The following is a 922746-nucleotide window of genomic DNA, read 5'->3' on the forward strand; positions in this document are numbered from 1 at the left end:
CGACCCCGCCGGGGTGCTCCTCCACGCAGTACCGCCCTTGCTCCTCATCGGCCTGACCGAAACCGTCGCCGCCTACCGCCGCTGCACCTCCCAGACACACTCGCACCCCACCACCGCACCCCACGACGACCACCGTGAGGAGCACCCCAGGAACGCGCCGGGAGCACCCGCACCCCCCGCTCCGCCACCGTCTGCGCGCGCTGAAGACGGGCGCCCGACAGCGGCCACCACACGCCACGACAGCCACGAACCCACCCCCGATAGGCTCGTGGACCAGCCCGATGGACACAGCCGCGCAGACGCCGATGTGTACGCGCGGGCTCTTGCACTGGACCTGGCGGCCCGCCAGCGCACCGGTCAGCCGATCAGCATCCGCCAGCTCCGCCGCCACCTGCACCTGGGCCAACACCGCGCCCGAGAGCTCCGCACCCGGCTCGACACCGAGCGCACCCCGGGAGCACCCGCACCTCACCCCGCACCCGGCAGGTCACCCCAAGAAGCACCCGCGGGGGTGACGGGAGCGGCTTGACTAGTTGGCCGCCACAGAGCGTTCATAGTCGTCGCCGCGGGCCACCGCGTAGGCCACGCGCCGCGAGCACCCCAGCCGGGGCTCTCTCCACAACCACCCACCACCCCATGCGGGAGACCCCACCATGCCAACCACCACCAACACCACCAACACCGGCAACACCACAACCACCACCAACCAACCCGACCCCGCTCAGCTATCCGGCGCCACCGCCGCCGTATGGGCCGCACTGAACAACCAGCCCGGCACCACGAGCACCGCCCTCGCCCAGGTCGCCGGTGTCGGCCGGTCCACCACGACCATCCCGCGCTCACTGCAGAGTCCCCCGCATCCGAGGACGACGCATCAGAACACGGCGACGCTGATGAAGACGGGGAGCGGCGTACTGCGAGCGAACCCTCGGAGGGAGTAGAAATCGACGATGCGCCGGCGCCGACGCCCGCGTCCGAGCCTCCAACAAGCGAGGCGGCCTCGGAGGACACAAAGACGGAAGAGACCCAGCCGACCGTCAACCAGACCGACTACCGGACCCGCCTCGCCCCTGGTGCCCTGCGCCAGCTGGTCGTCGGCCACCTCACCGCGCATCCCGACGAGGCGTTCACGGCCACACGCATCAGCCGAATCATTGAAAAAAGTTCCGGCGCCATCGCCAACGCCCTGGTCACCCTGAGACAAGCAGGGCGTCGCCGAACAGGTCACCGAACGCCCACGCACCTACCGCATCACCACGGCAGCAACCAGGAGCGGCGAGGCGTAGACCGCCACGAACGGACCAGCGGCCGGGTACCGCCATTCAATTGGGACGGTACCCGGCACGTACCGTCCATCCGTGTCGTGTTCGAGGGTCCGCTGGTGGCTTTCAGGTGACGGGACGCCCAGCTTGGAGTCGTGAGGAGCTAGGGTCCGTCTTCAAACGGATCTTGCCCAGAGCAGGAGCGATGCGAGGGTGACCGCCGCTTCGTAGGAAGTGGCGGTCTTGTCGTATCTGGTGGCGATCCCGCGGAAGCCCTTGAGCCGGTTGAAACAGCGCTCGATCATGTTGCGCCGCCGGTAGGTCTCCCGGTCGAACCCTGGCGGTCGGCCGCCGTGGCCTCCGCGCCTCAGCCGGTGCCGTCGCTGGTCGGTCTTCTCGGGGATGGTATGCGCAATGCCGCGTCTTCGTAGGTAGGCACGGAAGCCGCGGAAGCTGTAAGCCTTGTCTGCGATGACCTGGCCGGGCCTGGACCGAGGCCGGCCCAGGCCGGTGCGGGGAACACGGATCCGTTCCAGCAGAGGGCGTGCGCAGACACTGTCGTGGCGTTGGCCGGGCGTCACCAGGATCGCGAGCGGGCGGCCCTTGCCGTCGCGGGCGAGGTGAATCCTGGTCGTCAGCCCGCCTCGGGATCGGCCGAGGGCGTGATCGTCCGGTTCGTCCTGCCGATGCCGCCCCCTTTTCGGCCGGTGGCGGCGGCGTGCTGGTGGGCGCGGACGATGGTGGAGTCGATCTGGACCAGCCAGTCGATATCGCCGGCCGCGTCGGCGTGGGCTTGGATCTGCTGCAGGGCCTGTGTGAAGACTCCGTCGAGGGCGTAGCGGCGGAAGCGGGTGTACACGGTCTTCCACGGCCCGTAGCGTTCCGGCAAGTCACGCCAGGAGATCCCGGTGCGGATCTTGTAGACCATCCCGTTGACGACCTGCCGGTCCTCCACGCGGGGCCGCCCCGTCGCGGCCCGGGGTATCAGCGGAGCGAGTAACTCCCACTCCTGATCAGTGAGTTCATGACGACGTACCACGACACCATGATCTACCACCCGGATGATCTTTGAAGACGGACCCTAGCGCCCGCCCTTGCCGTAGTGGGCCCAGCCCTGGTCGAGGAACCGGAAGCCGGCCTCCACGGACGCCCCCGGGTCAGGTTCGCGGACCGCGATGAGCTGGATCTGCAGCGCGAAGCGCACGTAGAAGCGGATCTCTTCACTGGGCTCGGCGAGACCGAACTCCTCGGTGAGCGTGGCGATCAACGCATCCTCGTGACGCAGCCACATCTTCTCCGCGTAGTCGATCAACGCCGGCGTGCCGTCCATCAGTGCGAGGATCCGGCTTTGCGGCTCCGTTTTCAGCGCGGCGATCTCCGCCAGGTAGTGCGCCTTGAGCGCGTCGGAGACCGAAACGCCCGGGGGGCGGTCCCGGACGGCGGCCACCAGCCGGTCGTGCCGTTCCTTCTCGTCCGCGAAGACGAGCGCTTCCTTGTGCGGGAAGTGCGTGAAGACCGTCTTGGGTGTCACGTCGGCCTGGTCCGCGATCTCGCGCACCGTCACCGCATCGAAGCCTCGCTCCAGGAACAGTGCCGTCGCCGCTTCCAGGATCGTCGCCCGCGTCGCTGCCTTCTTGCGCTCACGCCGCCCCAGGGGCTCTTCATCCACCATCCCCTCATAATACCCTCGAACTCTTTCTACCTTGAAGTTAAAAGTAATCTCGATATAGTAAGAGTGTGAGTGAAGCTAATTCTGCTGCCCTCACGAGTCCTGTGCCGTTGACAGCGGCTGCTCTGTTCCGCAGGCGGCAGCGCACGTACCCCGCGGGCCCGCCCGACGCGGACACGGCGACTGCACCCCAGGACATCAACCCCGCCAGCCGAAATCACCTGTCACAGGCGGCCTTTGGCCACCTCTATGCAACCGTCCAGTGAAAGGGAACGACGATGAACACCGCCATCCACACCACCGATGCCCCCGGGAGCTCCGCCCCCCACGCCCCCGCCTGGGTGCGTACCTGGGGTGCCTCGCCTCAGGCCCCGGACAACTCCGTCAGCTCGCTGGAGCCCTTTGCCGACGCCACCCTGCGTCAGCTCGTCCGCATCAGCGGCGGCGGCCGACGTCTGCGCATCCGCCTCAGCAACGAATACGGCACCGCGCCCCTGACCGTCGGCGCCGCCCGCGTCGCTCTCGCCGCCGACCGCGAGGGCGCGATCCAGGACGGCAGCAGCAAGGCCGTGACGTTCAGCGGCCAGCCGACGATCACCGTGCCGACCGGCGCCCCGGCCCTGAGCGACCCCGTCGACCTGGCCGTAGACGACTCGGCGCAGCTGGCCATCAGCCTTTACCTGCCCGGCCGCGTCGACGCCGCCACCTGCCACGGCACCTTCGGCACCCTGGGCTGGCTCACGCCCGGCAACACCACCGAACACGCCGCACTGCCCGGCGACGCCACGCCTCTTGCGGCGCAGGCCCTGCTCACGGCCGTGGAAGTCGAGCCCGAGACCCCCACCCGGGCCATCGCCGTGCTCGGCGACTCCCGCGTCGACGGCATCGGCTCCACGCCCGGCACCGACCGGCGCTGGACCGACCTGCTCGCCGCGCGCCTGCACACCCACAACAGCCCGACCCGGTGCGTGGTCAGTCAGGGCATCGGCGGCAATCGCCTGCTCACCCACGGCATCGGCACGGCCGCCCTCGCCCGCTTCGACCGCGACATCCTCGCCACACCGGGCCTGGCCCATGTCGTGATCGCCGTCGGCAACGACCTCGTCTTCTCCTACGCCCCGCGCACCGAGGAGAACGCCGCCTTCCTCGCCATGTTCCCCGGCGAGCCCGTCGGCGTTGACGACATCATCGCCGCCCACCTCCAGGCAGCAGCCCGCGCCCACGCCCACGGCGCGAAGGTGTACGCCGCGACCATCGCCCCCTACGGCGACTCCGACATGTACAGCCCCGAAGGCGACAAGGCCCGCGAGCAGATCAACACGTGGATCCGCACCAGCGGCGCCTTCGACGCCGTCCTCGACTTCGACGCCGTCTGGCGCGACCCCGCCGACCCCAGCCGCATCCGCGACGACCTGCACATGGGCGACAACCTCCACGGCAACGACGCCGGCTACGCCGCCCTCGCCCAGTCCATCGACCTCACCCTCTTCGACTGACCTTCTGCCAAGACCTCACCGAACACGCACCCCCACGACACGGACAGGCAGTAAACGCATGAAAGCAGCAAAGTGGGCCGTCGCCGCAGTCATCTGCGCCGCGGTCGCCCTCGGCCTCTACACGAACGCGGCGGCGACCGCGGCCACGATCGGTGCCGTACTCGTTCTGGGACTCCTCTACGTGTACTTCATCTAGGGTCCGTCTTCAAAGATCATCCGGGTGGTAGATCATGGTGTCGTGGTACGTCGTCATGAACTCACTGATCAGGAGTGGGAGTTACTCGCTCCGCTGATACCCCGGGCCGCGACGGGGCGGCCCCGCGTGGAGGACCGGCAGGTCGTCAACGGGATGGTCTACAAGATCCGCACCGGGATCTCCTGGCGTGACTTGCCGGAACGCTACGGGCCGTGGAAGACCGTGTACACCCGCTTCCGCCGCTACGCCCTCGACGGAGTCTTCACGCAGGCCCTGCAGCAGATCCAAGCCCACGCCGACGCGGCCGGCGACATCGACTGGCTCGTCCAGATCGACTCCACCATCGTCCGCGCCCACCAGCACGCCGCCGCCACCGGCCGAAAAGGGGGCGGCATCGGCAGGACGAACCGGACGATCACGCCCTCGGCCGATCCCGAGGCGGGCTGACGACCAGGATTCACCTCGCCCGCGACGGCAAGGGCCGCCCGCTCGCGATCCTGGTGACGCCCGGCCAACGCCACGACAGTGTCTGCGCACGCCCTCTGCTGGAACGGATCCGTGTTCCCCGCACCGGCCTGGGCCGGCCTCGGTGCAGGCCCGGTCAGGTCATCGCAGACAAGGCTTACAGCTCCCGTGGTTTCCGTGCCTGCCTGCGCAGACGCGGCATTGCGCATACCATCCCCGAGAAGACCGACCAGCGACGGCACCGGCTGAGGCGCGGAGGCCACGGCGGCCGACCGCCAGGGTTCGACCGGGAGACTTACCGGCGGCGCAACATGATCGAGCGCTGCTTCAACCAGCTCAAGGGCTTCCGCGGGATCGCCACCAGATACGACAAGACCGCCACTTCCTACGAAGCGGCGGTCACCCTCGCATCGTTCCTGCTCTGGGCAAGATCCGTTTGAAGACGGACCCTAGTTCGGAACACGCCAGAAACGTGCCACGCCCCATAGCGCGTCGTTGGTTCTTGGCTTGGTACTCCAGCTGTAGATCGTGATCCGAGAGAGGCGCGTCGGTGACGGCCGTTATTCCAGCCATATCCCGTCGCGCATGATGACTCTCCCGCGTAGTTCCGACTCGCCGCGCCAAGCGCGCACAGTCCTCGGAACCACGCGAACATACAGAAAGAAACCCTCTTCCACCCGTGGATCCCACCCGAACTTTTCGGCGAACGCCTCCGCTGCGCCTCCGGGCACCTCCTGGTCCGGAAAGCATTCCGCCTCACCCTGGAGGAGCACCACGTCGAAGGTGTCCGGTAGCGACAGGCGCACGCGCGGCTCTTTGCGGACGTTCCGCGCGGTCACGGAAGTGGCGCTGGTGCACACCCACACTGCCCGCCCATCCCACAAGAACCACAGCGGCACCTGGTGCGGCCCGTGATCAGGGTGAGCCGTCGACACCCATACATCCCGCTCGGTGACGAGCCGCTCCAGAGCGTCGCGCATACGCTCCGCCGTCTGGCGACGAACGATTCCCGTGGACTCCATGAGGACCGACCCTAGCCAAGCAGGCGCGAAGCGCGCCTGATGCGCAGGACCTACTTCCAGCGACCGATGAACGCCCTCACGTTGTGGCTCGGGGCGACCAACTTCGGTGATCAGAGTGGCCAGCGGAAGCGCTCAATCACACTTGTCTCCGGTAATGGCTGGCTCGTGATCGCGCCTGATGGCTGCGTCCGGTGGCTATGTTCACGAGTTCCGACAGCAGTTGTTCAGGACGCCGGGAGGCGCCTGGCCGACGCGCTGTTCGATGTTCACGAGAGAGGGCAGCACCGCGGTTCCGGGCGCGCGTCGCGGTTCTGACCCCGCTCGACCAATGGTCCCGGCCGTGGCTGCGGCCGAGTGCCGATACCGCTGCCATGGGTGTCGGGGGTTGACTCCACCCTTCTCAGTGCCATCAGCGACACCATTGATCGGCATGGTGGCCGGATGTCCTCCATCCGATGAAGGACGAAGAATTCTCTTTGTCCGAACACACCGAAGCACCAGTTTCCAGGGATCAGTCATGACACGTCCCCGCCTTCCCTGCCGACGCATACGCGGCGCGATGTCCGGCATCGTCCTGCTGGCCGTCACCGCCGGTGTCGTCACGGCCTGGGCTGACGAGGAATCCTCTGCGCACACCTCGGCCTTCTCGGCTTCCGCCTCTGCGACCCCCGGGACGCACGGTACAGCGGGGGTGGCCAAGCTGCACATGATCGAGAACGAGGGTCACCGCCTCGCCTTCCACGTCACGGGGGGAAGCGGCCCCGTCATCGTCCTGGACGCCGGCGGCGGCGAGGACTCCTCCTACTGGAAGGATGTCGTCCCCAAACTTCACACAGCCACCGGCGCCAAGATCATCACCTATGACCGGGCCGGTCTGGGCCAGAGCGAGGCAGTCGCCGGACCGTGGCAGGTGGAAAGCGCGGTCAGCGATTTGAAGACGGGCTTGCGGAAGCTCGGCGTGACCAGGGACGTGATACTCGTGTCCCACTCACAGGCAGGCGAGATCGCCACCTACCTCACCAAGCAGAACCCCGGGCTGGTGTCCGGCTCCGTGCTGGTCGACGCGAGCCTGCCCCCTCTGTATACGGACGAGGAGATCGCCCGCATCGTCGCCGCCAACCAGCCCGCGGTCGACGCGGCGAAGAAGGAGCCTTCCAAGCCGCAGAACAAGCAGCTGATCTCCACGGCGGAGAGCTACGCACCGATGCACAAGGCATACCACCAGGTCTCGTGGCCCGACACCGTTCCCGCGACCGTCATCGTGTCGGAGAAGACCCCGTTCGACGGATCGCCCGAGGACGCCCAGCGCTGGCGGGACGCCGCCGCGACGTTCGCGCGCCAGGGGCCGAACCGGGCCCTGGTCACCGCGATGGGAAGCTCGCACGACGTTCCGAAGGACCGGCCCGCCCTCGTGCTCAAGGAGATCGAGAAGATGGCGACCACACAGGGCTGACACGCCGACCTCCGTGGCCACGGCACAACACCCCGCACGTGAGCGAGCCGCATCAGCGCTGTCCGGACTCGCGAATAGTTCGAATCGCCGCCCGGCCCTCACTGCCTCCCGAATCGCTGAACAACTGCGGTCCATTCTGGTGGGCAAAGCCACGTCCGGCATGCTGGCTGGGCTTTACGCGCCCGACGCTCCGAAACCGCGGACTTCGCCGTGCTGACTGCCTACAGGGAACTCCGTGCAGCCTTGCTGCGCGACCAAGGTGAGGTCCCGGTAGCGCGGAGCGCTTTGGTCCGTGCACGGGTTGACGAGCTATTGACGATGCTGGAAGACCCCGAGACCGCTGGGCGCGCGCGGAAATCCTGGAACAGATCGCTTAGACCATCCACGGCAAGACCCGATCTGTTGACTCTCCCAATGGCATGCATGGCAAGAGCCCTGTCAGCGATCGTCATACGAGCCGCTGACAGAGCTCCTCATGTGATCGCGTTACCGGCCACCGCATCCCGCGTGTCCGCAGCCGCCGCACGAGCCGCCGCTATTGCACGCGCATGTGCAGGGGTTTACCCGTCTGCGGCTTGCCGTGGGGGCGGCGGTGCGCTGCTGGGGCAGGGAGACGGTGGGCGGTGTGGTGGGGCGGTCGGGGTTGGCGCGGTGGGCTGCGGTGTCCAGCAGGCGCAGCCGTGCCGGGTAGGGGCGTTGGTCGAGGCGGACCAGGTAATGCGGGAGGGTCGGGTCGGTCAGCCCGGTGAGCTGCCATCCGACGGCGTTGATCAGGTGGGAAGCGGCTTCTGCTTCGAGCCATGCGGCATGGTGGGGTGAGACGCGGGTGGCGTGCTTGTTGCATACGTGTCTCCCGTAGCAGCTTCTTCTAGTTAATTCTCTGCGAATTTCCGGTTCCAGTTGTTGCCGGGAATGCGACCAATGTAGCTCGAAATTGATCAGCCCAGCCCAGCCCAGCCCAGCCCAGTTGGTCGCCCCCTGTGAGGAACGCCTTGTTCCCACCTACTACCTCCAGCAGAGCCTGGGCTGGACCCAAGGCCGTGAAGTTATGGCTCGGGTGGGGATGTCCAGAGGGCCTTGGGCTGTGGTTTCGTCGGACGTGAGGAGCGGAGTCCCGGTAGAACTGGCAGCCGACCAAGACGAGCCGTTCACAAGGTCGGAGGCTCCGCTGTCCGAACAGGTATGCCACCGTGGGCCGCCCCGGTACGCGAGGGCCCCGTCGCTGAGCGTGGCCCCGCAGGTGACGTCACCGGCTCGTGAAGAGGAATCGGGAACGGGCATCCGCTGCCGGCGGCCGGCGCCGTCCTGGATCTGACCGAGGGGCGCACCCGGGGAAGGCCGTCATGCCTCTCTTGCTTCCGCGCTGCGCCTTTCCTCTGGCGCAACAGGAGCCGATCCTGGCTTCAGGACCAGTCGACCAAGGCGAATCCCCATGACCACGGACAACACCGACGACAATTCCACCTCACCGGGAAACCCTTCACCGCGGCGGGAGGCGAGCAGGTGGCTGAGCGGCCCCGCGGCGCTGGCATATGCGGTTGCCATCGTCAGCGCGGTGGCGGCCGCCGTGGCGACTCCTCTCGGGGACCATCTGATGGCGTCGTTCTTCGACGAGCCGACCTGTCCGGGAGAGGCGTGTGACGGCAAGAACCCGCAGAACCAGGGGTGCGGTGAGGATGCCCGCACCTTCAAACCTGCCGTGAACAACCCGGCCCTTCTCCAGATCCGCTACAGCGAGGACTGCAAGGCGGTGTGGGCGAAGATCGAGCACGGTCGCCCTGGGGACGAGGTCACGGTGAAGGTGTTCGGTGGCGCCATGCGAGGGGCTGAGGTCGAGTACGACGACGACAAGTTCACGAACATGGTCGCCGTCGCGGACCGAGATTTCCAGGTCGTGGCCTGTGTGATCCCCAAGCCTGGTGGCGGCAGCGCCTTCGAGCGGTACTGCATCCAGGCGACCGAGGCCAGCGCCTGGCGGTGACGACCGGGACCCTGGGGTGCCGGATCGGGCCCGGCTGATGGCTCCTTCGGCGCCGGCCGAGATCGCGGTCGGCGTGGGGACATGCGTCGTGGGGTTTGTGTCCCGTCTGCAGCAATCTGGTCCCCGTCCCGGATGATCTGGTCTTGCCGGGCCATGTCGGTCCGAGATGCTCTGGCCGGCAGCGGAGCGCGCGCGGCACATTCGCGGCCACGGGACCAGATCGTCTGAAACCCGCCGGCTGACTCCGTCTCCCGGTCGTCGCAGGTCACAGCCACGGCCACGGACGTGATCGTTTGAGACGGGACAGTTCGGCCTGGACGCGGCGGGAAGAGCGGAGGGCGTAGAGGCCGAGGATGTCGGGCGAGTCGCTGTTGCCTGGCCCGCTGTTCCCCGGCCGGGACCCGCATCTACGAGTTTGTATATAAGGAGTAGGGGATGGTTCTAGACTGGGAGGATGACAACTGATCAGGATGTCCCCAGTGGCGTGGATGTCGCGATGCTCCTGCGGCGGGCGCAGTTGCGCAAGCAGGTGGCCTGCGAAGCCGCGCTCGCCGAGGTGGGGCTGACGTTGCCGCAGTGGGGGATGCTGTACGCCGTCGCGACCGAGCCTGATTCCTCGACCCATGCGCTGGCGGTCTTCATCGGGCAGTCCGATCAGTCCGCGGGTGCGGTGGTCGCCCGTCTGCAGCGCCGAGGGTTGATCGAACGCAGGCCCGGCGCGGGCAAGGCGATCCTGCATCGGATCACTCCGGAGGGCGACGAGCTCCTGCGACGTTGCAACCGCACTGTCGAGGATGTGATGACCCGGCTGCTCGCCGGTCTCAGCGATCAGGCCCGTCAGGCCCTACGGACTGCGCTTGAGTCGGTCGCGCAGGCCGCCCTTCCGGAGTCGTCCGGGTCGCACGACGATCTCAGCGAACGGTTCGGGATCCGCTCCGCCACACGTCCTTGATCGACAGGGCGTCCTCGATCCTGCTGGTGGGATCGCCCTGGACCAGCAGCAGATCGGCGCGTGCGCCCGGCGTGATGCGGCCGCGGTCGTGGAGGCCGAACGTTTCGGCGGGCAGACTGGTGGCGGCCCGTAGTGCCTCGGTCGGGGTGAGTCCGGCCCGGACGAGCAGTCGTAGTTCGCCGTGCAGGCTCGCCCCGTGGGCCATGCCGGGGGCGTGGAGCTGGTTGGCGTCGGAGCCGGCGAGGATCGGGACGCCGGTGGCGTGCAGGGCCTTCACCGTGGCTAGGGCGGCGGTGAAATCCCCGTCGGGATAGGTGTTGAACTCGCGGCTGAGGTTGTCCAGCCAGGGCTGGGGCAGGACGGCGGTGACGCGGTTGTCGCGCGCCAGGTCGGCACCGAGGTGCTGGCCGGTGAGCGAGGCCAGCAGGTTCAGTGTCGGGGTGACGAACGCCCCTGCCGCGCGAATCGACTCCAGGAGGTCGGGCGGGCACGGGCCGTCGATGAACAGGTGCGCGAACCCGTCGACACCGGCGGCCAGCGCCCGCCGGGCCGTCTCGATGGTCAGGGTGTGGGCGATCACCATGCGGTCGCGCTCGTGCGCGGCGGTCACCGCCGCCCGGACGACGCTGTCTTCGACGACGGGGACGTCCTTGCCGAGCGTCTCGCCGCTTTCGATCATTACCTTGATGTAGTCCGCGCCTTCCGCGATCCGCTCGTCAACGAAGCCGGCGGCGTCCTCGGCGCGGGTGACCACCGGCAGCTCCGGGTCGTTGCGGCTGCCGCGCAGTTGGGTCGGGTGTCCGCCGGGTGCCGTTAGGCCTATTGAGGCCGAACGGACATCCGCGATGTCGGTCCGCTCTGCGGCGGCGCGGCGCACCTCGTCCATCCGGTGCGGGAAGGAGAACAGGTCCAGCTCGGTGGTCACGCCGAACCGCAGGGCGTGGCCGAGTGTCTCCACGTCGGAATGGGTGTGCGTGTCGATAAGGCCGGGCAGCAGGGTCGCGCCGCTGCCCTCGATCCGCTCGGCCGCGGCAGGCCCGGACCCACCGGGCTCGCCGACCGCGACGATTCGCGACCCTTCCACTTCTACGGTCCGCACGCCGATCATCTGCTCACCGTCGAACACCTGGGCACCCTCGATGACATAGCGTGGCACGAGTACTCCTATATAAGGGTTGGTATATACTAAACCATAGATGTTGTGGGAAGGGTGTCAAGGCGACGCGACCAGGCGTTGATCCGACCGAAGGAGCGTGCGATGCGGCTCATGTCCGGAACTGACTCCGAGCTGACGAAGGTGCTGTCTCTGCTCACCCACGAGCGGCAAGCCCGCGACCGGGGCTGGTGGTCGGTCCTCGCGCGGTACTACACGCCAGAGGCGACCATCCAGACCAGCTGGTTCGACGGCACCGCGGCGGACTACATCGAGGTGTCCAAGCGGGTGTTCGAGCAGACCCCGTCCAACCACCGCCTCGGATTGCCCGTCATCGACATCAACGGCATTCGCGCGATCGCCGAGATGCCGATGACCATCGAGATGCGCGGCACCTTCCGCGGCGTCGAGACCGATCTCACCGCGCACCTGCGGATGCTGCACCGCGCCGAACGGGAAGGGGACGCCTGGCGCCTGGACGCGACGGTCGCGATCTTCGACCACGACACGATGACCCCGGTCAACCCTGCGGCTACCGTCCCTTTCACCCCCGAAGACCTGCAAGGGCGCCGGCCGTCCTACCGCATGCTGAGCCTGTGGATGACCGAACGCGGCTACACCGTCCCCAACGATCGCTACGGCATCGACCGGCCAGCCGACCTCACCGCGCTCTACAACGACGCCTACACCTGGGCCGGCCTGCCGCAACCGCATTGAACCCCCATGGTCCAAGCGGAGAAGACCCGCGTCCTCGCCGCCCCGCTGGGCGCCGAAATCGAGGGCACCGCATAGCCGTCGAGCAGCGTGCTCACCTCCTCACCCTCGTCGTCCTCGTCCAGCTCCGGCGCGTCAGGGTCGCGCAGTGGACGCAGGGCGCCGGCGGCCGGGGTCGAGGCGGTGAAGCTGTAGCGGCCGAGCACGTTGAGGTTGGCGTGCTTGAGCGGGGAGGGCGTGGGAGTTGAAGACCGGCAGCGCGGTCGGGTCGCTGGAGATGTCCTTGTGGTCGATGACCTGGATGCCGGGCGCGGTGGTATCGAGCCAGGCAGGGGTCTGGCCGTCGGTGACGAGGTAAATGGCGCGTATGAAAGGGGCGTACATCTGCAGCGAGCGCAGGGAGTACTTGAGTTCGTCACGGCTGGTGTAGCGGGAGGCGCCGGTTTCCCGGGCATGGATGCGCGGGGTGGCGTCGGTCGGGCGGTGTGCTTCGCGGGTGGCGGTCAGGCGCGGATCGTTGCCGTCGACCCAGGTGTAGACGACGTCGATGGGGAAGTCGACGGTGTCGATGCGCGACTGCTGGAAAGCGTCCCAGGTGGGGTAGGTGCGACCGGATATCGAGCGGGTCGCGGGGACGCGAGCCTCGGTGGGTAGGACGTCCGCGACCGTGTTGGGACGGGGCGCGACGAGGGCGTCGGACAGGACGGCGGCGGGGGCTTGGACACGGAGGGCGGCCAGACGTTCGGCGGTGCGGGACTCGGTGGCCTTGGCGAGGAGCGCCTGGCCGTCACGCCAGAACTCGACGTCGCAGCCGTGGGTGAGGTCGGCGAGGATCTGGTCGTCGGGGCCGAGGAGGATTTCGCCGAAGCGGATGGTGTCCTGGCGTTTGAGTGAGGCGGGCAGGGCACCGTCGGCGTACAGGGCGGCTTCGGTGGGCCAGCGGTTCTTTGTGGGCGTGAGCGCGTACAGAGCAGTGGTGGCGTACAGCTCGCGCAGAGCGGTCAGGAACGCCTTGCGGTCGGCGAAGCGGACGTCGACGACGTGGCGGAGGTGCGAGCGGCCGGGGACCAGGAAGTAGTCGAGGCCGGCGTGGTCCAGTGCATCCGTGATCAGGACGAGGTTGCGGGTGCGGGCATCGGTCTCGGCGAGGGAGTGGACGCGGCGACCGACGTAGCCCTGTGCCTGCCCGGATAACTCGCGCAGGTCACTGTCTCGCGCGAGGAGTGCGGTGCGCCGGACGACGAGTTCCTCCAGGCGCCGGCGCTCGGCCGCTGCCGCGTCGGCTTCGCGCTGGGCGGCGAGGCGTTGCTCGACACGCTCCTGTCGGACGTGGGCGGGCAGGAAGCGTTCATGGATCGCGGTGAGGCGCGACGGCATACCAGGGGGGCCTTCCCTGTGGGGTGGGGCGGCGTACGTGCCGCGGGAGATCGAAAAGGCAATCGCTGGGATGCCCCTTCAGGCGCAAGAGGTGCAGATAGCTCCCCATAGCCGCCTAGACATGGCTTTCCATCCATTGCAGGACCTTGTCCGGCATGCCGGGGTCATCGAGGAGGGCCCCGCCGTGGGCGCCGCTTCCGGCGACGGTCTCGACCGTGACGCCGTCGGCGGGCATGTCGTGACCCACCTCCTCGGCCTCCTCGAGATCGAGGGAGTGCTGGGCGGGGACGAAGTCGCCTTCGGAATGGATCAGGTACATGGGGGCGTCATCGGCGCCGGAGGCACGGTTCTTGACGACCATGTCCTTCCAGGTGTCCCAGCAGCTGGCGTGCACGGTGGCGTCGGTGTCGGTGGAGTCGGGGAAGCAGCGGGCCAGGATGGTCGCGTTGTCGCGGACCTTGCGCTGCTTGCCGGTGCTGGTGTCGTGGTTGCCGTCGTTCCAGGCTCGGTAGGGCGAGGCGACGGGGGAGAGTCCGACGACGCCCTTGACCCGGTCGCAAAGTACTGATGGCCGACGGATCCACCAAGGCCATCAAGGATGTCGATATCGGCGACAAGGTCCTGGCTACTGACCCTGAAACGGGAAAGACCAGAACCGAGACCGTCACTGCCGAGATCAAGGGCGAGGGGTCGAAGCACCTTGTCAGGGTCACCATCGACGTCGACGGGGAGAAGGGCAGCAAGACAGCCTCGGTGACGGCCACGGACGGGCATCCGTTCTGGGTACCGGAGTTGGGCGAGTGGGTCGAGGCCACAGACCTGAAGGCCGGGCAATGGCTGCGCACCAGCGCGGGCACCCGTGTCCAGGTTGGAGCGGTCAAACGGTGGGCGGCTCAGAAAGCCACGGTCTACAACCTCACCGTTGCGAGTGAGCACACCTACTATGTGCTGGCGGGGGTCACGCCGGTACTCGTTCACAACTGCAACCTGGGCGACTATGCCGACAGCGTCCGCAACGAACCTGGGGTGAAGTTTGCCTCCGAGTACACGTCTCCTTCAGGAGCGAAGTACTACGGCCGCAATAAGCATGGCCAGCAGGCGGAAGGGCCGTTGGCAGATGCGCTTGAACGGACAGGGCATCATGGAGGATGCGCAGAGGTGCACTGTCTCATTCAGGCCCAGGCGGCAGAGGGTCCCGAGGCCATCAGGGGTGGAACCATGCGAACCGTGAGGACGCGGAACAACTCCATGCCAACATCGAATACGGATGGGCATGGTGAACCGGCTCACCCCTGCGGCCGTTGTGGCCGACTGCTGGAAGACTTGGAGATCAACTGATGTCCCTGATTCGCTTCGACTCGCCTAGCGAGGATCTGCTTGGGGCGCTTGTTGCGTCCGGATGGAGCGCAGGCAGGAAGATTGACCCAGGTCAATGGGTCGTGCCGCTGGAGGGTGAAGGATACCGGTCCCATCCAATGGCAGAGGAAATCCTCGCGGCGGTGGGAGGGCTCTCAATCGAGCCGGTAAATCGAGTCGGCCCGAACTTCAGTAATGACGAGCCTTACAATTTCGATCCTATCGCCGCTGGATCAGGGCAGCGTGGTCTAGCAGCAGAGGTGGAGAGTGTTCTCGGTGGGAACTATTTCCCCATCGGTGAATGGCTCAGTTTTTCAAGCGTTTTCGTAGAAGCTGGGGGTAGGGTGGTTGCTGCTGGCATGGGTTGGATTTGGGAGCTTGGCTCCACCTTTGAGGACTCCCTAGAGTTGGCAGTCTGCGCGAATCGCCCACTGAAGTGTCTGCACTCCGATCCGGGACTCGATCCTTGGCCGAGACCTGATTCTCGTTAGTGAATCTCTGCCGCGTAGATCTTCGTGCCACGGGGCTTTTGGTCGGGTTGACGGCAGTAGTTGACGGCAACGGCGGCGGACACCCAGGTGTCCGCCGCCGTTGCTGTATGTCAGGGGTGGCCGAGGGCGCGGCCGAGGGAGTCGATGGCGTCTCGCTGGAGCCGGAGTCGGACGTGGGCGTAGACGGTGGCGGTGACGCCGATGTGGGCGTGGCCGAGGAGTTCCTTGATCATGACGAGTTCGACGCCTTGCTCCAGGAGCAGGGTGGCGGTGGAGTGGCGGAGGTCGTGGAGGCCGGCCCTGCGGAGGATCGTGGTGAAGGTGCGGGTGAGGTTGGTTCGGGTCGATCGGTCTGCCCTGCACTGTGGTGAACACGTGCGCGTCGTGCTGCCACGTGGTGCCCGCGGCCTCACGCTCGCGCTCCTGCTGTTCGTGGTGGAGCTTCAGGGACTGGAGACACCGCGTGGGGAGGGCGATGCGGCGTTCGGATGCCCGGGTCTTGGTTGGCAGTGTGGTGAGCCCGCCGGCGCTGGTGCGTTGGAGTGTGCGGCGGATGGCAGCGGTGCCCGCGTCGAGGTCGAGGCCTTCCCAGCGGAGGCCGAGGAGTTCGCCCTTGCGGAGTCCGGTGTGGAGGGCGAGTTCGAACAGGGCGTGCAGCCGGTGACCTACTGCGGATGTGAGGAGCTGGCGGGCTTCGTCGGCGGTGAGGGGTTCGAAGCGTCGGGGCCGTGGGGTGCCGGTGCGGACGTTACGGGCGACGGTGCGCGGGATCTCCTCCTCCCGGACGGCGTGTTCCAGGGCGGACTTGAGCACGGAGTGGATGTAGGTGAGCGTCAGCGGGGAGAGCAGCTTGCGGCAGCATTGCCCGACGGCACAGCAACGGGGCTCGTCACGGGCCGTATCGATACCACGCTCGCAGCACTGGCACCGCCCCGACACCAGGCCCTGCCGCTGCGGCACCCGCCACGAACCCACAGACCCCGTGCTGGGCACGCCCCTTGACCCGGGACTGGCGTGTGCGTATGGTGCGTGTCCCCCCTCGGACACATACTGATGGCCCACGGGTTTCGTGAGAGTGCTGGTCGAGTCTCATCTCGGCCAGCACTTTGTGTTTCCCGGAGTCGTAGGTGAGTCTCAGCCCCAGTTGCCGGTAGATCTCGGCGGGACATCCGGGCGCCCGCCCCCTTGGACGACGCGCGCAGCTCGGCTTCGGCCCTGGCTCGGCGCGCCTGGGTTCCGGTGTCCACTGGGTGACGAGGGTGGGGTCGGCGCCTGCTTCGAGAGCGGCGCGGTGGGTGGCCGGCTTGGCGTCGCAGTCGGCGATCGCCTTACGGGCAGCCGCAACGGTGGCGGTCTCCTGTCCGGGGGCCGCGGCGGTGGCCATGAGCAAGGGAGCGGCTCATCACCGGGGGCCGGAAGGGCGTCGGGGTGCAGTTCGGCGAGGAGCGCCGGCCCCCTGCTCCCGGGAGCGGTGGAGTAGGTGACGCATCGGGTGCGGGCGTCCATGCCCGGGACGTGATTCCGCAGATGGCTCTTTGCCATCTCCAGCAGCCTCTTCGGCCTCCTGAGCGCCGTGGCCGTTGCGCCGATACTCCAGTTTCGAGGGCCGATGACCCACCTGAAATCCCAGGTCGTTGCAGGTGCGAGCCAGTCACGAGCCATCGGTGAGCCACCTCGGCCGCGCTCCATCGCCCCGCACCGGCGAAGGGTGGGCGTAGGTCATCAGGACAGTGCGTGCCGCTTCGGCTGATTTCGCATCGTCACCCCCTGCCCTACCGTCGTACATCGCTGTGATGCACACCACACAGATTGCGTGAGGAACTCGCGTAATGACTCCGGGACCGCGCTCTCTCCCTGTCAGGCACCGCCGAAAGCCACGTGCGGACCGCACTACCGGGAGGGCTATCACTCATGGACGGTCAGATGAACCAGCGGACGGCACTGTTGCTACTGGCGGGCGGCGGCTCTGTATACGTCGCCTTCGAACATCCTTCCTTCGGCACCGCCCTCTTGGTCGGCGTCGGCGTGGTGACACTGCTGCACCTGTTGCTGAAGGACCACTGACCCGTGCCGCCGGTTGGGCTGATCCTCCGCAACGCCCCACAGAGTCCGCTGCGACAAGGTGGCCGAGCCGGCCAAGCCTGGCTGGGTGTTCCACAATCCTCAAGCTGGGTCCCGCCGTCCGCTACCGGCTCACCGAGCTCGGCCTGTCCCTCGAAACGCCGCTCTCCGTCCTGCGGGTCCGGGCCGAGACACACATGCCGTCGGCGATCTGCCGCATGGCCTCCGGTGTGGCCGAGCCGGCCTGCTTTCCGGCGATCGCGATGGCCGGGACCGTGATCCGCGAGAGCCTCACTGCCGCCGGCTGGGCCGTGCGCGTGCGCTACGCACGCGCACGCCGGGACCGGGTTGAGGGGTTACTAGTAACATTACAGAACTACTTGCGATTCAAAACTACCACCGGGTTCGCCGGGGAGGAGAAGCCGTGTCCGACCACAGCAGCCACGTCAGCTACCAGCACGGGCAGGAGTTCCTGGCCGCGATCTCCGAGCGCTGGAACTACCAGATCCTGCGGGAGGTGTTCTTCGGTGTCGGCCGGTTCGGCGAACTCAAGCGGACCCTGGGCATCTCGGCGAACATCCTCACGGCGCGGCTCAATAGCCTGACCGAGCTGGGCCTGCTCGCCAAGCGCGCCTACCGCCCGGACAAGCCGTGGTACGAGTACGAGCTCACCGACAGCGCCCGCGAACTCGTGGTCCCCGCCATTGCGGCCATCACGCGCTGGGCCGAGACCCAGACCGCGGACGGCGACATCACACGGTATCCGCTGATGCACACGACGTGCGGGAACCCGACTAATCCGTACCTCGCGTGCAGCAGTTGCCATGAGCCGGTCGAGGCTTCGACCCTGCGGCCGGTCTCCGCCGAGGAAAGCGGCGGCGCCGGTCAGGGGTAGGGGGTGAGGCCGGTCCGTGGTCCCGCCGGCCCCGGGCTGGATGCGAGGGCGCCTGGTAGCGTTTTGAAACTAGTAGCGTTATGCTACTAGTGCAGTTTGAACGTCTCCGCGTCCGCGGAAAGGCCCGATCATGACCACGAACTGGCTGGAAGGAACCACCGAGAAGCTGATCCCCACCTCGCTCGGCCTGATCAATGTGCGCGTCGGCGGCCGTTCCGACGGCCCCGCCATGGTGTTCTGGCCCAGCCTGATGATGGACTCGACCATGTGGCGGTACCAGTACGAGCACTTCGCCCCGACCCACCGCGTGGTGCTGATCGACAGCCCCGGACACGGCAAGTCCGACGCGCTGCGCAAGATCATTGATCTCGAGGACTGCTCGGACGCGCTCGTCGAGATCCTCGACGCGCTCGACATCGACAAGTGCGTCCTGGTGGGCAACAGCTGGGGCGGCATGCTCGCCGGGGTCTTCCCGGCCTACTACCCGGAGCGGACCGCGGCGGCGATCGGCATCAACTGCACCGCCTCCCTGCCCACGATGTTCGAGAGCATCTGGGCCACCGCGCTGTCCGCGTTCCTCTCGCTGCACGCGAAGATGCCGCCGCTGGCCGCCAAGGCCGCGCGCGGCGCGTTCGCCGGGCCGACCGCCGAGGCCACCAACCCCGAATTCGTCGAGTTCACCAAGTTCGTCCTGCGGGACGACCCGAAGTCGGTCGCGTGGGCGCTGCGCAGCATCCTCATCGGCCGCAAGGGCGAGCACCGCCGCCTGAGCACCATCAAGGACGTGCCCGTCCTGATCATCGCCGGTGAGGAGGACAGCCAGTTCCCCGTCCACGTGGTGCGGAAGATGGCCGACGCCATCGAGGGCAGCACCTTCCGGGTGCTTCAGCACACCGCGCACCTCGCCGCCCGCGAGAACCCCGAAGGCGTCAACGCCGAGATCGACGCCTTCCTCGCGGACCTGCCCGCCGCGGCCTGATCAGGAGGCCATCACCATGACAGGCATAACAGGCACCGCACACGCGACGGCCGTGCCCGACTGGGTCCTGAAGTTCATGGACGCCATCGACACCCTGGAGTTCGATGAAGGATTCGCGCCGCTGACCGAGGACACCGACATGTTCTTCGGTACCGCGCACATCCACGGCGTCGAGGCCATCAAGGCGTTCTTCGTGAAGATCGACGCACCGCTGATCATCACCCATGAGGTCCTGGAGTACTGGACTGCGGACGACGGCGTCCGCCTGCTGCGCGGCGAGGCGGTCATGGCCAAGAAGAGCGCACCGGACCAGGTGGTGCGCGCTCCGTTCACGCACATCTTCTCTCTCGACCGGGAAGAGCCGGTCCGCGTCCGGACACTCCGTATCACCGCGGGCCCGCTTCAGACCGACTCCGTGATGTAACCCTGGAGTACGGTCTGCTCCGCCCCTGCTGCGGCCCGCTCGTGCTGGTTGAGGTCGGCGCGGGCGAGGCCTCCAGCCCGGCGAAACTCGCCCGGGGGTGAAGGACTCCAGCCATGCTGGGTCGGCGTCGTGCGGGCCTTGAGCACAGAGCCGGTCGGCCCGCACGACCGCCGTGACCTCCCTGCCCACACGGAGAACGGTCAGGCTGTGAGGTCAACGTCTCCGGCGGCCAGTGCTCTGGTGGGACGGTTCACCGGGCGGGCGGCGGACGCAACCGGGATCGCGGCACAGGCGGGACGGTTCGCGCTGGGCGTCGCGGTCGGCCGCGACCCGGGCGAGTGCCTGGTGGTCGCCGACGAGGCGCAGGTCGAGGCTGCCGTCACGCACATCGCCGAAGAGCTCTGAGCACCGACGATCCTCGTGAACAACACGGGTGTGCGGGTGGTCGGTCCTGAAGCGCGCAGCTGTCCCGACTCGACGCGTTCGACGAGCCACCGCAGGTGCGCATCGAGGTGGTGCGCCCAGCCGGTGGGATCACGGTGGACGTAGCTGACGACAAAGTGCGGCATGGCATGCCCTTCCCCGGGGTCTCGGCGGTTCGCGCGGCCGCCCGGCAGATGTGTCAGCATGCTTGCATGCAGCTTCGCATGCTTATATTGTAGCAGCATGCTTACGGATGGGCGAATTCCATGTTTCCTTATGCGGATTCCGACCCGGCATGGTTTCCGGTCCGTCCCCAGCGGCATCGTGGCAATCCCTCGCGTGACGCACACAGCAGGTCTGTCGGCATGGCATCCCATCGGTTGCGCCGGCTCGATGCGGTCCTCCCCAGCAAGGCGTCCACCCCCTCCCGCTCATCCGATCGCCACCTGACGCGGCGGACCCTCATCCCGAACCTCAATGGAGAGGTGTGTCATGGCCCATCCAGCAGACATCCCGGCCGGAACGTTGAGACGTACGACGCTTGCGGCGGCGGTCGGTAATACGGTGGAGACGTACGACTACGCGGTCTACGGCTTCCTCGCCACCGTGCTGGCGAAGGTCTTCTTCCCGGCCTCGAGCCCTACGACTGCGCTGCTGTCGTCGTTCGCGGTGTTCGGTTCAGCCTTCCTCGCCCGCCCGGCGGGTTCCCTGGTCTTCGGGCCGCTCGCCGACCGGCTGGGCCGCCGGCCTGCCCTGGTCGCCTCGCTACTGCTGATGGCAACAGTCAGCACACTGATCGGCGTGCTGCCGTCGACGGTGACCATCGGAATCGCCGCGCCCGTCCTGCTCGTGCTGCTGCGGTTCGCCCAGGGGCTGGCGGCCGGCGGCGAGTTCACGACCGCGATCATCTATGTCGCCGAGTTCGCCCCGCCACACCGGCGCGGGGCATTGTCGAGCCGCGTACAAGTGGGCAGTCTCGCTGGATTGCTCATCGGCGCTGTCGTCGTGCTCTTCCTCAACGCGGAGCTGACACGTGAGCAGATGCTCGCATGGGGCTGGCGGGTGCCGTTCCTGCTCGCGCTGCCTCTCGGCGCAATCGGCCTCTACCTGCGCAGCCGGTTCGGCGAGACCCCGGAGTTCCTCGCTGCGCGTAGCGAAACGTCCGCGCAGGACGCCAATGTCAACGACCTGTGGGCCCGCGTTTTGCTGCTCGTGCGGGTGTCCGTACTGCACGTCATCGGCTTCTACATGACGTACACCTACGTCCAGAGTTACCTCATCCAGCTGGGTCTGTCCCCGTTCACCGCCACCTCGGTCATCGCCTTCGCGCTGCTGATCGGCCTGTTCCTGGTGATCGCGGGTGGCCGGGTGTCTGACCGGAAGGGCCGGCCCATAGCGCTGCTGGCGACCTCACTCACCGTGCTCCTTGTCACGTATCCGCTGTTCGCTGTGCTGTCCACCGCTCCTCCGCTGTGGCTCGTGATCCTCTGCACCGTGCTGCTGTCAGCCGGTCCGGCCTTCTACTCGGGCATCGCGCCGATCACTTACGTCCAACTCATCCCAGTCCGGATGCGCGGCAGGACCGTTTCGGTGTCCTACAACATCGCCGTGGCCGCACTGGGCGGCTCCGCGGTCTTCATCTGCCAGGCCCTGATCGAGCTGACCGGTGACAAGCGCTCCCCTGCCTACTTGCTGCTGGCCGCGGCCGCCGCTAGCGCAATCGCCGCGTTCGCGCTCACCCGCCGGGCCACCCAGCACGCCCAGCCCTCTCCCTCGCCCGTGTCCCTGTCCGCGGAGGCCGGTTCATGACGACTTTGACCCTGCCCGACGCCCGCGCACTCGTCGTGGCCGCGATGACCGCGTGCGGTCATTCAGCCGAGGCCGCCGAGACCATTGCGGACCACTTGCTCGACTGCGAACTGCGCGGTCTGTCCTTCGGAGGGCTCGCCCGCGCGCTGTCCATAGTGGAGCGCATTCGCGCAACGGACGTGCCGCCGCAGCCGATCCGGGTCGTCGCCGAGACGCCGGTGTCGGCCACCGTGGACGGCGGCGACCAGGTGGGCTACCTGGTCGGCATGCGCACGCTGCAGCTGGCCATGGCGAAGGCCCGCGCACAGGGAATCGCCATCGTCGGCGCACGCAACACGTGGTACACGGGGATGTTCTCGTACTACTTGGAGAAAGCCGCGAAAGCCGGACTCGCCGGAGTGATCGCAGGCAGCGCGCCAGCGCTCGTGGCCCCGCACGGCGGCACCGAAGCCCGCTTCGGCACCAACCCGATCGCCTTCGGTTTCCCTGCCACCACGACTCCGATCATCTGGGACATCGGCACCTCCGCCGTGATGTACGGGGAGGTGAAGCTGAAGGCTCGACTCGGGGAGAAACTGGCCCCCGGCCAGGCCTACGACGCCGCCGGGGCTCCGACACTCGACCCGGCCGCCGCGCTCGAGGGCGCGTTCGGCGTGTGGGGCGGCCACAAGGGCTCCGGGCTCGCTCTGGTCGTCCAGCTGCTCGGCATGATGACCGGCGCGGCCGCCGACCCGCCCGGTGTTTCGGACTGCGGCTTGTTCGTCGTGCTGTTCGATCCCGGCGCACTCACCGACGCGGGCGACTACCAACGGCGGGTCGCGGCGTTTGCCGAGATGGTCCGCGCAACCCGTCCCGTCGAGGGCGGCAGGCCGGTCCGGGTGCCGTTCGACCGCTCGGTGGCCTGCCGGGACGGGACGCTGCGTCGCGGCACTGTCGATGTGCCCGAAGTGGTGGTCGCGGCCCTGCGGCAGGAGGCCGGTCGTGCCTGAAGGCCCCGACGCCTTCGCGATCGAGCCATCTCCGTCGGGCCGGCTCCTGTGCGGCGGATGCGCTCCACACGACTCCCGTCGTCCGGGCGTCGAGATCGCCGACGCGCAGGACGACAAGGTGCGGTTCGACGTCATCTGCCCACCGTTCTGGCACGGCGGGCCCGGCGTCGCGCACGGCGGCTGGAAGGCCGCGGTCTTCGACGATGTGCTCAGTGTTGTCGCACTGCGGGTCGAACCGCGGCTGGTGACCACGTCGCTGTCGATCTCCTGCCCCCGCCCGGTCCCGGTCGAGCGACCCGCCGAGGTCCTGGCGCGGATCGACCGGCACGCCGGCAGGCAGTGGAAGGTCTCCGCCGACACGACGCTCATCGGCACGGTGTCGGCCATCGCCCGGACCGAGCTGCGGACACGCCACCCGCATCACGTCGCCCGGCACGAGGCATGGCTCGCCCGCCAACCGATGTCCCCCAACGGATCTCACGCAGAAAGCTGAGGACACCATGGTCGAATTCTTCACCGGGCTGCAGCCCCTTCAGGCCGGCGAGACCGACCCCGACCGAATGATCTCCAGGATCCGGGAACTGGACCGCTCGGAGGCCATCGACCGGGTCCTTGTCGGGTACTCCTCCACCTGGCCGCACAACCACGCCACAGCGCCCTTCGCGCTGGCGCTGTCAGAGAAGTTCTCGCCGATCGTCGCGCACCGCCCCGGCGTCATGGCGCCGGTAGCAGCCGCGCGCTACTTCGCCACCCTCGATGTGCTGGCCCGCGGCAGGCTCGCCATCAATGTGGTCGTCGGTGGCTCCGACAAGGATGTCCGCCGTGAATCGGATGACCTGCCCAAGGCCGGACGCTACCGGCGGGCGGTGGAGTACCTCGACATCATCCGCCGCGCCTGGACCGAAACCGCGCCCTTCGACCACCATGGCGAGTACTACACGGCCGAGGCGGTGAAGCTGCAGACCAAGCCGGTGCAGGGGCAGGTGCCGATCTTCATGGGTGGCGAGAGCGCCGACGCCGTGGACTTCGGCGCCCGCCACGCCGACCTGTACATGCTCTGGGGGGAACCGTTCGCCGGCACGAAGGAGCGCATCGAGCGGGTCTCGGCGGCAGCCGAGCGTTACCACCGCTCGATGCGGTTCTCGCTGAGCCTGCGCCTCTTCATGGGGGACACCGACGACGACGCGTGGGCCAAGGCTCGTGCTGTGGAGCGGCAGATCGCGGAGGCCGCTGGAACTCCGACCTTCTTGCGGTCGTCGTCCACCGACACCTCCGTGGGGCGGCAACGGGCGCTCGCGCTCACGGCGGAGGAGCTGCATGACGACTGCTTCTGGACCGGGCTGACAAAGCTCCTGGGTGGCTTCGCCAACTCCCAGGCGCTCGTCGGCACCGAGGAGCGCATCCTGGACACCCTCGGCAGGTACCGGGAGCTCGGAGTCGACGCGTTTCTCGTGACGACCGGCGCCGAAGCGGCCTGGGACCCGTCGTTGGAGGGCTTCCTGGCTCGTGCGAAGAAGGAACTGGCATGACGGTGACCACCGCCGCGGACAATGGAGCCCGGGGCCTTGAGGGTTTCTCCGATCTCGCCGACGGCACGGTCGGCGGTCTCATCGCTGCCCGCGCCGCAGAGCATCCGGACAGGCTCGCGCTTGTCTTCGAAGGCACCGAACTGACCTACGGCGCACTCGACTCGGCCGTCACCGACGTGGCGCGCGGTCTTATGTCAGTAGCCGCCACACCGGGCAGCTCGGTTGGGATCTTCCTGCCCAACCAGCCCGAATACCTGATCGCCTGGCTCGGAGCGGCCCGCGCAGGCCTCGTCGAGGTCCCGATCAACACCGCCTACAAGGGCCCATTCCTCGACCACGCGCTCCGCGGCACCGGCGTGCGCGTATTGGTCACCAATGCGGCCTTGCTGGAACTCGTCGCCGACCTGCCGGAAGTACCGCACACGCTCGAGACCGTCGTGCTGGTCGACGGCGACCGGCACCGCCGCATCCCGCCCGGGGTAGCGGTACAGACGTGGAGCGACCTGCTCGCGGCCGGTGACCCGGCGACAGAGCTCCCCCGCGTCGCCCCGCAGGACCCGGTCGCGATCATGCTCACCTCCGGCACCACCGGGCGGAGCAAGGGCGTGGTGCAACCGCACCTGATGCAGGTGGTCGCCGGGCGCGAGTGCGCGGTGCAGATGGCCACGACCGTCGATGAGAGGCTCTACACCTGCCTACCGCTGTTCCACGGCGCCGCGCAGATCAACATATCCATGCACGCCTTCTACGCGGGCACGACCGTGGTCCTCGGCCGTCGGTTCAGCGCCAGCAGGTTCTGGGACGAGCTGCGCACCCACCGGGTTACCCAGTGCAATGCGCTCGGCTCCATCCTGCCGATGCTCCTCGCGCAGCCCCCGTCCGACCGCGACCGCGACCACCAGCTGACGAAGGTGTTCGCCGCGCCCGCCCCGCCCCAAGCGCTGTATCCGTTCGAGGAGCGCTTCGGCGTGCACGTCGTAGAGGGCTACGGGCTCACCGAGATCAAGAACGTTCTCTACAACCCGATCGGAGCCCGGAAGGTCGGCTCGCTGGGCCTGCCCACCGAATCGTCCGTTCTGGAGATCCACGACGAGTCCGGGAACCGTGCCGCGCCCGGCCAGGCCGGGGAGATCGTGTACCGGCCTCGCCTGCCGAACATCATGTTCTCCGGCTACCACGACGATCCCGAGGCGACGCTCGCGACCATGAAGGACCTGTGGTGGCACACGGGTGACCTGGGCTACACCGACGAAGACGGCTACTTCTACTTCATCGACCGCAAGAAGCACGCACTGCGCCGCCGCGGCGAAAACATCTCCTCACACGAGGTGGAGTCGGTGCTGCTTGCCTACCCCGGCGTCGTGGCCGCTGCTGCCATAGGCACGCCGTCGGAGCTGGGCGAGGACGAGGTCCTCGCCGTCGTGCAGCTCGAACCCGGCTGCAAGCTGGAACGTGCGGAACTGTTCGCTCACTGCGACCGGTCGATGCCGCACTTCATGGTCCCCCGTTACTACCGCATCGTCGACCGGCTCCCGGTCACCCCGAACGGCAAGGTACGCAAGCACCAGTTGCGTGACCAGGGCCGCGCTGATGCCTGGGATGCGCTCGCCGCCGGGCTCAAACCCACCCGCCACGCCTGAGGAACCACATGTCCCTGCCCGATGCGGTACGCATCCGCGAGATCGCGCCCCGGTTGACCTTCCAAGACCATGTCGTCCCGACCGAAGTAAAGATCGAACTCGTTGGGCGGCTCATCGACGCCGGCGTCCGCGCGTTCGAGCTGTCCTCCTTCGTCCGGCCCGATCTCATACCGGGCCTCGCCGACGCCGAGGAGGTGTTCGCCCGGGTGCCGCGGGTGCCCGGCCTCAGCCTCGGCTGCTGTGTCGGCAATACGCGCGGGCTCGCTCGCGCGGTCGGCGCGGGGGCCGACACGGCGTATTTCCTGCTCTCCGCTGACGAGGAATTCGCTCGCGCCAACACCGGACGGTCCACCACGGACTCGTTGCGTGAACTGGAGCGCATGGCCACGTTCGCCGCGGACCGGAACATCGTGCTCGGCACCTACGTCATCTTCGCCTGGGGTGGGCCGACCGGCCCCGCCCGCAGCGGCGAGGACCTCGAACCGCTGGCCCGGCGGCTCCTCGACATCGGGGTGGACCATTGGATCCTCGCCGATTCATCCGGCTACGCCGCGCCGCCCCAGATCCGCGAACTCCTCACCGCCGCGCTCCGGCACGTACCGCCGTCGAATCTGACCGTGCAGATCCACGACGGCCGCGGCATGGGCCTTGCCGGCCTGCTCCCACTCCTCGAACTCGGTGTCCACGCCATCGACACCTCCCTTGCCGGCAGCGGCGGCCACCCGGCGATGCCCGGCACCCAAGGCGGCGGCCTGTGCACCGAGGACGCCGTGCAACTGCTCCAATTGTGCGGGGTGGAAACCGGTATCGACCTGCCCCGCCTCATCGATACAGCGAATTGGCTCACCAGCGAGGTCGGCGTTCCCGGTAAGGGGTTTGTCCGGCATACCGGTTGCGTACCGAGCACTGCCCAGCCCGGTGAACCACTCGCCTTCACCTGGCGATAGCAACCAAGAGCTGCTGTCTCGTGCACCACAGCCGCCCCGACCAACAAGGCTTGGGATCCGCGCTTCGGTGCCTTCCACCATCAGTCCAGTACGGCTTGCGTACCGCAAGCGAGATCAGCCGCTGAGTACCGCTTCAGCGCTATGGATCAAGGAGGACCAGTGACGAAAACCCGTAGGCCCACGATCGTCGTAGCCGGCGCAGGGCTGACCGGGCTCTGTGCGGCGGTCTCCGCCCGAGAGGCCGGCGCCCGCGTTGTGCTGCTGGAAAAGGGCAGCCGTGAGGACGTCGGCGGGAACGCCGCCTTTTCCGGCGGGTTGTTTCTCTTCTGCTATGACGGGCCGGACGATCTGACGTCGATTACGGAAGAATTCGAGCCGGGCATGAAAGCCGACCGGATCGAGGCACCGCCCTACACCCGCCAGGCCTACGCAGCCGAGCTGATGGCGATGAGCGACGGCCGAGCCGAACCCCGACTGGTCAACGCGCTGGCAGAACGGTCGTTGGCCACGGTCCGCTGGCTGGCCGCGAAAGGCGTCCGCTTCACATTCAACCGCACCCTGGGGGCCGAGGTCCGCGACGGCGTCCTGAACATCCCACCCGGCCAGGTGCTGACGTGCACCGGCGAGGGAATGTCACGCGGGTTCGAGGTGATCCGTCCCTTGCTTGCGCACGCCGAGCGGGTCGGCGTGGAGATCCGCTGGTCCACACCACTGGCGGAGGTGCTGCGCAGCGACGGCCGGGTTACGGGCGTCGCGATCGGCGACGGCGGCCAGACCGTGCCCGCCGACGCCGTGGTGATCGCCACCGGCGGCTTCCAGGCCGACCGCGCACTACGCCGCGAGTATCTGGGTCCGCAGTGGGAGTCGGTGCGTCTGCGCGGCACCCGCCTGGCCACGGGCGACGGGATCCAGGCAGCACTTCGCGCCGGCGCGGACAAGGCCGGTACCTGGTCGAGCTGCCATTCGGCCGCAGTCGACCCGACCATGCCCTCACCGGGGTCCAGCGAGGCCTCACCACCGTTCCCACTGCACGGCTTCTGGCTCGGCGTACTCATCAACCGCGACGGCGAGCGGTTCGTCGACGAGGGCCCCGGCCCGTGGGTCAAGAACTACTCGAGGATGGGCAAGGCGATCATGCGGCAGCCCGGGTGCGAGGCCTTCGAGATCTTCGATCAGCGGACCGCGGCCCGAGTGGCCGATGAGTTCGCCGGCGCGGCGGTGCCCCTCGTCGCGCACACTGTCCCGGAGCTCGCCGAGCGGATCGGGGTGCCCGTCGACCGGCTGACGCACACGCTCGAGACGTTCAACAACGCGTGCCCACCCGGCAACGACATAAGTGAAGATTGCGGTACGGACGGCATTACGCCACCTAAGTCCCGCTGGGCTACGCCCCTCGACCGGCCACCGTTCGTCGCTTATCGCGCCACCGCGGGGCTCACCTTCACGTTCGGCGGTATCCGGATCGACCCGGACGGCCGGGCTCTTGGAACGGACGGGGCACCGGTGACCGGCCTGTACGCGGCCGGCGAGGCTATCGGTGGTCTGTTCTACGGCGACTATCCCGGTGGCGCCGCCCTCATGCGCGCCGCGGTCTTCGGCCGCGCGGCCGGACACACTGCCGCGACCGAAACCAGGCCGACTCCTCACCTGGCCTGAAGAGCGCGGAGCAGGCCGGAAAGGGACGCACTGCGGTCGAGCTCGTCGATCCGATCCGCGATCGCCTGGCTGCCTGCCCGTCCGTAGATCGGGTCGGCAGCCAGGTGGAATCGCGCGATGACCTCTTCAGTGGTCATCGACGCGAACGTGTCCTGCTCGGCGACGAGCGTGCGCCCGTCGTCGAGCAGGACACGAACGCTCGAGCCATTGCGGGCCGGAAACGCCGCCGTCAGGCCCGGATCCTCGACGAGCCGCGAACGCGCGGCGAGCCGGTTCACCTCGGTATCGCGGGGGTCTTGCCAGTTCCGGTCGAAGATCCCACCGGCGACGAGCACGGATCCCACACTGAACTGCACGCTCAGCGAGCCGGCCAACACGTCGGCGATGGGCCCGGCGTTGTCACAGCCCGGATAGCGCACCGCTTGCTCCGGGAGTGTGATGAGGACGGAGTCGATGCGCCGCGGATCCGGGCGGTGACGCTGGACAATGTCCTGGGCGAGCTGACAGGGACCTTGCACGTAGATGCACGCTGGGGCTGGTTTGTGCACGATGTCGCGGATAGCGAATCGGGTGCCGAGGCGGTCGGTGAGGTGGTGCGCACGGTGCCCGGCCTTGAATGCTGCCAGCAGACCCGCGTCGCCATCGAGACCGCCAACCGCGGCGGTCAACCCGTGCCGTGCCAGCAAGGCTGATTCGACCCCGGCGCGTGCGGCCACCGCCGAGTGCAGCACGTGCTCGGGAGTGCCCGACCGCGCCCACTGGTTGAGACCGAACGAGGCGTTGGCGGCCATGCTCAACGCCGCCCGGGTGGCCTCCCGTCCGAGAGCCAGCAGATGAGCGCACGCCACAGCGGCCGCCACAGGCCCGATCAGGCCGGTCGGCCGGAAGATCGTGGCCACCTCGGGCGTGATCAGCGCGGAGCCCAGCCGGCACATCACCTCATAGCCGACCACCAGCGCGGACAAGAGACGCCCGCCAGGCACATCGACATGCTCGGACAGCGCTAGCAGTGCCGGAACGACCACCATGCCAGGATGCGACGAGCTCTCGATGTGAGTATCCGTGCGACCCGTCGCCGCTGCGGCCACGCTGGCGAGATAGGCCGCCATCGGCGCCGAGGCGCGAACCGACGCCCCGGGAACGACGGAACCACAACCGTGTGTCCCGGGTTCCCCCAGTGCCTTCAGCGCGATCCGCGCCTCGCGCGAGGCATCGAACATGAGCGCCGCGGACAGAAAGTCCACGAGACACACCTTGGCCTTGTCGACGACATCGGCTGGGAATTGTTCCACCGAAGCCTGGGCACAGAAGGCCGACACTTCGTCGGCGATATGGCGACTCATCACACGCCCTCTCCACTCCGCCCTGCTGTCACGCACTGCTCAAATGATCCAAAAACGACAGGCGCGTATAAGCATGCTTATGCTAGGAACGCATGCTTACCCGGTCAACCCACAGGGCCGGACGGGAGCACCCCGAACTCACCGAGCCCACCTCGGGCTCCGTACCGTGCTGCGGGGACGGCGAGTCATTGGGCGAGGAGGCGGGTCACGGTCGCGCGGGCGGCCCTGGTCGGTGAGGCGACGGTCCGCGAGGGCGTGGCCGAATTGGATGCCGGCGAAGAGCCTCTGGGGCGGGTGCGCACCCGGTGGTGGACGTAAGAAGGCGATGTGCACAGTTGATTGCCCAGCGCTGAACTTATGGCGACTGGAGAACGTAACGGCGGAGCCCGGCGCGGTGCTGGTGGCCACAGGGAGTGCCGGCCGCCCGATGGGGCGCATGACCGTCCGCGGCCCGCATCCCCGCCACCCGGGTCTGCGCCGCGAGGTGGTCATCCGCGCGTCTATTCCTCGGGGCGGCCCATGTTCCGGAGTTCGTTCTCCACTACGAGCGCGGCCTGCCGCAGGCGGCCATCGGTGGCGACGATGTCGTCCCGTCCGAGCGTGGCGTTCAATGTGTCGCTGATCTTGAGGACCTCGCGGCTCATCTCATCCAAGGCGGCCAACCCTGCCTCGGTGACCTGGAGCGAAAGTGCCCGTTCGCTTTCTGGATGTGCGTCACGGGCAACGAAACCGCGGTTCTCCAGTTGGGTGACCATCCGCGTCATCGTCTGCGGCCGCACGTAGGAGCGGCGTGACAGCTGAGCAAGGGTCAGATGGGGCTGACTGGCCAGGATCCGCAGGGCGCTGTAACTGGACAGTGTCATCTTCCATGGGCGCAGTCGCGTGTTCCCGATCCTGGTGACCGCCCGCTCGAACCGGAAGGCGGCGTCGATCATCGAAGACGCTTCGTCCATACCGGCGGCAGCCTCGGTCGGCGAGCGACCGTCGTCGAACGGGTTGATGTAGGGCAGTGCGCTTGTCACCCATGCAGCATATGGCCTGCGGGATCGGAACTCAGCATGCTTGTAAGATACTAAGCATGCTTGTATTCTGTAAGCATGCTTACGGGAGTCGACGACTCTTCTCAGCTGTCAGGCCCCGACGCCACACGTTTCCGGGCCGTCCTCGGGCACTTCCCCAGCGGCATCACCGCTATCACTTCGCGCGATGCGCAAGGCAGGCCGGTGGGCATGACCGTCGCGTCATTCACCTCGGTATCACTCACCCCTCCACTCGTGGCGTTCCTGCCCGGCAAGACGTCGTCGACGTTCCCGGTCATCGCCGAGCGCGGCACCTTCTGCGTGAATGTCCTCGCTGCCGACCAAGAGCGGATCTGCCGTGCACTGTCGGTGTCGGGAGGCGACAAGTTCGCCGAGGTGGCCTGGCGGTCCGGGCCGCATGGAGACCCGGTCATCGACGGCGTGGTCGCCTGGATCGGCTGCACGATCGAAGCCGTGCACGACGCCGGTGACCACTACATCGTCATCGGGCGTGTCGACGACCTCGATGCCGACAGCACGGCGTCGCCCCTGCTGTTCTTCAAAAGCCGCTACAACCACCTCACATCAGCCTGATAGACGAGCACCTCGCAGCCCCACGAGGCGGAATCAAAGCCACGGGCGCCTCAGAGCACGACAGCAGGAGGTCCATCGACATGGAGTGCGGAGTTCTGAGCGAGCTGATCGCCGATCTAGCGGCGGAGTTCGACTCGCTGCGGGCGCTCATCACCTCTGGGACAGATCTGGTGCGGCCAACTCCCGCCGTCGGCTGGGACATCAGATCCAGCGTGTCGCACTTGATCGGCTGTGACCTCCTGGCCGAGGAAGCGATCGCCGCTCCCGATGAATTCCAGCGTGCCCGTCCCGCCACCGACGATGGCCTGGCCGAGCTCCTCGAAAGCCACATTGCGGCCCGCCGAGACCTCTCGGCAAAGGAACTGCGACAGGAATGGGATGAAGCCTTCGCAGCACTTCTGAGGGCTTTTGCGTCCTCGCGTCGAGACGAAAACGTTCCCTGGTTCGGGCCACCGATGAGCCCGGCGACGCTGGCCACAGCTCGCCTGATGGAATACTGGGCCCACGGCCAGGATGTCGCTGACGCCCTGAAGGTCGTCCGCCGGCCCACGGACCGGATCCGGCACGTTTGTCACCTCGGGTTCGTCACGTTCGCATTCAGCTTCGCCAACCGCGGCCTGCCCGTGCCGCCGTCCCCACCGCGTGTCGAGCTGCGCCTGCCCAGCGGCCTGCCCTGGGTCCGCGGCCCAGAAGACGGCCGCGCCTTGGTGACCGGCGACGCGCTCGACTTCGCCCTCGTGGTCACCCAGCGCAGGCACCGGTCCGACACGTCCCTGACCTGCCGAGGCGAAGTCGCCGAGCAATGGCTCGCCATCGCCCAATGTTTCGCCGGCCCGCCCGGCCCGGGCCGGGCGCCGAGCGAGGTTCCGTACTAGCGTGATGCGCCTGAAATGGCGGCTCCAGCTGATCGTTTCAGAATGAAGTTCGCAGGCGGTGGCTTTGTTCACAAGCTGCGGTTCTGGCTCGACTTCCGTTTGCGCCGTGAGGCGCTGTTGGTTCGAGTGAAGGTGGAAGACCTGCACCAACTCGCTGTCGCAACAGTCGGGTTGAAGCTGAGGGCAGCCTGATCCGGGTGATGCCGGGGAGGGCGAGAGCGGCCCTGACAACGGCGGGACGTGTCCAGTACTGCCAGATGGGGCGGGTCCGGCAAGCGTGATGGAGAGGAGTACGCGAGGAATCGGCGTTTACGTCTCTTAAAGTGCCTCCGGCTCGAACCTGGCGGATCAGGGCCGGTAGCGGTGCGTATGCAGGTCATCCTTTCGGGTGGTCTGCCAACTTCTGGGTCGGTCTACGAAAGCTGGCCGGGAGGCCACGAGGGAAGCCTGCGGCGTACTCGTGGCGATGCCGCAGGGACACAGCCGGGCTCCTCCTTCATCGAGCGAACCACAGTAAACACGGGAACCGTCCCGAACCTCGCCCCGCCACCTGCCTCCAGCAGACTGCCCGGGCTGAGCGCATCGACCGCTGATCGGTCCGGAACGGGGCGGAGCCGCCGTAGTACTCCGAGGCCGGGAGAGCCGGCCGCATGGGGAAGGGCGGCAGCGGTATCGAGAAGGGAAGGACGCTGCAATGCCGGAAGACGCCCCGCCGAATGGCGGAGCTCTGGGCCCTCGGGCCCGGGTACTGGAGATACAGACCAAGCTTCACCGTTGGACGGTGGCCGATCCCGGCCGCCGGTTCGATGACCTGTTCAACTTCGTGCACGACCCGGCGACGTTGTTGGTGGCGTTCGACCGGGTCGCGGGCAACCAGGGAGCCCGGACCCCCGGCGTCGACGGTCTGACAGCCACCGACGTCGAGGCATCGATCGGTGTTCCCGGGTTCCTGAACGACCTGCGGGCCGCCCTCAAAGACGGCTCGTTCCGTCCTCTGCCGGTACGGGAACGCAGCATTCCCAAGCCAGGAGGCTCGGGGAAAGTCCGCAAGCTCGGGATTCCGACGATCGCGGACCGGTGAGCACCTGCACGGGCCCTGGGAACCAGGTGGGACGATGGCCACCGAAGGCAAACGCGCCTACCGGCGCCGCAAAGGTCAACCCACGTGGCGGGTCGTCCGCTACGCGGACGACTTCGCGCTCCACGAGGCGCCGCACAACCGAGTGGGGGTGGAAGGACTCCACCGCCTGGCCGTCGCAGCGGCCGGGTGAAGCTGAGGGCAGCCTGATCCGGGAGACGCCGGGGAGGGTGGGAAGCAGCCCTGACAACGCCGGGACGCGTCGGCACTGCCAGACGGCGTGGGTTCGGCAAGCGAGACGAGAAGGTGTACGAGAGGAACCAGTGCCAAAGTTCCGTAAACGGCGTGCCAGCTCAAATCTGGTGGATATGGGCTGGTCAGCAGTGCGTGGGCGTCCTTCGGGTCGTCCAACTCCGAAGCCGGGGGAAGTCGCCGGTGGGGAGGCCATGGTGAACGACTGCGGCGTAGTCATGGCGATGCTGCCGGGGCAACAGCTGGGCACCTCCCTCGTCGATCGGTTGAGTGGTGAACGTGGGAACCGTCCCCGGTCGCCCTTCCTGCTGGCCATCCAGGACAGCAGTGGGCAGGTCCGTCGTCGGCTGACGGCCGTGGGGCGGGGCGGAGGCCCCGTAGTAGTCCGAGCGCGCGAGATGAAGGCCGAACGCCGGGTACTGGAGATCCAGACCAAACTGCACCGTTGGGCAAACGCCGAACGTCATCGCAGGTTCGACGACCTGTTCAATCTCGTCACCGATCCGGCGTTCTTGTTGATCGCGTGGGATCGGGTGCGGGGCAACAAGGGAGCACGCGCGGCCGGAGTGGACGGTCAGACCGCCTACTACGTGGAGTCCGTGCGGGGCGTCGAGGAATTCCTCGCGGAAGTGCGGTCCGACTTGAAGGACCGGAGCTTCCGCCCGTTGCCCGTGCGGGAGCGGATGATCCCGAAACCGGGAACGGCCAAGCGCCGCCGGCTGGGTATCCCGACCGTTCGGGACCGGGTGGTCCAAGCTTGCCTAAAGCTGGTGCTGGAGCCGATCTACGAAGCGGAGTTTCATCCGTGTTCGTATGGCTTCAGGCCAGAGCGGCGAGCGCACGACGCAGTCGCGGAGATGAGGCTTCTGGCGTCCAACTCCTATGAGTGGGTGCTGGAGGCTGACATCGCCGCGTGCTTCGACGAGATCTCGCACCCGGCCCTCATGGACCGGCTGCGGCATCGGATCGGGGACAAGCGGGTGCTCGCCGTGGTGAAGACGTTCTTGAAGGCCGGGATCCTGTCGGAGACCGGGAACGTCAGGGACACCGACACCGGGACCCCGCAAGGGGGGCATCCTTTCTCCTCTGCTGGCCAATGTGGCCCTGTCCGCTCTCGACGAGCACTTCGCGGCGAAGTGGACAGACCGCGTGGAGAGGGCCAAGCGTCGCCGTCACGGACTCGCCAACTACCGGCTCATCCGGTACGCAGACGATTTCGCGATCATGGTGTCTGGCACCAGGGCGCATGCCGAAGCCCTCCTCGACGAGGTGGCCGAGGTGCTGTCCAGGCTCGGGCTGAGGCTCGCGATGGACAAGACGAGGGTGGTCCGCATCGACGAAGGTCTCGACTTTCTCGGCTGGCGCATCCAGCGTCACCGCAAGCGAGGCACCAGCAAGTACTACGTCTACACCTACCCGGCGCAGAAGGCCGTAAGGTCGTGCGCCGGGAAGATCAAGGCGATCTGCTGGCAGGACGCGCCTGCCGCTCGAAGCTCTGATCAAGCAGCTCAATTCGCTGTTGCGGGGCTGGACCGCCTACTTCCGGCCGGGGGTGTCCCACCGGGCCTTCGAGTTTCTGCGCGCTGTCGTATGGCGTCAGATCTTCGGATGGCTCCGGCGAAAGCACCGTAAGACCAGCTGGAAGGAACTCCGCCGCCGATACTGCCGGGGCGGCTGGTGGCCCGTCGACGGAGAGAAGAAGCTGTTCAACCCGGCAGCGGTGCGGACAACCCGCTACCGCTACCGAGGAGCGGCCATTCCCTCTCCGTGGCCGAGCACGGCATGAGGAAGATCCGTGTGCCCGAAGGGACTTGTGGAGAGCCCGGTGCCTAGCAATAGGCACGCCGGGTTCGGAGGGCGGCCCGAGGAAACGGGCTGGTCGAAAGGCCAGTACCGCGCCTCGGGTCGACCCTACGTCGTCCTGGTGCATGGCACCGAAGGGGACACCGCGGCACTGCGCGAAGAAGTCGCTGACGTGCATGAGCCTCTCGGTCTGCGTCTGTCGCAGACCAAGACCCGGATCGCGCACATGAGCGACGGGTTCGACTTCCTGGGCTTCCGCATCCAGTGGAAACGCAAAGGAGGCACGACCAAATGGCACGTCTACACCTTCATCGCCGACCGGCCCATCCGGTCGCTGAAGGCGAAGGTCCGTACCCTGACAGGCAGGACATCGCAGCAGGAACTTGCCACCGTGCTGAAGAGACTCACTCAGATCATGCGCGGTTGGGCCAACTACTTCAAACACGCAGTCGCCAAGCATGTCTTCGACAGGCTCGACGCCTTCGTGTGGTGGCGTTTTATCCGCATGCTGCGGGAGCGCACCGATGGAGTTGGGGCGACGTCCGCCGCCGGTTCACCACCCCGACCGGGCGGTGGAGACCCATCGCGGCTGACCGGATCGAGCAATTCCGGATCGCATCGGTCACGGTCAGCCGCTACCGATACCGGGCCAGTACGATCCCCAGCCCATGGCAGCCTGCGAACCCCGTCTGACGGCAGAGACCGTGGAGAGCCCGTTGCGTTGAGAGGCGCACGGCGGGTTCGGCGAGAGGCCCGGAGAAACGGACCGGGAGCAATCCCGACACCGCGCTCCGGGCCTACTCAGCGCAGCGGCCACTCTGAGTGATGACCGGGCGTCCCGGGGCAGCGTCGGAAGTCGCCCGAAAACCGGCCCGCCGGGGTGGTTGGGCTGAGAGTCCGGGCCGTGGGGTATCGGTCCAACTCCCCCCCTCGGACACGTACCAATTCCCCACGGTTGTTCATCGACCATGGGGATTTGTCGTTCTTCGGGTCGAGCGTGACCTCGGCGTGCACGGTCGCTTGCGCTGGAGCGTAGGTGAGCCGGAGCCCCAGCAGGCGGTAGATTTCGGCCTTGTCTTCGGCCTCGGCTTGCTGAATGACGGTCGTCAGATCGCTGATGGACCGGACGGGCCGGGCGATCTCATCGCGGGACATTCTCGTGCCCGGCCCCTTCGATGCCGTACGGAGTTCGGCTTCGGCCCTGGCCCGACGGGTTTGTGTCTCGGCGATCCACTGTGTGACGAGGGTAAGGTCGGCGCCGGCTTCGAGGGCGGCTCGGTGGGTGGCCAGCTTGGCATCGCAGTCGGCGAGACCTCACGGGCGGCCGCGACAGCGGCGGACTCTGGTTCGGGTGCCGCTGCGGTCGTCGCCATGAGGTCGATCGTGTCGTCGAGCCGGTGCGGCAAGAACACGGTCGCTGGACGGCGGATTTGGCCCAGGCGCGAGTATCGCGGTGGGGGTTGCGGGCCCGGTCGTGGGCGGAGGGGCTGGGGATACCGTCGCGGGTCAGGCCCTCGGCGATGGCGAAGATGCCGTGGCCGCTGAGGAATTTGGTGAAGATCCTGGCCACGACCGGGGCGGTGTCCGGGTCCGGTTCGAGGCCGTGCAGACGTTTGCCGTCGGCTGCCTTACCGGGATTGGAGTGCGGGCCGAGGTCGCTGAGCCGGTATCCGTACGGAGGCCTGCCGCCGAGATAGCGGCCTTCCATCAGGACCTGGGAGGCCATGGCGGAGTGCACGCGGACCTTGATGCGGTTGCGCTCGCCCTTCGACATGCCGCCGAAGACCGACATGATCAGGTCGTGGGCCTCGTTGTCCGGATCGATGGGACCGCCGACCTCCGGTACCCACAGCGGCACGCCATAGTGGACGAAGAGCGGGAGGTGTTGCCGAACTGGCTGCCATAGAAGGCCCGCTGGGGCTCACCGATGACCACCGCGTCGAACCCACGGCGCGTATCGGCGAGTGCGGCCAGCGGGGCTGCCGCCCGGGGGCGGCGTTTCCAGGGCAGCGCACGGGTCTGGCCGACATCGAAGTACTCGGCAACGATCTCCCCACCCGCGGGTTCGATCAGCACCTGGGCCCTGTTCAACTGCCATAGGCGCGAGGCTTCCGGGTCTTGCTGGTCCTCGGTGGAGACGCGCCCGCAGAAGGCGAACAGCAGCTTGCGGTCGGCGGTGGGCACGGGTGCGGGCGTGAGTTGGTCCTTTCGGAGCCATGGGAGCGGACGGTCATCATTGGCCATTTGGGCACCTTTCCGGCCCTTGGTTGTCCTGGTCGTCCACCACCGATAGCTCGGCCTTCTGAAGAGAGCCAGCCCGCCCGGCGTGTCGGGTGAGCATCCGCAACAGGACCTCAGCGACTGGCCGGGTCAGCGTCGGGCCATCCGGTGGGAGAACGATCTGGAAGGCGTCCGGGGGCGTTTCGCCGCCGTTTTGGGGATTACGATGGCGCGAGCATCGGCGGGCTCGACTACCGACGATCTGGGAGTCGAGCCCGTGCTCTCGCATGCAGCGGCCAGTGCCGCCGCCGACGCTGGGGCGGGGCGAGGCAATGCGGCCGCCGTGGGCGGCCTGCGCACCGAGGTCCAGACCGCCCACCCCGGAACAGACACTGCCGGTCTGGAGGTCGTCATCATGGCCGTGTTCGTCACGGTGCGTGTCGCCGTCCGGCTGGTACCGGATCACCCTCTGCTCCTCTTCTCCGTCCGGCGGTAGGGGCTGGCGCGGCCTACGGCTTCTTCGTTGCCGTAGGCGGCGGCGGTGTCCAGCAGGCGGTAGCCGGCGGCCAGTGCCTCGGAGAGGGCGCGCTCGGTGTCCTCGGCGGGGATCTGGTAGACGCCGAAGCCGAGGAGCGGATCTTGACGCCGTTGTTGAGGGTGACGGTCTGCATGAGCGGGATGTCCTGCGGGTGGCGGCGGGCGGTCAGGGACGGATGAGGGCCTTGAGGACCCGGCGGTCGGCCATGGCCCGGTAGGCGTCCGGGGTCTGGTCGAGGGAGAAGGTGTGGTCGAAGACGCGGCCGGGGGCGATCGTCCCGTCCAGGACGTCGGGCAGCAGTTGCTCGATGTAGGCACGGGCGGGGCTGGCGCCGCCGGTCAGGGTGATGTTGCGCATGAACTCTGCCGGGCCGATCGGACTCTGCTCATACTGGGGGACGCCCAGGCGGCTGATGGTGCCGCCGTCCAGGACCGCGCCGAGCGCGGTGTCGAGGGCCTGGCGGGTGCCGACGGCCTCGATGACCTTGTCCACGCCGCCGGTCAGCTCGCGGATGCGGGCGATGCCCTCCTCGCCGCGCTCGGCGATCACGTCGGTGGCGCCGAACTCGCGGCCCAGGCCGGTGCGGGCTTCGTGGCGGCCGGCGAGCACGATTTGCTCGGCGCCCAGCCGCTTGGCGGCGATCACCGCGCATAGGCCGACCGCGCCGTCCCCGACCACGAGCACCGCATCGCCGCGGCCGACGCCGGCGGTGACGGCGCCGTGGTGGCCGGTGGCCATCACATCGGTCAGCGCCAGCAGCGACGGCAGCAACGCGGAGTCGGCGGCCACCGGCAGCTTCACCAAGGTGCCGTCCGCGTACGGGACACGAACGGCTTCGCCTTGGCCGCCGTCGACGCCGTCGACGCCGTAGCGGCCGCCGTTGCGGCACGAGATGTGCAGGCCCTTGGCGCAGTAGTCGCAGGTGTTGTCGCTGTAGGTGAACGGGGCGACGACCAGATCACCGGCCTTCAGGCCGGTCACTTCCGCGTCGATCTCCTCTACGACGCCGAGGAACTCATGCCCCATGGGGCGGCCGGCGTCGGTGGCGGGCATCGACGCATACGGCCACAGGTCACTGCCGCACACACAGGAGGCGACGACGCGCACCACGGCGTCGGTCGGCTGGACGATCTTCGGGTCGGGCCGGTCTTCGACACGGACGTCACCAGCTCCGTACATCACTGCTGCACGCATGAAAGGTGTTACTCCAAACGGGGGTCGTGCTGTGTGGTCGGGACGACGGGTCTCAGCGTTCGAGCATGCGGGCCTGAGCCTCGGTGTGGGTGGCGCCGGCGGCGGGCGGCAGGCTGGAGAGCTTGTCGAGTTGCTCGGCGGTCAGCGTGACGGCGTCGGCTGCGGAGTTCTCCTCGACCCGGCTGACGCGCTTGGTGCCGGGGATCGGGGCGATGTCGTCGCTTTGGGCGAGCAGCCAGGCCAGCGCCACCTGACCGGGCGTGGCACCAGCCTCATCGGCCAGGGCCTTGACCTCGTCGGCCAGTGCCAGATTGCGCTGGAAGTTCTCCCCGGTGAAGCGGGGATTGTCGCGCCTGAAGTCGTTCTCGTCGAACTGGGCGGTGGAGCGCACGGTGCCGGTCAGGAAACCGCGTCCCAGCGGGGAGAACGGCACGAGACCGATGTTCAGCACCCGCAGAACAGGCAGCACGCGCTCCTCGATACCGCGAGTGAACAGCGAGTACTCGGACTGCACCGCGGTGACGGGCTGGACGGCGTGGGCGCGGCGGATCGTGTCCGGGCCCGCCTCCGAGAGGCCAAAGGCGCGCACCTTTCCCTCGGCGATCAGCTCGCCCACGGCGCCGGCCGTCTCCTCGATCGGCGTGTTCGGGTCGACGCGGTGCTGGTAGTACAGGTCGATGTGGTCGGTGCCCAGGCGCTTGAGGGAGCCCTCGACGGCGGTGCGGATGTTGGCCGGGCTGGAGTCCAGGTTCCAGGCACCGTCGCCGCCGTGCGAGACCAGGCCGAACTTAGTGGCCAGCACCACCTGGTCCCGGCGGCCCTTCAGCGCCCGTCCGAGCAGTTCCTCGTTGGTGTAGGGGCCGTAGATCTCGGCGGTGTCGATAAGGGTGACGCCCAGCTCCAGCGCTCGGTGCACGGTCCTGATCGACTCCGCGTCGTCGGTGCCTGAGCCGGTGTAGCCGTGGGACATGCCCATCGCGCCCAGCCCGATCCGGGAGACCTCCAGGTTACGCAGCTTGATGTAGCGCATCTCGCCTTCTCCGGTCGGTAGCGTTGCCCGTTCCTCACTCTCGCCCAGCCCGGCAGGTCATGCCGGTCAGAGCTAGGCGGCGAGGAAACGGCGTCTTCCTCACTCACCTTCGCCCGGATTGCGCCCACGTGGCAGGGCGGGCTCATCAGGGGTAATGACAGGGCCCCCCACGGCCCCGCGGGACGGGCGCCCATCGGGTGAGACTGGAGTCATGGCATCGACGAGCGCGCACAGCGAGGGCGCCGAGCTGGGCCGCTACCTGCGCGCCCGCCGCACCCAGACGAGCCCCGAACACGTCGGCCTCACCATCGGGGCCGGCATCCGCCGCACCCCCGGCCTGCGCCGTGAGGAGCTGGCCACCCTGGCCGGCATCAGCATCGACTACTACGTGCGCCTGGAGCGCGGCAAGGAGACCCGCCCCAGCCCGGCCGTCCTCGACTCCCTCGCCCGCGCACTGCGCATGGACCACCAGGAACACCAGCACCTGCGCGAGCTGGCCGCCCGCGCCGCCCGCTACGTCTCCGAGCCGCCGCCCGCTCCCAGCCGCACCGTGCGCCCCCACCTGAAACTGCTGCTGGAATCACTGCGCCCGAACCCCGCCTACGTCATCAGCCGCAGCATGGACATGCTCGCCTGGAACCCCGGCGGCCTCGCCCTGTACCCGGGCCTGGAGGACTGGCCCGTCAAGCATCGCAACCTGGCCCGCTACCTCTTCCTCCACCCGGCCGCGCGTGACCTCTTCACCGACTGGGACCGGCAGATCACCGCGTGTGTCGCCCGCCTGCGCGCCATCGCCGGCACGGCTCCGGACGCCCCCGACCTCACTAACCTCGTCGGTGAGCTCCTTTTGAAGAGCCCCGACTTCGCGGGCCTGTGGGAACGCTACGAAGTCACCGGCCGCAAGCCCGCCCACAAGACCTTCCAGCACCCGCAGGTCGGAGCCATCACCCTCACCTCGCAGTCACTGCACGTCGAAGGCACCCCCGGCCAGCGCATCGGCGTCTACACCGCCGAACCCGGCAGCCCTGACCACGACGCCCTGCTGCTGCTCGACATGACCGCGCCCCAACCCACCGGACGTCCTGCTGCCACTCCGAAATCCACCGGCCAGCAGCGGTAAGAAGCTTGTGCCCTGATTGGCTTCCCCCTGTTTGTTGTCACAGTTGGATGCCAAGAGGGCAGACGTGCATCCGGAGCGTCGGAGGGGCCTCACCCGGTAATGCGGTCAGATCCGTGCTGAGCTTTGTCCGCCGGGTTCGAGGTGGCCGGGGTGTGGGGCAGAGGCCGGTCGGCGGCGCGCTTTTCCGGGGTCGGGCGGCTTGCGGGCGGCTGGGGCTGTCCGGGTTGGTCCCGGAATAGCTGTGGCGATTCAGCTGGCTGTTCTCGACCATCAGCCGCTGGTTGACGTTGCGGAGTGCCTGCATGGCGGTCTCGGCTTGGCGGCCAGCTGCGAGTGCTGCGTCTCGTTGCTCGCGCAGTTCCTCTATCTCCGTGTCGCGCAGCGAGCGGGCGTCCAGGCCGTCGCGGAAGGGGCGCCCAGTTCGTGGGCGCGGAGCGTGCGCAGCTCATTCTGGACTTCGCGAAGGACCCGTTGAAGGGCGGCATTCTGTTCCAGGAGCATGTGGTTCTCGACTTGCAGGGCCGCCTCCTTGCGGCGGTCGCTGCTGCCGTCGCCCGCGGCCCGTCTCGGGCGAGGTGGGCGTCGGTCTTGGCTTCCGCTTTGAGGTCGCGGTGGCGTTGAAGGTACTGCGGGTTGACGGCGGCCCGCCGGGTGATCTCCGCGTCGGAGAGGGCCTGGCGGTTCTTGCGCATCGCGGCCAGGACGTTCAGGACCCGCTGTCGCCACGACGCCGTTGAACGGCAGCCGCCCTGCCGGCATCGAGGATTTCGACCCGAGCGGTGGGGATCGTCGCCTGACCTGGCTGCTTGCGCGGGGCGGCCGGGCGCGTCACCGGTTGTCCTTTCGGTGATGATCGGGTCGACGGTCGGCTGGTCCAGACTCTGCCGTCCGGCCAGAACCGCCGCTACGGGGATGACGGTGAGGAACCGGTCCCTGGCGTGGAGCCAGGACTCCACCGTGGTCCGTTCCTGGTGGGTGAGGGAGCCGATGTCGGCTTCGCATTTGCCGACGTGTTCGTCGATCTGCTGGATCTCTTGGCGCAGCAGCTCCAGGTTCGCCGCGCTCAAGGGGCCCGCGGTGAGTACGCTGCCGTAGGCGCTCTCCAGCGCGGTGTCGAGCAGCATCTCACCTCTCCGCGTATTGCAGGAACAGCACACCCAGGACGACGAGTCCGGCGGCTTCCAGGATTGAGACTGCGGCCAGAAGGGCGCTCTCCGTGCTGTGGCACCAGAAGGTGATGAGTGCGGCAAAGGGAGTGACGAGGAAGACCAGCAGATCGACGACTGTCTGTGTGGTCTTGCGCGAGATCCGTCTGTCGTCGCTGCGATGGTAGGTCTCCCAGCCGAACAGCGGTTCCTCCACGTTTGTGGCCTCTGCGAGCCGGGACGCGAGCTCGGTGCGGACGTAGCGTCCGATGGCTGAGATCTTTTCGTCGTTGACCAGGTGCGTCCATCCGAGCACAAGACACACCACTGGAAGGGCCAGGGCCAGGATCAGCTGCGGGTAGTCCGTCTGCGCGGCGACAGCCGCGACGGCGGTCACGGCCGCGAGCGTCACGTACAGCAGGTTGTCCCGAAAGCCGATACGTGCACGCTGCTCGTCCTTGATCTGTGCGTACTCGGCAAGGAGCAGGGCACTGGTGCTCCGTTCTCCGTCCGTCATGACTGGCTGTCACCTTCGTTTCGCGACACCTTGGCAGGGGGTGGCTCGGTGGTACCCGTACTCGGCCCGCGGTGCCTGGACCCTCAGGGAGCTGCCGTGCTCTCAGCAGCTCCCTGGCCCGTCGGCCTCCGGATCCGGTCCGGGAGGACTCAGTCGGTGCTGTCCGCGGGCGGTGGACTGTCGGCGTTGTTCCGCTCGATCCATGCCTTCCCGTCGGCCGCGATGCCCTCCAGGAGACGGAACGTATGGGCGAAGCCGGCCGCGTCGAGGTTGATCTGCGAGAGGTCCCGAGCGTTCTCGTATGGTTCGAGCTGGTGGCTGTCGGCGTCCTTGATCCGGATGGTTCTGGCCGGGCCGTTGGAGAGGAGTAGCGCCATCTCGTAGCCGATGCGGTCGTCCTCGGTGACCTGCACGGAGGAGAACGCGTCGAAGCGGTAGTTGGTGCGTTGTTCGCCCGGGCGAGTGGCGCGGGCGAAGTCGACTTCGGTGCTGATCTCGCGGACACCGTTCCGTGTGGCCAGGAACAGCCGGAGGGTGTATCGGGAGTAGCGCCAGGGGCCGCCTCGGCGCCGTGCTCGTCGGTAGGGGCGTGCCGGTGTCGTCAGGATCGTGTGGGCGATGATGTCGTACCAGGTGAGCTGGTGGTGACGGAGCACATCGGCGGTGAACAGGACCTTGTCGTGGCTGAGCCACGCCTCCATCTCGGCGTCGGAGGGCCGGATGGCTTCCAGTTGCTCCTTCCAGCGCTGGAACTCCTCCTCACGCGCGTACATCCGCAGGTGGTACTCCTGCGTCTCCTCGGCGAACCGCTGTTCCTCGCCGCGCATGTCCAGCCACACCGACGCTGCCCGGCGCCCGCTCCCGATGGCGCCGAAGAACACGGCGAAGGTCAGGAGGCCGTGGAACGCACTCGCCGAACCTGTCGCGGCGGTGACGGTGACGGCCAGGGAGGTGACGCCCAAGACGGCGAGGGCGGGCACGCAGGCGAGTTTCGTCGTCACCGGAGTCCGGTACCGCTGCCGGTGGGCGAACAGCGTGCCGTTGTTATGGCGGTCCTTGGCGTCCCGGGCCAGGTAGCGGATCAGCCAGTTGACCCGGTCGACGCTGATTCTGCTCTCCCGGTAGAGGAACGCGACCTCGGCGGCCAGAACGGCGCGGATGCCAGTGGTGTGGGCGAGCCACTCGGGCCGGTCGCACCCGTGCGGCACGTACGTGCCGAAGTAGTGCTCGAAGGACGTGCGGACGCGGCTGGTGAACCCGTCCGCAGCGGGGGTCCCGCCGCCCGCGGACGCGAGGGAAGGGACGCCCGGGGAGTGGGCCGGATCCGGTACCTGTTCCTGATTCGACGCCTGGCCCAGCTCCTGCTCCTTGGCATGCAGCCGGTGGTTGTTGTGCCACCATCGCTGGCCGAACCGGGCGGCGAGGAATCCGGTGCCGAGCGCGATCAGCAGCTCGACGATCGCGGTCAGCGGATCCGCGATCACTGCCGAGATCCCGAGGAATCCCGCGGCGACGACGAACAGACCGGTCCAGGCCGCCAGGCGAGGACGGTAACGGAAGGCGGTGCTCTCCTCAGGAGGCCGGGTCCGTGCCCCGATGGGATCGGGCTCGAAGTAGTACCGGACCCGCCGGGAACGGTCACCACGGAACTGCCCGGCCTTGGCGAGCTCGCAGATCTCGGCCCACAGGGTGGCTTTTGTCCGGCTGGTGAGCACGAGGTCGAGGTGGTGGACGATCAGGTCACGCTGGGGCGGTGCCAGATCCCTCAGCCGCTTCAGCACGGCGGCGGTCTCACTGTCAGCTTTGCCGGGCAGTGCCAGCAGATCGAAGACGACCTGCAGACCGGGCTTCCAGTCCTTATCCTCGGCGTAGCCCTGCATGACGTCCCGCGTCCGGTCCAGCTGACGGCGCTCCTCGGCACTGAGGTCGTGGTGGGCGCGTTTGCTGAGCATGGCGAGCGCCCAGTGGAAGCGTATCTCCGGGCCGTCGTGGTTGTGGGTGATCGCGTCCCAGATCAGTTCCCGCGCCCGGCCGGGTAAGCCTTCTTCCAGACAGCGGACCCCGATCTCGTACTTCTTCTGGGGCGAAGCGTCCGGGGGGACGATGTTGAAGGTGGAGTCGTGTACGTTCGAGGCCTGGACGGCTACGAAGGAGTCATACGCCTCGTTGTGCGTGGAGGGGAAACCCTCGGTCATGCCGGGTCACCCGCCGCCGCGATCAGGGACGCAAGACCGGCGGCCAGTTCCGGGTGGTCGGCGAGCAGGCCGCGTAACTTCCTGAGCGCCAGAGCTGCCTTCTTCGGAGGCGCCGGGGCGTTCGCGGTGCACTTCTCCGCTGCGCGCCTCGCGATGCTCAGTTCGGCCTGTGCCTCGTGGTGAATGTCCGCGTCGAGGGTCCCGTCGGCGTGATGTCGTGTCAGGTCCTCGCGGAAGCGGTCCAGCTCCGCAACCAGTTCCGTCGGGGTGGACGCCTTCGGAGTTGCCCCGCCGAGGTAGACGGTGCTGCCGGTGACCTCTCCGGCCATGATTCCCACCGTGCTGGAAAAGGCCGTGTTGACGACGCTTCCGCCGCCCCTGCCAGTTCTGTCTTTCTGGGCCATGACGATCCGCTCCTCTTCCTCTGCTTCCACTGCCAGTTCTGCTTCCTTGATCAGTTCCGCAGCCAGCCGTACCGCGAAAGCCGCCGCGTTCGCCGCGGCGCGCGGTTGCCGCTCACGGTCCTCCGCGCCGTTCTTCGTGCCGTCCGCCCGGTCACTGATGCCACGGACGACGCCGACCGGCAGACCGCTGAGATGGCCGGCCTGTGCCACGCCGGCGGCTTCCATGTCGATTGCGAACGCGTCGTTGTAGTGCTGCCGGAGCCATGCGGCCGCGGCGGAATTCCGCGAATTCTGCAGGACCTCACCGGCGGCGATCGGGCCGAAGTGCACCCGCGCCACTTGCCCGTTCTCCGATGCGTGGCCGGCCCGCTCCGTCATCCGGGCCAGATGCTGGCCGAGCTGGATGAGAGGGTGCGGCGCCTCCCATGACCGGGGCCGTGCCTTGAGTCCGTCGTCCTCGCTGGTCGCGCCGTGGTAGGCATACACATGGGTGGCCATCACCACGTCGCCCAGTGCGATCGAGCTCCGCATGCGGCCGGCGACACCGACGAACAGCACGGCCACCGGAGAGAAGTGCTCGATCGCGCGCTCCGCCAGCACCGCGGCCGAATGGTTCCCCTTGCTCGTCAGACCGAGTGCCACACGGCACGAGGTGCCCGACACGGTCCCGACCTCGAACCGCGTGCCGCTCTTGTGTAGCGTCACCTGCGGATCGGCCAGTTTCTGGTGCACGGCCTCGTATTCGAGATTGAGGGCGGTGAGAATCACCACCAGGTCATTTGGCATCTCTTCTCATTCCTTCGCGTTTTCATCTGTTTGTTCTTCCGCCTGCTGTTCCGCCGGTGCCGGCACGGGCCGGACCAGCGGAGGCGAGAGCACCGTGGTCGGCCCCGCGCGGAACAGGCGTGCGGGCCGCCCCACCGTGGTCCTGCGTCCCGTCCCGGCCGGAACGATGAACCCGTCCACGGCCTGGACCTTCCGGTAGAAATTCCGGGTGTCCAGCGTGACGCCCCACACCGCCTCGTACACCTGTCGCAACTCGGCGATGGTGAAAAGGTCTCCGCAGAACGCCGTGGCCAGTGCGGAGAACTCGAGTTTCCTACGGGCGCGTTCAATTCCGTCCGTCACTATCCGATCGTGATCGAAAGCGAGCTTCACCTGCCCGGAAAGGACCGTGTCCGTCGGAATCCAAGAGGCATTCGCGGCATCGGTTCCCGCGACCGGCTCAGGAAGGCGCGGTGCGATCGCCAGATGCGCAACCGAGACGACCCGCCCGCGCGGATCACGCCCTGGATCCCCATAGGTGGCCAACTGCTCCAGATGAAACTGCCGGGCGTCAACAGCGGTCTCCTCGCCCAACTCGCGGCGAGCGGCCTCCGGGATCGCCTCACCGGCGTGGTTGAGGAAACCGCCGGGCAGCGCCTGCATGCCGACGAAGGGTTCCTTGCCTCGCTCCACGAGCAGGACACACAGCCGTCCCTCGCGCAACGTCAGGATTACAAGGTCAACTGTGAGCAGAACGGACGGCGGAGCCCAGGAATCATCACGCATGGTGCCGACTGTAACGAATTACTGTCACATTGACAATATGTTTGCTCGATCTGCCCTCTGCGGCAGATCACCTCCGCGACCCGGACGAGCAAGAACCGGGCGAGTGGTGTAACCCCAGCTGGTGAGCGTCGGTCAGGGGCTGCCGAGTCTCCTGGGAAGGGACATCATGAAACAAAATGCACGTCTGAAGATATTCACGGATGAAACAGCAAGGCCGGTGTTGGACCGGGAACTTGTGGGCGATCTGTCGGTCCGGGCGAAGGCGACGGGCTGCAGCTGAGGGTGGGCTCCTGGCCCAGCTGACGAACGTAATCGTCGAGGGCGCTCTCATCCGGACCAGGGGCGCATGAGCGCCTCCGCCCAACCTGGAGTTTGCGCTCTAGTCGTCGGTCACGAAGAGTGAAGCTCCAGCTGAGCCACGATCGGTGTGATTCGTGGGGTATTGGTCCAGATAGCCCTCGGACACTGACCGTATCCCCAACTTGTGCGGGTCGAGCGTTGCCTCGGCCCGTTTTTCGGGCTCGTAGGTCAGCTTGAGCCCGAGGTTCCCGAAACGATATTCCCTGACCTGCGAAATCCAAGCCAGAGGATAAGAAGCAGCTTCGTAAGCGCTGGTCGAAGCGCTACTTCTCCGAGAACCCCCATGGACGCAACCCTGCCTCCATGCACGATCGCACTGCTGGGGCAACGCGCTTGTGGGCGCTGAGCGGGGCGGCTTGCCGATGGCAAGCCGCCCTGGGCCGCTGTTACGACGGTTCGGGAGCTTTCCAGCGGGTGATCGAGAAGGTCACCGAGGCGGGGGCCTTGGCGGTTACGGCGGTCACCTTCAGCAGAGCGACGTCCTTGTCGAGACTGTCGAACCTGCAGAACCGGTCCCCGGTCCGCAGTTCGGAGACCGGTACCTCGAGTTCGTTGCTCTCGCCGCGCGCCGCGGCGTCCTGGCAAGCGGTGAGGTCCAGGTCGGCGGTGCCCTCCACCCGGGCCACGTATCCGCGGAACCACATCTTCGGGCTTCCGGACAGACAGCTCGGAGAGTACTCGATGTCTCCGCCGCCGCCGTTCAGCCTGCTCCTGTAGGTAACGACCGGCATGTCCGAACCGAGCCCAACGCTGCCCAGGACGCAGCCGCGCGCCTTGGCCACGTCGTCGGACACGGTGACGGGCTGGTTCTCGTAGACCTTGTCACCGGGCTGCGCCGGCGCGCCCTCGGTCTTCGCCGGCCCGGCCCACACGGTCGCCGACAATGTCAGCTCCCCGACGGGGGATCCGCTCACCTTCACCACGCGCAGGAGGACCACGCGGCCGCCCGCGGCGAAGTCCTCGCAGAACCGGTCCCCCGCCGCCAGGGCCCCGGTCTTGTAGCGGTCGACGTGCGTGCCGTTGCCGACCGCTGCCCGTGCGGCATCCTGGCAGGCCTCCTGGTCGAGATCCCCGGCGTCCGCGGCAACCTTGGCGACGGGCACGTCGTCGAAGTCCAGCACCTCGTTGTCCCAGGAGCAGGGAGGCTCCCATGACAGGACAGGCGGCCTGCCCTCGTCCGTCTGGTTCCCGTCGTCGTTCAGGCGCGGGTTCGACTCACGGGGCCCGAGGACGCGCGGCCCGCTGTCCGCGAACTCCACGTAGAAAGAGAAGTCGGACGGGCATCCGTTCTTGATCGCCTGGACATTACTCAGTGAGACTTCCTTGTCCCGGTAGAGCAGCCCGGTCCTGGAATCCGCCGACGCACCGGACGCTGACCCTTTCGACGCACCGGACGCTGATCCGGTCAGCCCCTCGGACTGCCCATCGCCGCCCCCACAACCTGCGAGAACCGCTGCCAGAAGCAGCACCAGGCCACCGCCCCGTAAAGCCTTCCCCTGACGACCGTTGGTCCGCCACACGTCATCTCCCCCATCGGATTGGAAGCCACCCACCGTACCGAAGCGACTACTGGGACGGTACCGACAGCAGCGGAGGATCGCACACCCGGCCTTTTTCTCGTGGTTGGCCGCGTGACGCCCGCCTCTGGCATCAGGCGGTTACGGCGTGCGGCGCCTGTAGGCCATGCGCCTCCACGGCTGCATGGACCACGTCGCTCGTGATGCCGCGGATATCAAGGTCCAGGTGTCGCACGCTGCCGGATAGAAGCGAACGGTCAGAGCCCCTCCGGACCCGCTGAAGACCTCGGCGATGGAGTAGTCCAGGATGATCCTCAGGAGCGTGATCCTTGGCCCACCGCAGGGTCCTGCCCCAGGCTGAGACGGACGCAGACATCGGCGGCGGCGCTCACCCTGACGAGTACGGACCTCGTATCCGGCTGCGCCGTACAGACCTTCTGCCACGTGTTCGCGTGCCGACAGCGGCCGCGGCCCGGTGGCCGCGGCCGCCGTCGGCTCGGCGGCCCGTCGACGGCCGGCCCGGCCATCCGCCCCGTGGCCGGGGACGACATGGCTCGGCCGCGCTCGTCCAGGGGGCGGTCCGTGCAGGCGTGAGCGTTTGCGCGGGCTCAGGGGGACGTGGTCCAGCGTGGCGCGGTCTCGGCCCACTTGGCGTCCCACTGGGCGAGATTGCGCCGACGCAGGACCACGGTGACGCTGCGGTAGGCGGCGGCACCGGCGAGGGCCACGGTCAGGAAGGCGATGAGCGCCCAGCCCATGGTGCGGCTGCGGATCTGTTTGGCGGGCATGGGCGGCTCGGCGATCGCTCCGTCCGCGTCGAGCCATACGTCGACGGAGCTGCCTGCGCTGAGTCCGGGCAGGACGTCGGTCTTGGCGGTGCGGATCCGTCCGTCCGGGTCGGTGTAGCGGACCGTGGCCGGATAGCGGTTCTCTCTCGCCTCCGCCGATCCGGGCTCCGGATGGTCCGGGGCGTCGTGGGTGAGGACGGCGGTGGTCAGGCGCAGGGTCTGCCTCTGGTGCTCGGCGGCCGCGCGGTAGTGCCGGTGGGCGGCGTCACCGATGGCGAACATGGCACCGAGCCCCAGGACCGGTACGAGCAGCAGCATCGCCAGGGCGATCCGGCCCTGGAGGCGGTCGGTGCGCCGGTACAGCGGATTGCGCCGCCAGCGCCACAGCGACAGGGGGTGCACGAGCTCGTGGTGCGGGGGATCCGGGGGCTGTGCGGGTGGTGGCACGCCGGACACAGTGGTTCTCCTTTCCGGGGCAGGGGGTGGCGTACAGCAGACCCCGGCCGGTGAGGCGGCGGGGTCAGGGGGGGCAGCGGGGCCGGCGAGGTCAGCGGAAGAGCGGGCCGGGCCCGGGTGGGGACGTGCCCCTGGCCGACGGATGTCCGTGCGCGGCCCGCAGCATCTTGGCGGCACCGCGGATCGCCGCGGTGTGCGGTGTGGGAACCGTCCGCAGGGGCGCGTGCGTGCCGCCGACGAGCCGGTGCGTGAGGTCGGGGCGCAGTGCGCCGCCACCGGCCAGGAGGGCACCCCGGCTCAGGGCCTCGGCGGTGAGGGACGTGCGGTCCTGCCGGAGCATGGAGGTGATCATGATGCTGATGGCTTCGCTGATCTCCGCCGTGGCGTCGGCGTCCGCGAGGTCGGTGGTGCCGGCGAGGTCGGTGGCGTCTGCGAGGTCGGTGGTGCCCAGGGCGGTGCGGCGGGCGTCGAAGACCAGTCCGTCGACGAGGAGGACCACCTCGGTGAGGTGGGCGCCGATGTCCACCACGAGCAGCGGCAGGGAGAGGTCGGCGCCCGCGGCCAGGGCGATGGCGCGCGCGGTGGGGACGGTCAGGACCGCGCGGGGGCGGAGCACTTCCACGGCGGCGCGGGCCCGTTCCCGGTAGGCGGGGCCGCCCAGCACCGGCGCGGTGACCACCACCAGCGGGCGGGTGAGGCGGGGCAGGCGGTGGCTGAGGAGCCGGTCGAGCATCCGGGCCGTTCCCGGAACGTCGACGATGGCGCCGCGCTGGACCGGGTACACCGCCCCAGCACCGGGGAAGGTGATGGTGGGTACGTCGAGGACCATCCCGCGGCCGGCTATCCAGGCGCGGGTGCGGGCGCTGCCCAGGTCCAGGGCGAGGCCGCAGCAGTGCCGGCACAACGGCCAGGGCCGGTGCCGGTGCCCGGCGGGGGAGCCAGGCCGGAAGCGGCGGCGGACGGTCATCGTCCGGCCTCCCGCACCTGCTGGCACCGTGCGCAGTAGCGGGCCTGTGGAACGATCATCAGCCGGTCGCGCTCGACGGGGCGACGGCACAGGTGGCACGTGCCGTAGCGGCCCTCGACGATGCGTCGCAGCGCCGCCTCCACGTCGGCGAGGACCATGCGCGCGGAGGCGGCGACTTCGACGTGCACTTCGGCCTGTGCCGCGGAGCGGCGCCGGAGCAGGTCCTCGGCGCGGGACGGCGCGGCGATCTGCCGCAGCTGTTCCTGGCGGAACAGGCGCTGTTCGTGGAGGTTCTCCCGCAGCGCGGCGAGGTCCTCGGGCGACAGGTGCGCGGCACGGTCGCCGACGGTCTGGTGGTTCACCACTTCACCCCTTTGAACAGGGCGGAGACGAAAACAGGGGGGCGGGCGGAGCGGGTCAGGCGGTGGCGCGGCCCTGGCAGGCGACGCAGTACCGGGTGTAGGGCAGGATCTCCAGGCGTTCGGCGGGGACGGGCTTGGCGCAGCCCTGGCAGGTGCCGTAGGTGCCGTCCTCCACGCGGGCGAACGCCTCGTCGATCTCGGTGAGGACGCGCTGGATCGCCTCCCTCTGCGCGGACACCAGATGGGCGTCCGTGCTCGGGGCGCTCTCGTCGAGGGCACGCAGCTGAGCCAGCCGGCTGTTGCGGGCGTGTTCGAGGCGCTGACGGGTTTCATGAGAGGTCAGCCGCCCGGGGCGGGGACCGGTCTGGGCGGTGTTCAGCGGCACGATGAGGTCCTTTCGCGAAAGCGCGCCAGGCGCGGCAGTGGCCGCCCGGTACGGCCGGTGCGCGCGGTCTCCACGACCGCGCGCACCGGCCGTACCGGACGGCTCGATCACCTTCGACTCTGCTCGACCCGGCGTCGGAAGCCCATCGGGCGCGGACCCCATTTGCCCGGGGCAGCGGTGACCACGGGGCGATGGCGGGGGAGGGCGCATGGGTACCCGATGACCTCGGATATGGGTGACGGGCCCCATCGACCGCGCGCGGTGCGGGAGGCAGGCTGTGTCAGGCTCGGTCGTGATCAGTTGTGGCGGCTCCGCCGGGGTGCGAGGGGCGACAGTAGAGCTGATCAGTAGAGCTGATCACACGCGGAGCGCAGAAGGAGGAACGTCCCCGGTGTCGCTGTTCTGGCGGATCTTCGGGCTCAACGCCCTGGTGCTGGGCACCGCTACGGCGCTGCTGCTGTGGGCGCCGGTGACCGTCTCCGTGCCGGTGCTGCTGACCGAGGCGATCATCCTGGTCGGCGGTCTCGCCGTCATGCTGGTCGCCAACGGCACCCTGCTGCGCTGGGGCCTGGCCCCGTTGGACCGGCTGACCAGGCTGATGACCACCGTCGACCTGCTGCGACCGGGCCAGCGGCTGCCCGTGCCCGGCGCCGGCGGCGGCAGCGAGGTGTCCGAGCTGATCCGCACCTTCAACGCCATGCTCGACCGGCTGGAGCACGAACGGGCCACGTCCAGCGCTCGGGCGCTGCTGGCCCAGGAGGCGGAACGCCGCCGCATCGCCCAGGAACTGCACGACGAGGTCGGGCAGAGCATGACCGCGATCCTGCTGGTGCTCAAGCGCGCCGCGGACGACGCCCCCGAGCCGCTGCGCGAGGAGCTCCAGCAGGCCCAGGAGATCACCCGGGAGAGCCTGGACGAGGTCCGCCGCCTGGTGCGCCGCCTGCGGCCCGGCGTCCTGGACGACCTGGGCCTGGTCAGCGCACTGACCTCGCTCACGCAGGACTTCGCCACGCACACCGGGCTGCGGGTCGTGCGCCGCCTCGATTCCGATCTGCCCACCCTCGACCAGGAGAGCGAGCTCGTGCTGTACCGGGTGGCTCAGGAGAGCCTGACCAACGCCGCCCGCCATGCGGACGCGCGGCAGGTCGAGGTGAGCCTGCGCCGGGTGGGCGAGGCGGTGGTGCTGGAGATCACCGACGACGGCCGCGGCATCGAGGCCGCCTGCGAAGGCGCCGGGATCCGCGGCATGCGCGAACGGGCCCTGCTCGCCGGGGCCACCCTGGACATCACCTCGACGCCCGGCACCGGTACCCGGATCCGCCTCATCACACCCGCCCCCAGGAAGCAGCTCTGACCATGCCCGATCCGACCCCGCCCGGACCCACCACGGCCTCGGCACCGTCCGCCACGACCGGGAAGCCGATCCGCATCCTGCTCGCCGACGACCACGCTCTCGTACGCCGCGGCGTACGCCTGATCCTCGACAGGGAACCCGACCTGGAGGTCGTCGCCGAGGCCGGGGACGGTGCCGAGGCCATCGAGGCGGCCCGGAGCCAGGAGATCGACCTGGCCGTGCTGGACATCGCCATGCCGCGCCTGACCGGTCTTCAGGCCACCCGGGAGCTGGTGGCGCTCAAGCCGGGTCTGCGCATCCTGATGCTGACGATGCACGACAACGAGCAGTACCTGTTCCAGGCACTCAAGGCCGGGGCCTGTGGCTATGTGCTGAAGTCGGTTGCCGACCGCGACCTGGTCGCCGCCTGCCGGGCCGCGATGCGCAACGAGCCGTTCCTCTACCCCGGCGCGGTCACCGCCCTCATCCGCAACTACCTGGAACGCGTCCGCCACGGCGAGGAAGACCCCGACCAGCTCCTCACCCCCCGTGAGGAGGAGGTCCTCAAACTCGTCGCCGAAGGGCACTCCTCCAAGGAGATCGCCGAGATCCTGTTCATCAGCGTCAAGACCGTGCACCGCCACCGGGCCAACCTCCTGCACAAGCTCGGTCTGCACGACCGGCTGGAGCTGACCCGCTACGCCATCCGCGCAGGTCTCATCGAACCCTGACGCCCGCCCCGCACCGACGTACGGGGCTCCGGTCGTCCACTCCCGGGCCGGAGCCCCCCGGCCGGAGCCCCGGACCGGCACCCCACGCCGAGCACCCGCAGGAAGTCGAGCACCCAGCAGGAAGGGGACGGTGCATGCGCCCAGCGCCCCGCAGCACCCCGACCGCAGGTCACCGGCTCGCGGGGACGCTCATCGCGCTCCTCGCAGTCCTGCTGGCGTGGGTTCCCGCCGATGCCGCGCGCGCCGCTTCCGCTCCGGTGCCCGCGGCGTCCGCTCCGTTGCTCGACCCGGCCCCGGCGGCCACGGGCGCCGAGCGCCCCGACACCGGTCCCCACGCGGACGACCCGTATGCCATCGGCTGCGCGGCTCAGGCCAGGGTCCGCCACGACCACCTCGGCGAGCGCCCGTGCCCACCGGATCACCACGCCACCGACCCCCCGGACGCGGATGCCGGCCCGGCTGTCGATACCCGTGCTTCAGCGCCGCCCGCGTGCGCACCCGTCTCTCCCGGCCGGTCGGCCCACGACCGCGGCCGGGCCCCTCCGGCACCCGCAGGTATCTGACGCGACCCATCACCCTTTCCTCCGTCGCGGCCGCGCGGGCCGCTGCCGCGGCGTGCCTGCCGGAGGCTCGTGTTGAAACGCCGGAACAACCGCTGGAAAAACCGCCGGAACAACCGGAACAACCGCCGGAACAACCGCACCAAATCCTTGCGCCTGCGTGCGCTCCTCGCCCTCGCCGTGATCGCCGGCTCGCTGGCCATCGCCCTCACCACGCCCGTCCGCCTCGGCCTCGACCTGCGCGGCGGCACCCAGATCATGCTGGAAACCCGCTCCACCCCCACCACCGACGCCGACGCCGCGGCCACCGACCGCACCGTGGAAGTGCTGCGCGGCCGCATCGACGCGCTCGGCGTCGCCGAACCGACCCTCGTCCGCTCCGGCGACCACCGCATCCTCGTCGAGCTGCCCGGCGTGCATGACCCGAAGAAGGCCGCCGACGTGCTGGGCCGCACCGCGCAGCTCACCGTCCACGCGGTCCTCGGCCCGGCCCGGACCGCCGACGGCGCCACCGCCCCGGCGACCGATCCGGCCAAGGAGCGCGTTCTGCCGGACGAGTCCGGACAGGCCCTGCGCCTGGGGGCCGCCGATCTGACCGGACGGGACGTCGAAGGCGCCGACGCCCGCTTCGACCAGCAGGGCGGTGCCGGATGGCACGTCGCGGTCGACTTCTCCAAGACCGGCCAGGACCAATGGCGGCAGGTCACCGCACGGGCCGCCTGCCACCCGGCCGGTGACCCGCAGCGCCGGGTCGCCATCGTCCTCGACAACAAGATCATCTCCTCGCCGCAGGTCGACCCCTCCGTACGGTGCGGGACCGGCATCCCGGGCGGCACCACCCAGATCACCGGCTCCTTCGACGACACCGAAGCCCGCGAACTGGCCCTGCTCATCTCCGGCGGAGCCCTGCCCGTACCGGTCGAGACCGTGGAACAGCGCACCATCGGCGCCACGCTCGGCGATGCGGCCATCGAGGCCGCGGCCTGGGCCGCCGGCATCGGCACCGCACTGACCGCGCTGTTCATCATCGCTGTCTACCGGCTCATGGGCCTGCTCGCGACCGCGGCCCTGGCCTGCTACGCGCTCATCTCCTACGCCGCCCTGGCCGCGCTCGGCGCCACACTGACCCTGCCGGGCCTCGCCGGGTTCGTCCTGGCGATCGGCATGGCCGTGGACGCCAACGTCCTGGTCTTCGAACGGGCCCGCGAAGAGTACGCGGCCCGCAGCCGCCCCACCCCCCGATCGGCACTGACGGCCGGGTTCCGCGGAGCCCTCAGCGCGATCGCCGACTCCAACATCACCACATTGATCGCCGCGGCTCTCCTGTTCGCCTTCGCCTCCGGCCCGGTACGCGGCTTCGGCATCACCCTCGCCATCGGCGTCCTCGCCTCGATGGTCAGCGCCCTGGTGATCAGCCGGGTGCTCGCCGAGTACGCGGCCAACCGCCCCGCGGTCTTCCGCCGACCCCGCGTCACCGGCATCGCGAGCACCGGCTGGGTCCGCGACCGGCTGCTGCGCCGGGACCCGTTCCTGATGCGCCGTCCGCGCCGCTGGCTGGCCGCCTCCGCCGCACTCGCCGCCCTGGCCGCGTCGGGCATCCTCGTCCGCGGCCTGGACTTCGGCATCGAGTTCACCGGCGGCCGGCTGATCGAGTACGCCACCAGCACCTCCGTCGACCCCGACCGGGCCCGTACCGCCCTCACCGACGCCGGGTTCCCCCGCGCGGTGGTGCAGTCCTCCGGCGACACCGGGCTCACGGTGCGCGCCGAGAACCTGACCAACGCCGACGAGGCCACCGTCACCGAAACCATCAGCGACCTCGGCGGCGAGACGAAGAAGATCCGCGACGAGCTGATCGGCCCCAGCATGGGCGACGAACTGCGCCGCAACGCCCTCATCGCACTCTCCCTCGCCCTGGGCGCCCAACTGCTGTACCTCGCGGTGCGCTTCCGCTGGTTCTTCGGGACCGCGGCCGTCGTCGCGCTCGCCCACGACGTGGTGATCCTCATCGGCGCCTTCGCCTGGCTCGGCAAGCCCATCGACGGGGTCTTCCTGGCCGCCCTGCTGACCGTCATCGGCTACTCGGTCAACGACTCCGTCGTCCTCTTCGACCGCGTCCGCGAACTGCTCGACCGCGACCGCACCACACCGCTTCCCCGCCTGACGAACCGGGCGATCCTGCAGACCCTGCCCCGTACCGTCAACACGGGCATGGGCGCGGCACTCATCCTCACCGCCCTGGCCGTCCTCGCCGACGACACCCTCGCCGACTTCGCCCTCGCCCTGCTCATCGGCCTGGCGGTCGGCACCTACTCCTCCGTCTTCACCGCCGCCTCCCTCACCATCGAGCTGCACCCGCCCCGGAAGGCGTCGCGTCCGCGGCCGTCGCGATTCACCCGGCGACACTCCCCCTCGGGGCAGAACGCGGTGTCGGCTCCCGAGGAAACCGCTCGATAGTGCCGTTCTCCGTGCCGACGGCGGCCCCGGTGCGGCCGCTGTCGGCCCGCTCGGGACGGTGGGGGAGTGGTGTCACAAGATCCGTGCGTACCCGGTCTAACGATTGAGCCGGGAAGGAGGACGCCGTATGGATCACGGTGACGTGGTGCCGATCGCGGAGTTGCTCGACGAGCGTCGGTATCTGCTGGATGTGGCCTACTGGATGCTGGGCAGCCGCAGTGAGGCGGAATGCGTCGTCGATGAGACCTATCGCCGGTGGTACGGGCTGTCGGACGCGGGGCGCGAGCAGATCACGGCTCCCCGCTCCTGGCTCGCGAAGACCGCCGGCGGGATCTGTCTGGGACGTCTCGTCCTGCCCGACCGGGGCGCGGGTGGCCGCGGGGGAGGGCGCCGGACACGGGCGGTGGACGGCGAAGGGCCGTGGGCGGTGGTGGAGGGGGAGGTCAGCCGGGTGCTGCTGGAGGCGTTGGACTCCGTGTCGCCCGCCGAACGGGCGGCGTTCGTGCTCAACGACGTCTTCGGGATGACCTCCGGCGCGGTCGCCGACATCGTGGGACGCACGGAAGCGGAGTGTGCCGAACTCGCCCACCGGGTCCGCCGCGGGCTTCGCACGCAGCGCTCACTCCCCACGACACCCGAACGGCACGACTCCCTCGCCCGCGCCGTTCGCGACGCCTGCGCCGCCGAAGACGCCGCACTGCTCGCCTCGCTCCTGTCCCCGGACGCCACGGCGTTCTTCGACGGCGGCGGTAAAGTCCGGGCGCTGGCCGGCCCCGTCCACGGCAGCCGACGGGTCGCGCACAGCCTGCTCACCCTGCTGGCCGACCGCCCCCGTACCACCCTGGCCACGCACTCCGTCAACGGCCGCACCGGGCTCGTCGTCCGCTACGACCGCCAAGTCGCCGCCGTCATCAGCCTCGACATCGCCGACCGCCACATCGCACAGGTCTGGGTCACCCTCAACCCCGACAAACTCCATGCCTGGAACCACACCCCCGGATCCGGTGGCTCCGGCTCCGGCCGGAGCCCGGCACACCGGGGCGACGGCTGGTCCTGACCAGGTGGACCGGCCGGCGCCGGGCCGCGGTCACACGCCGGGCGCAGGGCTGACGCCGGTCGCGAAGCGGGAACGCGAACCGAGGAATGCGGCGATTTTGCTCGGGCTCAGCACCCACATCAGCTTGTAGATGCCCTCCGTCGAGGCGGCTATCGCCACGAACGCGGAGGGCTTGCCGTCCCGGTGGATCATCAAGCTCGTACGGCCGTTGGCATCGACCAGCCTGAGGTCCACATCCCGCCAGAACCGCGGATAGGCCGTCGAGAGGTTGGCCACGCGGGCACGGCCCAGCACAGGGATACGAGCGGCGCCCCGCATCCCGTTGCCGTCGGTCAGACTGACGACGTCGGGCGCGAAAAGTGCTTCCAACGAGGCCACGTCCCCCGTTCGAGCCGCTGAGACGAAGGCGTTCAGCAGGCGCCGGTGCTCCGTCGTGTCCACGCTCTCGCGCCGCTCGTCCGACAGGTGCTGACGAGCGCGGCTCACGATCTTCCGCACGTTGACGACACTGAGGTGAAGGATCTCGGCGATCTCGGGATAGGAGTAATCGAACGCCTCGCGCAGTACGTATGCGGCGCGCTCGGTGGGACTCAGCTTCTCCAGCACCAGCAGCAGAGCCATCTCCAGGGCCTCCGCGCGCTCCGCGCCCAGTTCGGGGTCCGCACTCGTGTCGACGGGCTCGGGCAGCCACGGTCCGATGTAGGTCTCCCGACGGACCCGCGCCGACTGTGCGACGTTGATGGCCAGACGGGTCGTCGTGCTCGAGAGAAAGGCCACCGGGCTGACCACCGCGGAGCGGTCGGTCTTCTGCCAGCGCAGCCACACTTCCTGGAGCACGTCCTCGGCCTCGGCCGCGCTGCCGAGCACGCGGTAGGCGATGCCGAAGAGACGTAATCGGTGCCGCACGAAGACGGAGACGGCCTCTTCGAGATCACTTGCCGTGGGGGACTCCGTGGGAGACGGTTCGACATGCATGATCCTGAGGTCTCCGTTCCTCCGGTTGTGGCTGTCCCGTGACAGGAGCACACGGTTGTCGCATGGCTACGGTACGGCGGGACGGCCGAGGCCGTCCCGCACCTCGGACGCGCTCGGTCGCGGAAGACCGGCAGCCGGGTCGTCAGAGGTTGGAGAAGCGACCGGCCTGGGCGAGGAGCTGCTCGGCGTCGTCGAGCGGGGGGTAGATCCACACCGTATTGATGTCCTGCTTGAGACGCTTGGCCTCCTCGCCGGCCATCCGCACCACCCGGTCCCAGCCGGCTGTGGAGACGGCGCCGACCGGCCCGAGGTCCAAGGTGGTGGTGTAGGGATCCGGAGCGAAGGGCAGGGGCTCGGCTCCCAGAAGGTCAGCCGCCACATTGTGTCCGGCGAACTTCCCCATCGGCAGGGCGTGTTGGCAGCTTTGCAGCGTGAGGTGCCCCTCCTCCGCCGGCGCGACCGCGGTGTCGCCGGCCGCGTACACGTCGGGAACTCCGACCACCCGGAGATACGCGTCCACGCCGAGCCGTCCCAGCCGGTCCCGCTCTCCTGGAATCTGGGCGGTCAAAGGACTGGCGGCCATGCCGGCCGTCCATACGACGGTCGTGGCGGGGATCACCTCACCATCGGAAAGGGCGACCTCCTCGGCGGTGGCCGAAGCCACGGTACGTCCCAGCCGGCACTCAATCTTCAGTTCGTCGATCGCACCCTCGATGCTCGGACGCGGGCCAGGGCCGAGCTCCGGGCCGAGGACATCGGCACGGTCGACCAGTACGACCCGCACCTCCTCGCCCGTACCCTGCGCATCGGCGAGGGCGCGCAACCGCTCGCCAAGGCCGGTGGCGATCTCCACGCCGGTGAATCCGGCGCCCACGACGACTGCCGTGTACCGGCCCGCGGAGGCGGCACGCCGGGGCAGCCGCCGCAGGTGGTGATCGAGCGCCGCGGCCGACAGCAGGGTGTCGATGTCGAAGACGTGCTGCGCGCCGGGGAAGTCGGGGCGCACCAGCTGGCTTCCGGTGGCCAGGACGAGCTTGTCGTAGGCGAGGGTCCGTTCCCCGCCCGTCCGCTCGACGGCCCGGACGGTACGGGCTCGGGTGTCGATGCCCGTCACCGTCGCGGTGACGCGACGGACGCCGATCGGGCCGAGGACACGGTCCAAGGGCACCCGCTTGCTCTCCGGGTCGTCCTCGTAGAGGCGGGGACGAATCACCAGGTCGTCACCGCCGCTGATCAGGGTCACCCGGAGTCCCTCACCGGCCTTGCCGGCCTGCCGCGCGGTCCGTACGGCTCCCGCCGCGGCCCACACACCTGCGAAGCCACCGCCAACCACCAGCACGTTCTTCATCGTTTCTCCCTAGCCTGCGGACTGCCACATGCGTGGCGGGGCCTGGCACACCGTCCCGCGGATGCCGCGTTCGGGCGCCCAGGTCCCACAACCGTTCCGCAGTCATGACCGAGTGCGGTGCGCATCTGTGACAGGTGTGGCCGGCTGACGTCGAACTCCGCCGTCCGCCGGGGGCAGGCCGGAGGGAAGGGGGCCGGGGGGACAGGCCGGATGAGAGGCACGTCACATCCGACGTCCTGTCACACACAGCCGGGTCACCCCGGTCATCACTGTGCATCCGCAACACGGCCAGGAGATCACCGTGGAATCCCTCCGCTCCGCCACCGCGGACTGAAGGAGAAGAGACATGTCCCTGTCCCTCCCGTTCGTCATCGATCCAGGCGGTGCCGACCGACACGCGGAACACCGGGCCCTGCGGGCTCGTGGTCCGGCCACCCGCGTGGACATCCTCGGCCTGTCCGCCTGGGCGGTCAGTGACCCTGCCCTCCTCAAAACCCTGCTCACCAGCCCTGATGTCTCCAAGAACGGCCGCGCTCACTACCCGGCTTTCGAGGAGACGACGCGAACGTGGCCGCTCGCCCTGTGGATCGAGGTGCAGAGCATGCTCACCGCCTACGGCGCGGACCACCGCAGACTGCGGCGGATGGTCTCCCCGGCCTTCAGCGCACGCCGCATCGCCACGCTGAAGCCGACCGTAGCGGCCATGGTCACCGAACTGATCGACGGCCTTGCCTCGGTGCCCGCCGGTCAGGTGGTGGATCTGCGTGAGCGGCTGGCCTATCCGCTGCCCATCAATGTGATCGGCCACCTGATGGGTGTGCCGGAAGACCAGCGGGACGATTTTCGGCAGCTCGTCGACAACGTCTTCGACAGTACGCTCACGCCTGAGCAGGCCCAGGCCAATACCGCGCGTCTCTTCGAGACCACCGACCAGTTGATCGCCACCAAGCGCGGCAACCCCGGCGACGACATGACCTCCTTCCTCATAGCGGCCCGTGACGAGGAAGCGGACGGCTCCGGCTTCACCGACGTGGAATTGCGCGACACGCTGATCCTCATGATCAATGCCGGGTACGAAACGACCGTCAACGTCATCGACCAGGCCATCTTCGCCATGCTGACCGCGCCCGACCAGCTTCACCTCGTCCGCACCGGCCAGGTCGCCTGGGAGGACGTGGTGGAGGAGACCCTGCGCACCGAGCCCGCCATCACGTACCTGCCCATGCGCTTCGCCGTCACCGACATCGACCTGCCGGACGGGCAGATCATCTCCGCGGGGGACCCCATCCTCGCCGCGTACGCGGCCGCCAACCGTCACCCCGAGTGGCACGGGCCCGACGCCGACACCTTCGACGTCACCCGCGAGGTCAAGGACCACCTGGCATTCGGCTACGGCGTGCACTTCTGCCTCGGTGCTCCCCTGGCCCGTCTCGAAGTCGCGGAAGCCCTGCGTCAGCTCTTCGAGCGTTTCCCCGCCATGTCGCTCGCGGTACCGGCCGACGCTTTGCCACCGGTACCCACCCTCATCAGCAACGGTCACCAGGAACTCCCCGTGCGGCTGCGCGCCGTCGACCGGCGGTGAGTCGCGGACGCGTGCCGGCCGTGCGACCGGTGAGGGGCAGTGGGCGATGGTCCGTACGGGGGCGCCCGAACCGTCCTTGACGGCGAGCGGGATCAGGGTGAGCGGCTCCAGCCGGTCAGCCGGTCGAGGTGGGTGCAGCGGGCGCACCGGGGCGACGGGGCGGCACGGGGGCGACGGACGTACGGGGGCGACGGGCGCCCAGGGTGACGGGCGTGCCGGGGCGACGGTGCGGTGTTACCGGCGGCGGCGCATGGTCAGGCGGCCGCGCGGCGCTGGGGCGTGGCAGGGGAGGCGCTCGGGTGGCCGCCTGTGCGGCCGGGGCGGCTCACTCCCAGTGGCTCACGGCCAGTGGCTGTGGCTCACTCCCAGACAACGACGTTCCGCCGCACCGGCACCGCTTGGGTGTTGGAGGCGAACAGCTCCGGCGAACGCTCCCGGATCTGCTCGATGTCCTCGAAGACCGCGCGCAGGTGGTGCCGCATGGTGCTGCGGGCGCGCGTGAGGTCATGGTCGAGAACGGCCTCGAAGATCTTCTCGTGCTGGTCGGCGAAGACCGCCGGTGAGCTGGCCTCGAGGCCGAGGCGGCGGGCGCGGTCCAGATGGCCCTTGGCCGACACCACGGTCGACCAGGCGCGGCCATGGCTGCTCAGATGCAGGAGCCCGTGGTGGAACGCCTCGTCCAGCGCGAAGAACTCCTCCACGTCGATCCCGGGTTCCCGCTGGCGGGCGAGGTTGCCGCGCAGATCGGCGACCAGGCCGGGGTCCAGGTCCGCGGGAAGGTCGTCGAGCGCTGCCAGCTCCACGGCCTCGCGGATGAACTGGGCGTCCGCGACGCGGTCCGGGTCGACCCGTGAGACGAACGAGCCCACCTGCGGGAAGACCTGGACGAGGCCCTCCTCGGCCAGCAGGATCAGGCTCTCGCGCACCGGGGTCCGGCTGACTCCGAGGGCCGCGGCCAGCTCGTTCTCGGACAGCGCGCTGCCCGGCGGGAGATCCAGGGTCAGGACTCTGCGCCGGAGCGTCTCGTAGACGACGCGGCGATTGGTGCGCCGCCTGTCGGGTCCAGCCATGCGGCCACCTTAGTAGACAGGGCTGAAGGACTAGTACACCAGCTTGACCGGCTCATCGACCGGTGCTTGTATACCAGTGCTGCTATGCCAGAGCGCGCTATGTCGGACGGGGCGAGGAAATGGGGAACCCATGAGCAGGATCGAACGGGCCGAGGTCCTCGTGGCCTCGCCGGGCCGCAACTTCGTCACCCTGCGGCTGACGACCTCGGACGGCGTCACCGGACTGGGGGACGCGACACTGAACGGCCGGGAGCTGTCGGTGGCCGGTTATCTGCGCGACCACGTCGTCCCGCTGCTGATCGGCCGCGACCCGGCCCGCATCGAGGACATGTGGCAGTACCTGTACCGCGGCGCGTACTGGCGCCGCGGCCCGGTGACCATGACCGCGATCGCCGCGGTCGACACCGCCCTGTGGGACATCAAGGGCAAGGTCGCCGGACTGCCCGTCTACCAGCTCCTCGGCGGCCGCTCCCGGGACGGCGTACTGGTCTACTCGCACGCCAGCGGAACCGACGTGCCCTCGCTGCTCGACGATGTGGCGCGCTTCCGCGACCTGGGCTACCAGGCCATCCGGGCGCAGGCCGCCGTCCCGGACATCGGCGGCAGCTACGGAGTGCGCAAAGGCACCGTCTACGAGCCCGCCGCCCACTCCCTGCCGGACGAGCAGCCGTGGTCCACGGAGGCGTACCTGGACTTCGCGCCCACCTACCTGGAGGCCGTCCGTGACCGCTTCGGCTTCGGCTTCCACCTGCTGCACGACGTCCACCACCGGCTGACGCCCATCGAGGCGGCCCGGTTCGGCAAGCGGGTGGAGGACTACCGGCTGTTCTGGATGGAGGACCCGACCCCCGCGGAGAACCAGGAGGCGTTCCGGCTCATCCGGCAGCACACCACCACCCCGATCGCGGTCGGCGAGGTGCTCAGCTCGATCTGGGACGTGCAGCACCTGATCACCGAGCAGCTCATCGACTACGTGCGGACCACGGTCGTGCACGCCGGCGGCATCACGCATCTGCGCCGGATCTTCGACCTGGCGGCCCTCTACCAGGTCCGCACCGGATCCCACGGAGCGACGGACCTGTCACCGATCACGCTCGCGGCAGCGGTCCACCTCGACACCGCCGTGCCGAATTTCGGCATCCAGGAGTACATGCCGCACGTCGCCGAGACCATGGAGGTCTTCCGCAGCGAGGTCCGCTTCGAGGACGGCATGCTCCACCCCGCGGACGTCCCCGGCCTGGGTGTCGAGTACGACGACGAGGCGGCCGAGCGCTTCCCGTACCAACCCCGCTACCTACCGGTGGCCCGCCGCCTGGACGGCTCGGTCCACGACTGGTGAGGAACCCGTGACCACGCACCACCCGCTCCGCCGGGCCGCCCTGGACCGGCTCCCGCCGGCCCAGCGCCCGCCCGTCGACCCCCGCGAGCTGCGCCCCCGTATCGTCCACTTCGGACTGGGCGCCTTCCACCGGGCCCACCAGGCGGTCTACACCGAGACCGCGGCGGCGCGCTCCGGCGAACCATGGGGCATCGTCGCCGTCGCGCCCCGTTCCACCGCGACGGCGACGGCCCTGCGCGCCCAGGACTTCCTGTACTCGGTGACCGACCGCACCCCGGGCCGGGGCCGCACCCGCGTGGTCGGCTCCGTCGTGGACGCACTGGTGATGCGTCCCGACGCCGCCCGGATCGACGCACTGCTCGCCTCCCCCGAGGTGACCACGGTGACGCTGACCGTCACCGAGAAGGGCTACGCGCGCCACCCCGGCACCGGCGGTCTGGACCTCCGGGAACCCGGGATCGCCGCCGACCTCGCCGCCACGGCCGAGGCGGGGCGCGCCGAGATGGCCACCGTGGTCGGACGGCTCGCCGGCTCGCTCGCCGCCCGCTTCCGCCGCTGCGCGGCCCCGGTCGACGTCGTCTCCTGCGACAACGCGGCCGGCAACGGCGCGGCCCTGGCCCGCGTGGTGCGCGAGTTCACCGAAGCCTCGGCCTGGCCGGACCGGCAGGCGATGCTGGACTGGCTGGCGACCGCGGTCGCCTTCCCCGCGACGGTCGTCGACCGCATCGTCCCGGCCACCACGCCCGAGGACCGCGACGCCGCGTCGGCCGCCCTGGGCCTGCGCGACGAGATGGCCGTGTCCGGCGAGCCCTACCGGCAGTGGGTGCTGGAGGACTCCTTCCGGGCGGCGCGGCCGCGCTGGGAGCTCGACGGCGCACTCGTCGTACCGGACGTCGCGCCGTACCAGCTGACGAAGCTGCGCCTGCTCAACGGCGCGCACTCGGCCCTGGCCTACCTGGGCGCGGCCGCGGGCTGCCGGACGGTCGCCGAGGCGATGGACACCGACTGGGGGGAGCGGCTCGTCCGCGGCTTCGGCGCGGAGGTCGCCCGGACCCTTCCGCCGGCCGGACCGGACCCGCAGAAGTACGTCGAGGACCTGGTGACCCGCTTCCGCAACCCGGCGATACGGCATCTGCTGCGCCAGATCGGCTCGGACGGCTCCCTCAAGATCCCCGAACGGTGGCTGGACGCGCTGCGCGCCCTCAGGGCGGACGGGACCCCCACACCCGTCATGGAGCTGGCGCTCGCGGCGTGGGCCGACGCCACCCGGCCCGGCGACGCCGGCGGCCCCATCCACGGGATGACCGATCCCGCCGCGGAGGCGCTCGCTCGCTGCTGGCAACGGGCGACCGACCCGGCGACACCGGTCGCGCGGCTGCTGGCGGCGATCGGCGCGCCCGACCTGGCCGAGCAGCCGGACCTCGTCTCCGCGGTGGCCGCCCGGCTTCCGGCGCTGCGCGCGGGCCGGATCGAACTCTGAACACCCACCGAACCACTCCCGCCAAGACCCGACCCGCACCGAACGGTCGCGCCGGCCTGCCCACCGGCCACCCGATCCACACCACAGCGACAAGGGCGAACGGCACGTGACGCAAGGAGGCGCACGATGACGCACACCACCCAGACGCCACCCGACCGCGCTACCCGGTCGACCCGGGACCTGACCCGGGCCGCGGTGTCCGGCTGGCTCGGTACGGCGATGGAGTTCATGGACTTCCAGCTGTACTCGCTCGCCGCGGCCGTCGTCTTCGACAAGATCTTCTTTCCCGACGTCAGCCCCGCCATCGGGCTGATCGCCGCGATGGCGACCTACGGGGTCGGCTATGTCGCGCGCCTGGCCGGTGCCGTCTACTTCGGTCGCCTGGGCGACCGGATCGGCCGCAAGAAGGTCCTGTTCCTCACCATCGTCCTGATGGGAGCGTCGACCACGCTCATCGGCGCGCTGCCCTCCTACGCGACGATCGGGATCGCCGCCCCGGCCCTGCTCGTCGCGCTGCGCCTGATCCAGGGCTTCGGCGCGGGCGCGGAGATCGCGGGCGCCACCGCGATGCTGACCGAGTACGCACCGGTCAGGCGCCGTGGCCTGATCGCCTCCCTGGTGTCCCTCGGCACCAACTCGGGCACGCTGGCCGCCTCCGCCCTGTGGGCCGTGCTGCTCGGCGTCCTCTCCGACGAACAACTCCTCAGCTGGGGCTGGCGGCTGCCGTTCCTGAGCAGCTTCCTGCTGCTGCTCTTCGCCGTGTGGCTGCGCTCGAACCTGAAGGAAAGCCCCGTGTTCGAGGAACGGCCCGACGTCGTCGACGGCGTCGCGCTGCCGCGCGAGGAGGCCGAGGCGGCCACCACCGCCGAACAGCGGAGCGACCTCCGGACCGGGCCGCACCGGCGCAAGGGCAAGGCGTTCTTCCTGGCGCTGGGGCTGCGCTTCGGCCAGGCCGGCAACTCGGGTCTCATCCAGACCTTCCTCGTGGGCTACATCGCCACCACGCTGACGGTGGACCGGTCCGTTCCGACCACCGCCATCGTCTACGGCTCGCTGCTCGGCTTCGTCACCGTCCCGGTGGCCGGAGCGCTCGGCGACCGGTTCGGCCGGCGGCCGGTCTACCTCGCGCTGACCGGGCTGACCATGGTCCTGGCGCTGCCCATGATGGCCGTCGTCGCCCACGGCGGCAGCGTGGCGCTGACCCTCGCGGTCGTCCTCGGCCTGAACATCGCCGTCCTCGGCCCGTTCTCCCTGGAGAGCGTCACGATGGCGGAACTCTTCGGCTCCCGCACCCGCTTCACCCAGCTCGCCGTGGCCAAGGAGATCGGCGGCATCCTGGCCACCGCCGTCGGACCCGTCATCGCCGCCACGCTGACCGCCGCCACGCACCACTGGTGGCCGATCGCCGCCATGCTCATCTGCTACTCGCTCATCACCTTCGTCTCCGCCTGGCTCGCACCCGAGACCCGGGGACGCGATCTCGTCCGATGGGAGGACGCCCTGTGAAGGCCGTCGTCGTACACGGTGCCGGTGATCTGAGGATCGATCACCTGCCCGATCCGGTCCCCGCCGCCGGGGAGGTGCTCATCGCCATGGAATGGGGCGGCATCTGCGGCTCCGACCTCGCCTACTGGCGCCACGGCGGGTCCGGCACGGCCGTCCTGAAGCACCCCATGGTCCTCGGGCACGAGGTCGCCGGCCGCATCGTCCGGCTGGGGAGCGGGGTGGCGGGGTTCGAGGCCGGACAGCCGGTCACCGTCCACCCGGCCCGGACCGTCGGGGACGGGGCCCTGCCGGACCGGATCGCGGGGCGCACCAACCTCCACCCGCGCGTGCGGTACTTCGGCTCGGCCGCCTTCGACCCGCACACCGACGGCGGCTTCAGCGAGTTCAGGGCCGTCCGCGCCGAGCAGCTCAGACCGCTGCCCGACGGTGTGAGCACACGGCACGGGGCCCTGGCCGAGCCCCTCGCCGTCGCGCTGCACGCCGTGCACCGCGCCGGTGACCTGCGCGGCCGGCACGTCCTCGTCAACGGAGCCGGCCCGATCGGATCGCTGGTCGTCGCCGCGGCGAAGCTGCGCGGCGCGGCCACGGTCGTCGCCGCGGACATCAACGACTCCTCCCTCGCCGTCGCCCGCGCCCTGGGCGCCGACGAGCTGCGCAACACCGCGCGCGGCGACCTGCTCCCCGACGACGTCGAGCTCGTCTTCGAGGCATCGGGAGCGCCGGCGGCACTGGGCCCCGTGCTCCGCGCCACCGCCCGTGGCGGCACCCTCGTGCAGGTGGGCAACCTCCCCGGCACCGCCGCCCCCGCCGTCCTCGGCGACCTGGTGACCCGTGAGATCACCTGGATCGGCTCCTACCGGTTCGTCGACGAGATCAGTGACGCACTGCGGGCCATGCGCGACGGCCTGGACGTGACACCGCTCATCACCCACACCTTCGACCTCGACCAGGCGGCCGAGGCCCTGGCCGTGGCGGCCGACCGCACCAGCGGCAGCAGCAAGGTCCTGCTCCGGCTCGGCCAGGACCCGGCGGGAGGTCCGCGTTGACCACCGCGCACCGCGACGGCCCCCACCCGCCCGCCGGCACCGCACCCGGAGCGGTGGTGACCCTGGGCGAGACCATGGCGCTGCTGACCACGCCGGCGCAGGGCCGCGTGACCGCCGGGTCGGCCCTGCCCGTCGGGATCGGCGGAGCGGAGTCCAACGTCGCCATCGGACTCGCCCGGCTGGGCGTCCCGGCCACCTGGATCAGCCGGGTCGGCGACGACGCCCTGGGAACCTACGTCATCCGGGAGATCCGCGCCGAAGGGGTCCGGGTCGTCGCCCACCGGGACGACACCGCCCCGACCGGGCTGATGCTCAAGGAACTGCGCGGCGGTCTGCCCCGGCGGGTCCGCTACTACCGGAGCGGAAGCGCCGCCTCCCACCTGTCCGCGGCCGACGTCGACGAGGCGGCCGTCGCGGCGGCCGACGTGCTGCACCTGACCGGCATCACCCCCGCCCTCGGCCCCGGTCCGCTCGCCGCCGTCGAACACGCCATCGCCACCGCCCGGTCATCGGGAACCCTCGTCTCGTTCGACGTCAACTACCGGGCGACGCTGTGGCCGCGGTCCGAGGCGGCCCCGGTGCTGGCCCGGCTCGCCTCCCTGGCCGACCTCCTCTTCGCCGGGCCCGCCGAGGCGGCGCTGCTGCTCGGCACGGACGAGCCCCGGCACGAGCCGGCGGACGTCGAAACCGGTGCGGCCCTGGCCCGGACACTGGCGCGGCTGGGGCCCGGAACGGTCGTGGTCAAGCTCGGCGCCCTCGGCGCCCTGGCCCTGCGCCACGGCGAGACCCACCGGGCACCGGCCCGGCCCGTCACCGTCGTCGACGCCGTGGGGGCGGGCGACGCCTTCGTCGCCGGCTACCTCAGCGGTGTCGTCAGCGGCGCCCCCGTAGCCGACTGCCTCAGCACCGGGAACCTCCTCGGCGCCGCGGTCTGCGCCGCGCCGGGCGATTGGGAAGGGCTGCCCACCCGCGAGGAACTCGCGGCCCGGTCCGACGACGAGGAGGTCATCCGATGACCTCCCGCGGCGCACCGGACCCACCGGACCGGGAAAACGCCATGAACGCACCGGACCGAGGGAACGCCGTGCCCGCCCAGTCCCTGCTGCACACCTGCCCCGTCGTACCCGTGGTCGTCCTCGACGACCCCGCGCAGGCGCTGCCCCTGGGCGAGGCACTGCTCGCCGGCGGCATCGACGTCGTCGAGATCACCCTGCGCACCGCCGCCGGTATCGACGGCATCCGCGCCCTGACGGCGCTGCCCGGGATGCGCGTCGGCGCGGGCTCGGTGCTGGTGCCCGACCAGGTCGACCAGGTCGTCGCCGCGGGGGCGGAGTTCATCGTCAGCCCCGGCCTCTCGGCCGGTGTGCTCGACCGGGCCCGCGCGCTCGGGGTTCCGGCGCTGCCCGGCGTGGCCACCGCCTCGGACCTCATGGCCGCGGTCGGCCTCGGCCTCACCGAGGTCAAGGTCTTCCCGGCGGGACTGCTGGGCGGCCCGGCCGCCATCCGCGCCCTCGCGGCCCCTTTCCCCGGCATCTCCTTCATGCCGTCGGGAGGGGTGACCGCCGCCACCATGGCCGACTACCTCGCCCTCCCCGCCGTGCCCGCCGTCAGCGGCAGCTGGATGGTCGACCGGACCCTGCTCGGAGAGGCCCGCTGGGACGAGGTCACCGCCCGGTCCGCGGCCGCGATGCGGCACGCGACCCGCTGAGGGGCGGGGCCGGCGTGATGGTGCCGGCGAGTCAGGGCGAGCCTGTGGCCTCCCGCGCCATTCCGGCGGTCAGGGTGCTGCCGTCGGCCGGGTCGATCAGCAGGAACGAGCCGGTGCGGCGCGACGCGGCGTACGGGTCCACGGCCAGGGGCTCGGCGGTGCGCAGGACGACGCGGCCGATGTCGTTGGCGGCCAGTTCGCCGGGGTCCGGGTGCTGTGAGAGGTCGGCCAGGGTCAGACGGGTGGGGATCTCCTTGACGATGGCCTTGACGGTGCGGGTGGTGTGCTTCAGCAGCACCCGGTCGCCGGGCCTGAGCGGGCGGTCGTGCAGATGGCAGACGGTCGCGGCCAGATCCTGGCCGGCCCGTACCGGGGCGTCCGCGGGCGCGATCAGATCGCCGCGGGAGATGTCCAGGTCGTCGGCGAGCCGGAGGGTGACCGACTGCGGCGCCCAGGCCACGTCCACCGACTGCCCCAGCGCGTCGATCGCCTCGATGGTGCTGGAGCGGCCGGCGGGGTGGACGGTGACCCGGTCGCCGACCCGCAGCACGCCGGACGCCAACTGGCCCGCGTAGCCGCGGTAGTCGGGATGCTCGGCGGTGCGCGGCCGGATGACGTACTGGACGGGGAAGCGCGCCGGGTCGTCGGTCGGGTCGTGGGTCACCGGGACCGTCTCCAGGTGTTCGAGCACGGTCGGCCCGCTGTACCAGTCCATGTGCGCCGAGCGGGTGACCACGTTGTCGCCCGCCAGCGCGGAGATCGGGACGGCGGTCACCTCCGGCACGCCCAGGGAGGTGGCGTAGCCGGCGAACTCGTCCGCGATCGTGGCGAAGGCGGCCTCGGCGTAGTCCACCAGGTCCATCTTGTTGACGGCCAGCACCACGTGCGGGACACGCAGCAGCGCGGCCACGGCGGCGTGCCTGCGGGTCTGCTCGACCACGCCGTTGCGGGCGTCCACCAGGACCACGGCGAGTTCGGCGGTGGAGGCGCCGGTGACCATGTTCCGGGTGTACTGCACATGCCCCGGCGTGTCCGCGAGGATGAACCGCCGCCGGGGGGTGGCGAAGTATCGGTACGCCACGTCGATGGTGATGCCCTGCTCGCGCTCGGCCCGCAGCCCGTCGGTGAGCAGCGCCAGGTCGGGGGTCTCCTGGCCGCGTGCCCGCGAGGCCCGCGAGACCGCCTCCAGCTGGTCGGACGGCACCGACGTGGAGTCGTGCAGCAGACGGCCCACCAGGGTGGACTTGCCGTCGTCGACACTCCCGGCGGTGGCGAACCGCAGCAGCGCGGTGGCCGCCGGCGGCTCGGTGCTCTCGGCTGTCGTGCGCATCGTCTAGAAGTAGCCTTCCCGCTTGCGGTCTTCCATCGCGGCCTCGGAGAGCTTGTCGTCGGCCCTGGTGGCGCCGCGTTCGGTCAGCCGGGAGGCGGCGATCTCGGCGATCACCTTCTCGACCGTGTCCGCGTCCGAGTCCACGGCGCCGGTGCAGGACATGTCGCCGACGGTGCGGTAGCGCACCAGCCGGGTCGCCACCCGCTCACCGTCCTTGGGGCCGCCCCACGCGCCGGGCGCCAGCCACATCCCCGAGCGGGAGAAGACCTCCCGCCGGTGTGCGTAGTAGATCGAGGGGAGGACGATCTTCTCCCGGGCGATGTACTGCCACACGTCCAGTTCGGTCCAGTTCGACAGCGGGAAGACCCGCACGTGTTCGCCGGGGGAGTGGCGGCCGTTGTAGAGCTGCCACAGCTCCGGGCGCTGCCGGCGCGGGTCCCAGCCGCCGAACTCGTCCCGCAGCGAGAACACCCGCTCCTTGGCGCGGGCCTTCTCCTCGTCCCGGCGCCCGCCGCCGAACACCGCGTCGAACCGGTGCTCGTTGATGGCCTCCAGCAGCGGCCGCGTCTGGAGGGGGTTGCGGGTGCCGTCCGGGCGCTCGCGGAGCGTGCCGTTGTCGATGTACCGCTGCACCGAGGCCACGTGCAGCCGCAGGCCGTGCTCGGCCACGGTCTCGTCCCGGAAGCGCAGCACCTCGGGGAAGTTGTGACCGGTGTCCACGTGCAGCAGCCCGAAGGGCAGCGGCGCCGGGGCGAACGCCTTCAGCGCCAGGTGCAGCATCACGAGGGAGTCCTTGCCGCCGGAGAAGAGGATCACCGGGCGTTCGAACTCCCCGGCGACCTCGCGGAAGATGTGCACCGCCTCCGACTCCAGCGCGTCCACATGCGTCAGCGCGAACGGTGGGTACGTCACACCGGTGATGGGTGAGCCCGTCACACCAGCTCCCTCTCCATCAGGTGGGCGTATAGCCTGCCGGCGCAGCCGGAGACGGTGCTGTCCCGGGTGTCCAGCCGCAGGTCCGGGCTCTCGGGCGGCTCGTACGGGGCGTCGACGCCCGTCAGCCCCGTCAGCTCGCCCGCCGCCTGCTGGGTGTACAGGCCCTTCACGTCCCGCCGCGAACACACCTCGACCGGCGTGGCCACATGCACCTCGACATAGGGTGTGGCCTCCGCCTCGTGGCGGGTGCGGACGGCGGCCCGGCTGCCGGCGTAGGGAGCGATCACGGGGACGAGGACGCAGGCGCCCCGTGCGGCCATGCGCTGGGCGGCGTAGCCGACGCGCCGCACATGGGTCTCGCGATCGGCGCGGGAGAAGCCGAGCCGGGGAGAGCCGGTGGCGCGGATCTCGTCGCCGTCCAGCACCTGGACCCGGCGGCCCGTGGCGCGCAGGAGTCCGGCCAGCGCGGTGGCGATCGTCGTCTTGCCCGCGCTCGGCAGGCCGGTCAGCCATACGGTGAAGCCGGTGGCCGGTGTCGCTTCCGGCGCGTCCCGCCTGGTGCGGGGGCCGGCTACGTCCGAGTCCGTCAGGGGAGCGTTCGCTCCCTGGGAGGCCAGGTCCGTCACGCGGGCCTCCCCGGTCGGACACCCCGGGAGGCGGGGTGCAGGGTCTCGAAGAGGCGCTGCCAACGCGGCTGGATGGAGTCGGGCGCGTAGGCGCGTGCCGAGTCGAGCGCGGCGGCTCCCATGTCGGCGCGCCGGCCCTCGTCGTCCATCAGCCGGGTCAGTGCTCCGGCGAGTGCGGCGGTGTCGCCCGGTGGGACGAGGAAGCCGTCCTTGCCGTCGGTCAGGACGTCGCGCGGCCCGGTGGGGCAGTCGAAGCTCACGATGGGCAGCCCGAGCGCCATGGCCTCGATCATGACCATGGGAAGGCCCTCGAAGCGGGAGCTGAGGACGTACACGGACGCCTTGGTGAGTTCCCCGTCCAGGTCGGAGGTGTGGCCCATCAGGAACACGTTGTTGTAGAGGTGGTGTTCGTCGATGAGGTTGCGCAACGCCGTGTGCTGGGGTCCGGAGCCGTAGATGCGCAGCTGCCAGTCCGGGTGGTGCTCAAGGGCCCGGCCGAAGGCCGGGATCAGCAGGTCGAAGCCCTTCTGCGGCAGCAGCCGCCCGGCCGCGACGGCGATGTGCGCGGGGTAGTTGGCCGCTTGGCGCGGCGGTTTGTGCACGGCGTTGGGGACGCACACCACCCGGGCGCCGGGCAGCGTCTGTTCGTACGCCTCGCGATCGCCCTCGGTGAGTACGGCGATGATGTCGAAGCGTCCGTAAGTCCGGGCTATCGCCGCCTGGACGTCGCGGCGGTGCGAGCGCAGATTCATGTGTTCCTGCGCGACGAGGGGCAGGTGTTCGGGCGCGAAGCGGGCCGCGAGGAGGTTGAGCCCGGGGCGGGTGGAGACCAGGACGCCGTCGTCCAGACCGCGCAGATAGCGGATGACGGCGCGTTCCACCTCGGGGGTGAAGAACTGGACGCCGAACTCCCCCGCCGGTACGTACGCCGGCCGGTGTTCGCGCGCACTCCTCGCGCGCCGGGACCGCAGCCAGGCGAACGGGCTGTCCTCGCGGGCGGGTCCGGGTCCGGACTTCTCCCGCTCGCGTTCGTCGACGAGGGGGACGAGCCGCACCCTCGGATCGAGCGGAAACCGGGGTTCCGTGCGGCCTCGGCGGGCGCTGACGATCTCCACCTGGTGACCGGCGGCGGCCATGGCGGATGCCTGGTTGAAGACGGTGCGAATGGTGCCGCCCATCCCGTAGGCGTGCAGCAGCAGATAGCGGATCATCATGTGCGGGTCCGCACCTCACCGGGGGTCGGCACGCACTCGATGGACAGGTTGTCCTTGACGGTGTAGTACGGCCTGGCCGCCACGTCCGTCCCCGTCCCCGTACCCGCCGGCAGTGGCTGCGCGGGAAAGACCATCACCTTCTTCTTGTCGGCCACCCCGTCCAGCCGCCGCCCGAGCCGCAGCCGCACCGCCCCGCCGTCGTCGTCCTGTCCGCTCAGGTACGCGTCCCACACGGCGGGCAGTTCGACCTCTCCCGGCGCGAGTTCGGACAGCGGTACGGTCACATCGAAGCGGGCGCCGTCGAGCGGCGCCGCGTAGGTGCGCCGACGCTCGGGGTGGCCGCGCAGGACGAGGGTGAGCCGCCAGGCGTGGGGAGGGGCGCCGGGCGGTGCGCCGTGGATGTCGCCGGCCACGCGGATGCTCCCCTCCCGCGCCCAGACCTGGGCGACCTCCGCATGTCCGCCGTCAGCGGCCCGAGGCGCGTCCCGCACATCGGCGGGAGCTGTGGTGTAGCCCCAGGCCGCGCTGATACATCGCAGGGGTTCAGGGATCTCGTCGTGGGCGGGCAGTGCGCGGCCGGGCTGGACACGCCCGGTGCGGATCTTCTCCTTCCAGTCCCCGAGGCCCTTCCGGAGCTGGTCCTCGCCCCGGGCACCGTATTCGAGCATGCGGGGCTCCCACTCGACGCCGAGGAACGCGCAGATGCCCCGCAGGGCCGCCTCGGGGTCGGCGGTCAGCTCTTCGTACCGCACGGTGTGGCCGGGCAGCGCCTTACGGGCGCGCTCGACGGCTCGCATATAGCGCAGCGCGTCCAGCGCCGCCTCGTCCGGGTCGCGCTTGTCCGGATCGGCCTCGTGCCAGGAGCGGGCGATGGAGGCGGGGTGGCGCAACAGGAAGAGGAAGCGGGCGTCGGGCCAGCACGCGGCGAGCCGCTGATAGGCGAAGGCGTTGCTGGGCGTCTTCTCGACGATGACGGGCTTGCCCACCCGGATCAGCTCCCGGTGCATCACCCGGTCCCACAGCAGGTGTTCCAGATCGGCGCGGTCCAAGTCCAGCTCCGCCATGGCCCGCTCGCTCAACGTGGTGCCGGGGCGTACCTCCAGCCTCCGTACGTGCAGCTCATGCGGGGCGTGCAGCTGGGAGTGGGCGTTCAGCAGCAGCCGCAGCAGCGTCGAGCCGGACCGTACGGGCGAGATGATGAAGACCGGTTTGCGCAGCAGCCGGTCGGTTTCCGGTTCGGCGGGTGGCCGGAAGGTGACGCGAGCCGCCCCGGACGTGACGGCGGCCGCTTTCGAGGAGGCCCCGGCGGTGGCTTTGGACACCGCCCGCGCGGGCGGCGCCACCCGGCGGACGGCGTAGCCCGTCCGGGACCCCAGCTGTGCGTTGAGCTGACGGAGGAACTTCATGTCGCGCCACGTTAGGCACCGTTCCTGAGAGGAGGGACGGAAGATGCTGAGAATTCCGTAAGACGCGTTTGCCGCACCTCCCGGCCGGCGCTGTCCGGCTCCGGCCCCAGTCGGTCACAGGCTCACCGGCGTTCAGTGTGCTGCCATGTACGTCGTGGACTTCGTGGAGTTCCCCTCCGACTCGGCTGGGGCCTCGGGCAGGGCCTTCCAGGAAGCGTTCGGGTGGACGCCTACTGGCTACGGCCCCATGTACACCGATGCCATCGCGCCACTGCTCTTGTGGCGGTTGACGCGTCGGCGTTTCGACCCCGCCGGGTGGCGCACACCATCGGCGATTCCGGTGTGCGTCGTCGCACCCTCACGAGAACCCCGGGGCGGGGGCGGGAAGCGGGTTCAGGGCCGTTGTGACGTCGGGCTTCCAACCCAGGGCACGGGCGGCGGCGAGCAGGGCCGCGCTCACGGCTGTCACCTCGGGTTCGGCGAGGGGCTGGAGCGTTCCGTCACTGCGCCGAGGACGGCGGTGGCGCGCGCGCGTGGGGGGGGGGGGGGGGGGGGGGGGGGGGGGGGGGGGGCGGTGGCTGCCCCGGGGGCGTAGGAGGGGGCCGGCCGCCGGCCGCGCCGGGGCGGAAGGCGTGCGAGAAGAGGTGGTCGTCGGGTGCGGTGTCGCCGGAGATCAGAGGGCAGAGGGCGTGGGCGACGGCGGGATCCTGGGAGACGCGGACGCGCCGGGCGACATCGCCTGACGGCCGCCCACCCTTCCGGCCCCGCCGCCGCGCACTGCGCGTCGCGCGCCCGCGGAAGCACCGCGGGCGCGCCACCGTTCAGGAGCTGCCCGCCCCCGCGAACGGCACCTGCGCGGTGGGGTGTTGGGCCGGGGCGGGGTGGAAGGGGTGGGACCACAGGCCCTGGCGGCGCAGCAGGGGCAGGACGCCTTCGCCGAACCAGTACGCCTCCTCCAGGTGCGGATAGCCGGAGAGGACGAATTCGTCGATGCCGATGCCGTGGTATTCGGCGATCCGTTCGGCGACCTCGGCGTGGCTGCCCACCAGCGCCGTGCCCGCGCCGCCGCGGACCAGGCCGATACCGGCCCAGAGGTTGGGGTGGATCTCGAGGTTGTCCAGGCTGCCGCCGTGCAGGGCGAGCATGCGCCGCTGGCCCTCCGACTCGCTGCGGCCGAGGCCGGTCTGGACGGAGCGGACGGTCTCCGGGTCGAAGCCGTCCAGCAGCCGCTGTGCCTCCGCCCATGCCTGCTCGGTGGTGTCGCGGGTGATGACGTGCAGCCGGATGCCGAAGCGGACCGTGCGGCCCTGCTCGGCGGCGAGCGAGCGGATCCAGGCGATCTTCTGCGCGACCTGGGCGGGGGGTTCGCCCCAGGTGAGGTAGACGTCGGCGTGGCGGGCGGCGACCTGGCCGGCGGCGGGGGAGGAGCCGCCGAAGTAGATCTCCGGGACCGGGTCGGGGAGCCGGTTCAGCTTGGCGCCCTCGACGTGGAGGTGTTCACCGGCGAGGTCGACGGTCTTGCCGTCCCACAGGTCGCGGACGATGCTCAGGAACTCGCCGGTGCGGGCGTAGCGGGCGTCCTTGTCGAGGAAGTCGCCGTAGGCGCGCTGCTCCTGGCTCTCCCCGCCGGTGACCACGTTGAGCAGCAGCCGCCCGCCGGACTGCCGCTGGTAGGTGGAGGCCATCTGGGCGGCGAAGGTGGGCGAGAGGAAGCCGGGGCGGAAGGCGACCAGGAACTTCAGCCGCTCGGTGTGCCGGCTGACCATCGCGGTGGTCAGCCAGGCGTCCTCGCACCAGGCGCCGGTCGGGGTGAGCGCGCCCACGAAGCCGAGCTGCTCGGCGGCGCGGGCGATCTGGGCGAGATAGCCGACGGACGGCGGGCGGTCCCCGCCGGCCGATGTGACGGGCGTGCCGTGGCCGCCGCCGACGACATGGCGGCTGTCGCCGTTGGTGGGCAGGAACCAGTGGAAGGTGAGGGACATGGTGCGACTCCGTTCAGAGGGCTACAGCAGCCCGTGCCGGGGTGGTTTCGTTCCGCTCAGCACATAGCGGCCGATGTGCTGGATCTTCCAGCGGGCCGGGTCGTGCAGGGTGTGGGTGCGGGCGTCCCGCCAGTGGCGGTGCAGGCCCAGGGTGTCCAGGGCCGAGCGGGTGCCGGAGACCTCGAACAGCGAACTGCCCGTCTCCACGGCCGCGTCGGCCGCCGCCACCTTCGCCGCGGCCACCGCGATCGACGCCTCGGCGGCGGTCTCGTCGTCCAGGCGGGCCCGTGCGGCGTCCACCGCTCGGGCGGCGGCCGCCAGCAGGGCCTCGGCGCCACGGACCTGGAGGGCCAGTTCGCCGAAGCGCTGGATGAGCAGCGGGTCCTCGGCGGCGGTGTCCACACCGCTCTCGAACCAGGGGCGGCTCTTGGTGCGGACGAAGGTGACCGCCTCCGCCAGCGCCCCCGAGGCGATCCCCGCGTCGATCGCCGCGTGCAGCAACTGCGCGACCGCGCCGTGCAGTTGGGGCCCGCGGAAGGTGAGGTGGTGCGGTACGACCCGGTCGGCCGGCACTGGCACGGCCGTCAGCCGGACGGTGCCGCTCGCGGTCGTCCGCTGGCCCATGCCGTCCCAGTCGTCCACGACGGTCAGACCGGGCGCGTCCCTGGGCACATAGGCCACCTGGAGGTCGTCGTTCTCGCCCCGGGCCAGCACCGGGATCCAGTCGGCGAACAGCGCGCCGGTGGAGTAGTGCTTGACACCGGTCAGGGTGTACGAGCCGGCGGCGCCGGGGTCCAGCCGGGTGCGGATGTCCTGGACGTGCCGGGTGCCCGCCTCCGACTGGGCGTTGCCGAACCGCTTGCCCGCCAGCACCTCGCCGAAGAAGAACTCCCGCTGCGCCCGCGTGCCCTGACGGCGCAGCACGTTGATGTACACGAAGTGGCTCTGCGGGATCTGGGCGAGGCTGGCGTCGGCGGCGGCGAGCAGCCGGAACACCTCGGCGAGGGTCACGGCGGCGACGTCCGCGCCGCCGTGCCCGGCCGGGACGGTGATCCCCAGCAGTCCGGACGCGGACAGCCGGTCCAGTTCGGCACGCGGCAGCCGGCGCCGTGCGTCGCGCTCGGCGGCGCCCGTACGGAACTCCTCGGCCAGCGCCGCGGCCACCTTCAGCGCCTCGGTGTCATCGGCGATGACATGGGCGGGCTCGGGCAGGGGCGACATGGTCAGCTCGCCGCCGCCAGCACGGTGGGGTGCGGGCCGAGCGCCGCCGAGAACTGGTCGACGACCTGCTCCAGCGCCTCGGCGGCCCCGGCCGCCACGCGCACCCCGCCGTCCGGCTCGACCGTGATGTCCTTGTCGAGGGTGAACCAGCCCTGGACGATATGGGACGCGCCCATGGAGGACAGCACCGGCCGCAGCGCGTAGTCGATGGCCAGCACATGGGCCACGCTGCCGCCGGTGGCCAGCGGCAGCACGGTCTTGCCGGTGAGCGCGTACTGCGGCAGCAGGTCCAGCAGGGACTTCAGCAGCCCGGAGTAGGCCGCCTTGTAGACCGGTGTCCCCACCACGACCCCGTCCGCCTGCTCCACCAGCGCCTTGGCCCGCACGATGGCCGGGTGCGAGAAGTCCGCGCCGAGCAGCGCGGTGGCGGGGAGGGTGCGTACGTCGAGCGGGATCACCTCATGGCCCTGGGCGGTCAGCCGGGCGTCCAGGTGGCGCAGCAGCCGGGCGGTGCGGGAGGTGGCGGACGGGGAGCCGGAGAGGGACAGGACGGTGGCCATGAGCAACCCTTCGTGGTGCGGTCGGGACAGGGGGACCGGAGGGGACCGCGGCGGCGGTCAGGACAGTGCGGGCTCGTAGCCCCAGTCGGTGCGCTGCTCGATGGTGCTGGTGACCAGGCCGCCACTGACATTGGGCACCCAATAGGCGAAACGCAGGGGTGCTGCGGGCATGCGGAACTCCCGGTGGAACGCATACGGGCATGGGGAATCGGCGCCACGGCGTCGATCGGAATTCATCGCGGACGGGGCGGGGAAAGATCGGGTGGCGCGAATGGGGGCGCCGGGGCGGGGCGGCGCGGCCGCATTTCCTCGAGCGGCGGCCGGGACCCTCCCCGCGGGGCTTTGCGGGACTTTGTGGAAGAAGGGCCCTAGAAGCCTTTCCCGATCATGGGAGGCGAGGGGGAGCGAAGCGGAGGCGAACCCTCAGCGCTCGCTCGGACCCGATGGCAGGTCAGCCCGGACAGCAACAGAACGCGCTGGAGACACGCGCGAGGTCGACATGGCGTCGCCGCGTGAGGTCCTGTCGCTTCATGTCACCGATCCAACCAGGGGGAAGTCCTGCCGGTCAAGAACGCCCGGGGCGTATTCCATATCGCGGACGCATGGGCTGGGTTGCGGAAATTCCGCGGTGCCTGCTTCGAGATTACCCGGGAGGCGGGCCGGGGAGTGAGTCGGTATTCATGAGACCGTGATAGGGATCCCCTTGAACGGCGCGGACCGGGACGGGCATTCTGCGGCGTGTGCGTATCGAACAGCTGGAATACATCGCTGCGGTCACCCGCCTCGGCTCGCTCCGCCGCGCCGCCGAGGAACTGCATCTGTCCCAGCCCGCGCTCAGCGAGACGGTGCGCAATCTGGAACGCGAACTCGGCGTGGACCTGCTGGAGCGCAAGCGCTCCGGCGCCACGATCAGCGCCGAGGGACGGGAGCTGCTGCCGCATATCGTCAGCGTCATCGAGGCCGTCGACCGGCTGCGCGGCGCCGCCGGCGACCAGCACCGGGTCAGCCGGATGATCCGGCTGGGCACGGTCAACACCGCGACCGTCCCGCTGCTGATCCCGGCCGTCCGGGAGTTCCGCGCGACGCACCCGGTGACCCAGGTCGAGGTGGTGGCCGCGCAGCAGGCCGAGATCCACCGGGCGCTGCTGGAGGGGAGTTTCGACCTGGGCCTGGTCAACTACCTCCAGGGGGACGACGTCCCGCCCGCGCTGGAGACCACCGAGCTGCTGCGCGGCCGCCCGGTGGTCTGTCTGCGCCCCGACAGCCCGCTGGCGGCCCGGCCGACGGTGAGCGTGGCGGATCTGCTGGACGAGCGGGAGCCGCTGATCGTCATGCGCTCCGGCTATCTCATGCACCGTTTCATCCACCGGCTGCTGGCCGGGCGCGCCCCGTCCTTCTCGTACTCCACCGACGGGGCCGAGATGGGCAAGCTGATGGTCGCCGAGGGGCTCGGCGTCACCGTGCTGCCCGACTTCAGCGTCATCGGCGACCCCCTGGAGCGCGGCGGCGCGATCACCTACCGGCCGCTCGCGGACGGCGAGGCCACCGAGGTGGCGCTGGTGATCCAGCGCCGCCGCTCGGGCTCGGTCCCGCGCGCCGTCCGCGATCTGCACCAGCTCTTCGTACGGCGCGCGGGGACGACGCCCTGAGCGGCTACGACGCCGACCCGGCAACGACCGCCTGCGCGGGCTACAGCTCCCTGAGCGCGGGCAGCAGTTGCTTCTCGGCCCAGTCCAGGAACGGCCGCTGGTGGTCGCCGCCGATCTGGACGAGGGCGACGTCCGTGAAGCCCGCGTCCACGTAGGGCCTGATCCGCTCGGTGAACTCCCCGATGTCGTCGCCGCACGGAATGGACGCGGCCACGTCCTCGGGCCGTACGAACTGGGTGGCGCCCGCGAAGGAGGCCGGCCCCGGCAGCTCCGAGTTGACCTTCCAGCCGCTCCCGAACCAGCGGAACTGGTCATGGGCGCGGGCGATCGCCGCGTCCCGGTCGGGGTCGTAGCAGACCGGGATCTGTCCGATCCGCGGCTTCCCGCTGCCGCCGTTGCGGTCGAACTCCGCCACCAGCTCGGACTTCGGTTCCGTCGCGATCAGGATGTCGGCCAGCTGTCCGGCCAGCAGGCAGGACTGCCGCCCGGAGACGGCGAGGCCGATGGGCGGCGGCTGGTCCGGCAGGTCCCACAGCTTGGCCGAGTCGACGTCGTAGTGGGTGCCGTGGTGGGTGACGTAGCCGCCGGCGAACAGCGCGCGGATGATCTCGATCGCCTCTTGCAGCATCTCCTGCCGCACATCGGCCGACGGCCAGCCCTGGCCGACCACGTGCTCGTTCAGGTTCTCGCCGGACCCGAGCCCCAGCCGGAACCGCCCCTCGGACAGCAGTTGGAGCGTCGCCGCCTTCTGGGCGACCACCGCCGGGTGGTAGCGCACGGTGGGGCAGGTGACATACGTCGTCAGCGGGATCGAGGTGGTGGCCTGCGCGGCGGCACCCAGCACGCTCCAGGCGTAGGGCGCGTGTCCCTGGGAGGCCAGCCACGGGAAGTAGTGGTCGGAGGTCACCGAGAAGTCGAACCCGACCTGCTCGGCCCGGACCACGTCGTCGACGAGCTGACGTGGACCGGCCTGCTCGGTCATCATCGTGTATCCCCATCGAACCATGGCCCCCGAGTACCGTCCGGCCCGGCTCCCAAACGTCCCAAAGCGGCTGCCGGGGGTGGGAAACGACTGGTCACGGCGTGCGGCGGCGGCTCACCCGGCGTAGCCGTCAGCCGAGCCTGGCGGAGATGACGGGGGCCAGGCGGTCGGTGATGGTGCGGTGGCCCTTGTCGTTGGGGTGGACGGAGTCGGAGAGGTCGTCGGAGGCGAGCCAGCCGGTGGTGTCGACGTAGGAGACCCGGGGGTCGCCGGAGGCGGTGACGGCGGCCTGGGTCTCGGTGCCGAACCGGCCGCTGAAGGTGCGCAGCGCGAAGATCCACGCGTCCGGGTAGGCGGTGCGGACCTTGCGCAGCAGGCTGGCGTAGGCGGCCTGGAACTGCGCCGAGCCGACCCCGCGGCCCACGTCGTTGGTGCCGAGGTTGATGACCACCGCGTCCGCCTGGTAGCGGGAGAAGTCCCAGTCGGGGGTGGCGGCGTTCGGGTTCAGCTTGGTGAACTGCTGCTCCAGGCTCATCCGGTCGTCCGCCGTGTCGACGAGGGCGGCGCCGCCCTGGGCGATCTGGGTGTGGTCGGCGCCGAGCCGCTCGCCGATGAGCCAGCCGTAGGCGGTGCGGGCGTTCTGCGAGGTGGTGGTGCCCACCGTGATCGAGTCGCCGACGAATTCGATCAGCTTCTCCGGGGCCGGCGGGGCGAAGGTGGTGGCGCCGCTGTCCAGGGTCAGGCCCTGGAAGACCGCGTCACCGTGGTAGGAGCCCGCGACCACCTGGTAGTTGACCTGGAGGGTGTGGTTTCCGGCGGACAGCGGGGTCGGGGTGAGGTTCACCGTGCCCTTGGCCTCGTCGTAGAAGGTGGCGGGGCCGCCGTCGATGCTGACCCACAGGTCGATCGTGTTCCGCTGCTTGAGCCCCACGGTGCGGCCGGTGAAGCCGGTGCGGAAGTACGCGCCCGCCCAGTAGGGGGTGTAGGCGGTGGCCGAGCTCCGGGTGTCCCAGCGGCCGGTGAACTTGATGTTGGGGTCGCCCGGCTGGCCGGGGGCGACGGCGGCCGCCTTGGTGGCGGCGGCGCCCACGTCGGCGGCGATGACCGGGGCCAGGCGGTCCGCGAACGTGGTGTGCCCGGCCTCGTTGGGGTGGCCGTTGCCGTCCTCGTAGTCGGTGCCGTCGGTGAGCCAGCCGGTGGTGTCCACGTAGCGCACCCGGGCGTCGCCCGCCGCGTTGCGCGCGCTCACGGCCGCCTTGGTCTCCGTCACATAGCGCTTCTTGAGGGTCTGTACGGCGAAGAGGGCCGCGTTCGGGTACGTCGCGCGGATGTCGCGCAGCAAAGTGGTGTACGCCGACTGGAACTCGGCGCCCGTGACACCGTGCCCGATGTCATTGGTGCCCAGGTTGATGACCACCGCGCTCGCCTGGTAGCGGGAGAAGTCCCAGCTCTGATCGCCGGTCGAGGCCGTCTTGAAGAACTGCGTGGCCAGCCCCACGCAGCCGTCCTTGCCCACCAGACAGTAGCCCGAGCGGGCGATCTGGGTGTGCCGCATGCCCAGCAGCTCGCCGGTCTTCCAGCCGTACGAGTCCAGCGCGAGCCGGTCGGTGAGGGCGCCCGCGGTGATGGAGTCGCCCACGAACTCGAGGAGCCCGGACGGCACCCGAGGAGCGACGGTGCCCGCGCCCGCGTCCAGGACCAGGCCCTGGAAGACGGTGTCGCCGGAGCGGTAGGAGACCCGGAGGGTGTGGGTGCCCTGGGGCAGCGGCTGGGGGGTGAGGGTGACGGTGCCCTTGACGCCCGCGTAGAAGACATCGGCGCCGCCGTCGACGCTCGCGTAGAAGTTCACCGCCTCCCGGGCCTTGATCTTCACCGTGGTGCCGGTGAACGCGGTCTGGAGGTAGCCGCCGGTCCAGTTGGGAACGGCGGCGGTGGCGGAGCTCAGGTCCCAGCGGCCGGTGTAGACGATGTTGGGGTCGGTCACCGAGCCGTCCCCCAGGGCCGCCGCCGGGGCCGCTGCCGGGGTCGCCGCCGGAGCCGCCGCCCGTGCGGTGGCGCCGAGACCGACCCCCAGCGCGCAGAGCGACGCGGTCATGACAAGAACGAAGAGCGTGCGTAAGGAACGTAACGCGTGCGAGGCGTGCGGGATCGATGGCATGAGGGTCCTCTCGAGGAGGTGATGGCTACCTGGGAGCGCTCCCAGGCGCCCGTGGCTCCACGATGGAAGCCCTGAATCGGTTCAACGTCAAGGTGCGCGGCGATGGTCACGATGTGGGTCATGGCGGAGACCGGTGGTGTGCGCGAGGTGAAGTCGGCGGGCCGCACCGTGGAACCGCTGGAACTGCTCGCCGCGCGCCGCGACCAGCCGGCCCGGCTGACGGCGGGGCGGGAGACGTCCGCGGCGGACCTCTACGGCGGACGTTCCACAGCGAACCCCCTCAGGGATGCCGTCGCACGATCATGTCCGCGCACTTCTCGCCGATCATCATCGTCGTGACGCACGGATTGACGGCGATGAGGAACGGCATGGCCGAGCCGTCCGCGACCCGCAGCCCCCGCACGCCCTTGACCCTCAGCTGCGGATCGAGCGGTGCGTCAGGGTCCTCGGGCGGGCCCATCCGCACGGTGCACGCCGGGTGGTAGGCGGTGTTGTGGGTCTCGCGGACATAGCCGGCCAGCTCGTCGTCGCTGTGCACATCGGGCCCGGGGGCCAGCTCGGCGCCCGCCCACAGGGCCAGCGCGGGCCGGGCGGCGATCTTGCGGGCGAGCAGCAGACCGCGGGTCATGATCTCCATGTCGTAGCCGTCGGTGAAGTAACGCGGGTCCACCCGCGGCTTGTCGCGGAAGTCCCGGCTGGCCAGCCGCACGGTGCCCCGGGAGCGGGCGCGGGTGACGTTCGGGGTGAGACAGAAGGCGTTCTCCGAGGTGGGATAGGAGCGGCGGTAGGTGTTCAGGTCGAAGGGCACCGCGCCGTAGTGGAACATCAGATCGGGGCGGTCCAGGCCGGACTCGGTGGCGGCGAAGATGCCGATCTCCCACCACTGGGTGGAGGTGGTGACCATGGGCTGCTCGGCGTTCCACATGATGACGCCCTCGGGGTGGTCCTGGAGGTTCTGCCCGACACCGGGGGAGTCCACCAGCACCTCCACCCCCGACTCCCGCAGATGCCCGGCGGGACCGATGCCGGAGAGCATCAGCAGCTTCGGGGTGTCGATGGCGCCGCAGGAGACGATGACCTCGCGCCGGGCGTGCACCCGCAGGGTGCGGACCAGATCGGGGGGGAGGTAGTCCACCCCGACACAGCGCCGGTCCTCGTCCAGGACCAGCCGCTTGGCCCGCAGTTCGGTACGCACCCGCAGATTGGGCCGGGAGTCCATGACGGGGTGGAGGTAGGCGACCGAGGCGGAGCAGCGGGTGCCGTCCTCGCGGGCGTTGATCTGGAACCAGTTGGCGCCGCGCAGCACCGTCGTGCCGGTGTTGAACGGGGTGATCGGGATGCCCGCCTCCTCGCAGGCCGTCAGCACCGCCCGGCCGCACGGGTCCTCCGGCGGCACGGTGCGGATCCTGACCGGGCCGTCGCGGCCGTGGTGGTCGCCGGGCGCGTCGTTGTCCTCCAGACGCCGGAACAGCGGGGCGCAGTCGGCCGCCGACCAGCCGTGCAGCCCCATGGCCGCCCATTCGTCGAGGTCCTCGGCGGGCGCCCAGAAGGCGATGCAGGAGTTGTGCGAGGAGCAGCCGCCGAGCACCTTGGCGCGGGCGTGGCGCAGAAAGCTGTTGCCCCTCTCCTGCGGTACGACCGGGTAGTCCCAGTCGTAGCCGGACCCCAGCAGCGACATCCAGCGGTTCAGCCGCAGCACGTTGTCGTCCCCGAGGTCCGACGGGCCCGCCTCCAGCAGGCATACGCTCACCGAGGGGTCCTCGGACAGCCGCGCCGCGACCACCGAACCGGCCGTACCGCCGCCGACCACCACATAGTCGAACTCGTCCACGGGCCTCTCGCCTCTTCTCACGGGGGGTGGTGACGGCGGCGTGCTCGGCGAGCACACCCGTACCCGTCGTCGTCCGTGCCGTTGTGCGAGGACCCCTCCGGCCGGGGCTCCGACGGAGGTCCGGCCGGTCCGGCCGCCGTCACTCGAACCACCGCTGCGGGCGGGGTGCGGTGTTGCGCCAGATGTGCTTGAGCTCCTGGTATTCGTGCAGCCCCGACGGGCCCAGCTCACGGCCGATACCGGACTGTTTCATCCCGCCCCACTCGGCCCGCGGGAGATACGGATGGAAGTCGTTGATCCAGACGGTTCCGGCCCGCAGCCGGGACGCCACCCGGTGCGCCTTCTCCGCGTCCTGCGTCCACACCCCGCCCGCCAGGCCGTACACCGTGTCGTTGCCGAGCGCGACCGCCTCGTCCTCGTCCCGGAACCGCTCCACGGTGAGCACCGGACCGAAGGACTCCTCCTGCACCACGGACATGTCCGGGGTGCAGTCGTCCAGGACGGTCGGCAGGTAGTAGAAGCCCCTCTCCAGCGCCGGGTCGTCGGGCAAGGTCCCGCCGCAGCGCAGCACCGCGCCCTCGTCGATCCCCGCCGCCACATAGTCGGCGATCTTCCGGCGGTGCTCGGCGGAGATCAGCGGACCGGCGCGGGCGTGCTCGTCGAACGGTCCGCCCAGCCGGATGTTCCGGGCCCGGTGCACGATCTCGTCGACGAACGCGTCATGCAGCTGCTGCTGGACCAGCAGCCGTGCACCGGCCGAGCAGACCTGCCCGGAGTGCAGGAACACCGCCGTGAGCGCGTAGTCGACGGCCGTGTCGAAATCGCAGTCGGTGAAGACGAGATTGGGGTTCTTGCCGCCCAGCTCCAGGGCGAGCTTCTTCACCGTGGGCGCGACCGCCGCCATGATCCAGCGGCCGGTGGCCGCCCCGCCGGTGAAGGACACCATGTCCACCCGATCGTCGGTGACCAGCGGCGCGCCCGCGGTGGCTCCCGAGCCGAGGATCAGATTGGCGGCACCACCCGGCAGCCCGGCCTCTGCCAGCAGCCGCATCAGATGGATCGCGGTGTGCGGGGTCAGCTCGCTGGGCTTGAGGACGAAGGTGTTCCCGGCGGCCAGCGCGGGCGCCACCTTCCAGGCCGTCTGGAGCAGCGGATAGTTCCACGGCGTGATCAGCGCACACACCCCGACCGGTTCGTGCACCACCCTGCTGTCGATCTCCGGACTGCCCACCTCCACCACCCGCCCGGCGCCGGCGGAGGAGATGAGATCGCCGAACCAGCGGAAGCAGTTGGCGATGTCGTCCAGGTCGTACTCGCTCTCGACCAGCCGTTTCCCGGTGTCCATGGACTCGGCGCGGGCGAGCGTCGGCTTCTCGCGCACCAGCAGATCGGCCACCCGCAACAGCAGCCCGCCCCGCTCGGCGGCCGGGGTGCCGGGCCAGGACCCGCGGTCGAAGGCGTCCCGGGCGGCCGCCACCGCGGCGGCCGCGTCCTTGGGCCCCGCCTCGTCGACCACGGCGACCAGCGAGCCGTCCGCGGGACAGCGGATCTCGCGGCTGTGTCCGTCGAGGGCGGTCGTCCAGTGGCCGCCGATGAACAGCTCCGGCATGGGTGCCTCCGGGCTCGGACGACGGTGGCCGGCCCCGGGGTGGATCCATCGACGCACTCGGCCGGCCCACACACCGAGCCTAAGTGGCGCCGGTCCCGCTCGCACGGCGTACGGAAGGCGTCGGGCGCGGAAGGCTCGGGGCGGGGAAAGCTCCGGGCGGGGCGGGCGGCGATGGCTCCCGGGAACGGGTGCCGCGGGAAGGGGTGCCCTGGGGTGCCCTGGGAGCGGGTGCCCCGGGAAACCATCCGCCGGCCGTGCTCGGCTCAGCCGCTCTGGTGCCAGGCCCCGTCGGCGTAGTCGTACCCGTATTCGGGGCGCCCCTTGACGCCGCTGGTGCGGAACGGCGAGCCGTGGTCGTCGATCCGCAGCGTCCCCGAGCGGCCGCCGCTCGTCCAGTCCAGCTCCAGGTACCAGCTACAGTCGCAGCCGGACGTCCGGGCGTTGACCAGCAGCACCTCCGGATCGGAGGCCGAGACCCGGTAGGGGAGGCGAACGGCCGGGATCGGCTTGCCGCCGTCATTGCCGTCGGTGGGGCGGGCCAGCGGACGGGCGGCGTCCAGGTTGACCGAGAAGGCGCGCGGGGTGAGGGAGCCCCCACAGCCGTTCTCCATGGCGAACGACGACCACGCGAGCGGGGTGCGGCGGCCCACGACCCGTACGTGCAGGGCCTGGAGGACGACCGCCGACGAGGCGCGGCCCTGCACCGTGACCTCGACATTGGTGGTCCCGCCGTGCACCGCGCCATGGGCGGCGGCCCAGGTCGGGGCGTCCTGCTCGGTGGGCGGCGGGGCAACCTCGGACGGGGGCCGGTCGATGAGATAGCGGTGGTCGCAGCCGTTCTCCCAGACATGGGAACGGGTGGAGAGGGTGAGCGGGGTCCGGGTGGAACCGCCATCGCCCGGCCCCTTGGCCGAGCCGGTCCCGGGGGAGCCGGAGGGAGCGCCTCCGGCCTTCCGCTCGTCGTCACGTTCGCCCTTCGCGCCGTCGCGGGGCGCGCCGGACGCGTCGTCGCCGTCCGTCTCCTGACGGTCCAGCCGCCCACGGGCGGACGGCCCGGCGGACGGGGCGGACGAGGGGGCGGTGGCGGTGGGGGGTGAGGCCGCCGCGTCCTGCCGCCCGTCCGCACCGGGCGGCCGCACCTCGACCGCCGTGACGGCGAGCACGACGACGGCGGCGGCCCCGGCCAGCAACGCCCACGGCCGCCGCACCCGTGCCCCGACGACGGCCTCCCCACCGCCCCCCGCCACCGCCCGCAACCCCCGCCGCCCACCGGCCACGGGCCCGGCCTCCGCCTTGGCGCCACCCCCGAAGCCGCGCGGCACCCGCCCCCACCCGCCCGCCACGGACGGCACCCGCCCGCCGCCGCCCCGCCCGGTGGTGTGCCTGGGGCGGTGTGCGGTCCCGCGTTGGGGTGCGGTCCCGGGCTCGTGTGTGGTCTCGGGCTGGGGTGTGGTCCTGGGCCGGTGCGCGGTCCCGGGCCGGTGCGCGTCCTCGTGCCGGGGTGTGTCCTCGTGCCGGTCCGTTTTTCCGCGCCGGGGTGGGTTCCCGTGCTGGTGTGCGGTCCCGCGTTGGGGTGCGTCCTGGGGCTGGGGTGCGTCCTCGTGCCGGTCTGCGTCGGCGTGCTGGGGTGTGTCCTCGTGCCGGTCTGCGTCGGCGTGCTGGTGTGCGGTCCTGGACCGGTCCGTGTCCCCGTGCTGGGGTGTCTCCCCGTGCCGGTGTGCGGTCCCGCGCTGGAGTTCGGTCCTGGGCCGGTCCATACCCCCGCGCCGGTGTGCATCCCCGGACTCGTATGCATCCTGGGGCTGGGGTGCATTGCCGGACCCGTGTGCGTCCTGAGGGTGGGGTGCGTCCTCGTGCCGGTGTGCATTCCCGGACCTGTGCGCGTCCTGGGGCTGGGGCGCGGTCCCGTACCGGTCTGTGTCGCCGCGCTGGTGTGCGGTCCCGCGCCGGTCTGCGTCGCTGCGCCGGTCCGTGTCCTCGTGCCGGTCCGTGTCCCCGCGTTGGGATGCGTTCCCGTGGCGGTGTGTGGCGTCACGGCCGGGTGCCGTCTGGTCCTGCTCGGTGCTGACGGCGGGGTGGCCCGGTGAGGGGGCGGCCGCGGTGTCGGTTTGGTGCGCGGGCGGGCGGGGGTCGGTGGCCTTCGCCAGGTTCTCGGTCCCGGTATCGGTGGCCTCACCAGGAGGAGGGGCCGGTCGGGCGTCGGGGCTCGCGATGACGGTCTCGGCGGCGTCCGACGGGGCGTCAGGCGCGTCGGACGGGTCGTCGTCGGCGCCGCCTCGTGCGGCGGCCGCGCCCTCGTCGCCGACCGGGCGTACGGCGTCGGCCGCGCCCCCGCGCGGGGCCGACGCCGTGCCCTCACGGTCGGCCTCACGGTCGGCCTCGCGGTCGGCCGCGCGGGCGCGGCGTCTGGCGGCGTCCGCGCGGACCCAGCGGCGGTGGAGGGCGAGCAGTTCCTCAGAAGTGGCGCCGCACAGCCGGGCGAAGCGCTCGACGGGGGCGTAGTCCGCCGGGACCGCGTCGCCATTGCAATAGCGGTGCAGCGTGGACGCGCTGACGTGCAGTCGCGTGGCCAGCGAGCCGTAACTGCGGCCCGAGCGCTCCTTCAGCGCACGCAAGCGTTCGGCGAAGTCCTCGACCTCTTTGGCGTTCCCCACGCCCACCACCCCCCATATCGGCCCCGGTATCGCGGCATCGTCCCGCGGGCGTCCCGCGAGCTCCTCGCGAGCGCGTTCCAGGGTGTTGTCATACCCCCAAGTCAGCGTACGTGCAGGCATTCCAGCGTCCCGAATGCCACGCCAGCCGTAGCGGCCACGGCCACGTGGCGCACACGCTTGTCCCGCCGTCGCGACCTGCCGGTGCGGCGGCGACATGCTGAGATCCTGAGATCGGGAAGAGACGAGGAACCACCTCATGCGCAAGCCCACGCACGCACTTCGCGGCGCCGCGCTCGGCGGCGTGTCCGCGGCCGCCGCCGTGGCCGTGGCCGTGGCCGGAACCGGACCGGCCCACGCCCAGACCCACGCCCAGGCCCACGCACCGGCGGCCCGGACCACGGCGCAGGCCGTCCCCCGGAGCACCCCCGCCCACCTCGTGCCGAGGGAACTCCCGCCGCATCCGAAGTCCGACTGGTACGCGAGCGATGTCACCGAGGGCCTGCCCGAGACCGCTCCGTTCTGCGTCGAGAAGACCCTGCCGTCGGCCGGGGCGACCCACCGCGCCTTCTGGACCGAGTACGACACCGGCGCCACCCAGATCGTGGTCAGGACCGGCACGGTGGAAGCCGCCCGTAAGCTCGCCGCCGCGGCCGAGCAGAAGATCCGCAACTGCGCCGCCGACTGGCAGCGCGACTACCCGCAGGGCACCGCCTCATGGCGGGACTACGGCGCGCTGACGGCCGAGGACGGCGCCCACGTCTACGGTGTCCACACCTCGTACCCGGACTCGGAGCCCGGCATCCACCTCTTCGGGGTGGGGCGCGACGGCCGGACCGTCACCGTCGTGGCGTGGGGTCAGATGGGCGACTACGACCAGGCGCCGCTGGCCGACTTCAAGCGGACCACCGCCACCGCCGTGGTCAAGCTGTACCACCCGTGACGGGGACGGGTCCCGAGAGGGTCCGAGGAAGATGACGGGGCCGAGGGGTCTGACGGGGAGCCGGGCCTGAGGGGGGCCAACGGACAGCTGACCGGGAACCAGGCAGCGGCCCGAGGGGGAGGGCCCGAGGGGAGGGCCCAAGGGGGGCTTGACGGGGGAGGGGGAGGGGGACCGGTGGCGGCAACGCGGGGGCACGGGGGTGCGCGCGTCGCCGTCACCTCCCCGGAGCCCGGTGGCTCGCACGTCCCGCGCTCACTCCGCCGAATCGGCTACACCCGGGCGGGTGGCCGATATGGTCGGAAGACGCCGCACCATAGGACGTCCGACCGTCGGAGGTTATCCGTGCCGAACGGCTCGCTCTCCCTCGCCGCCTCGCTCTACCTGCTCTCCTACGACCCCGAGACCGGCCGCCCCACCGGTGCTCACACCGCCCTCCTGGTCCGCGCCGCCGCCCTCACCGAACTCGTCCAGCGGGGCCTGCTCACTGACAGCGACGGCAGCCCCTGCCCGGTGGCCGACGCGTTCACCGGGGACCAGGCGCTCGACGGGCTGCTGGAACTGATCGGTGAATCCCGGCCACGCAGCTGGCAGGTCTGGGTGGGGCACCACCCGCGGCTCACCGAGCACGCGGTCCGCGACCAGATGGTGGCGGCCGGCTATGTGCGGCAGAAGGGGAGGCGGGTGCTGGGGCTGTTCCCGGCCAAGGAGTACGTGCTGGAACGGCCCGAGCAGGCGGCCGGGATGCGGGACGACGCGGTGCGCGCGCTGCACGGTGGGCAGCCGGCGGCCGACGTGTCCGAACGGGACGCGGCGCTGGTCACCCTCGCGGCCGCGGGCGAGCTGCGGACGGTGGTGACGGCCACGGACGCCAAGGTCCGCAAGGACCGGATCCTTGAACTGGGGGAGCGCTGCGGAGGCATGGGCCCGGTGCTGGAGAAGGCGATCGCGCAGGTGCGGACGGCGCTCGCCGCCGCCGTCGTCACGACCATGCTGACGACGACCACGGTCACGACCACGACCACGACCTGACCCTCACCGTAGCGGCCGCTCGACCGCCGGTACCGGCTCAGGCGTCGTTCAGCAGCGACGCCAGCCCCCCGTCCAGGTCGAGCTCCCCGGCCTCGTGGCCCTCGGGCACGACGGCGTACGAGCGGCCGAGGAATCTGCGGAGGTCGCCGGTGTCGAACTGGACCATGGCCATGCCCTCCGGGGCGTGGAACTCCAGGACCGTCCGCTGCGGTCCGCACGGCCACATCTGCACGTCCCCGCTGCCCGCCGGGCCCCGCAGCCCGGCCGCGAGCAGCTCCCGCCCGAACGTCCACTCCACGGCGGAGCCGTCGAGGGACGCGGAGGGCGGAAAGGAGACATGGACGGCGAACGGGTCGTTCCGCTCATAGTGCAGACACGCCGGGATCGCGCGTGACTCGGGTGTCGACGCGATGAGCTGCGCCTGGACGGCTTGGTCGATGACTGTGGTCACGTCGGCTCCCTTGCGATGGGTGCGGGGCGCTGTTCCCTTACGACTTACGACTCCCTACGACCGTTAAGACGTCTGGGCGATGAGGGCAGTGCACCCGTTTTCGGAGTGACGTGCGTCACGACTGATTTTTCGCCGGGACATACGGCATTTAGGGTGGCCAAACCATGCAAGGTCTCGGGCGCCGTGCGGAGCTGTTACAGAACGTCGGCAGTGTCGAGGCACCCGTCCCAGGGGTTGTTCCACCATGACCGAAGGTCCCGCGGCGCTCGACGCGGCCGCGTACACCCGTATCTACGAAGCCGAATATCCGCGCCTGTGCGGATATGCCCGAACTCTTACCGATAACCCCTGGGTTGCGGGGGACCTGGTGGCCGAGGCGCACTACAGCGTCTGGCGCCGGCTGCGCGCCGGGCATCCCCTGGGTGCCGACGCTGTTCCGGCCGAGCTGACGGGCGCCGTAAGGGCGCTGTCGGCCGGGGTGGGGAGCTGGGGTCCGCCGCAGCAGGCGTCGTACCTCGAACCGCTCGTCCAGGTCCTCGACGAGCTGCCGCAGCGATGGGTCAAGGCGCTGTGGCTCACCGAGGTGGACGGGCTCCCGCCGGAGGAGGTGGCGCGGCGGGCCGGGGCCGGTCCGGACGGCGCGGCGGCCCTGGTGGAGCGCGTCCGGGAGAGCGTGCGCCAGGAGTTCCTGCGCGCCCAGCCCGGCTATCCGGCGAGCGCCGCGTGCGGTGGGTACTGGGAGCGGCTGCCCGGCCATGTGCGGGGCACGGACTCCCCGCACGAGGCCGAGCAGCTCGCGGTACACGTCGACGGCTGCCGGGACTGCCGGAGCCGGATGGAGCAGCTGGTGGCGGCCGACGGGCGGCTGCCCGCGCTGACCGGCCCGGCCCTGCTGGCGCTGTACGACCGGGACCAGGCGCGCTTCCTGGCGCCGCTGGTGGCCGCCGGTGCGCTGGGCGCGGTGGGGGCCGCCGGGGCGAGTGCCGTGGCGACCGGCGGTGCGCATGCGGCCCGCTCGGGCGGACCGCTGGTCTCCACCCGCCGGTCCATGCGTCACCTCGCCCGCGGGCAGGTGCGCCAGGCGGGGCCGGTGGCGGTCGCGGCGGCCGGGGCCGGGGTGATACTGGTCGCCGGGGCGGCGATCATGACGGGGCTGGCGCTGACGGACGGCGGCGCGGCGGAGGCGCAGCAGCCCGCGGCGGCGTCGACACCGCCCATATCGAGCACGTCGGACTCCTCTTCCGGTTCCGCTGGTTCTTCTGGCTCCTCTGGTTCTTCTGGTTCCTCCAGCCCGTCCGGCTCACCGTCCCCGACTGGTTCCGGCACGTCGGCCACGTCCGGGGCCTCGCGGCATACGGACGGGGCGCGGTCGGGCGCTCCGGGGGAGGCGTCCCGGAGCCGGCCGACCACGTCGAGCGCGCCCACGGGACACTCCCCGACGGATGTGCCCTCCAGTGCCGTATCGCCCTCGCGGAAGGCACCGTCGCCCTCTTCCTCCGCTTCCTCGTCCTCGTCGGGCGGCCCGTCGCACCAGCCGACCGCCGAACCGACCCAGGAGCCGACCGACGGCGGGACGACGGACCCGCAGGACACCCCGAGCGAGCGGCCGACACGGCCCACGGCGAAACCGACCGACTCCGACTCCCGCCCCGACGGCTCCCGGGACTGCGTCTCGCTGGTGGTCCGGCTCTGCGTCTCCCGCTAGGGGCGGCGGGGCCCGCCTGCGCCTTGCGGTTCCCGTGCCGTGGCGACCGTGCCGTGGTGGCGGGAACCGTAAGGCGGGCTCCGAAACGTGCGTGATCGACCGGCCCTAGTACCGTGGGCCGCACGATGACCAGTGCCGTCGATCCACGATATGAACTGCCCCGCGACTGGCCCACGACCGAGGCCGGGGCGATCGCCGTCCAGGAGCGGACGCGGGCGTCCGTGCTGATCGGCGGGGAGGTGCCCGCGCCGGGCACCGGGACCGGCGCGGTCGTCGGGGTGGACGTGGCGTACGACGACGAGCGCGACCTGGTCGCGGCCGCCGCCGTCGCCCTGGACGCGCGCGACCTCGCCGTCGTCGCGGAGGCGACCGCGGTCGGCCGGGTCAGCTTCCCTTACGTCCCCGGGCTGCTGGCGTTCCGTGAGATCCCGGCCGTCCTCGACGCGCTCGGCGACCTCCACCGGCGGCTCGGCAGCCGCCCCGACCTGGTGGTGTGCGACGGCTACGGGCTCGCCCACCCGCGCCGGTTCGGGCTGGCCAGCCATCTCGGGGTGCTCACCGGGCTGCCCACCATAGGCGTCGCCAAGAACCCCTTCGGCTTCCGTCACGCCGATCCGGGGCCGCGGCGCGGCGACTGGGCGCCGCTGCTCGACGGGGACGAGGAGGTGGGCCGGGCGCTGCGCACCCGCGACGGTGTGAAGCCCCTGTTCGTCTCGGTCGGCCACCGGGTGACCATCGCGGACGCCTGCGCGTACACCCTGCACCTGGCCCGCGACTACCGGCAGCCGGAGACGACACGGCGCGCGGACGCGCTGTGCCGCCGGGCCCTCAAGGCCGCCGGGATGTGACGAATCCTCCGGTGCCGGTGCCGGTGCCGGTGCCGGTGCCGGTGCCGCTGCCGGTGCCGGTGCGTTCCGGGGCTGTCAGACCCGTCGCGTCTCGGCCAGGAAGCAGCCGAACTCGACGGCGCGCACATGCACCGACGCCACCCGAGGGTCCCGGTACAGCTCGGCCAGCCCCTCCTCGAGCGTCGGTTCGCCGCCGTTCAGCAGCCGGCCGCCGAGGATGCCGCCCTCGGCGGAGTACGCCCGCAGCACCCGGCGCGTGCCCCGGATGCCGTCCGGGATGCCGGGGCCGGTCCAGCCGTCGCACTCCCCGGGGTGGATGAAGACCGGGCCGACCTCGTCGTACGGGCCGGGCGTGGCGCCCGTCTCCGCGGCCCAGCGGCGCAGCGGGGCGTAGGAGACCAGCGCGATGGTCTCGTGCGGCCGGCTCCGGCCCAGGCAGCAGCGCATCGGGCTGCCGCCCTCCTCGCCCTCCACCACCGTGCGCGGCGGCTGCCCCGCGTCGTCGGCGGTCCGCAGCAGCTTCAGCGCCTCGGGCGCGATGGCCCGCAGCTCGTAGTTCTCGCTCATGCGGTCCAGGGTGGCCGGTGGGCCCCCGGCGTGCTGGCGGGATTCGGACCAGGCGCTGAGGTGGGCGATGTACTTGACAGGGCGGTGGTGCTCCGTCAGATTCGGGCCACCACAGGACGTCCGACGTCCATATTGTCCCGCTGCCCAGGTCGTCCCGCTCTCCAGAAAGCTGGTGTCGATGAGTCTTCCGGCGCCCCTCACCGGTGTCGTACCGCCCCTGTGCACCCCGCTCACCCCCCTGGGCGAGGTCGACACCCGTTCCCTCGCCGCGCTCGCCGAGCGGCTGATCGACGCGGGGGTGAGCGCGCTGTTCGCGCTCGGCTCCAGCGGAGAGGCCGCCTATCTGGACGACCGCAGCCGCCGTACGGTCCTCGAGACGGTCATCGGGGCCGCGGACGGCCGGGTGCCCGTGCTCGCCGGGGTGATCGACATGACGACCGCGCGGGTGCTGGACCACGCCCGTACGGCGGCGGAGCTGGGCGCGGACGGGATCGTGGCCACCGCGCCCTTCTACACCCGCACCCACCCCGTGGAGATCGCCGACCACTTCCGGCGGCTGCGCGACGGCGCGGACCTGCCGCTGTTCGCCTACGACATCCCGGTCTCCGTCCACTCCAAGCTGACGCCCTCGATCCTGCTCCCGCTGGCCGCCGACGCCACGCTGGCCGGGGTCAAGGACAGCAGCGGGGACGACGGGGCGCTGCGGCGGCTGCTCGTCGAGGTGCGCCGGCGCGGCCTGGGCGACTCCTTCACCGTGCTCACCGGCTCCGAGCTGTCCGTGGACGGCGCCCTGCTGGCGGGGGCCCATGGCGTCGTCCCGGGCCTGGCCAATGTCGATCCGGCCGGTTTCGTCCGGCTGTACCGGCACGCGCGCGCGGGACGCTGGGAGCAGGCGGCCGCCGAACAGGACCGGCTGGCCGCGCTCTTCGCCATCACCGACGCCGGGGACCCGGCGCTGATGGGCGGCAGTTCGTCGGGGCTCGGCGGCTTCAAGACCGCGCTGCGGCTGCTGGGCGTGATCGAGTGCGCGGACACCGCCGCGCCCCAGGTCCCGCTCGGCGAGGCGGCCGTCAAGACCGTACGTCAGCTGCTGGAGGAGGGAGGGCTGCTGACGTGACCACAGCCCCCGAGGTGCCCTGGTACCGAGAGGTCTCCCGTGGCCAGTGGAAGTCCATGTTCGCCGCCTGGATCGGCTATCTGCTCGACGGTTTCGACTTCGTGCTGATCACGCTCGTCCTGACCGAGATAGCCGACGAGTTCGACCTGAGCACGGCCTCGGCGGCGACCCTGGTCTCCGGTGCCTTCATCACCCGCTGGCTCGGCGGGGCGGTGCTGGGCGCGCTGGGCGACCGCTACGGACGCAAGGCCGCGATGATCGTCAGCATCCTGCTCTACTCGCTCGGCACCTTCGCGTGCGGCTTCGCCTGGAACTACACCAGCCTGTTCACGGCCCGGCTGGTGATTGGCATGGGCATGGCCGGTGAGTACACCGCGAGCGCCACCTATGTCCTGGAGAGCTGGCCCGCGCGGCTGCGCAACCGCGCCTCCGGCTTCCTGATCTCGGGCTACTCCGGCGGCACCATCATCGCCTCCGAGCTCTACAAGTGGGTGGTGCCCCACTGGGGCTGGCGCTGGATGTTCTGGATCGGAGTGCTGCCGGTGCTGGTCGCGCTGTGGGTACGGCGGGCCCTTCCGGAGGCCGGGGAGTGGGACGAGGAGGTGGCGACGGCGCGGGCGCGGCCGAACCCCTTCCGGCCGCTGTTCGCCGGGCGTTCCCACGCCAGCGCCAACACGGCGCTGGCCGTGGCCGCGAGCACCGCGCTGTTCTGCGTCTTCACCCCGCTGGGCGCGGGCTGGCGCTGGCCGCTGTCGGTCCTGGCGGCGGGGTGTCTGGTCGCCTTCGCGGCCCAGCTCGGCGGACGCCGCCGCTGGTCGCTGTACATCGCCCTGACGTGCACGGTCTTCTGCGCGTTCCTCTACAGCTGGCCGATCCAGGCGCTGCTGCCCACCTATCTGAAGGAGCAGCTGGGATACACCCCCTCCGAGGTCACCGATGTGATGTTCTACGCCGGGTTCGGCACGATGGCCGGGTGCTGGCTCGCGGGATTCGCGGGCGACTGGCTCGGCACCCGGCGCGCCTACGCCTACACCCTGCTCGCCTCGCTGGCCTTCGTCTTCCCGGTGTTCGCGGTGCGCGACAGCCTGGTCGGGCTCGGCGTGCTGCTGTTCTTCCTGCTCGCGCTGAGCCAGGGGATCTCCGGCCTGCTGCCGAAGTACACCGCGGGTCACTTCCCGACCGAGAGCCGGGCCGCCTCGCTCGGCTTCGTCTACAACACCGGGGCGCTCGGCGGCGCGGTGGCGCCGGTGCTCGGCGCCCATCTGGCCGAGGGCATGTCCCTCGGCCGGGCGCTGGCGGTGCTCACCTTCGGGCTGACACTGCTGGTGATCGTGCTGGTCGGTGCCGACGTGCCGCGCCGGCTGGGCCGGCTGACCGATCCGGCGGGCGACGAGGACCATCTCGGGCCCGGCCGGCCGCTGCCGGTGGCGGAACCCGGCGTGGAGCGGACCTGATCCGGGGCCGGCAGGGGCGGAGCGCCTCTGATCCGGGACGCCGGCCGGGGCGGCGCCCCGAGGCACGAGGCTTCGGTGTCCCGAGGTACGAGGCTTCGGTGTCCCGAGGTACGCGGTTTCGGCGCCACGGCCACGAGGCTTCGGTGTCCCGAGGTACGCGGTTTCGGCGCCACGGCCACGAGGCTTCGGTGTCCCGAGGTACGCGGTTTCGGCGCCACGGCCACGAGGCTTCGGTGTCCCGAGGTACGCGGTTTCGGCGCCACGGCCACGAGGCTTCGGTGTCCCGAGGTACGCGGTTTCGGCGCCACGGCCACGAGGCTTCGGCGCCCCGAGGCACGCGGCTTCGGTGTCCCGAGGTACGCGGTTTCGGCGCCCCGAGGTACACGGCTTCCGAGCCCACAGCCGCGCGGCTTCGGCGCCCCGAGGCACGCGGCTTCGGCACCCCCGACGCGCCACACCCGGCCCGCCGTACGGCCGCGGAGGCCAAGCCCCTCGCCCATCAAGGGGTTTGGTTGTCCACAGGCCCAGGCGGGGGCTTGTGGAATGAGGACCGCGTTCTTAGCATCGGCGGTGTTACAGCGGTGGTGTCACATGATGGGGACGGGATGACGGCGATGGAGGAGGGGGCGACCGCGGCCGGCCCGCTGGCCGGAGTGCGTGTGGTGGAGCTCGCGGGGATCGGTCCTGGCCCGTTCGCCGCCATGGTCCTCGGCGACCTCGGCGCCGATGTCGTCCGCGTCGACCGCCCCGGAGGCCCCGGGGGCCTGCGGATCGACCCGGACTACGACCTGGCGAACCGCAACAAGCGCTCGGTGCTGCTGGACCTGAAGACCGAGGAGGGCGCGGCCGCCGTGCTCGACCTCGTGGAGCGCGCCGACGTCCTCATCGAGGGCTACCGCCCGGGGGTCGCCGAGCGGCTGGGCGTCGGTCCGGACGCCTGTCTGGCCCGTAACCCCGAGCTGGTCTACGGCCGGATGACCGGCTGGGGGCAGCAGGGCCCGCTCGCCGGGGTGGCCGGCCATGACCTCGGCTATATCGCCGTCAGCGGCGCCCTCAGCATGATCGGCGCCGTCGACGGCCCGCCCATCGCCCCCGCCAACCTCCTGGGGGACTACGCGGGGGGTTCGCTCTATCTCGTCATCGGCGTCCTCGCCGCCCTCCAGCACGCCCGAGCGGGCGGCCCCGGTCAGGTGGTGGACGCCGCGATCGTCGACGGCACCGCCCATCTGACCTCCGTCATCCACGGCATGATGGCCGCCGGTGGCTGGCGGGACCAGCGCGGCACCAATCTCCTCGACGGCGGCTGCCCCTTCTACGGCACCTATGAGACCGCCGATGGCGGCTATATGGCGGTCGCGCCCCTGGAGCGCAAGTTCTACACGGAGTTCATCGAGCTGCTGGGGATCGCCGATCAGGCCCCCGCCCGCGACGACTTCGACAGCTGGGCCGAGCTGCGCGCCGCCATCGCCGACCGCTTCAAGCAGCGCACCCGCGAGGAGTGGACCGCCGTCTTCGCCGCCTCGGACGCCTGTGTCGCCCCCGTGCTGTCGCTGCGGGAGGCCCCGGCCCATCCGCAGCTCGTGGCCCGCTCCACCTTCCTCGACCACGGCGGGATCACCCAGCCCGCGCCCGCCCCGCGCTTCTCCGCCACCCCGGGCGCGGTGCGCCGCGCGCCCGCCCGGCCCGGGGCGGACACCGCCGAGGTGGCCCGCGACTGGGGTGTCACCTCCCTCGGCGAGGGAAGTCCCTCATGAGCCCCCGGTCCGGTCCCGGCCGGTCCGCCGAGCCGCCCCCGCCCCGCTGAGCCGTCCCGCCCAACCCTCCCCGAAAGGCCGCTGACGTGAGCACCGAAGCGTATGTGTACGACGCCATCCGCACCCCGCGCGGGCGTGGGAAGGCCGATGGCGCCCTGCACGGCACCAAGCCCGTCGACCTGGTGGTGGGCCTCATCCAGGAGATCCGGCGGCGGTTCCCCGAGCTGGACCCGGCGGCCATCGACGACGTGGTCCTCGGCGTCGTCAGCCCGCTCGGCGACCAGGGCTCCGACATCGCCAAGATCGCGGCCATCGCGGCCGGGCTCCCGGACACGGTCGCCGGCGTCCAGGAGAACCGCTTCTGTGCCTCGGGCCTGGAGGCCGTCAACCTGGCCGCGGCCAAGGTCCGTTCCGGCTGGGAGGACCTGGTGCTCGCGGGCGGCGTCGAGTCGATGTCGCGGGTGAAGATGGGCTCCGACGGCGGAGCCTGGTTCGCGGACCCGATGACCAACTACGAGACCGGTTTCGTACCGCAGGGCATCGGCGCCGACCTCATCGCCACCATCGGCGGCTACAGCCGCCATGACGTGGACAGCTTCGCCGCGCTCTCCCAGGAGCGGGCCGCGCGGGCCTGGAAGGAGGGGCACTTCGACCGCTCCGTGGTCCCGGTCCGCGACCGCAGCGGGCTGACCGTCCTCGACCGGGACGAGCACATCCGCCCCGGCACCACCCCCGAGACCCTGGCGGGCCTCAAGCCGTCGTTCGCGACCATCGGCGAAGCGGGCGGCTTCGACGCGGTGGCGCTTCAGAAGTACCACTGGCTCGAGGCGATCGACCACGTCCACCACGCCGGGAACTCCTCGGGCATCGTGGACGGCGCCGCCCTGGTCGCCATCGGCAACCGCGAGGTCGGCGAGCGCTTCGGGCTGACCCCGCGCGCCCGGATCGTCTCCGCCGCCGTCTCCGGCGCCGACCCCACCATCATGCTCACCGGCCCGGCACCCGCCACCCGTAAGGCGCTCGCCAAGGGCGGGCTGACCATCGACGACATCGACCTGGTCGAGATCAACGAGGCGTTCGCGGCGGTGGTGCTGCGCTTCGTGGACGACATGGGCCTGAGCCTGGACAAGGTCAATGTCAACGGCGGCGCGATCGCGATGGGCCATCCGCTGGGCGCCACCGGCGCGATGATCCTCGGCACGCTGATCGACGAGCTGGAGCGGCGCGGCGGGCGGTACGGGCTGGTGACGCTGTGCGTGGGAGGTGGGATGGGCATCGCGACGGTGGTCGAGCGGCTCCGCTGACGCCGAGCTCCCTCCCGCCCCCACCCCCGCCCCCGCGCCCGTCCCCTTCGCCCTGGAGACCTCAGATGACCCACCCCACCACCGCCTCCACCATCCGCTGGGAGCAGGACGACGAGGGCGTCGTCACCCTGGTGCTCGACGACCCCGGCCAGTCCGCCAACACCATGAACGCCGCGTTCATCGACTCCCTCGACGCGATCGCCGAGCGCGCCGAGGCCGAGCGGGACGCCATCCGCGGCATCATCGTCACCTCCGCCAAGAAGACCTTCTTCGCCGGCGGCGACCTCAACGACCTCCTCCAGGTCGGGCCCGACCAGGCCCAGGAGGTCTACGAGAAGAACCTCCGCGTCAAGCGCGGGCTGCGCCGGATCGAAACCCTCGGCAAGCCCGTGGTCGCCGCGATCAACGGCGCGGCGCTCGGCGGCGGGCTGGAGATCGCGCTCGCCTGCCACCACCGCGTCGCCCTCGACGCCCCCGGCTCGCGCATCGGCTTCCCCGAGGTCACCCTGGGCCTGCTCCCGGGCGGCGGCGGAGTCGCCCGTACGGTCCGGCTGCTCGGCGTCTCCGACGCGCTGCTCACGTGGCTGCTCCAGGGGACGCGCTACAACCCCCGGCGCGCCCAGGAGGCGGGGCTGGTGGACGAGGTGGCGGCCACCCCGGAGGAGATGCTCACCCTGGCGCGGGCGTTCATCGCCGCCCACCCCGAGTCGGCGCAGCCCTGGGACGAGAAGGGCCACCGGATCCCGGGCGGCACTCCGGCGCAGCCGAAGTTCGCCGTCAACCTGCCCGCCTTCCCCGCCAATCTGCGCAAGCAGCTGAACGGCGCCCCCTACCCGGCGCAGCGCAACATCCTGGCCGCCGCCGTCGAGGGCTCCCAGGTGGACTTCGAGACCGCGCAGACCATCGAGGCCCGGTACTTCACCGAGCTGGTCATCGGCCAGACCGCCAAGAACATGATCCAGGCGTTCTTCTTCGATCTCCAGGCGGTCAATTCCGGTGCCAACCGCCCCCAGGGGATCGAGGCCCGTCAGGTCCGCAAGGTCGCGGTGCTGGGCGCCGGGATGATGGGCGCGGGCATCGCGTACTCCTGCGCCAAGGCGGGCATCGAGGTCGTCCTCAAGGACGTGTCCCTGGAGGCCGCCGCCAAGGGCAAGGCGTACTCGGCGGGGCTGCTGGCCAAGGCGCTCGCCAAGGGCCGTACCACCGAGGCCGAGCGGGACGAGCTGCTGGCCCGGATCACCCCCACCGCCGACCTCAGCGATCTCCAGGGCTGTGACGCGGTCATCGAGGCGGTCTTCGAGGACCCGGCGGTCAAGCACAAGGTCTTCCAGGAGATCGAGGGCGTCGTCGCCCCGGACGCCCTGCTGTGCTCCAACACCTCCACCCTCCCCATCACCCTGCTCGCGGAGGGAGTGCAGCGCGCCGACGACTTCATCGGGCTCCACTTCTTCTCACCCGTCGACAAGATGCCGCTGGTCGAGATCATCAAGGGCGAGCGCACCGGCGACAAGGCGCTGGCCCGCGCCTTCGACCTGGTGCGGCAGATCAACAAGACCCCGATCGTGGTCAACGACTCCCGCGGCTTCTTCACCTCCCGCGTCATCGGCCACTTCCTCAACGAGGGCGTGGCGATGGTGGGCGAGGGCATCGACCCGGCCTCCGTGGAACAGGCCGCGGCCCAGGCCGGCTATCCGGCCAAGGTGCTCTCCCTGATGGACGAGCTGACCCTGACCCTGCCGCGCAAGATCCGCGAGGAGACGCGCCGGGCGACCGAGGAGGCGGGCGGCACATGGCGGCCGCATCCGGCCGACGCGGTCATCGACCGCATGGTGGAGGAGTTCGGGCGCCCCGGCCGCAGTGGCGGCGCGGGCTTCTACGACTACGACGAGACGACCGGCAAGCGCACCCGGCTGTGGCCCGGACTGCGTGAGCACTTCGGCTCGGGCGGTTCGGGCGGCTCGGACACCGGGGGCACCGGCATCCCCTTCGAGGACATGAAGGAGCGGATGCTCTTCTGCGAGGCCATCGACACGGTGCGGCTGCTGGAGGAAGGCGTGCTGACCTCCGTCGCCGACGCCAACATCGGCTCCCTCCTCGGCATCGGCTTCCCCGGCTGGACGGGCGGCGTGCTCCAGTACATCAACGGCTACGAGGGCGGTGTGGCCGGTTTCGTGGCCCGCGCCCGGCAGCTGGAGGCGGCGTACGGGGAGCGGTTCGCCCCGCCCGCGCTGCTGCTGGAGAAGGCGGAGCGCGGGGAGCGCTTCACGGATTAGCGTGCGCACGGGGTCGCGTGCGCTGACGGGGCCTCTGTGCGCTGACGGGGGCTCCCATGCGTTGGCAGGGGCTCCCGTGTGCTGACGGGGGCCCATGCGCTGACGGGAACTCCCGTGTGGTGACGGGGCTCCATGTGCTGACGGGCCGACCGGTGCGGCCCGTCAGCGCGGGCCGATACGGCGTTCGAGCCGCTCGCTCACCTCCGGGCACAACTCCCGGGTGATGTCCAGGAAGGCCGCCAGGACGGGGGAGCGGTCCTGGGCGCGGAACGACATCACCAGCTCCGGCAGCTCCACCCGCGGACTCACCTCGCACACCCGGGTGCCCGGCCGCGCCGCCACCCGCAGACACGCCGGCCCGAGCCCCACCCCCACCCCGCACGACGCCAGCCCGATGATGGTGTGCACATCCCGCGCCTCGGTGACGCCACCGGTCCGCGCGGGCGCGTCGGCGCCCTCGCCCAGCAGCCCGGCCAGCCAGCCGGCCACCACCGGCTCCTCATCCGCGGGCGCGACGATCAGATGCTGCCCCTTGAGCTGGTCGGTGCTCACCTTGCGCTGCCCGGCGAAGGGATGGGCGGCGCCGACGACCGCGACCAGATGGTCCCGGCCGACCGTGACCGCCACCAGATCCTCGGCACCCGCGCCCCGAGGCGCCCCGCGCCCGATCGCGACGTCCAGCTCGCCCGCGAGCAGCGCCGCCGTGGACCGGCGGGTCGACATCTCCTGAAGCCCCAGCCGCACCCCGGGGTGGTCGTGGATGAACCGGCCCAGCACGGACGGCAGCAGCTCCAGCAGCGCCGAGCCGATGAAGCCGAGCCGCAGCCGCCCCGTCTCGCCCCGGGCGGCCCGGCCCGCATCGGACACGGCCGCCGACATCTCCGCCAGCGCCCGGTGCGCCCTGGCCAGGAACGCCTCGCCGGCGGCGGTCGGGAACACCCCGCGCGCCGTACGGTCGAAGAGCCGCGCGCCCAGTTCCCGCTCCAGCGCCGCGATCTGCTGGGACAGCGGCGGCTGGGCGATGCCCAGGGCGGCCGCCGCCCGTCCGAAGTGCTGATGTTCGGCCAGCGCCAGGGCGTACCGCAGATGTCGTGCCTCCATCGGGCCGAGGATACCGCGACGCGATATGCGGCGGATATCGGCGGGACGGTTGTCAGATATAGCGGTGGATGACGCCGTGCCGTCCGGGTGGACTGTCCCCCATGAGTTCCACGAGTGCCACGCATTCCGAGACCCCCATGAGCGATTCCCGCCCCGACCCTTCCGACACCGTGTTCGTGCTGGTCCACGGCGCCTGGCACGCCTCCTGGCAGTGGGCGTCCACCCAGCGCGCCCTGGCCCGGCGCGGCGCGGCGAGCCTCGCCGTCGACCTGCCGGGACACGGTTTCGACGCCCCGCTCCCCTCGGGCTACCACCTCCCCGGCCAGCCGGACGTGGCCACCGAGAAGTCCGCGCTGGCCGGGCTGACCCTGGAGGAGTGCGCCGGGGCCGTCGTCACCGCGCTGCGATCGGTCCGCCGCCATCGGAGGGTGGTCCTCGTCTCGCACAGCGCCGGGGGCGCCGCCGCCTCCCTGGCCGCGGAGCGGGCGCCCGAGCTCGTCGACGAGCTGGTCCACCTGTCGTCCTTCGTGCCCGCCGGACGCCCCCGCTTTGCCGACTACCTGGCGTCCCCCGAGCAGACCGCGACCGTACGGGGGCAGGGGCTGATGCTGGGCGACCCGGAGGCCCTCGGCGCGTTCCGGATCAACCCGTTCTCCGCCGACCCGGACTACGTGGAGGAGCTGCGGCTGGCCTACTACCACGACGTCCCCGCCGCGTCCTTCGCCCGCTGGCGCCACGCCCTGAGCCCCGACCTGCCCTTCGCGGTGCCGACCACCCCGATCGCCCTGACCCGGGAGCGGTGGGGCAGCGTCCCGCGCACCTTCATCCGCTGCGCCGAGGACCGGGCGTGCACCCCCGCGCTCCAGGACCTGATGATCGCCGAGGCCGACGCGGCCATGCCGGACCACCCCTTCACCGTGGTCACGCTGCCGGGCAGCCATTCGCCGTTCGCCGCCCGCCCCGACGAGCTGGCCGCCGCGCTCACCGGGGGCCGCTGAACACCCCGGCCCGCCGGGGCGGCCGCCGTGCCGCCGGAGGCTGTCGGTCAAGCCGCCGGAGCCTGTCGGTCAAAGGGAGCACCTGGCCGCGAACGCCTCGACGCGGCCGTGGTCAGTCGGCGTCCTGCCCGTACCAGGCCCGCAGCTCGTGCTTCATCGACCGCTGGAACGCGATCACCAGCGCCTCCACCACCAGCGGCTGCATATGGGCCGACAGCGACTTCTTCGCCCGCATCCGCTCCGGTCCGCTCCCGGACTCGTGCTCCCGCTCGGGCCCCCACACCTCGTCCCGGAACAGCCGGCTGAGCTCCCGCGCCGCCGAGCGGGTGTGTTCCGAGACGACCGCGTGGGCCGTGCGTATCGTCTCCAGCTCGATCGGCACGTCCAGCAGCCGCAGCCCCAGGTGGAGCACCTTGGGGTCGATCCGGAACCGGTCCGGGTCGTCGGTGCGCTCCAGCGCCTCCAGCGCGGCCAGCCGGTCGATGTCGCCCTCTGTGAGCTCCCGTCCGGCCCGCCGGTCCAGCTGCTCACGGCTCGCCTCCTCGGGGGCGTCCGGCCCCCAGGAGGCGACCAGGGCGCGGTGGATCGCCAGATCGTCCTCGCTCAGATCCCGCGGCAATTGGCTCAGATAGCGTTCGATGGCGGACAGGGTCATGCCGTGGCGCTGCAACTGTTCGATCAGCGCGAGCCGGGAGAGATGCCCGGGGCCGTAGTGGCCGACCCGGCGCGGGCCGATCACCGGGGGCGGAAGCAGCCCGCGGGTGCCGTAGAAGCGGATGGTGCGCACGGTCACCCCGGCGCGGGCCGCCAGCTCGTCGACGGTGAGGGTGGGTTCCTCGGTGCCGGGGATGGTCATCGGCCGTGCCTCGCTCTCCGCGTCGTCCTGTTCCGCCGTACTGCTGCCCGATCGGGCCCATCAGTATCGCTGTCGCACCAACACTGTGAAACCTCCCCACCGCGACGGGCTCACCCCCCGGACCGGTCCGCTCACCGGTGGCGCGGGCGCGCACACTGGAACACGAGAGGAGTGACCGCGTCACCGCACGCCCGCTGGTCCCATGAGCACGCAGAGCCCCCGCGCCACCACCGAAGGCCACGACCCGCCGCCTCCCGGCGGCATCCTGTGGGCGATCGCGGGGGAGCTGCGCAGCGTGCTCGCCCTGCCGGCCGCGATGACCATGCAGGTGGCCCATCCGGCCGTCGGGGCGGGCGTGGACCGGTACTCCGTCTTCCGCACCGACCCCTGGGGGCGCGGCGAGCGCTCGCTGCGGTCGGTGCAGCTGTGGGTGTACGGCGGGGCGGAGGCCGAGACGGAGGGCCGCCGGCTGCGCGGGCTGCACGCGTCCATCCAGGGCGTCGACGCGCACGGCCGCCCCTACCGCGCGCTCGACCCGCCCGTCTACGCCTGGGTGCACGCCACCGGCTATCCGGTCTATCTGCGGGCCCAGCGCTATCTGGGCACCCGCCCCTTCACCGCGGCCGAGGAGCGGCAGCTGTACGGGGAATGGCTGCGGATCGGCCGGGTGCTGGGCATCGACAACCGCGCCATGCCGGGGTCCGTCGAGGAGTTCTGGCCCTACTACCGCGCGATGGTGCGGGAACGGCTGGAGCCGACCGTCGTCGCCCGTGAACTGACCGCGCCCGACGCGTCCGTGCCGCCGCCGGGTCCGCTGCCGCCGCGGCTGCTGTGGCCGCTGCTGCGCCCGCTGTTCACCCGGTTCCGCGCGTTCCTCACCGTGGGGCTGATGCCGCCGGACGCGCGGGAGGCGATCGGACTGGAGTGGACCCCAGGGCAGGAGCGGCGGCTGCGGTGGTTCGGGAGGGGCGTCCGGGTGGTGGTCCCGCTGCTGCCCGAGCGGCTGCGCTACCTCCCCATCGCCCGCGAGGCCCGGCGCCGCGCCCGTGCCGGACGGCGATGGCAGCGTGGACGGCGCAGGTGGCGCAGGTGGCGCAGGTGGCGCATGGGCCCGAAGACCGGTCACCGCGCCTGATCGCCCTCGTCAGGTGCGTCGGCCCGATGGCGCTCGGCTGTCTCCGCCCGCGGGCGGCTACCGCCGCGGCGTCAGCCGGTAGGCCGTACGTCAGCCGGTAGACGGTGCAATCAGCCGGTGGGTCGTCGTGCGTCAGCCGGTGGGTCGTGCGTCAGCCGGTGGGTCGTGCGCCAACTGGTAGACGGTGCGCCAGCCGTAGGCCGTGCGCCGACGGTAGACCGTACGCATGCCACGCGCCGTGGACGCGCGAGGCCCCGGCCGGGGTGGTGGAACACCCGGCCGGGGCCCCGAAGGCTCAGTGGCCGTGCGCCCCGTGGCCGTGGGCGCTGTGCGTGTCCTGGATGCGCTGCCACGACTTCGGCCGCGCCGGAGCCTTGGCCGGGCTCAGCTCCGCCGCCCGCGCCTGCGCCGCGGCCGGCTTGCCAGGGGTGAACAGCCAGGTGTCGAAGAGCGAGGCCAGCGGCTTGCCCGACACCTTCTCCGCGTAGGTCACGAAGTCCCGGACCGAGGCGTTCCCGTACCGGTGCTCCGCCGTCCAGCCCTTCAGGATCGCGAAGAAGTCCTGGTCGCCGATGCGGTTCCGCAGCGCCTGGAGGGCCAGCGCGCCCCGGTCGTACACCGCGTCGTGGAACTGGTTCTCCGCCCCCGGGTCGCCCGGCTCGACCTGCCAGAAGGGGTCGTCGGCCGGGTAGGAGGCGTAGGTGTAGTCCGCCAGCTCCTGCGCGGTGCCCTCGCCCTCCTTCTCCGACCACAGCCACTGCGCGTAGCTGGCGAAGCCCTCGTTGATCCAGATGTCGCGCCAGTCCTTCAGCGAGACGCTGTCGCCGAACCACTGATGGGCCAGCTCATGCACCACCAGCGAGGTGTTCGCGCCCTTGGCGAACCCCTTCGGGCTGTAGAACGGCCGGGTCTGGGTCTCCAGCGCGTAGCTCGTGGGCACGTTGGGCACATAGCCGCCCAGCGCGTCGAAGGGGTACGGGCCGAAGACCGTGGACTCCCAGTCCACGATCTCCGCCGTCCGCTCCACGCTGGCCCGCGCCGCGCCCGCGTTGTCCCCGAGGTCCTTGCTGTAGGCATTGATCACCGGCAGACCGCCTGCGGTGGTGTCCGTCGTGATGTCGAACTTGCCGACCGCCAGCGTGGCCAGATACGTGGCCTGCGGCTTGCTGGAGCGCCAGTTGTAGCGGGTCCAGCCCAGTTTGGAGCTGGTCGACCGCAGGGTGCCGTTGCTGATCGCCTGTGTCCCGTCCGGCACCGCCACCGATACGTCGTAGGTGGCCTTGTCGAGCGGATGGTCGTTGCTCGGGAACCACCACCAGGCCGACTCCGGCTCATTCGCCGCGACCCCGCCGTCCGGGGTGCGCAGCCAGGAGGTGAAGCCGCTGGCCACGACCTTCGAGGGGGTACCGCTGTAGCGCACCACCACGGTGAAGGGGCTGCCGGAGGTCAGCGGTGCGGCCGGGGTGACCTCCAGCTCGTGGTCGCCGGTCGCCTCGAACGCGGCCTTCTTGCCGCCCACCAGCACCTCGCTCACATCGAGCGCGAAGTCCAGGTCGAACCGGGACAGATCCTGCTTGGCGTCGGCCACGATCGTCGCCGTGCCCTCCAGCCGGTCGGTCGTCGGCTGGTACTTCAGCCGGAGGTCGTAGTGGGAGACGTCGTACCCGCCGTTGCCGTACGAGGGGTAGTACGAGTCCCCGATGCCGGGGGCGCCCGGCGTGGCGTCGGCCGCCGACGCCGGGATCGCCAGCAGCAGGCAGGCCGCGGCCGCGCCCGGGACGAGAAGTCTGTGGTGACGCACGAGTCCTCCAACTCGTTGGGGAGAACGATCACTGGCGACCTTATGTACTCCGCGCATCTACTCCGCGTCCATCACGCCGTCCGACATCCAATCGACATCCGGCCGCAACGCGCACCGATCCGGACCCGTTCCGCCCCGCATCGCCCTCTTCTGCGCGGGAGTTGACTCGCGCTACCGTCCGGCCGTGTTGTTACCGAGGCGGACATCCCGCATCTCCTGGACCACGCTCGTGCTGTCGGCGGTCACCGCGCTGGTCGCCACCGCCGTATCGCTGCTGCCACCGCTCGGCGCCCCGGCCGCCCACGCCGCTTCCACCACTTCCGCCGGACCGAACGGGCAAAACAGACCGGCCGGACCGCAGAGCGAACCGGTCTACTCCTACCAGAACGCCATCCGTGAATCCGTATGGGTGGACACGAGAGTCGACGGCGACGCGGACGGGCGCACCGACCGGGTCGCCGTCGACATCGTGCGGCCGCGCGAACCCGCTCAGCAGGGCCGCCGCATCCCCGTCATCATGGACGCCAGCCCCTACTACTCCTGCTGCGGACGGGGCAACGAGAGCCAGACCAAGACCTATGACGCCGCCGGGAATCCGGTCCTCTTCCCGCTCTTCTACGACAACTACTTCGTGCCGCGCGGCTACGCCACCGTCCTGGTCGACCTCGCCGGAACCAACCGCTCCGACGGCTGTGTGGACATCGGCGGCCGCTCCGACATCCAGTCGGCCAAGGCCGTCGTCGACTGGCTCAACGGCCGCGCGACCGGATACACCACCCGCACCGGCACCCGGACCGCCAGGGCGAGTTGGTCCAACGGGGCCACCGGCATGATCGGCAAGAGCTACGACGGCACCATCGCAGGCGGCGTCGCCGCCACCGGCGTCAAGGGGCTCAAGACCATCGTGCCGATCGGCGCCATCTCCTCCTGGTACGACTACTACTTCGCCAAGGGCGCCCCGCTCTTCGACTCCGGCCCGGACGGACTCTCGGACGCCGTCGAGAGCGATGACGCGCACGCCCGCTGCGCCGCCGTACAACAACGCCTGGTCGACGGCGCCCCGCGGAACGGCGACTGGACCGGTCTGTGGAGCGCCCGTGACTACGTACCGGCCGCCGGCAAGGTGCGGGCCAGCGTCTTCGCCGTCCACGGGGCGCAGGACCTCAACGTCCGCACCAAGCACCTCGGACAGTGGTGGGACGCACTCGCCGACGCGGGCGTCGAGCGCAAGATCTGGCTCTCGCAGACCGGCCACGTCGACCCGTTCGACTTCCGGCGCGAGGAGTGGGTGCGCACCCTGCACCGCTGGTTCGACCACTACCTCCTCGGCATCGACAACGGCATCGAGCGCGAGCCGATGGCCGATGTCGAACGCGCCCCCGACCAGTGGTCAACCGACCGCGTCTGGCCCCCGTCCGGCACCCGGCAGACCACCCTGCGCCCGCGCGGCGGCGCCACGGCCGGGGTGGGCGTGCTCGGCACCGAGCGGGCCGAACCCGGCGCGACGGAGAGCTTCACCGACGACCCCGCGCTGAGCGAGGCCGACTGGGCCGCGGCGATCGACACCTCGACGCCCGGCAAGGCGGGCTTCACCACCGGCCCGCTCGAGCGGGACCTGCGGCTGTCCGGCTCCGGCACGGTCACCGTCACCGCCACGCCCTCCGCCGGCAGCGCCCATCTCTCCGCGGTCCTGGTCGACCTGGGCCCGGCCACCATCCGGGACTACACCGCGGCGGGCGAGGGGATCACCACCCTCGACCGGCGCGACTGCTGGGGCAGCGGTACGGCGGGGGACAGCGGCTGCTTCAAGGAGACCGTCGCGGATCGGAGAAACGTCGACTACACGGTCTTCAGCCGCGGTTGGGCCGACCTCGGGCACTTCGCGGACGACGGCAAGGGCCGCCCGCTGACCCCGGGCACGGCGTACACCATCACCCTCGACCTCGCGGCGACCGACCATGTCGTCCCGGCCGGTCACCGCCTCGGCCTGATCATCGCCGGCACCGACGCGGGCCTTCTGGAACCGCCGTCCACCACCCCGCGGCTGACGCTGGATCTGTCCCGCACCTCGGCCCGCCTTCCGCTGCTCGGCGGTGCCCCGAAGACCGCGGCCGCCCCCTCGCACCCGGCGGCCGCACCGCCGCTGAAGGGCGTCCGGGCCCCGCGGCGCCACACCCCGCTCCCGGCCATGCCCGACCACCACATCACCGCAGGTCGACCCGTCAACAGCCGCTGATCGAAACCTTTTTGCGGCACGCGAAAACCCCGGCCGTCGGCCGGTTGGCATGCCTCTCCAGGTCCTGGGTAGCCGCAACTCCACCACCTAAACCCAGTGAAAGGTTTTTTTGCGTGCCGCAGACAGGATCAACTTCGGGGGACGTCAGCGGCGTTCCTCCCGTCACCGTGGAGCTTCCCGGCCCTGACCCCGCCGGGCCCCATCGGACCCCCCGGACGGACCGCGTGGTCTTCGGCGTCTCCGCCGCGCTCACGCTGGCCTTCGTCGTCTGGGGGGCCGTTGCCACCGACACCCTGGAGAGCGTCTCGGACAGCATGCTCTCCGGGCTGATCCACAACGGTGGATGGGCCTTCGTCCTCGCCGCCTCGGGCTTTGTGATCTTCGCCCTCTGGCTGGCCATGAGCCGCTACGGCAAGATCACGCTCGGTAAGGAGGGCGAGGAACCCGAGTTCCGCACCGTCTCATGGGTCGCGATGATGTTCAGCGCGGGCATGGGCATCGGTTTGATGTTCTACGGCGTCAGCGAGCCGCTGGCCCATTTCATGGACCCACCGCCCGGGACCGACCCCGGCAGCGCGGCCGAGAAGATGCAGACCGCGATGTCCACCACGCTCTTCCACTGGACGCTGCACCCCTGGGCCATCTACGCGGTGGTCGGCCTGGCCATCGCGTACAGCACCTTCCGCCGCGGCCGCAGGCAGACGATCAGCGCGGTCTTCACCCCGCTCATGGGCTCGAAGAACGCCAATGGCTGGGCCGGCCGGGTGATCGACATCCTGGCCATCTTCGCCACGCTCTTCGGCTCCGCCGCCTCGCTCGGCCTCGGCGCGCTCCAGATAGGCAGCGGTGTGGAGGTGCTGGGCTGGAAGAGCGATGTGGGCACGGGGCTGCTGGTCGCCGTCATCGCGGTATTGACGGTCGCCTTCATCGCGTCCGCCGTCTCGGGTGTCGCCAAGGGCATCCAGTGGCTGTCCAACATCAACATGGTGCTGGCGCTGTTCCTCGCGGTCTTCGTCTTCGTGGCCGGCCCGACGATCATCATCCTCGATCTGCTGCCGACCTCGATCGGCTCGTACCTCGGAGACCTGCCGCAGCTGGTGGGCCGGACCGAGGCCACCGGCGGCCAGTCGGTCGCGGACTGGCTGAGCAGCTGGACGGTCTTCTACTGGGCCTGGTGGATCTCCTGGACGCCGTTCGTGGGCATGTTCATCGCCCGGATCAGCCGCGGCCGCACCATCCGGCAGTTCGTGGGCGGTGTGATCCTGGTCCCGAGCACCGTCAGCCTGATCTGGTTCGCCATCTTCGGCGGGTCGTCGATGAAGCTCCAGGCCGCGGGGAAGCTGGGGGAGGAGTCCACCCCCGAGGGGCAGCTGTTCGGGGTGCTGGACCAGTACCCGGTCGCCGGTGTGATGAGCGTGCTGGTGATGATCCTGGTCGGTATCTTCTTCGTCTCCGGCGCCGACGCGGCGTCCATCGTGATGGGCACCCTCTCGCAGAAGGGCGCCTTCGAGCCGACCCGTTTCGTCGTCGTCTTCTGGGGTGTGGTCACGGGCGCGGTGGCGGCCGTCATGCTCCTGATCGGCGGCGGTGGTGACGACGCCCTCACCGGGTTGCAGAACCTGACGATCCTGGTGGCGGCGCCCTTCACCCTGGTGATGGTGGGCCTGTGTTGGGCGCTGCTGAAGGATCTGCGCCGCGATCCGCTGATCGTCCGGGGCGAGAAGGGCGAGGAGGCCGTCGAGATGGCGGTCATCGCCGGCCATGAGAGGTACGACGGCGAGTTCGAGATCCGTATCGGCCCGGCGACCCCGTCCGACGCCGACACTCCGGCCGCCTCCGACACCCCGTCCGAGAACGAGGACGGCGCGGCCGTACCGGGCGACCGCGACCCCATGGCCAAGGCCCGCTAGCCCGCTAGCCGCCTCGGCCGGCCCCGCCGTCCCCACTGGGCACGGCCTCTTCCCGCCGCCCGGACCCCACGGTCCGGGCGGCGCTCCGCGTCGGGGGAACGGCGAGGTCGGGGAAGCGGCGACCCGGGCCGCCCGGCACACCGCCGTTTCCCCTGATACCGGCCCGAACCGGGAATACTTGGGCCATGATCTCCGAGTACGTGACCTTCGGCCTGGCGCCGGCGATGCGCGCGGGTGGTGTGCTGGCCGATGGCACGTACCAGACGCACCGCGACTTCCTGGACTTCGTGGTGGACGGCCGGCCCCTGCTGGCCCGCCTGGCCGACCTGGACGCGGTCTCGCCGCTCGCCGCCGGCCTCGAACCCTCCGTCTTCGCCGAGCAGGTGCGCAGGCTGCTGCTGGAGGCCGAGTCGCCGCTGGAGGGGAGCCGGTTCGTCATCTACGGCTGCCCGGAGTGCGAGGGACCGGCGTGCGGGGCCGTCACCGCCGTCATCGAACGGGACGGTCCGGACGTCGTCTGGCGTGACTTCGGCCGGCAGACCGACCAGACCCCGGACGTCGAGCGCGACGGCTACCACGGCATCGGCCCCTACCGCTTCCGCGGCGAGGAGTACCGCGCCGCGCTGGAGCGGCTGCTGCCCGCCGACGGCGCACCCGCGCCCGAGCTCCCGGCCGGACCGCGGGCGCTGCTCATCGGACAGCGCGCCGCCGTCCTCGCCAAGCTCGCCGCCGCGCTGCGCCGGATCGGCATCGGCGCCGAGATCACCTTGGACGCGGCCTGCGCCCACGCGGACGAACTGCGCAAATACGGTGCGGTGGTGTTCGGCCGGACGGTGGGTCAGGAGGAGCGCGACGCGGTCCGGGACGCCTTCGCCGCGGCGCGCTCCGACGCGGTGTGCGTCACCGCGCTCACCCCGCTCGTCCCCGTGCTCGTCGCCCAGGTCGAACAGGCCTTGGACCGAACCCCCCACGACCGTCGCCGCCTCCTGCGCCTGACGGCGGTGGCGGGCGGCGCCGAGGCGGTGGTCGAGATCGCGTCCGCCTGCCGGGTGCGGCTGGTGGCCCACCGCCTCGACCGGCTGTCCCGGCACCACGCGCGCGACCTCTTCGACGACGTGCTGCACCCGGGCGCCCACCGCATCCCCCTGGACACCCGCGCCCTCCGCGGCCGATCCTTCCTGGAGGCCCGCACCAGCGACGCGGTGCTGGTCACCCCCGTGAAACGGTAGGGCAGACGCCGCCCCCAGGTCCCGCTGAGCGGCCCGGGACCGACCACGGTGCCCATTCCGCTACGTGGCCCGGGGCCGACCGCGGTGCCCTTTCCGCCCGTCCTGGCCGCTGTGACGGTGGGGAACCGCCCGTCCGCCCCTCCGACTCGGCCGCCGCCTTGGCGGCCCGGCTCCTCGGGCCCATTCGCCGAGCGGCTTCTCGCGCTCCCGGACCCGCCCGGCCCGCACAAGGGTCCGCTCTCCGGCGCTGAGTGGACACCACCCGGTCGGCCGCGTGGGCGTGCCCGGCTGCTCCCGGACGTGGCTGCTCAGGGTGACGGCTGCTCCCGGGCGTCGCTGTTCCTGGGCAGGGTCGATCCCGGGCACGACGGTCCCGAGCTACGACCGCCGCCGGGCATCGGCAGGGCCTGGGCTACGGCCGAAGCCGGACGCGCGGTCGCGGACGCAGCAGGTCGCGGCCGTGGTCGACCGGATGTCGGAGTGGCCGGGCGTCTGGTCACTGACGAAGGCCGAGCTGAGATAGCGGCCCCGCCGCTTCGTGGCCTGCCGGGCGGCCTCGCCCCGGCCGGGAGCCGGAGACCGGGAGCCGGAGACCGGGAGCCGGAGACCGGGAGCCGGACTGGATCGGGGCCGGGGCCGGGGACCGGACCGGATTGGGGAGGCCGCCCCGGCTCCCGGCCTCGCCATGGCGGGGCCGGGAGCCGGGGGCGAACCGCGTTGTCGCCCGGGAGGCTAGCGCTGCTTCGGGTCCAGGAGGCCCGCCCGGCGCAGGGCGTCGGCCATCGCTCCGTTCACCGGGCCCGCGTCGCGGCCTCCGCCGCGCTGGCCACGGCCGCCGCCCTGGCGCTGCTGGGGCGCGCCGCGACGGCCTCCGCCGCGCTGGCCGCGGGCGTCGTCGGAGCGGCCGCGGTCACGGCCGCCGCCGGACGGGGTGCCCGCCTCGTCGTCGAGCCGGAGCGTCAGCGAGATCCGCTTGCGCGGGATGTCGACGTCCAGGACCTTCACCCGCACGATGTCACCGGGCTTGACCACGTCCCGCGGGTCCTTGACGAACGTCTTGGACATCGCGGAGACGTGCACCAGGCCGTCCTGGTGCACCCCGATGTCGACGAACGCCCCGAACGCCGCCACATTGGTGACCACGCCCTCCAGGATCATTCCGGCCGACAGGTCGCCGATCTTCTCGACGCCCTCCTTGAAGGTCGCGGTCTTGAAGGCGGGACGGGGGTCGCGGCCCGGCTTCTCGAGCTCCTTGAGGATGTCGCTGACCGTCGGCAGGCCGAAGGCGTCGTCCACGAACTCGTCCGGCCGCAGGCCGCGCAGCACCGCCGTGTTGCCGATGAGGGCGGACACATCGCCGCCCGCCTTGGTGGCCATCCGCCGCACCACCGGATACGCCTCGGGGTGCACGCTCGACGCGTCCAGCGGGTCGTCGCCGCCGCGGATGCGCAGGAAGCCCGCGCACTGCTCATACGCCTTGGGACCGAGCCGGGCCACGTCCTTGAGCGCCTTACGGTTGCGGAACGGGCCGTTGCTGTCGCGGTGGGCCACGATGTTCTCCGCGAGGCCGGTGCCGATGCCCGACACCCGGCTGAGCAGCGGGGCGGAGGCCGTGTTGACGTCCACCCCCACACCGTTGACACAGTCCTCGACGACCGCGTCGAGCGAGCGGGAGAGCTTCACCTCGGACAGATCGTGCTGGTACTGGCCGACCCCGATCGACTTCGGATCGATCTTGACCAGTTCGGCCAGCGGATCCTGGAGCCGGCGCGCGATGGACACGGCACCGCGCAGCGAGACATCGAGATCCGGCAGCTCCTGCGAGGCGAAGGCGGAGGCCGAGTACACGGAGGCGCCCGCCTCCGACACCATCACCTTGGTGAGCTTCAGCTCGGGGTGCTTGCCCAGCAGCTCGCCCGCCAGCTTGTCGGTCTCGCGGGACGCCGTGCCGTTGCCGATCGCGATGAGCTCCACATCGTGCTCACGCGCCAGCCTGGCGAGCTTGGCGAGGGACTCGTCCCACTGGTTGCGGGGGACGTGCGGATAGATCGTGTCCGTGGCCGCCACCTTGCCGGTCGCGTCGACCACGGCCACCTTCACACCCGTACGGAAGCCGGGGTCGAGGCCCATCGTGGCGCGGGTGCCCGCCGGGGCGGCGAGCAGCAGATCGCGCAGGTTGGCGGCGAAGACCCGGACGGCCTCGTCCTCGGCGGCCTGCCGCAGCCGCAGCCGCAGATCGATGCCGAGGTGGACCAGGACGCGGGTGCGCCAGGCCCAGCGCACCGTGTCGGCCAGCCACTTGTCGGCGGGGCGGCCGCGGTCGGCGATGCCGAAGCGCTGGGCGATGGAGCGCTCGTAGGAGGTGGGGCCGGTCTCCTCGGAGGGCTCCTCCGGCTCCAGGGTGAGGTCGAGGACTTCCTCCTTCTCCCCGCGGAACATCGCCAGCACCCGGTGCGAGGGCAGCTCGGTGAACGGCTCGGCGAAGTCGAAGTAGTCGGCGAACTTGGCCCCCGCCTCCTCCTTGCCCTCCCGCACCTTGGTGGCCACCCGGCCGCGTGTCCACATGCGCTCGCGCAACTCGCCGATCAGGTCGGCGTCCTCGCTGAACCGCTCGGTGAGGATGGCCCGTGCCCCCTCCAGCGCGGCGGCGGCGTCCGCGACGCCCTTCTCGGCGTCCACGAAGGCGGCCGCGGCGGCCATGGGCTCCACGGTCGGGTCGCCCAGCAGCCCGTCCGCGAGGGGCTCGAGCCCCGCCTCACGGGCGATCTGCGCCTTCGTACGCCGCTTGGGCTTGTAGGGGAGGTAGATGTCCTCCAGCCGGGCCTTGGAGTCCGCGGCGAGGACCTGCGCCTCCAGGGCCTCGTCCAGCTTGCCCTGGGAGCGGATCGACTCGAGGATCGCGGCGCGCCGCTCCTCGAGCTCCCGCAGATAGCGCAGCCGCTCCTCCAGGGAGCGCAGCTGCGCGTCGTCGAGCATCTCCGTCGCTTCCTTGCGGTAGCGCGCGATGAACGGCACGGTGGAGCCGCCGTCGAGCAGCTCGACGGCGGCTTTGACCTGCCGTTCCCGTACACCGAGTTCCTCGGCGATCCTGCCTTCGATGGACGTCGTCACGATCACGCTCCGCTTCCGGTCTGCACTGCCCCTGCATTGTGGCAGGTGGCACCGACGAAGCGGACGCGGCGGACCCATTCGGCGGGCCGGGAGGGTCGGGGGCGGGAATCACACATGCCTGCGACGGCGTGGCCCGCCCGCCGCGTCCGAGGCACCGCCGAAGAGGCGGGCCAGCGCGCGGAAGGGAAGCGTCACCACGGTCGCGATGGCGGCACCGATGGCGCGGAGCACGTCGGCGATGGCACGGAACACGGGGACCTCCTGTCGTTCGGTGGCGGGGTCGGCGGCGGCCGCCGGGCACCGTTCGCTACGCGGCGCACGGGCAAGCGCCGGCGTGCGCGGCGCGCGTTGTGGGCGCCCGGTTGTCAGACGGCCGATCGCGCACGACAAGCGGGTATCCCGGTGTGCTGCGGCCAAACCCCGCCCGGCCGGGCGGGGTTTGTGCCGGTCCCACCGTTGCCGGTCCCGCCGAGTCCCGCCGGGTGCTTCGCGCCTGAGGCCTGGGGGGGGAGGCGCGGCGCCGCGGCCCCCCCGCTCGCGCCGTGCTTCCCCCCGGAGGCACGGAACGGGCGCGGGGCGGACCCCTCGACCGGTCCGGGCCGGGCCGACCCGATCCGACCCAGTCCGGTCCGGCCCGGATCAGCGGGTCAGCGGTTGCCCAGCAGGTCCGCCGGGAAGGCGCCGTTCTCGCGGGCGGTCGTGGTGAAAGAGGTGGCCAGCTCGGTCAGCCGGGCCACGCCCGCGGCGCCCAGGTGCTCGTACGGCGCCGCGTCCAGGCGGTCCGTCTCGTCCTCCAGGGACTGGCGCAGCCGCGCGCCCTCCTCCGTCAACTCGTTGTCGGCGGTGAGCAGTCCGCGGTCGCGCAGCCGCTGCCGGCCCGCCTCCCACTCCTCGGCGCTGAAGCCGCGGGTGAGCAGGACCCACTTGGTGGACATGCCCTTACCGGTCGCGGTGTGGGAGGCCAGCGCCTCGACCGCGTCGAGCCCGGCGCCGACCAGCGTCATCAGATGGCCGTCGCCCCGGTACTCGCGCAGCAGCGTGGCGGCGTGCCACAGCGCCAGATGCGGGGCGTCCGGGACGGGCAGATCGGCGTGCGCGGCGTACAGGGGGCGCGCCAGGCGGGAACACGCCTCCGTGGCGCGCAGCGCCAGCTCCGCGGCCTCGGCCATCTCCTTGGAGGCGATGACCTCCTCGCCCAGCACCCGCCGCAGCACCGAGTCGGCTGCCCGCAGCCGGGCCTCCAGGGCGGCCTCGGGGGAGACCACGTCCCACGCGGCCGGAAGGTGGCGGGCGACCAGCTCATGGCTGAAGTGGAAGAAGGTCGCGGTGACGGTGCCCGGACCCACCCGTCCCATGGCCGCCGCGCGGGAGACGAAGTAGGTGGCGGAGCTGTCCTCCAGGCCCAGCTTGGCGAGTTCCTCGCCGCAGTCGGGGGAGAAGTAGATGGTGGAGTGGATCGGGTTGACGACGCTGTAACACTGATACGCGGCGCGCTCGGGAAGTGTGGTCATGGACCGCACGTTACCGACAGGTAGTCACATCTGGTAACCCGGAATCCCCCACAACCCGTCAGGTCTCCCCGGCCGCCGCCGGATCGCCGTCGGACCGCGCCGGTTCCCCGGTCGGCGGGGTCCAGCCGAAGCGCGCGGGGCGGCCTTCCAGGAAGGCCGCGACGCCCTCGGCGGCCTCCTCGCTCAGCCGCGCCTGCTCCTGCCAGTACGCCACCCGGTCCGGCCCGGCGGGCCCGGCCGCGAACTCCTTGGCCGCCGCCTGGGTGAGCCGCGACCGGGAGGCCAGCGTCCGCGTGAACTCCGCCACCCGCTTGTCGAGCCCGCCCACCGGCAGTACCTCGTCCACCAGCCCGGTGCGCAGCGCCCGTTCGGTGTCGATCAGTTCGCCCGAGAACAGCAGGAACTTGGCGGTGGCCGGTCCCACCAGCTCGACCAGCCGGCGGGTCGAGCCGGGGAAGTAGACGATCCCCAGCTTGGCCGGGGTGATCCCGAAGCGGGCGCCCTCTTCGGCGAACCGCAGATCGCAGGCGGCCGCGAGCTGACAGCCGCCGCCCACGCAGGAGCCGCGCACCGCCGCCAGGGTCGGCTTGGGGAAGGCGGCCAGCGCCTCCTCGGCGGGCAGCGCGAGCCCGGTGGTCTCCTCGTGCGCGTCGTACGTGGTGCCCAGCGAGCCGATGTCGGCGCCCGCGCAGAAGGAGTCCCCGTGCCCGGTGAGCACCAGTGCCCGTACGGCGGGGTCGGCGGCCAGCCGGGCCAGCAGCGGGGGCAGGGCACGCCACATGCCGGGGGTCATCGCGTTGCGCTTGGCGGGGTGGCGGATGACCACGGTCGCTATGCCGTCGGCGACCTCGTGCTCCAGACAGGGCTCCATGCGGCGGATCGTATCCGGGCCGCGTCGGAATCCAGGTGAGCAGGAACAGTCGAGCGCGTGACCCCGGCATACGCCAACGATCAAAAACGTTCGATAGGAGCCAAGTTGTGCTCAGTTCGCCGGGCCGTACCGAAGCTTCCCAACACTCGGTACCAGTGGTCGGGCCGCGGCGAGGGGTGGGTGTCGGACATGGAGACCGTCGGAAGAGTCCCCTCCGAAGCGGGTCATGCCCCGCCCCCGCCCCCGCGCCCGGCCCCGCCTCCGCCGGTCGCCTACGAGGGGGTGTGGCGGTTCACCGCACCCGCCCTCGACTCCTCCGTGCCCCAGGCCCGGCACGCGGTGCGCGAGCTGCTGGCCCACCAGCGGGTCCCGGCCGACGGCGAACTGGTGGAGAGCCTGCTGCTGATCGTCTCCGAACTGGTCACCAACGCCGTACGGCACGCCGCGCTGCTCTCCCCCGAGATCGCCGTCGAGGTGGCCCTGAGCCGGGACTGGGTGCGGGTCGCCGTCGAGGACAACCACCCCTACCGGCCCGTCGCCCTGGTGGCGGACCAGGGCCGGACCGGGGGGCGTGGACTGCTGCTGGTGACGGCGATCACGGAGGCGGCGGGCGGCGTCTACGACGTCGACCACACGGCGAGCGGCGGCAAGGTGGTCTGGGCCGCCCTGCCGCTGCCCGGCGCCGCTACCAGCCCGCCGCCGTCCCGGTGAGCTCCCGGATCGCCGGACGGGCCGCGTCCAGCACGGTCATGAACCACGCCGAGAACGGCCCCTCGGTGCGCAGCTTCTCCAGCTCGTCGGGGGTGACGAAGGCGACCTCGGCGATCTCCTCGGGATCGGGGCGCGGCGCCACCCGCACCAGCCCCGCGAAGAGGTGGTTGTACTCCTGCTCCACCAGGCCCGAGGCCGGGTCGGGGTGGTTGTAGCGGACCGTGCCCGCCTCCCGCAGCAGCGCGGGCGCCACGCCCAGCTCCTCACCGGTGCGCCGGGCGGCGGCAACGAACGGCGGCTCACCGGGGTAGGGGTGGCCGCAGCAGGTATTGGACCAGACCCCGGGGGAGTGGTACTTGCCCAGTGCGCGGCGCTGGAGCAGCAAGCGCCCTCTGTCGTCGAACAGGAACACGGAGAACGCCCGGTGCAGCCGGCCGGGTGCGAGATGCGCGGAGAGCTTCTCCGCGGTGCCGATCGTCGTACCGTCCTCGTCGACCAGCTCGAGCATGATCGGTTCCGCGGAACCACTCGGCGCGGAGGGCACGGCGGTCTCGGCGGAGCCGCCGTTGGCAGGTGTGATCGGCATGACCATCCTCATAGTTCCGACTCGTGAACGTCCAAGTCTGCCGCAACTGTGCCGCCTGACCGTGTCAGTGGCACGGCTCGGCTTCATGACCAGCATGCCCATCCGGTTCCCGCTGGAATGTGCGGTGCCCGACGTCGAAACGCTCAGCCGCGCCGGGCCCCGGGGTGGTGCCGGCACCACCCCGCCCAGGCCGACTCCACCATCGCGCGGACATCGTGCCGGGCGCTCCAGCCCAGCTCCTTGGTGATCAGTTCGGTGGATCCGACGACCCGGGCCGGATCGCCCGCCCGGCGCGGACCGGTCACCGGAGTCAGTTCCGGGCGGCCGGTGATCTCGCCGATCAGATCGGCCATCTCACGTACCGAGACGCCCTGACCGGTGCCGATGTTCACCGTGAGATCGCCCGGCGCCCGCTGCGCGGCCAGCCGGCGGGCCACGGCCAGATGGGCCGAGGCCAGGTCCTCGACATGGATGTAGTCGCGCACACAGGTGCCGTCGGGGGTGTCGTAGTCGTCACCGAAGATCAGGGGCGGCTGTCCCGCGGTGATCCGCTCGAACATCATCGGGATGACATTGGACACTCCGGTGTCGGCCAGCTCGGGGCGCGTGGCCCCCGCCACATTGAAGTAGCGCAGACAGGCCGTGGCGAGGGAGTGGGCCGCGCCCGCCGCCCTGACCAGCCATTCTCCGGCCAGCTTGGTTTCTCCGTAGGGATTGATCGGCCGGCACGGGGTGTCCTCGGTGACACGTTCCACATCGGGCATGCCGTAGACGGCGGCGGAGGAGGAGAAGAGGAAGCGGCTGACCCCGGCCGCGACCGCCGCCTCCAGCAGCACCGTGAGCCCGTGCACATTCTCCCGGTAGTAGCGCAGCGGCTGCTCCACGGACTCCGCCACCTGCTTCTTCGCCGCGAGATGCACCACACCGGTCACGTCCAGCTCGGCGAAGGCGCGGTCCAGCAGCTCACGGTCGAGGGTGGAGCCGCATACCAGCGGGACGCCCTCGGGCAGCCGCGCCCGGACGCCGTCGGACAGATCGTCGAGCACGGCCACCGGCTCACCCGCCTCGGCCATGGCCCGCACGACATGCGACCCGATATATCCGGCACCACCTGTGATCAGCCATGTCATGCCCCGCACCCTATCCGCGGCGGGGCGGTCGCCGTTTGTGAAGGACAGCCGCCATCGACCATGATGATCGGCGGCGCGGAAGCGGTCGTTCCCCCGATCGTGTGGTGAATGTGCGGTGAACGGACGCTTCCATCGATCCGATAGCCTCTGCCGGACGTGCCGCCCGCCCCTCGTGGGGCCAGGGCGTGCGATGCCCGTTGTCCGCAGGGCCCAGGCCGGTGCCGCCAGTGGCGCGGCCACCATGTCAGCTGCCAAGGAGTGAGTTCGTCTGTCGACCGCGATTCTCACCGGTGCGCCGATCGCCGGCTCGTCCCTCGAGGGCGACCTGCGGTCGCTGGGCTTCGACGTGCGTACGGCGGCCGACGCCGCCGGAGTCACGGCGGCGCTCGCCGCCGTCCCCGCCCGGGAGCGGGTGGCCCTCGTCGACCCCCGCTTCGTCGGCCACGTCCACGCCCTGCGGCTGGCCCTCACCGACCCCCGCTTCCCCGCGGCCGCGACGCGCGGAGCGCTGAGCGTCCAGCCCGAGGCGCGTACGGCACTGGCCCGCGCGGCGGCCGCTTCGGCCGCCGGGAACGGCGGTGGGGCGCTCCCCGCCGTCCCGGCATCGGTGCCCGCCACCGTGCCCGGCGGGGCGGGACCGGCCCAGCCGCCCGTCGGCTCCGCGCCGGACCCCGCCGTCGGCGCGCTCGCCGCCGCCGCGCCCGGTGAGGCCGCGCCCGCGGCCACTCCGGGCGCGGCCGACGCCCCCTCCTGGGTGGACGACATCGCCGCGCGTCTCGACGCCGACGGTGTCGCCGTCCACCGGCCCGAGCTCGGGGTGCTCGTCGCCGCCGTGCCCGGCGACGCGCCGGCGCGGGCGAGGGCGCGCGACGCCGTGGACGCGGTGGACGACGAGCGGGTGCGGCTGCGGAGTGCCGTGAAGTCGCGGGACGGCTTCTTCACGACCTTCTGCATCAGCCCCTACTCCCGCTATATCGCCCGCTGGTGCGCCCGGCGCGGGCTGACCCCCAACCAGGTCACCACCGCCTCCCTCCTCACCGCGCTCATCGCGGCGGCCTGCGCCGCCACCGGCACCCGGCCCGGGTTCGTCTCGGCCGGGGTGCTGCTGATCGCCTCGTTCGTCCTCGACTGCACCGACGGGCAGCTGGCCCGCTACTCGCTGCAGTACTCCACGCTCGGCGCCTGGCTGGACGCCACGTTCGACCGGGCCAAGGAGTACGCCTACTACGCGGGCCTCGCCCTCGGCGCCGCCCGCGCCGACGGCGATGACGTATGGGCGCTCGCGCTCGGCGCGATGGTGCTCCAGACCTGCCGCCACGTGGTGGACTTCGCCTTCAACGAGGCCAACCACGACGCCACCGGCAACACCAGCCCCACCGCCGCCCTCTCCGGCCGCCTCGACAGCGTCGGCTGGACGGTCTGGCTGCGCCGCATGGTCGTGCTGCCGATCGGTGAGCGCTGGGCGATGATCGCCGTGCTGACCGCGTTCACCACTCCCCGTATCACCTTCGCGGTGCTGCTCGTCGGCTGCGCGCTGGCCGCCTGCTACACCACCGCCGGCCGGGTGCTGCGCTCGCTCACCCGCCGGGCGGAGCGTACCGACCGGGCGGCCCGCGCCCTCGCGGAGCTGGCGGACTCCGGTCCGCTCGCCGAGTCGGCCGCCAAGGCGGCCGCCCGTAAGGCGGGTTCCTACCTCGCCCCGCTCTCGGCCGCCCTCGGGGCCGCGGCTGTCCTGGCCGGCACCGCGGCCACCGGTTTCGGCTCCTGGGTGCCCGTCGGATGCGCCGTGCTCTACGCGGTCCTCGCGGGGGTCGCCGTCGCCGCGCCCCTCAAGGGCCCGCTCGACTGGCTGGTGCCGCCACTCTTCCGCGCCGCCGAATACGGCACCATCCTGATCCTGGCGGCCCGCTCGGAGGTGAACGGCGCCTTGCCGGCGGCTTTCGGGCTGGTTGCGGCGGTCGCCTACCATCACTACGACACGGTGTACCGCATCCGCGGTGGCACCGGGGCGCCCCCGCGGCGGCTGGTGCGGGCGATCGGCGGGCACGAGGGGCGGACGGTGGTGGTCACGCTCGCCGCTGCCCTGCTGCACCACCAGAACCAAGGTTTCACCATCGCGTTGACCGCTCTCGCGGCGGCCCTCGCGCTGACGGTGCTCATCGAGAGCATCCGCTTCTGGGTGTCCTCCAAAGCACCCGCAGTACACGACGAAACAGGAGAACCCGCATGATCGGCCTTGTGCTCGCGGCCGGCGCCGGACGGCGTCTGCGTCCCTACACCGACACGCTCCCCAAGGCCCTGGTGCCCGTAGGACCCGAGGGGAAGGAAGGCGAGACGACCGTCCTCGACCTGACCCTCGGCAACTTCGCGGAGGTCGGTCTGACCGAGGTCGCCATCGTCGTCGGCTACCGCAAGGAGGCCGTGTACGAGCGCAAGGAGGCCCTGGAGCAGCGGTACGGCCTCAAGCTCACGCTGATCGACAACGACAAGGCCGAGGAGTGGAACAACGCCTACTCCCTCTGGTGCGCCCGTGACGCGATCAAGCACTCCGTGATCCTCGCCAACGGCGACACCGTGCACCCGGTCTCCGTCGAGAAGACCCTGCTGGCCGCGCGCGGCAACGGCCAGAAGATCATCCTCGCGCTGGACACGGCCAAGCAGCTCGCCGAGGAGGAGATGAAGGTCGTCGCCGACCCCGACAAGGGCGTGCGGAGGATCACCAAGCTGATGGACCCGGCCGAGGCGACCGGTGAGTACATCGGCGTCACCCTCATCGAGGGCGAGGCCGCCGCGGACCTCGCGGACGCGCTGAAGGCCACGTACGAGCGCGACCCCCAGCTGTACTACGAGGACGGCTACCAGGAGCTGGTCAACCGCGGCTTCCAGGTCGACGTGGCCCCGATCGGCGACGTCAAGTGGGTCGAGATCGACAACCACGACGACCTGGCGAAGGGCCGTGAGATCGCGTGCCAGTACTGACGAGGCTCATCCCCTCGCCGCTCGTCGTCGACATTCGCGCGGGCGCCCTGGACGATCTCGCGGGGGTCCTCGCCGACCAGCGGATCTCCGCCTCCGGCAAGCTGGCCATCGCCATCAGCGGCGGCTCCGGCGCCCTGCTGCGCGAGCGGCTGGCGCCGGCGCTGCCGGGCGCCAGCTGGTACGAGGTCGGCGGCGGCACCCTGGATGACGCGATCAAGCTCGCCGACGCCATGAAGTCGGGCCACTACGACGCGGTCGTGGGGCTCGGCGGCGGCAAGATCATCGACTGTGCGAAGTTCGCCGCGGCGCGGATCGGCCTGCCGCTGGTCGCCGTCGCCACCAACCTCTCGCACGACGGCCTGTGCTCCCCGGTCGCGACCCTCGACAACGACGCGGGCCGCGGCTCGTACGGGGTGCCCAACCCGATCGCCGTGGTCATCGACCTCGATGTGATCCGCGAGGCGCCGGTCCGCTATGTGCGCTCCGGTATCGGCGACGCGCTCTCCAACATCTCCGCGGTCGCCGACTGGGAGCTGTCCAACCGCGAGACCGGTGAGCAGATCGACGGACTCGCCGCCGCCATGGCACGCCAGGCGGGCGAGGCCGTGCTGCGCCACCCCGGCGGGGTCGGCGACGACGCCTTCCTCCAGGTGCTGGCCGAGGGGCTGGTGCTCACCGGCATCTCCATGTCGGTCGCGGGGGACTCCCGCCCGGCGTCCGGTGCCTGCCACGAGATCAACCACGCCTTCGACCTGCTCTTCCCCAAGCGCGCCGCCAGCCATGGCGAGCAGTGCGGCCTGGCCGCCGCCTTCGCGATGCGGCTGCGCGGGGCGCACGAGGAGTCGGCGCACATGGCCGAGGTGCTGCACCGGCACGGTCTGCCCGTGCTGCCCGAGGAGATCGGCTTCACCGTGGACGAGTTCGTCCAGGTCGTGGAGTTCGCTCCGAAGACGCGCCCCGGCCGCTACACGATCCTCGAGCACCTCGACCTCTCATCCGACGCGATCAGGGACGCATACGCCGACCATGCCAAAGCAGTCAGTCAAGCCATCAGTGGCTGAACTCCGTCCGGTCGTCCACCCCGCGGGGGTGAAGGACCGGCGGAGCGGTGAGCACTGGGCCGGGCGCCTCTACATGCGCGAGATCTCGCTGCGCTGCGACCGGCACCTGGTGAACACGCGGGTCACGCCCAACCAGCTGACGTATCTGATGACCGTCTTCGGCGTCCTCGCCGCCCCGGCCCTGCTGGTGCCGGGGATCGCGGGCGCCGTGCTCGGGGTGCTGATGGTCCAGCTCTACCTGCTGCTGGACTGCGTGGACGGCGAGATAGCCCGCTGGAAGAAGCAGTTCTCGCTGGGCGGTGTGTATCTGGACCGGGTCGGCGCCTACCTGTGCGACGCCGCGGTGCTCGTCGGCTTCGGTCTGCGCGCGGCCGATCTGTGGGGCTCCGGGCGGATCGACTGGCTGTGGGCGTTCCTCGGCACCCTCGCCGCGCTCGGTGCCATCCTGATCAAGGCCGAGACCGACCTGGTCGGGGTCGCCCGGCACCAGGGCGGTCTGCCACCGGTCAAGGAGGCGGCCTCCGAGCCGCGCTCGTCCGGTATGGCGCTGGCCCGCAGGGCGGCCGCGGCGCTGAAGTTCCACCGGCTGGTCCTCGGGGTCGAGGCGTCGCTGCTCATCCTCGTGGTGGCGGTCGTGGACCAGGTGCGCGGCGACCTGTTCTTCACCCGGCTGGGCGTTGCCGTACTGGCCGGTATCGCCCTCCTGCAAACCCTGCTTCACCTCGTGTCCATCCTCGCGTCGAGCAGGCTCAAGTGAACCCGAGCACCATGAAGGTCGGAGCGATCGTCCTGACGATGGGCAATCGCCCCGAGGAGCTGCGCGCACTCCTCGACTCGGTCGCCAAGCAGGACGGCGACCCGGTCGAGGTGGTCGTCGTGGGCAATGGATCGCCGCTGCCCCCGCTTCCCGAGGGCGTCCGGACCGTCGAGCTGCCCGAGAACGTGGGCATCCCGGCGGGTCGCAACGTCGGCATCGAGGCGTTCGGACCCGGTGGGTCGGACGTCGATGTGCTGCTGTTCCTCGACGACGACGGGCTGCTGCCGGGCACCGACACGGCCGAGCTGTGCCGGCAGGCGTTCGCCGCCGATCCCGGGCTCGGCATCATCTCGTTCCGCATCGCCGACCCCGACACCGGTGTCACCCAGCGTCGCCATGTGCCCCGGCTGCGTGCCTCGGACCCCCTGCGGTCCTCCCGGGTGACCACCTTCCTGGGCGGCGCCAACGCGGTCCGTACCGCGGTGTTCCAGCAGGTCGGAGGGTTGCCGGACGATTTCTTCTACGCGCATGAGGAGACCGATCTGGCCTGGCGGGCGCTGGACGCCGGCTGGATGATCGATTACCGGTCGGACATGGTGCTGCACCATCCGACCACCGCGCCGAGCAGGCACGCGGTCTACCACCGGATGGTGGCCCGCAACCGGGTCTGGCTGGCCCGGCGTAACCTTCCTGCCCTGCTCGTACCCGTCTACCTGGGCGTCTGGCTGCTGCTCACACTGGCCAGACGTCCGTCGAAAACCGCACTTCGGGCCTGGTTCGGAGGGTTCAGGGAAGGCTGGAAGACACCGTGTGGTCCACGTCGGCCCATGAAGTGGCGTACGGTATGGCGCCTGACCCGACTGGGCCGACCTCCTGTCATCTGACAAGCTCGTATCGAAGAGCATCGGGCGCGACCCGGGGCGCGGCCCCGCTCAGCGCACCCTGAAGACGAAAGTGTCAACTGTGAGCGAGACTACGCACGACGGTGCGGTAGCCGTGAGTGCCCCGCCATCAGCCGACGACGGCCTGTCCCCGGCCGAGCTGGCGAAGAAGTACGGGCTGTCGGTGAGCGGCGCCCGGGTGGGCCTCGGCGAGTACATCCGCCAGATGTGGGGCAGGCGCCACTTCATCCTGGCCTTTTCGCAGGCCAAGCTCACCGCCCAGTACAGCCAGGCCAAGCTCGGCCAGCTGTGGCAGGTGGTGACCCCGCTGCTCAACGCCGCGGTGTACTTCTTCATCTTCGGCCTGCTGCTGGGCGGCCGGGGCGGTATGAAGAACGACATGTACATCCCGTTCCTGGTGACGGGCGTGTTCGTCTTCACCTTCTCGCAGGCCTCCGCGATGGCCGGGGTGCGTGCCATCTCGGGGAACCTGGGCCTGGTGCGGGCCCTGCACTTCCCGCGTGCCTCGCTCCCCATCTCGTTCGCGCTCCAGCAGCTCCAGCAACTGCTCTTCTCGATGATCGTGCTGGTCGTCGTCCTGCTGGGCTTCGGGCACCTCCCGGACTTCGCATGGCTGCTGGTCGTCCCGGCCCTGGCGCTGCAGTTCGTCTTCAACACCGGTCTGGCGCTGATCCTGGCCCGGATGGGGGCCAAGACCCCGGACCTGGCGCAGCTGCTGCCGTTCCTCCTGCGCACCTGGATGTACGCCTCCGGCGTGATGTACCCGCTGGAGCACATGCTCAACAAGGCGGGAGCGCACCCCTGGGTGTCCGATCTCCTGCTGGCCAACCCGGCGGCGGTCTACATGGACCTGATGCGCTACGCCCTGATCAACGACTACCCCTCGTCGAACCTGCCGCCGCACGTCTGGGCACTGGCACTGGGGTGGGCGGTGCTGATCGGCTTCGGGGGTTTCGTGTACTTCTGGAAGGCAGAGGAGCAGTACGGCCGTGGCTGAGCAAACCCTTGACAAGGCAGATAAAGCCGCTAAGGCGGACAAGGCCGCCAAGGAGGGCAAGGCCGCCAAGGCGGGCGAGGGGGCCCAGGGGGCTCGCGCCGAGGCGCGGGTGCCCACCGTCATCGCCGACGACGTCCACATCGTCTACCGCGTCAACGGCGGGCCCAAGGGCCGGGGCAGTGCCACCGCCGCCCTCAGCCGCATCCTGGGCCGCAAGGGCGCCCCGGGCATGCGCGAGGTGCACGCCGTGCGCGGGGTCACCTTCGTGGCGTACAAGGGTGAGTCGATCGGTCTGATCGGGTCCAACGGCTCCGGCAAGTCGACCCTCCTCAAGGCCGTCGCGGGGCTGCTGCCCACCGAGCGCGGCAGTGTCTACACCGACGGCCAGCCGTCGCTGCTCGGTGTGAACGCGGCGCTGATGAACGACCTCACCGGTGAGCGGAACGTCATCCTGGGCGGTCTGGCCATGGGGATGTCGCGGGAGCAGATCCGTGAGCGCTACCAGGACATCGTGGACTTCTCGGGCATCAACGAGAAGGGCGACTTCATCACCCTGCCGATGCGGACCTACTCCTCCGGTATGGCGGCCCGGCTGCGCTTCTCCATCGCCGCGGCCAAGGACCACGACGTGCTGATGATCGACGAGGCGCTGGCCACCGGTGACCGGAAGTTCCAGAAGCGCTCCGAGGCCCGCATCCGGGAGCTGCGGAAGGACGCCGGAACGGTCTTCCTCGTCAGCCACAACAACAAGTCCATCCGGGACACCTGCGACCGGGTGCTGTGGCTGGAGAAGGGCGAGCTGTTGATGGACGGCCCGACCGACGAGGTCATCAAGGCGTACGAGAAGGAGACCGGCAAGTAGCCGCACCGCGAACGCCGGCCCTATAGACCATCAGGCCCCGCCGGGCAACCCGGCGGGGCCTTGTTGTCCACAAGCGGACCCCTGCCCCGGTCGGGGAATGGCCGTGCCCGCCCGGTGCGTTGAGCAGGGCGACGGGGGAGTCTCTGCACGGGGGGCTGACGGGGTGTCCAGTAGCGGTGCCGTGGGGGGAAGCAGCCATGCCGAGAGGGTGTTCCGGGTGCAGCGGGCCTTCACCCGGCTCGGCGGACGGGCCCATGGGCCCGGCGCGTTGGCCAGAGCGGCCGGTCTGGACGATTCGAGCGTCTACCGGATACTCCAGTCCGGGGTGCACGAGGGCATCTTCGTCCGCGAGGGCAGGGGGCTGTACCGGCTGGGCTCGGGCGCCCCGCAGCTCGGCCTCAAGGCGCTGGCCCACTCGCCCGCGCCGGAGGCCGCCCACGCCCTTCTGGAGGGGCTGCGCCGGGCCACCGGCGGCGCGCTGACCTTCCTCTATCTGCTGGCGCCGTTCGGCGGCGCACACCGGCAGTGCGTCGACATGGCCGTCGGCGACTCCGATCTGACGGAGCTGGGGATGACGCCGCGCGCGGTGCAGACCGTCGAGCACTCGCTGCGGGTGGGCGCGGCGGGGCGGGCGATCCTGGCGTATCTGCCGGAGGCCATCCAGTCCGAGGTGCTGGAGCGGCCGGTGCCCGCCGAGGCCGGTCCCGGTGCCTACCGGGACGACGTCCGGCTGGTCGCCTCGCTGCACCGGATCAGGGCGCGGGGCTACGCCCTGGGGCACGAGGAGTGCGCGGCGGGGTGGAACGAGTGCGCGGCGCCGGTCACCTGGGACGGACTGGTCATGGGCTCGGTGCTGGTGATGAAGCCCAAAAGGGTCATGCCGCGGTGTCCGGTGACCGTCATCGACGCGGTCGAGCAGACGGCGGCCGGGCTGGCCGATCTGGGGCGCGGCGGTCCCGTCCCCTCGAACGAGAATGATGCGACGCGCAAGTAAATTTACGGTAACAGGGGTTAACGCGAAGCGCATTCGGAGTGCTTCACCTGCCCTTTCTCGCGAGGCGAGAAAGGACCGGAAATCCTTGACTCGTATGGGCGTGCGGCCGCAATAATCAAGGTGGCAATCCAGTCTGATTCTTGCACGGGCGGCGGCTTGGTGCGCCGCATACAAGGGGGAAATCATCGTGTCCGACAGGGGCGGTCTTGCCGTCGTGTCCGATACTCCCGTGCCCAGCTGGTCACGGGAGCTGGAGCGGGTCTCGCTGTTATCGGCCCGGGAGGCCCAGACGTTCGCGCTGCTCGGCGCGGGCTGGTCCAACCGCCGTATCGCACTGCGGCTCCAGGTGACCGAGCGCACGGTGAAGGCGCACGTGGCCTCAATACTCGCGAAACTACAGGTGGAATCCCGGCTGCAAGCCGGTCTGGTCGCCCTCAGCTACCGGCACCTGTACCAAAGTACAGTTTCCGAGCGGCATGTGGCCGGTTAGCGTTGCCCTGTCTGCCTCATTATCCGTCGGCCGGATATCGCATTGAACCGATCCGTCGCACAGCAATCGCGCCGTCATAGGAAAGGTATTCATGACTGACCGTTCCGGCCCGAGCGGAATGAATCCCGTGTGGACGCTGGTGGTGTCCGGACTCACCGTCTTCATGGCCGCCTTGGACAACCTCGTCGTCATCACCGCGCTGCCCGCCATCCAGCAGGACCTGGGCACCAGCCTCCAGGACCTGGAATGGACGGTGAACGGCTACACCCTCACCTTCTCGGTCTTCCTGATGGCCGGCGCGGCCGCCGGGGACCGGTTCGGGCGCCGCCGGGTCTTCCTGGCCGGCCTGGTCGTCTTCACCGGGGCCTCCGCCGCCGCGGCGCTGTCCGGCAGCGCGGACGCCCTGATCGCCGCCAGGACCGTGCAGGGCCTCGGGGCCGCCGTGGTGATGCCGCTGACGCTGACCCTGCTGACCGTCGCCGTCCCCGAGCGCCGACGCGGTCTGGCGCTCGGCGTCTGGGGCGCCCTCAGCGGGCTCGCGGTCGCGCTCGGCCCGCTGATCGGCGGGGCCGTGGTGGAGAAGATCTCCTGGGAATGGATCTTCTGGGTCAATGTGCCGATCGGTGTGGTGGTGCTGGCGCTCGGCCTGTGGAAGCTGGCCGAGTCCACCCGCCCGGACACCTCGCTCGACCCGGCCGGCACCGTCCTGGTCAGCCTCGGGGTGTTCGGGGTGGTCTACGCGCTGGTGTCCACCACCGAACACGGCTGGTCCAGCGGCCGGGTGCTCGGGTTCCTGGCCGGCGGGGTGGTGGTCCTCGCGCTCTTCGTCCTCTGGGAGCTGCGCAGCGCCGAACCCATGCTGCCGATGCGGCTGTTCCGCAATCGCGCGCTCAGCGCGGTCAACGCCGCCAGTCTGCTGATGTTCGCGGCCATGTTCGGACTGGTCTTCCTGCTCACCCAGTTCATGCAGAACATCCAGGGCTTCTCGCCGCTGGAAGCGGGCGTGAAGATGCTGCCGTGGACGGCGATGCCGGTCGTGGTCGCCCCGCTCGCGGCGCTGCTGACCGCCCGGCTCGGCAACCGCCTGGTGGTCGCCGCGGGGCTGCTGTTCGAGGCCGCGGGGCTGGCCTGGCTGGCCTCCGTGGTGAGCGTGGACACCGCGTACGCCGACCAGGTGCCCGGCCTGGTGCTCGGCGGAATCGGTCTGGGGCTGTTCTTCTCGCCCGTCGCGGAAATGGCGATGAGCATCGTCGCCCCCCGCGACCAGGGAATCGCCTCGGGCGCCAACAACACCTTCCGCGAGCTCGGTGGCGCACTCGGCGTCGCGGTGCTGACCTCCGTATTCACCACGCTGGGCGGATACGGATCGCCCCAGGAATTCGTGGACGGGCTGCGGCCCGCCTCCTGGATCGGCGCCGGAATCGCCGCCCTCGGCTGTCTGGCCATTCTCACGGCACCGCGCGGCCGCACCGCGCCGGGTGAATCGACGGTGATTTCCTCGGGCGCCGGCGAGACCGTCGAGGACGCACGCCTGGGAAACCTTCCGAGCCGGCAGCGCAACTAGATTTCGACACAGAGCCAAGCCAGAACGAAGACAGAGCGAAAAGATGATCCAACCGGCCCCCGGATCCCGGGTGACCGTTGGGTATGGGGGTCGCTATGTACGACGTCATTGTGGTGGGAGCGCGCATCAGCGGGGCATCGACGGCGATGCTCCTGGCGCGAGCGGGGTACCGCGTCCTCCTGCTCGACCGGGCGAAATTCCCCGGCGGAAAGGGGGCCGCGACCAATCTGGTCCACCCCCCGGGAATTCTCCGGCTGAAGCGCTGGGGACTGCTGGACGAGGTGGCCGCCACCGGCTGCCCGCCCATTCACTCCTACGGTCTGCAGAGCGGCCCCGTTCACCTCATGGCCAAGCTGCCCGCCGTCGAGGGTGTGGCCGAGGCGTACTCCCCGGAGCGCCGCAAGCTCGATGAGATCCTGCTCCAGGCCGCCGTCAAGGCTGGGGCGGAACTGCGGGAACAGGTCGCGCTGCGCGAACTGCTGACGGATGAGCAGGGCACCGTCATCGGCGTCCGGGCCGAGACCGAGGACCGCACCCCCCTCGTGGCGCACGCCCGGCTGGTGGTCGGCGCCGACGGCTCGAACTCCACCGTCGCCCGGCTGGTGGGCGCGGAGAAGTACGAATCCCATCCGGTGCTCAACAAGAGCCACTGGTCGTACTGGGCCGGTCTGCCGCACGACGGCAAGGTGCGCACCTACCGCCACCGCCATCGGCACGCCTTCACCTGGCCCACCCACGACGGGCTCACCATCGTCGGCGTGGCCCTGCCGGTCAAGGACTTCAAGGCGGCGCCCGACGAGGAGCGCGACGCCACGGTCATCGCCGCCTTCGAGGACGTCGACCCCGAGTTCGCGGCGCGGCTGCGGGAGACCCGGCGCGCCGACACGTGGATGACCGGCGCGGTCCCCAACTTCCTGCGCCACTGTCACGGCCCCGGCTGGGCCCTGGTCGGCGACGCGGGCTACACCCGCGACCCCATCACCGCGGCCGGTATCACCGACGCCCTGCGCGGCGCCGAACTGCTGGCGCAGGCCGTGGAGCCCGCCCTGTCCGGCGACCGCGACCTCACCGTCGCGCTCACCGACTACGCCCGGCGCCGTGACGCGCTGGTGAGCGGCCACTTCCGGTACACCCGCGACCATGCCGCGATCGCCGACTACAACCGCGAGGAGCTGGAGTTCATCCGGGCGATGGCCCGCAGCCCGCACCACGGCAGTGGGATGGTCGGGATGTTCGCCACGATCGTCCCGCCGGCCGAGTTCTACTCCCCGGCCAACATCCACGCCCTCTTCGACCACATCCCCGCGGGCCCCGAGCCGGGCTGGAAGATCCGCATGGTGCGCTGGCTGGTGCGCGGCGCCCCCAGGCATCTGCCCCCGGCGACCCGGTTCGCCGACCGGCTGATCGCCGCCAACCTCGGGAGCATGGGCGCCTTCCTGCTCGGCTCCCCGGTCGCCCGAGCGGCCTAGCCCCGCCCTTCCGGCGCGCCCACGCGCCGGGGGCACTTCCGCGGCCCGCCCACGCGGCACCGCCGCGACCTCACAACGGCCATCGGCCGTCCACAGCGCCGCGTCACCCGTGCGGGTGGCGCACCTCATCCATCGTCACCCCTTCCACCAGGAGGTTCGGCATGTCCACCCATCTGCCCGTCGACGCCACGACGGCCTTTCTCTTCCCCGGTCAGGGCGGCTTCGACGGCGAGGCGCTCCGCCGCGCCAAGGAGCTCCACCCCCAGATCGGCCGGGTCTTCGAGCGGCTCGACACCGTGACCGAGGAGCTGTACGCCCGCCGCATCTCCGATGTGCTCTTCGGCGAGCGCAAGGCCGATCTGCGCGATCTGCTCGACAGCGACCCGTGGGCCTCCCAGGTCGCCATCTACGGCGCGGGCCTGGCCGGCTACGAGATCCTCGCCGCCCGGGGCGTCACCCCCGACGTCCTGGCCGGCCACAGCCTCGGCGAGATCACCGCCCTGGTGGCGGCCGGGGCCTTCTCGGTCGAGGACGGCGTCCGGATCGTCGCCCAGCGCGTCGCCGTGATCGAGCGGCAGGGCGGTGTCGACGGCCGCATGGTGGCCCTGTCCGCGAGCGCCGAGCGCACCCGCAAGCTGCTGGAGCTGGTGGACGAGCCGCTGCTGGCCGTCGCCACCGAGAACCACGACGAGCAGACCGTCGTCAGCGGCCCCGCCGGAATCCTGGACCGGGTGGTGGCGATCGCCGGACAGCTGGGCGTGGGCGCCATCGAGATCGACACCCCCTTCCCCTTCCACACCCCGGCGCTGGCCCCCGCCGCCCCCGAGTTCGCCGCGTACGTACGGAAGCTGGACCAGCATCCGCTGCACCGCCCCGTCTACTCGCCGATCCTCCAGCGCTACTACGAGCCCGGGGACGTGCTCGCCGACCTGCTGGCCGAGCACTTCACCCAGCCGGTGCGGTTCGCCGCGGCCGTGCGGCACCTGCGGGAGACCGGCGTCAAGGTGTTCGTGGAGGCGGGCGGGCGCGCCGCGCTCTCCAAACTGGTCGCCAAGGTGACCACGGGCTCCCCGGTGCGGTCGCTGCCCACGCTGGCCCTGACCGGCGGACGGCTCGCGCTCGACGGAACCCTCCAAGAGCTGCGCGAGGCCGGTCTCGCCGCGCCCGAGCGCGGCGGGCTCGCCGAACTGCTGGCCCCCTCGGTGCCCGCCGAGGTGTTCGCGGCGTACTGGAGCGAGCGCGGCCAGATGGTGCTGGAGCTGGTCCGCACCGAACTGGACGCCTTCCGCAAGTCCACCGAGCCCCGGCGCGCCGAGCCCGAGCCCGCCGCCGAGACCGCACCGGCCCCGGCCCCGGCCTCGTACGGGTCCGGGTCCGGGCCGCGGCCGGAGGCGTACGACCGTGAGCGGCTCTTCGCGGAGCTGCGCACCCTCTACGCCGAGGCGCTCGAATACCCCGAGGACGTCTTCGAGGACGAGGTGCAGCTGGAGGCCGAGCTGGGCGTCGACTCCGTCAAGCAGGTCGAGCTCCTGTCCAGGGTCTCCAGCCGTTACGGGCTGCCGCCGCGCGAGTCCGGCTTCCGGCTGGCGACCTACAACACCATGGGCAAGATCACCGACTTTGTGCTCCAGCAGCTGAACGACCAGGGGGCCCACGCGGCGGCCTCCGCCGCGGGCTGAACCGCCCACCCCCTCGTCGCAGAAGTCGCAGAAGGAGTCAGTCGTTCCATGAAAGACCTCATGGGGAAGGTGGCCCTGGTCACCGGAGGTTCCAAGGGCGTGGGCAAGGCGATCGCGCGGACCCTCGCGGACCGCGGCGCCGCCGTCGTCCTCAACTACTTCCACTCGCACGACCAGGCCAAGCGCACCAGGGACGAACTGGTGGCACGCGGCGCCCGGATCGAGCTCGCACGGGCCTCGGTGGCCCGGCAGGAGCAGGTCGACCGGATGTTCGCCGAGATCGAGGAGCGCCACGGGCGGCTGGACATCCTCATCAACAGCGCCGCCAACGGGGCCCTGCTGCCCCTGGCCGAGGTGACCGACGAGGACATCGCCAAGGCCATCGACACCAACTACAAGGGCGGACTGCGCTGCGCCCGCGCCGCGGCCCCGCTGATGGCGCGCACCGGCGGCGGGTCGATCGTCACCGTCTCGGCGCTCGGCGGCTCGCAGATGGTGATGGCCAACTACTCGGCCTGCGCCCCCGCCAAGGCGGCCGCCGAGGCGGCGACCCGCTATCTCGCCGTGGAGTTCGCCCCGCTCGGCATCCGGGTGAACACGGCGTCGGCCGCGATGCTCGAAAGCGAGGTCGCGGACAAGTTCCCCCGGGCCCAGGAGATGCAGGAGGTGATCGCCAAGGCGACCCCCTTCGGACGCCTGGGCACTCCGGAGGAGTTCGCGGACGTCGTGGCCTTCCTGGCCTCCGACGCCTCGCGGTGGATCACCGGACAGGTAGTCCTCGCCGACGGCGGACTGACCCTGGGCGCGGCCCTCCTGTCCCCACCGACCGCCACCCCCACGGCGGGGGATGCCCGGGTGTCGGGGGTGGCTGCCGCGCCGGGGATGGCTGCCGCATCGGGGGTGGCTGCCGCGCCGGAGGACACCGCCGCGTCGGGGGAAGTCCCCGTAGCGGGGGTGGCCCCCGCGTCGGGCGTGGCTGCCGTATCGGAGGATGCCCGGGTGTCGGGGGTGGCCTCCGCACCGAGGGCGGCCCCCGCAGCGGAGGAAGTCTCCGCAGCGGGGATGGCCGCCGCAGCGAGGGAGGTCCCCGCGTCGGGGGCGGCCCCCGTATCGGAGGATGCCCGGGTGTCGGGGGTGGCCCCCGCGTCCGGGGTGGCCCCCACAGCGGATGAGACCGCCGCAGCGGGGGTGGCTGCCGCGCCGGAGGACACCGCCGCGTCGGGGGAAGCCCCCGCAGCGGGGGTGGCTGCTGCGTCGGGGGAGGTCCCCGCGTCGGGCGTGGCTGCCGTGTCGGGGGAAATCCCCGCGTCGGGCGTGGCTGCCGTATTGGAGGAGGTCCGGGTGTCGGGGGTGGCCCCCGTGCCGGGGATGGCTGCCGCATCGGGGGAGACCGCCGCGGCGGAGGAAGTCCCCGCGGCGGGGATGGCCGCCGCGCCGCGGGCGGTCCTTGCGCCGGAGGTGGCCGCTGCGCCGCAGGGGGCCCCTGCACCGGGGTCCGCGGCCGTTGTGGCGGAGGCCGTACCGGAGTCCGCGCCCGCGCCCGTCGTGCCGTCCGGGCCCGTGCGGGCCACGGGCCCGGCCGCCGGCGTGGCCGGGGTCCTGGAGGCGCCCGATCCCGCCGGGCTCCCCGGCGTCCCCGATGACGCGATCGCCGTCGTCGGCATGGGCCTGGCCGTCGCCGGGGCGAACAGTCCCGAGGAGTTCTGGAAGCTCCGTACGACCGGTGACGAGCTGTTCGTGAAGATCCCCCGGGACCGCTGGCGGCACGAGAACTTCCACGCCGCCGACACCGCCGCCGAGGACAAGGCGTACGCCGACCGCTGCGTCTTCATCACGGACTTCGAGGCCGTCCCCGGCTCCGTCGACAGCATGGCCGACGGCGCGGACGACCACGAGTTGACCACCATGTGGCTGCGCCACAGCCTGGTCCAGGCCCTCGGCGGGGTGCGCCGCCGGGACACCGACCGCTGCTCCTTCGTCGTCGGCTACACCCCCGACGGCAGCCAGCACCTCGAAGAGGCCGGGGTGCTGGACAGCGTCACCCGGATGACCCGCGACATCCTCCGGGACCTGCCGCTGGACGACGGCGAGCGCGCCGCCCTCGGCGGCGACATCGAAGCCGCCCTGGCCCGCCGCTACTGGCGCGCCGGACAAGACCGTTCGCGGTTTCTGCCGCACCGGGTGGGCGAGTTGGCGATGCGCGGTCTGCTGCCGCCGTCCACCGAGCTGCACATGGTGGACACCGCCTGCTCCTCGTCGCTGTACGCGATCGACATCGCGGCCAAGGGCCTGCTCATGGGCAAGCAGGACATCGCCGTCTGCGGCGGCGCCTTCGCCCTCGCACCGCGCGGCACCGTGCTCTTCTCCAAGCTCCAGGGGCTCTCCAAGCGCGGTGAGGTGCACGCGCTGGACGAGGACGCCGATGGGGTGATCTTCGCCGACGGCGCCGCGCTGGTCGTCCTCAAGCGGCTGAGCCGGGCGCGGGCCGACGGCGACAAGGTGCTCGGGGTGCTCCGGGCGTTCGGCTCGTCCTCCGACGGCAAGGGCAAGGCCATCTACGCGCCCAACGCCGCCGGTCAGAGCCTGGCGGTGCGGCGCGCCCTGGAGGCGGGCGAGGTCGAGGGCGGCGCGGTGCAGTGGGTCAACGCCCACGCCACCGGCACGCCGGCCGGTGACCTCGCGGAGTTCACCACGCTGCGGGAGTACTACGGCACCGCCGGACCGGCCGCCGTGACCTCCAACAAGTCCCTGATCGGGCACACCGGCTGGGCGGCGGGCGTGGTCTCGCTCATCGAGAACCTGCTGGGCCTGGCCGAGCACACCATCCCCGGGCAGTTCCGCTTCTCCAGGCCCCGCGAGGACTTCCGGCTCGCCGAGACCGGACTGGAGATCACCCCCGAGCGCAAGGACTGGCCGGGCCGGCCGGACGGGCCGCGGCTGGCCGCGGTGTCCGGCTTCGGCTTCGGCGGCACCAACGCCCACCTGATCGTCTCCGAGTACTCCGAGTACCGCCGGCCCGCCGCCTCGCAGAACGCCAACGCCAAAACCACCGCCCCCGCCACCGTCACCAAGGTCCCGGACACCGGCAGCCGGGTGGCCATCGTCGGCTGGTCGGCCCATCTGCCCGGACTGGACGGCCGCGAGGAGGTCACCCGCTGGCTGGGCGGCGGCCCGCGCCCCCGCGACAGCTTCGGCGAGGAGTACCCGGCGCCGCCGTTCAGCAAGGTCCGGCTGCCTCCCAAGACCATCCGCGCCCTGGACCGCTGCCAGCTGATGATCGTGGAGTGCGCCCATCAGCTGCGCGACCGGATGCCCGAGTTCTGGCAGGAGCGGGCGCTCAAGACCGGGGTGTTCGTCGGCCACATGGGCCCGACCCGCGCCGCGATGCTCTACGCCAACCGCTGCTACCTCGACGACATCGCCGAGGCGCTCGGCGAGCTGCGCTCCGAGGCCCTGCCCGGTGTGCTGGAACGGCTCGGCGACCGCGTACGCGGCCTGATCCCGGCCTCCAACGAGGACTCCTTCCCCGGCCAGATGCCCAACATCATCTCGGCCCGGGTGGCGAACTACTTCGACCTCAACGGCCCGAACATGACGATGGACTCCGGATTCGCCTCCGCCGTCTCCTCGATCACCTCCGCGGCCCGCTATCTGCGCACCGGGGAGCTGGACTTCGCGCTCGCGGGCGGCATCAACGGCAACAGCCTCCCGGAGTACCGGACGCTGATCGGCGCGCTGCTGCCGCCGGAGGCCGAGGAACTCGCCGAGGGCGCCTTCCTGTTCGCCCTCACCACCGAGGAGCGGGCCCGCGCCGCGGGGCTCACGGTGCTGGCCTACGTGGACGAACCGCTCGGCGCCGTCGAGGCGGGGCGCGGCGAGTCCGCCCCGGACGAGGTCCTGCTGTGCGGTGCGCCCGCGCCCGAGCACGCCCGCTATCTGGGGGCGGCCGGCGGTCTGGCCGTCCTCAAGGCGCTGCACCGGCCCTCGGGGACCGTGGAGATCGCCACCGACGAGAGCGAGAGCGCCGCCGGGGCCCGGCTCCGGCTGACCATCCCCGGCGAGGCCCTGGAACCCGGCGACGACCCCGGTTCCGGCGGCGCCGAGGCGGTCCCGGCCGCGCTGTCCGCCGAGGCGGTCCCGGCCGCGCTGCCCGCCGCGCTGCCCGCCGCGTTCGCCACCGACGGGCGGCTCGCGGACGGCACCCCGGTCCGGGTCCGCCGCCAGGTGCCCGTGCTGACCGAACTGCCCGCGCGCACCGTGCGCGAGCGCGTCCCCTTCCTCCCGGCCGGCGCGGTGGTGCTCACCGACGCCCCCGGGCCGCTCGCCGAGGTCGTGCCGCCGGACGCGGACCTCACCGTCCTGTCCACGGCGCCGCTTGCCGCCCCGCGCCCCGGCTGGCACCACCTGCCCGAGGTCACCGAGGAGTCGGTCCGCCGGGCCCTGGCCGGCGCGGGCCCCCGGATCACCCACCTCAGGGTGGTCGGCGACCTCGGTGCGGCGGCCACGGACGGCCCCGCGCCCGCCCTCACCGCCCTGCACGACGCCGCCTACCTGACGCTCCAGCACGCGTACGACGACCTCGGCGACCCCGGCTCCTCGGCCGTGGCGCTGCTGCTGGGCGCCGCTCCCGGCGGCACCCCGCACCCGTACACCGGGCTGTTCACCGGGCTGTGGAAGACCGCGGCCCTGGAGCGCGACGCGTGCCTGGCCTTCGCGCTGTGCACCTCCGCCACCGACCTCGCCGGGGCCATCGCCCGCGCCGAGGAGGAGAGCGCGGCCGAGCGGGTCTTCCCCGTGGTGTTCGACATCGACGGCGTACGGAAGGCGTATCTGCTCTCCGACGAGCCGAACGACCTGCGCGAGGGGGCGCCGGCCGTGCTCGGCCCGGACTCCGTCGTGGTGGTCGCCGGCGGCGCCCGGGGCATCACCGCCGAGGTGGTCAAGGCGGTCGCCGAGCACTTCCGGCCCCGGATCTACGTCCTGGGCAGCAACTCCCTGGACGACTACCCGCCGGAGACCTATCAGGGGACCGACGAGGAGTTCGCCGCCCGCCGCTCCGGCTACATCAAGACGGAGATCGCCCGGCGTGACGGCCGTACCGTCGCCGACATCAACCGCGCCTTCGACCGCATGGTCAACGCCCGCTGGGCGCGCCGGAACCTGGACGAGATGGCCGCCCACAGCGGGGCCGGCCGGGTCACCTACCTCACCTGCGACATGCGCGACGGCGCCGGGGTGGACCGGGCGATCGGCCGGGTCCTGGCCGAGCAGGGGCGGATCGACCTGCTGGTCAACGCCGCCGGGCTACAGCGCTCGGGGCTGATCAAGGACAAGGGCTTCGCCGAGTTCACCGCCATCCGCGATCTAAAGCTGGACTCCTACCTCCACCTCAAGCGTGCCCTGCGCACCGCCCCGCCCCGGCTGTGGTGCAACTTCGGCTCGCTGCTGGGCTACTTCGGGCAGCTGGGGGAGGCCGACTACGCCGCGGCCAACGACTTCCTGGCCGCCGCCGCCACCCACGCCCGCGCCACCGACCCGCAGGCGGACGAGGTCACCATCGGCTGGACGCTGTGGGAGGGCGTCGGCATGGGGGCCAACGAGCTGACCAAGGCGTACTACGAGCGCGCCGGCTCGTACAGCAACATGGCCGTCGCCGAGGGCGTCCACCACTTCGTCCAGGAGCTGCACGCCCCCGTGCGGCGCCCCTCCGTCGTCCACCTCGGCGACGCCGAGCGCGCCACGGTCGAGCGCTTCTACCCGGGCTACCTCTCCACCACCGGCGGGCCGCGGCGGCCCGGGTTCTTCCTGCGCCGGCTGGTGGCGTCCGATGAGCGGTCCCAGGTCCACGAGTGCGCCTTCGACCTGGAGACGGACGGCTATCTGGCACACCACACGGTGCGCGGCGAGGCCACCCTGCCCGGCACCTTCGTCACCGAACTGGCCGCCGAGGCGGCCCGCGCCCTGGTTCCCGGCAAGCGGGTGATCGCCTTCGAGGACCTGCGCTTCGAGCACTTCCTGCGGGTCTACCGGGACCACCCGGCGGGCCCGAAACGCATCCGGGCGGAGCTGGTCGACGGCCCCGGTGAGGTGACCGCCGTCCAGGTGCGGATCAGCGAGGACGTGGTCGCGCCCAGCGGGGTGGTCCTGGTCAGGGACCGGGTCCACTTCCGGGCCCGGGTGCTGCTGGACACCGAGGCGCCCACCGCGCCGCGCTGGGAGGAGTGGCCTTCGGGGCCGGAGACACCCGTCCCCGACCCGTACCACCAGCCCGGCTCCCCGGTGCGGCTGACCGGCCCCTTCGTCTCCACCACCGACACCCGGATCCACCCCCGGGGCAAGCGGGCCCGCTACGCGCCCGCCGTCCCGGCCGGCGATCCGGTGTGGTCCCGGTTCACCGTGCCGGCCATCCTGCTCGACGGGCTGGCCCGGGTGGGGGTGCTGGACCTGGTCGACGGCCATCTGGTGCCGGTGGCCGCACCGCTGTCGATCCGCCGGATCGATCTGTACGAGGAGATCAGCGACCACGATCTGGCCGCCTCCCAGGCGGCCGTCGACCTCTTCGTCACCCCGCCGGGCTTCGATCTGACGGCCGACGCCATCAGCAACCGCTTCGTCGCGGTACGGCCCGACGGCCGGATGCTGCTCCAGATGAAGGACATGCGGGCCACCCTCATCGGCTACATCGACGCCGAGACCGGCGAGGCCGTCCCGGCCCCGCAGCCGGTACCCGGGGAGGGCCTGGTATGACGGCGGCCGCTCAGGACGGGCCGGTCCAGCCGGTGACCCGGATGGTGTGGCGGCTCACCGAGCTGCCGCGCCCGGCCGGGCCGCACCCCCGGCTGGCCGGTATGCGGGTGCTGCTGATCGGCGGCGAACAGGACGTCGCCGCCGGGGTGGAGCGCGTACTGAAGGAACACGGCGCGCTGGTGCGCCGGGAGCCGGACGGCCCCGGCCCCGTGGACGCCATCGTCGACCTCACCGTGGGCCGGCCGTACGGCCCGGACCCGGCCGCGTCCGCCGGGGCCTGGCGGCGGGCGCTGACCGAGACCGTGACCGCGCTGCGCGGCGCTTACGACGACTGGGCCGCGGAGACCGCCGCGGACCGGCTGTTCTACCTCGCCGTCAGCTACCTCGGCGGCGGGATGGGCCGGCATCCGCGGGACGGTCTGGAGCAGCCGCTGGGCGGCATCTGGGCGGGGCTCGCCAAGACCCTGCACCGGGAGTTCCCCAACGTGGGCGCCCGCGTCGTCGACATCGACCTGGCCGCCTCCGCCGAACTGCCCGGCATCGTCGCCGCCGAACTCGGCCGCACCGGCGAGATCGAGGTCGGCTACCGGGACGGCCGCCGGTTCACCCTCACCCCCGAGGCCCGGCCGGTGGCCGCGCCCGCCCTCACCCTCGGCCCCGAGGACACCGTGCTGATCTCCGGCGGCGGCCGGGGCATCGGCTGGGAGCTGGCCCGGTCGCTGGCCGCCCGGCACGGCGCACGGGTCGTGGTGACCGGCCGGGAGCCGTTCCCGAGCGGGGACGAGCCCTGGTTTGGCGCGGACGAGGCCGGGTGGAAGCGTTACGAGAAGGACGTCTGGGCGGGCCGGGCCAAGGGCGAGTCGCCCGCGCTGATCCGCGGCCGGCTGGCCCGCACCCGCCGGCTGTGGGAGCTCGCCCGCCATATGACCGGCGCCCGGCGGGAGGGACTGCGGGTGGAGTACGCGCGCTGCGACGTCACCGACCGGGCCCAGGTGCGCGAGCTCATCCGGCGGGTGACCGGGCCGGCGGGCGGCAGGCTCGCCGGGGTGGTGCACAACGCCGGGGTGGACACCGCCGCCCGGCTGCCGAAGAAGACCGACGAGGAGATCCTGCGCACCGTAGAGGTCAAGATCGAGGGCTTCCTCAACGTCTTCGAGGAGGTGCGCGACCGCGACCTGAAGTTCTTCTGCAGCGTCGGCTCCCTCACCGGACGGCTCGGCGGCATGGTCGGCCAGCTCGAATACGCGGCGGCCAACGACGGACTGGCCCGGCTGGGCCAGTGGGCCGCCCGCCGGGCCGCGTTCCCCGTGATGACCCTCGCCTGGCCCACCTGGGACCGCATCGGGCTGATCGCCAACTTCGCCGCGGCCCTGCGCTACATGGCCGCGATCGACGTGGCGGACGGTCTGGAGCGCTGGCGGGCCGAACTGCTGGGCGCCTCCGAGGGCGAGGTCACCTTCGTCGGGCCGCTGGGCCGGGCCATCGACCCGGGCCAGGCCGTCGGCTATCCGGTGGTGCCCGCGCTGCCCGGTTTCGCCGCCGCCTACCCGAAGATCTTCCACCTCGGCGAGGTGACCGCCTACCAGCCGCACGCCCACCTGGCGGCCCGGGTCGTCTTCGACCCCGAACGCACCCCCGCGCTCGGCGACTTCCGCATCGACGGCGCCCCCGCCCTGCCGCCGTCCCTCCTGCTGGAGAACGCCCTGCGGGCCGCCGAATGGCTCGTCCCGGAGGACTTCCCCGAGCTGCGGGCCGACCGGCTGGAGGAGATCGTGGTGCCGCTGTCGCTGCTGCGCCTCGACGGCCCCGCGATCCGGCTGGTCCGCGAGGCCCGCGGGTTCCACGAGGGGCACGACTGGATCGTGGAGGTCCGCTACCGCCGGCAGGGCGCCGGGGACGGTGCGGAGGCGAGCCTGCGCATCGTCCACCAGACCGGCGGGCCGCGGCCGCCCGCCCCGCCGCGCCCCGCCGTCCGGCAGACCACCACCCTGCGCTCCGGGCCGCCGTTCCTGCACTGGCGCGGCGCCGTGGTGCCGGTGTCCGGGTGGACCCCCGGGGACCGTCCGGTGGCCGAGGTCCCGCGCTGCCCGCCGGCCGACCTGTGGGCCACGCCCCTGGTGCCCGGGACGGCTCTCCCGGTCGGCGCGCTGGAGAACGTGGTGCGCCGCCGCACCACCCAGGGCGACGGGCTCTCGGCCACCGCCGACCCGCTGGTCATCGGCCGTATCGCGGTGCACTCCGCCGAGTGCGGACCCACCCGTGTCGAGGGCGATCCCTCGCTCGGCGTGTGGCGGATCACCGACGCACGTTCCGGGGACCCCGTGGCGACCGTCTCGGGGTTCTCCGGCCCGCTGGGAAACACGACGGAATAGGAAGGCGATCCATGTCCACTCCCGAACAGAACAAGGCCGTCCTGGAGCGCTACTACGAGGAGTGCCTCAACAAGGGCAATCTGGACGTCATCTACGAGGGCGCCACCAAGGACCACATCAGCCACGGCACCGCCGCCAACGGCAAGGAGGGCGTGGAGCACCTGAAGGAGTGGGTGCGGCTTCAGCGCGCCTCCTTCCCCGACCTCCACGTCACCGTGGACGACTGGATCCTGGACGGGAACAAGGTCGTCAGCCGGTTCACCGCACGCGGCACCCACACCGGCGATGCCTACGCGGGCCTCATCTCGGCGCGGGGCCGCAAGCTGGAGATCCCCGGCATCGTCATCGACGAGTTCAACGACGAGGGCCTGATCGTGGAGAGCTGGTTCTCCATGGACACCTACGACCTGGCCACCCAGCTCGGGGCGTTCGACGCGCCCCCGGCGTGACCGGCCGCGAGCCGGCCCCGGGCTCCGGGGCCGGCACTCCGGTCCTCATCACCGGCTGCTCCTCCGGTATCGGCCGCGCCTGCGCGCTGCGGCTGCACCGGGCCGGGCACGTCGTATACGCCACCGCACGGCGGCCCGAGACGCTGACGGAGCTGGCCGCGCTCGGCATCCGCACCATGGCGCTCGACGTCACCGACGAGCGGTCCATGGCCACCGCGGTCGCCGAGGTCGAGGCGGCGCACGGCGCGGTCGGTGCGCTGGTCAACAGCGCCGGCTACGCCATGTCGGGCTGTATCGAGGAAGCCTCCATGGCCGAGGTGCGCGAGCAGTTCGAGACCAATGTCCACGGACTGGTCCGGCTCAGCCAGCTGGTGCTGCCCGCGATGCGCGCCCGGGGCAGCGGCACCATCGTCAACATCTCCTCCGTCTTCGGCCGTTACGCCGTCCCCGGCTCGGGCTTCTACAACGCCAGCAAGCACGCGGTGGAGGCGCTGAGCGACTCCCTGCGGAACGAGGTGGCCGACTTCGGGGTGCGCGTCGTGCTCGTCGAGCCGGGGCCGGTGCGCACCACCCGGTTCGGCGCCACCTACGTCAGCAATCTGCGTCCGGTGAGCGAGACGTACGAGAGGTTCCGCCAGGAGAGCGCCGAGTACTTCGAGGCGATCTACACCGGCAGCCGCCGGACCCTGGCGGGCACCTTCGCGATCCAGGCCGACGACGTGGCCCGCAGGGTGGCGAAGGTGGTGGCCAAGGGCGCCCGCGGCGCCCGGCCGCGCGCCCGCTATCCCGTGGGACTCCTCGCCCACAGCACGATCGCCCTGCGGCGCCTCGCCCCCGACGCCCTTTTCGACCATCTCTTCGTGCGCCGCCTGTTTCCGGTGCCCCGCGGGCCGCGGCCGCGAAAGCAAGGAGACCACCGATGACCACAGCGACCTCCGCGCCGCGCCTCGCACCCGGCCCCAAGGGCGCCCCGCTGCTGGGCAGTCTGGGCCCCTGGAAGCGGAACACCGCCGAATTCCTCCTCGGTCTGCAGCGCGACTACGGCGAGATCGTCCGGATGCGGCTCGGTCCCTTCCTGGTGCACCAGGTGTCCGACCCCGAGGCGGTGCGCCGGGTGCTGGTGGAGAACAACGGCAACTACGTCCGCGGCCCGCTCTACGAGCAGTTCGGCGTGGTCATGGGCAAGGGCCTGCTCACCACCGACGGCGAGTTCTGGCGCGGCCACCGGCGGACGGTGCAGCCGGTGTTCCTCAAGAACGCCGTCACCGACATCATCCCCAACATCATCCGGGCCACCGAGGAGATGCTGGAGACCTGGGAGCGCAAGGCCGCCGCCGGGGAGCCGGTCGATCTGATGACCGACATGCTGCGGCTGACCCTGGTCACCCTCAGCCGCTCGCTGTTCGCCTACGACATCAAGCCGGACTCGGCCCTGCTGAAGACGATCGTGGACGATGTGGTGGAGGTGATGTTCCGGCGCGGCACCGCCACCGAGATGCTGCCCTCCTGGGTGCCGACGGACCGTCAGCGCAAGATCCTGCGCATTCACCGGGTCTTCGACCGCATCGTGGCCGATGTGCGCCGCGCCTACGCCGAGACCGGGGAGGGGCCGCTGATCGCGCTGATGGAGCAGGCCACCGACCCGGCCACCGGGGAGCCCTGGACCGATCAGCAGATCAAGGACGAACTGCTCACCGTCTATCTGGCCGGCCATGAGACCACCGCCGTCGCCCTGTGCTGGACGCTGCTGTCGGTCGCCGCCCACCCAAGCGTCCAGGAGGAGCTGGACGCCGAGATCGCCACGGTGCTCGGCGGCGGGCCGCCGGACGCGCGGAGCGCCGAATCGCTCACGTACACCAAGATGGTCGTCGACGAGAGCCTGCGCATGCATCCGCCCATCTGGATCTTCCCCAGGGCGGCGGTCGAGGCGGACACCCTCGGCGGCTACGGCATCGAGCCGGGCTCCTCGGTGCTGCTGTCCCCGCTGGTCTCCCACCACAACCCGCGCCACTGGGACAACCCGCTGGCCTTCGACCCGTACCGGTTCACCCCGCAGGCCATCAAGGAGCGGCCGCGGCTGGCGTATCTGCCGTTCGGATCGGGACCCCGGCAGTGCGTCGGCAACTTCATGGCGCTGCTGGAGCTGCGCATCATCGTGGCCATGGTGAACCAGCGCTTCCGGGTCAGCCGGATCCCGGGGACCGAGCTGCGGTACGGCTCACCGGTGATCTCGCTGCGGCCGCTCCAGGACGTGATGGTGACGGTGACCCCGCGCGAGCGGAGCACCGCCACGCCCCGGCCGGCCCGGCGGACCGCTCCCGTCGCCCCCGCCGCCTGCCCGCACCATCCGTAGGCCCCGCCGTCACCCGTCCGTGACCGCCGTGCTCCGGTATGCGTCCGGTGCTCATGGTCAAAGAATCGTAAACGCCGTACGGGCGGCCCGGGGCCGGAAGCCGGCCCCGGAGGGGGCCCGGGGCGGAAGTGGAAGCGGAGTTTCGGGTCCGGCCCGGCGCCGTCGGCCGCCGGTTATGCGCGCACCGCGGCCGGTGGCGGACGGCCCGCGCCGCCGGGAAGCCGGATCGGGAAAAGCGCTCACCGAATTGGCGGGTGGCGACCGTAAAGGCGTCGGTGAAACGCGGTGAGGCTCGCGGCGTCGCCCGCGAGACGCGGGGGCCATTGCGGGAAAGGGTGTCCCGTCGTGCCGCCGCGGAGAATACGGGGGACGCGTGCCGGGCCACGTGGCCTGGCTCGCATGCCCCGGACCGCTCACCGAACGTGGGCGCCCGCGATTTCCGTGCCGTCGCGCCCGTTCCTGGTGGAACGGGCCGCGCGGGTGCTTTTCCGCGGGTGCGCCAAGGCCGTCCAGAACTCAAATTCACCTCCGCTACGATCGTTTACCACGGGGTGATGCCGACCATGGCACCAGACTTTTATCCCATGCTCGGCGGGGCGCTCGCGCGCATTCTCTGCGAATGAATGTCCGACGCAAACACGGCCGCTTCCGCGCGTCCCCCGGTGACCCGGACGGTGCCGGATGAGCCGTCCGGCGGAGCATCCCCCCGGATCTGTGGCAAGGTCGGGGAGCTAGCAGATGAGCCAGAGGTGCTGTCGTCGCCGCTGTTCACTAAACGGAGGCGCTGTATCGTGTGCGTGTACGCCGGGTTGTCGAACGGCGCAGCATCAGGGAGGGGGACGCGTGTCGCCAGGGGAAGCGCACGTCGCACCGTACTCACGGCGCGAGCGGCTGCGCATCGCGACCATCCGTGAAATCAAGGACGTCGCCCGGACGCTCCTGGTTCAGGAGGGCCCGGAAAATGTGACCATCCGGGCCATCGCGCGTGAGATGGGCATGACGGCTCCGGCCGTCTACCGCTACTTCAGTAGCCGGGATGCGCTGATCCTTCAGCTGCGCGTGGACATTTTCGAGGAGATGGCCCGCTTCATGCAGGGGGTCCTCGGGCAGCATCCCGAGGAGGAGCCGGGCCGCCGGTGGATCAGCGGCGCTCGGGCGCTGCGCGTCTGGGCGATCAAGCACCCCCATGAGTTCGGGCTCATCCTCGGCCCGTGGGCCCCGGGGCTCGGCCGTGAGGAGACCAAGCCCGAGCGCCATATGAGCTGGGTCTTCGGCTCCGTCTACTCCGACCTGGTCGCCGATCTGTGGCGGGTGCGGGGCTTCCCCGCCCCCGCGGTCGAGGAACTCGACCCCGGGCTCGCGCGCACGCTCACCGCGCTCAGCGAGGACCAGGACGTCGACATGCCCCCCGGCGCCATCGCCGTGATGCTCCGCTGCTGGGTGCGGCTGTACGGGGTGATCTCCATGGAGGCGCTGGGCCATATGTCCTTTGCGCTCTCCGAGGGCCAGCACTTCTTCGAGTTCGAACTGCGCGATCTGTGCCGGGTGCTGGACATCTCCGAGTTCTACGAAGAAGTGGTCTGACCGGGCCCGACCAGGTCCGAAGGACCGTCCGAGGCCGGCCGCGGGCCCTCCGGAACCGGTCCGGGTGGCCCGCGACCACCCGGCCGGGGCCGCCCGGAGGTCACATCGGGGTATCGCCCCGTACGGCTGTAGACCGGGAGGCGTAAGCTGTGGCAGTGCTCATCCGGATCATGTCGGAGCCGGACCGGTGTCCCCTGTTCGGGGGCTCGGGGCCGGAGCCAGTTGACAAGACGGAGCGGCGTGTCCGGATCGGCCGACCCTGGCAACCGGTGTAGAACGGGGGATGTGACGGCATTGGCTACACGGCCCATCTCCAGCGCTCCCGCGGGGCCCGGTCGCCGGGATCCACGTGGCGTCCTGGGTCTCGCCCGTATGCCTGGCTGTCCACGGTGACCGTGGAGGACGAGCGCAGCGGGTCCCATACCACGTCGAGCGGCCGGAGTGGCGGGCAGGAAGCCGCCCGTGCCGTGCTCGACAAGGCCGCCCACGAGAACTTCCCCGTGGCCCCCTTCTTCCTGCCCCGCGCCTGGCGCACCGACCTGATGGCCGTCTACGGCTACGCCCGGCTGGTCGACGACATCGGCGACGGCGACCTGGCCCCCGGCGGCGCCGACGCCGAACTGCTCGGACTGGACCGCGAGCGGGCGGACGACGCGCTCGCGATGCTGGACGCCTTCGAGGCCGATCTGCACCGGGTCTTCCGGCCGTCGGCGGAACCGCGCCATCCGCTGCTGCGGGCCCTGCGCCCCACCGTCCGCCGTCACGGGCTCACCCCCGAGCCCTTCCTCGGCCTGATCGAGGCCAACCGCCAGGACCAGCGGGTCCGGCGGTACGCCACCTACCAGCAGCTCCTCGACTACTGCGAGCTGTCCGCCAACCCCGTCGGGCGGCTCGTCCTCGGCATCACCGGCACCGCCAGCCCCGAGCGGATCCGCCGTTCGGACGCCATCTGCACCGCCCTCCAGATCATCGAGCACCTCCAGGACGTGGCCGAGGACCTCCGCAGGGACCGCGTCTATCTGCCCGCCGAGGACATGAAACGCTTCGGTGTGACCGAGGCCGACCTCGCCGCCCCCAGGGGCGGCGCGCGGTTGCGCGCGCTGGTCGCAAAGGAGGCGGAACGCGCCGGAGACCTGCTGAATGAAGGCACCCCCCTGGTGGGTAGCGTCCACGGCAGGCTCAAGGTGCTGCTCGCCGGATTCGTGGCCGGGGGGCGGGCCGCCTTGCGGGCGGTCGCGGCCGCGGGACATGACGTACTCCCTGGACCGCCCAGGCCCACCAAGCTCAGCCTGCTGCGCGAGGTGGGGGCGACACTGCGAAGAGAGGGGTGAGCCGGACCGTGAAGGGATCTCCGCACGCGTCCGCGCCAGTGCTCGCGGCGTACCGTTACTGCGAGGCCGTGACCGGACACCAGGCCCGTAACTTCGCCTACGGCATCAGGCTGCTGCCGACGGAGAAGCGCCGCGCGATGTCGGCCCTGTACGCCTTCTCCCGCCGTATCGACGACATCGGTGACGGCCCCCTCGAGCCCGCGGCCAAGCGCGCCCGGCTGGCGGACACCCGCGCCCTGCTGGACCGGGTGCGCGGCGGCGGGATCGAGGAGGACGACACCGACCCCGTCGCCGTCGCCCTCTCCCATGCCGCGCACCGCTTCCCGATCCCGCTCGACGCGCTGGACGAGCTGATCGACGGCGTGCTGATGGACGTGGCCGGGCAGACCTACGAGACCTGGGACGACCTCAAGGTCTACTGCCGCTGCGTGGCGGGCGCCATCGGACGGCTGTCGCTCGGCGTCTTCGGAACGGCCCCCGGCACCGGCCGCGGCGAGGACGAGCTCGAACGCGCCCCGCACTACGCCGACACCCTCGGGCTCGCCCTCCAGCTGACCAACATCCTCCGGGACGTCCGCGAGGACGCCGCCACCGGGCGCACTTACCTGCCCGCCGACGACCTCGCCAAGTTCGGCTGCACCGCCGCCTTCCGCACCTCCACCGCGCCGCCCGACGCCGATTTCACCGGTCTGGTCCACTTCGAGGTGCGGCGGGCCAGGGCGCTCTTCGACGAGGGCTTCCGGCTGCTGCCGCTGCTGGACCGGCGCAGCGGGGCGTGCGTGTCCGCCATGGCCGGCATCTACCGCAGACTCCTCGCCCGGATCGCCAGGGACCCCGCGGCGATCCTGCGCGGCCGCGTCTCGCTGCCCGGCCACGAGAAGGCGTATGTGGCGGTGCGCGGACTGGCCGGACTGGACGCCCGCGCCGTCGAGCGCCGCGACCCCGGGAGGCCGGTGTGACCCCTTCGCCCCTGGGCCCCGCAGCTCCCGCCGGGCGCCGCCCCGCCGGACGGAGCGCGCTGGTGATCGGCGGCGGGCTCGCCGGTACCACGGCGGCGCTCGCGCTGGCCGACGCCGGGCTGCGGGTCACCCTGGTCGAGGGGCGCCCCCGGCTGGGCGGCCTCGCCTTCTCCTTCCACCGCTCCTCCCCGGCGGGCGAACTGACCGTCGACAACGGCCAGCACGTCCTGCTGCGCTGCTGCACCGCCTACCAGTGGTTCCTGGACCGGGTCGGCGCCACCCGGCTGGTCCCGCTCCAGGACCGGCTGGACGTCCCCGTCCTCGACGCCGACGGCCCGAGCGGACGGCGGCTCGGCCGGCTGCGCCGCACCGCCCTGCCGGTGCCGCTCCACCTGTCCGCGAGCCTGGCCACCTACCCCCATCTCTCCCTCGCCGAGCGCGCCCTGGTGGGCCGCGCCGCGCTCGCCCTGGGGCGGTTGGACCCCGAGGACCCGGCCCTGGACGGGGCGGACTTCGCCGGCTGGCTGCGCCGCCACGGCCAGTCGCCGCGCGCCGTCGAGGCGCTGTGGGACCTGGTCGGCGTGGCCACGCTCAACGCCACCGCGCACAACGCCTCGCTGGGCCTGGCCGCGATGGTCTTCAAGACCGGGCTGCTCTCCCGGCCCGGCGCCGCCGACATCGGCTGGGCCCGCGCCCCGCTCGGCGAGCTGCACCACACCCGCGCCCACCGCGCCCTGGACGCGGCGGGCGTGACGACCGAGCTGGGCACCCGGGTGGCCGCCGTCACCCGCACCCCCGAGGGCCGCTGGAGCGTGCGGCGCGCCGGACGGCCGGGACCAGAGCCGCCGGCCGGGGCGGACGGCGCGGATGTGCTCGTGCTCGCCGTACCGCAGCGCGAGGCACACGCCCTGCTGCCCGACGGCGCCCTGAAAGACCCCGGCCGGCTGCTGCGGATCGGCACCGCGCCCATCGTCAATCTGCATGTGATCTACGACCGCACGGTGCTGCGCCGCCCGTTCTTCGCCGCCATCGGCTCCCCCGTCCAGTGGGTCTTCGACCGCACGGACGCCTCCGGGCTGCGGGGCGCGCCCGGGGCCGGGGACAGCCAGTACCTGGCGGTGTCGCAGTCCGCCGCGTACGACGACGTCGACCGCCCGGTGGCCGAGCTGCGCGCCCGCTATCTGCCCGAGCTTCAGCGGCTGCTGCCGCTCGCCCGCGGGGCGCGGGTGCGTGACTTCTTCGTCACCCGGGAGCGCACCGCCACCTTCGCCCCCGTCCCCGGCGTCGGGCGCCTCAGGCCCTCCGCCCCCACCGACGCGCCCGGCCTCTACCTGGCCGGTGCGTGGACCGCCACCGGCTGGCCCGCGACCATGGAGGGCGCCGTGCGCAGCGGTCTTTCCGCCGCCCGCGCGGCCCTCACCGACCTCGGCCGCCCGCATGTGAACCCGCTCCCCGCCCCGGGCGGGGGGACGCCCAAGGAGGCGGCATGAGCACCACCACCAAGAACAAAAGAGGAGAGACCGTGACCCCGGCGACCCCAGCTGTCGACACCGCAGGCGTCATGGCGCTGCTGGAGCGCGGCCGTACGCTCGCCACGCCGGTGCTGCGCGCCGCCGTGGACCGGCTGGCCCCGCCCATGGATACCGTCGCCGCGTACCACTTCGGCTGGATCGACGCCGAGGGAAAGCCGGCGGCCGGCGACGGCGGCAAGGCCGTGCGTCCCGCGCTCGCCCTGCTGTCGGCCGAGGCGGCGGGCGCCACCCCCGAGACCGGTGTGCCCGGCGCGGTCGCGGTCGAGCTGGTGCACAACTTCTCGCTGCTCCACGACGACCTGATGGACGGGGACGAACAGCGCCGGCACCGCGACACCGTGTGGAAGGTGCACGGCCCGGCCCAGGCCATCCTCGTCGGTGACGCGCTGTTCGCCCTGGCCAACGAGATACTGCTGGAGCTGGGCACTGTGGAGGCCGGGCGGGCCACCCGCCGGCTCACCTCCGCGAGCCGGAAACTGATCGACGGTCAGGCGCAGGACATCTCCTACGAGCACCGCGAGCGGGTCACCGTCGAGGAGTGCCTGGAGATGGAGGGCAACAAGACCGGCGCCCTGCTCGCCTGCGCCGCCTCCATCGGCGCCGTGCTCGGGGGCGCCGACGACCGCACCGCCGACACCCTGGAGCGCTACGGCTACCACCTGGGCCTCGCCTTCCAGGCCATCGACGATCTGCTCGGCATCTGGGGCGACCCGGAGGCGACCGGCAAGCGGACCTGGAGCGATCTGCGGCAGCGCAAGAAGTCCCTGCCCGTGGTCGCCGCGCTCGCCGCAGGCGGCACCGACTCCGAGCGGCTCGCCCAGATCCTCGCGGCCGACGCGCACAAGCCGGAGGAGGAGTTCGCCGACTTCTCGGAGGAGGAGTTCGCCATCCGGGCCGCGCTGATCGAACAGGCCGGCGGCCGGGACTGGACCTCCGCCGAGGCCCGCAGACAGCACGCGACCGCCATGGAGGCGCTCGACTCGGTGGACATGCCCGCCGAGGTCCGGGCGCGGTTCGTGGCGCTCGCCGACTTCGTCGTCGTACGAGAGAGATGATCGCCATCAACACCACCTAGTTCGCAGTCGCCGGCCGGCACCCAGCCGGGGTGCCGGCCGACGGAAGCCCCAAAGACGGCAGATGCACACACTGCAGAGGGGAAGCCATGACAGCGACACCGACCGTTCAACCCTCCGAGTCATCCGAGTCCAAGACCCTGACCGTCGCCCGTGAGGCGACGGCCCGTGCGGTGGAGCACTTGCTGTCCCGCCAGGACGAGCGGGGCTGGTGGAAGGGCGACCTGGAGACCAACGTCACCATGGACGCCGAAGACCTGATGCTCCGGCAGTTCCTCGGTATCCAGGACCCCGACACGCTCGCCGCCGCCGCCCGCTACCTGCGCTCCCAGCAGGCCGCCGACGGCACCTGGGCCACCTTCCACGGAGGCCCCCCCGACCTCTCCACCACCATCGAGGCGTATGTGGCCCTGCGGCTCGCCGGTGACGAGCCCGACGCCCCCCATATGGCCGCCGCCTCCGCCTGGGTGCGCTCCCGGGGCGGCGTCGCGAGCAGCAGGGTCTTCACCCGGATCTGGCTGGCCCTCTTCGGCTGGTGGCGCTGGGAGGACCTGCCCGAGCTGCCACCGGAGATCATCTACTTCCCGAAGTGGTTCCCGCTCAACATCTACGACTTCGGCTGCTGGGCCCGGCAGACCATCGTGCCCCTGACCATCGTCTCGGCCAAACGCCCCGTGCGCCCGGCCCCCTTCCCGCTCGACGAGCTCCACACCGACCCCCGCAAGCCCAATCCGCCGCGCCCCCGGGCTCCCCTCGCCTCCTGGGACGGCGTCTTCCAGCGGCTGGACCGGGCGCTGCACGCCTACCACAAGGTCGCCGTCCGCCCGCTGCGCCGGGCCGCGCTGCGCTCCTGCGCCCGCTGGATCGTGGAGCGGCAGGAGAACGACGGCTGCTGGGGCGGCATCCAGCCACCCGCCGTCTACTCCGTCATCGCCCTCCATCTGCTCGGCTACGACCTCGACCACCCCGTGCTGCGCGCCGGTCTGGAGTCGCTCGACCGGTTCGCGGTGTGGCGCGCGGACGGCAGCCGGATGATCGAAGCCTGCCAGTCCCCGGTCTGGGACACCTGCCTGGCCGCCATCGCGCTCGCCGACGCCGGTCTCGCGCCCGATCACCCGGCGCTGGTCAAGGCCGCCGACTGGATGCTGGCCGAGCAGATCGACCGGCCCGGCGACTGGTCGGTCCGGCGGCCCGCGCTGCCCTCCGGCGGCTGGGCGTTCGAATTCCACAACGACAACTACCCCGACATCGACGACACCGCCGAGGTCGTCCTGGCGCTGCGCCGGATCGACCACCCCGAACCCGAGCGGGTCGAGGCGGCCGTGCGGCGCGCCATGCGCTGGACCCTGGGCATGCAGTCCAAGAACGGGGCGTGGGGCGCGTTCGACGTCGACAACACCAGCCCGCTCCCCAACAAGCTGCCGTTCTGCGACTTCGGGGAGGTCGTCGACCCGCCGTCGGCCGATGTCACCGCGCACGTCGTGGAGATGCTGGCGCACGAGGGCAGGACCTATGACGCCCGCACCCGGCGCGGTATCGCCTGGCTGCTGTCCGAGCAGGAGCCGGGCGGCGCCTGGTTCGGCCGCTGGGGCACCAACTACGTCTACGGCACCGGCTCCGTCGTCCCCGCGCTGATCGCCGCCGGGGTCCCCGCCTCCCATCCGGCGATCCGCCGGGCCGTCCGCTGGCTGGAGAGCGTGCAGAACGAGGACGGCGGCTGGGGCGAGGACCAGCGTTCCTACCTCGACCCCGAGTGGATGGGCCGGGGCGCCTCCACCGCCTCGCAGACGGCGTGGGCGCTGCTCGCGCTGCTGGCGGCGGGGGAGCGGGACGGCACGGCGGTCGAGCGCGGGATCACCTGGCTCGCCGAGACCCAGCGGCCGGACGGGGGCTGGGACGAGCCGTACTTCACCGGCACCGGCTTCCCCTGGGACTTCTCCATCAACTACCACCTGTACCGGCAGGTCTTCCCGGTCACGGCACTCGGCCGGTATGTCCACGGCGAGCCCACCGGGGCGCGGCCGCGGAGCAGCTGATGTCCGCCGACCCGGCCCCGGAGCCCGGCGACGGGCCGTTGCTGATCGCCTGTGCGCTCGGCATCGAGCGGTTCGCCCTGCGCGGCGCCGGACTCGGCGCGGGACTCCGCGCCGGTCCCGGTGCCGGGAGGGCGACCGTGCTGCGCACGGGCATGGGGCCGCAGTCGGCCGAGCGCGCCGTGACCCGGGCGCTGACCGGCGGGGCCGGTGCGTCCGGGGGGCGGCGCACCGCCGTCATCGCCACCGGCTTCTGTGCCGGACTGGCCCCCGGGATGCACCCCGGGGACCTCGTCGTCGCCGACGAGACCCGCGATCCGGCGGGCCGCACCGCGTGCACCGGCATCCGGATCCTCGCCGACGCCCTGTCACATCCGTCCCACGACGCCCCACGCCGGGCCGTCCACATCGGTCCGGTGGTGGGCTCCGACCATGTGGTGCGCGGCACGGAGCGGGCCGCGCTGCACCGCACCGGGGCCATCGCGGTGGACATGGAGTCCGCCGCGACCCTGCGCACCGCGGTTTCCCACGGCGTCCGTCCGGTTGCCGCCGTACGGGTGGTCGTGGACGCTCCCGAACACGAACTCGTCCGTATCGGCACACTGCGCGGTGGAATATCGGCTTTCCGGGTACTACGGACTGTTCTTCCGGCTTTCTTTCATTGGTACCGTTCTTCGCTGCTCCCAGGAGGTGAGCTAGATGGCCATGCCGCTCCGCCAGACCATCCGGGTCGCGACGTATCTCTTTGAACAGAAAATGATCAAGCGGCGGGACAAGTTTCCGCTGATCGTCGAGCTCGAGCCGCTGTTCGCCTGCAACCTCAAATGCGAGGGCTGCGGAAAGATCCAGCATCCGGCGGGGGTGCTCAAACAGCGCATGCCCGTCGCCCAGGCGGTGGGCGCGGTGCTGGAGTCGGGCGCGCCCATGGTGTCCATCGCGGGCGGCGAACCCCTGATGCATCCGCAGATCGACGAGATCACACGGCAGCTGGTGGAGCGGAAGAAGTACGTCTTCCTCTGCACCAACGCGATGCTGCTGCGGAAAAAGATGCATTTGTTCACCCCGTCCCCGTATTTCGCCTTCGCGGTGCATATCGACGGACTGCGGGAGCGGCATGACGCGTCGGTGGCCAAGGAGGGGGTGTTCGACGAGGCGGTGGAGGCGATCAAGGAGGCCAAGCGGCGCGGCTTCCGGGTCACCACCAACTCCACCTTCTTCAATACCGACACCCCGCAGACCGTCATCGACGTACTCGATTTCCTCAACGACGAACTGAAGGTGGACGAGATGATGATCTCGCCCGCCTACGCCTATGAGAAGGCGCCCGACCAGGAGCACTTCCTGGGCGTCACACAGACCCGCGAGCTGTTCCGGAAGGCGTTCGCCGGCGGCAACCGCCGCCGCTGGCGGCTCAACCACAGCCCGCTCTTCCTCGACTTCCTCGAGGGCAAGACGGACTTCCCGTGCACCGCGTGGGGCATCCCCAACTACTCCCTCTTCGGCTGGCAGCGACCCTGCTACCTGATGAGCGACGGCTACGTCCCGACCTACCGCCAGCTGGTGGAGGAGACCGACTGGGACAAGTACGGCCGCGGCAAGGACCCCCGCTGCGACAACTGCATGGCCCACTGCGGCTACGAGCCCACCGCGGTCCTGGCGACCATGGGCTCCCTCAAGGAGTCGCTGCGCGCGGCCCGGGAGACCGCCGCCGGAGGCCATGGGTGAGGTGCCGCGTTCCGCGGCACCGGTCGCATTCGGCCTGCCCGCCGTGCGCGGGCAGGCCGCCGCTTCCGGTGGCCGCGGCCGCGCCGATCCGAGCACGACGAACATCGCGCGGCACACGGCGGACGAGGGGGGTCCCGTCGGACACCCCGGACGTCGCCGTGGGCTCGCGCACCGAGGAGGGGAACCGAGCATGCCGTTGCTGGAGAACATCCGGGGCCCGCACGACCTCAAGGCGCTGACCGGCGAGGAACTGGAGGCGCTCGCCGATGAGATCCGAGAGTTCCTGATCACCGCGGTGGCCAGGACCGGAGGCCATCTGGGACCGAATCTCGGCGTGGTCGAGCTGTCCATAGCCCTGCACCGCGTCTTCGACTCACCCGCCGACCGCATCCTGTGGGACACCGGGCACCAGTCCTACGTCCACAAACTGCTCACCGGACGCCAGGACTTCTCCAAGCTCCGCCACAAGGGCGGGCTGTCCGGCTATCCGTCACGGGCCGAATCCGAGCACGACGTCATCGAGAACAGCCACGCCTCCACCGTGCTGGGCTGGGCCGACGGCCTCGCCAAGGCCAATGAGGTGCGCGGCGCCACCGACCATGTCGTCGCCGTCATCGGGGACGGGGCGCTGACCGGCGGAATGGCCTGGGAGGCGCTCAACAACATCGCCGCCGCCCGGGACCGCCCGCTCATCATCGTCGTCAACGACAACGAACGCTCCTACGCGCCGACCATCGGCGGGCTCGCCAACCACCTCGCCACCCTCCGGACCACCGACGGCTACGAGCGCTTCCTGGCCTGGGGCAAGGAGATGCTGCGGCGCACCCCCGTGGTCGGCGGGCCGCTGTACGGATCGCTGCACGGCGCCAAGAAGGGGTTCAAGGACGCCTTCGCCCCGCAGGGCATGTTCGAGGATCTGGGGCTGAAGTACCTCGGCCCCATCGACGGCCATGACACCGCGGCCGTCGAGTCGGCCCTGCGCCGCGCCAAGCGGTTCCACGGCCCCGTCCTCGTCCACTGCCTCACCGAGAAGGGCCGGGGCTATCCGCCCGCGCTGGAGGACGAGGCGGATCGTTTCCACACCGTCGCCGCGATGGACCCGCTCACCTGCGCGCCGCTGGTCCCCTCCGGCGGCCGGTCGTGGACCTCGGTGTTCGGCGAGGAGATGGTGCGGATCGGCGCCGAGCGACCCGATGTGGTGGCCCTCACCGCCGCGATGCTGCACCCCGTGGGCCTGGCCGGTTTCGCCGAGGCGTATCCGGAGCGGGTGTGGGACGTGGGCATCGCCGAGCAGCACGCGGCGGTCTCCGCGGCCGGGCTCGCCACCGGCGGACTCCACCCGGTCCTCGCCGTCTACGCCACCTTCCTCAACCGCGCCTTCGACCAGCTCCTGATGGACGTGGCCCTGCACCAGTGCGGGGTGACGTTCGTCCTGGACCGGGCGGGTGTCACCGGCACCGACGGGCCGAGCCACAACGGCATGTGGGACATGTCCGTCCTCCAGGTGGTGCCGGGGCTGCGGATCGCCGCCCCGCGCGACGCCGACCAGCTGCGAGCCCAGCTGCGCGAGGCGATCGAGGTGGCCGACGCGCCGACCGTCATCCGCTTCCCCAAGGAGTCGGTGGGGCAGCCGATTCCGGCGATCGGCCGCGTCGGCGGGATGGACGTCCTGCGCGAGGGCGAGGATGTGCTCCTCGTCGCGGCCGGGGTCATGGCCACCGTCGCGCTGCGCGCCGCCGAACTGCTGGCCGAGCGCGGTATCGGCTGCACGGTCGTCGATCCGCGCTGGGTCAAGCCCGTCGACCCCGAGCTGCCCGGACTCGCGGCCCGCCACCGGCTGGTGGCGGTGGTGGAGGACAATGTGCGCACCGGCGGGGTGGGCGCGGCGGTCGCCCAGACGCTGCGGGACGCCGAGGTGGATCTGCCGGTGCGTACGTTCGGCATCCCCGAGGCGTTCCTGGCCCATGCCAAACGCGGGGAGGTGCTCGCCGACATCGGGCTCACCCCCGCCGAGATCGCGGGCCGGATCGGGTCGGCCCTGACCCGTACCGCGGCCCTGACCCGTACCGCCGCCGGGACCGGTACCCTCACCGGGCCCCGTACCGCCGCCGCCAAGGAGAGCCAGGGATGACAGCAGTCGAGCAGCGGCGTTCGGGCTTCGACCTCGGAAAGCTCCTGGCCGAGCGCGCGTCGGAGCGGTACGACCTGCACAGCCGGCACCTCAACCACCAACTGCCCCGGATGCTGCACACCATCGGCTTCGACAAGGTCTACGAACGGGCCGAGGGCGCGTACTTCTGGGACGACCAGGGCCAGGACTACCTCGATATGCTCGCCGGCTTCGGGGTGATGGGCCTGGGCCGCCACCACCCCGTGGTCCGCAAGGCGCTGCACGACGTCCTGGACGCCGACCTGGCCGATCTGACCCGCTTCGACTGCCAGCCGCTGCCCGGTCTGCTCGCCGAGCGGCTGCTGGCCCACGCCCCGCATCTGGACCGGGTCTTCTTCGGCAACAGCGGCACCGAGGCCGTCGAGACGGCCCTGAAGTTCGCCCGCTACGCCACCCGGAAGCCGCGCATCCTGTACTGCGCACACGCCTTCCACGGGCTGACCACCGGTTCGCTGTCGGTCAACGGCGAGGACGGCTTCCGCGACGGATTCGCCCCGCTGCTGCCCGACACCGCGATCGCGATGGGCGATCTGGCGGCGCTGGAGCGGGAGCTGGCGCGCGGGGACGTGGCGGCGTTCGTGGTGGAACCCATCCAGGGCAAGGGGGTGCACGAGAGCCCGCCCGGCTTCCTGCGCGCCGCGCAGGAACTGCTCCACCGCCACAAGGCCCTGCTCATCGCGGACGAGGTGCAGACCGGCCTCGGCCGCACCGGGGACTTCTTCGCCTACAGCCACGAGGACGGCGTCGAACCGGATCTGGTGTGCGTGGCCAAGGCCCTCTCCGGCGGCTATGTGCCGGTCGGCGCGACCCTCGGCAAGGACTGGATCTTCAGACGGGTCTATTCGTCGATGGACCGGGTGCTGGTCCACTCGACCAGCTTCGGCTCCAACGCCCAGGCCATGGCGGCCGGACTCGCCGTCCTCGCCGTCATGGAGGACGAAGAGATCGTGGCGAACGCCCGCCGCACCGGTGAGCTGCTGCGCACGCGCCTGGCCGCGCTCGTGGACCGCTACGAACTGCTGCACGACGTCCGCGGCCGGGGACTGATGATCGGCATCGAGTTCGGCAGGCCCAGCTCGCTGGGGCTGCGCAGCCGGTGGGCGATGCTGCAACGGGCGCGCAAGGGGCTGTTCGCGCAGATGGTCGTCGTCCCGCTGCTCCAGCGCCACCGCATCCTCACCCAGGTCTCCGGCGACCATCTGGAGGTCATTAAGCTGATCCCGCCGCTGATCATCGGCGAGCGGGAAGTGGACCGTTTCGTCGAGGCGTTCACAGCGGTCATGGACGACGCGCACGGGGGCGGCGGCCTGATGTGGGAGTTCGGCCGGACTCTTGTCAAACAGGCGGTGGCCCACCGCTGACCGATGGGGGACCGGCATGATCGACGCGACCACCGTACGGGCCGTCAACGCGATGACGGCGAGGTGGGCGCGGGCCACCGCCACCGACGGCGGCACGGTCTTCACCGCCGCCGGCGTCTGGCCGCTGCTCGCCCTGCTCGCCGGCGGGGCCGACGGCCCGGCCCGCCGGGAGCTGGAGGGCGCGCTGGGCGTCGGCGCGGACGCGGCCGGGGCGCTCGGCGGCGAGGCGCTCGGGGCGATGGCCGCCATGGCCGGAGTCGACGCGGCCACCGGGCTGTGGACCCGTCAGGAGCTGCCGATCCGGCCCGAGTGGGAGGCCACGCTGCCGCCCGGCGTCCGCTCCACCCTGACCGGGGACAGTGAGCGCGACCGCAAGGCGCTGGACGCCTGGGCGTCCCAGCGCACCCGGAGCGCGATCCCCGAGCTGCCGGTGGCGCTCGACTCCGGCACCCAGCTGGTGCTGGCCGGCGCGCTCACGGTGCGGACGGCCTGGCGGGAGCCGTTCCGGCCGGCGTGGCTGAAGCCGGAGAGCGGCCCGTGGCAGGGCCGTTCGCTGGCCGGGCTCTCCCGCACCATGGAGGACCTGGACGGGGTACTGCGGGTCGTCCCCGGCACCCCGGCCGGTCCGCTCACCCTGTCCGGGATCGCGGGCGACAACGGACTGGACGTCCATCTGGTCCTGGGCGCCGAGGGCGTGCCGGGCGGCGCGGTGCTGGAGGCCGGGACCGGCGCGCTGGCCGGGCAGTACGCGGGCTGGCCCGGCTCGGCGCTGCCGCTGGGCGCGGCGGGCCCCGGCGTCCAGGTCATGGACGTCCCGAGCTGGGACCCCACCCCTCGGGTCACGCTCACCACCCCGCAGTTCACCGTACGGGCCCGGCACGATCTGCTGCGCCACGACGAGCTGTTCGGGCTGCGCACCGCCCAGGACGACTCCCGCGGCCACTTCCCCGGGATCAGCCCCGTGCCGCTGGCGCTGTCCGCCGGAGAGCAGTCCATGACCGCCTCGTTCAGCGCCGAGGGCTTCTGGGCGGCGGCGGTGACCGCGTTCTCCATGGGGGTCGGTTCGGCGCCGCCGCAGCGGACGGCGCGGGTGATCGTGGTGCGGTACGACCGGCCGTTCGGCTTCCTGGCCGTGCACCGGGCCACCGGCCTGGTGCTGACGGCGGGCTGGGTCACCGAGCCGGAGGCCGGGTCCGAGACCATGTGGTGAGCCGTCCGCCCGCCCCCGGTCCGGGAGAGCGGGTCAGCCGGTGAGCAGCCGCTCCCGGAGCCGCTCGCGCCGCTCGGGGGTGAGCCCGAGCCCCTCGGAGAGATAGCGCTCGGTGCCGCCCCAGGTCTCCTCGATGGTCGCGAAGGCCGCCGCCAGATATTCGGCGCGTGCGTCGAAGAGCGGCAGCAACAGCGCCATGACCTCGGGGGACATGGGGTCGGAGCCGTCCTTCGGATCACCCTTGCGCCAGATCTTGTACCGCCGGTGGGCGGCGGCCGACGCGAGGTAGTCGGCCTCGATGGCCTCCCGGTCGACGCCGAGGGCCAGCAGGGTCACCGCGATGGACAGCCCCGCCCGGTCCTTGCCGGCCGAACAGTGCATCAGCGCCGGTGAGCTGTCCTCGGCCAGGTCACCGAGGACGCGGCCGTGCTCGACGATCCGGGTGGTGATGATGGCGCGGTAGGAGGCGGTCATGCGCTTCTCGGCCCGCCCCTCGGCGAGCAGCTTGCGCAGGGTGTCCAGATCGCCCTCGCGCACCATCGTCCAGAACCCGGCGCCGTCGGCCGGGTCGGACAGCGGCAGATTGACGTTCCGGACCCCGCTGAGCGTGACGTCCGGGCCCTCCAGCTTGATGTCGGCGGCGTTGCGGAAGTCGAAGACGGTGTGCAGCCCGAGCGAGTCGAGGAAGGCCGTGTCGGCCTCGGTGGCATGGGCGAGATGGCCGCTGCGGAACAGCACACCGGGGCGTACCCGGCGGCCGTCGGCAGCCGGCAGCCCACCGAGATCACGGAAGTTGCGCACCCCCACCAGCTGGGGTTCGGCCTGGGGGACCTGCGGCGACTGCGACTGCTGCGTCACGGGCTCTCCTTCACCATCGGCCGCCGACGCGGCTCGTCGACAAGGCGGCTGGAGCCGACCCTACGACATGGGTGCAACAGGCAACCGGTCCCGCGGAAGGCGCGGGGGCGTATTGCCGCGCCGCCCGCACTCCCCGATCCTTCCTGTGGAGACGTGCAGCGAGCTGTGGAGACCCGAAGAGACCTGCGCAGACTGTGCGGACCTGTGCGGACCTGTGGCGATGGGTGGGGAACGCGATGATCGAAACCGGTGGCGGCGGTCGGCTCTGGGTGCTCTCGGGGCGGCACAGCGGCTACGCCCTGCACCTCACCGACCGTGATGAGCTGATCCATCTCCACTGGGGCCCGAGGGTCGCGGTCGCGGACGCCGAGGCCCTGGCCGCCGAGCCGGAGCCGCCGGAACGGGGGTTCGAATCCCCGCTGGACGGACGCGAGGAGTACCCCGTGGAGGGCGGTCCGCGCTTCGCGCGCCCCGCCCTGTCCGTACAGGCCCAGGGCGTACGCGGCACCGAGTGGAGCTTCGCGAGCGCCACCGTCCTCGACCCCGGCACCGGCCAGGAGCTGCGGCTGCGCTTCCACGACGCGCTGCACCACCTGGACATCACCCTCCACTACCGGATGCGGGACGACGGCGATGTCCTCGAACGCTGGGTCACCCTCACCCACACCGGCGCGGCCGGCCAGGAGCCGGTGGAGCTGCTGCGCGCCGACTCCGCCGCCTGGTCGCTCCCGGCGCGCGACCGCTGGCGGCTGTCCCATCTGCACGGCCGCTGGGCCGCCGAGAGCCGGCTCACCCGCACCGAGCTCACCCCCGGCGAGACGGTGATCGGCAGCCGCCGGGGCCACACCAGCCATCAGCATCTGCCCTGGATCGCCCTGGACGACGGCGAGGCCACCGAGGAGAGCGGCGAGGTACACAGCTGCGCGCTCGCCTGGTCCGGGGCCTGGCGGATCGCCGTCCAGCGGCTGCCCGACGGCGCCGTCCAGGCGGTCGGCGGGGTCGGCCACGACGACGCGGGCCAGCTGCTCCTCGCGCCCGGCGAATCCTTCACCGGCCCCGTCTTCGCGGGGCTGTGGACCGACGGCGGCTTCGGGGCCGCCAGCCGCGCCTGGCACGCCTGGCAGCTCGCACATGTGGTCCCCGACGCCGACCGGCCCCGGCCGGTCCTCTACAACTCCTGGGAGGCCACCGAGTTCGAGGTGAGCGAGGAGCAGCAGCGCTCGCTCGCCCGGCTGGCCGCCGACCTGGGCGTCGAGCTGTTCGTCGTGGACGACGGCTGGTTCGGGGCGCGCACCAGCGAGCGGGCCGGGCTCGGCGACTGGACGCCCAACCCGGACCGCTTTCCGCACGGGCTGAAACCGCTGGCCGACGAGGTGCACGCGCTGGGCATGCGGTTCGGCATCTGGGTCGAGCCGGAGATGGTCAACCCCGACAGCGACCTCTACCGCGCCCACCCCGACTGGGTGCAGCACCACCCCGGCCGGACCCGCACCGAATTCCGCCACCAGCTCGTGCTCAACCTGGCCCGCCCCGATGTGCGCGGATATCTGTGGGAGCGGCTGGACGCCCTGCTCGGCGGCGCCCCCATCGACTATGTGAAATGGGACTTCAACCGCTCCTTCGCGGACGCCGGCTGGCCCGGTGAGCGCTATCCGCGGCGGCTGTGGGTCGACCATGTGCGGGGGCTGTACGAGCTGCTGGCACGGCTGCGCGCGGCCCACCCCGGCGTCGCCTTCGAGTCCTGCTCGGGCGGCGGCGGCCGGATCGACCTGGGCGTCCTGGGCCTCACCGACCAGGTGTGGACCTCGGACAACACCGATCCGCTGGACCGGCTGGCCATCCAGCACGGCTTCAGCCAGCTCCACCCGGCCCGGGTGATGGCCGCCTGGGTCACCGACAGCCCCAACGCCATGGGCAACGCACGGGTCAGCTCGCTGCGTTTCCGCTTCGTCAGCGCGATGGCCGGAGTGCTGGGCGTCGGCGGCGACCTGACCCGCTGGAGCGCGGCGGAGCTGGCCGAGGCCCGCGACTGGGTGGCGCTCTACAAGCGGGTGCGCCCGGTCGTCCAGCACGGTGAGCTGTACCGGCTGCGGCCGCCGGACGGCGACGGGCTCAGCGCGGTGCAGTACGTACGCGGCGCGGAGACCGTGGTGCTGGCCTGGCTCCAGGCGCAGCACTACGGCCAGCCGCAGCCCCCGCTGCGGCTGCGCGGGCTCGACCCGGCGGCCACCTACCGGGATCTGGCGACCGGGCAGGTGCACCGGGGAGCGGTGCTCTGCCACCGGGGGCTGCGCACCGGGCTCAGCGGCGATCTGGACGCCGCCGTATTCCACCTTCGCCGAAACTGACCGGGTGGGAAACATCACCCCACGTCAAGCCCTGGTTACGGTGGCGTAAGTCACGCCCTCGGGTGAATGATGTCCCGACGTGGCAGACGATAAGGAGAGATTCAGCAACGGTTCCATCGGGTCGTACGCAGCCGTCGGCGACAGCTTCACCGAGGGCGTCGGCGACCCCGGTCCCGATGGGGTGTTCGTCGGCTGGGCCGACCGGCTCGCGGTCCTGCTGTCCGACCAACGACCTCAACACGATTTCCGCTACGCCAATCTGGCCGTACGCGGTCGACTCCTTGACCAGATCGTGGCGGAGCAGGTGCCGCGCGCGATCGAGCTCGGCCCGGATCTGGTCACCTTCTGTGCGGGGGGCAATGACATCCTGCGGCCCGGCAGCGACCCCGACGATGTCGCCGAGCGCTATGAGGCGGCCGTCGCCGGCCTCAAGGCCCACGTCGGCACGGTGCTGCTGTGCACGGGCTTCGACACCAGAGGGGTGCCGGTACTACGCCATCTGCGGGGCAAGATCGCCACGTATACGGCGCACGTCCGGGCGATAGCCGACCGCCACGGCTGCCCGGTGCTCGACCTGTGGTCGCTGCGCTCGGTGCAGGACCGCCGGGCCTGGGACGCCGACCGGCTGCATCTGTCGCCGGACGGTCACACCCGGGTCGCGCTGAGGGCCGGTCAGGTGCTCGGGCTCGACGTCCCCGCCGACCCCGATCAGCCCTGGCCGCCGGAGGGCCAGCGCAGCGCCGCCGAGGTGCGCCGGGACAACATCCACTGGGCGCGCGAATATCTGGTGCCGTGGATCGGCCGGCGGCTGCGCGGAGAGTCGTCGGGCGACCATGTGGAGCCCAAGCGGCCGGATCTGCTGCCGCTGCGGCCGTGACCGTCCGGTGACCCGAAGCGGTCCCGGAGGAATAGGGGCAGACCCCCGTTGGCGCCCCGAGGCGTCCGCCCCGTGCGCTGTCGCTGCCCCTATTCCCTCGGCACCGCTCGTTTTCGAACCCGTCGTCCCCCCGCGCCGTGCCTCAGGCCGCCAGATAGGCCCAGACGGCGCGGCCCGCGTTCCCCTGGTTCGGCCTGACCCCCCATGCCTCCGAGAGGGCCTCCACCAGCATCAGCCCCCGGCCGCCCTCTTGGTCCGCGCTCACCGACCGGGCCTCCGGCACCGTGCGGGCGCAGCCCTGGTCGGCCACCTCGAGCCGCAGCCGGGTCCCTATGAGCTGGAGTGAACAGCGAACCTCCTCGCTGGAGGTGTGGCGCACCGCGTTGGTGAACAGCTCGGAGACGATCAGCTCGGCACTGTCCCGGGTGTCCTCGTCGATGCCCCATGAGCGCAGCCGCCAGACGACATGCCTTCTCGCCTCGGCCACGGACGTGCTCAGCGCCGGGAGACGGAACACGTCGTGGCGGGGCGGAGCGACCACGGTGCCGCCGCGCCCTAACCGGAGAGCCTCATAGGAAGGAGCCACGCCGACACTATGCTCTGTCACGATCGCGTCTGGCAAGGTTCAATCTGTAAATTACAGAATCGGAAGCGCAGGCTGTTCGGATTGCTGAGCCCATGCCAGACTGCTGTGTCGTGAAGGTACTTGGAGGGGGACGATAGTGGCGGATGCGCGGGCGGGCGGAGCCCCGACCGTCCTGCGAGTCGTGCTCGGCAAGCGACTCCAGGACCTTCGGGAGAAGGCCGGGCTGTCGTTCGAACAAGCCGGGCGCGCCCTGGACGTCACCCATGCCACGATCCGCCGGATGGAGAAGGCCGAGGTCGGCCTGAAGCTTCCGTATGTCGAGAAGCTGCTGCGGACGTACGGCGTCACCGATCCCGAGGAGGTCGAGGGGTTCCTCGCGCTCGCGCGCGAGGCCAACAAGGCCGGCTGGTGGCACCGGTTCCGCGACGTCCTGCCGGAGTGGTTCAACACCTTCGTCAGCCTGGAGGTGGAGGCCAATCTGATCCGGGCCTACGAGCCGCACTACATCCCCGGGCTGCTCCAGACCGAGGACTACGCCCGCGCCGTGCTCCGCGCGGGCATGCCCCACGCACCCGAGACGGAGATCGAGCGCAACGTCGCACTCCGGATGGAACGCCAGGCCCTGCTCACCCGGGACAATCCGCCGATGCTGTGGGTCGTCATGGACGAGACGGTGGTGCGCCGCCCCATCGGCGGCACCGAGACCATGCGTGCCCAGATCTCACGCCTGATCGAGGAGGCGGAGGCGCCTCATATCCGGCTGCAGATCATGCCGTTCGACGCCGGCCCGCACCCGGCGATGTACGGTCCCTTCCATATCTTCCGGTTCCCGATCCCGGAGCTGCCCGATATCGCGTATACGGAGACGCTCGTCAGCGGCTCCTACTTCGACCAGCGCGATGATGTATCGGCGTTCCTGGAGGCCCTGGACCGGATGTGCGCGCAGGCCGCGCCTGCACAGACGACTCAGGCGATTCTGAGTCGCATTCGCAAGGAGATCTGAACGATGGATCGCATATGCGGGAACCGCGTCTACAGCGGCATGCCGGCCAGGGAACTCGGCAGCGAGGGCTGGCACAAGCCATGGAGCGGTGGCAATGGGGGAAGCTGCGTCGAGGCGATGAGACTGAAGGACGGCCGGGTGGCGCTGCGCCAGTCGACCGATCCGGACGGACCGGCCCTGATCTACACCCATCTGGAGATGAAACGCTTCATCCAGGGGGCGAAGGCCGGGGAAGCGGACTTTCTGTTCCTATGACGTCCGGTGTGACGTCCCGCGTGACGTCCGGTTCTGTGACGCTCATCGTGACCAGGGGGATCGAGGGGGAAGCAGTGTGACCGACAGGATGACCGACCGACCACGAACCGACCGGCGGGGGCGGCGCCGGGATGCGTTCCAGCACACCGCCCGCGAACACGTCGTACAGCGGAAGCGACTCCAGGTGCACATAGCCGATATGGCAGTCGCAGACGGCCAGCGGACACCGGCGGGGCCGTAGCGCCGCGCGGTACGACCCGTCGTAGAGATTGCCCAGTTCAGCGGGGACGAAATGGCAGCGGCGCACCGTGCCGTCGCCGTCCACCGAGATCACCGAGGCGCCGGTCCGGCATGGCAGACCGGCGCTTCGGTGCGGATGGCGGCTGTAGCCGAAGAGCGGGTCCAGCGCGGTCCACTCGGCCGCCTCGGCGTCCGTGTAGGTGTGGCCCTCCGCCGCGTTCACCCACAGGTACACCTGGTCGGGCAGGTCGGCGCGCAGCCGGCGGGCCCGGTCGAGGTGGGCGGGCAGCCCCACGATGCCGACGCTGTGGCGCACCCCGCGCGCGGCCAGCTCCCGGCACTTGGCCAGGAACCGGTCGTACGGCGTCTGGTCCGGGTGGTAGGTGCACCACAGGGCGAGGGTGGCGGGGTCGGCCTCGGCCGTCCAGCCGGTCCGGCAGCTCAGATTGGTCTGGATGGCGACGCGTCGCACATGGGGCAGATGGCTGAGCTCGATGAGCGCACGGCGGTACCAGGAGCGCACCAGCCCCTCGCCCCACGGGGTGAACAGCACCGACAGCCGGTCGCCGGTCTGCGCCGCCGCCCAGGCCGTGAACCGCTCCAGCGCGGCGCGGTCGGCGCGCAGCCGCTCCGGGCTGTCCCGGCGCTTGGCGAACGGGCAGTACGGGCAGTCGTAGTCGCACGAGGCGAGCGGGCCCCGGTACAGAAGGGTCAAGTCCATGCCTGTCTCCCTCACTTCAGCTCGTACGCGGCCATGGCGGCGCGCACGGCGGGCGAGAACAGCTCGGGGCCGAGCGCGTCGGAGTGCGCGAGACCCTCGGGGGACAGCCGCAGCCGTTCGGGAGCCGCGTCCGTATCCAGCCAGCCGCGCGCCGAGAACCGGTCCAGCTCGGCGGCGAAGTCCACGGCCGGATCGGTGCCGAACCGGGCCCGGTATCCCGCCTGCTCCATCCCCTCGGCCTGGAGGACGGACTGCAGCAGATGGCGCCGGCGGGCCTCGTCGCCGGTCATCCACCGCCCGTGCTCGGCGCGGGCGAAGTCGGCGGCGGGCCGGGAGACGTAGTCGTCGATGATGCCGCGGATCTCCCGCATGTCCACCGCGTAGTCGAAGGAGTAGTGCAGTTCGGAGGTGTAGGAGCGGGCGCCGCAGCCCAGGCCCACCATGCCGTCCGTCTGGCAGGCGTGGTCTTCGGCCCCGGTCGCGGGCGCGTCGGCGCGGCGGAACATCCGCATCGAGACCTGCTCATAGCCGTGGGCGAGCAGATGGTCACGGCCCGAGCGGTACAGCCGCAGCCGCCGCTCGTCCCACTCCGCGTCCGCCGCTGCCTCCGCCACTGCCTCCGCCTCTGGCTCCCTGGCCTCCTTACGGCCGAGCCCGGTCAGCGGGCGGACATAGAGGGGGTAGAGATACAGCTCCTCGGGACGCCAGGCCAGGGCGGCGTCCAGGGATCGGCGCCAACTGTCCTCGGTCTGCCCGTCGATGCCGTAGATCAGGTCGATGTTGAGCACCGGGATGCCCGCCTCCCGGACCCTGGCCAGCGCCGCCTCCACATCGGCCCGGCGCTGCGGGCGCACCGCCGAGCGCGCCTCCGCGTCGACGAAGCTCTGCACGCCCAGGCTCAGCCGGGTGGTGCCGCGCCCGGCCAGCACCGCGAGCCGGTCGGCCGTGGCGGTGGCCGGGGACGCCTCGACCGAGAGCGGCACGGCCGCCAGATCCGCGCCCATGCCCTTCTCGGCGATGTCGCACAGCCGCTCCAGCTCGGCCGCCTCCAGGAACGTGGGGGTGCCGCCGCCGAACGCCGCGGTGGCGAACCGGGCCCGCTCGCCGAGCGCCTCGCGCACCGCCCCCGCCTGCCGCTCCAGCGCGTCCAGATAGGCGGTCACCAGCCCCTCGGGCGCCCCGATCCGGGTGAAGAGATTGCAGAAGCCGCAGCGCACCTCGCAGAAGGGGATGTGCAGATACAGCGACAGCGCGTCCTTCGGCTCGGCCGCCCACAGCTCGCGCAGCGCGGGACGGTCCGCGAGTGGCCGGTAGGCGGTCTTGTGCGGATAGGCGTAGACGTACGACTGGTAGGGGCGGACGGTGGAACCGAGCGTGCTGATGTTCATCGGGCCTCGAGGAAGAAGTGGGTGTACGGCACGGTCCAGACGACCTCGTGGCCGAGCCGGTGGCCGGTGTAGCCGTCGTCGCCGTACGCGGTGCCGTGGTCGGAGCAGACGATCGCGAAGGTGGGGGCGCGGTCGCGCATGGCGGTGAAGAGCCGGTCGACATGGCGGTCCACGTACTCCAGGGCGGCGGCGTGGGTGGCGCGCGAATCGCCCGCCTCGCGGGTGGCGCCGGGCAGATGGAACCAGTTGGGCTGGTGCAGTGCCGAGACGTTGACGAAGAGGAACAGCCGCCGGTCCGGGGCAAGACCGGCGATCACCTTCTCGGCGCGGTCGATCTGGGCCTCGAAGGAGGTGGGCGACGGGACGCCGAACTCCGGCTCCCAATGGCTCTCCTGGAAGTAGCCGGGCAGCACCGAGCCCAGCGGACCCCGCTTGTTGAAGAAGCCGACCCCGCCGATGCACACCGTGCGGTACCCGGCCGCCGCGAGCCCCGACACCAGATCGGGGGTCTCGAAGACATAGGTGCCCGCCGCGGTGGTCTCACTGCCCGCGAAGCGGGCCGCGAACAGCCGGCGGTGCGGTCCGGGGGCGGCCGGGGTCGGCAGGAAGCCCGCGAACATCGCCTGGTGGGAGGCGTAGGTGAAGCTGCCGGGGGCATGCCGCTCGTCCCAGACCCCACCGGGCAGACGGCTCGCCAGCCGGGGCGTCCGGCCGGCGGCCGCCAGCTCGGCCGCCACGTCGTAGCGGAGCGTGTCGAGGGTGATCAGCAGCAGGTCGTGGCTGCCCACGACCTCGTTCATATCGGGCTCAGCCAGCGGCATCGCGGTGGTGCCCCTTCCGCTCGCCGTGGTCGGTGCGCGTCTGCCCCGGCGCGTGGCCGTGGCGCACGGCGGCGACCTGCGCCGCGTAGGTGTCCAGTCCCTCGGCGCCGCTTCCGGCCAGACCGGTCAGCCGGGGCAGCAGATCGCCGAAGGCGTTGACCTCGCCGACGGCGAACCGCCGCCACCTCAGCCCCGGCAGCAGATCCACCCCCACGCACAGGGTGTCCGGGAACTGCTCGGCCGCCCGCTCCGCGATGCCCAGCACCTCGCCCCAGGACACCCCTGCCTCCTCCGCCGCCGCGCGGGCGGCGGCCAGATCGCCGCGCACACCGCCGAGATGGAGATTGGTCATGGGGGAGCGGCTGGTGCGCACCACGGCGTGGGTCGCCCGGCCGGCCACCACCACGACCCGCAGATCGGCGACGCGCTTGCCCTGGGACGCCTTGGGCAGCCAGCGCTCGATGTGCAGTCCGTCCGGCGCCAGCCGGTCGACGATCGAGGCGACCTCCGCCTCGGTGTCGTACCGCCGCACCCGCAGCGAGTTGAACAGCCGGCCGTCCTCCGTGCGCTCCACGGAGGTGGTGGCCCGCACCCGGCCGGGACCCGCCGTCTCCACCGCGAGCACCCCCGACGCGGACGAGCCGTGGGCGAGCTTGACGAAGGCGCGCCGCATCCCCGAGGTGCCGAGCGCGGCGCGGACGTCCTCCCAGCCGCGCACCGGCGGCGCCTGCGGACCGGAGGTCGGCGAGGGCGGGACCGGCACCCCGGCGCGCTCCAGCACCCCGTGGCACAGCCGCTTGTCGAACAGGACGGCCAGCTCGCCGGGGTCGTCCAGCAGGGTGGCACCGGCCGTGCGCGCCGCCGCCGCGATGCCCCGGACGGCCTCGGTGAACCGTGCGTACCAGCGGGCGGTGCCCTCCACCCGGGTGAGGTCGAAGGCGCCGCGCAGCAGCCACTCCACCTCCTCGTCCTCGCCCGGCGAGTCGATCCGTACGGTCTCGCCCGGCTCGAACGCGGCACCGCCGGTCAGCACATCGTGCCAGGCCAGCACCCGGGGCGCGGGCAGCCCGGCGGCGAGTGCGGCGTCGGTGAACATCTCCACCCGGCGGTTGCCGGGGTTGCCGACCACGGCGAAGCGCGTCTCATGCGGAGACGGCGGCATAGCGGAACTCCTCGTCTGGGGCGCGGGTGTCACTCGGAGACGGCGGTGTAGCGGAACACCTCGTCCCCGTCTTCGTCCTCATCACCCTTCTCGGACATCTCGACCTTCACCCCGGACGGCTCCAGGGCCGTGCGCAGCCGCTCCTCCATGGCCGCGGAGAAGTAGTTGTGGTCCAGGTCGAGCCGCTTCAGGTGGGTGAGCGGCTGGCCGTCGAGCAACGCCGCGGCGCCCTCGTCGGTGAGCACACCCATGGACAGGTCGAGGGATTCGAGCTGGGCGACCACGGGGGCCGCCGCCACGGCGGCCGCGATCTCGTCCTGGATCTCGCTGTTCTGCACGCCCAGGTGGCGCAGCGCGGGGAACCTGCCGCCGGCCAGGATCGGGGCGAGGTCGGCGACGGTGGCGTCGCCCCCGTACTCGTCCACCCCGAGCCACATCTCCAGGTGCTCGAGCGCGGGCAGGTCGCTGGCGGCGACCCCGCGCACCACCGCGCCGGGCAGCCCGCCGGTCTCGAAGCGGAGTGTGCGCAGGTTGGCGTGGGTGACGGCGGGGAAGGACAGCTCGCTCCCGCCGCGGACACCCAGCTCGCGCAGGCCGGGGAAGGCGCGGAGGACCGGTGTCACATCGGACTGCTGAATCCAGGAGATCTCCGACTCCTCCGGGGTGATGTCGCCGATGAAGACCGCCTCCAGCGAGGTCAGCCGGTCCTTGGCCATGAGCAGCTGCTCGATGGCGTCATCGGCGTCGCCCTCGTAGGTCTCGCCCCACAAGCCGATGATCACCGCCCGCACCCGGGAAGGGTCCACCGTGGTCAGGAAGCGCTGGAAACGCCCGTCGAAATCCTCGTCCGACTCATCGCTGTAGGGATCGTAGGAGATCCGCCAGGCGACCGCGCCCGGCTCGGGCAGCTCGGTCTCCGCGTCGGGCAGCGGGAAGTCGAAGGCCGGAAGACCGTACAGGTTTTCCAGGTGGTGGACCGACATGGGTGGTATCTCCTGATGCGTTCGCGTGGGCGTGCCCGATTCCGAATGGCGTGCGAAGAGTTGTACCAAGCGCCACCGACAGCCGCCCCGGCGGGCGTTGCCGGAGGCACGGAGACGGGCCGTCGCACGGCGTTGTCAGTACCTCCTCGTAGCGTCATGACCATCGACCGGGCCCCGTGTGGCGCGGTGGGTCCAACAGTGCTGCGTCTGAAAGGGAATGGGCATGTACCGACAGGGCGACGTCCTGATCGTTCCGGTGGCGGTGGAGGCGCTGCCGCCGGGTACCGACGCGCTGCCGCGGCAGCCGAGGGACGGTCGGGGCCGGCTGGTGCTGGCGCTCGGTGAGGTGACCGGGCACGCCCATGCGGTGGTCGGGCCGGGCACGTTGGTGCGCGAGCCGGGCCCGTTCGGCGTCTCGTACCTCCATCTCCCCGACGGCGGGCGGGTGGTGCACGAGGAGCATGCCGCGATACCGCTGCCCAAGGGCTGGTACCGCGTGGTGCGGCAGCGGGAGTACACGCCGGGCGCCGTGCGCGTCGTGGCCGACTGAGCGCGGAGGAGCGGACGATGACGACGGCAACGGCAACGGCAACGGCAACGGCGACGGTGACGGAAACGGCGACGGCGGGGGAGAACGGCATGAGTGGTGGGCACGCGCTCGCGGACGAGGACCGGGCCGCGCGCTGGCGCACGGTGGCCGCGGCCACCGGCCCGGCCGACCGCGAGGCGGCCGAGGCGGGCATCCGCCGCGCCTATGCGCAGGCCGGGCTCGCCGCGCCCGAGCGGATCGTCTGGGCCGGTTCCCCACTGGCGGCCACGGCGGCCGTGCTGCTGCTGACGGGGAAGGAGGAGCGGCTGCCCCGGGAACTGGCCGAGCGGGCGGCCGGTACCCTGCGGGCGGCCGGGGTCGAGCCGGTCGCGGGCGGCGCGGGCGCGTCGGTGCGGGAGGCCGTGCGCACCCAGCCGTGGGCGCGCGCCAGGCAGCGGCTCCATGACGACCTGGGCCCGGCGGGCTGGGCCGGGCGGTGGGCGCTCGCGGCGGCGCCGCTGTGGGAGGTCACCCGCGCGCTCACCGAGCGCGTCCGCACCGGGGTGACCGAGGCCCTGGCGCCCGCTCGGGACCAGGAGACGACCGTCCGGCTCGCCCTGCTGGACGCGGTGCTGGGACAGCACGACGCGCCCTGGCTGGCCGCCGTCGCGGACGAGGCGGAGTCCGGCCCGCTGGCCGGTGTCGCCGCGGTGGCCCGCGCCGCCGGCTGGTGGTGGCCGTACGAGAGGGTCGTGATCGTCGCGGAGCGCCCGGTGGAGCTGCACCGCGACGAGGCGGGCCGGCTCGACCGCGGCGACGGCCCCGCGCTCGCCTTCCCCGACGGCTTCGCGCTGTACGCCTGGCGGGGCATGCCGGTGCCCGCGGCCTTCCTCGAGCAACTGGACGAGCTGACCCCGGAGCGCATCCGCGAGGAGGAGAACGCGGAGCTGCGCCGGGTGATGCTGGAGCACTACGGCTATGAGCGCTATCTCCAGGAGTCCGGGGCGCAGCCGGTGCACCGCGACGAGACCGGGGTCCTGTGGCGCATCGCGCTGGACGGGGACGAGCCGGTGGCGATGGTCGAGGTGGTCAACTCCACGCCGGAGCCGGACGGTACGCACCGCACCTACTGGCTGCGCGTACCGCCCCGCGTCCGGACCGCCCGCGAGGGCGTGGCCTGGACCTTCGGGGTGGATGCCGACGCCTACCACCCCGAGCGCGAGACCTGACCCCGGACCCGCTCGCGGACGGCGGACCTCGCCCCGGTCTTCTCCCGGGGTCCGGCCCTCGTCCCGGGCTCATTTCCGGCCCTCATCCCGGCCCTGACCGCTGGCCTCGGCCCCGACCCCGCTGCTGCTCCCGGCCGCTGGTCTCTGGCTGCTGGTCCCGGCCCCTGGCGCCTGGCTGCTGGTCTCTGGCTGCTGGCCCTGGCTGCCGACCCCGGGCCCCCGGGCCCGGCCCTGGCTACCCATACCGGCCCCTGGCCCTCGTCCTGGCCGCCGGTCTTGGCCCTGGCTCCGGTCGCGGCCTTGGCTGTCGACCTCTGGCTGCTGGTCTCTGGCTGCTGGCCCTGGCCCTGGCTGCCGATCCCGGGCCCCCGGGCCTGGCCCTGGCTACCCATACCGGCCCCTGGCCCTCGTCCTGGCCGCCGGTCTTGGCCCTGGCTGCCGACCGCCGAGGGCTGGCCCCTGGCCCGGTCCCTGGCCCCGGCCGCCGGCCGCCGGTCCCGGGCCCCCGGGCCTGATTCCGGCCCTCGGCCCCGGGACGGATTCTGGCTTGGTCCCGGCCTGGTTCCGGCGAGGGGCACCGCCGCGCCCCGGGTCGGCTTCCGGGGTCGGTTCGGGGCCCGGTTCCGGGCTCGCGGTCCGCGGCTCGCCGGTGCGCGGTGGTCTACGCCGGGTGCCTCCGGGCGGGCCGGCCCTCGTCCTTTTACTCATCTCCGTACAAAGGTCTGGTCTGGACCTTGACTGGTATAGACCAAACCGGTTTGAGTGTCCCCGGAGCCTCGAAGTTCCCCGGGGCATTCATTGAGAAGGAGATCGGCCCATGCGGAGAAGACGCGTTCTGGCGCCGCTCGCGGCGACCGCGGCGGTGTGCGCGAGTGTGCTTGTCATGCCCATGGCCTCGGCTTCGGCCTCGTCGGCGGGGACCACCGCCCAGGCGGCCTGTAGCGCCGCGGACTGGGTGGCGGGCAAGTGGTACGTCACCGGTGACATCGTCCGGTACACCGACGGCAATTACTACCGCGCCGAGCACGACAATCCGGGCTATGACCCGGTGATCAGCACCTGGTACTGGGAGCCTTACAACTGCGGCGGTTCCGGGGAGCAGAACCCGAGCGGCTTCGTGGTGACCGAGGCGCAGTTCAACCAGATGTTCCCGAACCGGAACTCGTTCTACACCTACCAGGGCCTGACCGCCGCCCTGAGCGCTTACCCGGGCTTCGCCAACACCGGCAGTGACACTGTCAAGAAGCAGGAGGCGGCCGCCTTCCTGGCCAACGTCAGCCACGAGACCGGCGGTCTGGTCCACATCGTGGAGCAGGACACCTCCAACTACCCGTCCTACTGCGACTGGAGCCAGTCCTACGGCTGCCCCGCCGGCCAGTCGGCGTACTACGGCCGCGGACCGATCCAGCTCAGCTGGAACTTCAACTACAAGGCCGCGGGTGACGCGCTCGGCATCGACCTGCTGAACAACCCCTACCTGGTGGAGCGGGACGCCGCGGTGTCCTGGAAGACCGCCCTGTGGTTCTGGAACACCCAGACCGGGGCCGGCACGATGACGCCGCACAACGCCATGGTCAACCAGCGCGGCTTCGGCGAGACCATCCGCAGCATCAACGGCGCCAAGGAGTGCAACGGCAACAACCCCGGCCAGGTGCAGAGCCGGGTCGCCACCTACCAGCGCTTCGTCCAGATACTCGGCACCACCGCCGGCTCCAACCTCTACTGCTGACCGTCCGCTGAACGGCCATCGGGCTCAGTAACGGGGAAACAGCGGGGAAATTGAGGTGCGCCGCGCCGCTGCCGCGCGCCAGCCTGGAGCACATGGCGTGGACGGTGACGTACGACCTCGATGAGTTCCGGGCCGCGGCGGGTGGCTTTCTGCGCGCCCGCCCGGCCCGGCACACCACCCTGCTCACCGTGGTCTCCTCCCTGGTGGCGGCGGGCAGTGGCAGATACGGCGACCAGCCGCCGGTCTACGGCTGGTGGACCGGCGAGGAGGCGGACCCCGTATCAGCAGTGCAGGGCCCCGTACACGGCCCCGCGCAGGGGGCTTTTCTGTGCACCCCGCCCTACCCTCCGCTGCTCTCCCCCCTCTCCGGCGAGGCGGCCCAGGAACTCGCCCGCACCCTCGCCCGGGACCGTGAGTGGCAGATCACCGGCGTGAACGCCGGGCGCGAGACCGCCGAGACCTTCGCCACCGCCTGGCAGCGCCTCACCGGTGCGTCGAGCAGCGTCGAGCAGTTCCACCGGCTCTACCGGCTCGGTGACCTCACCCCGCCCGACCCCGCCCCGCCGGGCCGGGCCCGGACCGCCACCACCGCCGACCGCGATCTGCTGATCACCTGGTGCGAGGGGTTCGCCCGCGACACCGGCGCGCTGATGGGCGATGCCGCCAAGCAGGTGGACGACAAGCTCAGCCACGGCGGGATCACGCTGTGGGAGCTCGACGGCCGGCCGGTGGCCTGCGCCGGCATCAGCCGTACGGTCGCGGACATGGCCCGGGTCGCCCTTGTCTACACCCCGCCCGAGCTGCGCGGGCGCGGTTACGCGGGAGCCGCCACGGCCGCCGTGAGCCGGGCCGCGCGGGCCGCCGGGGTCACCGAGGTCCTGCTCTTCACCGATCTCGCCAACCCCACCAGCAACGCCCTTTACCAGCGTCTCGGTTACCGCCCGGTGGAGGACCATCTGCTGCTGTCCTTCACCCCGGCCGACCACCCGGTTCCGGAACAAGGCCACCCCTCGTAAGAGTTGTGTCATTGCAGCCCGGCGGCACAGCGCGTCGGGGTGCTCCGCAGCCCCCCTCACCATGGAGGATCCGTGACCGGCTCCCATCCGAAACGTTCCCGGCTCGCCGCCGCCCTGCGCCCCGCCGCCTTCGGGGCGGATCCCTCCGGGGAGCGGATGGAGCGCATCCGACGGTCGCCGAACTTCGCGAACGGTGTGTTCGTCAACCCGGTGGGCGCCCGCACCGCCCCGTCCGGTTCGATGCTGAAGTTCGCGGCCACGTACTTCCGCAAGGAGGAGCGGATCCGCAGGGCCCCGGCCGGGACCGTGCCGGTGCACCCCACCACCCTCGCCGATCTGGCCGTTCCCCCCGCCTCCGGGCTGCGGCTGACCTGGATGGGGCACTCCAGCGTGCTCGCGGAGATCGACGGGCGGCGGGTGCTGTTCGACCCGGTATGGGGACAGCGCTGTTCGCCCTTCGCGATGGCGGGGCCGAAGCGGATGCACCCGGTGCCGGTGCCGCTGCGGGAGCTGGGGCCGGTGGACGCGGTGGTCATCTCCCATGACCACTACGACCACCTGGACATGCCCACGATCCGGGCGCTGGTGCGTTCCCGCGCGATGTTCGTCGTCCCGCTCGGGGTCGGCGCCCACCTGGAGCACTGGGGCGTTCCGGCCGACCGGATGACCGAACTGGACTGGCACGAGTCCACCGAGGTCGCCGGTCTGGAGCTCACCGCCACCCCCGCCCGCCACTTCTGCGGGCGCGCGCTGCGCAACACCCAGCACACCCTGTGGGCCTCCTGGGTGGTGGCCGGTGGCGAGCACCGGATCTACCACAGCGGGGACACCGGCTACTTCCCCGGATTCGCGGAGATCGGCACGGCGTACGGGCCGTTCGACGCGACCATGATCCAGATCGGTGCGTACTCCGAACACTGGCCGGACATCCACATGACCCCCGAGGAGGGCATGCGGGCCCACGTCGATCTCCAGGGCGGGGACCCGGCGAAGGGGATCATGCTGCCGATCCACTGGGGCACCTTCAACCTCGCCCCGCACCCGTGGGAGGAGCCCGCCGAGGGCACGGTCACGGCGGCACGGGCGGCCGGGGCGAACGTGGCCGTTCCGCGCCCGGGGGAGCCCTTCGAGCCGGTGCGCGGGCTCCCGCTGGAGCCGTGGTGGCGGGCGATCGCGGCCCGGCCGGTGACGGAGGTGCCCGCCGCGGCCGAGGGCGCGGCCGAGCCGGCCGGTTCCACCGGTTCCACCGGCGCGTCGGGAGCGACCGGGGCGGCCGGGGCGACCGGTGTGACGGGTGGCGCGGACCCCGCGATGCCCATTCCCCAGCCGTAACACGGCGGTTGGCGCCGCCCGCGTCTTTGTCGAATGGTGTCGGGACCCTTGTGGTGGACACGACGCGCTCGCTTCAATGGTTAGGAAAGGTTCCTAACGGATCGTGCCCGAGAGTCCGGGGCGGCCCCAGTGTGCCGGGGGCGGCCCCGGCGCACCCTCGGACGGCCGTGCGCACTTCCCCCACAGTCGACAAGGAACGGAGTCCCCATGTCCCCCATGTCCTCCAGGTTCGGGAGGGTCGGCCTCGCGGCGGTGGCGATCACGGTACCGGCCGCGCTCGTCCTCACCGGCGTCGGCGTCGGGCAGGCATCCGACCACCTGCCGTCGTCGGCGGACGCGCGCCCCCACCACTCGGCGCACCAGGCCGTCGCGGCGACCGGCCTGGACGACCCGGCGAAGAAGGAGATCGCCATGAAGCTGGTCTCCAGCGCCGAGAACTCCTCGCTCGACTGGCGCGCACAGTTCTCCTACATCGAGGACATCGGCGACGGCCGTGGCTACACCGCGGGGATCATCGGATTCTGCTCCGGCACCGGCGACATGCTGGAGCTCGTCGAGTACTACACCCGGCAGAGGCCCGACAACGTCCTGGCCAAGTACCTCCCCGCGCTGCGCGAGGTCAACGGCGGCGACTCCCACGACGGCCTCGACCCCGGCTTCACCGAGGACTGGCGGAAGGCCGCCGCCGACCAGGCGTTCCAGGACGCCCAGGAGCACGAGCGCGACCGCGTCTACTTCAACCCCTCCGTCGAACAGGGCAAGGCCGACGGACTGGGCGCGCTCGGCCAGTTCATCTACTACGACGCGATCGTGATGCACGGCCCCGGGAACAGCCGGTACAGCTTCGGCGGCATCCGTAAGACGGCCCTGTCCCAGGCGAAGCCCCCGGCGCAGGGCGGCGACGAGGCCACGTACCTCCACGCCTTCCTCGACGCCCGTAAGGAGGCCATGAAGAGCGAGGAGGCGCACAGCGACACCAGCCGGGTCGACACCGAGCAGCGGAAGTTCCTCAACGAGGGGAACCTCGACCTGACGCCCCCGCTGCGGTGGGAGGTCTACGGCGACCCGTACGAAATCAACTCCTGAGCCGGACCCCAGAGTCGGACCCCGGAGCCGGACTCCTGAGGCCCGCACCGGCGGCGCGCCTCGGGTTCGAGGTCAGCCCGACGCCGCCGCCACCAGGGCCCGCATGATCCGTACGTCGTCGCCCGCCTCCGGGTGCCACTGCACGCCCAGCGTGAACGCCTCCGCGTCCGGCAGTTCCACCGCCTCCACCGTTCCGTCGCCCGTGGCATGGGCCGCCGGGATCAGGCCCTTGCCCAGGTGGGCCACGGACTGGTGGTGGAAGGTGGGGACGGACACCGGGGCGGGGAGGATCTCGGCGAGGCGCGTGCCCGGGACCGGTGTGACCTCGTGGTGGCCGAAGACGCCGGGCGGCCCCGCGTGGCCGTCGAGGTGCTGAAGGAGCGTGCCGCCGAGGGAGACGTTCAGCAGCTGATGGCCGCGGCAGATGCCCAGCAGGGGGACGCCGGCCGACAGGGCCGCGTCGATCAGGGCCAGTTCCCAGGCGTCGCGCTCCCGAGCCGGCGGCCCCGTGCGCGGGTCGGCGGCGGCCCCGTACCGTACGGGTTCCACGTCCGGGCCGCCGGAGACGACCAGCCCGTCCAGACGGGCGACGACGGCGGCGGCCGAGCCGTCCGCGCCGTCCGGTGGCAGCATCGCCGCCAGGCCGCCCGCGCGCTGGACGAGGCGGTGGTAGCCCGAGGGCAGCAGCGCGGCGGGGAGGTTCCAGACGCCCCAGCTCGCCGAGGGTTCGAGGTAGGTGCTGAGGCCGATCAGAGGGGGCACGGTCGGTCCAATCTCAGTCGCGGGACAGTTCCGCCTCGGCCTCCGCCAGCGCCGCGAACTCCTCCTCCGGCGCGGCCGCGACCAGGCGGTGGCGGCTGTAGAAGGCGAAGTAGGCCAGCGCCACCGCGTAGACGCCCAGCGCGATGAAGGCCGCGTCCTTGTCCACCAGGAAGGTGGCCACCAGCGCCGAACAGGCCAGGACGAAGGCGAGGGACGACGTTACCGTGCCGCCGGGGGTGCGGTAGGGACGCTCCAGGCCCGGTTCGCGGCGGCGCAGGACGATGTGGGAGAGCGACATCAGGGCGTACGAGATGGTGGCGCCGAAGACCGCGGCGTTGAGCATCCGGGCGCCGTCGCCGGACCAGGCCGCGAGGGTGAAGCCGATGGCACCCGGGACCAGCAGGCCCAGGTACGGGGCCTTGCGGCGGCTGGTCAGGGAGAGGAAGCGGGGCAGATAGCCGGCCCGGGAAAGGGCGAACAGCTGGCGCGAACCGGCGAAGATCAGCGAGAAGAAGGAGGCCACGAGCCCGGCGAGGCCCGCGTAGTTGACGACGCGGGACAGCGCGGTCGCCTTGCCGCCCGGCTGGAGCGCCTCGACCAGCGGATTACCCGCGTCCTGGAGGGCACCGGAGCCGCGCGCCCCGGTCGCGGCGAGGAAGGTGAGCAGGGCGAGGCACAGCAGGATGCCCATGGACCAGGCCATGGCCCTCGGCAGGGTACGGGCCGGGTCCCGGGTCTCCTCAGCCGCCAGCGGCACCCCCTCCACCCCCAGGAAGAACCACATGCCGAAGGGGAACGCCGACCAGATGCCGAGCAGCCCGAACGGCAGCCAGGAGGTGGCGCCGAACGCCGAATGGTCCACCGCGATGTCGTCGAGCGAGCCCGCGTCGAAGTCGGTGAACGCGCCGATCGCGAAGACCAGCAGCGCGGCGACCGCGATGGCGGTCACGACCAGGCTGAACCGCAGGGCCTCGCCCACGCCCCACAGATGGATGCCGATGAAGAGGGCGAAACACGCCAGATAGACCGGCCAGCCGGACTCCAGTCCGAAGAGCCCGAGCGACTCGACGTAGTCGCCGATGAAGATGGAGATGGCGGCGGGGGCCAGGACGTACTCGATGAGGATCGCCGTACCGGTGAGGAAGCCGCCCCAGGGGCCGAGGGCGCGCCGCGCGAAGCCGTAGCCGCCGCCCGCCGTGGGCAGGATCGCGGCCAGCTCGGCCAGGGCGAACACCATGCAGGCGTACATCAGGCCCATCAGCAGCGCGGCGATGGCCAGACCGCCGAAGCCGCCCTCCGCCAGGCCGAAGTTCCAGCCGGAGTAGTCGCCGGAGACGACATAGGCGACGCCGAGGCCGGTCAGCAGCAGCGGGCCCGCGCTGCCGCGCCGCAGGGTACGGCGCTCCAGATACGCGTCGCCGGGGGCCGGCGCCGGCGCGCCGCCCGGTGGTGCGCCGACGGCGGAGGCGCGGGCGGACTCGGTGCGGGCGGACTCGGTTCCGTCGGCCATGGGGGCTCCTGCTCGACGCGGGGGGCGATGGCAAAGGTGTGGGGCCATACCTTTGTCTTCCGGTCGGCGATGCGCAAGACCTCCGCGTAAAACCGGCGTTACGGAGTGACGGGTGGACGGCGGGACGGACCGCGGAATGGGCGGCGGGCGGAGGGCGGACGGAGGGCGGACGGACCGTGGGTGGACGGCGGGCGGACCGTGGGTGGACGGCGGGGCGGACCGTGGGCGGACAGGCGGGGCCGGACAGTGACGGACGGATCGCGGGCAGACGGCGGGCGGATCGCGGGCAGACGGCGGGCGGACTGCGGGCAGACAGGCGGGGCCGGACCAGGGAGCTGCTGGGCGGGGCCGGTTCAGGAGGCGCTGGGCGGGCCGGACGAGGGAGCCGCTGGGCGGGTCGGACGAGGGAGCCGCTGGGCGGGGCCGGACGAGGGAGCCGCTGGGCGGGGCCGGACGAGGGAGCCGCTGGGCCAGGCCGGACGAGGGAGCCGGTGGGCGGGTCAGACCAGGAAGCCGCGCAGTAGCGCCGCCGTGCCCTCGCAGTGCTCCCGCATCACCTCGCGCGCCCCGTCCGCGTCCCGGTCCAGCACCGCCTCGACCAGCGCCGAGTGCTGGGCCTGTGAGTGCTCCAGGTTCTTCACCAGCAGCGGGATGCAGTCCAGCAGGTCGTTGACGGTCGCGCGGACGGCCGCGTACTGGGCGGCCAGCGACGGCGAGCCCGCCAGCTCCGCGAGCGTCAGGTGGAGCATCGTGTCCAGGCGCCGGTAGTCGGTGAGCGGGGCGTCCCGCGTCGCGTCGAGGGCCGCCCGCAGCCGGCGCGCCTGCCCGGCGTCGAGCCCGTGCGCGGCGCACAGCCCCGCCGCGCCCACCTCCAGGACCTCCCGGAACCGCAGCGTGTCCTCGACGTCGACAGCCGCGACCCGGCGCCGCAGTTCGTCCCCGCCGCCCCGGGCGGGCTCGGGCCTGGCCCGGACGAAGGTGCCGCCGTAGCGGCCGCGGCGGCTCTCCACCAGCCCCTGGTCCTGGAGCACCTTCAGCACCTCGCGCAGGGTCACCCGGCTGATTCGCAGCCGGTCGGCCAGCTCCCGCTCGGCCGGGAGCCGGCCGCCGTCGGGGACCAGGCCCAGCCGCAGCACCTGGAGTATCTGCTCCAGCGCCTCCTCGAAGCCGTTCCCGGCGCGCACCGGGCGCAGCACCGGCGCCAGCCGGTCGCCGCCCCCGCTCCGGCCCCCGCTCCGGCCCCCGCTCCCGCGCTCGCTCCCGCCCCCGTTCCCGTTTCCGTCCATCGAACCGTCCGCACCTCCTTCCCAACCAATGGTCTGCGGTACTACCTTAAACGCCACCCCGCGCCCCCAGCCCCGCTCCGACGCCAGGAGGCCCCACCGTGGCAGACCGCACGCCCCCGCTCTCGGTCGACGAGCTGACCAGACTGGTCGCCGCCGGGGAGATCGACACCGTCGTCCTGGCCTTCACCGATATGCAGGGAAGGCTCCAGGGCAAGCGGTTCGCCGCCCGGTTCTTCCTCGACGACGTCCTGGAGCACGGCACCGAGGGCTGCAACTACCTCCTCGCCGTCGACGCCGAGATGAACACCGTCGACGGCTACGCCATGTCCTCCTGGGAGCGCGGCTACGGCGACTTCGCCATGCACGGCGACACCGCCACCCTGCGCCGCACCCCCTGGAACCCCGGCACCGCCCTCCTCACCGCCGATCTCGCCTGGCACGACGGCACCCCCGTGGCCGCCTCCCCGCGCCAGATCCTGCGCCGTCAGCTCGACCGGCTCGCCGAGCGCGGCTGGACCGCGTACACCGGCACCGAGCTGGAGTTCATGGTCTTCAAGGACAGCTACGAGCAGGCGTGGAACACCGGTTACCGCGGGCTCACCCCGGCCAACCAGTACAACGTCGACTACTCCGTCCTCGGCACCGGCCGGGTCGAACCCCTGCTGCGCCGCATCCGCAACGAGATGGGCGCCGCCGGGATGACCGTCGAGTCGGCCAAGGGGGAGTGCAACCTCGGCCAGCACGAGATCGCCTTCCGGTACGCCGACGCCCTGACCACCTGCGACCAGCACGCCGTCTACAAGACCGGCGCCAAGGAGATCGCCGCCCAGGAGGGCATGGCGCTCACCTTCATGGCCAAGTACGACGAGCGCGAGGGCAACTCCTGCCATATCCACCTCTCGCTGCGCGACGAGGCCGGGCGCCCCGTGCTCGCCGACGACGACGGCCCGTACGGCATGTCGCGGACCATGCGCCACTTCCTGGCCGGACAGCTCGCGGCGATGCGCGACTTCACGCTGCTCTACGCCCCGAACATCAACTCCTACAAGCGGTTCCGCCCCGGCTCCTTCGCCCCCACCGCCGTCGCCTGGGGCCCGGACAACCGCACCTGCGCACTGCGCGTCATCGGCCACGGCCCCTCCCACCGGCTGGAGAACCGGCTGCCCGGTGGCGATGTCAACCCGTACCTGGCTGTGGCCGGGATGGTGGCCGCCGGGCTGTACGGCGTCGAGCGGGAGCTGGAGCTCCCCGAGGTCTGTACCGGCAACGCCTACAACGGCGCCGCCGCACACGTCCCGGCCTCGCTGCGGGACGCCGCCGAGCTGTGGCGGAACAGCCCCATAGCGCGGGCCGCCTTCGGCGACGAGGTGGTCGAGCACTACCTCAACATGGCCCGCGTCGAGCAGGACGCGTACGACACCGCCGTCACGGACTGGGAGCGCTTCCGGTCCTTCGAGCGCATGTGAGGAACCACCAGGTGAGCAACGAGCACCCGCACCCCGCCGGCCACCCCCACGAGCACCGGGTCCTCAACCCGGCCACCGAGGAGGTCATCGCCACCGTCCCCGCCGCCACCCCGGGCGATGTGGCCGCCGCCGTCGCCCGCGCCACCGGGGCACAGCGCGGCTGGGCCGCCCTCGCCCCCGCCGACCGCGCCCGGCTGCTGCGCCGCTTCGCCGCCGTCGTGGACGACCACCTCGAGGAACTGGCCGTCCTCGAAGTCCGCGAGGCGGGCCATCCGATCGGCAACGCCCGCTGGGAGGCGGGCAATGTGCGCGATCTGCTGGACTACGCGGCCGGCGGAGCGGAGCGGCTGAGCGGCGCCCAGATCCCGGTGGCCGGCGGTCTGAACGTCACCTTCCATGAGCCGCTCGGCGTGGTCGCGGTGATCGCCCCGTGGAACTTCCCCATGCCGATCGCCGCCTGGGGCACCGCCCCCGCCCTGGCCGCCGGGAACGCGGTGGTCCTCAAACCCGCCGAGACCACCCCGCTCACCGCGCTCCGGCTGGCCGAACTCGCCCTGGAGGCGGGCCTTCCCGAGGGGCTCTTCCAGGTGCTGCCCGGAGCCGGGCCGGTCGCGGGCGCCGCACTGGTCGAGCACCCCGGCGTCGCCAAGGTCGTCTTCACCGGCTCCACGGCCGTCGGCAAGGAGATCATGGCCAGGTGCGCGGCGGGCGTGAAGCGGGTGACCCTCGAACTCGGCGGCAAGAGCCCGAACATCGTCTTCGCCGACGCGGACATCGAGCGGGCCGCGGCCTCGGCACCCGGCTCCTTCCTGGACAACACCGGCCAGGACTGCTGCGCCCGCAGCCGCATCCTGGTGCAACGGAGCGTCTACGACCGGTTCTTGGAGCTGCTGGCGCCCGCCGTGACCTCCTTCGCGGTCGGCGATCCGGCCGACCCCGCCACCGCCATGGGCCCGCTGATCTCCGCCGCCCAGCGGGAGCGGGTACGGTCCTACGTCCCCGAGGACGCGCCCGCCGCGATCCGCGGCGAGGCCCCGAAGGGCAAGGGGTTCTGGTACCCGGCCACCGTGCTGGAGGCCACCGGCCCCGCGGACCGCGCCGCCGTGGAGGAGATCTTCGGTCCCGTCGCCGTCGTCCTCCCCTTCGAGGACGAGGCCGATGCCGTGCGGCTGGCCAACGCCACCGACTACGGCCTGTCCGGCTCGATCTGGACCCGCGACGTGGGCCGCGCCGTCCGGGTCTCGCGCGCCGTCGCCGCCGGGAACCTGTCCGTGAACTCGCACAGCAGCGTGCGGTACGCCACCCCCTTCGGCGGCTACAAGCAGTCCGGCCTGGGCCGGGAGCTGGGCCCCGACGCCCTTACCGCCTTCACCGAGACCAAGAACGTCTTCATCAGCACCGAGGAGTGACTGACGTGACCGAGACCCCCGTGTGCCGCCGACTGGTGGGCCGTACCGCCGTCGTCACCGGAGCGGGCAGCGGCATCGGCCTGGCCACCGCGCACCGCCTCGCCTCCGAGGGCGCGCAGGTCGTCTGCGCCGATATCGACGCGAGCGCCGGCAAGGCCGCGGCCGACGCGGTCGGCGGGCTCTTCGTCCAGGTGGACGTCACCGATCCCGAGCAGGTCGAGGCGCTCTTCAAGACCGCCTTCGACACCTACGGTTCGGTGGACATCGCCTTCAACAACGCCGGGATCTCGCCGCCCGACGACGACTCGATCCTCACCACCGGACTCGACGCCTGGAAGCGGGTCCAGGACGTCAACCTCACCTCCGTCTACCTGTGCTGCAAGGCCGCGCTGCCGTACATGCGGCGGCAGGGCAGGGGCTCCATCATCAACACCGCCTCCTTCGTGGCCGTGATGGGCGCCGCCACCTCGCAGATCAGCTACACCGCCTCCAAGGGCGGGGTGCTGGCCATGTCGCGCGAACTGGGCGTGCAGTTCGCCCGCGAGGGCATCCGGGTCAACGCGCTGTGCCCGGGGCCGGTCAACACTCCGCTGCTGAAGGAGCTGTTCGCCAAGGACCCGGAGCGGGCCCAGCGCCGGCTGGTCCACGTGCCGGTGGGCCGGTTCGCCGAGCCGGCCGAGATCGCCGCCGCCGTGGCCTTCCTGGCCAGCGACGACGCGTCGTTCGTCAACGCCGCCGAGTTCCTCGTGGATGGCGGGATCGCCGGGGCGTACGTCACCCCGCTGTAGTCCGGGCGCGCGGTCCGGTCGCCGCGGTGTACGGAGCCGAGCCATGGCCATAGGCTGACCGAGTGACCATGAACACGCCCCCCGGCTGGTACCCCGATCCCGGCTACGCAGGCAGTGGCCCCGCCACGGAACGGTGGTGGGACGGCGCCGCCTGGACCGAGTACACCCGTGACGCCTCCGGCGCCGCGGACCCGGCCTTCGGCCCGCCGCCGCCCCCCTACCCGCCAGGGCGGCAGGGGGGCCGGGGCCGCGGTCCGAAGATCGCGGCGCTCGCCGTCGCGGTCGGGGTCGTCGTCGCCGCGATCGTCGGCGGCATCGTGCTGCTGGGCGACGACGGCGACGGCGGGAGCGCCCAGGCCGGGTCCGCCTCCAGCAGCTCCGCCCCGCAGGACGGCGGCGGCCCGGACCCGGGCGTCCCGTCCCCGGACAGCCCCTCGGACGGGCCCACCGACGCCCCCAGCGCGGCGCCCAGCTACGACCCGGACATCGCCCCGGACCCCGTCAACGGCATCAGCCTGCCGGTGCTCGACGGCTGGCAGGCGGGGCGCAGCAGTTCCGGTGGCGCGGGCGTCACCACCTCCCGCTACCCCTGCCCCGGCGACCCGTCCACCGACTGCGTGCGCGGCGGTGCCTTCTCCCGCACCGCCACGGGCTACCAGGCCACCTCCGCCAAGGGCATAGCCGAGGAGGACATCGCGCAGAACGCGGAGGAGTCCTACGGCCAGGACGAGGACACCGACCGCAAGGCGTACGGCGGGATCACCTCCCACAAGCAGCTCAAGGAGTCGGCGGTCGACGTCGCGGGCCAGAAGGGCTACCTGGTCCGCTGGAAGGTGGTGACGAAGAAGGGCGACGACGGCATCGTCCAGTCGGTCGCCTTCCCCTCGCCCACCGTGCCGGACACGATGGTCGTGGTGCGCTTCGGCTTCGACGCGAGCGACGAGGCGCCGCCGCTCAGCGACATGGACAAGATCGTCAAGGGCATCGAGGCGCTGGCGGGCGACGGCCAGTCCGTCTAGGCGGGGTACGCGAAGCGCCGTATTTCAGAGGAACGTGTCGGCCGGCCGGTCTGCCGAACGCGCCGGTCAGCCGGTCGGTCACTCGGCCAGCCGGTGCTGCCGGTCAGAGGAAGGTCTTGCCCTCGCCCCGGTACGTCGGCACGCTCGCCACCACCCGGTCCCCCTCGATCAGCCGCAGCGTGTCGAACCGCTCGCACAGCTCACCGGCCTTGGCATGCCGGAACCACACCTTGTCGCCGATCAGCAGATCGTCGGCGGCCGTGCCCAACAGCGGGGTCTGCACCTCGCCCGGCCCCTCCATCGAGTCGTACGAGAGCCCCTCGGGCAGGTACGGCACCGGCAGCCGGTCCCGGCCCGCCGCGCCCGATGCCGGATAGCCGCCGCCGAGCACCGTCACCACGCCCACCCCCGGCCGGCGCACCACCGGCTGGGCGAACAGGGCGGCCGGGCGGCCGCGGAAGGAGGTGTAGTCGTCGAAGAGGCGCGGCTGGTAGAGCCCGGACCCGGCGGCGATCTCCGTCACCGCGTCCTCCGCGGCGGTGTGCTGCACACTGCCCGTGCCGCCGCCGTTGACGAACTCCAGGTCCGCCACGGCCCGCACCGCCCGTACGGCCGCGGCCCGGCGTGCCGCGAGCTCCCGGCGCGCCACGGACTGCATCAGCCGGACGGCGCGCGACCGCAGCGGGCGCCCCGCCACCGCGTCGCCCACGCCCGCCACATGACCCTCGTACGCCATCAGCCCGACCAGCCGGAAGCCGGGGCGGCGGTCGATCGCCCGCGCCAGCGCGGCCAGTTGCTCCGGTGCGCGCAGCGGTGAGCGCAGCGCTCCGACCCGCACCCGCCCGCCGAGCATCCGCAAGGACGTGTCCAATTCCAGACAGACCCGGACCTCTTCGGTCCCGGCGCGAACGCTGTCGATCAGATCGAGCTGGGCGAGGTCGTCCACCATGACCGTCACGGCGGCGGCCAGCTTGGGGTCGTTGGTCAGGGTGGCGTACCCGCCCCGGTCGGTGGAGGGATAGGCGAGCAGCACATCGTCGAACCCCTCGCGCGCCAGCCACAGCGACTCCGGGAGCGTGAAGCTCATGATCCCCGCGAAGCCGTCCCGTGCCAGCACCCGTTCCAACAGCGCCCGGCAGCGCACCGATTTGCTGGCGACGCGGATCGGCTTGCCCTGCGCCCGGCGGACCAGATCCCGTGCGTTGTCATCGAAGGCTTCCAGGTCGACAATCGCCATGGGCGCTTCGAGATGGGAGGTGGCCCGGTCGTACCGGGCCCGGTCAGCGGCGGCAGGGGGCATGGACGAAGCTTGCCAGACCGCTGTTACCACTTGGTAGAGGGCGGCCGGTGCGCAGCGCCCCCGGCTGCCCGTAGAGTGTCGCGCACGCCACGACCGGCAGGTCAGCGGCGTGTTGTCCGTATAGGAGCCCGCCTGCCCGAAAGGCGGGTCGGCGGCGCGGCGAACCGGACGGAGCCAGGTGAACCAGGTGTCGACGGGTGCGAGGGGGTGCCGGTGAGCACCGACGCGGAACAAGCGCACTCACCTCACAGCACGCCCCCACCACGCCCCGCACATCCTCCTCGCACGGCGCCCGCGCGACCCTCCGCGCCCCCGCCACGCCCCACTGCGCCACCCGGGTTCACCCCGGACCCGGACACCCCCATCCTCGGCGTACGGGCCAAGGTCCCCCTCCCCAGGGGCAGCGCCAAGACCTCCGGCACCCGAGTGCCACCGCGCCCCCTCGCACCGCCGCACCCCACCGGGCCCCCCGCGGCCGGCGGGCCGGGCGGCCGGCGCCGTGCGCCCAGCCGTACGGCGGCCGCCGCCGCATGTCTCGTCCTCGGCCTCGGGCTGCTCGGCGGGGCGGCGGCCGGCAGCTGGCTGGGCGACGACCCCGATGCCCCGCCGTCCACCGCCGACACCTACGCCCACGCCCGCTCCGCCTGGCACAGCGTCCCCGTGGCCGACCTCTTCCCGCGCACCCTGCGCGGCAAGGGCGCGGGCCCCGGCGGCGCCGACCGCGTCTGGACCCGGATAGCGGTCGCCCCGGACAGCAGCTGCGGCGGCGGATTCGACCCGCTGCTCGGCAAGGCGCTGGCCCCGGTGGGCTGCGAGCGGCTGGTGCGCGCCACGTACACCGACGCCACCAGCACCAGCGTCACCACCGTCGGGGTGCTGATCACCACCTCGGGCCCCGCCGGGATGCGGGCGCTGCACCAGCGCTTCGTGACCGAGAAACTCGACGAGCGCACCGACCTGATGCCCCGCACCTACGCCGCCAAGGGCACCGCGGCGGCCGGCTTCGGCGACGACCAGCGCGCCAGCTGGCGCATCCGCGTCCTCACCGACGCCCCCGCCGTCGTCTACGCCGTCAGCGGGTTCGCCGACGGCCGTAAGGTCACCGACCCGCAGTCGGCGGGCGAGGCGACCCAGCGGGGCGCCACCTCGGCCCCCGCCCAGTCGGGCCTCGGCAACGACGCCCGCGGCATCGCCGACGCGATCGAGACCGGATTCCGGCACGCCCTGTCCACGAGCACGGAGACCACGTCATGACCCGGACCGCCGGGATCGGGCGGCGCCTCGCCGTGGCCCTCGCCGCCGCCGGGCTGACCCTGGTGCCCGCCGCGCCCGCCGACGCCGACGGCATACAGGCTCAGGAGTGGGCGCTGGACGCCCTCCACGTCCGCGCGGCATGGCAGACGACCAAGGGCTCCGGGATCACCGTCGCCGTCCTGGACACCGGTGTCGACGACCGCCACCCCGACCTCAAGGGCCAGGTGCGGACCGGCAAGGACCTGATCGGCTTCGGCGCCCGGCGCGGCGAGCGGGCCTGGGCCCGCCACGGCACCGCCATGGCCGGGATCATCGCCGGGCACGGCCATGGCGCGTCCGGCGACGAGGGCGTGCTGGGCGTCGCGCCCGAGGCGCGGATCCTGCCGGTGCGGGTGATCCTCGAGGACACCGACCCCGACCGTAAGAAGGCCCGTTCCAGCCGCGGCGGCGCGCTCGCCACCGGTATCCGCTGGGCGGCCGACCACGGCGCCGACGTCATCAACCTCTCGCTCGGCGACGACAGCGCCTCCGCCCACCCCGAGGCCGCCGAGGACGCCGCCGTCCAGTACGCGCTGCGCAAGGGCGTGGTCGTGGTCGCCTCCGCGGGCAACGGCGGCGAGAAGGGCGACCGGGTCTCCTACCCGGCCGCCTACCCCGGTGTGATCGCCGTGACCGCCGTGGACCGCTACGGCGCCCGCGCCGCCTTCTCCACCCGCCGCTGGTACGCCACCGTCTGCGCACCCGGCGTCGACGTGGTCATCGCCGACCCCGACAAGCGCTACTACGAGGGCTGGGGGACCAGCGCGGCCGCCGCCTTCGTCTCCGGCTCCGTCGCCCTCGTCCGCGCCGCCCACCCCGAACTCAGCCCCCGCCAGATCCGGCAGCTCCTCACCAAGACCGCCCAGGACGTCCCGGAGGGCGGCCGCAGCGATGATCTCGGCGCGGGCCTGGTGGACCCGGCGGCGGCGATCGCGGAGGGCGGCAAGGTGGAGCCGCAGACCCAGACCCCCGCCGTGGCCGGCTCCGCCCCACGCTTCTTCGGCGAGGGCCCGGACCACGAGCAGAGCGCGCACGAGGAGTCCGGCCCCAACCGGATGGCGCTCCTCGCCGGACTCGCCGGCGCCGCCCTGGTCATCGCCGCGGTCGCCCTGTGGCGCGGCTCGGGCCCCCTGCGCCTGCCCCCGAGCCTGCGCGCCCTGCTCCCGCCAAACCGTACGCGCTGAGCCGGACGGGGTCGGCGGTGTGCCGGACGCGTTCGCCGCTGCCGTGGTGGCGGCCGTGGCCGGGAGGCCCCGGTGCGGATCACGGTCAGTCCGAACCGGCCGCTGGTGCGTCGCGGCGGCGACCACAGCGCGGTCGCCACAGCGCGGTCGCCGCATCGTGGTCGCCCCGCCCGCCGCGTCCGGGGCGCACCGCCCTCGATACCCTCATGGCGTGGCGCTCAAGAACATTCCCGACCCAGGCTTCTCCGGCGACGACGGCTCCGCCGATCCCCGCCTTACCGCGGCGCTCGCCGCCTGGGCCGATGACCGCTCCGCCGAACCGGAGGTGCTCGCCGCGCTCACCGAGGCCCGTCTCCTCGTCCCGGTGGTCGCGATGCTCGGGGAAGCGGAGGTGGTGGAATCCAAGCCGCGCGAAGCGTCTGTTGAGGGTGGTGGCGGGCGACGGGCGGGCGGGCTGCGGCGCGACAAGACCAGCGATATGGCGGTGCCCACGCTGGAGGCCCCCGGCGGCCGGCGCGCCCTGCCCGCCTTCACCTCGCTCGAGACGCTGGCCCGCTGGCGCCCGGACGCCCGGCCGGTGGCCGTACCGCTGCGCCAGGCGCTGGAGGCCGCCGCCCATGAGAAGGCGGACACCCTGGTCCTGGACCTCGCGGGCCCGGTGCCGTACCAGCTGACCGGTCCCGCGCTGCTGGCCCTCGCCGAGGGACGGACCAGCGCCGATCCGCTCGCCGACCCGGCCGTCACCGAGGCGGTGCGCACCGTGCTGGCCGCCGAGCCGGAGGTGGTCCGGGCCCATCTGGCCCCGGCGGCGGACGCCGACGGGATGCTCGCGCTCGCCCTGGCCCCCACCGCGCCGGCGCGGGAGACGGCGCACCGGGTGGCGGGCGCCCTGGCCGCCGACGAGGTGCTGCGGGCGCGGCTGGTGCGCGGGCTGACCCTGGCGCTGCTGCCACCGGACGCGAGGATCCCCGGCGAACCGCTCTTCAGCCGCTGAGCGGCGGGCCCGCCGCTCCGGCCCGCTTCTCCGCATCCTCCGTTCGGACCAACAGGCGAATCGTCCCGGTTCCCCCCACAATGCTTAGGCGACTGGCGGTCGGAATCTGCGTGAGGAGAGCGCCATGGAGACGAGAACGGTCGTAGCGGAGTGCATAGGGACCGCGATGCTGGTCCTCTTCGGAGTCGGTTCCCTGGTCCTGGCGGGCGACTACATCAACGCCCTCGGGATCTCGCTCGCCTTCGGCTTCACGCTGATCGCGATCGCCTACGCGTTCGGACGCGTCTCGGGCTGCCACATCAACCCGGCGGTGACCCTCGGGGTGCTGCTGGCCAAGCGCATCGACATCCGTACGGCGGTCGAGTACTGGATCGCGCAGTTCGTGGGCGCGATCGTGGGCGCGGCGGTGCTGTTCCTGCTCGCCAAGCAGGTGCCCCGGCTACAGACAGCCGGCGCGTTCGGCAGCAACGGCTACGGCGGCCGCTCGCCGGTGGGCCTGGGCGCGGGCGGGGCCTTCCTGGCCGAGGTGCTGCTCACCTTCCTGCTGGTCTTCGTCTTCCTCGCGGTGACCGGCTCGGTGATGCAGGCCGGCGTCGAACCGGTCCCGGTGGGCCTCGCCTACGCCGCGGCCAACCTGATCGGCATCCCGCTGACCTGGGCCTCGGTCAACCCGGCGCGCAGCTTCGGCCCCGCGATCTTCGCGGGCGGCGACGCGCTGGGCCAGCTGTGGCTGTTCATCGTCGCCCCGCTGGTCGGCGGGGTGCTGGCCGCCGTGGTGCACCGGTTCACCCATCTGCGCCCGGCGGCGGGACAGGCCGAGCCGGAGGGGGCGCCGCACCCGCCCCCGGCGGCCGGACCGTGGGGACGGCTGCGCGGTGGCCACCGCCCCGAGGCGGGCGGCCCGGAAACCAAGGGCCCGGAGGCGGCCTGAGCCCGAGCCGGAGCCGCTCCGGGGGCCCGGCCCGAAACGCCCCAGCGCCCGGCCCCGAAAGCTCCCGGAACCAGGCCCCGAGGGCCCCGAGGGGCTCACGTGGCACCGAGCCCGCGAGGGGGCCCGGCCCGGGTCAGCCGAAGACCGACCCGGGTCAGCCGAAGACCGGGCCCGTGTACTTCTCGCCGGGCCCCTTCCCCGGCTCGTCCGGCACCACCGACGCCTCACGGAAGGCGAGCTGGAGGGACTTCAGCCCGTCCCGCAGCGGGCCGGCGTGGAAGGAGCTGATCTCCGTGGCGCTCGCCGTGACCAGCCCCGCCAGCGCGTTGATCAGCTTCCGCGCCTCGTCCAGGTCCTTGTGCTCGGGGCCTTCCTCGGCCAGGCCCAGGTTGACCGCGGCGGCGCTCATCAGGTGCACCGCGACCGTGGTGATCACCTCGACCGCGGGCACATCCGCGATGTCCCGGGTCATACGGTCGAAGTCGGGGGCCGGTGGCTGCCCGGCGTTGGCGTCGCTCATGGTGGTCGGGGCTCACTTCCTGATGGATGGTGCGCCCCAGCCTAGGCGGCCGCCCGGCGGGCGTTCGTACCGGTCGGGGGAACGGGGCGGGGCAGACGCCGTTGACGCCGCGGATGAGCATCCTGTGCGGGTGCTGGTATCGTAGATAAACGACCGGCCGGTCACCTGAGTGTCCGGCCCACAAGTGGAGGCTCCGCACTCCCACCTTCCGGTCCCCAGGGTCGGCAGGTCATCGGTCAGGCTGCGCCCCGCGGTGATATCGCGGCGGTGCTCCCGGTCAGTGAGGAGCCCCGCCTGTGTACCGTCCGGGGCGTTTTGTGCGCCACGGCGCGGTGGTCTCAACCGATACAGACTTACGCGGCAGTCCGCCAGGCGGTCGCGTGGTGCAACCGAGGAGGATCCATCAGCGCCGAGCCCCGCATCAACGACCGGATTCGCGTCCCCGAGGTGCGACTCGTCGGTCCCAGTGGCGAGCAGGTCGGCATCGTGCCGCTTGCCAAGGCCCTGGAGCTTGCGCAGGAGTACGACCTCGACCTCGTCGAGGTGGCGGCGAACGCCCGTCCGCCGGTCTGCAAGCTCATGGACTACGGAAAGTTCAAGTACGAGTCGGCCATGAAGGCCCGTGAGGCGCGCAAGAACCAGGCGCACACGGTCATCAAGGAGATGAAGCTCCGGCCGAAGATCGACCCGCACGACTATGACACCAAGAAGGGTCACGTCGTCCGGTTCCTCAAGCAGGGCGACAAGGTCAAGATCACGATCATGTTCCGTGGCCGTGAGCAGTCCCGGCCCGAGCTCGGCTACCGGCTGTTGCAGCGGCTCGCTGAGGACGTCCAGGAGCTGGGCTTCGTCGAGTCCAACCCCAAGCAGGACGGCCGAAACATGATCATGGTTCTCGGTCCGCACAAGAAGAAGACCGAGGCGATGGCCGAAGCCCGTGAGGCGCAGGCCGCCCGAAAGGCGGAGCGCCAGCAGGGCGGCAGTCCCGCTGAGGAGCCCGCCGAGGCGTGATCGGTCAGGCCCCCGGCCTGGACCGCACACACCGGAGCCGTACGGCTCCGGTGACGAACGTACACATATGACGCTTCCGGACGCCCGGATCGCGGTCACCCCCGCGCCCGCGGCCGCCCGGACAGCGCCCCGACGAGGAGAGAACGGCGACATGCCGAAGAACAAGACGCACAGCGGTGCCAGCAAGCGCTTCAAGCTCACCGGCTCCGGCAAGGTGGTGCGCCAGCGCGCCGGTCGCCGCCACCTTCTCGAGCACAAGCCGTCCACGTTGACGCGCCGCCTGGCCGGCAAGGTCGAGATGGCCCCGGCCGACGCCAAGAAGATCAAGAAGCTTCTCGGCAAGTGACGCCCCGCCCCGCTCCGGCGGGGCGAGCGCCAGACCGGGACCCATTCGTTTCCGGGCCGCGTGAGTCAGCCGCGGCCCCGTACAAGGAGTAAACAAGTGGCACGCGTCAAGCGGGCAGTCAACGCCCACAAGAAGCGCCGGGCGATCCTCGAGCAGGCCAGCGGCTACCGGGGCCAGCGCTCCCGCCTGTACCGCAAGGCCAAGGAGCAGGTCACCCACTCTCTGGTCTACAACTACAACGACCGCAAGAAGCGCAAGGGCGACTTCCGGCAGCTGTGGATCCAGCGCATCAACGCCGCTGCCCGCGCCAACGGCATGACGTACAACCGCTTCATCCAGGGTCTGAAGGCCGCCAACATCGAGGTGGACCGCAAGATCCTGGCCGACCTCGCGGTCAACGACGCGGGCGCGTTCGCCGCGCTGGTCGAGGCGGCCCAGAAGGCGCTGCCGAGCGACGTCAACGCGCCGAAGGCCGCGTAACCGCCGCGCCCCCAGCCTTGCCGGCTGAACGGACCCGCAGGTGCCCGGCACCTGCGGGTCCACTCGTGTCGGCGTCCACGACCAGGAATCGAGACCCCCACCCCATGGCCCCGCCCGAGCTGACCTCCCTCAAATCGCCCCGCGTCACCGCGGCCCGCCGGCTCGCCAAGCGCAGCTTCCGGGGCAAGGAGCGGCGGTTCATCGTCGAGGGGCCGCAGGCCGTACGGGAGGCCGTCGCGCATCTCGTGGAGGTGTACGCGACCCCCGAGGCCGCCGAGCGCCACGCCGACATCACCGAGGCCGCCCGGACCGCGGGCGTGCCCGTCCTGACCGCCTCCGACGCCGTGATCGCGGAGATGTCCGACACCGTCACCCCCCAGGGCGTGGTCGGGCTGTGCCGCTTCCTGGACTCGCCGTTCGAGGAGATCCTGCGCGCCCGGCCCAGACTCGTCGCCGTCCTCGCCCACGTCCGCGACCCCGGCAACGCCGGGACCGTGCTGCGGTGCGCCGACGCCGCCGGGGCGGACGCCGTGGTGCTGACGGACGCCTCCGTGGACCTGTACAACCCCAAGGCCGTGCGCGCCTCCGTCGGCTCGCTCTTCCACCTCCCCGTGGCCGTCGGGGTGCCCGTCGAGCGCGCGGTGAGCGGGCTGCGGGAGGCCGGGGCGCGGGTGCTGGCCGCGGACGGGGCGGGGGAGCGGGACCTGGACTCCGAGCTGGACGACGGGCTGCTGGGCGCCCCCACCGCCTGGATCTTCGGCAATGAGGCATGGGGCCTGCCGGAGGCTACCCGCGCACTCGCGGACGAGGTGGTGCGCGTTCCGATTCACGGCCGGGCCGAGAGCCTCAACCTCGCCACGGCCGCCGCCGTGTGCCTCTATGCCTCCGCTCGTGCGCAGCGCGCTCCCGCAGGGTGCCGCTCCGTCACATCGACCTAGTAGGGTTGCCCCCTCCGGGAGGGGACCGAGAGGGGGTGTGGGGATGGACGTCAGGACCTCCGGCGCCAGGGCGGCCGATGCCCATGCGCCCGGAGCGGAGCCGCCCGGCGAGGGCCACGGCCGCCCGTCCACCGGGCCGGGCCCCGGTGTGCCCGGCGGCGCGCCGGACGGGCTCGGGCTGCACCCCGACGATCTGCCCGACGGCCTGGTGGTGGCCGATGAGGCCGGCCTGGTCACGTTCTTCAACGCGGCGGCGGCCCGGATCACCGCCACCGACCCCTCGGACGCGATCGGCCGCCGCCTGGAAGTGGCCCTGCCGTTAGAGGACCTGGACGGCCGGCGCTGGTGGGCGCTGACCGATCCTTACGGAGGGCTGGCCATCCGGGCCGGCCAGCCCGAGCGGAACCTGCTGCTGCCGGGCGGCCGCGAGGTGCTGGTCTCGGCCCGCTACGTGCGTGAGCGGCCGACCGGGCCGGTGCGCCGGGTGGTGGTCTGTCTGCGCGGCACCGAGGCCCGCCGCCGCACCGAGCGCAGCCATGCCGAGCTGATCGCGACCGTCGCCCATGAGCTGCGCTCACCGCTGACCTCCGTGAAGGGGTTCACGGCCACCCTGCTGGCCAAGTGGGAGCGCTTCACCGACGACCAGAAGCGGCTGATGCTGGAGACCGTCGACGCCGACGCCAACCGGGTCACCCGGCTGATCGCCGAGCTGCTGGACATCTCCCGGATCGACTCGGGCCGGCTGGAGGTGCGCCGCCAGCCGGTCGACCTCGCCGCCGCCGTCCGCCGCCATGTGCAGGCGCTCACCGCGGCCGGGCACACCGCCGAGCGCTTCCTGATCAGGGTCAGGGGGCCGCTGCCCCGGCTGTGGGCCGATCCGGACAAGATCGATCAGGTGCTGGGCAATCTGCTGGAAAACGCGGTGCGCCACGGTGAGGGAACGGTCACTATTGATATAGCCCCTGATATGGCGCCCGCACCGGCCAAGCCGGTCGCGGACGGTACCCCTGTCGAAAGGACCGCCGTCACCGTGAGCGACGAGGGCCCCGGTATCCCGGAGGAGTCGATGAGCCGCGTCTTCACCCGCTTCTGGCGGGGCAGCAAGCGCGGTGGCACCGGCCTGGGGCTCTACATCGTCAAGGGCATCGTCGAGGCGCACGGCGGGACGATCACCGTCGACCGGGCCCGCGGCGGCGGCGCGGAGTTCCGATTTACCCTGCCCGTGGGCACCCCGGCCTATCTGGCCTGATCCCCCCACGGGCTACTCCGGACGGAGCGGACCCGTCCGCGCGGCAGGTGCCGCGCGGCGTCCCCAGGAACAGCACCCCTCGCGCGCCCCTTAGACTCGGGCTTTGGCACCTTGGCGTCCCCTTCGTGGTCGCAGCGGTCGCAGCCGTCGTGAGCCGGGGTCGCGCAGCCGGGGGCACCTCCCAGCGGTAGCTGGGGGGACAATCGGAAGCACGGGAAGAGATGTCGGCACCCAATAAGTCGTACGACCCTGTCGAGGTCGAGGCACTGAAACCGGAAGAGATCGCCCGCAGGCGGGACGAGGCGCTCGCCGCCATCGCCGCGGCGGGGGACCTCGAGGCGCTGCGCGAGGTGAAGGTCGCCCACACCGGCGACCGCTCGCCGCTCGCGCTCGCCAACCGCGAGATCGGCGCCCTGCCGCCACACGCCAAGGCGGACGCGGGCAAGCGCGTCGGCCAGGCCCGCGGCCAGGTCAACCAGGCGCTGAAGGCCCGGCAGGCGGAGCTGGAGGCGGAGCGGGACGCCCGGGTGCTGGTCGAGGAGGCGGTGGACGTCACCCTGCCGTACGACCGCACCCCGGCCGGTGCCCGCCACCCGATCACCACGCTCTCCGAGCGCATTGAGGACGTCTTCGTCGCGATGGGCTACGAGGTCGCCGAGGGCCCGGAGGTGGAGGCCGAGTGGTTCAACTTCGACGCGCTCAACTTCCCGCCCGACCATCCCGCCCGCGAGATGCAGGACACCTTCTTCGTGCGGGGCGCGAAGGGTGACCAGGACGGCGAGGGCTCCGGTGTGGTGCTGCGCACCCACACCTCACCGGTACAGATCCGCTCGATGATCGACCGCGAGCCGCCCATCTACGTGATCTGCCCCGGCCGCACCTTCCGCACCGATGAGCTGGACGCCACCCACACCCCCGTCTTCCACCAGGTCGAACTGCTCGCCATCGACGAGGGCCTGACCATGGCCGACCTCAAGGGGACGCTCGACCACATGGTGCGGGCGCTGTTCGGCGAGGGGATGTCGACCCGGCTGCGGCCGAACTTCTTCCCGTTCACCGAGCCGTCCGCCGAGATGGACATGCTGTGCTACGTGTGCCGCGGCAAGTCCGTGGGCAACCCGGACCGGCCCTGCCGCACCTGCTCCAGCGAGGGCTGGATCGAGCTGGGCGGCTGCGGCATGGTCAACCCGCGGGTGCTCATCGCCTGCGGCGTGGACCCGGAGAAGTACAGCGGGTTCGCCTTCGGCTTCGGCATCGAGCGGATGCTGATGTTCCGGCACAACGTGGAAGACATGCGAGACATGGTCGAGGGTGATGTGCGCTTCACCCGGCCCTTCGGGATGGAGATCTGATGCGGGTCCCGCTTTCTTGGCTGCGGGAGTACGTCGACCTGCCCGCCGGTGAGACCGGCCGTGACGTACAGGCCAAACTCGTCGCCGCAGGGCTCGAGGTCGAGACGGTCGAGCAGCTCGGCACCGGCCTCAAGGGGCCCCTGGTCGTCGGGCAGGTGCTGGCCATCGAGGAGCTGGAGGGGTTCAGGAAGCCCATCCGCTACTGCCAGGTGGACGTCGGCCGGGCCAACGGCACGGGTGAGCCGCAGAACATCGTCTGCGGCGCCCGGAACTTCCGGGTCGGCGACAAGGTCGTGGTCGTACTGCCCGGCGCCGAGCTGCCCGGCGGCTTCGCGATCTCCGCGCGCAAGACCTACGGCAAGGTCTCCGAGGGCATGATCTGCTCCGCCAGCGAGCTGGGCATGTCCGACGAACTCCCCCGGCCTGGCGGCCGGGAGGCGCCCCCGGGGATCATCGTCCTGCCGCCCGAGCACGAGGCCGGCACCGACGCCATCGAGCTGCTGGAGCTGGTCGACGAGGTCCTCGACATCGCCGTCACCCCGGACCGGGGCTACTGCCTGTCGATGCGCGGTGTCGCCCGCGAGACCGCGACCGCCTACGAGCTGCCGCTGCGCGACCCGGCCCTCCTCGACGTGCCCGCGCCCAACAGCCACGGCTACCCCGTCAAGGTCGCCGACCCGATCGGCTGCGACCGCTTCACCGCCCGCACCGTCACCGGCCTCGACCCCGAGGCGCACTCCCCGATCTGGCTCCAGCGCCGGCTCCAGAAGGCCGGGATGCGCCCGGTCTCGCTCGCCGTCGACATCACCAACTACGTGATGCTCGAACTCGGCCAGCCGCTGCACGCCTACGACCGCTCCCGGATCAACGGGGCGATCGGGGTGCGCCGCGCCGAGCCGGGCGAGAAGCTCACCACCCTCGACGGCACCCAGCGCGCCCTGGACCCCGAGGACCTCGTCATCACCGACGAGAGCGGGCCCATCGGCCTCGCCGGCGTCATGGGCGGCGCCAACACCGAGATCGCGGACGCCACCGCCGACGCCGAGACCGGCCAGGTGACGGGCACCACCGAGGTCGTCATCGAGGCGGCCCACTTCGCCCCGGTCTCGGTCGCCCGCACCGCCCGCCGCCACAAGCTGTCCTCCGAGGCGTCCCGGCGGTTCGAGCGCGGCGTCGACCCCCAGGCCGCCTCCGCCGCGGCGCAGCGCACCGTCGATCTGCTGGTGCTGCTCGCGGGCGGCACCGCGGAGGTGGGCGTCACCGAGATCATCGCGCCCAGCGCACCGCACACCATCACGCTGCCCGCCGACCACCCGGACAAGGTCGCGGGGGTGCCCTACGGCCGGGAGACCGTGGTGCGCCGGCTCCAGCAGATCGGCTGCGACGTCTACGGGGCCGACGACCTCACCGTCACCGTCCCCAGCTGGCGGCCCGACCTCACCGACCCCAACGACCTGGCCGAGGAGGTCATCCGGCTCGAGGGGTACGAGAACCTCCCCGCCACGCTGCCCCAGCCGCCCGCCGGGCGCGGGCTGACCGAGCGTCAGCGGCTGCACCGCCGGGTCGGCCGGGCGCTGGCCGGCGCCGGATACGTCGAGGCGCTGAACTACCCGTTCCTCGGCGAGGAGATCCTCGACCAGTTCGGGCTGGCCGCCGACGACCCGCGGCGCGATGTGGTGCGGCTGGTCAACCCGCTGTCGGACGCCGAGCCCGCGCTCCGTACGACACTGCTGCCCGGACTGCTCGGCGCGCTGCGCCGCAACGACGGGCGCGGTGCGCACGACCTCGCGCTCTTCGAGACGGGTCTGGTCTTCCGCGCCACCGGCGACGAACCGGCCGCGGTCACCCTCCCGGTCGACCGCCGACCCACCGACGAGCAGATCGCCGCGCTCGACGCCGCGCTGCCCCACCAGCCGCGCCGCGTCGCCGTCGTCCTCGCGGGCGACCGTGAGCAGGCCGGCTGGTGGGGCAAGGGCACCCCGGTGAGCTGGGCCGACGCCATCGAGGCGGGCCGGATCGTGGCCCGCGAGGCGGGCGTCGAGCTGATCGTCCGCCAGGACCAGCAGGACCCGTGGCACCCGGGCCGCTGCGCCGCGCTGCTGGCCGTCGTCGACGGCGAGGAGATCCTCGTCGGCAACGCCGGCGAACTCCACCCGCGGGTCACCAAGGCCCTGGGCCTGCCCGAGCGCACCTGCGCGATGGAGCTGGAGCTCGACCGCCTGGAGCGGGCCGGCACCGGCCGCGTGGCGGCCCCCCACGTCTCCACCTTCCCGGTGGCCACCCAGGACGTCGCGCTGGTCGTGGACGCCTCGGTGTCCGCGGCCGACGTCGAGACGGCGCTGCGCGAGGGCGCGGGCGAGCTGCTGGAGTCGCTCCGGCTGTTCGACGTCTTCACCGGTGAACAGCTCGGCGAGGGCAGGAAGTCGCTGGCCTACGCGCTGCGCTTCCGCGCCCCGGACCGCACGCTGACCGCCGAGGAGATCGCGGCGTCCCGCGACGCCGCGGTGTCGGCGGCCGCCGACCGCACCGGCGCCACCCTGCGCGGAGCCTGACACCGACCGGCTCCCGCCGGCCGCCGCAACCCGGCCGATGGGGCCGCACCCGCACCCGGGCGCGGCCCCATTACCGCGCCACGCCATGGCGCCGCGCACGCCGTTCGCCGAGTGGCGCGAGGTCCGGGCGGTCGCGCGGCCTTCGGCCCGCGCTGTCACCTGGACCTCCGGTCACGCGCGGTGGGGTGTTCGGGGCCGTCCGGGGCGTGGTGATGCCCGTGCCGGTGGCCATGGGGCGCACCGCGCTCTGGGGCAGCGCGCCATCGCCGTCCCCGGGCGCCGCATGTCCCGGGCGCGGCCGGGGATTCGTCCTTGCGTACCGCGCCACGCCATGGCGCCGCGCACGCTGCTCGTCGAGTGGCGCGAGGTCCGGGCGGCCGCGCGGTCGCCGGCCCGCGCCGCTCCCGGACCTCCGGTCACGCGCGGTGGGGTGTTCGGGGCCGTCCGGGGTGTGGTGATGCCCGTGCCGGTGGCCATGGGGCGCACGCCGTCGCTGTCCCCGCGCCTGCCCGCTCCAGCCGGTGAACGGCGAACAGCCGATCCGGGGCACGGTGGGGTGTTCGGGAAGGGCCCTGGGGCGTGGTCACCCGATCAGGTGAGATCCGGAAGGGGCAGGTCCCTTTGACAGGGGCTGTCGCGAGAATCGTCCCGGTCGTACGGCCCATCGGGAGACCGACCGTCCAGGGGCCTGGCCGACCGCCTCATTGGCCGGCGTTGGGGGCGACACATGATCGGGGCATCGGCAGTCGGCGGCGCGTTCGCACGGGGAGCGCACAGGCTTCGGGTGGTCACCCGCGTGGCCCCCTGTCTATGGGTGCTCGGTGTCATCTGCTGGGAACTGCTGACCCCGCACGACACCGAGGTCGTCCCGCTCCTCGCCGCGGCCCCCGCCATCGCCTGTGCGAGCAGCGGCCGCCGCGGATACATCCTGCTGCTCGGCGGCGCGAGCCTGCTGTGCGCCCTCGCCCCGCCGACCCCTCTGGAGCCCGACGGCGACGTGGAGGAGCCGCACGCGGGCCTGGTCACCTGCTGTGCCATCTTCGCCGTGGTCGTCGCCACCTACCTCGGCAACGGCCGCAGGCTGCGGCTGATCCGCGAACTGGAACAGCTCCGGGCGGTGGCCGCCGCGGCGCAGGACGTGGTGCTGCGGCCGCTCCCGGCCCGGCTGGAGGGGATCGAGCTGGCGGGCGGGCATCTGTCGGCCAGCCGGGGCGCCGTCGTGGGCGGCGATCTGTACGAGGCGCTGGCCACCCCGTACGGCGTCCGCGTCATCATCGGCGACGTCCGCGGCCACGGCCTGCCCGCGATCGGCACCGTCGCCGCCGTCCTCGGCAGCTTCCGGGAGGCGGCCCATGAGGAACCCCGGCTCACCGGTGTGCTGCGCCGGCTCGACCGCGCCCTGGAGCGCCATCTGCGGGCACGCGCGAGCGGGGAGTGTCCGCCGGACAGCCCGGTGGACGAGGAGTTCGTGACCGTCCTGCTGCTGGAGGTGGGCCCGGACGGTGAGGTCACCGCGCTCAACTGCGGCCACCCCTGGCCGTACCGCCTCCACGAGCAGCCGGTGGGCCCGGCCATCGCCCGGCAGACCGACCCCGGTGAGGTGCTGCCCCCGCTCGGTCTCTTCCCGCTCCCCGCCGAGCCGCCCGCCGCCCACTGGAGCGCCTTGGGCGCCGGCGACACGCTGGTGCTGCACACCGACGGCGCCGAGGACGCACGCGATGCCCACGGCACGTTCTTCCCGCTGCGCCGCGCCCTGTCCGAGGCCGCGGGGCCCGGACCGCTCGTCCCGACGGCGGTCGTCGAGGGGGTGCGCTCGGCGCTGCTGAGCCACACCGGCGGGCGGCTCGCCGACGACGTCGCGCTCGTCGCGCTGCGCTACGACCGCTGCCCGCTGTCCGCCCCCACGGCCCTCCCCCTCCCGGCCGCCGACGCCGGCCGGAACTAGGGTCCGTCGTCAAAGGGGGCGCCCTGCCTCCCGACGCCTGGCACGGCCGCTCGCCGCGTTGTCGCAGCACCCACGTACGTCCAGTACGAGGGCGGTGCTCCGCCTTGCGGCTCGCCGCTTTCACACCCCGTGTGAATCGCGCTCCACTACGCTGGCGCCACCGAGCGCTTCGGGAGGGCGAGATGGAGCCCAACACACTGCTCGACTCCGTGCTCGACGAGGCCGGAGTCTCCCACGCGGGACTGGCCGCGCATGTCAACGAGGCAGGCCGGGCCCGGGGGATGAAGCTGCGGTACGAACACACCGCGGTGGCCCGGTGGCTGAAGGGCCAGCGGCCCCGTGGCCAGGTGCCGGACCTCATCTGCGAGGTGCTGGGGGAGCGGCTGCACCGCGCCCTCACCCTGGATGACATCGGCCTGGGCACCCCCGGCAGCCCCCGCGGACCCGCCACCCCGCTCTCCGGGTTCGTCGAGCGTGCCACCGCGCTGTGGCGCTCCGACGAACAGCAGCGACCGCATGTCGTCCAGGCCCCGGCGGTCACCGGCACCCCCGCCGTCATCCCGGTGTGGGAGTGGGAGAACCCGCCCGAGGACTCCGATGTCTCCCGGCGCGGTCAGACGCGGGTCAGCATGACCGACATCGAGACGCTGCGCGCCGCCCGTGCCCACTACGAGCAGATGTACCGCAAGGCGGGCGGCGTCGCGACCCGGACCCGGGTGGTGGGGTTCCTCAACTCCGAGGCCGCGCCGCTGCTGCGCGGCGCTTACGGCGACGACACCGGCCGCCAGCTCCACCGGACGACCGGCGGCCTGGTGGCCATCGCCGGGATCTGCGCCTACGACTCCGACGCGCACGGCCTGGCCCAGCGCTACTTCCACCAGGCGCTGCGGCTCGCCAAGGCCAGCGGCGACCGGGGCCTGGGCGCCTATGTGATCGCGCTGCTGGTCAACCAGTCCCTGTTCATGAAGGAGTACCGGCAGGCGGTCGCCTTCGCCGAATCGGCGCTGCGTGCCGCGGGTTCCCAGATCACCCCCGCGCTCGCCGCCGACCTCTACGCCATGCAGGCCAAGGCGTACGCCCGGCTGGGCGACGGCGCCGGGACGCTGTCCTGCATCCGGCGCGCCGAGACGGCCGCCGACCGGATCAGACCCGGCCAGGAGCCCGACGAGACCGGCTATGTCCAGCCGGGTCTGGTGAACGTCCAGGTGGCCGAGGCGCTGCTGAGCCTGGGCGACCTCGGCGGCGCCCGCGAGCACGCCACCGCCGCGGTCGGCACCCCCGCGCACGACCGGGGGCGGGTGCACCGGCTCGCCATGCTCACCCATATCGAGCTGCGGCAGGGTGACGCGGACCGGGCGGGCGCCACGGCGGTGGAGATGACCGAGCGGGCGCGCGGCATGGAGTCCCAGCGGTTACGCGACCGGCTGCGGGCGGTACGGGAACACCTCGCGGCCAGCGGATGCGCCGCGACGGCCGAGGCCGCCGAGCTCATCGACGGGGCACTGCGCGTCCCTCTGTGACCGCGGTTCCGTTCGCGCTCCGCACTCTCGTCAGCGGGTGGCCCAGGATGGCCTCCCGTTTCGACGAAAGGTGGCTGACAGTGCGATGGAAGAACCTCAGGGAGCAGACCGTGTACGAGAACCGATGGTTCCGGGTCAACCTCGCCGACGTCCGACTCCCCGACGGGCGTCATCTGGACCACTATCTGATCCGGCTCCGCCCCGTGGCCGTGGCCACCGCGGTGAACGCGGCGAACGAGGTGCTGCTGCTGTGGCGGCACCGGTTCATCACCGACGCCTGGGGCTGGGAGCTGGCCGCGGGCGTCGTCGAGGACGGTGAGGACATCGCCGACGCCGCGGCCCGGGAGATGGAGGAGGAGACCGGCTGGCGCCCCGGCCCGCTGCGCCATCTGCTCTCCGTCGAGCCGTCCAACGGGCTCACCGACGCACGGCACCACATCTACTGGGCCGAGGAGGCGTCGTACGTCGGACACCCGGAGGACGACTTCGAGTCGGACCGCCGTGAATGGGTGCCGCTGAAGGCGGTGCCCGACCTGGTCGCCCGGGGTGAGGTGCCCGCGGCCAACATGGCGGCCGCGCTGCTGCTGCTGCACCACATCAGGCTCGGCTAGGCCGGACGGCGGGTACGGACCGGGTCCGGTGGCGCGGTGGCGCGCTAGTGTCCCGCCGCCTGCCATACCGCGAGGGCCAGGGCGGAGACCCCGGTCAGGGCGGCGATGGAGGGCAGCGGCCAGCGTCCGTGTTCCAGTGTCCGTATCCGTCCGCCCAGTTGGTTCACGTCCTCCTCGGCCTGCTCTCCTCGGTGGTCGAGCAGGGCGAGCCGGCCGTCGACGCGGGTGAAGCCCACTTCGACGGTCCGGCGCAGTTCCGCGAGCTCCACGGCTAACGCGGCTTGCTCGGGCTCGGTGGTCACGGGTTGATCCCCTTCCGGATGTAACGTCCGTGTGCAGTGGTGACGCTTCGAGTCAAGCGCATGCCCAGGTGGTGCGGGAGCGTGTGTGGGGATGGTGTGTGTGTCACCGGCGCACACCCCGTGCGAAAGGCGGGTACTCAGCGGGGTACTCCGCGTGGGTACTCAACGGGGCAGAAGGGACGGATGTGCGATTGATCGCCGCTGGGATGTGGGAATTCGGCGCCGACCAGGGACTGCGCCAGTTCGCCGAACTCGGCGTCGCCCTGGTGCTGTCCACCCTGATCGGGCTCGAGAGGGCGGTGCAGCAGAAGAGCGCCGGGCTGCGCACCCACACCCTGGTGGGCGTGGGCAGCGCGCTGTTCATGCAGGTGTCCCAGTACGGATTCGCCGATGTGCTGCTGCGGGACCACATCAGCCTGGACCCCTCCCGGGTGGCGGCGCAGGTCGTCTCCGGTATCGGCTTCATCGGCGGCGGCCTGATCTTCGTACGGCGGGACGCCGTCCGGGGGCTGACCACCGCGGCGACCATCTGGCTGACCTGTGCGGTCGGTATGGCCTGCGGCGGCGGGCTGGCCCTGCTGGCCACCGCGGCCACCGCGGCGCACTTCCTGGTGGTGCGCGGCTATCCGCTGCTCACCCGCCGGCTGCCGGCCCTGTGGTCGGCCGAACGGGTGGAGGTGCAGCTCTCCTACCGGGTGGGCGGAGGGGTGCTGCCCCGCGTCCTGGAGCTGTGCACGGCCGCCGGGTACCGGGTGGTGCGGGTCCGGGTGGACCGGGCGCCCTGGAAGGGCCGGGACCGCACCACCCGGGTCGTCCGGGCCGAGGAGGAGGCCCGGCCCGCCGATACGGGCGTCGCCGAGGTACTGCTGGCCCTCGAGGGCACCGGGGACATCCTCCGTCTGGTCGGGCAGATCTCCGAACTGGACGGCGTGCTCGGCGCCGACGCGGGCCACGACCTGGACGGCTCGGAGTGACGCCGTACCGCCACGGGCGCCCGAGCGCCCACCGTGCGGTCCACCGCACGGCCCGGCGCGGCGGCCGCCGGTTCAGCCCGCCGGTTCAGAGCGCCCGCGCCCGCAGACGGCGCAGCATCCGCGCGTCGTCGAACCCCACCTCGCGCGCCGCGGCCTCCACCGTCGACCCCTGGCCGATCAGGTGCTCGGCGCGCTCCAGCCGCAGCGCCTGCTGATAGCGCAGCGGGGTGAGCCCGCCGGTGGCGCGGGTGAACAGCCGGGTGAGGGTGCGTTCGCTGACCTGCGCCGTAAGGGCCAGATACGTCAGCGACAGCGGTTCGGCGAACCGCGTGTCGATGAGGTCCTGGACCCGGTGGACCACGTCGTCCGGATGGGAGCGGTGCCGCAGCATGACGCCGGCCTGCGGCTCATGGCCGTTGCGGCGGGCGAAGACGACCATGTTCCGGGCCACCCGGGCGGCGAGCGCCGGCCCGTGCCGGACCGCCAGCAGATGCAGCGCCAGATCGATCCCACTGGCGATGCCCGCCGAGGTCACCACCCGCTCGTCGGCGGTGAACAGCACATCCCGTACCACCGTCGCCCGGGGATGCCGGGCCGCCAGCTCGTCCTGGAGCTCATGGTGGGTGGTGCACCGGCGCCCGTCCAGCAGTCCCGCCCGGCCCAGCGCCAGCGCCCCGGCGCAGACGCCGGCCACGGTGCCCCCGGCCGCGTGGTGGGCGCCCAGCCGCTCCAGCGCGTGCGGACCGGGTTCCGGCCCGTCGTGCGGCGGCGACGACCGCCAGCCCGGCACCACGACCAGGTCGTCCGGGCCCGTCGCGGGCCACCGGGTGCGCGCGTTCAGCGTCAGACCCTGGGCGCTGGGCACCAGCTCCCGCTCGGCCACGTACGTGAGCTCATACGGCTGCCCGAGGTCCCGCGCCGTGTCGAACACCTGGGCCGGTCCGGACAGGTCGAGCAGATGGACCCCGGGCACCAGGACGAACACCACCCGGCTCATGCCGCGGCCGCTCCCGCCGCCTCCGCCTCCAGCTCGGCCACCGTGGCGATCCGGGCGAACCGGCCGCGCAGCACCGCCTCCGTGCGCTCGATGACCGCCTCGGCGCTCAGCTCGCCGATCGGATGGGTGGTGGTGGCGTCGGTGACGAACACCACCCCGTACCCCAGGTCGCTGCCGACCCGGGTGGTGGTCTCCACGCACTGCTCGGTACGGATGCCGCAGACCACCAGCTCGCGCACGCCCGCCGTGGTCAGCAGCTGATGCAGGGGGGTGGTGGTGAAGGCGTTGTGGGAGGTCTTGTGGAGCACGGGCTCCCCCGGAGCGGGCCGCTCCAGCTCCGCCAGCAGGCGGACCTGACCCTGCTCCGGGTCGAACACGCCTTCGCTGCCGGGCTCGGTGTGCAGTACCCAGATCACCTGGTCCCCCTCGGCACGGGCGAGCCGTACCAGCCGGTTGACCGGGTCCGCGATCCGCGGATCGGCGATCTGCTCCCAGGACGGACGGGCGCGGAAGGATTCCTGGACATCGACAACGATCAGTGCTCGGTTCATGGGAAACAGTCTGAATCAGGGTGAAAGCCCACTGCCAGGCACGATCGGGGCCGGTGGCGGAACGATCCGGTCAGGGCGGCCGTCCGGGGAGCGGACCCGGCGGGGCCCTCAGTAGGTGTAGAAGCCCGAGCCCGTCTTGCGGCCCATCCGGCCCGCGTCCACCATCCGCAGCAGCAGTGGGGGAGCGGCGTACAGCGGCTCCTTGTACTCGGCGTACATCGAGTCGGCGATCGCCGTGATGGTGTCCAGACCGATCAGATCGGCCAGCTTCAGCGGGCCCATCGGATGGGCGCAGCCCAGCTCCATACCGTTGTCGATGTCCTCGCGGCTGGCGATCCCGGACTCGAACATCCGGATGGCGGACAGCAGATACGGGATGAGCAGCGCGTTGACCACGAACCCCGCGCGGTCCTGGGCGCGGATGGCGTGTTTGCCGAGGATGTCGTGGACCAGCGCCTCGGAGCGCTTGATGGTCTCGTCACCGGTGGTGAGCGCCGGGATCAGCTCCACCAGGGCCTGCACCGGCGCCGGGTTGAAGAAGTGGATGCCGATCACCTGATCGGGGCGGGAGGTGGCGACGGCCAGCTTGACCAGCGGGATGGAGGAGGTGTTGGAGGCGAGGATGGCGTCCGGGCGGGTCACCACCTGGTCGAGCACCTGGAAGATCTCCGTCTTGACCTGCTCGTTCTCGACGACTGCCTCGATCACCAGATCGCGGTCGGCGAACTCCCCCAGATCGGTGGTGAAGCTCAGCCGGTCCAGCGTCGCGTCGCGCTGCTCCTCGGTGATCTTGCCGCGCTCCGCGGCCTTCCCGAGGGAGTTGGTCAGCCGGGTACGCCCTATTTCCAGGGCCTCGCCCGTGGTCTCCGCGACCATCACGTCCAGGCCCGAACGTGCGCACACCTCCGCGATGCCGGCACCCATCTGGCCACAGCCCACCACTCCGACGCGTTCGATGTCGGTCACATCGTGCCTTTCGCTGATCCAGTCGTCCGTTGTGTCGTCCCCCCCTGCGCCCCAGACGTTACCCTCCGGTTATCGGCAAGGGGCGGGCCGGGGCCGGATTCCCGGCCGTGGCCCGCCCCCGCTCCCCGCTCCCGCACGGGGCTCTCACATCACCGTCACGAGATGTCGCCGCGCAGGATGCCACGGCCGTTGGTGGCCACGTAGACCCGTCCGTAGACGCGCGGGTCGCCGGTGATGGCGGCGCCCGTCCAGCCCCACTGGTGGGCGTCGTCGTTGATCCGGGTCCAGCTCGCCCCGGCGTCGGTGGAGCGGAAGATGCCGCGCACCCCGCCGATCTTCGCGCTGGTGTAGAGCGCCGGGTAGGAGGCGCCCGGTGCCGCCTTGCCGAAGCCGATGGTGTCCGCCTGCTGGACGCCGCTGAGCTTGGTGAACGTGGCGCCGGAGTCCGTGGAGTGCCACAGCCCGTAGGCCCCGCCGGTGCTGCCGCCCGCGAGCCAGATGTCGCCCTCGGTGCCCGGCAGCGCCTTGAACCGCACCGGGCCGTCGGCGGGCAGCCCGGAGGACGCCTTGGCGGTGAAGGTGGCGCCGCCGTCGGTGGAGACGTAGAAGACGCCCGCCTTGAAGCCGTAGAACTTCTTGGGGTTCTTGCGGTCGGACTCCACGACCGCTCCGGCCGGGATACCGCTCGACGCCGACCAGGAGGTGCCGAAACCGGTGGTGTGGTAGACGGCCGAGGTGCCCTCCGGGGCCCAGACGAAACCGCTGCCGTCGGCCGCCGCGGCCACCGTGCCGCCGCCGGTGACCCCGGACGGCTCGCTGCCCTGCCACCAGTTGGCACCGTTGTCGGTCGAGAAGGCGATCCGCGGGGCGGAGTCGTTGTTGCCCACCCGGACCACGGTGTTCGGGCTGGTCTCGGCGTAGTCCAGGCTGGTGGTCGTGGTGAACGTGGGCGAGGTGTACATCTTCGCGGGCACCGTGTCCGGATCGGTGTGGCGGAAGCCCCCGATGTCACCGAGCGCGCTGAGCAGCGGGGCGCCGGTGGGCGGGCTGGCCAGGTCGTTGACCGCGGTCTCCTCCAGGCCCTTGACCATGGGCGTGATGGTGATTTTGCCGCCTGTGTCCCAGCTGGCGAGGTTCTCCGTGCCGTAGACCGTGGCCCCCGTGCCGTACATCATCCGGTTGGAGTCGAACGGGTCGATCTCCAGCGCCTCGGTCATCCAGCCCAGCTTCGGGGTCACTTCGGGCGGCGAGGGGTTGGTGCCGAAGGTCAGCCACGGGACGGACGAGACGTCCTGGGTGTAGCGGAAGGACCGGTTCGGGTAGCTGGTCCAGTCCCAGGCCCGGGTCCAGGTGGCGCCGGAGTCGGTGGAGCGGAAGATCTGGGTGTCCGGCCACCAGGAGCTGTACCCGGTCACCATCAGCGTGCCCGGTTTCTGCCGGTCCACCGTGAGCCCGCTGTAGCCGAAGTAGGTGTCGGCGTCGGTCATGGGGCTGATGTTCGTCCACTCGCCGGTCGCCGTGGCGTACCGCCACACCTGGCCCTTCTCCCCGTCGTACGGGCCGCCCTTGTCGCTGGTGGTGAGGTACAGATAGCCGTTCTTCGCATCGAGGACGCCCTTGTGGGAGAGGTAGCCGGTGGGCTGCCCGGCCACCCGCGACCAGGTGGCGCCCGCGTCCGTCGAGCGGTAGACGGTGTTGTCCTTGTCGGCCACGCCCACGTAGACGGTCTTCGTGGCGCTGCCCGGGGAACCGGTGCGCTCGTCGAAGGTCACCCACACCACGCCCTGGTTGTCGCTCAGATAGCCGGTGGTGTCGCTCGCGTCCTGGACGTAGGTGCCGGGGTTGGGGAAGGCCGTCACCTTCGACCAGGTGACCCCGGAGTCGGTGGAGCGCCACAGCCCGTTGCCGCTCGGCGCGCCGAGGTAGAGCACGCTGTTCTTGTTGGGGTCGACCGCCAGCCGTTCCCCCATGCCGCGGCCGGGCATGTTGCCGCCGAGCTTGAAGGGGAGGGTGGTGGACTGCCAGCTGGCGCCGCGGTCGGCGGAGCGCAGGATCGCGCCGTTGCCCGGGTCCCAGCTGTTGGTGTACGTACCGGCCGCCACATAGACCTTGTCGGGGTCCACCGAGTCGCTGGCCAGGCTCACCACCCCGGTCCAGCCCCAGTGGTCCCAGTCCAGCGAGTCCAGCAGCGGCACCCACCGCTTGCCGGACTGGTCCCAGCGGTACGCCCCGCCGATGTCGGTGCGGGCGTAGGCGAGGTTCTTCTCCTTGCGGTTGAAGATGATGCCGGGGACGAAGCCGCCGCCGTCCACCCGGACGTTGCGCCAGGTGTAGGCGTCGGCCTGGGCCGCGCCCCGGTCGGAGGTGCCGGGGGCCGCGTCGGGGCGGGCCGCCGCGGGGGAGGCGGCCGCGGTGAGCAATCCGCCGACGAGCGCCAGCGCGGCCATGAGCGCGCCGATCGGTCTTCTGCCTTTGCTGCGCACGGGAACTTCCTCTCCGAACGTGGGGGTAGTGAGGCGTGCGGGCTGTGCGGGCGAAGATTTGGGAGCGCTCCCATGCGTGCGTCATCCGATGTTAGCGGCCGGATGGGCGCGCGAGAAGGGTGACGTCAAGTGGTCCTCAAGGGGTGTTGGGGGCCGGGCGCCCGGATGCGCGCCATGCATTGCCCGGCGCCCGCAAGGGCCCCATCATCAGCGGGAGTTGCCGCCGCATCAGGTCCTGTCGCCGTCACGTCACGTCCGGCGCGACACCCGGCGCGGAGGCCGTCCACGGCACGAGGACCGAGGCGAGGAGTGAGCATGGGTCGGATCACGCGCAGGAGTCTGACGGTCGCGGCCGCGGGGGCGCTGGCCGCGACCGTCACCGCGGGCGACGCGCTGGCGGACGGGCGGGGCGGTGGGCACCGGCCCGAGTTCCGCGGGATGTGGCTGGCCACCGTGGCCAACCGCGACTGGCCGTCCAGGCCCGGTCTCGGCGCCGCGGAGCAGCGGGCCGAACTGCTCGCCTTCCTCGACACCGCCGTGGACCGCAGGCTCAACGCGGTGGTCTTCCAGGTGCGGCCGACGGCGGACGCGCTGTGGCCCTCACCGTACGAGCCGTGGGCGGAGTGCCTCACCGGCGTCCAGGGCCGGGACCCGGGCTGGGACCCGCTGGGCACCGCCGTGCGCGAGGCGCACCGGCGCGGTCTGGAGCTGCACGCCTGGTTCAACCCGTACCGGATCGCGGGCCACACCGACCCCTCCCGGCTGGTCCCCACCCATCCGGCCCGGGTGCACCCCGAGTGGGCCGTGCCGTATGGCGGGAAGCTCTATTACAACCCCGGGCTGCCCGAGGTCCGCCGGTTCGTCCAGGACGCCATGCTGGACGCGGTCGCGCGCTATGACATCGACGCCGTCCACTGGGACGACTACTTCTACCCCTATCCGGTGGCCGGCCAGGTCTTCGACGACGACGCGGCCTACGAGCGCCACGGCGCGGGCTTCCCGGACCGGGCGGCCTGGCGGCGGGACAACATCGACCGTCTGGTGCACGAGACGGCCGTACGCGTCAAGCGGCTGAGGCCGCGGGTGCGGTTCGGCATCAGCCCGTTCGCCGTCTGGCGCAACCAGGCCACCGACCCGCTCGGCTCCGCCACCACGGCAGGGGTGCAGACCTACGACGACCTCTACGCGGACACCCGCGGCTGGGTGCGGCGGGGGTGGCTCGACTACATCGTGCCGCAGGTCTACTGGAACATCGGTTTCACCGCCGCCGACTACGCTGTGCTCGTCCCCTGGTGGTCCCGGGTGGTGCGGGGCACCGGGGTGCGCCTCTACATCGGCGAGGCGCTCTACAAGGCGGGCGATCCGGCGCAGCCCGCGCCCTGGCAGGACCCCGCGGAGCTGTCCCGGCACCTCACCTTCGACCGGGACTTTCCGCAGGTGCGCGGCAATGTCTGGTTCTCGGCGAAGGAAGTGGCCGCCGACCGCAACGGCGCCATGGCGCGCGTGGTCGCCGACCACTATCCGTATCGGGTCCGTCCGCCCCGCTGAACCGGGCCGTGGCCCGGGGGACGGCTACCGCCGGCCGGGTCCGGTGGCCAGGTGGCGGACGACCGAGTCGGGGCCGGGGGAGAACAGGCACTCGTGGCCGTCGTCCTCGTAGCGGATACGGTAGGGCGGCTCTCCGTGGTCCCCGAGCACTTCGATGATCTCCGCCACACGGTCGTGAATTCCGACAACCCTGCCGTGCACCAGCAGCTTGTCGCCTACGGTCGCCTCCATCTGCGTGACCTCCTGTCCGCCGGAGGGCAATGCGATCTGCCGAGGACAATGCGATCCCTGAGGCCAGTCTATGGCCGGTTGTCCTGGTTTGCTCAGGCCGCGGGGTGATTCCGGTCCGCCGCTTCGGGGCTCCGGTCCGTCTTTCCGGGGCCCCGGTCCGCCAGTTCGGCGGCCCGGTCCGGCGCTTCGGGGGCCGCCGCCTCGGGGTGCGCCGCTGAGGACTCCCGTGTCCGGTCCGGCGCGGGGGTGCGTACCGCCGCCGGGACCTTGGCCCGCTGTGTCACCCCGATGCACACCAGCACCGCGAGGGCGGCGATGGGGGCGGCCGGGGTCAGCTCCTCGTCGAGGAGCAGCACCGACCACACCAGGGTGAGCAGCGGCTGGGCCAGCTGGAGCTGGCTGGCCCTGGCCACCCCGATGGCGGCCATCCCTCGGTACCAGACCACCAGGCCCATGAACTGCGAGCCGGCCGCCAGCCACACCAGCCCGGCCACCGCCCGGCCGCCGAGGTGGACGTCCTCGGCGGCCAGCGCGAGCACCGCGCCCGGCACCGACAGCGGCAGACAGCCCACCAGCGCCCAGCCGATCACCTGCCAGCCCGGCATATGGGCGGCCAGCCGGCCGCCCTCCGTATAGCCCGCCGCGCACACCAGCAGCGCGGCGAACAGATACAGATCGCCGGTGGTGAGCGCGCCGCCGCTCTGCTGCACCGCGAAGGCGATCACGACCGCGGCTCCGGCCAGCGCCGCCGCCCAGAACACCCGCGAGGGCCGCACTCCGGTGCGTACGGCGGAGAGGGCGGCGGTGGTCAGCGGCAGCAGGCCGACCACCACGGCCGAGTGCGCGGTGGTGGCGGTCCGGAGCGCGAGCGTGGTCAGCAGCGGGAAGCCCACGACGACCCCGGCCGCGACGACCAGCAGCCCCGGCCAGTGGCGGCGGTCCGGCACCGGGACCCGCACGGCGGCCAGCGCCCCGCCCGCGATCAGCGCGGCGAGCACCATCCGGCAGGCGGTCGCCGACCAGGGGCCGAAGCCGGTGAGCGTCCACGCGGTGGCGGGGAAGGTGAGGGAGAAGGCGGCCACGCCGAGCGCGGCGAGCGCGGTACCGGTACGGGAGGCGGACGGGGCCGGGGTGCTGGTACGGGAGGTGGACGGGGCCGGGGCGCCCCGGCCCGGCGCGGGGCCGCCTGCGGGGCCGCCGCTCACCGCTATCGCACTGTCTTCAGTAGCGCTATCCTGTGCTGTCATGCATCAGCGTAGCAGTGTGGCCGAACTCGCGGAATCGCTCCGGAAAGAGCTGAACCGCTACTCACCGGGAGAGAAGCTGCCGTCCAGCCGTGCCCTGGTCGAGCGCTACCGGGTGAGCCCGGTGACCGTCTCCCGCGCCCTCGCCGCGCTCACCGCCGAAGGGCTGGTGACCACCCGTCCCGGCGCCGGTGCCTACCGCGCCGACCGGCCACGGGACCGGGCACCACAGCCGGGCGACACCTCCTGGCAGGAGGTCGCGCTGAGCGTGGAGACGGCCGGTGAGTCGGTGCCGCGCTCGGTGGACGCCTCCGGCGTCCTGGCCACGCTCGCCGCCCCGCCGCCCGGGATCCTGGAGTTCAACAGCGGCTATCTGCACTCCTCGCTCCAGCCCGAACGGGCCCTGGCCGCCGCCCTGGCACGGGCCGGCCGGCGGCCCGGGGCGTGGGGCCGCCCGCCGGTGGAGGGGCTCGCGGAGCTGCGCGCCTGGTTCGCCCGGGAGATCGGCGGTCCGGCCGGAGTCCTCGGCGCCGCCGACGTCCTGGTCACCGCGGGCGGCCAGGCCGCGCTCACCTGCGCGCTGCGCGCGCTCGCACCGCCCGGCGCGCCCGTCCTGGTCGAGTCCCCCACCTACCCCGGGATCCTCGCCGCCGCCCGCGCCTCCGGGCTGCGGCCCGTCCCGGTCCCCGTGGACGCCGACGGAATCCGCTCCGATCTGCTCGCCGAGGCGCTGCGGGCGACCGGCGCCCGGGTCGTCGTGTGCCAGCCGCTGTTCCAGAACCCCACCGGCGCGGTGCTCTCCGCGCAGCGGCGCCGCGAGGTGATCGGGATCGCCCGTGCGGCGGGCGCGTTCGTGGTGGAGGACGACTTCGCGCGCCGGCTCGTCCACGAGGACGCGCCACCGCTGCCCGCCACCCTCGCCGCCGACGACCCCGACGGGGTGGTGGTCTACGTCTGCTCGCTCACCAAGGCCACCTCGCCCAGCCTGCGGGTGGGCGCGCTCGCCGCCCGCGGCCCCGCGCTGGAGCGGCTGCGCGCGATCCAGGTCGTCGACAGCTTCTTCGTGCCCCGCCCGCTCCAGGAGGCCGCGCTGGAACTGGTCGGCGCGCCGGCCTGGCCCCGCCATCTGCGCGGCGTCGCCGCCGAGCTGCACGCCCGCCGGGAGGCGCTGGTCACCGCGGTCCGGCGGGAGCTGCCCGGACTTCAGCTGCGCCATGTGCCGCCCGGCGGCTACCACCTGTGGCTGCGGCTGCCCCAGGGCGCCGATGAGACCGCCCTGGCCTCCGCCGCGCTGCGCGCCGGGGTCGCCGTCGCCCCCGGCCGCCCGTACTTCTGCGCCGAACCGCCCGCGCCGCATGTGCGGCTGAGCTTCGCGTCGGTGGCGGGCGCCGGTGAACTGGCCGAAGGGGTACGGCGGTTGCGCACCGCGTGCGACGAGGTGCTGGGCGGGGCGTAGGGGCCCGCCGGTGGCGGCCGGACGGAAATCCGTCGCGGTACCGGCCGGGCCGCTGGTAGGAAGAGCCCATGATCGACGGTTATGAGGTCTCCACCGACCCCGCCCGGCTCGACCCCGCCCGTATCCACCACTGGCTGTCCACCGACGCCTACTGGGCCCTCGGCCGCTCCCGCGAGAAGCAGGACCGCGCGATCGCCGGCTCGCTCAACTTCGGCGTGTACGACACCGCTTCGGGCGCCCAGGTCGCGTACGCCCGCGTGGTCACCGACCACGCCACCTTCGCCTGGCTCTGCGACGTCTATGTCGACCGGGCCGCGCGCGGCAAGGGTCTGGGCACCGCCCTGGCCGGCGCCGTCCGCGACCACCTGGCACCCCACGGGCTGCGCCGCATCCTGCTCGCCACCCACGACGCGCACGGCGTCTACGCGAAGGCCGGCTTCGAGCCGCTCGACGACCCGGAGCACTGGATGGCCCTGGCCTTCTCCCGGCAGCGGGCCACCGGAGCGGGGGCGTGACCGTACGACGCCGGGATGACGTTTCGGCTGACGCCGGTCGCCGCCGGCCGTAGCTCCTCGCCGCTGGGGAGCGCTCCGGCGAGGACCGGCCGCCGGCCCCGGAGGACCGGCGCGCCGCCGAGCGCGCGGCCCCGGCGCTCCGGCCGCCGGCCGCGGCGGAGCCGCGTTACCGCTCGCCGTCGGCCCGCGGCCGGGAGACCGGCGCCGCGCCGGGCTGCACCCCGCCGGCCCAACTCGCCCTGCGCGACTGTGAGATGGGCCACTGGACGGGCCGCTCGCCGGCCGATGTGAGGGCATGCGCACCGCGGGCGGTGGCCGCCTGGCTCAGCGATCCGTGGTCCGCGCCGCACGCCCGCTCTCCCCGGTCACCCGCACCGGCCGGGCGGGCGCGCGGACGTTACGCGTGGGCGGTGTGGGACGCGGGCGCTCACGGGCCCTGCGTGACCTCTTCGGCCAGCAAGTCCATCAGCAGGCCGTCGTGCCATGTACCGTCCGGACCGCGCTCGTAGGACCGCATGACGCCGACCGGCCGGAAGCCGACCTTGCGGTAGCAGCGGATCGCGGCGGCGTTGTCCGCGGCCGGGTCGATCACGATCCGGTGGTGGCCCAGGTCGTCGATCAGATGGCGGGCCAGGGTGCGTACGGCGTCGGTGCCCAGCCCCCGCCCGTGCACCGCCGGGTCCAGATAGATGTCGATGCTCGCGTGCCGGTAGTCCGGATCGGCCTCGGCCGACCACTGGATCATACCGATCACCGCGCCCTCGTACTCGATGGTCAGGTGCTCGCCGCCGGGCTCGGCCAGGTCCTCGCGCACCGCCGCCACCAGGTCCGCGCCACCCCGCCAGCGCGCGTAAACCTCGGGTTTCGCGCGGATCGCGGCCAGGGCGGGAACATCGGAGGGGGTGGTGGGGCGCAGCACCACCCGCGCGCCCCGCAGAGTCGTCGGCATGGCCGCGACGATCTCAGGAAGCGCGGGCGGTGACCAGAGCGCTTATGTCTGTCCGGTGTCTGTCCGGTGCCCTTTCGGATCTGGCCAGGGTCCTTTCGGGAAAGGGCCGAGTACCGGATATCTTGATGTCGAGCAATGTTGCAGACGTGGAGCGGAGCACCCGGTGACTGACTCGACCATCATCTATACGCACACGGACGAGGCCCCTGCCCTCGCGACGTACTCGTTCCTGCCGGTGATCGAGGCGTACGCCTCGACGGCCGGGGTCACCGTGGAGAGCCGGGACATCTCTCTGGCGGGGCGGATCATCGCCCAGTTCCCGGAGTACCTCGAGGAGGGCCAGCGCATCCCGGACGCCCTCGCCGAGCTGGGTGAACTCGCCAAGACCCCTGAGGCCAACATCATCAAGCTGCCGAACATCTCGGCCTCGATCCCGCAGCTGAAGGCCGCGATCGCCGAGCTGCAGCAGCAGGGCTACGCGCTGCCGGCCTACCCGGACGACCCGAAGACCGACGAGGAGCGGGAGATCCGCGCCCGTTACGACAAGGTCAAGGGCTCCGCCGTGAACCCGGTGCTGCGCGAGGGCAACTCCGACCGCCGCGCCCCCGCCTCGGTGAAGAACTACGCCAAGGCCAACCCGCACCGCATGGGCGCCTGGACGGCCGATTCCAAGACCAATGTGGCCCACATGGACGCCGACGACTTCCGCTCCACCGAGAAGTCCGTGGTGATCCCCGAGGACGGTGCGCTGCGCATCGAGCTGGCGGGCGACGACGGCTCCACCACCGTGCTGCGCGAGTCGGTGCCGGTGCTGGCGGGCGAGGTCGTGGACGCCTCCGTGATGCGCGTCGCGGCGCTGCGCGAGTTCCTCTCGGCGCAGGTCGCCCGCGCCAAGGCCGAGGGTGTGCTGTTCTCGCTGCACATGAAGGCCACGATGATGAAGGTCTCCGACCCGATCATCTTCGGCCACGCCGTACGGGCCTTCTTCCCCAAGACCTTCGCCGAGCACGGTGAGACCCTCGCCGCCGCCGGGCTGACCCCGAACGACGGTCTGGGCGGCATCCTCAAGGGCCTGGAGTCCCTGCCCGAAGGCGCGGCGATCAAGGCGTCCTTCGACGCCGAGCTGGCCGAGGGCCCGGAGCTGGCCATGGTCGACTCCGACCGCGGCATCACCAACCTGCACGTGCCGTCCGACGTCATCGTCGACGCCTCCATGCCGGCCATGATCCGCACCTCCGGCCACATGTGGGGCCCGGACGGCGAGGAGCACGACACCCTCGCGGTGATCCCGGACAGCAGCTACGCCGGGATCTACCAGGCCGTGATCGAGGACTGCCGCGCCCACGGCGCCTTCGACCCGGCCACCATGGGCTCGGTGCCCAACGTGGGTCTGATGGCGCAGAAGGCCGAGGAGTACGGCAGCCACGACAAGACCTTCGAGATCCCCACCACGGGCACCGTCCGCGTCCTGGACCAGGCCGGCAACGCGGTCATCGAGCAGGTCGTCGGCGCCGGTGACATCTTCCGCATGTGCCAGACCAAGGACGTGCCGATCCAGGACTGGGTCAAGCTCGCCGTCACCCGCGCCCGCGCCACCGGCGACCCGGCCGTCTTCTGGCTCGACGAGGGCCGTGCGCACGACGCCAACCTCATCGAGAAGGTCAAGGCGTACCTGCCCGAGCACGACACCGAGGGTCTGGACATCAGGATCCTGTCGCCGGTCGAGGCGATCAAGCTCTCCCTGGAGCGGATCCGCCGCGGCGAGAACACGATCTCGGTCACCGGCAACGTGCTGCGTGACTACCTGACCGACCTGTTCCCGATCCTGGAGCTGGGCACCAGCGCCAAGATGCTGTCGGTGGTCCCGCTGATCAACGGCGGCGGTCTGTTCGAGACCGGTGCGGGCGGCTCGGCGCCCAAGCACGTCCAGCAGCTGGTCAAGGAGAACTACCTGCGCTGGGACAGCCTGGGTGAGTTCCTCGCCCTCGCGGTCAGCTTCGAGCACCTCGCGCAGAAGACGGGCAACGCGCGGGCCCAGGTCCTGGCCGACACCCTCGACCGGGCGACCGGCACCTTCCTCGCCGAGAACAAGTCGCCCAGCCGCCGCGTCGGTGGTATCGACAACCGCGGCAGCCACTTCTACCTGGCCCTGTACTGGGCCCAGGAGCTGGCCAAGCAGACCGAGGACGCCGACCTGGCCAAGGCGTTCGCTCAGCTCGCCGAGACCCTCACCGCCCAGGAGCAGAAGATCGTCGACGAGCTGATCGCCGTCCAGGGCTCCCCGGCCGAGATCGGCGGCTACTACCAGCCCGACCCGGCCAAGGCCAGGGCCGTCATGCGCCCGTCCGCGACCCTCAACCAGGCCCTCGCCACCCTCGGCTGAGGCCCGGCCGCACCACAGCACCACAGCACCACCGCACCACCAAACCGCCCCGACCGGACCCGTCCGGCCGGGGCGGTTTCCGTCCCGGCACCGTGCGCGGACGCCCGGCCCCGCAGGAGGGAACCATGAGCACGACACCCGACTCGCCCGGTGCCCCCGCCCCCGCCACGGCCGGCGCGACCGCGGTGACGAACCTGATCGCCCGCTACGCACAGCTGGTGGACGCCGGGGACTTCGCCGGCGTCGGTGACCTGTCCGCCGACGCCACCTTCATCGGCAGCGGCCCCTCCGCGCACGGCCGCGACGCCGTGGCGGCGATGCTCCGCGACAGCGTGATCCGCTACGAGGACGGCACGCCCCGTACTCACCACGTCACCAGCGACATCGCCGTCGAGCCACCACCTGCGCGCATAGTCACGGGCCCGGCGCCGTGACCAGGCGGAACCTCATTGCATAAAGCTGCGATCATACGTATAGTCATGCCATACTCAAGGGAGGATGGCGATGGCGATACGTGCTGCGGTGGCAGGGGCGAGCGGATACGCGGGCGGGGAGCTGCTGCGCCTGCTGCTCGCCCACCCCGAGGTGGAGATCGGCACCCTGACCGGCAACTCCAACGCCGGGCAACCCCTCGCCCAGCTCCAGCCGCACCTGCTGCCGCTGGCCGGGCGCATCCTGGCGCCCACCACCGCCGAGGCGCTGGCCGGGCATGACGTGGTCTTCCTGGCACTCCCGCACGGGCAGTCCGCCGCCGTGGCCGAGCAGCTCGGCGACCAGGTGCTGGTCATCGACTGCGGCGCCGACTTCCGGCTGAAGGACGCGGCGGACTGGGAGAGGTTCTACGGTTCACCGCACGCCGGCACCTGGCCCTACGGCCTCCCCGAGCTGCCCGGGGCCCGCAGCGCGCTGGCGGGGTCCAGGCGCGTCGCGGTGCCGGGCTGCTACCCCACCGCCGTCTCCCTCGCGCTCTTCCCGGCGTACGCGGCGGGGCTGCTGGAGCCCGAAGCGGTGATCGTCGCCGCCTCCGGCACCTCGGGCGCGGGCAAGGCGCCCAAGCCGCATTTGCTCGGCAGCGAGGTCATGGGCTCCATGAGTCCGTACGGCGTCGGCGGCGGCCACCGGCACACCCCCGAGATGATCCAGAACCTGTCGGCCGCGGCGGGGGAGCGGGTCTCGGTCTCCTTCACCCCGACCCTCGCCCCGATGCCCCGCGGCATCCTCGCCACCTGTAGCGCCAGGACCAGGCCCGGAGTGACCGGGGAGAGCCTGCGGGCGGTGTACGTCAAGGCGCTGCGGGACGAGCCGTTCGTCACCCTCCTCCCCGAGGGCCAGTGGCCCTCCACCGCCGCCGTGTACGGATCCAACGCCGCGCTGCTCCAGGTCGCCCATGACGAGGCGGCCGGCCGCGCCATCGTGATCAGCGCCATCGACAACCTCACCAAGGGCACCGCGGGTGGCGCGGTGCAGAGCATGAACATCGCCCTCGGCCTCCCCGAGGAGCTGGGACTTTCCACGATCGGAGTCGCTCCATGAGCGTTACGGCAGCCCAGGGCTTCACGGCCTCCGGTGTCGCGGCAGGGATCAAGGAGAACGGAAACCCCGATCTCGCACTCGTGGTGAACACCGGCCCGCGCCTGGCCGCCGCGGCCGTCTTCACCTCCAACCGGGTCAAGGCCGCCCCCGTCCTGTGGTCCGAGCAGGTCGTCAAGGGCGGTCAGGTCTCCGCCGTCGTCCTCAACTCCGGTGGTGCCAACGCCTGCACCGGCCCGCTGGGCTTCCAGGACACCCACGCCACCGCGGAGAAGGTCGCCGACGTCCTCGGCCACAGCGCGGGCGAGGTCGTCGTCGCCTCCACCGGGCTGATCGGCGTCCGGCTGCCCATGGAGGCGGTGCTGTCGGGGGTGGACAAGGCCGCCGACGCGCTCTCCGCGCACGGCGGCGAGAAGGCCGCCATCGCCATCAAGACCACCGACACCGTCCACAAGACGGCCGTCGCCACCAGCCCGGCCGGCTGGACCGTCGGCGGTATGGCCAAGGGCGCCGGGATGCTGGCTCCGGGCCTGGCCACCATGCTCGTCGTCCTCACCACCGACGCCGACCTGGACGCTCCCGGCCTGGACACCGCGCTGCGCGCCGCCACCCGCACCACCTTCGACCGGATCGACTCCGACGGCTGCATGTCCACCAACGACATGGTGCTGCTGATGGCCTCCGGCGCCTGTGGTGTCACACCCGACGCCGCGGAGTTCGCCGAGGCGGTCCGCACGGTCTGCGCCGACCTCGCCCGCCAGCTGATCGGGGACGCCGAGGGCGCCTCCAAGGACATCCGGATCGAGGTCGTGGGCGCGGCCACCGAGGACGACGCCGTGGAGGTGGGCCGCTCCATCGCCCGCAACAACCTCCTCAAGTGCGCCATCCACGGCGAGGACCCCAACTGGGGCCGGGTGCTGTCCGCGATCGGCACCACCTCCGCCGCCTTCGAACCGGACCAGCTCAACGTGGCCATCAACGGCGTCTGGGTGTGCAAGAACGGCTCGGTCGGCGAGGACCGCGAGCTGGTCGACATGCGCTACCGCGAGGTCCGCATCACCGCCGACCTGTCCGCGGGCAGCGAATCGGCCGTGATCTGGGCCAACGACCTGACCGCCGACTACGTCCACGAGAACAGCGCGTATTCCTCATGAGCCAGCCGACCGCCCGTAAACACACCGCCCTGCCCAAGGCCCGCATCCTCATCGAGGCGCTGCCCTGGCTGACCCGCCACCACGGCAAGACCGTGGTGATCAAGTTCGGCGGTAACGCCATGGTCGACGACGAGCTGAAGGCCGCCTTCGCCCAGGACGTCGTCTTCCTGCGCCACGCGGGCCTGCGCCCCGTCGTGGTCCACGGCGGCGGCCCCCAGATCAGCGCCCAGCTCGACCGGCACGGCCTGGTGAGCGAGTTCAAGGCCGGGCTGCGGGTCACCACCGACGAGGCCATGGACGTCGTACGGATGGTGCTGGCCGGACAGGTCCAGCGCGAACTGGTCGGGCTGCTCAACCGGCACGGCCCGCTGGCCGTCGGCATGACCGGCGAGGACGCGCATCTGATGTCCGCCACCAAGCACTTCGCCGAGATAGACGGCGAGCGGGTGGACATCGGCCGGGTCGGCCAGATCACCGAGCTGGACACCGGCGCGGTCCAGGCCCTGCTGGACGACGGCCGCATCCCGGTCGTCTCCTCCATCGCCCGCAGCGCCGACGACGGCCACGTCTACAACGTCAATGCCGACACCGCCGCGGCCGCGCTCGCCGCCGCGCTGGGCGCCGAAACGCTGATGGTGCTCACCGACGTCGAGGGCCTGTACGCCGACTGGCCCCATAGTGACGAGGTGATCAGCAAGCTCACCGCGAGCCAGCTGGAGAAGCTGCTGCCGGAGCTGGCCAGCGGCATGGTGCCGAAGATGGAGGGATGCCTGTACGCCGTGCGCAACGGCGTCAGCACCGCCCGTGTCCTCGACGGGCGCGTCCAGCACTCCATCCTGCTGGAGATCTTCACCGACGAGGGCATCGGCACGATGGTCCTGCCGGACGGGGCCGTGCCCCATCAGAACGACAACGACACCGAGGGGGAGGACCAGTGAGCAACGAAGAGCTGACGCGGCGCTGGCAGGGGGCGCTGATGGACAACTACGGCACCCCCCGCGTCCCGCTCACCCACGGCGAGGGCGGCAAGGTCTGGGACGCGGACGGCAAGGAGTACCTCGACTTCGTCGGCGGTATCGCCGTCAACTCCCTCGGCCACGCCCACCCCGCCGTGGTGCGGGCGGTGTCCGACCAGATCGCCACCCTCGGCCATGTCTCCAACCTCTTCGTCGCCGAACCCCCGGTGGCGCTCGCCGAGCGGCTGCTCCAGCTCTTCGGCCGCTCCGGGCGCGTGTACTTCTCCAACTCCGGCGCGGAAGCGGTCGAGGCCGCCTTCAAGATCGGGCGGCGCACCGGGCGCACCCATATGGTGGCCACCACCGGCGGCTTCCACGGCCGCACCATGGGCGCCCTCGCGCTGACCGGCCAGCCCGCCAAGCAGGACCCCTTCCGTCCGCTGCCCGGCGACGTCACCCATGTGCCGTACGGGGACGTGGAGGCGCTGCGCGCGGCCGTCACCACCGACACCGCCTTCGTCATCGTGGAGCCCATCCAGGGCGAGAACGGCGTCATCGTGCCGCCGGCCGGCTACCTCGCGGCGGCGCGCGAGATCACCCGGGCCACCGGCACCCTGCTGGTGCTCGACGAGATCCAGACCGGCATCGGCCGGACCGGGCACTGGTTCGAGCACCAGGCGCAGGGTGTCGAGCCCGATGTCGTCACCCTCGCCAAGGGGCTCGGCGCCGGGCTGCCGATCGGCGCCACCATCGCCTTCGGGCCCGCGGCCGAGCTGCTGACCCCGGGCCAGCACGGCTCCACCTTCGGCGGGAACCCCGTCGCCTGCGCCGCCGCGCTCGCCGTCCTGGAGACCATCGCCGCCGACGGCCTCCTGGACCGGGTCAAGCGGGCGGGGGAGCGGCTGCGTAACGGAATCGAATCACTCGACCACGCTCTGGTGGACCGGGTCCGTGGCGCCGGGCTGCTGCTCGGTATCGTGCTCACCGAGTCCCTCGCGCCGCAGGTGCAGCAGGCGGCTCAGGACGCGGGACTCCTGGTGAACGCGGTCGCGCCGGATGTGGTCCGGCTCGCCCCGCCGCTCGTCGTCGCCGACGACGAGGTGGACACCTTCCTCCGGGAGCTGCCCGCCGTCCTGGACGCCGTCCACGAGGGTCACGGGGAACGACGAGCCGGAGACTGACGACACCGATGACCGAGGCGCAGCACACCGACGCACAGGACGCCAACCACGGACCGGCCCTGCCGCACACCCGCACCGCACGCCACCGCCGGATCGTGGACATCCTGAACCGGCAGCCCGTGCGCTCCCAGAGCCAGCTCGCCAAGCTCCTCGCCGACGACGGGCTCTCCGTCACCCAGGCGACGCTCTCCCGGGACCTGGACGAGCTGGGCGCGGTGAAGATCCGCAACACCGGCGGTGAGCTGATCTACGCGGTGCCGAGCGAGGGCGGCGACCGTACGCCGCGCGCCCCGCTCGGCGAGTCGGCGAGCGAGGCGCGGATGGCCCGGCTGGCGGGCGAGCTGCTGATCTCGGCGGAGGCGTCGGCCAACCTCGTGGTGCTGCGCACTCCGCCGGGCGCCGCCCAGTTCCTCGCCTCGGCCATCGACTCGGCGGAGCTGCACGACATCCTCGGCACCATCGCGGGCGATGACACCCTCCTGCTGATCAGCCGCGACCCGGCGGGCGGCCAGCCGCTCGCCGACCATCTGCTGCGGCTGGCCCAGAAGGAGCGTTAGCGCCCTCCCGGCGGATGATCTGCGCGCCGGCACTCCCCGGAGTGCCGGCGCGTCAGTCCGCTTACGCGTCGGCGCGGCGCCGGGCCCGGTACGACATCCAGGCCGCGACCAGCGCACCCGAGACGTTGTGCCACACGGAGAACACGGCGGCCGGGAGCGCGGCCAGCGGGCTGAAGTGGGCGGCGGCCAGGGAGGCGGCGAGCCCGGAGTTCTGCATGCCGACCTCGAAGGCCATGGCGCGGCTGGCGGGCGCCCCCAGCCGGGCCACCTTGCCCGCCCCGTATCCCAGCGCCAGGCCGAGCCCGTTGTGGAGCACCACGGCCAGCAGCACCAGCGCCGCCGCCGACTTGATGGTGTCCGCGCTGGCCGCCACCACGACCGCGACGATCACGCCGATCGTGACGGCCGACAGCCAGGGCAGCAGCCCCAGCACCCGGTGGATGAACCGCCCGGCGAACAGCCGGACCACCAGCCCCGCGACCACTGGCAGCAGCACGGTCTTGAGGATGTCGGTGACCATCGAGCCCGCGTCCACCGGCAGGAACTCCCCGGCCAGCAGCAGCGTCAGCGGCGGGGTGACCAGCGGTGCGAGCACCGTGGAGACGGTGGCGACGGACACCGACAGCGCCACATCGCCGCGCGCCAGGTACGTCACCACGTTCGAGGCCGTACCGCTCGGCGCGCAGCCGACCAGGATGACTCCGGCCGCCAGCTGGGGGGAGAGACCGAGGGCGTGCGCGATCAGCCACCCCAGCCCCGGCATGATCACGTAGTGCGCGACCAGTCCGAGGGCCACCGCCCACGGCCGCTTGACGACACCGGAGAAGTCCTGCGGGGTCATGGTCAGCCCCATGCAGAACATGATCACGCCGAGCAGGTAGGGCACGTCCGGAGCCCAGCCGCTGAAGGTGCCGGGCGTGCTGAGGCCGGCCGCGCCGGCGGCGAGCACCAGGATGGGGAAGACGGTGACGGCCCGCCGGGCCGCCCGGTCGGTGGAAGCGGACTCCGGCGACGAGGCGGGCGTCTGCGCCGCCGCCGTCGGGGAGTCCGCCGCGGAGCTGTTCGATTCGGAGCGCACCGCGTGATGGAACGCTTCCGGAGGCACCTTCCGCAACACCGTCTCGTTATGTGGTCACTACGCCCACTATGTGGCGGTGAGGGGCGGCAGCGGGAGCGGTAGCCCCGGCAGCCCGTCCATGCTGCTGGCGATGTGCTCCTTCTTGTGGAAGTAGCGGTCCAGCGACTCGTCGTCCTCCCGCTGGAAGCGGGAGGCGTGCAGCGGGCGGTCCTCGCGGTAGTCCATGAACGGGACCGCGTAGCCGCAGGTGTCCCGGATCAGCTCGGCGGTCACCACGATGATCGCCCGCAGCCCGTGGGCGCGGATGTCGATGTCCGGGAAGTGCTCCAGCAGCCCGGCGAAGCGCGGATCGTCACGGAACACCGGCTCGCCCCGGCCGTGGACGCGCACGATGTTCGGCGGGCCGGTGAAGGCGCACCACATCAGGGTGATCCTGCCGTTCTCCCGCAGATGGGCGACGGTCTCCGCGTTGCTCCCCGCGAAGTCCAGGTAGGCCACGGTCAGTTCGTCCAGTACGGCGAAGGAGCCGGTGAGCCCCTTCGGCGAGAGGTTCACCGTGCCGTCCCCGGCCAGCGGGGCGGTGGCGGTGAAGAAGATCTTCTGCTCTTCGATGAAGGTGCGGAGTCTGCCGTCTATGCGTTCATACACCTTTCCCATGTGGCGCATTATCCCTGCGGGTGGCGGCCGGGGCGATGGTTCCATGGGCGTATGGCCTCCAAGAAAGCCTCCGCACGAGCCTCGGCACGATCCTCGGCACGGCCCTCCGCGACCAGGCCCGCGGTCCGCATCCGCCGGGTGTACGACACCCCCGAACCGGACGACGGCACCCGCGTCCTGGTGGACCGCGTCTGGCCGCGCGGTCTGGCCAAGGCCGACGCCCACCTGGACGAATGGACCAAGGACGCCGCCCCCTCCACCGAACTGCGCCGCTGGTACGGCCACGACCCGGACCGCTTCCCCGAGTTCACCCGCCGCTACCACGCGGAACTCGCCGACCCGGACCGCCGCGCCGCCGTCGACCACCTGCGCACCCTGGCCGCCGCCGGCCCCCTGACCCTCCTCACCGCGGTCAAGGACCTCGACCACGGCCACGTCCAGGTGCTGGCCGAGGCGATCCGCGGCCACGGCTGACCGCCGCCTCGGCCGCGGGCCATGTGCGCACTCCTCGTCGCGGCGGAGGGCGGAAGGAGCCGGAGTCATACCCACAGCCCTGCCGCATAGCGGGCGAAACCGCTCGTGTGCCAGGTGGAGCCGTCGGCGGTGACGACGAACGCCTCGGCGTCGGACAGCCGTCCCAGCCAGGGGCGGGCGCGCTCGGCGCCCATCGCGCAGGCCGCCGTGGCCCAGACGTCCGCGTCCGCCAGGCTGGTGGCGATCACGGTGACCGAGGCCGGTCCCCGCGCCGGGGGCAGTCCGGTGCGCGGGTCCAGGATGTGGCAGCCCCGCTCGGCCGGACCCGAGGTGGCCACGGCCAGTTCGCCGTGGGCCGCCACGACCGCCGCCGGCTCGCCCCGGCGCAGCGGATCGGCGATGCCCACCCGCCACGGGCCGCCGTGCACCTGGACGTCGCCGCCGCCTGCGCCTCCGGCACGACGGCCGCCACCCGCATCCGGTGCCGCAGGTTCAGCCGCAGCGGCACCAGCAGCCGGTACCGGACCACGAGCGCGGTGACCGTGCCGTACAGCGCGTACCAGGCGGTCTCGGCGGTCTGGTGCCCGACGAACTCGGCGCCCATGGCGAGCTGGTGCCAGAACGTCAGGAAGACCGCCCCGTAGGTGAACAGATGCAGGTAGTACCACACCTCGTACGGCATCCGGCGGCGCACCACCCCCGCCGAGACCAGCCCGATCACCACCAGCGCCGCGGTGCCGGCCGTCGCCTCGACCATGTCCGGGTAGTCCATGACCACGGTCACGGTCCGGTCGGCGAGGCCGGTGCCCGCCTGCTGGGCGTACCCCGCGATGGTCAGCCCGACATGCGCCACGATCAGGCACAGCGCGTACCGCCCGCTCATCGCGTGCCACCGCGCCACCCGATCCGACCCCACCCGCCGCTCCAGCGCCGGAACGCGCGCCATCTGGAGGACGACGAGGGCGAGGACGTACCCGCAGAGCAGCCCGCTGAGCCGCCCGGTGTGGGTGAGCCACTGCGCGGTGCCGTCGACGTTCGGCGTGTTCCGCCACCACAGCGACCACACCGCCGCCGCGCCCGCCCAGCTGAGCAGGATCAACGGCACGGCGGGCGAACGGCGGGGCCGGATGCGGCGCATGGCCTGCCGCCGCCCGGCCCGGCTGTTCAGTAGCGTCGTCACGGCCTGTCCCCTTCCCCTGGGCTCCGGCGCAAGGGGGTACGGCCGGGAGCGCGGGATGACTCAACGGCCGCGAGGACTCAGCGGCGGGGGTTCCGGCGACCGCTCAGGGACGCCAGCCGTACTGCTGCGGAATCCGCACATCGCCGCCCAGTTCGCGGGCGGCCCGCCGGGCCCAGGTGGGCTCGCGCAGCAGCTGGCGGCCGATCAGCACCGCGTCCGCCTCGCCCGCCGCGAGGATCTTCTCCGCCTGCTCGGGCTCGGTGATCTCGCCGACCGCCGCCACCGGCATCTCCGTCTCGCGCCGGACCCGGGCGGCGAACGGCACCTGGTAGCCCGGCCCGACCGGGATGGTCACACCGGCCGCGTTGCCCCCGGTGGAGACGTCCATCAGGTCCACACCGTGCTCGGTGAGGACGCGGGCGAGGGCGACGGTCTCATCGGGGGTCCAGCCGCCCTCCTGAAGCCAGTCGGTGGCCGAGACGCGGAAGAAGAGCGGGAGCTCCTCCGGCCAGACCTCGCGTACCGCGTCGACGACCTCGACGGCGAACCGGACGCGGTTGTCGAAGCCGCCGCCGTAGGCGTCGGTGCGGCGGTTGCTGTGCGCGGAGAGGAAGTTGCCGATCAGGTAGCCGTGGGCGCCGTGGATCTCGATGACCTGGAAACCGGCGGCGAGGGCGAGGCGGGCCGAGGCGCGCCACCGGTCGACGATCTCGTGGATCTCCTCGACGGTCAGCTCGTGCGGGACCTTCAGGCCCGGGTACGGCTCGGCGCTCGGGCCGACCGGCTGCCAGCCGTGCTCGTCGGGGCCGACCGGGCGGTCGCCCTCCCAGGGCCGGCTGGTGGACGCCTTGCGGCCGGCGTGGGCGAGCTGAATGCCGGGGACGGTGCCCTGGCTCTTGAGGAAATCGGTGAGCCGGCGCAGGCCGCCGGCCTGCGTCTCGTTCCACAGTCCGAGGTCGTGGGGGGAGATCCGGCCCTCGGGCGACACCCCGGTGGCCTCCATGATGATCAGCCCGGTGCCGCCCGCCGCCCGCGCTCCGTAGTGCTGGAAGTGCCAGTCCGTGGGCACGCCTTCGGCGAGGCCCGTGGGGGCGGCGGAGTACATGCACATCGGGGGCATCCACACCCGGTTGGGGATCGTGACGGAACGCAGGGTGTAGGGCTCGAACAGGGAACTCACAAAAACTCCGTACCAGGGGGTTGGGGGAGGCGGCACCGAGAGATGCCGACGAGGCGCATTAGCGGCGCCTCGCATATATCCTCGCCCGAAATAGACCGCGTATGCAAATAACGCTGCCCGGTCTGGCCCGCTCCGGTCCCGCCGCGTGTCGGCTCAGCGCCGTCGGCGCGCCGCGGGCATCAGCAGATCGCTCACCACCGGCAGGTGATCGGAGGCTTCGGGGTCCGCCGTGACCACCTCGGCGGCGAGCGGGCCGATGTCGTGGGAGGCGAGGAGGTAGTCGATACGGGCGTGCGGGTCGGCGGCGGCGTAGGTGAAGCCGTCACCGGTGCCGGCCTTTGTCCACACGTCGTCGAGCACACCGGTCAGGGTGCGGATCTCCGGGGCCTCGGACGTGGCGTTCAGATCGCCGACCAGGACGGTGCGCCCGGGGTCCGGCCCGAGGAGTTCGGCGATCCGGGCGGACTGCCGCTCGCGCTCCCGGCCGTCGTCGTGCTGAAGGTGCGTCACGGCGAAGGTGACGCGCGTACCGCCCACGTCCAGCGTGGCCCGGAGCAGACCGCGCTGCTCATGGCCGGGGACGAGCGGAAGGTGGGTGTTGGTCCAGGACAGGATCGGCCGGCGGGAGAGCACCGCGGTGCCGTACTGACGGCGCGGCCGGCCGGGCTCCTCCGGGTCCAGGTCGAGGTTGGCGCCGAAGGCGTACCGCATGCCCAGCCGCTCGCCCAGCCAGGCCGGCTGGTCGGCGAAGCCGCTGCGCCGCCAGTACCGGTCGACCTCCTCCAGGCCGATGACGTCCACTCCCAGGGCCTCGATCACCTGGGCGACGCGCTCCAGGTCCAGCACATCGGCCGGGCTCGCACCATGGTGGATGTTGAACGTGGCCACGCGCAGCCGCTCCTGCGCACCCGTGGCGGTCGCCGCCGCCCAGGCCGTCCCGGTGGCGGCGGTGGTGCCGAGGCCGATCGCCGCGGCGAGGAACCGGCGGCGGCCGGGAACGGTGATCAGGTGATCCATGCCGGTCAGCGTGCGTTCCGGTGCCGAACGTGGCCCCACGGCGCCGCGCTCACCGCGCCCGTACGTCCACCGTCCGGACGAGTCGCCGGCCTCACCGACGATCGAACTTGATCGGGTAGGACACGGTCGAGCGCGGCTCGGGCTGCTTCTTGTCGCCCGTCTTGTCGCCCTTCTCGCTCTGGAAGTGGACGGGATACCGGTCCTTCTGGTCCGACTCGCCGTCGCGGGTGTTGCCGTCACCGTGGTTGTTGATCCACAGGACCCCCGCCACGATCGCTCCGAACACCATCATCTGCTTCTTCTGCACGGGTCCCGACTCCCCCTCGGTCCACAGCTGCGCTCTCCGCGTCATCCATGGTGACAGCACCGACCCGCCGGACAACCCTCTTGGGACGCTTTGACGAAACATACGGCCCAGTGCATACTTATACCTACGACCGTATGAAACGTAAGGAGGGACCCGTGACCGAGCGCGTCGTACTCGCCTATTCAGGCGGCCTGGACACCTCCGTCGCCATTGGCTGGATCGCCGAGGAGACGGGTGCCGAGGTCATCGCCGTTGCCGTGGACGTCGGCCAGGGTGGCGAGGATCTGGACGTCATCCGTAAGCGCGCGCTCGCCTGCGGGGCGGTCGAGGCGGAGGTCGCGGACGCGAAGGACGAGTTCGCCACGGAGTACTGCCTTCCGGCGATCAAGGCCAACGCACTGTACATGGACCGCTATCCGCTGGTCTCCGCCCTGTCGCGGCCCGCCATCGTGAAGCACCTGGTCGCCGCCGCCCGCGAGCACGGCGCCGGGACCGTCGCCCACGGCTGCACCGGCAAGGGGAACGACCAGGTGCGGTTCGAGGCGGGCATCTCCTCCCTCGCACCGGATCTGACCTGCATCGCGCCGGTCCGGGACTACGCGATGACCCGGGACAAGGCGATCGCCTTCTGCGAGGCCAAGGGCCTGCCGATCGCGACCACCAAGAAGTCCCCGTACTCGATCGACCAGAACGTCTTCGGGCGGGCCGTGGAGACCGGCTTCCTGGAGGACATCTGGAACGCGCCGGTCGAGGACGTCTACGAGTACACCTCCGACCCGGCCACCCCGCGCGAGGCCGACGAGGTGATCATCACCTTCGACAAGGGCGTCCCGGTCGCGATCGACGGCGAGCCGGTCACCGTGCTCCAGGCCATCCAGCGGCTCAACGAGCGGGCGGGTGCCCAGGGCGTCGGCCGGATCGACATGGTCGAGGACCGGCTGGTGGGGATCAAGTCCCGGGAGGTCTACGAGGCCCCCGGCGCCATCGCGCTGATCACCGCCCACCAGGAGCTGGAGAGCGTCACCGTCGAGCGCGAGCTGGCCCGCTACAAGCGGCAGGTCGAGCAGCGGTGGGGCGAGCTCGTCTATGACGGACTGTGGTTCTCGCCGCTCAAGCGGGCGCTGGACGGTTTCATCGCCGAGGCGAACGAGCAGGTCTCCGGCGAGATCCGGATGACCCTGCACGGCGGCCGGGCCGTGGCCACCGGGCGCCGGTCGCGGCAGTCGCTGTACGACTTCAACCTGGCGACCTACGACACCGGCGACACCTTCGACCAGTCCCTCTCGAAGGGCTTCATCGAGATCTTCGGCATGTCCAGCAAGATCGCCGCGAAGCGGGACCTCCAGCAGTAGCCCGCGTATCCGCATACCATCACGGACCACCTCGCCTTCCCGCCGCACGGCGGGAAGGCGGTCGTACACCCACAGCACACCCACAGCACCACCCGACAGCATCACCCGCACAGCACCACCCCACAGCCTGAGGAGCAACAGCGTGAGCAACGGCAACAGCGGTGACGTCCGGCTCTGGGGCGGCCGCTTCGCCGACGGGCCGTCCGAGGCACTGGAGAAGCTCAGCGCCTCCGTGCACTTCGACTGGCGCCTGGCGCCGTACGACATCGCCGGATCCCGCGCCCACGCCCGGGTGCTGCACTCGGCGGGGCTGCTCACCGCCGATGAGCTGGAGCGGATGCTGGCGGGACTGGACCGGTTGGAGGCCGACGTCGCCTCCGGCGCGTTCACCGGCACCATCGCCGACGAGGACGTCCACACCGCCCTGGAGCGCGGTCTGCTGGAGCGGCTGGGCCCGGACCTCGGCGGCAAGCTGCGGGCCGGACGGTCCCGCAACGACCAGATCGCCACCCTCTTCCGGATGTATCTGCGCGACCACGCCCGGATCATCGGCGGGCTGATCGCCGACCTCCAGCAGGCCCTGGTGGGGCTCGCGGAGGCGCACCCCGACGTCGCGATGCCCGGCCGCACCCACCTCCAGCACGCCCAGCCGGTGCTCTTCGCCCACCACGTCCTCGCCCATGTGCAGGCGCTGTCGCGGGACGCGGAGCGGCTGCGGCAGTGGGACGAGCGCACCGCCGTCTCGCCGTACGGCTCGGGCGCCCTGGCCGGGTCCTCGCTGGGCCTCGATCCGCAGGCGGTCGCGGCCGACCTCGGCTTCGAGCGGGGTTCGTCCGCCAACTCGCTGGACGGCACGGCCTCCCGTGACTTCGTCGCCGAGTTCGCCTTCATCACCGCGATGATCGGCGTCGATCTGTCGCGGATCGCGGAGGAGATCATCATCTGGAACACGAAGGAGTTCTCCTTCGTGACCCTCCACGACGCCTTCTCCACCGGTTCGTCGATCATGCCGCAGAAGAAGAACCCGGACATCGCGGAGCTCGCCCGCGGCAAGTCCGGCCGGCTGATCGGCAACCTCACCGGGCTGCTGGCCACGCTCAAGGCCCTGCCGCTCGCGTACAACCGCGACCTCCAGGAGGACAAGGAGCCGGTCTTCGACTCCTGCGATCAGCTGGAGGTGCTGCTCCCGGCCTTCACCGGGATGATGGCGACGCTCACCGTCAACCGCGAGCGCATGGAGGAGCTGGCCCCGGCCGGGTTCTCGCTGGCCACCGACATCGCCGAATGGCTGGTGCGGCAGGGTGTGCCGTTCCGGGTGGCACACGAGGTCGCGGGCGCATGCGTCAAGGAGTGCGAGCGGACCGGCATCGAGCTCGACCAGCTCACCGATGAGCAGTTCGCGAAGATCTCCCCGCATCTGACGCCCGAGGTCCGCGGCGTCCTCAACGTGCCGGGCGCGCTGGCCGCGCGCAGCGGCCGCGGCGGCACCGCCCCGGAGGCGGTGCGGGCCCAGCTCGCGGAGGTCAAGGAGGATCTGGCGGCCCAGTACGAGTGGGCCGGCGCCAAGCGCTGAACGGGAGAGGTGGGGACGGCACCATGGGTTTCGAACGTCTTGCGGAGATCGCCACCCCTGAGGCGGGGACGGCCCGGATCGGGCTCGGCCTGGCCGCGGTCGGCCGTCCCGCCTACATCAACCTCGGCCGGGACCAGGACCTCCCGGCCGAGCGCCCGGTCGAGGTGATGCGGCAGCGCAGCCATGAGCTGCTGGACGCCGCGTACGCCGCCGGCGTGCGCTATCTGGACGCGGCGCGCTCCTACGGCCGGGCCGAGGAGTTCCTCGCCGACTGGCTGCGCGACCGGCCGGACGCCGCGCGCGAGGTGGTGGTCGGCTCCAAGTGGGGCTATACGTACGTCGCGGACTGGCGTACGGACGCCGAGACCCATGAGGTCAAGGACCACGGCGTCGAGCTCTTCGAGCGGCAGCGCGGGCTGACCGACGCGCTGCTCGGCGACCGGCTGGACCTGTACCAGATCCACTCGGTGACCCCCGAGAGCCCGGCCCTCACCGACCGCGAGTTGCACACCCGGCTGGCGGCGCTGGCCGCGGAGGGGGTGACGGTCGGCGTGTCCACCAGCGGTCCGCGCCAGGCCGAGGCGATCCGCGCCGCGCTGGCCGTGGAGGTCGACGGCCGGCCGCTCTTCCGCACCGTCCAGAGCACCTACAACCTGCTGGAGCCCTCGGCCGGGGCGGCGCTGGCCGAGGCCCATCAGGCGGGCCGGGCGGTCATCGTCAAGGAAGCCGTGGCCAACGGCCGGCTCACCGAGGCCGCCGGCGAGCGGCTGCCGGCGGCCCTGCGCGAGGTGGCCGAGGAGACCGGCGTCACCCCCGACGCCGTCGCCCTCGCCGCGGTCCTGCACCGCCCGTGGGTGACCGTCGTCCTCTCCGGCGCGGCCACCACGGCCCAGCTGCACGCCAATCTGGCCGCCGCCGGCCTGAGCCTGGACGAGCGTCAGGTGAGCGAGCTCGAACGGTTGGCGGAACCCGCCGAAGACTACTGGCGCCACCGCTCCGAACTGCCCTGGTCCTGATTCCCCGCTGGGGTCGTCGGTCCCCCGGCCCGGCGATGCCCGAGCAGGGCGTGCGAGGGGACGGGGGAGACGCAGGGAGGGGCTAGAGCGCGCTCAGGAACATCCGGACCGCGCGGGCGTACCCGCGCGGCGCGTCGTCGTGGATCCAGTGACCGCACCCGGCGAATTCGCGCAGCCGCGTGTTGGGGCGACGGGTGGCCATCTCGTGGGCGTGGCCCGGCGGCAGCAGCGGGCTGTGCTCGCCGCGCATCAGCAGCGCGGGGCAGGTGGAGCCCAGCCAGTCGTCCCAGAAGTCACCGCACATGGCCTGCTGGGACGCCATCATGTGGCTCGGCTCGAACAGCAGCCGCCAGCCGCCCGTGGGGTCCGGTTCGGCGCTGTCCAGGAAGTACGAGGCGTCCGGGATGCCCCGGGACTCGATGGCGGCGCGCAGGTTCTCCCGGTCCACGGCCCAGGTCGGCCAGCCGGAGACGTCGAGCACCGGATGGCTGACCACCGGACGGCCCGTCACCGCGCCGATGTCCTCGACGACAAGCGCGCTCACCAGGTCCGGATGGCGGGCGGCGAGGGCGTACGCGCCGACCGCGCCGGTGGAGTGGGCGACGACCGGGACCGGGCCCAGCCGCAGCTCCCGCAACAGCGCGGCCGCGTCGGCCACGTACTCGTCCAGCGTGAACGGGCCGCCGCCACCGGTCAGTCCATGGCCCCGCTGATCGAGGGCTATCACCCGTCGTTCGGGGGCGAGGGCGGCAGCCAGGGGCGCGTACATCCTGCCCCGGCCGAAGTGGCCGTGCAGGGCCAGAACCGGGGTACCCGGTCCGCCGAAATCGGTCAGGGCGAACCGCCGACCGCGCAGGATGACGAAGTCGGGGGAGGGCACGGTCATCGTGGTCACCCGGGGCACCATACTGGCCGGGATCGGCGGTGACCACCAGGGAGCGGAATCCCATCTTCCGCCTGTGCGCCGGACCATGCCCCTTCACCGGCGCGCCACGGTCCGCCGTGCCCCGCAATGCACCGGAACGCCAGCCGCCAGCCATCGCACCTTAGCCGGGCCCCGCGGCTATGACCGAGGCGACTTGGCGACTCGATCGCGGCGGCCGGCCGCGCCCCGGCCAGGCCAGGCCAGGCTCGGAAGGGGAACCCGGTGGCCCGGGATGCTCAACGCGGTGGCCCGGCCGCATGACCGAGGCGACCCGGTGGCTCGATCGCGGCGGCCCGCCGCGCCCCGGCCAGGCCGGGTTCGGAAGGGGAATCCGGTGGCCCGGGGTGCTCAACGCCTTGGCCCGATCGCATGACTGAGGCGACTTGGCGACTCGATCGCGGCGGCCCGCCGCGCCCCGGCCAGGCCAGGCCGGGCCTGAAGGGGGAAACGCGGCGGCCCGGACATACGGCCGCGGCGGTCCGGTATCCGGACCGCCGCGGCCGTATGGCGTGCGCTCGAACCCCTCAGGCGGCCGACTTGGCCTTCGTGGCGTACATGTCCACGTACTCCTGCCCGGACAGCCGCATGACCTCGCTCATCACCTCGTCGGTCACGGCCCGCAGCACATAGCGGTCGCGGTCCATGCCCTCGTAGCGGGTGAACTCCAGCGGCTCGCCGAAGCGGACCTCCACCCGGCCCGGCCGCGGCAGCCCCTTGCCGCCCGGCTGGATCCGGTCGGTGCCGATCATCGCGAACGGCACCACGGGCGCGCCGGTCATCAGGGCGAGCCGGGCGATGCCGGTGCGGCCCCGGTAGAGGCGGCCGTCGGGGGAGCGGGTGCCTTCGGGGTAGATGCCGAAGACCTTGCCCTCCTCCAGCACCCGGCGCCCCGTCATCAGCGCGGCGACGCCGCCGCGTCCGCCGTCGCGGTCCACCGGGATCATGCCGACGCCGGTGAAGAACCAGGCCATCAGCCGGCCCTTGAGGCCCTTGCCCGTGACGTACTCGTCCTTGCCGATGAAGAAGACCTGACGGTCACAGACCAGCGGCAGGATCATCGAGTCGATGAAGGTGAGGTGGTTCCCGGCGAGGATCACCGGGCCCGAGCCCGGAATGCGCTCGGCCCCCTCGACCCGTGGGCGGAACATCAGGCGCATCAGCGGACCGAGTACTGCCTTCAGAAACGCGAATCGGGACACGGGCCCTCCGGTCGGGGTCAAATTCTGGGGCGCGTCGCCGTGCGGTCCGTCAACCTCGTACCGCACCGTTGCGCCGATGAGGACGATACTCGCCGGTTGCGCTCCGGCGCACACCAGGTTCACCCACCTGATACGCAGTGTTGACCCACGTTCCCCGCGCGTTTCGCCCGAGGTCTCCCACGCGAAAGCCGCCCACGCCTACCATCAGCCCGTCTTCTGACCGGATTTAACAGGTGCTGAACAAGCGGTTGAACACCGTGTCGAACACCACATCAAGGAGTGCTCATGGAGCGGGAGCAACAGCCCGGACGGCGCGCCCTCCTGGGGGCCGCGGCCCTCGGCGCGGGAGCGATGGCGCTGGCCGGTGCGGGCACGGCGGTGGCCGCGGGCACGGAGGCGGGCGCCGCCTCGGGTGCGCCCGGCCGGAACCGTGAGCTGCCGGTGCCCACCGTCATCGGCCACCGCGGCGCCAGCGGCTACCGGCCCGAGCACACCCTCGGCTCGTACCAGCTCGCCCTGGACATGGGCGCGGACATCGTCGAGCAGGACCTGGTCCCCACCAAGGACGGCCATCTGGTCTGCCGTCACGAGAACGACATCACGGCCACCACGGACGTCGCCTCGCACCCGGAGTTCGCCGACCGCAAGACCACCAAGACGGTCGACGGCACGAAGCTCACCGGCTGGTTCACCGAGGACTTCACCCTCGCCGAGCTGAAGACGCTGCGCGCCAAGGAGCGCATTCCGGGCACCCGTCAGCACAACACCCTCTATGACGGCCGCTGGGAGGTGCCCACCTTCGAAGAGGTGCTCCAGTGGGCCGACCGCGAGGGCCGCAAGCGGGGCCGCCGGGTCTGGCTGTACGTGGAGACCAAGCACCCCACCTACTTCCGCAAGCTCGGGCTCGGCCTCGAGGAGCCGCTGGCGAAGCTGCTGCGCCGGTACGGCCGGCACAAGAAGGACGCGGCGCTGTTCCTCCAGTCCTTCGAGCCGAGCAGCATCCAGCGGCTGCGCAAGCTGGTCGACACCCCGGCGGTCGTGCTGCTGTCCACCATCGACAGCAGGCCCTGGGACTTCGTCGAGGCGAACGACCCGCGTACGGTCCGCGACCTGGTGGGGCCCGAGGGGCTGAAGTGGATCGCGAGCTACGCCCAGGGCATCGGCCCCGATCTGTCGGTCATCATCCCCCGCACGTCCGACGGCAAGCTCGGCACGCCGACCAGCGTGGTGAAGGACGCGCACGCGGCGGGGCTGGTCCTGCACCCGTACACCGTGCGCGCCGAGAACACCTTCCTCCCGGCCGACTTCCGCCGGGGCAGCGACCCCAACGCCTACGGTGACGCCTTCGGAGTGTTCAAGGCATACTTCGAGACCGGAATTGACGGGATCTTCTCCGACAACCCGGACACCGCGCTCCTCGCGGCGGCGGACTTCCGCAAGTAACGCACACGCACGACAGAAGTGACCGCGGGGCCGCGCGAGCGTCAAGGCGCGGCCCCGCGGCCTCCCCGGTCGGGTGACGAAACCGCCCCCCGGCAACCACCCCGCGACCGGGCCTCGTCCCGCCCGGCATGGACCTTGTGAAGCAGCTGGGCCCGCTGCTGGCCGCCGAGGCGGCGGCCGAGGCGCACGGCGTCGGCGTCGAGCCCGCGGAACTCGAACAGGCCGTCTGGCTACGGCTGCTGGAGCGTACCCGCGACACCGGGCCGCCGCCCCACCCCGCCCGCTGGCTGCGCTGCGCCGTACGGGCCGAGGTGCGCGGGGTCAGGCGCCGGGCGCGCCGCGAGGTGCCGTACGACCCGGTGGGCGGTGGCCCGCCCAGCGGCCCCGAGCCCCGCCCCGCCGAACACGCCGTGCTGGCCGCGGAGACCCGCCGGACGCTGCGCGCGGCGGTGCGGCGGCTGCCCGGCCGCTGCCCCGCGCTGCTCGCGGCGATGCTCTCCCGCTCCGATCCCACGTACCGCGAGATCGCCGGGCAGTTGGGAATGTCACAGGGGAGTCTGGGCCCGGTACGTTCCCGATGTCTGAGTTGCCTGCGCAGAATGCTCACGGCGGAGGTTGCGGCTCCTGAACCGTGGGGAAAGGAGCGATAGACAACCGGCGCCTCGGAGGCGGACGCCGATCGGCGGCGCCTCCACCCAGGCCATGAACCCCGGTCGCACTCCTACCCTCAAGGCGACCGGCGGAACCGAGAAAAGGGGAGGCATGCGCACATGGGCATGAGCGTGACCATCTCCGCGGCGACCGCGGACGACGCCGAGCAGATCCTGAAGCTGCAGTATCTGTGCTACCAGGGCGAGGCGGAGCTCTACGGCGACTACTCCATCGAACCGCTGACGGAGTCGCTCGACGACCTGCGCGCCGAACTGAGCGAGGGCTGCGTGCTCGTCGCCCGGCTCGGCGCGGAGGTCGTCGGCTCGGTCCGCGGGGCCGTCGACGACAAGGGGACCGCCGCCATCGGCAAGCTGATCGTCCACCCGCGCATGCAGCGGCACGGCCTGGGCGGGCGGCTGCTCGCCGCGATCGAGGAGCGGCTGGCCGGGGAGCGGGCCGCCAAGCGGTACCGGCTGTTCACCGGCCACCGCAGCGAGGGCAATCTGCGGCTGTACCGCCGTTACGGCTACGCCCAGGTGGGCACCGAGGAGGTCAACCGCCGGCTGAGCCTGATCACCCTGGAGAAGGACGCCGCGGCCAGCGCGTACGCCGCGAGCGCTTAGGCGGCGGCCTGACACGGTCGATCGCCGGCCGGGCCGGGAGCCCGTCCCGGCCGGCGATCGAGGACCAGGGACCGGGGCGGCACCCCGGCAGGCTCGTGGCGGCGCGGACCGGCCCCCGCGACGCCGCGTCCGGTTAGCCCCGCCGGGCCCGTCGCAGCCACAGCAAACCCGTGACCGGCAGGAAGACGGGGATGAACAGATAGCCCATCCCGTAGTCGGACCACACCGTCTGGTCGGGGAAGGCCGAGGGGTCGGCGAGGGTCCAGGTGCCCACGGTCAGCACCCCCAGCAGCTCCGCCGCACAGCACACGAACGCCGCCTTGCGCGCGCCCTCGCCGCCGCGCACCAGCGAGACCGTGATGAACGCGTACACCACGGCGGAGACCGCCGAGAGGATGTAGGCGAGCGGGGCCTCGTGGTACTGGGCGATCAGCTGGTAGACCGAGCGGGACGCGGCGGCCACGGTGAACACCCCGTAGAGCATCACCAGCAGCCGCCCGGGGCCCTGGCCCAGTCCGGTGCGCCGCTCAACCGTTCCGGTGTCCTCAGCCACCGACGCCTCCCCAGATGTCGTACAGCCGCACCTCGAGCACGGCCAGCACCACGGCCGCCGCGGAGACCGTCGCCGACCCCCAGCGGGTCCGCTCCGCGAGCGACATGAACGCCGCGATCGGCACCGCGAGCGCCGAGCCGATGAGATACGCCACAAAGATCGCCACACCCTGCTGGGGGTCGTCACCGCCCGCCAGCCGCACCACTCCTATGATCAGCTGCACGATCGCCAGCACGGCCACCACGGCCATGCCGATGAAGTGCCAGTCCTTGGTCGGCTGGTCCCGGTAGGCGGCGAAACCGCACCAGGCGGCGAGGAGGAGCGCGGTCACACCGAGCGCGACCGTCAGCGCGTCGATCAACGGGACCTCCGCGCGGTGCGGCGGCGCACCCGACGGCGGCGCACACAGGGAGTGACAGGCATGGGACGAGGGTAATCGGCCCGGCCGGCCGCGCTGCGCCCGGCCCCGCGCCCCGGAGCGTTCCCCACTCCCACGTACGCTGCGGCCCATGAAGATCTCCGCTGACGCACTGTTGTTCGACAACGACGGAACCCTCGTCTCGTCCCTGGACTCGGTCCTGCGCTGCTGGACCCGCTGGGCCGAGGAGTGCGGGATCGCCGCGGAGGACTTCGCCCGGGTCGAGCTGCACGGCCGCCCGGCCGACGACATCATCGCCGACCTGCTCCCCGCCGACCGCCGCCCCTGGGCGCGGGCGCGCATCGACGAGCTGGAGCTGGCGGACGTACCGGGCGGGGTGAAGCTGCTCCCCGGCACCGCCGAGCTGCTGGCGGGGCTGCCCGCCGGGCGCTGGGCCGTGGTGACCTCGGCCAACCGCAAGCTGGCCGAGGCCCGTCTGGTCGAGGTGGGAATCCATCCGCAGACGCTGATCAGCGCCGATGACATCACCCGCGGCAAGCCCGACCCCGAGCCCTTCCTGCTGGCCGCCGAGCGGCTGGGAGTCGACCCGGCGCGCTGTGTGGTCTTCGAGGACGCCCCGGCCGGGCTCGCGGCGGGCCGCGCGGCCGGGATGCGGACCGTGGCCTTGGCCACAACGACCGACCGGAGCGAGCTGGCCGCCGACATCGTGGTCGAGGACCTGTCGGCCGTGTCCGCACAGGTGATCGACGGGGAAGACGGGACAGTGGAGATCACCGCCTGTCTCTGAACGTTGCCCCCGGTGCCCCTCCGAGCCGTCCACGGACCGATACGCCGTGTCCGTTATGCGGGCATGCTTGATGGGTCCGCACCGGTGTCTGCTTTACTTGCAGCCATGACCACGACGAGCTGCCGCACCCTTGCGACCGAGGCGATCCGCGCGCCCGGTGCTCGTTGTCGGTGTCGAATGTGTGACAGCTGAGGGCCCCTGCCCGCGCCTCGCGCCCCGAAGCGAGACCCGCTGAGCCGGACCGTGCGCCAGACGGCGCCCGACCGGACCCGCCCCGCGTCACCGGAACCCGGAACCGCGCCCACACGCCGCGCGCCCTCGGGTTCGCCCTGCCGCGTTCCGCAATGAACGAGCCGTGCCCGGCGGCACCAACCGCCGTGCACTCAACAGTGACGGAATCCCTGTGATCACCACCACGGACCTGACCAAGGTCTACCGCTCACGAGGCCGCGAGGTAACCGCCCTCGACGGCGTCGATCTGCACGTCCGCGAGGGTGAGGTGTACGGCGTCGTCGGCCAGAGCGGCGCCGGGAAGTCCACCCTCATCCGCTGTGTCAATCTCCTGGAGCGCCCCACCTCCGGCACGGTCAGCGTGGCCGGTCAGGACCTCACCGCGCTCGCCGGGCGGGGACAAAGGGCGGGCTCCGCGCTGCGCCAGGCGCGCAGCCGCATCGGCATGGTGTTCCAGCATTTCAACCTGCTCTCCTCGCGCACCGTACGGGACAACGTCGAGCTGCCCCTGGAGATCCTCGGCGTCTCCGGCAAGGAGCGCACCCGCAAGGCCCTGGAACTGCTGGACCTGGTGGGTCTGGGCGACAAGGCGAAGGCGTACCCGGCACAGCTGTCCGGCGGCCAGAAGCAGCGCGTCGGCATCGCCCGCGCACTGGCCGGCGACCCCAAGGTGCTGCTGTCGGACGAGGCGACCTCCGCGCTCGACCCCGAGACCACCCGCTCGATCCTCCAGCTGCTGCGCGACCTCAATGAGCAGCTGGGCCTGACCGTGCTGCTCATCACGCACGAGATGGACGTCGTCAAGACCATCTGCGACTCGGCCGCGCTGATGCGCGACGGGCGGGTGGTGGAGTCCGGCAAGGTCACCGAGCTGCTGGCCACGCCCGGCTCCGAGCTGGCCCAGGCGCTCTTCCCGGTCGGCGGGGTGCCCTCGGGCGAGGACCGCACGGTCGTGGACCTCACCTTCCAGGGCGAGGCGGCCACCAAGCCGGTCATCTCCCAGCTGTCCCGTACGTACAACATCGACATCTCGATCCTGGGCGCCGCGATGGAGACCGTCGGCGGCCACCAGGTCGGCCGGATGCGGATCGAGCTGCCCGGCCGGTTCGAGGAGAACGTCGTCCCGATCGGCTTCCTGCGCGAGCAGGGCCTCCAGGTCGATGTGGCGGGGGTCGCCGACGGCCCGCGCGCGAACCCGACCCCGCTGCTCAAGGAGGGCGCCAAGTGACCTGGTCCGAGATGGAGCCCCTGCTGGAACAGGCGTGTTGGGACACCCTCTACATGGTCGGCTGGTCGGCGCTGATCGCCGTCGTCGGCGGACTGCCGCTGGGCGTGCTGCTGGTCCTCACCGACCGGGGCGGAGTGCTCCAGAACGTCGTGGTGAACAAGGTCGTCGGGCAGATCGTCAACATCGCGCGCTCGATGCCGTTCATCATCCTGATGGTCGCCCTGATCTCCTTCACCCGCCTGATCGTGGGCACCACCATCGGCCCCGAGGCCGCGATCGTGCCCCTGGCCATCGGCGCCATCCCCTTCTACGCCCGGCTCGTGGAGACCTCGGTGCGCGAGGTGGACGGCGGGCTGGTGGAGGCCGTGCAGTCGATGGGCGGCTCCACCTGGACCGTCGTCCGCAAGGTGCTGCTGCCCGAGTCGCTGCCCGCGCTGATCTCCAGCGCCACCACCACGATCGTCGCGCTCATCGGCTACTCCGCGATGGCCGGCACGGTCGGCGCCGGCGGCCTGGGCGACCTGGCGGTCCGCTACGGCTACCAGCGGTTCGAGACCGACCTGATGTGGATCACCGTCGCCATCCTCGCCGTGGTCATCTCCGTCATCCAGTTCGCGGGCGACCTCGCCGCCCGCGCCCTGTCGCACCGCGGCCGCTCCTCGGTCGTCCCGCGGCTGGTGCTGCTGCGCGGCCGGGCGACGACCGAGGAGCGGCCCGGAAAGCCCGCCGCGGTCCCGGCGGCGCGAGAGGCCGGGCCCGCCGAGGCCACACCCGTGGAGCCGACCAAGGTCCCCTGAGCCCCCTCCCGTCCCCCCAACCTCCCGTCCGTATCCCGCTTCGGCACCCGCGGCGGATCCGTGCGCCCCAGAAGAAAGGCACTTTTCGTGCGTAACACCACCAAGACCGTCACCACCGTCCTCGCCGCCGGCGCGCTCGCCCTCGGCCTCACCGCCTGCGGCGCCGGCTCCTCGGGCGACAAGAACGGCGCCCTGGTCGTCGCCGCGAGCCCGGTCCCGCACGCGGAGATACTCAACTACGTCAAGGACCACCTGGCCGACAAGGAGGGCCTCAAGCTCGACGTCAGAGAGTTCACCGACTACAACACGCCGAACCTCTCCACCCAGGACGGCTCGGTCGACGCCAACTACTTCCAGAACCAGCCCTTCCTCGACGACTTCAACAAGAAGAAGGGCACCGACATCGTGCCCGTCGTCACCGTGCACCTCGAGCCGCTCGGCCTCTACTCGCACAAGGTGAAGAAGGTCGACGAGCTGGGGAAGGGCGCCACCGTGGCCGTCCCGAGCGACACGGTCAACGAGGCCCGCGCGCTGAAGCTGCTGGACACGGGCGGCGTCATCAAGCTCAAGAGCGGCGTCGGCAACGAGGCCACCCCCAAGGACATCGCCGAGAACCCCAAGGGCCTGAAGTTCAAGGAACTGGAGGCCGCCCAGCTGCCGCGCTCGCTCGACGACGTGGACGCCGCGGTCATCAACGGCAACTACGCCATCGAGGCGGACCTCAAGCCCGCCAAGGACGCCATCCTCCTGGAATCGGCCAAGAACAACCCCTACGCCAACTTCCTGGCCGTGAAGAAGGGCAACGAGGACGACCCGCGCGTCAAGAAGCTCGCCAAGCTCCTCACCTCCCCCGAGGTCAAGAAGTTCATCAAGGACAAGTACCAGGGCTCCGTACTGGCGTCTTTCTGATCCCCGGGTCTTTCCGCTCCCCGGCACACCGATCCCCGGCGTACGCGCACCCCACGGCCGTGATCACCTCGACAATGCCGTGATCACCGCAACGATTACGCCAACGTTCCAGCCGCCGGCGGATTCCCGAGGCTCCGCATCCGCACCCCAGCCGGATGCGGAGCCTTCCGATTCACCCCCCGTGCTGCATTTCATCTGCGCGATGCTGCATGCTGGGCCTCTCCACGATCCCGAAACGACTTCCGGTTACGGAGCGGCGCATGACATCCACTTTCCCGGACATCTCCATCAGCACGGAACGGCTGGTGCTGCGCCCGTTCGAGGAAGCGGACGTACCCGCGCTCGCGGACATGATGAACGACGAACTCGTCATCGCGTGGACCAGAGCGCCCTACCCGTACAGCCTCGGCGACGCCAGAGACCAGGCACTGCGGCTCGCTCCGGCGGAACGCACCACCGGCCGCGGCATCGTCTTCGCGGTCGCCGAGTTCCTCACCCAGCGGCTGGTCGGACTGGTGCATCTGCACAACACCGACTGGCGGCTGCTGGCCACCGAGGCCCACTACATCACCGCCCCCTGGGCGCGCGGTGAGGGCTATGCCTCGGAATCGGTGCTGGCCGTGGCCCGCTGGCTGTTCCAGGACCAGAAGTTCGAGCGGCTGGAGCTGCGCACCGCCGCCGGCAACACCGCCTCCCAGCAGGTCGCCCAGAAGATCGGCTGTATCAGCGAGGGCGTGCTGCGCAACGCCTGGATAGCCCGCACCCAGACGGAGGACGGCGGCTGGACCGATATGCGCACCGACCTCATTGTCTGGAGCCTCCTCGCCGAGGACCTCGACGGCGCCCCCGACCGGAACTCCGGGCCCGAGGGCTTCGGCGTCTACCCCAGCTACTCCGACTGGGCCTGACGCCCCCTCGCCCGCACTCCGCCGGGGCCAGGGCCTCCGACGGATCTCCGCGGCTGACGGAGATACGTCAGAAGGACCCTGGATCCGGTGCGTTCGCGCCCTCCGCTCCCTCGGCGCACCACCCCGTGCCCGCCCCCGCTCCGGAGGTCCGGACCAGCCGGGGTACTCTCTCTCCGCGCTGAGCGCCCGCGACTCGGCCCGCACCCAGGACCGCGACCCGCGCATCGGTGGCGCACCGGCCGCGACCCGCCCGTGACCCCTCACGAGCACCCCCCCGCGACGCCCGCACCCGACAGACCCGACCCACCACGCACAACCCACCACGCACAGGGGAGAACAAGGACGATGGCCGACCGCGTCACGGTGATCGGTTGGGACGGCACCCCGCTCACGGACGCGGCCCGCTCCGCCCTCGGCGCGGCCACCCTCGTGGCCGGCGCCGCCCACCACCTGGCGCTGCCCGAAGTCCCGCCCGGCGCCGAACGGATCCGGCTCGGCAGCGTCGACCTCGCGGCCCGCAGGATCGCCCAGCACCGTGGCTCCGCCGTGGTCCTGGCCGACGGCGACCCCGGCTTCTTCGGCGTCGTCCGCGCCCTGCGCGCCCCCGAGCACGGACTCGAGGTCGAGGTCGTCCCCGCCGTCTCCTCCGTCGCCGCCGCCTTCGCACGGGCCGGGATGCCCTGGGACGACGCCCAGGTGGTCGTCGCCCACAGCCGCGATCTGCGCCGCGCCGTCAACGTCTGCCGCGCCCACACCAAGGTCGCCGTGCTCACCTCGCCCGGCGCCGGCCCCGCCGAACTCGCACTGCTCCTCGGCCCGGTCCACCGCACCTTCGTCATCTGCGAGGCCCTGGGCACCGAACGCGAGCGGGTCACCGTCCTCACCTCCGACAAGGCCGCCGACCACGCCTGGCGCGACCCCAACGTCGTCATCGTCATCGGCGGCTCCGGCGCCACCCCCGCCCCCGGCGGCCCGTCGGCCGGTGCCGCCCGCGGCGCGCTGTCGGGCGGCGGCTGGATCGCCGGACACGACCCCGGCTACCCGGGCGCCGTCCGCGGCTGGGCGCTGCCCGGACCCGCGTACGCGACCGTGCTGGGCGAGAGCGAGTCCCCGCAGCTGCGCGCCCTCCAACTCGCCCGGCTCGGCCCCCGCCTGGGCGACCTGGTCTGGGACATCGGCGCGGGCAGCGGCGCGGCCGCCGTCGAGACCGCCGGGTTCGGCGCCGCCGTCATCGCCGTCGACCGCGACCCGGACGCCTGCGAGCGCACCGCCACCCTCGCCCGCCGCTTCGCCGTACAGCTCCAGGTCGTCCAGGGTGTCGCCCCCGAGGTGCTGGAGGACCTGCCGGAGCCGGACGTGGTGCGGATCGGCGGCGGGGGCGCGTCCGTGGTGGCCGCGTGCGCCGCGCGCCGCCCCGAGCGCATCGTCACCCACGCCGCGACCCGCGACGAGGCGGAGGCCATCGGCGCGGCGCTGGAGGACGGTGGCTACGCCGTCGAATGCGTGCTGTCGCAGTCCGTCGAGTTGGACACCCGGGGCTGGACCGAACGGGAGCGCGCGGTCGCCTTCATGCTCTGCGGCCACCGCCCGCACCAGTGATTTTGTCCTTGTGACGTTCGCCCTGAGCTTCGCCCCGGTGACCTGCTCGGGGCATCGCGCGGGGTAGGCTGGCGGATCGTTGTACTGCCAGTACCGCTGCCCGGCGTTCGGCGCTTTATGGGCCAAAGGCCGGAATGTGCCCCTCCCTTGGCGGGGTCGCGGTAGGCAAGGCTCGGGCGTGTCTACGTGCCGCGCACGGCGCATGCTCGTTCTTGCTCAGGGGGCTTGCTCTCGGCGGTAGGCGGTTGGAAGGAGCACTAGCGATGGGCGAGGGGTACGCATGACCGACACCGGCCAGGTCCCGGGCGAGGGACTGCCGGAGAACGCAGGCGGACGACTCGGACACCCGCACCCGGCGGATGTCCACGCCCCGCCTGCCGACGCCGGTTACATCGAGCAGCCGCAGCCCGGTGTCCCTCCCGGTGCCGCCTACACCTTCCTCGACGGTCCCGAACACGGCGGCGAGGAGGACGATCTGCTGCTGATGCCGGGCGCCCAGGGCGCCTGGAGCGAGCAGCAGGCCCAGTACCAGACCGGGGCGTACGAGCCGGGAGTGCTCAACCCGGGGGTGCCCGACCCGGGCGCCGCCCCGTACGCCGATGCCCAGATGCCCGAACCACAGCCCGTGGTGGAACAGCCCGCACCGCAGCCGGCCCCCGCCCCGGCCGCGTACGCGGCGCCCGCCGCCCCCGCCCGGCGGCCGCTCCACTTGGGCCCGCCGGTGCCCGACACCTCCACCAGCGGCGTGGTGCGTTCGCTGGCCGACCGGGGCCCGGCGGCGGGTCGGCACGCCGCGCCCGTACGCCAGCCGGAGCCCCAGGCCGCGCCGCAGCCCGAGCCCGAGTACGGGGCGGGGCCCCGGCACGGCGCCCCGGCGCCTGAGCAACCGGGGATGGCCGAGCAGCAGTACGCCGGGCCCGAGCAGTACGCCGGAGCGGAGCAGTACGCCGGGCCCGAGCAGTTCGCCGGGGCTGAGCAGTTCGCCGGAGCGGAGCAGTACGCCGGGCCCGAGCAGTTCGCGGGGGCCGAGCAACAGCAGCAGTTTGTCGCCGCCGACCCATTCGCCGGACCCGAGCAGCCCGTCCTGCCCGAGCAGCCTCTGACGGTCGACTACTCCACCGCGCCCCAGTACGCGGCCGGGCCGCAGTACTTCACCCCGCAGCCCGACGACCCGAGCAGACTGCCCGGTCCCCAGCTCGCGGACCTCCCGCACCTGGTCGATGCCCCGCAGCCGGGGGACGCCTGGGACTCCACGCCGCCGGTACAGCAGGCCGAGCCCGCGCCCGCGCCCGCAGAAACGGTCGGTCCGGCCGGGGAGCCCCAGGCCGTGGAGACGCCCGAAGCGGAGCCCGCTCCCCAGCAGTTCGCCCAGCCCGAGGCGGTGGCGCCGGAGGCGCAGCCGACCGCGATGGACCAGGTGATGGACCAGGGGTACGTGGACCCCGCCGTCGCGGACCCGCACCAGGCGGGCGCGACCATCCCGGCCCAGGCCGGGGCGCCCGTCATGGAGCCCGCCCCGCAGGCCGTCCCGGCCGCGGAGCAGGTCGTCGACATCCCGGCCCAGGCCCAGGCCGAGCCCGTCGCTGCCCCGGTCGCGGAGGCCGCACCGGAGATCCCGGCACAGGTGTCCCATGAGCCGGTCGCGGAACCGGCGCCGCAGGAGCAGGCCGCCACCGAGGAGCCCCAAGCCCCCGTCGCGGAGGCCGCCGTCGCGGAGGCCGCTCAGCAACTTCCGGAGCAGCCCGCAGAATCGGCGGAGCCGACCGCCGTGGACCCGGGCCACTCGATAGTGGCCGACGAGACGCCCCAGCAGGCGGCGCCCGCCGAGCCGGAGGCCGAGCCCGCGACGCCGGAGGAGGCCCCCGCCGAGGCGCAGCAGCCGGAGTCCGAGCCGACCGCCACCGAGGAGGCGGCCCCCGAAGCCGCGGCCGAGGCCCCCGAGACCGAAGCGGCGGCCACTCCCGCCGCCGGATCCGCCGAGAACGAAGCCCCCGAGGCAGAGGCTCAGCCCACCGCACCCGAGACCACGGCCCCCCAGGACGAGGCCACCCAGCCCGAGGCCGGGTCCGCCGAGCCGGAAGCCGGGGCCGCCGAGCCGGAGGCTGCTGAGGCCGAGACCAGTGCCCCGGAGGCCGTTGAGGCCGAGGCCGGTGGTCCGGACGCGGGTGCATCGGAGGCCGCTGAGCCGGAGGCCACGGCACCTCAGGGCGAGGTCACCCAGTCCGAGAGCGCCGGGCCCGCAGCCGTCGGGCCCGAGGTCGAGTCCGCTGAATCGGTGGCGGCTGAGCCGGAGGCCGTTGAGGCCGTTGAGGCCGGGGCCGGTGGCCCGGACGCGGGCGCCTCGGACGCAGAGCCCGAGGCCGCAGCCTCCCAGGGTGAAGCCGCCCAGTCCGATGCCACGGTGCCGGAAGCCGCCGAGCCCGAGGCGGGGGCCGCCGAACCGGTGGCCACGGAGCCGGAGGCCGCTGGGCCGGAGGCTGCTGAGGCCGAGACCAGTGCCCCGGAGGCCACGGTGTCCGCAGTCGCCGAGTCCGAGGCCACGACGCCTCAGAGCGAGGTCACCCAGTCCGAGAGCGCCGGGCCCGAGGCCGCCCAGCCCGAGGCCGGGGCCGCTGAATCGGTGGCCGCTGAACCGGAGGCCGTTGAGGCCGGGGCCGGTGGCCCGGACGCGGGCGCCTCGGACGCAGAGCCCGAGGCCGCAGCCCCCCAGGGTGAAGGCGCCGAGCCCGAGGCGGGGGCCGCCGAACCGGTGGCCACGGAGCCGGAGGCCGCTGGGCCGGAGGCTGCTGAGGCCGAGACCAGTGCCCCGGAGGCCACGGTGTCCGCAGTCGCCGAGTCCGAGGCCACGACGCCCCAGGGCGAGGTCACCCAGTCCGAGAGCGCCGGGCCCGAGGCCGCCCAGCCCGAGGCCGGGGTCGCCGAACCAGAAGCCACACAGCCGGAAGCTGCCGAACCCGAGGCCGGAACCACCGGACCGGAGGCCGTCGCTCCGGAAGCTGAGCCCGAGACCGGCGAGACCGAGCCCGAGACCGGCGAGACCGAGCCCGAGACCGGCGAGACCGAGCCCGAGGCCGCCGAACCCGAGACCGCCGAGCCCGAGGCCGGCGCCCCGGAAGCCACGCAGCCCGCAGCCGTCGGCCCCGAGGCGACCGAGCCCGCGGCCGCCGACCCCGAAGCCGCCACCCCCGTAGCCGCTGCCCCCGGCGCTACCGCTCCCGAAACGGACCCCACCCCGGCGGCCCCGGCGGCGGACACCCAGTCCGCGCCGGCCGCCAACCCCGCACCGGCCCCCGACGCCGAGCCCTCCGAGCCGAACCCCGAGGCGGCCCCGGCATCGGAACCGAACCCCGAGGCGGCCCCCCACCCCGCCCCTGCCGCCGAAGCGGAACCGGAGAGTCCCACCCCGGAAACCGAGAGCCCCGCACCGGCCCCCACCCCCCTCGGCCCCCCTGCCGACGGGTACGACGAGGCCGAGCGCGCCGCCGTACACCGCGTGATGCGCGAGCGCCGGGACATCCGTAACGGCTTCCGGTCCGACCCCATCCCGCACGAGGTGCTGCTGCGCGTTCTCGAGGCCGCGCACACCGCGCCCAGCGTCGGGCACTCCCAGCCGTGGGACTTCGTCGTCATCCGCTCGGAGGAGACCCGGCGCGCCATGCACGAGCTGGCCATGCGCCAGCGGGACGCGTACGCCAAGTCCCTTCCCAAGGGCCGGGCCAAGCAGTTCAAGCAACTGAAGATCGAGGCGATCCTCGAGACCCCGGTGAACATCGTCGTCACCGCCGACCCCACCCGGGGCGGCCGGCACACCCTCGGTCGGCACACCCAGCCGCAGATGGCGCCGTACTCCTCCGCGCTCGCGGTGGAGAACCTGTGGCTCGCCGCCCGCGCCGAGGGCCTCGGCGTCGGCTGGGTCAGCTTCTTCGACGAGCGCGAGATGGTGCGTGAGCTCGGGCTGCCCGAGCATCTGGAGGTCGTGGCGTATCTGTGCGTCGGATACGTCGACGAGTTCCCGGAGGAGCCGGAGCTGATGCGGTCCGGGTGGTCCAAGCGCCGCCCGCTGTCCTGGGTCGTCCACGAGGAGACGTACGGCCGCCGCACCCTGCCCGGCGGGGAACCGCACAACCTGCTCCAGGAGACCCTGCGGGGCATCCGTCCGCTGGACGCCAAGGCGCTCGGCGAGGCGTGGGAGCGGCAGAAGCGGATGACCAAGCCGTCCGGTGCGCTGGGCATGCTGGAGATCATCTCCGCCCAGCTGAGCGGGTTGTCCCGGCAGTGCCCGCCGCCGATCCCGGAGCCCGCGGCCGTCGCGGTCTTCGCGGGCGACCACGGGGTGCACGCCCAGGGCGTCACCGCCTGGCCGCAGGAGGTCACCGGCCAGATGGTGGCCAACTTCCTGGGCGGTGGCGCGGTCTGCAACGCCTTCGCCGGCCAGGTCGGCGCCGAGGTGTGCGTGGTGGACGTCGGGGTGGCGAGCGATCTGCCCAGCACGCCCGGTCTGCTGCCGCGCAAGGTGCGGGCGGGCACCGGGGACTTCACCGTCGGCCCCGCGCTCACCCGCGAGGAGGTGCTGCGCGCGGTCGAGGTGGGCATCGAGACGGCCCGCGACCTGGTGGCCGCCGGGAACAAGGCGCTGCTCACCGGTGAGATGGGCATCGCCAACACCACCGTGTCGGCCGCCCTGGTCTCCGTCTACACCGGCGCCGACCCGGCCGAGGTGACCGGGCGCGGCACGGGCATCAACGACGAGATGCACGCGCGCAAGATCGATGTCGTACGGCGCGGTCTCGAGCTGCACCAGCCCGATCCGGCCGACCCCATCGGCGTTCTGGCGGCGTTCGGCGGCCTGGAGCACGCCGCGATTGCCGGCCTGCTGCTGGGCGGCGCCTCGCTGCGTACGCCGGTGATCCTGGACGGGGTGAGCGCGGGCGCCGCGGCGCTGGTCGCACGGGCCATCGCGCCCGAGGTGCTGGCGGCCTGCATCGCGGGCCACCGCAGCGCCGAGCCGGGCCATGTGGCGGCCCTGAACAAGCTGGGCCTGCGCCCCCTGGTCGACCTGGACCTGCGGCTCGGCGAGGGTACCGGCGCGCTGCTCGCCCTCCCGGTGGTGCAGAGCGCCGCGCGGGCGATGCACGAGGTGGCCACCTTCGACTCCGCAGGGGTCACGGAGAAGAACTGATGCCCGCCCCCGCCGCGTAAGGTGTCGGCGGGGGCCCCGCCCAGAGCCGATCAGCCGCTCCAGTGCCGCAGCGGCAGCGCATTCGCACGAGGAGAGCTGCACCGCCATGTCCGAAAACTTCGCATACCCCGTCGGACTGCGCCTTTCCGGGCGGCGGGTCGTCGTCCTCGGGGCGGGCCAGGTCGCCCAGCGCCGGCTGCCCGCGCTGATAGCGGCCGGTGCGGACATCCTGCTGATCTCACCGTCCGCCACGGCCTCCGTCGAGGCCATGGCCGAGGCGGGGGAGGTGCGCTGGGAGCGCCGCCGGTACCAGGAGGGCGACTTCGAGGGCGCCTGGTACGTCCTGATCACCACGGACGACCCGGAGGCCAACGCCGCCGCGTCCGCCGAGGCCGAGGCGCGCCGGATCTGGTGCGTCCGCAGCGACGACGCCGAGGCCGCCTCCGCCTGGACCCCGGCCACCGGACGCAGCGAGGGCGTCACCGTCGCCGTGCTCACCGGACACGATCCGCGCCGCTCCGCCGCCGTACGGGACGCCGTGGTGGAGGGGCTGCGCGACGGCACCCTGGCCGCGCCCCGCCATCGTGCCCGCGGCCCCCGGGTGGCGCTGGTGGGCGGCGGGCCGGGTGATCCGGACCTGATCACCGTGCGCGGCCGCCGCCTCCTCGCCGAGGCGGACGTGGTGGTCGCCGACCGGCTCGGCCCGCGCGATCTGCTCGACGAACTCCCGCCGCATGTCGAGGTGATCGACGCGGCGAAGATCCCCTACGGCCGCTTCATGGCCCAGGAGGCGATCAACAACGCGCTGATCGAGCACGCCAAGGCGGGCAAGTCGGTGGTGCGCCTCAAGGGCGGCGACCCCTTCGTCTTCGGGCGCGGCATGGAGGAGGCGGAGGCGCTGGCCGAGGCCGGTATCCCGTGCACCGTCGTGCCCGGCATCTCCAGCTCCATCAGCGTCCCGGGCGCGGCCGGGATCCCGGTGACCCACCGGGGCGTCGCGCATGAGTTCACGGTGGTCAGCGGCCATGTCGCCCCGGACGACCCGAGCTCCCTGGTGGACTGGGCGGCGCTGGCCAGGCTGCGCGGCACGCTGGTGCTGCTCATGGCCGTCGAGAAGATCGGCGCCATCGCCGCGACCCTGGTGGCGCACGGCCGCGCCGCCGACACCCCCGTCGCCGTCGTCCAGGAGGGCACCACCCCGGCCCAGCGCCGGGTGGACGCGACCCTCGCCACCGTGGGGGAGAGGGTCGCTGCCGAGGGCGTACGGCCCCCGGCGGTCGTGGTGATCGGCGACGTCGTCGCCCTCTCGTCCCGTGACCACGACTGATTCGTAACCGTCGGTAACATAATCGCGTCGGGCTCATTGGCACCGCATCCAGGACAAGGCAGTATCACTTAAGTGGCTGATCTCATCACCGTCGACGATCCGGACGACCCGCGACTGCGCGACTACACGGGTCTGACCGATGTGGAGCTGCGGCGCAAGCGGGAACCGGCCGAGGGCCTGTTCATCGCCGAGGGCGAGAAGGTCATCCGGCGCGCCCGGATCGCCGGTTACGAGATGCGCTCGATGCTGCTGTCGTCCAAGTGGGTCGATGTGATGCGGGACGTCATCGAGGACGTCCCTGCGCCCGTCTACGCCGTCAGCCCCGAACTGGCCGAACGGGTGACGGGCTACCACGTCCACCGCGGCGCCCTCGCCTCCATGCAGCGCAAGCCGCTGCCCGACGCGGAGTCGATCCTGCGGGACGCGCGGCGCGTCGCGATCATGGAGTCCGTCAACGACCACACCAACACCGGCGCCATCTTCCGCAGCGCGGCGGCCCTGGGCATGGACGCCGTACTCCTCTCCCCGGACTGCGCCGACCCCCTCTACCGGCGCTCGGTCAAGGTCTCCATGGGCGCCGTCTTCTCCGTTCCGTACGCCCGCCTGGAGAGCTGGCCGCGCGGTCTGGAGGCGGTCCGGGACGCCGGTTTCAAGATCCTCGCCCTGACCCCCGACGAGAAGGCCACCACCATCGACGACGCGGCCCCGCACCGCCTGGAGCGGGCCGCGCTGATGCTGGGCGCGGAGGGCGACGGACTCTCCGCCCAGGCGCTGATGGCCGCGGACGAGTGGGTCCGCATCCCCATGGCCCACGGTGTGGACTCGCTCAACGTGGGCGCGGCGGCGGCGGTCGCCTTCTACGCGGTCACCTCGGGCCGGCCGGGACTCTGACGCCCACCGGCCGGGACCCTGACGCCACCGGCCGGGCGGGACTCTGATGCCCACCGGCCGGGACTCTGACGCCCACCGGTCGGCCGGGACTCTGATGCCCACCGGCCGGGACCCTGACGCCTACCGGCCGACCGGACCCTGACACCTCTCGGCCGTTCCGGGACTCTGATGCCTGCCGGCTGTCCGAACCCTGAGGCGCCTCCGGCTGTCGGGCGTCTACTGGCTGTCCGGCGCCTGCCGGCTGTCCGGCACGGCCGCCACCGAGGGCGGCGCCGCGGACGACGAGACCGACCCCTTCGGTCCGGGCGCACCGCCCAGACCGTTCGCCGGGCCCTGGCAGCCCTGCGCCGCCGCGATCCCCAGCGCCACCAGCAGCGTCACCACGACGAACACGGTCAGCCGCTGCCGCAGCAGCCGATGGTCCGGCCCGCTGGGGCGGCGTCCGTTCGGTGCGGTGCGCACGGGATGCGCGGGGCGCGCCGGACGGTCCGGCCGGTCGGGGCGGTCCGTGCGCACGGGCGGCCGCGGGCCCCGGCGCTGAGCCGGACGCGCGGGGGTGTTCCGCCCCGCGGGACGCCCCGAGCCCCCGCCCGTACCGGCACCGGACCGCGGGGACGACGGCCCGCTTCGCGGCGTCGGCGTGCCGCCGGGGCGCCGCTCCGTGTCCTGGTCGGCGTGCGCCTCGGGACGCCGCCCCGGAGGGCGGCCCGGTGCTCCGCCGTAGCCCCCCGCGCCGGGCCCGTGCCCATGCGCCTCGCGCGCCGCGATCTCCTTCAGCCGCAGCGACAGTTGCAGGGTGCTCGGCCGGTCCTCCGGGTCCTTCGCCAGACAGGCGTGGAGCAGCGGCGCCAGGGCGTCCGGCACGCCCAGCAGCTGCGGCTCCTCATGCACCACCCGGTACAGCATCACCTCGGAACTCCCGTGCCCGAACGGTGAGTCCGCCGTGCAGGCGTACGCGAGCGTCGCGCCCAGCGCGAACACGTCGGTCGCCGGGGTCACCGCCGCGCCCCGCACCTGCTCGGGCGCGAGGAAGCCGGGCGAGCCGACCGCCGTGCCGACGTGGGTGAGGGTGCTGGCGCCGGTCGCCCAGGCGATCCCGAAGTCGATGATGCGCGGGCCCTTGGGGGAGAGCAGGATGTTGGAGGGCTTGAGGTCGCGGTGGACGACCCCCGCCTCATGGACCGCCAACAGCCCCTCCGCCAGCGCCGACCCGATCGACGCGACCTGCGCGGCGGGCAGCGGGCCCTCCTCGTTCACCTTGTCGTGGAGGGAGGGGCCCGGTACGTACTGGGTGGCGAACCAGGGGCGGTCGGCCTCCAGATCGGCGGCCACCAGCCGGGCCGTACAGCCCCCGCGGATCCGCCGCGCGGCGGAGACCTCGCGGGCGAACCGGGACCGGAACTCCCGGTCCTCGGCGAGGTCCGGCCGGATCACCTTCAGGGCCACCCGCTGCCCGCGCCGGTCGGAGCCGAGGTAGACCACCCCCATACCGCCCGCGCCGAGCCGCCGGTGCAGCCGGAAGGAACCGACGACACGCGGGTCCTCGCGCCGGAGCCGCATCATCGCCATGTCCGTCCCCTACCTCCGGTGGGGAGGCCCCTTCCCTTAACCCCTGGTGGGGAGCCCCATCCGCTGCTCGTCTGCTTGCCGTTTGCCGCTGATTTGCCGTCGGTCCGCTGTTGTTGCCCATTGCTGTCCGCCTGACGTGCACAGCTTACGGATTGACGGCCCCGCGCGCTGAGAGGCCGCGCATGCGTCGGCCGATGGATTGTCAGTGGTGCCTGGGATCCTGGAGAAGTGGGCCGGAATCGTGGCAATCCGCGCTCGGCTCCGTGCGTGCGTGATCTCAAAAGGCCGTCTCAGAAGGGGGATTGAGACCGTGAAGGGTGATCGTGTGGAGATAGTCGTGGACGCGGGCGATACGACGCGGACCTACGAAGTGGTGGCCACCAGGGCGGGCCGGAGGGTCGAAACGGCGGTCCGGCGCGGGGTGGTGGAAGTGAGCGAAGTCACCCGTAATGGCTCCGTGGTGCGGACGGCCCGCTTCATGGCCAACCGGGTCCTGGCGCTGGTGGAGCAGCCGGTGCCGCGGGGCGAGGAAGGGGAGGCCGAGTAGCACCCGCCCCGGCCCTGGCGGGACTGCTCCGGGGCTCGGAGGGACCCCCTCCGCGGACTCCGGAGGGATCTGTTCCGCGACCCCCTCCGGGATGACCCCAAGACATCGCGGCGCATCTCCACCCAGGGGAGTACTCGGTGCCTCCCGGGGTCATCCTCCGGGAGGCCCGGCAATCGGTACGAAGGCATGACGCCGGGCACCGGTGCGCGCGCCTAATGTTGTGGTCAAGCGGCGGGCGCAGCACTCGTCCCCCGAGGTCAGACGCTCGCCGCCCCCAGATGTGACGGAGGAGGGACGATGGCGGACACGGCCGGGCGCACGGTCATCCGGACACCTCGTCGCAGGTCCGTGGAGGCGGCGGCCGATGTGTTCGGCGGCTCGCGGACCGGCACTCGCCATCCCCTGGTCGCGGCGGCCATGGTGCTGCCGATGGCCATCCTCCTGACCATCACCTTCGGCGGCTGGGATGCCGTCGTCACACAAGCGTCGTCCGTGGCGGGAATGCTGGGGCGCTGAGGCGCCCCGGGTCCGGGAGAGCGGCCCGGACCGGGGACTTCCGGCCATCAACCCCGTGGGGACGGGGGTGCGGCGGACGGCACGATTGCCCGGACGGCTGGGGAGCCGTCCGGGCATCGCGCCGTTCGAGGCCATGCGGACCGCTGTCAGGACCACTCAACCGGGGCCGATGGCCGCGCGGTTCATGCACGAGCCCCAGGGCGCTCGCGCCCGGCGCCGGCGGGAACGGCGGAAGGGGAGGGCGGGGCCGGGGGTCAGCGCGGGCGCAGGCCGTTGATGAGCAGGGCGCAGACAGCCTCCAGGGTGGCCTCGGCCTCCGGGGCCTGCCACTCGGGGGCGTGTGCGGGGTGGTGATAGGCCATGGTGGCGGCGAAAACGGTCCGCGCCGTCGCGGCGGGGTCGGGAGAGGTGAAGTCACCGCTGCCGACGCCGTCGGCGATGATCACGCGCAGCTGTTCGACCAGGCCGTCCACGTGGTCGGCGAACGCGCTGCTGTGCTCGGCCACCAGGACCCGGTAGGTCGCGAAGAGCTCCGGGTCTTCGGACATCAGGTGCCGCTTGGCGGTGAACAGCGTGGTGAGCCAGGTGCGCAGCCGCTCGGGCCCGGCCTGCTGGGTGTCGGCCGCGACCGCCGCGAGGGGCTCGCGTGCCCGGCCCAGCCAGCGCCGTGCGACGGCTTCGCGCAGCGCCGCCTTGGACGGGAAGTGCCGGTAGACGCTGGCGTGGCTGACTCCCAGAGCCCGCGCCACGTCCAGCACCGTGGCCTTCGCCGGTCCATGGCGGCGTAGCACCTCCTCGGTCGCCGTCAGGATGGTCTCGGCGTCGAGTGCCGGGCCCGAACGCATCAGCGCTCGCCGTCCCGGACGGCCCGCGCCCCGCGGTCCCTCACCCCGGCGACGGCCCCGGCGACAGCCCCCGCGACGGTCCCGGCGACGGCGGAGGCCGGCACCGACTGCTCGCTCACTGCCAGTTCCTCCTCGGTCAGGACAATCGGCCGCGGACGGCGTAGGGGGGCCGTCAGAAGACGGCGAGCGGATTGACGGGTACTCCGGTCAGTCCGTGGATACGCGGTGGCGCCACGGTGAGCAGGAAAGCATAGCGGCCCAGCTTCGCGCAGACGGCGGCGAGCCCGTCCACCTCGGCGGCGTCGATCAGGGGCAGGCCCATCATCGGTAGGGCGACATGGTGCAGCGGCGAGGGGCATGCGGGGTCCAGTGCCGGGTGCGCGTCGCCGATGTCGCCGGCGTAGAGCGACACGCCGCGCTGGTGCATCCATCGCACGGCGTCCAGGCTCATCCCTGGCATCGGCCGGTCGGGGTCGGGCGTCGCGGACCACCCGCAGCGCACCACCAGGGCGTCCCCTGACTCCAGCCGCACACCCTGACGCTCCTCGGCTGCCTCGAAGTCCCCGGAGGTGACCGCGTGGCCACTGGGCAGCGGGCCGTCGGCCGCCAGGTCGAGCAGGATCCCGCGGGTGGCGATCCCGGCGGCGTACGCCGTGGTGGAGCCATGCCGGGCGCCGGCCGGTGTCACGGCCTCGTCCACGGGGCGCCCCGGATAGACCCGGCCGTCCCGGACGATGTGCCCCAGCGCATCGAGGTGGGTCGAGCCCGGGTGGTGGTTGGTCACCAGCATCACGTCCGCCGTCGCCGGAGCCGGGGAACCGACGTACACCATCACCTGCTGGACCGGCGAGGCGTCCTGGGTGGAAGGCGCGAAGGGGCCGCTGATGAGCGGCGTCGGCCGGATCGGAAGCGCGAGTGACACCGTCCGCCCGGTGCGGGCCTCCGCGGCGCCCCGGGCTCGGGCTTCTTCGTCGATGAGGTTGAGCGTGCCGCGCTCGTCGTCCTCGCCCCACCGGCCCCAGTTGCTCGGCAGGTCCTCCGACGCGCTGTTTCCCGTGTGTTGGGTGTTCGGTTCGGTGTTCATGGCGCCGAACGTACTGTCCTTGGTTACAGATGACAAATTATGTAACCCATACGTCGCGAGTGGAGGCAGCCACGGGCCGCACTCGGGTGATCGCCCGACACCAGGAGCCCCGGAGCGTCGGCGCCCCGCCCGGCACCGGCTACGATCCCGGGGCAGCCGATGGGCAGCCGATGACAATGGGGGGGGAGCCGTGAGCCAGACCGCGGCGCATCTCGTCACCACCCTCCGCCGGGCCCGGCGCGACCCCACCGCCGAGGTGACCGTGCTGGCCGACCGCCCCGACGCCACCGTGGTCCGGTGCGGCCACGTCGTCGCCAAGGCACATCCGCCCGGCACGGACCCCGCCGAGCTGGCCGTCCGGCTCGGGGTGGCCGCTCACCCGCGGTGCGCGGGGATACTGCTGCCGCCGGTCGACGGCATGGCCGCGCTGCCCGACGGCCGGCAGGTCACCCTCTGGCCGTACGGCGAGCCCGTATCGCCCGACAAGCCCGACGCCGCCCCCTGGGTCGAGGCGGGGAAGCTGCTGGCCCGGCTGCACGCGGTGCCGGTCGCCGAACTGCCCGGTCCGCTCCCGGCGATGCGCGGCCCGGCCAAGGCGGCCCGCGCCATCGCCCGGCTGCGGGCGGCGGCGCTCCCCGACACCGCGGCCACCCGGGCCGTACTGCGCGCCTGGGCCGGTCTGCCCGGCTGGGCGCGGGGTGTGGACCGGCGAGCGGGCGACGGCGGGGGTGAGGGCGACGGGCGCTGCCACGGCGGTCTCCGCCTCTGCCACGGCGATCTCCACCTCGGCCAGCTCATCCGCCACCGCGCCACCGACTGGCGGCTGATCGACATCGACGACCTCGGCCTCGGCGACCCGGCCTGGGACCTCGCGCGGCCCGCCGCCTGGTACGCGGCCGGGCTGCTCGCGCCCGAGGACTGGGAGCGGTTCCTGGGGGCGTACCGGGCCGCGGACGGTTCCGCGGCGGGGCAGCGCGACCCCTGGCCGCGACTGGATGTGCCCGCCCGCGCCCTCACCGTCCAGACCGCCGCGCTGGCGCTCGCCAAGGCGGCGGCCGCCGGGCGGGCGTTGGACGAGGCGGAGGAGGCGATGGTGGAGTCGGCCATCCGCATCGCCCGGTTCATGGAGGCCGTAGGGTGAAGTCCACGCGACCGGACGGGTGTTCCGGCGCGCTCCGCCCGAAGCATGAGGAGTTGAGCGGACGATGCAGTGTCCCAAGTGCCATGCGCCGATGCACACGTACAACCGCAACGGCGTGCAGATAGAGCAGTGCAGCGGCTGCCGGGGGATCTTCCTGGACTACGGGGAGCTGGAGGCGCTGACCCGCCTTGAGGCGCAGTGGACCCAGCAGATGCCGCCCGCCGCCCCGCCGGCCCCGCCCGCCCCGCAGGCGTACCCGGCCGCACCCGCGTGGGGCGCGCCGCACCACGGCGGCCACCACGGCCACCACAAGCATCACCGAGGCTTCGGGCACATGCTCTTCTCGTCCTGAGAAACGGCGAAGGGCCGGAGCTGTTCGCTCCGGCCCTCGGCCGATCCGAGTGGACGATACTGGGATTGAACCAGTGACCTCTTCCGTGTCAGGGAAGCGCTCTCCCGCTGAGCTAATCGTCCGCAGGACTGCGTGCGCGATACTGGGATTGAACCAGTGACCTCTTCCGTGTCAGGGAAGCGCTCTCCCGCTGAGCTAATCGCGCGGGATGGATCACGAGGATCCGAGTGGACGATACTGGGATTGAACCAGTGACCTCTTCCGTGTCAGGGAAGCGCTCTCCCGCTGAGCTAATCGTCCGAGGTGGAGACGGGATTTGAACCCGTGTAGACGGCTTTGCAGGCCGTTGCCTCGCCTCTCGGCCACTCCACCAGCCGTGGGGATCGAAACCCCCACTTCGAGCGGACGACGAGATTCGAACTCGCGACCCTCACCTTGGCAAGGTGATGCTCTACCAACTGAGCCACGTCCGCAGGTGCCGTTTCCCCGGGGCGCTTCCGCGTCCCGGCGACGTGTTGAACTCTAGCGGATTCCCGGGCCAGCTCAAATTCCGTTTCCGCAGCGTGCTGCCCTGCTCGCGCGCCGCACTCCCTCCCGAGGCCGCCCTGACCTGGGCGCCATAGACTCGCAACCGTGCCCGACCTGCCCCCGCTCGCCCGCTTCGGCGGACTGCTCGCCACCGATCTGCGCGAGGTCACCAGCGACCCGTCGGCCCTGGACACCCAGGGTTTCTGGGCCGTTGTCGCGGACTTCGAGGGCCGTCTGGTCTGCGCTCGCTTCGGGAACGTACGGACCGAGCCGGTGCCGGCCCCCGTGCCCGGCGGCTGGCGCGGCCCCGCGGCCGGTGAGTGGAGCTCGTCACTGGACCGGGCCGCCTACACCGCGGGCGTGCGGAGCGTCCGGCGCCGTATCGCGGCCGGCGAGGTCTACCAGGCCAATCTCTGCCGGGTGCTGTCCGCGCCGCTGCCCGATCCGGCCGGAGCCGATGTGGACGCGCTGACCGCGCTGCTGGCCCTGGGCAACCCCGCTCCGTACGCGGGCACCGTAAGGCTGCCGGGCCACGGGGTGGAGGTCGCCACGGCCTCGCCCGAGCTGTTCCTGCGGCGGGTCGGGCGCACCGTGGAGTCCGGCCCCATCAAGGGCACCGGCCGCCGCCCCGAGGACCTGCTGGAGAAGGACCACGCCGAGAACGTGATGATCGTGGACCTGGTCCGCAACGACCTGGGTCGGGTCTGTGCCACCGGCTCGGTGACCGTCCCGGCGCTCTGCGCGGTCGAGCCGCACCCGGGTCTGGTCCACCTGGTCTCCACGGTGCGCGGCGAGCTCGCCCCCGGCACCGGCTGGCCCGAGCTGCTCGCGGCCGCCTTTCCGCCCGGCTCGGTCACCGGCGCGCCCAAGTCCAGCGCGCTGCGCGCCATCGCGGAGCTGGAGACCGCGCCCCGCGGCCCGTACTGCGGCGGTATCGGCTGGGTCGACGCCGACCGCGGCACCGGTGAGCTGGCGGTCGGGATACGGACCTTCTGGATCGACCGCGGCCCGGCCGGGGCCGTGCTGCGGTTCGGCACCGGGGCGGGCATCACCTGGGGCTCCGACCCGGAGCGCGAATGGGACGAAACGGAACTCAAGGCCGCCCGGCTGCTCACGGTAGCGTCGGGTGTACAGCAGCCGACGGGAAGGGCGACGCGATGAAACCGGCCATCTGGCTCGACGGATCCCTCTGCGACCCGGACAGCGCCAGGGTGTCCGTATTCGACCATGGGCTCACGGTGGGCGACGGCGTCTTCGAGACCGTCAAGGCCACCGAGGGGCGGGCGTTCGCCCTCACCCGCCATCTGCGGCGGCTGGCCCGCTCCGCCGAGGGCCTGGGGCTCCCCGAGCCGGACGCGGACGAGGTGCGGCGGGGCTGCGAGGAGGTGCTCAGGGCCAATCCGGTGCCGTTCGGGCGGCTGAGGATCACCTACACCGGCGGCTTCTCGCCGCTCGGCTCCGACCGGGGCACGGCCGGCCCCACGCTGGTGGTCGCCCTGGTCGAGGCGGCCCGCCCGGCCGACTCCACGGCCGTGGTCACCGTCCCCTGGGCCCGTAACGAGCGCGGGGCGCTCACCGGTCTGAAGACCACCTCCTACGGCGAGAACGTGGTCGCGCTCGCCCGCGCCCGGCAACAGAACGCCACCGAGGCCCTCTTCGGGAACACGGTCGGCGCGCTCTGTGAGGGCACCGGCTCCAACGTCTTCGTGGTCCTCGACGGCGAACTGCACACCCCGCCGCTCTCCTCCGGCTGCCTCGCGGGGATCACCCGTGCCCTGGTGCTGGAGTGGGTGGGCGCGAAGGAGACCGACCTGCCGCTGGAGGCGCTGGACCGGGCCGAGGAGGTCTTCCTGACCTCCACCACCCGCGACGTACAGGCCGTGCACCGGGTGGACAGCCGCGCTGTGCCCGGCGCCCCCGGACCGGTCACCGCCGAGGCCATGCGGATCTTCACCGAGCGGGCGGCCGCCGACATCGACCCCTGATCCGGCGGCAGCGACCCCTGATCCGGCGGCAGCGACCCGTGATCCGGCGGCAGCGGCGGGTCCGCGCCGGAAAAACGGGTGTCGAATGCCCGGCGGGCCGGTAGAAACACCCTCGTGACCACCACTTTGCGACCCACCGCGCCCGAACAGCGCACCGACGGCGGCGGGCGTGCCCGCTCGTACGAGGTGTGCGTCAACAGCCGCCCCGTCGGCTCCGTCCGCCTGGCCACCGACGCCCGTCTGGGCCCGGAGGCCGGGCGTATCGAGCGGCTCGACATCGACGAGGCCGAGCGGCACCGGGGCCGCGGCACGGTCGCCGCGCTCGCCGCCGAGGAGGTACTGCGCGGCTGGGGCTGCGCCCAGCTGGTGGTGAGCGTCCCCGCCCCGGCCACGACCGCCCTCGGGCTCGCGGCCGCGCTCGGCTACCGCGAGCGCGGCCGCAACATGCTCAAGCGGCTCACGGAGCCGCCCGAGCTGCCCCAGGGCAGCGCGATACGTCCCCTGGCGGAGGCCGACTACACGGCGTGGTATGCCCATGAGCGGGCCGGGTACATCGCCAATCTCCTGGAGCGCGGACTCACCCGGCAGCAGGCCGACACCAAGGCGGACACCGACTACGGGACGCTGCTGCCGCAGGGCCCGGCCACCCCGGGCGCCCTGCTGCGCGTCCTCGCCCACGGCGGTACGGACGTGGGCACCGTCTGGGTCGCGCTGCGTACGGGGGAGCCCGACGCCGCCGAGCGCGGGGAGGCGTACGTCTACGCCGTCGAGGTCGCCGAGGAGTACCGCGGCCGGGGGCACGGCCGCACGCTGATGCTGGCCGCCGAGCGCGCGACCCTGGCCCACCGGGCGCGCAGCCTGGGCCTGCACGTCTTCGGCGGCAACACTCCGGCGCTGCGGCTGTACGAGTCGCTGGGCTACGAGCCGGTCGAATACCAGCTCTACAAGCCGCTGCTCTAGGGCCGGGCGCGCCGCTCAGGGGCCCCTCGAGGGCCTTCCCGGGCCTCCAGGGTCTCCCGGGCCCTTACGTCCTTACGGCTCTTACGGCCGCTCGGCGACGAGGCGGGCGGCGATCTCCTCGACGCGCTCCCGCAGCCCCTCCTGGCTCTTGCCGCCGTCGAGCCGTTCGCCGCCGATCACATACGTCGGGGTGCCGGTCACCCCGATCGCCCGGCCCTCGGCCTGGTCCGCGTCCACGATGAGGATGTGCCGCCCGTCGATCAGCGCGGTGTCCACCTCCTCGGCGTCCAGGCCCAGTTCCCGGGCCACCTCCACCAGCAGCGGCTCACCGCGCGTCCCGAGCTCCTCGGCGCGCTCCAGGACCGCCTCGACATACGGCCAGCCGTGCCCCTGGGCGGCGGCTTCCTCGGCCGCCTGAGCCGCCGCGTGGGCGTGCCGGTGGCGCTCCAGCGGGAAGTGGCGCAGCCGGATGTCCAGGGCGTCCCCGAAGCGGTCGCGCAGCGCGCGCAGATCGGCCAGGGCGGTACGGCAGTCGGGGCACTGCAACTCGCACCAGACGTCGAGCACGGGGCGGGGGGAGGGGTCGGTGTGGCTCATGGGGCCAGTCTTCCAGCCCCCGGCCCCTGCTCCGTACCCGGAGATGTCCCTGATCCCGGGCCGGGGCCATGGCCCACGCCGCCTTAAGGGGTGCACGATGGACATACCGGAACCCAGTCGCGGGAGGAACGATGCTGACCGACACCGTGTGCGCCGCGCTGTCCGCGGCCGGTCTGGGCATCGCCGGGCTGACCGCGTACCGCAAGCGGTTCCTGGCCGCGACCCGGATCGCCGCCTATGCCCTGATCCCGCTGGGCCTGGCGCTGACCGGCGTCCTGGACTGGGTGACCAACCTGGTCTTCCAGCCGACCGTCTGGGCGGGCTTCGGCGTGCTCGGCCTCTCCTGGGTGCTGTTCATGATCAACCGGGCTGCCGAGCGCCGCTCCGGCGGCACCCGTAAGGAGCGGCGCGCGGCGGCCGCGGCCGAACGGACCGGGCTCTCCGCGGGCGCCTCGGAGCCCGCCCTGGGGCCCGGCCGAGGGGCCACCGGGGTCAAGGCGGCGGGAAGGTCCGAGGCCAGGGGCGGAACGAGCTCTGGCACAGATGACTTCTCCGACATCGAGGCCATACTCAAAAAGCACGGGATCTGACCAGCGACCGGTCAAAAAACGATCACTGGTCGCAGGCGGGGCCGGGGCTGGGTCATGATCTCCGCGAGATGTTGCAATCACCGCCCGGGGAGCAATCCCCCATCGAAGGACCCCCTGTTCCGCCGAGCGACGAGCCCCGTGGCTGTCTCTTCGCCCTCTCGCAGCCGCCGCTGATGCTGTTCCTGGCGTTCATCGGCACCCTGCTCTTCGTGACCGCCGTCCACGACCTGTACCGGTGGTGAGGCGGCGACCCCTGCCGGTGGTGAGGCGGCGGCCCACCCCTGTCCCGGCCGCCCGGCCCCCGACCGCCGGGTGTGCGCGGTCAGCTCGCGGCCTCCCGGCGCCGGGCGCGGTACGCGGCGACATGCAGCCGGTTGCCGCAGGTACGGCTGTCGCAGTAGCGCCGGGAGCGGTTTCGGGACAGATCCACGAAGGCGTGCCGGCAGTCCGGCGCGTCACAGCGGCGCAGCCGCTCCCGCTCGCCCGCCACCACGAGGAAGGCCAGCGCCATGCCGCCGTCGGCGGCGAGGTGGTCGGCCAGCGAGGCACCGGGTGCGAAGTAGTGCACATGCCAGTCGTAGCCGTCGTGGTCGGTGAGCCGGGGCGTGGTCCCGGCCGCGGCGATCATCGCGTTGAGCAGCTCGGCGGTACGGCGGCCGGCGGCCTCGTTCCCGGCCGCCGCGAAGACCTCGGCGAACCGGGCCCGCACGGCCCGGACGGCGGTGAGGTCGCGCTCCCCGAGCGCGCCGATGTCGCTGATGTCATTGCGCTCGACGAACCGGCGCAGTGCGGGGACGTCGGCGAGGTCGTCCCGGTCCGCGCCCTCGGGCGCGGTGTTCACCAGATCGACGACCACGTCGAGCGCGCACCGGGTGTCGTGGTTGATCAGCACGGTTGGCTCCCTGGCCGGCTGGGTCGGCGGCTGCCCCTGGGCTGCCCTCGATCTGCCCGACTCTAGCCCTGCCGGGGCCCCGGGTGTTCATCCGGCGGTGCCGCGCGTACACAGGACGGTGCCGTCACCGCGGACGGTGCCGCGGCGACGGCACCGTCGCCTGCCTCTGCCGTTGTCGTGATTGCCGTGGTCGGAATGGTCAGTACCGGTATGTTGCGGATGTCGCGTCCCGGCTTCGCGCCGTCTCCCCGAGTCGGACGGCCGAGCGCTCAGCTCTCGCCGGGTGTCAGCTCTCCGCCAGGATGTGGGAGAGCTCCGTGTCGAGGTCGAAGTGACGGTGCTCGGTGCCGGGTGGCACCGCGGCGTCGGTTCGCTTCAGGAACGACTCCAGGGCCCGCGCCGGGGCTTCGAGCAGTGCCTCCCCCTCCGGAGAGCTCAGGGCGATGCAGACCACACCCTGGCCGTGGCTGCGGGACGGCCACACACGGACGTCGCCGGTGCCGGTGGGCCGGTGCAGGCCCTCGGCGAGAAGGTCGCGGGCGAACACCCATTCGACCGTCTCTTCGGCTCCGGTGTGGAAGGTGGCGTGCACGGCGTAAGGGTCGGCCGTGTCATACCGCAGGCCCGCGGGTACAGGCAGTGAGGACTCGCTCGACACAACGAGGCGCAGGTGCAGCTCGCAGCTGACCGTGGTGTTCATAAGCGCCAGGGCCTTTCGCTCAGTGTGCGCTCGGGGATTCGCACGTCGGCGAAATCGACATGCCACCTACGGTGCCGTTGTAAACCCCTCTGACCGTTTTGCGGCGCTTCTGGTAGCTCATGCGGCCCAGCTCCGGGGCGGCCGCTACCGCCGTTCCGGTGAGCTCGGGCGATCGGGTAAGTTGGGTCACATGAACGCGGAGAGTGACGGGCGGCAGGGGGGCTCCGAATCGGTGCCGCATGCCGCGACGGGGGACGACGCGCCGACGAAGGGGCCGGTGCTGGGTTCCCGGGCACCGCGGTTCATCCAGCGGTCGCGCCCGCTCCACCTGAGCTGGCAGGTCGGAGTGTTCATCGTCGGCCTCGCGGTCGTGGGCGTGGGCATCGTCATGCTGCCGCTGCCCGGTCCGGGGTGGCTGGTGATTTTCGCCGGTATGGCGATCTGGGCGACCGAGTTCGTCTGGGCCCAGTTGGTGCTGGCCTGGACCAAGCGCAAGGTGACCGAGGCGGCGCACCGTGCGCTGGACCCGAGGGTGCGCCGGCGCAATCTCATACTGACCACGATCGCCGTGGTCGTCTGCGCGGCGGCGGTGTCGGTCTACGTATGGAAGTTCGGCGTCGTGATGCCGTGGAAGATCGAGCAGTGACCGGCCCCGGGTCGTAGGGCTGGTCATGAGCACGGTCCGGCATACGCTAATGTTGGCCGTGCGCCAGGGCGATTAGCTCAGTGGGAGAGCGCTTCGTTCACACCGAAGAGGTCACTGGTTCGAACCCAGTATCGCCCACCCTGGACCGAGGGCCCGGAAGGCATCAGCCTTCCGGGCCCTCGGCGTTGTCGCATGTCCGAAGGTGTCCGGTGGCGGATGGCCGGCGGCGTTCGCCCCAAGCGCTTTCGTCGAGGCGCTTCAGCCGATCCGATCGATCCTGTCCGAACCGTTGACGTAGGCGTCGCCGGTCCATAACTTGTCCCGGCAAGCGCTTGCCTAAAACGTTTCAAGTTGTGGGGGCGGTCGGACGACCTGCCCGGGAGGGGCGTGCATGGGTGCTCGGCGATGGACGGCGAGGGCAAGAGGGCTCCGGGCGGCCGCGGCCGCGGTGGCCGCGCTGGGGCTGCTGGCCGCCGGCTGCGGCGGGGGGAGTGGCTCGGGAGGCGGCAAGGTGACCATCCGCTACTCCTGGTGGGGCGCCAAGGATCGCGCCGAGCTGATCCAGAAGACGGTGGAGCTGTTCGAGAAGGAACATCCGAACATCACGGTGAAGACGGACTTCTCGGAATACACCGACTTCTGGAGCAAGTTCAACACCCAGGCCGCGGGCGGAAACGCTCCGGACGTCTTCCAGAACTCCTACGCGTTCTTGCGCAAATACGGTGACAAAAACCTGCTCCTGGACCTCAACGGTCAGGCCAAGGCGGGAAACCTCAGCCTGAAGGGTTTCCGCGACGGGCTGGAGAAGGCCGGCGATATCGACGGCAAGCTCCTCGGCGTGCCGGTCGGCGCCAATACCTTCGCCCTTTTCTACAACCCGGACGCCTTCAAGAAGGCCGGGGTGACCGTCGAGGACGGCTGGACCTGGGACGACTTCTTCGCGGCCGCCAAGAAGGTACGCAAGAGCGACGGCACGCTCTACGGCGCGAGCGACAACGCCAATGTGATGTATCTGTACGACCTGTATTTGCGGCAGAACGGCGAGGCGTTCTTCACCAAGGACGACAAGCTCGGCTTCACCAAGGACGACCTCACGCAGTGGTGGAACCTGTGGCAGCAGCACGCCAAGGCCGATGAGCTGGTGCCGGGCAAGAAGTCCGAGCAGGCCAAGCCCAAGGCGTCGATCAGTGCCGATCTGTCGGCCGCCGAGTTCACCTGGGACAACTTCCTGGTCCGCTTCGCCGCCGAGACCAAGACCACCCTCGACCTCGGGCCGATCCCGACCACCGACGGCAGGCGGACCGGCCAGTACCTCTCCTCACTGATGCTCAGCGGCTCCGCCCGCACCCAGCACCCCAAGGAAGTAGCCCAGTTCATCGACTTCATGACCCATGACCCCGAGGTGGGCAAGATCATGGGCTACAACCGCGGCATCCCGGCGACCACCGCCCAGTACGACGCGTACAAGCCGCAGGGCGTCGACGCCAAGATCGCCGCGTATGAGAAGAGCGTCAGCGCCGAACTCGAGCCGATCACCCCGCATCCGGCCGGCGCCGATGTCGCCGAGGCCGCCTTCCTGAGGATCTACACCCAGGTCGCGCTGGGACAGGCCTCGATGGACAAGGCGGTCGACCAGTTCTTCGACGAGGCCGAGTCCGCGCTCGGGTCGTGAGGAGAGCTTCCGTGACACCGACCACGACGCGTGCGGCGGACGGGGTGCGGCCTCCCACCGGGACGTCCGGGGCGAAGGCCGCCCCGGGCCCCGGTGCCGCCCCCGCGGCGGGGCGGCGGCAGGGCCGCCGGGAGACCCTCGCGGGCTATCTCTTCCTGACCCCCTGGTGCATCGGAATCCTGCTGCTCACCCTCGGCCCGATGCTCGTCTCGCTCTATCTGGCGTTCACCGACTACAACCTCTTCGACTCGCCCCAGTGGATCGGGTTGCAGAACTTCCAGGACCTGCTCGAGGACGACCGCTGGTGGACCTCGGTCCAGGTGACGCTGAAGTACGTGCTGATCGGCACCCCACTGAAGCTGGCGGCGGCGCTCGCCGTGGCGCTGCTGCTGGTCAAGCCCCGCAAGGGCCAGGGCTTCTACCGTTCGGCGTTCTACGCCCCCTCCCTCATCGGCGCCAGCGTGAGCATCGGCATCGTCTGGCGGGCGATCTTCAACGACGACGCGATCGTCGACAAGTCCATGAGTCTCTTCGGCTGGGACGTCGGCGGCTGGATCGGCGACCCGGACTGGGCGCTGCCCACACTGATCACCCTCACCGTCTGGCAGTTCGGCGCGCCGATGGTGATCTTCCTGGCCGGGCTGAAGCAGGTGCCGAACGAGCTGTACGAGGCCGCCGCGATGGACGGCGCCGGCCGCTGGCGCCGGTTCCGGTCCATCACCCTGCCGATGATCTCCCCGGTGCTCTTCTTCAACCTCCTGCTGGAGCTCATCCACTCGTTCCAGGTCTTCACCTCGGCGGTGGTGATCGCGGGGTCGGGCACCAACACCGGCGGACCGGGCGACTCCCTGCTGGTCTACGGCTGGTACCTCTACGAGCAGGGTTTCCACAATCTGCGCATGGGCTACGCCGCCGCGATGGCCTGGATGCTGATGCTCGGCATCGGCCTGGTGACCGCGGTGCTGTTCAAGACCCAGCGCGGCTGGGTGCACTACGAGGAGGACGCCAGGTGAGCGCGGGCCGGGGCGCCGCGCGGGCCGGACTGAGGAACCACGCGGCGACCAAGGAGCGAGCGGTGACGAAGGAAGCCCGTGCGGCGGAGCGCGCCGGGACCGAGCGGGAGGCGTCGTGAGTGCGTCTGCGACGGCCGGGCGCCGCCGGGCGCGCTCGGTGATCTGGCATGTGGGGGCGCTCGCCGTGCTGGCGGTGCTCCTCTACCCCGTGGTGTGGGTGATCGGCGGCTCGTTCAAACCCGGTGACCGGATCATCGGCAGCCTCCAGCTGCTGCCCACCGATCCGATCGTCGACAACTACCGCCGGCTCGGCGACGGCATCGCGGACGTGCCGATCTCGACCTTCTTCACCAACTCACTGATCCTGGCGGCCGGTTCGGTGATCGGCGTGCTGTTCTCCTGCTCACTGGCCGCCTACGCCTTCGCCAGGATCCGCTTCGCGGGGCGGAACGCGCTCTTCACGCTCATGATCTCCACCCTGCTGCTGCCGTTCCAGGTGCTGATCATTCCGCAGTACATCCTGTTCCAGAAAATGGACCTGATCAACACCTATGTGCCGCTGCTGCTCGGCAAGTACCTGGCGGCGGACGCCTTCTTCGTCTTCCTGATGGTGCAGTTCATGCGCGGGCTGCCCCGGGAGCTGGACGAGGCGGCCCGGCTGGACGGCTGCGGCCATCCGCGCATCTACTGGAGCATCGTGCTGCCGCTGTGCCGTCCGGCCCTGATCACCAGCGCGATCTTCACCTTCATCTGGTCCTGGAACGACTTCATCGGACCCCTGCTCTATCTCAACGAACCGGACAAGTACACGGTCTCGATGGGCCTGAAGCTCTTCATCGACCAGGACTCCGTCGCCGACTACGGAGGCATGGTCGCGATGTCGCTCGTCGCCCTGCTGCCGGTGCTGCTGTTCTTCCTCGCCTTCCAGCGCTATCTGGTCGAGGGCGCGGCGACCTCCGGACTGAAGGGCTGAGACCGCCATGACAGAAGCCGCCGTACGCGGTGTGCAGCGGCCCACGCGCGGCCCGCTGCGCTTCGCCCTGTTCGCCGAATGCCTGCTGACCGGCGTGTGGGTGGTGCTCGCCGCGCTGCCGGTGATCACCGTGCTGCCCGCCTTCGCGGCCGGCTGTGCGCATCTGCGGCGCCATCTGGACGGGGAGCGGTCCACCTGGCGGGACTTCCTCGCGGGGCTGCGGGAGGCGACCCGGAGCGGCTGGCGGTTCTCCCTGCTGTGGTGGGCGGCGCTCGCACTGCTCGCCTTCGATCTGCGGGTGGCCCGCTCGGGGGCGCTGCCCGGCGGGCCCGCGCTGATCGCGGTGAGCGTGGCGGGCCTGCTCGCGGTGATCGTCCTCGGGCTGCGCACGGCGGCGGTACGGCGGCCCGGCACCCCCTGGCCGGCCGCCGCCCGTACCGCCGCCCGCCAGGGCCTGGCCGCCGACCCCGGCGGATCGCTGCTGCTCGTCGGCGGGCTCGCGGTGCTCGCCGTCGCCGCCTGGCAGATGCTGCCGCTGATCGCCCCGGCCATGGGCGCCCTCGCGGGCTGTGCGGTCGCGGTGGAGCGGCGCGCCCGCGCCTGATCCGGCGCCGTCCGCCCTCAGCCCTCCGCCGCCTGACGCACGTATGTCATGCACCTGCCCTGACCTCGTTCACCCACCCGCCCCCGTACGAAAGGTGAAGCGAACATGCCCCCGATCCCCCGACGCGACCTCCTCAAGGCCGCCGCCGTCACCGGCGCCGCCGTGCCGTTCTCCTGGCTGCTCGCCGGCAACGCCCCGAAGGCCGCCGCCGACAGTCCCGCGAGGAAGTCCGCCGGCGAGCCCGTGGACATCACCTGGCTGGAGGACGGCGGTCTGGGCGCGGCCGCGGGCTCCACCTTCGGCGTCCCCTGGCCCAAGGGCGCCCACCCCGGCGACCGGACGTTCACGCTGACCACCGCCGACGGCAAGGAGGTGCCGCTCCAGACCTGGGCCACCGCCTACTGGCCCGACGGCTCCCTCAAATGGACCGCTCACGCGGCGGGGGAGGGCCTCACCGGCAGCGCCTACCAGCTCACCACCGGCAAGCCCGCCGCGCCCGCCAAGAAGGTCACCGTCTCCGAGAGCGGCGGCGGGATCACCGTCGACACCGGGGTGATCAAGGCCGTGATCGGCAAGGACGGGAAGAAGCTCGTCCGCACCGTCACCCGTGGCTCCACCGAGATCGCCCGCGACGGCCGGCTGGTCCTGCTCCGCCAGGGCAGCCTCGACGACGGCGATCAGGGCAGCGCCGCCTGGGAGCGGTTCGACGGCGAGATCAGCGGGACCGAGGTCGAGCAGAGGGGCCCCGTCCGCGCCGTCGTCCGTATCGATGGCAACCACCGCAAGGGCCGCCGCGGCTGGCTCCCCTTCAGCGTCCGGCTCTACTTCTACGCGGGCGCCGACTCCTTCCGCATGGTGCACACGATTACCTACGACGGCGATCAGAACAAGGACTTCATCCGCGGTCTCGGCGTCCGCTTCTCCGTACCGATGCGCGACGAGGCGTACGACCGCCACATCCGTATCGCGGGCGAGGGCAAGGGGTTCCTCACCGAGGCCGTCAAGGGCGTCACCGGGCTGCGCCGCGACCCCGGCGCGGGCGTCCGCACGGCCCAGGTGAAGGGCGAGAGGCTGCCCGACCCGGCCACCTGGGACCAGCGCGTCACCTCCCGGCTGCACCTCATCCCCACCTGGGGCGACTACACCCTCTCCCAGCTCTCCGCCGATGGCTTCACCCTGCGCAAGCGCACCAAGCCCGGCCACGGCTGGATCGCCGCGGGCGGCGGACGCCGGGCGAACGGCTTCGGCTATGTCGGCGGCGTCAGCGGCGGACTCTCCTTCGGACTGCGCGACTTCTGGGAGAAGTTCCCCGCCCAGCTGGACATCCGCGGCGCCGCCGGGGACGAGGCCGAGGTCACCCTGTGGCTCTGGTCGCCCGAGGCCCAGCCCATGGACCTGCGCTTCTACCACGACGGCCTGGGCCAGGACACCTACCCGGAACAGCTCGAGGGCCTCCAGATCACCTACGAGGACTACGAACCGGACTTCGGCACCCCGTACGGCATCGCCCGCACCAGCGAACTCACCTTCTGGGCCAACGCGGCCACCCCCGACGCCGGCACCCTCGTCCGGCAGGCCGCCGCCGTGCGCACCCCGCCCCAACTGGCCGCCGGTCCCGCCGATCTGGCCCGCGCCAAGGTCTTCGGCGGCCTCTTCGCTCCCGTCGACCGCTCGACCCCCGCCAAGGCGAAGATCGAGAACCGGCTGGACTTCCTCTTCGACTACCACAAGGGCCAGGTCGAACAGCGCCGTTGGTACGGCTTCTGGGACTACGGCGACATCATGCACACCTACGACGGCGACCGGCACCAGTGGCGGTACGACGTCGGAGGCTACGCCTGGGACAACTCCGAGCTCTCCCCCGATCTGTGGCTGTGGCTGGCGTATCTGCGCTCCGGCCGCTCCGACATCTTCCGCTTCGCCGAAACCATGACCCGGCACACCGGCGAGGTCGACGCCTACCACCTCGGCACATGGGCCGGGCTCGGCACCCGGCACGGCGTCCAGCACTTCGCCGACAGCGCCAAACAGCAGCGCATCTCCACCGCCCTGTACCGCCGCTACTACTACTTCCTCACCGCGGACGAGCGGGTCGGCGACATCATGCACGCCCTCGTCGACTCCGACGAGACGTTCCTCGTCCTCGATCCGCAGCGCAAGGTCCGCGAGGACCCCGACTACGAGCCCGACCCGCACGCCCTGTCCATCGGCTTCGGCACCGACTGGAGCGGTCTGGCCGGTGCCTGGCTCACCGAATGGGAGCGGCGCGGCCCCAAGGCGAAGAAGGCCGAGGCGCGGCTGCGCTCCACCATGGAGACCATCGCGGCCCAGCCCAACGGCTTCGTCCAGGGCAGCGGCCTGTACGACCTCGACACCGGCAGGTACGCGATCGACGACGAGCCCAAGGTCAGCGTCTCCCATCTGTCCGCGGTCTTCGGCCTGGTCGAGGTCTGCGCCGAGGTGATCGACCTCATCGACATGCCCAAGTTCAAGGAGGCATGGCTGGACTACTGCCGCTACTTCAACGCCACCAAGGCCGAGCAGAAGGCCCGCTACGGCGCCGACTTCGGCTCCCTGATCCTGGTCCAGGGCCACTCGCGGCTCGACGCCTACGCCGCCGTCCAGCTCAAGGACGACGAGCTGGCCGCCCGCGCCTGGCGGAAGTTCACCGAGTACCACGAGGGCGACGGCTACCCGGACACCACCACCAGCTGGAAGACGGTCGAGCTCGAAGGCCCGGACGTGCTGGAGCCCGGCGTCGAGGCGGCCTGGGTGAGCACCAACGCCACCGCCCAGTACGGCCTCGCCGCGATCCAGAACCTCGCGCTCGTCAGCGACAAGCTGCCGGGCTAGAGCTGGCGCCGGCCGCCACCGGCCGACCACACTGGGGGCATGGACTGGTGCCACTACCGCTTCCACAGCCGCTGGGACCTCGACGCTCCGCCCGCCGCCGTCTTCGCGGCGCTGGCGAACGCCGAGGACTATCCGCGGTGGTGGCCCCAGGTCCGTGAGGTCCGGCGGATCGACGAGCGCAGCGGCGCCGCCCGCTTCCGCTCCGTCGTCCCGTACGACCTGCGAGTGACCGTCAGTGAGGCACGTCAGGACCCGGCGGCCGGTGTACTGGAGATCCGCCTCTCCGGCGATCTGGAGGGATGGGTGCGCTGGACGGTCATGGCCCAGGACACCGGCACCCGCGCCCGCTTCGAACAGGAGGTGGTGGCCCGCAAACCGCTGTTGCGCCGCCTCGCGCTCCCCGGCCGCCCCGTCTTCCGGGCCAACCACGCCCTGATGATGCGCTCCGGGCGGCGGGGGCTGCGGGCACACCTCGCCGCACGGGCCGCCGGGCCGACGGAGACTCTCCGGGCGACCGGGGCGACTGAGACTCCCGGGGCGACTGAGACTCCCTGGGCGGCCTCCGAGCACTCCGGGCCCTCCGGCGGAAACGCGGTTTGAACCAAACCCGCCGCGACCTGTATTGTTCAGGTCGTTCCACCGGGGAGGACCCCGAGGAGAACAACCCGGGCGATTAGCTCAGTGGGAGAGCGCTTCGTTCACACCGAAGAGGTCACTGGTTCGAACCCAGTATCGCCCACCACCCGATGAGGCCGGGCCGCCAGCAGGCGGCCCGGCCTCATGTCTGTGTGCTTGTGCGGCCCGGAGCTGGGTATCCGGATAAAACTTCCGTGGGTGACGAAGTGGAGGGGAACTCATGGCCGTAGCGAGCGCAGCCGTCCTGTCCCTGGACTGTGCCGAACCCGAAGAACTCGCCGAGTTCTACGCCCAGGTGCTCGGCGCGCAGATCCAGCCGTTGACCACCCCCGACCGGGTCGAGATCGTCGCACCCGGCGGTTCGCGGATGGCGTTCCTCAGGGACCACGGCTTCGCCCCGCCGAGCTGGCCGCGGCCGGACGACTCCCAGCAGGCCCATCTGGACCTGCTGGTGGAGGACATCGACGCCGCGGAGCGCCAGGTCGTCGACCTGGGCGCGCGGCCGCTGGACACCAAGCACAACGGCGGCCCCCGCGATGTGCGGATCTACTCCGACCCGGCGGGCCACCCCTTCTCGCTCCGCAAGGGCTGAAGCGTCCGCGCTCAGCCCGTGCGGCGGAGCGAGAGCCGGACGTCAGGCGGCGGCCGCGAGGTCGGGCCGCAGCGGCCAGGCCGGATCGCAGACCTCGTCCGAGCCGTTGAGCGCGAACCACGCCTGGAGTCCGCGGGCCTGCGCCGCGTACCAGACCGTCTGGCGGGCGTGCAGCTCGGCGGGGGTCAGGGTCTCCAGGCGGGAGGCGAACCGGCGGCCCACCGCCCGGACGACGTTCAGCGCGGCCGCGGCGTCCGCCGCCGCGTCATGCGCGCCCGTCAGCTCCACGCCGTAGTGCGCACACAGATCGATCAGGGTGCGGCGGCCCTTGCGATAGCGGTCCAGATGCTTGTCCAGCACCCGCGGATCGAGAACGCTCAGCGACCGCAGCGACAGATAGCCCGCCAGGCTGGAGTTGCGATGCCGCTTCAACTCGCGGTCCAGCAACGTCAGATCGAACGGCGCGTTCATCACCACCAGCGGGGTGCCCCGCGCGGTCTGCTCCGCTATCGCCCGCGCCACCTCGTCCATCACCGGCGCCGGCCATCTGCCGTGATGCTGAAGATGGGCATCGGTCAGACCGTGTATCTCGGTGGCGGCCGGCGGCACCGGCACCCCCGGACTCACCAGCCAGCGCCGGACCTCCGGCAGACTTCCGGTCCCGCGCTGCACCACCAGGGCCGCCGACACGATCCGGTCATGTTCGACATCGACACCCGTGGTCTCCGTGTCAAACGCGGCGAGCGGCCCCTCGAACCAGGACGGCATGGCCTCAACTCCTCGTGCGCTTCCCGTCGATGACATCTGCACCCCGCCCCGACCAGGTGATACCCGGAGCGAGCAGCCCGAACCGCCGCTGTTTGCCGAGGTCCTGACGGGGAGACAACACAGATGTACGAGCCGGCGACGACCGGAAGGCGTCACGGACATGACGCTCGCGCAACCCGACCCGGCCCCGATGGCGAGCGGTCTCGCCCTGAGCGGACCACCTCCCGTGCGTGGCCAGATCGCCACCACCGCCTGTATGGAGACCCTCCAGGTGGGCTATCTGCACGCGGTGGCGGCCGCCGCCGGCTGCTCACTGGCCCAGCCCTTCCCCGACCACGGCATCGACTGGCATGTCAGTCACAGCGCGCCCGGTCACGCCGTGGACGACGAAGTCACCATCAAGGTGCAGCTGAAGGCCACGCACCAGATCGCGCCGGACCCTCCCGGGCCGACCTTCGCGTTCACCCTCGACAACGACCACCTGGTCAAGCTCGCCCGCAGCCCGGTGTCCGTGCACAAGATCCTCGTCGTGATGATCGTGCCGCGCCGCCGGGAGGACTGGCTGCGGGCCGGTCATGACCGCCTGTCCCTGCGCCACTGCTGCTACTGGATCAACCTGGCCGGCCACCCGATCACGGGCCGCCGGCGGACCACCGTGCGGATCCCGATCGCACGCGTCTTCGACGACCGCGCGCTCTGCGAGATCATGAACCGGGTCGGGGCGGGAGGGAGACCGTGATGGACCGACCGTGGCCGCAGGACGCCCCGGCACCCCCGCCGGTCCCGCACCCCGACACGGTCGACCCGGCCGTCCTCGGCGCGCTGCTCGCCCGGCACGGCTGGCGCCGCCGCGGCGGCGCCCCGGGGCACTACGCCCGGTGGACCCCGCCGGGCCGCCTCGCGGGCGGCACCAGCCTGCTGGTGCCCGAGAGCCGGGACTTCCCCGACAGCGGCGATCTGCTCGGCGAGGCGCTGATGGCGCTCAGCCGCAGCGCCGCCCCCTCCGCCCGTGAGGTGCTCACCGCACTCGCCGTGCCCGGCGACGAGATCCGCTGGCGCCGCGAGGTGCCCGAATCCCCGGGCGGCACCGCCGCCTGGACCGCACAGGAGCGGCTGCGCACCGCCGCCCGCGACACCCTGCTGGCCGGTGCGCTCGCCACCCGGGGCCGCGCGGGCTACTACGGCGCCCGGCACCGCCGCGCCGCCGAGGCGTGGCTGGAGCGGGTGCTGACCGGGCCCTCGGGCGCGGAGTCCGGCGGCCGTGAGCTGACCGTCTTCGTGCCTGTCGCGGAGGACGGCCGCGCCACCTCCGTCACCCTGCTGCGCGCGCTGTACGCCCTCCGTGACGCCGCCGACTACCACCGGGCGACGGGCGGCATGGAGGCGTATGACGCGGCGGTCGCGGCGGGGGTGTGCCGGGAGCTGACCGATGCGGTGATCGCGCTGGTCCAGGGCACGGAAGGGGCTCGGGTGGCGCTGGAGTGGGCACCGGCCGCCGGTCCGCCGCCAGGGTTCGCCGCCCGGCCCGATCCGGTGGAGTTCTCGCCCGGCGATCTCCCGGGGCTGCGGGAGGCGGGGGCCCGCTACGTCCGGGACGAGCCCTCTCTGCCGGTGCTGATCACCGGCGCGGTGGTACGGCTGCGCCGTACCGGCCCCGGCGGACCCGGGACGGTGCGGCTGCGGGTGCTGTCCGGGGCGGATGTCGCACAGGTGCGGATCACCCTGGAGGAGGACGACTACCGCATCGCCGGCCATGCCCATCTGGTGGGGCTGCCGATCCGGGTGCGGGGACGGCTGGAGAGCCGCGGCGGCTTCCGCCGGCTCAGCGGAGCCACCGGCGTCACCCCGGTCCAGGTGGAGGAGGCCGAGCGGGACCGGCTGGTCAAGTCGCTCCAGGAGAACCTGGACTTCTTCGAGGAGGCGTGCGGCGGCGGCCCCTGACCGCCGCCCCGGGCCGTAGGGGCCCGTACCACCGTTTCGCGGTCGCACCCGTCGGCTCGGTACGATTCACGCTGCGCGGTATTCGCCGCGGGGAGCCATCCTTCAGTCAGGAGAGACCGGTGTCAGACGTCCGTGTGATCATCCAACGCGATTCCGAGCGGGAAGAACGTGTGGTGGCCACGGGCACTACGACGGCGGACCTCTTCGCCGGCGACCGCTCGATCGTCGCCGTGCGCGTGGGCGGGCAGCTCAAGGATCTGGCGTACCAGCCGGCCGAGGGCGACGAGATCGAACCGGTGGAGATCACCAGCCAGGACGGTCTGGACATCCTGCGCCACTCCACCGCGCATGTCATGGCCCAGGCCGTGCAGGAGCTGTACCCGGAGGCGAAGCTCGGCATCGGCCCGCCGATCAAGGACGGGTTCTACTACGACTTCGACGTGGAGACCCCGTTCCACCCGGAGGACCTCAAGCGCATCGAGAAGAAGATGCAGGAGATCCAGAAGCGGGGGCAGCGCTTCTCCCGCCGCGTGGTCACCGACGAGGGGGCGCGCGAGGAGCTGGCCGCCGAGCCGTACAAGCTGGAGCTGATCGGGCTCAAGGGGGCGGCCGCGGACGCCGCCGAGGGCGCGTCGGCCGAGGTCGGCGCGGGCGAGCTGACCATCTACGACAACCTCGACGCCAAGTCCGGCGAGCTGTGCTGGAAGGACCTGTGCCGTGGTCCGCACCTGCCGACCACGCGGCACATCCCGGCCTTCAAGCTGATGCGCAGCGCCGCCGCCTACTGGCGGGGCAGCGAGAAGAACCCCCAGCTCCAGCGGATCTACGGCACCGCCTGGCCGACCAAGGACGAGCTGAAGGCGTACCTGGACTTCCTCGCCGAGGCCGAGAAGCGCGACCACCGCAAGCTGGGCGCGGAGCTGGACCTGTTCTCCTTCCCCGACGAGCTGGGCTCGGGCCTGGCGGTGTTCCACCCCAAGGGCGGCGTGATCCGCAAGGAGATGGAGAAGTACTCGCGGAAGCGGCACGAGGAGGCGGGGTACGAGTTCGTCAACACCCCGCACATCACCAAGGCGCGCCTCTTCGAGACCTCCGGCCATCTGCCGCACTACATGGACGGCATGTTCCCGCCCATGGAGTTCGAGGGCCAGGACTACTACCTCAAGGCCATGAACTGCCCGATGCACAACCTGGTCTTCCGGGCACGCGGGCGGTCGTATCGCGAGCTGCCCCTGCGGATGTTCGAGTTCGGCACGGTCTACCGCTACGAGAAATCCGGCGTCGTCCACGGCCTGACCCGGGCCCGCGGCTTCACCCAGGACGACTCGCACATCTACTGCACCAAGGAGCAGATGGCCGATGAGCTCGACAGCCTGCTCACCTTCGTGCTGGACCTGCTCCGCGACTACGGCCTGAGCGACTTCTATCTGGAGCTGTCCACCCGGGACGACTCCGACAAGTTCATGGGCAGCGACGAGCAGTGGGAAGAGGCCACCGAGGAGCTGCGCAAGGCCGCTGAGAAGCAGGGCCTGGAGCTGGTCATGGACCCGGGCGGCGCGGCCTTCTACGGCCCCAAGATCTCGGTCCAGGCGCGGGACGCGATCGGCCGTACCTGGCAGATGTCGACCATCCAGCTCGACTTCAACCAGCCGGCCCGGTTCGAGCTGGAGTACACCGCGGCGGACGGCTCCCGGCAGCAGCCCGTCATGATCCACCGGGCGCTCTTCGGCTCGATCGAGCGCTTCTTCGCGGTCCTGCTGGAGCACTACGCGGGCGCCTTCCCGGCGTGGCTGGCCCCGGTCCAGGCGGTCGGCATCCCGATCGGTGACGGCCATGTGCCGTATCTGGAGGAGTTCGCCGCGCAGGCCAGGGCGAAGGGCCTGCGGATGGAGGTGGACTCGTCCTCGGACCGGATGCAGAAGAAGATCAGGAACGCGCAGAAGTCCAAGGTGCCGTTCATGATCATCGCCGGTGACGAGGACATCGCAGCCGGCGCGGTGAGCTTCCGCTACCGCGACGGCTCGCAGAAGAACGGCATCCCGATCGACCAGGCGCTGGCCGAGATCACCGACGCCGTGGAGCGCCGGATCCAGGTCTGATCCACAGCGGTCTCCACGGAGGCCGGGATTCCGAGGGGCGGCCCCGAGCAGGGCCGCCCCTCGGCTCTTCCTCACCCCTGCTGGGCGAATATGCTGGCCCGCATGACGAGTGAGCCGGAACAGCAGATCGGAGTGGGGACGCCTGACGCGTTCCAGCGCCTGTGGACGCCCCACCGGATGGCCTACATCCAGGGGGAGAACAAGCCGACCGGCCCGGGTGCGGGCGATGGCTGTCCGTTCTGCTCCATTCCGGAGAAGTCCGACGAGGACGGCTTGATCATCACCCGCGGTCGCTCCGTGTACGCCGTGCTGAACCTGTACCCGTACACCGGCGGCCACCTGATGGTCGTCCCGTTCCGACACATCGCCGACTACACCGATCTCACCGCCGAGGAGACGGTCGAGCTGGCGGAATACACCAAGGCCGCCATGACCGCGCTGCGTACCGCCTCGGGTGCGCACGGTTTCAACATCGGGATGAACCAGGGCACGGTGGCCGGCGCCGGGATCGCGGCGCATCTGCACCAGCATGTGGTGCCGCGCTGGGGCGGGGACACCAACTTCATGCCCGTCATCGGCCGCACCAAGGTGCTGCCGCAACTCCTCGCCGACACCCGCCGGTTGCTCGCCGACGCCTGGCCGAAGGCAGAGGCGGAGGCGGAGGCTTAAGCACGGGCACGGACCCGGCAGGCGAAACGAGAAGGCCCCGGCCGCATGGCCGGGGCCTTCTCGTGCGGTTGCGGCCTTACGCGGCCCTATGCGTCGTACAGATCGGCCTTCTTCGGGGCCGCCTCCTGGATCTGGCCGCTGAGCGCCAGCGAGCGGTTGCCGAAGCGCTCGGTGTCCACGCCGTGGCGCTTGAGCACCCCGATGGCCGCCTCATGGACCACCCGCAGCACCGGGGTGGCGGCGCGCAGGGCATCGTCCGCCATGAACCGGTGCCGCCACGGCTTGTCCGCCCAGGCATGCCGCAGACCGAACGGCTCGGGCAGGACCAGCTTGCCGCCCAGGTGGTCCAGGATCGGCGGGTACCAGGTGAAGGGGGCGCGCGCGGCCAGCCGCACCACCTCCTTGGCGTTCACCAGCGGCAGCGGGATGGACTTGGTCTCCCAGAACCGGATCGGCTTGGCGACGGTCTTGCTGGGCGCCGAGGGCTTGCTGGTGAACATCGGGTGCACCGGCCCCAGGGCGTGCCCGGTGACCTCGATCCGCAGCGTCTTGTGCAGCAGGGTCACCGTGATCATCAGCGTGATCACCAACTGGCCGTCCCAGAGCACGAACTGCACACCCAGATAGTGCCGGTCACCGGCGCCGAACTGCTGTGTGTCGCAGATCCGCTGGAGGTCCACGCCCTTTATCTGGAAGCCCTCCTCCTCGGAGGTGCCGCCGCGCGAGACCGACTTGGCCCCCTCACCGATCGGCGAGACCACCCAGTGGCGCACGGAAGGCGGCGGGAAGCCGCCGGTGTGCAGCGGGGTACGCTCCAGCATGCGCAGCTGGTCATGGATCGCCCGTATGACGTCCCAGCTGCGGAAGGGGTCGATCTCCTTGTCCGGATCGGCCGAGACCAGGTCCTCGGCCAGCTGCCAGCTGCCCCAGCGGGTGCCCATGCCCAATATGCCCTTGGGGCCGGCGTAGAAGACCACATTGCTGTGCTGCTCGGCGGTGAGCTTGTGGAGCGACTTGCGCAGCTCCTCGGCGGCGGTCTGGCCCGGGTGGTTGGGCACCGTCTCGGGCACCTTGGCGCCTATGCCGCCGCCCGAGAGCAGCCCGCCCCAGGCGTCCCGGAGCTCCTTGGCGGTGCGCTCGCAGATCTGCTTGGCGATGTACCAGCCGATCACCGGGGCGACCACGACGCCCCGCAGATAGATCCCCCAGAAGCCGCTGAAGGGCAGTTTGATCAGGAAGATCAGGACCATGATGCCGAGCGCCAGCAGCAGCGCCGTGCCGAGCGCCCCCATCCGCTTGTCCTGGGCCCCGGCGACCGAACGGCGCAGCTGGAAGGCGCCGAGCCAGAGCAGCGTCCCGGGCAGGAACAGCAGCCCGAAGATCACCATGACGGCGGTGAGCCGCGCGTCCCGGGTCTTGCGGATGCGGTTGGCGGCCAGACAGTGCTCGACGACCGTCTGCGGCTCCATGCCGAAGGACTGGATCACCTGGCCCCGGCCGCCGCCGAGCATTCTCGTCTGGACGGCGCGCGCGAACGCCTCGCCCAGATTCGGCTCGAAGAGCGACATCCTCGGGGCCTTGACCTCCGAGACGGTCCACTCCGAGTTGGCCTCGAGCAGCTTTGCCACGGGGTCGTCGCGGTAGGCGGCCGAGGCGAGTGCCTGGGTCGCCGCCGTCTGTCCCGCCGCCCCCGAGAGGGGAACCTGCGCCCCGGGACTGAAATCGAATCCGTCCGTCACCAACGCCCCCAATACGGCACGCTCTTGCGCTGCGACCTCAGCGTATCCGGGGTGTGCACCGCCTGTCGCCAGGGCGTGTGCGGCCTGTGGAAAACCCTGGTGGAGAAAACGGTCCGGGAAAGCCGGCGGCGGAGGTCCACCCGCCCCGGCGCGTCCGGGGCGGGCGGAACCGTGACGTACGCCACGGAGGGGCCGTGAACTACGCCACGGCGGCGACGTGAACTACGCCTCGGCGGCGACGTGTTCGCGCATCCGCTCGGCCAGCTGATGGGGCATCGGCTCATGCCGGGCGTAGGAGCGGCTGAACCGTCCCGTGCCATGCGACAGCGATCGCAGATCGACCGCATACCGACCGATCTCGATCTCCGGCACATCCGCCTTGATCAAGGTCTGTCCACGGCCGGACTGTTCGGTGCCGACGACCCGGCCGCGCCGCCCGGACAGATCGCTCATCACGGCGCCGACGTAGTCGTCCGAGATCAGCACGCCCAGCTCCACCACCGGTTCCAGCAGGTCGATCCGGACGTCGGCGGCCGCCTCGCGCAGCGCGAGCGCACCCGCCGTCTGGAAGGCCGCGTCGGAGGAGTCCACCGAATGCGCCTTGCCGTCCAGCAGCGTGACCCGCACGTCGACCAGCGGGTAGCCGGCGGCGACGCCGCGCGCCGCCTGGCCGCGCACGCCCTTCTCGACGGACGGGATGAACTGCCGGGGCACCGCGCCACCGACGACCTTGTCCACGAACTCGATGCCCGAGCCCTCCGGCAGCGGCTCGACCTCGATCTCGCAGATCGCGTACTGCCCGTGCCCTCCCGACTGCTTGACGTGACGGCCGCGCCCGGCGGACTTCGCCGCGAAGGTCTCGCGCAGCGAGACCTTGTACGGCACCGCGTCCACCTGGACGCCGTACCGGCTGCGCAGCCGCTCCAGCGCCACATCCATATGCGCCTCGCCCAGGCACCACAGCACCACCTGGTGGGTGTCCGGATTCTGCTCCAGGCGCATCGTCGGGTCCTCGGCGACCAGCCGGGACAGGCCCAGCGACAGCTTGTCCTCGTCCGGTTTGCTGTGCGCCTGGATGGCCACCGGCAGCAGCGGATCGGGCATCTGCCAGGGCTCCATGAGGAGCGGCTGGTTCTTGGCCGAGAGCGTGTCCCCGGTTTCGGCGCGGGTCAGTTTGGCCACGCACGCCAGATCGCCCGCGATGGCCTGGGCGAGGGTGCGCTGCTGCCTGCCGAACGGCGTGGACAGGGCGCCGACCCGCTCGTCCACATCGTGGTCCTCATGACCGCGGTCCTCCAGACCGTGTCCGGACACATGCACCGTCTCGTCGGGGCGGAGCGTGCCGGAGAAGACCCGCACCAGCGAGATCCGGCCGACATACGGGTCGGAGGAGGTCTTGACGACCTCGGCGGCCAGCGGACCGTCCGGATCGCACACCAGCGGCGGGCGCGGCGCGCCCTGCGGGGTGGTGACGGCGGGCGCCTCGCGCTCCAGCGGGGTGGGGAAGCCGCCGGTCATCAGATCGAGCAGTTCGGTGGTGCCCAGGCCCTGTTTGGACCCCTCGGCTGCGGGCGCCGCCGCGAGGACGGGGTGGAAGCTGCCGCGTGCTACGGCCTTCTCCAGGTCCTCGATCAGCGTCTTGACGTCGATCTCCTCGCCGCCGAGGTAGCGGTCCATGAGGGTCTCGTCCTCGCTCTCGGCGATGATCCCCTCGATGAGCCGGCCGCGGGCCTCCTCGACCAGCGGCAGCTGGTCCTCCCGGGGCGGCGATTCGGTGCGCACCCCCGAGGAGTAGTCGAAGACCCGCTGGGTGAGCAGCCCGATGAGCCCGGTCACGGGGGCGTGCCCGTCCGGCCCCGGCGCGCCCCGCAGCGGCAGGTACAGCGGCAGCACGGCGTCGGGGTCGTCGCCGCCGAAGCTCTCCCGGCACAGCTCGGTCATCTCCTCGAAGCCGGCGCGGGCCGCCTCCAGGTGTGTGATCACGATGGCGCGCGGCATCCCGACCGCGGCGCACTCGTCCCAGACCATGCGGGTGGCCCCGGTGATGCCCAGGGCGTCCTGGGCGGCCGAGACGACGAAAAGGGCCGCGTCCGCCGCTCGCAGACCGGCCCTGAGTTCCCCGACGAAATCGGCGTAGCCCGGGGTATCCAGGAGATTGATCTTGATCCCGTCCCATTCGACGGGGACCAGGGACAGCTGGATCGAACGCTGCTGCCGGTGTTCGATCTCGTCGTGGTCCGAGAGGCAGCCGCCGTCCTCGACCCTGCCCGCCCGGTTGACCGCGCCCGTCGCCAGCGCGAGGGCCTCCACCAGCGTCGTCTTTCCGGTCCCGCTGTGGCCGACCAGAACCACATTCCGCAGGGAGCTGGGCCGGTCGGCCGCCACTGCCCTTCCGGCGGCCCCTGGGTGTGTACTCGTCTTGTCGCCCATGTGTCTCGCCTCCCGGTCGACACCTTGCGATACTTCGAGCTTTCCACCGCCGTAACGGTGCGTCCATACGTCGCACATCCGGCCGTACCACGCATGGGGCCCCGAAGCTGTCCGACAGGTGCACGGCGGCCCACCCGGGCGTGGCTACGATGGGCGCGCCGGTGGCCCCTTGACCATCCGGCCCGTTTCGACCCCCCGGGAAGGTCATGCTGAACAAGTACGCGCGTGCGTTCTTCACGCGTGTTCTCACACCGTTCGCCGCCCTGCTCATCCGCCTCGGGGTCAGCCCCGACGTGGTGACCCTCACCGGCACCGCCGGCGTCTGCGCGGGCGCACTGGTCTTCTATCCCCGGGGGGAGTTCTTCTGGGGCACGGTCGTCATCACGCTGTTCGTCTTCTCCGACCTGGTCGACGGCAACATGGCGCGGCAGCTGGGGCGCTCCAGCCGCTGGGGCGCGTTCCTGGACTCCACGCTGGACCGGGTCGCGGACGGCGCGATCTTCGGCGGTCTGGCGTTGTGGTACGCGGGCCGGGGGGACGACAATGTGCTGTGTGCGGTGACGATCTTCTGCCTCGCCAGCGGCCAGGTGGTGTCGTACACCAAGGCCCGCGGTGAGAGCATCGGGCTCCCGGTGAACGTCAACGGGCTGGTGGAGCGCGCCGAGCGACTGGTGATCTCGCTGGTGGCCTGCGGCTTCTCGGGCCTGCACGCGTTCGGCGTGCCGCATATCGACATCCTGCTCCCGATCGCGCTGTGGATCGTGGCCGTCGGCAGCGCGGTGACCCTCGTCCAGCGGGTGGTGACCGTGCGCCGGGAGGCCGCCGAGGCGGAGGCCGAGGAGCGGACGGTGCCCCAGGGGGGCGAGACGCGGTGAGGGACAGGCTGACCGACGCGCTGTACGGGCTCGGCTGGAGCACGGTCAAGAAGCTCCCGGAGCCGGTCGCGGCGCGCCTCGGTCAGCGCATCGCCGACCAGACGTGGAAGCGGCGCGGCAAGGGCGTGCTGCGTCTGGAGGCCAATCTGGCGCGCGTGGTCCCGGACGCCTCGGCGCGGCGGCTCGCGGAGCTGTCCCGGGCGGGCATGCGCTCGTACCTGCGCTACTGGATGGAGTCCTTCCGGCTGCCGGTGTGGAGCCCGGAGCGCATCCGGGGCGGCTTCGACGTCAAGGACGTGCACTATCTGGTGGACGGCCTCGCCGCGGGCCGGGGCGTGGTCCTCGCGCTGCCGCACATGGGCAACTACGACCTCGCCGGGGCCTGGGTGACCACGCATCTGAAGGTGCCCTTCACCACGGTCGCCGAGCGGCTGAAGCCGGAGTCGCTGTACGACCGGTTCGTGGCCTACCGCGAGGGGCTGGGCATGGAGGTGCTGCCGCACCAGGGCGCGAGCGCCTTCGGGACGCTGGCCCGGCGGCTGCGCTCGGGCGGTCTGGTGTGCCTGGTCGCCGACCGCGATCTGTCGGCCTCCGGGGTGGAGGTGTCGTTCTTCGGCGAGCGGGCGAAGATGCCGGCCGGGCCCGCCGCGCTCGCCCTCCAGACCGGTGCCCTGCTGCTGCCGGTGACCCTCTGGTACGACGAGTCGCCGGTGATGCGCGGCCGGGTGCATCCGCCGGTCGAGGTGCCCGCGGACGGGAACCGCGCGGAGCGGATCGCCGTCATGACCCAGGAGGTGGCCTACGCCTTCGCCTCCGGGATCGCCGAGCACCCGGCGGACTGGCACATGCTGCAACGGCTGTGGCTGGCGGACCTGGAGCACGGATCCGGACGTTCGGGACGTCCTGGACCCTCCCGAAGGGAGAAGCCGTGAGGATCGGGATCGTCTGCCCGTACTCCTGGGACGTCCCCGGCGGCGTCCAGTTCCACATCCGCGATCTGGCCGACCACCTGATCCGGCGCGGTCACCAGGTCTCCGTGCTGGCCCCCGCGGACGACGAGACGCCGCTGCCGCCGTACGTGGTCTCCGCCGGGCGCGCCGTGCCGGTGCCCTACAACGGCTCGGTGGCCCGGCTGAACTTCGGCTTCCTGTCGGCCGCGCGGGTGCGCCGCTGGCTGCACGACGGCGCCTTCGACGTGATCCACATCCACGAGCCCACCTCGCCCTCCCTGGGGCTGCTGGCCTGCTGGGCGGCCCAGGGGCCGATCGTCGCGACGTTCCACACCTCCAATCCGCGCTCCCGGGCCATGATCGCCGCCTATCCGATCCTCCAGCCGGCGCTGGAGAAGATCAGCGCGCGCATCGCGGTCAGCGAGTACGCGCGGCGGACGCTGGTGGAGCACCTCGGCGGTGACGCGGTCGTCATCCCCAACGGCGTCGATGTGGACTTCTTCGCCGACGCCGAGCCGAAGGAGGAGTGGCAGGGGGACACGATCGGCTTCATCGGCCGGATCGATGAGCCCCGTAAGGGGCTGCCGGTGCTGATGCGCGCCCTGCCGAAGATCTTCCAGGCCCGGCCGGGGGCACGGCTGCTGGTCGCCGGGCGCGGCGACGAGGAGGAGGCCGTGGCCGGTCTGCCGGGGCCGCTGCGGGAGCGCGTCGAGTTCCTGGGGATGGTCAGCGACGAGGACAAGGCGCGGCTGCTGCGCAGCGTGGATGTCTACGTCGCGCCCAATACGGGCGGCGAGAGCTTCGGCATCATCCTCGTCGAGGCGATGTCGGCGGGCGCCGCGGTCCTCGCCAGCGATCTGGACGCGTTCGCGCAGGTGCTGGACGGGGGAGCGGCGGGTGAGCTGTTCGCCAACGAGGACGCCGACGCCCTGGCGGCGGCCGCGGTGCGGCTGCTGGGCAACCAGGAGCGGCTGGCCGAGCTGCGCGAGCGGGGCAGCCGGCACGTACGGCGCTTCGACTGGTCGACGGTCGGGGCGGACATCCTCGCGGTCTACGAGACGGTGACGGACGGGGCGGCGTCCGTGGCCGCCGACGAGCGCACGCGGCTGTGGACGCGCCTGGGGCTCGCCCGGGACTAGCTGAACGATGCGTCTGGGGCCGGCGGCCTGCGCCGGGACCGGCCGGACGCTCCGGGGCTCGCGTCGGGACCGGCCGGACGCTCCGGGGGCGTCGCGTGGGACCGCCGGGTCCCGGGGCCCGTGCCGGGACTGGCGGGAGTTCCCGGACGGGGCGCTGCGCGGGACCGACGGGATCTCGCGCGGTGGGGCCGGACCACCGTGCCGTACGCGGCCGCGCCGAGCCGCCGCGGCTCAGGGCTTCGCCCCGTCCGGCGGGCGCGGCAGGCGGTAGCGTGGCGGGCCGTGAGCACCTTGATCTGGATCGCGGTGGCCCTGGTCGTCATCGCCGTCTATCTGAGCTGGACCGCCGGACGTCTCGACCGGCTGCACAGCCGTCTGGACGCGGCGCGGGCCGCCCTCGACGCACAGCTGCTGCGGCGTGCCTCCGTCGCGCAGGAGCTGGCCACCGCCGGAGTGCTGGACCCGGCCGCCTCGATGGTGCTGTACCAGGCCGCGCACGCCGCCCGGCAGGCCGAGGAGGAGCACCGCGAGGTCGCCGAGAGCGAGCTGAGCCAGGCGCTGCGGGCCGTCTTCGAGGACAGCGCACAGGCCGAGGCGGTACGGCAGGCGCCGGGCGGTGAGGACGCGCTGGGGGAGCTCACGGAGGCGGTAAGGCGGGTGCCGATGGCCCGGCGGTTCCACAACGACGCGGTGCGCGCCGCGCGGGCGCTGCGCCGCCATCGCACGGTGCGCTGGTTCCGGCTGGCCGGCCACGCGCCCTTTCCGCTCGCCTTCGAGATGGACGACGAGCCCCCGCCGGCCCTCGGGCGGGTGCCGGACACCGAGGAGCCCGAGCGCGGAGGCGAGCCGCACACCGACTGAAGAGTCCCCGGGCCCTGGTGCCTTAGGTGCTTGCGTGCCTTCCGTGCCTGCGTGCCTGTGTGCCTTCCGTGTCTGCGTGCCTTCCGTGTCTGCGTGCCGTCCGCGCTTTCCGCGCGCCGGGGAGGCCCCGGGCGCTTCGAGCCACCGGCCTCCGATTGGCCCTTGCCGCGCCGTGCCCCGACCCGCTTTTGTCATTCGTGTAACACACACGCTTGAGACCTGGACCAGATGGCCGGGTCATGTACCGGCATCGAACAGCCCTACGATGGGTTCATCGCACTTTTCATTACCGAGTGAGGTCAAACCGTGTCCATCACGCCCGCCAGCACGTCCAACTCCGAGGCCCCCGCGACTGGCACCGCCCGCGTCAAGCGCGGTATGGCCGAGCAGCTCAAGGGTGGCGTGATCATGGACGTCGTCACCCCCGAGCAGGCCAAGGTCGCCGAGGACGCCGGTGCCGTCGCGGTCATGGCCCTGGAGCGGGTGCCCGCCGACATCCGTAAGGACGGCGGCGTGGCCCGGATGTCCGACCCGGACATGATCGAGGGCATCATCAACGCCGTCTCCATCCCGGTCATGGCGAAGTCGCGGATCGGCCACTTCGTCGAGGCCCAGGTGCTCCAGTCGCTCGGCGTCGACTACATCGACGAGTCCGAGGTCCTCACCCCCGCCGACGAGGTCAACCACAGCGACAAGTGGTCCTTCACCACCCCGTTCGTCTGCGGCGCCACCAACCTGGGCGAGGCGCTGCGCCGGATCGCCGAGGGCGCGGCGATGATCCGTTCCAAGGGCGAGGCCGGTACCGGCAACGTGGTCGAGGCGGTGCGCCACCTGCGCCAGATCAAGGGCGAGATCGCCCGGCTGCGCGGTCTGGACAACCACGAGCTCTACGCCGCCGCCAAGGAGATCCGCGCCCCGTACGAGCTGGTCGCCGAGGTCGCGCAGACCGGCAAGCTGCCGGTCGTGCTGTTCTCCGCCGGCGGTGTCGCCACCCCGGCCGACGCCGCGCTGATGCGCCAGCTCGGCGCCGAGGGCGTGTTCGTGGGCTCCGGCATCTTCAAGTCGGGCGACCCGGCCAAGCGCGCCGCCGCGATCGTGAAGGCCACCACCTTCTACGACGACCCCAAGGTCATCGCGGACGCGTCCCGGAACCTCGGCGAGGCCATGGTCGGCATCAACTGCGACACCCTCCCCGAGTCCGAGCGGTACGCCAGCCGCGGCTGGTAACCGGCGCCCGCACGGCACCACCTGGCACCACGCGTCCCGGCGTCCGGCCCGGCGCGTGGTGCCCCTGACGTCCGAGAGGTCTTCGCTTCCGTGACTACGTCGTCCACGTCCACCTCCGCCCCCGTGATCGGTGTGCTCGCCCTCCAGGGCGATGTGCGCGAACATCTCGCCGCGCTCACCGCGGCCGGGGCCACGGCCCGGCAGATCCGCCGTCCCGAGGAGCTCGCCGAGGTCGCCGGCCTGGTGATCCCCGGCGGCGAGTCGACCACCATGTCCAAGCTCGCGGTCGTCTTCGGGCTGCTGGAGCCGCTGCGCGAGCGGGTCCGGGCCGGACTGCCGGTGTACGGTACCTGCGCGGGCATGATCATGCTCGCGGACAAGATCCTCGACGGCCGGGACGACCAGGAGACCATCGGCGGCATCGACATGATCGTGCGCCGTAACGCCTTCGGCCGTCAGAACGAGTCGTTCGAGGCCGAGATCGACGTCCAGGGCATCGAGGGCGGCCCGGTCGAGGGGGTCTTCATCCGCGCGCCGTGGGTCGAGTCCGTGGGCGGCGGTGCCGAGGTGCTCGCCACGTTCGACGGGCACACCGTCGCCGTCCGGCAGGGCAACGTCCTGGCGACCTCGTTCCACCCCGAGCTGACCGGCGACCACCGGGTGCACCAGCTCTTCGTGGAGATGGTGGGGCGCGCGTAGCGCTCGGCCGAGGGTGGTGGGAGACGGGAGGGCAGTGCGCGCCACGGGCTGAGCCTGTCCCGGTAGGATCTCAGGCGTTCGTACAGCAATGGGTTACGCGAAGGAGACAGGCGGATGTCCGGCCACTCTAAATGGGCTACGACGAAGCACAAGAAGGCCGTGATCGATGCCAAGCGCGGCAAGCTCTTCGCGAAGCTGATCAAGAACATCGAGGTCGCGGCCCGGATGGGCGGTGCCGATCCGGAGGGCAACCCGACGCTCTTCGACGCCATCCAGAAGGCGAAGAAGCAGTCGGTTCCGAACAAGAACATCGACAGCGCGGTCAAGCGCGGTGCCGGTCTCGAGGCCGGTGGCGCCGAGTACGAGACGATCATGTACGAGGGCTACGGGCCCAACGGCGTGGCCGTGCTCATCGAGTGTCTGACCGACAACCGCAACCGCGCCGCCTCCGACGTCCGCGTCGCGATGACGCGCAACGGCGGTTCGATGGCCGACCCGGGCTCCGTGTCGTACCTCTTCAACCGTAAGGGCGTCGTCATCGTCCCCAAGGGCGAGCTCTCCGAGGACGACGTGCTGGGCGCGGTGCTGGACGCGGGCGCCGAGGAGGTCAATGACCTCGGTGAGTCCTTCGAGGTCATCAGCGAGGCCACCGACCTGGTCGCGGTCCGTACCGCGCTCCAGGACGCGGGCATCGACTACGACTCGGCCGACGCCAACTTCGTGCCCACGATGCAGGTCCAGCTCGAGGAAGAGGCCGCGCGCAAGATCTTCAAGCTGATCGACGCACTCGAGGACAGCGACGACGTGCAGAACGTCTTCGCCAACTTCGACGTCTCCGACGAGGTCATGGCCAAGGTGGACGCCTGACGCCTGACGCCTGACGCCCGATCGGCGCGGCGGCCGGCAACTGCGACGGGTCGGCGGGGCACCACCCCACCGGCCCGTCGGCGTTGTCGGCCGGTGTTGTCGGCGGCAGCCGCTAGCCTGCCGGAACAGGTGACCGAAACCCGGTGAGGGGAGGGGCGCGGTGCGCGTGCTGGGCGTGGACCCGGGGCTGACCCGATGCGGCGTCGGTGTGGTCGAGGGGGTCGCGGGCCGCCCGCTGCGGATGCTCGGCGTCGGCGTCATACGGACCGGGGCGGACGCCGCGATCGGCGACCGGCTCGTCCTGATCGAGCGCGGCATCGAGGAGTGGCTGGATGTCCACCGGCCCGAATGCGTCGCCGTGGAGCGGGTTTTCAGCCAGCACAATGTGCGCACCGTCATGGGCACCGCCCAGGCCAGTGCCGTCGCGGTGCTGTGCGCGGCCCGCCGCGGGCTCCCGGTCGAGCTGCACACCCCCAGCGAGGTCAAGGCGGCCGTGACCGGCTCCGGGCGCGCCGACAAGGCGCAGGTCGGCTCGATGGTGACGCGGCTGCTGCGGCTGGACGCACCGCCCAAACCGGCCGACGCCGCCGACGCCCTGGCGCTCGCCATCTGCCATATCTGGCGGGCCCCCGCGACCAACCGCCTCCAGCAGGCCGTCGCCGCCCACCGCACCACGAGCACCGCACGCCCCTCGGGCACCACGAGCACCGTGCGCACCACGAAAGGCCGTATCTCATGATCGCGTTCGTCTCCGGTCCGGTGGCGGCCGTCGCCCCGGACACCGCCGTGATCGAGGTCGGCGGGGTGGGCATGGCGGTCCAGTGCACCCCGGCCACCCTGTCCGGGCTGCGCGTCGGCGAGCAGGCCCGGCTGGCCACCTCCCTCGTCGTCCGCGAGGACTCGCTGACCCTCTACGGCTTCGCCGACGACGACGAGCGCCAGGTCTTCGAGCTGCTCCAGACCGCCAGCGGGGTCGGTCCCCGGCTGGCCCAGGCCATGCTGGCCGTGCACTCCCCGGACGCGCTGCGGCGCGCGGTGTCCACCGGGGACGAGAAGGCGCTCACCGCGGTCCCCGGCATCGGCAAGAAGGGAGCCCAGCGGCTGCTGCTGGAGCTCAAGGACCGGCTCGGCGAGCCGCTCGGCTCCGCCGTGCCCGGCGCCCGCTCCGCGCCCGCCCCCGGCTGGAGCGATCAGCTGCACACCGCGCTGGTCGGCCTCGGCTACGCCACCCGGGAGGCCGACGAGGCGGTCGCCGCCGTCACCCCGCAGGCCGAGGAGACGGTGGCCGCGGGCGGCACGCCCCAGGTGGCCCAGCTGCTGCGGGCCGCCCTCCAGACCCTGAACCGCACACGGTGAGCCACCGCCGGCGCGGCAGGCCGCGGCCGGCGGCACCACTCCAGACGACATCGCGAGGCGAAACGCAGTGAACTGGGACGAGACCGCACCGGCAACCGCCGACGACGCCCCGCCCGGCGCGGGCCGGCGGCTGCTGGGCGCCGACGCCGACGGCGACGACCAGGCGGTGGAGGCCGCGCTGCGCCCCAAGGACCTCGGCGAGTTCGTCGGGCAGGAGCGGGTGCGCGAGCAGCTGGACCTGGTGCTCAAGGCGGCCCGGCAGCGCGGCGGCACCGCCGACCACGTGCTTCTCTCCGGCGCGCCCGGACTGGGCAAGACCACCCTCTCCATGATCATCGCAGCCGAGATGGGTGCCCCGATCCGGATCACCTCCGGCCCGGCCATCCAGCACGCCGGCGATCTGGCCGCGATCCTGTCCTCCCTCACCGAGGGCGAGGTGCTCTTCCTCGACGAGATCCACCGGATGTCCCGGCCCGCCGAGGAGATGCTCTACATGGCGATGGAGGACTTCCGCGTCGACGTCATCGTCGGCAAGGGGCCCGGTGCCACCGCCATCCCGCTGGAGCTGCCGCCGTTCACCCTGGTCGGCGCCACCACCCGGGCCGGGCTGCTGCCGCCCCCGCTGCGCGACCGCTTCGGCTTCACCGGCCATATGGAGTTCTACGCCCCGGCCGAGCTGGAGCGGGTCCTCCACCGCTCCGCCGGGCTGCTGGACGTGACCATAGAGGCCGAGGGCGCGGCCGAGATCGCGGGCCGCTCCCGCGGCACCCCCCGGATCGCCAACCGTCTGCTGCGCCGGGTGCGCGACTACGCCCAGGTCAAGGCGGACGGCCTGATCACCCGCGAGATCGCCGCCAGCGCCCTCGCCGTGTACGACGTGGACGAGCGCGGCCTGGACCGGCTGGACCGGGCGGTGCTCAGCGCTCTGCTCAAGCTCTTCGGCGGCGGCCCGGTGGGCCTGTCGACCCTGGCGGTCGCCGTGGGGGAGGAGCGTGAGACGGTGGAGGAGGTCGCCGAGCCCTTCCTGGTCCGGGAGGGGCTGCTGGCCCGCACCCCCCGGGGACGGGTCGGCACCCCGGCGGCCTGGGCCCATATGGGACTCACCCCACCGCAGCAGGCCGCCGGCGGCGGTCAGGCGGGCCTGTTCGAGGCATAGCGACGCCTAAGCGCTCGCTTACCCGGCATCATGGCGTAGAGGACCAATAATGGCGGGGTCAGGAACCCCGGTACCGCGCCGGGCGTTGTTCCATTGGCGTGGGCTCGCTTAGACTCCGCCGATGCCGTCCGTATGCCGTCCGCTCACTGTGCGGTATACCCACCCCCGTAGACCAGGCCGCTCCCCGCGGTCGTGTGAAGGAATTTCCGTCCCGTGAATATCGTGACTCTCCTGCCGTTCATCGTGCTTATCGGGGCCATGTTCCTGATGACGCGTTCGGCCAAGAACAAGCAGCGCCAGGCCCAGCAGATGCGCGAAGAGATGCAGCCGGGCAGCGGCGTGCGGACCATCGGCGGCATGTACGCGACGGTCAAGGAGGTCCACGACGACACGGTCCTCCTCGAGGTGGCCCCCGGCGTCCACGCGATCTACGCGAAGAACGCGGTGGGAGCCATCCTCCCGGACGACGAGTACAACCGCATCGTGCACGGCATCGACCCCGATGAGGACGCCACCGAGACCCCTGTCGTACCCGACGACGCCTCCTCGCTGACCGAGGCCGCCGACGCCGACGGCGACGCCCCCGCCGACAAGGCCGGCGAGGCCGACGAGAAGGCCGGGACGACGGACGCCAAGAAGATCGACCTCGGCAAGGACGACGCCCCCGCGGCGGACGCCTCCGGGGACGACAAGCGGGACGGCGGCACCGACGCGAAGTAAGTCCGTCACCCGGGAACCGCGGCACGCCCCGATCGGCGCGCCGCGGTTCCCTGGGACGGTCCAGGCTCCGGCGGGGCTCGTCCCCACAAGACTTCGTGGCCGCCCGGCGCACACCCGATGCCGGGCGGTTGGACAGGGAGATACGAGAAGGTGGCAGCACCGAAGAAGGGCCGCAGGTCCTCAGGGTCACAGGGCAGGCCAGGGCGCGCCTTGGCCGTCATCCTGATCGCCATCGTGGGCCTGACCGCGGGGATGTTCGCCTCCGGTCACACCACGCCGCGACTGGGTATCGACCTCGCGGGCGGCACCAGCTTCACGCTGGAGGCCAAGAACCAACCGGGTAAGCCCAACGCGATCAACTCGGACAACATGAACACCGCCGTGAGCATCATCGAGCGGCGGGTCAACGGTCTGGGCGTGTCCGAGGCCGAGGTCCAGACGCAGGGCGACAAGCACATCATCGTGAACATCCCCAAGGGGACGAACGCGAAGCAGGCCCGGCAGCAGGTCGGCACCACCGCCCAGCTCTACTTCCGGCCGGTGACGACGACCACCAGCGGCGAGAAGACCCCCGAGCCCAGCTCCACCCCCAGCCCGTCCAGCAGCGCCGGCGGCAAGGGCGACAACAAGAGCTCCGGCAAGGACGACAAGGCATCCGGCACACCGTCGGCGTCGTCCTCGGCGTCCTCTTCCGCCACCGCCAGCCCCCAGGGGCGGGCCCTCTCCGAGGGCCTGAAGGCCGATAAGGCGCCCAGCGACAGCCCCTCGCCGACGAAGACCCCGAAGGCCGACGAGTCCACCAGCCCCTCGGACTCCACCAGCCAGGACGACCTGACCAAGCAGTTCCAGAACCTGGACTGCACCACCAAGGCGGGCCGCGCCGCGGCGGCCGAGAAGGCGGCCAACGCCAAGCCGACCGACTCCGTGCTGGCCTGTAGCGAGAAGGGCGACGCCAAGTTCATCCTGGCCCCCTCCGAGGTCGAGGGCACCGACGTGGACGACGCCTCGGCGGTCTTCGACAGCCAGAACGGGGCGGGCTGGATCGTCCAGCTCGACTTCAACGGCAAGGGCTCCAAGAAGTTCGCCAAGACCACCGGTGAGCTCACCAGCAAGACCTCCCCGCAGAACCGCTTCGCGATCGTCCTGGACGGCGCGGTCGTCTCCGACCCCGAGGTCACCCAGGGCGCCATCACCGGCGGCCGGGCCACCATCTCCGGCGGCTTCACCCAGCAGAGCGCCGAGAACCTGGCCAACGTGCTGTCCTACGGTGCGCTGCCGCTGTCCTTCGACATCGCCGACGAGACCACCGTCTCCGCCGCGCTCGGCGGTGAGCAGCTGGAGGCCGGTCTGATCGCCGGCGCCATCGGCCTCGCGCTCGTCGTGGTCTACCTGGTCGTCTACTACCGCGGCCTCGCCCTGGTGGCCATGGCCAGCCTCGGTGTCTCGGCGATCCTGACGTACACGATCATGGTGCTGCTCGGCCCGGGTATCGGCTTCGCGCTGAACCTCCCGGCGGTCTGCGGTGCGATCGTGGCCATCGGTATCACCGCCGACTCGTTCATCGTCTACTTCGAACGGATCCGCGACGAGATCCGGGAGGGCCGCTCGCTGCGCCCCGCCGTCGAGCGCGGCTGGCCGCGTGCCCGGCGCACCATCCTGGTGTCCGACTTCGTGTCGTTCCTGGCCGCCGCGGTGCTCTACATCGTCACCGTCGGCAAGGTGCAGGGCTTCGCCTTCACCCTGGGGCTGACCACGCTGCTCGACATCGCCGTGGTGTTCCTCTTCACCAAGCCGCTGATGACGATCCTCGCCCGCCGTCCGTTCTTCGGGAACGGCCACTCGTGGTCCGGTCTGGACCCCAAGCGCCTCGGGGTCAAGCCACCGCTGCGCCGTCGCCGTCCCGCCGCCCCCGGCCCCGCCGACACGAAGGAGGCGTGAGATGTCGCGACTCGGCACTCTCGGCGCCAGGCTCTACCGAGGCGAGGTCGGCTACGACTTCGTCGGCAAGCGGAAGATCTGGTACGGCGTCTCGATACTGATCACCATCACGGCCATCGTGGGCCTGGCGGTGCGCGGCCTGAACATGGGCATCGAGTTCTCCGGCGGCGCGGTCTTCACCACCCCCAACAACACCAAGGTCTCCGCCTCCGATCTGCGCCAGGCGGCCGAGAAGGCGGCCGGCGACCACACCGTCGTGGTCCAGGAGCTGGGCCGCGGCGGCGTGCGGATCCAGATCAGCGAGCTGGACACCAAGGAGGCCCTGCCGGTCCAGGAGGAGCTCGCCAAGGAGCTGCACGTCACCACCAGCAAGATCGACACCCAGCTGGTCGGCCCGAGCTGGGGCGAGCAGATCGCCAGCAAGGCGTGGCAGGGTCTGGCGATCTTCATGGTGCTGGTCGTGATCTACCTCGCCATCGCCTTCGAATGGCGGATGGCGCTGGCCGCCCTGATCGCGCTGATCCACGACCTCACCATCACCGTCGGTGTCTACGCGCTGGTCGGCTTCGAGGTCACCCCGGGCACGGTGATCGGTCTGCTGACGATCCTCGGCTACTCGCTCTACGACACCGTCGTGGTCTTCGACGGTCTCAAGGAAGCGTCGAAGGACATCACCAAGCAGACCCGCTTCACCTACAGCGAGGTCGCCAACCGCAGCCTCAACTCGACCCTGGTGCGGTCCATCAACACCACGGTCGTGGCGCTGCTGCCGGTCGGCGCGCTGCTGTTCATCGGCGGCGGTGCGCTCGGCGCCGGCATGCTCAACGACATCTCGCTGGCGCTCTTCGTCGGCCTCGCCGCCGGTGCGTACTCCTCGATCTTCATCGCGACCCCGCTGGTCGCCGATCTGAAGGAGCGCGACCCGAAGATGAAGGCGCTGGCCAAGCGGGTGAAGGCCAAGCGCGCCGCCGCGGCCAAGGCCGAGACCACCGACCCGACGGCCGAGGAGGACGACGCGCGCGACCTGGAGGACGCCGCGGCGGCCCCCGCCGGGGTCGTCGGCCAGCGCCGCCAGCCCGCCTCCCGTAACCGGGGCCGCGGCCGGCCCTCGGGCAAGCGGCGCTGAGCGGGAAGGGCGAGGGGACACCCAGATGACAGAGGCAGAGGTGACACAGACCCCGGCAGGCAGTCCGGACGGCTTCGGCGGCGGCGCCGCCGAGGAGCTGCGCGCGCTGCTGCTCAGCCGGATCCAGGACGTGCCGGACTACCCCGAGCCGGGCGTGATGTTCAAGGACATCACCCCGCTGCTCGCCGACGCCGCCGCCTTCGGCGCGCTGACCGAAGCGCTCGCCGAGCTGTGCGTCCGCCACCGGGCGGACAAGGTGGTGGGCCTGGAGGCGCGCGGCTTCATCCTCGCCGCCCCGGCCGCCGTCCGCGCCGGAATCGGCTTCGTACCGGTCCGCAAGGCCGGCAAGCTCCCCGGCGCCACGCTCGGCCAGGCGTACGAGCTGGAGTACGGCACCGCCGAGATCGAGATACACGCCGACGCGCTGGAGCCGGGTGACCGGGTGCTGGTGATCGACGACGTGCTGGCCACCGGCGGTACTGCCGAGGCCTCCCTCCAGCTCATCCGGCGGGCCGGCGCCCAGGTCGCCGGGGTCGCCGTGCTGCTGGAGCTCGGCTTCCTCGACGGCCGCGGCCGGCTGCTGGGCGCGCTCGACAGCGCCCCGCTGGAGGCCCTGATCACGGTCTGAGCAGGATCCGGGCCCGCGCACCGGGCCGGGACGACCGCCGGAGGGCGGGGACGGCGCACCGCCGGGTCCCCGCCCTCCGTCATGTCCGCTCATGCCCGCGTCCTGCCCCCGCTTCACGGTCGGGAGGCAAGCGGAGTGGCGGGATCGATACCATGGCAGCCCGACCTCCTGAGGTCCGGACCGCTTGAGGAGTGCCCTTGCCAGACGAGGCCCAGCCGCTCTCGCCCAAAGTCCGTCCGGGCGGAACCCCCTCCGCACAGCCGGACGCGCCCACCGCCGCCGAGCCGACGGCGGCCCCAGGCGTGTCCAACAACGGTGGCGGCGGCCCGGCCCGGCGCGGCCCCGAGCAGACGAACCCCAAGCCCGCTCCTGGCCGCGGCAGCGCCCTGCCCGCCACCACGCCCCCCGCGCGCCCCGTGCAGAGCCCCGCCCCCCGCACCGGCTCGTCCAACCGCGTCCGGGCCCGCCTGGCGCGCCTGGGCGTCCAGCGCTCCAGCCCGTACAACCCGGTGCTGGAGCCGCTGCTGCGCATCGTGCGGGGCAACGACCCCAAGGCGGACGCCTCGACGCTGCGCCAGATCGAGCGCGCGTACCAGGTGGCCGAGCGCTGGCACCGCGGCCAGAAGCGCAAGAGCGGCGATCCGTACATCACCCACCCCCTCGCGGTGACCACGATCCTCGCCGAGCTGGGTATGGATCCGGCCACCTTGATGGCCGGGCTGCTGCACGACACCGTCGAGGACACCGAGTACGGCCTGGACACCCTGCGCCGTGACTTCGGCGATCAGGTCGCCCTGCTCGTCGACGGCGTCACCAAGCTGGACAAGGTCAAGTTCGGCGAGGCGGCCCAGGCCGAGACCGTGCGCAAGATGGTCGTCGCCATGGCCCGGGACCCCCGGGTGCTGGTCATCAAGCTCGCCGACCGGCTGCACAACATGCGCACCATGCGCTATCTCAAGCGGGAGAAGCAGGAGAAGAAGGCCCGAGAGACCCTCGAGATCTACGCCCCGCTCGCCCATCGCCTGGGCATGAACACGATCAAGTGGGAGCTGGAGGACCTCGCCTTCGCGATCCTCTACCCCAAGATGTACGACGAGATCGTGCGGCTGGTCGCCGAGCGGGCCCCCAAGCGCGACGAGTACCTGGCCGTCGTCACCGACCAGGTGCAGAACGATCTGCGGGCGGCCCGGATCAAGGCGACCGTCACCGGCCGGCCGAAGCACTACTACTCCGTCTACCAGAAGATGATCGTGCGCGGCCGGGACTTCGCCGAGATCTACGACCTGGTGGGCATCCGGGTGCTCGTCGACACCGTCCGCGACTGCTACGCGGCGCTCGGGACCATCCACGCGCGGTGGAACCCGGTGCCGGGGCGGTTCAAGGACTACATCGCGATGCCCAAGTTCAACATGTACCAGTCGCTGCACACGACGGTCATCGGACCCAGCGGCAAACCGGTCGAGCTCCAGATCCGCACCTTCGACATGCACCGCCGCGCCGAATACGGCATCGCCGCGCACTGGAAGTACAAGCAGGAGGCGGTGGCCGGTGCCTCCAAGGTGCGCACCGATGTGCCCCGCCGGGCCGGCAAGGACGACGCCATCAACGACATGGCGTGGCTGCGGCAGCTGCTGGACTGGCAGAAGGAGACCGAGGACCCGGGCGAGTTCCTGGAGTCCCTGCGCTTCGACCTGTCCCGGAACGAGGTCTTCGTCTTCACCCCCAAGGGCGATGTCATAGCGCTGCCGGCCGGGGCCACCCCGGTCGACTTCGCCTACGCCGTGCACACCGAGGTCGGCCACCGCACCATAGGCGCCCGGGTCAACGGGCGGCTGGTGCCGCTGGAGTCCACCCTCGACAACGGCGACCTGGTGGAGGTCTTCACCTCCAAGGCGGCGGGCGCCGGGCCCTCCCGCGACTGGCTGGGCTTCGTCAAGTCGCCGCGCGCCCGTAACAAGATCCGCGCCTGGTTCTCCAAGGAGCGCCGCGACGAGGCCATCGAACAGGGCAAGGACGCGATCGTCCGGGCGATGCGCAAGCAGAACCTGCCCATCCAGCGCATCCTGACCGGGGACTCGCTGGTCACCCTCGCCCATGAGATGCGCTACCCGGACATCTCCGCGCTCTACGCGGCCATCGGCGAGGGCCATGTCTCCGCGCAGAACGTGGTGCAGAAGCTGGTCCAGGCGCTCGGCGGCGAGGAGGCGGCCAACGAGGACATCGCCGAGACCGCCCCGCCCATCCGCAGCCGCGCCAAGCGCCGCTCCAGCGCCGATCCGGGCGTCGTGGTCAAGGGCGTGGAGGACGTGTGGGTCAAGCTGGCCCGCTGCTGCACGCCGGTCCCCGGCGACCCCATCATCGGCTTCGTCACCCGCGGCAGCGGCGTCTCCGTGCACCGCGCCGACTGCGTCAACGTGGACTCGCTCTCCCAGCAGCCCGAGCGCATCCTCGAGGTCGAATGGGCGCCCACCCAGTCGTCCGTCTTCCTGGTCGCCATCCAGGTCGAGGCGCTGGACCGGTCCCGGCTGCTGTCGGACGTCACCCGGGTGCTGTCCGACCAGCACGTCAACATCCTCTCCGCGGCCGTGCAGACCTCCCGCGACCGGGTCGCCACCTCGCGCTTCACCTTCGAGATGGGCGACCCCAAGCACCTGGGCCACGTCCTGAAGGCCGTGCGCGGCGTCGAGGGCGTCTACGACGTCTACCGGGTCACCTCGGCCCGCGCCCGCTGAGCCTCGGCCCGCGGCCCGCTGAGCGCGCGTACGACGGCGGCCCCCGACGCCTCGCGCCGGGGGCCGCCGCCGTATCCCATGTCGGCCGGGTGGGGTCAGCCGCCGAACTCCTGGAGCCCCTTCAGCGCCTGGTCCAGCAGCGCCTGGCGGCCCTCGAGCTCCTTGGAGAGCTTGTCGGCCTTCGCGTTGTTCCCCGCCGCGCGGGCCGCGTCGATCTGGGCGCGGAGCTTGTCGACGGCGTCCTGGAGCTGGCCGGTGAGCCCCTCGGCGCGGGCCCGCGCCTCCGGGTTGGTCCGCCGCCACTCCGCTTCCTCGGCGTCCTGGATGGCGCGCTCCACCGCGTGCATCCGGCCCTCGATCCGGGCGCGGGCGTCCCTCGGCACATGGCCGATGGCCTCCCACCGCTCGTTGACCGACCGGAAGGCCGCGCGGGCCGCCTTCAGGTCCGAGATCGGCAGCAGCTTCTCGGCCTCGACGACGAGCTCCTCCTTACGGGTGAGGTTCTCCCGCTGCTCGGCGTCGCGCTCCGCGAAGACCTCGCTGCGCGCCTGGAAGAAGATGTCCTGCGCACCGCGGAAGCGGTTCCACAGGTCCTCCTCGGCCTCGCGCTGCGCCCGGCCCGCGGCCTTCCAGTCCGTCATCAGCTCCCGGTACCGGGCCGCGGTCGGACCCCAGTCGGTGGAGCCGGAGAGCGCCTCGGCCTCGGCGACCAGCTTCTCCTTGGTCTGACGGGCCTCCTCGCGCTGGGCGTCCAGCGCCGCGAAATGCGCCTTGCGCCGCTTGGAGAACGCCGAGCGGGCGTGCGAGAAGCGGTGCCACAGCTCGTCGTCGGTCTTGCGGTCCAGGCGGGGCAGCCCCTTCCAGGTGTCCACCAGGGCACGCAGCCGCTCCCCGGCCGCCCGCCACTGCTCGCTGGCGGCCAGCTGCTCGGCCTCGGCGACCAGCTCCTCCTTGGCCCTGCGGGCCTCGTCGGCCTGGACCGCCTTGGCCGCCTTGCGCTGCTCGCGGCGGACCTCGACCTGCTCGGCGAGCTTGTCGAGCCGCTCCCTGAGCGCGCCCAGATCGCCCACCGCGTGGTGCTCGTCGACCTGGTGCCGGATGTGATCGATGGCCGTCGTCGCGTCCTTGGCCGACAGGTCGGTGGTCTTGACCCGGCGCTCGAGGAGGTCGATCTCGACGACCAGACCGTCGTACTTGCGCTCGAAGTAGGCGAGGGCCTCTTCCGGCGATCCCGCCTGCCACGACCCGACGACCCGCTCACCGTCGGCCGTACGCACGTACACGGTCCCCGCCTCGTCGACGCGGCCCCAAGGCTCGCTGCTCACAGCGCCTCCTCCACATGATGCCGGGGCGGGCGCGCGGCCCGTGGGCATCGTCCACAGTTTCTTCCGGCCGGGATACGCCCGGCCGGTCTCACAGCAGGATGGCGGCCACCAGGGGCAGGCACCCTACACAACGCCAACATAGGCGACCGGTGCCCCGGCTGTCCGTATCCTGCGCGACCGAAATTTCGCAGTACGCACGTCAGCCACCTCAGGACTTGGTGACCGTCGCCTTGTTGATCACCACGCTGGCGTTCGGGGCGGTGTTCATCGTCTGGTCCGCGGGAGCCGCCCCGGCGTCGGCGATCTTCTTCAGGACCTTCATACCGGCCTTGTCCACGGTGCCGAAGGGCGTGTAGTCCGCCGGGAGCTCGCTGTCCTGGTAGACCAGGAAGAACTGGCTGCCGCCGGTGTTCCGGCCCTGCTTGGTCTGGGGGTTGTACTGGTTGGCCATCGCGACCGTGCCGGCCGGGTACTTGCCGCCCTTGAGCGAGGAGTCCTTCAGGTTCTCGTCCGGGATGGTGTAGCCGGGGCCGCCCGCGCCGGTGCCCTGCGGATCACCGCACTGGAGCACATAGATCCCCGAATTCACCAGGCGGTGGCACTTGGTGTGGTCGAAGAAGCCCTTGCCCGCCAGGAAGTCGAAGGAGTTGACCGTGTGCGGCGCCTTGCCGGCGTCCATGGCGATGGAGATGTCGCCACAGGTCGTCTCCAGCTTCATCGTGTAGGAGGCCGACTTGTCGATCGTGATCGACGGCTCCTTCTTCCACGACAGCTTCTTCGGCTTCTGGTCCGCGACCTTCTTCGCCTCCTTGGCGCACGGGTCCGGAGCCTTGCTGGTGGCGGCGGCCGAGGGGGTGCTGGACGCGGCGGCGTCGTCCTTCTTGTCCTTGTCGTTCCCGGACAGGGCGCCGGTGGCCGCCACGGCGCCGCCTCCGGCCAGGACCACGGCCAGTACGGAGGCGATCACCACATTGCGCTGGCGCGCTTTGCGCCGGGCGGTTTCGCGTCGCTGCTGCTGCCGAAGGTACTTCTCCCGGGCGAGTTGCCGCCGCCGCTGCTCGTTACTGACCACCGGGTCGTCTCCTCATGGCGTGTGCCGTCGGTGTCCTGCTGTTGTGTATGAGGGTTCGGGCGTACCGTATACGGGTTCGCTGTGGCGGGGGCGCCGCCGGTAGGCTCTGGTGCTGCCGACAAACCTCCGCCGGACGACTTTTAAGGACGATCGTGCTCATTGCCGGGTTCCCCGCCGGGGCCTGGGGGACCAACTGCTATCTGGTCGCCCCCGCCGCCGGTGAGGAGTGCGTGATCATCGACCCGGGCCATCAGGCGGCCCAAGGCGTCGAGGAGGCGGTCGCCAAGCATCGGCTCAAGCCCGTCGCCGTCGTCCTCACCCACGGCCACATCGACCATGTCGCCTCGGTCGTCCCGGTCTGCGGCGCGCATGACGTACCGGCCTGGATCCACCCGTCCGACCGCTTCATGATGAGCGACCCCGAGAAGGCCCTCGGGCGCTCCATCGGCTTGCCGCTGATGGGCGAGCTCACCGTGGGCGAGCCGGACGACGTCAAGGAGCTGGCCGACGGCGCCGAGTTGAAGCTGGCCGGTCTCGAGTTCTCCGTCGCGCACGCCCCGGGCCATACCAAGGGGTCGGTGACGTTCCGGATGCCCGAGCAGGCGGACATCCCGTCCGTCTTCTTCTCGGGCGATCTGCTCTTCGCCGGCTCCATCGGACGCACCGACCTGCCCGGCGGCGACCACGCCGAGATACTCGAGTCGCTGGCCCGTGTGGTCCTGCCGCTCGACGACTCGACCGTGGTGCTGTCCGGCCATGGCCCCCAGACCAGCATCGGCCGTGAGCGTGCCGCCAACCCGTATCTGCGCGAGGTGGCCGCCGGCCTGGGAGACGGCGCACAGCGCCCGGCTCCGCGACGAGGAATGTGACGAGAGACTTCCGTTGAGCACCTTCAAGGCCCCCCGGGGCACGTACGACCTGATCCCGCCGAACTCCGCCAAGTACCTCGCGGTGCGCGAGGCGCTCGCCGCGCCGCTCAAGCGCTCCGGCTACGGCTACATCGAGACCCCCGGCTTCGAGAACGTGGAACTCTTCGCGCGCGGCGTCGGCGAGTCCACCGACATCGTGACCAAGGAGATGTACACCCTCACCACCAAGGGCGGGGACGAGCTCGCGCTGCGCCCCGAGGGCACCGCCTCGGTGCTGCGCGCCGCCCTGGAGGCCAATCTGCACAAGGCCGGGTCCCTGCCGGTCAAGCTCTGGTACTCGGGCTCGTACTACCGCTACGAGCGGCCGCAGAAGGGCCGCTACCGCCACTTCTCGCAGGTCGGCGCGGAGGCGATCGGTGCCGAGGACCCGGCCCTGGACGCCGAGCTGATCATCCTGGCCCACGACGCCTACCGCTCGCTGGGGCTCCGGAACTTCCGCATCCTGGTGAACTCACTGGGCGACGCCACCTGCCGCCCCGTCTACCGGTCCGCCCTCCAGGACTTCCTGCGCGGCCTCGACCTGGACGAGGACACCCGGCGGCGCGTCGAGATCAACCCGCTGCGGGTGCTGGACGACAAGCGCGAGGCGGTCCGCAGGCAACTGGCCGACGCCCCGCTGTTGCGCGACTACCTGTGCGAGGAGTGCAAGGCGTACCACGCGGAGGTCCGCGACCTGCTCACCGCGCGGGGCGTGGCCTTCGAGGACGACGAGAAGCTGGTGCGCGGCCTGGACTACTACACCCGTACGACCTTCGAGTTCGTCCACGACGGGCTGGGCTCGCAGTCCGCGGTCGGCGGCGGCGGCCGCTACGACGGGCTGTCGGAGATGATCGGCGGCCCGGCGCTGCCCTCGGTGGGCTGGGCGCTCGGCGTGGACCGTACGGTGCTGGCGCTGGAGGCCGAGGGCGTCGAGCTGGAGCTGCCCGACGCCGTCAGCGTCTTCGCGGTGCCGCTGGGGGAGGAGGCCAGGAAGGTCCTCTTCGGCCTGGTCGGCGAGCTCCGTAAGGCGGGTGTGGCCACGGACTTCTCTTACGGCGGCAAGGGGCTGAAGGCCGCGATGAAGGCGGCCAACCGCAGCGGTGCGCGCTACGCGATCGTGGCGGGCGAGCGCGACCTCGCCGAGAACGCGGTCCAGCTGAAGGACATGGAATCCGGCGAGCAGGCGCCGGTGCCGCTGGCCGAGGCGGTCGAGGCGATCCGCGCGCGCCTCGCCTGAGCGCGGCGCGCAAGGGGGTGCTCGGGGCTCCATACCCCGAGCACCCCCTTGCGAGTTCCTACGGCAGCCCCAGCCGCATCGCGCTGGTGACCGCCGCGGTGCGGTCGGCCACGGCGAGCCTGCCGAAGGCCCCCGGGCGGTCCGGCGTAACACCGGCGGTTCGCCACAGCGTGCCGAGGACGTACGCGGCCGGGGATATCGGTGTGCCGCGCAGCCGCCGCGGCACCTTCTCGTCCCGTTCGAGCGCGCACCGTCAACTCGGCCGGGGCCGATTCATCCTGCCAAACGGTGCCGACCCGGGAACGCCACCCGCGTCCCCCGGAGGCGGGGTCCCGGTCCAGCACCGCGACCTCACCCGCGTCCCGGCTCCGATGGCCCTGGAGGGGCACCACGGCCGTGCTCTTGCCCTCCCCGTCGGGTGCCATGAGCCCGACCACCTCACCCTGCCGGATGCCCAGGTCAACGCCGTCCGGCGCGGTCACCGCGCCATAGCGCTCGCTCGGCCCGCGCACCCGTACCGCTTCTCCCGCCATGCCCATGAGCCCGACCGAGCCGCCCCGGTGCCGGGAGGACGACCGGGAAGCCCGTCTTATGTCCTCCGAACGGGGGGCAGGGCACCATGGCATGGCCGCGCTGAGCGCGCCCTACGGCGAGAGTGGGTGCGGCACAATGGCCGTGCCCGGCAGGGCCGGAGACTGTGGAGAGCGACGGACGGCGAGTATGGCGACGACAGTGGTGGACGACGTGGAGTCCGGCGAGGCGCACGAGGGCGCTCGGGTCGGGACGGGAGGCGGTCGTGCTTTCGCCCTCCTGCTCGTGATCACCGGTGCGCTGGGTCTCCTCGCCGCCTGGGTCATCACGATCGACAAGAACAAGATCCTCGAGTACAAGGCCGACGGTAAGGTCTTCACCCCCGGTTGCAGCCTCAACCCCGTCGTCTCCTGCGGCAACATCATGGAGAGCGACCAGGCCCAGGCCTTCGGCTTCCCGAACCCGATGCTCGGGCTGGTCGCCTACGGCATCGTGATCTGCGTGGGCATGTCCCTGCTGGCCGGGGGGCGCTTCCCGCGCTGGTACTGGCTGACCTTCAACGCGGGCTGCCTCTTCGGCGTCGGCTTCGTGACCTGGCTCCAGTACGAGTCGCTGTACGTCATCGGCTCGCTGTGCCTGTGGTGCTGCCTCGCCTGGGTCGCCACGATCGTGATGTTCTGCTACGTCACCGGCTACAACCTCAAGCACGGATACCTGCCCGCGCCGGACGGGCTGCGGCGCGGTCTCATGGAGTTCCACTGGGTGGTCCCGGTGCTGTGGATCGGCGTCATCGGCATGCTGATCCTGACCCGCTGGTGGGATTTCTGGACCGCCTGATGCGGGGCTCGGCCCGAAAGGGAAGAGTGTCAGAGGCGTGGCATAGGCTTCCCGCGTGGAGCCAGACCTGTTCACCGCCGCCGCAGAGGACCGTCAGGAGAAGGACCCGGCCAGCAGCCCGCTGGCCGTGCGGATGCGTCCGCGCACCCTCGACGAGGTCGTGGGCCAGCAGCATCTGCTGCGCCCCGGATCCCCGCTGCGCCGGCTCGTGGGCGAGGGCGGCGGCGGTCCGGCCGGGCCGTCGTCGGTGATCCTGTGGGGCCCGCCGGGCATCGGAAAGACGACGCTGGCGTATGTGGTCAGCCAGGCCACCCAGAAGCGCTTCGTCGAGCTGTCGGCCATCACCGCCGGGGTCAAGGAGGTCCGGGCCGTCATCGACGGTGCGCGCCGCTCCTCCGGGGCGTACGGCCGGGACACCGTGCTCTTCCTGGACGAGATCCACCGCTTCAGCAAGGCCCAGCAGGACTCGCTGCTGCCCGCCGTCGAGAACCGCTGGGTCACGCTGATCGCGGCCACCACCGAGAATCCGTACTTCTCGGTGATCTCCCCGCTGCTCTCCCGCTCGCTGCTGCTCACCCTGGAGCCGCTCACCGACGACGACCTGCGCGGGCTGCTGCGGCGCGCGCTCACCGACGAGCGCGGGCTCGCCGGGGCCGTCACCCTTCCGGAGGACGCCGAGGCGCATCTGCTGCGCATAGCGGGCGGTGACGCCCGGCGGGCGCTCACCGCGCTGGAGGCGGGCGCCGGGGCGGCCCTGGACAAGGGCGAGTCCGAGGTCACGCTCGGCACGCTGGAGGAGGCGGTCGACCGGGCCGCGGTGAAGTACGACCGCGCGGGCGACCAGCACTACGACGTGGCCAGCGCCCTCATCAAGTCCATCCGCGGCTCGGACGTGGACGCGGCGCTGCACTATCTGGCCCGGATGATCGAGGCGGGGGAGGACCCGCGGTTCATCGCCCGGCGGCTGATGATCTCGGCAAGCGAGGACATCGGTCTCGCCGATCCGACCGCCCTGCCCACCGCCGTGGCGGCGGCGCAGGCCGTGGCCCTGATCGGCTTCCCGGAGGCCGCGCTCACGCTGAGCCACGCCACGATCGCGCTGGCGCTCGCGCCCAAGTCCAACGCCGCCACCACGGCCATCGGCGCGGCGCTGGCGGATGTGCGGGCGGGGCTCGCGGGCCCGGTGCCGCCGCATCTGCGCGACGGCCACTACCAGGGCGCCAAGAAGCTCGGCCACGCGCAGGGCTATCTCTACCCGCACGATCTGCCGGGCGGGATCGCGGCGCAGCAGTACGCACCGGACACCATCCACGGCAAGCGGTACTACGAGCCGACGCGGTACGGGGCCGAGGCGCGGTACGCGGATGTGGTGGAGCGGGTGCGGGCGCGGCTGCGGGGCGATCCGCCGCCGTCCGCCGACGGTCCGGCCCCGGCCTCGTCCTAGCCGGGGGACCCCGGACTCAGCCCACCGGCCCAGTCCACCGATCTGGCCCGCGAATCGCCTCAGCCGGTCGCGGCGTCGAACAGGGCGTGCATCGCCCGCCGCAGTTCGGACACGTTCCGCACCGGCTCGGGGAAGTCGAAGCGCGCGTCGAACGGCCGGTCCGTCTCGTCCGTGAAGCGCACCCGCAGGCCGAAGCGGTCCAGGGCCACCGGGGTGGCCGGGCCCCGGGTGCAGACCATGGTGGAGCGGTCGCCGAGCAGCGCGCACAGTCGGCGCACCTGATCGCTGTGGGCGGCGTGCAGATGCTGGAGCAGATCGGCCTCGTGCCGGACGAGCGGATCGGGGGCGGCCGTCGCGAAGTCGTCCGGCTCCACGTCGGCCACGCCCCACAGGTCGTCCACGCACGCCTCGCCGACCTCCAGCCGCAGCAGCGTCCAGGCGGCCCTCCCGGCGGGCCCGACACCGGCGGCCGGCCCACCGGACCGCGGGGGCCGCGGCGCCTGGTCGAGGCCGAGCAACTCGCCCACCGGATGCCGCTCGGCCAGCAGCGCCGCCGCGGCGCGCGTCCGCTCCCCACACGGGACGGGGGTGAGCCAGCCGGCCACCCAGGCGCGGCCGCGGATGCGGTGGCGCATCGCGACGGGGGCGACGTCGGTGATCTCCATCACGCAGGTCAGCTCGTCGTCCTGGGCGTACGCGGCGGCGCGGGCGGCGGCGGAGCCTCCGGGCACGAGCAGCAGCACATCACCGTCGGGAGCGACGGTACGGGCGGCCGGACCGTCCGCCCCCAGGTCGTCCAGGGGCTCGTTTCCGGGAACCGTCAACGACGCCGTAGCCTTGGATTCCACGAGAGTACGTACGCGCTCTGCCGGCGTCGGCCGCAGGGTGTCTTCCATGGGACGCGGCTGACCCTCCTCGGGGCTCTGACCAGTGCTGGGCAGGGGGATCCCAGGTCGAAACATGCGTTCTCCTCGGCTAAGGTAAGGCTCACCTAACTTACATGGAGGTTCGTTCCCCGTGAACCAGTCGCGTCCCAAGGTCAAGAAGTCGCGGGCGCTCGGCATCGCTCTGACTCCGAAGGCCGTGAAGTACTTCGAGGCCCGCCCCTACCCGCCGGGTGAGCACGGCCGTGGCCGCAAGCAGACCAGTGACTACAAGGTCCGGCTGCTGGAGAAGCAGCGGCTGCGTGCCCAGTACGACATCAGCGAGCGCCAGATGGTCCGCGCCTACGACCGCGCTCGGAAGGCCGAAGGCAAGACGGGTGAGGCCCTGGTCGTCGAGCTCGAGCGCCGGCTGGACGCGCTCGTCCTGCGGTCCGGGATCGCCCGCACCATCTACCAGGCCCGCCAGATGGTCACCCACGGCCACATCGAGGTCAACGGCCGCAAGGTCGACAAGCCGTCCTTCCGGGTCCGCCCGGACGACGTGGTGATGGTCCGCGAGCGCAGCCGCGACAAGCACCCCTTCCAGGTGGCGCGCGAGGGTGGCTACGCCCCCGACGGCGAGACCCCGCGCTACCTCCAGGTCAACCTGAAGGCGCTCGCCTTCCGCCTCGACCGGGACCCCAACCGCAAGGAGATCCCGGTGATCTGCGACGAGCAGCTCGTCGTCGAGTACTACGCCCGCTGATCCGGCGGAGCGGACGGACGGTACGGCGGTACGGCGGTACGCACCAAGCCCGCGGGTTCCCCCTCGACACCGGTCGGCGGGGAACCCGCGGGCTTGTCCGATGGCCGCCCCCGGCGGGCCGCCCAGGGACCCTTATCCGTTTCGGGTGCGCCTGCGCGGCGCGATAAGGTCGATACCTGCCGCCCGCGCCCGGAGACCGCCCGAGAGCGGTGGGCGACGAAGACCTGAACGACCAGCAACACCAGCAGCACGACCAGCACGACAACAAGACCGAAACGACGACGAGCGGCGACAGGGAGCGGTGCGACGTGTCCGGTGGAGAGGTGGCCGGGATCCTCGTGGCCGTCTTCTGGGCGATCCTGGTGTCCTTCCTCGCCCTCGCGCTGGTGAGGCTGGCCCAGACGCTCAAGGCGGCCACCAGGCTGGTGGCGGAGGTCACCGACCAGGCCGTCCCGCTGCTCAGCGAGGCGTCCGCGACCGTGCGCGAGGCGAACACCCAGCTCGCCCGGGTGGACTCGATCGCCGCCGACGTCCAGGAGGTCACCTCCAACGCCTCCGCGCTCTCCTCGACCGTCTCCACCGCCTTCGGCGGACCGCTGGTCAAGGTGGCCGCGTTCGGCTACGGCGTCCGGCGGGCGATCGGCCGCAAGGGCCGGGCGGAGGACGAGCCCGCGCCCGCGCGCACCGTCGTCATCGGCAAGACCCTGCCGTCCGCCCGCCGGGGCGGCCGCCGCACTCGTGGATCGAAGGGCTGAAGGACCGGATGTTCCGCCGCACATTCTGGTTCACCACCGGCGTCGCCGCCGGGGTGTGGGCCACCACCAAGGTCAACCGCAAGCTCAACCAGCTCACCCCGGAGAGCCTGGCCGCCCAGGCGGCCGACCGGGCGGTGCTGGCGGGCCGGCGGATCAAGGTCTTCGCCCTCGACGTACGGGACGGCATGGCCGACCGCGAAGCCGCGCTCAAGGACGCGCTCGGGCTCACCGCGCCGCCCCCGGACGACCGCAGGCAGCTGCCGGCCCAGCGCGGCCGGGCCCAGCTCACCCGCACTTCCCCCTACAAGATCCACAAAGCCGGAAATGAGGACCACTGATGGAGTCGGCTGAAATCCGCCGCCGCTGGCTGCGCTTCTTCGAGGAGCGCGGGCACACCGTCGTGCCGTCGGCGTCGCTCATCGCGGACGACCCGACGCTGCTGCTGGTCCCCGCGGGCATGGTCCCCTTCAAGCCGTACTTCCTCGGCGAGGTCAAGCCGCCCTTCGACCGCGCCGTCAGCGTGCAGAAGTGCGTGCGCACCCCGGACATCGAAGAGGTCGGCAAGACCACCCGCCACGGCACCTTCTTCCAGATGTGCGGGAACTTCTCGTTCGGCGACTACTTCAAGGAAGGCGCCATCCGTTACGCCTGGGAGCTGCTGACCAGCTCCCAGGAGGCGGGCGGCTACGGCCTCGACCCCGAGCGGCTGTGGATCACCGTCTACGAGCAGGACGACGAGGCCGAGCGCATCTGGCGCGAGGTGGTCGGCGTCCCCGCCGAGCGCATCCAGCGCCTGGGCATGGGCCCGAACTACTGGTCCATGGGCGTCCCCGGCCCCTGCGGCCCCTGCTCCGAGATCAACTACGACCGCGGTCCGGAGTTCGGCGAGGAGGGCGGCCCGGCCGTCAACGACGAGCGCTACGTGGAGATCTGGAACCTGGTCTTCATGCAGTACGAGCGCGGTCCGGGCGAGGGCAAGGAGAACTTCCCGATCCTCGGCGAGCTGCCCAGCAAGAACATCGACACCGGCCTCGGCCTGGAACGCCTGGCGATGATCCTCCAGGGCGTACAGAACATGTACGAGACCGACACGCTGCGCGTGATCATGGACAAGGCCACCGAGCTGACCGGCGTCGCCTACGGCGCCGCCCATGACACCGACGTCTCGCTGCGCGTGGTCGCCGACCACATGCGCACCTCCGTCATGCTCATCGGCGACGGCGTCACCCCCGGCAACGAGGGCCGCGGCTATGTGCTGCGCCGCATCATGCGCCGCGCCATCCGCAACATGCGCATCCTCGGCGCCACCGAGCCGGTCGTCGGCGAGCTGGTCGACGTCGTCCTGAAGACGATGGGCCAGCAGTACCCGGAGCTGCTGACCGACCGCAAGCGCATCGAGACCGTCGCCCTGGCCGAGGAGTCCGCCTTCCTCAAGACGCTCAAGGCCGGCACCAACATCCTCGACACCGCCGTCACCGACACCAAGGCCGCCGGTGGCAGCGTGCTCTCCGGTGACAAGGCGTTCCTGCTCCACGACACCTGGGGCTTCCCGATCGACCTCACCCTCGAGATGGCCGCCGAACAGGGCCTCTCGGTGGACGAGGAGGGCTTCCGCCGGCTGATGAAGGAGCAGCGGGAGCGCGCCAAGGCCGACGCCAAGGCCAAGAAGACCGGCCACGCCGACCTGTCCGCCTACCGCGAGGTGGCCGACAGCTCCGGCCTGACCGAATTCACCGGCTACACCCACACCGAGGGCGAGTCCACCGTCGTCGGTCTGCTGGTCGACGGGGTGTCCTCGCCCGCCGCCTCCGAGGGCGACGAGGTCGAGGTCGTCCTGGACCGCACCCCCTTCTACGCCGAGGGCGGCGGTCAGCTCGCCGACACCGGCCGGATCAAGCTCGACACCGGCGCCGTGGTGGAGGTCCGGGACGTCCAGCAGCCGGTGCCCGGAGTCAGCGTGCACAAGGGCGTCGTCCAGGTCGGCGAGGTGACGGTCGGCGCCGGTGCGCACGCCCGGATCGACGTCAGGCGCCGCCGCGCCATCGCCCGCGCCCACAGCGCCACCCACCTCACCCACCAGGCGCTGCGCGACGCCCTGGGCCCGACCGCCGCCCAGGCCGGTTCGGAGAACTCGCCCGGCCGCTTCCGCTTCGACTTCGGCTCGCCGGCCGCCGTGCCCGGCACGGTGCTCATGGACGTCGAGCAGAAGATCAACGAGGTGCTCTCGCGTGAACTCGACGTCACCGCCGAGGTGATGAGCATGGACGAGGCCAAGAAGCAGGGCGCCATCGCCGAGTTCGGCGAGAAGTACGGCGACCGGGTGCGCGTGGTGACCATCGGCGACTTCTCCAAGGAGCTGTGCGGTGGCACGCATGTGCACAACACCGCCCAGCTGGGTCTGGTGAAGCTGCTCGGCGAGTCCTCCATCGGCTCCGGTGTGCGCCGGGTCGAGGCCCTGGTCGGCGTGGACGCGTACAACTTCCTCGCCCGTGAGCACACGGTCGTCTCCCAGCTGACCGACCTGGTCAAGGGCCGCCCCGAGGAGCTCCCGGAGAAGATCTCCGGCATGCTGGGCAGGCTGAAGGAGGCCGAGAAGGAGATCGAGCGGTTCCGCGCCGAGAAGGTGCTCCAGGCCGCCGCCGGTCTCGCCCAGGGCGCCAAGGACGTCCGGGGCGTGGCCCTGGTCGCCGCCAAGGTGCCGGACGGCACCTCCGCCGACGATCTGCGCAAGCTCGTCCTGGACGTGCGCGGGCGCATCCCGGGCGACCGTCCGGCCGTCGTCGCCCTCTTCACCGTGGGAGGCGGCCGCCCGCTGACCGTGATCGCCACCAACGAGGCCGCCCGCGAGCGCGGTCTCAGGGCCGGTGACCTGGTCCGCACCGCCGCCAAGACGCTCGGCGGCGGAGGCGGCGGCAAGCCGGACGTCGCCCAGGGCGGCGGCCAGAACCCGGACGCCGTCGGCGAGGCCATCGAGGCCGTCGAGCGGCTCGTCACGGAATCGGCCTGACCGCCGTGCGACGCGGCAGGCGCATCGCCGTCGACGTCGGGGACGCCCGGATCGGGGTCGCCTCGTGCGACCCCGACGGGATCCTCGCCACGCCCGTGGAGACCGTGCCGGGACGCGACATCCCGGCCGCCCACAAGCGGCTCGTGGCCATCGTCGAGGAGTACGAACCCATCGAGGTGGTGGTCGGCCTGCCGCGCTCGCTCAGCGGGCGCGAGGGGCCTGCCGCGGGCAAAGTGCGCACCTTCGCACGCGAGCTGGCGCGGCGGGTCGCCCCGGTGCCGGTGCGGCTCGTCGACGAACGCATGACCACCGTCACGGCGTCCCAGGGGCTGCGCGCCTCCGGAGTGACGTCGAAGAAGGGCCGCTCGGTGGTGGACCAGGCGGCCGCCGTGGTGATCCTCCAGAGCGCGCTGGAGACCGAGCGGGTCTCCGGCCGGGCTCCCGGAGAAGCCGTCGAAGTGGTCATCTGATCGCGGTACGGTAACGTTCCGCGCGACATGGCCGCCGTCGCCCGTGCCACGAGCACACCGAACGGTGGCCACCGCCGTCGCTAGGGGATCGATGACTGAGTACGGCCGGGGACCCGGCTCCCAACCGTGGCATCCCGAGGATCCGCTGTACGGGGACCAGGAGTGGACCGCACACCAGACCGTGGCCGGTCAGGACGCCTACACCCAGGGCACGCACGCCCAGGACCCCTACGCGCAGAACGCCTACGCACACGATCCGTACGGCCAGGGCTCCCACGGCCAGGGCTCGTACGCACACGATCCGTACGGCCAGGACTCCTACGGCCAGGACCCCTACGGGCACCAGCAGTATCCGCACGGATATCCGCAGGACGCCCACCAGCACCAGCAGCCCCAGTGGGACGGCCAGGACGCCGGCTATCCGCACCAGCGGCACCAGCAGGAGTACCCCGGCCAGGAGGCTGCCTACCCGGCCCAGGACGGCTCGTACGGGGGCATGGACCCGCACGATCCCTACGGCGATCCTTACGGCGGCGGCCAGGGCGCCTCGTACCCCGCCCAGGACGGTTACGCCCAGGACGGCTACCAGGGGCAGCAGCAGTCGCCGCAGCCCCCTCATGGGTCCCAGGGCGGCCATGAGGTACAGGGGACGCAGCAGATGCCCGTGGTGCCCGCGGAGCACCAGGTGCCGCGCCAGCGTCAGGCCCCCGAGGAGCCGGCCGCCGAAGAGGGTGAGGAGGAGCAGCACCCGTTCTTCCTCGACGGCGGCGGCCGGGACGCGGACGACACGGCGGACGACGACGGCGAAGAGGACGAGCGCCCCGGCCGGAAGGCCAAGGGCAGACAGCCCAAGAAGCGCCGCAGCGGCGTGGCCTGCCTCTTCGTGACCATCGTCCTGGTGGGCGCGGTCGGCGGAGGCGGCTACTTCGCCTACGACTTCTGGCAGAGCCGCTACGGCCCCGCGCCCGACTACTCCGGCGAGGGCACCGGCCGGATCGAGGTGGAGATCCCCTCCGGTTCCGGCAACGCCGAGATCGGCTCGATCCTCGCCGACAAGGGAGTGGTCAAGAGCAGCGGCGCCTTCGTCGAGGCCGTGGAGGACAGCGGCAAGTTCGTCCAGCCGGGCACGTACAGCCTCCGCAAGGAGATGTCCGGCGCGGCGGCGGTCAAGCTGATGCTCGACCCCACCAGCAGCAACGCCCTGATCGTCACCGAGGGCATGCGCGACGCCGCCGTCTACGCGGCGATCGACAAGAAGACCGGCGTCAAGGCGGGGACCACCGCGGACATCGCCCAGAAGGAGGCCAAGAACCTCGGGCTGCCCTCCTGGGCCGATGACAGCAGCAAGATCAAGGATCCGCTGGAAGGGTTCCTGTTCCCGTCCCGCTACAGCGTGGGCAAGGGCGCCAAGCCCGCGGACGTGCTGCGGAAGATGGTCGCCGAGGCCAACCGCAACTACGCCCAGCTGGACCTGGAGGGCAAGGCGAAGGACCTGGGCCTGGACGGCCCGTTCCAGCTGATCACCGTGGCCAGCCTGGTCCAGGCGGAGGGCGTCACCCACGACGACTTCCGCAAGATGGCCGAGGTCGTCTACAACCGGCTCAAGCCCACGAACCCCGAGACCTGGGGCAGGCTGGAATTCGACTCCACGTACAACTACATCAAGAACCAGAGCAAGCTGGATATCCCGATCAGTGAGATCAAGGGATACGACAACCCGTACAACACCTATTTCTACAAGGGGCTTCCGCCCGGTCCGATCGGAAATCCCGGCCACGACGCGCTGCGGGCCGCGATGAATCCGACATCCGACGGGTGGTACTACTTCGTCGCGGTCAGCGGGAAGAGCTACTTTTCGAAGACCTACGCGGAACATCAGAAGTGGGTCGACAAGTTCAATAGGCAGCGCACGAACAATGGTTGAGGAAAGATGTCGGAAAACCGCAGGGCAGCGGTGCTCGGCTCGCCGATCGCCCACTCCCTGTCACCGGTGCTCCACCGCGCCGCGTACCGCGAACTGGGCCTGAGCGGCTGGACGTACGACCGCTTCGAGGTGGACGAGACCGGGCTGCCCGACTTCTTCAAGCGGCTCGGCGAGGACGGGGGACCGGCCTGGGCCGGGCTGTCGCTGACCATGCCGCTCAAGCGCGCCGTCATCCCGCTGCTGGACGAGATCAGCGACACCGCGGCCTCGGTGGAGGCCGTCAACACGGTCGTCTTCACCGACGTCGGCCGCAGGCTCGGTGACAACACCGACATCCCGGGCATGCTGGCGGCGCTGCGGGAGCGCGGCGTCGGGCGCGTACCGCGCGCCGCCGTGCTGGGCGCCGGCGCCACGGCCTCCTCGGCACTGGCCGCGCTCTCCCGGATCTGCGACGGCGAGGTCACCGCGTACGTCCGCAGCGAGGCCCGCGCCGCCGAGATGCGGCAGTGGGGCGAGCGGCTGGGCATCGCGGTGCGCACGGCCCCCTGGGACGACGCGGCCGAGGCGCTCGGCGCGCCGCTGGTGATCGCCACCACCCCCGCGGGCACCGCCGACGCGCTCGCCACCGCCGTACCGGACCGACCCGGCGCGCTCTTCGACGTCCTCTACGACCCCTGGCCGACGCCGCTGGCCGCCGCCTGGTCGGCGCGCGGCGGCTCGGTGCTCGGCGGCCTGGACCTCCTGGTGCACCAGGCGGTGCTCCAGGTCGAGCAGATGACCGGCCGCGCCCCCGCGCCCCTGGCCGCGATGCGCGAGGCGCTGGCGGCCCGCTGAACCCTCGCACGGGCCCCTCGGTGGCCCCTGCCCGGCGCTCGGTGACGGCCTCGGTGACGGCCTCGGAAACGGTCGGAAACGGTCCACCCCATGGACGGCGAAACCGGGGAGACCCTCGGTCGTGGGAGGATCGAAAGGTGCGGACCGGAGTCGCGCGGACCGGGCCGCGCCGCAGGACGTCGAGGCACGCGCATGAGGGAGCACCGTTGAGCAGGTTGCGCTGGCTGACCGCGGGGGAGTCGCACGGCCCCGCACTCGTGGCGACGCTGGAGGGACTGCCCGCCGGGGTGCCGATCACCACCGACATGGTGGCGGACGCCCTGGCGCGACGGCGGCTCGGCTATGGCCGCGGTGCCCGGATGAAGTTCGAGCGCGACGAGGTCACCTTCATCGGCGGCGTACGGCACGGGCTGACCCTCGGCTCCCCGGTCGCGATCATGGTCGGCAACACCGAGTGGCCGAAGTGGGAGCAGGTCATGGCCGCCGACCCGGTGGACCCCGAGGTCCTCGACGGGCTGGCCCGTAACGCCCCGCTGACCCGCCCCCGCCCCGGCCACGCCGACCTCGCGGGGATGCAGAAGTACGGTTTCGACGAGGCCCGGCCGATCCTGGAGCGCGCCAGCGCCCGGGAGACCGCCGCCCGCGTGGCGCTGGGCACCGTCGCCCGCTCCTACCTCAAGGAGACGGCCGGGATCGAGATCGTCTCGCATGTCGTGGAGCTGGCCGCCGCGAAGGCGCCGTACGGCGTCCACCCCAAGCCCTCCGACGTCGAGAAGCTCGACGCCGACCCGGTGCGCTGTCTGGACGCCGACGCGAGCAAGGCGATGGTGGCCGAGATCGACCAGGCCCACAAGGACGGCGACACGCTCGGCGGCGTCGTCGAGGTGCTCGCGTACGGCGTGCCGGTGGGCCTCGGCTCCCATGTGCACTGGGACCGCCGGCTCGACGCGCGGCTGGCCGGTGCGCTGATGGGCATCCAGGCCATCAAGGGCGTCGAGGTCGGCGACGGCTTCGACCTCGCGCGGGTGCCCGGCTCCCAGGCCCATGACGAGATCGTCTCCACGGACGGGGGCATCCGGCGCTCCTCGGGCCGCTCCGGCGGCACCGAGGGCGGGCTGAGCACCGGCGAACTGCTGCGCGTCCGGGCCGCGATGAAGCCGATCGCGACCGTGCCGCGGGCGCTGGCCACGGTCGATGTGGCCACCGGCGAGGCCACCAAGGCCCACCACCAGCGCTCCGACGTCTGCGCCGTCCCGGCGGCCGGGATCGTCGCCGAGGCGATGGTCGCGCTGGTCCTGGCCGACGCGGTCGCGGAGAAGTTCGGCGGCGACTCGGTCACCGAGACGCGCCGCAACGTCGAGAGCTTCCTCGACAACCTGGCGATCCGGTGAGCGACGCACGCGAGGCCGCCGGGCGGCAGACGGATGACGAGGCGCGCCTTCGCCGCGCGGGCGGGGAAGTGAACGACAAGACGGGGCCGAGCGGATCGGCCGGCGTGCGGCCCGCCGTGGTGCTGGTCGGGCCGATGGGCGTCGGCAAGACCACCGTCGGGCAGGTGCTCGCGGAGCGGCTCGGCACCACCTTCCGCGACACCGACCTCGACATCGTCCGGACGGCGGGCAGGGAGATCGCGGAGATCTTCATCGACGAGGGCGAGCCGCACTTCCGTGAGCTGGAGCGGCAGGCCGTACGGGCCGCCCTCGCCGAGCACCCGGGCGTACTGGCCCTGGGCGGTGGCGCGATCCTCGACGAGGGCACCCGGGCGCTGCTCGCCGGGCTCCCCGTCGTCTTCCTGGAGATGGGGGTCCACGAGGCGGTCAAGCGCACCGGACTGGACTCCCCGCGCCCGCTGCTCGCGGTCAATCCGCGTCAGCGCTGGCGCGAGCTGATGGAGCAGCGCCGCCCGCTGTACGCCGAGGTCGCCCAAGCCGTCGTCTCGACCGAGGACCGCACCCCCGAGGACGTCGCCGACGCCGTCCTGGACGCACTGGAGCTGAAGAACGCATGAGCACCGACACCCCCACGCGCATCCAGGTCGGAGGCACCGCGGGCACCGCGCCGTACGAGGTGCTGATCGGCCGGCAGCTGCTCGGCGAGCTTCCCGGGCTGATCGGCACCGCCAAGCGGGTCGCCGTCCTGCATCCCGAGGCGCTGGCCGAGACCGGTGAGGCCATCCGCCAGGACCTCGCCGAGCAGGGGTACGACGCCATCGCGATCCAGCTGCCCAACGCGGAGGAGGCCAAGACCGCCGAGGTGGCCGCGTACTGCTGGAAGGCGCTCGGCCAGACCGGCTTCACCCGCACCGACGTGATCGTCGGCGTCGGCGGCGGCGCCACCACCGACCTCGCCGGGTTCGTCGCCGCGACCTGGCTGCGCGGAGTGCGCTGGATCGCCGTCCCCACCACGGTGCTGGGCATGGTCGACGCCGCCGTCGGCGGCAAGACCGGGATCAACACGGCCGAGGGCAAGAACCTCGTCGGCGCCTTCCACCCCCCGGCCGGGGTGCTGTGCGATCTGGCCGCGCTGGACTCGCTGCCGGTCAACGACTACGTCAGCGGGCTCGCCGAGATCATCAAGGCGGGCTTCATCGCCGACCCGGAGATTCTGGAGCTGATCGAGCGGGACCCGGCCGCCGCCCGTACGCCCACCGGTCCGCACACCGCCGAGCTCATCGAGCGCTCCATCCGGGTCAAGGCCGAGGTCGTCTCCAGCGACCTCAAGGAGTCCGGGCTGCGGGAGATCCTCAACTACGGGCATACGCTGGCCCACGCCATCGAGAAGAACGAGCGCTACAACTGGCGCCATGGCGCGGCCGTCTCCGTGGGCATGGTCTTCGCCGCCGAGCTGGGCCGGCTGGCGGGCCGTCTGGACGACGCCACGGCCGACCGGCACCGCGCCGTCCTGGAGGCCGTGGGGCTGCCGCTCACCTACCGTGGCGACCAGTGGCCCAGGCTGCTGGAGACCATGAAGGTCGACAAGAAGTCCCGGGGTGACCTGCTGCGCTTCATCGTCCTCGACGGCCTCGCCAAGCCCACCGTCCTGGAGGGGCCGGACCCGGCGGTGCTGCTCGCCGCGTACGCCGAGATCTCCCGCTGAACCGGCGCGCGCCCACCGGCTCCGTCGCCGTCGCGTCACAACTTCGTCATCGCCCTCGCGGCCCGCGGCCTCGCCGCGGGCCGCGAACACCCTTCCAACTCCTCGCAGTTGCGGTCCTTGAGGGACGAATTGCCTGGCCGGCAAGGGGTGGCGGGCAGGCAAAGGGTTTGTGGGGCGTTCACACAGCGGCGGTGTGGGCAGGTACCGTTCGACGGGAGCGGCCTCACCGCCGTGTCAGCACGTGACAGTTGTCGGACGAGAACTGCCTGTACGAGACGGAGTGCCACCGGATGCAGCATGCAGTGGGGGCTCCGCTGCCACCGCCCCACCAGCCGGGGCCGGTCCCGGGGCCGCGGGGCGCGGGCTGGGCCCAGGGCGCGAGTGCCAGCCATCACCCGGGACCCCATCCGAATCCCCCCGCACCGCCCGCGCCTCCCATGCCCGGACATCCCGCACCGCCCGCGCACCATCCGGTGTCGCCGCCACCGGCCCCGCCCGCGCACCCCGGGGCGCCGCTGGAGACGGTGAACACCACCGGCCATGTCCAGCTGCCGCCCGGCGGCCCGGTGCCGCTGCCGCACCCTTCGCCGGACCCGACGGTCGCCGACGCCTCGCAGGCGGCGGTGGCGGTGCTGCTGATCGGACCGGCCGGGGCGGGCAAGACGACGGTGGCGCGCTACTGGGCCGACCGCCGCCGGGTGCCGACCGCGCACATCAGCCTGGACGATGTGCGGGAGTGGGTCCGGTCCGGTTTCGCCAACCCCCAGTCGGGGTGGAACGAGAACTCCGAGGCGCAGTATCGCCTCGCCCGCCGCACCTGCGGCTTCGCCGCCCGTAACTTCCTGGCCAACGGCATCTCCTGCATCCTCGACGACGCCGTCTTCCCCGACCGCCCGGTCGTCGGCCTCGGCGGCTGGAAGCGCCATGTAGGCCCCGGGCTGCTGCCGGTGGTGGTGCTGCCGGGCCTGGAGATCGTGCTGGAGCGGAACGCGGCCCGCACCGGCAACCGCCGCCTCAGCGACGAGGAGGTGGCGCGGATCCACGGCCGGATGGCGGGGTGGTACGGCTCCGGTCTGCCGATCATCGACAACTCCACCTATGACGTGGAGACCACGGCCCGCATGCTCGACGAGGTGGTCGCCCGCTCCATCGCGAGCCCGCCCAGCTGGTAGGACCCCCGTCCGGCCCCGTTCGACCGGCCGTGCCCGCCGGGCGTGCGTAGGCTCGGGAACATGTCCGAGGTGTACGCGGCCCGACGCGCCCGTCTGCGCGATCAGTGCACCGCGGCCGGGAGCGCGGCGGCGGTCGTGTCCCGGCCCGCCAATGTGCGCTATCTGTGCGGCGAGGTGCCGCCCGGGGCCGTGCTGTTGCTGGGCCCCGTCCAGGACGTGCTGGTGGCCGCCGACGTCCCGTTCACCTCACCGCTCCCCTCCTCCCTCCCTCCGCGTCCGGAGGAGCCGCGGCTGCTCGTCCTGCCCGGGGCGGACCGCGATCCGGCGGTGGCCGCCGCCGATCTGGCCGCGGCGGACGGTGCCGACTCGCTGGCCGTGGAGGAGCACGATCTGACCGTCGCCCGCCATCGGGCGCTCGGCGCCGCGGCCCCCCGGGTCCGCCTCGCCGATCTGGGCCGGGCCGTGGAACAGCTGCGGATCGTCAAGGACGACGAGGAGATCGCCTGTATGCGGATCGCCGGGGAGCTCGCCGACCAGGCGCTCGGCGAGCTGCTGGAGTCGATCCTGGTGGGCCGCACCGAGCGGCATCTGGCGCTGGAGCTGGAGCGCCGGCTGGTGGACCACGGCGCGGACGGCCCGGCCTTCCCCACCGTCGTCGCGGCGGGGCCCCACGCGGGACGCCCCGGCCATCTGCCCACCGACCGGCGGGTCGAGGAGGGCGACTTCCTCACCATCTGTCTCGGTGCCGACTACCGCGGCTACCGCTGCCAAGTGGGCCGTACCTTCGTCGTCGGACCCTCGCCCGCGGACTGGCAGGTTGAGCTGTACGACGTCGTCTTCGCCGCCCAGCGGGCCGGGCGGGAGGCGCTGCTGCCGGGCCGGGCGTACCGGGATGTGGACCGGGTGACCCGTCAGGTGCTGGACGCGGCGGGCTACAAAGACGCGCTGGAACCGTGTACTGGACACGGCGTGGGCCTGGAAATCCGGGAGGACCCTCGGCTCACACCCTCTGCCATGGGTAAACTGGACGCTTGTGTGCCGGTCACCGTCGAGCCGGGGGTCCACCTCCCGGGCCGGGGCGGTGTCCGGATCGACGACACGCTCGTCGTTCGCCCCGAGGCGGACGGCGGACCCGAGCTACTCACCATCACGACCAAAGAGCTGCTCGCGCTCTAGGCTTCGGCCGCGGCTTGGCTACGGCCTTACGCTTCGGCTTCGGCCTGCGAACGGCGCGTGGCATCTCTTCGGTCTCCGCCAGCGCAGTCCAGGAGATCCCGCAACCGTGGCATCCACGAACGACCTCAAGAACGGCATGGTGCTCAAGCTCGACGGCGGCCAGCTGTGGTCCGTCGTCGAGTTCCAGCACGTCAAGCCCGGCAAGGGCCCTGCTTTCGTGCGCACCAAGCTCAAGAACGTGCTGTCCGGCAAGGTGGTCGACAAGACCTTCAACGCCGGCGTGAAGGTCGAGACGGCCAATGTCGACAAGCGCGGCATGCAGTTCTCGTACAAGGACGGCGAGAGCTTTGTGTTCATGGATATGGACACCTTCGACCAGATCTACATCACCCCCGAGGTCGTCGGAGACAACGCCCGCTACCTGCTCGAGGGGTTCGAGGCCGTCGTGGCGATGTACGAGGGCAACCCGCTGTACGTCGAGCTGCCCGCCGCCGTCGAGCTGGTGATCGAGTACACCGAGCCGGGTGTCCAGGGCGACCGCTCCACCGGCGGCACCAAGCCCGCCAAGCTGGAGACCGGCTACGAGATCGGTGTGCCGCTGTTCATCACCACCGGTGAGAAGATCAAGGTCGACACCCGCTCCGGTGAGTACCTCGGTCGGGTGAACAACTAACCGTGGCTGCCCGCAACAAGGCCCGTAAGCGTGCCTTCCAGATCCTCTTCGAGGCCGATCAGCGCGGCAGCTCCGTGCAGACGGTGCTCGCGGACTGGATCCGGCACGCCCGGACCGACGACCGGCAGCCGCCGGTCAGCGAATACACGATGCAGCTCGTCGAGGGGTACGCCCAGCACATCGGGCGGATCGACGAGCTGATCGCCACCTATGCGGTGGGCTGGACGCTGGACCGGATGCCGGTCGTCGACCGGAACCTGCTGCGGCTGGGCACGTATGAGCTGGTGTGGGAGGACGCGACCCCGGACGCGGTGGTGATCGACGAGGCGGTGCAGCTCGCCAAGGAGTTCTCCACCGATGACTCGCCGGCCTTCGTCAACGGTCTGCTGGGCCGTATCAAGGAGCTGAAGCCGAGTCTGCGCCGCGATCAGGAGCACCAGGCATAACCCCGCGCCGGACCGCTGGGCCGGAGGCCGGACGCCGCACGAGCCTGTCATCACCGACGAAGCGCGACTGAGCATGACAAAGCCGCCGGTGGCGATGGAGACCCATAAGGGTCCCACCGCCACCGGCGGCACGTTTCTGCTGCTGGAGAAAGCCGATGCAGAGGGGTGAGAACGACTCAGACGTCCTCGTGCTGGACCGCGCGGCGGGCGTCGGCGCCCAGCACGCCCCAGCTGATCAGCTGCTCGGTCAGCACGGACGGCGACTGGTCGTAGATGACGGCGAGGGTGCGCAGATCGTCCTGGCGGATGGAGAGCACCTTGCCGTTGTAGTCACCACGCTGGCTCTGGATCGTCGCGGCGTACCGCTGGAGCGGGCCCGCCTTCTCGACCGGCACATGTGCCAGCCGCTCCAGGTCCAGTACCAGCTTCGGCGGGGGCTCCGCGGCCCCGGCCGGGCTCGTGCCCGGAAGCAGCTCCTGCACCGGGACGCCGTAGAAGTCGGCCAGCTCGGCGAGACGCTGCACGGTCACGGCACGGTCACCGCGCTCGTACGACCCCACCACCACGGCCTTCCAGCGGCCCTGGGACTTCTCCTCGACACCGTGGAGGGAGAGGCCCTGCTGGGTGCGGATGGCGCGGAGCTTGGCCCCGAGCTGTTTGGCGTATTCGCTGGACATAAAGCTCCCCGGACGCTGTATCGACGTGCGGCTTCACCGCGCGGCTGGTCACTCACTGTGAGGTTACGCAGCGTAATTTCCATTCGTCAAGCCGAACGGAGCGGAGGGGCTCCGGCCAGGGGCGTTGACGGGGGCACTCGCTGCCCCTGCTAGTGTGAATGGCGCAAATCCGACCGTCCTTTAAGGTCCGTCCCGTGAGGCGGAGAAGGAGGTCCGTTTCGTATGGACGCACACACCTCGGACGCCGCGCGCTCCGTGCTGGAAGCACCGGATATCGCGCGCGTTCTGACCCGCATCGCCCACGAGATCGTCGAGCGCGCCAAGGGCGCCGATGACGTGGTGCTGCTCGGCATTCCCACCCGTGGTGTCTTTCTCGCCCGGCGGCTGGCCGCCCGGCTCGAAGAGATCACCGGCAGGCCCGGCCGGATTCCGGTCGGCTCGCTGGACATCACGATGTACCGCGACGACCTGAGGCTGCGCCCGGCCCGCGCACTCGCCCGCACCGAGATCCCCGACGACGGCATCGACGGCCGTCTGGTGGTCCTCGTCGACGATGTGCTCTTCTCCGGCCGCACCATCCGTGCCGCGCTGGACGCCCTCGGTGACATCGGGCGACCGCGCGCGGTCCAGCTGGCGGTCCTCGTCGACCGCGGTCACCGGGAACTGCCGATCCGCGCCGACTACGTCGGCAAGAACCTCCCCACGTCGCTGCGGGAGACGGTCAAGGTCCAGCTCACCGAGGAGGACGGCCGCGACAGCGTGCTCCTCGGGCTGCGCGCGACCACCCCCGCGGACGGGAAGTAGCGCCCCACCCCGACGGCGAGGAGAGCCCCGGCGATCCCGGGGCACCCGCCCGGACGGACCACCGGTGCCCGTAGGACACCGGTCCCCGCGCCTGCCCGCCCGCATGCCCGCACCTCTTCTGTCACCCACGGAGCAACCGGATGAAGCGCCACCTCATCTCGGCCGCCGACCTCTCGCGCGACGACGCCGTCCTGATCCTGGACACCGCCGAGGAACTGGCCCGGCTCGCCGACCGGCCGATCAAGAAACTGCCGACCCTGCGCGGCCGTACCGTCGTCAACCTCTTCTTCGAGGACTCGACCCGTACCCGCATCTCCTTCGAGGCGGCCGCCAAGCGGCTGTCCGCCGACGTGATCAACTTCTCCGCCAAGGGCTCCTCGGTCTCCAAGGGCGAGTCCCTGAAGGACACCGCGCTCACCCTGGAGGCGATGGGCGCCGACGCCGTCGTGATCCGCCACCACGCCTCCGGCGCCCCGCACCGGCTCGCCACCTCCGGCTGGATCAACGGCGCCGTGGTGAACGCGGGCGACGGCACCCATGAGCACCCCACCCAGGCGCTGCTCGACGCCTTCACCATGCGCCGCCACCTGAGCCCGGAGGGCTCCGGCGTCGGACAGGACCTGGCCGGGCGCCGGATCACGATCGTCGGCGACGTGCTGCACAGCCGGGTGGCCCGCTCCAACGTCCATCTGCTGTCCACCCTGGGCGCCGAGGTCACGCTGGTCGCCCCGCCGACGCTGGTCCCCTTCGGCGTGGAGAGCTGGCCCTGCGAGGTCGCCTACGACCTGGACTCGGTGGTCGGCAAGTCCGACGCCGTGATGATGCTGCGCGTCCAGCGCGAGCGCATGAACGCCGCGTTCTTCCCCACCGAGCGGGAGTACGCCCGCCGCTACGGCCTGGACGGCGAGCGTATGGCGCGGATGCCGGAACACGCCATCGTGATGCACCCCGGCCCCATGAACCGCGGCATGGAGATCACCGCTGAGGTCGCGGACTCCGACCGCTGCACCGCCGTCGAGCAGGTCGCCAACGGCGTCTCGATCCGCATGGCCGTCCTGTATCTGCTGCTCGGCGGGAACGAGTCCGCCGTCGCCGCCCGCACCGAGGAGAGCAAGTGACCATGAGCGACACGAACAAGACGCTGCTGCGCGGCGCGAAGGTGCTCGGCGGTGAGCCGCGGGACGTCCTGATCGAGGGGGAGCGCATCGCCGCGGTCGGCTCCGGCCTGGACGCGGACGGCGCCACCGTGATCGACGCCACCGGGCAGATCCTGCTGCCGGGCCTGGTCGACCTCCACACCCATCTGCGCGAGCCCGGCCGTGAGGACTCCGAGACGGTCCTGACCGGCACCAGGGCCGCCGCCGTCGGCGGCTTCACCGCGGTCCACGCCATGGCCAACACCTTCCCGGTCGCGGACACCGCGGGCGTCGTCGAGCAGGTCTGGCGGCTGGGCAGGGAATCCGGCTACTGCGACGTCCAGCCCGTCGGCGCGGTGACCGTCGGACTGGCGGGCAAGAAGCTCGCCGAGCTGGGCGCGATGCACGACTCCGCCGCCGGGGTGCGGGTCTTCTCCGACGACGGCAAGTGCGTGGACGACGCGGTGATCATGCGCCGGGCACTGGAGTACGTGAAGGCGTTCGACGGCGTCATCGCCCAGCACGCCCAGGAGCCCCGGCTGACCGAGGGCGCCCAGATGAACGAGGGCGTCGTCTCCGCCGAGCTGGGCCTGGGCGGCTGGCCGGCCGTCGCCGAGGAGTCGATCATCGCCCGTGATGTGCTGCTCGCCGCGCACGTCGGCTCCCGGGTGCACATCTGCCATCTGTCCACCGCGGGCTCGGTCGAGATCGTCCGCTGGGCCAAGTCCAAGGGCTGGCACGTCACCGCCGAGGTCACCCCGCACCATCTGCTGCTCACCGATGAGCTGGTGCGCTCCTACAACCCGGTCTACAAGGTGAACCCGCCACTGCGTACCGAGGCCGACGTGATGGCGCTGCGCGAGGCCCTCGCCGACGGCACCATCGACTGCGTGGCCACCGACCACGCCCCGCATCCGCACGAGGACAAGGACTGCGAGTGGGGCGCCGCGGCCATGGGCATGGTGGGCCTGGAGACGGCGCTGTCCGTGGTCCAGCACACCATGGTGGACACCGGGCTGCTGGACTGGGCGGGCGTCGCCGACCGGATGTCGGTACGTCCCTCGGCCATCGGCCGCCTGGCCGGCCACGGCCGCCCCGTCGCCGCCGGGGAGCCCGCCAACCTCACCCTGCTCGACTCCGCTTACCGTGGTGTGGTGAACCCCGCGGGCTTCGCCTCCCGCAGCCGCAACACTCCCTACGAGGGCCGCGAACTGCCGGGCCGCGTGACGTACACGTTCCTGCGGGGGCGGGCGACGGTTGTGGACGGGAAGCTGGCGTGACATCTCCGAGTCATCCGGTGGCGGGCCTCGCGCACTTCGCGAGCCTCGCGGCCGAGCAGAAATCGCAGGAAGTGACGGACTGGGCGGCGCGGCTCGGCTGGGTCGTCGGGCTGCTGCTGGTCATCGCGCTCGTCTACTGGCTGATGCGCGAGGGCTGGAAGTGGCGCGGCACCCTCCAGGGCGACCTCCCCGAGCTGCCCGCGGCCCCCGACGAGCCCGGTGAGGCCGTGCTCGCCCACCCGTCGCCCACCACCACCCTCAAAGGACATAAACCCCTTACACTCAGCGGCCGCTACCACGGCTCCACCACCGCCGGGCAGTGGCTGGACCGGATCGTCGCCCAGGGCCTCGGCACCCGCAGCCGGGCCGAGCTCACCCTCACCGACCGGGGCGTGAGCGTGGTGCGGCCGGGCGCCAGGGACTTCTTCATCCCCGCCGCCGAGCTGCGCGGCGCCCGGCTCGACAAGGGCATCGCCGGCAAGGTCCTCGCCGAGGGCGGACTGCTGGTGATCACCTGGCGGCTGGGCGAGAAGCTGATCGACTCGGGCTTCCGGTCCGATCGCGCGGCCGAGCACCCGGCCTGGGTCGACGCACTCACCTCCCTGAGCGCGAGCGACGAGAAGGCCCCGAGCAGCCAGAACGCCCCGGGCGACCAGAACACCCCGGACAACCAGAACAACCCGAGCAACCAGACGGAAGGCGCCGCACGATGACGACCTCCACCCGGGGGGCCAGCGCCCCCGCCGTACTCGTCCTGGAGGACGGCCGCACCTTCCGCGGCCGGGCCTATGGGGCCGTGGGGGAGACCTTCGGCGAGGCCGTGTTCTCCACCGGAATGACCGGCTACCAGGAGACCCTGACCGACCCCTCCTACCACCGCCAGGTCGTCGTGATGACCGCCCCGCACATCGGGAACACCGGCGTCAACGACGAGGACCCGGAGTCCCAGCGGATCTGGGTCTCCGGCTATGTGGTGCGCGATCCGGCCCGCACGCCCTCCAACTGGCGCTCCCGCCGCTCGCTCGACGAGGAGCTGGCCGCCCAGGGCGTCGTCGGCATCAGCGGCATCGACACCCGCGCCCTCACCCGCCATCTGCGGGAGCGCGGCGCCATGCGCGTCGGCATCTTCTCCGGCGAGGCACTCGGCGACGAGGCCGCGCTGCTGGCCAAGGTGCGCACCGTCCCGCAGATGAAGGGCGCCGACCTGAGCGGCGAGGTGGCCACCGGCGAGCCCTACGTGGTCCCCGCGATCGGCACCAAGAAGTTCACCGTCGCCGCGATCGACCTGGGCATCAAGGGCATGACCCCGCACCGGATGGCCGAGCGCGGCATCGAGGTCCACGTCCTGCCCGCGACCGCGACGGTCGAGGACGTCTACGCGGTCGGCCCGGACGGGGTGTTCTTCTCCAACGGGCCGGGTGACCCGGCCACCGCCGACCACCCCGTCTCCCTGATGCGGGCCGTGCTGGAGCGCTCCACACCGCTGTTCGGCATCTGCTTCGGCAACCAGATCCTCGGCCGGGCGCTCGGCTTCGGCACCTACAAGCTGAAGTACGGGCACCGCGGGATCAACCAGCCGGTGCAGGACCGCACCACCGGAAAGGTGGAGGTCACCGCCCACAACCACGGCTTCGCCGTGGACGCCCCGCTCGACGCGCCGTCCGACACCCCCTACGGCCGCGCCGAGGTCTCCCACGTCTGCCTCAACGACAACGTCGTCGAGGGGCTGCGGCTGCTCGACCGCCCCGCGTTCAGCGTCCAGTACCACCCCGAAGCCGCCGCCGGTCCGCATGACGCCGCGTACCTGTTCGACCGCTTCGTGTCCCTGATGGAGGGCCAGCGTGCCTAAGCGCACCGACATCCAGTCCGTTCTGGTCATCGGCTCCGGCCCGATCGTCATCGGCCAGGCCGCCGAGTTCGACTACTCCGGCACCCAGGCGTGCCGGGTCCTGAAGTCCGAGGGCCTGCGGGTCATCCTGGTCAACTCCAACCCGGCCACGATCATGACCGACCCGGAGATCGCCGACGCCACCTATGTCGAGCCGATCACCCCGGAGTACGTCGAGAAGATCATCGCCAAGGAGCGCCCGGACGCGCTGCTGCCCACCCTCGGCGGCCAGACCGCGCTCAACACCGCGATCTCCCTGCACGAGGCGGGCACCCTCGAGGAGTACGGCGTCGAGCTGATCGGTGCCAACGTCGAGGCGATCCACAAGGGCGAGGACCGGGACCAGTTCAAGGAGGTCGTGGAGGAGGTCCGCAAGAAGATCGGCCACGGCGAGTCCGCCCGCTCGGTCATCTGCCACTCCATGGACGACGTCCTCGCGGGCGTCGAGCAGCTCGGCGGCTACCCCGTCGTGGTCCGCCCCTCCTTCACCATGGGCGGCGCGGGCTCCGGCTTCGCCCACGACGAGGACGAGCTGCGCCGTATCGCCGGCCAGGGCCTGGCCCTCTCGCCGACCACCGAGGTGCTCCTGGAGGAGTCCATCCTCGGCTGGAAGGAGTACGAGCTGGAGCTGATGCGCGACCGCAACGACAACGTCGTGGTCGTCTGCTCCATCGAGAACTTCGACCCCATGGGCGTGCACACCGGTGACTCGATCACCGTCGCCCCGGCGATGACGCTCACCGACCGCGAGTACCAGACCCTGCGGGACATCGGCATCGCCGTCATCCGCGAGGTCGGCGTCGACACCGGCGGCTGCAACATCCAGTTCGCGGTCAACCCCGAGGACGGCCGGGTCATCGTCATCGAGATGAACCCGCGCGTCTCCCGCTCCTCGGCGCTCGCCTCCAAGGCCACCGGCTTCCCCATCGCCAAGATCGCCGCGAAGCTGGCCGTGGGCTACACCCTGGACGAGATCCCCAACGACATCACCCAGGAGACCCCGGCGTCCTTCGAGCCCACGCTCGACTACGTCGTGGTCAAGGTGCCCCGCTTCGCCTTCGAGAAGTTCCCGGCCGCCGACCCCCGGCTCACCACCACCATGAAGTCGGTCGGCGAGGCCATGGCCATCGGCCGCAACTTCACCGAGGCGCTCCAGAAGGCGCTGCGCTCGCTGGAGAAGAAGGGCAGCCAGTTCGACTTCAGCGGGGAGCCCGGTGACAAGGCCGAGCTGCTGGCCCAGGCCGTCGTCCCGACCGACGGCCGGATCAACACCGTGATGCGGGCGATCCGCGCCGGGGCCACCCCGCAGGAGGTCTTCGACGCCACCAGGATCGACCCGTGGTTCGTGGACCAGCTCTTCCTGATCAAGGAGATCGCGGACGAGCTCGCCGCCGCCGACAAGCTCCACCCCGAGCTGCTCGCCGAGGCCAAGCGGCACGGCTTCTCCGACGCCCAGATCGCCGGCATCCGCTCGCTGCGCGAGGACGTGGTCCGCGAGGTGCGGCACGCGCTGGGCATCCGGCCCGTCTACAAGACGGTCGACACCTGCGCCGCCGAGTTCGCCGCCAGGACCCCGTACTTCTACTCCGCCTACGACGAGGAGTCCGAGGTCGCCCCGCGCGAGAACCCCGCGGTGATCATCCTCGGCTCGGGCCCCAACCGCATCGGCCAGGGCATCGAGTTCGACTACTCCTGCGTCCACGCCTCCTTCGCGCTGCACGACGCGGGCTATGAGACCGTCATGGTCAACTGCAACCCGGAGACCGTCTCCACCGACTACGACACCTCCGACCGGCTCTACTTCGAGCCGCTCACCCTGGAGGACGTCCTGGAGATCGTCCACGCGGAGACGCAGGCCGGCCCGGTCGCGGGCGTCATCGTCCAGCTCGGCGGCCAGACCCCGCTGGGCCTCGCCCAGGCGCTCAAGGACAACGGAGTGCCGATCGTCGGCACCTCGCCCGAGGCGATCAACCTCGCCGAGGAGCGCGGCGCCTTCGGCCGGGTGCTGACCGAGGCCGGGCTGCCCGCGCCCAAGTACGGCACCGCCTTCTCCTTCGAGCAGGCCAAGGGCATCGCGGCCGAGATCGGCTACCCGGTCATGGTCCGTCCCTCCTACGTCCTCGGCGGCCGCGGCATGGAGATCGTCTACGACGAGCCCTCGCTCGCCGCGTACCTGGAGCGGCACGCCGGGCTGATCTCCGAGCACCCGGTGCTCATCGACCGCTTCCTCGACGACGCCATAGAGATCGACGTGGACGCGCTCTACGACGGCCAGGAGCTCTACCTCGGCGGCGTCATGGAGCACATCGAGGAGGCCGGGATCCACTCCGGCGACTCGGCCTGCGCCCTGCCCCCGATCACCCTCGGCGGTTTCGACATCAAGCGGCTGCGCACCTCGACCGAGGCCATCGCCCGCGGGGTGGGCGTCCGCGGGCTGATCAACATCCAGTTCGCGCTGGCCGGGGACATCCTCTACGTACTGGAGGCGAACCCGCGCGCCTCCCGTACCGTCCCCTTCACCTCCAAGGCCACCGCGGTCCCGCTGGCCAAGGCCGCCGCCCGGATCTCGCTGGGCGCCACCATCGCCGAGCTGCGCGCCGAGGGGCTGCTGCCCTCCAGCGGCGACGGCGGCACGCTGCCGCTGGACGCGCCGATCTCCGTCAAGGAGGCCGTGATGCCGTGGAGCCGGTTCCGGGACGCCTCCGGGCACGGGGTGGACACCGTCCTCGGCCCGGAGATGCGCTCGACCGGTGAGGTCATGGGCATCGACTCGGTCTTCGGCGCGGCCTACGCCAAGTCGCAGGCCGGGGCGTACGGCGCGCTGCCGACCAAGGGGCGGGCGTTCGTCTCCGTCGCCAACCGCGACAAGCGCTCGATGATCTTCCCCGCCCGGGAGCTGGTCGGCCTCGGCTTCGAGCTGCTGGCCACCTCGGGCACCGCCGAGGTGCTCAAGCGCAACGGCATCAACGCGACCGTGGTGCGCAAGCACTGCGAGGGCGAGGGCCCGAACGGGGAGAAGACCATCGTCCAGCTCATCCACGACGGCGAGGTCGACCTGATCGTCAACACCCCGTACGGCACCGGCGGCCGCCTCGACGGCTATGACATCCGTACGGCGTCCGTCGCCCGCGGCGTCCCGTGCCTGACCACCGTCCAGGCGCTCGCGGCCGCCGTCCAGGGCATCGAGGCGCTGGGCCGGGGCTCGGTCGGCGTCCGATCGCTCCAGGAACACGCGGAACATCTGACCGCCGCCCGCGAGGAGTGAGGCGAGGAGGGGGACACCGGCCGGTGTCCCCCTCTTCATGAGCCCACTCCATGAGCCCACCTCTCGCCCGCGCCCAGAAAGCCCCTCATGTACGCGCTCCTGTTCCACCTGGTCTTCCGGCGGATGGACCCGGAGAAGGCACACCACCTGGCCTTCTCCTGGATCCGGCTGGCCGCCCGCATCCCGGTCCTGCGCACCTTCGCCGCCGCCGTCCTCGCCCCCCGCCACAAGGCGCTGCGCACCGAGGCGCTGGGTCTGCGGATGCACGGGCCCTTCGGGCTCGCCGCCGGATTCGACAAGAACGCCGCCGGTATCGACGGCATGGCCATGCTGGGCTTCGACCATGTCGAGATCGGCACGGTCACCGCCCAGCCGCAGCCCGGCAACCCCAAGCGGCGGCTCTTCCGGCTGGTCGCCGACCGCGCCCTGATCAACCGGATGGGGTTCAACAACGAGGGCTCGGCGGCGGTCGCGGCCCGGCTCGCGGCCCGGCGCCCGGCCTTCCGTACGACGGTCGGCGTCAACATCGGCAAGACCAAGGTCGTCCCGGAGGCGGAGGCCGTCGCCGACTATGTGACCTCCGCCGAGCGGCTCGCCGCCCACGCCGACTACCTCGTCGTCAACGTCTCCTCGCCCAATACCCCCGGACTGCGGAATCTCCAGGCCGTGGACCAGCTGCGGCCGCTGCTGACCGCGGTCCGCGAGGCCGCCGACCGCACGGTCACCGGCCGCCGGGTGCCCCTTCTGGTCAAAATCGCGCCGGACCTCGCCGACGAGGACGTGGACGCGGTCGCCGATCTCGCGGTCGAGCTCGGCCTGGACGGCATCATCGCCACGAACACCACGATCGCGCGGGACGGCCTCGGCCTCACCTCCCCCGCGCGGCTCACCGCCGAGACCGGCGGCCTGTCCGGCGCCCCCCTGAAGGCGCGCTCCCTTCAGGTGCTGCGCCGCCTGTACGCCCGGGTGGGGGACCGGCTGACCCTGGTCGGGGTGGGCGGGATCGAGACCGCGGACGACGTCTGGGAGCGGATCCTGGCCGGTGCCACGCTGGTGCAGGGCTACAGCGGCTTCATCTACCGGGGCCCGTTCTGGTGCCGTGAGATCCATCACGGCCTGGCGGCCCGGCTGGAGCTGAGCCCGTACGCCACCCTCGCCGAGGCCGTCGGCGCCGAGGCCACCGCGTAAACCCGCCCACCGGCCCTACCCGACAACGCAGCGGTGCGGACGGGCCCGCATCCCGAGGAGACACCGATGACCAGCCCCACCCCGTTCGGCGCCCGCCTGCGCGCCGCCATGGACGACCGCGGCCCCCTGTGCGTCGGCATCGACCCGCACGCCTCCCTCCTCGCCGACTGGGGCCTGGGGGACGATGTGGCGGGTCTGGAGCGGTTCACCCGGACCGTCGTGGACGCCCTCGCCGAGCGGGTCGCCGTCCTCAAGCCGCAGTCGGCCTTCTTCGAGCGGTTCGGCTCACGCGGTATCGCGGTGCTGGAGCGGGCCGTCGCCGACGCGCGCGCCGCCGGAGCGCTGGTGCTGATGGACGCCAAGCGCGGCGACATCGGGTCGACCATGGCCGCGTACGCCTCCGCCTACCTGGACCCCTCCGGTCCGTTGTTCTCGGACGCCGTCACCGTCAGCCCCTACCTGGGCTTCGGCTCGCTGCGCCCGGCGCTGGACGCGGCGCGGGCCGCCGGGGCGGGCGTCTTCGTGCTGGCCCTGACCTCCAACCCGGAGGGCGCCGAGGTGCAGCACGCGGTGCGGCCCGGCGGGGCGACCGTGGCCGCCTCGGTGCTGGCCGCGCTCAAGGCCGAGAACGCCGCCGAGGCCGCCGAGGGCCGCCTCGGCTCGTACGGCGCGGTCGTCGGCGCGACGCTGGGCGGGGCGGCCCGGGAGGCGGGCGCCGAGCTGGCGATCGACGGGCCGTTGCTGGCCCCCGGCATCGGCGCCCAGGGCGCGACCCCCGCCGACCTTCCCGCGGTCTTCGGCCCGGCGGTCCGGAACGTCGTTCCAAGCGTCAGCCGGGGGGTGCTCCGGCACGGTCCGGATGCCGCGGCGCTGGTCGAGGCGGCCTCGCGAATGGCCGATGAAGTGCGTGCCGTGGCCGAATAACCGGGTTGGTTTGCTCCTAAATGTCCGAGTCGAGCGAGTCTGACCAGGACTTTTCATCTGTTCTCGCTGACTGGAGCGGAATGGGCCGCTAGTCTCCGACGAGAGCGAACGCGCTGCTGCGTTGCGCGTTGCTCCCCAGGTGAGGGGCGACTAGGTTCCTCACGGTCCATATCCGACAGTTCGACATCCGAGGTGACGTAGGCGTGGCTCTTCCGCCCCTTACCCCTGAACAGCGCGCAGCCGCGCTCGAAAAGGCCGCCGCGGCTCGCCGGGAGCGCGCCGAGGTCAAGAATCGACTCAAGCACTCCGGCGCCTCCCTGCACGAGGTCATCAAGCAGGGCCAGGAGAACGATGTCATCGGCAAGATGAAGGTGTCCGCTCTCCTCGAGTCCCTGCCCGGCGTCGGCAAGGTCCGCGCCAAGCAGATCATGGAGCGGCTCGGCATCTCCGAGAGCCGTCGTGTGCGGGGTCTGGGCTCCAACCAGATCGCGTCGCTCGAGCGTGAGTTCGGCGGCGCCGCCGGCTGACGTTTCCAGGCACTCCCGGGAACCTGGATAATCGCTGCATGGCAGCACACTCCGCACGACCGCGACTGACCGTGCTCTCCGGCCCCTCCGGGGTCGGTAAGAGCACGGTCGTCGCCCATATGCGCAAGGAACACCCCGAGGTCTGGCTCTCGGTCTCCGCGACCACCCGCCGGCCGCGTCCGGGCGAGCGGGACGGTGTTCACTACTTCTTCGCGGACGACGGGGAGTTCGACAAGCTCATCGCCAATGGTGAGCTGCTGGAGTGGGCCGAGTTCGCGGGCAACCGCTACGGCACCCCGCGCGAGGCGGTCATGGACCGCCTGGAGGCGGGCGAGCCGGTGCTGCTGGAGATCGATCTGCAGGGCGCCCGGCAGATCCGCGAGTCCATGCCGGAGGCGCAGCTGGTCTTCCTCGCGCCGCCGAGCTGGGAGGAGCTGGTGCGCCGGCTCACCGGCCGGGGCACCGAGGCGCCCGAGGTGATCGAGCGGCGCCTGGAGGCCGCGCGGACCGAGCTGGCGGCCGAGTCCGAGTTCGATACCACCTTGGTCAACACCTCCGTCGAGGACGTGGCGAACGAGCTGCTAGCCTTGATGCGAGTGGCTTGATCTTCGATTCACTCTTGCCCTGAGGCGACATAAGGAAGGCTAGAGAGTGTCCTCTCCCATGACCGCGCCCGAGGGGATCATCAACCCTCCGATTGATGAGCTGCTCGAGGCCACCGACTCCAAGTACAGCCTGGTGATCTACGCGGCCAAGCGCGCGCGGCAGATCAACGCGTACTACTCCCAGCTCGGTGAGGGCCTGCTCGAGTACGTCGGCCCCCTCGTGGACACCCACGTCCACGAGAAGCCCCTGTCGATCGCGCTCCGCGAGATCAACGCGGGCCTGCTGACCTCCGAGGCCATCGAGGCCCCGGCTCAGTAAGTTCCAGATCGTTTTCGATCGCCCACCACCGGCCCGGCAGTCCTGCCGGGCTCGTGGTGTGTCATGGGTACGTGCGGCGACCGGCGTACCGTGACGGGGCGTACGACGTACCCGGTGGGGAGAGCCGAGCGATGGACAAGCCGAGGGTGGTCCTGGGCGTCAGCGGTGGGATCGCCGCCTACAAGGCGTGCGAGCTGCTGCGCCGCCTCACCGAGTCCGGCCACGCCGTACGCGTCGTGCCGACCGCCTCGGCGCTGCACTTCGTCGGCGAGGCGACCTGGTCGGCGCTGTCCGGGCAGCCGGCGACGACCGAGGTCTGGACGTCCGTCCACGAGGTGCCCCACGTCCGCATCGGCCAGTCCGCCGACCTGGTCGTGATCGCCCCCGCCACCGCCGATCTGCTCGCCAAGGCCGCCCACGGCCTGGCGGACGACCTGCTCACCAATACGCTGCTCACCGCGCGATGTCCGGTGGTCTTCGCACCCGCGATGCACACCGAGATGTGGGAGCACCCCGCCACCCAGGAGAACGTGGCGACGCTGCGCCGCCGCGGCTCGATCGTCATCGAGCCCGCCGTGGGACGGCTCACCGGTGTGGACACCGGCAAGGGGCGGCTGCCGGACCCCGGGGAGATCTTCGAGGTCTGCCGGCGGGTGCTGGCCCGCGGCGCCGAAGCGGCCACCCCCGACCTGGCCGGCCGCCATGTCGTGGTGAGCGCCGGCGGCACCCGTGAGCCGCTGGACCCGGTGCGCTTCCTGGGCAACCGCTCCACCGGCCGGCAGGGGTACGCCCTGGCCCGTGCCGCCGTCGCCCGGGGCGCGCGGGTGACGCTCGTCTCGGCCAACAGCGAGCTGCCGGATCCGGCCGGTGCCGATGTGGTGCGCGCGGGCACCGCGGCACAGCTGCGGGAGGCCGTGCTCAAGGCCGCCGCGGACGCCGACGCCGTGGTGATGGCCGCCGCCGTCGCCGACTTCCGGCCCGCGCACTACGCCGAGGGGAAGATCAAGAAGCGCGACGGGGTGGAGCCGGAGCCGATCGCCCTGGTGCGCAATCCGGACATCCTCGCGGAGATCTCCGCGGAGCGCGCCCGCCCCGGCCAGATCGTCGTCGGGTTCGCCGCCGAAACCGACGACGTGCTCGCCAACGGCCGCGCCAAGCTCGCCCGCAAGGGGTGCGATCTGCTGGTGGTGAACGAGGTCGGGGAGCACAAGACCTTCGGCGCCGAGACCAACGAGGCCGTGGTGCTCGCCGCCGACGGCACCGAGACGCCCGTGCCGCACGGCCCCAAGGGTGCGCTCGCCGACACCGTCTGGGACCTGGTGGTCCGCCGCCTGGGATGAGCCCGGCCCCGCGGCCGCCGTGCGGCCGATCGGGCTCATGACACGTCCGCATCCCGGAGGCGTGGCTGTATTTCCGCTTGAGGCAGGGTATCTTCCCGGACACGGCCTGCCCGTTCTGTGGGACGGGGATGCTTGACCGGTGGACGTGCCGGATAAACTGGCCCAGGAACCGCGCCGGGCGCAGCCCCCGAGCGGTCCCGACCATGATCAGCCAGCAGCCGCTGCAACCCCAGGGAGCGATGTGTCCCGCCGCCTGTTCACCTCGGAATCCGTGACCGAGGGCCACCCCGACAAGATCGCCGACCAGATCAGCGACACCATCCTCGACGCCCTGCTCAAGGAGGACCCGACCTCCCGGGTCGCCGTCGAGACCTTGATCACCACCGGCCTGGTGCACGTGGCCGGGGAGGTGACCACCAAGGCGTACGCCCCGATCGCGGCCCTCGTCCGGAATAAGATCCTCGAGATCGGCTACGACTCGTCGAAGAAGGGCTTCGACGGCGCCTCCTGTGGCGTCTCGGTGTCGATCGGCTCACAGTCCCCGGACATCGCGCAGGGTGTGGACTCCGCCTATGAGCTGCGGGTCGAGGGCGACGAGGACGAGCTGGACAAGCAGGGCGCGGGCGACCAGGGCCTGATGTTCGGGTACGCATGCGACGAGACGCCCGAGCTGATGCCGCTGCCGATCAACCTGGCGCACCGGCTCTCCCGCCGGCTGTCCGAGGTCCGCAAGAACGGGACCATCCCCTACCTGCGCCCCGACGGCAAGACCCAGGTCACCATCGAATACGACGGCCACAAGGCGGTCCGCCTGGACACCGTCGTGGTCTCCTCGCAGCATGCCTCCGACATCGACCTGGACTCGCTGCTGGCCCCCGACATCCGGGAATTCGTGGTCGAGCACGTGCTGAACGAGCTGGTCGAGGACGGCATCAAGCTGGAGACCGAGGGCTACCGCCTGCTGGTCAACCCCACCGGACGGTTCGAGATCGGCGGCCCGATGGGTGACGCCGGCCTCACCGGCCGCAAGATCATCATTGACACCTACGGCGGCATGGCCCGCCACGGCGGCGGCGCCTTCTCCGGCAAGGACCCCTCCAAGGTCGACCGCTCCGCCGCCTACGCCATGCGCTGGGTCGCCAAGAACGTGGTGGCCGCCGGCCTCGCCCAGCGCTGCGAGGTGCAGGTCGCGTACGCCATCGGCAAGGCCGAGCCGGTCGGCCTCTTCGTCGAGACCTTCGGCACCGCCGCGGTCGACGCCGAGAAGATCGAGAAGGCCATCTCCGAGGTCTTCGACCTCCGCCCGGCCGCGATCATCCGCGACCTCGACCTGCTGCGCCCGATCTACGCCCAGACCGCGGCGTACGGCCACTTCGGCCGTGAGCTCCCCGACTTCACCTGGGAGCGCACCGACCGCGTCGACGCCCTCCGCGCCGCGGCGGGCCTGTAGGACCCGACCCCCGGGGCCGGCAGAGCCCCGGGACGGTCACGGCTTCGGCGAAGGCCCGGACGTCCCCGCGGCGTCCGGGCTTTCGCGTCCTTTCTGCCCGTGCCTGGCCGGCCCTGTCCGCGCGGTCCGTCCCTGTCCGTGCGGTCTGCTAAGACTTGATCTGTGAGCAGGGACAACGAGCGGCCGAAGGACCCGGCGCAGCCGTCGGGAGGCGAGCAGCTCGCGCTCATCCGGGAGACCGTGCGCAAGGCCAAAGTGCCCCGGGCCAAGCCGCGGACCTGGCGCGGGGCCGCGCTGGCCGGCGAGCTGCCGGTGGCGCGGGTGCTCGTCGACAAGGGCCCGGTTCACCTCGACAAGCTGTGGGACTACGCGGTGCCGGCCGAGATGGACGCCGAGGCCCGGCCCGGAGTGCGGGTGCGGGTGCGGTTCGGGGCCGGGACGGGGAAGGTGCGCGAGGGGCGGCGCGAGGGCGGCGGGCTGCTCGACGGCTACCTCATCGAGCGCGTCGCCGAGTCCGAGTACCGGGGCCCGCTGGCCGCGCTCGCGCAGGTGGTCTCCCCGGAGCCGGTGCTGGGGCCGGGGCTGCTGGCGCTGTGCCGGGCGGTCGCCGACCGGTACGCCGGATCGCTCGCCGATGTGCTCCAGCTGGCCCTGCCCAAGCGCAATGCCCGCGCCGAAGGTGAGCCGTCACCGCCGCCGCTGCCCCCGCCGGGACCGCCCGCGCCCGGCAGCTGGGAGCGCTATCCGGCCGGGCCCGGGTTCCTGGAGGCGCTGGCCCGCGGCGACCGGCCGCGCGCCGTATGGACCGCGCTGCCCGGACCGCACTGGCCCCGGGAGTGGGCCACCGCCGTGGCCGCCACGCTCGCCTCCGGCCGCGGGGCGCTCGTCGTCGTCCCCGACGGGCGGACCGCCGCACGGGTGGACGCGGCGCTCGCGGAGGCGCTCGGCGGTCCGGGGCGGCATGTGCTGCTCACCGCCGACCTCGGGCCCGAGGAGCGCTACCGCCGCTGGCTGGCGGTCAGCCGGGGCTCGGTCCGGGCGGTGGTGGGCACCCGGGCGGCGATGTTCGCACCCGTCCGGGACCTGGGGCTGGTGGGGATCTGGGACGACGGGGACCGCAGCCACAGCGACGACCGGCTGCCCCAGCCGCACGCCCGCGATGTGCTGCTGCTGCGCGCCGTCCATGAGCGGACGGGCTTTCTGCTGGGCGATCTGGGCCGTACCGTCGAGGCCGCCCAGCTGGTGGAGAACGGCTGGGCCCGGCCGCTGGAGGCCGGGCGTGAGCAGGTCCGGGCGGCCGCCCCGCTGATCCGTACGGTCGACGAGGGCGAGGTGGCCCGCGACGCGGAGGCCCGCGCCGCCCGGCTGCCCACGCTCGCCTGGCAGACCGTACGGGAGGCGCTGACCCGGGGCCCGGTGCTGGTGCAGGTGCCGCGCCGGGGCTATGTGCCGAGGCTGGCCTGTGAGCGCTGCCGGGAGCCCGCGCGCTGTGTGCACTGCTCGGGTCCGCTGGAGGCGCGGGACGCGGACCATCTGGTGTGCGGATGGTGCGGGCGGGCCGAGTCCTCCTGGCACTGCCCCGCATGCGGGGGCGTACGGCTGCGGGCGTCCGTCGTGGGCGCCCGGCGCACCGCCGAGGAGCTGGGCCGGGCCTTCCCGGCCGTCCCCGTCCGCACCTCCGGCCGGGACCATGTGCTGACCTCCGTGCCGGACCGCCCCGCGCTCGTCGTCAGCACACCGGGCGCCGAGCCCGTGGCGGAGGGGGGCTACGCCGCGGCGCTGCTGCTCGATGGCTGGGCCCTGCTCGGCCGCCCCGATCTGCGCGCCGGTGAGGACGCGCTGCACCACTGGCTGGAGGCGGCGTCACTGGTCCGCGGCCACGGCGCGGGGGGCGGGGGCGGCGAGAGCGATCGGGGCGGCACCGTGGTGATCATGGCCGAGCCGACGCTGCGGCCCGTCCAGGCGCTGGTGCGCTGGGACCCGGCCGGATACGCGGCGCGTGAGCTGGCCGAGCGGTCCCAGCTGGGCTTTCCGCCCATCTCACGGATGGCGGCGGTGACCGGCCCCGCGGAGGCGGTGGAAGAGCTGATCGCCTCGGCCGGACTGCCCGGGGAGGCCGAGAAGCTGGGTCCCGTGCCGCTGCCCCCGGCGCCCCCCGGCCGCCCGCGCCGCCCCGGGGACCCGCCGCCGGGCGAGGTCTGGGAGCGTGCGCTGCTCCGGGTGCCCCCCGGCCAGGGCAGCGCCCTCGCGGCGGCCCTCAAGGAGGCGAAGGCCCGCCGTCTGGCCCGGGGGGTAAGGGACCCCGCGGTGCGGATCGACCCTCTGGACATCGGCTGAGCCGGTCCTTCCGCGGTCCGCGGACGGCACCTCCCGGCGGTGGCCGGGGCTGACGCGGCGTCAGCCGTGGCGGGGGCCGGGGAAGGGGCTGGAGCTGGGCCGGGGGTCCTCGCGGAGGTGCGGCGTCGACTGCGGCGGGACCGTGCGCGCGGCGGGCACCGAGGGGACGGCGGCGGACTCGGCGGGACGGCCGGTGGACGGCTCGCCGCCCTCGGACGCGTTCTTCGCGGCGGCCCGGCGGGCGCCGTAACGGCGGTGCACCGCCTGCTTGGTGACGCCGAGTGCCGAGCCCACCGCGTCCCAGGAGAAGCCGAGCGAGCGGTCGAAGTCGACCGCCGCCGTGACCAGTGTCTCGACGCTGTCCCGCAGCTCCTGGGCGAGCCGCACGGTGGGGGCCGGGGCGCGTCCGTAGACCACGAAGCCGGCGGACGGGCCGGTGCGCCGGGGGCGGTAGACATTGCCGAGCTGGGCGGTGAGCGTGCGCAGCGCGTCCACCTGCCGGCGGACCCGCTCGATGTCCCGGACCAGGAGGTGCAGGCTGGCCCGTGCCTGGGCGTCATGAGTTGCGTGGTCGGCCATGTACAAGCCTCTCGAACCGGCGTTGACGGGGGATGGGGTGGATGAGGGATGCGGTGCTGGACGGGGAAGACGGGCGGACGGCGGGAAACGCGTCGGGCCGCTCGGCGGCGGCCCGACGCGGGTCAATCTGCCTTGACCAACGCGGCACCCGCCCGTCGGTCACGGTCCGGGGGCGTGCGGGAGTCCGCCCGTACGCCCCCTCGCCTCGGCGGACCATAGACTTCAGACGCTGTTCCCGAGTGCCCGACGTTCGTGTCGTATCCGCTGTGTGAGAGGTAGTTCGCCACCCATGAGGCTCGTCTTCGCCGGTACCCCCGAGGTCGCCCTGCCCGCTCTGGACGCGCTGATCGCGTCGGAGAAGCACGAGGTGGTGGCCGTGGTGACCCGTCCCGACGCGCCCGCCGGACGCGGTCGCCGGATGGTGGCCGGCCCGGTCGCCGAGCGGGCCGAGGAGGCGGGCATCGAGGTGCTCAAGCCCGCCAGGCCGCGCGACCCGGAATTCCTCGCCCGGCTCGGCGAGATCGCGCCGGACTGCTGCCCGGTGGTGGCCTACGGCGCGCTGCTGCCCAAGGCCGCGCTGGACATCCCGGCGCACGGCTGGGTCAATCTGCACTTCTCGCTGCTCCCCGCGTGGCGGGGCGCGGCCCCGGTGCAGCACGCCGTGCTCGCGGGCGACGAGATGACCGGCGCCTCGACCTTCCAGATCGAGGAGGGGCTGGACTCCGGGCCGGTGTTCGGGGTGGTGACGGAGGAGGTGCGGGCCACCGACACCAGCGGCGATCTGCTGACCCGGCTCGCCCTCGCCGGTGCGGGGCTGCTCGCGGCGACGATGGACGGCATCGAGGACGGCACCCTGCGCCCGGTGCCGCAGCCGGCCGAGGGCGTCTCGCTCGCCCCGAAGATCACCGTCGAGGACGCGCGGATCGACTGGACGGCGCCCGCCCTGCGCGTCGACCGGCTGGTGCGGGCGTGCACGCCCGCACCGGGGGCGTGGACCACCTTCCGGGGGGAGCGGCTGAAGGTCGTCTCGACGCGGCCGGTGGCGGACCGTACGGACCTGGAGCCCGGCCGTCTGGCCGCGACCAAGAAGGCGGTGTACGTGGGCACGGGCAGCCATGCCGTGGAGCTGACCTGGGTGCGTCCGCAGGGCAAGAAGCCGATGCTCGCGGCGGACTGGGCGCGCGGGGTGCGGATCGCGGAGGGCGAGCGGCTCGGCGCCTGACCGGGGGCGGGAGGTGGGCGCGCCGGGGCGGTGGGAGTTGACCTCAACCTAAGGTGAAGTCCTACGTTCCTCACGAGACCTCGGAGGTGCGTGATGGACATGCAGGCGACCGCCTGGCAATCCCTTTACCGGACGGCCAATGCCGCAGACGACCGGCGGCCCTTCTCCCGCGAGACACTGCGCCGCATCGGCGCCTTCGCCCGTCCGCACCGCCGCCCGCTGCTGCTGTTCCTGGTGCTGAGCACGGTCACGGCGGTGCTCGCGGTGGCCACACCGCTGCTGGCCGGCCGGGTGGTGGACGCGATCGTCCACCGTTCGGGACAGCAGACGGTCCTCGGGCTGGCCGGGCTCATCGCCGCGATCGCCGTGGCCGAGGCGGCCCTGGGGCTGCTGACCCGCTGGCTGTCGGCGAACATCGGCGAGGGGCTGATCCTCGATCTGCGCACCGCCGTCTTCGACCACGTCCAGCGGATGCCGGTGGCGTTCTTCACCCGGACCCGCACCGGTGCGCTGGTCAGCCGGCTCAACAACGATGTGATCGGCGCGCAGCGGGCGTTCAGCGACACCCTCTCCGGGGTGGTCGGCAATGTGGTGACGCTGCTGCTCACCCTGGTCGTGATGGTCGGGATCTCCTGGCAGATCACCCTGCTGACGCTGCTGCTCCTGCCGCTCTTCCTGCTGCCCGCCCGCCGGGTGGGCGGGCGGCTGGCGAAGCTGCGGCGCGAGGCGGCCGCGCACAACGCCGCGATGGGCACCCAGATGACCGAGCGCTTCTCCGCGCCCGGGGCGACGCTGGTCAAGCTGTTCGGCCGGCCCGCCGAGGAGTCCGCCGCATTCGCCGTGCGGGCCCGGCGGGTGCGGGACATCGGGGTGCGCACCGCGATGGTCCAGGTCTCCTTCGTAACTGCCCTGACCCTGGTCTCCGCCCTGGCCCTCGCCCTGGTCTACGGCCTCGGCGGCTGGTTCGCGCTGCACGGGCGGCTCGACCCCGGCGCCGTCGTCTCGCTCGCGCTGCTGCTCACCCGGCTCTACGCGCCGCTGACCGCGCTGGCCGGGGCGCGGGTGGAGGTCATGAGCGCGCTGGTCAGCTTCGAGCGGGTCTTCGAGGTGCTCGACCTGGAGCCGCTGATCACCGAGAAGCCGGACGCCCGGGAGGTCCCGGAGGGGCCGGTGTCGGTCGAGTTCGACCGCGTCGACTTCGGCTACCCGGCCGCGGACAAGGTCTCCCTCGCCTCCCTGGAGGAGGTGGCCACCCTGGACACCCGTGGTGGCGTCCAGGTCCTGCACCAGGTGTCCTTCCGCGCCGAACCGGGCCAGATGGTCGCGCTGGTGGGCTCCTCCGGCGCCGGGAAGTCGACCATCGCGCAGCTGCTGCCGAGGCTCTACGACGCCGACGGCGGCGCCGTACGGATCTCCGGGGTGGACGTCCGCGACCTGACCGCCGGCTCGCTCCGCGCCACCCTCGGCCTGGTCACCCAGGACGGCCATCTCTTCCATGACTCGATCCGCGCCAATCTGCTGCTGGCCCGGCCCGAGGCCACCGACGAGGAGCTGTGGGAGGTGCTGCGCCGAGCCCGGCTGGAGGGGCTGATCGCGGCCCTGCCGGACGGTCTCGACACCGTCGTGGGCGAACGCGGCTACCGGCTCTCCGGCGGTGAGCGCCAGCGGCTGACCATCGCCCGGCTGCTGCTGGCCCGCCCCCGTGTGGTGATCCTCGACGAGGCCACCGCGCATCTGGACGCCACCTCGGAAGCCGCCGTGCAGGAGGCGCTCGCCGAGGCGCTGGAGGGGCGCACCGCGGTGGTGATCGCCCACCGGCTGTCCACGATCCGGGCCGCGGATCTCATCCTCGTCGTGGAGGACGGCCGGATCGTGGAGCGCGGTACGCACACCGCGCTGCTGGCCGCCGGCGGTCGCTACGAGGAGCTGTACCGCACCCAGTTCGAGCAGCCGGCGGTCAAGGACGCGTTGGCCGTGGACGGGAGGGCCGTGGACGGGACGGCCGTGCCCGGCGGCCCCACGACCGCCGAGGCCCCGGCGACGTAGGCTGGTCCCTTCAGCCCGATCCGTCCCCCGGAGCACATTTCCCGTGACCGACCAGCCCCGTCGTCGCCGCCCCCACGCCCCGAACCGGCCAGGCAAGCCCTACCGCCGTCCGCAGAAGGACCCCGTGCGGATCCTCGCCTTCGAGGCGCTGCGGGCGGTCGACGAACGGGATGCCTACGCCAACCTCGTGCTCCCGCCCCTGCTGCGCAAGGCGCGGGAGAGCGCGGAGGCCGGCCACGGGCCGCGGTTCGACACCCGGGACGCGGCCCTCGCCACCGAGCTGGTCTACGGCACCCTGCGCCACCAGGGCACCTATGACGCGATCATCGCCGAATGCGTGGACCGCCCGCTGCGCGAGGTGGATCCGCCGGTGCTCGATGTGCTGAGCCTCGGCGCCCACCAGCTGCTGGGCACCCGTATCCCCACACACGCCGCCGTCTCCGCGAGCGTCGAGCTGGCCCGGGTGGTGCTCGGCGACGGACGGGCCAAGTTCGTCAACGCCGTGCTGCGCCGGATCGCCGGCCATGACCTCGACGGCTGGCTGGAGCGGGTCGCCCCGCCCTACGACGAGGACCCCGAGGAGCATCTGGGCGTCCGCCACTCGCATCCGCGCTGGGTCGTCTCCGCCCTGTGGGACGCGCTCGGCGGCGGCAGCGCCGGTATGGAGGAGCTGCTGGCCGCCGACAACGAACGGCCCGAGGTCACCCTCGTCGCCCGGCCCGGCCGGGCCACGGCCGGGGAGCTGCTGGCCTCGGTGGGCGAGGGGGCCGCGGTGCCGGGCCGCTGGTCCCCGTACGCGGTGCGGCTCACCGAGGGCGGGGAGCCCGGGGCGCTGGAGGCGGTGCGCGAGGGGCGCGCCGGGGTGCAGGACGAGGGCAGCCAGCTGGTGGCCCTCGCACTGGCCAACGCCCCGCTGGAGGGGGCGGACCGGCGCTGGCTGGACGGCTGCGCCGGCCCCGGCGGCAAGGCCGCGCTGCTCGGCGCGCTCGCCGCGGAGCGCGGCGCCTTCCTGCTGGCCGCCGAGAAGCAGCCGCACCGGGCCCGGCTGGTGGCCAGGGCCCTGGCGGGCAACCCCGGCCCGTACCAGGTGATCGCCGCGGACGGCACCCGGCCGCCGTGGCGGCCCGGCGGTTTCGACCGGGTGCTGGTGGATGTGCCGTGCACCGGGCTCGGTGCGCTCCGCCGCCGCCCCGAGGCCCGCTGGCGGCGCCGCCCCGAGGACCTCGACGGCTTCGCCCCGTTGCAGCGCGGGCTGCTGCGGGAGGCCCTGGCCGCGGTGCGGATCGGCGGGGTGGTCGGCTACGCGACCTGTTCCCCGCATCCGGCCGAGACCAGGGCCGTGGTCGAGGACGTCCTCAAGGGGCGTGGCGGCCCGGCCGCCACCGCGGAGTGGATCGACGCCCGACCGCTGCTGCCCGGGGTGCCCGAGCTGGGCGACGGCCCCGACGTCCAGCTGTGGCCGCACCGGCACGGTACGGACGCGATGTATCTGGCCCTGCTGCGCCGCACCGGCTGACCGCACCCGGCCCGGTCCCGGGGCGCGGCTATTCCTCCGGGACCGCCGGCAGGGCTTCCCGGGGCCGGTCGGTCGGGGCGTAGCGGGTATCGGCGCGGGCGGTGGGGCTGAGGTCCTCGTGCACCGCGCGGGCCACCGCCTCGATGGTGACCACGCCCGCCTCCATGGTGTGGTTGTCCTGGGTGAGCACGGTGAGCGTGTAGTCGTGGCCGCCGCCGGTGAAGGCGCCGATGCTGTGCACCCGCCAGCCGTGCGTGGACCGCTCCAGCCAGCCGTTCTTCACATGGATCCGGGTGCCGCCCGGGGCACCGGCCGGGGTGCCCCAGCGCTGGGCGTGGACGACCTTGCCCATCAGGGTGAGGAGGTACCGGCGGGAGGCGTCGCTGAGCACCGTGTTCGGGTGGGTGATCAGGTCCAGGAGCCGCTCCTGGTCGTTCGCGGTGATCCGGGTGAGGCCCCAGTAGCCGTCCTTGCCGGGCACGGTGCCGGTCATTCCGGCCGTCCGCAGGAACGCCGTGACCCGGGCGGGTGTGAGCTGCTTCCACAGCTTGCTGGTCGAGCCGTTGTCCGACTTGGTGATCATGGCGGTGGCCAGGGTCTTCTCGCGCTTGGTCAGGGCCCGGTGGTGATGTTGCGCGTCCCACAGCAGCGTCGCCAGGACCGTCACCTTCACCACGCTCGCGGAGTCGAACCGCTGGTTCGCGCGCAGGGTGCAGGAGGTGTGCGTGGTGTGATCGCGGAGGCTGATCGCGGTGGTGGCGGACCGGCCGCGCAGCGCGGCCGCGATGTCCTTGGACAGCTTGCCGGCCAGCCCGGACCGGTGCGAGACGCAGACCGGGCGCGTTGCGGTGGCCGCGGTGGTGGCGGCCGAGGTGGCGGAGGCGGCCGGGGCGGGCCCCGCCCCGGCGACCGGCGCCATGACGGCGGCCGCCGCCAGCGCCGCGCACACCGTGGCGCGGGGGTGTCGGGGTAGTCGGTGTCTCGTCATCCGGATCGCCTGTTTCCCTTGTCCCCATGATCCCGTCTCCGACGCCGTCCGTCGATCCGGGCGGGACCCAAGTGATCACGGCGGTGGGCGCCTTCGCGCTGATCCCGGCTCCATGGACCGGCGCCGGTTGTGGAAGGCTTGGTGCCATGGCCCTCCAGATCAGTCCCAGCATCCTGTCCGCAGACTTCTCCCGCCTGGCGGATGAGGCCAAGGCGGTGGAAGGCGCCGACTGGCTCCACGTCGACGTCATGGACAACCACTTCGTCCCCAACCTCACCCTCGGTGTCCCGGTGGTCGAAGCGCTGGGCAAGGCCACGGACACACCGATGGACTGCCATCTCATGATCGAGGACCCGGACCGCTGGGCGCCGCAGTACGTCGAGGCGGGCGCCGGTTCGGTCACCTTCCACGTGGAGGCCGCGGCCGCGCCGGTCCGGCTGGCGCGCGAGATCCGGGCCAAGGGCGCGCGGGCCTCGATGGCGCTCAAGCCGGCCACGCCCATCGAGCCGTACGAGGACCTGCTGCCCGAACTGGACATGCTGCTGGTGATGACCGTGGAACCCGGCTTCGGCGGTCAGGCGTTCCTGGACATCATGCTGCCGAAGATCCGCCGCACCCGGCAGCTCATCGACAAGCACGGACTGGAGCTGTGGCTCCAGGTGGACGGCGGGGTCTCGGCCGCCACCATCGAGCGGTGCGCCGAGGCGGGCGCCGATGTGTTCGTGGCGGGCTCGGCGGTCTACGGTGCCCAGGACCCGGCCAAGGCCGTCAGCGAACTGCGCGCGCTCGCCGAGAAGGCGACCGGCGCCCCCGGAACACCCGGCCACGCGGCTACCGGTCGGTGAACTCACGGGCAATGGGCAAACCAACTCCGCCGTTTCTGACAGGATGAACGGTGAGTCCGGACAGTGAATAGTGAGGAGACCGCGGTGTCGACGGGCCGTTCAGCCACGCGGATGGGACCCGCCGAACTGGTGCAGGCGGCGGCCATGGCGCGCCGCTTCTACCTCGAGGGCAAGTCCAAGATCCAGATTGCCGAGGAGTTCGGCGTCAGCCGCTTCAAGGTCGCGCGTGTGCTGGAGACGGCGCTCGAGCGCGATCTGGTGCGCATCGAGATCCGAGTTCCCGCCGAACTCGACGCCGAGCGCTCCGACGCGCTGCGCGCCCGCTACGGGCTGCGCCACGCGGTCGTCGTGGAGTCCCCGGCCGACGCCGAGGCCGACACCCCGGACCCGGAGAACCTGGGCGAGGTGGCCGCGGACCTGCTGGGCGAGCTGGTGACCGAGGGGGATGTGCTGGGGCTGGCCTGGGGACGTTCCACGATCCACATGGCGGCCGCGCTGCACCGGCTGCCCCCGTGCACCGTGGTCCAGCTCACCGGCGTGTACGACGCGGGTACGGCGGAGCGCGGTTCGGTCGAGGCGGTGCGCCGCGCCGCCGCCGTCTCGGGCGGGGAGGCGCACCCCATCTACGCGCCGATGCTGCTGCCGGACACGGCCACCGCGGACGCCCTGCGCGGCCAGACCGGGATCGCCCGCGCCTTCGAGTACTTCGACAAGGTCACCGTGGCCTGTGTCTCCATCGGCTCCTGGGAGGCCGGGATCTCCACGGTCTACGACATGCTGTCGGAGGAGGAGCGGGCCCACTACGAGAGCCTGGGCGCCGCCGCCGAGATGTCGGCCCACCTCTTCGACGCCGAGGGCCGCCGCATCGGCCGCGACCTGGGCGAGCGCTGCATCACCGTGGAGGCCGACCGGCTGCGCCGGATCCCCGAGGTGGTGGCCATCGCGGGCGGCCGCCGCAAGGCCGAGGCGATCGGGGCGGTGCTGAGGTCCGGCCTGGTCACCAGCCTGGTGACGGACACCGCCGCGGCGGACCACCTGCTCGCCGAGATCACCCCCGGCGCCCGCCCCGCCCTGGACCGCGCGGACCCGGACGGCGCATAGCCGGCCGCCTACGCCCTGACGGGCGGAGTGTCCCGGCCCCGCGACACCCGGCACGGTCGGGAGATGTCGGCTTGCGACACCCGGCACGGCGCCTCTGGCCACCGCCGGGATCCGTGGCGCCTCCGGCGCGGCTGGGAGGTGTCGGCTTGCGACCCCCGGCCGGCGCCTCCGGCACGGCCCAGGACACGTCCAGATCGACATCCGACAGCTCCGTCATCGGCTCGGCCAGGTGGCGACAGACGTGATCCACTGCCTTCGGCAGAGGGGCGACGGCAGCCGTTCGCACCCGGTGCCGCTCGGGCATACCCCACCTCACCGGGTGGGCACGCGCGGCTTTCGTTCGCGGGTTTGCGTACCGGGCGCCCGTGTCGGGCGCCCGGACTCCTTGTGTACGCGATCCCCTCGCGGTTCCGGCAGCTCCATGGCCCGGCGGTGGCCGCGACACGTCGGTCACTCGCCCTCGGGCGGACGCTCGGGTAACGTTTCGACGTAAGGCAGGTTGCCTGCCGGCACGGAGCAACCCCCGCGGCCCCTCTTCGGAGGACTATATGAGTGCGGGGGTCTTTTGTTGTGCCGCCGCGGAGCGACCTGCGTCGTTTCGCGTGAATGTGAGACTCATGCGTTTCCTCGAGCCCGGTACGGGACGCCACGTGGAATCGTCCCCGGTTCCCTACGACCTGACCTACGACGATGTGTTCATGGTGCCGAGCCGCTCCGCGGTCGGCTCCCGCCAGGGGGTGGACCTGGCCTCGCCCGACGGCACGGGCACCACCATTCCGCTCGTCGTCGCCAACATGACCGCGATCGCCGGCCGCCGCATGGCCGAGACGGTGGCCCGCCGCGGTGGCCTCGTCGTCATCCCGCAGGACATCCCGATCGACGTCGTCACCGATGTCGTCCGCTGGGTCAAGAACCGCCATCTGGTGCTGGACACCCCGATCGTCCTCGCCCCCTCGGGGACCGTCGCCGACGCGCTGTCGCTGCTGCCCAAGCGGGCACACGGCGCGGGGGTGGTGGTCGAGGACGGGCGTCCGGTGGGGGTGGTGACCGAGTCCGACCTGACCGGCGTGGACCGCTTCACGCAGCTGTCCGAGGTGATGTCGCGGGAGCTGATGGTGCTCGACGCGGACATAGACCCCCAGGAGGCGTTCAACCGTCTCGACGCCGCGCACCGCAAGCTGGCGCCCGCCGTCGACGCGGACGGGAAGCTGGTGGGCATCCTGACCCGCAAGGGCGCGCTGCGCGCGACGCTCTACAAGCCCGCGGTGGACGCCGCGGGCCGGCTGCGGATCGCCGCCGCCATCGGGGTCAACGGCGATGTGGAGGGCCGTACGAAGGCGCTCCTGGACGCCGGGGCGGACACCCTCGTCGTGGACACCGCCCACGGCCACCAGGAGTCGATGATCAGCGCGCTCAGGGCGGTCCGGGACCTCGGCCCGCGGGTGCCGGTGGTGGCGGGCAACGTCGTGGCCGCCCAGGGGGTGCGCGATCTCATCGAGGCCGGTGCCGACATCGTCAAGGTCGGCGTCGGACCGGGGGCGATGTGCACCACCCGCATGATGACCGGCGTGGGCCGGCCGCAGTTCTCCGCGGTGCTCGAATGCGCCGCCGAGGCGCGGAAGTTCGGCAAGCACGTGTGGGCCGACGGCGGCGTACGCCACCCCCGCGACGTCGCCATGGCGCTGGCCGCCGGGGCGTCCAACGTCATGATCGGCTCCTGGTTCGCGGGGACGTACGAGTCGCCCGGCGACCTCCAGCACACCGCCGAGGGCCGGCCGTACAAGGAGAGCTTCGGGATGGCGTCGGCGCGCGCGGTGCGCAATCGCACCAGCGAGGAGTCGGCGTACGAGCGGGCCCGCAAGGGGCTGTTCGAGGAGGGCATCTCCACCTCGCGGATGTTCCTGGACCCGGCCCGGCCGGGGGTCGAGGACCTGATCGACGCGATCGTCGCGGGTGTGCGCAGCTCCTGCACCTACGCGGGCGCCGCGTCGCTGGAGGAGTTCCACGAGCGGGCCGTGGTGGGCGTGCAGAGCGCCGCCGGCTACGCGGAGGGCCAGCCGCTCCACGTCTCCTGGGACTGAGCTCAGCGGGGGCCGGCTCCGGTCCGGCCCGCACACGACCGTGGCCCCACTCGGCTCGGGTGAGTGGGGCCACGGCGATCTCTCGTGGTGTGCCTCACCTCGCCACTCCGCGCTGCTCACCCCTGGTGCGGGGGAGCGCGTGGCGCGGGGGGCTGGTGAGGGTGATCTGCCGCACCAGCTGGTGGAACGAGACCAGCGCGGCGACCGGGGGAAGACCGGCGACGGCCATGCTGGGCGCGTTCTTCGGGGCGTGGGCGACACACAGGAACACCGCGATGGTGGAGAAGAGCACCACCACGGCCCAGGAGTGGGCCGCGCCCCGGCGGTGCAGGGCGGCCCGCAGCACCGACAGCGAGGCGACCAGCCAGGGTCCGTAGACCAGCAGGGGCCACCACGCCGCCATGGACTCCGAGGTGCTCGGGGAGGCCAGATAGCGCAGCGGACGGTAGGAGATCATTCCGCCGAGCACGCTCAGCATGGCGACGATGACCGTGGTGACGGCCGCGAAGAGCAGGCTGATCACATGCAGCCACGGCATCGTCGGCAGCCGGAACCGGACCCGGCGGCGCTTGCCGCGCCCGCGCACATGCGCGGGGGAGGGGGAGGGGGTGCGGAGCGGGCCGACCGGTCCGATGGGGCCGGTGGTGTGCACCGGCTCCTCGGCGGAGGTGGTCTGGAGCAGCCGGGCCAGGTCTCCCTCCAGGTCCCAGCGGCTCTCGATGGTCTCCGGGTCGGGCAGGGAGAAGTCGGGCAGCGGGAAAGGGTTCATCTCATGGTCGACGGCCGCCTCGAACCGCTCCCCGGGAGGGGGCGCGGGGGCGGGTCGGTGGCCGGTGGGAGGGGGCCCGTAGCCGCCCGGCCTCGGCTCGGTGTACGTCATGCCGTGACGCCCGGTTCCGGGGTGTCGGAGCGCTGGAGGAAGTCCGCCTCGATCCGGCCCAGCGCCCGGAGGAAGTCCTCCCACACTCTCGCGCGGTATTCGAGCGGATAGCGCTCGCCGTCACCCCCCTGGTCACGGGGCCGGAACACGGGTTCGGCCGGGAGGCGGGAGTGATCGGGTGGTTGCAGGCTGTCAGTGGTCACGTCCCCACCAACGACCGCTAAAATAGTGCAGTATCGCGGCATTCGGGTGAAACGCGCGCTGACGCGCGCAGTGTTTCGCAACGATTCCACGCCGCGCGCCCCCGCGCGCAACGTTGCGACGGGGATGCGCAACCATGGTGCATTACGGCCGTCGGCGGACGGCTCATAGGGTCTTGCGCTGACGTGGAGTGGCGGGGACCGGCTGCTCGGCGATTCCAACCTGCGGGTTTGCCTTCCGGGCACCCGTATGTCCGCAGTTCGGTCGCCACCACCACCTGATGGCAGCGATGGCAGCGATAAAGGAGCCACCCAAGTGTCGGAGCACGGCGCAGCACCGCCCGCTACCCAACAACCGGAACCAGACCCTCCGGTCGGTGGGCTGGGCGCCCGGCTGATGCGGCGCAAGCCGGTGGAGCGGCTGGTCGCCGAGGGCGGCCAGGGCGAGGGCGGGAGCCTGCGGCGCTCGATGGGCGTATGGCAGCTCACCATGATCAGCATCGGTGCCACCCTGGGCACCGGTATTTTCGTGGTGCTCGGCGAGGCGGTACCGGACGCCGGACCGGCGGTCGTGGTGTCCTTCGTCATAGCCGGGCTCACCGCGCTGTTCTCCGCGCTGTCCTACGCCGAGCTGGCGGGCACCATCCCGGTCTCCGGCTCCTCCTACTCCTACGCCTACGCCACCATGGGCGAGCTGATCGCCTGGATCTGCGGCTGGTGTCTGATCCTGGAGTACGGGGTCTCGGTGGCGGCCGTCGCCGTCGGCTGGGGCGAGTACCTCAACGAACTGCTCGACGGCGCCTTCGGCGTCACCATCCCCGACGCGCTGGCCGCCCCGCCCGGGGACGGCGGCGTCTTCAATCTGCCCGGTCTGCTGGTGGTGCTGCTGGCCATGGCGTTCCTGCTGGGCGGCGCCAGGGAGAGCGCCCGCGCCAACGCGATCATGGTGGGTGTGAAGATCGCGGCGCTGATCCTGTTCTGCGCCGTCGCCTTCACCGGCATCCGGGCCGGGAACTACACCCCGTTCATGCCGCTGGGCATGGCGGGCGTCAGCGCCGCCGGCGCCACCCTCTTCTTCTCCTACATCGGCTTCGACGCCGCCTCCACGGCCGGTGAGGAGGCCAGGAACCCGCAGCGCGACCTGCCCCGCGCGATCATGCTCTCGCTGGTCATCGTGACCGCGCTGTACTGCCTGGTCGCCGCCGTGGCGGTGGGCGCCCTGCCGTGGCAGCGGTTCTCCGGCACCGAGGCCGCGCTCGCCTCGATCATGAAGGAGGTCACCGGACAGGGCTTCTGGGCCGTGCTGCTCGCCGCCGGTGCGGTCGTCGCGATCGCCTCCGTGGTGCTGACCGTGCTCTACGGGCAGACCCGCATCCTCTTCGCGATGTCCCGGGACGGGCTGGTGCCCAAGGTCTTCTCGACGGTCCACGCCGGGACCGGGGTGCCCCGCGCCAACACCCTCATCGTCTCGCTCTTCTGCGGTGTCCTCGCCGCCGCGGTCCCGCTCGGCCAGCTCGCCGACGCCACCAGCATCGGTACGCTCTTCGCCTTCGCGCTGGTCAACATCGCCGTGATCGTGCTGCGCCGGACCCGGCCCGCCATGCCCCGCACCTTCCGGGTGCCGCTGTCCCCGCTCTTCCCGCTGATCGGCTTCGCGCTGTGCCTGTGGATGATGGGCAGTCTCCAGCCGGTGACCTGGATGGTGTTCGGGGGCTGGATGGCCGTCGGCCTTGTGCTGTACTTCGCCTACGGCTTGCGCCGATCCCGACTGGCCACGGCAGAGAAGTGATTCCCCCGCAGTGCGACTGAACGATCTCGACGAACGCATCGTCCACGCCCTCGCCGAGGACGCCCGCCGCTCCTACGCCGACATCGGCGAACTGGTCGGACTGTCCGCGCCCGCCGTCAAACGCCGGGTGGACCGGCTGCGCGCCGAGGGCGCCATCACCGGCTTCACGGTGCGGGTCGACCCGGCGGCGATGGGGTGGGAGACCGAGGGCTTCATCGAGCTGTTCTGCCGCCACAAGACCTCCCCGGCCGACATCCGCCGGGGCCTGTCGCGCTACCCCGAGGTGGTGTCCGCGTCGACCGTCACCGGTGACGCGGACGCCATCGTCCAGGTCTTCGCCTCCGATATGCGCCACTTCGAGCGGGTGCTGGAACGGATCGCGGGGGAGGCGTTCGTGGAGCGCACCAAGTCCGTGCTGGTGCTCTCGCCCCTGCTGCGGCGGTTCGGCTCGGGGACGCCCTCGTAGGCGCGAACGGAATGCTGCCGAGTGGTGCTGCACGGCGCTCAACGGCGCTGAACGGCGCCGGGGCGGCGGTGCCGGCCGAGCGGGAGGTCCGGTGCGAGGGCCCGGTGCGCAACGAATCGCCGCGCACCGCGCCCCACGTGTCATGAATCGACGCCGGACGCAATGATCGCGTCTTGTTGGGCGATCCGGAGGCGACGTACTGTTTTTACGCCCCTCCGCCCGCCCGTCTCGCCTCAAGGTCTGCCCATGCCGCCGCTGCGCACCGCTCTGCTCCAGAACTCCGGTCACCCCGGCGACCCCGCCCAGAACCTCAAGGTCCTCGACGAGGCCGCCGCCCGCGCGGCGGGCGACGGGGCCGGGCTGCTGGTCACCTCCGAGATGTTCCTGACGGGCTATGCCATCGGCGGCGGCGTACGGGAGCTGGCCGAGCCCGCCGACGGGCCGAGCGGCCGGGCCGTGGCCGAGATCGCCGGGAGCCACGGCCTCGCCATCCTCTACGGCTACCCCGAGCGCCACGCGGGAGCGGTCCACAACTCCGCCCGGCTCGTGGGCCCGGACGGCACCGAACTCGCCAACTACCGCAAGACCCACCTCTACGGCTGCTTCGAGCGGGACGCGTTCACCCCCGGCGAGACCCCGGTCGTCCAGGCCACCCTCGGCGAGCTGACCGTCGGCATCCTGATCTGCTACGACGTGGAGTTCCCGGAGAACGTCCGGGCCCACGCCCTGGCCGGGACCGATCTGCTGCTGGTGCCCACCGCGCAGATGCACCCCTTCGAGTTCGTCGCCGAATCCCTGATCCCGGTACGGGCCTTCGAAAGCCAGATGTACATCGCGTACGTCAACCGCAGCGGACCCGAGGGGGAGTTCGACTTCATCGGCCTCAGCTGCCTGGCCGGGCCCGACGGCGCCACCTGTCTGCGGGCCGGCCGCGGGGAGGAACTCCTCCTCGGCGACGTCGCCCCCAAGCTGCTGGCCACCTCGCGTCGGATCAACCCGTATCTGCGCGACCGCCGCCCCGGTCTGTACAGCTCTCTCGGCTGATCCGGCCCCGCCGCACCCGCCCCACTCGTACCGCCCGCACCGCCCAGTACCACCCGTACCACCCTCAGCAGCCAGGAGTCCGTAGCCCATGACGTCCACGGTGCCCAACGCCGTCCACGACGAGCGGGACGCGCACGCTCCCGACCCCCTTCCGCCCGTCACCATGTTCGGTCCGGACTTCCCCTACGCCTACGACGACTACCTCGCCCACCCCGCGGGCCTGGGCCAGATACCCGCGACCGAGCACGGCGCCGAGGTCGCGGTCGTCGGCGGCGGTCTGTCCGGCATCGTCGCCGCCTACGAGCTGATGAAGATGGGCCTGCGGCCCGTGGTCCACGAGGCCGACCGGATCGGCGGACGGCTGCGTACCGTCGGCTTCGAGGGCTGTGACGACTCGCTGACCGCCGAGCTGGGCGCGATGCGCTTCCCGCCGTCCTCCACCGCCCTCCAGCACTACATCGACCTGGTGGGCCTGCGGACCGAGCCGTTCCCCAACCCGCTGGCCCCCGACACCCCCTCGACCGTCGTCGACCTCAAGGGCCGGTCCCACTACGCCCGCACCATCGACGATCTGCCCCCGGTCTACCGCGAGGTGGCCGACGCCTGGCGGACCTGTCTGGAGGAGGGCGCGGACTTCTCGGACATGAACCGCGCCATCCGCGAGCGGGACGTCCCCCGGATCCGGGAGATCTGGGCGCGGCTGGTGGAGAAGCTCGACAACCAGACCTTCTACGGCTTCCTCTGCGACTCCCCGGCCTTCGCCTCCTTCCGCCACCGGGAGATCTTCGGCCAGGTCGGCTTCGGCACCGGCGGCTGGGACACCGACTTCCCCAACTCCATCCTGGAGATCCTGCGGGTCGTCTACACCGAGGCCGACGACCACCACCGCTCCATCGTCGGCGGCAGCCGGCAGCTTCCACTGCGGCTGTGGGAGCGAGAGCCCCAGAAGATCGTCCACTGGCCCCGGGGCACCTCGCTGTCCTCGCTGCACGGCGGTGCGCCCCGGCCGGCCGTGACCCGGCTGCACCGGGCCGCGGGCGACCGTATCGTGGTGACCGACGCGAGCGGTGACATCCGCTCGTACCGGGCGGTGGTCTTCACCGCGCAGTCCTGGATGCTGCTGTCCCAGATCGACTGCGACGACTCGCTCTTCCCGATCGACCACTGGACGGCGATCGAGCGCACCCACTACATGGAGTCCAGCAAGCTCTTCGTGCCGGTGGACCGGCCGTTCTGGCGGGACAAGGACGAGCGCACCGGCCGGGACACGATGAGCATGACGCTCACCGACCGGATGACCCGCGGCACCTATCTGCTGGAGACCGGCCCGGACCGGCCCGCCGTCATCTGCCTCTCGTACACCTGGTGCGACGACAGCCTCAAGTGGCTGCCGCTGTCGGCCAACGAGCGGATGGAGGTGATGCTCAAGTCGCTCTCGGAGATCTATCCGGGCGTCGACATCCGCAAGCACATCATCGGCAGCCCGGTCACCGTCTCCTGGGAGAACGAGCCCTACTTCATGGGCGCGTTCAAGGCCAACCTGCCCGGCCACTACCGCTACCAGCGGCGGCTGTTCACCCACTTCATGCAGGACCGGCTGCCCGCCGACCGGCGGGGCGTCTTCCTCGCGGGCGACGACATCTCCTGGACGGCGGGCTGGGCCGAGGGCGCCGTCCAGACCGCGCTCAACGCGGTCTGGGGCGTCATGCACCACTTCGGCGGCTCCACCGACCCCACGAACCCCGGGCCGGGCGACCTGTACGACCGGATCGCGCCCGTCGAACTGCCCGAGGACTGAAGCGGTCCGGCGGGGAGCCCGTTCAGCGCGCCGACGGCAGCGGAGTGAGCAGAAAGCGCCCGACCAGGCCCACCGTCGCGTCGATCCGCTCGGCGAACTCCGCCGCCAGCTCCGGCAGTCCGCGCAGCCCCCACAGCGCGCGGAACGCCGCCCACGCGGCGTCCCGCGCCTTCTCCAGGCTCCACGAACCCACCAGATGGGTGAGCGGATCGGCCACGTCCAGCAGGTCGGGACCGGGCATCAACTCCTCCCGGATCCGCTCCTCCATCCCCGTGAGCAGTGTGCCGATCCGGTCGAAGTCGCCCTCCAGGGCGTCCGGCTCGACACCCCGGGCCCGGCAGGTGTCCAGCAGCGCGAGCGCCAGGTCATGGCCGATATGGGCATTGATCCCGCAGAGCGCGAACTGCACCGGGTGGACGCCCGGATGGCGCCGCAGCTCGAACAGCGGCCGCCAGCAGGCGGGCGGCCGCGCACCCGTGGTCACCGCGTCGACCGCCGCCAGATAGCGCCCGGCGAACCGCACGTCCAACTCCTCGGTGGCGGACGGGTCATGGAAGTACCCGTCCGCCAGCCGGCGGCCGACCTCCTCGGTGACCGACAGGTACACCCCGTTGAAGACCGCCACCCCGTCCCCGGGCGGCAGCGCCGCGCCGAGCGCGCCCATGCGCGCCACGACGTTCTTCACGGTGTGCGGCGCCGGCCGCGTGTGCGTGGGCATCGTCATGGACGCCACAGTGGCAGGCCGGACCGGGGGCGGTCCCGCCGTACGCCGCCACGTCCCCTGGACGGCTGAACGCCGCGTCAACCCGTGTGTACGTCCAGGGCCACCGGCTAGGCCGGCCGGTCGTCGTCGTATTCGCTGGTGCCCGCGTCCAGCAAGGGCTCCTGCCGCTTCAGATGCGCCGGGGCCAGGGCGCGCAGGACGTGGTAGCCGAGCAGCACCACGATGGTGCCGAGCGCGATCCCGCCCAGCTCGAAGTTCTGGCTGACCTTCAGGCTGACGCCGCCGACGCCGATGATGACGCCCGCCGCGACCGGCACCAGATTGAGCGGATTGCGCAGGTCGACCTTGTTGTGCACCCAGATCTGCGCACCGAGCAGCCCGATCATGCCGTAGAGGATCACGGTGATCCCGCCCAGCACCCCACTGGGCACCGCGGCCACCACCGCGCCGAACTTCGGGCACAGCCCGAAGAGCAGCGCGAACCCCGCGGCCGCCCAGTACGCGGCGGTGGAGTACACCCGGGTGGCCGCCATGACGCCGATGTTCTCGGAGTACGTCGTATTGGCCGGGCCGCCGACCGCCGTGGAGATCACGGTCGCCGCGCCGTCCGCGGCGATCGCCGTGCCCAGTTGGTCGTCGAGCGGATCGTCGATCATCTCCCCGACCGCCTTCACATGCCCGGCGTTCTCGGCGATCAGCGCGATCACCACCGGCAGCGCCACCAGCACCGCCGACCAGTGGAAGCTCGGCGCGTGCAGGGACGGCAGACCGATCCAGTCCGCCTTGGCCACCCCGGACAGATCCAGCCGCCAGTGGTCGGTGACCCGTCCGCTGCCGTCCACCGAGTGGATCATGCCGAAGACGCGGTCGAAGACCCAGGAGACCGCATAGCCGAAGACCAGCCCCAGGAAGATCGCGATCCGCGACCAGAAACCCCGCAGACAGACCACGGCCGCCCCGGTGACCAGCATCGTCAGCAGCGCGGTCCACTGGTCGGCGGGCCAGTACGTACCGGCGGTCACCGGTGCCAGGTTGAACCCGATCAGCATGACCACCGCGCCGGTCACCACCGGCGGCATCGCGGCGTGGATGATCCGCGCGCCGAACTTCCGTACCGCCAGACCGCTCAGCAGCAGCACCCCGCCGACCACCAGGATCGCCCCGGTGACGGCGGCGCTGCCGCCACCCTGCGCCCTGATGGCGGCGGCCACACCGACGAAGGACAGGCTGCAGCCCAGATAGCTGGGGATCCGGCCGCGGGTCGCGAGCAGGAAGAGGACGGTCGCGACCCCGGACATCATGATCGCGAGGTTGGGGTCGAGCCCCATCAGCACCGGGGCGACAAAGCTCGCCCCGAACATGGCCACGACATGCTGCGCGCCCAGCCCCGCCGTCCTCGGCCAGGACAGCCGCTCATCCGGCTTGACGACGGCATCGGGGGCGGGGGTGCGCCCATCGCCGTGCAGGGTCCAGCGCACGCCGAGGCCCATGACTGCTCCACTTCATTGCTACGGGGGAATCGCACCAATGTTAGATGGCCGAAAATATGCCCGTTGCAGCTATGTGCGGGTGCCCCCTGTGACGTCCTCGGTGATGTGAGCGGTGACGTCATCTGCGAAGTCCTCGGCCAGTGACTGAGCCTCGGCATAGGTGGGCAGGCCGGCGGCCCGGCCCAGGTCGGTACCCGGGTCGGTACCCAGGTCGGTACGGCCGGTGGGGTGGGCGATCGTCCAGGCCAGTTCGACGGCGCGGTCCAGCGCGGCCCGGAAGAGCAGCGAACCGCAGCTGATCCGCCGCACCCCGAGCTCCGCCAGCCGCTCATAGGTGTGACGGCCGGGTGCGAAGAGGATGTTCAGCGGGGTTCCGCCCAGGTCGCGGACGAGTGCGCCGATGTCCCGCTCATCAGTGAGCGCGGGTACGAAGACCCCGTCGGCGCCCGCCCGGACATACGCTTCGGCACGCTCGAAGGCGGCGGTGCGGGAGGGCGGCACGGCTCCGGCGCCACCGATCGCGGCGAGCCAGTGGGTGTCGGTCCGGGCGTTCACGAACAGCCGGGGCACCCGCTCCTTGACCGCCGCGATCACCGCGCACTGCCGGGCCAGGGGCGCGAGGGTGCCGTCGGGGCGTCCGTCCTCGATGTTCACGCCGACGACCCCGGCCTGGTCCAGCTCGGCCGCGAGCGCCGCGACCTCCTCGGGCCGGTCGCTGAACCCGCCCTCGATGTCGACGCTCACCAGCGCGGGAAGACGCGCGATGCCCCGGGCGAGGGCGAGGGTCCGGTCGCGGGTGGCGCCCGTCGCGTCCGGCAGCCCGGCCGCCGCCGCCACGCCGAGACTGGTGGTGCCGATGGCGGGGAAGCCGCGCCGGGCGAGGGCGGCGGCGGAGGCGTGGTCCCAGGCGTTGGGCAGCAGCAGGGGCCGCTCGCCGTGGTGGAGCCGGTGGAAGGCGGTGTGGCGGTCGGGCGGGGTGGGCGGGGTGCCGTCGCCGGTGTCGTCGCTCATACCGTCGACCGTAGATCCGGATCGTTTCGGCCCCCACCGAACGATGACGTGGTCACCCGGTGGTGTTGGTGTCGTGGCCGGGTGGCCCGGTCACCCGGTGGTGTGGTCACCGAAGGGGCGCCATGACCCGGTGGCGTCGTGACCGGGGTGCCGCCGCTCGCCGCCGTTCCGCCGTCACCCGGTGGCGTCGTGCACCCGAAGGGGCGTCGTGACCGGTGGTGCCGCTGCTCGCCGCCATCCGCCGTCCCTCGTCGCCCGCCCCTGCCGTCCCCCGCGCCGCCCCTGCCGTCCCCCGCCGCCCCCGCCGTCACTCCGGGGCGGTGACGCCGAGCAGTTCGCCCAGCGCGCGTTCCCCCTCCGGGCTCACCCGCAGCGCCCGTCCCTTGCCGATGCGGACGCACCAGCCGGTGTCCAGGACATGACGGCACAGGGCGGCCCCGGCGAGTCCCGCCAGATGCGGGCGGCGCTCGGTCCAGTCGAGACAGCTGCGGACCATCGGCCGCCGTCCGCGCGACGCGGTGCTCGCGAGGTCGATGCCGAGCTCCCGGAACCAGGCCATCCCCGCGTCGGTCAGCGCGAACCCGGTCACCTTCTGGAGCAGCCCGCGCTCCAGCATGGCGTCCGTGATCGCGGTCCCGAGCCGCCCGGCGAGGTGGTCGTAGCAGGTGCGGGCCCGCGCCATGGCGCCGCTCGCGCTGGCGGCGCGCAGCGAACGGGGCGGTGGCGGGGGCGCGGCATGGGCGGACAGGTCCTCGATCAGCTGCGCGATCTGCGGCCCGGCCAGCCGTACGTAGCGATGCCGGCCCTGGCGCTCCTCCGCCAGCAGTCCGCCCTCGATGAGCCGGGTCAGATGCTCGCTCGCCGTCGACGGGGCGACCCCGGTATACCGGGCCAGCTCCCCCGCGGTCCACGCCCGCCCGTCGAGCAGGGCGAGGCACATGGCGGCGCGGGTCTCATCGGCGATGAGCGCGGCCAGCCGGGCGAGCTGGGGTCCGCGGAGTCCGCTGGGTGCGGTGGACCGGGTGGGCGTGGTGGGGCTCATGGGTCCATGGTGCGGGGCGGACGTTGCGGTCCGCACCGAAGGGTCGGGGCACGGGGCGGGTGCGGCCCGTCGCGGCGGCGGCGCAGGGGGCCGGGTTCGGCGCCGCCACCGCCCGGCAGACAGCCGGGGACCGTCCCCCGGCCTCCGGCTCCCGTCCCCCGGCTCCTGGCCTCCGGCTCCCGTCCCCGACTCCCGTCCCCTGGCCCGTCAGGGCAGCGTGGCCTCGGACGCGGACGGATCGGGTGCCGCCGGGTCCGACGACGACGGCTTCCGCAGCACCCCCGCACCCGCCACCAGCCCCAGCGCCAACGCCGTGACCAGGCAGAACGAGATCGTCAGCGAGGTCAGGTCGGCGATCGAACCGATCGCGGCCGGGGCGATCAGCCCCGAGGTGTACGTGATCGTGGCGACGCCCGCGATGGCCTGGCTCGGGGCCGGGCCGCTGCGGCCCGCGGCGGCGAAGGCCAGCGGCACCACGACCGCGATGCCCAGGCCGATGAGGCCGAATCCGGCGATGGCGAGCGCGGGGCCGGGGGCGGTGACGACGAGCAGCCCGCCGGCGGTGGCCAGGACACCGCCCGTGCGTACGGTCCGCACCGGGCCGAAGCGGCCCACCACCGCGTCCCCGATGAGCCGGGCACCGGCCATCGTGCAGGAGAAGGCGGTGGTGCAGGCGGCGGCGACACCGGGGGAGGAGTCCAGGACGTCCCGCAGATAGACCGCCGACCAGTCCAGGCTCGCGCCCTCGGCGAAGACCGCGCAGAACCCCACCGCGCCGATGATCAGCGCGGAGCGGGGCGGCAGGGCGAAACGGGGCGGCGGGTGCTCCTCGGGGGCGCTGCGCAGATCGAGGACCCAGTGGCAGGCCACCGCGCCGAGCACGGTGAGGACCGCGGCGGCGATCCCGAGGTGGAGCCGGGCGTCGGACTCGGCGTGTGCGGCGATCGTGCCCGCCGCGGAGCCGGTGAGCGCGCCCACGCTCCACATGCCGTGCAGCCCGGACATGATCGAACGGCCGAGGCGGTTCTCGACCTCCACGCCGAGGGCGTTCATGGCGACGTCGGACATCCCGGAGGTCGCGCCGTAGACGAAGAGCACCCCGCACAGCCAGACCAGACCGGAGCTGACCGGCGGCATCACCAGCCAGGCGGTCCACAGGGCGAGCAGCCCGCGCAGCGCCGCGCGGGCGCCGAAGCGATGGCTGATCCGCCCGGCCAGGGGCATCGCGACCGAGGCCCCGATGGCGGGGAAGGCGAGCGCCAGGCCGAGCTGACCGGCGCTGAGGTCCAGCCGCTCCTGGATCCAGGGGATGCGGGTGGCGAAATTGCCGGTCACCGCGCCGTGCACGGCGAACACCGCCGCGACGGCCACCCGTGCCCGCCGTACGGGGCGCATCTCGGGCGTCCCGGATTCCTTGAGCCTGCCCATACCTGTCGCACCCTCCCCGCAGCGCGGCCTGTACCGATGGTCACAGCTGGTCCCAGATCCCAAATGGTCCCAGCGGAAACTATCAGGAAGGCTCCCTGATAGATAGAGTTTTTCCGGCAGCCTTCTGGAAGGATCCCGGCATGACCTCGACGAGCGCGTCCGTGGCGGGCCGCACCGCCTCCCCGAGTACGGCGCGGGCCATCAACGACCGCCTCGCCCTCCAGCTGCTCAAGGACAAGGGGCCGTTGACCGCGGGGCAGCTGAAGTCGCTCACCGGCCTGTCCCGTCCCACCATCGCGGACCTCGTCGAGCGGCTGCGGCAGACCGGGCTGGTGGCGGTGGTGGGGGAGACGGGGGCGGAGCGCCGGGGACCCAACGCCCGGGTGTACGGGATCGTCGCCGACAGCGCGCATGTGGCCGGGGTCGACGTCCGTACCGACAGCGTCGCCGTATGCGTGGCCGATCTGCTGGGCCGGACCCTGGCCGAGGAGTCGCTGCCGGTGGCCCCGGACACGGACCCGGCGCGGACCGTGGCGGCCGCGGTGGCCCTGGTGGAGCGGGTGGCCGAGCGGGCCGGGGCGGTGCGGCTGCACCACATCGGCATCGGGGTGCCCGGTCTCATCGACCCCGCCACCGGGGAGCTCAACGCCACCAGCGGACTGCCCTCCTGGCACCGCGAGCTGGCCACCGCGCTGCACGGCGGTCTCGCGGCGCCGGTGCTGCTGGAGAACGAGGTCAATCTGGCGGCCGTCGCCGAACAGCGGCTGGGCGCGGCGCGTGACCGCGACACCTTCGTCCTGCTGTGGCTCGGCCATGGCGTCGGCGCGGCCGTGGTGCTCGACCGGATGCTGCGGCGCGGTGCCTCCGGCGGCACCGGCGAGATCGGCTTCCTGCCGGTGCCGGGCACCTCGGGACTGCCCTCCGCCACCGGCTGCGACGGCGGGTTCCACTCCCTGGTGTGCAGCGCCGCGGTCTGCGAACTCGCCCAGGAGCACGGCCTGGCGGCCGCCGCGGGCGGTGCGGGCGGCGAGGCCCGGCGCGGGGCCGGAACGGAGGACGCCGGTGCGGCGGAGGCGGTGATCCGCGCGGCCCTCGGGGCGGGGGAGCGGGGCGAGCCGTTCCTGGACGAGCTGGCGGCCCGGATAGCGGTGGGTGTCGCCGCGATCTGCGCGGTGCTCGACCCGGGATGTGCGGTGCTCGGTGGTGAGGTGGGCCGGGCCGGGGGCGATGCGCTCGCCCGGCGCGTCGCGGAGCGGGTCGCCCGGCTGTCACCGCTGCGGACACGGGTGTGCGCGGGGGCGGTGGGCGGCGGCGGGGTGCTGCGCGGGGCCGTGCTCACGGCGATGGACGCGGCGCAGAACGAGCTGTTCGGTGCCGCCTAGGCCGCGCCGAGGCTGCCTAGGCGTCGGCGCCTGGTCCGGCTTCCTCGTTTTCGGCCGCTTCGGCCGCTTCGGTCTCCGCGTTCGGCCTCGGTTCGGCCTCGGTTCGGCCTCGGCTCGGCTCCGGGGCGCACCGGTCGCGGCCGGCCCCCTCGCCCCCGGGTGAGGGAGGCCACACCCACCTCGCATCCCACCTGCGCTGATGGCCATGGCACACTGGGGCCGTACCAGTGACGTCAGCGCACTCCGGGGTCGGTGAAAATCCGAACCGGCGGTTACAGTCCGCGACCCGTCCGCTGCCAGCGGCCGGTTGACCAGGTGAAATTCCTGGACCGACGGTGAAAGTCCGGATGGGAGGCAGTGCGCGGCGGTAGCGACATCACCGGTGCGCCGCCTCGGCGGTCCGCCCTTCCCCGGCGCGGACGCGTTGCCGAACCCGGCGTGCTGGCGACGCCGTTTCCGCTTCCGTGTCATCTCGACAGCCCCGGAGTCCGTGCCCGAAGAGGCAGGAGGACCCGGTGGCCACCGCAGCCGAATCCCAGGCGATGCGCCACGCCGTCGCGCTCGCCGCCCGCGGCCTCGGCCACACCAGCCCCAACCCCGTGGTCGGCTGCGTCATCCTCGACGCCGACGGCCGGGTCGCCGGCGAGGGCTGGCACCAGCGGGCGGGCGGACCCCACGCCGAGGTCCACGCGCTGCGCGCGGCGGGGGAGCGGGCCCGCGGCGGCACCGCCCTCGTCACCCTGGAACCCTGCAACCACACCGGCCGCACCGGTCCCTGCGCCCAGGCCCTGATCGCCGCCGGGATCGCCCGCGTCCGCTACGCCGTCGCCGACCCCACCGCACAGGCCCGGGGCGGCGCCGCCACCCTCGCCGCCGCCGGGATCGACGTCGCGGCCGGGTTGCTGACACAGGAGGCCGAGGCGGTCAACGAGCCCTGGCTGACCGCGATGCGCCGCGGCCGCCCCTTCGTGCTGTGGAAGTACGCCGCGACCCTGGACGGCCGCAGCGCCGCCGCCGACGGCACCAGCCGGTGGATCACCTCCCCCGACTCCCGCGCCGATGTGCACCGGCTGCGCGCGGAGGCCGACGCCGTCGTCGTCGGTTCCGGCACCCTGCGCGCCGACGACCCCCACCTGGCCGTACGGGGCCGGGAGTCAGTCACCCAGCCGCTGCGGGTCGTCGTGGACTCGGGCGCCACCGTCAAGCCCGGCGCCCGGGTCCTGGACGACGCCGCGCCCACGCTGATCGCGGTGGCCGAGGACACCAGCACCGCCCATCTGCCCCGGCGGCCGGGCGTGGAGACCGTACGGCTGCCGCGCGCGGCCGGGGCCGGGCTGCTGATCCCCGCGCTCCTGGCCGAACTGCACGGCCGCGGGGTGCGCTCCGTCCTGCTGGAGGGCGGGCCCACCCTCGCGGGCGCGTTCCTCGCCGCGGGCGCGGTCGACAAGGTCGTCGGCTATCTCGCCCCCGTTCTGCTCGGCGCGGGCCCCGCCGCCCTCGCCGACGCCGGAATCACCACCATCACGCGGGCGTTGCGGCTCGAGACGGTCGATGTCACCCGGCTCGGCCCCGATCTGCGCGTCACCGCCGTTCCCACGGTTGTCGCCACCCCCGCCACTCCCACCACCCCCGCCTCCCTCGCCGAGGAGAACTGAAGTGTTCACCGGAATTGTCGAAGAACTGGGTGAGATCGTCGCCATCGAGCACCTGGGCGACGCGTCCCGCTTCCAGGTGCGCGGCCCCGTCGTCACCGAAGGGGCGAAGCACGGCGACTCCATCGCCGTCAACGGCGTCTGTCTCACCGTCGTCGACATCATCGGTGACGCCGAGGGCGACCGGTTCAGCGCCGATGTGATGGCCGAGACGCTGGAACGCTCCAGCCTCGGCGCGCTCGGCGTCGGCTCCCGGGTCAACCTGGAGCGCCCCATGGCGCTCGGCGGGCGGCTCGGCGGCCACCTCGTGCAGGGCCATGTGGACGGCACCGGCACCATCGTGGAGCGCAAGCTCTCCGAGCACTGGGAGATCGTGAAGATCTCGCTGCCCGCCGGACTGAGCCGCTATGTGGTCGAGAAGGGCTCCATCACGGTCGACGGCATCAGCCTCACCGTCGTGGACGCGGGCCCCGACTACTTCACCGTCAGCCTCATCCCGACGACCCTCGCGCTCACCACGCTCGGGGTCAAGCAGGCCGGGGACCCGGTCAACCTCGAGGTGGACGTGCTCGCCAAATACGTCGAGCGGCTGCTGGGACGGGACGGCGGCGCCCAGAACGACGAGGCCACCGACGAGGCCACCCCATGAGCGCCGCACCCGCGGCCGCCGGTCCGCACCTGGTGACGATGCCCGCGCCGCGGCGCCGCGCGGGCGGAGAAGCGATTGCAAAGGACACCCCATGAGCGAGGCATACGCGGTCCCCGAGCCGCACCAGAGCGGCCCGGCCGCCCCACTGCGCACCGCGCGGTGGCCCGACGAACTGGTGCTGGACCCCATTGAGCGGGCCATCGCGGAAATCGCCGCGGGCCGCCCCGTCGTGGTCGTGGACGACGAGGACCGGGAGAACGAGGGCGACCTCGTCGCCGCGGCCGAGACGATCACCCCCGAGATCGTCGCCTTCATGATGAACGAGTGCCGCGGGCTCATCTGCGCCCCCATGGAGGGCGCCGACCTCGACCGGCTCCGGCTCCCGCAGATGGTCGAGGAGAACACCGAGTCCATGCGGACCGCCTTCACCGTCTCGGTCGACGCCACCGCCGAACACGGCGTCAGCACCGGTATCTCCGCCGCCGACCGGGCCGCCACCCTGCGGCTGCTGGCCGACCCGGCCACCACCCCCGGCGAGCTCGTGCGCCCCGGCCACATCTTCCCGCTGCGCGCCCGCCCCGGCGGAGTGCTCGCCCGCGACGGCCACACCGAGGCCGGGGTCGACCTCGCCCGGCTGGCCGGACTCCGCCCGGCGGCCGTGATCTGCGAGATCGCGGGGGAGGACGGTGCCATGCTGCGCCTGCCCGCCCTGGTCGCCTTCGCCCGCAAGCACGACCTGGCGATCGTCTCCATCGCCGATCTGATCGCGTACCGCAAGCCCGCCGAACCGCTGGTGCGGCGCGAGGCCGAGACCCGGCTGCCCACCGCCTTCGGCGACTTCCGGGCGTACGGCTACCGCGCGACCGACGGCGTCGAGCACATCGCGCTGGTCCAGGGGGAGCTCGGGGACGGCGAGGACGTGCTGGTCCGGGTCCACTCCGAATGCCTCACCGGCGACGTCTTCCACTCGCTGCGCTGCGACTGCGGCCCCCAGCTGCACGCCGCCCTGGAGCGGGTCACCGCCGAGGGCCGTGGCGTCGTCCTGTACCTGCGCGGCCACGAGGGGCGCGGTATCGGACTGCTGTCCAAGCTGCGCGCCTACGAGCTCCAGGAGCTGGGCCGGGACACCCTGGACGCCAACCTGGAACTCGGACTGCCCGCCGACGCGCGGGACTACGCCGCGGGCGCGGAGATCCTCGCCGACCTCGGCGTGCGCTCGCTGCGGCTGATGACCAACAACCCGGAGAAGACCACGGCGCTGGTCGGGCACGGGTTGCGGGTCACCGGCCGGGAGCCGATGCCCGTCCAGGCCGGGGAGCACAATCTCCGCTATCTCCGGACGAAGCGGGACCGGATGGGGCATGACCTGCCCTGGCTGGACGGTGACCGGGCCGAGCCCGTATCGGCCTGCGGCAACCAGTAGCAGCCATCCCCACACACTCGGTACCTGCGCATGTGCAGGCACGCACGACCGAAGAACCACCAAGAACCACCGAAGAACCACCGAGGAGAGACGTGAGCGGTAAGGGCGCCCCCGAACTGTCCGTGAAGAACTGCGGGGACCTGCGCGTCGCCGTCATCGCCGCACAGTGGCACGAAAAGGTGATGGGCGGGCTGCTCGACGGCGCCCTGCGCGCGCTGGGAGAGCTCGGCATCGACGAGCCCACCGTGCTGCGGGTGCCGGGCAGCTTCGAGCTGCCGGTGGCCGCCAAGGTGCTCGCGGGCCACGGCTACGACGCGATCGTGGCCCTGGGCGTGGTCATCCGCGGCGGCACCCCGCACTTCGACTACGTCTGCCAGGGCGTCACCCAGGGGCTGACCCAGGTCAGCGTGGACACCGGCGTGCCCATCGGCTTCGGCGTGCTGACCTGCGACACCGAGGAGCAGGCCATCGACCGGGCCGGGCTGGAGGGTTCCAGCGAGGACAAGGGCCACGAGGCGGTCACCGCCGCCGTCGCCACCGTCGCCGGCCTGCGGTCGGTCGCCCAGCCCTCGCGCTGAGCCGCGCCCCGGGCCCCCAGTAGGATGGCGCACACCATGTCCAAGAAGACGTTCGAGGAGCTCTTCGCCGAGCTCCAGCAGAAGGCCGCCACGGCCGACCCCGCCTCCTCCCGTACCGCCGAGCTGGTCCACGCCGGTGTGCACACCATCGGCAAGAAGGTCGTGGAGGAGGCCGCCGAGGTGTGGATGGCCGCCGAGTACGAAAGCGACGAGGCGACCGCCGAGGAGATCTCCCAGCTCCTGTACCACCTTCAGGTGATGATGGTCGCCAAGGGGCTGACCCTCGACGACGTCTACGCCCACCTCTGACCCACCCGTAACCCCGCCCGCCCCGGCACCGGCTCCCGCCGACGGGCCACCCGGCCACCCGGCTACCGAACTACCGAAGGAAAGAGCACTCATGCTGCGCATCGCCGTCCCCAACAAGGGTTCACTGTCCGAGCCTGCGTCGGCGATGCTCCATGAGGCCGGCTACCGGCAGCGCAAGGACCGCAGGGAACTGGTCCTCGTCGACGCCGAGAACGAGGTCGAGTTCTTCTTCCTCCGCCCCCGCGACATCGCCGTGTACGTGGGCTCCGGCCGGCTCGACATCGGCATCACCGGCCGTGACCTGCTGCTGGACTCCGGCTCCCAGGCCGAGGAGATCATGCAGCTCGGCTTCGCCGGGTCCACCTTCCGCTACGCCACCCGCCCCGGCACGGCGAAGGACGTCAGCGAGTTCGGCGGGATGACCGTGGCCACCTCCTTCTCCGGACTGGTCACCAAGCACCTCGCCGACAACGGCGTGGACGCCGCCGTGGTCCACCTCGACGGCGCGGTCGAGACCGCCATCCAGCTCGGTGTCGCCGAGGTCATCGCGGATGTGGTGGAAACCGGCACCACCCTGCGCAACGCCGGGCTGGAGATCATCGGCGAGCCCATCCTGGAGTCCGAGGCGGTCGTCATCCGCCGCACCGGCGCCCCCACCGACGACCCCAAGGTCCAGCAGTTCCTCCGCCGGATGCAGGGCGTCCTGGTCGCCCGGCGCTACGTGATGATGGACTACGACATCCGGGTGGAGCAGGTGGAGCGCGCCGTGGCGCTCACCCCGGGTCTGGAGTCGCCCACCGTCTCCCCGCTGCACCACGAGGGCTGGGTCGCGGTCCGCTCGATGGTCCCCACCAAGGACGCCCAGCGGATCATGGACGAGCTCTACGACCTGGGGGCACGGGCCATCCTCACCACCGGCATCCACGCCTGCCGCCTCTGACGGCTTCCCCCTCTCCCGACCCGATCCCTGCCCTGCCCCTTCCCTGCCCTTTCCCTGCCATCGAGAGGCCGGCCACGTGTCCGCCCCCGCGTCCCCGCCCACCCTGCCCGTCACCTTCCGGCCGACCAGGACCCGGGCCGTGCTGATGACGGTCGGCGTCGCCGCCCTGGTCGTCCTCACGGCCGTCGCCCTGCTGCTGGAGTCGCTGGGGCCGGGGGAGAGGGCCAGCTTCATCGTCACCGGACTGCTGTTCTTCGGGGTGCTGATGCTGCTCAGCCGTCCCAAGGTGGTGGCCGAGGAGGGCGGGGTGACCGTGATCAACCTCACCACCAAGCGCCGGCTGGAGTGGGCGGAGGTGCTCCGGGTCAATCTGCGCCCCGGCGACCCCTGGGTCTATCTGGACCTCGCCGACGGCACCAGCCTGCCCGCGATGGGCATCCAGCCGGGCATCGCGAAGGCACGGGCCATCGACGACGCGCGCGCCCTGCGCGCGCTCGCCGAGCGGCACGGCACCGGCCGTGCCGCTCACTGAGCCACCCGGCCGGGCGGCCCGGCCGGTGCGGCGGCCCAGCCGATGCGTGCGGCGGCCCGGCCGGTGTGCCGATCGGCACTCCAACGGCGCGAGGGGCCTGCCCGTCACCCCCCATCCTTGATTACCCTGTTGCCGGGGCCGAACGGTGCCCCGCCCCGCCACTTGCTGAGCGCACGCCCCCGTGCGCCCCGGCGGGCTCCCCTGCGACCCGAGGAGTGACTCCCTCCGCAGATGGACGGATCGTCCTGTAGTACCTGCGCCGCCGCCGACCACGAGGCGGCGGCATGAGCATCACGCTGTCCCTCCTGCTGCTGTCCGCGGCACTCGTCCTGATCCTCGCCAACGGCTTCTTCGTGGCCGCCGAATTCGGCCTGGTCACCGTCGAGCGACCGGACGCCGAGCGTGCCGCCGACGAGGGCGACCGGCGCGCCCGTACCGTCGTCGAGGCGCTGCGCGAGCTGTCCTTCCAGCTCTCCGGCACCCAGCTCGGCATCACCATCACCTCGCTGATCGTCGGCATGCTCGCCGAGCCCGCGCTCGGCCATCTGCTGACCGCCCCGCTGGAGGCGGTCGGGCTGCCCCACGGGGCCGTCTCCGGTATCGCCGTCGTGCTGGGCATGCTGCTGGCCTCCGCCGTCCAGATGGTCATCGGCGAGCTGGTGCCCAAGAACTGGGCGGTCTCCCGGCCGCTCCAGGTCGCCCGCTTCGTCGCGGGCCCGCAGTACGCCTTCGCCCGCTTCTTCCGGCCCGTGATCGCCCTGCTCAACACCGTGGCCAACCGGCTGGTGCGGGCGCTGGGCGTCGAGCCCACCGAGGAGCTGGCCTCCGCCCGTACCCCCGGTGAACTGGTCTCGCTGGCCCGCCACTCGGCGCGGGCCGGCGCGATCGAGCAGGACACGGCCGATCTGTTCGTCCGGACCCTGGCCCTGGGCGAGCTGACCACCCAGCATGTGATGACCCCGCGGGTGCGGGTCAGCGCGCTGCACTCCTCGGCGACCGCCGTGGATGTGCTCAACCTCACCCGGGCCACCGGGCTGTCCCGCTTCCCCGTCTACCGCGACCGGCTGGACGAGGTCATCGGGATGGTGCACCTCAAGGACGCCCTCGCGGTGCCCGCGCAGGACCGGCTGCGCACCCCCGTCAGCCGGATCGCCCAGCCCCCGCTGCTGGTCCCCGAGACGCTGCCGGTCCAGCCGCTGCTGGAGCGGCTGCGCAGCGAGCAGCCGATAGCCGTCGTCGTCGACGAGTACGGCGGCACGGCCGGTGTGGTCACCCTGGAGGACATCGTCGAGGAGCTGGTCGGCGAGGTGCGCGACGAGCACGACGACGAGGCCGCGGAGACCCCCGACCTGGTGCAGACCGCCACCGAGGACGGCCGCCCCGCGTGGGACGCCGACGGCGGCTGCCGCGTCGACGCCCTGCGCCGGATCGGCCTCGACGCGCCTGACGGGCCGTACGAGACCGTGGCCGGGCTGGTCGCCGATCTGCTGGCGCGGATCCCGGTCCCCGGCGACACCGCCGAGCTGCCCGGCTGGCAGCTGGCCGTCCGGCAGGTCGGCCACCACCGGGCGGAGCTGGTGCGCATCGTCCGTACGAAGCCGGGTACGCCGCCCGTGCACGCGAGTGCCGGAGCGACGGCCGGGGAGGAGAACGCGCGATGAGTCTGGTACAGCTTCTCTTCGCCGCCCTGCTGGTCCTCGCCAACGGCTTCTTCGTGGGCGCCGAGTTCGCCCTGGTCTCGGTGCGCCGCAGCCAGATCGAGCCGCGTGCGGCCGAGGGCTCCGGGCGCGCCCGTACGGTGCTGACGGGCCTGGAGAACCTGCCGCAGATGATGGCGGCCGCGCAGTTCGGCATCACCGTCTGCTCGCTGACCCTGGGCGCGGTCGCCGAGCCGACCGTGGCCCATCTGCTGGAGCCGGTGTTCCACCTCGTCCACCTGCCCGAGCAGCTGGTGCACCCGCTGGGCTACGCCATCGCGCTCGCCGTGGTCGTCTGCCTGCATCTGGTCATCGGCGAGATGGTGCCGAAGAACCTGGCCATGGCGGCGCCGGACCGGACCGCGCTGTGGCTCGGCCCCGGACTCGTCGCCTTCGCGCGGCTGTGCCGGCCGGTCACCGCGCTGCTGGGGGCATGCGCCCGGCTGGTGCTGCGGCTGTTCCGGGTGGAGCCCAAGGACGAGATCGAGGCCGTCTTCACCAGTGAGCAGCTGACCCATCTGGTCGAGGACTCCCATCAGGCCGGACTGCTCGACCCCGGTGAGCACGAGCGGCTCGCGGACGCCCTGGAACTGGGCAGCCGCCCGGTCACCGACGTCCTCCTGGACCCGGCGGGCCTGGTCACCGTCGACCCCTCGGTCACCCCCCGGCAGATCGAGGAGCTGACCGTGCGGACCGGCTACTCGCGCTTCCCGGTGCGCGGCCCCGGCGGCGCCTTCATGGGCTATCTGCACGTGAAGGACGTCCTGGAGCTGGAGTTCCCGGAGCGGGCCGTGCCACAGCGGCTCTGGCATCCGATCGAGACGCTCCGGGCGGAGCTCCCGCTGGACGACGCCCTCACCGCGATGCGCCGGGCCGCTTCCCACCTGGCGGCCGTCGCCGACGCGTCGGGCATGGTGCTCGGGCTGGTCGCCCTGGAGGACGTCCTGGAGATGCTGGTGGGCGAGGTCCACGACCCCTCCCACCGCGACGAGGGCCGCCCCGGCCGGGTGACCGGACAGCGGGGCGAGCCGACGGCCCCGGCGGACGAACCGGCGATGGTCGCGCGGTAGCCCAGCCGACGGCGCCAAGCCTTCGCCCCCGGCCTCGCCAGGGGCGAAGCCTCCGCCTCCGGCCCCTGGCCCCGGCCCGTGGCTCCCGGCGTCCGGCCCCGGGCCCCTGACCCCGCCTCCGGCCTCTGGCCCCGGCGTCCGACCTCCGGTGTTCGGCGTCCGCCCTGCCTCCCGGCCCCGGGCCCCTGGCCCCGCCTCCGGTGCCGGTGCCCGGCATCCGACCTGGCCTCCCGGCCCCTGGCCCCGGGCCCCTGGTGCCCGGTGTCCGGCCGCGGCCCGTGGCTCCCGGCGTCCGGCTCCTGGCTCCCGGCGTCCGGCGTTTGGCGTCCGCCCTGCCTCCCGGCCCCGGGCCCCTGGCCCCGCCTCCGGTGCCGGTGCCCGGCATCCGACCTGGCCTCCCGGCCCCTGGCCCCGGGCCCCTGGTGCCCGTGTCCGGCCCCGGCCCGTGGCTCCCGGCGTCCGGCCCCGGGCCCCTGACCCCGCCTCCGGTGCCGGTGCCCGGTGTCCGGCCTGGCCTCCGGCCTCTGGCCCCGGCGTCCGGCCTCCGGCGTTCGGCCTCTGGCCCCCGCCCTGCCTCCCGGCCCCCGGCCAGAGGCGAGGCCCCTGACCCCCGCCTCCGGGCGAGCCCCCGGCTCCCGGTGGAGTCTCCGGCTCCTGGGCGAGCCCCCGCCCCGGATGCCCCGCGGGCGGGACCCATCCGCGGCTGGGGCTGACGTCGTTCGGGGGAGCACCTTTCGGTGCCGGGCGGCGGAGCCCACCGTGTCGGCCGTGCTCCGGACCCGCGTCGCTCGGCGGCGCGCAGCCGGGGCCGTGCGGCAGGCCGGGCCATGGGACGGGGCGCGGCATGCGGCGGGCCGGGCCATGGGACGGGGCGCGGCCGTGCGGCGGGCCGGGCCATGGGACGGGGGCGCGGCCATGCGGCGGGGGGCACCCCCGTGCGGTTCGGCGGGGGCGGTGTCAGGTGAGCGGGGGGTCCTGGGGGTCGCGGTACATGGGGCCGCGGCCGGAGAGGACCTCCCCGTACGCCTGCATCAGATCCGGCAGCCGCAGCGTGGCGAGGTCGTCGCGGGTCGGGGTGCCGGTCCAGCCGGAGAGCCGCAGATCGCGGTAGGCGCAGCTCTTCTCGTACAGCGTGCGCAGGAACCGGCCGTTCCCCAGCTCGTCGATCCAGCCCTGGTCCACCACATGGCCGCTGATACTGCGCAGCTCCTCCAGGGCCTCCTCGTCCCACACGTCCCCGTTCTCCGCGGCCAGCACCTCACCGATCCGGGTGAGCTCCAGCGGGCGGTAGCTGGGGAAGTCCACGCGCGTGGTGAAGCGGGAACCGAGGCCGGGGTTGGCGGCCAGCAGCCGGTCCATGCCCTCGGGATAGCCGGCGAGGATCACCACGAGCCGGTCGCGGTTGTCCTCGGCGCGCTTGAGCAGCACCTGGAGCGCCTCGTCGCCGTAGGCGTCGCCCTTGCTGTAGCCGGAGTTGGACAGGCTGTACGCCTCGTCGACGAAGAGCACTCCGCCGAGCGCGGAGTCGATCAGCTCATTGGCCTTCACCGCCGTCTGGCCCAGGTACTCGCCGACCAGATCGGCGCGCCCGGCCTCCACCAGGTGGTCGCCGCCGAGCAGGCCGAGGGCGTAGAAGACCCGGCCGAGGATGCGGGCCACGGTGGTCTTGCCGGTGCCGGAGGGGCCGGAGAAGACGAAGTGCCGCTTGGGCGGCTGGACCGGCAGGCCCTGCCCGGCGCGCAGCCGCGCCATGTGGAGCTGCGCCGACAGCGCCCGCACCTGCCGCTTGACCGGCTCCAGGCCGACCATGCGCTCCAGCTCCTGTAGCGCGCTCTCCAGCAGCACCGGATCGGAGGGGCCGGGCTGCTGGGACGGCAGACCGGCCCGCTCACGGGTGCCGCCCGCACCCACCACGGCCGGGCCCATCCGCGGCGGCCCCGCGGGTCCCGAGGGTCCCGCGGGGCCCTCGCCCGGGGCCCGCGGATCGCGGCCGTCGGTGGGCAGCGGATCGGTGGGCAGTGGATCGGCGGGGTCGGTGGCGGTGCTGTCCCGGCCGTCCACATCCTGGCCGCCGGTCCCGGCCAGCGAGATGGTGGCCAGATCCGCGGGCTCGTCCAGCCCGTCGGACTCGGCGATCGCCGCGAGCCGCGCCGAGGTGTCCATGAAGGCGGAGTCGATGCGGTGTACGGCGCGGTAGAGGGGGAGCGCGGCGGCGCTGCGCCCGGTGCCCTCGTGGGCGCGGGCGAGCCAGTAGCGCAGCTCCTTGCGCTGGGGCTGCTCGCTGCGGCAGCGCATCAGGGCGGCGGCGAGCAGTGGTTCGGCCTGGCTGTACATCTCCAGCCGGACCCGCGCCATCCCGGCGAACAGACCGGCCTCGATGCCCAGGAACGGATCGTCCAGCAGCGGGTCGGTGTGGCGCACCAGCTGCTCCCAGTCCTTGACCAGATAGGCGCGGCAGGCGTGCAGGAAGCGGGCCTGCGGATCGGCCTCCACCGGAGGGCAGCCGGCCAGCGCCCGGTCCAGCTCGGGCACATGGCGGCCGTCGAGCCAGTGCGAGGCGTGGGCGAGCAGCAGATCCCGGCCGGTCTCCAGCACCGGCTGGACCCACCAGCCGAGCCAGTACCAGGAGTTGAGGGTGCGGCGGTGGCGGGCGCGCTGCTCGCCGAAGCGGTCGCGGTGCCGGTACATCCGCAGCAGCGCGGCCGCCGTGTCGGCCCGCAGCGCGTGCAGTCCGAGCCAGGCGTCGGCCATGCCGGGATCGAGCCGCGTCGCGGTCCGGAACTCCTCCTCGGCCTGTGCGTACGCGCCCATCGTGTAGGCGTCGACGGCTCGCAGCCAGGCGAGATCGGCCGGGGCGTGCGAACTGTGCGTGCCGAAATCCATCACGTCCCCCACAACCCCTGCCCCCGTGGATGCCGCAGGGGCGACTGCCCCTTTCGCATCGTACCTGCGCAGGCCGGATGGGCCGAGGGTGCCGCACTGCTGTTCGTCGCAATCCCACAAGGTCGGGCGGGTGTGCGCGGGGGCGGGTAAGGGGCGCGCGGGTCCTGAGGCAGATCGTCACACAGGGTGAGCGAGTGGCGGCGCAAAGGAGCGGAAAACCGGCGCCAGACGGGACGAAGCCCCCGATCACGGGGGAACAACCGGGGGCTTCGCGTTGTGGGACGACTCGTACGAGTCGCACATTGAGAACGTAAGACCTGTATGGGCCCCGGGTCAAGCCGAGTTGGGGCACGCGTCACGCGTCGGGCGCGGTCCGCCCCGGTCGGCCACATCGGGTCACGCTGTGTGAGGGCAGAGGGTGTCTCGGTCGGTCGCCGCAGGTCCCGGTAGCACCTCATACCCCTCCTTTCGCTGGAGTACCAACCCTCCGGCGTACGGACGGGAGGGGTCGTCGGCGAAATGCGCACGCTCGGCGGGCAGCCATCCGTCCCAGAATGCGGACAGCCCCGGACCGTCCCGCAGCTGTCCGCGCCGCCAGGAGTCCCGGTCCGGCAGCTCCATCCACAGCAGTCGGGCCAGCCACGGGCGCACCGCGCGGCGGCCGCTGCCCACCCCCTCCAGCAGCACGACCGGCGCCGGATCGAGCCGCCGAGGGGTGGCGGCGAAGCGCCGCTCCCTCCAGTCGTACGGGGCGTATCGCGCGGCCGCGCCCCGGGCGAGCGGGGCGAGCACCTGGGTCCGCAGCCGTTCCGCCCAGCCGAAGAGCTCCTCGTGCGTGGCGAAGTCGTCGGTGTGCAGCACGGGCGCGCCGCCGAGTGCCTCGGCGAGCCGCCCGGTGAAGGTGGTCTTCCCGGAACCGGCGTGCCCGTCGACCGCGACCAGCCGGACCGGCCCGCAGGACGGCGGCAGCGCGCACAGGCGCCGCGCCAGCGCGTCGAGGGTGCCAACCGGTGGGTATGTTCGCATCGGGACCACCATACGGCCCCTCCGGCTCGTTCACGCCATTGGTTCACACCAATATTGATGCAGCGGGCGCCGGGGGAATCACTGGCCTGGGACCCCTCGCGGCGGCCATAGTTGTGCGACTGCCGCAGTTGTGCGACTGCCGTGCACCCGCCGCCCATTGGACTGGACGACGACTGGGGGAAACCCGCATGACCAGATCCGGATCCACGCCCCGCCGCTCCGTGCTCGCCGCCGCCCTCGGCGTCGCGGGCGCCGCCGCCGTCTCCACGACGGCCGTCACGGCCGCCTCCGCGGCGCGGACCTCCACGAGCCCCGGGACCTCCACGACCCCTGGGACCCCCGCCGCCCCGGCGGCCTCCGAGGCCACGGCCACCAAGGCCGGCCGGGTCGCGGAGTACCACGGCTGGAGCGGCCACGCCGACTGGCTGGCCGGTGCCGCCAAGGGCGTCCGCGCCGAGGCCGGTGCCCGCCCCGGCATCGTGATCTCCCGCCCGCTGGGCAGCGTGGACTACACCGACCCGCACACCGGCACCAAGGCCGCCTGGGAGTACGCCACCTGGACCTCCCCGGTGCGCACGCTCTCCGTGCCCGCCACCGAGGCCATCGTCTCCTGGAACGCCCGCACCCCCGCCGACACCTGGATCCAGATCGAGCTGAAGGGCACCTACACCGACGGCTCCGCGACCCCCTGGTACGTGATGGGCCGTTGGGCCTCCGGCGACGGCGCCTCCTCCATCCGGCGCACCTCGGTGGACGGCCAGAGCGACGACAAGAGCTCGGTGTGGACCGACACCCTCTCCATCGACGACCCGGCCGGCGGGCTGCGGCTGGCGACGTACCAGGTGCGGCTCACCCTCCACCGCAGGCCCGGCACCACCCTCACCCCCACGGTGTGGCGGGTCGGCGCGATGGGCTCGGACGTCCCCGACCGGTTCGAGGTGCCCGCCTCCACGCCGAGCCTGTCCACGGGGCGCGAGCTGGCCGTACCGCGCTACTCGCAGGAGATCCACAAGGGCCAGTACCCGGAGTACGACAACGGCGGCGAGGCGTGGTGCAGCCCCACCTCCTCGCAGATGATCATTGAGTACTGGGGCCGCAAGCCCTCCGCCGCGGACCTGGCCTGGGTCGACCCGGACTACGCCGACCCGCAGGTCTGCCACGCCGCCCGGTCCACCTTCGACTACCAGTACGAGGGGTGCGGCAACTGGCCGTTCAACGCCGCGTACGCCGCCACCTACCGCGATCTCCAGGGTGTGGTCACCCGGCTGGACTCGCTCACCGACGCCGAGAAGCTGATCGACGCCGGCATTCCGCTGATCACCTCGCAGTCCTTCCTCGCGACGGAGCTGGACGGCGCGGGATACGGCACCTCGGGCCACCTGATGACCGTCGTCGGCTTCACGGCCGACGGCGACGTCATCGCCAACGACCCGGCCTCGCCGGACAACGAGGCGGTCCGCCACGTCTATCAGCGGCGCCAGTGGGAGAACATCTGGCTGCGCACCAAGCGCTACGACGCGAACGGCCAGGTCAAAAGCGGTACCGGAGGGGTGTGCTACCTCTACTTCCCGGCCAGGCCGACAGCGGCTCAGCGCCGCGTCCTGCGGGAGCTGGGGATCCGGTAGTCGGGCTGGGTCGGGCTGGAAGCGCGAAGGCCCGTGCCCGGCCGGCTCATCGGGCGTGGGCCAGCAGCCGCCGCAGGACGTCGTCGGCTACCCGCCCCACCGTGTCCGCGGGGCCGCCGTCGATCTCCCGTAGCCCGGTCGGACTGGTGATGTTCACCTCGATGAGCCGGTCTCGTATGAGGTCGACACCGGCGAAGGCGATACCCCGCCCGATCAGCTCGGGGCGGAGCACCGCACAGATCGCGCGGTCGGTCTCCGTGAGGGGGACCGCGGTCGCCGAGGCCCCGACGGCCATGTTGCACCGGAAGTCGGGCGCCTTGGCGGTGCGGCGGAGCGCGGCGACCGGTTCGCCGTCGACGACGAGGACCCTGCGGTCGCTGTGGGTGCCGTCGTCGATGAAACGTTGCAGTACCACGTGTCGCCGACCCCGCGCGGTGCCGACCTCGATCAGGCCGGGGAGGTTGGGGTGTCCGTGTTCCAGCAGCAGGACGCCACGTCCGCCCATGGCATCCGTCGGCTTGAGGACCGCCCGGCCCCATCGCCCCACCGCGTCGGCCAGTTCCGCCGCGGAGGCGCTCACCACGGTCTCCGGGGTGAGCTCGGGGAAGCGCAGCGCGAAGAGCTTCTCGTTGGTGCTCCTCAGCGCGTCAGGACTGTTGCACACGGGAGTGCCGCGTCGTTGCGCGAAGTCCAGGAGATACGTGGCCCGCAGATAGTCGTCGTCCACCGGCGGATCGGTGCGTACGAGCACGAGGCCGACATCGTCCAGGTCCACGACCTCGGCCGGGCCGCGGCCGAGGGAGCCGGACCGCGGATCGGCCGCGTGGGCGCGGGCGAACACTTTGCCGTCACGCACGGACAACTCGCGCATCTCGGCCATGAGTACCTGGTGACCGCGCGCCGCGGCGGCCCTCATCAGCGCGATCGACGAGTCGTGACCGGGGTCGAGCCGGTCCGGCGGGTCGACGAGGAACAGCAGCCTCATGCGCGGAGCCCGGTGTCCACCAGCCGCCGCGGGTTGTGGACCAGGATCTGCCGGCGCAGCGCGGCGTCGTCCACCCAGTCGCAGAAGAGGTCGGCGAGGTCGGCGACGTCCGGCGCGGACTCTCCCATCCGTACGAAGGGCCAGTCCGAGCCCCACAGCAGCCGTGCCGGCGCGGCCTCGACCAGGGCGTCGTGGAACGGGCGGGCGTCCGCGTAGCCCCGGTCGGGGTCTCCCACCCGGCACAGGGTCAGCTTCACCCAGGCCGCGCCGTCCTTCACGCGGTCGAGCAGGGCACGGAAAGCCGCCGAGCCGGGGCCGGCGGCCACGTCGGGCTGCGCCAGGTGGTCCAGGACGACCGGGACGCCGGTGCCGGAGAACTCGTCCACCAGCCGGACGCAGTCCTCCAGCCCCGCCCAGATCTGCGCGTGGATGCCCAGCTCGCGCATGACCGGCGCCAGGGCACGGAACGCCTCGGTCCCGACGGCGCCGGGGAAGCGCGCGCCGGTGGCCGGGGCGATGCGGTCGTTGAACCGCAGGGCCCGGACGCCGGCGGCGTGCAGCCGTGCCAGCTCACCGGCCGGGCAGTCGGCGGTGGCCACGCCTACGCCCACGGCCCGGCCTTCCGACCGCGCCAGCGCGTGCTCCAGCGCGCTCGTGTCGTTCCCGTAGGGCGCGGGCTGTACGAGCATCCCCCGCGCGGTGCCGGTGCGGTCGAGCATGCCGAGGTACGTTCCCGCAGGCGCGTCCGGGATCGGATAGGTGGACGGGCCGGTCGGGAACCGGTCGAAGGGCCCGAAGACATGGGAGTGGCAGTCCCAGGCGCCGGCCGGGAAGTCCCGGGCCGCACGCGTGGGCATGCGCGGCGGGACGGCGCCGTCTGTCGTGGTCACGGCTCAGCCCGCCGTCTTCGTCATCTCGGCGGTCGCGCCGAGTGTGGCTTCGGGCAGCTCCACGAGCCGGCGCACCGGGCCGGCCGCGGACGCCAGCGGGCGCTCCCCGCCGGGCACCGGGATCCGGTGGACGTTCAAGGTCATGGCGACCAGCGTGTAGTAGCCGACGACGGACGAGAGTTCGACGGCCCCCACCTCGCCCCAGCGCTGCCAGACCCGTTGGTACACCTCTTCGTCGACATCGCCGGTCTGCTGGAGCGTCCGGGCGAACTCATGGACGTCGTAGGCGTCCTGGTCGTGGAAGACGGGGGGCTCGCCGACCCGGAGGGCCTCGACGATCTCCGCTGCCAGACCCGCGCGCAACGCGGCGTCCGCGTGGATCGACCATTCGAGCTGGGCGGTCCAGCGACGGGCCACGACGAGGATGGCCAGCTCGTTGAGATGTTCGGGCAGGCTGGTGCCGTACCGCAGGATCTCGCCGAATCGCTGCCAGCGGTCGGCGAGTTCGGGCCGGTGCAACGCCGCTCTCAGCGGTCCGACCAGCCGGGCGCGGGGTCCGTTCACGACGTCGCGGTAGACCCTCTCCTGCTCCGGGGTCATCACCTCGGGGTCGAACAGTGGGATGCGGGGCACGAAGGACTCTCCTGGTTCTCGTTCGTTCGCTGAAGAAGGCGGTGACCGGCTCGTCAGGCGCGGGTTTCGGCCGTGAGCTCGTCGATGATCTCCGCCCCGTGCTGTCCGAGCAGCGGCGGGGCCGTGTCGAAGTCGAGCGCGGCGTTGCGAAAGCGCAGGGGGCTGACCACCTGGGGAACGGAACCCAGGGTCGGGTGCGGCAGGTGCCGGACCATGTCGCGGTGGCGCACCTGCTCGTCGGCGAAGGCCATCGGCACGGTGTTGATGGGGCCGCACGGCACCGAACGGCTGCCGAGTTCGTGCAGCCAGTGCTCGAGGTCGCCTTCGGCCAGCGTGTCCCGGATGAGGGAGGTGAGCGCTTCCACGTTGCGCACGCGGGCCTCGTTGGTGGCGTAGTCGGGGTCGGCGGCGAGGCCGGGCATGCCGAGCGCCTCGCAGAACTGGACGAACTGCCCGTCGTTGCCGACCGCGACGACGAGGTGGCCGTCCCGGCAGGGGTACACGTCCTGGGGCTGGATGTTCGGGTGCCGGTTGCCGCGGCGGACCGGCACGTCACCGGAGATCAGGTGGTTCATCGCTTGGTTGGCGAGGATGCCGACCTGGACGTCCAGCATGGCGAGGTCGATGTGGTCGCCCTCTCCGGTGCGGTCCCGGTGGGCGAGGGCGGCCAGCACGCCGGTGGCCGCGTACATGCCGGTGAAGAGGTCCACCACCGGGATGCCGACCTTCTGCGGGCCCCCTCCCGGCCGGTCGTCGGGCTCGCCGGTGACGCTCATCAGCCCGCCCATGGCCTGGATCATGAAGTCGTAGGCGGCCTGGTCACGACGCGGGCCGGTCTGGCCGAAACCGGTGATCGAGCAGTAGATGAGGTCGGACTTGACGGCCCGCAGGTCCTCGTAGCCCAGTCCGTACCGGTCGAGCGTGCCGGCTTTGAAGTTCTCCAGCACGATGTCGCTGGTGGCGGCGAGCCGGCGGATGAGTTCCCGCCCCTCGGCGGTGGCGAGGTCCGCGGTGACCGAACGCTTGCCCCGGTTGACGGAGAGGAAGTAGCCGGACTCGGTGTCCAGGAACGGCGGTCCCCAGGAGCGGGTGTCGTCGCCGGTGCCCGGCCGTTCGACCTTGATGACGTCGGCGCCGAGGTCGGCGAGCACCTGGCCGGCCCACGGTCCCGCCATGATGCGGCTCAGGTCGAGCACGCGCACATGCGTCAGCGGGCCCGTCACGACGCCCTCCCGGTGGCGAGTGCGGCGGAGTCGTCGACGATCCGCGTGGCGCGCATCGACGGACGCTCGGACACCTCGGCGTGCCATGCGGCGAGGTTCGGCCGTCCGGCGCGCCAGTGAAGTACCTCCCAGCGGAAGTCCAGGTGCGCCAGGGCGATCGCCACCGACACCCGGCCGATGTCGAAGCGTTCGCCGAGTTCGCCGGCGCGGGACTCGAGGTGGTCGAGCGTCGTCGTCACCTTCAGGCCGAAGGCGTCGAGGTAGGGGTCGGCGGCGTCGTGGGCGAGGCCACGGTCGCGATGCCAGTTGCGCCATATGAGGAGCAGGTCGAGCAGGCCGTCACCGAGGGCCTGGAGCGAGGCCGTTCGGAAGTACTCCGCCTCGTCGCGCGGGTACAGCACCGTGTCACCCGCCCTGCGGGCGAAGAACTCGCAGATCACCCGGGAGTCGAGCAGGACGCGCCCGTCGTCGAGCAGCAGTGTGGGGATCTTGTTGAGCGGATTGGCGCTCAGCACCTTGGGGTTGGGCTCGGACATCTGCACCGGGGTGCGCTCGGTCTCGACGTCGTCCACCTGGCCCGTCTCGTGCAGCACGACCATGACCTTGCGGACGAACGGTGATTTCGGGGACCAGAACAGTCGCACCACAGACTCCTAAGTCATTAATGCAGCTTTATAGCTTTTTACGGTAAGGGTGTGCCCCTGTCGGTGGCAAGTCACCTCTGGGTCAGGCGTGGACGGAGATGTCCAGACGGACGACGTCACCGCGGTACATGCCGTCACCGACGAAGACCACGGACCCGTCCGCGTCGACCGCCGTGCGCTGGAGCCGGGCGATCGGCGAGTTCAGCGGGACGTCGAGTTCGCTGCTGAGCTCGACGTCGGCCATCACGATCGTGAGCGTCTGGTGCACGGTGGTCAGACGCAGGCCGGGCATGTCCTTGAGTATCCGCAGCGTGGTGTTCTCGGCGAGCTGTTCGTCCGTGATCCGTGCGGCCCACCGCTCCGCGATGTAGGCGTCGCCGAGGTAGTAGGGGCGCCCGTCGCGCGAGTGGCGCCGCCGCCAGTGCCGGTACGACGGCGCCAGTGTGCCGTCGGCGTGCTCGACGCGCGGCGGATGGGCGGTGACGTCACTCGCCAGCAACTCGACCTCGATACCGGGAGGGGAGAGCAGCAGGCCGTTCCAGTCGGTGGGGACCTCGCACCACAGGTCCTGCTGCGGCCGCCGCCTGACGAAGGTTCCCTTGGCGCGGTACCGCTCGATCAGCCCGGCCTCTTCGAGCAGTCCGAGTGCCTGCCGGATCGTGGCGGGTGCGACGCTCCACTCCTCCGCCAGCTCCACAACGGTGGGAATGCGCTCCCCGACGGCCCAGTGACCCGATTCGATACGCCGGCGGAAGATCGTGGCCAGCTGGTTGTACCGGGCAACGCCGGCGCTGGTGCCGTGGGGGTTGATCGCCATGCCGGCCATTGTCGCAAACCGGCCGCACGACGGGAGCACGAGCGGTCAGACCGTGCCCTCGGCGCGGGCCGGACGGATGAGCAGGAACATCACCAGCGCACCGGCTCCCAGGATCGCCCCGTAGAGCAGCTGGTTGTACGCCTGGGTGCCGGTCGTACTGCTCAGCCATCCGGTGATGGTGGGCGTGAGCAGGTTGCCGATGCCGGCGAAGGCGGTGATGGTGGCGATACCGCCCGCGGCCGCGGTGCCCCTGAGCAGAGCGGCCGGCATGCTCCAGAACGGCCCCATCGCCCCCATCGTTCCCACGGCTATCACCGTGAGGACCACGAGCGCGAGCCAGGTCGTGTCCGCGGCCAGCGGCAGCAGGAGCCAGCCGGCGGTTCCCACCATGGCGAAGACGCCGGCGTGCATGCGGCGCTCCTGGGTCCGGTCCGAATGACGGGCGTTGAGGTACTGGACGACCACCGCCACGACGAACGGCACCGCGCTCAGCAGCCCGATCTGCGCCACGCTGAGCGAGCCGGCGTCCTTGAGGATCGTGGGGAGCCACAGGAACAGACCGCTCGTGCTGGTCATGATGGAGAAGCCGAGCGCGGCCAGACCCCAGAACCGCCCGCTGCGCAGCGCGGCACCGTAGGAATGCGGAACCTTCTCCCCGGTGGGCCGGTCGCGCTCGACCTCGGCGGCGACGAGACGGCGTTCGTCCGCGGTGAGCCAGTGCGCGGATTCCGGACTGTCGCTGAGCACGAAGTACACCACCACGCCGAGCAGACAGGCGGGCAGCCCCTCCACCAGGAAGACCCACTGCCAGCCGTCCAGGCCCCAGAGTCCGTCCATCCCGTCCATGATCCCGCCGGACACGGGGCCGCCGACGATGCCCGAGATGGCCATCGCGGACAGGAATATCGCGCTGGTGCTGGCTCGCCGCTTGGAGGGGATCCAGTAGGAGAGGTACAGCAGGACGCCGGGGAAGAATCCCGCCTCGAAGACGCCGAGGAGGAATCGCACGGCGTAGAAGTGGCCGGGCGAGACCATGAACGCGGAGACCGCGGAGACGAGCCCCCACGGCACCATGATCCGCAGAAACGTCTTGCGGGCTCCGACCTTGTGCAGCATCAGATTGCTCGGCACCTCGAACAGGACGTAGCCCAGGTAGAACAGGGAGGCCCCGAGGCCGAACACCGCGTCGGAGAACCCGAGGTCCGTGGAGAACTCGAGTTTCGCGAACCCGATGTTGGACCGGTCGATGAACGCGACCACGTAGCACACCACGAGCAGCGGCAGGATGCGCCATTTGATCTTTCGATAGACCGCGTCGGCTCGCGGGTTCCCGACGTCTCCCGTCGGGGTCACCGGCGTCGTTTCCGTCGCCATCGGCTGGCTCCTCGTCGTTGAGTTTTCGCGACGGAGCGGCCCGCCGTCGCGATGCTGGCGAGGACGCTAGGCACCGACCAGGTAAAAGTCAATGACCTATCTTTTTGATTGTTGCGAACTTCCGCGCTACGTTCGACGGGTCGGCGTTGCCCATCACGGGAGGACCGTAACCTTGGCGATCAGCTATGACCTGCTGAAGAGCGTCACGTCGCAGATGTACGCGCGGTCGCTGCGAGCGGTACCCGCCGATGCGAAGAAAGCCCTGGCCGGCGCCCGGACCCGGGAGACGGACTCCGTCGCGCGCACCACGTTGGACCTGATGGTGGCCAACGCGACGGCGGCCGAGGAACGCGGGCACTTCCTGTGCAGCGACTCCGGGGTGCCGACCTATCAGATCCGGGTCGGGACACAGGCGAGGTTCGACGGCGACGTCAGACGAGCGATCCGGGACGGGTTCGCCGAACTCGTGGCCACCTCCGACCCGCCGCTGCTCAAGCACGTCACCAACCCGCTGACCAACGAGCGCGGTCATGCCGGCAAGGACATGCCCATCGTCACCTTCGACCTGGTCGACGGCGCCGACGACGTGGAGATCATCTGCTCGCCCAAGGCACTCGGCTCCGGACGGTGGGCCGCGCTGGAGATCTTCACGTTTCCCTCGATGGCCGAGATCGAGGAGTACATCATGAAGGTCGTCCTCACAGCGGGCTCCCAGGCCTGCCCGCCCGTGATCGTGGGCGTCGGGATCGGCGGCACCTTCGACTACGCCACCAAGCTGGCCAAGGAGTCGGTCGTACGGCCGATCGGTCAGAGCCATCCCGAGCCGGTCATCGCCGACATGGAGAAGCGGCTGCTCGACGCGGTGAACAAGACGGGGTTCGGCCCGATGGGCACCGGGGGTGCCACCACCGCCATGGCCGTGCACGTCGACTACGCGTCCGGGCACGGGTTCACGCCCGTCGCCGTGTGCTTCAACTGCTGGATCGACCGCCGGACGCGGGTGCGGATCAGCAACGACGGCACCGTCACCGAGGTGGAGTGAGGACCATGGCCGCGATACGCGAGATCGAACTGCCCGCCGACGAGGACCTGGTCCGCGATCTGCGCTCCGGCGACCTGGTCCGGCTGACCGGGGAGATCGTCATCTCCGCGGGTCTGCCGGCCTACCGGCGTCTGCTGAGTGAGCAGCGCCAGGGCATCGCACCGCCCCTGGACCTGCGGGGCCGAGCGTTGTTCCACGTGGGCAGCCTGGGGGAGGAGGCCGACGGCGAGTACCGGCTCCGCTACCTCAACCCCACCACGAGCACGCGCTTCGACGCCGAGATGCCGGAGCTCATCCGCGGACTGGGCATCCGCTTCGCCGGCGGCAAGGGCGGTCTCGGCGACGCGTCGGTGGCCGCCATGCGCGAGACGGGTTGCGTGTACCTCTCCTTCCTCGGCGGCGGCTGCACATTGCTGTCGGACGCCATCAGGCGTGTCACGGCGGTGCACTGGACCGAGCTGGTGGAGCACTACCGCCTCGTCCAGGTCGAGGTCGAAGCGCTGGGGCCGCTGACGGTCGGGATCGACGCGCACGGCGGGAGTATCTACCGGGACGTGCGGGAGAACGCTCGGGCCAGGCTGCCCGAGATCCTCGACGGACTCGCCGAAGCGAGGCAGAACTGACCAGACCGGCCCCAGGAACCGTCCCCAGAAACCGTCCTCAGAACTGGATACAGTTTCGTCTCGGGGTCGGCCGGGTCCGAGACCCGTCTCGCATCGTCCTGAGCGTCGTCAGTCGGCGGACTCGAGAACGAACCGCAGCGTCTCCCGGATCGTCTTCGGGTCGTGGGCTCCCGCCACGGACGCGATGACGGTCAGTGCCGTGCGGGCCAGGTGCTCGGCGACCAGCCGCGAGGTGCGCCGGCCGTCGCGTGCCTGTGCGGCGCGGAGGATCTCCTCGTGGCCGGCCCGCCCCATCGCGATCAGGGCCAGTCGGTAGCTGGGCTCGTTGTGGTAGATGCGCAGGTAGCGCACCGAGTGGTCCCACATCGACTCCACCTGCGTGCGCAACCGGTCCTCGGTGTGGGAGAAGAGCAGGAAGTGGAACCGGCGGTGATGCTCGGTGGCCCCTTCCTCGTCACCGTCCGACGCCGAGGCGTTCATGGCCGTCAACGCGCTCTCCAGCTCGGCGGTTTCCTCCGCCGTGAGCCGCGGCACCGACAGCAGCACCGCGAGCGGTTCGTTGACCAGCCGCATCGAGTAGAGGGCCTCCAGGTCAGGGAGGGACAGCGGGGAGACCCGGATCCTGCGGTTGAAGTCCAACTGCACCAGACCTTCGGTCTGCAGCCGCCGCAGCGCCTCGCGCAGCGGCGTCCGGCTGACCCGCAGGTCCGCGGCGAGTTGCACCTGGGAGATCCAGGTGCCGGGCCGCAGTTCACCCCGCAGGATCGCGTCGCGTACGTGCTCGTACGCGAGGGTCATGCTGTCGCCGGTCAGGTCAGAGGGCTGCCGGCCGGAGGGATGCGCGGGGGTGGTGGACACAGGCTTCACAGTAGCGGACACACCTTCCTCGGTGATGACCGTGAGCCGAGAGGAAAACTGTATCCAGTTCTCTTGGATTGAAAAGCTCATCTGTGTAGAGTCCGGCCACATGACATCACCTGTAGACACCTCAGCGACCGTGCACGGCGTCCGCTTGGAGATCCACGGTCAGGTGGCCGAAGTGGTACTCGACCGCGCTCCGGTCAACGCGGTCACCGTCGGGATGTACGAGACGCTCACCACCGTCTTCCGTGAACTGTCGGCCCGGACCGACGTGCACGCGGTCATCCTCCGGTCCGCCGTACGGATCTTCAGTGCCGGGGCCGACATCAAGCAGCCGGTGGAGGCGGTCAGCCCCTCCGAGAGCGCGGCCGAGTTCCGGCAGCGCATGGCGCGGACCGCTTACGAGGCCATCCTCGACTGCACGCTTCCCACGATCGCCGTGGTCAACGGAGCGGCGGTCGGCGCCGGGGCGGTCCTCGGCGCCTGCTGCGACATCCGCTACGCCGCGGATGACGCGCGGATCGGACTGCCAGAGATCAACGCCGGCCGTTGCGGCGGCGGCGCCCATCTGATGCGGCTGCTGCCCCAGGGGCAGGTCCGGCTCATGTACCTCACCGGCGACCCCGTGGACGCGGCCGAGGCGTACCGCATCGGCCTGGTCCAGCGCGTCGCCGCGCCCGACGCGGTTCTCACCGAGGCCCGCGAACTGGCCGCCCGGCTCGCCGCGAAGAGCCCGCTCGGACTCCGGCTGGCCAAGCAGGCCCTCAACGAGGCGGAGAACCTGCCCGTCCGGCCGGGGTACGCCGCCGAGCAGGTGTACACGCTGCGGCTGGGCGCCCACCCCGATGCCGCGGAGGCCGCGAAGGCCGTCCTGGAGAAGCGGGAGCCGGTCTGGTCCTGGCCCGGTGTCGGGGAGGACTGAGCCGAACGGGCCGAGCCGAACCCATGCCGCACGTCAGAAAGAGTCTTCCGTGAGTGAGCACCTCCGCACGACCAACGGTGCCAAGGGCGCGGCGGGCGTCCGCCGCGCCGTCCGCGCGCCGCGCGACACCGTCGTCCCCGGCCCGGAAACGGAGCGGGTCCCGTGAGCACCGTGACCATCGACGAGCGTGACGACCGGGTCGTCGTCACGCTGGACCGGCCCGACGCCCGCAACGCCGTCAACGCGGCGATGATCGGTGAGCTGCACGAGGTGTGCGCACAGCTGGAAGCGCGCCCGAAGCCCCTGCTGCTGACCGGTTCCGGCGGGGTCTTCGCCGCCGGTGCCGACATCGCCGAACTGGCCGAGCGCGGCCGGGAGGAAGCCCTGCAGGGCATCAACAGCCGCCTCTTCGACCGCCTGGCCCGGCTTCCGCAGCCCACCGTCGCCGCCGTCGACGGCTACGCACTGGGCGGGGGCGCGGAACTCGCCTTCGCCTGCGACATCCGTATCGCCTCGGAGACGGCCGTCTTCGGCAACCCCGAGCCGGGTCTCGGCATCATCGCCGCCGCCGGGGCGTGCTGGCGGCTGGCCGATCTCGTCGGCACGTCCGTCGCCAAACAGGTCCTGCTCGGCGGGATACGCCTGGACGCGGAGCGCGCCCACCGCCTGGGCCTGGTCGCCGACGTCGTGCCGGCCGCCGACCTGCACGCGCGGGCCCATGGGCTGCTGGACCGCATGACCCGCTCGTCCGCCGCCGCCCTGCGGCTCACCAAGCTCGTCGTCGACTCCCCGGGCGGACACCCGTTGGTGGACGACCTCGCTCAGGCGGTGCTGTTCGAGACAGCCGACAAACGTGACCGGATGGCCCGGTTCCTGACCAAGGAGACGACTCGATGACAGCGGCACCCCAGCGGATCGGAGTGATCGGCGGCGGCCGGATGGGCGGGGGGATCGCGCAGGTCTTCGCCGCCGCGGGCGCGCACGTGACCGTGGTCGAGAGCTCGCCACAAGCCGCCGACGCCGCCCGCGCACGCATCGCGGACAGTCTCGAGCGGGCGCTCCGGCGGGGGAAATCGGACGTCGATCCCGCCGACGTACTGGGCAGGCTCGACCTGGTGCCCGGTGTGTCCGGGCTGCCCGCGGAGGCGGATCTGGTGGTGGAAGCGGTACCGGAGATCCCCGCTCTGAAGGCCGAGGTGCTCACCGCCGCCGAGCAGGCGGTCTCCCCGCGGACCGTCCTCGCCACCAACACCAGTTCGCTGTCGGTGACCGAACTCTCGGCCGTCCTCGAGCACCCCGGACGCTTCCTGGGCATGCACTTCTTCAATCCCGTCCCCGCCTCGAAGCTGGTCGAGGTGGTCACCTCACCGGCCACCTCGGACGCCGTCCGGGACCAGGTGCTCGGGTACGTCGGAGCGCTGGGCAAGAAGGACGTGCTCGTACGCGACTCGCCCGGGTTCGCCACCAGCCGCCTGGGTGTACTGCTCGGGCTGGAGGCGATCCGCATGCTGGAGGAGGGTGTCGCCGACGCCGACGCCATCGACACCGCCATGGAACTGGGTTACGGCCACCCCATGGGCCCGCTGCGCTCCACCGACCTCGTCGGCCTCGACGTACGCCTCGCCATCGCCGAGCATCTGCACCGCACCCTCGGTGACCGCTTCGCCCCGCCGCGACTGCTGCGCGACAAGGTCACCGCGGGGCACCTGGGCCGCAAGACCGGACACGGCTTCCACGCCTGGCCTCAGTGACCGGCTGATCGAACCGGCTGAGAGGGAGCGTGACAAGGGTCATCGTGCACCGTCGTCCCTCTCCGGCGTGCGGCGTGCGCGCTGGTGGCGGCTGCCTTCCCCGGCCACCGCCACCAGCTCCGCCGCCGGCCCCACCAGCCGCCGCCCCACCGGCCAGACCGCCCGCAGCGCACGCGTGAGGTCCACCCCCGCCACCTCGATCCCGACCAGGCGCCCCTCGGTGATGTCCCCGCGCACGGCCAGCTCGCTCAGCACCGCGGGCCCGGTACCGGCGATCACCGCCCCGCGGACGGCGGCCGTCGAGCCCAGCTCCAGCAGTGCGCGGGCGCGGCCGTGCCCGGCCAGGTGCAGCGCGCGGTCCAGTGTCTGGCGGGTGCCGGAACCGCGCTCGCGCAGCACCAGTGGCGTGCTGGACAGCTCCCGCGCGGACAGCGACTGACGGCGGCGGGCCCAGCGGTGGCCGGGGTCGACCACGACGACCAGCCGGTCCTCGGCGACCTGCCGCGTCGACATCACATGTGCCAGGTGCGGTCCCTCGACGAAGCCGACGTCGGCGTCGCCCGACTCGATCAGGGCGGGGACATGCTCGCTGTTGGTGACCTGGAGCCCTATGTACAGCTCGGGCCGGCGGCTCCGCAGTTCGCTGATCCAGACGGGCAGCAGGTACTCGGCGATGGTCAGGCTCGCCGCCACCCGCAGTTCGGCCTCCCGCCGGTTGCGCAGCGCGTCGGACCTGGTGAGCAGGGCGTCCACCTCGTCCAGAACGCGCCGGGCGTGGCCCGCGACGATCTGGCCCGAGGCGGTGAGCCGCGAGCCTCGGCGGGTGCGGTCGACCAGAACCAGCCCGAGCGCCCGTTCCAGGGTGGACAGGCGGCGGCTGGCCGACGGCTGCGCGATCCGGAGCCGTTCGGCGGCCCGGCCGAGGCTGCCCAGCTCGGCGACGAGGACGAGCAGCCGCAGCGACTCCAGGTCGGGAGTGCGGGCGGGCGCCGGGGCGGCGCCGGGCGTGCGAGCGGCGGGAGGTTCCGCGGGAGCGGGTGTCACCGCGCCAGGGTGTCACAGCGCCAGCGTATGAGCATCTCATAGCGTCGCGCTATGACCTGCTGCCCGATCGGGGGCTACAGCGGGGCCGCGCCGCGGCGAAGAGTGTGGACCATGCCCGATGACAGTGCTCCTCCCGCCCACGGCTCCCCGGCGCAGGCCCCGTCCGGCTCCGCGACCGCCGCGAAGGATCCGGCGGCGCCCGCCTCCGGGCCGTCCCGGAAGCCCGCCCCCGCTCGCGGCGTGCGCGGCGCCGTCCTCGCCCGCCTCCCTGGCCTCGCCCTCGCCGTCTCCATCGCGGCCGTGGCCACCGGGCTGGGCCGGCTGGTGCCGGTGGTCGGCGGGCCGGTGACCGGGATCGTGCTGGGCGTGCTCGTGGCGGTGGCGGTACGGCCGGGCGCCGTGCTGCGGCCGGGTATCGCGTTCGCCGGACGAGGTGTGCTCCAGGCCGCGGTCGTGGTGTTGGGCGCACAGCTGTCGCTGGGGCGGATCCTGACAGTGGGGCTGGGGTCGTTGCCGGTGATGCTCGTGACCCTCGCGGCCTGCCTGGCCGCCGCGTCCTGGCTGGGGCGGCGCCTGGGCATCGTCCGCGACCTGCGCACCCTGATCGGGGCCGGCACCGGGATCTGCGGCGCTTCGGCGATCGCGGCGGTCACGCCGGTCATCGGCGCCGCCGAGGCGGAGGTGGCCTACGCGGTCTCCACCATCTTCGTCTTCAACGTCGCCGCCGTCCTGGTCTTCCCGGCGCTCGGCCATCTGCTGCACATGAGCCAGCACGCCTACGGGCTCTTCGCCGGTACCGCGGTGAACGACATGTCCTCCGTGGTCGCCGCCGCCACCACCTACGGCGGACCCGCGGCGAACCACGCGGTCGTCGTGAAGCTGGCCCGCACCCTGCTCATCATCCCCGTCTGCCTGGGCCTGGCCGCGCTGGCCCGCCGCCGCGCGGCGGCCGCCGCGGGCTCGGCCGGGGCGGGCTCGGCCGGGGCGGGCCGGTCCGAGGCCCGGCGGGTCCGCGTCGGCCGTCTGATCCCCTGGTTCCTGGCCGGCTTCATCGCCCTGGCCGCGATCAACACCGCGGGACTCGTCCCGCACGCGGCCCACCGGCCGCTCAGCACGCTCGCCGGCTTCCTCATCACCGTCGCCCTGTCCGCGATCGGCCTGTCCACCGAACCGGCCACGCTGCGGCGCACCGGTCCCGCGCCGCTGCTGCTGGGCGGCCTGCTGTGGGGGGTGGTGTCCGTGACCAGCCTGGCGACGCAGTACCTGCTCGGACACCTGTGAGCGGCGTCAGGGGCCGGCGTACAGCTCGTCGGTGGTGTCCGGAAGCCGGCCGCGTGGCGTGAGCCGCACCGCCCCGTCCGGACCGTAGATCACTCGGGTCGGTCGTCCCGCGCGGTGGTGCAGCACAGGATGCGGAAGCCCTTCTGCGAGGCGTACCGCTCGGTCGGCCATCCCTGCTCGCTGAGCCAGCGCTGGAGCGAGTCGGCGCCCAGGTGCTTCTGCACCACGAGGTACGCCTTGCCGCCCGGTACGAGCCGATCCAGCCAGTGGCGCAACATGGCGTGGAGCTGCGGCTTGCCGATACGGATGGCCGGGTTGGAGACGATGAAGTCGAAGCGCACGTCGTCGGGTACGTGTTCCGGGCGGGCGCAGCGTACCCCGCGCATGCCGAGCCGCTCGGTGTTCCGGCGGCAGAGCTCCAGCGCGTGGTCGTTGACGTCGATGGCCCACAGCGTCGACTCGGGCGAGGCTCCCGCAACGGCGACGGTGAGCGGGCCGTAGCCGCATCCGATGTCGAGGAACGTGCCCCGCGCGGGCGGCTGCGGCAGCGCGCGGAGCAGGACGGACGTGCCGGGATCGACGCGTGAGGCGGAGAAGACGCCGGGCGCGGTGAGGAGTTGCACCTCCTCCACGGGCCCGTACGGCAGACGCAGCGGCACCGACGACGTCTTCGCGCCGATGCCCTGGTCACCAGGAGTTGTGAAGTAATGAGCCATGCACCGATCATGGCACGCAACGCAGTTGACGCCGGGTAAGCGGACCAACGCACTAGAATGCGCTGGTCATGCGAACGCAACAGCAACACACCGCACATTCCCCGACATCCCTGTCCCGGTGGTCGATTGGCGATCCGTCGGATGCCGCCGTCTCGGCCGGCGAGGGTGTCGTGGCCCTGACCGCTGACGGCCTGTCGGAGGGGACACGCCGTGGTGGTGCCGTCGTGCTCGGACTGCACGAGGCCATGGTCCGTGACGATCTGCCGCGCGCGCCCCTCGTCGACGTCCATCTGCCGACCTACCGCGGCAAGGCGCTCGTCACCGTGCTGAGTTGGCTGGTGGCGCGGCATCTGGTCACCGAAGGCGGCACGGCCGCGTGGTTCTTGACGAAGCAGCAGGGCGCGGGCTCGTTACCTGCGTTGCTGACGGACCTCGGCTGGCGGGACGTCAGCCGCTCCCGTGCGGGCAAGCTGTACCGGATCGCGGGCCGTCCGCCCACGGAGGTCACGCCGCCCCAGCCGCGCACCTTCACCGCACGGATGGACGGCCACGCGCTCACGTTCGCCGCCGACTACGGCGTCTTCTCGCCAGGCCATATCGACGAGGGCACGGCTCATCTGCTCGACGTGGCACTGCGGCAGCCCCACGTGTCCACCGTCGCCGATGTCGGTGTCGGCTACGGTCCACTCGCCCTGGGCCTGGTGCGTGCCGGAGTGGCCGAGCGGGCCGTGGCCACCGATGTGGACAGCGTGGCACTGTGGTTGGCCGGCCGTAACGCCGAGGCCAACGGCGTGCCGCTCAAGGTGGTCTGTAGCACCGACCCGATGGAGATCGAGGACACTCCGCTGACGGTGTGCAACGTGCCCACGCATATCGACCTGGCCAGGACCACCGCTCTCATGCGCGGGCTGGCACATCGCGCGGCCGAGGGCCGGCGGCTGCTCGCCGTCGTCCACGCCAGCCTCGAGGAGCGGTATGTGCGACACCTGGCCGACGTGGGTCTGACAGCGCGGCGCCACCCCGGTAAGAGCCATGTGGTACTGGAGGCCGGTGGCTGATCGGCGGTGTTTCCGGTGGGGCCCGCGCGGCCCTCCGGGGTAGGTGTGCTCCACCCACGGAGCGGGGTATGTAGCGTCTCATGATGCTCGAACAAGCGTCACCCCAAGGGACGGTTGTTGTCGGCGGCGGAATGGCGGGGCTCGCGGTGGCCCGCGCCATGTGCGAAGAGGGAGCGGAGCCTCCGCTGGTCCTGGAGGCGGGGCCGGACATCGGCACGCGGCATTACCGGTCCCGTTACGACGGCGTCCGCGCCGACGAGATGTGGCTTCATCCCGTCACCGACCCTCATTTCTGGCGGCCTTACGTGTCCGCCAACGACAATTGGACGGACATCGCCGGGCTGCGCCGCTGCGTCGGCGGCCGCTCGCTGTACTGGCACGGTGTGGTGCTGCCACTTGAGGAAGCGGTGCTCAACGACACCGCGGCATGGCCCCGGGAGATCGCCGAGGACCTGACCCGGTCCTGGCGCGGCGGCCCCTCCCTGTACGACCGCGAGAGGCGGCGGCTGGAGGAGTGGACCGGACGTTCGCTCACCCTCGAGCCCACCGAGCACACCGATCTCGGCCTGGACGGACTGGCGTTCTGCTCGCTGCCCAAGGCCGTGCGACCGGACGGGGACGACGGCCGCTGGGAGGCGTACTCACCACTGCACGACGGCGCACCCGATGTCGTCGCCGATGCCGAGGTCCTGGGCGTGCTGGTGACGGACGGCAGGGTCCGCGGCGTCCGCCTGCGGCATCCGGACGGCGCCGTGGCGGACGTGCGGGCCGACCGTGTCGTGCTCTGCGCCAGCACCTTCGAGAACTCCCGGCTCGCCCTCCAGGCGCTGTACGACACCGGTGCGCGCGATGTGCCCGTCCTGACCGGCTTGGTCGACAAAGTGGCCCAGGGAGTGGTGGTGCCCGTCGCGGTCGACCGGCTGCCCGATCCGTGGCGGCGGCTGGCGTCCAGCGGCGAGAACCTGCTGGCTCCCTGCCCGCCGGGTCCGGGCGGCGCGGTGGGCAATCTCTTCCTGCACACGTCGACGACGCCCGACGGATTGGCACTCCTGGAGTTCTATGTGCTGGGCGAGCAGCACCGGGGCGAGCACGGCAGGCTCATCTGCGATCCGGCCGGGCCGTGGCCATGGCCCGTCGTCGTCGACGGCCGCCACGACGCCGTCGACGACGCCATCATCGAGGCGCAGCGGCAGCTGCTGACCACCGTGTGGGAGACCGTGCGCGGCCGCCTGGGACTGGATCCGGCCACCCTCCACTTCACCGATCCGCTCGGTGCCGAGCCGCTCGCCACCACCTTCAAGCGGACCGCCGGCATCACCTCGCCCAGACCACCGCACACCTATGCCTTCCGGCTGGGAAGCGAGCTGCACGAGGCGGGCACCCTGCCGTACGGACCGATGCTCACCACCGACGGCGAACTGCGTGGTGTCCGCGGGCTGTACGTCAGCGGACCGGCCACCTTCCCCCGGACCGGCGCGGCCAATCCGGTCCTGACGATCCTCGCCCTGGCCAGGCGCCTCGGGGCCCATCTGGCGAAGTAGCCCTGACCGCGCTGCCACCCGCCCCGGGGCCATCCGCCCCGGGGCTCGCTCGACCCGGTTTCCTCAGCCATATGCCCCAGACGTTGCCGACCGCCGGTTCATGTCCGCGGCGATCGTGATCTAGGGGAATTCCTCATACCCGGTGGAGGCTCTTGCCTTCGATCTGACGTACCGTCATGATCGGTGCACCGAATTCTCGTTCTCGCAGACGCGATCGTGGCCACACCTCCCGAGACCGCCCCTCGGCTGAGTGGAGACAGCGGAAATGCGGAAAAGGCCAGTGGTAACCGGTGGAGCCGGGTTCTTGGGCTCCCATCTGTGTGACCGTCTCATCGCCGACGGCCACACCATCGAACTGATCGCCGCCGATGTCTCCAAAGGGCTGGCCGTCGACGGCCCGGTCGATGCCGTGTTGCACTTCGCGTCGCCGGCATCACCGGTCGACTATCAGAGGTCGATCGGGACGTTCAACGCCTTGGAGCTGGCGAAGGAGAAGGGGGCCGGGTTTCTCATGGCCTCCGCCTCGGAGGTCTATGGCACCGCCCAGGTCCATCCGCAGTCGGAAAGCTACTGGGGGAGTGTGAACCCGGTGGGGCCGCGGTCCTGTTACGACGAGGCCAAGCGGTTCTCGGAAGCGGCGGCGACCGCGTATCGCGGGCGTTTCGGGGTGGACACCGGTATTGTCCGCATCTTCAACACCTTCGGGCCGCGGATGAGGATCGACGACGGCCGCGCCATCCCTCCTTTCATCAGCCAAGCACTGCGCGGTGAGAATCTCACCCTGGCCGGGGACGGCAGCCAGACCCGGTCCATCTGCTTCGTGGACGACCTCGTGGACGGGATCGCCCGGCTGCTCCACAGCGGGCTGCCGAGCGCGTCCTGGGATGGAAGCCCGGCACTCCCATCGAGGACGCGCTCAACCGCACGATCGCCTGGTACCGGACTCGGCACTCGGGGCGGCGACGTGCTCGTCGGTGACCGTCGAGGCCCGCCGCCGCGAGGTGTGGCCCAAGGAGGGACCGGCGGGCACCGGTCCAGCCGGAGGAGCGTCAGGGCGGCCGTGCTCGTGGATCGCGCCCAGGCGCTCCGTCCGGTGTCACCTGACGTCTCCCGTACGGTCGTCGGAGCTGGTGATCAGGAATTCCCAACCCCGTTTGCGCAGCAGGTAACCCGCCTGGAAACGGCTCTCCGATCCCAGGCGCTCCATGACTTTCGCGATGTGTCTGCGGCATGTGCGCACCGAGATGTCCAACCGCCGGGCGATCTCCTCGTCGCGTATGCCCTGGACCAGCAGTCGGACGATGTCCTGTTGCACGCTGTCGGCCAGCTCGCGGGCCTCGTGCTGTCTCCCCGCCTCACCCGCGAAGTCCAGGCCCTGCTCCCAGGACCGGTCGAACGCGCGGGCCAGGAAGTCGACCACGGAGGTCTCCCGGACGACGACGCTGCCCTGGGCACCGTCGTCGATGAGCACCGCCACCTGCCGGTCGAACACGACGATCCGGTCGTGCAGCTCGCCGACGGTGCGCACCTCGGCGGCCGCTCGGCGTGCCGCCGAGGTATGGGCTCGGGTGGTGGCGTCGAGCCGTGCCGGATGCTGGTACAGCACCCGGACCCGCACCCCGTCGTGCACCCCGTCACGCGGTCTGGTCTCACCCCATAATGCCTGCCGGAGAGCTCTGGGCACGGGATCCTTGCCGGGGTTGGCCACCAGCACCTCGCGTGTACACGACGCGGCGAGGTCGCTCAGCGCGTCGTCCACGTCGTCGGCACAGGAGAGCGGTTCGGTCGCGCTCTGGTCGCCCGCGACGAGGTAGATGGACATCAGCCGGTCGAACTCGTCACGCGTCCGGCTGACCTCCAGCCGGTACCGGGTGATGGCGTTCTCCAAAGGGAGCATCGCCTCGGCGAGCGCCGCGTCGGGCCGGGCGGCGACGATCGCGCTCCGGTCGGGCAGCTCCCGCAGCAGTCGCCAGTCCACCAGCGTCTCCACGGCGTCCCGCAGCTCGCTGGGGCTTAAACCGAGGGCGGTGGCCATGGCCGGGTAGTCGACTTGCCTGTTCTCCAGGACCCAGTCGTAAACCTGGTAGGCGTGTTCCTCCAGCCGCGGTGGCAGCAACATCGTCGTGTCGGCTTTCGGTGGCCGATGGGCGCGATGGGAATCGGTCACCCTTCCCCGACCATTTCCGTTGTCCACGAATTCCCTTTCCATGCGTTGGCTACTCCCTGCTTCGCACGAGCCCGTCATTCGTAAACCTGCTTTCGTCAACCTGCCGGTGCCGTGAAATGACGACATCGTCGAGCGGACGGTCGGGTGTTGTGGGATGAGGGAGGTGGTGCGACGTGCGGGCGAAGAGCGGGTGGCGGGCCATCCGTCGCCGTGGTGCCGGGAGCCGCGTGCCGCCGACTCACCAGGCGCCTGGTGTTTCCCCAGATGCTGACGTCCGTACAAGCCGATGCCAGGCGCGTCCACGCTGGGCAGCGTAGCCGCCGGAACAGGACAGGAACAGGGCGCGGGACGGCAGTTGAGGCACATGCACCCGGCAACACAGGTGGGTGCCACGTCGGGGTGGCGGGCGTCGGCGTCGTCAACGGTGTGCTGAGCGGCTGTGGACACGGTGACTATGCCGGGCCGGTGACAGTAGTCGGCTGGAGGGATGCCACGGCCGTGGAGCCGGAAGCATGATCGTCACGTGTCCGGGGCGAAGTCCGCTCGTGCTCTTCGCCGGTCCCAGAAGTCAGGAGTCGTGATGCTGTCTCGGTGTCGAAGAGACTCGACGCGTCGGGTGACGGGAAACCCGGTGTCCGGACGCGGCACGCGGGAATGCGCCTCATGAGCGGTGATCTCGGTCCCGCACTGCCCGAGGACCAATTTCGCCGACTGGCTCACGAAACGGCCGACATCGTGGCCGACTATCTGGCCGGTATCCGCCAGGACCCGGTCGTTCGCGTCATGCCGGACACGGTGCGACGGCGACTGAAGGAACAAGAACTCGGCGATGATTCCGTTTCCGCCGCGCAATTGGTACAGGAAATCAGCGAATTCGTCCTGCCGTATCCGATGGGCAACGGACATCCGCGGTTCTTCGGCTGGATAAACTCGGCCCCGGCGCCGGTCGGCATCCTCGCGGAAATGCTGGTGGCCGCGCAGAACCCGAGTGCCGATGTGGGTGACATCGCGGCGCTGCACGTGGAAACCGCTGTGCTCGAGTGGTTCAAGGATCTGATGGGATTGCCCTCGGCGGCGGCGGGAATTCTGGTCAGCGGCGGAACGATGGCGACCCTGACCGGCCTGGCCGCCGCCCGCCAGTGGGTCGCCGAGAGCGATGGCTGGGACGTCCGCCGAGACGGGGTACGGCCACCCGACGGACGGCGGTTGCTCGTCTACGTCTCCGAGGAGACGCACAGCTCCGTGCGCAAGGCCGTCGAACTGCTGGGTCTGGGGTCTTCGGCGCTGAGAACCGTCGAGGTCGACGATGGCTATCGGATGGATCCGGGCGCTCTCGCGCGGCGGATCGAGCGGGATGTCGAGCTGGGCGAGCGGCCCTTCTGTGTCGTCGCCACCGCGGGCACGGTCAACTCGGGCGCGATCGATCCCCTGGCACGCATCGCGGACATCTGCGACCGGCACGGTCTGTGGCTGCACATCGACGGCGCGTACGGCGCGATCGCCCGTACCCATCCCCGGGTGGCGCCGGAGTTGCAGGGGATCGCCCGAGCCGATTCCCTGAGCATCGATCCGCACAAGTGGCTCTCGGTGCCGGTGGAGTGCGGATGCGCGCTGGTCAGGGACGGAGAGCTGCTGCGCCGGACGTTCGCCTACGTCCCGCCGTATCTGCACACCGAAGAGGGAGTGGGCATCGGCGGACCCGATTTCGCCCAGTACGGATTCCAGCAGACCCGGGGATTCCGCGCGCTGAAGCTGTGGGCGGTGCTGCGCCACATGGGCCTGCGGGGACTGCGGGAGATGATCGGGCGGCACCTGGCTCTCGCACGGGAACTGGCGGCACTGATCGACGACGCGCCGGACCTGCACATGGCGGCGCCGGTCACGCTGTCGGTCGTGGCGTTCCGCTATGTCCCGGCCGGCGCCACCGACGATCCCGAGGCGCTGAACAGGCTCAACCGCGCGATCGAGGCCGAGGTGCAGAACGATGGCCGGGTCTTCCTCACCACCACCCGGCTGCGCGGGCGGCTGGTCCTGCGCGCCTGCGTACTGCACTACGACACGCGTTCGGAGGATCTCGTCGAACTCGTGCACGTGGTCCGGGAGGTCGGCGCCGCCCTGGCCGCGAAAGGTGCGTCCGATCCGTCCTGGCCATCCATGGAAGCGGAGGGAACTTAAGCCATGAGCAACTGCGACGTCACTCTCGAACCCAGCTTCACGATCGCACCGGTGCCGCCCCGGATGTTCGGCGCCCTGGTGGAGCACATGGGCCGCTGTGTGTACGGCGGCGTCTACGAGCCCGGCCACCCCAAGGCCGACGCCGCCGGCCTGCGCCAGGACGTCCTCCAACTGACCCGCGAACTGGGCGTCACCATGGCCCGCTATCCCGGTGGGAACTTCGTCTCCAGTCTCGACTGGGAGGACACCGTCGGTCCCGTCGAGGAACGCCCGACCCGCCTCGAACTGGCATGGCGGGAGATCGAACCCAACACCTTCGGCCTCAACGAGTTCATGTCGTGGACGCGGCTGGCCGACGCCGAACCGATGATGGTGGTGAACTTCGGCACCCGCGGTCTCGCCGACGCGTGCAACCTGCTCGAATACACCAACTTCCCCAGTGGTACGAAGTACTCGGACCTGCGCATCTCACACGGTGTCCGGGACCCGTACGGCATCAAGTTGTGGTGCATCGGCAATGAGCAGGACGGCCCGTGGCAGATCGGGCAGAAGTCGGCCGTGGAGTACGGTCTCGCCGCGGCCGAGACGGCCAAGGCGATGAAGCGGATCGACCCGACCATCGAGGTGGTCTCCTGCGCCAGCTCCTGGCGCTTCCTGCCGACCATGAACAGCTGGCAGGCCACCGTACTCGAGCACGCCTATGAGTACGTGGACTACGTATCCCTGCACGGCTACTTCGAGCCCATCGAAGGCGACCGCGCCGGATACCTCGCCTCCGGCCTGGTCATCGAGGAGCTGATCGACGCGGCGGTGGCCACCTCGGACTACGTCGGCGCGAAGCAGCGGTCGAAGAAGAAGCTCCAGGTGGCCTTCGACGAGTGGAACATCTGGTACGAGAGCCGGTTCAGCATCGACGACCGGTACGCCGACCAGAGCCTGACCTGGGAGTTCGCGCCGCGGCTGATCGAGGACACCTATACGGCCGAGGACGCGGTGGCGGTCGCGGGCATCTTGATGAGCCTGCTCAGGCACAGCGATCGGGTGACGGTCGCCTGCCTGTCGGAGCTGGTCAATGTGATCGCCCCGATTCGTGCCGAGCCCGGCAGCGAAGCCTGGCGCCAGACCACCTTCTATCCCTTCGCGCTGATGGCGCGGTACGCCCGCGGCGACGTCCTGCGGATCGAGCCGCGGGTGGAGAAGCTGCACTCGGCCACGTACGGCGGTGTGCCGGCGGTCGACGTGCTGGCCACTCACGATCCGGAGTCCGGTGCCGTCGCCGTCTTCGCGGTGAACCGCCACAGCGAGCCGATGACACTCCAGGTCGCGATGCGGGCCCTGCCGGAGATGTCGGTCGTCGAGCATGTGGTGATGGGCGGTACCCGGCTCGACGTCACCAACACGGAGGCGCACCCGGAGCAGGTCGTGCCGGAGCCCAGCAAGGAGCACGAGATCGCTGATCACAAGCTCCTCGCGCAGCTGCCGCCGACCTCCTGGACCATGCTCCGGCTCGACCCCACGGCCGCACTGCGCGACTAGCGGACGTCCCCGAGGCGAAGCGTGATGAGATGAGTGGTGGTGTGGTGTGGCTGCGGACTTCCAGTGCATCGACCTGTCGGCGTGGTACAACAACGTGGGATTGACGAGGCCGGACAACACCTCCGCGGGTGCGTTCAACGTCTGGCGCAACTCGCTGCCCGCGCCCGAACTGCCGTGCGGACAGCGCGTCACCGTCGAGGGTGTTCCGTTTCTCCTGCCGCCGGCCGACGGCAACCGATACGACAACGTACGGTGCGACGGGCAAGTGGCGCCGGTGCCCCGCGGTGCGTACGACTGGGTCTACCTGCTCACCACCGCCGAGCGCAGGGTCGAGGACGAGATGTCCCTGCACTTCGCCGACGGTGCCGTGGACTTCGAGCCACTGCGGGTGTCCGACTTCTGGGTGGCCCCCGCGGTGTTCGGCGAGACCGCGGCCTTCACCACCACCGTCATGCACTATCCCCGCCACATCCAGCGGAACGTGCCGGCGACCGTCTGGTCCCAGCGGGTCCCGGTCACCCGCAGAGGGCGGCTGCGCGCCGTCCGGTTCCCGGACAACCTCGCCGTCCACATCCTCGCCATGACCTTGTGCGAGGCGGAGCGGAGGTCCCACGGTGCCGACTGATGTGACGCGTGGACACGATGACGTGGTCCAGTGGTACCGGGACCCGGTGAGCTGCCTTCAGTCGACACTGGCCACGGTGCTGATCCACGCGGGCGAGGACCCGCTGGCCGCCCTCGGCCAGGCATGGGAGTTCCGTTACCTGCCGGGAGATGTACGGCCGGAGGAGTTCTACTGGCCGTGCCGCGTCCCCGGTGACCTCGCCCGCAGCGTACTGCCGTACCTGAAGGTGACGTCCCGGTGGCACGCACTGCACGCCTCCGATCCCCTCACGCCCTGGCAGGACGCGCTGGAGCGCGGTGAGCTGCCGATCATCGTCGTCGACAACTACCACCTGCCGTTCCGGCCCGCGTATCACGATGTCCACGCCGCCCACCTGCTCGTGCTCTGCGCCGTGGACCGCGACTCCGGTACGGTCCACGTCTCCGACGCCATGCCGCCCGCTTTCCACGGCACCCTCGCCGTCGAGGACCTGCTGCGCGCGTGCGATTCCCCCTGCCCACCCGACCACCAGGACAGATTCTTCAGCGGTCAACCCGTTGGCGGGCGCTGGCTCCAGGTCCGGCTGGACGCGCCGAGCCCACCGCTGACCAGGCAACGGCTGCGCGAGGTGCTGACGGAGAACCTGCGCGGTTTCACCCAGGACGGGACCACCCCGGCATCCCACTGGGCCGGCCGGGACGGTCTGCGTCGCTACCGGGAGCTGCTCGCCCACGCCGTACGGGCCGCGGCCGTCCCGACGCTCGGCGAGGTCTACACCCACGGCTGGAGCCAGCAGGCCCAGGCCGCCCTGCACGGGGAACTGCTGCGGCGGTGCGGCTTCGCATGGGAGCTGCCCCGGCTGGCCGAGGCCGGACGGCGCGTGGAGCACGTGGCGCACAGCTGGACGGCGGTACGGGTGTGCGCGGCTCACTGGAGCGCCTCGCCCCCGGGGCCGAGGAAGTCACCGGAGCGGCTGCTGCGCCACTTCGACCGGCTCAGCCGGTCCTACGACGTCGCCCTGGCGGCGGTCGACGAAGCGGTGCGGGAGCTGTGATGACACGACCCGCGTCGCGCGACGTGACGAGCATGCGACCAGGGAGGGTGTAGTGAGTACCACGCAACGGCCGACGGGCACGGCCGTAGGCAGACGGGCGAGGCTCGCCGCGTTCGGCGGGACGCCGGCCGTGCCGCCGGGCGCACGCGACCTGCCCTGGCCGGTGATCACCGATGAGGACCGGGCGGCGCTGTTCGCGGCCTTGGACGGTGGCCGGCTGGTGTCCAACACCGACGGGCCGACCGCGGTGAGCGAACTGGAGGCCCGCTGGGCGGAGTTCTGCGGCGTCCCGCACTGCGTCGCCACCTCCAACGGCACGACCGCGCTGGCCACCGCGCTGTACGCACTGGGTGTGGGGCCGGGAGACGAAGTGATCGTGCCGGCGCTCAGTTTCATCGCCACCGGACTGGCCCCGCTGCACCTGTCGGCGGTACCGGTCTTCGCCGACGTCGACCCGGTCACCATGACCCTCGACCCCCGGTCGGCCGCGGAGCTGATCACCGAGCGCACGGCCGCGATCATCCCCGTCCATCTGCACGGGCACCCGGCCGACATGGACGCCGTGGGGGTATTGGCGGCACGGCACGGTCTGGCCGTCATCGAGGACGCGGCGCAGGCACACGGCGCGATGTGGCGCGGCCGGCCCGTCGGCTCGCTCGGCGACTGTGCGGCCTTCAGCCTTCAGGTCACCAAGAACCTGCCCACCTGCGGAGAGGGCGGACTGCTCACCACATCGGACCCCGAGGTGGCCGAACGCGCCACGCTGGCCCGCCAGTTCGGCGAGGAGATGGTCCCCGGCAGGGAGCGCGACTACGTGAGCCGCATCCTGGGCTGGAACCACAAGATGAACCCGCTCCAGGCCGCGTTCGCGCTGTCCCAGCTCGACAGGTTCGCCGCGTACGAGGCCGCTCGGCAGCGCACCATCCCGCCGTTCCTGGCCAGGATCGCCGAGCTGCCGGGGATCACCGTGCCCACGGTCCACCCCGGTGCCACCCACGCCTGGCACATCCTGCGCTTCCGGTTCGACCCGGTGGCGGCGGGCATGGACGGGGTGAGCCCCGTGGGCTTCCGGCGTACCCTCCACCGGTTGCTGCGCGCCGAAGGCGTGCCGGTGTCCCGGTACCAGGTGATGCCGCTGCCCGAGCAGAAGGTCTTCACGGACCAGGCCGGCATCGGGCGCGGTCACCCCTGGACCGGCGCGCCACCACCACCGACGGCACCCCATCCGGTGGCCACCGGCATCGTCGAGGACTCGCTCACCCTCCAGCGCAGACATCTGCACCCGGCCGCGGGTGAGCTGCTGGAGCGGTACGCCACCGCGTTCGAGAAGGTCTGGCACCATCTCCCGACCGTCGAGTCGATGGCGAGGGCGGCGGCATGACGCCGATGGCCAGGCCGGATGTACGAAAGCCCGCCGAGCATCCGCTGGAGCCCACCGCCGCCGGCCGTGCGGATCTGGAAGCGGTGTCGCACCGCATCCGCCATCACATCGTGGACATGTGCGCCACGCCGGAGGGCGGACACCTGGGCGGGTCCATGTCGGCGGCGGACATCCTCGCGGTCCTGTACTTCTCCGTACTGCGCGTGGACCCGGCGCGCCCACACCATCCGGACCGGGACATCTTCCTGCTGAGCAAGGGGCACGCGGCCATCGCGCTCTACGCCACGCTGGCCGAGCGCGGCTTCCTGCCCGTGGCGGAGCTGAGCGGCTTCGGGACCCGGCGGGGACGGCTGATGGGACACCCGGTGACCGCGGTGCCCGGCGTGGAGATGCCGACCGGCTCGCTCGGACACGGCCTGTCGCTCGGCATCGGCTTCGCGATGGCCGCCCGCTGGGCGGGGAGCCGCCGCCGCACCTTCGTCCTCCTGGGCGACGGCGAGTTGCAGGAAGGCTCGTGCTGGGAAGCGGTGATGGCCGGTGCGGGACACGGGGTCGACAACCTGGTGGCCATCGTGGACCGCAACGGACTCCAGCTCGCCGGCGAGACCGAACAGGTCTGTGCGGCCGGACCGCCGGCCGAGCGCTGGCGCGCCTTCGGCTGGGAGGTGCGGGAGGTGGACGGACACGACCACGCGGCCGTGTCGGACGCGCTGGCCCGCACACCCTGGGTACCGGGCAGGCCCAGCGTCGTCATCGCGCACACGGTGAAGGGCCGTGGGCTGCCGTTCCTCGCCGGAAAGCCCGCCGGCCACTACGTCACGCTCTCCGAGGAGAACCGCCAGCGGGCACATCGCATACTCGACATCGGCGCGCGGCGGGGAGGACGAGCATGAACCGGCCGGTCGCCACCCGTACCGCCTACCGCGACCATCTGATCCAGCTGATGCGGACCGACCCCCGGGTGGTCTGCGTGGACACCGACACCGGCCTCTTCGCGGGCGCGGACTTCGGCCCGGCCGCCGAGCGCTACCTGAATCTGGGCATCGCCGAGCAGAACGCCATGGGCGTCGCCTCGGGACTGGCCGCCTCGGGATGGCGGCCGTACGTCAACACGATGGCCGCCTTCGCCGCCAGCCGGGCCGTTGAGTCAGTGAAGATCGACATCGCGTACAACGGGTTGCCCGTGTGCGTCGTGGCCACCCACGGCGGCGTGGCCGCCGGTCACCTGGGCCCGACCCACCATGCGCTGGAGGATCTGGCGGTGATGCGGACCCTGCCCAATATGACGGTCCTGGTACCCGGCGACGCCGCGGCCACCGTCAGCCTGCTGGAGCAGGTGCGACACCGCTCGGGCCCCGCCTACGTCCGCCTCGGCCGGAAAGCCACCCAGCCCCTTCCCCGTACCGACGGCGAGCCGGTCGTGGGCGAACTCCAGCAGATGCGCAGCGGAGACGACGTGGTCATCGTGGCCACGGGCCCCCTGCCCACCCTGCGCTCGCTGGCCGCCGCGGACGCGCTCCACCACCACGAGGACATCCACGTATCGGTGGTCCAGGCGCACACGCTCAAACCGTTCGACCCGGCCGCGCTGCTCCGCAGAATCCTGACCGCCCGAGTGGTCGTCACGGTCGAGGAGCACTGGCGCACCGGCGGCCTGGGCTCCACGGTCGCCGAGGTACTGGCCGACGCGTGCGGCCCACCCCTGGTCCGGCTCGGCTTTCCGGACGGTTTCGGGCACACCCCCGGAACCCAGGAACAACTGCTCGACGCGGTGGGGCTCACGGCGGCGGGGATCGCCGACCACATCCGGCGCGCACTGCGGACCGACAGGCGGAGGACGACGGTATGAGCGCACCAGTGGCCGGGGCCGCGGTCGCCGTACTCGCCTCGCGGGTGGGCGTCGAGGAGAAGCGCATCCTCGCCGAGCTCCAGCGCCGCGGCGTCTCCTGCGAACAGGTCGACGTCCGGACGCTGTGGACCGATACGCGGGCCCCCGCCGGACGGTGGCGACTGGCGATCAACCGGGAGATCGGCTTCTACCGCTCGGTCCACACCGCCCGCGCGCTGCAAGCCCAGGGAGTGCGGGTCTGCAACTCGGCCGAGGCCACCGAGGTGTGCGGGGACAAGTGGCGCAGTGCCCTGGCGTTCGACCGAGCGGGCCTGCGGACGCCGCGCACCGTGCTCGCGTTGAGTCCGGACGCGGCACTGGACGCGCTCGACGCCATCGGCTACCCAGCCGTGCTCAAACCCCTGGTCGGCTCGTGGGGCCGGATGGTCGCGTTCGTCCCCGACCGGCGGACGGGCCGGACCCTGCTGGAATACGTCGCCGCACTGCCCCATCCCCAGTCCCGCGTCGTATGCGTGCAGGAGTACATCGGCGGCGGGCGTGAGATGCGGGTGCTGGTGGCCGGCGGCGAACCGGTGGCGGCGATGTGGCGACGCGGCGCCGACTGGCGGGGCAACGTCGCCCTGGGCGGTCGCGGGACGTACTGCGAACCGAGCGCGGACGTGGCCACGACGGCGGTCGCGGCGGCCGACTGCGTCGGCGCCGACATCGCGGGGGTGGACCTGATCGAGACGGACGACGGTGGCGTGCGGGTACTGGAGGTCAACCACCGTGTCGAGTTCGCGGGGCTCCAGGCCGCGGCGGCGGACCGGGTCGATGTCGCCGCGCGCCTGGTGGACCACGTCCTGCGGGAGGTCCGATGAGTATCCGGGTGGCCGTCGTCGGAGGCGCCGGATACATCGGCGGCGAACTGCTGCGCCTGCTGCTGCTCCACCCGCGGGTCGAGGTCGCCGCGGTCACCTCCACGCGGCTGGCCGGCCGCCGGATCGACGGCAGCCACCCCAACCTGCGTGGCCTGACGGACCAGCGGTTCCTCGCCCCGGAGGACCTGAGCGACTACGACGTGGCCTTCCTGGCCCTGCGGCACACCGAGACGATGGGCTGGCTCGCCCGCCACAGTGGCCTGGCGAAACTGGTCATCGACCTGTCCGCCGACTTCCGGCTGCGCGATCCGGCCGTCTTCCAGCGCTATTACGGCCTTCGCCATGACACCCCCGGCGCGTTGGACTCCTTCGTGTACGGACTGCCGGAGCTGCACCGGGCCGAGCTGCGCGGCGCCGACCGCGTCGCGGTACCGGGGTGCACCGCCGCGGCGGCCATCCTGGCTCTGCATCCGCTGGCCGCCGGTGACCTGATCACGGGCCGGGTCGTGGTGGACGCACGCACCGGTTCGAGCGGCGCGGGCGCCGGCGCGGGCGAGCAGAACCTCCACGCCGAACGCAGCGGCGCGATGCGGGTCTTCGCACCCGTGGGACACCGCCACGAGGCCGAGATCAGCCAGGAGACCGGGCGAACCGTGACCATGACGGCGACCGGGTTCGAGGCGGTGCGCGGCGTCCAGGTCGTCTGCCATGTGGCCCTGCGCGAGGGCGTGGACGAGATGGCGGTACGCAGGGCCTACCGGCGCCACTACCAGGACGAGCGGTTCGTGCGCGTGGTGGCCGCCAAACGCGGCAACTACCGCTTCCCCGAGCCGAAGATCCTGTCCGGCTCCAACCTCTGCGACGTCGGCTTCGCGACGGGCACCGGCCTCGGCACAGCGGACGCGGCCATCGCTGTCGGAGCGCTGGACAACCTGATGAAGGGCGGCGCGGGCAACGCCGTGCAGTGCATGAACCTGCGCATGGGCTGGCCGGAAGAGCTCGGGCTCACGTTTCCCGGACTGCACCCGATCTGAGGAGGTGGCGATGGCGGAGCTCACGGTGGTGAAGTGCGGGGGACACACGGCGGTCGAGCCACGGGCGGTGTGCCGCGATCTGGCCTGGCTGCGCTCGACGGGCCACCGGGTGGTGCTGGTCCACGGAGGCTCGGTGGACATCGATCGGTTCGCCGACCGGCTCGGGGTACCGCGGCGCCGGCTGCGCGCCACGAACGGGACGGTGGCCCGGCACACCGACGAGGCCATGCTGGAAGTGGTGCAACTGGCCCTCGGCGGCGTGGTCAAACCCAGGTTCGTCAGCGAGCTGGCGAAATCGTCAGTACCGGCGGCGGGACTGACCGGCATGGACGCGGGCCTGGTCCTCGCCCGGCGCAAGGCCGTCACACGGACCGTCGTCGACGGTCGTGTCGTGGTCGTCCGGGACAACCACGCCGGGCTCATCGAGCGGGTGAACACCGGTCTCCTGCGGCAGATGCTCGCCTCGGACGTGGTGCCGGTCCTCTCCCCACCCGCGATCACTAAGGACGGCGCCGCCGTGAACGTCGACGCCGACCGCATGGCGGCCGCCGTCGCCTCGGCCCTGTCGGCAACGAGCCTGATCATGCTGACGGCAGCCCCCGGCGTACTCCGCGATCCGCACGACGAGGCATCCGTGCTGCCGGTGTGCCACGTGGACGGCGGTACCGCCGACGCCGAGCTCGCGGGCGGCATGGCGGTGAAGGTGCACGCCGGGGAGCAGGCGCTGGGTGCGGGCGTGCCCCGCGTGGTGGTGGCGGACGGGCGGCTGGACCACCCGGTACGCGCGGCGATGGAGGGTGGCGGAACCACCCTGAAGAGGGCATCCGACGGTGTGCGGAGGCATGGATGAACGGACGTCCCGAGGTCTTGGCGAGCGAGGCGACCGAGCTGTTGCGCCATATCGTCGAGATCCCGTCGCCGTCGTACCACGAGGCCGCGCTGGCGCGTTATCTGGTGGAACGCTTACGGAGCTGGGGCTTCACCGCCTCCGTGGACCCGGCCGGCAACGTGATCGGTGAGCTGGACCGCGGGCCGGGGCCGACCGTCCTGCTGCTGGCCCACATGGACACCGCCCCGGGCACGCCCCGGGTGAGATGTGCCGACGGCCGCCTCTACGGGCGCGGCACGGTGGACGCGAAGGGGCCGCTGGCGGCCATGGTGTGCGCCGCCGTCAACGCGCACTCCTTCCGGGGCCGACTGCGCCTGGTCGCGGCGGTGGAGGAGGAGACGCCGGGCTCGCGTGGTGCCACCGAGTACGTCCGCCGTGGCCACCGTCCGGATGCGCTGATCGTCGGCGAGCCGAGCGGCGTGGACACCGTGGTCCTGGGCTACAAGGGACGGCTGGACCTCCGGTACGACGTGCGCTGTCCCGCGGCACACCCGACCAGTCCGGAGCCGCGGGCGACGGAACTGGCGGTGCTGGCGTGGCGGTCGCTGCTGGAGATGCTCGGCCCCGCCTCCCATGCCGCCTTCGACCGTCCCGGCGTCACGCTCACCGAACTGAGCGGCGACCTGACGACCGCCTCGGCACACCTCACCGTCCGGACACCGCCGGACTTCGACGCCGACGCCTGTGCCGAGGAACTCCGGCAGCGGGTCGGGCGGGGCGAGGTGAGTGTCGTCCACGCGGTACCGGCGTGCCGGGTGCGGCGGACCGACCCGGTGGTCCGTGCGCTGACGCGCGCGATCCGCGGGCAGGACCTGCTACCGCGCGCCAAGGTCAAGACCGCCACCTCGGACATGAACACCGTCGCTGAGTACTGGGAGGTTCCGATGGCCACCTACGGTCCCGGCGACAGCCGGCTGGACCACACGGAAGACGAGCACATCGTGCTCGGCGAGTACCACCGGTCGATCGCGGTACTCGCCGAAGCGCTCACCGCGCTGTCCGCGTCCCTCCCGGCGACGGCACGACCCGCCCCGGGCGCGCAGGGGCCGGGCAGGGCGTGGGCGGCGCCGCAGGGACGGCTGTCATGACGCGGCCGCCTCGCGTCCTGGCGCTGTGGAGCGCTCCGCGGTCACGGTCCACCGCGTTTCTGCGCATGATGGTCGAGCGCGGCGACCACACCGTGCTGCACGAGCCGTTCTCGCATCTGCTCGACTTCGGTCACGCCACCATCGGCGAGCGCGAGGTGCGCAGCGAGGACGAGCTCATCGCCGCGATCCGCCGGCAGGCCGCGGAGGGTCCGGTGTTCTTCAAGGACACCACCGACTTCCGCTACGAGGGACTGCTGGCGGACACGGCGTTCCTGCGCGAGGCCACCCACACCTTCCTCGTGCGCCACCCGGCACCGGTCATCGCCTCCCACTACGCCCTGAACCCCGAGGTGGGCCGGGACGACATCGGCTTCGGCCGGCTGGCGGAAATCTATGACGCGGTACACGCGGCCACCGGAACCGAACCGGTGGTGATCAGCTCCGAGGAACTGGTGGCGGACCCGACGAGCACGGTGCGGGCGTACTGCGACGCCGTCGGGCTGCGGTTCGCCCCGGCCGCCATGTCCTGGCAGGCCGGCCTGCTGCCGCAGTGGCAGCGGACCAGCCGCTGGCACGAACACACCAGCCGTACGACCGGTTTCGCGGACGTGGGGACGAGCTATCCGGACACGGTGGACAACCACCCTCTCCTGCGTGACTTCTTCCAGTACCACCTGCCGTACTTCCAGAAGCTGTATGAGCGTCGGCTGACCCCGAGGAACCGACATACCGTGCACGACCAACGCAAGGCGGTGGAGACATGACAACGGAAACGATGGATCAGTCGGACAGCGTGAAGCTGGACTGCCCGATGTGCGAAAGCCCGATCCGGTACCAGGACACCGTGGTACTCAACGAGATCATCGAATGCGGCGAATGCCGCAGCGAACTCGAGGTGGTCAGCGTGGACCCGCTCCTGCTGGCCCTCGCTCCGGATGTCGAGGAGGACTGGGGAGAGTAGCCGGCTTCCCCCACACGACATGGGGATCGGCCGATCGGTGTGGGCCGGAGCGACCCGGCCCATCCCGATCGGCGCGTCCCGCACACCGCATCGGCATGACAGCGACAACCACAAGGAGGAGCCATGACCGTCGCGGCCCTTGTCGTCTCGCACAACAGGTGCGACCTTCTGCGGAAGTGCCTGTCGGCGCTGCTCGCGCAGACTCGGCCGCTGGACGAGATCCTGGTCGTCGACAACGATTCGAGCGATGGCAGTGCCGACATGGTGCGCCGTGAGTTTCCCTCCGTCACGGTGGTGCGGAGTCCGACCAACATCGGCGGCGCCGGCGGCTTCTCGCTCGGGGTCGACACCCTGCTCGGGCACGGCCACAGCTTCGCCTGGCTCATGGACGACGACGCCGAGCCGAGGGAAGACGCCCTGGAGCCGCTGCTGTCCGCCATGCACGCCACGGGGGACAAGCCCGGCTTCGTCGCGTCGACGGTACTCGCACCCGACGGAACCAAGATCCCCAGTCACATTCCGCTGCGCATACCCGTGGCGGAGAACCATGGACTGCCCACGCCCCCCGACACCTACCCGGCGGCGCACTCGACCTTCGTGGGCGTGCTCATCAACCTGGAGACGGCCGGCAGCACCTACCTTCCCATCGCCGACTTCTTCATCTGGTGGGACGACTCGGAGTACACCTCCCGGCTCCAGACCCTCGCCGGCGGACTCGCCAGCACCACCAGTGTCGTGGTGCATCCGAACAAGCCGGAGTGGAAGGACCTCGGCCCCCGTCTGCGTTTCGATGTCCGCAACCGGATCTGGATCCTCAAGCACCGTCGACTCGCCTCCGCCCGGGGCCGGGAACGCGCCGCCGAGGCGTTCTGGACGGGAATCTGGGCGCAGGCGAAGAACGCCCGCCGGAAGGACCTGTTCGTCCGGTACCTGGTCCAGGGCCTGTGGGAGGGCGTCTTCACCCGGCCGCGGCCGGTGCTCCCGGCCCGTCGTACCGCGAACGACAGCCCATGGACGGAATCGGGCAGCCGCCCGTGAGGTCACCCGCTCAAACCGACGGGGTATACGACGTCGATCCCGCGCATACCCCGTCCAGCGGACTGACGATACCGGCCCGGAACGCGAAGGAGACGAGCTCGGCCCGGTCACGCACATGCAGCTTCTGGCGGATTCTGTACAGGTGGGTGCGGACGGTCGACGAACTGATGAACAGGGTGCGCGCGGTGTCGTCCAGTGAGTTGCCCAGCGCCAGCGTCACCACGATTTCGCGCTCCCGGCGGGTGAGTATCTGAGCCCGCACCTGGAGCACGCGGTCCACGATGGCCGTCCTCGCCCTGAGCCAGTTGATGAGATCGCCGGCCAGGGACGGCATCACGTAGATGTCCCCGTTCGCCACCGCCTCAACGGCCCGGATCATCTCGACCGAATCGGCGTCGCCCGCGATGACACCCCGGACTCCGGACTCGAGCAGAGCGTTCGTCGCGGCGGCGGTCGTCTCGTGGGAGACCGCGAGCACCGGCGGGCAGACCTCGCTGTCGGCCCCGAGCCAGCGCATCACCTCGCCCATCTCACCGCTGGTCGCCGAAAGGTCGGCGACGACGAGGTCCGAGTGCGTGGTCCGCCAGACGGCGAAGCTGTCCCGGGGATCCGTCGTGACGTCCACCACCGACACGCGCGGCGCCGCACTCAGCATGGTGCGCAGCCCCTCGCGGGTAATCGCTCGCGGTGCGCAGACAACGACCTCGATACTCATGAGCGGAGGCGTGGGGCGAAGCGCGGCAGAAGGTGGTTGTCAAAGAGACTCAGCGCCGAGCCGATGGCCATATGCATGTCCAGATACTTGTAGGTGCCGAGGCGTCCCCCGAAGAACACATCGGGCTCGCTCCGGGCCAGCTCCCGGTAACGGGAAAGGATCTTCCGGTCGTTCCGCGAATTGATGGGGTAGTAGGGCTCGTCCGAGCGCTCGGCGAATCGTGAGAACTCGCGCATGATCACCGTCTTGTCGGCAGGGTAGTGATCCCGCTCCGGATGCAGGTGCCTGAACTCATGTATCCGGGTGAACGGCACGTCCGGATCCGCGTAGTTCACCACCGAGGTGCCCTGGAAGTCACCCGTTGCCCGCACCTCGGTCTGGAAGTCGAGGGTGCGCCATCCCAACTCGCCTTCCGCATAGTCGAAATACCGGTCCAGGGGGCCGGTGTAGACGATGGGAACGCCGGGCGGCACCTCTTTCCGGTGCTCGAAGAAATCGGTGTCGAGCCGTACCTCGATGTTCGGGTGGTCGGCCATGTTCCGCAGCCAGGCGCCGTACCCGTCCTTCGGCAACCCCTCGTATGTGTCGGAGAAATACCTGCCGTCGAATGTGTAGCGCACCGGAAGCCTGCCGATGATCTCGGCAGGGAGGTCGCGCGGGTCGGTTTGCCACTGTTTCGCCGTGTAGTGCCGGATGAATGCCTCGTAGAGGGGACGGCCGATCATGGAGACGGCCTTGCCCTCGAGTGTGTGGGGATCGGCCGTCTCGGCCGCTTGTTCCCTGATCAGGGCGCGTGCCTCATCCGGTGCCAGCACTCTGCCGAAGAAACTGCAGATGGTGCCGAGATTGATGGGCATGGAGTAGATCTTGCCGCCGTGCACCGTATACACGCGGTGCTGGTAATCGCTGAACTCGGTGAACCGGTTCACATAGGTCCACACTCTGTCGTTGGACGTATGGAACAGGTGCGATCCGTAGCGATGCACCTCTATTCCGGTTTCCGGATCGGCCTCGCTGTATGCGTTGCCTCCGATATGGGAACGACGTTCCAGCACTGTGACGCGAAGGCCGAGCTCGGCAGCGCATCGCTCGGCGACGGTGAGGCCGAACAGTCCGGATCCGACAACGAGCAGGTCCATCTCGATGCTCCATCCCTCCGAGCGATCACAACGACTGGTGCGTTCAGGGCCGGCGCAGCGATTCGAGCCGTCGGCGATGTCGCCGGTACTCCGATCTCATCCGGGGGAACGCGAGGGCGAGCCTGCCGTGGCTGGTCAGCGTCTGGGCCAGAAGCCTGCGAAAGACATCCGGCCGACGTTCTCTGCGGGTCCAGTGAGATCCGTCGGGGCTGGTGACCGTCGCGCCACCGAGAGCGGCCAGAACGTGCCATGCCGCCTGGTCGGTGGACAGGCGGGGGTGTCCGTCGGCGGTATGTCCGCCGGAGAGGGGAAGACAACCCCGAACGAGTTCCGCCACCAGGCGCAGGACGGACGCTCCGGAGGTTCCGGGCGGCTGTGCCACCTGCCGGGGAAGGTCTCCGGTGCCGTCGTCGTGGGTTTCCTCGGTGACCTCGACCGGTCCGGCCACCGGTGCGAAGCGCTCGTACACCCGCGCCGCGCGCTGCCTGGCGGTGGGCAGCGACGACGACAGGGCGTCGGGGCCTGCCAGGAAGTCCCGGATTCCGGCGCTGCGCAGGGCGACGTTCCAGTACTGCATGCTCACGAGGTGGCGGAGGGTGTCCATCAGATGAGCACCGAAGAGCACGGGGAAATGCGACAACCGCCCGTGCAGCGCCGCCGTCACCATCCTGTTGCGGCTGTGGAAGTACGTCTGCCAGTTGTTCTCCTCGTCCTTCTTCCACCAGGGCTCGTGCCAGACCGCGATACCGGGAACGGAGACGGTGGGGAATCCCCGGCTCTTGGCTCGCAGGCCGTATTCCACGTCGTCCCACTTCAGGAACAGGGGCAGTGGCCCGCCGACCTGCTCCGCCACCGTCCTGGGGATGACGCAGGTCCACCAGCTGTTGTAGGAGACGTCGATGCGTCGGTGCAGCCACGGTGTGGCACGGAGCGGGTGTGCCGAGAAGTCGTGGTCGTACTCCGAATGCGCCGGCTTCAGCCATGTGAAGGCGCGCCGGTCGATGAGTTCTCCCATGACATAGAGCTGTGACGGGATCTCCCGATTCAGCATCTGTCCGCCGACGAGCAGCGGACGAGCGGCGTAGCGCGCGAACGCGATGCCACGCAGCAGACAGTCCGGCTCCAGCACGATGTCGTCGTCCATGAAGACGATCTGCTCGCACTCGGGTTCGTCCAACGCGCGCCGCATCACCTGCGCGTATCCTCCGCTGCCGCCCAGGTTGGGCTGGTCGACCACGAGGAGCTGCTCGCCGAGGTCGGCTGCCAGGTCCGGGAATCCCGGCTGCGCGGTGACCTTGTCACTGCCCTGGTCCACCACCACCAGTCGCTTGACCACGGCCCGCAGCGCCGGATGGCCGGCCACCACCCGTATGGTCGCCAGGCAGTCCCGCGGGCGGTTGAAGGTCGGCATCCCGACGACTGCCGCGGCCCGGCCCGGTGCCGGGGTCAGGGCGTCCCACGATCCTCGCAGGAGTCGCGCCTCCTGCCGGCCCTGCGGGGAGATGTCGAACCAGTACCAGCCGCCGTCGTCGAAACCCGCCAGCGGCAGCTCGATGTGAACGTCGCCCTGGCCGCGGTGCCGGATCTCCGCCGCCACGTCGGCCTCGCCGTCGGCGGAGGAACGGTGCACCGTGACCACCACGTCCCCCACCACCGACAGGCTCAGCCGCACCCGGTCCAGAATCGACCAGCGGGCCCAGTAACCGGCGGGGAACGCGTTGAGATAGCCGCAGAAGGACACCGTGTCGCCGCCTGCGAGCACCATTCCCTCCCGGGAGGCCGCCGTCGGCCCTCCCGGGGTTTCCAGCAGCAGGGACACATGGCCCTGTTCTGCCTGGTCGCCGGGGAGCAGGACGCGTTGCAGCACGGTGTCGGCGTGCTGTCGCGTCACAGGGCTGCGGGGCGGGCGGTACGTATCCATGTCTCAGTCCTCCCGGGTGGCCGTGCGCGGCGCGTCCAGCACACGTCACTGGCTCATGGAGCGGCTGGAGCGAGGGTGATGAGGTTCCACGAGACGGGGGGAAGGGTCTGCCGGCAGTTCCCCGCCTCGGCCGAGGTGATCGGGAGGTCTCGCGGTCGCACCCGCAGGGGGTTCTCAGGGGTGTTGACGGCCGAGGTGTCGTCGTCCGCCAGCACCTGGTGTCCGGTGACGGCCAGCCGGCCGAAGCCGGTGGCCGTGCCGTGCAGAGTGATGGGCTGCCGGCTTCGGTTGACGGCGAACAGGGCGATACCGCCATCGGTCTCGTCGTGCGTCGCCACCACGTCCACGGCGGGGACGGGGCCGAACCTGTCCGTGTCGATCGTCGGAGCGCTGAGTTCGGGCCGCAGCACATCGCCACGGGCGTGGCGGGCGGTGAGGGCGAACGGATGGAAGATCGGCTGTTTCCAGGCGGACCTGGCGCCGAACGTCCTGATCGGCGCGATGACGTTGACCAGTTGCGCCTGGCAGGCGATACGCACCCGGTCGGCGTGGCGCAGCAGTGTCATCAGCAGGCTTCCCGCCACGACGGCGTCCCTGACCGTGAAGTCGTCCTCGATGATGGCGCGGGGGCCGTCGGACATCGACGACCACTCGTACGGCTCCCGGAACCGGGACTGGTACCACACGTTCCATTCGTCGTACGCCAGGTGGATGCGGCGCTCCCGGCGCTGGCGTGCCCGTACGAAGTCCACCGCCGCGATGACATCCTCGATGTGCCGGTCCATGGCGCACGCGGAGGCCAGGAAGGACTGCTCGTCGTACTTCTCGGGGTCGTAGTACTGGTGCAGCGACACGTAGTCGACGTGCTCATAGGCCGCGTCCAGGGCCTCGGCTTCCCAACTCGCGTACGTGGACATCGTCATGTTGGAACTGCCGCACAGCACCGTCTCGATGCTGCTGTCCACGAGCTTCATGGCCTGAGCCGCCTGGCCGGCCACCTCGCCGTAGGAACGTGCGCTACGGTGCCCGACCTGCCAGGACCCGTCCATCTCGTTACCGAGACCCCACAGCCGCACCCCGAACGGGTCGGCCGCGCCGTTCTTCTGACGCAGCTCGGCCAGCGTGGTCCCCTTCGCCACATTGCAGTACTCCACGAGAGCGGCCGCTTCGCCGGGGCCCCGGGTGCCCAGGTTGACCACCATGTACGGGTCCACCCCGGCGCGGTCGGTCCAGTCCATGAACTCATGGAGCCCGAACGCGTTGGTCTCAACGGTGCGCCATGCCAGGTCGACCGTGCGGGGACGGTTCTCCAGCGGACCGACGCCGTCTTCCCAGCGGTGGCTGGAGACGAAGTTCCCGCCGGGGTAGCGGATCGTGGTGGCCCCGAGTTCCCGGGTCAGCTCCAGTACGTCGCCCCGGAGGTTCGTGTCCGCCACCGCCGACGGGTGTCCGGGGTCGTACACACCGCCGTAGACGCCACGGCCCATGTGCTCGATGAAGGATCCGAAGATGCGGCGGTCGATAGCACCGATACGGAAGTTCTTATCGACTCGTACGGTCGCCGTTGTCATGACCATCCATTCTCGAACCGCGCTGGTACCTGGTTCAGAGGATTCGCAGTGGGCGTTACTTCCGTCCATAGCTGATCAACATCAGGATGCTGCACGACCACAACCTGACGGAAGAAGGTGGCGGTGTGTCCGTCACGGACGGTACGGTGTCCGGCGGTCTCCCGTGACCGGGCTGGTCAGCATCGTGTGAGTCGGGAGGGAGAGATGTGACGCCACGCGGTCGCGCGAGAAGTGTCACTATCAAGGATGTGGCGAACCTCGCCGAGGTTTCCCCGAAAACCGTGTCCAACGTGGTCAATGGGTATGTGCACGTGAGCCCTGTGACGAGAAAGCGGGTTCAGCGGGCCATCCAGGAGCTCGACTTCCGACCGAATAGATCGGCCCGGAATCTGCGCCGGGGCAGTACCGGCATCATCGGGATCATCGTCCCCGAATTACATATGTCCTACTTTGCCGAACTCAACCGGCAGTTGCTCATGGCGGTCGAGGAGCACGGCCGTACCCTGCTCATCGAGCAGACCCTGGGGGACAGGCGGCGGGAAGAGGCGGTCATCGACCATCTCGGCGACCGGTTCGTCGACGGGGTGGTGGTGAGCCCGCTCGCTCCGCACGGCCGTGCGTTCGCCGGGCGCGCGGACATGCGGTTCGTCTTCATCGGGGAACGCCCCAGCGGCTGTTCCGCCGACTATGTGGGCATCGACAATGTCGCGGCCGCCCGGGAAGCCGTCACCCATCTGGTACGCGGCGGTCGGCGGCGCATCGCGGCCATCGGCATCCAGCCCGAGCCGTGCACCGGCACGCCGCTGCTGCGGCATACGGGCTACCGCCAGGCGCTGGCAGCGGCCGGGCTGCCGGTGGACAGCCGGCTGGAGAAGGGAACCGCCCGCTACCACCTGCGCGAGGGGGCGCAGGCGATGCGCTCGCTGCTGGAGGAGCCCGACGCGCCGGACGCGGTGTTCTGCTTCAACGACGCACTGGCTCTGGGGGCGTTACGGACGCTGCACGAACGCGGGCTGCGGGTCCCCGACGACGTCGCCGTCATGGGTTTCGATGACTTCGAGGCCGCGGAGTTCAGCACGCCGAACCTGAGCAGCGTCGCCTCGGACAAAGCCGCCATGGCCCGCAGCGCGGTACGTCTGTTGCTGGAACGGATCGATGTGCCCGACCGGCCGGCCAGGGAGATTCTGATCGGGCACACCCTGCGGATCCGCGAATCCACGGAGGGCGGATTCGCCTAGCTCACGCTCCTGACCCGTTTCAGATCACCGTGCTCAATCACGGCCGGCCATCAAAAACCCCGCCTGCAACCGGCTTTCCGCACCGACCTGTTCGACCAACTCGGCGATGTGCCTGCGGCACGTCCGTACCGATATCCCGACCCGACGGGCGATCACGCCGTCGCGAGCGCCCTGGACGAGCAGATGGAGAATGCGGCGCTTGACCTCGTCACCGGTCAGCGCCTCGGCGTCGAGCTCGGCCTGCTCGGCCGGCGACACCGCCTCCGACCAGTGCTGTTCAAAGGCGCCCCGGAGCATGTCCAGCACCGTGGTCTGCCGGACCACGACCGCGCTGCCCGCCCGGCCTCCCGCGGCCGGGATGAACGCGGCATGCTCGTCCAGGATCACCAGGGGCCCCGCCACCTGGGGCACGACGCGCACCTGCGTTCCGGCACGGGCGGCGGTCGATGCGCAGCGCCGCGCCGCCCAGTCGTCGTCCAGCACCTCGGCCGCGCACACCGCCCGCACCCGCACACCGCGCTTGGACAATGACGGGGTCTCCGCCAGCACCTGGTTGAGCAGGCCGCCGAAGCCCTCCGTCCCGGCGTGCAGCAGCAGCACTTCCCGGACGCTGCCCTCGGCGATCTCGCTGACCAGCAGGTTGATCCCGACGCCCTCCGGAATCATGCCGATGGTGTCGCTCCCGCGCCGCATATGTCGCTTGCGGTGCCGCCGGTACATGGACATCAGCCTGCGGAAATCGTCGTTCAGCCGGTCCGCCTCATCACGGAACTCCACGATCTGCTTCTCCAGCGGGCCCACGATGTTCGCCGCTACGGCATCCGGTCTGCCCGCGACCAGCCGCCCCTTCCCGTCCGTGTGCAGCAGCCGCAGCCGCAGGAGCCGTTCCAGACATTGGTTGAAGAGGGGAACACTCAGTCCCAGCTGCTCGGGAATCGCGTCGACTTCGGTGCGTCCCCGGTCGAGGACCCATCGATAGACGACCCAGCTAATGTCGTCCAGAGTGGAAATGACGCGTGGATCACTGTGCCCCCGTTCCGCACCCGGCACGACACCACCTAGTTCCTCTTGGAGAGACAGCGCGGCCTCCGGTTTCTGCCTACCGACGCTGAATCGTTACCCGCATAACTAGTTGGCAAATCCAGGGATCGGCGGCCCGCCCCGGACCCGGCACTCGTCCCAATAGGCGTGATCTTTGGACCGTCCACCGCGACCGCGATAGTGGAACGGCTGATTCCGGGCGGTTTGCGGGAGGTATTCCCACGGGTTCGTGCCTCCGGATCGTCGTCCGCGCCGCGTCCGGTGGTCGTCATGTTGAGGCAGTGCAGCATGGTGACGGTGCCCCGCCCTAGACGCGCACATCACCGCTCATAAAGATTGCCCCTAGCCTCAACGCAGCCGTCCGAGGGGGGAATCCCGTGGTAGGAGTGCGTCTCGACCACCTTCGGGTCGATGTCAAAGACATCGACCGGGCCGAACGGTTCTACTCGGAGGCATTGGGACTGCGGCGGATCGTCCGGTATGAAACCGAGAATGGTGTCATCCTGCAGATGGGTCCCGGCGGAGCACCACCCGGAGTCGAGCTGTGGTTCGAGCACGGGCTGGAGCCCCGCCCGAGTGCGACGGAACACCTGGCGTTCGCCGTCGACGACGTCCGCGGCCTGCTGGAACGCGTCCGCGCTCTCGGCTACGAGGTGGAGAGGGAACCGTGGCAGATCGGTGACGAGACCGTCGCCTTCGTCCGCGATCCCGACGGGCATCTGGTGGAGTTCAACGATTTCGTCGGCCGGTGACTCGACGAACCGCACTCGCACGCGCGCATCCGGCCGGGCACGGCTCGTACGCATCGTCAGGAGATGATCAGTGATACTGGCCAGTACCGTCCTGCAAACCGCACACGGCACCTTCGATGTCGCCACGCACGGCGCGGACGGCCCGGAGCGGTGCCTCTCCATCTCTCAGGGTGAGCTCGGAAAGGACGGCACAGCCGTTCGGCTTCACTCGTCGTGCGTCTTCGGCGAGGCATTACTCGCCTGCGACTGTGACTGCGGGCCGCAATTGGCCACCGCCCTCGACGAGATCAACCGGCGCGGCGCGGGCCTCGTGGTCTACCTGTATCAGGAGGGCCGCGGCGCCGGGCTGGACCTCAAGATCCGCGGCATGGAGCGGCAGCGCTTGGAGGGCATCAATTCCTACCAGGCGTATTCCTCGCTCGGCCTGCCACGCGACCTGCGCGACTACTCACTGGCAGCAGTGGCGATGAAAGATCTCAAAGTGTCCAAGAACGTCACCCTGCTGTCGAACAATCCCAGCAAGCGCGGGGCGATGGAGAAACTGGGGTACCGCATAGTCGACCAGGTGGCGATGTCCTACCAGGTGAGCCGGCGGGCCTATGACTATCTGCTGATGAAGCAGAGCGAGGGCATGCACACCCTCGATTTCGACAAGATCGACTTTGTCGACTGAGCCCGCGGCGGGCCGCCTGTACGTCGTCGACTTCACTGGTTTGGGCAGCGCCTGTCTGGCAGTGCCGGTGCTGCGCGGCATGGAGGAGGCGAATCCGCGGGTCCGCTACACCTACCTGGAGAACGCCCTGCTGCGCGACCCGGAACTGCTGGACGCCGCCGGCCTGCGTGGCCTGGTCGGTCTGGCGCCGTCGCGGTGGCGACGGTTCGACCGCTCGGACTGGACGGACATCGCGGAGTTCATCGAACGACACCGATTGGACACTGTGGTGAACTTCCGCAATCCCGACCTCGCCGTCGACGGGCGGTACGCGCAGTTCCGCGACTGGTGCGGGCGGAACGGGCTCCGGCTGCGCTGGCACGATCTGTACGAGGTGGACGACGTGGGCCCGCTGCACGTCCGGGAGCGCATGACGACGGTGCTCGCCGCCGCCGGGCTCACGGTGGCGCCCGCACCCGACGAGTGGCTTCGCGGACCGGCACCGCCCCCTCGCGGACACCGCGACCAGCGGCTCGTCGGCTTGTTCAGCAGCGCCAGCTCGACCGCCAAGCGCTGGCCGACCGACCGGTGGCTGGGCCTGGCCCGCGAACTGGCGGCGGACGATGTGACGTTCGTAGTGCTGAGCGGCTCCGGCGGTGATGAGCTCGATCTCACGCTCGATCTGGCCGAGCGGCTGGCGGCGGTGGTCCCGCGGCACCGCCTGGTCCTCGCCCCGGCGGGAAACGTGCGCGAACTCGTGGCGCGGCTGAGCACGCTGTCGGTGCTCGTGGCCAACGACACCGGCGTCGGCCACGTCGCCGCGGCGTGCGGCACCCCGGTGGTGTCCGTTTTCCTGTCGACCGACGCACGGGTGTGGCGGCCCCGCTCCCGCACCGCCGTGGCCGTACAGAGCGCGGTGGGCGCGCGCTGCCCGAACCAGCGACCGCTCCAGGGCAACTGCACCCGTCACTACGACACCTGCGACGCGCCGTGCCATCTGGACCTGCCCCCCGAAGTGATCGCGAAAGCCGTGCGGAATGTCCTTCCCGCGCAGTGAGGGAGTACCCATGCCATCCCGTGAACTGACCGTCGCCGCACCGGAGTTCGTCGGAACAGGACCGCTGGTGGACTCACTCGACCGGCTGACGGTGCTGCGGGACCTCGGCGTGTCCGCACTGGAGCTGTGGTCGCCGTGGCAGGTGACCGAGGACGACGCGGCGGAGGTAGGCGCGGCGCTGCGGGCCGTCGGGGTGCGGGTGGCCTGCGTGTCCTCGCCCAGTTATCTGCACGGGGAGGAGACCGGCACCGGGCGCCGGCTCATCGAATCGAGCATCCGGATCGCACATGAGCTGGGCGCGGGACGCGTCAACACCTACTTCGGCCACGGTGGCGACGGCGACGACCGCCACGCCGCCCGCACCTACGCGGGGCTGGTCGCCCCGCTGCTGGACCAGGCGGCGGAAGCGGGCGTGCTGATCGTGCTGGAGAACGAGTTCGACGGCTTCGGGCACGACCCCGAGCACTACGACATCTCCCGGCGGGCCGCGTCGCTGCTGCACCTGGCCGAGGTCATCGACCACCCCGCGTTCCGGCTCAACTTCGACGCGGCGAACTTCGCCTGCGCGGGCGAGGAGGTCGCCAAGGCGGCCGCGCTGCTCGCGCCGCACGTCGGATACGTACACGTCAAGGACGTGATCACGGTCGGACCTGGACACGACGGCGCGGCGGCGGGCTGGAACACCTACACCGACGGCGACCACACCTACCAGACCGTCGAGCTGGGCACCGGCGAGGTGCCCTGGGACGACGTGCTCGACCGGCTGGAGGGCGCGGGCTACGCCGGACCGTTCACGCTGGAACCGCACTGCCAGCCCGAACTCCTCGCCGACCAGCTCGCCGTGTCCGTGGCCTACCTCACCAACCGGTGATGACCATGACGGCAACCGGCGCGGGCGTCACCGCCACCGCCGCGGCGACCTACTTCCGCCTGCGCCGCGAACTGGTGTCGCCGGAGTGCGAGCGGCTGGTGGTGCCCGCGGACGCGGGGACCCCGTTCTGGTCCTGGTACGCGGGGTGGCTGCGGGGCGGCGAGGTCCGCGTCGAGGCCGGCCCCGCCGCGGGCCTGGCGTTCCCCGAACCCACCGGGGAGGTCGCGCAGTGGTGCTCGGGCGGTCTCGCCTCGGCCTACACCGACCTGCTGGTGAACCACCTCTCGCCCACGCGACTGAGCTACCGCAGCTTCGCGGCCGAGGTCGAACCGCACCGCGGTGGCGCGCCGCTGCTGTTCACCCTCGCCGTACTGTCGGCGCACCGCGGCGCGGCGTGCTCCTACGTCGGTGTCGCCCGGCGCGCCGCCCTGGCCGCGCCCGCCGGCCCGCCCGGCCCGACGGACCTCGACGCGGACCTGGAGTTCCTCGCGCGGTGGAACGAGTTCCACCCGGCGCTGCGGCTGCGCACGGTCTGCGGCGACCTCACCCGCGAGCGGCTGCTGGCCGCGCTGCCACCGGGCGCCGAGCACCAGCTGGAGGGCTGCGGCCGCACCGGCGCCGCGCCGTGGTGCGGCGACTGCGCGCTGTGCTTCGACACCTTCTACGCCGCCAAGGCGGTGGGACGCCCGCTGGGATTCCGGCTGTCCCGACGCATCTTCGAGGAGCGCTACACCCGCGACTACCGCACCTGGCTGGACGCCGAGTTCCGCGGCGCCCAGGACGGCGGGCCGCAACTCCTGGCGAGGTTGCAGATCAGCCACGGCCTGACGTGCGACCCGAGGGCGGACGTCGACCACAGGCAGGAGAAGCCGACCGGCACCCACCACGAGGAGCAGCACACATGACCGATCAGGCCGTCTCCAGCAGCGGGGCCACCGCCGTCGACCGCGGCGCCGGCACGCCCTGACGCGCCGATCCCGCCGTACTCGGGGAGCTGTCCGGGAGGACCAGTGGATCGTACCTACGAAGAGGAGATCGCCACCCTCGGCGCCACCTGGCGCGCCTGGCAGCGGTGGCGGGGCGAGGCGGAACTCGGCGCGCTGACCGGGCGGCTGGGCGGCCCGGCGGCGTTCGTCGCCTCGGGCGGCTCGCTCGCGGTGGCGCACCTGGCCGCCGCGGCCTACGAGCGCCGGTGGCGGCAGCCGGCAGCCGTGCTCACGCCGGTGGAGTTCGCCCTGTCGCCGGTGGAGTTCGGCACCGTGGTGGTGATCTCCGACAGCATGAGCCACCCCGACGCCCTGCTGGCGGCCGACCTCGCCGCGGCCGGCCGGGCCCGCGCCGTGGTGCTGTCGAACCGGACCGCCGAGGAGCTGCGGGACCGTCTGACGGACCGGTTGGCGATCGTGTCCGCGCCCCGGCCGGGACGCGACGGATGGATCGCGACCAACTCGGTGCTCAGCCTGAGCCTGGGCGCGCTGACCCTGCTGGGAGCTGACGAGGGCGCGCCGGACCCGGACGAGGTGGTGGCGCGCTGGGTCGTGGGCGGACTCCTGCGCGCGGACGCGGACACCACCCGGCCGCGCCTGCTCTGCCTCTACACACCCGGTCTGCGCAATGTCGCGGTGGACCTGGAAACGCGGGTCATGGAGGCGGGACTGGGGTCGGTCACCATCAGCGATCTGCGCAACCTCGGCCACGGCCGGCACGTCGGCCTCTACCGCAACGCCGGGTCGACGAGCGTGCTGGTGCTGGCCGAGCGGCGCTGGGCGCCACTGGTGCGCGGCACGGTCGACTCGCTCCCGCCGGCGGTCGAGGCCACGGTGTGGCAGGCCGGGTGCGACGACTCCTGGGCGCCGGTGGAGCTGCTGGTGCCCAGCGCCGCGTTCCTCGCCTCGCGCGCCGCGGAGGCCGGCGTCGACCCCGGCAACCCGGAGGTGTGGCCCGGCGGCAACGCGCTGTTCCGCACCCGGGTGGCCGATGTTGTCCCGGATGTGCTGGGGGAGCGGGGATGACCGGCGACGCCCTCCTCGACACCCTCCTCACCAGCTGTGTGGTGGTCACCAGCCGGGACGGCGACGAGCCGCGCGGATGCCTCGTCGGCTCCGTCATGCCGGTCGGCTACGACGCGGGTGTGGTGGCGTTCGCGCTCACCGCGGGCTCGCGCACCGAGCGCGCGGTGGCGGGCAGCGGCGTCGCCGCGCTGCATGTGCTGGCCGCCGACGACCTGGCCACCGCGCGGGTGTTCGCCGCGGACGGGGACCGGTTCGCCAGGGTGCCGTGGTCGGCGGGCGCCCTGGGCGCACCGGTCCTCGGCGGCGTGGTGGGCGTGCTGGAGGTGGCCGTCACCGCGTCCTGCGTCGCGGGCGGCTGCCGGGTCTTCTGCGGTGAGGTGCGCCACGCCACCTCGGCGGGCACACCGGACCGCGTCCTGACGATCACCGAAATCCGCGAGCGGGGCGTCGAGCCCGCGCGCGCCTCGATGGGAGGGGGCACATGAACCACATGGAAACCGGCCCCCAGCACGTGGCCAGGCTCCGGCGCTCGCTGGCCGGTCTCGACCTGCCCCTGCTGGAGAGCTGGGGCAGGTCGCTGGCGCACGTGCTGGGCAGTGGCGGGCGGCTGCTGGCCGCGGGCAACGGCGGATCGGCCGCCGAGGCCCAGCACCTGACCTCGGAGCTGGTGGGCAGGCTGCGGGACGAACGCGAACCGCTGTCGGCCATCGCGCTGCACGCCGAGACCTCCAGCGTCACCGCCATCGGCAACGACTACGGCTTCGACGAGGTGTTCGCCCGCCAGGTCCGGGCGCACGGCAGGCCCGGCGACGTCCTGGTGGTGCTGTCCACGTCCGGGCGCAGCGAGAACCTGCTGTGCGCGGCACGGGCCGCCCACGAGGCCGGGCTGACCGTATGGGGCATGACCGGGCCCGAACCCAACCCGCTGGCGGAGCTGTGCGACGAGGTGCTGGCGGTGCGGGCGGAGGGCACGGCGACCATCCAGGAGTGCCACCTGGTCGCCGTGCATGTGCTGTGCGCGGAGGTGGACGTGGCGCTCGGCGCGTCCAGCCGTGCGCCCGAGCGGCGCCGGGACGGTCCGGCGCCCCTGGTGGTGGTGGGCGACGCGCTGCTCGACCACGACATCGTGGGCGTGGTGCGGCGGCTGTCGCCCGAGGCGCCCGTGCCGACAGTGGACAACGCGCAGGTGCGGGCGCGCCCCGGTGGCGCCGGCCTCGCGGCGCTGCTCGCCGCCCGTGACGACCGGCCGGTGGTGCTGGTCACGGCCCTGTCGGCGGATCAGGAAGGCGGCGAGCTGGCCGACTTGCTGCGCGCGCACGATGTGCACGTGATCGACCTCGGCGCCGACGGCACCACCCCGGTCAAGTCCCGGGTGCGGACGGAGGACCGCTCACTGCTGATGCTCAGCCGCGCCTCCGACCGCAGGGTCCGATTACGCCGCCGGCTGACCGAGGCCGAGCGGGATCTGCTGCTCGGCGCCGCCGCGGTGCTGGTGTCCGACTACGGGCGCGGGGTCACGTTCGACGAGTCCGTGCGCGCGGCGCTGACCGCCGCCGCGCCCCGGACACCCGTCGTATGGGATCCGCACCCGCGCGGCGCCGAACCGGTGTCCGGTGTCCGGCTGGTCACCCCCAACTCCCAGGAGGCCGCCCACTTCGCGGGCGGAACCGGCACGGGCCTGGTGGGCGACGTCGACCGGGCCGGCACACTGCTGGACCGGTGGCGGGCGGGCGGCGTGGTGATCACCCGCGGCGGCAACGGGGCGGTGCTGCTGGAGTCCCGCGACGGTGCCCCGCTGGTGGTGCCCGGCGCCCCGGTCACCGCGGCCGACACCTGCGGCGCGGGCGACCGGTTCGCCGTCGCGGTGGCCTCGCTCCTCGCCGACCGGGCGCTGCCCGCCGAGGCGGTCACCGCGGCCGTCGGCACGGCGACCGAGTTCGTGGCGGCGGGCGGTGCGTCGGCGCTGGTGTCCGACACCGCTCCGGAGCCGGCGCGGCCGGGTGGGACGGAGCGCGGCACGGCGGAGAGCGACCTGACGGCCCTGCTGGCGCGGGTGCGGGCGCGGGGCGAGGAGGTGGTGGCCGCGGGCGGCTGCTTCGACCTGATCCACCCCGGCCACATCGCCCTGCTGGACCAGGCGCGCCGGCTCGGCGGATGCCTGGTGGTGTGCCTGAACGACGACAACTCGGTGCGCAGGCTCAAGGGCGAGACCCGGCCGGTGGTGCCGCAGCAGGACCGCGCCGCGGTGCTGGCCTCGCTCGGCTCGGTGGACGCGGTGGTGCTGTTCGGCGAGGACACACCGGAGGAGGTCCTCAAAATCATCAGGCCGGACATCTACGTCAAGGGCGGCGACTACCGCGTGGAGGACGTGGCCGAGGCCGCGCTGGTCGCCGAGTGGGGCGGCCGCACGGTGATCGTGCCCTATGTCGAGGGCCGCTCCACCACCAGCATGATCTCCCGCATCCACGACAGCGGGAGCCGGGTGTGAGCCGGCCGGCCACGCCGCTCCGTGGCCACGCGGCCGTAACCCATCAGCCGGCACGTTTCAGGACACGTCGAGTGAGTCGAGAGAACGGAGGGCCGCGGTGCCCGGTCCAGGCTGGTACCTGATCGACGACGCCGAGGAGCGCGAGGTCGTCGAGGCGTTACGAGAAGGCCACCTCAGCCGCTACCGGTTCGGCGACGAGTCGGCCGTGTCCAAGACGATGCGGTTCGAGCGGGAGATGGCCGCCCTGCTCGGCAGCCCGCACGCGCTGGCCGTGAACAGCTGCACCTCGGCGCTGGTGGCCGGGCTGACCGGTCTGGGCGTCGGACCGGGGGACGAGGTGATCGTGCCCGGCTACACCTTCATCGCCTCCATCGCGGCGGTGCTCTTCACCGGTGCCCGGCCGGTGCTGGCCGAGATCGACGAGAGCCTGACACTGGCTCCGGACGACGTCGCGGCGAAGCTCACCCCACGGACCAAGGCGATCATGCCGGTGCACATGATCGGCGCCCCCGCCGACCTGGACCGGCTGCTCGCGGTCGCGGACGGCGTACCCGTACTGGAGGACTGCGCGCAGGCGTGCGGCGGTACGTACCGCGGCCGGCGGCTGGGCACCATCGGCGTGGCCGGCGCCTTCTCGTTCAACACCGGCAAGACGATGACCACGGGCGACGGTGGCCTGCTGGTCACCGAGTCGCCGGAGGTGTACCGGCAGGCGTTCGCCTTCCACGACCACGGGTTCGCACCGGACCGGGCGGGCCTGGTCGAGGACGGCCCGCGGATGGGGCTCAACCTGCGGATGCACGAACTGGCCGCCGCCCTGGGCCTGGCCCAGGTGCGCAAGCTCGACCGCGCACTGGAACACTGCCGCGAACTGGCGGCCGTGGTCCGCGAGGGGCTGGACGGTGTGCCGGGCGTCGGCCACCGCGTCATCCACGACGAGGGCTGGTGCGGCACGGCCCATGTGCTGATCTTCGAGGATCCGGCGCGGGCGGCGGCGTTCGCACGCGAACTGGGCGGGTCCACCCTGGACGCCTCCACCAAGCACAACTACGCCCGCGCGGGCCAGCTGCACGCCGAGTTCACCCGGACCGACGCAGGCGGCGAACGACGGATACGCAACGCCGCCCCCGGCGACCTGCCGCGCACCGACGACCTGCTGTCCCGGTCGGTCGCGCTCAGCGTGGGCGTGGTGGACGGCTATCTGGGCACCCTGGGCGAGGTCACCGTGCGCGACACCGCGCAGGAGGCCGCGGCGAAGACCGCCAAAGTGCGTGAGGTACTGCTGCGCACCGCCTCCCCGGAGGCGATGCGATGACCGGGGAGGTTCTGGTCACCGGAGCGGCCGGGTTCATCGGAGGCCACCTCGCGGCGGCGTGCCGCCGCGCGGGGTTCACCGTGACCGCGCTGGACCCCGCGCCGGCCGGGGAGGAGAGCACGGCCGCCGACGGCGTCGTCCCGGCCACCGCCGGCGACGCCGGCCTGCTGGCCGATGTGCGGGCCGGGCGGTACCGGGCGGTGCTGCACCAGGGAGGGATCAGCTCGACCCTGGAAACCGACCGCGACCTGCTGCGGGCGGTGAACGTCGACGAGCCGCTGGCCCTGGCCGAGGCGTGCGCCGCCGCCGGGACACCCTTCGCCTACGCCTCCTCGCACAGCGTCTACGGCACCATCCGCGGCCGGTTCGCGGTCGTCGAGGAGGACGTGGCCGACCCGGACCGCTGCACCGGCCCGCTCAACGACTACGCCTGGTCGAAACTGACCCTGGACCAGGAGATGACGGCGCGGTTCGGCGACGACGCGGCGTGGTCCGGCTACCGGTACACCAACGTGTTCGGCGCCGGCGAGGAACGCAAGGGGAGCATGGCGTCGATCATTTCCCAGCTGCTGCGGCAGGCCGCCGCGGGCGTCCCGCTCCGGCTGTTCGCCGACACACTGGAGGCGTGCCGGGACTACGTACCGGTGGAGACGGTGGTCGACACCCTGCTGGACGTGATCCGGCAACCGCCGCCACCGGGCGTGTACAACCTCGGATCGGGCGTTCCGGTGAGCTTCGCCACGCTGCTGGGCTGGTGCGGCGAGCTGCGCGGTGAGGACGGACTCGCCGTCCACCTGGTGCCCAACCCGGTGAGCGGCCGTTACCAGTACTGGACGTGCGCGGATCAGAGCAGGGCCGGCGCGGTCCTGCCCCGGGCCCGCGGCCTGGCGGTCGAGGAGGTGCGCTCGGCCGCGTACCGGCTGTACCGCACCTTCGCCGGCGCCACCGCCCAGCCGGTCCCGTGACCGGCCGGCGTGTGGTGCGGGCGCGGCGTGTGGTGCGGGCACCCGCCCCGAACGGCACATGGTGGCCGCGGACCGTCCACGGCCCGGTGCCACCGCGGCCGGGACCGCGGTGGCGGCTCGTCCGGGTGACCACGGCCGGGATCTGCGGCAGCGATCTGCGCGGCCTGGCGGAGGCACCGGTGGACGGCGCCGTGGACCCGGCCGGAGTCGTTCCGGGACACGAGATGGTCGGCGTGCTCGCCGACGGTCCCGGCAGCGGCGAGCGGGTCGTGGTGCATCCGCTCGTCACCTGCGCCGCCCGCGACGAGCCGCTGTGCGCAGCGTGCCGGAACGGCCGGTTCGGGCAGTGCGCGTCCTTCTGGCGGCCCACCGTGCGGTGGAGCAAGTCCCTCGGGTTCAGCGCGGACCTCGGCGGCGGATGGGCCGACTGGGTGTGGGCCCACCCCGCCATGGTGCGGCCGTTGCCACCCGACCTGCCCGACCGCACGGCCGTCCTGGCCGAGCCGCTGTCGGTGGCCGTCTCCGGGGTGCGCTCGGTGCGCCACCACGCCGGGGACGACGTCGTGATCGTCGGCGGCGGCACACTGGGGCTGCTCACCGTGGTGGCGGTGGCGTCCGTCCTGCCCGGCAGCCGATGCTTCGCCCTGGTACGGCACGACTTCCAGGCGGACGCGGCACGCGCGCTGGGCGCGGAGCCGGTGCGGACACCCGCCGACCTCCCGGGCGCCCGGCCCCGCGGCGCCGACGTGCTCATCGACGGGCCGGGGCTCGCGGTGGACGCGGGGGGCACGTCATCGTCGCTGATCGCCGCGATGCGCGCGGTCCGCGCGGGCGGCACGGTGCTGACGCTGGGCAACCCCGACGACTGCACCGACCTGACCCCGCTGTGGCTGAAGGGGCTGACCCTGATCGGCCACCTCGAACACGCCGCCGACCCCAGCCCCCGCCCGCCCGAGGCGGCGGACTCCCTCGACGAGGCGGTGCGCCTGCTCGCCGCGGCGCCGGACCTGGGCCGCCACCTCGTCACCCACACGTTCGCCCCGGACGACGTGGAGCGCGCGCTCGCCGTCGCACGCGCGCGCCGGGCCCACCGCGCGATCAAGGTCATCCTGCGACACCCCTCATGAGGAGAGCCGTGCTCATCGTCTTCGACCTGATGGACACCTTGCTGACCGATCCGTTCCTGCGCGCTCACGAGGCCGCGTGCGGGCTGACGTTCGCCGAGTTCGAGGCGGTGCGCCCGGACGGCGTGTACCACCGGCTGGAACGGGGCGAGATCACCGAGGCCGACTACTGGCGCAGTCTCATCGACAGCGGACTGGACTGGGACGTCGAGGAGTTCCACCGGGTGCGCCGCGCGGGCTACGCGTGGATCGACGGCATGCGCGACCTGGTGTCCGACTGCACCGTCGCCAACACGGTGGTGATCGGGTCGAACTACGCCGACTGGATCGACGAGGTGGTACGGGACCACCTGCACGGACTGGACGTGGGCGTCTTCGCCTCGTGCCGGCTGGGCGTGCGCAAGCCCTCGCCCCGGTTCTTCGAACTGGTGGCGGACGCCACGCACACGCCACTGCGGGACGTGCTGCTGGTGGACGACAAAGGCGTCAACACCGACGCGGTGGCGGCGCTCGGCGGCATCGGCGTCCGGTTCACCGACGCGACGGAGACCCGCCAGGCACTGCGGAAGGCGGGAGTGGCCGGTGTCTGAGCGCTTCGAGGGGATCGCGTACACCCTGACCTCCGCGGGCGAGGTCGTCGTACGGCAGAGGTCCGTGCCCGCGGAGCGGACGGTGCTCCGGGTGGCCGCCGCGGGTGTCTGCGGCACCGACCTCATCGACTTCCGGGGGCGGCTGGACCGGCCGGGCACGCTGCCGGACACCTCGCCCGGCCACGAGATCGCGGGCACCGTCGTGCACAGCGAGGACGGGTGGCCCGTGGGGACGCCCGTGGTGGTCGACCCGGCGTTCCACTGCGGCGCCTGCGGCCCGTGCGCGGCCGGCCGGACCAGCTACTGCGAGCGGCTGCTGCTGCTGGGCCACACCTACGGCTCGGGAGGTCTGGCGCGGTACGTGGCCGTGCCGGGGACGGCGCTGCTGCGGATGCCGGACCGCGTCGACGTGGTGTCCGCGGCCCTGGTGGAACCGCTGGCCTGCGCGCACCACGCGGCGGCCAAGGTCACCTGCGACGGGCCGGCGCTGGTGCTCGGCGCCGGCACCATCGGACTCGGGGTGGCGCTGCTGCTGCGGGCCCGGGGACTGGAGGTGGCGGTGGTCGACCCGGCACCGGTCCGCGCCGCCCTGGCGGCGGACCTCGGCCTGCCGGTCGGCCGCCCGGACGGCGCGCTCCCGGTCGTGGTGGAGGCGTCCGGCACGGCGGCGGGCTTCCACGACGCGCTGGACGCGGTCGCCCGTGGCGGGCACGTCCTGGTGGCGGCGCAGCACAGCGGCACGCTGACGGTGGACGCCGGCCTGGCGTTCGGCAAGGAGCTGCGGCTCAGCTGGTCGCTCGGCGCGCTCCGGGCCGACTTCCACGCCGTGCTGCGGCTGCTCGCCGCGGGTGTGCTCGATCCGCGCCCCCTGGCCACCCCGGTCCGGCCCGAGGACTTCGGCACGGCCACGTTCCGGGACATGGCGGCGGGACGCACCGCCAAGCCCGTCGTCGTCTGGGACGCTCAGCTGTAGTGCTTCAACTCGATCCGGTGGCCGTCCGGATCGAGGACGAACGCCATCGTCTCCCCTTCGATGGAGAACGGCTCCCGCTCCACCTTGTAGCCGAGACGGCGGACCCGCTCGACCCATGAGGGCACGTCGTCGGCCAGGAACGCGACGTGCTCGGTCGGGCTGGCGGCCGGGGTGAGATCGCGCAGCATGGTGAGTTCGACGCCGGGCGGCCGGCCGCCCGGCGCCATCATCTGGATGACACCGTCCGGCAGGTCGTAGCGGAACACCCGCTCGAAGCCGAGGGCGTCGCGGTAGAACGCCTCGGCGGCGTCCATGTCCCGTACGTCGAGGCGGACGCTGTCGAAACGCAGGTCGGCCACTGTGTCTCCTTCCTGGGGCCCGGATCGGGGCCCGGGGGTGCGGATCGGGGGGCGGTCCCGCCGGGACGCCCCCCGATGGTTCCTCCTCGAGGCGTCAGCGGACCCGGAAGTCCACGACCCGGTGCTCCCACAGCAGGAGCAGTGCGTCCAGGGTTTCCTCGTCGGCGGGCAGTCCGCGGGCCGCCGCCGACGTCGGCCCCGACGCGGCCGCCCGGAGCAGGCCGAACACCGGCTCCGACACGGCGACGGGCTTCGCCCCCTGGGTACGGAACGACACGACGCGGGTCACCGAGCCGTCGGCCGTCGCCACCTCGCGCAGCCGGGTCGCCGGGTGGAGCACCACGTCCGCGGTGTGGAGCACGGCGCGGAACCCGGGCTTGCGCCGGACCGCGTGGCCGGGCACGACGGCCAGGTCGAGCGTCGTGGTCACCAGACACCGCAGCACATCGCCCACCGACTGCACGATCGGCTCGGCGAAGTTGTTGAACGACGTGTTCAGCACCACCGGCACATCGGTGGCCGCGCGGAAACCGTCGATCAGCTCCCACATCACCGGATTGGTGTCCCGGTGCACGGTCTGCACGCGTGCGCTGCCGTCCACATGGGTGACGGCGGGCAGCTTCTCCCGCCATTCGGGGCGGACGTCCACGACGCAGCCCATGAAGTCCAGGCGCGCCTTGGTGGCGGTGAGGTCGAACACCTCGCGCGCGGACTCGGCGAGGACCGCGGGGGCGAAGGGCCGGAACCCCTCCCGCTTCTTGATCATCGCGTTGACCCGGTCGCGGCTGCCGGCGTCGCGGGGATCGGCCAGGATGCTGCGGTGGCCCAGGGCCCGCGGCCCGAACTCGGACCGCCCGTGCGCCCAGCCCACGACCTGGCCGGACGCGACCGCCGACGCCGCGTACCGCGCCTCCTCACCCGGCGCGATCTCCTCCACGTCCACGAAGGCGCGCCACCCGGCCAGTTCGGCCCGCACCGCGTCCGGGCCGCCCAGGTCGGGCCCGAGGAAGGCGTTGACGAGCCCCTTGCCCCGGCGGCCGCCGGTGACCTCCGCCTGCCGGTGCTGTGCCGCACCCGCCGACGCGCCCGCGTCGTGCGACGCCGGGTGGACGAAGACCTCGTCGAACAGACCCCACTGGAGGACGCGGCCGTTGGCTGTCGAGTTGTGGGCCACGCCACCGGACAGACACAGCCGGGCAGCCCCGGTCTGCCGTGCCCAGTGGCTCAGCAGATGGCGCTCCACCTCCTCCAGCGTCGCCTGGAGGGCCGCCGCCAGGTCGGAGTCCTGCTGCCGGATCGGCTCACCGCGCCTGCGCGGTGCGAACCCGGCGTGCAGCAGGTGCTCCACCACGGCGCCGCTGTTCATGGTGTACCCGCCGTCGTCCAGCAGTGCGTAGTACGGGCGGAAGCAGTCGCGGTACACCGATGGGTCACCGTAGGGCGCGAGTCCCATGACCTTGTACTCGTCGAAGCGGCGGAAGCCGAGGAACGGCAGCAGCGCCAGGTACAGATGTCCCAGCGAGTGCTGATCGGGGTAGCTGTGCAGCAGCTTCATGCCGCCGTCGGCGCAGTCGAACACCGAAACACCCTCGGCCTCGCCGTTGCCGTCGATGACCACCGCCAGCGCGCTGTCGAACCCCGAGTCGGCGAAGGAGCCGAACGCGTGGGCGCGGTGGTGCTTGGTGAAGTGGACGTCACCGTGCTGGAACTCCCGTCCCAGCGCCTCGGTGAGGCGCGTCGTCAGCAGCTCCCGCGCGGAGAGCACGGGCACATCGGGGAACTTCAGGTACTCGTGGCCGACCTCCAGATTGGCGTAGTCCTCCCCGAAGAAGAACGCCACGTCGTCGACGTCCTCCGCGCGCACGCCGGCCAGCTCCAGGCAAGCCTTCGCCGCCGAGGCGGGGAACAGGTTGGAGTGCTTGAGCCGGTTGAGACGTTCCTCCTCGACCGCGGCGACCACCGTCCCGTCCACCACCAGGGCCGCGGCGGAGTCGTGGAACAGCCACTCCGGTACGTCGGGCATGAACGTCCCGGCCAGGTCGGCGAAGCTGCCCGTGATACCCAGTGTGATCATCTGCTGCCTCCTCGCGTCACGCGGCTGTCCAGCGCAGTGCAGTGGCCTCACCCTCGTCGACCCGGTAGGCGGCGCGCCCGTCGACCACGACCTGGGCGCCGGCGCCCAGCCGCACGGTCCACGCGGGCGGCTCCTCGTCCGCGGCGGGCCGCCACGCCTGGCCGCCGTGGGCGATGGACACGGTGGCATCGCCGGTCGTGGTCAGGACGACCACCGAACGGACCGGTCCCAGGGCGTGCGCCGGGTCCGGCTTCTCCACGGAGATCCACGCACCGTGTGCGGCGGCCTGCTCACCGGGCCCACGACCCGCGCCCAGCAGCGAGCCGACGACGTCCAGCCCCTCGTCGGCGTACGCCCATCCCCGCAGCGCCACGGCCCGAGCGGCCAGATCGGCCGACTCGAACTTCATCCGCGCATCGCGCGTCGATCGCGTCTGGTCCACGTTCACGCTCCCGTCTCGTGGGACACCGCCGGCAGCACATCGAAGCCGTCGTACCAAGCCCTGGTCCGGCCCGCGTCGAGCAGGCGCGGATTGAACCACTCCCACCGCGCGCCATCCGGCTCGGTCACCTCCCGGTGGAACCGGTGGAAGCCCTCCTTCTGCCGCCTGGCCTCCCGGAACGACTGGCCGAACGCGCACTTGGCGCAGATGGCCATCTCGGCGTTGCGGGAGCGGAACTCGCGGGACTCCGGCTTCGCCCAGATCTCCTCGAGCGTCTCGTGCTGAAGGTTGCCGAGCACCTTCTCGCCGTTGTAGTCGTGGCAGCACGGGACGACCCGCCCGTCCCACAGGATGGCCACGGAGTTCCACGGCCGGGTGCACGGTTCGGTGTAACCGGCCGACGTGTGCTCGCCCAGCTCGGCCACCAGCTCGTCGTCGAAGTCCCAGCGCTCGAGCCGGATCACCACACCGCGGTCGACACCGAGCTCCTCGCAGTAGGCGAGGAACCGCTCGGCCTCATCGTTGTTGGCGTGCATATTGATCATCTGGAGGGTGAGGCTGGTGTCGTAGCCGCCCTCGTCGCGCAACCGCACCAGCTCGCGCAGATTGCGGTCGGCGACGTCGAGCCGGGCCGCCCGGCCGCGGATGGACTTGTAGACGTCCGGGTCCAGGGAGTCCAGCGACAGCACCATGTTCGCGATGCCCGCGGTGAGGACCGCCTCGGCCCGCTTGGGCAGCAGACTCGGCGGATTGCACGACAGGCCGGTGCGCACGCCGTGGCTCAGCGCGATGGCGATGGCCTCGCCGACGCCCTTGTGCAGCAAGGACTCCCCGAAGTGGTGCAGTGCGCAGAACTTCGTGTCACCGCTGACCTGGCTCATGATCGAGTCGAACAGCTCCAGCGACATGTCGCCGAGGCCGCGGTCCATCTCGAAGGTGCGCGGGCACATCTTGCAGGTGTACGGGCAGCGGTTGGTCAGCTCGATCTGCTCGATCTTGGGCAGTCGGCCCGCCTGCCGGGACGGACCGCTGTCGAGCCACCTGTTGGCCTCGTCGCGGTCCGCGAAGACCAGTTCCATCTCCTCGGCGACCGCGGGGAGGCCGATCGGATCGGACGGCGAGTTGTAGATCGCCTCCAGCGCCTCCACGGTCGCCCAGGTGTCGACGGCCTGCTTCTTGGTGATGTGGTTGGTGAGGACGACGGCGTCGTCGACCTGCCGGTAGCTGAAGAACGGCAGCAGATACACGTCAGACCTCCGCGACCTTGTCCGCAGTGGCCTCCTCCTCGTACACCGCGTCACCGTGGAACAGCCGCCACCGCAGCTCGTCGACGGTCGTGGGCGGTACGTTGTGCACGTTCAGATACCGCCGGGCGCGCGGGCTGAGCCGGGCGAGCACGTCCTCGGGCACGGCGCGGGTGAAGTCCATCTGCGGCCGGTACCAGGGCGCGGTGAACAACGTCTTGATCAGGGCGCGTGGCACGTCCGAGCCGTTGGTGCCCGCACAGTGCCAGATCCGCGCGTCGAACACGACGCCGTCACCGGGCTCGACCTCCAACGGCACCGACAGCGGCGCCATCACCTCGGGGTCCGGCTCGTCGGCGAGGGTGAGGTGGCTGCCGGGGACGACCCAGGTGGCGCCGTTCTCCTCGCGCACCCGGTCGAAGTAGTAAAGGACGTTGACACCGGGAATCCTGTTGGGCGGGAACGACACACCGGTGACGTCCATCAGGTCCGTGTGGTAGTCCCACGGGTAGCGCCCCTGCCCTGGGAACAGGGTCAGGGCGTCAAAGCAGTTGAGTATGCCCCGTGGGCCGAGGAACGCGTCGACGATGTCGAGCGCGGGCGAGGTCTCCAGCAGGGCGTGGAAGACATCGTCGGCGGCGGCCAGGTTGCGCAGCGCGCCGCGTTCCCGCATTCCGACGAGGCGCTCGACGCCATGGGTCTCGTCGTCCAGCTCCGACAACCGGTGCAGTGCTTCTCTGGTCCGCCGGGTCTCCTCGGGCGAGAGGACGCCCGGAAGCACCGCGTACCCTGTCGTCCGCACCTTGCCGATCACGTGGTCGAGGTCGATCGCACTGGCAGGCAATGGCCTTCTCCCCTCGCGGTACGCACTTCGTCTTCCTGGCGCGACACTGGAGGCCGAGTTTTCAGCAACCGGTGGTGGCCGTCCACGGTTCGCGATCGTCACGATGCTGCACGACCACAAGCTGTCCAGGGGCAGGGCAGGGGACTGGGCGCAGCGGGTTGACAGGTCTGTGCCGGGCCCAGATCGTTTGAGACGTCATCGTCGAAGGAGCTGAAAAGTGGCAACGATCGCTGATGGTGTGCACCAGAGCGTGCGGAAGACTCTTTGGCGAACTGTTCAGCAGACACGCTTTCCGCTTGACCGCCCCATCGAAACGCTGCCCCTCTACGTCTCCTCTCATGCTGAATCCCTGACGGCGGGCGATGCGAACGGTACAGGGAACGACGAAAGGGCAGTCGTTTCGGGTGGAGTTGCGTCCATGGCGGCCTACTTCAGCGCCTTCCCGGCCAGTTATTGGCACACCTGGACGTCGCGTCGTCACGTCAGGTTGAAAATCACGGTGAACGGCGCGTGCACGGTGACGGTTCTCAGGTCGGACGAGCACGGCGACGCAACGCGGGTGCTTTCCAAGGACGCGGCGCAGGACGGTTCCTTCGACGAGGTTCTGCCCTTGGACGCATTCCAGCGAGGTGGGTGGTACTGGTTCGAGGTCGCCCCGCAGGGTCCGGCCGTCCGGATCGTGAATGCCGAATGGCAGGTGCAGGACGACCGCGGAAAGCAGGGCACCGTGACGGTCGTGATCACGACTCATGATCGACCGGAAACCTGTATGGGCCTTCTGAAGAGTTTCGGTGAGGTGATCGGCCTCGGCGGACGGGTGGAACATATCGTCGTCGTCGATCACGGCCGGCGGTATCCGGTCGAGGACAATCCGCACTTCGGTGACCTTGACCCCGAAGTGATCCGTCGGCTGCGGGTCGTGAAGCAGCGGAACCTGGGCGGAGCCGGAGGGTTCGGGCGCGGCATGTACGAAGCCATCAGGGAGGAACTGAGTGATTACGTAGTCGTCATGGACGATGACGTGGCCGTGGACCCGGAAAGCTTCATCAGGGGCTTGGCTTTCGCCGATTTCTGCCGGGATCCCACGATCGTGGGTGCCCATATGTTCGAGATGAACGAACCGTGTGTGCTGTCCACGTTCGGTGAGGGGATCGACCGGCGTGACTACATGTGGGATTCGGTACCCGGAGTTGTTGATTCATTCGACTTGTCGCTCCATGACCTGCGGAAGACTCCCTGGCTCCACCGGCGTTTCGATGTCGACTACAACGCCTGGTGGACATGTCTCATTCCGGTCGACGTCATAAAATCCATTGGGCTTCCGCTGCCTGTTTTCATCAAGTGGGATGATATCGAGTACGGGCTCCGGGCCGGTGCGCATGGCATCCCCACGGTCAGTCTTCCGGGGTTCGGGGTATGGCACGAGTCCTGGCGGGAGAAGGACGCTCACAATTGGCAAGCCTATTATCTTCTGCGTAATCGCTGCATTGCCGCCTTGATCCACTCGCCGCATCGTCGCGGCACCGGCGTTGTCCTGACGAATCTCGCCTTCGATATCGAGTCGCTGTTGTGCATGCGCTACTCGACTGCCGCTCTCAGGTGCCAAGCGCTGATCGATCTGCATCGAGAGCCGGCGGATCTGCTCCGGGAGTCCGATGGCAAACTGGCGTCATTGAACAGCTTGCGCCAGGGTTTCCTTGATGCCTCGGAACGGGCTGAGGACCCCGATGACATCTCAGTCGAAGCGACACCGCACAGGAGCGATCACACATCGCCGAAAAGCAAGATCGCCACACTGCTGCGGATCTGCGCGCTGATATGCCGACACGCGTTCACGGACCGGCGGCATACGGTTGCCCCGGTGCTTCCTGCCGCGATGGACGAATGGCGGGACATCGGTCACCGTGACGCGGTCGACATCTACTTTCCCAATGGGAATCTGGTGTCCCGGCGCAGGCGGAGCCGTTCGCTGTTCGTGAGTTCCCTCAAAGGCTTGCTGAAGGAGCATGCGCGGCTCTGGTGGAATTGGCCGAAATTGGCCCGGATGTATCGGGCGTCGGCGAGCCACCTGGTCTCGCCGGACACCCAGGGGGCGTTCCTTTTCGATGCGAAGGAGTCCCGCTGACCCCGCTCGGACGACGGTGTGCGGTGCCGCGCGATACGGCGGCACCGCACACCGTGCGGGTCACGAAGAACCGAGTCAGCCCTCCGCGCCCACGAGTTCGGCTCGCGGCGCCTCCTTCAGCTCGCGGAGAGCCGTCAGCACGGCCCAGAGCTGGTAGAGAAGTACGGTCAGCTCCGCGACCGCCAGAGCGGCCAAGGCGCCGGCGGTGCCGTAGTGGTGGCCGATCGCGGGCACGAGCACCAATCCGACGACGGCCCCGAGGATGGTGCTGGTCAGAACCTTGGCAAAGAGACCGAGACTGGCCAGGCACACGATGCCCGTGACTTGCGAGAGAGCGATGGCGCCGACGATGAGGCCCAGGAAAAGCGAAGAGGCAAGCGAAATCGAGATTTCGCCGTCCGTGGTGAGGCGAAGAATGGGTGCGGCGGTGCACGCGGCGGCGGTCGCCAACGTGGCGGAGGTTGCCACCCCGATCACCAGTGCCCGAAGGATTCTGGGGACCACCAGCCGCTGATCTGTCGAGGGCACCCAGCCCTGGAGAACCTTGGTGACAGGCGTCGCCAGAGAGAGTGCGGACCGCTCGAGGCGTTCCGCCGCGGCGAAGGACGCGACCGCACCGTGGTTCACGGCTGCCAGAAGAAGCACGGGGAGCGTCACATACAGCGCTGTCGTGGCACCCGTGGCCGCGGCGGCGGCATCCTTGCGCAACGCCGCCACGACATTGGAGAAGTGGAAGTCACTGGCACGCAGCCGTCGCGAACCCAGAATCTGTACGGACGCGACAACAGGACTTACCATCGCGCCCAGCAACGGCAGCACAAGAATCGGCAGCACAAACCCGGACAGCACCGTCAGCCAAGCACCCAACAGAGTTGCCGCTACGTTCGGAACGGTTTCGAGAAGAACCAAGGAACGACTGTCGCCCGTGCCGATGTAGAACCAGGACGGCGACAGTCCGGAAAGCGTTCCGGTCAGACCCGCGACGATGGCCAGGTAGGAGTGATCGGTGGCGAACCAGAGGCCGATCACTCCGAAAAAGACGGCGGGAACGAACAACCATATCCGCGCGCCGATCGACTCGGCATAGTAGTCTTTGCGTGCCTGTGGATCTGCTCGGGCGATGACCGGTGGCCCGGCAATTTCCCACCCCCATATGACGGCAATTGCTCCAATCACTCCGAAGGCCTGTCCGATGGCGACAGTTCCGTAGGTGTCCGCATCGGCGACCCGGGAGACTGCCCACAGCACGATGAACGACGGGACCGTGGACATGACCGAGTCGACCATGAATAACGACAACCGTCGTGTCATTACCATGACATTGCCCTGCTTGGCGCCTATGACAAGCCTCCTCGTTCGACTGGTGGTGGCAGCTGCCGACTTGACGACGCGTTCGACCCGCAGCGCCAGAGCCTATACCGTCACCACGGACGACCGTGCGGTGCTAAAGGGCGCCCCGACGTGCCCAGAACAGGGCATGTCCGCCGGCGCCTTCCGGAACGAACTCTTCCCGTTCGACGGTCAGACCGGCCTCAGTGATCCAGGTGCGGTTCGTGGCCGCGTCGGCGTGGCTCCACCACATCGCGGCACCGCTACCGAGCCAGTTCTCCTCGACATCGGTCCGCGCACCGTACCCGGTGGTGGCCACGAACCAGCCCCCCGGGCGCAGCCACTCGGCGATCCTCCGCAGCAACGGCGGCTGTTCGGGCAGCGGAATATGGATGAGAGCGTAGAAGGAAACGACCGCGTCGAAGGAAGCGGCTTCGAAGGACACGGCCGATGCGTCGGCGCAGATGAACTCCGCCTCGGGCACCCGCGCCCTGGCCCGTCGAATCTGTACCTCGCTGATGTCGACACCGATGACCCGGTAGCCATCGGCGGCCAGATCACGGGCGACCGGCACCCCGCTTCCGCATCCCAGGTCCAGCACCGTCCCGCCGGGCGGGATCCGTTGCCGCACATCGCTGAGCCACTGCCGGTACTTCGTCTCCGCGCCATATGCCTCGTCATAGCGCGAGGAGGCAATGTCGTACCCACGCCGGACAATCTCTTTGGGGTCTTCGGGGTCCACGCCGGGCTAACGCCGCCCACGAGGCCGGAGCCTCGCTCGGTGGACTTCTTTCACCCATCGCTGTCCCTCGTTTGGAGTGACCTCAACGATGCACGAGCCGAAGAACGGGCCGGTGAACGAGTCGGTGCACGAGCCGATGCACGAGTCATCGATGGACGAGGCCGTGCTGCGGAGCCTGACGCCGAGCGTGCTCGCCGTCCTCGTCCGCCGCGGAGCCGATTTCGCGGCGGCCGAGGACGCCGTGCAGGACGCACTCGTCGAGGCGGTCCGCGTCGGGCCGGCCGACCCTTCCCCAAGCTCTTCGAGCAAGGGATACCCCAGACGGGATGCGAAGGGCTGGCTGATCACCGTGGCCTGGCGCAAGTTCCTCGACGCCACCCGGGCGGACACCGCCCGCCGCCGGCGTGAGGACCTCGTCGAGAAGGAGCCGGCGCCCGGCCCCGCGCCCGGGGTGGACGACACGCTCCAGCTCTACTTCCTCTGCGCCCACCCGTCCCTGACCCCCTCGTCCGCGGTCGCGCTCACGCTGCGCGCCGTCGGCGGGCTGACCACCCGCCAGATCGCCAGGGCCTACCTGGTGCCCGAGGCGACCATGGCGCAACGGATCAGCCGGGCCAAGCGCACCGTCTCCGGTGTGCGGTTCGACCAGCCCGGCGACGTGGCCACCGTGCTGCGCGTCCTCTACCTGGTCTTCAACGAGGGCTACTCCGGCGACGTCGACCTCGCCGCCGAGGCCATCCGGCTCACCCGGCAGCTCGCGGCCGCGGTCGACCACCCCGAAGTGGCGGGGCTGCTCGCCCTCATGCTGCTCCACCACGCCCGGCGCGCCACCCGGACCGCGCCCGACGGCAGCCTGGTGCCGCTCGCCGAGCAGGACCGCGGCCGGTGGGACACCGAGGCGATCGCCGAGGGCGTCGAGCTCCTCCAGGCGGCCCTGGCCCGCGACCGGCTGGGCGAGTTCCAGGCCCAGGCCGCCATCGCGGCACTGCACGCCGACGCGCCCACCGCCGAGGAGACCGACTGGGCGCAGATCGTCGAGTGGTACGACGAGCTGGCCCGCCTGACCGACAGCCCGGTGGTCCGGCTCAACCGCGCGGTGGCCGTCGGCGAGGCCGACGGACCGCGCGCCGGGCTGGCGGCGCTCGCGGCGCTGGACGCCTCCCTGCCTCGCCACGCCGCGGTGGCGGCGTACCTCCACGAGCGCGACGGGGACCTGGCGACGGCGGCACGGCTGTACGCCGAGGCGGCCGGGAAGGCACCCAGCCTCGCCGAGCGCGAGCACCTGACGCGCCAGGCCGCCCGGCTCAACACCCGCCGCCGCTGACCACGCTCCGTCACGCGGCGGCGCGCACCTCCCGCGCGGCGTCCGCGTCCAGCGCGACCCGGACCAGGGCCGCGGCCAGCCGGGGGAGGTCCTCCTCGGCCACCAGCCGCCCCAGCGCCTCGGCGCTCTTCGGCAACCCGACGCGCTCGGCGCCGTCCAGCGCCTTGCGGTCGAAGTACGGGGCGAACTCGGGCCATACGCCCTGTGCCTCCCGCAGGAAGATGTTCACCCCGGCCGGGCCGATGCCGTTGATCTCCCGCAGCAGCTTCCCGGGGTCCCCGGCCTCGCGCATCCGCCGCAGATCCCCCCGGTACTCCCGGTTCACCAGCTCGGCCGCCTCGCCCAGCTGGCCGGCGGTCCGCTCGTCGTAGCGCCGGTAGCCGCCCTCGCCGAGCGCGTCGACCCGCTGCTGCCAGGTGGCCTCCGCCATCCGCCGCGGGCTGCGCATCCCCGCGTCGAAGAGGGCACGGGCGGAAGCGACGGCGATGTCGGACCTGATCCGCGCGGACAGCAGATGTGCGAGCACCAGCAGCTGGTAGAGCGGGCCGGGGGTGTTGCGGAGCTTGATCCCGGCCTCGGTGGCGAAGGTGGTGCCCTGCTGGTCGAGCAGGTTGCGCGCCAGGCTCTCGTTCTTGTCGCTCATGTGCGGATCCCGCCTCGTCGTGTGATGCCGTGCCTCGGCCACGGGTGCCCGGCGACGCCCCGGTCACTCGGGGCCGTTCCTCATGATCTTCCACATGCGGGTGGCCACGTGGAGGTTGAGCCGGCTGTCCACGTCCGCCAGATCGCTGCCGCCGATCTCGCGGATGCGCCGCAGCCGGTAGCGGAGGGTCGAGCGGCGGATGACGAGCGCCACGGCCGTCCGGCTGTAGTTGCCGCCGCGGTCGACGTACTCGGAGAGGGTCTCCACCAGGTCCGTGTGGTGCAGGGCGTCGTAGTCCAGCAGCGGGCCCAGCCACTCCCGGACGAACCGCTCGACCCCGGTGCAGCGTGCGGACGATGCCGTCCTCGCCGTCGCCGAGACATCCCGCCTCGGCGCGGCCCGTCCCGACCGCGCTGACCTGCGCCATCGCCCGGCGCAGGATCGCTGCCTCGTCCTGGTCCTCGATCCCGTCGAAGCCGCTGAACAGGGTCAGGCAGCGGTGCAACAGCGGATCGTGGGCGGCGGCTGGTGGGGCCATCGCGTCACTCCGTGTGTCCTCATGTGTCGAAAACGGTGCATATTGCGAGTATCGCGAGTACCCGATTCATGGCAATTCACCGCATGGGGGCGAAAATGGTGCGAGGTGTTCGGCATCCTGGGTGCCGGAGGCCGCGCCGAGGTGTACGGAAGTGACGCATTTCCCAATTCGGATGCCGATCAACGAGGTTGGCGCCCCGCCAGAACCGGGCTCCGGAAGCGGGCTTCGCGGTCCGCTTTCACTGGAACGCCCACTGGAGGGACGAGGTCAGCGTGGGCCTCGGGCCGTCGGCAGATGACCGTGGCAGGTGCCCGGTATCACCCGGCCGCGCGCGTCGCCGCGATCACATCCGGATTGAAGATTTCCGTTTTTCCTTTCCTCATCGAACGGTTGATCAGTAATCTCGCCTCAGCAGCGGGTTGCCGTGCCGCTCTCCGGCGTGCTCAACTTCCCCGAGGACGCGGACGACCCGAGGGCGGCCCCGGAAGCCGGAAGAGGGCGAAGGAAGTGCAGGACGTGGACTGGCGGCCGGAGGGCATCGACGCCGCAAGCGAGGACGCGGCGGGCGAGGACGGGCCAGGCGACAGGGGCACACCCCATGTCGGTCGCCCGGGGGAGCGCACGATATGACCTCCGGACCGGGCGGGCCGAGATGTGACGGCGGCGCCGGGGACGCCGCCGGGAACCTCGCCCCCACGGAGAGCGACGCGCTGAGGCGGTTCGCGGGCATCTGGTGCCGGGCCGTCCACCCGCTGGCGGCCACGACGATGAAGCCCGACGAGTTCGAGGACTATCTGCTGCCGCTGGCCCGCCGGTTGAGCGTCGCCCTGCGCACCTCCCCTTTCGACGCCGAGGCGGCGTACGAGGTCGGTGCCGCGCTGGTGGGCGCCCAGTGCACCGAGCCCGAGGCGCTGCCCGCGATCCTGGGCGTCATCGACGCGCATCTGGTGTCATGCTCGGCGGCCCCCGGGCTGCCCTCCGAGCCGGCCGGGCCACTGACGGACGGGAAGCCGCTGACGGACGGGAAGCCGCTGAGGGTCGAAGAGCCGCTGACGGACGAGGAGGCGCGCGCCCGCTGTGTGCGGCTCCAGCACGCCCTCGCCGCCGGATTCGTCCGCGAGCTGCGCAAGCGCGAGCGCGATGAGCAGGAGGCCATCGCGCGGGCCGCGCTGGCCGCCCGGTCCGAGGCCGAGAAGGCGCTGCACGCGAGCGAGGCCAAGTTCCAGGCCGTTTTCGAGGGCGCGGTCATGGGCGTCGGCATCGCCGGACTCGACGGCGAGGTGCTCGTCGTCAACGACGCCCTGGCCCGGATGTTCGGCGGGATGGACTTCTTCCGCCCCGGCCGCAACGTCACCGAGTTCGTCCACCCCGATGACGTACCGGGCGCCCATGAGCTCTACCGCGAGCTGATCAGCGGCGAACGCGACCACTTCCGCATCGAGAAGCCGCACTACCGCGACGACGGCAGCGTGCTGTGGACCAATCTGACCGTCATCCTGCTGCGCGACTCCGGCGGTGCCCCGCAGTACCAGCTCGCCCTCGCCGAGGACATCACCGAGCACCGGCTGCTGCGGGAGCGGCTGCGCTACGAGGCGACCCATGACGAGCTGACCGGGCTGCCCAACCGCACCCTGTTCCTGGAGCGGCTGGACCAGGTGCTCGCCGCCGACGCCGACGCCGAGCGGTTCGGCGTGTGCTACCTGGACCTGGACGGCTTCAAGGCGGTCAACGACAGCCTCGGGCACGCCGTCGGCGACCGGATGCTCAAGGCCGTCGCCGAACGCCTCCAGAGCTGTGTCAGGACCCCCGACGAGCTGATCGCCCGGGTCGGCGGCGATGAGTTCCTCGCCCTGGTCACCGGCCCCGCGGCGCAGGCCGAAGGCACCGCGCTGGCCCGCCGGATGCTCGCCGCGCTCGCCGAACCCGTCCGGGTCGAGGGCCGTGAGCTCCAGGTGCGGGCCAGCATCGGCGTGGTCGACGGCCGGGCCGGGGAGATCGGCCGGGCCGAGGTGCTGCGCAGCGCCGACATCACCATGTACCGCGCCAAGGCCGCGGGCGGCAATCGCTACGAGCTCGCCGACGCCGACTCCAACGCCCGGGTGATCGCCCGCCACAGCCTCACCAACGGGCTGCCCTCCGCCCTGGAGAAGGGCGAGTTCTTCATCGAGTACCAGCCGCTGGTACGGCTCGCCGACGGCACCGTGCGCGGTGCGGAGGCGCTCGTCCGCTGGCTGCATCCGGTGCACGGAGTGCTCGGCCCGGACCAGTTCATCCCGCTCGCCGAGGACACCGGGCTGATCGTCCCGCTCGGCCGCTGGGTGCTGGAGCAGGCCGCCCGGCAGGCGTGCGAGTGGCGCGACTCAGCCGAGCCCGGCGGTGAGCCGCTGCGCGTCAACGTCAATCTCTCGCCGTGCCAGCTGAGCCATCCCACCCTGGTCTCCGACACGGTGGCGGTCCTGGAGAACTCCGGGCTGTGCCCCAGCGCGCTCTGCCTGGAGGTCACCGAGAACGACCTCGTCGGCGCCGACGAGAGCGCCCTGCGGCCCCTGCGGCAACTCGCCGACCTGGGTGTGGACATCGCCCTGGACGACTTCGGCACCGGCTACTCCAATCTGTCGTACCTGCGCCGGCTCCCGGTGAGCACCCTCAAGCTGGACCGCTCCTTCACCCGGGGCATGCAGCGCGCCCCGGCCGATCCGGTCGACGTCAAGATCGTCGAGGGGATCGTCTCGCTGGCCCATACGCTGGACCTCGCGGTGACGGTCGAGGGCGTGGAAACCGCCGTCCAGGCCGAGCATCTGCGGGTGCTCGGCTGTGACACCGCCCAGGGCTGGTACTACGCCCGGCCCGGCCCGCCCGAGCGGCTGCACACCCTGGCGCTGGCCGACGCCAGCTGAGGGCGCGGGCCGCCGCCCTGGCGGCGGCCGCTCGCGCCCCCGCGGGCGCGCCGCTCAGCCCGCCTGCTCCGGGGAGTGGGCCTGCTCCAGAGGGTTCGCCTGCTCCAGCAGCCGTGAGCGGATCAGGAAGCGCACGCCCTCCGGCGCCTCGAGCGAGAAACCGCTGCCGCGGCCCGGCACCACGTCCACCGTGAGATGCGTATGCCGCCACCGCTCGAACTGCGAGGCCGACATCCAGAACCCCACCGGCTCCTGGACCCCGTCCACCTCCAGCTCCCCGAGCAGCACATCCGATCCGCCGGTACGGAACTCACCGAGCGGGTAGCACATCGGCGCGCTGCCGTCACAGCATCCGCCGGACTGGTGGAACATCAACGGGCCGTGCTCCGCCCGCAGTCTGCGGATCAGCTCGGCGGCGGCCGGTGTCAGGGCGATACGGTCCATGGGCGATCCCTCTCCGATCGTGGTCACCGGGTTGCCAGGGGCCCCATTCAGCACACTCCCCGCCACGTTGCGAGAACGTTGCCCACACGGCGTCAGCGGCGCGGTGGCGCTCGCCGCCGGTGACGGTCGGGCCGACTCCACGACCGGGTCGCGGCGCGCCGCGACATCAGGAGCGGTCGCCACGCCCCGCGTCCCGGCCCGAACGCAGCACCCGGGACAGGCCGGGGGCGGCCGTCCGCACGGCCGGCGCCGGCTGGGCGGGGCGGAAGCGGGCCCGCGGCACGGCCACGGACAGGGCGGCCACGGCCGTCGGCCCGTCGAAGACGGGAGAGGCGACGCAGCTGACGCCCAGGGCCGCCTCCTGCTCCTCATAGGCGAGGCCGGACACCTGGATCTGCTCGATGGCGGTGCGCAGCCGCGCCGGGTCGGTGACCGAATGCGGGGTGAGCCGGGGCAGTGGCTCCGCCAGCACCTCCTCGGTCGGCTCGTCGCCGGAGAACGCCAGCAGGGCCTTGCCCACGCCGGTGCACGTCAGCGGCAGCCGGCCGCCGATGCGGGACGGCGTCGACCTGGCCGCGCGGCACACCGCCGGCTGACCGTCAGGGGCGCCCCCGGCCGGGGGCGCCCCACGCGGCGCGTGTCAGCCGGGCATGGTGAGCCAGTCGGCGATGTGGGCGGCGGTGGTGGCGGCGTGCTGGTTGACGAGGGTGAAGTGGTTGCCCGAAGCGGTGAGGGTGGTGGTGAGGTGCGGAAGGACCGTCTGCCAGTCGGGCGGCACCGGGGCCGTCCCGTCCGGTACGGGGAAGGGGTCCGAGGCGCGCAGGAGCAGGGTCGGGAAGGGGGTCGGCGCGGGGGCCCACGTGCGCAGGAGCCGTTCCATCCAGGCGTAGGCGGACAGGTCGGTGGCGGTGTAGCCGTCGGTGAGGTGCTCGCGTTCGTACAGCCCGTGCCACAGGTGGGGTTGGAGCGCTCGGGCGGTGGCGGACTCCAGGATGTAGGTGTCCACGAGGACGACCGCCCGTACGGGGGTGCCGCGGTCCGCGAGACGGCGGGCCGTCTCGTGCGCGAGGATGCCGCCGGACGAGGTGCCCAGGAGGATCACCGGCTCGGCGGTGTCGCCGCCGGTGCTCGCGACCACGGCTCGGGCCAGCCCTTCGACGAGTGCTTCCCGGGTGGCGGGCAGTTCCTCGTCGGTGCCGAAGCCGGGAGGCGTCAGACAGGAGACCGACCAGTCGTCGGGGAGCGCTTGGGCGAGCGCGTAGTAGGTGTGGGGCCCGGTGAGGGGCACGATGGGGGCCACGCAGAACACGTGGGTGCCCGAGGTGCCGGTGGTGAGCCGGTCGACCGTGGGCGGGAGGGGCCCACTGCCCTTGGGCCGGAGGGCGGCGAGGTCCAGGAGCAGGGTCTCGGCCTCGTTCACCCGGCCCGTCCGCATGGCCTCGCGGTGGAGCCGGGTGACCAGGTCGGCCGTCGGGACGACGTCGGTGGCGCCGTCCTGTGCCGGCGGCGCGGCGAGCTGGTCGAGGAGATGGTCGGCCAGGTCGGCCGGGGTGGGGTGGGTGAGGACGACGGTGCTGGGCAGCGGCGTGCCCAGTGCCGCGGCAAGCCGGTTGCGCAGGTCGATCGCCGCGAGGGAGTCCATGCCGTGGTCGCGGAACGCCGAGTGCTCGCCGATCGCCTCACCGGACGAGTGGCCGAGAGCCACGGCGGCCTCGCTCCGCACCAGGTCCAGGAGGTCTCTGCGCCGTTCCCCGGCGGGAAGGCTCCGCAGTCGCACCGCGAACTCGCCGTCGCGGCTCGGGGCCGCGGGCACGGCGAGGGACCGTGCCTCCGGCAGCTCGCCGAAGAACGGGCGGGAGCCGGCCGCGGTGACGACGGAGAGATAGCGCTCCCAGTCGATGTCGGCGACCGTCAGCGTGGTCCGCTGCTCATGCAGCGCTTGGGCGAGCCCGGCCAGGGCCACGTCGCCGTCGAGGAAGGCCATCCCGCTGCGGATGAGGTGCTCGCCGTCCTGCCGGTTCAGCCGCGGGCGGGCCTCCTCCCAGGGGCTGAAGGAGATCGCCGTCGCACAGGCGCCGCGGGCGCGGCGCTGTGCCGCCAGCGCCTCCAGATACGCGTCGCCCGCCGCCTGCGCCCCGTGGTCGCCGATGCCCCAGACACCGGCCAGTGAGGAGAAGAGCACGAAGGCGTCCAGCGGGGTGTCGCCGAGCAGTTCGTCGAGGTGCGCGGCGCCCGCCACCTTGGCGCGCACCGCGTCGGCGACATGCGCGAGGTTCGCCGTGCCGAGGGGGCCGAGGGCGCGGGTCCCCGCCGTGTGCACCACCGCGCGCACCGGAGTGCCGTCCGTCGAGAGCCGGTCGAGTACCGCGGCCACGGCGGCCCGGTCGGTCACATCACACCGCACCACCTCGACGCTCGTCCCCTGGGCGGTCAGCTCGGCCGCCAACTCGGGCGCGCCCGGTGCCGCGAGGCCGCTCCGGCTCAGCAGCACCAGGTGCCCGGCTCCCTGCCGGGCCAGCCAGCGGGCGACCCGGCTGCCGAGCGTCCCGGTGCCGCCGGTCACCAGGGTCGTGCCGCCGGGCACCCAGGTGCCGGGCGCGTCGGCCGGTGCCGTCGCCCGCTCCAGCCGCCGGACGAGCACGCCCGAGGAGCGCACCGCCGCCTGTTCGTCTCCCGGGCCCATCGCGAGCAGGGCGGCGAACCGCCTGGCCGCCTCGGGGTCGAGCCGCTCCGGCAGGTCGGCCAGCCCGCCGCGCAGCGATGTCGCCTCCACGGCCGCGGTGCGCCCGAGTCCGAGGACCATCGCCTGCCGCGGGTCGCGCACCGGGTCGGCCGGGCCGGTCGAGACCGCGCCACGGGTCACCGTCCACAGCGGCAGCTCGGCGCCGGCCCCCATCAGCGCCTGGATCAGCGACACGGTCAGCGCCAGACCGGCGGGCAGTACGGGCTCGCCGCTGTCCGCCTCCTCGGCCGCCGCGAGCAGCGACAGCACTCCGGCCGTGCCGTCGAGGTCGCCGAGCCGTTCCGCCAGCACCTCGGGATCGGCGCAGGCCCCGTCGAGGACCACCCGGTCCACCCGGGCGCCGTGCGCGGTCAGCGCGGACACCACATCGGCGTCGTCGATGCCATCGGTGGTGAGGACCCGCCAGGTTCCGGCCAGTGCGGGGGCGGCGGGGACCCGCAGCGGCGTCCACACCGTCCGGTAGCGCCGCGCGCTGGTCAGGGTGTGCTCGTCCTGCCGCCTGCGCCACGCCGACAGCGCCGGGAGCACCGCGTCGAGCGCGTCCTTGTACTCGGTGTACTCGGCTTCGAGGCCGAGCAGGGTGGCGACCGCGGTGGCATCCCCTTGGCCCACGGCCTCCCACAGCGGCTCGTCGGCGGAGTGGGCCCGTCCGGGAGCGGTGGCGGGCGGGGCGTTCCAGTATGTCTCGTGCTGGAACGCGTAGGTGGGCAGGTCCACCGTGCGCCCGCCGGACAGCACCGTGCCCCAGTCGACGGGCACGCCGTGGGCATGGGCCTCCCCGAGCGCGCGAAGGACACGGTCCCAACCACCGTCGTCGCGGCGCAGGGTGCCCAGGGTGACCGCCGGGCTGCCCGCGTGCTCGATGATCTCGCTGGTGCCGACCGCGAGCACCGGATGCGGGCCGACCTCGATCATGGCCCCGTAGCCCTCGCGGACGAGAGCCGCCATGGTCTCGGCGAAGGACACGGTCTGCCGCAGATTCCGGCACCAGTACCGGGCGTCCAGCTCTTCGGTGTTCAGACGGTTCCCGGTCACCGTGGAGTAGAACGGCACCTGGGACGGGCGGGGCCGCACCGGTGCCAGCAGCTCGAGCAGCTCTGCCTCGATCTCGTCGATCTGCGCCGAGTGGGCGGCGAAGTCCACCCCGCCCAGCCGCCAGCGCATGATCCTGGCGGCCGACAGACCGCGCTCGACCTCGTCGAGCGCGGCCGGATCGCCGGAGAGCGTCACCGTCCTCGGTCCGTTGACCGCCGCGATCGACACCGCGCCGGACGTCCCGTCCAGCAACTCCCGTACCCGCTCCGGCGTCGCCATCACCGACATCATCGCGCCGCGCCCGGACAGGCGCTCGCGGATGAGCCGGCTGCGCAGCGCCACCACGCGGGCACCGTCGTCCAGTGACAGACCGCCGCTGACGCAGGCGGCGGCGACCTCGCCCTGGGAGTGGCCGATCACGGCGGCCGGTTCGACGCCGAACGAGCGCCAGAGGGCGGCGAGCGAGACCATGACCGTCCACAGCACGGGCTGGAGCACATCGGGCCGCCCGTCCATCGGGGGAGCGCCCAACTCGCCGCGCAGCACACCGGTGGGCGACCAGTCGAGGTACGGGGCCAGGGCCGCCTCGCACGCCGCGACGCGGTCGGCGAAGACGGGGGAGACATCGAGCAGTTCGGCCGCCATTCCCGCCCATGCCGCGTCCTGCCCGGGGAACACGAAGACCACCGGACGGCGCTCGCCCGCCGTGCCCCGCACCACGGCGGGCGACCCAGTGCCCTCGGCCAGGGCCGCCAGGCTGCCACGCAGCGCCGCCAGGTCGTCGCCCACCAGCACCGCCCGGTGCTCGAACGTGGCACGGGTCGTGGCCAGTGAATAGCCGACGTCCACGGGCCGCAGTCCGGGGTGGTCGTCCAGGTGTGCGAGGAGTTTCGCGGCCTGGGCGCGCAGCGCTCCGGCCGACGTGCCGGACAGTGGCCAGGCCACCGGCCGGTCCGGCGCGGGATCCGCGAGCGCGGGTCGACCGGCGGGCCGTGGGGGCTGCTCCAGGATGGCGTGGGCGTTGGTCCCGCTCATGCCGAACGCCGACACCGCGCACCGCCGCGGCCGGCCGAGGTCGGGCCACGGCGCGGCCTCGGTCAGCAGCCTGAGCGCGCCCGAGTCCCAGTCGACGCGGGAGGACGGTTCGGTGACGTGCAGGGTCTTCGGCAGCTCGCCGTGGAGCATCGCCATCACCATCTTGATGACCCCCGCGACACCGGCGGCCACCTGGGTGTGTCCGATGTTGGACTTGACCGAGCCGACCAGCAGCGGCGGATTGCCACCCCGGTCCTGGCCGTAGGTGGCCAGCAGGGCATGGGCTTCGATCGGATCGCCCAGCGCGGTGCCGGTTCCGTGTGCCTCGACCGCGTCGACATCGGACGCCGACAGCCCGCTGTTGGCGAGAGCCTGCCGGATGACCCGCTGCTGGGCCGGTCCGCTCGGCGCGGTCAGCCCGTTGGACGCGCCGTCGGAGTTCACCGCCGATCCGCGGACGACCGCCAGCACCCGGTGGCCGTGCCGGACCGCGTCCGACAGCCTCTCCAGCACCAGCAGACCGGCGCCTTCGGCGATGCCCATGCCGTCCGCCGACTCGGCGAACGCCTTGCACCGCCCGTCGGGCGCCATCACCCGGTGCCTGCTCAGCGAGACGAGGGTGTCGGGGCCGGTCAGCACCGTGGCGCCGCCGGCGAGGGCGAGGGTGCTCTCCCCCGAGCGCAGCGACTGGCACGCCATGTGCAGCGCGACCAGGGACGACGAGCAGGCCGTGTCCACCGTCACGGCCGGTCCGCCCAGGTCGAACAGGTAGGCGAGGCGGCCCGACAGCACGCTCGGGAGGGTGCCGGTGAGCTGATAGCCGTCGGAGTCCGCGGACACGTCCGCGCCGTAACTCTGGGCGGTCGCCGAGACGAAGGTGCCCGTCATGCTGCCCCGCAGGGACGTGGGGTCGATCCCGGCGCGTTCGAACGCCTCCCAGGCCAGCTCCAGCAGCATCCGCTGCTGCGGGTCCATCGCGGCGGCCTCGCGCGGGGAGATGCCGAAGAACGCCGCGTCGAACTCGGCCGCGCCGTCGAGGAAGCCGCCCGCCGCCGAGTAGGTCGTGCCCGTGCGGTCCGGGTCGGGGTGGTACACACCCGGACCCCAGCCGCGGTCGGCGGGCAGCGGAGACGTGGCGTCCACGCCCTCGGCCAGCAGCTCCCACAGCTGCTCGGGCGAGCGCACCCGGCCGGGAAACCGGCAGCTCATTCCGATGATCGCGATCGGCTCCTCAGCGGGCGCCCCGGCCGTCGGGGCCGCCGCCGCGGCCGGGGCCGGCTCGGCGCTCTCCGCTCGCTTGTCGGCGCCGCCGTACAGTGCGGTCCACAGGTGGCCGGCCAGGGCGTCGGGCGTCGGGTGATCGTAGACCAGGGTCGACGGCAGGCTCAGGCCGGTCCGTTTCCGCAGCGCGTTCCGCAACTGGCCGGCGGTCAGGGAGTCGAAGCCCATGTCCTTGAACGTCCGCCCGCTCGCGACCGCCAGGGGATCCGCGTGCCCGAGCACCGAAGCCACCTGCTCACGCACCAACTGGGACAGGGCGGCACGGGCCTGGTCGGTCGTCAGCCCGGTCGGCAGGCCGGAGCCGTGCTCGGTGGCCGCGGCCCGGCGGGCGGTTCCGGCGGGGACCAAGCCGCGCAGGACGGCGGGCACGGTGTGCCGCGCGCGCAGGGCGGCCCGGTCGACGCGTGCGGCGACGACGACGGCCTCGTCCACCGCGCCCGCGGCGTCGAACCAGGCCAACCCCTGATCGACGGAGAGCGTCGGCAGCCCGGCCGCGGTGATCCGCCGCAGCTGGGCGTCGCTCAGCGCGGCGGACATCCCGCTGTCCTGGGGCCACGGCCCCCAGCCGATGGACAGGCCCGCGAGCCCTTCGGCGGTCCGCCGCCGCGCCAGCGCGTCCAGGAACGCGTTCGCCGCGGTGTAACCGGCCTGCCCCGCGTTGCCGAGGACGCCGAACACCGAGGAGAACACCACGAACGCGCTCAGACCCAGGTCACGGGTCAGCTCGTGCAGATGCCACGCGCCGTCCAGCTTCGGGCGGAACACCGTGTCCAGCCGGTCCGGAGCCAGCGCCGCGACCAGTCCGTCGTCGAGCACACCGGCGGCGTGCACCACACCGGTCAGCGGGTGCTCGTCCGGGATCGCCGTCAGCAGGGCCGCGACGGCCGCGCGGTCGGAGACATCGCAGGCGACGGCGGTCACCCGTGCACCCCGCCCGCTCAGCTCGGCCAGCAGTTCCCCGGCACCCTCGGTGTCGGCCCCCCGACGGCCGGCCAGCACCAGGTGGCGCACCCCGTGCGCGGTGACCAGGTGCCGGGCGATCAGCGCGCCGAGACCGCCGAGGCCGCCGGTGATCAGCACGGTGCCGTCGCCGCCCCACACCCTCTCCGGCGCCGCCGGGTCCGTGACCTCGACGGAGGCCAGCCGAGGGATCAGCAACTGCCCGTGGCGCAGCGCCAGTTCGGGCTCATCGCGGTCCGGCGCCGCGCGGAGTGCCGCCGCGGCGGCCGGCACCGGATCATCGTCGTCCGCGGGGTCCAGGTCGAGCAGGACGAACCGGCCGGGGCTCTCCTGCCGGGCCGATCGCACCAGCCCCCACACCGCGGCCGCCACCACGTCGGGGGCCGCGCCGGGTGCCGTGGCCACCGCTCCGCGGGTCACGAACACCACCCGGGCGGGCCCGCCGTCACCGGCCTCGGCCGCGTCGGCCCCGTCGGCCGCCTCGTCCGCGTTCAGGTGGTGTCGCACTGTGTCGAGCACGGACGCGGTGACGGTACGGACCGCCTCCGGCACCGGCACGCCGACCGGCGCGGCGACCGGGACCAGCACCGCCTCCCCGGCCGCCACCGGGTCGTGCCCCGCGGTGTCCGGCGCCGGGGCGGGCAGCCAGTCCAGGCGCAGCAGCAGCCGCGCCGCCGTGGCCGCCGGAGGGTGGACGTCCGGCGAACGCAGCGTCAGCGTGCGCACGGTCGCCACCGGATCGCCCGCGGTGTCGGCGGCGGTCAGTGTGACCGTGTCGTCGCCCGTCCTGCTCATCCGCACCCGCAGCACCGACGCGCCCACGGCGTGCAGGGACACCCCGGCCCAGCTCGCCGGCAGCCGCCCGCCGTCCGGGCCGTCGAGCACGGCCGGCGAGGCCAGGTGCAGCGCCGCGTCCAGCAGGGCGGGATGGAGGCGGAAGGCGTCGGCCTCGTCGGCGAGCCCCTCGGGGAGCGCGACCTCGGCCAGTACCTCCTCGCCGGCCCTCCAGGCCGCCCGGACGGCCCGGAGGGCCGGCCCGTAGGCGAGCCCGGCGGCGCGCCGCCGCTCATAGAACGCGTCGAGATCGACGGGTACGGCGTCCGCGGGCGGCCACGCCCGCCGGTCATGGGCGTCGGCCGCGGGGGCGCCCGGCGCGAGCGTGCCGGTGGCGTGCCGCGTCCAGGGCACATCGGGTGTGCCGGCGGGCCGCGAGTGGATGCTCAGGGTGCGCCGGCCGTCGTCGCCGGGGCCACCGAGCGCCACCTGGATCCGCACCCCGCCGTCGTCCTGCCCGGACAACACCAGCGGTGCGAGCAGGGTGAGCTCCTCCACGAGGGCGCAGCCGACCTCGTCGCCCGTCCGTATCGCCAGCTCGACGAATCCGGCGCCGGGGAAGGTCACCTGCCCGGCCACCACATGGTCGGCCAGCCATGGAAGCGCCGCCACCGACAGCAGGCCGGTGTACAGCAGACCACCGGTCTCGGGCAGTTCCACGACCGCGCCGAGCAGCGGATGGTCCACACCGCCGAGCCCCGCCGGGACCACGCCGGTCGCCGATGTGCCGGCGACGGGCGTGGTCCAGTACCGCTCCCGCTGGAACGCGTAGGCCGGCAGCGCGATCCGGCGCGCGCCGGTACCGGCGAACAGTTCGGCCCACCGGATCGGCACACCCCGCACATACAGCCGGGCAGCGGCCGTCACCGCCGTGGACTCCTCGCCGCGGTCCTTGCCCAGCAGGGACACGGCCTCCACCCGCGCCACGTCGGGCAGGGCGTCCTGCGTCAGCACCGACAGCGTGGCGTCCGGGCCCAGTTCGAGGAAGGTGCGCGCACCGGCCCGTGCCGCGGCGCCGACCGCGTCGGCGAACCGCACGGTCCGCACGATGTGCTGAACCCAGTGGTCGGGGGTGCGGATCCGCTCCGCGTCGATCCGCTCACCGGTGACGGTCGAGATGATCGGGATACGCGGCTCGCCGAAGGCCAGACCCTTGGCGACCGTGCGGAAGTCCTCCAGCATCGGCGCCATCAGCGGGGAGTGGAACGCGTGGCTGACCCGCAGCCGGGTCACCTTGTGGCCGTCGGCGGCGAAGCGGTCCGCGATGGCCTCCACCTCGCCGGTGTCCCCGGAGACCACCACCGCCCGCGGTCCGTTGACGGCGGCGAGTCCCACCCGGTCCCCGCAGCCGGCGAGCAGCGGCGTCACCTCGTCCTCGGCGGCCCGCAGCGCGACCATGGCCCCGCCCTCCGGAAGCGCCTGCATCAGCCGTCCGCGGGCGGCGACGAGGGTGCACGCGTCGGGCAGGGACAGCACCCCGGCCACATGCGCCGCCGCGATCTCCCCGACCGAATGCCCGATCAGCAGATCCGGCGCCACCCCCCAGGACTCCAGCAGCCGGAACAGGGCCACCTCGAGGGCGAACAGCGCGGGCTGGGCGTATGCGGTGCGGTTCAGCGCCTCCGCGTCGTCGCCGAACACCACCTCGCGCAGCGGCCGTTCCAGCTCGCCGTCCAGAAGCGCGCAGACCTCGTCCCACGCCGCCGCGAACACCGGGTACCGGGCGTGCAGTTCGCGTCCCATCCCCAGCCGCTGGGCACCCTGGCCGGCGAACAACAGCGCCATCGGGCCGGGGTCGCCCGCCAGGCCCTCGGCCACCTTCCAAGGCCGCGCGGCACCGTCCCCGGCGGTGTCCGTCGCGGCCAGGAGGACGGCGCGGTGCTCCAGTTCGGAGCGTGTCGTGGCCAGGGAGAAGCCGATGTCCGGCGCCGCCGCGCCGGTGTCGGACACGAAGGCGGCCAGCCTGTCCAGCTGCCCGTCCAGCGCGGCCTGGGTACGCGCCGAGACCGGCCAGGGCACCACACCGGGCCGCAGCTCCGCCGGCGATCCGGCCGGTGGCCGCGCGCTGGGCCGGTCGGGCCGATCCGGCGGTGGCTGTTCGACGATCACATGCGCGTTGGTGCCGCTGATCCCGAACGACGACACGCCCGCGCGGCGAGGTCGCTCGGCCGGTGGCCACGGGGTGGCCCCGGTGAGCAGTTCCACCGCGCCGGCCGACCAGTCCACCTGCGACGACGGCGCGTCCACATGCAGGGTCCGGGGCAATACGCCGTGCCGCATCGCCAGGATCATCTTGATGACGCCCGCGACACCGGCGGCGGCCTGGGTGTGCCCGATGTTGGACTTGAGCGACCCCAGCAGCAGCGGACGGTCCGGGTCCCGGCCCTGTCCATAGGTGGCGAGCAGCGCCTGGGCCTCGATCGGGTCACCCAGCCGGGTACCGGTGCCGTGTCCCTCCACCGCGTCCACGTCCGAGGGGGCCAGGCCGGCACTGGACAGGGCCTGGCCGATCACCTGCCGCTGCGCGATTCCGCTGGGCGCGGTCAGGCCGTTCGACGCCCCGTCCGAGTTGACCGCGGAACCGCGCAGCACCGCCAGCACCCGGTGGCCGGCCCGGACCGCGTCGGACAGCCTCTCCAGCACCAGGATGCCCACCCCCTCGGACCAGCCGGTGCCGTCCGCGGCCTCCGCGTACGCCTTGCAGCGGCCGTCGGGCGACAGGCCGCCCTGCCGGGCGAACTCCACGAAGATCCCGGGCTCCGACATCACGGTGACACCGCCGGCCAGCGCCAGGGAACACTCGCCACCGCGCAGCGCCTGCGCCGCCAGGTGCAGCGCCACCAGGGACGACGAGCACGCCGTGTCCACGGTCAGCGCGGGCCCCCGCAGCCCCAGGGCGTAGGCGACGCGGCCGGACAGGACGCTCGGCGACGTGCCGGTCAGCAGATATCCCTCCGTGGCACCGGCGCCGTCCTTGAGCCGCGGACCGTAGTCCTGGGCCATCGCCCCGAGGAACACCCCGGTGCTGCTGCCGTGCAGTGACGACGGAGCGATCTCGGCCCGTTCCACCGCCTCCCAGCTCACCTCCAGGGCCAGCCGCTGCTGCGGGTCCATGGCTTCCGCCTCGCGCGGGGATATCCCGAACAGCGCCGCGTCGAAGCGGTCCGCGTCGTACAGGAACCCGCCCGGCCTGCCGGTCGCCACCGTCTCCGGCGCCCATCCCCGGTTGACGGGCATGTCGGAGATGGCATCCGCCTCGCCCGACACCAGTTCCCACAGCTCCTCCGGTGAGGTCACCCCGCCCGGGTAGCGGCAGGCCATGCCCACGATCACCACCGGGTCGTCCTCCGGTACGGCGCGGGGCGCCGGCGACGCGTCGCCGGTCACCGGGCCGGTGAGCCGCGTGGCCAGATGTTCCGCGCACGCGGCCGGCGTGGGGTGGTCGAACAGCACGGTGTTGGGCACCCGCAGTCCGGTCGCGGCCCTCAGCCGGGTCGCCAGCTCCACCGTCATCGCCGAGTCGAAGCCCAGTTCCTTGAAGGGCCGCGCCGGGTCCACCCGCTCCGCGTCGGCGAAGCCCAGGACCACCGCCGTCTCCGCGCGGACCAGCCGTGCCACCTCGGCGCGGGTCCACCGGGCAGCGGATCCCCCACGCTCCGGCTCCGGATCGGTGGTGTGCCCGGTCACCGGCGCCACAACGGCCGGAACGGCATCGCGCACCGCGACCTCGCCGGCCGGCTCCTGGAGCCAGTACCGCTCCCGCTGGAACGCGTACGTCGGCATGGCCACCCGCCGGGCACCGGTCCCGGTGAACAGCCGCGGCCAGTCCACCGGCACACCGCGGACGTACACCTCCGCCAGACAGGTCAGGAACCGGTCGGCCCCTCCCAGCCCCCGGCGCAGCGTGCCGACGGTGACCGCCTTGACGTCGGTCGTATCGATGACCTCCTGCACCGCGGCGGTCAGCACCGGGTGGGAACTGACCTCGACGAAGACGCGATGGCCCTGGCCGAGCAGCGTCCGGACGGCCGGTTCGAAGCCGACGGTCCGCCGCAGATTGCGGTACCAGTACCCGGCGTCCATACCGGTGGTGTCCAGCCACTCGCCGGTCACCGTGGAGAAGAACGGCACCTCGGCCCGGCGCGGGCGGATGCCCTCCAGCGCGGCCGTCAACTCCTCGCGCACCCGCTCCACCTGGGCCGAGTGCGAGGCGTAGTCCACCGCGACCCGGCGCACCCGCACCTCCGCGCCCGACAGCTCCTCGAACAGCTCGTCCAGCGCCGCCGGCTCACCGGAGACCACCACCGAGCCCGGCCCGTTGACCGCCGCGATCGACACGCGGCCGTCCCAGCGGAGCAGCCGCTCCTCGGCCTCGGCCCGGGGCAGCGCCACCGACAGCATGCCGCCCCGCCCCGCCAGGCGGCGTGCGATGGTCTGGCTGCGCAGCGCTACCACCCGGGCCGCGTCCTCCAGGGAGAGGGCACCGGACACGCACGCCGCCGCGATCTCTCCCTGGGAATGGCCCACCACCGCGTCCGGGACCACCCCGTGTGCCTGCCACACCGCCGCGAGGGAGACCATCACCGCCCAGGAGGCGGGCTGGACCACATCCACCCGTTCCAGTGACGGCGCCCCCTCGGCCTGCCGCAGCACCTCCACCAGCGACCAGTCCACATGCGGTGCGAGCGCGGCGGCACACTCGGCCAGCCGCCGGGCGAACACCGGGGACTCCGCCATCAACCGGACGCCCATGCCCGCCCACTGCGCCCCCTGCCCGGGGAACACGAACACCGTCTTGCCCTCGACATCGGCGACGCCCCGCACCACGCCCGGCGCGGACGCGCCGTCGGCCAGCGCCGTCAGCGCCTCCGAGGCGGCCGACCGGTCCGACGCGAGGACGACGGCACGGTGGTCGAACGCGGTCCGGGTGGTCGCCAGGGAGAAGCCCACGTCCACCGGACGGAGCCGGTCGTTCCCGGCCAGATGGGACGCGAGGCGGTCGGCCTGCGCACGCAGTGCCCCGGGGGTCCGGCCCGAGACCGGCCACGGCACGGTGCCACCCGCCATCAGAGCGCAGTCCGCCGCGCCGGTGTCCGGGTCCGTCGCCGCGGACGTGTTCTGGGACGTCGGCTCGGTGGCGGACACCACCAGGTGGCAGTTGGTGCCGCCCATGCCGAACGACGACACCCCGGCCAGGGCACGGCCGTCGCGGTAGGGCCAGGGACGGGTCGACGTCACCACATCCAGGTTCCACTCGCCGAAACGGATCCGCGGGTTGGGGTGTTCGAAGTTCAGGCTCGCCGGGAGTTCGCCGTTCCGCAGCGACAGCACGACCTTCATCAGGCCGGTGATGCCCGCGGCGCCCTCCAGGTGTCCCACGTTGGTCTTCGCCGAACCGACCAGCAGGGGGCTGTCCGTGGCCCGGCCCGCCCCGTACACCGCGCCGAGCGCCGCGGCCTCCACCGGGTCGCCCACCCGGGTGCCGGTCCCGTGCAGTTCCACGTACTGGACCGCGGCCGGGTCGACGCCCGCACGCCTGCAGGCGGTCTGGATGACCGCCCGTTGCCCCTCGGGGTCGGGTGTGGTCAGACCGTCGCCGGGGCCGTCGTTGCCGACCGCGCTCCCCTCGATGACGCACAGGATCTCGTCCCCGTCGGCCAACGCCCTCGCCAGCGGCTTGAGCAGGACCATCCCCGCACCCTCGCCGCGCACATACCCATTGGCACGTGCGTCGAAGGTGAAGCACCGGCCGTCCGGGGACAGGGCGCCGAGCCGGGCCGCGGCCTCCGCGCTGTCCGGGATCAGATTGAGGTGCACACCACCGGCGAGCGCGGTGGCCGACTCCCCGCGCCGCAGGCTCTCGCAGGCCAGGTGCACCGCCACCAGCGACGACGACTGCCCGGTGTCCACCACCAGACTCGGTCCCCGAAGTCCCAGGACGTAGGACAGCCGGTTCGCGGCCATGCTGCGGTTCAGGCCGGTCAGGGTGTGATGACCGATCGCCGCCGGTCCTCTGAGCCGGTCCAGCGCACCGTAGTCATCCGCGGTCATCCCGATGAACACCCCGGTGTCGCTGCCGCGTACCGCGGCCGGCGGCAGACCCGCGTCCTCCAGGACCTCCCAGCCCAGCTCCAGTACGAGGCGCTGCTGCGGGTCCATCGCCCGCGCCTCACGCGGAGAGATCCCGAAGAACTCCGCATCGAAACCGTCGACGTCGTCCAGGAAGGCACCCCAGCCGGTCTCGCCGGAGGACGCGGCCCCGCTGTCCCATCGGCCCGGCGGCACCTGTGAGACCGCGCTCGACCCGCTGGACAGCAGCCGCCAGAACTGCGCGGGATCCGCCGCGGACGGCAGCCGGCAGGACACTCCGATCACCGCGACGGCGGTATCCCGCTCCCGGAGTCGCTCAGCGGACGCGGACATGGACTCGCATCGGCTCACGGCACCGATCCCTCAACTCGTCGTCTTCGCAGGCCCGGCAGGACAAGGACGGATACGGATTGGTACACGTCCGTCTCCAGAAATCCGGCGACACCGAACTGTCGTATCGAGTCATGATCAACAGTGGTCTCGATGATACATGGCCATGGCTGGAAAATGTTTTGGGATTTTTGCTGTCCGCCTTTACCGCCGACCCCAAATATTAGGGATTTCCCTAGATCTCCGGCGTTTGAAAGTCCGCGCGATCACTTATCGTTGGACCTCGACCGGTGAAAAAGTGCCACAACGCCAAGCCGCCCGTCCATGAGACGTCGACGCGCCAACACAATTCACGAAGGTGAGAGAATGCGGCCCAGGATCGATCCGCAGGACGCGGACGACTTCGCCGTCACACCCGCGGGCCAGGTCTACGCCCAGGAGATCGGCCAGTCACTGAACGGGCTCCTCGCGGACCGGCCCCCGCCGAACGTCCACCGGACCATCGCCAACCACCCGACGCTGCTGCCCGCGATGCAGCCGCTGATGTCGCATGTGGCGGGCGACGTCCTGCCGGCCCGCGAACGCGAACTCGTCATCCTGCGCACAGCATGGCGTTCACAGGCCTCGTACGTCTGGGCGCACCACCACGCCGCGGGACTGTTCGTCGGGCTGAACGAGACGGAGATCGCCCGAGTCGCCTCGGAGGACACCGCCGACTGGACGCCGTTCGAAGCCACCCTGCTCCAGGCGGTCGACGAGCTCCACACCAAGTCGGCGGTGTCGGACGGCACATGGAAGCGGCTGGCCGAGCGCTACAGCGAGGAGCAGATCCTCGAACTGCTGGCCCTCGCCGGAACGTACAAGACCCTGGCGTTCATCCTGAACTCCTGTCTGGTGCCGATCGACCCCTGGATGGAGCGTCCCGCGCTGCTGCCGGCCGACCCGGGACAGCTGACGTCCGGCAGACACGCACGCCCGCGGGAGCCGCTCACGGGAGCGGCCTCAGAGACCTGGAACCAGCGGATCGTCTTGCAGAACGACACCGGACTCTCCCAGCTCACCCCGACGTCGGCCAGCCCCGAACTGCCACTTCACGAGATCCTCGTCCGTTACCCGGACCTGCTGTCCACGGTGAACGCGCCCGGCTCCAACTCCTCGCTCCTGCTGATCCGCAGGAACTCCACGGACGTCATGCCGGACACGGACGGCTACTCCTTCAGCGCCACCCATCTCTTCGCCGATTCCTCGGGTATCCCGATACTCGTGGAAGTGGTGGAACCACACGACACGTGGAACGCGCACAGCGCCCTCGCCAAAATCCTCGACTACGCGGGCAGCGGGGCGCGGCACTGGCCGGTCCACATACTCCAGCGGTCGCTCGAGTACACCGCCCAATTGCAGGGCAGCACCGGAGAGCAGCTGCTGGCGGAGATGGGGTATCCCATCGACGAGGGTTCGTTCCTGCGTACGATCGAGGCGAATCTGGCCCTCGGCAGGCTCCGCATGGCCATTGTGGCCAGCCGATTTCCGCCTGAATTCAACCGGGTGATCGCATTCCTCGGTCAGCAGCTGCACCCCGCCGAGGTGTACGGCATCGAACTGCGCCGCTTCTCCGACGGGTCCCACGCCGCGTTCATCCCGAGGGTGGTCAGCTGAACGACCCCACGGACGGCCCAGGCGGGGAACCGGCCGGAAACCGGATCCGGTTCCCCGCCGGCCGCTCCCCGTCCGGGCCGTCCGGAGGCGGTGCGTCCCGACGGCCCGGGGAGGGCTCAGGCTCCCAGGAGACTGACGGCGTTCAGCTTCATCGTGGGCGACGGGGCATGCGGCTCCGGAACCAGATGCAGCCGCCGGATGTCCTCGTGCGCGGGTGCGGGCAGCCCGGCCCGGCAGTCACACGGTTCATCGGTGAAACCGGCGAATCGGTAGGCGATGTCCATCATCCGGTTGCGCTCGGTCCGCCGGAAGTCCGCCACCAGGTGGACGCCCGCGTGTGCGGCCTGGTCGACAAGCCAGCCGAGGATCACCGAACCGGCGCCGAACGACACCACGCGGCACGACGTGGCCAGCAGCTTCAGATTCCAGACTCCTGGGTGCTTCTCCAGCAGTTCCAGACCGACCGCGCCATGCGGCCCGAACCGGTCGGTGAGCATGGTCACCAGCACCTCATGGCGTGGATCGGCCAGCAGCGTGCGCAGGTCCGCGAGGGAGTAGTGCACTCCGGTCGCGTTCATCTGACTGGTGCGCAGCGTCAGCTCCTCCACCCGGGACAGCTGTTCCTCGGTGGCGCGCTCGATGTCCATCACCAGGTCCAGCGAGCGCAGGAAGTCATCGCTCGGCCCCTGGAACTCCGCCTCGGCCGCCTTCCGCTGGAATCCGGCCTGGTACATCTGCCGACGGCGGCGCGCGTCCACCGTCACCGTCGCCGGGCTGAATTCCGGCAGGGCGGAGAACTCGGGCAGCCGCTCGGCGGAGTAGCAGCGCACCTCCGGCAGATGGAACCGGACCTCCGCCAGCTCCGCCGGCTGGTCATCGACGAAAGCGATCGTGTCGAGCGCGAAGTTGAGCTCGGCGGCGATCTCTCGCACCGCATCGGACTTCGGGCCCCAGCCGATGCGCGGCAACACGAAGTACTCGGCCACGCCCAGCTCCACCAGCTGCTGCCACGCCTGGTCGTGGTCGTTCTTGCTGGCAACCGACTGGAGGATGCCCCGGCCGTCCAGTTCGGCGATGAGCTCCCGCACCGGGGCGGCGAGCGTCACCTTCCCGTCCTCCAGCAGCGTGCCCTGCCACAGGGTGTTGTCGAGGTCCCACACCAGGCACTTCACGATCGGGGGCGGTTGGGCCACAGCGCTTCCTTGGGTCATGACGCCGGCATCGACACGGCGTGGTCGGCGAGGATCAGCTGGCAGATCTCGGTACTGCCCTCGATGAGCTCCATGAGCTTCGCGTCGCGGTAGGCGCGCTCGACCACATGGCCCTCGTGGGCGGCGGCCGAGCCCAGGACCTGTACGGCCGCGGCGGCGCCCTGCGCGGCCTGGACCGCGCTCACCTGCTTGGCCAGGACGCCGGCGACGACCATGTCGGGGGAGCCGCTGTCCCAGCACCGGCTGGCGTGTTCACACACCCGGGTGGCGATCTGCTCGGAGGTCAGCAGATTCGCCAGGTGGCGGCCGACCAGCTGGTGTTCGGCGAGCGGCTTTCCGAACTGCCGCCGGACGCGGGCGTGGCCACGGGCGGCGTCGAGACAGGCCCGCAGGATGCCCACGCAGCCCCAGGCGACCGAGAGGCGTCCGTACGCCAGCGCGCTGGTCACCAGGAGCATCAGCGGCTGCCCGCCGCCGAGCACCGCGGTGGCGGGCAGCCGCACATCGTCGAGGTGCACATCCGCGTGTCCGGCCGCCCGGCAGCCGGACGGACTCGGGACCCTGCGGACGGTGACGCCCGGGGTCGACACGGGCACCACGACGGCGGCCGCCCCGGAACCATGGCGTCCGACGACGACGATCAGATCGGCGTAATGGGCCGCGGTGGTCCAGACCTTCTGTCCGCGGACGACGACGGTGTCACCGTCCGGTTCGATGGTCGTGGTCATCGCCGACAGATCGCTGCCCGCCTCCGGTTCGCTGAACGCGACGGCGGCGAGCCGGCCACCGGCCAGCTTCGGCAGGTACTCCGCGTGCTGTTGCGGACTGCCCAGGCGCTGGATGGTCCACGCGGCCATGCCCTGCGAGGTCATCACGCTCCGCAGCGAACTGCACCGGCTGCCGACATGGGCGGTGAACTCACCATTGGCGGCGCTGCTCGCCGCGAGTCCGCCGAAGGTCTCCGGCACCCCCGCACACAGCAGGCCGCGGGCGGCCAGTGTCCGCAGCACGTCGTCGGGGATCAGACCGTTCCGGTCCCACTCCGCGGCCCGGTCACCGACGAGATCGTCGACGAGCTCGCGCGCACCGGCGAGCGGCTCAGGCATCGGCGGTTCGCCCGGCGCCGAGCAGACGCCCCACCAGGGCGGTCATGCCCTCAATGGTGCGGAAGTTGTCCCGCTTCAGATCGTCCCCCAGGATCTGCACGGAGAACGTCTGCTCCAGATGGACGACGAGCTCCATCGCGAACATCGACGACACCAGCCCCGAGGCGAAGAGATCCTGGTCGGCAGGGACCTCCGCCTTGACCCGCTCCGAGACGAACGCCGTAATCGCCTGCTCGATCCCCTCGGCGGTGATCGGCTGGTCCATATTCACGAAAGCACCTTTCCATAGTCATAGAAACCCCGCCCCGTCTTGCGCCCCAGATCGCCGCGGCGCACCTTCTCCAGGAGAAGTTCACAGGGCTCGAAGGTGGAATTCCCGGTCCGCTCGGCCAGCAGCCGAAGAGCGTCCGCGAGATTGTCCAGCCCGATCAGATCGGCGGTGCGCAGCGGACCGGTGGGGTGACCGAGGCATCCGTGCATCAGCCGGTCCACGGACTCGACGCTCGCGACGCCCTCGGCCACGATCCTCACCGCTTCATTGATCATGGGATGCAGCAGCCTGCTGGTGACGAACCCCGGCGCATCGCGCACGACGACCGTCTTCTTCCCCAGCCGCTCCAGGGCGGACCGGACCGCGGCCATGGTCTCGTCGCCGGTCTGCGGACCACGGATGACCTCGACCATCTCAATGAGATAGGCCGGATTCATGAAGTGCGCCCCGGCCAGGTCCTCGGGGCGTCGCACCGACTTCGCCAGCTCGGCGACGGGGATGCCCGAGGTGTTGGTGATCACCGGGATTCCGGCGGGGAGCATGCCGGAGATCTCCGCCATGATCCGCGCCTTGAGCGAGGCGTCCTCGGTGATCGCCTCGATCACGACACCGGCGTCCGCCGCGTCCGTGCCGGACAGCGTCGTGGTCAGCGTTCCGGCCACCTGCCCGTCGGGGAAGGCGCCCATGAACTGCCCGTGCCGCATCTGCTGGGCGATTTCCGTCCGGGCCTTTTGGAGTATGTCTTCCGAGACGTCGACCAGGACGACATCCACCCCGCGGCCCAGCGCCAGTGCGGTGATGCTGCGCCCCATGACCCCCGCACCGAATACGGCGATCGTGTCCGATCGGGAATTCACCGTCACCCATCTCCACATCGTCGTTCAACCGGGCCCGCCCTGTGTGCGGCGCATAACGGGCGGGCCGGGTTTACCTGCTGAAAACCAGCCAGGCAATAGCTACTTCAGCGGAGAAATTACGCTGATCATCCGGAGGACGTCAAAGGATGAGGTAGCGCCCTAGGGAGATCCACAGTGTTCTTCGCGAGGCCGGGCCCGAGGTGAACCACCGCGGGTGGGGACGCGTCTTCCCGCTATCAGGCGGACGGCTTGCGACTCGCGGTGTGGACGGTGCGCCCAAAAAGGGCGCCTGCCGGACATCCGTCCTGGCCAGGCGCCCTTTCTGCGCGTCTAGAAGAAGCCGAGCTTCTTCGGCGAGTACGACACCAGCAGGTTCTTCGTCTGCTGGTAGTGGTCCAGCATCATCTTGTGGGTCTCGCGGCCGATCCCGGACTGCTTGTAGCCGCCGAAGGCGGCGTGCGCCGGATAGGCGTGGTAGCAGTTGGTCCACACCCGGCCCGCCTGGATGGCGCGTCCGGCGCGGTACGCGGTCGTGCCGTCCCGGGTCCACACGCCCGCGCCCAGCCCGTAGAGCGTGTCGTTGGCGATCCCGATCGCGTCGGCGAGGTCGGTGAACCGGGCCACCGCCACCACCGGTCCGAAGATCTCCTCCTGGAAGACCCGCATGTGGTTGCCGCCCTCGAAGATCGTGGGCTGGACGTAGTAGCCGCCCTCCAGCTCACCGCCGAGTTCGGCGCGGCTGCCGCCGGTGAGGACGCGGGCGCCCTCCTGCCGGCCGATGTCCAGGTACGACAGGATCTTCTCGAGCTGGTCGTTGGAGGCCTGGGCGCCGATCATGGTGTCGGTGTCCAGTGGATGCCCCTGCGTGATCTTCTCCGTACGGGCCACGGCCGCGTCCATGAACGCCTCGTAGTGGCCGCCCTGGACCAGCGCCCGCGAAGGGCAGGTGCACACCTCGCCCTGGTTGAGGGCGAACATGGTGAAGCCTTCCAGCGCCTTGTCCAGGAAGTCGTCGTCGGTGGCCGAGACGTCGTCGAAGAAGATGTTCGGGCTCTTGCCGCCGAGCTCCAGGGTGACCGGGATCAGGTTCTCGCTCGCGTACTGCATGATCAGCCGGCCGGTCGTGGTCTCCCCGGTGAAGGCGACCTTGGCCACCCGGGAGCTGGACGCCAGCGGCTTCCCGGCCTCCACGCCGAAGCCGTTGACGATGTTGACCACACCCGGGGGCAGCAGATCGGCCACCAGGTTCATCCAGACGTGGATCGAGGCGGGCGTCTGCTCGGCCGGCTTCAGGACCACCGCGTTGCCCGCGGCCAGCGCCGGGGCGAGCTTCCAGGTGGCCATCAGGATGGGGAAGTTCCACGGGATGATCTGGGCGACCACGCCCAGCGGCTCGTGGAAGTGGTACGCGACCGTGTCGTGGTCGAGCTCGGAGAGGCTGCCCTCCTGGGCCCGGATCGCTCCCGCGAAATAGCGGAAGTGGTCGATGGCCAGCGGGATGTCGGCGGCCAGCGTCTCCCGTACCGGCTTGCCGTTCTCCCAGCTCTCCGCGACCGCGAGCGCCTCCAGGTTCTGCTCCATCCGGTCGGCGATCCGCAGCAGCACCGAGGCGCGTTCCGCGGGCGCGGTGCGGCCCCAGGCGGGTGCGGCCGCGTGGGCGGCGTCCAGGGCCCGCTCGACGTCCTCGGCGGTACCCCGGGCGACCTCCGTGAACGGCTGCCCGTTGACGGGGGTCGGGTTCTCGAAATAGCGGCCCTGGGCGGGCGGCACGTACTCCCCGCCGATCCAGTGGTCGTAGCGCGGCTGGTAGCTGACGACCGATCCCTCGGAGCCGGGGCTTGCGAAACGCGTCATGGGGCGGCCTCCCGTGGTGTCACGCGTGATGGATCCGGTGTTCCGGTTGCCGGGCGCGTCGTGCGGACGCGTCCCGGGCTCCGCCCGCGCCCATGCGGCCGGAGCCGACGGTGAGGCTAGGCGCGGCCACGTTGCGCGGACGTTGCGTCACGGGAGGCGGGGCGCGCGTACCGGGCGCCGTCGGCGTACCGGCCGCCATCCGTGTACCCGGCCTCGCCCGGCAGCCCGTACAGCTCCCGCAGCCGCCGCACCCGCGCCGCCGGCCCCGCCCGCCCCGGCGCATCCGCCGGAAGCGCGGTCAGCAGCGCCTCCGCGACCTCCAGATCGTCCTCGCCCCACGGCGTCTGCGCCCAGTGCCGCAGCAGTTCGGGATCGCCGTGGGACAGCACGGCACGCCGCAGCCCGTCCTCCAGCACCTGCCGCATCCGGCACACCCCGGGCGCCTCCGACAGCGGCAGCAGCGGCCCCGGATACGCCCGCAGCGCCGTGGACACATCACCGGCGGCCAGCGCGTCGGCCGCGGCCCCGAGATCGGTCCGCACCGGTGCGCAGAGCCGGTACGGGCGCGAGCCCAGCAGCGGGCCCACCAGCCGGCGCAGCCGCGACAGCTCGGCCCGCAGCGTCACCGGGGACCGGTCGTCGGCCCGGGGCCCGTACAGCTCGAGCGTCAGCCGGTCGCCGGACAGCCCCTCCGGATGACCGGCCAGCAGCACCATGATCTCGCTGTGCCGCCGCCCCAGCCGCAGCCGCCGCCCGCCGGACACCAGCACGGCCTCGTCCCGGCCCAGCGCCGTCAGGCTGATCCGCGGCTCGCGCGCCCGCGGCCGCTCAGCGGCCAGTTGGGCCTCGGCGGCGCGGGCGGTCGCCTGCACCAGGGCCAGGCTGTGCGGGGCGGCCAGATGGTCCCCGCCGGTGATGTCCACCGCGCCCAGCAGCCGCCCGGTGTGCGGATCGTGGACGGGGGCCGCGGCGCAGGTCCACGGCTGCACCGTGCGGTTGAAGTGCTCGGTGGCGAAGATCTGCACCGCATGGTCGACGGTGAGCGCCGTCCCGGGCGCGTTGGTGCCGGCATGGCGCTCGTCCCAGCGCGCCCCGGCCACGAAGTTCATCCGCTCGGCCCGGTTCCGTACGCCCGCGTGCCCCTCCACCCACAGCAGCCGGCCCTGTTCGTCGCAGACCGCGAGCAGATGGGCCCCGTCGTAGGCGATACCGCCCAGCAGCTCCCGGAACAGGGGCATCACCCGGGCCAGCGGATGGTCCGCCCGGTACGCCTCCAGCGCGCCGTCCGCCAGATCGATCGGCGCCTTGCACTCCTGGACGACCCGCGCATGCGCCGAGCGCCGCCAGGACTCCGCCACCACCGGGCGCACGGCGGGGCCCACCGCCCCCTCGGTCAGAAACGCCTCATGGGCGCGGCGCACGGCACGGGTGCGCTCCGCCGGGTCGGTGCCGGACGCCATCGCCAGCCAGGGATTGACCACGGTGCCTCATTCAGCGGTACGGAGGGGCGGGGGAGTCGGCCGGCCGGCTGCGGCCGGTCAGGGGTGGGCGGACGGGGCGGGGGCGGGCATGACACCGGGCGGGGAGGCATAGCCGCAGGAGTGGCAGATCTTCCACCCGTCCTGGTTGACGGCGAGTTGGCCGCCGCAGCTCGGGCACTGCTCGGTGCTCATGATCGTTCCTTTGGTTCACGTACAGGGGCGGTGCGGGCCGCCCCTGCGCTCAGATTTCCTTGTGGGGCGGATGCCCCGCAATAGTCGGAACAAGCCGCGTTCGGGTACGCGCCCCGGATGGCGCGCGTTCACCCGGGGTGCGGCGCGAGGGATCTCCTCCGCCTACGCTCCTCGCGCCCCCTCGCGCAACGCTTGAACCCTTGACGACCGGTCGGCTGAACCCTTGACGGCCGGACCCCGGACGGCCGCCCGCCGCTCCCGCACAACGCGCCCGGTGCGCACGACAACGCGGGCGGGGAGCCGGTGATGGCTCCCCGCCCGCGTCGGCGAGGGATCTATGGAGTCAGCTGATGGACTTGATCAGCTCACCGTTGGAGGTGTCGCCGCTGAGCTCCCAGAAGAAGGTGCCGCCCAGGCCCTGCTGCTGCTTGTAGGTCATCTTCCCGGCGATGGTGGAGGGGGTGTCGTAGCTCCACCACTGGTTGCCGCAGTGCGCGTAGGCCGTCCCCGCGACCGTGCCGGTCGCCGGGCAGGAGTTCTTGAGGACCTTGTAGTCCTCGATGCCCGCCTCGTAGGTGCCGGGCGCGGCGCCGGTCGCCGTGCCGCCGGGGGCGTCCTGGCTGACGCCGCTCCAGCCGCGTCCGTAGAAGCCTATGCCCAGCAGCAGCTTCGAGGCCGGGACGCCCAGGCCCTTGAGCTTCTGGATGGCGGCGTCGGTGTTGAAGCCGTCCTGCGGAATGCCGTCATAGGAGGTGAGCGGCGAGTGCGGGGCGGTGGGGCCCTGTGCGGCCCAGGCACCGAAGAAGTCGTACGTCATCGGGTTGTACCAGTCGACGTACTGCGCGGCGCCCGCGTAGTCGGCGGCGTCGATCTTGCCGCCGGAAGAGGCGTCGGCCGTGATCGCGGCGGTCACCAGGTTGGACGAACCGAACTTGGCGCGCAGCGCGGCCATCAGGTTCTTGAAGGCGTCCTTACCGCTGCTGTCGCAGGTGTTGCCGCAGGCGTTGGGGTACTCCCAGTCGATGTCGATGCCGTCGAAGACATCCGCCCAGCGCGAGTCCTCGACCAGGTCGTAGCAGGACTGGGCGAAGGCCGCGGGGTTCTTGGCGGCCTCGGCGAACCCGGAGGACCAGGTCCAGCCGCCGAACGACCACAGCACCTTGAGGTTCGGGTGGAGCTTCTTCAGCTTGCGCAGCTGGTTGAAGTTGCCGCGCAGCGCGCCCGCGTCCCAGGTGTCGGCCTGGCCGTCGACGCTGCTCGCCGCGTCGTACGCCTTGTCGTAGTCGGCGTAGGAGTCGCCTATGGCGCACTTGCCGCCGGTGACATTGCCGAAGGCGTAGTTGATGTGGGTGAGCTTGGCGGCCGAGCCCGAGGTCTCGATGTTCTTGACGTGGTAGTTCCGCTGGTAGATGCCCCATTCGGTGAAGTAGCCGACGACCTTGTCGCCGGCGGCCTTCGTGGTGGGGGTCCCGGCGGCCTGGGACGCGGCCGTGGGTGTTCCGACGCTCTGGGGTTCACCGGCGGCGGCCGAGCCCGCGAGCAGAGTGGCGGTCACGACCGCCGTACAGGTCGCCGCGAGCGCGGCGAACAGTCTGCGTGGTCTGAGCATGGAATCTCCTCGGTGGGGGGTGAGGGGAGAGTGAACTGCCCGACGACCTGCCCAAAGCTTGACATGAACGCGCAGGACAGGGTGGGGAAACGGTAGAAGGACTAGACCAGTAGGGTCAATGGTCTGGGCCAATTTGCTCCGCATGCGCGTCATCGGGGAGTGCGCGCGGGAGATCGTCGGCGGTCCGCCGCACCCCGGCGCACGCCGCCGCGGCACCATCGGCGGCGGCGACCGGCCGTGCGGGGTCTCTCCACCCGGGGGTTTGCCGCGGCCCGGCCGGCCGTCGGCCTCGGCGCCCGCACCCTGGCCTGCCGCGCTCGCGCCCGCTGCGGCGGCAAGGAACGACCGGCCGCGTACTTCTTGGCGACGCCGGGCGGCGCGGGCACCGTGGGGCACGGCCGGTTCGCCGACCGTCCGCATCCCCCTCGGCAAGGCGTGGAGCCCCGGCGTCCGCCGCATCGGCGACAAGGGTCAGGGGTTCGTGATCACTCTGTCCGCTGTCGGCGCGGACCGTCGGGACGTCGCGGGGCCTGCGTCGTCGGCGTCGCCCAGGCGGCGCCGGGTGAAGCGCTCGCGTACCCCGCGCGGCGGCGGCAGTGCGGCCGGCCGAGGGCCGGCGTCCAGGGGCTGCGTTCCATGCCCGCCGGCATGCCCACCCGGATCGAGGCCGGGCGCGCCTCGTACGGGCACCGCGCTGCGGATCGCCACCGACGCCGGCCAACTGCTCGGCGGATACGGCTACCCGGCGGACCTCCAGGTCGGGCGCGTGATGCGCGAGTCGAGGTCGCCCGGATGGTGGAGGGTGCCAAGAGGCCGCCCATCAGGTGCGGCGGGGCGTCATCGCCCGCATGCTCGTGGGCCCCGAGCCGCAGAGCCGGGCTGCCCGCGCATGGGCGAGCAGCGCATGCGCGCGTAGCGCATGAGCGGGTGGCGCATGAGTGAGTCTTGCAGGGGGCGCGATCGGCGCCCCCGCCGTGTTCCTAGCGCCGCGTCACCGGGAAACGGACCGGCCGGGAGCCGGGGCCGCCGAGGTGCGAGAACGGCTGCATCCGCCAGTCCAGACCCTCCGGAAGCGTCAGCAGCAGCGCGGCGTCCCGCTCATAGGCGTCCAGCGACGCGTCGGCGGGGGTGGCGTCGGTGACCCGGCGGCCGGTACCGGCGCAGACCGTGAGGCCGAACGGGTCCCACGGGGAGGAGCACAGCGCGTGCTCCGGAAGGACGTCCTCGTTGGCGAGGAGCGCGATGGGGCGCGTGCAGTCCGGGCAGATCACCCGGAACATCTCATAGGTGTCGTTGTTCTCGTCGGTGTCGATGTCGCCTGCGTCGAGGCGCTCAAGATGAGGCATGAGTTTCCCCCTCGTGTGGGCCGGCCAGGCACGTCGTCCTCGACCACAGCAAGCATTTCCCTCGCGGCCGCATAGGTAATCGCCGCAACTCATAGGACACCCACGAGGATATGTGGCGTTCGTCACATGCCCGATGCAGATGCGGTGCGGACGCGGTGCGGATGCGATCCATGAGGAGCCTGTGCCGGCCGCGCCCACCGGCTGTGCCGGAGCGCCCCCGACCACATAAGGTGATCGGCTGTGGAGGAGTTGGACAGACAGATCGTGGAGCTGCTCGTCAAGGACGGGCGGATGAGCTACACGGACCTGGGCAAGGCCACCGGCCTGTCCACATCGGCCGTGCACCAGCGGGTTCGCCGCCTCGAACAGCGGGGCGTGATCCGCGGCTACGCCGCCGTCGTGGACCCCGAGGCGGTCGGGCTCCCCCTCACCGCGTTCATCTCGGTCAAACCCTTCGACCCCAGCGCGCCCGACGACATCTCCGAGCGGCTCGCCGAGGTGCCCGAGATCGAGGCGTGCCACAGCGTCGCGGGCGATGAGAACTACATTCTCAAGGTGCGCGTCGCCACCCCGCTGGAGCTGGAGCACCTGCTCAGCCGGATCCGCTCGCTGGCCGGTGTCTCCACCCGCACCACCGTGGTCCTCTCCACGCCCTACGAGGCGCGTCCGCCGCGCATCTGAGCACTTCCCGCCCCCTTACTCTCGCACCCCCACCGAGGCAGCCCGCCGTGAACGACCCGACCCCCGCCCAGGCCCCCGAAGCCCGCACCGTCCTGCTGCGCGGAGGCGAGGTCCACAGCCCCGCCGATCCGTTCGCGACCGCGATGGTCGTCGAGCGCGGCACCATCGCCTGGGTCGGCTCCGAAGGGGCCGCGGACAGCTTCGCCGACGGCGTGGACGAGGTCGTCCAGCTGGACGGGGCGCTGGTGACGCCCGCCTTCACCGATGCGCATGTGCACACCACCGCGACCGGGCTCGCCCTCACCGGACTCGATCTCACGGGCGCCCGTACCCTCGCCGACGCGCTGGAGCGGGTGCGCGCCCACGCCGCCGCCCGCCCCGCCGACCGGGTGCTGCTCGGCCACGGCTGGGACGCCGCCCGCTGGCCCGAGGGACGTCCGCCCTCCCGTGCCGAACTCGACGCGGCGACCGGCGGCCGCCCCCTGTACCTCACCCGCATCGATGTGCACTCCGCCGTCGTCACCACCGCGACGCTCGACCTCGTCCCCGGCGTGTCCGAGCTGGCCGGCTACCACCCCGACACGCCGCTGACCGGCGCCGCCCACCACGCGGTGCGGGCCGCCGCCCACGCGGGCCTCACCGAGCGGCAGCGCGCCGAGGCCCAGCGGGCCGCCCTCGCCCGCGCCGCCTCGCTGGGCATCGGCACCGTCCACGAGTGCGCAGGGCCGGACATCTCCTCCGAGGACGACCTCACCGGGCTGCTGCGGCTCGCCGCCGAGGAGCCGGGGCCGCGGGTGTACGGCTACTGGGCCGAGGCCGCGAGCAGCGCCGCCGACCTGGACAAGGTGCGCGAGCTCGGCGCCATCGGCGCGGCGGGCGACCTCTTCGTGGACGGGGCGCTCGGCTCCCATACGGCGTGTCTCCACCAGCCGTACGCCGACACGCCGCACACCGGCACCGCCCATCTGGACGCGGCGGCCGTCGCCGCGCATGTCATCGCCTGCACCGAGGCCGGGATCCAGGCCGGTTTCCACGCCATCGGCGACGCCGCCGTCACGGCCGTCGTGGAGGGCGTACGGGCCGCCGCCGACAAGGTCGGCCTCACCCGCGTCCGGGCCGCCCGGCACCGCGTCGAACACGCCGAGATGCTCACCCCCGAGACCATCGCGGCCTTCGCCGAACTCGGCCTCACCGCGTCCGTCCAGCCCGCCTTCGACGCCCTCTGGGGCGGTACGGACGGCATGTACGCCCAGCGGCTCGGCCCCGAGCGGGCCCGCACCCTCAACCCCTACGCGGCGATGCTGCGCGCCGGTGTGCCCCTGGCGCTCGGCTCCGACAGCCCTGTCACCCCGCTCGACCCCTGGGGCACCGTGCGCGCCGCCGCCTTCCACCGCACCCCCGAGCACCGGATCTCCGTCCGCGCCGCCTTCACCGCCCACACCCGCGGCGGCTGGCGGGCCATCGGGCGGGACGACGCGGGCGTCCTGGCGCCCGGCGCGCCCGCCGACTACGCGATCTGGCGGACCGGTGAGCTGATCGTGCAGGTGCCCGACACCCGGGTCGCCGGGTGGTCGACCGATCCGCGCTCGGGCACCCCCGGCCTGCCCGATCTCACCCCCGGCGGCCAACTGCCCGTGTGCGTGCGCACGGTGGTGGGCGGACGCACCGTCCATCTCCGTCCGGACGAGTGACGCGCGGGCACGCCGTACGCCGAACGATGAGCCCCCGGCCTGTCGTGGCATCTGAACACTGTCCGTACTGACCTGGTCATTTGAGGAAACGGCGCAGGTCATGCGGCTGTTGACAGGGTGCGGTCGGTGGCCGGTAGGTTCGGCTGCGTCCACCACAGGACGCCCGACCGGGGAATCTTCACGCAGTCGTCGAACGCCGCTGGGCCAGAGGGAGACGCGCCGCCGCGGCGCGCCACCACTGGGAGCCAGGTCCAGCGCACGGGGGCGAGGGAGGGATCGCCGGGTCGGCAGGTGCGACCCGGGAGGGGCCCGGACGCTCAGTAGACAACGGCTCTCGGTCGACCCGCAGCCAGCGGGTCCCAGGCCGGCCCGAAGGGCGTCGGGCCCCCATCCGCACGCGCACACGGCGGACCGCCCCCGGCGCGGGGGCGGCACCACCGCCGGGCGGGGAACCCCCGCCAGGGCCGGGACGTTCCGTACCTCGGGGCCACATTCCGCACCTCCGGGCCACTTCCGCGCGCCCGCGTTATACGGTCAGCTCACCACAGCACGACCTTGCAGGAAGGCCGCACCGTGCCATCGGGTTCCGACACCACCGCCGAAGCCGCCCCCACCGGGCCGGGCGCAGACAGACCGGGTCAGCGGACCGGTTCCGCCGCCGTGCCGCCCACCGGCGGCGCCGCCGAGAGCGGTGCCGCCGGGGAAAGCCGTGCCGCCGGGGAGACCGGGACAGGGACGGGGACGGCGGCGTCCGCGCCCGTGTCCGGGCCGGCCGCCGGGGAGCGCCGGCCGGGCCGGCTGCGCCGTCTGGGCCGGCTCGCCCGCCGCGAGGCGCGGCGCAGCGCGCTCGCGGCGGTCAGCGGGCTCGCGCTCGGCTTCGCCTTCCCGCCGTTCGGGGTGTGGCCGCTGTCCCTGGTGGCCGTCGCCGCCCTGGCCCTGCTCACCCGCGGCCGCACGGCCCGCCAGGGCGCCTGGACAGGCTTCGCCTTCGGGCTGCCGTTCTTCCTGCTGCTGCTGAAATGGCTCAGCGTCGTGGGCTGGGACGCGGTGGTGGGCCTGTCCGCCATCGAGGCGGCCTTCCTCGCGCTGATGGGGGCCGGCCTGGCCCTGGTCTCCCGGCTGCCGGTACCGGCCCTGTGGCCGCTGTGGACGGCCTGTCTGTGGGTCACCGAGGAGTGGGCCCGCGACCGGGCGCCCTTCGGCGGCTTCCCCTGGGGCCGGCTGGCCTTCGCCAACACCGGATCGCCCTACACCCCGCTCGCCGCGCTGGGCGGCGCCCCGCTGGTCACCTTCGCCGTCGCGCTGACGGGCGGGGCGCTCGCCTCCGCCGCGCTCGTCCTGTGGCGGCTGCGCGGCACCGGGGGCCTCTCACCGCGCGGCGCCCTGCCCGCCGCCGGGGCGGTGGCCGTCGCCGCCGCCGTGACGGCGGCCGGATTCGCGGTGCCCATCCCCACCGCCGCCGCCGACTCGGTCGACATCGCCGTGGTCCAGGGCAATGTGCAGCAGGCCGGAATGGACTTCCTGGGCCGCCCCATGATGATCCTCAACAACCATGTGAAGGCGACCCTGGACCTGGCGAAGGACGTCAAGGCCGGCCGGATCGCCAAGCCCGATCTCGTCATATGGCCGGAAAACGCCTCCGACCTCGACCCCTACCAGTACCGCGAGGCATACGCCCGGATCGACGAGGCCGTCAAGGCGATCGGCGTTCCGGTGCTGGTCGGAGCCCTGGTCGACCATCCGACCAAGCAGGGCTACGTGGAGAACCAGGGCATCGTCTGGGACCCCGAGACCGGCCCCGGCGCCTCGTACACCAAGCAGCATCCGGTGCCCTTCGGCGAGTACGTCCCCTTCCGCCAGCAGCTCAGCAAGATCATCACCCGGCTCCAGCGGGTGCCCCGCGACTTCTACCCCGGCGACCACACCGGGGTGCTGAAGGTCGGCCCGGCCCGGCTCGGCGATGTGATCTGCTTCGAGGTCGCGTACGACGAGATCGTCCGCGACACGGTCAACGCGGGCGCTCGGGCGATCGTCGTCCAGACCAACAACGCCACGTACGGGCGCAGCGGCCAGCCCGAGCAGCAGTTGGTGATGTCCAAGCTGAGGGCGATCGAACACGGCCGTCCGATGATCACCGCGGCCACCAGTGGGATCAGCGCGGTGGTCTCCCCGGATGGCACGATCGAGCAGCGGACGAAAGAATTCACGCAAGATGTGCTCACCGCGCGCATCCCGCTGCGTGACGGCAAGACCCTGGCCGACCGCGTCGGTGCGATCCCTGAGTGGGTGCTCGCTATGGTGGGCGTTCTGTCCTGCGCGGCCGCGATCATGATCGGCCGTCGGGGACGTACGGACTAGAAGGGGCAGTAGCCGTGAGCGACGCACGCGAGGCCGACCAGCCGCGCCGGAGCAACGACCGTGACGATTCGCCTCGCGGGCGGGGAAGCGAACAATCCGACGCCGTGAGCGACGCACGCGAGGCCGACCAGCCGCGCACCGAGGCCGACGAGCCGCGCCGTAGCAGCGAGAGTCAGGACGACGGCGGGCGGCGGAAGTACGGTCCGCTCGGTACGACCTTGGTGATCATCCCGACCTACAACGAGGCGGAGAACCTCAAGCCGATCGTCGCGCGGGTCCGGGAGTCGGTTCCGGACGCGCACATCCTCGTCGCGGACGACAACAGCCCGGACGGCACGGGCAAGGTCGCCGATGAGCTGGCTGCCGAGGACGACCACGTCAAGGTGTTGCACCGCAAGGGCAAGGAGGGCCTCGGCGCCGCCTATCTGGCGGGCTTCCGCTGGGGGATCGAGCACGGCTACGGCGTACTGGTGGAGATGGACGCCGACGGCTCCCACCAGCCCGAGGAGCTGCCCCGGCTGCTCACCGCGCTCAAGGGCGCGGATCTGGTGATCGGTTCCCGCTGGGTGCCCGGCGGCCGCATCGTCAACTGGCCCAAGTCCCGCGAGTTCATCTCCCGGGGCGGCAGCACGTACTCCCGCCTGCTCCTCGATGTGCCGATCCGCGACATGACGGCCGGCTACCGCGCGTTCCGCAAGGAGACGCTCGAGGGCATCGGCATGGACGAGGTCGCCTCGCAGGGCTACTGCTTCCAGATCGACCTGGCCTGGCGCGCCGTCAAGGCGGGCTTCCACGTCATCGAGGTCCCGGTCACCTTCATCGAACGCGAGCGCGGTGAGAGCAAGATGAGCCGCGACATCGTCACGGAGGCGGCCTGGCGGGTCATGTCCTGGGGCGTGGGCACGCGGGTCAACAAGATGCTGGGCCGCAAGGACTCCTAGGTCCCTCGAGGTCCGCACGTGAGGCGGACGCCGCTCAGCGCGGCTCAGCGGATCCCCGGGACGGTCAGCACCGTGAGCAGCGCCGTCCCGGCGACCAGCCAGGCGACGTAGTCGCCGATGTGCCCGGACTGCAGCCGCCGTACGGGCGCGAGCAGCGCGGCCGTCCCGTCGCGGGCCGGCCGCCGTACCGCCAGTGTGGCGAGGGCGATGGCGAGGGCCGTGGAGAGCAGCCCCAGCAGGATCCCGGTCGGCTGCCAGTGCGGCGGCGGGAGCGCCGGGGCGGCTGCGGCCCGTGCGCCCAGGCCCGTCCGCCGGTAGCCGCCGGTGTCGGTGAACAGCGCCCCGGCCCGGCCCATCGCGGAGGCGACGGCCGGGACCGCCCCGACGGCCAGCGACGCGGCCAGCAGCGCGGCGGGCACCGCCACCAGCGGCACCGGGATGCGTCCGAGGCGGCGGCCGGTCTCGGGCTCCTCCTCGCCGGTGGTCTCCGGTTCGCCCTCTTGCTCCCGGGGGCGCCGGCCCGCTCCGGCGAAGATCCGCAGCCCGGCCCGGAGCACCGCGCCCCCGGTCACCGCCGACACCAGGACGTAGAGCGCGGGCAGCCATCCGGCGGTGTGTCCCGCGGCCTCCTCGGCGACGGCCTTGCCCAGACCGGAGCCGAACGGCGGCAGCCCGCACAGCGCCAGGCCGCCCACCGCGAACAGGACGCCGACCACCGGGAGTTCCCGGGCCCGGCCGAACAGCTCGTGCTCGTCGACGGTCGCGTACCGGTCCAGCAGCACCCCGACACAGGCGAAGAGGGCCGCCTTCACACCCGCGTGGCCGAGGACGTACAGCGCGGTGCCCGACACCCCCTCGGGGGTCAGTACGGCCACGCCGATCAGGAACAGCCCGGTATGGGCCACGGTCGAGAACGCCAGCAGCCGCTTCAGATGGCGCTGCTGCCAGCACATCGCCGCCCCCAGCAGCGCCGTGAGGACGCCCAGCACCAGCAGGGCGCGGGTGAACGCCGGGTGGCCGAGCCCCCCGGGCCCGGCGAAGACCGTCCAGTAGACCCGGGCGACCCCGTAGACGCCGAGCTCCACCATCACCCCCGACAGCAGCATGCACACCGGCGTCGGGGCGACCGCGTGCGCGTCGGGCAGCCAGAAGTGGAACGGAACGGCGGCCGCCTTCACCAGCAGACCGGTCGTCACCAGCACGAACGCGGCGAGCACCAGCCCGTCCGGCCCGCCCGCGTCAAGCTTCCGCCCGATCTGGGCGAACCCCAGCTCCCCGGTGCGCGCGTACAGCAGCGTGATGCCCAGCAAGGTGGCGTAGCCGCCGAGGGAGTTCACCACCCCGAAGGCCAGCGCGCCCTGGAGCGGTTTCGGCTCCTCGACCCGGAAGCCGGTCAGCGCGTAGGCCGCCACGCCCATCAGCTCGAAGAAGACGAAGGCGTTGAACAGGTCGCCGGTCAGGGCGAAACCGCACATGCCCGCCTGGAACACCAGGATCAGCGCGGGGAAGGAGCCGGTGTGCCGGCGCGGCGGCTCCTCGAAGTAGCGCCAGGAGTAGATCAGGACGGCGACGACGAGCAGCGAGACCAGCGCCGCGAGCCCGGCCCCCAGCGGATCGCCGACCAGCACGATGCCCACTCCGCTGCCGCCCACCGGCCGCCAGCCGCCCACCCACTCCACCGGATACGCCCCCGGCCCGGCATGACCGGCCCGGACCAGCACCAGCAGCGCCGCCACGGCGGTGGCGGCGGCGAAGGCGCAGCCCAGGAGGTCGGAGACGAGCCGGGGGAGCCGCCGTCCGGCGGCCACCAGCACCGCCGCGCCCAGCAGCGGCACCGCCACCACCAGCGGCAGCAGCCGCGCGCTGTCCACCGGCTCAGCCCTTCAGCTCGGACAGGGCGTCCGGGTCGACCGTGCCATGGCGTTTGCGCAGCTGGACGACGAGCGCGAGCAGCAGCGCGGTGACCGTCGCGCCGACCACGATGTCGGTGAGGGCGAGCGCCTGGACGACCGGGTCGACCACCCGGCTGTCGGTGGGCGTGTCGGCGAAGACCGGGGCCGTGCCGCCGTGCCGGTAGCCGACGGCGAGCAGCAGCACATAGGTGGAGGACTGGGTGACGGCCAGGCATCCCACGGCATGGATGAGGTCCCGGCTGGTCACCAGCCCGTACACACCGATCAGAAAGATCCATCCGGCGACCAGGTACGGCAGGACCGTCACGCTCGCTCCCTCTCGTCGTCTCCGTCGTCTCTGTCATCTCTGTCGCCGGTGCCTCCGGTCCCTCCGGTGTCCTGCGCCTCCTCCTCGCCTTCCCCGGGCTCCTCGATTTCCACCGCCTGGTCCAGGAACCGGGCCAGCAGGACCACGACCCCGCTGGCCACCTCCAGGCCGACGGCCGCGTTGAGCACGGGCACCGTGCCGCCCGAGGACAGGGTCGCGAGGGTGCCGAAGGGAAGGACGTTCGCCAGGAACGCCGACCCCGCGAGGACGGCCGCGAGCCCGGTGACGACATAGGCCGCCTCGCCGACCGCCTCCCCGACCTCGTACAGGGCCAGCGGCCGGACGCGCTCCAGGGCCCGGTAGTCGGCGGCGACGTAGAGCAGGTGCAGCGCCGTGGCGGCGACCACCCCGCCCTGGAAACCACCGCCCGGACTGATCTGGCCGTGCGCGATCACATACAGGCCCACCAACAGCGCGAGCGGCAGCGTCAGCAGCGCGAACCGGCGCACCCGGGGGTGCACCACGGCGGGCTCGGGGGTCGTGCGGTGCTCGTCCTGGGTCTGGCGGAGCAGCACCACGGCACCGAGCACGGCGGCGAAGAGGATGGTCTCCTCCCCGAGCGTGTCGAAGGCGCGCAGATCGAAGTTGACGGACGCGATGACATTGGCCGTGTGATGGCCCAGGGCGGCGTGCACGGCCCGCACACCGTACGGGTGGTAGCCGCTGCCGAACGACGGCAGGCCGAAGCAGGCGACGGCGAACAGCGCGGCGAACCCGGCGGCGCCCACCAGGAAGACCCACAGCCTCAGCCGTGCGCTCATCGCTCACGGCCCGCCGTCGTCTCGTCCCCGCCGCGGCCGTTCCCCGAGCGGCGCCGCACCTTGCGCACGGTCAGCAGGATCATCAGGGGCGTCACCGCGGAGCCGACGGCGAGCTGCGAGAGCGCGACGTCCGGCGCCTGGAGGAAGGTGAACAGCAGGGCCAGCGCGAGCCCGAGGAAGGACAGCACCAGCGCCTGCCGCACCGGGTCCCGGTTGAGCACGGCGGCGGTGGCGGCGCCCGCGACCAGCAGCAGCGCCACGACGATCAGCACCTCGGTCATGTCGTGGTGCCCCCGTTTCCGCCGCGCGCGCTGGTCACCACGCTGCCCGCGATCAGCAGCGCGCCGATCAGCAGCAGCTTCGCCATCGCCCGGCCGGGCCCGGTCGCCACGCACAGCGGCAGCACGGTCGCGGGCACCCCCACCAGCGCCGTCCACCGCACCAGCCGCGAATCGGGCAGGACGTCGAGGAAGCGGGCGTAGATCAGCGTTCCGGTGGGCCCCAGGACGCTGACCACCAGCGCCACATCCGTGTACGAGGGGCGGCCGAAGCCCTGCGCGGTCAGCAGCAGCGCCAGCCCGGCCAGCAGCGAGGTGAGGTTCTGGCCGACCAGCCGGTCCTGCGCCGAGCCGTGGGCGATCCGCCACAGCACCGGCACGAGCGCGAGCAGCGGCACCAGCGCCGCCGCCAGCCAGCCGTCGGAGGCGCTCACCGGTCCGCCACCGCCCGGCGCCCGGCGCGGGCGAGGAGGGCGGCGGCCAGCGCGGCGGCCGCGCCGACCAGGACCTCCAAGGGGTCCACGGTGCTGATCAGCACCAGCCAGAGACCGGTCAGCGCCGCCCACCACACGAGTACCTCCAGCACAGCCGCCATGCGACACCTCCGCTCGACACCTCCGCGGCGGCGGGTACCCGCGACCGCCGCCGCCGATTCCCCGCCGAATCCATGCGGCCTACCCGGCTTCCCCGGCCCATCCGCCTCATCCGGCCTTTCTGGCCCGCGTCGGACCCTCTGGGACCCGTCGGACGTTGGAACCCGTGAGATCCCCTTGGCCGCACGGCCCCGGGCTCCGGACAGCGCACGGACCCGGGCACACTTGGAGGCATGATGACCGGCGCATCGCAGCAGAGCGACCCGACCCGCCCGAAGCGCTCACGCGCCCGCACCTTCGTACCGCTGGGGATCGCCGCCTGGCTGGTCCTGGAGATCTGGCTGCTGACCCTGGTGGCGGACGCGGCCGGCGGGCTGACCGTCTTCCTGCTGCTGGTCGCGGGCGCGGTGGTGGGCGCCGCCGTCGTCAAGCGCGGCGGCCGCCAGGCCTGGCAGAGCCTGGCCGGGTCGATACGGCCGGGCACCGGGGAGCCCTCGGCGCGGCCCGGGAGCTCCTTCACGATGCTCGGCGGGCTGCTGCTGATGGTGCCGGGGCTGATCTCGGACGCGGCCGCGCTGCTGTGCCTGTTCCCGCCGACCCAGGCGCTGCTGCGGCGCCGTGCGGAGAGCGCGCTGTCGCGCCGCATGGGGTTCGTCCCCGGATCGCCGTCCGACCCCTTCCAGCAGGCCCGTGAGCAATGGGAGCGCCGGGACGGGCGGGAGCGCCCGGGGCAGGGCACGGTCATCCAGGGCGAGGTGATCCGGGACGGGAACGACCAGGACCGGGACCGGAACCGGGGCGGCGAAGGCGAGCCGGGACCGGGACTGCGACCGCGCGACCGGGGCTGAGTGACCGGGGCCGGGGGCTGACGGTCACGTCCCCGCTCAACGAGGACAAGGGCCGGGGCCACTGCTCACGCAGTGGCCCCGGCCCTCGTTACCTCAGTGCTGCCGCTCGGAATCAGGCAGACTTACGGGTGTCCCGCGGATGCACGGCGATGTTCATGGCACCGGAGCGCAGGACCGCCAGCCGCTCGGCCAGCACCTCCTCGAGCTCCTCGCGGGTGCGCCGCTCCATGAGCATGTCCCAGTGCGTGCGCGCGGGCTTGCCCTTCTTCTCCTCAGGTCCATCGCCGTCCACCAGGAGTGCCATGGCGCCGCACGCCTTGCACTCCCACTCCGGCGGGATCTCCGCCTCTACCGAGAACGGCATCTCGAATCGATGGCCATTCTGGCATGCGTACTCCACCGCCTGGCGCGGGGCCAGATCGATGCCGCGGTCGGTCTCGTAGCTGGTCACCACGAGTCGCGTGCCGCGAAGAGCTCGCTCACTCATGAATCGTGCCTCCCGGGCTTGTCGCCCACAGGACAGGTGTCGCTGTCGTCGTCATCCGGTCAACGTCCGGTCGGCGGTGAAGATTCCCGTATTGGGACATGCGTCGCCCGTCGTGCCGCCCCGTTGTTCTACCCACCGGCGCCCGGTTTGTCACATCTGGCAGCAGATGTCACCCAGCGTTTCTGGTACTTTAGCGCGCAGTAACGGTCCGCCTGGTAGGCCGAGGGCGTACACTACCGCCCCGACCGCGTCAGCTCTAAATCAGGTCCTGGACCTGGGGTTCGACGCCGCCCCGCGCCACGATCCCGGAGCCCGTCCCGGCCGGTGCGGGAATCGCGAAAACGCGCAGGAAGAACTGCGACAGCGGCCCGATGGCCAGCGCGAACAGCACCGTACCGACCCCCACGGAGCCGCCCAGGGCGAAGCCGGTGGCCAGCACCGCCAGCTCGATCCCGGTCCGCACCAGCCGGATCGACCACCCGGTGCGCCGGTGCAGCCCCGTCATCAGCCCGTCCCGCGGGCCCGGACCGAACCGTGCCGAGATGTAGAGCCCGGTGGCCGCGCCGCACAGCACGATCGCGAAAACCAGCATCGGAATCCGCACCGTCAGGGCGTCCGGCTCCGGTATCAGCCACAGGGTGGCGTCCACCGTCACTCCGATCACCAGCACGTTCGACACCGTGCCCAGCCCCGGCCGCTGGCGCAGCGGGATCCACAGCAGCAGCGCGGCGACGCCGACGACGATCGTCACCGTGCCGATCGACAGCGAGGTGTGCTCGGCGACGCCCTGGTGAAAGGCGTCCCACGGGTCGAGACCGAGCGTGGCACGCAGCTGGAGCCCCATGGACACGCCGTACAGGACGAGCCCCACGTAGAGCTGGACGAGACGGCGCGGAAGGCGGGACGGGCGGGGAAGGGGGTCGGACAATGTGTGCTCCTGGTGAGAGTGGCCTGCGGCATGTCACTCTGAGGTCCGGAACCAGTCCAGTTCCATGGCCAATACGCGAAAGGTGGACCGTGTCCGATGAGTCCATGGACCTCTGCGGTCGGGGCACCGCAACTGGCCCGGCTGCTCGGGTCACAGCACACCCGTGACGGCGTGGCCGCCGGGGCCGCGGCCGCCCTGACCGGGGGCCGCCGTGTCCCCGCCTACCGTTCCCTCGCCGACGGCGTACGGCTGCTCGTCCTGGAGGGCCGGGTTCCGGTCGCAGCCCGGCTCCCCGCCGAGCGCGAGCTCGCCGCGGCGCTCGCGGTCAGCCGCACCACCGTCGCCGCCGCCTATGAGGCGCTGCGTGGCGAGGGGTTCCTCGAGTCCCGGCGCGGCGCCGGGAGCTGGACCGCCATGCCCGCCGGAAGCCCGCTGCCCACGCGGGGGCTCGACCCGCTCCCGCCCGAGGCCGCGGCCTCCGTCATCGACCTCGGCTGTGCCGCGCTGCCCGCCCCCGAACCCTGGCTCACCCGCGCGCTGCACGGCGCCCTCGAGGAGCTGCCGCCCTACGCCCACACCCACGGCGACTACCCCGCCGGGCTGCCCGCCCTGCGCCAGGCGCTCGCCGACCGCTACACCGCCCGTGGCATCCCGACCATGCCCGAGCAGATCATGGTCACCACCGGCGCCATGGGGGCGGTCGCCGCCGCCTGCCGGCTGATGGTCCGGCCCGGCGAGCGGGTCGCCGTCGAATCGCCCAGTTACGCCAACATCCTCCAGCTGATGCGGGAGGCGGGCGCCCGGCTCGTCCCCGTCGCCATGGGCGACCGGCTCGCGGGCTGGGACATCCCGTCCTGGCGCCAGGTCCTCAGCGCCGCCGCACCCCGGCTCGCCTACGTCATCGCCGACTTCCACAACCCCACCGGCGCCCTCGCCACCGAGGAGCAGCGCCGGCAGCTCGTGGACGCCGCCCGCTCCGCCGGAACGATCCTGGTCGCCGACGAGACCATGGCCGAACTGCGCCTGGACGACGACGCCGGGCAGCCCCGGCCCGTCTGCGCCTTCGACCCGGCGGGCAGCACCGTGATCACCGTCGGCTCGGCGAGCAAGTCCTTCTGGGCGGGGATGCGCATCGGCTGGGTGCGCGCCGCGCCCGACGTCATCCGCAGCCTGGTCGCCGCCCGCGCCTACGCGGACCTGGGCACCCCCGTCATCGAACAGCTCGCCGTCGCCTGGCTGCTGAGCACCGGAGGCTGGGAGGAGGCCGTCGAGGTGCGCCGGGCACTGGCGCGCGACAACCGGGACGCGCTCGTCGCCGCCCTCCGGCGCCATCTGCCCGACTGGGAGTTCACCGTCCCGCACGGCGGGCTCACCCTCTGGGCCCGCACCGGTGGCCTCTCCGGCTCGCGCATCGCGGACGCCGGCGTCCGCCTGGGGGTCCGGGTGCCGTCGGGGCCCCGCTTCGGGGTGGACGGCGCGTTCGAGGGCTACGTACGGCTTCCGTTCACCGTCGGCGGAGCGGTCGCCGAGAAGGCCGCCACCCGGCTGGCCGCAGCCGCCGACCTGGTGGCCACGGGCGCCACGATCGAGGCCGAAACGCCCCGCACGTACGTGGCCTGACCGCCCGGGATACGTTCCGGCGGTACGTGCCCTCGCGGGACGTGCCCGGCCGGGAGGTGTCCGGCCGGGACGTGTCCCAGTGGGTCATCGCCCGCCGGCCATCGCCCGGCCGTGCGTCCCTCCGGAGGAGCGCCACCCGGCCGGGCCGGGACTGGGGTGCCGTGGGTCCTGGCGGGACGCGAACCGGCGGCACGCCCAGTGGGTCATCGCCCGGCGGGGCGCCCCCTTGTGGGACGCCTCCGCTGGGGCGTCCCTCGGTGGGGCGTCCCTTGGTGGGACGTCATCCGGCCGGTGCCGGTGCCGGTGCCGGTGCCGGTGCCGGGGGTGGGGGTGTCGTGGGTCCTGGTGGGGTGTGCCTGGCCGGGGCGTGAGCCGGTGGGCTGTCCGGTGGGTCATCGCCCAGCGCGCCATCGCCCGGCGGGGCGCCCCCTTGTGGGACGCCTCCGGTGGGACGTCATCCGGCCGGTGCCGGTGCCGGTGCCGGGGGTGGGGGTGTCGTGGGTCCTGGTGGGACGTGCCCGGCCGGGGCGTGAGCCGGTGGGCTGTCCGGTGGGTCATCTGCCGGTGGGGCGTCACCCTGATGGGGCGCCTCCGGCGGGGTATTGCGCGGCGGGGCGTCACCCCGGCGCGTCCCCTGGCATGGCAGCACCCCGGTCCCGGGGGACGTGCCCCGCGGGTCAGGGCCCGGTGGTCATCGCGCCGAGGGGCGCTCCCGGCAGGGTTCACCCGGGCGGGGGCGGGGGTGGTGTTGGGTTTTGGGTGGGGAGCAGGCGGAGGACGGCCTGTCGCTCGGCTTCGCCGGCTGCCTCGTCGTACGGGTCGGGCGTGGCGGGTACCTGGAGGCGGTGGACCGGGCCCGTGCCGAGGCGGGCGTAGCCGCGGCCCGGGGGGACCTCGGGCGTCGGTGTGGTGTGCGGCGGCGCCCCGAGGGCGGCCGTGAGCTGCTCCGGCGAGGCCGGGCCGAGGACCACTCGGGCCCGGGTGTTGCTCCGCACGGTCTCGCTCAGCCTTTCGGCGGTGTCCAGCTGATCGGCCACCACGACCCGTACGTTCGCCGCCCGGCCGTGCCGCAGCGGCACGGTCAGCAGTTCCTGTGGATCGGTGCGGCCGTCGGCCGCCGCGAGATGGCTCAGCACCGACGGCCGGTCCAGCAGGACCCACAGCGGGCGCTGGATGTCCTCCGGCGGCGGATGGCCCAGCTGGCGGGCGCGGTTCGCGGCGATCAGCCGGCGCTCGGTCTCGTGGCCCGCCCACTCCAGCGCCGTCAGCGTCCCGGCCAGTCCGCACTCCACCGCCAGCACCCCCGTACGACCGCTCAGACACGCGTACTCGCCGGTGCCGCTGCCGTCCACCACCAGTACCTCGCCGTGGGGCAGCGCCTGGAGCGCGATGGACCGCAGCAGGGTCGTGGTGCCGCTCCCCGGCTGGCCGAGCGCGAGGAGATGGGGTTCGGTGGACCGCGGGCCGGTGCGCCAGACCACCGGCGGTACGTCCTGCGTCTCCGGCTCGTTCCCCGCCGCCTTCCTGAGCCTCCCCGCGCCCCCTGTGCCGCCCGTGCCGCCCGTGCCCCCCGCGTCCTCCGCGCCTTCCTCGCCCGTCTCCGGGGCCGTCAGCACCGGAAGTGTCCGCTGCACCGACGAGGCGTCGGTGAAGCCCAGCACGGTCTCGCCGGGCGCGGTGACGAAGCGCTGGGCGTGGATCGCGGTGGACAGGGCGGGCAGCACGGTCAGAGTGAGACCGTTGGCCTCCTCGTCCCACTCGAACAGGTACTCGCGACCGCGTCCCGACTTCGCGTACAGCAGTTGCTCGATCCGGGTCCGGGCGGCGGGGTCGCCGTCGGTGAAGTACGCGGGGTAGCGCAGGTGCAATCGGGTGATCCGGCCGCCCTCGTCGAAGGCGAAGGAGTCGAACACCGTGGACCAGTCGCCGCCGTGGCGGTAGAGCGGGCTGGGGTCCTCGGTGGCGGAGAAGTACGGCACCAGCGCCTCGTAGAGCATGCGCAGCCGCTCGGTGCCGTCCGGGCCGGGCGGTCCCGGTGCGGCGGTGGCGCCCCCGCGCCCGGCCCAGCCCGCCGCGCCGATCAGGCTGATCGCCGCCGCCAGCGGCCCGTACGGCAGCAGGAAGAGGACGAAGCCGCAGGCGGCCACCAGGAAGAACACCGGGCCGCGGCGGTCGCCGGGCAGCTCCGCCCATCTGCGCCGCCCGGCGGCGGCGAGCACGCGCGCGCCCCGGGAGAGCGCGACCAGCGGGTGGAGCACATCGGCCACGCCGTCGGCCGTGGTGCGGGCGAACGCGCGCCCGCGCATGAGCGGGACGAGCGGACTGCCCGCGGCGCTGCCGAGGCGGGGGCGAAGGCCGAGGCGGGGGCGGGGGAGCGGTCTCCGGACCACGTCAGATCTTGATCCCGCCCAGGAGGCTGGCGAGGCTCGCACCGCCCGCTTTGATGCTCGGCGCGATCGCGGTGGACGCGAGATAGAAGCCGAAGAGGGCGCAGATGACGGCGTGCGACGCCTTCAGGCCGTCCTTGCGGAAGAAGATGAAGACGATGATGCCGAGCAGGACGACGCCGGAAATGGAGAGGATCATCACGGTCTCCTGGCTGGTGGGGGACGGTCAGTCACCATGAGGTGTTCCAGGATCACAGCATGTATCCACCGGGCGAAAGGTGCAATTGGGTGGATTATCGGTGTAATCATCACCATGGGTGTGTGGCACCGTGAACCGGTCGCCCTCCCGGGCCGGTCGGCCGCCCCTCCTTAGGGTGGTGATCACATACTCAGGTAGCGAAGCCGGAGGCGACAGGCCATGACCGAATCGAACCCCGAGAGCGAGCCCGCCCACGACCCGGAGGTGCTGCAACTGGCCGCCAAGGTCTTCGACCTGGCCCGGCACGGGGACACCGATACGCTCGCCGCCTACGTGGACGCGGGTGTCCCGGCCAATCTCACCAACGACAAGGGCGATTCCCTGCTCATGCTCGCGGCCTACTACGGCCATCCCGCGACGGTGTCGGCACTGCTGGAGCGCGGCGCCGACCCCAATCGGGTCAACGAACGGGGTCAGACCCCCATCGCCGGAGCCGCGTTCAAGGGCGAGGAGGAGGTGCTGAGGGTGCTGTTGGCCAAGGGTGCGGACCCCCGGGCCGGATCGCCCTCGGCCGTCGAGACGGCGCGGATGTTCGGGCGGGAGGATCTGCTCGCGCTGTTCGAGGGCCCGGGGTCGGCGTAGTCGGCGTAGTCGGCGTAACGGAGACCGCTGAAGCCGCCGTTCGGCCGTTCCGCCGTTAGGTTGTTCTGCCGTTCGGCCGTTTGCGTTCCGTCAATTGATCGTTCAAGAGGTGAAGCGCGCGAGCTCATTCGCCCGCTGTGCGTCCAGGGCCCTGGACCCCCGGCCGGTTGTCGGTGTCGGCCCCGGGGTCCTCGGCCCCGCCTCGGCCCTGTCGAACAGAGGTCGGCGCCGTAGTGTCCTGAGAGTTCGACTTCTGTCGGTTCAGGGGGAGTTGGACCGGAAGCCGCATCGAACTCTTTGAGGCAAGCAGGTCCAGACCTATTGACATGCCTCGAACAGCGCTGGACATTGTGTCTCCCCGGAGGTGACCGATGACGGCCCAGGCGCAGGAAGCCCAGTTCTCGACGGGCGCTGATGCGCACGCCTCCGGTCCGTACGCCTGCCGTAGCGCAACGGGCCACGGCCCGTAGCCGCCGGACGCACACCTTCCCCCACGGACCGGCACCGCCGGTTCCATCCCCCACACAGGAAGGCACCACCGTTCCATGAGTAGGACCCTGCGCAATACCGTGATCGGTCTGCTGTCGGCGACCGCGCTCGCCGCCACCCCCTGGCTCACCACCCCGGCCACGGCGACCCCGCAGACCACCGCCGCCGCCGAGTTCACCGACAACTTCGACGGCCCGGCGGGCAGCGCGGTCGACGCCTCCAAGTGGGGCTACGAGACCGGCGACAACGTCAACAACCACGAGCGGCAGTACTACACGGACGGCACCAAGAACGCGGCGCTGGACGGCAACGGCAACCTCGTCATCACCGCCCGCAAGGAGAACCCGGCCGACTACAACTGCTGGTACGGCCGGTGTGAGTACACCTCCGCCCGCCTCAACACCGCCCAGACCTTCACCACCGCCTCCGGCCATGTCGAGGCCCGGATGAAGCTGCCCCAGGGCCAGGGCATGTGGCCCGCCTTCTGGATGCTCGGCAACGACATCGGCAGCGCGGGCTGGCCCAACTGCGGTGAGATAGACATCATGGAGAACGTGGGCTTCGAGCCCAGCACCGTCCACGGCACCATCCACGGGCCCGGCTACTCCGGCTCGGGCGGCATCGGTGCCGGCTACACCCTGCCGAACGGCGCCAAGTTCTCCGACGACTTCCACACCTTCGCGATCGACTGGTCGTCCGAGAAGATCACGTGGTCCGTCGACGGCAATGTCTACCAGACCCGCACCCCCGCCGACCTGAACGGCAACCGCTGGGCCTTCGACCACCCCTTCTACATCATCCTCAACTTGGCCGTCGGCGGTTACTGGCCCGGCGACCCGGACGGCAGCACCACCTTCCCGCAGCAGCTGGTCGTCGACTACGTCAAGGTGACGGGCGGCAGCTGACGGCGGCAGCCGATGTGGAGGCCCGCCACGGGTGCAGTGAGCGGGGCCTTCACATCGGCGCCCGGTCGTCCGTGCGCCGCCGCTCGGCCTCGCTACCCGCCCCCGGGCGGCCACCTGCCGGGGGCGGGTAGCGTGCCGCCATGGACATCGGTGATGTGGTCGAGGACTTCGAACTGCCGGACGAGAGCGGCACCGCCCGTTCGCTCACCGGGCTGCTGGCGGACGGCCCGGTGGTGCTCTTCTTCTATCCGGCGGCCTTCACCCCCGGCTGCACCAAGGAGGCGTGCCACTTCCGGGACATCGCGGCCGAGTTCAGGGAGCTGGGCGCCCAGCCGGTCGGGGTCAGCGCCGATGCGGTGGCGAAACAGGCGGAGTTCGCCCAGGCGTACTCCTTCGGCTATCCGCTGCTCTCGGATCCGGAGGGGGCGGTACGGGAACGGTTCGGGGTGAAGCGCGGGATCGCGGCGGTGCCGACCAAGCGGGTCACCTTTGTGATCGACACCGATCGCACGGTGCTGGAGATCGTCAAAAGCGAGTTCCGGATGAGCGTGCACGCGGACCGGGCGCTCGCGGCCCTGCGCCGCAGGAGCGGCTAAGGCCGGGGCGGGCCGGCGCAGCTGGGCAGGCACCCGGTCCGGGGCCGGTCGCCAAGACCGGCCCCGGACCGTCGAACCGTCAGCTCAACGGCCCCGTCGAACCGTCAGCTCAACCGCTGGAAGGTGAACGAGAACGCGGCGGGTGCCGCGTCCAGACGGTGCTCGTCCAGTACGCCCGGCCCGCAGGACTGGCTGCCGATGCCCTGCTGTCCGTGGTCGAGGTTCACCCACACCGTCTCGTTCGACGCCTCCAGATCCGGTGTGTGCTCGGCCGCGTCGAGCTGCTCGGTGGTCCAGCGGCGTGCGGTGAACCAGAAGGCCGGCTCGCCCTCGATCCGCACCCCCGACCCGTCGGGTGCGGTCAGCCGCACCCAGCGGACATCGGCGCGGGTGCCGTTCTCCTGCGGACGGACGTACGGCGTCTGGAGCTCGTCGACCGACAGCGCCCACCGGCCGATCCGTGCGGCGGCGCGGGTGTCCGGGTACGCCTCACCGGGGCCGCCGCCGAACCACTCGGCGGCGCCCAGCGCGGCCGGGAGCCCCAGCCGCAGGCCCAGGCGCGGCAGCGGGCAGGTCCACTCGCCCAGCGGGGTGACGGAGACCGCCAGGCTCAGCCGTCCCGCCCCGTCGGCGGTCCAGCGGTAGACGGTCTCCAGGGCGAGGTCGACGGCGGCGGGCGCGACCCGGGCACGGACGGTCAGCGCACCGTCCGGCGTCGTCTCCACCGCGTCGACGCGGTGCCGCATCCGGTGCAGTCCGAGCCGGCGCCACGTCACTCCCCAGCGCTCGTCCGGCTGCCAGGACGCGCCGTTGTCGTTGTCGGTGGGCGCGCGCCAGATGTCCAGCCGGGGCGGTTCGGTGACCGGCAGGCCGCCGAGGGCCGTCAGGGCGCCGGTGGCCGCGTCGAAGACCCCGGGGCCGAGTACGATCCGGTCGCCCTCGCGGCGCGGCGCCTCCCCCGAGGCGAGGGCGCGCGGCCGGCCGGTGCCGGGGGCGGCGGGGAGCTGGGCCCAGGCCACCGGATGGCCCGCTTCGGCCCACGCCGTGGCGGCCGCGAGCCGTGCCTCGACGGTCCACCGGGTCTCCGCCCCCGCCTCGGCGCCGGGCGGCGCCGGAAGCTTCAGATCGGCGGATTCGCCGGGGGCCAGGGGTGGCACCGCGAGCTCGCCCGAGCCGATCGCCTCGCCCTCCGCCTCATAGGTCCAGGAGAAGGCGAGATGGGACAGATCGGCGAAGTCGTGGCCGTTGGTGATCCGGACCGTGCCGTCGGCCCCGTCGCCCTCGATCCGCACCGGCTCGATGACCTTCTTGTACTCGACCAGTCCGGGGGAGGGGGTGCGGTCGGGGAAGAGCAGCCCGTCGCACACGAAGTTCCCGTCGTGCAGCTCCTCGCCGAAGTCCCCGCCGTAGACGTGGTAGAAGCGGCCGTCGGGGGCGCGCCGGGTGAAGCCGTGGTCGATCCACTCCCAGACGAAACCGCCCTGGCACCGCTCATGGTTCTCGAACAGCCGCTGGTACTCGCTCAGTCCGCCCGGCCCGTTGCCCATGGCGTGGGCGTACTCGCACAGGATGAACGGCAGCGCCCGGCGCTTGGCGTCCATCTCCGCATCGGCCCACGGCGCCTCGGTGCGCCGGCCGATCCGGTCGACCTCCTCGTGCGGTGCGTACATCCGGGAGTAGACGTCCGTGTCGGCGCAGGACAGATCGCCCTCGTAGTGGATCGGCCGGGACGGGTCGCGGTCCCGCACCCAGGCGGCCATCGCGGACAGCCCGCGCCCGGTCCCGCACTCGTTGCCCAGCGACCACATCACCACGGCCGGATGGTTCTTGTCGCGCTCGACCATGCGGGCGGCCCGGTCGAGCAGCGCGGGGGTCCAGCGGTCGTCGTCCACCGGGTTGTTCCGCCAGCCCAGCTCGACGAAGCCGTGGGTCTCCAGATCGCATTCGTCGATGACCCACAGCCCCAGCTCGTCGCAGAGCCCGAGGAAGGCCGGATGCGGCGGATAGTGGCTGGTGCGCACGGCGTTGATGTTGTGCTGCTTCATCAGCACCAGGTCGCGGCGCATGGTCGCCAGGTCCACCGCCCGCCCGTGCTCCGGGTGGAACTCGTGCCGGTTGACGCCGCGGAAGAGCACCCTGCGGCCGTTGACCTTGAGCAGCCCGTCCTCGACCACCACGGTGCGGAAGCCCACCCGCAGCGAGACGCTCTCGCCCGCGGTGGTCAGCCGCGCCTCGTACAGCCGGGGCGTCTCCGCCGTCCACGGCTCGACGGGGACGGTGGCGCTCTCCCCGGTGGCCAGGTCCAGGCCCAGCTCGGGGACGGTGACCCGGCCGCCGGGGTCGGCGTCGATCCGCAGCGTGCCCTCGCCGGTGGTGTGGTCGTACGAGGCGTGGACGAAGTAGTCGGCGAGCGCGCCCTCGGGGCGGTGCTCGAGCGTCACCTCACGGAAGACACCGGGCAGCCACCACTGGTCCTGGTCCTCCAGATAGCTTCCGGAGGACCACTGGTGGACCCGTACGGCCAGCACGTTGCCCGACGGTTTGAGCAGGCCCCCGACCGCGAACTCGTGCGGCAGCCGGCTGCCTTTGAAGGTGCCCAGCTCCTTGCCGTTGAGCCAGACCCGGGCGCAGGACTCGACGCCCTCGAAGCGCAGCACCGCGTCCCCGCCCTCGGGCCAGTCGCCGGGCAGGTCGAACCGGCGCAGATGGTCGCCGGTCGGGTTCTCGGTGGGGACGCGCGGCGGATCCACCGGGAAGGGGTAGCGCACATTGGTGTAGATCGGCGCCCCGTGGCCGTGCAGCACCCAGTGGCCGGGCACCGGGATCTCGTCCCAGCCGCGGGCGTCGTATCCGGGGCGGGCGAAGGAGTCGTCCTCGGCGGTGGCGGTCGGCGACAGCCGGAAGGACCACGTCCCGTTCAGGCTCAGCCGCGCGGCGTCGGAGGAAGGGGTCCAGGGACGGGGCGGCAGCGCTCCCGTGCCCGGGGAGACGTCCTCGTAGTAGGGCAGTGGCGTGTGCTGCGTGGAGCTCATCGTTCTCCTCGGTCAGCCCTTGGTACCGGTCTGTGCCACACCCTGCACCAGCGGGCGCCGCGATGACCAGGGGTCATGGGGGGACCCGGGGTGCGGGCGGGTCCCCTGACGCGGGTCGCGTTGTGCCGTCGACCGCCACCGGAGGTGGCATTAGCCCGACCGTCATGAGTGGCCTCCAGACGATCCACGACGTCCCTGTCCTGATGTGTGCCCACGAGGGCGAACTCATCGGCTGTGAACGCGACGCGCTGGATCTCATCGGCGACGCCGGGTACCAGGGCGCCCGGTGGGTCGTCGTCCCGGCCGGACGGTTCGACGAGGCGTTCTTCCGGCTGAGCACACGCGTGGCCGGCGACATCATCCAGAAGTTCGTCCAATACGGTCTGGGGCTGGTGGTCCTCGGTGACATCTCCCGCCACACGGAGGCCAGTTCGGCGCTGCGGGACTTCGTCCGTGAGTGCGATCGGGGGCGGCAGACCTGGTTCCTCCGGGACGTCGAGGAGCTGCGGGAGCGGCTGAAGTGACTTTGGCGGGTGGGTCGAGGCTCAGCCGGTTTCGAGCACCGCGCGGACGACCGGTCCGGCGGCATCCCCGCCGTGGCCGCCGGCGGTGACCACGGCGGCGGCCGCCACATCGTCGCGGTAGGCGGTGAACCAGGCGTTGGTCTCGGCCTGGCCGTCGATCTCGGCCGAGCCCGTCTTGGCCCCGATGTCCCCGGTGAGCCCGGACATCGCCGAAGCGGCGGTGCCGCTGGTCGCGGTCAGCCGCATCATGGCCTTCAACTGCGCCACGGTGGCCGGGCCCAGGCTGCGGTCGCTGGTGGCGATCTCCCGGTGGTCCACGGAAGGCGGCACCAGGACGGGCTGCTTGAAGGTGCCCGTCCGGGCGGTGGCCGCGACCGACGCCATGGTGAGCGGGTTCATCTGGACCGTGCCCTGGCCGATCATGGCGGCGGCCTTGTCGTCGCCGCCCCCGCTCGGCACCGCACCGTCGAACGTGGTGATCCCCACCCGCCAGTCCAGCCCGATCCCGAACACGGACCGCGCCTCCTCGGCCACCGCGCCATCGGGTACGGCTCCGGCGAGCGAGACGAACGCGGTGTTGCAGGACGCCGCGAAGTCCTGCGCGAAGGTGGCACCCGGCAGCTCGCCGTTCTCGACGTTGTGGAACGGCATGCCCTGCGCGTACGACGCCGTCCTGGGGCAGGGCACCGGGAGGCCCGGGGTGACCTTGCCGGCCTCCAGCAGGGTGGCCGCGGTGACTATCTTGAACGTCGAGCCCGGCGCGGTCTGCCCCTGCAACGCGGCGTTGAACTCGGTCCGGTCGGAGTTGGCCACCGCCAGGATCTCCCCGGTGCTGGGCTTGAGCGCCACCACGGAGGCGCCGTCGCGCGTGGCCACGGCCTCCTCCGCGCTCTTCTGGACCGCGGCGTCGAGGGTGGTGCGCAGGGTGCCGGGCTTGCCCTTCGCCACCACGTGAAGCGTCGCCCCGGTGGTCCCGTCGGCCTTGACCACCGACACCTCCACCCGCGTCGCGCCGCCCACGGCCGCCCCGTATCTCGACCGCAGCGCGGTCAGCACCGGGTCGAGCGAGGGATAACGACCCTGCGGCAGCTCCTTGCCGTCCCGGTCCAGCACCCGGACCGGCGAATTGTCCGCCAGATCCGTCCGCAGCGTGTCGGTGGCCCCGAGCCGGGGGTGGAGGACCGAGGGCTCCCAGTCGACCAGCGGCTTCTTGGTGGTCCGGCCGCGCACCACGGTCAGCCGCGATGTGTAGGTCCAGCGGGAAGTGGCCTTGTCGAAGACCACCTCGGCCTTCACGGTGAACGACACCGTGGTGCCGTGCTCCGCGCCCGGGGTGAGAGTCACCCTCCGCACATGGGCGTCGTCGCGATAGCGGCTCAGCGCGCCCAGGGCCGCCTCGGCGTTGTTGGTGTAGCCCGCGGCCAGCATGTCATTGCCGTCCGCCCAGGCGTCGAGGAACTCCCGGGCCGTCTGCCGGGTCTCCTCCGCGGTCACCGGGCCGTCGCGCAAGCCCGTGGTGTCGCCGCCGGTCACGCCCCGGTACAGGTTGTACCCGCCGTAGCCGGCGATCCCCAGGAGCCCCGCCGTCGCCGCCCCGAAGGCGACCTTCCCCAGCACCCGCAGCACCTGCATGGCGTGCCCCCGCTTTTCACGTGTGGCCGGCTCGTGTGGCTCAGGCGGCCTGCTCCATCTCGCCGCGCAACGCCCGGGTGTAGACCCTCAGCAACCGGCTGTACTCGGCACGCTCCGAAGGCCGCAGCGCACGGCCGCCCCGGGCCCGCAGAAAGACGCGTATCGCCTCGTTGGCCTGGTCGGTGGTGGAGGTGGTCAGTAAGGCGGGTTGATGAGGAGGAGTCGGACGCATGCCATAAGAGTAAGGGCCCCTACCGACATCAGCATCGGCTTAAACCGCCCAACTGCGGTGTTACCGCCGGTATGTGAGGAACGCCGCATCCACCGCGCGGGTGTTCCCCTCCCCGTCCCCATGGCATATGCCCCGCCCCGGCCGGGGGATGCCTCCCGCTGACCCATCAGCTCCGACCAGCGGTTTCCGGTCCGGTGAGGATCACCTCGAGGGTGCGGGGGCCGTGGACGCCCTCGACGCGGTCCAGTTCGATGTCGCTGGTCGCGGACGGGCCCGAAATCCAGGTCAACGGGCGGGTGGGATCGAGGCGTTCCAGGGCCTGGGGGACGGAGTCCACGACCTGGTCGGGCACCCGGATGACGCAGATGTGGTGGTCGGGGACCAAGGTGATACGGCGTCGTCCCTGGTCGGGGGCGGCGTCCAGGACCACGGTGCCGGTCTCGGCCACGGCCACCGCGCACGCCGTCACCACGCTGGAGACCGCGTCCAGGTCGTGCGGGGTCAGCTCCGCCGTGTCCGGAACCCGGCGCACCGAACCGGGCACGGCGGACAGCCAGGAGGCGGGGAGGCCGGGGGGTACGGCCACGCCGGTGGCGCCGCGGTCGGCGAGGAGACGGGCGATCAGGGCCGGGAGGGACGGGGCGTCGGCGCGGTGGACGATGGCGCGGTAGTCGGCCAGGTGCTCCGCGAGGAGATCCACGCTCTCGGCGGCGGTCCGGTCACCGTGCACCCGGTGGTAGGCGCGCTCGACCGGCACCTCGTCCGGTGTCTCGGCGCGCGGCACATCGGTCAGCGCACGGCGGACCCGGGCCATGACCAGGGCGCGGGAGCCGAGACTCCGGGGGGCGGGACCCTGCGGCCCGGGGTGCTGGGTCTCACCCTGTGGCCCGGAGTCCGGGGAGCCTGAAGCTTGCGGGCTCATGTGGTCTTCCTTCCCTCCGTGCGGCGCTCGCCCCGGGTCCGTTGCCACCAGTCGCGGAACGATTCCTCCGGCACCCTCGGCAGTTCCCGCGTATCGCTCCACGCCCGTCCCGGACCGGGCAGCCGGCGCGGATGGAAACGGCGGGTGCGGGAGGCCAGGCGCTGGCCGGTGCGCAGCACCCCGGGGTGGTCCAGGGCCCAGCGGGCGGCGCGCATCGCGGCGCGCTCGGCGGCGTGGCCCTTGGCCGGCTTGATGACGGTGCGGGTGCCGCGGACCGAGGCGGGGCCGCCCTCGACCACGCGCTCACGGAGGTGGACCAGGATCTCCGGGATGTCGATGGCCACCGGGCACACCTCGTAGCACGCCCCGCACAGGGAGGACGCGTACGGCAGCGAGGCGTCCACCTCGCTCTGGGTGCCGCGCAGCTGGGGGGTGAGGATCGCGCCGATCGGCCCAGGGTACGCCGACCCGTAGGCATGGCCGCCCGCCCGCTCGTACACCGGGCACACGTTGAGACACGCCGAGCAGCGGATGCAGCGCAGCGCCTGCCGGCCCACGGTGTCGGCGAGAGTGTCGGTGCGGCCGTTGTCCAGGAGCACCAGATGGAAGGCGCGCGGCCCGTCCTCGTCGGTGGTGCCGGTCCAGGTGGAGGTGTACGGGTTCATCCGCTCCGCGGTCGAGGAGCGGGGCAGCAGCTGGAGGAAGACCTCCAGGTCCTGGAAGGTGGGCACCACCTTCTCGATGCCGACGACGGAGATCAGCGTCTCGGGGAGGGTCAGGCACATCCGGCCGTTGCCCTCGGATTCCACGACCACCAGCGTGCCGGTCTCCGCGACCATGAAGTTGGCGCCGGAGATCCCCACCTTCGCGTTCAGGAACTTCTCGCGGAGGTGCAGCCGCGCGGCCTCCGCCAGATCGGCGGGCGCGTCGGTCAGCCCCTCCGGCGCCGGGCGGCCCCACTGGGCCATCCGCTCGGCGAAGATGTCGCGGATCTCGCCCCGGTTGCGGTGGATCGCCGGAACCAGGATGTGCGACGGGAGGTCGTCGCCGAGCTGCACGATCAGCTCGGCCAGGTCGGTCTCGTACGCCGTGATCCCGGCGGTGGCGAGGGCGCTGTTCAGGCCGATCTCCTGGGTGGCCATCGACTTGACCTTGACCACCTCGCGCTCGCCCGTCGCCTGGACCAGCTCGGTGACGATGCGGTTCGCCTCCTCCGCGTCCGCCGCCCAGTGGACGTGGCCGCCGGCCGCCGTGACCGCGCTCTCCAGCCGCTCCAGGTAGTGGTCCAGATGGCGCAGCGTACGGTCCTTGATGGCCGCGCCCGCGGCGCGCAGCCGCGACCAGTCGTCCAGTTCCGCCACCGCCGTGGCGCGCTTGGCGCGGATGGTGTGGGTGGCGTGGCGGAGGTTGGCGCGCAGCTGGGTGTTGCGGGTCGAGGCGTCGGCCGCCCGCGGGAAGGAGGGCATCCCGAGGTAGGTGGCTTGGTGGGTTCCGCTCACCAGACGTTCCCTTCCGTGCTGGCCAGGATCTCGGCGATGTGCACCGGACGGACCGTGGAGCCCTGGCGGGCGAGCGTGCCGCCGATGTGCATCTGGCAGGAGTTGTCGACCGTGCACACGGCCTCGGCGCCGGTCGCGGTGATGTTGCGCGCCTTGTCCGCCCCCATGGCCGCCGACACGGCCGCGTTCTTGACGGCGAACGTACCGCCGAAGCCGCAGCACTCCTCGGCCCCCGGCAGCTCCACCAGGGTCAGCCCCCGCACGGCGGCGAGGAGCGAGCGCGGACGGTCGCCGAGTCCCAGCATCCGCAGCCCGTGGCAGGTGGGGTGGTAGGTCACGGTGTGCGGGTAGTACGCGCCGACGTCGGTGACCTCCAGGACGTCGGTGAGGAACTCGGTGAGCTCGTAGGTCTTGGGGACGGCCTCGGCGGCCGCGTCCGCGAGCTCCTGGCCACGCCCCTCGGCGGCGGCCTTGGCGCCGATCCGGGGGTAGTTGTCCCGCACCATCGCCGCGCACGAACCCGAGGGGGCCACCACGTAGTCGTAGTCGCGGAACGCGGTGGCGTAGCGGCGCACCAGCGGTTCGGTCTGGTGGCGGTAGCCGGTGTTGAACTGCGGCTGGCCGCAGCAGCTCTGCGCGTCCGGGAAACCGACCTCCACGCCGAGCCGTTCCAGAAGCGTGACCACGGCCTGGCCGGTGCGCGGATAGAGGGTGTCGTTGACGCAGGTGATGAAGAGCGCTACGCGCACGGTTCCTCCTCGTGGCCCTGGCCGGTGGCAGCCCCGGTGGCCTGCCCTGTGACCTGCGCGTCCCCCAGCCGGGCGGCTGCCCGGTCCCACGCCGAATGATCACCTGTGGGCTCATACTGCCTCAGCGACTGGGTGCTGTGAAGCAGCGCGCGCAACTCGGGCAGACCGCCGCTGACGCTTCCGGCCGTACGGGCCTGCACCAGGACGTTTCCCAGCGCCGCCGCCTCGGCCGGGCCCGCGACCACCGGAAGCCCGCAGGCGTCGGCGGTGAGCCGGCACAGCAGGTCGTTGCGCGCACCGCCGCCGACGATGTGCACCACGCCGACCGTACGGCCGGACAGCCGCTGGGCGTCCTCGATCGCCCGGCGGTGCGCCAGGGCGAGCGAGTCCAGCACACAGCGGGTGGTCTCGGCGGGGGTGCGCGGGACGGGCTGGCCGGTGCGGCGACAGGCGTCGGCGATGCGGTCGGGCATGTCGTGCGGGGCGATGAAGGCCGGGTCGCCGGCATCGACCACCGAGCGCAGCGGAGTGGCCTCGGCCGCCTCCCGGAGCAGGGCGGTGAGGTCCGTACGGGAGGCACGGCCGCCTCGGGCGTCCCAGCTGCGCACGCACTCCTGGAGCATCCACAGGCCCATGATGTTGCGCAGGTAGCGGACCGTGCCGTCCACGCCCAGCTCATTGGTGAAGTTGGCCGCGCGGCTTGCCTCCGTGAGCACCGGCGCGTCCAGTTCGAGTCCGGCCAGGGACCAGGTGCCGGTGGCGATGTACGCGAAGTCGGGCGTGGTGGCCGGGACGCCGACGACGGCGGACGCGGTGTCGTGCGAACCGACGGCCGTGACGGGGGTGGGCGCCGTGAGGCCCGTTTCGGCGAGGACGTCCTGGCGCAGGGTCCCGGCGGGGTCGCCCGGACGGCGCAGCGGAGGGAAGAGCGTGAGGTCGATCCCGAGGGCCGTGGCCACGGGGCGGGCCCAGTCGCGGGTGCGGGGGTCGATCAGCTGGGTGGTGGAGGCGTTCGTCAGCTCGGTGCCGGCCTCGCCCGTCAGCCAGTACGCGATGAGGTCGGGGATGAGCAGCAGGCGGTGGGCGGCGGCGAGGGCGGGGGTGCCCTGGGCCGCCATGAGCTGGTAGATCGTGTTGAAGGGGAGGTGCTGGAGGCCGGTGGCGGCGTAGAGGGCCGGGGGCGGGAGCGCCGCCGCGGCCCTTTCGGCCGTGCCGGTGGTGCGGGTGTCCCGGTAGTGGACAGGGTTGGCCAGGAGGGTGCCGTCGGCGGCGAGCAGGCCGTAGTCGACCGCCCAGGTGTCGATGCCGACGCTGGTCAGACCGCTGCCCCTGGTGTGTGCCGCGGCCGCCCCGAGGCCGTCCAGGACGCCCTGGTACAGGGACAGGACGTTCCAGTGCAGGGTGCCCAGGACACGGGTGGGCTGGTTGGGGAAGCGGTGCACCTCGTGGAGGGTCAGCCGGTCGCGGGCGACCTCGCCGACCATGACCCGGCCGCTGGACGCACCGAGGTCCACGGCGGCGAAGTGGTGTTCTTGGGCGGGCACGTGGACCTCGTGGTGAGTGGTGTGATGACGGTGGTTTCGTACCGGCGGGGGACGGGGCCTTGAGGACGGGGACCGGGCCCCCGCCCCCCCCCCGCGACCCCGTCCCCCTCGCGCGCGGGTCAGCGCAGGAACGCCGCCGCGACCCCCGCGTCGACCGGGACGTGCAGCCCCGTGGTGTGCGTCAGGTCGCCGCCGACGAGGGCGAAGACCGCGTTCGCGACGTGGGACGGGAGCACCTCGCGCTTGAGGAGGGTGCGCTGGGCGTAGAACTCGCCCAGCTTCTCCTCCGGGACGCCGTAGACCGCCGCGCGCTTGGCTCCCCAGCCGCCCGCGAAGATGCCGCTGCCCTGGACCACCCCATCGGGGTTCACGCCGTTGACGCGGATGCCGTGTTCGCCCAGCTCGGCGGCGAGCAGGCGGACCTGGTGCGCCTGGTCGGCCTTGGTCGCGGAGTACGCGATGTTGTTCGGGCCCGCGAACACCGAGTTCTTGGAGGCGATGTAGACGATGTCGCCGCCCATGTTCTGGGCGATCAGCACGCGGGCCGCCTCGCGTGCGGCCAGGAAGCTGCCGCGCGCCATGATGGAGTGCTGGAGGTCCCAGTCCTCGGCGGTGGTCTCCAGCAGGGGCTTGGAGATGGAGATGCCCGCGTTGTTGACCAGGATGTCCACCCCGCCGAAGGCCAGGGCCGCCTGGTCGAACGCCGCCTTGATCCGCTCCTCGTCGGTGACGTCCACGGTGACGGCCGTGGCCTTGTCCGGACCGCCCAGTTCGGCGGCGACGTCAGCGGCGGAGCCGGCGTTGATGTCCGCCACCACCACACATGCGCCCTCGGCCACCAGGCGGTGTGCGATCGCCTTGCCGATGCCCGACCCCGCGCCGGTCACCAGGGCGATCCGGGTGGCGAGGGGCTTGGCCTTCGGCATGCGCTGGAGCTTGGCCTCCTCCAGCGCCCAGTACTCGATGCGGAACTTCTCCGACTCCTCGATGGGCGCGTAGCTGGAGACCGCCTCGGCACCGCGCATCACGTTGATCGCGTTGACGTAGAACTCGCCGGCCACCCGGGCCGTCTGCTTGTCCTTGCCGTAGCTGAACATCCCCACCCCGGGGACCAGCACGATCGCGGGGTCCGCGCCGCGCATCGCCGGGGAGTCGGGGGTGGCGTGGCGTTGGTAGTAGGCGGCGTAGTCGGTGCGGTAGGCGGTGTGGAGTTCCCTGAGGCGGGCGATCGTCTCCTCGAGCGGTGCGCCCGGGGGGAGGTCCAGCACCAGGGGGCGGACCTTGGTGCGCAGGAAGTGGTCCGGGCAGGAGGTGCCGAGCGCGGCCAGCCGCGGGTGTTCGGCGCGCGCGACGAAGTCCAGGACGGTGTCGGAGTCCGTGAAGTGGCCCACCTGGGGGCGGTCGGTGGAGACCAGGCCGCGGATGACGGGGGCCAGGGCCGCCGCGCGGGCGCGGCGTTCGGCGGGCGGGAGGGTGGTGTGGACGACCGGACCGAAGGGGTCGGCCTTGCCCCGCGCGGTGAGGAACTCCTCGGCGGTGCGGATGATGCGCAGCGAGTTGGCCTCGCACTCGGCGGAGGTGTCACCCCAGGCGGTGATGCCGTGGCCGCCGAGGATACAGCCGATGGCCCGCGGGTTGGCCTTCTTGATGGCGGCGATGTCCAGGCCCAGCTGGAAGCCGGGACGGCGCCAGGGCACCCACACCACCTGGTTGCCGAAGCACTCCTTGGTGAGTGCCTCGCCGTCGGCCGCGCAGGCCAGGGCGATACCGGAGTCGGGGTGGAGGTGGTCGACGTGGGCGGCGTCGACCAGACCGTGCATGGCGGTGTCGATGGACGGCGCGGCACCGCCCTTGCCGTGCAGGCAGTAGTCGAAGGCGGCGACCATCTCGTCCTCGCGGTCCACCCCGGGGTAGACGTCGGTGAGCGCGCGGAGCCGGTCCAGGCGGAGTGCGGCGAGGCCGGAGTGGGTGAGGGTGCCCAGGTCGCCACCGGAGCCCTTGACCCACATCAGCTCGACGTCCTGGCCCGTGACGGGGTCGGGGGCGGTGCCCTTGGCGGAGGTGTTCCCGCCCGCGTAGTTGGTGTTGCGCGGATCGGCGCCGAGCCGGTGTGAGCGGTCCAGCAGCGCGGCCGCCTCGGGATGCGGTTGTGCGGTCATGTCGTCCTCTTCGTGTGTTGGCCCACTTCGGGTGTCGGCCCACCGAGCGGCGGGGTCACGCGCCCCAGCCCGCCTGCTGTCCTCCGACGCGCTCCGCCACGATCCGCTCCGCCCAGCCGGAGGCCCGGTACGCCGCCATCGGGTCGGGGTCGATGCCCAGTTCCTCGCGGACCTCGGCGAGGAGGGGGCGGACATCGGTGTTGTACGCGTCCATCAGGACCGCGTTGGCGCCGAGCACATCGCCCGAGCCCTGGGCGGCGGCGAGGGCGTCCCGGTCGACCAGGAGGGCCTTGGCGGTGGCCTCCTGGACGTTCATCACCGAACGGATGATCGCCGGGATCTTCGGTTCGATGTTGTGGCACTGGTCGAGCATGAAGGCGACCCCCGAGGTCAGCCCGCCACCGCGGACCACCTCGTACATGATCCGGAAGAGCTGGAAGGGGTCGGCGGCGCCCACCATCAGGTCGTCGTCCGCGTAGAAGCGGGAGTTGAAGTCGAAGGCGCCGAGTTTCCGCTCGCGCAGCAGGAGGGCGACGATGAACTCGATGTTGGTGCCCGGGGCGTGGTGGCCGGTGTCCACGCACACCTGGGCCCTGGGACCGAGCTTGAGGCAGTGGGCGTAGGCGGTGCCCCAGTCCGGGACGTCCGTGGTGTAGAAGGCCGGCTCGAAGAACTTGTACTCCAACAGCATCCGTTGGCCCTCGCCGAGGCGGTCGTAGACCGCGCTCAGCGCCTCGGCGAGGCGGTCCTGGCGGGCGGCGATGTCGTCCTGGCCGGGGTAGTTGGTGCCGTCGGAGAACCAGAGCTTGAGGTCCCGGGAGCCCGTGGCGTCCATGATGTCGACGCATTCCAGGAGGTGGTCCAGCGCCTTGCGGCGGACCGCCGGATCGGGGTGGGTGACCGAGCCCAGCTTGTAGTCGTCGTCCTGGAAGACGTTGGAGTTGATGGCGCCCAGTTTCAGGCCGCGCTCCCGGGCGTACGTGGCGAGCGCCCCGTAGTCCTCGACCGTGTCCCAGGGGATGTGCAGGGCCACGGTCGGGGCCACTCCGGTGAACGCGTGCACCTGCGCGGCGTCGTCCAGCTTCTCCTGCGGGGAGCGCGGGACGCCGGGCTGGGCGAAGACCTTGAAGCGGGTTCCGGAGTTGCCGTACGCCCATGACGGCGTCTCGACCGCCTGGCTCTTGAGGGCCGCCTTCACGGCCGGAACGTCAGACATGAGTCTCCTTGGCGTGAAACGATTCAAGAAACCTAGCCGTGCAGCCGGTCCTGCGTCAAGAAGGGATGGCGTGCCAGGCGGGTCTGAAACGTAAGGAATTTATCCCGTGCGTACCCCCTTGACGGGCGCATAGCGCAAGGCTAGCTTCCCGGAATCCGCATTGAAACATTTCATTTGTTGCGTTGGGTAAGCGTCAGGAGACCCCGTGAGCCAGCCTGCTTCGACCGGTGTGCCGGTCCTCGCCCTCGAGGGGGTGAACAAATCCTTCGGCGCCGTACGGGCCCTTCGGGACGTCTCGCTCCAGCTCTTCGCCGGTGAGGCCCACGCCCTGGCCGGTGAGAACGGGGCGGGCAAGTCGACGCTCATCAAGACCCTCGCCGGGGTGCACCGGCCCGACTCCGGCCGGGTGCTGCTCGACGGTGAGCCGGTGGTCTTCCACGGCCCCGCCGACGCCCGTGACGTCGGTATCGCCGTCATCTACCAGGAGCCGACGCTCTTCCCCGATCTGTCCATCGCCGAGAACATCTTCATGGGCCGGCAGCCCCGCCGGGCCCTGGGCCGCATCGACCACAAGGCCGTACGGAGCTCCACCGCCGCCCTGATGGCGCGGCTCGGCGTCGACCTCGACCCGGACCGGCCGGCCAGGGGCCTGTCCATCGCCGATCAGCAGATCGTCGAGATCGCCAAGGCGCTCTCCTTCGACGCCCGGGTGCTGATCATGGACGAGCCGACGGCGGCGCTGACCGGAAGCGAGACCGCCCGGCTCTTCTCGGTCGTGACGGCGCTGCGTGCCGAGGGCGCCGCCGTGCTGTTCATCTCCCACCGCCTGGAGGAGATCTTCGAGCTCTGCCAGCGGGTCACCACCCTGCGGGACGGCCGGTGGGTGGCCTCCGAACCACTGGCCGGGCTGACCCAGGACGATCTGGTCCGCCGCATGGTGGGCCGGGAGCTGACCGAGCTCTACCCCAAGCAGGACAGCCGGGTCGGGGAGACCGCGCTGTCGGTGCGGCGGCTGACCCGCGAAGGCGTCTTCCGGGACGTGTCGTTCGAGGTGCGGCGCGGTGAGATCGTCGCGCTCGCCGGGCTGGTCGGCGCCGGGCGCACCGAGGTCGCCCAGGCCGTCTTCGGCGTGGACCGGGCGGACGCGGGCGAGGTGCGGGTCGACGGGACGGTGCTGCGGCCCGGTTCGCCGACCGCCGCCATGGACGCCGGGCTCGCGCTCGTCCCCGAGGACCGGCGCCAGCGCGGTCTGGTGATGGAGATGTCCATCGAACGGAACATCGGGCTGACCGGCCTCGACCGGCTGGGCCGCGCGGGGCTGGTCAAACGGGCTCTGGAGCGCGGCCGCGCGGCCGACTGGGCGGTCCGGCTCCAGCTGAAGTACGGCAGTCTCGCCGACCACGTCGGGGTGCTCTCCGGCGGCAACCAGCAGAAGGTCGTCCTCGCCAAGTGGCTGGCGACCGAGCCCACGGTGCTCATCGTCGACGAGCCCACCCGCGGGATCGACGTGGGCACCAAGGCCGAGGTGCACCGGCTGCTGTCGGCACTGGCCGCCGACGGGCTCGCGGTGCTGATGATCTCCTCCGATCTGCCCGAGGTGCTGGGCATGGCCGACCGGGTCCTGGTGATGCACGAGGGTCGGCTGGTCGCCGAGATCCCGGGCGCCGAGGCCACCGAGGAGTCCGTCATGGCAGCCGCGACCGGGCTCACGAACGGCGCCGATGGCGCCGGTGTCGCCGGGGGTGAGGCCGCCGCGACCGGGCTCCCCCGCGCCACCGGCGCGAGCGGGCACCCCCGCGCCGCCGGTGACACGGGCGCCACCGGGCCCACCGGCGCCACCGCAGAAGGGACCCGCACGTGAGCGCGACCATCCAGAAACCCGGGCAACCCGCCGCCGCGCCGGAGACGGCCCGCTCGGCGCGTTCGCTCGTCGACGCCGTCTTCCGCGCGCGGGAGATCAGCATCGCCGGGGCCCTCGTCCTGCTGGTGCTGTTCACCTGGATCGCCGAGCCACGCTTCCTCGATGACCAGGGCATCAAGGACCTGCTGCTCAACGCGGCCATCCTGGTACTGCTCGCGGTCGGGCAGTCGGTGGTGGTCATCACCCGCAACATCGATCTGTCGGTCGGCTCCGTGGTGGGGCTGTCCGCCTTCGCCTGCGGGAAGTTCGTCTCCGGCACCGACCACGGGGTGCTGACGGTCCTGGTCCTCGGCGTCCTCGTCGGCGCGGGCTGCGGCGTCGTCAGCGGGGCGCTGGTGAGCTTCGGGCGGGTGCCCGCGCTGGTGGTGACCCTCGGGATGCTGTACATCATCCAGGGCGTCGACTACTGGTGGGCGCAAGGAGAGCAGATCAACGCGGCCGATGTGCCGCAGTCCGTGCTGGACCTGGGCAGCGGCGGCGTGCTGGGCGTCCCGTATCTCCCGCTGATCTCCTTCGTGGTGCTGACCGGCACCGCGTACGTCCTGCGCGGCTACCGCGGCGGCCGTGAGCTGTACGCCATCGGCTCCAGCCCGGAGGCCGCCCGGCTGGCCGGGGTGCCGATCCGGCGGCGCGTGCTCGGCGCGTATCTGTTCTCCGGCGCCGTCTCGGGCTTCGCGGGCGCGCTGTGGCTGGCCCGCTTCGGCACCGTCGTCGCGGACAACGCGCACGGCTGGGAGCTGACCGTGGTCAGCGCGGTGGTGGTCGGCGGCGTCGCCATCGTCGGCGGCACCGGGACGGTGTGGGGCGCGGCGCTGGGCGCGCTGCTGCTCACCACCATCAGCGGCGCCCTGGCCGTGCTGAAGGTCGACTCCTTCTGGCAGGACGCCATCGCGGGTGCGCTGCTGCTGGCGGCCATCAGCGTGGACCGGATCGTGAGGGTGCGCATGACCCGTGCGCTGAGGAAGAGGAGCGCACGATGAAGCTCAGCACGATCAAGCTCAGGTGGGACACCGCCGTCGGGGTGCTGCTGGTGGCCGTCTTCATCACCGGCCTGGGCACCACGGACGGCTTCGCGAGCCACGACAACCTCGCCTTCGCCTTCAACGACATCGCCGAGGTGGCGCTGATGGCGCTGCCGATGACGCTGCTGGTGGTGGCCGGGCAGGTGGACCTGTCGGTGGCCTCGATGCTCGGCCTGGCCAGCGCGCTCACCGGCGAACTGTGGGACGCGGGCTGGGCGTTCGAGACCATCGTGCCGATCGTGCTGCTGGTCGGGGTGGCCGGCGGACTGATCAACGGCTGGCTGGTGACCCGGGTCGGGCTGCCCTCGCTCGCCGTCACCATCGGCACGCTCGCCCTCTACCGTGGACTGGCCTCGGTGGTGCTCGGCACGGGCGCCATCACCGACTTCCCCGAGACGTACGCCAAGTGGGCCGTGGACACCACCACCGTGCCCGGCACCTTCCTCACCTACCCCGTGGTGCTGTTCATCGTGCTGGCCGCCGTCGCCGCCGTGGTGCTGCACGCCACCGGGCTGGGCCGGTCGCTGTTCGCCATCGGCGCCCAGGAGGACGCCGCGTACTTCGCGGGCATCCGCGTCAAACGCGTCAAGCTGCTGCTGTTCGTCGTCAGCGGGCTGATCTCGGCCTTCGCGGGAATCGTGTTCACCCTGCGGTACGGCAGCGCACGGGCCGACAACGGGCAGGGCTTCGAGATGCTCGTGATCGCCTCCGTCCTGCTGGGCGGCGTCGACTTCGACGGCGGCAAGGGCACGCTGTTCGGCGCCGTCGCCGGGGTGCTGCTCATCGGCGTCCTGAAGAACCTGCTGACCCTCAACGACGTGGCCAACGAGGTCCAGGTGATCGTCACCGGACTGCTGCTGGTGGCCTCCGTCCTCACTCCCCGTCTGATCACCACCGTGAGCGCCTGGCGCCATCGGCGCGCCGCCGCCCAGGCCGGCTGATCCACCCAGGCGCGCACCGCGCCACGCACGCACCGCGCCACGCACGCACCGCACTGCACCACGCACCGCGCCACGCGCACACACGCACGCACCCACCACGCATGCACCGCGCCACGCACACACCGCACCGCATCACGCACGCCCGCGCCACCCACGCACGCACCGCGAAAGGTCTCCTCATGTTCCAGCGTTCCCCCGGACAGCGCCGCCACCGCGCCGCCGCCACCGCCGCCGCGGTCTGTGCCCTGGCCGTGGCCCTGGCCGGCTGCGGCGGCACCACGAAGAAGGACAACGACAACGGCGGCGCCGCCAAGAGCGACGCCAAGGCCGACCCCGACGCGCCGCTGAAGAAGGGCCTCAAACTGGCCTACCTGCCCAAGCAGATCAACAACCCCTACGAGAAGATCGTGGACGAGGCGGGGATCGACGCCGCCGGGGAGTTCGGCGGCAAGGGCAAGGAGGTCGGCCCGTCCGACGCCAGCGCCTCCTCCCAGGTGTCGTACATCAACACCCTGGTCCAGCAGCGGCAGGACGCCATCCTGATCGCGGCCAACGACCCCAACGCGGTCTGCGGCCCGCTCAAGCAGGCCATGAAGAAGGACATCAAGGTCGTGGCGTACGACTCCGACACCGCCCCGGCCTGCCGCCAGCTCTTCATCAACCAGGCCAGCTCCGAGGAGATCGGCCGCAGCCAGGTCCAGCACCTCGCCGAGCAGCTCGACTACAAGGGCGAGATCGCGATCCTGTCGGCCACCCAGAACGCGACCAACCAGAACACCTGGATCGAGTTCATGAAGGACGAGCTGAGCAAGCCCGCCTACAAGAACATGAAGCTGGTCAAGACGGTGTACGGGGACGACGACGACCAGAAGTCCTTCCAGGAGACCCAGGGCCTGCTCAAGGCGTATCCGAAGCTCAAGGGCATCATCTCGCCCACCACGGTGGGCATCGCCGCGGCCGCCCGCTACATCAGCGGCTCCTCGTACAAGGGCAAGGTCGTGCTGAACGGCCTGGGCACGCCCAACCAGATGCGCAAGTACGTCAAGGACGGCACCGTCGAGCAGTTCGCGCTGTGGGACCCCAAGAAGCTCGGCTACCTCGGTTCGTACGCCGCGGCCGCGCTCGCCTCCGGGCAGATCACCGGGGCCGAGGGGGAGAAGTTCACGGCCGGGAAGCTCGGCGAGTACACGGTCGGCAAGGACGGAGAGGTCATCCTCGGCCCGCCCACCGTCTTCGACAAGTCCAACATCGACAAGTACCACTTCTGAGGCGGCCGGCGATGCGGCGGGTGTGTTTTCTGCTGAAGGTCCGCCAGGACCGGATCGAGGAGTACCGCGAGCGGCACGCGGCCGTCTGGCCCGAGATGCGGGCCGCGCTCGCGGAGACCGGCTGGCACAACTACTCGCTCTTCCTGCGCGAGGACGGGCTGCTCGTCGGCTATCTGGAGACCGAGGACTTCGAGGCGGCCCAGGCCGCGATGGCCGCCACCGAGGTCAACGCCCGCTGGCAGGCGGAGATGGCGCCCTTCTTCGAGGCGCTCGACGGCACGCGACCGGATGAGGCGATGAAACCGCTCACCGAAGTGTTCCACCTCGCCTAGGGCGTGTTGCGGAAGTAGCGCCGTCCGCCCGGAGGGCGGGCCCCGCGGCGTCTGGTGCGTGTGATCGCAAGGCGGAGGGTCGTCCTCGTAGTGGGCCTACTCGGACGATCCCGACAACGCGGCGAGCGCGCGTCCCAGGCGTCGCGGGGCAGGCGGGACTTTCCCAACACGCCCTGGGCACCGGTCCGGGGCCCTGCCCCCGGACCCGCCGCACGGCCCCTCCACCGAACGCCCAGGACGGAGACGCTCAAGAATGAGATCACTTGCCACCGTCGTGCTCGCCACCGCCCTGCTCGGCGCCGCGACCCCGGGCGCGGCCGCCGCCGCGGCCGCCCCGGGGCCCGCGGTCAGCCGGCTCGCCGACACCCAGCTCGACGCCAGGGCCCTGTACTTCGAGTCGTACAACGGCCTGGTCAACAACAACGCCTTCCAGAAGAACGGGCTGCTCACCTACAAGGGCTATCAGTACGCCGTCTGGTACACCGGCGACCGCAGCGCGGTCATCGCACGCCGCGCCCTCAGCGAGCGGAGCTGGCAGACCGTCACGCTGCCGCACCGGCTCACCGCCGACGACTCGCACAACGTCATCTCCATGGGCGTCTCGCGGATCGACGGCCGGCTGCACCTGAACATGGACTCCCACAGCAGCGGCTTCTTCTACGTGAAGTCGGTGGCCGGGCTGCTGGACGACCCCGCCGGACACCCCTGGACCAGCGGCCAGTTCGGCGCCGTCCAGACCACCCTCGACGGCCTCGCGCTCACCTCCCAGTTCACCTACCCCCAGTTCATCGCCACCCCCGAGGGCCGGCTCCAGCTCAGCTACCGCACCGGCGTCTCCGGCAACGGCCGCAACGCGCTCGCCGAGTACGACGGAAACACCTGGACCGACCTCGGCGCCTGGTCCTCCGCCACCGGCACCTACACCAGCGAGCACGGCTCCAGCACCGCCCGCAACATGTATCTGCACGGCATCGACTACGGGCCCGACGGCCGGTTGCACGCCTTCTACACCTGGCGCGAGCAGAACAACGCGGTGATGTGCGCGAGCGGCGGTCTCACCAACCACGACACCGGCTACGTCTACAGCTCCGACCGCGGCCGCACCTGGCGCAACGCGGCGGGCGCCGTCGTCGGCACCACCGGCGGCTCCGACACGGTGGCGGTCGGCGACGCCGGAACGGTCGTCGATCCGCTCAACCCCGACCACTCGCTGATGAACCAGGAGAGCCAGGCCACCGACTCCGCCGGCCTGCCCCACGCCCTGATCAGCTATGTCCCCGGCCGCTTCGGCCAGTGCACCACCGACTACGTGGCCGACCGGACGTCCAACGGCCGCGTCTTCCACCTCTCCAAGGACGCGGCCGGCACCTGGAAGAAGACCGAGATCCCGGTGCCCCTCGGCTCCAGCCAGCGCACCCACCTGGTCTTCGACCGCTACGACAACGCCTACGCCGTGATGCCGTACGGCCGGATCGTGGCCGCGTCCAAGTCCTCGGGCTGGATGGACTGGAAGACCCTCTTCGACGGCAGCGGTCTGAACGCCTTCGGCGAGGTCGTCGTGGACGACACCCGCCTCGCCCAGGACGGTGTCCTGTCGTTTCTGTACCAGCGGAAGTCCAGCGGCACCACGCCCTCCGCCCTCCGCGTCATCGACTTCGCGCTGCCTTCTTGATGGCGTCCGGGGTGGGCATCAAGGAGGTGGCACGCGAGGCCGGGGTCTCGGTCGGCACCGTTTCCAACGTCATCAACCGCCCGGAGTCGGTGTCCGAGGCCACCCGCGACCGGGTGCAGGCCGTGATCGAGCGGCTGGGCTACGTACGCCAGGAGTCCGCACGCCAGCTGCGGGCCGGCCACAGCCGCATCGTCGCGCTGCTGGTGCTGGACATGGCCAACCCGTTCTTCGCGCAGATCGCACGCGGCGCGGAGCGCGCGGCGCGGGAGGCAGGACTGGGGGTGATGGTGTGCAACAGCGCGCACAGCCCCGAGGCGGAGGCCGTTTACCTCGGCCTCTTCGCCGAGCAGCGGGTGCGCGGGGTGCTGATGACCCCGGCCGATATGACCGGGCGCAACCTCGCCTCCTTCCGGCGGCGGCCCATCCCCTTCGTCCTCGTCGACCGGGTGCTGCCCAGCGCCGAGGGCTGCTCGGTCTCGGTCGACGACGTCACCGGCGGCCAACTCGCCGTCCGCCACCTCCTCGGCCTCGGCCATCGCGCCATCGCCTATGTGAGCGGGCCGATGCGGCTGGCCCAGTGCCGCGACCGCCGCGAGGGCGCGCTGCGCGCCCTGCGCGCGGAGGGCCTCGGCGCGTCCGCGCTGCGCCACGTCGAGGTGGAGCGGCTGGATGTGGTCTCGGGCCGGGACGCGGGCGCGCGGCTGCTGGGCATCTCACCGCGGCCGACGGCGGTGTTCTGTGCCAACGACCTGCTGGCGCTGGGGGTGCTCCAGACGCTGTACGGGGCGGGGGTGTCGGTGCCGGGGGAGGTGGCGTTGGTGGGGTACGACGACATCGAGTTCGCGGCGGCGGCCGCGGTGCCGCTGACGTCGGTACGGCAGCCGGCGTTCCGGATGGGACACGCGGCGGCCGAACTGCTGATCGAGGAGACGGGGGAGCGCGCCGGGGACCACCGCCACCAGCGGATCGTCCTCCAGCCCGAACTCGTCGTCCGCGGATCGAGCCTGGCCCGGTCACGCTGAGCCGCTGTGTGCGGCGGCCCGGGGCGGCGCGCCCGGTCCCGTGGCTGGGCGGCTGTGTGCGGCGCGGCCCGGTCCTGCCCGACCGGTCGAACAGGGCACTACCATGGTCCCGCGACCGTGGTGGGTCGCGGGAAGGCGGATGGTCGGGGTCGTGGGACGCATGGTGGGGATCAAGGACGTCGCGCGGCAGGCGGGAGTGTCGGTCGGCACCGTATCGAACGTGATCAACCGGCCCGAGATGGTCGCCGAGGCCACCCGCGACCGGGTGCAGGCCGTGATCGAGCGGCTGGGCTACGTACGCCAGGAGTCCGCACGCCAGCTGCGGGCCGGGCGCAGCCGGATCATCTCGCTGCTGGTGCTGGACATGGCGAACCCGTTCTTCGTGGACGTGGCGACCGGCGCGGAGCGCGCGGCGCGCGAGGCCGGACTGGGCGTGATGGTGTGCAACAGCGCCCAGAGCCCCGAGGAGGAGGCCGACTACCTCGGCCTCTTCGCCGAGCACCGGGTCCGGGGCGTGCTGGTCACCCCGGCCGATGTCACCGGCACCAACCTGGAGAGCTTCCGGCGCCATGACATCCCGTTCGTGTTCGTGGACCGCGAGGTGCCCAGCGCCGACGCCTGCTCGGTGTCGGTCGACGACATCGCGGGCGGGGCGCTCGCCGGCCGCCACCTGATCGCCCAGGGACACCGCTCCGTGGTCTACGTCAGCGGCCCCATGCAACTCCCGCAGTGCCAGGACCGGCGCGCCGGACTGCTCCGCGCGTTCGCGGAGGAGGGGCTGCCGGCGGAGTCGATGGTGCACATCGAGGCCGAACTGCTGGACGTGGCGTCGGGCCGGGACGCGGGCGCGCGGCTGCTGGGCATCTCACCGCGGCCGACGGCGGTGTTCTGCGCCAACGACCTGCTGGCGCTGGGCGTGCTCCAGGCGCTCTTCGCGGCCGGCGTCTCGGTGCCGGGGGAGGTGGCGTTGGTGGGGTACGACGACATCGAGTTCGCGGCGGCGGCCGCGGTGCCGCTGACATCGGTACGGCAGCCGGCGTTCCGCATGGGGCGTGCGGCGGCCGAACTGCTGATCGAGGAAACCAGTGAGGAGGCGACCGGCCACCAGCACCGCCGGATCGTCCTCCAGCCGGAACTCGTGGTACGGGACTCGACGTTCGCCCCCAGACCCGTGGTGTGACGCGGTCTCCGGGCGGCACGGTGGCGGGCCCGTCTCCCGCGGCGCTGTCGGGCCCGCGCCCGCCGTGTTGTCGGCCCCGTCCCCGCAGCGTTGTGGGTGCCGTCCCCGACCGCGCCGCCGGGCGCGTGCCGGGTCCGCGCATCTGCGCGCTGCGGATGCCCGGGTGGCCGCGGGTCTTCGCAGCCCGCGCCCCCGCCGGACCCGCTACGAGGAAGGCCCCAGCGCGTGGCCCCGACCGGCGGCCACCGGTGCCGGGGCAGAGACCCGGCCAGGGACGGTGGCCGGGTTCGGGGCATGGGGTGCGCTCGTGACGGTGGCTGAATCCTGGGCGTGGTGTGTGCCCGTGACGGTGGCTGGGGTCGTGGCCGAGGTGGTGGCTGAATCCTGGGCGTGGTGTGTGCCCGAGACGGTGGCTGGGGTCGTGGCCGTGACGGTGGCCGAGGCCGTGGCGAGGGGCGCCGTCGGGACTCCCTCCAGCAGCGCCCGGATGTCCCGGACGGCCGCCCGGCCCGCCCGGTTGGCGCCGACCGTGCTGGCCGACGGCCCGTAGCCGACCAGATGCACCCGCGGATCGCGGACCGCCCTGGTCCCCTCGACGGCGATCCCACCACCCCGCTCGCGCAGCCTCAGCGGGGCAAGATGGTCGATCGCGGCGCGGAAACCGGTGGCCCAGAGGATGATGTCCGCCTCGACGTGGCGCCCATCCGCCCAGGCCACCCCGTCCGGGGTGATCCGCTCGAACATCGGCAGCCGCTCCAGCACCCCCTTCTCCCGGGCGCGCCGCATCGCCTCCGTCATGGGCAGCCCGGTCACGGACACCACGCTCTTCGGCGGCAGTCCCCGCCGCACCCGCTTCTCGACCAGCGCCACGGCCGCCCGCCCCTGCTCCTCGCCGAACGGTCCCTCACGGAACACCGGCGGGCGCCGCGTCACCCAGGTGGTCTCCGCCGCGACCTCCGCGATCTCCAGCAGATGCTGTACCCCGGAGGCGCCGCCCCCGACGACGATCACCCGCCGCCCCGCGAATGGCTCGGGCCCCGGGTACTGGGCGGTGTGGAGCTGCCGTCCCCGGAAGGTCTCCTGTCCGGGATAGCGCGGCCAGAACGGCCGGTCCCAGGTCCCGGTCGCGTTGATCAGCGCCCGCGCGGACCACGTTCCGGCCGAGGTCTCGACGTGGAGTCGGCCATCGTCCCCGTCGCGTACGGCGGCGACGTGCACGGGCCGGACGACCCGCAGGTCGAAGGCGCGCTCGTACCGGGCGAAGTACGCGGGGACCACCTCGGACGAGGGTCGCTCGGGATCCGCGTCGTCGCTGGTCAGCCGCATGCCGGGCAGGTCGTACATCCCGTGCACCTTGCCGTACGTCAACGACGGCCACCGGAACTGCCACGCCCCGCCGGGCGCGGGCGCGTGGTCGAGCACGACGAAGCCCGAGCCCGGCTCGTACCCGGCCCGCCGCAGGTGGTAGGCCCCGGACAGCCCCGCCTGCCCGGCGCCGATGACCACGACGTCCACGTTGTTGTTCATGCTTCTACTAACTCGGCTCGGCCGCGGTCTCTTCCCCGTCCTCCTCCAGCCGCCGCCCCCGGCTCTCGGCCACCCGCAGCGCGTCATGCAGCGCCTCGGCGAGCCGGTGCCCCACGAAGCGGAGCTCATGGGCGCCGGCCCGGTGGTCCCGGAGCAGCGGCCGCGCGTGTCCCAGGAGATCGGCCCCAGTGCGGAGCCGCACGGCCTCCGTCTACGGTCCGTCGCATGCAACTCGGCTCTGACGCGCAGCGGCAACCCGATGGAACTCCTGACCATGGGGGGGCGGCGGCGCCGCCGACTGACGGGCCGGCGGACGTGGGCGCCGGTGGCGACCTCCGCGCTCGGTGGCCGAAGCCCATCCGGACTGCGGCTAGCTGGCGGCTGGGCACGCCCCTCCGATGCGGCCTTGGACCAGTGCCCCGCCCCTCCCGGTACCCCCTAAAACGCTTGATCTGACGCAACTCATGTGTCAAATGGTGCTCAGGGGCACCCCCTGCTCCGCTGCTAACCGCGCCGCAGCCGGACGTGTCCCGGACAAGCCCCAGGCACGCCAATGACCAGTACGGACAAGCTGCACGATGTCCCGGACGCTTGAACCTGTTGCGCCGTACGCGACAGCCGCAGCACGCTTCCGTGACATGCCGCCCGCCGCTGCCGCAGAGGACTGACCGGGGAGGGCGGGCTGTAGTAGCTGCCCAAGCATGCTGGTCTCCGCCCTGGAGGGCGAGATCAGCGGCGGGGGTACAGGGTGACCGGATAGTGGCGTCCGCGGCCTTCAAACCGCACCGGCGAACGAACGTCTGTCGCTCGATACCACTGTTGACGCTGTCAGGCGGCGAGAGCGGGCCTGGGTGAGTGGGCTCCGCCGCCGTACGGACTTCCGGGTGAGACGGCGGGTCATCAACGTGAATGGACACCCAGGCGATGAGCGTCTCGCTGACCTGCGGCAGCCTCTCGTGGCCCCGGCAGCGTCGGCGGGCTCGCATGATCCACGACAGCGAGCGTGCCACTCGACATGCACCGGAGGTCTGTCTGATGAATGGACCTCGGTCATACACATGGGGGAGAACATGCGCTATGAGGAGGCTCCACACCGCCGTTTCCGCGAGCACCCGGCTGTGCCGGATGCTCCATCCCTTGTCCCGGCACAGCCCGACGTTGCTCTACCCGATCCCCGATTACGCGGTGAGGTGCTCTGCTACCGCGTTTTTCCGTGCGCTGACGGTGTCCCGCACTCTCTCACCACCGACGGCCGCGTTCGCATGATCTTGCTCGCCGAGCGCGGTACGGAACGCCACCCGGATGTTCCCCCAGTGTTGATCGACTCGTTGCTGTCCGGGCTGAAAACCCCTACAGGCGACACGTTGGGGGACGGAGAACACGGGACCGGCGTGGAGGTGGCCCTGGAACCATGGGCCGTGTTCCGTCTTTTCGGCACATCGCCGGAGGACCTGGGGGCCGCGATCAACGACCGGGACCGTTTCCCGGGTTCCCTCGTCCACGGCGTGGCGAGGAATGTCTCCGGCACCAGGGACTGGGCGGCCCGCCGCGCCGTGATCGACGCGGCCCTCGTGGAGCGCCAGGCAGCGAATCCGCCGTGCCCGGTGCCGCTGCGGCAGGCCTGGCGGCGGCTCGTGGAGACCGGAGGCAGGATTCCCATCACGCGGTTGGCCGCCGATGTCGCCTGGAGCCAGAACCAGCTGGCGCGCCGTTTCCGGGAGCAGATCGGGCTCTCTCCGAAAGTCGCGGCCCGTGCGCTGCGCCTGCGTCGTGCGCTGCGCCTGCTGGCAACCGGTCAGGCCGCCGTCCGCGCCGCCATGGACTGTGGTTTCTGCGACCCGGCCCATCTGAGCCGGGAATGCACCGCCCTGACCGGGCGACCGCCGAGCCAACTGCTCGCCGCCCGCTCGGTATTCCACCAGAGGACCGTACGAAGACGGTGATTTCCTCCAAGTGCACACGCTTCCCGAGTGGCAGATTAGTCATCGGCCGAGAATTGGAAGGAAATCGGCCAGGAACCGACAAAGGAGAAAACGGAATGAATGGCACCGAACTCGCGTATGAGGCTCCGATGATCGCGGAGGCTGGCGGATTCGCCGAGGAAACCCGTATCACCTGCTGCGGACGCTGGTTCGACGGGATCATCGGCTACTACTTCGACCTCTGATCGGAACGCCTGGTCCACCGAGGCGCTGACCCGGCCGGGAGTGGATACTCCGCCTTCCCGGCCGGGTCGGCGCACCATCTCGCAGGTCGAACCGTCAGTGCGAGGAACAGGATATCGGTATGGAATTCGTGATCCTTCCAGATCACCCAGTGAGCGAGGAAATCAAAGAACTCGTACCCCGCTCGGCGCGGTCCCGGGTAATCGTCCACCCCTCCGGTCGGCCATGGCTTGTGGGATGTTGGTCCAAGACGGACATCGTGACGGCCGAAGCCAGGGACGCCCGGATTGCTCTCTTCGGGCCGGTTTCCGCGACAGCGGAAGCGCTGTCGCGACGGCTCCAGCGGGTGCGCTCGGTCAGCGATGCCGACCAGGTGGCCCGAGCGTTGCACGGATGCTTTCATCTGGTCGCGTCGGTCGGCGGCCTCGTACGGGCCCAGGGCAGCATCTCCGGGGCATGTCAACTCTTCTACGGCTCCGTCAAGGGCGTGACCATCGCGGCGGACCGTCCGCAGACGCTGGCTGCCATGGCCGGAACCGGCGTTGACGAGGAACTGCTGGCCATGCAGTTGCTGGCCCCCTTCGGGCCCCCCTGGCCGTTGAGTACGCGGTCGGTATGGCGCGGTGTACGGGCGTTGGGTCCGGGACAGCATCTGGAGATCCGGCCCAATGGATCGGAACGCACCAGGACGCACTGGACGCCTCCCGAACCGGTCGTTCCTCTCGCGGTGGGGGCTGTCGCCGTGCGTGAGGCACTGGAGAACGCCGTCGCGGTGCGGATCCGCGGAACCGGCACCATCAGCGCGGACTTGTCGGGCGGCAAGGATTCCACGAGCCTGTGCTTTCTCACTGCGCGACAAGACGTCTCCCTCGCAACCCTGCACCTGTGCTCGTCGGACCGCGCCAACGAGGACAGGCTTTGGGCCGAACGCAGCGCAGCCCTGCTGCCGGACGCCGAACACGTAACGGTTCCCATGGGTGACACTCCGGGGTTCTTCGCGGAATCGGCTCTGGCCGCCAGGCAGGAGCTGGAAGCACCGCTGACCATGACCCGCAGGCCAATGCTCGAGTACATCGCGGGCTTCGCCGCCTCGCGCGGAGCCACCCGGCACCTCCAGGGCATCGGAGCAGACGAACTGTTCCGGCCGAGCCTGATGTCACTGCACGCACTTGTCCGCAGCCGGCCGTTGGCGGCTGTGCCGCATGTGCGGGCGGTCAAGTCGATGCGCCGCTGGAACGCCGTCACGACGGTGCGCAGTCTGATGGGCCACCGGACATACCCCCAGTGGCTGGCCGCATCCGCCGACCAGATCACCGGGGAACGCGTCCTGGGCACCGGAGTCGGCTGGGAGGTGGCATCGAGGGTGCCGCCGTGGACCACTCCAGAGGCGGTTGACGCGATTCGCCGCCTGCTGCGCCGTACCGCCGCCGAGGCACCGGAGCCGTTGTCCCCGCTGCCGGTGCACCATGAGATGCTGCGGCTGATGCAGGCGAACGGCACGATCGTCCGGGCGTCGTCCCGGGTGGTGGCGGACCACGGAGTGTCGTTCCAGGCTCCCTTCCTCGATGACCAGGTGCTCACCGCGGCCATGTCCATCCGCCTGGTGGACCGGCACCGGGCGGACCTGGTCAAGCCGATCCTCACCGCCGCCATGCGCGGCATCGTGCCGGACGGCATCCTTGACCGGCAGACCAAGGGAGACTTCGGCCCTGACCTCTACGTGGGCTTGCGCCACCATCGGGGCCATCTCCTGGAGATCTTCCAGGACTCCCTTCTTGCCCGCATGGGACTGATAGATGCTGCAGGCCCTCGTGCCGCCCTGCGCACCATGCATGCGGACGCCGGCCTGCTCATGCCCCTCGACATGACGCTGGCCAATGAACTGTGGCTGCGCTCACTGCCGTCCCATGTCTCGGTCCCGAACGGGTCCCCGCTCACGCGGACAAGCAGCAGCCACACAGCGCAGAACACCAAGCCTGTCCTCGCCGAAGGAAGACCATGACCTTTTCCCTCGCCCCGCACATGACCATGACCGAGACCGACACCGGCATGGTGCTGCTGGACGAACGCAGCGGGCGCTACTGGCAGATGAATGACACCGGCGCGCTCGTGCTGCGCTGTCTCCTCGACGGTGGATCGGCGGAATCCGCCACCTCCGAGCTACGCAGGCGCTTCCCCACCGCGACTGACGACTTCGCCGCCGACGTCGAGAAGCTGATCGCCGCCGTGCGGACCGCAGGGGTGGTGATCGCATGACCGCCAGGGCACTGAGTCTTGAGCCGTCCACGGCTCCGCCGTGGCGTGTCCGCCCGGTCGCACTGTGCGTTGTCGGGGTCGCCCGGTTGCTCGCCAAGCTGCCTCCGCGACGGCTGCGGCAGGTGATGGAGACGGCGCGGCGTGGTGCCAGGCCCGCGAACGAGGCGGAGACCTTGCAGGCTCGCAACGCCGTGGTGGCTATGAGCGTGCCCTGCGCCGGGCCAAGGTGCCTGCAGCGGTCCATCGCCACGGCGCTGCTCTGCCGTACGCGAGGGGCGTGGCCGGACTGGGTCACGGGAGTGCGCACTCAGCCTTTCAGAGCCCATGCCTGGGTGGAAGCGGACGGCAAGCCGGTCGGCGAGAGCACCGACGAGGTGAGGCACTTTCACATCCTCATCAGGGTGCCGGGCCGGCGATGAGCGTGACTCCGGACACCGAGCCGACCTTACTCACCGAAGACCTCCGCAAGACATACGGCACCGTTGAGGCCGTACGGGGTCTGAATCTCACCGTTCGCGGCGGCGAGATCTTCGGATTCGTCGGCCCGAACGGAGCGGGCAAGAGCACGTCGGTCGGAATGTTGAGCACGCTCCTGCGCCCCACCGCGGGATGGGCCATGGTTGCGGGATACGACGTGCGATACGAACGGCACAAGGTACGCGGCAGCATCGGCATCGTCTTCCAGGAGACCACCCTGGACACGGATCTGACCGCAGAGCGCAATCTTCGCTTCCACGCTGATCTCTACTGCTTGCCCGGACGCGAGGGGCGGCGCAGGGCACTGGCCATGCTCGACCTGATGGGGCTGGCCCAGCGGCGCTCAGACCGGGTACGGACCTTCTCCGGTGGTATGCGCCGCAGACTGGAAATCGCCCGCGGGCTGCTGCACGGTCCCAAGGTCCTGTTCCTGGACGAGCCGACCACCGGGCTGGACCCACAGACCCGGGCGGTTATCTGGGAACACCTCCACCGGCTCCGCACGGAAGAAGGGACCACCGTCTTCCTGACCACGCACCACCTGGAGGAAGCCGAGCACTGTGACCGGATCGCCATCATCGACGGCGGCCGTGTGGTCGCACAGGGTTCACCCGCCGAACTCAGGTCAGTCATCGGTGCCGACACGATCCTCCTGCGCACCGGACACGACGAGGCAGTGGTGCGGGCGCTGCGCGAGCGCTTCGCTCTGGAAGGGGTGGTTACGCCACAAGGCGTCCGCGTGGAGGTGAGGGATGCCGCGGCGTACATCCCTCGTCTGTGCGCCGGGCTTGACATTCCCCTGCACTCGGTGACCGCCGCTCCGCCGAGCCTGGACGACGTCTTCCTGCACTACACCGGTCGCACGATAAGGGAGGTCGGCGCCGACCTCCCGATGAGGAAGGGATAGACCATGGCGCGTACCGAAGCTTCTCCCGAGTCCCGGCTGGAGGCGTCGTGGGACGGGCCCCCGGCCGGCTTCGGCGGCCTCGCTGGGGACTTGCGCGCGGTCAGGGTGATGTGGCAGCGCGAGCTCATCCGGCTCTCGCGCAATCGGATCGGCAGCGTCATGAGCCTCCTCACCCCCCTGCTGTTCCTGCTGGTGCTCGGAACAGGGATGAACTCCGTGACAGCCAGGGCGGGCGCCGACGGCACCGACTACCGCACGTATCTCCTGCCCGGAGCCGTACTCATGGTCGTGATGGCACCCGCGCTGAACACCGGGATGTCGATCGTGTGGGACCGGCACGCCGGCTTCCTGCGCGAGATGCTCGTAGCGCCAGTACACCGCACCGCGTTGATCAGCGGAATCTGCCTGGGCGGCGCCACAGCGGCAACTGCCCATGGGGTGCTGCTGCTCATGACGGCCGCGCTCTTCGGCGCCACGTTCGCTCCGCTACTGCTGGTGCCGCTCGTCATGGAACTTCTCGCGATCACGCTGGCCTTCACCGCACTAGGCGCACTGGCTGCTGTCAGCGTCGAACGCATGGAGACATTCCAGTCCGTTGTCGGAATCGCCATGACCCCGTTGATCTTCCTGTCCGGGGCCTTCTTTCCCAGCAACGGCCTCCCCGGCTGGCTCCAGGGCGCGGTGCTGGCCAACCCACTCAGCTACGCGACAGACGCGATGCGCCAGACTCTGGCCACCGACGGTTCCGGCAACACAGGGGCGGGACTGCACTGGGCGGGATGGCAGGTGCCCGTGATGCTTGAAGTCGCGGCACTCAGCCTGCTCGCTCTGACAGCGTTGGCCGCCGCCGCACGACGGTTCTCCCGGACCGACTAGTGTCCTGCGCCGGTAGTCCGTCGTCAGATCTCGCATGAGTTCTTCTGCCGGGGTGCCGGTGCCGCGTCGTGGTCCGAAGTCGGAGCCGCTGCTGTTGGCGGATGATGAGCGTGCTGTGCTGGAACGCTGGACGCGGCGGGCGAACTCCGCCCAGGCTCTGGCGTCGGAGATCCCGAAGAACGCCACCCACTGGTCGCGCGAGTCGATGGCAGAGCACAGCGGCCTGTCGAAGTCCACCGTCGGCCGCATCTGGCGGAAGTTCCAGCTCAAGCCGCATCTGACGGACACCTTCAAGCTGTCCACGGGTGTCGAGTCCGAGCGGCTCGTGGCCGTCCCGCCGTACGACCTGGCCGGAGCGTTAGCCGTTCAACCGTGCCCACAGCCAGGCCACGGGCGACAGGACGACCCGCAGATCAAGATCTTCCCGCGCTACCAGCTGCGTGCGGTGCGGTGCAGATCCTCGAAGCTTGCGTGCAGGTGATGCCCGAACGTGCCATGCTGCGGGTCGGCCAGCCACCGGGCTGAGGCGAGCTGGTAGGCGGCGACGGAGACGGTGGCGGTCAGCGTGGCCGCCGGGTCGGAGATTCCCCGCGTGCGCAGTGCGCCGGCGATCGCCTCGCCGAGGGCCGCCAGTTTCGCCCGTTCGCGTTCCCGCAGATCGGTATGTGCGTCGAGGATGTGCCTGCGGCGCTGTGCTGCGTCCCGGCGCTGGTCGAACCAGTGACTGCGGGCCGTGAATGCCGCGGCGATCGCGTCGAGCGGGGACTGCTCCGCGGGTGCCGCGCCCACCGCTTCACAGACCTCGGCGATGAACCGGTCCTGGTCGGGGAAGAGCACCTCGCGCTTGTCGGCGAAGTGGTTGTAGAAGGTGCGCTCGGTCAGGCCGGCTCGCGTCGCGATCTCGGCGACTGTCGTGCGTTCGTAGCCGCGCTCGGCGAACAACTCGATCGCGGCTTCCTGCAGTCGTTCCTGCGTGCCGGCCGGCCATCGTCCCATGGCACGCAGAGTAACGACTGCAGAGACTGCAATCAAGGTGTACGGTGATTTCAGAAAATGTAATCACCGTGGCGCGGCGGGACAGAGGCTGCGGCGATGACGACGTCAGTCCTATGGACCGGAACAGGCGAAGGAGCTCGGGATGAACGCTGCCGGAATGCGGGTCGGAGTGTTTCTGGGAGGTGGAGGCACGTCCGCGCAGGAACCCGGCATGACCAACCTTGTGGACCGGGCTGTGGAGTTCGCGCACGAGGTGGCCGACGCCGGCGTGCAGACCGTGTGGTTCGGGCAGGCGTCGGCGTACGACGCGCCCCAGCTCGCGGCGCTGGTGGGCCGGGCGGAGCCCAGGGTCCACGTAGGCACCTCGGTCGTGCCGATGTATCCCCGCCATCCTCTGCTGCTCGCGGCGGCGGCGAAGACGGCGCAGGCGGCTGCCGCAGGGCGTTTCCGGCTCGGTGTCGGGCTCGGCGCACGCACTGTGCTCGAGCCGCAGTTCGGCCTGCCGTATCCGCCGCAGATCCAGCACCTGCGCGAGTACCTCACCGCGCTGCGCCCGCTGCTGGACGGCGACGACACCGCCTTCGAAGGGGAGACGCTGGCGTCCCGCCCGGTCGGCTCGACGGCCGTGGCCGGGGCTTCCCCGGCGGTCCCGGTCCTGGTGGCCGCGATGGGGCCGCGGGCCCTCGCGGCTGCGGGCGAGCTGGCCGAGGGAACGATTCCGTTCCTCGCCGGGCCCCGCACGCTCGCCGAACAGATCGTGCCGGTCATCACCGAAGCCGCCGCCGCGGCCGGGCGGCCGGCCCCGCAGATCGTGGCCGGGGTGCCCGCGGTGGTCACCGACGATGCCGCAGCCGCCCGCGACCGCGTATCGGCCGCCCTCGACTTCTACGACAGCATCCCGTCCTACCAGAAGGTCATCGCGACCGAGGGATTGTCGAGCGCGGCGGACCTGCTGATCGCCGGCGACGAGGACACCGTCGCCGCCGGGTTGCACCGCTATCTCGACGCCGGGGCCACCGAGGTCATGATCACCCACACCGACCTCTTCGACGCGGAAGACCGCGCGCGGACCTGGGCCATCGCCCAGCGTCTGTGAACCGGGGACCGAACCGGCCGCACCGCCCCGGCTCCTTCTGCCGTGACCGCGGTGTGGTTCCCGGCCGCCCGGCCCCGCCGCGCCCGCGGAAAGGGAGTACCGCCGGCCAGGTTCCAGCGGAGCAGGACGAGCGGCGGTCCGCTCGAACAGCGCCGACACGACGTCCGGCCTGATCAAAAGCGGCACCGAGGGCGCCGGCCCCGCCCCGCAGGAATCCACCTGCACGCGCAACGGGCCGGGAAACAACCGTTCCCGGCGCGCACCAGGAAGCCCGGCCAGGACGCCGGGTCTGTCGCATTCACAGGAGACACGATGCCCAACGAGCTGAACCACATCATCGTCCACTGCCGCGACCGGCGTGAGTCCGCCGCGTTCCTGGCCGAGCTGATGGACGCCCCCGCCCCCTGCGACTGGGGCCTGTTCACCCAGGTGGACACATCGAACAACGTCGGCATCGACTTCGCCGACGCCCTGGTCCCGCCGGACCGCATCAACGAGAGCCACCTCGCCTTTCTCGTGACCGACGACGAGTTCGACTCGATCCTGGAGCGCCTGAAGGAGAAGTCGATCAGGTTCTGGGCGGACCCGCACAAGTCCAAGGAGGGCGAGATCAACCATCTGTTCGGCGGTCGCGGGGTCTACGCGCTCGACCCCGGCGGCACGGTTCTGACCGAGTTCATCACCGCCCCCTACTCCTACTGCTGAGAGCTGCCCCGTGCGGCACCCGCACAGTTCACGGCAGGGCAGCTCGTGTTCGATCCAGTTGTCTCCGAAGGAGATGAGGACGGAGCCCTCGGCGTGCTTGCTCCAGCCGCGTTCGATGGTGACGGGACGCCACTGTGCGGGGACCTGATCCACGCGCTGATGGTCGGCGGTTGTCCCGGCCGGGGCTCGTCGGCCAGGCCGTCCAGCCGCTCGGCCAGGAACCGCCGCCGCCACTTGCGCACCGTGTCCGCGGCAATCCGCAGGTCCCGGGCCACCTGGACGATGGGAGGGATGTCGGGGCCTGCGCAGGCCAACACGATGCGAGCCCGTAACGCCAGAGCCTGGTCTGACGCTTCCGGCGCCCTGGCAGGTCAGGCTCCAGGCAGGTGAAAACGAGGGCCTCGCCGACACGCTGACGAGTGTGTCTCCGAGATCATCGGCACGCTCGGCGGCTCCGAGGGCGCGGGCTCCGTGCTGCGGGACGCGCGGGAGCGCCTGGTCAAGCTTGGCGGGCCGTTCATTCCTATTCGCTGCGGTGGGCCGCCCCTTCGAGGGCCTGCCGGTGGGGCCGGGTGACCGGTTCGCGTTCGAGTTCACCACGACCATCAGCGACGACGGCGTCCACCCCGACTACGCGCTCACCGGCGAGCTGCAGCGGGGCAGCGGCCCGGCAGTGGCCCGGTGATTCGGCTGATCGTGGTGGTCGGCCGGCGGCGCCTCATCCGCCGGGGGTGCTGTCGGCCGCGACGATCAGATTGAGCACGGTGATGTGCTGTCCGCAGTTCGGGCACTCGTGGTCGGTGCTGAGCGGGGGCACCGGCGACCGGCGGTGCACCCGGTCCGTGGCGGCCGCGAGATCCGGGGTGTCCGCGCTGCGGCGGTTGGCCCGCCACCACCGGTTCTTGCATCTGGAGTCGCAGAACCTGCGCGTCGGGTTCCTGCTGGTCCAGGTGAACTCGGCGCCGCATTCGGCACACCGCCGGGCTGCGGTGACCATGTAGCCTCCTCGGTCGGCTCGCGGTGAGACGGATTCCGCATCCATGCGTCCAGTAGAGCCCTGCCGGGGTTTCGGCGCCGTAACGCCGACGGCCGGCCCGGCGTCGTCCGTCGGTGTCGCGGCGCGATCCGGCCGGATGCGGTGAAACCTCGCCGAAACCGCCCCCTGGGGAGGATGGGCGCGCCGACGACGAGGGCAGGTGAGGTGTGCACGATGTCCATCCCCGTACATGGACGGACGACCACGCGAAGAACCGGATTGTCACTCCCTCCCGATCTGTCGCTGTCCGAGTGGCGCCACCTCGGTCAGCAGATCCACACCATCGCCGACTCCTCGGCATGGTGGCTGGGCGACTGGCTCATCTTCGGCCAGGAGCACTATCCCGACCGCTACCGCCGGGCGCTGAAGCAGACCTCGCTCGACTACCAGACCCTCCGCAACTACGCGTGGGTGGCCCGGAAGTTCGAGCCCGGTCGACGGCGGGCCAGGCTGAGCTTCCAGCATCACGCCGAGGTGGCCGCCGTGTCCGAGGCCGAGCAGGACGTATGGCTGACCCGGGCCGAGGAGGGGGGCTGGACGCGGAATGAGTTGCGTCGGCGCATGCGGATGCGGCGTCAAACTCCTGAGGAACCGGACGAGCGGGCCGTCGTGCACGTGAGCGTCGTCGCCGAACGCAGAATCCGTTGGCAGCGTGCCGCGGAGATCGCCGGGCTCGATTTCCGGGAGTGGATCATCCAGATACTGGACGAGGCGGCGGCCGACGACCCCGTTCCGGGTATTCCCGGCCCCGCGACCGACCCTCCTGCCTTGGGGGTGTAAGGAACTCCGCATAACGCCGCGACAACTCTGCGTAGAGCCTTCGCCCATGGTTTCTGTCCCGCCGGCGGGACAGAAACCATGGGCGCCGCGGCATGGGCTGTGGAATCATTTTTCACGCGGCCGGGGAGCGAGACGCCGCGTGAATAGCGGTGTGCAGCGGCGGTGCTTGAGCCTCATGGGATACGTCCTGTCTCGCTGGTCCCAACAAGCACGTCAGAAGGGCAGGCCACCGCCGCTGCGCGGATGGCGTCACGTGGTGTGGATACGGGGTGTCAAACCGCCGGACCGCTGTTAGAGTCGGCGACAGAAGACGAACGGCCTTTTCGCGATTGTGCGAAGTGGAGCAACGGGGGGTGGCCGACTTTGTTCGGTCACGGTCGGCGATCTTCGGTGCGGCGTCCAGAGTTCGTCTGCCACCCCCCGTATGGAATTCCTTTCGAGGCGAGCTCGCCTTGGAGCGGGGGGTGGCGATGTTCGAGCAAGAACTCGAGGAAGTGGTTGTCGAAGTCGACATCGCGTCGATATCGACAGCTGAATCACCCAGAAGTTCAGGGGAGGATCCGGAGCACATACAAGCGCTGGCGGAAACCGAAGCGCCGTTACCGCCCATCATCGTTCACCGGTCCACGATGCGGGTGGTCGACGGCGTGCACCGGCTACGGGCCGCGGAGCTCCGCGGCGACAAGAAGATCAGGATCAGGTTCTTCGACGGCAGCAAGGCCGACGCGTTCGTCCTCGCCGTCGGATCGAACATCACTCATGGACTGCCGCTGTCGATGGCGGACCGGAAGTCCGCGGCCGCGCGCATCATCGTGTCGCACCCCCAGTGGTCGGACCGGATGATCGCGTCGGTGTCGGGCATCTCGGCGGGCACCGTGGCCGAGATCCGCCGCCGGACGTCGGCCCAGGAGGTGGACGGCGGCAGTCGGATCGGCCAGGACGGCCGGGTCCGTCCCATCAACAGCGCCGCGGGGCGCGAACTGGCGAGCAGGCTCATCACGGCCAACCCGGGCCTGTCACTGCGGCAGATCGCCCGCGCCGCGGGGATCTCCCCGGAGACGGCCCGGGACGTCAGAAACCGTATGAGCAGGGGCGAGGACCCCCTGCCGAAGTCGCGCGGCGCGGCCAAGGCGACCGCGGGCCGAGCGGCCGAGGCGGCGCTGGACCGGGCCACGGCGGGCGCGGCCGCCGCCGCGGTGGTCCCGATGGCCGAGCGCCTCGCGGCCGTGCACCGCCTCACCTCGGACCCCGCCCTGCGGTTCAACGAAACGGGCCGCAGGCTGCTCCGGCTGCTCAACGTCAACATGCTCAAGCCGGAGGAATGGCAGGAAATCATCGCGAACGTACCGCCGCACTGCAGCAGCATCGTCGCCAGCCTCGCCCGTGAGTGCGCGGGGATGTGGGACGAGATCGCGGTGCGGGTGGATCTCCAGCTCGCCTAGACCAGCTCGCCTGGACCAGGGGTCCCACCCGGGGCGTCCAACCAGCGAGGCTCTCCGGTTGGACAGCTCCGGCCCACCAGGTCACGCCGACATACCCACATACCCACATGCCGGCATTCCGGCATTCCGGCACACCGAACCGGCCAGGACAGAAAGATCCGTCCTGGCCGGTTCGGTATGCGGTATGTGCGGTGTGCGGTGGCCGCGCCGCTCAGCGTACGGTGCGCAGGCCACGGGCCTCGGTGACATCGGCGCAGCCCGCCAGCCCCAGGGACGTCCGCAGTTCGGCGGCGAGCAGCTCGAACACCCGCCGCACGCCCGCCTCGCCGGCCGCGGCCAGGCCCCACATCACCGGCCGCCCCACCAGCACCCCGGCCGCGCCGAGGGCCAGGGCCCGCAGGATGTCCGTACCGCTGCGGACGCCGCTGTCGAGCAGCAGTTCACAGCGGCCGCCGAGCACGGGTGCCAGCTCCGCCAGCGCGTCCAGGCTCGGCACGGCGCCGTCGAGCTGACGGCCGCCGTGGTTGGAGACCACCACCGCGTCGACCCCCGACTCGGCGGCGCGCAGCGCGTCCTCCGGTGCCAGGACGCCCTTGAGCACCAGCGGCAGTCGGGTGTGTTCCCGCAGCCGGGCCACCGTGGCCCAGGTCAGCGCCGGGGAGAACGCCTGGCCGGTGTGCGCGGCCACGGCCGAGCCGGCCGTGGGTCTGAGGTGCGCCGTACCGCCGGTGTCGATGTTGGCGGCCCGCACCTCGGCCGGGAGCGTGAACCGGTTGCGCACGTCCCGCAGCCGACGGCCCATCCACGGCACGTCGACGGTGAGCATGAGCGCCTCGCAGCCGGCGTCCTCGGCCCGGCGGGCGAGCTCCAGCGTCCGGGCGCCGTCGCGCAGCCAGTACAGCTGGAACCAGACGGCCCCGCCGACCGCGGTGATCTCCTCGACCGGCACGCTGCTCAGCGTGGAGACCGTGAACGGCACCCCCGCGGCCTTCGCCGCCCGCGCGGTGGCGAGTTCACCGTCCGGGCTGACCAGCCGGTGATAGGCGACCGGGGCCACGGCCAGCGGCATCGCCGCCGGCCGGCCGAGCAGCGTGGCGTCCGTGGTGCACCGCGAGACGTCCCGCAGCACCCGGGGGACGAGGAAGGTGCGGTCGAAGGCCGCGCGGTTGGCGGCCAGCGTCGTCTCGGCACCGCTGCCGCCCGCCACGAAGTCCCGGACGTCGGGGGGCAGAACGGCGGCGGCGGCGTGCTCGAAGTCGGCCACGCACTCGGCGGTGGCCGCCGACCGGTCAGCGCCGGACGTCACGCTGCCCGGTCCTCTCCAGCTCCACGGCCTCGTACAGCGCCTTGATGTTGGCGCTGCCGAAGGTCTGGGCGCCCTGCCGCTCGATGACCTCGTAGAAGAGGGTGTGCCGCGGGTGGGTGGAGGCGGTGAAGATCTGGAACAGCTGCCCGTCGTGGTCCTCGTCGGCGAGCACTCCGGTGGCGCGCAGGTCGGCGAGGCGCCGCGGGCCGAGGTCGATCCGCTCCCCGAGCAGGTCGTAGTACGCGTCCGGGGTGGTGAGGAAGACGACGCCGCGGTCGGCGAGGGCGCGTACGGAGTGGACGGCGTCCTGGGAGGAGAAGGCCAGGTGCTGCACGCCCGCGCCCTGGTGGCTCTTCAGGAACTCGTCGATCTGCCCCGGCAGGGCCGTGTCGTCGGGCTCGATGAGGGTGAGCGTGACGGTGCCGGCCGGGCTCTGCACGACCTTCGAGTGCATCGCCTGGGCGCCCACGACGATGTGCTCCGCGAAGACGTCCCGGAAGCCGAGTGCCTGCTGGTAGTAGGCGACGGCCGGGCCGAGTCCGCCGGTGTCCAGGCAGACCGCGATGTGGTCGAGGTCGAGCAGGCCCACCCCGGTGCTCGGCGGGGCGGCGGCCGGCTCCGCCGGTACGAAGCCGGCGGGCAGCCCGGGGCCGGCCCCCGGGGCGCGCTGGACCAGGGTGTGGACGACGTCCCCGAAGCCCCCCAGCGCGGCGGTCACGGCCGGGCCGTCACCGGTGTGCCGGACCGGCCGCCGGTGGACCCGGGCGCCGCCCGCCACCGCGGCCTCGAAGGCCGCCGGCACATCTGCGGTGCGCAGCGCGATGTCCGCCACGCCCTCGCCGTGGGTGAGCACATACGCCGAGGCGGGGTGGTGGCCGGAGGTCGCCTCGGTGAGGACGAGGGTGATCCGCCCCTGCCGCAGCGCCAGGCTGCGGTGGTCGGCGGAGCCGCCGCGGCCGACGACGGTGAACGCATACCGCTCGACCCACTGGGAAGCGCTCGAATCCAGGTTCTCCACATACAACTCGACATAGTCGACGGTGAGATCCGCGAGCGGCTGGGCTGCCTTCGATGAATTCCTCATGTCTGTCCCCCAGATCCGGAAGAAAACCGAGCCCGCCGAACTCTAGGCGGCCCTTCGCGCGTCCAGCCATCGCAGTCATTCCAGGGGTTATCGCACTCGTGGACGCCGCACCTTCTTCATAAACTGTGCCGCCTTCATAATCTGTGTGCCGCGCATGTGTTTCCGGGCGCGGTTCCCTTGGACGGGTGATGTCTTGTGATGCGCACCATGGCTGTCATCGGCACCGGCCTGATCGGTACCTCGGTCGCGCTCGCCGCCGCCGCGCAGGGCGTGTCGGTGTATCTCTCCGACCGCGACAGGACCGCCGCCAGGACCGCCGCCGCACTCGGCGCGGGCCGCGCGCAGGAGCCGCCCGAAGCGGTCGACCTGGCCGTGCTCGCGGTGCCGCCGAGCCAGGTCGCCGCCGTCCTGATCGCCTGTCAGGGCCGCGGCCTGGCCCGCGCCTACACCGATGTGGCGAGCGTGAAGGCCGGTCCGGAGCGAGCCGTGCTCGGCCGCTCCCCGGACCCCGCCGCCTACGTCGGCGGCCATCCGCTGGCCGGCCGGGAGCGGTCCGGGCCGCTGGCGGCGCGGGCCGAGCTGTTCCGGGGCCGGCCCTGGGCGCTGACGCCGCACCCGCTGACCTCGCGCGCGGCCCTGGACCGGGGCCTGGAGCTGGCGGAGCTGTGCGGCGCCGCCCCGGTGGTGATGCGGAGCCGGGAACACGACGAGGTGGTGGCGCTGACCTCGCACGTTCCGCATCTGCTGGCCGCTGTGATGGCGGCCCGGCTGCGCGACGGCCCGGCCGGGGTGCCGCTGCTGGCCGGGCAGGGCCTGCGCGATGTGACCCGGATCGCCGCCGGCGACCCCCGGCTGTGGGGCGACATCCTGCGGTCCAACGCGCGGGCCATGGCCGGGGTGGTGCAGGAGCTGCGAGCGGACCTCTCCCGGGTGGCGGCGGCGCTGGACATGCTCGCCGAGGCCGACGACCAGGGCCGCGACCAGGGCGTACGGACTCTGGAGGAGCTGCTCGCCCGGGGCGTCGCCGGGCTCGCCCGGCTCCCGCGGCCGGGCGCCGGGCCGCCCGAGGGGCGGGCGGCGCTGCGGGTCCTGGTGCCGGACCGGTCCGGCGAGCTGGCCCGGTTGCTGGGCGCCGTCGCGGCCTTCGGCGTCGCCGCCGACAACATCGCCGTGGAGGCCGCGGGGGAGAGCGGGCTGAGCGTGCGCATCCCCGTTCCCACGGCCGACGCCGAGCGGATCGAGGCCGGGCTCGACGCCGTCGGATACGCCGTCCAAGTGCGCAGTCCGGCCAATTGGACGGCGTTGTCGAAACGCTGACGAGCGTGTGAAGCTAAGGCATCCGAGCCACCCTCATCCATTGTCGCCGGGGGAAATTCATGGCAGGAACCACCGTTGCCGCGCAAACCCGTTCGCGGGAATATCTGGAAATGGCGGAGCTGCACGGCAGCGTTTCCGAGCCGGTGCTGGACACGATGAACTTCCTCAATGAGGTGACCCATCGCTATCCGGACGCCATTTCCTTCGCCCCGGGCCGGCCGTACGACGGCTTCTTCGACACCGAGCAGGTCTTCGGCCACATCCGCCGGTATCTGGACCACCTGGCGGAACAGGGGAGCGGGCCGGCCGACATCCGCACCGCGCTGTACCAGTACGGGCCGACCGCGGGGCTGATCCGCCGGATCGTCGCGGACGCGCTGCGCGCGGACGAGGACATCGACGTGCCGGCCGAGGCCATCGTGGTGACCGTCGGCGCCCAGGAGGCCATGCTGCTGGTGCTGCGCGCGCTCATCACCGGCCCCGACGACGTACTGCTGGTCTCCAGCCCCTGCTACGTGGGGATCACCGGCGCGGCCCGGCTGCTCGATGTGGCCGTGCGCCCGGTGGAGGAGCGCGAGGACGGCTTCAGCGCCGCCGACCTGGAGGCCGCGGTGCTGGCGGAGAAGGCGCGCGGCCGCCGCCCCCGCGCCTTCTACGTGGTGCCCGACCACTCCAACCCGTCCGGGAACACCATGGGGCCGAGGGCCCGGGAAGAGCTGCTGGAGCTGGCCGGGCGCCACGACTTCCTGATCCTGGAGGACAGCCCGTACCGGCAGGTGAGCCCCGGCACCCCCGAGCCCACGCTGAAGTCCCTGGACCGGGCCCGCCGCGTGGTGCATCTGGGCTCGTACTCCAAGACCGTCTTCCCCGGCGCCCGGGTCGGCTTCGTCGTCGCCGACCAGCGGGTCCGGGACGCCTCGGGCGGCGAGCGGCTGCTGGCGGACGAACTCGCCAAGATCAAGAGCATGGTGACGGTGAACACCTCGTCGCTGAGCCAGGCCGCCGTGGCGGGCGCGCTGCTCGGCGCCCGTGGCCGGCTGTCGGAGCTGAACGCCGAGGCGGCCGCCTACTACGGCCAGGCGATGCGGGAGGTGCTGCGGCAGCTGGACGCCCGGCTGCCCGCCGCCCGCCGGGAGGCCCTCGGGGTGCGCTGGAACGAGCCCGGCGGCGGCTTCTTCCTCACCCTGCGGGTCCCGTTCCGGGTGGACAACACCGTACTGACCACGTCCGCACAGGACTTCGGCGTGATCTGGACGCCGATGACGCACTTCCATCCCGGCACCGGCGGCCACCACGGCATCCGGCTGTCCATCAGCTATCTGACACCCGCCGAGATCGAAGAGGGCACGGCGAGGCTCGCCCGCTTCATCGAGGCGCACAGCGCGCAGCCGCGCACCAGCGGTACCCAGCGAGAAAGGTGAGACACGTGTCCGGACTGAGTCGCAAGCGACGGCCTCGGAGCAAGCCGCGCATGTGGGGGTGGACCTTCAGATGACCCTGGCAGCCGAGTCGCGGCCCCGCGCCCTCGGCGTGGGCACGGCGGTGACGTCCACGTCGTACACCCAGCGGGAGGTGCTCGACGCCTTCCGGATCACCGACTCCAAGATCCGTTCCGTCTTCCTCAACAGCGCCATCGAGCGCCGCCACCTGACGCTCCCGCCGCCGGACGGCACCGGCGGCCGCGTCCACGAACCGCAGGGCGACCTGCTCGACAAGCACAAGGCCAAGGCCATCGAGATGGGCGCCGAGGCGCTGCGCGCCTGTCTGAAGCGGGCCGGCGCCGACCTGTCCGAACTGCGCCACCTGTGCTGTGTGACCTCCACCGGACTGCTCACCCCGGGACTGAGCGCCCTGCTCATCAAGGAACTCGGCATCGACCGGCACTGCGGCCGCTCCGACATCGTGGGCATGGGCTGCAACGCCGGCCTGAACGCGCTGAACGTGGTCGCGGGATGGGCCGCGGCCCACCCCGGCGAACTCGCCGTCGTGCTCTGCGCCGAAGCCTGCTCCGCCGCGTACACGATCGACTCAACGATGCGCACCGCCGTCGTCAACAGCCTCTTCGGCGACGGCGCGAGCGCCATCGCGCTCCGCTCGGGCCCGGACGGCGTGGCCGGCCCCGAGGGGCCGCGCATCATCAAGTTCGCCAGCTGCCTCATCCCCGACGCCTGCGACGCCATGCGCTACGACTGGGACCGGGACCAGGGCCGCTACAGCTTCTACCTGGACCCGCTGATCCCCTATGTGGTCGGCGCCCACGCCGAACTGGCCGTGGACCGGCTGCTGGCCGGCACCGGCCTGCGCCGCAGCGACATCGCCCACTGGCTGGTGCACTCGGGCGGCAAGAAGGTCATCGACGCCGTCGTGGTCAATCTCGGACTGACCCGCCACGACGTCCGGCACACCGTGGGCGTGCTGCGCGACTACGGCAACGTGTCCAGCGGCTCGTTCCTGTTCTCCTACGAACGGCTCCTGGACGAGGGAATCGCCCAACCGGGCGAGTACGGCCTACTGATGACCATGGGGCCCGGCTCCACGATCGAGACGGCGCTGGTCCAGTGGTGACCACGGAGGGTGTCATGGAAGAACCGCTGACCGTGGTCATCGACGGGGCCCAGCCGCCGTCGGCCGCGACCGTGCACGCCGTGCGCACCGTGTGCGACCAGGCCGAGGACCGCCCCGGCGCCGGAGTCGTCGCCGTACGGGTCAGCGGCGCCCCGGCGGCGGGCTGGACCGACGGCCTGGAGGTGATGGGGATCAACAAGTGGGAGCGGACCCTGCGCCGACTGGAGCGGCTGCCGCGGGCCACGGTCGCGGTGGCCTCGGGCGACTGCGGCGGCCCGGCCCTGGACGCGTTCCTCACCTGCGACATCCGGGTGGTCACCCCGGGCACCCGGCTGCTCGTCCCCGGTGACGGGACGGCGACCTGGCCCGGCATGGCCGGCTACCGGCTGGTCCAGCTGGCGGGCGCCGCGCGGGTCCGCCGGGCGCTGCTGTTCGGCCTGCCCATCGAGGCCCCCGAGGCGGTCGCGCTCGGCGTCGCCGACGAGCTGGCCGACGACCCGGCCGGTGCGGTCGCGGCCGCCGCCGCGCTGGCCGGCGGGCTGACCGGCAAGGAGGTCGCCATCCGGCGGCAACTGCTTTTCGACGCCGCGACGACCAGCTTCGAGGACGCCCTCGGCCCGCATCTGGCCGCCTGCGACCGGGCGTTGCGGACCCCAGTGGTGGAGGCGTCGTGACCGTCCCGCTGTGGCCGGAGCTGCGGGACGCGGCCCGCCGCGTCGACGAACTGGTGGCGGTGCTGCCCGAACCCGGCGCGCGGCTGCCCGAGCAGCGGACGGAGATCGCCGCGGCGAAGGACACCGCCAGGGCACTGCGGACCCGCTATCTGCGGACCCACGCCGACGCCGTGTACGACCACCTCACCCGCGGCCGCGCCGACGAACTCCGGATCGCCGAACTCGTCGCGGCCGGCGCGGCCGAGTTCCCCGCGCTGCTGCCCACGGCCGGGCAGCTCGCGGCCGACCGCGGCCGGCGGCAGGCGGACAAGGAGGGATACGAGATCGACCAGGGCGTCTTCCTGCGCGCCGTCCTGGGCTCGCCCCGGTCGGGGCCGCATCTGCTCGACGCGATGCTCCGGCCGACACCGCGGGCGCTGCGGCTGCTGCCCGCGTTCACCCGGACCGGCGTCCTTCAGACGACCTCCGTCCGGATGGAGCGGCGGGACGGCACGGCCTATCTGACCATGTGCCGGGACGACTGCCTGAACGCCGAGGACGAGCAGCAGGTCGACGACATGGAAACCGCCGTCGACCTCGCGCTGCTCGACCCCGAGGTGCGGGTGGGGGTGGTGCGCGGCGGCACGATGAGCCATCCGCGCTACCGGGGCCGGCGGGTGTTCAGCGCGGGCATCAACCTCAAGAGCCTGCACTCCGGCGAGATCTCGCTGGTCGGCTTCCTGCTGCGCCGCGAACTCGGCTACCTCCACAAACTCGTCAGGGGAGTACGCACCACGGACGCGCCCTGGCACTCCCCGACGGTCCAGAAACCCTGGATCGCGGCCGTCGAGACATTCGCCATCGGCGGCGGCACCCAGCTGCTGCTCGTCTTCGACCATGTGCTGGCCGCGTCGGACGCCTATCTCAGCCTGCCCGCGGCCCGCGAGGGCATCGTGCCGGGGGCGGGCAACTTCCGGCTCGGCCGGCACACCGGACCACGGATCTCCCGGCAGGTCATCCTCCAGGGCCGCCGCATCCGGGCCACCGACCCCGACGCCCGGCTGCTGATCGACGAGGTCGTGGAGCCGGAGCGGATCGACGAGGCCGTGGCCGGGGCCGTGGAGCGGCTGCGCGGCCCGGCCGTGGTGCCCAACCGGCGGATGCTGGTCGGGGCCGAGGAACCGGTCGAGGAGTTCCGCCGCTACATGGCCGAGTTCGCGCTGCAACAGGCCCTGCGCCTGTACGGCGAGGACGTCATCCGCAAGGTGAGCCGGTTCGCGGGGCGCGGCGCATGACCGCCACCCGCGACGCACGGCCGCGCTACCACGAAAAGCAACGACGCCAGGAGGCGCACACATGAGCAGTGAGGATCGCAAGGAGTACAAGGAACACCAGGGACACAAGGACCACGAGGCACACGATGACTACGACGTCGTGGTGGTCGGGGGCGGTCCCGGCGGTTCGACGCTGGCCGCGCTCGTGGCCATGCAGGGCCACCGCGTCCTGATCCTGGAGAAGGAGACCTTTCCGCGGTACCAGATCGGCGAATCGCTGCTGCCGTCGACGATCCACGGCGTCTGCAAGCTGACCGGGGTGTCGGAGAAACTGGCCGCGGTCGGCTTCACGCCGAAGAAGGGCGGCACGTTCCGCTGGGGCGCCAACCCCGAACCGTGGACGTTCTCCTTCTCGGTGTCCCCGAAGATCGCGGGCGCCACCTCGCACGCGTACCAGGTCGAACGCTCGAAGTTCGACACCATCCTGCTGGAACACGCGGTGGAGAAGGGCGCCGAGGTCCGCTTCCAGGCGACGGTCTCCGATGTGACCGAGGACGGCGAGCGGGTCACCGGGGTGCGGTACACCGACGCCGGCGGCACCGAGCACGAGGTGCGCGCCACCTTCGTGGTGGACGCGTCGGGCAACGGCAGCCGGCTGCACAAGCGGGTGGGCGGCACCCGGGAGTACTCGCAGTTCTTCCGCAGCCTCGCGCTGTTCGGCTACTTCCGGGGCGGTAAGCGGCTGCCCGCCCCCAACTCGGGCAACATCCTGTCCGTGGCGTTCTCCAGCGGCTGGTTCTGGTACATCCCGCTCACCCCCGACCTCACCAGCGTCGGCGCGGTCGTCCGGCGGGAGAACGCCGACAAGGTCCAGGGCGATCCGGAGCAGGCCCTGCGGGCACTCATCGACGAATGCCCGATGATCAAGGACTACCTGGCGGACACCCCCCGGGTGACCGAGGGCCAGTACGGCCAGCTGCGGGTGCGCAAGGACTACTCGTACCACCAGACCTCGTTCTGGCGGCCCGGCCTGGTGCTCATCGGCGACGCCGCCTGCTTCGTCGACCCGGTCTTCTCCTCCGGTGTCCACCTGGCCACCTACAGCGCCCTGCTGGCGGCCCGCTCGATCGGCAGCACCCTGGCCGGACTGGTCTCCGAAGAGGCCGCGTTCACCGAGTTCGAGGCCCGCTACCGCCGCGAGTACGGTGTCTTCTACGAGTTCCTGATGTCCTTCTACGACATGCACGTCGACGAGAACTCCTACTTCTGGTCGGCGAAGAAGGTCACCCGGAACCAGCACACCGAACTGGAGTCCTTCGTCGAACTGGTCGCCGGCATCTCGTCCTCGGAGTTCGACCTCGACGGGGCCGAGTCGGCCGCGCTGCGGATGAAGTCCAAGTCGGCGGAGTTCGTCTCCGCCATCGAGGAGATGTCCACCGACAGCGAGGGCAACATGACCCCGCTGTTCCGCTCCTCCGCGGTGCGCCAGGCGATGCAGGAAGGGGCGCAGGTGCAGAGCCGGGCGTTCCTCGGCGAGGACCTCGGCCCGGACGTGCCGATGTTCCCCGGCGGGCTGATCACCTCCGACGACGGCATGCTCTGGCAGCCCGGACCGGCCTGACCATGCCCGTCCACCGGATCAACGGGATCCAGCTGCACTACGAGGAGCACGGAACGGGGGACCCGGTCGTCATGGTGACCGGCACCGGGGCCCCCGGCCGGATGTGGCGCACCCACCAGGTCCCCGCGCTCAAGGCGGCCGGCTTCAAAGTGATCACCGTCGACAACCGGGGCATCCCGCCCAGCGATCCCGGCACCGAGGGCTTCACCCTCGACGACATGGCCGCGGACATCGCGGGCCTCATCGAGCACCTCGGCGCGGCCCCGTGCCGGGTCGTGGGCTTCTCCCTGGGCGGCATCATCGTCCAGGAACTGCTCCTCGCCCGGCCGGAACTCGTCCGGGCGGCCGTGCTGATGGCGACCAGCGGCCGGGCCGACACCTTCGCCACCGCCCAGGCGATCGCGGAGATGGACCTGGCCGACAGCGGGGTGAAACTCCCGCCCCGCTACGCCGCCTACGTCAACGCGCTACAGAGCCTGTCCCCGCAGACCCTGGGCGACGAACAGCGGCTCCGCGACTGGCTCGACATCTTCGAGCTCTCCGCCGTCGACCTGGCCTCCGTCCGCGGCCAGCTCGGCCTGCAACTCATCCCCAACCGGCTGCCGGCGTACGCGGCCATCCGCTGCCCGTGCCTGGTGCTGAGCTTCCAGCACGACCTGATCGTGCGGCCGCAGCTCACCCGCGAGGTCGCCGACGCCATCCCCGGCGCCCGCCACACCGAGATCCCCGGCTGCGGACACTACGGCTACCTGGAGAAACCGGCCGCGGTGAACGCCGCGCTCATCGACTTCCTCACCGCGCCCCTCGCCGATGGGACACCGGCCCGGCCCCATGAGCGGGCGGGTGCGGAAAGCCGACCGTGAAGACCAGGCCACCCTCCGGGCGGGCCTCGACGCCGAGGGTGGCGTCGTGCGCGACCGCGATGGCCTGCACGATCGACAGCCCCAGACCGAGGCCGTCCCGGTTCGTCCGGGGGTCGCCGAGCCGCTGGAACGGCTGGAACATCTGGTCCACCGCGCCCGGCGGCACCACCGGACCGGAGTTGGCCACCGTCAGCACCGCCCGGCCGGGCCCCTCCGCCACGGCCACCTCCACCCAGCCGTGCGGCTCGTTGTGCCGCAGCGCGTTGTCCACCAGATTGACCACGAGCCGCTCGGCCAGCGGCCGGTGGCCCGCTGCGACCGCGGCCGACGGCGAGCAGCGCAGGGTGACCAGCCACCGCTCCGCGTCCGCCCGGCGCGCGGTGACGACCTCCTGCGCGAGCCGGCCCAGGTCGAACGGCCGGCGCACCTCGATGCCCGCGTTGCCGCGGGCCAGCGTGAGCAGCGCCTCGATCAGCCGCTCCTGCTGGGCGCCCGCGGCGAGAATCCGCTCATGCGCCGCGCGCAGCGACGCCACGTCCGCGTCGGGATCCGACAGGGCGAGCTGCCCCAGCGTCCGCTGCCGGGCGAGCGGGGTGCGCAACTCGTGCGAGGCATTGGCGACGAACCGGCGCTGCGCCTCGAACGAGGACTCCAGCCGGCCGAGCAGACCGTCGAACGTGTCGCCCAGCTCCTTGAGCTCGTCGCTCGGGCCCTCGAGGGCCAGGCGCCGGTGCAGACTCGTCGCCGAGATGTCCCGGGCCGCGGCGATGACCGTACGCAGCGGCCGCAGTATCCGCCCGGCGACCACCCAGCCCAGCGCGATCGAGATCATCGACATCAGCGCGAGCGCGATGGCGGACTGAACGAGGAGGTCGTGCAGCAGGGCGTCCCGCTGAAGCTCCATGAGCTCCCGCGCCGGGCCCGGAAGGATGTCGCGGACACTCTCCCCACTGCGTCCCTGGGGCGGCGGCACCGGCGCGGCGGGCCCGGCGGTCTCGCCCTCCCGCGGACGACCGCCGCCCGGGGCGGGCTGGACCCCGGAGAGGGAGCCGTTGGCGTGGAGCACCAGCAGATACGTGACCGTCAGCAGCGCCGCCCCGGAGATGAGGAACAGCGCCCCGTACAGCAGGGTCAGCTTCAGCCGGACCGTACGCCGTGGCAGCAGCGGACGCGCGAACCGGCCGGTGAGCCGGGGAAGCGGCGAAGACGTGAGCCGGCCGGTGAGCCGGGAGCGCGGCGGCATCGGCGGGCCTCAGATCCGGTAGCCGCGCTTGGCGACGGTCTCGATCACCGGCGGATCGCCCAGCTTGGCCCGCAGCCTGCTGATGGTGATCTTCACGGCGCTGGTGAACGGATCGGCGGCCTCGTCCCAGACCCGCTCCAGCAGCTCCTCCGCCGAAACGGCCCGGCCCTTGGCCGACAGCAGCAGCTCCAGCACACCGAACTCCTTGGGCGCCAGCTCCAGCGGCCGGCCCGCCCGGGTGGCCTTGCGGCGCGCCGTGTCCACCACGAGATCGCCGTGGCGCACCACCGGCGGCACGGCCGGATGCGCCCGCCGGGCCAGCGCCCCGATCCGGGCCACCAGCACCGGGAAGTCGAACGGCTTGGCCAGATAGTCGTCGGCCCCCAGATTCAGCCCGTCGACGAGATCCTCCGCCGAGGCGGCGGCGGTCAGCATCAGCACCCTGCTGCGGCAGCCCGACGTGATCAGCTCGGAACAGATCTCGTCGCCGTGCACCCCGGGCAGATCCCGGTCCAGCACGATCACGTCGTAGTCACTGAGCAGAGCGCGCTCCAGACCGCTCTCCCCGTCGTACGCCACGTCGACGGCCATCTGCGCCCGCCGTAAGCCGACCGCCACCGCCTGCGCCATTTCCTGGTCGTCCTCCACCACGAGCACGCGCACTCGCTCCCCCTCCTCGGTCCGTCCAACCGGCCATGACCACACCACTTGGACAACGAGATCCAGAATGCGCCGGACACGGTTTCCACGGGGTTTCGGCCGCCGTCCACGTGCTGTCGCCCAAGCGCCCTTGTCCAAGCGCCGTTGCCTAAGCGCCCTTGTCCAAGTGCCCTTGTCCAAGTGCTGTCGTCCAAGTGCTGTCGTCCAAGTGCCGAGAATACGCGGTTGGACGCCGCTTCAATAGTCGACCTTGCTGCTTCCGACAGGCCCCCGTTACTTTGAATTCCGGCCTCACCCCGGAGCAGTTGAGAGGAGCGGTGATGACCAACCCGTTCGACGACGAAAACGGTTCGTTTCTGGTCCTGCTGAACGACGAGGGCCAGTATTCGCTGTGGCCCGCCTTCGCCGAGGTACCGGCCGGATGGCGGGTCGTATTCGGCGAGGACGCCCGCAAGAACTGCCTGGACTACATCGAGGAGAACTGGCGGGACATGCGCCCCAAGAGCCTCATCGACCAGCTCACATAGTTCGGAACCACCGAAGCCGAGGAGAGCGTCGTGTCCATAGGCGGCCCAGGGCCGATGATGATTCGCGCGGTGGGTCCCGACCCATCCGTGACCAAGCAGAAAATAAAACCCGGGACCGCGAAACGGATACTTCCGTATACCCGGCCGTACCGTGTCAGCATAAGTCTGCTGCTGCTCATGACCGTGCTGAACGCCGCCATTGTGGTGGCCACTCCCATCCTCTTCAAATACCTCATCGACAATGGCATCGCCCAGCACGACTCGGACGTTGTCGTGGGTATCGCGGTGGCGGTCGGCGGGCTGGCGGTGCTCGGCGCGCTGCTGGGTTTCGGAGAGGCGTGGTACTCGGCCCGGGTCAGCGAAGGGCTCGTCTACGAACTGCGCACCGAGGTCTTCGACCACGTACAGCGCCAGCCGCTGGCGTTCTTCACCCGGGCCCAGACCGGCGCCCTGGTCAGCCGGCTCAACGCGGATGTGGTCGGCGCCCAGCAGGCCCTGACGTCGCTGCTGTCCACGGTCGTCTCGGCCGCGCTGACACTGCTGTTCGTCCTCGTCACGATGTTCTACCTGTCCTGGGTGATCACCGTGATCTCCCTGGTCGTCCTGCCCTTCTTCATCCTGCCCGGCAAGGTTGTCGGACGCCGGCTACAGCGGCTCACACGGTCCCAGATGGAGCGGAACGCCGAGATGGGCGCGCTGATGAACGAGCGCTTCAACGTGACCGGCGCACTGCTGGCCAAGCTGTACGGCCGGCCGAGCCGCGAGATGCGCCAGTTCACCGGACTGGCCGGAAAGGTCCGCGACCTCGGCGTCGTGACCGCCGTCCACGGCAAGCTGCTCTTCTTGTCGATGGTCCTCCTCAGCGCGCTCGCCACCGCCGTGGTCTACGGCGTCGGAGGGCGCCTCGTCATCGACGGGGCCTTCGAAATCGGCACCCTGGTGGCCCTGGCCACCCTGCTCACCCGGCTCTTCGGCCCGATCAACCAGCTCTCCAGCGCCCAGGCCAACGTGGTCACCGCGCTCGTCAGCTTCGACCGGCTCTTCGAGATCCTCGACCTGAAACCGCTCATCGCCGAGAAGCCCGACGCCACCGCCCTGCCCCGGGACGGCCGCGCACCGGAGATCGTCTTCGACGGCGTCTCCTTCTCCTACCCGGCCGCCGCGGACGTCTCGCTCGCCTCGCTCGAGTCGATCGCGATGCCGCAGCCGGAGCGCACCAGGAACGAGCGGACCCTGCGCGACCTGAGCTTCCGGCTGCCCGCCGGGAAACTCACCGCCCTCGTCGGCCCCTCCGGCGCCGGCAAGACCACCATCACCCACCTCGTGCCCCGGCTGTACGACCCCGTCGAGGGCACCGTCCGCATCAACGGGCACGACCTGCGGGATCTCACACTGGAGTCGCTCTACGACACCATCGGCGTCGTCACCCAGGACGCCTATCTCTTCCACGCCACCATCGGGGACAACCTCCGCTACGCCCGCCCGGAGGCCACCGAACAGGAGATGATCGACGCCTGTAAGGCCGCCCAGATCTGGGGCCTGATCGAGTCGTTGCCCCATCGCTTCGACACCGTCGTCGGCGACCGCGGCTACCGGCTCTCCGGTGGCGAGAAACAGCGCATCGCCATGGCCCGCCTGCTGCTCAAGGCGCCCCCGGTCGTCGTCCTCGACGAGGCGACCGCACACCTCGACTCCGAGTCCGAGGCCGCCCTGCAACGGGCGCTGGAGACCGCGCTGGCGGGACGCACCTCACTGGTGATCGCCCACCGGCTGTCCACCATCCGCGACGCCGACCAGATCCTCGTCATCGACGACGGCCGGGTACAGGAGAGCGGCACCCACGAGGAACTCCTCGCCCTGGACGGCCTCTACGCGGAGCTGTACCGCACCCAGTTCGCCGGCCACACGCCGGCCAACGGCCACCGGCCCGCCCCCGAGCCGATCGGGCCCCGTGGGCCGTACCCGGGCGGCCCCCGTGGGCCGTTCCCGGCCGGTCCGGGGGGCGGGCCCTTCCCGGGACCTGGCCCCGTCCCCTTCCCGGGTCCGTAGACCCGACCACCCTCACCACCACCTGTCACCGCCCCCGCCACCGCGTACCGCAGCAGAGGGAGACGTCCATGCATGGCACGACCGAATCCTGGCGCTCGCTGGGCGAGTTGTTCGACGCCCAGGCGGCTGTCTCTCCGGATGCGGTGGCGGTGGTGGGTGCGGGTGGTGAGGTGTGGTCGTACGGGGAGTTGCGGGAGCGGTCGGATCGGGTGGCGGGGGTGCTGGCCGCGCGGGGTGTGGGGCGCGGTGATCTGGTGGCGGTGGTGTTGGAGCGGTCGGTGGATGTGGTGGCGGTGTGGTTGGGGGTGGTGAAGGCGGGGGCGGGGTTCGTGCCGGTGGATCCGGCGTATCCGGCCGAGCGGATCGGGTGGATGGTCGAGGACGCGGGGCCGGTGCTGGTGGTGTGTGCTGAGGGGACGCGGGGGGTGGTGCCGGCTGGGGTGGAGTGCTGGGTGTGGGATCCGTCCGGGACGGCTGAATCGGCGCCTGTGGTTTCGGTGGGTGCTGATGATGTGGCGTATGTGATTTATACGTCGGGTTCGACGGGGCGTCCCAAGGGTGTGGTGGTGACGCATCGTGGTCTCGGGAATTTGGCGGCGGCGCAGATTGAGCGGTTTGCGGTGGGTGCTGATGCGCGGGTGTTGCAGCTGGCGTCGTTGAGTTTCGATGCGGCGGTTTCCGAGATGTGTATGGCGTTGTTGTCGGGTGCTGCTGTGGTGATGGCGGGTGGGGACAGGTTGCCGCCGAATGGTGCGTTGGGTGAGGCGGTGGCGGAGTTCGGGGTGACGCATGTGACGGTGCCGCCGTCGGTGCTGGCGACGGTGGAGGGCCTGCCGGAGAGCCTGCGTACGTTGGTGGTGGCGGGTGAGGTGTGTTCGCAGGGGCTGGTGGAGCGCTGGGCTTCCGGGCGGCGGATGATCAACGCGTACGGGCCGACCGAGGTCACCGTCTGCGCGACGATGAGTGAGCCCTTGAAGGCGTCCGGGCCGGTGCCGATCGGCCGTCCGATCACCGGCACACGGGTGTTCGTGCTGGATGAGCACCTGCGGCCGGTCCCCGAGGGCGTGCCGGGCGAGCTGTACGTCGCGGGCCCGGGGCTCGCACGCGGCTACCTGCGCCGCCCCGGGCTGACGGCGGAGCGTTTCGTGGCGTGTCCGTTCACGGGGGGACGGATGTACCGCACCGGCGACCTCGCCACCTGGACGGCCGACGGCGAGCTGGTCTTCCGCGGCCGAGCCGACGAGCAGATCAAGGTACGCGGTTTCCGTGTCGAACCCGGCGAGATCGAGACCGTCCTCACCCGCCACGCGAGCGTCCGCCAGGCGGCGGTGACGGCCCGCGAGGACCGCCCCGGAGACAAGCGGCTCGTCGCCTACGTCGTCCTCGACGGCGCGGCCGGCGCCGCCGAGCTGCGCGACCATGTCGCGGCCCACCTGCCGGACTACATGGTGCCCAGCGCGGTCGTCCTGCTGGATGCGCTCCCGGTCACGGTGAACGGCAAGCTCGACCGTGCCGCCCTCCCCGCCCCCGATCACACCGAGGCGGCGGAGGGCCGTGGTCCGCGGACGCCCGCCGAGGAGATCCTCTGCCGCCTCTACTGCGAGGTCCTCGGCCTGGAGCGGGTCAGCGCGGAGGCGTCCTTCTACGAGCTCGGCGGCGACTCCATCCTGACGATGCTGCTGGTGTCGGTCGCCCGGCGCGCCGGGCTGGTGATCGCCCCGTACCAGGTGTTCGAACTCTCGACGCCGGCCCGTCTCGCCCGGATCGCCGAACCGCTGCGCGAGGACCCCGCGAGGTCCCTGGCCGCGCAGGCGCGCAGCGCGGAGCGGCGTGCGGAGCTGCCCGCGTGGACCGAACTGCTCGCCCCCGGTGACCCGTTGCTCACCACCCGCCCCGCCGACCCGGCCCGCGACGCGGACGCTCCGGTGCGGCACGCCTCCGTACGCATCCCGGCCCGCACCACGGCGGCCACTCTGACCGGCCTCCCGGCGGCGTTCCACACCGATGCCGACACCGTCCTGCTGACCGGCCTGACCGCGGCCCTCGCCGCCTGGCGCGACGGCCAGGACCGGACCGGCGGCTTCCTCGTGGACGTGGCGGCGCCGGACCACGGGCATGGCGCCCTGGCGGGCGGCGCCGATCTCTCCCGAACCGTGGGCTCCTTCGCCCACCGCCACCCCGTCCGGCTCGACACCGGGACCCTCGACCTCGCGGCGATCCGCGCCGGCGGCCCCACCGCGGGCCGGGCCGTGAAACGGATCAAGGAACAGCTGCGGGCCGTCCCCGGCGACGGACTGGGCTACGTCCTGCTGCGCCATCTCAACCCCGACACCGCCGCCACCCTCGCCGCCCTGCCCGCCCCGCAGCTCGGCTTCACCGGCCCCGGTGACGGTTCCGGCCTCGGTCCCGTCGTCGGCGACCGGGCGCCCGTCCACCCGCTCGAAGCCTCGGCCCGGGTCGAGGGAGCCGAACTCGTCCTCAGCCTGGCCTGGCCGGAGCCCCTCCTCGACGCACCTGCCGCCCGGCGCCTGCTCGACGGCTGGGCGGCGATGCTGACCGGCCTCGCCGCCCACACCGGCGGTGGCCACACCCCGTCCGACTTCCCGCTGACGACGCTCGACCAGGCCCAGATCGAGGAGCTCGAAGCCGAGGTGCCCGGTGGCCTGGTCGACGTACTGCCCCTGTCACCGCTCCAGGAGGGCCTGCTCTTCCACGCGATGTTCGACGAGCGGGAGCGGGACATCTACGTGGAACAGAAGGTCCTGGAACTCGAAGGGCCGCTGGACGTCAGGGCGTTGCGCGCCACCTGGCAAGCGCTCGTCGAACGGCACGGCAGCCTGCGCACCGGCTTCCGCCGACCGGTCGGCGTGGACGAGCCCGTCCAGGTGATCGCCCGCCAGGTCGACTTGGTCTGGCGCGAGGTGGACCTCTCACACCTCACCCTCCAGGACGCGCGGGACCGGGCCGACCGGCTGGAGAGCGCGGAACGGGCCCGCCGCTTCGACCTCGCGACCCCGCCGCTGGCACGCATCCTGCTGGTCAAGACGGGCCCCGACCGCCACCGCATGGTCGTCACCCTGCACCACATCGTGCTCGACGGCTGGTCGCTGCGCATCCTCATCCGCGAGCTGTGGGCCGTCTACGCGGCGGGCGGCGACGCCCGCGACCTCGCGCCGACCACCCCCTACGGGGACTACCTGGCCTGGCTCCGCCGCCAGGACCGCCAGGCGGCGCGCACCGCCTGGCGGCGGGCGCTCGACGGCGTCACCGAGCCGACGACGGTTGCCGCACTCGACCCGAACGCCGAGCCGGTCCTCACCCGCAAGGCCCTGGCCGAGACCGACGGCCAACTCCCCGGCGCGCTGCGTGAGCTCGCCCGTGGCCACGGCGTCACGCTGAACACCGTGCTCCAGGTGGCCTGGGCCCAGGTCGTCGGCGCGCTCACCGGCCGGCGCGACGTGGTCTTCGGCGCCGCCGTGGCGGGCCGCCCGCCGGAACTCGCGGGGATGGCGGACATGCTGGGACTGTTCATCAACACCATCCCGGTACGGGTCCGGCTGCACCCGGCCGACACGATCGCCGACCTGCTCACCGTGGTACAGGCCCAGCAGTCCGCACTGCTCGGCCACCAGCACCTCGGCCTCAAGGAGATCCAGCGCCTGGCCGGTCCGGGCGCCACCTTCGACACCCTGATGGCCTTCGAGAACTTCCACGCGGGCGAGACCGGACCGCCCGCCCCCCTGCGGCTGACCGCCGGCACGACCCGGATGGCCACCACCTTCCCGCTGACGCTGGGAGTGGATCCGGCGGATGAGCTGAAGTTCTGGCTGGACTACCGCCCGGACGCGTTCGACGAGAACGCGGCCCAGGGCGTGGTACGGCGGCTGGTGCGGGTGCTGGAACAGATGGCGGCCGACCCGGCACGGCGGGTGAGTGAGATCGATGTGCTGGGTGGTGCGGAGCGGGAGCGGGTGGTGGTGGGGTGGAACGCCACGGGTGGTGTGGTGCCGGTGGGTGCGTTGGGGGAGTTGTTCGACGCCCAGGCGGCTCGGACTCCGGGTGCGGTGGCGGTGGTGGGTGCGGGTGGTGAGGTGTGGTCGTACGGGGAGTTGCGGGAGCGGTCGGATCGGGTGGCGGGGGTGCTGGCCGCGCGGGGTGTGGGGCGCGGTGATCTGGTGGCGGTGGTGTTGGAGCGGTCGGTGGATGTGGTGGCGGTGTGGCTGGGGGTGGTGAAGGCGGGGGCGGGGTTCGTGCCGGTGGATCCGGCGTATCCGGCCGAGCGGATCGGGTGGATGCTCGAAGACGCGGCGCCCGCGCTCGTCCTGTGCTCCGAGGAGACGCGGGGGGTGGTTCCGGCTGGGGTGGAGTGCTGGATGTGGGATCCGTCCGGGACCGTTGAGTCGGCGCCGGTGGTTTCGGTGGGTGCTGATGATGTGGCGTATGTGATTTATACGTCGGGTTCGACGGGGCGTCCGAAGGGTGTGGTGGTGACGCATCGTGGTCTCGGGAATTTGGCTGCGGCGCAGATTGAGCGGTTTGCGGTGGGTGCTGATGCGCGGGTGTTGCAGCTGGCGTCGCTGAGTTTCGATGCGGCGGTTTCCGAGATGTGTATGGCGTTGTTGTCGGGTGCTGCTGTGGTGATGGCGGGTGGGGACAGGTTGCCGCCGAATGGTGCGTTGGGTGAGGCGGTGGCGGAGTTCGGGGTGACGCATGTGACGGTGCCGCCGTCGGTGCTGGCGACGGTGGAGGAGTTGCCGGAGAGCCTGCGTACGTTGGTGGTGGCGGGGGAGGTGTGTTCGCAGGGGCTGGTGGAGCGCTGGGCTTCCGGGCGGCGGATGATCAATGCGTACGGGCCGACCGAGGTCACCGTGTGCGCGACGATGAGTGGGCCCCTCGATGTGGGTGGTCCGGTGGTGATCGGGCGTCCGATCTGTAATGCGAAGGCGTTTGTGCTGGATGTGTATCTGCGGCCGGTGCCGGTGGGTGTGGTGGGTGAGTTGTATGTGGCGGGTCCGGGGCTTGCGCGCGGTTACTTACGTCGTCCGGGGTTGACGGCGGAGCGTTTTGTGGCGTGTCCGTTCACGGGTGGGCGGATGTATCGGACCGGTGATCTCGTGCGGTGGACGGCCGAGGGCGAGTTGGTTTTCGTGGGCCGTGCGGATGAGCAGGTGAAGGTTCGTGGGTTTCGGGTGGAGCTGGGGGAGATCGAGGCGGTGCTGGCGGCGCACGGGGGTGTGGGTCAGGTGGCCGTTGTGGTGCGGGAGGACCGTCCTGGTGACAAACGGCTCGTGGCGTACGTCGTCGCTGTGGAAGGGGAAGTGGACCCGGCCGGGCTGCGGGAGTACGTGGCCGAGCGGCTGCCCGACTACATGGTCCCCGCCGCGTTCGTGATGCTGGACGCGCTCCCCGTCACGGTGCACGGCAAGCTGGACCGCGTCGCCCTCCCCGCCCCCGACTTCACCGACGCCACCGGCCGCGGCCCCGCCACACCGGCCGAGGAGATCCTCTGCGGCCTGTACTGCGAGGTCCTCGGGCTCGAACGTGTCGGTGCCGAGGTGTCGTTCTTCGACATCGGCGGCGACTCGATCCTCGCCATGAAGCTCATCGCCCGGATCGGCGCCGTCCTCGACACCGAGCTGAACATCGGTGAGCTGTTCGCCGCCCCGACGGTGGCGGGGGTCGCCCGCCTCGTCGCGGCGGCGGGCGGTACGGACGCCCGGCCCGTGCTGACGCCACGGCCACGGCCGCAGATGCTGCCGCTCTCGTACGCCCAGCGGCGCATGTGGTTCCTCAACCAGCTCGAAGAGACCAACCCGGGTGCCGGCGCGGTCTACAACCTGCCGCTGGCGCTGCGCATATCGGGAGACCTGGACGTCGCCGCGCTGGAAGCCGCCCTCGGCGACGTCGCCGACCGGCACGAGAGCCTGCGCACGGTCTTCCCCGAGACGGATGGCGAACCGCGCCAGCGGGTGCTGGTGGGCGAGGCGGGTCGTCCCCGGCTGGTGGTCATGGAGATCAGCGAGGAACTCCTCGCGGCGGAGCTCGGGGTGCACGCGGACCGCGGCTTCGATATGACCGTCGATCTGCCCTGGCGGATCCGGCTGCTGAAGACGGGCCCGGCGGAGTATGTGCTGCTGATCGTGGCGCATCACATCGCCGTTGACGGCTGGTCGATGGGTGTGCTCGCGCGGGACATCGGTGTGGCGTACGCCGCCCGGCGGGCGGGTGGCGCGCCGGGGTGGCAGCCGTTGCCGGTGCAGTACGCGGACTACGCGCTCTGGCAGCGCGAGGTGCTGGGCGATCCGGAGGACCCGGACAGCGTGATCAGCGGCCAGCTGGACTACTGGCGGCAGGCGCTGGCAGGGGTGCCCCAGGAGCTGGCGCTGCCGACTGACCGGCCCCGGCCGGCGGTGTCCTCCTTCCGGGGTGGCGAAGTGCCGATCCGGATCAGCGCGGAGACCCACGCCCGGCTGCTCGAGGTCGCCCGTCGCGGTCGCGCGACCATGTTCATGGTCGTGCACGCCGCCCTCTCCGTGCTGCTCAGCCGAGTGGGTGCGGGCACCGACATCCCCATGGGTGTGCCGATCGCCGGCCGCGGTGACCCGGCGCTGGACGACCTGGCCGGGTTCTTCGTCAACACCCTGGTCGTCCGCGCCGATCTGAGCGCGAACCCGTCCTTCACCGAGCTGCTGGAGCAGGTACGGACGTCGGACCTGGCCGCGTACGCCCATCAGGACGTGCCGTTCGAGCGGCTCGTCGAGGATCTCAACCCGTCCCGCTCGCTCTCCCACAACCCGCTGTTCCAGGTCCTGCTGGCGATGCAGAGCGTACCGGCGGCGCAATGGGGCCTGCCGGGACTGCGGGTCCGGCGGATACCGGCGGCCGGCCAGGTCCCGGCGCGCTTCGATCTGTCCGTCGACCTGGCCGAGCATCGCGATGGGGCGGGTGCGCCGGCGGGGTTGGGTGGGGCGTTGTTGTATGCGGTGGATTTGTTCGATGAGGGTACGGCGCGGGGGTTGGTGGAGCGGTTGGTGCGGGTGTTGGAGCAGGTGGGGGCTGATCCGGGGGTGCGGGTGAGTGAGGTCGATGTGTTGGGTGTGGGTGAGCGGGTGCGGGTGGTGGAGGAGTGGAATGCGACGGGTGTTGTGGTGGCGGGTGGGTCGGTGGTGGAGCGGTTTGAGGGGTGGGCCTCGGTGGCGGCGGATGTGGTGGCGGTGCGGTGTGGTGAGGAGGTGTTGTCGTATGGGGAGTTGGATCGGCGGGCGAATCGGTTGGCGCGTTTTCTGAAGAGTGTGGGTGTGGGTCGGGAGTCGCGGGTTGCGTTGTGTTTGCCGCGGTCGGTGGGTGTGGTGGTGGCGGAGTTGGCGGTGTGGAAGGCCGGTGGTGCGTTTGTGCCGTTGGATCCGGAGTATCCGGTGGACCGGCTGGGGTTCGTGATCGCGGACAGTGGCGCGCAGGTGGTGTTGGGCACGGCCGAGAGCCTCGCCGATGTCCCGCTTGGCGACGCTCGTGCTGTTCTTCTTGAGGATGTTGGCGGGGTTTCGGATGAGCCGTTGGGGACGGTGATCGTTCCGGAGCAGTTGGCGTATGTGATCTATACGTCGGGTTCGACGGGGCGGCCGAAGGGTGTGGCGGTTGCGCATGGTGGGGTGGCGAATCTGGCTGAGGTGATGCGTCCGGTGTTGGGGATGGACGCGGGTGTGGTGGCGTTGCAGTTCGCCTCGTTCAGTTTTGACGCCGCTGTCCTGGACGTTGCGGTCACCCTCGCTGCCGGTGGCACTTTGGCCGTTGCCACGTCCACGGAGCGTGGTGATCTGGAGGCGTTGGCGGGGATGGTGGGTCGGTGTGGGGTGCGGGTGGCGAGTGTGGTGCCGTCGTTGTTGGGGGTGCTGGATCCGGCTGCTGTGTCCGGGGTGGGGAATTGGGTGTTGGGTGCGGAGCGGTTGAGTGCGGAGCTGGCGGGGCGGTGGTCGGTGGGTGCGCGGGTGTGGAACACCTACGGCCCGACCGAGGCCACCGTCATCACCACCGCCACACCCGCCCCGCTAAACCCGGCGTTGGAGGATGCTCCGCCGATCGGCCGTCCCCTGCCCAACGTGCGTGTCTATGTGCTGGACGCGTTCCTCAATCCGGTGCCGGTGGGTGTCGTGGGCGAGGTCTATATCGCCGGTGCCGGTCTGGCGCGGGGGTATATCGGTCGTGCGGGGTTGTCGGCGGAGCGGTTTGTGGCGTGTCCGTTCGCGGTTCCGGGTGGGCGGATGTATCGCAGTGGTGACCTGGCGAAGTGGACAGCTGATGGTGAGCTGGTCTTCGCGGGGCGGGCTGATGAGCAGGTCAAGGTGCGTGGTTTCCGTGTCGAGCCCGGTGAGATCGAGGCTGTGGTGGCGGCCTGTGAGGGTGTGGGGCAGGTCGCGGTGGTGGTCCGTGAGGACGGTCCGGGGGACAAGCGGCTGGTTGCCTATGTGGTCCCCAGTGGTGAGCTTGACGTGGCGGTGGTGCGGGAGTTCGCCGCCGCCCGGTTGCCGGAGTACATGGTCCCGTCGGTTGTCGTGCTGGAGGCGTTGCCGCTGACGGTCAACGGCAAGCTGGACCGTTCCGCGCTCCCCGCCCCCGACACGGCCGGAACGACCGGGGGCCGCGCGCCCGCCACCCGCACCGAGGAGATTCTCTGCGGGTTGTTCGCGGAGGTGCTGGGGCTGGATGAGGTGAGTGCGGATGCGTCGTTCTTCGAGTTGGGTGGTGACTCGATCATGTCGATGCTGCTGGTGTCGAGGGCGCGTAAGGCGGGTCTGGTGGTGTCGGCGCGGCAGGTGTTCGAGCGTCGGAGTCCGGCGGAGCTGGCTGTGGTGGCGGGTGATGTGGCGGTTGCCGGCGCCGTGGTGGGGGGCGGTGATCCGGGTTCGGGTGAGGTGCCGTTGACGCCGGTGATGCTGGAGTTGTTGGGGCGGGCCGGGGCGGAGCGTGTGGGTGGGGTGTATCAGTCGACGGTGGTGGTGGCGCCGGCGGGGATGCGGCTGGAGACGTTGGCCGAGGCCGTTCAGGCGGTGGTCGATCACCATGACATGCTGCGGGCGCGGCTGGACGTCGAGTCCGGGCCTCGTCTCGTCGTTGCCCCGAGCGTGTCCGTGGCCTCTTGGGTGCATCGGGTCGACGCGGCCGGGGCCGGGGCCGGAGGTGACCTTGACCGTCTCATCGCCGAGGAGTCGCGGGCCGCCGCGGACCGGCTGGACCCGCTGGCGGGGGTGATGGTGCAGGTGGTCTGGTTCGACACGGGACCGGACACCCCCGGACGGCTCCTGCTCACCGTCCATCACCTGGCGGTGGACACGCTCTCCCTCCGCATCCTCGTCCCGGACCTCGCACAGGCATACGCAGACCTGGTCGCGGGCCGCGAGGTGGTGCTGGAGCCGGTGCCCACCTCCTTCCGGCACTGGGCCCGTGCCCTGAAGACCGAAGCCACCAGCCGCCCGAGGCTCGCCGAACTCCCCGCCTGGACCCGACTGCTGCGTGGCGCGGAGGCACCGCTCGGCGGCCGGTCCCTGGACCCGGCTCGCGATGTGGGCGCCACGTTGCGGCGGGTTTCCGTGACGGCCTCCGCGGAGCTCACCGGCACCTTGCTGACGGCGGTCCCGGCCGCCTTCCACGCCGGGATCGACGATGTGCTGCTCACCGCCCTGGCCTCCGCGGTCGCGGAGTGGCGGCGGCATCGCGGGCAGGACACGGAGGGCGGGGTTCTGGTGGATGTGGAAGGCCACGGCCGGACGGCCGGCGGTCTCGATCTGGTCCGTACGGTGGGCTGGTTCACCAGCAGCCACCCGGTGCGGATCGACCCCGAGACGCTGGACTTCGCCGGGCTGCGCGGCGGCGGGCCGGTGGCGGGACGGGTCGTCAAGCGGATCAAGGAACAGCTCCGTGCGGTCCCGGGTGACGGCCTCGGCCACGGTCTGCTCCGGTATCTCAATCCCGAGACCGCACCCACGCTCGCCGCGCTGCCGACGGCCCAGATCGGCTTCAACTACCTGGGCCGCTTCGCCGACGGGACACCGGATCGGACGGCGGCCTGGTCCGCCGCCCCGGAAGGCGGTCTCGGCGGCGGAGCGGGCGACGAGGTCCCGTCGGCCCACGCCCTGGAGGCCGTCGGTCTGGTCCGCGACCTGCCGGACGGCCCGCTGCTCACGCTCACGCTCGCCTGGCCCCGAGACCTCCAGCACACCGAGGACATGCGGCAACTCGCCGACGGCTGGCTGGCGATGCTCACCGGCCTCGCCACTCACACCACCGGCTCCGGCGGTGGCCACACGCCGTCGGACTTCTCACTCATCACGCTCGACCAGAACCAGATCGACGCGCTCGAAGCGGAACTCGCGGACAAGGGGGGAGCACGATGACTCAGATGCGCGTCCAGGACGTCTGGCCGCTGTCGCCGTTGCAGGAGGGCCTGCTGTTCCACGCGGTGTACGACGAGCGGGGCACCGATGTCTACGTCGAGCAACTGGTGCTGGACCTGGCCGGAAACGTCGCCCCCGCCACGATGCGGACCTCCTGGCAGGCGCTGCTCGACCGGCACGACAGTCTGCGCGCCGGTTTCCGGCAGCTGGCCGGGATGGCACAGCCGGTGCAGGTCATCGCCCGGGGCGTGGCCCTGCCGTGGCGGGAGGAGGATCTGTCCGGGCTGGACGCGGAGGTGGCCTGGGCGGAGTCGGAGCGGCTGGGGGTCGAGGAGCGGGAGCGGCGTTTCGATCTGGCGGTGCCGCCGCTGCTGAAGGTGTTGCTGGTGAAGGTCGGGTCGGAGCGGTACCGGATGATGGTCACGTTGCACCACATCCTGCTGGACGGCTGGTCGTTGCCGGTGCTGATGCGGGAGCTGTGGACGTGTTACGAGGCCGGTGGCAGCGCCCGTGGCCTGCCACCCGTCACCCCGTACCGCGACTACCTCGCCTGGCTCGCCCGCCAGGACAACGAAGCCGCACGTGACGCCTGGCGGCAGGAGCTGGCGGGTGCCGATGAGCCGACACTGGTGGCCCCGGGTGAGCGGTCCGCCGCCCCTGTCGCCTCTGGCAAGGCGGCCACCGACGCCGGCGCCGCGCTCGCCACCCGGCTGCGGGACCTCGCCCGCCGCAGCGGCCTGACTCTGAACACCGTGATCCAGGCCGCCTGGGCCGTCGTACTCGGCCGCCTGACCGGCCGCCGCGACGTGGTGTTCGGCGCGACGGTGGCGGGACGGCCCGCGGATCTGCCCGGTATGGAGAGCATGCTGGGGCTGTTCATCAACACGGTGCCCGTACGCGTGCGCCTGGACCCGGCACGGTCGGTCGCCGAGACGCTGACGGAGCTACAGGACCGGCAGTCGGCACTGCTGGACCACCAGCACCTGAGCCTGACCGAGATCCAGCGGCTGGCCGGACCCGGCGCCACGTTCGACACCATCATGGCGTTCGAGAACCACCCCATCGGGGCGCAGGAGTCCACCGCGGCCACCGGAGTGCGGATCACCGGCACCGCGATGCGCGAGTCCACCAACTTCCCGCTGTCGCTCGGCGTACACCCGACGGAGGAGCTGCGGCTGCGGCTGGACTACCGGCCGGACCTGTTCGACACCGAAGCGGCCCAGGCGCTCCTCGATCGCGTGGTGCGGGTCCTGGAGCAGATGGCGGCAGATCCGGAAGCGCTGGTCGGTCGGCTGGATGTGTTGGGTGTGGGTGAGCGGGTGCGGGTGGTGGAGGAGTGGAATGCCACCGCGACCGTGGTGCCGGACGGCTCGGTGGTGGAGCGGTTCGAGGGGTGGGCCAGGGTGGCGGCGGATGTGGTGGCGGTGCGGTGTGGTGAGGAGGTGTTGTCGTATGGGGAGTTGGATCGGCGGGCGAATCGGTTGGCTCGTTTCCTGAGCGGGGTTGGTGTGGGTCGGGAGTCGCGGGTTGCGTTGTGTTTGCCGCGGTCGGTGGGTGTGGTGGTGGCGGAGTTGGCGGTGTGGAAGGCCGGTGGTGCGTTTGTGCCGTTGGATCCGGAGTATCCGGTGGACCGGCTGGGGTTCGTGATCGCGGACAGTGGCGCGCAGGTGGTGTTGGGTACGGCCGAGAGCCTCGCCGATGTCCCGCTTGGCGACGCTCGTGCTGTTCTTCTTGAGGATGTTGGCGGGGTTTCGGATGAGCCGTTGGGGACGGTGATCGTTCCGGAGCAGTTGGCGTATGTGATCTATACGTCGGGTTCGACGGGGCGGCCGAAGGGTGTGGCGGTTGCGCATGGTGGGGTGGCGAATCTGGCTGAGGTGATGCGTCCGGTGTTGGGGATGGACGCGGGTGTGGTGGCGTTGCAGTTCGCCTCGTTCAGTTTCGACGCCGCTGTCCTGGACGTTGCGGTCACCCTCGCTGCCGGTGGCACTTTGGCCGTTGCCACGTCCACGGAGCGTGGTGATCTGGAGGCGTTGGCGGAGATGGTGGGTCGGTGTGGGGTGCGGGTGGCGAGTGTGGTGCCGTCGCTGCTGGGGGTGTTGGACCCGGCTGCTGTGTCCGGGGTGGGGAATTGGGTGTTGGGTGCGGAGCGGTTGAGTGCGGAGCTGGCGGGGCGGTGGTCGGTGGGTGCGCGGGTGTGGAACACCTACGGTCCGACCGAGGCCACTGTCATCACGACCGCTACCGCCGGCCCGCTGGACCCGGCGTTGGAGGATGCTCCGCCGATCGGCCGCCCGCTTCCCAACGTGCGTGTCTATGTGCTGGACGCGTTCCTCAATCCGGTGCCGGTGGGTGTCGTAGGCGAGGTCTATATCGCCGGTGCCGGTCTGGCGCGGGGGTATATCGGTCGTGCGGGGTTGTCGGCGGAGCGGTTTGTGGCGTGTCCGTTCGCGGTTCCGGGTGGGCGGATGTATCGCAGTGGTGACCTGGCGAAGTGGACGGCTGATGGTGAGCTGGTCTTCGCGGGGCGGGCTGATGAGCAGGTGAAGATCCGTGGTTTCCGCGTCGAGCCCGGTGAGATCGAGGCCGTTCTCAGTGGTCACCCGGCCGTGGCCCAGGCTGCCGTGGTCGTCCGTGAGGACCGTCCGGGGGAGCGTCGTCTCGTCGCCTATGTGGTCCCCAGTGGTGAGCTTGACGTGGCGGCTCTGCGTGGTCTGGCCGCCGACCGGCTGCCGGAGTACATGGTCCCGGCGATCGTGCCCCTCGACGCCCTGCCACTCACTGTCAACGGCAAGCTGGACCGTTCCGCACTCCCCGCCCCCGATACCACCGGAACGGCCGACGGCCGCGCCCCCGCCACGCCCACCGAGGAGATCCTCTGCGGGCTCTTCGCCGAAGTCCTGGGCCTGAACCAGGTCGGGGCCGACGCCTCCTTCTTCGAGCTCGGCGGCGACTCCCTGCTGGCCATGCGGCTCATCGCCCGTATCCGCCGCGTCCTCGACACCGAACTGCGCATCGCCGACCTGTTCGCCACCCCGACCGTCGCCGACACCGCCCGTCGGATCGACACCGAGCACGGCGACGCGCGGCCGGCGCTGAAGCCGCAGCCGCGCCCCGAGCTGCCGCCGCTGTCGTACGGCCAGCAGCGGATGTGGTTCCTCAACCGACTGGCAACGACCGTCGAGGATACCGGGGACGCCGAGGACACCAAGGCCACCGGGGCCACCGAGGGCACTCGGGGCATGGAGCGCGCCGAGGGTGTCTACAACATGCCGCTCGCGCTGCGGCTCTCCGGCGGTCTCGACACCGGCGCGCTGGAAGCCGCCCTCGCCGACGTGGCCGACCGCCACGAGAGCCTGCGCACGGTCTTCCCCGAGACCGACGGCGTACCGCGGCAGCGGGTGCTGGACGGCCCCGAGGCGCATCCGCCGCTGGTCGTGGTGGAGATCCCCGCCGACCGGGTCGACGCGGAGCTGAGCGAGCACGCCGGGCGCGGCTTCGATCTGGGCGCCCAACTCCCTTGGCGAGTAAGGCTATTGGTCACCGGACCCACGGAGTACGTGCTGCTGATCGTGGCACACCACATCGCGGTCGACGGCTGGTCGATGGGTGTCCTCGCACGGGACCTGAGCACGGCCTACGCGGCCCGGCGGCAGGGCCGGGCGCCGGCGTGGGACCCGCTGCCCGTGCAGTACGCCGACTTCGCCCTCTGGCAGCGGCAGCTGCTGGGCGAGCGGGGCGACGCGGACAGCCTGCTGAGCGACCAGCTCGCCTACTGGCACGACGCCCTGGCCGGTGCGCCGCAGGAGCTGGCGCTGCCGACGGACCGGCCGCGCCCGGCGGTGTCGTCGTACGCGGGCGGCCTGGTCCCCGTCCGGATCGACGCCCGTACCCACGCTCGCCTCGCCGAGGTCGCCGAGCGCCACGGGGCCACGGTCTTCATGGTCGTGCACGCCGCGCTGGCGGCGCTCCTCGCCCGCATGGGCGCCGGCACCGACATCCCCATCGGCACGGCCACCGCCGGCCGTGGCGACGCGGCGCTGGACGGGCTGACCGGCTTCTTCGTCAACACGCTCGTACTGCGCACCGACCTGAGCGGTGACCCCGCCTTCACAGAACTCCTGGCCCGGGTACGCGGGACCGACCTGGCCGCGTACGCCCACCAGGACGTGCCCTTCGAGCACCTCGTCGAGGACCTCGCACCGTCGCGCTCGCTGTCCCGCAACCCGCTGTTCCAGGTCATGCTGTCGCTGCGGAACGTCCCGCCCGCGCGGTGGGACCTGCCCGGCCTCCAGGTCCGGCTGACCCCGCCCGGCTCTCTCGCCGCCCGCTTCGACCTGTCGTTCGACCTGTCCGAACACCGTGACGACGACGGCAGCCCGGCCGGTATCGGCGGCGACATCCTCTACGCCACCGAACTGTTCGACGAGGACACCGTCCAGGACCTGGCCCGGCGGCTGGCGCGGGTGCTGGAACACATCGCCGCCGACCCCGCCGTGCCCCTCAGCCGGCTGCGCGTCCTGGACCCGGCCGAGCGGCGCACCGTCGTCCAGGACTGGAACCGCACGGCCCGGGAGGTGCCGGAGGGCACGCTGGCCGAGCTGTTCGAGGCACAGGTGCGCCGGACCCCCGACGCGGTGGCCGTCGTCGGGGCCGGGCGCGGCCTGACCTACGCACAGCTGGAGGCGGAGAGCAACCGGCTGGCGCATGAGCTGATCGCCCGTGGCATCGGTCCGGAGGACCTGGTCGGCGTGGCCATGGAGCGGTCCGTCGAGCTGATGGCCGTGCTGCTGGCCGTGGTCAAGGCAGGTGCGGGCTATCTGCCCGTCGACCCCCGCTACCCGGCGCCCCGGATCGCGTTCATGCTGGCCGACGCCCGGCCCCAGCTGATGCTGTGCACCGGCCGGACCGAGTCCGCGCTGGTCGCCGCCGAGGCCGCGTTGGGTGCCGAGGCCACGTTGGGCGCTGCCGAGGCCGTGCTGGGCGCCACCGAGGCCGTGCGGGGCGCCGACCCGCTGCCCCGGCTGGTCCTCGACGCACCGGAGGTGGCCGCCGCACTGGCGGACCGCCCGGCCACCGCCCCCGGCGACGCGGACCGCGTCCGCCCGCAGCGGCTGCGCCACCCCGCGTACGTCATCTACACCTCCGGCTCCACCGGCACCCCGAAGGGTGTCGTGGTCACCCACGGCGGCGTGGGCAGCCTGGCGGCCGGCCATATCGCCCGGTTCGGATCCGCACCTGGCGCGCGTGTCCTCCAGTTCGCCTCGCCGAGCTTCGACGCCGCGTTCGCCGAGTTCTGCACCGCCCTGCCCGCCGGGGCCACCCTCGTCATGGCGGACCGGGACATGCTGCCGCCATACGGGTCGCTGGCCGCCGTGGCCGCCGAGTTCGGTGTGACACATCTGACCGCGCCGCCGTCCGTGCTCGCCGCCGCCGAAGAACTGCCCGCCACCGTGACCACCGTGGCGGTGGCGGGCGAGGTGTGCCCGCCCGCGCTGGTCGCCCGGCTGGCGCCGGGCCGGCGGATGCTGAACGCCTACGGACCCACCGAGGCCACCGTCTGCGTCACCCTGAGCGACCCGCTCACCCCGGCCGACGCCGATGCCCCGGTGCCGATCGGCCGGCCACTCGAGAACGGGCAGACCTACGTCCTGGACGAGTTCCTGCAACCCGTCCCCGCCGGTGTCACCGGAGAGCTCTATCTCGCCGGCCCCGGCCTGGCCCGTGGCTACCTCGGCCGCCCGGCGCTGACCGCCGAGCGCTTCGTGGCCTGCCCGTTCGCCGCCGCCGACGAACCCGGCACCCCCGGCGGACGGATGTACCGCACCGGTGACCTGGCCTACTGGACCCCGGACGGCCGGCTCGTCGTCGTCGGCCGGGCCGACACCCAGATCAAGATCCGTGGCTTCCGGGTGGAACCCGGCGAGATCGAGGCCGTCCTGGACACCCACCCGGCCGTCGGCCGATCCGCCGTCGTGGTCCGCGAGGACCGCCCCGGGGACCGGCGGCTCGTCGCCTACGTCGTCCCCGAGGACACCGAGGGACCGGCCGGGGCGGCCGGGGCGGTCGGGTCCGCCGGGGCGGCCGCGGCGGCCGGACTGCGGGAGTACGTGGCCGAGCGACTGCCGGACCACCTGGTCCCCGCGGCGGTGATGGCACTCGACACCCTCCCCCTCACCGTGAACGGCAAGCTCGACCGCGACGCCCTGCCCGCCCCCGACTACGCGGGCCTGACCGGCCGGCACGCGCCCGCGACCCCCATCGAGGAGGCGCTGTGCGGACTGTTCGCCGAGATCCTCGGCCTCGACCGGATCGGCGTCGACGCGTCGTTCTTCGCGCTGGGCGGTGATTCGCTCCAGGCCATGCGGCTGATCGCCCGGGTCCGCGCCGTCCTGGACGCCGAGCTGAGCATCCGGCAGCTGTTCGCCGAACCCACCGTCGCCGGGGTCGCCCGCCGGCTCACCGGCGGGGGCGACGTACGGCCGCCGCTCACCCCGCAGCCCCGGCCGGAGGCCGTACCGCTGTCGTTCGGGCAGCGGCGGATGTGGTTCGTCAACCAGATGGAGGAGGCAGGACAGGGCGGCGAGGCCGCGTACAACCTCCCGCTGCGCTATCGCATCTCCGGCGACCTCGACGTGCCCGCGCTGGAAGCCGCCCTGGGCGACCTCGCGGACCGGCACGAGAGCCTGCGCACCCGCTACCCCGAGACGGACGGCGTACCGCGCCAGCACGTCCTCGACCGCCAGGCCGGCCGCCCGCCACTGGTCGTCCTCGACACCCCCGCCGACCGGGTCGAACAGGTGCTCGCCGCACAGACCGAGGAACGCTTCGACCTCAGCGCCGACCTCCCGTGGCGCATCCGGCTGCTGAAGACCGGACCCGAGGAATACGTGCTGCTGATCGTGGCGCACCACATCGCGGTCGACGGCTGGACGATGGACCTGCTCCTCCAAGACCTGCGGCTGGCCTACGCGGCCCGGCGAGCAGGCCGCGCCCCCGGCTGGCAGCCGCTGCCGGTGCAGTACGCCGACTACACGCTCTGGCAGCGCCGGCTGCTCGGTGACCTGACCGCCCCCGACAGCCTGATCAGCGCCCAGCTGGACTACTGGCGGCAGACCCTGGCCGACGCGCCCCAGGAACTCGCGCTGCCCGCCGACCGGCCCCGTCCCGCCATCTCCTCGTACCGTGGCGGGGCGGCCGGGGTGCGGATCGACGTGCCCACCCATGCCCGGCTGGCGGAGGTCGCGCGACGCGGTGACGCCACCATGTTCATGGTCGTGCACGCGGCGCTGACGCTGCTGCTGTCCCGGCTGGGCGCGGGCACCGACATCCCCATCGGCACGGCGACGGCGGGCCGTGGGGACGCGGCATTGGACGGGCTGGCCGGTTTCTTCGTCAACACGCTCGTGCTGCGCACCGACCTGAGCGGCGACCCCACCTTCGAGCAGCTGCTGGCCCGGGTGCGGGACACCGACCTGGCCGCCTACGCCCACCAGGACCTGCCCTTCGAGCACCTCGTCGAAGACCTCAACCCCGTGCGCTCGCTGGCCCGGCACCCGCTGTTCCAGGTCATGCTCTCCGTGCAGACGATGCCGCCCCAGCGGTGGGAGCTGCCGGGCGTCGAGGTGCGGCCGATGACACCGGGGGCAGCGGCGGCCCGGGTCGACATGTCGCTGACCCTGGCCGAGCACCGGGACGGCGAGGGCAACCCGGCCGGGATCGACGGCCATCTGCTGTACGCCACGGACTTGTTCGAGGAGGCCACGGCGTGCGCCGTGGCGGAGCGGCTGGTGCGGGTGCTGGAACAGATCGCCTCGCATCCGGCGGCTCGGGTGAGCGAGGTCGAGGTGCTGGGTGGTGCGGAGCGGGAGCGGGTGGTGGCGGGGTGGAACGAGACCTCTGCCGAGGTGCCGGTGGCTTCCTTGGGGGAGTTGTTCGACGCCCAGGCGGCTCGGACTCCGGGTGCGGTGGCGGTGGTGGATGCCGGTGGTGAGGTGTGGTCGTACGGGGAGTTGCGGGAGCGGTCGGATCGGGTGGCGGGGGCGCTGGCCGCGCGGGGTGTGGGGCGCGGTGATCTGGTGGCGGTGGTGTTGGAGCGGTCGGTGGATGTGGTGGCGGTGTGGCTGGGGGTGGTGAAGGCCGGGGCGGGGTTCGTGCCGGTGGATCCGGCGTATCCGGCCGAGCGGATCGGGTGGATGCTCGAAGACGCGGCGCCCGCGCTCGTCCTGTGCTCCGAGGAGACGCGGGCGCTGGTCCCGGCTGGGGTGGAGTGCTGGGTGTGGGATCCGTCCGGGACGGCTGAATCGGCGCCTGTGGTTTCGGTGGGCCCTGATGATGTGGCGTATGTGATTTATACGTCGGGTTCGACGGGGCGCCCGAAGGGTGTGGTGGTGACGCATCGTGGTCTCGGGAATCTGGCGGCGGCGCAGATTGAGCGGTTTGCGGTGGGTGCTGATGCGCGGGTGTTGCAGCTGGCGTCGCTGAGTTTCGACGCGGCGGTTTCCGAGATGTGTATGGCGTTGTTGTCGGGTGCTGCTGTGGTGATGGCGGGTGGGGACAGGTTGCCGCCGAATGGTGCGTTGGGTGAGGCGGTGGCGGAGTTCGGGGTGACGCATGTGACGGTGCCGCCGTCGGTGCTGGCGACGGTGGAGGGCCTGCCGGAGAGCCTGCGTACGTTGGTGGTGGCGGGTGAGGTGTGTCCGCAGGGGCTGGTGGAGCGCTGGGCTTCCGGGCGGCGGATGATCAATGCGTACGGGCCGACCGAGGTCACCGTCTGCGCGACGATGAGTGAGCCCCTCGATGTGGGTTGCCCGGTGGTGATCGGGCGCCCGATCTGTAATGCGAAGGCGTTTGTGCTGGATGGGCATCTGCGGCCGGTGCCGGTGGGTGTGGTGGGTGAGTTGTATGTGGCGGGTCCGGGGCTTGCGCGCGGCTATCTGCGCCGCCCCGGGCTGACGGCGGAGCGTTTTGTGGCGTGTCCGTTCACGGGTGGGCGGATGTATCGGACCGGTGATCTCGTGCGGTGGACGGCCGGCGGTGAGTTGGTTTTCGTGGGCCGTGCGGATGAGCAGGTGAAGGTTCGTGGGTTTCGGGTGGAGCCGGGGGAGATCGAGGCGGTGCTGGCGGCGCACGGGGGTGTGGGTCAGGTGGCCGTCGTGGTGCGGGAGGACCGTCCTGGTGACAAACGGCTCGTGGCGTACGTCGTCGCTGTGGAAGGGGAAGTGGACCCGGCCGGGCTGCGGGAGTACATGGCCGAGCGGCTGCCCGACTACATGGTCCCCGCCGCGTTCGTGATGCTGGACGCGCTCCCCGTCACGGTGCACGGCAAGCTGGACCGCGTCGCCCTCCCCGCCCCCGACTTCGCCGACGTCGCGGAGGGGCGTGCTCCCGCCACCCCCACCGAGGAGATCCTCAGCAGCCTCTACCGCGAGGTCCTCGGGCTGGAGTGGGTCAGCGCCGACGCCTCCTTCTTCGAGCTCGGCGGCGACTCCCTGCTGGCCATGCGGCTCATCGCCCGCATCCGTGCCGTCCTCGACACCGACGTCAGCATCGGAGACCTGTTCGCCGCCCCGACCGTCGCCGGCGTCGCCCGGCTGGTGGGCGAACTCGGCGGCGAGACGCGGGCGCCGCTGACGGCGCGGCCCCGGCCGGATGTGCTGCCGCTGTCGTACGAGCAGCAGCGGATGTGGTTCCTCAACCGGCTCGAGAACACCGGCGAGGGTGCCGCGTACAACCTTCCCCTGGCTCTCAGGCTCTCCGGCCCCCTCGACGTCGCCGCGCTGGAAGCCGCCCTCGGCGACGTGGCCGACCGGCACGAGAGCCTGCGCACGATCTTCCCGGAGACCGCGGGCGTTCCCCGCCAGCAGGTCGTGCACGGCGCGGCGGGTCGGCCCGCGCTGACGGTGGTGCACACGACCGCCGCCGAGGTGCCCGCGCAGCTCGCGGCGTACGCGAACCATCCGTTCGATGTGCGCACCGAACTGCCCTGGCGCATAAGGCTTTTGGTGACCGGTTTCGCCGAGTACGTACTCTTGGGCGCCGTCCACCACATCGCCGCCGACGGCTGGTCGATGGGCGTCCTCGCGGGCGACATCGGCGCCGCCTACGCGGCCCGGTGCGCGGGTCGGCCGCCCGGGTGGGAGCCGCTGCCGGTGCAGTACGGGGACTACGCGCTGTGGCAGCGTGAGGTGCTCGGTGACCTCGGTGATCCGGGGAGTGTGATCAGCGGGCAGCTGGCCTACTGGCGGGAGAAGCTCGCCGGTGCCCCGCAGGAGCTGGATCTGCCGACCGACCGGCCCCGACCGGCGGTGTCCTCGTTCATCGGTGGCGAGATGCCGTTCGAGGTGGGTGCGGAGACGCACGCCCGGCTGGTGGAGCTCGCCCAGCGCGGCCGGGCGACGATGTTCATGGTGGCGCACGCCGCGCTGGCGGTTCTGCTGGCACGGATGGGCGCGGGTACGGATATCCCCATCGGTACGGCGACGGCGGGCCGTGGGGACGCGGCGCTGGACGGGCTGGCCGGTTTCTTCGTGAACACCCTCGTACTGCGCACCGACCTGAGCGGCGACCCGACGTTCGGCGAGCTGCTGGCCCGGGTGCGGGAGACGGATCTGGCCGCCTACGCGCATCAGGACGTGCCGTTCGAGCGGCTGGTCGAGGACCTCAACCCGACCCGGTCGCTGGGCCGGCACCCGTTGTTCCAGGTGTCGCTCACCCTGCAGAACCTGCCGCAGAGCCGTCGGCAGTGGGAGCTGGCCGGGCTGGAGGTGAGCGGTCTGCCCGCCGCCTCACCGGCGGCCCGGTTCGATCTGTCGGCGACGGTGGCCGAGCGGCGTGACGCGGACGGGGCGCCGACCGGACTGGTGGGCTCGTTGCTGTATGCGGCTGATGTGTTCGATGAGGGTTCGGTGGGGTTGTTGGCGGGGCGGTTGGTGCGGGTCTTGGAGCAGGTGGGGGCTGATCCGGGGGTTCGGGTGAGCGAGGTCGATGTGCTGGGTGGTGTGGAACGGGAGCGGGTGGTGGCGGAGTGGAACGCCACCGAGCGGGCCGTTCCCGTCCGGTCCTTGGTGGAGTTGTTCGGTGTGCGGGTGGCTGAGTCGCCGGGTGCGGTGGCGGTGGTGGATGTGGACGGTCGGGAGTGGTCGTTTGCGGAGCTGGGGGAGTGGTCGGACCGGGTGGCGGCCGGGTTGGCCGAGCGGGGTGTGGGGCGCGGGGATGGGGTGGGTGTGGTGTTGGAGCGGTCGGTGGAGTTGGTGGCGGTGTGGTTGGGGGTGTTGAAGGCGGGTGCGGGGTTCGTGCCGGTGGATACGGGGTGGCCGACAGCCCGGCGCGGATTGGTGTTGGGGCAGGTGGGGCTGGTGGTGGCGGATCGGGGTTCGGGGGTGCCGGGTGCGGTGTCGGTGGATGAGCTGTGTGAGGGGCGGGGTGTGGTGCCGGATGTGGTGGTCTCGGCGGAGGATGTGGCGTATGTGATGTTCACGTCCGGTTCGACGGGTGTGCCGAAGGGTGTGGCGGTGGGCCATGGTGCGCTGGCCGCGCTGGTGACGGATGGGTGTTGGAGTGCGGCGGCGCGTGGTCGTGTGGTGTGGCATGCGCCGCATGCGTTCGACGCGGTGCTGTTGGAGGTGTGGGTGCCGTTGGTCAGTGGTGGCCGGGTGGTGGTGGCGCCTCCGGGCCGGTTGGACGCGGGCACGTTGGCGGGTCTGGTGGCGGCGTATGGGGTGACGGCTGTTCATGTGACGGCTGGTTTGTTCGGGGTGCTGGCGGAGGAGTCGCCGGAGTGCCTGTCGGGTCTGGCCGAGGTGCTGACGGGCGGCGATGTGGTGCCCGCGGGGGCGGTCGCCCGGGTCAAGGCGGCGTGTCCCGGGATCGAGATCCGGCATCTGTACGGACCCACCGAGACGACCCTGTGCGCCACCACTCATGTCGTTCCCGGCAAGAGCGAGGCTCCGGTGGTGTTGCCGATCGGCAGGCCGCGTGACAACACCAAGGCGTTCGTCCTCGACGAATACCTCGAGCCCGTCCCCGTAGGAGTGAGGGGCGAGCTGTACCTCACCGGCGCCGGACTCGCACACGGATACACGGGGCACCCCGGCCTCACGGCCGAGCGCTTCGTCGCCGCGCCCTTCGCCGAGCCGGGGGCACGGATGTACCGCACCGGTGACCTCGCACGCTGGACCGCGGAGGGCGAGCTGGTCTTCGCGGGCCGGGTGGATGAGCAGGTGAAGGTCCGTGGGTTCCGGGTGGAGCCGGGGGAGATCGAGGCGGTGCTCGCGGCTCACGGGGGTGTGGGCCAGGCCGCGGTCGTCGTGCGGGAGGACCGCGAGGGCGACAAGCGGCTGGTCGCCTACGTGGTGTGGGACGGTACGGGTGACGTGGCCGGGCTGCGGGAGTACGTGGCCGAGCGGTTGCCCGATTACATGGTCCCGGCCGCCTTCGTTCCCCTCGACGTCCTTCCCGTGACCGCCAACGGCAAGCTCGATCGCGCCGCGCTTCCGGCCCCCGACTTCGGCGGTGCCACCGCCGGGCGGGGCCCGGCCACACCCACCGAGGAGATTCTCTGCGGGCTGTTCGCCGAGGTGCTGGGCCTGGAGTGGGTCGGCGCGGAGGACTCCTTCTTCGACCTCGGCGGCGACTCCCTGCTGGCCATGCGGCTCATCGCCCGCGTCCGCGCCGTCCTGGGCGCGGAACTCACCATCGGCGAGCTCTTCGCCGCCCCCTCGGTCGCCGGTGTCGCCCGGCTGGCCGGTGCCGCGACCGGCCAGGCACGCTCGGCACTGGTCGCGCGCCCTCGACCGGAGGTACTGCCGCTGTCGTACGAGCAGCAGCGGATGTGGTTCCTCAACCAGCTCGAAGGGGCGGGCGATGGCGCGGCGTACAACCTCCCCCTCGCCCTGCGGATGTCCGGCGACCTGGACCTCGCGGCGCTGGAAACCGCCCTGGGCGACATCGCCGACCGGCACGAGAGCCTGCGCACGATCTACCCGGCGGCCCAGGGCGTCCCCCGCCAGCAGGTGCTCGAAGGCGCCGCCGGCCGGCCGCCACTGGTCGTGGTGGACATCACCGAGGACGAGATCGAGGAAGCCCTCACGACCCACCTGGGCCGCGGCTTCGACGTCAGCGTCGACCTGCCCTGGCGCGTCCGGCTGCTCAGGACCGGTCCCACGGACCACATCCTGCTGATCGTGGCGCACCACATCGCGGTCGACGGCTGGTCGATGGGCGTCCTCACGCAGGACCTGGAAACCGCCTACGCGGCCCGGTGCGCGGGCCGGCTGCCCGGGTGGGAACCGCTGCCGGTGCAGTACGCGGACTACGCGCTCTGGCAGCGCGACGTGCTCGGCGACCTCGGTGACCCGGGAAGTGTGATCAGCGGGCAGCTGGCCCACTGGCGGGAGACGCTCGCCGGCGCGCCCGAGGAGCTGGAACTGCCGACCGATCGGCCCCGCCCGGCCACGCCGTCGTTCCGTGGGCGCACCCTGCCGGTGGAGGTGGCCGCGGAGACGCACGCCCGGCTGGTGGAGCTGGCGCGCGATGGCCGGGCGACGATGTTCATGGTCGTGCAGGCCGCGCTGGCGGTTCTGCTGTCGCGGCTGGGCGCGGGTACCGATATTCCCATCGGTACGGCGACGGCGGGTCGTGGGGACGCGGCGCTGGACGGGCTGGCGGGGTTCTTCGTCAACACGCTGGTGCTGCGCACGGATGTCAGTGCCGACCCGACGTTCGGCGAGGTGCTGGCGCGGGTGCGGGAGACGGATCTGGCCGCGTACGCGCATCAGGACGTGCCGTTCGAGCGGCTGGTCGAAGATCTCAACCCGGCCCGTTCGCTTTCCCGGAACCCACTGTTCCAGATCACGCTCGTCCTCCAGAACCTGCCTGTGTCCCAGGGACGGTGGAATGTCCCCGGGCTGCGGGTCGGGCCGCTGGAGGCCACGTCGCAGGAATCGACCGCCAAGTTCGACCTGTCGCTGACCCTGACCGAACGGCGGGACGGCGAAGGCGATCCGGCCGGGCTCTCGGGCTCGCTGTTGTATGCGACCGATCTGTTCGATGAGGGCACGGTGCGGTTGTTGGCGGAGCGGTTGGTGCGGGTGTTGGAGCAGGTGGGGGCTGATCCGGGAGTGCGGGTCAGTGAGGTCGACGTGGTGGGGGAGCTGGAGCGGGCGCGGGTGGTGGCGGAGTGGAATGCCACGGAGCGTCCGGGGCCGGTGGATTCGGCGGGGGCGGCGGTGTCGTTGGTGGAGCTGTTCGGGGCGCGTGTTGCTGAGGTGCCGGGTGCGGTGGCCGTGGTGGGTGTGGATGGTCGGGAGTGGTCGTATGGGGAGTTGGCGGAGTGGTCGGACCGGGTGGCGGGTGCGCTTGTCGCGCGGGGTGTGCGGCGTGGCGATCTCGTGGGTGTGGTGATGGAGCGGTCGGCGGAGTTGGTGGCGGTGTGGTTGGGGGTGGCGAAGGCCGGAGCCGGTTTTGTGCCGGTGGACACGGGGTGGCCGACAGCACGGCGCGGGTTGGTCTTGGGTCAGGTGGGGTTGGTGGTGGCGGACCGGGGGCTCGGGGTGCCGGATGCGGTGCCGGTGGACGAGCTGTGTGAGGGGCGGGGTGTGGTGCCGGATGTGGTGGTCTCGGCGCAGGACGTGGCGTATGTGATGTTCACGTCCGGTTCCACGGGTGTGCCGAAGGGTGTGGCGGTGGGCCATGGTGCGCTGGCCGCGCTGGTGACGGACGGGTGTTGGAGTGCGGCGGCGCGTGATCGTGTTCTGTGGCATGCGCCGCATGCGTTCGACGCGGTGCTCTTCGAGGTGTGGGTGCCGTTGGTCAGCGGTGGCCGGGTGGTGGTAGCGCCGCCGGGCCGGATGGACGCGGGCACGCTGGCGGGGTTGGTGCGGGCGTATGGGCTGACGGCCGTGCATGTGACGGCTGCTCTGTTCGGCGTGCTCGCTGAGGAGGCGCCGGAGTGCCTGTCGGGCCTGGCCGAGGTGCTGACCGGTGGGGATGTGGTGCCCGCGGGCGCGATCGCCCAGGTCAAGGCGGCTTGCCTGGGGATCGAGGTCCGGCATCTGTACGGCCCCACCGAGACCACCCTGTGCGCCACCACACACATCGTCCCCGCCGACGCCGAACCCCCGGTGGTGTTGCCGATCGGCAGGCCGCGCGACAACACCAAGGCATTCGTCCTCGACGAATACCTCAAGCCCGTCCCCATCGGGGTGCGGGGCGAGCTCTATCTCGCCGGCGCCGGCGTCGCACACGGCTATCTCGGCCGACCGGGGCTGTCGGCGGAGCGGTTCGTGGCATGCCCGTTCACGGGCGGCCGGATGTACCGCACCGGCGACCTCGTGCGGTGGACGGCCGAGGGTGAGCTGGTCTTCGGGGGCCGCGCGGACGAGCAGGTGAAGATCCGTGGCTTCCGGGTGGAGCCGGGGGAGATCGAGGCCGTGCTCGCCGCACACGAGAGCGTGGGTCAGGCCGCGGTCGTCGTCCGTGAGGACCGGGAGGGTGACAAGCGGCTCGTCGCCTACGTCCTCCCCGCGGCGGGCGACGGCACCCAGGACCTGGCCGGGCTGCGGGAGTACGTGGCCGAGCGGCTGCCCGCGTACATGGTCCCGGCCGCCTTCGTTCCCCTCGACACCCTTCCCGTCACCGCCAATGGCAAGCTGGACCGCGCCGCCCTCCCCGCCCCCGACTTCGGTGGCACCACCGCCGGACGCGGCCCGGCCACACCGACGGAGGAGATCCTGTGCGGGCTCTTCGGCGAGGTGCTGGGCCTGGAGTGGGTCGGCGCCGAGGACTCGTTCTTCGAGCTCGGCGGGGACTCCCTGCTGGCCATGCGGCTCATCGCCCGGATCCGGTCGGTCCTGGGCACCGAACTCAACATCGGCGAGCTGTTCGCGGCGCCCACGGTGGCCGGTGTGGCCCGGCTGTTCGACGCCACCTGCCAGGACGGTACCGCTCGGCCCGCGCTGACGCCGCGGCCGCGGCCGGAGGTGCTGCCGCTCTCCTACGCCCAGCGGCGCATGTGGTTCCTCAACCGGCTCGCAGACGTCGGCGAGGGCGCGGGCTACAACCTTCCGCTGGCGCTCCGGATATCGGGAGACCTGGACGTCGCCGCGCTGGAAGCCGCCCTCGGCGATGTCGCCGACCGGCACGAGAGCCTGCGCACGGTCTTCCCGGAGACGGACGGCGAACCGCGCCAGCGGGTCCTGGCGGGCGAGGCGGGCCGGCCGCCGCTCATCGTCGTCGAGACCACACCGGACGAGCTCGGTGCGACCCTGGCGGCGCACTCCGGGCGCGGCTTCGAGCTGAGCGCCGATCTGCCCTGGCGCATCCGGCTGTTGGCGACCGGCCCGGCGGAGTATGTGCTGCTGATCGTGGCGCATCACATCGCCGTTGACGGCTGGTCGATGGGTGTGCTCGCGCGGGACATCGGTGTGGCGTACGCCGCCCGGCGGGCGGGTGGCGCGCCGGGGTGGCAGCCGCTGCCGGTGCAGTACGCGGACTACGCGCTCTGGCAGCGCGAGGTGCTGGGCGATCCGGAGGACCCGGACAGCGTGATCAGCGGCCAGCTGGACTACTGGCGCGAGGCGCTGGCCGACGCGCCCCAGGAGCTGGCGCTGCCGACCGACCGGCCGCGCCCGCCCGCGTCCACGTTCCGGGGCGGCACGGTGCCCCTGCGCGTGAACGCCGAGACCCACGCCCGGCTGGTGGCGGCAGCCCAACAGGGCAACGCGACCATGTTCATGGTGGCCCAGGCCGCACTGGCCATACTGCTGGCGCGCCTGGGCGCGGGCACCGACATCCCCATCGGCACCGCGATCGCCGGCCGTGGCGACGCGGCCATGGACGACCTGGCCGGGTTCTTCGTCAACACGCTGGTGCTGCGCACGGATGTCAGCGCCGACCCGACGTTCAGCGAGGTGCTGGCGCGGGTGCGGGAGACCGATCTGGCAGCCTACGCCCATCAGGACGTGCCGTTCGAGCGGCTGGTCGACGTGCTGAGCCCGGCGCGGTCGCTGTCGCGCAACCCGCTGTTCCAGGTCATGCTCGCGCTCCAGAGCGCCGCGCCGGAGGAGTGGGAGCTGCCCGGCCTGGCGGTCGACACCTTGCCCTCGACCGCGGATCCGGTCGCCCGCTTCGACCTGTCGGTGACATTGATCGAGCACCGTGATGGGGCGGGCGCTCCGGCGGGGTTGGGTGGGGCGTTGTTGTATGCGGTGGATTTGTTCGACGAGGGTACGGCGCGGGGGTTGGTGGAGCGGTTGGTGCGGGTGTTGGAGCAGGTGGGGGCCGATCCGGGGGTGCGGGTCAGTGAGGTCGATGTGTTGGGGGAGGGTGAGCGGTCGCGGGTGGTGGAGGAGTGGAATGCGACGGGGACTGGGGTGCCGGACGGGTCGGTGGTGGAGCGGTTTGAGGGGTGGGCCTCGGTGGCGGCGGATGTGGTGGCGGTGCGGTGTGGTGAGGAGGTGTTGTCGTATGGGGAGTTGGATCGGCGGGCGAATCGGTTGGCGCGTTTTCTGAAGAGTGTGGGTGTGGGTCGGGAGTCGCGGGTTGCGTTGTGTTTGCCGCGGTCGGTGGGTGTGGTGGTGGCGGAGTTGGCGGTGTGGAAGGCCGGTGGTGCGTTTGTGCCGTTGGATCCGGAGTATCCGGTGGATCGGCTTGGGTTCGTGATCGCGGACAGTGGCGCCGGGGTGGTGTTGGGTACGGCGGAGAGTCTGTCGGGGGTGCCGGTGGGCGACGCTCGTGCTGTTCTTCTTGAGGATGTTGGCGGGGTTTCGGATGAGCCGTTGGGGACGGTGATTGTTCCGGAGCAGTTGGCGTATGTGATCTATACGTCGGGTTCGACGGGGCGGCCGAAGGGTGTGGCGGTTGCGCATGGTGGGGTGGCGAATCTGGCTGAGGTGATGCGTCCGGTGTTGGGGATGGACGCGGGTGTGGTGGCGTTGCAGTTCGCCTCGTTCAGTTTCGACGCCGCTGTCCTGGACGTGGTGGTGACGCTGGCCTCGGGTGGCACTTTGGCTGTGGCGACGGCGGAGGAGCGCAGGGATCCGCAGGCGTTGGCGGGGATGGTGGGTCGGTGTGGGGTGCGGGTGGCGAGTGTGGTGCCGTCGCTGCTGGGGGTGTTGGATCCGGCTGCCGTGTCCGGGGTGGGGAATTGGGTGTTGGGTGCGGAGCGGTTGAGTGCGGAGCTGGCGGGGCGGTGGTCGGTGGGTGCGCGGGTGTGGAACACCTACGGTCCGACCGAGGCCACCGTCATCACCACCGCCACCGCCGGACCGCTGGACCCGGCGTTGGAGGATGCTCCGCCGATTGGCCGCCCGCTCCCCAACGTGCGTGTCTATGTGCTGGACGCGTTCCTCAATCCGGTGCCGGTGGGTGTCGTGGGCGAGGTCTATATCGCCGGTGCCGGTCTGGCGCGGGGGTATATCGGTCGTGCGGGGTTGTCGGCGGAGCGGTTTGTGGCGTGTCCGTTCGCGGTTCCGGGTGGGCGGATGTATCGCAGTGGTGACCTGGCGAAGTGGACAGCTGATGGTGAGCTGGTCTTCGCGGGGCGGGCTGATGAGCAGGTGAAGATCCGTGGTTTCCGCGTCGAGCCCGGTGAGATCGAGGCCGTTCTCAGTGGTCACCCGGCCGTGGCCCAGGCTGCCGTGGTCGTCCGTGAGGACCGTCCGGGGGAGCGTCGTCTCGTCGCCTATGTGGTCCCCAGCGGCGAGCTCGACCTGGCGGCTCTGCGTGGTCTGGCCGCCGCCCGGCTGCCGGAGTACATGGTCCCGTCGGTTGTCGTGCTGGAGGCGTTGCCGCTGACGGTCAACGGCAAGCTGGACCGTTCCGCGCTCCCCGCCCCCGACACCATCGGAACGACCGGGGGCCGCGCGCCCGCCACCCGCACCGAGGAGATTCTCTGCGGGTTGTTCGCGGAGGTGCTGGGGCTGGATGAGGTGAGTGCGGATGCGTCGTTCTTCGAGTTGGGTGGTGACTCGATCATGTCGATGCTGCTGGTGTCGAGGGCGCGTAAGGCGGGTTTGGTGGTGTCGGCGCGGCAGGTGTTCGAGCGTCGGAGTCCGGCGGAGTTGGCTGTGGTGGCGGGTGATGTGGCGGTTGCCGGCGCCGTGGTGGGGGGCGGTGATCCGGGTTCGGGTGAGGTGCCGTTGACGCCGGTGATGCTGGAGTTGTTGGGGCGGGCCGGGGCGGAGCGTGTGGGTGGGGTGTATCAGTCGACGGTGGTGGTGGCTCCGGCGGGGATGCGGCTGGAGAGGTTGACCGAGGCCGTTCAGGCGGTGGTCGATCACCATGACATGCTGCGGGCGCGGCTGGAGGTCGAGTCCGGGCCTCGTCTCCTGGTTCCCCCGAGCGTGTCCGTGGCCTCTTGGGTGCATCGGGTCGACGCGGCCGGGGCCGGGGCCGGAGGTGACCTTGACCGTCTCATCGCCGAGGAGTCGCGGGCCGCCGCGGACCGGCTGGACCCGCTGGCGGGGGTGATGGCGCAGGTGGTCTGGTTCGACACGGGCCCGGACACCCCCGGACGGCTGCTGATCCTCCTCAACCACCTCGTGGTGGACGGCGTCTCGTGGCGCGTCCTGCTACCCGACCTGGCCGAGGCGTACACGGAGCTGGCCGCAGGCCGTGAGGTCGTGCTGGAGCCGGTGCCCACCTCCTTCCGGCACTGGGCCCGAGCCCTCCAGGCCGATGCCACCGGTCAGCAGAGGCGTGCCGAACTCCCCGCCTGGACCCAGGTACTGGACGGTGCCGATCCGCTGCTCACCCCACGGCCCGTGGACCCGGAGCGGGACCTCGGTGGCACCGTCCGGCAGCTGTCGGTGCAGGTGTCCACGGAGGTCACCTCGGCGCTGCTGACCAGTGTGCCGACGGCGTTCCACGCGGGTGTCGACGATGTGCTCCTGACCGGGCTGACGGCGGCGGTGACCGAGTGGCGGCGCAGGCAGGGCCAGGACACCGCCGCGTTCCTGCTGGACATCGAGGGCCACGGCCGGGTCCCGCTGGCCGAGGGTGTGGATCTGACGCGTACGGCGGGCTGGTTCACCAGCAGCTACCCGGTGCGGCTCGACATCGGCGTCGTCGACTTCATGGAGCTGCGCTCCGGCGGGGCCGTGGCGGGACGGGTCGTCAAGCGAGTCAAGGAACAGCTGCGGGCCGTCCCTGGCGACGGGCTGGGCTACGGGATGCTCCGCTATCTCAACCCCGAGACCGCACCCACGCTCGCCGCGCTGCCGACGGCCCAGATCGGCTTCAACTACCTGGGCCGCTTCCCCGGCCGCCAGAGCCGGCAGCCCGTGGAACAGCATGCCTGGCAGACCGTTGGCGAAGGCGGCCGGGGCGGCGGCGCCGACGACCGGATCCCGGTCATGCACGCCCTGGAGGCCATGGGCGTCGTCCACGACCTGCCCGACGGCCCGCAGCTCACCCTCATCGTGTCCTGGCCGGCGGAGCTGCTGGCGGAGTCGGCGGCCCGGAGCCTGGCCGACGGCTGGGCCGCGATGCTCACCGGACTGGCCACGCACACCACGGACGACGGCACCGGTGGCCACACCCCCTCCGACTTCCCGTTGGTGGAGATCAGCCAGAGCGAGTTGGACGAGTTCGAAGCGACAGCGCAGCAGATGGAAGAAGGAGCTTGAGATGACCGACTCCGCTCTGGTGGGGGTATGGCCGCTGTCGCCGCTACAGGAGGGCCTGCTCTTCCATGCGATGTACGACGAGGAGGGCATCGACGTCTACGTCGAGCAGATGATCCTCAGCCTGGAGGGCAACCTCGACGCCGCAGCCCTGCGTGCCTCGTGGCAGGCGCTGCTCGACCGGCACGAGAGCCTGCGCGCCGGCTTCCAGCGGCGCGCATCCGGAGCGCCGGTCCAGCTGATCATGCGCCGGGTGACGCTGCCGTGGCGGGAGGAGGATCTGTCCGGGCTGGACGCGGAGGTGGCCTGGGCGGAGTCAGAGCGGCTGGGGGTCGAGGAGCGGGAGCGGCGTTTCGATCTGGCGGTGCCGCCGCTGCTGAAGGTGTTGCTGGTGAAGGTCGGGCCGGAGCGGTACCGGATGATGGTCACATTGCACCACATCCTGCTGGACGGCTGGTCGTTGCCGGTGCTGATGCGGGAGCTGTGGACGTGTTACGAGGCCGGTGGCAGCGCCCACGGCCTGCCACCCGTCACCCCGTACCGCGAGTATCTGGCCTGGCTGGCCCGGCAGAACAAGGAAGAAGGCATGGCGGCCTGGCGGCGGATGCTGGCCGGTGCCGATGAGCCGACGCTGGTGGCGCCGGCCGAGTACAACGGGACACCGACGCACTCCGCCATGGTGTCCGCCAAGGCGAGCAAGGAACTGGATCAGGCGCTGCGCGAGCTGACGCGCCACACCCCCGGCCTGACCCTGAACACGGTGGTTCAGGCCGCCTGGGCCCTCGTCGTCGGAAAGCTGACCGGCCGACGGGACGTGGTGTTCGGCGCCAGCGTGGCCGGGCGGCCGCTGGACCTGCCGGGCATGGAGAACATGCTGGGACTCTTCATCAACACGGTGCCCGTACGCGTTCGCTTCGACCCGGCGCGGTCGGTCGCCGAGACGCTGACGGAGTTACAGCGCGAGCAGTCGGCACTCGTGGACTACCAGTACCTGAGTCTCAGTGACATCCAGCGGCAGGCCGGGCCCGGCGCGCTGTTCGACACGATCATGGCGTTCGAGAGCTTCCCCTCGGACACGAACGCGCGGAAGCCGTCGGGCGACGAGGCCGGTCGACGTGGACCGGGCGGACTGAAGTTCACCGAGCACGGCCTCCGGGAGTCGATCAATTACCCGCTCGGCCTGGTGGTCGGCCCGAGCGGCGGTCTGGGCATGCGGCTGAGCTACCGACCGGACCTGTTCGACGAGGAGACGGCTCAGGGGCTGGTCGACCGGGTGCTTCGGGTGCTGGAGCAGATGGCGGCTGACCCCGAGGCGCCAGTCGGTCGGCTGGATGTGTTGGGTGTGGGTGAGCGGGTGCGGGTGGTGGAGGAGTGGAATGCCACCGGGGCCGTGGTGCCGGACGGGTCGGTGGTGGAGCGGTTCGAGGGGTGGGCCAGGGTGGCGGCGGATGTGGTGGCGGTGCGGTGTGGTGAGGAGGTGTTGTCGTATGGGGAGTTGGATCGGCGGGCGAATCGGCTGGCGCGTTTGCTGAAGAGTGTGGGTGTGGGTCGGGAGTCGCGGGTTGCGTTGTGTTTGCCGCGGTCGGTGGGTGTGGTGGTGGCGGAGTTGGCGGTGTGGAAGGCCGGTGGTGCGTTTGTGCCGTTGGATCCGGAGTATCCGGTGGACCGGCTGGGGTTCGTGATCGCGGACAGTGGCGCGCAGGTGGTGTTGGGCACGGCGGAGAGTCTGTCGGGGGTACCGCTTGGCGACGCTCGTGCTGTTCTTCTTGAGGATGTTGGCGGGGTTTCGGATGAGCCGTTGGGGACGGTGATCGTTCCGGAGCAGTTGGCGTATGTGATCTATACGTCGGGTTCGACGGGGCGGCCGAAGGGTGTGGCGGTTGCGCATGGTGGGGTGGCGAATCTGGCTGAGGTGATGCGTCCGGTGTTGGGGATGGACGCGGGTGTGGTGGCGTTGCAGTTCGCCTCGTTCAGTTTCGATGCGGCTGTTTTGGATGTGGTGGTGACGCTGGCTGCTGGTGGCAGTTTGGCTGTGGCGACGGCGGAGGAGCGCAGGGATCCGCAGGCGTTGGCGGGGATGGTGGGCCGGTGTGGGGTGCGGGTGGCGAGTGTGGTGCCGTCGTTGTTGGGGGTGTTGGATCCGGCTGCTGTGTCCGGGGTGGGGAATTGGGTGTTGGGTGCGGAGCGGTTGAGTGCGGAGCTGGCGGGGCGGTGGTCGGTGGGTGCGCGGGTGTGGAACACCTACGGTCCGACCGAGGCCACCGTCATCACGACCGCCACACCCGCCCCGCTGGACCCGGGGTTGGAGGATGCTCCGCCGATCGGCCGTCCCTTGCCCAACGTGCGTGTCTATGTGCTGGATGCGTTCCTCAATCCGGTGCCCGTAGGCGTCGTGGGCGAGGTCTATATCGCCGGTGCCGGTCTGGCGCGGGGGTATATCGGTCGTCCGGGGTTGTCGGCGGAGCGGTTTGTGGCGTGTCCGTTCGCTGCTCCGGGTGGGCGGATGTATCGCAGTGGTGACCTGGCGAAGTGGACAGCCGACGGTGAGCTGGTCTTCGCCGGGCGGGCTGATGAGCAGGTGAAGATCCGTGGTTTCCGTGTCGAGCCCGGTGAGATCGAGGCTGTGGTGGCGGCCTGTGAGGGTGTGGGTCAGGTCGCGGTGGTGGTCCGTGAGGACGGTCCGGGGGACAAGCGGCTGGTTGCCTATGTGGTCCCCAGTGGTGAGCTTGACGTGGCGGTGGTGCGGGAGTTCGCCGCGGCCCGGCTGCCGGAGTACATGGTCCCGTCGGTTGTCGTGCTGGAGGCGTTGCCGCTGACGGTCAACGGCAAGCTGGACCGTTCCGCGCTCCCCGCCCCCGACACGGCCGGAACGACCGGGGGCCGCGCCCCCGCCACCCCCACCGAGGAGATCCTCTGCGGGCTGTTCGCCGAAGTCATCGGCGTCGAGCGGGTCAGCGCGGATGCCTCGTTCTTCGAGCTCGGCGGTGACTCGCTGCTGGCGATGAGGCTCATTGCCAGGATCCGGGCGGTCCTCGACACCCGGATCTCCGTCCGTGAGCTTTTCACCGCCGCCACCGTCGCCCTCCTCTCCCGCCGCATCGAGGAAGAGGGCAGCGCGGACGGCCGGGCCCGCCCCGCGCTGGTGCCGTTCCTCCGGCCGGACTCCGTACCCCTGTCGTACGCCCAGCGGCGGATGTGGTTCCTCAACCGCCTCGAAGGCGTCGGGGAAGGCGCGGGCTACAACCTGCCGCTGGCGCTCAGCCTTTCGGGTGAGCTCGATGGGGCTGCGCTGGAGGCGGCGCTCGGGGATGTCGCCGACCGGCATGAGAGCCTGCGTACGGTCTTTCCCGAGACCGATGGCGAACCGCGGCAGCATGTGCTGACGGACGGTGCCGGCCGGCCGCCGCTGGTGGTCGTGGAGACCACGGAGGACGAACTGCCGCAGGCCCTGGCGGCGTACTCCGCCCGCGCCTTCGACCTGAGCGTCGATGTGCCGTGGCGGGCGCGGCTGTTGAAGACGGGGCCGGCGGAGCATGTGCTGCTGATCGTGGCGCATCACATCGCGGTCGACGGCTGGTCGATGGGTGTGCTGGGCCGGGAGATCGGGGTGGCGTACGCGGCCCGGCGGGCAGGCCGCGCGCCCGGCTGGGAGCCGTTGCCGGTGCAGTACGCGGACTACGCGCTCTGGCAGCGTGAGGTGCTGGGTGATCTGGAGGACCCGGACAGTGTGATCAGTGGCCAGCTCGGCTACTGGCGCGAGGCGCTGGCCGGTGCACCGCAGGAGCTGGTGCTCCCTGCCGACCGGCCCCGGCCGACGATGTCCTCCTTCCGCGGACGCTCCCTGCCGGTGCGGGTGAGCCCGCGGGTCCACGCCCGGCTGGTGGCGCTCGCCCAGCGTGGACGGGCCACCATGTTCATGGTCGTCCAGGCGGCGCTGGCGCTGCTGCTGTCGCGGATGGGGGCGGGGAAGGACATCTCGATCGGCACGGCGGTGGCGGGGCGTGGGGACGCGGCCCTGGACGGGCTGGTGGGGTTCTTCGTCAACACGCTGGTCCTGCGGACCGATCTGAGCGGCGATCCGACCTTCGTGGAGTTGTTGGCCCGGGTGCGGGAGACGGACCTGGACGCGTACGCGCATCAGGACGTGCCGTTCGAGCGGCTGGTCGAGGACCTCAATCCGGCCCGGTCGCTGGGGCGCAATCCGCTGTTCCAGGTCTCGCTGGGCATGCAGGGCGCGCCGCTGGGTGAGGAGCGGTTGTGGAATCTGCCGGGGCTGCGGGTTCGCCCGTGGGAGTCGGAGGCGGAGGCTTCGGCGCGTGTCGACCTTGCCGTCGACCTGGTCGAGCACCGCGACCGAGACGGCAACCCGGGCGGGATCCATGGCACGTTCCTGTATGCCACCGATCTCTTTGACGAGCGGACGGTGGAGGCGCTGGCGGAGCGGCTGGTGCGGGTGCTGGAGCAGATCGCCTCGGATCCGGCGGCCCGGATGAGCGAGGTCGGGGTGCTGGGCCGTGGGGAGCGGCAGCGGGTGGTGGCGGGGTGGAACGAGACCTCTGCCGAGGTGCCGGTGGCTTCCTTGGGGGAGTTGTTCGACGCCCAGGCGGCTCGGACTCCGGACGCGGTGGCGGTGGTGGGTGCGGATGGTCAGGAGTGGTCGTACGGGGAGTTGCGGGAGCGGGCGGATCGGGTGGCGGGGGCGCTGGCCGCGCGGGGTGTGGTCCGCGGTGACCTGGTCGCCGCGGTGCTGGGGCGGTCGGCGGACCTGGTGGCGGTGTGGCTGGGGGTGGTGAAGGCCGGGGCGGGGTTCGTACCGGTGGATCCGGCGTACCCGGCGGAGCGGATCGGGTGGATGATCGGGGACGCGGCGCCCGCGCTCGTCCTGTGCTCCGAGGAGACGCGGGCGTTGGTTCCGGCCGGGGTGGAGTGCCTGGTGCGGGACCCGTCCGAAGCGGTGGGGCCGGCGCCCGCGGTCTCGGTGGGTGCCGATGATGTGGCGTACGTGATCTACACGTCGGGGTCGACGGGGCGGCCGAAGGGTGTGGCGGTGACGCATCGCGGCATCGGGAACCTGGCGGCCGTGCAGATCGGACGGTTCGCGGTGGGTACTGACGCGCGGGTGCTGCAACTGGCGTCGCCGAGCTTCGACGCTTCGGTGTGGGAGTTCATGGCGCTGCTCGCGGGTGCCGCTCTGGTGATGGCGGACCCGGCCAAGCTGCCGCCGAACGGCTCGCTGGCCGCCACGGTCAAGGAGTTCGGCGTCACCCATGTGAACGTGTCGCCGTCGGTGCTGGCCGCCGTGGAGGAGTTGCCCGACAGTCTCGGCACCGTAGTGGTGGCGAGTGAAGTGTGCCCGCCGGCGCTGGTGGAGAAGTGGGCACCGGGGCGGCGGCTGGTCAACGGGTACGGCCCGACCGAGGTCACGGTCTGCGCCACCCTGAGTGCGCCCCTCCAGGCGGCCGGTCCGGGCCCGGTGCCCATCGGCCGTCCGATCCTCAACACCCGGGCGTTCGTACTCGACGAGCATCTGCACCCCGCGCCCGTGGGTGTGCTGGGCGAGCTCTACGTCACGGGCCCGGGGCTCGCGCGTGGCTACCTCGGCCGTCCGGGTCTGACCGCGGAGCGGTTCGTGGCGTGTCCGTTCACGGGCGGGCGGATGTACCGCACCGGAGACCTCGCCCGGTGGACGGCCGACGGTGAGCTGGTCTTCGGTGGCCGCGCCGACGAGCAGGTCAAGGTACGTGGCTTCCGTATCGAGCCGGGGGAGATCGAGGCCGTCCTCACCGGCCACGAGAGCGTTGGCCAGGTGGCGGTGATCGCCAGGGAGGACCGGGCCGGGGACCGGCGCCTGGTGGCCTACGTCGTCCCGGACGGTGCGGTGGACACGACCCGGTTGCGGACGTTCCTGGCCGACCGGCTGCCCGACTACATGGTCCCGGCCGCCTTCGTGCCGCTCGACGCGCTCCCCGTCACGGTGAACGGCAAGCTCGACCGCGCCGCCCTCCCCGCCCCGGACTTCACCGGCGCGGCGACAGCGGGACGGGGCCCCCAGACGCCCACCGAGGAGCGCCTCTGCGCACTCTTCGCCGAGGTGCTCGGTCTGGAGCAGGTGGGTGCCGAGGCGTCGTTCTTCGATCTCGGCGGCGAGTCGATCCTCGTGATGAAGCTGATCGCCCGGATCCGCGCCGTCCTCGGTGCCGAGGTCAGCATCCGCGCGCTGTTCACCGCCCCGACCGTCGCCGACGTGGCCCGGCTGCTCGACGCCGGCACGGACGCCGATGACACCGGCACCGGTCTGCTGCTGCCGCTCCGGACGGAAGGCGACCGGCCGCCCCTGTTCTGTGTCCACCCGAGCACCGGCCTGGGGCGCTGCTACGCGGAGCTCACGGACCACCTGCCGCCGGACCGTCCGGTCTACGCGTTGCAGGCCCGCGGTTTGGCCACGGACGAGCCGCTGCCGGACACCGTCGAGGAGATGGCCGCGGACTACGTCGCGCGGATCCGGACCGTACAACCGGCCGGGCCCTATCACCTCCTCGGCTGGTCGTTCGGCGGCACCGTGGCCCATGCGATGGCAGCGCTGCTGCAACGGCAGGGCGAGACGGTGGACCTCCTCGTCAGCCTCGACGGCTACCCGGGCACCGAGGAGGCGGAGCCGGCCGAAGGGCCGGCCGGCCGGCAGCGCAGGCGGGTCCGGACGCTCTCGGAGATCCAGCGGGTCAACGCGAACAACATCCGCCTCCTCCAGCACTACACGCCCGGCGTCTTCCACGGGGAGCTGCTGCTCTTCGTCGCCACGGAGGGCCGGCCCGGGGCGGCCCCCGCGCGGACGGCTCCGGACGGCTGGGCGCCGTACGTCGACGGGCGCGTCGAACGGGTCCGGATCGCCTGCGATCACGACGGGATGCTCACCGGAAAGCCCCTCGAAACGATCGGCCGGCTCATTTCCGCGCAGCTGCTCACGAAGGAATAAGGAGAGGGTATGGACGAGAGGGAGAACGCGGCCGCGGGCGGGGCGCCCGAGGGCACGCGCCGGCAGAGCCGAATCGGCATTCTGGTCGTTTCGATCGGGGCCGCCCTGGCGATCGCCATGGTGGCGGGCGGACTGGGCTTCGCGCTCGGTTCCGATGATTCTTCCCCGAAAAGCTCCGCGGGTGCCGGTTCGGGGGACAAGAGAGCCAAAAGTATGGCTTTCGTCGAATGTCTGCGGGAGAACGGGGTGCCGGACTTCCCCGATCCCGCCGCGGACGGCTCCATTCTGCTCGACCCGAACAGCGGTATAGACGTCGGGGGCGGTGCGTACAAGAAGGCGGAGAGGGCCTGCGAGCGTCTGATGCCCGAAGGCCGCCGGGCCTCACCGCCACCCGGCGGGATGCCCGATCTGACGAAGTACGTGGACTGTATGCGGAAGAACGGCGTGCCCGACTTCCCCGATCCCGAAGGGGGCGGCTTCGCTCCCGAGAAGGCCGGGATCGATGTCGAGTCGTCCGAGTTCCGGGACGCCCACAAGGCCTGCCGGCAGCACCTGCCCGCCGGGGCGCCGTCGCCCGCGTAGCCCCGTGGGGCGCCTCCCGTGGCCCCGGCCCGCCGGACGTGTGGTCCGGTGGACCGGGGCTTCCGTATGCCCGGCGGCAGCGAAACCTCGGCGAAACCGCGGCCTCGGTAGAACAGGGGGTACAGGAAATCCAGAAGAATTGGGGGACAGCGGCATGGTGGTTGTCACGGAGCGGTCGGCGGATGACATCTCCGCACCCAAAAAGAAGATGCGACGCAATACCACACTGGCGGCGCTGCTGGCCGGGATCGCCCTGTTCGCCACTGCCTGTGGCGGCGATGACGAACCGGATAAGAGCGTGGCCAGCGTCGGCTCCGGAAACGACTCGCAGTCCAAGCAGCCGGAGGCCGGCAGCCAGGCCAACGGGCTGAAATTCGCGCAGTGCATGCGGGAGAACGGTCTGACCGATTTCAAGGACCCGAAGCCCGGGGAGGGCATGGGAGCCGGGATCGACCCGCAGTCGCCGGAGTTCCAGAAGGCCGAGAAAGCCTGCAAGCAGTACATGCCGGCGCCGCCCCCGGAGGAGGGCGGCGGCGGTCCGGGCGATGTGTGGTCGACCGACGACAAGCTCAAGTACGCCAAGTGCATGCGGAACAACGGCGTGCCGAGCTTCCCGGACCCGGACGAGAGCGGTGGCTTCAAGCTCGAGGTCGACCCGACCACGCCGCAGTTCCAGAAGGCGGAGGAAGCTTGCAAGAAGTACCAGCCCGAGTCCCTGCGCAACATGGAGCCCAACAAGCCCGGCGGGGGTTCGGCGTGAGCGCGACCCAGACACCCACGGAGGACGAGGAAGCCAGCCCCCCGGAGCGGCAGAGCGCGCCGCCACCCGCGCGGCGCAAGCGGCGCGGGCTGACCGCGCTGGTCGTGGTGGCGGTCGTGGTGGCGGCCGGGGCGGGGGTCGTCGTGGCCGATCCGTTCCAGGACACCGCCAAGGACGCGTCGGCCAAGACCACCGCTCGCACCGGGCTGGCGAAGGTCACCCAGGGCACCCTGTCGGCCCGCACCCTGGAGAACGGGACGCTCGGTTACGCGGGTTCGTACGACGTCGTCAACAACACCAAGGGCACCATCACCGAACTGCCCGCCGTGGGCGAAGTGATCGGCCAGGGCCATGTGCTCTACCGGGTGGACGGCAAACCGGTGGTGCTGCTCCAGGGGGCCGCCGCACCGGTCTACCGCGACCTCGCCTACGGAGCCGAGGGAGCGGACGTCCGGCAGCTCAACGCCGCGCTCGTCACCCTCAAGTACGCCACCAAGGCGCAGATCGACCCCGACTCGGACTACTTCAGCATGCAGACCTTCTACGCCCTCAAGGAGCTTCAGGAGGACGTCGGCCTGAAGGTGTCGGGTGAACTGCCCGTCGGGCAGGCGGTGTTCCTGCCCGCCGAGGAGATCCGGGTCATCAAGACCGGTGCCGTGCGCGGTGGCCCGGCCGGACAGGGGCAGAACATCCTCCAGGTCTCCTCGACCAGGCGGCAGGTCACCGTCCAGCTCAACGCCAGCCAGCAGACCGGGGTGGCGGTCGGCGACAAGGTGACCATCACCCTCCCCAACGGCAAGACGACCGCCGGTGAGGTGTCGTCGGTGGGGAAGGTGGCGAAGCAGGTCGAGGACAAGACCACCATCGAGGTGCAGATCAAGCCGAAGGACCCGAAGGCCACCGGCGGGCTCGACCAGGCGCCCGTCCAGGTCGCCATCGTCTCCGACACGGTGAAGGACGTGCTGTCGGTGCCGGTCAACGCGCTGCTGGCGCTCGCCGGCGGCGGCTACGCCGTCGAGGTCGTCGAGAGCGGCGGCAAGCACAAACTGATCGCGGTGCGGACCGGGCTCTTCGACGACAGCGAGGGCAAGGTCGAGGTCAGCGGCGCCGGGCTCGCGGTCGGCCAGAAGATCGCGGTGCCCACGTCATGACCGGCATGGAGACACAGACGGCTCAGACGGCCCAGGCGGCCCAGGCGGCCCAGACCACCACGACGTCCCAGGCGACCGAGACGATCCAGACGCCGCCGGCCGGTGTTCAGGGCCCCCGCGAGGCGGTCCTGGAGCTGGAGGACGTGACCAAGGTCTACCCGGGTGCCTCCCCGGTCGTGGCGCTGGACGGGGCCGGTTTCACCATCCACCGGGGCGACCTGGTGGCGATCGTGGGTCCGTCCGGCTCCGGCAAGTCGACCCTGCTTCAGGTGATGGGCACCCTGGACCGGCCGACCTCCGGGAAGGTACGGATCGTGGGGGAGGATGTCGCCGCGATGTCCGACCGGGCGCTGGCCGGATTGCGTGCCATCCGGATCGGCTTCGTCTTCCAGCAGTTCTTCCTGGCCGAACACGCCACCGCGCTGGAGAACGTCGCCGACGGCATGCTGTACGCGGGCGTCCGGCGCCCGGCCCGGCTGTCGGCCGCCGCCGCGGCCCTGGACCGGGTGGGCCTCAGCCACCGGATCCACCACCGGCCGCCGCAGCTGTCCGGTGGCGAGCGGCAACGCGTCGCGATCGCCCGTGCCCTGGCCGGCGACCCGGCGATCGTGCTGGCCGACGAGCCCACCGGCAACCTCGACAGCGTCGCCGGCGCCGCCATCTTCAAGCTGTTCAGGGAACTCAACGCCGAGGGCACCACCATCGTGATGATCACCCACGACCGGGAGCTGGCGGCCCGGCTGCCGCGCCGGATCGAGGTCCTCGACGGCCACATCGTCGCGGACGTCCTGTCGGCGGAGGACCCCCTGGACACCGAAAGGCGGCTGCCATGACCGCCACGGCCACCGCCCCCGGCCGGCTCTATCCCGCTGATCTCGCCCGGACCGCCAGCGTGGGCCTGCGCACCCGGCGGATGCGGGCCGCCCTGTCCGCGCTGGGCATCGCCATCGGCGTCGCCGCGATGGTGGCGGTGCTCGGGCTGTCGTCCTCGTCACAGGCCGGACTGCTCGCCGAGATCGACAAGCTGGGCACCAACCTGCTGAAGGTCACACCGGGCCAGTCGCTGGGCGGCGGGGACGCGAAGCTCCCCGTCGAGGCGCCGGGCATGATCTCCCGGATCGGCCCGGTCGAGGCGGTGCAGAGCACCGGCAAGACCGACGCCGAGGCATACCGCAGCCCGCACATCCCGACCCTCAACACCAACTCCCTGTCGGTGAACGCCGCCAGCCTGCGCCTCCCGGCCGCGGTGCGCACCTCGATGGCCCAGGGCAGATACCTCAACGCCGCCACCGCGCGGCAGCCGGTCGCCGTCCTCGGCTGGGATGCCGCGAGCCGGCTGGGCATCTCCCGGATCCACCCGGACATGCGCATCTGGGTCGGCGGTCAGTGGTTCTACGTGTCCGGGGTCCTCAAGCCCGCGAAACTGACACCGGAGATCGACTCGGCGGTGCTGGTGGGCTATCCGGCCGCGGAGAAGTACCTGGACTTCGACGGCCACCCTTCCACGGTGTATGTGCGGTCGGACACCGACCAGGTCAAGGAGGTGCGCGAGGTGCTGGCCGCCACCGCCAACCCGCAGAACCCCAGTGAGGTCAACGTCACCCAGCCGTCGGCCGCGCTCGAGGCCCGCGCCGCCGCGCAGTCGGCGCTCGACGGGCTGTTCCTCGGGCTGGGCGCGGTGGCCCTGCTCGTCGGGGGCATCGGCGTCGCCAACACCATGGTCATCTCCGTGCTCGAACGCCGCTCGGAGATCGGTCTGCGGCGGGCGCTCGGCGCCACCCGGGGCACCATCCGGACGCAGTTCCTCTCCGAGGCGGTCCTGCTCGCCATGCTCGGCGGTGTGGCCGGGGTGGCGCTGGGCACGCTGGCGACGTTCGTCTACGCCGGCGTCAAGGGCTGGGAGACCGTCGTCCCGGTGCTCGCCTGGGCGGGCGGACTCGGCGCGGCCGTGGCCATCGGTGCCATCGCCGGGCTGCTGCCCGCCCTGCGGGCGGCCCGGATGCAGCCCACGGAGGCGCTGCGGACGGTCTGACCGAAGCTGCCCGGCACCGTGGTCTTCCCCCGTCCCGGTGCCGGGCTCCCCGCCGTTCGGGGCGGCGCAGGGGAGGCGTTGGGGGAAGTATTCGGGGACACGTACGCCCGTGCCGTGACGATGACACACCGTCGGCGGGACCCCACCCCGGCACCTCCGTCCAGATGTCCAAGTGCACATTTCCGTCCCGCCGCCCGCTCCCCGAGACTGGGCGGAACCCGTGACGCGGAGGGGGCATGGCCATGAGTGGCGGCGCGCTCGAAGAGACCATCCGTGATGTGCTGATCGGCCTCGCCGTGGTCGTGCCCGTGGCCCTCTTCTGCGGGCGGATCGCCCAGCGGCTGCGGCAGCCGGCGGTGCTGGGGGAAATCGCGGCCGGTCTGATGCTGGGCCCCAGTCTGCTGGGTCTGTTCCCCGGCGATCCGACCGCGGTCCTCTTCCCGGCCGAGGCCCGCCCCTTCCTCCAGTTGCTGGCCCAACTGGGTCTGGTCCTCTTCATGTTCGGGGTGGGTTATCACCTCGACGTCGCGCATCTGCGTGGCCGGGGGCGCCAGGTGATGTCGGTGTCGTTCAGCTCCGTCGCCCTGCCGTTCGTGCTGGGCACCGGCCTGGCCGTCGGGTTCGCCACCTGGGGCCTCACCGAGCGGGGGCGGGCGGGGTTGCTCGGTCCGGCGCTGTTCCTGGGCGCGGCCATGTCCATCACGGCCTTCCCGGTGCTCGCCCGCATCCTGACCGACCACGGTCTGGCCCGGGAGCGCATCGGCAACGTGGCGCTCGCCTGCGCCGCTCTCCAGGACCTGCTGGCGTGGGGCATTCTCGCCGTCGTGGTCGTCGTGGTGAACGCCGACGGGCCCTGGCCACTCGCCCGGATGGCGTTGCTGTCCACCCTCTTCGTCCTCGGCATGCGGTACGTGGCCAGGCCCGCGCTGCGCCGGCTGCTGGCGCCCGAGCGGCCCTGGAACCGGGACAGCGCCCTGGCCCAGGGGGTGGTCTTCGGCGGCCTGCTGCTGTCGGCCTGGGCCACCGACGCGATGGGACTGCACACCGTGTTCGGCGCCTTCGTCTTCGGCGCCGTCGTACCGCGCCGGCAGCTCGAAGCCCACGCGCCGGACGTGCCCGCGCGCATCGAGCAGTCGAGCCTGCTGCTGCTCCCGGTCTTCTTCGCCGTCACCGGACTGTCGGTGGACTTCCAGGGCCTCGGCGCGCAGGGCCTGGTCATGCTGCTCGCCGTGCTCCTGGTGGCCTGCGCGGGCAAGTTCGTCGGCGCCGCGGTGGCCGCCCGGCTCACCGGGGCCACTCCCCGGCAGTCCATCACCCTCGGGGTGCTGCTGAACGCGCGGGGGCTCACCGAACTGGTGCTGCTCAACGTGGGCCTCGCCCTCGGTGTCATCGACGGGCGCCTCTTCACCGTGATGGTGGCCATGGCCGTGATCACCACGATGATGACCGGCCCGCTGCTCCAGCGCCTGTCGCCGGCGCCCCGGTCGCTCACCGTCGGCCGCGGTGGCGAACACGGGGACGCCGGCGATGCCAAGGGCGCCGGCGACGCGGGAGGCTCCGGCGATGCCGAAGCCTCCGCGGAAGACGCCGGTGTCGCCCGGTGAGTGCCGCAAGCGGTCACTCGGCTACGGCGCTCAGGGAGCCGTGACGACGGCGCCGCCGCCCGCTCCGGCCGTGATCCGGCCGGGGCACAGCTTCCGTGCCGCGAGCCCGCTGAGGATCTGCGGTACCGCGTTGACGGTGCTCTGGTAGCCGCCGTCGTGCATGAGGATGATGCTGCCCGCCCGCATGGTGGCGGCGGCCTGGACGATCTGCTGGGTGCTGGCCCCGTTCCAGTCCTGGGAGTCCACGGACCACAGCACCTCGGTCAGCCCCAGACGGGCCTCATCGGCCTTGATCTGCGCGTTGGTCTCGCCGTAGGGCGGGCGGAACAGGGTGGGTGTCTGTCCGGTGATGCGCTGGATGGTGCTCTGGGCGCCCGCGATCTCGTTGTACGCGGCCGGTTCGCCGATCTGGGTGAGATGCGGATGGGTGGAGGTGTGGTTGGCGATCCACATGCCCGCCGACTGCTCGGACCTGAGCAGGTCCGGGTACTGCTCGGCGTGCTGTCCCCAGATGAAGAAGGTGGCCTTGGCGCCGCCCGCCCGCAGGGCCGTCAGCAGCGCCTGCGTCGACGCGGGATTCGGCCCGTCGTCGTACGTCAGACCCACGTATCCGCCCGAGCAGTCGGCCCAGGCGGTGCCGGTGCCCGCCGCACCGTGCGTGGCCGCCGGGGACGGGGCGGCGGAGAACGCCGCCAGGGCGGCCGTGGCCGCGGCGACGAGCCCGACCCTTAGACGTTTGCGGCTGCGGTCGCGGGTGCTTACGGCCACCCGTCGGCCGGTGGTACTCCCGGTTGCTGTTTCCCCGGTCATGTCTCCTCCTCGCGCGTGAGTGACAGTGAGTTGGGCACGGCGTGCCCGCGGGTGCGTCGTCGGCCGGCTAGGAGGCGGTGCAGGAGCCGATGGTGGGGGCCGACCAGTCCCCGTTCGCCATGACCGTGAAGCCGAAGCTGGTCGTCGCTCCGGCGCTCAGATTGCCGTTGCCGTTGGGTTTCACCGTCATGACCTTGCCGCTGCTGTCCCAGCTGGGTGTGGAGTTCCAGGTGGCGGAGACGCGCTGCGCCGAACGCACGGTCACCGTGACCGTCCAGCCGCTGATGGCGGAACTGCCGGCGGTCACCGTCACCTGGCCGTTGAAACGGTCGCCCCACCGCTGCGTCTCGGAGTACGACGCGGTGCACGACCGGCCACCGCCACCGTCACCGCCACCACCGCTGGAGCCGCCGAGCGCTGCCAGCACCGCGTCGTACGCGGGCTTCTTGCCGTAGTTGTCGTCGAACAGCAGCGGGGTGCCGCTGGCCCGCCACGAGTACTTGTCGGGGATGCCCCAGACGGTGATCCCGGTGCAGCGGGACACGGCCAGGCACGCCTGGGTGACCCGGCGGTAGCTGTCGGCCTGGGCCGAGCCGGAGCCCTCGATGTCCAGCTCGGTGATCTGCACGTCGACGCCGAGGTCGGCGAAGCGCTGGAGGTTCTGCTGGTAGTCGGAGGGGACCGGGGACTGGCTGTTGAAGTGCGACTGGAAGCCGACGCAGTCGATCGGAACCCCGCGCGCCTTGAAGTCCTTCACCAGGTTGTAGACGGCGTTGCTCTTCGCGTTCTGACCGTCGGTGTTGTAGTCGTTGTAGCAGAGCTTGGCGCTGGGGTCGGCCGCACGGGCGGTGCGGAACGCCTCCTCGATGAAGCCGTCGCCGAGCTTGTCCTGGAACGGCGAACTGCGCCGCGCACCGCTGCCGCCGTCCTGGAACGCCTCGTTGACCACGTCCCAGGCGTAGATCTTGCCCTGGTAGTGCTGCATCACCTTGGTGATGTGGTTGTTCATCGCCGAGCGCAGATCGGTGGCGCCCAGACCGCTGACCCAGCCGGGCAGCTGGGAGTGCCAGACCAGGGTGTGGCCGCGGATCTTCATGCCCTTGCCCTGCGCATGGCTGACGATCTGGTCGGCGGAGGTGAAGTTGAACGAGTTCCGGGAGCCCTCGACGGCGTCCCACTTCATCTCGTTCTCGGGTGTGACGGCGTTGAACTCGGTGTCCAGCGTGGCGGCGTACTGCGCCTCACCGAGGTGGTTGGCGGCCACGGCGGCGCCGAAGTACCGGCCCTTGGCGGCCGCCGCGCCACCGAGGGTGCTCGCGGCGCTGGCGGTACCGGACAGGGTGAGGACGCCGGCGGCGGTGAGGAGGCCGACGACACCGAGGGTGAACGCTCTTCGGACATGTAACCGAGGACGCTGGGCTCCGCGAGGGGAGCGCCCCGGCTCATGACGACGGGTACTGGTGACCATTGCTGTCCCTTCTTCCGGGGGCCGGACGGTCTCGAGCCGACCGTCCGGCCGTGCTGGGGAGGTGCCGATGGGCAACGATCGATGCGGAGTATGCTGCGGAGCTGACGCAACGTCAACGCTTCCTTCCGGAATTATTCCGGTAGGAAAGATTCTGCCTCCCTCGTTGATGCCGCCTCTGAGCTGTTGCTTTGTGGAGTAGGCGAATGTCGGCCGTTGGCGTGGAGGATCTCCCAGTCTCGGCGTCCGAAAAGTTTTCGGCGGCGGGTGATGCGCTGTCCGCCGCCACCCCACTCAAGAGCGGCGGCGATGTCCGCACCGGCGAAGGCTTGACCGGGCGCGAAGTGGCTCCTACAGTCCTCACACCTCCGAGGTAGATCGATTAACCACTCGTTAACCGCCTGGTTGGAGACCCCCGCAGTGCACTCACCGCTGACTCGGCGCGGCTTCCTCGCCGCCGGTTCCGGCCTCGCCGCCGCGACCGTCCTGCCCGGCCTGTCCGGCTGCTCCGCGCTGACCGGGGCCGACTCCGACCCCCACACGCTCGTCGTGCACAGCCAGCTGGGCACCACCGCCCCGGGGTCGCCCACCTACCTCGCGGCCCTGGACCGGTTCCGCGCGGAGAACCCTGGACTCAAGGTCAAGAACCTCATCAACGGCGACGACCTCGCGCAGGTCTACGAGACCTCACGGCTGGCCCGCAAGGAGCCGGACGTCGTCATGGTCAACCTCTACGACAAGACGCTGGCGTGGACGGACGTCGGCGCCACCGTCGACGTCAAGGGCTACCTGGACGACTGGGGACTGCGCGAGCGCGTGCGCCCGGAGGCGCTCGGCGCGTGGACCGACGCCAAGGGCCGGCTGCGGGCCTTCCCCTACTTCGCCACCAACTGGCCGATCGCCTACAACAGGGCACTGCTGGACCGGGCGGGTGTCGACGCGGTACCCGCCACGGGCGATGAGCTGATCGCCGCGGCGCGCAAGCTGCGCGCCAAGGGGATCGCGCCGGTGACCGTCGGCGGCAACGACTGGACCGGGCAGAAACTGCTCGCCCAGATCATCCAGACGTTTCTCACCGAGGACGAGGCCAGGCACGCCTATTCCACGGGAGACTTCGGCAGCAGGGGCGCCCGGGAGGGCATCGACTACTTCGTGACGCTGCGCGACGCGGGCGTCTTCGCCGACAAGGCGCAGGGCCTCACCTCGGACTCGATGACCACGCAGTTCAACACGGAGGCCGCCGCCATCGAGTCGGCGATGTCCTCGGCGCTGGCGAAGGTGCCCGCGAAGGTGGCCAAGCACACCGAGGTCGGCGGCTGGCCACTGGCCGGCGGCGCCGCGCACGACAAGCCCACCATCCTGCGGACCTACACCCTGATCGGGTTCTGGATCAGCCCGAACGGCACCAAGAAGATCGACGCGGTGGAGAAGTTCGTGCGCTTCATGTACCGCCCCGACACCGTCTCCCGGTTCATCGAGGAGAGCGGCCGCGACATGGCGCTGCGCTCCGACGCCGTCAGTACGGGTTTCCCGCTGGTCGCCGCCGCGCAGCGGCTGGGCTCCCGGGTGAGCCAGGTGCTGCTGCCCGATGTGTACGTCCCGCCCGCCGCCGCCCAGCCACTGATCACCGCGACCAGTACGTCCTTCACCCGAGGCACCAGCGCCGCGAAGGTCCGCGCCGCGCTGGAGACCGCGTACCGCTCCGCGTGACCCGCCCGCCCGCTCGTTCACACCCCGAGCCCGACTCCACGGGAGCCACCCCATGACGACGCTGACGTCGACCCCGGGCGGGGCCGCGGTCCGCCACCCCGCTCCGCCCGCCACCACGGCCCGTTCGCGCACACCCCGGCAGGGCGGCACGATCCTCGCCGTGCCCGCGCTGGTCTGGTACGCGATCTTCATGATCGGCCCGGTGGCCGCCATCTTCGTGATCGCCGCCCTGCACTGGCCGGGGATGCTCCAGCCGGTGTCCTTCGCCGGTCTCGGCAACGTCCGCACGGTCCTCGACGACCCCGTCTTCTGGGACGCGGTGCGCAACACCGCCGTCCAGCTGGCGGTGGCGCTGCCGATCATGATCGTGTGCGCCTACATGCTGGGCTACTACGTCGCGCAGCGGCCGCCCGGACACCGTGTCATCCGCTATCTGCTGTTCATCCCGGGCCTGATCTCCACCCCCGCCAAGGCGATGGTGTTCTACGCGGCGCTGTCCCCGGACGGGCTGGTCAACGGGGCGCTCCAGGGCGCGGGACTCGGTTCGCTCACCGACGCCTGGCTCGCCTCGCCGTCGACGGCCCTGGCCTGTCTCATCGCCCTGGACGTGTGGAGCGGGATCGGCTTCACCGCCGTCCTGTTCGCCGCCCGGCTCGGCAGTGTCCCCGACGACCTCGGCGAGGCGGCGCAGCTGGACGGGGCCGGGCACTGGCGGACCATGTGGCGCATCCACTTCCCGGTGATCCGCGACTATGTCGGCGTCGTGACCATGCTCCAGTTCCTGTGGACCCTCTTCGGGTCGGCGCAGCACGTCCTGCTGCTCACCCAGGGCGGTCCCGGCAGCTCCTCCACGACGCTGTCCTTCCTCGTCTACCAGAAGGCGTTCATCGCGGCCGACCTGGGCTACAGCCAGACCGTCGGCGTCATCCTCTTCCTGGCCGGGCTCGTCGGGCTGCTCGCCATCCGCCGCGCCTTCCGGCAGAACTACTGATCGAAGGCGGCTCACCATGAAACTCGGCAAACGCTGGCTGCCCGCACACCTTCTGGTGTGGACCTACGCGGTGCTGCTGATCGTGCCGCTCTACTACTTCCTCGCCTCCGCGTTCAAGAGCAACGAGGAGATCTTCGCCCACCCCTTCGCGCTGCCGGAGTCGTTCGGCCTCGGCAACTTCACGACCGCCTACCACAGCGCCGACCTGGGGCCGGCTATCGTCAACTCGGCGCTGGTGACGGTCCTTTCCCTGGCGCTGACCCTGCTGCTGGCGCTGCCCGCGGCGTTCGCGCTCGCCCGGTCGACCGGGCGGCTGGCGTCGGCGATGGAGAAGGTGTTCTCGCTCGGTTTCCTGATCCCGACGTTCGCGGCGCTCTTCCCGACGTTCCTGCTCGCCGCGGCGACCGGACTGTTCCACACCCGCGCCTTCATGGTGCTCTTCCTGCCCGCCACGGCGATGCCGCTGTCGGTGGTGATCCTGGTGCAGTTCATGCGGACCATCCCCCGGGAGATGGAGGAGGCCGCCCGGATGGACGGCGCGTCCACCTACACGGTGCTGCGGCACATCTACACGCCGATGTGCCTGCCCGGCATCGCGACCGTGGTCCTCCTGAACTTCCTCACGTTCTGGAACGAGTACCTGTACTCGCTCGTCATCATCGGACCCGACCCCGAGCAGCGCACCGTGCAGGTGGCGCTGCCCACCCTGAAGGCGATCACCGGCACCGACTACGGTGTCCTCACCGCCGGCACCGTACTGACCCTCATCCCCGTGTGGGTCGTCTACACGGTGCTCCAGAAGCGCATGCAGGCGGCACTCGTCAACGGGGCGGTGAAGATGTGAGGGCGCCCACCGGGACGCCGGGCCGGCGTCCCACCATCAAGGAGGTGGCGGCCGCCGCCGGGGTGTCGACCGCGGCCGTGTCCCAGGCGTTCAACGACAAGGGCCGGCTGTCGGAGACGACCCGGCGGCGCATCCTGGACACCGCGCTGGAACTCGGCTGGTCGCCGAGCGCGTCCGCCGCCGCCCTGCGCAGCGCCCGCACCCGCACCCTGGCCCTCGTCGTGCGGCGCCCCACCGATGTGCTCGGCGCGGACCCGCACTTCAGCGAGCTGATCACCGGCATCGAGGGCGAACTGGCGCCGCGCGGCTACGGACTGCTGCTGCACCTGGTCGCCGGTGCGCAGGAGGAACACGCCCTCTACAAGCGGCTCGCGGCCGAGGGCCGGGTGGACGGGGCCGTGCTCACCGACGCCCGCGCCGACGACCCGCGCCCCGCCCTGCTGGCCCGCCTCGGCCTGCCCGCCGTGCTGCTCGGCCCGCCCGACCGCACCGCCGCGGTGCCGCGCGTCGGCCTGGGCCACCAGGGCGCCGCCGTCGAGGAGACCGTCCACCACCTGCTCGGGCTCGGACACCGGCGCATCGCCTATGTGGCGGGCCCGGCCGACCTTCAGCACACCCGGCTGCGGGGCGGCGTCTTCGAGGCGGCCCTCCGGCAAGCGGGGTTGCGGCCCTACGCGGTGCTGCACACCGACTTCACCGAAGTGTCCGCCGTCGCCGCGACCGAGGCGCTGCTGGACGGCGCCGACCGCGCCACGGCGATCGTCTACGCCAACGACTCCATGGCGATGTGCGGTATCGGCGCCGCCCGGCGCGCCGGTCTGCGGGTCCCCGAGGACCTGTCGGTCGTCGGCCACGACAACCTGCCGCTCGGCCGCTGGCTGCACCCTCGGCTCACCACGGTCGACCAGCAGGTGCAGCGGGTCGGCGCGGCCGCCGCCCGGCTGCTCCTCGCGCGCTGCGGCGAGGACGTCCAGGACACGGTGCTCGACGACCGGCCGCGGCTGGTCGTCCGCGAGTCCACCGGACCCGCCCCCGGCTGACGCCCCGGCCCCGCGCCGGCACCACGGACCGCCCCGGACCCCGCGCCCTCTCGACCGTCCACCAGCACCACCGCCCCCACACCGCACCACCGACCTCCGGATAGGACCATGCGACGCCACAGCGCCCAGCTCACCCACCACCCCGCCGTCCTGCCCTGGCTCGGCGCCAACTTCTGGTCCCGCACCGGCGGGCCCCTGATGTGGCGCGACTACGACCCCAAGACGGTCCGCGCGGAACTGCGGGTGCTGCGCGAGCACGGCCTGACGATGACCCGGTCGTTCTTCTACTGGCCCGACTTCCATCCGCAGCCGCACCGCATCGACGAGACGCTGTGCGAACGCTTCCGCGACTTCCTCGACGCCCACCACGAGATCGGCATGGGGACGGTGCCCACCTTCATCGTCGGACACATGTCCGGCGAGAACTGGGACCCCGCCTGGCGCGGGGGCCGCGATCTGTACGAGGACGTGTGGATGGTCGGCCGCCAGGCGTGGTTCGCCTCCCAGATGACCCGCCGCTTCAAGGACCACCCGGCGGTCACCGGCTGGCTCATCACCAACGAGATGCCCGGATACGGCCGGATCTACCAGGTGGACCCGCCCTCCTCCGAGGTGGTGACGGCCTGGGCGCAGGCCATGTGCAACGCCGTACGGGCGGCCGGCGGCACCCAGCCCGTCTCCCTCGGCGACGGCGCCTGGGGCATCGAGGTCACCGGCCGCGACAACGGCTTCTCGCTGCGCGAGACCGCCGAGTACGTCGACTTCGTCGGCCCGCATGTGTACCGCTCCGACACCGACCGGCCCCGTCAGCACCTGCGCGCCGCCTTCGAATGCGAACTGGCCTCGGTCACCGGGCAGCCCGTCGTCCTGGAGGAATTCGGCCTCTCCACGGACACCGTCTCCGAGCAGAACGCGGCCGCCTACTACCGGCAGACCCTGCACAACTCGCTGCTCGGCGGGGCCACCGGCTGGATCGCCTGGAACAACACCGACTACGACGACCTGTGGGACCGCTCGCCGTACGACCACCACCCCTTCGAGATGCACTTCGGCATCACCGACCGCACCGGCGCCCCCAAGGCGCCACTGCGCGAACTCGCCGCGTTCGCGACCACACTGAAGGCCGTGGACTTCGCGCACTGCCGGCGCGCCGACGCGGACGCGGCGCTGGTCGTGCCCGCCTTCCTGGAGCGCGGCTACCCCTACAGCAGGCCCGCCGACCGCCCGCTGATCTTCACCTCCCTGCACCAGAGCTATGTCGCCACCCGCGCCGCCGATCTGCCGGTGGGCTTCACCCGGGAGGCCGACGGCCTGCCCGGCGACGCGGCCCTGTACCTGCTGCCGGCCACCCGCCAGCTCACCACCCGCACCCGGCGCGAGCTCGAACGCCGCGCCCACGCGGGCGCCACCGTCTACCTCTCGTTCTGCTCCGGCGAACACCCCGGGACCCGCGGCCCGTGGTTCGACGACCTGGACGGGCTGTTCGGCGTCGAACTCCAGCTCTCCTACGGTGTCGCCGAGCCCATCGAGGACGACGTCCTGGAGATGACGTTCACCGGCGACTTCGGCGGGCTGACGGCCGGGGACACCCTGCGTTTCCCCGTCGCGGGCAACGAGGACAGCCGGGCCTACCTGCCGGTCCTGGCGCGGGACGCCCGGGTGGTGGCCGTGGACGCACACGGCCGCCCCGCTCTGCTGGTGCGCGACACCGGGCACGGCCGCACCGTGCTGGCCACCTATCCCCTGGAGCACATGGCCGCCCGCACCGCGCGGGTCAACCCCGAGGACACCCACCGCCTCTACGCGGCACTCGCCGACGTCGCCGGCGCCCGCCGCCCGGTGACGGTCGACTCCGCTCACGTCGGCGCGGACCTCCTGGTCCACCGGGACGGACGCCGCTTCGTGTGGCTGGTCAGCCAGAGCCCCGAGCAGCTCACCGTCCGCCCGGCCGCCGACGGCACGCTGCACGACCTCGCGTCCGGCGCGCCGGCCCCGGAGGTGACGCTCGACCCCTACGGTGTGCGCGTGGTGGAGCTGAGGTGACCGATCAGCTCTACCGCGACCCCTCCGCCCCCGTGCCGGAGCGGGTCCGCGACCTGCTGGGGCGCATGACGCTCACCGAGAAGGTCGGCCAGGTCAACCAGCGCATGTACGGCTGGCACGCCTACGAGCGCCACGAAGGCGGCCACCGGCTCACCGACGCCTTCCGCGCCGAGGTCGCCGCGTGGGACGGGATGGGCGCCCTGTACGGGCTCCAGCGGGCCGACGCGTGGTCCGGCGTCGGCTTCGCCGACGGCCTCACGGCGGCGGACGGGGCCCGGGTCGCGGACACGGTGCAGCGCCATGTGGTGGAGAACACCCGGCTGGGCATACCGGTGCTGTTGGTCGAGGAGGTTCCGCACGGCCACCAGGCCCTGGACGGCACCGTGCTGCCGGTCAACCTCGCCGTCGGCGCCACCTGGGACCCCGCCCTCTACGAGGCCGCCGCGGCGGCGGTCGCCGCTCAGCTGCGGGCACGCGGCGGCCATGTGGCGCTCGTCTCCGCCCTCGACCTGGTGCGCGACCCGCGCTGGGGCCGCGCCGAGGAGTGCTTCGGCGAGGACCCGTATCTGGCGGCCCGGCTCACCGAGGCGCTGGTGCGGGGCGCGCGCAGCGCCGACGTGGCCGTCGTGCTCAAGCACTTCGCCGGCCAGGGGGCCACCGTCGGCGGGCGCAACAGCGCGGCCACCGAGCTGAGCGCCCGCGAACTGCACGAGATCCATCTGGCGGCGGCCAGGGCCGGGGTACGGGCCGGGGCCGCCGGGGTGATGGCGGCCTACAACGAATTCGACGGCCTGCCCTGTGTCGCCAACCGGGCCCTGCTGACCGGGCTCCTGCGGGACCGGTGGGCGTTCGACGGCATCGTCATGGCCGACGGCGCCGCGGTCGACCGCCTGGTCCGGCTCACCGGAGACCCGGTGGCCGCGGGGGCCCTGGCCCTGAACGCCGGATGCGACCTCAGCCTCTGGGACGCCTGCTATCCGCGGCTGGCCGAGGCGGTCGAGCGGGGACTCGTCACGGAGCGGACCCTCGATACGGCCGTGGCCCGCGTCCTGACGCTGAAGTTCCGCCTGGGCCTCTTCGAACAGCCCTACGCCCGTGCCACGGTGGCCGGAGAACCGCGCCCGGACCCGCGTGAGCTGAGCGAACGCCTCGCCCGCGCGTCCATCACGCTGCTCGCCCACGACGGGCACGTCCTGCCGCTGCCACCGGCCACCCGCCGGATCGCCGTCCTCGGCCCGAACGCCGACTCGATCCCCCAGCAGATCGGCGACTACACCGCACCGCAGCGGCCCGGCTGCGGCCACCTCACGATCCTGGACGGCATCCGGGCGGCCGCCCCGCCGGACACCGAGGTCACCTCGGCGCCGGGCTGTGATCTGGTCGGTGGCGATTTCACCGGTGTCCCCGGGGCGGCCGCGCTCGCGGCGGCGGCCGACGTCGCGGTCCTGGTGCTGGGCGGTTCCAGCGCGCGGTCGGACGACACCTCCTTCGACACAGCCGGTGCCGCCGTCGTGACCGGCGCCAACCTCGTCGGCATGACCTGCGGCGAAGGCGTCGACCTGGCCGACCTGCGGCTGCCCGAGGGGCAGTTGGCGCTCCTGGACGCCGTGGCGGCCACGGGCGTGCCGGTCGTCGTGGTCCTCGTACAGGGCCGTCCACACGCCCTGCCCGACCTGACCGGCACCGCCGGGGCGGTGCTGAGCGCGTGGTATCCGGGCCCGTGGGGCGGTCGGGCCGTCGCCGATGTGCTGTTCGGCGCGGCCGAACCCGAGGGGCGGCTGCCGGTGTCGGTACCGAGGTCGGCCGCGCAGCTGCCGGTGTTCTACAACGCCAAGGACCACGGATACCGCGGCTATGTGGACCAGCCCGCCGGTGGCCGGTACGCCTTCGGCCACGGCCTGTCGTACACCACGGTGGACTACGCGCCGCCACGCCTGTCGCGCACCCGTGTGACCCCGGACGATCCCACCCTCGTCTGCCGGGTCACCGTGCGCAACACCGGACGGCGGCCGGTGCGGGAGACCGTCCAGCTCTACGTACGGCGGCTGTCGGGAGGGTCCTCCTGGCCACGTGTCCGCGAACTGCGCGGATTCCTCCGCCTCGATCTGCGCCCGGGGGAGGAGGCCGCCGCCGTGTTCGAGATCGACGCCGACACCCTCGCCTCCGTCACCCGGGATCTCGGCCTCGCCGTCGAACCCGGGGAACTCCTCCTGGAGACCGGGCCCTCCTCGGCCGCCACCCAGGGCGCACCGCTGCTGATCGCGGCCCCGCGCAGCGGGTGAATACCACCAGTTCGGACACCACGGGCGGGGGCCGGCGGCCGCGCTGTTCAGCCCGCGAGCCGGCCGCTAGTCTGTCTGCGCTGTAGCGGGCCGCTCCCGCTCCGTGCCGCGCGTCGGATGCCGTGTGGCTTCCCCACACGGACCACACGGCCCGGCCGGAACGGCCCTTGCTGTCGCACTAAGGACATCGGACATGGAATTCCCCCCTTCGGAGCTGGCGTCCCTGGCGGTCGAGCCGCTGATGACACGGGACTTCGAAACCCGGCCCGCCGCGGTCTACTCGCGCCTGAGAGCCCGTTACGGACCGGTGGCGCCCGTCGATCTGCACGGGGTCCCGGTGTGGCTGGTGCTCGGCTACCGCGAGGTGTGGGAGGTCCTGCGCGACGAGAACGTCTGGAAGAAGGACGTCCAGCACTGGCGGTGGCTGAACGAGGGCAAAGTCCCCTCCGACTGGCCGAATCTGCCCAGCTACCAGGTCAGCCATCTGCTGGTCCAGGACGACCAGCGGCGCAAGGCGACACGCGCCGCCGTGGAGGAGGCGATCGCCCCCTTCCAAAACCCCCATGCGCCGGAGTCCTTCGAGCTGGCGAAGGCCGTCTCCCGGCACGCCGACGAGTTGATCAGCTTCTTCGCGGACGGCAGCGACAGCGGATGGGTGGACCTGGGCGCGCAGTTCGCACGGGCGCTGCCGCTGATGGCCGTCAACCGGCTGTTCGGCTTCCCGGTCGACCAGGGCGACGAGGTCTTCATGGACTCGTGGCGCATGGTGGACGGCGGCCCGGAGGCCGCCGCGGCCGTGGGCCGGCTGGTGGCCGCGACGACCGAACTCGCCGCGTACAAGAAGCAGCACCCCGGCAACGACCTGACCACCCGGCTGCTCGCCGTCGAGCCCGCGCTGACGGTGGAGCAGGTCGGGCTGGAGCTGTACGCCATCATCGTCATCATGGCGGAGCTGGTCAGCCACGCCATCACCAACAGTGTGCTGGAGGTGCTGGCCGGGGAGGCCGGGGCGCGGGCCGGCCTGATGGCGGGGCCCGTCGAGGAGCTGGTCAACCGCGTGCACATCGCCTCGCCACCGTGGGTCAACCTCACCTTCCGCTTCCCCGTGGTCGACACCGACCTGGGAGACTTCCGGCTGGCCGCGGGCGACGCGGTCGTGCCCTCGATCGCCGCCGCGCACGGTGACCCGGTGTTCGCCACCCCCGGCAGCCACGAGGCGTCGGTGAGCTCGCGCGCCCATCTGGCCTGGGGCGCGGGGCCGCACCAGTGCCCGGGGCGGGGCATCGCCGACATGATCGTCACCACGGCGGTGGGCAAGCTGTTCGAACGGTGCGACCTCGAACTGGGGCTGCCCGTCGACCAGTTGCCCTGGCGCTCCTCGACGCACGTACGCGGGCTGAAGTCCTGCCCCGCCCGGTTCCACATGCGGATGCGGCCGACCCCGGTGGCGCCCCCGGCCCCCGAGGCGGCCGCGCCCGCCCCGGCGCCCGAACCCGCTCCGGCGCCCGAACCCGCGACCCCCGTCCCCGCCCCGCCGGAACGGCCCCGCTCCGCGCTCTGGCGCTTCCTGGCGAGCCTCCGCCGAGGCTAGGACGAGCACAAGGCGCCAGGACGAGCACGAAGTGCCAGGACGGCACGAAGCCGGCGGTGGCATGCGGCCGCCGCCGGCGCATGTGTGACGCGCATCAGATCAGGGTGCGTTCGATCCGGCTGAGGGTGGCGTCCTGCCCGGCTTCCCTGGCCTCCCCGGCCTTCCCGGCTTCCCCGGTCTTCGGGGCCGTGGGCACACCATGCCGTGTTCCGGTGCCGCCCACCCGTTGGGAGAGCAGATAGGCGATGATCTCCGCTTCCTGCTCCTGGACGTCGTCGTAGGTCGCGCGCAGGAGCATGTCACGCACGAGGTCGGGGTCGAGGTTGGGGAAGAGGAGGCGGGCGCTCGCCTCGTCCAGCCAGCCTGCCCCGCGATGGCAGCAGATGATGTGGCCCAGCTCATGCAAGATGATGTGCTCCTGATGCGCGCTGGTCGTGTTGGCGTCGTAGAAGATGAGGTCCTCGTCGCGCGCGGCGACCCACATGCCGCACGGGTGCGACGCCGGCATCTGCATCGGGACCAGCGTGATCGGGCGGCCACGGACCTCGCCGAGATAGCGGCACAGTTCGGCGACATCGGCCACCTCCGGCAGATCCAGCTCGGCGATCCGCCGCGCACCCGCCTTCCGGAGCTTCTTGAGCTGGCTGCGCCGGTCCTGACCGGCCGACCGCCCCTTCTTGGCGCCCCTCACACCGAGTCCCTCACACCGAGCTCCTCTCTGCCGAGCCCCTCACGCCGAGCCCTTCATTCCGGGTCGTCCGTGGCGTCGGTGACCGGCGGAAGACCCTGCAACTGCCGGTACTGGTCCATGAGGGTCGTGATGGCCTGGAGGTTCTCCTTCTTCATCCCGGCCGCCCGCATCGCCACGGCGCGGACCCCCGCCTGTCGCAGCGCCTCGATGGCGGCGAGCTCGCTGAGCACCGACTCGGCGACCTGGTCGTCGAAGAAGTAGGCCACCGACACGCCGAAGAAACGCGCCAGGGCGGCCAGCAGGTCCGGTGAGGGATTGGAGCGCTTGCCCGTCCGCAGCTGCGACAGATACACGCCCCCGACCTTGAGTTCGGGGTTGGACCGCTTCAGCTCCTCCGCCACCTCGGCGTTGGTCCAGTGCCTGCCCTTGGGGCGAACCGTCTTGAAGAGGTTGTCCAGACGCACGGCCAGCAGGGGACGGTCCTCGCTCTCGGACATCGTGCGGCTCCCCTCCCGTCACCCCTTCGGTATTGCCCCCGGTTATTCGTGAGTCTCCCAGATCAACTGCCAGTTGACAATCGCGCGTAACTCCGCCACCGTGGACCTTGTCGATAGCTGCCAGCTAACTTCGTCGGCGGGGGTGGCCGAGTTGGCCGGCGGGTATCGGCCTGGTCCGGCCCGGTTCTCCGGGTCCGGGTCCGGTGGAAGAAACGGGGGACCACGGGGGATATCCCGCCCGGCCTGACACGGGGGCAGACCGGGCGGGAACTCTCAACGCGCCCTGCCGAGCTTGCGGTAGGCGGAGGCGACCTTCGTCAGCCACAGGACCTCCGCCGCGAAGTTGTCGGTGTCGCGGTCCTCGAAGTCCCGCGCGTCCGCGTTGTGTTCCGGGATGGTGCCGGTGCGCTTGGCGTGCAGGGCCTGTCTGATCTGCGCGGCCTCGGCGAACGCCTGCCGGGAATCCTCACCGCCCGTGAAGTCCGCTTCCCCGTCCCCGCCCGCGGTGCGGTCGATGTAGGGACGTAACTCCCGCCATCCGTCGCGGATTTCGATGACCCGTCGGTGGAGGCGGTAGTCGAGGTCGGAGACCGAAGCGCCGGGCGGCTCCAGGACGATGTCCGGGGAGGACTCGTACAGGTCCCGCCAGAGCGGGTAGAGGGCCCGGTAGGACCGGTACCCGCGCGCCCACTCCAGCAGCCTGGTGGCCGAGGCCCCCCAGGAGGAGATCGTCAGGCTGAGCGAGAGGGTGATGATGCCCAGGGCGCTGAAGACGGAGGCGGCGAGCGTCCAGGCGCCGATGTCGATCCCGCACGCGGCGGTGAGGACGTTGACCACCCTGGCCAGGAAGTACAGGAACAGGAGCACCGCGGTGACGGAGAGCAGCCGCAGGGCCTGCCGCAGCGAGGTCCTGCCCGCCATACGGGCGTAGGGGCCGCACTGGCGCAGGATGGTGACGCACGGAACCGCCTGGGAGAGCATGAAGGCCAGGAGGTAGGTGAGGACCAGCGGCTGGCCGCTGCCGGTGTTGAAGTCCGAGGCCGGCCGGTCGGGGCCGTCGGCGATGAAGAAGAGCGCCGTCAGCAGCGCGTTGAGGACGACGCCGGTGACCAGCCACCAGCGGGCCTTCCGTCCGGTGTCCTCGGCGTCGGTCGCCCAGCGCAGCAGGATGATCTGCGCGCTGACGACGAAGGCGACCGCCGACAGGTGCATCAGCAGGATGGCGAGGTTGCCGACGCCCAGGAAGCGCTCGTTGCCCATCGCGACGGTACCCATCGTGAAGGTGAGGCACTGGAGCAGCAGGGCGACCACCAGTGTGCGGTAGGCGGTGTCCCGCCAGCTGCGTCTCATCTGCGACAGCCGGTAGACGAGCGCGGCGTACGACGAGAGCGCCGATATGGCGAAGCAGAGGGTCTTAGTGGTGTTCACGGCCCTTTCCCCACAGGTGCCGCGCACGCGGCGGACGGTTTCGGTCGGTGGTGTCGCCCAAGGGATCCATGGGCCCGATGCCTTCGGCCGCCACGGCGATGGCGCCCGGCTTCACCAGCAGTTGACACGCGGTGGTCGCAACGGCCGTCCGGGGCCCGGTGGTGTCATCGGCAAAAGGTGTTCCGAAAACATCCATGGTCAAACCGTACCGTGGGTAAGGCGGTTCAGCCGGTCTTCCGCGCCACGCCGCCGTAGTAGCCGATCTGGCCGGGCCGGGTCGGCGGCGGGGTGTCCGGGCGCCAGAACGGGACCTCCGCCAGACCGGGCTCGACCAGCGTGAAGCCGTCGAAGAACCGTTCGACCTCGGCGCGGGAACGCAGGTTGAGGGGGGCGGTGGCCTTGTCGTACACGGCCTGGGCCGCGCGCCGGTCGGCGAAGTCGCCCGTGGCGTGGGAGAGCACCAGGAAGCTTCCGGCCGGCAGCGCGTCGCGCAGGGTGGCGACGACCCGCTCGGGCTGCTCCGCCTCCGTGAGGAAGTGGACGATGGCGACGAGGAGCACCGCGACCGGCTCGCCGAAGTCGATGACCCGGCGGACCTCGGGGTGGTCCACGATGCCCCGCGGGTCGCGCAGATCGGCGAGCGCGATATTGGTCAGGGCGGACCCGCGGAGGAGCACATTGGCGTAGGTGTTGACGATCGGGTCGTTGTCGACGTACGCGACGCGCACGTCCGGAGCCACCTCCTGGGCGATCTCGTGCACATTGGGCGAGCTGGGCAGCCCGGTGCCGATGTCGAGGAGCTGCCGGACGCCGCTGCCGACCACGTAGCGCACGGCCCGCCGCAGGAAGGCGCGGTTGGCCTGGACGCCGAGCCGCACCTCGGGTGCCGCGTCGACGAGCCGGTCACCGGCCTCGCGGTCCACCTCGTAGTTGTTCTTGCCGCCGAGCAAGTAGTCGTAGATGCGCGCGGGATGTGGCCTGCTGGTGTCGATCTGCTCGGCACGGAAGCCGTTCTCTGTCACGCTGCGCTCCTCTCGACAACCGCCCCCAGGCCCCGTCCTGCGATCGGCTGACGACAGCTTTTCATATCAACGCCGATACGGTGCTGCCCAAGGGCATCGACCCACCCCCGATCCATCGGCCGGTCAGGACTGGGCGGCCGCGGCGGCGGCCTTGGCGCGCGCCTCGCCCTTGCGGCGCGACCGCTTGCCGTACCACGCCGTCCATATGCCGAGGCAGCCGAGCACGCTGTAGATCATGACCGGGCTCAGGATCACCATGGTGTCAGTTCTCAGCGTGAACGCCAGCACGATCCGCACTGCGGCCTCCGCGCAGTAGGCCACGCCCCAGACCGTCGTCATCGTGATGAGGCTCCTGCGGAAGTCCTCGAACCGCCACAGGCCGTTCCACCAGGCGACGCTGGCGTCGGTGCCGTCGGTGGAGAACTTGCGCCCGAAGTAGAACATCAGTGGGCGCGGCGCCAGCAGCGTCGCCAGGCACAGCAGTCCGAACAGCCCGGTGATGGACGAGTCCTTGATCAGCAGAGCGCGCGCCGAATGCGCGCCGACGAGCGACACCACCGCCGTGATCACGATGAACACCATGGTGACGACGGCGAATTCATCGAGGCGGCGGCGCCAGGCAAGGTGGACGGCGCTGTCCAGCACCAGCCATGCGCTGCTGGTCAGCAGCGCGGCGAATTCGCTCCAGCCGTGGTCGCGCAGTGCGTGGTACGTCATGATCGGCGCGACGACGTTGAGGCTGAGCGTGATGGCCCAGCTGAGAATGGCGGCGCCCTTGGAGCGGGCGGGTGCCGCCGGGCGCTCGCCGGTCTGCGCTGCCGCCGTCTCCGGTGCGCGCTCGGCGCCTTGCTCGGTGGTGGTGTTTCGAGTGAGCACGGTTCCCCTGTAAGAGTTCCTGTGATGTGGAGAGAAGAACGTAAAACAGACACGTCGGGAGGGGACAGTGCTGCGGCGCCAAATGTCACCAAAGTCTCGCCGGAAGCTCGTTTGAGGAGAGCGATGATGAGCAAGTTGCTGCTGGGCTCACATTTTCGCGACCCCGGTCGGGGCATTTCGGAGAGGGAAGGCCGGTGTATCGAGAAGGCCCGAGAATTCCTCCCGTAAACAGCTGTTTGCGCGTATCGCAGTTACACCGGAAAATCCCTTCCAGTACCCCTGATAGTGGGTCATAGCCCTTAGCTGAAGATCGCGATGGCCTCGACGGTCAGTTCCCCGGTCCGCGGGTTCCAGTCCCGCACCTTGCCCAGACAGCGTGCCGGGAACGTGCCTTCGTGGCTGTCGTCGTTGCGCAGCCCGTCGGTGGCACAGACCACGCGGACCTGTGGCCCTTGGGCCGGATCCTCCGGGTCGCCGTACGGGGCGAGGAAGACGGTGCGCGCGTCGGTCTGCCCGGCCTTGCGGAACCGGCCCCGCAGGGAGACGAAGTCCTCGATGTCGCGCAGCCGGACGGCCGCCCCGGCCCCCCGGCCGGGGCGGCCGTCCGTGTCCAGGGAGCGGGCCAGGGCGTGGTTCCAGGTGATGGTGCGGGTCCTGAGGTCACCGTGGACGATGGCGTCGGTCCGCTCCAGGGTGTCCACGATGAGGCCGATCACCGTGATGGGCTTGGCGCTCTCGATGTACGTGCTGATCTCCTGGCGGCTGACGTTCCGGCCGCCGCTGACGCCCACACCGAAGATCCGGGCCCGCAGCGATCCGTCCGTGCTGCCGGTGATCCGGTGCTCGACCTCCCGCTCCAGCGCCTTCTCGTAACGGCCCATCTCATACAGGTTCATGATGGCCCGGTCGTGGAGGTAGAGGCAGATCCCCTCCGTCGGCTTCTCCGAGCTCTGTCTGAGGCGTCTGCGGTACCGGTGCGCGCGGACCACCAGCAGGACCGCGGCGACGATCAGGCTGACGGCGGTCGCCGCCCACACCAGCGTCCAGGGCCACCAGACGCTCCACCACATTCCGCTGTCAACAGCCACGGATCTCCTTGAAGGCGTCGGGGAGGGAACGGGCGCCCGCGTCCACCACGCGCCCGCCGGTCGTACGCGCCGCCCGGGTCAGCTCCGCGGTGTCCGCCGCGCCGAGGCGGAGCGGGAAGGTGGGGATGGAACGGACCGTCTCCGCCCGTGCCGCGTACCGTCGCCGGAACTCCTCGAAGGTGATGCCGGAGGTGTTCTCACCGTCCGTCATGAGGACGATCGAGACGGGCTGCCCGGGGTGGTCGCGGACGATGCCGGACGCCTTCCGGTAGGCGTGGTCGAGCGCGGACCAGATGGCGGTGGAGTCGTCGAAGTCGTCCGCCGCGACGAAGGAGTCCACCGACCGCAGGTCCCGCCGCCCGCCGACGGTGACGTCGCGCTCGGCGAGGACGCGGCCGCCGAAGCGCATGACGGTGATCCGCTCGCCCTGGTAGAACCGCACGAACTTCCCCGTGGCGGAGGTGTCGGCGCCGCTGAGCCCGGCGAACGCCGAGCGCAGCGCGGCCACCCGGGCGCCCCGCATCGAGGTGGAGAAGTCGAGGAGGAAGATCACATGGTTCGGGGTGGGCGACCGGGGGTCGCCGTAGTCCTCGACCAGCTGGTCCACGACCGCCCGCTGGTCCGGGAAGTACAGCGCGTTGCCGATGTCCGCCCGCAGCCGGGGGTCCCTGCGCACCTGAGGGCCGAGCGGCCGGCGCAGTGTGCGTTCCATGATTTTCTGCTGGGTGGACGCGCTCTTCAGCCAGGCCACCACCTTGTCGTACGCGTCGCGCTTGGCCGGGTCGAGCAGGAGCAGCGGGTAGTCGGACAGCACCATGCCGTCCTTCGGGTAGATGATCTCCAGCTTCTCGTGGAGCCTGCCGCCGGCGTTGAGCGACAGCAGCTCCGATTCGTAGGTGATCAGGGCGTCCAGCTCGTCCTGGTGGGCGATGAACTCCTCGCGCAGCTCCGCGCTGCTCTCCGCGGTGACCTTCTGGCCGGTACGGAAGCCACGCAGCCGGTCACAGGAGATGTCCTCGGCGCGCAGCGCGCTGCCGGTCCCGGCCGCGGCGGTCGCGACGCCGACGAGCGCGGAGAGGCCGCTGTTGGTGCGCTCGGGGTCGGCCATGCCGAAGCGCACCGAGCCCGCGGCGGCGGCGTCGGCGATGTCCGCCCAGGACACCTGACCGCCCTTGGCCCGCGCGCGCAGGGCCCTGGCGGTGTCCGGCTTCACGCCGACGACCACCGGGGAGAGCATGGTGGTGGTGGCGAGCGGCTTGTCGGCCGCGCCGTGGGACTCCTTGAGCCTGAGCTGGAAGTAGCGGTCGGAGGCGAGCCAGGCGAGATCGTGGTGGTACGCACCGGGGGTCAGCCCGTCCCCGGCGTCCACGGTGGCCCGGTACTCCATGTCCAACTCCACCCCGGTGTCCCGGCGCAGGTCGTCCAGGAGCGGCGCCATGTCCCTCAGCTCCGAACTCGCCAGCACCCGCAGCGTGGTGGGCTTGTCGTCACCGGAGCCGCAGGCGGTGGCGGTGGCCGTGCCGAGCAGGGCCAGACAGAGCGCGAGAACCACCCGGCGGTGCGGACGCCGCCTCATGAGGACGCCTCGGAGCTCTTCTTCGGCGGCGGGCAGTCGCCGACGGACGTGATCATCCGTTCCAGCAGCGGCAGGCTCGGCAGCGTCGCCTTGGTGTCGTTGGCCGCCGAGGCGGGGGCCGGGATGCCCTGGTCCGCCAGGAACCGGTACAGCGCGGTGCTGGTCGCCTTGGAGCTGGAGTCCAGGACGCGGAAGCCCAGTTCCATCGCCCGGCGCTGGAGCTGTTCATCGGTGGCGAGCAGTTCCCCGAGCCGGTCGCCCTCGGGGGTGAGCGCGATGTATTCGGGCTCGGTCAGGAACTGCGTCGACGGATAGAGCAGGACCCGCTCCGCGTCGGGCTTTCCGGTCTGCTGCCGTTGCCGTATCTGGTAGGCGAAGTACTGGTGCTCGTAGACCACCACGATCGGGGCGACGCCCTTTCCCTCGGGCACTTCGTAGGTCTTGAACATCTCCTCCGAGGGCAGCCCCTGGGAGACCAGAGTCGGCTTGATCAGCCCGGCCACGCGGTCCGCCGCCGCGTCGTTCGTCGGGACGGCGTTTCCGTTCTCCACGAAGGCGACCAGCCCCAGATACGTTCCGGCGTGGTTGGCCTCGCAGATGTTCGACGTCTGGGCCAGGATCCGGTTGCCGTTCGTCGTCCGGTGTCTCCTTCCGATGCCGATCTCGTCCCAGGTCTTTCCGCGCGCGCTCACGTCGATGAACTTCCCCATGTCGAGGGTGTAGTAGAGCGGGTTGTTCCGCTGCCCGCCGGTGCCCTGCCGTGGCGTGGCCAGACCGTTGTCCCGCAGGGTTTCGGCGTATTCGCGGTAGGTGGCCAGCACGATGGGACTGACGAAGGGCGAGCGCGCCTTCGCGTATCCGTCCCTGCGGTCATTTTTGATCATCTCCGCCGCGGGCTGGCCGGACGGGAAGGCGAAGTCGTAGCCGTCGAAGCTGGTGGTGGCGATGTCCCGGGAACCCATCCGGGTGATGTGCACCCTGATGCCGTGTTTCACCAGGATGCGCTGGACCTCCTCGTCCTCGAAGAACTCCGCCTTGGAGGCGATCTTGCCCTCGAGCGTGGTGACCCCTTCGAAGGGGAGCAGGAGATGCCCTCCGGCGGTGAGCGCGAGCAGTCCGGCCACGGGGAAGGCGAGCGCGGTCACGAGCGCACGGAGGGCGCGGCCCCGCAGGGCAAGACGTCGCGAAGGGCCGCGGATCTCCAAGCGTGGCTCCTCCGTATGGGATCTGTCGGCGGTCACCGGCTCCTCCTGGCTGGGAAAGGGGCAGGATCCTGTCCGACGCCCTTGGCGGATGCGTGAATTCCGTAGGGAGGACGCCCTAATTCACCGTGGCCGCTCCGCACCGGACGCGGCCCGGCCCCCGGACATCACGGCGAACGCTCGGTTAACGCCTCGGAACGACGCTTTTCGGCCAGCTTTGGTCTGTACCTGGCAGTGATCGCCTCCGCGGGCAAACCTGTGGGACGTGCACATGCCCCTTGATCGCACGTCAAGGAAGGACCAGCCTCATGCGGCACCGACGGATCAGAGAGACCCCCGCGCCACGAGCCGTCCCGCGCGGCCCCCGCGCCCTCACGGCCGGCTGCGCCCTGGCCGCCCTCGCGTTGACGGCCGGCCCCGCCCCCGGCGCCCTGGCCGCCCCCGCCCCGGCGCGGGACGTCGCCGCGACCGCGTCCGCGGTGCCGGCCGCCCCCGACACGGCGGCCCACACCGTCACCCTGGTCACCGGTGAGCGGGTCACGCTCCGCGCGGACGGGGGCGTCGTGGTGACGGCGCGGCCGGGCGCCACGGCGGACTATGTCACCCAGCGCGTCGACAACGATGTCTTCGTCATTCCGATGACCGCGCTGCCGTATCTGGGCCGCACCCTGGACCCCGCGCTGTTCAATGTGTCCGCCCTGGTCAAGGCCGGAGTCACCACCACACCGGTGCGGGTCGAGGCCACCGCGGGCGCCACGGCCCCGCCCTCGGGTGCCGCCTTCGGCGCGGCGCTGGCGAAGCAGGCCGGCGCCGAGGCGGCCGAGGGTTCCGCCGGCGACGGCCCGCTGTTCGGCGGCGTCACCTCCGTGACACCGGCCATCGCCACGGCCGGTGAACGGACCGCCCCGCGTCCGTCGGCCAACCACCGGGCGGACCACCCGGTGAAGGTCACCGTGCTCGGCCCGGACGGCGAACCCCGCGCGGGCACCACCACGTTCGGACTGGCCAACGTCGACGACGCCGCCCTCTACCAGGAGCCGTACCTCCAGGCCGTCGACGGTGAGAAGCGGATCGACGTCCCCGCAGGCCACTACACCGCCATGGTCGCCGCCGCGACCCCCGGCAGTGACGGCACCCCGGACGCCATCCGCATCGCCACCGCCGAGTTCACCGTCTCCGACGGCGCCACCGGCACCGAGGCCGTGCTCGACCTGCGCAAAGCCACCCAGCGGATCACCTTCTCGACCCCGCGGACGGCTCAGGAGAGCCAGCTCATCCTCGGCTACCGGCGCGTCGACTCACAGGGCGACCCGGCGCTCTACAGCACCACCGGCGTCACCGGCGGCCTGCCCACCTATGTGCAGCCCTCCAGCCGGCCCGTCACCACGGGCGACCTGCGCTTCAACGTCTACACCCACCGCGACGCGCCCGCCGAAGCGGCCGAGCCCTACTCCTACGACCTCAAGCTGGACAACCCGGCCGGCCGGATCGCGAAGAACCAGCACTACAAGGTCACCGGACGCCAACTGGCCACGGTGAGGACCAACTACCACAGCGACACGCCGGGCCGCGCCCAGGAGATCGCGCGTCTGATGTACCTGCCGTACGAGACGGGCGGGGAGGCGCTGTCCCAGCCGTTCAAGACACCCGCGCAGCGGGTCGAGTACATCGGCGGCTCCGCCGGCGCCTCCTACCACGACTGGCTCAAGGCCGGGGAACGGCGCTTCGTCTCCCAGAAGCAGCCCCTTCGGCCGGGCCGGACCACCACGGTCGACTGGCTGCGCGGCCCGCTGGTCCCCGGATTCACCGAGCCCGCGCCGGGCGCCGCCGCCCTGGACGAGACGTGGTACTGCACGGCCTGCCGCAAGGGCGACGCGCTCACCTTCTCCCTGGCCACGGTCACGGACTCGGGCGGCCACCACGACCTCGCGTTCCCGTCCGACATCAGCTCCAGCCACCTCGCGGTGGTCTCCGGTGACACGACCCTGTACGAGAGCGACGGCATCTCCGGCGTCGTGCTGGGCGCGCCGCCAAAGAAGGCCACGTACACGGTGGTGTACGACCAGACCAGGACCAACAGCGACTTCCACCAGTCGCTGACCACGCACACCGAATGGACCTTCGCCTCGGCGCACTCGGGCGGCCGGACCGTGCCGGACGACTGGGCCTGCGTATCCGACCAGGGCGAGTACGACGGGCCCGAGCAGTGCTCGGCGCTGCCGGTCGTCGTCCCGCACTACCAGCTCGGCGCCACGCTGGACGGCACCGGCCCGACCGGCGACGACCACCTCGTGGTCACCTTCGGACATGTGCCGGGCGTGGTGGCACCGCCCGCCGTCACCGAGGCGACCGTCGAGGTGTCCTTCGACGGCGGCGAGCGCTGGACGACGGCGTCCACCACCTCGCTGGGCAAGGGCACATTCCGCGCCGACTGGACCACCCCGGACTCGGCGGCGGGCCGGGACGCGTCCCTGCGCGTCACGGCCACCGACACGGACGGCAACGCCGTGACGCAGACCGTGCGAAGCGCGTTCACCGTGGCCGCCGCCCAGGGCTGAGGCCGTGGCGGAGCGCTGAAGACGGGGCGGGGGCCGCTCGGGCCGCGCGGCGGCCCCCGCTCACCGTCGATGGCTCTGGAGCCAGCCGTAGAACGCCCGGTGGGAGAAGTACGTCCGCTGCATCTCCTCTCCCGACCTCCGGTACATCGCGAAATCCTCCGCGTCGATGGCCTTTTGGCAGGTGCGGGCGGCCCGCTCGGACTGGTCCAGGAACGTCGTCCAGTACCGATGGCCCTTCTCATCGGGCACGGGGAAGTAGTGGCGGGCGTCCGCGACGCGGCGCTCGATGTCCTGGCAGATCGGGCGTACCCGGGCGACGACCGCCGCGTAGTCGGAGGCTCGCGTCGCGGCGGTGGTGAAGGTGTTCTCGTCGTTGCCGATGCCGTTCAGGTGTTCGCCGCCGCCGTACCTCAGCCACGCGAGCACACGCGCCGTGTGGATCGCCGGTGAGGTGGCGGCGGGGACCCGCACCTGGGACGGCGTGGTGCCGTCGGGTGTCACCGAGGAGACCTCGGTCAGGGCGAGTTCACTGGTCGAGGCGAAGGCGAGCGCCACGCCCCAGACGGCGGCCACCAGGAGGCGACGGCGTCCGGCCGCGGTGTCCGGCACCTCCGCCGGCGGCGCGGGGCGCCGGCGGGGGAGGCCCGCGAGGACCAGCATGGCCGCCGCGACGGTGAACATCCCCAGTCCCAGAACGCCGAGCCCGGGGTCCACGGTGCTCGTCCAGCCCTCGTGGGGGCGCCATCCGCAGGTGTCGTAGGCGATGTCGAGCCGTCCCAGACAGCCGTCCGCGGAGGCCAGCAGGAAGCTCCACAAAAGCCCCAGCAGGGCGGTGACGCCCGCCGTGACCAGCCCGGTCAGCAGCCGGTAGGTACGGTCCCCGGCGCCGGCCACCCACGCCGCGACGACCATCGCCCCCATCAGCGCCACCAGCACCGCCACGGAGTCGGAGAGGGTGGCGACGGCCGGCCGGCCAGGGCCCGGCCGCACCACGTGGTGCACGCACACCTTGGCCACGATCAGCGCGCACAGGGCCAGCACCCCACCGCCGACGCCGCAGCGCACGATCCGGCGCACCGGCAGCCCCCGGCCCGGCCGCACACCATCCCCCCGTGCCCAGCGGGGTGCCGCCGAGGTCCGGTGCCACAGGCACGTCAGCAGCGGCAGCAGCCACAGCACCCCCGCCACCCACATCAGGAGCTGCTCCGAGGAGATCACGAACTGGTCGGTGCCCAGCCGGCCGACCACCCAGCTCACCGCCAGCACCGTGCGCAGGGCGCCGGAGTCGGCCTCGGCCAGTCCGGGGTACCACGTGGCGTACACCGTGAGCAGGCCCTCGCGGTTGACGATCGAGCGGCCCTGCACCCATGTGTATCCGTCCGACTGCCACCACGAGAACCACAGCCCGAACACGAGCCCCGTGGCCACCAGGCCCAGCAGCACAACGGGGCCCAGTGTCCGGCCACGCCAGGTCCGGGCCCACAGTTCGGCGTGCTGAGCCGTCCACCAGCAGATCACGACGCCGATGAGGAGCAGTATCAGCAGGAACCACGGTCGCGCGGGGAGCCAGCGGTCGGCGGCGCGGCCGAGCACCACCTCACCGGTCACCAGGCCCGCCCCGAACCACACACCGGCCCGTATCCCGGACGGGCCGCGCCGGCCGGAGAGCACCGCGTGGACGGCGGCCCGCCACAGGATGGTGCCCACGACCACGGCCGCCAGCCCCGCCCCGAGCAACGCGCAGCCCCACTCCGCCCATCCGGGCAGATCGCCCTGGCCCAGGGTGGCCGAGGTGCCCGCCCAGCCGGAGACGATGATCGCCGCCGCACCGGTCAGGAACATGGGCAGGCGTGGGACGTCGAACAGGCGCACGGGGTCGGCCACCGCCTGGTGCCGCCGCGTCCAGTCCGGATGGGTGCGCCACAGACCGGCGAACGCCCCCAGCGCGTGCCTGCCCCGGCCGGCGTCCGGCGGCGCCCCGGCGCGGTGGCTCCACACCCGTGGGTCGGCCCCCCACTTCGCGGCGTCGATATCGGCGTAGAACTCCCTGGTGCGCAGCACGTCGGCGCGCGCCAGGTACACCAGCGCGATCAGGAAACCGGCCTGGAGCAGTTCGTAGACGGTGCTCGGGCGGCTGGACGCCGCGAAGGCCGTGGACGATTCCCGCAGGAAGTCCCGCCGGAAGTAGGCGGCGGCGATCAGCAGGTTGGCCGGCAGCGGCACGGCGAGGAACACCCGCCACAGGGCCACGGTGCCGTAGGTGATGTCGACATCGCGGTTGCGGATATGGGCGAGCTCGTGCAGCACCACCCCGCGGAAACCGGCGGGGTCGGCCGGCCGGCGTGCGAGCAGCCCACCGTGCAGACAGATCGTGTAGTGGGGCCACCGCCCGAACACGACCGCGCTGGGCGTGTGCGCGGCCGGGTCGATGACGACCCGCGGGGAGCGGGCCAGGCCGGCGGTGGCGACCAGTTCGTCGACGAGGTGACGCACCTCGCCGGTCGGATCGACCCGCTGGTCGAGCGGTACGACCTTGCCACGCCGGCCTTTCCAGCGCGGCAGCGCCCAGTGCAGGACCCCTACGGCGGCGATCAGCAGGGCCAGTTCCAGCAGCACCGGCCACCCGGGCAAGCGGTGCTCGAAGCGGTCCATGCACGCGTCCAGCGCTTCCGGGACCCCTGGGCGCTTCAACGCCAGTTGGTTCGCCTGGCGGTCACCGATGGGGTCGACGCCCGCGGCGAAGAAGCACCCGAGGCCGCCGAGGGCGTTCCCCTCGGGCCTGAACGCGTAGGACAGGACGTAGTTGACATCGTCGAGCGCCGACAGGCTCGCCACCAGGACCAGCACCATCAGCAGCACGAAACGGGGTGTGGTCCCCGCACTGAGGACGCGTTCGTCGACGCGTGCGGCCGGCGCGGACACGGCTACGCCCGGGTGCCCTGCTCGTCGGTGTCGTCCTCGCCGCCCTCGGCCCCGTCGTCGGTCCGGCCGGCCCCGTCGGTTCCGTCGGCCTGGACGGGCAGGAGAAGACGAGCCGCCACGCGGTCGGCGAGCACCTCGGCGCGTTCGGGTTCCAGCCCGCTGCGCGCCGACAGCTCCAGGATCCGCCGCCGCACCTCGGCGACCTGCTCGGGGGTCAGCGCGGACACCACCAGCGGGTCGGCCGGCCGGCGGAACACCCTGCCGAGCCGTCTGCCCACCCTGGCGGGAACGCCGTCGACCGTGCGGCCGACGACCTTGCGCACACTCTCGTCCAGCGCCACCCACACCACCGGAGTGGCCAGGCAGACCATCTCCTCCAGCCCGAACCCCAGGGGTTCCCGGCCCCTGCGGCGGCTGGTCAGCCGCGCCACCACCGTATCGTCGTCGAACCGGCTGAGCCCCGCCACGACGGGCAGCTCCTCGGGTGCCACCTCGGCGATGACCGCGCGCACCACCTCGCGTAGCCGCTGCCCGGACGGAGCCCGGTCCGGCGCCCCCGCTGTGCTCACCTTTCCCCTCCCCGCGCTCACTTGGTGCTGAAGCGCAGTACCGCGCCATCCCCGGTGACGGCGACGGCGCGGACGGTGGCCTGGTCGCCGTTGGCATCGCCGAACGATCCGGTTCCGCCGGACGTCAGCGTGAGCTGTCCCGCGCCGCCCTCGGGTCCGCCGTTGCTCACCTTGGCCTTGGTCTCCGTGAGCGATACGCGCACCCGCCACGCGCGGAGCGGGAAATCCACCCGCTTCGTCACCAGGATCTCGCAACTCCCGTCCGCGCAGGCGCCGGTGTCCGTGCCGTCCGCGGCCTTGGGCAGCGGTTCGGACGGGGCGCACGGGGGCGCGGCGCGGTAGGCGGCGAGGAGTTTCGGCTCCTTGGCGACCACGGTCTTCAGCCCCGGCTCGGGCGTCTTCAGGGACTTGATCAGCTTGCCGACACGTTCGGCCCGGTCGACCGAGTCCTCCGCGGGGCTGGTGAAGCCGCTGTTGTCGGTGAGCGCGGTGACCTTCGGGTGGATGGTCGCGACCTGCTCGGCCAGGCTGTCGTGCAGCCGGTCCGCGGCGGCGATGCCCGACGACGGCACGCCGCCGAGCTTCTCCGCGACCTCGTCGAGCGACGAGGAGGTGCTCGACAGGTAGCCCATGGCGGTGAACTCGGGCCCGATCAGCGCGTCCTCGGGCGGATCGGTGATCTCCTCGATCTCGTCCGCGCTGTCCGCCTTCACCGTCTCGTAGAGCTTGGTGGCCGCACACATCCGGCCGGCCCAGGTCACCAGCGCCCGGCTGGGCCCGGCGGCCTTCGACGCGCTCGCCGAAGGCCGCCGGGCCGAGTCGTCGGAGTCCTCGGTGTCCGAGGCACATCCGCCGACGGCCAGCGCCGCCCCCACCGTCAGCGTGACCCCGACCGCCAGCCCGGCCACGCGTCCCATCCCCGTCGTCACCGGCATGGTCCATCCCCTCTTCCCGCCGCTTCGGCCTCGGCCCGCAATCCTGCCGCCGGGGCTCCGGGACCCCTCCCCGCCGTTTCGGTATCACGGGAACCGGGCCCCACTCGTCAGTGGGAGAACGTGCCGGGGGAGTGCGGGGTCACGCGCCCCGCCTGATGCGTCCGAGCAGGCGCGGGGCGAGCTGCCGGACGCCGGTCGCGGTGACCAGTTCCATCGACGGTACGACGCAGCCCAGCCTGCGTTGCAGTACGGAGCTCAGCTCGGCCGCCATCAGCGATTCCAGCCCGAGCTGGTCGAGCCGGGTGTTGGGGTCGATCCGCTCCGGCGTGGTCTGCAGCACCGTCGCCAGTGCCGAGACCAGCACATCGGTGACGATGCCCAGAGCCTCCGGCTCGGCCACCGAGCGCACCCGCTCCGGCACGTTCCCCTCGGCGTCATCGACGGTGGCGTCCCGCGCGGGCAGCACCTCGGTGAAGCGCGGCGCGGCGACGGTGGGAAGCAGTTTCGCGGTCTGCGACCAGTCCGTGTTCCCCACCATGATGACGTCCACGTCGGGATCGGTGATGAACTCCCCCAGCAGCCTGGTGGCCGCGTCCGAGTCGAGTTCCCCGAAACCGGCCTGCCGCATGGTCTCGGCCATTCCGGCACGGTCGACATAGCCGGTGTCGGAGATGGCGCACCACTGCACGGCCAGCCCCGGCAGCCCCGCCGCCCGGCGCTGCCGGATGATCGCCTCGCCCGCCAGGTTGCCCGCGGCGTAGGTGCTCTGCCGCAGGTTTCCGGCCAGCGCGGAGATGGAGCTGTAGAAGACGAAGAAGTCCAGCGGCAGATCACGGGTGACCTGGTCCAGATGGGCCGTCCCGGCCAGTTTCGGGCTCACCACCGCCCGGGTCCGCTCGTCGTCGAGTTCCACCGCGACGGCGTCGTCGAGAACGTCGTCGAGCACCATGGCGGAGTTGATGACCCCCCGCAGCGGACGCCCGGTGGCCTCGATGGCGTCCACCAGCCGCCGGGTCGCGGCGGGGTCGGTGATGTCGGTGGCGTAGGCGGTGGCCGTCGCCCCTTCCGCCGCGATGCGCTCGATGACGGCACCGGCTTCCGGGTGGGCGGCGCCACCGCGGGAGGCCAGGGCCAGATGGCGCGCCCCGCACCGGGCCAGCCAGAGGGCGGTGGCCGCGCCGAAGCCGCCCAGCCCGCCGGTGACGAGATACGTGGCCTCCGGATCCAGGGCGACGGGCGGCCGCGGTATCCGTACCGGGACGGGTTCCGCCGGGTCGAAGGTGATGACGATCTTGCCGATGTGCCGGGAGTCCCGCAGCAGCGCCATGGCCTCGGCGATCTGGTCCGCCGGGTAGGTCATATGGGGCAGTGGCCGGTAGACCCCGGCCCCGACGCGTTCGGTCAGTTCGGCGATCAGCCGCTCGGCCACCTGGCCGTCGCCCTGGAGGAGGCTGGTGAGGTCGACCCCGAAGAAGGCGAGGTCACGGCTGAACGGCCGCAGCGCGAGCGCGTTGTCGGCGAGCACATCGCGCTTTCCGAGTTCCACGAACCGGCCGTGCGGGCGCAGCAGTTCCATACCGCGGCCCAGCGCTTCCCCCGCGACCGAGTTGAGCACCACGTCCACTCCGCGGCCCGCGGTGATCTCGCGGACCTCGTCGGCGAAGCCGAGGCCGCGCGAGTCCAGCACATGGCGGTAGCCGAGCAGGCGCAGCAGCTGACGTTTGGCGGGGCTGCCCGCGGTGGCGATGACCGTGGCCCCGACGTGTTCGGCGTACCGCAGCGCGGCCAGCCCCACCCCGCCGGCCGCCCCGTGGACCAGGATCGTCTCACCGGGGCGGAGCCGGGCCAGGTAGTCGAGGCCGTAGTGCACCGTGGCGAACACCGTCGGGATGGTCGCGGCCTCGGTGCACGACATGCCCTCGGGGACCGGGATGGTGAGCCGGGCGCGGCAGCGCAGATGGGAGGCGAGGCTTCCGGCGTGCGGGACCATCACCCGGTCGCCGACGGCCCGGTCGGACACCCCGGCCCCGACGCGGACCACCACGCCCGCGCATTCGCTGCCCAGCAACGGGACGCCGGTGTCCGGGGTCTCGGCCATGGGCGGCACCAGCCCCCGGGAGACCATGACGTCGGCGTAGTTGAGCGCCGCCGCCCGCACCTCGATGACCACCTCTCCCGGGCCCGGTTCGGGTACGTCCACCGCCGTCCAGGCCAGTCCGCCGTCCGGCACGGCCAAGGCGAAGGGGCGGACGGGGTGGGTGGCGGTCCGGCGCTCGGCGACCCGTGGCACGAAGCGCCCGCCCGCGGTGAGCACGACCTCGTCCTCGTCGGTCCCGGCGAGCAGCTCCGCGCAGACGTCCGCCGCGGTGGCACCGGGGGTCACCGCGATCCTGCGGACCCTCAGCAGCGGGTTCTCACTGGTCAGGGTGCGCGCCTGGGCCCAGGCGGCGGCCGGGGCGGGCCGTTCGGGGACGGCGGTGTGCTCGCCGCCGGTCAGGACCCAGGCGTGCACGTCGCGGTCGTCCGGCAGCGCCTGGCAGGCGGTGACCATCGCCCTGAGGACGGCCGCCTGCCGGACCACCAGCTCGACGGTGTCCTCTCCCTCGCCACCGGCCGCCTCGCCACCGGGTCCGCCGTCAGCGGTCTCGTCGCCGAGCAGCACCAGGATTCCGGTGCTCTCCTCGGTGCCGGCGAGGGCGGCGCTCCAGCGTGCGGCGTCGTTGGAGGCATCGACCCGGGTCACCGTGCGGCCCAGCGTGCGCAGCCGCGCCGCCACGGCGTCGGGCAGCTCCCCGATGCCGTCGGCGCCGATGCCGTCGGCGACCACGAGGAAGTGGCCGGGCGCGGTGTCCGGGGGCGTGGGCGCGGGCGCAAGCGGTGCGCGTCCGGCCCGGTCGGCGAAGAGCACCGAGCAGGTCGGGTCCGCCCCGAGCTGGGCCACGCTGTCGAACCCCGCGGAGCGCAGCACGTCGGGCCACTGCTCGCGGGCGAGCAGGATGTCCTCGCGCAGGTCCGTGTCGGTGAAGTCGTCCGCCGACGCCAGCAGCCCGTAGCAGGGGGCGAAGAGGTCGTTGTCGTGGAACTCCACGGCGAGCAACCGGCCACCGGTGTCCAGAAGTCCGCGGACATGGCCGAGGGCCCGGCGGACATCGGTGGTGGCGTGCAGGACGTTGGCGGCGATCACCAGGTCGAAGGATCCCGTGGCGAAACCCTGTTCCGCGGGGTCCCGGTCCAGATCCAGTGTCCGGTAGTCGAGGAAACGGTGCTCGGCGAACCGGTTGCGGGCCCGGGGGAAGAACGCGCTGGAGACGTCCGTGTAGGTGTAGGCGGTGCGAGCGGCGGGCAACCGGGGCAGCAGCCAGGCGGTGGTGGACCCGGTACCGGCACCGACCTCCAGGATGCGCAGCGGCCGGTCCGCGGGCCAGGCTTCGACCAGCCCGGTGATCAGCTCCCTGGCGATCCGGTTCAGGTACTGGTGTCCCACGGAGGTCGTGTAGTGCAGTTCGGCGAGGCGTTCGGTGTCCGAGAACAGCAACCGCATCGGGTCCACGTCCCCCGTGAGCACCCCGGCCAGCTGCGGACCGCACCGCGCGTACATGAGCACGTCCGGCGCCATGGCGGGGAAGTCCCGCAGCAGTTCGGAGACCAGCCGCCGCGGTTCCGGGCTCCGGCCGAGGACACCCTCCCGTTCGGCGAGCGACCTCAGCCTGTGGTGCAGCCGCCGGTTGCGCGGCCGCGCGCCCGCCGCCTCCAGCTCGGCGAGCGCGGCCACCACGAAGTGGGCGGTCAGGTGTTTGACGCGGCGGACGAAGGAGTGGCTGTCGTGCCGCCGCAACGCCGTGGTCAGCGCCTCGACCTCGGCGGTGCGCGCGGCGGCGAGCGCGGTGGCGGACGGCAGTCCGGCCGGTCCGGTGGCCCCGGGCAGCGGGGCGGCCCGGAGCGTGGTGACGATGCGGTGGACGCCGCTCGCCGCCCCCTTGTTCCTGCGCACCGTGACACCGCCCAGTTCCATGGCGACGGTGCCGTCCGGGTCCGCGATGGTGATATCCACCACCGCCTCCCGCAGCGACAGGCCGCGGGTCCGTACCAGCGCCACTCCGCGGTCGGCGGGGGTGCGCCAGAGCCGGACCCGCTCGAACCCGGCCGGCAGGAACTGGTGCACCTGCCCGTTCTCGACCTGCGGGAACAGCGCCCAGATGGCCTGAAGCGCGCAGTCCACCAGGGCCGGGTGGACGTGGAACCCCTGCGCCCCGTCCGGGTTGGTGTAGTCGACGAGCACGGTGTCGTCGCCGATGGCGAGCCGTTGGACACCGCGGAAGGCGGCTCCGTACGCCAGCTCCACCTGCCGCATCCGCGCATAGTGCGCGTCCCCTGAGACCTCGCTCGTCGCGGCCTTCCGGATGCCCGGCACGTCCAGTGGCGCCGGGGGCCCGCCGGGCAGCCGGCGCACCCGCCCCCGGGCGTGTTCCTGCCAGTCCTCGTCGCGCCGGCGGGAGGCCACCCGGGCCACCTCACCGGAGAGCCAGGTCTGCACGGTGACGTCCATGTCCGGGTCGTCCCACGGCAGCACCAGCGCCTTGCCGATGTCCAGGCCGGTGATCTCCACCGCGCCCTCCCGTACGATCCGGCCGGCCGTGAGGGCCATCTCCAGATACGCGGCTCCCGGCATCACCACCGCCCCGCTGACCCGGTGGTCGCCGACCCAGCCCAGCCGCGACGGCTCCACCGGGGTCTGCCACGTGGGTTCCACGCTCGGCAACCGGTCCCCGAGCAGGGCGTGCCCCGACGCCTGACCGGCACCCGACCGCGCGGACCACCAGTCCGGGGCGCCGTTGAAGTGGTGTTCCCGCTGCCACGGATAGGCGGGCAGCGGCACCACCCGGCCGGGCACCGGGAACCAGGTGTCCCAGTCGACCTCGGCCCCGGCCGCCAGCACCGTGGCGCAGGTGGTCCGCAGCGCGTCCGGGCCGGGAGCCCGGCGGACCAGGGTGCCGACCGTGGTCACCGGCCGGTCCGCGGTGGCGCACTGCTTGCGCAGATAGCCGCGCAGCACCGGATGCGGGCCGATCTCCACGAGCGTGCCGCAGCCGTGCTCCTCCACCAGCGCCCTGACGGCGGAGGCGAACAGCACCGGTTCCCGGACGTTGCGCCACCAGTACCCGGTGGTGAGCTGGGTGCCCGGCAGGGTGCCACCGGTGACCGTGGAGACGAACGGCACCGATCCGGCGTGGGGCACCAGCCCGGCCAGCGCCGTGTGCACCCGGTCCCGGATGGGGTCCATCGACCGGCTGTGGAAGGCGTAGTCCAGGTCCAGATCCCGGAAGAAGACGCCGCGGCGTCGCAGTTCGTCGCCCAGCGCGGACAGCTCCTCGGCGTTTCCGGCCAGGGTGACATCGTCGGGGCTGTTCACCGCCGCCAGCTCCAGACCGCTGCCGGTGAGCGACTCGGCGATCCCGTCGGCCGGGAGCCCCACCGCCGCCATCCGCCCGCCACCCGCCGTCGCCACCTGTGCGAGGCTGCGTTCGACGGTCACCCGGCAGGCCGTCGCCAGGTCCAGCGCCCCGCAGGCGTACGCCGCGGCCACTTCGCCCACCGAATGCCCCGCCACCGCGGCGGGCCGGATGCCGCGCTCCGCCAGCAGTGCGGTCAGGCCGACCTGCACCGCGAACAGCAGCGGTTGGGCGACCTCGGTGCGCTCCAGCTCCGGTGCCGCGGAGCGCAGGGCCGCGAGCACCGACCAGCCCAGGTGCCCGGCCAGCTCCGCGTCCACCTCGGCGACCGCGTCGCGGAACGCCGGTTCGGTGTCCAGCAGATCCGCGCCCATGCCCGCCCACTGGGCGCCGTTGCCGGAGTACACGAACGCCACCGGGCCCGCACTCGCCCCCGCGGCCGCGCCCCCGGGCACGGGGGCGCCCTGGGCGACCGTCTCCAGCAGGGTGGCCGCCTGGTCGGCGGTGTCCGCCAGCACGGCGATCCGTTCGCGGTGGTGTCCGCGCCGGAGGCAGCTGGTGAACGCCAGGTCGTAGAAGGAGCCGGGTTCGCGCAGCCGGGCGGCGGTCCGGCTGACGGCCTCGGTGAGCGCCTCCGGGGTGGCCGCCGAGACCAGCACCGGCAAGGACGCCGTCTTCGGGGGCGCGGGCACGGAAGGTGCGGGCGGTGGCCCGAGAACGGCGTGCGCGTTGGCCCCGCCGAAGCCGAACGAGTTGACCGCCAGCGCGCCCGCCTCCAGGGGCCGTGGCGCGGTCACCGGTTCCAGGCCCCATGCGGAGAAGTCGATGGCGGGGTTGAGCGGTTCGGCGTGCAGCGACTCCGGGATCACCCCGTGGCGCAGCATGAGCACGGCCTTGAGCAGACCGGCGATGCCCGCCCCGGACTCCAGGTGGCCGACGTTCGACTTCACCGAGCCGACGGGCAGCGGCGTACCGCGGTGCATGCCGAGGGCCTTGCCCAGCGCCTGGCACTCCAACGGGTCGCCCACCAGCGTCCCGGTGCCATGGGCTTCCACATAGGACACGTCCTCCGGGCGCACTCCGGCCCGCCGGTGCACCCGACGTATCAGCTGCTCCTGCGCCTCCGCGCTGGGCAGCGACAGACCGGGGGTGCGCCCGTCCGAGCCCACTCCGGTGCCGAGGACCACGGCGTGCACGGTGTCCCCGTCCCGCCTGGCGTCGGCGAGGCGCTTGAGCACCACCACCGCGCCGCCCTCGGCGCGCACGTACCCGTCGGCGTTCGCGGAGAAGGGGCGGCAGCGGCCGCTGCGGGACTGCATGGACGCCTTGGAGAACCCGACGAAGTCGCCCGGGTTCAGCAGCAGGTTGATCCCGCAGGCGAGCGCCACCTCGCCGTCCCCGGCGCGCAGCTGTACGCACGCCTGGTGCAGGGCGAACAGGGACGAGGAACAGGCGGTGTCCACCGCCATGGACGGGCCCCGCAGATCGAACAGGTGCGAGATCCGGTTGGCGGTGTTGCACAGCGCCGAGCCCGCGATCGTGTACGCCGTGATGGTCTCCGGGTGGGCGGACTGGAGCTGGCCGTAGTTGCCGTTGCTCACCCCCACGTAGACCCCGGAATCCGTGCCGGCGAGCGTCCCCGGATCGACACCGGCGTCGTCGAGGGCCTCCTGGGCCATCTCCAGCAGCAGTCGCTGCTGCGGGTCCATCCGGCTCGCCTCCCGGGGCGACAGCCCGAAGAACGCGGCGTCGAAACCGGTGATGTCCTCCAGGAACCCGCCCGCGGCCGAGTACGTCTTGCCGGGACGCCGTGGATCGGGGTCCACGAAGCGGCGTGTGTCGAACCGGTCCGCCGGTACCTCACCGACCAGGTCGCGCCCCTCGGCGAGCGCGGCCCACAACTCCTCGGGGTCGGTGATGCCCCCCGGTAACCGGCAGCTGAGCCCGATGATGGCGATATCGTCGGATCGCTCGGCACGAGCGAACGGGGCAGCGGTCCGTATGCACTTCTTCTGTTCTGACATCCCGGCCGAGATTACCAACGCGGCATCCGGTGACCTGCGGACGTGTGCTGCGCCTCGACGGCAATGGCTTCTACGCCGGGCTCTTCCGCAGCGCCAAGCGCCTCTGAGCCCGTCCGAGCCCGTCCGAGCCCGTCCGAGCCACCACCCAGGCGGCATAACGGTACATAATCGGTCGAAAAATATCCGCGTGGCGCCAAACTTGAATCTGTCGTTTCTCTGTACCGTTCGCCTTCATGAGGGTAGGTTCGGCGCCATGACCGCATCCCAGACTCCGACCACTGCCGAGGAGCTGCGCGGTGCCGGCCTGCGGGTGACGGCCGCCCGCATCGCGCTGCTCGAGACCGTCCGGGACGGTGACCATCTCGGCGTGGAGGCGATCGCCTCCGGAGTGCGCGACCGCGTAGGCCATATCTCCCTCCAGGCCGTGTACGAGGGCCTCCACGCACTGACCGCGGCGGGCCTCGTACGCCGCATCGAACCGGCCGGCGACCCCGCCCGGTTCGAGGGACGGGTCGGCGACAACCATCACCATGTCGTGTGCCGATCGTGCCGCGCCGTCGCCGACGTCGACTGCGCGGCGGGTGAGGCGCCCTGCCTGACCGCGTCCGACGACCACGGCTTCGCGATCGACGAGGCCGAGGTCATCTACTGGGGCCTGTGCCCCGACTGTTCGAGCGCCACCAGTTCCTGCGCACCATGATCCGCCCAGTTCGGAAGGATTCCCATGTCTGAGAACCATGAGGCAATCGTCGTAGACCCCAAGACCGACGGGGAAGGGGGCTGCCCGGTCGCGCACCGCGCACCGCACCCGACTCAGGGCGGCGGCAATCGTCAGTGGTGGCCGGAGCGGCTCAACCTGAAGATCCTGGCCAAGAACCCACCCGCGGCGAACCCCCTCGATGAGGAGTTCGACTACGCCGAGGCCTTCAAGAACCTCGACCTCGCCGCCGTGAAGCAGGACATCGCCGAGGTGCTCACCACCTCGCAGGACTGGTGGCCGGCCGACTTCGGCCACTACGGCCCGTTCATGATCCGTATGGCGTGGCACAGCGCGGGCACCTACCGGATCAGCGACGGCCGCGGTGGCGCCGGCGCCGGCCAGCAGCGCTTCGCCCCCCTCAACAGCTGGCCGGACAACGCGAGCCTGGACAAGGCCCGCCGTCTGCTGTGGCCGGTGAAGAAGAAGTACGGCCAGAACATCTCCTGGGCCGACCTGCTGATCCTCACCGGCAACGTCGCCCTGGAGTCCATGGGCTTCACGACCTTCGGCTTCGCCGGCGGCCGCGAGGACGTCTGGGAGGCCGAGGAGGACGTGTACTGGGGCCCGGAGACCACCTGGCTCGGCGACGAGCGCTACTCCGGCGACCGTGAGCTGGAGAACCCCCTCGGCGCGGTCCAGATGGGCCTCATCTACGTCAACCCGGAGGGCCCCAACGGCACCCCGGACCCGATCGCCGCGGCCCGCGACATCCGTGAGACGTTCCGCCGGATGGCGATGAACGACGAGGAGACGGTCGCCCTCATCGCGGGCGGTCACACCTTCGGCAAGACCCACGGCGCGGGCCCGGCCGACCACGTCGGCCCCGACCCCGAGGCCGCCCCCATGGAGCAGCTGGGCCTGGGCTGGCAGAGCACCTACGGCACCGGCAAGGGCGCCGACGCCATCACCTCCGGCCTGGAGGTCACCTGGACCAGCACGCCCACCCAGTGGAGCAACGGCTTCTTCGACAACCTCTTCGGCTACGAGTGGGAGCTGACCAAGAGCCCGGCCGGCGCCCACCAGTGGCGGCCGAAGGACGGCGCGGGCGAGGGCACGGTGCCGCACGCCCACGACTCCTCGAAGAAGATCGCCCCGAACATGCTCACCACGGACCTGGCGCTCCGCTTCGACCCGATCTACGAGCCGATCTCCCGCCGTTTCCACGAGCACCCCGAGGAGTTCGCGGACGCCTTCGCCCGCGCCTGGTTCAAGCTGACCCACCGCGACATGGGCCCGAAGTCGCTGTACCTCGGCCCGGAGGTGCCGCAGGAGACCCTGCTGTGGCAGGACCCGCTGCCGGAGGCCGAGGGCGAGCCCATCGACGCCGCGGACATCGCGGCCCTGAAGGCCAAGCTCCTCGACTCGGGCCTGAGCGTGTCGCAGCTGGTGTCCACCGCGTGGGCGTCGGCCTCGACCTTCCGGGGCAGCGACAAGCGCGGCGGCGCCAACGGCGCGCGCATCCGCCTCGAGCCGCAGCGCGACTGGGAGGCCAACGACCCCGACCGGCTCGCCGCGGTCCTGCGCACTCTCGAGGGCATCCAGCAGGAGTTCAACTCCGGCGCCAAGAAGGTGTCCCTGGCCGACCTGATCGTGCTCGGCGGCGCCGCCGCCGTGGAGAAGGCCGCCAAGGACGCCGGGTACGACATCGAGGTGCCGTTCACCCCGGGCCGTGTCGACGCGACCGACGAGCACACCGACGCGGAGTCCTTCGCCGCGCTCGAGCCGACCGCCGACGGGTTCCGCAACTACCTCGGCAAGGGCAACCGGCTGCCGGCCGAGTTCCTGCTGGTCGACCGGGCCAACCTGCTGACCCTGAGCGCCCCGGAGATGACCGTCCTCGTCGGTGGCCTGCGCGTTCTGGGCGCGAACCACCAGGAGTCGCCGAACGGTGTCTTCACCGAGACGCCCGGGGTGCTGACCAACGACTTCTTCGTCAACCTGCTCGACATGGGCACGGTGTGGAAGGCCACCTCGGAGGACCAGACCGCGTTCGAGGGCCGCGACCGGGACACGGGCGAGGTCAAGTGGACCGGCACCCGGGCCGACCTGGTCTTCGGCGCCAACTCCGAGCTGCGGGCGCTCGCCGAGGTCTACGCGAGCGATGACGCCAAGGAGAAGTTCGTCAAGGACTTCGTCGCGGCGTGGGTGAAGGTGTCGAACCTGGACCGGTTCGACCTGGTCTGACTCTGACCCATCTGACGGGGACGTCCGGGCCGGCCCGGACGTCCCCGCACCATGTGGGCCCAGCGCCCTGGGCCATATCGGCCCGGGGCGACTACCCCTGCGAACCGATGCCGGTCAGCGACCGCACTTCCATCTCCGACTGCTTCGCGGGGTCCGCGGGCCGCTTGCTGAGGACCGTGCCGAGGAACCCGCAGAGGAACGAGAGCGGGATCGACACCAGACCGGGGTTGGTGAGCGGGAACCAGTGGAAGTCCACGCCCTTGACGACCGCCGTGGGACTGCCCGAGATCGCCGGCGAGAAGATGATGAGCACCAGGCCGGAGCCCAGACCGCCGTAGATGCTCCACAGCGTGCCGGTGGTGTTGAAACGCTTCCAGAACAGTGTGTAGAGAATCGTCGGCAGATTGGCGGACGCGGCGAGCGCCAGGGCCAGTGACACCAGGAAGGCCACGTTCTGGCCGTTGGTGACGATACCGCCGACGATGGCCAGGGCACCGATCACGAGCGCCGTCAGACGCGCGACCCGGATCTCGGACCGCGGATCGGCCTTTCCGTTGCGGATCACGTTGGCGTACACGTCATGGGCGAACGAGGCCGACGCGGCCAGGGTCAGACCGGCCACGACCGCCAGGATCGTGGCGAAGGCCACCGCGGAGACGACACCCAGGAGCATCGCACCGCCGATCTCGAAGGCGAGCAGCGGCGCCGCGGAGTTCTCCCCGCCCGGCGCGTTGACGATCCGGTCCGAACCGACCAGAGCGGTGGCGCCGTACCCGACGATCAGGATCGACAGGTAGAAGATGAACATCGACCAGGAGCACCAGACCACCGAACGCCGGGCCTCCTTGGCGTCCGGCACGGTGTAGAAGCGCATCAGCACGTGCGGCAGGCTGGAGATGCCGAGGACCAGCGACAGTGACAGCGAGACGAAGTCGAGCTGGTCCATCGAGTCCTTGCCGTACCAGCCACCCGGGTTGAGCAGCTCCCCGCCCAGCGGGCTGTTCTGCGCGGCCTGATCGAGGATCGCCGAGAAGCTGAACCCGAACTTGCCGATGAGGAACACGCTCATGAAGGTCACGCAGAGCAGCAGCAGACCCGCCTTGATGATCTGCACCCAGGTCGTGCCCTTCATGCCGCCCACCAGGACGTAGAAGACCATGACCACGCCGACGCCCGTGATGACCAGGGCCTGCCCGGTCTTGCTGGTCACGTTGAGCAGCAGGGCGATCAGACCACCGGCGCCGGCCATCTGGGCGAGCATGTAGAAGAACGTGATCACCAGGGTGGAGTTGGCCGCCGCCGCGCGCACCGGGCGCTGTTTCATGCGGTAGGCCATCACATCGCCGACCGTGAACCGCCCGGTGTTGCGCAGCCGCTCCCCGACGAGCAGCAGGGCGACCAGCCAGGCGACAAGCCATCCGACGGAGTAGAGGAACCCGTCGTAGCCGTGGACGGCGATCGCCCCGGAAATACCGAGGAAGGACGCCGCGGAGAGGAAGTCACCGGAGAGCGCGATACCGTTCTGCACGCCGGTGAAAGCGCTTCCCGCGGCGTAGTAGTCGGATGTCGTCGAATTCCTGTTGGTGGCCTTGTAGACGATGTAGAGCGTAATGAGAACGAAAACGAAGAATACGCTCAGGTTGATGATCGGGCTGCCGGTCGTGGAGGCTGCGATCTGCACTGTCATTTCTTGCCGACTCCCGCCAGCTCGTGGATCCTGTCCACCTGAGGATCGAGTTTCTTACGCGCGTAGCGCCGGTACGTCAAGACGATCAGCATCGTCGACACGAACTGGAGCAGGCCGAAAACGGTGCCGATGTTGACCGCGCCGAACAGCTTGCGGCTCATAAACTCGTGGTCGTAGGCGGAGAAGAGCACGAAGGTCATGTACCAGCACAAGAAGAAGGCACTCATGGGGAAGACGAACCAGAGCAGTCTCCTGCGGAGCAGCTTGAACTCCGGGCTCTGCTGAATCGCCTGGAAATCGGGCTCCCCGATGTCGTCACCGCGGTCGGCGAACCCCGGTCCGGCGGCCCGCTCGGATGGCCTGGCAGCGGGAGGTCGCACCGCATTGTTCATGGTTGTCTCCGGGGTTTTTCTGACGAGGCGTCCTTCGGAGCGCCCGGCTCGGGCGGCGGGGACGGGCAACCGGGCGGCCCTTGACGCGGCAAGTGTAGTGAGGCGCCGTACGCAGTCAACGCCGCCCCCGGTGCTCGTCCGCCCAGGTGGACGCGTGAGACGACGGGCATCCGGTTCAGGTGTCAGCTCGGTTACGGTAAGGGGTCGCCGGCCCCCATGCTTTGTCGCATCCCTTCCGTGTTGTCCCCTTTGAAAGGGGGTCAGAGGATGACAGACGATCAGCAACGCATCGTTGCGGGACATTTCCGGGCCCGGCGTTGTGTCCCAAGTGGCCCCACTGATAGAACCTCCCCTCGTGCAGAACGTCCCATCGTGCGCGAGCACGGGTGCAGTGGACGCGCCACTGGGCAGCGAGTCTGCCGCTGGCATATGACGACTGCTCCGCGCTCGCCACTCCCTCCCCCGAGGTGTTAGAGAGTACGGTCAGGAATGCAGTCTGCGGGGGTGTTCCCGAAGAGCCGGAGGTAGGTTGATCTGTGGGTTTCCTCGATCGCTCTCGCATCATCGCCGAGCCGGGCTGGAATCGTTGGCTGATTCCGCCGGCTGCGCTCGCGATTCACTTCTCCATCGGCCAGGCGTACTCCTGGAGCGTTTTCAAGATACCCCTGGAAGATTCCCTAGACATTTCGGGGACGGCTAGCGCCCTCCCCTTCCAGATCGGCATCCTGGTGCTGGGACTCTCTGCCGCGTTCGGTGGAACGCTGGTCGAGCGGAAAGGACCGCGATGGGCCATGTTCGTGGCGCTCGTGGCCTTCTCGTCGGGATTCCTGATCGCCGCACTCGGTGTCGCCACGAGCAGTTACTGGCTGGTCGTGCTCGGGTACGGCGGCATCGGCGGCGTCGGCCTCGGCATCGGGTACATCGCACCGGTGTCCACCTTGATGAAGTGGTTTCCGGACCGGCCGGGCATGGCCACCGGCACGGCGATCATGGGTTTCGGTGGCGGTGCGCTGATCGCCTCGCCCTGGTCCACCGAGATGCTCAAGGCGTTCGGCAGCGACACCAGCGGTATCGCGCAGGCGTTCCTGGTGCACGGCCTGGCCTACGCCGCGTTCATGTCGCTGGGTGTGGTGCTCATCCGGGTGCCCCCGGAGGGCTGGCGGCCGGCCGGCTGGACGCCTCGCGACGACGCCGGGAAGAAGCTCGTCACGACCGCGAACGTATCGGCGAAGAACGCGGTGAAGACCCCGCAGTTCTGGCTGCTCTGGGTCGTGCTGTGCATGAACGTTACTGCTGGTATCGGGATCCTGGAGAAGGCCGCCCCGATGATCCAGGACTTCTTCCAGGACACGGACAGCCCGGTGAGCGCGACCGCCGCCACCGGGTTCGTCGCGCTTTTGTCCCTGGCCAACATGGCCGGTCGCTTCGTGTGGTCCTCGGTTTCCGACGTGGTCGGCAGGAAGAACATCTACCGCGTGTACCTGGGTGTCGGCGCCCTGCTCTACCTCACCATCATGCTCGAGAAGGACAGCAGCACCGTGTTGTTCGTCGTCTCGACCATGGTGATCCTGTCGTTCTACGGCGGTGGCTTCTCCACCGCCCCGGCCTACCTCAAGGACCTGTTCGGCACCTACCAGGTCGGCGCGATCCACGGCCGGCTGCTGACCGCGTGGTCGGTCGCCGGGGTCGCCGGGCCCCTCATCGTGGACTCCATCGCGGACGCCGCGCATGAGGACGGGCACACGGGGCCGGGTCTGTACTCCTTCTCGTTCTCCCTCATGATGGGATTGCTCGTCATCGGCTTCATCGCCAACGAGCTGGTACGTCCGGTGAATCCGAAGTTCCATGAACCGGAGTCGGCGAGCTCGAAGGAGTCGGCGACGCCGGAAGAAGACCCCGATCCCATCCCGGCAGAGAGGCGGTAAACCGTGACGGACGCAGACGGCCCCGCGCCGAAGGCGACGACGAGTTCCCCCGTCGTGCTGGTCGTGGCGTGGCTCTGGGTGGCCATTCCGTTTCTGTACGGTTTGTATGAACTCGGCGTGAAGAGTAGCAAGTTGTTCGAGTGAGGTAGGCCGCGCCGGCGCATCGCCGCATCGATGCGCCGGCGCGCTGCCGGGTGTTCGACTTCCCCGTTCCGGGGAAATCCCAGGAGAAACGGCATCGTGATACATCCCTGTGGGCAAGCCGGTCCGAGCGCGGAGCGCGTCTCATGACCCCGGGCAGGCATGCGGCCGCGCGCGATCGCTCGCCGTCGTGGTGGGCCGGCGTCGTGGAGTGGCGGAACTGGCGGCTGCCGGTGAAGCTGGGTGCCGTTCTGGTGGTGCCCGCCCTGCTCGCCGTCGCCTTGGGCGTCGTGCAGATCCAGCGCGACGTCGAACGCGCGAACACCTACGCGGACATGCAGCGGCTGGTCGAGCTGCGCGGTGAGCTGATGCCGTTGATCGGCGATCTCCAGATGGAACGGACCATGGCGGCCGAGCGGCTGCGCGGCGGTGCGTCCACCCACGAGGCCATGCTCCGGCAGCAGACCGGGCGCGTGGACCGCGCTCGGGCCGCCGTCGCCCGGACCATGAAGCGGGCACCCCGGCTCGAGGGGGCCTCGGCGCTCCGTTACCACGACGCGGTCAAGCTTCTGGACGGGCTGCCCGCCCTGCGCCGGCAGGTGACGTCCAAGGACATCAGCTCGTGGACCGCGGTGAACGACTACAGCGAGATCGTCAACGGTCTGCTCGACCTGGACCAGGCACTCGGCAGCCGGTTCGGCGAACCCAAGCTGTCCGGGACGGCGACCGCGCTGTACGACCTCGAGGTGGTCCAGGAGCAGGTCCACCTCCAGCATGTGATCGCGCTGGAGGGGCCCGAGCCCGGCAAGCTGGATGATGGCCGGCTCCTCAGGGCGCTGGCCGAGTCCGCGATCCGCATGGGGGACAAGCTGGGCGACTTCCGGGCCGTGGCCACCGAGGCGGAGAAGCGGGCCTACCAGCGGACGGTCACCGGCCCGGAGGTCGAGCGGCGCGCTCAGTTGCTCAATGCCGCGTTGTACCAGTCGGCGCGGTCGGAGCAGCCGGGCATCGGGCAGAACGGCACCGGGGACGCGACGCGGTTCTCCGCCCGCGACTGGAACAGCAGTTCGGAGCGGACCGGAGCGCTCATCGACACGGTGGCGAAGAGCCTCGCCGACCGGCTCCGGGTGACCTCCGCCGATCTCCAGGACCAGACGAGCGACCGGGCCGGCGCGGAGTCCGTGCTGCTCTTCGCCGTGCTCCTGCTCGCCCTCGCCATCGGCATCGGCATCGCCCGCCATCTGCTGCGTTCGCTCACCATCCTCCGCTTCACCGCGCTCGACGTGGCCGAGCGGCGGCTCCCGGAAGCGGTGTCGAGCATCCGCGAGGGCGAGGTGTCCACCACGTCGATCAGCGCGGTGCCGGTCCACACCACGGAGGAGTTCGGACAGCTGGCCAGGGCGTTCGACGCGGTGCACGGGCAGGCCGTGCGGCTGGCCGCCGAGCAGGCCGCGCTCCGTGGCGACCTGCGGGACACCCTGGTCAACCTCTCCCGGCGCAGCCAGAGCCTGGTGGACCGGCTGCTGCGGTTGATGGAGGAGCTCGAGCTGCACGAAGAGGACCCGGACCAGCTGGCCAGCCTCTTCAAGCTCGACCACCTGGCGACCCGTATGCGGCGCAACAACGAGAACCTGATGGTCCTGTGCGGCAGCACACCGGTCCGCCCCTCCGAGCAACGCGTACCACTGGACCGCGTGTTGCGGGCCGCGGTCTCCGAGATCGAGCACTACCAGCGTGTGGTGGTCGAGCCCGTTCCCTCCGCCGAGGTGATCGGGTACGCTGCCGGTGACCTGGCGCGAATGGTCGCTGAGCTGCTGGACAACGCCACCGCGTTCTCCCCGCCCGAGACCCAAGTGGTCATCAGCAACACACTGCGCCCGGACGGTTCCGCACTGATCGAGATCCACGACGAGGGATTCGGGATGAGCGGTGCCGAATTGGCCAAGGCTCATCGGCGCGTAGCGGGGGACGCATCCGTGGAGGTACCTACGTCCCGCCAGATGGGCCTCTCGGTCGTCGGCCGTCTGGCCCGCCGGCACGGCGTCACCGTGGAGCTGATATCGGACCGGGCCACCCGTGGCGGACTCCGGGCCGGTGTGCTGGTCCCGGCCAAGCTGATGCTGACCGACAAGCCCGCCCTCGCGGGCCGAGCAGGTTCACTGCCCGTCAGGCAGACCTCCGCCCAGGCCTCCGAGCCGGTGCGGACCCGCCCGGAGGCCGGCGGTGCCACCGCCGCACCGCTGCCGCGCCGCGCCCCCGACCTGGCCCGCTCGATACGCGGCGGTGACACCCCGGCGGTTTCCGGACGCGGCGAACGTCCCCTGCCGAGCCGCCCCGGTTCCCCGCGGGCGTTCGCCGACCCCCAGCAGACCAAGGGACTGCCGCGCCGGAAGCCCGGCGGCGGGGCCGGCCGGCCCACCCCCTTCGGCGAGGACGCGCCGAAGCGGATCGGCGGCCGCCCCGGCACCGGCGGCGCACCCGTGAACGGCCGCGCCGCCGCGGCCCCCGGGCAGCCGCTGGTGCCACCTCAGCGGTCGCGTCCGGCCCCTCCGGAACAGGGCGCCGCTGCCTCGCCGTGGTTCGCGCCGACCGCCTCCGGGGAGGCACCGACGGGCCCGCGTGGCGAGGAGCGGCCCGCCGAGCGGACGCCCACCGAGCGGCGGCCTGCCGAGCGGCAGCCCGCCGAGCGGAAGCCGGCGGACCACCCTCCGGCGTCCGGACTTCCCCGGCGGCCCGTCCCGGCTCCGCCCGGGTCCCGCCAGGAGAGCCGGCCGGGGCCCGCGGGCGACCGTCGCCGCGCCGACCAGGAGCCGTCGGGCGGAGCGGCGCCGGCCGGCCGCCCCCAGACGGAACGGCCTCAAGCCGAACGTCCCCAGGCCGAACGCACCCAGGCCGGGCTGCCCCGGCGGGTGCCGCGCCAGAGTCCGGCACCGGACCGGGCCAAGCCCCCCGCGCCGGACCCGGCCAAACCGCGGGCCGCCGGGGACGAGGCGGCCGCGCGGGTGGACGCCGGCCGCACCCACAGATTCCTCAGCAACTACCAGTCAGGCATCCGTCGGGCTCACCCCGACGAGACGTAAGGGCTCAGCGAAGATGGACAGGAAGAACCCATGACCTCACCCCACCTGCGGGAGGTGAGCCAGTTCGGATGGCTGGTCACCAACTTCACCGAGCGGGTGCCCAATGTGGCGCACGCCGTGGTGGTCTCGGCCGACGGACTGTTGCTCACCGCCTCGAACGGGCTGGCGGACGATCGTGCCGAGCAGGTCGCCACCATCGCGGCGGGGGCCATCAGTCTGATCCAGGGCGCCGCCCAATGCCTGATGACCGGTGATGTGCGGTCGTCCGTCATCCAGATGCAGTACGGAAACATGCTGCTGATGTCGATCAAGGACGGCTCGTGCCTCGTGGTGCTGGCGGCGCCGGACTGCGAGATCGGTCAGGTGGCGTACGAGATGACGGTCCTGGTCGATCAGGTCGGCGAGATGCTGACCCCGGAACTACGCGCCGAGCTTCAGGAGTTGAATCTCCAGGGAATGCATCGGACAGCAGTCAAATAGGCCGGACGGGGAGATCATGAGCACCGGTGAGGGCCCTTCCGGGCAGGGATCTCGGAGAGAACAGGGGGCGGAGGACGAACAGACTTTCGCCGATGTGCTCAACGCCTTCAGTTTCGGCAAAGGGCGACGCGGGCGGAAGGCGTCTCGCTCCGGCGGGACGCCCGAGCCCCCGTCCCCGCGGGAGACCGAGGACGTCCGGCCGGAGAGCCGCGCGGAGCCCTTCCCGCGGACGCCGCCGGAGCGTGAGCAGTCGGACGGCTGGGAGTCCGAGCACGATGAGAGCCAGGGCCCGGCCTCGCTGGTGCGTGCCTACTCATGGACGGGCGGGCGGACCAGGTCCCACCATCACTTCGAGGTCGAGACCCTGGTGACCACGACCGAGCTGGGGCACCGCTCCACCGACGTGGTGCAGGCGGACCACTACCCGGTGATCGCGCTGTGCCAGGAGCCGCGGTCGGTGGCCGAGGTGGCGGCCATGCTCTCGGTGCCGCTGGGCGTGGCCAAGGTCCTGCTCGGCGACATGGCGGAACGCGGGCTGATCGTCGTGCACCGGACGCCCTCCGCGGAGGGCGAGGTCCCGGACCGCGCCCTGATGGAGCGGGTGCTGGTGGGGCTTCGACGGATCTAGCGGAAGGCGCCGGAACCGCGCCGCCCTCTGCCGGAGAGAGTGTTCTCCGGCAGAGGGCGGCGCGGTTGTCGTTGATGCGTGGAATGTCCCTCGGTGAGCGCACGCTCGCTGATCGCTTGTGCGCGTTCGAAGCCAATATTGAGCAGTTTCAAACTCTTGACGTGGCTCGACCTGATCGGTTTACTCCCTGACACGCCGATGTCACGTAATCGGCGGCAGAGGTACGCCCAGCCGGTATGCGGCCCCGCCGCGAGCCCGGACCAAGTCGCCAGGTCGCTGTCTGCGACCGAGGCGGGGCCGTGCCCCCGGATCATGGAGCTCTCAGCGATGAGCCTGAACCGTATGCGCATCCGCACCACCCTGGGCGCCGCCGTGGCCTGCGCCGCGGCCGCCACGGTCGGTTTTCTCGCCCCCGGTACCGCCTCGGCCTCGGCCGCCGCGGTCACCCTTCCGCCGGTGCACGCCGGCTTCGACTACCAGATCGGCGGGGCGTACACCCCGCCGGCCGGGGTGCAGGTGGTCAGCCGCGACCACAGCGCCGCCCCGGCCTCCGGCCTGTACAACATCTGTTACATCAACGCCTTCCAGACCCAGGCCGTCGGCGACCCCGGCGGCCCGGACGACTGGGACCAGGACCTGTTGCTGAAGGACGGCGACGGCGAGGTCGTCATCGACCCGGACTGGGACGAGGCGATCCTGGACATCACCACCGACGCGAAGCGGCGCAGCATCGCGGACAAGATCAAGGTCCAGATCGACGAATGCGCCGCCAAGGGCTTCAACGCGCTGGAGCTCGACAACTTCGACACCTACACCCGGGAGGTCGTCGAGGGCCGGATCACCGCCTCGCACGCCCAGACCTACATCCGCATCCTCTCCGCCTACGGCCATGACAAGGGCCTGGCCGTCGGCCAGAAGAACACCGTGGAACTGGCCCCGAACCACACGGCGAACGGCCTGGACTTCGCCATCGCCGAGGAGTGCGGCAGCTGGAACGAGTGCTCCCGGTACCTCTCCGCCTTCGGGAACCACGCCATCTTCATCGAGTACACCGACGCCGGTATGGCGAACGCCTGCCAGTACGGCGACCGGGTCAGCGTCGTACAGCGGGACGTCAACGTCTCGCCCGCGGGCAGCGGCGGCTACGTCCGCAAGACCTGCTGAACCTTCCCCGTCCCCGGTGGGCGCGCCGCGCCCACCGCTCGGCTCCTGGGGTCCGGTGCGCGGGACCGCTCTGTCCCGCCCCGGCCCCCTGCCCGCCGCGGCCCCGCCCGGACTGTCACGCCCGGACCACCACGCCGTCCCAGGGCGTCACTCACCCGAACCATCAACTGGAGGCAGATATGGACGCGGACGCGGTCGCGGTCCAGCGCGTGCGCGGCGGCCCGTCCCGTCGTGACGTCCTGCGCGGCGGGGGTGCGCTGGCGCTCACCGGCGCCGCGGGCGCGGCGGTGGCGGGCTGCGGGACGGGCCTGGGAGTGGACTCCCACGGAGTCGTCCACATCGAGGTGTGGCACGGGCAGACCAGCTCCGCGCTGAACGTGGTCAAACGGCTCGTGGCCGACTTCCACCGGAGCCACCCCAAGATACGGATCGACCTGAGCGGCGGGGTGCTGGCGGACGACATGCTCCAGAAGGTGATGGCCGGTCTGGTGGCCGGCTCCCCGCCCGATGTCGCCTACATCTTCGGCTCCGACCTGGCCAGCGTCGCCAGAAGCTCCCAGCTGGCGGACATGACGACGGTCGTGGAATCCGGGCAGGTGCCCTGGAAGCAGTACTGGCCCGCCGCCCGGGACGGCGTCACCGTCGACGGTGTGGTCCGCGCGGTGCCCGCGGTGCTGGACGCGCTCGCCGTGGTGTGCAACAAGACGCTCTTCCACCGGGCCGGACTGGTCCTGCCCGCGCCCGGCTGGACCTGGCAGGACTTCATCGAAACCGCCAGGAAGCTGACCGACCGCGGCAAGGGCACGTTCGGCACCGGCTGGCCCGCCGCGGGCGACGAGGACACCGTGTGGCGGATGTGGCCCATGATCTGGGATCTGGGCGGGGAGGTCATCGACGAGGACACCCGGCGGATCGGGTTCGCGGGCGAACCCGGCATCCGCGCTCTGGAGGTGCTCCAGGCGCTCGCCCGGGACAGAAGCGTCTACGTCGACCCCAAGCCCGGTGGCGAGCAGATGTACCAGGCCTTCGCGTCCGGCCGCCTGGGAATGGTCGCGACCGGCCCCTGGCAGCTGCCCGACATCCGCCAGGCCGAGATCGACTACCACGTCGTCCCGCTGCCCAGCTTCAGCGGCAGACCGGTGACCATCTCCGGCCCCGACACCTGGAGCGTGTTCGACAACGGCTCCGCGCGGCTGAAGGCCGCCCGGACGTTCGTCGGCTGGCTCATGCGGCCCGGACCGGCGTACCTCTGGGACACCGGGGTGGGCAGCCTGCCGCAGAGCCGGCCGGCCGAGCGCCGGCCGCGGTGGCGGGCGCACGCGGCCGAGGTGCCCGGTCTGCCGGTGTTCACCGAGGCGCTCCGGACCGCCCGGGTGCGCCCCGTCGACCGGGCCTACCCCAAGATCTCCATGCCGTTCGGCGAGGCCATCACCGCCGTCCTGCTCGGGAAGAGCACACCGGCCACGGCGCTGCGGCGATGCGCCGACGAAGCCAACGCCGCCATGGCCACGGTGCGTTGAGGAGCTCCACATGTCCCGTCTGCCCACCCCCATCACCCTTCCGGACGTGACGCCACCGGCCGGTCCGGCACGCCGCCGACGCCGCCGGGAAGCCGCCACGGCCTGGGCGTTCGTCCTCCCCTCCGTCCTGGTCATCCTGGGCCTGAGCGTCATCCCCGTCCTGTGGTCACTGCTGCTGTCGTTCCAGTACAGCGACCTCCTCACGCCGAGCGTCTGGGTGGGCTGGGACAACTACCGCCAGCTGGCCGACGATCCGCAGTTCGGGCAGGCCGTGCGCAACACACTGGTCTACACGGCGCTGTATGTGCCGCTGAGCATCGGCCTGGGGCTGGTCCTCGCGCTGGTCCTCAACCGCCGTATCCGGTTCACCGGTCTGTACCGCACCCTGCTGTTCGTGCCGTTCGTGGTCTCCGCCGCCGCCCAGGGCGTCCTGTTCGCCTTCATCCTCGACCCGGAGTTCGGCGCGGCCAACTCACTGCTGCACCGCATCGGAGTCTCCCCCCAGGGCTTCCTGTCCGATCCGGCCCAGGCCCTGCTGGTCCTGGTGGGCATCTCCCTGTGGAGCGGCACCGGCTTCTGCGTCGTGATCTACCTCGCGGCGCTCCAGGACGTCCCCCGGGAGCTCGTCGAGGCCGCCACCCTGGACGGTGCGGACCGCCGGCATGTGCTGCGCCATGTCACCCTGCCCACCATCGCACCGGTCAGCGTGTTCCTGCTGCTGTGGCAGACGATCACCGCCCTCCAGGTGTTCGACCTGGTGTACGTGACGACGAAGGGCGGCCCGCTCGGATCCACCACCGTGATCGTCTACTTCGTCTGGGAACAGGCGTTCCGGAACTTCACCGCCGGCTACGGGGCCGCGGCGGCCTACGTCCTCGGCGCCGCCCTGCTCCTGATCGCGGCCGGGACGCGTCTGGTCCGGCGCCGCGAGGACCGCCGTCTCAAGGGAGCCACGTCATGACGGACCTGTCCCACCTCCCGGGGAGAACCGCCGACCGGCTCCGGCCGGCCGGCCGGACCACCGAAGAGCCCGTGGCCCGCCCACGGCGCCGGCTCCGGCTGCCGTTCAGCCCGTGGCATCTGCTGCTCGCGCCACTGGCGCTGCTGTTCGCCGTACCGCTGATCTGGCTGGGGCTCAGCTCCGTGATGAGCGACGCGGAGATCAACCGGTTCCCGCCGGCGCTCTGGCCCTCCGGCATCGACCTGGGCGGCTACCGGTATGTCCTGGGCAACGCGATGTTCCCGCGCTGGTTCGCCAACTCCCTGATCGTCTCGGCCGTCGCGGTCGTCTCGAACCTGCTGCTCGGAACGCTGGGCGGATACGCCTTCGCCCGGATGCGGTTCGGCGGGTCCCGGGTGCTGCTGGTGCTGATGCTGGCCACCATGGCCATCCCGTTCCAGCTGACGATGATCCCGACCTTCCTGGTCATGCGGAAGCTGGGGCTCACCGACACCCTCGGGGCGCTGATCGTCCCGTCGCTGGTGACGCCGTTCGCGGTGTTCCTGCTGCGGCAGTTCTTCCTCTCCCTGCCCAGGGAGCTGGAGGAAGCCGCATGGATCGACGGGTGTTCGCGGCTGCGGGTGCTGTTCCAGATCGTGGTCCCGCTGTCCCGCCCGGCGCTGAGCACTGTCGCCGTCCTCACCTTCCTCACCACCTGGAACGACCTGTCGTGGCCGCTCATCGCCCTGAACCACGAGGCCAACTACACCCTCCAACTGGGCCTGACCACCTTCCGGGGACAGCACCACACCCAGTGGTCGGCCGTGATGGCGGGCAACGTCATCACCGTCCTGCCGGTGCTGCTCGCCTTCCTCGCCGCCCAGAAGACCTTCGTCCGGTCGATCACCTCCACCGGCCTCAAGGGCTGACCACGCTCCGCACCACCCCTCATCGCACCTCTTCGGGAACCTTCATGCCGCCCAGCTTCGACCTGCTCGTCATCGGGGACGCCAACCCCGACGTCATCATCGGACCGCTCGACGCCCCACTCGCCTTCGGCCAGCGCGAACAGCTCGTCGACAGCGGCGCGCTCACCATCGGCGGCTCCGCCGCGATCACCGCGTGCGGCGCCGCCCGGCTGGGGCTGCGCGTGGCCTTCGCCGGACGCGTCGGGGACGACGGCGCCGGACACTACATGCGCGACCGGCTCGCCGCGCACGGCGTCGACGTCCAGGCGCTGCACCTGGACGAGAGCCGGCCGACGCCGCTCACGGTCATCGTGACCCGCGACGACGACCGGGCCATCCTCACCGCGCCGGGCACCCTCGCCGCGACGACCGGGGCCGACGTCCCCGAACGCCTGCTCACCTCGGCCCGGCACGTCCACTCCGCGTCCTTCTTCCTCATGCCGCAGCTCGCCGCCGACCTGCCCGGCCTCTTCGACACCGCCCGCGCGGCGGGCGCCACCACCTCGCTCGACACCAACGACGACCCCTCGGGCCGATGGGACCTCGCGCCACTCGCGCCCGTCCTGGCCCGGACCGACATCCTGCTGCCCAACGCGGACGAGGCACACCGGCTGGCCGGCACCGACGGCACCTCCGTCGCCGCGGCCGCCGGACTCCTCGCCCGTCAGGTCCCGCTGGTGGCCGTCAAGAACGGGGCGGACGGCGCCCTGTGCCACGACGGCCGGACCCTGCACACCACCGCCGGCCTCCGGGTGACACCTCAGGACGCCGTCGGCGCGGGCGACAGCTTCAACGCGGGTTTCCTGGCCGCACGGCTGGCGGGCCGGTCCACCGCCGAGGCGCTCGACCTCGCCGCCGTATGCGGTGCGCTGTCCACCCGCGCCGCAGGCGGCACCACCGCCCAGCCCACCTGGGAAGAAACCCTCACCCACCTCACCGCCAACGGAGACAGCCCGTCATGATCAACCCCAAAATCGTGCTGGTCGGCGCCGGCAGCGTCGTCTTCACCCAGGGCCTGCTGGCGGATCTGTTCGCCTTCCCCGAGCTGAGGACCGCGCACATCGCCCTGCACGACATCGACGCGGAACGCCTGGCCACCGCCGAGGCCGCCGCGCGGTACATCGCCGGGAAACGGGACGCCGCCGCCGTGCGCATCACCGCACACGCCGACCGGCGCGCGGCGCTCGAAGGCGCCGACTTCGTCATCAACATCGTCCAGATCGGCATGGGCGAGGCCACCCGTACCGACTTCGAGATCCCCGCGCGCCACGGTGTGCGGCAGACCATCGGCGACACCCTCGGCGTCGGCGGCATCTTCCGCGCCCTGCGCACCTTCCCGTTCCTCAAGGCGCTGGGCGAGGACATCGCCGCCGTGTGCCCCGAGGCGTGGCTGCTCAACTACACCAACCCGATGGCCATGAACGTGCAGTACCTGGTGGCGGCGACCGGTCTGACCCGGGTGGTCGGCCTGTGCCACTCGGTGCACTGGACCATGCACGACCTGTGCGCCCTGCTCAAGGTCCCCTTCGAGGAGGTCACCTACCGTGCCGCCGGCGTCAACCACCAGGCGTGGGTGCTGCGGTTCGAGCACGACGGCACCGACCTGTACCCCCGGCTGGACGCCCTGATCGCCGAGGACGAGCAGCTGCGCCGCCGGGTGCGCGTCGACATGTACCGGCGGCTGGGCTACTACCCGACCGAGACCAGCGAGCACTCCTCCGAATATGTGCCCTGGTACCTGCACCACGACAGCGAGATCGAGCGGCTGCGGCTGCCCATCGGCGCCTATCTCGGCATCGTCGAGGAGAACGTGGCCGAGTACGAGCGCACCCGCGACGCCCTCGCCACCGGCGCGTGCATCGACGTCGAGGGAACCATGGAATACGCCCCGCAGATCATCCACTCCATGGTGACCGGCACCCCCAGGACCGTCTACGGCAATGTGCCCAACCGGGGGCTCATCGAGAACCTCCCCGCCCACGGGGTCGTCGAAGTGCCGTGCCTGGTCGACCGGTCCGGTGTCCAGCCGACCCGGGCCGGTGCGCTCCCCCCGCAGCTCGCCGCGCTCAACCGCACCTACCTCAGCATGAACGACCTCGTGGTGCGCGCCGCCCTGGAGGACGAGCCGCGCCACATCCGGCACGCGGCCATGACCGACCCGGCGACCGCCGCCGCCCTGCGGGTCGAGCAGATCTGGGAGCTGTGCGACGACATGGTGCGCGCGCACGCCGACCGGCTGCAACCCGCGCTGCGTGCCACCCTCGGCAGCTGAGAACCCTCGCCGCCACCCACCTACGTCACGGAGAATCATGTCCCACACCAGTGATGAGATCGCCAGCCAGCCGGAGTGCTGGGAGCGGGCGGTGAGCGAAGCGCCGCGCCACGCCAAGGCGCTGCCCGCGCCGGGCGAGCGGGTCGCGGTCATCGGCTGCGGCACCTCGCTGTTCATGGCCCAGGCGTACGCGCGGCTGCGCGAAGGCATCGGCCACGGCATCACCGACGCCTATCCGGCGTCCGAGGCGCGGCTGCTCAGGCCCTACGACCGGATCCTCGCCCTCACCCGGTCCGGCACCACCACCGAGATCATCTCGGCGCTCGAGGAGGCCGCGGAACCGGCGCGGATCACCACGGTCACCGCCGTCGCCGACTCCCCGGCGACGGCCAAGGCCGACGAGGTGATCTGCCTGGACTACGCCGACGAGCGGTCGGTGGTGCAGACCCGGTTCCCCACCACCGAACTGCTGTTGCTCCGTGCCCACCTCGGGCTCCCCACCGACGACGCGCTCGCCGACGTGGCCACCGCGCTCGCCTCGCCGCTCCCCGACGAGCTGACCGGCGCCGAGCAGATCACCTTCCTCGGGGCCGACTGGAGCGTGGGCGTCGCCCACGAGGCCGCGCTCAAGGTGCGCGAGGCGGCGGCCCATTGGACGGAGTCCTACTCCGCCATGGAGTACCGGCACGGCCCGATCGCCGTGGCCCGCGCGGGCCGGGCCGTGTGGAGCCTGGCCCCCGTGGCGAGCTCACTCGCCGACCGGGTCGGCGCCACCGGGGCGTATCTGCGCCAGGGGGTCCTCGATCCGCTGGCCGAACTCGTCCTCGCCCAGCGTCTGGCCGTCCGTCTCGCCGAGAACGCCGGCCGGAACCCCGACCGGCCCGAGCACCTGACCCGCTCGGTCATCCTCGGCTCCCAGGACTGAACCGACCGACCGGCTGAACCTCCCCTCACCCCCAGGACGTCTCCCATGCCCCTCGCCTCCACCGACCGGGTCCTCGCCGCCACCCCGCTGGCCGCGGGCGCCTTCAACGTCGTACTCATCGAGCAGCTCGAAGCGGTCCTCACCGGGGCGGCGCGGGCCGGGCTGCCGGTGATCGTGCAGATCAGTGAGAACGCCGTGGCCTACCGCGGCGCGCTCGCGCCGCTCGCCGCGGCGGCCCACGCGGCCATCGCCGCCGCCGATGTGCCGGTGGCCCTCCACCTGGACCACGCCACCCGGGTCGACCTCATCGAGGAGGCCGTGGCCCGCGGCTTCACCTCCGTCATGTACGACGGGGCGCACCTGCCCTGGGAGGAGAACGTGGCCCGCACCCGGGAGGTCACCCGGTGGTGTCATGAACGGAAGGTGTTCGTCGAGGCGGAGCTCGGCGAGATCGGCGGAAAGGACGGAGCACACGCGCCGGGTGTCCGTACCGATCCGCGGGAGGCGGCGCGGTTCGTCGCCGACACCGGCGTCGACGCCCTCGCGGTCGCGGTCGGCACCTCCCACCAGATGAGCGACCGGACCGCCACGGTCGACCTGGACCTGGTGCGCGCACTGCGCGCCGCCGTACCGGTACCCCTGGTGCTGCACGGCTCGTCCGGGGCGGACGACGCGACGCTCCAGGCGGCCGTCCACGCCGGCATGAAGAAGATCAACATGTCGACCCATCTGAATGTGGTCTTCACCGGAGCCGCCCGCGCGACGCTCGACGCCGACCCGGCCGTGGTGGACCCGCGCCGCTATCTGCGGCCGGCCCGCCACGCCATGGCCGCCGAAGTGGCCCGCCTGCTCCGGCAGCTCAACACCCCGCAGCAGGTGCTCACGGCGACCGCCCCGGCGGCCCGCTGAGAAAGAACGCCTGAGAAACAGCGCCCGAGCAAGAGTGTCCGAGAAACAGCGCCCGAGAAATAGTGTGCCAAGCGGCGCTCAGGGCGCGGCCGCGGCACACGGGCGCGGGACCAGTCGGCGAGGTGGCCGAACGGCCGGGCGCCCGGAGACCTCAGTCCCGGGCGTCCACGGGGCCGTCGGTCACCTCGCCGAGCACCTCCCGCACCTGGCCGCGGAGCCATGCGTGGGCCGGATCGCCGTCGTGGCGGTGGTGCCAGGTCATGACCACCCGGGCCGGGGGCAATTCCACGGGGAGCCGCCGGGTGACGAGGCCGAGCCTCGCCGCGGCGGGCCAGCAGACCCGCTCGGCCACGATGACCACGGCGTCCGAACGGGACACCACCTCCAGCGCCGCGGCGCTGGTCGGCAGGGACGCGATCACCCGCCGGCGCAGGCCCCGCTCGGCGAGGGCGTCGTCGACGGCGTTGTGCAGCCGGCCACGGCGCGAGACGGTCACGAAGGCCATCCGGGTGAGCTTGTCGACATCGACCCTCCCCTTGGCGAGCGGATGGCCCCGCCGCAGTACCAGGACCATCCGGTCGGTACCCACCACGTCGGAGGAGATCTCCGGACGGTCCGGCTCCCGGGCGCCGATCTCCAGGTCGACGTGGCCACGGGTGAGATCGGGCTGGTCGGCGGACGCCTCGGCGAGCAGGCTCAGGCGGATGTGCGGGGCCGTGCCGCCGACCCTGGCGATCAGCGGCGCGGCGAGGGCGCCCAGCAGCGCGTCATGACCGCGCACCGTGAAGTGGCGGCTCAGCCGGGCCAGGTCGAGCCGGCGCACGGGGGTGAGCACGGCGGTGGCCCGCCGCACCAGTTCGCGGGTCTCCTCGCGCAGTTCGAGGGCGCGCGGGGTCGGGACCATGGTGCGGCCGGCCCGTACCAGGATCTCGTCGCCGGTCGCGCGCCGGATCCGGGCCAGTGTCCGGCTCATCGCCGGCGCTGAGAGATTCAGCCGGTCCGCCGCCCCGGACACGCTGTTCTCCTCCAGCAGCGCGTCGAGCGCCACGAGCAAGTTGAGATCCACATGCGCCACGGTAAGGGGTCCGCGGCACCGGGTCAGGACAGCGGGGAGATGGGGGTGGGCAGGGCGATCGTGGAGGTGGCGTGGGCGATGTTCTCCGGGCCGTTCTCCGGCGGCCAGAATCCCTGTTCGTAGGAGGTCCGGCGGATCTCCAGCCGGGCGTTGAGGTCGGGGAAGGGCCAGATGTGGGTGATGCGGGGGACGCCGTCCAGGCCGTACATGGCCGTCGTCAGGGGGTGGAGCCGGACGCGTGGCGGCACCGCGGCCTCCCAGCCGGCCATCGTGGGCACCAGACCGCCGACCTTGAGGTGGTAGGTGCGGAACTCGTACACGGAGCCGTAGTGGCCCGGCTCGACCGGTGGCAGGAAGGGGAACGGCGCGTAGCTCTCCACCTGGAAGGCGGTCAGGTGCTCGCCGATGCCGAACGGGTCGGAGCTGGTGAGGACGCGCCGGCGCTCCTCGGCGAGTTCCTCGGCGTCCTCGAAGCCGCGCAGCACGAGCAACTGCCCGACGATGACGCCGTGTTCGGGCTCCCAGCAGCCGAGCAGCCGGCCGCCGGCGCTCGTGGTGTAGGTCTCCAGCGCGGACAGGGCCTTGGGGACGGTGCGCAGCTTGAGGGACAGGGTCGCGAGTTCGTAGAGCATGCTAAAGTGAAGCATCACTTTAGTTACGGAGGCAAGCCCGGAGGAGGACCCGCCCGTGGACACCACCGCCGACGTGCCCGACGTGTCCGAGGGGCGCGGAACGCGGCAGCGTCCCCGGAGCGCGCGCAGCGCACGTGCGCATGACGCGGTCCTGACCGCGACCAGCGCGCTGATGCGCGAGGAGGGCATGGCCGCGGTCACCATCGACCGGATAGCCGGCCGGTCCGGTGTCAGCACGGCGACCATCTACAAGCACTGGCCCTGCAAGGCCGCCATCATGGCGGAGGCGTTCGGCCGGGACACGGCCGAGGCGGTGGCCTTCCCCGACACCGGCCGCCCCGTCGCCGACCTCGTCACCTTCGCGACCGATCTGCTGACCTACTACACCAGCCCGGAGGGCGCCCTCTTCGGGCAGCTGCTGGCCGCCTGCGCCGCCGAGCCGCAGGCGGCGCCGTACTTCCATGAGTTCTTCCTGCTGCCCCGCAGGGCGGCGCTGGAGCCGTACTGGGACCGGGCCGCCGAAGCGGGACTGACCCGGCCGGGCGTGGACGCGTCGACGGCCACGGACGTGCTGCTGGGCGCCCTGGCGTTCCGCCTGATGGCCGGGCACGCATCGCTGGCCCCCGACGAGGTGCGCACGCTGGTGGAGTACGCCCTGCACGGTCTGCTCGTACCGGCGGACGCGGGGGACGGCGCACCATGAGGTGGCCCCCGCCACCGGGCGGGGGCCACCTTCGGCGGGTGCCGGGTTCTCAGCGCGTGTACACCTCGGCACGGTCCACGCTCACGAACGAGGCCCCCGACTGGGCGTTGTGCTCGCCGGTGACCCGGACGCGCAGGGTGTGCCGGCCGTAGGGGAGCCGGGGACTGAGGTACTGGAGGGTCTCGCCGGTGCGGATCGCGCCGTAGAAGTCGACGCGTTGCTCGGTGCCGCCGTCGATGCTGAGGGCGGCGATGCCGTTGCCGGTGTCGCGCACCGACAGCAGGGCGATCCGGGTTCCGGTGAAGGAGAAGGTGGCGGTGTTGCCCGCCCGGTCGCTCCAGTGGTCGTCGCTCCAGAAGCACTGGGTGGCGCAGCCGGTGCCCGAGTTCCAGGTGCCGGTGTACGCGACGGTGCCGGCGCCGCTGGAACGGGCGTCGTCGTTGATCCAGTACGTGCCCGCTCCCGGGTCGCCGGAGGGCAGGTCCTGTGTGGCCCCCATGGCGAGCGGCCGGCCCAGGTCGGGGCTGCCGTCGGCGCGCCAGGAGATCTTCTGGGCGCGGGTGGTGCGGTCGGTGTAGGTGTTCACCGACGTGGTCTTGGCGTGGTAGACGATCCAGTCCTCGGTGCCGTCGGGGGAGCGGAAGAACGCGTGGTGGCCGGGGCCGAAGACGCCGTGGTCGTCGGCGCGGGAGAACACCGCACCGGTGTGCTGGGTCCAGTTGCCGGGCACGAGGGGGTCGGCGCCGTCCGGCAGGGACATCATCCAGACCTGGTAGTCCGGCTTGCCCGTGTCGCAGGTGGAGTACGTCATCCAGGTGCGGCCGTTGCGGTACAGGAACTCGGCGCCTTCGCGCACCTCGGGGCAGCCGCCGGCCGCGTTGAAGGCGACGGCGTTGCCCGAGACGGTGTAGGGGTTGGACATCGGGGCGATGTTGATGCCGTTGTGCTGGTACTGGTTGATCCCGGAGTAGGCGAGGTAGAGGCGCCCGTTGAGCGTCAGGACGCTGGGGTCGATGGCGAAGTCGGCTCTGTGGTTGGGCGGCGTCAGACGGGACTTGAAGTGGTAGGGGCCCGCCGGGTCGTCACGGTCGGACTCCAGCACGTAGATCCTGTGGTGGTCGTCCACGCCGTCGTCGGCGGTGTAGTAGAGGTACCAGCGCTCGTTGAAGCGGTAGAACTCCGGTGCCCAGATGTGCTGGTTGCGGGAGCTGTCGGTGTCCGTCCACACGGTGATGGGGTCGGCCTCGAGCAGGGTGCCGAGCGAGGAGGAGCGCCACATGCGGATGCTGCCGCCCTGCGTGGTGGTCAGGTAGTAGGACCCGTTCCAGAAGGTCATATACGGGTCCGGACCGGTGTTGAGCGGATTGCGGAAGGTGCCCGCGGCGGCTTGCGGTGTCGCGGCGGCGCGCGGTGCCGTGGCGGCTCCGGGGGCCGCGGCGGTGGCCGCCGGGGTGGCGACGAGGCCGCACAGGATGGCCAGAAGCGCGGTGAGCAGTGCCGCGTAGCGGCGGGCGGTGCGGGGCCCTGGGCCCATGGATGGCTCCTCACATCGGGTCGAGCGCGGGTGGTGGGGGGTTGGCGGCAGGTGGCCGGCCCGTCGGGTGGTGCGACGGGTCACCGGCCGTCCGCGGCCGTCAGCGCGCCGAGTGCACTGGCCTGGGTGCGCCAGTCCACCTGGTTCGGGGTGGTGCCCGACCAGCGCTGGCCGAGCCGGTTGAGGGAGTCCCGGTCGGTGCGCCAGATCGAGTCGGCCTGCTGGGTGATGTACGCCCGGTACGTGGCCGATCCGGTGGCGTCCGCGAGATCGGCGAGATGCCGCATGAAGACGCCCTTGAACTGTTTCTGGTTGTCGTCGCAGGTGTTCGTGCCGGTGTCGCAGGACTCGGTCAGGACACCGTCGCGGGTCAGCGCCGTCGAGGTGGTCGCGGCGTCGGCCAGGCGCCGGGCGGTGTCCAGGTACTGGCCGTTGCCGGTGGACCGCCACAGTTGGGTGAAGGCGCCGATGGCGAGCCCCTGGTTGTAGCTCCACACGGTCTGGCCGTTGTTGCGGCAGCCGCTGGTCAGTCCGTCGTTGACCAGTCCGGAGCTGTTGATCATGCCGCTGTTCAGGTACCAGGTGGCGGCCGTGGCCGCCCGGTCGCCCCACACGGTGTCGCCGGAGACCCGCTGGTGCAGCGAGGTCGTCAGCCACAGGTACAGCCCGTTGGTCACGGCGTTCTTGTAGGTGCGCTCGCGGTCCCACCACACACCGCCGCCGCAGGTGCCGGTGTCCCAGTACTGGTGGACGTAGGTGGCGATGGTGACCGCCTCGTCCAGATAGCGCCGCTCGTGCGTGTAGTCGTACGCGGTCAGCCAGGCCACCCCCCACCAGGCCGCGTCGTCGATGGCGCGGCTGATGAAGTGGCCCTCCACCGCGTCGGAGCTGCGCCCGCCGGCCGGGAAGACGCCGCGGTTCTGCTCGAAGGTGCGGGCGATGACCCAGTCGTAGTCGTGCCGCCCGGTGCGCTCGGCGAAGTCGATGAGCGAGGTGACCGCGACGGCCGAGTTCCACCAGCTGCTGCGCCACCAGCCCTCGTAGGTCTGGTACGAGGCCATCAGCGCGTCCGCCGCGGCGCGCGCCCGGGTCGGCGCGGGCCTGACCCAGGCCGTGCAGCTGCCCTCCTGGTGGGTGGCCTCACGGCCGCATGCGCGGACCGCGCCGCCGAACATCAGCCCGCGCGGGTCCCGGGTGGCGAACATGGCCGTTCGTGTCGAGGTCTTGCCCGAGGCCACGCTGGTACGGCCGAGGGAGGAGCCCTCGGGCCAGGTGGCGCCGTTGTCCCAGGAGCGGTCGAGCCAGATCTCGTCGCCCGTGCCGCCGCTGTCGATGACGCCCCACGCCATCCCGTTCTTCTGGTCCACGTGGACGCTGATGGTGCGTCCGAACAGCGTGGTCGAGGGCACCGGGCGGTCGTCGCCGGCCGCGGTGGCGGGGTCGGCGCCGTCGCAGAACGTGCCGTCGCACACCTTCGGGTAGACCCAGCCGGTGCAGGTGACGCCGCCGGCGTCACCGCAGGCGCGGACCCAGCCGCGCCGGTGTGCCACCGGGTCGGTGAGGTTGTACATCAGGGTGCGGGTGCCGGTCCAGGTGCTGGGGATGCTCGCCTTGCCGAGCAGGCCGTCCCAGGAGGCGCCCCGGTCCCAGGAGCGGTCGAGCCAGACCGCGTCACCACTCACGCCGTTGTCGATGCTGGCCCAGGCCATGTTGTCGGGGTCGGACACATGCAGCCGGAGGATGCGGCCATGGAGGTTCACCTCCGGCACGGGGAAGGTTTCGCGCTGTGCCTTGGAGGGGTCGAGGGTGTCGCACGCCAGCGCGCAGACCGGGGTGGCGGCACGGGACGGTGTGGGGAGGAGGACGAGACCGGCCAGGGCGATGGCCAGGGTCAGGAGTCCGCGAAGGACCCGGTGGAGACGCGCTGACATGACGTACCCGCCTTTCCGTGGGGGCCGTGCGCGTGCGGAGGTGGGGGGAGGGGAGGGGAGAGGCGGCGGCCGCCCGCGCGGGGCGGCCGCCATGACGGGACCGAAGGCGCGGGCCGGTCGGGCCGTGCCCGCGGGTGGCGTCAGGGAGCCCAGGGGGGCTCGATCGCCCAGGTGGTGTCCTCGGTGAAGGTGGCCGGGTTGTCCCAGTCGTGGGTGCCGCCCGACTGGGCCAGCCACAGCTCGGCGTCGATGTGCCGCAGGTACTGGCCGGGGAAGTTGGCGGCCGACATCCGGATGCCGCCGTTGCCCTGGATCGGGCACCAGGTCGCGTCCTGCTGGTACACGGTGGAGCCGTCGCCCGCCTCGCGCCGGACGCGGAAGTCGCGGTGGCGCAGGTATTCGCCCGGGTAGTTGCGGGACTCGAAGGAGTAGCAGAGCTTGTTCGCCAGTCCCGGCCGGACGGTCCAGGTGGCGTCCTTCTTCAGCAGGTCGGAGCTGGCCGCGTTGACCACCTCGGTGAAGCCCAGCCCGTCGTAGTGGCGGATGTAGCGGTCGGTGTAGCCGGGGGTGGTGACCCGGATCGACACGGACTGCCCGGCGGACAGTTTCACCGGTGCGCCGACCGTGCGGGAGGCGGCGATGAGCGCCTCGTTGGCCGCCCGCACCCGGGCCTGGTCGACCTTGACGACCTGGCGGTCGTAGGTCATGAGTCCGTTGGCCTCGTTCTCCACATCGGTGATCTGCGTGTAGACGGAGGCCGACAGGCCGCCCGCGGGCATGGAGTTCTCCCGCAACCCGTCGAGCAGGCCGACGAGCCGGTTGTTGAGCGCGGATGTGCTCGGCTGGTCCTCGTTGCTGAACCCGCCGCCCGGATACCACTCGTGGCCGGACACCCGGTAGCCCAGACCGCCGTACTCGCCGAGCACCGAGGCCCGTGCCGACTCGGTCGGGGTGTTGCCGGGGCCGACGTAGTTGTGGTTGTCGATGACGTCGCCGTTGCCGCCGTCCCGCGCGGCGCAGCAGTTGACCCCGCTCATGTTGTCGACCAGGCGGGAGGGGTCGTACGCCTTGACCATGTCCGCGATCCGGGCCTGGTCGTACTGGCCCCAGCCCTCGTTCTGATCGACCCACTGGATGAGTGAGGGCGAGCTGCGGTGCTGGTCGATGATGGCGCGGTACTCGCTCTCCCACTGGGCGCGGGCCGCGGTGTCCGGGGTCTTGGAGCTGTCCATGGAGGGCATGTCCTGCCACACCAGCAGCCCGAGCCGGTCCGCCCAGTAGAACCACCGCTGCGGTTCGACCTTGATGTGCTTGCGGACCATGTTGAAGCCCAGGTCCTTGTGTTTCTGGAGGTCGTACTTGAGGGCCTCGTCGGTGGGCGCGGTGTAGATGCCGTCCGGCCAGTAGCCCTGGTCCAGGGTTCCGGTCTGGAAGACGAACTTTCCGTTGAGCACCGGCCGCCGGACCCCGTTCACGTCCTTCACCGCGATCGACCGCATACCGGTGTAACCGCCGACCTTGTCGGCTCCGGCGCTGCCGGTCAGCTCGGCCGTGACGTCGTAGAGGAACGGGTCCTCGGGCGTCCACAGATGGGCGCCCGGCACCGGCACCGAGAGTTCGGTGCCCACCGTGCCGGTGGCGCTGCCCACCGTGGTGCCGCCGCTGGAGACGGTGACCTTGACGCCGGCGCCGTCCGCCCCGGAGCCGCGCACCGTGACCCGCAGGGTGTTGTCCTGAAGGTGCGGGACCATGTCCAGGCGGGTGATGTGCGCGGTGGGGGTGGGCTCCAGCCAGACGGTCTGCCAGATGCCGGACGCGGCGGTGTATTCGATGCTCCGGTCGGCGTGCGGGGCGATGTCCTGGATGCGCTGCTTGCCGAAGGCCTGACCGCCGGAGTCCGTCGGGTCGTACACGGAGACGACGATGGTGTTGGTGCCGCCGTTCAGCAGGGGCGTGATGTCGTAGGAGAAGGCGTCGTACCCGCCGCGGTGGACTTCACCGGCCCGGGTGCCGTTGACCCAGACCGTGGTCTCCCAGTCGGATGCGCCGAAGTTGAGCTGGACCCGGCGGCCGCTCCAGCCGGAGGGCACCGTGAAGGTGCGCTGGTACCAGAGCTTGTCGTTCTGGGTGATCTTGCGCTGGATGCCGGAGAGCGCGGACTCGGGTACGAACGGCACCCGGATCTGCTCGCCGAACGTGGCGGGCTGTCCGGCGTCGCGGGAGGTGACCGCGAAGTTCCAGATGCCGTTGAGATCGGTCCAGTCGTTCCGGGTGAGCTGCGGGCGCGGGTATTCCGGCAGGGGGTGGTCGACCGGGACCTGGTTGGTCCACGGGGTCGTCATCGGTGCGGGTTTGGGGTTCCAGGCCGGGGCGGCGTGGGAGGGGCCGGCGCCGGAGACGAGCAGGGCGGTGGCGGCCAGCGGGGGGACCACGGCGGCGGCCACGCGCCGCCGCCAGGTCCGTCTCGGGCGGAAAAGTGCGGGGAAGCGGAGGAACAAGTGTCTGAGCACGCTGCTGCTCCATGGTCCGGTTGGCCCCACCGCCCGTCGAGACGGTGGAACTCTTGCACAGGGAACACTTGCTGCACGAATACCAGAGCACTCGGATCTGTGGTTTGTCCAGACCTTGGGACAACGTTGTCGGTCAGGCCGACTCCCCTGCGCGGCGTCCTCGGGAGGACCGTCGGCGCACGGAAGACGGTGCGATCCGGCTCATACCGCTCGGGACGGCCCGGTGGCGTCCCCCGGCGACCAGCGGGGCCGGATGCCCGCGATATGGCAGGTCATGAAGTACAGCGGAATGGGCGGGGTGTAGGGCGAGTCGTCCTGGGGGTGATGGACCAGGCGGGGGTGGCGGGAGCGCACCAGACGTCCCGCGCCCCGGTCGGTCACACAGGCCCCGACCGCGTAGCTGGTGAACGGCGGCCAGGCGACGTCGATATGCGATCCGGAGGGCACGATCCACCACCACCGCTGATCGTCGGCGAAGACACAGCCGATGCGGGGCAGCGAGCGCATGACCCGCCGTCCGATGTCCGCGGGCATCCCCACCGCGTCGTAACCCAGCCTGGTGGGCAGCCCGTCCGGTATCCGGAGGCGCCGGCAGTGGTGTCGCCGGAAGCTCGTCGTGCCGGGCGACGAGGCGTCAGGGGCGATATGCGGTCGGTCCATGAGTCAGCGGCGCTCTTCCGTCCGCGACGCCAGCTCGGCCCATACGATCCGCCCCCGCCCGTGCGGGGCGTCCCTGACCCCCCAGGCGCTGCTCACCGCGCCGACCAGCAGGAGCCCGCGGCCGCCGTGCTCGTCGGGGCCCGGGGTGCGCGGCGCGGGCAGCGTGTGGGCCCGCGCCTGGTCCTCGACCTCGATGCGCAGAAGTCCCGCGCCACCGCCCAGTCTGCACTCCAGGCGGTCGCTGGCGGTGTGCGCGATCACGTTGGTGACCAGCTCGGAGACCACGAGAAGGGCGTCGTCGCACATCTGGGAGCCCACGCCCCAGGCGCGCAGCCGCTCGCGCACGGCCGCGCGAACCGTGCCCACCGAGGAGGCGGTGGCCGGCAGCCTTAAGGCGCATGCCGGGTGCGTGTCCTGTTCCCGCGGCGTCCGAGGGGGAGCCGGGGGCAGGGCGAGGGAAGCCACGAGCGGTCGCCTTTCGTCTGCCTGCGCACCATGGACCGTGCCGCTCCCGCACTGCGCAGTGCCTACGGACGAACCCACGCAAGCGTTCCCACCGTGATCGGACGGTGTGACCACTGTGACAGCTGCAATGAGCGAGTTGCAAGCGGTAAGTTGAAAATTGCAAGTTGCCAACGGAGCCGAGAGGGAGGGTGATCACCCGGCGCGGCGCTCGTGACACACTGCAACGGTGAAGCTGGGTGTGGGGAGGTGGAGCGTGGCGGCGGAAACCGCATGGGGCGGTGCTCCCCCCGTCCTGCGCCTGATCCTCGGCAGGCAGCTGGAGGAGCTGCGGACCCGCGCCGGTCTGACGTACGACCAGGCGGGCGCGGTGATCGGGGTCAGCCACTCGACCATCCGCAGGATGGAATCCGCCAAGGTGGCCCGGCTCAGACTTCCGGACGTGGAGAAGCTGCTCCGGACCTACGGCGTCACCGACCAGCGTGAGCTGGACACCTTCCTGAAGTCGGTGCGCGAGGCCAACAAGCGCGGCTGGTGGCACACCTACCGCGATGTGATGCCGGACTGGTTCGCCGCGTATCTGAGCCTGGAGCAGGCGGCACTCCAGATCCGCGGCTACGAGGCGCAGTTCGTCCACGGGCTGCTCCAGACGGAGGACTACGCCCGTGCGCTGCTCAGCGCCGGCCATCCGCACGCCGCGCCGGAGGCCACCGAGCGCAGGGTCGCCCTGCGGATGCAGCGTCAGGAACTGCTGACCCGCGAGACCCCGCCCCGGGTGTGGGTCGTGATGGACGAGACGGTGCTGAGGTGGCCGGTCGGGGGCGCGGCCGTGATGCGCGCCCAGATCGACCACTTGATCGAGGTCAGCGCCCTGCCCCATGTCACCGTGCAGATCATGCCGTTCCGCAACGGTCCGCATCCCGCCATGCCGGCCGGTGCGTTCGACGTCTTCCGGTTCCGGGCCAAGGAGTTGCCCGACATCGTCTACCTCAGCGGGCTGGTCGGCGCCGTGTACCTGGACAAGGAGGAGGACGTGGTGGTCTACCGCGAGGTCCTGGACCGGATGGGCGCCCAGTCGGTGCCCGCCCGGAAGACCGAGGACGTCCTCGGCGCGATTCGCAAGGAGCTCTGAAACGCACTCAGCAGCGCACTCAGCAGTGCACCACTGACGATCCACGAAGATGCATGACCCGAAGACCGATGACGATCCGGACGATCCAATGGGAGGGGACGCGTTGAGCGAGAACGGATGGTCGGCCGACCGTATCGACACCGAGAGCGCGCATTCGGCACGTATCTACGACTACATCCTCGGCGGCAAGGACTACTACCCGGCCGACAAGGAAGCGGGCATCGCCATGTCCCGGGAGTGGCCCGCCCTGCCGATCCATATGCGGGCCAACCGCGACTTCATGAACCGGGCCGTGCGCTATCTGGCGGAGGAGGCGGGAGTCCGGCAGTTCCTGGACATCGGGACCGGCATCCCGACGTCACCCAACCTCCACGAGATCGCCCAGACGGTCGCCCCGGACGCCCGGGTCGTCTACGTGGACAACGACCCCATCGTCCTCACCCTCTCCCAGGGCCTGCTCGCCAGCACCCCCGAAGGCAGGACCGCCTATGTCGAGGCGGACATGTGCGAGCCCGCCACCATCCTGGACGCCCCCGAACTCCGCGACACCCTCGACCTCAGCCGGCCGGTCGCCCTGACCGTGATCGCCATCGTGCACTTCGTCCTGGACAAGGACGACGCCTACGGCATCGTCAACCGCCTCCTGGAGCCCCTGCCCTCCGGAAGCTATCTGGCGATGTCCATCGGCACCGCCGACTTCGCGCCGGACGAGGTGGCCCGGGTCGCACGCGAGTACGCGGCGCGCGACATGCCCATGCGCCTGCGCACCGAGGCCGAGGCCAAGCGGTTCTTCGACGGCCTGGACCTGGTCGAACCCGGCCTCACCCAGGTCCACAAGTGGCGCCCGGACGGGGCCGGCACGGAAAACATCAAGGACGAGGACATCGCCATGTACGGGGCGGTCGCCCGAAAGCCCTGAGCCGCCCGGCCTGTTCTTCGGTTGCCTTGCCCCTTCCTTCCCGTTTCTTGTTCCCGCCGCACGAGGCTCCGCCCGGCACGCCGGGCGAGGCACCCGACGCTCCGCGCGGAGCGAAGCCCCTACGCCCGCCAGCTGTAGCGGCGCTCCGGGCGCCCGGCGGTGCCGTAGCGCAGGGAGACGTCGGCGTTCCCGGTGGCGTGGAAGTACTCCAGGTAGCGGCGGGCGCTGACCCGGGAGATGCCGGTGGCGGTGGCCGCCTCGGCGGCGGAGACGGTGCCGTCCGCCTCGCGGAGGGCGCGTTCGACGAGCTGGGCGGTCTCCACGCTCAGGCCCTTCGGCAGGGCGCTGCCCGCCGGGGGTGCGAAGGCCCCGGCCAGGACGCGGTCCACGTCCGCCTGGCCGCGGACCACCGTGGTGAGCAACCGCCCGCGCTGGGTGGCGTACCGTTCGAGGCGGGGCTGGAGGTCCTCGTAGTCGAAGGGCTTGAGGAGGTAGTCGACCACGCCCTGGCGGACGGCGCCGCGCACCGCGTCCGCCTCCCGGGCCGCGGTGATCACCATGACGTCGCAGTCGTGGCCCGCGGTGCGCAGCCGGGGGATGACGTCCAGGCCGAAGAGGTCCGGCAGGTACAGGTCGAGCAGGACCAGGTCGGGGCGGAGGGCGTCGACCGCCTCGATGGCCTGTTCACCGGTGTGGGCGGTGCCGACGACGCGGAACGGTGCCACCCGTTCGACGAAGGTGCGGTGGACGCGGGCCACCATGAAGTCGTCGTCCACCACGAGCACGTCGATCGTGCCGGCCGGCTCGGTCATCGGGTCGCTCCTTCCGCCACCGCGTCGGCGGGGTGGCTGACGGACATGCGGGCGCTGAACATCGCGCCCTGCGGGGTGTTGGTCACCGCGACCTCGCCGCCGCGGCGCTCGCAGACGAGCCGGGTCAGGGCGAGCCCGATACCGCGCTCGCCCTCCCGGGCGGCCTTGGTGGTGAAGCCGTGGGCGAAGACCTCCTGGGCGAGTTCGGGGGCGACACCGGGACCCGAGTCGCGCACCACGATCTCCACGCTGGCGTTGTCCTGCCGCAGCTCCACCTCCACCCAGGGCTCGTCGCCGGTGCCGGGTTCGGATGTGGCGGCGTCGATGGCGTTGTCGACCAGGTTGCCCACCACGGTCGCCACATCGGCGGCGTCCTCCGGGGTCAGCCGGCCGAGCGCGGTGCGGTCCGACAGGCGCAGGGCCACCTTCCGCTCGGCGGCCTGGGACGCCTTCGCCATCAGCAGCGCGGCGACGGCGGTGTCCCGGACCCGGCGGCCGATGGACATGTCGAGCGACTGCCGGCGCTGGTTCAGCGCCCGGATGTAGCGCACCACCTCCTCCTGCTCGCCGATCTGGATCAGTCCGGAGATGGTGTGCAGCTGGTTGGCGAACTCGTGGGTCTGCGCGCGCAGCAGCTCCGAGGTGCTGCGGAAGGAGCCGATCTCGCGCTCCAGCCTGGCCAGCTCGGTGCGGTCCCGCAGAGTGGTGACGGAGCCGAGCGGCCGTCCGTCCTTGACGACGGTCATCCGGTTCATCACCAGGACCCGGCCGTGCCGGACGACGACCTCGTCCTTGGGGTCCGCCGACTCCTTCCGCGCACCGGCCAGCACGTCCAGCAGCCGCCCCTCGATGCCGAGCTCGGCCAGGTCCCGGCCCACACAGTCCTCGGGCAGGTCCAGCAGCCGTCTGCCCACGTCGTTGACGAGGGTCACCCGCTGCTGCGGATCGAGGGCGACGACGCCCTCGGCGATGCCGTACAGCATCGCCTCGCGGTGCTCGGCCAGCCCGGTGATCTCACGCGGCTCCAGACCGAGGGTCTGCCGTTTGACACGCCGGGCGAGCAGCCAGGAGCCGACGACGCCGAGCGCGCTGGCGACGCCGAGGTAGACGGGCAGGTAGGAGGAGGCGCCGCTGAGCCGCTGCCACACCGTGGGAGACGCCTCGCCGATCATGACGGTGCCCAGGTTCCGGCCCAGGTCGTCCCCCGTGGCACCGAGGACCGGCACCTGGGCCACCAGCTCCCGGCTGCCGTCCCAGTCCAGCGTGCCCGACCAGCCGCGGCCCTCGGCCACCCCCTTGCCCAGCGGCAGCCGGTCGCCGAGCACCGTGGGGTTGGTGGAGCTGACGATGCGGCCCTCGCGGTCGGCCACCGTCACGGACGTCACCCGCGACTGCACCCGCGTGGAGTACACCAGCGGGGCCAGCGCCTCCGCCGGGGAGGGCCCCACCAGCCGGCTGCGCACCAGCGGCTGGGCGGCCAGCTGCTCGGCGAGCGCACCGACCCGGCGGCCCTCCACCCGGTCGAAGGTGGCCTCCGACTGCGCGAGCGAGACCGCGGCGACCGCCATCAGCACCACGACCACGATGGCGAGCTGGAGGACCAGCATCTCGCCCGCGAGCGTTTGGCGACGGAACGCGGCGACCACAATGAACTCAATCTCTCCTGCTGACACAACCTGGGCAGGTGTTCCGCCAGGCCGCACAATCATGGCGTCCGCCGTGTGGGAAGCGAAAGGGAGGTGTGCCATGAGAGGCCGTACCCGGGCCCTGTCCGGCGCCCTCGCCGTGGTGCTGTCCCTGCTCGTCGGGGCCTGCGGCGCCTGGCCGGGCACCGGCGACGCCGCGGCCGACGGCCGGCGGATCGTGGTGCCCAACACACCCGGAGGCGGGTACGACACTACGGCACGGACCGTGGCCCGGGTGCTGGAGGAGACCGGGACCGCCTCGGACGTGGAGGTGTTCAACCTGCCCGGAGCCGGTGGCACCGTCGGTCTCCAGCGCACCGTCGACGAACGGGGCAACGGCCGACTCGCCCTCCAGATGGGCCTCGGTGTCCTCGGCGCGTCACATGTCGCACACGCGAAGGTGACCGTCGCGCAGACCACGCCGATCGCCCGCCTGATCGAGGAACCCGAGGCGGTGGTGGTCCGCGCGGACTCGCCCTACCGCACCCTCGCTGACCTGGTCGCCGCCTGGCGAGAGGACCCCCGAGGCGTCACGGTCGGGGGCGGCTCCTCACCGGGCGGCCCGGAACATCTGCTGCCCATGGCCCTGGCCGACGCCATCGGCATCCAGCCGAAGAAGGTGCGGTACGTCGCCTACGACGGCGGGGGTGGCGACCTGCTGCCCGCGCTGCTGGACGGCCGGGTCGACTTCGCCACCAGCGGCGTCGGCGAGTTCCTCGGCCAGATCGCCGCCGGGCAGCTGAGGGTGCTCGCGGTCACCAGCGACCGGCCCGTCGCCACCCTGCCCGGGGTGCCGACGCTGAAGGCGGCCGGGATCGACCTGGTCTTCGACAACTGGCGGGGGATCGTCGCCCCGCCCGGTATCAGCGCCGCGGACCGGAAACGCTGGATCGAGGCGCTGACCGCGCTGCACACCTCCCGGCAGTGGCAGGCCGAGCTCACCCGCCACGGCTGGACCGACGCCTTCACCACAGGTGGCGCCTTCGCCACCTATCTGGCCCGGCAGGACAAGGCCGTGGCCGAACTGGTCCGGCACCTGGGACTGGACTGACCCACGCCCCCGGACGGGCGCCACCGGCGGCCGCCGGTGGCGCCCGCGGCCCCTGCTCCGCACCACCCCTGACCCGCCCCTGCCCTGGTGGCGTACGAACCCGCATGTCCCGGAAAGGCACCGCATGACCGCACACACCTGGTGGCTGCTGCTCATCCTCACGGTGGCGATCGCAGCACTGATCTACCTCATCAACTCCCGGCTGCGGATCCACCCGTTCGTCGCGCTGATCCTGGTCAGCGTGGGTACGGGGATCGCGGCCGGGGAACCCGTGGCGAAACTCACCGGCTCGATCGAGGAGGGTGCGGGCGGCACCCTCGGCGACGTCGGCGTCACCCTCGCCCTGGGCGCCATGCTCGGCCGGCTGCTGTCCGACTCGGGCGCCACCGACGCCATCGCCCGCGCCCTGGTGGCCCGCGCCGAGCCCCGCAAGCTGCCCTGGCTGGTCGGCGCCGCGGCGTTCGTCATCGGCGTGCCCATGTTCTTCGAGGTGGGCCTGATCGTCCTGCTGCCGCTGATCTTCAGCGTGGCCCGCAGACTGGAAGGCCAGGCAGGCACCAAGGGCAGCCCCTACGTCCTGCTGGGCGTGCCCGCCATCGCCTCGCTGTCCACCCTGCACGGCATGCTGCCGCCCCACCCCGGACCGCTCACCGCGATGACCGGTCTGCACGCCGACCTCGGGCTCACCCTCGGCGTCGGCCTGGTCTGCGCCGTGCCCACCGTCATCCTGGCCGGTCCCGTCTACGCCCGCTGGATCGCGCCCCGGCTCCTCGACGTCCGCCCGGACGCCGAACTGGTGGCGCAGTTCGCCGGCGCCGAGCGGGAGCCGGAGCCCGCCCCGGCCGCCTCGGGGCCCGGTGCGCAGGCGCGTACGGAGGCGTCCCGCCGGACCGGTGTGCCCACCGGCCTGGCCGTGGCGGCGGTGCTGGTGCCCGTCGTCCTGATGCTGCTGCGCACCGTGGCCGAGACGCTGATGGACGAGTCGAGCGGGCTGGGCGCGGCCCTCGTGTTCGCCGGAGAACCGCTGGTGGCGATGCTCGCCGGGTTCCTCTTCGCCCTGGTGGTGACGATCGCCCGCTCCGACCGCTCCGGTGAACAGACCCGCGCCTCCCTGACCGACAGCCTGAAGTCCATCGCCGCGATCCTGCTCATCATCGGTGGGGGAGGGGCGTTCAAGCAGGTCCTCCAGGACTCGGGGATCGGCGATGCCATCGCGTCGGCCGCCGAGGGCGCGCATGTCAATGTGATCCTGCTGGGCTGGCTCATCGCCCTGCTGCTGTCGCTGACCACGGGCTCGGCCACCGTCGGCATCGTCTCCGCCACCGGCATCGTGGCCCCGCTGATCGGGGACGGCGGTGGCCTGGAGGCATCCCTGCTCGTGGTCGCGATCGGGGCCGGTTCCATCGGCCTGAACTATGTCAACCACGCGGGGTTCTGGCTGGTGAAGGAGTCGTTCGGGATGGACCTCGGCCAGGCCACCAAGACCCAGACCGCGGTGCAGACCCTGGTCAGTGTGTTCGGTCTGGCGATGGCCCTGCTGCTGTCGGTGTTCGCCTGAGCCGCCGGTCGCCCAGGGCCCGGCGGCCCTTTGGGGTGAACGGCGGGTGAGGCGGGCGGTGGTGTCCCGCCGCGCGCCGACGGTGCCCCGGCCGGAACGATTCCGGCCGGGGCACCGCCGTGTCACGCTCGAGAAGCTCGCGGATCAGTCCCGCTGAGCTCCCTTGGGGAGCTGGCGCCACTTCACCTCGGTGTCGGTGTCGTACGTCCAGTCGAGCATCTTCTTCGCGTCCGGGTAGCGGTCCGCGTCATTGAGGACCACTCCCACGACCGTCTTGTCGCCGCGCTTGGCGGCGAACACCAGACAGGGGCCGGCGGGGGTGGTGGTCCCGGTCTTGACGCCGATCGCGCCCTCGTACGACCCCAGCAACTGGTTGGTGTTGTCCCAGGAGTAGTACCGGGTGCGACCGTTGGCCGCGGGTGCCTCCTGCTCGGTGGACACCGACTTGACGACCGTGTCGAACGTGGCGTTCTCCATGGCGTGGCGGGTCAGCTGTGCCAGGTCACGGGGCGTCGAGTAGTTGTCGGCATCGGCCGAGACACCGTCGAAGGAGTCGTACTGGGTGTTGGTCAGACCCAGGTCCTCGGCCTTCGTGTTCATCTTGGAGATGAACGACTTGGTGCGCTCGTCGGTGGTGTCGCCGGTACCGAAGGTGTCGGCCAGCGCCATCGCCGCGTCACAGCCCGACGGGAGCATCAACCCGTACAGCAGCTGGTTGACGGTGAGTTTGTCACCGGTCTGGAGGTCCGCCGTGCTGGCGCCCGCCTTGGTCACGTAGTCGCGGTACTCCTGCTTGATGGTGACCTGCTGGTTGAGGTCCACACCCTTGGTCTCGAGTACCACGAGGGCAGTCATGATCTTCGTGGTGCTCGCGATCGGACGCTTGGTGTCGGCGTCCTTGGCCATCAGCTCCTTGTTGGAGCCGGTGTCGAGCAGGTAGGCGCCCTGGGCGCTGACCTCCGGTGGTGGCTCGGTCGAAGCCTGGGCCATCGCCACCGGAACCGCGATCGATACGGCCACCGTGGACGCGACCGCCGCGACTTTCCAGCGACGGGTCACGGTTCCACGACGTTTATGCATTCGCCCTCCGTTTCGGTTGGGGATTGTTTCGGGCAAACGCATCGTCTCACCGGGCGAAAAGCGGGGATGCTTCGGGGTATCGGTCGAGCGATGTCTTTGGGGAATCAACCAGTCTTCGGACCAGCGGAGTTGACCGAATGGTGGATGTCGTAAGGCAGGTGTGGGGATTTCGGGTGGGAATTCGGGCGATCGCCGGAGGAGGGGCACGAATGCGGCACGGCCACCGTCGGGCGCGGACGGGTTCCGGCCGGAGGTCTTGACGGCTCCCGGGTGCGCTGCAATGGATGGGAGCGCTCCCGTCCACGGTGCTGGGAGCGCTCCCAATGCCGTTTCGCGGAAAGCCATCAGGCGCTCACTCTTGGAGTCGTGATGAGACGGAAAAGATCCCTGGCCGCCTTACTGGCCTTACTGGTCGGCCTTTTCGGAATGGCGGGTCTCGTGCGGACCGCCCACGCCGAGCCGGCCCGCTCGGCAGCCCCCTCGGCCCCCTCGGCCCCCTCGGCTCAGGGTCTGCACATCAGCGACGGCCGGCTGCTGGAGGCCAACGGCAACGACTTCGTCATGCGCGGTGTCAACCACGCCCACACCTGGTACCCGGGTGAGACGCAGTCACTGGCCGACATCAAGGCCCTGGGCGCCAACACCGTCCGGGTCGTCCTGTCCAACGGCCACCGCTGGACCGAGAACAGCCCCCAGGACGTGGCCGCCGTCGTCGCCCAGTGCAAGGCCAACCGGCTGATCTGCGTCCTGGAGGTGCACGACACCACCGGCTACGGCGAGGAGGCCGCGGCCGCCTCGCTCGACCAGGCGGCCGACTACTGGATCGGCCTCAAGAGCGTCCTGGCCGGCGAGGAGAACTACGTCATCATCAACATCGGCAACGAGCCCTGGGGCAACACCGACCCGTCCGGCTGGACCGCCCCCACCGTCGCCGCCGTCCAGAAGCTGCGCGCCGCCGGGTTCCAGCACACCATCATGGTGGACGCCCCCAACTGGGGACAGGACTGGCAGAACGTGATGCGCACCAACGCGCGGACCGTCTACGACGCCGACTCCACCGGCAACCTGATCTTCTCGATCCACATGTACAGCGTCTATGACACGGCGCAGGAGATCACCGACTATCTCAACGCCTTCGTCAACGCCGACCTGCCCCTCGTGGTCGGCGAGTTCGGCTGGCAGGACTCCTACGGCGATACCGACGAGGACACGATCCTGTCGGCCACCCGATCGCTGAAGCTCGGCTACCTGGCCTGGTCCTGGAGCGGCAACACCGATCCCATCCTGGACCTGACCACCGACTTCGACCCCACCCGGCTCACCGACTGGGGCAACCGCATCTTCAACGGCCCCGACGGCATCGCGGAGACCTCCGTGGAGGCCACCGTCTACGGCGGCGGCTCGGGCGGCGACACCCAGGCCCCGACCGCCCCCGGCGCCCCCACCGCCTCCGCCGTGACGGCCACCTCCGCCACTCTCACCTGGCCCGCCGCCACCGACAACGTGGGCGTCGCCGGCTACGACGTCGTCCGGGTCAGCGGCGGCACCGAGACCAGGGTGGCCACCGCCGCCGGCACCACGACGACCCTCACCGGCCTGACCGCCGCCACCTCCTACACCTTCGCCGTCTACGCCCGGGACGCGGCCGGCAACCGCTCGGCACGCTCGGCCACGGTCGGCGTCACCACCACGGAGGGCGGCGGCTCCGGCGCCGGTTGCTCGGTCGGCTACCGCGTGGCAGGCGAGTGGGGCGCCGGCTTCCAGGGCGAGATCGCCATCCGCAACACCGGCACCGCCGCCATCACCGGCTGGACCCTGACGTTCACCTTCGCGGACGGCCAGGTCATCACCAACATGTGGGGCGGCACACCGCGGCAGACCGGCGCCGCGGTGACCGTCACCGCCGCCTCCTACACCGCCACCATCCCGGCCGGCGGCTCGGTCACCCTCGGGTTCACCGCCGACAAGGGCGGCACCAACTCCGCGCCGACCGCCTTCACCCTCAACGGCGGCAGCTGCGCCACCGGTTAGCGTCCCCGCGGGCCGGCGGTCAGTCCTCGGTCCGGAGCGGCTGGGCGACGACGCGGCCACGGACCTCGCCGAAGCCGATGCGGGTGCCGTCCGGGCCGGGCGCGGTGGCCGTGATGGCCACCTCGTCGCCGTCCTCCAGGAAGGTCCGGGTGGGCCCGTCGGGCAGCGTCACCGGATCCCGCCCGTTCCAGGTGATCTCCATCAGGCAGCCGCGCTCCCGCGGGCCGGGCCCGCTGACCGTGCCGGAGGCGTAGAAGTCCCCGGTGCGCAGCGAGGCGCCGTTGACGGTCATGTGCGCGAGCATCTGGGCCGGTGTCCAGTACATCGCGCTGAACGGCGGGCGGGAGACCAGCTGTCCGTTGAGACGGACCTCCAGCGCCAGGTCCAGGCCCCAGTCCTCGCCGTCGCGCAGGTACGGCCGCAGTGGTTCGGTGCGCTCGGGCGGGGCGGTGCGGGCGGCGGCCAGCGCGTCCAGCGGCACGATCCACGGCGAGACGGACGTCGCGAAGGACTTGGCGAGGAACGGCCCGAGCGGCACGTACTCCCACGCCTGGAGGTCCCGGGCGCTCCAGTCGTTGACCAGGCAGACGCCGAAGACGTGGTCGGCGAAGTCGTCGACGCCGACCCGGGTGCCCCGCGGCGACGGGGTGCCGACGACGAAGCCGACCTCGGCCTCGATGTCGAGCCGCCGGGAGGGGCCGAACGGCGGTTCGGCACCGTCGGCCGGCCGGGTCTGACCCCACGGGCGGACCACGTCCGTCCCGGAGACCACCAGCGTGCCGGACCGGCCGTGGTAGCCGATCGGCAGGTGCTTCCACTGCGGGGTCAGCGGCTCCTGTCCCGGGCGCAGCATCCGGCCGATGTTCGCGGCGTGGTGCTCGGAGGCGTAGAAGTCCACGTAGTCGGCCGGCTCGAACGGCATCAGCATCCGCACCCGGTCGGCGCGGTGCAGCGCCGGTTCCACCGTGTCCCGCCCGGAGGCGTCGGTGAGCAGGGCGGTGATCTTGGCGCGGACGTCCCGCCAGCGGTCGCGGCCCTGGGCCAGGAAGGCGTTCAGGGCGGGCCGGGCGAAGGTGTCGTCGTCCAGGGCGCGGGCCAGGTCCAGGACGTGTTCGCCGATGGCGACGCCGACCCTTGGCGCGCCGCCGTCCGGCGCGAACACGCCGTAGGGAAGGTTGTGCAGGGTGAACGGGGAGTCCTCGGGCACGGGGACCCAGCAGCGGGAGGTCATCGCGGGGCAGTCCTTTCAGGCGGCGTCGAGGAGGGTGCGGGCCTCGGACACCGGCGTACGGGTGGAGCAGGAGCCGTAGGAGACCAGCAGGGCGCGGGCGGCGTCCGCGGCCTGCTGGGACAGCGCGGCCAGGTCGCGCGCGAGGGTGGCGGCGTCGGTGGTCTCCAGCGCGCGCAGCACGGGGGCCGGCTCGCCGGGGTCGGCGGCGGCGCGTGCGGCGGCCAGCAGGAGGTTCAGATAGCCGTGGTGGGTGAAGCCCGTCCCGGGGTCCCGGTGGCGCACCGCGTGGTGCAGCCCGGCGGTCGCCTTGAACGGGACGCCGGAGCGCGCACACGCCGTGACGAAGTGCGCGACCTCGGCGGGGGAGGGGAACAGCCCGGCCCGTACGCCACCGCAGCGCAGCTTGGCGCCGAGGCCCGGGACAGCCGCCGTGCCCATCGCCGCGAGCAGGGCGTCGACACCGTCCGGGGCGGCCGGTTCCAGGAACACCGGCACCCCGGCGCCGGCGGTCGCGTCCAGCACGGCGGGCACCGCCACGGCCGGATCGGTGCCGAACGCGGTGAGCGGCGCCTCGATCAGGGCGGTCTCCAGCCGGTTGTCGGCGGCGACCGTGGCCAGGGCGGCGCGCAGCCGGTCCGCCGGGGCGCCCGGCCCGGCCGTGTCCGCGATCAGCCCGAGCCGCAGCCGGTCGGCGGGCCGCAGTTCGGCGCGGACCTCCGCCAGCCGGCCGACCGGGACCAGGAGACGCAGGGTGTGCATGGGGTGGCCGGCCGCCCGGTCCCGGCGGTGCCGGGCCACCGCCTCGGCCGGCGGCAGCGCCGTCGGGGGAAACAGGCCGGCGTCGTCGACGAGCCCGGTGAGCAGCGCGGTCACGCGGCCGGCCCCCGGCCCGCCCAGGTCCAGGCGTAGCCCGGGTCCTCCGCGGCGAGCGCGCCCTCGCCGAGTTCCAGCGGGCGGAAGGTGTCGACCATCACGGCCAGTTCGTCGAAGAACTCGGCTCCGATGGAGCGCTCGTAGGCGCCGGGCTGCGGCCCGTGGGCGTGCCCGCCCGGGTGCAGCGACACCGAGCCCGGCCCGATGCCGGAGCCCTTGCGGGCCTCGTAGTCGCCGCCGCAGTAGAACATCACCTCGTCCGAGTCCACGTTGGAGTGGTAGTACGGCACCGGGATGGCCAGCGGGTGGTAGTCCACCTTGCGGGGGACGAAGTTGCAGATCACGAAGTTGTCGCCGTCGAAGACCTGGTGCGCGGGCGGCGGCTGGTGCACCCGCCCGGTCAGCGGTTCGAAGTCGTGCACGCTGAAGGTGTACGGGTACAGGCAGCCGTCCCAGCCGACCACGTCGAACGGGTGGGTGGCCTGGGTGAACACGGTGCCCAGCACCTCCCCGCGCGGGCCGCGGTGCTTGACGTACACGTCCACGTCGGTGCCGGTCGCCAGCAGTGGCCCGGCCGGGCCGTGCAGGTCCCGCTCGCAGTACGGGGCGTGCTCCAGCAGCTGTCCGTTGCGGGAGAGGTAGCGGCGGGCGGGGGAGATGTGCGAGTTCGCCTCCACGCAGTACAGCCGCAGCGGCTGGTCGCCCTGCGGGAGCCACCGGTGGGTGGTGGCCCGGGGCAGCAGCACATAGTCCCCGGGGCGGGCGGTCAGCGTGCCGAACACGGTCTCCACGGTGGCCGAACCGGCCTCCACGTAGACGCACTCGTCGCCGATGCCGTCCCGGTAGAACGGCGAGGCGGTGCCGGCGACGACGTAGGAGATGCGCACGTCGGCGTTGCCGAGCAGCAGCCGCCGTCCGGTCACCGCGTCGGTGTCACGCCAGTCGTCACCGGACCACAGGGCGTGGAGCTTGAAGTGGCGCGGCTTGAGCGGGTGGTTGGCGGTGGTGTTCTGGCCGGTCAGGTCCCAGGGACGGGAGTCGGTGATGGCCGAGGGGATCTCACGGTGGTAGAGCAGCGAGGAGTCGGAGGAGAACCCCTCCTCGCCCATGAGTTCCTCGAAGCGCAGACGGCCGTCGGCGTCCCGGTGCTGGGTGTGCCGCTTGGGCGGGATGTCACCGACACTGCGGTAGTAGGGCATGGCTGTTCCTTGCGTCGGGGTGGGTCAGACGCCCGCGGTGGTGGGCACGGCGGAGGCGTCGGCGGGCTGCCGGTCCCGGGGCACCTTGAGGACGGCGAGCATCGCGGCGCACACCACGAGACAGGCGATGGGGAAGTACAGGCCGACGGTGACGTCGTCGGCGGTGGCGTTCTTGCCGATGATGTAGGGGCTGAAGAAACCGCCCAGCGCGGCGATGGAGTTGATGCCGGCCAGACCCACCGCGGTCTGCTCACGCGGCAGCACCCGCGCCGCCAGCGCCCAGTACGGCGCCATGTAGCCGAGTACACCGACCGCGACCAGCGACAGGCAGATCAGCGCGGGCACCGGGTCGTGGCGGAAGGCGATCGTGCCGGCCAGGCCGAGCGCGCCCAGCAGCATCAGGCCGATGACGTGGAGGCGACGCTCGCCGGTGCGGTCCGAGGTGTGTGCCACCAGCAGCATGCCGACCGCGCCCACCAGGTACGGGATGGTTCCGAGCAGACCGATGTTGGTCGCCGAGTAGCCCGGGTCGAGCTGCTGGACGATCTTCGGCAGGAAGAACGAGAAGCCGTACAGGCCGCACGCCGCGAAGAAGTTGGCGACCGCGAGGTAGAGCACCTTGCGGTTCTTCATCGCCCGCAGCTGGTCCCGGACGGTCTCCTTGTGGGCGGCTCCGGCCGTGTACTCCTTGTCGATCTGCGACTGGAGCCAGGTGCGCTCGGCGGGCGCCAGGAACCGGGCGTCGGCCGGCCGGTCGGGCAGCCAGACCAGCGTGACCAGGCCGATCAGCACCGCGGGCGCGCCCTGGAGGATGAACACCCAGCGCCAGCCGCTCAGCCCGAACCAGTGGACGTGGTCCAGGATCCAGCCACCGGTCATGGAGCCGAGGATCATCGCCACCGGCTGCGCCAGCGCCAGCAGCGCGATGGCCCGGCCGCGTTCCCTGCCCCGGTACCAGAACGTCAGGTACAGCAGCAGACCGGGGAAGAGGCCGGCCTCGGCGATGCCCAGCGCGATGCGCGCGATGTACAGGTGGGTGACGCTGGAGACGAAGCCGGTGACCGCGGTCACCACGCCCCAGCTGATGGCGATGCGGGCCAGCCACAGCCGGGCCCCGACCTTCTTCAGCATCATGTTGCTGGGGATCTCCAGGACCACATAGGCCAGGAAGAAGATCGCGGCGACGGCGCCGAACGTGGCCGTCGTGATGCCCAGCTCCTGTTCCATGCCCAGCTGGGCGTAGCTGATGTTGGACCGGTCCATGTAGTTGAACACGTACAACAGGCCCACGATGGGGAAGATCCGGTACGAGACCTTCCTGGTGACTCTGCTGCCCAGGGCGGTGTCCTCGGCGTTGAGGTGCGCTCCCATGACGGCTCCTGAGGGAAGAGGGGGAGGGGGTCAGCGCCCGCGGGCCGCGCCACGGCCCGCGATGCGCCCCATGGTGAGGGCGTTGGCAACGGCGTTGCCGCCCCCGACGTACCGCATGCCGAGCACCCCGCCGCCGGCCTCCCCGGCGGCGAACAGCCCGGGGACGGGGGTGCCGGTGCGGTCCAGCACGGCGGCGTCGTGGTCGATCTCCAGACCGGTGTGCGTGCACACCAGCTCGGCGGGCAGCACCCGGACCGCGTGGAACGGCCCGGCCGCGATCGGGTCCGGTGGCTGCGGGGAGCCCTTGGCGGCGAGGGACTCCTCGCGCAGGAACTCCGGGTCCGCACCGGTCGCGGCGAGCCGATCGTTCCACCGCGCGACGGTGGCGGTCAGCGCGTCGGCCGGTACGTCCATGGCGGCGGCCAGCTCCGGCAGGGAGCCGGCGCTCAGCACCCGGCCGGCGCGGGCCTCCTCGGCCACCCGCTCGGGTGTCCAGTCCGCGTAGCCGACCGGCAGTCCCCGCCGGGCCCGCTCGTCGAACACCGCCCATACGGGCCCGTCCTGGGCCAGGATGATGCCGCTGGAGACGGCGTACGAGGCGTCCTCGTCCATGAAGCGGCGCCCGGCGCCGTTCACATACACCCGGGACTTCGGCGGGAACCCGGCCTGCCAGTGGTGGTACCGCTGGAAGGAGGCGGTCGGCAGCATCAGGCCCCAGCCGTGCCCGGTGAGCGCGCCGCCGGTCTGCTCAGCGAACGCCACATGGTCGCCGCGGCTGCCCGGCGCCGCCACCACGAACAGCGCCTCGCCCGCCGCGCGCGCCTCCGGGTAGTACCGGTCGAGCAGTTCGGGGTGCTGGGCGAAGCCGCCGCTGGCGACGACCACCGCGCCGGCCCGCACCTCGATGCCGTCGGCCACCACGCCCACCACCCGGCCGTCCTCGGACAGCAGCCGCTCCACACGGGTGCCCAGCACCACCTCCACACCGCGCTCGCGCCGCGCCCGGTCCAGCACCCGCACCAGGCCGTAGCCCTGGTCGCGCGGGACGTGGCCGCGCCAGACGTCCTCCACCCCGGCCCGGCACAGGCCCGGGGTGTGCGCGTCGGGCGAAACGGCGGCCGGTACGTCCAGGCCCAGGCCCAGCAGCCACTCCAGGGTGGGGCCGGCGGCGGCGCAGAACGCCCGGATCAGGCCCGGCTTGAGCCGCCACTGGTTGAGGTCCATGTAGTGCTGGAAGTGGCGCTCGGCGGTGTCCTCGACGCCCAGGCCGCGCTGCACGCTGGTGCCGGCCGCGGTGAACATGCCGGCGGAGAGCTGTGTGGAGCCGCCCAGTTCCCGTTCGGACTCGAACAGCGCCACCTGTGCGCCCTGTTCGGCCGCGCTGACCGCGGCGGCCAGGCCGGCCCCGCCGCCACCCACCACGATCACGTCGAGCGCGTCGAAGTCGGTCATCACAGTGCTCCTTCGGCGTCGTCGAGGATGCGGTGGTAGAGCCCGCTTGCGACCAGACCGCCGTCGAGGGTGATCTCGCTGCCGGTCATGTAGGAGCTGCGGTCGGACAGCAGGAACAGCACCGCGTCGGTGACCTCGCCCACCTCGCCCAGCCGCCCGGCCGGGATGCTGCGCCGGGCGGACGCGACGAACGTGTCCGACCCGGCGAGCAGGCCCGTGCCGACCAGTCCGGGGTGCAGCGAGTTGACCCGGATGCGCCAGCCGGCCAGCTCGCCGGCCGCGGACTTCGACAGCCCGGTCAGGCCCCATTTGCTCGCCGAGTACGACGGCGAGAAGTAGCCGATCTGCCCGGAGATGGAGGAGATGTTGACGATGGCCCCGCCGCCGCTGTCCCGCATCAGGGGCGCGACGGCACGGATGCCGTGGAACGGGCCGGACAGGTTGACCCGCAGCACCCGCTCCCACACCTCCTCGGTGGTGTCCATGAACCGCAGGCGGCGGGAGATACCGGCGTTGTTGACCAGCCCGTCCAGGCGGCCGTCGGCGGCCCGTACGGCGTCCACGACCGTGCGCCAGCCGGCCGGGTCGGTGACGTCCAGGGCGTGCCCGGTGGCCCGGCCGCCCGCCTCGGTGATCTCCCGCACCACGGGGGCGCAGTCGGCGACGTCGGCCAGGTGGACATGGCTGCCGCGGCGGGCCAGCGCACGGGCGTGCTCGGCGCCCATCCCGCCCGCCGCCCCGGTGACGAGGACCACGGACGGGTAGCGCACCGTCTCCCGGTGCCCGTCCGGGCCGCCGCCGGTGGAGTGGCCCGGCTCAGACATGGCGCGACCCGCCGTCGACGGCGATGCTGTGCCCGGTGACGTAGCGGGCACTGTCGGAGAGCAGGAACAGCAGTACGCCGAGCACTTCCTGCGGGGAGCCCAGCCGGTGCAGCGGCACGCTGTCCAGCGCGTGCGCGAGCGCGGCCGGATCCTCGCGCACCCACCGGGTCATCTCGGTGTCGATGTAGCCGGGCGCGATCGCGTTGACCCGCAGGCCCTGGTCGCCCAGCTCCACCGCCAGGGATTCGGTCAGATGGGCCACCGACGCCTTGGACGCGCAGTACGCGCCACGCCCCTTGCGCACCCGGACCGCGGACACCGACGACATGTTGACGATCGCGCCGCCGGGCCGCATGTGCCGGGCGGCGGCCTGCGAGCCGAACAGCACGCCCTGCACATTGACCTTCAGCACCGCGTCGATCTGCTCGGGCGAGATGTCCGGCACGAAGGCGTGCGGGAAGATGCCGGCGTTGTTGACCCAGTGGTCCAGGCGGCCGAACTCGCGGTGCGCCAGCCGGGCCAGCTCCTCGTGACCGGCCGGGTCGGCCACGTCCACGGCGGCCGGCACCACCCGGCCGCGGGAGCTGCCCTCGGGCAGCGCGTCCCGCTGGGTGTTGATCGCCTCGGCGGTCGCCTTCATCGCGTCGAGGTCGATGTCGGCGGCGATCACGTTCACCCCGCGCAGCGCCAGGCCCTCGCTGAACACGGCGCCCATGCCGCGGGCGGCGCCGGTGACGACGGCGGTGGTGCCGGCCAGTTCCGGGTGGACGGCGGCGGGCCGCCGGTTGTCGACCCGGCCGGGGCCTTCGGCGGCCGCTTGCGGGGTTGTGGTGTCGCTCATCGGTTCCGTTCCTTCGTCGTCGAAGTTCCGTTGTCCAAGGCTGCCGGGGTGCCGGGGGCCCGTCGCGGTCGCAGGGGTCCGACCCGGCTGCCGGAGTTCCGTCGTGGCGCAGGGGGTCGGTCGCGGCCGTCGGGGCGCGCGGCTGCCGGACGTGGCGCGGACGCCGGGGAGGTCCGCCGCCGTACGGACGCGGTGCGGCCGTACGGGGCGGCGGGGTACGGGCGCGGGCCCGGGGTCATGCCCCGGCGGCGCCGGGGAGGTCGTCGCGGCGCACGGTGCGGGCGGCGATCCGCCACCCGTCGCCGTCGTGGACGACCTGGTCGGTGAGGGTGGTGAACCGCTCGGTGCGCGGTGTCCCGCCCCGGGGGGTGGCGACGATCTGCAAATAGGCCTCCACCCGCAGGGTTCCGGCCCCGTCGTCGCCGGTCACGGCGATGTTGCCGATCACATGCCGGCGCACCACGCCCTCGGCGGCGCAGTCGGCGGCGAACCGCTCGGCGAACGCGGTCAGGGCGGCGGTGCCGGTCACCGGTGCCGGGTAGCTCGGTGAGTCGAAGGTGGCCCCGGCGGTGAAGGTCGCGGCCCATTCCGCGGCCCGGCCACCGTCGATGAGATGGCTCTGGAGGGCGTAGAGCTGGTGGATGTCGGCGAGCTGAGGGTTTTCGGCCAGCCGGGCGCTGGCGGGAAACGCTGGCGCGCTGGGGTTCATGCGGGCGTCCCTTCGGCACGAGGTCCCGCGCCGGCGGCCGTCCCGAGCGGCCGGAGCGGGAGCTTGCTCCGCACAAAAGCTGTGTGCGATAATCGCACTCACTGTGCGAATAATGGGAGCATAGGCAGCCTGGCTGAAACCCGTCAAGGGATGGATTCGTGAACTCACCACCGCAGACCCCGTCAGTCCCCGAGGTCGATTCCGGCATGTCCAAGACGCTCCACCACGGGCTGCTGATCCTCAGAGTCCTCTCGGAACACCCGCAGGGCCTGACCGTCAGTGAGCTGGCGGAGGCCATCGGGGTGCACCGCACGGTCGCCCACCGTCTGGTGCGGACCCTGGAGGCGCACCAGCTCTGCCGCCGTGACCACCAGCGCCGGATCGTCCTCGGCACCGGTCTGGTCAGCCTCGCCGAACCCGTCCAGCAGGATCTGCGCGCACTGGCCCGCCCGATCCTCGACGAGCTGGCCGAGACCACCCGCGCCACCGCCCACCTGCTGGTCCGCGAGGGCGCCGCCGATATGCGCGCGCTCATGGTGGTGGAGCCGCGCGGGGCCCTGGTGCACGTGTCCTTCCGGCCCGGTCAGACCCACTCCATCGAGCACGGCTCGGGCGGCCTCGCCCTGCTCGCCCGCGGCCCCCACCGCGCAGGGGAGCGCCCCGAGGTCACCGAGGCCCGCGCCAAGGGGTACGCGGTCACCACGGGCGAGGTCATCCCCGCCGTGACCGGCATCTCCGCCGCCGTCCCGGCGCGTGGTGGCGAGGCGACCACCAGCATCGGCATCTCGGTGTTCGAGCACACCGCCATCGACGAACTCGGCGCCGTCGTCGTCCGCGCCGCGGCGCGCCTGGGCGAACTGCTCGACTGAAGCGACGACGAGCCAGCCGCGGCGTCACGCCGTGCCGCGGGTCAGTGCGCGGGCGCACCAGCCGATGACCGCGGCGTTGAGCAGGGCACCGAAGGCGACGGTGAGGACGATCCCGGGGATGCCGTCGGACGTCGGCAGCATCAGCACGACGAGACTGCCGGGGGCGGTGGCGAGGATCGGGACGACGCCCGCCATGGACCCCTCCGCGTCGCCGAAGAGGTGCACGGCGACCGCCCACAGCAGCAGGGCGGCGCACAGCGCCAGGTAGCCGAGGGCGACGACGTGGGTGAGCGCCCGGCGCAGGCGGTGCGGGAAGGACGGTGCGGAGGCGGTCACGGCGGTGGGCTCCTCGGGCGGGTCAGGTGTGGAGGTCGGGCGGGTTGGGGCGGGCGAGGCCGAGGTCGTAGGCGAGGATCGTCGCCTGGACCCGGTCGCGCAGCCCGAGCTTCCGCAGCAGCGCGTTGACATGGGACTTCACGGTGCCGACGGTGATGCCGAGTGCGTCGGCGATCTCCGCGTTGCTGAGGCCGGAGGCGATCAGGCCGAGCACATGGCGTTCCCGGCCGGTGAGGCTGTCCAGCGCCCCGTGGGCGTACCCGGTCCGGTGCGCGGGACCCGGTCCGGAGGTGTAGTGGCCGATGAGCCGGCGGGTCGCGGACGGGGCGAGGACGCTCTCGCCGGCGGCGACCACGCGGATGCCCCGCAGGAGTTCGGCGGCGCGCACGTCCTTCAGCAGGAACCCGGAGGCGCCGGCGCGCAGCGCGTCGAAGACGTACGCGTCGAGGTCGAAGGTGGTCAGCACCAGGACGCGCGGCGCGTCCTGGTGGCCGGTGATGATGCGGGTGGCCGCGATGCCGTCCAGCTCGGGCATCCGGACGTCCATGACGACGACGTCGGGCGCCAGTTCCGCGGCGAGGCGCACCGCGGCGGCGCCGTCACCGGCCTCGCCGACGACCGTCATGTCGTCCTCGGCGTCGATCACGGCGGCGAACCCCGCCCGGACGATTCCCTGGTCGTCGACGACCAGCACCTTCAGGCTCATCGCCACCCCTCCTCGTCGTTCCGCGTCAGGGGCAGTGCGAGACGGACCGTGCCCGGTGGCCCGGTGGTCAGGGTGCCGCCGAGCGCCGTGGCCCGCGCCGTCAGCCGCTCCCGTACGACGGGCGCGGCGGCGCGCGGCACACCGGTGGCGGTGAGCGTCAGCACGTCGTGCGCGGCGTCGAGTTCGAGCACGGCGGGCTCCTCTCCGGCGACCGCGAGCACCGTCTCGGCGACGTGGTAGGCGGCCAGGTCCACGGCGGTGGGCAGCCGTTCCGGCAGGCGGCCGGCCGGCCGGACCTCGACGTCGCGGCCGGTGGCCCGGCACTGGCGGACGAGCAGGTCGAGCGCCTGGAGGGTGGGCTGCGGCCGCAGGGCGGGCGCCGTCTCGCCGTCCCGGACCGCGTCGAGCAGGGCGCGCATCGCGGCGAGGGCCTCGCGGGCGCGTTCCGCGGTGGCGTCGAGGCGGCCCGCCTCCGCCTCGGCGACCATGTCGGTGATGCGGTCCAGCACGGTGGTCTCCAGGCCGACGGTGATCCGGTGGCGCTCGGCCCAGGCGTCCCGGACGGCCTCCTCGGTCCAGCCGGCGAGGCGTGCGTCCCGCGCGTTCCGGGCGGTCCGCTCCCGTCGCCCGCACAGTGTCCCGCCCCACCGGGCGGCGCAGATCACCAGGCAGGCCCCGGCCGTCGCGCCCGCGGCGACCTGCCAGGCGGCGACGGTCGTCCCCCGGCCCAGGACGGCCGCGGTCGCGGCCACCGCGTGTGCCGCCACGGCCGCGACCGTGCCGAGGTACGCCGGGGTGCGCGGAGCGTCAGCGGCCCGGCAGGTCCGGGCCGCGGTCACCGCGAGCGCCGCACCAGTGGCGAGCATGCTCAGCGCGGGCGGCAGCAGGACCGGTCCGCCATAGGTTCCCGCGGCCATCGCCACCGGCCAGAGCAGGGCCAGGCCGCACAGGACGCCGAGCGCGGTACGGGGCGCCCGGCGCAGCCACAGCAGCGCGACCGCCTGTGCGATGGCCAGCAGCGTGAAGAGCGGCCCGGCCGATATGTGCGCCCCACTCGGCGCGGTCTCCGGCCGGATGATCAGCGAGGGCAGCAGCGGCTGCCACCACAGGCCGACAGCGGCCGTGAGCTGCGCCAGGCGGTAGGTACGCGGGACGGTCCGCTCCACCGGCGCGGCACTCCGCCCCGGCAGCACCGCGCGCACCTCCCAGCCGCCGTCCGCCGTCGGGCCGCTGGTCAGCGTGCCGCCCGCCTCCCGTGCCCGGGACCGCAGGAAACCCTGGCCGCGCCCGGAGCCGAGCCCCGCGCCGTGCGTCGGCGAACCGGCCTCCGGCGCCGCGCTCGTGACGACGACCTCGGTGCCGGTGTCGCCGTACCGGCAGCGCACCCGTGTGTGCGCCCCGGGGGCGTGGCGTGCGACGTTGGTCAGCGCCTCGCGGACGATGCCGTACGCCGCGTCCGCGACGGCGCCGTCCGGCAGCGGGTCGATCTCGCAGTCCACCCGCTGGTCCAGCCGGCGGAATCCGGCCACCAGCGCCGTCAGCCGTTCCTCCGGCGAGGGCTGTTCCTCCCGTGCGGGCGCCGGTGCCCGGACCGAGCGCAGTGCCCGGGTGACCTCACGGCCGGAGTCGACCGCGAACCGCAGGGCCTCCTCGACGAGTTCGGGGCGGCGGTCGCGCAGTCCGAGCGCCGCGCCCGCCGTGACCACCACGGCCGTCAGATGGTGGGCGCTGACATCGTGCAGTTCGCGCTCCATCCGGCGCCGTTCGACCGCCGGGAGCCGGTGGCGCTCCGCCTCGGCCCGCGCCAGCAGCCGTTCGGCCGTGGCCCTCGCCCGCCGGACCTGCCGGGCCCGCAGGCCGGCGCCGCACGCGGCCGTATACAGCAGGGCGGTCAGGACGAGGCCGAGACCGTCGGGTGCGCTGAGCCCGTGCAGGCTGACGCCGTACATGAGCTGCCAGGCGGCGAGCGTGACCACGCACAGCACCGAGGTGAAGGTGTCGCGCTCGGTCGCCACGGTGCACAGGGCCAGCGCCACGCCCGCTGTGCCGAGCACCGCGACCGCCCCGGCGGGCAACGGTCCGGCACCCAGCGCACAAGCGGCGACGGCCACGGCGAGCGCGACCACGGGCCGGGTGCGGCGCAGCGCGAGCGCGGCCGTGGTCACCCCGGCGACCAGCGCCGCCCCGAGAAGGGCGGCCGCGGGCGGCACGGCGCCGCGCACCAGCGCCGCCCCAGGCCACACCACGGCCTGGACGCAGGTCAGCAGGACCGGTGCCCACCGGTCGTCGGTTCGCTTCATGATGCGAAGAGTCTAGGAGCGCGTCCCTCCGCCCCGGCTCCGGCTGGAGGCGGAGCCGGATCTCCAACCGGGGTTGCAGACTCTGTCTCCGGTTGGAGGCGCTGATCATCCCGCGGCGTGAGGAGCGGACGCCGTCGCGGGCCATAGGCTCGATCATGTCGATGAGGCGGCCGGCCGACGGTTCTTCACCGCCCGTCCGTGCACTGCCTCGTCGGCTTCGGCACCGCAGCGGCGATCCCGCGGAGGGTCGATCCCGCGGGGGGTCGATTCCCTTTTCCTGCCTACTTCGGAGGTTCTCCCATGTCCAAGCGCGTTCTGCTGTCCTCGTGCGTCGGTGCGGTCGTCGTCGGCGGCGGTGTCGTGGCGACGACCGCCTGGGGCGCCACGGCGCCGACCCTGACGAACACCTCGGTCCGCTACGTCGCGCCGTCCGCCGACCGCTCGGGCTCGCTCACCTTCACCGCGGACGTGCATGACGACTCGGGCGTCGCGGACCTGAAGGTCCTGGCCTGGCCGGCGAGCTCGAAGCTCGACCCCACCGAGAGCGAACTGCGGTCCGTGGAGAGCGCCACGTGCCGGAGCCTCACGTCCGGCACGTCCCGCTGCACCTACACGGTCCGGGTGACGCGGGCCGAGGCGACCGAGGGCACGTGGTACGTCTCGGCGCTGGCGACGGGCGGGGACGGGAACACGGCGTTCGTGTCCCGCGCCGCCGAGTTCCAGGTCACGCGCTGATCGCGCGGGCCCCTCGGGCACCCCGGCCGCCCGGCGCCCGGTTCCCCTTCACCGGGCAGGAACAGCCGCCACCGCCAGGGGACGGTGGCGGTGTCGCCGACCGCGTGCGCGCTCACCGCGCGGTCAGTACAGGGACTGCACCGCGTCCCGGTTGAAGGGGACGAGTTCACTCAGCCGGCCGGTGAGGACCTTGTCGGCCCACTGCGGGTCGGCGAGCAGTGCGCGGCCGACCGCGACGAGGTCGAACTCGTCCCGCTCCAGGCGGTCGAGGAGCCGGTCGATGCTCTCCACGGCCGCCTCCGCACCGTTGATGGAGGCTTTCCGGAAGGCGTCGTCCAGGCCGACCGAACCGACGGTGATGACCGGCTTGCCGGTGAGCTTCTTCGTCCACCCGGCGATGTTCAGGTCCGAGCCCGTGTCGGGGAACTCCGGCTGCCAGTAGCGGCGTCCGGAGGCGTGGAACGCGTCGACCCCCGCCTCGGCCAGCGGGGTGAGCACGGCTTCCAGTTCCTTGGGGCTCTCGGCGAGCCGGACCTCGTAGTGATCGCCCTTCCACTGGGAGAACCGGAGGACGACGGGGAAGTCGGGCGCGACCTTCTCGCGGATGGCGGCCACCAGGTCGGCGGCGAAGGTGGTCCGCGAGGCCGGGTCGCCCCCGTAGGCGTCGGTGCGCCGGTTGGTGCGTTCCCAGAGGAACTGGTCGATGAGGTAGCCGTGTGCGCCGTGCAGTTCCACGCCGTCGAAACCGATCCGCTCGGCCTGCCGCGCGGCCTCGGCGAAGGCGCCGATGACGTCGTCGATGTCGGCGCTGGTCATCGTCCCGCCCGCGCCGGACGTGCCGTCCAGCGCGATCCCGGACGGCCCCAGGGACGGGGCGTCGGGGAACGGCGGCGCTCCGGCGGGCCGCTGTATGCCCACATGCCACAGCTGGGGCATGATCGCGCCGCCCTGTGCGTGCACGGCGTCGACGACCCGTCCCCAGCCGGCGAGTGGCGCTTCGCCGTGGAACCGGGGGATGGCGTCGTGGAAACCGGCGGACTTGTGGTCGACGGTGGTGCCCTCGGTGATGATCAGGCCGGTCCCGGCCGCCGCGCGGCGCGCGTAGTAGGCGGCGACATCCTCACCGGGGATGCCGTCGGGGGAGTGCTGGCGGGTCATGGGCGCCATGACGATGCGGTTCGGCAGCTTGGCCGAACCCAGTGTGAACGGACGGGACAGTGCCGTGGCCGCGCGAGTGCTCACTGTTGTTCTCCTGCCGTGACGTATCCGGGGGTGGCCGCTTCCCGGTGTTTCCCCGGGGTTCTAAAATGTGCATCTGAAAGATACGCTTTTCCCGGCGTAAACTGCAACTGTATCGATTGCATATGCGGCAGGGGTGGCACGGACCGTCGAGTAAGCTGTGCCGGTCTGCGGGCGGAGGCGGAGGTGGAGACCGTGCTGGACATCCGGTTCTCGCGTGCGCTGTGGCTGATGATGTTCCTCGCAGTGGCCGGCGACAGGGAGGGATCCCCGCCGCTGAGTTCGGCCCAGTTGGCTCACAAGCTGAACACCAACCCGAGTCTGATCCGCAAACTCCTCGTACCGCTGACCGACGAAGGGCTCGTCGTCTGCGTCAAGGGCCGTACCGGCGGGGCCAGGCTGGGCCGGCCGGCCGACCGGATCACCCTGGCGGAGATCTATCGCTGCGCCGTCGGCGGCAAGCCCCTGTGGGCCCCCTCGCCGGAAGCGGAGCCCGTGTGCGAGGTGACCACACACGCCGGTGCGTACTTCGCCGCGCTCACCGCCGAGGCAGAGCAGGCGGTGCTCGCGTCGCTGGGTGACCGCACGCTCGCGGACAGTGTGCGGGAACTGCGCCGTCTCGACGCGGACCGCGCGCAGCGGGCCTGAACCGGCGCGGTTCGCCCTCGGCAGTGAACCAGTGGGCCCCGGCCGGCGTCTTTCCTGTCCCGGGCCTTTTCCGGGCCTTTCTCGCCCTTCCCCCCAGAGAGAGTTCACTGTGACTGCCGACGAACGCCACCGGACAGACGACCAGCACGACGGCTCGAGCTCGTGGTGGTGGGGGATGGGGCCGATGGGGGCGGTCGGCCTCATCGTGTTCGGCATCGCCGCGGCCGGGTGGTCCGCCCTCGGGATGCCGGGCAGCGCGTCGGACGACGACCGGACGGTCGACTCCTACCAGGCGGCGAGGGTCATCGCCATCGGGATGGTCGTCGCAGGCACCGCCCTGCTGGGGCGCCTGCGCCACCGCGCCACGCGCACCGACCAGGCGGAGGAGCGGGACGGCCACTGATGGCCGGACGTATCCGTCGCCCCTGCTCTCCGGGCCGGACGGCCGGCCCGGAGACCGCTTGGGGCAGACGCGCTACGGCAGAGTGTCGGCCACGACGGAGGCCGCGTCCGCGATCAGCTTGTCGTCGTATTCGGCGTCCTTGTCGCCGCGGTTCGACATGATCGCCACGACGATGGGAGCGCTGTCGGGAGGCCACACCACGGCGATGTCGTTGCGGGCGGCGTAGGTGCGGCCGGCTCCGGTCTTGTCGCCGACCACCCAGCCCTTGGGCACCCCGGCCCGGATCAGCTTGTCCCCGGTGGTGTTGGTCCGCAGCCACTTCGCGAGCCGGGCGCGTTCGCCCTTGCCGAGGACATCGCCGAGGACGAACGCGCGCAGGTCCTCGGCCATCGCCCGCGGTGTGCTCGTATCGCGTGTGGAGTCCGGGGCCCACACGTTCAACTCCGGCTCACGGCGCTCCATGTGGATGACGTCGTCGCCCAGCTTCTCGAGCGTGGCGTCCAGCGCCTTGGGGCCGCCGAGCGCGTCGAGGAGCAGGTTGGCCGCGGTGTTGTCGCTGTAGCGCACCGCGGCGTCACACAGTGCGCCCAGGGTCATCCCGGTCTTGACGTGTTTCTCGGTCACGGGGGCGTAGTCGAGCAGATCGTCCTGGGAATACCTGATCACTCGGTCCAGTCCGCTCAGCGAGTACTTCCGCAAAACGGCGCCGGCGGCCAGCGCCTTGAACGTGGAGGCGTAGGCGAACCGTTCGCCATCGCGATAGGCCACCTCCCGTCCGGTGCCGGTGTCGATGGCGTAGACCCCCAGCCGCGCGTCGTAGGCGCGCTCCAGCTTCTTGAACTCGCCGGTGAACGATTTCGCGCCGGCGGATGAGGAACTCGACGCTTTCGGCTTGTCCGGGGACCCGTCCTGGCCACAGGCCGTCAGTGGGACGAGGAGCGCGAGCGCGGCGAGCGCGCCCAGGGCGGTGTGGCGGGCACGGGTGAAACGCATGGTCGAAAACCTCCGGATGGGTCCCCGTCACGCGGGGGCGCGCGGGGACGAGAAGACCAGGCCCCTCGCCGGGGCGTGGTGTCGGGTGTCGTCACTCTCGCCTTCGGGCGCTATGCGGTCCAATACGCTCGTGCGCCTCTTCATGCGGATCTGGCATAGGGTGCCGGGTGTGGATCTGGTGGGAGTGTGCCGGGCGTTCGTCAGCGTGAGCGAGCGCGGAAGTTTTACCGTGGGAGCGGCCGCTGCCCGGATGTCCCAGTCGGTGGCCAGCCGTCGGGTGGCCGCCCTGGAGGAACGCTTCGGTGAGCAGCTCTTCGAGCGCACCTCGCGGCGTGCCGTTCTCACCCCCTTCGGGCGGGACATGCTGCCGGTGGCCAGGCAACTCGTGCAGGCGGCCGATGTGCTGCTGCACGAGGCGGAAGCCGCCAAGCGCAAGCCGTGGCGGCTCGCCGTGCCCGGCATCTGCTCCACGGCCGGTCTCGCCCGCCTGGTCGCCGAGGCACGGGGGCACGGTGTCACGCTCGACCTCCGTGTCGCGGCGCCGGCGCAGCGCCTGGAGCTCCTCCACGCCCAGCAGGTGCGGGCCGCCCTGCTCGCGGTGCCCGCGGACGAGGCCACCTGGTCCGTGCCGCTCGGGCTGGCCGGTGTCCAGGAGCCCGGTGTGCGGCGGGTCTACCTCGAGACGCTGCGGGTCGGACGGGCCTGCCCGGGGCCGGCCCGCCGGGTCTGGATCCAGCCCGAGGACGACGTTCCGCACATCCGCGACCCGCTGACCCTGCTGCGCGACGCGGTCGGTCTGCGGCCCGCACAGCTCGTGGCCGCGACCGACCTGACGACCGCCGCCGCCGAAGTCCTCTGCTCCCGCGACCTGTTGCTGTGTTCTCCCGCGCAGGCCGCGGAACTGGCCCTGAAGTGGCGGCCCATCGGTGAGCTCACGCTCAGCCGGGGGTTCGCCCTCGCCGCCGCCGCGGGCGGCAACCCACAGCACCTCGAAGGGCGTCTGGGCGGCGCCATCGCCCGCTGCCTGGGCACGGACACCCAGCCGGACACCACGGAAGGGGCGGAGGCGTGAACACCGAGGCACTGCTGCGCGATCTGCGCGGGCAGTTGCGCGACGGCGGCTTGCACGGCTGTCTGCTCGTGCGGGATCTCCACACGGGCGACGAGCTGGGCATCGACCCGGACACCCCGCTGCCCTCCGCCTCCCTGGTCAAGATCCCGCTCGCGATGGCGACGCTGGAGCGCATCCGGCGCGGCGAACTGGACGGGGCGACGATGGTCGAGGTGTCCCCCGGGCGGATCACCGCACCCGGTCCCACCGGACTCAGCCGGTTCCGCCACCCCGCCCGGGTCGCCATCGACGACCTGCTCTACCTGAGCACCTGTCTGAGTGACGGAACGGCGGCCAACGCGCTGTTCGACCTCACCCCGCCCGCCCAGGTCGCCGATATGCTCCACGAGCTCGGGCTGCGTGGCATCATCGTCCGGCACGGCATCCGTGAACTGGCCGAAACCCCCGGGCTGCGCTTCGACGCCGCGCAGCGGCATCTCGCCCACGCCCTCGCCATCGACGCGGGCACCAGCGGCCGCGGCCACCGGGTGCCGCAACTCGACACCACCCGTACCAACATCGGCAGCGCGCGGGCCCATGTGGAACTGCTCCAAGCCCTGTGGACCCCCTCGGCGATCCACCCCGAAGTGGCGCGGCGGGTACGCGACCTCATGGCCCACAACGTGCTGCGGCACCGGCTCGCCCCCGACTTCAGCTCCGACGCCACCACCTGGTCCTCCAAGACCGGCACCCTGCTCAACCTGCGCCATGAGATCGGCGTCGTCGAGCACTCCGACGGTCAGGCGTTCGCCATCGCGGTGCTCACCGAGTCACTCGTGCCCGCCGGAACCCAGCCCGGCGCCGAAGCCCTCATGGCGCAGATCGCCCGCACACTGCGCGACCACCTCCGGCAGCTGTAGGGCCACGTCGGGGCGGGAGAGGGTGACCAGCCCGGTGCGGCTGGTCACCGGCCGGGCTCAGAGGGTGCGGCCGAACAGGTCCAACAGGGCCTGCCAGTGGCGCTCGGTGGCCTCGGCGTCGTACGCGGAGGTGTCGGCCTGGGTGTAGCCGTGCTGAGCCCCCGGGTAGACCTCGGTGCGGTGGCGGACACCGGCCTCGTCGAGGGCCTTCTCCAGACGCTCGATCTGCTCGGGGGGAAGGGCGTGGTCCTGGTCCGCGTGTCCGAAGTACACCTCGGCGGTGATCCGTCCGACCACCGTGTGCGGGCTGTCCGGTGCCTCCGTGGCCAAGCTGCCACCGTGGAAACCGGCCACCGCGGCGACGCGGTCGGGGTAGGCGCCGGCGGCGCGCAAGGCCAGTCCGGCACCCAGGCAGTAGCCGGTGAGGCCCACGGGCCCGTCGGTGGCCTGCGGGCAGGAGGCCAGCCAGTCGAGATAGGCGCCGGCGTCGCGCACCGTGAGATCGGGAGTCAGCTCCGCCGCGATCGGGAGGAGCTTTTCGAGGATCTCCGGACGCGTCGCGACGTCGAGGAAGTCGGGCAGCTCCGTCAGGGGAGCCCGCCCGTGCCGGTAGAAGACGTTGGGCACCAGCACGGTGTAACCGGCCCCGGCCAGCCGGTCGGCCATCGTCCGCAGGTGGGGCCGGAGCCCGAAGGCGTCCATGTACAGCACGACGGCCGGGTGGCGGCCGGAGTCGTCGGGATGGGCCAGGTAGGCATCGGCGACGCCGTCCTGGGTGGGGATGTCCACGTCTGTTCCGCGCACTGCGGTCATGGGGGGTTCCTTCCTTCGTTCGTACCGGATCGCGGGCGACCCGGCGGGCCCGTGTCCTCAGAGGCATCCCTCGGGCAGCCGAGCCCCGCCGGCACATACGTGTCTGATCGCCGCGGCGATCGAATAGCAGTCGAAGAGCGCCGAATGCTCCCGGCCGGCCACGGGCCTGGGCAGGCCCAGCGCTTCCCACAGGCGACCGGAACTGGCCGATGCGGTGGCCGGTGCGACGGCGTTCAGCCAGGGGCGGATGTTCAGGAAGTCGGCGGTGAGGAAGCCGTTCTTGACCTCTTCGCCACGAGCCCGCGCCCACCCCGTGTTCTCCCCGAGGACGATCATGTCGTTGCCGTAGGAGAGCACGGACTGCCCCTGGCAGAAGCCCAGGAAATCACTGAGCGCTTCGGCCGGCGCGACTCCCTCCCGGTCCACGGTTTCCTGGTCGATGCCCGTGAGGCCGGTGAAGTACGGGGACAGCCGCGGATTGACCACCGGCCGCACCAGCGCCTCGTACTCCTCGACCACACAGTGGTCTTCGGCGGAATCGCCGGCACTGATGCGCAAGGCGCCGATCTGGACTATCTCGCGAAGCTGCCCCGGCCCCGTCCAATCCCGTTCGAGCGCTCCCGGCCATGAGGTGAACTCAAGGTCGAACACGACAAAGGTCGACAAACGGTCTCTCCTCGTGTCGGGGTGGGTGCCGAACGAACCCGGACGAGCTGCTGCCCAGGAGACTACTCCTCGGCTGGTGGCGGTGGCGCGGGACGGCCCGGTGTCCGTCCCGCGCGGTGCCTCAGGAGAGCCGGTGCCTCAGGAGAACCGGTGTCCCAGGAGAACCGGTGTCCCAGGAGAGCCGGTGTCTCAGGAGAAGGTGTCGGGCCCCACGTCGCCGGGGTCGGGACCGCCGCGCACCCCGGTGTCGAGCGCGTCGATGGCGGACACCTCGTGCGGGGTCAGCGAGAAGTCGAAGACGCCGATGTTCTCCGCGATGCGGTGGGGTGTGACGGACTTCGGGATCGCGCACAGGCCGTGCTCGATGTGCCAGCGGAGGATGATCTGGGCCGGGGTCTTGCCGTACTTGTCGGCGAGGCCGGTGAGCGCCGGGTTCCGGAGCGGGTCCTCGGCCTCGCTCGGCCGGTCGCCCCAGTAGCGCGTCACTCCGCCGATGGGCGACCAGGACTGGGTGACGATGTCGTGGCGGACGTCGAACGCGCGCAGCTCCGGCTGGTTGAAGTGCGGGTGCAGTTCGACCTGGTTCACCGCGGGCACCACATCGGTGCGCGCCATGAGTTGGGACAGGTGTTCGGGGGTGTGGTTGCACACTCCGATGGCCCGTACCCGGCCGTCGGCCAGCAGCTTCTCGGCGGCCCGGTACGAGGCCACCGTGGTGTCGAAGGCGGACGGGACGGGCCAGTGCAGCAGATACAGGTCCAGGTGGTCGAGGCCGAGTTTGGTGAGACTGGTGTCGAAGGCGCGGAGGGCGGCGTCGTAGCCGTAGTCCGTCAGCCAGAGCTTGGTGATGACGAAGATGTCCTGGCGGCCGATGCCCGAGCGGGCGATGCCCTCGCCGACCTCCTTCTCGTTGCCGTAGGCGGCCGCGGTGTCGATCAGCCGGTAGCCGCTCTCGATCGCGGTCGTCACCGCGGCGACGGTCTCGTCGGGCGGGCTCTGGTAGACGCCGAGGCCCAGAGCGGGCATCCGCACGCCGTTGTTCAGGGTCAGCAGAGGGGCTGGGCCATTCGGTCCATTCATACGGGTTCCTTGGGTGCGTCGGAGACCGGCGGACCGCTACCGGTGCCGTCTTCCCGCACCGGAGCGCGTCCGCTTGTACTGCGACAGGGGTTCCCGGTGACGGGCCGTGCGCTCGCCCCGTACGCCGAACGTCACCACGTTGGCGCGATCGGCGTGCCGTGCCCGGCCACGGACGGCGGCCGATGTACGGCGGCCGATCACGGCGATGTGCGGTTCTCGTCGGCCGTCATGTCCTGGGTGCCGATGACCGAGAGGAGCTCCAGCTGGGCGGCGCCTTCGGTGCCGGGCGGGGCGCTGAACCACAGCAGGCGCTGGCGGCCGTCCTCGCTGAACAGGGAGTGGCAGTCCAGTTCGATGACGCCCAGCGCGGGGTGGACGATGCGCTTGTGGTCGGTCCGCCGGAGGGCGACGTCGTGGGTGTCCCAGAGGGCGGCGAACTCCTCGCTGCGGCGGCGGAGCGAGGCCACCATCCGCTGCACTTCGCTGTCGCGGCCGCGCCGGGCGGCCACGGCCTGGAGGTCGGCGACGAAGACCCGGGAGTGGTGGGGGTGGTCCTCGGGCGGGTAGAGCGCACGGGCGTCCGGGTCGGTGAACCACCGGTGGACGAAGCTCGCCTCGGGGCCGCGCACCGCCACCGGCCGGCCGATCAGGGCGACGGCCGGCTCGTTCTGCACGAGGATCTGGTGCAGGTCGGTGATGATCTGCGCGGGCGTGGTGGTCAGCCGGTCCAGCAGGCCGAGCAGGGCCGGCTGGACCTGCGCGGCCGGGCCGTGCGTCGCCGGGGGAACGGGGCGGTCGGCGAGGTGGAACAGATGGTCGCGTTCGTCGCCGTTCAGCCGCAGCGCACGGGCCAGGGAGGTCAGCACCTGGGCCGAGGGCTGAGCGCCGCGTCCGCGCTCCAGCTCGGTGTAGTAGTCCGCGGACAGCCCGGCCAGCTGGGAGACCTCCTCGCGCCGCAGTCCGGGCACCCGGCGCCGTGGACCGGTGGGCAGGCCGACGTCGGCCGGGCGGATCCGGTCGCGCCGGGACTTCAGGAATGCGGCGAATGCGGAGTGATTCACGCCCCCCATGGTCCCTCGTGCCGGTGAACCGAGCCAGGGGCTGACAACCCCTGGGTGGGGACAGCCCTGGCTGGCCCGGAAACCCCGGTCCAGCCTGGAGACACCGACGGGGTCGTCCGCGCCGACGGCGGCATCGTCCGACCGCCACGCGATCCCCCTACGGCACGACGTACGACACGAACGACGACACGAACGACGACACGAACGACGACACGAACGACGACACGAACGACGACAGGAAAGAAGAACGACCATGCCCTTCGCGAACTTCAAGGTTCCCGCCGGATCCCTCGACGAGAAGCAGAAGGAGGAGATCGTCACCCGTGCCACCGAGCTGTACGTCGACATCTACGGTGAGCGCGCCCGCGCCAACACCATGGTCCTGGTCGAGGAGGTCACCGACGGCGGCTGGGGCATCGGCGGCAACGTCCTGACCCTCGCCATGCTCCAGCAGCCGCCCGGCGAGTGACCCCTGGCCGACGCCGGGCCGGGCGTGCGGCGGTCGTCGCCGTGGGTGCGTAGGGTGGCGCGGGTGCGAATAGCTGTGGCTTCCGGCAGGCGCGCCGGTTATCGACGTTGGCCGGGGCGGGCGGCGATATCCGCGCTCGCGCTGTGGTTCCTCTTCTCCGTCTACGACGACGTGCGGCAACGGCTGGTCTTCGACCCGGCCCGGGACACCGAGGCGTTCGCCGGGGACTGGGTGCCGGTCTGCGCCGGAGCCCTGGCCGCGGCGATGGCCGTGCTGGCCGTCGTGCGCGGCCCCCGGTGGGTACCGCGGGCCGTGCTGGTGGCCTGTGCCGGCACCTTCGCGGCCACGGCCGCCTACCACCTGCTGCCGGTGAACATGGTGACCAGCGAGACCAGCGGCACCGAACTCATGGGACAGCTGATCCTCCTCGCCGTGGCGGTGCGCCGCTGCGCCCCCGGCCCGGCCCTGGCGGCCGTGGCGGCGGTCGGAGTCAGCGTGTTCTCCGTCCCGGTCCTGCGGGACTCCGATCCCGGCGACTTCTCCGACAACACCGTGCTCATCCTGGCGCTGGCCTTCGTCTGCGGCGTGGTGCTGCGGCTCTACGACGCCCAGCAGGAACGCACCGGACAGCTGGTGCGGCAGGAGGAACGGCTCGCGCTGGCCCGGGACCTGCACGACACCGTGGCCCACCAGGTGACCGCGATCGTGGTGCAGTTGCAGGCCGTGCGCCATGTCACCGGACGTGGCACCCCCGACCCGCAGGCGCTGAACGAGATGCTCCAGGCCGTCGAGCGCGCGGGCGGCGAGGCGCTGACGTCGATGCGGCGGCTGGTGGGCTCGATGCGCGGGGACGAGACCCCGCGCCATCCGGAGAACCTCGGTGAGGTCCTGTCCCGCATCGCCGAGGAGTCCCGGGCGGCCGGACTGCCGGTCCGCCTCGACCTCGGGCGGGACCTGCCCGAGGACGTACCGGCCGAGGTCACCGGCGGGCTGAGCCGGGTCCTCCAGGAAGCCCTGACCAACGCGCAGCGCTATGCGCGCGGAGCGCGGTCGGTGGACGTGTCCGCCCGGGTCGCGGCAGACCGTGCCGAACTGGTCGTCGAGGACGACGGACACGGGTCCGCGTCCGGACACCGCGGCAGCCTCGGCCGGCTCGGCGGCGGCTTCGGCATCATCGGCATGCGGGAGCGGATCGAACTGCTCGGCGGCAGCTTCGAGGCGGGGCACCGCCCCGAAGGCGGGTGGCGGGTCCGCGCCTCCGTACCCTTGCGTCCCGACGAGGCGTCGCGGAGCCCGCGCGCATGGGCTCGGCACGCCGTACGGAGCGGGCTGCGGCTACGGGAGGGCAGGACGGCATGACCATACGCATCCTGGTCGCCGACGATCAGCATCTGGTGCGGGCCGGGTTCCGCATGGTGCTGTCGGCCGAGCCCGACATGGAAGTGGTGGCCGAGGCCGCCGACGGCGCGGCGGCCCTGTCGCTCGCCCGGGAGACCCGGCCGGACGTGTGCCTCGTGGACATCCGGATGCCCCCGCCCGACGGTCTGGAGGTCACCCGCCGACTGGCCGGCGGTGGCCGGCCCGGAGCACCGAAAGTGGTCGTGGTCACCACCTTCGACCTCGACGAATACGTGTACACGGCACTGTCGAACGGCGCCTCGGGCTTCCTGCTCAAGGACGCCGGCCCGGCGCTGCTGACGGAGGCCGTCCGCGCGGCGGTGCGCGGGGACGCCATGGTCGCCCCGCAGATCACCCTGCGCCTGCTGGAGCACTTCACCAAGGCGCGGCGGTCCGGCGCAGCCGAGCCGGCCGATCCGCTGACCGACCGCGAGGAGGAGGTCATCCAGGGCATCGCCCGCGGACTGACCAACCCGGAGATCGCCGCCGAGCTGTACATCGCGCCCAGCACGGTCAAAACACATCTGGGCTCGATCCAGGCGAAACTCGGTCTGCGCAACAGGGTCGAGGTCGCGGCCTGGGCCTTCCGCACCGGGCGTGCGCAATAGCGGTGGCCGTCCCGCGGCGATCTCCCCCGATCGGGGGAGGCGGCTTTCGGATGAACGGGGGATCCGCCCGCGGGGGGTGCGGCGGGACGCTCGGATACGTCGCCACCAGCGGCGGCGCCCTCTGCCACGAGGGACACCCACCGAGCGTTCACCGAGGATCCGCATGCACGCCCATCAGTCCCCTTCCGCCCCGGCGGCCTTCGCGGCCCACGCCACCGACCTGACGAAGGTGTACGGCACGGGAGACACCCGTGTGGTGGCGCTCGACGCGGTCACGGTCGGCTTCGTCAGGGGGCAGTTCACCGCGATCATGGGGCCGTCCGGGTCGGGGAAGTCCACCCTCATGCACTGCATGGCCGGTCTCGACTCGCCGTCCTTCGGATCGGTCCGGGTGGGCGACACGGAGATCGGCGCCCTGAACGACCGTCAGCTCACCCGGCTGCGCCGCGACCGCATCGGCTTCGTCTTCCAGGCGTTCAACCTGCTGCCCACCCTGACCGCCGCGGAGAACATCACCCTTCCCCTGGACATCGCCGGCCGCAAGCCGGAGCGGGCCTGGCTGGAGAGCATCATCCGGACCGTCGGCCTGTCCGAGCGGCTCGGCCACCGGCCCGCCCAGCTCTCCGGCGGACAGCAGCAGCGCGTCGCCGTCGCCCGCGCGCTGGCCGGCCGGCCCGACATCGTCTTCGCCGACGAGCCCACCGGCAACCTCGACTCCCGCAGCGGCGCCGAGATCCTCGAGTTCCTGCGGGGTTCCGCGAGCACGCTGGGACAGACCGTCGTCATGGTCACCCACGACCCGGTCGCCGCCTCCTACGCGGACCGCGTCGTCTTCCTCGCCGACGGCCGCATCGTCGACGAACTCCACGCCCCCACCGCCGAGGCCGTCCTGGAGCGCATGGGACGCCTGACACCGGCACACGTCTGACGCCGCGCACGTCTGACGTCGCCCGTCCGACCCGCACATGTGACGCCGCGCAGGTGACGCCGCGCATGTGACGCCGCGTCTGACGCCGTGCAGTGCCTGACGCCGTGCGGGTCTGAGCGGCGCATGCCTGACGGCCGCGCACGTCTGACGGGCGCGCGCACGTCTGACGCCGCGATGGTCTGACGCCGCGACGTCTCACGTCCGCTCCCTTCGCCCGTGCCCTCCCAACCCACCGGCACCCTTCCGGAAGGCCGCCCCGTGTTCCGTACCGCCGTGCGCAACGTCCTGGCGCACAAAGCCCGTCTGCTGATGACCATGCTCGCCGTTCTGCTCGGCGTGGCCTTCGTCGCGGGCACCCTCGTCTTCACCGACACCGTCGGCAACGCCTACAAGGAGCGTTTCCTCACCACTCTGCGCGATGTATCGGTCCAGGCCACACCCCCGTTCGACGAGAAGACCGGCGAGCCCGGAACCCTGGCGGAGGACACGCTGCGGCGCCTGCGACAGCTGCCCGGTGTGGCGTCCGTCACCGGTTCCGTCGACGGCTTCGCCGCCGTGGCCGCGAAGGACGGCCACCCCCTCGGCGAGGACCAGCGGACCGCCGCGGGCAACTACGTCCCCCAGGCCGACGGCGAGGACGACCGCCACCCCCTGACCGCCGGACGGGCCCCCACCGGCCCCGGCGAGGTGCTGCTGGACGCCGACACCGCCGACCGGGGCGGCTACCAGCTCGGTGACACCGTCCGGCTGGCCGTCGACGGACCGGTGCTGCACCAGAAACTCGTCGGCATCGTCCGTACCGACGACACCCACGGCTCCGGCGGCACCCTCGCGCTCTTCGACAACGCCACCGCGCAGCGGCTGCTCCTGAAGCCCGGCCAGTACAACGGGGTCAGCCTGGAGGCCGGCCGCGGTGTCTCCGAGGACCGGCTCGCGGCCGAAGTGCGCGACCTGCTGCCCGAGGACTCCGAGATCAGCACGGGAGCGCAGCTGCGCGAGCAGCAGCGCGCCCAGGCCGCCGAGGGGGCGGAGAAGCTCAACCAGGTGCTGTTCGTGTTCGCGGCCATCGCGCTGTTCGTCGGCGTGTTCGTCATCGGCAACACCTTCACCATGCTCGTCACCCAGCGTGCGCGGGAGATGGCGCTGATGCGGGCCGTCGGCGCCCACCGCCGCCAGGTGACCCGTTCCGTCCTCGTCGAGGCCGCCCTGCTGGGGCTGTGCGCCGGCGCGGCCGGGTTCCTCCTCGGCATCGGCGTGGCCATGGGCATCCGGCAGCTGTTCGGGTCCACCGGGTCGGGCTTTCCCGACGGGCCGCTGATCGTCGCCCCGCGCACCGCAGTGGTCTCCTTCCTGGTGGGCGTCGTCGTCACCATGCTCGCCGCCTATCTGCCGGCCCGCCGCGCCGCCACCGTGCCGCCCGTGGCGGCCATGTCCGCGCTCCACACGCCCCCGCCGGTCCGCGGCCTGCGCAGGCGCAACATCACCGGCGCCGCCCTGATCGTGCTCGGTGTGCTCGGGGTGCTGGTCACGACGTCCAGCGGTGACGAGGGCACGACCCTCGTCCTCCTCCCGGCCGCCCTGCTGCTCCTCGGCATCATCGTGGTGACACCGGCGCTCTCCGGCCCGGCCATCGCCCTGGCCGGCCCCCTCCTGCGCCGCTTCGGCGTCCCGGGCACGCTGGCACCGCGCAACGCCCGGCGCGATCCGCGGCGCACCGCCTCCACGGCCTCGGCCCTGATGATCGGGCTGTCCCTGGTCACCGGCCTCACGGTGGTTGCGGTGTCCGCCACCACATCGCTGCACCGAGGGGCCGAGAACACCGTCACGGCGGACTTCGAGATCTCGACGCGGAACAGCGGCCCCCTGCCCGCGTCGGTCCACGACACCCTGGCGAAGTCCGCCGAGGTGACCTCCTCCAGCCCGCGGCGCACGGGCACCGTGCGGATCGGCGGCGACGCGGTGGACCTGACCGGTGTGGACCCGCGGACCATCGGCGACCTCCTCCATCCGGACTTCGTGTCGGGGTCGCCCACCGCACTGGGCGCGGGCGGCGGCAAGAGCCTGCTCATCGACACCGCCACCGCCGACCTCCACGGATGGACCACGGGCCGGCGCGTTCCGGTGGTCTACGAGGACGGCAGCCGGGACACCCTGCGGATCGGCGGCGTCTACCGCGGCAACGACTTCCTCCCGGCCACGATGATGCCGCTGGCCACGCTCCAGTCCCATCTGACGGAAGTCCAGGACACCGCGGTCTGGGTGCGCACCGAGGACGGTGACGGCGACACCGCCCGGCGATCCCTCCAGCGTGCCCTCGACCACAATCCCCTCATCCAGGTGCGGAACACCGACGACCTGGCCGAGGAGGCCGGCGGCGAGGCCGTCACACTGCTCCTCGACGTCCTCTCCGGACTGCTGGCCATGGCCGTGGTGATCGCTGTCCTGGGAGTCGTCAACACCCTCGCGATGTCCGTCTTCGAGCGCACCCGTGAGATCGGGATGCTGCGCGCGGTGGGGCTCCAGCCCGAGCAGACGAAGCGGATGGTCCGCCTGGAATCCGTCCTGATCTCGCTCTTCGGGGCCCTGCTGGGCATCGGCGCGGGCCTCTTCCTCGGCTGGGCCGCGGGCAGGCTCGTCTCGGACAGCATCCAGGGGTACGAGATGGTCATCCCCTGGGACCGCATCGCCGTGGCCCTGGCGGGCGCCGTACTCGTCGGGGTGATCGCCGGGCTCTGGCCCGCCCGCCGGGCGGCCCGGCTGAACATCCTCACGGCCCTCAAGGCGGAATGAGGCCCGTCACGGGCGGGCGCACGCACGGGAGGCGGTGTGAGCCGGCGGGGCGGGCCTGGCGCACGGGGGGCGGTGTGGTCCGCTATGCCGCCGCCAGCAGGAGGCGCACCGCCTCTTTCGCCCGGTGGGCGGGTTCGGCGCTGCCGGTGATCGCCGCGGTGGCGATGGCGCCTTCGGCCAGCAGCGCCACGTGGCCGGCCAGCGAGGCCGGTTTGCCCGCGGCGGCTGTCAGATCGGCGAGATACCGGAAGAACGCCTCCTTGTGCGCGCGTGCCGTCTCGGCGACGGCCGGCGAGGTGGCCCCGAGCTCTCCGAAGGAGTTGCCGAAGGCGCAGCCGCGGAAGTCCGGTTCGCCGAACCACTCGTGGAGCCAGTCGAAGACCGCCAGGACGCTCTCCTCGGGCGTGCTCCGGGTCTCGGCGTACGCGGCCAGTCTCTGACGCCACCGGATGTCGCGCCGCCGCAGGTACGCCTGCACCAGGTCGCCCTTGGACGGGAAGAGCTGGTAGAGCCGTTTGAGGGAGACACCTGACGCGGAGCGGATCTCGTCCATGCCCACCGCCTGGATGCCCCGCCCGTAGAACAGGGCCTCGGCCGCGTCGAGTATCCGGAGCTCCGCGGTCTCGGGACTGCTCATCTCGCCGTTCTCCTGGTGCCGGTCGGTCAGAGGCCGAGGTCGCTCAGACCGGGGTGGTCGTCGGGGCGGCGCCCGAGCGGCCAGTGGTACTTGCGCTCCGACTCCGTGATGGGGAGGTCGTTGATGGAGGCGTGGCGGCGGCGCATCAGACCGTCGTCGTCGAATTCCCAGTTCTCGTTGCCGTAGGAGCGGAACCAGTTGCCGGAGTCGTCGTGGCATTCGTAGGCGAAGCGCACGGCGATGCGGTTGCCGTCGAACGCCCACAGTTCCTTGATGAGCCGGTAGTCCAGTTCCCGCGCCCATTTGCGGGTGAGGAAGGCGACGATCGCGTCGCGTCCGGTGAGGAACTCCGCGCGGTTCCGCCAGCGCGAGTCGACGGTGTAGGCCAGGGCCACCTTCTCGGGGTCACGGGAGTTCCAGCCGTCCTCCGCCAGCCGGACCTTCTCGATGGCGGTCTCCCGGGTGAACGGCGGGAACGGGGGGCGTGGCGCGGCTGTCACATCGTCTCCTGAGGCCGGCGGGGGAGTGGAGAACGGGCGTTCTCCGCTGCGGCGGCCACCGTAGGAGAACGGTGGTTCTCGCGCAAGACGGGGGCGGTGATCAGCGGTTCCGCCGCAGTGGGTACCGTGCGAGCTGGAAAAACCGTGTTCGAGGACTTCGAGGACAAGGCAGGGACCGGGCGTGTTGATCGATGATCTGCGGCAGGAGCTGCCGGACGGCCGGATGGTCGAGGACCCCGGCGTCGCCGCCGGATTCGTCCACGACGAGGCGGAGTGGGCGCCGTACGGCACACCCCTCGTGGTGGTGCGGCCACGCACGGCCGAGGAAGTGCGTGCCGTGGTGCGCGCCTGTGTACGGCACGGTGTTGCGCTGGTCACCCGGGGCGCCGGCACCGGCCTCTCCGGTGGCGCCAACGCCGTCGACGGCTGTGTCGTGCTCTCCACCGAGTCCATGGACACCATCCACGAGATCGACCCCGTGGAGCGCCTCGCCGTTGTCGGACCCGGCGTGGTCAACGACGACCTGCGAGCCGCCTGCGCCGAGCACGGGCTCTGGTACCCGCCGGACCCGGCGAGCGCGCCCTGGTCCACCATCGGCGGCAATGTGGCGACCAACGCGGGCGGGCTGTGCTGTGTGAAGTACGGCGTCACCCGCGACTATGTGCTCGGCCTGCAAGTGGTCACCGGCACCGGGGAGCTGGTGCGGCTCGGCCGCAGGACCGCCAAGGGCGTCGCCGGGTACGACCTGGCCGGGCTGATGGTCGGCTCCGAAGGCACCCTGGGAGTGATCACCGAGGTCACGGTGCGGCTGCGGCCCCAGCGGGAGGCGGAGCGCACGGTCGCCGGATACTTCTCCTCGGTCGTGGCCGCCGGCCGCGCGGTCGCCGCCATCGGGGCCGCGGGGCTCACCCCGTCCGCGCTGGAACTGATCGACCGGCACTGTCTGGCGGCGGTCGACAAGTGGAAGAACATGGGGCTGTCCGTCGACGCGGACGTGGTGCTCCTCGGGCGTACGGACGCCCCGGGTCCGGCCGGCGCCCAGGAGGCCGAGCGCATGCTCGCCTGTTTCGAGGAGGCGGGCGCCACCTGGGCCGCGCAGTCCACGGACCAGGAGGAGGCCGACGCGCTGTTCTCGGCCAGGCGGCTCGCCTATCCGGCGCTGGAGCGGCTGGGCCCGGTGCTCACCGAGGACGTGTGCGTGCCCAAGGCGGCCGTACCGGAGATGCTGGCGCGCATTGAGCGCGCCGCCGCCCGGCACGACACCCTCATCGCCAACATCGCGCACGCCGGTGACGGCAACCTCCATCCGCTGCTGATCACCCAGCCGGGCGACACGGCGGCCCGGGAGCGGGCCCAGGCGGCGTTCCACGAGATCATCGCGGACGCGATCGACCTCGGCGGCACGGTCACCGGCGAACACGGTGTGGGCCTGCTGAAGCGGGACGGTCTGGAGCGGGAGCTCGCACCGGCCGTCCTGGACATGCACCGGGCGGTCAAGACGGCCCTCGATCCGCACGGCATCCTCAACCCGGGCAAGGTCATCACCCGCGGCTGAGCGCGCGGCCGGTCCGCCGCCGCGCGCACCGAGGACACCCGACGCCCGAAAGGCGAGAGACCCCTATGGCAAGCACCGACCTCCCGCAGCAGGTCAGCGGCCACGCCCGCGCACTGGACGGCACGCTCCTGGCCTACCAGCACCAGGGCACCGGACGGCCGCTGGTGCTGCTGGCCGGACAGGCCAACAACCACCACTGGTGGGACGGCATACGGGCGGACTTCCATGACACGCACAGCACCCTCACCCTGGACTGGCGCGGCACCGGGGAGAGCGGAAAGCCCGATGTGCACTACTCGACGCGGGGCCTGGCCGAGGATGTGATCGCCGTCCTGGACCATCTCGGCATCGAACGCGCCGACCTGTACGGGACCTCCATGGGAGGACGGGTCGCCCAGTGGGTCGCCGCCCGCCATCCGGACCGGGTCCGGCGGCTCGTCCTCGGCTGCACCTCACCCGGCGGGCCACGGGCGACGGAGCGCGACACGGCGGTGCGGCGCTCCCTGGCCCAGGCCGACGCGCGGGCGGCGCGGGAAGCGCTGACCGACCTCATGTACACCCCGGCCTGGCGGTCCGGACACCCCGGGCCCTATACGACCCTCGGCGACCCCGGTATGCCCCCGCACGCCCGCCGGCGCCACCTGGTGGCCAGCAATGAACACGACGCCTGGGACGCGCTTCCGCTGATCGGTGCGGACACCCTGGTCCTGCACGGCGTGGAGGACCGGCTCACCCCGTCGGCCAACGCTCCGCTGCTCGCCTCCCGTATCCCCCGGGCCCGTACCCACCTCTTCGAGGGCGCCCGGCACGGCTACTTCGAGGAGTGCCGCCCGCAGGCCGGGGCGATCGTGTCGGCGTTCCTGGCGGAGCCCACCACATGATCGGGTGGCGGGCGGGCGCGCCCCGGGGCGCCCAGCCTCCACGAGATCTCCCTCAGGAGGTGTCCGCCCACCGGGACGCCCCGGAGTGGGCGTCGGGTACGCGCTGCCCCCGGCCGGTCGCCGTGGTGTCCGCGCGCGGGGCGAGCCGCCCGCGCAGGGACACCACCGTCAGCAGGGCCGACGCCGTGCCGATGAGCGGCACCGTGAAGGCGGCGCTCGCGCCGAAGCCGTCCGCCAGCTGTCCGGCCGCCGTCACCGCCGCGGCCTGCCCCAGCGCGACCGAGCCGGTCAGCCAGGTGAACGCCTCCGTCCGGGACGTGGCCGGGACCAGGGTCTCCACCAGGGTGTATCCGGTGATCAGCGCAGGTGCGATACACAGCCCCGCGAGCAGCCCGAGCCCGCCCAGCGGCAGTGGCGTGGGCGCCGCCCACAGGGTCGAGCAGACCAGCGCCAGCGCGGCGTAGGAGGCCAGCAGCCGCCGCTGCGGGGAGGTGCGCCAGGTGATGGCGCCACAGGCCGCGCCCGCGAGCATGTTGCCCGCCGCGAACACGCCGTACAGCACACCGTTCAGGCCCGGCCGGTCGTGCTCCTGGGTGAAGGCGGTCAGGGCGACCTGCATACCGCCGAAGACCGAGCCGATGCCCAGGAAGACCACGGCCAGGACGCGCACACCCGGTACGGACAGGGCCGAGGCGTGCCGCTCCCCTGGGTCCGCCCGCCCTGGGGCCGGCGGCGGTGCGGTCCGCCGCTGGGCCGCGAAGAGCAGCCCGCCCACCAGCGTCAGCGCGGCCTCCGCGATCAGGCCGGACGCCGGGTGCACACCGGTGCTCAACCCGGTGGCGAGCACGGGGCCGATGACGAACGTCAACTCGTCCGTGACCGACTCGAACGCGGCCGCGGTCGCCAGCAGCGGATGGCGCCCGGGGCGCGGTCCGGACCCGTCCGGGGCGCCGCTGCCGAGGACGGCCGCCCAGCGGGCCCGCACCATGGGCCCGATCTGCGGAACGGAGGCGCCCGTCGGCACCGCGGCGGCGATCAGCGCCCACAGCGGCGCGTGTGCCAGCGCGAGCACGGTCAGCAGGGCCGCGGCCGCCGCGTGGCTCAGCACGCCTGGTACCAGGACCGCGCGCTGCCCGTAGCGGTCGGCGAGCTTGCCGCTCTGGGGCGCGAACAGCGCCATGGCGACGCCGGTGACGGCCGCGACCGCACCGGCGACGCCGTAGGACCCGGTGGTGTGGCGCAGCAGCAGCACGATGCTGAGCGTCAGCATCGCGAACGGCTGCCGGGCGGCGAAGCCGGGCAGCAGGAAGGTCCAAGCGCCCGGTGTGCGCAGCAGGTGCCGGTAGCCGGCGCGCGGTACGGGAGGGGGAGTCGGGGAGACCGCGGGTGCCACGGCCGATGCCTTTCCGCCGCCTGGTAGCGCACTCCGGCCGGCATGGCGGAATGCGCCGAGAGCTGTCCTCTCGCGCGGGACCGGGGTAGATACCGGGTCCGCGCCGACAAGGGCGGAAGGACCGCGGCCGCCGAGCGGTCGCGCCAGCTCTGCGTCAGGCAGAGTGGTTCGTTGCTTGCGGCGACATCGTACCGGGACGCCGCCACCTCGCCGGTTGCCGGTGTGCCGCGCGCCGGGCCGACGCCGCCCGCTCGGCCGCGGGTCGGTGCCGACTGTCAACAGGTGACACGTTTCCGACTACTATGATCGCTTGTGGAGCAGAAGGAGGCCCCGTCCGTGACCGGTCCGAGCCTGGCCAGTCTCACCCGTTCGATGACCCTGCGGGAGCGTGCGCTCGTGGCGTTGCGGACGGCCATCACCAGCGGCCAGTACCGGCCCGGTGACCACTTGGGCGAAGTGGAGATCGCCGAGCGGCTGTCGGTGAGCCGCGGGACGGTACGGGAGGCGCTGCGCCACCTCCAGCAGGAGGGACTGGTCACCCCCGGGGCGCGCGGCATGCTCCGGGTGTCCCAGCTGACCCCGACCGAGGTCCGGGAGCTGTTCCAGGTGCGCGAGGCCCTGGAGGGGCTCGCGGTGACGCAGATCATCCAGTCCGCGCGCGGTCCGGAGGCGGCGCGGGCGCTCCGGGAGGCCCTGGAGCGGCTCCAGGAGACCGTCGATGCCGCTGTGGACCTGAACGCGAAGGTCGAGGCGGATCTCGCCTTCCACCTCCTGCTGTGCGAGCTCTCCCGGAACTCCGTCCTGCTGAAGACCTGGCGCCAGCTCGAGGGCCCCATCCGTGTGGTGATCATGAGCGCCGCGGGTGACCGCCGCGAAGTGGCCATGTCCGCCTCGAGCCATCTGCCGGTCGTGGAGGCGATCGAGCGTGGGGACGCCGCGGCGGCGCAGCGGGTTCTGCACGCCCATATGGCCTCGGCCGTCGACCAGTTGGGCATCGGCAGCGGCGGTGACCGCGAAACCGGGAGCGACTGACCCGCCGCCCCTCCCTCGCCCGCACAGGCCCACCGGGACATCCGGTGGGCCTTCTGGGCATGCGCTCCCGTCCTGACGAGCCGACCGTCCCGGCCGCCCGCGGCGGCCCGTACCGGCGCGGCTGAGCAGGCTTTTTCCGCCGGAGGGGTTGACACTCCCGGTTTCACTCCGCAGCATCGAGGTCGACTGTCAACAGTCGGCAGCCAACAGAGAGGAGGTAGGGGATCGCCACCGCCCTCTCCTCGGCCGTCGGCTGGGTGGGGCCCCCAGCCCTCTTCAGCCGCTACGGGGTGCCGGGACTCGTGGCGGCGCTGCTGACCCGCGAGACCTGGGCGCACGGGAGCGGCACGAGGCCGACCTCGCGACGAGGGGGACCGCCGCCGCGGCCACGCCCGCGCCCCAGCTCCGCCGACACCCCACCGAGAGGAAGGGACCGACATGACCTCCACCCCGTCCACCGTCCTGGGAGCCGCTCCGCCGGCTCCGGAGCACACCACCCGGCAGGAACGGATCCGCGCCCTGCGGGACTCCGCCTACCGCATCCGGATGCACGCCCTGAACATGGGCGAGGTCCAGGGACAGGGCTACATCGGACAGGCGCTCGGCGTGGCCGACGTCCTCGCCGTCGTCTACAAGGACGTCCTCGACCACCGCCCCGACGAGCCCGACTGGCCCGAGCGGGACAGGCTGCTGCTGTCCATCGGCCACTACGCCATCGCCCTGTACGCGGCGCTCGCGGAGGCCGGTGTCCTCGACACCGGGGAACTCGCCACCTACGGAAGCGACGACTCCCGCCTGCCCATGTCGGGCATGGCCACCTACACCCCCGGCATGGAGATCTCCGGCGGCTCCCTCGGCCACGGACTGGGCATCGCGACCGGCATGGCGCTGGGCCTGCGCTACCGGGGCAGCGACGCCCGCGTGTACAACCTGCTCTCGGACGGTGAGCTGGACGAGGGCTCCACCTGGGAGGCCGCGCTGGCCTGCGCCCACCACCGGCTCGACAACGTCACCGCCATCGTCGACGTCAACGCCCTCCAGGCGGACGGCCCGACCGCGGGTGTGCTGCGCACCGAGCCCGTCACGGCCAAGTGGGAGGCGTTCGGCTGGCACGCGATCCGGGTGGACGGCAACGACGTCGACGCGCTCGTCACCGCCTTCGACAGCCTGCGCGAGCACCGGGGATCGCCGTCGGTGCTCATCTGCGACACCAAGGTCGGCCGCGGGGTGCCGATGCTCGAGACCCGCGAGAAGGCGCACTTCATGCGGGTCGAGGAGCACGAGTGGCAGATCGCCCGCGAGCAGCTCACCCAGAACCACGAAGCCGGCCGGGCGGACGGACCCGACGGCCGGAGCGACGCCACTGAGGGAAAGGGACCCGCCGTATGAACACCCCCGCCGCCACCGCGCCCCCGGCGCGCAAACTCACCACCTCCGCGATGATCGCCTCCATCGCCGAAGAGGGACAGCGCACCACCAAGGCCCCCTTCGGACACGCGCTGAACCGGCTCGCCGAGGAACGCCCCGATGTGGTCGGCCTCTCGGCCGACCTGGCCAAGTACACCGATATGCACATCTTCCGGGACGCGCACCCCGAGCGCTTCTTCCAGATGGGCATGGCGGAACAGGCGATGCTGGGCGCGGCCGCCGGACTGGCGGAGGTGGGCCTGACGCCGTTCGCCTCCACCTACTCGGTGTTCGCCACCCGCCGCGCCTACGACTTCCTGTGCCTGGACATCGCCGAGCCCGGACTCAACGTCAACGTCGTGGGCGCCCTGCCCGGACTGACCACGGGCTACGGACCCAGCCACCAGGCCACCGAGGACCTGGCCATCCTGCGCGGCATGCCCGGCCTGACGATCGTGGACCCGGCGGACTCGGTCGACATCGAGCAGGCCGTCCCCGCCCTGGCCGCCCACCCCGGGCCCACCTACACGCGGCTGCTGCGCGGCGCCGTGCCCACGGTCCTGGACGAGTACGACTACCGGTTCCGGCTCGGCCGGGCCGCCGAACTGCGCGGCGGGCGCGATGTGCTCTTCGTCTCCACCGGCCTGATGACGGTGCGCGCCCTGAGCGCGGCCACGGAACTGGAGCGGGACCACATCGACGTCGCGGTCCTGCACGTCCCGACCATCAAGCCCTTCGACAGCGACACGGTGGTACGGGAAGCGGCCAAGGGACGGCTCGTGGTCACCCTGGAGAACCACACCCTGGTCGGCGGCCTGGCCGAGTCCGTGGCCTCCAGTCTGGCGTACGCGCAGACCACGGCGCGCATCGTGCCGATCGGACTGCCGGACGCCTTCCTCGCGGCGGGTGCCCTGCCCACCCTGCACGACCGGTACGGCCTGTCGGTCGCGGCGATCAAGGAACGCGTGCGCCGGGAACTGTGACCCGGGCCCACCCCGTCATCGCCTTCCTCGCCCGGCCCGAGACCGGGTATGTGACGGGTGCCACGTATGACGTCAACGGCGGCTCCCGCATACACTGACCGCCCGTCACGGACCGTGCCCGAGAGGCCACTTATCGAAGGTCCTTGCGAATCGACCTTGATCAAGGGTTGCGTCACCCCCTCCAGCCAAAGTAACAACGGGTGGCATGAACTTGTTCAGCCGTACCTCCCGCCGCACGGGCGCCGGCGCCGCACCGGTGGTACCTTCTCCCCGTGCGGCGTCCGGCCGCGCCGTTTCGCCCGATCCCGGCCTCGAGGCGCTCACCGGCGAGTGGATCGTCGACCCGGCGCACAGCCGGATCGGGTTCTCCGTCCGGCACGCCATGGTGACCACGGTGCGTGGCGCCTTCACCGAGTTCGAGAGCCGCCTGTACTTCGACGGCCGCGACCCGCGCCGCTCCCGGGCCGAGGTCCTGCTCTCCACCGCCAGTGTCGACACCGGTGTCGAGCAGCGTGACGACCACTTGATGGGCCGCGACTTCCTGGACGCGAGAACCTACCCGCACATCCGGTTCCTGAGCACCGATGTGCACCTCGCGGGCCCGGACCTCTACCGCATGGCCGGGGATCTCACGATCCGGGACGTCACCCGCCCCGTCGTCCTGGAGCTCACCTATATCGGACATGTCACGGACCCCTTCGGCTACCAGCGGGTGGGCTTCGACGGCACCACCACCATCAACCGTTCCGAATGGGGCCTGACCTACAGCGCCAAGCTGGCGGAGGGCGGCGCCCTGGTGAGCGAGAAGGTCCGCCTCCAGTTCGACATCGCCGCCATTCGCACGGCCCCCGACCCCGGCTTCTGAGGAGCCCCCGCCGGGGGAGGGGCGCCACCGTCAGCGAGGCGTGCGGCCGCCGCCCTCGCGGTCCAGGGCACGGACCACATCGAGGGTCATCGTGGTCGCGCTGCCCAGGTAGCGGGCGGGGTCGCACAGTTCCCCGATCCGCTCGGCGCCGATCTGATCCATCAGCGTGGCGTGCGCGCGCAGTTCGGCCTCCAGTGTGGTGCCGGTCTCGATGGCGGTGCGGCAGGCCTCGTAGACCACGTCGTGGGCCTGCTGACGGCCCAGAACGGGCGCGATGTCCATCATCACGGCTTCGGCGACGATGAGCCCGCCGGTGAGGTGGGTGTTCCGGCGCATCCGGGCCACGTTCACCTCCAGACCGGAGAGCATGAACTCGGCCTGGTGGAGCGAGCTGGACAGGAGCAGGAAGGCTTCGGGCACCGCGGCCCACTCCAGGTGCCAGGGGCCGGTGGCGCGTTCGAAGTCCTGCATCATCGCGTCCAGCACGGTCGAGGACTTCTCCCGCAGCAGCTTGGCGGCGGCGAACATCAGCTCGCTGGAGATGGGGTTGCGCTTCTGCGGCATGGTCGAGCTGGCCCCGCGTCCGGGGACGAAGGGCTCCGCCAGCTCCCCGAACTCCGAGGAGCACATCATCATCACATCCCAGGCGATCTTGCCCAGGGAGCCGCCGATCGCGGCGAACAGCGTGACCAGCTCCACAAGCCCGTCCCGTGCCACATGCCAGGTGATCGCGGGGTCCCGCAGCCCCAGCTCGGCCGCCAGCACGGCACGCGTGCGAAGGCCCTCCGGCCCCGGGCCGAGCGAGGCCAGGGTTCCGGCGGCGCCGCCGAACTGCACCATCAGGGCGCGTCCGCGGGCCTGCTCCAGCCGCTCGGCGTGCCGGTCCAGGGCGGAGAGCCACACGGCGCAGCGGTAGCCGAAGGTGACGGGGAGGGCGTGCTGGAGATGGGTGCGCCCGGCGGTGACGGTCTCGGCGTGCTCCTCCGCGAGCCGCTGGAGCGCGCGGCGCACCCGGTCGAGCTGGTCCTGGAGCAGGGCGACGCCGTCCTTGCACTGGAGCATCACCGCGGTGTCCATGATGTCCTGGGTGGTGGCACCCCAGTGCAGATAGCGGCCCGCGTCACCGCACTGGTCCGCCACCTGCCGGACGACGGGCAGGACCGGATAGCCGACGATCTCCGTCTCGGTGCGCAGCCGCTCCAGGTCGAGACCGTCCAGACCGGCCTTGGCGGTGATGTCCTCGGCGGCCTCGGCGGGGATGATGCCGACCTCGGCCTGGGAACGGGCGAGAGCGGTCTCGGTGTCGATGATGCGCTGGACGTAGGCGGTGTCGCTGAAGATCTCGCGCATGGCCGGGGTGCCGAACATGTCGCGGAACAACAGGGAGTCGAAGACGGTACTGCTCATGTGCTGGTTCACTTCCCGGTGGTGGGGCTGGTCGGGGCGGGTTCGGACAGGGCGACGCCGTCCGGCCGGGAGGCCGTCCGCGGCGCGGCGGGAGCGTCATCGGGTTCGGGCTGGGCGAGGAACGCGGCGGGATCGGCCAGGGCGCGCCGCACCGTGTCGAGGTCCATCTCCTTGCACCACTTGGCCAGGACGAAGGTGGCGACCACATTGCCGAAGGTGTTGCAGAACGCGGTGGCCATCGACATGAAGCGGTACACCCCGAAGAGCACGGCGGCGCCCTCGACGGGGAGGTTCCCGGTCGCCGCCACGGTGGAGGCGAAGACCACGAAGGTCCCGCCGGACACGGTGGCCGCGCCCTTGGACGTCAGCAGCATGATCAACAGCAGCCCGAGCTGTTCGGGGATGCCCATCGGGATCCCGTAGGCGTTGGCCACGAACAGGGTGCAGATGGACATGTAGAGGGAGGTGCCGTCGAGGTTGAACGCATAGCCGGTGGGGACGACCAGGCCCACGGTCTGCTTCGAGCACCCGGCCCTGGTGAGCTTCTTCAGCAGTCCGGGCAGGGCGGCCTCGGAGGAGGCCGTGCCCAGGACGAGCGTCATCTCCACACGTACGTAGCGCAGGATGCGCCAGACGCTGAACCCCGCGAGCAGGCAGACCAGCCCCAGCACGCCGAACACGAAGACGGCGACGACCAGCCAGTACTCCAGTACGAGCTCGGTCAGGGCCAGGAGCATCTTGCTGCCGCTGGTGCCCACCGAGTAGGCGATGGCGCCGAAGGCGCCGATCGGGGCGAGCTTCATGACGACGTTGACGAAGCCGAAGAACGCCTCCGAGACGACCTCCAGACCGGCGTTGATCCGGTCCTGCATCCGCGGCTTGAGGGACAGCACACCGATACCGAACAGCACGGCCACCACGACGACCTGGAGCAGCTGGCCGGAGGAGAAGGCGCCGACGAAGTTGTCGGGGACGATGTCCCGCAGGAAGGCGGTGACCCCGTGCTCGCCCTGGTCGGCCGAGGGCGCCTGGGCCGCGTCGGCGCCCGGGGCGAGCGCCCCCGCCCCCTCGCCCACCCCGAACAGGTTCGCGGCCGCCAGGCCGAGCAGCAGGGCGAGGGTGGAGACGGCCTCGAAGTAGATCAGCGCCAGGAAGCCGATGCGGCTGGCCTTCTTCAGGTCGCCGGCGGAGGCGATGCCCATGACGACGGTGAAGAAGACCAGGGGCGCGACCCCCGCCTTGATCAAGGCCAGGAACAGGTCCCCGACGATCTTCAGGTCCGCCGCGAAACCGGGGAAGGCGAAACCGACCGCGATACCGAGGACCATCGCGATGACGACCTGTGCCATGAGCCCCCGGTACCAGCGGTGGCGAGCCGGTGGGGGCGAGGTGGCGTCCAGTAGCTGCTCCTGAGACCTCATGCGGGCACATCCTTGTCTAGACATGAGTTGTGTCTAGACAAGGATGCTCGCAGAAACAGGTGTGTCAAGAGGTGTTCACATGGCGGGCGGCGGCCGCCGGCCGTCACTTGCGCTGGAGAACCGTCTCGTAGACGAAGCGGTCACCGGCGTGGGTGCTCACCGCGACCTCGAACAGCGCGCCCGAGGCGTCGTAGTAACGGCGTACGAACTCCAGCCCCGGGCTGCCCGGTTCCACCCCGAGGTGTGCCGCCGCCTCCGCGGGCACCCCCACCGCCCGGACCCGCTGGACCACCCGCTCCACGGCCCGGCCGGTACGGGCCTCGATCAGATCGGCGATCAGCTGGGGGCTGCCCTCCAGATCGCCCGCGACCGCCTTGGCGTCCCCCGGCCCCAGATACACCCGGGCCCAGGAGACGACCTCACCGGCCCGGCCGGGGTCCCGCCGGGTGGAGGTGACACACACCTGCCTGGACCCCTCGGCCAGGTCGGTGACCGTGGCCAGGGCGGCGTCCACCGTCACGGGTTCGACCGACAGGATGCCGCGCACGGCCGACTCGCCGTACTGGGTCAGGTCCTCGACGCTGCCCAGCTGGGCGGTGAACTCGGCCACCGGCGCCAAGCGTTCCACCCGGGTGCCGGTCCCCGGGTGCCGGGAGATCAGACCGGCCACGTCCAGACGTTGCAACGCCCGCCGCAGCGTTTCCCGGGAGACGCCGTACTCGGCCGCCAGCTCGGGCTCGGTGGGCAGCAACTCCCCGACCGGCCACCGCCCGGCGGCGATCTTCCGCATGAGATCGCCGGCGATCACCACATACCGCGGCTCCCGCACGACGCATCTCCTCGGCTGCTCAGGTCCTGGCCATCGAAATCCTAGAGCACCGCCGGTCGGGGCCGGGCAGCCGGCACCTGCCCCCGCGAGGTCTCACGCCCGCGTGCCCGACGCCGCCACCGGGGCGTCGGCCAGCGTGTCCAGCACGGCGGTGGCCACCTCGGCGGCCTGGGCCCGGATCTCCGGAATCGCGGTGCTCTCCCACAACTCCCCGCGCCGGGTGGCACCCAGCGTCCACAGCGGTGCGTCCGGCCCGTCGGCCGGTCTGACCCGCCCGTCGGGGTGGGTCCGCAGGCCGAGACCGAGCGGCCCGGGTGCGGCCAGACCCGCCGCGAACAACTCCCTCAGCAGGGGGTCCGCCATGCGGCGGGCATCGGTCTGCGGGCCCGTGCAGTTGACGACCGCGCCGACGGTCAGGGCCCGTCCGTCGGCGAGGCCGATTCGCAGCCCGCCCGTGGTGGCGGCCGCCTCGGCCACCCTTCCGGCCCGTACCGACAGCCGTCCCTCGGCCAGACACCGCGCCAGCCGGTCCGCGGTGGCGGGTGCCATGCGGTGCCGGTGCACCTCCCACCGGCGGGCCTCCTCGCCGACGAACCTGGCCCGGTCCGACTCCGGCAGCCGCTGCCACAGGGCGGCGGTCAGCGGTCGCAGCCCGTCGATGGCCGGACGCCAGTCCCCGTGGCCGCGCCGGGTCCGGGCCACATGGCGCAGGACCGCGCGGCGCAGGGCGTCCAGACCGGTGCACCCGGTGAGACCGTCGGCGGGTGTCACGGGGGCGGCGGGGGCGGGGGCGTGGCCCTGGGGGAGCAGGCCCGAGCGGGACACGGCGTGGACGGTGCGGCCGGACCGGGCGAGGGTCATGGCGATGTCCACCATGGTCAGCCCGGTGCCCACCAGCAGGACGTCCCGCTCGTCGGGGACGTGGTCGAGCGCCCCTGGGGCCCAGGGGTTGGCGATGAAGGCGTCGGAGTCCCGCAGCGCGGGCGGTGCCCAGGCGACGGACGGCGGGTGGCTCCCGGTGGCCAGGACCATGGCGTCGACGGTGAGTTCGCGACCGCCGGCCGTCCGCAGCGTCAGCCGCCCGCCCGTGCGGACGGCCCCGGCCACCCGGTCCCGCACCCTGACCACCGTCCCCGGTGCGATGGCGACCCGCTGTTGGAGATGGTCGGCGAGGTAGCTGCCGTAGAGGTGGCGCGGGGCGAATCCGCCGGGCGCCATCCGGCTGTCGGCGCGGCCGCTCAGCCAGCGGACGAAGTCGTCCGGGTCGTCGGCCGTGGCGCTCATCCGGGCGGCCGGCACATTCAGCAGATGGCGGTGGTCGGTTGTGGCGTAGGCCGGTCCGCGGCCGGTCGTGGCCGCCGGGTCGATGAGTGTGATCTCCAGTGGCCGGCCACGCCGGGCGGCCACCTCCAGCAGGCGGGCGGTGATGAGAGTGCCGGCCGCTCCGGCGCCGGCGACCGCGACGCTACAGTGCGCCTCTCCACGGGTCATGGGCGAGCCCCCGCTCATTACTAGACTTTCCCTATCGGAGTACTAGGGAAAATACCCCACCCGGCGGACCGTGACGATGGACGGCGCAAGACGAGGAAGAACGCGGCGATGAGGGCGAACTCCTTGGGTAGAGTTCATACACCTGCCATTTGTTCAGCTACATGAATGGATGTCGATGTTTGACGGAGCGCCCCTGCGCATCACGGATGTCACCATCACCCCTGTCGCCTTCCGCGACCCGGCCCTGCTCAACTCCGTCGGCGTCCACGAGCCCTTCGCGCTCCGCTCGATCCTGCAGATCCACACCGACGCGGGGCTGACCGGCCTCGGTGAGACCTACGCGGACGAGCTCCACCTGGAGCGCCTGACGGCCGTCGGGCACGAGATCGTCGGGCTGGACGCCTTCGCCACCGAGGAGCTGCACCAGCGCGTCAAGCGGGTCATCGACCGGGTGGGCGGTTCCGGGGGCTCCGGGCTCACCGGCATGATCACCACCAGCAGCACCGTCGACCGCGTCGCCTCCCCGTTCGAGGTCGCGCTCCTGGACCTCCAGGGCAAGGCCGTCGGGCGCCCGGTCTGCGATCTGCTCGGCGGCGCTGTGCGCTCCACGGTCCCGTTCAGCGCGTACCTCTTCTACAAGTGGGCCGCCCACCCCGGCCAGGAGCCGGACTCCTGGGGCGAGGCCCTCGACCCCGACGCCCTCGTGGCCCAGGCCCGGCGGATGGTGGACGAGTACGGCTTCACCGCGATCAAGCTGAAGGGCGGCGTCAGGCCCCCGGAGGAGGAGATCGAGGCCATCCGGGCGCTGCGCCGCGCCTTCCCCGGCCATCCGCTGCGCCTGGACCCCAACGCCGTCTGGACGACCGGGACGTCGGTGAAGGTGGGGCGCGCGCTCGAAGGGGTGCTGGAGTACCTGGAGGACCCCACCCCCGGGATCGACGGCATGGCCGCGGTCGCCCGTGAGGTCCCCATGCCGCTGGCCACCAACATGTGTGTGGTCGCCTTCGACGAGTTGGCCCCCGCGGTCGCCGCCGACGCCGTCCAGGTCGTCCTCTCCGACCACCACTACTGGGGCGGACTGCGCCGTTCCAAGCTGCTCTCCGGTATCTGCGAGACCTTCGGCATGGGCCTGTCCATGCACTCGAACTCGCATCTGGGGATCAGCCTGGCCGCGATGACCCACCTGGCCGCGGCCACCCCGAACCTCACCTACGCCTGCGACACCCACTGGCCCTGGAAGACCGAGGACGTGATCGTGGACGGCGCGCTGAGGTTCGTGGACGGTGGGGTGCCCGTGCCGAGCGCCCCCGGCCTCGGGGTGGAGCTCGACCCCGACGCCCTGGCGCGCCTGCATGAGCAGTACCTCCACTGCGGACAGCGCAACCGCGACGACACCGGGTACATGCGGCGCTTCGACCCGTCCTTCCGGGCGGACCTCGCCCGCTGGTGACCCGCGCCGGTCCCGCCTCCTGGAACACCTCTCTTCCGGAATACCTCGATCGAGGTAGGCCGACATCGGTCACCTGCTGTATCCGGATTTCGGCTAAGCGTACGAAGTCCCAGGCCAGGGCGTTTCCATAGCCTCTGGAGGACGGAAAAGACGCCGAAACCCTCGGAAGTGCTGAAGTCGTGTCTCACGCCGCTCCTCCCGTACGTCCTGCCCCCGACCGGACCGGACCGACCGATCGGGCCGGCCGCCGTCGCCGGCGCACGCTGGCCACCGCGGTCACCGCGGCCATCGCGGCCGGTGCACTGACCGCACCCGCGGCGATGGCCGTGGGCCACCCCGCACGGCACGGCGCCGGGGCGGCCGCCCCGAAGGTCGACACCGGCTCTCCGGTGCGGGTGAACCAGGTCGGCTACCTGACCTACGGCCCCAAGAAGGGCACCGTCGTCACCTCCGCCACCAAGCCCCTGACGTGGACGCTGCGGGCCGCCGACGGCACCGAGCGGGCGCACGGGACCACCACCCCCGCGGGGATCGACCCCAGCTCCCGGCAGCATGTCCAAACCTTCGACTTCTCGGCGGTCACCGAGGCGGGCAAGGGGTACACCGTCACCATCGACGGGACGAAGAGCGAGCCGTTCACCATTGGTGACCACCTCTACGGCTCGCTGCGCGGCGACGCGCTGGCGTACTTCTACCACAACCGCAGCGGCATCAAGATCGACGCGGACCTGGTGGGGCGCGAGTACGCCCGTCCCGCGGGCCACGACAAGGCGGCCCCGCACCGTGGCGACACCGACGTCCCGTGCGTCAAGGGCGTGTGCGACTACCGCCGCAATGTCTCCGGTGGCTGGTACGACGCCGGTGACCAGGGCAAGTACGTCGTCAACGGCGGTATCTCGGTGGCCCAGCTGATGTCCGCGTACGAGCGCACCCGCACCGCCAAGGGCGCCGACGCCGCGCCGCTGGGCGACGGCCGGCTCCGGGTGCCCGAGCGTGGCAACGGCGTCCCGGACATCCTGGACGAGGCCCGCTGGGAGATGGAGTTCCTGCTGCGCATGCAGGTGCCCCAGGGCAAGCCGCTCGCCGGTATGGCGTTCCACAAGGTGCACGACCGGCACTGGACCGGGTTCCCGACCCGGCCGGACCAGGACACGCAACAGCGTGAGCTGCACAAGCCGTCCACCGCGGCCACGCTCAACCTCGCGGCCGCCGCCGCGCAGAGCGCCCGCCTCTTCAAGCCGTACGACCCGGACTTCGCGGCCCGCTGCCTGCACGCGGCCCGGACCGCCTGGGCCGCGGCCACGGCACACCCGAAGATCTTCGCCAGCGACAAGGACTCCACCGGCGGCGGGGCCTACGGTGACCGGAACGTCGGCGACGAGTTCTACTGGGCCGCGGCCGAGCTGTTCATCACCACCGGTGATCACGGCTACGCCAAGGCGGTGCTGGACTCGCCGCTGCACCGGGACCTCGACGCGCTCTTCCCGCGCGGCGGCGGTATGTCCTGGTCGTCCACCGCGGGCCTCGGAGCACTCGACCTGGCCACCGTCCCCAACAAGCTCACCGCCAAGCAGCGCGCGCAGGTGCGCGCGATGGTGACGAAGGCCGCCGACCGCTACGCCGCGGACTCCGCCAAGTCGGCCTACGGCGTTCCGTACGCGCCGAAGGACGGCAAGTACGAGTGGGGCTCCAACAGCCAGGTGCTGAACAACATGGTCGTGCTCGCCACCGCACACGATCTGACGGGCAAGGACCGCTATCTCGACGCGGTGCTCCGCGGCCTGGACTACGTGCTGGGTGAGAACCCGCTCAACCAGTCCTACGTCACCGGCTACGGCGAACGGAACTCGCACAACCAGCACCACCGCTTCTGGGCGCACCAGCGTGACCACCGGCTGCCGCATCCGGCCCCCGGTTCGCTGGCGGGTGGCCCGAACTCCGGACTCCAGGACCCGGTGGCGAAGAAGAAGCTGAAGGGCTGTGCCCCGGCGATGTGCTACACCGACGACCTGATGGCGTTCTCCACCAACGAGATCACCATCAACTGGAACGCGCCGCTGGCCTGGATCGCCTCGTACGTCGACGATCTGGGCAACGGCGCGGCGGCGCGGCCCGTGAGCTGACCCGTCCCGGCCCGTGCCCGGTCATGACGGCGGCGCGGCGCCCCCCCGCTCGGGGGGGCGCCGCGCCGCGTGGCACGAGGGGGGTGTCAGTCCGCGCCGAACTCCATCGCGGCGCTGTCGAGCAGCTGGTCCTGTCCGGACACCTTCCCGTCCGAGGCGATCGCCTCCGAGGCCCCCTGGGGCATCGCGCCGATCAGCCCGGTCGAGGCCGCCTGCGCGGCGCCGATCAGCGCCGGGTGCGCGTTGCCGACCATGCCGAGCCCGGCGTACTGCTCGAGCTTGGCGCGCGAGTCGGCGATGTCCAGGTTGCGCATGGTCAGCTGGCCGATCCGGTCCACCGGCCCGAAGGCGGAGTCCTCGGTCCGCTCCATCGAGAGCTTGTCCGGGTGGTAGCTGAACGCCGGTCCGGAGGTGTCCAGGATGGAGTAGTCCTCACCGCGCCGCAGCCGCAGCGTCACCTCGCCGGTGATCGCGGCACCGACCCAGCGCTGGAGCGACTCGCGCACCATCAGCGCCTGCGGGTCCAGCCAGCGGCCCTCGTACATCAGCCGGCCGAGCCGCCGGCCCTCGGTGTGGTAGGTGGCGAGGGTGTCCTCGTTGTGGATCGCGTTGACCAGCCGCTCGTACGCGGCGTGCAGCAGCGCCATGCCCGGTGCCTCGTAGATGCCCCGGCTCTTGGCCTCGATGACGCGGTTCTCGATCTGGTCCGACATGCCCATGCCGTGCCGGCCGCCGATGGCGTTGGCCTCCAGCACCAGATCGACGGCGGAGGCGAACTCCTTGCCGTTGATCGTCACCGGCCGGCCCTGCTCGAAGCCGATGGTGACGTCCTCGGCCGCTATCTCGACCGCCGGGTCCCAGAACCGCACGCCCATGATCGGCTCGACGATCTCGATGCCGGTGTCGAGGTGCTCCAGCGACTTGGCCTCGTGGGTGGCGCCCCAGATGTTGGCGTCGGTGGAGTACGCCTTCTCGGTGCTGTCCCGGTAGGGCAGGTCGTGGGCGAGCAGCCACTCCGACATCTCCTTGCGGCCGCCGAGCTCGCTCACGAAATCGGCGTCCAGCCACGGCTTGTAGATCCGCAGGGAGGGGTTGGCCAGCAGGCCGTAGCGGTAGAACCGCTCGATGTCATTGCCCTTGAAGGTGGAGCCGTCGCCCCAGATCTGCACGTCGTCCTCGAGCATGGCGCGGACCAGCAGGGTGCCGGTGACCGCCCGCCCGAGCGGGGTGGTGTTGAAGTAGCTGCGGCCACCGGAGCGGATGTGGAACGCCCCGCAGGCCAGGGCCGCGAGCCCTTCCTCCACCAGGGCCGCCCGGCAGTCGACCAGGCGGGCGACCTCCGCGCCGTACGTCGTGGCGCGCCCGGGGACCGAGGCGATGTCGGGCTCGTCGTACTGGCCGATGTCGGCGGTGTAGGTGCAGGGCACCGCGCCCTTGTCGCGCATCCACGCGACCGCTACCGAGGTGTCGAGGCCGCCGGAGAAGGCGATCCCGACGCGTTCGCCGACGGGGAGGGAGGTGAGAACTTTGGACACAGCAGGATTATGCAGTGTCACGCATGATCATGCAAGGCCCCTGGTGACACCCGTGGCCGGCGCCCGTCGGTGGCCGGGGTGACGGGCGCCGGTGCGGGGTGGCGGTCACGCGCCGAGATAGACCTCCACCTCACTGATCTGAGCCGCCGGCCAGCCCGTGTTACCGGTGACGTTGAGCTTCAGATAGCGCACATTGGTGGTGCCGGGCAGATCGACGGTGACCGTGTTGCCGGTCGCCGGGTCGAAGCGGTAGCCCTGGGAACCGACCACCGTCGCGTACGACGAGGCCGAGCCGTCGGTGCTGCCCAGCACGGACAGGGTCTGGGTGCGGGCGCCCCACGCGGACGAGGGCGGCAGCTTCAGCACCACCCGGCGGACGGCCTGGGGGGAGCCGAGGTCCACGGTCAGGGCCTGCGGGAAGGCGTTGTTGGCGGACTCCCAGTAGGTGCCCGCGTCGCCGTCCACCGCCTTGCCGGGGGTGTAGACGTCCGTGGAGCCGGTCGCGGTGGCCGGACGGCCCTTGGCCAGGTTGCGGCCCGGGTCGGGCTCCGGGCTGCCCTTGCCGGGCTCGGGCCAGCTGGAGCAGTCCGACCAGGAGCTGCTCCAGCCGTCGTTGCCGCCCCCGTCGGTGACCTCGAAGGTGCCCGAGCCGGTCGGGAAGGGGCAGTTGTAGACGCCCGCCACGCCCACGCTGGAGGCCGTGACGTCGCTGAACTTCGCCGCCCCCGGCGCCTCGGCCTGCACCACGACCGTTCCGGGGTTGGTCACGGTCGCGCCGGACACGGTGACGTTCTTGACCGCGTTGCCCTTCCCGCCGCCGGAGACGAACTCGAAGGCGCTGTACGGGCTGTCCTTGACGGTGGTGTTGGTGATGTTGACGGTGGCGTCGATCGCGCTGTCGTAGGAATCGACGCGCAGGGCGCCCATCGGGTGGTTCCAGTTGGGGTTCATGGCGCCCGTGCGGACCAGCGTGTTGCCGTCGACCGTGATCGTGCCGGCCAGCGGATGGAAGGGGTCCGCGAACTTCTGGTTGGAGATGGCGATACCGCTGCCCAGGGCGTTGGTGTCGGAGATCAGGTTGTTCTTGACCGTGATGTCCGTACCGCCGTAGATCGCGATGCCGTTGGCGAGGTTCGGCTGCGAGATGGTGTTGTTCTCGAAGCTGCTGTCGGTGTCCGGCGAGTTCAGCGACCACATGGCGAGCGAGTCGTCGCCCTGGTTGCGCAGGAAGTTGTTCCGGACCGTCACGTTCTTGGCGGTGCCGTTGAGGTTGAGGCCGTCGGCGGTGGTGTCCAGGATGCGGTTGTCCTCCACCACGAGGTTGTCGTTGTTGCCCATCAGCCACAGACCGACCTTCACGTGCTGGATCCACATGCCCGACACGCTGGAGTCCGGACCGAGCGAACCGTTGACGAAGTTGTCCGGGTTCGAGTCGACACGCTCGGTGACCTCGCCGATGACCGCGAAGTCCTTGATGTGGACCTTGCCCGAGGAGCTGCTCTGGTCGATGAACCGCGAGGTGTGCACGACGGAGTGCCAGCTGCCGGCGCCCTGGAGGGTGACGTTCTGGACGCCGTTCAGGGAGGAGGTCAGCTTGTAGTCACCCGGCGGGATCCAGACCACTCCGCCCTGGGCGGCGGCGATGGCGTCCCGGAACGCCTGCGTGGAGTCGCCCTGCCCGGTGGGGTCGGCGCCCTTGTCGGTGACCGACACCGACCCGGCCGGCTGGCTCGCGGCCGCGTCGACCTGCTCGAAGTCGGCCACATCCACGGTGACCTGGGTGTTCGCCGCCTCGAAGGCGATCTTGTCACCGGCCTTGACGTTCTGGCCGAGCAGCAGCCGGGCGTTGTCGTAGAAGTGGTGGGTCTTCGACCCCACGATCCAGCTGGTGTCCACGTACGAGTACTTGGAGGTGACCGTGAGGCTCTTGGAGAGCTTGGTGCCGTTGACATAGACGTCGAGCGAGCCCGACTGGCCGTCCGGAACGCTGTAGGCGACGTTCACCGCGTTGGCGTCGCGGGGCGCGGTGAACTCCACGCGCTGACCGGCGGCGAGGCGGACGGCCTGGCGGCCGGACGCCTCGGAGGCCGGCGTGCCCTGGGTGAAGTCCGGGCCGATCTTCGTGCCCGTGGTGGTGGCCGACTCGGCCTCGACCGAGGTGAGGGGGAGCGAGGCCCCCGCCGCCGCGTGCGCGGCGGTGGGGGTCAGGGTGACCAGCATGCCGGCCGCGAGGGCGACGGTCGCCCCGATGGCCGACAAGCGCCTGGCGGATGCCGATGAGGTGGTGCGGTGCATGTGCTGATCCCTTCATCGTGGGGGGTGGGATAGCGGGGTGGGGTGGTGACGGCTCAGCGGAGCAGCCAGGCCGCCGTGTCCCGCGGCAGACGGCCCTGGTCGTCCAGCGGCCCGCTGGTGAGCAGGGTGCGGGAGTGGCCGTCCAGCACGGTGGGGGTGTCGGCCAGGTTGACCACGCAGACCAGGCCGTCCGTACGGGCGAAGGCGAGGACCCCGTCGGGCGCGGGGAGCCAGGTCAGCGGCCCGTCGCCGAAACCGGGGGTGTCACGGCGGATGCGGATCGCCTCGCGGTAGAGGGTGAGCATCGACTCCGGGTCCCGCTCCTGGAGGTCGGCCGCGTACGCCGCCCAGTGCGCGGGCTGCGGCAGCCACGGCTCCCGGTCGGAGCCGAAGCCGGCGTACGGCTCGTGCGCCGCCCACGGCAGCGGCACCCGGCAGCCGTCCCGGCCCGGGTCGGTGCCGCCGGAACGGAAGTGCATCGGGTCCTGGATGCGGTCGCGGGGGATGTCGGCCTCGGGCAGGCCCAGTTCCTCCCCCTGGTAGACGTAGACGGCGCCGGGCAGGGCCAGCGCCAGCAGGGCGGCGGCCCGTGCCCGCCGGGTGCCGAGGGCGAGGTCGGTGGGGGTGCCGAAGACCTTGGTGGCGAAGTCGAAACCGGTGTCCTCGCGGCCGTAGCGGGTCACCGTGCGGGTCACATCGTGGTTGCACAGCACCCAGGTGGCCGGCGCGCCCACGGGAGCGTGTTCGGCGAGCGTCTCGTCGATCGAGGTGCGCAGCCGCCCGGCATCCCAGGGGCAGGCCAGGAAGGAGAAGTTGAACGCGGTGTGCAGCTCGTCGGAGCGCAGATAGCGGGCGAAGCGCTCGGCGTCGGGCAGCCACACCTCGCCGACGAAGACCCCGCCGTACTCGTCGGCCACCCTGCGCCAGGAGCGGTAGACGTCGTGCAGTTCGTCGCGGTCGACGTACGGATGCGGATCGCGGCCCTCGACGAAGTCGGGCAGCCGGGGATCCTTGACCAGGAGGGCGGCCGAGTCGATGCGGACGCCCGCGACCCCCCGCTCGAACCAGAAGCGCAGGATGTCCTCGTGTTCCTGGCGCACCGCCGGGTGGGCCCAGTTGAGGTCGGGCTGCTCGGGGGCGAACAGGTGCAGATACCAGTCGCCGCCGGGCAGCCGGGTCCACGCCGGGCCGCCGAACTCCGACGTCCAGTCGTTGGGCGGCAGCTCACCGTGGTCCCCGCGGCCCGGACGGAAGTGGAACAGCTCGCGCTCGGGCCCGCCGGCGAGCGCGGCCCGCCACCACGGGTGCTGGTCGGAGACGTGGTTCGGCACCACGTCGACGATGGTGCGGATGCCCAGCTCCCGGGCCTCGGCGATGAGCTTCTCCGCCTCGGCCAGGGTGCCGAAGGCCGGGTCGATGGCGCGGTAGTCGGCGACGTCGTAGCCGCCGTCCTTCATGGGGGACTGGTACCAGGGGCTGAACCACAGCGCGTCCACGCCGAGTTCGGCGAGGTACGGCAGCCTGGCACGGACGCCCGCCAGGTCGCCGGTGCCATCGCCGTCCCCGTCGGCGAAGCTGCGCACATACACCTGGTAGATGACGGCGGAGCGCCACCAGTCGTGGGGTGTCCGGGCAGGAGTGGGCTGGGCCACGGTGGGTGCCTTTCTGTCGAGGGGGCGATGTCAGCCCTTCGTGCTGCCCGCGCTGATCCCGGCGATGATGTGCCGCTGGAAGACGAGGAACAGCGCGACCATCGGGATGCTGGCGATGACCATCGCGGCGATGAGCACGGTCAGCTGGATGTTCTGCGACAGCTGGACGAGTGCCACGCTGATCGGCTGCTTGCCGGTGTCGGAGAAGACCATCAGCGGCCACAGGAAGTCCTGCCACACGGCGACCAGCGCGAAGATCGACACGACCCCGAGCACCGGACGCGACATGGGCAGCACGATCGACCACAGGGTGCGCAGCTTTCCGGCGCCGTCGATCTCGGCGGCCTCCAGGACATCGCGCGGCAGCTGGTCGAAGAACCGCTTGAGGAGATAGAGGTTGAAGGCGTTGGCGACGGCCGGCAGCCAGATCGCCAGCGGATCGTTGAGCAGGCTGGTGTGGATCAGCGGCAGGTCGGCGACGGTCAGGTACTTCGGTACGACCAGCGCCTGGGCCGGGACCATCAGCGTGGCCAGGATGCCGCCGAGGATCACCTTGCCGAAGGCGGGCTTCAGCTTGGACAGGGCGTATGCGGCGGCCGTGCAGAAGACCAGCTGGAACACCCAGGCACCGGCCGCCTGGACCACCGTGTTCCACAGGTGCCGCGGCAGCTCCATCAGCTCCCAGGCGTCCTTGTAGCCGCTGAGGTGCCACTGTTCGGGCACCAGGGTGGGCGGGGTCTGCGCCACCTCGTCCGGCGACTTCATCGCACCGGACACCATCCAGTAGACGGGGAAGAGGAAGGCGAGCGCGAACAGCACCACCACGGCGCCGAAGACCGTCCAGTAGACGGCCCGGCCGCGCGGGCGGGCCAGGGCGGTGGGGGAGACGAGGGTCCGGGTGCTCATGCGTCCTCCTCCCCGGAGCGGGTCAGCCGCAGATAGAGGGCGGAGAAGGCGCCGAGCAGCACCAGCAGCATCACGCTCAGCGCACAGGCGCCACCGAAGTCGTTGTACAGGAAGGCGTACTTGTAGATCAGGTAGAGGACGGTGACCGTGGAGTTCTCCGGACCGCCACCAGTGATCACGAAGGGTTCGGTGAAGACCTGCATCGTCGCGATGATCTGGAGCAGCATCAGCATCAGGATGACGAACCGCGTCTGCGGGATGGTGACGTGCCGGATGCGTTGCAGCAGGCCAGCGCCGTCCAGTTCGGCCGCCTCGTACAGCTCACCGGGGATGGATTGCAGCGCCGCCAGATAGATCAGGACCGTGCCGCCCATATTGGCCCAGGTGGCGACGATGACGAGGGACACCAGGGCGGTGTCGGCGCCGTTGGACCAGTTGGAGGTGGGCAGATGGAGAAAGCGGAGCGCCTCGTTGGCCAGCCCGGCGCCCGGGTCGTAGAACCACTTCCACAGCAGGGCGCTGACCACCGGCGGAATCATCACCGGCAGATAGACCACGACCCGGAAGAACGCCTTGGCGTGCCGGAGTTCATTGAGGACCAGGGCCAGCAGGAACGGGATGGCGAAGCCGATGAGGAGGGCGAGGGCGGTGAAGGTGAGGGTGTTCCGCCAGGCCGCGGTGAACTCCGGATCGTGCCAGACGCGGGTGAAGTTGGCGGTGCCCACCCACTCGGGGGAGGAGCCGGGGGTGTACTTCTGGAAGGCGATCACGACCGCGCGGATCGCCGGATACCAGGAGAACAGCGCGAAGCAGACGAGGCCGCCGAGGAGGAAGCCGTAGGCGCGGGCCTGGTCGGCCAGGCGGCGCCGCTTCCGGCCCCCCGCCGGGGGCGGCGCCTGCACCGGGCGTACGGCGATCGCCTCGGCGGGCGGCCGCGCAGCGGTCTTGGTCATGGGGTCAGCCCCTGGCCAGAATGTTGTCGATCTTGTCGGAGGCGTCATCCAGGAGCTTGTCGATGTCGGCGTCCTTCTTGGTCAGGACGGCGGAGACGGCCCCGTCGAGCACGGAGTAGATCTGCTGGGCGTGCGGCGGCTCGATCTTCATCTCCAGCTTCCGGTTGCCGTCGAGGAAGCTCTGGTAGTTGGCGACCGGGACGTTGGCGTTGGCCTTCTTGACCTGCTGGTCCTTGGCGTCGGCGGCGCCGGTGAACAGCCGCGGCTCGGGCAGGCCGACGGGGGCGTCGTTCTTCTTGGCGCGGGCGTAGTCGCCGAGGAAACCCTTGCCGGGGGTAAGGAACATGTGGTCGAGCCACTTCAGGCCGGCCCGGATCTGGGCGGGCGAGTCCTTCTTGTTGAACATGTAGCCGTCGCCGCCGAGGAGCGTGCCCTTGCCACCGGGCATGGGGGCGATGGCGAGGTTCTTGTAGCTGCCGCCGTTCTGCTTCACCAGGATCGGGAGGTTGTCGGGCGCGGCGAGGTACATGCCGAGCTTGCCGGAGCCCATCATCTGCTGGGCGTCGTTGATGATGAGCAGCTGCTTGCTGCCCATCGAGTCGTCCGACCAGCGCATGTCGTGCAGGTTCCGCAGGACGGCGCGCGCCTCGGGGGTGTCGATGGTGGCCTTCTTGCCGTCGGGGCTGACGACGTTCCCGCCCTGTGAGTACAGCTCCGCGGTGAAGTGCCAGCCGCCCTGGTTCTGCGCGCTGTAGTCCGCGTAGCCGACCGTGCCACCGCCCAGCGCGGCGATCTTCTTGGCGGCGGCGCGGACCTCCTTCCAGGTCGTCGGCGGCTTGTCCGGGTCGAGGCCGGCCTTCTCGAAGAGCCGGCGGTTGTAAATCAGGCCCATCGAGTAGCCGGTGCGCGGGATGCCGTAGACCTTGCCGTCGACGGTGTAGATGTCGCGCAGCTGCTTCTGGAGGGTGTGGTAGCTCTTCAGTTCCTTGAGGTACGGGGTGAGATCGGCCGCCTGGTTGATGTCGACGACGTGCTGGGCGTCGGTGAAGTACGTGTAGAAGACGTCCTCCATCTGACCGCCGGCCAGCTTGGCGTCGAACGTCTTCGGGTCCTGGCAGGGGAACGCGTCATGGGTGACGACGTCGATGTCCGGGTTCTGCTTCTCGAAGGAGGCGACGTCCTCCTCGAAGAACCTGCGGTCGACCTTGGCGCTCTTGGGCGGCATGCAGTTGACCGTGATGCGTGTCTTCCCGTTCGCCGAGTCCCCGCCTGACCCGCCGCACGCGGTGAGGGCGAGGGAACAGACACTGAGCGCGATGAGGCTACGGCGGAACCCGGTGCTTCTCATTGGTGGACCCCTCTGGACATGAGCAGGGAAGCCCCACGGCCGTGAGCGGGCGCACACAGCGGTGAGTGCGCCGCAACTCAAGCACCGTCACCATCCGACCGCAAGATGTTGCGCAGAGATTGTAATTATTCAACTCCACTGCGAATTAAGCCGATCGTCTGTCGGTCGGTCCTTTCGGGAGGTCTCGCTCTCACTCCCGCGGAGCCTGTGCGGTGGAGCCGCGGACCACCAGCTCCGGCTCGAACAACAGCTCCTCGGCCGGTACGGGCACGCCGCCGATCTGCGCGTGCAGCAGTTCCACCGCCGCCCTGCCCATGGCCTCGATGGGCTGGCGGACGGTGGTCAGCGGCGGCTCGGTGCAGTTCATGAGCGCGGAGTCGTCGTAGCCGACCACCGAAATCCGCGACGGCACATCCAGCCCCTTGCGGCGCGCCGCTCGTATCGCCCCCAGGGCCAGTGGGTCGCTGGCGCAGATGATGCCGGTGACTCCCCGGTCGATCAGCCGGGACGCCGCGGCGTGGCCGCCTTCGATCGAGAAGATCGCGCGGGCCACGAAGTCGTCCGGCAGATCGCCCGCGATCGCCTGTGCGGCGGCCAGTTTGCGCGCCGACGGCATGTGGTCGGCGGGCCCGAGCACGAGCCCGATCCGCTCGTGGCCGAGGGAGGCCAGATGCCGCCACGACTGTTCCACGGCCACGGCGTCGTCGCAGGAGACGTTCGGGAAACCGAGGTGCGCGATGGCCGCGTTGAGCAGCACCACCGGGATGTTGCGCTGGGCGAGCAGCCGGTAGTGCTCATGCGGCGCGTCGGCCTGCGCGTACAACCCCCCGCCGGCGAACACCACCCCGGAGACCTGCTGTTGCAGCAGCAGGGACACGTAATCGGCCTCGGAGACCCCGCCCTTGGTCTGTGTGCACAGCACCGGAGTCAGTCCGAGCTGCGCCAGTGCCCCGCCGATGACCTCGGCGAACGCCGGGAAGATGGGGTTCTGCAACTCGGGCAGGACCAGCCCCACCAGCCGGGCGCGGTCGCCCCGCAGCTGTGTGGGCCGCTCGTAGCCGAGGACGTCCAGCGCGGACAGGACCGCCTGCCGGGTGGCATCGGAGACACCGGGCTTGTCGTTGAGCACCCGGCTGACCGTGGCCTCGCTGACACCCACCTTTTTCGCCACTTCAGCAAGTCGTCGCGTCATACACGCAAGCGTAGCGCAAAGAATTGCAAGCAGCTTGCGTATCGAGTCGAAGCGGGGACCCGGTCCGGGTGGGTGCCGCCGGGACGGCCGGACTCAGGCGCCGAGCCGGCCACCCGTCAGTCGCGCCAGCGGCCGGCGACGCCGAGCGGCGCGCTGCCGAAGGATCACCACGGTGGCGCCCGCGGCGGCGGCCCCCGCACCGGTGACCACGGTCAGGATCTTCCGCGTCTTGATCGTCATCCAGGCCGTACCAGCCGCCGCGGCCGCCTTCTTGGGCGCCTGAGCCGCCACGCCACGACCGGTGGCCACGGCCTTCCCGGCGGCCACCTGGGCCTTGTCGGCGGCGACGTGAGCGGTCTGCGCCGCGCCCGCCGCCGTGTTCTTCGCCGCGGTCTTCGCTGTGTTCTTCGCCGTGGTTCCGGCCTCGCTCGCGGTGTCCTTGGCCTTCTCCGCCGTCTCCTTGGCCTTGGTGGCGGTGGCCTTCGCGGTCGCGTTGGCGTTCCGGACGGTGGTGTGTGCGTTCTTCTTCTCAGCCATGTTCTCCGCGTTACCACTCGACCCCGCAGCAAACCCGCGGTACCTCGTCGCGGCCCGGGTTCCGGCGGGCCGTGATACGTGCCACTTCGCCCCCTCAGCGGTGCGGCATTCGCCCCATACGGGATGCGATCGCGCCGAGCGCGCCGTAGCGGCCACCGGCCGCGGCGCGCTACCGTCTCGGGAAAACGACGGCGTGACGGAAGCCCGGTGAGAACCCGGCACGGTCGCGCCACTGTGTGTCCGGCGAAGGCCCCGTACGCGGATCGCCGCCGGACGAGTCAGACCCGCCGCCGTCGTATGAGCACCAACGACAGGGACGCGTGTTTCCCCAGGAGGTTCCGCCATGGCCCAGTTCCGCTCCGGCGAGGGCGGCCACGCCCGGCCGCGTGCCGACCGCCATCTGCCCGGCCGCTTGGGCCGCTGACCCGGTCTCATCCCGTATCGGCCGCTTCGGGCCGTATGAGCCCTACCCGCAGAGGAACCCCTGTGCCTTCCGTACGCCCTGCCCGTCTCACCGCCGTTCTGGTGTCCGGCGGTCTGCTGCTGGCCACCGGCTGTGGTGGCGGCCCGTCACCGGCTGGATCGTCATCGTCATCGAAGAACGCCGCCGGATACCCGCGCACGCTGGACAACTGCGGCCAGAAGGTGCGCGTCACCGCCCCGCCGCGGCGGGCGGTGTCGCTGAACCAGGGGTCGACGGAGATCCTGCTCTCCCTCGGCCTCGCCGACCGGATGGCCGGCACCGCCACCTGGACCGACCCGGTGCTGAAGGGCCTGCGGAAAGCCGACGCCACGGTGGAGCGGCTCGCCGACAACATGCCCTCCTTCGAGAAGGTGCTGGACCAGGAGCCGGACTTCGTGTCCGCGTCGTTCGAGTCCACGCTGGGCAAGGGCGGCGTGGCCACCCGCTCGCAGTTCGACACGCTCGGCGTGCCCACCTATGTCTCCCCGGCCGACTGCGCGAAGGACAACAGCGGCGACGGAGACGGAGCGCGCGCCACCCGGCTGGCCATGGACGACATCTACGGCGAGATCCGGGACCTGGCGAGGGTCTTCGGCGTGGCCGAGCGGGGCGAGAAGCTCGTCGGCGAGCTCACGGCCCGGGTGACGTCCGCGACCCGGAACGTGGATGCCTCCGGTGCCACCCTGCTCTACTGGTTCGCCAACTCCGAATCCCCGTACCTGGCGGGGTGCTGCGGCGCGCCGGGCATCATCACCGACGCTGTCGGCGCGAAGAACGCCTTCGACGACACCCACCAGGAATGGCCCCAGATCAACTGGGAGACGGTCGCCGACCGCAACCCCGATGTCCTGGTGCTCGGCGACCTGACCCGCAAGCAGCAATCGGCCGAGACCGCCGCGAAGAAGATCCGGTTCCTGGAGTCCCACCCGGCGACCCGGTCGATGGACGCGGTCCGGCACAAGCGGTATGTGCTGCTCAGCGGGCAGGCCATGAATCCGTCGATCCGTACGGTCGAGGGCATCGAGAAGGTGGCCGCCGCGCTGCACACGTTCGGCCTCGACAGGGGAGACCGGTGAGACCGGTGGGGCAGGCGCGGCGTGGGCACAGGCTGCGGTTCACGGCACTGTGCGGGGCCGGAACCACCGCGTTGCTGGTGTCCGTGGCCCTCGCCATCACGATCGGCCCGGCCGATATCCGCGTCGGCGACGTATGGGCCGTGGTGGGGGCTCATCTGGGCCTGGGCAGCTCGGACCTGACGCCCATCCGGGACGGCATCGTCTGGGAGCTGCGACTGCCGCGGACCCTGCTCGCCGCGGTGTGCGGGGCCGGACTCGCGGTGTGCGGGGCGGTGATGCAGTCACTCCTGCGCAACCCGCTCGCCGACCCCTTCGTACTGGGGGTCTCGTCCGGCGCGTCCACCGGCGCGGTCGCGGTGGTGGTGCTGGGGGCCGGCGGCGGGGCGGTCACCGTGTCGGCGGGGGCGTTCGTGGGCGCGGTGGTCTCGTTCGCGCTGGTCCTGCTGGGCAGTCAGGTGCTGGGCGGGACCACGGACCGGGTGGTGCTGTCCGGGGTCGCCGGGATGCAGTTGTTCTCCGCGCTGACCTCGTTCGTCGTGATGACGGCCGCCGACGCCGAGCAGACCCGTGGCGTGCTGTTCTGGCTGCTGGGATCGCTCGGCAACGTCGGCTGGAGCGAGGTGTGGGTGTGCCTGGCCGTGCTCGCCGTGGCGCTGCTGGTCTGCGCGGCCCACGCCCACGCGCTCGACGCCTTCGCGTTCGGCCAGGACGCGGCGGCCACGCTCGGCGTCCCCGTGGCCCGCACCCGGCTGATCCTGCTGTCCGTCACCGCGCTGCTGACCGCGGCGCTGGTCAGCTCGGCCGGAGCCATCGGCTTCGTCGGGCTGGTGCTCCCGCACGCCACCCGCGCCCTGGTCGGTCCCGGACACGGCCGGCTGCTGCCGGTCACCGCGCTGACCGGTGCGGTGTTCCTGGTCTGGGTCGACACTCTGGCCCGTACCGCACTGGACCCCCAGGAGGTGCCGGTGGGCGTGGTCACCTCGCTGATCGGCGTACCGGCGTTCGTCCTGGTCCTCTACCGCTCCCGGAAGGTGACCACGTCATGACCAGCGGCACGGACCCGGACCCGGACACGGGTCTGCGCGCGGAGCGGGTGACGCGAACCGCGGGCGGCCATCTGATCGTGGACGGTGTCACCGTCACCCCGCCGCCGGGCTCCCTGGTCGGACTCCTCGGCCCCAACGGCTCCGGGAAGTCCACCCTGCTGCGGCTGCTGGCCGGTGTCCTCGCCCCCACCTCGGGCGTCGTCACCCTCGACGGCCACCCCTTGAACGGCCTGCCCCGCAAGGCGATCGCCCGCCGTATCGCCGTCGTCGAGCAGAACGCCGCCACCCAGGCGGAGCTCACCGTGGGCGAGGTGGTACGCCTCGGCCGCGTCCCGCACCGCCGCGCCTGGTCGGCGGTGTCGGCGGCGGACGAGGAAGCCGTGCGCCACGCCCTGGCACGCACCGGGCTCATGGACCGCGCCGACCAGCTGTGGCACACGCTCTCCGGCGGCGAACGCCAGCGTGCCCAGATCGCCCGCGCGCTCGCCCAGGAACCGCGCGAACTGCTGCTGGACGAGCCGACCAACCACCTCGACATCCGCCATCAGCTCGACCTGCTCTCGCTCGTCGCGAGCCTGCCGGTCACCACCGTCATCGCGCTGCACGATCTGAACCTGGCGGCGATGTACTGCGACCGGCTCATCGTGTTGCGGGAGGGCCGCGTCGCGGCCGGCGGCGCCCCACGGGAGGTCCTCACCGAGGACCTGGTCGCGGAGGTGTACGGGGTGCGCGCGGACATCACCCACGACGCCCCCCACGGACGCCCCCACATCCGCTTCCTGGGCGGCCAGGGGTCTTCGGGTCAGCCGTTGCGGTAGAGGGCGGTGAGCAGTTCGACCGCGGTGTGGGTGGCGGGGTGCGGATCGTCCCGCCACCAGGCGAGGCGTACCGCGATCGGCTCGGCGTCGCGGACCGGCCGGTAGGCGATGCCGGGCCTCGGGTACTGGTTGGCGGTGGACTCCGCCGTCATGCCGACCCGGCGGCCCGCGGAGATCACGGTGAGCCAGTCCTCGACGTCGTGGGTCTCCTCCGTGGCCGGCCGGGAGTCGGGCGGCCACAGCTCCGCGGTGGTGGTGCCGGTCCTCCGGTCCACCAGCAGGGTGCGCCCGCTGAGGTCGGCCAGCCGGACCGAGCGGCGCCTGGCGAGGGGGTCGTCGGCGGCCACGGCGCACAGCCGCCGCTCCAGCCCGACGATGGCCGAGTCGAAACGGCGCTCGTCCAGCGGTCTGCGGACGACGGCCAGGTCGCAGGCGCCCTCCGCCAGCCCCGCCGTGGCGGAGTTGACGCGGACCAGGTGCAGTTCCGTCTCGGGATGCGCCTGGGCCCAGCGGCGCTGGAAGGCCGGGGTGTGGCGGCCCAGTGCGGACCAGGCGTAGCCGATCCGCAGATGGGCGCGGCCCGAAGTGGCCTCCCGGACCAGGCCGTCCACCTCGGCCAGGACCCGCCGCGCGTGTCCCACCACGCGCAGCCCGGTGCCCGTCGGGGCCACTTCGCGGGAGGTTCGCCGCAACAGCCGCACTCCCAAGGCGCGTTCGAGCGCGGCCAGGGTGCGGGACACGGCCGCCTGGGAGACACCGAGCGCGATGGCGGCGTCGGTGAAACTGCCCTCGTCGACGATCGCGACCAGGCAGCGCAGCTGCCGAAGCTCCACATCCGTACCAGCGTCCATACGCCCAGCGTATAGACAGGACACCGAACGCATTTTGCGTATGCGCGGGCCGGTCACACGATCGACGCATGCCAGCCGCCCCCGCGCCACGTACCCCCTGCACCCCCTCCGCAGGATCGACGGAACCCGCCCACCGGGCCCCGGCGACCGTGTCCGACGACGCCGACCCCGCTCCGACCCGGACCGGGCGGCGGTCCGCCGGTGTGGCCATGATGATCGGCAGCGGTCTGTCCAACCAGACCGGCGCCGCGATCGGCTCCCACGCCTTCCCCGTCCTCGGTCCGGTCGGGGTCGTCGCGGTCCGCCAGTACGTCGCCGCGATCGTCCTGCTGGCCATCGGCAGGCCCCGGCCGCGGACCTTCACCTGGTGGCAGTGGCGGCCGGTGGTGGGGCTGGCCGTGGTGTTCGGCACCATGAACCTGTCCCTGTACACCGCCATCGACCGCATCGGCCTCGGGCTGGCGGTGACCCTGGAGTTCCTCGGCCCGCTGTGCATCGCGCTGGCCGCCGCACGGCGCCGGGTGGATGCGTGCTGTGCGCTGATCGCGGCGGCCGCCGTGGTGACCCTCATGCGTCCGCGTCCCTCGGCCGACTACCTGGGCATGGGGCTGGGACTGCTGGCCGCCGTGTGCTGGGCGTCGTACATCCTGCTCAACCGCACCGTGGGCCGGCGCGTCCCCGGCGCCCAGGGGTCGGCGGTGGCCGCGGCGCTCTCCGCCCTGATGTTCCTGCCGGTCGGGATCGCCGTCGTCGTCCGGCAGCCGCCGACGGTGAGCGCCGTGGCGTACGCCGTGACCGCGGGTGTGCTCTCCTCGGCCGTGCCGTACCTCGCCGACCTGTTCACCCTGCGCCGGGTGCCCGCCCAGGCGTTCGGGCTCTTCATGAGCGTCAACCCCGTCCTCGCCGCCCTGGTCGGATGGGCCGGTCTGGGGCAGAACCTGGGATGGGCGGAGTGGACGAGCACCGGTGCCATCGTCGCGGCCAACGCGCTGAGCATCCTCACCCGGCGCGGCTGATACGGCCGACAGCGCGTGTGCTCGGCAGCGCGTGTGCCGGTAGCGCGTGGGCTCGACAGGGTGTGCTCAGCAGCGCGTGTATGTCCCGGCGCCTCGGACGGTCCGGGGGGCGGCGGAGCCCACCGCCCCCCGGACCACCGCTCAGCCGGCGGCGGTGGCTTCCAACAGCGCCTCCGCGTCGGCGATCGCCTCGGCCAGGACGGCGGGCTCCGGCCGCAGCCCGCCCACGAGCGCGTCGATGCCGCGCAGGCCCGCCCGCTCAAGGAGCCGCTTCTCGTTGGTGACCCACTCACCGCGCGCCGCCAGCACCGCGTGCGCCGTCTCCATGGCGGCGGTGGCCACCGCCCCCGCGACCTCGGTGGCCTGGCCGCGCACCGCGTACGCGGCCGAGGCGTACCGCAACGTCAGCGCCGCGCGCCCGCGCCACACCGGGGGCGCCGCCGCGCGCAGCGCCTCCGGATACTCGGGGCGGGGCAGGGTGCCGCGCAGCACCTGGTTGAGGGCGAGTTCGGCGACCACCAGATAGCTGGGGATGCCCGCGAGGTGGAACATCAGCGGCTCCCAGTGGAAGCGTCCCTGCCGCGACTCGGCGAGTTCGTGGTCCACCACGTCGAGGTCGCGGTAGTGGACATCCACGCGCCGTCCGTCGATCGTCAGCCAGGCGCCCCCGTTGAAGACACCGCCGCCCCAGTCGCCGAGGCCGGAGACCTCGCCCTCCCAGCCGATGGCCCGCAGCTCGGCCGGGTCGAAACCGCCCCGGTAGTACAGGGCCAGGTCCCAGTCGCTCTCGGGGGTGTGGGTGCCTTGCGCACGCGAGCCACCGAGGGTGACGGCGCGCACGGCGGGCAGGGCGGCGAGCCGCTCGGCGACATCGTTGAGAAACAGATCGTCGGTCATACGGGTCCGATCGTGTGAAGTGGATGACGGATGCGGATGGGCACACCGATCGAACGCCGGAGCGGACATGGCTCGGACGGCGTCGCACGGAGGGTGCGGATGGTTTCGGTGTGCCGGGTCATCACTTCATGGCGCCGATCGTACCGTCTCCCGGGCTCGCGAAGGGGCTCAGACTTTCACCAGCCCCAGGCGGAACAGGCTCTCCGCGGTGTCGAGGACGGTCGTCACCGGGTCGCGCCAAGCGGAATGTCGGTCCGCCGTAAGGCGCCGGGCAAGGGGTTACCGGGGCGTGCCGCCGGAGGGGACGGCGGACGGGGGAGTGGGTGCGCCGGGGCGCCTTCCGGGCGCGGCGATGGCGATGTCGTGCATGAGCAGCAGCGCCCCGAGGGCGAGCAGCCCGGCGACGCATCCGCTCCAGGCGACGGTGGAGCCGATGGCCGTCGCGGTGGGCGCGGCCGCGCCGGAGTGGCCGACCAGGGACTGGGCACAGGCCAGGCCGACCGCGCCGCCGATCTGCTTGGTGAGGGCGGAGCCCGCGGTGGCGGTGCCCATGTCGGAGCGCGGGACGGCGTTCTGGGTGGCGATGGTGATCCCGCCCATGGCCGGTCCGGTGCCGAGCCCCACGAGCAGCAGCGACACGGACGTCAGCGCGAGGGGTGTCGTGGCACTCAGGGCGAAGAAGGCGGCGGTGCCTGAGGTGAGCAGCCCCGCACCGGTGAGCAGGACCGGCTTGACGTGCCCGCTGCGCAGAACGGTGGCGGCGGTCAGCCGGTTGCCCAGCGTCATGCCGATGAGCAGGGGGAGCAGCAGCAGGCCGGAGACGGTGGCCGAGTGGCCGCGGATGTGCTGGAAGTACAGCGGCAGGAAGATCCCGACCGGCGCGGCGGCGACCTGGAAGAAGAATCCGGCGGTCAGCAGGGCCGAGTAGGTGCGGTGCCGGAACAGCCGCAGGGGCAGGACGGGCACGGCGGCCCGGCGCTCGACCGGTAAGAGCAGCGCGAGCAGCGCCGGCCCGCCGAGCAGGCAGCCCATGACGGCCGGGTCCGTCCAGGACGGGGCGTGGCCGGCGGTCGCGTTGCCCTTGAGGCTGAGGCCGGTCAGCGTCAGGGAGAGCCCGGCGGCGAGGAACAGGATGCCCGCCACGTCGAGCCGGCCGGACGGCGGGGCGGCGGGCCGGTGGTCGGGCAGGGCCAGGGCGATGACGGCGACGGCGGCCAGCCCGAGGGGCAGATTGAGCCAGAACGCCCAGCGCCAGCCGACGTGATCGGTGAGCAGACCGCCGAGGATCGGGCCGCCCACCATGCCCAGGACCATCATGGTGGCCATCGCCGTCTGCATCCGGATCAGGCCGTGCGGACGGGACGGCGGGTGGAGGTCGCGGACCAGCGCCATGCCGAGGGTCAGCAGGGCTCCGGCGCCCAGGCCCTGTACCGCGCGGGAGACGATCAGGGCCGGCATCGACGCGGACAGGCCGCAGGCGATCGAGCCGACCAGGAAGACGGTGACGCCGCCGATCAGCAGCCGGCGTCGGCCATGGAGGTCGGAGAAGCGGCCGTAGACCGGCACGCTGACGGAGGAGGTCAGCAGATAGGCGGTGACCAGCCAGACGTACCAGGAGTCGCCGCCGCCGATCTGCTCGACGATGCGCGGCAGCGCGGTGCCGACCACGGTGCCGTCCAGCATGGCCAGGAAGGCGCACCCCAGCAGGGCCGAGGTGACCAGGGCCCGGCGGCGGGAGGGGAGTTCCCCGTACGGGTCGGGTCCGGTCGTCACCGGCCCTCCCCGGGCGTCGCGAGCGCGCCGTGCAGGAAGAGGTCCACGAGTTCCTCGGTGGTCAGCGGGTCGGGAGCGCCCAGCCGCCCGGCCGACATCAGCATCAGCTGGAAGGCGTCCGCGAGCCGTTCCGGGGCGAGCCGCAGGGTGTCCCGGTCGGGTTCGAACAGCGCGGCCAGCGCCGCGCGCGGCCCGGCCAGGCTCGCCTCGCGGTCCGGCAGCCGCCCGTCCTTGCCGGGCTTGGGGGCGACGCGTTCCAGCCGCCCGGCCGCCGCGAGCGCCCCGGCGACCGCGCCGATGCGCGCCATGTGCCCGCGCACCACATCGGCCGCCTCGGCGAGCCGGGCCGCCAGCGGCTGGTCCAGGGCGATCGACTCCAGATGGGCGACGGTGTCATCGGGCCGCACGGCCTCGGCCATACAAGCCGCGAGCAAGGTGTCCTTGTCCTCGAAGACGCGGAAGATCGTGCCTTCCCCGATGCCCGCGGCTCGGGCGATCTTCGCCGTCGTGACGGCGGCGCCGTACTCGACGACGAGGGGGAGCGCCGCGGCGACGATCATCGCGCGGCGCTGGTCGGGGTGCATGGCCGGCGCCCGGCGGCGGGACGGGGAGGGGGTGGAGGAGTTCTCTGCCATGCCGGTACGGTATGGAGTGAGTACTCACTCCGTCAATGATGCGTGGATTGAGCATGACAGGCCGCCCCGCCCCGGTGGGCTTTATGCTGAGCGCGATGTTCACACCCCAGGGCCCCACCCTCCGTGAGCTCGTCGTCCAGGCGCTGTCCTCCGTCGAGCGCGGCTACGACCTGCTGGCCCCGAAGTTCGACCACACCCCGTACCGGACCCCGGCGTCGGTGCTGGACTCCGTGACAGGCGCCCTGCGCCGGCTCGGGCCCTTCGACAGCGGCCTGGATGTGTGCTGCGGGACCGGCGCGGGCCTGGGGGTTCTGCGGCAGGTGTGCCGGGAGCGGGTCACCGGCGTCGACTTCAGCGCGGGCATGCTGACCGTGGGCCGGGCCCGCACACCGGTGGTACCGGACGCCCCGCGCACGCACTGGGTACGCGCCGACGCGCGCGCCCTCCCGTTCGGGCCGGTCTTCGACCTGGCGGTGAGCTTCGGCGCGTTCGGCCACTTCGTACCGCGAGAGCGGCCGGGACTCTTCGCCCAGGTGCACTCCGTGCTCCGTCCGGGCGGCCGGTTCGCCTTCCCGATCGTGGCACCGGCCCGTCCAGGCTCCCGGCTCTACTGGTCGCTCCTGGCCTTCGACACCGCGATGCGGGTGCGCAACGCGCTGTGGCGGCCGCGCTTCGTGATGTACTACCGGACCTTCCGGCTCGCGGACGTACGGGAAGAACTGGTGCGGACCGGGTTCGAGGTCGAACTGCGGGCGCTGGAGGAACTCGGCCGGCGGGCGGACGGCAGCCCCCGCTGCCGACTGGTGGTGGCCACCCGGCCGTCCTGAGTCCGGCCCGCGCGGTGCACGGCGGCCCGCGCTCGCGGCGACAACCCGGGTGGTGGCGGCAGCCCGAGCGGCCCTCTCGGCACCCCGAGCGGCCGTGGCGGCAACCCGAGTGGCCGTGGCGGCACCCCGAGCGGCCGTGGCGGCAACCTCGGGCTGACAGCCTGTCAGCTACCGAGGGAGTTCACAGTGCGCTCATTCCTCGCGCGTCTGGCCACCGTGCCGGCCGCCTTGGCCGCGCTGGTCGCCGCGCCCGGTGCGGCGACGGCGGCCCCGGCGCGGACCGCCGCCGACTGGAACCCGCCCGCGAACCTGGTGCAGCCGCTGGGCGAGGTGTGGAACCACGTCGAGTCGACCTATCCGGATCTCTACGGCTTCCGCAACTACGGCTGGGACCAGGTCATGGCCAACCGGGGCAGCGTCAGCTACTGCGTCCGCTGGGAGTCCGACGCCCCGGTCAGCGCCGCACTGCGCGACCGGATCCACGCCGCGCTGAAGAAGCAGTTCGCCCAGTGGATGGCGGCCATGGTGGAGATGGGCACGGGCCACAACGCCTGGCCGTACACCAGTGTGCCGGTCAACATCGTCGGCTGGGCGGTGAAGGACCGCTCGACGCTCCAGTGGACCGACAACTCCGTCGACGTCTACGCCGGGAACCTCGACGGCGGCGGCGCTCCGCAGTGCTCACCCGACTGCGGCCGCTTCTTCCACCAGGACGGTGACTACTCGCGCTGTCCCGGTGGCGTCGCCCACCACTACGACCAGTCGCTGTGGCTGACGAAGGGGTTGGAGGGCGGTGCCGGCGGGGACTGGGGCCAGCGGGTGGGGCAGGAGTACTTCACCGGTGCGCTGAACCAGGAGGACATCCACATCTATCTCCACGAAGTCGGCCACACCTTCGGCCTGGACGACTTCTACGACTGGACCCCGACCGGCCAGTGCTGCTTCCTGATGAAGGCGGGAAGCGCCACCCGGATCACGGAGTTCGACACCTGGATGCTCCGTGACTTCTGGCGCCACCTCAAGAGCCGCTACGGCTACTGAGGCGGCACCCTGGGCGGGTCCCGAAAGACCCGCCCTCCGACCGGCTACGAGGAAACCGGACCCACCCGGAACCAGTCGAACTCCGCCACCCCGCCCCGGGCGCCGGCCGCCGGACCGGTGGCGAAGAGTCCCACGGTCGCCCCGATCCACTTCCCCGCGGTCGCCGGGAACGGCGCCCCGAGCGGGGTGAACCCCCGCCCGTCCACGTCGGCCGCGAACCGGCACTCCGCTCCCGGCAGCACACTCACCCGCAGCCGTACGGCCGAACGACCGCGCGGCAGCGGTACCGGCGTGGCCGCGTCCACCTCGGCGGCGTTCTGGGCCGCGGTGCGGCAGACGAGGACGATCCGGTCGCCGTCGTGCCGCAGGCCCACCCAGGCGTAGGTCTCGCCCAGGATCACCAGCCCGGCCCGGGACCCCTCGGTCGTGGTGGACAGCCTCAGCGAGGTCGTTGCGGTGAAGGACTCGGCGGGCAGCCGCTGGCCCAGCACATTGGGCAGCAGCCGGAGGTCATGGGTGACCGGGCTCGGCCGGCAGGCCAGCGCGAGCCGGCCCGGGGAGCGGCGCAGCGACCACCACGCCGGGTCGGGGTTCGCCTGCCACGTCCACTGCCGGCCCAGCTCGGCCCCGGTGAACTCGTCACCGGTGGCCGGCGCGGTCACCGCCGGGCGGGCGGCCACGCGCGGTTTGGTGTGCACCAGCACCGGCGTACCCCGGCCGCTGCCGTCGTCGGTGCCCATCACCGGCCACCCGTCGGTGCGCCACCGCATCGGCTGGAGGTGCACCACCCGTCCGTAGGGCCCGCGGTCCTGGAAGTGCAGGAACCAGTCCTCGCCGCCCGCGGTGGTCACCCACGCCCCCTGGTGCGGCCCGTTGACGAGGGTGTCGCCCTGGGCGAGGACGACGCGCCCCTCGTAGGGGCCACGGATGTCGCGGGAGCGGAACGCCGACTGCCAGCCGTTGGTGACCCCTCCGGCCGGAGCGAAGATCCAGTACCAGCCGTTGCGTTTGTAGAGCTTCGGCCCCTCCAGCGTGGTGTAGCCGGGGAGTTCATCGCCGTTGATCACGATCTGGCCCTCGTCGAGCAGACCGGTCCCGTCCGGGCTCATACGGTGCAGCGTGAGCCGGTTGTTGATACCGCTGCGGCTCTTCGCCCAGGCGTGGACCAGATACGCCTGCCCGTCCTCGTCCCACAGCGGACAGGGATCGATCAGCCCCTTGCCCGTTGCGACCGGATGGGGTGCGCTCCAGGGCCCGCGCGGATCGGTGGCGTTCACCATGAAGATCCCGAAGTCGGGATCGGGGTAGAAGATCCAGAACTTGCCGTCGTGATGGCGCAGGGCGGGGGCCCACACCCCTTCGCCGTGCCTGGGCTCGCTGAAGTGGTCCCTGGGCCGCAGCTCGGTCAGGGCGTGTCCGATGACGCTCCAGTTGACCAGGTCGGCCGACCGCAGGATGGGCAGTCCGGGCACGCGGTTGAAGGTGGAGGCGACCAGATAGAAGTACGGGCCGACCCGGATCACGTCGGGGTCGGACCAGTCGGCGTTGAGCACCGGGTTCTGATAACGGCCGTCCCCGAGGTCCGCCACCCAGGGCAGGTGTGTCCGCGCCGCGGCCGGCTCACCCGTGGCCACCGCCTGGTCCGCGTGGCCTGCCGGGTCCGGGAGGCCCGCGGACCCGGACGGTCCGCCGGGCCGTGATGCCGCCGAAGCCGGGGTGGCGGAGGCGATTCCGCCGAGCACCGTCGATCCGGCGACCGCGCCGAGGCCGGTCCACAACACCTGCCTGCGACTGTGTTCGCTCACTGTTCCCTCCGGGGCGACTCATCAGTGGTGCGTCCGTCGGTAAGCGCTTTCCGCCGGAGTCTGTCAGCGCGTCGTCGCATCTTCAAGACGCCGTCCACATCTGCCTCAGGACGACCGGTGGCCCCGGCAACCTCTCGGTGCGCGGCGGCGACAGCCGGACGGAAGGTGTCGTCGAGCAGTGGGAGTGTGGGCCATGGAAGCCATACGCCGAGCGGTGGGGCGCGGCAGGCGCCGTGCGCTGGGGGCGGTCGTCGTGTCCCTGACCCTGGCCGGCACGGCCGGTCTGGCGGGGCAGGGGGCCTTCGCCGAGGACGGGACGGCGTCGGCGGCCGCGTCGGCCTCCGCGTCCTTGAGCGCCGATGTCGCCGACGGTTTCGCATCGGTCGACGCGCTGGGCCAGAACGGCACGTACGGGGGCCGGGACGGCAGTACCGTCACCGTGCGCACGCTCGCCGATCTCGAGAAGTACGCGACAGCCTCGCAACCGTACGTCATCGTGGTGGCCGCGGCGATCACCATGGACCCCAAGGGCAAGGAGATCAAGGTCGCGTCCGACAAGACGATCGTGGGCTCGGGCACCTCGGGCCAGATCGTCGGTGGTGGCTTCTTCCTCGGCGAGGGCGTGCACAACGTCATCATCCGGAACCTGACGATCCGTGACTCCTACGAGGGCGTGTGGAACGACAAGGAGCACGACTGGGACGCCATCCAGATGGACGGCGCCCACCATGTGTGGATCGACCACAACGATCTGCGGCATATGGCCGACGGTCTGATCGACAGCCGTAAGGACACCACCTACCTCACGGTGTCCTGGAACCGATTGCAGCAGAACAACAAGAGCTTCGGGATCGGCTGGACGGAGAACACCACGGCCGACATCACGATCCACCACAACTGGTTCCACGAGAGCGAACAGCGCAACCCGTCCGCCGACAACATCGCCCACGCGCATCTGTACAACAACTACCTACAGGACGACCCGGGGACGGACATCAGCTCCTCCTACGGCAACTATGCCCGCGGGAACACCAAGATGGTGCTGGAGAACAGCTACTTCGAGGGCTACCGGAACCCGGTCATCAAGGACAGTACGGCCACCCTGGTCCAGCGCGGCAACATCTTCGTCAACACCACCGGCCGCAACGAGAGCGGTGGCACCGCGTTCGACCCGAAGGCGTACTACGCCTACTCCCTCGACTCCGCCGACCGGGTCCCGTCCGTCGTGAAGTCCGGCTCCGGCCCCACCACGGCCATCGGCACCACCGGCTGACCGGACCGGGCCCGGCGGGGGGTGCCCGCCGGGCCCGGAGGCGGGTGCCGGTTCGCTCATACGGCCTGGTAGTCCGGGAGGTCCAGCGCCGAATGCGCGCTCCGGCTCGCGCCGCTGAACGCGAAGGACCGATCGCGCAGCGCCTCGTTGCGCCGTGTCAGGTCCTCGGCGGTGCGCGGGGAGAGACCGGCGCTCCCTTCGGTGGCGAGCGCCTGGTTCCTCTCCACGAACGGCCTCAGCGTGCGCTCGTAACTCCCGAAGGCGTCCGCATGGCAGGCACCTGTGGCCAGTTCACCGGCCAGGACGTAGGCGCCGGCCAGGGCCAGGCTCGATCCCTGGCCGGAGAAGAACGACGGCGCGTAGGCGGCGTCGCCGATCAGGGCGACCCGGCCGGTGGACCACCGGGGCAGGTGGATCTGGCTGACCACGTCGAAGAAGAGGTCGTCGCTGCCCCTCATGGCGGCGACCATGCGCGGGACCTCCCATGCGTATCCGGCGAAGACCTCGGCCACCAGGTCGCGCTGGGCGTGGGGGTCGCGGAAGGAGTCGAGGGGTGGTTCGGGGCGCAGGAAGCTGAAGAAGGCGTGGACCCGGTCGTCGTCACGGGGTGCGTAGAGGACGGCCGTCCTGCCCGGGACGTTCCAGGTGCGGCCCTCGTGTGCGAGCCCCAGGTGGTTGGGCATGGTGAACCCGGCGAAGCAGTGGTCGAGGTAGCGGTGGTAGTCCTCCTCGGGGCCGAAGGCCAGGCTCCTGGTGTGCGAGTGGATGCCGTCGGCGCCGATGACCAGGTCGAAGGTGCGCCGGGTGCCGCCGCGGAAGGCCACGTCCACGCCGCCGGCGTGGTCGTTGAGGGTGGCGATGGAGTCGTTGAAGAGGAGTTCGACGTCGTCGCGGATCGCGCCGTAGAGGATCTCGGCCAGCTCTCCGCGGGGGATCTCGAGGTCGTGGCCGTCCTCGCCACCGGTGATGTCTTCGGGTCGGACGGCGGCTACCGGATGGCCGTCCGCGTCGACGAAGGAGAGCCGGCGGATGCCGACGTGGGCGTCCCGGAGCTGGGGGAGCAGCCCCATGCGCCGGACGACCTCGACCGCCGTGCCGCGGATGTCGATGGGGTATCCGCCGCCGCGTAAGGCGGCCGCCTTCTCGACGATGGTGACCGCGAAGCCGTACCGGCGGAGCCAGTAGGCCAGCGCGGGGCCGGCGATGCTGGCGCCGGAGATCAGGATCGTGCGCTGTGGTGCGGTGGTCCTGCCGCCCATGGCGTTCCTCTCCGGCCCTCCCACGGGGAGGGCCTAGCGCATACCTAACTCAGGTATCCTTTTTCGTGGCATGAAAGGGCCCCGAAGGTGGGGCTGCTGTTGGGACGACTATATACCTAAGTTAGGTAGATATGGAGGCGGGATGGCCGCCGAGGGACCGGAGGTCCGGCCGGGCGCCGGTGATGAGCACGGCGTATCGGCCATGCTGCCCCGTCTGATGCAGCTCAGCGGTGCCGTGAACCGGGGCCGTGTGGTCGAACGTGCCATGGAGGCCGCCGGTGTGTCCGTGGACCGGCCCGCGATGTCGGTGCTCGTCTCCTTGCACATGGCGGGCGGTCCACTGCGCGTGGGGGAGATCGCCGAGCGGATGCAGGTCGTCGGGCCCCATGTCACCCGGCAGGTGAACGAGTTGCAGCGGCGAGGGCTGGTCCACCGGATCACCGATCCGGACGATCAGCGCGCTCGGCTCGTCGAGCCGACCGCCGAAGGGGCGGCGGCCACGGACCGCTACCTGCGGACCGCCCTCGGATGGCTCGGCGGTGTGCTCGCCGACTGGAGCCCGCGCGACCGCGAGGTCTTCGGCCGGCTGCTCGCGCGCTTCGTCGACGACCTCACCGCCCACCTCGCCGCCTTCGACGACGACGGCCGGCCCGCATGAGCGCCGCGGCCCGCACGGCCCGCTGAGGCCGGGACGGCCGGCCCGTACCGCACGGGCGCCGCACGGCCCCTATGTGGCGTGTCACACGCTCGTGTGCCGGGTGAGGGGCAGCCGATAGGAAGCGCCTATACGGGGCATCGATTTTTGGTCGTGGACCCCCGGCGTGTGACCCGGTTCACTGTGGCGGAAGTCAGTGCGATGCCGGTCGGGCTCGGTGTCGTGCGAGCAGGGAGGTTGCAATGTCGCAGACCCCGGATGGCGCCGCACACGGTGGACAACGGGCCTCGGGTACCCGGGTCTCGGGTACCCGGGCCACGGCGGGCACGTCGAAACCGTGGTTCCGGCAGCTGTACATACAGGTGCTCATCGCGATCGTCATCGGCATCGTGCTGGGCTGGCGATGGCCGGATCTGGCCACGTCGATGGAGCCGATCGGCACCACGTTCATCACCGCGATGAAGATGCTGATCGGGCCGATCGTCTTCCTGACCATCATCAGTGGCATCGCCGGGGTGGCGGATCTGAAGAAGGTCGGCCTGACCGGCATCAAGGCGCTGACCTACTTCCAGGTCGGCACGATCGTCGCCCTGATGACAGGACTGGTGGCCATCAACGTCTTCCGGCTCGGCGACGGTGTGCACGCCGATCCGTCCACGCTCGACACCTCGGGCGACGCCGGCCAGTACATCCAGCAGGGCGAGCACCAGCACTGGTGGGAGTTCCTCACCAACCTGGTGCCGGACAGTTTCTTCGGGGCGTTCGTCGAGGGCGACATCCTCCAGGTCATCTTCCTGGCCGTGATCTTCGGCATCGCGCTCAAGTCGGTGGGCTCGGTCGGCGAACCGCTCATCGCGGGTGTCCACCGCCTCACCGAGGTCGTCTTCAAGGTGCTGTCCTTCGTCATGAAGGCCGCGCCGCTCGGCGCCTTCGGCGCGATGTCGTACGCCATCGGGAAGTTCGGGCTGTCCACGCTGACCAGTCTCGGCTCGCTGATCTTCCTCTTCTACGCCACGTCCATCGTGTTCGTCGTGGTCGTCCTGGGCGGGGTGCTCGCCGCCTATGTGAAGCTGAACATCTTCCAGCTCTTCCGCTACTTCAGGGAGGAGTTCTTCCTCGTCCTGGGCACCTCCACCGCCGAGCCGGCGCTGCCGGGCCTCATGCGCAAACTGCAGTTCATGGGCGTCGAACGGTCCACGGTGGGGCTCGTGGTGCCGACCGGCTACAGCTTCAACCTCGACGGTGCGGCGATCTACCTCTCCCTCGCCACGCTCTACATCGCCCAGGCCACCGACACGCCCCTGTCCCTCACCCAGCAACTCGGCCTGCTCGCGGTGATGCTGCTGACGTCCAAGGGCGCCGCGGGCGTGGCGGGCGGTGGTTTCATCGCCCTCACCGCGACCCTGTCCACGGTCGGCCACGTCCCGGCCGCGGGCATCATGCTCATCTTCGGGATCGACAAGTTCATGTCGGAGTGCCGGGCGCTGGTGAACTTCTTCGGCAATGCCGTGGCCACCTTGTTCATCGCCAAGTGGGAGGGGGGTCTGGACCTGGCCAGGGCGCGTGAGGTGCTGGCGGGCAGGGCCGGGGACCCACCGGTCGCGGGTGCGGCCGAGGACGCCTCCGTGGCTCAGGGCGTCCCGGTTGCCCCGGCCGGGGACCGGGACGCCGCGTCCGCTCCGGCCCGCCCCGAGGCGGGTACCGAGGTCAAGGGCGGTACGGCGGCGGTGGCCGAGGTGACGCGCTGATGGTCTCCGTCGTGATCGCCCCGGACAAGTTCAAGGGATCCCTCAGCGCCGACGACGTCGCCCTCGCCCTGGAACGCGGACTCCTGGAGCGGGCCCCGCACATCCGGGTCAGCCGCCTCCCGCTCGCGGACGGCGGTGAGGGCAGCGTGGCCGCCGCGTGCTCCGCGGGGTTCACCGCCAGGCAGGTCACCGTGACCGGGCCGACCGGGCGACCGGTCACCGCGGCCCTCGCCGTCCGCGGTGGCACCGTGCTCGTCGAGGCCGCCTCGATCTGCGGACTCGGGGTGCTGCCGAACGGCCGGCCGGCGCCCCTCGAGGCCACCAGCCGTGGCATCGGCCAGGCCATCCGGTACGCGCTGGCGGACACACCGGACACCGTCGTCCTCGCCCTGGGCGGGGTGGCCACCACCGACGGGGGCGCCGGTCTGCTCCAGGCGCTCGGCGCCCCGCTGACCCGCGCGGACGGCTCGCCGATCGGTCCGGGCGGTGGCGCTCTCGCGGGACTCCACTCGGCCGGCCTCGCCGAGGTGCGCGACGCACTGGCCGGAGTCGATCTCGTACTGGCCACCGATGTGGACAATCCCCTGCTCGGGCCGAGGGGCGCCGCCGCCGTCTACGGTCCGCAGAAAGGAGCGAACGAACACCAGGTGCACACGCTGGACGCCGCACTCGGACACTTCGTACGACGGCTGGAGGCGGGCGGTGCGGCGGACGCGGCGGCCCACGCCGATCAGCCCGGGGCCGGGGCGGCCGGTGGGCTCGGCTTCGCCGGACTGCTGCTGGGCGGACGGGTGTGCTCGGGGGCCGACTACTTCCTCACCCTCCTCGGCGCCGACCGGCTGCTCGCCGGGAGCGACTTCGCCGTGACCGGCGAGGGCAGTCTCGACGAGCAGTCGCTATCGGGGAAGCTACCGGTCGCGCTGGCCCGGCGGGCGCGGGCCCACGGAGTACCGGTGCACGCCGTCGCGGGCCGGTGCACCCTGCCCGCGGGCCGGACCGCCGCCCACTTCCGCTCCGTGCAGGCCCTCACCGAGCTGACCGACCGGGACTGCGCGAACGACAGCGCCCTGTCCGCGGCACTGCTCACACGGTGCGGACACACCCTCGCCGACCGCTGGCTCCCGTCCGACGACGACACGGCGGCCCTGCCACGAACCTCGTGACCGCGCTTGGCCCTCGTGACGGCGCGCCCGAATCACGTGACCGCGCCGCGGGCGACGCGGCCACGCCCGGATCTCGTGACGGCGTCCGGGTGTCGCGACCGCCGCCCGGCGCTCGTGACCGTGTCCGGATCGCATGCCCGCGCGCCCGGGTCGCGTGGCCGCGCGTTCGCGACCACGTGGCCGCGAGCCCTGTCCTCGTTACCGTGGCGCGGGCGGCATGGCCGCGTCGGGCCGTGCGGCTGCATCCGGGTCGGGTGGTCGTGCCAGGACTGCGTGGGCGTGAGCCCGGGTCGTGTGGCTGTATCCGGGCCGGTGGCCGTGTCCATGATCTCGTGGCCGCGTCCGGGTGCGTGGGCGCGCCGGGCCTTCGTGATCAGGCGCCCGTGACCATGTGGACGGGCCGCGGGTGATGTGACCGTATCCGGGTCGGGTGGCCGTGCCAGGACTCCGTGGGTGTGAGCCCGGGTCGTGTGGCTGTATCCGGGCCGGGTGGCCGTGCCCATGGCCTCGTGGCCGCGCGGCCATGTTCGGCTCATGTGGCCGACGCGGCCACGAGGGCATGGCCGCGAGCCCTGTCCTCGTGGCCGCGTCGCGCTGCCGGGTACGGGTCCCTGCCGGATAGGTAGGCTGCGCCTATCGAACGAGGTCACGAACCCGGGAGGCGACGTGGACGCCCGGCAGCTCGAATACTTCCTCGCCATCGTCGAGCACGGCGGCTTCAGCAAGGCCGCCGCCGCGCTTCATGTGGCGCAGCCGTCGTTGTCCCAGGCGATGGCCAATCTGGAAGCCGACCTCGGGGTGGCCCTCTTCCACCGGGTGGGGCGCGGTGTCGTGCTCAGCGAGGCCGGTGAGGAGTTGCTGGAGCCCAGTCGCCGGGTGTTGCGGGACATGGCGGCCGTGCGCGACACCGCCGCCGCGCTCTCCGGGCTGCACGGCGGCACCGTGGAAGTGGCCACCATGCCCTCGCCCGGTATCGAACCGCTGACCACCCTCATCCACCGGTTCGCCGAACTGCATCCGGCGGTCACGGTCAGCACCCACGCCGCCTTCACCCCGGACGAGGTGGTGTCCCTGGTCCGCAGTGGCGCCTGCGAGCTGGGGCTGCTCGGGTCGCCGAACCCGGTGACGGTGGCCGGGTTGGACGTCCTACAGGTCGAGGACCAGCCGTTCGTGGTCGTCGCGGCACCGGACGGGCCCGTCCGGGACGACGTCACGCTCCGCCCCGAGGACCTCGCCGGGCAGAAGCTCATCGCCTCGCGGACGGGCAGCCTGATGCGCAGCATCGTGGACGACATCACCGCGGGCGGCCGTGGCACCGGGATCGTGACGGTCGTCGACCACCGCACCTCGATCCTGCCCCTGGTCCTCACCGGGGTCGGGGTCGCCGTACTGCCCTCGTCCTGGACCCGGCTGGCCCGGCGGTGCGGGGCCGTGGTGGCGCCCATCGAGCCCACCGCCCATCTCCATGTGGCGATGGTCAGCCTCCCGGCACATCTCACCCCCGCCGCCCGCGCCTTCCTCGCCCTCACCACCTCCCTGGCCCGGCAGCGGACCAAGGGCCCCGCCGCCGCACGGACGCGAAAATGATCGGCCACGCCTATGGGTCGCATCGAAAGCAGGTCTTGGACGCGCCCTGACCGTGGTGTGTTGACTCGAACCGACCGAAGCCGGCGAAGCCGCCGGGCATCCCCGCCCGCGTCGCCCGGTCGAGGAATCCACCCCAGCCCTGCCACGCGCCGGAGGCATCCGTGACCACACCCCGCACCTTCCGCATAGCCGCCATCCCCGCCGACGGAGTGGGCAAGGAGGTCGTGGCCGCCGGCCGGGCCGTCCTGGACGCCCTGGCCGAGCACTCCCGGGACTCCGAGGGTGCCTTCGCCTTCGCGTGGGAGGAGTTTCCCTGGGGCTGCGAGTTCTACGAGCGGACCGGCAAGATGATCGACGACGACGGCCTGGACCGCCTCAAGGACTTCGACGCCATCTACTTCGGCGCGGTCGGCTGGCCCACCGTCCCGGACCACATCAGCCTGTGGGGGCTGCGCCTGAAGATCTGCCAGAGCTTCGACCAGTGGGCCAACGTCCGTCCCGTGCACTTCCTGCCCGGCATCACCAGCCCGCTGCGCAAGGCCGACGACACCGAGCTCGACTGGGTGGTGGTCCGTGAGAACAGCGAGGGCGAGTACGCCGGTCTGGGCGGCCGCAACCTCTCCGGCCGTGGGCCGGGCGGCGAAGTGGCCGTGCAGTCCGCCCTGTTCACGGAGGTCGGCTGCGAGCGCATCATGCGGTTCGCCTTCGAGCTCGCCCGCACCCGGGCCCGCCGCAAGGTCTCCTCGGTCACCAAGAGCAACGCCCAGCAGTACGGCATGGTGCTGTGGGACGACGTGTTCCAGCGGGTGGCCGCCGACTACCCGGACGTGGAGACCGAAAGCGTCCTGGTGGACGCGATGTCCGCGAAGTTCGTGCTGCGCCCCGAGGACCTGTCCGTCGTCGTGGCCTCCAACCTCAACGCCGACATCCTCTCCGACCTCGGCAGCGCCCTCGCCGGCAGCCTCGGCCTGGCCGCCAGCGCCAACCTCAACCCCGAGCGCCGTTTCCCCAGCATGTTCGAACCCGTCCACGGCTCCGCCCCGGACATCGCCGGGCAGGGCCTCGCCAACCCGGTCGGCGCGGTCGGCAGCGCGGCCCTGATGCTGGACCACTTCGGCCTCCCGGACCAGGCGGACCGGCTGCGGAAGGCGATCGAGGCCACGACCGCCGCCGGGATCCTCACCCGCGACGTCGGCGGCACCGCCACCACCGAGGACGTCACCAAGGCGCTCATCGACGCGCTGAACGGCTGAAGGTAGCGGCCGGAGGCCGGTGGATTCGGTCGGCGGCGGAGGTCGAGCGTCCAGAGACCTCCGCCGCCGGGACACCCCATCCACGGAGCATTGTCGAGGGGTGCCGTTCGGGGGGGGAGTGCGGTCAGCGCTTGACCTTGCGGGTCGCCCGCAGCCACTCCTTGTTCATCGCGGTGATGGAGAACAGCGGGATGCCCTTGGGGCAGGCCGTGGCGCACTCCCCGGTGAGGGTGCAGCCGCCGAAGCCCTCGGCGTCCATCTGGGACACCATGTCCAGCACCCGGGTCTCCCGCTCGGGAGAGCCCTGCGGCAGCACATTGAGGTGGTTGACCTTGGCCGAGGTGAACAGCATCGCCGCGCCGTTGGGACAGGCCGCCACGCAGGCGCCGCAGCCGATGCACTCGGCGTGCTCGAACGCGTAGTCCGCGTCCGCCTTGGGCACCGGAGTGGCGTGTGCTTCCGGCGCGGACCCGGTCGGGGCGGTGATGTAGCCGCCGGCCTGGATCACCCGGTCGAACGCGGAGCGGTCCACCACCAGGTCCTTGATGACCGGGAAGGCGGAGGCGCGCCAGGGCTCGATGTCGATGGTGTCGCCGTCCTGGAAGGACCGCATGTGGAGCTGGCAGGTGGTGGTGCGCTCCGGACCGTGGGCGTCACCGTTGATCACCAGGCTGCACGCACCGCAGATGCCCTCGCGGCAGTCGTGGTCGAAGGCCACCGGCTCCTCGCCCTTGACGATGAGCTCCTCGTTGAGGACGTCGAGCATCTCCAGGAAGGACATGTCCTCGGAGACGTCGTCGAGCTGGTAGGTGGCCATGGCACCGGGGGTGTCGGCGTTCTTCTGGCGCCATACGCGCAGGGTGAGCTTCATGCGTAGCTCCGCTGAGTGGGGTGGACGTACTCGAAGGTCAGGTGCTCCTTGTGGAGCACGGGGGCGGCGCCGGTGTCGGTGAACTCCCAGGCCGCGGCGTAGGAGAACTCCTCGTCCTTGCGGGCGGCCTCGCCGTCGGGGGTCTGGGACTCCTCGCGGAAGTGGCCGCCGCAGGACTCGGCCCGGTGCAGGGCGTCCAGGCACATCAGCTCGGCCAGTTCCAGGTAGTCCACGATCCGGTTGGCCTTCTCCAGCGACTGGTTGAACTCCTCGCCGGTGCCCGGCACCTTGATCCGCCGCCAGAACTCCTCGCGGATCTGCGGGATGCGGTCCAGTGCCTTGCGCAGCCCCTCGTCGGTGCGGGCCATACCGCAGAACTCCCACACCAGCTCGCCGATCTCGCGGTGGAAGGAGTCGGGGGTGCGGTCGCCGTCCACGGCCAGCAGCCGGCTCAGCCGGTCCTCGGTCTCCCGCACGGCCTCGACGGCCGCCGGGTGCGAGGCGTCGACCTCGTCCTTGTGCGGGTTGCGAGCCAGGTAGTCGTTGATCGTCGACGGCAGGACGAAGTAGCCGTCGGCCAGGCCCTGCATCAGCGCGGAGGCGCCGAGCCGGTTGGCGCCGTGGTCGGAGAAGTTGGCCTCGCCGATCGCGAACAGCCCCGGCACGGTGGTCTGGAGGTCGTAGTCGACCCACAGCCCGCCCATCGTGTAGTGGATCGCGGGGTAGATGCGCATCGGGACCTCGTACGGGTTCTCCGCCGTGATCCGCTCGTACATGTCGAAGAGGTTGCCGTACTTCTCCTCGACCGCCTTGCGGCCCATCCGGGCGATGGCGTCGGCGAAGTCCAGATAGACGCCCTGGCCGCCGGGGCCGACCCCGCGTCCCTCGTCGCACACGTTCTTCGCGGCGCGGGAGGCGATGTCGCGCGGCACCAGGTTGCCGAACGACGGATAGATCCGCTCCAGGTAGTAGTCGCGCTCGTCCTCGGGGATCTCGGCCGGCGGACGGGTGTCGCCCTTCGCCTTGGGCACCCAGATCCGCCCGTCGTTGCGCAGCGACTCGCTCATCAGGGTCAGCTTGGACTGGTGGTCCCCGGAGCGCGGGATGCAGGTCGGGTGGATCTGGGTGAAGCAGGGGTTGGCGAAGTAGGCGCCGCGCCGGTGCGCCCGCCAGATGGCGGTCGCGTTGGAGTTCATGGCGTTCGTCGACAGGTAGAAGACGTTGCCGTAACCGCCGCTGGCCAGCACCACCGCGTCGGCGAAGTACGTGGAGATCTCGCCGGTCACCAGATCGCGGGCGACGATGCCACGCGCCCGCCCGTCGACCACGATCAGGTCCAGCATCTCGGTGCGGGCGTGCAGCTCCACATTGCCCGCCGCGATCTGGCGGGACAGCGCCTGGTAGGCGCCGAGCAGCAGCTGCTGGCCCGTCTGGCCGCGGGCGTAGAAGGTGCGGGAGACCTGCACACCGCCGAAGGAGCGGGTGTCCAGCAGACCGCCGTACTCCCGGGCGAAGGGCACGCCCTGGGCCACGCACTGGTCGATGATCTCCACCGAGATCTGCGCCAGGCGGTGGACATTGGACTCGCGGGCGCGGAAGTCGCCGCCCTTGACGGTGTCGTAGAACAGCCGGTGCACCGAGTCGCCGTCGTTGCGGTAGTTCTTCGCGGCGTTGATGCCGCCCTGGGCGGCGATGGAGTGGGCCCGGCGCGGTGAGTCCTGGTAGCAGAACTGGACCACGTGGTAGCCCTGCTCGGCCAGGGTGGCGCCGGCGGCGCCACCGGCCAGGCCGGTGCCCACCACGATGATGGTGTGCTTGCGGCGGTTGGCGGGGTTGACCAGCTTGGCCTGGAAGCGGCGGGTGTCCCAGCGCTCGTTGACCGGCCCGGAGGGGGCCTGCTCGTCCTTGATCGGCTCGCCGACGGTGTACTCGGTGTATTCGTTGTAGGAGGTCATGGTCAGCTCACCACTCCGGTCATGACACCGACGGGTACGGAGATGAACCCGGCGGTGAGAACGATCGCCAGGACGTTCGCGATGGTCTTGAGCGCCCGGTCACGGGTGCGGTTGCCCGCGCCGAGGGTCTGCGCGGCGCTCCAGAAGCCATGCCGCACATGCATGCCCATGGCCAGCATGGCCACGATGTAGATGACGTTCCCGTACCAGGTGGAGAAGGTGTCCACCACGTTCTGGTACGGATGGCCCTCCTGGAACCCGTCGGGGTGCACGGTGCCGGTGGTGAGGTCCAGGACGTGCCACACGATGAACAGGCCCAGGATCACCCCGCCCCAGCGCATGGTCCGGGTCGCGTAGCTCATCCGTGGCTTGGAGTGGACGTACTTCTGCGGACGGGCCTTGATGTCGCGGCGGCTCAGCTGGTAAGCGGACACGCCGTGCAGGATCACCGAGGCGAGGAGGATGACACGGGCGATCCACAGACCCCACTGATGGTGCAGAACGGGCGCGCCCATGACGCGGAGCCAGTGCCCGTAGGCGTTGAACTCCTCCGGGCCGAAGAAGATCTTGGTGTTCCCGAGCATGTGGACGGCCAGGTAACCGATCATGATCAGGCCGGTCACGCCCATGACGATCTTCTTGCCGACGGTCGACTGCCAGAAAGTGGACGCCATGGACGGCCGCCGGTCCGTCCGCGTTGTCAATGCCATGGACACGACGTTAAGACCGGATGGGTCCAAAGAGCCAAGATATTAAATCGATCATCTCGATAGACGTTGGCTATCGAAGCTGCCCCGAGACGGTCCGGTACCGGTCCGATGGGCGGTGTGGGAACCGCTCAGATCCAGCCACGTTCGATCCCCTTCGGGGACATATCAGCGGAACCCCTCACGGGTGATGTCGACGGCCTGGCGGAGGAGGTCCACGGGGTCGCGCTCCCCGCGTTCCAGGGCGGCCTGCCCGACGACACGGAGAGCGGCCAGCACGGTCGCGGCGAGCACCTGGGCGCGCAGCGGCCCGTCCGGCCCGGCGGGCAGGCGCTCCTCCACGGCCTCCGCGAAACCCCGCTCGGCGGCGGCGTAGGTGGCCACCACCTCGGGGAGGAGCGACGGATCGAGCCGCAGGGTCCGGTAGCGCTCCTCCCGCGCGGGGTCCAGGGCGTCCTCGGCGGCGTGCTGCTCGGCGGCCCGCAGCAGCGCCGTCATCAGGGACTCCTCCGCGGGGCGGGTGCGGAAGAGCTCCACCAGCCGGGCCGTGCGCGCCCGGTCCTGGTGCAGCAGCGCCTGTTCCTTGCTGGCGAAGTAGTTGGAGAAGGTGCGCCGGGAGACGGTGGCGGCATCGGCGATGGCCTCCACCGTGAGGTTCTCGACACCGTGCTCGGTGGCCAGCCGCACGGCGGCGTCGTGCAACGCCTGGCGGGTCGCCGCTTTCTTGCGCTCACGCAGGCCGGTACTCATCGCGGTCGAGGATACGGGAAAGGCCGGTTCTTGCAGGCCACTTCTTGCTCAATGGGAAATCTTGCACAGTGAGAAAGTTTCTGTGAGGCTGACACCGCGTCACCGACCAGGAGAGGACGGCAGATGTCCACCCCCCGCCATCCGTCCACCGCCGGCTCCCCGGACCCGGCGGAGCTGGACTTCGACCCCGATGCCCTGCGCGCGAAGTACCGGGCCGAGCGCGACCGCCGCATCCGCCCCGATGGCAGCAAGCAGTACCGGCGCGTCACGGGAGAGTTCGGTGCCTACGCAGACGACCCGTACGCGGACACCGGCTTCACCCGCGCGCCGCTCACCGACCGGGTCGAGGTGGCCGTCATCGGTGGCGGGTTCGGCGGTCTCCTCGCGGGCGCCCGGCTGCGGCAGGCCGGTGTGCGGGACATCCGGATGATCGAACAGGGCGGGGACTTCGGCGGCACCTGGTACTGGAACCGCTATCCGGGGATCCAGTGCGACATCGAGTCCTACGTCTACCTGCCCCTGCTCGAGGAGATCGGCTACGTACCGAAGTGGCGGTACGCGCCGGGCGAGGAGATCCGGCAGCACGCACGGGCGATCGGGCGCCACTTCGACCTCTACCGCGACGTCTGCTTCCAGACCCAGGTGACCGCACTGCGGTGGGACGAGGCCGAGTCGGAGTGGATCGTCCACACCGACCGTGACGACCGCATCCGGGCGCGCTATGTGGTGATCTCCAGCGGAACACTCAGCCGGCCGAAACTCCCCGGCATCCCCGGGATCGAGACCTTCCAGGGGCATACGTTCCACACCAGCCGCTGGGACTACGGCTACACCGGTGGCGACGCGAGCGGCGGCCTGAGCCGGCTCGCCGACAAGCGCGTGGCCCTCATCGGCACCGGAGCGACCGCCATCCAGGTGGTGCCGCACCTGGGGCGGGACGCCGAGCATCTGTATGTGTTCCAGCGCACGCCGTCCTCGGTCGATGTGCGCGGCAACCGCCCCACCGATCCGCGGTGGGCCGCATCGCTGACGCCCGGCTGGCAGCGGCGCCGCAGGGACAACTTCCTCACCGTGGTCACCGGCGGCCAGGTGGACGAGGACCTGGTCGGCGACGGCTGGACGAGCACCGCGCGGTTGCAGCAGAAGCTCATTCCCACCGACAGCTATGCCGGTCTCCCGCCCCAGGAGCGGGAGCGCCTCTACGAGATCGCCGACTTCCAGAAGATGAATGCCATCCGCGACCGGGTGGACTCCGTCGTGGCGGACCCGTCGACGGCCGAGGCGCTCAAGCCCTGGTACCGGTACATGTGCAAGCGGCCCACGTTCAGCGACACCTATCTCGACACCTTCAACCGGCCCAATGTCACGCTGGTGGACACGGCCGACCACGGGGGCGTCGAGCGCATCACCGAGCACGCCGTCGTGGTCGGCGGGGTCGCGTACGAGGTCGACTGCGTCATCTTCGCGACCGGGTTCGAGGTCGGCGTCTCCGGTGTCACCTCAGGACTCCTGCCGGTGCACGGACGCGGCGGTGTCACCCTGACCGAATCCTGGCGCGACGGCCCCAAGACGCTGCACGGCTTCTACAGCCACGGTTTCCCGAACCTCTTCCAGCTCGGCCCGCTGCAGAACGCCAGCGCCGTCAACTATGTGCACATCCTCGATGAGCAGGCGATCCACGTGGCCGAGGTGCTCGCCGAGGCGCGCGAGCGCGGGGCCCGGTATGTCGAGCCGACCGCCGTGGCCGAGGCGGCCTGGTGTGCCACGATCCGTGAGAAGGCCGCGGACCTGCACGCCTTCCAGGCCGAGTGCACCCCCGGCTACTACAACAACGAGGGCATGCCCAGGGAGCGCAGCGAGTCGTTCGGCGACGGGCCGATCGCCTTCCACGCCCTGCTCAGGCGCTGGCGGGCGGAGGGCGGCATGGACGACGTGCTCGTCGTCTGACGCCGGGGAAACGCTGACCGGACCGCGGACACCAGACCAGAACAGGGAGCGACGATGCACCCCAGCCGGTTCGACGACACCGGCCACCGGCAGGCCACGAGCGACCGTCTGGAGGTGCGACGGCTCACCCGGGCGAACCGGCTGTGGGGATCCAACGGCGTCACCTTCGGCCCCGACGGACGGCTGTACGTGGCGCAGTTCCTCGCCGGGCAGATCAGCGCCGTGGACCCCGCCTCGGGCGACATCGATGTGGTGGTGCCGCTCGACGGCCCCGTCGAGGCGCCGGACGACCTGGCCTTCGGGGCGGACGGCTCGATGTACATCGCCGATCTGACCCCCGGCCGGGTGTGGCGGCGCAGCGCCGACGGCGCGTACACGCTCGTCTCCGACCAGGTGGCGGTGCCCAACGGCATCACCTGCGTGGGCGACCGGCTCTTCGTCAACGAGATGAAGATGAACGGCCGTCTGATGGAACTGTTCCCGGACGGCGGGGACCCCGCGGTGCTGACCGACGGACTGGCCCTGGGCAACGCGATGCAGCTCGGCCCCGACGGCTGTCTGTACTACCCCCAGATGATGCGCAACCAGGTCTGGCGGATACCACCGGACGGAGGGGTGCCCGAGCTGGTCGCCGAGGAGGTGGACGACCCGGTCGCGGTGCGGTTCGACCGGGGCGGCGTCCTCGTCGTCCTCTCCCGTGGCATGGCCGGGCTGGTGACCCGCATCGATCTGGCCACCGGGGCGCGGTCGGTCGTCGCCACCGGTATCGCGGGGCTGGACAACGCCGCGTTCGACCACGAGAACCGCATGTTCGTCTCCAGCTACGCCAGTGGCGGGATCGCGGAGCTGCACCCCGACGGCCGGACCCGGGTGGTGGTCCCCCGGGGGTTCGACGGACCCTTCGGCATCACGGTCGACCTCGGCGGCACGGTGTACGCGGCCGACCACTTCAGCATCGCGAGCCCGGATGTCTCCGCGCCCCGCCCCGACTCGGCCTCCGCCTCCGGCTCCGCTTCCGTCTTCGACGCCGCCTCCGGTTCCGGCTTCGACGAGGGCGGGCCGGAGCCCGGTGTCGTCACCCGCGAGCTGATGTACTCCGTGCACAACGTCACCGCCGACAACGGCCTGCTGCACCTCACCTCGCAACTCGGCGACGTGCGCACCTACGACCCCGTGCGCAGGACCACCCGGGTCCGGGCGACCGGGCTGGACCGGCCCACCGGAATCGCCGTCGGACCGGACGGCTCCCTGGTGGTCGCCGAGACCGGCGCCGGCCGCATCCTGCGCATCGACGACACCGACACCGTCAGCGTGCTCGCCGAGGGACTCGACCACCCCCTCGATATCGCCTTCGACGCCGGACAGCGCTGTTACGTCAGCGACGACCGGCGCGGCGCGGTGCTCCGGCTGGAGGACGACGGCGCGGCGGTGGTCGTCGCGGACGGGCTCGGCGAACCGCAGGGCCTGGCCGTGCGCGGGGACGAGCTGTTCACGGTCGAGGTGGCGCACCGGCGGCTGCGGGCGATCTCGCTCGCCACCAAAGAGAGCAGGATCGACGCCGAGAACCTGGCGGTCGGCCTGCCGCCCGGGACCACCCGCACCGAACCCGAGCCGGTCCCCGGAGTCCCCGGCCGTCCGCGCCAGTTCGCCGGGCTCGCCGTCGGCCCGGACGGGGCCCTGCTCCTCTCGGCCAACGGGGAGGGGAGTGTGCTGCGGTTGGCCTCACCCGCCGGATGAGCCGAGGGGCCTGGAAGACCGACGGCCCGTGTCGGCCGGGTCGGCGTCGGCCAGGCCGGTGACCCGCAGGGTGATGTTCAGCCGACCGGACTTCAGCCCGGTGGCCGGATCGCCGGTCCCGGGCAGGATCCTGGGCACGGCGTGGTAGGCGTAGCGGGAGGGACCCCCGAAGACGAACAGATCGCTGGAGGCGAGTTCGAGATCGGTGTACGGCTTGGTGCGGGTCTCGGTGTTGCCGAAGCGGAAGACGCAGCTGTCGCCGATGGTGAGCGAGACCACCGGGGCGGACGACCTCTCGTCCTTGTCCTGGTGCATGCCGAGCTTCGCCTGCGCGTCGTAGAAGTTGATCAGCGCGGTGTCGGGGGTGTACCCGTCACCTGCCGTCTCGTCCTGGTACGCGTCGGCCAGGGCGCGACGGCCCAGCTCGACCAGCCAGTCCGGGAACGCGGCGACCCGGGCGCCGTTCACATCGTCGGCGGTGCGGGTGTACGCGTAGGGCTGCCAGTGCCAGCCGACGCACACCGTCCGCACCGACATGACGCCCCCGCGCGGCAGCCGCGTGTGCCGGATCGGGACGGGGCCGGTGGCCCAGCCCCGGCAGGCGGTGACCAGCTTCCGCTGCTGTCCGAGGGTGAGCCAGCCCGGCACATGGACGGCGCCGGGGGCCACCTCGAGCCGTGGGCGGGGGATCAGGGCGTTCATACGGCGGCTCCGCGAGCGCTCAGGCGGACTGGAGGGCGCCTTCGTGGACCAGGAGGCGCTCCTTGCGCTCCAGTCCGCCCGCGTAGCCGGTCAGCGCGCCACTGGCGCCGATGACACGGTGGCAGGGCCGTACGATCAGCAGCGGATTGCGGCCGATCGCGGTGCCGACGGAGCGGACCGCCGTGCGCGGCGCGCCGATCTGCCGGGCGATGTCGCCGTAGCTGACGGTCGTGCCGTACGGAATGGTCTCCAGCGCCTCCCAGACCCTGCGCTGGAAGTCCGTGCCGCCCACGACGCACTCGATGTGGAAGCGGGTGCGCTCGCCGTCGAAGTAGGCGCGCAGCTGGGAGACGATCTCGGTGAACGCCCCGGCGTCCTCGCGCCAGCCGTCCTGGACGACGGCTCCGCCCTTCTGGCCGGGCACGGACAGGGAAACGAGCGCGGTGCCCCCCGGCGCGGTGGCGGACCGCTCGCCCACCAGCAGCAGCCGGCCGAGCGGGCTGTCGATCGTCGTGTGGACCGTCATGGCGGGTCCCTCTCTTCTCGCCGTTCTGTGGTGCGCGGCTCCCAGCATGCGTCGTCCGGGGACGGAAAGCTGGCGGGATTCGGACATGGCGTTTCCCTGCCCGGCACCAGCCTACGCGGGCACGAGGCCGGCCGATCCACGTACGCCCGTACGGCTCCGGACTCCGGGCTGGTCGCGGGGAGAGCCGGACCCTCGGGAAGCCGGGTTCCGCGTCCGCCCGGCCACGGGCACAATGAGGCGGTTGGACCAACTGACGTCCATGTCAAGGAGGTTCGGGTGAGAACAGCACGCCGCTCCGGGAGACGTCGCCGGCTGATCGCCGCGCTGTCCGGTCTGTTCGTCACGGTCGCCCTCGCATCAGTCGGCACGAGCGCGGCCGCTTCCTCCGCGCCCACCGCCCCGTCCGGGCCCGGCGCCGCCCCGGCCGCTTCGGCCGCTTCAGCCGCCTCGGCCGTGGAGTCCCTGGGTATCCCGGGCACCGCCTGGACCGTGGACGAGCGCACCGGAACGCTGCGGGTCGTCGTCGGTTCCACGGTCAAGGGAGCCGATCTGGCCAGGCTCGACCGTACCGCCGGGCGTTTCGGCGGCGCCGTCACCGTCGAGCGGCTCGGCGGTCCGCTGCGGACCCTCCTCTCGGGCGGGGACGGGGTCTACTCCTCCGCGGGTCTGCGCTGTTCCGTGGGGGTCAATGTGCAGAGCGGGGCCTCGTACTACTTCATCACGGCCGGCCACTGCACCGATGGCGGCTCCACCTGGTACACCGGCTCCGGTCCGACCACCCCGGTCGGCCCGACCACCGGCACCAGCTTCCCGGGCGACGACTACGGCATCGTCCGGTACACCAATACGGCCGTTCCGCACCCCGGCACCGCGGGCACCGTCGACCTCACCGGGACCGCCACCGCCTACGTCGGCCAGCAGGTCTGCCGCCGGGGGGCCACGACCGGTGTCCGGTGCGGACAGGTCACCGCGCTCAACGCGACCGTCAACTACGGCGGCGGTGACATCGTGTACGGCCTGATCCAGACCAACATCTGTGCCGAGCCGGGCGACAGCGGAGGTCCGCTCTACGCGGACGGCAAGATCATCGGCATTCTCTCGGGCGGCTCCGGGGACTGCGCCTCGGGCGGCACCACCTTCTACCAGCCGATCCAGGAGGTGCTGAGCGCCTACGGCCTCACCGTCTACTGACACCGTCCGCCGGCGGGATGTGGCCGTGCCGCAGACGGGGCGTGGCGGTGCGCGACCGCCGTCACAGGCCGTGGCGACGGTTGCCCAGCACCGCTTCGCAGACCCGCGACTCCGCCGCGGCGGAGAACGCGAGGTCGCCGCGGGCTCGGGCGGCGACGGCCTGCCGGGTCTCCTCGGCGATCAGGTCGGCGTTGATATGGGCGGCCGGATCGGTGACATTGCCCGCGACCCACACCCCCGGCATGTCGGTGCGGCCGGTCGCGTCGGACGGGATGTGCTCCCCGGCGCCACTCGGATGCTCCACCGGCCGCAGCCCCAGCGCCGTCAGGAAGCCGGTGCGCGCCACCATCCGGGGCGCGACGGCCAGGGCCTCCCGTTCCACCACGGTGCCGTCACTGAGCCGCAGGCCGGTGAGGCGGTCCCCGACCACCTCCAGGGACGCCACCTCGCCGTCCACCACGCGGATGCCACGGGCGGCCAGCTGTTCCGCCTCCTCACCGGACGGCGACGGCATGGTGTGCGAGAAGAACGTGATGTCGTCGCTCCACTGACGGAACAGCAGCGCCTGGTGCACCGACATCGGCCCGCTCGCCAGCACGCCGATGGCCTGGTCACGGACCTCCCAGCCGTGGCAGTACGGACAGTGCAGCACATCCCGGCCCCACCGGGACCGCAGCCCCGCGACATCCGGCAGCTCGTCGACCAGTCCGGTGGCCAGCAGCAGCCGGCGCGCCCGGACGGCCCGGCCGTCGGTCAGGGTCACCCGGAACCCGGTCTCCTCGCGGATCACCTCGCCGACCTCGCCGGACACCACCTGACCGCCATAGCCGCGGACCTCGGCCCGGCCCCGCTCCACCAGCTCGGCCGGCCGCATCCCGTCCCGGGCCAGCAGTCCGTGCACCCCCGAAGCCGGGGCGTTGCGCGGGTTTCCCGCGTCGATCACCACCACCGACCGCCGCGCCCGGGTCAGCATCAGCGCCCCGCTCAGTCCCGCGGCGCCACCGCCGATCACCACCACGTCATAGCCGTTCTTCAGCTCGTCGATCACCTCGACCACCTCCACGGAAACCATGCGAGCCCGCCGCGCGAAAGCGCGAAGCGTGTTGCCGGTACGGCAAAAAATCACCTGGTGGTGCTGTTGAACAGCGAACGCGACCAGACGTAGCCGATCACGGTGATGCCCACGCACCAGGCGAGCGAGATCCAGCCGCTGGTGCCGATCTCCGAACCGGTGAGCAGCCCGCGCAGTGTCTCGGTCATCGGGGTGAACGGCTGGTTCTGGGCGAACCAGCGCAGGCCCGGGGCCATCGAGTCGGTCGGCACGAACGCCGAGCCGAGGAACGGCAGGAACTGGATGAGCAGCGGCTTGTTGCTCGCGGACTCGACCGTCTTGGAGATCAGGCCGAGGGCCGCCGACAGCCAGGCCACGGCGAACGCGATGGCCGCGATCAGCCCGGCCGCCGCCAGCCACTCGAGGGGGTCGGCGTCCGGCCGGAAGCCGAGCGCGAGTGCCGCGCCCACCACCAGGACCAGGCTCACCACCGTGGTGATGACACTGCCGATGACATGGCCCGTCATGAACGACGAGCGTGTGATGTTCATGGTGCGGAAGCGGTTGATGATGCCCTCGGTCATGTCCTGGCAGACCGCGATCGAGGTCGACATGGCCCCGGCCGCCACGCCCATGATGATGACGCCGGGCGTCAGATACTCCAGATACGCGTCCCGGCCGCCGCCCATGCCGGCGCCGATCGAGTCCCCGAAGGCGTACACGAACAGCAGCAGCATGAGGATGGGCATCATGGCCGGGCCCAGGGACACGGCGGGATAGCGCAGGGCGTGCTTCAGGTTGCGCCGCAGCATCGTCTTCGAGTCGTGCACGGCGTGGGTGAGGGTGCTCATCGCGGGGTCTCCTTGGCGTGAAGGGCGGTGCCGGTGCTGCCGTCGCCGGTCAGGGCGAGGAACACGTCGTCCAGGTCGGGGGTGTGCACCGAGAAGGCGGCGGCCCGGCTGCCGGCGGCGTCGAGCCGGTCGAGCAGGGCGCGCAGCGCGTCGATGCCGGCGTCGCCCGCCACGCGCAGGGCGAGGTTCTCGTCGTCGCGGGCCGCGCCGGGGAAGGCGTCGGCCGCGCGCTCGAACTCGGCGATGTCGTCGAAGCGCAGCCGTACGTGGCTGCCGGGGATCCGCGCCTTGAGTTCGTCGGCGGTGCCCTCGGCGACGATCCGGCCGCCGTCGAGCACGGCGATCCGGTCGGCCAACTGGTCGGCCTCTTCCAGGTACTGGGTGGTGAGGAAGACGGTGACACCACCCGCGACCAGTGAGCGAACCGTCTCCCACATGGTGCGGCGGCTGCGCGGGTCGAGCCCGGTCGTCGGCTCGTCCAGGAAGATCACCTTCGGGTCGCCGACCAGCGTCATGGCGATGTCGAGCCGGCGCCGCATACCGCCGGAGAAGGTCGCGGCCCGCTGGTGCGCGACGTCCGCGATGCCGAACCGCTCCAGCAACTCCTGTGCGCGGGAGCGCCCTTCCCGCTTGCCGAGGCGCAGCAGATCGGCCATCAGGAGCAGGTTCTCCTCGGCGGTGAGCAGGTCGTCGAGCGCGGCGAACTGCCCGGTGACGCCGATCGCGGCGCGCACCCCGTCCGGGGAGGTGGCGACGTCGTGGCCCGCGACCTGGGCCTGCCCGCCGTCGGCGGCGATGAGCGTGGACAGGATCCGCACGGTGGTGGTCTTGCCGGCGCCGTTCGGCCCGAGCAGCGCGAACACGGACCCGGCCGGGATGCGCAGATCGATGCCGTCGAGCACGGTCTTGTCGCCGTAGGACTTGCGCAGATCGGCGGTGGAGACGGCGGGGGCGGCAGCGTTGATGGATGTGGGCATGACAGATGAGTGCATGGAGCCCTCCCGTTGAAGGCTGAAGGGGCGTGTGGAGTGGGATGGCGTGGGCGAGCCGGCGGGATCGGCGCTCAGGGCCGGGCGCGGCGCACGTCGATGTTGCCCCAGCGGGTCCGGGCGCGGACCGTGACGGTGTCCTCGGTCTCCGCCGGGGGCGCGGTGTCGGCGAGGGAGTTGCGCACCTGCCCGCGCTCGGAGGCGGCGTCGAGCCAGGCGGCGGTGCCCTCGCGGACGCCGACCTCGATCGCGCCGTAGGAGGTCTCCAACTGGACCGTGCCGCAGGCGACGTCGGCGACCCGCAGGGCGCCGTGGGCGGTGGTGGCGGTGACCGAGCTCTCGGCGCGCTCGATGTCGATGTCGCCATGGGCGCCACTCACCCGCAGGTCGCCGGTCGCGGCGGCGACGGCCGTGTTGCCGTGCGAGTTCTTCAGGACGGCGGGACCGTCGACGACGCCGAGGCGCAGGCTGCCGAAGCTGGTGGTGACCTCCGCCGTGCCCTCGATCCGGTCGACGGTGATCGAGCTGTGGGCGGCGGTCAGGCGGAGCGGTCCGGTCGTGTCGAGGCGGACGTCACCGGACGAGGTCTTCATCCGGACCTCGCCGAGCCGGCCCTCGCCGAGCACCTGGACCACGGAGCCGGTCATGTCGACGCGCGAGTCCGTGGGCAGGTCGACCGTCACATCGACGGCGCCGGAGGGCCCGACGAGGCGGCGCAGCTTCGTCCTGACGGTCAGGACGCCGCTCGCGTACGAGACCTCGGTCTGCTCGGCGGCCCGTACGTCCTTGTCCCGCTTCGGGTCGCGGGGCCGCACCTCGACCACCGTGTCCAGGCGGTCGCTCGCGGTGAAGCGGAGCGAACCGGCGTCCACGCGGGCGGTGACCGAAATCGGTTCGGGAGTGTCGAAAGAAGGCATGGCTGTACCGTCCTCATGAGTCCTTGGGGCGTCCCCGCTGGTGGGACGTGGTGTGGGTGAAGTGCCGTTCTCTTGGGGCGCGGGCGCGGACGCGGTCAGCGCACCCAGCCCGTGAAGCTCTGTCCGACGGTGCGGGTCCTCTCCGTCGTCGTACGCGGCCGCGTGCCACCGTCGACCGCGGCCGACACGGCCCGCACCAGCCACGCGTTGACCGACAGGCCCTCGCGGCTCGCGGCCTCCTCGGCGCGCGCCTTGAGGTGGGCCGGCAGCCGCAGATTGACGCGGGCGGTGCCCCCCTCGTCGCCGTCGGCGGGCACCTGTGCCTTGAGCGGTTCGACGGGCGCGGCGGCCGCTTCCACGGGGCCGCCGTCGGCGGGCGGCGGCGTCACCACGAAGTCGGGGTCGAGCCCGCGCAGCCGTACGTCGACCGAGCCGGGGGCGAGTTCGCGGGTGATCTCGTCCATCGCGGCGGAGAGCACGTTGAGCATGGTCAGACGGGTCGCCGACTCCAGCGGGGCGGTGAGCCGCTCGGCCAGCTCACGGGCGTCTTCCCCGCCGGCTTCGGCGGCCACCGCCAGTTCGCGGCGAAGGTTGTCGACATACGGGGTGAGGTCCATGACGCCATGATGGCACCACTGTGGCGCCACGCGCAAGCCTGGATGGCGCCTTGCTGGCGGTGGATGTGGCGATTGTCGCCCTGACCCGTCCTGACCTGCGGAAACGTGGAGAGATCAAACTCGGTCAGGGCGGCGCCCGGCATCCCCATCCGCCTTCGAGGGTGCGAGATGGTGCCAGCGCGGCACCGGATGGCGCCAAACGGTGCCACCTGGTGTCCGTGGTGCTGCCGCGCAAGGTCCCGGCCCGTGGGCCAGGGCCTGCCACACTGGGCACCCAGGGGGCATGAGCGGTGTGACGGCGGTGGCCATGCGGAGCCGGTTCCCGCGCGCCCGGTATGGGCGGCCGGGGCTCCCCGCCGTCCTGTTGACCCTCACACCGTGTCAGGCGCTGAACTCGGAGACACCATGTTCACCATCGGAGACTTCGCCCGGCACGGCCGTGTCTCGGTCCGGATGCTGCGCCACTACGACGCCACCGGACTGCTGCGCCCGGCCCATGTCGACCCCGCCACCGGCTACCGGTACTACTCGGCGGCCCAGCTCAGCCGCCTGAACCGGGTCATCGCGCTCAAAGAGCTCGGCTTCACCCTCCAGCAGGTGCGGGACATCGTGGACGAGAAGGTCGGCACCGAGGAGCTGCGCGGCATGCTCCGGTTGCGGCGGGCCGAGCTGGCGGCCGCGGCGGCCGCGGCGGCGGCACGGCTGGTCCAGGTCGAGGCGAGGCTCCGGTCGATCGAGAGCGAGGGACACATGCCCACGAACGACGTCGTCATCAAGAAGGTCCCGGCGGTGCGAGTGGCGGAGCTCACCGCGACCGCCGCCAGTTTCGAGCCCCAGGAGATCGGCCCGGTCATCTCCCCCCTCTACGACGAGCTGTTCCGGCGCCTCGACGCGGCGGGCATCACCCCGACGGGCCCCGGTGTCGCCTATTACGAGGACGCCCCGGAAGGCGGCGGCGCCATCACCGTCCACGCCGCCGTCCAGGTCTCCGCCCCGCTCCGGGACGGAGACGACATCCGGGTCCTCGACCTGCCGCCGGTCGAGCGGGCCGGGACCATCGTCCACCGCGGCCCGATGGACACCGTGGTGCCCACGGCCCAGGCCCTGGCCCACTGGATCGACGGCAACGGCTACCGGTCGGCCGGCTATCCCCGGGAGGTCAGCCTGGAGTGCCCCGAGGACCGCGAGGAGTGGGTGACGGAACTCCAGGCACCGGTGGTCGAGGTCTGACCGCCGGCCCATGACCCGACGGCGGCCGCTCGCCGGACCCGGCGAGCGGCCGCCGTCAGGTCGTCGCGCTGCCGGTACGGGTCCCGGCTGACGCTTCCCGCTCGAACGGTTTCTCTAGAATCGATCTCATGTCTGATCTGGTGACTGATGAGCTGATTGAGCTGCAAAAATCCTCCGATGCCGAGCATCAGCGGCTCTCCGGACTGGACGGCGAGGAGCGCCAGGCCCAGTGGGAGCGATGGCGGGTGGCGGCGGAGCGGGCGCAGGCGGCGGTGACGGAGTACGCCACGTCCGCCGGGCTGAGCAGATTCGAGGTGGAGCGGGCGGTGAAGAAGGCCGTAAGACATCCGGAGGACCCGGCCGCGGCCTAGGACTCCGGACGGCGCTACGCCCCCAGGAGGGCGATGCCGTCGTCGTCGGCGTGCAGGATGTCGCCGGGGTGGAAGGTGACCCCGCCGAAGGTGACGGGGACGTCGACGGCTCCGGCGCCGTCCTTGGCGCTCTTGCGGGGGATGGTGCCCAGGGCCTTGACGCCGAGCCGGAGACCGGCGAGGGCGACGCTGTCGCGGACCGCGCCGTGGAGGACGAGCCCGGCCCAGCCGTTGTCCTGGGCGGCGCCGGCGATGAGGTCGCCGACCAGCGCGGTGCGCAGGGAGCCGCCCCCGTCCACGACGAGGACGCCTCCGTCGCCCGGGGTGCGCAGCAGGTCGCGCAGCAGGCCATTGTCCTCGTGGCAGGAGACGGTGCGGACGGGCCCGGCGAAGCCGCGATGGCCGCCGAACTGGCGGAACTGGAGGTCGCAGACGCGCAGATCGGCGCCGTACTGGTCGACGAGGTCGGCGGTGGGGATGGGGGTGACGGTCTCGGGCATGGTGGGACTCCTTCGCTGGGGCTGCCGCGCTCCTGTGTCATGGGGCCGTCAGGGGGACGGGGGCGCCAGCGCGGCGGCCTGTTCGGGGGTGAGGGGGCGGGTGGTGTGTCCTCGCAGGAGGAGGTGGAGTCTGGCGGTTTCCTCGAGTTCCTCGATCGCGTCGGCGGCTTGTTCCAGGGTGGTGCCGGCGATGACGGGACCGTGGTTGGCGAGGAGGACGGCGTGGTGGGTGCGGGCCGTCCGCTCGGCGAGCGGTTCCAGGCCGCTGTCGCCGGGGGCGTGGTAGGGGAGCAGCGGAAGGGTTCCGACGCGCATGGCGTAGTACGCGGTCAGCGGTGGCAGGACGTCGTCGGGGTGCACGTCGGCCAGGCAGGAGACGGCGGCGGCGTGGGTGGAGTGCAGGTGCACGACCGCGTGGGCGGTGGGCCGGGCCCGGTAGAAGGCGGCGTGCAGGAACGCCTCCTTGGTGGGCCGGGGACCGTCGAGGTGCGTGCCGTTCAGGTCGGTGCGGGAGAGCTCGGCTTCCTCGACGGTGCCGAGGCTGGAACCGGTGGGGGTGAGCAGGAGGCTGCCGTCGGCGAGGCGGACGGAGAGGTTGCCGGTGGAGCCGTGCGTCAGGCCGCGGCTGAACAGGGAGCGGGCGGTGCGTACGATCAGCGCGCGGGCCGCCGATGCGTCCGGGTAGGTGGTCACGTGGCCTCCTCGGCCGTGCTGGGCAGGGCGCGGGTGAACAGGTCGGGGGCGCCGAAGTTGCCGGACTTGAGCATCAGGGCGAGGTCACCGGCCTCGGTGGTGGCGTAGGTCCAGGGCACGCCGGGGTCGGCCTCGGCACCGACCAGGACGGCGCGGACGCCGAGGGCCGTGGTGACGGCGCCCGAGCTCTCGCCGCCTGCGACGAGGAGTCGGCGTACGCCGCGCTCGACGAGGTGCGAGGCGAGGGTGCCGAGCAACTCCTCCACCTGCGCGGCGGCCTCGGCAACCCCCAACTGGGCCTGTACGGCGGCGAGTTCCTCCGGCGACGCGGAGGCATGGATCAGCACGGGCAGGCCGGGATCCTGCTCGTCGTACCAGGCCAGTGCCTCGCCGGTGACGTCGCGGCCGGTGGCGGCGGCGAGGACGTCGAGGTGGCGGGAGGGCAGGCCGGCGGCGTAGAACTGGGCGATCTGCTCCAGGGTGCGAGCGGAACAGCTGCCGGCCAGGACGGCGGCACGGCCCGCGCGGGGCAGTGGCTCGGTGGCGGCCGGGCCGGTGCCGGGGCAGGCGTGCCCGAGCCCTTCGGCCAGGCCCGCTGCCCCGGCGACGACCGGCAGTTCGAGCGCGGCGGCACCGAGCACGGCGAGGTCGTCATCGGTCAGGGCGTCGGCGATGACGTGCCGGACGCCGGCGTGCTGGTGTGCCACCAGCGCCTCGCGCACGGCCTCGACCCCCTCCCGCACGGTGACCCAGTCGATCAGGGCCACCGCATGGCGGGTCTGCGCGGACAGCAGGCGCACCAGGGCGGAGTCCGTCATGGGGTTCAGGGGGTGGTGGCGCAGCGGCGAGTCGGACAGCAACTGGTCGTGGACGAACAGATGCCCCTGGTAGACGGTGCGGCCGTTGGGCGGGGAGGCCGGACAGTGCAGGGTGACGCTCGACCCGGCGGTCTCCATGAGGGCGTCGGTGACCGGGCCGATGTTGCCCTTGGGGGTGGAGTCGAAGGTGGAGCAGTACTTGACGTAGATCTGTGCCGCGCCCTTGGTCCACAGCCAGCGCTGGGCGGCGAGGGAGCCGGCGACGGCCTCGCCGGCGGGCGCGGAGCGGGACTTGAGGGCGATGACGGCGGCGTCGCAGTCATCGGGCAGCGCGATGGTGGTGTCCGGGGTGCCGAAGACCAGGGCGGTGCGCAGGCCGGCCCGCCGGAAGGCGGCGGCGACATCGGTGCCGCCGGTGAAGTCGTCGGCTATGCAGCCGATGCGCAGGGTCATGGTCGGGGATCTTCTCCTCGGGCGTGCGGGGGAGCGTGCGGTCCGGGGCGGGCGGCGGAGTCGGCCCGCCCCGGAGCGGGTGGGTCAGTTCTGGCCGGCGCCGGCGGTGATGGCCTTGATGACGGCGGCGGTGAACTCGGTGGTGGAGGCGGAGCCGCCGAGGTCGCGGGTGGAGGTGCCGGAGGCGATGGCGTGGGCCACGCCGCTCTCGATGAGCCTGGCGACGGTGGCGAGCTTCCCGTCACTGTGCTGGGCGGCGAGCCACTCGAAGAGCATCGCGCCGGAGAGGATCATGGCGACCGGGTTGGCGATGTTCTGCCCGGCGATGTCGGGGGCGGAGCCGTGGGACGCCTGGGCCATGGCGGTGGTCGCGGAGGCGTTGATGGAGGGGGCGGTGCCGAGCGAGCCGGAGATCTCGCCGGCCAGGTCGGAGAGGATGTCGCCGAACATGTTCTCGGTGACGATGACGTCGAAGTCCTGGGCGCGGCGCACCAGGTGGACGGTCATGGCGTCGATGTGGAAGTCGTCGACCGCCACGTCCGGGTAGTCCTCGGCGACTTCCTGGCAGACGGTGCGGAACAGGCCGGTGGTGAGCTTGAGGACGTTGGCCTTGTGGACGATGGTGAGCTTCTTGCGGCGGGAGCGGGCCAGGTCGAAGGCGACGCGGGCGACCCGCTCGGTGGCCTCGCGGGTGATGATGCCCATCATGATCGCCGTATCGCGGGTGGGCATGAACTCGCCGGTGCCGGCGAAGGTGTTGCGGTCGGCGTAGAAGCCCTCGGTGTTCTCCCGGACGATGACGAGGTCGGCGTTGTCGCAGACGGCCTCGGCACCGGGGAAGCTCTTGGCGGGGCGGATGTTGGCGAAGAGCTGGAAGTGCTTGCGCAGGGTGCCCGACGGATTGAGCGCGGACTTGTGCGGCTCGGGGTAGGACACGGAGTCGTGCGGGCCGAGGTACCAGCCGTCCAGACCGGCCAGGGCGTCCTTGGTCTCCTCGGGGACCGGGGTGCCGTGGGTCTCGATGGCGGTGGCGGCGAGCGGCAGGGTCACCCAGTCGACGGAGACGCCGACGGCCTGGGCGGCGGCGGTGGTGATCTCCACGGAGGACGGGACGATCTCGGGGCCGATGCCGTCGCCTTCGAGGACGCCGAGGCGGTAGGTCGTGGTGCTCATGGTGCGGGTTCCTCTCAGAACAGGGGGTGGGCGGTCGGGAGGGACGGATCAGGACAGCGCGGCCGCGGCATCGGCGAGCGCGGTCCAGGAGCGGGCGGCGGCCCTGGGGCTGTCGCCGTCCTGGGTGTGCTCCAGCGTCAGCCAGCCGGTGAAACCGCCGGTGCGCAGCGCGTTCAGCAGGGCCGGGAGCCGGGGGTCGCGGAGGGTCAGCGGACCCCGCGTCGAGGGCGCCGCGAGCTGGAGGCAGCCGGTGACGGGGGCGTGCTCGGCGACGGCCCGGACGGTATCGACGCCTTCGGCGTCGAGATGGTGGGTGTCCAGCACCAGCCCGGCCGGGGCGTCGAACGAGCCGATGACGGCGCGGGCCTCGTCGGGGGTGTGCCACAGCGAGGTGTTGGCGCGCGACTGGGGCTCCAGCAGCAGCCGGCTGCCGCGGGCGGCGGCCTCCTCGGCCAGCTGCGCCACGGCGCGTTCGGCCCAGGTGCGCTGCGTGTCCGCCAGCCCCGGCAGGAAGGTGCCGCGGGTCTGGCCGAGCGTGACCGGCACCCCGAGTTCCCCGGCGAGGCGGGCCGCGCCCAGCAGACGGTGCAGGGCGTGCCGGCGTACGTCCGGCGACGGGTCGGTCAGCGTCAGCCGGTCCTGGGCCGCGACCGGTCCGGTGCCGATGCCCAGGACCGCCAGACCGGCCGTCTCGACGGTCCGGGCCAGGGCGTGGGCATCGCGTGCGGTGGTGTCACGGACCTGCACCTCCACTCCGTCATAGCCGAGTTCGGCCAGCCGGCGGACCGCTTCGGCCAGGGGCGCGCCGAATCCGAGCGGCATGGGCGCGGCGCAGTCGTCGCCGGAGACGGTGTAGGCCAGGGGCCAGGGCAGCCGCGCCGTCACGGTGCGACCGCCGCGGTGGCGGCCGGCTGTCCCGCGCCGGAGGTGAGCAGGCCGCGCAGTTCCCGGGCGGCGGCGCCCGCACCGTCCAGCACCGGCACGCCCACCAGGTCGGCGAGCGCGTCGCGCACCGGGGTCAGTGAGTACTGCGCCAGGAGCACCGCGTCGGCGCCCGAGCCCCCGGCCGCGTCCAGGGCGTTCGCCAGGTGGCGGGCGGTGGACGCGGCGTCGGCGGCGACGGCCGCCTCCTCGCTCAGCGCGGTCACGAGGTCGACCGGACGGTCCGGCCGTGCCACCGGGATCAGCGCTTCGAGCTGGGCCACGGCGGCCGGGACGGCGGGCGGGGTGGAGGCGACGACGGCGATGCGCCGGTACGGACCGGCCAGGGCGGCCTTGAACATCGCCTCGTCGGACTTCAGGACGGGCACGTTCCACAGCGCGCGGGCGGTGTCCACGACCTCCCCGTAGGAGGAGCAGGTCAGCAACAGGCCCTGGGCGCCGCCGTCCATCACGTGCCCGATCAGGCGGAGCATGCGCCGGCGCAGCGCGTCGGTGAGGCCGTCGGCCTCGCGGGCCTCGTCCAGCAGGCGGTCGTCCAGCACGTTCCACAGGGTGGCCTGCGGGAACTCCCGTGTGAACGCCTCCTGGGCGATGCGGGTCGCGGCGGGCACGGCGTGGATCATGGCGACCAGGGGATGGGGTTCGATCACCGGGTTCTTTCCTCTTCCGGTAGGCGGGGACCGGGAAGGGTCCCGACCGCGGGCCCGCTCCGGCCGGCGCGGTGACGCGCCGCGAAAGCACGGGGGAGAAGGCCCGAGGTGGGGGCGGCAACGTTCTCTGTGGTGCCGTGCCGCCACTGTAGAAGCATCCGGTTAACCGGTCAACCAGATGTGGCGAGGCTGGAAGTATCGCGTTTCCGGCCGTCCGTCCCCGGTGGGGGTTCCGCGTTTTACGCGGTGAATCCCTCACACCGGTATTGACGTGATGGCTGGATTCTAGTTACCTACCGGCAATCCGGTTAACCGGTCTGCCGGAAGCTCGGCGAGCCGCCCTCCCTTCCCGTACAGCCGCCGCCGGAAGCCCCAGCCCGACAAGCGCACTCCCGACGTCGGAAGCGGGCCACTGCCCGCCGCGACCGTGCGCCCGCCCGGACCGCCGTACAGAAAGCCGCACGACCGTGGCGGCCCCTCCGCCCTGCCCCTAGGAGCAACGATGCTCGCCGTCCTCGGCTTCGCCACCCTGGGCAGCTTCATGCTGCTCGTGATGCGGAAACACCTCTCCGCGTTCACCGCCATCATGCTGACCCCGATCGCAGCCGCCGTGATCGCGGGCAAGGGCGCCAAGCTCGGCGACATGATCATGAACGGTCTGGACACCGTCGCGCCCACCGCGGCGCTGCTGCTGTTCGCGGTCCTCTACTTCGGCCTGATGATGGAGTGCAAGCTCTTCGAGCCCGTCTGCCAGGCCATCGTCCGTGCCTCCAAGGGCGATCCGGTCCGCATCTGCGTCGGTACCGCGGTCCTGGCCCTGTGCGTCGCGCTGGACGGTGACGGCACCACCAGCTACATGATCGTCTGCTCCGCGTTCCTGCCCATCTACCGGCGCCTGGGGATGAACCCCCTCATCCTCGCCACCCTCTCCGCGATGGCGCTGGGTACGATCTCCGGCACCACCCCCTGGGGCGGAGCCGCCACCCGCGGCATCAGCGTGCTGCACCTGAGCGCCACCGAGTACTTCGTCCACATGATCGCCCCCATGGCGCTCACCAGCCTGGCCATCATGGCCACCGCCTACTGGCTCGGCCTGCGCGAGCGGCACAAGATCGACGCCGAGAAGCTCGCCGCCTACCGGCTCGACATCGCCTCGGGAGAAGCGTTCGAGCCGGTGCGGGCGGACTGGCGGATGTGGTGCAACGCCGCCCTCACCGTGCTGCTGATGGTGCTGCTCGTCCTGGAGGTCGCCGATCTCCTCGTGCTGTTCATGGTCGCGTTCGTCATCGCCCTGCTCATCAACATCCGCACCATCGGCGACCAGCAGGAACTCATCAAGCGTCAGGCCGCCAACGCCGTCCCCGTGATGATCCTCGTCCTGGCCGCCGGTGTGTTCACCGGCATCATGACCGACTCCGGCATGATCAAGGCCATGGCGGATGCCGCCCTGGCCGTCGTCCCCGACTCCATGGGCAACCTCATCCCGGTGTTCACCGCCGTCCTCGCCCTGCCGCTCGGCTTCTTCATGTCCAACGACGGCTACTGGTTCGGCGTCGTCCCCGTTCTCGCCGAATCCGCCGCCCACTACGGCATCGACGCCAACGAAATCGCCAGGGCCGGCGCCATCGGCCAGATCCTCCACATGATGGGCCCCACCAGCGCACCCCTGTGGGTCCTGCTCGGACTGGTCAAGGCCGAACTCGGCGACTTCCAGAAGCACGCCCTGCGCTGGGGCGTCCCCGTCTCCCTCGCCTACATCGGCTTCGCCGTCCTCACCGGGGCCACCACCGTCACCTGAGCCGGACGGCGAGACGGCCGGTACGGGCGCGTGGCCGCGTCGACCGCGCCCCCGTACCCCTCCCGGCCCGCGGGAGTACCATCCCCACGATGAGTGCTCCCGCGAACCGCCCCGGTGCCGTGCCCACACGGACCTCGGTGAGGCGTGGCCGGCGCCCGTTCGAGGAGGTGCGGCAGGCCGTGTTGCGGGCGGCGGCCCAGACGCTGTTCGAGGCCGGGATCGCCGGCTTCACCATCGAATGCGTCGCCCGCCGCGCCGGGGTCAGCCGGGTCACCGTCCACAAGCACTGGCCCTCGCGCGGCGCGCTCGCCCTCGACGCCTTCACGGACACCTTCCACAACGACCTCGCCCTCCACGACACCGGCGACGTCCGCCGCGATCTGCACGAGGTCCTCGGGACCTTCGCCCGGCTCCTGGCGAGCAAGCCGGCCGGTCCCGCCTTCGCGCAACTGCTGGGCGCCGCACAGATCGACGCCGACCTCGCCGAGGCGATCCGGGAACGCTACTTCGCGCCCCGTCGCCACGCCGTCCTGGGCATCTTGAGCGCCGCGAGGGACCGCGGCGAGATCCCCGCCGACATCGACGTGACGGTCATGGTCGACATGATGTGGGGCGCCTGTTACAACCGTCTTCTCATGCCCGGACTCACCGGGACGCTCACCGAGGACTTCGCCCGGTCCGTCGTCGACGTGGCCCTCGCGGGAGCCGGCGCCTCACCACGCGCCTAGCGGCATCACACACCCGCACGGACCGGGCTCCGCTGCTGCCCTGGGGCCGCCCACGTCCGCCGGCCTGGCACCGCAGAAGCCGTTATCTGTTCACGGTGTACATTTACGAGGCGGCCAGGAGCACACGGAATGGAGCGACGGCGGAGATGGCGGAAGCGACGGCAGAGGCTGTGAACCCTGGCGCGACAAGGAGCCGACGGCGTCATGCCTACGGCTTCGCCCTCTCGGCCGTGACCTTGGTGACGCTGACCGCGACGGTCGCCGCGCCCTCGCCGGTCTACCCGCTCTACCAGGCCGAATGGTCACTGGGGCCGGGCGTGCTGAGCCTGATGTTCGCGATATACGTGGTGGGCCTGCTGATCGTCCTCATCACGGCCGGTTCGCTGTCGGACCACACCGGTCGCCGGCCGGTGATACTCGCTGCCGCGCTGCTCGCGCTGATAGCCCTCGTGATCCTCGTCCTCGCCGGAGGCGTCGGCGCGGTGCTGGTGGCGCGGACCCTCCAAGGGGCGGCGATGGCGCTCGGGATCGGTGCCCTCGGCGCCGCCCTGCTGGACTTCGCCCCGCCCCATGGCGGCCGGCTCGCCGCCACGCTGAACGGCGCGCTGCCGCCGGTCGGCCTGGCGGTGGGGTCACTGCTGGGCGGTGTGTTCGTCCAGTTCGAGCCGGACCCCACCCGGCTCGTCTTCGTGGTGCTGTCGGTCGCGGTCATCGTGCTCGGCGTGCTGGCCTTCTTCCTCCCGGAGCGCCACCCCCGCCGCCCCGGTGCGCTGGCCTCCCTGCGGCCCACCCTCAGTCTCCCGGCCCCGGTGCGTCCGGTGTTCTTCGCCGTGCTCGGCTGCATGCTCGCCTCCTGGGCACTCGCCGGCCTCTATCTCGGCATGGGCGCCACCCTCGTACGGGGCATCTTCGACGCCCCACAGGCGGTCGTCGGCGGCCTGGCGATCGCCTGCGTCACCGGGGTCGGCGCCCTCACCGGCATGGCCGGGCAGCGCCTGGACGCCCGGCACGTCATGATCGCGGGTGCCATCGCACTCGTCATCGGCCCCCTGCTCATCCTCGCCGCCGTTCAGACCGGGCAGCTCTGGCTCATGTTCCTCGGCAACATCGTCGGCGGGATCGGTTTCGGCGGCGGTTTCCAAGGCGGGCTGCGGCTCATCCTCGCCGAAGCGCCGGAAGCCGACCGGGCCGGCCTGCTGTCGACCGTCTATCTGATCAGTTATTTCGCCTTCGGCGCGCCCTGCCTTCTCGCCGGGCTGCTCACCCCCACGCTCGGACTGCGCACCGTCGTCATCGGCTACAGCGTCTTCGTCTCGCTCCTCTCCGCCGTAGCCCTCACGCTGCAACTCGCTCGTCGTGGTACCCGCACCGTCGAGATCGAAGCCGTGCGGGACGAGTTCGCCCGATCGTGAAATCCTCTCGAAGACTCCTGAGAATTCCGCCGGTTCCGGCCCCGGAAGCGGGTATCGCCGACGCGCGTAAAACAAGTGGTAGTTGAGCACTCCGCCATGCCAAGTGCGGGTAAAATATCCTGGCGTACAGATTGTTTTTGGCCAACAATCCATCTATCAAGAGCCTCGCCTATCCCTTCGGCTTTAGTGATTTCTCTAAAACGTTCGACTTAAGATCGGCGTAGCGTCTGATGCCGAAGTCCGTGGAGGGCTGCAAGTGATATCGACAGATTCCGCGTACGCGCAGGTTCAGCCCGGGAAACCCGCCTGATCGGCCCGTGTGGGCTCTGCTGTAGCACTGCCGACCCCTGGGTCACGCAAGCCCGCTTACCGACGCCCCGACTCTCGTCCGCGGCGAGCGATGTTGTCTTGATGGCGCTCCGATAGGGGATTCAGGTGATGCTCGAAAGGCGGCAGGACCGGCGACTCCGTGCGATGCCGAAACCCAGGACCGATGTCCGATTCAACGTTCTCGGCCCGCTCCAGGTGGTCAGGGACGGTGCCATACTGCCGATGGGCGGCCCCAAGAAGCGCGCGGTTCTGGGCTACCTGCTGGTGCATGCGAACGACGTGGTCGCCACCAGTCAGATGATCAAAGTGATCTGGCCCCAGGGAGCTCCCTCGACCGCGCGCAAGATGCTCCAGAACACAGTGTCGTGGTTCCGGAGCGTGCTCGCCGAACACGACCTCGCCCCGTCCTGCGCGTTGTTGACCCACTCACCGGGTTACCTTCTGCGGGTCGACGAGAGCATGGTCGACCTGCTCCGTTTCGAACGACTGACCAGGGCCGGCCGCCAGGCGCTGGCCGACGGCCGGCGCGCCGAGGCCACCCGGACCCTGCGCGAGGCGCTCGACCTGTGGCGGGGCCCGGTGCTGGAGGACCTGACCGACACCGGCATCACCTGGCCCCGGCTGGCCGCCCTCCAGGAGGAGCGGCTGACCACCCTGGAGGACTACCTGGAGGCGGAGATCGCCGCCGGCCGCCACCACCAGCACGTGGCGGAACTCGACCAGCTGGTCACCGCCGAGCCGCACCGGGAGCGCGCCTGCCGGCTGTTGATGATCGCGCTGTACCGCTGCGGCAGACAGGTCGACGCGCTGCGCGCCTACCACCGGACCCGCAAGGTGCTGATGGACGACCTCGCCCTGGAACCCACCCGGGAGCTGCGCGAGCTGGAGTCCCGCATCCTCGCCCAGGACGTGTCCCTGCGCCCGGCCGCCGAACCCGAGCTGCGGCTGACCCTCCCCGGCGCCGCGCACGCCCGCCCGGCACCGGCCGTCGAGACCGTCCCCGACCGGGAGCCGACCGCCCACCGGGCCGGGGCCGAAGAGGCCGCGCCGTCCCCCAGACCGGCCGCCTCGACCGGGGAGCGCAAGCTCGTCTCCATCCTCACCACGTCGTTCGACCTCGGCCCCGAAGTGGACCCGGAGGACGTGGACGACCTGCTCGCCGACCTGGCCGCCGCGGTCCGCACCGAGGTGGAGAACGCCGGGGGCACCGTCGTGTGCTGCACCGGCTCCGCGGTCCAGGCGGTGTTCGGCGTCCCGCGCACCGGTGAACACGACATGCTGGCCGCGGTCCGCACCGGGCTGGCGGTACGCGACCGCTTCGCCGCCCGGGAGGACGCCGGCCCCCGGCCGGCCACCGTCCGCCTGTCGGTCAACACCGAAGAGGTCCTGATCAAGACGCACGGCGCGGCGCCGGAGGTGGTGAGCCCGGCGATCGACATCTGCCTGCGCCGGGTCTGGTCGCTGCCGCCGGACTCGGTGTGGATCTGCGAGGCGACCCGGCGCAGTGGGGGCGCCGACCTCATCCACGACCTCGCCCCGTACTCCTCGCCGGCCGGCCCGCCGTTGTGGCACGCGACCGGGCTGCGCGGCGACCCCCCGTGTCCGGTCGACATCCCGCGGCCGCCGCTGGTCGACCGGGACCACGATCTGATGATCCTCCAGGAGCACTTCGACCAGGTGGTGCGGCGTGGGCGCGGGCGGATCCTGACCCTGGTCGGCGAGGCGGGCATGGGCAAGAGCCGTCTGGTGCTGGAGCTCGCCCGGCTGATCCGGCGCGGCCCCGACCGGGCCCGGGTGCTGCGGACCGGCACGGTGCACGGCCTGCGGACCGCCACCGCCGACCCGCTCGCCGGACTGGTCGCCTCCTGGGCCGGACTGGCCCACGGCTGCACGCCCGAGGAGGCCGAGGCCAAGGTGACCGCCGCGGTGAGCGGACTGCTCGGCGAGGAACCGGCGGCCCGGTCACTGACCCGCGACCTGCTTCCGCTGTTCGCCCCGGGCGGCCGGGCGCGCGGCGGGCCGGACACCGGCGTGCTGCACGCCGCCGTCGTCGACCTGCTCGTCCGGATCGCCGGGGAACTCCCAGTGGTGCTGGTGGTGGAGGACCTGCACGCGGCCGACGACGACCTGTCGCGGTTCCTCGGCCTGCTCGCCGGGCGGGTCGCCGCCATCCCGCTGCTGTTGATCTCCACGGCCCGGCCGCAGCTCGCCCGCCGTCTGTGCTCCCAGGCATCCACCACCATCACGCTGGACCGGCTGACCGACGACGCGGTCCGGGAGCTGTGGGGGTCGGTGCTGCGGCGCGAGGACGGGGGGGACGGCGCCGGGCTGACCCCGGAGCTGTTCGACCGGATCGGCGGCAACCCCATGTTCGCCATCGAGTTCGCCCGGCAGCGGCTGCACGAGCCGGACGGTGCTCCGGAGGGCCGGCTGCCGGCCCGGATCTACCGGGTGGTCGCCGCGACCCTCGACCGCCTGGCGCCGGATGAGAAGGAGATCCTGAAGGAGGCCACGCTGGTGTCCGGGCCCATCGTGCCGGACACCGTGGCCGCGCTGGGCTGCCACACCGTGGAGGTGGTACGGGGCTGCCTGGACGACCTGACCCGGCGGGACCTGCTGGTGCGCGACCGCGACGGCACGGGCTACGCCTTCGCGCACCCGGTGATCCGGGACGTGGCGCACGCCCAGTTACCGAAGGCCACCCGGTCCTGCGCCGACCGCCGGGCCGAGGCGCTGCGGGTCGGCTGACGGCGGCGCTGCCGGGGCTGTCCCCGGCCACTGGCGGTCGTCCGGGGCTGTCTCCGGCCACCGGGGGTCGGCGCCGTACCGGTGGGCCCACCGTCGGGTGGGCCCGGCGACTGCCGGCCGGCCCCGGGGCTGTCCCCGGTCACTGGCGGTCGTCCGGGGCTGTCCCCGGCCACCGCCGGCCGGTCCCGGGGCTGTCCCCGGTCACTGGCGGTCGTCCGGGGCTGTCTCCGGCCACCGGGGGTCGGAGCCGTACCGGTGGGCCCACCGCCGGGTGGGCCCGGCGACTGCCGGCCGGTCCCGGGGCTGTCCCCGGTCACTGGCGGTCGTCCCCGGGGCTGTCCCCGGCCACCGCCGGCCGGCCCCGAGGCCGTCTCCGGCCACCGGGGGTCGGCGCCGTACCGGTGGGCCCACCGTCGGGTGGGCCCGGCGACCGCCGGCCGGCCCCGAGGCCGTCTCCGGCCACCGGGGGTCGGCGCCGTACCGGTGGGTCCACCGCCGGGTGGGCCCGGCCGGACGCGGCGGCCTCGTCTAGTCGACGAGCACCTTGACCGGGTCGCAGGACGCCCAGCACTCGGTGATCAGACCGTTCTCCACCTTGAGGATCTCGGTCAGCACCCGGGTGAACGTGGCACCCTCCGGCCCGAGTTCGCCCGCGCCCGGACCCAGCTTGCCGATCACGCTCCAGTGCGTGGTGATGTACTCGTCCGTGATGATCGGGCCGACCAGGGTGGTGAATTTCGCCTCTTGGAAGATCGCGTTCACCGCCACCACCCACCTGCGGACCGACTGCGCGTCGTTGATCGCGCTGAGGTCGCGGTCGGACTCCAGGCACAGCTTGAACCCGGGCGCGATGATCTCGTCGGTCAGATCCAGCTGGTTGTACCAGAGGTTGGTCCACTTCTCCCACAGGGACAGGTGCGTGGCGGTCATACGGGTCCTCCCGAGAGTGATCGTTGCGGCGTCGCGGACAGCAGCCCGCGACGCAGGTCGCCCACCAGCTCCGCCACCGACCCACGGTCCGCGGCGGATCCGAAGACGTAGAAGTCCGGCCGCACCATCAGCGCGACCGCCGAGGACTCGGCCAGGAACGGCAGGTACACCCCGTCGTCGTCGGCCACCTCGCCCTCGCCCACCGGTGCCCCGGCCGGCACCACCCGCACCAGGCGGGTCCCGATGCCGGCCAGGAACTCCCGGTCGGCCTCGTCCAGCAGCGCCGCCGGGTCCTGCCCGGTCAGGAACACGAAACCGCGTCCGGCCACGTCGTCGAAGCGTCCGGTGCCGGCGGTGCCGGTCACCCGGCCCTGCGGCATGTACGCGCCCGCGCCGGGGCCCGCCCCGGACAGCAGCCCCTCGGTCAGCGGCACCCCGCTGAGCTGCGGCGGCTCCTCGGCCTCCGGGTCGGCCGCCCGCGCCAGCAGCATGCTGTCGCGCACCGCGGCCGCGGCCGGGTCCAGCTCGCACACCATCTTGCCCAGCTCGACCGCGTAGCCGATGAAGTGCCGTAGGTGGCCGGTGCGTTCGACCGCGTAGCTGTCCAGCAGCGCTGGGCCGGCGCGGCCGCGCAGCACCAGGTCCAGCTTCCAGGTCAGGTTGGCCGCGTCCCGGACGCCGGCGCACATGCCCTGGCCGGCGAACGGGGGCATCAGATGCGCGGCGTCCCCGGCCAGCAGGATCCGGCCGCGCCGCCACTGGTCCACCCACTGCGCGCGGAAGGTGTACACCGAGTGCCGGTGCATGGTGGCGTTCTCCGGGGTGATGCCGTGCGGTTCCAGCAGCCGCCAGGCGGTCTCCGGCCGGTTCAGCTCCTCGACGCTCTCGCCCGGCAGTCGCATGAATTCCCAGCGACGGTGTTCCAGACCGCCGGAGACCACCGTGGTCGGCCGGGCCGGGTCGCAGATCTGGAGGTTGTTCGGCCGGAACTCGCGTGGCTCGTCCAGCACCAGGTCGCAGAGCAGCCAGTCGTAGAAGAACCCCAGGTCGGTCACGGTGGACCGGATGGCATGGCGCACCACGCTGTGCGCGCCGTCGCAGCCCACCACCCAGGAGGCGGTGAACCGGCGCCGGCCCGCGCCGACCTCCACGTGATCGTCCCGCTCGACGCAGCCGGTCACCTCCACGCCGCGCAGCAGCCGCAGGTTCGGCAGCCGCTCGGCCCGCTCCTGCAACACCCGCTCCAGCGCCGGCTGGTGGAAGACCACCGACCTCGGCCAGCCGGCCGACCCGGGCGGGTCGCCGGCCAGCTCCAGGCGCATCAGCACCTGGCCGTCGGCGGTGTGGAACTCGTAGTCGACCGCCGGGTCCCCGACCTCGTGCAGCCGGTTCCCGATCCCGGCGGCCGCCAGATACCGCGCGGTCTCCCCGTCGAAGTGCACCGCCCGCGGGAACGGGTACGGCCGCTCGTAGCGCTCCAGCACGGTCACCCGCCAGCCCTGCTGGGCCAGCAGTATCGCGGTCAGCCGGCCGACCGGCCCCCAGCCGACCACCAGCACGTCGCAGTCGGTGGTCACCGGAACGCCTCGATGTGGTCGGCGGCCCACTCCCGGTACGACCGCGGCGGTCGGCCCAGGACTTCCGCCACCGCCCCGTCGACCCGCACCAGGCTCTCGTCGGTGTTGCGCAGCATGGTCAGCATCGCGTCGGCGACCGCCGGCGGGTAGTGCAGCCGCTCCACCATCGCCGCCCGAGCCACCGCCTCCGGGAGTTCCTCGAACGCCACCGGCTCGCCGAGCAGGTCGGACAGCACGGCCACCTGCCCGGCGACCGTGATCACCTCGCCGCCGGTCAGCGTGTGCACCCGGGACCGGTGCGGGGCCGGGTCCGCCAGCACCCGGGCGGCCACCGCGCCCACGTCCCGGGGATCCACCGCAGAACTGCGGAAGTCCCTGCCGAAGGCCCGCACCACCCGCTCGGCGCGCACCGACGGTGCCCACGGCAGCGTGTTGGACATGAACGTGCCGCCGCGCAGCACCGTCCAGTCCAGGCCGGAGCCCTGGACCGCCGCCTCCGCCGCCAGGTTCGCCTGCTTGATGGCGCTGTCCCGCGCGCTGCCGGCCCGGATCGAGGACAGCAGCACCACATGCCGCACGCCCGCGTCGCGCACCGCGTCCACGATCGGCCCGGCCTGCGGTATCCCGGGCAGCACCAGGAGCAGGAACGCCCGGTCCACGCCGTCCAGTGCGGGACCCAGCGAGCCGGGGTCCGTCAGATCGCCGGTGACGACCTCCACCGCCGTGGCCCAGCGCCGGGCGCCCTCGGGGTTCCGGGTGAGCACCCGGACCTTCTCTCCACGTTCCAGCAGCCGGTCGACGACCTCGCCGCCCACGGCCCCGGTAGCACCGGTCACCAAGATCACGGGATCCAGCCTCCTGTCAGAAGATGGCGTCGATCAGCTCGGACGCCTGCTCTACGGTCAACCTCGGGTCGCACAGCGACAGGTAGCGCTCGGTCAGCGCGTGCTCCTCCTCCGGGCGGCCGACGCACTCGGTCACCCGCTCCGCGGCCACCTCCAGGTGCAGCCCGCCGACATGCCGGCCGGCCCGCTCCACCACCCGGCGGAACTCCCGGCCCTCCGCGATCAGATCGGCCAGATACCGCGTCTTCAGCCCGCTCGCCGCCCGCCGGGTGTTGCCGTGCATCGGATCGCTCAGCCACACCACCGGGTGGCCGGCCGACACCACCGCCCGCACCAGTGGCGGCAGCGCCTCCGCGACCGCGTCCCGGCCCATCCGGAAGATCAACGCCAGCCGCCCCGGGACCCGGTCCGGGTCGAGCGCCGCGCACAGCCGCAGCAGCGTCTCCGGGTCGGTCGACGGGCCGATCTTGCAGCCCACCGGGTTGCGCACGGCGGCCAGCAGCGCCACATGCGCGTGGTCCAGCTGCCGGGTGCGCTCGCCGATCCACGGGAAGTGCGTGGAGCCCAGCAGCGACCGGCCGGCCGCCGGGTCATGCCGCACCAGACCGGCTTCGTAGTCCAGCACCAGCGCCTCATGGCTGCTCCACGGCCCCAGCCGCCCGCCGTCCGCCGCCTGGAGGCGCCGGGCGCGCAGGTCCCGCAGGATCTCCTCGCTCGCCTGGTACGCCCAGACCATCCGGCGCGGATCGGGCCGCCGGGCGAGCTCCGAGACCGTCTCCAGATTGACCATGTGCCCGCGGAAGACCGGCAGCCTCACCCCGTCGACCGTCTCGACCGGCGCCGACCGCGGCTTGGCGTACTGCCCGGCGATCCGCCCGATCCGCAGCACCGACTGGCCGGTCCGCACCGCCATCCGGCCGGCCAGCTCCTCGATCGCCGCCACCTTCGCCGCGGTGTGCCCGGCACCCGACTCATAGAAGCTCTCCGCGCAGTCGCCCGCCTGCACCAGCCGGGCCTGGCCCCGCGCCACCTTCGCCAGACCCCAGCCCAGGGCGGCCACCTCGGTGTGCGTCACCAGCGGCGCGGCGCCGCGCAGCCAGCCGAGCGCCGCAGCGTGCGCGGGGTGCGCGTCCCACTCCGGCTGCTGCGCGGCCGGCAGCGACTCCCACGCCGACGGCAGCGGTGCGCCCATCATGCGGACGTCGCGATGTCGTGGTGGAGCAGCGCGGGCAGCTCCTCGCGGTGCTTCACGCCCAGCTTCCGGTACACCTTCGTCAGATGCTGCTCGACCGTGCTCTCGGTGACGAACAGCTTCTCCGCGATGGCCCGGTTGGTGTAGCCGGCCGAGGCCAGCGTCGCCACCCGGCGCTCGGCCCGGCTGAGGAAGGTCAGCGCGGTGTCCTCCAACGCACCCGGCCCGTCCACCTCGTGCTCGGCCATGCCCGGGAACAGCTCCCGGCACAGCGGCTCGGCCTGGCAGCTGCGCGCCACGTGCCAGGCCCGGCGGGCGGTCTGCCGGGCCCGCCGTTGCTCGCCGGACGTGTGGTGCGCGTGGCTGAGGTCGGCCAGCGCCCGCGCCAGTTCGTAACGGTCCCCGGCGCCCTCCAGGATCTCCACCGCATCCCCCAGCAGATCGGTGCGCTGCCGCTGGCTCCCGCACGCCGCCAGCAGCCGGAGCGCCTGGCCCCGCACCCGGCCGAAGTCGGTCCCCACCCAGGCCAGCTGTTCGTTCAGCAGCCGTCTGGCTTGCTCCCGGTTGCCCTGCCGCAGCCAGGTCTCGGCCGCGCCGGTGCGCCACGGCACCAGGCCCGGGGTGTCCAGCGCCCAGGAGCGCATCAGCTCCCCGCAGGCGAAGAAGTCGGCCAGGGCGGCGGCGTGGTTGTCGCATACGAGGTGGTAGTGGCCCCGCGCGTACAGGTAGTGCAGCCCGTACCGGCTCTCGAACATCGACGCCGGGACCGGCACCCGCAGATACTCGGCGGCCGTTCGCAGCTGTCCCCTCCGGGTGGCGGCCAGGATCAGCGAACTCAGCGGCAGGCCGGCGGCCGTGCCCCAGGCCGGCGCGGACACCTCCTCCAGCGCGGCCCGCGCCCGTTCGGTGGCCGCCGTCAGGTCACCGCGCCGGACCGCGATCTCCGCCGACACCGCGGCCAGCTCGGCCCGGGACATCGGCACCCGCGCGGTCCACGGATCCCGGCGCCATGCCTCGCACCAGCGGGCCGCCCGCTCCGTCCGGTCGGCGTACACCTCCGGCATCAGGCACAACAGCGCGGACTCCCCGGTCCACACCGTGCCCCGCTGCACGCTGGCCTTGTGCAGCAACTGCTCGGCCCGTTCGGTGGCCTCCTCGTACCGCCCGTGGATCAGCACGTCCGCCAGCACCGCGGAGAACCGCTGCCACGGCGCGGACCGGTCCGCCGGCCCCTCGGCCGCCGGCCGGCCCCGCAGCACCGGCCGGCGCCGCCGGGCCGGCCGCGGGTGGGTGCACATCAGCCACAGCTCGAACGCGCGCAGCCGGGCACCGGTGTCGGCCGCCTCGTCGGCCGGCGCGGCCCGCAGCCCCTCGATGAGCGTGGTGGCCTCCTCACAGTGGCCCTGCCACAGCAGTTGCCGGCACACCTCGATGGTGTCGCCGGCCGTCAGCAGACCGGCCCGTGCGTCCCCGACCAGCGGCTCCAGGTGCCGGGCCGCGGCGCGGGGGTCGCAGCGCCACTCCACCTGGGCCAGCCGGGCGCGGATCGCGGCCCGCTCCCGGCCGTCCCCGGCGCTGCGCAGCGCCTGCTCCAGGCAGTCCACGGCCACCTCGAACCGCTGCTCCAACAGATGGCTCTCGGCCGCGTCCAGCAGTACCCGGGTGGCCGGAATCCCGTCGGCGCCCTCGCCCGCGATGATGTGCGCGGCGACCGCGGTGGCCGGCTCGCCCCGTTCCTGTAACAGCCGGGCCGCGGCCCGGTGCAGCGCCACGCGCTGTGGCGGCGACAGGTCCTCGAGCACCCCGGCCCGGCCGTTGGGGTGCGCGAAGTCCCCGTCGGTGAGCAGCCCGCCCGCCTCGAAGGCCCGGACGGTGTCGGCGACCACGTCCACGTTCACCCCGACCAGCCGGCTCAGCAACGCCTCCGAGGTGTACTCGCCCAGCACCGCCAGGCCCCGGACCACGGCCAGCCCGGCCGGCCCGGCGCGCCGCAGGCTGGTCAGCAGCGCCTGCCGGTAGGAGTGGCCGGCCATGTTCCGGCCGGTCCGCCAGTCGTCCAACAGGGCGCGCAGCAGCAGCGGGTTGCCGCCGCTGGCACGGAAGAACGCCGGCGCCAGCCGGTGCGCGGCCGACCGCCCGAGGTACCGGCCGATCAGCTCGGCGGCGCCCCGCTGCGACAGCCGGTCGACCGGGATCAGATCGCTGTGCGGGTACCGCAACAGCTCGGTCCTGGCCGCCGCGAAGCCCGGATGCGGGCCGACGTCGCTGGCCAGCACCACCAGCACGGGGGCCGGCCCGATCCGCCGGGCCAGCCACAGCAGCCACAGCACCGACTCCGGGTCGGCGTGCTGCACGTCGTCCACCGTGATCAGCGCCGGTGAACGGTTCACCAGGGCGAGCAGTTCCCTGCACAGCCCGTGCAGCACCTGGGCGGTCAGCCGCTCGGTCGCCCCGGTATCGGGGGTGGACGCGAGCCTGTCGATCAGTTCCGCGGCCCGAGCCCGGAACGCCGCCGGCAGCGCGGGCGCCAGGAGCAGCTGGCTCACCACACCCAGCGGGAGCGCGCGCTCGGCCGGCGAACAGATCGCGTGCAGCCGCAGCAACTCCCCGCCGGCCCCGGGCCCGCCGTCCGCTGGTGTGCCCTCGCAGGGCGCGTCCGTACCCGGGCCGCCGGTGCGGTGCGGGCGCGCGCCGTCGGCGGCCTGGGCGAACGAGTGCAGCAACTCCGTCTTGCCGGTCGCCGCAGCCCCCTCCACGACGGCGATACTTCCCGTCCCCGACCTGGCCTGATGCAACAGCGTGGCGAGGCGGGACAGCTGCTCGTTCCTCTCCACCAATCTGGTCAAAGGTTCCTCCAGCGATCGAGCGTGTCCCCCCGTGCCGACCGAGTCCTTCCGGCGGCGCCGATGCTAGGTCTGGGCCGCGGCGGCGTTCCAGTGACGGAATTCCACCGGCCGTTCCACACGCCGGTCACCACCCGTCAGACAGCCGACCGGCCGACCACCCGTCGGGCGAGGTCAGGAGGGGGAAGGCGGCGTGCGGCGGGATGCCGCCGCCACCTCGTCAGCCCAGCTTCTCCAGCCACCCCAGCAGCGCCTCCGCGGTGTCCGCCACCTCGTCGGTCAGCACCGTGAAGTGATCGCCCGCCACCTCGATCAGGTCGTGCGGCAGCGGCCACGACGCCTGCCAGCCGTCCTGTCCGGCCATCTCCGGCGTGGGGCGACCGGCCCGCAGGAACAGCGTCGGCGTGGTGACCGCGTGCGGTGTCCAGCCGGCGAACATCCGCAGGTAGGCACCCATCGCCAGCAGCGCGGCGTCGTCCGGCGCGCCCTCCTCCACCGCGGCCCGCGCGGGCAGCCCGAGCAGCCACTCCTGGGCCCGCGCGGCGCCGTCCAGCGGATAGGTGTCGATCAGTACCAGCCCCCGCGGCCCGCGGCCCAGCCGCTCCAGCTCGCCGGTGACGGCGTGCGCCACGGTGCCGCCCAGGGACCGGCCCACCAGCACGTACGGCTCGTCGCCGACGTGGTCGAGTACGGCCCGCGCGTGCATGCCGACCAGCGTCTCACGGTCCTCCGGTACGGCCTGACCGGTGCCGAAGCCGGGGTAGGGCAGCACCGCGCCGTCCAGGACCCCCTCCAGCCGACGGCCCAACGCGTCGTACTCGTGCGGGGTGGCCGCCGGAGTCACCGCCGGCACGCAGACCACCCTCGGCCGCCGCGGACCGGCCGACAGCGTCACCGGCCGCACGGCGTGCTCCGCGCTGTCGCGGCCCGAGAAGGTCGGCACCGACCAGGACGCACCGACCAGCATCTGGGTCGCCGCCTCGATCCGGCCGTCCCGGTACAGCCGCTCGTACAGCGTGGCCACCGTGTAGGCCGAGGACCGCGGTGAACGCCCGGCCGCCAGCCGCTCCCGCACGTGGTCGGCGAGCGCGGTGGCCGTCGGGTGGTCGAACACCACGGTCGCGGACAGCCGCAGCCCGGTGGCGGACGCCAGCCGGTTCCGCAGCTCGACCGCGGTCAGCGAGTCGAAGCCGAACTCCCGGAAGTCCCGCTCGGGATCGACCGCGCCGGCGTCGCCGTGCCCCAGCACCTCGGCGACCTGCTCGCACACCAGCTCCAGCGCCGACCCGGGGTCGACCACGGACGGCGCCGCGGTCGCGGCGCGCCGGGCGGCCGGCCGGGGCCGTCGGACCAGGTCCCGCAGCGCCTCCGGCATCGACTCCAGCCGGCCCAGTGTCCCGACGTCCAGCTTCACCGGCACCAGCACCGCCTCACCGGAGCCGACCGCCGCGTCGAAGAGCGCCAGCCCTTCGGCGTCCGACAGCGGCCGGAGCCCGGTGCGGGTCAGCCGGTCGTGGTCGGCTTGGGTGAGGTGGCGGGTCATGCCGGTGGTGCGGTCCCAGGCGCCCCAGACGAGCGAGGTACCGGGCAGGCCGTGGCGGCGGCGGTGGGTGACCAGGGCGTCGAGAAAGGCGTTGGCGGCGGCGTAGTTGGCCTGGCCGGCGCTGCCGAGGGTGCCGGCGATCGACGAGAAGACCACGAAGAGGGTCAGACCGTGATCGCGGGTGAGTTCGTGCAACCACCAGGCGGCGTCGGCCTTGGGTGCGAAGGTGGTGGTCAGTGCGTCGGTGTTGAGGCGGTCGAGGGTGGTGTCGGCGAGGGCTCCGGCGGTGTGGATGACGCCGGTCAGCGGGCCGATGCCGTCGATGAGTGCGGCGAGTGCGGTGCGGTTGGTGAGGTCGCAGGAGCGGACGCGGACGTGGGCGCCGAGGTCGGTGAGTTCGGTGGTGAGTTCGGTGGCGCCGTCCGCGTCGGGTCCCTGGCGGCTGGCCAGTACCAGGTCGCGTACGCCGTGTTCGGCGACCAGGTGACGGGCGACCAGTGAGCCCAGACCGCCGGTGCCGCCGGTGATCAGCACGGGGCCCGAGGAGAGGTCGGGCCGCTCGTCGGGGGACGCTTCCGTATCCACCGGCCCGTGTGTCAGCCGGGGGAGAGTGATGGCGCCGTCGCGGATACGGGCCTGGGGTTCGCCGGAGGCGATTACGGCGGGCAGGGCCTGGTGGGAGGCGGGGTGGTGGTCGGTGTCGATGAGGATGATGCGGTGGGGGTGTTCGGTTTGGGCGGTGCGGAGTAGTCCCCAGACGGCTGCGCCGGCGAGGTCGTCGTGGGTGGCTTCGACGACGAGGGGTGTGGTGGTGTTTTGGGCCAGGTGGTGTTGGACGCGGGCCAGGGCCTCGGCGGTGATGCGGTGGGTGTCGGCCAGCACATCGTCGCCGACCGTCGGCACCGCGTACCGCTCGAACTCCGGGGCGACCGCCGGGCCGGTGAGCGGCGCGGGACGCCAGGCCAGTCGGTAGAGGTGCCGGCTGGACGGGGCGGTGGGGGCGGCGTGGCGCCGGGTGGCGAGGTGGTCGATGGTGATGACGGGCTGGCCGGTGGTGTCGGTGGCCAGCAGGCGGATGGCGCCGGTGTCGTCGATGTCCAGTCGGACTCGCAGGTGGGTGGCGCCGGTGGCGTGGACGGTGACACCGGAGAAGGAGAACGGCAGGTGGATGTCGCCGTCCTCGTCTTGTGCGGCGATCACCGCGGCGGGGTGTAGGGCGGCGTCGAGGAGTGCGGGGTGTAGGGGGTGGCCGGTGGTGGTGCCTGCGGCGGTGGGGAGTTGGATGTCGGCGTAGAGGGTGTTGTGGTGGTGGTGGAGGGTGCGGAGTCCTTGGAAGGCGGGGCCGTAGTGGAGTCCGGTGGTGGCGAGTTGTTGGTAGGCGTTGGTGAGGTCGATGGGGTGGGCGTCGGTTGGTGGTTGGGTGTTGTGGTGTGTGGGTGTGGGTGGGGTGTGGCGGCTGAGGGTGCCGGTGGCGTGGCGGGTCCAGGTGCCGTTGGTGTTGCGGCTGTGGAGGGCGAGGGGGCGGTGGCCGGTGGTGGTTTCGGGGGCTACGGTGATTTGGATGGGGGTGGGGTGGGTGAGGGTGAGGGGGGTGTGGATGACGAGTTCGTCGAGGGTGGTGTGGTCGGTTTCGTCGCCGGCTTGGATGGCCATGTCGAGGAGTGCTGTGCCGGGGACGATGATGGTGTCGCCGACTGTGTGGTCGGTGAGCCAGGGGTGGGTGGTGGTGGAGAGTCGGCCGGTGAGGATGAGTTCGCCGGTGTCGGCCACGGTGGTCTTGGCGCCTAGTAGGGGGTGGTTCGTTGTGTCCAGGCCGGCTCCGGTCACCTCGGTGCCCCCGCCCGCGGCATCGTGCAGCCAGAAGTCCCGCCGTTGGAAGGGGTACGTCGGCAGGGATGTATGCCTCCCGGCCGGGGTGAGGGCCCGCCAGTCCACCGGGTGGCCCACGCTGAACACCTTGCCCAACGCGGTGAGCACGCTGTGGACCTCGTTGTGGTTGCGGCGGGTGGTGGGGATGAGGTGGGTGGTGGTGGGGAGGGTGGTGCGGGCGAGGGTGGTGAGGGTGGCGTCGGGGCCGATTTCGAGGTAGGTGGTGATGCGGTGGTGGTGGTGGAGGTGGTGGAGGGTGTCGGTGTAGCGGACGGGTGCGGTGATGTGGTGGGTCCAGTGGGTGGTGTCGGGGTGGGTGGGTGTTGCGGTGAGCATGCTGATGAGGGGGGTGTGTGGGGGGTGGTGGGTGAGGGTGTTGAGGGTGGTGGTGAAGGGGGTGAGGATGGGTTGCATGAGGGGGGAGTGGAAGGCGTGGCTGACGTTGAGCCAGTTGGTTTTGACGTCGAGTTGGGTGGCGATGTGGTGGAGGGTGGTGTGGTCGCCGGAGAGGACGGTGGTGTGGGGGCCGTTGATGGCGGCGATGGAGATGGTGTTTTTGTGGGCGGTGAGGTGGGGTTGGAGGGTGTGGGGGTCGGTGGCGATGGCGAGCATGGCGCCGCCGGGTGGGAGGTTTTGCATGAGGGTGGCGCGTGTGGTGATCAGGTGGATGGCGTCGGGGAGGGTGAGGGCGCCGGTGATGTGGGCGGCGGTGATTTCTCCGAGGGAGTGGCCGCAGACGGCGTCGGGTTGGAGGCCCCAGGTTTGCCAGAGTCGGTAGAGGGCGGTTTCGAAGGCGAAGAGGGCGATTTGTGCGTGGTCGGTGCGGTGGAGTGTGTCGGCTTGGTCGGGGTTGAACATGACGTCGCGTAGTTCGGGGCCGGTGAGTTCGAGGATGTCGTCCAGTGCTTCGGCGAAGGCGGGGAAGTGTTCGTAGAGTTGTCGGCCCATGCCGGGGCGTTGGGAGCCCTGTCCGGTGAACATCACCGCCAGCGGCCCGCGCCGGGGCGGGGTCGGCCGCACGGCGCGGAGTGCGGCGACGAACTCCTCACGGGTCTCCCCGACGACCACCGCGCGGTGCGGGAGGGTGGCGCGGGTGGTGTTGAGGGTGTGCGCGACGTCGCCGAGCGGCGCGTCGTCCTCCGCGACATGCGTGGCGAGCCGTTCGGCCAGGGCGGTCAGCGCGGACTCGGTGTGCGCGGACAGCACCCAGGGCACCGGCCCGGCCGGCGGCGCCTCCGGCACGTCGGGCTCCGGCGTGGCCGGGGCCTGTTCGAGGACCACATGCGCGTTGGTGCCGCTGATGCCGAACGAGGAGACCGCGGCGCGGCGGGGGCGCTGATCGGTGCTCGGCCAGTCCCGGGCCTCGGACAACAGCCGGACCTCGCCCTGCGACCAGTCGACATTCGGCGTCGGCTCGCTGATGTGCAGCGTCTTCGGCATCACACCGTGCCGCATGGCCAGCACCGTCTTGATGACGCCGGCCACCCCGGCGGCCGCCTGCGTATGGCCGATGTTGGACTTCAGCGACCCGAGGTACACCGGCAGTTCCCGGTGCTGCCCGTAGGTGGCGATCAGGGCCTGGGCCTCGATCGGGTCGCCGAGCATGGTGCCGGTGCCGTGCGCCTCCACCACGTCCACGTCGCTCGCGGTCAGCCGGGCGTCGGCGAGCGCGTCGCGGATCACACGCTGCTGGGAGGGGCCGTTGGGGGCGGTGAGGCCGTTGGAGGCGCCGTCCTGGTTGACGGCGGTGCCGCGTACCACCGCCAGCACCGGGTGGCCGAGCCGCTGGGCATCCGACAGCCGCTCCACCAGCAGCAGTCCGACGCCCTCGCTGAGCACGGTGCCGTCCGCGGTCGCGTCGAAGGTCTTGCACCGCGCGTCGGCGGCCAGCCCCCGCTGCCGGCTGAACTCCACGTACGGGTGCGGGACGGACATCACCGTGACGCCGCCGGCGACCGCGAGCGAGCACTCGCCGGAGCGCAGCGCCCGCACGGCGAGGTGCAGGGCGACCAGGGAGGAGGAGCAGGCGGTGTCCAGGGAGACGGCCGGGCCCTCGAAGCCGAAGGTGTACGAGACCCGGCCGGACGCCACGCTGGACGCGCTGCCGTTGCCGAGGTAGCCCTCCAACTCGGCGGGGAAGCCACGCAGACGGGTCACGTAGTCCTGGTACATGATGCCGGTGAACACGCCCGTGCGGCTGCCACGCAGTGAGGTGGGGTCGATACCGGCGCGTTCCAGGAGCTCCCAGGTGGTCTCCAGCAGCAGTCGCTGCTGCGGGTCCATGGCCAGCGCCTCACGCGGCGAGATGCCGAACGGGTCCGGGTCGAACGCGCCGGCCCGGTCCAGGAAGCCGCCCTCGCGGACGTACGTGGTGCCCGGGTGGTCCGGGTCCGGGTCGTACAGGCTGTCCAGGTCCCAGCCGCGGTCGGTGGGGAACGGCGAGACCGCGTCCCCTCCCGAGGCCACCAGCTCCCACAGCGACTCCGGCGAGTCGACGCCGCCGGGCAGCCGGCAGGACATCCCCACGATGGCAACCGGCTCGGCCGCCCCCTCCTGGAGCGAGGCGTTCTCCCGGCGCAGCCGGGCGTTCTCCTTGGCCGACACGCGCAGCGCCTCGACAAGCTGTTCATTGGTCATCGTCGCACCCCTCAGGCTCCGGTTCCGTCCATCACGTGCCGGATCAGCGCCTCGGTGTCCATGGCGTCGATCAGGTCGTCCTCGTCGTGCTCGGCCGCGTCCGGTGCCTGCGCCGGGTCAGGACCGGCCAGCTTCAGCAGCGCCTCCAGCACGCCGGCGTCGCGGAACCGGGCGACCGGCACCTGCGCCAGGACCCGGCGCAGCTCCCGCTCGTCCGGGTCGTCGTCCGGTCCGGCGGCCGTCGGGGCGGGCGAGACCTGGTCCAGCAGGTACCGCGTGACAGCGCCGGCCGCCGGGTAGTCGAAGACGAGCGTGGCGGGCAGCCGGAGCCCGGTCATCGCCGACAGCCGGTTGCGGAACTCCACGGCGGTCAGGGAGTCGAAGCCGAGACTCTTGAACGCCTGGTCCGGCTCGATGGCGCCGGGGTCCGGATGCCCGAGCACCTGGGCGACCTGCTCGATCACCGACGCCAGCACCGACCGCTCCCGGCCCTCCGGGGCCAGCGCCGCGATCCGTTCCGTCCACGGCTCCGCCCCGTCGGCGCCCGCCCCGGCGGCCTGCCGGCGCGGCGCGCGCACCAGCCCACGCAGCAGGACCGGCACCGCGCCGGAGCGGCCGATGGCGGGCAGGTCGAACGTGGCCGTCACCACCTGCCCGACGTCCGCGGCCAGCGCGCCGTCGAAGAGCTCGAGCCCCTGCTCATCGGTGAGCGGCCGCAGACCCGCACGGGCCAGCCGGTCGTGGTCCGCGCGGGTGAGGTGGCGGGTCAGACCGGTGGTGCGTTCCCACGAACCCCAGGCCAGAGAGGTGCCGGGCAGGCCCAGACCGCGGCGGTGGGTGACCAGGCCGTCGAGGAACCCGTTGGCCGCCGCGTAGTTGGCCTGGCCGGCGCTGCCGAGCACGCCGGCCAGCGAGGAGAAGACCACGAACAGGGTCAGGTCCTGGTCGCGGGTGAGTTCGTGCAACCACCAGGCGGCGTCGGCTTTGGGTGCGAAGGTGGTGGTCAGTGCGTCGGTGTCGAGGTGGTCGAGGGTGGTGTCGGCGAGGGCTCCGGCGGTGTGGATGACGCCGGTGAGGGGGCCAATGTCGTCGATGAGTGTGGCGAGGGCGGTGCGGTCGGTGAGGTCGCAGGAGCGGACGCGGACGTGGGCGCCGAGGTCGGTGAGTTCGGTGACGAGTTCGGTGGCGCCGTCCGCGTCGGGTCCTTGGCGGCTGGCCAGGACCAGGTCGCGTACGCCGTGTTCGGTGACGAGGTGGCGCGCGATGAGGGAGCCGAGGCTGCCGGTGCCGCCGGTGATCAGCACGGTTCCTTCGCCGATCGTCACCGGCTCGGTGGGAGCGACCACGGTCAGCCGGGGGACGGTGATGGCGCCGTCGCGGATACGGGCCTGGGGTTCGCCGGAGGCGATCAGGGTGGGGAGGGCCTTGTGGGAGGCGGGGTGGTGGTCGGTGTCGATGAGGATGATGCGGTCGGGGTGTTCGGTTTGGGCGGTGCGGAGCAGTCCCCAGACGGCTGCGCCGGCGAGGTCGTCGTGGGTGGCTTCGACGACGAGGGGTGTGGTGGTGTCGTGGGCCAGGTGGTGTTGGACGCGGGCCAGGGTCTCGGCGGTGATGCGGTGGGTGTCGGCCAGGACGTCGTCCCCGACCGCCGGTACGGTGTACCGCTCGAACTCCACGGCGCCACCGGACCCGCCCGCACCGGCCCAGGCGGTCCACTCCGGCCGGTACAGCGGCCCGGAGCGCGCACCAGCCGAACGCAACTGCTCGGGGCTGATCACCCGGCTCGCCAGGGACTCGACCGTCACCACCGGCTGGTCGGCCGGGTCGAACGCCCGCAGGCTCGCGGAGCCCGACGCGTCCCATTCCAGCTCGACCCGGAGGCGGGTGGCGCCGGTGGCGTGGATTCGCACCCCGGTCCAGGCGAAGGGCAGCCGGATCTCGTCCCCGTCGGAGGCCGCGACCAGCGCGTGCAGGGCCGCGTCGAACAGCGCGGGGTGGATGCCGTAGCCGTCGGTGTCGCCGGCGTGGTCGGGGAGGTGGACGTCGGCGAGGAGTCGGTTGTCTTGGCGCCAGAGGGCTTGGAGGCCCTGGAAGGCGGGGCCGTATTCCAGTCCGGTGGTGGCGAGGTGGTGGTAGGTGTCGTGCAGGGGGATGGGTTCGGCGTTGGTGGGGGGCCAGGTGGTGTGGGGGGTGCGGGGTGTGGTGTGGGTGCGGGTGAGGGTGCCGGTGGCGTGGGCGGTCCAGGGGGCGTCCGGGCTGGTCCGGGTGTGGATGGTGAGGGTGCGGATGGTGGTGTCGTCCGGTGGGTTGATGGTGATCTGGATGGTGGTGGGGTGGGTGAGGGTGATGGGGGTGTGGATGATGAGTTCGTCGAGGGTGGTGTGGTGGGTGTGGTCGCCGGCGTGGAGGGCCATGTCGACCAGTGCGGTGCCAGGGAGGAGTGGGGTGCCGTTGACGGCGTGGTCGGCGGTCCAGGGGTGGTGGGCCGGGTTGAGATGCCCGGTGAGGATGGTGGCGCCGGTTTCCGCGAGGGTGGTGGTCGCGGAGACGAGTGGGTGCGGGGTCGGGACGAGTCCGAGCTGGGTGGCGTCCTGGGGGCCGGCCACGGTTGTGTCGTTGAGCCAGTAGCGGGTGCGTTGGAAGGGGTAGGTGGGGAGGTTGGTGGTTTTGGTGGGTGGGATGAGGGTGTGCCAGGTGATGGGGTGGCCGTGGGTGTGGGCGTGGCCGAGTGCGGTGAGGAAGGCGTGGGTGTCGTCTTGGTTGTTGCGGAGGGTGTGGATGGTGGTGGTGTTGGGGTTGGTTTCTTGGATGCTGGGGGTGAGGGTGGGGTGGGGGCTGGTTTCGATGTAGGTGGTGTAGCCGTTGTGGGTGAGGTGTTCGATGGCGGGTTGGAAGAGGACGGGTTGGCGGAGGTTGCGGTACCAGTAGTCGGCGTTGAGGGTGGGGGTGGTGATCCAGGTGTTGTCGGTGGTGGAGTAGAGGGGTGTGGTGGGTGTTTGGGGGGTGATGGGGGCGAGGATTTCTTGGAGTTGGTGGTGGAGTTGGTCGATGTGGCCGGAGTGGCCGGCGAAGTCGACGCTGGGGAGTTGCCAGCGCATGATGTGGTGGTGGGCGAGTTGTTTGGTGAGGTGGTTGATGGCGTCGGGGTCGCCGGTGATGGTGGTGTTGTTGGGTGCGTTGTGGGCGGCGATCCAGATGCGGGTGTTCCAGTGGTCGGGGTTGGTGATGTTGCGGATTTTTTCGGGTGGTGCGAGGACGCTGATCATGGTGCCGTGGCCGGTGAGGGGGAGGAGTGCTTTGCTGCGGAGGGTGGTGATGCGGGCGGCGTCTTGGAGGGTGAGGGCTCCGGCGGTGTAGGCGGCGGCGATTTCGCCTTGGGAGTGGCCGATGATGGCGTCGGGGGTGAGGCCGTGGTGTTGCCAGAGGGTGGCGAGGGCGACCATGGTGGTGAAGAGGACGGGTTGGATGACGTCGACGCGGTTCCAGGTGGGGGCGTGGGGTTGTTGGGTGAGGATGTCGGTGACGGACCAGTCGATGTGTTCGGAGAGGGCTGTGTCGATTTCGTGGATGGTGTCGCGGTAGAGGGGTGAGGTTTCCCAGAGGCGTTGTCCCATGCCGATCCATTGGGAGCCTTGGCCGGGGAAGACGAGGACGGTTTTCCCGCCGTCGGGAGTGTGTCCGGTGAGGTTGTCGAGTGCGGTGGCGAATTCTTCGCGGGTGGAGCCGACGAGGACGGCGCGGTGGGGGAGTGTGGTGGAGCGTTGGGTGATGAGGGTGTGTGCGATGTCGTGGACCGTGCCGGTGGTTTCCATGACCAGTTGACGGGCCAGGTCTTTGAGTGCGGCCTCGTTCTGCGCGGAGAGCACCCACGGCACCGGACCGGAGGGCACGGACTGCTCCGGTGTGTCCTCCGCCGTCTCGTCGGGCTCCGCCTCGGGGGCCTGCTCCAAGACCACGTGCGCGTTGGTGCCGCTCGCGCCGAATGACGACACCCCCGCGCGTCGGGGACGTTCGTCCGAGCCCGGCCAGTCCCGGGCCTGGGCCAGGAGTTCGACGGCGCCCGCCGACCAGTCGACCTCCGGAGTCGGCTCGTCGATGTGCAGGCTCTTGGGCATCACGCCGTGGCGCATGGCCATGACGGTCTTGATGACGCCGGCGACCCCGGCGGCGGCCTGGGTGTGGCCGATGTTCGACTTCAGCGAGCCCATCCACACCGGCTGGTCGCGGTCCTGCCCGTAGGCCGCCAGCACCGCCTGCGCTTCGATCGGGTCGCCGAGTTTGGTACCGGTGCCGTGGGCTTCGATGAGGTCGATGTCGGTGGGGGTGAGGTGGGCGTTGGTGAGGGCGTCGCGGATGACGCGTTGTTGGGAGGGGCCGTTGGGGGCGGTGAGGCCGTTGGAGGCGCCGTCCTGGTTGACGGCGGTGCCGCGTACCACGGCGAGTATCGGGTGTCCGAGGCGTTGGGCGTCGGAGAGTCGTTCGATGAGGAGGACTCCGGCGCCTTCGGACCAGGCGGCGCCGTCGGCGGTGGCGGCGAAGGATTTGCAGCGTCCGTCGGGGGAGAGGCCGCGTTGGCGGCTGAACTCGATGTAGGAGGAGGGGGAGGCCATGACGGTGACGCCGCCGGCGACGGCGAGGGTGCATTCGCCGGAGCGCAGGGCCTGGACGGCGAGGTGCAGGGCGACCAGGGAGGAGGAGCAGGCGGTGTCGACCGACACGGACGGTCCCTCGAACCCGAACGTGTACGACACCCGGCCGGAGACGACGCTGCCCGATCCCCCGTTGCTGGTGTACCCCTCCAGCTCGGACGGGAAGTGGCGCAGGCGGGAGATGTAGTCGTGGTACATGACGCCGGCGAAGACGCCGGTGCGGCTGCCGCGGAGTGAGGTGGGGGCGATGCCGGCGCGTTCCAGGACCTCCCAGGTGGTCTCCAGCAGCAGCCGCTGCTGCGGGTCCATGGTCAGCGCTTCGCGGGGGGAGATGCCGAACAGGGCGGCGTCGAAGTCGCCCGCGTCGTAGAGGAAGCCGCCTTCGCGGACGTAGGAGGTGCCGGGGTGGTCCGGGTCGGGGTGGTAGAGGTGGTCCAGGTCCCAGCCACGATCGGTGGGGAACGGCGAGATCGCGTCCGTGCCCGACGCGACCAGGTCCCACAGCTCCTCGGGCGAGGTGACGCCGCCGGGGTAGCGGCAGGCCATGCCGACGATCGCGATCGGCTCGCTGTCCGTGGCCGCCACCGGTGTCACCCACGGGTCCGGTACCGCCGGCGTGGCCTGGCCGGAGAGCCGTTCGGCCAGCAGCCCGGCGACCGCGGCGGTGGTCGGGTAGTCGAAGATCAGGGTTGCCGGGAGGCGCAGTCCGGTCGCGGCGGTCAGCTGGTTGCGCAGCTCGACGGCGGTCAGGGAGTCGAAGCCCAGCTCGTTGAAGGCCTGGTCGACGGCGATCCGGCGGGCGTCGCTGTGCCCCAACACCGAGGCCACCCGGCCGCGTACCAGCTTGACCATGGCGTTCACCCGGTCCTGCGGGGCCATCGCCGCGACCCGGTCGGCCAACGAGGCGTCGCCCGCGTTGCCCGCCTGCCGCCGACCGCGCCGGACAACCAGGCCCCGCAGCACCTCCGGCACCGCCTCGGCCCGACCGAGCGCGGCCAGGTCCAGCCTCGCCGCGACCACCGGGCCGGCCCCGGCGGCCAGGGCTGCGTCGAACAGGGCGGTTCCCTCGGTGTCCGACAGCGGGCGCAGTCCGGCGCGGGCTTGCCGGTTCCGGTCGGTCGCGCTGAGGCTCCGGGTCAGTCCGCCGACCCGCTGCCAGGATCCCCAGGCGAGTGAGGTGCCTGGCAGGCCCTGGCGGTGGCGGTGGGTGGCCAGGGCGTCGAGGAAGCTGTTGGCGGCGGCGTAGTTGGCCTGCCCGGGTGAGCCCAGGACGCCGGCGACGGAGGAGAAGAGGGCGAAGAGGGTGAGGGGGTGGTCCTGGGTGAGTTCGTGGAGCCACCAGGCGGGGTCGGCCTTGGGTGCGAAGGTGGTGGTCAGTGCGTCGGTGTCGAGGTGGTCGAGGGTGGTGTCGGCCAAGGCCCCGGCGGTGTGGATGACCCCGGTGAGGGGGCCGATGTCGGCGATGAGTGTGGCGAGGGCGGTGCGGTCGGTGAGGTCGCAGGAGCGGACGCGGACCCGGGCGCCGAGGTCGGTGAGTTCGGTGACGAGTTCGGTGGCGCCGTCCGCGTCGGGTCCCTGGCGGCTGGCCAGGACGAGGTCGCGTACGCCGTGTTCGGTGACGAGGTGGCGGGCGACGAGGGAGCCGAGGCTGCCGGTGCCGCCGGTGATGAGGATCGTTCCGTCGCCGATCGTGACCGGTTCGGTGTCCGCGGCCAGGCGTGCGAGCCGGGGGAGGGTGACCGCGCCGTCGCGGATGCGGGCCTGGGATTCGCCGGAGGCGACCAGGGCGGGCAGGATCTCTCGGGAGGCGGGGTGGTCGTCGGTGTCCACCAGCACGATGCGGCCCGGGTGTTCGGTCTGGGCGGTGCGGAGCAGCCCCCAGACGGCCGCGCCGGCGAGGTCGTCGTAGGGCGCTTGGACGACGAGCGGGGCGGTGGTCCCGGTCAGGTGCCGCTGGACGTGTGCGAGTGCGTCGGTGGTGACTCGGTGGGTGTCGGCCACGACGTCATCACCGGCCGGCTCCACCACCCACCGCTCGAAGACCGGCACGGTCGCGGGCGTCGCCGGAGTGTGGGAGACCCACTCCAGGGCGTACAGGCCGTTCGGACCCGAGCCGGCCCGCCGCAGCTGGTCGGCGGTGACCGGCCGGGTGACCAGCGCGTCGACGGTGACGACCGGCCGGCCGGTGGTGTCGGTGGCCAGGAGGCGCACGGCGCCCGTGTCGTCGGTGTCCAGCCGGACCCGCAGCCTCGTCGCGCCGGTGGCGTGCACCGCGACGCCGGTCCAGGCGAACGGCAACCTGATCTCGGACAGCTCGGCCGTGCCGGCGACCGCGTGCAACGCCGCGTCGAACAGCGCCGGGTGCACCGCGTAGCCGTCGGCGTCCCCGGCCGCGTCGGGCAGGGTGACGTCCGCGTACAGGCTGCCGTCCTGCCGCCAGAGCGCCTCCAGTCCCTGGAAGGCGGCTCCGTAGACCAGCCCGCCGTCCGCCAACCGCTCGTACAGCCCGGTCAGGTCGACCGCCTCCGCCCCGGCGGGCGGCCAGCTCCGCGGCGGAACGGGGACCTCCGCCTCCTGGGCGAGGGTGCCCACCGCGTGCTCGACCCAGTCGCCGTCGTCCCGCCGGGCGTGCACGGACACCGGGCGGTGCCCGTCCGCCTCCGCCGGTCCCACGCTGACCTGCACGGCGGCGGCCCGGTCGAGCACCAGCGGGGTCTGCACGACCAGCTCGTCCAGGACACCGCAGCCGACCTCGTCACCGGCCCGGATCGCCATGTCGACCAGCGCGGTGCCCGGCAGGACGACCGTGCCGGCGACCGCGTGGTCGGCCAGCCACGGCATCGAGGCCACCGACAGCCGGCCCGACAGCACGACCGCGCCGCTGCCGGCGATCGTGGTCACCGCGCCCAGCAGCGCGTACCGCGTCGGCAGCAGCCCCAGACCGGTGGCGTCGCCGGCCGAGCCGGACCCGCGCTCCAGCCAGTACCGGTCCCGCTGGAACGGGTAGGTCGGCAGGTCCACCCGCCGGCCCTCCCCGACCACCGCCTCCCAGTCCACCCGGGCGCCCCCCAAGTGGAGCTCGCGCGCCGCGGCGAGCAGCGCCGCCACGTCGTGGTGGTCACGCCGCAGCGTCCCGGTGACGACCGCTTCCGGGCAGCTCTCCCGCATGCTCGTGGTGAGCACCGGATGCGGGCTGACCTCGACGAACACATCGAAGCCGGCCTCGGAGAGCCGGCCCACCGCGTCATCGAACCACACCGTCTGGCGCAGGTTCCGGTACCAGTAGCCGGCGTCCATCGAGGCGGTGTCGATCCAGTCCCGCTCCACGGTCGAGAACAGCGGCACCGGCGACGTCACCGGCCGGACGTCCGCCAGCGTCCGGGCCAGCTCCTCCTCGATCCGCTCCACCTGCGCCGAGTGCGACGCGTAGTCCACCGCGACTCGCCGCGCGCGGTCCTCGGTGGCCAGCAGCTCCTCCAGCGCGGCCACCTGACCGGACACCACCACTGCCTCCGGCCCGTTCACCACCGCGACCGACAGCCGACCCTCCCACTGGCGCAGCAGGTCCGCCACGTATGCCACCGACCGCTGGACGACGACCATGCCGCCCTCTCCGGCCAGCGCGGTCAGCGCCCTGCTGCGCAGCGCGACCACCCGGGCCGCGTCGCGCAACGACAGCCCGCCCGCCACGTACGCGGCGGCGATCTCGCCCTGCGAGTGCCCCACCACGGCCGCGGGCTCCACGCCGTAGGACCGCCACACCTCGGCCAGCGCCACCATCACCGTGAACAGCACCGGCTGGACCACATCCACCCGGTCCAGGTCCGGTGTCCCCGGCTCGCCGGCCAGCACGGCCGCGGCCGACCACTCCACGAACTCGGCCAGCGCGCGGTCGGTGCGCAGCACACTGTCACGGAACACGGCGGAGCTCTCCCACAGCCGCCGGCCCATACCGACCCACTGCGAACCCTGACCGGGAAAGACGAGGGCCACCTTCGACGCCCTGCCGGACCCGCAGGTCAGCGCGTCGAGTTCGGCGGCGAAGTCCTCCCGCGTCGCCCCGATCATGACCGCCCGGCAGGGCAGCGCGGCGCGACCGCGCAGCAGCGAGTGGGCCACGTCCGCCACGTGTCCCTCGTTCCGTGTCACCAGCCGCCGCGCCAGCTCCCGCAGGGCGGGTTCGGTGTGTGCGGAGAGTATCCAGGGCACGGGTCCGGTCGGGGGTGTGGGTGAGGTGTCGGGTTCCGGTGTGGTGGCTTCGGGTGTGGTGGGGGCTTGTTCGAGGATGACGTGGGCGTTGGTGCCGCTGACGCCGAAGGAGGAGATGCCCGCGCGGCGGGGGTGTTGGTCGGTGGTGGGCCAGTCGCGGGGTTCGGTGAGGAGTTCGACGGTGCCGGCGGTCCAGTCGACTTCGGGGGTCGGTTCGTCGATGTGCAGGGTTTTGGGCATCACGCCGTGGCGCATGGCCATGACGGTTTTGATGATGCCGGCCACTCCGGCGGCGGCTTGGGTGTGGCCGATGTTGGATTTCAGGGAGCCCATCCACAGCGGTTGGTCGCGGTGTTGTCCGTAGGCCGCCAGCACCGCCTGCGCTTCGATCGGGTCGCCGAGTTTGGTGCCGGTGCCGTGGGCTTCGATGAGGTCGATGTCGGTGGGGGTGAGGTGGGCGTTGGTGAGGGCGTCGCGGATGACGCGTTGTTGGGAGGGGCCGTTGGGGGCGGTGAGGCCGTTGGAGGCGCCGTCCTGGTTGACGGCGGTGCCGCGTACCACGGCGAGTATCGGGTGTTCGAGGCGTTGGGCGTCGGAGAGTCGTTCGATGAGGAGGAGGCCGATGCCTTCGGCCATGCCGAAGCCGTTGGCGTTGGCGGCGAAGGCTTTGCAGCGGCCGTCGTCGGCGATGCCGCGTTGTCGGCTGAACTCGATGAACGGTGCCACCGATGCGAGGACGGTGACGCCGCCGGTGACGGCGAGGGTGCATTCGCCGGAGCGCAGTGCTTGGACGGCGAGGTGCAGGGCGACCAGGGAGGAGGAGCAGGCGGTGTCCAGGGAGACGGCCGGGCCCTCGAAGCCGAAGGTGTAGGAGACCCGGCCCGAGGCCACGCTCGCCGCGCTGCCGTTGCCCAGATACCCCTCCAACTGGTCCGTGTCGTCGGCCGACCAGTCGGCGTAGTCATTGTGGATCACTCCGGTGAACACGCCGGTACGGCTGCCGCGCAGGGTCGCCGGGTCGATGCCGGCGCGTTCCAGGACCTCCCAGGTGGTCTCCAGCAGCAGTCGCTGCTGCGGGTCCATGGCCAGCGCCTCACGTGGCGAGATGCCGAAGAACGCCGGATCGAAGCCGGCCGCGTCGTCCAGGAAGCCGCCCTCCCGGGCGTACGTCGTGCCCGGGTGGTCGGGGTCCGGATCGTAGACGCCTTCCAGGTCCCAGCCCCGGTCGGTGGGGAACGCGGAGACGCCGTCGCGACCGGCGGCGACCAGCTCCCACAGCGACTCCGGCGAGTCGACGCCGCCCGGCAGCCGGCACGCCATGCTCACGATCGCGATCGGCTCGCGGTCCCTGGCTTCCAGCTCCTGGATCTGCTGCCGGGCGTCACGCAGGTCGGCGGCGGCCTTCTTGAGGTAGTGCAGAAACTCGTCTTCGTTCGCCATCGGTGCTCAGCTCCATACGTGAACCGGAAGGACGGGGACCGCGCGGACGCTCTTCGGGGCGGTCCGTCGAAGATCAGTGGGACGTGCCCTAACCCGCTTTGCCATCGAGGAAGTCGAAGATCTCCCGGGCGCTCGCCGCGTCGAGGTCCAGTGCGGTGTCGGTGGCCGGCCGGGTGGTGTCCAGCGTCGACATCCACTGCTTCAGCCGCGCCACCACGGCCGGTCGCCGCTCCTCGTCCTCGGCCAGCGCACGCAGCGTCACCTCGATGCCGTCCAGATCGGCCAGCGAGGGCCCGGTGTCCGCCGGGACCAACTGCGCCACCAGGTGATCGGCCAGCGCGTTCGGCGTGGGGTGGTCGAAGACCAGGGTGGCGGGCAGCCGCAGCCCGGTGGCGGCGGTGACGCGGTTGCGGAACTCGACGGCGGTGAGCGAGTCGAAGCCACCGTCCTTGAACGCCTGGGTCGGACTGACGTGCTCGGCGTCCGCGTGGCCGAGCACGGTGGCCGCCTGCGCCCGCACCAACTGGAGGACGGCCGCCCGACGCTCCTCGGGCGCCAGTGCGGCGACACGGTCGGCCCAGGTGCCGTCCTGGGCGGCCGCCTGGCCGGCGGTGGGCCGGGCGGCGCGCACCAGCGCGCGCAGCACCGGCGGCACGCTGCCGGAACGCCCGACGGTGGGCAGGTGGAGCTTGACCGGTGCGACGGCGCCGAGTCCGTGGCCGAGTGCGGTGTCGAACAGTGCGGTGCCTTCGGCGTCGGTGAGTCCGTGGATTCCGGCGCGGGTCATGCGGTCGTGGTCGGCCTGGGTGAGGTGGGCGGTCATGCCGCCTTCCCGCTGCCACCAGCCCCAGGCGAGCGAGGTGCCCGGCAGGCCCTGGCGGCGGCGGTGGGCGACCAGGGCGTCGAGGAAGCTGTTGGCGGCGGCGTAGTTGGCCTGCCCGGGGCTGCCCAGCACCGCGGCCGAGGAGGAGAAGACGACGAACAGGGCGAGATCCTGGTCGCGGGTGAGTTCGTGCAACCACCAGGCGGCGTCGGCCTTGGGTGCGAAGGTGGTGGTCAGTGCGTCGGGGTCGAGGTGGTCGAGGGTGGTGTCGGCGAGGGCTCCGGCGGTGTGGACAATGCCGGTGAGGGGGCCGATGTCGGCGATGAGTGCGGCGAGGGCGGTGCGGTCGGTGAGGTCGCAGGAGCGGACGCGGACGTGGGCGCCGAGGTCGGTGAGTTCGGTGACGAGTTCGGTGGCGCCGTCCGCGTCGGGTCCTTGGCGGCTGGCCAGGACGAGGTCGCGTACGCCGTGTTCGGTGACGAGGTGGCGGGCGATGAGGGAGCCGAGGCTGCCGGTGCCGCCGGTGATCAGCACGGTTCCGTCGGGGGTGTGCGGGATGGTGAGGACGACCTTGCCGACGTGGTGGGCCTGGGCCATGAACCGGAAGGCGTTCACCGCCTCCCGCACGTCCCAGCACCGCACCGGCGGCAAGCGCAGCGCGCCGCTGCCGAACAGCTCCACCAACTCGGCCAGCATGGTCGCGATCCGGTCGGCGCCGGCATCCCGTGCCAGATCGAACGCCTGGTACGTGACCCCCTCGGGCAGGTCAGCGGGGTCGCGGAGGTCGGTTTTGCCCATTTCGATGAAGCGTCCGCCTGGGGTGAGGAGGCGGAGGGAGGCGTCGATGAGGTCGTCGGTGAGGGAGTTGAGGATGACGTGGATGCCGTGGCCGTGGGTGGTGGTGCGGAAGGTGTTTTCGAAGTCGGGGGTGCGGGAGGAGGCGATGTGGTCGTCGTCGAGGCCCATGGCGCGTAGGTGGGGCCATTTGGCGGGGCTGGCGGTGGCGAAGACTTCGGCGCCGAGGTGTTGGGCGAGTTGGATGGCGGCGGTGCCGACGCCGCCGGTGCCGGCGTGGATCAGGACGCGTTCGCCGGGTTTGAGGGCGGCCAGGTCGTGCAGGCCGTAGTAGGCGGTGAGGAAGACGATGGGGAATGCGGCGGCCTGGGTGTGGGACCAGCCTGCTGGTATGGGGGTTACCATGCGCCGGTCGGCTATCGCGGTGTTGGTGAGTGCGTTGGGGAAGAGTCCGGTGACGTGGTCGCCGGGGGTGAGGTCGGTGACGTCGGGGCCGATGTCGAGGACGATGCCGGCGGCTTCGCTGCCCATGGTGGCCTGGCCGGGGTACATGCCCAGGGCGATCAGCACGTCGCGGAAGTTCAGACCGGCGGCTCGTACCGCTATCCGTACCTCACGTGGTCCCAGCGGACGTGTCGCCGAATCGGACGGGATCAGTGTGAGGTTTTCCAGTGTGCCGTGTTCGCTGGTGTCCAGGTGCCAGGCGTCGGTGTCGGCTGGTGGTGTGAGTGCTTCCGTCGCTGCTGTGGTGGTCAGTCGGGGGACGGTGATGGTGCCGTCGATGATGCGGGCCTGGGGTTCGCCGGAGGCGACGAGGGCGGGCAGGATCTCGCGGGAGGCGGGGTGGCCGTCGGTGTCAACCAGCACGATGCGGTCGGGGTGTTCGGTTTGGGCGGTGCGGAGTAGTCCCCAGACGGCTGCGCCGGCGAGGTCGTCGTGGGTGGCTTCGACGACGAGGGGGGTGGTGGTGTCGTGGGCCAGGTGGTGTTGGACGCGGGCCAGGGTCTCGGTGGTGATGCGGTGGGTGTCGGCCAGGACGTCGTCGCCGACCGTCGGCACCGCGTACCGCTCGAAGTCCACCGTGGTTGCGGTGCCGCCGCTGGACCACGGGAGCCAGTCCAGCGCGTACAGGTCGTCGGCCTCGCGGGGGCGGGCGCGCAACTGGGCAGGGTCGATCGGCCGCGTGGTGAGCGAGTCGACGGTGACGACCGGCTGACCGCTGGTGTCGGTGGCCGACAGCGACACCGCGCCGGTCTCGTCCGTCTCCAGTGCGACCCGGAGGTGGGTGGCGCCGGTGGCGTGGAGGGTGACGCCGGTCCAGGCGAAGGGCAGCCGGATCTCGTCCCCGTCGGAGTCCGCGACCAGCGCGTGGAGGGCGGCGTCGAGGAGTGCGGGGTGGATGCCGTAGCCGTTGGTGTCGCCGGCGTGGTCGGGGAGGTGGACGTCGGCGAGGAGTCGGTTGTCTTGGCGCCAGAGGGCTTGGAGGCCCTGGAAGGCGGGGCCGTATTCCAGTCCGGTGGTGGCGAGGTGGTGGTAGGTGTCGTGCAGGGGGATGGGTTCGGCGTTGGTGGGGGGCCAGGTTTCCGGGGTGCGGAGGGTGTGCTGGCGTTGGGTGAGGGTGCCGGTGGCGTGTTGGGTCCAGGGCTGGTCGGGGTCGGTGCGGGTGTGGATGGTGAGCGTGTGGGTGTTGTCGTTGTGGGTGGGGGTGGTGGTGATCTGGATGGTGGTGGGGTGGGTGAGGGTGATGGGGGTGTGGATGATGAGTTCGTCGAGGGTGGTGTGGTGGGTGTGGTCGCCGGCGTGGAGGGCCATGTCGACCAGTGCGGTGCCGGGGAGGAGTGGGGTGCCGTTGACGGCGTGGTCGGCGAGCCAGCCGTGCTGGGTGGGGCTGAGTCGACCGGTGAGGACGGTCTCGCCGGAGTGGGCGAGGGTGGTGGCGGCGCCGAGGAGCGGGTGGTCGGTTCGGCTGAGTCCGGCGCTTTCCACGTCGGCGTCAGCGGTTGTGTCGTTGAGCCAGTAGCGGGTGCGTTGGAAGGGGTAGGTGGGGAGGTTGGTGGTTTTGGTGGGTGGGATGAGGGTGTGCCAGGTGATGGGGTGGCCGTGGGTGTGGGCGTGGCCGAGTGCGGTGAGGAAGGCGTGGGTGTCGTCTTGGTTGTTGCGGAGGGTGTGGATGGTGGTGGTGTTGGGGTTGGTTTCTTGGATGCTGGGGGTGAGGGTGGGGTGGGGGCTGGTTTCGATGTAGGTGGTGTAGCCGTTGTGGGTGAGGTGTTCGATGGCGGGTTGGAAGAGGACGGGTTGGCGGAGGTTGCGGTACCAGTAGTCGGCGTTGAGGGTGGGGGTGGTGATCCAGGTGTTGTCGGTGGTGGAGTAGAGGGGTGTGGTGGGTGTTTGGGGGGTGATGGGGGCGAGGATTTCTTGGAGTTGGTGGTGGAGTTGGTCGATGTGGCCGGAGTGGCCGGCGAAGTCGACGCTGGGGAGTTGCCAGCGCATGATGTGGTGGTGGGCGAGTTGTTTGGTGAGGTGGTTGATGGCGTCGGGGTCGCCGGTGATGGTGGTGTTGTTGGGTGCGTTGTGGGCGGCGATCCAGATGCGGGTGTTCCAGTGGTCGGGGTTGGTGATGTTGCGGATGGTGTGGGGTGGTGCGAGGACGCTGATCATGGTGCCGTGGCCGGTGAGGGGGAGGAGTGCTTTGCTGCGGAGGGTGGTGATGCGGGCGGCGTCTTGGAGGGTGAGGGCTCCGGCGGTGTAGGCGGCGGCGATTTCGCCTTGGGAGTGGCCGATGATGGCGTCGGGGGTGAGGCCGTGGTGTTGCCAGAGGGTGGCGAGGGCGACCATGGTGGTGAAGAGGACGGGTTGGATGACGTCGACGCGGTTCCAGGTGGGGGCGTGGGGTTGTTGGGTGAGGATGTCGGTGACGGACCAGTCGATGTGTTCGGAGAGGGCTGTGTCGATTTCGTGGATGGTGTCGCGGTAGAGGGGTGAGGTTTCCCAGAGGCGTTGTCCCATGCCGATCCATTGGGAGCCTTGGCCGGGGAAGACGAGGACGGTTTTCCCACCGTCGGGAGTGTGTCCGGTGAGGTTGTCGAGTGCGGTGGCGAATTCTTCGCGGGTGGAGCCGACGAGGACGGCGCGGTGGGGGAGTGTGGTGGAGCGCTGGGTGATGAGGGTGTGTGCGATGTCGTGGACCGTGCCGGTGGTTTCCGTGACCAGTTGACGGGCCAGGTCTTTGAGCGCGGCCTCGTTCTGCGCGGAGAGCACCCACGGCACCGGACCGGACGGTTCCAGCACAAGCCCGGCGGGCTCGGAAGGCTCGGTGGGCTCGGCGGGCTCCGCCGGTTCGGGTGCGGGCGGCGCCTGCTCGAGGATGACATGCGCGTTGGTGCCGCTCACGCCGAACGACGACACTCCCGCGCGTCGGGGACGTTCGTCCGAGCCCGGCCAGTCCCGGGCCTGGGCCAGGAGTTCGACGGCGCCCGCCGACCAGTCGACCTCCGGAGTCGGCTCGTCGATGTGCAGGCTCTTGGGCATCACGCCGTGGCGCATGGCCATGACGGTCTTGATGACGCCGGCGACCCCGGCGGCGGCCTGGGTGTGCCCGATGTTCGACTTCAGCGACCCGAGCCACACCGGCCGGTCACGGTCCTGCCCGTACGTCGCCAGCACCGCCTGCGCCTCGATCGGATCGCCCAGCTTGGTGCCGGTGCCATGCGCCTCCACCACGTCCACGTCGGCCGCCATCAGTCGGGCGTCGGCGAGTGCGGCCCTGATGACCCGCTGCTGCGCGGGGCCGTTCGGCGCGGTGAGGCCGTTCGACGCGCCGTCCTGGTTGACGGCGGTGCCGCGTACCACGGCCAGCACCGGGTGCCCGAGCCGCTGGGCGTCGGACAGCCGCTCGACCAGCAGCAGGCCGACACCCTCGCTGAGTCCGGTGCCATCGGCCGACGTGGAGAACGCCTTGCAGCGGCCGTCCCTGGCGAGCCCGCGCTGCCGGCTCAGCTCGGAAAAGATCCGCGGCGTGGCGAACACGGTCACCCCGCCGGCGACCGCCAGTGGGCACTCGCCGGCCCGCAGCGCCCGTACCGCCAGGTGCAACGCGGTCAGCGACGAGGAGCAGGCGGTGTCGACCGACATCGCCGGTCCCTCGAACCCGAACGTGTACGACACCCGCCCGGACGCGACACTCGCCGCCTCCCCGTTGCCCGTGTAGCTCTCCAGCTCGCCGGGGATCCGCCGCACCCGCGTCGTATAGCTGTTGGCCATCAGGCCGGTGAACACGCCGGTGCGGCTGCCGCGGAGTGAGGCCGGGTCGATGCCGGCGCGTTCCAGCACCTCCCACGTGGTCTCCAGCAGCAGCCGCTGCTGCGGGTCCATGGCCAGTGCCTCGCGCGGCGAGATGCCGAAGAACGCCGGGTCGAACCCGGTGGCGTCCTTCAGGAAGCCACCCTCCCGCAGGTACGAGGTGCCCTCCTGGGCCGGGTCGGAGCCGAAGAAGCCCTCCAGATCCCAGCCCCGGTCGTCCGGGAAGCCGGAGATGGCGTCGGTGCCGGTCGACACCAACTCCCACAACGCCTCCGGTGAGGTCACGCCGCCGGGGAAGCGGCAGGCCATGCCGATGATCGCGATCGGCTCGGCGGACGCGGACTCGACCTCGGCGAGCCGCTCACGGGTCCGGTAGAGATCCGCCGTGACCCGCTTCAGGTAGTCGGCCAGGGTCTTCGAATCAGCCATGCGGTATCAACCTTTTGGGATGAGGGCGAGCCGAGCGGTCAGTTGGATGCGCGGCCGAATTCCTTGTCGATGAAGCTGAGCAGCTCCGATTCGGAGGCGTCCGCCAACCTGTCGAGAACCTGGTCGCCGCCCGCCGCGGCGGCCGGCGCCGTGGACGGCGCGTCGAGGCGGGCCAGGATGGAGCGCAACCGGACGGCGATCGCGGTGCCCATCTCGTCGTCCGGCCGGTTGTCGAACAACTGCCGTTCGAAACGCTCCAGCTCGCGCAGCATCTCCGGGGACGACGACCCGCCGTCGTCCAGCGGCCCGAGCTGCGTGAGCAGGTGACCGGTGAGCGCGTCCGGCGTGGGGTGGTCGAAGACCAGGGTGGCGGGCAGCCGCAGCCCGGTGGCGGTGGTGATCCGGTTGCGGAACTCCACGGCGGTGAGCGAGTCGAAACCGGTGTCCTTGAACGCCTGGGCGGGGTTGATCCGGTCGGCGTCGCTATGCCCGAGGACCCGCGCCGCCTGCTGGCGGACCAGGTCCAGCACCGCCCGGTCCCGCTCCTCCGGAGCCAGCGCGGAGATACGGTCCGCCCAGTTCTCGGCGGGGGCGGTCGCCTCACGGGCGGCAGGCCGGGCGGCGCGGACCAGCCCACGGAGCACGGCGGGCACCGTGTCGGCCCGATTGAGGGTGGGCAGGTGGAGCTTGACCGGTGCGACGGCGCCGAGTCCGTGGCCGAGTGCGGTGTCGAACAGTGCGGTGCCTTCGGCGTCGGTGAGTCCGTGGATTCCGGCGCGGGTCATGCGGTCGTGGTCGGCCTGGGTGAGGTGGGCGGTCATGCCGCCTTCCCGCTGCCACCAGCCCCAGGCGAGCGAGGTGCCCGGCAGGCCCTGGCGGCGGCGGTGGGTGACCAGGGCGTCGAGGAAGCTGTTGGCGGCGGCGTAGTTGGCCTGCCCCGCGTTGCCGAGCACACCGGCGACCGACGAGAAGACCACGAACAGTGCCAGGTCATGGCTCCGGGTGAGTTCGTGCAACCACCAGGCGGCGTCGGCTTTGGGTGCGAAGGTGGTGGTCAGTGCGTCGGGGTCGAGGTGGTCGAGGGTGGTGTCGGCGAGGGCTCCGGCGGTGTGGATGACGCCGGTGAGGGGGCCGATGTCGGCGATGAGTGCGGCGAGGGCGGTGCGGTCGGTGAGGTCGCAGGAGCGGACGCGGACGTGGGCGCCGAGGTCGGTGAGTTCGGTGGTGAGTTCGGTGGCGCCGTCCGCGTCGGGTCCTTGGCGGCTGGCCAGGACGAGGTCGCGTACGCCGTGTTCGGTGACGAGGTGGCGGGCGATGAGGGAGCCGAGGCTGCCGGTGCCGCCGGTGATGAGGACGGTTCCGTCGGGGGTGTGCGGGATGGTGAGGACGACCTTGCCGACGTGGTGGGCCTGGGCCATGAACCGGAAGGCGTTCACCGCCTCCCGCACGTCCCAGCACCGCACCGGAAGGCTCCGCAGCGCTCCCCGCTCGAACAACCCGGTCAGCTCCACCAGCATCGCGCCGATACGGTCCGGACCCGCGTCGTCGGCGATGTCGAACGCGCGGTACGTCACGCCCGGATGCGCCCGTGCCACTTCCGCGGGGTCGCGGAGGTCGGTTTTGCCCATTTCGATGAAGCGTCCGCCTGGGGTGAGGAGGCGGAGGGAGGCGTCGATGAGGTCGTCGGTGAGGGAGTTGAGGATGACGTGGATGCCGTGGTCGTGGGTGGTGGTGCGGAAGGTGTTTTCGAAGTCGGGGGTGCGGGAGGAGGCGATGTGGTCGTCGTCGAGGCCCATGGCGCGTAGGTGGGGCCATTTGGCGGGGCTGGCGGTGGCGAAGACTTCGGCGCCGAGGTGTTGGGCGAGTTGGATGGCGGCGGTGCCGACGCCGCCGGTGCCGGCGTGGATCAGGACGCGTTCGCCGGGTTTGAGGGCGGCCAGGTCGTGCAGGCCGTAGTAGGCGGTGAGGAAGACGATGGGGAATGCGGCGGCCTGGGTGTGGGACCAGCCTGCTGGTATGGGGGTTACCATGCGCCGGTCGGCTATCGCGGTGTTGGTGAGTGCGTTGGGGAAGAGTCCGGTGACGTGGTCGCCGGGGGTGAGGTCGGTGACGTCGGGGCCGATGTCGAGGACGATGCCGGCGGCTTCGCTGCCCATGGTGGCTTCGCCGGGGTACATGCCCAGGGCGATCAGCACGTCGCGGAAGTTCAGACCGGCGGCTCGTACCGCTATCCGTACCTCACGTGGTCCCAGCGGACGTGTCGCCGAATCGGACGGGACCAGTGTGAGGTTTTCCAGCGTGCCGTGTTCGCTGGTGTCCAGGTGCCAGGCGTCGGTGTCGGCTGGTGGTGTGAGCGCGTCCGCCGCGGCGGTGGTGGTCAGTCGGGGGACGGTGATGGTGCCGTCGATGATGCGGGCCTGGGGTTCGCCGGAGGCGACGAGGGCGGGCAGGATCTCGCGGGAGGCGGGGTGGCCGTCGGTGTCAACCAGCACGATGCGGTCGGGGTGTTCGGTTTGGGCGGTGCGGAGTAGTCCCCAGACGGCTGCGCCGGCGAGGTCGTCGTGGGTGGCTTCGACGACGAGGGGTGTGGTGGTGTTCTGGGCCAGGTGGTGTTGGACGTGGGCCAGGGCCTCGGCGGTGATGCGGTGGGTGTCGGCCAGAACATCGTCGCCGACCGTCGGCACCGCGTACCGCTCGAACTCCGGGTCGGTCGCGGAAACGGCCGGGGTGTACGGGACCCAGCCCAGACCGTACAGGTCGTCCGTCCCGGGCCGGGCACCGCGGAGATGATCGAGGGCGAGCGGCCGGGTGACCAGCGAGTCGATGGTGATGACGGGCTGGCCGGTGGTGTCGGTGGCCAGCAGGCGGATGGCGCCGGTGTCGTCGATGTCCAGTCGGACCCGGAGGTGGGTGGCGCCGGTGGCGTGGACGGTGACACCGGAGAAGGAGAACGGCAGGTGGATGTCGCCGTCCTCGTCTTGTGCGGCGATCACCGCGGCGGGGTGTAGGGCGGCGTCGAGGAGTGCGGGGTGTAGGGGGTGGCCGGTGGTGGTGCCTGCGGCGGTGGGGAGTTGGATGTCGGCGTAGAGGGTGTTGTGGTGGTGGTGGAGGGTGCGGAGTCCTTGGAAGGCGGGGCCGTAGTGGAGTCCGGTGGTGGCGAGTTGTTGGTAGGCGTTGGTGAGGTCGATGGGGTGGGCGTCGGTTGGTGGTTGGGTGTTGTGGTGTGTGGGTGTGGGTGGGGTGTGGCGGCTGAGGGTGCCGGTGGCGTGGCGGGTCCAGGTGCCGTTGGTGTTGCGGCTGTGGAGGGCGAGGGGGCGGTGGCCGGTGGTGGTTTCGGGGGCTACGGTGATTTGGATGGGGGTGGGGTGGGTGAGGGTGAGGGGGGTGTGGATGACGAGTTCGTCGAGGGTGGTGTGGTCGGTTTCGTCGCCGGCTTGGATGGCCATGTCGAGGAGTGCTGTGCCGGGGACGATGATGGTGTCGCCGACGGTGTGGTCGGTGAGCCAGGGGTGGGTGGTGGTGGAGAGTCGGCCGGTGAGGATGAGTTCGCCGGTGTCGGCCACGGTGGTCTTGGCGCCTAGTAGGGGGTGGTTCGTTGTGTCCAGGCCGGCTCCGGTCACCTCGGTGCCCCCGCCCGCGGCATCGTGCAGCCAGAACCGTTCGCGCTGGAACGGGTAGGTCGGCAGCTCCACGCGTCGGCCCCGGGGGACCACGGCGGACCAGTCGAGCTCCACACCGCTGGCGTGGACCTGCCCGGCGGCAGCGAGCACGCTGTGGACCTCGTTGTGGTTGCGGCGGGTGGTGGGGATGAGGTGGGTGGTGGTGGGGAGGGTGGTGCGGGCGAGGGTGGTGAGGGTGGCGTCGGGGCCGATTTCGAGGTAGGTGGTGATGTGGTGGTGGTGGTGGAGGTGGTGGAGGGTGTCGGTGTAGCGGACGGGTGCGGTGATGTGGTGGGTCCAGTGGGTGGTGTCGGGGTGGGTGGGTGTTGCGGTGAGCATGCTGATGAGGGGGGTGTGTGGGGGGTGGTGGGTGAGGGTGTTGAGGGTGGTGGTGAAGGGGGTGAGGATGGGTTGCATGAGGGGGGAGTGGAAGGCGTGGCTGACGTTGAGCCAGTTGGTTTTGACGTCGAGTTGGGTGGCGATGTGGTGGAGGGTGGTGTGGTCGCCGGAGAGGACGGTGGTGTGGGGGCCGTTGATGGCGGCGATGGAGATGGTGTTTTTGTGGGCGGTGAGGTGGGGTTGGAGGGTGTGGGGGTCGGTGGCGATGGCGAGCATGGCGCCGCCGGGTGGGAGGTTTTGCATGAGGGTGGCGCGTGTGGTGATCAGGTGGATGGCGTCGGGGAGGGTGAGGGCGCCGGTGATGTGGGCGGCGGTGATTTCTCCGAGGGAGTGGCCGCAGACGGCGTCGGGTTGGAGGCCCCAGGTTTGCCAGAGTCGGTAGAGGGCGGTTTCGAAGGCGAAGAGGGCGATTTGTGCGTGGTCGGTGCGGTGGAGTGTGTCGGCTTGGTCGGGGTTGAACATGACGTCGCGTAGTTCGGGGCCGGTGAGTTCGAGGATGTCGTCCAGTGCTTCGGCGAAGGCGGGGAAGTGTTCGTAGAGTTGTCGGCCCATGCCGGGGCGTTGGGAGCCCTGCCCGGTGAACATCACCGCCAGCGGCCCGCCGTCCCCGGTGCCCGGCGTCACGTCGGCCAGCCCGGCCGTGAAGTCCTGCACCGTCTCCCCGACGACCACCGCGCGGTGCGGCAGGACCGCCCGGGTGGTGATGAGTGAGTGCGCCACATCATGGACGGACACCTCCTCGCCCTCGACCAGCGCCGCCAGCCGCTGTGCCGACTCCCGCAGGGCGGGTTCGGTGTGTGCGGAGAGTATCCAGGGCACGGGTCCGGTCGGGGGTGTGGGTGAGGTGTCGGGTTCTGGTGTGGTGGCTTCCGGTGTGTCGGGTTCTGGTGTGGTGGCTTCGGGTGTGGTGGGGGCTTGTTCGAGGATGACGTGGGCGTTCGTGCCGCTGACGCCGAAGGAGGAGATGCCCGCGCGGCGGGGGTGGTGGTCGGTGGTGGGCCAGTCGCGGGGTTCGGTGAGGAGTTCGACGGTGCCGGCGGTCCAGTCGACTTCGGGGGTCGGTTCGTCGATGTGCAGGGTTTTGGGCATCACGCCGTGGCGCATGGCCATGACGGTTTTGATGATGCCGGCCACTCCGGCGGCGGCTTGGGTGTGGCCGATGTTGGACTTCAGCGAGCCCATCCACAGCGGCTGCTCCCGGTCTTGCCCATAGGTGGCGATGAGGGCTTGGGCTTCGATCGGGTCGCCGAGTTTGGTGCCGGTGCCGTGGGCTTCGATGAGGTCGATGTCGGTGGGGGTGAGGTGGGCGTTGGTGAGGGCGTCGCGGATGACGCGTTGTTGTGAGGGGCCGTTGGGGGCGGTGAGGCCGTTGGAGGCGCCGTCCTGGTTGACGGCGGTGCCGCGTACCACGGCGAGTATCGGGTGTTCGAGGCGTTGGGCGTCGGAGAGTCGTTCGATGAGGAGGAGGCCGATGCCTTCGGCCATGCCGAAGCCGTTGGCGTTGGCGGCGAAGGCTTTGCAGCGGCCGTCGTCGGCGAGGCCGCGTTGTCGGCTGAACTCGATGAACGGTGCGACCGATGCGAGGACGGTGACGCCGCCGGTGACGGCGAGGGTGCATTCGCCGGAGCGCAGTGCTTGGACGGCGAGGTGCAGGGCGACCAGGGAGGAGGAGCAGGCGGTGTCCAGGGAGACGGCCGGTCCCTCGAAGCCGAAGGTGTAGGAGACCCGGCCCGAGGCCACGCTCGCCGCGCTGCCGTTGGCCACGTAGCCTTCGAGCTCGGCCGGCGCGCTGCCTCGCAGGGCAACGTAATTACTGGCCATGATGCCGGTGAAGACGCCGGTGCGGCTGCCGCGCAGTGAGGTGGGGTCGATACCGGCGCGTTCCAGGAGCTCCCAGGTGGTCTCCAGCAGCAGTCGTTGCTGCGGGTCCATGGCCAGCGCCTCACGCGGGGAGATGCCGAACGCGTCCGGGTCGAAGTCGCCGGCGCTGTCCAGGAAGCCACCGTGGCGGGTGTAGGTGGTGCCGGGGTGGTCCGGGTCGGGGTCGTACAGGCTGTCCAGGTCCCAGCCACGGTCGGTGGGGAATGTGGTGATGGCGTCGCCGCCGGTGCTGATCAGGCGCCACAGGTCCTCGGGGGAGTCGACGCCGCCGGGCAGCCGGCAGGCCATCCCCACGATCGCGATCGGCTCCGCGTCTCCGGCCACGGCGGCCCTCGGCCGTGCGGTGTCCGCTGCCGAACCGAGCAACAGCTCGGCCGCCGCCGCGCAGGTGGGGTAGTCGAAGATCAGCGTGGCCGGTAGCCGCAGCCCCGTCGCCGCCGACAGCCGGTTGCGGAACTCCACGGCGGTCAGGGAGTCGAACCCGAGGTCCTTGAAGACCTGACGCGCTCCGATCGCGGTGGCGTCGGCATGCCCGAGCACGGCCGCGGCCTGCTCCCGGACCATGTCGACGGCCACCCGCTCTCGCTCCTGCCGCGTCATCCCGGCCAGCCGGTCGCGCCAGGTCCCGGCGGCCTCGTCGCTGCTCGCGGTCGCCCGGGGCTTGCGCACCAGGCCGCGCAACACGGTCGGTGTCACCGGTGCGGCGCGGAGCGCCACCAGGTCGAACGTGGCCGTGACCACGCTCCCGGCGTCCGTGGCCAGCGCGGCGTCGAACAGGGCCAGCCCCTCGGTGTCGGCCAGCGGCCGGAGCCCGTCGCGGGCCAGTCGGTCGTGGTCCGCGCGGGTGAGGTGGCGGGTCAGACCGGTGGTGCGTTCCCACGAACCCCAGGCCAGAGAGGTACCCGGGAGACCGCGGCGGCGACGGTGGGTGATCAGGCCGTCGAGGAAGCTGTTGGCGGCGGCGTAGTTGGCCTGCCCCGCGTTGCCGAGCACACCGGCGACCGACGAGAAGACCACGAACATGGCCAAGCCGTGATCCGCCGTCAGTTCGTGCAACCACCAGGCGGCGTCGGCCTTCGGTGCGAACGTGGTGGCCAGCGCGTCGGCGTCCAGGTGGTCGACGGTGGCGTCGGCCAGCACCCCGGCCGTGTGCACCACGCCCGTCAGCGGACCGACCTCGTTGACGAGTGTGGCGAGGGCGGTGCGGTCGGTGAGGTCGCAGGAGCGGACGCGGACGTGGGCGCCGAGGTCGGTGAGTTCGGTGGTGAGTTCGGTGGCGCCGTCCGCGTCGGGTCCCTGGCGGCTGGCCAGGACCAGGTCGCGGACGCCGTGGGTGGCGACCAGGTGACGGGCGACCAGTGAGCCCAGACCGCCGGTGCCGCCGGTGATCAGCACGGGGCCCGAGGAGAGGTCGGGCCGCTCGTCGGGGGACGCCCCGGTGTCCACCGGCCCGCGTGTCAGCCGGGGGAGAGTGATGGCGCCGTCGCGGATACGGGCCTGGGGTTCGCCGGAGGCTACGAGGGCGGGCAGGGCCTCGCGGGAGGCGGGGTGGTGGTCGGTGTCGACCAGCACGATGCGGTTGGGGTGTTCGGTTTGGGCGGTGCGGAGTAGTCCCCAGACGGCTGCGCCGGCAAGGTCGTCGTGGGTGGCTTCGACCACGAGGGGGGTGGTGGTGTTCTGGGCCAGGTGGTGTCGGACGCGGGCCAGGGCCTCGGTGGTGATGCGGTGGGTGTCGGCCAGGACATCGTCCCCGACCGCCGGTACGGTGTACCGCTCGAACTCCTCCGTGACGGCGCTCGCGTCCAGCGCGCGGGCGATCCATGCCAGGTCGTAGAGCTGGTGGGCGCCGGTGCTCCCGGCACGGAGCTGGACCGCATCCACCGGCCGCGTCACCAGGGAGTCGATCGAGACGACGGGTTGTCCCGTGGTGTCCCGCGCCAACAACCGGATCGCGCCGTCGTCGTCGATGTCCAGCTCGACCCGCAGCTTGGTCGCTCCGGTGGCGTGGAGGGTGACGCCGGTCCAGACGAAGGGGAGTCGGGTGTCGGTGTGGTTCTGTGCGACGGTGGCGGCGTGGAGGGCGGCGTCGAGGAGTGCGGGGTGGATGCCGTAGCCGTTGGTGTCGCCGGCGTGGTCGGGGAGGTGGACGTCGGCGAGGAGTCGGTTGTCTTGGCGCCAGAGGGCTTGGAGGCCCTGGAAGGCGGGGCCGTATTCCAGTCCGGTGGTGGCGAGGTGGTGGTAGGCCCCGTCCAGGTCGATGGGTTCGGCGTTGGTGGGGGGCCAGGTGGCTTGGGGGGTGGGGGGTGTGGTGTGGGTGCGGGTGAGGGTGCCGGTGGCGTGTTGGGTCCAGGGTTGGTCGGGGTCGGTGCGGGTGTGGATGGTGAGCGTGTGGGTGTTGTCGTTGTGGGTGGGGGTGGTGGTGATCTGGATGGTGGTGGGGTGGGTGAGGGTGATGGGGGTGTGGATGATGAGTTCGTCGAGGGTGGTGTGGTGGGTGTGGTCGCCGGCGTGGAGGGCCATGTCGACCAGTGCGGTGCCGGGGAGGAGCGGGGTGCCGCTGACGGCGTGGTCGGCGGTCCAGGGGTGGTGGGCCGGGTTGAGGTGTCCGGTGAAGATGGTGGCGCCGGTGTCGGCGACCGTTGTGGTGGCGCCGAGCAGTGCGTGGTCGGCCTGGCTCAGACCGGCGCTTTCCACCTGTGCGTCAGCGGTTGTGTCGTTGAGCCAGTAGCGGGTGCGTTGGAAGGGGTAGGTGGGGAGGTTGGTGGTTTTGGTGGGTGGGATGAGGGTGTGCCAGGTGATGGGGTGGCCGTGGGTGTGGGCGTGGCCGAGTGCGGTGAGGAAGGCGTGGGTGTCGTCTTGGTTGTTGCGGAGGGTGTGGATGGTGGTGGTGTTGGGGTTGGTTTCTTGGATGCTGGGGGTGAGGGTGGGGTGGGGGCTGGTTTCGATGTAGGTGGTGTAGCCGTTGTGGGTGAGGTGTTCGATGGCGGGTTGGAAGAGGACGGGTTGGCGGAGGTTGCGGTACCAGTAGTCGGCGTTGAGGGTGGGGGTGGTGATCCAGGTGTTGTCGGTGGTGGAGTAGAGGGGTGTGGTGGGTGTTTGGGGGGTGATGGGGGCGAGGATTTCTTGGAGTTGGTGGTGGAGTTGGTCGATGTGGCCGGAGTGGCCGGCGAAGTCGACGCTGGGGAGTTGCCAGCGCATGATGTGGTGGTGGGCGAGTTGTTTGGTGAGGTGGTTGATGGCGTCGGGGTCGCCGGTGATGGTGGTGTTGTTGGGTGCGTTGTGGGCGGCGATCCAGATGCGGGTGTTCCAGTGGTCGGGGTTGGTGATGTTGCGGATGGTGTGGGGTGGTGCGAGGACGCTGATCATGGTGCCGTGGCCGGTGAGGGGGAGGAGTGCTTTGCTGCGGAGGGTGGTGATGCGGGCGGCGTCTTGGAGGGTGAGGGCTCCGGCGGTGTAGGCGGCGGCGATTTCGCCTTGGGAGTGGCCGATGATGGCGTCGGGGGTGAGGCCGTGGTGTTGCCAGAGGGTGGCGAGGGCGACCATGGTGGTGAAGAGGACGGGTTGGATGACGTCGACGCGGTTCCAGGTGGGGGCGTGGGGTTGTTGGGTGAGGATGTCGGTGACGGACCAGTCGATGTGTTCGGAGAGGGCTGTGTCGATTTCGTGGATGGTGTCGCGGTAGAGGGGTGAGGTTTCCCAGAGGCGTTGTCCCATGCCGATCCATTGGGAGCCTTGGCCGGGGAAGACGAGGACGGTTTTCCCGCCGTCGGGAGTGTGTCCGGTGAGGTTGTCGAGTGCGGTGGCGAATTCCTCGCGGGTGGAGCCCACGACCACGGCACGGTGCGGCAGCCCGGCTCGCGTGCGGATCAATGAATGGGCGATGTCCCGTACCGAGCCGTCCACGGTGGCCAGTTGACGGGCCAGGTCTTTGAGCGCGGCCTCGTTCTGCGCGGAGAGCACCCACGGCACCGGACCGGACGGTTCCAGCACAAGCCCGGCGGGCTCGGAAGGCTCGGTGGGCTCGACGGGCTCCGCCGGTTCGGGTGCGGGCGGCGCCTGCTCGAGGATGACATGCGCGTTGGTGCCGCTCACGCCGAACGACGACACCCCCGCGCGCCGGGGACGTTCGTCCGAGCCCGGCCAGTCCCGGGCCTGGGCCAGCAGTTCGACGGCGCCCGCCGACCAGTCGACCTCCGGAGTCGGCTCGTCGATGTGCAGGCTCTTGGGCATCACCCCGTGCCGCATCGACAGGACTGCCTTCATCACGCCGGCGACCCCGGCGGCGGCCTGGGTGTGGCCGATGTTCGACTTCAGCGAGCCCATCCACACCGGCTGGTCGCGGTCCTGCCCGTAGGCCGCCAGCACCGCCTGCGCTTCGATCGGGTCGCCGAGTTTGGTGCCGGTGCCGTGGGCTTCGATGAGGTCGATGTCGGTGGGGGTGAGGTGGGCGTTGGTGAGGGCGTCGCGGATGACGCGTTGTTGGGAGGGGCCGTTGGGGGCGGTGAGGCCGTTGGAGGCGCCGTCCTGGTTGACGGCGGTGCCGCGTACCACGGCGAGTATCGGGTGTCCGAGGCGTTGGGCGTCGGAGAGTCGTTCGATGAGGAGGACTCCGGCGCCTTCGGACCAGGCGGCGCCGTCGGCGGTGGCGGCGAAGGATTTGCAGCGTCCGTCGGGGGAGAGGCCGCGTTGGCGGCTGAACTCGATGTAGGAGGAGGGGGAGGCCATGACGGTGACGCCGCCGGCGACGGCGAGGGTGCATTCGCCGGAGCGCAGGGCCTGGACGGCGAGGTGCAGGGCGACCAGGGAGGAGGAGCAGGCGGTGTCGACCGACACGGACGGGCCCTCGAACCCGAACGTGTACGACACCCGGCCCGACACCACGCTCCCCGAGCCACCACTGCTCAGGTAGCCCTCCAGCTCCGGCGGCACGGTCCGCAGGCGGGAGATGTAGTCGTGGTACATGACGCCGGCGAAGACGCCGGTGCGGCTGCCGCGGAGTGAGGTGGGGTCGATGCCGGCGCGTTCCAGGACCTCCCAGGTGGTCTCCAGCAGCAGCCGCTGCTGCGGGTCCATGGCCAGTGCCTCGCGGGGGGAGATGCCGAACAGGGCGGCGTCGAAGTCGCCCGCGCCGTGCAGGAAGCCGCCTTCGCGGACGTAGGAGGTGCCGGGGTGGTCCGGGTCCGGGTGGTAGAGGTGGTCCAGGTCCCAGCCACGATCGGTCGGGAAGCCGGAGATGCCGTCGCCCCCGGAGGACAACAGGTCCCACAGCCCCTCGGGCGAGGTCACGCCGCCCGGCAGCCGGCAGGCCATGCCGACGATCGCGATCGGCTCACCGGATGGAGCGGCGGCGTCCGCGGGCTCCGTGTCGGGGCCCGCCGCGGACGCGTCGCCGAACAGGCGGCCGTTGAGGTAGGCCGCCAACGCGTCGGGGTTGGGGTAGTCGAAGGCGAGCGTGGCGGGCAGCGCCAGCCCGGTCGCCGCCGTCAGCCGACCGCGCAGCTCCACGGCGCTGGTCGACGTCATGCCGATGTCGCGGAACGACTGCCGGCCGTGCACCGGCCGGCCGCCGGTGATCACGCCGACCTCGGACAGCACCAGGTCGAGCAGGGCCCGGTCGCGCTCCGCCTCGGGGAGCTGGGCCAGCCGCCCGGCGGCGCCGGTGTCCACGGTCGATGCGGCCAGCTCGTGCCGCATCGCCAGCACCGACGCGTCGTCCACCGTGGTCGCCGCGTCGAACAGGGCGAGCCTCTCCCGGGGCGTCAGTTCCTCGCGCGGCCCCCAGCCGAGGGCCAGCGCGGGAAGTCCCCGGGCGTGCCGACGGTTGGCCACCGCCTGGAAGACCGCGTGAGCCGGACCGTTGTCGATCGGTGCGGACAGTACGAACAACGACGGGGGCGCCTCCTGGGTGAGCTCGTCCAGGGCCAGCGCGTCCTGGAGCGGGCCGAGTTCGACCTCGCCGGCGAGCGTGGTCGGCAGCGTCTCGGGACCGGCCACCTGGAGCACGGCCGTGATCGGCGGCCCGGCCGCCCGGAACGCCGCCGCCAGCGATGCCCGGTCACCGGGCTCGCGGACCAACTGGGTTACGGTCGCGCCCAGTTCGGTCAGCCGGGCGGCCAAGTCCGGTACGCCCGTGCGGGCGAGCAGCCGCACATGCCGTACGCCGTACGCGGCGACCAGGTGCCCGGCGACTTCGGCGGCCTGCTCCTGGTCCGCGCCGGAGACCAGCACGGTGCCGCCCGGGTCCGGCCGGCTCACCCGCTGCCCGCTCCCCGCACGGGCCAGCCGGGGAACGAGCACCTCGCCGCCGCGTACCAGCGCCCGCGGCTGCCCGGACACCAGGGCGGCCGACACGGCGGCGGTCGCCTCGCCGCCGTCGGCGTCCACCAGCACCAGCGTGTCGTCCGGCGCATCCGCCCGCATGGACTCCACCAGTCCCCAGGCCGCGGCCTGCGCCGGGTCGCGGTCCACGCCATGGGTCAGCACGGCGACCCGGCCGGACTGGTCGGCCAGCCCGGCCCGCACCGCGCGCAGCACGTCGTCGAGGGAGCCGGACGGGCAGTCCACGACCGCCGCCCCGGGCGCGCCGGGGTCCGCCGGCGTGTCGGGCAATGCTGGGCGGCCCGGCAGGGTCGGCGCGTTGGACACTGCCGGGTGGTTCGGCAGAGTCGGCGCGTTGGACACTGCCAGCCGGTCCGGCAGAGTCGGCGCGTCGGGCAGGTCCGGGGCCCCGGGGCGGGTGGGGGTCTCCGGCAGGTCCGGGACGCCGAGCGGCTCGGCGGTGTTCCGCGGGCTCGGCGCGTCCGTCGGTTTGGCGGTGTTTCGCGGGCTCGGCGCGTCCGTCGGTTTGGCGGTGTTTCGCGGGCCCGGCGCGTCCGTCGGCTCGGTGGTGTCCCGTAGGCCCGGCGCGTCCGTCGGCGCGGTCGAGTCCGGGTCCCCCGAGAGGGCTGGTGTGTCCGGGCCCTCCGATAGGGCTGGCGTGTCCGGGTCCTCCGAGAGGGCCGGCGTGTCCGGTCCGTCCGCTGGGGCCGGACGGCCGTCGGTGAGCGGCGTGCCGCCCTCCGCGGGCGCCACGCCGCCATCGGACCGGTGCGCGGAGCCCGCCTGGCCGCCGTCGCCCGGCCCGGGGTCCGTCGACAGCGGCGTCCACTCCACGCGGAACAGCGACTCGAACGACCCGGCGCTCACCGCCCGCAGCCGGGCCGGGCTCTGCGCCAGCGCGTGCCGCTTGATCTTCCCGGACCCGGTGCGCGGTATCGAGCCGATCTCGTACAGCTCCTCCGGCACCTTGAAGTACGCCAGGTGCTCGCGGCAGGCGGCGAACACCTGGTCCGGGTCGAAGCCGTCCGCGGCCGGTACGAGGTAGGCGACCGGCACCTCACCGAGGGCGGGACGGGCCGAGCCGACGACCGCCGCGTCGGCCACGCCCGGTACGCGCAGCAGCACCTGCTCCACCTCGGTCGGGTGGATGTTCTCCCCGCTGCGGATGATCAGCTCGCTGAGCCGGCCGGTGATGGTGTGGTAGCCGAGGTCGTCGCGGCGGCCGAGGTCGCCGGTGCGGTACCAGCCGCGGGGCAGCGCCGCCTCGGTCGCCTCCGGCTGGTTGTAGTAGCCGACCATCAGGCTGGGCCCGCCGACCCAGATCTCGCCTTCCTCGCCGGTCTCGACGTTCTCGTGGGTCTCCGGATCGACGATCCGTACGGTCAGGCCGGGCACCGGCAGTCCGCAGGAGCCCTCGACCTGGGTTCCGTTCGGCCAGTTGGCGGTGATCAGGCCGCATGTCTCGGTGCTGCCGTAGCAGTCGAGCAGCGGGACGCCGAAGGTCTCCTGGAACTCCGCGCGCAGCGTCGCGGTGCTGATCGCGCCGGCCGACAGGCACACCCGCAGGTTCGGCAGCGACAGGTCGCCGTCCCGGGCGGCGTCCAGCAGGTAGTGGTACATGGTCGGCACACCGGCCAGGAAGGTGAACTCCTCGGTGCGCAGCGTGCGCAGCAGCTCCTCGGCGTCGAACGCCTCGGTGATCCGCGCGGTCGCGCCGACCGCGGTCACGCTGAGCACGCAGTAGATGTGCGCCAGGCTGTGGAACAGCGGCACCGGCCACAGCACCCGGTCGCTCTCGGAGAGCCCCAGCACACCGGCGGACGAGGCGGCCACCGACCACAGGCAGCTGCGCTGGGTGGACAGCACGCCCTTGGGGCGGCCGGTGGTGCCGGAGGTGTAGAGCATCCAGGCGATGTCGTCCAGCCCGAGGTCGTCGCGGGCGGGCTGCTGCGGTTCGGTCTCGGCGAGCGCCTCGAACGACACCGCGCCGCTCTCCTCGTCACCGGTCACCACCACGGTCAGGTGCGGCCGTTCGGCCTGGAGCCGGCGCACCTGGGGCAGCCGGGTGTGGTCGGTGACGATGACCCGGGCCGCGCTGTCGTCGAGCAGGTAGGCGAGCTCGGCGCTGGAGGAGTGCGGATTGACGGGCACGCCGATCGCGCCGGCGCGCACGATGGCCAGGTAGCTCTCGATGGTCTCGACGCAGTTGCCCAGGTAGATGGCGGCCCGGTCACCGGGCATCAGCCGCAGCTGCGCGAGGTGTCCGGCCAGCCGGCGGGTGCGGGCCTCCAGCTGGGCGTAGCTGACGCCACGCCTGGAGTCGGCGAACGCGGTCTGGGTTCCCCTGCGGGCCGCGTGCGCCTTCAGCAGTTCGGGCAACGGCCGGATCAGCTCGCGACGGAGCATGCCACCACACCTCTCGGTCGTACCGGTCGTCCCGGTCGGCCGGCGCTCCGCTGGCGGTGCCCGCCGACCGGCGGACGTCAATCCCCGGCTTATTCCAAAGGCCGTGTCCGTAAAAGCGGCCAGCAGTCGGCACATTAACCAAGCGGAGGTCCGGAACACCCCCCCTAGCCGCCCCCTAGTGGTCACTATTTTCTTGTACTCACTGGTCGCCACCGCGGCCCGGTCGGGGCGCAGTGTAGCTTTTTTGACGGGCCGCAAGAATGGCTCCGGCACATCGTTTCCGGAGCCAAGAGAGAGCAACTCACCAGAGAGAATGCGGAGCCACATTGAATTCGTCATCGCTTGGCCGGAATGGGTTGACGTCGTACTTCGCAAGCGGGCGCACCAGGGGAGTACCCCCGGCCGGAAGGAAGATCCTCGGTATCGTCAACTACACGTCCGCATGCGAATATCCCACCCTGGACCACGGCTATCCCGAACTCGACATCAACATGGTCGCCCCGACCGCGGATCCCTTCGCCGAGGTGTGGGTGACGGACACCGAGGCGGAGCACGGCGAACGCGACGGAATCACCTACGCGCACGACGGCGAGTACTTCTTCTGTGCCGGTCGGGTCCCGCCCGCCGGGCGGTACACGGAAGCCACCAGAGCGGCGTACGTCACCATGTTCGAGCTGCTGGAGGAATTCGGCTACTCCAGTGTGTTCCGCATGTGGAACTTCATCGGTGACATCAACCGCGACAACGCGGAGGGCATGGAGGTCTACCGCGACTTCTGCCGCGGCCGGGCCGAGGCGTTCGAGCAGTGCCGGCTGGAGTTCGATCAGTTCCCGGCGGCCACCGGGATCGGCTCCCGGGGCGGTGGCATCGCCTTCTACCTGCTGGCCTGCCGGTCCGGCGGGCATGTGCACATCGAGAACCCCCGGCAGGTGCCGGCCTACCACTACCCGAAGCGGTACGGCCCGCGTGCGCCGCGCTTCGCCCGCGCCACCTACCTGCCGTTCCGGGCCGCGGACCGGGCCGGCGGCCAGGTCTTCGTGTCCGGCACCGCCAGCGTGCTCGGCCACGAGACGGCGCACGAGGGCGACCTGGTCAAGCAGTGCCGACTGGCGCTGGAGAACATCGAACTCGTCATCAGCGGCGGCAACCTGGCCGCGCACGGCATCTCCGCCGGCCACGGGCTGACGGCGCTGCGCAACATCAAGGTGTACGTCCGCAGGTCCGAGGACGTGCCCGCGGTGCGCGAGATCTGCCAGGAGGTGTTCTCACCGGACGCCGACGTCGTGTATCTGACGGTGGACGTCTGCCGCTCCGACCTGCTGGTGGAAATCGAGGGTGTGGTCATGTAGCACGATCCGGTGCCCCGGCCTCGGCCGGGGCACCGCACGTCCCGGCGACGGAGGATGTCAGGCCGCGGCGGTGCCCAGCGTCACCTTGCGCAGTGTTTCCGCGGTCTGGCGGGCCGTCTCCAGCACGCCCGCGTCGGTCTCCGCGAGCAGCCCCTCGACCTCGGTGATGCGCTGTGCGGAACGCTCCGACAACACCACTGAGACGGTGTAGCGGAAGCGCCCCTCGGGGTCCTGGTCGAGTTCGTTGATGACCGCGGTGAAACGCGGGTCGTCCAGCACCTCGAAGTCGATGCGCCACCGGTCGCGGCGCGGCGTGACGCGTTCCCGCACGATGTCCTTGCCGAAGAAGACCGCCTCCCGCAGGAATCCGTCGGGATACCGCTCGACGATGCGGCACTCACTGATCTGCGCCACGTAGTCGACCGGGTATTCCGCCTTGCGGAGGAGGGTCTCCCACAGCGCGTCGTAGCTGATCCCGTCCTGGCTGTCCGTGCTGATCCCGTCCTGGCTGTCCGTGGTGGAATCGCTGATCAGGGCGGAATGGGAAATGATGATGGCCACGTCTTCTCGCTCTCAGCGGGTGCGGCGCCCTACCCGGTTCGGCCGCACGGTCTTCGGCTGACGGCTCGGCAGCCGCGAGCGTAGGGCGGTCCCGGACGCGCCGGGAATTCTGAGTTTTCCACCATCCGTCCATCAGATGGTAATTTCTTGTCCCACAACCCCCCGGTGACCGGCGTTTCCGCAGCTCAGCGCCATTTTGTTGGCCTTGACCAAGATGAGCGGATGATGGGAATGTATGCGCCGTACATGGTGCCCTGACCCGGAGGAACAGATGAGGCCGCCACGACTTAACCCGAAATTATCAGTCAGCGTGATGTTCACCGTCTCCATGTTCGTACGCATGCTGGACATGACGATCGTGACGGTGGCACTGCCGGCGATCAGCCGGGACTACCACGTCGACACGGTCAGCGCCAGTGCCGTCGTGGTCAGTTACCTGTTGGGCCTGGTCATCGGCATCCCCGCGGCGAGCTGGTGCGGTGACCGGTGGGGCACCAAGCGGGTCTTCGTGATGGGGCTCGTCGTCTTCACGCTCGCCTCCGCCGCCTGCGGGGTGTCCCAGAACCTGCCGGCGCTGACAATCTTCCGGCTGCTCCAGGGCCTCAGCGGCGGCCTGTTCGGGCCGGTGGTGATGGCGATGCTGGTGCGCACCTTCCCGCCGGAGGAGCGGATCAAGGCCAGCCGGGTCATGACCATCCCGATCGCCGCCGCCCCGCTGATCGGATCGGTGCTCGGCGGGTTCATCGCCGACTCCCTCTCCTGGCGCTGGATCTTCTACATCAACCTGCCCATCGGTGTCGCCGCGACCCTGTTCGCCGTGTGGTTCCTGGACGACGACGGCCAGCGGGCGCGCAACCCGTTCGACGTCCTCGGCTTCCTCTACGCGGCCGGCGGACTCACCCTGCTGATGTACGGGCTGAACAAGAGCGTCGACGACGGCTGGACCTCGGCTCTGGTGCTCGGCTGCGTCATCGGCGGCGCGGTGCTGCTGGGACTGCTGTGCTTCACCGAACTGCGGGCCGCGCACCCCCTGCTGGACCTGCGGGTCTTCGGCAACCACATCTTCCGGATCAGCTCCGGCATCATCTTGATGATCACCGCGTTCAACGCCGCGTACAACTTCGTGTTCCCGCTGCTGTACCAGAACGTGTTCGACCGCTCGGCCCTGCGGGTCGGCATCGACATCGGCCCCGCCGCCGTCGGGGCCATCGCCGGGGCGCAGGTCGCGGTGAAGATGTACCACCGGCTCGGTCCGCGCAGGCACCTGCTGGTGTCGCTGACCGCCTCGTTCGTGGGCCTGGCGCTGATGGCGTTGATCGACGGCGGCACCCAGCGGTGGCTGGTGTGGCTGATCATGCTCTACACCGGCGCGGTCAGCGCCATCGCGTACAACGCCGCGCAGACCATGTCGTTCGCCACTCTGACCCCGACCCAGGTCGGGGTCGCCTCCTCGCTGTTCAGCACGGCCACCCAGACCGGCGCCGCGCTCGGCGTCAGCCTGCTCAGCACCATCCTGGCCGGCCTGGGCACCACTACCGGCTCCGGCGCACCGGACCTGTCCACGTACCAGCTGGGCTTCGTCGTCACCAGCGGACTCGCGATCGTGGCGCTGCTGCTGACCCTGCGGGTCCGCGACAGCGAGGCGGCCGGCACGCTGGCGCCGCAGCCGGCGAAGGAGGCGGTGCCCGATGTGAAACCGGCCCCCTAAACCCCCCTAGAAACGACTCCGGTCCCGCTGCGCCGCGGCGTGCTCTCCCACCATGGAGGCCATGGCGAACCAAGTGAGCACGTCTGCGGAGCTGCTGGACTACGTCACCTCGGTCTCGCTGCGTGACGACGAGATCCTGCGCGGCCTCCGCGAGGAGACCGTCGGCCTGCCGGGCGGCACCACGCTCCCGGTGGCCGCGGAGGAGGGCCAGCTGCTGGCGCTGCTGGTCTCGCTCACGCAGGCGAGGACCGTCCTGGAGATCGGCACCTACACCGGGTACAGCACGCTGTGCATGGCGCGTGCGTTGCCGCTCGACGGCCGGATCGTGACGTGTGACGTCACCGACAAGTGGCCGTCCGTCGGCCGCGAGTACTGGAAGCGCGCGGGCGTCGCCGACCGCATCGAGGTACGCGTCGGCCGGGCCACCGAAACCCTGGACGCGCTGCTCGCCGACACCGGCTTCGGGCCGGACTCCTTCGACTTGGTCTTCGTCGACGCCGACAAGGCGAACTACCCGGCCTACTACGAGCAGGCGCTGCGGCTGGTGCGGCCGGGCGGGCTCGTGGTCATCGACAACACGCTCTTCTTCGGCCGGGTCGTGGACCCCGCCGCGCAGGACCCCGACACCGTCGCGGTGCGGGAGCTGAACGCCAAGCTGTTCACCGACGACCGGGTCGAGCTGTCGCTGCTGCCGGTCGCCGACGGCATCACGCTGGTGCGCCGGACCACTGCCTGATCCCACCGCATCACGCTGGTCCGCCGGATCACGGGACCCTACGCTGCCCGATCCCACCGCATCGCACTGGTGCGCCGGACCGTCGCCTGATCCACCGCACCACCCCATGCCCCTCGCCGGCACGCCCTGCCGCCCGGCCGCACCGCGCCGGTGGCCGTGGCGGCTCGGCCCCCGCCGCCCGGCCGGCCCACCGCCGGGCCGCGGGTCCACGGAAGTGAACGTTCGGGAGGACACGTGACGTCAGCAGCTCATGAGCCGCAGGATCGGGCGCTGGTGGTGCTCGGCGCCGGTGTGATGGGCGTCGGCATCACCACGCTGGCGCTCGCCCACGGCGTGCCGGTCACCCTGGTGGACACCGCGGCGGGCGTGCTGCCGGTGGCCCGCGGCCGGATCCGGGAGGGCCTGCGGATGGCGCAGCTGATGGGTGCGCTGCCCGAGGGCGTCACCACCGGCGAGCTGACCGGGGCCACCGCGCCGGCCGAGGTGGACTGGGCGGCCGGCCCGGTCGCGGTGATCGAGGCCATCACCGAGGACGCCGAGCTGAAGGCCAAGGTGCTGGCCGAGGTGGCCCCGGCGGTCGCGCCCGGCACCCCGCTGATCTCCAACACCTCCTCGATCCCGATCGACGAACTGGCGGGTGCGATCGGCCGGCCCGAGGACCTGCTCGGCACCCACTTCATGAACCCGTCGTACCTGATCCCGACGGTCGAGCTGATCCGCGGCCCGCGCACCGGCGAGACCGCGCTGGGTGCCACCCGGGAGCTGCTGGGCCGGCTGCGGCGCAAGGTCATCGTGGTGAACGACGCCCCCGGGTTCGTCACCAGCCGGGTGCTGCACCCGATGATCAACGACGCGGCGCGGGTGGTGGAGCAGGGCACGGCCTCCGTCGAGGACGTCGACGCGCTGATGCAGGGCTGCCTCGGACATCCCACCGGCCCGCTGCGCACGGCCGACCTGATCGGCATCGACAACCTCGTCGACTCGCTGTGGGTGCTGTACCGGCGCACCGGCGACGAGGGCTGCCGACCGTGCGAACTGCTGCTGTCCAAGGTCCGCGACGGACACCACGGCCGTAAGAGCGGCCGCGGCTTCTACACCTACGAAAGGGCGATGTGATGGGTACCAGCACGGAGAGTGCGTCCGTCGAGCAGCAGCTGCTGTCCTTCCTGGAGGAGCGGACCAAGACCCCGTGGACGCCCGACCGCGACCTGTTCGCCGACGGTGGCCTGTCCTCCCTCTTCGCCATGGAGCTGGTCGTCCACCTGGAGTCGGCCTTCGACGTCACGGTGGCCGGTCCGGACCTCCAGCTGACGAACTTCCGCACCGTCAACGCGATGGTCGCGATGGTCGACCGGTTGCGGCAGGCCGACGGTGCATGACCGCGAGGCCCTGGTCAGCGAGCTGGTGGGGGACCGCGCCGACACCTGGGACCTGGCCGGTCTGATCCCCACCGAGCTGTTGCGGAAGCTCGGCGAGGCCGGGTTGCTGTGTGGTGAGGTCCCCCGGGAGCACGGCGGGCTCGGGCTGAGCAGCCTGGACAACGGCCGGTTCACCGCGCACGTCGGCAGCCTGTGCAGCTCGCTGCGGTCCGTCATGACCTCCCAGGGCATGGCCGCCTGGACCATCCAACGGCTGGGCAGCGCCCGGCAGCGTGCCGAGCATCTGCCGCGCCTGACCTCCGGCACGCTGGCCGCGGTCGGCTTCAGCGAGCCCCAGGCGGGCAGCGACCTCTCGGCGATCACCACCGAGATCCGCCCGGACGGCGACGATGTGGTGGTCGACGGCCGCAAGGTCTGGGTCACCGCCGCGCACTACGCCGACCTGCTGGTCGTCTTCGGCCGATACGGCGACGGCGCCGCGGCGGTGCTGGTGCCTGCCGACGCCCCCGGTGTCACCGTCGAGCGGGTAGCCGACCCGATGGGCTGCCGGGCCGCCGGGCACGCCGGCATCCGGCTCGACTCGGTGCGGCTGCCGCGCGGCCACGTCCTCGGCGGTGCCGGCGCGGCGCTGACCATGCTGGTCACCGCCGCGCTGTCGTACGGCCGGATGTCGGTGGCCTGGGGCTGTGTGGGCATCCTGCGGGCCTGCCTGACGGTGGCGTCCCGGCACGCGAAGTCCCGCGCGCAGTTCGGCCGGCCGCTGGCGGAGCACCAGCTGATCGGCGGTCACCTGGCCGACCTGCTGGTGGCCGAGCAGACCGCCACCCGGGTGTGCGAGCACGCCAGCCGCTGCTGGGACAACGGGTCCTCGGACATGGTGACGGCGGCGGTGCTGGCCAAGCACGTGGGTGCCACCCAGGCGGCGACCGCCGCGGCCACCGCCGTGCAGATCCTCGCGTCGGCGGGCGCGTCGGACGGACACGTGGCGGCCCGCGCGTACCGGGACGCCAAGTTGATGGAAATCATCGAGGGCAGCAATGAGCTGTGCCGGCTGATGCTGGCCCAGCACGCGCTGTCGGTCGCGGGCTGAGAGGAGAACACGGTGGACGGGCAGGTCACCATCGTCAAGTGCGTGGTGTGGGACCTCGACAACACGCTGTGGAAGGGGACGCTGCTGGAGGACGGCGAGGTCGGGCTCTTCGACGGACTGCGCGAGGTCATCGAGGAACTGGACCGCAGGGGCATCCTCCAGTCGATCGCCAGCAAGAACGACCACGACCACGCCTGGGCCAGACTGGAGGCGCTGGGGGTGGCCGAGTACTTCCTGCTGCCCAGGATCGGCTGGGGGCCGAAGTCCGGCTCCGTCCGGGAGATCGCCGAACGGCTCAACTTCGCGCACCGCACCATCGCGTTCATCGACGACCAGCCCGCCGAGCGGGCCGAGGTCACCTACCACCTGCCCGACGTGCGCACCTACGACGCCGGGCAGGCGCTCTCCCTGCCCGACCTGCCGGAGTTCTCCCCGCCCGCCTCCACCGTGGACTCCCGCCGTCGCCGCGAGATGTACCGTGCCGGCTTCGCGCGGGACGCGGCGCGCACCGAGTACGCCGGGCCGGACGAGGATTTCCTGCGCTCACTGCGACTCACCATGACCATCGGAAAGGCCGGGGACGAGGAGCTGACCCGGGTCGAGGAACTGACCCTGCGCACCAGCCAGATGAACGCCACCGGTGTGCACTACTCGGACGCGGCGCTGCGCGGCCTGCTCGCCGATCCGGCCCATGAGGTGCTGGTGGTCACCATGTCCGACCGGTTCGGCACACACGGCGCGGTCGGCATCGTACTGCTGGAAAAGCTGGCCGAGGTCTGGCACCTGAAGCTGCTGGCGACCTCCTGCCGGGTGGTCAGCTGGGGCGCCGGCGCCACCATCCTGAACTGGTTGTGCGACCAGGCGGCCGGCAGCGGCGTGCACCTGGTCGCCGACTTCCGCCGCACCGACCGCAACCGGATGATGGAGATCGCCTACCGGTTCGCCGGCTTCTCCGACCAGGACTGCGCCTGCCGGTCCGCCATCACCCACGCCCCGGAGCTCGAGGGCACCGAACGCCTCCACCTGGAGCCGGCCCGGCAGCCCGCGTCGTCGACGGTGACGGTGATCGCCAAGGACATCGCGGGGCGGTGACGACGGCTTCCCCCGCCTTCGCCGTGAGTCTCTGGGCGCTGCCCCGCCGGTCCGGCGATCCCCTGGTGTGGCAGATCTGCGCCGTGCTCTGCCCGATCCTGTGCGTGGTGCTCGCCGTGATGTACGCGGCGCCGTCCGACCCCGGTGCGGAAGCGACGACGCCGCGGCTCCTGATGCGCGGCGAACACGCGGCCATGCTGCTCGGAGCCACCGTCATCGGGCCGCTCGCGGGACGCGGCCTTGCGGGCGGCCACGGAGGAACTGACCGACGCGGGCCATGGTCAGCGACATGATCGCCAAGGGAGAACTCGATCGTGCCGAGGCCGAAGCCAACCAGCCCATCAACCGGCTCGGCACCGCCGAGGAAATCGCCCAGGCCGTCCTGTGGCTGTGCAGCACCGGGGCCGGCTTCGTCGTCGGCGTCGCCCTCCCCGTCGACGGCGGCTACGTCGCCCGATGACGACCGCCGACGCGGCGCGGGCCACCACGATCGGTGGCCCGCGTGGGGTCCTCGACGGCGTGCTGTGGCGCCGTGGGCCGATCAGTGGCCGATGGTGGCGAGGGCCGCGGCGTACTGCTCGTCGGTGACCGGCTCCAGCCAGCTCGTGCCGTCGCCGTTGCCGTCACCGACGACCATGGCGAGGTGGGCCATGAGGGTGGTGTCGGTGGCCCCGTGCCAGTGCTCCTCACCAGCCGGACACTTCACGGTCTCACCCGCGCTGACCCGTACCACGTTGCCGTCGCGGGTACCGACCAGGCCGACACCGTCGGTGATGCAGAGGGTCTGCCCCAGGGCGTGGGAGTGCCAGTTGGTGCGGGCGCCGGGGGTGAAGCGCACCAGACCGACGGCCAGGCGGGCCGGCTCCGACGGCGTCTCGATCAGATTGAGGTAGACGTCGCCGGTGAAGCGTTCGGCCGGGGCCTTGGCGGTGGGGGTGTCCGGGACGTGTTTCATGACGGTATTCCTTGCTCGAATCAGGTGGACGGGTGTGGTACGCGGCGGCGGCGTTACCGGTCAGGCGCCGCGCTCGTCGGCGATCCTCTTCAGCTGGTTGATCGCCGTCATGGCGTTCGGCCACCCGGCGTAGAAGGCCAGGTGGGTGATCGCTTCCGACAGCTCCGCCACGCTCAGCCCGTTGTCCAGCGCCACGCCGAGGTGGTAGCCGAGCTGCTCGCTGCGGTAGAGCGCGGCCAGAACACTCACGGTGACCAGACTCCGGTCACGGGGGGACAGCCCCGGACGCTCCCAGATGTCACCGAAGAGAACCTCGTTCGTCACGTCGACGAGCTTCGGCGCGATACCGGCCAGCTCTTGGGGTGCGGACTGGTGGGGCATGCAACGGCTCCTTGATCGAAGTACGGAGAAATGGAGAAATACGGACCGGCCGCGACCACGGTGTCACTACGACCGAGAAAACCGCGGATCACAGGCGTCGGGGAGGGTCTGCCGTTGCGGGTATTGACAGAGCCCCCCACCGGTGGGCCGGCCGTAACAGGTACTGACAGGACCTTCCACGGGTGGGGCGTCCTGCCTAGCCTGGGACACGTGAGTACCGAGCGTGACATTCGCGACTTCCTGGCCTCCCGCCGAGCCAAGATCACCCCCCAGCAGGCCGGCCTGCCCGCCTTCGGCGGCAACCGCCGTGTGCCGGGGCTTCGCCGCGAGGAAGTCGCCCTGCTCGCCGGCGTCAGCATCGACTACTACGTCCGCCTGGAGCGCGGCCACATCGCCGGTGCCTCCGAGGAAGTCCTCGATGCCGTCGCGCACGCCCTCCAGCTGGATGACGCCGAACGCGCCCACCTGTTCGACCTGGCCCGCGCCGCCGCCAAACGCCCCACCCGCCGCACCAAGCGCGCCCGGGGACCGCTGCCGGACAGCGTCCTGCGCGTCCTGGCATCCATGACCGACTCCCCGGCGTTCATCCGCAACGGCCGCCTGGACATCCTCGCCACCAACACACTCGGCCGAGCCCTTTACGCCCCTCTGTTCCCCGACTCCGCCACCCAGACGGTCAACATCGCCCGCTCCCAATTCCTCACCCCAGGGGGACGCGACTTCTTCCCCGACTGGGAGGTCTCCGTGCACACCACCGTCGCCCTGCTGCGCACCGAAGCCGGACGCGCCCCGCACGACACCGAGCTGACCGGCCTCATCGGTGAGCTCGTCACCCGCAGTGAGGAATTCCGCACCGCCTGGGCCAAGCACAACGTGCGCCTGCACCACACCGGCCGCAAATCCTTCCACCACCCCGCGGTCGGCACCCTGACCTTCGACTTCGACGCCATGGAACTGCCCGCGCAGCCGGGTCTGACCCTTACCGCTTACACAGCCGCCCCCGGCACACCGGACCATGACGCGTTGCGGCTCCTGGCCACCTGGGCCGCCACCGAGGAAGCCCAGCACACCAGCAGTGGCCCTGCCGCCTGATCGGCCCGCTCGATGCCTGATGGGTCCCGCGGTCGACGGCACCGTGTTCCGCCCCCGTGAGATGATCGGGGGCGCCGAGCACGGGGCGCCGGCCGGGTCGGGCCCCGGGGTGTTCGACTTCCGCGCCCGTCCAGGTAAGGGAACAGCACGATGGTGAACGACGACGACCTGGCGCTCGACGACCCGGTGGGTCAGTCACTGGGCGGCCGGCACGCACATCTCGCCCGACGACTCGGCCGGGCCGCCACCTATGTCGCGGACGTGGCAACCTTCTCCGCGGTATCCACCGGCCCGGACGCGGGGGAGTGGGCCGACTTGGCCGGGCTGCTCGGTCCGGGCGCACTCGCCGACATGTTCAGCTGCCCTGCGGTCCCGCCCCCGGGCTGGGAGCCGGTGTTCAGTCTCGAGGGCCGTCAACTGATCTGGCCCGGCAGGGGCCGGCCCGGCCATCCGCGTGCCGAACCCGACTCCCACGTGCTCGAACTGGGCGCGGACGCAACGCCCGAGATGCTCGACCTCGTCGCGCGGACCCAGCCGGGGCCGTTCTGGCCCCGCACCCACGAACTCGGCACCTACCTCGGTATCCGGGTCAACGGCACCTTGGTGGCGATGGCGGGGGAGCGCCTGCGGCCGCCAGGCTGGACCGAGATCAGCGCCGTCTGCACCGCTCCCGAGGCACGCGGGCGAGGCCATGCTGCCCGTCTGGTCAGTGCGCTCGCCGCGCGCATCGTGGCGCGCGGCGAACGCCCCTTCCTGCATGTGGCGGAGACGAACACGGGCGCGCTCGCACTGTACGAGCGACTCGGCTTCAAAACCCGCAAGCAGGTGACCTTCCGAGGTTTCCGTACACCCTGCACCAGGGAACCAGCAGCAGCCCACCGGTGAGGGCTATACAGGGCAGTGATAGGGGCATTCGGCCCTGCCCCCTACCGGCTTCCGGACCAGCTCTCAACATTGGCGGCGGTGCGCTGCCACCAGCCGCGCCACCCGGACGTTCGGGAACCGGTGAGACGCGGCTGGCGAGACGCCGCTCGTCAGACGCCGCCGGTGGGACGCCGCCGTCAGCGGCGCTCGTCGCAGCACGGCTTCGTCAGCACCCTCATGGCCTCGTCCCTCACCGGTCAACGCGAAGAGGAGTCATGTACGAACTGCAAGCGCTGCTGCGTGAGTACGACGGCGCCCGCGGCTACACCGACGAGCTGTGGAAGGACCTGACTCCGGACGAGGTGGTCTGGCGTCCTGGGGAGGATTTCAGCGCCATCGGATGGCACCTCGGCCACCAGGCCCATGTCGCCCACTTCATGATCCGCAATCTCACCGCGGCCGAGCCCAGTCCTGACCCAGCCCTCGACGCACTGCTGGACTCGGCGTTGCCGGAGCGGTTCCGGGGTGCCCTTCCCACAGTGCGACGGCTCACCGCCTTCCGGGAAACCGTCGCCGAGCGGGTGCACGCCCGCATCGGTGACATCGCGGCCGGAAAGGTGAGTGCCCCCACGCAGATGACCATCGTGGCCACGCATCTGCTGACCGCCCTGGTCAACCACGAGTACCAGCACGACCAGTGGATCGGCGAGGTCCGTGCCGAGCACCTCGGGCACGCACTGCCCACCGACCCGGAAGCCGACCACGTCCGCCGTATCGACGGCTACCTTGTCCTGCACCCCTACGCGTGACGCGCGAAGTGCGAGCGGCCTGCCGTGACGGAATCCCCGCCCGGACGTGACCGGTCGCGGACGATTCACACGGCCGTGCCGCCGTGCGCCGGCCACAGACGACGCAGCCCGCCGAACGGATCGCTGTCCACCACTCGTACTCCCAGCACAAGGTTGCCTTCATGCCGTCCTCTTCGTCTCCCGCCACTCACGTCCGCCGACGCAGCCGCACGCTCGCCGCCGTGGCGGCCGGGCTGACCGCCGTCGGTGCGGTGGTTCTCGCTTTCACGCTCGACGCCGGACCGTCCGGCGGTGCGTCCCACAACTCGGCCGTGGCCGAGACGAGTACGCCCGACGCCCGCTCCGGCGCTCTGCTCGCGCTGGCCCGCCGGGACGCGGACGATCCGCTGGCCTTGGGGAGGGCCGACGCCCCCGTCGTCATGATTGAGTTTGCGGACATGCGGGCTCGTCGGCCCAACGGTGAACTGATCGGCATTGATCGGGTACTACTGAGGAGCTTCCCCCTCGCAACAGGCTGGAACGAGCTACTGGGCCGGGTTCGCGCCGATGTCAGTCTGGAGCTGGAGTACCGCGAACTGATCATGCTGCGGGTGGCCGTGCTGAACCATGCCGACTTCGAATGGGGTGTGCATTACCCGGCGTACTTGCAGGCGGGTGGCACTGAGGAAAAGTGCCTCGCCCTAACCTGTTCGGTGAGACCAAAACAGTGGAAGCGGTTGCCACGGTCGCGGCCTACAACATGGTCTCTCGCTTCCTGGTGGCGCTGGCCATCTGACGTGGCGGCCCGGCGGCCCGGAGCTGCCGCCGGGTGGGTGGGGGATGCGGCAGGCGGGCAGGTCAGGTGTCGGCTCCGACCTTGGAGGTGTCGGCGCTCTTCGACGGCGGTTCGGGGGCGGCACCGGAGTGGAGGACGGAGCGGGCCCGGTCGGCGTCGAAGTCGTTCTCCCATGTGCCGATCACGATGGTGGCGACGGCGTTGCCCAGGACGTTGATGAAGACGCGGCCCTCGTTGAGGATGCGGTCGACGCCGACGATCAGGGAGAGGGCGGCCAGGGGGATGTGGCCGACCGCGGTGACGGTGCTGGCGAGCACGATGAACGCGCCGCCGGCGATGCCCGCGGTGCCCTTGCTGGTGAGCATCATGACGCCCACCATCACCAGCTGCTGCTGCCAGGAGAGGTCGATGCCCACGGCCTGGGCCAGGAACAGGGAGGCCATCGTGAGGTAGACCGCGGAGCCGTCCAGGTTGAAGGAGAACCCGGAGGGGATGACGATGCCGACCACGGGACGGCCGATGCCGAGGATCTCCAGCTTGCGCACCAGCTGCGGCAGGACGGCCTCACTCGAGCAGGTGCTCAGCGCGACGAGCAGCTCGGCCTTCAAGAACCGCATGAGGCCGAACAGGCTCAGACGGCAGGCGCGCATGATGGCCCCGAGCACGACCAGCACGTACAGGACGCAGGTCGCGGTGAACAGGATGATCAGGTAGGCGAGCTGTTTCAGGCTTTCCGCGCCGTAGGTGGCGACGACCGTGGCCAGCGCGCCGAACGTGCCCAGCGGTGCCAGGCGCATCACCCAGCCCACGATGCGGAAGACGACGTCCGACAGGGCCCGGATGCCGCGGGTCAGCGGAGCGGCGTCCTCGCCGGCCATGTTCAGTGCCACGCCGAAGACGATCGAGACCATGAGCGCGGCCAGGATCGCGTCCCCGGTGATCGCGCCCAGCAGCGAGGAGGGAATCAGGGAGGAGACGAACCCGGTGAAGGTGGCGTGCTCGGTGGCGGTCTCGGGCACGTCGTCCGCGTTCAGCGTCGAGGGATCGACGTCCAGACCGGACCCGGGCTGGAAGAGGTTGGCGACCACCAGTCCGATCAGCATCGACACCAGCGACAGCACCAGGAAGTAGCCGATCGCCTTCACCCCGATCCGGCCCGCCTTGCGCAGGTTGTCCATGGAGGCGATGCCGGTGGTCACCACGCAGAAGACGACCGGGACCACGATCATCTTGACCAGAGCGATGAACCAGTCGTTGAGCGGCTTCAGTTCCTCACCGAACCCCGGGGCAAGGACGCCGACCACGATCCCGAGGACCGCGGCCAGCACGACCTGGAACCACAGCTCACGTAGCAGACGGTTCAGCCGTGACCGCTGCGGGCGGCCGACGGCAGTGGTGGTGCGTGTCATCGTTGGTGCTCCCTTGCACGACGATCGTGTGTATCCCGGTCCCGATGGACGCGGCTGCACCGGCGGCAGGAGCCCCACGGCCGGGTGGGGCCCGCCTGCCGCGGTGCCGGTTCAGCGGTGCCGGTTCAGCGGTGCCGGTTCAGCTGTGCAGGTCGCGCAGCACCTTGTAGAAGGCGGCCTTGCCCTCGAAGCCGATGCCGGGGATGTCGGTCAGGCCGACCCGGCTCTTGTTGACGACGGCGTCGTCGGCGAAGCCGCCGGTGGGCTGGAACTCGCCCGGGTAGGACTCGTTGCCGCCGAGCTTGAGGGCGGCGGCGATGTGCAGGGAGAACTGGTGTCCGCCGTGCGGGACGCAGCGCCGGGAGGACCAGCCGTGCTGCCGGAGCATGTCCTGGACGCGCAGGTACTCCGTCAGGCCGTAGGAGAGCGCGGGGTCGACCTGGATGGTGTCGCGGTCGGGGCGCAGCCCGCCGTAGCGGATCAGGTTGCGGGCGTCCTGGAGGGAGAAGAGGTTCTCGCCGGTGGCGATGGGTCCGGCGTAGTGCTCGGCGACGGTGGCGTTGAGCTGGTAGTCCAGCGGATCGCCGATCTCCTCGTACCAGAACAGGCCGTAGGGCTCGATGGCCCGCCCGTACTCCAGCGCCGTGGCGAGGTCGAAGCGGCCGTTGACGTCGACGGCCAGCCGGGAGCCGTCGCCGCCCAGCACGTCGATGACGGCCTCGATGCGGCGCAGGTCCTCGGCCAGGTCGGCGCCGCCGATCTTCATCTTGACCACGTCGTAGCCCAGGTCGAGGAAGCCGCGCATCTCGTCCTGTAGATCGGCGAGGGTCTTGCCCGGCGCGTAGTAGCCGCCGGCGGCGTAGACGAACACCGAGTCGTCGGGCTCTCCGTCGCCGTAGCGCTCGGAGAGGTACCGGTACAGCGGCTTGCCCTCGATCTTGGACGCGAGATCGAACAGCGCCATGTCCACCACGCCGACCGCGACCGAGCGCTCGCCGTGTCCGCCGGGCTTCTCGTTGCGCATCATGATGTCCCACGCCTTGGTGGGATCCAGGCGGCCCCGCTCGTCCAGGAGGCTGCCGGGCTCGGCTCCCGTCAGCCGCGGCAGAATGCGCCGGCGCAGGATCTCACCGGCGCTGTAGCGCCCGTTGGAGTTGAAGCCGTAGCCCACGACCGGCTTGCCGTCACGGATGACATCGCTCTCGATGGCGACGATCGAGCAGTCCATGGAGCTGAAGTCGATCCAGGCGTTGCGGATCGAGGAGCTGATCGGGACGGTGCCCTCGTAGACGTTGGTGATCTGCACGCGACGGCCTTTCTCATATCTTATAAGTTGCGTCGGTGTTAGGCTGAGGCGTCCTGATGGGGACTGTCAAGGGGTGCGAGGACCCGGAAAGGATGCACTGGGGGCGATGCCAGGTACGAACACCTTCCTCAGCAAGAGCGATCTCGCCTACGCCGAACTCCGCGGCCGGATCCTCACCGGTGCCCTCCCCGCCGGCTCACGGCTCGCGCAGTACGACCTCGCCGAGTCCCTCAATATGAGCATCACGCCCTTGCGCGAGGCGATCCGCCGCCTCAGCAGCGAGGGACTGGTCACCGTGGAGACCCACCGCGACGTGCGTGTCTCCCCCATGAGTTCGCATGAGGCCCGGCAGCTGTTCGAGGTGCGTCTGTCCCTGGACCCCACCGCCGCGGAACTCGCCGCCACCCGGCGCACCGCGGCTGACATCACCACCATGCGAGCCGCGGTCGACAGGCTGCTCCCCGTCACACGTCAGTGGGGCGAGGAGGCGCTCACCGCGCACCGCGCCTTCCACCAGGCGCTGTACCGGGCCTCGCACAACGATGTCCTCATCCGGCTCCTCGACGACCTGTGGGACAAATCCGACCGCTACCGCCGCCTCGGACTCGAACTCCCACCCGGCGACGAACCCCGCACCCGGGACCTGCGAGAGCATCGCCAACTCGTCGACCTCATCGAGGAGGGGCGGCCCGCCGAAGCCGCCCGGCTGATGCGCGACCACATCACCAACAGCCTCACCGCCACCGCCATCAGCGCCCTCGAGGACCGTGAAGGCGCCCGTACGGTGTGAGACGCGGGAGAGTCGGACGGGTATGGGAACTGCCGGAATGCCTGCGCAGCGGTAGCCGACGACCATGGCCCAACCGGGGACCGGGCCACACGACAAGACGGGTATCCCTGTCATGAGCAGCGCGTCGACCGGACGCAGGATGACGGGGGGGGGGGGGGGCTGGCAGCGGCTTCATCCGGTGGGCTATGGTGTGCGGCCATGACGACCGGGACGGCATTGCGCCACACACGGATTGGTGACCCGGTGCTCTTCTGAGCGCCGTACGGGCCGGTGCCGGCCCGCTGTTGGACCGAGGACCTGGTGCTGCTGCGCGGGCTCCACCTCCGTCGTGTTGATCACAGGCTCGACACATCAACCACGACAGGAGAGTTCATGCCCACCAAGATGTTGCAGATTCCCACCGCGGACGGCCAGGCCGACGCGTTCGCCGCCTTCCCCGACGGTGGCGGGCGGCACCCGGGGGTGCTGATGTACGCGGACGGCTTCGGTATCCGGCCCGTGCTGCGGGAGATGGCCCGCGAACTCGCCGAGCACGGGTACTCCGTGCTCGTCCCCAACCTCTTCTACCGGCACGGCCCGGCACCGGTGATCGAACTTCCCGAGTACATCGGAGAAGAAGTCCGGCCCGCGGTCTTCGCCCAGCTGATGCCCTTGATCGAGGCGCATACCGCCGAACGTGTCCTGAGCGACGCCGACGCCTACCTCAGGTTCCTCACCACCCAGCCCGAGGTCGGCGCCGGACCGGTCGCGGTGACCGGCTACTGCATAGGCGGCCTCCTGGCCATGCGCACCGCCGCGGCCCACCCCGGCCAGGTGGCCTCCGTCGCCGCATTCCACGGACCCGTGGGTGTCGATGGACCTGACCTCTTCTCCAAGCTCACCGCCGAGATCCACCTGGGCCACGCCGAAGGCGACATGACACCTGAAGCCCTCGGCGAGCTCAACCAGGCCCTGGACGCCGCAGGTGTCAGCTACACCTCGGAGATCTACCCCGGCACCGTCCACGGCTTCACCATGTCCGACACCGACGCCTTCGACCCCGCCGCACTCCAGCGCCACTGGGACCGCCTGCTGCCCCTTCTCCGCCGCACCCTGGCCAACGGCTGAGGCGCCGGCCCGGAAACCGGCGCACGGTCCCCGGTGCCCTGTGGGTTCTCCAGGCCCACCCCGGCATCGACAAACCCCATGTCACCGCCGGGATGGACGACCGGCGGGATGTCCCGCCGCCGCGCGCGGACTACCTGGCCGCCTCCGGATCCGCCGACCGCGTGTCTCCCGTCTCCACGCGGAAGGGGTATGTCCCGGCCGCGGTGAACGCGTCGTGGATCGGCATGAGGAGCGAGGTGAGACGACGGACGTTCGCGTCGCCGATCGGCGTCCACAGCGCGGCGCAGTGCGCGTCGGTCTCGGCCTCGATCTGCTCGCGCGCCGCGATGCCGGCATCGGTCGCGGTGCCGTCGGCGTTGAGCCAGCCGCGTGCGACGAGGCGTGACGTCGCCGCGGCCACCTCCTCGTCGCTCCACAGCCGGGTGGCACGTGCGATCGCTTCCGGGAAGTGGCCGGTCGCGGTTTGCAGAACGTTGCTGTCGCACGGCCCGATGTCGTTGGCGGCGAGCACGGTGACATGCGCGTCGCCGCGCCACTCGCGCACCACCGTGATCTGCTGCCATAGCGCGACAAGCGGATCGGAGGGGAGGGGGACCGAGACGTTGGCGGCGGCCATCGTCTTTCCGGCGTAGTCGGCGCTCGCGACGACCGGGTCGATCAGCGATCGTGCCTCCGCGATCTGATCGGCCGTGAGGTCTACGTCGACGCGCCGCAACGCACGGTCGGCGGCCGCGAAGCGAGCGGCCTGCCACTGCTGCGGCGTTGCGGTATCCCACACGCCTGCCATGGCCTGCACCGACCGCGGGCTGAAGCTGTAGAAGGCCGCGAGGGTGACCTGCCAGGGAACTGCGCCCATCGGGGCCGACCGGAACGCGAAGTACGCCGGACCGTACTCGGTCACGCCGAGCTTGCCGGCCTCTTCCGGTGCCTCGGGGATGAAGTAGATGAACAGGTGGGTCGCGTTGATGGTGAGGCTGACCTCGCGAACGGCGTTCAGGTCCATATTGGCACGACCAAAGGTGCTGGTGAGATGCATTGCAGGGGGTCTCCTGGCAGGTCGAAGGATCAACGTCGGGTGAGGGGTGGCGCAAGGGTGAGCGGCTCCGGCGCGGTGATCCGTGCGGAGATCGCGCCGAGTTCTTGCACGTCGATCCGGACCGTGTCTCCCGGTGCCAGGTAGGGGCGGTGGTCGGACAACTCCTGGATGCAGCCGGTGCCCACGGGGCCGCTGGCGAGGATGTCACCGGCTCGCAGCGTGGTGCCGCGCGACGCGTGCGCCAGCATCTCGCCGAACGACCAGTGGATCTCGTCCCAGCTGCCGCCGCCGTAGTGCTCGTCGTTGACGTACCCGTCCATCCGCAGCGCATAGCCCTTGCCCGAGCGGTAGGGCTCCAGCTCGTCGGGGGTGACGAGGAACGGGCCGAGGCTGGTCGATGCGTCCTTGCTCTTGGACGGGCCGTACACGAACCCCATCTCGCTTGCGGAGATATCGCGTGCGCTCCAGTCGCAGTAGACCAGGTAGCCCGCGATGTGCTTCTCCGCCGTGGCGGCGTCGAGGTTCGAACAGTCCCCGGCGACCACCGCGGCGACCTCGACCTCGTAGTCCCAGTCCTGCGCGCCCGGGGCGATGGGGATCGCGTCGTGCGGTCCCTTGATCGCCGCCGGGTTGGAGAAGAAGAAGAGCGGATACTCGTACCAGACCGGGCTGACCGTACCGTCGCCGACGGCTGCCTTACCCGCGTTGCTGATGTGACGCTCGAACGCGGCGAAGTCCCGGACCGCCGGGGGTACCGGTATCGGCGCCAGCAGGTGGGCCGTGGCCAGCTCGACGATCTCGGTCGGTTCCCTGGTGGCGGCGGCCTCCAGCCCGCCTTCGGCGCGCAGCAGCTCCAGCAGGTCCGTACCCAGGGCGTGGATGGTGCTGCCGTGTACCATGCCGCAGCGTGTGGAGCCGTCCGCGGAGCGGTAGCTGATCCATCTCATCGGGCAAGCACCTCCCGGGTGTCGTCGTGGAGCCGCCGTGCGCTGATCACGACCGTCTTCATGCGTCCACCGTCCGCGCGAACGCAACGATCTCCTCGACGAAAAGCTCCGGCACCTCCAGAGCGGCGAAGTGGCCGCCCGCGGGGATGTCGTCGTTGAAGTAGCGCAGGTCATGGTAGGCGCGCTCGGCCCAGATGCGCGGGGTGCGCGTCAGTTCGTCCGGGAAGACGCTGACACCGACGGGAAGGTCCAGCTCGGTCGGAACAAGCGGCTGCCGGGCGTACTCCCAGTACAAGCGGGCGGAGGAAACACCGGTACCGGTGAACCAGTAAAGGGAGATGTGGTCGAGGATCTCGTCGCGGGTGAGGGCGTCGGGCCGGGTCCAGTCGAGGAACTTCTCGTAGATCCACGCGGCCTGCCCGGCCGGGGAGTCGGTCAGGGCGTAGCCGATGGTCTGCGGCCGGGTGCGCTGTATGACGTGGTATCCGGAATGGACGGCGAAGAAGCGGCTGCCCTGTTCGAGCGCGGCCTTCTCGTCAGGGGTCGGATCGTCGCCGACCGGTGGTGCGGCGAGGAACTCGGGGAAGTTGACGTGGATCGCGCGCAGACCTGCCGGGCGCTGCGCCCCCATGCGGGTCGCGACGACACCGCCCCAGTCGCCGCCCTGGGCCAGGTAGGAGTCGTAGCCGAGGCGCTGCATGAGTAGGCCGTACGCGCGGGCGATCCGGTCCGGGTCCCAGCCGGTGGAGGTGGGCTGGTCGGAAAAGCCGTAGCCGGGCATCGAGGGGATGACGAGGTGGAAGCCGCGCTCGGTGAGCGGGCCGATGGTCTTGAGGAACTCCAGGAACGAGCCCGGCCACCCGTGCAGCAGCAACAGGGGAGTGGCGGCGGGGCGGGGCGAGCGCACGTGCAGGAAGTGGATGCCGAGACCGTCGAGGGTGGTACGGAACTGGCCCAGCTCGTTGAGCTGCCGCTCGAGTTTGCGCCAGTCGTAGCCGGAGGCCCAGTAGTCCAGCAGCTCCGTCAGCCGCTCCCGCTGCACTCCCTGGCTGCTGTCCGGCGTTGTCTCCCGGCCGGCCAGGCGTACCCGGCGGAGTCGGTCCTTCAGATCCTCCAGGGCACTGTCCGGAATGTCGATGCGAAACGGTGTCACGCTGTTCGATGTCACGATCACCACGGTGCGGCCGCGATGCGTCCCCGGTCCAATGATTGTTCCGTAAAACGTCATACGAAGCATGCATAACGCCAGCTAGGATGGGTTGGTGTCCGATCCCTACCCCGCGCCCGTGGACCTCGACCTGCGGCTGGTGCAGTGCTTCACGGTGGTCGCCGAGCACCAGCATTTCGGCCGCGCCGCCGAGGCGCTGCACACCACCCAGCCGTCACTGAGCCGGCAGATCCGCCGTCTCGAACAGCAAGTGGGCGCCCGCCTGCTCGACCGCACCACGCACGGCACCCGGCTCAGCGAGGCCGGCGAGATCTTCCTGCCCCAGGCCAAGGAGCTGCTGCGCGCCGCGGTCGAGGCGATGGCCCGCACCCGCGCCGCGGCCCGGCCCAGCAGCGTCACCATCGGCTACACCAAGGGGCTGATCATCACTCCGGCCGTGCGCGCCCTGCGCGACCGCCATCCCGATGCCGAGGTCCACACCCGTCTGCTCGCCTGGAACGACTCACGCGGCGCGTTGCTGGAGCACCGCGCCGACGCGGTGGTGACGCGGCTGCCGTTCCCCACCGACCAGCTACGCGTCACCGTCCTCTACGACGAGCCGCGCGTGCTGGTCGTGCCGCGGGACCATCGTCTGGCCGGCAAGGAGTGGGTCACCCTCGACGACATCGCCGACGAGCCGATCCCCCACGTACGCCAGTCCGACCCGTTGCTGAACGCCTACTGGCGGCTCGACCCCCGGCCCGACGGTCGGCCCGCGCCCGACGGCCCCCTGGTCGAAGCCCTCGAGGACAAACACGAACTCATCGCCGCCGGGCGGGCGGTGGCCATCGGGCCGCCCCTCGACTACGCGACCGGCCTGCATCCCAGCCTCACCACCGTCCCGTTGCACGGGGTCGAACCCAGCCAGGTCGTGCTCGCCACCCGCACCGGCGACCGCAGCCGCCTGGTCACCGCTTTCCGCAAGCATGCCGAAGCTCTGCTCACCGGAACCCACCGGGCTGGACCGATAAACACCTGATCCGCGGCGGTCCGGCGGGTCAGTTCTGGATCAGCAGGTCCGGCAGCGGGACGGGGCCCGCTGCCGGAGATGTCGGTGGCACCGCGCTGGATGAGCCGTCACCGACCGCGGTGTGCGGGTGTCAGAGCAATGCCTCCGCGGTGATCGGCAGTTCGCGGACGCGGCGGCCGGTGGCGTTGAAGACCGCGTTGGCGATGGCGGGCGCCACACCGCTGATCACCAGTTCGGCGAGGCCCTTGAGCCCGAGCGGATCGGCGTCGTAGTCCTCACTGTCGAGGTAGACGGCTGTGAGGTCGGGGACGTCGGCGTTGACCGGGACGAGGTAGTCGGCCAGGTTGGCGTTGACGATCCGGCCGTCGCGGTGGTCGGTGACGGTGTGCTCCGGCAGGGCCGCACCGATGCCGCCCACCATGCCGCCGATCGCCTGGCTCTCCGTCGGCTTGGGACTGATGATCCGCCCCGCGTCGTACACGGAGAGCATCCTCCACACACCAGGCCCAGCGTCGCGTCCACCGCCACCTCGGCGAAGGTCGCGCCGGTTCGCGCCGCAGCCTTCGGAGCCGCCCATGCCCTCCTCGTATCCGCAGCCTCCCGGGACAGTGCCTGGTTCGACGGACGGGTCGCCGTGGTCACGGGAGCGACCGGCGGGATCGGTGCCGCGATCGCTCGGCGGCTCGCGGACGAGGGAGCCCGCGTCCTCGTCGCCGACATCGACACCGCCGAAGGGGAACGCACGGCCCGTGCCATCCGGGACACCGGCAAAGGGGCCCTCTTCCACCCGACCGACGTGAGTGACGAGGAGTCCTGGGCCTCGGCCCTGGAAACCGCGCACCGCGCCCGTCCCGAAGCCCCCACCGGCGGCATGCTCCGCGAGCGGCGCGTCGCCGACCTGTGGGCTTTCCATGGTGGTGCCGGTCACATGGTGCGGTGACCCGCGCGGTAACCCGGGTGAACCACGAGCGGGCACCGGGCGCCGCGGGGGCGCCCGGTGCCCGCAGGGGCTCCGACCGTGCCGGTCAGGAGAAGGGGAGAACGAGGGCTCCCCAGGCGACGACCGGACCGATCGCGACGATGCCGCCGGTGTAGCCGATGACCTGCCGGTAGAAGCGGCGGGTGTCGACTCCGCGGGCGTTGCCGAGGACGAGGGCGCCGTTGGTGGAGAACGGGGAGGTGTCGACGATCGTGGTGGACACCGCCAGGGCGGCGACCAGTCCGGCGGCGCTGAGGTGGCTGGAGAGCAACAGCGGCGCCGCGAGGGGGATGATCGCGGTGAGGATCGCCGTGGAGGAGGCGAAGGCCGAGGTGATGGCCACGGTGAAGCACAACACCAGGGCGACGATGAGCGGGGCGCCCAAGTCCGCGGCGTGTTCGGAGACGGACTCGATGATGCCGGCCTTCTCCAGCATCGCGATGTAGGTCATCATGCCCGCCACCAGCAGCAGCGTGGACCAGCTGATGCCGTCCACGGCCTTCTCCTGCCGCTTCATGTCCACCAGCGCCAGCACCGCGCCGGCCACCAGGGCCAGGAAGCCGATCTCCAGGTGGAAGCCGAGCGCACCGATCACCAGCGCGAGCAGGCAGAACAGGGTGAGCCACTGCCGCCAGTCGAGCCTGCCGGACGCGACGGGTGCCTCCCCGTCGGTCTCCTCCTGCGCGTTCTCGGCAAAGGGGGCGGGGCGCTTGGCGAGGAAAACGTACGTGAGGGCGGACAGCAGCAGATTGATCGCGAAGCTGGCGGCGAAGAGGGTCGCGGGCGCGACGTGCAGTTTGGTGTCGTCGACGAGACCGAGGACCAGGGCACCGGAGACGGCGAGCGGGGAGAACGCGCCCGCGTGCCCGCCGCTGATCACCATCATTCCGGCCACCAGGGGATTGATCTTGTACCGGTAGGCGAAGTTCATCGCGATCGGCACCAGGAGGGCGACGGCCGCCGGGGTGAAGGTGCCGAACGCCGTGAGCGTCGCGGCGACCAGGAAGAGGACCCAGGGGATCAGCGCCACCTTGCCGCGCACCAGCCGTACGCCGGCGGCGACGAGCCAGTCGATGGTGCCGTTGCGGCGGGCGACGGAGAACAGGTAGGTGACGCCGACGATGGTCACGAAGAGGTCCACCGGGAAACCCTCGAAGATCTCGTCCTCGGTGAGGCCGAGCGAGGCGGTGCCGACGGCGAAGGTGGCGACGAAGGCCAGGATGCCCAGGTTGATCGGCAGGATGGTGCCGACCACGAACATCACCAGCAGCGCGCCTATGGAGATCACTTCAGCAGACATCATTGTCCTTGGTGCGGTGGGGACGGGGGTGCGCGCTCCCGAAGGCGCGAGGTTAACCCGGGGACGGGGGTCATCGACAGGTTCTGGGGAGGGGTGACGGTCGTCTCGGCTCAGGCCGCCCGCGGCCGGCCGGTCCGGGGTACGTAGATCCGGGCGTCGGCGAGCAGACGTGCGGCCCGCTGCACGGTGACCCGGCCCGGCAGGCCGTCCCGCAGGTCCGAGCAGCGGACCGCGACCACGCCCGCGGGGGTGCCCAGGCGCAGCCAGTCGCCGGTCGGTCCGCCCGCGGCCCGGAAGACCACGGAGTCCTCCAGCAGGCCCGCGGCCGCGACGGCGACGGCGGAGGTCAGGCCGATGGCCGGGTGCGGGGCGTTCATGGTGAGCATGCGCACCGACACGTCGTAGTCCTCGGCGGCGACGGCCTCACCGAGCGTCGTCGTATAGGGGACCGGCTCGCCGACCAGGCCGACCTTGGGCACCGCGTCGCCCGGCGCCTGCCCTGGTTCGAGCAGTCCCATCAGCGGCGCGGCGGTGTGCCGGACGGTGCGCAGCCAGGGGGTGTGCGTACGCATCTGCTCCAGCGTCTCGGAACCGGTGCGGGCGGCACTGCGGGCGTCCACCAGGACGACCGGGGCACCGGCGTCCACCATGCTCACCAGCACCGGGTCCGCGGTGCCGACCTTCAGATCCTGTGCGGCCTGCCCGGTGGGCAGAAGGTGGCCGGTGGTGCGGCCGGCCGGATCGAGGAAGGTGAGGCCGACCGCGACCCCGCCGGCCCGGGTGCCCGGCACCGTCTGCTCGCCGAAGTCGTGCACGAGGCCACCGGTGGTGTCCACGAGCCCTTCGAGCACCGCGCCGGTGTTGATGTTGCGCATCGTCACCCGGGTGCGGTCGCCGGTGATCGGCACCAGGCCCTTCGCGACCGCGTACAGGGCGACGCCGGTGGCGCAGTTGCCGCAGTTGCTCGTCCACTCGACCGTCCCGGTCCCGATGCCGACCTGGGCGAACAGGTAGTCGATATCCGTACCGGGCTCGGGGGAAGCGCTCACGACCGCCGCTTTGGAGGTGGTGGGGGTGGCTCCGCCGACACCGTCGAGTTCCACCGGATCGGTGGAGCCGTAGGCGGCTACCAGCAGCTTTTCCAGCTCGCCACGCTCGGCGGGGACATGGACCTGGTGAAACAGCCAGCACTTGCTGGTGCCGCCGCGGACCAGCGTCGCGGGAGTGTGCACGTCGGGGGCTCTTTCTCGATCAATCAAGGGAAGGACCGGGAACGGTTACGGGCGCATTGCCGACTCATGAACCGTTCCGGCGAACGCGAAGACCTTCGCAGAGGCGTGCGTTCGGCACAATGGCAGATCGCTTCACCATGGTTTAGCTCAGCTAAACTCGGTCGCCATGTTGAACGTGCGCCGTATGCTCCTGCTCACCGAGGCCGCCGAGCGCGGCTCGCTCACCGCCGCGGCGGAGGCGATGGGCATGACCACCTCGGCCGCCTCACAGCAGATGTCGCTGCTGGAACGGGAGGCCGGGCAGCCCCTGATCGAGCGGCTGCCCCGTGGCGTCCGCCCCACCCCGGCCGGTGCCGCGCTGGCGGAGCGCGGTCAGACGATCCGCCGCGAACTGCGCGCCGCCCAGGCGGATCTGGAGTCGTTCGCCGACCTCGACCAGGGCACACTGCGGCTCGGTTCGTTCCCCACCGCGAGCGCCTCACTCCTGCCGCTGGCGCTCACCCGCTTCCGCCGCCGCCACTCCGGAGTCCGCATCGAAGTGCGCGCCGGGGTCCGCGCCGAACTGTGCGAGATGCTGCACACCGGTGAGGTGGAGCAGGCCCTGCTGTGGGACTACAGCTGGAGCCGCCTCGACGACCCCGCCCTGACTCTCACCCACCTGCTCGACGACCCCACGGTGCTGGTGGTCCCCGCGGACTCGCCCCTGCGCGCGCATGCTTCCGTGCGGCTGAGCGACCTCGCCGACCAGGAATGGATCATCCGCGCCGACAACCACCCCGTGGCCGACGTGCTGCGCCGCAGCTGCCGCCAGGCCGGCTACGAACCGCGCATCGCCTACGCCTCGCACGACTACCAGGAGGCGCAGGCCATGGTGGCCGCCGGGCTCGGCATCGCGCTCGCGCCCCGTCTCGCCCTCACCAGCCGCCGCAGCGACGTACGCCTCCTTCCCTTCGCCTCCGACGTGCCCGCCCCCACCCGCCGCGTCCTGCTCGCCCGCGCCCAGACCCGCCCCGCCACCCCGCCCGCGGAAGCGATGGCCCGGGTCCTGGACACGGTGGCGCACCGGTTCGCGGCTTCCGGCCTGCACCGGACTCAGCTGGGAGCTGTCCGACGGGGCTGACCGGATCGCGTACACCGTCACCCTCTTCACGGGGTCGCGTGCCGCGCCGGGTGTGGTTTCTATGGGACCCGGGCTGTCCACTCCTCGTTGCTGTACTTGGTGAGGGCCAGTTCCTCGGCGCGTGCCATCTCCTCGTGGGTGATGTGCCCCTGGGCGAGGCCGTAGCGGGTGCGGAAGGAGGTGAGCATGCGGTCGATGATCTCGGCTCGGGGCAGGCCGGTCTGGCGGCGGAGCGGGTCGACGCGTTTTCCGGCGCTCCTGGTGCCCTTGTCGGACATCTTCTCCTTGCCGATGCGCAGGACGTCGAGCATCTTGTCGGCGTCGATGTCGTAGGCCATCGTCACGTGGTGCAGGACGGCGCCGTTCCCGGCGGCGAGGCGTTTCTGTGCGGCGCCGCCGATCTTGCCTGCCTCGGAAGCGATGTCGTTGAGGGGCTGGTACCAGGCTTTGATGCCCATGTCGCCGAGCGCGTTCAGCACCCAGTCGTCGAGGTAGGCGTAGGAGTCGGCGAACGACAGCCCGGAGACGAGGGAGGCCGGTACCGACAGGGAGTAGGTGATGGTGTTCTCGGCCTCGACGAACATGGCTCCGCCACCGGAAATGCGCCGCACCACGGTGACGCCGTGACGAGCCGCGCCCGCGGGGTCCACTTCGTTGCGGAGGGATTGGAAGCTGCCGATGATGACGGCCGGGGCTCCCCATTCCCAGACGCGGAGGGTGGGGGCGCGGCGTCCGGCCGCGACCTCCTCGGTGAGGACCTGGTCGAGGGCCATGTGCAGGGCGGGGGACTGTGGCGGTTCGTGGATGAGCTGCCAGTCGTAGTCGGTCCAGTCCGTGGCTCGGGCCAGGGCTCGGCGCACGGACACCGCGACTCCCTCGGCCGTGATGCCGTACATCGTGGTGCCCGGCGGGAGTGCCGCCTCGATGCGTGCGGTGAGCCCCGCCGCGTCGGTGTCGGCAGGGGCGCCTTCCAGAGCGTGATCGATGGCGGCGAGGGCCTCGTCGGGTTCCAGGAAGAAGTCGCCGGCGACCCGCACGTTGCGCAGGACGCCGTCCTGGTGGTCCAGATCCACGACCACGAGCTTCCCGCCAGGGATCTTGTACTCGCCGTGCATGCCCTGCCCGCCTCCTGCCTCCGGTCCGGCGCCCTCGATCATTATCCCGCGCCAGGTCGCGCGCTCCGGCCGGGTCCGGTTTCGGTCCGGAAGGTTGACACCACCGCGGGCTTCACTGACCATGTGAACGCTCTTTGGGAGCGCTCCCATGCACGTCCGCCCATCGTGAGGCCGTACGGCACCGCCCGCCCCTGTGCCCCGCCCGTGCACACGTGTGCTCCTGTGCCTGCCGCGTGGCCGGGCCGTGCCGCATGGCCGTCTGGAAGGAGGACCATGCGCATGACTCCGAGGGCCGCGCTGGCGGCCGTGGTGCTGCTGGTGGCGGGCGGGGGGCTGGCCGACCCCGTCCGGGCCAGTGCCTTACCGGACCGGGGCGCGGCCCGCGCCGCCGCGGACGGTCCCGCGCTCACCGTCGACGCCACCACCGGGCGCCACCCGATCGATCCGCACATCTACGGGATCAACTTCGCCGACGAGTCGCTGGCCGAGGAGCTGCGGCTGCCGGTCCGGCGGTGGGGCGGAAACGCCACGACCCGCTACAACTACCAGCTCGACGCCTACAACGCGGGCGCGGACTGGTACTTCGAGAACCTCTTTTACGACAACGGCACCGACGGGCTGCCAGACGGCTCCGAGGCCGACAAGTTCATCGACCAGAACCGCCGCACCGGCACCGACACCGTGCTGACCGTGCCGATGAGCGGCTGGACGACGGCGGCCCGCAACACCGCCTGCGGCTTCAGCATCGCCCGTTACGGACCCCAGCAGGGCAGCGACGCCCAGTGGCGCCCGGACTGCGGCAACGGGGTGAAGAGCGACGGCACCAACGTCACCGGCAACGATCCGGCCGACACCAGCGTGGCCGCGGGACCGGAGTTCACGGGGGACTGGGTGCGGTATCTCAACCGCGCCTACGGGAGCGCGGACGACGGCGGGGTGCGCTTCTACGACCTCGACAACGAGCCCGACCTGTGGCACAGCACCCACCGGGACGTCCACCCGGACGGCGCGGGCTACGACGAGCTGCGGGACCGCGCCTACGCCACCGCCGACGCGATCAAGGACGCCGATCCGGGGGCGAAGACCCTCGGCCCGGTCGGCTGGGGCTTCAACTCCCTGATCTACTCCGGCCTCGACCAGAAGACCTGCAACGAGAAGGGCGGCGACTGCTGGTCCAACCCGCCGGACCGGGCGGCCCACGGCGGACTGCAGTTCGCCCCCTGGTACCTCCAGCAGATGAAGGCGTACGAGCAGAGCCACGGCCGCCGCGTCCTGGACTACTTCGACGAGCACATCTACCCGCAGCAGTCCGGCGTGTTCGGCGACGCCGTCGACGCGGACACCCAGGCCCTGCGGCTGCGCTCCACACGGCAGCTGTGGGACCCCACGTACGTGGACGAGAGCTGGATCAACCAGCCGGTGCAGTTCATCCCCCGGATGCGGTCCCTGGTCGACGAGAACTACCCGGGCACCAAGCTCGCCATCACCGAGTACAACTGGGGCGCGCTGAACCACATCAACGGGGCCCTCGCCCAGGCCGATGTGCTCGGCATCTTCGGGCGGGAGGGGCTGGACCTGGCCACCTTGTGGGACCCGCCCGCCGCCACCGAGCCCGGTGCCTACGCCTTCCGGATGTTCCGCAACTACGACGGCGAGGGCGGCTCGTTCGGCGAGACCGCGGTCCACGCGGCCAGCGCCGACCAGGAGAAGCTCGCCGTCTACGCGGCCGAACGCGCCAGTGACCACGCGCTGACCGTGGTGGTCGTCAACAAGACCACCGGCGACCTGACCGCCCCGGTGTCCCTGACCGGCGGCACCGGAACGGCCGGGGCGGCGCAGGCCTACCGCTACGGCCAGGACGACACCACCGCGATACAGCACCTGGCCGACCAGCCGCTGACCGACGGCGGCTTCACCACGACCTTCCCCGCGTACTCCATCACCACCTATGTGCTGCCCGCCGGGTCCGCCGAGGCGGACCCGCCCACCGCCCCCGGCAACCCCGCCGCCACCGCGGTCGGTTCGGACCGGGCCACCCTGACCTGGACCGCGTCCACCGCCGGGTCCTCCCCGGTGGCGAGCTACCAGGTGTACTCCGGCGACCCCGCCGGCACCGCTGCGGTGGCCACCGTCGACGCCCCCGCCACGAGCGCCACCGTCACCGGGCTGTCCCCGGCCACCGCCTACACCTTCCGGGTGGTGGCCAAGGACACCGCGGGCCGCTCTTCCCCACCGTCCGCCCCGGTGCGGGTGACCACCGCCGCGGCCCAGCCGGCCGGCTGCACGGTCGACTACCGGGTGGGCAACGACTGGGGCACCGGTTTCACCGCCACCGTCACGCTCACCAACCGGGGCCCCGCGCTGAACGGCTGGCGGCTCGGCTTCTCCTTCACCGGCGACCAGAAGGTCACCCACGGCTGGAACGGCACCTGGAGCCAGAGTGGCGCCGCCGTCACCGCCAAGGACGCCGGCTGGAACGCCGCCCTGGCCACCGGCACGTCCACGACCATCGGATTCAACGGCTCCTACACCGGGACGAACGCCGCGCCACGGGACTTCACCCTGAACGGCGAGCCCTGCGCCGTCCCCGGCACCGCGGCCGCCGCACGGATCGCGGCCCCGGTCGGACACGCGCCCGGGGACGGGGCCGTACACGGATCCGCCGGGGCCGTACACGGATCCGTACGCCGGTGACGGGGCCGGGTCACGCTCCGGTGGTCGAACCCGGGCGGACGATCATGAGGATGGTCACGACCGCCCACAGCAGGTTGAACACGCCCGTGAACATGGCCAGTTGGGCGGTTTCGGTCCGCTCCAGGGCCTTGTGGGCACCGAGGGTGTCGATGAGTTCGTCCTGACGCGGCAGCACGAAGGCGGCCAGGATGCCGGCGGCCGCGGCCGTCAGCGCGATGGAGGCGGTGAGCCAGCCGCTGCTGAGGACGCCCATCGCGGCGGCCGTGGCGAAGCCGAGAAGGGGCACGGCCAGGCCCAGCTTGGCGTAGACGCGGCAGATGCGGTGCAGGAGCCGGACCGTACCCAGGTCCGCCGCGCCCTCGGCGGCGGCCGCGTGGGCGCGGCGGGCCGCGGCCGGGAACATGCTCGCGGCGACCGTGACGGGGCCGATCGCGACGATGGCGGCCAGGACGTGCAGGGAGAGCAGGATCTTGGTCATCGGGTGGCGTCCGGCTCCGTTCCGAAGGTGGCGAGCACCAGCGTCTCCTTCCAGGCGTGGGGCGGGTGGCGCGCGCCCCACGCTAGGGAGCCGGAGGAGGATCACCCAGGGGCGTGAGTGACAGACATCAACGGATTCCCGCCATGCCGGGCTGAGACCACGGCGGGCCGGGACCATGCCGGGCCGGGACCGCGGCGAGCGGGTCGGCGGCGGGTCGGCCGGCGGCGGGTCAGCGGATATGGGCGGTGAGCAGGCCGAGGGCTCCGTCGACCGCCCGGCCGAAGACCTCGGCCGAGTCGGCGGCGCGGGCCAGCACATAGCCGCCCTGCAACACCGCGACCAGCGCGGTGGCCGTGCCCACCGGGTCGAGCCCGGGGGCGAGCTCACCGTTTCCGCGCCCCTCCGCCAGCAGCCCGGTCAGCCGGTCGGTGAGCCAGGTGAAGGTTTCCTCGACCGGCCGGCGCAGATCCGGGTCCGCCATCACATCGGGGTCCTGGGTGAGACGGCCGACCGGGCAGCCCTTCAGGACGTCCCGTTCCCGCCGCAGATAGGCCGTGATCCGCTCGACCACCGTGCCGGGTCCGCTGAACTGGGCCTCCGCCCTGCTCCGCAGCTCCTCGGCGCTGCGGCTGATCGCGGCGAGCGCCAGATCGGGTTTCCCGTGGAAGTGGTGGTACATGCTGCCCTGGCCCGCTCCGGACCGCTCCTGGATCGCCTTCGGGCTCGTGCCCACGTAGCCGCGCTCCCACAGCAGCTCACGGGTGCTTGCGATGAGTCGTTCCCGGGTGTCCATGGACAGGATCATACATACTAGTAGGTACAAAAGAAACGCGCGGGCGAACCTCTCGATGGCAGGATCCCTCCCGTAGTGCGCGTTGGTTCGGACCGTGGAGGGTGACGATGTACGCGATGTCCCTGGGTGAGGACGGCGCGGAGCTGCGCCCGCTGGAGCCGTGGCAGGCCGAGGAGTTCCTGGTCCACATGGACCGGGGACGGGAGTTCATCGGGCGGTACATCGGGCTGGCGGACGCCGTCGCGGACCTGGAGTCGGCCCGTGCGTTCCTCCAGGGGTACGCGGAGAAGGCGGCGGCCGACACCGGGCGGATCCACGGCATCTGGACGGACGGCACACTGGTCGGCGGAGTCCTCTTCCGGACGATGGACATCAAGCAGGGCACCGCGGAGGCGGGTTGCTGGCTGGAGCCGTCGGCGGTGGGCAGGGGGCTGGTGACCCGGGCCGCGCGCCTGATCATCGACTGGGCCGTCGAGGAGCGGGGCATCCACCGCGTCGAGTGGTGGGCCGCCTCCGCCAACGAGGCCAGCGTCGCCGTGGCCCGGCGGCTGGGGATGACCAGGGAGGGTGTGCTGCGGCAGAGCTACTCCCACCGGGGCGAACGGCACGACATGGAGATCTGGTCGGTGCTCGCGCCGGAGTGGCGGGCGGGCCGGACGTTCTCCTGAGTCCCGTGTGGCCAACTCGGCCTGATCCGCCGGGCGTTGCCACCGCCATGAGGCGGCGCCGAAGGCGATGCCGAACGTCCGGATGCGGTGCCGAACGGAAAACGACTGGGCACCGCACCGGACCCGGTGTTACAACCGCGCGGTGGGAACCTGGACCGACGCCTTCATCGCCCCCGCCGAACCGACCCTGCTCCCGGCGGAGTCGTTCGGCCGCCTCGTGGTGGACCTGGCCCGCGAGCGTCTGGTCCGTACCCCGTGGTCGCTCCTGGCCGGCAGGCTCTGCGTCAACGCGAGCCTCAACTGGACCAGCGTCAGCGGGAAGGCGCGCTACGGCCGGCCCGCCGTGGGCACGTCGCTCAGCACCGAGAGACATCCGCTGTGGCAGGACGACGACCTGTGGCGGGACGACGACCCGCCGCCCTGGGGCGATTCCCACGAGGAGGCGCGACTGCTCGCCACGGGCGAGCGGATACTCGACGTCCTCCCGGCCCTCCGGGCGGCTCCGTACGCACAGGAGGACATCGCGGTCGTGTTCCCCTGTCTGGACTTCCGCCACCGGGGCATCGCCGACTTCCTGATCGGCGAGGACCACCGCACCATGCTGGTGTGCTTCGCGCTGGCCCGGCCGCAGATCCGCCCGCTCGCCGCGGACGACACGGCGGAACCCGGCGGGGAGGTGCATCCGGTGCGCACCTGCGTGGTCCACACCTACAAACTCGCCCGGCGGTACGGCCCCGCCTCCGCGATCACCGCCGTCGCCGCCCGCCACCTGGGCCCCGACCTGGTCACCGGCAGGACCTGGGGCTGACCGCGAGGGCCGGCGGGGGTCGGTGGGGGCAGCGGGGCGTCAACGGAGGCGGCGGGCCACGGTGATGATGTCCGGGCTGGTGTCCGTCAGCGGCCCGCGGTCCCACCACCAGATCGAACTCACGGTGCCACCGCCGCGCCGACACCGCGTCGCCGAGCGCCGACTCCACATCCGGGCGCGCCCGCGCCACCTCCAGCATCCCCGCCCCGGGATCCAGCCCGCACAGCCGTCCCGTGTGCCCGTCCTCCCGGGCCCTGCGCAATAGCGCGCCCGTTCCGCACCCCACGTCCAGCACGGAACGGGCGTGCCCGCGCACAAGATCCGGCACTCGCCCCGGCCGTGAGCGGGTGGGCCGGGAAAGTTCTTGCCATCGATCGAGCCATCCGGTGAACCTCGAAGGGCCTGGTCGCGTCTTGATCACCGACGGGATGCGCAGCAGCGGTGCCGCTTGGTCAACTCAGGCTTCCTGCTAGCTATACACTGCGTGTATACATGCGGTGCATAGGTCGCCGCGCGTTCCTGGGAACCACAGACGGAAAGGCATCCATGTACGGCAAGGCATTCGCTCCTGAGTACCAGGGCTCGCTCACCACCCTGTCCGTGAACTCTTCGCTGGTCGACGTACTGGCGGCGGGCACCGAGCAGTTGCGGGCGGCCGAGCGGGGCGGCTCACCGGGGGAGGCGGCCCGTGCGGGGCTGGCGGTCGCCGAGGCGTACCGGAGGCTGGGGCACGTCGGTGAGGCCGAGCGCGAGTGGAAGGCCAGCTACCGGGCGGCCCGTACGGCGGGGGACCTCGGGGCGATGGCGTGGGCGCTGTGGAGCGGAGGCACGCTCGCCCGGCAGCGGGGTGCGCTGGCGCTGGCGTGGCGGCTGCTGGGACTCGCGGCCGACCTCGGCGAACGCGGCGGGGACATCGTCGTCCGCGGCTACTCGCTCGCCGGGATGGCGGAAACCGGCCGTATCCAGGGGGACTACGAGGCCGTGGGCGCGCTGCACGAGAAGCTCCTCGCCGAGGCGCGGAAGCGCGGCGAGGCGCGGCACACCGTATGGGCGCTGGAAGGCATCGCCCAGATGCACCGCAACACCGGGTCGTACGACTCGGCCTACGCGATGTTCGAGGAGGCCGCGGGGATAGCCGCACAGGCCGAGGACCGGCGCGGACACGCGTGGGCGCTGCGTGGCATGGCCGACATCATCTCCGTCCGCGACGGGGACGTGGAGCGCGCGCTGGAGCTGCTCTCCGAGGCCGAACTGACCTGCCGTGAGATGAACCTGGTGAGCGCGCTGGCGTACAACCACAAGATGCGCGGCAACGTGTTCTACCGCGCGGGCCGTTACGAGGAGGCCCGCGCGATGTACGAGCAGGCGCTGGAGGAGTTCCGCGACATGAGCGAGCCGCGCGGCGAGGCGCTCGCCAGGCTCGGGCTCATCAAGTCCCTGGCCCGGCTGGGCCGCGACCGTGCCCGGACCGCCGAGGACCTGTCCGCACTGGCCACCGCGCTGGAGCGGATCGGACTGCGGCACGCCCGGCAGATGGTGGACCGGGCCCGGGAGGAGTTCGGTCTCACCGAGGCCGCGGAGGACGCGCAGGTTGCGGGGGACGCGCAGGCCGCGGAGGGCGCGCAGGCAGTGGGGCCCGCGGAGGTCGCGGGGGACGCGCAGGCCGCGGAGGTCGCGCAGGCCGCGGAGACCGTGGGGGCGGCCCGATGACCACGGCGACCACGGCGTTCCCCGTGTTCCTCGGCGCGGACGAGACCACCGCGACCGCGGGCGACATCCTCGTCCGCTGCCGGGACCTGGTGCGCCCGGCGCTGGCCGAGGCGGTCGGGCGGCTGCACCCGTGGCTCGGCGAGATGGCCGCGTACTCCTTCGGCTGGTGCGATGTGGGCGGCACGCCCGCCGGGGGAGCGGGTGGCAAGGGGGTGCGGCAGGCGCTGGCCGTGCTGAGCGCCGAGGCGGCCGGGGCGTCCGGTGAGGCGGCGGTCGCCGGCGCGGTGGCCGTGGAGCTGGTGCACACCTTCTCACTGCTGCACGACGACATCATGGACGGCGACCAGACCCGGCGCTCCCGGCCCACCGTGTGGAAGGCGTACGGGACGGGCCCGGCCGTGCTGGCCGGCGACGCCCTGTACGCACTGGCGGTGGAGGTGCTCGCCGCCGCGCCCGGCGGCGGGACCGCCGCCGCGGTGCGGCGCCTGGGCGCCGCGATGGCCGACCTCTCCAGCGGGCAGGCGGACGATCTGCTCTTCGAGTCGCGCCCCTGGACCGGGCCCACGGCGGTGGGGCCGGAGGAGTACCGCACGATGGCCGAGCACAAGACCGGGGCGCTGCTCGGCTGCGCCGCCGCCCTGGGCGCCGCGCTCGCCGGGGCGCCGGAGACCACCGTGGCCACCTTGGACCGGGCCGGACGGCATATGGGCGTGGCGTTCCAGGTGGCGGACGATCTGCTGGGCATCTGGGGCGATCCCGCGGTCACCGGCAAACCCGTCCACCACGATCTGCGGCGGAGCAAGAAGACCTTCCCCGTGCTCGCCGCCCTGAGCGCCGACGGCCCCGGCGCCCCGGCCGCCGGACGGCTGGCCGCCCTCCTGGAGGAGTTTCCCGACACCCCGGACGACGCCACCACGCACCGGGCGGCCGCTCTGATCGAGCAGGCCGGCGGCCGCATGGCGGCCCTGGCGGAGGCCGACTGTCACATCACCGCCGTGGAAGCGTGTCTGGACGGTCTGCCGCTGGCGCCGCGGGCCAGCGCGGAGCTGCGCACGCTGCTGGGCTTCCTGGTACGGCGCGAGATCTGACCGCCCTGGGTGAGGCGTCGCCCGCCCCTCACCGGGGCGGTCGAAGCGTCATCGTGGCGGCGGGTGCCCGCACGGCCACCCGCCCCTCCGTCGGCGGCGCGGCCACCGCCCTCCGCCGGCGCGGTGACGCCCTCCGCTGGGTAGGAGGACGAGTCACAGCGTCAGGAGAGGAGAGGACGACAGATGACACGCATCGTGCGCTTCGCCGACGACGCCGGGACCGTCCGGACCGGAGTGGCCGACGACACCGGCGGAGTACGGGCCTTCCCCGGGGCGCCGCTCATCGCCGAGCTGCTGCGGCTGTCCGGGGCGGAGCTGCGGGCCCTGGTGGACAACACCGTCTCCGGCCCCGCCGCCGCCCACGAGGAGGACGTCCTGCTGCTGCCGCCGCTGGACGGGCTGATGGAGCTGTGGGCCGCGGGGGTGACGTATGAACGCTCCCGCGAGGCCAGGGTGGAGGAGAGCACCGAGCAGTCGGTGTACGAGCGGATCTACGACGCCGAGCGCCCGGAGCTGTTCTTCAAGGCGGCGCCCTGGCGGGTGGTGACCGACGGTGAGCCGATCGCCGTACGGGACGACTCCGAGCTGAACGTCCCCGAGCCCGAACTGGCGCTGGTCCTCAACCGGCACGGCGAGACCGTCGGCTATCTGGTCGCCGACGACGTCAGCTCACGGTCCATCGAGGGTGAGAATCCGCTCTACCTCCCCCAGGCGAAGATCTACGCCGGAAGCGCCGCCGTGTCCTCCGGCATCGTGCCCGCCTGGGAGATCGCCGCCCCCGACGCGCTGGACATCACCCTGGTGGTCTGGCGCGACGGCGAGGCGGCCGTCCGGTCGGCCACCTCCACGGCCGCGTTCCACCGCACCCCGCGGGGGCTGGTGGAGCATCTGTGGCGCTCCCAGCCCTTCCCCGACGGCGCCGTGCTGTCCACCGGCACCGGCATCGTGCCCGCGCTCGACTTCACCCTGCGGGCCGGGGACGTCGTGGAGATGTCCATCGAGGGGGTGGGCACCCTGCGCAACCCGGTACGCGCCGGTCAGGCCGGACTGGACTGGCTGGTGGAAGCCATCGACGATCCGCTCGCGCGCCGTGCCCACCGAGGCGGCTCCCCGGAGAGTGACCCCGGCTCCCCGGAACGATCCCGGCTCCCCACAGAGTGATCCCGGCTCCCCGGAACGATCCGGCTCCGCGACGGCCGTCCCGCGTGGCCGGCCGGTCCTCAGCGTGCGAGCGAGACCGCGTCGCCCATGACGACGACGGGTGCGCGGTCCGGGTCCAGCGCCCGCAGCAGGTCCTTCATCGGGCCCTTCCCGAGGCTCACACATCCGCGCGTGGGGCCGCCGTGGTCGACGTGCAGCCAGATGCCGCCGCCCAGGTCCGGACCGAGCGGGCGGGTCCGGTCCAGGGGTGAGGTGCCGGGCGCGCGGTTGTAGTCGATGGCGACCACGTAGTCGAACGAGCCGGTCAGGGGCTCGCCGTCGAAACCCGTGCCGCTCGTGGTGAAGCCGGCCGAATGGTCGTAGGGCAGCCGGGTGCCGGGGTCGGGGAGGCGTCCGCCGGCGTCCGTGAGGGTGTAGACGCCGATGGGGGAGCGCAGATCACCCTCCCGGTGGTGGTCGGTCCAGCCCTCCAGCGCGTTGTGCGCCGGCCGGCTCGTCCCGGCCCGCCAGCCGGTGCCGGTGCGCTCGTACAGGATGGCCGTGGACACCGGCGCGTTCCGGTCGTGTCCGGCCACCACCAGGACCTGCCGGGACCGGGGCGGCACCCCGGCCCAGGTCCAGGGCCCCACGCCCGGTGGCCTCCCCGCTGCCTCCTCCGGGGTGACGCCGGGCGAGCGGCCGGCCGTATGGCTGGTCATATCGCGCTCCCGTCAGCGGTGACACCTCGTCCCCGTATCGACGCTAACCGCGTCTCCGCCCGCGTCGGTCCGTATGCGCAGGTCCGCCCGCGCAGGTCCGTATGCGCACCTTGGGGAACGTGTGTCCGATGACATCGGTACGCTGCCCATATGGGCGTATATCTCCAGGGTTCGCTCTTCGACCAGGCCGACGACATCGGTCTCGGCCCGCTGCGCGGGATGCGCAGGACCGAGCTCGGGTCCGGAGCCTGGATCGATCTGCGGCCCGGGTGGCTGAGCGGGGCGGACGACCTGTTCACCCGGCTCGTCGCCGAGGTTCCCTGGAAGGCCGAGCGGCGGCACATGTACGAGCAGGTGGTGGACGTTCCCCGGCTGCTCGCCTTCTACGGCGCCGAGGACCCGCTGCCGCACCCCGTCCTGGCCGAGGCCAGGGCGGCGCTCTCCGCGTACTACGCCAGCGAGCTGGGGGAGCCCTTCACCACGGCCGGGCTGTGCTACTACCGGGACGGCCGGGACAGCGTGGCCTGGCACGGCGACCGCATCGGCCGGGGGAGCAGCGAGGACACCATGGTCGCCATCCTGTCCGTGGGCGCGCCCCGGGACCTGCTGCTGCGCCCGCGCGGTGGCGGCGGCACCGTGCGACGGCCGCTCGGCCACGGGGACCTGCTGGTGATGGGCGGCTCCTGCCAGCGGACCTGGGAACACGCGATCCCCAAGTCCGCCCGTGCCACCGGCCCGCGGATCAGCGTCCAGTTCCGCCCCAGCGGCGTGGGGTGAAGCCGGCGGTCACCCGTGAGCCTGGGACCCGATCGGGTCGTCCTCCAGATCGGTGGTGTGGGTCTCCTTCAGGAACCACACGCACAGCGCGGAGATCAGGGCGATCACCACGATGTAGCCGGACACCGGAAGCGATGAGCCGGTGGAGGCGACGAGCTGGGTGGCGAGGACGGGGGTGACGCCGCCGCCGACGATGCCGCTCGCGTTGTAGGCCACGGACGCGCCGGTGTAGCGGTAGCGGGTGGCGAACATCTCCGGGAGGTAGGCGCCCATCGGGCCGTACAACGCGGCGAAGGCCAGCATCCCGACGGCCATCGCGAGCCCGATGAGCAGTGGCTCACCGGTGTTGATCAGGGCGAACATGGGATACGCCCACAGCGCGGCCAGAATCCCCGCGCTCAGGCAGACGGTACGGCGGCCGATGCGGTCGGACACCACGGCCAGTACCGGCGTGGCCAGGCCCAGCACGAGCGCCGCCACCATCGCGCACAGCAGCAGCATGTCCTTGTCGAGGTCCAGCTCCGTGGTGCCGTAGGACAGCGCGAAGGTCGTGATCGTGTAGAAGAGCGTGTGCGCGAGGATGAAGGCGCAGGTCGACAGGGCCAGAGTGGCGCCCTGGCGGCGGACCACGTCGACGATGGGCGCCTTGGCCCGCTCCTGCTGTTCCAGCGCCTTCTGGAAGACCGGTGTTTCGGCGATCCGCATCCGGATGTAGTAGCCGACGACGACCAGCGCCGCGCTGGCCAGGAACGGGATCCGCCACCCCCAGGACTCGAAGGTCGCGTCGTCCATCACCCGGCCCAGCAGCAGGAACGAGCCGCCGGCGATGATGAAGCCGATGGCCGGGCCGATCTGCGGGAAGCTCGACCACAGCCCCCGCTTGCCCCGGGGCGCGTACTCGGTGGCCAGCAGCACCGCGCCGCCCCACTCGCCGCCCAGCCCCACACCCTGGAGGAAACGGCACAGCACCAGCAGTACGGGCGCCGCGATCCCGACCGTCCCGTAGGTGGGCAGCAGCCCGATGGCGACCGTTCCCGTCCCCATCACGAGCAGCGAGGTGACCAGCATCGCCTTGCGCCCGGTGCGGTCCCCGAAGTGCCCGAAGATGACCGCGCCGATCGGGCGGGCGACGAAGCCCACACCGAAGGTGGCGAACGCGGCCAGCGTGCCCGCGAGCGCGGAGAAGGTGGGGAAGAACAGCTTGCCGAGGACGAGCGCGGCCGCCGTCCCGTAGATGTAGAAGTCGTAGAACTCGATCGCCGTTCCGACGAAGCTGGCGACCGCGATCCGTGTCGTGGACACGGTGCGGCCGGCGGGCGGGGCGAGGGTGGACATGGCGGCGGCTCCCAGGTGACGTGCACTGCGGTCGGAGTATCTGGCCCGGCCAGGGGGCATGCCACCGTTCCCTGTCGGGAATCGGCCGGATGCTTTCCTCTCTTTGTCGAAAAGCCGACGGTTGCCGGGGGGCCGTCGGCCGTGGTCGGTCCGGCGGCTCATCCCTGGCCGGCCGCGCGCATCAGGGAACGCAGCCGCAGCCCCAGATGGAGCGTCAGCCGGTTGTCGCCGTCGGCCAGGTCCAGTCCGGTGAGTTCCGCGATGCGCTGCAGCCGGTAGTACAGCGAGGTGCGGTGGAGGTGCAGGGCGTCCGCGGTGCGCGGCGCCGAACCGGCGTGGTCGAGGTAGGCCGCGAGCGTCTCGGTGAGGCGGCCCGAGGGATCCCGGGCCAGCAGGGCGCGCAGCGGCGCGGGCAGCAGCGCGGGAGTCAGCCGGTCCGGCGGGATCAGCGACAGGGGTGCCAGCGCGCCGAGTTCGGCCCAGTGCACGACGCCGTCACCGCCGGTTTGTGGCCCGGCCGCCCGTGCGGCGCCCGCCGCCTGCTCGCACGACATCCACGCCTGTTCGACACCGCCCTCCACGGTCTCGCCGATCCCCGCCACACACTCCGCCGACCCGTCCAGCACCGACCGCACCTGCTGGAGGAGGACCGCCGCCCGAGCGCGCAGCCGCTCCTCGGGTACGGGCCGGTCGGAGCAGGTCAGCAGCAGCCCGCGCGGCCCGTCCAGGCAGAACTCGGTGTGCAGCGCGCGGTCGCCCGCCACCCGCTCGAGCCCGGTGCGCAGCGCCACCTCCACCACCCCCGCGCGGTCGGCCGGCGGATCACCGACGACCCGCGCGACCGTGACACCGGCACAGCGGGCGGACGGCAGCCGGCCACCGCGGACGAGTGCGTCCCGCCCGGCCTCGCGCACCGTGGCCGACGGGCTCAGCAGCTGCCGCAACGCCTCCTCGCGGGCCATCCGCTCGGTGTCCCGTGCGGCGAACTCCCCGTACATGAGGGGAGCGAGGATACCGGTGGCCTCGACGACGGCCTCGACACTGGCGGGGGAGAGGGAGCCGTCGGGGTCGATGACCACGAGCAGGCCGAGCAGTTGGTGCCGCCACCGTATCGGCGCGCACAGTCGCGCCCGCATGCCCAGGTCGTCGCGCGGCGGGATGACACCGGGTTCGGTCCAGCGGTCGACCCCCTGGGCGAGGATGTGCCCGGCCGCCGCGCTGCCCGCGTCCCGCTGGAGCACCGCCCGCACCCGCACCCGGTCCTCGTCGCCGAAGTGGCGGCTCGCACACAGGATGTGCACCCGTGGGTCGTTGACCGCGACGGAACGGCCGATGCGCTCCGCCAGCTCGTCCACGACGTCCTGAAGCCGGCCTTCGAGCATCGTCCATCACCTCCCGCCGGACGGGCCGGGTGGCCCGTCGCCGCTGCCGATCGGAAAGATCTTTACGTATGTCTCGACCGATGTGAAGGGCGATGACCTGCTGTTTTCTACAGATCGAGGAGGCGGTGCGAGGTGTTTGCGACGGCCGTCGGTGGCCCCGGGACACCCCGGTGTCCAGGATCGGGCCATGCACAGGGGACGACGACTGGCCGACCGCACCGCCCTCGTCTTCGGGGCCGGCTCGAGCGGGGACGGGGTGAGCAACGGCCAGGCCGCCGCGCTCGCGTTCGCCCGGGAGGGCGCGCGGGTGGCGGCGATCGACATCGACGCGGACCAGGCCCGCCGTACGGCCGAGGCGATCACGGCCGAGGGTGGCACGGCACTGCCCCTGACGGCGGATGTCACCGACGAGGAGCAGGTGGCCGCCGCCGTCGCGGCGGCCGAGCGCGCACTGGGCACGCCCACGGTGCTGCACAACAACGTCGGCGTGGCCCGGCTGGGCGACATCACCGGACTCGACCTGGCCGACTGGCAGTCCGCCCTCGCGATCAATGTCGGCGGTGTCTTCCTGACCTGCAAGCACGTACTGCCGCGCATGGTGGCGGCGGGTGGCGGGGCGGTGGTCAACGTGTCCTCGATCGCGGCGATACGCGACACCGGGTATCCGTACCCGAGCTACAGCGCCTCGAAGGCGGCCGTCAACCAGCTCACGGTCAGCCTGGCGCTGCGCCACGCCGCCGAGGGCGTGCGGGTGAACGCCGTGATGCCCGGACTCATCGACACCCCGCTGGTGGCCCAGCAGATCGTGGCCGGGGCGGACGACCCCGAGGCCGCGCTCGCGGCCCGCCACGCGGTGAGCCCGACGGGCCGCATGGGCAGCCCGTGGGACGTCGCGGCCGCCGCCGTCTTCCTCGCCTCGGACGAGGCCGCGTACATCAACGGCGTATGCCTGCCCGTGGACGGTGGCCTCACGGCGCGCTGCTGAGCGCCATTTTGGTCCAGACCATTGACATACGGGGTCCGGGGGCGCTGTCATGGGGGACCGTCAGCTCTGGAGAGCGCTCTCAGGCCGATGCTATCGCCTGGGCCGGACCTCGGAGAGTTTTCGTGGGCAAAGGTTGTCATGATCGTGACACACTCCTCGTGATCAACCTCGCTCGGTCGTGGGAGCGCCCCGGCGCATGACCTTCCGGCGGCACCGCCGGCTCTTCCGTAGCACCTTTCCCCCACGACGAAAGAGGAACCATGCGGAAAATCCTGACCGCCGTGGCCGCCATGGCCGCCGCGGTCCTGGTGGCCCTGAGCCCGCATTCCGCGGCCAGCGCGGGCGCCACCCCCGGCACCGGCGCGGAAACGGCGTCCGGTACCGCGTCGGCCGCGGCGGTCGACCACACCGTCACGTTCGTCAACGACACCGGCAGGAAGGTGTGGATCGGCAGCGATGTCAATGCCGACGGGTCCAAGGACTTCACCTCGCTGCCCATCCTGGAGCCCGGCCAGTCGGGCACGGTGACGATTCCCGAGACGGCGGACCCCGGCCACTGGCGCGGCAAGTTCTTCGCCCGTCAAGGATGTACCGGAACCCCGGGCGACACCTTCCACTGCGAGGTGGGGGACTGCGGCAAGCTCGAGGACCACTGCGAGACCGCCGAACAGCCCACCAGCCTCGCGGAGTTCAACTTCGACACCCGGGACTCGCTGGCCCCCTGGTACAACGTCAGCTACGTCAACGCCTTCTCCCAGCCCGTCACCATCGCCCCGAACGACGCCGCGGGCGGCGGCGGATGCGACACGATGGGCTGCTCGCAGAACCTGCTGCCGCTGTGTCCCCCGGACAACCTGACGAGCTGGCCGGACGGCTCGCCGATGCTGTGCACCAACCCCAACCGGGACGCCAAGACGCCCTACAGCGACATGATCGCCGCCCATTGCCCCAAGGCCTACGGATGGTCCAAGCAGGACCAGGAACCGGGCAACCAGGTGATGCAGCAGTGCGGCCGGTGCAGCGGCTTCACCGTCACCTTCCACAGCGTCGTCTGACCGGCCGGTCGGCCGCCTCACCCGCGGCCGGATGAGGAAAGGAGGGACGACGTGCGGAGGATACGCCTCCTCACCGTCTTGCTGGCGGTGCTGACCCTGCTGACCACGGGCAGCCAGGCGGGCGCCGGTGCGTCCGCCGCTGAGGCCGGGAAGAAGGGCGTCAGCGCCTGGAACTTCGACGGGGTCACCGCGGCGATGGCCGATTCCGGGGTCGGCTGGTTCTACACCTGGGCCTCGGGCAAGGAACAGATCCAGCCGCCGGACGGTGTCGAGTTCGTGCCCATGATCTGGGGTGCGGGATCGGTGACCGACACCGAACTCGACCGGGCCAGGAGCGAGGGCAGCACCCTGCTCGGATTCAACGAGCCGGACCTGGCCGGCCAGGCGAACATGACCGTGGAGCAGGCCCTCGACCTGTGGCCCCGGCTCCAGTCGACCGGTATGCGGCTCGGCGCCCCCGCCGTGGCCTACGGCGGCGACGTCGCCGACGGCTGGCTCGACCGCTTCATGAAGGGCGCCGCCGACCGCGGCTACTCGGTCGACTTCATCCCGCTGCACTGGTACGGCGCGGACTTCGACGCCACCCGCGCCACCGACCAGCTGCGCGGCTATCTCCAGGCCGTCCACGACCGCTACCACAAGCCCATCTGGCTCACCGAGTACGCGCTGATCGACTTCTCGACCGGTACCCCGAGGTATCCAACCGCGGAGCAGCAGGCCGCGTTCGTGACGAAGTCCACCGCCATGCTCCAGGGACTGTCCTTCGTCGAGCGGTACGCGTGGTTCACGCTGTCCGCCGATCGCGGCGGCACCGGTCTCTACAACGGCGCGACGCCCAACCAGATGGGCGCCGCCTACCGCGCGGCCGGCTGACGAACGGCCCGTCCGTGCGCACCCCCCACCACCACACATCGAAACGAGGTCCTCGCCATGCGCAAGGGAATGCTGGCCGGCCGGCTGGCGGCCGCGGCCGTCGCACTGACCGCCGTGCTCGGTGTCGCCCCGACGAGCACCGCCGCGACCAGTGACATCCCGCCGGCCGGAGAGAACTGCTGGGCGACCCACTACGGCTACATACCCCCCGGTGCCTACACCGCCAGCGGCGAACTCTTCGACAACAACGCGGACACCGCGGCGACGTCCCTGAGCCGCGATCCGCAACTGCCCTTCGGGACCAAGGTGAAGGTCACCAACGTCGCGAACGGCGCGTCCCTGGTGGTGCGCATCAACGACCGCGGCACCTTCGCGTGGAGCTCGTCGGTGCCCAAGTGCCTCGACCTGACCGACGGGGCGTACGCCCGGCTCGGCGGAGTCCTCAACCCCGACTCCGGCCACATCGTGGTCAAGGAGGAAATCGTGCCCTGACCCCGCACCGACGGCGGAAAAGCGCGGTCGCGGCGGCCCCGGAACGCGGTTCCGGGGCCGCCGCGTGCAGGTGCCCCCATGCCGCCCCGCGAAGCGCCCGTCGTACGCCGGCGGCTTCGCTCTTTCCGGGGCTCTTCGCCGGAACCGCTACCCACCGACCTCGGGCCGAAGTACTCTCCCTCGCGAAACGCCGGGAGCGGGAACTCGTGCGATGAAGTGGGGTAAACGGGGGTGCGGGTGATGGCGGAGGCCGGTGACAGGATCGCCGACCGATATCTCCTTCAGGAGCCCATCGGCAGCGGCGGTATGGGCATCGTCTGGCGGGCCCACGATGAACTGCTGAACCGGCAGGTCGCGATGAAGTGTGCCCATCCGGACGACGAGCGCGCGGAGCGGCGGCTCACCAACGAGGCATCCAACGCCGCGCAGCTGCATGATCGGCACGTCGTCTCGGTGTTCGACTTCGTCAAGGAGGGCGGGGACTGCTGGATCGTCATGGAGTACGTGTCCGGGAGCAGCCTCGCCGACCTGGTGCGCGGCCGTGGCGCCCTCTCCCCGCAGGAGGTGGGCTCCATCGGCTGCCAGATCGCCGCCGCGCTGGCGAAGTCGCATGCCGAGGGCGTGGTGCACGGCGATGTCTCCCCGGAGAACGTGCTGGTCACCGAGGACGGGGTGGCCAAGCTGACCGATTTCGGCATCTCCCGGGCGCTGTGGAGCGAGGCCACCTTGACCCGGACCGGTGGCGTGCCCGGCAAGCCGTTGTATCTGCCGCCCGAGGTGGCCAAGGGACACCCGGCCGACCGGAAGTCCGATGTGTTCTCCCTGGGCGCGACCCTCTACGCGGCGGTCGAGGGACAGTCTCCGTACGGTAAGGCCGCACACCTCATGGCCTATGTGGCGCGGGCCATCGACGGCCATATCGAGCCCCCGCGCCGGGCCGGGCCGCTGGCCGAGGCGCTCACCGCGCTGCTGAGCGTGGAGCCGAAGCGGCGCCCCGCCGCCGATCAGGCCGTACGGCTGCTGCGGCGGGCCACCCCCGGGTCCCCGCCTGGCGAGGGCCCGCATGACGGCGGCCCGCTGGACCGCACCCCTTTCGGCGTGCGGCTGGTGCCGCCGTCGGCCCGAAGGCCCTGGCACCGCCCGAGCCGCCGTGTGGTGATCACCACGACCGCGCTGGGTGCCGCCGCGGCCCTGGTGGCGTGGCTCGCCCTGGTCGGCCCCTGGAGCGGCGGACACTCCGACGAGAGCGGCCCGTCCCAGCCGGGACGGGCCGGCACCGTGGGCGACGCGCGCACGGCCGACCCCTGCACACTGCTCGACGCCGTCTCGCTCAGCCGCTTCGGCGCGACCGTGCTCGACCCGGACTACGGCGAGATCGATCGGTGCGATGTCCTGCTGCGCGGCGAGAGCGGCGATGACATCGCCGACGTCCAGCTCAACTTCGACGCCGACCCGCCGGAGCCGGGCGGCGTCGTGCCCACCAGAAGGGTCGGCAATGTCACCATCGGCGCGTACAAGCGCGAGGGGGACAAGTGCGTGCGGAACATCGCGTCGGCTGACCGGAAACAGATCTGGATCATCACCGAGCGGCTCGGCACCCCGGCTCCCGACCCGTGCCAACTCGGCGACGCGGCCACCGACTACGCCGTCAGCGTGCTGGACCGCGGCCAGGTCCCCCGGCGCTCGTCGCGGCCGGACGAGAGCTCCCTGGCCCGGGGACACGCATGCGGGCTGTTCGACGGTGATGAGCTCGAGCGGGCCGCCGGTGTCGAGGTGACGGACCGCGACCAGGGCTTCGGGGACTGGCGATGCGAGTGGGCGAACGGCTCGGGCGACGCGGGAGTGGAGCTGGAGTTCAGCCGGAGCAACGTTTTCATCTCTCACGACGGACAGCGAGCGGTGATCGCCGGCAGAAAGAGCTTCGTATTGCCCAACGAGTGGAGCGACGAGTCCTGCCTCGTCCAGATGTTGCACCGCTCCTACCGCAACTCCCTCGGCGATGACACCGTCGAGCTGGTGTCGTTGAACGTCCACGGACCGCAGTCCACCGAAAAGCTCTGCCACACCGCCAAGGCGCTCACCGCCGCGGCCGCGAAGAAACTACCGAAGGCATGACCACACCTCCCGGCAACGACCGCCGCACCACCGCCCGTCCCCCCGCGAGCCGCCCCGCCACCGGCCGCCCCGCCACCGGCCGTCCCGCCGTGGCCGGTCGCCTGCTGCCCGCCGCGCACGGCAGCCTGGCCCGCGGGGTGTCCGCGCCGGTGCCGGGCACCGCCTTCGCCCTCGCGCTGACCGGCGGCATCACCCTGGGCCCCGGCGACGGCCGGGAGCTGCTCTTCGGGCGCAACCGGCCCGAGGTGCACGTCTGCGTGGGCGAGGACGACCCGCAGGTCAGCCGCTGCCAGGGCAGGCTGACCCACCGCCACGGCCAGTGGTGGGTGGCCAACAACGGCCGGCTGCCCCTGCGCTTCCCGACGCGGCTGCTCTTCACCGGCGAGGAGCCGCTGCCCCTCGAGACCGGCTACACCCCGCTGTTCGTGCGCGGCTCACGCGACCGGGAGCATCTGCTGGAGGTCTTCGTCAGCGGTCCCGAGGCCGAGCGCCCCGTGGCCCAGCCCGGGGACGTCACCCGCCCGCCCCGCGTATGGGTGCTCACCGAGGAGGAGAAGCTCGCGCTCGTCGTCCTCGGCCAGCGGTATCTGCTCCATGAACCACGCCCGCAGCCGCTCACCTGGAAGCAGACCGCCGCCCAGCTCGCGGAGTTGCGGCCCGGGGAGGGCTGGCGGGAGAAGCGCGTCGAGCACCTGGTCAACCGGGTCCGCATGATGCTCTCCCGGGACGGTGTGCCCTGGCTGACCCGCGAGGAGGTCGGCGAACCGGTCGGCAACGCCCTCAACGACCACCTGATCCGCGCCCTGATGATGTCGACCACGCTCGTCCCCCTGGACCTGTCGCTGATCGACGCCGCCTGACCCTCCCGGCGCCTCCTCGGCGCCCGTGCCGTCATTCGGTGTCCGCGGTGATGGCCCGCAGCACCGGGACACGGGCGGGCCGACGCCCCGGCCAGGGCGAGGCCAGGACCCGATCGCGGCGCCGGCGACGAAGAACAGCGCCGCCCGGTCCCAGGGGATGACGAGGGGTACGCCCTCCTGGCCGAGGACGGCGGCCGCGCCGATGGCCGTGCTGGCGACGACCCCGAGCGCGGAGCCCAGGAGGGAGATGGCCACCGACCCCAGGCGCAGCACGGCCGCGACACCACGGCGGTCCAGTCCGATGGCCCGCAGCACACCGGACTCCCGCACCCGCTCGAAGACGGCCATGCCCATGGTGTTGACCACCCCGAGGGCGCCGATCACCGCAACGTGCAGCGCAAGCTCACCGCCCGCAACCGTGTCGAGATCGCGGCCTGGGCCTGGGAGCACGGCATGGTGGACGAGCCCTCGCCGAGTGGCGGACGGTGATCCGCTCGCCGAAGACGTCGCGCGGCCGGACACCGGCCGCCGCCTGAGCGGGCACCGCCGCGCGTGCCCGGGGCGTGCCCCCGGCTCCGGCACGCTCTAGGATCGGTCGGTGACCGCCGTGAAACAGCAGACCACCAGGGACGGAGCGGCACCGGGGCGAAAGCGCCCGGACGGTGCGGCCAGAAGCGCGACCGTCAAGGACGTGGCGACGCTCGCCGGAGTCTCCCCGAAGACCGTGTCCAACGTGATCAACGGCTTCGTCCATGTGTCCCCGGCGACCCGGGAGCGGGTCCAGCGGGCCATCCGGGAGCTCGACTACCGGCCCAACCGGGTGGCCCGCAACCTACGGCGCGGCACCACCGGCATGATCGGGCTGGTCCTGCCGGAGCTGGACGTCCCGTACTTCGCCGAACTGGGACGGCACTTCCTGACCACCGCCGAGGAACACGGCCGCACCCTGCTGATCGAGCAGACCCTCGGCGACCGCGAGCGGGAGGCGGCCGTCATCCACGGCCTCGGCGACCAGATCGTGGACGGCATGGTGGTGAGCCCGCTCGCCCTGCACGGCAGCGCGCTCGCCGGCCACCTCGGCGCCGTGCCGCTGGTGCTCCTCGGCGAACGCCCCAGCGGCGGCCTCGCCGACCATGTGGTGATCGACAACGTGGCCGCCGCGAAGGAGGCCGTGACCCATCTGGCGCGCACCGGCCGCCGCCGGATCGCCGCCATCGGGCTCCAGCCCGAGCCGTACATCGGCACACCGCTGCTGCGCAGGACCGGCTACCGCCAGGCGCTGGAGGAGGCCGGGCTGCCGCTGGACCCCCGGCTGGAGCGGGAGACCCCCCGCTACCACCTGCGCGAGGGCGCGCGGGCGATGGAGGTGCTGCTGGAGCAGGCCGAACCGCCGGACGCCGTGTTCTGCTTCAACGACGCGCTGGCCCTCGGCGCGCTGCGGACCCTGTACGAACGCGGGCTGCGGGTGCCGGACGACATGGCCGTGATGGGGTTCGACGGCATCGAGGCCGCCCGGTACAGCACACCGAGTCTGAGCACCGTGGCGCCGGACAAGAGCGCCATCGCCCGGCGCGCCGTCGATCTGCTGCTGGAGCGGATCGACGCACCGGACCGCCCGGCCCAGGAGGTGGTGGTCGGATACACGCTGCACATCCGCGAGTCCACCGAGGGCCGGGCCGCCCGGACCGGTCACTGACCTCCCAGACCGGTGGTGGCCACCGACTTCACGATCTGCCGCTGGAACAGCATGAAGACGATCAGCAGCGGGAGGGAGCCGAGGATCGAGGAGGCCGACTCCTGGGCGTTCCGCAGCCCGGTGGAGTCCTTCACGGTCGACAGCCCCACCGGCAGCGTCATCAGCTGCGGATCGCTGGTGCTGATGAACGGCCACAGGAAGTTGTTCCAGGTGTTGATGAAGACGAAGATCGCCACCGCTGCCAGGATCGGCCGGGACAGTGGCATCACCACACTCCAGAACACCCGGAAGCTGCCCGCCCCGTCGATCCGGGCGGCCTCCTCCAGCTCACGCGGGATGCCGTCGAAGAACTTCTTCAGGATGAACACCATCGCGGGCGCCACCACCTGCGGCAGGATCACCGCCGCGTAGGTGTCGACGAGGTTCATCGCGAGCATCTGCCGGAACAGCGGCACGATCAGGATCTGCGGCGGCACCATGATCGAGGCGATGATGACGGCGAAGAGCACCCGGCGGCCACGGAAGAGCGTCCGGGAGAAGGCGTACGCCGCCATCGCCGAGACGGCCACGGTGAGCGCCGTGACGCACACCGCGATCACGAGGCTGTTCAGCGCCCACACCGGGAGCTTGCCCTGGCCGAAGATGGTCCGGTAGGCGTCGAGGGTGAAGCCCGCCTTGGGAATCCAGTCGACGCCCGACGCGCTGGCGTCGACCTCCGTCTTGAACGACGTGTCCACTCCCCAGCCGAACGGCACCAGCCACGCCACCGTCATCAGCGCCAGCGCCAGCAGTGTCAGCACGCGCGGGAGGAGCCCCGTGCCGAGCGTGGGGTGCCAGGCGTGGCCGCGGCCGTAGCGGCGCCGCCGGACCACCTCCCGGGGCATGGTCGAACGGGGCGGCTTGCCGGGTGTGCGGGGTGAGAGAGTCTCGGTGGTCATGGCGCGATCAGTCCTCCCCGCGCGAGAAGATCTTCAACTGGGCGATCGAGAGGATGATGATCACTGCGAAGAACACATACGACACCGCCGAGGCGTAGCCGAGCCGGTAGTTGGTGAAGCCGGTGTCGTAGATGTACTCCAGGATCGGCCGGGTGGAGCCGTTGGGACCGCCCTTGGTGAGCAGATAGATCTGGTCGAACACCTTCAGCGACGCCATCACCTGCAACACCGCGATCAGCCCGGTGGTCCGGCGCAGCTGGGGCAGGGTGATCGACCACAGCCGGCGCCACGCACCGGCGCCGTCGAGCGCGGCCGCCTCGTAGAGGTGGTCGGGGATCGCCTGGAGCGCGGCCAGGTACAGCAGGAAGTTGAACCCCACTGTCCACCACAGGGTCACCAGCGCGATGGACCACATCGCGACCTTCTCGTCCGTCAGCCAGGTGACCCCGTCGAGCCCGACGGCCTGGAGCAGGCCGTTGAGCATCCCCCGGTCGGGCTGGTACAGCATGTTCCAGATCTGGAAGACCACCGCGACCGGCAGCAGGTGCGAGGCGAAGAAGGCCAGCCGCCACAGCCACTGCCCCGGCATTCCCGTGTACACCAGCAGGGCCATCACGAGGGCGACGACGACGAGGGGGACGGTGGACAGGACGGTGAACCAGACCGTGTTGCCGAGGGTCTCCCACACCTGGCTGTCGCCCAGCGCCTCGGTGTAGTTGTCCAGGCCGACGAAGGTGCCGTCACCGTGGCCGGTCAAGCTGGAGTTGGTGAAGCTCATCCACAGGCCGATACCGAGCGGCACGATGAGGAAGAGCGTGAAGAACACCAGGAAGGGGGTGGCGAAGAGCCACCCGGTACCGCCCGAGGACCGTGACCGGTCCGTGGCAGCGGGTCGTCGGGATCCGGCCGCGGCCTGACGCGCGGGCGTGGAGACGGAAGCCATGACATCGCTCCTTTCCATTGCGATTCCGTCCCGCTCAGGCCGGATTCGGCTGGGCCATCAGGGTGTTGATCTGGGAGACCATGGTGCGCACCGCGCTCGCGGCGGACGACGAACCGGCGAACGCGGGATCGAGCGCCTGGCACATCCGGGTCTGGAAGTCCGAGCCCGAGCCCGCGAACCACGCCGGCGGGTCGAGCGCGAGCTGCTTGGCGGCGCCCGCGTACTGCGACTGCGGACTCAAGCGGGCGTACGCCGCGGACGAGACGGCCGGTGTGTAGGCGGGGATGTGACCCGCCGACGCCCACGTCAGCCCGGACTTGACCAGCTCGGCCACGAACCGGTGGGTGCGTCGCCGACGCTCCGGATCGGGGTTGTCCTGGTGCGGCAGCACCAGCGAATGGCTGTCGGCGGCGCCGGCCGGACGGTCGTAGAAGGTGGGGAAGGGGGAGCCGCCCAGCCTGTCCTTCAAGGTCGGCTTGAAGGTGGCCATGTCCCACTCACCCGCGAAGATCAGGGGTGACCGGCCGGTCGCGAAGGCGGCGTTCGCCGTCTGGAGGTCCATGGTGCGGCTGTCGCGGGTCAGGTCGGCCATGAACCGCACGACCTCCACGGCGGTGTCCTCGTCGATCTCGGCCCGCTCGCCGGTGAGGTCGAAGGTGGCACCGGTCTGGCTGAACAGGGTCCAGAACATCCGCCAGCCCATCGCCGCGTCGTTCACATGCCCCAGGACGGGACCGAGCTTGCCGCCGGACCGGCGGAGCTTGTCCATCATCTCCAGGGCGTGCTGCGGCGATTCGAAGGGCATCAGCTGCCCATCGGTGGTGAGCAGGTCCGCCTTGTCCAGGACGTCCCGGTCGAAGAAGACGATGAAAGGGTGGGTGTCCAGCGGAATGGCGTACGGGTCGCCCTGGTACAGACTCCGCTTGACGAGCGTGCTGTTGAGGTCCTCCTGCTTCAGACCGTACTCGGCCAGCAGGTCGGTGTCCCAGGGGTCGAGCAGACCGCCGGGCGCGTAGCCCGCGAGGCGGGTGAGGTGCATGATGGCCACGTCCGGTGCGCGGCCGCCGGCCGAGGCCATCGCCAGCTTGGTGTAGTACGGCGGGCCCCAGTCCAGCACCGTCGTCCTGACCTTGAGACCTGGTACGCGCTTCTCGATGGCCCCCGTTATCGTCTTCATCAGCACGCCGTCCGGACCGGTGAACAGGGTCCAATACTGGATGTCGTCCGCGCTGGTGACGCTTCCGGCGAGGGAACCGCAGCCGCTGAGCGCGGAGGCCGTGACGGCCGCACCCGCGCCGTACACCGCCCCTCTCAGCAGACCGCGCCGTGACAGACCGCTCATCGCCCCTCCTCACCGGCCGGGCGCTCGAAGGCGGCGGGACGCTGCTGGGCCGCGCGCAACCGGGCCACATCGAGCTTCTCGCCGCGGTCGAAGCGGTAGACACCGTTCTGTTCCTGGAAGACGTCGGTGAGCTGGGTGTAGCAGTAGCCGAACATCAGCGGGTCGTCCAGCAGTGCCGCGGTCAGCCCGGCGAACCGCTCGTGGAACTCCTCCTCGGTCCGCGGCCGCTGCCCGTAGCCCCAGGACACCTGGCGGTCGTCACCGGCCGCGGCCGCCGCCTCCTCCGGATTCCACCAGATGCCGCCGAACTCGCTGCAGAAGTACGGCTGGCCCCGGTAGGGCACCGACCACACCGCGTCGGTGTTCTCCTTCTCGGGATTGGCGCGGGTGTCGGGGTTGATGAGCGGCTGGTCCTTGTCCAGTCCCGCCATCTGGCGGCGGAACTCCCGCGGGTCCTGTTCATAGCTGTGCGAGTCGTACACATCGGTCTCGAGCACGCGGTGGGAGTAGCCGGAGGCGTCCAGGACCGGGCGGGAGGTGTCGGCGGCCTTCGTGGCCAGGAACATGCCCCGGGTGACATCGTCCAGCACGCTCTGGCGGTCGTGGAGCTCCTGGTGTGTCTCGTTGAGCGGGCACCAGCCGACGATCGACGGATGGGAGTAGTCCCGCTCCACGGCCTCCAGCCACTGGGTGATGAAACCGGCGGTCGGCTGCTGGTTGTCCCGGGTGGTGTGCTTCGTACCGCAGCCCCAGTCGCCGAACTCGCCCCAGACGAGATAGCCGAGCCGGTCCGCGTGGTGCAGGAAACGCTCCTCGAACACCTTCTGGTGCAGCCGGGCCCCGTTGAACCCCGCCGCCAGCGACAGCTCGATGTCCCGGACCAGGGCGGCGTCGTCGGGGGCGGTCATCAGCCCGTCGGGGTACCAGCCCTGGTCGAGGACGAGCCGCTGGAAGACCGGGCGGCCGTTCAGCAGCAGCCGCTTGCCGTCGATGGCCACCGACCGCAGCCCGGCGGTGCACTCGGCGCGGTCCACGGTGGCTCCGTCGGCGTCCAGCAGCTCGATCCGCACCCGGTACAGGTGGGGGTCCTCCGGGGACCACGGCCGGCACCGGTCCTCGGGCAGCGTGAGCACCATACGGGGGGCCAGGTCGAGGTCGGCGCGCACCGTCGCCTCGGCCACCGCCTCGCCGTCCGCGTCGGTCACCCGGGCCGTGATCCGGTGGCCCGGACGGTTGGCGCTGAGCGGCAGTTCGAGGTGGAAGGCCCCGGACGCGAGGTCGGGGGTGATCCGGGGCCTGCGCAGATGGACCGCGGACACCGGCTCCATCCAGACCGTCTGCCAGATCCCGGTGGTGCGGGTGTAGTGGGCGGCGTGGTTGGCGTACTCGGTGGACTGCTTGCCGCGCGCCTGCGGGCCGTGCCGGGCGTCCCGGGCCCGTACGACGATCACCGTCTCGGTCCCGCCGTCCACCTCGCCGAGGTCGGCGGTGAAGGAGGTGAAACCGCCGCTGTGCCGGGCGACTTCGCGGCCGTCGGCCCAGACGGTGGCGTCGTGGTCGACGGCCCCGAAGTGCAGCAGTACCCGCCGGCCGGCCCAGTCGGCCGGGATCCGGACCGTGCGCCGGTACCAGACCGCGGGGTGGAAGTCGGTGTCACCGATCCCCGACAGCTCGGACTCCGGGCAGAACGGGACCAGGATCCGCCCGCTCAACTCCTGGTGGACCAGCCCGCGCTCGAGACCGCTGTCGCCGGGATCGAAGGCGAACTGCCAGGTGCCGTTGAGATTGAGCCATTCTTCCCGGACGAAGCTTGGACGGGGATATTCGGGTCGTGGAACGGCGTTCGACACTTCGGTCGAGGGGTTGTCGGTGTGAGCCATGGAAACTCCGGGAAGGGGCGAGGGATTGGGTCGGGCAAAGGTATGCCATCACCCGTTTACATCGTTGTAAAGATCTCGCGCACCATCTTTTCCCACGATCGTGGACCGCCGTCGGCGGGAGCGGCTACACCTCGCCCTTCCGCACCTTGTACAGCTCGATGTCCTTGTTGGCGAACAGGTGCACATAGCCGCAGTTCCAGCAGATCAGCCCGGTGGCCGACTCATTGGCCCAGGCGAAGTTGAACAGCTCCATGCCGGTGCTGTTGAGCTTCACCTCGCGATCCCGGAACAGGTCGCCCTTGCAGAACACACAGGTGATCCACACGTCTCCGAGAGCCGCGCGTACCGGCTTGGCCACGATCTCCACCTTTTCCGGCCACCGAAGCGGCCCCCGTCCCGAACTGACACGTGCTGATCAGCATAGGACGGGGGCTCGCTCGCGCCGTCAGCCGCGGTAGGTGCGCACGTAGTCGAACCGCGCGACCGCGCCCTCGGTGTTCTGCGCGACCAGGCCGATCCTGAGCTTGCTCACGGTGGGGAGGGTCCAGACGCCGGTGCGGACCCAGTGCACACCGTCCGTGCTGGTGGCGGCGCGCACCTCGGTCTCGTCCCGTGCGGTGTCGGCGTGGTACGACAGCCGCATCCACAAGGTGCCCGCGGGTGGACCGCCGAACATCGGCCCGTAGGCCACCGGGGTCGGCGGTGTGGTGGTGGGGCGTTCGCCCTCCTTCGCGAACTCGGTGACGTGTGTCAGCTTCCCGTCGGTGTGGCTCACCGGGAGCACCGCGTGCACCAGCTTCACATAGCGGTCGTCGGTCCCGTACAGGACCATTCCGGCCTGCTGATTGGACCGCCCCGGATCGAAGCGGAGCCTGGTCTGCACGGTGTAGTCGCCCCGGGGAGCGTCCCGGGTCAGCACCGACGCCGTATTGGTGCCCAGATGAAGTTCGCCGCCCTGCGTCTGCCAGGACAGGGCCCCGTCGGCCATCGTGACCCCGGGCGCCGGGCCGCGCACCCAGGACCACGGGGAATCCGCGGTGGTGCCGGGAACGGCGGTGGAGTCGAAGTCGTCGCTGTAGGCGGGCAGCAGCCGGCCCGGCCCGGGGTCGGGGACGCGCTCGGTGGCCGGTGTGTACAGCGCCGTGGCCGCCACGTTGTCGGCGGCCGCCCCGGCGCCGCGCGCGGCGACGCCGACCGGGCCGGAGCGGACCGCGCGGGCGGGCAGCGGGCGCTCCTGGGTGGCCACCGCGTCCCGCAGCCGGTCCGCGCTCACCTCCACGGTCATCCGGGTGCCGCGGATCTCGGCCGTCACGTTGTGCCAGGTGTCCCAGGCGAAGTCCGGCGGCAGCGGGGTGGTACGGGTGCCGACGTCGCGGCCGGCCACCCGTACGTCCGTCACCAGCGCATCGCGCTTCCGGTCCAGCCACGCGACCACGTAGTCGTCCGGGCCGGTGTAGGCGGCCAGCAGTCCGGCCGCGCCGGTGGCCGAGGGCACCCGCAGGTCCGCCTCGGCGCGCCGGGCCGCGGGGGCCGACCGGTCCGAGACCAGATAGGCGGGGCCGGTGGCGTCCTGGCCGAGGGTGGCGAAGCCCCGCGCGTCCCGCTCGTGCCCGACGGTCCAGCCGCCAGTGCCGGAGCCGCCCGTGCCGTGCCAGCCCTTCAGCGAGCCGTCGTTGAAGGTGCCGCCCGCGGCCGGGGAGGTCACCGGGGCCCGCTGGGCGCCCTGGGAGGGCCCGGCTCCGGCCCGTACCACCGGCCAGCCGTCGATCCAGTCCAGCCGGTCGATCAGCATGGGCCGTCGGCTGAGCTGGCGGTCGATACCGGGGACGAGGTCCAGGTCCGGGTCGTCGGCCGGGATGGCGTGGTAGACGAGCCAGTCCTGGCCCGACAGGTCGGTCTGGAGCGCGTTGTGCCCCGGCCCGATCCACCCGTTGCCGCCGGCGCTCAGCACCACGCCGCCCTTGCTGGTGGCCGTCATCAGATCGACGCCTCGGTCGTCGGTGAAGGGGCCGGTCGGGCTGGTCGCGCGGCCCACCTTGACCTGGTAGCCGCTGTAGGCGCCGTCGCAGCAGCCCGCGTCGGAGTAGAAGAGGTAGTAGTAGCCGTCGCGGCGGACCACGAAACCGCCCTCCATACGGCGGCCCTGCGCGACCTCGGTGACCGTGCCCTCGACGCGGGTGCGGTCGTCGTTCATCTTCGCCACGCAGATGGTGTCGTAGCTGCCCCAGTACAGATACGGCCGGCCGCCGACGTCGGTGAACTGCGCCTGGTCGATGTCCCCGGTGGCGCAGCCGCTGTCGTCCGCCAGCACCGCGCCCCGGTCGGTCCACGGACCGGTGGGTGTGGGGGCGGTGGCCACGCCGACGGTGTCCCTGCCGGGCACCGAGTAGTAGAGGGTGTAGTGGCCGTCCGCGTAGCGGATGTCCGGCGCCCAGAGCCGGGAACCGTGGTGCCAGGCGGGCTGGGTGGCGGGGGTGAAGACCTCGCCGGCGTAACTCCAGTGCGCCATGTCGGCCGACTTCAGGATCGGCAGCATCCGCTCGCCGGTCTCGCCCTTGGTCTGGAAGACCGGGTTCTGGGTGCCGTAGGCGTACCAGTAGCCGTCCTTGCCGCGGATCATCGTGGGGTCGGGAAAGGTGTCGACGACACCGGAGGTGACCGGGTTCCGGTACGTCGCCGACGCCGCCGGCCGGTGGGCCGCCGCGGTGGCCGTGGCCTGCTGCGCGGCCGGTGGCAGGGTGGCGATGAGCACCCCGGCGAGCGCGGTGACGACCTTGGCCGTGACGCTCGTTCTCCGGGTCATGGCCGGGCGCCTTCCTGCTCGGAGGACTCGAAGGAGCTCAGGGTGGGGTCGTAGTCCAGGGCGCCGATGTCGTACATCGGGGTCATCCAGTGGTAGAAGTTGTCGCCGCGCTCCCGGAGCAGGTCGTACAGGCGGCGCATCATCCGGCGGCGGACACCGGCCAGCTCCGGGTGCTCATAGCGGTTGGACAGCTCGTGCGGGTCGGCGTCGAGGTCGTACAGCTCGTTGACCGACTCGGGGTTGACGACCAGCTTGTACCGGTCCTCGCGCAGCATCCGCTGCGGGTAGGGGAAGTGGTGGCCGTGGAACTCGGCCAGCAACTCCTGCGGCCAGTCGGGGTGTTCGCCGCGCACCAGCGGGAGCAGGCTGCGGCTGTCGGTGGCGGGGGAGGGGTCGCAGCCGGCCAGCTCCAGGATGGTCGCCGTGCAGTCGGTGAGCGACACGAACTCCCGCCGCACCTGCGGTTCCTGGCCGGGGACGCGGATGATGCCGGGGATGCGGTAGATGTCCTCGTACATCGCCGGGCCCTTGTCGTGCAGCCGGTGGGCGCCGGTGAACTCGCCGTGGTCGGCGGTGAAGAACACGGACGTGTCGTCGGTGAGCCCCAGTTCGTCGAGGCGGGTGAGGATGCGGCCGATCTGTTCGTCGATCAGGGTGACATAGCCCCAGTACACGGCGATCAGTTTGCGGGTGACCTCGATCGGCATGGTGTCGAAGGTCCAGTGCGCGCTGTAGTTGCGCTGCACCGGCGGCTTGCCCTCGAAGGTCTCCGCGATCGACGGTGGCAGCTCCACCAGGGCGGGGTCGTACATGTCGTAGTACTCGTCGGGCAGCAGATACGGCAGATGCGGCCCGAAGAAGTGGGTGGCCAGGTAGAAGGGGCGGCCGTCGGCCGCGTACCTGTCCAGATGCTCGATCGCGCGGGTGGCGAGGTAGTGTTCGAAGGTCGCCTCCACGGGCTGCTGGAGGCGGGCGGCGAGCAGGTTCCCCGGGTTGCCGTTGGGGGTGGTGCCGCGCACCAGATCGCTGATGCGGTACGGAGGCAGGCCGCGTTCCTCCAGGTAGGCCAGGTAGTCCGGATGGTCCACCGGGTTGTGCCAGCCGGGCAGATCGGGTCCGTCGAAGCCGTAGGAGGCGGCGTTGCGGTGGGTGCCGACATGCCACTTGCCGACCAGTCCGAGCTGGTAGTCGCGCTCGGCCAGGGCGCCGGGGAAGGTGAACGCGTCCTCGCGCAGATCCTCCAGGTAGCCCACGTTGCGCTCGTAGTTGGCCAGCAGCCGGTGGCGGAACGGCGCCTGGCCGGTGAGCAGACTGGCACGGGCCGGGGTGCAGATGGCGGTGGGGGTGTAGAAGCGGTCGAACCGGGTGCCGGTGGCCGCCAGCCGGTCCAGGTTCGGCGTGGCCACGTGGGGATTGCCGTAACAGCCGAGGGTGTCGACCCGGTGCTGATCGGTCATCAGGAACAGCAGGTTCATCGGGCGGCCGCCTTCGTGTAGAGGTCACCGTCGTAGAAGGAGGAGGGTTCGGGTGCCTTCTTCAGCTGCCCGGTGCGGACGAAGAAGTCGCTCATGCCGTCCAGCCACTTGTCGACGGTGCCGTCCTTGGTCTTGGCGACGAGCTCGGCGGTGGTCATCATCTTCACATGTCCGGCGTCCGCCGCGACCTTCTTCTCGTCGGCCTTGAGCAGCTTCGCGGCCAGGGCTATGGACTCCTTGGGGTGCGCGGCCCGCCAGTCGTTGGCCTCCTGGAGCACCTTGACCACCTTCTGGTCGCGCTCCGCGTTCCCCTTGGCGGCGGAGACGAAGGCGGTGGGGAAGGAGGAGCCGGGGATGTCCTCGGTGCTCGCCACCTCCTTCATCCCCGGCACCTTCTCCTTGATGGTGTCGATGAGGGGGTACCAGATCCCGGCGCCGTCGATCTGCCCGGAGGCGAACGCGGAGACGATGGTGGGCGCGTCCATCACCACCTTGGAGATGTCCTTCATGGTCATCCCGGCCTGCTGGAGCGCGAGATTGAGCGCCATCTCGCCGGACGTGCCCTCGGGGACGCCGACCTTCTTGCCCTTCAGGCCCTGGATCGAGGAGATACCGGGGCGGGCGATGACCCGGTCGGCGTAGGTGAGGGTGTTGATCGCCACGACGGTGGCCTTGCCGGACGCGGGCAGCCACAGGGCTCCCGGCCCGATGTAGCCGTAGTCCAGGTTGCCGGTGCGCAGGGCCTGGATCTGGACCGGGCCGTTGACGAACACCTTGGGCTCGGCGGTGAGTCCGTGCTTCTTCCACAGGCCCTGCTCATCGGCGATCGCCAGCAGGCTGGCGCCGTTGTAGTCGGCGATGTAGCCGAACCGCACCGTGGAGCCGTCGCCGCCTCCGGAGGACGAACAGGCCGCTACCGACAGTGCTGCCCCGGTCGCGGAGAGTGTGATCAGAAAGTCGCGTCGGCTCATCCTCATGAGGGGTGAGTCCCTTCGGAAAAGAAGTGCGGATGGGGAATGCGTGGGGGAGGGGGTCAGGCGGCGGAATCGGCCGGTGACTGGTGGTAGACCTGCGTCCAGACGTCGTTGCGGATCCGGGCGAACTCCGGGGAGAGCCGAATCTCCTCGGTGCGCGGATAGGGGAGGTCCACGTCGATGACCCGGTGGATCCGGCCGGGCCTGGCGGCCATCACGACCACCCGGCCGGCCAGGTACACCGCCTCGTCGACGTCATGCGTGATGAACAGCACGGTGCGCCGTTCCTTGGTCCAGGTGTCCAGCAGCTGGTCCTGCAACTGCACCCGGGTCAGCGCGTCCAGCGCCCCGAACGGCTCGTCCATCAGCAGGACTTCCGGGTCCACGGCGTACGCGCGGGCGATCGCGCAACGCTGCTTCATCCCTCCGGAGAGGGTCTTGGGCAGGGCGTCGGCGAAGTCGGCGAGCCCGACGAGCTCGATGGCGTGTTCGGCGCGGCGCCTGCGCTCGGCGGCGGGGACATGTGCCAGCTTCAGCCCGAACTCGACATTGCCGCGCACCGTCAGCCAGGGGAACAGCGCGTACTGCTGGAAGATCACGCCCCGGTCCGGCCCCGGCCCGGTGACCGGCGCGCCGTCCACCGTGACCGTGCCGGAGGTGGGCTCCACCAGCCCGGCCACCATGCTCAGCAAAGTGGACTTGCCGCAGCCGGACGGCCCGACCACCGCGACGAACTCCCGGTCCTCGATGTCCAGGGAGACACTGCCGAGGGCGGTGAAGGTGGTGTTCTTCATCGGGTACGTCTTGGCCACGTCCCGGAACGAGATCTTGGTGCTCATCGGCGCTCCTGCCAGGCGGTGAGACGGCGTTCGGCCAGCAGCAACAGCCGGTCCATGAGCAGGCCGATGACGCCGATGCTGATCAGGCCCACGAAGATGGTGGGCACGTCGTAGTAGGTCTGGGCGTGGACCATCTCGAAGCCCAGCCCCTTCTGGGCGCCGATCATCTCGGCCGCCACCACGGTGGCCCAGGCCGCGCCGAGCCCGATGCGCATGCCGACCAGGATGAACGGCGTGGACGCCGGGATGACCACCTTGAGGAAGACGGTCCGGTCCGAGGCGCCGAGCACCCGGGCGGCGTCGATCAGCGTCCGGTCCACACCGGTCACCCCCTGGAAGGCGGCCACCACACAGGACATGAACGCGGCCAGGAAGATGACGAAGACCTTGGGCGTCTCGCCGATGCCCATCAGGACGATCACCAGCGGGATCAGGGCCAGCGGCGGGATCGTGCGGAAGAACTGGACGTACGGCTCCAGCAGGCCCCGGGCGACCGGGTACCAGCCCATCAGGAAGCCCACCGGCACGGCGACCACGGTGCCCAGCGCGAAGCCCAGGAGCACCCGCTGGAGGCTGGCCAGCGCGTCCTCGGTCAGGGTTCCGTCGGCGAGCAGGTCACGCGCCTTGGAACACACGGCCAGTGGTCCGGGGATGTCCGCGAGCCCGGCGGCGGCGGTCACGGCCCAGATGGTGATGCCCAGGACGAGGGCGATCAGGTTGAACACGAGGGGAGGGACGGTGCGGCGGGTGCCGCGCGGTGCTTCCGGCGGCGCGGGAGTCTTCTCGGGCGCGGTGACCACCGTCATGGACGCCTCGCGGGGTTCATGGGTACTCCTCTTCGGCCCGGACGGGCCGGTTCAGCCCGGACGGGCCGGGTAATGGCTGAGCAAGGGGGATCGATGAAGGACAAGGGCGATACCGCCCAGGGCGCCACCGGACTCGCCGAGCGCGGCCGGCCTCAGGTCCACACGGTCCCGTGAGATCGGCATGATGTGTGCGCGCAGCGCCCGTTCGACCGGCTCGAAGAGCGGCGCGCCGGCGTCGGCGAGTTCGCCGCCGAGCACGATCACCCCGGGGCCGACCGCGTTGCACACGGCCGCCAGCACGATGCCGACCTGTGTGCCGGCCGCCTCCAGCGTGCGCAGCGCCACCGGATCGCCGGCCTGAAGCGCTCCGAGGAGCACGGCCAGGTCGCCCGCGTGTCCGCCCGCGCGCCGGTAGGCGGCGAGTACGGCGGCCACCGAGGCCACCGTCTCCAGGCAGCCGGTGGCGCCGCACGAACATCGCCCGTCGCCCGACTCGACCGCGATATGCCCGAACTCGCCGGACAGTCCGTAGGCCCCGCGGTGCAGCGAGCCGCCCACGACCAGCCCGCCGCCCACACCGTGCGACAGCCGCAGGTAGAGCACGTCCTGGCCGCCCGCCGCGGCACCCCAGGTCGCCTCGGCGAGCGCGGCGAGCCGGGTGTTGTTGTCCACCAGCACGGGGACCTGGAAACGCTTGTGGAGCAGGGCGGGCAGATCGGCGTACGGGCGCGGCCGCGCGGGCCCGAGGCCCGGATCGCCGACCGGGCCGACCACTCCCACCCCGATGGCGTTCAGCGCGCCCAGCCGCAGGGCGCCGTCGGCCAGCGTGCCGACCAGCCGCTCGGCCAGGGCGATCCGTTCTTCCCAGGGCAGTTCGGGGTCGTGGGGCTCACTGGCCGACCCGATCACCTCATGGGCGACGTTGACCGCGGAGACATGCACCGCCCGGCGGGCGAAGTCGATGCCGATGGCCTGGCCCGCGCTGGGGTTGAGCGTCAGGGCCTCCACCGGCCGCCCCCGCTTGCGCGGAGCCGCTTCGGGTGCCGTGGCTACCACGGCGCCACTGTCGATCAGCTCGGTGACGATATCGCTGAGGGTCGTCCGGGAGAGCCCGCTGTGCTGCCCCAGCTCAGCCCGGCTGAGCGGGCCGTGGATGCGCAACAGCTCCAGTACCAAGTCCTCGTGTCCCCGCCGTAGCCGGGACAGGGGGCCCTCCTGATGGGGGTGCATGGCGAACAGGATGCGCAGGAGGGGCTATTTCTGTCAACGCCCCGGAAAAAAGAATGCTCATGCGTCGCGGACGCAGCGGAAGCCGAGGTTCCCGGTGGAGCTGTCAGGCGTGTTGCAGGTGCGGGCGGCCACCCGGTAGCGGTTGCAGTACGAGTGGTGGCACAGATACGAACCGCCCCGCATCACCTTGGCGGTGCCGGTGGCCGGTCCGCGCGGATCGGTGCGCGGCCGGTCGGTGTGGTCGGTGGACCACCAATCGGCGCACCATTCCCACACATTCCCCGACACGTTGTACAGACCGAACCCGTTGGGCTCGAAGGCATCCACCGGGGCGGTTCCCCGATAGCCGTCCTCGGCCGTGTTCTTGACGGGGAAACGCCCCTGCCAGATGTTGCAGCGGTGCTCACCGCCGGGGGTCAGCTCGTCCCCCCACGGGTACCGGCGCTGCTCCAGCCCGCCACGGGCGGCGTACTCCCACTCGGCCTCCGTGGGCAGCCGGACACCGGCCCAGTGGCAGTACGCCACCGCGTCGTTCCAGGAGATGTGGACCACCGGGTGGTCGGCCCGCTCGCCGACCTCGCTGCCCGGCCCCTCCGGCGCCCGCCACGAGGCCCCCTCGACCCCGCACCACCACGGCGCCCCCTCGGGGCGCGGGGCGCCCCGGCGCAGCGCGGCGGGCAGGAATCCGGCGAACACATACGACCAGCCGAACCGTTCGGCCTCGGTGGTATGGCCGGTCTCGCGGACGAACCGGGCGAATCGCTCGTTGGTCACCGCGTGCACATCGATCCGGAACGGAGCGACGGTCACCTCCCGGACCGGCCCCTCGCCATCGGCGGGGAAACCCTCCGCATCCTCGGTGCCCATCAGGAACGTCCCACCCGGCAGCAGCGCCATGTCCGCGTCGTGGCGGCCGGTCCGTGGCGTGGCCCCGGGCGCGGTGACGGCCGCGCCGCCGCCCCGTGACGGCGCGCAGCAGCTGGTGGGGCGGGACTGGGTACGGTCCATGCGGATTCCTCCCGAATCTGCCGGAGATATTGGCTCGATGTCCCCTCATGCATAACCCGCGCTTCCGGCCGAACGCGAACCCGCCCGGCCGCCTCGTTCGCGGAGGGGCGGGTGCGGACTAGGGGATTCCTGGTGATCGTTTCCCCATGTCCTCTGCTACAGCTGTTGGCTGACTCTTCATCACGGGCCACCTGCCCGCCACCGGGTACGGGATGCGATCATGCTGACCTGAGCATGCCAATCGCGCAGGCTCATCCCGTGCTTTCCGGTATGGCGCCACGGCGCCGTCGATCAGGAGGACGCAGTGAAGAAGAGTTCGCGGATCCGCAGGGTGTCCGCCATCCTCGGCAGCGCCATCGCGCTGGTCGTGGCCTTTCCGGGCAGTGCGCTGGCGGATCCGCCCACGGCTCTGCCCGCCAACGCGGATGACACCGAGCGGGCGTTCCAGCCGGCGTACGACTACGACACCGACGGCTGCTACCCCACGCCCGCCATCGGGCCCGACGGGACGATCGCGGGCGGTCTCAACCCGAGCGGGGCCCTCAACGGCCAGTGCCGCGACTCCTGGGACCTGGACAACACCAACGGATACTCCCGCTCCAAGTGCAACAACGGCTGGTGCGCGATCATCTACGACCTGTACTTCGAGAAGGACCAGGCGGTGGTCGGCAGCGGTCTCGGCGGACACCGCCACGACTGGGAGCACGTCGTGGTGTGGGTGCAGGACAACGAGGCCAAGTACGTCGCCACTTCGGCCCACGGCGACTTCACCGTCTACGGCCGTGACCAGATCCTCTGGGACGGGACCCACCCCAAGATCGTGTATCACAAGGACGGCCTGAGCACCCACTGCTTCCGCCCGGCGACGTCCAACGACGAACCGCCGGAGAACCACTACCACACCTGGCAGTACCCCGCGCTGGTCGGCTGGAACGGCTACCCCGCCGGGCTGCGCGACAAGCTGAGCCAGGCCGACTTCGGCAGCGCCACCTTCGGCCTCAAGGACAGCACCCTCAACGCGCACCTCGCCAAGGCCATGCCGTCCGGAATCCCCTTCGACCCCAACGCCTGAGCTGCGCCACGGGCCCGGCGCCGACCGGACCGGACCGGACCGAGTCCCCGGTCCGGTCAGCGCCGGGGAGGTCCGTCCGGCGCCGGCTCGACCTCCAGATGGCGCCGGCGGCGCGGCCCCCGGTATTCCAGCGCGTCCCAGCCCAGCCGCCGCAGCACGGCCGCACAGTTCCGCAACCCCTCCTCCGCCGCGTACGCGGCACCGCTGCCCGGCGGCCCCAGCCACTCGACCCGCACCACCCCGGGCCGCTCGGCCGCGCCGAGACAGTAGCCGGTCGCGACACGGTGCCCCGCCGCGTCGAGGGCGGATGGTGGCACACCGGCGGCCTCCAGGGCGAGGGCCACGGCCCGCACCGGTCGCCGCCGCTCCCACTCGGCGGGCACCCCCTCGGGGTCGGCGGCGCCGGTATTCATCAGCCGCCGGATCTGGAGCAACCCCTCGAACGCGGTCCGCACCGCCGCCCGGCGCCCCGGGTCGTCACCGGCAGGGCCCGCGGCGGCACCCGTGGCCACCTCGAATTCCGCCATCCCCCGGCCCCCTCGATCCGGCGAAGGTTTCGCTATGAAGGTTTCACTATAAGGACCGGAGACGGCGTTCCGGGGCGGGTGGCGGGCCCCAGGGTCTGTCGTCAAGGGGGTGCCCTGCTCCGGACGCCGACAGACCCTAGTCGGCGAGCTCCCGCTCGCTGGTCACCGCGATCCGGCGTTTGATCACCGCGGCCGCCGCCAGCGCGCTCGTGGTGAGCGCCGTCGCGATCAGCCACGGCCGGTCCAGCACATGGCAGGTGAGGTGGTCGAGGGAGTAGCGGCCGGGCCCCGAGATCCCGAGCGCCGCCGCCGAGCAGCCCAGCAGGGCCGCGTACTCATAGCCCCCCGACTGGGCGAAGAACCCGGCCGGCGCGTGCACGGACACCGCACCGGCCATCGTGCCGGCCGCCGCCGCCCCGGCCGCGGGGGTGGCGAAGCCCAGGGCGAGCAGCAGCCCGCCGCCCGCCTCGCCCAGCCCGGCCGCCAGGGCGCTGCTCCGCCCCGGACGGAAGCCCATCGCCTCCATGGCCTCGGCGGTACGGGCCAGACCGTCCCCGCCGCACCAGCCGAAGAGCTTCTGCGTACCGTGCGCGAACAGCACCCCGCCCACGCCGAGGCGCAGGGCGAGCAGTCCGAGATCCTTGCGTAGGGGCATGGGGTCTCGCATAGGGTCTCCTCCGGTCCCGTACGGGAACACCACGGGCGGCCGCCCGACGTCTCCGTCAAGTCTCGGCACGCCTCCCCGGCCCCGCCGTCGCTGCTACGCCGTCGGAGTGCACCGGCCACCGCTCGCGGGTCACCGCCAGCGTCGGCCACCGCTCGCGGGTCACCGCCAGCGTCGGCCACCGCTCGCGGGTCACCGCAGCGTGGCCGTGAAGCTCCGGCCGTAGGCGTGGCGGGTGGCGACGGCGATCCGGGTGCCGCCGGGGACCCGGCTCACCCGGACCCCGTCGTCCGCCGCGACGGCCCTCCTCCACCGGCCCCGGACGACGACCGTGACCGTCTCGCGCTCGGTCGTCGGGTCGGACACCGCGATCGCCACGGCGCCGTCCGGTGTCGTGCGCAGGATCACCGAGCCGGGTCCGCGCACCGACAGCCGCCCGGCGCGGTGGGTGCCGGGGGTGAAGGCGTTGAGCGCGGTGATCCGCAGGTCCCGGTGGGCCACGGCCTGGAGCCGGGTGGTGTTGGCCAGGACGGCGAGTGGCCGGCCGGCGTAGCCGTTCAGGTGGCGTTCGGTGGCGTTCGGGACGAGGGCGTACGCCATCGAGGTGTGCGGCGCGCCGGCCGGCCGCTCCACCGTGACGGCGAAGAGCTGTTTGGTCACCGGGGTGTCGGGGTTGGCGAGGCGGACGGCGCGGCGGCTGCGGGTGACGGTGTCGAGCGTGACGGTGGGCCGCGGCCCGTCGAGGAAGACATAGCCGACCGAGGCGGCCCGGGTGGCGTTGCCGTACCGCAGCCAGGCGAGCGGGGCCGTGCCGGTGCCGGACCACCGGGCGCCGTCGCGGAGCCGCCCGGTGAGGGTGAGGGTGTCCGAGGGGGCGGCGATCCGGGTGTCGACGGTCGTCGTCACCGCGCGTCCGGCGCCGTCGCCGACGCCCGCGGCCAGCACCACGATCTCGTCGTCGAACAGGAACCACGACTTGGTGGCATCGGCGTCGCGGTACGCCACGAAGTCGTCGGGGAGGTCGCCCGCCCGCTTCGCGGCATACCCCACGTCGTCGGACTGGACGAGCCCGGCCACACCGTAGGCGCCCAGCGCGGCGCCACCGGAGAAGGGGTGGGTGCCGCGGGGGAAGTAGACATAGGTGTTCTGCGCCTGGGAGGAGGAGGTGAAGCCGCGCTCGGGGTTGTCGTACCACAGCGTGCCGTAGAGCTCGGGGACGGTGTGGCGGGTCTCCACGGGGGCGGTGACACCGGCGAGCCGGTGGGGCGGGACGGCGGTGAGGTAGTCGACGCCGAACGCCTGCCTCTGGTCCTGGCCGGAGAGATACAGATGGTGGGCGCCGTCCCCCTGGAACCATGGCATCAGGTTCTCGCCGCTCATGTACTCGTATCTGCTGACCCTGGACGAGCTGCGGGCCAGGGCGAAGGCGTAACCCGGGCGCCGGTGGACGGTTCTGTCCATCGCGTTGAACGCGATGTGGCGCTCGGCGGGCCCGAGGTCCCGCGCCGGGATCGAGGGGTCGGCGAGGATGTCGGCGTAGGCCGCGACGCTCACCGGGGACACGAACACCGAGGGGTCGAGCGGGGCCGCCGAGGTCTGCCGCAGATGGGCGACATAGCCCTTCAGAGCCGTGGCGTCGGCGCCGGTGGCGTGGGCGGCCAGGCCCACCACGGCCTCCACCACCTCGGCCGCGTCGGCGTACCCCGTGGTCGTCCGGGACACCCCGCGCCCCTTGACGATCTCCATCAGCCAGCCTTCGAAGATCAGCGGTGCGAAACTGTCGCTGACCCAGCCCTGGACGACGCGGACCAGCCGGTCGTCGGTCGTGTAGCCGGTGCCGTCGAGCATTGTGACGGTCTGCACGGCGCGGGTGAGCAGCCCCCTGCCGTAGGAGCCGGTGTAGGCCACGGAGGCGTGCTGGATGAAGGAGCCGTCGGCGTAGAAACCGTCGGTGACACCGTGTCTCAGGTCGTACGGGTCGATCGTCGCCAGCACGGTCAGCTGGTCGGCGAGGGCCTTGGCGATCCGGGCGTCGTCGCCGAGGACGGCGCCCTGGAGGATGCGGTTGGTGGTGATGTCGGCCAGGTTGGCGCCGGTGTGGAAGCGCGAGTCGAGGTCCACGTCGCCGTCCTCGCCGTTGCGCAGATACCCGTCCATCGAGGTGACGTAGGTGGCGGCGAGGCCGGGCCGGTAGCCGGCGAGTGCGTCGGCGAGCAGCGCCAGGGTCTTGCTGACGTGGGAGGAGATGCCGATCTCCCAGGTGAACCAGTTGCCGTAGTAGCCCTTGGACTGATCTCCGTAGTAGCGCTCGTGGAGCCATATCAGACCGTCGATGACGCGCCGCTGGACATCGGTGTCGCCGTGGAGTCCGGAGGGTGTGCCGCCGTCCGGTGCGCGGGTGGCCAGGGCGATCTCGTAGAGGTACTGGAAGGAGGTGGCCAGGTTGGGGTCGCTGGTGCCCAGCGCGACGCCCCGGAAGAGCTCGCCCGGCCCGGCGCCGTCCATCGCGGCGAGCCGGGAGCGGGCGGTCGCGGCGATGGACGCGAGCTTGGCCCCCACCTCGGGGCGGGCGTTGGAGTCCGGCGTCCCGGCGAAGACGGCGACGGTGTTCGCGATCAGCCGGGTGTGAGCCTCACCGGCCGCCGCCCCACTGGCCGTCGTCCCGCCGGCCGCGGCCGGCCGGCCCGCCGCCCGTGCGCGCAGGGGCAGGGCCATGGCCGACAGAGTGGCGGCCGGGAGCGTGGAGAGGAGGGCACGGCGCGACAGAGGCACGAAAACGCTCCCACGGTCGACGGGATCCGATGGGGAACCGCCGCTCCATTCAAGCAACCCCGACTTCCGCTGTCACGGGACCGGAAACGCGGTAATGGGCTCGCTTTCTGTCGCCAATATGGGCAACAGAATCGTTGACAATCTTGTTGGCCTAGATTTATCTTCGACAGGCACTCACTCAGGGAGGGCACGATGCCGCAGGAAGCCCGTCCAGGCACCGGAGAACAGGCCAAGCAGCACGCTTTGGAGCGGCTGCGGCAAGCGATTTTGCGAGGGGAGATGGCACCGGCCCAGCGGCTGGTGGAGAACGAACTCGCCGAGCAATTCGGCGTGACACGGGCGAGTATTCGTGCGGCACTGATCGAGTTGGCGTCCGAGGGTCTGGTCGAGCGGATCCGCAACCGTGGTTCACGGGTGCGGGTGGTGACGGTCGAGGAAGCGGTGGCCATCACCGAATGCCGGATGGTTCTGGAAGGGCTGTGCGCCGCCAAGGCGGCCGTCGAGGCCAGCGACGAGCAGCTGACCGAGCTGGCCGACCTGGGCACGGCGATGTCCAAGGCGGTGGCCGGCGGCGAACCGATGACCTACTCCGGGCTCAACGTCCAACTGCACACCCGCATCCGGGAGTTGTCCGGTCAGCAGGTGGCGGTGGAGCTGCTGGAGCGGCTCAACGCACAGCTGGTGCGCCATCGCTTCCAGCTCGCGCTGCGGCCGGGGCGCTCCCAGCGGTCCCTGGGTGAACACCTGGCCCTGATCGAAGCGATCAGAGCCAGGGACCCACAGGCGGCCGAAGCGGCCGTCCGTGCCCACCTCTCCAGCGTGATCGAGGCCCTGCGCGAATAGCGCGGGGCCGGCGCCCCGGGAGTGGGTCACCGACCTGTCCAGCAAGGAGATATCAGCAATGACGCACGGTAACGCGGACAAGGCGCCCGCTGCCGCACGGCCGAGCGGTGTGATCGTCACCGACCCGCCCCGCGCCGCGGCCGAGGAGGTGGCCGCCCTGGGCGGGTACGACGTGGCCACGGTGCACGAGGCACTGGGCCGCACCGGAAGCCTCGGCCCCGGACTGCGGCCCATCCAGCAGGGCGTGCGCATCGCGGGCACCGCGGTCACGGCGCTGTGCTGGCCCGGCGACAACCTGATGATCCATGCCGCGGTCGAGCAGTGTGCCGAGGGTGACATCCTCGTCGTCACCACCACCTCGCCGTCCACGGACGGCATGTTCGGCGAACTGTTCGCCACCGCGCTCCAGCACCGCGGGGTCCGCGGCCTGATCATCGACGCCGGGGTGCGCGACACCGCCGAACTGCGGGAGATGGGCTTCCCCGTGTGGTCGGCGGCCGTCTGCGCGCAGGGCACCGTCAAGGCCACGGCCGGATCCGTCAATGTGCCCGTGGTGGTGGGCGGGCAGTGCATACGCCCCGGCGATGTGATCATCGCCGACGACGACGGTGTGATGTGCGTGCCGCGCGAGTCGGCCGCCACGGCCGTCGAGGCGGCCGAGGCGCGCACCGTGAAGGAGAAGGCGAGCCGGGCCGCCTTCGCCGAGGGCCAGCTGGGTCTGGACCGCTACGGGCTGCGCGAGAAGCTCGCCGGGCTCGGCGTGGAGTACCGGACCTACACCGAGTACACCTGCGGCGGGGCCGGCTCATGAGTGCGCCGGAGGGCGTGCGCTGCATGCTGATGCGCGGCGGCACCTCCAAGGGCGCCTATTTCCTCGAGCAGGATCTGCCGTCCGACCCCGGTGCCCGCGACGAGCTGCTGCTGAGGATCATGGGCACCCCCGATCCGCGGCAGATCGACGGCCTCGGTGGGGCACACCCCCTCACCAGCAAGGTGGCCGTCGTCTCCGCGTCCCAGGACCCGGACGCCGATGTGGACTATCTGTTCCTCCAGCTCGGCGTGGAGGAGGCCGAGGTCTCCGACCGGCAGAACTGCGGCAACCTCCTGGCCGGAGTCGGCCCCTTCGCCGTCGAACGGGGCCTGGTCGCCGCCCAGGACGGGCGGACCCCGGTGCGGATCAGGATGGTCAACAGCGGTGACCTCGCCACCGCGACCGTTGCCACCCCGGACCGGCGCGTCGACTACACCGGCTCGGCCGAGATCTCGGGCGTACCGGGCTCCGCCGCCCCGATCGTGATCGCCTTCGCGCAGGGCAGCGGTCCGCTGCTGCCCACCGGCCGGGCCCGTGACCTCATCGACGGCACCCCGGTGACCTGTGTGGACAACGGGATGCCGACCGTGCTGATCGCCGCGTCCGACCTGGACGTCACCGGCTATGAGGACCCCGAGCAACTGGAGGCGGACACGGCGCTCGGCGCCCGGCTCCAGCGGATCCGGCAGGAGGCCGGCCGGCTGATGGGGCTGGGCGACGTCCGGGCCACGACCGTGCCCAAGCTCAGCCTGCTGGCCCCGCCCCAGCACGGTGGCGCCGTGATGACCCGCACCTTCATCCCGGTCCGCTGCCACACGTCCATCGGCGTCCTGGGAGCCGCGAGCGTTGCCGCCGGACTGTGTGTCGAGGGAAGCGTCGGCCAGGGCGTGGCCCGGCTCCCGGAGACGGGGGAGCGGCTGCGCATCGAACACCCCACCGGCTTCCTGGACATCGACACGGCCGTGGACAACCACCCGGCCGCGGACGACGGCACGGCCGTGGACGGCGCCGCCCCCGTGGCACGGGGCACGGCCGTCGTGCGCACCGCGCGCAAGATCTTCGACGGCACGGTCTTCCCGCGACCCGCCTGATCCGCGCCCCGACCCGCACCACCTCCGGTACCACCCCGGGCCGGCACCAGCCCTTCCGCTGACACGTATGCACGCATGTCACGCACATGTCACACCTGTTCGCCTGTCACAGCCCATGTCCACCCGCCACTCAAGGAGCCGCTGATGACCCCGCCGCTCGGGGACATCGCCCACCTGGGCCATGTCGAACTGCTCACCCCCGACCTCGATGGCAGCCTGTGGTTCTTCACCACGATCCTCGGCCTGACCGAGAACGGCCGCTCGGGCGACTCGGTCCACCTGCGCACCTGGGACGACTACGAGCACCACAGCCTGACCCTCACCGCACACGCGACCTCGGGCATTCGCCGCACCGCCCTGCGCGCGTCCGGCGAGGAAGCCCTCCACCGCCGGGTGAAGGAGGCCGAGGCCGCCGGCCGTACCGGGCGCTGGGTCGAGGACGAACCCGGTATCGGCCCGCTCTACGTCACCAGTGACCCCGATGGCCACGAGGTCGCCCTGTACTGGGAGAGCGAGTGGTACCAGGCGCCGTCCGAGCTCAAGCCGGGACTGAAGAACCAGCCCCAGGCCAAGCCCGGCCACGGCGTGGGGGTGCGCCGCCTGGACCACGTCAACTTCCTCGCCTCCGACGTCGGTTCCAACGCCGCGTTCATCCGCGAGGTGCTCGGCGCCCGTCCCACCGAGCAGATCGTCCTCGACGACGGGCGGGTCGCCGCCCAGTGGCTGACGTTCACCAACAAGTCCTACGACATCGTCTACACCGAGGACTGGTCGGGCTCGCAGGGACGGCTGCACCACATCGCGTTCGCCACCGACACCCGTGAGGACATCCTGCGCGCCGCCGATCTGTGCCTGGACAACGGCGTGCACATCGAGACCGGCCCCCATAAGCACGCCATCCAGCAGACGTTCTTCCTCTACGTCTACGAACCGGGCGGCAACCGCATCGAGCTGTGCAACCCGCTCACCCGCCTGGTCCTGGCCCCCGACTGGCCGCTGATCACCTGGACCCAGGCCGAGCGTGCCAAGGGCCAGGCGTGGGGCCTGAAGACCATCGAGTCCTTCCACACCCACGGCACCCCGCCGCTCGACTGACCGCCCCCGGGGCCGCTCGGGCCCCAGGACCCGCATCCCGGGTCCCGGGGCCCGCCCCGCAGGGCCCGCCCCCCAGGGCCCGCCTCCCCGAAGCCCCTCCCCAGGGCCTCGCCGGATCCCCAGGGCCGCCATGGACCTCCATGGGCCCGCCTTCAGGACCGCACCCCCAGGACACGCCTCCAGGACACGCCTCCAGGACGAGAGGAACGTCATGTCCTACCCACCCACATCCGCCGCCGGTTCGCGCGGCACGGCACTCGCGGTCCTCGTGGTCGCGCTGTGCTGGACGGTCGTCCTCTTCGACGGCCTCGACCTGTTCATCTACGGCGCCGTGCTGCCCGACATGCTCGACGACCCCGGCCTCGGACTGACCCCCGGCCGGGCCGGGGACCTCGGCAGCTGGGCCACCTTCGGCATGCTGCTGGGCGCCCTGTCCGCGGGCACCGTCACCGACTGGATCGGGCGCAAGAAGGTGATCATCGGCTGCACCACGGTGTTCTCCCTCGCCTCCGCCGTCTGCGCCATGGCCCCCAACCTGGGCGTCTTCGGCGTGGCCCGGTTCATCGCCGGGGTCGGCCTGGGCGGCCTGCTGCCCACCACCATCACCCTGGTCGCCGAATACGCCCCCCGCGGCCGCGGCAACCTCATGATCGGTCTGCTGATGACCGCCCATCAGGCGGGCGGCATCCTGGCGGCGTTGCTGGGCCTGTGGATGGTGGAGCCGCTCGGCTGGCGCTCCGTCTTCTGGGTCGGGCTGGCGCCGCTGATCGTCGCCGTGCCGCTGGTGGCGCTCCACCTCCCCGAATCCCTCGGCTTCCTCATGGCCCGCGGCCGCACCGACGAGGCCCGCCGGCTCGCCGAGCGGTACCAGGTCGAACTGCCGGCCACCGCACCGGAGCCGGCCGCCCGGCCCGACCGCCGGCGCGCCCTGGCCATGCTGTTCAGCGACGGCCAGTGGAAGAAGACCATCCTGTTCTGGTGCGCCTCCTTCGGCGGACTGCTGCTCGTCTACGGCGTCAGCACCTGGCTGCCGACCATGATGCGCGGTCAGGGCTATGAACTCGGCTCGGCCCTGGCCTTCCTCATCGTCATCAACGTCGGTGGCATCGTGGGCATGCTGGTGGCCGGACGCATCGCCGACCGCTTCGGCGCCGCCCGGGTCGCGGCCGTCTGGTTCGGCTGCACCGCCATCGGCATCTATCTGCTGGGCATCCATATGCCGCTGGCGCTCACCTACGTCGTGGTCTTCCTGACCGGTCTGTGGCTGTTCAGCGCGCAGACCATGGTCTACGCGACCGTCGCGGGACGCTCCACCACCGAGAACCGCGCCACCGCCGTCGGCTGGACCTCCGGGATGGGCCGCTTCGGAGCCGTCTTCGGCCCCTGGCTCGGCGGCCGGCTGGTCGCGAACGGGGCGGAGGACTGGGGCTTCACCGTGTTCGCCGCCACCGCCCTGCTCGCCACCGTGCTGATCGGCCTCACCGGGCTCCGTTCGGTGCGGCAGACCCCGCGAAGTGACTCCGCGGAGCCGCTGTCCACCACCGGCTGACCGGGACCGGGCGCGGTGGTACGTGGGGGTGTATCAGGGTTCTTGTCACGCCCCCATGGCACACCTCGTTGAGCGGCGGCGAGATCACCCGGCTGTTCGGCGAGATGTTCGCCCATGGCGCGCAGGCGGCGATGTGGCTGGTGGCGGGTGTCTCGCTGGCCGCGCTCGTGGTCCTGGGCCTGCTCGGGCCGCGCCGTCCGGCCACGGACGCCGCCGCGTGCGAGGCGGCCGCCGACCGGCAGACGGTGTGATGGGGCGCGCCCGGGGCCCGGTGGCCCCGCGGCGCCGCACAGCGGGATCACAGCGACTCCCCATGTTCCGGCAAGGTTGGTCGGCTAGCCTCCGGGCATGCCCATGACCCGCTCCATGGATGAGGCACTGGCGGGGGCCGCCGTGCGTGCCCTGATCGCCCAGGCGGAGCTGACGCCCAAACCGGGGCTCGCCGACGCCCGTGATCTTCAGGCGCGCGCCACCGGTGCGGATCTGCTCGCGCTGCGCTGGTCGGCCAAGGCGCTGGCGCCCGGGTTCGCGGCCATGGCCGCCGCCGCGCGCCGCCCCGGGGAGCCGACCCGCGCGCTGCGCGAGGAACTGGGGGCCATCGGCCGCTGCGCCGAGTGGACGATGGCACGGGCCGGTGGCGACGCGGCCACCGGCCCCCTCCACCACGGCGCGCTGTGGGTGATGGGGCTGCTGGTGGCGGCCGCCGCGCTGCGCCCCGGCGCCGGGCCCGGTGAGCTGACCGCCACCGCCAAGCGGATTGCGGACCACACCGACCGCGGCGCACCGCGCCGGCCCTCACCGGGCTCGCACGTCTCCGCCACCTATGGGGCGCCGGGCGCGCGCGGAGAGGCGCGGGCCTCCTTCCCCCATGTGCGCCGCGCCCTGGACGCCCTGTCCCGGGCGCGTGCCGCGGGGGCCACCGAGACCCAGGCGCGCCTGGACGCGCTGCTCACCGTGATGAGCACCCTCCAGGACACCGGGCCGCTGTACCGGGCGGGCCCGCCCGCCCTCCGGCGGGTGAAGGAGGGTGCGCAGGCCGTGCTCGACGCGGGTGGCACCGCGACCCCCGAGGGAGCCGCCGCCCTGGCCGCGCTGGACGCGGAGCTGCGCGAACGGGGCATCGCGCCGCGCGGAAGCGCCGCGCTGCTCGCGGGGGCCCTGTTCCTGGACGGCCTCCCGGCACCGGCGGTCACGGCGTCGTCCGGGACGGTGGCTCCGTCCGGGCGGTGATCAGCCCTACGCCCGCGCGGTCAGTCCGTGGCGGTGGAGGAAGGCATCGACGAGCCGGTCGGTGAACTCCGCGCCGATGGACTCCTCGGTCACCAGGACGCGGTAGTAGACGGGGCCCATGAGCTGGTCGGTCTCGGCCGCCAGATCCAGATCGGCCGGCAACTCGCCGCGCTCCACGGCGCGTTCCAGCGGCAGGCGGTCGCGGCGGCGCTGGTCGTCGAGGCACCGGGACCGGAACTCCCGCGCGAACACCGGATCGTGCTGGGCCTGGGCGATCAGGGCCTTGTAGACGGCGCCGGGCTCGGAGGCGTTGAGGAAGGAGGCGACATCGCGCAGATGGCCGCGCAGATCGCGGGCGAGGTCACCGGAGTCGTGCACGGTGAGGTCCTCTGCCACGTCCTGGAGGAAGGCGTCCAGCAGGACGTCGGTCTTGGTGCTCCACCAGCGGTAGATGGTCTGCTTGGCGACACCCGCCCGGGTGGCGATGCCCTCCATCGTCAGGCCCGCGAAGCCCTTCTCGACGAGCAGGTCATCGGCGGCTTCCAGCACCGCCCGCCGGGCCGGCTCACTGCGTCCGTGCCGGTTGCCGTGGTGGCGTGGTGCCGGCCGGCCGGTGCCGCTCGTCTCAGCGGTCTGTGTCACACGTGCCATCTCGCCTCCCCGGATCAGGATAACCACCCCCACCGCCGATGCCGCACGGCCGGCCCGCCGGCCGGATCACCGGTCGGCGGGCCCGGGGCGCCGAGAGGGGGTGCGGTGCCTAATCCCGCTCCCCTTCGGCCTGTGAGGGAGTCGTCCTCTGTACGTCGGGGTGGCCGGCGTCCAGCTCGTCGTCGCGTTCGCCCTCGGCCTGCGAGGGGGTCGTCCACGGCACGTCCGGGTGGCCGGTTTCCCGTTTGCGTTCGGCGTGGGAGGGGGCTGGCTCGGTCATGTGGTGCCTCCGCTCCGGTTGCGGACGCTGCCGAGTTTACGCCCGTATGTCCATATCGGCGCGGTGTGGCCGCCGCCGCGCCACGGCCCTCGGCGCCGGGTGCTTCCGCCGCCGGAGCGCACCGGCCACCACCGGGCGGGCCGGCCGGTCGGTCGTGCGGCGGTTCATCCGCGATTTATCGGCACGTAATGTCTAGACCAGTGTCATGTTCACTGCCATGATGGCTCCGCACTCCCGGCTCCACCAGCACGACACACCCCCCCCATTCCCCCCGCTGACGCGGCCGTCCGGCCGCGCGAGAGGTGACGTATGTCCAGACGCGTCCCCACCCGCTTCGGAACCCTGCCCGTCTGGGTGTCCGCCCTGCTGCTGGCCCTGGGCATGACCGCCCTGGCCCCCGAGGCCTCCGCCCGGCCGGCCGTGCCGGACACCATCCCCCTGAAGTTCACCAACAACTCCGGACGCGGCGACCAGATCTACATCTACACGCTCGGCACCCTGCTCTCGACCGGGCAGCAGGGCTGGGTCGACGCCGCCGGGACCTTCCACGCCTGGCCCGCCGGCGGCAACCCGCCCACCCCGGCCCCCGACGCGTCGATCGCCGGACCGGCGGGCGGCCAGTCCCTGACGATCCGCATCCCGAAGATCTCCGGCCGGGTCTACTTCTCCTACGGCCAGAAGCTCGACTTCCGGCTCACCACCGGCGGCCTGGTGCAGCCCGCCGTGCAGAACCCCTCGGACCCCAACCACAACATCCTGTTCAACTGGAGCGAGTTCACCCTCGACGACTCCGGGCTGTACATCAACAGCACCCAGGTCGACATGTTCTCCGCGCCGTACGCGGTGGGGGTGCAGGGCGCCGACGGCACCGTGAAGAGCGCCGGCCACCTCAAGCCCGGCGGCTACAGCGGCGTCCTCAACGCGCTGCGCGCCCAGTCGGGCGGCTGGGCGGGCCTCATCCAGACCCGCTCCGACGGCACCGTCCTGCGGGCCCTGGCGCCCGGACACGGCATCGAGGCGGGCGCCCTGTCCGGCACGGTGATGGACGACTACATCAACCGTGTGTGGCAGAAGTACACCAGCTCCACCCTGACCGTCACACCCTTCGCCGACCAGCCGAACACCAAGTACTACGGACGGGTCTCCGGCGACGTCATGAACTTCACCAACGGCTCCGGAGCCGTGGTCACCAGCTTCCAGAAGCCGGACTCCGACTCCGTCTTCGGCTGCTACAAGCGCCTCGACGCCCCCAACGACCAGGTGCGCGGCCCGATTTCGCGGACCCTGTGCGCGGGCTTCAACCGCTCGACCCTGCTCACCAACCCCAACCAGCCCGACACCAGTGACACCGGCTTCTACGCCGACGCCGTGACCAACCACTACGCCCGCGCGATCCACGCCCAGATGGCCGACGGCAAGGCGTACGCCTTCGCCTTCGACGACGTCGGCCAGCACGAGTCGCTCGTCCACGACGGCAATCCGCAGCAGGCGTCCATCACCCTGGAAACCTTCGACTAGGCCGGGACGAGGCAGGCATGAGACGCGAGAGACCGCTGTGCGCCCGCCTGGCCGCCCTCGTCACGGGAGCACTCGCCCTGCTGGCCCCGCAGCTCCTCCCGGCCCCGGCCGAGGCGGCACCGTCGGCCACCGTGTGCAACGCGTACTGCGACGGCCGGGACCCGGCGCTCGCCCCGCGAAGCCGCACCCCCGTCACGGCCACCCTCTTCTCCCGCTCCATCGCCCTGCACTTCGACGACGCCGACGCGATGGGCTGGGCCTCCATCGAAGACGGCAGCCCCGGCGACGAGGTGTGGCTGGACCGCTCGTTCGACGGCGGTCGCACCTGGTCCTCGGGCAGCCGCCTGGGGAACACCGCCATCCCCGCCGGGGCGCGGGGATGGCGCACCCTGATGTACAACGTGGACGACTGGGGCGCCCATGGCGTGGGCGCGCTGCGGGCGTGCGGCAAGGCCGGTGACCGCGCCGACATCGCCTGCACCCCCTGGGCCCGTACGACCTGGAACGCGGGCGACCGCCGCACGGCCGCCGCCACCGCGCAGATGGCGTTCTACGACTACCGGACCGGGCTGTTCGCCACCACCGGCTGGTGGAACTCGGCCAACGCCCTCACGGCCGTCATCGACAACATCCGCGTCACCGGCATGCGGAGCTACGCATACGCGATCGCCCGCACCTACGACCTCAACCTCGGCGCGCAGGGCGGGCAGTTCCGCAACGACTACATCGACGACACCGGCTGGTGGGGCCTGGCCTGGGTGGCCGCCTACGACCTCACCGGGGACTCCCGCTACCTCGCCACCGCCCGCGCCGACGCCGACCACATGGCCTCCTACTGGGACGGCACCTGCGGCGGCGGCGTGTGGTGGAGCACCGCGAAGACCTACAAGAACGCCATCGCCAACTCCCTCTACCTCCAGCTGAACGCCGCCCTGCACAACCGGATCCCCGGCGACACCACCTACCTCCAGCGGGCGAAGGCGGAGTGGACCTGGTTCCAGGGCACCGGCATGGTGAACTCATCGAACCTGGTCAACGACGGCATCGACCTGGGCACCTGCACGAACAACGGCAGCGCCGTCTGGTCCTACAACCAAGGCGTTCTGCTCGGCGGCCTCACCGAGCTGCACCAGGCCACCGGTGACGCCTCCGTGCTCGCCACGGCCCGCCGCATCGGCACAGCCGCCACCACGTCGTCCCAGCTCAACACGGCCGACGGCATCCTGAGGGACCCATGCGAGACCGGCGACTGCGGCGCGGACGGCCCCTCGTTCAAGGGCGCTCATGTGCGGGGGCTGGCCAAGCTGAACGCGGCCTTGCCCGACCACCCCTACACGGCCTATCTCGGGCGGCAGGCGGACCGCGCCCACGCCGCCGACCGCAACGCCCTGGACCAGTACGGACTGCGCTGGTCAGGGCCGCTGGACTCGACCGACGCGGCACGGCAGCACAGCGCGCTCGACCTGATGAACGCGGCCCCTTAGCCGGGACCGCGGCCGCCGATCCGACGCGCCCGCCGTGTCCGCAGCCGGACACGGCGGGGGCGGCAGCGGACAGCCGGACACTCGGGGACGTATCGTTGCGGGTGGACGGCGAGCGGAGCGTTTCATGACCACACCGCGGGATCTGCTGATCGTCACCTTGGACGTGGCACCCATCCGCCCCCTGGAGCGAGGCGATCTGTCGCTCGCGCTCGCGGGGGCCGAGCTGATCGACCTCCTCGGCGCCGAGGCCCTCGGACTGGAGGAGGACCGCATCGTGCCGCGCCTCAGCCCGGCCACCGGGGACCGCATGCTGGACGAGGCCGCGTCCTCGCTTCAGCGGCAGCCGCCGTACGAGCCGGTCGGCGATTGGCTGTGGCGCAGAGGCCGCGATCTGACCCCGGCCTACCTGGACGCCCTGGAGGCGGCCGGGCAGGTCACCCGGCGCCGCCACGGCTGGCTGCCGGTCCGCCCCGGTCAGGCCGTGCCGGTCGACTCACCCGCCCGCCGGCACGCCACGGACCGCTGGTCCTCGGACGAGCCCGTCCTCGCCTCCCTCGCGGCGGCCATCGGGGTCCGTGAGGAGCCCACGGGAGACGTCGCGGACGGCGTGGCCGACGAGGCGGTCGTGACCGTGCTCGCCACCGTCAACGACGCGGTGATGGAGCTGGAAGCCGTCCGGCAGCGGCGCGCCATCGAGCAGGCGGCCTACGACAACGTCTGGCGCGGCCCATGAGCGGTTCGCGGCGCTGAATGTCGCGCGCGGCGCATGAGCGGTTCGCGGCTGACGTCGCGCGCGCACCCGGGCCCCGTGCCCGCCGGCGCCCGTGATCCGCGAAGTCGGGCCCCGGGCGGACCGTGCCGCCGTATCGTGTCGGGTGATCAACCACGTCCCAGTCGGCACCACCACCCGAACGGAGACGCACATGGACCCGTACGCCGAAGCCGCCGGTCACAGATCCCCCCACCACGACGCCGAGCCCCTCCCGGCCCCCTTCCCCCAGGCCCTCATCGACGCCTTCCGCGCGCGGCCGGAGCTGCCCGCCTTCGAACACCCGTCGGGCACTGTCTCCCGGGGCGCGGTGCTGGAGCTGATCGGCCGGTGCGCGGACGGGCTGCGGGCGGCGGGGCTCGGGCCGGGACGGTCGGTCGCGGTGGCCACCGATGTGACGCCGGAGGGTTTCGCGGTGCTCCTGGCGGCCTACGCGGTGGGCTGCCGGGTGACGGGGCTGCGGCCCGGGATGCCCCCGGCGCATCTGGAGTACGTCCTCTCCGACGGCATCGACGCCCTGGTGGCCGACGAGACCGGTGCGGCCCTCGAGCTGCCGGCCGCCACGGGCGACGTGACCGTGTTACGGCTGGGCGAGGACCTGCTGGACGCCCACCCGAAGGCCGTGGGGGAGCTGACCGCCCAGGGCCGTCCCGACGACATCGCCCTGGTGACGCTCACCAGCGGCAGCACCGGACGCCCCAAGGGCTGCGCCCAGACCTACCGTTCGCTCTCCCTCAACTGGGCGTGGCAGCCCGCGCGCTGGACCGAACGGACCGCGCGGCTCGCGGCGGGCTATCGGCGGTTCCTGCTCTTCGGCACCCTGAGCAGCGCGGTGATCTTCGAACACCTGGGGGTCTGTCTGCTGGGCGGTGGCACCGCCGTCATCCCCGAGCCGCCCCTGGCGTTCCCGCAGGTCTTCGAGCGCCACCGGATCACCGGGTGTCTGATGACCGTCGCCCGGCTGCACCACGTACTGGACGTCCTGCGCACCGATCCCGTCGACGTCAGCAGCCTTCAGGTGCTGCTGGTGGCCGGGTCCCCGCTCGCCCCGCACCGGTTCGCGGAGGCGGCCCGGCGGCTGGGCCCGGTGGTCCACCAGGGGTACGGGCAGACGGAGACCGGCATGCTCACCCTGCTCACCCCGGACGACCTGGCCCAGTGGCCGGGCCGGCTGTACGACTCGGTGGGCCGGGCGTGGTCCGGGGTGGAGATCAGCGTCCGCGACCCCGAGGAGCGGCCGGTGCCCGCCGGGACCACCGGCGAGATATGGGTCCGCACCGACTCCGCGATGGCGGGCTACTGGCAGGACCAGGAGCGCACCCGGGAGGTCCTGCGGGGCGGGTGGGTGCGCACCCGCGATGTCGGCCACCTGGACGGCCACGGCTTTCTGCGGCTCACCGGACGCGCCCGGGACGTGGTCATCATCAACGCCATCGTGCACTACGCCGGGGCGATCGAACGCGCGCTGGCGGCCCATCCCGATGTCGACCAGGCGTATGTGGTGGGCGCGCCCGACGAGCGCACCGGTGAGGCCGCGCATGCCTTCGTCGTCCCGGCCGAGGGCCGGGAACCGGACCTCGACGCCGTACGCGCCCTGGTGGCACGGGAGTTGGGGGAGGCGAGCGTCCCCGCCACCGTCACCGTCGTGGCCGAGGTGCCCCTGGCGGCGAGCGGCAAACCGGACAAGCGGGCGCTGCTGTCGCGGGTGTCCGGGCCGCTGGAGGCGTCGTGACGGTGTCGGTCTGCTCGTTGCTCCTCAGCACGCCGCAGGTGATTCCCGCGGGCGGGTACCACGTGGTGCGCTTTCCCTTCGGCTCCGCCGAGTCCTACGACACGCACGGTATGCACCAGGTGGCCCAGCCCGACGGCCACACGGTCGGCGACTGGCGCACCGATGACCGCGCGGGGCTGATCTGGCCCTCGGCGGACGGCTGGGGAGCGCTGACGGCCATGATCCAGTGGGAGGCCGGAAGCTACACCGAGCTGCGTGACCGGTTCGTACGGGACCCGCTGGGGCTGTCGACGGGCGCGGACAGCACGGCCACGGACCACCGGCCGCCGAGCCCGGGTATGCAGTGTTTCACCAAGCACCACGAGATCTTCGTGCATCCGGGGACCCCGCTGGCGCTGATGGTCTCCCACAACGCCGGCGCCTCGGCCAGGCTGGTCTTCGCCGAGTTCAAACTGGCCATCCACCCGGTCTGACCGGCCCGGACGTCCCGGCACGCCCAGGGCGTGCCGGGACGCCGCTCAGCTCCCGGCCGGCACCGCCGCCGCGGTGCCGCTCGGTTCCCCGGCCGGCCGGGACCTGGCGTCCCGGCGGTCCAGCCAGTTGAGCACCGGGACCGTCATCACCGTGGTCACCAGGGCCACCAGGACCAGCGCGGCGAACAGCTCGTCGCCGACGATCCCGGCCGACAGCCCGATGTTGAGCGCGATGAGCTGCATCAGCCCGCGCGCGTTCATCAGGGCACCGACCCTGACCGCCACCGGACCGGACTCCCCGCACAGCTTGGCGGCCGCCCAGCAGCCGCCGAACTTGCCCGCCGACGCGAGGACGACACAGGCCGCGCCGAAGGCCATTACGGCCGGGTCCGCGAACACGTCGAAGCGGGTGTTGAGACCGGAGTAGGTGAAGAACATCGGCACGAAGATCACCTGGGTCGGACCCTGGATGGTCCGCACCACCCGCTCGGCCGCCTCGTGGCGGGGCATGGCCAGCCCGACGCAGAACGCCCCGAAGACGGCGTACAGCTGGATGGTGTCGGTGAACCAGGCGCCGCAGAACAGCACCGCGACCGTGAACAGCAGCCGGGTCTCGTCGCTCAGCCCCGGCCTGGTCACGATCCACACCAGCAGCCGCCGCCCCACCAGGAACAGCACGGCCACGAAGACCAGCGAACCGCCCAGCGCCTTGACGATCGGCCCGGTCCTCTCCGAGGCCACGCTCAGCACCCCGGCGAGGAGGAGCCAGGCGGCCGCGTCATCGGTGGCCCCCGAGGCGAGGGACAGCGAGCCGTGCCGGGTGCCGGACAGCCCCTGCTCGGTGATGATGCGCGCCAGCATCGGGAACGCGGTGATGGCGAGCGCGACCCCGACGAAGGCCGCGGTCACCCAGACCGAGACCCCGTCGACGAAGATGCCGACGTGGCCGTGGGACGCGAAGGTCAGCCCCACGCCCAGCAGCAGCGGGACCGCCACCCCGGCGGAGGAGACCGCCACCGCGGTTCCGGCCAGCCCCCGGCTCGCATGGGCCCGGAACGCGTATCCCGCGTGGAACATCAGGGCCACCAGGCCGATCTGCCCGGCCACGTACAGCACCGGTGTGAGCTCCGGCGGGAAGACCGCGTCCGACGCGTCCGGCGCCAGCAGCCCGAAGAGGGACGGGCCGAGCACCACTCCGGCGATCATCTCCCCGACCACCGGCGGCTGGCCGAACCGGCCCGCCACCAGCACCACCAGACGGCAGGTCAGCAGGATCACCACGGCGGCGATGAAGAAGGCGGGGGCGAGCTCTGTGGGAGTCATCGTCGCGCCCTCCTCATCGGTCGGCGACGGCCGGTGCGGCGGAGCCGCCGGACGCCGTGGCGAAGTAGTTCCGGCACAGCCCCTGGCGCCGGGCGTCCCACACCATGTAGCCGCCGAGCACCAGCTGGGTCAGGCTGCGCGGGATCGCCGCCCACCGGTCGCCCAGCCGCATCCCCGCGAGCTTTACGGCCCGCCTGGCCGGCCCCCACACCGGCGGGGTCCGCCGGGTGGTGTGCGGGATCAGCAGACAGGGACCGCGGCTGGGCAGCGACCGGGTGTGCTCGGCCGAGGACGCCAGCCGGAACCGCCGCAGCACCTCCTCGGCCGCGGCCCGCATGGTCAGCACGGCGAAGCCACGGGCCGGACACGGCCGGTTGGCGGTCACGCCGAACGGTATGAAGGAGGACGGCCTGGTGTCCGCCGACAGCCAGCGGTCCGGATCGAAGCGCTCCTGGGCGCCGGCCCCCGACCGCTGATACTCCGGGTAGTTGAACAGCAGCACCGAGCCCGCCGGTATCGGCGGTCTCCCGGCCCGGGGGATCTCCCCGGTGGTGATGCGGTGGGCCACGCCGAAGAGCGGGAAGTGCTGGAGCGTCTCGTTGATGACGTGGTCCAGGTAGTCGGCGTCCTCCTCGCCGGACAGCAGACGCTCCTGGACCGGCCGGTGCGTGGCGAGGGCCAGCAGCAGATGGGCCATCGCCTCCGAGGACTGCACCACGGCGGTGTTGAAGAACGTGCCCTGGAGGTAGTACGCCCGCTCCCGCTCGGTGAGCAGCGACGGCAGCGGCACCGGTGGGGGCGCGCTCGCCAGCCGGTTCCGCAGATACCCGGTGAGCCGGTCGCGCCGGTCCATATGGCGCAGGCTGGTGCACTTCAGGGCGCTGACCACGTCCTCGGCGTTGCCGACGATCAGATCCCGGACGTGGCGTGGGCACGGTTCGCGGAAGACCACCTCGTAGTAGACCTCGGCCCACACCGGCATCATCAGATCGCGCAGCCGCACCCGGTGCTCCCGGGCGCCGGACCGGCCGGCCCCCTCGTCGAGCTCGTCGAGCACCCGCCGGGTGCGGCGCCGGACCAGCTCGGTCCACTCCTCCCGGGAGAGCCCGGCGAGGATCCGCCGGGTCGTCCTGGCCACCTCCTCGTACCGCGGGCCCGGCTCCAGGTGCTCCTGGTGGACTTCGGGGCCGGGGGAGAGCCAGTACCAGAAGAGGTCGGACAGGGCGGCGCCACGGCTGCGGCCGTTCGCGGCCGGATGCCCGTAGACCCGCTTGAACTCCTCGGCGGGCACCTCGCGGCCGGGCGCCGGGATGCCCTCCTCGCCATTGACCCGGGCGAACAGGCGCACCCGCAGGGCGACCACCAGCCGGGGCAGCCAGTACGGCAGGCTGGCCGTCAGCCCCACCGCCGCCGCACCGGCGACCGGCCGGCCGAGCCCGCTCATGAGACCACCCCGCCGGGCCGGGCGGCGTCCGCGCCGGGGAGGGGCAGCGGCGGCGGCCCCCAGGCCGGGGCGCGCACCAGATCCGGGGTGAGGTCCTGGACGCCGGAGGCGCCGCACAGCGCCAGGGCCTGGTCGACCTCCTCGCGCAGCAGCTCCAGCAGCCGCCGCACCCCCTTCTCCCCGCCCTCGGCCAGGGCCCACATCACGGGGCGGCCGATGCCCACGGCGGACGCCCCGAGCGCCAGCGCCTTGACCACATCGGTGCCCCGCCGCACACCGCCGTCCAGCACGACCGGGACGCGTCCGGCGACCGCCGCGCGGATCTCCGGCAGCAGCTCGACCGTGGCGGGCACGGTGTCCAGCTGACGGCCCCCGTGGTTGGACAGCAGCAGCCCGTCGGCCCCGTGGCGCACCGCCAGCCGGGCGTCCTCGGGGTGCAGGACGCCCTTGAGCAGGATCGGCAGCGAGGTGATCCCGCGCAGCCAGTCGAGGTGCGCCCAGGAGATCTCCGGCGACATGGCGATCGGGCGCACCCGGCCGCCCTCGCGCGGGTCGACCATGTGCGCACAGGCCAGCCCGTCCGGCAGGTCAAGGAAGCCGTTGCGCAGATCGCGCTCATGCGCGCCGCGCACCGGGGAGTCCACGGTGACCACCAGGGCGGTGCACCCGGCGTCGGTGGCCCGCCGCACCAGGGCCTCGGTGAACTCCAGGTCGGGCTGGAGGTAGAGCTGGAACCACAGGGGCGCCGGGGCGCCGTCCGCGCCGGCGCCGCGGGCGGCCTCGGCGATGTCCTCCACCGCCACCGTGGACGCCATGGACACGATCATGATCGCTCCGGCGGCCGCGGCCGCGCGGGCGGTGGCCAACTCCCCTTCCTCGTCGCAGAGTTTGTGGAAGGCGGTCGGTGAGAGCAGGACCGGGGTCCGCGCCCGGCTGCCGGCCACGGTGACCTCCTGCGTCCGTACCGCGCTGCCGCGCAGCACCCTGGGCAGCAGCCGCAGCCGCCGGAACGCCTCTTCATTGGCCCGTACGGTGATCTCGTCCCCCGCTCCGCCGGCGATGAAGTCGGCGTGAACGGGGTCGAGTCTGGTCCGGGCGGCGGTTTCGAAGTCCTGGACGGTCATCAGCACGGGGCCGGGTCACCGCCCCGCGCCGGACGGCTGACGGTCCAGCTCACGGGCGAAGAACTCGACCAGCGGGGCGTAGTGGACCTTCGGGTGGTCCCACTCGTTCTCCAGGTTCTCGGCCATGTGGTGTGTGCCGAGGAGCTCACCGTCGCGGAAGTGGCGGATCACCGGATGCAGATAGGAGGCGTCGAGGGCCTGCTCGACCGAGTTCTGTGCCGACCGGCGCACCGAGATGTCGAACGGGTCGACCTTGTCGTGGTCGGGGCCGTACTCCAAGGTGACGAGGAAGTAGCCGGCGCCCTGGGTCAGCGGGGCGCCGTGGGCGTAGGCGACCGGCACCTCCTCGTGGTAGCGGCTCTCGCCACCGGCCGGCGTGACCAGCAGGTCCCCGATCACACCGAACTGCTGCCACAGCGCGGAGCTCCGGTTGACCCGGGCCACCACGGCGTCCGCGAGCGCGGTCGGATCGGTGGCGACCGGCCGGTGCGGCCAGGGGCGGTCGTGGTGGCGTTCGTCGAGGATGCGGCTCAGCGCGCGGACGGCGTACCGGAAGCCGTGGATGAAGCCGTTGGTGGACTTCTTGAAGTCGCGCTGCTGGGTGAGGGTCCCGGCGAAGTACAGACCGGGCACGTTGACCGACTCGAACGCCGGGGTGAGTTCGGCGAAGCGGTCGTTGATGACCAGCTCGGGGCGGCACTCGGGGTCGAACGGGGAGGAGTCGAAGCGGAATCCGGTGCACACGATGACGCGGTCGTAGGTGAGTTCCTTCACGACCTCGTCCGCCCGGGAGAAGCTGAACCGCACGTGGTACCGGCCGCCCTCGCCCGGCTCCTTCTCGATCGACAGCACATTGCCGTCCAGCACGGCGTTCTGCGATTTGAGCTGGTAGGTGTCCAGGAAGTTGTTGTTGACGGCGCGCAGATGGCCCACGTAGTGGGTTTTCCACGCCAGTCGCAGGGTGTGCGGCCCGGCCACATGGATGACGGCGGCGGTCTCGATGAGGTTGTCGGCCGTCTCCAGCGCGGAGTTGCCCTTGCCGAGGATGAGCACCCGCTGGTTGGTGAAGTCCTCGGGGTCCACCGATACCTCGGAGTAGTTCTCGGTGGTCTCGATGCCGGGCACATCGGGGATGTAGGGCAGGCTCACGCCGGTGGCCATCACCAGCCGGCGGCCGTGGTGGTCCCGGCCGTGCTGGTCGGTGACGGTGAAGCCGTCGTCGGCACGGCGGATCCGCACCGCACGGGTGTCATAGGCGATGTCGAGGCCGAACGCCTCGGCGAAGTCGGCCAGATAGCGCACGAAGTCGTCGGCGGGCGGGAAGTAGCGCTTGCTGTACCGGGTGAACAGCAGCTCGGGGTCCGGGGAGAGCAGGGAGTTCCAGTCCATCCGGAGGTTGAACTCGGCGTCGTCGGTGCCGGTGTGCACCTTGTTGCTGGATATCAGCTGCCGGTGGCGGGGGTAGGTCCGGAAGAACGTGCCGGGTCTGCTTCCGGCCTCCAGGATGCGGTAGCGATGCCCCGCCGCACCTAAGTGCTGGCCGAGCTGCAGGCCGGCGGGGCCGCCACCGATCACCAGGTAGTCGAGGGTCTCGGAAGAGTGGAGAGGGGTGTTGTGCACAGTGCCTTCCTTCCAGGAGCGCGATGCCAGGGGGGAAGCCGTCACAATTTCCTTTAAATCTCAACAACCACTCTAGTGAGATGTTCTCAACCTCAGCAACATCGAAAACAGGCCAGTGTGATCGTCTCGTGACCACTTGGCCGTCTCGGCCGCCTCAGACCGCGGACCAGCCGTTGTCGACGGGCAGGATGACGCCGTTGACATTGCTGGCGGCGTCGGAGGCGAGGAAGACGATGGCGGCGGCCTGCTCCTCGGCCGTGGCGACCCTGCCGATGTTCGCGGTGTGCGCGCCGATGACCGCCGGGCCGTGGGTCCCGGGCCGGGCGTCGACCCGGATGCCGGTCGCGGTGCCGCCCGGGGCGATGGCGTTCGCGCGGATGCCCTGGTCCCGGTACATCACGGCGAGGGACTTCACCAGGCCCACCACACCGTGCTTGGAGGCGGTGTAGGCGGTACCGGCCGCACTGCCGCGCAGCGCCGCCTCGGACGCGGTGAAGACGAGCGCGCCCCGGCCCGCGGCCAGCATATGGGGCAGCGCGGCCCGGGTGAGCATGAAGGGCGCCGTCAGATTGACCCGCAGCACACGGTCCCATTCGGCGTCGTCGGTGTCCGCGGTCGCCGAGAAACGGTCCATGATGCCCGCGTTGTTGACCAGGACGTCCAGGCCGCCGAACTCCGCCACGGCCGTGGCCACGACCTGGTCCACCACCCGCTGGTCGCCGAGGTCGCCGACGACCGCGCGGGCGGTTCCCCCCTGGGTGCCTATGGCCGTGACGACCTGCTCGGCGCCGTCCCGGTCGAGGTCCGCGACCAGCACCTTCGCCCCCTCCCGGGCGAGCGCCAGGGCCGTGGCCCGGCCGATTCCCGACCCCGCGCCGGTGACGACGACGCCGCGACCCTCAAGTCCGGTGCTGCTCAACGGTGTTCCCTTCCTCATGTGTTTCCGTTAATAGGTTCCGTTACCAAGTTCCGTTACCAGGTTCCGTTACCAGGTGACGGGCAGTTCGTAGACGCCGTAGACCGATCCGTCGTGTTTGAACGGGATCCGCTCCAGCGGGGTGGCCGGCCGCAGGGTGGGGATACGGCGGTAGAGGGTGCCGTAGACGACCTGGAGCTCCATCCGGGCCAGTGGCTGGCCCAGGCACTGGTGCACCCCGAAGCCGAAGGCCACATGGCGGCGGGCGTCACGCCGGATGTCCAGCCGGTCGGGATCGGCGAACACCTCGGGGTCCCGGTTGGCGATGTCATTGGCCAGGATCAGCCCCTCGCCCGCCCGGATGACCTCCCCGGCGATCTCGATGTCCTCCGTCGCCACCCGGCGCCGCCCGCTGTGGGTGATGTGCAGATAGCGCAGCAGCTCCTCCACCGCCGAGGCGATCAGCCGGGGATCGTCGGTGTCGCGCAGCAGGGCGAGCTGTTCCGGGTGCTCGAACAGGGCGAGGGTGCCGAGGGCGATCATGTTGGCGGTGGTCTCATGGCCCGCGATCAGCAGCAGCACCCCCATCTGCGCCGCCTCCTCGCGGGACAGTTCGCCCGCCGTGACCCGCCCGGCCAGACCGGACAGCAGGTCGTCGACGGGGTGGGCGATCTTCTCGCCCATCAGGCCGTCCAGATAGCCGAGCAGGTTCCCGTGCGCGGCCGACCGCTGCTCGGGGGTGACGTTCCGGTTGATGATGACCTTGCTGTTGGTCTGGAAGAAGTCGTGGTCGGCGTAGGGCACACCGAGCAGCTGACAGATCACCAGCGAGGGCACCGGCAGGGCGAACGCCTCCACCAGGTCCACCGGCTTCGGACCGGCCAGCAGCCCGTCGATCAGCTCGTCCACGATCCTCTGCACGCCGGGGCGCATCGCCGCCACCCGCTTGATGGCGAACGGCGCCGTCACCATGCGCCGGAGCCGGGCGTGCTCGGGGTCGTCCTTGAGGATGAAACTGACCCCCGAACCGCCGGGCGGGAGCGGGGCCTGGCGGGGATAGCCGGGCCGGGTGACATCGGCGCTGACCCTCGGGTCGCCCAGCAGGGCCCGCTGATCGGCGTACCGGGTCACCAGCCACGGGGTGCTGCCGTCCCACAGGCGGACCTTCGCCAGCGGGCCCTGCCGCTGCTTGTCCCGCAGCGCCGGGGGCGGGTCGAACGGGCAGCCCGCCGCCCTGGCCATCGGAAACTCCGGGGCGCTGGCGGCGCGCTCGTCCACCGGGTGCACTGTGCTGGTCATCGCTGCCTCGATTCGGTTGCGGCGAGTGGTCGAACCCCCCGTTGAACCCCCGTTGCACGGTGTCCCCGTTCGGGGAACCGCGGTCAGTGGGTGACGGGCGCCAGCCATAGTCCGACGATCCCGTCGATCAGGCCGGTGGCGGCGTCGTGCCAGCTGGACCGAGGTGTGGCGGTGTCCTCGGCGAGCGCGCGTTCCCGCTCGGCGCACATGTGCAGGATCAGGTGGCGCGCCATGGCACCGCGCTCGACATGCACCTCGAGCGGCAGATCGGGCAGGCACCGGTTGAGCCCGTCGAGGGTCCGCCGCAGCGCCGGAGAGGCCAGGGACTCCTCGGCCATGATCTCGTGGAGCGCGGGATCGGTCATCACCTGGGCGCAGAACCGCGCGTACCAGGTGGGGCTGGGCAGTTCGGCCAGGTGCTGGAGGACCGGCCGCACCAGACAGGCCACCCAGTCCCGTACGTCGGTGGAGTCGCCGATCTCGTCCAGCAGCCGCTCGCGCACCCGCTCCACCTGCTGGGCGTGTCTGCGCGCGATCGCCCGCACCAGGTCGGCCTTGGTGCCGAAGTGGTAGCCGACCGCCGCGTTGTTGCCCTGGCCGGCGGCCCCGCTGACCTGGCGGTTGGAGACCGCGTACACCCCGCGCTCGGCGAACAGCCGCTCCGCCGTGGCCAGGATCGCCTCACGTGTGGCGTCGGCCCGTTCGTCCCGTACGGTCCTGCCCGCCATGGTCACCACCTCACCGGAAGCTCGCGCAACCCGCCCACGGCCAGGCCCTCCAGGCGGCGCAACTCACCGGCCGGGACGGCGAGTTCGAGGGTGGGCAGCCGACGCAGCAGCACGTCCAGCACGGCCTGCAACTCGGTGCGGGCGAGTGCCTGGCCCAGACAGGAGTGGGCCCCGGCGCCGAACGCCAGATGGGGGTTGGGGCTGCGGTCGAGCGTCAGCTCGTCGGCGTCGTCGAAGGCGGTCTCGTCCCGGTTGGCCGCCGCCATGCTGCACACCACGGTGGTGCCGCGCGGCAGTACGGTGTCGGCCACCTCGGTGTCCTCGCCGATGTACCGGGGCATCCCGAACCCCGGGTTGGCGTCGAACCGCAGCGCCTCCTCCACCGCGGTGCGCACCAGCGAGCGGTCGGCGAGGAGCCGCTCCCAGTGGCGCCGGTCGGCCAGCAGCATGGCCAGCATCTTCCCGATCATGTTGGCCGTGGTCTCGTGGCCGGCGACCAGCAGGGCCTGGCCGGTGGCCACCAGCTCCGGGTCGGACATCCGGTGGCCGCCGGGGTCGGTGGCCGTGATGAGCTCACTGAGCAGATCGTCGCCCGGCGCGGTCCGCTTGGCGGCGACATGGGCGGCCATGTAGTCGACGAACTCCGCCTGGGCGGCGTCGACTTCGGCCTGCTGGTACCGGGTGAGGTTGAGCAGGGTGTCGGACCAGTGGGCGAACCGGTCGCGGTCGGTGTCGGGGACGCCCAGCAGATCGCAGATCACCCACACCGGCAGGGGGAAGGCCAGGTGGGCCTTGAGGTCGGCGGGGTGGCCGTGGTCCAGCATGCCGTCGACGAGCCGCTCGGCCATCGCCTCGATCCCCGGCCGCAGCGCGTTCATGCGCTTGGCCGTGAACCATCTGGCCACCATCCGGCGCCATCGCTGATGGCCCTCGCCGCCCTGCGGGAGCGACCGCGCCATCGAGCTGTTGAACACCCCGCCCGAGTCGCTGTCGGTGAGCCGGGCCGCGTCGTCGGCGTTCAGCAGCCGGGTGAACCTCGGATCGGACAGCACCTGCCGGACGTCCTGGTAGCGGGTCAGCAGCGTGGCCTCGTCCCCGCTGGGCAGGGCCACCTTCGCCACCGGACACCGCTGCCGCAGCCGGGCCCACTCGGCGGGCGGCCCCAGGGCCGTATCGCTGGGAATCGGATAGCTCAGCGGCTGCTGGCCGTCTCCTCGAGCCACGACGCTCTCCCTCGGTCCTGGGTGGTCATCGACAAGATCAGGCAACCCCATGGGCTACCTTAAGTCAAGCGACTGTTTTAAATTCCCTCCATCGTTCACGCGAAAGGCTCTGCCGTGCCCGAAAATCCCACCCCGCCCGCCGACGCCGGGGCGCCCGGCGGCACCGCCCCGCGCCCGCCGCGCACCAACCTCGTCGTCGGGGTGCTGGCCCTCGCGGGCATCGTGGTGTCGCTGATGCAGACCCTGGTGATCCCGCTGATCCCGGAACTTCCCGAGCTGCTGGACGCCTCGCCGTCGGACACCACCTGGGCCGTGACCGCCACCCTGCTCGCGGGCGCCGTGGTGACCCCGGTGACGGGACGGCTCGGCGACATGTACGGCAAGCGGCGCATGCTGCTGATCAGCCTGGTCATGCTGGTGGCCGGATCGGCCGTCGGCGGCCTCAGCGACTCCCTGGCCCCCATGGTCGCCGGGCGCACCCTCCAGGGCCTGGCGGCCGGTGTGGTGCCGCTGGGCATCAGCATCATGCGCGACGAACTGCCGGCCGAACGGCTCGGCGCGGCCACCGCGCTGATGAGCGCCTCACTGGGCGTGGGCGGCGCCCTGGGCCTGCCCGCCGCCGCGTTCCTGGCCGAACGCGCCGACTGGCATGTGCTGTTCTGGACCGCGGCGGGACTCGGCGCGGTGGCGACCGCGCTCGTGGTGATGTGTGTGCCGGAATCCGCCGTACGCACCGGCGGACGGTTCGACGTGGTGGGCGCGGTGGGACTGTCGACCGCTCTGGTGTGCCTGCTGCTGGCGATCTCCAAGGGCGCCGACTGGGGCTGGACCAGCGGACTGACCGGCGGGCTGTTCGCCGTGTCCGCCCTCGCCCTGGTGGTGTGGGGCCGGTGGGAGCTGCGCACCGAGCGGCCACTGGTGGATCTGCGCACCACCGCGCGGCGTCAGGTCCTGCTCACCAACGCCGCCTCCGCCGTGTTCGGCTTCTCGATGTTCGCGATGTCGCTGCTGCTTCCGCAGCTGCTCCAGCTGCCGAAGGCCACCGGCTACGGCCTCGGGCGGTCGATGATGACCGTCGGCCTGGTCATGGCACCGTCGGGCCTGGTGATGATGGCCATGGCACCGCTGTCCGCCCGTATCTCCAAGACGGCCGGCCCCAAGGTGACCCTGATGCTCGGCGCCACCGTGGTCACCGTCGGCTACGGTCTCAACATCGTGCTGATGTCCGCCGTCTGGCAACTGGTGCTCGTCTCCAGCGTCATCGGTGCCGGTATCGGACTGGCCTACGGCGCCATGCCCGCACTCGTCATGGCGGCCGTGCCGGTGTCGGAGACCGCCGCCGCCAACAGCCTCAACACCCTGATGCGGTCCATTGGCACCTCCATCTCCAGCGCGGTGGCGGGTGTCGCGCTGGCCCAGCTGACCATCACCTACGGCTCGGTCACCCTCCCGTCCCAGGACGGTTTCCGCGTGGTCATGGCCATCGGCGCGGGCGCCGCGCTGATCGCCCTCGTACTGGCCGCCTTCCTGCCCGGCCGGTCCGCCCCCGCCGCCCCCGAGCAGGCCCAGGGGCGCGCGGAGCGCCGGTCGGCCGCCGTCTGACGCGCCGGCGTCATGGACCAGCGGGGCGACCCGGACGCGGCCGGCGATGCGCCCGGCGCACCGGACCGCACATGACGCCGCGCGGCCGGTGACCGGAAGCGGTCACCGGCCGCGGACGACGAAATGACCCAGCAACACAACAGCCCCCGTCGACATCATCCGGCGAAGGTTTTTGGGTTTCAGGACGCCAGGCCGGACCGTTTCGCCATGGCCAACAGCTCCGGTCGGCTGCGTGCCGGGCCAGGCTCGATTGTCTCATTCCGCGGACTTTCCGAAGTACCGCGATGTTCTCACCCGATGACGGTGCGCTGCGCATGCTCCAACTGTCGCACGCGAATTCGCCGACGTCCCTATGTCCAGGTGCTCCTGACCCCCCGTTGTGCGTGTTGTGTGTCAACTGATCGTGAGTGGCCCGTAGTTATTTACTCGCACACGGGAAACAAGCCACCGGGAGCCACGGATGACAACCGGCGAGCCCAAGACCACTGGCCCGCCACGACCTCGGTCTGGCTGGTCTCCTCGCGGTCGTAGATGAATGCGAGGGGCACGGAGGAGTGCGCGATCATGCCGATGCCTCCGGACCCCGGCCCCGCGGAGTGATGAACCTCGGTGGTTCGCCTCTGAGCGAGCACGCAACGGCAGTAGCGTCACCGAGGGAGGTTCACCATGCAAAAGGACTGGACTGACCCTCGGTATCGGCGCCGGGCGGGGCTTTTCCGTGCCCTCTGCGGAGCACCCTGGCGGCGGTCCCTCATATGGCGTGACACCTGCCGAAACGGCTTTCAGCGTGGGCCGGTAATTTAGGGGACGGTCCAAAGAAACGGTCCAAAGAAGGGCAGTCATGGTGAGTACGCTCGGGGTCGCCGTCGTGGGGTTCGGCTGGATGGGACGGGTGCACACCCAGGCGTACGTCCGTCTGCCGCACCACTTCCCGCAGCTGTCCGTGCGGCCCGAACTGGTCGCCGTCGCCGACGAGGTGCCCGGCCGGGCGGACGAGGCCGCGGGGCGGTACGGCTTCGCCACCGCCGTCCGGGACTGGCAGGAGGTCGCCGCCGACCCCCGCGTCCAGGCGGTGAGCATCGCCGCGCCGAACTTCCTGCACCGGGAGATCGGCACCGCCATGGCCCGCGCGGGCAAGCACATCTGGATCGAGAAGCCGGTCGGACTCACCGCCGATGACGCCCGCGCGGTCGCCACCGCCGTGGCCGAGGCCGGCGTCCAGGGCGCGGTCGGCTTCAACTACCGCAACGCGCCCGCCGTCCAGACCGCCCGCGCCATGATCGCCGACGGGGAGATCGGCACCGTCACCCATGCCCGCGTCCGCCTCTTCAGCGACTACGCCGCCCACCCCGAAGCCGCGCTGACCTGGCGGTACGAACGGGCCCGGGGCGGCAGCGGAGTGCTGGGCGACCTCGCCTCCCACGGTGTGGACCTGGCCCGTTTCCTGCTCGGCGAGATCGCCGCCCTGACCGCCGACACCGCCGTCTTCGTGCCCGAGCGGGCCCGCCCCACCGGCGCCACCGCGGGCCACACCCGGTCCGCCGGCGGCGAGCTGGGTCCGGTGGAGAACGAGGACTACGTCTCCTGTCTGCTGCGCTTCGCCTCCGGCGCCCGCGGCGTGCTGGAGGCGTGCCGGGTCTCGGTCGGCGAGCAGAACACCTACGGCTTCGAGATCCACGGCACCAAGGGCGCGCTCCACTGGGACTTCCGGCGCATGGGCGAACTCGGCGTCAGCCGCGGCACCGCCTACCAGGACCAGCCCGTCTCCACCGTGTACGTCGGCCCCGGGCACGGCGAATACGCCGCCTTCCAGCCGGGCTCGGCCAACAGCATGGGCTATGACGACCTGAAGGTGATCGAGGCGTACCACTTCCTGCGCTCCATCGCCGAGGGCACCGCGTACGGCGCCACCCTGGACGACGCCGTGCACAGCGCCACCGTGCTGGACGCCATGACCCGCTCCGCCGAGCGGGGCACCTGGGTGAGCCCCGGCTGAGCGATGGGGCGCGGGGCCGGGTCAGTGGGACTCGCGGGGCACCTCGTGTCCACTGGCGCCGACCAGGAAGTCCAGGTCCAGACCCTGGTCCGCCTGGAGCACATGCTCGGTGTAGAGCCTGCTCCAGCCCCGCGCGGCCACTGGCGGCGGGGGCTCCCAGGCGGCCCGGCGGCGCGCCAGCTCCTCCTCGTCGACCTCCAGTGTCAGCGCACGCGCGGGGACGTCGAGGGTGATCCAGTCGCCGTCGCGTACCAGCGCCAGCGGGCCGCCGACGGCGGACTCGGGGGACACGTGCAGCACCACGGTGCCGAAACCGGTGCCGGACATCCGGCCGTCGCAGATCCGCACCATGTCCTCGACGCCCCTGCGCAGCAACTTCGTCGGCAGCACCACATTGGAGACCTCGGGCATGCCCGGATAGCCACGGGGGCCGCTGCCCCGGATCACCAGCACCGTGTCCTCGTCCACCGGGAGGTCCTCGTCGGCGTGGACGGCGAGGTAGTCCTCCGGTGTGTCGAACACCAGGGCCCGGCCGCGGTGCCGGAGCAGATGCCGCGACGCGGCGGACTGTTTGATCACCGCGCCGTTCGGGGCGAGGTTGCCGCGCAGCACCGCGGTGCCGGTGCCGGCCTCCTGGAACGGGTCGTCCAGCGTCCGGATCACCTCGCGGTTCCAGCACTCGGCGTCGGCCACGTTCTCCGCCACCGTGTGTCCGCTCACCGTGGCCGCCTCCGTGTGCAGCAGCGCGCCCAGCTCGCGCATCACCACCGGCAGCCCCCCGGCGTAGCAGAAGTCCTCCATCAGGAACCGTCCGGAGGGCTGGAGATCGACCAGCGTGGGCACCTCCCTGGCCAGCGTGTCGAAGTCGTCGAGCGTCAGCGGCACGCCCAGCCGTCCCGCGATGGCCAGCAGATGGATCACCGCGTTGGTGGAGCCGCCGATGGCCGCGTTGACCCGGATCGCGTTCTCGAACGCCGCCCGGGTCATGATCTGCGACGGCCGCAGATCCTCCGCCACCATCGCCACGATCCGCCGGCCGGCCCGCTGCGCCGTCTCGTACCGGCGGGCGTCCACCGCCGGCCAGCTCGCCGAGTAGGGCAGCTGCATGCCGAGCGCCTCGGCCAGCGACGCCATGGTGGACGCGGTGCCCATGGTCATGCAGTGCCCGTTGGACCTGGCCATGCAGCCCTCGGCGAAGAAGCACTCCTCCTCGGTCATCCGCCCGGCCGCCAGCTCGGCCTCGAACCGCCACACCTGGGTGCCCGAGCCCACGTCCGCGCCCCGGTACTTGCCGTTCAGCATCGGGCCGCCGGTGACCATGATGGCCGGCAGATCGACGCTGGAGGCGGCCATCAGCAGACCGGGAGTGGTCTTGTCGCAGCCGGACAGCAGCACCACACCGTCCAGCGGATTGGCCCGCATCAGCTCCTCGGCCTCCATGGCCAGCAGATTGCGGTACAGCATCGCGGTGGGCCGCATCAGCGTCTCGCCCAGCGCCATCGCGGGGAACTCCAGCGGAAAGCCACCGGCCTGCCAGACCCCGCGCTTCACCGACTCCGCGACCCGCCCCAGATGGCTGTTGCAGGGCGCCAGCTCCGACCACGTCGTGGCGATGCCGATCACCGGCCGGCCGTCGAACACCTCACCGGAATAGCCCTGGTTGCGCATCCAGGACCGGTAGACCATGCCGGAGCGGCCCTTCGCGCCGAACCAGGCCGCGCTGCGCCGCCCGCCGTGTGTTTCCGTGTCCGTCACGTCCGCACTCCCACCTGTTTCCGGGGTCCCTGGCAGTACAGCAAAGACGAGCGCCGCGCGGAAGATCGTGGCACGGTGTGGGGAAGTATGGGCCGGTATCCGGCACACGGTGAGGAGTGTCCGTATGAGTGGTGCGCTGTCCGGAGCCACTGCCCTGGTCACGGGCGCCACCGCGGGGATCGGCCGCGCCGTGGCCCTGCGCCTGGCGGCGCTGGGGGCCGAGGTGGTCGTCCACGGCCGGGACGCGCGACGGGGCGCGGAGGTGGTCCGGGAGGTGTCGGCGGCGGGGGCCAGAGCCAGGTTCGTGGCGGCGGATCTGGCCGAGGCCGACGATGTGCGGCGGCTGGCCGCCGCGGCGGGCGACGTGGACGTGCTGGTGAACAACGCCGGCGTCTACCGGTTCGCGGACACCGCCGGGACCACGCCCGAGATGTTCGACGTCCATATGGCCATCAACACCCGCGCACCGCTGCTGCTGGTCGGCCGGCTCGCACCGGGCATGGCCGCCCGGGGCCACGGGGCCATCGTCAACCTCAGCACCATCGCCGCCGACACCCCGGCCCGCGACGCCGGGGCGTACGGTGCCTCGAAGGCCGCGCTGGAGCTGCTGACCCGGGTGTGGGCCGATGAGTTCGGCGGCCGGGGCGTCCGGGTGAACGCCGTCCGTTCGGGCCCGGTCCGTACGCGGGGCACCTCCGAGATGGGGGAGGCGGCCCTCCAGGCGGTGGCCAGGACCACGGTCCTGGGCAGGCCGGCGGCGCCCGAGGAGATCGCCGAGGCCGTGGTGTTCCTCGTCTCCTCGCGGGCGAGCTACATCACCGGCGCGATCCTGGAGGCCCGCGGCGGCGAACTCGCCTATCGCTGACGCGCCCGGCCGCGCGCCGGTCAGCGTCCGGCACTCATGGGCGGTCCGGTCAGCGTCCGGCACTCATGGGCGGTCCGGTCAGCGCCCCGGACGGCGGCGCTGACCGGCGTAGAACAGCGCCGAGCCGGTCACCGCGAACAGACCGGCGGTGATGCCCAGTCCGGCACCGTCCACCGTCCGTTCGCCCGTGGCCTCCACCCACGGGTCGAGCGCGCCCAGCGGATCCACGAACAGCACGACATGCTGCTCCGGCCTGAACTGCCCCTGGCAGTTCTGCTGTTCGGACAGGTCCTGGACCGTCCCGGAGGTGTCCACCACACGGCATACGTCGAGCTCGGTCCCCTTGTGGTTGGTGTGGGTGCCGGTGTCCGCGACCAGGGCGTCGACCCGGTCGCCCACCTGCTTCACATAGAGCTCGTACAGCGCCGGTCCGGCGAACAGCGCGAGCGCCATGGTGGCGAAGGCCGCCAGCGTGGCCGCACCCGCCCGGTGCCAGAGGCCGCCCGCCACGATGGCCGCGGCCGCCGCCGCGCCGAGCACGATGAGTACCCCCAGCCACAACATGCCGTACGGATACTGGGCGAGGAACCCGGCCGCGGTGGCGACCACCGGGATGAGCACGGCCCACTTCAGGGAGTTCGGTGTGTGTCCGGGCCCGGACGGGGCCAGGTGCTCGGCGGTCTCCCCGTGTACCTCGGACATGCCGGACGGTCCCACTCTGCTCCCCCTCGATGACCTGCGCGTGTGTGAGGACACCTTACGGGGGCCGCCGTCGGCCGGTGCGGGGTGGTGGCGGGCGCTTGGCCGGGCCGGAGGGACCTCACGACGTCGCGTGGGCCCGCGGGATGGGCTGTTCGGTCCAGATGCACTTGCCCTCGGCGGTGTAGCGGGTCCCCCAGCGCTGGGAGAGCGCGGAGACCAGTTGCAGGCCCCGCCCTCCCTCGTCCGTCTCGGCGGCCCGGCGGATCCGGGGAGTGGTGGCGGTGGTGTCCGAGACCTCGCAGATCAGCGCACTGCCGCGGATCAGCCGGAGTCGGCTCGGTCCCCTGGCGTGCCGGACGACATTGGCGACGAGTTCGTCGGCCAGTAGCTCGGTGGTGAAGACGAGGTCGTCCAGACCCCATGCCCGGAGCTGGTCGCGGACATGGACGCGGGCGAGCGGGGCGGCCATCGGGGCCTCCGGCAGCGGCCATCCGGCGATGTTCCCGGACGGCAGCCCGTGCAGCCGGGCGATCAGCAGGGCGGTGTCGTCGGCGGTCAGCTGCTGGGCGGGGAGCATGGCGCCGACCAGCAGGTCGCAGAGCCGGTCGAGCCGGTCGCGGTCCGCCCGGTCCGTCCCGTCCGGCTCCGTCCCATCCGGCTCCACCTCGCCTGTCTCCGTCCCGTCCGGGGGCGGTGGGGGCGCCGGGCGGGTGAAGAGCCGGCCGCGCTCGCTGGTGAGGACCCGCACGCATTCGGCGATGCCGGTGTCGATGTCGCGCGCGGCGGACTCCACCAGGCCGTCGGTGTACAGCACCAGGAGGCTGCCGTCGGGCAACCGGAGATCGACGGTGGAGAACGGGGGCTCGGTGGCGCCCAGCGGCGGATCGGGCGCCGGGTCCAGGCACTGCACACCTCCGTCCGGGCGTACCACCAGGGGCGGGGGATGACCGGCGCGGGCGAGCGAGCAGAGCCGCGAGACGGGGTCGTACACCGCGTACAGACAGGTCGCGAAGGAATCCTCGCCCAGATCGCCGACGACCTCGTTGAGATGGGCCAGGACCTCATCGGGCGGCAGTTCGAGGTTGGCGAGCGTGTGCACGGCGGTGCGCAGCCGCCCCATGGTGGCGGCCTCGGCCAGGCCATGGCCCATCACATCGCCGATGACCAGGGCCACCCGCTCCCCGGACAGCGGAATGACGTCGTACCAGTCGCCGCCGACGCCCGTACCACTGCTGGCGGGCAGATAGCGGACGGTGGAGGTGACGGCGGCCGGCGTGGGCAGGGCCCGGGGCAGCAGCCCGCGCTGGAGCGCCTGGGCGCGGGCGTGCTCGGTGTCGTAGAGGCGGGCTCGGGCCAGCGCCTGGGCCACCATCCCGCTGAGGGCGATGAGCAGGGCGCGCTCATCGGCGGAGAAGCGGCGCGGCGCGTCGAAGGAGAGGGAGATGGTGCCGATGGCGTTGCCCGAGACGGTCAGCGGGAGCACGGCCCAGGCGTTCTTCCCGGCGATGGCCGGATTGCCGGCCAGATCGGGGAACAGCGCCTCGTACTCCTCGGCCGAGGAGATGAAGCGCGGCCGGCGCGAGCCGAGTACGTCGTTGAGCAGGCGATAGCCCTCGAACGCCGGGATCCCGTCCACACTGCGCAGGAAGGGGCGGGGATACCCCACCGAGCCCATCACGTTCAGCCGGCCGCTCTCCAGGCCCAGGATCAGCAGACCCGAGGCGCCGAACGGCGGCAGGACGTGCGAGGCGACCACGTCGACGACGTCCCTGGTGGTCACCGCGTCGGCCAGCGCGTTGGTCAACTCGCCGATCCTGGCGGACTGTTCGGCGCCGGCGCGCTCGGCCTCCGCGCGCCGCGCGGCCCGGGTGTGCCGGTCGGTGACATCGGTGAGGTAGGCCGTCAGCCCATCCGGCACGGAGACCAGCCGTATGTGGTACCAGCGGGCATCGGTGGGCCACCGGATGTCGAACCCGGCCGGTCTGTCGTCGGCGGCGGCAGCGCGGCAGCGGTCCTCCAGCCCGGGGACCGTGCCCGCGGGGCCGTCCCACAGCGGCCGGCCGAGCACCTTGGTGGCCGGGCCTAGCAGGCGTTCCGCCTCGACGTTGAGGAAGGTGATCCGCCAGTCCCGGTTCACCGCGAAGAACGCGTCGCTCATGAAGCGCAGCGCCTGCCCCACCGATTCCCGGGCCATCCGGCTCTCGGTGGTGTCCCAGACCTTCCCGACCATGCGGACGGGCTCGCCGCTCTCGTCGAGTTCGAGATGGGCGCGGCTCAGCACCCATCCGGTGGTCCCGTCGGGACGGCGGACCCGGTACTCGACCTCGTAGACGCTCCGCTCCCGCAGCGACTTCTCGGTGGCGGCCATCACCCGCGGCATGTCCTCGGGGAGGATCAGGTCGATCCAGCTCTCGATCCGCCGCTGGTAGTCGTCGGGGATGCCGAGCAGCGTCCGCCCCGCCCGGTCCCAGCGCATCTCACCGGTGTGCACGCCCCATTCCCAGGAGCCGACCTTGACCGCCTCCAGGGACTGCTGGAGCACCGAGCCGCCCGGCCGCTGCTGCCACCACGGGGGCGCCTCGCCCGCGTCGCTCGCGGCGGCCGGGCGGGAGAGGCGGCGTTCGGCCCAGTGTGCCACCGCCCGGAGGAAGCCGGCCTGCTCCCCGGTCGGCTTCCGCGGGCCGGTCAGCACGGACAGCGCGCCCACCGGCCGGTCCGGTCCGGCCAGCGGAACGGAGGCCACGGTGGTCGACGCCGACAGGGCCCCGGGGGAGGGGCGGCCGGCCTGCCCGGGGCCGGGGGCCCTGCCGGCGGCCGCCGGCATCCACACGAAGCGGCCGTCCCGCACGGCTCGGGCGGGGGCGAGCGGGGCCTCGTCCTCGCGGATCTCCTCCCACGCCCGGAGGGCGGCCAGCGGCAGCCCGCTGGCGAGGACCAGGCGCAGCGTACGGCGGCCGGCCGGGCCGCAGGACCAGTGCACCAGGCCCGCGATACCGCCCAGCTCGGAGACCGCCTGGTCCAGGGCGTGCTGGAGCACCTCGCGGTCGGTGAGCGCGGCGCCGACCGCCGAGAGCAGGGAAAGCCGTTCCTCGCCCTGCGAGCGGGAGCGCCCTACCCCGTCTGTTCCGCGCCGCTCCTCCATACCCAAGACCTCACCTCATGGCACCGGGCATTCTCGGACAAACGTAGCACCGGCATATGCCGGGCA

The 922746-nt window shown here is 71.7% G+C and carries 730 protein-coding genes, 7 tRNA genes, 25 pseudogenes and 1 riboswitch; of the genes and pseudogenes, 444 read left to right on the forward strand and 318 right to left on the reverse strand.

Features of this window, described 5'->3' with window-relative positions:
- Positions 1–653 precede the first annotated feature (653 nt).
- Positions 654–941: a hypothetical protein gene (locus N6H00_RS31560; RefSeq protein ID WP_268975230.1), complete on the forward strand. Its 288-nt coding sequence runs from the start codon at positions 654–656 to the stop codon at positions 939–941.
- A gap of 497 nt (positions 942–1438) precedes the next feature.
- Here the strand turns inward: N6H00_RS31560 and N6H00_RS31565 are convergent.
- Together N6H00_RS31565 and N6H00_RS31570 are read right to left on the reverse strand one after the other, a co-directional pair.
- Positions 1439–2301, reverse strand: a protein-coding gene (locus N6H00_RS31565) for an IS5 family transposase (protein WP_268975231.1) whose coding sequence is annotated in 2 segments (ribosomal slippage) — positions 1439–1942 and positions 1945–2301 — 861 coding nt in all. Because the reading frame shifts where the segments join, the coding sequence is not laid out codon by codon here.
- Between the two features lie 42 nt (positions 2302–2343).
- Positions 2344–2934: a TetR/AcrR family transcriptional regulator gene (locus N6H00_RS31570; RefSeq protein ID WP_268975232.1), complete on the reverse strand. Its 591-nt coding sequence runs from the start codon at positions 2932–2934 to the stop codon at positions 2344–2346.
- Positions 2935–3209: 275 nt separating this feature from the next.
- Here N6H00_RS31570 and N6H00_RS31575 point away from each other — a divergent pair, with 275 nt between their 5' ends.
- From N6H00_RS31575 to N6H00_RS31585, 3 genes are all read left to right on the forward strand, one after another.
- On the forward strand, positions 3210–4427 hold the full coding sequence (locus tag N6H00_RS31575) for a GDSL-type esterase/lipase family protein (RefSeq protein WP_268975233.1): 1218 nt from the start codon (positions 3210–3212) through the stop codon (positions 4425–4427).
- Between the two features lie 58 nt (positions 4428–4485).
- Positions 4486–4623, forward strand: a complete 138-nt coding sequence (locus N6H00_RS31580; protein WP_268975234.1) for a hypothetical protein — start codon at positions 4486–4488, stop codon at positions 4621–4623.
- A 42-nt stretch (positions 4624–4665) separates the two neighbouring features.
- Positions 4666–5528 (forward strand): IS5 family transposase gene (locus N6H00_RS31585; RefSeq protein ID WP_268975235.1). Its coding sequence is split into 2 segments (ribosomal slippage): positions 4666–5022 and positions 5025–5528, totalling 861 coding nucleotides; the frame shifts between segments, so codons are not numbered across the junction.
- Positions 5529–5648: 120 nt separating this feature from the next.
- On the opposite strand, the gene N6H00_RS31590 is transcribed toward N6H00_RS31585, so the two are convergent.
- Positions 5649–6110 carry a pyridoxamine 5'-phosphate oxidase family protein gene (locus N6H00_RS31590; protein ID WP_268975236.1) on the reverse strand — a complete coding sequence of 154 codons (462 nt, stop codon included), beginning with the start codon at positions 6108–6110 and terminating at the stop codon, positions 5649–5651.
- A 517-nt stretch (positions 6111–6627) separates the two neighbouring features.
- Here N6H00_RS31590 and N6H00_RS31595 point away from each other — a divergent pair.
- From N6H00_RS31595 to N6H00_RS31605, 3 genes are all read left to right on the forward strand, one after another.
- Complete coding sequence (locus N6H00_RS31595; RefSeq protein ID WP_268975237.1) at positions 6628–7563, forward strand: alpha/beta fold hydrolase; 936 nt, start codon at positions 6628–6630, stop codon at positions 7561–7563.
- A 1432-nt stretch (positions 7564–8995) separates the two neighbouring features.
- A complete protein-coding gene (locus N6H00_RS31600) occupies positions 8996–9544 on the forward strand; it encodes a DUF2690 domain-containing protein (protein WP_268975238.1) in 549 nt (182 codons plus the stop codon).
- A gap of 454 nt (positions 9545–9998) precedes the next feature.
- Positions 9999–10496 (forward strand): MarR family winged helix-turn-helix transcriptional regulator, encoded by a 498-nt coding sequence (locus N6H00_RS31605; protein WP_268975239.1) that lies wholly within the window; start codon positions 9999–10001, stop codon positions 10494–10496.
- Here N6H00_RS31605 and N6H00_RS31610 read toward each other — a convergent pair.
- Positions 10456–11652 (reverse strand): amidohydrolase family protein, encoded by a 1197-nt coding sequence (locus tag N6H00_RS31610; protein WP_268975240.1) that lies wholly within the window; start codon positions 11650–11652, stop codon positions 10456–10458. The two genes, N6H00_RS31605 and N6H00_RS31610, sit on opposite strands and share 41 nt — an antisense overlap.
- Positions 11653–11754: 102 nt before the next feature.
- On the opposite strand from N6H00_RS31610, the gene N6H00_RS31615 reads away from it, so the two are divergent.
- A complete protein-coding gene (locus N6H00_RS31615) occupies positions 11755–12366 on the forward strand; it encodes a nuclear transport factor 2 family protein (protein WP_268975241.1) in 612 nt (203 codons plus the stop codon).
- Positions 12367–12648: 282 nt separating this feature from the next.
- On the opposite strand, the pseudogene N6H00_RS31620 reads toward N6H00_RS31615, so the two are convergent.
- Both N6H00_RS31620 and N6H00_RS31625 read right to left on the reverse strand, forming a co-directional pair.
- Positions 12649–13740: pseudogene (locus tag N6H00_RS31620) on the reverse strand (Stealth CR1 domain-containing protein); the annotation flags it as partial.
- A 115-nt stretch (positions 13741–13855) separates the two neighbouring features.
- Positions 13856–14134 (reverse strand): hypothetical protein, encoded by a 279-nt coding sequence (locus N6H00_RS31625; RefSeq protein WP_268975243.1) that lies wholly within the window; start codon positions 14132–14134, stop codon positions 13856–13858.
- A 155-nt stretch (positions 14135–14289) separates the two neighbouring features.
- On the opposite strand from N6H00_RS31625, the pseudogene N6H00_RS40620 reads away from it, so the two are divergent.
- Positions 14290–15078, forward strand: a pseudogene (locus N6H00_RS40620) (polymorphic toxin-type HINT domain-containing protein); the annotation flags it as partial.
- Positions 15078–15587 (forward strand): SUKH-3 domain-containing protein, encoded by a 510-nt coding sequence (locus N6H00_RS40625; protein ID WP_443073096.1) that lies wholly within the window; start codon positions 15078–15080, stop codon positions 15585–15587. The pseudogene N6H00_RS40620 and the gene N6H00_RS40625, both read left to right, overlap by 1 nt.
- A gap of 110 nt (positions 15588–15697) precedes the next feature.
- On the opposite strand, the pseudogene N6H00_RS31635 reads toward N6H00_RS40625, so the two are convergent.
- Positions 15698–16514, reverse strand: a pseudogene (locus N6H00_RS31635) (tyrosine-type recombinase/integrase); the annotation flags it as partial.
- Positions 16515–17498: 984 nt separating this feature from the next.
- On the opposite strand from N6H00_RS31635, the gene N6H00_RS31640 reads away from it, so the two are divergent.
- From N6H00_RS31640 to tcuA, 12 genes are all read left to right on the forward strand, one after another.
- A complete protein-coding gene (locus tag N6H00_RS31640; RefSeq protein WP_268975244.1) occupies positions 17499–17651 on the forward strand; it encodes a hypothetical protein in 153 nt (50 codons plus the stop codon).
- Positions 17652–18072: 421 nt separating this feature from the next.
- Complete coding sequence (locus tag N6H00_RS31650) at positions 18073–18543, forward strand: winged helix-turn-helix transcriptional regulator (protein ID WP_268975245.1); 471 nt, start codon at positions 18073–18075, stop codon at positions 18541–18543.
- 130 nt (positions 18544–18673) lie between these two features.
- Complete coding sequence (locus tag N6H00_RS31655; protein ID WP_268975246.1) at positions 18674–19522, forward strand: alpha/beta fold hydrolase; 849 nt, start codon at positions 18674–18676, stop codon at positions 19520–19522.
- 16 nt (positions 19523–19538) lie between these two features.
- The gene (locus N6H00_RS31660; protein ID WP_268975247.1) at positions 19539–19946 is read left to right on the forward strand and encodes a nuclear transport factor 2 family protein; all 408 of its coding nucleotides are present in this window, start codon (positions 19539–19541) and stop codon (positions 19944–19946) included.
- A gap of 207 nt (positions 19947–20153) precedes the next feature.
- Positions 20154–20351 (forward strand): hypothetical protein, encoded by a 198-nt coding sequence (locus N6H00_RS31665; protein ID WP_268975248.1) that lies wholly within the window; start codon positions 20154–20156, stop codon positions 20349–20351.
- A gap of 510 nt (positions 20352–20861) precedes the next feature.
- Positions 20862–22178, forward strand: coding sequence for an MFS transporter (locus tag N6H00_RS31670; protein WP_268975249.1), 1317 nt, complete (start codon positions 20862–20864; stop codon positions 22176–22178).
- The gene (locus tag N6H00_RS31675) at positions 22175–23167 is read left to right on the forward strand and encodes an Ldh family oxidoreductase (protein ID WP_268975250.1); all 993 of its coding nucleotides are present in this window, start codon (positions 22175–22177) and stop codon (positions 23165–23167) included. Before N6H00_RS31670 ends, N6H00_RS31675 begins: the two co-directional genes overlap by 4 nt.
- Positions 23160–23660 (forward strand): PaaI family thioesterase, encoded by a 501-nt coding sequence (locus tag N6H00_RS31680; RefSeq protein ID WP_268975251.1) that lies wholly within the window; start codon positions 23160–23162, stop codon positions 23658–23660. Before N6H00_RS31675 ends, N6H00_RS31680 begins: the two co-directional genes overlap by 8 nt.
- A gap of 7 nt (positions 23661–23667) precedes the next feature.
- Entirely contained in the window at positions 23668–24696 is a 1029-nt protein-coding gene (locus tag N6H00_RS31685; RefSeq protein WP_268975252.1) for an LLM class flavin-dependent oxidoreductase, read from the forward strand.
- Positions 24693–26336 (forward strand): AMP-binding protein, encoded by a 1644-nt coding sequence (locus N6H00_RS31690; RefSeq protein WP_268975253.1) that lies wholly within the window; start codon positions 24693–24695, stop codon positions 26334–26336. Before N6H00_RS31685 ends, N6H00_RS31690 begins: the two co-directional genes overlap by 4 nt.
- An 8-nt stretch (positions 26337–26344) precedes the next feature.
- Positions 26345–27283: a pyruvate carboxyltransferase gene (locus N6H00_RS31695; RefSeq protein ID WP_268975254.1), complete on the forward strand. Its 939-nt coding sequence runs from the start codon at positions 26345–26347 to the stop codon at positions 27281–27283.
- Between the two features lie 159 nt (positions 27284–27442).
- Entirely contained in the window at positions 27443–28939 is a 1497-nt protein-coding gene (tcuA, locus tag N6H00_RS31700; protein WP_268975255.1) for an FAD-dependent tricarballylate dehydrogenase TcuA, read from the forward strand.
- On the opposite strand, the gene N6H00_RS31705 is transcribed toward tcuA, so the two are convergent.
- Together N6H00_RS31705 and N6H00_RS31715 are read right to left on the reverse strand one after the other, a co-directional pair.
- On the reverse strand, positions 28927–30282 hold the full coding sequence (locus N6H00_RS31705; protein ID WP_268975256.1) for an MmgE/PrpD family protein: 1356 nt from the start codon (positions 30280–30282) through the stop codon (positions 28927–28929). The two genes, tcuA and N6H00_RS31705, sit on opposite strands and share 13 nt — an antisense overlap.
- 500 nt (positions 30283–30782) lie before the next feature.
- Positions 30783–31304, reverse strand: a complete 522-nt coding sequence (locus N6H00_RS31715) for a MarR family winged helix-turn-helix transcriptional regulator (RefSeq protein ID WP_268975257.1) — start codon at positions 31302–31304, stop codon at positions 30783–30785.
- Positions 31305–31379: 75 nt separating this feature from the next.
- Between N6H00_RS31715 and N6H00_RS31720 the strand changes: the two genes are divergently transcribed.
- From N6H00_RS31720 to N6H00_RS31745, 8 genes and pseudogenes are all read left to right on the forward strand, one after another.
- On the forward strand, positions 31380–31895 hold the full coding sequence (locus N6H00_RS31720; RefSeq protein WP_268975258.1) for a flavin reductase family protein: 516 nt from the start codon (positions 31380–31382) through the stop codon (positions 31893–31895).
- A gap of 80 nt (positions 31896–31975) precedes the next feature.
- Entirely contained in the window at positions 31976–32770 is a 795-nt protein-coding gene (locus N6H00_RS31725; RefSeq protein ID WP_268975259.1) for a TIGR03084 family metal-binding protein, read from the forward strand.
- Positions 32771–32812: 42 nt separating this feature from the next.
- Positions 32813–32962 (forward strand): hypothetical protein, encoded by a 150-nt coding sequence (locus N6H00_RS31730; RefSeq protein WP_268975260.1) that lies wholly within the window; start codon positions 32813–32815, stop codon positions 32960–32962.
- 589 nt (positions 32963–33551) lie between these two features.
- Positions 33552–33851 (forward strand): hypothetical protein, encoded by a 300-nt coding sequence (locus N6H00_RS40250; RefSeq protein WP_329618582.1) that lies wholly within the window; start codon positions 33552–33554, stop codon positions 33849–33851.
- 932 nt (positions 33852–34783) lie between these two features.
- A pseudogene (locus N6H00_RS40255) lies at positions 34784–35101 on the forward strand (reverse transcriptase domain-containing protein); the annotation flags it as partial.
- Positions 35102–35198: 97 nt separating this feature from the next.
- Positions 35199–35732, forward strand: coding sequence for a reverse transcriptase domain-containing protein (locus N6H00_RS40260; protein WP_329618698.1), 534 nt, complete (start codon positions 35199–35201; stop codon positions 35730–35732).
- Complete coding sequence (locus tag N6H00_RS40265) at positions 35620–35886, forward strand: group II intron maturase-specific domain-containing protein (protein WP_329618583.1); 267 nt, start codon at positions 35620–35622, stop codon at positions 35884–35886. The genes N6H00_RS40260 and N6H00_RS40265 overlap by 113 nt, the downstream gene beginning before the upstream one ends.
- A 243-nt stretch (positions 35887–36129) precedes the next feature.
- Complete coding sequence (locus tag N6H00_RS31745; RefSeq protein WP_268977191.1) at positions 36130–36729, forward strand: group II intron maturase-specific domain-containing protein; 600 nt, start codon at positions 36130–36132, stop codon at positions 36727–36729.
- Here N6H00_RS31745 and N6H00_RS31750 read toward each other — a convergent pair.
- The 7 genes and pseudogenes from N6H00_RS31750 to N6H00_RS31775 form a co-directional block, all read right to left on the reverse strand.
- Positions 36705–37058: a hypothetical protein gene (locus tag N6H00_RS31750; RefSeq protein ID WP_268975261.1), complete on the reverse strand. Its 354-nt coding sequence runs from the start codon at positions 37056–37058 to the stop codon at positions 36705–36707. The genes N6H00_RS31745 and N6H00_RS31750 overlap by 25 nt on opposite strands.
- Positions 37045–37695 (reverse strand): recombinase family protein, encoded by a 651-nt coding sequence (locus tag N6H00_RS40630; protein ID WP_443073251.1) that lies wholly within the window; start codon positions 37693–37695, stop codon positions 37045–37047. The genes N6H00_RS31750 and N6H00_RS40630 overlap by 14 nt, the downstream gene beginning before the upstream one ends.
- A gap of 2 nt (positions 37696–37697) precedes the next feature.
- A complete protein-coding gene (locus tag N6H00_RS31755) occupies positions 37698–38147 on the reverse strand; it encodes a hypothetical protein (protein WP_268975262.1) in 450 nt (149 codons plus the stop codon).
- Complete coding sequence (locus tag N6H00_RS31760; protein WP_268975263.1) at positions 38137–38589, reverse strand: hypothetical protein; 453 nt, start codon at positions 38587–38589, stop codon at positions 38137–38139. The genes N6H00_RS31755 and N6H00_RS31760 overlap by 11 nt, the downstream gene beginning before the upstream one ends.
- Before the next feature lie 35 nt (positions 38590–38624).
- Positions 38625–38794 (reverse strand): annotated as a pseudogene (locus N6H00_RS31765) (aldo/keto reductase); the annotation flags it as partial.
- A 32-nt stretch (positions 38795–38826) separates the two neighbouring features.
- Positions 38827–39855: a zinc-binding dehydrogenase gene (locus tag N6H00_RS31770; protein ID WP_268975264.1), complete on the reverse strand. Its 1029-nt coding sequence runs from the start codon at positions 39853–39855 to the stop codon at positions 38827–38829.
- 52 nt (positions 39856–39907) lie between these two features.
- Complete coding sequence (locus tag N6H00_RS31775; RefSeq protein WP_268975265.1) at positions 39908–40885, reverse strand: aldo/keto reductase; 978 nt, start codon at positions 40883–40885, stop codon at positions 39908–39910.
- Positions 40886–41096: 211 nt separating this feature from the next.
- On the opposite strand from N6H00_RS31775, the gene N6H00_RS31780 reads away from it, so the two are divergent.
- A complete protein-coding gene (locus N6H00_RS31780; protein WP_268975266.1) occupies positions 41097–42005 on the forward strand; it encodes a helix-turn-helix transcriptional regulator in 909 nt (302 codons plus the stop codon).
- Positions 42006–43130: 1125 nt separating this feature from the next.
- On the opposite strand, the gene N6H00_RS31785 is transcribed toward N6H00_RS31780, so the two are convergent.
- From N6H00_RS31785 to N6H00_RS31825, 9 genes are all read right to left on the reverse strand, one after another.
- Complete coding sequence (locus N6H00_RS31785; protein WP_268975267.1) at positions 43131–43667, reverse strand: hypothetical protein; 537 nt, start codon at positions 43665–43667, stop codon at positions 43131–43133.
- Between the two features lie 149 nt (positions 43668–43816).
- Positions 43817–45862, reverse strand: coding sequence for a hypothetical protein (locus N6H00_RS31790; protein ID WP_268975268.1), 2046 nt, complete (start codon positions 45860–45862; stop codon positions 43817–43819).
- Positions 45859–47052, reverse strand: a complete 1194-nt coding sequence (locus tag N6H00_RS31795) for a 5'-methylthioadenosine/S-adenosylhomocysteine nucleosidase family protein (RefSeq protein WP_268975269.1) — start codon at positions 47050–47052, stop codon at positions 45859–45861. The genes N6H00_RS31790 and N6H00_RS31795 overlap by 4 nt, the downstream gene beginning before the upstream one ends.
- A gap of 6 nt (positions 47053–47058) precedes the next feature.
- Positions 47059–47817 carry an NUDIX hydrolase gene (locus N6H00_RS31800; RefSeq protein ID WP_268975270.1) on the reverse strand — a complete coding sequence of 253 codons (759 nt, stop codon included), beginning with the start codon at positions 47815–47817 and terminating at the stop codon, positions 47059–47061.
- Positions 47818–48563: 746 nt separating this feature from the next.
- On the reverse strand, positions 48564–49436 hold the full coding sequence (locus tag N6H00_RS31805; protein WP_268975271.1) for a hypothetical protein: 873 nt from the start codon (positions 49434–49436) through the stop codon (positions 48564–48566).
- A gap of 866 nt (positions 49437–50302) precedes the next feature.
- On the reverse strand, positions 50303–50938 hold the full coding sequence (locus N6H00_RS31810) for an Rv1733c family protein (RefSeq protein WP_268975272.1): 636 nt from the start codon (positions 50936–50938) through the stop codon (positions 50303–50305).
- Positions 50939–51029: 91 nt separating this feature from the next.
- Positions 51030–51905 carry a rod shape-determining protein gene (locus N6H00_RS31815; protein ID WP_268975273.1) on the reverse strand — a complete coding sequence of 292 codons (876 nt, stop codon included), beginning with the start codon at positions 51903–51905 and terminating at the stop codon, positions 51030–51032.
- Complete coding sequence (locus N6H00_RS31820) at positions 51902–52270, reverse strand: TraR/DksA family transcriptional regulator (protein ID WP_268975274.1); 369 nt, start codon at positions 52268–52270, stop codon at positions 51902–51904. The genes N6H00_RS31815 and N6H00_RS31820 overlap by 4 nt, the downstream gene beginning before the upstream one ends.
- 52 nt (positions 52271–52322) lie before the next feature.
- On the reverse strand, positions 52323–52652 hold the full coding sequence (locus tag N6H00_RS31825) for a TraR/DksA family transcriptional regulator (RefSeq protein ID WP_268975275.1): 330 nt from the start codon (positions 52650–52652) through the stop codon (positions 52323–52325).
- Positions 52653–53043: 391 nt separating this feature from the next.
- Here N6H00_RS31825 and N6H00_RS31830 point away from each other — a divergent pair, with 391 nt between their 5' ends.
- The 4 genes from N6H00_RS31830 to N6H00_RS31845 all read left to right on the forward strand — a co-directional run bounded on the left by N6H00_RS31830 (position 53044) and on the right by N6H00_RS31845 (position 58790).
- Positions 53044–54006 carry a HAMP domain-containing sensor histidine kinase gene (locus N6H00_RS31830; RefSeq protein WP_268975276.1) on the forward strand — a complete coding sequence of 321 codons (963 nt, stop codon included), beginning with the start codon at positions 53044–53046 and terminating at the stop codon, positions 54004–54006.
- Between the two features lie 2 nt (positions 54007–54008).
- Positions 54009–54716 carry a response regulator gene (locus tag N6H00_RS31835; protein ID WP_268975277.1) on the forward strand — a complete coding sequence of 236 codons (708 nt, stop codon included), beginning with the start codon at positions 54009–54011 and terminating at the stop codon, positions 54714–54716.
- A gap of 716 nt (positions 54717–55432) precedes the next feature.
- Positions 55433–57733: a protein translocase subunit SecD gene (gene secD, locus N6H00_RS31840; protein ID WP_268977192.1), complete on the forward strand. Its 2301-nt coding sequence runs from the start codon at positions 55433–55435 to the stop codon at positions 57731–57733.
- Between the two features lie 127 nt (positions 57734–57860).
- Complete coding sequence (locus tag N6H00_RS31845) at positions 57861–58790, forward strand: sigma factor-like helix-turn-helix DNA-binding protein (protein WP_268975278.1); 930 nt, start codon at positions 57861–57863, stop codon at positions 58788–58790.
- 30 nt (positions 58791–58820) lie between these two features.
- On the opposite strand, the gene N6H00_RS31850 is transcribed toward N6H00_RS31845, so the two are convergent.
- Both N6H00_RS31850 and N6H00_RS31855 read right to left on the reverse strand, forming a co-directional pair.
- Entirely contained in the window at positions 58821–59765 is a 945-nt protein-coding gene (locus N6H00_RS31850) for an RNA polymerase sigma-70 factor (protein WP_268975279.1), read from the reverse strand.
- Positions 59766–59907: 142 nt separating this feature from the next.
- Entirely contained in the window at positions 59908–61113 is a 1206-nt protein-coding gene (locus tag N6H00_RS31855) for an NAD(P)/FAD-dependent oxidoreductase (RefSeq protein ID WP_268975280.1), read from the reverse strand.
- A gap of 346 nt (positions 61114–61459) precedes the next feature.
- Between N6H00_RS31855 and N6H00_RS31860 the strand changes: the two genes are divergently transcribed.
- Positions 61460–62695 (forward strand): cytochrome P450 family protein, encoded by a 1236-nt coding sequence (locus tag N6H00_RS31860; RefSeq protein ID WP_268975281.1) that lies wholly within the window; start codon positions 61460–61462, stop codon positions 62693–62695.
- Positions 62696–63054: 359 nt separating this feature from the next.
- Here N6H00_RS31860 and N6H00_RS31865 read toward each other — a convergent pair whose 3' ends face one another.
- The gene (locus N6H00_RS31865) at positions 63055–63765 is read right to left on the reverse strand and encodes a GntR family transcriptional regulator (protein WP_268975282.1); all 711 of its coding nucleotides are present in this window, start codon (positions 63763–63765) and stop codon (positions 63055–63057) included.
- A gap of 130 nt (positions 63766–63895) precedes the next feature.
- Here N6H00_RS31865 and manD point away from each other — a divergent pair, with 130 nt between their 5' ends.
- The 6 genes from manD (at position 63896) to N6H00_RS31895 (ending at position 70844) form a co-directional block, all read left to right on the forward strand.
- A complete protein-coding gene (manD, locus tag N6H00_RS31870) occupies positions 63896–65104 on the forward strand; it encodes a D-mannonate dehydratase ManD (protein ID WP_268975283.1) in 1209 nt (402 codons plus the stop codon).
- 7 nt (positions 65105–65111) lie between these two features.
- Positions 65112–66584 carry a mannitol dehydrogenase family protein gene (locus tag N6H00_RS31875; protein WP_268975284.1) on the forward strand — a complete coding sequence of 491 codons (1473 nt, stop codon included), beginning with the start codon at positions 65112–65114 and terminating at the stop codon, positions 66582–66584.
- A 126-nt stretch (positions 66585–66710) separates the two neighbouring features.
- A complete protein-coding gene (locus N6H00_RS31880; RefSeq protein WP_268975285.1) occupies positions 66711–68090 on the forward strand; it encodes an MFS transporter in 1380 nt (459 codons plus the stop codon).
- Positions 68087–69136 (forward strand): L-idonate 5-dehydrogenase, encoded by a 1050-nt coding sequence (locus N6H00_RS31885; RefSeq protein ID WP_268975286.1) that lies wholly within the window; start codon positions 68087–68089, stop codon positions 69134–69136. The genes N6H00_RS31880 and N6H00_RS31885 overlap by 4 nt, the downstream gene beginning before the upstream one ends.
- Positions 69133–70152: a sugar kinase gene (locus N6H00_RS31890; RefSeq protein WP_268975287.1), complete on the forward strand. Its 1020-nt coding sequence runs from the start codon at positions 69133–69135 to the stop codon at positions 70150–70152. The genes N6H00_RS31885 and N6H00_RS31890 overlap by 4 nt, the downstream gene beginning before the upstream one ends.
- A 41-nt stretch (positions 70153–70193) precedes the next feature.
- Positions 70194–70844 (forward strand): bifunctional 4-hydroxy-2-oxoglutarate aldolase/2-dehydro-3-deoxy-phosphogluconate aldolase, encoded by a 651-nt coding sequence (locus tag N6H00_RS31895; RefSeq protein WP_268975288.1) that lies wholly within the window; start codon positions 70194–70196, stop codon positions 70842–70844.
- Between the two features lie 31 nt (positions 70845–70875).
- Here the strand turns inward: N6H00_RS31895 and N6H00_RS31900 are convergent, their stop codons facing one another.
- The 9 genes from N6H00_RS31900 to N6H00_RS40635 all read right to left on the reverse strand — a co-directional run bounded on the left by N6H00_RS31900 (position 70876) and on the right by N6H00_RS40635 (position 80651).
- On the reverse strand, positions 70876–72174 hold the full coding sequence (locus N6H00_RS31900) for a sulfate adenylyltransferase subunit 1 (RefSeq protein ID WP_268975289.1): 1299 nt from the start codon (positions 72172–72174) through the stop codon (positions 70876–70878).
- A 3-nt stretch (positions 72175–72177) separates the two neighbouring features.
- Entirely contained in the window at positions 72178–73110 is a 933-nt protein-coding gene (gene cysD / locus N6H00_RS31905) for a sulfate adenylyltransferase subunit CysD (protein WP_268975290.1), read from the reverse strand.
- Entirely contained in the window at positions 73107–73700 is a 594-nt protein-coding gene (cysC, locus tag N6H00_RS31910) for an adenylyl-sulfate kinase (protein ID WP_443073252.1), read from the reverse strand. Before cysC ends, cysD begins: the two co-directional genes overlap by 4 nt.
- A 32-nt stretch (positions 73701–73732) precedes the next feature.
- The gene (locus N6H00_RS31915; RefSeq protein WP_268975293.1) at positions 73733–74950 is read right to left on the reverse strand and encodes a glycosyltransferase family 4 protein; all 1218 of its coding nucleotides are present in this window, start codon (positions 74948–74950) and stop codon (positions 73733–73735) included.
- Complete coding sequence (locus tag N6H00_RS31920) at positions 74947–76356, reverse strand: sulfotransferase family protein (RefSeq protein WP_268975294.1); 1410 nt, start codon at positions 76354–76356, stop codon at positions 74947–74949. The genes N6H00_RS31915 and N6H00_RS31920 overlap by 4 nt, the downstream gene beginning before the upstream one ends.
- 821 nt (positions 76357–77177) lie before the next feature.
- Positions 77178–78338: an LLM class flavin-dependent oxidoreductase gene (locus tag N6H00_RS31925; protein WP_268975295.1), complete on the reverse strand. Its 1161-nt coding sequence runs from the start codon at positions 78336–78338 to the stop codon at positions 77178–77180.
- A gap of 21 nt (positions 78339–78359) precedes the next feature.
- Complete coding sequence (locus tag N6H00_RS31930) at positions 78360–79559, reverse strand: SfnB family sulfur acquisition oxidoreductase (protein WP_268975296.1); 1200 nt, start codon at positions 79557–79559, stop codon at positions 78360–78362.
- Between the two features lie 2 nt (positions 79560–79561).
- A complete protein-coding gene (gene ssuE, locus N6H00_RS31935; protein WP_268975297.1) occupies positions 79562–80119 on the reverse strand; it encodes an NADPH-dependent FMN reductase in 558 nt (185 codons plus the stop codon).
- 451 nt (positions 80120–80570) lie between these two features.
- Positions 80571–80651, reverse strand: a complete 81-nt coding sequence (locus tag N6H00_RS40635) for a putative leader peptide (RefSeq protein WP_361259773.1) — start codon at positions 80649–80651, stop codon at positions 80571–80573.
- Between the two features lie 208 nt (positions 80652–80859).
- Here N6H00_RS40635 and N6H00_RS31940 point away from each other — a divergent pair, with 208 nt between their 5' ends.
- On the forward strand, positions 80860–81768 hold the full coding sequence (locus N6H00_RS31940; RefSeq protein WP_268975298.1) for a LysR family transcriptional regulator: 909 nt from the start codon (positions 80860–80862) through the stop codon (positions 81766–81768).
- Positions 81769–81808: 40 nt separating this feature from the next.
- Here the strand turns inward: N6H00_RS31940 and N6H00_RS31945 are convergent, their stop codons facing one another.
- Positions 81809–82774 carry an LLM class F420-dependent oxidoreductase gene (locus N6H00_RS31945; protein ID WP_268975299.1) on the reverse strand — a complete coding sequence of 322 codons (966 nt, stop codon included), beginning with the start codon at positions 82772–82774 and terminating at the stop codon, positions 81809–81811.
- Positions 82775–82880: 106 nt separating this feature from the next.
- Positions 82881–84845 carry a GDSL-type esterase/lipase family protein gene (locus tag N6H00_RS31950; protein ID WP_268975300.1) on the reverse strand — a complete coding sequence of 655 codons (1965 nt, stop codon included), beginning with the start codon at positions 84843–84845 and terminating at the stop codon, positions 82881–82883.
- A 183-nt stretch (positions 84846–85028) separates the two neighbouring features.
- On the opposite strand from N6H00_RS31950, the pseudogene N6H00_RS31955 reads away from it, so the two are divergent.
- A pseudogene (locus N6H00_RS31955) lies at positions 85029–85127 on the forward strand (IclR family transcriptional regulator); the annotation flags it as partial.
- A gap of 61 nt (positions 85128–85188) precedes the next feature.
- Here the strand turns inward: N6H00_RS31955 and N6H00_RS31960 are convergent.
- The 3 genes from N6H00_RS31960 to N6H00_RS40640 form a co-directional block, all read right to left on the reverse strand.
- Positions 85189–86739, reverse strand: coding sequence for a GMC family oxidoreductase (locus N6H00_RS31960; protein ID WP_268975301.1), 1551 nt, complete (start codon positions 86737–86739; stop codon positions 85189–85191).
- 139 nt (positions 86740–86878) lie between these two features.
- Positions 86879–88348: an aldehyde dehydrogenase family protein gene (locus N6H00_RS31965; protein ID WP_268975302.1), complete on the reverse strand. Its 1470-nt coding sequence runs from the start codon at positions 88346–88348 to the stop codon at positions 86879–86881.
- A 263-nt stretch (positions 88349–88611) separates the two neighbouring features.
- Positions 88612–91002, reverse strand: coding sequence for a helix-turn-helix domain-containing protein (locus N6H00_RS40640; protein ID WP_443073098.1), 2391 nt, complete (start codon positions 91000–91002; stop codon positions 88612–88614).
- Positions 91003–91258: 256 nt separating this feature from the next.
- Between N6H00_RS40640 and N6H00_RS31975 the strand changes: the two genes are divergently transcribed.
- Complete coding sequence (locus tag N6H00_RS31975) at positions 91259–91942, forward strand: hypothetical protein (RefSeq protein ID WP_268975303.1); 684 nt, start codon at positions 91259–91261, stop codon at positions 91940–91942.
- Positions 91943–92284: 342 nt separating this feature from the next.
- Positions 92285–92971, forward strand: a complete 687-nt coding sequence (locus N6H00_RS31980) for a GOLPH3/VPS74 family protein (RefSeq protein WP_268975304.1) — start codon at positions 92285–92287, stop codon at positions 92969–92971.
- Positions 92972–93008: 37 nt separating this feature from the next.
- Here the strand turns inward: N6H00_RS31980 and N6H00_RS31985 are convergent, their stop codons facing one another.
- Positions 93009–93422 (reverse strand): SsgA family sporulation/cell division regulator, encoded by a 414-nt coding sequence (locus tag N6H00_RS31985; protein ID WP_268975305.1) that lies wholly within the window; start codon positions 93420–93422, stop codon positions 93009–93011.
- A 244-nt stretch (positions 93423–93666) separates the two neighbouring features.
- On the opposite strand from N6H00_RS31985, the gene N6H00_RS31990 reads away from it, so the two are divergent.
- Complete coding sequence (locus N6H00_RS31990) at positions 93667–95127, forward strand: hypothetical protein (protein ID WP_268975306.1); 1461 nt, start codon at positions 93667–93669, stop codon at positions 95125–95127.
- 125 nt (positions 95128–95252) lie between these two features.
- Complete coding sequence (locus tag N6H00_RS31995) at positions 95253–95975, forward strand: endonuclease V (protein WP_268975307.1); 723 nt, start codon at positions 95253–95255, stop codon at positions 95973–95975.
- 75 nt (positions 95976–96050) lie between these two features.
- Here N6H00_RS31995 and N6H00_RS32000 read toward each other — a convergent pair whose 3' ends face one another.
- Positions 96051–96542 (reverse strand): DUF1203 domain-containing protein, encoded by a 492-nt coding sequence (locus N6H00_RS32000; protein WP_268975308.1) that lies wholly within the window; start codon positions 96540–96542, stop codon positions 96051–96053.
- Positions 96543–96720: 178 nt separating this feature from the next.
- Between N6H00_RS32000 and N6H00_RS32005 the strand changes: the two genes are divergently transcribed.
- The 5 genes from N6H00_RS32005 (at position 96721) to N6H00_RS32025 (ending at position 104444) form a co-directional block, all read left to right on the forward strand.
- The gene (locus tag N6H00_RS32005) at positions 96721–97659 is read left to right on the forward strand and encodes a dihydrodipicolinate synthase family protein (protein WP_268975309.1); all 939 of its coding nucleotides are present in this window, start codon (positions 96721–96723) and stop codon (positions 97657–97659) included.
- A gap of 56 nt (positions 97660–97715) precedes the next feature.
- Positions 97716–99113, forward strand: a complete 1398-nt coding sequence (locus N6H00_RS32010) for a sialate:H+ symport family MFS transporter (RefSeq protein ID WP_443073253.1) — start codon at positions 97716–97718, stop codon at positions 99111–99113.
- 605 nt (positions 99114–99718) lie between these two features.
- On the forward strand, positions 99719–100867 hold the full coding sequence (locus N6H00_RS32015) for a CaiB/BaiF CoA transferase family protein (protein WP_268975311.1): 1149 nt from the start codon (positions 99719–99721) through the stop codon (positions 100865–100867).
- Positions 100868–100953: 86 nt separating this feature from the next.
- Positions 100954–102171, forward strand: coding sequence for an acetyl-CoA C-acetyltransferase (locus N6H00_RS32020; protein WP_268975312.1), 1218 nt, complete (start codon positions 100954–100956; stop codon positions 102169–102171).
- 65 nt (positions 102172–102236) lie between these two features.
- Positions 102237–104444, forward strand: coding sequence for a 3-hydroxyacyl-CoA dehydrogenase NAD-binding domain-containing protein (locus N6H00_RS32025; RefSeq protein WP_268975313.1), 2208 nt, complete (start codon positions 102237–102239; stop codon positions 104442–104444).
- Between the two features lie 162 nt (positions 104445–104606).
- Here the strand turns inward: N6H00_RS32025 and N6H00_RS32030 are convergent, their stop codons facing one another.
- Positions 104607–105545 (reverse strand): LysR family transcriptional regulator, encoded by a 939-nt coding sequence (locus N6H00_RS32030; RefSeq protein ID WP_268975314.1) that lies wholly within the window; start codon positions 105543–105545, stop codon positions 104607–104609.
- A 101-nt stretch (positions 105546–105646) separates the two neighbouring features.
- Between N6H00_RS32030 and N6H00_RS32035 the strand changes: the two genes are divergently transcribed.
- Positions 105647–106543: an alpha/beta fold hydrolase gene (locus N6H00_RS32035; protein ID WP_443073099.1), complete on the forward strand. Its 897-nt coding sequence runs from the start codon at positions 105647–105649 to the stop codon at positions 106541–106543.
- Between the two features lie 112 nt (positions 106544–106655).
- Here N6H00_RS32035 and N6H00_RS32040 read toward each other — a convergent pair whose 3' ends face one another.
- Positions 106656–107399 carry a MerR family transcriptional regulator gene (locus N6H00_RS32040; protein WP_268975315.1) on the reverse strand — a complete coding sequence of 248 codons (744 nt, stop codon included), beginning with the start codon at positions 107397–107399 and terminating at the stop codon, positions 106656–106658.
- A gap of 202 nt (positions 107400–107601) precedes the next feature.
- On the opposite strand from N6H00_RS32040, the gene N6H00_RS32045 reads away from it, so the two are divergent.
- Positions 107602–108534 (forward strand): oxygenase MpaB family protein, encoded by a 933-nt coding sequence (locus N6H00_RS32045; protein WP_268975316.1) that lies wholly within the window; start codon positions 107602–107604, stop codon positions 108532–108534.
- Positions 108535–108829: 295 nt separating this feature from the next.
- Here N6H00_RS32045 and N6H00_RS32050 read toward each other — a convergent pair whose 3' ends face one another.
- Positions 108830–110335, reverse strand: coding sequence for a M1 family metallopeptidase (locus N6H00_RS32050; protein WP_268975317.1), 1506 nt, complete (start codon positions 110333–110335; stop codon positions 108830–108832).
- Between the two features lie 184 nt (positions 110336–110519).
- Here N6H00_RS32050 and N6H00_RS32055 point away from each other — a divergent pair, with 184 nt between their 5' ends.
- From N6H00_RS32055 to N6H00_RS32065, 3 genes are all read left to right on the forward strand, one after another.
- A complete protein-coding gene (locus N6H00_RS32055; RefSeq protein ID WP_268975318.1) occupies positions 110520–112571 on the forward strand; it encodes a Xaa-Pro dipeptidyl-peptidase in 2052 nt (683 codons plus the stop codon).
- Between the two features lie 113 nt (positions 112572–112684).
- The gene (locus tag N6H00_RS32060; RefSeq protein ID WP_443073100.1) at positions 112685–114481 is read left to right on the forward strand and encodes a BCCT family transporter; all 1797 of its coding nucleotides are present in this window, start codon (positions 112685–112687) and stop codon (positions 114479–114481) included.
- Between the two features lie 185 nt (positions 114482–114666).
- The gene (locus N6H00_RS32065; protein WP_268975319.1) at positions 114667–115710 is read left to right on the forward strand and encodes an oxidoreductase; all 1044 of its coding nucleotides are present in this window, start codon (positions 114667–114669) and stop codon (positions 115708–115710) included.
- A gap of 732 nt (positions 115711–116442) precedes the next feature.
- Here N6H00_RS32065 and N6H00_RS32070 read toward each other — a convergent pair.
- The 4 genes from N6H00_RS32070 to N6H00_RS32085 form a co-directional block, all read right to left on the reverse strand.
- Positions 116443–118821 carry a Tex family protein gene (locus N6H00_RS32070; RefSeq protein WP_268975320.1) on the reverse strand — a complete coding sequence of 793 codons (2379 nt, stop codon included), beginning with the start codon at positions 118819–118821 and terminating at the stop codon, positions 116443–116445.
- Between the two features lie 108 nt (positions 118822–118929).
- Positions 118930–119073 (reverse strand): LPFR motif small protein, encoded by a 144-nt coding sequence (locus N6H00_RS32075; protein WP_164502495.1) that lies wholly within the window; start codon positions 119071–119073, stop codon positions 118930–118932.
- A gap of 395 nt (positions 119074–119468) precedes the next feature.
- Entirely contained in the window at positions 119469–120332 is an 864-nt protein-coding gene (locus N6H00_RS32080) for an SCO6745 family protein (protein ID WP_268975321.1), read from the reverse strand.
- Positions 120333–120390: 58 nt separating this feature from the next.
- Positions 120391–121203 (reverse strand): enoyl-CoA hydratase/isomerase family protein, encoded by an 813-nt coding sequence (locus N6H00_RS32085; protein WP_268975322.1) that lies wholly within the window; start codon positions 121201–121203, stop codon positions 120391–120393.
- Between the two features lie 189 nt (positions 121204–121392).
- Between N6H00_RS32085 and N6H00_RS32090 the strand changes: the two genes are divergently transcribed.
- A complete protein-coding gene (locus N6H00_RS32090; RefSeq protein WP_268975323.1) occupies positions 121393–121914 on the forward strand; it encodes an ATP-binding protein in 522 nt (173 codons plus the stop codon).
- Here the strand turns inward: N6H00_RS32090 and idi are convergent.
- Together idi and galE are read right to left on the reverse strand one after the other, a co-directional pair.
- Entirely contained in the window at positions 121889–122500 is a 612-nt protein-coding gene (idi, locus tag N6H00_RS32095) for an isopentenyl-diphosphate Delta-isomerase (protein WP_268975324.1), read from the reverse strand. The two genes, N6H00_RS32090 and idi, sit on opposite strands and share 26 nt — an antisense overlap.
- A 143-nt stretch (positions 122501–122643) precedes the next feature.
- Positions 122644–123630 carry a UDP-glucose 4-epimerase GalE gene (galE, locus tag N6H00_RS32100; RefSeq protein ID WP_268975325.1) on the reverse strand — a complete coding sequence of 329 codons (987 nt, stop codon included), beginning with the start codon at positions 123628–123630 and terminating at the stop codon, positions 122644–122646.
- A gap of 298 nt (positions 123631–123928) precedes the next feature.
- Between galE and N6H00_RS32105 the strand changes: the two genes are divergently transcribed.
- The 28 genes from N6H00_RS32105 (at position 123929) to N6H00_RS32240 (ending at position 164283) form a co-directional block, all read left to right on the forward strand.
- A complete protein-coding gene (locus N6H00_RS32105; protein WP_443073254.1) occupies positions 123929–125860 on the forward strand; it encodes a DUF5941 domain-containing protein in 1932 nt (643 codons plus the stop codon).
- Positions 125857–126609, forward strand: coding sequence for a phosphocholine cytidylyltransferase family protein (locus N6H00_RS32110; RefSeq protein ID WP_268975327.1), 753 nt, complete (start codon positions 125857–125859; stop codon positions 126607–126609). The genes N6H00_RS32105 and N6H00_RS32110 overlap by 4 nt, the downstream gene beginning before the upstream one ends.
- Positions 126597–127670, forward strand: a complete 1074-nt coding sequence (locus tag N6H00_RS32115; protein ID WP_268975328.1) for an iron-containing alcohol dehydrogenase family protein — start codon at positions 126597–126599, stop codon at positions 127668–127670. Before N6H00_RS32110 ends, N6H00_RS32115 begins: the two co-directional genes overlap by 13 nt.
- A complete protein-coding gene (locus tag N6H00_RS32120; RefSeq protein WP_268975330.1) occupies positions 127636–128427 on the forward strand; it encodes a CDP-alcohol phosphatidyltransferase family protein in 792 nt (263 codons plus the stop codon). The genes N6H00_RS32115 and N6H00_RS32120 overlap by 35 nt, the downstream gene beginning before the upstream one ends.
- An 11-nt stretch (positions 128428–128438) precedes the next feature.
- On the forward strand, positions 128439–129311 hold the full coding sequence (locus tag N6H00_RS32125) for a glycosyltransferase family 2 protein (RefSeq protein ID WP_268977198.1): 873 nt from the start codon (positions 128439–128441) through the stop codon (positions 129309–129311).
- Positions 129312–129390: 79 nt separating this feature from the next.
- Entirely contained in the window at positions 129391–130326 is a 936-nt protein-coding gene (locus N6H00_RS32130) for an ABC transporter permease (RefSeq protein ID WP_268975331.1), read from the forward strand.
- Positions 130319–131188, forward strand: a complete 870-nt coding sequence (locus tag N6H00_RS32135) for an ABC transporter ATP-binding protein (protein WP_443073101.1) — start codon at positions 130319–130321, stop codon at positions 131186–131188. The genes N6H00_RS32130 and N6H00_RS32135 overlap by 8 nt, the downstream gene beginning before the upstream one ends.
- A gap of 217 nt (positions 131189–131405) precedes the next feature.
- On the forward strand, positions 131406–132182 hold the full coding sequence (locus N6H00_RS32140) for an IclR family transcriptional regulator (protein WP_329618584.1): 777 nt from the start codon (positions 131406–131408) through the stop codon (positions 132180–132182).
- A gap of 229 nt (positions 132183–132411) precedes the next feature.
- Positions 132412–132672 (forward strand): response regulator transcription factor, encoded by a 261-nt coding sequence (locus tag N6H00_RS32145; protein WP_268975333.1) that lies wholly within the window; start codon positions 132412–132414, stop codon positions 132670–132672.
- 91 nt (positions 132673–132763) lie between these two features.
- Entirely contained in the window at positions 132764–134236 is a 1473-nt protein-coding gene (locus N6H00_RS32150) for an MFS transporter (RefSeq protein ID WP_268975334.1), read from the forward strand.
- A 95-nt stretch (positions 134237–134331) separates the two neighbouring features.
- Complete coding sequence (locus N6H00_RS32155; RefSeq protein ID WP_268975335.1) at positions 134332–135705, forward strand: NAD(P)/FAD-dependent oxidoreductase; 1374 nt, start codon at positions 134332–134334, stop codon at positions 135703–135705.
- A 161-nt stretch (positions 135706–135866) separates the two neighbouring features.
- Complete coding sequence (locus N6H00_RS32160; RefSeq protein WP_268975337.1) at positions 135867–137384, forward strand: acyltransferase domain-containing protein; 1518 nt, start codon at positions 135867–135869, stop codon at positions 137382–137384.
- Positions 137385–137432: 48 nt separating this feature from the next.
- The gene (locus tag N6H00_RS32165; protein WP_268975338.1) at positions 137433–144131 is read left to right on the forward strand and encodes an SDR family oxidoreductase; all 6699 of its coding nucleotides are present in this window, start codon (positions 137433–137435) and stop codon (positions 144129–144131) included.
- The gene (locus N6H00_RS32170; protein WP_268975339.1) at positions 144128–146503 is read left to right on the forward strand and encodes an SDR family NAD(P)-dependent oxidoreductase; all 2376 of its coding nucleotides are present in this window, start codon (positions 144128–144130) and stop codon (positions 146501–146503) included. The genes N6H00_RS32165 and N6H00_RS32170 overlap by 4 nt, the downstream gene beginning before the upstream one ends.
- 11 nt (positions 146504–146514) lie before the next feature.
- Positions 146515–146952, forward strand: a complete 438-nt coding sequence (locus N6H00_RS32175) for an ester cyclase (RefSeq protein ID WP_268975340.1) — start codon at positions 146515–146517, stop codon at positions 146950–146952.
- Positions 146949–147875 (forward strand): SDR family NAD(P)-dependent oxidoreductase, encoded by a 927-nt coding sequence (locus N6H00_RS32180; protein ID WP_268975341.1) that lies wholly within the window; start codon positions 146949–146951, stop codon positions 147873–147875. The genes N6H00_RS32175 and N6H00_RS32180 overlap by 4 nt, the downstream gene beginning before the upstream one ends.
- Positions 147872–149305: a cytochrome P450 gene (locus N6H00_RS32185; RefSeq protein ID WP_268975342.1), complete on the forward strand. Its 1434-nt coding sequence runs from the start codon at positions 147872–147874 to the stop codon at positions 149303–149305. The genes N6H00_RS32180 and N6H00_RS32185 overlap by 4 nt, the downstream gene beginning before the upstream one ends.
- Positions 149306–150148: 843 nt before the next feature.
- On the forward strand, positions 150149–150889 hold the full coding sequence (locus tag N6H00_RS32190) for a TetR/AcrR family transcriptional regulator (protein WP_268975343.1): 741 nt from the start codon (positions 150149–150151) through the stop codon (positions 150887–150889).
- Positions 150890–151356: 467 nt separating this feature from the next.
- The gene (gene hpnC / locus N6H00_RS32195; protein ID WP_268977200.1) at positions 151357–152220 is read left to right on the forward strand and encodes a squalene synthase HpnC; all 864 of its coding nucleotides are present in this window, start codon (positions 151357–151359) and stop codon (positions 152218–152220) included.
- Positions 152217–153179, forward strand: coding sequence for a presqualene diphosphate synthase HpnD (gene hpnD, locus N6H00_RS32200; protein ID WP_432280670.1), 963 nt, complete (start codon positions 152217–152219; stop codon positions 153177–153179). Before hpnC ends, hpnD begins: the two co-directional genes overlap by 4 nt.
- Positions 153176–154669 (forward strand): hydroxysqualene dehydroxylase HpnE, encoded by a 1494-nt coding sequence (gene hpnE, locus N6H00_RS32205; RefSeq protein ID WP_268975346.1) that lies wholly within the window; start codon positions 153176–153178, stop codon positions 154667–154669. The genes hpnD and hpnE overlap by 4 nt, the downstream gene beginning before the upstream one ends.
- On the forward strand, positions 154666–155766 hold the full coding sequence (locus N6H00_RS32210) for a polyprenyl synthetase family protein (RefSeq protein ID WP_268975347.1): 1101 nt from the start codon (positions 154666–154668) through the stop codon (positions 155764–155766). Before hpnE ends, N6H00_RS32210 begins: the two co-directional genes overlap by 4 nt.
- A gap of 107 nt (positions 155767–155873) precedes the next feature.
- The gene (gene shc / locus N6H00_RS32215; RefSeq protein ID WP_268975348.1) at positions 155874–157820 is read left to right on the forward strand and encodes a squalene--hopene cyclase; all 1947 of its coding nucleotides are present in this window, start codon (positions 155874–155876) and stop codon (positions 157818–157820) included.
- Positions 157820–158566 carry a phosphorylase family protein gene (locus N6H00_RS32220; RefSeq protein ID WP_268975349.1) on the forward strand — a complete coding sequence of 249 codons (747 nt, stop codon included), beginning with the start codon at positions 157820–157822 and terminating at the stop codon, positions 158564–158566. Before shc ends, N6H00_RS32220 begins: the two co-directional genes overlap by 1 nt.
- The gene (gene hpnH / locus N6H00_RS32225; RefSeq protein ID WP_268975350.1) at positions 158517–159542 is read left to right on the forward strand and encodes an adenosyl-hopene transferase HpnH; all 1026 of its coding nucleotides are present in this window, start codon (positions 158517–158519) and stop codon (positions 159540–159542) included. The genes N6H00_RS32220 and hpnH overlap by 50 nt, the downstream gene beginning before the upstream one ends.
- A 190-nt stretch (positions 159543–159732) precedes the next feature.
- The gene (gene dxs, locus N6H00_RS32230) at positions 159733–161673 is read left to right on the forward strand and encodes a 1-deoxy-D-xylulose-5-phosphate synthase (protein ID WP_268975351.1); all 1941 of its coding nucleotides are present in this window, start codon (positions 159733–159735) and stop codon (positions 161671–161673) included.
- On the forward strand, positions 161670–163073 hold the full coding sequence (locus N6H00_RS32235) for an aspartate aminotransferase family protein (protein WP_268975352.1): 1404 nt from the start codon (positions 161670–161672) through the stop codon (positions 163071–163073). Before dxs ends, N6H00_RS32235 begins: the two co-directional genes overlap by 4 nt.
- 16 nt (positions 163074–163089) lie before the next feature.
- Entirely contained in the window at positions 163090–164283 is a 1194-nt protein-coding gene (locus N6H00_RS32240) for a serpin family protein (protein ID WP_268975353.1), read from the forward strand.
- A gap of 33 nt (positions 164284–164316) precedes the next feature.
- Here N6H00_RS32240 and N6H00_RS32245 read toward each other — a convergent pair whose 3' ends face one another.
- On the reverse strand, positions 164317–165141 hold the full coding sequence (locus N6H00_RS32245; protein ID WP_268975354.1) for a tyrosine-protein phosphatase: 825 nt from the start codon (positions 165139–165141) through the stop codon (positions 164317–164319).
- Positions 165142–165377: 236 nt separating this feature from the next.
- Between N6H00_RS32245 and N6H00_RS32250 the strand changes: the two genes are divergently transcribed.
- Together N6H00_RS32250 and N6H00_RS32255 are read left to right on the forward strand one after the other, a co-directional pair.
- On the forward strand, positions 165378–167489 hold the full coding sequence (locus tag N6H00_RS32250) for an alpha-galactosidase (protein WP_268975355.1): 2112 nt from the start codon (positions 165378–165380) through the stop codon (positions 167487–167489).
- Positions 167490–167568: 79 nt separating this feature from the next.
- The gene (locus tag N6H00_RS32255) at positions 167569–168366 is read left to right on the forward strand and encodes an SGNH/GDSL hydrolase family protein (RefSeq protein WP_268975356.1); all 798 of its coding nucleotides are present in this window, start codon (positions 167569–167571) and stop codon (positions 168364–168366) included.
- 142 nt (positions 168367–168508) lie between these two features.
- On the opposite strand, the gene N6H00_RS32260 is transcribed toward N6H00_RS32255, so the two are convergent.
- Positions 168509–168952, reverse strand: coding sequence for an ATP-binding protein (locus N6H00_RS32260; RefSeq protein WP_268975357.1), 444 nt, complete (start codon positions 168950–168952; stop codon positions 168509–168511).
- A 136-nt stretch (positions 168953–169088) separates the two neighbouring features.
- Between N6H00_RS32260 and N6H00_RS32265 the strand changes: the two genes are divergently transcribed.
- Positions 169089–169955 (forward strand): helix-turn-helix domain-containing protein, encoded by an 867-nt coding sequence (locus N6H00_RS32265; RefSeq protein ID WP_268975358.1) that lies wholly within the window; start codon positions 169089–169091, stop codon positions 169953–169955.
- 3 nt (positions 169956–169958) lie between these two features.
- Positions 169959–170210 carry a DUF397 domain-containing protein gene (locus N6H00_RS32270; protein WP_268975359.1) on the forward strand — a complete coding sequence of 84 codons (252 nt, stop codon included), beginning with the start codon at positions 169959–169961 and terminating at the stop codon, positions 170208–170210.
- On the opposite strand, the gene N6H00_RS32275 is transcribed toward N6H00_RS32270, so the two are convergent.
- From N6H00_RS32275 to N6H00_RS32295, 5 genes are read right to left on the reverse strand one after another with little or no spacing between them, the layout of a single operon-like run.
- Positions 170164–171171, reverse strand: coding sequence for an STM4011 family radical SAM protein (locus N6H00_RS32275; protein ID WP_268975360.1), 1008 nt, complete (start codon positions 171169–171171; stop codon positions 170164–170166). The two genes, N6H00_RS32270 and N6H00_RS32275, sit on opposite strands and share 47 nt — an antisense overlap.
- A gap of 11 nt (positions 171172–171182) precedes the next feature.
- A complete protein-coding gene (locus N6H00_RS32280) occupies positions 171183–172559 on the reverse strand; it encodes an STM4012 family radical SAM protein (RefSeq protein ID WP_268975361.1) in 1377 nt (458 codons plus the stop codon).
- Positions 172556–173359 carry an STM4013/SEN3800 family hydrolase gene (locus N6H00_RS32285; RefSeq protein WP_268977201.1) on the reverse strand — a complete coding sequence of 268 codons (804 nt, stop codon included), beginning with the start codon at positions 173357–173359 and terminating at the stop codon, positions 172556–172558. The genes N6H00_RS32280 and N6H00_RS32285 overlap by 4 nt, the downstream gene beginning before the upstream one ends.
- A gap of 7 nt (positions 173360–173366) precedes the next feature.
- Positions 173367–174542, reverse strand: a complete 1176-nt coding sequence (locus tag N6H00_RS32290) for an STM4014 family protein (RefSeq protein ID WP_268975362.1) — start codon at positions 174540–174542, stop codon at positions 173367–173369.
- Between the two features lie 29 nt (positions 174543–174571).
- Entirely contained in the window at positions 174572–175525 is a 954-nt protein-coding gene (locus N6H00_RS32295; RefSeq protein WP_268975363.1) for an STM4015 family protein, read from the reverse strand.
- A gap of 223 nt (positions 175526–175748) precedes the next feature.
- Here N6H00_RS32295 and N6H00_RS32300 point away from each other — a divergent pair, with 223 nt between their 5' ends.
- From N6H00_RS32300 to N6H00_RS32325, 6 genes are all read left to right on the forward strand, one after another.
- Positions 175749–176075 carry a hypothetical protein gene (locus tag N6H00_RS32300; RefSeq protein ID WP_268975364.1) on the forward strand — a complete coding sequence of 109 codons (327 nt, stop codon included), beginning with the start codon at positions 175749–175751 and terminating at the stop codon, positions 176073–176075.
- An 89-nt stretch (positions 176076–176164) separates the two neighbouring features.
- Positions 176165–177283, forward strand: a complete 1119-nt coding sequence (locus N6H00_RS32305) for a DUF6745 domain-containing protein (protein WP_268975365.1) — start codon at positions 176165–176167, stop codon at positions 177281–177283.
- An 817-nt stretch (positions 177284–178100) separates the two neighbouring features.
- Positions 178101–179012 (forward strand): glycoside hydrolase family 19 protein, encoded by a 912-nt coding sequence (locus N6H00_RS32310; RefSeq protein ID WP_268975366.1) that lies wholly within the window; start codon positions 178101–178103, stop codon positions 179010–179012.
- A 92-nt stretch (positions 179013–179104) separates the two neighbouring features.
- Positions 179105–180028 carry a GNAT family N-acetyltransferase gene (locus N6H00_RS32315; RefSeq protein WP_268975368.1) on the forward strand — a complete coding sequence of 308 codons (924 nt, stop codon included), beginning with the start codon at positions 179105–179107 and terminating at the stop codon, positions 180026–180028.
- 72 nt (positions 180029–180100) lie between these two features.
- Entirely contained in the window at positions 180101–181360 is a 1260-nt protein-coding gene (locus N6H00_RS32320) for an MBL fold metallo-hydrolase (RefSeq protein ID WP_268975369.1), read from the forward strand.
- A 207-nt stretch (positions 181361–181567) separates the two neighbouring features.
- Positions 181568–182446, forward strand: coding sequence for a chitosanase (locus N6H00_RS32325; protein ID WP_268975370.1), 879 nt, complete (start codon positions 181568–181570; stop codon positions 182444–182446).
- A 72-nt stretch (positions 182447–182518) separates the two neighbouring features.
- Here the strand turns inward: N6H00_RS32325 and N6H00_RS32330 are convergent, their stop codons facing one another.
- The 3 genes from N6H00_RS32330 to N6H00_RS32340 form a co-directional block, all read right to left on the reverse strand.
- A complete protein-coding gene (locus tag N6H00_RS32330) occupies positions 182519–183208 on the reverse strand; it encodes a gamma-glutamyl-gamma-aminobutyrate hydrolase family protein (protein ID WP_268975371.1) in 690 nt (229 codons plus the stop codon).
- A 13-nt stretch (positions 183209–183221) separates the two neighbouring features.
- On the reverse strand, positions 183222–184718 hold the full coding sequence (eat, locus tag N6H00_RS32335) for an ethanolamine permease (protein WP_268975372.1): 1497 nt from the start codon (positions 184716–184718) through the stop codon (positions 183222–183224).
- 500 nt (positions 184719–185218) lie between these two features.
- On the reverse strand, positions 185219–186004 hold the full coding sequence (locus tag N6H00_RS32340) for a FadR/GntR family transcriptional regulator (RefSeq protein WP_268975373.1): 786 nt from the start codon (positions 186002–186004) through the stop codon (positions 185219–185221).
- A 98-nt stretch (positions 186005–186102) separates the two neighbouring features.
- Between N6H00_RS32340 and N6H00_RS32345 the strand changes: the two genes are divergently transcribed.
- From N6H00_RS32345 to N6H00_RS32360, 4 genes are all read left to right on the forward strand, one after another.
- Positions 186103–187470, forward strand: a complete 1368-nt coding sequence (locus tag N6H00_RS32345; RefSeq protein ID WP_268975374.1) for a glutamine synthetase family protein — start codon at positions 186103–186105, stop codon at positions 187468–187470.
- A gap of 11 nt (positions 187471–187481) precedes the next feature.
- Entirely contained in the window at positions 187482–188879 is a 1398-nt protein-coding gene (locus N6H00_RS32350) for an aldehyde dehydrogenase family protein (protein WP_268975375.1), read from the forward strand.
- Positions 188876–189667, forward strand: a complete 792-nt coding sequence (locus tag N6H00_RS32355) for a 3-oxoacyl-ACP reductase (RefSeq protein ID WP_268975376.1) — start codon at positions 188876–188878, stop codon at positions 189665–189667. Before N6H00_RS32350 ends, N6H00_RS32355 begins: the two co-directional genes overlap by 4 nt.
- A gap of 68 nt (positions 189668–189735) precedes the next feature.
- Positions 189736–190686, forward strand: a complete 951-nt coding sequence (locus N6H00_RS32360; protein WP_268977202.1) for a DUF2510 domain-containing protein — start codon at positions 189736–189738, stop codon at positions 190684–190686.
- 103 nt (positions 190687–190789) lie between these two features.
- Here the strand turns inward: N6H00_RS32360 and N6H00_RS32365 are convergent, their stop codons facing one another.
- Positions 190790–191986 (reverse strand): amino acid deaminase/aldolase, encoded by a 1197-nt coding sequence (locus tag N6H00_RS32365; protein WP_268975377.1) that lies wholly within the window; start codon positions 191984–191986, stop codon positions 190790–190792.
- 426 nt (positions 191987–192412) lie between these two features.
- On the opposite strand from N6H00_RS32365, the gene N6H00_RS32370 reads away from it, so the two are divergent.
- From N6H00_RS32370 to N6H00_RS32385, 4 genes are all read left to right on the forward strand, one after another.
- The gene (locus N6H00_RS32370; protein WP_268975378.1) at positions 192413–193240 is read left to right on the forward strand and encodes a hypothetical protein; all 828 of its coding nucleotides are present in this window, start codon (positions 192413–192415) and stop codon (positions 193238–193240) included.
- Complete coding sequence (mycP, locus tag N6H00_RS32375; protein ID WP_268975379.1) at positions 193237–194463, forward strand: type VII secretion-associated serine protease mycosin; 1227 nt, start codon at positions 193237–193239, stop codon at positions 194461–194463. Before N6H00_RS32370 ends, mycP begins: the two co-directional genes overlap by 4 nt.
- A gap of 211 nt (positions 194464–194674) precedes the next feature.
- Complete coding sequence (locus N6H00_RS32380) at positions 194675–195457, forward strand: SseB family protein (RefSeq protein WP_268975380.1); 783 nt, start codon at positions 194675–194677, stop codon at positions 195455–195457.
- A 124-nt stretch (positions 195458–195581) separates the two neighbouring features.
- Entirely contained in the window at positions 195582–196388 is an 807-nt protein-coding gene (locus N6H00_RS32385) for an aquaporin (protein WP_268975381.1), read from the forward strand.
- 154 nt (positions 196389–196542) lie between these two features.
- On the opposite strand, the gene N6H00_RS32390 is transcribed toward N6H00_RS32385, so the two are convergent.
- Positions 196543–196908 (reverse strand): DUF1844 domain-containing protein, encoded by a 366-nt coding sequence (locus N6H00_RS32390; RefSeq protein ID WP_268975382.1) that lies wholly within the window; start codon positions 196906–196908, stop codon positions 196543–196545.
- 345 nt (positions 196909–197253) lie between these two features.
- On the opposite strand from N6H00_RS32390, the gene infC reads away from it, so the two are divergent.
- The 10 genes from infC to N6H00_RS32440 all read left to right on the forward strand — a co-directional run bounded on the left by infC (position 197254) and on the right by N6H00_RS32440 (position 208912).
- Positions 197254–197919 (forward strand): translation initiation factor IF-3, encoded by a 666-nt coding sequence (infC, locus tag N6H00_RS32395; protein WP_137981027.1) that lies wholly within the window; start codon positions 197254–197256, stop codon positions 197917–197919.
- A gap of 151 nt (positions 197920–198070) precedes the next feature.
- On the forward strand, positions 198071–198265 hold the full coding sequence (gene rpmI, locus N6H00_RS32400; RefSeq protein ID WP_020867203.1) for a 50S ribosomal protein L35: 195 nt from the start codon (positions 198071–198073) through the stop codon (positions 198263–198265).
- Between the two features lie 96 nt (positions 198266–198361).
- Entirely contained in the window at positions 198362–198745 is a 384-nt protein-coding gene (rplT, locus tag N6H00_RS32405; RefSeq protein WP_078639975.1) for a 50S ribosomal protein L20, read from the forward strand.
- A gap of 104 nt (positions 198746–198849) precedes the next feature.
- Positions 198850–199683: a TrmH family RNA methyltransferase gene (locus tag N6H00_RS32410; RefSeq protein ID WP_268975383.1), complete on the forward strand. Its 834-nt coding sequence runs from the start codon at positions 198850–198852 to the stop codon at positions 199681–199683.
- 43 nt (positions 199684–199726) lie between these two features.
- Positions 199727–200932 (forward strand): sensor histidine kinase, encoded by a 1206-nt coding sequence (locus N6H00_RS32415; protein ID WP_268975384.1) that lies wholly within the window; start codon positions 199727–199729, stop codon positions 200930–200932.
- A 221-nt stretch (positions 200933–201153) separates the two neighbouring features.
- Entirely contained in the window at positions 201154–202284 is a 1131-nt protein-coding gene (gene pheS, locus N6H00_RS32420) for a phenylalanine--tRNA ligase subunit alpha (RefSeq protein ID WP_268975385.1), read from the forward strand.
- Positions 202284–204836: a phenylalanine--tRNA ligase subunit beta gene (gene pheT, locus N6H00_RS32425; protein ID WP_268975386.1), complete on the forward strand. Its 2553-nt coding sequence runs from the start codon at positions 202284–202286 to the stop codon at positions 204834–204836. Before pheS ends, pheT begins: the two co-directional genes overlap by 1 nt.
- Positions 204837–205563: 727 nt before the next feature.
- Complete coding sequence (locus N6H00_RS32430; protein ID WP_443073105.1) at positions 205564–206781, forward strand: PP2C family protein-serine/threonine phosphatase; 1218 nt, start codon at positions 205564–205566, stop codon at positions 206779–206781.
- Between the two features lie 182 nt (positions 206782–206963).
- Positions 206964–208301, forward strand: a complete 1338-nt coding sequence (locus tag N6H00_RS32435; RefSeq protein ID WP_268975388.1) for a transcriptional regulator — start codon at positions 206964–206966, stop codon at positions 208299–208301.
- 47 nt (positions 208302–208348) lie between these two features.
- Entirely contained in the window at positions 208349–208912 is a 564-nt protein-coding gene (locus N6H00_RS32440) for an NUDIX hydrolase (RefSeq protein WP_268975390.1), read from the forward strand.
- A 44-nt stretch (positions 208913–208956) separates the two neighbouring features.
- On the opposite strand, the gene N6H00_RS32445 is transcribed toward N6H00_RS32440, so the two are convergent.
- A complete protein-coding gene (locus N6H00_RS32445) occupies positions 208957–209214 on the reverse strand; it encodes a hypothetical protein (RefSeq protein ID WP_268975392.1) in 258 nt (85 codons plus the stop codon).
- A gap of 206 nt (positions 209215–209420) precedes the next feature.
- Between N6H00_RS32445 and N6H00_RS32450 the strand changes: the two genes are divergently transcribed.
- A complete protein-coding gene (locus N6H00_RS32450) occupies positions 209421–210188 on the forward strand; it encodes an MgtC/SapB family protein (protein ID WP_268977204.1) in 768 nt (255 codons plus the stop codon).
- 85 nt (positions 210189–210273) lie between these two features.
- Here the strand turns inward: N6H00_RS32450 and N6H00_RS32455 are convergent, their stop codons facing one another.
- The 4 genes from N6H00_RS32455 to N6H00_RS32470 all read right to left on the reverse strand — a co-directional run bounded on the left by N6H00_RS32455 (position 210274) and on the right by N6H00_RS32470 (position 215185).
- Positions 210274–211185, reverse strand: a complete 912-nt coding sequence (locus tag N6H00_RS32455; protein ID WP_268975393.1) for a GlxA family transcriptional regulator — start codon at positions 211183–211185, stop codon at positions 210274–210276.
- Positions 211182–211736 carry a cysteine hydrolase family protein gene (locus N6H00_RS32460; RefSeq protein WP_268975394.1) on the reverse strand — a complete coding sequence of 185 codons (555 nt, stop codon included), beginning with the start codon at positions 211734–211736 and terminating at the stop codon, positions 211182–211184. The genes N6H00_RS32455 and N6H00_RS32460 overlap by 4 nt, the downstream gene beginning before the upstream one ends.
- A 108-nt stretch (positions 211737–211844) precedes the next feature.
- The gene (locus N6H00_RS32465) at positions 211845–212702 is read right to left on the reverse strand and encodes a 3-hydroxybutyryl-CoA dehydrogenase (RefSeq protein WP_268975395.1); all 858 of its coding nucleotides are present in this window, start codon (positions 212700–212702) and stop codon (positions 211845–211847) included.
- Between the two features lie 155 nt (positions 212703–212857).
- Positions 212858–215185, reverse strand: coding sequence for a xyloglucanase (locus tag N6H00_RS32470; RefSeq protein ID WP_443073106.1), 2328 nt, complete (start codon positions 215183–215185; stop codon positions 212858–212860).
- Between the two features lie 315 nt (positions 215186–215500).
- On the opposite strand from N6H00_RS32470, the gene N6H00_RS32475 reads away from it, so the two are divergent.
- The gene (locus tag N6H00_RS32475) at positions 215501–216733 is read left to right on the forward strand and encodes a glycoside hydrolase family 10 protein (protein WP_268975396.1); all 1233 of its coding nucleotides are present in this window, start codon (positions 215501–215503) and stop codon (positions 216731–216733) included.
- Positions 216734–216757: 24 nt separating this feature from the next.
- Here N6H00_RS32475 and N6H00_RS32480 read toward each other — a convergent pair whose 3' ends face one another.
- Together N6H00_RS32480 and N6H00_RS32485 are read right to left on the reverse strand one after the other, a co-directional pair.
- Positions 216758–216964 (reverse strand): DUF1918 domain-containing protein, encoded by a 207-nt coding sequence (locus tag N6H00_RS32480; protein WP_268975397.1) that lies wholly within the window; start codon positions 216962–216964, stop codon positions 216758–216760.
- A 266-nt stretch (positions 216965–217230) separates the two neighbouring features.
- Positions 217231–218211: pseudogene (locus tag N6H00_RS32485) on the reverse strand (DMT family transporter); the annotation flags it as partial.
- Here N6H00_RS32485 and N6H00_RS32490 point away from each other — a divergent pair.
- The 3 genes and pseudogenes from N6H00_RS32490 to N6H00_RS32500 form a co-directional block, all read left to right on the forward strand.
- On the forward strand, positions 218210–219664 hold the full coding sequence (locus N6H00_RS32490) for an aminotransferase-like domain-containing protein (RefSeq protein ID WP_268975398.1): 1455 nt from the start codon (positions 218210–218212) through the stop codon (positions 219662–219664). The pseudogene N6H00_RS32485 and the gene N6H00_RS32490 sit on opposite strands and share 2 nt — an antisense overlap.
- 68 nt (positions 219665–219732) lie before the next feature.
- Positions 219733–220179 (forward strand): GNAT family N-acetyltransferase, encoded by a 447-nt coding sequence (locus N6H00_RS32495; RefSeq protein ID WP_268975399.1) that lies wholly within the window; start codon positions 219733–219735, stop codon positions 220177–220179.
- Between the two features lie 158 nt (positions 220180–220337).
- Positions 220338–220688 (forward strand): annotated as a pseudogene (locus tag N6H00_RS32500) (hypothetical protein); the annotation flags it as partial.
- On the opposite strand, the gene N6H00_RS32505 reads toward N6H00_RS32500, so the two are convergent.
- Positions 220607–221128 (reverse strand): GNAT family N-acetyltransferase, encoded by a 522-nt coding sequence (locus N6H00_RS32505; RefSeq protein WP_268975401.1) that lies wholly within the window; start codon positions 221126–221128, stop codon positions 220607–220609. The pseudogene N6H00_RS32500 and the gene N6H00_RS32505 overlap by 82 nt on opposite strands.
- Before the next feature lie 163 nt (positions 221129–221291).
- On the opposite strand from N6H00_RS32505, the gene N6H00_RS32510 reads away from it, so the two are divergent.
- The 7 genes from N6H00_RS32510 to N6H00_RS32540 all read left to right on the forward strand — a co-directional run bounded on the left by N6H00_RS32510 (position 221292) and on the right by N6H00_RS32540 (position 228889).
- Positions 221292–223511 (forward strand): NADP-dependent isocitrate dehydrogenase, encoded by a 2220-nt coding sequence (locus tag N6H00_RS32510; protein WP_268975402.1) that lies wholly within the window; start codon positions 221292–221294, stop codon positions 223509–223511.
- A gap of 125 nt (positions 223512–223636) precedes the next feature.
- Complete coding sequence (locus tag N6H00_RS32515) at positions 223637–223945, forward strand: nuclear transport factor 2 family protein (RefSeq protein ID WP_268975404.1); 309 nt, start codon at positions 223637–223639, stop codon at positions 223943–223945.
- Positions 223946–224015: 70 nt separating this feature from the next.
- Positions 224016–225044 (forward strand): N-acetyl-gamma-glutamyl-phosphate reductase, encoded by a 1029-nt coding sequence (gene argC, locus N6H00_RS32520; protein WP_268975406.1) that lies wholly within the window; start codon positions 224016–224018, stop codon positions 225042–225044.
- Positions 225041–226195, forward strand: a complete 1155-nt coding sequence (gene argJ / locus N6H00_RS32525) for a bifunctional glutamate N-acetyltransferase/amino-acid acetyltransferase ArgJ (protein ID WP_268975408.1) — start codon at positions 225041–225043, stop codon at positions 226193–226195. Before argC (N6H00_RS32520) ends, argJ begins: the two co-directional genes overlap by 4 nt.
- Complete coding sequence (argB, locus tag N6H00_RS32530; protein ID WP_268975409.1) at positions 226192–227133, forward strand: acetylglutamate kinase; 942 nt, start codon at positions 226192–226194, stop codon at positions 227131–227133. The genes argJ and argB overlap by 4 nt, the downstream gene beginning before the upstream one ends.
- Positions 227130–228332 (forward strand): acetylornithine transaminase, encoded by a 1203-nt coding sequence (locus N6H00_RS32535; RefSeq protein WP_268975410.1) that lies wholly within the window; start codon positions 227130–227132, stop codon positions 228330–228332. Before argB ends, N6H00_RS32535 begins: the two co-directional genes overlap by 4 nt.
- An 8-nt stretch (positions 228333–228340) precedes the next feature.
- Positions 228341–228889, forward strand: a complete 549-nt coding sequence (locus N6H00_RS32540; protein WP_268975411.1) for an arginine repressor — start codon at positions 228341–228343, stop codon at positions 228887–228889.
- 61 nt (positions 228890–228950) lie between these two features.
- On the opposite strand, the gene N6H00_RS32545 is transcribed toward N6H00_RS32540, so the two are convergent.
- Together N6H00_RS32545 and N6H00_RS32550 are read right to left on the reverse strand one after the other, a co-directional pair.
- On the reverse strand, positions 228951–229967 hold the full coding sequence (locus N6H00_RS32545) for a bile acid:sodium symporter family protein (RefSeq protein WP_268975412.1): 1017 nt from the start codon (positions 229965–229967) through the stop codon (positions 228951–228953).
- Between the two features lie 66 nt (positions 229968–230033).
- Positions 230034–230624, reverse strand: coding sequence for a pyridoxamine 5'-phosphate oxidase family protein (locus tag N6H00_RS32550; RefSeq protein WP_268975413.1), 591 nt, complete (start codon positions 230622–230624; stop codon positions 230034–230036).
- 51 nt (positions 230625–230675) lie between these two features.
- Here N6H00_RS32550 and N6H00_RS32555 point away from each other — a divergent pair, with 51 nt between their 5' ends.
- On the forward strand, positions 230676–231098 hold the full coding sequence (locus tag N6H00_RS32555) for a DUF488 domain-containing protein (RefSeq protein WP_268975414.1): 423 nt from the start codon (positions 230676–230678) through the stop codon (positions 231096–231098).
- Positions 231099–231163: 65 nt separating this feature from the next.
- Here the strand turns inward: N6H00_RS32555 and N6H00_RS32560 are convergent.
- The 5 genes and pseudogenes from N6H00_RS32560 to N6H00_RS32580 form a co-directional block, all read right to left on the reverse strand.
- Positions 231164–231544, reverse strand: a pseudogene (locus tag N6H00_RS32560) (FAD:protein FMN transferase); the annotation flags it as partial.
- Between the two features lie 5 nt (positions 231545–231549).
- Positions 231550–232236 (reverse strand): annotated as a pseudogene (locus tag N6H00_RS32565) (ferric reductase-like transmembrane domain-containing protein); the annotation flags it as partial.
- A gap of 145 nt (positions 232237–232381) precedes the next feature.
- On the reverse strand, positions 232382–233458 hold the full coding sequence (locus N6H00_RS32570) for an NADH:flavin oxidoreductase/NADH oxidase (RefSeq protein ID WP_268975415.1): 1077 nt from the start codon (positions 233456–233458) through the stop codon (positions 232382–232384).
- Positions 233459–233611: 153 nt separating this feature from the next.
- Positions 233612–234475, reverse strand: a complete 864-nt coding sequence (locus tag N6H00_RS32575; protein ID WP_268975416.1) for an endonuclease/exonuclease/phosphatase family protein — start codon at positions 234473–234475, stop codon at positions 233612–233614.
- Positions 234476–234566: 91 nt separating this feature from the next.
- Positions 234567–234827, reverse strand: a complete 261-nt coding sequence (locus tag N6H00_RS32580) for a hypothetical protein (protein WP_268975417.1) — start codon at positions 234825–234827, stop codon at positions 234567–234569.
- A 110-nt stretch (positions 234828–234937) separates the two neighbouring features.
- Between N6H00_RS32580 and N6H00_RS32585 the strand changes: the two genes are divergently transcribed.
- The 3 genes from N6H00_RS32585 (at position 234938) to N6H00_RS32595 (ending at position 238723) form a co-directional block, all read left to right on the forward strand.
- Positions 234938–236134, forward strand: coding sequence for an argininosuccinate synthase (locus N6H00_RS32585; protein ID WP_268975418.1), 1197 nt, complete (start codon positions 234938–234940; stop codon positions 236132–236134).
- A gap of 142 nt (positions 236135–236276) precedes the next feature.
- The gene (gene argH / locus N6H00_RS32590) at positions 236277–237707 is read left to right on the forward strand and encodes an argininosuccinate lyase (RefSeq protein ID WP_268975419.1); all 1431 of its coding nucleotides are present in this window, start codon (positions 236277–236279) and stop codon (positions 237705–237707) included.
- A 23-nt stretch (positions 237708–237730) separates the two neighbouring features.
- Positions 237731–238723: an aldo/keto reductase gene (locus N6H00_RS32595; RefSeq protein WP_268975420.1), complete on the forward strand. Its 993-nt coding sequence runs from the start codon at positions 237731–237733 to the stop codon at positions 238721–238723.
- An 82-nt stretch (positions 238724–238805) separates the two neighbouring features.
- Here the strand turns inward: N6H00_RS32595 and N6H00_RS32600 are convergent, their stop codons facing one another.
- Positions 238806–239609: an alpha/beta fold hydrolase gene (locus tag N6H00_RS32600; protein WP_268977206.1), complete on the reverse strand. Its 804-nt coding sequence runs from the start codon at positions 239607–239609 to the stop codon at positions 238806–238808.
- 563 nt (positions 239610–240172) lie between these two features.
- On the reverse strand, positions 240173–240847 hold the full coding sequence (locus tag N6H00_RS32605; RefSeq protein WP_432280671.1) for a lysophospholipid acyltransferase family protein: 675 nt from the start codon (positions 240845–240847) through the stop codon (positions 240173–240175).
- 285 nt (positions 240848–241132) lie between these two features.
- Between N6H00_RS32605 and N6H00_RS32610 the strand changes: the two genes are divergently transcribed.
- The 3 genes from N6H00_RS32610 to N6H00_RS32620 all read left to right on the forward strand — a co-directional run bounded on the left by N6H00_RS32610 (position 241133) and on the right by N6H00_RS32620 (position 243564).
- On the forward strand, positions 241133–242290 hold the full coding sequence (locus N6H00_RS32610) for a glycerophosphodiester phosphodiesterase (RefSeq protein ID WP_268975421.1): 1158 nt from the start codon (positions 241133–241135) through the stop codon (positions 242288–242290).
- Positions 242291–242418: 128 nt separating this feature from the next.
- Positions 242419–242940, forward strand: coding sequence for a sigma-70 family RNA polymerase sigma factor (locus tag N6H00_RS32615; protein WP_268975422.1), 522 nt, complete (start codon positions 242419–242421; stop codon positions 242938–242940).
- Between the two features lie 120 nt (positions 242941–243060).
- Complete coding sequence (locus N6H00_RS32620) at positions 243061–243564, forward strand: GNAT family N-acetyltransferase (RefSeq protein WP_268975423.1); 504 nt, start codon at positions 243061–243063, stop codon at positions 243562–243564.
- Positions 243565–243697: 133 nt separating this feature from the next.
- Here N6H00_RS32620 and N6H00_RS32625 read toward each other — a convergent pair whose 3' ends face one another.
- Both N6H00_RS32625 and N6H00_RS32630 read right to left on the reverse strand, forming a co-directional pair.
- Complete coding sequence (locus tag N6H00_RS32625; protein ID WP_268975424.1) at positions 243698–244117, reverse strand: hypothetical protein; 420 nt, start codon at positions 244115–244117, stop codon at positions 243698–243700.
- Positions 244110–244478 carry a hypothetical protein gene (locus tag N6H00_RS32630; protein ID WP_268975425.1) on the reverse strand — a complete coding sequence of 123 codons (369 nt, stop codon included), beginning with the start codon at positions 244476–244478 and terminating at the stop codon, positions 244110–244112. Before N6H00_RS32630 ends, N6H00_RS32625 begins: the two co-directional genes overlap by 8 nt.
- Positions 244479–244626: 148 nt before the next feature.
- Between N6H00_RS32630 and N6H00_RS32635 the strand changes: the two genes are divergently transcribed.
- From N6H00_RS32635 to N6H00_RS32675, 9 genes are all read left to right on the forward strand, one after another.
- On the forward strand, positions 244627–245283 hold the full coding sequence (locus tag N6H00_RS32635) for an HAD-IA family hydrolase (RefSeq protein ID WP_268975426.1): 657 nt from the start codon (positions 244627–244629) through the stop codon (positions 245281–245283).
- A gap of 403 nt (positions 245284–245686) precedes the next feature.
- A complete protein-coding gene (locus N6H00_RS32640) occupies positions 245687–246742 on the forward strand; it encodes a methionine ABC transporter ATP-binding protein (protein WP_268975427.1) in 1056 nt (351 codons plus the stop codon).
- The gene (locus tag N6H00_RS32645; protein ID WP_268975428.1) at positions 246739–247539 is read left to right on the forward strand and encodes a methionine ABC transporter permease; all 801 of its coding nucleotides are present in this window, start codon (positions 246739–246741) and stop codon (positions 247537–247539) included. The genes N6H00_RS32640 and N6H00_RS32645 overlap by 4 nt, the downstream gene beginning before the upstream one ends.
- Positions 247540–247626: 87 nt before the next feature.
- On the forward strand, positions 247627–248448 hold the full coding sequence (locus tag N6H00_RS32650; RefSeq protein ID WP_268975429.1) for a MetQ/NlpA family ABC transporter substrate-binding protein: 822 nt from the start codon (positions 247627–247629) through the stop codon (positions 248446–248448).
- Between the two features lie 260 nt (positions 248449–248708).
- Complete coding sequence (locus N6H00_RS32655; RefSeq protein WP_268975430.1) at positions 248709–249356, forward strand: GNAT family N-acetyltransferase; 648 nt, start codon at positions 248709–248711, stop codon at positions 249354–249356.
- Positions 249357–249701: 345 nt separating this feature from the next.
- On the forward strand, positions 249702–250955 hold the full coding sequence (gene cbiE / locus N6H00_RS32660) for a precorrin-6y C5,15-methyltransferase (decarboxylating) subunit CbiE (protein WP_268975431.1): 1254 nt from the start codon (positions 249702–249704) through the stop codon (positions 250953–250955).
- A 280-nt stretch (positions 250956–251235) separates the two neighbouring features.
- Entirely contained in the window at positions 251236–256134 is a 4899-nt protein-coding gene (gene cobT / locus N6H00_RS32665; RefSeq protein WP_268975432.1) for a nicotinate-nucleotide--dimethylbenzimidazole phosphoribosyltransferase, read from the forward strand.
- Positions 256135–256240: 106 nt separating this feature from the next.
- Positions 256241–257461 (forward strand): uroporphyrinogen-III C-methyltransferase, encoded by a 1221-nt coding sequence (gene cobA / locus N6H00_RS32670; RefSeq protein WP_268975433.1) that lies wholly within the window; start codon positions 256241–256243, stop codon positions 257459–257461.
- Positions 257462–257533: 72 nt separating this feature from the next.
- Positions 257534–258352 (forward strand): TrmH family RNA methyltransferase, encoded by an 819-nt coding sequence (locus N6H00_RS32675; protein ID WP_268975434.1) that lies wholly within the window; start codon positions 257534–257536, stop codon positions 258350–258352.
- Between the two features lie 216 nt (positions 258353–258568).
- On the opposite strand, the gene N6H00_RS32680 is transcribed toward N6H00_RS32675, so the two are convergent.
- Positions 258569–259921 (reverse strand): serine/threonine-protein kinase, encoded by a 1353-nt coding sequence (locus N6H00_RS32680; RefSeq protein WP_268975435.1) that lies wholly within the window; start codon positions 259919–259921, stop codon positions 258569–258571.
- Positions 259922–260231: 310 nt separating this feature from the next.
- On the opposite strand from N6H00_RS32680, the gene N6H00_RS32685 reads away from it, so the two are divergent.
- Together N6H00_RS32685 and N6H00_RS32690 are read left to right on the forward strand one after the other, a co-directional pair.
- A complete protein-coding gene (locus tag N6H00_RS32685; RefSeq protein ID WP_030826850.1) occupies positions 260232–260468 on the forward strand; it encodes a hypothetical protein in 237 nt (78 codons plus the stop codon).
- Between the two features lie 297 nt (positions 260469–260765).
- On the forward strand, positions 260766–260984 hold the full coding sequence (locus N6H00_RS32690; RefSeq protein WP_268975436.1) for a hypothetical protein: 219 nt from the start codon (positions 260766–260768) through the stop codon (positions 260982–260984).
- Between the two features lie 254 nt (positions 260985–261238).
- Here N6H00_RS32690 and N6H00_RS32695 read toward each other — a convergent pair whose 3' ends face one another.
- Together N6H00_RS32695 and N6H00_RS32700 are read right to left on the reverse strand one after the other, a co-directional pair.
- Positions 261239–261829 (reverse strand): TetR family transcriptional regulator, encoded by a 591-nt coding sequence (locus N6H00_RS32695; protein ID WP_268975437.1) that lies wholly within the window; start codon positions 261827–261829, stop codon positions 261239–261241.
- Positions 261830–262001: 172 nt separating this feature from the next.
- On the reverse strand, positions 262002–262913 hold the full coding sequence (locus tag N6H00_RS32700) for a cyclase family protein (RefSeq protein ID WP_268975438.1): 912 nt from the start codon (positions 262911–262913) through the stop codon (positions 262002–262004).
- Between the two features lie 190 nt (positions 262914–263103).
- Between N6H00_RS32700 and N6H00_RS32705 the strand changes: the two genes are divergently transcribed.
- Together N6H00_RS32705 and N6H00_RS32710 are read left to right on the forward strand one after the other, a co-directional pair.
- Positions 263104–264054 carry a phosphotransferase gene (locus N6H00_RS32705; RefSeq protein ID WP_268975439.1) on the forward strand — a complete coding sequence of 317 codons (951 nt, stop codon included), beginning with the start codon at positions 263104–263106 and terminating at the stop codon, positions 264052–264054.
- A 64-nt stretch (positions 264055–264118) separates the two neighbouring features.
- Positions 264119–264406 (forward strand): TFIIB-type zinc ribbon-containing protein, encoded by a 288-nt coding sequence (locus N6H00_RS32710; protein WP_268975440.1) that lies wholly within the window; start codon positions 264119–264121, stop codon positions 264404–264406.
- A 50-nt stretch (positions 264407–264456) separates the two neighbouring features.
- Here N6H00_RS32710 and N6H00_RS32715 read toward each other — a convergent pair.
- From N6H00_RS32715 to N6H00_RS32735, 5 genes are all read right to left on the reverse strand, one after another.
- A tRNA-Val gene (locus N6H00_RS32715) sits at positions 264457–264528 on the reverse strand.
- Positions 264529–264539: 11 nt separating this feature from the next.
- Positions 264540–264611 (reverse strand) — tRNA-Val (locus tag N6H00_RS32720).
- A gap of 23 nt (positions 264612–264634) precedes the next feature.
- Positions 264635–264706 (reverse strand) — tRNA-Val (locus N6H00_RS32725).
- Between the two features lies 1 nt (position 264707).
- Positions 264708–264778, reverse strand: a tRNA-Cys gene (locus N6H00_RS32730).
- A 28-nt stretch (positions 264779–264806) separates the two neighbouring features.
- A tRNA-Gly gene (locus N6H00_RS32735) sits at positions 264807–264879 on the reverse strand.
- A gap of 160 nt (positions 264880–265039) precedes the next feature.
- On the opposite strand from N6H00_RS32735, the gene N6H00_RS32740 reads away from it, so the two are divergent.
- The 3 genes from N6H00_RS32740 (at position 265040) to N6H00_RS32750 (ending at position 267879) form a co-directional block, all read left to right on the forward strand.
- Positions 265040–266095 (forward strand): chorismate-binding protein, encoded by a 1056-nt coding sequence (locus N6H00_RS32740; RefSeq protein ID WP_268975441.1) that lies wholly within the window; start codon positions 265040–265042, stop codon positions 266093–266095.
- The gene (locus tag N6H00_RS32745) at positions 266092–266919 is read left to right on the forward strand and encodes an aminotransferase class IV (protein WP_268975442.1); all 828 of its coding nucleotides are present in this window, start codon (positions 266092–266094) and stop codon (positions 266917–266919) included. Before N6H00_RS32740 ends, N6H00_RS32745 begins: the two co-directional genes overlap by 4 nt.
- 114 nt (positions 266920–267033) lie before the next feature.
- Entirely contained in the window at positions 267034–267879 is an 846-nt protein-coding gene (locus tag N6H00_RS32750) for a GNAT family N-acetyltransferase (protein WP_268975443.1), read from the forward strand.
- A gap of 81 nt (positions 267880–267960) precedes the next feature.
- Here the strand turns inward: N6H00_RS32750 and N6H00_RS32755 are convergent, their stop codons facing one another.
- Positions 267961–268476, reverse strand: coding sequence for a DsbA family protein (locus N6H00_RS32755; RefSeq protein ID WP_268975444.1), 516 nt, complete (start codon positions 268474–268476; stop codon positions 267961–267963).
- A gap of 131 nt (positions 268477–268607) precedes the next feature.
- On the opposite strand from N6H00_RS32755, the gene N6H00_RS32760 reads away from it, so the two are divergent.
- Positions 268608–269066: a hypothetical protein gene (locus N6H00_RS32760; protein WP_268975445.1), complete on the forward strand. Its 459-nt coding sequence runs from the start codon at positions 268608–268610 to the stop codon at positions 269064–269066.
- A 68-nt stretch (positions 269067–269134) separates the two neighbouring features.
- Entirely contained in the window at positions 269135–269308 is a 174-nt protein-coding gene (locus tag N6H00_RS32765) for a hypothetical protein (protein WP_268975446.1), read from the forward strand.
- Positions 269309–269388: 80 nt separating this feature from the next.
- On the opposite strand, the gene N6H00_RS32770 is transcribed toward N6H00_RS32765, so the two are convergent.
- Positions 269389–269958, reverse strand: a complete 570-nt coding sequence (locus N6H00_RS32770) for a CGNR zinc finger domain-containing protein (protein ID WP_268975447.1) — start codon at positions 269956–269958, stop codon at positions 269389–269391.
- 286 nt (positions 269959–270244) lie between these two features.
- Entirely contained in the window at positions 270245–270658 is a 414-nt protein-coding gene (locus N6H00_RS32775; RefSeq protein WP_003959770.1) for an SsgA family sporulation/cell division regulator, read from the reverse strand.
- Between the two features lie 190 nt (positions 270659–270848).
- On the opposite strand from N6H00_RS32775, the gene N6H00_RS32780 reads away from it, so the two are divergent.
- The 11 genes and pseudogenes from N6H00_RS32780 (at position 270849) to N6H00_RS32830 (ending at position 279647) form a co-directional block, all read left to right on the forward strand.
- Positions 270849–271304: a TIGR02611 family protein gene (locus tag N6H00_RS32780; protein ID WP_268975448.1), complete on the forward strand. Its 456-nt coding sequence runs from the start codon at positions 270849–270851 to the stop codon at positions 271302–271304.
- A gap of 66 nt (positions 271305–271370) precedes the next feature.
- Positions 271371–271442: transfer RNA gene (locus N6H00_RS32785), tRNA-Val, on the forward strand.
- Between the two features lie 253 nt (positions 271443–271695).
- Positions 271696–272976: an ABC transporter substrate-binding protein gene (locus tag N6H00_RS32790; protein WP_268975449.1), complete on the forward strand. Its 1281-nt coding sequence runs from the start codon at positions 271696–271698 to the stop codon at positions 272974–272976.
- A gap of 11 nt (positions 272977–272987) precedes the next feature.
- On the forward strand, positions 272988–273989 hold the full coding sequence (locus N6H00_RS32795; protein ID WP_443073108.1) for a carbohydrate ABC transporter permease: 1002 nt from the start codon (positions 272988–272990) through the stop codon (positions 273987–273989).
- Complete coding sequence (locus N6H00_RS32800; protein ID WP_268975450.1) at positions 273986–274108, forward strand: hypothetical protein; 123 nt, start codon at positions 273986–273988, stop codon at positions 274106–274108. Before N6H00_RS32795 ends, N6H00_RS32800 begins: the two co-directional genes overlap by 4 nt.
- Positions 274105–274962 carry a carbohydrate ABC transporter permease gene (locus N6H00_RS32805; RefSeq protein WP_268975452.1) on the forward strand — a complete coding sequence of 286 codons (858 nt, stop codon included), beginning with the start codon at positions 274105–274107 and terminating at the stop codon, positions 274960–274962. The genes N6H00_RS32800 and N6H00_RS32805 overlap by 4 nt, the downstream gene beginning before the upstream one ends.
- A gap of 7 nt (positions 274963–274969) precedes the next feature.
- Positions 274970–275566: a DUF624 domain-containing protein gene (locus N6H00_RS32810; RefSeq protein ID WP_268975453.1), complete on the forward strand. Its 597-nt coding sequence runs from the start codon at positions 274970–274972 to the stop codon at positions 275564–275566.
- Positions 275567–275671: 105 nt separating this feature from the next.
- Positions 275672–278419, forward strand: a complete 2748-nt coding sequence (locus N6H00_RS32815) for an exo-rhamnogalacturonan lyase family protein (RefSeq protein ID WP_268975454.1) — start codon at positions 275672–275674, stop codon at positions 278417–278419.
- 39 nt (positions 278420–278458) lie between these two features.
- Positions 278459–278899 (forward strand): annotated as a pseudogene (locus tag N6H00_RS32820) (SRPBCC family protein); the annotation flags it as partial.
- 187 nt (positions 278900–279086) lie between these two features.
- Positions 279087–279161 (forward strand) — tRNA-Val (locus tag N6H00_RS32825).
- A 114-nt stretch (positions 279162–279275) separates the two neighbouring features.
- A complete protein-coding gene (locus N6H00_RS32830; protein ID WP_268975455.1) occupies positions 279276–279647 on the forward strand; it encodes a VOC family protein in 372 nt (123 codons plus the stop codon).
- A 42-nt stretch (positions 279648–279689) separates the two neighbouring features.
- Here the strand turns inward: N6H00_RS32830 and N6H00_RS32835 are convergent, their stop codons facing one another.
- Positions 279690–280415 (reverse strand): 3'-5' exonuclease, encoded by a 726-nt coding sequence (locus N6H00_RS32835; protein WP_268975456.1) that lies wholly within the window; start codon positions 280413–280415, stop codon positions 279690–279692.
- A 160-nt stretch (positions 280416–280575) separates the two neighbouring features.
- Between N6H00_RS32835 and N6H00_RS32840 the strand changes: the two genes are divergently transcribed.
- From N6H00_RS32840 to N6H00_RS32855, 4 genes are all read left to right on the forward strand, one after another.
- Positions 280576–281154 (forward strand): DUF4365 domain-containing protein, encoded by a 579-nt coding sequence (locus N6H00_RS32840; protein ID WP_443073109.1) that lies wholly within the window; start codon positions 280576–280578, stop codon positions 281152–281154.
- Positions 281154–282356, forward strand: a complete 1203-nt coding sequence (locus N6H00_RS32845; protein WP_268975457.1) for a hypothetical protein — start codon at positions 281154–281156, stop codon at positions 282354–282356. The genes N6H00_RS32840 and N6H00_RS32845 overlap by 1 nt, the downstream gene beginning before the upstream one ends.
- 119 nt (positions 282357–282475) lie before the next feature.
- A complete protein-coding gene (gene thrS, locus N6H00_RS32850; RefSeq protein ID WP_268975458.1) occupies positions 282476–284455 on the forward strand; it encodes a threonine--tRNA ligase in 1980 nt (659 codons plus the stop codon).
- A 90-nt stretch (positions 284456–284545) separates the two neighbouring features.
- Positions 284546–285124: an HIT family protein gene (locus N6H00_RS32855; protein WP_268975459.1), complete on the forward strand. Its 579-nt coding sequence runs from the start codon at positions 284546–284548 to the stop codon at positions 285122–285124.
- An 86-nt stretch (positions 285125–285210) separates the two neighbouring features.
- Here the strand turns inward: N6H00_RS32855 and N6H00_RS32860 are convergent, their stop codons facing one another.
- Both N6H00_RS32860 and N6H00_RS32865 read right to left on the reverse strand, forming a co-directional pair.
- Positions 285211–286863 (reverse strand): hypothetical protein, encoded by a 1653-nt coding sequence (locus tag N6H00_RS32860; protein WP_268975460.1) that lies wholly within the window; start codon positions 286861–286863, stop codon positions 285211–285213.
- Positions 286864–287085: 222 nt separating this feature from the next.
- Entirely contained in the window at positions 287086–289293 is a 2208-nt protein-coding gene (locus N6H00_RS32865) for an elongation factor G-like protein EF-G2 (RefSeq protein ID WP_268975461.1), read from the reverse strand.
- A gap of 206 nt (positions 289294–289499) precedes the next feature.
- Between N6H00_RS32865 and pgsA the strand changes: the two genes are divergently transcribed.
- The 15 genes from pgsA (at position 289500) to N6H00_RS32940 (ending at position 305567) form a co-directional block, all read left to right on the forward strand.
- Entirely contained in the window at positions 289500–290168 is a 669-nt protein-coding gene (pgsA, locus tag N6H00_RS32870) for a phosphatidylinositol phosphate synthase (protein ID WP_268975462.1), read from the forward strand.
- On the forward strand, positions 290165–291100 hold the full coding sequence (locus N6H00_RS32875; RefSeq protein WP_268975463.1) for a phosphatidylinositol mannoside acyltransferase: 936 nt from the start codon (positions 290165–290167) through the stop codon (positions 291098–291100). The genes pgsA and N6H00_RS32875 overlap by 4 nt, the downstream gene beginning before the upstream one ends.
- On the forward strand, positions 291097–292257 hold the full coding sequence (locus N6H00_RS32880; protein WP_268975464.1) for a glycosyltransferase family 4 protein: 1161 nt from the start codon (positions 291097–291099) through the stop codon (positions 292255–292257). Before N6H00_RS32875 ends, N6H00_RS32880 begins: the two co-directional genes overlap by 4 nt.
- A 282-nt stretch (positions 292258–292539) precedes the next feature.
- Positions 292540–293118, forward strand: a complete 579-nt coding sequence (locus N6H00_RS32885; RefSeq protein WP_268975465.1) for a hypothetical protein — start codon at positions 292540–292542, stop codon at positions 293116–293118.
- A 306-nt stretch (positions 293119–293424) separates the two neighbouring features.
- Positions 293425–294345, forward strand: a complete 921-nt coding sequence (pdxS, locus tag N6H00_RS32890) for a pyridoxal 5'-phosphate synthase lyase subunit PdxS (RefSeq protein ID WP_268975466.1) — start codon at positions 293425–293427, stop codon at positions 294343–294345.
- A 90-nt stretch (positions 294346–294435) separates the two neighbouring features.
- Entirely contained in the window at positions 294436–295044 is a 609-nt protein-coding gene (pdxT, locus tag N6H00_RS32895) for a pyridoxal 5'-phosphate synthase glutaminase subunit PdxT (protein ID WP_268975467.1), read from the forward strand.
- Positions 295045–295158: 114 nt separating this feature from the next.
- Positions 295159–295911 carry a YebC/PmpR family DNA-binding transcriptional regulator gene (locus N6H00_RS32900; protein WP_268975468.1) on the forward strand — a complete coding sequence of 251 codons (753 nt, stop codon included), beginning with the start codon at positions 295159–295161 and terminating at the stop codon, positions 295909–295911.
- A gap of 160 nt (positions 295912–296071) precedes the next feature.
- Positions 296072–296650 (forward strand): crossover junction endodeoxyribonuclease RuvC, encoded by a 579-nt coding sequence (gene ruvC / locus N6H00_RS32905; protein ID WP_268975469.1) that lies wholly within the window; start codon positions 296072–296074, stop codon positions 296648–296650.
- Complete coding sequence (gene ruvA / locus N6H00_RS32910; protein ID WP_268975470.1) at positions 296647–297267, forward strand: Holliday junction branch migration protein RuvA; 621 nt, start codon at positions 296647–296649, stop codon at positions 297265–297267. Before ruvC ends, ruvA begins: the two co-directional genes overlap by 4 nt.
- 67 nt (positions 297268–297334) lie before the next feature.
- Entirely contained in the window at positions 297335–298423 is a 1089-nt protein-coding gene (gene ruvB, locus N6H00_RS32915; protein WP_268975471.1) for a Holliday junction branch migration DNA helicase RuvB, read from the forward strand.
- A 213-nt stretch (positions 298424–298636) separates the two neighbouring features.
- Positions 298637–299143, forward strand: a complete 507-nt coding sequence (gene yajC, locus N6H00_RS32920; RefSeq protein WP_268975472.1) for a preprotein translocase subunit YajC — start codon at positions 298637–298639, stop codon at positions 299141–299143.
- 150 nt (positions 299144–299293) lie between these two features.
- On the forward strand, positions 299294–301081 hold the full coding sequence (secD, locus tag N6H00_RS32925; RefSeq protein WP_268975473.1) for a protein translocase subunit SecD: 1788 nt from the start codon (positions 299294–299296) through the stop codon (positions 301079–301081).
- A gap of 1 nt (position 301082) precedes the next feature.
- A complete protein-coding gene (gene secF / locus N6H00_RS32930; protein WP_268975474.1) occupies positions 301083–302207 on the forward strand; it encodes a protein translocase subunit SecF in 1125 nt (374 codons plus the stop codon).
- A gap of 25 nt (positions 302208–302232) precedes the next feature.
- Positions 302233–302835: an adenine phosphoribosyltransferase gene (locus tag N6H00_RS32935; RefSeq protein WP_268975475.1), complete on the forward strand. Its 603-nt coding sequence runs from the start codon at positions 302233–302235 to the stop codon at positions 302833–302835.
- Between the two features lie 197 nt (positions 302836–303032).
- A complete protein-coding gene (locus N6H00_RS32940; RefSeq protein WP_268975476.1) occupies positions 303033–305567 on the forward strand; it encodes a RelA/SpoT family protein in 2535 nt (844 codons plus the stop codon).
- A 95-nt stretch (positions 305568–305662) separates the two neighbouring features.
- On the opposite strand, the gene N6H00_RS32945 is transcribed toward N6H00_RS32940, so the two are convergent.
- Together N6H00_RS32945 and N6H00_RS32950 are read right to left on the reverse strand one after the other, a co-directional pair.
- Positions 305663–306892 carry a DUF349 domain-containing protein gene (locus N6H00_RS32945; RefSeq protein WP_268975477.1) on the reverse strand — a complete coding sequence of 410 codons (1230 nt, stop codon included), beginning with the start codon at positions 306890–306892 and terminating at the stop codon, positions 305663–305665.
- Positions 306893–307100: 208 nt separating this feature from the next.
- On the reverse strand, positions 307101–307964 hold the full coding sequence (locus N6H00_RS32950; RefSeq protein WP_268975478.1) for a peptidylprolyl isomerase: 864 nt from the start codon (positions 307962–307964) through the stop codon (positions 307101–307103).
- A gap of 152 nt (positions 307965–308116) precedes the next feature.
- On the opposite strand from N6H00_RS32950, the gene N6H00_RS32955 reads away from it, so the two are divergent.
- Together N6H00_RS32955 and hisS are read left to right on the forward strand one after the other, a co-directional pair.
- On the forward strand, positions 308117–308833 hold the full coding sequence (locus tag N6H00_RS32955; protein ID WP_268975479.1) for an MBL fold metallo-hydrolase: 717 nt from the start codon (positions 308117–308119) through the stop codon (positions 308831–308833).
- Between the two features lie 13 nt (positions 308834–308846).
- Positions 308847–310109 carry a histidine--tRNA ligase gene (hisS, locus tag N6H00_RS32960; protein WP_268975480.1) on the forward strand — a complete coding sequence of 421 codons (1263 nt, stop codon included), beginning with the start codon at positions 308847–308849 and terminating at the stop codon, positions 310107–310109.
- Positions 310110–310357: 248 nt separating this feature from the next.
- On the opposite strand, the pseudogene N6H00_RS32970 reads toward hisS, so the two are convergent.
- Positions 310358–310648, reverse strand: a pseudogene (locus tag N6H00_RS32970) (ATP-binding cassette domain-containing protein); the annotation flags it as partial.
- A gap of 181 nt (positions 310649–310829) precedes the next feature.
- Between N6H00_RS32970 and N6H00_RS32975 the strand changes: the two are divergent.
- A complete protein-coding gene (locus tag N6H00_RS32975) occupies positions 310830–311477 on the forward strand; it encodes a vitamin K epoxide reductase family protein (protein ID WP_268975481.1) in 648 nt (215 codons plus the stop codon).
- A gap of 55 nt (positions 311478–311532) precedes the next feature.
- On the forward strand, positions 311533–312921 hold the full coding sequence (locus N6H00_RS32980; RefSeq protein WP_268975482.1) for a replication-associated recombination protein A: 1389 nt from the start codon (positions 311533–311535) through the stop codon (positions 312919–312921).
- 59 nt (positions 312922–312980) lie between these two features.
- Here N6H00_RS32980 and N6H00_RS32985 read toward each other — a convergent pair whose 3' ends face one another.
- Positions 312981–313745, reverse strand: a complete 765-nt coding sequence (locus tag N6H00_RS32985) for a DUF2470 domain-containing protein (protein WP_443073112.1) — start codon at positions 313743–313745, stop codon at positions 312981–312983.
- A 193-nt stretch (positions 313746–313938) separates the two neighbouring features.
- Here N6H00_RS32985 and rpsD point away from each other — a divergent pair, with 193 nt between their 5' ends.
- From rpsD to nusB, 14 genes are all read left to right on the forward strand, one after another.
- The gene (gene rpsD, locus N6H00_RS32990; RefSeq protein ID WP_268975484.1) at positions 313939–314550 is read left to right on the forward strand and encodes a 30S ribosomal protein S4; all 612 of its coding nucleotides are present in this window, start codon (positions 313939–313941) and stop codon (positions 314548–314550) included.
- Positions 314551–314858: 308 nt separating this feature from the next.
- Positions 314859–315305 carry a DUF948 domain-containing protein gene (locus N6H00_RS32995; RefSeq protein WP_268977210.1) on the forward strand — a complete coding sequence of 149 codons (447 nt, stop codon included), beginning with the start codon at positions 314859–314861 and terminating at the stop codon, positions 315303–315305.
- Positions 315306–315313: 8 nt separating this feature from the next.
- Complete coding sequence (locus N6H00_RS33000; protein WP_268975485.1) at positions 315314–315643, forward strand: DUF6167 family protein; 330 nt, start codon at positions 315314–315316, stop codon at positions 315641–315643.
- Positions 315643–318312, forward strand: coding sequence for an alanine--tRNA ligase (gene alaS, locus N6H00_RS33005; RefSeq protein ID WP_268975486.1), 2670 nt, complete (start codon positions 315643–315645; stop codon positions 318310–318312). The genes N6H00_RS33000 and alaS overlap by 1 nt, the downstream gene beginning before the upstream one ends.
- Positions 318309–318782 carry a Holliday junction resolvase RuvX gene (gene ruvX, locus N6H00_RS33010; protein WP_268977211.1) on the forward strand — a complete coding sequence of 158 codons (474 nt, stop codon included), beginning with the start codon at positions 318309–318311 and terminating at the stop codon, positions 318780–318782. Before alaS ends, ruvX begins: the two co-directional genes overlap by 4 nt.
- 91 nt (positions 318783–318873) lie before the next feature.
- Positions 318874–320706, forward strand: a complete 1833-nt coding sequence (gene mltG, locus N6H00_RS33015) for an endolytic transglycosylase MltG (RefSeq protein ID WP_268975487.1) — start codon at positions 318874–318876, stop codon at positions 320704–320706.
- Between the two features lie 6 nt (positions 320707–320712).
- The gene (locus N6H00_RS33020; RefSeq protein ID WP_268975488.1) at positions 320713–321540 is read left to right on the forward strand and encodes a shikimate dehydrogenase; all 828 of its coding nucleotides are present in this window, start codon (positions 320713–320715) and stop codon (positions 321538–321540) included.
- 206 nt (positions 321541–321746) lie between these two features.
- The gene (aroC, locus tag N6H00_RS33025; protein WP_268975489.1) at positions 321747–322931 is read left to right on the forward strand and encodes a chorismate synthase; all 1185 of its coding nucleotides are present in this window, start codon (positions 321747–321749) and stop codon (positions 322929–322931) included.
- On the forward strand, positions 322928–323548 hold the full coding sequence (locus N6H00_RS33030; RefSeq protein ID WP_268975490.1) for a shikimate kinase: 621 nt from the start codon (positions 322928–322930) through the stop codon (positions 323546–323548). The genes aroC and N6H00_RS33030 overlap by 4 nt, the downstream gene beginning before the upstream one ends.
- On the forward strand, positions 323545–324636 hold the full coding sequence (gene aroB / locus N6H00_RS33035) for a 3-dehydroquinate synthase (RefSeq protein ID WP_268975491.1): 1092 nt from the start codon (positions 323545–323547) through the stop codon (positions 324634–324636). Before N6H00_RS33030 ends, aroB begins: the two co-directional genes overlap by 4 nt.
- 290 nt (positions 324637–324926) lie before the next feature.
- On the forward strand, positions 324927–325808 hold the full coding sequence (locus tag N6H00_RS33040) for a Pro-rich N-terminal domain-containing protein (protein WP_268975492.1): 882 nt from the start codon (positions 324927–324929) through the stop codon (positions 325806–325808).
- Between the two features lie 60 nt (positions 325809–325868).
- Positions 325869–326984 carry a M24 family metallopeptidase gene (locus N6H00_RS33045; RefSeq protein ID WP_268975493.1) on the forward strand — a complete coding sequence of 372 codons (1116 nt, stop codon included), beginning with the start codon at positions 325869–325871 and terminating at the stop codon, positions 326982–326984.
- A 106-nt stretch (positions 326985–327090) separates the two neighbouring features.
- Positions 327091–327657: an elongation factor P gene (gene efp / locus N6H00_RS33050; protein WP_037951647.1), complete on the forward strand. Its 567-nt coding sequence runs from the start codon at positions 327091–327093 to the stop codon at positions 327655–327657.
- Between the two features lie 2 nt (positions 327658–327659).
- Entirely contained in the window at positions 327660–328103 is a 444-nt protein-coding gene (gene nusB / locus N6H00_RS33055) for a transcription antitermination factor NusB (protein WP_268975494.1), read from the forward strand.
- Between the two features lie 176 nt (positions 328104–328279).
- Here nusB and bldD read toward each other — a convergent pair whose 3' ends face one another.
- Positions 328280–328780, reverse strand: coding sequence for a transcriptional regulator BldD (bldD, locus tag N6H00_RS33060; protein WP_014056259.1), 501 nt, complete (start codon positions 328778–328780; stop codon positions 328280–328282).
- A 222-nt stretch (positions 328781–329002) separates the two neighbouring features.
- Between bldD and pyrR the strand changes: the two genes are divergently transcribed.
- The 14 genes from pyrR to N6H00_RS33130 all read left to right on the forward strand — a co-directional run bounded on the left by pyrR (position 329003) and on the right by N6H00_RS33130 (position 345843).
- Positions 329003–329584, forward strand: coding sequence for a bifunctional pyr operon transcriptional regulator/uracil phosphoribosyltransferase PyrR (gene pyrR / locus N6H00_RS33065; protein WP_268975495.1), 582 nt, complete (start codon positions 329003–329005; stop codon positions 329582–329584).
- A gap of 140 nt (positions 329585–329724) precedes the next feature.
- Positions 329725–330702 carry an aspartate carbamoyltransferase catalytic subunit gene (locus N6H00_RS33070; RefSeq protein ID WP_268975496.1) on the forward strand — a complete coding sequence of 326 codons (978 nt, stop codon included), beginning with the start codon at positions 329725–329727 and terminating at the stop codon, positions 330700–330702.
- Positions 330703–330704: 2 nt separating this feature from the next.
- On the forward strand, positions 330705–332000 hold the full coding sequence (locus N6H00_RS33075) for a dihydroorotase (protein WP_268975498.1): 1296 nt from the start codon (positions 330705–330707) through the stop codon (positions 331998–332000).
- Positions 331997–332713: a PH-like domain-containing protein gene (locus N6H00_RS33080; protein WP_268975500.1), complete on the forward strand. Its 717-nt coding sequence runs from the start codon at positions 331997–331999 to the stop codon at positions 332711–332713. Before N6H00_RS33075 ends, N6H00_RS33080 begins: the two co-directional genes overlap by 4 nt.
- Complete coding sequence (gene carA, locus N6H00_RS33085) at positions 332710–333849, forward strand: glutamine-hydrolyzing carbamoyl-phosphate synthase small subunit (RefSeq protein ID WP_268975502.1); 1140 nt, start codon at positions 332710–332712, stop codon at positions 333847–333849. Before N6H00_RS33080 ends, carA begins: the two co-directional genes overlap by 4 nt.
- Entirely contained in the window at positions 333842–337153 is a 3312-nt protein-coding gene (gene carB / locus N6H00_RS33090; RefSeq protein ID WP_268975503.1) for a carbamoyl-phosphate synthase large subunit, read from the forward strand. The genes carA and carB overlap by 8 nt, the downstream gene beginning before the upstream one ends.
- Before the next feature lie 87 nt (positions 337154–337240).
- Entirely contained in the window at positions 337241–338341 is a 1101-nt protein-coding gene (locus N6H00_RS33095) for a quinone-dependent dihydroorotate dehydrogenase (protein WP_268975504.1), read from the forward strand.
- Between the two features lie 66 nt (positions 338342–338407).
- Positions 338408–339265 carry an orotidine-5'-phosphate decarboxylase gene (gene pyrF / locus N6H00_RS33100; RefSeq protein ID WP_268975505.1) on the forward strand — a complete coding sequence of 286 codons (858 nt, stop codon included), beginning with the start codon at positions 338408–338410 and terminating at the stop codon, positions 339263–339265.
- Between the two features lie 203 nt (positions 339266–339468).
- Positions 339469–339792, forward strand: coding sequence for an integration host factor (locus tag N6H00_RS33105; protein WP_009713618.1), 324 nt, complete (start codon positions 339469–339471; stop codon positions 339790–339792).
- Between the two features lie 38 nt (positions 339793–339830).
- Positions 339831–340397 carry a guanylate kinase gene (gene gmk / locus N6H00_RS33110; RefSeq protein ID WP_268975506.1) on the forward strand — a complete coding sequence of 189 codons (567 nt, stop codon included), beginning with the start codon at positions 339831–339833 and terminating at the stop codon, positions 340395–340397.
- 58 nt (positions 340398–340455) lie between these two features.
- Positions 340456–340716, forward strand: a complete 261-nt coding sequence (gene rpoZ / locus N6H00_RS33115; RefSeq protein WP_432280772.1) for a DNA-directed RNA polymerase subunit omega — start codon at positions 340456–340458, stop codon at positions 340714–340716.
- A gap of 131 nt (positions 340717–340847) precedes the next feature.
- The gene (gene coaBC / locus N6H00_RS33120; protein WP_268975508.1) at positions 340848–342056 is read left to right on the forward strand and encodes a bifunctional phosphopantothenoylcysteine decarboxylase/phosphopantothenate--cysteine ligase CoaBC; all 1209 of its coding nucleotides are present in this window, start codon (positions 340848–340850) and stop codon (positions 342054–342056) included.
- Positions 342057–342297: 241 nt separating this feature from the next.
- On the forward strand, positions 342298–343506 hold the full coding sequence (gene metK / locus N6H00_RS33125) for a methionine adenosyltransferase (RefSeq protein ID WP_268975509.1): 1209 nt from the start codon (positions 342298–342300) through the stop codon (positions 343504–343506).
- A 162-nt stretch (positions 343507–343668) separates the two neighbouring features.
- On the forward strand, positions 343669–345843 hold the full coding sequence (locus N6H00_RS33130) for a primosomal protein N' (RefSeq protein ID WP_268975510.1): 2175 nt from the start codon (positions 343669–343671) through the stop codon (positions 345841–345843).
- A gap of 60 nt (positions 345844–345903) precedes the next feature.
- Here the strand turns inward: N6H00_RS33130 and N6H00_RS33135 are convergent, their stop codons facing one another.
- Positions 345904–346422, reverse strand: a complete 519-nt coding sequence (locus N6H00_RS33135; RefSeq protein ID WP_268975511.1) for a hypothetical protein — start codon at positions 346420–346422, stop codon at positions 345904–345906.
- Between the two features lie 289 nt (positions 346423–346711).
- On the opposite strand from N6H00_RS33135, the gene fmt reads away from it, so the two are divergent.
- From fmt to N6H00_RS33150, 3 genes are all read left to right on the forward strand, one after another.
- Positions 346712–347644, forward strand: coding sequence for a methionyl-tRNA formyltransferase (gene fmt / locus N6H00_RS33140; RefSeq protein ID WP_268975512.1), 933 nt, complete (start codon positions 346712–346714; stop codon positions 347642–347644).
- 93 nt (positions 347645–347737) lie between these two features.
- Entirely contained in the window at positions 347738–349690 is a 1953-nt protein-coding gene (locus N6H00_RS33145; RefSeq protein ID WP_268975513.1) for an ABC transporter ATP-binding protein, read from the forward strand.
- Between the two features lie 43 nt (positions 349691–349733).
- Positions 349734–351206, forward strand: coding sequence for an RsmB/NOP family class I SAM-dependent RNA methyltransferase (locus N6H00_RS33150; RefSeq protein ID WP_268975514.1), 1473 nt, complete (start codon positions 349734–349736; stop codon positions 351204–351206).
- Positions 351207–351234: 28 nt separating this feature from the next.
- Here the strand turns inward: N6H00_RS33150 and N6H00_RS33155 are convergent, their stop codons facing one another.
- A complete protein-coding gene (locus tag N6H00_RS33155; protein WP_268975515.1) occupies positions 351235–352194 on the reverse strand; it encodes a serine hydrolase in 960 nt (319 codons plus the stop codon).
- Positions 352195–352340: 146 nt separating this feature from the next.
- On the opposite strand from N6H00_RS33155, the gene rpe reads away from it, so the two are divergent.
- The 3 genes from rpe (at position 352341) to N6H00_RS33170 (ending at position 356221) form a co-directional block, all read left to right on the forward strand.
- Complete coding sequence (gene rpe / locus N6H00_RS33160) at positions 352341–353039, forward strand: ribulose-phosphate 3-epimerase (protein WP_268975516.1); 699 nt, start codon at positions 352341–352343, stop codon at positions 353037–353039.
- Positions 353040–353150: 111 nt separating this feature from the next.
- Positions 353151–354140: a sugar-binding transcriptional regulator gene (locus tag N6H00_RS33165; protein WP_268977212.1), complete on the forward strand. Its 990-nt coding sequence runs from the start codon at positions 353151–353153 to the stop codon at positions 354138–354140.
- 617 nt (positions 354141–354757) lie between these two features.
- Positions 354758–356221 carry a GuaB1 family IMP dehydrogenase-related protein gene (locus tag N6H00_RS33170; RefSeq protein ID WP_268975517.1) on the forward strand — a complete coding sequence of 488 codons (1464 nt, stop codon included), beginning with the start codon at positions 354758–354760 and terminating at the stop codon, positions 356219–356221.
- A 94-nt stretch (positions 356222–356315) separates the two neighbouring features.
- Here N6H00_RS33170 and N6H00_RS33175 read toward each other — a convergent pair whose 3' ends face one another.
- Complete coding sequence (locus tag N6H00_RS33175) at positions 356316–357101, reverse strand: DUF2637 domain-containing protein (protein ID WP_268975518.1); 786 nt, start codon at positions 357099–357101, stop codon at positions 356316–356318.
- Positions 357098–357304: a hypothetical protein gene (locus N6H00_RS33180; RefSeq protein ID WP_268975519.1), complete on the reverse strand. Its 207-nt coding sequence runs from the start codon at positions 357302–357304 to the stop codon at positions 357098–357100. The genes N6H00_RS33175 and N6H00_RS33180 overlap by 4 nt, the downstream gene beginning before the upstream one ends.
- A gap of 313 nt (positions 357305–357617) precedes the next feature.
- Here N6H00_RS33180 and N6H00_RS33185 point away from each other — a divergent pair, with 313 nt between their 5' ends.
- The 4 genes from N6H00_RS33185 (at position 357618) to N6H00_RS33200 (ending at position 362398) form a co-directional block, all read left to right on the forward strand.
- Complete coding sequence (locus tag N6H00_RS33185; RefSeq protein ID WP_268975520.1) at positions 357618–359090, forward strand: amino acid permease; 1473 nt, start codon at positions 357618–357620, stop codon at positions 359088–359090.
- Between the two features lie 10 nt (positions 359091–359100).
- Entirely contained in the window at positions 359101–359556 is a 456-nt protein-coding gene (locus N6H00_RS33190; protein ID WP_268975521.1) for an Lrp/AsnC family transcriptional regulator, read from the forward strand.
- A 246-nt stretch (positions 359557–359802) separates the two neighbouring features.
- Positions 359803–360600 (forward strand): carbon-nitrogen hydrolase family protein, encoded by a 798-nt coding sequence (locus tag N6H00_RS33195; RefSeq protein ID WP_268975522.1) that lies wholly within the window; start codon positions 359803–359805, stop codon positions 360598–360600.
- 88 nt (positions 360601–360688) lie between these two features.
- Positions 360689–362398 carry a flavin monoamine oxidase family protein gene (locus tag N6H00_RS33200; RefSeq protein ID WP_268975524.1) on the forward strand — a complete coding sequence of 570 codons (1710 nt, stop codon included), beginning with the start codon at positions 360689–360691 and terminating at the stop codon, positions 362396–362398.
- Positions 362399–362420: 22 nt separating this feature from the next.
- Here the strand turns inward: N6H00_RS33200 and N6H00_RS33205 are convergent, their stop codons facing one another.
- The 5 genes from N6H00_RS33205 to N6H00_RS33225 form a co-directional block, all read right to left on the reverse strand.
- Positions 362421–363122, reverse strand: a complete 702-nt coding sequence (locus tag N6H00_RS33205; RefSeq protein ID WP_268975525.1) for a DUF5995 family protein — start codon at positions 363120–363122, stop codon at positions 362421–362423.
- A 107-nt stretch (positions 363123–363229) separates the two neighbouring features.
- Complete coding sequence (locus N6H00_RS33210) at positions 363230–364612, reverse strand: uracil-xanthine permease family protein (protein ID WP_268975526.1); 1383 nt, start codon at positions 364610–364612, stop codon at positions 363230–363232.
- 69 nt (positions 364613–364681) lie between these two features.
- Positions 364682–365623, reverse strand: coding sequence for an isocitrate lyase/PEP mutase family protein (locus N6H00_RS33215; RefSeq protein ID WP_268975527.1), 942 nt, complete (start codon positions 365621–365623; stop codon positions 364682–364684).
- 307 nt (positions 365624–365930) lie between these two features.
- Positions 365931–366665: an ArsR/SmtB family transcription factor gene (locus tag N6H00_RS33220; RefSeq protein WP_268975528.1), complete on the reverse strand. Its 735-nt coding sequence runs from the start codon at positions 366663–366665 to the stop codon at positions 365931–365933.
- Positions 366666–366872: 207 nt separating this feature from the next.
- A complete protein-coding gene (locus N6H00_RS33225) occupies positions 366873–368093 on the reverse strand; it encodes an MFS transporter (protein ID WP_268975529.1) in 1221 nt (406 codons plus the stop codon).
- A gap of 140 nt (positions 368094–368233) precedes the next feature.
- Here N6H00_RS33225 and N6H00_RS33230 point away from each other — a divergent pair, with 140 nt between their 5' ends.
- The 10 genes from N6H00_RS33230 to N6H00_RS33275 all read left to right on the forward strand — a co-directional run bounded on the left by N6H00_RS33230 (position 368234) and on the right by N6H00_RS33275 (position 378325).
- Positions 368234–369475: an ROK family transcriptional regulator gene (locus tag N6H00_RS33230; RefSeq protein WP_268975530.1), complete on the forward strand. Its 1242-nt coding sequence runs from the start codon at positions 368234–368236 to the stop codon at positions 369473–369475.
- Between the two features lie 234 nt (positions 369476–369709).
- A riboswitch (FMN riboswitch) is annotated at positions 369710–369840 on the forward strand.
- A gap of 150 nt (positions 369841–369990) precedes the next feature.
- The gene (gene ribD / locus N6H00_RS33235; protein ID WP_268975531.1) at positions 369991–371130 is read left to right on the forward strand and encodes a bifunctional diaminohydroxyphosphoribosylaminopyrimidine deaminase/5-amino-6-(5-phosphoribosylamino)uracil reductase RibD; all 1140 of its coding nucleotides are present in this window, start codon (positions 369991–369993) and stop codon (positions 371128–371130) included.
- Between the two features lies 1 nt (position 371131).
- Complete coding sequence (locus N6H00_RS33240) at positions 371132–371776, forward strand: riboflavin synthase (protein WP_268975532.1); 645 nt, start codon at positions 371132–371134, stop codon at positions 371774–371776.
- A 91-nt stretch (positions 371777–371867) separates the two neighbouring features.
- Positions 371868–373199 carry a bifunctional 3,4-dihydroxy-2-butanone-4-phosphate synthase/GTP cyclohydrolase II gene (locus N6H00_RS33245; RefSeq protein ID WP_268975533.1) on the forward strand — a complete coding sequence of 444 codons (1332 nt, stop codon included), beginning with the start codon at positions 371868–371870 and terminating at the stop codon, positions 373197–373199.
- 92 nt (positions 373200–373291) lie between these two features.
- Positions 373292–373777: a 6,7-dimethyl-8-ribityllumazine synthase gene (gene ribH / locus N6H00_RS33250; protein WP_268975534.1), complete on the forward strand. Its 486-nt coding sequence runs from the start codon at positions 373292–373294 to the stop codon at positions 373775–373777.
- 24 nt (positions 373778–373801) lie between these two features.
- The gene (locus N6H00_RS33255; RefSeq protein ID WP_268975535.1) at positions 373802–374086 is read left to right on the forward strand and encodes a phosphoribosyl-ATP diphosphatase; all 285 of its coding nucleotides are present in this window, start codon (positions 373802–373804) and stop codon (positions 374084–374086) included.
- 91 nt (positions 374087–374177) lie between these two features.
- A complete protein-coding gene (gene hisG / locus N6H00_RS33260) occupies positions 374178–375026 on the forward strand; it encodes an ATP phosphoribosyltransferase (protein WP_268975537.1) in 849 nt (282 codons plus the stop codon).
- Positions 375027–375102: 76 nt separating this feature from the next.
- Positions 375103–375558: a PH domain-containing protein gene (locus N6H00_RS33265; RefSeq protein WP_268975538.1), complete on the forward strand. Its 456-nt coding sequence runs from the start codon at positions 375103–375105 to the stop codon at positions 375556–375558.
- 290 nt (positions 375559–375848) lie between these two features.
- A complete protein-coding gene (locus tag N6H00_RS33270; protein WP_268977213.1) occupies positions 375849–377219 on the forward strand; it encodes a hemolysin family protein in 1371 nt (456 codons plus the stop codon).
- Entirely contained in the window at positions 377216–378325 is a 1110-nt protein-coding gene (locus N6H00_RS33275; RefSeq protein ID WP_268975539.1) for a hemolysin family protein, read from the forward strand. The genes N6H00_RS33270 and N6H00_RS33275 overlap by 4 nt, the downstream gene beginning before the upstream one ends.
- Positions 378326–379282: 957 nt before the next feature.
- Here N6H00_RS33275 and N6H00_RS33280 read toward each other — a convergent pair.
- A complete protein-coding gene (locus N6H00_RS33280) occupies positions 379283–381208 on the reverse strand; it encodes an AAA family ATPase (RefSeq protein WP_268975540.1) in 1926 nt (641 codons plus the stop codon).
- Positions 381209–381604: 396 nt separating this feature from the next.
- Complete coding sequence (locus tag N6H00_RS33285; RefSeq protein ID WP_268975541.1) at positions 381605–382234, reverse strand: uridine kinase family protein; 630 nt, start codon at positions 382232–382234, stop codon at positions 381605–381607.
- Between the two features lie 188 nt (positions 382235–382422).
- Here N6H00_RS33285 and N6H00_RS33290 point away from each other — a divergent pair, with 188 nt between their 5' ends.
- Positions 382423–383859 (forward strand): peptidase C39 family protein, encoded by a 1437-nt coding sequence (locus tag N6H00_RS33290; RefSeq protein WP_268975542.1) that lies wholly within the window; start codon positions 382423–382425, stop codon positions 383857–383859.
- A gap of 46 nt (positions 383860–383905) precedes the next feature.
- Here the strand turns inward: N6H00_RS33290 and gshB are convergent, their stop codons facing one another.
- From gshB to N6H00_RS33325, 7 genes are all read right to left on the reverse strand, one after another.
- The gene (gene gshB, locus N6H00_RS33295; protein ID WP_268975543.1) at positions 383906–384844 is read right to left on the reverse strand and encodes a glutathione synthase; all 939 of its coding nucleotides are present in this window, start codon (positions 384842–384844) and stop codon (positions 383906–383908) included.
- On the reverse strand, positions 384841–385734 hold the full coding sequence (locus tag N6H00_RS33300) for an amidohydrolase family protein (protein ID WP_268975544.1): 894 nt from the start codon (positions 385732–385734) through the stop codon (positions 384841–384843). Before N6H00_RS33300 ends, gshB begins: the two co-directional genes overlap by 4 nt.
- Positions 385735–385737: 3 nt before the next feature.
- Positions 385738–386367, reverse strand: coding sequence for a carboxymuconolactone decarboxylase family protein (locus N6H00_RS33305; protein ID WP_268975545.1), 630 nt, complete (start codon positions 386365–386367; stop codon positions 385738–385740).
- Between the two features lie 53 nt (positions 386368–386420).
- Positions 386421–387590 (reverse strand): CaiB/BaiF CoA transferase family protein, encoded by a 1170-nt coding sequence (locus N6H00_RS33310; protein WP_268975546.1) that lies wholly within the window; start codon positions 387588–387590, stop codon positions 386421–386423.
- Positions 387587–388234, reverse strand: coding sequence for a glutathione S-transferase (locus tag N6H00_RS33315; protein WP_268975547.1), 648 nt, complete (start codon positions 388232–388234; stop codon positions 387587–387589). The genes N6H00_RS33310 and N6H00_RS33315 overlap by 4 nt, the downstream gene beginning before the upstream one ends.
- A gap of 82 nt (positions 388235–388316) precedes the next feature.
- Positions 388317–389051: a GntR family transcriptional regulator gene (locus tag N6H00_RS33320; RefSeq protein WP_268975548.1), complete on the reverse strand. Its 735-nt coding sequence runs from the start codon at positions 389049–389051 to the stop codon at positions 388317–388319.
- A 45-nt stretch (positions 389052–389096) separates the two neighbouring features.
- A complete protein-coding gene (locus N6H00_RS33325; protein ID WP_268975549.1) occupies positions 389097–390425 on the reverse strand; it encodes an MFS transporter in 1329 nt (442 codons plus the stop codon).
- Between the two features lie 172 nt (positions 390426–390597).
- Between N6H00_RS33325 and N6H00_RS33330 the strand changes: the two genes are divergently transcribed.
- Together N6H00_RS33330 and N6H00_RS33335 are read left to right on the forward strand one after the other, a co-directional pair.
- Positions 390598–391467: a fumarate hydratase gene (locus N6H00_RS33330; RefSeq protein WP_268975550.1), complete on the forward strand. Its 870-nt coding sequence runs from the start codon at positions 390598–390600 to the stop codon at positions 391465–391467.
- Between the two features lie 5 nt (positions 391468–391472).
- Positions 391473–392090, forward strand: coding sequence for a fumarate hydratase C-terminal domain-containing protein (locus N6H00_RS33335; RefSeq protein WP_268975551.1), 618 nt, complete (start codon positions 391473–391475; stop codon positions 392088–392090).
- A 108-nt stretch (positions 392091–392198) separates the two neighbouring features.
- On the opposite strand, the gene N6H00_RS33340 is transcribed toward N6H00_RS33335, so the two are convergent.
- Positions 392199–392948, reverse strand: coding sequence for a GntR family transcriptional regulator (locus tag N6H00_RS33340; RefSeq protein WP_268975552.1), 750 nt, complete (start codon positions 392946–392948; stop codon positions 392199–392201).
- Positions 392949–393057: 109 nt separating this feature from the next.
- Here N6H00_RS33340 and N6H00_RS33345 point away from each other — a divergent pair, with 109 nt between their 5' ends.
- The 3 genes from N6H00_RS33345 to N6H00_RS33355 all read left to right on the forward strand — a co-directional run bounded on the left by N6H00_RS33345 (position 393058) and on the right by N6H00_RS33355 (position 395624).
- Entirely contained in the window at positions 393058–393873 is an 816-nt protein-coding gene (locus N6H00_RS33345; protein ID WP_268975553.1) for an enoyl-CoA hydratase-related protein, read from the forward strand.
- Between the two features lie 162 nt (positions 393874–394035).
- Complete coding sequence (locus tag N6H00_RS33350; RefSeq protein ID WP_268975555.1) at positions 394036–394770, forward strand: enoyl-CoA hydratase/isomerase family protein; 735 nt, start codon at positions 394036–394038, stop codon at positions 394768–394770.
- Positions 394767–395624: a 3-hydroxyacyl-CoA dehydrogenase family protein gene (locus N6H00_RS33355; protein ID WP_268975556.1), complete on the forward strand. Its 858-nt coding sequence runs from the start codon at positions 394767–394769 to the stop codon at positions 395622–395624. The genes N6H00_RS33350 and N6H00_RS33355 overlap by 4 nt, the downstream gene beginning before the upstream one ends.
- A 39-nt stretch (positions 395625–395663) precedes the next feature.
- Here the strand turns inward: N6H00_RS33355 and N6H00_RS33360 are convergent, their stop codons facing one another.
- Positions 395664–396668, reverse strand: a complete 1005-nt coding sequence (locus tag N6H00_RS33360; protein WP_443073117.1) for a LysR family transcriptional regulator — start codon at positions 396666–396668, stop codon at positions 395664–395666.
- A gap of 111 nt (positions 396669–396779) precedes the next feature.
- Here N6H00_RS33360 and N6H00_RS33365 point away from each other — a divergent pair, with 111 nt between their 5' ends.
- Complete coding sequence (locus N6H00_RS33365; protein ID WP_268975557.1) at positions 396780–397949, forward strand: YeiH family protein; 1170 nt, start codon at positions 396780–396782, stop codon at positions 397947–397949.
- Positions 397950–398038: 89 nt separating this feature from the next.
- On the opposite strand, the gene N6H00_RS33370 is transcribed toward N6H00_RS33365, so the two are convergent.
- The gene (locus N6H00_RS33370; protein ID WP_268975558.1) at positions 398039–398665 is read right to left on the reverse strand and encodes a class I SAM-dependent methyltransferase; all 627 of its coding nucleotides are present in this window, start codon (positions 398663–398665) and stop codon (positions 398039–398041) included.
- 170 nt (positions 398666–398835) lie between these two features.
- Between N6H00_RS33370 and N6H00_RS33375 the strand changes: the two genes are divergently transcribed.
- The 3 genes and pseudogenes from N6H00_RS33375 to N6H00_RS33385 all read left to right on the forward strand — a co-directional run.
- Complete coding sequence (locus tag N6H00_RS33375; RefSeq protein WP_268975559.1) at positions 398836–399723, forward strand: methyltransferase; 888 nt, start codon at positions 398836–398838, stop codon at positions 399721–399723.
- An 83-nt stretch (positions 399724–399806) separates the two neighbouring features.
- The gene (locus tag N6H00_RS33380) at positions 399807–401264 is read left to right on the forward strand and encodes an NAD(P)-binding protein (protein ID WP_268975560.1); all 1458 of its coding nucleotides are present in this window, start codon (positions 399807–399809) and stop codon (positions 401262–401264) included.
- 265 nt (positions 401265–401529) lie between these two features.
- A pseudogene (locus tag N6H00_RS33385) lies at positions 401530–402132 on the forward strand (NAD-dependent epimerase/dehydratase family protein); the annotation flags it as partial.
- A 228-nt stretch (positions 402133–402360) separates the two neighbouring features.
- Here N6H00_RS33385 and N6H00_RS33390 read toward each other — a convergent pair.
- Complete coding sequence (locus N6H00_RS33390; RefSeq protein ID WP_268975561.1) at positions 402361–403383, reverse strand: helix-turn-helix transcriptional regulator; 1023 nt, start codon at positions 403381–403383, stop codon at positions 402361–402363.
- Between the two features lie 711 nt (positions 403384–404094).
- On the opposite strand from N6H00_RS33390, the gene N6H00_RS33395 reads away from it, so the two are divergent.
- From N6H00_RS33395 to N6H00_RS33460, 14 genes are all read left to right on the forward strand, one after another.
- Positions 404095–405606: a pyridoxal phosphate-dependent decarboxylase family protein gene (locus tag N6H00_RS33395; RefSeq protein WP_268975562.1), complete on the forward strand. Its 1512-nt coding sequence runs from the start codon at positions 404095–404097 to the stop codon at positions 405604–405606.
- 3 nt (positions 405607–405609) lie between these two features.
- Positions 405610–407142, forward strand: coding sequence for an arabinosylfuranosidase ArfA (gene arfA / locus N6H00_RS33400; RefSeq protein WP_268975563.1), 1533 nt, complete (start codon positions 405610–405612; stop codon positions 407140–407142).
- A 46-nt stretch (positions 407143–407188) separates the two neighbouring features.
- Positions 407189–407767: a hypothetical protein gene (locus N6H00_RS33405; RefSeq protein WP_268975564.1), complete on the forward strand. Its 579-nt coding sequence runs from the start codon at positions 407189–407191 to the stop codon at positions 407765–407767.
- A 1-nt stretch (position 407768) separates the two neighbouring features.
- Complete coding sequence (locus N6H00_RS33410; protein ID WP_268975565.1) at positions 407769–408800, forward strand: BtrH N-terminal domain-containing protein; 1032 nt, start codon at positions 407769–407771, stop codon at positions 408798–408800.
- A gap of 52 nt (positions 408801–408852) precedes the next feature.
- A complete protein-coding gene (locus N6H00_RS33415) occupies positions 408853–410181 on the forward strand; it encodes a DegT/DnrJ/EryC1/StrS family aminotransferase (RefSeq protein WP_268975566.1) in 1329 nt (442 codons plus the stop codon).
- A 5-nt stretch (positions 410182–410186) separates the two neighbouring features.
- Positions 410187–411074, forward strand: coding sequence for a transketolase (locus tag N6H00_RS33420; protein WP_268975567.1), 888 nt, complete (start codon positions 410187–410189; stop codon positions 411072–411074).
- Positions 411071–412030: a transketolase family protein gene (locus tag N6H00_RS33425; protein WP_268975568.1), complete on the forward strand. Its 960-nt coding sequence runs from the start codon at positions 411071–411073 to the stop codon at positions 412028–412030. Before N6H00_RS33420 ends, N6H00_RS33425 begins: the two co-directional genes overlap by 4 nt.
- Positions 412027–412890: a RimK family alpha-L-glutamate ligase gene (locus N6H00_RS33430; RefSeq protein ID WP_268975569.1), complete on the forward strand. Its 864-nt coding sequence runs from the start codon at positions 412027–412029 to the stop codon at positions 412888–412890. Before N6H00_RS33425 ends, N6H00_RS33430 begins: the two co-directional genes overlap by 4 nt.
- Entirely contained in the window at positions 412887–413924 is a 1038-nt protein-coding gene (gene argC / locus N6H00_RS33435; RefSeq protein ID WP_268975570.1) for an N-acetyl-gamma-glutamyl-phosphate reductase, read from the forward strand. The genes N6H00_RS33430 and argC (N6H00_RS33435) overlap by 4 nt, the downstream gene beginning before the upstream one ends.
- Before the next feature lie 10 nt (positions 413925–413934).
- Positions 413935–414774, forward strand: a complete 840-nt coding sequence (locus N6H00_RS33440) for a [LysW]-aminoadipate kinase (protein WP_268975571.1) — start codon at positions 413935–413937, stop codon at positions 414772–414774.
- On the forward strand, positions 414771–415901 hold the full coding sequence (locus N6H00_RS33445; protein WP_268975572.1) for a M20/M25/M40 family metallo-hydrolase: 1131 nt from the start codon (positions 414771–414773) through the stop codon (positions 415899–415901). The genes N6H00_RS33440 and N6H00_RS33445 overlap by 4 nt, the downstream gene beginning before the upstream one ends.
- Positions 415898–416665, forward strand: coding sequence for a sulfotransferase family protein (locus tag N6H00_RS33450; protein WP_268975573.1), 768 nt, complete (start codon positions 415898–415900; stop codon positions 416663–416665). Before N6H00_RS33445 ends, N6H00_RS33450 begins: the two co-directional genes overlap by 4 nt.
- Positions 416662–416862, forward strand: a complete 201-nt coding sequence (gene lysW, locus N6H00_RS33455; RefSeq protein ID WP_268975574.1) for a lysine biosynthesis protein LysW — start codon at positions 416662–416664, stop codon at positions 416860–416862. Before N6H00_RS33450 ends, lysW begins: the two co-directional genes overlap by 4 nt.
- A 123-nt stretch (positions 416863–416985) precedes the next feature.
- Positions 416986–417900 carry a glycosyltransferase family 2 protein gene (locus tag N6H00_RS33460; RefSeq protein ID WP_268975575.1) on the forward strand — a complete coding sequence of 305 codons (915 nt, stop codon included), beginning with the start codon at positions 416986–416988 and terminating at the stop codon, positions 417898–417900.
- Positions 417901–417910: 10 nt separating this feature from the next.
- Here N6H00_RS33460 and N6H00_RS33465 read toward each other — a convergent pair whose 3' ends face one another.
- The 4 genes from N6H00_RS33465 to arfA (N6H00_RS33480) are packed head-to-tail and all read right to left on the reverse strand — an operon-like array spanning position 417911 to position 423246.
- Positions 417911–418615 (reverse strand): response regulator transcription factor, encoded by a 705-nt coding sequence (locus tag N6H00_RS33465; protein ID WP_268975576.1) that lies wholly within the window; start codon positions 418613–418615, stop codon positions 417911–417913.
- Complete coding sequence (glf, locus tag N6H00_RS33470; RefSeq protein ID WP_268975577.1) at positions 418612–419754, reverse strand: UDP-galactopyranose mutase; 1143 nt, start codon at positions 419752–419754, stop codon at positions 418612–418614. The genes N6H00_RS33465 and glf overlap by 4 nt, the downstream gene beginning before the upstream one ends.
- A gap of 43 nt (positions 419755–419797) precedes the next feature.
- Entirely contained in the window at positions 419798–421675 is a 1878-nt protein-coding gene (locus N6H00_RS33475) for a glycosyltransferase (protein WP_268975578.1), read from the reverse strand.
- Between the two features lie 53 nt (positions 421676–421728).
- A complete protein-coding gene (arfA, locus tag N6H00_RS33480; RefSeq protein ID WP_268975579.1) occupies positions 421729–423246 on the reverse strand; it encodes an arabinosylfuranosidase ArfA in 1518 nt (505 codons plus the stop codon).
- Between the two features lie 248 nt (positions 423247–423494).
- Between arfA (N6H00_RS33480) and N6H00_RS33485 the strand changes: the two genes are divergently transcribed.
- Positions 423495–424484 (forward strand): LacI family DNA-binding transcriptional regulator, encoded by a 990-nt coding sequence (locus N6H00_RS33485; protein ID WP_268975580.1) that lies wholly within the window; start codon positions 423495–423497, stop codon positions 424482–424484.
- A 33-nt stretch (positions 424485–424517) separates the two neighbouring features.
- Here N6H00_RS33485 and N6H00_RS33490 read toward each other — a convergent pair whose 3' ends face one another.
- On the reverse strand, positions 424518–425534 hold the full coding sequence (locus N6H00_RS33490) for a hypothetical protein (RefSeq protein ID WP_268975581.1): 1017 nt from the start codon (positions 425532–425534) through the stop codon (positions 424518–424520).
- A gap of 368 nt (positions 425535–425902) precedes the next feature.
- On the opposite strand from N6H00_RS33490, the gene N6H00_RS33495 reads away from it, so the two are divergent.
- From N6H00_RS33495 to N6H00_RS33560, 14 genes and pseudogenes are all read left to right on the forward strand, one after another.
- Entirely contained in the window at positions 425903–426277 is a 375-nt protein-coding gene (locus tag N6H00_RS33495) for a VOC family protein (protein ID WP_268975582.1), read from the forward strand.
- Between the two features lie 70 nt (positions 426278–426347).
- The gene (locus N6H00_RS33500; RefSeq protein ID WP_268975583.1) at positions 426348–426950 is read left to right on the forward strand and encodes a GTP cyclohydrolase II; all 603 of its coding nucleotides are present in this window, start codon (positions 426348–426350) and stop codon (positions 426948–426950) included.
- Positions 426940–427986, forward strand: coding sequence for a glycosyltransferase family 9 protein (locus tag N6H00_RS33505; RefSeq protein ID WP_268975584.1), 1047 nt, complete (start codon positions 426940–426942; stop codon positions 427984–427986). The genes N6H00_RS33500 and N6H00_RS33505 overlap by 11 nt, the downstream gene beginning before the upstream one ends.
- Before the next feature lie 10 nt (positions 427987–427996).
- The gene (locus tag N6H00_RS33510; RefSeq protein ID WP_268975585.1) at positions 427997–428857 is read left to right on the forward strand and encodes a sugar phosphate isomerase/epimerase family protein; all 861 of its coding nucleotides are present in this window, start codon (positions 427997–427999) and stop codon (positions 428855–428857) included.
- The gene (locus tag N6H00_RS33515) at positions 428857–429762 is read left to right on the forward strand and encodes a hypothetical protein (RefSeq protein WP_268975587.1); all 906 of its coding nucleotides are present in this window, start codon (positions 428857–428859) and stop codon (positions 429760–429762) included. Before N6H00_RS33510 ends, N6H00_RS33515 begins: the two co-directional genes overlap by 1 nt.
- Before the next feature lie 105 nt (positions 429763–429867).
- Entirely contained in the window at positions 429868–430869 is a 1002-nt protein-coding gene (locus N6H00_RS33520; protein ID WP_268975588.1) for a hypothetical protein, read from the forward strand.
- Positions 430866–431354, forward strand: coding sequence for a flavin reductase family protein (locus N6H00_RS33525; RefSeq protein WP_268975589.1), 489 nt, complete (start codon positions 430866–430868; stop codon positions 431352–431354). Before N6H00_RS33520 ends, N6H00_RS33525 begins: the two co-directional genes overlap by 4 nt.
- Positions 431351–431923: pseudogene (locus N6H00_RS33530) on the forward strand (D-sedoheptulose-7-phosphate isomerase); the annotation flags it as partial. The gene N6H00_RS33525 and the pseudogene N6H00_RS33530, both read left to right, overlap by 4 nt.
- The gene (rfaE2, locus tag N6H00_RS33535) at positions 431900–433357 is read left to right on the forward strand and encodes a D-glycero-beta-D-manno-heptose 1-phosphate adenylyltransferase (RefSeq protein WP_268977215.1); all 1458 of its coding nucleotides are present in this window, start codon (positions 431900–431902) and stop codon (positions 433355–433357) included. The pseudogene N6H00_RS33530 and the gene rfaE2, both read left to right, overlap by 24 nt.
- 97 nt (positions 433358–433454) lie before the next feature.
- Positions 433455–434672, forward strand: a complete 1218-nt coding sequence (locus N6H00_RS33540) for a DegT/DnrJ/EryC1/StrS family aminotransferase (RefSeq protein WP_268975590.1) — start codon at positions 433455–433457, stop codon at positions 434670–434672.
- Positions 434669–435637, forward strand: coding sequence for an NAD-dependent epimerase/dehydratase family protein (locus tag N6H00_RS33545; protein ID WP_268975591.1), 969 nt, complete (start codon positions 434669–434671; stop codon positions 435635–435637). Before N6H00_RS33540 ends, N6H00_RS33545 begins: the two co-directional genes overlap by 4 nt.
- 86 nt (positions 435638–435723) lie before the next feature.
- The gene (locus tag N6H00_RS33550; protein ID WP_268975592.1) at positions 435724–436764 is read left to right on the forward strand and encodes a zinc-dependent alcohol dehydrogenase; all 1041 of its coding nucleotides are present in this window, start codon (positions 435724–435726) and stop codon (positions 436762–436764) included.
- Between the two features lie 8 nt (positions 436765–436772).
- Positions 436773–437351: a hypothetical protein gene (locus N6H00_RS33555; protein WP_268975593.1), complete on the forward strand. Its 579-nt coding sequence runs from the start codon at positions 436773–436775 to the stop codon at positions 437349–437351.
- The gene (locus tag N6H00_RS33560; RefSeq protein WP_268975594.1) at positions 437344–438324 is read left to right on the forward strand and encodes a zinc-dependent alcohol dehydrogenase; all 981 of its coding nucleotides are present in this window, start codon (positions 437344–437346) and stop codon (positions 438322–438324) included. Before N6H00_RS33555 ends, N6H00_RS33560 begins: the two co-directional genes overlap by 8 nt.
- On the opposite strand, the gene N6H00_RS33565 is transcribed toward N6H00_RS33560, so the two are convergent.
- The 5 genes from N6H00_RS33565 to N6H00_RS33585 all read right to left on the reverse strand — a co-directional run bounded on the left by N6H00_RS33565 (position 438315) and on the right by N6H00_RS33585 (position 443287).
- Positions 438315–438683: a VOC family protein gene (locus tag N6H00_RS33565; RefSeq protein ID WP_268975595.1), complete on the reverse strand. Its 369-nt coding sequence runs from the start codon at positions 438681–438683 to the stop codon at positions 438315–438317. The genes N6H00_RS33560 and N6H00_RS33565 overlap by 10 nt on opposite strands.
- 94 nt (positions 438684–438777) lie before the next feature.
- Positions 438778–440757: a carbamoyltransferase family protein gene (locus N6H00_RS33570; protein WP_268975596.1), complete on the reverse strand. Its 1980-nt coding sequence runs from the start codon at positions 440755–440757 to the stop codon at positions 438778–438780.
- A 16-nt stretch (positions 440758–440773) separates the two neighbouring features.
- A complete protein-coding gene (locus N6H00_RS33575; protein ID WP_268975597.1) occupies positions 440774–441199 on the reverse strand; it encodes a hypothetical protein in 426 nt (141 codons plus the stop codon).
- 2 nt (positions 441200–441201) lie between these two features.
- Positions 441202–442446, reverse strand: a complete 1245-nt coding sequence (locus N6H00_RS33580; RefSeq protein WP_268975598.1) for a radical SAM/SPASM domain-containing protein — start codon at positions 442444–442446, stop codon at positions 441202–441204.
- Position 442447: 1 nt separating this feature from the next.
- Positions 442448–443287, reverse strand: a complete 840-nt coding sequence (locus N6H00_RS33585) for a phytanoyl-CoA dioxygenase family protein (protein ID WP_268975599.1) — start codon at positions 443285–443287, stop codon at positions 442448–442450.
- A gap of 217 nt (positions 443288–443504) precedes the next feature.
- Here N6H00_RS33585 and N6H00_RS33590 point away from each other — a divergent pair, with 217 nt between their 5' ends.
- Positions 443505–445412: a glycosyltransferase gene (locus N6H00_RS33590; protein WP_268975600.1), complete on the forward strand. Its 1908-nt coding sequence runs from the start codon at positions 443505–443507 to the stop codon at positions 445410–445412.
- Between the two features lie 75 nt (positions 445413–445487).
- On the opposite strand, the gene N6H00_RS33595 is transcribed toward N6H00_RS33590, so the two are convergent.
- Positions 445488–446723 carry a hypothetical protein gene (locus N6H00_RS33595; protein WP_268975601.1) on the reverse strand — a complete coding sequence of 412 codons (1236 nt, stop codon included), beginning with the start codon at positions 446721–446723 and terminating at the stop codon, positions 445488–445490.
- Between the two features lie 133 nt (positions 446724–446856).
- Positions 446857–447483, reverse strand: a complete 627-nt coding sequence (locus tag N6H00_RS33600; protein WP_268975603.1) for a class I SAM-dependent methyltransferase — start codon at positions 447481–447483, stop codon at positions 446857–446859.
- A gap of 151 nt (positions 447484–447634) precedes the next feature.
- Here N6H00_RS33600 and N6H00_RS33605 point away from each other — a divergent pair, with 151 nt between their 5' ends.
- Positions 447635–448807, forward strand: a complete 1173-nt coding sequence (locus tag N6H00_RS33605) for an RNA polymerase sigma factor (RefSeq protein WP_268977216.1) — start codon at positions 447635–447637, stop codon at positions 448805–448807.
- A gap of 10 nt (positions 448808–448817) precedes the next feature.
- Here N6H00_RS33605 and N6H00_RS33610 read toward each other — a convergent pair whose 3' ends face one another.
- Both N6H00_RS33610 and N6H00_RS33615 read right to left on the reverse strand, forming a co-directional pair.
- Positions 448818–449450: an endonuclease gene (locus N6H00_RS33610; RefSeq protein ID WP_268975604.1), complete on the reverse strand. Its 633-nt coding sequence runs from the start codon at positions 449448–449450 to the stop codon at positions 448818–448820.
- A 63-nt stretch (positions 449451–449513) separates the two neighbouring features.
- Positions 449514–449717, reverse strand: coding sequence for a helix-turn-helix domain-containing protein (locus N6H00_RS33615; RefSeq protein ID WP_443073119.1), 204 nt, complete (start codon positions 449715–449717; stop codon positions 449514–449516).
- Between the two features lie 897 nt (positions 449718–450614).
- On the opposite strand from N6H00_RS33615, the gene N6H00_RS33620 reads away from it, so the two are divergent.
- Positions 450615–452885 carry a putative bifunctional diguanylate cyclase/phosphodiesterase gene (locus tag N6H00_RS33620; RefSeq protein WP_268975605.1) on the forward strand — a complete coding sequence of 757 codons (2271 nt, stop codon included), beginning with the start codon at positions 450615–450617 and terminating at the stop codon, positions 452883–452885.
- Between the two features lie 54 nt (positions 452886–452939).
- Here N6H00_RS33620 and N6H00_RS33625 read toward each other — a convergent pair whose 3' ends face one another.
- From N6H00_RS33625 to N6H00_RS33635, 3 genes and pseudogenes are all read right to left on the reverse strand, one after another.
- Positions 452940–453329, reverse strand: a complete 390-nt coding sequence (locus N6H00_RS33625) for a DUF779 domain-containing protein (RefSeq protein ID WP_268975606.1) — start codon at positions 453327–453329, stop codon at positions 452940–452942.
- A 166-nt stretch (positions 453330–453495) separates the two neighbouring features.
- Positions 453496–453903, reverse strand: a pseudogene (locus N6H00_RS33630) (IclR family transcriptional regulator domain-containing protein); the annotation flags it as partial.
- Positions 453904–453969: 66 nt separating this feature from the next.
- Complete coding sequence (locus tag N6H00_RS33635; RefSeq protein ID WP_268975607.1) at positions 453970–467640, reverse strand: type I polyketide synthase; 13671 nt, start codon at positions 467638–467640, stop codon at positions 453970–453972.
- Between the two features lie 363 nt (positions 467641–468003).
- Between N6H00_RS33635 and N6H00_RS33640 the strand changes: the two genes are divergently transcribed.
- A complete protein-coding gene (locus N6H00_RS33640; RefSeq protein ID WP_268975608.1) occupies positions 468004–469293 on the forward strand; it encodes a carboxymuconolactone decarboxylase family protein in 1290 nt (429 codons plus the stop codon).
- Between the two features lie 116 nt (positions 469294–469409).
- Here N6H00_RS33640 and N6H00_RS33645 read toward each other — a convergent pair whose 3' ends face one another.
- From N6H00_RS33645 to N6H00_RS33685, 9 genes are all read right to left on the reverse strand, one after another.
- The gene (locus N6H00_RS33645; RefSeq protein WP_443073121.1) at positions 469410–470504 is read right to left on the reverse strand and encodes an HAD-IIIC family phosphatase; all 1095 of its coding nucleotides are present in this window, start codon (positions 470502–470504) and stop codon (positions 469410–469412) included.
- Positions 470501–471610 (reverse strand): acyl-CoA dehydrogenase family protein, encoded by a 1110-nt coding sequence (locus N6H00_RS33650; protein ID WP_268975610.1) that lies wholly within the window; start codon positions 471608–471610, stop codon positions 470501–470503. Before N6H00_RS33650 ends, N6H00_RS33645 begins: the two co-directional genes overlap by 4 nt.
- Positions 471603–471875, reverse strand: a complete 273-nt coding sequence (locus N6H00_RS33655; protein WP_268975611.1) for an acyl carrier protein — start codon at positions 471873–471875, stop codon at positions 471603–471605. Before N6H00_RS33655 ends, N6H00_RS33650 begins: the two co-directional genes overlap by 8 nt.
- Before the next feature lie 2 nt (positions 471876–471877).
- Positions 471878–472756 carry a 3-hydroxyacyl-CoA dehydrogenase family protein gene (locus N6H00_RS33660; RefSeq protein WP_268975612.1) on the reverse strand — a complete coding sequence of 293 codons (879 nt, stop codon included), beginning with the start codon at positions 472754–472756 and terminating at the stop codon, positions 471878–471880.
- Positions 472757–473068: 312 nt separating this feature from the next.
- Complete coding sequence (gene adh, locus N6H00_RS33665) at positions 473069–474592, reverse strand: aldehyde dehydrogenase (RefSeq protein WP_268975613.1); 1524 nt, start codon at positions 474590–474592, stop codon at positions 473069–473071.
- A 116-nt stretch (positions 474593–474708) separates the two neighbouring features.
- Positions 474709–476073, reverse strand: a complete 1365-nt coding sequence (locus tag N6H00_RS33670; protein WP_268975614.1) for a GAF domain-containing protein — start codon at positions 476071–476073, stop codon at positions 474709–474711.
- 57 nt (positions 476074–476130) lie between these two features.
- Positions 476131–476265 (reverse strand): hypothetical protein, encoded by a 135-nt coding sequence (locus N6H00_RS33675; protein WP_268975615.1) that lies wholly within the window; start codon positions 476263–476265, stop codon positions 476131–476133.
- A 343-nt stretch (positions 476266–476608) separates the two neighbouring features.
- Positions 476609–477874 carry a glycoside hydrolase family 18 protein gene (locus N6H00_RS33680; RefSeq protein ID WP_268975616.1) on the reverse strand — a complete coding sequence of 422 codons (1266 nt, stop codon included), beginning with the start codon at positions 477872–477874 and terminating at the stop codon, positions 476609–476611.
- A 980-nt stretch (positions 477875–478854) separates the two neighbouring features.
- Positions 478855–479220 (reverse strand): hypothetical protein, encoded by a 366-nt coding sequence (locus tag N6H00_RS33685; RefSeq protein WP_268975617.1) that lies wholly within the window; start codon positions 479218–479220, stop codon positions 478855–478857.
- Between the two features lie 240 nt (positions 479221–479460).
- Between N6H00_RS33685 and N6H00_RS33690 the strand changes: the two genes are divergently transcribed.
- The 4 genes from N6H00_RS33690 (at position 479461) to N6H00_RS33705 (ending at position 484891) form a co-directional block, all read left to right on the forward strand.
- Positions 479461–479901: an Lrp/AsnC family transcriptional regulator gene (locus tag N6H00_RS33690; RefSeq protein ID WP_030838994.1), complete on the forward strand. Its 441-nt coding sequence runs from the start codon at positions 479461–479463 to the stop codon at positions 479899–479901.
- Positions 479902–479948: 47 nt separating this feature from the next.
- The gene (locus N6H00_RS33695) at positions 479949–481592 is read left to right on the forward strand and encodes an amidohydrolase (protein ID WP_443073122.1); all 1644 of its coding nucleotides are present in this window, start codon (positions 479949–479951) and stop codon (positions 481590–481592) included.
- A 573-nt stretch (positions 481593–482165) separates the two neighbouring features.
- A complete protein-coding gene (lnt, locus tag N6H00_RS33700; protein ID WP_268975618.1) occupies positions 482166–483950 on the forward strand; it encodes an apolipoprotein N-acyltransferase in 1785 nt (594 codons plus the stop codon).
- 218 nt (positions 483951–484168) lie between these two features.
- Positions 484169–484891: a polyprenol monophosphomannose synthase gene (locus N6H00_RS33705; protein WP_268977218.1), complete on the forward strand. Its 723-nt coding sequence runs from the start codon at positions 484169–484171 to the stop codon at positions 484889–484891.
- Between the two features lie 44 nt (positions 484892–484935).
- Here N6H00_RS33705 and N6H00_RS33710 read toward each other — a convergent pair whose 3' ends face one another.
- Genes N6H00_RS33710 through N6H00_RS33735 form a run of 6 tightly spaced genes read right to left on the reverse strand, consistent with a single transcriptional unit; the run spans position 484936 to position 488805 of the window.
- On the reverse strand, positions 484936–486762 hold the full coding sequence (locus N6H00_RS33710) for a complex I subunit 5 family protein (RefSeq protein ID WP_268975619.1): 1827 nt from the start codon (positions 486760–486762) through the stop codon (positions 484936–484938).
- A gap of 4 nt (positions 486763–486766) precedes the next feature.
- Positions 486767–487111 carry a sodium:proton antiporter gene (locus N6H00_RS33715; protein ID WP_268975620.1) on the reverse strand — a complete coding sequence of 115 codons (345 nt, stop codon included), beginning with the start codon at positions 487109–487111 and terminating at the stop codon, positions 486767–486769.
- Entirely contained in the window at positions 487108–487932 is an 825-nt protein-coding gene (locus N6H00_RS33720) for an MnhB domain-containing protein (RefSeq protein ID WP_268975621.1), read from the reverse strand. Before N6H00_RS33720 ends, N6H00_RS33715 begins: the two co-directional genes overlap by 4 nt.
- Positions 487929–488213, reverse strand: a complete 285-nt coding sequence (locus N6H00_RS33725) for a DUF4040 domain-containing protein (RefSeq protein ID WP_268975622.1) — start codon at positions 488211–488213, stop codon at positions 487929–487931. The genes N6H00_RS33720 and N6H00_RS33725 overlap by 4 nt, the downstream gene beginning before the upstream one ends.
- The gene (locus N6H00_RS33730) at positions 488210–488644 is read right to left on the reverse strand and encodes an MrpF/PhaF family protein (protein WP_268975623.1); all 435 of its coding nucleotides are present in this window, start codon (positions 488642–488644) and stop codon (positions 488210–488212) included. Before N6H00_RS33730 ends, N6H00_RS33725 begins: the two co-directional genes overlap by 4 nt.
- On the reverse strand, positions 488641–488805 hold the full coding sequence (locus N6H00_RS33735) for a hypothetical protein (RefSeq protein WP_268975624.1): 165 nt from the start codon (positions 488803–488805) through the stop codon (positions 488641–488643). The genes N6H00_RS33730 and N6H00_RS33735 overlap by 4 nt, the downstream gene beginning before the upstream one ends.
- A 231-nt stretch (positions 488806–489036) precedes the next feature.
- Between N6H00_RS33735 and fxsA the strand changes: the two genes are divergently transcribed.
- Positions 489037–489651: an FxsA family membrane protein gene (gene fxsA / locus N6H00_RS33740; RefSeq protein WP_443073123.1), complete on the forward strand. Its 615-nt coding sequence runs from the start codon at positions 489037–489039 to the stop codon at positions 489649–489651.
- A gap of 112 nt (positions 489652–489763) precedes the next feature.
- Here fxsA and N6H00_RS33745 read toward each other — a convergent pair whose 3' ends face one another.
- Positions 489764–490138 carry an RNA polymerase-binding protein RbpA gene (locus N6H00_RS33745; RefSeq protein WP_014056358.1) on the reverse strand — a complete coding sequence of 125 codons (375 nt, stop codon included), beginning with the start codon at positions 490136–490138 and terminating at the stop codon, positions 489764–489766.
- Positions 490139–490394: 256 nt separating this feature from the next.
- Positions 490395–491066: a membrane protein YczE gene (gene yczE, locus N6H00_RS33750; RefSeq protein WP_443073124.1), complete on the reverse strand. Its 672-nt coding sequence runs from the start codon at positions 491064–491066 to the stop codon at positions 490395–490397.
- Between the two features lie 96 nt (positions 491067–491162).
- Between yczE and N6H00_RS33755 the strand changes: the two genes are divergently transcribed.
- Positions 491163–492686 (forward strand): SCO1417 family MocR-like transcription factor, encoded by a 1524-nt coding sequence (locus N6H00_RS33755; protein ID WP_268975625.1) that lies wholly within the window; start codon positions 491163–491165, stop codon positions 492684–492686.
- Positions 492687–493408: 722 nt separating this feature from the next.
- Here N6H00_RS33755 and N6H00_RS33760 read toward each other — a convergent pair.
- The gene (locus tag N6H00_RS33760; protein ID WP_443073125.1) at positions 493409–495076 is read right to left on the reverse strand and encodes a hypothetical protein; all 1668 of its coding nucleotides are present in this window, start codon (positions 495074–495076) and stop codon (positions 493409–493411) included.
- 1 nt (position 495077) lies between these two features.
- Entirely contained in the window at positions 495078–495272 is a 195-nt protein-coding gene (locus N6H00_RS33765) for a hypothetical protein (RefSeq protein WP_268975627.1), read from the reverse strand.
- Between the two features lie 219 nt (positions 495273–495491).
- On the opposite strand from N6H00_RS33765, the gene N6H00_RS33770 reads away from it, so the two are divergent.
- From N6H00_RS33770 to N6H00_RS33780, 3 genes are all read left to right on the forward strand, one after another.
- Entirely contained in the window at positions 495492–495914 is a 423-nt protein-coding gene (locus N6H00_RS33770; RefSeq protein ID WP_268975628.1) for an ankyrin repeat domain-containing protein, read from the forward strand.
- Positions 495915–496459: 545 nt separating this feature from the next.
- Entirely contained in the window at positions 496460–497308 is an 849-nt protein-coding gene (locus N6H00_RS33775) for a glycoside hydrolase family 16 protein (protein WP_268975629.1), read from the forward strand.
- Positions 497309–497448: 140 nt separating this feature from the next.
- On the forward strand, positions 497449–497904 hold the full coding sequence (locus N6H00_RS33780; RefSeq protein WP_268975630.1) for a peroxiredoxin: 456 nt from the start codon (positions 497449–497451) through the stop codon (positions 497902–497904).
- 104 nt (positions 497905–498008) lie between these two features.
- Here the strand turns inward: N6H00_RS33780 and N6H00_RS33785 are convergent, their stop codons facing one another.
- Positions 498009–500936: a glycoside hydrolase family 2 TIM barrel-domain containing protein gene (locus tag N6H00_RS33785; protein WP_268975631.1), complete on the reverse strand. Its 2928-nt coding sequence runs from the start codon at positions 500934–500936 to the stop codon at positions 498009–498011.
- 164 nt (positions 500937–501100) lie between these two features.
- Here N6H00_RS33785 and N6H00_RS33790 point away from each other — a divergent pair, with 164 nt between their 5' ends.
- The gene (locus N6H00_RS33790; protein WP_268975632.1) at positions 501101–501460 is read left to right on the forward strand and encodes a DUF4180 domain-containing protein; all 360 of its coding nucleotides are present in this window, start codon (positions 501101–501103) and stop codon (positions 501458–501460) included.
- Between the two features lie 21 nt (positions 501461–501481).
- On the opposite strand, the gene N6H00_RS33795 is transcribed toward N6H00_RS33790, so the two are convergent.
- The 8 genes from N6H00_RS33795 to rhaI form a co-directional block, all read right to left on the reverse strand.
- On the reverse strand, positions 501482–503092 hold the full coding sequence (locus tag N6H00_RS33795; RefSeq protein ID WP_268975633.1) for a penicillin-binding transpeptidase domain-containing protein: 1611 nt from the start codon (positions 503090–503092) through the stop codon (positions 501482–501484).
- Between the two features lie 40 nt (positions 503093–503132).
- The gene (locus tag N6H00_RS33800) at positions 503133–503324 is read right to left on the reverse strand and encodes a hypothetical protein (protein WP_268975634.1); all 192 of its coding nucleotides are present in this window, start codon (positions 503322–503324) and stop codon (positions 503133–503135) included.
- 166 nt (positions 503325–503490) lie between these two features.
- Complete coding sequence (locus N6H00_RS33805; RefSeq protein ID WP_268977221.1) at positions 503491–504138, reverse strand: LutC/YkgG family protein; 648 nt, start codon at positions 504136–504138, stop codon at positions 503491–503493.
- Between the two features lie 104 nt (positions 504139–504242).
- Positions 504243–505712 (reverse strand): LutB/LldF family L-lactate oxidation iron-sulfur protein, encoded by a 1470-nt coding sequence (locus N6H00_RS33810; RefSeq protein ID WP_268977222.1) that lies wholly within the window; start codon positions 505710–505712, stop codon positions 504243–504245.
- Positions 505713–505741: 29 nt separating this feature from the next.
- Positions 505742–506494 (reverse strand): (Fe-S)-binding protein, encoded by a 753-nt coding sequence (locus N6H00_RS33815; protein ID WP_268975635.1) that lies wholly within the window; start codon positions 506492–506494, stop codon positions 505742–505744.
- On the reverse strand, positions 506485–508038 hold the full coding sequence (locus N6H00_RS33820; RefSeq protein WP_443073126.1) for a rhamnulokinase: 1554 nt from the start codon (positions 508036–508038) through the stop codon (positions 506485–506487). The genes N6H00_RS33815 and N6H00_RS33820 overlap by 10 nt, the downstream gene beginning before the upstream one ends.
- Before the next feature lie 119 nt (positions 508039–508157).
- A complete protein-coding gene (locus tag N6H00_RS33825) occupies positions 508158–510197 on the reverse strand; it encodes a bifunctional aldolase/short-chain dehydrogenase (protein WP_268975636.1) in 2040 nt (679 codons plus the stop codon).
- 55 nt (positions 510198–510252) lie between these two features.
- Positions 510253–511413: an L-rhamnose isomerase gene (rhaI, locus tag N6H00_RS33830; protein ID WP_268975637.1), complete on the reverse strand. Its 1161-nt coding sequence runs from the start codon at positions 511411–511413 to the stop codon at positions 510253–510255.
- 205 nt (positions 511414–511618) lie between these two features.
- Between rhaI and N6H00_RS33835 the strand changes: the two genes are divergently transcribed.
- The 8 genes from N6H00_RS33835 (at position 511619) to N6H00_RS33870 (ending at position 520771) form a co-directional block, all read left to right on the forward strand.
- Positions 511619–513274, forward strand: coding sequence for a sugar ABC transporter ATP-binding protein (locus N6H00_RS33835; RefSeq protein WP_268975638.1), 1656 nt, complete (start codon positions 511619–511621; stop codon positions 513272–513274).
- Positions 513271–514314: an ABC transporter permease gene (locus N6H00_RS33840; protein ID WP_268975639.1), complete on the forward strand. Its 1044-nt coding sequence runs from the start codon at positions 513271–513273 to the stop codon at positions 514312–514314. Before N6H00_RS33835 ends, N6H00_RS33840 begins: the two co-directional genes overlap by 4 nt.
- Complete coding sequence (locus N6H00_RS33845) at positions 514311–515297, forward strand: ABC transporter permease (protein ID WP_268975640.1); 987 nt, start codon at positions 514311–514313, stop codon at positions 515295–515297. The genes N6H00_RS33840 and N6H00_RS33845 overlap by 4 nt, the downstream gene beginning before the upstream one ends.
- 179 nt (positions 515298–515476) lie before the next feature.
- On the forward strand, positions 515477–516565 hold the full coding sequence (rhaS, locus tag N6H00_RS33850) for a rhamnose ABC transporter substrate-binding protein (protein ID WP_268975642.1): 1089 nt from the start codon (positions 515477–515479) through the stop codon (positions 516563–516565).
- Between the two features lie 11 nt (positions 516566–516576).
- On the forward strand, positions 516577–516897 hold the full coding sequence (locus N6H00_RS33855) for an L-rhamnose mutarotase (RefSeq protein ID WP_268975643.1): 321 nt from the start codon (positions 516577–516579) through the stop codon (positions 516895–516897).
- A 253-nt stretch (positions 516898–517150) separates the two neighbouring features.
- The gene (locus N6H00_RS33860; protein WP_268975644.1) at positions 517151–518569 is read left to right on the forward strand and encodes a BNR repeat-containing protein; all 1419 of its coding nucleotides are present in this window, start codon (positions 517151–517153) and stop codon (positions 518567–518569) included.
- Entirely contained in the window at positions 518569–519591 is a 1023-nt protein-coding gene (locus tag N6H00_RS33865) for a LacI family DNA-binding transcriptional regulator (protein ID WP_268975645.1), read from the forward strand. The genes N6H00_RS33860 and N6H00_RS33865 overlap by 1 nt, the downstream gene beginning before the upstream one ends.
- A 160-nt stretch (positions 519592–519751) precedes the next feature.
- Positions 519752–520771, forward strand: a complete 1020-nt coding sequence (locus N6H00_RS33870) for a LacI family DNA-binding transcriptional regulator (protein WP_268977225.1) — start codon at positions 519752–519754, stop codon at positions 520769–520771.
- A gap of 456 nt (positions 520772–521227) precedes the next feature.
- On the opposite strand, the pseudogene N6H00_RS33875 reads toward N6H00_RS33870, so the two are convergent.
- Positions 521228–522298, reverse strand: a pseudogene (locus tag N6H00_RS33875) (NAD(P)-binding domain-containing protein); the annotation flags it as partial.
- A 7-nt stretch (positions 522299–522305) separates the two neighbouring features.
- Positions 522306–522500 carry a hypothetical protein gene (locus N6H00_RS33880; RefSeq protein ID WP_268975646.1) on the reverse strand — a complete coding sequence of 65 codons (195 nt, stop codon included), beginning with the start codon at positions 522498–522500 and terminating at the stop codon, positions 522306–522308.
- Between the two features lie 868 nt (positions 522501–523368).
- Here N6H00_RS33880 and N6H00_RS33890 point away from each other — a divergent pair.
- The 8 genes from N6H00_RS33890 (at position 523369) to N6H00_RS40645 (ending at position 529460) form a co-directional block, all read left to right on the forward strand.
- A complete protein-coding gene (locus N6H00_RS33890; protein WP_268975647.1) occupies positions 523369–524241 on the forward strand; it encodes an AraC family transcriptional regulator in 873 nt (290 codons plus the stop codon).
- A gap of 95 nt (positions 524242–524336) precedes the next feature.
- Entirely contained in the window at positions 524337–524465 is a 129-nt protein-coding gene (locus N6H00_RS33895) for a lasso RiPP family leader peptide-containing protein (protein ID WP_268975648.1), read from the forward strand.
- 119 nt (positions 524466–524584) lie between these two features.
- Positions 524585–526465, forward strand: coding sequence for an asparagine synthase-related protein (locus N6H00_RS33900; protein ID WP_268975649.1), 1881 nt, complete (start codon positions 524585–524587; stop codon positions 526463–526465).
- A complete protein-coding gene (locus tag N6H00_RS33905) occupies positions 526462–526719 on the forward strand; it encodes a lasso peptide biosynthesis PqqD family chaperone (protein WP_268975650.1) in 258 nt (85 codons plus the stop codon). Before N6H00_RS33900 ends, N6H00_RS33905 begins: the two co-directional genes overlap by 4 nt.
- The gene (locus N6H00_RS33910; protein ID WP_268975651.1) at positions 526716–527138 is read left to right on the forward strand and encodes a lasso peptide biosynthesis B2 protein; all 423 of its coding nucleotides are present in this window, start codon (positions 526716–526718) and stop codon (positions 527136–527138) included. Before N6H00_RS33905 ends, N6H00_RS33910 begins: the two co-directional genes overlap by 4 nt.
- Entirely contained in the window at positions 527135–528103 is a 969-nt protein-coding gene (locus tag N6H00_RS33915) for an ABC transporter ATP-binding protein (RefSeq protein ID WP_268975652.1), read from the forward strand. Before N6H00_RS33910 ends, N6H00_RS33915 begins: the two co-directional genes overlap by 4 nt.
- Positions 528104–528106: 3 nt before the next feature.
- Positions 528107–528979: an ABC transporter permease gene (locus tag N6H00_RS33920; protein WP_268975653.1), complete on the forward strand. Its 873-nt coding sequence runs from the start codon at positions 528107–528109 to the stop codon at positions 528977–528979.
- Positions 528980–529013: 34 nt separating this feature from the next.
- On the forward strand, positions 529014–529460 hold the full coding sequence (locus N6H00_RS40645) for a hypothetical protein (RefSeq protein ID WP_443073127.1): 447 nt from the start codon (positions 529014–529016) through the stop codon (positions 529458–529460).
- Here the strand turns inward: N6H00_RS40645 and N6H00_RS33930 are convergent.
- Positions 529409–529975, reverse strand: a complete 567-nt coding sequence (locus tag N6H00_RS33930; protein WP_268975654.1) for a TetR/AcrR family transcriptional regulator — start codon at positions 529973–529975, stop codon at positions 529409–529411. The genes N6H00_RS40645 and N6H00_RS33930 overlap by 52 nt on opposite strands.
- A 157-nt stretch (positions 529976–530132) precedes the next feature.
- Here N6H00_RS33930 and N6H00_RS33935 point away from each other — a divergent pair, with 157 nt between their 5' ends.
- Together N6H00_RS33935 and N6H00_RS33940 are read left to right on the forward strand one after the other, a co-directional pair.
- Entirely contained in the window at positions 530133–531071 is a 939-nt protein-coding gene (locus tag N6H00_RS33935; protein WP_268977226.1) for a TIGR03564 family F420-dependent LLM class oxidoreductase, read from the forward strand.
- Between the two features lie 312 nt (positions 531072–531383).
- A complete protein-coding gene (locus tag N6H00_RS33940; RefSeq protein WP_268975656.1) occupies positions 531384–531776 on the forward strand; it encodes a VOC family protein in 393 nt (130 codons plus the stop codon).
- A gap of 60 nt (positions 531777–531836) precedes the next feature.
- On the opposite strand, the pseudogene rph reads toward N6H00_RS33940, so the two are convergent.
- Positions 531837–531929: pseudogene (rph, locus tag N6H00_RS33945) on the reverse strand (ribonuclease PH); the annotation flags it as partial.
- Between the two features lie 5 nt (positions 531930–531934).
- Positions 531935–532114, reverse strand: a pseudogene (locus tag N6H00_RS33950) (helix-turn-helix domain-containing protein); the annotation flags it as partial.
- 197 nt (positions 532115–532311) lie between these two features.
- On the opposite strand from N6H00_RS33950, the gene N6H00_RS33955 reads away from it, so the two are divergent.
- Complete coding sequence (locus N6H00_RS33955; RefSeq protein WP_268975657.1) at positions 532312–532461, forward strand: hypothetical protein; 150 nt, start codon at positions 532312–532314, stop codon at positions 532459–532461.
- A 33-nt stretch (positions 532462–532494) separates the two neighbouring features.
- Here N6H00_RS33955 and N6H00_RS33960 read toward each other — a convergent pair whose 3' ends face one another.
- On the reverse strand, positions 532495–532773 hold the full coding sequence (locus N6H00_RS33960; protein ID WP_268975658.1) for a hypothetical protein: 279 nt from the start codon (positions 532771–532773) through the stop codon (positions 532495–532497).
- A gap of 258 nt (positions 532774–533031) precedes the next feature.
- Between N6H00_RS33960 and N6H00_RS33965 the strand changes: the two genes are divergently transcribed.
- Both N6H00_RS33965 and N6H00_RS33970 read left to right on the forward strand, forming a co-directional pair.
- A complete protein-coding gene (locus N6H00_RS33965; RefSeq protein ID WP_268975659.1) occupies positions 533032–533592 on the forward strand; it encodes an LmbU family transcriptional regulator in 561 nt (186 codons plus the stop codon).
- A 629-nt stretch (positions 533593–534221) separates the two neighbouring features.
- A complete protein-coding gene (locus N6H00_RS33970) occupies positions 534222–535034 on the forward strand; it encodes a hypothetical protein (RefSeq protein ID WP_443073128.1) in 813 nt (270 codons plus the stop codon).
- Between the two features lie 211 nt (positions 535035–535245).
- On the opposite strand, the gene N6H00_RS33975 is transcribed toward N6H00_RS33970, so the two are convergent.
- Positions 535246–536340: an alpha-hydroxy acid oxidase gene (locus N6H00_RS33975; RefSeq protein ID WP_268975661.1), complete on the reverse strand. Its 1095-nt coding sequence runs from the start codon at positions 536338–536340 to the stop codon at positions 535246–535248.
- On the reverse strand, positions 536324–537424 hold the full coding sequence (gene hppD / locus N6H00_RS33980) for a 4-hydroxyphenylpyruvate dioxygenase (protein WP_268975662.1): 1101 nt from the start codon (positions 537422–537424) through the stop codon (positions 536324–536326). Before hppD ends, N6H00_RS33975 begins: the two co-directional genes overlap by 17 nt.
- A gap of 207 nt (positions 537425–537631) precedes the next feature.
- Between hppD and N6H00_RS33985 the strand changes: the two genes are divergently transcribed.
- From N6H00_RS33985 to N6H00_RS34015, 7 genes are all read left to right on the forward strand, one after another.
- Complete coding sequence (locus N6H00_RS33985) at positions 537632–538741, forward strand: prephenate dehydrogenase (RefSeq protein ID WP_268975663.1); 1110 nt, start codon at positions 537632–537634, stop codon at positions 538739–538741.
- Between the two features lie 59 nt (positions 538742–538800).
- Positions 538801–540162, forward strand: coding sequence for an aminotransferase-like domain-containing protein (locus N6H00_RS33990; RefSeq protein WP_443073129.1), 1362 nt, complete (start codon positions 538801–538803; stop codon positions 540160–540162).
- A gap of 70 nt (positions 540163–540232) precedes the next feature.
- Positions 540233–541306, forward strand: a complete 1074-nt coding sequence (gene dpgA / locus N6H00_RS33995) for a 3,5-dihydroxyphenylacetyl-CoA synthase DpgA (RefSeq protein ID WP_268975666.1) — start codon at positions 540233–540235, stop codon at positions 541304–541306.
- 14 nt (positions 541307–541320) lie between these two features.
- Positions 541321–541980 carry an enoyl-CoA-hydratase DpgB gene (gene dpgB / locus N6H00_RS34000; protein WP_268975667.1) on the forward strand — a complete coding sequence of 220 codons (660 nt, stop codon included), beginning with the start codon at positions 541321–541323 and terminating at the stop codon, positions 541978–541980.
- A complete protein-coding gene (dpgC, locus tag N6H00_RS34005; RefSeq protein ID WP_268975668.1) occupies positions 541977–543254 on the forward strand; it encodes a (3,5-dihydroxyphenyl)acetyl-CoA 1,2-dioxygenase DpgC in 1278 nt (425 codons plus the stop codon). The genes dpgB and dpgC overlap by 4 nt, the downstream gene beginning before the upstream one ends.
- Positions 543255–543315: 61 nt before the next feature.
- On the forward strand, positions 543316–544854 hold the full coding sequence (locus N6H00_RS34010; protein WP_268975670.1) for a tryptophan 7-halogenase: 1539 nt from the start codon (positions 543316–543318) through the stop codon (positions 544852–544854).
- Between the two features lie 2 nt (positions 544855–544856).
- Positions 544857–545717, forward strand: a complete 861-nt coding sequence (locus N6H00_RS34015) for an alpha/beta fold hydrolase (protein WP_268975671.1) — start codon at positions 544857–544859, stop codon at positions 545715–545717.
- Here the strand turns inward: N6H00_RS34015 and N6H00_RS34020 are convergent.
- Together N6H00_RS34020 and N6H00_RS34025 are read right to left on the reverse strand one after the other, a co-directional pair.
- Positions 545647–546960 carry a sensor histidine kinase gene (locus N6H00_RS34020; protein ID WP_268975673.1) on the reverse strand — a complete coding sequence of 438 codons (1314 nt, stop codon included), beginning with the start codon at positions 546958–546960 and terminating at the stop codon, positions 545647–545649. The genes N6H00_RS34015 and N6H00_RS34020 overlap by 71 nt on opposite strands.
- A gap of 9 nt (positions 546961–546969) precedes the next feature.
- A complete protein-coding gene (locus N6H00_RS34025) occupies positions 546970–547623 on the reverse strand; it encodes a response regulator transcription factor (protein WP_268975674.1) in 654 nt (217 codons plus the stop codon).
- Positions 547624–547940: 317 nt separating this feature from the next.
- Here N6H00_RS34025 and N6H00_RS34030 point away from each other — a divergent pair, with 317 nt between their 5' ends.
- The 11 genes and pseudogenes from N6H00_RS34030 to N6H00_RS34080 all read left to right on the forward strand — a co-directional run bounded on the left by N6H00_RS34030 (position 547941) and on the right by N6H00_RS34080 (position 594310).
- Complete coding sequence (locus N6H00_RS34030) at positions 547941–548147, forward strand: MbtH family protein (protein ID WP_020866836.1); 207 nt, start codon at positions 547941–547943, stop codon at positions 548145–548147.
- Positions 548148–548201: 54 nt separating this feature from the next.
- On the forward strand, positions 548202–550196 hold the full coding sequence (locus tag N6H00_RS34035; protein WP_268977227.1) for an ABC transporter ATP-binding protein: 1995 nt from the start codon (positions 548202–548204) through the stop codon (positions 550194–550196).
- Positions 550197–550264: 68 nt separating this feature from the next.
- Positions 550265–560584, forward strand: a pseudogene (locus tag N6H00_RS34040) (non-ribosomal peptide synthetase); the annotation flags it as partial.
- Complete coding sequence (locus N6H00_RS34045) at positions 560581–581211, forward strand: non-ribosomal peptide synthase/polyketide synthase (RefSeq protein WP_268975677.1); 20631 nt, start codon at positions 560581–560583, stop codon at positions 581209–581211. The pseudogene N6H00_RS34040 and the gene N6H00_RS34045, both read left to right, overlap by 4 nt.
- Position 581212: 1 nt before the next feature.
- Positions 581213–588181, forward strand: a complete 6969-nt coding sequence (locus N6H00_RS34050; RefSeq protein ID WP_268975678.1) for an amino acid adenylation domain-containing protein — start codon at positions 581213–581215, stop codon at positions 588179–588181.
- A gap of 9 nt (positions 588182–588190) precedes the next feature.
- Positions 588191–588763, forward strand: a complete 573-nt coding sequence (locus N6H00_RS34055) for a hypothetical protein (protein ID WP_268975679.1) — start codon at positions 588191–588193, stop codon at positions 588761–588763.
- A 154-nt stretch (positions 588764–588917) separates the two neighbouring features.
- Positions 588918–589523, forward strand: coding sequence for a hypothetical protein (locus N6H00_RS34060; RefSeq protein WP_268975680.1), 606 nt, complete (start codon positions 588918–588920; stop codon positions 589521–589523).
- Positions 589520–590674 carry a peptidoglycan-binding protein gene (locus N6H00_RS34065; protein ID WP_268975681.1) on the forward strand — a complete coding sequence of 385 codons (1155 nt, stop codon included), beginning with the start codon at positions 589520–589522 and terminating at the stop codon, positions 590672–590674. Before N6H00_RS34060 ends, N6H00_RS34065 begins: the two co-directional genes overlap by 4 nt.
- A 5-nt stretch (positions 590675–590679) precedes the next feature.
- Positions 590680–591507 (forward strand): ABC transporter ATP-binding protein, encoded by an 828-nt coding sequence (locus N6H00_RS34070; protein ID WP_268975682.1) that lies wholly within the window; start codon positions 590680–590682, stop codon positions 591505–591507.
- Entirely contained in the window at positions 591504–592706 is a 1203-nt protein-coding gene (locus N6H00_RS34075; RefSeq protein ID WP_268975683.1) for an ABC transporter permease, read from the forward strand. Before N6H00_RS34070 ends, N6H00_RS34075 begins: the two co-directional genes overlap by 4 nt.
- 236 nt (positions 592707–592942) lie before the next feature.
- Complete coding sequence (locus N6H00_RS34080) at positions 592943–594310, forward strand: cation:proton antiporter (RefSeq protein WP_268975684.1); 1368 nt, start codon at positions 592943–592945, stop codon at positions 594308–594310.
- Between the two features lie 30 nt (positions 594311–594340).
- Here N6H00_RS34080 and N6H00_RS34085 read toward each other — a convergent pair whose 3' ends face one another.
- A complete protein-coding gene (locus tag N6H00_RS34085) occupies positions 594341–595078 on the reverse strand; it encodes a polysaccharide deacetylase family protein (RefSeq protein ID WP_268975685.1) in 738 nt (245 codons plus the stop codon).
- Positions 595079–595187: 109 nt separating this feature from the next.
- The gene (locus N6H00_RS34090) at positions 595188–596588 is read right to left on the reverse strand and encodes an endo-1,4-beta-xylanase (protein ID WP_268975686.1); all 1401 of its coding nucleotides are present in this window, start codon (positions 596586–596588) and stop codon (positions 595188–595190) included.
- A gap of 417 nt (positions 596589–597005) precedes the next feature.
- Here N6H00_RS34090 and N6H00_RS34095 point away from each other — a divergent pair, with 417 nt between their 5' ends.
- From N6H00_RS34095 to N6H00_RS34125, 7 genes are all read left to right on the forward strand, one after another.
- Complete coding sequence (locus N6H00_RS34095) at positions 597006–598295, forward strand: ABC transporter substrate-binding protein (protein WP_268975687.1); 1290 nt, start codon at positions 597006–597008, stop codon at positions 598293–598295.
- A gap of 52 nt (positions 598296–598347) precedes the next feature.
- A complete protein-coding gene (locus N6H00_RS34100) occupies positions 598348–599286 on the forward strand; it encodes a carbohydrate ABC transporter permease (protein WP_268975688.1) in 939 nt (312 codons plus the stop codon).
- Positions 599287–599302: 16 nt separating this feature from the next.
- On the forward strand, positions 599303–600130 hold the full coding sequence (locus N6H00_RS34105; protein WP_268975689.1) for a carbohydrate ABC transporter permease: 828 nt from the start codon (positions 599303–599305) through the stop codon (positions 600128–600130).
- Positions 600127–601170 (forward strand): LacI family DNA-binding transcriptional regulator, encoded by a 1044-nt coding sequence (locus tag N6H00_RS34110; RefSeq protein ID WP_268975690.1) that lies wholly within the window; start codon positions 600127–600129, stop codon positions 601168–601170. Before N6H00_RS34105 ends, N6H00_RS34110 begins: the two co-directional genes overlap by 4 nt.
- Positions 601171–601278: 108 nt before the next feature.
- Positions 601279–603213, forward strand: coding sequence for a glycoside hydrolase 5 family protein (locus N6H00_RS34115; protein WP_268975691.1), 1935 nt, complete (start codon positions 601279–601281; stop codon positions 603211–603213).
- Positions 603210–605495 carry a glycoside hydrolase family 3 N-terminal domain-containing protein gene (locus N6H00_RS34120; RefSeq protein ID WP_268975692.1) on the forward strand — a complete coding sequence of 762 codons (2286 nt, stop codon included), beginning with the start codon at positions 603210–603212 and terminating at the stop codon, positions 605493–605495. Before N6H00_RS34115 ends, N6H00_RS34120 begins: the two co-directional genes overlap by 4 nt.
- Before the next feature lie 193 nt (positions 605496–605688).
- Positions 605689–607086, forward strand: coding sequence for a cytochrome P450 (locus N6H00_RS34125; RefSeq protein WP_268975693.1), 1398 nt, complete (start codon positions 605689–605691; stop codon positions 607084–607086).
- A 94-nt stretch (positions 607087–607180) separates the two neighbouring features.
- Here N6H00_RS34125 and N6H00_RS34130 read toward each other — a convergent pair whose 3' ends face one another.
- The 8 genes from N6H00_RS34130 to N6H00_RS34165 all read right to left on the reverse strand — a co-directional run bounded on the left by N6H00_RS34130 (position 607181) and on the right by N6H00_RS34165 (position 615505).
- Entirely contained in the window at positions 607181–607777 is a 597-nt protein-coding gene (locus N6H00_RS34130) for a toxin (protein ID WP_268975694.1), read from the reverse strand.
- Between the two features lie 53 nt (positions 607778–607830).
- Entirely contained in the window at positions 607831–608274 is a 444-nt protein-coding gene (locus N6H00_RS34135; protein WP_268975695.1) for a helix-turn-helix domain-containing protein, read from the reverse strand.
- 273 nt (positions 608275–608547) lie between these two features.
- Positions 608548–609702 (reverse strand): MAB_1171c family putative transporter, encoded by a 1155-nt coding sequence (locus N6H00_RS34140; RefSeq protein WP_268975696.1) that lies wholly within the window; start codon positions 609700–609702, stop codon positions 608548–608550.
- A gap of 224 nt (positions 609703–609926) precedes the next feature.
- The gene (locus N6H00_RS34145; RefSeq protein ID WP_268975697.1) at positions 609927–610724 is read right to left on the reverse strand and encodes an SAM-dependent methyltransferase; all 798 of its coding nucleotides are present in this window, start codon (positions 610722–610724) and stop codon (positions 609927–609929) included.
- A gap of 123 nt (positions 610725–610847) precedes the next feature.
- Entirely contained in the window at positions 610848–611600 is a 753-nt protein-coding gene (locus tag N6H00_RS34150) for a VC0807 family protein (RefSeq protein ID WP_268975698.1), read from the reverse strand.
- Positions 611601–611899: 299 nt separating this feature from the next.
- The gene (locus N6H00_RS34155) at positions 611900–612688 is read right to left on the reverse strand and encodes a hypothetical protein (protein ID WP_268975699.1); all 789 of its coding nucleotides are present in this window, start codon (positions 612686–612688) and stop codon (positions 611900–611902) included.
- The gene (locus N6H00_RS34160) at positions 612678–614264 is read right to left on the reverse strand and encodes a substrate-binding and vWA domain-containing protein (protein WP_268975700.1); all 1587 of its coding nucleotides are present in this window, start codon (positions 614262–614264) and stop codon (positions 612678–612680) included. Before N6H00_RS34160 ends, N6H00_RS34155 begins: the two co-directional genes overlap by 11 nt.
- Entirely contained in the window at positions 614261–615505 is a 1245-nt protein-coding gene (locus N6H00_RS34165; protein ID WP_268975701.1) for a hypothetical protein, read from the reverse strand. The genes N6H00_RS34160 and N6H00_RS34165 overlap by 4 nt, the downstream gene beginning before the upstream one ends.
- A 269-nt stretch (positions 615506–615774) precedes the next feature.
- Here N6H00_RS34165 and N6H00_RS34170 point away from each other — a divergent pair, with 269 nt between their 5' ends.
- On the forward strand, positions 615775–618024 hold the full coding sequence (locus N6H00_RS34170; RefSeq protein ID WP_268975702.1) for a hypothetical protein: 2250 nt from the start codon (positions 615775–615777) through the stop codon (positions 618022–618024).
- Between the two features lie 60 nt (positions 618025–618084).
- Here N6H00_RS34170 and N6H00_RS34175 read toward each other — a convergent pair whose 3' ends face one another.
- The 4 genes from N6H00_RS34175 to N6H00_RS34190 all read right to left on the reverse strand — a co-directional run bounded on the left by N6H00_RS34175 (position 618085) and on the right by N6H00_RS34190 (position 629924).
- Entirely contained in the window at positions 618085–620946 is a 2862-nt protein-coding gene (locus tag N6H00_RS34175; RefSeq protein ID WP_268975703.1) for a M48 family metallopeptidase, read from the reverse strand.
- 2 nt (positions 620947–620948) lie between these two features.
- Positions 620949–621515 (reverse strand): hypothetical protein, encoded by a 567-nt coding sequence (locus N6H00_RS34180; protein WP_268975704.1) that lies wholly within the window; start codon positions 621513–621515, stop codon positions 620949–620951.
- 17 nt (positions 621516–621532) lie between these two features.
- Positions 621533–622450 carry a hypothetical protein gene (locus N6H00_RS34185; protein WP_268975705.1) on the reverse strand — a complete coding sequence of 306 codons (918 nt, stop codon included), beginning with the start codon at positions 622448–622450 and terminating at the stop codon, positions 621533–621535.
- Positions 622451–622589: 139 nt separating this feature from the next.
- Positions 622590–629924, reverse strand: a complete 7335-nt coding sequence (locus tag N6H00_RS34190; protein WP_268975706.1) for a type I polyketide synthase — start codon at positions 629922–629924, stop codon at positions 622590–622592.
- 253 nt (positions 629925–630177) lie between these two features.
- On the opposite strand from N6H00_RS34190, the gene N6H00_RS34195 reads away from it, so the two are divergent.
- Positions 630178–630624 (forward strand): Fur family transcriptional regulator, encoded by a 447-nt coding sequence (locus N6H00_RS34195; RefSeq protein ID WP_268975707.1) that lies wholly within the window; start codon positions 630178–630180, stop codon positions 630622–630624.
- 24 nt (positions 630625–630648) lie between these two features.
- Positions 630649–632868, forward strand: coding sequence for a catalase/peroxidase HPI (gene katG, locus N6H00_RS34200; RefSeq protein WP_268975708.1), 2220 nt, complete (start codon positions 630649–630651; stop codon positions 632866–632868).
- A 91-nt stretch (positions 632869–632959) separates the two neighbouring features.
- Here katG and N6H00_RS34205 read toward each other — a convergent pair whose 3' ends face one another.
- Together N6H00_RS34205 and N6H00_RS34210 are read right to left on the reverse strand one after the other, a co-directional pair.
- Positions 632960–634555: a solute symporter family protein gene (locus N6H00_RS34205; RefSeq protein ID WP_268975709.1), complete on the reverse strand. Its 1596-nt coding sequence runs from the start codon at positions 634553–634555 to the stop codon at positions 632960–632962.
- Positions 634552–634947 carry a DUF485 domain-containing protein gene (locus N6H00_RS34210; protein WP_268975710.1) on the reverse strand — a complete coding sequence of 132 codons (396 nt, stop codon included), beginning with the start codon at positions 634945–634947 and terminating at the stop codon, positions 634552–634554. The genes N6H00_RS34205 and N6H00_RS34210 overlap by 4 nt, the downstream gene beginning before the upstream one ends.
- 536 nt (positions 634948–635483) lie before the next feature.
- Here N6H00_RS34210 and N6H00_RS34215 point away from each other — a divergent pair.
- The 13 genes from N6H00_RS34215 to N6H00_RS34275 all read left to right on the forward strand — a co-directional run bounded on the left by N6H00_RS34215 (position 635484) and on the right by N6H00_RS34275 (position 649899).
- Positions 635484–636872 carry an L-lactate MFS transporter gene (locus tag N6H00_RS34215; protein ID WP_268975711.1) on the forward strand — a complete coding sequence of 463 codons (1389 nt, stop codon included), beginning with the start codon at positions 635484–635486 and terminating at the stop codon, positions 636870–636872.
- Between the two features lie 3 nt (positions 636873–636875).
- On the forward strand, positions 636876–637016 hold the full coding sequence (locus N6H00_RS34220) for an MFS transporter small subunit (protein WP_268975713.1): 141 nt from the start codon (positions 636876–636878) through the stop codon (positions 637014–637016).
- 143 nt (positions 637017–637159) lie between these two features.
- Positions 637160–640093, forward strand: a complete 2934-nt coding sequence (locus tag N6H00_RS34225) for a sensor histidine kinase (protein ID WP_268975715.1) — start codon at positions 637160–637162, stop codon at positions 640091–640093.
- Between the two features lie 30 nt (positions 640094–640123).
- Positions 640124–640573 carry a roadblock/LC7 domain-containing protein gene (locus N6H00_RS34230; protein WP_268975716.1) on the forward strand — a complete coding sequence of 150 codons (450 nt, stop codon included), beginning with the start codon at positions 640124–640126 and terminating at the stop codon, positions 640571–640573.
- A 16-nt stretch (positions 640574–640589) separates the two neighbouring features.
- A complete protein-coding gene (locus N6H00_RS34235) occupies positions 640590–641201 on the forward strand; it encodes a DUF742 domain-containing protein (protein WP_268975717.1) in 612 nt (203 codons plus the stop codon).
- A gap of 327 nt (positions 641202–641528) precedes the next feature.
- Positions 641529–642365: an endo alpha-1,4 polygalactosaminidase gene (locus tag N6H00_RS34240; protein WP_268975718.1), complete on the forward strand. Its 837-nt coding sequence runs from the start codon at positions 641529–641531 to the stop codon at positions 642363–642365.
- A 179-nt stretch (positions 642366–642544) separates the two neighbouring features.
- A complete protein-coding gene (locus N6H00_RS34245) occupies positions 642545–643885 on the forward strand; it encodes an ABC transporter substrate-binding protein (RefSeq protein WP_268975719.1) in 1341 nt (446 codons plus the stop codon).
- A gap of 10 nt (positions 643886–643895) precedes the next feature.
- The gene (locus N6H00_RS34250) at positions 643896–644846 is read left to right on the forward strand and encodes a carbohydrate ABC transporter permease (protein WP_268975720.1); all 951 of its coding nucleotides are present in this window, start codon (positions 643896–643898) and stop codon (positions 644844–644846) included.
- Positions 644843–645754: a carbohydrate ABC transporter permease gene (locus N6H00_RS34255; protein WP_268975721.1), complete on the forward strand. Its 912-nt coding sequence runs from the start codon at positions 644843–644845 to the stop codon at positions 645752–645754. The genes N6H00_RS34250 and N6H00_RS34255 overlap by 4 nt, the downstream gene beginning before the upstream one ends.
- A gap of 44 nt (positions 645755–645798) precedes the next feature.
- Complete coding sequence (locus N6H00_RS34260; RefSeq protein WP_268975722.1) at positions 645799–646755, forward strand: carbohydrate kinase family protein; 957 nt, start codon at positions 645799–645801, stop codon at positions 646753–646755.
- Complete coding sequence (locus N6H00_RS34265; RefSeq protein WP_268975723.1) at positions 646752–648065, forward strand: alpha-glucosidase/alpha-galactosidase; 1314 nt, start codon at positions 646752–646754, stop codon at positions 648063–648065. The genes N6H00_RS34260 and N6H00_RS34265 overlap by 4 nt, the downstream gene beginning before the upstream one ends.
- A 37-nt stretch (positions 648066–648102) precedes the next feature.
- On the forward strand, positions 648103–648990 hold the full coding sequence (locus tag N6H00_RS34270; RefSeq protein ID WP_268975724.1) for an SIS domain-containing protein: 888 nt from the start codon (positions 648103–648105) through the stop codon (positions 648988–648990).
- Positions 648991–649035: 45 nt separating this feature from the next.
- Positions 649036–649899: a class II fructose-bisphosphate aldolase gene (locus N6H00_RS34275; protein WP_268975725.1), complete on the forward strand. Its 864-nt coding sequence runs from the start codon at positions 649036–649038 to the stop codon at positions 649897–649899.
- 151 nt (positions 649900–650050) lie between these two features.
- Here the strand turns inward: N6H00_RS34275 and N6H00_RS34280 are convergent, their stop codons facing one another.
- Both N6H00_RS34280 and N6H00_RS34285 read right to left on the reverse strand, forming a co-directional pair.
- A complete protein-coding gene (locus N6H00_RS34280) occupies positions 650051–650965 on the reverse strand; it encodes a LysR family transcriptional regulator (RefSeq protein ID WP_268975726.1) in 915 nt (304 codons plus the stop codon).
- 32 nt (positions 650966–650997) lie between these two features.
- The gene (locus tag N6H00_RS34285) at positions 650998–651606 is read right to left on the reverse strand and encodes an NIPSNAP family protein (protein WP_268975727.1); all 609 of its coding nucleotides are present in this window, start codon (positions 651604–651606) and stop codon (positions 650998–651000) included.
- A 55-nt stretch (positions 651607–651661) separates the two neighbouring features.
- Between N6H00_RS34285 and N6H00_RS34290 the strand changes: the two genes are divergently transcribed.
- The gene (locus tag N6H00_RS34290; RefSeq protein WP_268975728.1) at positions 651662–652309 is read left to right on the forward strand and encodes a TetR/AcrR family transcriptional regulator; all 648 of its coding nucleotides are present in this window, start codon (positions 651662–651664) and stop codon (positions 652307–652309) included.
- Positions 652310–652358: 49 nt separating this feature from the next.
- On the opposite strand, the gene N6H00_RS34295 is transcribed toward N6H00_RS34290, so the two are convergent.
- The 5 genes from N6H00_RS34295 to N6H00_RS34315 form a co-directional block, all read right to left on the reverse strand.
- Entirely contained in the window at positions 652359–653843 is a 1485-nt protein-coding gene (locus N6H00_RS34295) for a glycoside hydrolase family 43 protein (RefSeq protein WP_268975729.1), read from the reverse strand.
- A gap of 80 nt (positions 653844–653923) precedes the next feature.
- Positions 653924–655774 carry a glycoside hydrolase family 76 protein gene (locus tag N6H00_RS34300; RefSeq protein ID WP_268975730.1) on the reverse strand — a complete coding sequence of 617 codons (1851 nt, stop codon included), beginning with the start codon at positions 655772–655774 and terminating at the stop codon, positions 653924–653926.
- 140 nt (positions 655775–655914) lie between these two features.
- Positions 655915–658206, reverse strand: coding sequence for an AbfB domain-containing protein (locus N6H00_RS34305; RefSeq protein WP_443073255.1), 2292 nt, complete (start codon positions 658204–658206; stop codon positions 655915–655917).
- 279 nt (positions 658207–658485) lie between these two features.
- Positions 658486–658944, reverse strand: a complete 459-nt coding sequence (locus N6H00_RS34310; protein ID WP_268975731.1) for a hypothetical protein — start codon at positions 658942–658944, stop codon at positions 658486–658488.
- Between the two features lie 3 nt (positions 658945–658947).
- Complete coding sequence (locus N6H00_RS34315) at positions 658948–659409, reverse strand: ATP-binding protein (RefSeq protein ID WP_361257136.1); 462 nt, start codon at positions 659407–659409, stop codon at positions 658948–658950.
- Positions 659410–659662: 253 nt separating this feature from the next.
- Here N6H00_RS34315 and N6H00_RS34320 point away from each other — a divergent pair, with 253 nt between their 5' ends.
- On the forward strand, positions 659663–660538 hold the full coding sequence (locus N6H00_RS34320) for a helix-turn-helix domain-containing protein (protein WP_268975732.1): 876 nt from the start codon (positions 659663–659665) through the stop codon (positions 660536–660538).
- Between the two features lie 103 nt (positions 660539–660641).
- On the forward strand, positions 660642–661457 hold the full coding sequence (locus N6H00_RS34325) for an SAM-dependent methyltransferase (RefSeq protein ID WP_268977230.1): 816 nt from the start codon (positions 660642–660644) through the stop codon (positions 661455–661457).
- Positions 661458–661576: 119 nt separating this feature from the next.
- Here the strand turns inward: N6H00_RS34325 and N6H00_RS34330 are convergent, their stop codons facing one another.
- Positions 661577–662269 carry a response regulator gene (locus tag N6H00_RS34330; protein ID WP_268975733.1) on the reverse strand — a complete coding sequence of 231 codons (693 nt, stop codon included), beginning with the start codon at positions 662267–662269 and terminating at the stop codon, positions 661577–661579.
- Positions 662266–663915 (reverse strand): sensor histidine kinase, encoded by a 1650-nt coding sequence (locus N6H00_RS34335; RefSeq protein WP_268975734.1) that lies wholly within the window; start codon positions 663913–663915, stop codon positions 662266–662268. The genes N6H00_RS34330 and N6H00_RS34335 overlap by 4 nt, the downstream gene beginning before the upstream one ends.
- A 100-nt stretch (positions 663916–664015) precedes the next feature.
- Between N6H00_RS34335 and N6H00_RS34340 the strand changes: the two genes are divergently transcribed.
- Together N6H00_RS34340 and N6H00_RS34345 are read left to right on the forward strand one after the other, a co-directional pair.
- A complete protein-coding gene (locus tag N6H00_RS34340; RefSeq protein WP_268975736.1) occupies positions 664016–665005 on the forward strand; it encodes a Bug family tripartite tricarboxylate transporter substrate binding protein in 990 nt (329 codons plus the stop codon).
- 124 nt (positions 665006–665129) lie between these two features.
- Positions 665130–666563 carry a GntP family permease gene (locus N6H00_RS34345; RefSeq protein ID WP_268975738.1) on the forward strand — a complete coding sequence of 478 codons (1434 nt, stop codon included), beginning with the start codon at positions 665130–665132 and terminating at the stop codon, positions 666561–666563.
- A 144-nt stretch (positions 666564–666707) separates the two neighbouring features.
- Here the strand turns inward: N6H00_RS34345 and N6H00_RS34350 are convergent, their stop codons facing one another.
- A complete protein-coding gene (locus tag N6H00_RS34350; RefSeq protein ID WP_268975739.1) occupies positions 666708–667643 on the reverse strand; it encodes a D-alanyl-D-alanine carboxypeptidase family protein in 936 nt (311 codons plus the stop codon).
- Between the two features lie 369 nt (positions 667644–668012).
- On the opposite strand from N6H00_RS34350, the gene N6H00_RS34355 reads away from it, so the two are divergent.
- Positions 668013–669674, forward strand: coding sequence for a cellulase family glycosylhydrolase (locus N6H00_RS34355; RefSeq protein ID WP_268975740.1), 1662 nt, complete (start codon positions 668013–668015; stop codon positions 669672–669674).
- Positions 669675–669693: 19 nt separating this feature from the next.
- Here the strand turns inward: N6H00_RS34355 and fahA are convergent, their stop codons facing one another.
- The 8 genes from fahA to N6H00_RS34395 all read right to left on the reverse strand — a co-directional run bounded on the left by fahA (position 669694) and on the right by N6H00_RS34395 (position 678174).
- A complete protein-coding gene (gene fahA / locus N6H00_RS34360) occupies positions 669694–670905 on the reverse strand; it encodes a fumarylacetoacetase (RefSeq protein ID WP_268975741.1) in 1212 nt (403 codons plus the stop codon).
- A gap of 15 nt (positions 670906–670920) precedes the next feature.
- A complete protein-coding gene (locus N6H00_RS34365; RefSeq protein ID WP_268975742.1) occupies positions 670921–671778 on the reverse strand; it encodes a hypothetical protein in 858 nt (285 codons plus the stop codon).
- Positions 671775–672977, reverse strand: coding sequence for a homogentisate 1,2-dioxygenase (locus N6H00_RS34370; protein WP_268975743.1), 1203 nt, complete (start codon positions 672975–672977; stop codon positions 671775–671777). Before N6H00_RS34370 ends, N6H00_RS34365 begins: the two co-directional genes overlap by 4 nt.
- 24 nt (positions 672978–673001) lie before the next feature.
- On the reverse strand, positions 673002–674348 hold the full coding sequence (locus N6H00_RS34375) for an MFS transporter (RefSeq protein WP_268975744.1): 1347 nt from the start codon (positions 674346–674348) through the stop codon (positions 673002–673004).
- A gap of 30 nt (positions 674349–674378) precedes the next feature.
- Positions 674379–675800 carry an FAD-dependent oxidoreductase gene (locus N6H00_RS34380; protein ID WP_268975745.1) on the reverse strand — a complete coding sequence of 474 codons (1422 nt, stop codon included), beginning with the start codon at positions 675798–675800 and terminating at the stop codon, positions 674379–674381.
- Positions 675800–676624, reverse strand: a complete 825-nt coding sequence (locus tag N6H00_RS34385; RefSeq protein ID WP_329618586.1) for an SDR family NAD(P)-dependent oxidoreductase — start codon at positions 676622–676624, stop codon at positions 675800–675802. The genes N6H00_RS34380 and N6H00_RS34385 overlap by 1 nt, the downstream gene beginning before the upstream one ends.
- Positions 676617–677465 (reverse strand): SDR family NAD(P)-dependent oxidoreductase, encoded by an 849-nt coding sequence (locus tag N6H00_RS34390; protein WP_268975746.1) that lies wholly within the window; start codon positions 677463–677465, stop codon positions 676617–676619. Before N6H00_RS34390 ends, N6H00_RS34385 begins: the two co-directional genes overlap by 8 nt.
- 235 nt (positions 677466–677700) lie before the next feature.
- Entirely contained in the window at positions 677701–678174 is a 474-nt protein-coding gene (locus N6H00_RS34395) for a nuclear transport factor 2 family protein (protein ID WP_268975747.1), read from the reverse strand.
- A 206-nt stretch (positions 678175–678380) separates the two neighbouring features.
- Here N6H00_RS34395 and N6H00_RS34400 point away from each other — a divergent pair, with 206 nt between their 5' ends.
- Complete coding sequence (locus N6H00_RS34400) at positions 678381–679043, forward strand: IclR family transcriptional regulator (protein ID WP_268975748.1); 663 nt, start codon at positions 678381–678383, stop codon at positions 679041–679043.
- Positions 679044–679067: 24 nt separating this feature from the next.
- Here N6H00_RS34400 and N6H00_RS34405 read toward each other — a convergent pair whose 3' ends face one another.
- The 3 genes from N6H00_RS34405 to N6H00_RS34415 are packed head-to-tail and all read right to left on the reverse strand — an operon-like array spanning position 679068 to position 682385.
- Positions 679068–679379 carry an SCO4225 family membrane protein gene (locus N6H00_RS34405; protein ID WP_268975749.1) on the reverse strand — a complete coding sequence of 104 codons (312 nt, stop codon included), beginning with the start codon at positions 679377–679379 and terminating at the stop codon, positions 679068–679070.
- A 22-nt stretch (positions 679380–679401) separates the two neighbouring features.
- Positions 679402–680085, reverse strand: a complete 684-nt coding sequence (locus tag N6H00_RS34410; RefSeq protein ID WP_268975750.1) for a response regulator — start codon at positions 680083–680085, stop codon at positions 679402–679404.
- Positions 680082–682385, reverse strand: coding sequence for a sensor histidine kinase (locus N6H00_RS34415; protein WP_268975751.1), 2304 nt, complete (start codon positions 682383–682385; stop codon positions 680082–680084). Before N6H00_RS34415 ends, N6H00_RS34410 begins: the two co-directional genes overlap by 4 nt.
- Positions 682386–682685: 300 nt before the next feature.
- Here N6H00_RS34415 and N6H00_RS34420 point away from each other — a divergent pair, with 300 nt between their 5' ends.
- Entirely contained in the window at positions 682686–683120 is a 435-nt protein-coding gene (locus tag N6H00_RS34420) for a DUF5707 domain-containing protein (protein WP_268975752.1), read from the forward strand.
- Between the two features lie 123 nt (positions 683121–683243).
- Here N6H00_RS34420 and N6H00_RS34425 read toward each other — a convergent pair whose 3' ends face one another.
- The gene (locus tag N6H00_RS34425) at positions 683244–684362 is read right to left on the reverse strand and encodes an NADH:flavin oxidoreductase (protein WP_268975753.1); all 1119 of its coding nucleotides are present in this window, start codon (positions 684360–684362) and stop codon (positions 683244–683246) included.
- Between the two features lie 183 nt (positions 684363–684545).
- Between N6H00_RS34425 and N6H00_RS34430 the strand changes: the two genes are divergently transcribed.
- Both N6H00_RS34430 and N6H00_RS34435 read left to right on the forward strand, forming a co-directional pair.
- Positions 684546–685007: an RrF2 family transcriptional regulator gene (locus N6H00_RS34430; RefSeq protein WP_268975754.1), complete on the forward strand. Its 462-nt coding sequence runs from the start codon at positions 684546–684548 to the stop codon at positions 685005–685007.
- Positions 685008–685116: 109 nt separating this feature from the next.
- Positions 685117–685410, forward strand: coding sequence for a hypothetical protein (locus N6H00_RS34435; RefSeq protein ID WP_268975755.1), 294 nt, complete (start codon positions 685117–685119; stop codon positions 685408–685410).
- A 72-nt stretch (positions 685411–685482) separates the two neighbouring features.
- On the opposite strand, the gene bla is transcribed toward N6H00_RS34435, so the two are convergent.
- Positions 685483–686403 carry a class A beta-lactamase gene (gene bla / locus N6H00_RS34440; RefSeq protein ID WP_268975756.1) on the reverse strand — a complete coding sequence of 307 codons (921 nt, stop codon included), beginning with the start codon at positions 686401–686403 and terminating at the stop codon, positions 685483–685485.
- 142 nt (positions 686404–686545) lie between these two features.
- Between bla and N6H00_RS34445 the strand changes: the two genes are divergently transcribed.
- Both N6H00_RS34445 and N6H00_RS34450 read left to right on the forward strand, forming a co-directional pair.
- Entirely contained in the window at positions 686546–687475 is a 930-nt protein-coding gene (locus tag N6H00_RS34445; protein ID WP_268975757.1) for a LysR family transcriptional regulator, read from the forward strand.
- Complete coding sequence (locus tag N6H00_RS34450; protein WP_268975758.1) at positions 687472–688374, forward strand: serine hydrolase; 903 nt, start codon at positions 687472–687474, stop codon at positions 688372–688374. Before N6H00_RS34445 ends, N6H00_RS34450 begins: the two co-directional genes overlap by 4 nt.
- Positions 688375–688431: 57 nt before the next feature.
- Here the strand turns inward: N6H00_RS34450 and N6H00_RS34455 are convergent, their stop codons facing one another.
- The 4 genes from N6H00_RS34455 to N6H00_RS34470 form a co-directional block, all read right to left on the reverse strand.
- The gene (locus N6H00_RS34455; RefSeq protein ID WP_268975759.1) at positions 688432–689187 is read right to left on the reverse strand and encodes a dienelactone hydrolase family protein; all 756 of its coding nucleotides are present in this window, start codon (positions 689185–689187) and stop codon (positions 688432–688434) included.
- Positions 689188–689244: 57 nt separating this feature from the next.
- Complete coding sequence (locus N6H00_RS34460) at positions 689245–689853, reverse strand: 3'-5' exonuclease (protein WP_268975760.1); 609 nt, start codon at positions 689851–689853, stop codon at positions 689245–689247.
- 189 nt (positions 689854–690042) lie between these two features.
- Positions 690043–690933: an aldo/keto reductase gene (locus tag N6H00_RS34465; protein WP_268975761.1), complete on the reverse strand. Its 891-nt coding sequence runs from the start codon at positions 690931–690933 to the stop codon at positions 690043–690045.
- Between the two features lie 197 nt (positions 690934–691130).
- The gene (locus tag N6H00_RS34470; protein WP_268975762.1) at positions 691131–692003 is read right to left on the reverse strand and encodes a helix-turn-helix transcriptional regulator; all 873 of its coding nucleotides are present in this window, start codon (positions 692001–692003) and stop codon (positions 691131–691133) included.
- Positions 692004–692247: 244 nt separating this feature from the next.
- Between N6H00_RS34470 and N6H00_RS34475 the strand changes: the two genes are divergently transcribed.
- The 5 genes from N6H00_RS34475 (at position 692248) to N6H00_RS34495 (ending at position 698187) form a co-directional block, all read left to right on the forward strand.
- Positions 692248–692463, forward strand: coding sequence for a 4-oxalocrotonate tautomerase family protein (locus N6H00_RS34475; protein WP_268975763.1), 216 nt, complete (start codon positions 692248–692250; stop codon positions 692461–692463).
- A 63-nt stretch (positions 692464–692526) separates the two neighbouring features.
- Positions 692527–693822 carry a sensor histidine kinase gene (locus N6H00_RS34480; protein ID WP_268975764.1) on the forward strand — a complete coding sequence of 432 codons (1296 nt, stop codon included), beginning with the start codon at positions 692527–692529 and terminating at the stop codon, positions 693820–693822.
- Complete coding sequence (locus tag N6H00_RS34485; protein ID WP_268975765.1) at positions 693819–694469, forward strand: response regulator; 651 nt, start codon at positions 693819–693821, stop codon at positions 694467–694469. Before N6H00_RS34480 ends, N6H00_RS34485 begins: the two co-directional genes overlap by 4 nt.
- A 163-nt stretch (positions 694470–694632) precedes the next feature.
- Positions 694633–695397: an ABC transporter ATP-binding protein gene (locus N6H00_RS34490; protein WP_268975766.1), complete on the forward strand. Its 765-nt coding sequence runs from the start codon at positions 694633–694635 to the stop codon at positions 695395–695397.
- A gap of 258 nt (positions 695398–695655) precedes the next feature.
- Positions 695656–698187, forward strand: coding sequence for an ABC transporter permease (locus N6H00_RS34495; RefSeq protein WP_268975767.1), 2532 nt, complete (start codon positions 695656–695658; stop codon positions 698185–698187).
- An 82-nt stretch (positions 698188–698269) separates the two neighbouring features.
- Here N6H00_RS34495 and N6H00_RS34500 read toward each other — a convergent pair whose 3' ends face one another.
- Together N6H00_RS34500 and N6H00_RS34505 are read right to left on the reverse strand one after the other, a co-directional pair.
- Positions 698270–698824 carry a TetR/AcrR family transcriptional regulator gene (locus N6H00_RS34500; protein WP_268975768.1) on the reverse strand — a complete coding sequence of 185 codons (555 nt, stop codon included), beginning with the start codon at positions 698822–698824 and terminating at the stop codon, positions 698270–698272.
- A 26-nt stretch (positions 698825–698850) separates the two neighbouring features.
- Positions 698851–699324 carry a nuclear transport factor 2 family protein gene (locus N6H00_RS34505; protein ID WP_268975769.1) on the reverse strand — a complete coding sequence of 158 codons (474 nt, stop codon included), beginning with the start codon at positions 699322–699324 and terminating at the stop codon, positions 698851–698853.
- 223 nt (positions 699325–699547) lie between these two features.
- Between N6H00_RS34505 and N6H00_RS34510 the strand changes: the two genes are divergently transcribed.
- Positions 699548–700879, forward strand: coding sequence for an FAD-binding oxidoreductase (locus N6H00_RS34510; RefSeq protein WP_268977232.1), 1332 nt, complete (start codon positions 699548–699550; stop codon positions 700877–700879).
- A 65-nt stretch (positions 700880–700944) separates the two neighbouring features.
- Positions 700945–701760: an alpha/beta fold hydrolase gene (locus tag N6H00_RS34515; RefSeq protein ID WP_268975770.1), complete on the forward strand. Its 816-nt coding sequence runs from the start codon at positions 700945–700947 to the stop codon at positions 701758–701760.
- Positions 701761–701812: 52 nt separating this feature from the next.
- Here the strand turns inward: N6H00_RS34515 and N6H00_RS34520 are convergent, their stop codons facing one another.
- Complete coding sequence (locus N6H00_RS34520; protein ID WP_268975771.1) at positions 701813–703153, reverse strand: MFS transporter; 1341 nt, start codon at positions 703151–703153, stop codon at positions 701813–701815.
- Positions 703154–703489: 336 nt separating this feature from the next.
- Between N6H00_RS34520 and N6H00_RS34525 the strand changes: the two genes are divergently transcribed.
- The 4 genes from N6H00_RS34525 to N6H00_RS34540 all read left to right on the forward strand — a co-directional run bounded on the left by N6H00_RS34525 (position 703490) and on the right by N6H00_RS34540 (position 707440).
- On the forward strand, positions 703490–704185 hold the full coding sequence (locus tag N6H00_RS34525; RefSeq protein ID WP_268975772.1) for a GntR family transcriptional regulator: 696 nt from the start codon (positions 703490–703492) through the stop codon (positions 704183–704185).
- Positions 704186–704623: 438 nt separating this feature from the next.
- A complete protein-coding gene (locus N6H00_RS34530; protein WP_268975773.1) occupies positions 704624–705574 on the forward strand; it encodes a transketolase in 951 nt (316 codons plus the stop codon).
- The gene (locus N6H00_RS34535; RefSeq protein ID WP_268975774.1) at positions 705571–706575 is read left to right on the forward strand and encodes a transketolase family protein; all 1005 of its coding nucleotides are present in this window, start codon (positions 705571–705573) and stop codon (positions 706573–706575) included. Before N6H00_RS34530 ends, N6H00_RS34535 begins: the two co-directional genes overlap by 4 nt.
- 205 nt (positions 706576–706780) lie before the next feature.
- Entirely contained in the window at positions 706781–707440 is a 660-nt protein-coding gene (locus tag N6H00_RS34540; RefSeq protein ID WP_268975775.1) for a YceI family protein, read from the forward strand.
- A gap of 30 nt (positions 707441–707470) precedes the next feature.
- Here N6H00_RS34540 and N6H00_RS34545 read toward each other — a convergent pair whose 3' ends face one another.
- The 4 genes from N6H00_RS34545 to N6H00_RS34560 all read right to left on the reverse strand — a co-directional run bounded on the left by N6H00_RS34545 (position 707471) and on the right by N6H00_RS34560 (position 712588).
- Entirely contained in the window at positions 707471–708847 is a 1377-nt protein-coding gene (locus N6H00_RS34545; RefSeq protein WP_268975776.1) for a class-II fumarase/aspartase family protein, read from the reverse strand.
- An 8-nt stretch (positions 708848–708855) separates the two neighbouring features.
- Entirely contained in the window at positions 708856–710268 is a 1413-nt protein-coding gene (locus N6H00_RS34550; protein ID WP_268975777.1) for a cation:dicarboxylate symporter family transporter, read from the reverse strand.
- A 103-nt stretch (positions 710269–710371) separates the two neighbouring features.
- Entirely contained in the window at positions 710372–711097 is a 726-nt protein-coding gene (locus tag N6H00_RS34555; protein ID WP_268975778.1) for a GntR family transcriptional regulator, read from the reverse strand.
- A 93-nt stretch (positions 711098–711190) separates the two neighbouring features.
- Positions 711191–712588, reverse strand: coding sequence for an FAD/NAD(P)-binding protein (locus N6H00_RS34560; RefSeq protein WP_268975779.1), 1398 nt, complete (start codon positions 712586–712588; stop codon positions 711191–711193).
- Between the two features lie 169 nt (positions 712589–712757).
- Between N6H00_RS34560 and N6H00_RS34565 the strand changes: the two genes are divergently transcribed.
- Positions 712758–714038, forward strand: a complete 1281-nt coding sequence (locus tag N6H00_RS34565; RefSeq protein WP_443073130.1) for a glucarate dehydratase family protein — start codon at positions 712758–712760, stop codon at positions 714036–714038.
- 320 nt (positions 714039–714358) lie between these two features.
- The gene (locus N6H00_RS34570; protein ID WP_268977234.1) at positions 714359–716161 is read left to right on the forward strand and encodes a glycoside hydrolase family 9 protein; all 1803 of its coding nucleotides are present in this window, start codon (positions 714359–714361) and stop codon (positions 716159–716161) included.
- Positions 716162–716247: 86 nt separating this feature from the next.
- On the opposite strand, the gene argG is transcribed toward N6H00_RS34570, so the two are convergent.
- The 8 genes from argG to N6H00_RS34610 form a co-directional block, all read right to left on the reverse strand.
- Positions 716248–717696, reverse strand: coding sequence for an argininosuccinate synthase (gene argG, locus N6H00_RS34575; protein WP_268975780.1), 1449 nt, complete (start codon positions 717694–717696; stop codon positions 716248–716250).
- 105 nt (positions 717697–717801) lie between these two features.
- The gene (locus N6H00_RS34580; RefSeq protein WP_268975781.1) at positions 717802–719991 is read right to left on the reverse strand and encodes a discoidin domain-containing protein; all 2190 of its coding nucleotides are present in this window, start codon (positions 719989–719991) and stop codon (positions 717802–717804) included.
- 53 nt (positions 719992–720044) lie between these two features.
- Complete coding sequence (locus N6H00_RS34585; protein ID WP_268975782.1) at positions 720045–721643, reverse strand: glycoside hydrolase family 13 protein; 1599 nt, start codon at positions 721641–721643, stop codon at positions 720045–720047.
- A gap of 30 nt (positions 721644–721673) precedes the next feature.
- Positions 721674–722549 (reverse strand): carbohydrate ABC transporter permease, encoded by an 876-nt coding sequence (locus N6H00_RS34590; RefSeq protein WP_268975783.1) that lies wholly within the window; start codon positions 722547–722549, stop codon positions 721674–721676.
- Positions 722546–723502 carry a carbohydrate ABC transporter permease gene (locus tag N6H00_RS34595; RefSeq protein ID WP_268975785.1) on the reverse strand — a complete coding sequence of 319 codons (957 nt, stop codon included), beginning with the start codon at positions 723500–723502 and terminating at the stop codon, positions 722546–722548. Before N6H00_RS34595 ends, N6H00_RS34590 begins: the two co-directional genes overlap by 4 nt.
- Positions 723503–723506: 4 nt before the next feature.
- Positions 723507–724850, reverse strand: coding sequence for an ABC transporter substrate-binding protein (locus N6H00_RS34600; protein WP_268975786.1), 1344 nt, complete (start codon positions 724848–724850; stop codon positions 723507–723509).
- 190 nt (positions 724851–725040) lie between these two features.
- Complete coding sequence (locus N6H00_RS34605) at positions 725041–726042, reverse strand: LacI family DNA-binding transcriptional regulator (RefSeq protein WP_268975787.1); 1002 nt, start codon at positions 726040–726042, stop codon at positions 725041–725043.
- Between the two features lie 93 nt (positions 726043–726135).
- Positions 726136–726579: a hypothetical protein gene (locus N6H00_RS34610; RefSeq protein ID WP_268975788.1), complete on the reverse strand. Its 444-nt coding sequence runs from the start codon at positions 726577–726579 to the stop codon at positions 726136–726138.
- A 459-nt stretch (positions 726580–727038) separates the two neighbouring features.
- Between N6H00_RS34610 and N6H00_RS34615 the strand changes: the two genes are divergently transcribed.
- From N6H00_RS34615 to N6H00_RS34625, 3 genes are read left to right on the forward strand one after another with little or no spacing between them, the layout of a single operon-like run.
- The gene (locus tag N6H00_RS34615) at positions 727039–728118 is read left to right on the forward strand and encodes an ABC transporter substrate-binding protein (protein ID WP_443073131.1); all 1080 of its coding nucleotides are present in this window, start codon (positions 727039–727041) and stop codon (positions 728116–728118) included.
- Positions 728115–729164: a FecCD family ABC transporter permease gene (locus tag N6H00_RS34620; protein WP_443073133.1), complete on the forward strand. Its 1050-nt coding sequence runs from the start codon at positions 728115–728117 to the stop codon at positions 729162–729164. Before N6H00_RS34615 ends, N6H00_RS34620 begins: the two co-directional genes overlap by 4 nt.
- Complete coding sequence (locus tag N6H00_RS34625) at positions 729161–729982, forward strand: ABC transporter ATP-binding protein (protein WP_268975790.1); 822 nt, start codon at positions 729161–729163, stop codon at positions 729980–729982. Before N6H00_RS34620 ends, N6H00_RS34625 begins: the two co-directional genes overlap by 4 nt.
- On the opposite strand, the gene N6H00_RS34630 is transcribed toward N6H00_RS34625, so the two are convergent.
- Complete coding sequence (locus N6H00_RS34630) at positions 729967–730833, reverse strand: LysR family transcriptional regulator (protein WP_268975791.1); 867 nt, start codon at positions 730831–730833, stop codon at positions 729967–729969. The two genes, N6H00_RS34625 and N6H00_RS34630, sit on opposite strands and share 16 nt — an antisense overlap.
- A 68-nt stretch (positions 730834–730901) precedes the next feature.
- Between N6H00_RS34630 and N6H00_RS34635 the strand changes: the two genes are divergently transcribed.
- On the forward strand, positions 730902–731849 hold the full coding sequence (locus N6H00_RS34635; RefSeq protein ID WP_268975792.1) for an EamA family transporter: 948 nt from the start codon (positions 730902–730904) through the stop codon (positions 731847–731849).
- Between the two features lie 141 nt (positions 731850–731990).
- Here the strand turns inward: N6H00_RS34635 and N6H00_RS34640 are convergent, their stop codons facing one another.
- The 3 genes from N6H00_RS34640 to N6H00_RS34650 form a co-directional block, all read right to left on the reverse strand.
- Complete coding sequence (locus N6H00_RS34640; RefSeq protein ID WP_268975793.1) at positions 731991–732746, reverse strand: nucleotidyltransferase domain-containing protein; 756 nt, start codon at positions 732744–732746, stop codon at positions 731991–731993.
- A gap of 279 nt (positions 732747–733025) precedes the next feature.
- Positions 733026–734519 (reverse strand): MFS transporter, encoded by a 1494-nt coding sequence (locus N6H00_RS34645; protein ID WP_268975794.1) that lies wholly within the window; start codon positions 734517–734519, stop codon positions 733026–733028.
- Positions 734516–735154 carry a TetR/AcrR family transcriptional regulator gene (locus N6H00_RS34650; RefSeq protein ID WP_268975795.1) on the reverse strand — a complete coding sequence of 213 codons (639 nt, stop codon included), beginning with the start codon at positions 735152–735154 and terminating at the stop codon, positions 734516–734518. The genes N6H00_RS34645 and N6H00_RS34650 overlap by 4 nt, the downstream gene beginning before the upstream one ends.
- Before the next feature lie 95 nt (positions 735155–735249).
- Between N6H00_RS34650 and N6H00_RS34655 the strand changes: the two genes are divergently transcribed.
- Together N6H00_RS34655 and N6H00_RS34660 are read left to right on the forward strand one after the other, a co-directional pair.
- Positions 735250–735981 carry a class I SAM-dependent methyltransferase gene (locus N6H00_RS34655; protein ID WP_268975796.1) on the forward strand — a complete coding sequence of 244 codons (732 nt, stop codon included), beginning with the start codon at positions 735250–735252 and terminating at the stop codon, positions 735979–735981.
- A gap of 186 nt (positions 735982–736167) precedes the next feature.
- The gene (locus N6H00_RS34660) at positions 736168–737022 is read left to right on the forward strand and encodes a hypothetical protein (RefSeq protein ID WP_268975798.1); all 855 of its coding nucleotides are present in this window, start codon (positions 736168–736170) and stop codon (positions 737020–737022) included.
- A 44-nt stretch (positions 737023–737066) separates the two neighbouring features.
- On the opposite strand, the gene N6H00_RS34665 is transcribed toward N6H00_RS34660, so the two are convergent.
- The gene (locus tag N6H00_RS34665) at positions 737067–738611 is read right to left on the reverse strand and encodes a glycoside hydrolase family 43 protein (protein ID WP_443073256.1); all 1545 of its coding nucleotides are present in this window, start codon (positions 738609–738611) and stop codon (positions 737067–737069) included.
- A 409-nt stretch (positions 738612–739020) separates the two neighbouring features.
- Here N6H00_RS34665 and N6H00_RS34670 point away from each other — a divergent pair.
- A pseudogene (locus N6H00_RS34670) lies at positions 739021–740094 on the forward strand (pectate lyase family protein); the annotation flags it as partial.
- A gap of 62 nt (positions 740095–740156) precedes the next feature.
- On the opposite strand, the gene N6H00_RS34675 reads toward N6H00_RS34670, so the two are convergent.
- A complete protein-coding gene (locus N6H00_RS34675; RefSeq protein WP_268975800.1) occupies positions 740157–741359 on the reverse strand; it encodes an FAD-dependent monooxygenase in 1203 nt (400 codons plus the stop codon).
- A gap of 142 nt (positions 741360–741501) precedes the next feature.
- Between N6H00_RS34675 and N6H00_RS34680 the strand changes: the two genes are divergently transcribed.
- The 5 genes from N6H00_RS34680 to N6H00_RS34700 all read left to right on the forward strand — a co-directional run bounded on the left by N6H00_RS34680 (position 741502) and on the right by N6H00_RS34700 (position 747765).
- Positions 741502–742017 carry a MarR family winged helix-turn-helix transcriptional regulator gene (locus tag N6H00_RS34680; RefSeq protein WP_268975801.1) on the forward strand — a complete coding sequence of 172 codons (516 nt, stop codon included), beginning with the start codon at positions 741502–741504 and terminating at the stop codon, positions 742015–742017.
- 239 nt (positions 742018–742256) lie between these two features.
- Positions 742257–743762, forward strand: coding sequence for a C4-dicarboxylate transporter DctA (gene dctA / locus N6H00_RS34685; RefSeq protein ID WP_268975802.1), 1506 nt, complete (start codon positions 742257–742259; stop codon positions 743760–743762).
- The gene (locus N6H00_RS34690; protein ID WP_268975803.1) at positions 743762–744925 is read left to right on the forward strand and encodes a glycerate kinase; all 1164 of its coding nucleotides are present in this window, start codon (positions 743762–743764) and stop codon (positions 744923–744925) included. The genes dctA and N6H00_RS34690 overlap by 1 nt, the downstream gene beginning before the upstream one ends.
- 666 nt (positions 744926–745591) lie before the next feature.
- Entirely contained in the window at positions 745592–746512 is a 921-nt protein-coding gene (locus N6H00_RS34695) for a LysR family transcriptional regulator (RefSeq protein ID WP_268975804.1), read from the forward strand.
- Between the two features lie 161 nt (positions 746513–746673).
- A complete protein-coding gene (locus N6H00_RS34700) occupies positions 746674–747765 on the forward strand; it encodes a tartrate dehydrogenase (RefSeq protein WP_268975805.1) in 1092 nt (363 codons plus the stop codon).
- A gap of 124 nt (positions 747766–747889) precedes the next feature.
- Here N6H00_RS34700 and N6H00_RS34705 read toward each other — a convergent pair whose 3' ends face one another.
- The 4 genes from N6H00_RS34705 to N6H00_RS34720 form a co-directional block, all read right to left on the reverse strand.
- On the reverse strand, positions 747890–748636 hold the full coding sequence (locus N6H00_RS34705) for a succinate dehydrogenase/fumarate reductase iron-sulfur subunit (protein ID WP_268975806.1): 747 nt from the start codon (positions 748634–748636) through the stop codon (positions 747890–747892).
- On the reverse strand, positions 748633–750591 hold the full coding sequence (locus N6H00_RS34710) for a fumarate reductase/succinate dehydrogenase flavoprotein subunit (RefSeq protein WP_268975807.1): 1959 nt from the start codon (positions 750589–750591) through the stop codon (positions 748633–748635). Before N6H00_RS34710 ends, N6H00_RS34705 begins: the two co-directional genes overlap by 4 nt.
- Positions 750592–750593: 2 nt before the next feature.
- Positions 750594–751301: a succinate dehydrogenase gene (locus N6H00_RS34715; protein ID WP_268975808.1), complete on the reverse strand. Its 708-nt coding sequence runs from the start codon at positions 751299–751301 to the stop codon at positions 750594–750596.
- Positions 751302–751466: 165 nt separating this feature from the next.
- Positions 751467–752048: a TetR/AcrR family transcriptional regulator gene (locus tag N6H00_RS34720; RefSeq protein WP_268975809.1), complete on the reverse strand. Its 582-nt coding sequence runs from the start codon at positions 752046–752048 to the stop codon at positions 751467–751469.
- Positions 752049–752171: 123 nt separating this feature from the next.
- On the opposite strand from N6H00_RS34720, the gene N6H00_RS34725 reads away from it, so the two are divergent.
- Positions 752172–753995, forward strand: a complete 1824-nt coding sequence (locus tag N6H00_RS34725) for a flavin-containing monooxygenase (RefSeq protein WP_268975810.1) — start codon at positions 752172–752174, stop codon at positions 753993–753995.
- Between the two features lie 54 nt (positions 753996–754049).
- Positions 754050–755732 (forward strand): hypothetical protein, encoded by a 1683-nt coding sequence (locus tag N6H00_RS34730; protein ID WP_268975811.1) that lies wholly within the window; start codon positions 754050–754052, stop codon positions 755730–755732.
- Here the strand turns inward: N6H00_RS34730 and N6H00_RS34735 are convergent.
- Positions 755718–756434 (reverse strand): alpha-ketoglutarate-dependent dioxygenase AlkB family protein, encoded by a 717-nt coding sequence (locus tag N6H00_RS34735; RefSeq protein WP_268975812.1) that lies wholly within the window; start codon positions 756432–756434, stop codon positions 755718–755720. The genes N6H00_RS34730 and N6H00_RS34735 overlap by 15 nt on opposite strands.
- Before the next feature lie 19 nt (positions 756435–756453).
- Complete coding sequence (locus N6H00_RS34740; protein ID WP_268975813.1) at positions 756454–756960, reverse strand: methylated-DNA--[protein]-cysteine S-methyltransferase; 507 nt, start codon at positions 756958–756960, stop codon at positions 756454–756456.
- A gap of 276 nt (positions 756961–757236) precedes the next feature.
- Here N6H00_RS34740 and N6H00_RS34745 point away from each other — a divergent pair, with 276 nt between their 5' ends.
- Positions 757237–758151 (forward strand): S1 family peptidase, encoded by a 915-nt coding sequence (locus tag N6H00_RS34745; protein WP_268975814.1) that lies wholly within the window; start codon positions 757237–757239, stop codon positions 758149–758151.
- A gap of 61 nt (positions 758152–758212) precedes the next feature.
- On the opposite strand, the gene N6H00_RS34750 is transcribed toward N6H00_RS34745, so the two are convergent.
- From N6H00_RS34750 to N6H00_RS34770, 5 genes are all read right to left on the reverse strand, one after another.
- Complete coding sequence (locus N6H00_RS34750) at positions 758213–759223, reverse strand: NAD(P)/FAD-dependent oxidoreductase (RefSeq protein ID WP_268975816.1); 1011 nt, start codon at positions 759221–759223, stop codon at positions 758213–758215.
- 50 nt (positions 759224–759273) lie between these two features.
- Positions 759274–760053, reverse strand: a complete 780-nt coding sequence (locus tag N6H00_RS34755) for an ABC transporter permease (protein WP_268975817.1) — start codon at positions 760051–760053, stop codon at positions 759274–759276.
- The gene (locus tag N6H00_RS34760; RefSeq protein ID WP_268975818.1) at positions 760050–761030 is read right to left on the reverse strand and encodes an ATP-binding cassette domain-containing protein; all 981 of its coding nucleotides are present in this window, start codon (positions 761028–761030) and stop codon (positions 760050–760052) included. The genes N6H00_RS34755 and N6H00_RS34760 overlap by 4 nt, the downstream gene beginning before the upstream one ends.
- Positions 761031–761116: 86 nt before the next feature.
- The gene (locus N6H00_RS34765) at positions 761117–761959 is read right to left on the reverse strand and encodes a DUF4097 family beta strand repeat-containing protein (RefSeq protein ID WP_268975819.1); all 843 of its coding nucleotides are present in this window, start codon (positions 761957–761959) and stop codon (positions 761117–761119) included.
- Positions 761960–762054: 95 nt separating this feature from the next.
- Entirely contained in the window at positions 762055–762576 is a 522-nt protein-coding gene (locus N6H00_RS34770; protein ID WP_268975820.1) for a toxin-antitoxin system HicB family antitoxin, read from the reverse strand.
- 405 nt (positions 762577–762981) lie between these two features.
- On the opposite strand from N6H00_RS34770, the gene N6H00_RS34775 reads away from it, so the two are divergent.
- Both N6H00_RS34775 and N6H00_RS34780 read left to right on the forward strand, forming a co-directional pair.
- Positions 762982–763806: a MerR family transcriptional regulator gene (locus tag N6H00_RS34775; protein ID WP_268975821.1), complete on the forward strand. Its 825-nt coding sequence runs from the start codon at positions 762982–762984 to the stop codon at positions 763804–763806.
- Positions 763807–763934: 128 nt separating this feature from the next.
- Positions 763935–764177, forward strand: a complete 243-nt coding sequence (locus tag N6H00_RS34780) for a hypothetical protein (RefSeq protein WP_268975822.1) — start codon at positions 763935–763937, stop codon at positions 764175–764177.
- Between the two features lie 14 nt (positions 764178–764191).
- On the opposite strand, the gene rraA is transcribed toward N6H00_RS34780, so the two are convergent.
- The 6 genes from rraA to N6H00_RS34810 form a co-directional block, all read right to left on the reverse strand.
- Complete coding sequence (gene rraA, locus N6H00_RS34785; protein WP_268975823.1) at positions 764192–764677, reverse strand: ribonuclease E activity regulator RraA; 486 nt, start codon at positions 764675–764677, stop codon at positions 764192–764194.
- 48 nt (positions 764678–764725) lie between these two features.
- Entirely contained in the window at positions 764726–765370 is a 645-nt protein-coding gene (gene otnC / locus N6H00_RS34790) for a 3-oxo-tetronate 4-phosphate decarboxylase (protein ID WP_268975824.1), read from the reverse strand.
- Entirely contained in the window at positions 765367–766641 is a 1275-nt protein-coding gene (gene otnK / locus N6H00_RS34795; protein WP_268975825.1) for a 3-oxo-tetronate kinase, read from the reverse strand. The genes otnC and otnK overlap by 4 nt, the downstream gene beginning before the upstream one ends.
- Before the next feature lie 84 nt (positions 766642–766725).
- The gene (locus tag N6H00_RS34800; RefSeq protein ID WP_268975826.1) at positions 766726–767814 is read right to left on the reverse strand and encodes an isocitrate/isopropylmalate dehydrogenase family protein; all 1089 of its coding nucleotides are present in this window, start codon (positions 767812–767814) and stop codon (positions 766726–766728) included.
- A gap of 48 nt (positions 767815–767862) precedes the next feature.
- Positions 767863–768699, reverse strand: a complete 837-nt coding sequence (locus N6H00_RS34805; protein ID WP_268975827.1) for a sugar phosphate isomerase/epimerase family protein — start codon at positions 768697–768699, stop codon at positions 767863–767865.
- Entirely contained in the window at positions 768696–769406 is a 711-nt protein-coding gene (locus N6H00_RS34810; protein ID WP_268975828.1) for an aspartate/glutamate racemase family protein, read from the reverse strand. Before N6H00_RS34810 ends, N6H00_RS34805 begins: the two co-directional genes overlap by 4 nt.
- A gap of 502 nt (positions 769407–769908) precedes the next feature.
- On the opposite strand from N6H00_RS34810, the gene N6H00_RS34815 reads away from it, so the two are divergent.
- The 4 genes from N6H00_RS34815 (at position 769909) to N6H00_RS34830 (ending at position 776422) form a co-directional block, all read left to right on the forward strand.
- Positions 769909–771204 carry a CitMHS family transporter gene (locus N6H00_RS34815; RefSeq protein WP_268975829.1) on the forward strand — a complete coding sequence of 432 codons (1296 nt, stop codon included), beginning with the start codon at positions 769909–769911 and terminating at the stop codon, positions 771202–771204.
- Between the two features lie 89 nt (positions 771205–771293).
- Positions 771294–771932, forward strand: coding sequence for a TetR/AcrR family transcriptional regulator (locus N6H00_RS34820; protein ID WP_268975831.1), 639 nt, complete (start codon positions 771294–771296; stop codon positions 771930–771932).
- A gap of 146 nt (positions 771933–772078) precedes the next feature.
- On the forward strand, positions 772079–773344 hold the full coding sequence (locus tag N6H00_RS34825; RefSeq protein ID WP_329618587.1) for an MFS transporter: 1266 nt from the start codon (positions 772079–772081) through the stop codon (positions 773342–773344).
- Positions 773345–773818: 474 nt separating this feature from the next.
- A complete protein-coding gene (locus tag N6H00_RS34830; RefSeq protein WP_268975833.1) occupies positions 773819–776422 on the forward strand; it encodes a BTAD domain-containing putative transcriptional regulator in 2604 nt (867 codons plus the stop codon).
- Positions 776423–776950: 528 nt separating this feature from the next.
- Here N6H00_RS34830 and N6H00_RS34835 read toward each other — a convergent pair.
- From N6H00_RS34835 to N6H00_RS34875, 9 genes are all read right to left on the reverse strand, one after another.
- Entirely contained in the window at positions 776951–777352 is a 402-nt protein-coding gene (locus N6H00_RS34835; RefSeq protein WP_268975834.1) for a hypothetical protein, read from the reverse strand.
- Positions 777349–778929, reverse strand: a complete 1581-nt coding sequence (gene mhpA, locus N6H00_RS34840) for a bifunctional 3-(3-hydroxy-phenyl)propionate/3-hydroxycinnamic acid hydroxylase MhpA (RefSeq protein ID WP_268975835.1) — start codon at positions 778927–778929, stop codon at positions 777349–777351. The genes N6H00_RS34835 and mhpA overlap by 4 nt, the downstream gene beginning before the upstream one ends.
- Positions 778926–779774, reverse strand: coding sequence for an NAD(P)H-binding protein (locus N6H00_RS34845; protein WP_268975836.1), 849 nt, complete (start codon positions 779772–779774; stop codon positions 778926–778928). The genes mhpA and N6H00_RS34845 overlap by 4 nt, the downstream gene beginning before the upstream one ends.
- Positions 779775–779790: 16 nt before the next feature.
- The gene (locus N6H00_RS34850) at positions 779791–780966 is read right to left on the reverse strand and encodes a 3-deoxy-7-phosphoheptulonate synthase (RefSeq protein WP_268975838.1); all 1176 of its coding nucleotides are present in this window, start codon (positions 780964–780966) and stop codon (positions 779791–779793) included.
- A complete protein-coding gene (locus tag N6H00_RS34855) occupies positions 780966–783812 on the reverse strand; it encodes a helix-turn-helix transcriptional regulator (RefSeq protein ID WP_268975839.1) in 2847 nt (948 codons plus the stop codon). The genes N6H00_RS34850 and N6H00_RS34855 overlap by 1 nt, the downstream gene beginning before the upstream one ends.
- 217 nt (positions 783813–784029) lie before the next feature.
- Positions 784030–789858, reverse strand: a complete 5829-nt coding sequence (locus tag N6H00_RS34860) for a type I polyketide synthase (RefSeq protein ID WP_268975840.1) — start codon at positions 789856–789858, stop codon at positions 784030–784032.
- An 11-nt stretch (positions 789859–789869) separates the two neighbouring features.
- A complete protein-coding gene (locus N6H00_RS34865) occupies positions 789870–800156 on the reverse strand; it encodes a type I polyketide synthase (protein WP_268975841.1) in 10287 nt (3428 codons plus the stop codon).
- 88 nt (positions 800157–800244) lie between these two features.
- Positions 800245–806502, reverse strand: coding sequence for a type I polyketide synthase (locus N6H00_RS34870; protein WP_268975842.1), 6258 nt, complete (start codon positions 806500–806502; stop codon positions 800245–800247).
- A 38-nt stretch (positions 806503–806540) separates the two neighbouring features.
- Positions 806541–821165 (reverse strand): type I polyketide synthase, encoded by a 14625-nt coding sequence (locus N6H00_RS34875; RefSeq protein WP_268975843.1) that lies wholly within the window; start codon positions 821163–821165, stop codon positions 806541–806543.
- A 356-nt stretch (positions 821166–821521) separates the two neighbouring features.
- On the opposite strand from N6H00_RS34875, the gene N6H00_RS34880 reads away from it, so the two are divergent.
- On the forward strand, positions 821522–822514 hold the full coding sequence (locus N6H00_RS34880; protein ID WP_268975844.1) for an FkbO/Hyg5 family chorismatase: 993 nt from the start codon (positions 821522–821524) through the stop codon (positions 822512–822514).
- A gap of 57 nt (positions 822515–822571) precedes the next feature.
- Here N6H00_RS34880 and N6H00_RS34885 read toward each other — a convergent pair whose 3' ends face one another.
- Positions 822572–823075 carry an AtaL-like protein gene (locus tag N6H00_RS34885; protein WP_268975845.1) on the reverse strand — a complete coding sequence of 168 codons (504 nt, stop codon included), beginning with the start codon at positions 823073–823075 and terminating at the stop codon, positions 822572–822574.
- Between the two features lie 313 nt (positions 823076–823388).
- On the opposite strand from N6H00_RS34885, the gene N6H00_RS34890 reads away from it, so the two are divergent.
- From N6H00_RS34890 to N6H00_RS34925, 8 genes and pseudogenes are all read left to right on the forward strand, one after another.
- The gene (locus N6H00_RS34890) at positions 823389–824783 is read left to right on the forward strand and encodes a DHA2 family efflux MFS transporter permease subunit (protein ID WP_268975846.1); all 1395 of its coding nucleotides are present in this window, start codon (positions 823389–823391) and stop codon (positions 824781–824783) included.
- Positions 824784–824844: 61 nt separating this feature from the next.
- Positions 824845–825519, forward strand: coding sequence for an O-methyltransferase (locus N6H00_RS34895; RefSeq protein WP_268975847.1), 675 nt, complete (start codon positions 824845–824847; stop codon positions 825517–825519).
- 234 nt (positions 825520–825753) lie between these two features.
- Complete coding sequence (locus tag N6H00_RS34900) at positions 825754–826635, forward strand: 3-hydroxyacyl-CoA dehydrogenase family protein (RefSeq protein WP_268975848.1); 882 nt, start codon at positions 825754–825756, stop codon at positions 826633–826635.
- A complete protein-coding gene (locus N6H00_RS34905; protein ID WP_268975849.1) occupies positions 826635–826898 on the forward strand; it encodes an acyl carrier protein in 264 nt (87 codons plus the stop codon). Before N6H00_RS34900 ends, N6H00_RS34905 begins: the two co-directional genes overlap by 1 nt.
- Positions 826891–827988 carry an acyl-CoA dehydrogenase family protein gene (locus tag N6H00_RS34910; protein WP_268975850.1) on the forward strand — a complete coding sequence of 366 codons (1098 nt, stop codon included), beginning with the start codon at positions 826891–826893 and terminating at the stop codon, positions 827986–827988. Before N6H00_RS34905 ends, N6H00_RS34910 begins: the two co-directional genes overlap by 8 nt.
- Before the next feature lie 12 nt (positions 827989–828000).
- Positions 828001–829080 carry an HAD-IIIC family phosphatase gene (locus N6H00_RS34915; RefSeq protein WP_268975851.1) on the forward strand — a complete coding sequence of 360 codons (1080 nt, stop codon included), beginning with the start codon at positions 828001–828003 and terminating at the stop codon, positions 829078–829080.
- Positions 829077–829373 (forward strand): hypothetical protein, encoded by a 297-nt coding sequence (locus N6H00_RS34920; protein WP_268975852.1) that lies wholly within the window; start codon positions 829077–829079, stop codon positions 829371–829373. Before N6H00_RS34915 ends, N6H00_RS34920 begins: the two co-directional genes overlap by 4 nt.
- Positions 829358–829540, forward strand: a pseudogene (locus N6H00_RS34925) (SDR family oxidoreductase); the annotation flags it as partial. The gene N6H00_RS34920 and the pseudogene N6H00_RS34925, both read left to right, overlap by 16 nt.
- An 81-nt stretch (positions 829541–829621) precedes the next feature.
- Here N6H00_RS34925 and N6H00_RS34930 read toward each other — a convergent pair.
- Both N6H00_RS34930 and N6H00_RS34935 read right to left on the reverse strand, forming a co-directional pair.
- Positions 829622–830035: a (R)-mandelonitrile lyase gene (locus N6H00_RS34930; protein ID WP_268975853.1), complete on the reverse strand. Its 414-nt coding sequence runs from the start codon at positions 830033–830035 to the stop codon at positions 829622–829624.
- Between the two features lie 60 nt (positions 830036–830095).
- Positions 830096–830416: a carboxymuconolactone decarboxylase family protein gene (locus N6H00_RS34935; RefSeq protein WP_268975854.1), complete on the reverse strand. Its 321-nt coding sequence runs from the start codon at positions 830414–830416 to the stop codon at positions 830096–830098.
- A gap of 210 nt (positions 830417–830626) precedes the next feature.
- On the opposite strand from N6H00_RS34935, the gene N6H00_RS34940 reads away from it, so the two are divergent.
- The 3 genes from N6H00_RS34940 to N6H00_RS34950 all read left to right on the forward strand — a co-directional run bounded on the left by N6H00_RS34940 (position 830627) and on the right by N6H00_RS34950 (position 833181).
- Positions 830627–831508 (forward strand): helix-turn-helix transcriptional regulator, encoded by an 882-nt coding sequence (locus N6H00_RS34940; RefSeq protein ID WP_268975855.1) that lies wholly within the window; start codon positions 830627–830629, stop codon positions 831506–831508.
- A gap of 150 nt (positions 831509–831658) precedes the next feature.
- Positions 831659–832393 (forward strand): GNAT family N-acetyltransferase, encoded by a 735-nt coding sequence (locus N6H00_RS34945; RefSeq protein WP_268975856.1) that lies wholly within the window; start codon positions 831659–831661, stop codon positions 832391–832393.
- Positions 832394–832647: 254 nt separating this feature from the next.
- Entirely contained in the window at positions 832648–833181 is a 534-nt protein-coding gene (locus N6H00_RS34950; RefSeq protein ID WP_268975857.1) for a DinB family protein, read from the forward strand.
- Between the two features lie 187 nt (positions 833182–833368).
- Here N6H00_RS34950 and N6H00_RS34955 read toward each other — a convergent pair whose 3' ends face one another.
- Positions 833369–833620, reverse strand: a complete 252-nt coding sequence (locus N6H00_RS34955; RefSeq protein ID WP_268977301.1) for a hypothetical protein — start codon at positions 833618–833620, stop codon at positions 833369–833371.
- Between N6H00_RS34955 and N6H00_RS40650 the strand changes: the two are divergent.
- Positions 833601–833956: pseudogene (locus N6H00_RS40650) on the forward strand (carboxymuconolactone decarboxylase family protein). The gene N6H00_RS34955 and the pseudogene N6H00_RS40650 sit on opposite strands and share 20 nt — an antisense overlap.
- A 62-nt stretch (positions 833957–834018) precedes the next feature.
- Here N6H00_RS40650 and N6H00_RS34965 read toward each other — a convergent pair.
- Complete coding sequence (locus N6H00_RS34965) at positions 834019–835365, reverse strand: cation:dicarboxylate symporter family transporter (protein ID WP_268975858.1); 1347 nt, start codon at positions 835363–835365, stop codon at positions 834019–834021.
- 139 nt (positions 835366–835504) lie between these two features.
- Positions 835505–836671 (reverse strand): mandelate racemase/muconate lactonizing enzyme family protein, encoded by a 1167-nt coding sequence (locus N6H00_RS34970; RefSeq protein WP_268975859.1) that lies wholly within the window; start codon positions 836669–836671, stop codon positions 835505–835507.
- A gap of 106 nt (positions 836672–836777) precedes the next feature.
- Between N6H00_RS34970 and N6H00_RS34975 the strand changes: the two genes are divergently transcribed.
- Positions 836778–837461, forward strand: a complete 684-nt coding sequence (locus tag N6H00_RS34975) for a GntR family transcriptional regulator (protein WP_268975860.1) — start codon at positions 836778–836780, stop codon at positions 837459–837461.
- A 372-nt stretch (positions 837462–837833) separates the two neighbouring features.
- Positions 837834–838568: a dienelactone hydrolase family protein gene (locus tag N6H00_RS34980; protein WP_268975861.1), complete on the forward strand. Its 735-nt coding sequence runs from the start codon at positions 837834–837836 to the stop codon at positions 838566–838568.
- Between the two features lie 130 nt (positions 838569–838698).
- Here the strand turns inward: N6H00_RS34980 and N6H00_RS34985 are convergent, their stop codons facing one another.
- From N6H00_RS34985 to N6H00_RS34995, 3 genes are read right to left on the reverse strand one after another with little or no spacing between them, the layout of a single operon-like run.
- Positions 838699–839604, reverse strand: coding sequence for an SCO6745 family protein (locus N6H00_RS34985; protein WP_268975862.1), 906 nt, complete (start codon positions 839602–839604; stop codon positions 838699–838701).
- 29 nt (positions 839605–839633) lie between these two features.
- The gene (locus tag N6H00_RS34990; RefSeq protein WP_268975863.1) at positions 839634–840551 is read right to left on the reverse strand and encodes a fumarylacetoacetate hydrolase family protein; all 918 of its coding nucleotides are present in this window, start codon (positions 840549–840551) and stop codon (positions 839634–839636) included.
- A gap of 58 nt (positions 840552–840609) precedes the next feature.
- Positions 840610–841728, reverse strand: coding sequence for an epoxide hydrolase family protein (locus N6H00_RS34995; RefSeq protein WP_268975864.1), 1119 nt, complete (start codon positions 841726–841728; stop codon positions 840610–840612).
- 85 nt (positions 841729–841813) lie between these two features.
- Here N6H00_RS34995 and N6H00_RS35000 point away from each other — a divergent pair, with 85 nt between their 5' ends.
- Positions 841814–842737, forward strand: coding sequence for a LysR family transcriptional regulator (locus N6H00_RS35000; protein ID WP_268975865.1), 924 nt, complete (start codon positions 841814–841816; stop codon positions 842735–842737).
- A 121-nt stretch (positions 842738–842858) separates the two neighbouring features.
- On the opposite strand, the pseudogene N6H00_RS35005 reads toward N6H00_RS35000, so the two are convergent.
- Positions 842859–843271: pseudogene (locus N6H00_RS35005) on the reverse strand (molybdopterin cofactor-binding domain-containing protein); the annotation flags it as partial.
- Positions 843272–843362: 91 nt separating this feature from the next.
- Here N6H00_RS35005 and N6H00_RS35010 point away from each other — a divergent pair.
- On the forward strand, positions 843363–843668 hold the full coding sequence (locus N6H00_RS35010) for an SDR family NAD(P)-dependent oxidoreductase (RefSeq protein ID WP_329618588.1): 306 nt from the start codon (positions 843363–843365) through the stop codon (positions 843666–843668).
- Positions 843669–843753: 85 nt separating this feature from the next.
- On the opposite strand, the gene N6H00_RS35015 is transcribed toward N6H00_RS35010, so the two are convergent.
- Positions 843754–845007: an SLC13 family permease gene (locus tag N6H00_RS35015; RefSeq protein ID WP_268975866.1), complete on the reverse strand. Its 1254-nt coding sequence runs from the start codon at positions 845005–845007 to the stop codon at positions 843754–843756.
- A gap of 110 nt (positions 845008–845117) precedes the next feature.
- Positions 845118–846239 carry a PrpF domain-containing protein gene (locus tag N6H00_RS35020; protein ID WP_268975867.1) on the reverse strand — a complete coding sequence of 374 codons (1122 nt, stop codon included), beginning with the start codon at positions 846237–846239 and terminating at the stop codon, positions 845118–845120.
- 166 nt (positions 846240–846405) lie between these two features.
- On the opposite strand from N6H00_RS35020, the gene N6H00_RS35025 reads away from it, so the two are divergent.
- Entirely contained in the window at positions 846406–847359 is a 954-nt protein-coding gene (locus N6H00_RS35025; RefSeq protein ID WP_268975868.1) for a LysR family transcriptional regulator, read from the forward strand.
- Positions 847360–847418: 59 nt separating this feature from the next.
- On the opposite strand, the gene N6H00_RS35030 is transcribed toward N6H00_RS35025, so the two are convergent.
- Positions 847419–848474 (reverse strand): lipoate--protein ligase family protein, encoded by a 1056-nt coding sequence (locus N6H00_RS35030; protein ID WP_268977237.1) that lies wholly within the window; start codon positions 848472–848474, stop codon positions 847419–847421.
- A gap of 279 nt (positions 848475–848753) precedes the next feature.
- On the opposite strand from N6H00_RS35030, the gene N6H00_RS35035 reads away from it, so the two are divergent.
- Entirely contained in the window at positions 848754–851168 is a 2415-nt protein-coding gene (locus N6H00_RS35035; RefSeq protein ID WP_268975869.1) for a glycoside hydrolase family 44 protein, read from the forward strand.
- Between the two features lie 10 nt (positions 851169–851178).
- Here the strand turns inward: N6H00_RS35035 and N6H00_RS35040 are convergent, their stop codons facing one another.
- Both N6H00_RS35040 and N6H00_RS35045 read right to left on the reverse strand, forming a co-directional pair.
- Positions 851179–851646 (reverse strand): DUF2269 family protein, encoded by a 468-nt coding sequence (locus tag N6H00_RS35040; RefSeq protein ID WP_268975870.1) that lies wholly within the window; start codon positions 851644–851646, stop codon positions 851179–851181.
- 229 nt (positions 851647–851875) lie between these two features.
- Complete coding sequence (locus N6H00_RS35045) at positions 851876–852439, reverse strand: TetR/AcrR family transcriptional regulator (protein WP_268975871.1); 564 nt, start codon at positions 852437–852439, stop codon at positions 851876–851878.
- Between the two features lie 107 nt (positions 852440–852546).
- Here N6H00_RS35045 and N6H00_RS35050 point away from each other — a divergent pair, with 107 nt between their 5' ends.
- Both N6H00_RS35050 and N6H00_RS35055 read left to right on the forward strand, forming a co-directional pair.
- Positions 852547–853107 (forward strand): GNAT family N-acetyltransferase, encoded by a 561-nt coding sequence (locus N6H00_RS35050; RefSeq protein WP_268975872.1) that lies wholly within the window; start codon positions 852547–852549, stop codon positions 853105–853107.
- 142 nt (positions 853108–853249) lie between these two features.
- Positions 853250–853915: a hypothetical protein gene (locus N6H00_RS35055; protein ID WP_268975873.1), complete on the forward strand. Its 666-nt coding sequence runs from the start codon at positions 853250–853252 to the stop codon at positions 853913–853915.
- Here N6H00_RS35055 and N6H00_RS40655 read toward each other — a convergent pair.
- A complete protein-coding gene (locus N6H00_RS40655; RefSeq protein ID WP_443073137.1) occupies positions 853893–854336 on the reverse strand; it encodes a class I SAM-dependent methyltransferase in 444 nt (147 codons plus the stop codon). The genes N6H00_RS35055 and N6H00_RS40655 overlap by 23 nt on opposite strands.
- A gap of 125 nt (positions 854337–854461) precedes the next feature.
- On the opposite strand from N6H00_RS40655, the gene N6H00_RS35065 reads away from it, so the two are divergent.
- The 3 genes from N6H00_RS35065 to N6H00_RS35075 all read left to right on the forward strand — a co-directional run bounded on the left by N6H00_RS35065 (position 854462) and on the right by N6H00_RS35075 (position 857874).
- Positions 854462–855625: a tetratricopeptide repeat protein gene (locus N6H00_RS35065; protein ID WP_268975874.1), complete on the forward strand. Its 1164-nt coding sequence runs from the start codon at positions 854462–854464 to the stop codon at positions 855623–855625.
- Positions 855622–856713 (forward strand): polyprenyl synthetase family protein, encoded by a 1092-nt coding sequence (locus N6H00_RS35070; RefSeq protein WP_268975875.1) that lies wholly within the window; start codon positions 855622–855624, stop codon positions 856711–856713. The genes N6H00_RS35065 and N6H00_RS35070 overlap by 4 nt, the downstream gene beginning before the upstream one ends.
- Positions 856714–856896: 183 nt before the next feature.
- On the forward strand, positions 856897–857874 hold the full coding sequence (locus tag N6H00_RS35075) for a fumarylacetoacetate hydrolase family protein (RefSeq protein ID WP_268975876.1): 978 nt from the start codon (positions 856897–856899) through the stop codon (positions 857872–857874).
- A 59-nt stretch (positions 857875–857933) separates the two neighbouring features.
- Here N6H00_RS35075 and N6H00_RS35080 read toward each other — a convergent pair whose 3' ends face one another.
- Complete coding sequence (locus tag N6H00_RS35080; protein ID WP_268975877.1) at positions 857934–858572, reverse strand: L,D-transpeptidase family protein; 639 nt, start codon at positions 858570–858572, stop codon at positions 857934–857936.
- A 150-nt stretch (positions 858573–858722) separates the two neighbouring features.
- Here N6H00_RS35080 and N6H00_RS35085 point away from each other — a divergent pair, with 150 nt between their 5' ends.
- Positions 858723–859349, forward strand: coding sequence for an alpha-ketoglutarate-dependent dioxygenase AlkB (locus N6H00_RS35085; protein WP_268975878.1), 627 nt, complete (start codon positions 858723–858725; stop codon positions 859347–859349).
- A gap of 9 nt (positions 859350–859358) precedes the next feature.
- On the opposite strand, the gene N6H00_RS35090 is transcribed toward N6H00_RS35085, so the two are convergent.
- Together N6H00_RS35090 and N6H00_RS35095 are read right to left on the reverse strand one after the other, a co-directional pair.
- On the reverse strand, positions 859359–860684 hold the full coding sequence (locus tag N6H00_RS35090) for an MFS transporter (protein ID WP_268975879.1): 1326 nt from the start codon (positions 860682–860684) through the stop codon (positions 859359–859361).
- Positions 860685–860842: 158 nt separating this feature from the next.
- Positions 860843–862066, reverse strand: coding sequence for a PucR family transcriptional regulator (locus N6H00_RS35095; RefSeq protein ID WP_268975880.1), 1224 nt, complete (start codon positions 862064–862066; stop codon positions 860843–860845).
- 187 nt (positions 862067–862253) lie between these two features.
- Here N6H00_RS35095 and N6H00_RS35100 point away from each other — a divergent pair, with 187 nt between their 5' ends.
- The 6 genes from N6H00_RS35100 (at position 862254) to N6H00_RS35125 (ending at position 868446) form a co-directional block, all read left to right on the forward strand.
- Entirely contained in the window at positions 862254–863051 is a 798-nt protein-coding gene (locus N6H00_RS35100) for an SDR family NAD(P)-dependent oxidoreductase (protein WP_268975881.1), read from the forward strand.
- Between the two features lie 260 nt (positions 863052–863311).
- Positions 863312–864106, forward strand: a complete 795-nt coding sequence (locus N6H00_RS35105) for a thaumatin family protein (RefSeq protein WP_268975882.1) — start codon at positions 863312–863314, stop codon at positions 864104–864106.
- Positions 864107–864157: 51 nt separating this feature from the next.
- Positions 864158–864979: a glycoside hydrolase family protein gene (locus N6H00_RS35110; RefSeq protein ID WP_268975883.1), complete on the forward strand. Its 822-nt coding sequence runs from the start codon at positions 864158–864160 to the stop codon at positions 864977–864979.
- Between the two features lie 57 nt (positions 864980–865036).
- Positions 865037–865471: a septal ring lytic transglycosylase RlpA family protein gene (locus N6H00_RS35115; protein ID WP_268975884.1), complete on the forward strand. Its 435-nt coding sequence runs from the start codon at positions 865037–865039 to the stop codon at positions 865469–865471.
- A gap of 240 nt (positions 865472–865711) precedes the next feature.
- Positions 865712–867586 carry a serine/threonine-protein kinase gene (locus tag N6H00_RS35120; RefSeq protein WP_268975885.1) on the forward strand — a complete coding sequence of 625 codons (1875 nt, stop codon included), beginning with the start codon at positions 865712–865714 and terminating at the stop codon, positions 867584–867586.
- Positions 867583–868446 (forward strand): FHA domain-containing protein, encoded by an 864-nt coding sequence (locus N6H00_RS35125; RefSeq protein ID WP_268975886.1) that lies wholly within the window; start codon positions 867583–867585, stop codon positions 868444–868446. The genes N6H00_RS35120 and N6H00_RS35125 overlap by 4 nt, the downstream gene beginning before the upstream one ends.
- Positions 868447–868617: 171 nt before the next feature.
- On the opposite strand, the pseudogene N6H00_RS40275 reads toward N6H00_RS35125, so the two are convergent.
- A pseudogene (locus N6H00_RS40275) lies at positions 868618–868800 on the reverse strand (FtsX-like permease family protein); the annotation flags it as partial.
- Between the two features lie 33 nt (positions 868801–868833).
- Here N6H00_RS40275 and N6H00_RS40280 point away from each other — a divergent pair.
- Both N6H00_RS40280 and N6H00_RS35130 read left to right on the forward strand, forming a co-directional pair.
- Positions 868834–868935: pseudogene (locus tag N6H00_RS40280) on the forward strand (DNA-binding response regulator); the annotation flags it as partial.
- 109 nt (positions 868936–869044) lie between these two features.
- Positions 869045–870142: a LacI family DNA-binding transcriptional regulator gene (locus N6H00_RS35130; protein ID WP_268975887.1), complete on the forward strand. Its 1098-nt coding sequence runs from the start codon at positions 869045–869047 to the stop codon at positions 870140–870142.
- On the opposite strand, the gene N6H00_RS35135 is transcribed toward N6H00_RS35130, so the two are convergent.
- The 12 genes from N6H00_RS35135 to N6H00_RS35190 all read right to left on the reverse strand — a co-directional run bounded on the left by N6H00_RS35135 (position 870136) and on the right by N6H00_RS35190 (position 884380).
- Positions 870136–871080 carry a carbohydrate ABC transporter permease gene (locus N6H00_RS35135; RefSeq protein WP_268975888.1) on the reverse strand — a complete coding sequence of 315 codons (945 nt, stop codon included), beginning with the start codon at positions 871078–871080 and terminating at the stop codon, positions 870136–870138. The genes N6H00_RS35130 and N6H00_RS35135 overlap by 7 nt on opposite strands.
- Positions 871081–871087: 7 nt before the next feature.
- Positions 871088–872023 (reverse strand): carbohydrate ABC transporter permease, encoded by a 936-nt coding sequence (locus tag N6H00_RS35140; protein WP_268975889.1) that lies wholly within the window; start codon positions 872021–872023, stop codon positions 871088–871090.
- 34 nt (positions 872024–872057) lie between these two features.
- The gene (locus N6H00_RS35145) at positions 872058–873365 is read right to left on the reverse strand and encodes an extracellular solute-binding protein (RefSeq protein WP_268975890.1); all 1308 of its coding nucleotides are present in this window, start codon (positions 873363–873365) and stop codon (positions 872058–872060) included.
- Entirely contained in the window at positions 873362–875245 is a 1884-nt protein-coding gene (locus N6H00_RS35150) for a glycoside hydrolase family 2 protein (RefSeq protein WP_268975891.1), read from the reverse strand. The genes N6H00_RS35145 and N6H00_RS35150 overlap by 4 nt, the downstream gene beginning before the upstream one ends.
- A 124-nt stretch (positions 875246–875369) precedes the next feature.
- Positions 875370–875603, reverse strand: a complete 234-nt coding sequence (locus N6H00_RS35155) for a hypothetical protein (protein ID WP_268975892.1) — start codon at positions 875601–875603, stop codon at positions 875370–875372.
- Positions 875604–875690: 87 nt separating this feature from the next.
- Positions 875691–878048, reverse strand: coding sequence for a family 43 glycosylhydrolase (locus N6H00_RS35160; protein ID WP_268975893.1), 2358 nt, complete (start codon positions 878046–878048; stop codon positions 875691–875693).
- A complete protein-coding gene (locus N6H00_RS35165) occupies positions 878045–879523 on the reverse strand; it encodes a sulfatase-like hydrolase/transferase (RefSeq protein WP_268975894.1) in 1479 nt (492 codons plus the stop codon). Before N6H00_RS35165 ends, N6H00_RS35160 begins: the two co-directional genes overlap by 4 nt.
- Entirely contained in the window at positions 879520–880500 is a 981-nt protein-coding gene (locus tag N6H00_RS35170) for an aliphatic sulfonate ABC transporter substrate-binding protein (RefSeq protein WP_268975895.1), read from the reverse strand. The genes N6H00_RS35165 and N6H00_RS35170 overlap by 4 nt, the downstream gene beginning before the upstream one ends.
- Positions 880501–880556: 56 nt before the next feature.
- Positions 880557–881336 (reverse strand): ABC transporter ATP-binding protein, encoded by a 780-nt coding sequence (locus tag N6H00_RS35175; protein ID WP_268975896.1) that lies wholly within the window; start codon positions 881334–881336, stop codon positions 880557–880559.
- Positions 881333–882142: an ABC transporter permease gene (locus N6H00_RS35180; RefSeq protein WP_268975897.1), complete on the reverse strand. Its 810-nt coding sequence runs from the start codon at positions 882140–882142 to the stop codon at positions 881333–881335. Before N6H00_RS35180 ends, N6H00_RS35175 begins: the two co-directional genes overlap by 4 nt.
- A gap of 51 nt (positions 882143–882193) precedes the next feature.
- Complete coding sequence (locus N6H00_RS35185) at positions 882194–883384, reverse strand: ROK family protein (RefSeq protein ID WP_443073257.1); 1191 nt, start codon at positions 883382–883384, stop codon at positions 882194–882196.
- A gap of 45 nt (positions 883385–883429) precedes the next feature.
- On the reverse strand, positions 883430–884380 hold the full coding sequence (locus tag N6H00_RS35190; protein ID WP_443073138.1) for a formylglycine-generating enzyme family protein: 951 nt from the start codon (positions 884378–884380) through the stop codon (positions 883430–883432).
- A 304-nt stretch (positions 884381–884684) separates the two neighbouring features.
- On the opposite strand from N6H00_RS35190, the gene N6H00_RS35195 reads away from it, so the two are divergent.
- Positions 884685–885452, forward strand: a complete 768-nt coding sequence (locus tag N6H00_RS35195; protein WP_268975899.1) for an NPP1 family protein — start codon at positions 884685–884687, stop codon at positions 885450–885452.
- A 56-nt stretch (positions 885453–885508) separates the two neighbouring features.
- Here the strand turns inward: N6H00_RS35195 and N6H00_RS35200 are convergent, their stop codons facing one another.
- The 3 genes from N6H00_RS35200 to N6H00_RS35210 form a co-directional block, all read right to left on the reverse strand.
- Positions 885509–885979 carry a hypothetical protein gene (locus tag N6H00_RS35200; RefSeq protein WP_268975901.1) on the reverse strand — a complete coding sequence of 157 codons (471 nt, stop codon included), beginning with the start codon at positions 885977–885979 and terminating at the stop codon, positions 885509–885511.
- Positions 885980–886115: 136 nt separating this feature from the next.
- Positions 886116–886634, reverse strand: coding sequence for a DoxX family protein (locus tag N6H00_RS35205; protein WP_268975902.1), 519 nt, complete (start codon positions 886632–886634; stop codon positions 886116–886118).
- Positions 886635–886835: 201 nt separating this feature from the next.
- Positions 886836–889415 carry a polysaccharide lyase family 8 super-sandwich domain-containing protein gene (locus N6H00_RS35210; protein WP_268975904.1) on the reverse strand — a complete coding sequence of 860 codons (2580 nt, stop codon included), beginning with the start codon at positions 889413–889415 and terminating at the stop codon, positions 886836–886838.
- A 192-nt stretch (positions 889416–889607) separates the two neighbouring features.
- Between N6H00_RS35210 and N6H00_RS35215 the strand changes: the two genes are divergently transcribed.
- The 7 genes from N6H00_RS35215 (at position 889608) to N6H00_RS35245 (ending at position 896034) form a co-directional block, all read left to right on the forward strand.
- On the forward strand, positions 889608–890258 hold the full coding sequence (locus N6H00_RS35215) for a GntR family transcriptional regulator (RefSeq protein WP_268975905.1): 651 nt from the start codon (positions 889608–889610) through the stop codon (positions 890256–890258).
- A gap of 58 nt (positions 890259–890316) precedes the next feature.
- The gene (locus tag N6H00_RS35220; protein WP_268975906.1) at positions 890317–891069 is read left to right on the forward strand and encodes a 4-carboxy-4-hydroxy-2-oxoadipate aldolase/oxaloacetate decarboxylase; all 753 of its coding nucleotides are present in this window, start codon (positions 890317–890319) and stop codon (positions 891067–891069) included.
- Positions 891066–892160, forward strand: coding sequence for a 4-oxalomesaconate tautomerase (locus N6H00_RS35225; protein WP_268975907.1), 1095 nt, complete (start codon positions 891066–891068; stop codon positions 892158–892160). Before N6H00_RS35220 ends, N6H00_RS35225 begins: the two co-directional genes overlap by 4 nt.
- A 144-nt stretch (positions 892161–892304) precedes the next feature.
- Positions 892305–893255, forward strand: coding sequence for a catechol 2,3-dioxygenase (locus tag N6H00_RS35230; protein ID WP_268975908.1), 951 nt, complete (start codon positions 892305–892307; stop codon positions 893253–893255).
- Between the two features lie 211 nt (positions 893256–893466).
- A complete protein-coding gene (locus N6H00_RS35235; RefSeq protein WP_268975909.1) occupies positions 893467–894804 on the forward strand; it encodes an MFS transporter in 1338 nt (445 codons plus the stop codon).
- A 68-nt stretch (positions 894805–894872) separates the two neighbouring features.
- A complete protein-coding gene (locus tag N6H00_RS35240; protein WP_268975910.1) occupies positions 894873–895055 on the forward strand; it encodes a hypothetical protein in 183 nt (60 codons plus the stop codon).
- A 103-nt stretch (positions 895056–895158) separates the two neighbouring features.
- Positions 895159–896034 carry a triphosphoribosyl-dephospho-CoA synthase gene (locus N6H00_RS35245; RefSeq protein WP_268977239.1) on the forward strand — a complete coding sequence of 292 codons (876 nt, stop codon included), beginning with the start codon at positions 895159–895161 and terminating at the stop codon, positions 896032–896034.
- A gap of 6 nt (positions 896035–896040) precedes the next feature.
- On the opposite strand, the gene N6H00_RS35250 is transcribed toward N6H00_RS35245, so the two are convergent.
- Together N6H00_RS35250 and N6H00_RS35255 are read right to left on the reverse strand one after the other, a co-directional pair.
- On the reverse strand, positions 896041–896685 hold the full coding sequence (locus tag N6H00_RS35250; RefSeq protein ID WP_268975911.1) for a TetR/AcrR family transcriptional regulator: 645 nt from the start codon (positions 896683–896685) through the stop codon (positions 896041–896043).
- A gap of 109 nt (positions 896686–896794) precedes the next feature.
- A complete protein-coding gene (locus tag N6H00_RS35255) occupies positions 896795–896965 on the reverse strand; it encodes a hypothetical protein (protein ID WP_268977302.1) in 171 nt (56 codons plus the stop codon).
- A 309-nt stretch (positions 896966–897274) separates the two neighbouring features.
- On the opposite strand from N6H00_RS35255, the gene N6H00_RS35260 reads away from it, so the two are divergent.
- From N6H00_RS35260 to N6H00_RS35280, 5 genes are all read left to right on the forward strand, one after another.
- The gene (locus N6H00_RS35260) at positions 897275–898483 is read left to right on the forward strand and encodes a glycoside hydrolase family 64 protein (RefSeq protein ID WP_268975912.1); all 1209 of its coding nucleotides are present in this window, start codon (positions 897275–897277) and stop codon (positions 898481–898483) included.
- Positions 898484–898500: 17 nt separating this feature from the next.
- Positions 898501–899967, forward strand: coding sequence for a glycoside hydrolase family 76 protein (locus N6H00_RS35265; RefSeq protein WP_268975913.1), 1467 nt, complete (start codon positions 898501–898503; stop codon positions 899965–899967).
- 124 nt (positions 899968–900091) lie between these two features.
- Positions 900092–900700 carry a GOLPH3/VPS74 family protein gene (locus N6H00_RS35270; protein WP_268975914.1) on the forward strand — a complete coding sequence of 203 codons (609 nt, stop codon included), beginning with the start codon at positions 900092–900094 and terminating at the stop codon, positions 900698–900700.
- A 190-nt stretch (positions 900701–900890) separates the two neighbouring features.
- Complete coding sequence (locus N6H00_RS35275; RefSeq protein WP_268975915.1) at positions 900891–902468, forward strand: class I adenylate-forming enzyme family protein; 1578 nt, start codon at positions 900891–900893, stop codon at positions 902466–902468.
- Positions 902465–902941, forward strand: coding sequence for a hypothetical protein (locus N6H00_RS35280; protein ID WP_268975916.1), 477 nt, complete (start codon positions 902465–902467; stop codon positions 902939–902941). The genes N6H00_RS35275 and N6H00_RS35280 overlap by 4 nt, the downstream gene beginning before the upstream one ends.
- A gap of 45 nt (positions 902942–902986) precedes the next feature.
- Here the strand turns inward: N6H00_RS35280 and N6H00_RS35285 are convergent, their stop codons facing one another.
- The 8 genes from N6H00_RS35285 to N6H00_RS35320 form a co-directional block, all read right to left on the reverse strand.
- Entirely contained in the window at positions 902987–904264 is a 1278-nt protein-coding gene (locus N6H00_RS35285) for a cation:proton antiporter (RefSeq protein ID WP_268975917.1), read from the reverse strand.
- 13 nt (positions 904265–904277) lie between these two features.
- The gene (locus tag N6H00_RS35290) at positions 904278–905708 is read right to left on the reverse strand and encodes a cytochrome P450 (RefSeq protein ID WP_268975918.1); all 1431 of its coding nucleotides are present in this window, start codon (positions 905706–905708) and stop codon (positions 904278–904280) included.
- Positions 905705–906832 (reverse strand): alpha-hydroxy acid oxidase, encoded by a 1128-nt coding sequence (locus N6H00_RS35295; RefSeq protein ID WP_268977240.1) that lies wholly within the window; start codon positions 906830–906832, stop codon positions 905705–905707. Before N6H00_RS35295 ends, N6H00_RS35290 begins: the two co-directional genes overlap by 4 nt.
- Positions 906833–906847: 15 nt before the next feature.
- Positions 906848–908452 carry an NAD(P)-binding domain-containing protein gene (locus N6H00_RS35300; RefSeq protein ID WP_268975919.1) on the reverse strand — a complete coding sequence of 535 codons (1605 nt, stop codon included), beginning with the start codon at positions 908450–908452 and terminating at the stop codon, positions 906848–906850.
- 154 nt (positions 908453–908606) lie between these two features.
- Positions 908607–909371, reverse strand: a complete 765-nt coding sequence (locus tag N6H00_RS35305; RefSeq protein WP_268975920.1) for an SDR family NAD(P)-dependent oxidoreductase — start codon at positions 909369–909371, stop codon at positions 908607–908609.
- A gap of 66 nt (positions 909372–909437) precedes the next feature.
- Positions 909438–910667: a cytochrome P450 gene (locus tag N6H00_RS35310; protein WP_268975921.1), complete on the reverse strand. Its 1230-nt coding sequence runs from the start codon at positions 910665–910667 to the stop codon at positions 909438–909440.
- A gap of 83 nt (positions 910668–910750) precedes the next feature.
- Positions 910751–911395 carry a TetR/AcrR family transcriptional regulator gene (locus N6H00_RS35315; protein ID WP_268975922.1) on the reverse strand — a complete coding sequence of 215 codons (645 nt, stop codon included), beginning with the start codon at positions 911393–911395 and terminating at the stop codon, positions 910751–910753.
- Between the two features lie 2 nt (positions 911396–911397).
- A complete protein-coding gene (locus N6H00_RS35320) occupies positions 911398–912618 on the reverse strand; it encodes a cytochrome P450 (RefSeq protein ID WP_268975923.1) in 1221 nt (406 codons plus the stop codon).
- A 114-nt stretch (positions 912619–912732) separates the two neighbouring features.
- Between N6H00_RS35320 and N6H00_RS35325 the strand changes: the two genes are divergently transcribed.
- Both N6H00_RS35325 and N6H00_RS35330 read left to right on the forward strand, forming a co-directional pair.
- Complete coding sequence (locus N6H00_RS35325) at positions 912733–914220, forward strand: MFS transporter (protein ID WP_268975924.1); 1488 nt, start codon at positions 912733–912735, stop codon at positions 914218–914220.
- A gap of 841 nt (positions 914221–915061) precedes the next feature.
- Positions 915062–916216 carry a Gfo/Idh/MocA family protein gene (locus N6H00_RS35330; RefSeq protein ID WP_268975925.1) on the forward strand — a complete coding sequence of 385 codons (1155 nt, stop codon included), beginning with the start codon at positions 915062–915064 and terminating at the stop codon, positions 916214–916216.
- Positions 916217–916237: 21 nt separating this feature from the next.
- On the opposite strand, the gene N6H00_RS35335 is transcribed toward N6H00_RS35330, so the two are convergent.
- Positions 916238–917971, reverse strand: a complete 1734-nt coding sequence (locus tag N6H00_RS35335) for an IlvD/Edd family dehydratase (RefSeq protein WP_268975926.1) — start codon at positions 917969–917971, stop codon at positions 916238–916240.
- 124 nt (positions 917972–918095) lie between these two features.
- On the opposite strand from N6H00_RS35335, the gene N6H00_RS35340 reads away from it, so the two are divergent.
- Positions 918096–918836, forward strand: a complete 741-nt coding sequence (locus tag N6H00_RS35340) for an SDR family NAD(P)-dependent oxidoreductase (RefSeq protein ID WP_268975927.1) — start codon at positions 918096–918098, stop codon at positions 918834–918836.
- Positions 918837–918914: 78 nt separating this feature from the next.
- On the opposite strand, the gene N6H00_RS35345 is transcribed toward N6H00_RS35340, so the two are convergent.
- Complete coding sequence (locus tag N6H00_RS35345) at positions 918915–919538, reverse strand: hypothetical protein (RefSeq protein ID WP_268975928.1); 624 nt, start codon at positions 919536–919538, stop codon at positions 918915–918917.
- Between the two features lie 118 nt (positions 919539–919656).
- Positions 919657–922680 (reverse strand): ATP-binding SpoIIE family protein phosphatase, encoded by a 3024-nt coding sequence (locus N6H00_RS35350; RefSeq protein WP_268975929.1) that lies wholly within the window; start codon positions 922678–922680, stop codon positions 919657–919659.
- Between the last annotated feature and the right edge of the window lie 66 nt (positions 922681–922746).

It is taken from the genome of Streptomyces sp. S465, assembly GCF_026898115.1.
Classification (GTDB): Bacteria; Actinomycetota; Actinomycetes; order Streptomycetales; family Streptomycetaceae; genus Streptomyces; species Streptomyces luomodiensis.

What these genes read in the sequence shown, in the direction of transcription:
- rhaS (WP_268975642.1), top strand. Translation starts at nt 515,477, where the DNA reads ATGTTCCAGCGTTCCCCCGGACAGCGCCGCCACCGCGCCGCCGCCACC.
- N6H00_RS35015 (WP_268975866.1), bottom strand. Translation starts at nt 845,007, where the DNA reads ATGTCTGCTGAAGTGATCTCCATAGGCGCGCTGCTGGTGATGTTCGTG.
- N6H00_RS33725 (WP_268975622.1), bottom strand. Translation starts at nt 488,213, where the DNA reads ATGACCGAGGTGCTGATCGTCGTGGCGCTGCTGCTGGTCGCGGGCGCC.
- N6H00_RS35255 (WP_268977302.1), bottom strand. Translation starts at nt 896,965, where the DNA reads ATGACCGAGCCAGCCCCCTCCCACGCCGAACGCAAACGGGAAACCGGC.
- arfA (WP_268975579.1), bottom strand. Translation starts at nt 423,246, where the DNA reads ATGACAACGGCGACCGTACGAGTCGATAAGAACTTCCGTATCGGTGCT.
- N6H00_RS32505 (WP_268975401.1), bottom strand. Translation starts at nt 221,128, where the DNA reads ATGCCGACGACTCTGCGGGGCGCGCGGGTGGTGCTGCGCCCCACCACC.
- N6H00_RS40630 (WP_443073251.1), bottom strand. Translation starts at nt 37,695, where the DNA reads ATGTCGGTCTTCGGCGGCATGTCGAAGGGCGAGCGCAACCGCATCAAG.
- N6H00_RS35175 (WP_268975896.1), bottom strand. Translation starts at nt 881,336, where the DNA reads ATGAGCACCAAGATCTCGTTCCGGGACGTGGCCAAGACGTACCCGATG.
- N6H00_RS33775 (WP_268975629.1), top strand. Translation starts at nt 496,460, where the DNA reads ATGAGTAGGACCCTGCGCAATACCGTGATCGGTCTGCTGTCGGCGACC.
- N6H00_RS33230 (WP_268975530.1), top strand. Translation starts at nt 368,234, where the DNA reads ATGACCTCGACGAGCGCGTCCGTGGCGGGCCGCACCGCCTCCCCGAGT.
- alaS (WP_268975486.1), top strand. Translation starts at nt 315,643, where the DNA reads ATGGAGTCGGCTGAAATCCGCCGCCGCTGGCTGCGCTTCTTCGAGGAG.
- N6H00_RS34650 (WP_268975795.1), bottom strand. Translation starts at nt 735,154, where the DNA reads ATGGCAGAGAACTCCTCCACCCCCTCCCCGTCCCGCCGCCGGGCGCCG.
- N6H00_RS34770 (WP_268975820.1), bottom strand. Translation starts at nt 762,576, where the DNA reads ATGGACCTCACCCCGTATGTCGACAACCTTCGCCGCGAACTGGCGGTG.
- N6H00_RS35035 (WP_268975869.1), top strand. Translation starts at nt 848,754, where the DNA reads ATGACTCCGAGGGCCGCGCTGGCGGCCGTGGTGCTGCTGGTGGCGGGC.
- N6H00_RS34010 (WP_268975670.1), top strand. Translation starts at nt 543,316, where the DNA reads ATGAGCAGTGAGGATCGCAAGGAGTACAAGGAACACCAGGGACACAAG.
- argB (WP_268975409.1), top strand. Translation starts at nt 226,192, where the DNA reads ATGAGCCAGCCGACCGCCCGTAAACACACCGCCCTGCCCAAGGCCCGC.
- N6H00_RS32185 (WP_268975342.1), top strand. Translation starts at nt 147,872, where the DNA reads ATGACCACAGCGACCTCCGCGCCGCGCCTCGCACCCGGCCCCAAGGGC.
- N6H00_RS35045 (WP_268975871.1), bottom strand. Translation starts at nt 852,439, where the DNA reads ATGGACACCCGGGAACGACTCATCGCAAGCACCCGTGAGCTGCTGTGG.
- pheT (WP_268975386.1), top strand. Translation starts at nt 202,284, where the DNA reads ATGCGGGTCCCGCTTTCTTGGCTGCGGGAGTACGTCGACCTGCCCGCC.
- N6H00_RS32295 (WP_268975363.1), bottom strand. Translation starts at nt 175,525, where the DNA reads ATGTCGGTCCACCACCTGGAAAACCTGTACGGTCTTCCGGCCTTCGAC.
- N6H00_RS33755 (WP_268975625.1), top strand. Translation starts at nt 491,163, where the DNA reads ATGAGTCCATGGACCTCTGCGGTCGGGGCACCGCAACTGGCCCGGCTG.
- N6H00_RS31745 (WP_268977191.1), top strand. Translation starts at nt 36,130, where the DNA reads ATGAGCGACGGGTTCGACTTCCTGGGCTTCCGCATCCAGTGGAAACGC.
- N6H00_RS35040 (WP_268975870.1), bottom strand. Translation starts at nt 851,646, where the DNA reads ATGACCAAGATCCTGCTCTCCCTGCACGTCCTGGCCGCCATCGTCGCG.
- N6H00_RS34160 (WP_268975700.1), bottom strand. Translation starts at nt 614,264, where the DNA reads ATGAGGCGGCGTCCGCACCGCCGGGTGGTTCTCGCGCTCTGTCTGGCC.
- N6H00_RS32620 (WP_268975423.1), top strand. Translation starts at nt 243,061, where the DNA reads ATGGGCATGAGCGTGACCATCTCCGCGGCGACCGCGGACGACGCCGAG.
- N6H00_RS35090 (WP_268975879.1), bottom strand. Translation starts at nt 860,684, where the DNA reads ATGTCCACCCTCGCCCCGCCCGCCGGCCGCACCGTGTCCACGACACGG.
- N6H00_RS34850 (WP_268975838.1), bottom strand. Translation starts at nt 780,966, where the DNA reads ATGGGCGCACCGCTGCCGTCGGCGTGGGAGTCGCTGCCGGCCGCGCAG.
- N6H00_RS32635 (WP_268975426.1), top strand. Translation starts at nt 244,627, where the DNA reads ATGAAGATCTCCGCTGACGCACTGTTGTTCGACAACGACGGAACCCTC.
- N6H00_RS34825 (WP_329618587.1), top strand. Translation starts at nt 772,079, where the DNA reads ATGGCGGAAGCGACGGCAGAGGCTGTGAACCCTGGCGCGACAAGGAGC.
- ssuE (WP_268975297.1), bottom strand. Translation starts at nt 80,119, where the DNA reads ATGGCCACCGTCCTGTCCCTCTCCGGCTCCCCGTCCGCCACCTCCCGC.
- N6H00_RS32490 (WP_268975398.1), top strand. Translation starts at nt 218,210, where the DNA reads ATGCATCAGCGTAGCAGTGTGGCCGAACTCGCGGAATCGCTCCGGAAA.
- N6H00_RS31965 (WP_268975302.1), bottom strand. Translation starts at nt 88,348, where the DNA reads ATGCCGGAGCTGTTCATCGGCGGCCACTGGACGACCGCCCTCGACGGA.
- N6H00_RS32780 (WP_268975448.1), top strand. Translation starts at nt 270,849, where the DNA reads ATGAACGCGGAGAGTGACGGGCGGCAGGGGGGCTCCGAATCGGTGCCG.
- N6H00_RS33020 (WP_268975488.1), top strand. Translation starts at nt 320,713, where the DNA reads ATGTCGGAAAACCGCAGGGCAGCGGTGCTCGGCTCGCCGATCGCCCAC.
- N6H00_RS34735 (WP_268975812.1), bottom strand. Translation starts at nt 756,434, where the DNA reads ATGAACGCCCTGATCCCCCGCCCACGGCTCGAGGTGGCCCCCGGCGCC.
- rpe (WP_268975516.1), top strand. Translation starts at nt 352,341, where the DNA reads ATGGCCCTCCAGATCAGTCCCAGCATCCTGTCCGCAGACTTCTCCCGC.
- N6H00_RS33605 (WP_268977216.1), top strand. Translation starts at nt 447,635, where the DNA reads ATGGACGAGGCCGTGCTGCGGAGCCTGACGCCGAGCGTGCTCGCCGTC.
- N6H00_RS35235 (WP_268975909.1), top strand. Translation starts at nt 893,467, where the DNA reads ATGTCCTACCCACCCACATCCGCCGCCGGTTCGCGCGGCACGGCACTC.
- N6H00_RS32575 (WP_268975416.1), bottom strand. Translation starts at nt 234,475, where the DNA reads ATGGATCACCTGATCACCGTTCCCGGCCGCCGCCGGTTCCTCGCCGCG.
- N6H00_RS34515 (WP_268975770.1), top strand. Translation starts at nt 700,945, where the DNA reads ATGGCAAGCACCGACCTCCCGCAGCAGGTCAGCGGCCACGCCCGCGCA.
- N6H00_RS32110 (WP_268975327.1), top strand. Translation starts at nt 125,857, where the DNA reads ATGATCGGCCTTGTGCTCGCGGCCGGCGCCGGACGGCGTCTGCGTCCC.
- N6H00_RS33635 (WP_268975607.1), bottom strand. Translation starts at nt 467,640, where the DNA reads ATGTCCGCGTCCGCTGAGCGACTCCGGGAGCGGGATACCGCCGTCGCG.
- N6H00_RS34510 (WP_268977232.1), top strand. Translation starts at nt 699,548, where the DNA reads ATGGTCGAGGACCCCGGCGTCGCCGCCGGATTCGTCCACGACGAGGCG.
- N6H00_RS32090 (WP_268975323.1), top strand. Translation starts at nt 121,393, where the DNA reads ATGGAGACCGTCGGAAGAGTCCCCTCCGAAGCGGGTCATGCCCCGCCC.
- rpmI (WP_020867203.1), top strand. Translation starts at nt 198,071, where the DNA reads ATGCCGAAGAACAAGACGCACAGCGGTGCCAGCAAGCGCTTCAAGCTC.
- N6H00_RS33195 (WP_268975522.1), top strand. Translation starts at nt 359,803, where the DNA reads ATGCCGCCGCTGCGCACCGCTCTGCTCCAGAACTCCGGTCACCCCGGC.
- N6H00_RS32615 (WP_268975422.1), top strand. Translation starts at nt 242,419, where the DNA reads ATGGACCTTGTGAAGCAGCTGGGCCCGCTGCTGGCCGCCGAGGCGGCG.
- N6H00_RS34350 (WP_268975739.1), bottom strand. Translation starts at nt 667,643, where the DNA reads ATGCATAAACGTCGTGGAACCGTGACCCGTCGCTGGAAAGTCGCGGCG.
- N6H00_RS33165 (WP_268977212.1), top strand. Translation starts at nt 353,151, where the DNA reads ATGGGACCCGCCGAACTGGTGCAGGCGGCGGCCATGGCGCGCCGCTTC.
- N6H00_RS34935 (WP_268975854.1), bottom strand. Translation starts at nt 830,416, where the DNA reads ATGCCCCACCAGTCCGCACCCCAAGAGCTGGCCGGTATCGCGCCGAAG.
- N6H00_RS31815 (WP_268975273.1), bottom strand. Translation starts at nt 51,905, where the DNA reads ATGACCGTCCGCCGCCGCTTCCGGCCTGGCTCCCCCGCCGGGCACCGG.
- N6H00_RS33525 (WP_268975589.1), top strand. Translation starts at nt 430,866, where the DNA reads ATGACCGGCGACGCCCTCCTCGACACCCTCCTCACCAGCTGTGTGGTG.
- N6H00_RS32290 (WP_268975362.1), bottom strand. Translation starts at nt 174,542, where the DNA reads ATGCCGCCGTCTCCGCATGAGACGCGCTTCGCCGTGGTCGGCAACCCC.
- N6H00_RS34210 (WP_268975710.1), bottom strand. Translation starts at nt 634,947, where the DNA reads ATGAACAATGCGGTGCGACCTCCCGCTGCCAGGCCATCCGAGCGGGCC.
- N6H00_RS33395 (WP_268975562.1), top strand. Translation starts at nt 404,095, where the DNA reads ATGAGCGGTGATCTCGGTCCCGCACTGCCCGAGGACCAATTTCGCCGA.
- N6H00_RS31655 (WP_268975246.1), top strand. Translation starts at nt 18,674, where the DNA reads ATGACCACGAACTGGCTGGAAGGAACCACCGAGAAGCTGATCCCCACC.
- N6H00_RS34395 (WP_268975747.1), bottom strand. Translation starts at nt 678,174, where the DNA reads ATGAACCCCAGCGCGCCAGCGTTTCCCGCCAGCGCCCGGCTGGCCGAA.
- N6H00_RS32700 (WP_268975438.1), bottom strand. Translation starts at nt 262,913, where the DNA reads ATGAACACCGAACCGAACACCCAACACACGGGAAACAGCGCGTCGGAG.
- fahA (WP_268975741.1), bottom strand. Translation starts at nt 670,905, where the DNA reads ATGACCTCCCGCTGCTGGGTCCCCGTGCCCGAGGACTCCCCGTTCACC.
- N6H00_RS33900 (WP_268975649.1), top strand. Translation starts at nt 524,585, where the DNA reads ATGGAATTCGTGATCCTTCCAGATCACCCAGTGAGCGAGGAAATCAAA.
- mycP (WP_268975379.1), top strand. Translation starts at nt 193,237, where the DNA reads ATGACCCGGACCGCCGGGATCGGGCGGCGCCTCGCCGTGGCCCTCGCC.
- N6H00_RS35165 (WP_268975894.1), bottom strand. Translation starts at nt 879,523, where the DNA reads ATGAACCTGCTGTTCCTGATGACCGATCAGCACCGGGTCGACACCCTC.
- N6H00_RS31945 (WP_268975299.1), bottom strand. Translation starts at nt 82,774, where the DNA reads ATGGTTCGATGGGGATACACGATGATGACCGAGCAGGCCGGTCCACGT.
- N6H00_RS33930 (WP_268975654.1), bottom strand. Translation starts at nt 529,975, where the DNA reads ATGGGACGATGGCCGGCCGGCACGCAGGAACGACTGCAGGAAGCCGCG.
- N6H00_RS32900 (WP_268975468.1), top strand. Translation starts at nt 295,159, where the DNA reads ATGTCCGGCCACTCTAAATGGGCTACGACGAAGCACAAGAAGGCCGTG.
- N6H00_RS33345 (WP_268975553.1), top strand. Translation starts at nt 393,058, where the DNA reads ATGACATCACCTGTAGACACCTCAGCGACCGTGCACGGCGTCCGCTTG.
- N6H00_RS34540 (WP_268975775.1), top strand. Translation starts at nt 706,781, where the DNA reads ATGAACTTGTTCAGCCGTACCTCCCGCCGCACGGGCGCCGGCGCCGCA.
- N6H00_RS33155 (WP_268975515.1), bottom strand. Translation starts at nt 352,194, where the DNA reads ATGACGAGACACCGACTACCCCGACACCCCCGCGCCACGGTGTGCGCG.
- N6H00_RS33225 (WP_268975529.1), bottom strand. Translation starts at nt 368,093, where the DNA reads ATGGGCAGGCTCAAGGAATCCGGGACGCCCGAGATGCGCCCCGTACGG.
- N6H00_RS34705 (WP_268975806.1), bottom strand. Translation starts at nt 748,636, where the DNA reads ATGAAGCTCACCCTGCGCGTATGGCGCCAGAAGAACGCCGACACCCCC.
- N6H00_RS33420 (WP_268975567.1), top strand. Translation starts at nt 410,187, where the DNA reads ATGGCCAGGCCGGATGTACGAAAGCCCGCCGAGCATCCGCTGGAGCCC.
- N6H00_RS31800 (WP_268975270.1), bottom strand. Translation starts at nt 47,817, where the DNA reads ATGCGTGATGATTCCTGGGCTCCGCCGTCCGTTCTGCTCACAGTTGAC.
- N6H00_RS33940 (WP_268975656.1), top strand. Translation starts at nt 531,384, where the DNA reads ATGCCCAACGAGCTGAACCACATCATCGTCCACTGCCGCGACCGGCGT.
- N6H00_RS35265 (WP_268975913.1), top strand. Translation starts at nt 898,501, where the DNA reads ATGAGACGCGAGAGACCGCTGTGCGCCCGCCTGGCCGCCCTCGTCACG.
- N6H00_RS34950 (WP_268975857.1), top strand. Translation starts at nt 832,648, where the DNA reads ATGTACGAACTGCAAGCGCTGCTGCGTGAGTACGACGGCGCCCGCGGC.
- N6H00_RS32935 (WP_268975475.1), top strand. Translation starts at nt 302,233, where the DNA reads ATGACAGAGGCAGAGGTGACACAGACCCCGGCAGGCAGTCCGGACGGC.
- N6H00_RS35070 (WP_268975875.1), top strand. Translation starts at nt 855,622, where the DNA reads ATGACCACGGCGACCACGGCGTTCCCCGTGTTCCTCGGCGCGGACGAG.
- N6H00_RS34205 (WP_268975709.1), bottom strand. Translation starts at nt 634,555, where the DNA reads ATGACAGTGCAGATCGCAGCCTCCACGACCGGCAGCCCGATCATCAAC.
- N6H00_RS33355 (WP_268975556.1), top strand. Translation starts at nt 394,767, where the DNA reads ATGACAGCGGCACCCCAGCGGATCGGAGTGATCGGCGGCGGCCGGATG.
- N6H00_RS31590 (WP_268975236.1), bottom strand. Translation starts at nt 6,110, where the DNA reads ATGGAGTCCACGGGAATCGTTCGTCGCCAGACGGCGGAGCGTATGCGC.
- N6H00_RS35135 (WP_268975888.1), bottom strand. Translation starts at nt 871,080, where the DNA reads ATGACCACCGAGACTCTCTCACCCCGCACACCCGGCAAGCCGCCCCGT.
- N6H00_RS35250 (WP_268975911.1), bottom strand. Translation starts at nt 896,685, where the DNA reads ATGGCACGTGTGACACAGACCGCTGAGACGAGCGGCACCGGCCGGCCG.
- N6H00_RS32540 (WP_268975411.1), top strand. Translation starts at nt 228,341, where the DNA reads ATGACCGAGGCGCAGCACACCGACGCACAGGACGCCAACCACGGACCG.
- N6H00_RS34015 (WP_268975671.1), top strand. Translation starts at nt 544,857, where the DNA reads ATGCCCGTCCACCGGATCAACGGGATCCAGCTGCACTACGAGGAGCAC.
- N6H00_RS35350 (WP_268975929.1), bottom strand. Translation starts at nt 922,680, where the DNA reads ATGGAGGAGCGGCGCGGAACAGACGGGGTAGGGCGCTCCCGCTCGCAG.
- N6H00_RS31690 (WP_268975253.1), top strand. Translation starts at nt 24,693, where the DNA reads ATGACGGTGACCACCGCCGCGGACAATGGAGCCCGGGGCCTTGAGGGT.
- N6H00_RS33280 (WP_268975540.1), bottom strand. Translation starts at nt 381,208, where the DNA reads ATGGATTTCGGCACGCACAGTTCGCACGCCCCGGCCGATCTCGCCTGG.
- N6H00_RS34415 (WP_268975751.1), bottom strand. Translation starts at nt 682,385, where the DNA reads ATGAAGCGAACCGACGACCGGTGGGCACCGGTCCTGCTGACCTGCGTC.
- argC (WP_268975406.1), top strand. Translation starts at nt 224,016, where the DNA reads ATGGCGATACGTGCTGCGGTGGCAGGGGCGAGCGGATACGCGGGCGGG.
- N6H00_RS34535 (WP_268975774.1), top strand. Translation starts at nt 705,571, where the DNA reads ATGAACACCCCCGCCGCCACCGCGCCCCCGGCGCGCAAACTCACCACC.
- N6H00_RS31640 (WP_268975244.1), top strand. Translation starts at nt 17,499, where the DNA reads ATGGACGGTCAGATGAACCAGCGGACGGCACTGTTGCTACTGGCGGGC.
- N6H00_RS32815 (WP_268975454.1), top strand. Translation starts at nt 275,672, where the DNA reads ATGCCCCCGATCCCCCGACGCGACCTCCTCAAGGCCGCCGCCGTCACC.
- N6H00_RS34470 (WP_268975762.1), bottom strand. Translation starts at nt 692,003, where the DNA reads ATGGGGGGCGTGAATCACTCCGCATTCGCCGCATTCCTGAAGTCCCGG.
- N6H00_RS33370 (WP_268975558.1), bottom strand. Translation starts at nt 398,665, where the DNA reads ATGGCTCATTACTTCACAACTCCTGGTGACCAGGGCATCGGCGCGAAG.
- N6H00_RS33890 (WP_268975647.1), top strand. Translation starts at nt 523,369, where the DNA reads ATGCGCTATGAGGAGGCTCCACACCGCCGTTTCCGCGAGCACCCGGCT.
- N6H00_RS34125 (WP_268975693.1), top strand. Translation starts at nt 605,689, where the DNA reads ATGGAATTCCCCCCTTCGGAGCTGGCGTCCCTGGCGGTCGAGCCGCTG.
- N6H00_RS34035 (WP_268977227.1), top strand. Translation starts at nt 548,202, where the DNA reads ATGATGATTCGCGCGGTGGGTCCCGACCCATCCGTGACCAAGCAGAAA.
- N6H00_RS35050 (WP_268975872.1), top strand. Translation starts at nt 852,547, where the DNA reads ATGTACGCGATGTCCCTGGGTGAGGACGGCGCGGAGCTGCGCCCGCTG.
- N6H00_RS31880 (WP_268975285.1), top strand. Translation starts at nt 66,711, where the DNA reads ATGACGCACACCACCCAGACGCCACCCGACCGCGCTACCCGGTCGACC.
- secF (WP_268975474.1), top strand. Translation starts at nt 301,083, where the DNA reads ATGTCGCGACTCGGCACTCTCGGCGCCAGGCTCTACCGAGGCGAGGTC.
- N6H00_RS31660 (WP_268975247.1), top strand. Translation starts at nt 19,539, where the DNA reads ATGACAGGCATAACAGGCACCGCACACGCGACGGCCGTGCCCGACTGG.
- N6H00_RS35270 (WP_268975914.1), top strand. Translation starts at nt 900,092, where the DNA reads ATGACCACACCGCGGGATCTGCTGATCGTCACCTTGGACGTGGCACCC.
- N6H00_RS35140 (WP_268975889.1), bottom strand. Translation starts at nt 872,023, where the DNA reads ATGGCTTCCGTCTCCACGCCCGCGCGTCAGGCCGCGGCCGGATCCCGA.
- gmk (WP_268975506.1), top strand. Translation starts at nt 339,831, where the DNA reads ATGGCAGCACACTCCGCACGACCGCGACTGACCGTGCTCTCCGGCCCC.
- N6H00_RS32410 (WP_268975383.1), top strand. Translation starts at nt 198,850, where the DNA reads ATGGCCCCGCCCGAGCTGACCTCCCTCAAATCGCCCCGCGTCACCGCG.
- N6H00_RS33145 (WP_268975513.1), top strand. Translation starts at nt 347,738, where the DNA reads ATGGACATGCAGGCGACCGCCTGGCAATCCCTTTACCGGACGGCCAAT.
- N6H00_RS32555 (WP_268975414.1), top strand. Translation starts at nt 230,676, where the DNA reads ATGGCCTCCAAGAAAGCCTCCGCACGAGCCTCGGCACGATCCTCGGCA.
- N6H00_RS34875 (WP_268975843.1), bottom strand. Translation starts at nt 821,165, where the DNA reads ATGCTCCGTCGCGAGCTGATCCGGCCGTTGCCCGAACTGCTGAAGGCG.
- N6H00_RS33510 (WP_268975585.1), top strand. Translation starts at nt 427,997, where the DNA reads ATGCCATCCCGTGAACTGACCGTCGCCGCACCGGAGTTCGTCGGAACA.
- N6H00_RS33825 (WP_268975636.1), bottom strand. Translation starts at nt 510,197, where the DNA reads ATGACCGCACAACCGCATCCCGAGGCGGCCGCGCTGCTGGACCGCTCA.
- N6H00_RS40635 (WP_361259773.1), bottom strand. Translation starts at nt 80,651, where the DNA reads ATGAAGCGACAGGACCTCACGCGGCGACGCCATGTCGACCTCGCGCGT.
- N6H00_RS33620 (WP_268975605.1), top strand. Translation starts at nt 450,615, where the DNA reads ATGACCTCCGGACCGGGCGGGCCGAGATGTGACGGCGGCGCCGGGGAC.
- N6H00_RS34055 (WP_268975679.1), top strand. Translation starts at nt 588,191, where the DNA reads ATGGACGAGAGGGAGAACGCGGCCGCGGGCGGGGCGCCCGAGGGCACG.
- N6H00_RS33920 (WP_268975653.1), top strand. Translation starts at nt 528,107, where the DNA reads ATGGCGCGTACCGAAGCTTCTCCCGAGTCCCGGCTGGAGGCGTCGTGG.
- N6H00_RS35220 (WP_268975906.1), top strand. Translation starts at nt 890,317, where the DNA reads ATGACGCACGGTAACGCGGACAAGGCGCCCGCTGCCGCACGGCCGAGC.
- N6H00_RS31915 (WP_268975293.1), bottom strand. Translation starts at nt 74,950, where the DNA reads ATGATGATCCGCTATCTGCTGCTGCACGCCTACGGGATGGGCGGCACC.
- N6H00_RS34295 (WP_268975729.1), bottom strand. Translation starts at nt 653,843, where the DNA reads ATGGGCCCAGGGCCCCGCACCGCCCGCCGCTACGCGGCACTGCTCACC.
- N6H00_RS33860 (WP_268975644.1), top strand. Translation starts at nt 517,151, where the DNA reads ATGAGATCACTTGCCACCGTCGTGCTCGCCACCGCCCTGCTCGGCGCC.
- N6H00_RS33870 (WP_268977225.1), top strand. Translation starts at nt 519,752, where the DNA reads ATGGTGGGGATCAAGGACGTCGCGCGGCAGGCGGGAGTGTCGGTCGGC.
- N6H00_RS32165 (WP_268975338.1), top strand. Translation starts at nt 137,433, where the DNA reads ATGAAAGACCTCATGGGGAAGGTGGCCCTGGTCACCGGAGGTTCCAAG.
- N6H00_RS34170 (WP_268975702.1), top strand. Translation starts at nt 615,775, where the DNA reads ATGCGGCACCGACGGATCAGAGAGACCCCCGCGCCACGAGCCGTCCCG.
- N6H00_RS40625 (WP_443073096.1), top strand. Translation starts at nt 15,078, where the DNA reads ATGTCCCTGATTCGCTTCGACTCGCCTAGCGAGGATCTGCTTGGGGCG.
- N6H00_RS34755 (WP_268975817.1), bottom strand. Translation starts at nt 760,053, where the DNA reads ATGAGCACCCTCACCCACGCCGTGCACGACTCGAAGACGATGCTGCGG.
- N6H00_RS34385 (WP_329618586.1), bottom strand. Translation starts at nt 676,624, where the DNA reads ATGTCTGAGCCGGGCCACTCCACCGGCGGCGGCCCGGACGGGCACCGG.
- N6H00_RS33720 (WP_268975621.1), bottom strand. Translation starts at nt 487,932, where the DNA reads ATGAGCGCACGGCTGAGGCTGTGGGTCTTCCTGGTGGGCGCCGCCGGG.
- N6H00_RS34075 (WP_268975683.1), top strand. Translation starts at nt 591,504, where the DNA reads ATGACCGCCACGGCCACCGCCCCCGGCCGGCTCTATCCCGCTGATCTC.
- N6H00_RS31780 (WP_268975266.1), top strand. Translation starts at nt 41,097, where the DNA reads ATGGCATCGACGAGCGCGCACAGCGAGGGCGCCGAGCTGGGCCGCTAC.
- N6H00_RS32220 (WP_268975349.1), top strand. Translation starts at nt 157,820, where the DNA reads ATGTCCGCCGACCCGGCCCCGGAGCCCGGCGACGGGCCGTTGCTGATC.
- lysW (WP_268975574.1), top strand. Translation starts at nt 416,662, where the DNA reads ATGACAACGGAAACGATGGATCAGTCGGACAGCGTGAAGCTGGACTGC.
- ruvA (WP_268975470.1), top strand. Translation starts at nt 296,647, where the DNA reads ATGATCGCGTTCGTCTCCGGTCCGGTGGCGGCCGTCGCCCCGGACACC.
- N6H00_RS32310 (WP_268975366.1), top strand. Translation starts at nt 178,101, where the DNA reads ATGCGGAGAAGACGCGTTCTGGCGCCGCTCGCGGCGACCGCGGCGGTG.
- N6H00_RS34740 (WP_268975813.1), bottom strand. Translation starts at nt 756,960, where the DNA reads ATGACGGTCCACACGACGATCGACAGCCCGCTCGGCCGGCTGCTGCTG.
- N6H00_RS33645 (WP_443073121.1), bottom strand. Translation starts at nt 470,504, where the DNA reads ATGACCCAAGGAAGCGCTGTGGCCCAACCGCCCCCGATCGTGAAGTGC.
- N6H00_RS31575 (WP_268975233.1), top strand. Translation starts at nt 3,210, where the DNA reads ATGAACACCGCCATCCACACCACCGATGCCCCCGGGAGCTCCGCCCCC.
- N6H00_RS31895 (WP_268975288.1), top strand. Translation starts at nt 70,194, where the DNA reads ATGAACGCACCGGACCGAGGGAACGCCGTGCCCGCCCAGTCCCTGCTG.
- N6H00_RS34230 (WP_268975716.1), top strand. Translation starts at nt 640,124, where the DNA reads ATGACCTCACCCCACCTGCGGGAGGTGAGCCAGTTCGGATGGCTGGTC.
- N6H00_RS32680 (WP_268975435.1), bottom strand. Translation starts at nt 259,921, where the DNA reads ATGGCGATGATGCGGCTCCGGCGCGAGGACCCGCGTGTCGTCGGTTCC.
- N6H00_RS34835 (WP_268975834.1), bottom strand. Translation starts at nt 777,352, where the DNA reads ATGACCGCCACGCACCTGTCCCTGTGGGAGAAGTGGACCAACCTCTGG.
- N6H00_RS34640 (WP_268975793.1), bottom strand. Translation starts at nt 732,746, where the DNA reads ATGACCGACGATCTGTTTCTCAACGATGTCGCCGAGCGGCTCGCCGCC.
- N6H00_RS32460 (WP_268975394.1), bottom strand. Translation starts at nt 211,736, where the DNA reads ATGAACCGAGCACTGATCGTTGTCGATGTCCAGGAATCCTTCCGCGCC.
- N6H00_RS31705 (WP_268975256.1), bottom strand. Translation starts at nt 30,282, where the DNA reads ATGAGTCGCCATATCGCCGACGAAGTGTCGGCCTTCTGTGCCCAGGCT.
- N6H00_RS34420 (WP_268975752.1), top strand. Translation starts at nt 682,686, where the DNA reads ATGTCCAAGCGCGTTCTGCTGTCCTCGTGCGTCGGTGCGGTCGTCGTC.
- N6H00_RS32235 (WP_268975352.1), top strand. Translation starts at nt 161,670, where the DNA reads ATGACAGCAGTCGAGCAGCGGCGTTCGGGCTTCGACCTCGGAAAGCTC.
- N6H00_RS35025 (WP_268975868.1), top strand. Translation starts at nt 846,406, where the DNA reads ATGTTGAACGTGCGCCGTATGCTCCTGCTCACCGAGGCCGCCGAGCGC.
- N6H00_RS33915 (WP_268975652.1), top strand. Translation starts at nt 527,135, where the DNA reads ATGAGCGTGACTCCGGACACCGAGCCGACCTTACTCACCGAAGACCTC.
- N6H00_RS33515 (WP_268975587.1), top strand. Translation starts at nt 428,857, where the DNA reads ATGACCATGACGGCAACCGGCGCGGGCGTCACCGCCACCGCCGCGGCG.
- N6H00_RS34105 (WP_268975689.1), top strand. Translation starts at nt 599,303, where the DNA reads ATGAAACTCGGCAAACGCTGGCTGCCCGCACACCTTCTGGTGTGGACC.
- N6H00_RS34985 (WP_268975862.1), bottom strand. Translation starts at nt 839,604, where the DNA reads ATGCATCTCACCAGCACCTTTGGTCGTGCCAATATGGACCTGAACGCC.
- N6H00_RS32125 (WP_268977198.1), top strand. Translation starts at nt 128,439, where the DNA reads ATGAAGGTCGGAGCGATCGTCCTGACGATGGGCAATCGCCCCGAGGAG.
- N6H00_RS33650 (WP_268975610.1), bottom strand. Translation starts at nt 471,610, where the DNA reads ATGCCTGAGCCGCTCGCCGGTGCGCGCGAGCTCGTCGACGATCTCGTC.
- N6H00_RS34030 (WP_020866836.1), top strand. Translation starts at nt 547,941, where the DNA reads ATGACCAACCCGTTCGACGACGAAAACGGTTCGTTTCTGGTCCTGCTG.
- N6H00_RS33570 (WP_268975596.1), bottom strand. Translation starts at nt 440,757, where the DNA reads ATGATCACACTGGGTATCACGGGCAGCTTCGCCGACCTGGCCGGGACG.
- N6H00_RS35170 (WP_268975895.1), bottom strand. Translation starts at nt 880,500, where the DNA reads ATGAGGATGAGCCGACGCGACTTTCTGATCACACTCTCCGCGACCGGG.
- N6H00_RS32610 (WP_268975421.1), top strand. Translation starts at nt 241,133, where the DNA reads ATGGAGCGGGAGCAACAGCCCGGACGGCGCGCCCTCCTGGGGGCCGCG.
- N6H00_RS33390 (WP_268975561.1), bottom strand. Translation starts at nt 403,383, where the DNA reads ATGTTGCTGCCACCGCGGCTGGAGGAACACGCCTACCAGGTTTACGAC.
- N6H00_RS35150 (WP_268975891.1), bottom strand. Translation starts at nt 875,245, where the DNA reads ATGGCTCACACCGACAACCCCTCGACCGAAGTGTCGAACGCCGTTCCA.
- N6H00_RS34580 (WP_268975781.1), bottom strand. Translation starts at nt 719,991, where the DNA reads ATGCACCGCACCACCTCATCGGCATCCGCCAGGCGCTTGTCGGCCATC.
- N6H00_RS31925 (WP_268975295.1), bottom strand. Translation starts at nt 78,338, where the DNA reads ATGTCCCTCACCTTCCACTGGTTCCTGCCCACCAACGGCGACAGCCGC.
- N6H00_RS33000 (WP_268975485.1), top strand. Translation starts at nt 315,314, where the DNA reads ATGTTCCGCCGCACATTCTGGTTCACCACCGGCGTCGCCGCCGGGGTG.
- N6H00_RS34080 (WP_268975684.1), top strand. Translation starts at nt 592,943, where the DNA reads ATGGCCATGAGTGGCGGCGCGCTCGAAGAGACCATCCGTGATGTGCTG.
- arfA (WP_268975563.1), top strand. Translation starts at nt 405,610, where the DNA reads ATGAGCAACTGCGACGTCACTCTCGAACCCAGCTTCACGATCGCACCG.
- N6H00_RS32765 (WP_268975446.1), top strand. Translation starts at nt 269,135, where the DNA reads ATGTTGCAATCACCGCCCGGGGAGCAATCCCCCATCGAAGGACCCCCT.
- N6H00_RS32015 (WP_268975311.1), top strand. Translation starts at nt 99,719, where the DNA reads ATGACGGCGATGGAGGAGGGGGCGACCGCGGCCGGCCCGCTGGCCGGA.
- N6H00_RS32435 (WP_268975388.1), top strand. Translation starts at nt 206,964, where the DNA reads ATGGAGCCCAACACACTGCTCGACTCCGTGCTCGACGAGGCCGGAGTC.
- N6H00_RS32085 (WP_268975322.1), bottom strand. Translation starts at nt 121,203, where the DNA reads ATGGAGCCCTGTCTGGAGCACGAGGTCGCCGACGGCATAGCGACCGTG.
- N6H00_RS34185 (WP_268975705.1), bottom strand. Translation starts at nt 622,450, where the DNA reads ATGCCGGTGACGACGGGGATGGGACGCGTGGCCGGGCTGGCGGTCGGG.
- rpoZ (WP_432280772.1), top strand. Translation starts at nt 340,456, where the DNA reads ATGACCGCGCCCGAGGGGATCATCAACCCTCCGATTGATGAGCTGCTC.
- N6H00_RS33855 (WP_268975643.1), top strand. Translation starts at nt 516,577, where the DNA reads ATGCGGCGGGTGTGTTTTCTGCTGAAGGTCCGCCAGGACCGGATCGAG.
- N6H00_RS34720 (WP_268975809.1), bottom strand. Translation starts at nt 752,048, where the DNA reads ATGAGTACCGGCCTGCGTGAGCGCAAGAAAGCGGCGACCCGCCAGGCG.
- N6H00_RS32325 (WP_268975370.1), top strand. Translation starts at nt 181,568, where the DNA reads ATGTCCCCCATGTCCTCCAGGTTCGGGAGGGTCGGCCTCGCGGCGGTG.
- N6H00_RS34235 (WP_268975717.1), top strand. Translation starts at nt 640,590, where the DNA reads ATGAGCACCGGTGAGGGCCCTTCCGGGCAGGGATCTCGGAGAGAACAG.
- carA (WP_268975502.1), top strand. Translation starts at nt 332,710, where the DNA reads ATGACGACCTCCACCCGGGGGGCCAGCGCCCCCGCCGTACTCGTCCTG.
- N6H00_RS32495 (WP_268975399.1), top strand. Translation starts at nt 219,733, where the DNA reads ATGATCGACGGTTATGAGGTCTCCACCGACCCCGCCCGGCTCGACCCC.
- N6H00_RS34060 (WP_268975680.1), top strand. Translation starts at nt 588,918, where the DNA reads ATGGTGGTTGTCACGGAGCGGTCGGCGGATGACATCTCCGCACCCAAA.
- N6H00_RS34275 (WP_268975725.1), top strand. Translation starts at nt 649,036, where the DNA reads ATGCCCCTCGCCTCCACCGACCGGGTCCTCGCCGCCACCCCGCTGGCC.
- N6H00_RS32035 (WP_443073099.1), top strand. Translation starts at nt 105,647, where the DNA reads ATGAGTTCCACGAGTGCCACGCATTCCGAGACCCCCATGAGCGATTCC.
- N6H00_RS33215 (WP_268975527.1), bottom strand. Translation starts at nt 365,623, where the DNA reads ATGAGCGACGACACCGGCGACGGCACCCCGCCCACCCCGCCCGACCGC.
- N6H00_RS32835 (WP_268975456.1), bottom strand. Translation starts at nt 280,415, where the DNA reads ATGCCGTCCTGGTTCGAGGGGCCGCTCGCCGCGTTTGACACGGAGACC.
- N6H00_RS35290 (WP_268975918.1), bottom strand. Translation starts at nt 905,708, where the DNA reads ATGAGCGGGCTCGGCCGGCCGGTCGCCGGTGCGGCGGCGGTGGGGCTG.
- N6H00_RS34400 (WP_268975748.1), top strand. Translation starts at nt 678,381, where the DNA reads ATGTCCAAGACGCTCCACCACGGGCTGCTGATCCTCAGAGTCCTCTCG.
- N6H00_RS33845 (WP_268975640.1), top strand. Translation starts at nt 514,311, where the DNA reads ATGAAGCTCAGCACGATCAAGCTCAGGTGGGACACCGCCGTCGGGGTG.
- N6H00_RS31675 (WP_268975250.1), top strand. Translation starts at nt 22,175, where the DNA reads ATGACGACTTTGACCCTGCCCGACGCCCGCGCACTCGTCGTGGCCGCG.
- N6H00_RS34655 (WP_268975796.1), top strand. Translation starts at nt 735,250, where the DNA reads ATGTTCACACCCCAGGGCCCCACCCTCCGTGAGCTCGTCGTCCAGGCG.
- N6H00_RS31615 (WP_268975241.1), top strand. Translation starts at nt 11,755, where the DNA reads ATGCGGCTCATGTCCGGAACTGACTCCGAGCTGACGAAGGTGCTGTCT.
- N6H00_RS34560 (WP_268975779.1), bottom strand. Translation starts at nt 712,588, where the DNA reads ATGACCCGTGGAGAGGCGCACTGTAGCGTCGCGGTCGCCGGCGCCGGA.
- N6H00_RS31750 (WP_268975261.1), bottom strand. Translation starts at nt 37,058, where the DNA reads ATGTCCCGCGATGAGATCGCCCGGCCCGTCCGGTCCATCAGCGATCTG.
- N6H00_RS32005 (WP_268975309.1), top strand. Translation starts at nt 96,721, where the DNA reads ATGAGTCTTCCGGCGCCCCTCACCGGTGTCGTACCGCCCCTGTGCACC.
- N6H00_RS31835 (WP_268975277.1), top strand. Translation starts at nt 54,009, where the DNA reads ATGCCCGATCCGACCCCGCCCGGACCCACCACGGCCTCGGCACCGTCC.
- N6H00_RS32710 (WP_268975440.1), top strand. Translation starts at nt 264,119, where the DNA reads ATGCAGTGTCCCAAGTGCCATGCGCCGATGCACACGTACAACCGCAAC.
- N6H00_RS32360 (WP_268977202.1), top strand. Translation starts at nt 189,736, where the DNA reads ATGAACACGCCCCCCGGCTGGTACCCCGATCCCGGCTACGCAGGCAGT.
- N6H00_RS33075 (WP_268975498.1), top strand. Translation starts at nt 330,705, where the DNA reads ATGAGCGACACGAACAAGACGCTGCTGCGCGGCGCGAAGGTGCTCGGC.
- N6H00_RS34765 (WP_268975819.1), bottom strand. Translation starts at nt 761,959, where the DNA reads ATGCCTTCTTTCGACACTCCCGAACCGATTTCGGTCACCGCCCGCGTG.
- adh (WP_268975613.1), bottom strand. Translation starts at nt 474,592, where the DNA reads ATGACGCGTTTCGCAAGCCCCGGCTCCGAGGGATCGGTCGTCAGCTAC.
- N6H00_RS34260 (WP_268975722.1), top strand. Translation starts at nt 645,799, where the DNA reads ATGCCGCCCAGCTTCGACCTGCTCGTCATCGGGGACGCCAACCCCGAC.
- N6H00_RS32760 (WP_268975445.1), top strand. Translation starts at nt 268,608, where the DNA reads ATGCTGACCGACACCGTGTGCGCCGCGCTGTCCGCGGCCGGTCTGGGC.
- N6H00_RS34975 (WP_268975860.1), top strand. Translation starts at nt 836,778, where the DNA reads ATGCCAGGTACGAACACCTTCCTCAGCAAGAGCGATCTCGCCTACGCC.
- N6H00_RS33660 (WP_268975612.1), bottom strand. Translation starts at nt 472,756, where the DNA reads ATGTGGAGATGGGTGACGGTGAATTCCCGATCGGACACGATCGCCGTA.
- N6H00_RS32865 (WP_268975461.1), bottom strand. Translation starts at nt 289,293, where the DNA reads ATGGGCGACAAGACGAGTACACACCCAGGGGCCGCCGGAAGGGCAGTG.
- N6H00_RS34635 (WP_268975792.1), top strand. Translation starts at nt 730,902, where the DNA reads ATGCCAGCCGCCCCCGCGCCACGTACCCCCTGCACCCCCTCCGCAGGA.
- N6H00_RS31570 (WP_268975232.1), bottom strand. Translation starts at nt 2,934, where the DNA reads ATGGTGGATGAAGAGCCCCTGGGGCGGCGTGAGCGCAAGAAGGCAGCG.
- N6H00_RS31930 (WP_268975296.1), bottom strand. Translation starts at nt 79,559, where the DNA reads ATGTCGCCCCTGCCCGAGCCCGCCCATGTCATCGCCGATGACACCGAG.
- N6H00_RS32305 (WP_268975365.1), top strand. Translation starts at nt 176,165, where the DNA reads ATGAGTGGTGGGCACGCGCTCGCGGACGAGGACCGGGCCGCGCGCTGG.
- N6H00_RS34955 (WP_268977301.1), bottom strand. Translation starts at nt 833,620, where the DNA reads ATGTCCGCAAACTCAATCATGACGACGGGGGCGTCGGCCCTCCCCAAG.
- N6H00_RS34860 (WP_268975840.1), bottom strand. Translation starts at nt 789,858, where the DNA reads ATGACCAATGAACAGCTTGTCGAGGCGCTGCGCGTGTCGGCCAAGGAG.
- N6H00_RS31770 (WP_268975264.1), bottom strand. Translation starts at nt 39,855, where the DNA reads ATGCGTGCAGCAGTGATGTACGGAGCTGGTGACGTCCGTGTCGAAGAC.
- N6H00_RS34750 (WP_268975816.1), bottom strand. Translation starts at nt 759,223, where the DNA reads ATGGTTTCCGTGGAGGTGGTCGAGGTGATCGACGAGCTGAAGAACGGC.
- N6H00_RS34100 (WP_268975688.1), top strand. Translation starts at nt 598,348, where the DNA reads ATGACGACGCTGACGTCGACCCCGGGCGGGGCCGCGGTCCGCCACCCC.
- N6H00_RS35145 (WP_268975890.1), bottom strand. Translation starts at nt 873,365, where the DNA reads ATGAGCGGTCTGTCACGGCGCGGTCTGCTGAGAGGGGCGGTGTACGGC.
- N6H00_RS33805 (WP_268977221.1), bottom strand. Translation starts at nt 504,138, where the DNA reads ATGGCCCGGGTCCGCCGTGCGCTGACCGATGTGCCGCGCGCCGAGACA.
- N6H00_RS33655 (WP_268975611.1), bottom strand. Translation starts at nt 471,875, where the DNA reads ATGGACCAGCCGATCACCGCCGAGGGGATCGAGCAGGCGATTACGGCG.
- N6H00_RS35100 (WP_268975881.1), top strand. Translation starts at nt 862,254, where the DNA reads ATGCACAGGGGACGACGACTGGCCGACCGCACCGCCCTCGTCTTCGGG.
- N6H00_RS34345 (WP_268975738.1), top strand. Translation starts at nt 665,130, where the DNA reads ATGACCGCACACACCTGGTGGCTGCTGCTCATCCTCACGGTGGCGATC.
- N6H00_RS32065 (WP_268975319.1), top strand. Translation starts at nt 114,667, where the DNA reads ATGATCTCCGAGTACGTGACCTTCGGCCTGGCGCCGGCGATGCGCGCG.
- N6H00_RS34895 (WP_268975847.1), top strand. Translation starts at nt 824,845, where the DNA reads ATGGCGAACCAAGTGAGCACGTCTGCGGAGCTGCTGGACTACGTCACC.
- N6H00_RS32745 (WP_268975442.1), top strand. Translation starts at nt 266,092, where the DNA reads ATGAAACCGGCCATCTGGCTCGACGGATCCCTCTGCGACCCGGACAGC.
- hpnH (WP_268975350.1), top strand. Translation starts at nt 158,517, where the DNA reads ATGGCCATGCCGCTCCGCCAGACCATCCGGGTCGCGACGTATCTCTTT.
- N6H00_RS33960 (WP_268975658.1), bottom strand. Translation starts at nt 532,773, where the DNA reads ATGGTCACCGCAGCCCGGCGGTGTGCCGAATGCGGCGCCGAGTTCACC.
- N6H00_RS31755 (WP_268975262.1), bottom strand. Translation starts at nt 38,147, where the DNA reads ATGGCCAATGATGACCGTCCGCTCCCATGGCTCCGAAAGGACCAACTC.
- N6H00_RS33380 (WP_268975560.1), top strand. Translation starts at nt 399,807, where the DNA reads ATGCTCGAACAAGCGTCACCCCAAGGGACGGTTGTTGTCGGCGGCGGA.
- N6H00_RS33285 (WP_268975541.1), bottom strand. Translation starts at nt 382,234, where the DNA reads ATGCGAACATACCCACCGGTTGGCACCCTCGACGCGCTGGCGCGGCGC.
- N6H00_RS33545 (WP_268975591.1), top strand. Translation starts at nt 434,669, where the DNA reads ATGACCGGGGAGGTTCTGGTCACCGGAGCGGCCGGGTTCATCGGAGGC.
- N6H00_RS35205 (WP_268975902.1), bottom strand. Translation starts at nt 886,634, where the DNA reads ATGCCCCTACGCAAGGATCTCGGACTGCTCGCCCTGCGCCTCGGCGTG.
- N6H00_RS33795 (WP_268975633.1), bottom strand. Translation starts at nt 503,092, where the DNA reads ATGCAGGTGCTGCGGGTGCTGGGGAAGGTCGCCTTCGGGGCGGCGACG.
- N6H00_RS35160 (WP_268975893.1), bottom strand. Translation starts at nt 878,048, where the DNA reads ATGACCCGGAGAACGAGCGTCACGGCCAAGGTCGTCACCGCGCTCGCC.
- N6H00_RS35190 (WP_443073138.1), bottom strand. Translation starts at nt 884,380, where the DNA reads ATGGACCGTACCCAGTCCCGCCCCACCAGCTGCTGCGCGCCGTCACGG.
- N6H00_RS32010 (WP_443073253.1), top strand. Translation starts at nt 97,716, where the DNA reads ATGTTCGCCGCCTGGATCGGCTATCTGCTCGACGGTTTCGACTTCGTG.
- N6H00_RS31775 (WP_268975265.1), bottom strand. Translation starts at nt 40,885, where the DNA reads ATGCGCTACATCAAGCTGCGTAACCTGGAGGTCTCCCGGATCGGGCTG.
- N6H00_RS35230 (WP_268975908.1), top strand. Translation starts at nt 892,305, where the DNA reads ATGACCCCGCCGCTCGGGGACATCGCCCACCTGGGCCATGTCGAACTG.
- N6H00_RS33255 (WP_268975535.1), top strand. Translation starts at nt 373,802, where the DNA reads ATGGCGCACACCATGTCCAAGAAGACGTTCGAGGAGCTCTTCGCCGAG.
- N6H00_RS35105 (WP_268975882.1), top strand. Translation starts at nt 863,312, where the DNA reads ATGCGGAAAATCCTGACCGCCGTGGCCGCCATGGCCGCCGCGGTCCTG.
- bla (WP_268975756.1), bottom strand. Translation starts at nt 686,403, where the DNA reads ATGCGTTTCACCCGTGCCCGCCACACCGCCCTGGGCGCGCTCGCCGCG.
- N6H00_RS34630 (WP_268975791.1), bottom strand. Translation starts at nt 730,833, where the DNA reads ATGGACGCTGGTACGGATGTGGAGCTTCGGCAGCTGCGCTGCCTGGTC.
- N6H00_RS34690 (WP_268975803.1), top strand. Translation starts at nt 743,762, where the DNA reads ATGGTCTCCGTCGTGATCGCCCCGGACAAGTTCAAGGGATCCCTCAGC.
- N6H00_RS34265 (WP_268975723.1), top strand. Translation starts at nt 646,752, where the DNA reads ATGATCAACCCCAAAATCGTGCTGGTCGGCGCCGGCAGCGTCGTCTTC.
- N6H00_RS32580 (WP_268975417.1), bottom strand. Translation starts at nt 234,827, where the DNA reads ATGACGCGGAGAGCGCAGCTGTGGACCGAGGGGGAGTCGGGACCCGTG.
- N6H00_RS33810 (WP_268977222.1), bottom strand. Translation starts at nt 505,712, where the DNA reads ATGCCCTCCTTCCCGCGGGCGGCCGACGCCTCGACCCGCAACACCCAG.
- N6H00_RS34245 (WP_268975719.1), top strand. Translation starts at nt 642,545, where the DNA reads ATGGACGCGGACGCGGTCGCGGTCCAGCGCGTGCGCGGCGGCCCGTCC.
- N6H00_RS34300 (WP_268975730.1), bottom strand. Translation starts at nt 655,774, where the DNA reads ATGTCAGCGCGTCTCCACCGGGTCCTTCGCGGACTCCTGACCCTGGCC.
- shc (WP_268975348.1), top strand. Translation starts at nt 155,874, where the DNA reads ATGACAGCGACACCGACCGTTCAACCCTCCGAGTCATCCGAGTCCAAG.
- N6H00_RS33770 (WP_268975628.1), top strand. Translation starts at nt 495,492, where the DNA reads ATGACCGAATCGAACCCCGAGAGCGAGCCCGCCCACGACCCGGAGGTG.
- N6H00_RS33765 (WP_268975627.1), bottom strand. Translation starts at nt 495,272, where the DNA reads ATGATCCTCTCCATTTCCGGCGTCGTCCTGCTCGGCATCATCGTCTTC.
- N6H00_RS33245 (WP_268975533.1), top strand. Translation starts at nt 371,868, where the DNA reads ATGAGCGAGGCATACGCGGTCCCCGAGCCGCACCAGAGCGGCCCGGCC.
- N6H00_RS32175 (WP_268975340.1), top strand. Translation starts at nt 146,515, where the DNA reads ATGTCCACTCCCGAACAGAACAAGGCCGTCCTGGAGCGCTACTACGAG.
- dpgA (WP_268975666.1), top strand. Translation starts at nt 540,233, where the DNA reads ATGACCCTGGCAGCCGAGTCGCGGCCCCGCGCCCTCGGCGTGGGCACG.
- N6H00_RS31725 (WP_268975259.1), top strand. Translation starts at nt 31,976, where the DNA reads ATGGAGTGCGGAGTTCTGAGCGAGCTGATCGCCGATCTAGCGGCGGAG.
- N6H00_RS34890 (WP_268975846.1), top strand. Translation starts at nt 823,389, where the DNA reads ATGTTCACCGTCTCCATGTTCGTACGCATGCTGGACATGACGATCGTG.
- N6H00_RS35310 (WP_268975921.1), bottom strand. Translation starts at nt 910,667, where the DNA reads ATGACCAGCACAGTGCACCCGGTGGACGAGCGCGCCGCCAGCGCCCCG.
- galE (WP_268975325.1), bottom strand. Translation starts at nt 123,630, where the DNA reads ATGACATGGCTGATCACAGGTGGTGCCGGATATATCGGGTCGCATGTC.
- N6H00_RS32000 (WP_268975308.1), bottom strand. Translation starts at nt 96,542, where the DNA reads ATGAGCGAGAACTACGAGCTGCGGGCCATCGCGCCCGAGGCGCTGAAG.
- N6H00_RS33790 (WP_268975632.1), top strand. Translation starts at nt 501,101, where the DNA reads ATGAGTGGCCTCCAGACGATCCACGACGTCCCTGTCCTGATGTGTGCC.
- N6H00_RS34565 (WP_443073130.1), top strand. Translation starts at nt 712,758, where the DNA reads ATGTCGATGTTTGACGGAGCGCCCCTGCGCATCACGGATGTCACCATC.
- N6H00_RS34710 (WP_268975807.1), bottom strand. Translation starts at nt 750,591, where the DNA reads ATGACCTCCTACAACGAATACACCGAGTACACCGTCGGCGAGCCGATC.
- N6H00_RS32430 (WP_443073105.1), top strand. Translation starts at nt 205,564, where the DNA reads ATGATCGGGGCATCGGCAGTCGGCGGCGCGTTCGCACGGGGAGCGCAC.
- N6H00_RS32285 (WP_268977201.1), bottom strand. Translation starts at nt 173,359, where the DNA reads ATGAACGAGGTCGTGGGCAGCCACGACCTGCTGCTGATCACCCTCGAC.
- N6H00_RS34465 (WP_268975761.1), bottom strand. Translation starts at nt 690,933, where the DNA reads ATGAATGGACCGAATGGCCCAGCCCCTCTGCTGACCCTGAACAACGGC.
- N6H00_RS33275 (WP_268975539.1), top strand. Translation starts at nt 377,216, where the DNA reads ATGAGTCTGGTACAGCTTCTCTTCGCCGCCCTGCTGGTCCTCGCCAAC.
- N6H00_RS35340 (WP_268975927.1), top strand. Translation starts at nt 918,096, where the DNA reads ATGAGTGGTGCGCTGTCCGGAGCCACTGCCCTGGTCACGGGCGCCACC.
- N6H00_RS31845 (WP_268975278.1), top strand. Translation starts at nt 57,861, where the DNA reads ATGGATCACGGTGACGTGGTGCCGATCGCGGAGTTGCTCGACGAGCGT.
- N6H00_RS33610 (WP_268975604.1), bottom strand. Translation starts at nt 449,450, where the DNA reads ATGAGCGACAAGAACGAGAGCCTGGCGCGCAACCTGCTCGACCAGCAG.
- N6H00_RS31995 (WP_268975307.1), top strand. Translation starts at nt 95,253, where the DNA reads ATGACCAGTGCCGTCGATCCACGATATGAACTGCCCCGCGACTGGCCC.
- eat (WP_268975372.1), bottom strand. Translation starts at nt 184,718, where the DNA reads ATGGCCGACGGAACCGAGTCCGCCCGCACCGAGTCCGCCCGCGCCTCC.
- dxs (WP_268975351.1), top strand. Translation starts at nt 159,733, where the DNA reads ATGCCGTTGCTGGAGAACATCCGGGGCCCGCACGACCTCAAGGCGCTG.
- N6H00_RS31600 (WP_268975238.1), top strand. Translation starts at nt 8,996, where the DNA reads ATGACCACGGACAACACCGACGACAATTCCACCTCACCGGGAAACCCT.
- N6H00_RS35275 (WP_268975915.1), top strand. Translation starts at nt 900,891, where the DNA reads ATGGACCCGTACGCCGAAGCCGCCGGTCACAGATCCCCCCACCACGAC.
- N6H00_RS33745 (WP_014056358.1), bottom strand. Translation starts at nt 490,138, where the DNA reads ATGAGTGAGCGAGCTCTTCGCGGCACGCGACTCGTGGTGACCAGCTAC.
- N6H00_RS32855 (WP_268975459.1), top strand. Translation starts at nt 284,546, where the DNA reads ATGCTGGCCCGCATGACGAGTGAGCCGGAACAGCAGATCGGAGTGGGG.
- N6H00_RS35115 (WP_268975884.1), top strand. Translation starts at nt 865,037, where the DNA reads ATGCGCAAGGGAATGCTGGCCGGCCGGCTGGCGGCCGCGGCCGTCGCA.
- N6H00_RS34830 (WP_268975833.1), top strand. Translation starts at nt 773,819, where the DNA reads ATGCCGAAACCCAGGACCGATGTCCGATTCAACGTTCTCGGCCCGCTC.
- N6H00_RS34600 (WP_268975786.1), bottom strand. Translation starts at nt 724,850, where the DNA reads ATGAGAAGCACCGGGTTCCGCCGTAGCCTCATCGCGCTCAGTGTCTGT.
- N6H00_RS32390 (WP_268975382.1), bottom strand. Translation starts at nt 196,908, where the DNA reads ATGAGCGACGCCAACGCCGGGCAGCCACCGGCCCCCGACTTCGACCGT.
- N6H00_RS35030 (WP_268977237.1), bottom strand. Translation starts at nt 848,474, where the DNA reads ATGCACGGCGAGTACAAGATCCCTGGCGGGAAGCTCGTGGTCGTGGAT.
- N6H00_RS33895 (WP_268975648.1), top strand. Translation starts at nt 524,337, where the DNA reads ATGAATGGCACCGAACTCGCGTATGAGGCTCCGATGATCGCGGAGGCT.
- N6H00_RS34715 (WP_268975808.1), bottom strand. Translation starts at nt 751,301, where the DNA reads ATGGCATTGACAACGCGGACGGACCGGCGGCCGTCCATGGCGTCCACT.
- N6H00_RS32840 (WP_443073109.1), top strand. Translation starts at nt 280,576, where the DNA reads ATGACGCTCGCGCAACCCGACCCGGCCCCGATGGCGAGCGGTCTCGCC.
- N6H00_RS33425 (WP_268975568.1), top strand. Translation starts at nt 411,071, where the DNA reads ATGAACCGGCCGGTCGCCACCCGTACCGCCTACCGCGACCATCTGATC.
- N6H00_RS33800 (WP_268975634.1), bottom strand. Translation starts at nt 503,324, where the DNA reads ATGCGTCCGACTCCTCCTCATCAACCCGCCTTACTGACCACCTCCACC.
- N6H00_RS31850 (WP_268975279.1), bottom strand. Translation starts at nt 59,765, where the DNA reads ATGCATGTCGAACCGTCTCCCACGGAGTCCCCCACGGCAAGTGATCTC.
- N6H00_RS34780 (WP_268975822.1), top strand. Translation starts at nt 763,935, where the DNA reads ATGTCTGATCTGGTGACTGATGAGCTGATTGAGCTGCAAAAATCCTCC.
- N6H00_RS34930 (WP_268975853.1), bottom strand. Translation starts at nt 830,035, where the DNA reads ATGAAACACGTCCCGGACACCCCCACCGCCAAGGCCCCGGCCGAACGC.
- N6H00_RS34020 (WP_268975673.1), bottom strand. Translation starts at nt 546,960, where the DNA reads ATGCCGCCGCGCTCCCGGCTCACCGGCCGGCTCACGTCTTCGCCGCTT.
- N6H00_RS33735 (WP_268975624.1), bottom strand. Translation starts at nt 488,805, where the DNA reads ATGGCGGCTGTGCTGGAGGTACTCGTGTGGTGGGCGGCGCTGACCGGT.
- N6H00_RS35095 (WP_268975880.1), bottom strand. Translation starts at nt 862,066, where the DNA reads ATGCTCGAAGGCCGGCTTCAGGACGTCGTGGACGAGCTGGCGGAGCGC.
- N6H00_RS34475 (WP_268975763.1), top strand. Translation starts at nt 692,248, where the DNA reads ATGCCCTTCGCGAACTTCAAGGTTCCCGCCGGATCCCTCGACGAGAAG.
- N6H00_RS33460 (WP_268975575.1), top strand. Translation starts at nt 416,986, where the DNA reads ATGACCGTCGCGGCCCTTGTCGTCTCGCACAACAGGTGCGACCTTCTG.
- N6H00_RS35075 (WP_268975876.1), top strand. Translation starts at nt 856,897, where the DNA reads ATGACACGCATCGTGCGCTTCGCCGACGACGCCGGGACCGTCCGGACC.
- N6H00_RS33865 (WP_268975645.1), top strand. Translation starts at nt 518,569, where the DNA reads ATGGCGTCCGGGGTGGGCATCAAGGAGGTGGCACGCGAGGCCGGGGTC.
- N6H00_RS33045 (WP_268975493.1), top strand. Translation starts at nt 325,869, where the DNA reads ATGTCCGAGGTGTACGCGGCCCGACGCGCCCGTCTGCGCGATCAGTGC.
- N6H00_RS32120 (WP_268975330.1), top strand. Translation starts at nt 127,636, where the DNA reads ATGCCAAAGCAGTCAGTCAAGCCATCAGTGGCTGAACTCCGTCCGGTC.
- N6H00_RS34310 (WP_268975731.1), bottom strand. Translation starts at nt 658,944, where the DNA reads ATGGACCGACCGCATATCGCCCCTGACGCCTCGTCGCCCGGCACGACG.
- N6H00_RS32845 (WP_268975457.1), top strand. Translation starts at nt 281,154, where the DNA reads ATGGACCGACCGTGGCCGCAGGACGCCCCGGCACCCCCGCCGGTCCCG.
- N6H00_RS34625 (WP_268975790.1), top strand. Translation starts at nt 729,161, where the DNA reads ATGACCAGCGGCACGGACCCGGACCCGGACACGGGTCTGCGCGCGGAG.
- N6H00_RS31900 (WP_268975289.1), bottom strand. Translation starts at nt 72,174, where the DNA reads ATGCGCACGACAGCCGAGAGCACCGAGCCGCCGGCGGCCACCGCGCTG.
- N6H00_RS34800 (WP_268975826.1), bottom strand. Translation starts at nt 767,814, where the DNA reads ATGAGCACCACGACCTACCGCCTCGGCGTCCTCGAAGGCGACGGCATC.
- N6H00_RS34570 (WP_268977234.1), top strand. Translation starts at nt 714,359, where the DNA reads ATGGCCGTGGGCCACCCCGCACGGCACGGCGCCGGGGCGGCCGCCCCG.
- N6H00_RS31855 (WP_268975280.1), bottom strand. Translation starts at nt 61,113, where the DNA reads ATGAAGAACGTGCTGGTGGTTGGCGGTGGCTTCGCAGGTGTGTGGGCC.
- N6H00_RS31920 (WP_268975294.1), bottom strand. Translation starts at nt 76,356, where the DNA reads ATGAAGTTCCTCCGTCAGCTCAACGCACAGCTGGGGTCCCGGACGGGC.
- N6H00_RS31560 (WP_268975230.1), top strand. Translation starts at nt 654, where the DNA reads ATGCCAACCACCACCAACACCACCAACACCGGCAACACCACAACCACC.
- N6H00_RS33440 (WP_268975571.1), top strand. Translation starts at nt 413,935, where the DNA reads ATGGCGGAGCTCACGGTGGTGAAGTGCGGGGGACACACGGCGGTCGAG.
- N6H00_RS32480 (WP_268975397.1), bottom strand. Translation starts at nt 216,964, where the DNA reads ATGGAGGCGACCGTAGGCGACAAGCTGCTGGTGCACGGCAGGGTTGTC.
- N6H00_RS33990 (WP_443073129.1), top strand. Translation starts at nt 538,801, where the DNA reads ATGGCAGGAACCACCGTTGCCGCGCAAACCCGTTCGCGGGAATATCTG.
- N6H00_RS32695 (WP_268975437.1), bottom strand. Translation starts at nt 261,829, where the DNA reads ATGCGTTCGGGCCCGGCACTCGACGCCGAGACCATCCTGACGGCGACC.
- N6H00_RS34135 (WP_268975695.1), bottom strand. Translation starts at nt 608,274, where the DNA reads ATGTCCGAGAGCGAGGACCGTCCCCTGCTGGCCGTGCGTCTGGACAAC.
- N6H00_RS34870 (WP_268975842.1), bottom strand. Translation starts at nt 806,502, where the DNA reads ATGGCTGATTCGAAGACCCTGGCCGACTACCTGAAGCGGGTCACGGCG.
- N6H00_RS32210 (WP_268975347.1), top strand. Translation starts at nt 154,666, where the DNA reads ATGAGCACCACCACCAAGAACAAAAGAGGAGAGACCGTGACCCCGGCG.
- N6H00_RS35180 (WP_268975897.1), bottom strand. Translation starts at nt 882,142, where the DNA reads ATGACGGTGGTCACCGCGCCCGAGAAGACTCCCGCGCCGCCGGAAGCA.
- N6H00_RS31670 (WP_268975249.1), top strand. Translation starts at nt 20,862, where the DNA reads ATGGCCCATCCAGCAGACATCCCGGCCGGAACGTTGAGACGTACGACG.
- N6H00_RS32600 (WP_268977206.1), bottom strand. Translation starts at nt 239,609, where the DNA reads ATGACCGTGCCCTCCCCCGACTTCGTCATCCTGCGCGGTCGGCGGTTC.
- N6H00_RS34500 (WP_268975768.1), bottom strand. Translation starts at nt 698,824, where the DNA reads ATGAGCAGTCCCGAGACCGCGGAGCTCCGGATACTCGACGCGGCCGAG.
- N6H00_RS34815 (WP_268975829.1), top strand. Translation starts at nt 769,909, where the DNA reads ATGCTCGCCGTCCTCGGCTTCGCCACCCTGGGCAGCTTCATGCTGCTC.
- N6H00_RS35330 (WP_268975925.1), top strand. Translation starts at nt 915,062, where the DNA reads ATGGTGAGTACGCTCGGGGTCGCCGTCGTGGGGTTCGGCTGGATGGGA.
- N6H00_RS32440 (WP_268975390.1), top strand. Translation starts at nt 208,349, where the DNA reads ATGGCCTCCCGTTTCGACGAAAGGTGGCTGACAGTGCGATGGAAGAAC.
- N6H00_RS31860 (WP_268975281.1), top strand. Translation starts at nt 61,460, where the DNA reads ATGTCCCTGTCCCTCCCGTTCGTCATCGATCCAGGCGGTGCCGACCGA.
- N6H00_RS33070 (WP_268975496.1), top strand. Translation starts at nt 329,725, where the DNA reads ATGAAGCGCCACCTCATCTCGGCCGCCGACCTCTCGCGCGACGACGCC.
- N6H00_RS34490 (WP_268975766.1), top strand. Translation starts at nt 694,633, where the DNA reads ATGCACGCCCATCAGTCCCCTTCCGCCCCGGCGGCCTTCGCGGCCCAC.
- N6H00_RS32170 (WP_268975339.1), top strand. Translation starts at nt 144,128, where the DNA reads ATGACGGCGGCCGCTCAGGACGGGCCGGTCCAGCCGGTGACCCGGATG.
- N6H00_RS34240 (WP_268975718.1), top strand. Translation starts at nt 641,529, where the DNA reads ATGAGCCTGAACCGTATGCGCATCCGCACCACCCTGGGCGCCGCCGTG.
- N6H00_RS34775 (WP_268975821.1), top strand. Translation starts at nt 762,982, where the DNA reads ATGTTCACCATCGGAGACTTCGCCCGGCACGGCCGTGTCTCGGTCCGG.
- N6H00_RS34905 (WP_268975849.1), top strand. Translation starts at nt 826,635, where the DNA reads ATGGGTACCAGCACGGAGAGTGCGTCCGTCGAGCAGCAGCTGCTGTCC.
- N6H00_RS33220 (WP_268975528.1), bottom strand. Translation starts at nt 366,665, where the DNA reads ATGAGCCCCACCACGCCCACCCGGTCCACCGCACCCAGCGGACTCCGC.
- N6H00_RS33625 (WP_268975606.1), bottom strand. Translation starts at nt 453,329, where the DNA reads ATGGACCGTATCGCCCTGACACCGGCCGCCGCCGAGCTGATCCGCAGA.
- katG (WP_268975708.1), top strand. Translation starts at nt 630,649, where the DNA reads ATGTCTGAGAACCATGAGGCAATCGTCGTAGACCCCAAGACCGACGGG.
- N6H00_RS32830 (WP_268975455.1), top strand. Translation starts at nt 279,276, where the DNA reads ATGGCCGTAGCGAGCGCAGCCGTCCTGTCCCTGGACTGTGCCGAACCC.
- cobA (WP_268975433.1), top strand. Translation starts at nt 256,241, where the DNA reads ATGTCCGAAAACTTCGCATACCCCGTCGGACTGCGCCTTTCCGGGCGG.
- N6H00_RS33135 (WP_268975511.1), bottom strand. Translation starts at nt 346,422, where the DNA reads ATGGCCGACCACGCAACTCATGACGCCCAGGCACGGGCCAGCCTGCAC.
- N6H00_RS32455 (WP_268975393.1), bottom strand. Translation starts at nt 211,185, where the DNA reads ATGAGCCGGGTGGTGTTCGTCCTGGTGCCCGGGGTCCATCTGCTCGAC.
- N6H00_RS33780 (WP_268975630.1), top strand. Translation starts at nt 497,449, where the DNA reads ATGGACATCGGTGATGTGGTCGAGGACTTCGAACTGCCGGACGAGAGC.
- N6H00_RS32385 (WP_268975381.1), top strand. Translation starts at nt 195,582, where the DNA reads ATGGAGACGAGAACGGTCGTAGCGGAGTGCATAGGGACCGCGATGCTG.
- N6H00_RS40645 (WP_443073127.1), top strand. Translation starts at nt 529,014, where the DNA reads ATGAGTTCTTCTGCCGGGGTGCCGGTGCCGCGTCGTGGTCCGAAGTCG.
- N6H00_RS33205 (WP_268975525.1), bottom strand. Translation starts at nt 363,122, where the DNA reads ATGACGATGCCCACGCACACGCGGCCGGCGCCGCACACCGTGAAGAAC.
- mltG (WP_268975487.1), top strand. Translation starts at nt 318,874, where the DNA reads ATGACTGAGTACGGCCGGGGACCCGGCTCCCAACCGTGGCATCCCGAG.
- N6H00_RS33320 (WP_268975548.1), bottom strand. Translation starts at nt 389,051, where the DNA reads ATGGCGATCAACCCCCACGGCACCAGCGCCGGCGTTGCCCGGTACAAC.
- aroB (WP_268975491.1), top strand. Translation starts at nt 323,545, where the DNA reads ATGAGCACCGACACCCCCACGCGCATCCAGGTCGGAGGCACCGCGGGC.
- N6H00_RS33210 (WP_268975526.1), bottom strand. Translation starts at nt 364,612, where the DNA reads ATGGGCCTCGGCGTGCGCTGGACCCTGCACGGCGATGGGCGCACCCCC.
- N6H00_RS32690 (WP_268975436.1), top strand. Translation starts at nt 260,766, where the DNA reads ATGGCGGACACGGCCGGGCGCACGGTCATCCGGACACCTCGTCGCAGG.
- N6H00_RS32040 (WP_268975315.1), bottom strand. Translation starts at nt 107,399, where the DNA reads ATGACCATCCCCGGCACCGAGGAACCCACCCTCACCGTCGACGAGCTG.
- N6H00_RS32790 (WP_268975449.1), top strand. Translation starts at nt 271,696, where the DNA reads ATGGGTGCTCGGCGATGGACGGCGAGGGCAAGAGGGCTCCGGGCGGCC.
- N6H00_RS31865 (WP_268975282.1), bottom strand. Translation starts at nt 63,765, where the DNA reads ATGGCTGGACCCGACAGGCGGCGCACCAATCGCCGCGTCGTCTACGAG.
- N6H00_RS34330 (WP_268975733.1), bottom strand. Translation starts at nt 662,269, where the DNA reads ATGACCGAGCCGGCCGGCACGATCGACGTGCTCGTGGTGGACGACGAC.
- N6H00_RS35080 (WP_268975877.1), bottom strand. Translation starts at nt 858,572, where the DNA reads ATGACCAGCCATACGGCCGGCCGCTCGCCCGGCGTCACCCCGGAGGAG.
- N6H00_RS33680 (WP_268975616.1), bottom strand. Translation starts at nt 477,874, where the DNA reads ATGCTCAGACCACGCAGACTGTTCGCCGCGCTCGCGGCGACCTGTACG.
- N6H00_RS33970 (WP_443073128.1), top strand. Translation starts at nt 534,222, where the DNA reads ATGCGGGTGGTCGACGGCGTGCACCGGCTACGGGCCGCGGAGCTCCGC.
- N6H00_RS34725 (WP_268975810.1), top strand. Translation starts at nt 752,172, where the DNA reads ATGTCCACCCCCCGCCATCCGTCCACCGCCGGCTCCCCGGACCCGGCG.
- N6H00_RS32025 (WP_268975313.1), top strand. Translation starts at nt 102,237, where the DNA reads ATGACCCACCCCACCACCGCCTCCACCATCCGCTGGGAGCAGGACGAC.
- N6H00_RS32475 (WP_268975396.1), top strand. Translation starts at nt 215,501, where the DNA reads ATGGGTCGGATCACGCGCAGGAGTCTGACGGTCGCGGCCGCGGGGGCG.
- N6H00_RS32030 (WP_268975314.1), bottom strand. Translation starts at nt 105,545, where the DNA reads ATGGAGGCACGACATCTGCGGTACGCCCTGGCGCTGGCCGAACATCAG.
- N6H00_RS34370 (WP_268975743.1), bottom strand. Translation starts at nt 672,977, where the DNA reads ATGCCCTACTACCGCAGTGTCGGTGACATCCCGCCCAAGCGGCACACC.
- N6H00_RS33335 (WP_268975551.1), top strand. Translation starts at nt 391,473, where the DNA reads ATGGCCGCGATACGCGAGATCGAACTGCCCGCCGACGAGGACCTGGTC.
- N6H00_RS32340 (WP_268975373.1), bottom strand. Translation starts at nt 186,004, where the DNA reads ATGGACGGAAACGGGAACGGGGGCGGGAGCGAGCGCGGGAGCGGGGGC.
- N6H00_RS34730 (WP_268975811.1), top strand. Translation starts at nt 754,050, where the DNA reads ATGCACCCCAGCCGGTTCGACGACACCGGCCACCGGCAGGCCACGAGC.
- N6H00_RS33040 (WP_268975492.1), top strand. Translation starts at nt 324,927, where the DNA reads ATGCAGCATGCAGTGGGGGCTCCGCTGCCACCGCCCCACCAGCCGGGG.
- N6H00_RS31790 (WP_268975268.1), bottom strand. Translation starts at nt 45,862, where the DNA reads ATGACCGAGGGTTTCCCCTCCACGCACAACGAGGCGTATGACTCCTTC.
- N6H00_RS31785 (WP_268975267.1), bottom strand. Translation starts at nt 43,667, where the DNA reads ATGACGGACGGAGAACGGAGCACCAGTGCCCTGCTCCTTGCCGAGTAC.
- N6H00_RS32775 (WP_003959770.1), bottom strand. Translation starts at nt 270,658, where the DNA reads ATGAACACCACGGTCAGCTGCGAGCTGCACCTGCGCCTCGTTGTGTCG.
- N6H00_RS31580 (WP_268975234.1), top strand. Translation starts at nt 4,486, where the DNA reads ATGAAAGCAGCAAAGTGGGCCGTCGCCGCAGTCATCTGCGCCGCGGTC.
- N6H00_RS32045 (WP_268975316.1), top strand. Translation starts at nt 107,602, where the DNA reads ATGAGCACGCAGAGCCCCCGCGCCACCACCGAAGGCCACGACCCGCCG.
- N6H00_RS34090 (WP_268975686.1), bottom strand. Translation starts at nt 596,588, where the DNA reads ATGGTCACCAGTACCCGTCGTCATGAGCCGGGGCGCTCCCCTCGCGGA.
- N6H00_RS31730 (WP_268975260.1), top strand. Translation starts at nt 32,813, where the DNA reads ATGAAGTTCGCAGGCGGTGGCTTTGTTCACAAGCTGCGGTTCTGGCTC.
- rraA (WP_268975823.1), bottom strand. Translation starts at nt 764,677, where the DNA reads ATGCCCGAGACCGTCACCCCCATCCCCACCGCCGACCTCGTCGACCAG.
- N6H00_RS32150 (WP_268975334.1), top strand. Translation starts at nt 132,764, where the DNA reads ATGACTGACCGTTCCGGCCCGAGCGGAATGAATCCCGTGTGGACGCTG.
- N6H00_RS34115 (WP_268975691.1), top strand. Translation starts at nt 601,279, where the DNA reads ATGCGACGCCACAGCGCCCAGCTCACCCACCACCCCGCCGTCCTGCCC.
- N6H00_RS34445 (WP_268975757.1), top strand. Translation starts at nt 686,546, where the DNA reads ATGCGGATCTGGCATAGGGTGCCGGGTGTGGATCTGGTGGGAGTGTGC.
- fmt (WP_268975512.1), top strand. Translation starts at nt 346,712, where the DNA reads ATGAGGCTCGTCTTCGCCGGTACCCCCGAGGTCGCCCTGCCCGCTCTG.
- N6H00_RS31685 (WP_268975252.1), top strand. Translation starts at nt 23,668, where the DNA reads ATGGTCGAATTCTTCACCGGGCTGCAGCCCCTTCAGGCCGGCGAGACC.
- N6H00_RS35225 (WP_268975907.1), top strand. Translation starts at nt 891,066, where the DNA reads ATGAGTGCGCCGGAGGGCGTGCGCTGCATGCTGATGCGCGGCGGCACC.
- N6H00_RS35215 (WP_268975905.1), top strand. Translation starts at nt 889,608, where the DNA reads ATGCCGCAGGAAGCCCGTCCAGGCACCGGAGAACAGGCCAAGCAGCAC.
- hisG (WP_268975537.1), top strand. Translation starts at nt 374,178, where the DNA reads ATGCTGCGCATCGCCGTCCCCAACAAGGGTTCACTGTCCGAGCCTGCG.
- idi (WP_268975324.1), bottom strand. Translation starts at nt 122,500, where the DNA reads ATGCCGATCACACCTGCCAACGGCGGCTCCGCCGAGACCGCCGTGCCC.
- N6H00_RS33175 (WP_268975518.1), bottom strand. Translation starts at nt 357,101, where the DNA reads ATGACGTACACCGAGCCGAGGCCGGGCGGCTACGGGCCCCCTCCCACC.
- N6H00_RS34285 (WP_268975727.1), bottom strand. Translation starts at nt 651,606, where the DNA reads ATGCTCTACGAACTCGCGACCCTGTCCCTCAAGCTGCGCACCGTCCCC.
- N6H00_RS34355 (WP_268975740.1), top strand. Translation starts at nt 668,013, where the DNA reads ATGAGACGGAAAAGATCCCTGGCCGCCTTACTGGCCTTACTGGTCGGC.
- manD (WP_268975283.1), top strand. Translation starts at nt 63,896, where the DNA reads ATGAGCAGGATCGAACGGGCCGAGGTCCTCGTGGCCTCGCCGGGCCGC.
- N6H00_RS34225 (WP_268975715.1), top strand. Translation starts at nt 637,160, where the DNA reads ATGACCCCGGGCAGGCATGCGGCCGCGCGCGATCGCTCGCCGTCGTGG.
- N6H00_RS34340 (WP_268975736.1), top strand. Translation starts at nt 664,016, where the DNA reads ATGAGAGGCCGTACCCGGGCCCTGTCCGGCGCCCTCGCCGTGGTGCTG.
- N6H00_RS32365 (WP_268975377.1), bottom strand. Translation starts at nt 191,986, where the DNA reads ATGCCCCCTGCCGCCGCTGACCGGGCCCGGTACGACCGGGCCACCTCC.
- N6H00_RS33325 (WP_268975549.1), bottom strand. Translation starts at nt 390,425, where the DNA reads ATGGCGACGGAAACGACGCCGGTGACCCCGACGGGAGACGTCGGGAAC.
- dctA (WP_268975802.1), top strand. Translation starts at nt 742,257, where the DNA reads ATGTCGCAGACCCCGGATGGCGCCGCACACGGTGGACAACGGGCCTCG.
- N6H00_RS32275 (WP_268975360.1), bottom strand. Translation starts at nt 171,171, where the DNA reads ATGGACTTGACCCTTCTGTACCGGGGCCCGCTCGCCTCGTGCGACTAC.
- N6H00_RS31975 (WP_268975303.1), top strand. Translation starts at nt 91,259, where the DNA reads ATGCGCAAGCCCACGCACGCACTTCGCGGCGCCGCGCTCGGCGGCGTG.
- N6H00_RS33170 (WP_268975517.1), top strand. Translation starts at nt 354,758, where the DNA reads ATGCGTTTCCTCGAGCCCGGTACGGGACGCCACGTGGAATCGTCCCCG.
- N6H00_RS32080 (WP_268975321.1), bottom strand. Translation starts at nt 120,332, where the DNA reads ATGACCACACTTCCCGAGCGCGCCGCGTATCAGTGTTACAGCGTCGTC.
- N6H00_RS32655 (WP_268975430.1), top strand. Translation starts at nt 248,709, where the DNA reads ATGACATCCACTTTCCCGGACATCTCCATCAGCACGGAACGGCTGGTG.
- N6H00_RS34595 (WP_268975785.1), bottom strand. Translation starts at nt 723,502, where the DNA reads ATGACCAAGACCGCTGCGCGGCCGCCCGCCGAGGCGATCGCCGTACGC.
- N6H00_RS32240 (WP_268975353.1), top strand. Translation starts at nt 163,090, where the DNA reads ATGATCGACGCGACCACCGTACGGGCCGTCAACGCGATGACGGCGAGG.
- N6H00_RS34195 (WP_268975707.1), top strand. Translation starts at nt 630,178, where the DNA reads ATGACCGCATCCCAGACTCCGACCACTGCCGAGGAGCTGCGCGGTGCC.
- N6H00_RS34615 (WP_443073131.1), top strand. Translation starts at nt 727,039, where the DNA reads ATGAGCCCTACCCGCAGAGGAACCCCTGTGCCTTCCGTACGCCCTGCC.
- bldD (WP_014056259.1), bottom strand. Translation starts at nt 328,780, where the DNA reads ATGTCCAGCGAATACGCCAAACAGCTCGGGGCCAAGCTCCGCGCCATC.
- N6H00_RS32595 (WP_268975420.1), top strand. Translation starts at nt 237,731, where the DNA reads ATGGGTTTCGAACGTCTTGCGGAGATCGCCACCCCTGAGGCGGGGACG.
- pgsA (WP_268975462.1), top strand. Translation starts at nt 289,500, where the DNA reads ATGCTGAACAAGTACGCGCGTGCGTTCTTCACGCGTGTTCTCACACCG.
- fxsA (WP_443073123.1), top strand. Translation starts at nt 489,037, where the DNA reads ATGATGACCGGCGCATCGCAGCAGAGCGACCCGACCCGCCCGAAGCGC.
- N6H00_RS31720 (WP_268975258.1), top strand. Translation starts at nt 31,380, where the DNA reads ATGCTTACGGGAGTCGACGACTCTTCTCAGCTGTCAGGCCCCGACGCC.
- N6H00_RS32810 (WP_268975453.1), top strand. Translation starts at nt 274,970, where the DNA reads ATGACAGAAGCCGCCGTACGCGGTGTGCAGCGGCCCACGCGCGGCCCG.
- N6H00_RS31990 (WP_268975306.1), top strand. Translation starts at nt 93,667, where the DNA reads ATGACCGAAGGTCCCGCGGCGCTCGACGCGGCCGCGTACACCCGTATC.
- N6H00_RS33675 (WP_268975615.1), bottom strand. Translation starts at nt 476,265, where the DNA reads ATGAGCACCGAGCAGTGCCCGAGCTGCGGCGGCCAACTCGCCGTCAAC.
- N6H00_RS35065 (WP_268975874.1), top strand. Translation starts at nt 854,462, where the DNA reads ATGTACGGCAAGGCATTCGCTCCTGAGTACCAGGGCTCGCTCACCACC.
- N6H00_RS34190 (WP_268975706.1), bottom strand. Translation starts at nt 629,924, where the DNA reads ATGTCAGAACAGAAGAAGTGCATACGGACCGCTGCCCCGTTCGCTCGT.
- N6H00_RS33640 (WP_268975608.1), top strand. Translation starts at nt 468,004, where the DNA reads ATGCGGCCCAGGATCGATCCGCAGGACGCGGACGACTTCGCCGTCACA.
- coaBC (WP_268975508.1), top strand. Translation starts at nt 340,848, where the DNA reads ATGGACAAGCCGAGGGTGGTCCTGGGCGTCAGCGGTGGGATCGCCGCC.
- pyrF (WP_268975505.1), top strand. Translation starts at nt 338,408, where the DNA reads ATGACCAGCCCCACCCCGTTCGGCGCCCGCCTGCGCGCCGCCATGGAC.
- N6H00_RS31695 (WP_268975254.1), top strand. Translation starts at nt 26,345, where the DNA reads ATGTCCCTGCCCGATGCGGTACGCATCCGCGAGATCGCGCCCCGGTTG.
- N6H00_RS34250 (WP_268975720.1), top strand. Translation starts at nt 643,896, where the DNA reads ATGTCCCGTCTGCCCACCCCCATCACCCTTCCGGACGTGACGCCACCG.
- N6H00_RS32315 (WP_268975368.1), top strand. Translation starts at nt 179,105, where the DNA reads ATGGCGTGGACGGTGACGTACGACCTCGATGAGTTCCGGGCCGCGGCG.
- N6H00_RS34390 (WP_268975746.1), bottom strand. Translation starts at nt 677,465, where the DNA reads ATGAGCGACACCACAACCCCGCAAGCGGCCGCCGAAGGCCCCGGCCGG.
- N6H00_RS34760 (WP_268975818.1), bottom strand. Translation starts at nt 761,030, where the DNA reads ATGCCCACATCCATCAACGCTGCCGCCCCCGCCGTCTCCACCGCCGAT.
- N6H00_RS35125 (WP_268975886.1), top strand. Translation starts at nt 867,583, where the DNA reads ATGACCACACCTCCCGGCAACGACCGCCGCACCACCGCCCGTCCCCCC.
- N6H00_RS33465 (WP_268975576.1), bottom strand. Translation starts at nt 418,615, where the DNA reads ATGAGTATCGAGGTCGTTGTCTGCGCACCGCGAGCGATTACCCGCGAG.
- N6H00_RS34990 (WP_268975863.1), bottom strand. Translation starts at nt 840,551, where the DNA reads ATGAGATGGATCAGCTACCGCTCCGCGGACGGCTCCACACGCTGCGGC.
- N6H00_RS33290 (WP_268975542.1), top strand. Translation starts at nt 382,423, where the DNA reads ATGACCAGATCCGGATCCACGCCCCGCCGCTCCGTGCTCGCCGCCGCC.
- N6H00_RS32755 (WP_268975444.1), bottom strand. Translation starts at nt 268,476, where the DNA reads ATGAGCCACACCGACCCCTCCCCCCGCCCCGTGCTCGACGTCTGGTGC.
- otnK (WP_268975825.1), bottom strand. Translation starts at nt 766,641, where the DNA reads ATGACCCTGCGCATCGGCTGCATAGCCGACGACTTCACCGGCGGCACC.
- N6H00_RS34590 (WP_268975783.1), bottom strand. Translation starts at nt 722,549, where the DNA reads ATGAGCACCCGGACCCTCGTCTCCCCCACCGCCCTGGCCCGCCCGCGC.
- pheS (WP_268975385.1), top strand. Translation starts at nt 201,154, where the DNA reads ATGTCGGCACCCAATAAGTCGTACGACCCTGTCGAGGTCGAGGCACTG.
- N6H00_RS33475 (WP_268975578.1), bottom strand. Translation starts at nt 421,675, where the DNA reads ATGGATACGTACCGCCCGCCCCGCAGCCCTGTGACGCGACAGCACGCC.
- glf (WP_268975577.1), bottom strand. Translation starts at nt 419,754, where the DNA reads ATGGACCTGCTCGTTGTCGGATCCGGACTGTTCGGCCTCACCGTCGCC.
- N6H00_RS33785 (WP_268975631.1), bottom strand. Translation starts at nt 500,936, where the DNA reads ATGAGCTCCACGCAGCACACGCCACTGCCCTACTACGAGGACGTCTCC.
- N6H00_RS33595 (WP_268975601.1), bottom strand. Translation starts at nt 446,723, where the DNA reads ATGACACGACGGTTGTCGTTATTCATGGTCGACTCGGTCATGTCCACG.
- N6H00_RS33095 (WP_268975504.1), top strand. Translation starts at nt 337,241, where the DNA reads ATGTACGCGCTCCTGTTCCACCTGGTCTTCCGGCGGATGGACCCGGAG.
- N6H00_RS32160 (WP_268975337.1), top strand. Translation starts at nt 135,867, where the DNA reads ATGTCCACCCATCTGCCCGTCGACGCCACGACGGCCTTTCTCTTCCCC.
- N6H00_RS32270 (WP_268975359.1), top strand. Translation starts at nt 169,959, where the DNA reads ATGGATCGCATATGCGGGAACCGCGTCTACAGCGGCATGCCGGCCAGG.
- N6H00_RS34375 (WP_268975744.1), bottom strand. Translation starts at nt 674,348, where the DNA reads ATGGGAGCGCACCTCAACGCCGAGGACACCGCCCTGGGCAGCAGAGTC.
- N6H00_RS31595 (WP_268975237.1), top strand. Translation starts at nt 6,628, where the DNA reads ATGACACGTCCCCGCCTTCCCTGCCGACGCATACGCGGCGCGATGTCC.
- N6H00_RS32250 (WP_268975355.1), top strand. Translation starts at nt 165,378, where the DNA reads ATGATCGAAACCGGTGGCGGCGGTCGGCTCTGGGTGCTCTCGGGGCGG.
- N6H00_RS33905 (WP_268975650.1), top strand. Translation starts at nt 526,462, where the DNA reads ATGACCTTTTCCCTCGCCCCGCACATGACCATGACCGAGACCGACACC.
- N6H00_RS32550 (WP_268975413.1), bottom strand. Translation starts at nt 230,624, where the DNA reads ATGGGAAAGGTGTATGAACGCATAGACGGCAGACTCCGCACCTTCATC.
- N6H00_RS31605 (WP_268975239.1), top strand. Translation starts at nt 9,999, where the DNA reads ATGACAACTGATCAGGATGTCCCCAGTGGCGTGGATGTCGCGATGCTC.
- N6H00_RS34680 (WP_268975801.1), top strand. Translation starts at nt 741,502, where the DNA reads ATGGCCGCCGAGGGACCGGAGGTCCGGCCGGGCGCCGGTGATGAGCAC.
- N6H00_RS31795 (WP_268975269.1), bottom strand. Translation starts at nt 47,052, where the DNA reads ATGCCAAATGACCTGGTGGTGATTCTCACCGCCCTCAATCTCGAATAC.
- N6H00_RS33985 (WP_268975663.1), top strand. Translation starts at nt 537,632, where the DNA reads ATGGCTGTCATCGGCACCGGCCTGATCGGTACCTCGGTCGCGCTCGCC.
- N6H00_RS31950 (WP_268975300.1), bottom strand. Translation starts at nt 84,845, where the DNA reads ATGACCGCGTCGCTCTGCGCGCTGGGGGTCGGTCTCGGCGCCACCGCA.
- N6H00_RS34605 (WP_268975787.1), bottom strand. Translation starts at nt 726,042, where the DNA reads ATGACGCGACGACTTGCTGAAGTGGCGAAAAAGGTGGGTGTCAGCGAG.
- N6H00_RS34550 (WP_268975777.1), bottom strand. Translation starts at nt 710,268, where the DNA reads ATGAGGTCTCAGGAGCAGCTACTGGACGCCACCTCGCCCCCACCGGCT.
- N6H00_RS34255 (WP_268975721.1), top strand. Translation starts at nt 644,843, where the DNA reads ATGACGGACCTGTCCCACCTCCCGGGGAGAACCGCCGACCGGCTCCGG.
- N6H00_RS35295 (WP_268977240.1), bottom strand. Translation starts at nt 906,832, where the DNA reads ATGACCGTCCAGGACTTCGAAACCGCCGCCCGGACCAGACTCGACCCC.
- hppD (WP_268975662.1), bottom strand. Translation starts at nt 537,424, where the DNA reads ATGAGGAATTCATCGAAGGCAGCCCAGCCGCTCGCGGATCTCACCGTC.
- N6H00_RS32450 (WP_268977204.1), top strand. Translation starts at nt 209,421, where the DNA reads ATGTGGGAATTCGGCGCCGACCAGGGACTGCGCCAGTTCGCCGAACTC.
- N6H00_RS34410 (WP_268975750.1), bottom strand. Translation starts at nt 680,085, where the DNA reads ATGAGCCTGAAGGTGCTGGTCGTCGACGACCAGGGAATCGTCCGGGCG.
- N6H00_RS34965 (WP_268975858.1), bottom strand. Translation starts at nt 835,365, where the DNA reads ATGACACGCACCACCACTGCCGTCGGCCGCCCGCAGCGGTCACGGCTG.
- N6H00_RS35285 (WP_268975917.1), bottom strand. Translation starts at nt 904,264, where the DNA reads ATGACTCCCACAGAGCTCGCCCCCGCCTTCTTCATCGCCGCCGTGGTG.
- N6H00_RS34545 (WP_268975776.1), bottom strand. Translation starts at nt 708,847, where the DNA reads ATGAGCAGTACCGTCTTCGACTCCCTGTTGTTCCGCGACATGTTCGGC.
- N6H00_RS34050 (WP_268975678.1), top strand. Translation starts at nt 581,213, where the DNA reads ATGACCGACTCCGCTCTGGTGGGGGTATGGCCGCTGTCGCCGCTACAG.
- N6H00_RS35345 (WP_268975928.1), bottom strand. Translation starts at nt 919,538, where the DNA reads ATGTCCGAGGTACACGGGGAGACCGCCGAGCACCTGGCCCCGTCCGGG.
- argC (WP_268975570.1), top strand. Translation starts at nt 412,887, where the DNA reads ATGAGTATCCGGGTGGCCGTCGTCGGAGGCGCCGGATACATCGGCGGC.
- dpgB (WP_268975667.1), top strand. Translation starts at nt 541,321, where the DNA reads ATGGAAGAACCGCTGACCGTGGTCATCGACGGGGCCCAGCCGCCGTCG.
- cbiE (WP_268975431.1), top strand. Translation starts at nt 249,702, where the DNA reads ATGGCCGACCGCGTCACGGTGATCGGTTGGGACGGCACCCCGCTCACG.
- cobT (WP_268975432.1), top strand. Translation starts at nt 251,236, where the DNA reads ATGACCGACACCGGCCAGGTCCCGGGCGAGGGACTGCCGGAGAACGCA.
- gshB (WP_268975543.1), bottom strand. Translation starts at nt 384,844, where the DNA reads ATGAGGCTGCTGTTCCTCGTCGACCCGCCGGACCGGCTCGACCCCGGT.
- N6H00_RS33430 (WP_268975569.1), top strand. Translation starts at nt 412,027, where the DNA reads ATGAGCGCACCAGTGGCCGGGGCCGCGGTCGCCGTACTCGCCTCGCGG.
- N6H00_RS35120 (WP_268975885.1), top strand. Translation starts at nt 865,712, where the DNA reads ATGGCGGAGGCCGGTGACAGGATCGCCGACCGATATCTCCTTCAGGAG.
- N6H00_RS34455 (WP_268975759.1), bottom strand. Translation starts at nt 689,187, where the DNA reads ATGACCGCAGTGCGCGGAACAGACGTGGACATCCCCACCCAGGACGGC.
- N6H00_RS32975 (WP_268975481.1), top strand. Translation starts at nt 310,830, where the DNA reads ATGGCGACGACAGTGGTGGACGACGTGGAGTCCGGCGAGGCGCACGAG.
- N6H00_RS32155 (WP_268975335.1), top strand. Translation starts at nt 134,332, where the DNA reads ATGTACGACGTCATTGTGGTGGGAGCGCGCATCAGCGGGGCATCGACG.
- pyrR (WP_268975495.1), top strand. Translation starts at nt 329,003, where the DNA reads ATGGACGCACACACCTCGGACGCCGCGCGCTCCGTGCTGGAAGCACCG.
- N6H00_RS34820 (WP_268975831.1), top strand. Translation starts at nt 771,294, where the DNA reads ATGAGTGCTCCCGCGAACCGCCCCGGTGCCGTGCCCACACGGACCTCG.
- N6H00_RS35260 (WP_268975912.1), top strand. Translation starts at nt 897,275, where the DNA reads ATGTCCAGACGCGTCCCCACCCGCTTCGGAACCCTGCCCGTCTGGGTG.
- N6H00_RS33445 (WP_268975572.1), top strand. Translation starts at nt 414,771, where the DNA reads ATGAACGGACGTCCCGAGGTCTTGGCGAGCGAGGCGACCGAGCTGTTG.
- N6H00_RS35085 (WP_268975878.1), top strand. Translation starts at nt 858,723, where the DNA reads ATGGGCGTATATCTCCAGGGTTCGCTCTTCGACCAGGCCGACGACATC.
- N6H00_RS34945 (WP_268975856.1), top strand. Translation starts at nt 831,659, where the DNA reads ATGGTGAACGACGACGACCTGGCGCTCGACGACCCGGTGGGTCAGTCA.
- N6H00_RS33910 (WP_268975651.1), top strand. Translation starts at nt 526,716, where the DNA reads ATGACCGCCAGGGCACTGAGTCTTGAGCCGTCCACGGCTCCGCCGTGG.
- N6H00_RS34530 (WP_268975773.1), top strand. Translation starts at nt 704,624, where the DNA reads ATGACCTCCACCCCGTCCACCGTCCTGGGAGCCGCTCCGCCGGCTCCG.
- N6H00_RS32515 (WP_268975404.1), top strand. Translation starts at nt 223,637, where the DNA reads ATGAGCACGACACCCGACTCGCCCGGTGCCCCCGCCCCCGCCACGGCC.
- N6H00_RS32280 (WP_268975361.1), bottom strand. Translation starts at nt 172,559, where the DNA reads ATGAACATCAGCACGCTCGGTTCCACCGTCCGCCCCTACCAGTCGTAC.
- N6H00_RS34045 (WP_268975677.1), top strand. Translation starts at nt 560,581, where the DNA reads ATGACTCAGATGCGCGTCCAGGACGTCTGGCCGCTGTCGCCGTTGCAG.
- N6H00_RS34270 (WP_268975724.1), top strand. Translation starts at nt 648,103, where the DNA reads ATGTCCCACACCAGTGATGAGATCGCCAGCCAGCCGGAGTGCTGGGAG.
- N6H00_RS32415 (WP_268975384.1), top strand. Translation starts at nt 199,727, where the DNA reads ATGGACGTCAGGACCTCCGGCGCCAGGGCGGCCGATGCCCATGCGCCC.
- N6H00_RS34380 (WP_268975745.1), bottom strand. Translation starts at nt 675,800, where the DNA reads ATGACCGACTTCGACGCGCTCGACGTGATCGTGGTGGGTGGCGGCGGG.
- rhaI (WP_268975637.1), bottom strand. Translation starts at nt 511,413, where the DNA reads ATGTCTGACGTTCCGGCCGTGAAGGCGGCCCTCAAGAGCCAGGCGGTC.
- N6H00_RS34610 (WP_268975788.1), bottom strand. Translation starts at nt 726,579, where the DNA reads ATGGCTGAGAAGAAGAACGCACACACCACCGTCCGGAACGCCAACGCG.
- N6H00_RS34980 (WP_268975861.1), top strand. Translation starts at nt 837,834, where the DNA reads ATGCCCACCAAGATGTTGCAGATTCCCACCGCGGACGGCCAGGCCGAC.
- N6H00_RS32300 (WP_268975364.1), top strand. Translation starts at nt 175,749, where the DNA reads ATGTACCGACAGGGCGACGTCCTGATCGTTCCGGTGGCGGTGGAGGCG.
- N6H00_RS34675 (WP_268975800.1), bottom strand. Translation starts at nt 741,359, where the DNA reads ATGGGCGGCAGGACCACCGCACCACAGCGCACGATCCTGATCTCCGGC.
- N6H00_RS34070 (WP_268975682.1), top strand. Translation starts at nt 590,680, where the DNA reads ATGGAGACACAGACGGCTCAGACGGCCCAGGCGGCCCAGGCGGCCCAG.
- N6H00_RS35200 (WP_268975901.1), bottom strand. Translation starts at nt 885,979, where the DNA reads ATGGCGGAATTCGAGGTGGCCACGGGTGCCGCCGCGGGCCCTGCCGGT.
- N6H00_RS33935 (WP_268977226.1), top strand. Translation starts at nt 530,133, where the DNA reads ATGCGGGTCGGAGTGTTTCTGGGAGGTGGAGGCACGTCCGCGCAGGAA.
- N6H00_RS33450 (WP_268975573.1), top strand. Translation starts at nt 415,898, where the DNA reads ATGACGCGGCCGCCTCGCGTCCTGGCGCTGTGGAGCGCTCCGCGGTCA.
- N6H00_RS34485 (WP_268975765.1), top strand. Translation starts at nt 693,819, where the DNA reads ATGACCATACGCATCCTGGTCGCCGACGATCAGCATCTGGTGCGGGCC.
- N6H00_RS33200 (WP_268975524.1), top strand. Translation starts at nt 360,689, where the DNA reads ATGACGTCCACGGTGCCCAACGCCGTCCACGACGAGCGGGACGCGCAC.
- N6H00_RS33365 (WP_268975557.1), top strand. Translation starts at nt 396,780, where the DNA reads ATGCCCGATGACAGTGCTCCTCCCGCCCACGGCTCCCCGGCGCAGGCC.
- N6H00_RS34865 (WP_268975841.1), bottom strand. Translation starts at nt 800,156, where the DNA reads ATGGCGAACGAAGACGAGTTTCTGCACTACCTCAAGAAGGCCGCCGCC.
- N6H00_RS35245 (WP_268977239.1), top strand. Translation starts at nt 895,159, where the DNA reads ATGACCCGCTCCATGGATGAGGCACTGGCGGGGGCCGCCGTGCGTGCC.
- argJ (WP_268975408.1), top strand. Translation starts at nt 225,041, where the DNA reads ATGAGCGTTACGGCAGCCCAGGGCTTCACGGCCTCCGGTGTCGCGGCA.
- N6H00_RS35315 (WP_268975922.1), bottom strand. Translation starts at nt 911,395, where the DNA reads ATGGCGGGCAGGACCGTACGGGACGAACGGGCCGACGCCACACGTGAG.
- N6H00_RS33685 (WP_268975617.1), bottom strand. Translation starts at nt 479,220, where the DNA reads ATGCCTCATCTTGAGCGCCTCGACGCAGGCGACATCGACACCGACGAG.